Origin of the sequence: Tunturiibacter psychrotolerans, from assembly GCF_051013365.1 — a bacterium.
Classification (GTDB): Bacteria; Acidobacteriota; Terriglobia; order Terriglobales; family Acidobacteriaceae; genus Edaphobacter; species Edaphobacter psychrotolerans_A.
In genome coordinates this window covers 4,317,828-5,240,573 of the sequence record NZ_CP132941.1, presented here as the reverse complement: position 1 = coordinate 5,240,573, position 922,746 = coordinate 4,317,828, and the positions used below count along the sequence as shown (strand labels likewise).

Below are 922,746 nucleotides of genomic sequence, written 5' to 3'. Positions count from 1 at the left end.
GAGTTGATCAGCGATGGTGTCGCGAGCAGCGCTACTCAACCGGTCGACTTCTTGATCGAGTACCGCGCCTCGCGAAGCTTCCTGATCTCCTCCGATGAACGGCTGCTGGTAGCCGCGAGGCCGGCCGACAAGAGGGCTGAATCTGGGGGAGGAGGAGTCAGGGTCGCATATGCGATAGCTTCGGCTCTCGAGGTTGAGTTTGAACAGCAAATCCTCATCAACGCTCCCAACTGGACTAAGTGGGAGGGTAAACAGATCGAGACATCGATCGGCGATATACGCCAATGGATCAACCAAACGGTCGTTTCCTATTCCATCTACAACGGCTCGGACCTCGCAGTTGAGATCGTTCCTCCTCAAATACAGATCGCCGGACGTAAGGTCGAGAAGAAGAAAAAGAAGGAGGGCAAGGGGATTATCTCCGATCAGCTCGAAATCCGTGACTACAAGCTGAGTACAACCAGGCTCGAACCTGGGGCCCGTGCCGATGGGGTTGTTGTGTTCGACCGGCCCAGTTTCAAGCAATCCACGGAGAAGCTATTTCTCCAGATCGCACAAGCGGACGAGGTGGATCGGCCCATTCTGGTTCGTCTGCCGTTCACCCCACCCATATCGGCGGGTCGCCAGTAGGAAGGAGCTTAGAGCCTATGAACGTTACCGACAATAACAGGAACGGCAGTCGAGTTGTACCGATTGAGTTCGAAGAGCAAGCGCAAACTGCGGTCTCTGATACGTCGCCATTGCCGACAAGCGAGTCAACCGGCTCGGAGACCACAGGCGGATCGGATCGTGTTCCCACTCACCGCTTTGCGACGCGGACCGATGCCAAGGAAATAGACGGAATCGGCAAAAACAAGCTCGTTGTTCTCGGCGGTGGACTGGCCATCGCGGTGGTGTTTTTTGTCTTCACCGCCGTCGTTGGAAAGTCTCCGAAAAAGGGGATAAATGGCAAACCGTCTACTCAACTGGCGAGACAAGAAGGAACTAAACAATCCAAGGGCAGCGTGACGCCTGTTATGGAGACTGTTCGCATTGCCGCTCCGGACAATTCCAGCGGCCAGCTTGGCCCCAACGATATTCGGCGCACGAGGTCGTCGGACGGAGGAGCGATAACGAATGCAACCTCTAGACCTGCTAAAAGATTGGCTACGACCAAGCCGGAGACGCTCGGTTCCCTCGGGAATGTTCCATCGTTCGCGGACACCCAGCAGAAGTGGGAAGAGCCGCAGCCATATGGTGAATCTGTCCCTCTGGCGATGTCGCAAACACAGCAACAGCAGAACGTCCTCAAGGAACCATCCCTGGTATTCGTTCGGAGTCAGGTGCAAAACCCAGTTACGGCAGGAACCAATATCAGATCTGATGGCGACAGTGCGCCGCTGTTGGGAATGACCCCAGGAACACGTATTCAGGCGAAGCTGGAAACCCAGATATCGAGCGCTGTGCAAGCTCCCATAGTGGCAGTAGTGGAATACACCTATGCGATTGGAGACAGGATCGTCCTTCCCGCCGGAGCTCGCGTGTACGGACAGCTTCAGCAGGCTGATCGAAGCGGGCTCGTCAGCGTGAAGTTCGATGAGATCGAACTTCTGGATGGCGCCAGAGAGAGAATCGACGCCATTGGCACGGGACTTGATCTTGGCCCGATCAAAGGGAATGTCTTCGGGAAGAACACGGGGAAGAATTTCCTGGTTCGGGCCGCGTCAGGACTTGGTTCGGTTTTTGCTGAAATAGCCGGCAACAACAGTGGTGCAGCGTTTACTGAGGATGACATGCTGCGGGAACGGCTGGCCGAGAATATCGGCACGGCCGGTGATTCGGAGGTTATGAATCTGAACGCCAACAGCCGTGTGGTCGTTTCCGTGCCTGCCGATACGAAGATCTACATTGTATTTACCAAGCATGAGGCAAATTCCTCCGAACTTCACACGGTGTCATCTGCGACGAAGTAGACGCAAAGACAGATGGCTACTCGGCTATGGTTCACGCGCCAGGGCTTTTCTAGGTCCTCTCACAGGACGTTTTGGCAGCAGCCGGACCTTCCTACCCTACCGTCCCTCGTCCTCGAAGCCTTGCGGTTGATCTGTGGGCCGAGCGCGTGTGAGTGTGCTCTGGCTCATCGGCTTAGAAACTGTGTTCGTATCAGGCTCCGTAGTGCCTTAGGCAATATCTTTCTGTACGACCCAATCCGCTGTCGGGTAAAGATGGGTCCCGTTGTCTTACGAAGCGCTTGAGCAAACAACGGCCCACCGTACCCATTGTGCAGTTGAGCATTTCCCGCTCCGAATGCCCCAGCGTGGACTAGAGTCAATGCGGTTCCAATTGCCTCGATACGCTGTCGTAAAAATAGACTCCATTGCCCAAAATGCGGTTGAGCAAAGCACGGTCCACACACCTCACCGCACGCTTGCGACATGAGTGATCCCGATGACTCTGTGTGCGTTTGAGGCAATGTCGTCCGTTTTGCAACAGGGATTGGTTTCGTCGCTTCCCTTTGAGTCCGTGTCGGGAACCGCGGTCGACTTCCCATCGGCGTTATGAGGGTATGAGGCGGAAGTTTCCACAACGGCGTCACATGTATGTGTGCTCCCAGTCCCAGTAGAGCCGTGGGTAAACCTCGCGATTGTGTCGGGAGACCCTGCGAAGGTTCAGAACCAAACCTCCGAGACAAGCGACACCTAGGAATAAGAAAATGGCGACCGCATCTCCCATTGTTGCCGTGGTCCTTGGATGTTCAAGGATTGAACTGAAGCCTGCAAAGGTCCAAAGAAAGAAAAGGATGATCGGAAGTCCCCAAAGGAGAAGGGGGCGGATATGGCGTCGAGGGCGAGGCGGAGCCGCCGCTTGTGCTGAATGGGACTGGCTACTTCCCCAACCGAATGGATTGGAATAAGTGCGCGTTCCCCCCTGATGGAGAAGGGGAACCGCCACGATCTCCGGAGTCCCGCATTGATCGCATCGATAAGGGTTCTGCAGTTGCACAGATGCCATTTCATTGTCCCTGAACCTGGTGACACCTCGCGGCGGCAGGCTCCCAAAGTCCTGGCAGACAGAGATTTTAGCTCTTTCCGCTCAACCGAGCTAGTGCGGAGAAGAGAGCCCGAAGCGTCCCACTCCATTCCTTGAACCGCACACTTGCAAAATTGCACGAACGATTGGAGATATACCAGAACCCACCCTCCAGACCCATCTGGACATTTGACCGAGTTTCGATTCCGCCCCATTCTCTTTCTCGACACGGAGGCAAAGAGCAGCCGAGTCCAGGAGAGAAAACGCATGAGAACCGCACTAGCCTTCTGGCGGCGCTCCAAAGGGTCCGCTACGCCAATGACAAACGTTGTTCACCGGCCAGGCGAAAATGACTGGATCCGCGCCGCCCTGATGTTCGCTTTGGGCCTCATTCTCTTAGGAACCCTTGTGGCACCACTTGCAGCGAGTGCGCAGAATCTGGGGACCTCACCCCAGTTCGGCCAGGCTGTACAAGGCCAGCAAGCGACGACCGTCGAAGGCACCGTCCTCAACATTGTGAATTGGGCATGCAACGTCATTGCTCCAGTAATCGCGGTCGCCTGCCTGGGTATTGCAGGATGGCATTTCAAGAGCGGTCGCGGCTACATGGGTTGGGGCGTCACCGGCGTTGCCCTGATGGTGATCTCGGGACTCGGACGCATGGCCGAAGGTTTCATCACACAAGCACAAGGTATTCAGTAACGAGGTCATGCGATGCCAGTGCCGCAATTCCTTCTCGACCTTCTTCAGATGCTGCTCAATCTCGCAGTGCCAGCCGCATTCTGCACACTGGCCGCTGCGGGGGTGAGTCTGCGGCATGAAGGAGGAACCAACTTCCACGTAAATGGTCGCGTTGGGAAGTGGGTGTTGTGGACTGTTGTGTTTCTGACGCTCCCACAACTTCTGTCTTGGATAGCGGCACAAGGCATCACGGTCCCATCGGGGAGCGGATCGGTGGGCACGAGCTGGCTCGCCAGTATGCAAAACGTCTTCACGAACTTCGTCAATCAGATAGTGGTTGCCAAGTTTGTGCCGGTGCTTGCAGCCTATTTCGTCCTCAAGGCAACGCTCGATGGAGCTGCAGGAGAAAATCCACTGGCTTCGATCGTCGCTGCGCTCTTTCTGATGACGCTGTCGGCCACCATGCAGCTCCTGCAGGACTGGAATTCCGGCGGACAATACGCGACCACCGACATGCTGGCCTCGCTCTGGAATTACATTGTTGGGCAGATTATGCCCGCCGCAGCGGGACTGGCTTGCGTCGGCGCTGTCATCAACTTTGTCAGGCACAGACCATGGACAAGGTTAGTCTATGCCGCGATCTCTTTCCTGAGTGTGAGCGGACTACTCACACTCTTTCAGGCCATGGCCGCCTGAGGAGTTAACGATGAGTCTCAATGGCGCAATCACGAATCTCGCCTCCTGGACAGGAAACACTATGATGCCGACGATGGCCGGGATGTTCTTTGCGGCAGCGGTTTATCGCTACAGCAAGAGCAGTCCTTTCGAGCACCTGCTCTACGGAGGCTTCGCTTCCCTGATGTGCTCGGGAATGCTCCGCGCGTTGGAAGGCTTCGTCCAGAATGCGGGACCAACTAGTGCCGATGGCTTCTGGATGGCAACGATGAGTCTCGTGAACTGGACGGCCAACGTGATCTTGCCCATGTTTGCGCTGACCCAACTTGCAGCAATGGCACTGCACATGGGCGGAGTGGTCTCGGAGATTTATCCGGGATCGACCTGGATCAGGAAGTCCATCGCGGCGATTGCCGCGTTAGTGGTTTCTGGCATGGTTCGACTGGCCGAATCGATGGTTACGCAAGCCCACGGAATTTGAGAGGAGATCTATGAGTCTCGATTTGACTCCGGTTCACCGCAACCTCCACACGAAGGTCACGTTTCTCGGCCTCGAGTTTGAAGATCTAATTCTCGTGCTGGCGTTGGCCGCGTTGATGAACCTGCTGGCGCACTTTGCGAGCGACAACGCCCATGTGTTTGGGATGCCTCTCAACGTTTTTATGGAGTTCGTTGTACCCGCTTTGGCCGTCCCGCTCTTAATTCTGTTCAAGTACGGCCGGCCCCGTGGCTACCTCACCGATCTCCTGCGCACATTTTTCTCGCCGCGAGCCTGGTGCGCGATTGAGCGAGATTCGGAGTTGACGCATAGTTACGTCATCGAAGAGGAGGAGTAATCGTATGCAGGCTTCGATCAAGAAGAAGAGAGACGGCTCGATGGACCTGCGGCTTGATAAGGACGCGGCAAGCGCGATGTTCGCGAGTGTCCTCTTCGCTTCACGATTTCATGAAGGAATTGCTCCGCTCGCCAGGGTTGCGGAAGATGAGTTGCTAGGCGCCGGAGACCTGGCATGGAGAAAAGACTTATGCCAATGACTTACGAGCAACACGAGAAGAAGCTCAGGGCGCCCGCTGTATGCGAGCTGCTGCCGCTGCGGGACCTGCCCACTGGCGACAACGTGATGATCCGAACAAATGGGGCATTCGTGGCCGGCTACGAATTGAGGGGCGTCCTTGCTTACTTTGCCACCGACGGTGACCGCAACCAGACCAAGTCCATGCTCGAAGCCCTCTTCCGCAGCGTGCCCGACGTCAGTATGCGACTTCAATTCCGTTATGAAATATCGGAGCATCTCGGGGACCTGTTCGATACCTACGTCCAGCAACACCGCAACGATCAATCAGAGGTGATGGCGCTCGATGCTCATCGTCTCAGAATGTGGATGGAAAAGGAACACAACGGTTTTTACTTCGAAAATCGGTTGCATCTGTATTTCATTTGGGATCCTCGTATTCACGCCAAGCTGTATCACTCGGCGCAACAAAACCGAAAGTTTGGCGGATTCACGGTCAGCCAGAAGAAGGCAATTCAACGCACCCGGAAGGAGCACGAGACTTATCTGGCGGAGTTCGAGTCGATTCTTCGTGGAATCGAAGGATCGATGGAAGCTACCAACCTCGGGCCACGAAGGCTGTCGACGCAGGAGCTATACGAGGAGTTGAAGCACGCGCAACACCCAACGCGACGTGATCGCCGGCCTTATGTACCCAGCGAAGAGATGTTGGTCTATCGGAGCGCTCGGGAACAAGTAACGCAGTCGAGCATCCTTACTGAGACCGAGACTTACCTCAATATTGACGGTTATCTCTACTCCGTGATCAGCCTCAAAGAACTCCCGGACGCCACCTTTCCTGGAATGTTACAAAAATTCTCCACACTTGGTTTCCCGCTGATAGTCAGTGCACAAGTTGTCATTCCGGATCAGGTGAAGGTTCTCAAGGGATACAAGAAGCGGCTGCAGAAGATGACAGCCGCACAGAAGGACGCGAATGGGAACTTCAAGGTGAATCCCGAGGCCGAGGTTGCTCAAGCCCAACTTCTCCAGGTTCAGCGCGACATCATTTCCAGTTCACTCAAAACAGCCAAACTGAGTCTGTCGGTGATCGTCCGAACGTCGCGGCACGCGGCGACACTCGGGGAACTTGAGCAAGCTGAACGCGAGTTAGCCAATCGGACTCAAGAGGTGCTGAACGGCTTTACGCATATGAACGGCGCTAAGGCTGTCACCGAGACGATCGCCAAGCGACGTATCTTCCTCGGAACGTTACCTGGAATGGGCGACGCAGATAAGCGAGATCAGGACATGCTCTCGTCAAATGTGGCCGACCTCGTCCCGGTAGAAATGCCCTGGACAGGAACCCGTCGCAGTCCACTCATCCTGTTCGAGACGCCTTATCGTCAGCTCATTCCCTATTCCATGTTCGATCCCAGCTTGTCGGATGCGAACGGATTGCTTATGGCCACAACGGGAGGGGGCAAGACCCTTTTGGCCCAACAACTACTGTTGATGGCGGCCCGAAGCAATGCGTTGATCTCCATTATTGAGAGCGGGGATTCCTATCGCCCTTTGATCGAGTTGATGGGTAGCAAAATGATCGAAATGTCCCTGGATAGCGATGCAACCATCAACTCATGGGATCTTCCTAAGGGAGAGCTGAGACCCTCAAATGATCAGATCTCTTACTTGAAGAATCTAACCCGGCACATGCTGGGAGAGAACACTCCTCCCGACCTTGATATCGACCTTTTGGATAGTGTATTGCTCGATGCGATTGCATCGACATATAAGCGGTGCAGTTCAAAGTCTTTCAACCCCATCCCACTCTTTGGCGACTTCGCTGCGGAATTGGCTCATTGGCAGGATCGGGATCGGAACCAAAAAATCAACGAGATGGCCCGTTTGGCTGCGACGAAACTTCGAGTATGGGTGGACGAGGGGCCCTATGCAAAGCTATTTGATAGACCAACCACAGTTCCTCTCGACAGTACGTGGCTCTACTTCAACATCGACAAATTAAAGAGTGACCCCAGGCTCGAAGGCGCGATGAGCCTACAGATTGCACATACGTCAATCCATCGAACTTCTGGCATGAGCGGCCGCCCGAGCTTAAGCATGATCGATGAGTGCAAGGTCGTCTTCGACACACCCATCCTGGCAGCGACCGTTGAACGAGACTTTCTCACGGCTCGCAAACGATACGCAAGCGTCTGGGCAATCGGCCAGACACCTGAACAGATTGTCGGCACGCAAGCTAAGCCAAATCCATATGGCATCGGCATCGCCAAGAATGCCAGCACTAAAATCATAGGCAAACAGCCTGGTGACATGACCGCTCATCGCGAACACATGCACTTAAATGAGACGGCGATCAATCAGATCAAAGGGTTTGCGCAGCCGAAGAAAGGCCACAGTGCTGAGTTCCTGATTGCCATAGGGGAAAAAGCTGAGTCCACCCATGTCATTCGAATTGCACCGACTCCTGTGGACTATTGGATTACCACTACCTATCCGCGGGAGCGAACCTATCGAAAGTGGTGGCTCAGGGAACATGAAGATTTGCCATTACTGTCTGCATACGAAGCCCTGGCACAATCCTACCCGCGCGGTTTGGCGGAGCTCGCTCCTCTCCCGGAGGAGCGTTCAGGTGAAGTACTGGAGGCACTAGTCCAATGACAAATAACGACGATGTGAAGATGGAAACATTGCTCCTTAACGGAGAATCGATTGAGACAACTGACCCGCTCAAGCCCGATATCAAGTCGAAAACCCTTTGGAAGCGAATGCTTTCAGTAGGATGCTTCGGGCTTGCGATGTATCTCTTTGTGTCAATACCGGCCCAGGCACTGGATCTGGATGTCTTCGAGGCAATCTTCGGCTCGATCCAAAATGACATGGGCAAATCGCTGGCACAGATTAATCAGATATCGCAATCAGTTCAGAAACTTTACCAGACGACCATGTGGCCCCTGGCTGCGATCAATCAGGCTCGCGGATTCGTATCTAATTCGATCACCGGTTTTCGCGGACAAATGACGCAGCTGTTTAACACACCAATGACTAGCGCCGTTACGGTCGGCCCGCAACAGTTCGAGTCGATCTTGCATAGTCGGCTAATGTCACAGATCCCTTCTCTGCATACGAGCTTCGCAACCAACTATGGTTCCATTCCCCAGATGAATGCGGCCTCCCCACAAGACCGCGTGATGATGGACATCGACGACGCGCTCAGCCAGGAAAATCTCAAGACCACGTTGATATCCGACCAGGGAGGGGATGTCGTCCTCAACACGGCGAACCAGATGGAGAATCAGGTGGCGGTTAGTACGCCCGGTTCGAATCCTTACCTGACAGCGCAAGCTCAAGTCGCGAATCTCCGGTGCCAGGCCTACATGCAGAAGATGCTGGCGGCCGAACTGCGTCAGGAAGCGGGTCGCCTCGCTCATGACAATGTTCTGGTCAAACGTAGAACCAGCTCCACAGGTGGAATCGGCGGATTGATTTCAGGAGCGCTAACAAATCGGTGAGGAGAAAAACATGACGGATCCGAAGCAAAATCGCAATAAATCGTGGAAACCATTCTTCTGGCGCCGACCCGAGCACACGTCAAATGAGACTGTGAAGTTCACGCCTGATATCGAAACGACCCAATTGCGGGAACGCCTGTGGTACCGCCCATCTCTTTTGAAAACTGCGGCGATTGCGCTCGGTTTCCTGGTACTCGTTCCCGATCATGCCCGCGGGCAACTAGGCATCGATACCGCGGCCATTATGGCAGCCCTATCAAAGATGCAGTCGCTAATGAACACATATATGGCGACGCCGCTCAAGACGATTAACCAATACGAGCAGACGACAGCTAAATATGAGCAGGATGTCATGTACCCGCTGGCTTCAATTAATCAAGCAAAGAATTCCGTATCCCAGTTCGAAAATCAATTTAGCCAGATTAGCAACATGTTTCATGTAAACATCACAAGCGCCACCTTGCCCCAATCTCAGGGCCTCGAGTCACTTCTATTGTCACGAAATACGGGCAATGTTCCAGCTATATCTTCTCAGTTCCAGTCTGTGTACGGCGTCGTCATGGCTCAAAATACGGCGTCCCCAGCAACACGAAACATGACTGATATGACTGACGCCCAAGCGCAGGACGCCATGAAACGGGCGGTAGCTATCGATGCATTGGCGGATGCTGAACTAGCGGAAGCCGATCTAATGGGCCAACAGATCTCTGCCTCTGCACCAGGCAGTGCTCCGATCCTCGAAGCGGAGGCTGACATCTGGGTCGTCCGCGCCAATGCGTATACGCAGTCTGCCCTGGCCGAGTTGATGCGAACTCGCGGCATCGATCTGGCTAACCAGAGCAAAGTCTCAAAGCTCGCGACGTCAGACAACACGAACAACAATAGCCTCATCAACGGATCGTTGACGAACAGGTGACACGACCATGATGCTCTTCAGCACCAACTTGCATCCCAGCGTGGGCGTGTTCGCGTTCTTCCAGGGGACGCAGCTGAGCCTGTTCGAGCGTTTCCTGACGCAGGCTGTGTCGGGCATCAACTCCACAAGCATCACGTCCGGTATGCAGAATGCAGCTTATGTGATGCTTCTTGTCGGCTTTCTCTGGCAAGTTTATCAATCCGCCATGCACGGCGGCGATGTGCGCGGACTGGGGACGAACCTCATCAAGTACGTTGTCACAGCGATTGTCGTGATGAACTATAGCGCGATCTTTACCACTGTTAATCAGGGTTTTGTGAACGCGGGCAATTGGATCAGCAACGCGTCAGGGGGGAACGTCTTCGAGAATTGGATGAGTGATCTCAAGAATCAGTTCACCCAGGATGGAACTCAACAGATGTGGGGTTTGGTCACCGGTTCGATCGCTGGCTTGGTGGATGGGGTCTTGATTATCGTCGCCTACATTCTCTACCCCTTCGTCGTCGCGATCTTCGGATTCTTTTACATCTTCTATGGCAGCGTTCTCTATATCTTTGGCCCGATTGTGATTGCACTCATGCCGCTGGGGGCGACGAACCGTATCGCTAAGGCGTATGTCGAGAATGTCTTTATCTGGAATGCGTGGCCGATCCTGTATGGAGGCTTTGGGGCTCTACTGACTGCCGTGCAGATGGGCCAGGTGGGGCAGATGCTCAATCAGAATGACTTTCTGGGAGGGTTGGGAAATCTTGAGGGATCCTTCCTTATTGGAATTGCAAGCATCATCTTTTCCTTAGCAATTGCCATAATTCCCTTTATCGCCAAGAGAATCGTCAGCGGCGACGTCGGAAGTACAGCGGCCGCAATGGTAGGAACCGCCGTAACGGCGCTGACCGTAGGTGCGGCTGCCGTTGAAGGGGCGGCGGCAGGGGTGGCTGCAGGAGGGAGTGGCGCAACGGCCGGCACATCAGCGGGCTCTTTTGCTGGCGTGTCCGCAGGCTCTGCTCGATCTGCGGCGACCTCTGCAAGCGGGAATCAACCGACACCGCCCCAGCAGACTTCCAGGGCGGCCGCTGCCACGACGAGCCAACTAACAAATAGCATCTCGATGTCTGGGGGCGAACCAACTGCGGAAGGTCATGCCGACCAGATGCGAGGCTTCCTGAGTGAAGCAGTTGGCACGGGTAGCAGCGAGGAGTCGAGCGGCGGCGTGGTGTCGTCCACCATTCAGAACTCAAGCAATGCCGGTCGATCTCCCATAAGGGATAGTTCCAGACCGAGCGTGGGCGCATGTGCCACCGGTGTGGCAATAAGGGGACCAAGTGCGCATCGCTACAACATCGGCACCTGGAGCACCTATCACGTCGCCCGCCTAGCCGCACGTAGCTTAACGGGCGCTGCGAGGGGAACGTCGGTTCAAGATTAGGAGGATTCATGAAAAGCAACACGCTTCCATCAGATCAACCGTCCGCTGTAACACCGAAGTACTACGAAGTTGATGGAGCCCTTAAGGCGAATGCGAACAAAGCATGGCTTCTCGCGTTTTTGACTGTTCCCATTGCGTTGCTTGCGATCGGCTTCGCAATTCTTATGCGAATGCAGCCACCGACTGTCATTCGAATCGGCCCCAATGGCGAAGCCTCCGTGCTGGGCAAGCCAGCAAAGGGAGCAGTCAGCAATGCCGCGACTGCTGGCACGGATGAATTTCTCGATGAGGCCTTCGTGAAGCGTTTCCTTTCGAGCTATCTCAATTATTCAGCTGCCAATGTCGATGAACGCTGGGCCAACAGTCTCAACATGATGACGCGCAATCTCCGCGCCAACACGATCAAGGCCATGGCGGACGATAATACGCGCGGGAAGATCGATGACGGTCAGATTGAATCTGTATTCCATCTGCGTGAACTCAGCTCAGTCTCGGGCGAGCCGCTCACCTATCTAGCGTATGGCGTGAAGGATGTTCACCATCTCTCCAAGGAGACTGAATCGACCGATCACTTTGTGAACGAATATCGCCTACGTTTGATCGCGGACCGCAGGTCGGATGTAAATCCGGACGGACTCTGGATTGCAGAATATAGCGAACGTCCGATCGACGGGGAGCGCCGCGACCGAATTCTTTCTGCGCCTGACGCTATGCCCGAGAGCGACGGGACGGAAAGTAAAGGAGCTCAATGATGGAGCCCGTAACAGCGAAGGTTACTGAGATGGAGCCGGCGGTGGGACCGGCCGCCGAGCCGAGGCGAGGCCGAAGGTCGCGCCAGCAGACCGAGGAGATCGTTCGATACTTTCTTGCCAAGGAAGGTTCATCCACTGAGAAGCCCGAGCTTGGCGGGGAAGTTGCCAGTGAGGGCGAGGCTCTGATTAAGGCATTTCAGTCGAAGAACAGTGTTATCTATACCCTCCTTGCCTATAAGGCGGAGGCGGAGATACAGGGAGGGTCTCCGACATTAGTGAAACGGCCCCTCCGTAGATAGGGCCGCACGGTCAGCGCGGATTCAAAGAGGAAACATACCTGAAAACGGTCCCTGTAAGCCTCCTTTGACGCCTTATCGCTTTGCGATGAGGAATTCCGCTGACCCGGTTTGCACTCTCGAACCTGGTTCGGTCCATACCCACCCCTAACCCGGGCGGCCAGGCGACAGATACAGGAAACCGGCGTCAGCAGGTCTCTTGTCACTTCGTTGGAAGCGCCAGACAAGTGAGGAGAATATGACAGCGAATAGGACACAGAATACGGCTCTCGATCACCGGCTCATCCTCGAGTTGAAGATCGATGCGTCCGGAGAAGTGACCCGTAAACAGTCCAAACTGGGACGGAAAGACACGCTCGAGGGAAAGCTCCTCGCGCAGGTCTATCCCGGAATCCAGGTAGCGCGGGTGAGTGTGCCGCACGAGTTGACGCCATTTGAGCAGTGTGTGGTCGAGAACCGCATGGCGAAGCTCATCTACGGCGGGGTCGAATACAAGCTGGCAGGCGCGAGTGGTTCGGCGAAGGATGGCAAGTTCTACTTCGTTGATCAGGCGCATGCCAAGCAGATTGCTGAGCGCTTTCAGCATTGGCCCGAGGCGGCGATCGTGTACTTCGCGATCCTCGTCTCCGACTGCAAGTTGATGGTGGAGGAACCCGATTTACGTATCGTTGTTGTCCAGGACCATGTCCTCGGCACCAACGATTGCCGTGGTTGGGTGCGTGAATCCCTCTACCGGAAGCTGAAGATCGGCACCAACCGATTTTGCCAGTTCCGATTGGCATTCGATACGCGTGAACCGAAGCAGGCAAAGGGCGCTTTGAAGGCAGTGAGCGATCGCGTGGCTGACAGGCTCGGGGTCGATGTCATTCTGCCGGAGAGCTCCTGCAAACCAGCATTGAAAGGAGGCGTTCGCTTCCTTCCACAGTTGGGTACGTCAGGCCGGATGTATTCAGGTCCAGCGATTCTCGGGATTAAGGAACTGTCCCGTGCATCGGAGTTCGGATCGAGCTATACCCTGGTCGAACATGCTTCGGAAGAGGCCCTTCAGTTTGAGGTCATGCTTCGAGCGATCGAGCGGGTTCGCAAAGTGAGGAAGGCCTGGGATGAAAGCGACTATGAGGCGTTATTCGAAGTAATCGGCAAGTCCGAGGTTGCGACGATCGACGAAGATGTCAGCTTTGACCTTGATGCACTGGAACAGGGGAGCAATTCTGTTTCCGAAGGATGGGAGCCGGCAGAAGCAGTGCTTCTGGCGGACCGTAGTGGAACAAGCATCAAGTTCCCTTACGTGGCGAATCAGCTCAATCGCAAGTTGGCGCGTTGGGCATTTCGTACCTGCACCGGTGGTGATCTCAAGCTGCCGTCCTTCGCTCTTGCGGATGACGGCGTCCTGATCGAGTATCGAGGTAAGATTCTCTCGGCCTCGGACTGGATACCGCAAGATACCTCCATCACCTCGTTGACTGCGGAGAAGGGCCTTTGTATTCGTTACCCCATACGAATGCAGGAGGACCTGCTTCCGGTCCGTCACCTCAACAACGACGAGCTTATCTCGGCGCTAATACTAGCGTTGGGTTTGCCCGACCTTGACGAATCGCTAGTCGCTTACATTCTTGAGCGTCAGCTTCGCATGGAGGGAACCTACATCCTTCATTCGGAGACGGCTAAGAAGAATGGTGGCGACTTCGATTTCGACACCATCTGCGTGATGCCGTCCGATCAATTCCCAAAGTTTATCGCGGGAAGGGTCGCGTACGGAGAGCAGTTCCAGCAGGAAAAGACAAAGCATGAAAAGGCGAAGTCTCCCTGGTGGAATGTGTATCTGGTTGCGATGAAAGCGCGAGGAAACCGAATCGGGTCTATTACCGATCTGAAGACCTCGTGTCTAGCGGCGGGACGGCCCGATCTGGCCTATAAGCTCGTCGAGCAACTGCAAAACGCGCTCGACTCCCTAAAACATAAGGTCGAGATTAAGGAATCTGTTGTCAGCGACATCCGGAAAGAGGTAGCACCGGCACCCTGGCTCCGATACAAACGGGAGCGCAGGATTTCGGATCTACCGACTTACCTGGAGGTCGCCGATACAGACAAGGTTGGCAGGCTCTATAACGTCCTCCGCAAGGAACTGGGTTTTCTCCCTGGAGAACTCGACGGCAGCTTCGCAGAGAAGATGGCGATCGAGGACTTCCGCGGACTCTTCTCGGGCGAAATCGTCAAGAAAGAGATGTTCGAGGAGTGCCAGCTCGTCAACTCGATCTACGCGGATATCGCTAGCCGGATCGTCCAGCGCGAGGAGGAATTAAAGCTACAACTCAAAAACGCTCAGGCTCAATGGGAAGCCGTTCGCAAGAGCGAGGACAAAGAACAAAAGAAGTCTGCAGTTCTTGCTCGCAACAAAGCACAGGCCGCCCTTTGGGAACATGAACAGGAAGCGAAAGATCAGTTCAGTTCGCTCCACCTGTTCGTGCACTACTGGGCACAGGGCAAGGAAGAGAACCGGCGGGCATGGGCACAGGCGATGAATACCATCGTCACTGGTGGCACAGGTTCCGGCGCCGTTCTCTTCCAGTCGTTCCCACAAGAGGTCGTCGATACCTTCGCAGAGGTCACCGGCGGCCAGCGGGTCCGAGTGCGTCTTCCAAAGACTATCAACGGCTACGTCTGGTTCGACAGCGAACAGCGCGCCTGGCTCGTTGAACGCATCGTCAATCCAGAAGGCCCTGATGGTGAGAAGAAGGTCTTTCTCTTTCAGTACACGGGAAAGCGCACGCTGATCTTCGAAAACACGAGTATTCCGGCATCACTGGAAAACTCCTAACCGGCAAAGGAGAAGCTATAGCCTCTGGCTTGGCTTCTCCTTTCCTTTCTCTAGTGACGATGCGCCCCAGGAGGCCTGTATGAAAACGCTCTTGACTATTCCCCTTACCCTTGCAGTTGCCGCGGCGGGGGCGCAAACAACCAATCAGAGCCAGATCCGTCACGTCGAGACATCTCTCAACCATCTTACCGTTCTCGAGTTTGGGGAGCCTGTGACGACACTCGCGATTGCCGATCCCGACAGCTTCAGGGTCGAGCATCACGATGACAAGGTTTTTGTAATGCCACTCCGTGAGCAGGTGTCAACGAACCTCTTCGTATGGACAGCGTCGCGACAAATCAGCTACGAACTGGACCCCGCCGGTGAGCTTGCGACAATGGATGTGTTGATTCGCAATGAGCCTCCACCCGATCCACATACGAAGTCGCGGGAGTCGGCGGAGACGTCGGATGTGGAGATTCGTAAGATAGCCGCCTTGGTTCTGGCCCAGACCATGATGGGTGCAGAGGACATCGCGCATGATCCGATGAAGCTGGCCACGGGCCGCGTGCAGATTGACATCGAGCAGGTGTACCGTTCGAAGGATCAGATGTATATCCGCTATTCCGTCACCAATCAGACCCAGGCACCGTTCCGGCTGACAACCCCGGATGTATCTGCGCCGATTCCGACACAGCAACCCATCTCGCTTATCGTCCTACAAAATCGCCAGCTATCGCCGCAGAGCTTTGGAGCGTTCAAATCGAAGCCGGGATCCAGCCTCGCCGTCGTGCAGGCCGAATCCGTTGTACATGATCTTGCGCCGGGGCAGACGACGACGGCCGTCGTCAGCATCGGAAGTTCCCAGGGCAACCCGCCCCAGCTCTATCAATTGAACTTCGGTATAGACCAGGGCCGACCGTTGACGGTTGAGGCCGTCCTTTAATTGTGGACGCGCAGGGTCACGTCTCGCCGGCAGAAGTGCGCATCGCGCTTAGATTGATCTACCGCGACGATCCAGAATCGGATTTGCAGAAGGCCTTTCTCCGGTCACTTGAAGACGAGCTCAAGCCAGTCGATGCCAAAGGTCGTTGGAAGCCAAGCGCCTTCGTGACTCTTGTTTTTTCGCTCTTCTGCGCCCTGATCGCCGTCTTCTTCTACTTCACTCTTGGAGGGCATCGATGAGTCCATCCTACGATCAACCGCGCCGCTATCAGGCCGGCCCCGAGGACCTTGCAGGCATCCTTGTCTTGTTCGGCTGCGCCGTGATTGCGTTTTGTTGGTACGTCGCCGTCTCCCGCATGCATCTTCGCAACGAACAGTGCCTCGAAATCTTTATGAACTGCGCCATCCTCTTTTTTGGCGGAGGATTTGTCGTAGCTCAGGTCGTTGGCAAACGAAGGAAGCGGGAGGAGAACTGGCCACACCCACCGGCCTTTGTCGCCGGAACACGGGATGCGTCCATTGCTCGCGACGCCAACCAGAACGCGGCCACACTTCTCGGGTACAACGTCCACAAAGAACCCTGGCTCTGGCCCGACGCAGTAAGAATGAAGCACGGCGTGATCGTGGGCGGCACGGGCGCCGGCAAATCCACATTCCTCGAGAACGTCATCGCGCAGGACTTGGCGCGCCGCTTTGGCAACCGGAAGATGCCGATGATTATCTTCGACGGCAAGGGCGAACGCGAGTTCCTCGACCGTCTATTACCGCACATCGAAGCTGCTGGCCGCCTCCAGGACCTGCGCGTCCTCGATCCAACCCATCCCACCGAGTCATCGCGGTACAACCCGTTCTACGCGCTCGACGACGCCTATCAGGAGCATGTGAACTTCATCTTCCGTTCGTTCGGGCTGCGCGAGGACTTCTTTAAGGGGCACCAGGAGGCGTATCTCTCTGACCTGGTTCGCGTACTCCAGTACACAGGCAAGCTCTTCAACGTCTACGACGTGCTCGTGATGGCACTCGATGAGAACGTCCTTCAGGAGCAGATCGAGCTTGCAAAAGAGCGTCTTTCTACTTTGGCTGGTATCTCCATGCAAAAGCGACTGAACTTCGAGATGTCAGTGCGGATGTTGCAGCGGTCGCTCTCCGACCGGGAACGTGTGGAGAAGATTCAGGGCCTTCTGAATGAGTTGTTGAGCTTCCTTGAGGATGAGTTGTCGATCGTGACTGGCTCGTACCAGGACCTGCTTACGCTCGACGATGTCTTCGAGAAAGACTTAATCCTGTTTGTCTCACTCAACACAAACCGCAATCAACGCGCAGTGGAAGCGTTGGGAAAGATTCTTCTCCAGAACATTCAGCTGATGGTAGGCAAGCGCTATGCGCAATCTGCCGGCGACCGGGATGCGGATGAGCCGATGCTTTCCGTCATCCTCGATGAGTTCGCTCCCTTCGCTTATCCGGGATTTACACAGGTGCTTCAGACCGCACGCGGTGCCAGAGTATCGTTTCTCTTCTCGTTCCAGAGCCTGCCCCAGCTGCAGCGAGTCAGCCAGGCCTTCTCGGACGAGGTCTCTTCCGCCCCCGGAACGAAGATGCTCATGAACGTCTCCGAGGAGAATACGGCGCAATGGTTCTTGAAAGCGTCAGCCAAGATTGCGACAAAACGCCGCAACCTGGCGGTCCGGAGAACCGGAATCTTTTCGGCCAAGTACACGGAAACCGGGACAGGTAGCGAGAGTGAAATGAAGGAGACGCGGGCGCGGGAGGAGCACATCAAGAATCTGCCGGTGGGCCAAATGGAGATTCTTATGGTCGACAGCCGGGAGGGCACACGCCACTCGCATCTGCATGTTCGCCGCACCCCGAGCTTCCGTTTGGAAGGTCTTTCACCGCGTCTCTATCCGAAGATGCACAGCTACCTTGACGCGGAGATTGGCGTTAACCTGCGCTTCAAGGAGGCTGAAAACCGTAAGCAGCGGCGCAGGCGAACGGCAGGGGTCTCGCTCGACACCCTGCCAGGAGCGTGAGTATGAGGCGTCTATCGGACGCCCCAACTCTAGTCGTTCTCGCCTCCCTTTGCCTATCCCGAACGGCTTCGTTGGGACAGGCTCGGAACCAACCGTCTGCGGCTCCCGCCAATCCGGCGCACACGCAACAGGGTTTCTTCGATTACGTTCTCGGCAAGGTCAATCCGAACGGGAACGACTATGGATCTTCCATGCAGACAGGACGGGACGCCGTGGTGGAACACACTATCGATGATTTGTACTTCTGGTCGAACGTAGTGACACTTCTCCTGCTGACTGGAACGGCTGCTGTCGTCTTTCTGCAATGGCGTTCTGCCGACAAGAAAGAAGTCATCGCCGCCTCCCTCATCGCGGAGTTGTGGAACGGCCGCGTCAGCGACCGCATCGAAATTGATCGTCGCACCGAACAGCACAACCGCCTGGTCGAGACCCACAATACTGAAGTGGAAAGGGCGTTGGCGCTCAAATCACAGTCATCAGAGCAAGAGAAAGATGCGGCCGGGAATCTGAGCCGAAACGTGCGCAAGCTCACGGAGACGCGCGCACCCTCAGCCAACAGAGGAAAATCTCCAGAGTCATCGGCAGTCGATGTGCTGGCCACTTCTGGGCCTGATGGGAACGCCCCCGACCTACAGCAGAGCAATCTGTTGCTCCAGCGACGAGTTGAAGCAATGCAAAACACCGAACAGAATCTCAAACAGCGCCTCAATCAGACAACACTTTTGCTCGACCAGGAGCGCCGGCGCAACTCATCCCTTAAGGGCGCATAGAAAGGGCGAAATGAACGACAAGACTCCCTCCGCCTTCCATAACCATGACGAATGGCTTTCCTATGTGCGCGAGAAGATCCCCGCCACCGGACAGCCCTATGCATTTGCCTGCGGTCGCACGGAACTGTTCAGGAGCTTCTACGCGATCCGCGAACAGACATTTCCCACTGAGTTCGCGCTAGAACTGGAGCGTATCCAGGCGCTTCGCGAGCCCGAGCGGACGAGCAAGCTTGAGTCCCTGAATCAGCGCATCCTATCCGGTCTTACGAAGTTCTTGTTCGACAAGGCCCAAGCCAAAGTGATTGTGGCCGACGCAATCATGCCCATGTCCCCGGCCAAACAGGTTCAGCACTTGCTAAACCATCTGATCGAAAAGAACCCTTATTTCGCTCTCTGGACTGTCTTCAAGAGCGGTATCGGTGGCAACTCCGACGCACAGGGTTGGGAAGATTATCTCCGCGAGGAACTCGGCCCAGACAGCGAGGATGACATTGCTTTCACAAGCGCGATGGCGGAACTCGACAAGCTCCTGCTCCATTTCCACGAGAGGAACCTGCCATTGCCGAAGTACTTCTTCGAGCGTTGCTGGTTCCTGCATCATCTTCGCGGACCGGAGAGGATGCTACAGACCCGCGCGCTCCTGAACACGCTGACAGCGGAGACCGAGTCATGCGCATCTGCGTGATCAGTTTTGGGACGAACTGGTGGGCAATGCATTCCTCCGACACAAGCGATCCCTACTGTTTTCGGCGAAGGGCGGCCTACTTCAATGCGGCCGCCCTGATGTGTGGCAGACGCCTCAGTCACAGTGCCATCTATCCGGGCCAAATCAGGTTCAATGCCAAAAGCGGCTTCGATCCGGAGTTCCCGTCCCGCGTTATCGGGCGGACATTTCTGTGCTCCGGGCCAAACCAAGTCGCCGGAAGAACCCATCTCTTGTTTGTACGAACGGCGGCCGTAACTCTTCCGGATGCTTATCTCGTCACTCTGAATTCTGCTGCTCATGGCTCGATTCAATTTGCCAAGACTGGCTGGAAGTCGTCCGGCGTGCAGCCCATCTCCATCAGTTTGCGTGGTCCAAGGTACGAGGCGATGCTGCTGATGGGCGCTATGGATTGGGTTCGGAGCGACCTGGGTCGATGGAAGATCGACGTGGCAGACAACCGCCTTTCGCTCTCCGAGCGCGGGGAAGGAGCGCCTCAGTGAGGTACTACAAGGGATATATTGCCCTCTCCGACGCATGCGACGTGCCGATGATGCTCCATATTCGCAACGCGCGCGCGATCTATTTCGACCAACTTTGTGAGTTGCTATCGTTCGATGGGATAGCGGGGGCGCCCAGGTCTATTCGCTGGCGAGTCTCCCGTATTGAGAAGGCGGGCCTGATTGCGAGGTTCGCAGGACAGCGGCACCTCAGCAGACCGGTGTTCGGAATCACGCAGTCGGGGCTGGCATTTCTCGAATCGCGTGGACACTATTTGCTGTCGCTGCCTAGCACGACGGACCAAATTCTCCATCCCTCGCAAGTCACACATGCACTCGAATTGGTAAATATCCGCCTCGCGCTGGCGAAGTTCGGTCTCCTCCGATCCTGGAAGAGCGAACTTGAGATCACATCACGAAACTTGGTCTTCGAGAGTTCAGCGACGAAAGATTTCGATGCTGTCGCGGACATCGAGGTAGACGGAAACACGCACAGCTTCGCGATCGAGTATGAAAGAAATCCAAAGGCCGCATCTCGCTATCGCTCCATTCGCGAGAGTCTCGACAAAGATGAAACAACAGACACTGTGTTGTACCTTGCGGCGAACGACGACATTTTGTACCTGCTTGCCGCCGAAATGAGTTCGTCCCGAAAGCGAATCGGCTTTGCATTGAGCGATTCGTTTCGTCGTTCGCTGCTGGACACACGCACGCTGACGAACTCCAAAAACTCCGAAATCGTCTCCTTGCGAGAGTTGCTCTTCGCTTAAGGCTTTCCCTATTCCTATGAGATTCGCTCGGTGTAGCGCGTCTTCTCGAGCATCGATTGCCTGCCGATTGATTTCCTATTGACTTCCGATTCCCTTCCCATTGCAGACCGGTTGAGCATCTTTGCCGAGTTATTGAGCAGAATCGTCCCTTCCTAAGTCGCTTGTCTTCTATCACTTCGTTCTTGACTATCCCCTTGTACATGCCACTGATTTCGGGGTTGGCGGAATGAGATGTTTTTGGAGTAAACACTCATCTCCAGCTTATTGGTACCCACACATTGTGGAGCCACGACTCGTGGCTCGCTATGCCGGAGTGTGCAACGCCTGCAGAAACCTCTGTTGGTTGTTGGACGGAACCAAGATGTCGTATTCAGTCCCACTTCCACCACCCTAAAACTCAACCCTACCGGCCCAACGTGCCCCTCATAGAAAGGAATCCCTATGCCCAATATTCCCCGCATCGTCTCGGCTCCCGTCGATTATGTTCCCTTCTTCTCGCTCCGCTTTGCTGTTCGATTCGTGCTCTGTGTCCTGCTGACGTCGCTCGATGCAGGCGTAATCACCTTGTTCGGCGGCACGCTCTATCGCGCGACCGCCAACCATCCGTTCTGGTTTGTAGGAGTGAGTTTGCTCTTCGGGGCTTTGCTTGCCTCGCTCATCCGGGTCTGGACACTCACGCTACGAGGCCAGTCCCGATAGGCCAGTACCCTTCAACCCAACCACGAAAGAGAGGAGAGTCACCATGCAACGGAGCTTAGGAAAGATGTCCGCTTACAAGATGTTCAACTGGCGCGACCGCGCCGCCAGCAATATTCAACAGACCGTCTCCGCGTTCCTTGAGATCGGAGAAGCCATTGCCACACGCTGGATCCAGACGCCGAAGGGTGTGCTGCTCCTGCAGATGGCGCCCGAGGACACCGCATCCGGAGCGATCTACGTCTTCGACCGGCAGCGTGACGACTGGTACATGCTTTCGTTCGAGGACTGTGAAGACCAGTTCACCTCCGAGCAATTCGATCGGGTTTTCTCGGAGTACAAGCTGTTCAGCTACGTCGAACAGCCCGGATTACTGCTGTCCCAATTGCAGTCGGCAAACGCCTAGTCAACCCGTCTTGCCCTCCACCCAACAACCCAGTTCCAACCCACTTCAAATCCTGGAGGAGTCGTCATGCGTCTGTCCGCCAATCGTATTCGATCGATCAATCGCAGCATTGCACGAGTCAACGGAATCATCTGTGGCGCTTCTGATAAAAGCCACCGGGTTCCACCCGAGAAAATGAAACCGGTCACCTCCGTGAACCTGGGGTCCGTCGTCAAGATTATTGCCGTTCCCAAACCGGCAACTGCATAGAGCCTACCCCAGCCGGCGAGAAGAGAGCCAGACTGGCGCTCCTCGCCGGCCTCACCACTAGATTTGACCGAGTTTCGGACCCGGGGTACAACCACACAGCTAGAAAGGAGACTCCGGTTATGCCTGATCACTTTTGCGTAAGTCGCCAAACCGCCGAGGACTTCATGAGGCTATTCGTGAACCGCCTGGCCTACGGAATTCAAAGAGAGAAACCATTACCGGACGGCACGGTGCCGTACATCAAGCAGACCCGACCTCTCGATTCGGGTGCGGTAAGGATGCACTTGAACGGTGACATGACCATCAACCTATATGCAATCAATCCCCAGACCCAAAGCTCGAAGTGGGTAGCGATCGACGCGGACTACGACGGTTCGCTCGAGGCCCTGTTCCAGTTGCAGTGGGAATTGAAGCAGGACGGAGTGGAGGCCGCGCTCGAACAATCACGCCGCGGCGGTCATCTCTGGATCTTCGGGGAGAGGCCCCTGCTGGCATCTCAATGCCGTATCTACATCTATAACCTCGCGCTCCGTCTTGGAGTTCCCGTTAAAGGTGGCGGCCTCAAGGAAGGGATCGAGGTCTTCCCGAGGCAAGATGAGATCAAGGAGGGCGCCTACGGCAACGCGATTCGCGGCCCGCTCGGGGTACATCGGAAGAGCAACCGCCGCTACTGGTTCTATGAAGCGGACATTACACCCGAATCACAGTTGGCTTACCTGAAGCGGCTAAAGAAACTCACGGGCGCCGAACTCGGGACACTCACGAAAGGAATGGCATTGCCGCACGCTTACAGGCACTCCGAGCCGGTGCCATTCGTCCCCCGCATCCCGACTGCCGGCTATCGAGAGTTTAGAATCCTCGACTACGTCCAGACCACTGGCAAGCAGGATACCCGCAACTGGAAGGCGCAGTGTCCGTCATGTGCAAAGGGCGGAAGGGACCGGTCGCGGAACAATCTTGGAATCAAGATCTCCGACCCTCGCTTTTACGTGTGCCGCGCCGGATGCACGAAAGAGGAAATCCGGGCAGCGCTCCGCCAACCCGTTCGCAAGATTGTGATGGCTTAAGGAGACGACAATGCCAATCCCTTCCGGAAAACAGAAGCCTGGTCCTGCCTCTCCCCGCCACACTCTCCATGGCCTCGCGCTTCCCGCGACCGTGCTCAGAGCTCTGCAGAAGCGTGGAATTTACTGCGTGCCCGCAATCTCCGTCGAACACCAGCACCTTGCCAAACGCTATGTGCTTCGTGGTGTGGAGTCCGGCGGGGCCGTCGCCGACATGGGCCGCGCATGCGCTTACCTATCGTTGGACGGAAGCTCTCTGCCCTGGTTGCAGTCGATTGATTCCCTTGCAGTCAATGGACGTCACGCCATCTTCCTCGCGGAGAGTCTCGTGCGGATCGAGATGTTCCGTACGGTGCGGACGTATGAGTTGGCGATTTCTTTCCATACTTTGTCGCTGCCGACTGCACGCAAGCGCCCGGAGATCTCGTCGCGGCTCCTCTTTCGCGGACGGGACGGCACTCTGCCGCTCGACTTGTGGAAGGAAGGACACAGGGCGTTGCGAGGGGAACTGGCTCCCACCTTCTACAGTCGCGCTGGCGAGCCGATCGGCCTACCCCTGCGCTTCGAAGAGGCGATCAAGAAGATGACCGGAGCCGTCTGTTGCGTTGGCTGTCGGCACAGCCATGTTGGAATGCCGCCGGATGCTGAGGGATTGACAATATGATTTCCGCGAACAGAGTCTCCATCACTGTCGGAGAGCCCAACTGGGCGCCCCTCGAAATGGCCCTTACTCGTAAGGAGTGCGCAGCCTATATGTATATGGGCCGTGCCGGCGACATTGAGCTCTACAAGCATCGCGTTACGCGCCGGTATCTCAACATCAGCATGGATGGCCGCAGTTTCTATCTCTATGCCGGAGGGCACTATGTTGAGGTGACGCAGTCTGCGGCGCTCGATCATGTACGCAACTGAAAGACTCGGAAAGGGGCATCACCATGGCAAAGGGTACCAATAAAGCAATCCTGCTCGGGAACGTCGGCAAAGATCCTGAGATCCGCTCCACAGCCAGCGGCATGATCGTCGCGAGCTTTTCCTTCGCCACTGCGGACCGCCAAAAGGACGGTAGTGGTAACTGGACTGACAAGACGGAGTGGCACAACCTCGTTGCCTTCAACCGCACCGCCGAGGTCGTACGGGACTATGTGAAGAAGGGCACGCAACTCTTCATCGAGGGCAAAATCCAGACCCGTTCCTGGGACGACAAAGAATCCGCTCAGAAAAAATACCGCACGAAAATTCTGATCAACGAACTGACCTTGTTGGGCGGCCGTCAAGGTGGCGAGAACAGTGGTTCCAGCTATGGAAGCAGCGGGAATCATTCGCGCGGCAACACGGGTGGCTTTGGTCAGTCGCGGTCCGCGGCCAGCGAAGAGTACACCTATGCCGACCAGGGAATTACCGACGACGACATCCCGTTCTGAGGTGCATCTTTTAGGACCACATACAGGCGCTCTTCGGAGCGCCTGTATCTTTGAGGAGATAGAACAATGGCGACCGAAGAAGCGAACAAAAGCCCGGATCTCGATGCTCTGTTTGCGCAACTGGTGGAGCCTTTTGATCCTTCCGAGATCAAGTGGCGTGTCACTCACTCGACCCAAGACGGCAAGCGGGGAGCTGTCATTGCCTTTGCTGACCCCCGAGCGTACACCGACCGTCTCAACCAGATATTCACCCCGACCGGATGGACGAGGAGCTACGACGTCAATACGGTCTCGGCCGTGAGCCGGATGAAGCGGGACAAGGTCATCCAAACAGGCAAAGTGCTCCTCACCTGCACCCTCACGATCCGTGGCCTCGGATGCCATACGGGAAGCGGAGAGGAGTGGGCTGATGAACAGAACGCCATGACCAGCGCCGAGGCGCAAGCATTCAAGCGGTCCTGTACCTGTTTCGGACTGGGCCGCTATCTCTACAACTTCGCAGAGATGTGGGTGCCGCTCAACGAACATCGTCAACCGCTCCAGATTCCGACACTCCCACAGTGGGCGCTGCCAAAGGGAAGCGCGACGGTGGGAAAGAACAATCTCGCAACCGGTCCGAGACCGCCAGTTGTCCAACGGGGCCCCATCGATCAGAAGACAACGGCGAAGATCGATGGTTTTCGGCGCATTCTCGGTGATCCGATATATGGGGAGATACTCTGGCGCATCGCGCATGCACGAAGGGCGAACGCCATACCGAACGCACAGCTAAAGATCAATGTGCTCGACGCGATGGAGCGGGCTACTCGAGGCATCCACAAAGCCAACTCTCTTGCCGAAGAGGTCGGAGATACCTCGTTCGTCTTGGTCCTAGAACGGTTGCAGATCCGGTCGATGACGACGATCCGCAACCTCCAGGCGCTCAGGCGATTGGTCGCGGAACTGGAAATGCTGGCAGGTCGACAGGCAGCATGATCGTGGCGGCTGGGCGGCAGAAATGCTACCCCGACACAATTGGGAGGAGCTATGCACAATGTACAGATGATCCGAAATGAGCCGGGTCTTGTCTCGATCCCCGTAGAGAAGGCCGTCTACTGCGAGAACTGCGAGAAGGTATCAAACTCAGCCTGGCGCCGTTGCGGTCTTTGCGGTTCGGAGAAGATTGTGGAAATTGCACCGCTGCTGGGTGGTCCATCCGGTCCAGGTCCGACACCTGCAACAGCGTTAGCTGTCGTTATGAAAATTGCGGCCTAAATGTTATTTCAGCCTAAATCTGTCGGTCTGAAACATAGTCTGGACATGAATCCCAATTCAGTAAAAGAACAATAACGTGGCAGTGCGTCACTCAAAACAACCCTAATATCAACGTCCGCTGAAACCACGGTTCGTTAGAAACTCACCGATAATGTGGTAACGAGTACATCTGAAACGCTCTCCTGTTTAGGTGAATACATGAGGAGGACCACCTGACACACGGGAGCCAGTACCAGTTTCTTGACGTCTTGCAAATGCGAACTGTACAGTTCAAACAGAGGAAATGGAGAGTTTATGGCTACCGTATCGCCAAGAAGGAATGACTCAATTGTTGTTTCAGCTTTAAGCGCACGTTCAAATTTTGGGAAATTGCTGCGCCGCGTTGATGTGGAGCAAAGGTCCCTCGTTATCGAAAAGCGAGGTACTCCCACTGCGGTACTAATGAACCTGCGTGACTATGTGAAATTGGCTGCTCCAGAGCCAGAAGTCCTCAAGATCATTGGGCAGGAAGCCAAGCAACAAGGGACGAACCTAATTACTTCGCGTCAAATCGATCAGGTCATCAAGTCATCCAGGGCGCAGCGAAGGAAGAGCTGATGCTCTCCCTTCGGTTGGTTATCGATACAAATGTGCTGATTTCCGCCGCGCTTAAGCCAGAGAGTCTTCAGCGCACGGTCTTTCTCCTTGCAATCACAAAACCCGCGCGTCTTTATATCTCAACTCCTATCCTCGAGGAGTATGCGGATGTACTGGGACGATCTGAGCTCGCGATTCGCAGAGGGGCGCGGCAACAACTCATTCAACTCGTCAAGAATCATAGCCATACCGTCTCGCCATCGCGACAACTTACTGTCACTAGCGACCCTGACGACAACATCTTCATCGAATGCGCAGATGCTGCCCGTGCTGACTACCTGATTACCGGAAATCAGAAGCATTTCCCCGCCTACTGGAAATGCACGAAGATCGTCACTTCTCGCGAATTCGTCAATATCGCGGCACCCCATCTAATTCGATAGAGTTCAGTCTCAAGCGTACGAGGCTACGGAGGCCGGGCCCGCTCTGGTTCAGAGCCGCCCCACGCGCTCTGAACAATATTTGGAATCAACTAGTTTCCGGCTCGGATCGAGCATAATCTGGCCACCCCGTATGAGCTTTACTTCCAATCCCGCGCCTTTCGACGGCTTAAGGAAATCAAGCGTAATCTGACCGAGAATCCGTGGAAGCCTCGGGCGCTGGTGAACACATCCTAACCCTTGGCGGATGTCAGGCGGCTGCCCTTTCGAGCGGAGTCGATGGCTCTTCCGAGAGCTCTTCAAGGCTCTTACCCTTGGTTTCGGGGAGGAGGAAGATTGTGACGATCAGTCCTAGGACGCTGACGATGGCAGCCGCGCCTTCCGCGGCAGGCAAGCCGTGCCAGTGCATAAAGAACGGAAAGGTGAAGACGCCGAAGAAGCCACCGATCTTGCCCATGGCGGCAGCGATACCATGGCCAGTAGTTCGAACCTTAACTGGAAAAATCTCCGAAGGGTAAACGAAGGTGGTGGCATTCGGGCCGAACTCGGTAAAGAAGTAACTGAAGCCGTAGATAATTAGGAATGGGTACATCAGCTTCTCGACATTGGGAATGAGGGCGAGCAGGCCAAAGCTCAGCGCCATCATGCCGAAGCCGAGGCCCTGTATCGTCTTGCGGCCAAGCTTATCCATCGTCAGCGCCGCGATCGCATAGCCTGGCGCCGCAAACACAGTGAAGATGCCGAGTTGGGTCAGTGTCTTCTGCAGGACTGTATGGTCGTTGCCAAGGGCCGAGAGCACAAGCGGGCTGGAGACAGTATTTCCGTAGTAGGCAAAGTCCATCAGAAACCAAGCGGCACTTGCACCGATGAGACGAATCAGAATCATCTTGCTATCGACGAGACGGTGAAAGCCATCCCAGAAGGAGATCGAGTGCGTCTTTTTATCAAAATGTTTCGCCTTCCTGAGATTGCCGAAGTCGTCCTCTTCATGACCCGCAGCTTTGAGAAAACGCGGTGACTCTTTGAGGTGGCGACGGGCACCATAAACGGCGAGGGCGGGCAAGGCGCCAAAAGAGACCAGAATGCGCCAGATGATGTCATGCGAGAGATGCGTCGAGAGCAGAGCGGCGGCGAGAAGAGGACCGACGATCAGTCCGGCCGCCTGCATCGCGAAGACCAGGGTGACGAGCATCCCGCGATGTGCCTTGCCGGCGTACTCGCTCATGATGGTGGCGGACACTGGATAGTCGCCGCCAATTCCGATGCCGAGAATAAAACGAAATCCGATAAGCCACCAGATATTGGGAGAGAAGGCACAGGCGATTGCGCCTGCGGCGAGAACCAGTACCTCGACACCGTAGATCCGCTTGCGGCCGACCATGTCCGCGACTCGACCAAAGAGGAGGGCACCAATAGCTGCAGCAAGCAACGCGGTTGACTCGACCAGTCCCTCTTCCACTTTGCCGACATGCCACATAGGTTTTAGGAGCGCCATCACAACGCCGATGACAAAGAGATCGTAGGCGTCGGTGAAGAAGCCCATGCCCGAGATCAGCATGATCTTCCAGTGCTCTTTAGAAATCCCCGCATTATCCATCTCGGAGAAGTCGGTCTGCCTGGTGTCGATCGACGTGGCCATGAACGTTACCTCGCCCTTAGTCTGATGCCTGCACGCGTTTGCGCCGCATGAATGGGGCATGAATATGCATGAGGTAACAGCGTCCACAGTTACTCCATATGGAGCCGCTGTGGCAACGCCGGATATCATGGCCACAGCGCACCGTGTCCATTCCTATCAAAATCACGCCAGCAGGTCTCGATTCTAAGGACGAAACCGGTTTCCCCCAGGCTCCGAATGGCAAGTGGGTTTTGGCCGCGACCATTCTCGGCTCCAGCATGGCCTTCATCGATGGGACCGCGGTCACCGTCGCACTACCCGCAATACAGACCGCCTTTCACGCAACCGCCAACCAGATTCAGTGGATCATCGAAGCCTACGCGCTCTTTCTTGCCTCCCTTTTGCTCGTCGGAGGATCGCTGGGCGATCTCTACGGACGTCGTACCGTGTTCACCTTGGGAGTGGTTATTTTTGGCGTTGGCTCTGCCTGGTGCGGTCTGGCGCAATCGATCTTGTGGCTCACCACGGCGCGTGGCTTGCAGGGGATTGGAGCGGCGTTGCTCGTCCCCGGTAGTCTCGCACTGATCAGCGCGTGCTTCCCTCCGGCGCTGCGCGGAAGAGCCATTGGGATTTGGTCCGGCTTCAGCGCCATGACAGCGGCCATTGGACCGGTGCTTGGCGGTTCGCTGGTGGACCACGCTTCGTGGCGATGGGTTTTCTTCATCAACCTTCCCCTCGCGATTGCCATCCTGGTGATCGCGTTCTGGCGTGTCCCTGAAAGCCGCAATGAACAGATGGGCAGCACACTTGATTGGTCTGGCGCGCTTCTCGCCACCGTTGCCCTCACCGGGATCACCTTTGCCATCATCGAAGCACACCGACCCGGAGTTCTCGTTCCGCTCGCGGCGACGTTCGGTGTGGCGGCTCTCGTCGCTTTCCTAATTGTCGAAACACGCATCTCGACGCCTATGCTGCCACTCGGTCTCTTTCGATCGCCAACCTTTGCAGGCGCCAACCTGCTTACCTTGTTCCTCTACACCGCACTCAACGGACTTCTATTCTTCTTCCCACTCAACCTCATCCAGGTGCAGCATTACTCAGCTACACAGGCAGGCGCAGCTCTCCTTCCGCTAATTCTTCTCATGTTCCTGCTTTCGCAATGGTCAGGAGGATTGATCGGTCGCTTCGGGGCCCGAGGTCCGTTAACCGTCGGTACTTCGATTGCAGCCCTGGGATTTGCTCTCGCGGCGTTGCCCGGCATCGGCGGCTCCTATTGGACAACCTTCTTCCCGGCGGTAGTCGTCCTTGGTATCGGAATGGCGATAAGCGTCGCACCCCTTACAACTGCTGTTATGAACGCAGTACCTGTTGCCCAGTCAGGTATCGCCTCGGGAATTAACAATGCAATTTCCCGCCTGGCTAGCTTGCTTGCCGTTGCGGTTTTTGGGCTGGTGCTACTTACATCCTTCCGGCACGACCTGGGTCGCCGGCTTGATCAACTTGCCCTTCCCGCGCCAGATCGACAGTCGATCGAGAAGCAGCGCTTGCGACTCGCCGCAATCCAGACCGATGACCCTCGTATCGAGCATGCAGTAGACGGGGCGTTCGTCTTCGGCTTCCGCCGTATCCTCTGGCTGGCAGCAGGGCTCTCTCTTGCCAGTGCAGCCTGCGCCCAAGTCTTGACACAAAAAAGAGGCTCCCCCATGTCCGAGACCAGCCGCAGGTCGGATCGGATCTAATGAGAACGTTAGAACGAAAACAGGCCACAGCACGGAGCGGGAGCGGGTGCGGGTGCTGTGGCGGTGTCGACAACGTTCTGTCCACAAATTGGACCGAGATCATTTCCCGCCGCGATGTCCTTCAATACCAGTTTGTCCACGCTCAGCTCAGCTTTTAGCCGCTTCAGCTTCGCGCTTTCCTGCGCAAGCTCAGCCGTTTTGCCTGATCCGCTTACAGGCCGCCATACTCCTTACGCCATCGGAATATGTCTGCTCACGATCTCCGCTTATTCGCAGGCGTGTACTGTGGTCTTTCCGTTCACCACGCCCACTTCAATATTTTGCAGAGGGTTCACTACCTGCTCGGGTCATGATCAGCGAAACAGCATTCAGGTGGAAACGAGAGGTCGACAGTCCTCCCGTATAACGGGCTACATGGAACTAAACCGGTTTACGACGAGCTGCGAGAATCTTATTGGAAGCTAAAAGAGCGTAGGGTGCGGTTTGCCGACCAACCACCCAGGAGAGAACCCCCAAGATTCCGGCTCAATGAGCGCATCGACCTGTTCTCACCATTGGAGATCTTCTTGCGCTCGAATCCTCAACGCTGACTGACCCCCAGTATTGAGGCGGCCTACTTGCCTTCACCTTACTTTTTTATGAATCCCATCTGCTTTCCGATTGCATTATCGACCACCCGGTCTGGAAACAGCCTGGGCAGTGTCCAGTTCTTCAAGCGTTGCGGCACAACCGCATATCTGGTCTTTGGCTTCGCTGCGGTCAGTGCTACATACACCGCATTGGCAAGTTGCTCAGGTGGCAACCCTTTACGTCCCTCCGCCACAATGTATTTCCTGTAGTTCTCGATTGCTCCCCAATAAGGAGTTGTCTGGAACTCGCTCAGGTCCTCGGTTTCACCCTTGTCATACATAGCCGTGTTACCCGTCCCGGGTTCAATGATCACCAGATCGATCCCGAACAACATGAGTTCGCGCCGCAGTGCCTCCGACATCCCTTCGAGCCCCCACTTCGAGGCGGCATACGCACCCAAGAAAGGCGGTACGACCTTCGCTACAGTCGAACTGATATTCACGATGCGGCCTACAGTCCCCGTTCTCTTCTCGTCTGTACCAAGCAGCGGAGCAAAGGCTTGCGTCACCATCAATGGGCCCACCATGTTGGCCTCAAGCTGGCGCCTGAACTCGCTCGGCCGCAGATACAAAAGCGGGCCGCTCACAACCATTCCGGCATTGTTGACCAGTCCCGCCAGCCTCTCCGAGCCGAGCAGGGCTCCTACTTTCTCGCTCGCTCGTTGAATTGCATCCGCATCCGTGACATCCATGATGAGCGGCACATAGCGGTCTCCCATTTGCTTCTGAAGACGGTCAGCGTCCGTTTGCTTTCGTACCGAGCCGAAGACACGATAACCCTTGGAAAGCAACAACCTTGTTGTCTCAAGCCCTATCCCGGTTGATACGCCTGTAATGACGACATCCTTAAACCTGGTCATGTCCGTCCCATCCTTTGCCGAAGATGGTCACCACACATCTTCATGGTGTTCACTGTACACCATGGCCGGTTTTCCGATCAAGGTGTACACTGCTCACGTGCCATTTCCCTCCAAGACAGACCGAAACGCCATCCTCTCAGCCGCGCTGGAGGAGCTGTCGAGCGGCGGCATTCGCAATCTGTCTCTTCGAAACATTGCGGCTACTCTTGGCCTCGCGCCGAACGCACTCTATCGCTACTTTTCTGACCGGGCGGCGCTTGAGGCAGCCCTCGCGGATGAATGCGCCCGCAGATTGGAGATGGCCTTGCGAAAAGCCGCCCATAGCTCGGATGCTGCGAAAACAATCCGCAGGATGGCTGGCGCTTACCTGCATTTCGCAAGGAACAATCGTAATCTCTACGAAGTATTCATGAGTTTTCATACACCTGATCATGCCGGTTCGCCTCGCCAGAGCCTCTGGAGCTTTACTGTTGAACAGGTGCAGTGCGTGATCGGAGGGAGGCATGCGAGAGAGGCCGCGGTCGCTCTCTGGGCTCTGCTTCATGGAGCAGCGACTTTGGAGGCAGGTCAGGTGCACGGCGAACTCAAACCAGCCAGCGGCTTTGAGTTCGGACTGAACGCCTGGCTTCTCCTGGCCGAAACGCCAACGTCTACTTCGCGAACTAAGACGTCTGTGCGCTAGCCTGAAGGCGCAACTCATCAGCAACTCCGAGCAAAGCTTTCGATCGATTCTTCACAAGCGCGTAATCGTCAATGCATGATTCGAGGCTCTTCGGTGCTGGAAACGCGCGTTGGCCTGAAGGTGTCAACCAGAGCGGTTTGACATAGATCAACGGAGGCTAGCCGACTGGTCGGTACCAATGTGTGCGATTACGCTGAGCGCAGCGCTCACCTCACAAGTTCGCTTGAGGCATCCTTTGCTACTGTCGGCAACTTTACACCCTTAATCGCCAGCCAGAGCGCGGCAGACAGTTCAGCAAGTGCATCCGGTACCACGAATGCGGGGTCAAGAACCTCCCTGATCTTCGGGAAAATGAGGAAGGTAAAACAACATAGGAGCATCTCTACGCATGCGAAGAGGTAAAGTCCGGAAATCATTCGCGGAATGTACCTCGACCTGTACAGCAACCAGCTATGAACGCCCGCACCGAGGCAGAAGAACATCAGACCCATCAGCGAGAGACGATCATGCAGGTCGAAAAAGAGCAACGCAATTGGGTGCAACTGACTGCCATTCAGGAGCGACATGTAATTGGGATTACTAAACAAATCGAGCGCTACGAGGCTGGCCGCAACGCCTACTCCGAGAACCACTGCGTTTGCGATCCGCCAAAATGAACCGAGAAGCGCCAGTGTTCCGTTCACCGGCTTCAGCAGTGCATACAAAACCAATGCCAGTACGACATCGCAGTTGAGCATCACGATCTCGCAAGCAAGGCTCCCGCGGAAGGCTCGTTCATGCGCGAGAATGTTCTGCGCGCTGGCTGCAGCATCCCCGTCGACGATTGGATTCCCGCCGAAGGCGAACATCCCTGTGAAACCGCTCGCCATGAGCAATAGGAGAGTCCAACCTGCAATGCGGGCCGCGATTCTTTGCGTCGTTTCCGTCGTGCGCTCTGTCATGGTCGTCCTCACGCCGTTTTTACCGAGCCGTCTCCCCTTTGCCGGGTCGCCGGTCGACAAGCCTGCACCATGTTTAGGGGTATTTACGCGCCGACAACCTCAAATGTTCCCTGCAATGACGCTCTAGCTCAATCTCGGCAAGTCAACGGGCGCATCATCGCCAACTCACATTTCCAGTTGATTCGTGCAGGAAACGCGCATTGGCCTGATATCGTCATTTGACCGGTCCGTTTCCGATCCAGCGTGGACCGTTAGCCAAACATGAATTCAGTCAAGGCTATATGTGGAGACTTATGGGTTCTGCGCTCATTTGACTCGCTTCGTCATCTATGGCCGGCTGTAGCGCATGGTCCATACAGCTTTGTCCCCTTCGTTGTATTCGGTGCCATCCCAAGGGGTACCGCAAACATGCAGGTAGGCAAAAGGAGTTCCCGCAAACATTACCCATGCCCCCTTATCGCGGACCGTAGTTGGAAGTCCGTTCTCTTTTGCATCGAAGGGCCACGTAATCATCCAATGAGGCCCGATTGGTATAGCGGGACTCGTCTTATCGGCCGGATCGGTATTGCTCCTCTGTGTTGCTCCGCAAAGCATGTAAATCATGCCTGGAGATTCATTCGTCGGCTTCGGTTTGCCCTGCATGGCATCCATCATCCATCGCATTCCCATCGGGTTCATGCACATTGGCGGTTCGCCGATCTTATTCTCGTTGCCAGGCACACAAACCCATTCGTTAGTTCCTTTAGCCAAAACGTTTAGTGTCCCGTCGGCTCCCAGCTCGGCGACCGTCGCATTCCGGGTCACTTGTTTAGGGCCGGAAAGCCGCGCTCTTGTAATTCTTGGGTCTTCCGCTTGGTTCACCATTTGTGGGCCTTTCGTTCTTGGGGTGAGAAGATCGGACGCTGTCTCCTTCGAGAGAACCGGATTTTGACCGGAACTGCTGCTCAATGATGCAGCAGCAGCTCCCATCGCAATGGCTATGAAGTCTCTTCTGGTTCTCATTTTCAGACTCGGACTGTCGCAGCTCGGGGGCCGGCCGCGACAGGAATGTGCCGATCGATCCAGCTCTTGATATCCACGATGACCGATTCCTTGTCGATGTCGTTAAGAAGATCGTGAAAGCCACCTTCGTAAAGTTTTAGAGTTTTGTCGGTGGAACCGGCCATATCGTAAAAATGCTGGCTGCCGCTTGGCTTGGTGTTCTTATCAAGAGTGCCATGCAGGATCAGAACCGGCAGGGTGATCAGAGAAAACTCTCTCTTGAGTCGCTCGTCAGCCCGAACCATCGCGGCCATCGTCTGGGTCGGCTGAGTCTCATGGGCAATCAGTGGATCATTGTCCATTGCCTCAACGGCTTTCAGATCACGAGAGAATCTCTCATTCGGAAGGTGCAGGATATGCGCGTGTGGCGCGACATGGCTCAGTCCCTTGAAAACCGCGAGAGCAAAATCAGGAGCAGGTAACTCGTGGGCGAAACTCTCACAGATTAGCCCCGTCAACTCGGCCTGGTGATCGAGAGTATAGAGGCATGCAACAACGCCGCCAGCGCTATGACCCAGCAAAAACATAGGTAGACCCGGTTCGCGCGACTTCACGACTGTCGTAACCGCCTCGACGTCACGCACGTAGTCCTCGAAGGCTTCGACATAGAAGCGTTCGCCATCCGAATTCCCGCGACCCCGCAGATCCACGGCGTATACAGCCAGACCATCGGCAATGAACTGTTCGGCGACCCATTCGTAGTAACCGCTGTGGGCGTTGAAACCAGGGACAATGACGACGATCGCATGAGCCGTGTCGTCCGGATGCCACGAGCGAAAGAATATTTTTAGACCGCCTTCACCGTCGGCCGTTTCTTGATTTGTTGTAGCCAGACTTTGCTTCATAGCACACTCCTTAACCAAGATTTGTAAAGCTGATTCTCGATCTTCAAACAGACGCCTACCGCGATCCCACTCGGGCTCGTGGCGCATCGTCCGGAATTGTTCCATTCGTCGTGCGAAATCGACTGCCGATAGCACGTATTGCAAGCAAATGCAGAACGACGGCAAGCGGTACGAAGAATCCTGGAATCAATAGAAACGGAAATGTACTTATCATTCGATCGGGAACTTCTGAGTGGATCAGATGGAGTGGTCCGGGAGCTGTCAGTATGGCGCGAGTCACAACATTCAGTAGTGCGAGAAGCCCGAGGATGTTCCAAGCACTTGCGAATCTGAGCCCCCATCGCCCACGTGTGGACAACCATGCGATAACGGGTGCCGACAGTCCTATATAGATGTCGATGTTTGCTCCAGCGAAGGTCATCATCCTGGGTACCAGGCCCTCGATCCAGAGTTGATGCAGGAACAACTCCACGCCGATGCGAAAGCATTGCGTGCCCAGGATTAGCCAAAGCGGAAAGGCTAGTACGGCCTGCGCGCTGGCAGACGGTCGCACAATGAGAAAGATGAGGAACAGAAAAACAGGACCGACGACGAACGCGATTCCCGGCGGGCGCATCTCTGAATTCTTGAGAATGCCGAAGTGTGCCATCAGGCTGGCGTAGAAAAACCATATGAGGAGACCAGCCAGCAAACGGACTGCAGCCCGACGATTGATGTAGCGGTGAATCATTGCGACGACGAATGCTGTCATCAACGCCACGAATACGAGAAAGAGCGTGGAGGTCATCTGCAATCCTCATTCCTGATCCAGACGACTTCTTTGTGCATCATTGCGATTGTGGAGTCATCAACATACCGAGAGGCAGTAGAGGTCCGATCGGCATCAGCTCAAAAGTCAGCAGATTGGCTTGTCCGAGCGGTAGGCCTTTGAGAAGCTTGTCCGCCTCGTCGACCGAGTCCACGCTCATTAGGAAGATAACGCCGATCTCTTTCTCTCTCAGCCAGAATTGCTCCATCTTTCCGTCGAGGTAGAGTTGCAATGTCGCCGGAACTTCTTTCGGCAAATATTGCTGTCGTTGTTCCTGCGAGAGAGGCTTCAGTGTGCCGACTGCCATTACCTTCATAATTTCCTCCAGTAGATCAAGGCTTGAAGATTATTGGTGTTCGGCCACGGGTGCGCGAAACAGCGCCTCGTTCTTGACGATGTAGTCCATCATCTCGAGTGGCTTCCGGCCGGTCAGCTTCTTCACCATGTCGTTGGTTCCGGAGAAGACTCCGTCGAGGCAATCCTGGCAGACGTATCCCATGTGCTGTTGGAAATACGGCGTAAATCCCAACTCTTTTAAGAGAGTCTTGAACGCTTCTATCTCCATAGGGATGTAGGTGATTTTGTTTCCCAAGACCTGCGTCAGCATGTCCGCGATTTCGTACTGGCTCAGTTCCTTAGGACCATAGAGCGGATAGGTCTTTCCGGCGTGTTGGGCTGGATCCTTGAGGATGGCGGCGATGACTCTGCCGAGGTCTTCTCCTGCGACAGGGGCGTACTGGGCGTCGCCAAATGCGAGGGGGAGGATCTTCTTATCCCGGATGGCACCTGCCATATACATGATCCATTCAGAAAATAAGGTCGGACGCAGATGGGTGACCGGAACTCCTGAGCGGTCGAGCAGGCGCTCTGCGATCCAATGATTCTGAGCCGCGTGACTCTTAGCAGATCTTCTCGCTGAGGCCTGCGACATATTCACGATGGCACCAACCCCTTGTTCGAGCGCGGCCTGCGCAAAAAAGGCGGTAGCCTCCAGGAGGCCGGGTACCTGAATGGGATAAACAAAATAAGCCCCGGTTATTCCCGTTAATGCCTCGGTGACCGCTTCAAAATCCGAGAGATCACCTTGTACAACCTCGACGCCCTGGGCACTGAGTTGCTCTGATCGGGCGTCTCTCTTATGAACGAATGCTCGAACGGATATCTTTAGCTCCAGAAGCATTTCGATGGCACTACTACCCGTTGCTCCCGTTGCTCCGGTAATCAGAATCTTCTGGTTTGACATGGTTTCTCCGTTCAAGAAAGGCAAGGAGCAAGCGACGTTTTCTTATCGCCCAGACCAACTATGCCTAAACGAACAGTAGCTGAAGTGTCGACGGCCGCCGGGTCGGATAGGCAACGTTTTAGGACATTCGAGTGTGCAGAGGCATAGACTGAGCCTGGAGCAAATCGAATGCACAAAGTCGGTTTTATTGTGTTTCCTGGATTTTCGCCCATCAACTTCGCCGCCACGAGCGTATTCGAAACCGCAAACTGGCAAATTGGGAAGCCGGAGTACCAACTCACTCTTCTCTCAGAAGATGGTGGTCCGATCGCTACGTCTCTGGGGTCGCAGATTCAGACGGTGTCGTTCAAACGCCGCGCGTTCGACACAATCATCGTTGCCGGCGGCATCGAACCTCCAATCGCTACGCAAAGCTTGGCGAAGTATCTTCAATCGGCTATCCATCGGAGTCAAAGGATAGCTTCCATCTGTACGGGGGCGCTGGTGCTGGCCGAGGCGGGATTACTCGACGGTCGGCGAGCTACTACTCATTGGAACGCTGCAAGAGAAATGAAGCGCCGCTATCCAAGGATCGCCATGGAAGAAGATCGCATCTTTATCGCTGATGGACCGCTATGGACATCCGCTGGTATGAGTGCTGGCCTCGATCTAGCCCTGGCGATGGTGGAGAATGATCTTGGAGTGGAGATAGCCCGGGCAGTTGCGAGAACATTGGTGGTCTATCATCGGCGTGCAGGCGGGCAGTCACAGTTTTCGACGCTGCTCGATCTCGATGCACAATCCGATCGCATACAAACTGCTCTGACGTATGCCAAAAAGAATCTTAGCTCGCCCTTGTCAGTGGTCGGCTTGGCGAAGGCGGCGTTTTTGAGTCCGCGGCAATTCAGTCGAGTATTCCGAGAGGAAACAGGCAGGTCTCCCGCCCAGGCAATCGAACAGCTGCGCGTCGAGTCTGCTCGCTTGATGATGGAAAACGGACGTTTCTCCGCTGAGGAGATCGCCAGGAAGAACGGCTTCGGAAATCGAGAGCGCATGCGTCGGTCATTTCTGCGGGCGTTTGGACATTCTCCGCAGGCAATCCAGCGCAACATAGCCGTCTCGATGCAATAGCGATACAGCAGGTGAACTGCTTTACTACCTTCAAAGGGTTGTACTCCATTTTGGTTTGCTCGCCCGAGCAGACAACAGGAAACGCGCTAGGATCATCGAATCTCCATTTTTCCTGTGTTCGGCAGACTAGACAGTGCCTGTCTCGGTTGACGACAAATCGCCAACTCACTCACCGAGCCGTGCGGACACGAGACTTTGCAGATTTCTGAGTCCTGGGCGAATTACGGGCTAACCGCACCTTACCCCGTCGTTGGCCGTTCAGGCGCGTAACGGAAGGGTTGCAGACAATACAGCCAGAACTCGAAAGGGCAATTCGAATCAGCCGTATTCTCGATTCGATCCCTCGGCAAAGATCTGGCGGGATTGGGTGCGGTTCTGCTTACCAACGCAAGCGGTCTACCTCGGAAGCGCCGCACAGCACTGTCAAAGCGTGACAACGCAAGGTGCGACTGGTCGAAGTTTTTTATAACCCCGTTTTCAGGGAACCCCTGTGTGCTCCATTCAGATTGGTCAACAGAGCCGATTTTCGATACCAATCCCACGACGTACTTGCGTACGCATCAGCTCGGTTGCGCAGCCTTTGCGCAAAGCCCCCTTAGGTACGACGAAATAAATTCGGCAGGAGAGGTTGCCGGGTGCCCAACCAGTGATCGGATGTCGTCGCTCTGGATTTCCATTACCCCTCGGGCCACGCAGCATTCCATCTGAGCTAGAAGCGCGGCTAAACGGGCCGGAATCCCCGATGAGATCATGCGAGACTCCAGTTCTTCGCCAGAGACATACATCGTGGCGATTTCTTTGCCAAGTGCGCTGCTGGCGATCTTCGCTACGTCTTCCGCGCCGATCAAGGTAGGCCCAGTGATGTCCAAGACACGTTTGCCGCAAAACGTATCAAGCAGCGCGGCGCCAGCAGCGCGGGCGCAATCTTCGCGAGTGACGTACGCTACCTGCCCATTGCCAGACGCTGCGCTTATGCAGCCATCAGAGCCAACTCCGGCCAGCATCCGGGTAAGCATCTCCGGGTAAAAGGAATTACGTAACACGGTATAACCAAGACCGCTCTCCTTGATTAGCGACTCAGTCGCCACATGATCTGCCGTCAGCAATGAAAGCCCATGTCCGAGTGGTTCCAGAAACGATGTGTAAACGATGTGTTCCACGCCCGCCTCATTGGCCGCTTCGATCGCATTCCGATGCTGTATTATTCGCCTCCCGGGGACATCGACGCTGTTGGTGCTGATCAATAAGAGGCGTTTAGCCCCTTTAAATGCTCCGGGTAGACCTCTACGATCATCAAGATCGGCCTTGCGCAGATGCAAGTTGCGGTGAGAAACGGTCTTGTGATTCTCTGGCGTTCGAGTCGTCGCGATGATCGGACCAGTCTCCTGTCCGAGCAAAAATTCAATGACGCGTTGGCCGACCTGGCCAGAAGCACCGCTTACAAGGATTGGTAGTTGGGACATTGACTCATCGCTCCAATTGCTGAAGTTGTCGCTCCAGCGTGTTCGAGATATCTCCGTTCGGCCCGTACCTTTCACAACGAGAGCGAGAGGCGAGCGCTGAACGCGGAGAGATCGTTGGGGTTCGAAGGCACCTATTCGTGAGCGACCGCTGAGGCACATCGCTCTTAAGAGCGTGCGCACAGTGGCCAACCCAAGCAGGTCAGCAGGGAACTTCCCAAACTAGTCGAAGACGATGATCAAGCCGTGATGCTCCCATGCCTCTGGCCTGAAAGTCAAGTCCGACCGCGTATTCAATCGGTTTTCGTTTTTGGGAACATCACGAGTATGAGCGGAACGGACAAGTCTCTAGGAACGCATTACTGGTTAGCTACGAATGCACATTCCCGCTAAGTCAGGCGGTCTCAACCGGTCGGTGCAACACCATCTGATATGAATTCAATTTCTAAAGGTGGTGGTTATGGCACAAGGAAAACGGAACAGGCTTACCACGGAGCAGCGGATCGAGATGTGGGGGCGCTGGAAGGCGGGCGAGTCGTTGCATGACATTGGGCGAGCCTTCGGTAAGGGGCATGGTTCCATTCGGTTCCTGTTGACGCAGCGCGGCGGGATCGCTCCTGCTCCGCGTCGGCGTTCACCACGAACGCTGACCTTGTCCGAGCGGGAAGAGATCTCACGAGGAATCGCAGCTGGTTCGCCGATCCGGGAGATAGCCAGCGGATTGCAACGTCCTGTGTCGACAGTGAGCCGTGAGGTGGCACGTCATGGCGGGCGTCCACTCTATCGAGCCAGTGAAGCCGATCGTCAGGCATGGGAGTCCGCTCTGCGACCCAAGGTCTGTCTTCTTGCCAACCACGAGGAACTGCGGATGATCGTGGCCAGTAAACTGATCCTGGACTGGTCGCCGCAACAGGTTTCGAAATGGCTGAAGGTCCATTATCCCAGCAACGAGAGCATGCGTGTGTCCCACGAGACCATCTACCGCAGCTTATTCATCCAGGCCCGTGGAGTGCTGAAAAAAGAGCTGGTTCAGCATCTCCGGTCCAAGCGGCTGATCCGTCGTTCACGGCACGCTCGGGCTGGCGGAAAGTCCCACGGTCAGATCGTCGATGCTATCTCGATCAGCGAAAGACCGGCAGAGGTTGAAGACCGCGCCGTTCCCGGCCACTGGGAAGGCGACCTGCTTGCAGGCAGCCAAAACACTCATATCGCAACCCTGGTGGAACGGCACTCGCGCTTCGTCATGCTCATCAAAGTGCCCAGCAAAGATACCGCGACGGTTGTCGCCGCGTTGAGCAAGCACGTGCTTAAACTGCCCGCAACTCTGCGGCGCTCGTTGACCTGGGACCGAGGGCTGGAGATGGCCAAACACAAGAGCTTCACGGTGGACACAAATGTAAAGGTCTACTTCTGTGACCCGCAGAGTCCATGGCAGCGCGGAACCAATGAAAATACCAACGGCCTGCTAAGACAGTACTTCCCTAAGAAGACCGACTTGTCCGTCCACACTCAAGCCCATCTCAACAAGATCGCGCTCCGTCTAAACCAACGCCCGCGAGAGACCTTGGGCTTTCAAACGCCAGCGAGTAAACTGCAAGCCAGTGTTGCATCGACCGGTTGAGACCGCCCACGTTTTCGGAAAGTTCGATGGTCAGGCGTCTCCGGGTCCACAAGACGTGGTCGGAGTCAGACGCTGGAGAGTAAGGTGCGGTTTGCCGACCACACGGAAGTTGGGCAGTTGCAAAGCACGCGCGTTTTGCCAAGCCGACGCGGAACGGGATCAGTTGCTATGCTGAGCTTTTACATCGTGGGTTCCGTCAAGCCATTTCCCAAACGGGCAGTGACCCTTGAGCATCTCGTATCCGAGGCCGCGATTTATGTAGTCCAGATACTGCGCAGTATCTGAACTACACTGCAAACATTCGGTCGGATCGCATGTTTTGCAACCATGCGCAGTGTAATCAGTAGGCCATTCCGTAACCGAGAGAAAAGGGTGTCCAGACCAACCTCATTTCTCCGTCGTGTTCCTCCGGAACGTTGGTCTTTGACGGCATCGCTCCGCTTCGTACGGCACCGATGAGCTTTTGTGCTGACCTGAACCCAAAACTCGTTACGTGCCGCTTGCGGTCAAGAGAATCATCGTATCCTATACAACCTGCAACGAGGACGGGAGATGAAGAATCTCCGCTAGACGACGCCTGTGGCGCGGTGGGGATGGGCGCGTCAAATGGGATTGTCAGGGACGACCCGGGCGGGACGAAGTCGCCATTCGAGGATACTTGCGAAGCCTTGGAGCAAGCCTTTGCAATATCCGAGCCCAGATTAAACTGATCCGAATCGGCTACAATCGCGTATCCGACGACAATGGCGTGCAGCGCCGGAGCCCGCCCGTTGTTGGTGATCCGCAACGCGATACCCTTGAGAGACAACACGTGTGTTTGATCCTCATTTCGGAGAGGCGAAATGAGCTCGCTCCCTGAAAGCCATGATCGATTGAGCAAAAAGTCCTTCTGCTGGGAGAACCTTGAGGTCACAATCGCGCTTGCTATGCTCACCATGATCGCAACACTAGAGACAATTATAGGAATAAGCTTTAGCCAGTCTTCGGTTCTCCGTCTCCTCAGAGCATTCTCAATTGATTCTCGGCCCTCGGATGTGAGCCACTCCGAGTCCGAATACGTTGAGATCCAGACTGGTTTCACCTCAATGCCTTGATTTCTCGCCCTAAGTAAGAGATGACGAGATCGAGAAATACTAAGTTCACGATCCAGAGCTTCAGTTCGCCTAATCAACGTTGCTTGTTCATCCGGATCGTCCGTCTCTTCGATCCTTGACATGGCAGACTCAAGCTGCTCCTGAAGTCTTCGTGCTTCGACAACGTCGTGCTTAGTGGGCTTTGGCAGCTTAAGCATGCTTCCTCCATTCAGGGGTCGAGCGTGTTGCGGAACTCTGTACCACAAAGCATATGGCTTACTGTTCAATTACGGCATCCGAGATTCCCTTCAATTCAACTCGCTTTGATAGCTATCTGGTACCATGCCTTCGCCACCACAAATGGCCACGCCACCAGACTCTGCCATTGGGTTTTAGAGAGAATTGCTCAGGGCTCACACCTTTTCTGATTAGGAATAACAACATGGCATCTGCTTCGTTGCCTGCGACGAATTCATTACGTAATCGATTCGTAGGAGTTGTTCCCCCCATGTCGTTTAAGAATACGGGAGAACTAAAGCGCCTATTGCTAATGTTCGATCGCCTCGCGCTTGACATGGGAAGCGCGGGCATGTCGCACCTAGAGCAACGTATATTATCAGACGCAAAGAAGGACGTTGATTGGCTTAGCCAGCAACAACTCCTAACGACGTTGGCAGGGCTAGTTACAGATAGCACGCCGACACGACTCACTTCCGCCCTACCGGTGCAAGGTGGCGATCTTCTTGATTTGGGCTATAGAGGAGCAGCGGGATTGACCGGCCGAATTGGCGGCATGATGAAAGTCGTGTCCGGCAAAGCACTTCGCGTGACCGCATCCGAACTGCGGGAGAAGTTTGGCGTAGATGCAATTGCCGTACCGAACTCCCTTGAGAGTGAGAACATTGACACACCGGTTGGACAAGAAGCTGTTGTTCGAATCACCTTGAGAGAGTTTCCAGTGCTGTCCGACTCGACCCCGTGGAATCAGATAATCGAGTTTCGATCAGATGCGGAAGCTAGATCCCAATTTCCCCGCCTAAAACAGTGGATAAATAAGACCGTAAGGACGGGATTGAAGGAATATGAAGTAGCTGATGAATTACGAGACCTGATCTACGAATACCAATTGGGTATGAAATGTCACAAGATGAAAGTGGGCGCCGGCGAACTAAAGATGGTTCTCGCTACGAACGTAGATGTCGCAGAAAGTCTTACCCGGCTGCAAATGACAGGAGCGAATAAGGGACTATTCACTGTCACTGATTACAAACTGAGTCTTCTTGAGGAAGAGAGACGGACTCCTGGACGCGAAATCGCTTACATACTCAGCGCCAAAGCGGCCTTCGAAAGATGACTTGCCTAAATAGTTCTGGATAGCGCCGCTTGCGTGACATTGTTCCGGGCGGATGACGGGCCATCCGGACAGAACTGCACGGATGGGTCGGATCATGGTTTGGTGGCAAGGAGGCCACAGACCGTGAAGCAGAAGCCGCGCTCCCCAGTCAATCGCAAGAAAGCCAAGACCGTCTTTGCGCCTTCCCGATCTTGAACATGCCAAGGCCAGTCCTGAATAGCCTGACAAGTGCTGATGCCCAGCGCGGGTATCGTCATGCCATCGACGAGTTCGTTGACTGGTATTGCTCAGAACCTCGTCTGGCATTCAATCGGATTGTGGTCTTAAGGTACAGGAGCTATCTGGAGTCCCGGCAACTGGCTCCAGGAACCGTCAACCTGCGCCTGGGCGCAGTGCGGCGGCTCGTGTACGAAGCTGCCGATTGTGGCCTGCTCAGTTCGGATCTCGCAGCTGGCATTTGCCGTGTCAAAGGTGTGAAGAAACTCGGTGTTCGCCTTGGAAACTGGTTGACGGTAGAGCAGGCTCACTCTCTTTGGCAAGCGCCAGATAACCAGGGTCTCAAAGGGAAGCGGGACCGAGCACTTCTTGCGTTGCTGCTGGCGTGTGGGCTGAGGCGACACGAAGCCGTTGGCCTGAGGATTGATGACTTACAGCAACGGGAAGAACACTGGGCGATTGTCGATTTGCTGGGCAAGGCAGGACACGTTCGAACGGTTCCGATCCCCGACTGGGTGAAAGAGCAGTTAGACGAGTGGCTGAGGGCGGCTGGAATTGGCCGGGGTAGGATCTTTCGCAGGGTCACCAGGATGGGGAGGCCATGGGGAGACTGCATGACGGAAAAGTCGATCTGGCACATTGTGAAGGATTGTGCGAAAAGGATCGGTATGCCTAAACTGGCCCCTCATGACCTGCGGCGGACGTGTGCTCGTCTGTGCCATGCTTCAGGAGGCGAACTGGAGCAGATTCAGTTCCTTCTGGGACATGTCTCGGTTCAAACGACCGAGCGATACCTTGGCTGCAAGCAGCGAATTCGGTCAGCGGTCAATGATCGCATCGGAATCGAACCAAATCCCTGAATCGTCGGGGTTCTGGAAGGTTTGCCGACAAAACAGCGTCGTGGCGAGAAACTTTTTTGGTGACTGACAAAAAAAGGTTAATAGGCATCGTCATCGGATGAATGAAGCTGGCCGAGGCATTGCGTTCTTCTGGACAGATCGAGGCGGGCGCTTGTTCCGGTCTGGCGTGACAAGGATACTTCTGCCGTCCTTAGAATGATCGCTGTTGCTTTCTATGAATCCATGGAACTCGAGGTGACGCACGTACCATACGAACAGCGGTGAGATCGCCTGCAAAAGCTCCTTTCCGCTCGAAGTCAATTCATATTCGACTCGGGGTGGAACCTCTGGATAGACGGTGCGTGTGATAAGACAATCGTGCTCAAGGCTGCGAAGAGTGCGTGTCAATACCTTCTGCGTGATTGTATTGAGACGCCGTCCAAGTGCTGCGAAACGGACAGGACCATTGGGACCAATCGCGCCTAGAACGCGCAAAGACCATCGATCGCACATCCGCTTCATCAGTTCGTTTGCCTGATTCTCGGTTTCCGGTGGCAAAGAAGCACACCACTGGAGAATCTCTTCTACGCTTCCGGTATTCCTTAAGTCAGTTACTGACATATTTGTGCCTTCTTGTTTGTGGTCCGCACTCCGCGCATAGTTGAGGAAGTGCAGTTGAGGAGACTTCAAACTATGAGCGCAGCAACTTTAGAACGCAATGTTCAGTATATTCTTGACCGCCTGGAGATTCAGGATGTTCTGGCACGCTATGCGGCCGGGCAAGACGATCATCAAGGCGAACAGGGAGGAACTGTGGAGGACTGGGGCAAGGTGTTTACACCCGATGCTGTCCTTGACTACACCCAGGCCGGACCTGCTTTCGGGGAGAAGTGCTCCTATCAGCAGCTCGCCGAAATCATGCGCGGAGCCGCAGAGCGTCCGGGGCTTATGAGCGGCAGCTTTCATAAATGGCAGCACATGCTCGGTCTTCCGCTTGTGGAAATTGAGGGAGACACAGCCCGAGCACGAACCGACCTTCTCGCGACACATTCGGGTCGCACGAATGTCGGCACTCCATGGCACCTGTTCGATGGTTGCATCTTTCATGACGACCTGGTCCGAACCGATTATGGCTGGCGAATTCGATATCGCCGACTCGAGGTGCATTACGTCGAGATCATCGAAACGCTGCAACCAGGGAAAAAGCTAGAAGGTCTTATCGGGCAAGCTGAGTAGACGCTTGTTATCAATGAGTCGAATACCAACGCTACAAAACAACGCTCATTCTGAGCGAGGAGAACAGTATGGCAAATTCAGGATCACTTGCAGGAAAGGTTGCACTCATTACAGGCGACTCGCGAGGAATAGGAGCAGCAATCGTGCGGAGACTAGCAAAGGAAGGTGCAGCAGTAGCGTTCACTTATTCCAACTCTCCCGAGAAGGCCGAAAGCCTACAGGCGACGATCGAGACTGCTGGTGGACGAGCTTTAGCTATCAATGCCAACAGTGCCGACGTGGAAGCAGTGCGTAACGCAGTTGAGCTGGCCGTCGAAAGCTTTGGAAAGCTGGACATCTTAGTCAATAGCGCAGGCATCCTGTTGCGTGGAACGATCGATGAGTTCACGGTAGAGGATTTTGACCACATGGTGGCTGTCAATGTCAGGGGAGCATTTGTTGCTGCCCAGGCTGCTGCTCGGCATATGGTCGCAGGCGGCCGCATTGTCGTCATCGGCAGCACAGCAGCGGATCGCATCGGCTATCCTGGGGCAAGCGTCTATTGCATGACCAAGGGCGCAATAGCCACTCTGGCGAAAGGGATGGCTATCGACCTCGCCTCGCGTGGAATCACCGTCAATACGGTACAGCCGGGACCGACGGGAAGCGATATGACCCCCGCGGATGGGCCCCGTGTCGACCTTCTCAAGGGACTTATTCCCGTCGGTCGCCTTGGAAAGGATGATGAGATCGCTGGACTGGTCTCGTATGTGGTTAGTGCGGAGGCGGCATTCATCACAGGAGCTACCCTCACCATCGACGGTGGCTATGCAGCGTGACCGATCCGGCTCACTCCGAGCCGCTCACCCGCATGGAAGAAGGTCGAGCCGTTCCTCCTTCCTAAACAAGAAATGTCCGGAGGTCGGCCCATCACGCCACTTCACGGCGGGCACGTCGGACTTCTTTGCACCGCAGGTCTGTTGAATGGTGTCTTCGGGGAAGGCAAGGAGCGCCATATCGCACGCTGGCGCACCGTAAAGAGCGTCACCACCTTTGAAGTCGAAGAGGACGGCTACAAGGAGGTTCACCGGCGCGAGCGCTTCTCCAATGAATTGGCTCTGATCTACGAGGACGGGCAGAGACTGGTTCTCACCGAGGCAAGAAAGGAGAAGGAGAATGCAGGACGCGCACTTGCGGCTGGGGCGGCTTGAGTATACCCGCACCAGCGAGAAGACGAACACGCACATCTTTCTTCACGTTGACCGCTATATGGGGGATGGGAGTCAGGCCCATCTGCTCAGCCTGTTTGGGAACGATGCCGAGGTGGGGGCTATCACGGCCGCCATCCATGAAAATCACACGTTTAACCTGATCTTTCCCGACGGGAGAACGCAGGTGGCCGGCTTTGGCAAGGATGTCTCTTGCTATCGTGGATCCCTGAATGTACCCGACAGAAAACAGCCGCTGCGCCATCTCATCGCCCTGTCGGCGTCGCTTCATGGCAATGGGAGCGCAGGCCAGACCTTCGTGATGAACTATCAGCCGCACACACAGAATCTCACATGGGCAGCTCTGGCGAGCCTGCTTGGGCTCCCTGCCGATCCGCGATGGGGAGAGCATGTTCTCAGGCAGTTGCAGCACCTCGATAAGATCAAGCCACTGCCAGGCATCGGATGCGATCCAGTCGTGATCCATGTCACGCGCGAAGAGCTGCTGGAGCAGATCGGTCGCGCCTGCGCCGCTGGAAGCTTACCCTTCCCCAAGAAGAACGGTCCGATCCTGTGGCCGAGATTCACGATGCGAGACGCTCTTGCCTCCTCCTAGACTCCGTCCCGGGCAGACAGACGGGTTAGCGGCGCGGCAGCTTGCCAACATCAACCCGATCCTGATTCGCAAACGCTCTTTCGTCATCTAGGGGATGTCCAGTAGGACGAGTAGGGCAGATCATTTTCATCCAGAGAGAACAAAAAGACTAGCTACGGGCTGGCCTTTTTGTTTGCGGTTCCCGCCCAGGAGGCCAACATGGAGACTTACTACGACTATTTAAGGTCTTTTGCCTCGGAGCTTGGGTCGCGCATCGTCGAGATGTATCCGCCGCTGCAGGGGCCGAAGGACCCCATCGCGCCCGCGCTAAGGACTCTTTTGCGCAAACCGTTACCGGCGCAGGCCATGACGATTACAGGGGCTGTGAAGTACCTCAAAACAGCTAACTCGGTTCGCATTGTCGGGGAGTGTGGGACCGGCAAGACGTTGATGTCGATCGGCATCGCGCATGCTCACGCCGATGCGAAGCCGTACAACGCGATCGCGATGTGCCCACCTCATCTCGTACTGAAGTGGGCGCGAGAGGTCTTGCTGACCGTACCACGTGCCCGGGTCTTTGTTCTCTACGACCTTCGAAATGGGGGCGATCCATCAAAGCCCCATGGCGTTGTCGAGATGAAACTACGGAACGGTCACGCGGTCTGCAATGGGTTGAAGACCACTCTCTCCGAACTTCGCAGGCTGGGTCGGAAAGGCTGGAGAAAGATCTGCCTGGGGCCGGCATACTTCATCGTCAGCAAGGAGGCAGGCAAACTCAGCTACTTCTGGAAGCATGCTTATGGGCGGTCAGAGTCTGGCAGGTGCCGGTTGAGTATCACGAATCCGGACACCGGTCGATCGATTCCCCGCCCCGACGGCGGTTACGTCTCAAGAGCTGATTTTGCCGACGTGAAGCTGAAGGAGACGATCGTCCGAGAAAGAGGAGGCACGGAGAGCCATTCAGCCCTCTGGCAAGCCGACCGGAACAAGATTCAGCGGATCGCGCCGCTCGAGTTCATCAGCCGCTACATGAAGGGCTGGTGGGACTATTCCATCGCGGATGAGTTGCACCAGCTTGCGAATGACACCGCCCAGGGTAACAACCTGGACGTATTGCGACGTTGCGCCCGCAAACTCATTGCTCTGACCGGAACGATGATGGGCGGCTATGCCGACGATCTCTTCCACATCTTCTACAGAATGGAACCGCGAAAGATGGTGAAGGAAGGATTCGAGGCTGGCAGCGAGGGACGCGGCGACTTTCAGGCTACTTATGGAGCCCTCGAATCCATCGAGAAGATTCCTGACGTCGACAACGCGTGTAGCCGTGCCGCTAAGAGCACTGTCCGGGTTTCCCGCAAGCCGGGAGCTTCCCCTCTGCTCTTCGGCAAGTTTCTGATGAGTTCAACGGCATTCGTCACGCTCGAAGACATCGCCGACTACCTTCCTCCCTATGAAGAGACCGTGCATGAGGTCTCGCTTGATGCCGAGCTTGGCAGGGCCTACGAGGCGATCGAGCAGGATATCCGGGAGGCGCTGCATGAGAATCGCGGCAACCGAAGCTTGATGAGCCTCATCCTCCATCGGCTGCTACTTTATCCGGACCATCCTTTTGGCATCGGTGAGATATGGGCCAAGCGCTTTGATCCTCAAGAGGGCCGTCTGGTGCCATTTCTGGTTACGAGGGCGCCAGAGTTGCCGCAGGAGATTATCTATCCGAAGGAACAGAAGCTCATCGACGACGTTCGCGAGGAACTTCGTGAGGGGCGGCGCTGCCAGGTGTACGCCACTTTCACCGGGGAGCACGACGTCGCTGGGCGTCTCGAACGGGTCCTACGCCAGGCAGGATTCCGAGTAGCCGTCCTTCGCCAGACGGTCCCGACGCTGCGCCGTGAGCTCTGGTACGAGAAGCAGCTCAAGACAGGCGTTGACGTCGTCATCTGTCACCCTAAGCTGGTTGAGACAGGGCTCGATCTGCTTTGGTTCCCAACGATTTACTTCTACGAGACAGGCTACTCGCTGCATACGCTGCGTCAGGCCTCACGGAGATCGTGGCGGATCGGGCAGGTGTACGGGGTCCGCGTGAAGTTCTTCATCTACGCGGCCACCACGCAGTTGACGTGCCTGCGTTTGATGGGAAAGAAGATGTTGGTCGCCCTGATGATGGAGGGCAAGTTCTCCGGAGAAGGTATCCATTCGATGGACACCGACGATGACATGATGGCCGCGATGGCACGCGAGCTTGTGGAGAAAGGCGGTGTCGGTCAATCCGCCGATGCCATCTGGAACGAGCTGAAACGTGAACGCGGAACACATGCTGCCTCCGGCCCGAAGCTGGTAGAGGCACTCGCATTCGATGAGAATGCCAACGCTCCTTCCCTGCTGCCTGAATTGGCGGACACTCCTTCAGCGGGCTCACCTGGATTGACGGTGGTGCATTCGAGCCTGGAGCCAAAGAAGAAGCCTGAACCGATCTGGCCCACTGGCACGGTAGCCGGCGAACAGATGAAGCTCTTTGGATGAGAAGGATGCAAACTTTGCCGACATCGTTTTTTTCCCCGACGATGGCAAGCGATGATACTGTAGCCGGTGGGAGAACAGTTCCAACGAGGCCGCTTCTCTTCGGCTTCGATCAACGGCAAAGAGAAGGGTCAGCTTCGGGCTGGCCTTTTTCTTTGCCGTGGAGATCTTCATGCCAAAAGGGCCCGTTTCTTCCATCCGATCCTCGCGGCCACACCATTTCCAGACGATGTTCTGAAAGGAGAGCAGCCATGACCAGTCTTAAAACAGAAGTGCTTTCGCGAGAGTTTCACTACAACGGTGTTCGCATTCCAGATCCAGGCCCGGAGTTGACCGTAGAACAGGTCCGCGACCTACTCACCCCCAACTATCCCGAGATTGCAACTGCATCGGTGTCCGGTCCGGAAGATACCGGCTCCGTATTGCGCTACACCTTCAGCCGCGCAATCGGGTCGAAGGGCTGAGCGATGTCTGCGCCACCGATGACGCCGGAAGAACTGATCGCATTGTTTGCCGCAAAGGCAAAGGCGCCCCCCACGGAGGCAAGCCAGCTACTCGTGAGGCATCTGACATGCAAAGAATCCGTCGCTCTCGCCCACCTGGTGTCCGAAGCAGCAGACCGGCAGACCGGATCGCGCAGTCAACCACTCCCGGCACCTGCGGAGTTACTGCCACCGCTGGGATAACGACACTTGCTCCGGCCTTTGGCCAGGCTCTCCCTTCCCTTGACGCTATTCCAACCGCATACAGTCACGAGTTCCACCCTGAACTGGTCTACGATCTGTGTACCGTTCTGGTGCGGGAAGGTCTTGGGACGCCAGAGATGTGGCAGAAGTGCAATGAAAATGTCATCGTCTTTGCGCAACACGCCATCATGCAAGGGATCGGCGAGGAGCGCTGGAACCTACTTCAGCGCAACGTCGAGTATCACCTGCAAGTGAGTGATGTCGCCGAGCGGGAGGGCTTCGATGCCGCACTCGAGAATGGGCAATTGGCCGTGACGTTCGAGTGCAGCGGCTCCGGTTATCTCAAGATCGAACCAGCGATCGATGCGCTCGAAGAGGAGGCAGAAGGTCTCGGAGCGGCGTTCTACTGGATGTTGACTTACGCACTCTATCGCGTCATGCGGGTTTACAACCACGACGACGCGTTGCAGTACGAGGAACGGATGAAGGAGTATGCCGAAGACGAGGAGGAAGGCAACCAAGAGCAGTACGAGTTTCCAGACGTTGAGAAGGCGCTTCCCGAGTGCATCCGTAAGACGCTGACGCACGACCCCAAGGGGTGGACCCTTCAAGCCCGCCGCCTCCTCTGGACCTATCGGAATGGGAGATACCGCTCATGGATCGAGCGGCTGCGCACGATTCAGCGACTCTCCCGCCTTCGACTCGATCGGTCCCGTAACTTCCTGCAAGAAGGCAACTATGACGGTCCGCCGCTGCCATCGCTGCTTGTAGCGTTCAAGGAACACGACCCGATCACAGCCTGCTTCGACGAGGAAGGCCAGTACATGCTGGAGGGCAGCTCAGAGCCGGTCGTCGGTGTGGTTTTCAGTCCACAGAAACCCGATGAAGTGCGGCATGCGATACGAATTGTCGCGCACTTTCTCGTCTTCAATTACAGGCTCTTTCAACTTGTCGAAGAGTTGCAAGAGCTATGTTGAGGCGCTAATTATGTTACGTAGAACCTGCGAGGTGACGTACTCATTGACGTTCATGATGACGAGTACAACATAACTAGGCCGTGGTGGCTGCTGGTTCTAGCACATGCTGCTGCCTGTTCCAGTCGAGTCCTGCCATCTGCTCCAGAATCATGCTGCCACTCAATGCAGCGAAATCCTGCGCCGGCGAGGTGCGAGGAGAACAAGTATCGCCCTGTCGAACCCGGGCGGAGATGTCGATGAACGGGCGGCTGAAGAGTTGGCGGTCAACCACCCGGAACCCAGGATCACTCAGATGGCTCAACGAGTGACTCGGCGATTTGGCAGCAGCTGACGTTGGTGATGCGCGACCTAACTTCACGATTGCTTCTCGATCGTGGTTTGGGTGCGGCTGGTGTCGCAATCAACGCAGGTCCACCGCGGGGCGTCCTTCCAAGCCCGAGGGCCATCCGATCCGCACTTCCGGTAATGCTGGCATGGCGTGGATGGTCTCGCATTCTTTTCATGTCGTTCAAAGGCTTTTCAACAACCTTCGCAAACACGCTTGCGCCTTCGCAACAAAGGGAAACGTATGACCAGCATATTGTTCCTGCACCAGGGCGAATCTATTTCCAGGCTGCTTTCGGTATTGGGATTGCGGTTCGGTTCAAAAACTCGAAGCGTCCGCCCTTGTTGCTGACCGCCGCCGCCGAAGACCGTACCTGCACGCCTACCATGGTGCGTACGATGTATCGAAAACAGAAGCAGGCTCCAAGCCGAACTGACATCCTTGAGTTTCCCAAACGCAGTCATTGGCTTATCGCTGAGCCAGGATGGGAAGAAGTTGCCGGCGCGATCCTGAAGTGGGCTGAAGCCAACGCGAAATCATAGAGAAAAGGCTAAATCATCTCTAAAGTATTCAGGACGCGCAAAGTTCCTAGTGCGACTTTGAAAAAATGAATCACTCTATTGCCTAACATTCATGGCAGCAGGATGTGAACGAAGGAAACAGCTACAGAGTCAAACTCTGTACCTCGAAGGCGGATCGAGTATCGCGTAACGTCGAATCACACGGTCACGGCGATGAGAAGTATCCGATATGTGGGTCATCACTCGAACGCACTCCTTTGGATGCGGCGATTCGATGTCGGCTACCTAAACAGTGCTGCGCTTGAGGAGATAATCCAGTCCACAGACGCGAAACCAACGATACCCATACGGCTCGAGGAGCATCCAGTGTCGGCCGCTGTCGTCTGGCTGGCTATGATCAGCGGACAGAAGATTGGTCAGCACGCAATTTTCTTCACCACTATTTACTAAAAGACTTATCTCTCTCGGCTCCCCGGTGAGGTTATGGACGCACAGCACGCGGTTATTGCGCCAGTCATATTGCATCGCCAAGACTTGTGGAGTTCCGGACGGGATAAAAGAGAAATCACCCCACCCAATCTCGGGCACCTCTTTTCGCATACGGATCATGCGTTCCATCCAGTTCAGAAGTGAATTAGGATCCCGGCGTTGATCTGCGACGTTGACATGCTCAAAGCTGTACGGGCCACTACTGATGATGGGTAGAACCGGCTTGTCGCTCTTTGTGAAGCCCGCATTGGGCTCGGTCGACCACTGCATCGGAGTGCGCGCGCAGTTCCGTTCCGGCAATTTCAGATTGTCACCCATTCCGATCTCGTCTCCATATCGGATCACGGGGGTACCGGGCAGAGTCATCATCAAACTGTAGGCGAGCTCCAAACGACGACGATCTCCCTGCAGCATCGGTGCAAGTCGACGACGAATACCGCGCTGATACAACTGCATATCCGGATCAGGACCAAATGCGGCAAAGACAGCTTCTCGCTGCTTGTCCTCGAGACGGCCGAGGTCGAGTTCGTCATGATTCCGTAGAAACTGCCCCCACTGCGCCGAGGCTGGCCGCGATTTGGTCGCTCGCATTGCTTTCACGAGCGCTCGGCAATCGCCTGTGGCGAGAGCGCAGAAAAGGTGCTGATTCACATCAAAATTGAACATCATTTGCACGCGTTCCCCCGCGCTGCCGAAGTACTTCATGTCGGTACCTGGCAGGACGTTAGCCTCGGCCAGGATAATCGCCTCTCCGTCCCTCCAAATCAGGAACTGGCTGAAGGTACGAAGCATGTCGTATTGCTCTTCGGGCTTAGCAACGCTTGCACCCTTCTGTGCAATGACAAAAGGAACTGCGTCCATGCGAAAGCCGGAAACGCCAAGTTGCAACCAGAAGCCCATGATCTTGAGGATCTCGGCCTGAACCTCGGGATTAGAAGTATTGAGATCCGGCTGAAAATCGTAAAAGCGGTGAAAGTAGTACGCTCTTGCTATTTCGTCGTAATCCCAGGTGGACTTCTGTACACCTGGGAAGACCACGCCCGACTCAGCGTGTTTTGGCTTCTTCTTTGACCAGACATACCAGTCCCGATATTTGGACTGCGGATCACGACGTGATTCCTGAAACCATGGATGTTCGTTGGAGGTGTGGTTGACGACGAGATCGATGAGCACACGCATCCCGCGCTGCTTACAGCCGTGCGCAAACTCGACAAAGTCGCCGAGGGTGCCATAGCGAGGATCAACTCCATAGTAGTCCGCAACGTCATAGCCATCATCCTTGCAGGGGGATGGTTGGAAGGGCATGAGCCAAATGGCAGTGACGCCGATACCCTGCAGATAGTCCAGGCGACGCATCAATCCCTGGAAGTCACCGACACCGTCTCCATTAGCATCCATATAGGTGGCGACCGAAAGGCAATAGATGACCGCGTTCTTGTACCAGAGATCGTTGATCATTCAAGCAATCTTTCAACTGAGAGATTCATTGGAGCAAAGTTAGATGCAAGAACTGGACTGGTGGAAATCCGCAATCATCTACGAGATCTATCCGCGTTCCTTCCAGGACAGCAACGGAGATGGTATTGGCGACCTTAAAGGCATCCTGCAAAGACTCGACTATCTTGTCCAGCTAGGGGTCGATGCGATCTGGATCTCGCCTATCTATAGATCGCCGATGGCCGATTTCGGCTATGACGTTGCCGACTATTGCAGCGTCGATCCCATCTTCGGAACCATGCAGGATTTCGATCACCTTTTGCAGGAAGCCCACCATCGAAACCTAAAGGTCATCCTCGATTTTGTCCCGAATCATACCTCCGATCAGCACCCATGGTTTTTGGAGAGCCGGTCTTCCCTGGAGAGCCCCAAACGAGACTGGTATCTTTGGCGCGACGAACCGAACAACTGGATGAGCAACTTCGGCGGGTCGGGTTGGCAATGGGATGAATCCACGGCCCAGTATTACTATCACTCCTTCCTCAAAGAGCAACCTGATCTTAACTGGCGCAATCCTGCCGTACGGACGGCCATGTATCAGTCACTTCGATTTTGGCTGGAGAAAGGCGTAGATGGGTTTCGAGTCGATGTCATGTGGCTGATGATCAAGGATGATCAGTATCGTGATAACCCGCCCAATCCTGACTACGTCGAAGGACAGTCGACCGGCAACAGTTTGCTCACGGTCTACAACTCCGATCAACCGGAGGTGCATGCTGTCGTCGCCGAGATGCGCGCCCTAATCGACCAGTATCCCAACCGCGTGCTCATCGGCGAGATATACCTGCCTGTGAAGGACCTGATGACTTATTACGGACAGAACCTGAAGGGCGCGAATCTGCCGTTCAATTTTCTCTTGCTCCAGAGCCCCTGGAAAGCGGAAGCAGTTGCCCAGGTGATCTCGGAATACATCACTGCCTTGCCTTTGGGAGCGTGGCCCAATTGGGTGCTGGGTAATCACGACAATGCTCGCATCGCAACGAGAGTGGGCGTGCAACAGGCTCCGGTTGCGGCGATGCTTCTGCTCACGCTTCCGGGGACTCTGACAATGTACTATGGCGAGGAGATCGGCATGACCAATGTCCCTATTCCAGCCCAGGAAGTGCGGGACCCTGCAGAAATGAATCAGCCCGGGATTGGGATGGGACGAGATCCAGAGCGCACGCCGATGCCATGGAGCGGCACACCGTTGGCCGGCTTTACTCAGGGGAAGCCCTGGCTTCCGCTTGGAGCCGATCATGAACTCATCAATGTCGCCACGCTCCAGGAGGATGAAGCTTCGATTCTGAACCTGTACGTCAGGCTGATCGCTCTCAGGCGAATGCATCCGATATTGGCAGGCGGGGAGATGCGTTCGATTGCCGCGGAGGGCAATCTATTGAGCTACGAACGCGTAAAAGACGGAGAACGGATCCTCGTGCTGCTAAACCTCGGGGTCGAGCCGGTCCGAGTCCGCACAAAAGCTGGAACGATTCTGGAGTCTACCTGTCTGCATCGCACAGGGCAGAAGCTTGATAACTCTGTTGAACTAAGATCGTCGGAAGGAATCATTATCCAACCAACTCACTAACCTGGAGTGCATGGACACAACAATCTCAGCTGGATTGGAAATTCCGGATATCGGCGAGGTGATGAATCTCTCCTCTAGATGCTGATGTAATCGCAGGACTGACGGTGGAGTGGAGGTCTTTTACTGCGGCTTCTGCCGCATGGACGCTGGAAGACGCCGCCAGCGATGACCTGGCTTCTTCTGCTGATGCAGCTTTCGCAAAGTAGTATTGCTCATGGGCAAAGCTCCTGATCTAAACGATGTCACCGCATTTGTCGCCGCAGCCAAGGCTGGAACTCTGAGTGGGGCGGCAAGAGATATGGGTCTCCCGACCTCGACGGTGAGCAGGGCTCTTACCCGTCTCGAAGAACACGTTGGCGTACTCCTGATTCGACGAAATCAGCGAGGATTGGTGCTTACGGATGCGGGTAAAGAATATCTGACTTCGTGCAGGCGCGCTTTGCGGTCATTGCGGGATGGCGGCGAACTCATTGAGCGGCAACGCGTCAATCCAAGTGGATTGCTGCGGATAGCCGCTCCCGTTTGTTTTGCGAAGAACACTCTGGCGCCGCTGCTAGCGGGCTTCCTTAAAGCTTTCCCCGAAATGAAGGTTGAACTCGATCTTTATTCTTCCGGATGGGATCAAGAGGGTGCAGACGAGGTGGACGTCTACTTCAAGGTTCGAACACCGAAAGATTCCGCTCGAAGATGCCACCTGTACCCCAAAATCTCGCAAGGCCTCTTCGCCAGTCAGGATTATCTGAGTTTTCACGGCGGCCCGCGCGACCCTACAGATCTGAGCAAACACCGGTGCATCGGTCTGTTGGCCGAGACGAACTTCAACTTATGGAAACTGATGAAGGGCACAAAGACGACCTCACCGGAGCTCCATTTTGTGTTAACTGCGAGCGACCCGGAGATCCATTGTCAGCTTGCTCTCGATGGTGTTGGCGTCGCCGTGCTGCCGCTCTGGCTCGCGAAGCAACCGCACGTTGAAAAGCACCTTGTACCTGTGTTGCCTTCGTGGCGACCGATCCCTATTGCTCTCTGTGCGCTGTATTCTGGTGCTTCGCGGTTGACTCCGAAGATTGAGGTTTTCATGGACTATCTGGAACCGTTCATCGGGACGGAACGGGACCCGTGTCTTCGTGGTGCCCCGGCTAAGGTCTGCTTTATCAGGCCATAGCTAACAAACAGATATGCGCTGATTCCTCCATATTGCATACAGGCAAACTTGTTTTGCATTTACGACTCATCGTTCCGACCGCAATTAGGCATCTCTAGTATTAGCTCCCGACCGCGTAGGGCGGCAGGGACACAGGAGAAATGCTATGAAGGTTTTAGCGATAGGTGGAGCGGGGCACGTCGGTTCCGAGGTTGTGAAGGAACTCTTAAAGCGCAATGCAGCGGTCGATGTCCTGGTTCGCAAAGAGGGCACGAAGGTGTCTGACGGTGCCAACGCTGTCGTTGGCGATCTCCTTGATCCGGTTTTCTTGGAGAAAGCCCTGGACGGGACAGACAAGCTGTATTTGCTCAACGCAGTCACCCCCGATGAACTCACGCAGGCTCTCATCGCCTACGACCTCGCTAAGAAATTGAAAGTGAAGCACATCGTCTATCACTCAGTCTTTCGGGTCGATCACTTCAAAGACGTGCCGCACTTCGCCTCGAAGTTCGCGTTGGAAAGCGCTCTACACGCGTTTGACCTTCCGTTTACGATTATCCGTCCAAACTACTTCAACCAAAATGACGTTGGACTCAAAGACCCGTTGACGAAAGCCGGGATTTACCCGATGCCTCTAGGGCCGGTCGGTGTCTCCACAGTGGACGTTCGGGACATTGCCGAGGCAACCGCAATTGCCCTGACGACAGCAGGACACGAGGGTAAAACCTACAACCTGAACGGCCCCGACATTGTGAGCGGCCTGGGCGCGGCTGCGATCTGGTCTGAGGTTCTCGGCAAGAAGATCACGTATGGCGGCCATGACATGGATGCATTTGAAAAGCAGATGCGCGAGAAATCTCCCGCCTGGTCCGCCTTCGATATTCGCATGATGTTTCAGGGGTACATCGAACGTGGCTTCGTTGCAGGGGATGGCGACCTCGAGACGCTGACAACGCTGCTCGGCCATGCACCTCGACGATACATAGATTTTGCCCGCGAGACGGCTGTCGCATGGCAAAACAAATTCGAAGCGTCCGGCGTTTCTGCAGCGGCTTAGTACTCTTTGAGGTTGGTCCGTGAATGACAATTTCCTACCGGCAAACATCCCCGGCTTCGCAAGCGAAACCGCCCTGGTAAACGGGGTTCGAATTCACTACTGGGTCGGAGGAAATCCGAACGGACCCCCTGTGCTGTTGTGGCATGGATTCCTGGGAACCAGCTACGTCTGGAATAAAGTAATGCCCATTCTTGCGGCGGCGGGCTACGCGGTCCTCGCTCCCGACATGCGAGGCTACGGGGATTCTGACAAACCAGCGGGCACAGCCGGATATGATGGCCGGGCACTCGCGGCGGAGTTCCGTGCCCTGGTGCATCTACTGGGATTCGGAGCAGGTCAGCCACTTCTCATCGCTGCCCACGATATGGGCGCACCTCCAGCTCTTCTCTGGGCCGCCGATTTTCCGGACGAAGTGCGTGGACTGTTCTACATGGAAGTGCCTGTCATGCTGTCTGAGATTCTGTCAGAAACCATCTGCTACACGCCAACCGCTATGGCGAAAGGTTCAATGTGGTGGTGGATCTTGCCTCTCGCGCCCGATGTACCGGAGCGGCTTGTCGTCGGTCAAGAACGCGCTTTTCTGAGATGGTTTTTCGAAATTGCCAGTCCTTGCTTCATTCCGCCAGAATCGGTCGATGAATACCTGCGGTCGTTCTCTGGACGCGAGGGCGTGCTTGGAGCAATGGGCGTCTATCGCGCAGCCTTCCAGACAATCGAGCAGACGGAGTCATTGCGAAAGAGCAAGGTGACAGTACCCGTCATCGCGCTGGGCGGTGCAAATGCTCAGGGAGACAAGATCAGGGAGATGGTCTCAATGGTTGCTGTGAATGTGACAGGTCATGTGATCCCGGATTGCGGCCATTTCCTCCCCGAGGAGTGTCCTGAAGAGATCGCCCGGCAAATTCAAGCCTTTACGAAGTGATTGGGGCATAGCCTGCGCGGTCATGCGACAGGCAACAAAACGAGGACAACACGATGGTAGACGATAAGACATTTCCAACGACTACGCGTCAGCTTGCAGTCTCCCTTCCCGCTGGACGCACAAATGTTTGTGTCGGAGCCGACACCTACTCGATCGTTCTTGGAGGTACAGATACGGACGATAAGTTCTCTTTCATTGACATGCTTATTCCACCCGGCGGCGGCCCAATGCTGGCCGTGCGGCGGCTGACACCGCGCGAGTGCGAACGATTGCAGGGATTCCCCGATGACTACACCCTGGTCGAATATCGCGGCAAGCTGGCGGCCGATGGCCCCCGCTACAAAGCGCTCGGCAATTCTATGGCGGTTCCAGTCATGCGCTGGATCGGCGAGCGCATCGCAGCCGTCGGTGCGATCCTCCGCGATCGACACGGCAACGAGAGCGTCCGATGAGTCGGCAGGCACTCACTCAGACGACACTGACGCGTACCTCCCAGGCGCGGAGAGAATCAGACCTTCTTCTTGCCTTTGCATTTCCTGCCCTGGTGCTATGCATCTCGCCTCTAACTCCGTCGCCCATAGACAGGCTCTTTGCGCGGCGAGGTGCGGAGGACGATCGAGAGCGGACGGCGCGGTTCACCCACCCTCTGCTTTTGGCACCGGATCTGTGGCAGGTGAGTCCAAATGGTTCCGTTACTGTCAGGTTGCACCGTCATGCTGAACGCCGTCGGGTCCTTCAAAGGGGTGTTTCCATAGAGCCCATCTCTCCCGTATTTTCCCTGCTCGCCCTCGGTCACTCGCTCCAGTGCTTTACCCGCGCCCTGCGGCACGGCGCGTCTCTGCTTCGGTTATGCCGCCCTACGGGTTACGGCTTTCAGAAAATCTTTGTGCAACGAACGCAAAAAGATTTTCCGGAACTTCCCTAAAAGCGCCGCTTGGCACTTGGGAGCGGGGCACCTCGCGTCGCTTCGCGCAAGAGTGTCCCGAGGGCAATCCGGGCAAATACAAACAAGGAGAAACACAATGGCACTCTACGAAAACAACGTCAAACTGAAGGGCTACGTCGGCAAGGACGCCGAGAGCTACGCAACCAAACAGCAGCAGATCTTCGCGGTCTTCTCGATCGCCGTCAAGTCCGGCTACAAGGACAAGCAGACGGACCAGTGGGTCAACCGTACCGAGTGGCCCGGCATCGGCGCCTTCGGCAAACCCTCCGACATCGCGAAGTACCTGAAGAAGGGCGACTACGTCGAGATCGAAGGCGAACTGCGCAGCTCCGAGCGCGAGGTCGAGATCGTCAAGGACAAGAAGAAGACGAAGATCAAGATCCGCGATTGGGAGGTACGCGCTAGCAGCGTGAAGAAGCTGGCGAAGCCGTCCTCGGGGGAGACTCTCGATACCGAGACCATCACGGAGGGCGACGCGGCTTAGGCCGCGTTGTCCTCCCTCCGGAGGTGCAGCTATGACACTCTTCGAAAACAACCTCATGTTACGCGGCTTCCTCACGAGGGATGTCGAGGTGCATTCTTCGAATGGAATCACCGAGGACGCTTTCGCAGTCCTGTCCCTCGCGACGATGTCCGGTACCTGGAATGTCGCCACCAACGAGTGGACCTCACGCATAACCTCGCACCGGGTCGTCTGCCCTGGCCCCTGGTTCTGCGGCTTCACGCGCGGCATGAGGCGCGGCGACTATGTCGAGGTCGAAGGGGAGCTTTACGTCCACGACTATGAGCGACCGGTTGTAGTGGAAGGCGAGCGCTTCACTGCGAAACGATGCGTTGGCGAGGTCCGCGCGCTTCAGGTTCGCAAGCTCGAGCGTCCGCTTGTAGTCATCGATACAGGCGTGGACGACTAACGCGATCTCGCTCTCTTTCGCGGAGAGGCCGATGCCTCTCCGCTTTTCTTCTGGCAGTGCCCAGAGAATCCAATGTCAAGGTGGCAGTCCTCAGATGTTCTACCACCCAACTCTAGACCATCTCGCCCGGCAGCCTGAAGGGTCAAGCGCTGATATACATAGCTTGGAGGATATCGCCCGAGTGATCTATGCGATTAGAGGCCTTACTATACCCCTCTCGAGGGGCATAAACGGCAACGATCTTGTTGGTGATCGTTGGAAAGCTCGAAATTACACTTGGCTGTTGGCTGTCTGAACCTATTAACTCATGCGTATTCGCGCTGAGTTGTCTCACATATCGACTTAGGAGACAGCAGCCTTGTTACCGAGTATTCAGGACCGCAAGTTCGATCGATCCAAGTATCTGCATCACTTCTTTGACCTCACAATCACCACGCAAACACCGTCCCAGGTTGCATGATCCAGGCCGCTTGGCGGGATGTTTTTCATCGTAACAAGGCCCAGATGCGAACCGTCCAGCTGGAAATGATTCCGTAAATAATTGCGAACTAAGATCGCACGAGCGCGGGAGCGGGCTAACTGTTCCGCTGCGTCTGCTTCACTCGACTATCCTTCCACAAGGATTGGACTTGCGGCGATGGAATCTCCACGGTTCGCAATACCGCTGTCCAGCAGACTCTTGCCTTGTGCTGGGCAGCTTTGGGCTACGAGCCATCTCCATTTGAATGACCGTAAGGAATACAAAATTGCAGCCAAACTCTTGAAGGTAGAGATCGAGAAAACCAAACTAAAGAGCCATGAACGGCGATTACTTTTAGGACTGATAAATCAAGCGCAGCAGGCAAGCTTCATCTTGTCCTTCTCAGAAAGAGGGGATCTTCTAAGCCAGTGGCGAGCATATTGCTCAGAAGGACACGGCTACTCTTTAGGCTTTTCTCAACATCATGCCGTCTTTAGGAGCGCGAAGCAACACTCTTTCAACCTCATCAGGTGTGAATACGACCCGACAAGACAACGAAAGCTCTGCAAACAACTTATCGCCAATTTTGTTGAACGGTATTTTGGCTCTGCCGAGTATCGAGGTAGTGAAGACATGGCCGACCGGATCAAGGCATTTTTCAACCGGTATCAGTGGCAGTACACCCTTGCGCTTCTTAGCTCTTCGCTTAAGCATAAAGGATTTGCTGAAGAGGAAGAATGGCGTTTGGTTAGCCAGTACCCCGATGATTTGATTCCAAACTTGGAATACAGGGTTGGTCGTTTCGGCGTCACGCCTTATTACAGCTTGCCAATCATTGTCGGAGACGAACAGAAACTGATCGATAATTGCAATGACTCTCTTAAGTATGGCAAACAGGAACCTGCATTGAAGCCAGGTATATTAGTTGCCAGCCGAAGCTGAGTAAGCCGTGTCGCGGTAGTAGGTCGGCTTCCATCGCAGTACGTTGGCGGCCGATTTGCAAGGTGTCATCCAGAACAACGCCGTCAGGTAAAGGCGGTTCTTTACACGAGCATGAATCTTCGGCATGAGGTAGCGATCGACCGCATCCTCGCCGACGTTCCAACCGAAGCCGTACACCGGGGTGATTACGAAGTCTTGAAAACCTGTCTCATTTGTCGTCCGTCCCAGATGGGCGACATAGTAGGTGTTCCGCCCGCTGTTGCCGATCGAAGCCTCGCTCACCGGCCCAACTTTCCATTGCGCGCTGTACACTGCCGACCACGCCATTGCCTTCAACCGGCTGCGCCAGTAGTTGCCATTGTTTTCGAACGCCAGCGCGCGCGCCTTGGGATCATTCTGCTCGAAGATGCTGCTTGTAATCGCCCCCATCATCGGATGGCCGATGTCATGCACAATAAATGTCGTATCGTCGGACCACTGGTACCAGCGATAATGCTCGACGCAGTACACATACGTTGACCAGTAAGGATTTGACGTGAGGTCGTTCCGGGTCTCCGTGTCAAGGAGAATGTTCCCCGAATGCTGTGCTGTGAGCCATTCGAACGACTGCCACAGAATCGGCAGCCAGTGTACCTTGCATGGCTTTCCGCGCATTCTGCCTGTTTCGCAACCCTCGCTCAACTGCTCTCTTGCCAACTCTCGATCCGCTGCGGGCACCTTTGTCGCGTCAGTGTCCGCACTTAGGAACATCAAAGGACTGGCCGGAAATTTTGAGGCAGGAATGCCCCTGGCTTTCCCACTTGGAGGAGACCCCGCTGCACCCTCGATCTCGACCATGTTTGGGATCGGAGCGTCAGGAAGCGAGACGAACGGCGCACCTACGTCAGCCGGCGCTACTTTCGGATCGACCGTTGCCGGGTCGCTTGCGCCGAGAGTACTAGCGAAACACGCGGATGCTCCCAACAAAACAAGAACAACCATAATTCCAAGGAGTGGGCCGGGCTGGAAGATGAGACGGAAGTTCAGAGTCAAAGTGGCGCTCCGTAGGTTTGGGAACCAACGTTCAGCGCCAAATGCACAACGTGTGATGCGCGAAACAGAGAGTACTAGGACCGGATCACCGAAGGCAATAAAAAGCTCTACGAGCTAACAAAATGTTCGATCCGCTCAAAGTCGCCAGGTCGCTCTTCGAAGCTTATCTTGCCGGACCCGCGTGGGCGGTTTATATTGAGCCCATCTAGGAGGCCCGTCGAATCCGCGCAACGATGCTGCACCTCATTCTCTGTCTCATGTCAATCCTCGCTGCTTCGCCAGCGGGGACGGCGCAGCAGCCGACGAGAGATTGGGAGGGGATAAGGAGCCTCAAGATCGGAAGCTCGATACGGATAACGCTGTCCAGAGAGAGGTTTTTCTGTGCCTTCGATTCAGCCGACGACAATAGTCTCAACTGCCACAAGAGACAAGCTGGAGTCGATCGCTCCATGTCCCTCCCTAGAACCGACATTCAGTTGATTCGTAGCCGCAATGCGCTAGGTTCGGTGATTGGAGGAGCCTTGATCGGCGCAGCCGTTGGGGCTGGCGCGGGTGCAATTGTCGACTCAAGCGTCAAAAATCCCAGCATCTCCGGCAACGCGAAGTTCACCGGCGGTCTTGCCCGGGCCGGTGGCTTACTCGGCGCTCTTTTCGGCATTGCCACAGAGTTCTTGCCTGGCAAGGTACTTTACCGAGCTAAACCTCGGGAAACCGTTGCCCACCTTGAATGATTCGGCTATGCGTCGTTTGTCAGAGCGTCTGTAGTAACGACCGCACATCACTTTCTCCGATACTAATCAGCCGTCTTCCGACGTGATGTTTTCTTCGAGCCTCTTTTTTTGGGCTTGCTTTCGGACAAGCTGCTTCGAGTGCGTCCATTATATTAACCACCTTGTTCTTGGCGGGCTCTGGCTCAGGCGCAGGCAGCAGCGGCTTCCCCTTCCGTTTGGCTTCGACCAGCTTTTTCACAGCTGCCTCGTAATCGTTCTTGTACGCGGACAGATCAAATTTCGATGTGCTTTGTCGATTAGCTGCTTTGCTAACGCGAGCTCGCCAGAGTCGACAGATGTTTCCTTCTTCAGAGTGCTGACATCCTGACGAAATCGGGGTGAGGTACGTTCTTGGTAGTCGAGATCGACAGAGCTTTCAGAGCGGACGCTCATAATCTTCCACACGGACTTGGATCGCTCAGGGATAACGCGGTCTCCTGCTTGGGGCATCCGTGGGGGACTGGGGCGCGGCAAGCGGCAGCATTGGATGTGTGGCCTTTTTACGTGCTTTCGCCATAGTGGAAACAGCGTAACAGATCGCAGTTTCCTAATCAGAGTACCTGTTCTGAATTATACCGGCTTTGCATTTGAGTATGCGCTGGCGATGCTCTTCCTGTTCGACACGCAGGACGGATAAGTCTGCCGTACTGGTTACTGATTCATCACAATTGGCGATCTTGTTTTCTAGCGCTTCTATTTCGACTTCAGCGGAGTGAATTTGCTCCATCAATTCGACGTGATTAGGATCAGACATGGTGAAACTCCAAAGCTGCTGAATTCTACGTGCCGTCGGTGTCTCCGGGCGGTCTCTTAACGACCATCGATTCGCCGCAGTCCTTACATTTCCGGTCTCTGGTGTCTTTAGGAGTATCTTCAACAATCTCTGACTTGCCACAGCTCCCGCACGTAATGACAATCTCAGTCCTAAATGCCTCACGTAGCTGCAAAAGCAGACTATTCGACTTTCTGAAGTCCAGTCGTCTTTCGTTACCCAGCCGCTGCAACGCAACCTTGGCGGATACATCGGTCGGACCGCTTCGTTCTACGTCAAGGGTTTCTGCGACTAGTAGTCGATACTTGGCCTCGGATTCCCGAGACTCTCATTTCATTATTGCTTGATCTGGATTTCATATATAGGGACCGGGTGGGCGTGCTCGGGAGTGGCGTGCGGATCTATACCTGCGGCTCACTTCCACGTGCAGTGGATGTGATGCAGCCGTCAGTCGCCTCGTTTTCTCTATTTGTCCCTATTCCTGAGCCTGAACAGAACCAGCGGCCGTCTTGATTTCATCTCTAAAATGGATCGAAAGAGTGACACATTGGGCAAGAGAGGATGTGCTGCTCTAGAGCCCGCCTCGAACGTTTATAGTGGGCTTTTACGAGCGCCAGCTTTCCTTCTACGTGAAGCAGCTTTCCTTCGTTCAATATCGTACGCGCAACAATCACCGCACTCCGGAATTGCTCCGCAAGTAGTTCTGTCGCTACTGGGCAAGGGGTTCTTATGTCCGTAAAGGATTTAGATTCTCCGCTGTTCAAGTCCGCTACTCCTGAGCCTCAGCCCAGCCACGCTGCCGAGCCTCGCTCTTGATGTCGTCAAGACCCTCACTCATACGCGGTCACGCGGATCGTAGGCGGCGTCGGCTGAGTTCCGAGAGTGCTGCGACACCGGTTGCAAGCAGGGCTAAGGTTGAGGGCTCAGGAACGGTGGAATTGCCGGTGACTACCGTGGAAGTCGTGTATGTGTCGCTGACAGAGGTAAGAATGAGGCTGCCGGCTGATGTGTACGCAGACAGAGGGCAGTAAAACGATGGAAAGTCTCCTTCGCAATCGGTAACGTCCAGAGGATTCGTAGGAAAATAGAGCCTTCCCACGGTATCGATACCTTCGTATGGGACTATGCTCGTTAAGCTGCCTCCCCCGTAGTAGAACTCGATAACGTTGTTCCCACTATTTGCGGCATAGGTTCCGAGGCCACCTACTGTGATTGTTGTGACCAGGGTAGTTGTCACTCCAGGGTAGGTGGCGTCAAAGAGTATGTAATAACCGATCCCATGGCGCTCGCAGTCATTTTCAATGGAACAGTTAAGAAGTTGATTGCTCGAGAATGTACCTGTAAACGTCACATCCCGGCTGGTGAAGGACTGGCTACCAAGGGTACCGCTTGCCAGTTCCGTGATGGAGAGGCTCACTGTGTCTGCCAAAGCTAAGGGTGTGCTAGCGAGGACTAAAAAGAGAACGAGGGTCGAAGGCAGAAGGAAGCGAGACGAAGGACGCATAAGACCTCCATGAAACGCGTGCTGTTTTCGCTGAAGCTGGCTGTGAGGTGCGCTTCACAATTTACGGAGTCAGCTTACGCTATTCGGGAAGGATGCGACAAGCCCTAGATAAGCGAACACGCTCCCTCGTTACAGAAATCACAGTCTTCACCGTGCTCGACCAGGGCCATGGAGCTATTGGATGTCATTAAGAAGATCAAAGGTTTTTAAGGGATCAAGCGAGTCTGCGCCAATCCTCAATGAACCCCAGATCCTTCAGCTGATCAGCTTCGAGTTCGATCGCCTCACAACATACGTCTATACCATCATCGGGCCAGGCCCGTTCTGCTGTCCCACGGAGATTCTCTATCTGTTCCGCTGAGAGGTTTGCTATCCGAGCCGATGCTCCGAAAACTTCAGGGTTCAGATGGATGGCTGTCAGAGTGGGGGTACCCTTAGCAGCAGCTGTGATTTTCAGGTATCCATCTTTTGTATGAAGGAATGCAAGTCTATAAATCATCGGCAAAGTTGACCAGTCTTTCAGAAGTTGAATTCAGACACGAGGGTGGCGTTGCGAAAGAGAATAACGGCAAACATGAATTTTCTCAACCTCTTCCAGGTCCCCTTCTATTTTATTAGTCACTATGGTTTGAAAGCATCGTACACAGATCGAATTCCAGGTGCCATCTGTATTGAGTTTTCGGAGAAACGATGGGAGAGAAATTTTTGTCACTGTGTAGCCCCAGACCCGTGAGTTTAGCGGACCGAAACCTAAGAGTCTGTCGGCTTCCGGACATTAAGACCGGCTGATCTCATTGCATCTGTCACCACTGTCGCTATGATTCACCATTTCGTCATATGTCCACAGAAGGTCCGCACGGCTCGTGCTCGTCCTGGCAGGCTTTCTCGACTGATACTCTCGTCAGGAACAGGCTTTACACCCGTCACTACCGCGTAGCTTACCGTCACGGTTCGGGCAGCATTGGATCTTGGTTATCATCTAGCGGGATTGTCATCGTTAGACCTCATTACAGGACAGGAATCACAGTCCTCACCATGGTCGACAGGACCATGTCGCAAATCTGGATGTCATTCATGTGGTCCAAGGGTTCGTTAGTGCCTAAACAATCAACTCCTTATTGCTTAGGCGGGTTCGGCCGTAAGTGACGCGTCGGAATCAACTCTCCCGATGGTGTGAGTCTGGCTCCGACCCGCGCCCCGCATTTGCATTGGAGTATTTTTTCAAAAGAATCAATGTCCTATCTCGCTGTGCCTCTTCTGCTCGGGAACGGCTCTTCGGAGTGAGGGGTTCTAGGCACCGATTTCTTATCACAACAGTCATTCCTAAGCCCAAAGTCCCGGAGGCTGCTGCACTCAACTCAAGATCCGGCTGATTCGGAGCGTAACACGCGACCAGAAAACCTATCCCTTTGTCGGCCAGTTCCGAAGGAATCCAAGTTTATCCAGTTGGTCAGAATCCAGTGACACAGTTTCGCAGCAGATATCAAGATCCTCCCTGCGCCAAGCTGTCTCAGCTGCAAACTGAATGTCTCTTAAATGGTGTTTAGGCACTTTTGCTACATCTGCTGCGGCAACGAGAACACTTGGGTTTAGATGAACAGCGGTTAATGTTGCGCCAGCAGCACAGGCAGTCACTCTGAGATACCCGTCCGGCGTTCGAGTGAACCCAAGTCGGTAGACCATAGGCATAGGGAGAATCCTGCTCAAAGTCGTACCCCATTGCACTTCTCACATTCATTTTGAGTAGTTTCATGGCACCCACTCAACGATGTAGGGGTTGCGTGTGCGAATGGTCGTGTTCAGCGCTTTCGTTGAACTTTCTGTCTCCGATTCCTGCGCTTGTCGAACTGCTCCTGATTCAACTCAATATCAATTCTGGCCTGCGTTCCGCAAGAGTCTGCCTCACTAACTGAATGTCTCTCAAATTTCTCTGGATCAGAGCCGATCGCTTACGCCAGATAGCGGCAAAGATCGAGTTCTGTTGCCACAAAATCACTATGCTGGTTTGCCGTTCGTATCGCGTTGCTCTTGCGTACACCAGCATGGGTCCAAACATGGGTCCGAAATAGGTCCAATAAGCGTTTCGTCGGGTTCTTTCCCGCTCTCTAAAGCATTGATTGATAGCGCTAAGTTACTCAGATTGCGTCAAAACGAGGATTGGGGTAGGTGAGGTCGCTAGCTCGAATCTACTCATACCGACTAGCTTTCCTTTGTAGTTGCCGAAACCCGACTTCTCGGGCACAACGAGATTATTTCCGTTTGCAGGTGATACGGACTTGCGAGCGGATGCATTCCATTGCCTCGTTAGTCTGCTTTTAAGACCAGTATTGGACATGGACTGCCTGCCACTTTTACGCCCGCGGCCCATTTGTACTTGGATTTTGGGAACAAGAACCAATTGATCAAAGGGCCATTAAGGCCGCTCTTAGGCTGGAGAACGAGTATGTCGAACGTTCCTTTGCGGGGAATTACAACTTGGTAATTGCCAACGGGCAAAAGCCCCAAGCGAACCTTGCCATTGTGGTCGGCGGTCGCAGAATGCACCAGTTTGTCTCCAGCATATAGCTGCAACGGGGTCGCGGCAGCAGGCGTGTTATCAAAGAAGACCTGCGAATCAAAAGCTTCGTCGCTGTGCAGGTTTACAGGTGACGGTGGCGGACAATCGTCTGCCCAAGCAATGAAACATATCGAAAAGACGACTAGGAGTGTCGCAAGTCTCAACATCATATCTCCCTGTGGATCGTAACACTAACCTGCGCATGCTCTTCGATTGGATGGTGGTCCAGGTCATTCCGGTAAATCCTGCCCACGCGGTTACGCGGACCGAAGCACTCGCAACGGCGGGACAAAACGCTTGTTCTCAATGTAGACGAACCACGGCCTTAATAAAGGTAAATCGATATCACCTAGTCCCTTCCCGGACTGGAGATCATGCCTCAATAGGTCTAATGGTTTACACCTTTGCTCGGGTAGGAGCTGCCCTTTCGATGAAGGTCGAGGGCCTTTTTGTACCCGGACGACGCTGCTGGGTAAGGCTTCGCGAAAAGGGGGGCAAGGAGCACGGAATCACGGCCATCTCAAGAACGGCGACAAGCCGTAAATCGCACAACGGATGGCCGCCCGATGAATCAGTACGCCCTACCGGGTCTTGTGATCAGCGTAATGATGAAATCTCGCTCGATGAAGTGGAGCGGAGTTGAAGCTGAGCGGATCGGAATTGAGATTTATCTAAAATAAATGTAGGCTTACACTTCGCATTTTGCATATGCATCATCGCGGAGATGGCGATCGAATCCACTAAAATGTTCGCCTTGCTGCGGATTGAGAATCGCAGTCCCTCCCGAGAGGGCGTGCAGACGCTTTACCGCTCCTTATTATTCGCGGCCTCAAGCTTTCTGAGGTCTGCTTGCATGTTCGTTAACGTCCGAGAGTCTGTCTCTCGGCCGATTGCGTCCTCGAGCGATTCCTTCGCATCGTGCACCTCAAGAAAAGCAATACAGCCACTAGCCTGCTTTCTTATCTAGTTTGCGCTCAGGTGAAGCCTCATCGCAGCACTCGACAAGTTTCTAACGTATGAGTAAGGAAGGAAGTTTGTATCCTGGGGAAACTGCATTCTAGCCTCGGGAACGCCAACCTGCACTCCCACCGCCGCGAATGTGACCGCTCTTGGAGAGACCATCTTTCTCACCCGCCGATATTCGGGCGTCATAAACGGTATCGATGAGAAATACCCAGCAGTAAAGTCTTCCTGTCCCCCTTCAACAACGAGAGTGCCTGGTTTGCCGGCGTAAGACACTTGAACGCCTCCAGCGTCTGATTGAACCGAGAGTGCTCGGATTAGTTGGTCAAGTTTGAGGATCTGCGTCTGACCTGCCGCGACAACAATGTCATCTGACTTAGCTGAATTGGCGTTTCCGCTTGAGATCAAAATATGAGCGGAAATGTCTGCTTGTGAGGTGTTCACGAAAGTGACGAACGGGATGACGCTTTTAGTATGGAGGCCTCAACTACGTTACTACTGGTTGTTGCATTTTTCAGATCTGGATTGGGCGCGATGCCAGCAGACGCATGAGTGATGTACGTAAGACTATCGATTTCATCGGTGGTCGAGACGTGGGCAATGGCCGCATCTCTCCAATTCCACGAATAGCGGATCCCCGCGCTGCCGAATAATGATGCATGTTGTCTAGTGGAGGACGGGGCGTCCGCAATGGCATGAGCTATATTTATGCTGACCGACTCGGCCTTTTGCAACGGGATCGGAGCCAGATCATACTCAGTTCCGTCAGCCATCCACAGGACTGGAGTTACTGTCAGCTCCGATGTTTCTAGAACGTTCTTTATATGAAGAACTGATTCAAAATTACCGTCGATGTGCCAGTAACTACTACCGACATCGCGACTGGCCATTGGTGGATCTGAGGTAGGAATTTCACCGGGGTTTACGGCCTTATCTTGAGCATGCGAAATATCGAATGCAGACGAAATGATGAAAACAAACAGAAGTGAACGATGGTCCACAAGCCTCATAAGGTAGCCTCAACTGGCAGATCGATCTACTTACCTTTTCCAGCGGAGTATAGGCATGAACACTTCTCTGCGTCAACAAATAAATAGGGTGCGATGAAATCCGCTCGCATGCCCTGAAAGGAAACAGAGCATGGCATTAGTCATCATGACCGGTGGATCGGGTTCTGGAAAGACGGCTATAGCGAAAGCGATCGAAGTGGATCGTCCTTCGATCAATGTCTGTTGTTTCGATAGCATCGGGGTTCCTTCGGCAGAAGTCATGGCTACTTTTGGAACTGGCCATCAGCCTGGAGGAGCCTGGCAACGAGCCATGACTTTCAAATGGTTCGAAAGAATCGCACCCACTCTCGTCGCAGGCAATACGGTTCTGTTCGAAGGGCAAATGCGAATCGCTTTTATCCGCGAAGCGCTAACCGTTTTCGCAATTGAGAAGGCACGTGTCCTCTGCGTTGAATGTGATGACTACACCCGTGCTCGTCGCTTGACTCACGACAGATCAAAGCCAGAACTGGCCAACGAAAGCATGATGGGTTGGAGTCGCTATCTGCATCAGGAAGCTGTCGAGGCCGGTTACGAGATTCTTGACACCACAGACCTTTCCCTAGCAGAAAGCGTGAGAGCTGTACACTCAATCCTCAAAGCCTGTTCCGAGTGAATCGGAACAGGACTAGTGACGCGAAACGACCTACTTGGATTCAAGACTGGGAACTGAAGTGAGGACTGGGGGAGTGGGTTAGATCGCTGGTTCGAAACTTGTCGCTCCGCCCACTTTGAGATTACTCCCAACCGGGACTCAGCTTAGCCAGTGCAAGTCGGGAACAATACGCGAACATCGACGGCGTTCGCAATTCATTTCAATGTCTGGCTGCAGCATGGGCCACGTGGCATGGAGTATCCGTGAGCGATCTTGAGCAAGTCCGCTCGGAACTTCCACGTGGCAGCCATAAAAAATCCAGGATTGTTTCCGGATTGCGACTTACTGTTTGGGTGTGATTTGGGTGGCGAGAGTTGCGTTGAGGTCCGGGGACAACAGGAGATGTTTCGCCGCGAGCGCTTCTTGGATGGAACGCCCTTGGTTGTCGCGGACGGTGAGGTCGGCCCCGTGCTTGATGTAAAAGCGCATCAGATCGTCGCTGTACGTGGTGAAGATCGGGGTCTCATCGTTGTTGTTGCGGGCGTTGATATCGGCTCCGGCGGCGAGCAGGAGCGCCGCAATTGACGGGCTCCCGGCGTGGTGAAGAGGCGTGTAACCGTTTTTGTCGCGCGCGTGAACGTCTGCGCCGGCTTTGAGAATCAGGCTAGCGCACTCCTCTGCGGTTTCGCGAAGGTGCGGGATCTGCGTGATAGTGAAGGCGACGGTACTGCCCTCGGAGTTTCGGGCGTCGAGATTGGGATGGAAGCTGAGGCAAGCCCTTGAAAAAGGTCGCTGGGGCGGCCGCGGCTTTCGACAGGTACCAGGGCACCGTTCCCCATGACGTGTGGGATTGATGACCTGGATCGCCGCTAATCACTTCATCGCGCGGAGCTTGTTCGGTCTCCGCAAGTTTACACAGATTGTTTCGGTCTAAGTGTTGTGCGTGCGCGAGTTCTCCCTCGATCACCCACCCAGTCTCACCTACCAGGTGATCTTGCTTGGATCGAAATTCTTACCGGCATACTTCGCCCCCAACTCGGTGACTTTATCTGTTCCAGGGCTGAAGTGACGGCCCTTCGCAAAGGCATGCCCAGGGTATTGGTTAGTCATCGGAATCTTGTATGGGATGCTGTTGAATAGGGCGAGCTGCATTTCAAGCGTTCGCTCTGCTCGTCTCCCCTCCACCGTCAGCACATGCCCATCGGTTCCACGTTCGCCAGTGACGATCTCCTGAGCGGTGATCGGCTTTCCCTTCACAAATACACGTCCCGCTTCATCCCCAACATCGTTACGAATGAAATCGCGCATGTCGTCGAACCCCCTGGTGCGCTATGCTGCTGTTGCAGGAGCTAGTTGTAGTGGGAACATTTTCACGGATCTCAATTGCGGAATACATCGGAGTTCCATCGGTATCATCGATCTGATAGGTGATGGACCTCTGTGTACTAAGAAGATCTTCAAGCGCAGTAGCTGTCAACCCGGACTCGCGGGGGTTGGAGGTATGGCTAGGAGGGTGGCGAATGTCGCGAAACGAATATCAGTCGGCTCCCCGGGGAGGGTCGATCGGTCGCAAAACTCCCTCTGAGGGCATCAGCCCGCATTTGATTGTCAGCGAGTGATTTGGCGATTACGCGCGAATCAAACCATAATCTTCGTAATTTTCGAACATTGTTCTTACGTGAGTTCCTTACGTGATCAGAGGAAGCGCTATTTGCAGATCGGGTTTAGCGAAGAGTGAAGCGATCCTGAGGTGTAAACAGTAGGTTCCTGTCGGATCTATGCTCAGCGGTGGATTGTGGCTCTGAGCGATGATCTTTAGGGCACGGCTTGACCTCACATCGGCAGGCATCGCGAGTCGAATCTCAGTGACGGTCCCAAGCCCAACGCTATGTTGAAGAGCTCCGCGCTTCTCTATGGGCCAATCAATCGGTGATGAACCACCCGCCGACTCAAACATCATTGGCTGTCTTGCATCATCGCTATCCGTGGCAACCGAGATCGAAATGCCTCCGGGCAGGTAGGGGGCGTGACCTTCCACATTGGGAGCGCCAACGAGGGAGCAGCATCCGACCGTCGCCATGCAATGCCAAAGGGGCAGGTTCCATTTCTCCGCCAGAGAGAACGTTCATACAAGCCGGTGCGTTGGATCGCATCGCTGCGTACGTCATCTTTGTCGTTCACCCATATGAGTTCAAGAAACAAATTGCCAAAACAATAGCAGACGTTTTGGGTGCTGACCTCGGTGGGTCCGGCGAGAGGTTTCGACTAGGCCCAACGATGCCATTTGATCTACTTCCGGACCATTTGCTTTGACAAACATAAACACATGATCGATCATGCAGGCCTCGCTGCTCGCGTCGTTTAATCATACGAGACTTTGATCGATTAGCGTTGGTAGGGTTTTGGTGGCGCCGACGCACGGTCTGTCGGATTCCAGCAACTTCTGTTCTCATCTGGTGACCATAGGGCCGAGTCACGTTTCCAGACCTGCGCATCCTCGAAACGTGCATCGGCGATAACGCCCTAACCAAGAGCACAGCTGACGAGCAGCGCGTTCATCGGTACCTAGGGGACAGGGTTTAGATTCTGCTCGTCTACGGCTCGCTGATGTAGCGGAGGCTGTCTAGCCAGAGTTCGTGCGCTTTATGCATGAGATGACTACCAGAGCTAGGGTTCTTGCGATCTCCAGGGCCGATGCCTGTCTCCTCGGTAATGACCAGACAATTTCCGGCTTGGGGGACGAAGCGCCAGGCGTGGTAATGACCATGATGGGTCTCTGTTTCATCCGCACCGAACGGAATCCAGCTGATACGTTGGTCTGCCTCAAACTCTACGATGCGGGATTGAATTGGGCTGTTGAAAATCTTTAGACGGTAGAGAGCGCCCTTGCCCGTTTTCTGCGGCGTCTCGTTGGAAACATCCTTAACGATTACGAGCCAGCTTGGCCATGCAGTGACATCGGAGAGCCGAGCAAAAATACGGTGGCAATCTGCATGGATCAGCAGTTCATTATGGGAGAACACGGGGGCGACTGAGGGATCGTAAGCGGCGGGCCAACGAATTGCCATATCGCGACGTGCACGATCTGCTTGCATCTCGCTCGTCTGGGCGTTCAACTTTCTCACGCTCGCTTGGCTCACGAGCAGCATGAATGCAAACACTTTGACCACGCTCTCCATCGAACCTCCACGACACATGGAAGCATAGGCTTTGCAGGCGAGTCCAGCAATACATGGCTCACGCCTAGTGGCGAAGGTCTGCCACCATGCCCTGTTTCTGAGCTGCCCGCGTCGCTGACTGTCGTGAACGGCGTTTATCCGTGCTGATATTTGCTTCTTGCTTGTCTCCACAATCGTATTCACGAAGTTCTGCTGCCAGCATCCAGAACGTAAGAACGTACCGCGATTTTGTGCGGATGAGGTCCGCAAAGTGTTCGTTATCTTCGTTTTCTCGAAACATCCTTCGTGACCAACTCTTTCCGATCTTTTGCGGCTCTAGCCTTGACCTAGGAGATAAATAATGTCATCTCTGAGTATCCAAGAACCTGTGTCGAGTGATTGGGATTGGAGAATAGTCTATGCCCGCGATGTCAGGCGACAATGGGAAACTCTGCGGAGCGCCGGTACCCGGGACCGCTGTATCGAGCAGAGTGAGGCTCCTTACCTGCTCTGGAAATTGCGCGGCCCAGGCATACGCGATCCAGCCGCCCACTCATGACCAACTAAATGAATGCGTTCAGATGTGGCTGTGTTGAGCGCGGCCGATAGCATCTTCGCGACGTTTGCCGTGTCATAGCCTTCGTTAGCGGGCTCCGATTTGCCCGATCCGGGCGGGTCCAAGGCGAAGACCTAATGACGGTCTGCAAGCCTCGGAAAGACTTCGCTATAAGCTTCGGCGGTCTCGGGCCATCCCGGCAAGAGAATCACCGGCGTCCCCGAGCCCGCAACTAATGCGTGAATTCCACCGTCGAGGGTTGCTTTCTTCCAGATCAAGTTCATACGTCTCTCCTCATAAATTGGTTTGCTTTCACTGCGGTCCGTCGATACCAGTATGCCGGCCCGGGACCCATTGCACGCGCAGAAGAAGCTTGTTGCCCTCTAGATGCAACTCTGGGGTACGCCATTCTGCGCTAGACTATCGGCTTGATTTCGGGGAGTCGGCATCGGCGCTCGTGGTCTCCAAGTATTCGTTCGGGGATCGCATTCACACGAATCCAGTGACGGTCTGCCCGCCAGGTGTGGCCAACGGAATCGGCTTTGTGGTCTTACCCTCCACGCTTGAGCAGACTCCACAAATGACATATATCTTGTCTCCGACTGTTATTGCGTAACCGGCGCCACGAGGTCGTGGCAGCGGAGATACCTTTCGATAAGTGTTATTGCTCGGATGGATCGCATCCCACGCTGAGTTTGTCGGCTGCCATGACATCTTCGGCTGGTTAGCAAGGGTGAATCCTCCGAAAATATAGGCCTTGCCGTGGTGTGCTGATGCCATCAAGTGATGTGTGGCCTGGCGCATGTCACGGAGTCCGTCCACCTTGCCCCTTCGGAGTCAAACCGAAAGGCAGCTCCATAAGGCACTTCGCCGGTCAATCGCAACCCCTACGACTCTCCCATGGCTTTCGGCAAAGGCGGAGCCATCTCCCACTCTGAAGCAGCTGACGGCTGAGCACGTGCCACTCTTGGCAATGAGGCATAAAGACCGGCATAGGCTCCGACCAACAAGGCGCGGCGCGGGAAAAATCATTCATCGTGAATTTTTTCTCATCTCAAAGAACAACAATCCAACGACGGGGCGCGGTGCACTGCTAGGATGAACTAGCCAATAAGCCGGCCAACTTGGCGAAGATGTAAACGTTGTTATTTGCAGTGCCATCCTGGGAGATGTAGTCACCCCTTGACTCCACGAAGACGTTGCGCCGTCCGTGCTGATGAAGTACCTGTAGCATCTTGATCTGCTTAAAACGCTCAAAGACCTGACCCTGATACTTGGTGACGGCTTCCTTGCCCTCGTCAATGAACCAGTTCTCCTGTTTCCCGGACACAGCCGTCGCTAAACAGCGCCATAGTTGCGTCGAGATCATGGCGTTCTTTGACGGCAACGAACTCCTTCACGAGGCCAAGAGCATGGTTAGGCGTTTCCTGCTCTCCAAACTCATTCATCGTGAATCCTTTCTCGTCCCGAAGAATGCAACAATTCAGTGTCTGCTCATTGAATCCCGCCATCACGAAGCGAATCGGGCAGGGCAATAGTATTCATACCCACCTTCTGAAACACGGCCTTCATCTGCTCAGGTGTACCTTGCTGCTTAAGACTTGAAGGCGGGATCACGAGGGATTCAGCGGGAACCCCGAACTCCGTGATGACTTTCTCAAATCCGCCCGGCAGGTAGAAGTTGAGAAGCCGTGCTTCACGAGAATCGACTCGGAAACTGTGAACGCAACGGGTCATCATTCTGGGACAGAGCAAACGTCCGGAAGAGCGTGAATTCTGTCTGCGCCTTGCCATCCGCGAGAGATGGAGCAAACGCGAGCTGGAAGGGCAATTTCAGGCCGCCCTCTTCGAACGTATCGTGCTCAGCCCCCCAAAAGTCTCGCCAGCGGTACGACAAATCCATCCCGAAGCGCTCAACATCTTCCGCGACGCCTACAACGTCGAGTTTCTCGGTCTGCCACAGACTCATGCGGAAGCCGACCTCCACCGCGGACTGTTGGACAAGCTCAAAGATTTTTTGATCGAGTTAGGTCGCGACTTCTGCTTTGTCGCTTCGGAGTATCCATTGCAGGTCGGTGGCCGAGATTTCGCACTGGACCTGCTGTTCTTCCATCGCGGTCTCAATTGCCTCGTCGCCATCGAATTGAAGGTGGGCCGATTTGAGCCTGAGTATCTCGGCAGACTTGCTTTTTATCTCGAAGCATTGGACCGCGACGTCCGCAAGGCACACGAGCAACCATCAATTGGCGTGCTGCTTTGCGCCAGCAAGAATGATGAGGTCGTCGAATATGCGCTCAGCCGCAGCTTATCCCCGGCATTAATTGCTGAATCAAACACAGCTGCCCGACAAGAAGCTGCTCCAGGCCAAACTCCACGAGTTCTACCTTCAAAATGCTCTGGAAGAAGAAATCCCAATGCCAAAGCGAAATGGCAGACACGGAAAAGAGCCGTCTCTCCCGCTTTATCCACCACCGTTTTTTCGCCATTCTTAAACCCCTTAACCCTCTATGTTCAATGCAGTCACGAATTGTAGCGGGATATCGAGACAAGCGCATAGACCAACTTCACTCACGTCACCAAATAGCCACGCGCGCCTAAATGGGCACGCTCGTCGTGTTTCTTATTTCAGCACTCCGACCCTGTATCGGGTGTTCCGCGCATAATCCGCAGTGCTTAGCACAAACTCCCGGCAATGACGGGTAGGCTGGCGAGATCTTGCCGGTCTTTATTATCCAAGTGTGGCGCAGACACCTAAAGATATGTCGACCTGGACCGAACTGATCGGTCGTGCGCAATTGCGTTCTCTTGTGGATGACGAAGGCCATTTTTGGCTAGAACAGAATGCCACCAAGAAAACGAAATGGGCCAAGCTAGCTCGTGATGGACACGATGTTGCCTGGGAATTCTCTAAATGGCTTGTCGGAACAATTTGGACAGAAGTGAATGCAGACTGCGACGGCCCCGTGGCGAACGCAGTGCACATTTACACTGGGGCTCAACTTCGCACTTTGACGATGAACGGTGCCTTCGTTTCCAGCGAAGACAATCCAGGCGTCGACTCGCAAAGTGGCTGTGGCAGCAACTCAGATTATGTTGTCCAGTGGAGATTTTCGATCGGGTAGGATCGGCGGCTCTAACTGTGTCGGAACTCGCGGGGGCAAGATCGAGTGATCCGCAATCGTGGGTCCGATTGTTCTTCACCTAACCGTCGACAGTGTGATTGATCTTGTCTTGGGCCAACGCGGATATTTCAAATCGAAACGAATCGGATCCGTGTGAACGCAAGCCCGACTTGTGCACACAGCGTAACCTGCGCAGGACGACTTCTTCACGACCGTGGGATTGCACGATGGTGTGGGCGGGGATATCAGCGGTAATTTGGCCGGGCAAGCGGCATCTATCCGGCATGCTGGCATCGTTCCACTCAGATCATTCATCGCAACTAATCTGAATCCTCAATGTGCTGATCGAGTACTCGGACTCTATCGAGCCGCCAGATCCACAGCGACTCGAGTAAAGCCAGAGCAACAGCTTTTGCCGGGGCCGGTGTGAACCACCGAAGCCTCGACTCAAATACTCGAAGTTCAGTGAGTGAGGAGCTGTGTGTTTGATGACACGAAGGCCTCGCGGTCGGAGAGACCCGCCGACGAGCCGATGCCTAGAGTAAGGCTTTGCTGATCGTTCACGGGACTTCCCCCAGAGTGGGTACCCAGACCGACAGATACTCAGGACGGCCTCTACTCTCTCGACCTCAGGCAGTCATCTGCAAATAAAGTGCCGTATGTCGGTCGTCCAGGGGCCAATTTAGCTCGATTCACCTCAATTAGTAGACGGAACGGAATTGAGGCTTCACCTATTCCGGTACGGCCGCGAGCGAGCTCCTTGATGAGCAGCACAACGGCGGCCACTACACCACACCGGCGGTCCTCCGCTAACTGCCCAGAGCAGTGAAGCGTGCAGACTCCTTCCGTTCACTTCGAGTAGAGCCTGGTTAGTGCTGACCCACTTCAACAAGCGACCGTCTCCAACACGGCGCGATCACTATCCATTAAGGACAGATAGAGCTGATGACCACATTGAATCTACTCCAGAAGATCGGACATGTCGCAGAAGTAATCGGTAAGGACGCCAGGATGGGCCGCACTCTTCCAAATCCTCATTGCAAAAAATGTCGTGGATTATCGTTTAGGTCCGCGATTTCGGCGTCCAACATGCTGACGAGGAAGTATGTCCAAATCTTGTATAGTCAACTCTCCGCACGCCGAAGTGGTTTCGGAGGACGGTGTTGAGGCTGTCGTCGAGGCCAAAGGAATAGGTCTTAAGATAGGGCGGCTGCGGCTGAAACGGTCTATGGGACTAGTAGACCTAGGGCAACGAAGCAGTCTTTCAGCAAGCTACCTGTCGCAGCTTGAAACCGGAAGAGTGGCGCCGACACTCCGAAATCTCATGCGGGTGGCAATGGTTTTCCAGGTCGATCTGGCGCACTTCTTCATAGAGAGTAAGGCTAATTCTTTTCAAGTCTCGAAGTCATCGGACAGAATACACCTCTCCTTCGGTTCCAAAACTGCGCCTTTCATGATGTCGGAGAGCATATCGGCTCTGATCCCGGACCGAACGATTGTGCCTTGCATTGCTTACTTGAGACCTGGAATGACAGATCAAGCCTTTGATGCTCACCCGTTTGTCGGGTTGGAATTCGCCTATGTGATCGAGGGAGCGGTCCAATTGTCACGCCAAAGGTCAATCATCTGCCAGTGCGGCAGGACGAAGCAGCTCAGCCAGGTAGAGGGGACATTGACCAAGCTGAGAGATGCACTGCGGAAGAGAGACATCGCCTCGGCAATTGGCAAGAGCTACGGAGGCCGCATCGCCATCCTTCCCGCACAGGCTACAGCCAAAGAGTTCAGCACCCTCGTCCTCTTCGGTTCAAGCGAGCCGGGATGGAGTCGAGCCGTCGCTATTCCGATTGTGTCCACGGCAAAGTCGCCTATAACTACAACTCTGCACGGGCCCAAAAAATTGCGATGGACGTGTCGGCGTATGTCGGGATGCCAACACCTTGCCATAGCCCTCTCGCGATGCATGAATTTGCCCGCTCGCCATGTTACCAGCTATGCCGGCGACATTCGCAGCCGGTACTCTAAACCGGGCGACTTCGGCGCCGCCAGGCGTCACTCAAGTGGATTGCGACTACGTTTACGCTGAAGGCAAGATTAGCAGACGTAATTCGGTCATCTCATTGATGGAGGATCTGACGCCCTCTCGTCCGGTGCCGGAGTTTTTCACCCCGCCGTAAGGCAAATGATCAGCGCGCCATGCTGAAGATTCATCAACAATAACGGCGCCTACTTCGAGTTTATTCCAAGCCTGAGATATCTTATTCCAGTTGTTAGTGAAGATCGCCGCCTGCAGGCCGTATCTCGATCGATTGACAGATGCCAAGACCTCGGTAAAGCTCTCAAAAGTTTCAACAATAACCACTGGTGCAAAGACCTCTTCGCAGTACAGCCGCGCCGTAGATGGAACATCGCTCAATAGGGTGGGCTGCAGGAAAGATCCAGTTCGAGTGCCGCCAATATGCACGGTCGCGCCCAGGTCTACCGCTTCGACGATCCAGCTTTCGGCGCGGATCGCAGCTGATTCGTTGATCATTGGGCCGATGCGAGTAGACGCACAGGAGGGGTTTCCTGCCTGAAGCGACTTCAGACCGTCTACAAGCCCGCTGATTAGCTCCAATTCGAGCGATGCATGAACGAAGACTCTCTGCACAGAGATGCAGCTCTGACCGGCGTAGGTATATCCTCCCGCGAGAATTTTCGGGGTTGCTTTTGATAAATCGGCATCGTCGCAGACAATGACGGCGGCATTTCCTCCAAGTTCGAGTGTTACCCTTGGCGCGGCAGTTTGGCGCCTAAGCATCCAGCCGATGTTAGCGCTGCCAGTGAAGCTCAGCATGGCAATTCGATGGTCGGCTATCAGTTGCGCGGCCACCTCATTCGAGCACGGCAAAACGCTGATCGCGCCCTCTGGCCAACCGGATTCGCGTACGGTACGTCCCAGCCATAATGCGGTCATGGGTGTTTGCGGTGCGGGCTTTATGATGATCGGATTTCCCGAAGCGATTGCTGGCGCAAGCTTATGGGAAACGAGATTGCTAGGAAAGTTGAATGGTGTGATCCCAACAATCGGTCCAATAGGAAATCGCCGTGAGAGGGCAACTCGGCCCTCCGTGCCAGGTGTAAGATCGGCAGGCGTCACTTCTCCTCCAATTCTCTTTGCTTCCTCGGCTGCGACACGGAAAGTCTGTACGGAACGAGCTACTTCGTTCCTGGCGTCAGTGATTGGTTTGCCGGCCTCGAGCATGATGAGTGTCGCAACTGTGTCTGATTGCTCAACAAGTTTGTCGGCGACGCGATTCAAGATAGCCGCTCTTTCCCGTGAACTGAGCTTTTTGGTCTCTGCGAACGCACGATGCGCGAGTACGCATGCTCTGTCTGCATCCTCTGGATCGGCGTAACAGACTTCGCCGACAAGGGATCCATCATAGGGGTTGTTGATGGCGACGGTCTTTGAACGAGTTTGGTCTTCACTGCCCAATAGGATGGGCTCAGCTTCACGCACAGATCACTCCCCTACTCGCCAGACAATCTTCCTACGCTTAACAAGTTCCTGCAACAGGCTCTGATGCAGTCCGAGCATAGATATAAGTTTCGCGCTCAACTCGGAATCGTTCGACACAATCATGAGTCAGTCAAGCCTTTCTAGGATTGGAAAGACAGACCGGATGCACCGGGCGATTCTCCCTCTCGGAGCAACCCAGACTCAAGCACGCACCGGTAAAGCGGAATCCTTCCTTGCGTACTGGGCCCGCAGGTTCTTCTTCAGCACCTTGCCGGTGCCTGTCTTCGGTAGAGCCTCGACAAACTGAACAGTCTTCGGGCATTTGTAATGGGTCAGGCAGGAACGGCTGAAGTCGATCAACTCCGTCTCGGTTGCCGAAGCACCTTGCTTGAGGACGACGAGAGCTTTGGGTACTTCGCCCCACCGCTCATCTGTAACGGGAATAACGGCGATCTCGAGCACTGCTGGATGTGCGAGCAACGCCTTCTCCACCTCAAGAGACGAGATGTTTTCTCCGCCGCTGACGATGATGTCTTTCTTGCGGTCGACTATGAGGACATAGCCGTTCTCGTCGATCGCGGCCATATCTCCCGTACGGAGCCAGCCGCCTCGCAAAGCCTCCGCGGTGAGCTCCGGTTGCTTCCAATACCCCTTCATCACTCCGTCGCCACGCGCGATGAGCTCTCCAACCGCTTTTCCATCTTCCGGCAGCAACTCATCGTTTGGACCTGCGAGGTGAAGCTCAACACCTGGAAATGCATAACCTGTCATTGCCTGTCCGATATACCGCTCCTGATCCGTCCATCCAAGTTCGGGCTTTGCGGAAGCGCAGGAGAGGGCAGGAGAGGTCTCAGTCAAGCCGTACCCGGAAAAACAAGTACACGCAAAGGCCTCCTCCACCTCCCGGATCAAGGTGGGTGACGACGCGGCGCCACCGATGACGATGCGGCGCAGACTGCTTAGGTCGTAGTCGCTGCGTTTAGGATGGTTAACCAGTACAGTAGCCATGAAAGGTACCGCGTTGAATTGGTTGACGCCTTCGGCTTCGATAAACCGGAAGATGGCCTCTGGGTCAAAGCTTTCGACCATCACGTGCTTTCCGCCCAACATGGTAAGAAAGTGCGCAATACCCCATCCGTTGGCGTGAAACAGCGGAATCGTGTGAAGTTCCACCGAACCATTCTCGACGTTAAAGGCCAGGCAGGTCTGTAGGGCATGCAGATAGATGTTGCGGTGCGTCAGCATAACTCCTTTTGGCTGTGCGCTAGTGCCGCTGGTGTAGAAGATCTCGGCTACTTCATCCTCGTCGATAGAGGTGATAGCCATGCGATAGGACGAGGCTGTTCCCAGCCATTCGTCGTAGTTCTGCGGCATAAGCCAGTCGGACTCCACTTCGCCGTCTAGCTGACAGAAGAGTCGTACTGACGGTATCTGATTGCGGAAGGAACTGACCAGCGGCAGAAACTGGGGATCAATGAAGAGAATGCTTGCCCCAGAGTCATTGAGCACAAAGGCGAGTTCGCTCGAGGACAGCCTAATGTTGAGCGGCAGTAAGATCGCTCCTGCTTCCAGGACACCGTAGTACGCTTCGAGGAGACGGTGAGAGTTCGTGCCCAAAAAGGCCACGCGCTCGCCGGGCTGAACGCCTCCCTTCCGCAAAGCGCCTGCAAGTCGGCCAACGCGTTCTCCAAACTGCCTGTAGGTAAATCGCTCGCCTCTCGAAACCACGGCTGTACGGCCGGCATATTGACGCTCAGCATGGCGGAGAAACCTTAGAGGGGTAAGAGGAATATTCATTACTTCGTTCCTTTGACGAGTTCCGTAATTGTTAGCTGGTGGGAGCTACGTGCCGGACGGGCTTCGGTTTTAGGATAAATGTCACCACTCCATCTCCAATATCTAAAGCCGGACGACGCCAGCTCGCCGAAGAGCCGCAAGCGTGGGAAAACCGTCGACGGCCATCAGCAGGTCGGCTTCGGCGAGCAAACTTTTCAGAACGTGAATGACGCCGTCGGTGCCATCCAAAGCAAGGCCATAAGCATAGGGACGTCCGACGCCAACGGCGCTTGCTCCCATGGCCAGAGCCTTGACGATATCGCTGCCGTGACGAACGCCGGAGTCGAACAGGACCGGGACGCTTTCACTAGCTTCCACAATGGCGGGGAGCATATCAATGGCGGCGACGCCACCGTTCGCCTGACGTCCGCCATGATTGGAGCAGAAGATGCCATCCACACCTCCATCGATGGAGCGCCTTGCATCGTCGGGATGACAGATTCCCTTCAGGATCAGAGGGAGTTTGGTGAGAGAACGCAACCAAGGAAGGTCAGCCCATGTAAGAACCTTGCCGAAGGTTTGAGCCCATAGCATGACCGCACCAGACGGGTCTTCTTCCGGACTCTTTTTAAGTAATGCCCGGAAACAAGGATCGGTAAAGTAGTTTTGCAGCACATGTCCGCGCAGTTGCGGGAAGTTGGCGGTATTGAGATCGCGCGGACGCCATCCGGTGAGCCAAGTGTCGAGGGTGACGACGATCCCTTTAAAGCCCGCGGCCTCGGCGCGGTAAACCAGGCTTTCAGCGAGCTTTTTATCCTTTGGCGTGTAGAGCTGGAAAAATCCCGGAGTGTCTCCCAGGTTTTTGGCGACGGTCTCAAGCGGGTCATTTGACAGGGTCGACGCTATCATGGGGACGCCTGTCCGGGCCGATGCTTTCGCGACATCAAGATCGCCGTGGCCGTCCGGGGTACAGATGCCAAGGACGCCAATCGGGCTGAGAAAGATGGGGCTAGGAAGCCTGAGACCGAAGAGCTCGATCGAGAGATCGCGTGTCGTACAGTCCACCATCATGCGAGGAACCAAGCCCCAGTGATTGAATGCCTCCGCATTATGACGTTGCGTGAACTCATCGCCGCAACCGCCTTGAACGTACGACAGAACCGAGGCCGGCATCGCCGCTTCGGCCCTCTGCTCCAGAAGCTTGAAGTCGACGGGAAGCTTGGGAAGCAAATTGCTAAGGCCGCTGAGATAGATCTCGTTTTGATAGTCGCCGAAGTGAGGCATGCTGTCCTTCTATTCCTATCTCGATACTCAATCCTGCTGAGACCGCTTTCGAGCACTTTCTTGAAAGACACTAAACAAGGTTCAGGTCACTTACCAACCCGGTAAGATACTTGTCGAGGAGAATTGTTGTCACCAAAATTCACCAATACCTAGAAGTTGCGTGGAAACCAGGTTGGGGAGTAGCTGATGAGTGCTGAGATTCGGATTCCCTCCATCGTCAAGATCGGTGGAGGATCGCTTGCTGAAGTAGCGGGGTTGCTCTTGCGTCTTCAGTGCAGGCGACCGCTCATTGTGACTGATCCATTCCTGATGAGTAGCGGGCTGCCCGAGCGACTGAGGACACAGATACAAGATGCCGGCCTGAGCTGTGAGATCTTTCATCAAACCCAGGCAGATCCGACCACGGCGATCGTCGAGGAAGGGGTTCGCGTCTTCGTAGGGGGCGGCCACGACAGCCTGGTGAGCCTTGGTGGGGGAAGCCCGATCGACACGGCCAAAGCCATTGGCCTGATGGCAACCAATGGTGGCAAGGTGAGCGACTTCAAAACTCCGAAGACCCCCTATATCGCTTGTCCAATCCATCTGGCCATTCCGACAACCGCCGGCACCGGATCGGAAGTTACGCGATTCACCGTCATCACAGATGTAGGGACCGGGGAGAAGATGCTCGTCGCCGGGGATGTTCTTCTTCCCACCGCCGCAGTCGTCGACTATGAGTTGACGCTCACCATGCCGCCCCGATTGACCGCGGACACCGGCATCGACTCTCTGACGCACGCCATCGAAGCATATGTCAGCCGAAAAGCCAGCCCGTTTACCGATGCACTTGCACTCGCAGCCATGAGGACCATCTGGCGAGAGCTTCCGATCAGCTTTCTCGAACCGGGAAACCGCACTGCCCGTGCGGCTATGATGTTGGCCGCAACACAGGCAGGCATCGCATTTTCTAACGCAAGCGTAGCTCTTGTCCATGGAATGAGCCGCCCCCTCGGAGCACACTTTCATGTTCCCCATGGACTTTCTAATGCTATGTTGCTGCCTGCCGTTACAGCCTTTTCGGTAGAGGCTGCTGTTGGGCGTTATGCAGATTGCGCGCGAACGATGGGCGTGATATCGGCCGACGCCACGGATGAAGTGGCCGTCCATCATTTGATCCGAAGTCTCTATCAACGCAATGCCGACCTGCAGGTACCATCGCCGAGGCAGTTCGGAATTGATAAAGTACAGTACTTTGACTTGATTCCCAGCATGACGGCACAAGCGTTCGCCTCCGGATCGCCGCAGAATAACCCACGTATCCCAACAGCGGAAGATGTTGAAGCGATCTACCGGCAAGCGTGGCAATGAGCGGCACCTCATGGAGGTATTTCCAAGAGCGCTAGCGGGCAAAGCGTATCGCGCCATCATTCACCTTTCCGTATCGCAACGCCATCAGGTCACGCGGGTAGTTCTGGTGCAGCGTCCAAGGCTGTTTCACGCCCTGCTTGGGCAACTGCTCGATCGCTCTTTGAACATAGCCGGAGGTTAGACTTATCATCGGCTGTTCTCCGGCGGATCCCTCTATCAAGTGAGGAACTGCAGATCGCCATCCGTATCTGTCCATGTAATTGAGCAGCCGGCAGACATAAAAGCTGCTCAACTCGGCCTTCAAGGTCCAGGAAGCATTCGTGTAGCCAATCGTCAGGGCGAAGTTCGGGATTCCGCTAAACATAGTGCCCTTATAGTTGAAGGTCTTGGACAGCTCGACGCGGGAGTCATCAACATAGATCTCGACCCCGCTGATCAGTTGGAGCTTAAGGCCGGTCGCGGCCACGATAACGTCGGCTGACAACTCCTTGCCAGAGGTGAGCTTGATTCCGCCCTCTGTGAAGCTCTCGATCGAGTCGGTCACGATAGTAGCGTCGCCCTCGCGGATCGTCTTAAAGAGATCGCCATCGGGCGCGAGACAGAGCCGCTGATCCCACGGCTTGTACTTGGGAGTGAAATGGGTCGCAACGTCGTAGTTTCCGCCCAGATGCTTCTGGGCGCCCCCGATCAGCAAGGCACTGATTTTTTCAGGTTTGGTGCGTGAGAGCCGATAGAAGTACATGCCAAGCAGGATGTTCTTCCAACGTGCCAGGCGAGAGGTTACCTTCTCCGGCAGATAACGTTTAAGACCGACCACTAACGGGTCGGTGCTAGGTCGGGCAAAGATGTAGGAGGGTGATCGCTGCAGCATGGTGACGTGAGCGGCGGTCTTCGCCATGGAAGGCACGAGCGTGACCGCCGTGGCGCCACTGCCGATGATGACCACTTGCTTGCCGTCGTAGTCCAGATCGGTTGGCCATTGTTGCGGATGCACGATACGGCCGCGAAAGCGGTCGGCGCCAGGAAACTCCGGCATGTGGCCCTTATCATAGTTGTAGTAACCAGTGCACATGAAGAGAAACGAACAGGTGCAGCTAGTCCGTTCACGCGATGGGCCACTTTCCATCTCCACAGTCCAACGCGCCTGTTCGGATGACCAACGCACCTGGACGACCTTATGGTTGTATCGAATGTGACGATCGATGCCATACTCTTCCGCGGTTTCCTTTAAGTAGTTGAGGATGGTCGCGCCTTCGGCGATGGCCTTCTCTTCGGTCCATGGCCGGAAGGAGAAGCCCATAGTTTGCATATCGGAGTCAGAGCGGATACCAGGGTAGCGAAAGAGATCCCATGTGCCCCCGAGTGCTTTGCGGCCTTCGACGATAAGAAACGTCTTCTTTGGGCAGTGCACCTGGAGATGATGCGCTGCACCGATACCGGATAAGCCCGCGCCTACAATCACTACGTCAAAATGTTCTGTCATTTGGCTCATCTTTCGGCTTTGTAGTGGTTTAGGTGGCAAGGGGCGGAAAGATCGAAGACCACCATTCGACTTGAAGGACGTGCATAGCTTGCGATTACCAACCGCGACTTGGACGCATCGGCGGCTCTTCGCTCAGGGCGCGGTAGAGAGCCAGCAACGTTGCTATGGAGCCAAGAACTGCTCCGTAGAAAGTCTTAAAGAGGAGTACGTTACGGAAGCTAACGCGATTGGGAAAGATCCGCGGGAGTATGAACGCATTGCAAAGGACCAGAAAGCAGGTGAAGAGAAGGGCCATGACAATTGCCCTGATATAAGGATTGCCCGAAGGTACGGTTTGGCGATCCGCGTATGTCGGAAGAGTTCCTGCACGCCTGCGATGACGTGCTATCAAAGTAGGAACCGACATGCTGAGGGCAATTACCAAAAAAGTTTCACCGATCGAATCCATAAGTAAGCTGCCAGGGCCGGTTGCGGGGACACTATCGCGTCCGTGAAAGAGAGCGAATGCAGCCGCAAGGTTGAGAACGGCATTACAAAGACCGCTCATCGCGGTTTCAACGGCTAAGTAATTCGTTGCACTACCATGCATTGGGGTTCCTTTCGCAACTGCCTCATCCAGATCTTCTCGACGATTCAACATGGATCACCCGACATCCTTTCAGCTAGGCATCGATCTTCTTCGCGCAGTCTGTCAGAACGAGAACTCCATGCCGAAGCTAATCTGCCGCGGAGGGGCGGAAGATTCAAATGCCAAGGGGTCGCTTAGTTGAGACGGTCCGTTGGGTCGGAAGCCTGCGTAGTTATACGGTCCGTCTAGGAGATTCACATTCCCTTCCGGGGTCGAGACAACAGCGGACGTCGTAAGTCCTGTTGTTGGATCGGTGACTGCCGTATTTGGAAAGATATTTTGAACGCTGGTGAAGTTTGTATGGTTAAGAATGTTTGCCGCCTGTGCAATCAGTTCAAGACGCAGACTGGAATCTTTTTTGAGCACGATGGCTCTCGATATCCTCATATCAAAACTTGCATACACCGGCCCCTTTCCTTGATTGCGTTCTTCGTTGAACGGACGCGCTTCACTGGTGTGGCCACTCGTTCCGTTAGACTCAATTCCTGGAACCAGGATGGTGAAAGGGACGCCGCTGCGCACCGAGACGATCGGCGCGATCGTGAAATTCGAAAGCAGCGCGGATTCCACGCTTCCGCCGATACGTGCCGGGCTCGTGTACACGGCGTTGGCGACAAAGCTGTTCGTAATATTGAAAGATGACCGAGCGTAATCGCGATTCAACAAGCCGGGCCGAAACGGGGTGCTCTGTGAGCTAAAGTCGCTAGTGTTATCCAGGGCGCTGCTGTAGGTGTAGTTCACTTGGAATTGCAGGCCCCGGCCGTAGCGTTTGGTAAGCGATGTCGTCAGGCCGTTGTAGTTCGAGCTTCCGTCTGACGTCGTTTGATCATTCTCTACTATCTGCGTATTTGGTTGGCCGTTCGTTGACCCAGGCTTGGGGGTATAGAAGGGTCCCACAAATGGATCAATCGGGAGCGCTGAGTTTTGTATATAGTTCGCTTCCTGAATCTGTTGGATGTGCACACCGCGGTAAAACTGATAGGCAATTTCAAGCGAGAGGTTCGGCGCGAGTTGCTGCGCTATGCTGGCGCTGGCCTGGAGGGAATATTGAGCCTTGAAGTTAGGCGACACGGAGAAGAATGCGCCGTTCTGTTGGTTCGGTCCCGACGGCACAATGTTGATGCCCAACGATGACAGCTGCCCGAGGCTGAGCGCCGGGTTGGGATTAGCGACTGTCGCGAGGCTTCGTTCGAGCGTACCCGCGCCCTCCAATTGACCGATTTGGTTTGGAGCGGTAACGACAGAAGCATAGACGTGATTAGCACTGCCGCTTAGAGTCGTCGAGGTAAACGGTACGATGAAAAGCACCGGAGCAGTAAACAGGCCTGCACCTGCACGCAACACAGTTTTTCCGTTGCCGAAGGTATCTAGCGCAACCCCTAAGCGTGGCGAGAAAAATGTGTTCGTGGGGTAGTTATCCGGCACCGGATCGATGTCCAGCCGGCCGCCGTAGTTCAAGGTCAGGTTAGGCAAAGCTTTCCAGGAATCCTGAGCATAGAACCCAATCGGATTGGTCGTAGCGTTGTACTGTCCGTTTCCCGATCCTTGCAGCAAAGCCAAGGGTAGACCAACAACATACAACTGAGAGGCGCTGAGATTCGTGTTGGGTGGTCCGGTTACTGGGTAGCCGTTCATCAGGTTGAAGGCGGCGACGGATTCTTGCAGGTTTCCGTAGGGAGTAGCCCCGTAGAGATCGATGATCGGAATTGCGCCGTCGAAGTACTCATATTCGCCTCCGAACAAGAAGGCCTGGAAGATGTCATACTGCACCGGACGGTAGGACTCTCCGAACTTCATGTTGTGGTTGCCTTTGGTCCAGGAAAGGTCATCATCAAATTGATACTGGTTCTGGCGTTGGTTATATGGGAAGTCGAAGGGAGTGCCTTGAATGCCAAGACTACCCAGGTCAAATTCGGCACCGCCAGGATGAGGGGCGACGTTCTTGGAGGAATTATCCGGGACCACCTGGACACGGACCGTATTGACGAGATTGGGATTGAAAACGTGGTTCCAAGAGGTAGTGATTGTGTAATCCCGCAAAGTCTGAATTATGGAAGTGAAGCGCGGAATTCCGCCGGGTCCTGTTACCTGGTTGCCTTCGCGCGAGAGTGAGAAGCGAAGCGAATAGGAATTGGCCTGATTAGGTTGATAGTCGAACCGAGTGACCCAGTTGTTATATCGCCCCTGTTGATTTGGCGGAGCCTGGACAGCGCCTCCGTTTGCGTTCCCATTGAATGTGCCGCTGTTGGGAGAGATCAGCGCGTTGTAGATGGGGTCTTTGATCGGTGTAAAGATCGACGATCCCAAAAAAAAGGCTCCCAGGCCAGCTATGCGGGGATCAATCGAACTACCAGTTGCGGCCAACTGGGTCAGATAGCACGCCTGCGTTACTGGAGCGGGACAGGAAGTTCCATTAAAACCGTTTGTCTGTCCGGCGACCCCTTGCGCCGCGGCGGTATCCACCAGGTTGACAGTCACATTGCTGTCAAGCTTCTGCCGCTCGTAGGATGTAAAGAAAAATAGTTTATCTCTCTTGATCGGCCCCCCGAACGACCCTCCGTAAATGACGCTTTGCTCAAACGGTTTCGTGCCAGTCGACGGACCGAAACTGTTGAAGTAATTTGCCGCATCCGTATTCTCGTCGTGGAAGTAGCCGAAAGCGTTGCCATGAAATTTGTTGGTACCGCTCTTGGTGATCACGTTGATGGCCGATCCCACCGTGAATCCAAACTCCGCGCCAAAGGCGTTGCGGTTCACTTGAAACTCCTGGACCGAATCCTGTGGCACATGCGCTACGCGGGGTGCGCCAGAGCCGTAGTCATTCTGGCCACCATCGATGGTGAACAGATTGGAGCGTCCATTGCTGCCGCCGATTGAAAATCCGGATGTCTGGTAGCCCGTGCCAATGTTAGGGTCTTGAATCGATGGTGCTGTCGAATCGACTACCCCAGGTAGGGTGTAGATGGTTTGAGCGAAGTTGCGGGAAATATTAGGAAGGTTGACCTCCTGACGATCATTGATTGTGTTTGCCTGTTGAGTCTGAGCCGTATCGATCAGCGGGGCTGAGTTGCCCGTCACTTCAACGGTTGCGCTGGCCGTTCCGATGCTCAGGTGGGCGTCGAAAACTACGGTTTGCCCGACTGTGACCACGACCTGATCGGCAATCTCTTTCTTGAACCCTGGCGCATCAACCTCAACGGTGTACGTTCCCGGATTCAGCGACAAGACTTGATAGGTTCCGTCCGGCGAAGTCACGGTGCCCCTCGTTGTACCAGTCTCTGGGTTTCTCACCGTTACTGTTGCGTTTGGAACTACGGCGCCCTGCGCGTCGAAGACACTTCCCCGCACAGTTCCAGTGGCATAACCGGACTGTCCCCAGGCCGGAGGAACCGACCACAAACCTATCGCGAACAGCGCTAGAAATAATCCGCAAAAAATGCTGCAAACTTGACCGCTCACCACTTGCTTTTTGTCGTTCTTGTCGAACTTCACCGCAGACCTGACTAAGCTCATACTTCGTATCTCCGCGTGTCGATTCCTAACTTCCTTAACACGGCGGACAATCTAGTCCACACTTGATACTCTAGTCAAGATTAGTTTTTCTAGCGTGCACTAAATGTGACAGAATGCATGTTGGCGCGAGACCTCGATGAAATCTCGAGCCAGGCAAACCCTATGGCGACAAAAAAGAAGACCAAAACCGTGAAGACTCTCTCCAACAGCCGCAAGTCGGATAAGCGCCGAGGCGAAATCATCCGCGCCGCGATCGAGATCATCAACACTAAGAGCTACGCCCAGGCGACGATGGTCGATATTGCAGCCGCTCTCGATCTACGGGATGCCACGCTGTATCACTACTTCCACGACAAACGGACACTCGCCTATGCGTGTCATCGCTCTTCACTGGAAAGGGCGCAAAAGCTTCTCGAAGCCTCCGACCTGAACGGGGGGATCGGCGCTGAAAAGCTACGGCACTTCATTCATAGCATGCTCGTTGAATCGAAAGAACATGGTTCCCTGCTCTATCTCGGCGACTACTCCTACCTCGACGCAGCTCAACGAAAGACAATTCGAGAGTGGGCAGACCGGCTTAAGGGCATTATGGTGAGATTCCTGAACGAGGGCATGTCGGATGGTTCCGTCGTTCTTTGTGAGCCGGAACTAGTCGTTGAGCTGCTTTTGGGAATGCTCATCTGGCTTGGGAAGTGGGTTCCATCCATCGCAGGCTTGACCCTCGAGCGATTGATGAATGCGATCGAGACGGTTGGCTTTCATGGATTGGAACGCTCGGCCTCTGTCGACGCCGTACACCGTATCAGAAAGATCCCAACTAAAAGTAGTCAGAGGAAATAATATGAAGGCATTGCAGTTTGCCAAAGTCGGTCAGCCATTACAGATTGCGGACGTTCCAAGACCAACCGTCTTTCCTGATGGGTTAGTGTTCAAGGTCAAAGCCTGCGGTATCTGTGGGTCTGACTTGCATGCGGTTGAAGTATCCGGCTTGTTGCAGTCAGGGAACGTCCTCGGACATGAATACTCGGGCGAAGTCGTTGAGGTCGGTCCTGGAAGCAATGGCTGGAAGATCGGTGACCGCCTCGTCGCGCTCCCTGCAAGACCGTGCGGCACATGCCCCCAGTGCCAGTCTGGCCGCCATGCTGAGTGCAGTCAGATCATCATGCAAGGATTCGACACACGGATGCCAGGCGCCTACGCCGAATACTCCACTTGTATGGCAGGATTAGCGATAAAGATCTCTGATGTACTGAGCGACAACGACGCAGCCATGATCGAACCCTTGGCGGTCGGCTTGAACGCCTGGAGAACCGCCAATGTGGAGGCGGGCGCAAGCATATTGATCGTCGGTGCCGGTGTTATTGGGATCGCAATTGCCAAGTGGGCTAGATTTTTCGGCGCAGGCGACGTCGGCATCAGTGAGATGGTGCCGGCCCGTTTGGCACGGGCACACGCTATAGGATTCGATCTTGTCATCGATGCAGCGCAACATGTCAATCCTGTTGCAGAGTACGAGCGTCAGACTGGCCGCAAACCATCGGTAATCTTCGAGTGCGTCGGCCGTCCGATGATCGCCAAGTTGATCGAGATGGCACCGACCAATGCGCATCTGGTACTCGTAGGCACCGGTATGCAACCGGAAAACTTTACGGTAGTCTCTGCGGCTTTGAAGCGGCTGCGGATGACATTTCCGGTCGCATATGTGTCGAGCGATTTTCACTTCGTTCAACGCATGCTTACCGCGCGCCGAGTGGCTGTCGATGGCCTTGTAACGGCTACAGTCAACCTTGAGGCGGCGTCCGCAATGTTCGAGAAGCTCGGCAAACCGAACGACCATTGCAAGGTACTGATTGTGCCCTAAGTTCATTTAGCGGTGAGATGCCTGTCGGCATCTGTGATGCGCCAAAGTCAGCATAAGACGGTCAATACGAGAAAGGTTGAGGGATCATGAGTGACAAGCCACTGCTGCTGCGGCCACCGCAACGATTCGCCAACGCGCTGAAGCGACATGGGGTCGACTATCTGTTTGGGCAGAGCAATCCGCCTGCACTGACGATGGCTGCAGACGATCTGGGCATCCGGCAGATAGGCTATCGGCAGGAAAATTCGGGCACCTACATGGCCGATGGTTACGCACGCGCGACAGGTAAGGTTCCCGTCGTCACGGCCCAGAATGGCCCAGCGGCAACCCTGTTGGTGCCCGGGCTGGCGGAGTGCCTTTCTGCATCTACTCCCATCATCGCCCTGGTTCAGGATGTAGGTCCTAGCACTCAGGATCGCAATGCGTTTCAGGAATTGGACCAGCTTGAACTGTTTAAGGGAGTGTCGAAGTGGATTCGACGAGTGACGACTGCTGACCGTATCGAAGACTACGTGGACATGGCGTTTACCGCTGCTGCCAGTGGACGTCCTGGTCCTGCAGTTCTGCTGGTATCCATGGAGTTACTGGCCGAGAGGGAGGAAAAACCCGTCGCAACGCGAAAGGCGCATCTGGGCCGCTATCCTATGGACCGTAGTCAACCAGAGCAAGCACAAATTGCGCTTGCAGCAGAGCTGTTGGCCAATGCAAACGCGCCAATCGTCTATGCGGGTGGCGGTGTAATCGGCTCAAGAGCGCAGAAGGAATTACGTGAGTTGCAGGAGATCGCCCACCTGCCTGTTGCAACCAGCACGATGGGCAAGGGCGGTGTAGACGAAACACATCCACTATCGATGGGTGTCATTGGCTACTTCATGGCGACGCGTGGTATGGCCAAGTTTGTTAAACCAATGGTGACCGACGCGGATGTTGTACTGTTGATTGGCAATCGAACCAATCAAAATGGTACTGACTCTTGGAAGCTGCTTCCACGGGAAGCTACGTACATTCACATCGATATTGACTCTCTGGAGATCGGTCGAAACTATGAGGCATTGAGGCTGAATGGCGACGCTAAGCTGACTCTGACCGCGTTGAATTCAGCCATGGCCGCGCAGGATCTTAGCAAGCGACGCTTAGCGCGTGCTTCGATCGTGAGCACTATCGCAACGGCGAGGCTTCGCCATCAGGAAGAGATCGCTGGTGTGGCGCAATCAAAGGCTGCGCCGATTCGGCCCGAAGCCTTTATGACCGAGCTCGAAAAGCAACTCGCAGATGATCACATCGTGGTGGCAGACGCTAGCTTCTCGTCAATATGGGTTGCCAACTTCCTCACCGCCAAATTCAATCGCCGCTTCATCACACCGCGGGGGCAGGCCGGTCTAGGATGGGGATTCCCACTGGCAATGGGGGCAAAGATAGGAAATCCGGATAGGCCCGTCTTCTGCATCGTAGGCGACGGTGGCTTTGGCCATGTCTGGTCGGAGTTGGAAACGGCGTGTCGCCACGGAATCAAGGTCGTGGTTGCGGTCATGAATAATGGCGTTCTTGGCTACCAGAAGCACGCTGAAGATGCCGGCCTCGGACGTCACACCAGTGTCTGCGACTTCGACCCGGTCGACCATGCGGCCATCGCTGAAGCATGCGGCATAAAGGGCATTCGCCTGGAACGTGCAGAGAACATCGCGGCCACGATCAAGGAAGCACTGGCAGCGAACTCCTCCGTGCTGATCGATATTCTGGCCGACCCGAATGCCATGCCGCCCGTCACCGCCTTCGCCAGTCTGCCGAATTATTGACAAAGCTCAACTATCGCATTCAATTCTAAAAGACCAATCGCCGCACCTCGCATTAGGAGAGAAACGTGAACAAGTTAGCTCCCTTCAGCCTTCAGGGCAAGTCGATCTTCATCACCGGTGGTTCGTCTGGCATAGGTCTTGGAACCTGTCAACGGTGCCTGCAGGAGGGTGCGCGTGTGATCGTCGCCGACATTCAAGCGCCACCGCAAGCCGTCCTGGATGCGGGCGCCCTCTTTCTTGAGGTCGACGTCACCGATCGCGACCGGGTGATTAAAGCCTTCCAACAAGCAGAGGGCGCCGTCGGCAAGCTTCACGTCATCATTCACAACGCGGGAAAGCCCGGCAACGGCAAGCACCTAACCGACTCAGACGAGGACGTTCTGGACAGCGTGGTAGACCTCAATCTCTATGGAACCTATTACATGTTGAAGTATGGGCCCGCACACATGCTCGATGGCGGTTCGATCATCAACACCGCTTCGGTGGCCGGACTGCAACAGAATGAGGGGTTCTTTGACTACAGCGCAACCAAGGCGGCGATCATCAGCCTGACCAAGACCTCCGCGGTAGAACTGGGCATGCGCAATATACGGGTCAATGCGGTCGCACCGGGGCCGGTAAGGACGCCGATGCTGCCGCCGGGACACATCCTGAATGCGCTGGCAAAGAATCTATCCGCGCTCGGACGCATCGCCGAGATCGACGACTTGGTTGGCGTCTACCACTTCCTCGCTAGTGATGAAAGCAGATACATCACTGGCCAGACGATCATCGTCGATGGAGGCCGCCTTGCAGGCTTCCGTACCCAGGTCTTAGGTCGTCTGGCCGGCTAAATCGCCTTGAAGTTGCTGTGGGTTCGATCATGCCGCGGCCTCCCTCTCTGTTCGAGATGGCAGTCCTCACACCGTCGCGAAGGCTCGTCGGAGAGCTGACTGCCAACCTTCCCTAAATCGTCGCGAGACTGTGGGGGACGGGGCGATGACATCAAACCCATGGTACCCGCCTTGGAACACAGCCAGCTCTGGAGGAACCCCGGCGGCCATTAGCCGCTTCGCATAAGTTATATCTTCCTCGGCATACAGGTCGATCGAACCCGTCCCAATCCATGCCGGGGGAAGTCCGGATAGATCTTCGACCCGAGCCGGAACCGAACCCGGCAAGACCTCTGCCGATCCCGCAGTCACACCGAAATGAGCTGACCATCCGAAACGGTTAGACGCCTCATTCCATACGTAGCGACCCATGCACCTTGGAGCACGACGAGTACTGCCAGTCCGGTCGTCAAGCATTGGATAGATGAGCAGCGGAAATATAACGGGAATCTCTTTGCGATCTCTCGCGCGTAACGCCAAAGCGGCTGCGTGACCGCCGCCCGCACTTTCGCCTCCGACAGCGATCCGCTTGCGGTCAACCCCGAGCATCTCTGCGTTGTCATGAACCCACTGCAAGGCAGCATAGTTATCGTCGAGGGCTCCCGGATAGGAGGTCTCAGGCGCCAAACGGTAATCGACGGAGACGACCAGGCACTGGCAGTCGTATGCAATTCTCTGAATGATCGGATAGATCACAGTGCTTGTCGTCACGTATCCGCCGCCATGCATATGGATATAGACAGGACGTCCAGATGCGCCAGGATTAGGATCTGCGATGATGACGCGGATGTCTGGGAAGCCAGGAACTCCCGGAATGAAGCGGCTCCCCGGTGGCGGGGAATGGTGCAGGTAGAGACTCTAACCATGGACGTTTTCTGGCCTCGATCAGGGTGTCCTCTGAAAACTCCAGTTGGGGTAGGTTCAGGAGAACCGCCACCAGTTCCGGATCCACGAGATCGTAAGTGTCTTCTTTGAGCCGAGCGCCTAACAAGAATAACCCTCTTGGATGAGCGCGAACCGGGCTTCACACGCCGCATCCACTTCAGAAGAATCGTCGATCTCGAGTGTCTTGTAGCTCTCGTCAATCTGATTGCGAGATTTAGTCATATCTACCAGCCTTTGCGGTTGGCGCGAATCATAATGTCCGGCCATACCCTTCTGCCACTTGGTTTCACCCCTGTTTTAGTAAAGACTGGGAGACGATGAGAATTGCATGGGTGTCTAGCCGCGCGAGACCTCGAGTTCATCAGAGGCTGAATCCGTTCAGTTACTCGGAACCTGTGCCACAACGTTCTCTGCGTTTTGCGAGGGAGAGAGCAGTCCGTCAAACTGCGGACCCTGACCTCGGACGACGATGCCGCGTTGGTTGGAAAACTCGCGAAACCCTGCCTCACCGTGGTGGCGACCCATTCCGCTCATACCTACTCCACCGAAGGCCAGGGACTTGAGGCCTGCCTGGATGGCGCATGCGTTGATCGCGGCTCCGCCGGAAACTGTCTGGCCGAGGATGTGACTGATGGTAGCTCCGTCATCGCCAAAGACATACACTCCGAGGGGACTATTTCCCGCGTTGATGTGTTCGATCACTTCATCCACCGTGTCATAAGGGATTACGGGCAGGATTGGCCCAAAGATCTCTTCCTGCATAAGGCGCAGGCCAGGCGCAGGGTCCAGCACGAGGGAGATGGGCATTCTGCGCGTCTGACGATCTACACCACCGTCGTCTTCGAGCGTCAGGATACGAGAATGGCTGTCTCCGGCTTCGGCCAGCAGTCTGGTGATTCGGTCGAGGTGGCGCTCGGAGATGATTCCGGCACATGCTGAGGACGCGGCATAGTTGGGCGCGGCCTTGGCCATGAACTCAGTCGCGAGGCGGGCAAAGTTATCGAGGTCGGCCCTTGGGACAAAGCAATAGTCTACAGTGACACACATCTGACCGTTCTTGATCATCTTCACCCCCAGTATGCCGCCGACCGACTCAGCAGTAACGCTTCCCGGCAGCAACACAGCCGGGCACTTGCCTCCCAGTTCCAGGGTGACTGGCGTGAGGTTCTGCGCCGCTGCGAGCATCACCTCCCGGCCGACGTTGCTGCTTCCCGTGTAGAGCAGATGATCGAAGGGCAGAGCCGAGAAGGCGCGGGCTAGCTCGAGGCCGCCCACGGCGATGTAGACAAGGTCAGGTGCAAAGGCCTCCGACACCATCTCGCGCATGAGAGAGGCGGAGGCTGGCGCGAACTCCGATGGCTTAAGCATGACGCGGTTGCCGGCCGCGAGCATATCGACCAGGGGGCCGATGCCGATTTCAAAGGGAAAGTTCCATGGAGCGATGTTGGCGACGACACCCTTCGGTTGGCTCTTGAGGATAGCCCGTAGAACGCCTTGATAGGCGGGATCGACCTCGCGGGGCATCGGCTGCATCCACTCCTCGAGATTTGCTAGTGCATAATCGACTCTCGCCGTAACGGCTTTTACCTCAAGCGCCTCGGCAAGAGGATCGGGATGCGAGCCGAAGTCCAGCTTCAGCGCTGCATAGATCTTCTCCCGGTTAGACTCCATCATGGAGCTGATCCGCTGAAGACGCTCGCGACGCTTAGCGAGGCTTGGCTGCCGATCTGAGGCAAATGCGCGTCTTTGAGCCTCGAACGCCTGGTGTAGTTGACTAATGGCTATCGCATCTCCGGCATCGTCCGGCGGCGCCACTCGCGGTGCCTTCTCCATCTCCAGCAATGACATGTTTCCCCCTTCTCACAGCCGCATCAATCTAGTCCAGACTTGATAGTCTAGTCAAGACTAGTTTTTGGCCTTGGCCGCTTCTGACCAATTCTTCGGCGGAGAAGCTCGGACTTAGCCCGCTATTGAGCCCGGCGCGCAATTCCGTTAGCGGCCCAAGTCGCAACTATTTGACAACAGTTCTGAAAAGCCAACTCCGTCCTCCGCATCGTTTAGGGGCGGTTGCGTCCGAGGCGGTCATGGCTCGAAACCCAGTCCCCACGTATGATCGCGCTGCTCAGCGAGATCTCGCCGGCGAGGACGGTAGCCGCGCAGATCTCTGCAAACTTATCGGCTTGCCCTGTGCCGTAGCAACCGAGCAGATCAAGGCACTCTCGCTGGGTAGCGAGACCCGTCCCTCCGCCGTAGGTTGCGACAACCAGCGATGGGAGGGTGATCGACCAGTAGTAATCGCCGTTCGCCAGAAGCTGGGCATAGACGATTGCGGCGTGAGACTCGGCTACGTTGGCGACGTCCTGGCCTGTGGCTATGAAGAGTGCTGTCAGTCCGTTCGCGGAGTGAGCCCCATTGTTCGAGGATCCTGCCATGAAGGCACCGGCCTGGGAGATCTGCCGCACGTGGAAGAGAGTCTCTGCGTCGGCGCCCATGATGCTCTTAAGGGCGTCGCCAGATAGAGTCGCTTCGGCGACAACTCGCTTGCCGCGTGTCTCGATGGTGTTCATCTGGGAGTGCTTCTTGTCGGTGTCGATGTTCCCCGACAGAAAGAAGTGGGGGCGATTGGGATGGTTGGTCTGAATCCAAAGACAGGCGGCGAGCGTGGCTTTGCCAACCATGTTCTGACCGGCTGCATCGCCGGTCGTGTAGTTGAAGCGCAGATAAAGCAGGGGTCCTATGATGTATTTGCGAATCTCCACGAGCTTGCCGGCGGAAGTAGTGGCCTCGGCCGCATGTTGGATCTCGCTGAAGTGATCATCGAGCCATTCGCCCAGGGTGCGCGCTTGGAGGGCATCGCCTAACTCGAAGACCGGAGAGCGCTGCATGCTGTGCTTTACGACGGTCGTTTTGACTCCTCCGCATTCGGTCAACAACCGCATGCCTCGGTTGTAGCTGGCGACTAAGGTGCCTTCCGTCGTCGCCATAGGAATGTAGAAGTTGCCTCGCGCATGCTCCCCTTCGATTCTCAGTGGACCTGTAAGACCGACGGGGACCTGGGCAACGCCCATGAAGTTCTCTATATCTCCGGGAAGTTGTGCAGGATCGAAAGAGTATTGGGCAACGTGCTCGAGAACGGCACCGGTCTGCTGTTCAGCGAACGCACGCCGATGAGCGGCCGCCTTCCGAGTGTAGTCGTCCTCTTTGTCTCGCGGTACAGGTGTTCGCTCGAGGCCTTTCGTTGTCATGGTTTGCTAGGCTACCATGGCAGGCGTCCAAAATTTCGTCCAGCGTGGCAATTGCAAATGGCAGAGCGTAACAAGTACAAACACTTTCTGTCCATCGGAACTCGGTGGCGGGACAACGATATCTATGGCCATGTGAATAACATCGAGTACTATAGCTACTTCGATACAGTCATCAATTCCTATCTCATTGCGTTTGGAGGGCTCGATATTCACCGAGGAACCTTAGTAGGTGTGTGTGCTGAATCTCATTGCAAGTTTCTTGCCGAGCTGTCTTTCCCCGAAACTCTAGAAGCTGGTTTATGTGTCGAACACCTGGGCACAAGCAGCGTGCGATACGGTATCGGGCTCTTCCGCAGCGGTGTCGATACAGCGGCCGCGGAGGGCTGGTTTGTGCATGTCTTTGTCGATCGCTACACCCGCCGTCCTTCGCCACTGACGGCAGCTTTGCGTGCGGCCCTTGAAGCTTTGCACATCGAGGTGCCGTTATGAAGGTCAGGGCGGCAGTGTTACGAAACAGCGGAAGTCAGAAACCATACGCCGAGTCGCAGCCGCTTGGAATCGAAGAAGTGGATTTAGCGCCGCCTAGCCGCGGAGAGATAACGGTGCGAATCCTTGCAGCCGGCCTTTGTCACTCGGACCTATCGGTCATCGACGGATCACGTCCGCGCCCCCTTCCCATGGTGTTAGGGCATGAAGCTGCAGGCGAGATCGTAGAACTTGGAGATGGTGTCGAGGATCTTTTCGTCGGGGACCATGTCGTGTTTTCGTTCGTGCCGATCTGTGGCCACTGTGAACCCTGTGCCACAGGAAGACCAGCACTGTGTCAACCGGGTGCTTCTGCAAATGCAAAAGGAGAACTATTGGGGGGAGGCAGTCGATGGAGGGACGCGGCCGGGCGGCCACTTGCCCATCACTTGGGTGTCTCGGCGTTTGCAGAGTATGTTGTGGTATCCAGACGATCGGTGGTAAGAGTAGACGGGAATCTTGAACCTGAGATTGGGGCACTGTTTGGCTGCGCCGTTCTTACAGGGGTGGGCGCGATCGTGAACACCGCGAAGGTCTCCGCGGGAGAGAGTGTAGCGGTCTTCGGGCTCGGAGGAGTTGGTCTCAGTTCCCTGCTGGGTGCTAGTTGTTCGGGCGCATACCCGCTAATCGCTATCGACGTAAACGAGCAGAAGCTTGCAATCGCGTTGGACTTGGGAGCACACCATGCCCTCGATCCAAGATCCGAAGATCTTGTCGATACTTTGCGTCAGATCACAGCCGGCGGAGTTCAATATGCGCTCGAATCGGTCGGAAGTGGAGTAGTCCTTGCCCAAGCCTATTCAGTAACACGCCGAGGGGGGACTACAGTGAGCGTTGGACTTCCTGCCCCCGATAAGAGGCTGAATATACCAGTAGTCAGTCTGGTCACCGAAGAGCGCACGATCAAGGGTTCTTATCTGGGTTCATCCGTTCCTTCGCGGGATCTGCCCCGCTTCATTGCTCTTTATCGCGCGGGCTTGCTTCCGGTGGATCGTCTGCTTACACATCGTCTTCGTCTTGAAGACCTGAACGAGGGCTTCGACCGGTTGGCACAAGGAGAGGCAATACGTCAGGTTGTACTATTCGATTGAAGACTCTAAACACTTCCTCGACCAAGATACGAAAGCCTTTCAGCAAAGAGACCTATGACTCACCTTCCTGCGAGCGGATCGAAAAGATGAACGATGTCTTGGTGCGAGTCTCTGGTGCTTGCGGCAGAATCACGCTGAACCGGCCACGAGCTTTGAATGCCTTGACACTCGAAATGGTCGACAAGATGCACACCACGCTGATGGCGTGGGCCAGCGAAGAATCAATCCAATTCGTGCTGGTCGATGGTGCCGGAGAGCGGGGACTTTGTGCTGGCGGGGACATACGCGCTATGTACACCGCCGTCATCAACGACTCGAGAGAGGTCGCCACCGAGTTTTTTCGAAAGGAATACCGGCTCAACTATCTCATCTCGCGCTATCCGAAGCCCTATGTAGTTTTGATGGATGGGATCGTCATGGGTGGCGGCATCGGCATATCCGCACATGCTTCGCATCGTATTGTGACGGAACGTTCAGAGCTTGCGATGCCCGAAACTGCAATAGGCTTTGTGCCAGATGTGGGTGGTACTTATCTTCTGGGGACTGCACCCGATGAGATCGGCACCTACCTCGGGCTTACCGGCTGCCGGATAGGGGCAGCGGACGCCATCTTCTGCGGGTTAGCCGATACCATGGTTTTCAGCAGAGATCTATCGAGCCTGGCGCGTGATCTGGAGAAGTGTGAGGACCTAGCCGCAGCGGAGAATACTCTACTCGGTTATACGACCCAGGCCCCGCCAGGCATGACTGTGAAGCAGCGAGCATGGATCAAAAGATGCTTTTCAGCTCAGACGGTCGAAGAGATCTTCGCTGCACTCGCCCTAGATACAGACCCTGAGGCCAGAGTTGCCCTTTATGGACTTGAGAAAAAGTCCCCAACCTCGCTCAAGGTTACTCTCACAGCTCTCAGAAACGCACGAAGGCTAAACGATCTTGCCTCCTGCCTTCGACAAGAGTTTCGCCTCGCACAGACCTTTCTACGAGAGCGCGATTTTGTAGAGGGTGTTCGAGCTCTCATCATCGAGAAGGATCGCAACCCCAAATGGCGTCCAGACCGGCTCGAAGGAGTAACAAAGGAAGTTATTCAGAGATTCTTTACAAAATCAATACTGGCTGAATTGAACTTCAAACTATGAAACGTACTTACACGTGATACCCGCTTTACACATCGACGGAGGGCCTCCTCCCACCGCCCCCTTCAGAATGCGAGACATAACAGGCGAGCCCCTTCTCTTGTGGCGAAGAGCATCACTCCGAAGAGGTTTAGCGACGGCGCCTGGCATACCACCCAGTATGAAGAGCCCTAATGTGCGATTCCGAAGGCCGGGAACGTGCCGAGCTGCTCGATGCCCAGGACAGTTGGCCCCGGCCGCTACCTCATTCCAAGCACTGCCTCTGATCGGCTGTTTGACCTTGCCGACAGTTCAACTTCTCAATTGTCAGGCGAAATCAGTGATCTCGGGTTCGCCGCATTAGCAACGTGACCCGTCTATCCATTGGCGCGAACGGGCCAACGCACTTATCAGCAAACTCCGACCACTCGCCATGCAGCTCTAGAAACGGAGCTCTCCCCGTGCATCTGGCAAAGTAACGGCCGCAAGTCGCACTGTGTTGAGTTGACCGGCATCGCGTGCCGCATAGAGTGGCTCGAGCGCTGACATGGTGAGATTTCGCGCCTCAGTACCTTCGATTGCAGCCGCCAAGAGAGGGATTTCCCTGCCCTTTGCTACATAAGCAACTGAGCAGCAATCTCCACCAACAGTCGGTGTTTCCGCTACAGTGTTCCAGGAGGGTCACGGCAACAACCGCACGCCAAGCTTTCTTTTCTACTTAGCGATTTAGTTGACGTATTTCTTAGGGTCCGCCGATTCGGCCGATGAACGAAGATCACATTGTCGCGAGTGGTGGGGGCGACTATGGTTGACATCATCAGGCTGCGCGACGGCAATCGCAAAACGCTCCAGGCTCGTGGGCAGCGGTTACATGCGTTTCGTTGTTCGATCGTTCGAACGAGTTCCGTAATACTGTTAGGCAACCATCCGATCCGGCTAAGGTGACTACCAACACGGCCGCGCGCGTGCCCGCGCTGGAATCCGATCAGATCCGATATTGGACAGGACGTCGCGGTTGTGGCTGAGAGCTTCGAAGCGGCGCAGGAGGCAGCCGACTTAGTTAGGATCCAGTACGAGGCAGAGACGCCCACCTGCTCCTTTCGCGAAAATCTCGGTGAAGCGCACGAGCCGGCCTCGCACCTCGTCGAGCTGATTGTTGTCGCGGTGGGCGATCCTTGCCGAATGACGCGGGGACGCGCCCTTTATCGAACAGCCGTCGCGCTACGGGCAGCGCGTGAAGCGCAAACTGGCTCAGTCGTTCGGATTGCCAGATAACAAAGTCCATCTACGTTCAAAATCTGTCGGAGGAGGTGCGGGATTGGGGCAACCATTATCGCTGGCGATTACGGTTTGCATCTTTCCTGAAACCTGCCGGACGCGAACTGGTGGAAGCGACGGCCGCAGCCGGTCCGGACAAGAAGAGGTCAAGAATTTTCAATGAACCCATTCGGCCGCGCACTTTTGTGAGGTCTCCGTTGACGTGCATACCGGCGTAACCCAGACATGTCGGCTTGTAGTTCTCTGAACTGCGGTCGAATCATCGATCCGAAGCTTCACGAATAGTCAGCACATCGGTGACGTTACGATGGGCATTGGCGCGGCGCGATGAGCTCGATGTGGATCAACGCCGAACTCGGCGAGTACCATGTGCCGGTCTGCCCGGACACTCACAGCATGGAGGTGATCTGGTTAGAGGAACGGACATGATTCCCAACGCGTTGGGCGCGGAGGGCATCGCGAGATGGGGCTGGTCGGCACGGCCGCAGCCGTCGCCAACGCGACCTTCAACGCGAGGCAAGCGCGTCAGAAACTTTCCCATAAGGCCGGATAAGCTTCTCTAGCGCGCTTCACCCCAACAAATTCCGAAAGAGGTGGAAACATGAGCAAACCGAAACTCTATTACACGGAGGTCTCCGTCACGCTTCCTCCGGAGCAAGATGTCAAGCGAGCAATGGGTTAGACTTACGGACCAGATCTGCTGAATGTCACCAAGATGCTCGCCGGCACCGTCGCGCTGGTCAAGGTGCTATCTCAAGCCAATGACATTGACGCAAAGTTGAGAGAGGTCGTCACCCTTCGTGTCACCATCCTGCTGAGGGCTCCCTACTAATTCCGATTTAAAGATGCCGATCACGGTGCAAGTGAGGTAGGCTTGACGGTGAAGAATTCGAACGTTTTATTTTTCCGGTGAGTTGACGGGCGTTACCACTCGAAACCATCCTCCCCTTGTGATTGCAAAAGTGAAGTCAATCAGAGATCGATGGACCTGAGCGTCCGCTGAATCTTCAAGCTTCAACGATGAGAGGAAGCACCATGCTAAAACTCAGTGCAAGAGCGCGTATAAACACCTTCGCTTCCGGTTGCTTCCTCACGATGCTGGCGTTCCAGACGTCGTTCAGTCACGCGCAGAGCGTGCTCACGCAGCATAACGACAACAATCGTGATGGAGTAAATGCGTTAGAAACGGTTTTGACGCCTTCCAACGTCAACGTGAGCCAATTCGGCATGTTATTCAAGGTTGCGGTGGACGATCAAGTCTTCGCGCAGCCTCTAGTCGATAACGGTGTCAGTATTGCGGGGGGCACGCACAGCGTAGTGTATGTCGCGACAGCGAACAACAGCGTGTATGCGTTCGATGCGAACAGCGGAGCGAAATATTGGCAGGTAAATCTGGGCACCGCGTTTACGATCCAAAATGGGGGCTTTACCTGTCAGGATGTCCTGGCGAGTTCCGGCATTATGAGTACCCCGGTGATCGACACGAACAACAACACCCTTTATGTTGTCGCCGAGACCTATGTGAACGGAACGGCCGCGCATAAGCTTCATGCGCTCAATCTTTCCACGGGCGCCGACCAGTCCGGAAGTCCGGTCCAGATCACGGCGAGCGAATTTAATTCGGTGGATGAGCTTCAGCGGCCAGGGCTCCTACTTGCGAACGGAAACATCTACTTCTCGTTTGCCGGACACTGTGATCAGGGATCATGGAAAGGTTTGACCTTTGCCTATAACGCCACGACGCTAGCGCAGGTCGCGGTCTTCAACGCCTCTCCGAGCGATAACGGAGCAGGCATCTGGCAATCGGGTAACGGACTTTCAGCCGATAGCGCAGGTAACGTTTACATCGTGACAGGTAACGGCACCTGGGACGGAGAGAGCAACTTTAGCGAAACCTTTCTAAAGACGGGGGCGAATCTCAATCTGCTTGATTGGCACACACCGTCCGATTATGCGTCTCTGGACTCTGGAGATGAAGATCTCACCTCCTCGGGAGCGCTGTTGATGTCCGGCACGAGCTTGGTAATCGCTGGCGGTAAGGACGGCGTCCTGCATCTGGTCAACACTGGCAGCATGGGCCATCTCGGTGATTCGACCGCCGTACAAAATTGGACTGCGACTTCCTCGCACATTCACTCCATGAACTATTGGAACTCGAACCTCTACTTATGGGGACAGAGCGATTATCTGAGGGTATATAAGTTCAACGGTTCAACCTTCAACACGACGCCGGAATACGAACTCAACACACAGGCGATTGGGCATCCGGGTGGCTCCATATCTATTTCGGCCAACGGCACCACGAACGGAATCCTTTGGGCAGCGACTAACTCACAGGGACAATCCGGAGGTCTGGGCGCATGGCATATGACGGAGCCCGGTATTCTCTATGCTTATAACGCAAGCAATATGAATGCACTCTGGAATAACGAGCAGAATGCTACCCGCGATGATTGCAATAACTATGCGAAGTTTACTGCCCCCACCATCTCCAGCGGCAAGGTTTACCTGGCGAGCTTCGGGACGGCACAGACGGAGAGTGGACAACTCTGTGTCTATGGTGAATTGCCTGCGGGAACCGACCTGATCGCGAATGGTAACTATGTGATCACGAGCGTTCACAGCGGCCAGGCGATCGACGACCCCGGCAGTTCTACGGAGGATGGCAAGGATATGCAGCAGTACACCGTGAATAACGGTACGAATCAGCAGTGGACGGTGACCAACCTGGGCGGTAACGTGATCACACTGAGGAACGTGGCGAGCGGACAAATGCTTGACGTTGCCGGGGCTTCAAAGTCGAATAGTGCGCTAGTCGATCAATGGCCTGCGAATGGGCAGACAAACCAGGAGTGGAATGTGACTTCGCTTGGCGGGGGAGACTACGAACTGACCAGCGTGAACAGTGGCCAGGCGCTCGATGTCGATGGCGGAGGCATTACGGTCGGCGAAAAGATTGATCAATACCCGTACCAGAGCAACACCTGGCAGCAGTGGAAGTTTACCAGCCACTGAGCCATAGTCCGGTAGTCTCCGGCCCCCGCAGATCTGCAAGTGATTCTGACCGCTACGTTTGTTGCCGGTTATCTCCGAAGGGCTGCAGTACACCAATCGTAAAATCAGCCAAGGGCCGACGTAGCTTTGCGCCAACTTTATTTAAGGGATAGATATGGAACTTAGTCGTCGAAGTTTTCTTGCCGTGGCAGCTATGTCCTCGGCTTCGGCTGTACTCGGAACCAAAGGCTCAGCCCAGACGGCGAGCATGCAGCACGATCACCCGGCTGACGCACATGCGGCTCACAATCATCCCAAGCCGGTTCGCCCGGTAGTTCCGCGACTGCCGGTGCTCATTTGCAAAATGACACCGACCATTGGAGTCGACGCTGCCTACACCATGTTGAAGGAACGGGGCGACACGCTGGATGCAGTTCTACATGTCACCAGGACCCAGGAAGACGATCCCAACGATCATTCCGCGGGCTTGGGCGGCCTTCCTAATGAACAAGGCGAAGTGCAACTCGATGCTTGTTGTCTTCACGGTCCAACGGGCCGCGTCGGTTCTGTGGCGGGAGTGAGCGGCATCAAGAATGCCTCCCTGCTGGCACGCGCGGTGATGGAAGATACCGGCTATTCGCAAATCGTAGGTGCGGACGCCCACCGCTTCGCGCTCGCACGCGGATTTCAGAAGGAAGAACTGAACACGGAGCGCACACGGAAAAATTGGGCGCTTTGGAAGAGCATTCAATCTGCTCCAGAGCTAGTTGGGTCAGAGATTTACGATCCCAGCTGGCCTCGACCGGCGAGAAAGACACATTCCATGCCGGTGAATCAGCGGGATCTAGACGAGCTGGTGAATAAACTGGAACCCTACGCCGTGCGGGCAGGCCTCGGTCCGGAGTTTACCTGGCGTGCCGTCTACGATGCGCTCTTTCCAGAAGCCGAACCTCTCTATGTTTCTGCCGTGAATGAGAAGCAGGAAGTCTCAAGCGCTGCCACAACAAGCGGGCTTCCGTGGAGGCAGGCGGGTGTAACAGGTGATGTTGCGATGGTCGGAGCCGGTTGTTATCTCGATCCGGAGATTGGCTCCGCAGGATCATCAGGAAACGCCGAAGCGAACATCCGAATCGCGGGAGCCCACACCATTGTGGAGAACATGCGCAGGGGAATGTCGCCAGAAGATGCCGGCATGGACGCGCTGCGCCGCATCGTCAAACGGTACAAAAACGATATGACCGCGCTTCGGTTTGTTGAGATGGTCTATTACATTCTAAGAGTGGATGGCTCTTACGAGAGTGTGTCGCTGTGGCGAGGCGATAAGACCGGCCATGTACGGCAATTTACGATCAAAGACGCCGAAAACATGAGACGTTCCGAAGACTGCAAGTTTCTCTTCGATGGCAATCCACCGAACGGTTGCCCAAACTGCAATCAAGTCACGCAGGGTCTTTGAGGTAGATTCCGAGTCCAATCGCTTATGAGTCGGAAACATAAGGTTCTGCTGCCGAACTGAGTGAAACATGTTTGAATCTCACTTCACCATAGACTAGCGTTTGCTTGGCTCTCCCAGTCATCGGAATTGTGTGCAGATTATAAAAGAGGTAAAAAGTATGCCAGTACAAAACGATGCCCTACTATCCCCTTCGAATATCGAGAAGATGCCAGCATGCGATGAAAGATTGGAGCTAGCGTTAAAGTTCCTGAAGGCAGCTGGCGAGTGCGTTAATACATGCGGTCCTGCCAGGACGAGCACGAGCCGTTCGGATCTTCTGCGGACATACGACGCGATGGTGAATCATGGCGACAATTGTGACAAGTGCAACGAGGTTTGAGTAAGAATCGGGTAACGAAGAAGATTCACCGCCGAGGCTAATGAGCTGACCGGTGCAATCCACAACCGCATTCCAGCATCCTGCACCCGCGGGATTTACGATCGTTGGTTTAACGATTATCACCAGGCTCGGCCGCCGCTCGATCTGCCAATACCCTATGAATCGGCGGGCATGACTATGACGTCAGCAAATTGACTTGTCGGCAACGTTCGCAACAACAGCCCTGAAAGGCTCAACAGCGCATAGAAAACACTAAGTGTTTGAGTAATTACCGGGGCGCCGTTTCTCGATCATCAACTCCCCGCAACCGCACTTCTTATTGCGTTTGTTCTCGGGAAGATTCTCGACGGTCTCGGTTCTGCCACACACTAAACAGGTTAGGACAGTCTTTTCATGGAAACCTCCTGCATTGCAGCGAAGATCCTATTACACTCGCGCAAAGCGGCCCGCCTTTGCGTTTCGAGTTCATCAAGCGCCTTCAGCGGCGCAACGCCTAAACCTGAACTGCGCAGGACAAGGGAGACAGTCTGTTTCACAAGCTCGCGGTAGCTAGCGTCAGAAGCCTCATATTCAGCTTCCAGTTTGGAGCGGGGTTTGGAAAGCATGGGAGTTTTAGTCGGCCGAAACGCAGGCCCGCTGGAGTTCATTGGCTTGCTCGGGAGTGGCGTTCGGATCGATACCTGCGGCTCACCTCACCGTACTGAATGTGTGAACCCGACCTAGCGCTATTTGTTGTCCCCGGACCCCGTCCCCTCCACCCGAGCGGCTGTCAGTCGTTCAAAGTTATGTCCTAGGCGTCCTCACTCTCTTTTTCTCGAAGGCATCAGTGTCCCACAATCGGTCTGCGATAGGATAGTAGAGGCGTCGTAGACAGTTCCAAAACTACTATTAAGGTACTGATGCGCAAGATAGGCCATGGCCCGTCCGTTGGCGTGGCCACCTTCAGCAAAGTCTCGCGCTGGGATCAACAACGTGGTCAGGACGCTCCTTGCCATCAAAAAAACACTCTCGATGATGGCGGCGGTGCAAGAAGTTTGCGAGTATTCCTTATGCGGTCTTGGCCATCTGTCCCCTGGATAAGAGGTGTCACTGCAACCCCAGTCTCGAAGCCTGAGAGGCCGAGAGCTAGTTTTGGAAATAGGATTAGGGATAACCGAAACACTAGGATGCTGAGCAAAGATCACCCGCTTCCAGGTCGGAAACGCTTCGGGATGATGGATAAGCGCGTCAAAAGCAACGACGGTGACCACTGCATTAACATCGAATTGAGTTGGCCATTTGGGCTAACTCCAGCGACGCGACTATAGAGCGGCAGGGCAGCAAAAAGAGTGACCAAAACCAGAACCAGCGTCGATATTGGAGAGAGTACTCCGGCAGCCAAAAATGCAATTAAGGCTGATATCCAAGCGTAGAAAAGTAGTCGACGCCTGTCAGGTACATGACGCGCCACCATAGGTGCTCAGGTTCGGGACGACCTTGAACACCTTTGGGAAGGCGAACGTCGGCAAGTAGACAATCAGCAAGAAAAATTTGGTCATAAAACACTCCTTTCAAATCATTAGGATGCGTTAGGCAGACAAAGACAGTTCAAATCCGCTTGGTTGATTCGGACTATTCATACGCTGGATCGTCCACTTGCATCCAACTTTGGATAGGTGTTTGCTATGAAAATTCAGCAGCATTCTTCGCCATCTTGATTCTAGCTTTAGTCGAACCTATCTTCTTCCAATTCAATGCTTTTCAGGATGCTTCCGCTAACCATCCTGACAGCAAAGAGCAAAAGAAGATAGAGAAAGCCAGGACCAAGTCCGACAAACAGGCAGCCAAAGCCAAGACCGGGAAAGGGAAAAAGACGACAGATGAACAAGATGCTGCCTCCGCCCTAGCCTATAAGGCAGGGATCCCGAAGTAAGGTCGAGTGGGGAATGCCTAGAAGATGTTTGGCGCGAGGGGGCTAATCGCGTGAGAACTGGCTCACGCAAAAAAACTGGGATCTATCACTGATCCGGCGCACAGGAAACAAAGCTCATCTCAAGAAACCCTTCGCGATATCTGGCAGTTTGATCCATCTTGAAAGTAAAGGCTCGTTTGCTACCGGACAGGCCTTTTATGATAACTTCGGCATTGCATTCATCGAGCCCGAACTGCGGGACGGTCTTGAAGAAGTGCGTCAGGCTCGTCAAGGAACTCTTCCTCTTTTGGTAACTGAGAAGGATATCCGAGGCGATCTTCATATGCACACTGATGCAAGAGATGGATCCAACTCCATTGAGCAGATGGCCACCTCGCCATTACTATTTTCGCCCTTATTCGCTTTATACAAGTGGCACTGTCTAGAGCGTTGTCTGCAGATCCAGTCGCCGCTGTACCCGTTCGCGCAGGTTCTTTGCATCAAAGGGAGCTCGCACTTTCATGTCATTATCAAAGTAAACATAAATATCGCGTGCCGGAATCTTCCTGCACCGTTCCCCGCAAGCGAACCGGCCACTCGGCGCATCGTCTCCTCCTGCCCAAGCAGCGACACGGTCGGCCCAGAGATCAAGTGCTGCATCGCCGTAGTCGCTGGCGTAAAGCTGTTCCGACCCATGTAGCCTGCAATAGACGAAGTCGGTAGTCACGTCCATCAATAAGGGCCACTCCACCGTGTCGGCCACGACCGAGCAAATGCGATGTCGTCGTAGTAGTTCAATGAACTCCGGGACAGCAAAACTCTCGTGCCGAATTTCGACGCAATGCCGGATCTCCTGCTTTGCGGTTCCTCGTTCGACTGTTGTATGCCACATGCCCATGAGTGCGAAGAAATGTTTTACGTCGTGGAGGGCGAGGTGGCTGTCTTCTGCCACGACCAGCGCACCTTGGCGGCGACTGGTTCAGCGGTAAACATTCCAGGCTGGGCTCCGCATGTCTTCCATAACCTCAGCACTGTGCCGGCACGACTCTTCTGTGTTGTTGCGGCTGCGGGCCTGGAGCGAGAATTCTTGGAAATCGGTCCGCGTGTCGCGACGCGCACAACCCCTCCCCCGCCGGTCGCCTCCGAAAAGAAGGGCGAGAGGAAGAAGAAGATGCCTGAGATCGCGAAGAAGTACAACGCACGAATCCTCCCCCCGGATACGTTCAACCACTTGATGAGCACAGAGGAACTGAAGTTGGTCGCCGCCGCGGACGGCGAGTGAGCATACGGAAGATGCTTTGTTACGTAATAGCGCAGACGCTCAAAGGGAGCCGCTCTCGGTAAGAGCGGCTGCACCTCACCGAGAGAACTCTGTAGCACCACAAGGTCCAAGAGACTTCATCGGGGGGAAAACATGAATAGATTCGAAGATAAAGTTGTTATCGTCACAGGGGCTGGTTCCGGTATCGGTGCTGCCACCGCGCGGGGCTTTCTGCGGGAAGGCGCATTCGTCGTCAACGGACGGCGCAAACCCAAATTGCACGAAACCATCGCAGGTTTTGAAGAAGTGAAGTCACTTGTTCACCCTGGAGATGTCTCGGATGTGGCATACGTGAAAAGCCTTGTGAAAGCGGGAGGCGAACCTTGAGCGTGAAATGCCGCTTCTTCTGGCAAGTTCCGCGACCGTGCAGTCTTGTCCCATGTTTCCGTGCATGGCGTGCAATGCTTTCGCCGTCACCGGGTCGACCAAGCCTGCAAGCAGGCCGGTGTTTACTTTTTGCGCGGCGAGACTGGTTGCGAAGAATGTTCACGAAGAGAAGCTCCATCAGCCGTGCGATGACAAACTCCAGGCCCGGTTCAGCAGCGGCGGCCTCGCATGCGTTCATCTGCAGCAGCATAGACGGCTATTCGGAACTTGACAGCCCTTAGTAACCCGAGAAATCCTCTGACCGAATGTCCTCTTTATCGACTTTGGCCGCTAGCAGCATCTTGTGCATGGCAGTCACCATCTCGGGCGGGCCTGCGATGTAATAGACAGGTTTTATCCCATAGGGTGATGACGCGATAGCATCGCGGCGTCAACTTCCCTGTCTCCCCGGCCCAAGATGGATGCAATGACTTCATCTTGGTCATGGTGGGGATAAAGTGAAAGTGAGGATGCTCCGCAGCCAAGTCATCCAGTAGGTTGAGAAATGGAGCATCCTCTGCCCGACGGTTGGAATTGATCAGATATATCTCGCGCTTCAACTTGTCCTTCACCGCTTGGCGGATGATGCTAAGAAAAGGCGTGCTCCCGATACCACCGGTAAGGAATACTACCGGACTGGTTGCATTCTTGTGGAGGGTGAGTGATCCGCCCAGGGCTTTGAATATTGACCTCCAGACCGGGGCGCGCACGGCGCAACACTCGTTTGAATGCCGTGTCTCTCATGCGCGTGGTAATCATGAGTTGATCTTCAAAGGGCGGGCTTGCGATAGAAAAGGTTCTGACATTGCCTTCGGCGTCCGTCTCTGGCGGGTCAATCAAGGTGATATCCATTGTCTGTCCCGCCTGAAACTCGAATCCAGCGGGCCGGGTGAAGTGAAACGCCATTGTTCCTTCGGCAATTTCTTCGGATCCTGAGAGTTTGATCCTGTAACTCGGCATTGAGAAACCTCCGCTCGAAGAGCGCGCTATGTCTCTTGGATGCGGCTAAATGAGTCATCGGCAGCCTTCGCGAACTGGCTCAACGCGTTCAATGGCGCGCGTAGAGTGCCATTTGCGCCTCTAAATCCCTTGATGGCGCACAAGACGCAAAGTGACACCTGTCGCCTGTTCTGGATCCAAGCAGAAAGAGAACACTCTTCAAGGTGCTCATGCGCGTTGCGTGGTCCATAGAAGGCAATGTTTTTTGCTGCGGCATAGGCTCAGCGTAGAAATAGCAGCAGTGCCAGAGCGGCGGCGCTCATAATAAGTGCGCAGATCCATCCCAACGCTTGCATCCAGCGCGAGTTGACACGATTTCCCATGACCTTTCGATCACTCGTTAGGAGCACGACCATAATGACCAGAGGCGGGGCGAGCAGTCAGTTCAAGATCGCAGACCAGAACAGCATTTTCACGGCATTGAGCCCGGCGAAATCAAATGCAAGCCCAACGAGTATGGATATCGCAAACACAGCGTAGAATTTACGCGCGAGTTGAGGCTTCACATTGAGAGAGGCCGACCTCCATTTTCCTCCTTCTGCGATCGCATACGCGCAGGAGCCTCCCAAAACTGGCACAGCGAGCATACCCGTCCCGATTAGTCCCAGAGTGAAGAGCCAGTATGCTCCTTTGCCCGCGAGCGGCCGCAAGGCCTCGGCAGCTTGCTTTGCCGTCTCAATGTTCTTTAAGCCGTGGGCGTTCAAGGTTGCGGCGGTCGTCAAGATGAGAAAGTACATCACCAGGTTTGAAAACAACATCCCCGTGATAACGTCTTTTTTGCGATGAGGAGCTCTCTGTTCGTCGAACCGCGCCTTTGGGCCACGGTCATTTTGCCATGCTCCCGGTCCTCTTCTACCTCCTGCGCAGCCTGCCAGAAGAATAGATAGGGCGAAATCGTGGTTCCCAGGATTCCGACCAGGACAGCGATGTAGTCCTTGGTCCACTCAATATGCGGGATGAGGGTCGCTCGAGCCACTGCGGCCCAATCGGGGCGAACCAGGAACGCCGTAATCACATACGCAAATAGAACGAGGGTCAACCACTTGAAGACTCGGGCCATGATGCGGTAGGAGGTCCAGAACAAAATCCCCGTGATCAAAGCAGCGAAAAATGGAGTCCAGAAATAGGCGCGGATGCCAGTGACCATCTGCATTGCATCTGCCATACCGCCGAGATCAGCCCCGATGTTGAAAACGTTTGCGACAATCACCAGAGCGCAGGCAAACCATAGAACCCAGCGGGGATAGTGAGTACGGATTGCGCTCGCGAGTCCACAGCCCGTCACCATACCAAGCCGTGCGCACATCAGTTGAATGGCTGCCATCAGCGGGAAGGACAAGAGAGCAGTCCAAAGCGTTGCGTACCCATAAGACGCGCCTGCAACTGAGTAAGTAGAGATGCCGGACGGATCGTCGTCTGCAGCTCCCGTAATCAGCCCCGGACCAAGCTCTTTAAGAAACTGCTGCACGCCACGATGTCGTGTGGGTCCTGGCTCTGCTTCTAACGGCGTAGTCCGCGATTTCGCCACGACCTATCGTACTTGACCTCATCATGGGGCGGCATCAAGAGGTAGATAAACCTCTCCGTCGCGCCGCCCTCGAAGTGATCTATTCTGACCAGACATCCGTCGTAGCCACTTCTATTCTTTTGCTTAGTGAAGAAATGTGACGGCTGTTCAATGGCCGGTTACGCTTCCACTTACAGGTGAGGTTACAAGATGGAAACCATATTGATTGTTCTCGTAGTGTCGGTCTTATTTGGTGGCGGGGGTTGGGGATACTCTCGCTGGCGCCGCTAGACCACGCGATCACAGAATGAACATATGACCATGCCGCTTGATCGTATTTGCGGAATTTATGTAGAGAGTTCGGCCCCGGGAGTTCCCCCTAACCTTCTTTGGGTTCCTGAGCTAAGTCAGCCTGCCTAAAATTTTAGCTTCTCAGGTTCGCAGCGGAACTGTGTGTCCGATGCCTGCGATTGCGATACTGCCCGAAGGTCGGCGACTCTACAAGGTGGTCGGCCGTTTTGACCAACTGGAGTAAGAACATTCTCTCGGCCCATACAACGATCCAAATTCCTTGTGAAGACAAAATTTGTCCTTTATGAGACAATCTCTTCAAGGAGCACACTATGGCATCTACTGCTGTTCTCTCCGATGTTCCGGGCTACCAAACTCCTACGATACCGGACCTCCGCGATCCCGCAACCCGTGCGGAGCTGAGTAAGGGAGCACTCATCGGCTTCTTCGCCATCGTGAGCAGCTGGAAGCTCTCTATGAGCCAGGCGGCAGAACTGCTCGACAAGTCCCGGTCCAATCTCTATAAGCTGAAAGAGAACCCAGAAGCTGGATCACTCAGCCGGGACGAACTCACCCGTATCTCCTACATCATTGGCATCAACAGAGCCTTGCATGTAGCCTTCCCCGAGAAGCTCGCCTGCGAATGGATGACGCGGCCCAACAATAACAGTCTCTTCCGCGGTGAGACCCCGTTTGCGTATGTCGCGCAGGAAGGCATTCCCGCTCTCCATCAGGTCCGCATGATGCTGGATGCAGCTCGCGCAGGTAACTGATGGCCAGCACGCAAAACGTCTCCTTCCGCGACACCCACCACCTAGTTCCAATCGAGCACAGCAATCCCGTAGAGAGTTCCCTTGCCGCCGATGTGCAGAGCGTACTGGACCGTCTTGCATCTTCAACCGACATGCTCGCAGCATCGGAAGAAGGCCGGAACGCCAATATCAACCGGGAGCTGGTCTCCGGAGTGCCCGAGTACTCCATCATCAACGCGGCCTTCGTCTACACCAGTAAACAGGGCAATCGATTCAACGACTTCCGTCGGGGTGCCTGGTATGCTGGCATCGAGCTGAGGACGTCGCAGGCCGAGGTCGGCTTCCACAAGCTGCGATTGCTCGCAGATACCGATTACGATGGTCCTGCCCGGTTTTCATACCGTGACTTCCAAGCAAATTTCGCCGGCGAATTCCATCACCTCAGTGCGAGAGAGCAGGCTAAATGCCTGAAGAAAGGTCCCGTGCCGGAGTGCTACGCCCCGGGCCAGGACCTGGCAAAGCATCTCCTCTATGCGGGGTCGAATGGCATCGTGTACCCGAGTGTCCGCCAACTCAATGGAACATGCATCGTCTGTTTCAGGCCCGCACTGGTCTACAACGTGCGCCGTTCAGTCAAATGTGAGCTATCGATCTCTTCGGAAACGGCGAAATGGCTGTAGTCCCGGGTTTCCTCGGTTTAAGCAGGGATATCACGATACCGCCGCACATCCTCTACGACAGGCATGACCGCAAGTAAGAGGAGCACAGCGGCGAGTGGCAACGTAAAGAGGAAACCTACATGTTTGAAACCCAGCGCGCCGGTGATGCCACCGGCGAAGAATAAGGCGATCAGTGAGGAATGAAGCCGGAGTTTAATCATTTCGTGATCCAGAATCTGGTTATCACCCTCGCCCCATGTTGAAGCAATGCGGCCAAGCGAGATGCCGATATCTGTCACCATTCCAGTAAGGTGGGTGGTTCGGATCACGGCGTCGGAGATCTTTGTGATGATGGCGTTTTGCAGTCCCATGGTGAAACAGAGAAGCATCACCGTTTCCAGAAAGGCATGGCCCACGACAAATACACGTCCGGTCAGGCCGAAGACAACCAGCAGTACTGACTCGAGAATGAGTGGGAGTGCATACTCGCTTTCGAGTACATGAGCTCGCGCCCAGCGAACCATCAGCGTTGTAAGGAATGCTCCAGCGAGGAAGGCACAGACCGCTCCCAGCCCTGTAAGCGCGAGTGAAACGCCCCCAATAGCAATATTGTCAGCCATTGCGGAGATAATTCCTGACATGTGGGACGTGTATTGTCCGACAGCGAGTAATCCATCGGCATTCGCGGCCCCCGCGATAAAGGCCAGGAAGCGCGCCAAATGTCGATTTGCGGATTCCGTGCGTTTGCTGCCCGTCAGGCGACGTAGATAGAAGAGAGGCATACTCAATGTTAGCCCTTCTATCGGAAGACGCATCGAGCTGCCGGTACAGATGCTCGCATACCCCGAGTGTAGCCCTCTCATCCCTCATTGTTCTCACGGGAACAAGTACGCCCTTCGCCCTTCCAGGCATTGGTCCGTTCTACCTTCCTCCTACCGCCCTTCGAATGGGTATCCCTCTATGGCTGCTGCAACGATTCCCGTCCCGTCCGAAGCGAAAGTACCTAGTCCCTCATACATGTTATGTTGAGCGCCACATAAGTCGAATGGGAGAAACGTCATGCAAGTTCATGTCTCGATCGGGGAGAACCACAACTTCGAACTGCGTGAGGCGCTGCTCATCTATGGAGATCGGCAAAGAAGCTTTGTCACTCGGCACGACGTGACGGCCCACGAGAATTCCCCACCTACGCTGGGTCCAGCACAGCCGCTCACTGTCACTTTCGTAGATTCGCTGGTGCGCTCCCTGAGCGGTAACTCGACAGCCGAGGTCTTGCCGGAGAACATCCTCGCCAAAAGCACCCACATGATTATGTGGTGGACGCCGGCGCAACGCCGTCAGATGTTCTACGAGAACTCGGAAGGCAAAGCCGCGGCCCTCAACGGTCGCACCTTTCCTCAGCCGCCGCTCGCCTGGCGTGTCGATGGCGGCGACCTTATGATCCGCGCGCTTCTCGAAAACAAGCGGCCAAGCGGAACAACGAAGCTGGCAGTGGCCCCCTTCTGGAACCTCTCGGATAACGGGCGCGTCTGCACCGGCTCGATGCGCCGTCCCGACAGCGTATCCGTGGCCACCATTCCAGCCTGGGAGCGCGGCTTCTATGAGAGCGCCTTCACTCACTCCAATATCGGCCGCTTGACCCGGCACAAGGACGGATTCGAGGGCCTGTGGAATAGCCTTGCAGAGAAACGTAACTCGTTCCCACGAGAGACTCTGATCTGCTTGCCGCAAACACTCACGCAGTTCGCGCGCGGGAACTGAGCCCAATCGGACTCCTCTATCTCCCTCCCGCAATATGCCCACCGTATCGAGTAAGATACTGGAAATCCATCGGTTGAGAGTAGCTTCATTAGTCGCTCATTCTAAATAGGTTTTGTCCGAGCTAGGTATTGAATGAAGCTCTGTAATTTGCTAGAAAATACCATGTAAAGTGGTTAAATGGATCGTGCAGACTTTCCTAGGAGTGCAGCTACGGGAGTGATGGTTTCTAAGCGTTCTCCTAAAACACCGCCATTTTCGGATCAGCAAATCCGTCAGATCGCGAGCGGACGATCCCGCGCGATCGCCGAATGGGCTCAGTCGACCGCTCGGCAGCGGGGCATCTCGATGCGCCGCATGCCAAACCACCAGTTTGTGAAGGCAGTTTCTCGCCTTTCTGATGGCGTCGTCGAGCTCGATCCGGTCGAAGAACTGCTTGTCGCCCTCGGCAGAGCAGGCATTCTCACGTCGTATCAAAGAGGTCTTCTCCAGGTTCACTACCTCCGATAGATGGAACTCCGGATCCTCGACCCGTTTGGGGACTACGAAACGGCTGGGTACTTAAGAAACTCGTATCAAGAAAAAGACCTCCGTGTCGTGGGCCATCTTGAGACGGCAGCCTTTGAGCAAGAGATCGTCCCAACGGTTCGATTTCTGGGAAGGCTGCCGACTCTCCGTTATGAGCACATTACTGAAACGCACCAAAGACTGTTCAACTCCCTCTACCCCTGGGCTGGTTCAAGATCGTTCCGTCACCGCTCCAGACATCGCCATCGCGAAGGCAGGGTATAAGATCTTGTTTGCGGATCCGGGCGCTATGCAGCTCGCCGCCGAGCACGCGCCCTGAATCTAGGACAAGACACGGCATATTTACGTGCGCATCCAGGCGAGGTCTTTGGCTACCTGGCACACGCTCATCCTTTTCTCGAAGGCAACGGCAGAACAATTCTGACCGTGTTTGCCGACCTCTCGCGGCGCGCTGGGTTTCATGTTGAATGGGAAGCGATCGACAAGGATCAGTTCCTGGAGGCTCTTACGCGTGAGCTGCTAGAGCCGGGCAAGATGCTGGACGAACTTGTGCTTCCATACTCGCGCGAAGGAGTTCTATCGGTCGACAAGACAGCCTCGAGACTCCGTGTCAACTTCAAGCGTGACGAAGTTGCCCCGGCTCCCGGCTCCGATGAGCGAGGGTAAGCCTCAGAAATTCCCAGCGTCGCCTCTTAGCCATCCCTTTGCAAAATCAAGCCGCTCTACTTGCGCGGTAGCGAGGATCGTTATGCGCATTGAGCATCTACTGCCTCCCGAACTCGTGAGCAGCCAGTCGGTTCGCATCCTCGTTGTTGGAGCAGGCGGGACCGGGAGCGCCATTGCCATGGGGCTGCCGTATCTAGATCATGCGATGCGCATCTGGGGTCACCCGATGGGGCTGGAGGTCGCCATGATGGATGCGGACGTAGTCACAGAGACCAACTGCATCCGGCAGCCTTTCTCCACGTCCGACATCGGTCAGAACAAGGCGACAGTTCTCATCAATCGTCTCAACCTGTTCTGGGGTACGACCTGGTCTGCGATTCCCAATCATTTCCACGCCAAGTCCTTCGAGCGCAGCCATGACAGGAGCTTCGATCTGCTCATCGGGTGTGTCGACACGCGTGCCGGACGCAAGGCTATCGAGGAGTCGTTTACAAAGTCTCTACGCGCTACCTGTTATTGGCTCGATCTCGGCAACAACGCTGCCAGTGGCCAGTACGTTCTCGGCCAGCCATTGAACGCGCGTAACCGCAGAAAGGCAGAACGGTTGCGCACGGTAAGCGAGTTGTACCCCGAGATTATTGATACCGACGCAGGTGAAGATCCGTTGCCCAGTTGTTCCGCAGTCGAAGCGCTGGACCGGCAGGAGCCGTTCATCAACCAGACGCTCGCATCGAGCGCGCTCGCCATGCTGGCGCAGCTCTTCCGTTATGGCAAGCTCACACACCACGGCGCTTTCTTCAACGCGAAGACAGGACAGATGAGCGCACTGCCCGTCGATCCGAAGCTCTGGTCGAAGACACGAAAACGTTCGAGACAATCGCAGCGTACCTTCGTGAAGATGTGAAGTTCTATTGCGGCAGTCGCGGTATGGTAGGAGCGTACCGGAGGCCGTTCATGAAGATGACACTTGATCCCGACCTTGCTGTGGAAGCAAAAGCGCTGGTTGTTTTGGCCTTTCGCAATGGCCCCATCGAAGAGTTACGCGCTGGAAGACCCTGCACGGTCTGCAGCGGAAAGCCCGAGGTCTCTCATGTCTCCGATGAAGAGATGAAGGCAGTGATGAAATCGGCGGTTGATACTCTCTACCGCCTTCTCTGGCGGCGCGACTACGATCCCGCTGCCTACAACGAAAGCCTGGCGTTCGGACGACGCCAGACCACGCACTGGGATGCTCCGGAACTCAAGAAGCCAAAGAGGAAAGGGTCGCGTCCCCTATGACCTTTCCTACGAGGAGATACCCATGTTCAAAGAACTCGCTCCCTACTTGCGGCAACGCGCTGTCCTGCTGACTGTAACCTATCTTGAGGAAGACCAGATTCGCGTCAACGTCATTCCGAAGAAGCTCAAGGATGGCGAGAATGCCGCGCTCACCACGCCTTTGAGTGTGACTGGGACCGCCGAAGAACTCGATCGAGACCTGCCGCCGACGCTCGTGAACTTCGTCTCATCTCATCTGCAACTGAAGAACTCGCTCGAGAGAGCGCAGGCCGAGATGGACGCCGCCGCGAAGACGGCACAGGCCGAAGCGCGCGCCAAGGCAAAGACGCCTATAAAGAAGGAGGCGATGAAGCCAGAGGATGCGAAGCCGGCTGCTGCCGCAAGGCCGGTGGAGATGGCCAAGCCGGAACTAGCGAAGACTGCTGGCCTCTTCGATGCGCCGTCCCCAGAGGCAGCAACTCCCGGATCCGCGGCCGAGGCGGATGATGAGGAGGGCATCGTCGCCGAGATTGAGGAAGAGGGGCAGATCCAAGAAGATGATGAGCTCGACGAGGCGGCCTGAACTCACCGTTCGTGGTCCCTATTGAGACTGCTACGACTGTATGGTCCGCTGTGCGACTGCCAGGGAGAACTGCCCTGGGCTTTCTATCATCCCCCTCTGGGTATCTCACTGGTGAAACTCAATTCATATAGCGGTTCTTTGGCGGGAGAAGTACGCTATCGTGTGAGCCGCCAGCCTTGCTTCTGACTAGCGTAAAAACATCTAACACAGTAGCAATATTACGGATGTTTCCCGCTACGCCCATAAGCTCGTCAATACCGTCATGTGTGTCCGCAAGGGTCTCAAGGCGTTCGCTCAGGTACCTGAGTTGGTCAGCCTCCAATAAAATATCCTTAAAAGGTCCGAGGTAGTTCTTGCCTGCTGCGGAGATACTCGGAGCTGTCGTGTCTAACTCCACTTTGACTTCAAGCCGAAGGGACGCATCTTCAATCAAACGCACCGTTGCTGCCTCGCCAAGAAGAGTAATAAACAGTCTGAGCATCTGTGCAATCAGAGTGATCCCGACCTCACCATCCTCAACTCCGCTCAGTGGAGTTTCGACTTCGCCAACCCCACGCAAGTCTCCAGTCGCCGTTACGCTCACGGCACTTAGGCTTGGAAACTGCGACTTAGCCAAAGACAAGGCACGAGAAGCGAGAGCCTGAAATGCATCAACTCCTACGGGGGCGCAGAATTGCCGGCGAAGCTTTTCATAGACCCGAAGTGTCGCAAGCTCGGTCTGTGCCGAGGGTGAATCAGCATCAGCTTCGGAAGCAATAAGCTTACGAGCCCAATCGCGAATCATTGGCGGAGGAAGCATCGGTTCTCTCCTTACACTAGGCCTCGCATTGAATGAGAGGTCTTATCGTTATGTTACCTTCTGCCGGTTGCCTTGACGCTGAAATTCCAGGCACTCTTCATACGACTCCATTGTGCATCACATCTAGCAAGCTAATGGAAATGGTCCCTCAAATATGAGCGATATTGAACAGAACAAATTATGTGTCAGTGGTGGTCACCTCCAGCGGTCATCAAAGGCGCCAACCGGAAGTAGCCCTCGATCAACGAACTTGAAGCTCTCCGGGGAGAGACGTCCTGCTTTGACCAGTCAGTGGATTTGCGACAGCGTAGACTCGTCTAGCAGGATGATGGTACGAACTTGCACGAACAGATGACGCGCAGCGCAGACACTCCTACAACACGCGAACTCGCCCAACGGCTGCTGGCTTATGAAGCGGTTGAGGCAGCGACGGCGAATGCGGACACGCAAACGGTATGTCGCGTATGCGACAAGCTTCGCCGTCCTCTAACCACGCTGGCCGGGGCAGCGGGCTTTCGTTCGCTCCTAGCGCGCGCATTGACCTTGGCAAAGCGCGAGTCTCCGGTCCTCGGCGAGTGGGAAGTTAAGTCGGACGGATCGCTACAAGGTCTGAACGGTGAAGCGGCGCAGTCGGGTGCCGTGCTCATTGCGCAGCTAATTGGGCTGATGATCACATTCATCGGTGAGTCTCTCACGCTCCGGCTCCTTCATGATGTGTGGCCAGATCTGCCCGGCTCCGAAATTAACTTTGAAAGGAACCAATCAAAATGAACGAGCAGAGCAAGGTCAAGATAAACCAATTGCCGACCGGAGTACCTGGACTTGATGAGATTCTTGGTGGCGGGCTACCCGAGTTTTCGTTCAACATCATCGCCGGTGCGCCCGGATGTGGCAAGACCACCCTGGCGCACCAGTTCATCTTCGCCAATGCCACGGTGGAGCGGCCCGCCCTTTACTTCACCGTACTGGGCGAACCGGCGCTGAAGATGCTGCGCTATCAGCAGCAATTCACTTTCTTTGATGCAGCCAAGCTGAACAATGCCGTGCGCTTCGTCAACCTGAGCCAGGATCTCGTCGAGCGCGGGCTAGAGGGAGTACTGGAAGAGATTTCCAAACAGGTGGAAGTCGCCAACCCGAGCATTGTCGTGGTGGACTCCTTCCGCACGGTGCTACGCAGCGAGATGCACGAAGGCAAGAATATGGCTGTACAAACCTTCGTGCAGCAGTTGGCGCTGCTGCTCACCAGCTGGGAGGCGACCACGTTTCTCATTGGCGAATATTCCGAATCCGAGGTACGCGACAACCCCGTCTTTACCGTCGCCGACGGTCTCTTCTGGCTCTTCCAACAAGTGGACCGGAACTCCGTCGTGCGCAAGATGCAGATCATGAAGCTGCGTGGGCAGGCTTCGGTGCCGGGACTGCACACCTTCCGCATCACGGAAACCGGCCTGCAGGCCTTTTCGCGAACTCTTGGCCTGGTTGGTCAAAGGAAGACATTTAGCAGTGTGAAGCGCCTTTCCATGGGTATTCCCGCACTGGACGAGATGATGGGTGGAGGCGTACCTGAGGGGGACAGCCTACTGATCGCCGGTTCCTCGGGAACTGGCAAATCGCTGATGGCGACGCAATTCCTTGCTGCGGGCATACTCGCGGGCGAACCAGGCATTGCGGCGGTCTTTGAAGAGCGACCCAACGAATACACCGCGCGCGCCTCTGAGTTCGGACTCGACCTTCAGACGCCGCTTGCCGAAGGAAGCCTGGAAGTGATCTACCTCCGGCCGCTCGATTTGTCGGTGGACGAGATGATGCAGGAGATTCTCGACGCCGTGAAAAGGACGGGCGCAAAGCGTCTGGTGATCGACTCCCTGGCCGGCTTCGAGATGGCCTTGGCACCCTCCTTCCGCGCCGACTTTCGCGAATCGCTCTATCGAATGATCTTCGCCCTGACCGCTATCGGTATCACCATCCTGAGCACCCTAGAGATGCCGGAGACCTTCACCGAGCTGTCCTTCAGCAGCTATTCGATCTCGTTCCTCACCGACGACATCATCCGGATGCGTTATGTGGAGATCGATGGTGAACTCTGCCAGATTATGATGGTGGTGAAGATGCGCAGGACCGCCCACAGCCGGGATATCCGAAAGTATCAGATCACCGCCGACGGCATCGTCATCGGGGAGCGCTTGAAGAACTACGTAGACCTCATCACCGGAATCCCGCAGCCGCTTTCGGTATTGCGCGCGGAAGAGCTGCTCCTCAACCGAAAGGTTTGACCCGGAGGCGAGATGGAAACCGAACAGGTAGACAACGCCGCACAGGAGATAGATTTTCCGACGCTTTGCCGTGGGCTGTTGTCGTGGACACCGAAGCAGGAGCGCGTGACTTCTATCGGAAGCTCGACTTTGCTCCACTCCCGTCACAGCCCGACAGGCTCTTTCTGTCAATGAAACAATTGCGAGGCTCTTTGTGCCTTGAGACCACACATTTGGTGAGGAAGGGTTTTGCGCCGATCCGGCTCTAGCGCACAACAATCGACCCCGTATGCACACGGCTCTCTTCTAAGTCGAGATCTCGTTGCAGCGTCCTCAGCACTTCATCATCGATCTGTCCTTCATCCCACAGCCGGATCAGCGCGGCTCGCTGCGACTGAAGCACACCTAAAATTGCGTCGCTCCGGCGAGCCTGATCGACTAGACCCTGCACCCGCCCTTCCCGTTCCACCGGTATCGTGTCCAACCTTTGTTGATAACCCGCGATCAACTGCCCGTACATCGCAGACTGGTCCCGATTCTTCGACCGGCTCCTGTCGAGATACACCAGGGCCTCTCGCAGCAATACCCGCCGCGCCTCCTGCTCTTCGGCTTTCATGCCAACCGGCTCCGACAGTCCCAGCCTTCGAATGAGTCCTGGCAGCGTCAGCCCCTGAACCACTAGAGTCGCCACGATCAGGCAAAACGCCAGATAGATGATCATGCTCCTCTGCGAGAACATCCTTCCATCCGGTAGTTCATAGGGCAACGACACGGCCGCAGCCAGCGACAACACCCCGCGCATCCCACCCCACCCAATCACAAACAACCTTCGCGGGTCCGGGCCGTCAACCTTCACCTTTTGCACCCACCGCCGCACCGCATAGGCGAGATACGTTTCTCCGAATACCCAACTCGCACCGCGATCATGACCGCGCTGAATCCAACCCCATATTCCAGGAGGACGCTGCGGCTCATGCCGCTAATCTGGCTCATCACATACGGCAGCTGTAGCCCGATCAGCACAAATACAATCCCATTCAGCACAAACGTCAATGCGTCCCACACCGCTGTCGCCTGCAGCCGCACCTGCGGTGACATGTACTCCGGGCTCTTCCGGCTCATATACATGCTGCAGGCAATCACTGCGATCACACCTGAGACATGTACCCGATCGCCCATAAGATAAGTGGCATAGGGTACGAGAATGCTGATGACGATCTCGATCGGGCGTCGTCCACCCACCTCTCGAACAACGCCACCACTGCGCCGATTGCCAGCCCGATCAATACGCCGCCGCCTGTCAAGAAGACCAGTTTTCCAACCCCCTCCACTATCGACGGAGTGCGCCCCGTCACCAGCATGAGCAGCCCAAACTGCAGCGCCAGCAACCCAGTGCCATCGTTCACCAGGCTCTCCGCCTCCAAAATATCCACGATGTGTTGCGGCAGGCCAACCCTCCGCGCAATCGACGTTGCCGCAATCGCATCCGTCGCCGCAACGACCGCCCCAAGCAGCACCGCTGATCTCCAGTCGAAACCCGGCAACAACGATCCCGCCGCCATCGCCAATCCCAGCACCGTGAACAGTACGAGCCCCACCGCAAGCATCGCTATGCTCACAAAGTTTCGCTGGAACTCCCTCCACGACAGGGTCCACGCAGCCGAATACAGGAGGGGTGGCAAAAATACGAGGAACACCAGATTCGGATCAAGCCCGATCCGAGGTATCCCGGGCAGAAAGCTCAAGAGCAGCCCGGCAATCACCAGCAGGATTGGATATGGAACCTTGAGTCGCCGCGCGAGCCCGGCAAAGACCGCAACAAACACCAGCAACAGCAGGAATACCGCCTGCACCGCCTGCACGCCGGAACCGGTCAGCATCAACCCACCTGCCAGATGCAGAGCGCGGGCGCAGACCGGCCGACGTAGTGAGACACAGAGAGCATGTTCTATTATCTGCTAGAGTTTGGGGCTAACTGAGCCGTTCTTTGGCGTGTCCAATTCCTTCTGCACAAATTGAATCACCGTCTCCGCTGTGATCATACCTTCGAGGCGATCGGTCTGGTCACGGCTCACGACAGGCAGCAGACCTGGGTTTTTGGCAAGCCTATCCAGCACAAGTTCAAGCGGGTGATCGGGATGAACACGAGCGCCATCGCCGGTGGCGATCGATCCGATCGAAGCATTGGCACCGCCGGAACTGAGCGCGCGTTCGATTTGACCTCGGGTCACGAGGCCGAGATAGATCCCGTCACTCCCGACCGGAAAGCTCTCCGCATTGGTTTGTGAGGCTATCCCAGACGCCGACTGGACCGAGCTGTCGGGCGAAACCAAAGTGAAGTCCCGTGTCATGACGTCGCGGGCACGCCAAACTCCATTCACAGATCCAGTCCCCGGTTCAGGTAGGTGCACGTCGTCCTGCTCCAGTAACGCGCGATAGAGTGGAACCGGCTGGTATCGCTTTGAAATAAGGTAGCTGATCATGTTGGCTACCATCAGCGGAACCAGGACCTGGTAGTCCTGCGTCAGCTCGAAGATCATAAACACCGAAGTCATGGGTGCACGAACGATTCCGGCGAACAGCGTGCCCATTCCGACCAACGCATAAGCCCCAGGATCACCCGTCGGAAAGGGAGCAAAGCGGTGCATCAGTACGCCAACGGCTCCGCCCGCCATGGCTCCAAGATAGAGGCTTGGAGCAAAGATCCCACCTGCATTTCCGGAGGAGTAGGAAACGATGGTAGCCACGAGTTTTGCGAAACATAGCAGGAGCATCGTTTTGAGCAGAAGGCCGCCATTCATCGCTTGATCAACGAACTGGTAGCCAACGCCCATGACCTGGGGGAAGAAGATCAGGATGACGCCAATGATCAGACCACCCAAAGCAGGCTGAAGGATCTTGGTCCACTTAGGCATTCCACGGAACAACAACCGGGCGTGGAGCAGCCCCTTGCAGAAGGCGAGCGAAACGATTCCGCCCACAATCCCAAGGATGAGGTAACCAATTAGCTCGGCGGGATTGACGAGATGATACGCAGGCACGTGAAAGATGGGGTTGTTGCCGAGAATGGAGCGTTCAACGATGACCGCTGCAACGGATGCCACGACCGTAGAACCCAACAGGGTCGCGTTCATATCTCCGATGATCTCTTCGAGGGCAAAGATCACCGCGGCGACAGGGGTATTAAACGCTGCCGATAGCGCCGCGGCCGCGGCCACGGGAACGAGGCTTTGCGCACGAGCTGGCGACAGATGAAACCATCTACCGATGGGAGAGGCGATGCCTGCTCCGATCTGCACCGACGGGCCTTCCCTTCCCATCGAGTGGCCCGATCCGATGCAGAGCACGCCGGTCAAAAATTTTCCGAACGCGACCCGGAACGGAACTTCTCCATGGTTGAGGTGATAGGCGGCCTCGATTTGTGGAACCCCACTACCGCGAGCCTCCGGGAAAAACTTTGCCAGCAAAAATCCCGTAACCAGACTCATTAACGTGGGAATAAGGATGTAACGCAGATTGGAGGGCGCTATTCCGAAGAGGAGGTGCGTCGTACCGTTGATTGCCAGAGTGAACAGCACCGCGGCCAGACCGGCAAAAATCCCGATGATGATGGTCAGCGCGAAAAATATGTGATTTTCGCGCAGGCGGAGCCGCTGCATGAACGACAGATTGGCAGTGCTCATGGTTGTGCACCGATATGTTTCTGGCCAATCAGAAGGAGTGCCTGATCCAAGCCGTCTGGTACTCTGCCGGCGGTTGAGGTTGCCTTTTCGATTGCGTAGATCAGGTCCACCCCGGTCTTGGTTTGCTCGGAGTCAGGAGGATGCCCGGAATGAAGCTCAGACTCCATCGTGAGAGCCTGCTCTTTGAGGGCGTTTAGTTGGGACAACTCTCCGCTGGCAGAGGTCTGACTAAGGTAGCCGTCTAGCCGCTGGGTGGCTTGGGTCAGGCCCCGAAGCAAACGTTCCCGCTCCTCCTCCTTTGCGAGATGCGGAGCGAGCGGATCTCCGGATAGAACCATCTCTGTGACCGACAAGAGACGCCGTGTGTTCTCGTTTTCTGGATTGAACTTCACAGCCGCTCTGAGATACCGCTCAGCTCCTGGGTAATCTCGCTGACGAAAAGCTGTTTCGCCGGCTTCCGTCAGCGCATACAAATCGTCCTTGTCCAATTCAATCGCTGCGTCGTAGTTCTTCAAAGCATGCTGCGCATCCCCTGTCTGCAGGAAAAGGCGCGCTGTCTCTACATGGGCGACCGCCGATCGTGGGAGGTCATCCTCCAAGATGAGCAACTCCGAAGGTGCAATGTTGCGCTGTTGATGCACCAGCAGGAAGCGAATCAACTCAACTCGCAGTTGCAGTTTCCGCTCATCTACCTGGGTCCCGGACCAGCGGCCGTAGAGCGCATTCCGGTAGTAGCCCACGGCGTCATCGACTTCTCCACGCCTGGCGGCGAGCCTGGCCAACTGGCTGTTGATCTCGGCATCTTCGGGATCCGCTTCCCGCAGTCGAAGCAGCGTCTGCTGGGCCTCTGCATCGTGACTCCCTGCTACCAACGCGTTCGCCAACGCGAGTGCATACGTCCGATCTCTGACGGCGTCGGTCGTTGCTCTGCGAAAGGAGTCGATTGCCAGATCGATCTGCCCCGCACTGAACTGGTGCTGACCGGCTCGGTACCAAATGGCAGCAGTTCGAGCGTCCATCTGATGTTCTTTCGCCGCCATACTTTTGGTAAATGCGTACACTCCTACAGCACCAACCGAGAGAGCGATCAACAAGAAGATCTCTCGGTTCAGAACGCGATATGTCGAGGCTTCATCCACAAAAAGCGTCCTCCGGAACATGATGGGTGGACGCGATGGAGCCCTTGACCGTCCGCTCTGTACTGGCTCGGAGGCTACTCATCGCGATCCACGCTCCGGCGATATGCCGATTGTCGGAAGCGAGGAGGGTGTCCGAGCCATCAGCCTCGCACCGTCAAAACTGGGCAATGAGCGTGGCATAGTACTTGATGAGCCGTAACCCAGGGGAAATGTGCGGAGACGCGGGGATGAACGGTAGAGTGTGGTCCCATAACAATGAGGTCTGCATCCTGGCGTTCCGCCACCTTCAAGATCTGTTCTGCTGGCGCGCCGACTTCTACGATAAGCTCCATCTCCACGGATGGTTCCGTACCGAGCGGAACAAGCTGTTCAAGCCGTTTCATCGCCCCCTCCCTCTCTCCCTCGAGGTATCCCGGCCGAACATTGCCGTGTCTCTCGACGGTATGCATCAAGCTCACGTGGGCGTGTTCCGTGTCCGTCAGAAAGAGAGCATAGGCGAGGTTTCTAGCCGAACCAGGCATCAAGTCTGTTGAACACAGAATCTTTCGCAGCTTCAGTTCGGCTATTGGTTTCGTGGAGACGTCTGGCCCTACCGTGAGCACGGGACAAGGCGCGGAATAAACAATCTCTTCTGATACGGAACCTAGCAGAACTTTCTTCGCGCCACCTCGTCCATGCGTCCCCAGTACGACCAGATCAATTTTGTGTCTTCGGATCAATTCTGCGAGAACCAGAGGGAAATCTCCCTCGCTCTCTTCGACGAACTCGTGATGGTTAATTCCCTGGAGCATCTCGGACGCCACAAGATGCTCCATCTTATCCACCGCGGAATGTCGAAAGAAGAACGGGTCCGGGGGCTGTGCATCCTCGCAGATCTCTGCAGAAACAACGCTCACTATATTCAGCAGGCTGTGGTAACGGCGGGACACTCCGACGGCGTAGGGTAGTGCCGCTTCCGAGCAAGACGAAAAATCAGTCGCGAACAGAATATTGCGGAGTGAGATATTTGAAGTAACTGGCAAACTCATCGCATACTTCCTTGAGAAGCGCCAAACCGTTGCTTTCCGCTTCCAGGGCTCTCAGGTTGCTAAGGCTCACCTCAACAAGCGGACCGTTTGCCCATCCTACTCCTCAGGGTGCCATTCCTCTCACTGCTCACGGGACTGCTCGAGAAGAGCCCGATCGATCAGGATGATCCAATGAGCAATTGTGAACAGCTTTCAGAGATCCCTCCGTCCGATACTAGTACCGTACTTCGAGTTGCGCTTTCGCGTTAGAGCTTCAGGCTTGACGCCTCTCGCGACCGAGGACATGCAATACACAGGATGGTTCGATGCACATTAATCTGGATCTAAGATTGATCGCTGGTGTGGTTTTCCTAGCGACGACTTTGGCTGGTTCCGTTGCTCTTTATTTCTACGTTCAAAAAAGGAGAAGAGACTTCGGCGTCGCTACAGAACCGCCTAACGGCAATAGCGCCCTAAATGTCAAAAATCCCAAACTCTGATGAAGAGAAGGGACTTCATCGGTCCCTGAAGTCTGCCGTTGAGTAGCGTTTGTCGGAAGCTACGTGGTCACGATCATCAAGCAATTTCTTTCCCTTGAAACTGGTGCTCGTTAGTTGCTTTGACGGCTCGGCTTTTCCCTGCGGCTTGACGTAGAACGTCTATAGTTGCCCTGGGAGTTGGCTGGACCGTGAAACGACTGTCCAGCTCCGACGAAGACTCGGTCAATAAAACTCTCCGGTCCGTAGTAGCCAGATGGGGCGCAATTATCGGGTGGAGCTTCGTAGCAGCTGCACGGGCATACGGAGGCTTCGGCTTGTGTTCTGGGAACTGCTCCCGTACGGGTTAGTGCAACAACCTTAAGCCTACGCGTTGGCATGAAACTCAACTAAGGTCGATGCGAATTGTGCCTGAAGTGGGCACATCCCGCGAAATATAAGTTTCATATCGAACGGCTAACGAAGCTACCTTCACCCGTCGATTTCACAGACGCACAGACGCACAGATGCCTCGCCGAACTCCCCTCGCCGATCTGACGCTTGGAGTATCGATCCGAGGCTGTGGGAATTCGACAGCGACTCCTACTTCCCTGCCTCTCTTTCAATCAACCCAAACAAGGAGAACACCACATGCTCCTCACAATGGAGTCCAAAACTGCTGCGGCCCACAAACTCGAGCAATTGATCGTAAGAGGCCGGACAAAAGCTGGCGAGGTCATCGACCACGTCATGAACAGTCAACCCACGGACCGCCTCCAACCCGGTTGCAACCTTCTCTTCGACGCCGAAGACGATCGTGGAGTGCAAATCACCTACTCAGATTCTCAGACTGGAAAGATCCGGCAGCGGCTGCACCGTCATGCCGTTCAGCAAATGGCACAGACGGCAGATCTTCCAATCAAGTTCCTTGACGGCCTGCAGACCACGCCGGAGAGGTGGGCAAAGGAACTGCTTGCGCACAATCTGAGAACGATCTTCGCGAATCGCTTCGCGAAGAATCGCTATCTCCTACGCTCTGTTCAGGGAGAGGTTCGCGGATTTCTCTCCGATCGTTACCGGAGGCTCGATTCGAGGCCGATTGTCGAAGCGTTCGCTTCAGCCGTGCAGTTGAAGGGTGCCCTGCCGTACGACGGATACGTGACCGACACCAAGATCGCCATTCAGGCAATTATGCCGGAGGTCTATGAGCCCATCCCCGGCGAGATGGTCGCATACGGGCTGAGTCTTGAGAACTCGGACTTTGGGAACGGGGCCTTGTCTGTCCGCGCCTATCTCCTGAGGATCTGGTGCTCGAATCTGGCTATTACCCAGGAGGAGATGCGCCAGGTTCATCTCGGGAGGCGGCTCGACGATTCGATGTTGTACTCACAGAAGACCTACGAGCTCGACGCCGAAACCACGGTGAGTGCGCTTAAGGACGTCATTGCAACCCAGTTGAACGCCGAAGCCCTGCGCAGACGCATGGAATCGATCCGCCAGGCAAACGATGCCGTCGTGGATCCAAGGAGCGCGAAGGAGTCGCTCAAGAAGCTCTTGCTCAAGTCGGAGACGGATGCGGTCATCGATGCCTACAACTCCCCGGACACCTACAATCTTCCTGCCGGAAGCACGACATGGCGACTCTCCAACGCTGTTTCATGGGTAGCGGGCAAGACGGAAGACGCCGAACGCAAGCTCGAACTGATGAAGATCGCCGGCGAGATGCTGCCAAAAGCGGCTTAGCTGACAAAGCAAGGGAGGGACACCTCCCTTGCCCTTCCGGCTATTTCCAAACTGATTTTGGGGCATCGCAGCCTTCGAGGATAACTCTCATGTCTTCCATAGCAGTATCAAAATCGCTCTTTGAAATCGATGCAGACCTCGACGATCTCCTGGAGGAGATTCAGGAGGAGATGGACAGCAAAGGACAGGCCTCTACAGAGCAAACCACCATCTTTGAAGCATTCTGTCAGGCGCGTGGAGAAAAGGTGGACCGGATCGGTCGGTTCCTGCGGATGATGGAGGCGCGCGCGGCCTATTGCCGGAACGAGGCGAACCGTCTCCACGAACGCGCTCGCAGCTCCGACCGGAGATCCAACCAAACCAAAGCGATGGTGCTGTACTACCTGGGAAGCCGCGGTCTCAAAAAGATCGAGGGCATGGAGTTCACGTTGAGGAAGCAACAGAACAGCCAGGACTCTGTGCTCGTTACGGATGAGCAACAGATCCCCATGCATTACAGGATCGTTGAATCCTCGATGGATGGCGCTCTCTGGGAGGAGATCCTCGACAACCTGCCTTAGGCTCTCAAGCAGGCGATGCGGGCTTGCCTCAAACAATCCCTGGTAAGCAGTGAAGCAATCAAGCAAGCGCGGGAGAAGATACCGGGCGCGGAGGTACGCCGCGGAGAACATCTGCGCATTGTGTAGGAGCCCTATAAGCCATGGGTTCATACGCACAGGAAGGTAACTTCTCGAGTGTGTAACTGCCGGGAGCCAGTCGGCACCTATCGGCGAAAAGGCGGGAAATCCTAAAAAAAGCAATGAAATTGTTAAAAACTTGGCGTATCCGTCAGTTTCACGTCGAGTTTCTAGCCTCGTTTCGAAGGGCATGCAGTCCTCTCCTGAAAGTCGATACCGAAACAGATAGCAGGAGATTAATTCGTCAAATTTCGTATACGCCAGAGAGCTAACGAATCCGTCGGGATCTCGAACCATGCTCCCTAGTCTCCGCGCAGCGCACATTTGCGCCGCGAAGGAGATTTCCCGATGTTCAAGCATGTTGGTCGTAAGTTGATACTCGCAGCCTCAGTCACCGCGTTGACTGGCACCGTTGTTCACGCCCAAACCACGTCCCCTACTCCCCCTCCAACGACTCCAACGCCAGGCAGCGTGACCGGAGGTGATCCGGAGCCGACTTCACCGGATATCATCCACATCATCCTTGCGGTTCTCACCCTGGCTTAAAATGGATCTGCGGTCTTGATCTGAGACTACCGCCCGAACGGGAGAATTGAAGTGCATTTGACTGGCATCGATCTCCTGTTCTGGGCTGGTAGCTTCCTTGCTCACCTCGTCTTGCTATCGGTTCTCTTGGTCCGTCGCCGTGCCGGAGAGTTCCCGATCTTCACGACTCTTATCGGTGCAAACATCGTGAGAACGATCGTGTTGTTTCTGATCCAGCTATACGGGACCAGGGCGGACTATTTCTACACCTACTGGACCCTGGCAGTCCTCGACGTCCTGTTGCAGCTCGCTGTCGTTTACGAGATGACGTCGCTCATATTTCGCCCGTTAGGAGCATGGGCAAGTGATATTAAGCGCAGTCTTGTGGTGTGGATCGCCGGAAGCATTGCACTGGCGGCGGGGCTGACCTGGCTGGCGAGTCCGCCCACCCGGCTCTGGATTCAGACGGCGATGATCAGGGGCAATTTCTTTTCTGCGGCGTTACTGAGCGAGCTGTTCGTCGGGATGATCGTCTTGTCGGTGACAGCCGGCCTACCCTGGAAGACCCACGTCGCAAGGATCTCCCAGGGACTGGGAACCTATTCCATTGCCACTGTATTGATAGAAACAGGCCGGACCTACTTCGGTCTCAAGCGCGACACCCGAACCTACGACGAACTGTCCCATACGCGAATCGCCATCTATCTAGTCTGCGTCGTCTATTGGATTATTATGTTGTGGCGGGAAGCACCTCAACCTCGTGAACTCTCAGAGCACATGCGCGGACAATTGTTAGCCTTGCAAAGACAAGCCGAACACCAGTTGCAGAGCCTTCGATCACGGAGAGACGAGTGAGCACGCGTACAGTTTACTTTCTCGCGGCTGCGGTAGGTTTCCTCGTCTCTCTCATCGCGGTCGGGCTTTACTACTATCGTCGATCTCGTCAAACCTCCAATGGGAGCTGGGGGCAGCTGCTCGGACGGCTGACCTTCATTGACCGTGATAGCGTCGCTCGGATCGCCATGGATTACGCCGATGAATCGGGGCAACGCAGGACAGACGATGCCGCCTCCGAACTTGAGCCAGCCCAGATCTCGAAACTCATCGGCGGTCTCAAGGGACTCGAGATCCTCGAACGAAACAGCGCGGTCCTGATTGACATCGCCTTTTATGTGCAGCAATGGTATCCCGAGGCGGTCGTAGTCGCGGAGGATCTGCGGCTTACTGCGCGAGAGATCGAGTGGCATGTCGAGAGGCTCAGGGGTGCAGCAAAGACGGGCAACCTCGAAACCTCTTTCGCTTCTTATGCTCAGCCGGCGATCGCGAAGTACTACCTCATGACACAGCGTGTGCTTGCACTCTATGAACAAGGAAACCTTCCGATGATTCTTGACTTGCAGCGAACAATCTAGCCCGGGACCTCTGAATGGTCGAGAGCAGTTTCTCTCGTCCTCCCCACTCCACCGCGCTCGCTCGACCGACGCTGATAAGAATGTCGCATCCTGCTACCTGGTTTTTGTTGCAAGGCTCCTCCACTTAGGTCTTCAATGGAGGGTGGCCAATCCCATGGTGGCGTCGCACTGGCCGGCGCCATTTCCTTTCCACCGAAGTGGCATGACCAAGCAGTGAATGGGACGAGATCTCCGCTTCAGAACTATGCGACGAAGCGCATGGCCCCCGCGACGACGCGTCCAATGACTTCTACCTCTTTTCGGTAGCGCCAACGCTGACTGGCTGCATGGGAAAGCGGATGAGTCACCAGGGTCAGCCAGATCGAGTCTCTGTCCAGTTCGCACCAACCGCAGACATAACCAGCATGCGTAAGGAGAAAATAGATGGGTCGATCGAATTCATTTGCCCAATCTTTGCGCCATTGGATCGCCCGCTTCTGGGTATCTATCTTGATGATGGAGCCCGCTCGGAGCATCGGATCGAGCGTTCGATCGCGCCGGCCGATGATGGCCCGCCGGTATTGACTTGGCTGCATACCGTCTTCCGGAGGGAGAAGGGTTGTCTCCTCAGGCGGCAGATCGGAGCTGAAGCCATCCGGCAACAGGTAACGTGCCTGCTCTTCCAGGGGACCTTTGGCCAGCAGAAGCGTCGTATTGGGACCCTGTCCCTGGAACTGGTTGGAGTGTGGCAATGCGGCTCCGCCAGGCCTGCATTGGCGCAGTAACTCCTCAGGCGGCAGGTTGTAGATCGTAGCCAAAGAGATCAGCTTGGGGATGGTCAGCTCATGTTTTCCCCGTTCCACTCGCGCAAGCCAACTGCCGGAGATCTGATAGGTCGGTTCTCCACATTCCTGAGCAAGGCTGAAGCTACGTTCTTCCACCTCGCGCAACGAAAGTCCCCATTGCAGGCGAATTGCCCGAAGCTGTGTCCCTATCCCCGCCATCGATAGCCTCCCAATCCCAATCCTTCAAATGATTCCCGGAAAGACAATCCGTTGCAGAATTATCCACGAGTGAGGGTCGAGAGGACAATTTTCCCTCATTGGCTGATTCATCGCTCAACCCCAGGCAGGCCTGGAGAGCCCTCGCAAAAGCTCACGTTGTTCTTCGCGGATATATTCACCTGCCTCGTTCATTGAAAACCAGCGGCCGCGATCGACTTCAGGTATTTCGAGATGATGTCCGGTACGAGGAGGCCATTCGATCTCACACGTATTGCTCGTCAATTTGGCCGGATCGCAATCGCCCCGGAATGCCCATGCGTTGACGACCTTGCCACTCTTCTGATTGATCGAGCCTAGATCGACGAATTCGCCGATGGCCTGAAAGCCCGTCTCCTCTTCGAACTCGCGACGCGCCGCGGCAAGCGGATTCTCGTCCTGTGCATATTCCCCTTTGGGTATAGTCCACGCCCCCCTTGTCTTTCCTGGCCCAGAGCGGTCCTCCCGGATGAACGAGAAATACCTGCAACTGATCATTTGATGGACAAAACATCAAGAGGCCCGCACTGCGTTTTGGCATCCGTGATCACTCCAAGACGAAAAGAGATATCTGAGGATCTACTCTTAGCTTCGACCTCGATGCCGGCGCGGACTTCGCTAAGGGATCAAACTCGCAGTCAATCACAACTGAGCGACTGTGAGAAAGCAACAATATTGGTCGCTGAACCGTTAGTTCGAAGCGGAGAGAAGAGTCATCCGTTCAACAGAAGCAGTTGCCAGTACCCAACGTCGATCCAGTGGTCGAATTTCTTACCAACCTGCGTGAAATGAGCGACTTTCTCGAATCCAAACTTCTCGTGTAGCGCTACGCTGGTTTCATTTGGAAGCGCGATACCACCGATGACGGTGTGAAACTGTCGCTGACGAAGGCCGGTCAGCAACGCACCGTAGAGTTGAGAGCCGATCCGTTTTCCAACCGAATCGGGATGCAGATAGATCGTGGACTCGACGGAGTGGCGATAGGCGCACCGGCCTTTCCACTTGCTTGCATAAGCGTACCCCAGCAGCTGCTGTTCCTCTTCCCAAACGAGCCAGGGCAGACTCTGTAGAGTTTCCTCTATACGTTGCACCATGTCCTCGGGAGGGACCGGTTGCTCTTCAAACGTGATCGGCGTTTTTAAAATGTAGTGATTGTAAATATCGCAGATCTGTCCTGAATCATCCGTCGTCGCATGTCGAAGCAGTGAAAGCTGACAAACCCGTCTCCCCCAAGAAAACTGCAAAGGCAACGAAAAGAACGGAACAGGACGTGGACTAACAAGGAAGCCGAGGCCAGCGACCAACAGCTTAACCTCGGTACAGAGCAATCGATAGAGATCGACAGTGCCGAAATCGATTTTGGAGGAATTCAGGAATAGGCTGTAGCAAACGAGCAGAGCTGTTCCCGCAAGGAACCAGCCAATCTGCTTCGCTCCAGAGGAACGATATAGGCCAGACTGGAAGCAGGCGTCCCCCTGTACCTCAAGATAAGCCGACACAGCGAGAACGGCGAAAACTCCGATGGGGGAAGAGACAAACTGACTGAACTACGGCAGTAGAGACCTCGCTTTGTGTGGGTCGCGAACAATTCATCACTCCCATGAGTGGCGGCTATGACTATGCGGAACAGTATTCCGAGAGTTCCAGCCTTTTACTCCAGCCTGTCGATCCATGATCCCGCCAACGGCAGGGGCCGCAATTGACATTTTTTGTAGCACTCATTCGTCACTAACACATCAGTCTAGACTCGCGAGAAGAGTATGCTTCAAGTCGGAGCGCGTGTCTGCGCAGGCTCATTTTGAATGAGCAGCTTTCCTACTGTATTGAGAAGCGCGGAAGGCCCCACAAACCCTCGAATAAGATCCACCCCATCTATCGAAACTTCGTTCTGCCCGCAATCCAGGACCACACATTTGATTTCTGGTTGGAGCGCGTGCGCCGTTTCCAAAATACCGCGCCGCTCCTCGCCCTTTAGGGTTTGGCACAAAACGACAAGTTCAATTGGATGATTCATGAGCACAAGCATGGCATTTCCAAATGTCTCCGCAGTGAACACCTCATACCCCGCGTTTCCGAGAATGAGGCTGCGTGTCATCACTAAGATTTCGTCATTGCCGTAGACCAAAATCGTGCCGTGCATGATTTGCTCCCTGGGGGAGGAGGGCCTGAGCTTCGCGTCTCGGCAGCTACCTTAACACTTTCGCAAACTTCTGTCATCCACCATGGAACCATCTTCCTATCAAGAGTCCCATCTGCAGGTTTTCCCCCACAAATGGGTTGATAGAACGCAACATGCAAACTCTTTCATCTTGCGCTGCTGCCAGCGGGAAGGGCTAGCCGCTCACCCAAGCCTTCGCCAGCCTTCAATGAATCCAAGACTCTTTAATTGGTCAGCATTCAACTCGATAGCCTCACAGCAGACGTCCACAACTTCCTCTAGCCAAGCCCTCTCTGCCGCGCTGTTTAGATTGTCGATTTCTAACTCCGACAGATTCGCCAATCGAGCACCGACCATGAGAACGTCAGGATTCACATGAATCGCCGTCAAAGAAGCTTTTCCTTTTGCAGATGCAAAGATCTTCAGATATCCATCGGTGGTTCGTATGAATGCGAGTCGGTATGTCATCTCGAAAGTTTAACTCTTGCCGAACAGGGTTTTTTCATCAAAAGAGTTGAATGCATATGCGAACGGCGCGTTGCGAAAGGAGGGAAGAACGGCAAACGTGCAGCTTCAAGCGGCCAAACTCCCCTCTCGGTCGATCCGCCAGCTAGGGTAGGGAGTCAAACAACTCTTTCGTCCGAATGGAAAGCGCCCCAGCCAACTTCACAATGTTTTCGAGGGCCACATTGCGCTCGCCCCGCTCCACGCCGCCGACATAGTTGCGGTGCAGACCCGCTCGCTCTGCCAACTCTTCTTGGGAGTATCCCCATTCCTCACGCAGCGCGCGAACGGCTCTTCCGAAGACTGACTTGGGTGAGGCTTTGGGCACCTCTTCATGGTTTGCCCTTGACCACTATGAGTCTACACACGATGAGTGTGATATTCTCCGGCTGTTCGAATGGCCATCGCGTAGTCGTCGGTTCTCAGATCTGGGTTGCCATCGCAAGGCTACGTTCGCGCTATCACTTTCGAAACTCCAGAGAAGCCATGATCGAATGCAGAGAACTTGCCGGCAAAGTGATTCGTCGATGCCAGATCGACAAAGACGGTAGGCACCACGGCCTGTACCTCAAGATCGAGAACCGGCCCTATCTGGCACTGGTTATCGAAGCCATGGACGAATCCGGCCCCATGGGGCTGCCGACGCTCTCCGTCGCGCACTATGGTCTGCAAAACGGCGACCTCATGCGCGATCCGGAGATGTGCTTCGAGCTTGGGCTTGCCGGAGGGGCGCACCTTGACCCTTTCTACTGCCGGAACGACTATGTCGCCGTCGAGCAGTGGAGCCGCAATATCGTCCGCGACTACTACGTTCACCTCGTCGCCCTCCACCAGCAGCACCTTCGCTTTGCCCAGACATGGGACGCCAACCTGCGCATGCAGGGCTTTGCGGAAGCGTTTTCGGACAAGTCGATTCGCGGCTAGTCCGCTTCCTTGAGCGGATACTGCACAAACTGTCCGCTCTGTGTCCTTCACTCGTTCACCGCTCGAAAGGAGCCATGCATCATGGAAACCACCATTAGCAACGCCACCGAGTACCGCAACGTCTCTCTGTCACTTCTCAGTGAGTCCAAGACCAATCCACGCCGCATCTTTGAAGACGCCGCTTTGCAGGAACTGGCCGAAAGCATCCGCACCCAGGGCGTTCTTTCGCCCTTGCTCGTGCGGCCGCTAACGGAGAAGGGCTTCGAGATCGTCGCCGAGCCCGGCGCTATCGCGCAGCGCAGATCGCTGAGGCTGACACCATTCCCGTTCGCATCGTCCAACTCAACGATGCGCAAGCTCTCGAAGCGCAGTTGATAGAATTATCTATAGTCGTCAAGCGATTTCTTTCTTGTATTGCGGTTTCGCACGTCGTGGACATGTCCACGACGTGCAGGTTTATCGTTTGAAGGTCGTAGTACAAGCTGGCCGTAGGCCAGTTCCAGTTGTTCCTTCAGTTCTTTATTCTTCGCTTCCAGTTCCTTGACGCGAAGTCGCAGCATTGCGATGATTCGTTCTTGGGAGATGAGCCTCCGGTCTTTGCCTGTGTTCTCTGCGATTGGCTTTGAGACTGTCCGCAGCTTCATGATGCGCTCACGCAGGAGCTTGGTTTTATAGAGCCATGCTGTGGAGACTCCAGCTTCAGCGGCGACTGTGCGGAAGTTGATCGACTGTTCGTCGGTCTGCATACGGCGGATGGCATTCTGGGCTCTTTCCAGCACAGCTTTGCTTCTGAGCTGCGTGCTTCGTTCAAGCCCCACTAGATTTCTACGCATGTACCACCTCCAGAGACGTGATGATATTCACCAGGTTCTCCCGCTTCCGCTGATTCATTTCGCTTTGACGTACCCCTCCATTCGCATCTGCTTTGGCGATCACGCGCTCTGTCTCGCGCAACTCTGAGCGATGAACATCGAGGAAGGTGATATCCGTTCGGAAGTGGGCGCAGTTCAGACAAGCATTGGGATGGGGACATGGTCCAGCGACCGTAGGGATAGAGCAGAAGCCATTCGTCAGAGCCTGCGCGAGTACGTTGCGAGTGAACCACTGTAGCTCCGCTGTATCGTTCGCCGTGTTCTCCATGACCTTCTTGCCAGTGACATCGACCAGCGTCCCTGCAAGGTACTCCGACAGCTTCTCGCGCATCGTGCTGTCGTGGATATGGGCATAGCGGCTGGTCATCTCCGGGCCTTTATGCCCGAGGTAACGCTGGATGATGTGGTGCGGAACACCGAGATTGATCATCCTCGTTCCAACCGTGTGACGGAACTGATGCGACTGGAAGCGGAACAGCTTTCCGGTCGCATCTTTGATCGGGTGGACATAAGCCAGATGATTGATCGCCTGCGAGAAGCTGGCCTGACGTGTGGGACGCCCACGCTCGTTTGGGAACAACAATGTCGATGCGTTACCTCGCGCGCGCACGGCTTCCTGCTGCTCCTGCACGACACGCGCGATCTCCTGTGAGACGGGGATCGCATTCTCCCGTCGGACCCTACCCTGAAGATAGCGAAGGTAGAAGACGCCTCGTGCATCTGCAGAGGGCGCCTGATCGAGCGCACGGTTGCATGTGGCCTATCTGCTGGAAGGATCCTACGCTATCGCCCGGACCGCTTAACTTATGCAGCATCGACAGACGTCGAAGATCCCAGATGTCTTTCTCCTGCTCTGGCCGTTCGTCGTAAGCATCGCTCAGCAGAAGATAGAATGGCGCAACGTGCTGATGTAAGCACTGTCGCGTGGCGTAACAGACGGCTGCTGATCGCCATCCATTCGGCAGGTCGTTCCCAGCAGATACATGCCACGCTTTGTCAGATAGCTCGTATATACGAAACAGTGCTACCAACGCAGCATGACAACGGAGGAGAGATACCGTAACTCAATCGTCGATACGCAGTTCGGGCGCTCCAAGTCCATTACTGATGGACATTCCGAACCTCCGACCTTACGTATCCGCCTCGATAACGGTTAGGCTCTTACCGGTCTCTCCCGCCCGAAGAGAATCCGCCGTGACCACCAGCGTGACACCGGGTGTTAGTTCCCCGTTCAATCGATCCCGGAAGTCGTCGGGCATGGTCACTCGTGCACGGTCGGCCGCCGACACTTCCCTGCTACCGGTCCAGTTTTGTCCAGGCAACGGCAATTGCATCCAATGAAATCCCTGGTCGTCGACTTTAGAGAGACTGTACGCTGCGGTTTCGGTTACGGGACCTGCGATCGTCGCATGAGCGGAACCAATCAGAATACCGTTCCGCAACACAATGATCCTCTGATCCGATGCGCTGAGCCTCAGAGAGGCCGGACCAGAAGCAGACTTCTCCGGTTGCCAAATTGAGGGACCAGTTTGCGCGGCAGCATTCGCAGCGATACTTTGCAGCAGGTCAGGGGTTGGGGCGACGCGTGGCAGTTCCTCGAGATCTGTGATGACAACCGTCATTCCCATGGGACTCGCCTTATAGAGCAGTTTGGCAAACGCTAACGGCATTCGAACACAACCTGGGAGGCAGGATAGCCTGGCAAGCTCGCAGATGTGGACATGAAGGTGCTTGAGACTTTCATCAGAAAGGCCGTTACGGCCACGAGGGGCGAGGTAGGCGTAACCTCGTAGTTGTGCACCTTAGGGCGACCGTTGGCTGCGGAATCTGATCGCAGAAAATTATTCTTGGGCGTCTGCCCAGCCCCGGTGCCAGTCCACGGTCTTCCCGTCACTCGGTTTACCAGCTTTGCCTGCTTGGAAACCGGCGTCATACTCCAAAGAGTCATCGTGGACTCCAGACACCTCGTCTGGCTCAGGCAGTTCATTGATTTTATCTATCTCTGACATTTTCCTTCGGATGCTGATTCGCAGTTTCTCGTTGCAGCTATTGTGGCAGGCTTCCGATACTCGGCCAAAAGCACGTCAGACAGTCGGCTTCTCGTCGGCGACGTGGCTGAGGACTGACAACCGTTTAGGGGACGGCCTGGCGATCTTCAGAGTAATGGACATGAACCAGACGCCCGCACCCAGCTTCTTTGCGCTAGACCAGGGTTTCCGACACGGTGCGTCGTTACGGCTAATTTGTCCTTTCGCATTGTCGCGCGAAACTCCCAGTGAAATTCAGACCAAGCGGCATCACCGTCGACGTGAATTGACACGCCATTTGTTTCAAAGAGTTACCAAATAAAGGGTCTAGGTTTGAAGAAACCCAACAAGACCCAATGAAGCGCAAATCTGCTTAGTAAGACCTTCGTACCATGCGTTAGAATGGCTACCACGTCGAAGTGAGCTGCAGGTATTGACCCGAATGCCACTTCCAACTAGCCAACCCAACCCACCTGGGCGTGCTTTCCTAGCCTAATAAGGCTTCAATGCTTTCCAAGTCCCGTACTGAATTGGAAGCCGATTATTTGGTGTCTGAAGCTGATTATCGTGAGCTTGTGCGCCAGACTCTCGTCCTCGGCCGATGTACCTGTTCCAAAGGTGTCGAGTACACGAGAGAGGTGGATGCGGTTTCGGATCAAAGACGATCGGCGCTTCGCGAATGCAATCGAATATTTGGTCTACTGCAGAGGGTTTTATGAGCGAAATTGTCATAACGTGCGTCGGGTGTGGAAAGACCGAGACCGTGGACGACCGGCCGGAGAGCATCAGAAATAAGAAATGCAAGACATGCGGTGGCGCAATGATCGTGAAGCGCCATCCTGGAAACTCCTCCAACGCTTAACCAAGCCTCAATATGTACGGAGGGTATGTGGGCAAACCAACGATTGAACCGTTGCTCAAAGAGATACACGATGCTGAGAGGGAGATCGACGCGATTGAATGCAAGATTCAATTTGCCGACCTCAAGAAGACCTATCCACACGAATACGCGGCAATGCGTTCAGAACAAGAGAACCATCGTCAGCAGATTTTGCACTGTAAGGCTTCACTGGACAATCATGTGAAGGCAGAACAAGTCGAAGATCCGGGATCACTCGATAATGAGTAATATTCTCATCTTCAACATGCCGCTCTGAACGTTGCGGAGGGCTGCAAACTAGGTCGTGACGATCTCGACACGACTAACTTCGCGTTCAAGCTTGCTACCTCGAGGCCTTCTTTGTGATAGTTGTTTTGGCCGCAGCGTCATAGCGTTTGCGAAGTTTGCCCGGCTTCGTCTTTCTACTTGAGCTCGAAAGCTTCGATGGTTTGATCTCGACAAAGATCGCTCTTACCGAGTTGAGATCGTACATGTAGTCTTCCGACGGTAGATTGCTAACGATGCTGCGGAGCTCAGCGTTTGCCTGGTTTGAAACACGGCCTGCAGTTCTAATTTCGTGGGATAGTTCGCAAAGGACATCTTCATACTGCGCGATGCATCGCATGGAGTGGAGTAGCGTGTCAAGGCGATGAAGGTAAGAAACTTGCCGTGTCAGTTCTGTCTGAGTCCGTGAGTTGGATGCTGCGAGTCTCTTCTTTGCCATAGCTATATACGTTAGATCAATTCAACGGGTGCAATCATCAGGAACAGCTGCCGACTTCAAATGTGTATGTGATCCGAAGCCCGACATAGTCTTATCTGAGGTCATCACCTAAATCTAAAGAGGCGGTCTCGAGACCACCTCTTTAGATTTGCTTTACCTATTGCGTCTGAGTGTAGGGGCGGCTTTCTTCTCGTCCTCACGACTCTTTCGAGCGGACTCTTTTTCCTTCGAAGTTTTCGGCTTCTTCTCCTGATCTTCGGGCTGTTGTGCAGACTCCCGCAAAATAGGCTTCGCCGCGGCCAAGATATTCTTCGCTGCGTTGAGCTCTTCATTGAGGTTCTGCGTGAGCAAAGATACAACGTCCTTCAGACCCAGCGTCTGAGCCATTGCGATGGTTGCAGTGTATCCCGCAATCTCGTAGTGTTCGGTTCTGAGTGCCGCTCCAACAATGCCGGAGTCAAAGGATGGACCTTCCTCATCCTTTTCCAGCGCATCTGCACCTTCCTCGATGACACCCTCCATTCCGTTGCAGTGCTCGCCGGTTGGCTTTTCTTCAAGAATCTCAAATACCTGTTTCAGCCGTAGGACTTGTCCCTTGGTCTCCTCCAAATGAGCCGTGAAGAGGGCTTTGAGTTGCGGGTTGATTGCACCCTTGGCCAGCTTCGGGAGGGCTTTTACTAATTGATTTTCCGCGCTATACATGTCTCGGAGTTCGTCAACTAAAACTTCGTTTAGTGCCACAGGTGACCTACTTTCTTCGCTTTGAATTTGGATGTCAGAAAGCCGAGTATCCCGTAAAACAACTGCAGAGCGGCTCCATGCCTTCGTAATCTGAGATGCAAAAAAACAGCTATTTGTGACCCAGGATAGTTTCTTAGTGACTCAGACTAATAGGTACTCAAGTAGGCGGTTGACTGACGAAGCAACAAACCAGCTCGATGAAAAGGAAGCAAAACTCTATGTCAGATAGATCACTTCGAAAACTGTTGTTCGAATCGCACTCACGGCTGCGGCAAGCCTAATCGGCTTGACTGCCCTAACCGAATGTCTGGTCGCTGGCGTTTCGAGCAATGGAGGCGCGTTTTAATGGCCCGGCGAGTTAGGCCTGGTGGGAATCATTCTCCTTGTGGTTTCCTCCTGCGGCGCCGCTAGACCAGAGAGACCCAATCTGGAACCAGAAAGATTTACGGTAAGAGGATGAAGAAAATGAGGATGACAGCTCCTCTCTTTGAGGACGATTCCAAACATGCATGTCCCCGCGACTATCTAGGGCCGGGTACCGCAATTTTGGAAGGGTTCGCTCTGCGGTATGAGGCTCTGATCCAAAATGCCTTGTTAGAGATTGCCGACCAGTCGCCTTTCCGACATATGACAACACCGGGGGGCTTTCGCATGTCCGTTGCCATGACAAACTGCGGCGCCTTGGGTTGGGTTACGGATCGGAAAGGTTATCGATACGACTTTGTCGATCCAGATACGGGATCACCCTGGCCAGCGATGCCGGCATCGTTTGTCGAACTGGCGCAACGCTCGGCTAGTAAAGCTGGATTTCCGGACTTTGTGCCGGAAGGCTGTCTCATCAATCGCTATGAGCCAGGGGCGAAGCTTAATCTGCATCAGGATAAGGATGAGCTCGATTTCACCGCACCCATTGTCTCGGTCTCTCTCGGTCTCCCTGCGATCTTTCTGTTCGGGGGAGATCAGCGTTCAGATAAGACCGTTCGCATTCCAGTTGTTCATGGTGATGTCCTGGTGTGGGGAGGCCCGGCACGCATGCGTTATCACGGCGTACTGCCGCTGAAAAAAGGTGTCCATCCACTCTTTGGCGGACACCGCTATAACCTAACCTTCCGCAAGGCCCTATAGGACGCCCAGATTTACCATAAGATCATGGATCCGAGGCTCGAGGACATGTCGACCTGGACAGACATAACGGGGCATGGGCAGCTGCGTTTCTTTGTGGATAATGAAGGGAATTTCTGGCTTGAGCAGAACGCTTCCAAGCAAACCAAGTGGGCAAACCTTACGCGCAAAGGGCACGAAGTCGCATGGGAGTTTGCTGGTCGTGGGGGCTCATACACTGGCCGCATGATGATCGACGGTGAAATTTACACGCCATCCGAAGCAACGAAGAAGTTTCTCGCTCAGAGCGATTGAACGCCACGTCAATACCCTACGACTAGACGGCCGAAGGATGAAGTCGGCGTGCCGTTCCGAGTCGGAGTAACGCGAGTTGATCGTCGTTCAACTCAACTTCTTCGCAGCATGAAGGAGTCTTAGCGGGACCAAAGCCAATCTGAACCGCCGTTCGAATTGCCTGTTCGACCTCTGGGCTCAGTCCAGCATGACCGACCAGGTTTAGAAACACCTGATCGTCGTCGTACATCGAAATGACCTGCTCTGAAATCCGCCCGGCGCTAGCGCTGACTCGCAGTAGACCCTCATGTGTTTTGCCGAAAGACAGCCGATAGAGCATTCGAGAATGCTAACACCTGTCACGGCTACCCGGCAGCAACCGGCTCCAATGAAAACCAGCATGCACTATCAGTTAAACTGAATTGTTCGGTAGTTTATGTCGATTTGGTGAAACGGTGAGTGATTGCTCTCTTGTGGTCCAAACGTTGCTTTCTAAAACCGCATCTACCTTCGTGTTGATGTGCAAACGCATCAATGATTTAAGGCTGGCAGGGGAGCGGGGTTTTCGCGATTTCTCTTGCTTGTCTCCGGTGAATGAGAATCGCGCGTAACCGGAGGACCCTGCTCCAGCCTTGCAGTGAAACAACAACTAACATTTGAGGTGACTTGATGAGTGGCATGTCTATGAAAGACTTAGCAAAAAAGGTAGCTGATATTGACTTCACCATGCTATCCACGCGGGCCGATGACGGCGAAATTGGAGCACGACCGATGAGTAACAACGGTGATGTCGAGTACGACGGAGATTCGTGGTTCTTCACTTGGGAAACGTCGCGAATGGTAGCGGATATTCAGCGCGATCCCCGAGTGGGCCTGTCTTTGCAAGGGAAAGCCGGGATTCTAGGTAAGCCTCCGCTATTTATATCGATTGAAGCGATAGCCGAGCTGGTCCGGGATAAGGCGCTATTCGAGAAGCATTGGAACGCCGACCTGGAACGATGGTTTGAACAAGGCATCGAAACGCCGGGAATTGTACTGATCAAAGCGCATGCGCAGCGCATCAAGTATTGGGACGGTGAGGACGAAGGCGAAGTGAAAGGTTAGCCTCAAGTCGTAATTGCTAGAGCTTGCAAAAGACAGAATGCTCTCACCAAGCGCTGCCAATGGAAGCGCTCTGGTCGACGACTCTCTATTTTGACGCAGTGCCACGATGTCTATAGCGTGCTTCTTGGTCGATGGGGCTGATCCCTCTCCACTTTTGCAGCGAGGATGTGACGTGCTGGCCGAGATCAATTAGAAAACGCGCGTCAACCACTATAGGACCGAGATGCTCTACAAATGCGGGAACGAGAGTCTCCGCGGATCCTTTGTCGCGCGTACATTTTAACCAAACTGTTTGACCTTTTGCGAGTACACCTCCGCCCAAGAAGTTGTCTGTCGGCCACGTCCCGGCAGGACCATAGGGCACATTGCGCGACGTCACATAAGGGGCTTTGAAGCATTCCGGCCGCACCATTTCTAGTCTCTCCTCTAGAGAAATGCACTTTTGTATTTTCCGATAGGCGCCAATTTTGAAAGATGTTTCCACAAAGAGAAAGGTTGCCATCCCACTAGCTACATGATGCCGCGAAGAATGGAGAGGTCAATGGACAACGACCTTGATTGCTAAACGGCTACCGAGTTCCGCTTGAGGCGGCGAAGTGGGAGAAGACAGCGCTGTTCGCACTCAGTTGGCGAACTCTGCATACTTGGTTTTCGTAGCGAACCGATCCTAGTCCAGCAAACCTTGCGTTCGAACTTAGCATTTCTTATAACGCTTCCAGTCCTTCTCCACGGCCGCGGCCATGTGGTTTGCAGAGTCGCGCAGCCAATTCGCTTTCCTTTTACTCAAGTCTTTCAAAACGCGGGTGGCCTGCCCCTTTGTCCCTAGATGGACGTTTGCCGCTTCCGCACCCATCGCCTGAAGAATCATTTGCTCGTCACTATGCTTGGGCAGAGTTTGAATATCAATGGGATTTGAGTCCGGCGAAAGGCGACGAATTAGCCAAGATCCTTGAATGACCTGGAAAGGGTCCGGGGAACGTACCGCGGAAGAAATCGCATCTTCGTAGTTGGACTGGCCACGGCCAACCGCCCCCCTCACCCAGACGCAGGCAGACGGCAGCACAGCCTTCGCTTCTCGTGCGACATAACCTCCGCGCCACTCTCCGATCGCCACAAATCTTTGCTGTCCAAGACTGCCTAGACCCGCTTGTCTACGGACGACTTTATATTTCATTTGCGGGTCTGGAAGGGTCTTTTCCAGCGCCCGCCTTACATCAGGAGCAAGCTCCTGACGTACAGGCGGCAGTTGATTTAGTTTGTCCCAGAAATCGGTTGGCGGCTTGAAACTGTCTATGCCGAGTTTTCCGAGCTTTTGTTCACGTTCCGCGAGAACCAGAGGGCGGCCGCCTGCCTTGAGAGACCGGACATATCCCTCTAAAATAGCGTCGCAGCCCGCCTTCACCTTGATTGACAAACCTTCCGCGTCGATGACGATCTTCATGCTGGCGGCTAGTCGGACCAAATCATTGGTGTAAGGCAAGCGGAAAGCCTCGTCGAAATCGTCGACTCCCCAACAGAGCCGGCCCTCCACGTCTCGCCAAGTCCCAAAACTGTTCACATGCAGATCGCCGACAGCGAGAACCTCTGGTGCGTCGCACAAATCGGAGCAGATCGACGACCATTGTTGAGCCCACCTGTAGAAGGTTCCCCGCAAGAAAAGGAAGGGACTCTCTTTCATCTGTTCATGCTTTGAACGAAGATCCGACGAAATTACCGTCGTACATCTTCGCATCCAATGTTCGTAGCTGGCGGTTGCCTCCCGTATGTTCAACCCACCGGTCTTGGACGTTTTTCCAACCCGTGCCTTACCCATCCGAGTCTTAGTCATTTCCGCCCTGCATGTGAATAGAATGTGAATCAACGCTTGGGACGCGATTCTTCTCTTTCAAGTTGTTTTGTAGCTCAACGATAGGCGGAGTTCGACCGCCCGAATGTTGATTCCTGGTCATGAGGAAGGTCGACCGGCAAGGGTCAGAGGGGGAGGGCCTCGTTTTGAGGTTCAGACCTGAATTACCATCTGCGCTCCGAAATGTGGGTGTTTGACAGGCAACCTAATACGAAGGGCCGGCATAAATATCTCACGAAAGGATTACCCAACCCCGTGGCAAGAAGCATTTCAGTTGCTAGGGAGAAAGAGCGACCTTGCAATTACTGAGTGGGACGAAGGAAGGCGACAGTGGTGATGGATACGATATTGCGATTTCTAATAGGCGGCCTAGTGGTGAGCGTGTTTGCAATCCTTGGCGACATGATAAAACCGGAGTCGCTTGGAGGAGTGTTCGCCGCCGCTCCGACCATTGCGTTTGCGACGCTGTCATTGACGTTGCATAAACACGGTGCCGCGTATATCGCGATAGAGGCTCGTTCTATGGTTGCTGGTGCGATTGCGTTTTTCGTCTATGCGTGTTGTGTGAGCTTTATACTCGTGCGTTGGCGGCCGAAATCGCTAATGGCCGCCATCACATTAATGCCGGTCTGGTTTGCAACGGCAGCAGCCATCTGGGCGCTCTGGCTGCGGAGATAAGAAGATGCGGCTAAAGCTAAGGTTCGATTCCCTGAAAGAGACCAAACCGATTGAGTATGCTTCACGGTTCATCTTCGGTGGTTTAGTAACGGTCTTTGCAGGGCTTATCGCGGACCACTACGGGCCGGTGGTGGGCGGCCTATTCCTGGCGTTTCCGGGGATCTTTCCCGCAGGAGTGAGCCTAGTCGAGAAGCATAAAACGCAGCGAGAAGCGTTGGCCGGCAAGCTAGGGACCCGTTCCGCACGGGGTGAAGCCGGTGTAGAGGCGGCCGGCGGTTCGATAGGGGCGGTTGGGTTAGTCGGATTCGCAATGGTACTGTGGCGGGGGCTACCGACCCATACTTTCTCACTGATGCTCTTCATCGCTTCAGGGGCTTGGATCGTGGTGGCCGGGCTGTTCTGGTGGGCGCGGGAGAGAATGTAACCCCTCGGAAGACCCAACCAGAAATAGTGATCGGGTATGACCGCCGTAAAGAAAATGCGAAGGAACTCTACGCCTATCCGACCGAGGCCTTAAATTATTCCCGAGCGCCGTGATTCGAACGATAATGATCCATTAAAGCTCGTGGAACCGACGTGACAAAGCTGACAGTGATCGCTGGCAGACTAACCATGTCATGAGCAAGCGTAGTACTGTCCGCGCCGCCAAGCAATGATCCATGTCGCATCGCATACCAACTGAAAGCCGTTGAAACGGATGCGAGGCAAAATGACACTAGCACGCCCGGGCCCACGTGAGGAGTGCGAGCGGCATGGTGCACCCCGAGTTGAGCCATCACCATCAAAGCCGGCAGCCCTAGACACACAACCGTAGCGGTTGCTAACACTGGTCGGGACGACCTCAGCCGTTGGGAAACCGCTCCTATCAAACCAGACGCGAAAACCGCGAAGAAAGCTTCGACTATCATCGCAGCGGCAGCTCGGTCGGGGCCTGAGCGCAAATTGCTGATGTAGAACGTCACTCCGCGGAGCAGTGCGCTAAGGATCGCTGCCTTCCAACTCCATGGGGGTTTGAGCGTTTTGAAGGGTCTTAGCGTGATGTCTCGGAGAGCACCATAAAGATCATCAGGCCGTGGAGAAGGTTCTGACCTAGGAGAAGACATGTCGCGGTGTGATGCTGATCGACCAAATGAGTGTTGCGTTTGCGTGCGACACGCCCAAGGGACGTAAATCTCAGGTATGGTCGACTTATTCAGTGGCTAAACGTTGGACTGATTTCTTCCATTCTCCATATGGGTCCTCCCTCATACAGCGGTCCCTCTTCCCGAACAAACGCGGGAGGGGTGCCGTTCTGCAGCCAAATGTGATAATCGGCAGGCTCTTTACCGATGATCGGCGCAACAACTCCCGTCAGGCCACCCAACTCAACATGGATGGTGAAGTCCGTGGCTTTCCTCCGCAGCGAGCCTACTGTGAAAGGAAGGCTTCCTGTTGGTTTGATCGAAAGACGGACCACCCGAGGTCTTGAGCCTGGAACAACGTAGGAGATCTTTGTTTCCGTAGTGGACGGTAGGATATTTAGAAGTAGATTTGGCGGAAGCCCATTCGAAACGTCTCCAGGCAGATCCAAGTGTTCCTGTGTCAGCTTCCCTTCTCTATCCCGGGAGATGATCTGACCAGACTCTACGTCGATCAGGAAATCGATTGGTTTCGGAAAGGAAGGGCCACGCTGGATATGGTGATCGCTGATCAACCTGAAGGTGTTGCTTTGGGTAAAGATCGTAACGTCGTCGTCAGTTGAACCGTCAAGAAAATGGAAGGTAAGACGTGAGGTCACGCGGCCGCCGTGAACGGTCTGTGTTGACTCTCCAGTGGCAATCAACCGGCCATCAAGAGTCTTGAGCGCAAGAAATCCGTGACTGGAGCCCTGCGCATAGCGAACTTTGACAGGTTCCGCACTAGCCAGAACGCTCAATACACACATCAAGCAAAACAGGCCAAATGAACGGGTGTGTGAAGCGCGCATTAGGTTGGTCCTCGCGTCGGTTTTCGAAACTGTATCTCTGTTCCCCAAGTGAGATGCAATTTTTACCGACCCGTTTTGACACATTCGCTTTTGGTTAGGACACCTTGACCAGCGCCCATAGTTGTTCGCCTGATTGGACCCAACTTGGAGGTGCATACAACGCTTTTTATGTTTTTTTCAACCAAGTTACTGACAGTTAAACATGGGGGATAGAAAGGCTGGGTGCCGCGTGTTGGGGCCGTCGTAGTGCGTTTTTGGAATAGTAGCGGTGATCGACAGCTGATGCTCGCTGCCAATCTGTCCGACGACTCGACAGATGGCTTCCCCGAGGCAAGCGGTAAAACCGTTTGGCAGGAAGGTCCCGAACAATTTGGAAGTCAAATGCGACCATGGTCGATAAGGTGGTCGTTTCAGGAGGACAAATGACAGTTCTAGAGGCACCCCAAAAAGAGGAATCGAGGAGCCACTTAAATCCCACTCTTCTGCCAGGAAGGCCCTATCCTCTCGGCGCGGCAGTTCACAAGAACGGCACCAATTTCGCTATTTTTTCCCAAGATGCGACCCGCGTTGAGTTGTGCCTGTTCAACTCGGATGGCGAGCAGACTGCCTGTATTGCTTTGCGTGAACGTACGGCTTACGTGTGGCACGGGCTAGTGCTTGATATCAAGCCCGGACAACTTTACGGCTATCGCATACATGGGCTGTGGGAACCCGACCATGGCCACCGGTTCAACCCGAATAAATTGCTAGTTGATCCGTATGCGAAAGCTATATCCGGCGATGTCGATTGGAAGGCCCCGATATTTCCCTATGATCTTGCGTCGGGCGACGATTGCAAAATTGACGAACAGGACAGTGCGGCTGGCGTTCCCAAAAGTGTAGTAATCGATAATAAGTTCGATTGGGGAGATGATTCTCCTCCGGAGACACCTCTCGCTGACTCTGTCATATATGAAGTCCACGTCAAGGGTTTTAGCGTACGCAATCCAATGGTTCCTGAGAAACTGCGTGGTACCTACGCGGGCCTGGCGCACGAGTCCAGTATCAACTACTTCAAGAAACTCGGTATTACGGCGGTTGAATTGCTCCCCGTCCATCACTTTATTGATGAGGGACATCTCGTAGATAAAGGTCTTAGCGACTACTGGGGATATAACACGTTAGGCTATTTCGCGCCGATGTCACGGTACAGTTCTTCGGGAGACCGAGGGGGACAGGTGCGTGAATTCAAAGAGATGGTCAAGGCTCTTCACGCAGCGGGCATCGAAGTGATCCTTGACGTGGTCTACAACCATACCTGCGAAGGTAATCATATGGGCCCAATGCTGAGTTGGAAGGGAGTATGCAATGCGACCTACTATCGTACGGTTGAGGGAGACCCTCGGCACTACATGGACTACACCGGAACCGGCAACACGCTTAATGTACGGAATCCACAAGTGCTGAAGATGCTCATGGATTCGCTGCGGTATTGGGTTACCGAGATGCATGTGGACGGGTTCCGCTTTGATCTCGCCGCGACTCTTGCCCGCGAACTCCACGATGTCAGCCGACTCTCCTCCTTCTTCGACACAATCCATCAGGACCCCACCCTAGCGGATGTAAAGCTGATTGCAGAGCCGTGGGACGTTGGTGACGGGGGCTATCAGGTAGGCCAATTCCCTGTTCTCTGGGCGGAATGGAACGGGATCTATCGCGACACCATTCGTCGTTTTTGGAAAGGCGATGCAGGTCAGCTATCGGACTTTGCCAATCGCTTAACGGGATCAAGCGATCTGTACCAGTTCGATGGTCGCAAACCCTACGCAAGCATAAACTTCATTACCGCGCACGATGGGTTCACTCTATGTGACCTCGTAAGCTACAACGAAAAACACAACGAAGCGAATCACGACGACAATAAGGATGGCGCCAACGACAACGAATCCTGGAACATGGGCACTGAGGGACCAACGGACGACCCGCAGATCAACACGTTAAGGGAGCGTCAGATCCGCAACTTCCTTGCCACTCTGATGCTTTCGCAAGGAGTCCCAATGCTCGCAGGAGGCGATGAGGTCGCCCGATCCCAGCGCGGCAACAACAACTGCTATTGCCAGGATAACGAGTTGACTTGGTTCGACTGGGATCTGGACGATTCTCGCAAACGTCTCCGCGACTTCACCAGTCAGCTTATCCAGTTTAGGCTCTCTCATCCCAATCTTCACCGTCGTAAATTCTTCCAGGATCGTCAGATTCGCAGGAAGGACGGAAACACAGTAATTCAGGACATTGCCTGGTACAACCCAGATGGAAATCAAGTCGGAGATGAAGTTTGGAACGCAGGATGGAATCGCTCTATTGGCCTACTCCTGAACGGTCAGACTTTGCAGGTCACGAACGAAGAAGGCAAGCCCGTCATTGACGATAGCTTTCTCATTCTCGTCAACGCTTCTCATGAAGGTGTTGAGTTCACGTTACCGCCGCCGCTGGTCGGATCCAATTGGTACCAAGTAATCGATACGGAAAACATCGATGAACCCTTTGCCAAAGTGGTAGTGGACGCCAAGGTCATCGTCGGCGGCAGATCCCTAAAACTTCTATCCGATGAAACACCACAATCTTAGAGTAGTGGCCTACGCGAGCGATTGGCGACAGCCGGCCAGCGCTCAGCGGCTGTCGGCATAGTGTTCGAACCTAAAACTCCGCAATTACCGGAGCGAAGTCAGCTGCGTCTAAAGCAGGCTCAATGCTCGTGCTCGGAGCGCATCGAGGACCTCGTAGGGCTACGAGGATAGCGGCTTGCCATGAAGTACATGCGACGGCAAACCCTATATCTAAGCTGCCGACCTATGTAGTTTCAACGATAGTGTGATGATCTGCCCAAGCATCTTCCAGCCGATGTGCGAGCAGTTCGATAGGAGCGTTTCGCCTCGGCAGGATTACGAGTAAACCTGCTGCAGCAGCACAAAAGCCTACGATCCCCCAAAGTATAGTTTTCATCATGTTTCTCCCTGTAAGTCGCTGAGCCTTCTGATTGCGTTGTGGGTTTGATGCGGACCGAAGTATCTCTGGCTGCTTGAACCCACAAGGTCGGGCCGGCGCACTGGATCGCTGCGCTCAAAGCCTCTGATCTGCGCATCAAAGGAAAGGGAAACTCGAGAGGTTGAAAGAAGAATGGGAATGAAGTCGGGGATGAACCAGGACGAAAAGAGTGAACAGCAAGTGATTGTGCAGCGACAAAGACGTATTCCATCACTCCTAGTATGGGTCGCCCTTGTTCTCCCTAACATCGTCTTTGTGGGCGGCGGCGTAATGGGACGAGCACGGGCGCAGGTAAAAGATAGCCCGCAACGGCCTGACAAATCCGATGATTCGCAAGAGCCCAAGCCGGATAAGAATGCGGCAGCGGCAAAGAATAAGAAAGTCTCGGCAAGGGGGGTACCTGGCTTTGATTTGCAGTCTAGCCGAACCGACATTCTGTCGCATCTTAACGCGGTAATTAGCTTCTACCGCGCCTCACTCGTGCCGATTCAGAAGGCCGGGGAGCCAAATGACGCTGTTTACTTCGCCCAATCGGTTGAGCTTTCCTCACAGGCTGCAACTTACGCGTTTCAGGCAGCTCAGGCCGGAGCCGCGCTCGCGATTGTGCATCAGGATGTGTCTACTGGCGATAGACAGAGACTAGAGAACACCAAGACGAATGTTGAGCAGGCGCTGGTGGTGCTAAAGGGGCGGGAAGACACTTGGATAAGGCGATCGCAACGGCAAACTCGCGACAAATCAACTCTCTTCGGCTACAGAGGGAGGGGGTTCAGGCAGCCATCGACCTCAACAATTCCATGGACGAGGCGCTAAAAAAGATTGTAGGCATCTCCGACACCAAAGACGGAAGCGGACTTGCGGCGGATGTAGAGCGACTTCAACGATCCATTCCAGAGTTGAACAGCAAGGAGAAGATCGTTGCGCCTCAACTGACTACGTTGGAGTCAGCGCGATCCTCGGGCGTTAGCAGCCAGGGAGTGGTTTTGTTTCAGTTGTTGGAGACCAAGCACGCGCTTGACGGTCTAATCAGCCAGAACGATAAAGCTCATCAAACGGCCCTTGCTGTTAGAGTACCGATCTCGACCGTTCTTCGCACTCTTGTCACTAAGGGCCAACTGTTGACCGAAGAGGCGGTTGAGGCTTCGGCCCCGCCTCAAGCAACAGCAAAGAAGATGCCGGCTGAGACAAAGACCAAGGCGCCCACTTCGATTCAGCCTACTCCGACAGTAACAGCTGTTACCCCACCCATGTCGACGTCCCAAGCTACCTCTGCAGAGACACTCGGTTCGATCACGAGGGATTTCCAGGCCCTATCTTCGGCTGCAATCCCCTTGAGCCAGGAACTTATCGTTCTTCAGGAAAGCAGATCAAACCTTACCGCATGGCAGGGTGCCGTGGATCAGGAGTACAAGGAAGTCCTTCACGCGCTTTTGCTTCGCGTAGTAGTGATCGCCATCGCGCTAGGGATCATCTTTGTTGGGGGCGAGGTATGGAGACGCGCAACCAATAAATACGTGCATGATCCACGAAGGCGACGTCAGTTGTTGGTGGTTCGAAGGATTGCGATCGGCTTTCTTTCAGTAATTGTCGTCCTTTTCGGTTTTGTGACGCAATTCAATTCCCTCGCAACGTTTGCGGGGTTTATTACAGCCGGCATTGCGGTAGGACTACAAACTGTCCTACTCTCTGTAGCTGCGTACTTCTTTATCGTCGGCAGATATGGGGTCAAAGTAGGCGATCGGATTACCGTCTCATCCGTGACCGGAGATGTAATTGACGTCGGCTTGGTGCGGTTCTACATGATGGAGCTAGCAGGCAGCGGGGTGGAAATGAACCCCACGGGCCGAGTGGCTGTCTTCTCCAACGCAGTGCTATTTCAGGCGGCCACGCCTCTCTACAAGCAGATACCGGGTACCGAGTTCGCCTGGCATGAACTGATTGTGAAGCTCTCAGCGACGACTAATTACACCAAAGTGTGCGACGCCATCATGAACGAGGTGAAGACGGTCTACGAAAGCTATCGTCCTAACATCGAGCAGCAACACCGTGATGTTGAGAACTGGATGCAAGCTCCAATTGCCGCTCCGGAGGTCGATTCACGGCTTCAGTTTAGCGGAGGAGCATTTCAGTTGTGGGCGCGGTTTCCAGTTGAGATCAGAACAGCGGCGAAAACAGATGAGGAATTGACGAAACGCTTAGTCAAGCTAATGGAACAGAACGACGAGTTCAAGCAGGCATTTGCGGCGACACCTGTGATCCAAGCTGCGGTAAAAGGGTAAATCTCAGCGCGCGCGCTATCGCCAACGATTCAAGCCACTTTGCGGTGTTCTTCCGTTCAGGCAGCAAACAGAACGCCTTCGTGAACGTCTGGCAACCGACCTAAATAGAGGCGGCTAGACTTTTCTTATCTTCAATAAGCTCACTGCCCTGCACAAGCGCAGTTGAGGTAGCGCCGACGGAGGGCCGTTGGACCTTTTCCCTCACATATTGCAGCACGTCTGGGAGAGTGAGCAGCACTGAATGCCCGTCGAACAGCTTCAATCGGCGTTGTGTTTTATCGAGATCTCCTGCAAAGTGCCACAGGCAGATGATGATATTGAGATCAGGAAATTTCGCTCTAAGCTTTTGATATAACGCTCTAGTGTGTTCGATTGCAAATGGCGGCAATGCGGAGATACAGACAACGGTTGGCCGAAGTTCGGCTGTTGTCGAAAGCATTTCACCAATTGGCCCGATAGGAACGCTATGGCTGCTCAACCCGCTTCTTTCGATGCACTGCGTCAAAAGCAGGCCAACAAGTTCGTCCGCCTCATCTCGTGCTGGGATGCAAACAACGCAACTCGCTGAACTGTCTGTTAGGCACGGGGTTTCGGCGACGTTGATCACTGAGGTGTCACTCAACTCTTCGATCAACTCACGTGTGCTCTGCATAATAAAACTTAGTGTGGCATCATCCAATTCGTTGCGATGCCGGTCCTGTTCGACGAGGCTGAGAGCCGGAATTAGAACTTCGCTGTAGAGCTCATCGAGGGACTTGGTCTGAAGATACTGTTCTAAGACAAGCTTGGCCTCGCCTTGATCTGAAGCTAGCAGACGCTGGTAGTAAAGATCGCCTCGCGATATCTCCGATTCGTCGCCCAAGAGAATCTTAAGGAAACTTAGACTTGGGATGTACCGTCCCATAACGACCAAGGAGACGGTTAGCGGCGTAGACAATATTAAGCCAGGAAAACCCCATATCAGAGTCCAAAACACGGCTGCGACGAGAATCGCCAGAGCGGAGAGACCAACCTGTGACCCATACAGAAGAGGCTCAACAAAGTTCGCTACGATGAGTTCTAGCGCAACGAAAGAGGCCATGGTGCCCCACGCGTGTCCCCATCCGGGAAACACAGCGAGCGATAGAAGTATTGGAATTGCAGCAGATGCGGGGGCACCGATGTAGGGCATGAAGCGAAGGATCGCCGCAAGGAGACCCCACAGCCAAGCCTCAGGTATCCCGATTAGGTACAAACCCACCCCGACGATCAAACCGTAAGCGGCATTTACAGCCGACTGCAAAAACAGATAGCGCTGGATGCGACGTGTTGCCTCGTCGAGAGCCTGAGTCATTACATGCAGCCGGCCACCGCTCGACAGATGGATGAATCTATTGCGAAGGTCTTCTTGCCCCATGAGGACAAAAATTGTAAAGACAACAACAAGGCCCGCTGCCCCCATTGAGCCCAGTACGTTTTCGACATAGGCAATCGTGTTCGACTGAGGTACGACCTCTACTGCCAGTGGCCGATCGGGCGAGGATCCTGGAGGCGGCTTCTTGGTATGACCTTGCTCTGGGGACTCTGAACCGGCCTTAGCTAAGTCTTTCTCAAGATCTCCAAAGGTCTCTGACACTTTGCTGAAGTTCGAGTTGCGTAATCCACTTAGCACATGGATCTTCTCTTCCAATATCGTCTTGTAGCCAGGCAGTTGACCTGCCAAATCTGTCAGTTCAACGGACAGCTTCCAGGCGAACCCAAAAGCTAACGTACTCAGACAGAGGGCTATCAGGAGGATTGAAGCCACACGCGGTAACCGGAGTCGACCGAGAGAAGTCATCACCGGCGCCAGAAGCAGGGAAAGTAATAACGCGAGGGCCAGCGGGATAAACACGCTGCGACCGAAGTAGAGCGCGGCGACTACTACGACGAAGGTGACAATGCGCAGCAGCCTCGCCGTTTCGGTCAAATTAGATTTCTTATTCATTTGGACACGATTTCAGCTCAACAGACTATCTGATCCCAGGTACGTCAAGACGTTCATATCATAAGGGTCCTAAAAACGTATCCAACCGAAGTTGTCGAGTAAGCGGATCTACCGGTTAATCCAATTCACGACAAGAGTATATTTGCTTGGCTTGGCGGTAATTCATTGAATCACTGCATCGAAAGATGTAGATAAGAGCTAACCGCTCAGGGCCCTGCTGCTGCAGAAGATTTTGACGTCGCCAAGGGTGGTGACTTCCCTGCCGCCCAAATGGAATAAACGTGAGTGAATTCTGCACCAAAGAAAAATATCTGCGCGGAGTAGTACACCCAGATAACCATTGCGACGAGGGATCCTGCTGCTCCATAGGCCGATCCGGGACTTGCTTTCCCAAGGTAGAGGGCCAGTAACGATTTCCCTAGCGTAAAGAGAAGAGCCGTGAATGTAGCTCCAACTCTGACATCCTTCCAGTCGACATGCGTATCCGGAAGGTATTTGAGTATGAATCCGAACAGAACCGCGATTCCAACGAAGGAAAAGGCGAAGTTCAGGCCTTCCATCACCAACGGCGAAATAGGGAGTACGTCGCCGGAAAATTTTGCGACTGCGTCGAATCCAGCACTTGCGATGAGGGAAACGAAGAGCAGGAAGCCTACGCTTAGTACCATTCCGAGAGAAAAGATTCTGCCCCTAATCAGAGACCACACACCAGAGCTCGTCTTAGGAGGTGCCTCCCAGATAGTGTTTAGTGCCGACCGCAGTTCTGCGAACACTCCGGAAGCCCCAAACAGCAGCGTGATCAAGCCGATGAGAGTGGCAAAGATGCCAGCAGACTCCTTCTGGCCGCTCGCTAACATGGAGCGAACAGCTTCTCTGCCTTCAGTTCCGGCCATCCCTTGAACTTGACTAAGCAGATGGACTTCAGCACTCGATTTGCTGAAGATAATCGCGGCAGCTGCTACCAGCAGAATGACAAGAGGAGACACCGAAAGAATCGTGTAAAAGGCCAATGCCGCACCGAGACGAGGCGCATCGTCTTCGTTCCAATCCTCAAAACTGCGTTGAACCAACTGCAGCCAAACTCGTGGCTCCATGGTCACATCCAAAAGTGATACTTATTGAACCCACCCACGTGCGAAGGCGTAGACATTTATATGAAGCTAGATTCGATGAAAAGGGTGCTGGGATCGATACGATTTTTATCTGAGCGCCGACCTTGTCGGATTTTTGAGCCTCTCGAAGGTAGGCGAACGAGACAGGTAAGCTGTACAACCGCAGGTGAGCGTGTTCCCCGCGCTTCCCAGGATTTCGCCGGGGGGTAGCGTTCTAGTGAAATAAAAGCGGTTCGGGGAGTGAAGATATGCTCGAGATAAGAGCCAGATTTCTTTGCAGGCCGCTAGGACCAGACCACAACCCCGTCAAGCGGAAGGAACAAGGGTTGCTTATGTTCGTGAGCTACTGGTAGGGTGTCACTCGATTGGAAAGATAGGTCCTTCATGAACGATCCGCTGGCAACTTATCTACACGACCATCTTGCCGGCGCTAATCTCGCCATTGAGTTGCTTCGTGCAATGCGTACTAAACATCAAGATGAGCCCATAGGGAGTTTTCTAGATTCCCTTCTCGCTGAGATTGTTGAGGATCGCGAGACTTTGAAAGAACTCGCCGAGGAAACAGGAACCGGTCAGAGTACTTTGAAAGAATTGGGTGCCTGGTTATCCGAAAAAGCGAGCAGATTCAAGCTCGGTGATGGTGCTAATGGCCCGTTTGAGGTGTTCGAAGCTCTTGAGTTTCTGTCGCTCGGCATTCTCGGTAAGCTCAGCCTCTGGAGCGCATTGCACGTAGCGGCTCGGTCAGACACGCGTCTTGAGGGAGTCGACTTCACCAGGCTCATAGGTCGGGCCGAATCTCAATACGCTGCAGTAGAAAAGCGACGAATTTCATGTGCGGAAACCGCATTGAGGCGCGTCAAAACAGCCACTCAAACGTAGAGATTTGCGGCGATCGCTCTACCTAATCCCGCATCATCGGAGCCTAGCCTTCAACGACACAGTCCTCCCTGGGGCGAGTATCTCCTCGCTGTACGCCAGAACTTAGAAAGGGGCCGATGGATGTAACGGAGTGCCCTGTCCTGGTGCTTCTGTCGAGCGGTGGCACATAAGAAGAGGGCTGTTTACGACCTTCCGGGACAGTATCAGGCAACGAGTTCTTTGATAGGCAAAAACACCCGAAAGATGGTGCCACTCTTGCCCTGCAGGGTGCTGCTCCGGAATTGAATTCTTCCACGATGGTTGTGAATTATCTCTTTCACAATCCAGAGACCAAGGCCGTTCCCCTCCACCTTGCTGCTCTTGAAGGAATCGAACAATGTATCTCTCATCGCCTCAGGTATACCGACACCGTTGTCTGCGACTGTCATGATAGCTTCCTTTTGTCGGAGGATCACTCGTACATGTAGACTGCCAGAGTGTGGAAGCGCATCAATGGCGTTAAGGAGCAGATTCGTGAGGACTTGAAAGATCTCGCCTCGCTTGATCATCGCGATCACAGTCTCGTCGGATCTTGTCTGCACATTGATTCTCTTGCTCGAGATCTTCACACGATGGAGATGAAGCGCTGATTCAGCCAACTCGACCAGATCAATATCTCTGGCTTCGTTGTCTACGCGAATGAACCCAAGGCTTTTGCTGGTGATTTCTCCAAGTCCGCGCAGCTCGTCGTCTGCTATTTCTAAGTACTCAACGGCCTTCGACTCGGAGGCCGTTGCACACTTTGCAAGATAGATGAGGTTTGTCAGAGCCCCCAGCCGGTTGTTGACTTCATGCATAGTCGCACCCACCAGCCGCCCCGCCAGAGACAGTTGATGATGCCTTCGTAAATTTTCTTCGCACGCTTTGAGCTTCTGACTCTGGTCCTCAAAGGAGTCGCGGTGCCGAGTTGCCGAATCCATAGCCTCTAAGAGAGGAATATTGTGTCTTCGGTTGGCCGCCTCGAGGACTTCATCTGAGCGATGTACGTCGATCCTTTTGATGAGCTGATGAGACCTTATGATTTGGCGGCGGTTCGCGCCATCTGTAACCGACCCTTGCAGCATTATTGGTTTGCTTTGCAGCAGAGACTACAAGTTTCGGTGTGCTCTTTCAGGTCATTGCTCGCACGTTCAACCTGTTCGAGTGCTTCCTTTCTCGCTTCAGGTTCAGGGAGTTTACTTTCGAGCTCCTTTTCGTGCGCAACCGCACCTCTCACTCTTTCTTCTAAACTCTCTTTGTGTCGACAGTTCGGGCGCTCCATGTCGGGTCCTCCTCCGTAAAAGATAGGCCCGCTCTAACGAGCGGGCCTGCGTATATTAGACCTATCGCTACTAGTACTTCGTAGAGGTGTGCACTCCCGTCACGGTTTCACGATCATCGAGGACCGCATCTTCCCGTGCCGTCGAGAGTCGCTCGCCATCGGAAATGTTTCCGAAGGTTCCCCGCCCGCCGGCAGTCTCCTTCGAACCCTCTTCGCTAGTAGAAGCGATATCACGAGCTCCCGTTTCTTTGAGAGCTTCCTTTGCGGCATCGATCTGCTCGGAAGTGTCGCAGTGGACCGACAAGAGTGTGCCACCGTCTTTCACCGCCCCCTCATACCGCTTCGCTTCATACTCGGGAATTCCCATGCCCACCAAAGCTCCAACGATGCCGCCTACTGTTCCGCCGATTCCTACGCCTGCCAGCGATGCCATGATTGGACCGGCCGCGATAAGAGGACCGACGCCAGGGATGGCCAGTGCACCGATACCTGCCAGCAGACCTAGCGTGCCACCAATAACTCCGCCGGTGGTGACGCCGGTCGCGGTACCCTCTGGTGCCTTTGTTGCTTTCTCATGGGCGAACGCCCGCGTGCTGTCATCGTCTGGGAGAAGTACGGAGATAGCTGAGTTAGTAAACCCTTTAGCAATCAAATGGTCGACGGCGGCTTCTGCTGTCGCTGGGGTTGCGTAGATACCGAATACTGCTGTGTTTTTGTTAGACATATGGTGCTCCTTTTGTGATGTTCTGAGTTATCGAAACTCTTAGGGTTTGACCGTAAGCTGATCAGTTACTTTATCCGCAGACACGATGTTTGCCGCCATGGCCGCAACCTTCTCCTTCTCCTCGTCCGACTTCACTGGCCCTTTGAGGGTGACGGATCCGTTGAGAGTGATGATCTTGACATTATGGGCGTAGGTCGAAAGCGTCTTATCCGAGGTAATCGCCTTGCGAATCTTAGCTGTTGTCATTCGGTCAGACTGGGCATTCGACTGATTGTCGGCAGTGGGCGCCTGGTTCTTGTTCTGATTCGAGTTGTCGGGTGCTGTTTGTGCAGTACCAGACTGGGGTACAGGTTGTGAGGCGTTCAGTTGGAAGCAGCAGCAGAGTGCGATCGCCGCAGCTGTACGGAGGGCAGTGCTAAGAAGTGTCATGGACCAATACCTTTCGAGTAAGTGAGCTTTCAGCCGCTGGATGAGATGCGCAGCTCATTTGCGTGCCGGCAATCGGTCTGATGAGAACGGCGATGTACTAGTTGTTCACCGCTTGAACAATTCGCACCGCCGCTCCTAACGCCGAGAGAGAGGCTTGATGGGACCCGCTGTCGGGGCCCTCCACATACGATGGATTTGCATCTGACCTAAGGTACGCAGCACGCAAATTAAATTTGGAGTCACCCTATGTACCATCATGTAAAAAAGCTGATGTACACCGTCAATATTGGAGAGCCAGACGTGAAGTTTGGCAACATGCTTCTTGAGCAGTTTGGCGGAGCCAACGGCGAGTTGGCCGCCGCTATGCAATACACCATCCAAGGGTGGAATTGCGTAGATGATCTGGGACGACGTGATCTCCTTCTGGATATTGGGACAGAAGAGTTGAGTCACCTGGAGGTGGTCGGTGCTCTCATCCGCATGCACCTAAAACCTCTCAAAACGAACAGAGAGGCGGCTGAAGCGGATCCTCTAGTCACTATTGCTGGAGGAGGAGGAGTAGGTCTATTCGATTCAATGGGGAACGCTTGGACCGCTAACTATTTGAAGATCACCGGTGAGTTGGATGTCGATCTGCGAAGTAATATCGCGGCAGAGTCGCGAGCCAAGATAGTGTATGAGCGTCTTATCGATCACACAGACGATCCGGGCACCATCGACACCCTCCAATTCCTGATGACCCGGGAAATCACCCACATGAAGGCCTTTCAGGCTGCACTCGATAGTTTGGAGAAGTCGCCATTCTCCGTTGGACTTCTGAAGCCTACCCCTGGAATCGTGGACGAGTACTTCAATGGGTCTACGGGTGACGGGAATGAAGGCGATACCGATATGCGTGGGCCCTGGAACTCGACCTTCGGACTTCACCCAGTTGAATCGCAGATGGCGGGTGGGAAGGGACTTTCGGTCGGCGATGTTGACGGCAAGATCGATGGCGAAGACCGCGGGAAACAAGATGACGCCCAAAAGGCGACTACATCTCCCAAGGATGAAGCTGTTGGCAAAGTAGGCAAAAGCAAGGACCACTCGCATAACGGCAAAGCTGTTGCTTCGAGCTCAAGATAAACAATGCAATAGCACTACTAGGCTGTCTCTCTCGGAGACCGCTGCTCGCTTGGTGCAGTGCCATCCTTGTGAAGATCGGATGTAGGCCGTGGTAAAAGCTGTCTTATGTGATATTGACGGAACGCTCGTTGAAAGCAACTGGCTTCATGCAGCCGCGTGGAGAGATGCGTTCGCCGTCGCCGACATCGTAGTTGATCTCGAAGATGCACGCCGACAGATAGGGAAAGGTGGAGATGAGTTGATACCTGTCTTCGTTCCCTGGTGGAAACGGAAGGCCATAGAAGAACCACTGAAGGCATATCGACAGTTTATCTTTCGTAGAGACTACTTACATCAGGTCAAGCCTTTCCCTAAAGTCCGCGAATTGCTGGAGCGTATGAAGGAAAAAGGAATAGCAATATCTCTCGCCTCTTCAGCACACAAAAGCGAGCTCGATGTCTACAAAAAGATCGCCAATATCGAAGATCTTGTCGAGGAAAGCAGTTCGGCCGACGATGCGAAGCGATCCAAGCCCCATCCCGATATCTTCGAAGCGACTCTGAAGAAACTTGGCTTGTCACCCAAAGAGGTGCTGGCACTCGGGGACACACCCTATGACGCTGAGGCCGCCGGAAAGGCATCGATCTTGACTGTGGGAGTTACGACCGGTGGCTGGAGCGAGAAAGAGCTGCTGCATGCAGGGTGCATTGAAGTCTACAAGGACGTGGAAGACTTACTTGCGAACTTCGAACGAAGCGCCTTCTACAAGATTTGAGATTAGGAGGCGGCTACAGTTATGAGCATAACGCAACAACTTATCTATTTGTTTGTCCTTGCGATCCCAGTCGCTTCGATAGCCTGGACTATCACGCATGAAGAGGTCATTCGCGAGTTTCGCGAAACCTGTCATGCCAAAAGCGCAGAGTGTCGGCGCTTGTATCAGCGAAAGTTCTTCTATCTGTTCACTTGTGAGTATTGCTTCAGTCACTATGTCGCTTTGATTTTCCTCGTAATAACTCGGTTTCAGCTTTTATATCCGGATTGGCGCGGATATCTAATCGCTCTCTTCTCTTTGGTTTGGGTCGCGAACGTTTATATGAGTTTCTTTGGAATGATCCGGCTAGATCTAAAGAAAGAACGGGTTGAGATCGCGAAAAGCGAAGCCACGCAATCGGCATCGTCGTTAAACAGCCCTCTCTGAGGGCTCCAAACATCGAAAGCAAAACGTGGGTTCTACTGAGCCATGCAACGCTGAAGCATAGGATTGCTTCTCACTCGATGGTGTTACTGGGCGGCATGCCGCCCTTGGAGAGTACATGAAAAGATCAACTCAAATAATCTGCTGCGCCGTCCTGAGCTTCGCGTTCGGCATGATGCCCACGAACGCAACAGCGCAAAGTGACGACGACAAGAAGTTCCTAGCTATGGCTGCACAGTCGGACCAAAACGAAATTGCACTGAGCAAACTGGCCGAACAGAAGGCCACGAACCCAGATGTGAAGGCGTTCGCGGAAAAGATGATTTCGGAGCACACGCAGATGACGGCCAGCATGAAGCCGTTTGTCGACGCATGGGGCCTGACGCCGCCAACGGGTCCCGACGCCGATCACCAAAAGGAGTTGGATAAGCTCAATGGGCTGTCGGGCAATGATTTCGACAAGGCATACATGAAAGATATGGTCTCCGATCACACGAAAGCGCTAAGCGCATTCACGAAAGAGGCTAAAGACACCAAAGACTCTAAATTTCGTGCTGCCGTAATCAAGGGAAAGACGGCCGTCGCCGCACACAAAAACATGGCTTATGATCTGGAAAAGAAGCTTTAGCCTCTATCTAAACGATCCGCAGAAAGCCCTCCCGAAGCTGGGAGGGCTTTCTTATTTGTTTCCTACACGGAACCTCAAATTGACTCGAACGCCACTTGCTGGGTTCAATGAATTGAGCGTTTCACTCCATGGTTAAGAAGGTACCGTATCCCGTTTCTGACGGTCATTGCATGCGGCGCGAAGTTTCTCATAGCGGATTTGCAGTTCATCCAACTCAAGGTCGCTCAGATTTTCGATGTCGATCATCTGATCCCTGGCCTTGTCCACTGCGTGGATGAGCTCGTTCAACTTTAGATTGATCGCGCGCGCATCTCTGTTCTGCGTATTTTGGATGAGGAAGACCATAAGAAAGGTAATGATGGTCGTTCCGGTGTTGATCACGAGCTGCCAGGTATCAGAATAATGAAACACCGGACCGGTGGTGCCCCAAATGACAATGACGAGCCCGGCCCCAGCGAATGCCCACTTCGATCCCAACCAACCAGAAGCCCAGGCAGCGAACCGACCGAACCAATCGTTGGTAGTGCGCGTCTTTATTTCAATTGGTGTTTCCTTCATAGGCGCCCTCCCCCTGAAACGAAGCCTGCGTCAAGCACGGCAAGTCTTTCTAGATAGCGCTACTCTACATGAGTTTCTCTAAGATCGCGGTAGGCCTTTGCCTCTCGGATCCGCGTCTCAGGATTCGTGCCGCGATCGCCAGCCATCTAAACCCTTCTCGGCGGCATCGCACGGAGCACGGGGTAGACATGCCAAGCGCCGGAATACCAGTCAGAAATTTTGGGAAATCTAACGTGAAGATCTCCGCTCTCGGCCTTGGTGGGCATCACCTGGGAGCTGCGAAAGACGAGCCGACTGCCGTTCGTCTGGTTCATCGAGCGGTAGACGGCGGCATAAGCTTCTTCGACTGCTGCTGGGAATACAACCGAGGCAAGTCGGAAGATTGGTTAGGTAAAGGTCTGAAGGGGCTTCGGGAGAAGGCTTTTCTTATGACGAAAGTCTGCACGCATGGGAGGGATGCGAGTCTCGCCATGCAGATGCTGGAGCAGTCCCTACGTCGTCTTCAGACTGACCATCTCGATCTGTGGCAAATCCATGGCGTTACCTTCCAGAATGATCCTGAACTATTCATTCGCCCGAATGGTGCTGCAGAAGCTCTGAGGAAAGCCAAGGAACAAGGTAAGGTCCGTTTTGTTGGTTTTAGTGGGCACAAAGATCCCGCTATCCATCTTGCGATGTTGAATACCGGCTTTCCTTTCGATGCGGTGCAGATGCCCCTCAACCCTTTTGACGCCAATTTCTTCTCGTTCGAGAAAATGGTCCTTCCGGTGCTGGTTGAGCGCGGCATAGCACCTCTTGGCATGAAGCCCATTGGTGGTAAAGGGGAGCCTGTACAAAGCGGGGTCTTTACAGCTGAAGAACTCCTTCGATATGCAATGAGTCTCCCCGTTGCGACGACCATCTCTGGCGCCTCAGATCCCCACATTCTTGAACAAAATCTCACCGTCGCCCAAAACTTCACGCCTCTCAGCCCGGCTGAGATGCAGTCCATGCGGGATCGCGCGAAGCCATATGCCGGAGACGGCCACTTTGAGCTCTACAAGACTTCGATTAAATACGATAATCCGGAGGCTCGCCTGGCTCACGAATTCCCTATCGATATGCAGTCGGTAGAAGTGAAACAGATGGTGTATTCGACGACCAATTCTGGGCGGCCATTTCCTGACGTGGCTGAATAAATTGCAATCGTACAGAGGGTTTTGCGTGAAAAACGAACATGATGATTCCAAGTCAGAGGTGAGTAGGCGGCTATTTCTAAAAGGCGCCGCTATAGGAGGCGCGATGACTGCTCTCTCCGCTACCGCCGGTGCCCAAAGCCACGTCGCTCAAAACACAATCAATCCAGAAGTGCCAAATTTCTCTGGAGAATATGACACGCCAGTTGCAGAATTTCAAGTACCCCGTCGTGCGATGGGTAAGACCGGTCTCGAGGTATCGATCTTGGGGATGGGTGGATTCCATCTCGGGACGGCCGCCGGCCAACCTGAAGTCAATAATATGATCGCGAAGGCAATGGATCACGGAATCAACTTCTTCGATAACGCATGGGAATATCACAAGGGTGTAAGCGAAGAACGGGTTGGGGCGGCGTTGAAAGGAAAACGCGACAAAGCTATTGTAATGACCAAGGTCTGCACTCACGGTCGCAAGAGAGACGTTGCCATGCGCATGCTCGAAGAATCACTTACCCGTCTTCAGACCGATCATTTGGATGTTTGGCAGGTCCATGAGGTCGTTTATCACAACGATCCCGAAAAGTGCTACGCATCTGACGGGGTACTGGAAGCCTTGAGCGCGGCGAAGCAGCAAGGTAAGGTTCGTTTCGTTGGGTTCACCGGCCACAAGAACCCTTCGATTCATCTCGAGATGCTGAATGGGGGCTATCCCTTTGATACGGTTCAGATGCCGCTTAATCCGTTCGACTACAGCTATCGAAGCTTCCAACAACATGTTCTGCCGGTGGCGACTCAGCGAGGGATGGCTGTCTTCGGTATGAAAAGTATGGGCGGGTCAGGCGAGATGATTTCGAGCGGCGCACTGACGCCAACCGAGGCTTTGAGCTACGCCATGAGCTTGCCGGGGGTTTCAACAACCATCAGTGGTATGGATTCGATGGCGGTCCTCGATCAGAATTTGAAGATCGTACAAAACTTCACCCCGCTGACAGCTAAGCAGATAGAACACTTGCGGGCGTACGGAAAGCAATTCGAGGATGGGCGGTATGAGTTGTTTAAAAGTACAGTGAAGTATGATGGCGATCTCGGGCGACAACAGCACGACTACCCCCCATCTGCTGACTTGCCGGCCTAACCTGAGCGGCCGCAGCTTGAAGTTGCCGACCTAACCAATTTCCTCACGAATACGATGCTATGCGATCCGAAGAAGAGAAACACCGCCTGCACATCCTTGGCTCAAGGCAACGTCAGGTGATTTGACTGTGAGTTATTCCGTGGAGCAGTTCAGTCGCATCATATGAGATGTCGCGACTGTGCCGCACCTTCGTTGGGCCCTTGTGTTGACCAGCGCTTCCTGATGGAGGCCTTATGAAAATCCGGATATTGGTCGCTTTATTGACGCTATCTTCGATATGGGTTAGCGCGCCGGGACAGTGCAAGAAGCCTGAGATCAACCTGATATGGGACAGCACTAACAATCAGTTCAGATGTGTTGATCCTGCCGCCGGCACCGGTTCAGATCATGATGATAGTGTGTCCCCCACGGGAACCAAACAATCGTGCGGTGCGGTGCGAGAAAACCTACTCAAGGTCTGTCCAACTTCGGATGAAGGCAAGATCTGTAGAGGTAAAGCTAAGTCCATCTTCAACGCATGTTACAAGAACGGAAGCGAGGATCGTAGTGCGGCGTCCAATACCCGAGGTCAATTGGGGAAAGCCGACTCTTCCACTTGCATGACTACCTACAACCAACAACAGCAGGCATGCCAGTCTCGCCGACAAACCCCCGCATCCCCAGGTCAACCTTCGGCTCCTGATACTTGCCTACAAGATGCTTTGGCCGCGGAGAATAAGTGTCTCGCGAACAGCCATTGACAGGCGTTTGGGTCACTGATCGCACGCTTTAGAACGAGGAGGGCCACTTTCGCCAAAAGGGCCAGGCCTACTAATTTTGGGGACGGTTCACAACTCTTAAGAACCAAGCTGATGCCCATTAAGTGTTCAGTGTGTTTGTTCGTCACTCCTGAGCTTAGGCCCAGCCCCTCTGCCACGGAATGCTTTAGCGTCACAGGCTCCTTTCCTTCTGAGCCAGCGACAAAACTCCGGTCATAGTCCACTACTTCTTCTTCGGTGCGATCACGCATGAGGAATGATTCTCGATCAATGTCGTCTGAATCTATTGGACGCTCCAACTCTTCGGCGTCTTGGAATGTGACCACTGGATCACTAACGTTCGCTCGTTTCATTTCACACCTCGTTACAGTCATCACAGCCCACGCCGTGCTCTACTAGGGCCATGTAGCAGGTCGTCATATCTGTGATGCGGTCTGAAGGCTCCTCAGCGCCGAGACGGTTGACCCCTTCACCGCAGCTGATTAGAAACGCCTGAGCTAACATCATCCCTTCCGGGCACGCCGGCATATCTTCGGCGCTCCATAGTGCAAGTAATGCTTTGTTGTTCATTGGAACTTACCACCCTACCTTCCAACTGAAGACACATACCATCCTGGACAGTCGCCCTCAGCTAAACAGAGTTCGCTTCGTGAACGGAACCCATTGAACTACAAGAGCAGGGAACCGCTGTCAATTCCGATCGATCGGTTTCGAACAGGTGTTGAACGTCCTTCTCAAGCTGATCCCAGTTGATATACCGGTACAACCATTCGTGATCTCATTCCACTGTGTAGACATCGCCCGCCAAGAACCAGCAGGCCGCAGATATACCGATCAAAACCCCTTCGGGTCTCATACGGGGACCAGATGCGTCCTTGCCAAATTTAGTTGCAGTCACGCTATTTGACCCGCAGTTTGGTAAGACATCCTGTGAGACTTCTCTTAGCGGCGGCGTCTTTTCTCCACAGTTGCGAATATCGACTTGTTACCTTTTCGCATCTATCAGGAGATAATGATTGAAATTGCGAGCTGGAACGTAAACTCAATTCGAGCTCGTCTCGAACAGGTGGCAGCGTGGCTAGAGACATACCAGCCGGACGTGCTCTTGCTGCAGGAGTTAAAGGGAACAGAATTTCCAGCCGACGTGTTCAAAAATCTTGGATACGAGAGCGTAGCGGTAACCCAGAAGGCTTATAACGGCGTCGCGATCTTGTCTCGCCACCCGATCGAGACTATAAGCAGGACACTGGCTGGGGATGAAAAAGACAGCCATTCCCGGTTCCTCGAGGTGATGATCGGCGGTCTCCGTGTCGTTAACATCTATCTTCCAAATGGAAATCCCAAAGGAAGTGACAACTTCGCCTACAAATTAGCCTGGATGGATAGACTTCACAGACAGCTAAAGATTTGGGAGAAGAAAGATCCTCCGACTCTGATAGGAGGGGACTTCAATGTCATCCCGGAAGATATCGATTGCCACAAGCCTTCCTCGTGGATACGCGATGCACTTTTCCAGCCGGAGCCACGCGCAAAATATCGCAGTCTACTCAACCTCGGCTATATTGATGCGTTCCGGTCTCTGCATCCCGATTTGAAGGGACAGTTCACCTTCTGGGACTACTTCAGGCAGGCCTTTCAGCACAATCGCGGAATTCGAATTGACCACTTCCTACTATCGCCATCCCTGGGTGAGAGATTGATCTCTTGCGAGATTGATAGAGGGCCGCGGGCACAGATAAAACCGTCTGATCACACGCCAATCATCGTCAAATTGCGATAACTGTCGAATATGGTCTAAAAGAGAAGCTGTTAATACCGACATCAGTCCAGGCAATCCCCACAGATGCAGACGGGCCGCCCTTCCGGAATGCTTGATGCTCATTCAGCCATTTGTAGAATTGAAGGCTCTTGCCTCGAACGTGGGCATGGGCCGATCTGGCTGTCTGCGCCTGTCGATTTACGCTAAGAACCTTTTCCCGATCACCGGGTTTGATAGGAGAGATACCTTCCGTCATCTGCCCTTTGTACGGAAATATAATCGAGAGATGAGCGCCCAGTTCTTTGAGGTTGTAAGTTTTGGCGTCGAAGAGTGAGCAAGAGTGTCTTAGATCATGAAATGGAGGGGATGAGTGCCAGATACGAATCGTGTGGTCTTTGTCGTTGACGACGAAGCGGTGATTGCCCAAACACTCGCTGTTATTTTGAATCGAGCGGGCTTTCAAGCAACCGCCTTCGATCATCCGGAGAAGGCTATCGCCGCCTGCACTGAGTTAGCTCCCGATCTCCTCATCAGTGACGTCATGATGCCAGGTATGACGGGTGTGGAGTTGGCCATTCACTTCCGCGAAACTCAACCAGAGTGTAAGGTTCTGCTCTTCTCTGGACAGGCCGCGACGTCCGATCTTTTAGGGAAGGCTCGCGAGCAGGGGTATGACTTCGATTTGCTCTTAAAGCCGGTCCATCCTGCCGACCTTCTGGCAAAACTTCGAGCTTGAGTCTCGCTCGCAAATCTCTATCGGCTAGACGACAATTCGGGTTATAACCTACGCGGAACGTTGAACGAACCAACCTTTATCTATCTACCTGACTCAGACTGCTATATGGACTCGCCCTTCGCACCTCGCTCTTTTGAGGACAAAGGTCGGAAAGTTCAAAGTCTGCGATTGGAACGTCGAATATAACACCAGTAGCCTGGTCGGCAGACGTCGCAGCAACCATCGCAACTGCTGAAACTTCTACCGAATCTCATGCGTTTCGTGGGACGTCATATGGCGTGTGCAAAGGCACAAATATTCGGACTGTTGTCCCATGCCTTTCCGAATCAATTTGACTTGTGATGCTGATCTCTCCCCCGTGACCCTCAATGAACTGCTTCGCGACGAACAGTCCGATTCCAGTACCGAGTGTGGAACGAGTCGTGAAGAATGCCTCAAATACCCTCGGAAGATCGCGGGGTGCGATGCCTACGCCATCGTCTGAAATCGTCAATACCGTCCCGCCGACGGGCTCGTCGATATCCTCAACGGAGATCGATAGATGACCTCCGTTCGGCATCGCATAGATAGAATTTGCGATGAGGTTCGAAATGACTTGCATCATCTCTCCTCGACGGAGTATCGGTTTCCGCGAAGATTGAAAGAACGTGCTGATCTTGATGCGGGCGGCGGAGCATCGCGGCTCATAGATGGTGACTGCATGCTGGGTTATCTCACTCAGAGAGGCCGCGGACGCCGCAGCGTGCTCGCGATAGTACCCGAGGGTCTGCTTTGCGATATGGGCAACCCGCCCAAGCTCTTCTTCGGCAGTCGAAAGGTAATTTAGTCCATCCTCGTCGGCAATTTTCGAGCGAAGCAGATAGAGCAGATTGATGACCGATTCAAGAGGATTATTAATCTCATGCGCGATCGTAGCCGCCATACGCCCAGTTGCCGCAATCTTTTCCGCTTGCAGTAAAGATTTTTCAATACGTTTCCGCGCGGAGATATCACGGAGGATCTTGGAAGCTCCAATCACCTCGCCCTTATTGTCTCTGATCGGAGATACCGTCACAGAAGCTTCGATCAATCTGCCGTCCTTTGTAAGACGAACAGTCTCGAAGTGCTCTACCCGCCGCCCGGCGCGGATGCTGTCGATAATCTGTTTCTCTTCGTCCCGTAGATCATCAGGGATTAGCTTGAGGATGGACTGACCGATCATCTCCTCCGCTGTATATCCAAAGACCTGGCTCGCAGCGCCATTCCAACTCTTGATAATTCCATTAAGATCCTTGCTTAGAATCACGTCTTCGGAGGACTCCACAATCGCGGCCAGTTCGGCGGCGCGCTTTGCAAGATCTTGTTGAATCTGTTCCGTTTGTCTCCGAATAGAGATGTCTCGAAGGATCTTCGACGCTCCAATAATGTTGCCCTTTTCATCTTTTACCGGTGAGATCGTCAGCGAGACGTCCAAGAGCCTTCCATCCTTTGTCCTGCGTACTGTCTCGAAGTGCTCCATGCGCTGTCCGGCGCGAATATGGTCGATGATGATCTTTTCGTCGGAGTGGAGATGCTCCGGAATGAGCGTAAGAATGGACGCGCCGATCATCTCCTCTGCGGAGTAGCCGAGCACCCGAGAGGCAGCAGCATTCCAACTTGTAACGATGCCGTTCAAGTCCTTACTCACGATGACATCATCAGAAGAATCGATTATCGCCGCAAGCCGCTGGATCACGTCCTGCGCCTTTTTCCGTTCGGTTACATCGTTTCCTACCACGATGATCCCTGAAACGCTGCCGTCGGACTCACGCAACGGCTGATATACGAAATCGAGGTAACGCTCATCCGACGGCAAACCCTCGGCAGCTTCGACTTGAAACCGAACACTATCTCCAACAAATGGCTCTCCTTGCAAGACCTTATCGAGAATGTCGATGTAACCCTGGCCCGCGGCCTCAGGCAGGGCGATGCGTACGGGTTTGTTCAGGACGTCACGATTGTTCACCAGGCGCAGGTAGGGTGGATTCACCATGGTGAAAACATGGTCTGGTCCTTGCAGAAGAGCAAAGAAGACTGGAGCTTGCTGAAGTGCTTCAAACGCTCTGGCTCTTTCTTGGAGCGCAACCTCTTCTGCGACCCTTCTCTCCGTAATATCGCGGAAAACTAGGACAATCCCGGATAGCTTGCCATCGTCGTCGAGGATGGGAGCGCCGCTATCGTCAATTGCCGTTTCCACCCCATCCTTTCGGATCAAGATGGTGTGATTGGCAAGGCCCACTATCGTCCCGAGACGGCGCACCTTGTCGGCTGGGCTCTCCACCGGTTTCCGCAGTTTCTCATCAACAATGTGAAACACGGTGCTTAAGAGCTCTCCACGCGCGTCGATCAGAGACCAGCCGGTCAGACTCTCCGCGACGTGGTTCATGTCGGTAATGCAAGCGCGCTCATCGGTGACGATCACCGCATCGCCGATGCTCTGCAGGATTCGCGAGGCCCGCGCTTCACTCTCGGCGAGCTTGCGAAGCGCCACGACCTCACCCGTAACATCATGAAGGGAACCGAATAGACCGGCGATCGCTTCATCTTCGAAGATCGGGTTGAAGGAGTAATTCAGGTAGGCGTCTCTTACGCCGTCTTGTGTCGGGAGCGGAACCAAAAGCTTTTCGTAAAAGACCGTCTTTCCTGTGGAAAGCGCCTGTTCTAAAAGCGGCCCGACCACATGCCATGATTCGCTATAGATCTCACGGGCTGATTTGCCGAGTGCGAAGGGATGGCGAGGCCCAGGAATCGGACGGTAGGCGTCGTTGTAAATCAAGATCAGTTGGGGTCCCCACATTGTCCTTGCTGGGGAGGAGGAAGTCAGGGTCAGATTGACAATGGTGACAAGTTCCTTCGACCAAGCTTCGATGGGCCCGAGCGGAGTCGAATTCCAATCATAATCGCGCACCAAATCGGCCATCTCGCCGATGCCGATGATACGACCAGATCCCATCTCTAACGCTGACTTTTCCTTCTGCAAAAATCACCTATCGTGCCGCTGCAGTACCAATTCGAAAACTTGGGACCATTTCTAGACCGGTCGATGCGCAGGGTCCCGCAATCCAACCCTGCCACTTCTCCCCGTCCATCCTAGTCGAGAATCGACTGATCTCGCCTTCGAAAGTAGCTAAGAGTCGCGTTATCGGCAACCGCGACGCGCCGGTGGCACTATGCGAAATGCTCTCGCAACCGAAGTGCACCTTCATGGCATCCCACACAGATGTGCTGCTTCCCGAGTCAATACGTGAGTTCCTTCGCTGCAGGATACTGCGTCCACTGTTGCGTCTGCTCCGCGGCGGGGTGACACCGCGGCGCTTGGCGTGGAGTTTAGCGTTGGGCATTGTGATCGGGATCAACCCGTCGGTAGGTATCACTACGGTCCTGGTTATTCTCCTCGCATGGGCGTTCGGTTTAAACCAGGTCGCGTCACAGATTGGTGCCCATGCGATGACGCCGCTACACTTGATTTTGTTTCTTCCATTTATCGAGTTGGGCGTACATCTCTTTCACACCCGTCGCCTCCCGCTAAATCGGCAGCAACTTGAGCATCTGAGCCATCATCCCTGGCGCCTTGTTCGCGACATCTGGCAGTGGGAATGGCATGCACTGATCGTCTGGACCGCCGTCGCTGTCGTCGTGATGCCCTTGCTTGCCTCGTATATTAGACGCGCACTGGTGCTGCTGATGCGCCGCCATCGAACACTGCTGCGTTCGAACCCGACGCTGCCCTCATCTGATTAGCTCGTTTGACCTGAAGAATTGGTTTCCAGCCATAGAGAGCGCTCATTTGAGTCGCAGATGCTTTGCGGCTTGCTTGAGCTTTTATTAATGCCGATCGCATCCAGTCGGAGGTTATCTCCATTAAATCTACTTCTTTGGTTAGGCGTATTACAGACGGCGGCGATGTTACAGAGAACAATCGCTCATGGTTGTTCCAATCGAACCTCGTATTCTCTCAGCGGACCGGCTCGATGGCGCTTTACTGATTGCATTCGACGACGGCGGGTGCGCCCTTTATTCGGCGGCTCTCCTCGTTGCCATGAGGCCCCAAGCCGATCAGGTCAGCGACACAGACTTGGAAGAGTAACAGCCGCAGTTCCTCAGGCAGAGCAGATCTCTACCAAATGATTCCACTGTCGAACTCGGTGTAGTTGTCGAGATGATCTTTGATGACGTGGTAGCACTCACAGGCCTTCTTTTCGAGGAGTTTCACGTCAGGAATGGTGATCAGCCCCCGAGTGTAGGTGATTAGGCCTTTTCTCTTCAAGGCTGCCGCTGCCATCGAAACTGTAGGCAGGGAGGCACCCAGCATGTGACCGAGGAACTCGTGTGACATTTTGAAGGTGTTGCTGTGCGCGCGATCCGCACAGATCAACAACCACCGAGCCAGCCGTTGGTCGACCTCGTGCTGGACATTGCACCCAGCCGACTGCATCGCCTGAACAAGCTGGGCTTGTACATATCTCAAGGTGAGCGATTGGAAGGCCCCGCCGCGTCGAAACTCGCTTCTCGCCGCCTCGAGGGGACAGGAGTAACCATGCCCAGCGATTTGTGTGTAAACGCGATTGAGACTCCGCTTCGTACCCATAAGAGCTGAAACCCCAATCACTGATTCATACCCGAACATCCCCACCTCAACTTGAGCGCCATTCTCGAAGGTGGTCGTCAAGGATGCCATTCCCTCTTCCACGAAGTAGAGGTAACGAATGGATTCGCCCGGAAACTCGATTTGGTGCTCCAGCTCAAACGTCACCGGCTCCAAGCTGAGGCGTTTGATAACTTCTGCGTCAAGACTATGCAAAAGAGAGTTCTTATAAACGGTAGCGGACACAATAACCTCGCACTTTCGCGGTTTCACACAATTTCTGATGCTAACGTTCAGCATCGATCGGGATATATATCTGTATGTGTTAGCTCTTCGCGGGTTACTTACCTAACAGTGGCGCAAGAGCAGCTTGAGGTAATAAAACCAAATCGCTCTCAGCACGCTTCGCTTTTGCGACGACAGCGATCGTGAATGACAATTACAGTCGTAATGATATGTCGTATTTAGCCGACAGTAGCTCCCAACTGTTTCTGAGCCTCAACCGAAATTCTTTTCACATAGCGGCTTCTATGTGAATTCCGCCAGATCGTCGCTTTCAGGCCGTGAATTCATGGGATGCTGAGTCTCAGAAAAGGGATGCGCTGTATCCCTAGTAGGCTGCACCATTCCTGGCGCCAACCGCCGAGACCCCGTTGGATCAATACGGTATACCTGACTTCCCATTAATCAGATCGGTTTCGCGGACTCTCTGTCTCTTGGCCTTGGGGCTGACCGTTTTGTCCACGTAAGGCCAAAGACGCGGTAGGTTATTGCTTCAAATTGCAGGCGCGCTCGCGACCATCATTCAGGAAAGTGCAGCTGCCAAATAGGGGGCAGTTTTGCTCCTCTTCACTTCGGTGACCTCGTTGGGGGGTCCGGATGCAACCACAATTCCACCTTCGTCACCCGCGCCAGGGCCAATGTCGATCACCCAATCGCTTTCAGCGACCACATGCATATCGTGCTCGATCACGATGACCGTATTTCCGGCTTCCACCAATCCATTCAACTGCTTCATGAGTCGTTCGATATCAGAGGGATGAAGCCCCGTAGTAGGCTCATCAAGAACATAAAGGCTGTTACCGCGCTGCATGCGTTGGAGTTCAGTCGCCAACTTGATGCGCTGCGCTTCCCCTCCTGAAAGTTCGGTAGCGGGCTGGCCCAACCGCAGATAACCAAGGCCGACTTCACGGAGAACTTTGAGGGCCCGGACGACTTGCAGTTCTTCCACGAAGAACTCCGCAGCCACATCGACAGTCATTGCCAGAACATCAGCGACACTTTTATCGCGATACCTGATCTCGAGGGTTTTGGCATTGAATCGGCTACCGTGACAGGTCGGGCAGGGAGCGTAGACACTGGGAAGGAAAAGCAGCTCCACGCACACGAAGCCTTCGCCTAAGCAGGTTTGACATCGGCCCTTTGCAACGTTGAAGGAAAAACGCCCTGCGTCATAACGCCGTGCTTTGGCGGCCTTCGTAGCGGCAAACAGTTTTCTTACATGATCAAAGAGGCCAGTATAAGTCGCCATGTTCGAGCGCGGGGTGCGTCCGATAGGCTTCTGATCGACCACAACAAGGCGGCCAATTCGCTCGATACCACTGACGATCTCGCCTCCAGTTGTGACGATCGTCGTCTGTTCCAGATCATCCGCGTCAGTCTCCTCAGTCGCGATCGATTGTCCCAATTGCTCGGCCACCAGCTCAACAAGCACCTGGCTTACGAGACTTGACTTGCCGGAACCCGACACGCCGGTTACGGAAGTAAACACCCCAAGCGGAAATGAAACATCAAGTCCTCGTAAGTTGTTGCGCGTCACATCGCGGAGCCTGAGCCAGCCTTTCGCAGTCCGTGTGATCTTCTTAGACATTCCGCCCCCACGAAAGAGATGGAGTCGTGTTTGTGATGCTTCTACATTGCGGAGGCCTGCAGGAGGGCCGCTATACAGAACTTGGCCGCCCTTTTCGCCAGCATCCGGCCCCACGTCCACCAGCCAGTCCGCACGCCGGATTAGGTCCAGCTCATGTTCAACGACGAAGAGCGAGTTCCCTGCCTGTTTCAGTGAGTCCAGAGCTGTTAGTAGCGCCTCAGTGTCCGCGGGATGCAGCCCCGCGGAAGGCTAGTCCAGTACATAGACGACGCCAAAAAGATTGGAGTGCAACTGAGTGCCGAGCCTCAATCGCTGCATTTCGCCAGGGGATAAGGTGGGCGTGCTCCGTTCGAGCGATAGATACCCAAGGCCAAGATCCAACAAGACTGAAAGTCTCGCCACGAGATCCGCCGCTATCCGTTGCGTCACTATGATTTTTTCGGGATGTCCCAATGCTTTCCTGCTTGGACCACTTCCGTCCACCGCAAATGGAGCAAAAAGCGTCTTCAGTCGTTTAAGCGGAAGGTTGGAAATATCGGCTATATCGTAGCCTGCGAACCTCACGGATAACGACTCCGGCTTGAGACGTTTGCCATGACATACCGGACAATCGGTGCTCAACATGAACTGAGACACTCGCTTCTTCATCATGGGACTATTCGTGTTCGCAAAGGTCTGCAACACGTACTTCTTCGCACCGGCGAACGTCCCCTGGTAGCTGGGTTCCAATTTATGGCGTAACGCCTGTCGCGTTTCGGCGGGCGTAAAACCCGCATATACCGGAACAGTCGGTTGCTCATCCGTGAATAGAATCCAATTTCTATCCTTCTTCGAGAGGTCGCGCCAGGGTTTATCCACGTTGTAACCCAGCGTCACGAGAATATCCCTTAGATTTTGCCCTTGCCACGCCGTCGGCCACGCGGCTACGGCGCGCTCACGTATCGTCAACGAATCGTCGGGCACCATCGATTTCTCGGTCACCTCGTAGATGCGCCCGAGACCATGACACTTAGGACACGCTCCCTCCGTGGTGTTTCGAGAAAACGATTCAGCATAAAGCAGAGGTTGTCCTATGGGATAATCGCCCGCACGGGAATAGAGCATACGCAGAAGATTGGAAAGCGTTGTAACGCTACCTACTGACGAGCGGGTAGTCGGCGATCCTCGTTGCTGCTGCAACGCCACAGCTGGCGGCAGACCGTCGATGGAGTCGACCTCGGGAACTGTCAGTTGATGAAAAAGACGCCGCGCGTAGGGAGATACGGACTCGAGATAACGTCGCTGGGCCTCGGCGTATAGTGTTCCAAATGCCAGCGAAGACTTCCCAGACCCTGAGACACCAGTGAACACCACAAGCGCGTCTCGGGGAATGTCGACGTCGATATTCTTGAGGTTATGCTCCCGCGCACCCCGCACCCGGACCATGCCATCGTTCGGCTGACTGTGCATATTTGTTTTGCTCTCCTCCACGACCTTGTACCTCCGAGGAACAGCCAAGTGAACGCGCTGACTTGACCTTTTCTGCTTGGATGCGTCTCGGGTCACGTTCAATGGTTCAGCGGGCTCCCCTTTGACTGACTCTCGCATCAAATCTCGGCATGGCCCGTCCCCGTCTGCACAAAACACTGCTAACCTTATCCCTTGGTTTCCCGTTTGTCGCCTTTACGATAGGGGCTCACTCCCAGACGCAGGCGCTTCCGCACGACACAGCGATCGGCCGTCTCGAGATATTCGCCACCTTCAGCGGCCCCATGCCGACCGGTGTTACCGTTTCACGAACGAATCGCGTCTTCGTTAACTTTCCTCGGTGGGGTGATGACGTTCCCTTTACCGTCGCTGAAATTATCCATGGGAAGGCCGTTGCCTACCCGGACGCAGTGGTCAACGACTGGCCGGGTCGGAAATCAGGCGACCCCACGCAATACAAAGATCAGACACAGAATGAAAACCACTTCGTCTCCGTCCAGTCGGTCGTAGTCGATCCCGCTAATCGTCTGTGGGTTCTTGATACTGGTTCTCCATTGCTGAAGAACGCGCTTCCCGGTGGTCCTAAGCTCGCGTTTATTGACTGTGAAACGCTGTGTTGGAACGAGTAAGGTACCTGCGATTGGATCGGTAGACGGCGCATGAGCAGTATGCGCTTAGTTGTTCCCGAGTTACCCGAGAAGCTTTACCTATCTGAACGCATCGAGGGCTGACGCACGTATCTCTTTGATCGATCTGTATCCAAAGGACAGATGTAATTCGCAACTAGCGTGATCTGTCCGCCAAAGCCAGCTGCACATTCGCCATTAGTCGCGGCAAGCGTATCCCGAACAATAACTTCATGCTTGAGCTCTCGATCCGTTTGCAATGAAAAAACTGACATTTTCGCGATACTGCGTTAGGTCGCATCTGTTTAGAATGAGCGGGTTTTCCGCTAAAACAGAATACTGAGGCTAACAGAGCGGTGAGTGGCGGCACGGGGCTGAACCAAAGCGTATCCTTAAAGGATTAGCGAGTCTCTTCGCATCTCGCCTTCAGCAGCCGTTTGCTCCCGCCCTAGACGAGCACCCTCCAAGTACGCAACGGGAATACTGGAGCAGCTATGTTAAATAAAGGATCGGATGTAAGGAATCACCTTTCGAGTGCCCACAAAGCACACCTGGTCAAATCACCGTCCGAACATCCCAGCGACCTCGAATTAAGAGACGAAGACTCACATCCAAAGACGATAGATATGACTTTGAAGACGAACGATGAGCGCCACAAAATGGACGCGGAGACCCAATCACAGTAGTGGCAATCAGTTCACTGATCTCGAAATCATTCCGGAACTCAAGCTCTGAGTCCTGAAATAAAGCCAGCAGTCCAAGAGACTGCTGGCTTTCATATGGCCTAGATGAATATCGTGCGCGGCAACAGGTGCGCGAAACAGAGCCTCGTTTTTGACTATGTAGTCCATCATCTCGAGTGGCTCCCGGCCGGTAAGCTTCTTCACCATGTCGTTGGTACCGGAGAAGACCCGTCGAGGCAATCCTGGCATACGTATCCCATGTGCTGTTGAAAGTACGGCGTAAATCACAACTCTTTCAACAGAGTCTTGAACGCTTCGATCTCCATGGGAATGTAGGTGATTCTGTTTCCCAAGACCTGCGTGAGCATGTCCGCAATCTCATACTGGCTTAGTTCGTGTGGACCATAGAGCGGATAAGTCTTTCCCGCGTGTTGGACTGGATCCTTGAGGATGGCGGCGATGACTCTGCCGAGGTCTTCCCCCGCGACAGGGGCGTACCGCGCGTCGCCAAATCCGAGAGGAAGGATCTTCTTATCCCGAATGGCACCCGCCATATACATGATCCATTCAGCAAATAAAGTCGGACGCAGATGGGTGACCCCCGAGACCATGTTGCGCGTATTTTCTTTGTTGTCCCCTCCTTTAGACGGGATCTGCAGAAGCCAAGAAGAGCGAAGCATAGGAGCGTTGTGCAACACCTCCAGATCCAGCCACGCTCGCGTCACACTACTAGTCTTGGCATCATTATTCAGCGCTGTCATGGAGGGCTACATGGCAACGTTGACGCACAATGGATGACGGCTCAACGGTCTTCGTCCTTGTGGTTGCTCCTTTCCGGGCCGAAGTATTTGGCAGTGACGTTCTGTGAGACCTTGTGCCCCAGGAGAAACCCCTGGACCAAGGAGTGGTGGTAGTGAAAGCCTGCGTAGATGCGTGCGCCTTCTATCTCGCGTTCAAGTTCATGAACGTTCTGGAAGTAGTGGGTTGTGTTGGTGACCGCACTGCTGACGGTGAGGTGCACGCGCGGTGTTCCAAAGTATTGCTCCAGCGTGTTCGCGAGCGAGCCGGTAAGGCACGCATGAGCGGCGGGATACTCGGGATGCCCGGGCGTGACGCCCAGGGGGGTCCATGCCGGGTCAGCAACCGTTAGCTCGTTGCCGTCGATGTCCCCGTTGCGAATCGCCGTGACTGGCCGCCAAAAGCTGAAGTGATACTTGGCGTTGAAGCAGCCGATGTAGGCGTCGGCGAGTGAAGTAAAAGACATTGCCATCAGGCGCGAGCTGTCCAAAAGGTTCATGTTCTCCTGCATGGCCAGCAACTGCAGCATGCGTCCGTACTGTGTAGTGGTGTGATCGGTCCAAAAGAGGCCGATTTCGGTTTGAGCCGGCGTGCGGATTGTGCTGTCCACCGCTCCCAGCAACTTCACCTCGTTGTAGTCTTCGGCCCATTCCCTGCTCCTCAAAGCTGGAGGCGGCTCATCCGGCAAGAACTGAGCGGGGTTGTTGAAAGTGAACGGTCTCATCTGGCCTGCCCATGGCGTCACCAGCGAGGTGACCCCGGGGGTTGGGATGTAGACGCCGGGCTCCGGTGTGGATGGATAGCTGTATGGCCATGGAACGCCAAGGCCATCACCCGCACGCAAAGAGATGAGCGTGTTAGCTGAGAACAGGCCGACAGATTGGCCCGCGGTCTTGGAGGGGCCGTCTGGGATCGCCGCCATCGACAAGCTGTAGGCCGCGGTAAGTGCCGTTGCCCGATCGGGCAGCAAATGCAGCAGCATGCGATAGGCGGCCTCCACCGCAGCGGCGTCGGGAGATGAGCCCTTGGCCGCGGGTACGGTGTACTGGTAGGGCTCAAAGTGGCCTTCGATCGCGACGACCGAGTTGTACACTGCGAGCTCGACATACGCGACGTAAAGGCTCGTGGCTCCCGCAGAGGTGGCACCCGGTGCGGTGCTGGCGCGCGCCTGCGTAATCGCAATATCGTTCCACTGCGTGACCACGTTTTGCGCTTGGAGTTGTGAGTGCACTAATAAGGCGAACCAGATCGCGATAGAAAGTTTGACGGCGAGGGTGGACCGAAGCGACTCTATAATGCGCGTTTTCATGATTGACTCCCGATAGCTCCTAGTTGGAGGGGATTACCTTGCGCGAACCGCCTGCTAGGCGCAATCACCGGGGGCTCTCGATTATGTCCCCAAACTCTCCACACGCAAGTAGCCTCTTATGAGCGGTTTATAAGCCTATTGTGACTACAGGAAGGGCCTTGTATGCTAGGTTGCCACTCTGCAACACGCGAGGATTCGCTGTGATCGCTCCCCCACGACACGCGAAAGCGGTACGATTCGGCCCGTTTGAGCTGGATCTTAGGACCTGCTGCCTGACGCGCCAAGGCCGACAGGAGCGGCTTGCGGTGCAACCAGCCCGGCTGCTGGTGCTGCTCGTTCAAAGGCGCGGGGAGTTGGTGACGCGAGAGGAATTGCGCTCGGAGCTATGGCCAGGTGATACGTTTGGCGACTTCGACCACGGCCTTAATAACGCCGTTAACCGGTTACGCGAGGCGCTGGGCGATTCAGCGGCTTCACCTCGGTACATCCAGACAGCACCCCGGCGAGGGTACCGATTCATCGCGGAGGTCTCAGTCGAAGGGACCGTATCAACAAAAAATCAAACGCCCGGGAACGAATCAGAACCGTTCCCCGTTCGGATCACCGGGGCGAATACCTTCACTGGCGTCAGTCGTCGCACCTTTCTTTGGGCAGCAGCAGCGGTTGCCTCGATCGGGAGCGTAGCTTGGTTTGCGCGGAGGAGGCGGTTGCCACCGGCGATGAGCGTCGCGGTCCCACTTGTAGATGGCGCCATGGCTGCAGACGTTGGTCAACTCTTAGGGGCCCCGGTGATCGCACCTGATGGAAGCGAAATCGTGGTCTCACTCAGCACCTCCCAAGGAGCATATCTTTTCCGCCGCCCGCTAAAATCGAATCATATGATCCGGATGGAGGGAACGCAGTCCGCTTCGCTGCCATTCTGGTCGCCAGACAGTCATCACATTGGTTTTTTTGCGGATGGCCAATTAAAAAGGACGCCCGCTTTCGGCGGGAGCTTTGTTATTCTCTGCGATGTTGTCGAACCGCGAGGGGGCTGCTGGAACGGTGACACCATCCTTTTCGCACCGAACCTGCGAGGGATCTTCCGAATCGACGCAACGGGTGGGACCGCGGTTCCTGTGACGGTGTTAGACGCGGGCGCAGGCGAGAACTCCCATCGGTTTCCCGTTTTCCTGCCTGATGGTAACCGTTTTCTATATTTTTCACGGTCGTCCAGCTTGGAAACAAGGGGTATCTATCTCGAATCGCTCGATCACAGACAACACCGCCGTAGAGTTTTGGTGGCTGACGGCCAGTTCGCTCTGGGGGCCGTTCCGGATTCGGACCAGCATTTTCTAATAACTCAGCAGGCCGGCAAACTCGTCGCGCAAGGGTTCGACTGCAACAACGGAAAAGCTTTCGGCGCAGAGCATATCCTGCTTGACCATGCTGGTCAGGTCAGCGCTTCGGACACCGGGGCCCTGGCCTTGCGCGCCGATGCGCAGGTTCGTTCCACACTGGTCTGGCGCGATAGAGAAGGCCGTCATCTTGGGATATTGGGCAAACCAGACGACTATTGGCAAGCCACGATCTCACCTGATGGTCGTTTCGTGGCGATTGTCCGTCATGACGCGTTGACCGGTATCTTTCGAGCGTGGACTGCCTCTTTAGCGAATGGTCAAATGGAGGTGCTCTCGGACGCCGATCATGTTGATTCCGTAGTCTGGACTCACGACGGCAAGATGCTGTACTACAGAGACTTCGTTCAGAGAAAGCTGTTCCGTCGAAGTGTAGATCCTCGGGGCCCGGAAGAATTTGTGCAGTCCATCGCGGGCGGCAACATTTGCGGCTTATCGCCCGATGGTCTCACAGTGATTGTTGAACGCTCGAAGGATGGCATCCACTCGGTTATCGAATGGTCCGCGATTAGCCCGTTGCAGTGGCACCTCATCGACTCGAACGGATTCGTGGGTAGCACGGGCTTGTCTCCGGATGGCAGGTCGCTGGCGTTTGGGTCGAACAGTTCTGGCAGAATGGAAGTTTACCTGGCCAGCTTTCCCAGCATGAAAAATCTCCGCCGGGTCTCCGTGGATGGCGGATCCTGCCCTCGATGGCGGCAGGATAGCGAAGAATTGTTTTATATTGCCGAGGACCAATCGTTGATGTGTTTGGATTTCTCCGCCAGCGAAAGAAATCGGGGGATGAGACCAAAACCGCTCTTCCGTACGGCACTGGCCAATCCGACCAGAAGCCCGCTGTACGACGTCGCGAGTGATGGCTCTCGTTTCCTTCTGCTCGAGCGCGATAGCTCGATCAGCGGGGGTGACGTCGAACTCCTGCTCAACTGGCCAAGTATTCTTTCGGACTAGCCGACCTAGATTTACACCGCATCAAGCGGAGCCAAGGCTAAGGTGTGTGACTAACGATTCTGGGTTGGGGCAGAATCGCCCAGTCACTTATCGAGAGAACGTGATCTCGCCAAGCTGGGTTCTCAATGAGTGCTAAGGACTGATATGGAGTGACCGTGTCAACTCTGCTCAACAGTGGGGTTGTTTTGTCGTTGTCGTTGCTTTCCTTTCCCGAAGACAGAGCGAGCAGCAGTCGGAGCAGTTTTGAGCGACGATTGATCAGTCTGATATTCGCGGGTCGGAACCGCATATTCATGATCCGTCGGGAGCTGCCTCTGACTGTTATCGCGAGTCAGGTTGAACCTGTCGCATAGGCCGAGCGAGGGTTCTCCTTCGTGCTTGCCCTGGCTGCTGCCGGCTCTGTGTTCGAGATGGATGTCAGCGTTCATCGGTTTGGTGTTCTTGGCTTTCCTTTTTAAGAAGTTTTGTTTTGGCTCGTGTCAGGCTGCAACTTGCGGCCTGACACCAGTCTCTGCTCTGGTTCCTATAGCCCAGATAAACCCCAGCAGCTCTCGAGCTACTGCTGTGACAATCTTCCGCCGGTCCTTGCCGGCTGCGCCTAGTCTTATATACCGCTTGTGCAGCCGGTGTTGCGCCTTCCACGCAATCTCCTTGGCCTCTTCTGAAATGGTCTCCTGTCGTCTACGCAGTCCGTACCAGATACCTGGTGGACGACGATAACTCCATGCGGCTTCGACAACGATGCGTCGCAGGTGCGCGTTGCCGGTCTTCGTGATGCCTCCGCGTCTGGTTCGCTTCCCACTGGAATCCTCGCTCGGTACAACCCCGCAGTAACCCATCAGTTGGCGAGCACTCTCAAAGCGAGACACCTGACCCAACTCGCTCGCAATGGTCAACGCCGAGATATCTGCAATACCGCGCAGTGCCTGTAAATCGTTAATGACTTCTTGCAGCGCCGGCGTTGCCAGCTTCACCGCTTCCATGATGGCTTGCTCAAGCCGCGCGACTCGCTCCCGCATGTGCTCGACCTCGTGGAGATAATCCTGGCGCGTGAACTCCTGAGCTATCTGCGTGAAACGTAGCTGCGCGACCAAGATTAGATAGGGTCGTGTCCACGGCCTGACTCCGGTCGGTGGACGCTGACCAGAACGCAGAAGGAACTTGCTCAACCGATGCCGCGCTCGCGTCTGATCCTGCTTGGCTGCTTCGCGGGCACGCACCAGATCGCGCAACGCTTCGGAACCCTCATCCGGAACCCACACCGCAGTAAGATCACCGGATCGATAGCAACGTGCCAGCTTCTCAGCATCCCGCCGATCGGTCTTGACTCGATCGCCAGCCTTGACCGGTACCAACGTGGGTGCCACAACCTCGCACTCGACGCCCAGCTCCGCGAGCTGCCAGTACACGACGTAGCCCGTCGGTCCTGCTTCGTAACATGCTCTCAACTTGGCTGCAGGACCAAGCTTCTTGATCAACTTGCGGATAGACTCAGCGCGGTTCGGAATCGTTCCCAGGCTTCGCACTTCGCCTTCCGGCTCCGAGACCGCCACGGCGATCGTCTCAGCATGGACATCCAAACCTAAAAATCGTAACTTCTCCTTCATGACCGGCTCCCTTCCGCTTGTGGCTCTGGACTGTGCGTCCTTCGGACGCTCACAGCCTAACCCACGGTCGGCGCATCGGCGCCGGTCACTCCATACTGATGACTCCGAACGTTCAGGAATGACTCTGTCTCCGGTCTGGGGCATCCGTGGAGGACTGGGAGGAGCGAGCGGAAGGGTGAGATTTGTGGACTTCTTCGGTGCTTTCGCCATCATGCAGACAGGCTAGCAGATCATCGTGGAATCATTCCGACCACTTATTCTGATCTATGTCTGCCTTCGACTTAAGTATCCGTTGACGATGTTTTTCCTGCTCACGTCTCATAGCGGCGTAATCATTGGTAGTAGTTGAGTCATCGCACGCGTTAATCTTGTTCTGCAACGCGTCGATTTCACGTTCAGAAGAGTGAATTTGGTCCATCAATTCGGTGTGGTTTGGGTCAGACATTGTAACCTCCTGTCACGTGGCTTTTGAATTCCCTGGGAGTCGCTTTACGACCATTGAACTGTGGCACTCTTTGCACTTTTGATCTCGCGTGTTTTCGGGACTATCTTCCACAGTCTTTGACTTTCCACAATTCACGCATGTAAGGACAATCTCAGACATATTAGCCTCCCGTAACTCAAACAAAAGCCGGTTGTTTCTCTCAGAGTTACTCGTCTATCGTTATCAAGATGCCGTAATTCCATCGTTGCAGACGACTCAATGGAACCGCGCCTTTCAACGGCTGACGTCTCTTGGACAAGGTCTCGGTATCTGGCCTCGGATGCTAAAAGATCCGATTCCAATTCGGTGCATGATTTGTGTTTCATCTTGAGGGACCGGGTGGGCGTGCTCGGGAGTGGCGTGCGGATCTATACCTGCGGCTCACTTCCACAGTTCATCCCTGTGTGATGCAGCTGACAGTCGCCTGGTTTTCTCTATTTTGTCCCTATTCCTGAGGCTCAACAGAACCAGCGGGCTCTTGATTTCATCCCTAAAATGGGTCAAAAGAGTGACACATTGGGCAAGAGAGTATGTGCTGCTCTAGGGCACGCCTCGAACGTTTATAGTTAGCTTTTTCGAGCGCCAACTATCCTTCCAAATGCAGCAGCTTTCCTTCGTTCAAGATCGTATGCGCAACAACCACAGCATGCTTGAATTGCTCCGCGAGTAATTCTGTCGCTATCGGACAAGGGATTCTGATGTTCGCAGAGGATTTAGATTCTCCGTCGGTCAAGTTTCGTTACTCCTGGGCCTCAGCCCATCCACGCTGCCAGCCCTGACTCTTCGTGTCATCATTCTGCCCACCGCGAAGCCCTTTATCGTTGTTCCTCGTCTAGGTGGATCACCAAGGAAGCAACCGACTCTTTGCTTAATGCGTCCCACCACCAGAAGTAAGACACTCAAAATCCTTCGACTGCACCCCGCTAACCGGTAACGATTAGCGGGGCCTTTTGTGACCAAGTATAACTCTAGGAAGCGGTTGCTAACACTACTTCATCCAGGAAGGTCCCGGCCTATATCCATTGGAAAAGGACCATGAGGTTCACTGAAAGCCACGGGCCGCTCGTTATGCAAACACTGCGGACAACTTCTACGATGTTGCCGAATCATCTTGTGCATCTTGCTCAATTCATACTCTGCTTGTGCTAAATCGCGCTGTTCTGCCAAGAGCAAGTTGGTATAGAGTTTATCAAGTTCATGGCCCATTCTCGCTAGCGATTCACATCTTACCCGCAACATCTCGTTGCCCTCCCTCTGCCTCCCACCGCAGACGGACAACATATTACCCCCAAGCCTTTTGCGTTTTCAAGAAGGATCTTCAGATAAAAAACGTCATTTCTGAGCCTCAGCCCAGCCACGCTGCCAAGCTTGATTCTTCGTGTCGTCATTCTGGCCGCCGCTCTGCCCACACGCAAAGCCCTTGTCGTAGTCAGCTATCTCTTCATCTGTGCGCTGACGCAACATGAATGGTTCTGTGCGGACGGAAGCTTCTCCGCTAAGACCGCCTTCACTGTAAGTTTCTTTGCTGCTTTCTTGGCTGATGCTGTCATCAGGAACAGGATCAACCCCAGTCACTATTGGGTCGGAAACTTTCACTATGTTGGGCAACATTGCATCCTTTGTCGATTTCATCTCAAACCTCGTTACAGGAATTACAGCCATCTGCCCATGCTCGACGAGAGCCGTGTAAAGGCTTAGTCCTGCTCAGATGCGGCCCGATCCGATATCGTTGGTTAAGCGAGTCTGCGCCAATCCTCAATGAACCCTAATCTTTTGATCTGGTCGGAGTCCGACTCGATGGCCTCACAGCAGACATCCAGGCCGACCTCGGCCCAAGCTTTTGACGCAGTGCTGCCCAGCTGTCGGACATCTTGCTCGCTTACTTCAGCGGGGCGAGCAGCAACAATTAACATGTGAGGATTTAGATGAATGGCGACTAATACAGGAGTACTCTCTGCTGACGCGGTAACTCCAGATGATCTATAGGCTCGCGTTTTTAAAAACCAAAGATGGAGTATGGGGACGGTCTGAGGGTCCTCGGTGCCTAGGCGATTCGTCGCTTAGTCAGGTATCCAACCCAGGGTTGCCGGGGAAGGGCGAGTATGGAGAGGTGCAGTTTGCGCCATTTTCTGGACGTAAGGTCTTCGACATGCGATTCTGTCCTGTAATTGGCTGGCGGGGTTACCCAAACAATGTCGCGACCAAATTATCAATTCCAATGCTCTTGCGGTGCCTTCATCAACACCTACTGGGACGAGGCCGAGTACGAACATAGGGACTCAAAACTACTTTTTATCCTGCCGTGCTTGAAAGAAAACGGTGGATGCGGTCGGACTGTGGCATTTGAGGGGCGGCAGGGACGGCCGCTCGAGTGAGTGCGACCTGTTGCCCAGTTGGGTAAGCAGTTGGTCACAGAGCCGACAGACGGAAGGCCAAGTTAGGGATATGGTCGTGGTGTAACATTTAGCCGGACTTAGCTGAGATTTAATAGACCAGAACTGAGGCTATTAGGATGAATTGTCCCGTTGGTGAAACTCTTGAAGAAAATTTAGCTGGTGCAATAGCGTACGTAAAATCCGCTTCATCTCATTTGGGCCACAGTTCCAGTTCCATTAACTATCAGCAACGGCTCGCATATCACGAACGATCCTTGGCATTTCTGGAGAAACAGCAAACTGCGGCCCAAGATCATAAGTCTCAATGTCTCGTGTGCTCAAACTGAGCCCAATAACAGACGGGCTAAGCAAACCTGGGCAAGTTTTGTATGAATCCAAGACTTTTCAATTGATCGTGGTCCAAATTAATTGCCTCGCAACAGACGTCAATTCCACCATTATTCCAGGCTCTTTCTGCTGCCCATTTGAGATCGTAAATTTGTCCATCTGACATGCCGATCAAACGAGCAGCTGCCAGCAGAACATCGGGGCCCAGATGAATGGCAGCCAGTGTCGGTGCGCCTTTGGCCAACGCGGTAACTTTCAGGTATCCATCGGTCGTGCGAATGAATGCGATTCTGTACGTCATGGAGTCTAGTTTACCCGTCTGCTAAATCTCGTTGCATTTCGCACAGTGGTCGCTATGATTCACCATTGCGTTATATGTCCACAGAAGATCATTGCGGCTGCTTGTAGTCCTGCCGTGACCCAATGTGTTCACGCACTCACCAGCTGCCTGAAGGAATCTTCTTGAGAGCTCCGTTCCTTCGTCGCACGCTGGCATGTTCTCCATATCCCAAAGGGACAGGAGGGCATCGTTTTGTATTGGCATTGATTCCCTCCGTATCTGACTTTCTCATCGCACCTTGTTTGGCATGGTGGCCATTTTCCGATTAACCTCCTGTACTGGTCTGCGGACAGCTTGAGGAAGACTCCACCGCACTGTGCTGATATGAATATTGCTGGATTGAAAATTCACTGTTTTACCGAACACCAAGGCGCGACGGCGGGACTGGTCGGTCATGTATGAGCCACTGTTTTTAAGGAGTAGAATATTTCCTCGGATCGAGAGGACAAAAGCCATGAGGAAAGCAGAACCCGCAAAGCTGCCCGATAAAAAGACACCTCCAAAACTGATAATGAAGCGCACGAAGGACGGCGGAACGGAAATCGGTCCAATTCCACCAGCGGTCCCCGAGCCTAAGATCCCGAAGAAGTGAGGCTCATGACTCACCCCCGCTGCGCTATGACATACAGTCCGTCCAGAACCGCCCGATAACCCTCCTAAGCGCTAATGCTCAACGCGTTCCTCACGCGCTACTTCCTTTCTGTGGCATCTCCAGATATAGCGGAACAACCTGCGATGCTAATCTCCACGGTGAAGCGGATGAACTGAGTTCCTGTAATGTGTATGGTTCTGATGAACCGACAATATGATCTGACGGCTCAGGAACCCTTTGCTTGAGAATGCCGCTGACCGTGTTCATTTGTGCCACGCAGATTCGCAGACTTTGGTCTCTATTCCTTGTGTGGCAAGTACCGCTGATCGCTTATCAACGGATCTGTGGTTGGAGAGCAATTGAATAGCTCGTGCTTCTACCACCCTCGTCTTCCGAGCCCTTCGGTAGTCGTTGCCCTTCTGCATCTGCATCCGTCGCTACACGAGCGACTTCGGTCCGCCGATCAACTCCTGATCGAACACCTTGGTACGGGGTCTTTTGTTGATGCCGAGCCACGCGTGGCCATTCCCTCGCGTGACTATACCGATTCCTTCGGAAATATCTGCTCACGCTTTGTTGCTCCAGTCGGACACCTTCGAATCTCCGGAACAAGTCTGATTGAGTCGGAAGATCGTCCCGATAAGAGTTATCCCGATGCTCAACAGTCATCGATCGAGGAGCTTTCGACCGAAGTGCTGCAATTTCTTCTGCCCAGTCGCTACTGCGAGGTGGATCGCTTTGGCGGAATAGCTCATGATCTGTTTGGGTCCATTCCAGCAGGTTGGACGCGGGCCACGGCGATCCGTGATTGGGTTCACGAAAAGGTGATCTTTAACAACAACGCTGCGCGACCAACCAAGACCGCGATGGATGTCTTCACGGAGCGCGTGGGCGTGTGCCGCGACTTCCAACACCTTGCGATAACGCTTTCACGATGTCAGAACATACCGGCTCGATATGTGACCGGCTATATCGGGGATATTCAAAGACCCTCTAGCGGGCTCGGTGACTTTAGCGCGTGGTATCAGATCTTTCTCGATGGACAGTGGATCGATCTAGATGCCCGCCATAACTATCCTCGCCTTGGCCGAATCTTGATGGCGACGGGAAGAGATACGGCCGACGTGGCCATTACAACCAGTTTCGGCGCGGCAGACTTAACTTACTTCTACGTAGATTCCTGGGAGGTAGATGCTGAAGGAAAGAGAATCCCACTTCCTAAAAGTTTCGAAGCTGTGCCGGCTCTAATGGACCGAAGCGAATCAAATATGCCCACGCAGACCAACGGCAGCCAGGCCAGTCCGATACAGACGCAAGCAGCCACCACCTAATGCATTAGATTAAGCAATGACGGTCCGAAGACCGCACGAGGGTGAATGGGAACGAAAGTTCAGGTGCACCACAAATCGCGGTACCACTATGAAAAGCCTGTCTGGTTAGGCCCACAGATCATTCAGCTGCGTCCTGCCCCGCATTGCCGCACGCCCATTCTCAGTTACTCGTTGGAGATCAAGCCCACTGATAGCGTCTACTCCTGGCAGTTCGACCCACTCGCAAATCATGTGGCTCGGGTCGTCTTTCCCAGTCAAGCATCCGAGTTTGCAGTCACGGTGGATCTGATTGCCGATATGACTCCGGTAAACCCGTACGCCTTCCTTCTAGAGCCTGAGGCCGAGAGGATGCCTTTTAGCTACCGACCTGAGGTAGCGAGAGATCTGGAGCCGTTTCTAGCGGTCGAGGCTGCCAGACCTCTTCTCACGGAGTTCGTTGAGAGCGTTCGTGGCCCGCAGCCAACCATCGTTTTCCTGCTCAAACTGAACGAGCGGCTACGGAATGAGGTCGCATATACAACGCGGCTTGAGCATGGGGTGCAAAGCTGCGAAGAGACCCTGTCAAGGAGTACGGGGTCGTGTCGCGACTTGAGCTGGCTCCTGGTACAAGTTTGCCGTCAACTAGGTCTCGCAGCCCGCTTCGTCTCGGGATATCTCATTCAGTTGGCGGATCATGAGAGGGCTGCGGAAGAAGATGCCCGGAAGACCGACTCGGCAGATCTCCATGCCTGGGCTGAGGTCTATCTTCCGGGAGCAGGCTGGATTGGCTTGGACCCCACTTCAGGTCTGTTGACGGCTGAGGGACACATCCCCCTCGCTTGCAGCACCACGCCAGGCAATGCTGCGCCCATTTACGGTACTGTTGAGCCGGCCGATGTAGAGTTTACTTACGAGGTGACAGTGCGCAGGATGGATGAGGCTCCAAGCCTGACTACCCCGTTCAGCGAACATGATTGGAACGAGATACGAGAGCTGGCGTATCACGTCGATCGTGACTTGAAGGCCCAGGATGTGCGGCTCACGATGGGTGGCGAGCCAACCTTTGTGGGTGTCGATGACGCAGAGAGCGCCCAGTGGAATGTTGAGGCGCTCGGCGGGCAAAAGCGCAGCGCAGGACTATCGCTGATTCGCTCCATTCGGCAGCGTACAGCGTTGGGTGCGCTGCTTCATTTTGGTCAAGGCAAATGGTATCCGGGTGAACCGATGCCGCGTTGGGCGTTTCACTGTATCTCGCGTAAGGACGGTGTCCCGGTGTGGGAGAACGGCGACCTGTTCGCCTTAGAGAGCAAGAACGATGGCTATGGCAACCAGCAGGCCTATGAGTTTTTACAGGCGTTGAGTCGGCGTCTTGGGGCTGAACCGGGAAATATTTTGCCAGCGATGGAGGCTGGCTCCGCATCGGAGGAACCGGCTGGCTTCGTTCTCCCATTGCGACGACGTCAGCCCGGAGGCCACCTGGCCTGGTCGAGTCAGCTATGGTTCGCAAGGCCGGCGACGTTCACTTTGTCGGCTGGCGACTCGCCGATCGGTTACCGGATCCCTCTCGAAACGATGCCTTGGGTCGAACCCGATGTTCTCGAACACGAGCTTGGCGAGGATGGACAGGTGACGCTACCCTCGGCAGCTGCGCGGCGGCCTGAGATGTTCAATCAGGATCCCAAGCCTGATCCACTACCGGCGATTGCAGAGAATGCGGCCTCAGCGCAGGAGCTTATTCGACCGTCGCTCTGCGTACAGGCCCGTGACGGGCGACTGCATGTCTTTCTGCCTTATGTCTCAGTACTGGCGGACTATCTCGACTTGGTAGCGGCGGTAGAGGAGACAAGCCAATATTTGCAAAAGCCGGTCTGGATAGAAGGCTATTCAGCGCCGCCAGACCTCCGACTACAAATCTTCAGCCTCACGCCGGATCCAGGTGTGCTCGAAGTCAACATGCCACCCACGTCGGAGTGGGATGAACTGGAGTCACTTCACGAAGTGCTTGCCCAAGAGGCGCCGCGGCATCGTCTTATCGCAGGAAAATTTGGCTATGATGGAACGCATCTGGCGACCGGGGGCGGGAGCCATATCACTCTGGGCGGCGCGACCGTCGAGGATAGTCCCATCTTGCGGCGTCCGGAAGTGCTGCGCAGCATGGTCTCCTTTTGGCAGAATCATCCGTCTCTTTCCTACCTCTTTGCAGGCATGTACGTGGGTCCTACAAGCCAGTACCCTCGCGTTGACGAGGCGCGGGTCGATGCGCTCTACGAGCTCGAAGTGGCGTTTAGCCATCTTCCCGCAGGCGATTGTCCGCCGTCCATCTTGGATGGCCTGTTCCGCAATCTGCTGGTTGACGTAACCGGCAATAGTCATCGCGCCGAGTTCTGCATCGATAAGCTCTACCCACCTATAGGTCAAGGCCTCCGGTTCGGGTTACTGGAGCTGCGTGCCTTTGAAATGCCTCCGCACTACCGCATGGGTCTTCTTCAGACACTGCTTGTGCGTGCACTCGTTTTGCTTTTCTGGAAGAAACCTTTTACCGGCGCTCTGATACGTTGGGGGACTGCGCTCCATGATCGTTTCATGCTGCCGCATTTTATAGAGCGCGACTTCATCGACGTCCTCAACGACCTTCGTGGCGGGAACTTACCCTTCGTTAACAAATGGTTCGCTTCGCACCTCGAATTTCGCTTTCCGAAGATCGGCGAGATCGAAGCCGATGGAGTGCGACTTGAACTCCGGCAGGCTCTCGAACCGTGGAACGTACTGGCGGAGGAGACTACGTCCGGAGGGACAGGTAGAAGTGTGGATTCTTCTCTCGAACGGATTCAGGTAAAAGTCACTGGTTTCACCGCGGCGTCAAGGTATGCCGTCTCGTGCAATGGTCGAAGCGTGCCTCTCCACCCATCCGGAACGCCAGATGAGTCTATTGCAGGTATCCGATACCGAGCTCGCAGATTGTCTGCCGCGCTACACCCAACGATTCCGGTACACACACCTCTTACCTTCGATCTGATCGACACCTGGAAAGAACGCTCCGTAGGGCGCTGTGTCTACTATGCAAGCCAGCCTGATGGGACACTTCACACCTCTCGCCCTGCCGATCCAGCTGAGGCGAAGGAGCGTCGCTTGAAGCGCTTCGTCATTACCACTCCACCTAACCACATCGTCAGTACACCTCCCTCGGAGAACAATCCGGTCTTTCCTATGACTCTCGACCTCCGCTGGCCTGCGCCTTTGAAGCATCCCCGCATCTCTGATCTGAATTCGGCAGAGGAACGTCAGCCATGATTGGCGATCTTTACCAGTCACCATTGCGGTATGGCGGAGCCTACGAAGAGTCCTCCGTGGATGGCATCACTCCTCGCCCCCATTGGGCAGGGCTCATGGCGTCTCTTCAATCGATCGGGCCCAACGAGTTGGCCTTGCGTTGGACACAGGCAGAACAGAGGATCCGCGAGAACGGGATCACTTACAACATTTACGGCGATCCGTTAGGCGCTCACCGTCCGTGGAAGATTGATCTTGTTCCGCTGTTGATTCCCGATGCGGAGTGGCGCTTTATAGAAGCAGGGATCATCCAACGTGCCGAGCTTCTGGACCTGGTCCTCGAAGATATTTATCAGTCGCAGACCTTGCTCAAGGCCGGCCTTCTTCCTGCCGCGCTGCTCTATGCGAACCCCGCATTTCTGCGTCCATTGGTCGGCGTCAAAATCCCGCGCAAAGGCTATCTGCACATGCTAGCTTTTGACCTTGCGCGATCTCCCGATGGGAATTGGTGGGTGTTGGCGAATCGCACCCAGGCGCCTTCCGGCAGCGGCTATGCCCTAGAAAATCGATTGATCGTATCCGAGCTGCTTCCCGAGCTCTTCCGGACGTCCAACGTTCAAAGGCTTGCTCCGTTTTTCCGTGCACAACGCGATGCGCTCGCGCAATTGTCTAGACAAAGTAACCCTCGAATCGTTCTATTGACGCCTGGTCCTCACAACGAGACCTACTTTGAGCATTCCTACCTCGCGAAATATCTCGGCTTTACCCTTGTGGAAGGAGCAGACCTCACGGTCCGAGACCGATGTGTCTTTATCAAGACTGTTGGCGGCCTTGAAAAAGTAGATGTCATCTTACGTCGCGTCGATGATGATTTCTGTGATCCGCTGGAGTTGCGTGGCGATTCTCTGCTTGGGGTTTCAGGCCTTGTAGAAGCCGTCGTCGCGGGCAACGTCCATGTGGCGAATGCGCTTGGCAGCGGTGTCATCGAATCAGCCGCTCTTATGCCGTTTCTTCCCGGTCTGGCCAGACACTTCCTTGGTGAGGAACTCAGACTGCCCTCTGTTGCGACCTGGTGGTGCGGGCAGGAGCACGCGTTGAACTGGGTCACCGACAATCTGACATCAGTTGTCGTAAAACCAGCGTTCTCTTCGGTCGGAATGGAGCCAGTTTTCGGTTCAGAACTGACGGCAGCCGACCGCGAGAAATTTTTGGAGCGCTTACGCAGCAGTCCGCATGAATTCGTCGCGCAAGAACAGGTCCAACTTTCAACCGCACCCGTGTGGGAGAATGATTCCCTGCATTCCCGCAGCGTTGTTTTGCGCACCTATGTCGTGAACACCGGAACCGGGTGGTTGGCGTTTCCAGGGGGTCTGGTGCGCGTCGCCGAAGCTCAAGGCTCAGTAGTTTCCATGCAGCGGGGAGGTCACAGCAAGGACGCGTGGGTACTCTCCGACAGACCGGTTGATACCTTCAGCTTGCTGCCCCCGCGCAATGAGGTTTTGCAATTGCGCCGCGCGTCGCTGGTAGTGCCTAGTAGTGTGGCCGACAATACCTTCTGGCTGGGCCGCTACGTGGAGCGAGCCGAAAATCAGGCGCGGATCCTTCGCTCCCTTATCCCTAGGATTCACCTTGCAGAGGAAGCAGAGTTGGTAAGTCTCACGTGCCTCGCGGCTTGTCTTGGGGCTCGCTCTGCTCGGATTGCCGATCGTAGGGGCGGACGACTTAGCTTCAACGCATTGCGGAGAGAGATGCTTTCGTTGCTGACCGATCATAAACGGACCGATAGTTTAACCGCCACCCTGGCGGAGGTGTCCCGCATCGCCGACAGCGTGAGCGAGCGTCTTTCAGGAGACATGATGATGTTACTCGGTCATCTGCGCGATTCGGTCAAGTCTCAAAAAGGTACGTTTTTGACTAACTACACTCCGATGTTGACCAAGTGCCTGGAACTCCTTTCGGCGTTCTCGGGGATGGAGCGGGAAAACATCAATCGCGGTTCCGGGTGGCTCTTTTTAGGTCTTGGACGCCGTCTTGAGCGTGCGATCTACCTGACCCGTGAACTGCGCCACATCACTAAGCCCCTGGCGGTTGAGAACTGGGCTTATCTCGAACGATTGCTGGAGGTTGCCGATAGTACCGTGACTTATCGCACGCGTTATTATGCTACGTTGCAGCCGCTTGCCGTGCTCGACATTCTGATGGCGGATGGGACAAACCCTCGCTCTTTGGACTTTCAACTTGGCCATTTAACCGAGCTTTACGCTAAACTGCCGCGACATCTCCCGGCAGATCTGCAGGCAATGCAGGATGCCGTGGGTTCATTAAGGCGGATTGATCTTCAGGGTATGACGAATCGCCTCAACGAACCGCTCTCTTACCCGGTTGATAGATATCAGGAAGTCGACCAGTTCCTCGCTCGGCTCGAGAACCTGCTTCCGTCATGGTCGAACAATCTTTCCAGCCACTATTTCAGTCATGCGCGTACCTTGCCGATCACCATGGGGAACGACTGAATTGATTTACAACGTCAGCCATCGGACGACGTATCGTTACACTTCCCCTGTATCTGTCGGGGAGCACGTGGCGTGTCTCAAGCCTCGATCTTTCTCGCAAAATCGACTGGTACGCAACACGCTGCGCATTCAGCCCACGCCTTCTACTCTGACTGAGCGTGCGGACTATTTTGGAAACATCCTGTCTTTCTTCACGGTGGAGGAACCACATAACGAGCTGATCGTTGAGGCAAAGAGCCAGGTCAACGTCGATAGACAACCCGCGTCGTCCGCAAGTCTCTCGCGCCCGTGGGAAGAGTCCGCAAAGCATCTCGTAGACGATCACTCTGATGAGGGACTCGCCGCGTACCAGTTTCAATTTGCATCTCCCCGTATCCGTCTCAACCAGAACTTTGCAGCGTATGCGCTCGAGTCGTTCACTCCCGGACGCCCTATGCGGGATGCACTCATGGAGCTGACCTCGCGAATTCACTCCGAATTCCGCTTCGACTCGAAGGTGACCAACGTCCGCACTCCAGCAGAGGAAGTATTCAAAAAACGCCAGGGAGTCTGCCAGGATTTCGCGCACGTGCAGATCGCTTGTCTGCGCTCAATAAATGTGGCGGCTCGTTATGTGAGTGGTTATCTGCGGACATACCCGCCGCCTGGCAAGTCGCGCATGGTGGGCGCAGATGCATCCCACGCTTGGGTCTCTGCCTACAGCATTGACGAAGGGTGGCTTGATGCGGATCCTACAAATAATGTGTCTCCAACGGATGGCCATGTCACTCTGGCCTGGGGTAGAGACTACGGCGACGTCAGTCCTCTCCGAGGTCTTATCTTGGGTGGAGGCGGAAACGCTCTCAAAGTCGAAGTCGATATTGAACCGCTCTCTTTTGAGCAAGTTGCGGCTTCGTTTCTGTAAGTTGGAAAAATAACCGTGAATTTGTGGCCTTTTTTCCCGAAATGTTAATCAAATGAGCTGCAAAGAGACCGTGGGAGTGGGAGACTTATTCTGCACCCTGGCAAAGCGACTCGGAGTTCTCACGTCGGCCGCTGACAATCCAGCGTTCGTATGAAACATTTGGAGAGATCCTGTGCAGCGTGACTATGCGATCGATGTGAACCCTGTTTTGAGAGACAGCAAATATTCCACGGTACGATTTGTGACCACAGATAGAACCACGGGGGAAACAACAACCGTTGGTGGCGGAGAGATTACGGAACGGGCCCTTCGCTACTCTCTGAGACTTGAGAAGCTATTACGAACAGACCAACTTGCGCACATCGAACAGCATCTTGACCGAAAAGTTCCTTTCACCATATTCCTCACAATTGAGGAAGAAAAGATGAAGGAAGCAAGACTCATCGACTAGTTTTTTTTCGCATAACAGGATTCTCCCTCTAGATCTAGCTAGACGACCAATCGCAATTCACTGATTGGGCTGCGCGGGCCGCGAAATCCCACGTTTGCGAGTACGGGGCGGATGACGGGCACTCCGGAAGCAATCCTATTGCTGCGGCCATTCCGCTTCAAAGCTCGCAGTTTTCTACCTCGATGTTTACTAGCTCGCTTCTATCTGCGTCAGCACACCATCCCACAACTTGAGCCGCGCACGAAGCGCCTCCTCGGCAGCTTGGGAGGCCTCCTCCCAAAGTCCCGGGTCGTCACCACATAGGTCGGCAACCATCTTCAACGCTAGCGGTCCATGGTCGTCACCATCAAGCTCGATATGCCTTTCCAGATACCAGACGAACTGGTCGAGTTCTCCACTCACCTCTTGGTTTAGCTGACGTACCAGCAATCGAAACATGTCCGGAATCGCATCCTCGCGGCCAAACGCTTAAGCCGCGGCCTGGGCAGCAGACGAGCCCCTGTGAATGACTCCGAAGGTAGTCTCGACAAACTCTTTGGCCGCAACTGGAACTCCTTCGAAACTAAGCCTGTCAGCGTCCAATAGAGCGCAGCTTATTATGTGGCGAATCGCACGCGTATCTGCCTTCACCTGCTCCATCGCTTCGAGATAAATCTCGAAATGACTGATGGGACGCCCCTGATATTCGTCGCTCTCCTCCGCCAGGACAATCGCGTTGACGAAGCGCCGGCTCACAGGAAAGGGCGTCGGCACCCAAGGTAGATCCACACACGTGCGTCCGCTGTAGTACTTTCAGCAGACTCATGAAGTCCCATACCGCGAAGACATGCGATTCCATGAAAAGACGGACGTCACCGAGCGTGCGAATCCGTGGATACAGTGGATGCGCAGCCAACTGCTTGCGCAACGACGTGAGGCGAATTCTATGGCTTCAATTGAATTGACAACTCCGATAAAGGTCACTTTCTTATTATCGCTGCCGATAGCGGTTTCTGCCGGTTTGCCGACGAACCGTTCGGAATCCTGAAACGCCCCTCACCATGAGTGCGTCGACCTGTATTTGCGAATAGGCTTGTCGCAGACCCTTCGCTGACTCCTGAATCGAGCTCAGCTCCTCTCGCATGATTCCCGGTTGAAGAGAAACCGTCGAGTCATTCAATGAAAATGAATACGGTGGCCTGTTGGCGTCAAACGTGAACCGAGATACGCTCGCGCCGCCCCTGTTCATTCACGGACACTCTCCGGCGAAACCGGACAGCCAGTGCGGCTCCTATTGCGCCTGCGAGATCCCGAAGCTAATTTGTGCTCATGAAGTTGCGTTGAAGAGCACTTTGGCTCTCGAATTGCCTTTCTGTCCATGCAGATTTGCCGTAACACGGAGGCCGACATGATCACCCTGCTGCAGGATCTGCGATCCGCCCTACGCCAACTGCGCAGGTCTCCCGGCTTCACCATCGCCGCGTTGGTTACGCTGGCACTTGCAATTGGGGCCAACGCCCTTGTCTTTGGTGTATTGAATGCGCTCATTCTGCGTCCGCTGAATGTGCCTCAGGCAGAGAGCCTTGTTGTCATTCAGCACGGGACCGACGGCGGGTGGCACTCCTATCCCGACTATCTCGATCTTCGCCGGCGCAATCGCAGCTTCGACGATGTCGCTGCCTGGGCCATCTCTCAGGCAGGGCTGGACACGGGCAGAGATCCATCCAAAGTCTGGGCGTACGAAACCAGCGGAAACTACTTCGACGTCTTGCAAGTTCACCCGTATCTCGGCCGTTTCTTCCACGCCGCCGACGAGAACGGCCCAAACAGCGCGCCTTTTGTCGTGCTCTCCTATGCATATTGGCACAGCCATTTTCAGGATGATCGCGGCGTGGTGGGCCGCGTTGTTCGAATCAACAGACATCCAATGACGATTCTTGGCGTGACGCCTCCAGGGTTTCAGGGGACCGTCTTATTTTTTACTTCGGATATCTTCGTGCCCATCGTGAACCATGAGCAGTTATCCGGCGAGAAGATGTTGGACGCGCGCGGCAACCATTGGATGTATGAGATGGTTGGACATCTGAAGCCTGGAGTCGATCCGGGGCAGGCCGCTGCCGATCTGAACTCCGTGAATTCGGATCTGAGAAAAAGCTATCCCAAAGAAGAAGCTAAGGAGCCTTATACGCTGGGGCGGCCTGGTCTCCATGGTGACTATCTCGGCCGGCCGATGGGGGCGTTTCTTACCGGATTGATGCTGCTTTCGGTTTTGATTCTGTTGGCGGCCTGTGCCAACCTGGGCAGCCTGTTCGCCGCGCGGGCCGCCGACCGTTCTCGCGAGGTGGCCTTGCGCCTGGCTCTTGGTGCAAGTCGCAATCGCATTTTGCGCCAGCTGCTCACCGAATCCGTGCTGCTTTCGATCACCGGAGGCGTAGCGGGACTTATGGGAAGCATTCTGCTTTTTCGCCGGTTGAGCGAATGGAGGCCATTTCCGCAACTTCCCCTGCATGTGCCCGTAAGTCCGGACGCCAAGGTTTATTTGCTGGCTTTGGTCCTGGCGTTGGTCAGCGGAGTTCTCTCCGGAATTGTTCCCGTGCGCCAGATTCTCCGGGCCAACCCGTACGAGATCGTCAAAGCAGGATCGGGCGGCGCCTTCGGACGCAGAATTACGGTGCGAGACGTATTGCTTGTCGTCCAGATTGCGATCTGTGTCGTACTCGTCACTTCATCGATGGTTGCTCTGCGGGGGCTTATGCGCACCCTGCACACCAACTTCGGTTTTGAGCCGCGGAACGTGATGCTGGTCGATACCGATCTGAGGGCGGCAGGCTACAGCGGCGAAAGAATACCCGCAATGCAACGTCGCATGATCGATGCCGTGCAAGCGATTCCAGGCGTAGATTCCGTGGGATCGGTGAACTATCCGCCGTTGGAACTCCCCGGTAGCTGGCAATCGCTGGTCTATACCGACGCAACTGAGAACCTGAGCCCATCGAACGCCGCGGCCGACCCTTGCATGTACAACATATCTCCAGACTACTTCCGCGCCTCCGGTACATCGCTATTGGCTGGCAGAGCGTTCACATGGCATGACGACGCAAACGCTCCGCGCGTAGCAGTGGTGAACCGGGAGTTCGCAAGGAAGATACTGGGCTCCGTACCGGACGCTGTCGGCCGGCACTTCAAGCTACGGGATGGAGCGCGTGTCGAAGTGGTGGGTCTGGTCGAAGACGGAAAATACGTGAACCTCACCGAAGAACAGCAGCCCGCGATGTTCTTCCCCATCCTGCAATCGCCGGCTAGTTGGATATGGCTGGTGGTGCAATCAAGGCGCGACCCGCAGCAACTTGGCGCGGCCATCCGCAGTGTGCTCCGGGATATCGACCCAGGGGTGGTTCTGGCGATTCGACCGTGGAGTGAGGAACTGGCTCAAGCTTTGTTCCCGTCCCGCATGGCGACCATATCGCTCGGCGTACTCGGCATCATGGGCGCAATGCTATCAATTACCGGCATCTTTGGAATGGCGGCCTACTCCGTGAGCAAGCGGCTGCGCGAGTTGGGAATTCGCATCGCCCTCGGAGCGCAGCGCAAGGAAGTATTGCAGGCAGCGTTAGGACGTGCCATCAAATTACTCGCCATCGGTTCAGCGGCCGGTCTGGTGCTGGGAGTTATGGCGAGCCGGGTGCTGGCTTCGATCGTCTATCAGGCAACTCCCCGCGATCCCCTGGTCCTCGCCGGTGTCGTTCTGGCGATGCTGCTGCTGGGACTGGTAGCTACGTGGATTCCTGCGCAACGTGCACTTGGAGTCAACCCTCTGATCCTCCTTCGCGAGGAGTAAGTCACTTTCGCATCGCGGTTCCCGCATACCGGGCCTCTCGAACCAAAACTCCATGTGAGGCCAGGAAACCGCGTTCCGCCTCCTGTCAATTGGTGCTAAATCGTCAATGCACTCATTGAGCTACGATCCCGATGATGCTTCTATAACCCGTCGACTAACAGTGGGTTCGAGGCAACCGGAGTCGCTGTATTTTGTTGGATTTATGCGGAGCCGGATGCGCTGTTTGGAGTGCGTTCGGTTCCAATTGTTCCTAGATTTGTTCCGAAGTTCTCAAACTGTACTTCCCTTCCTGCTGAACGCCTATCTCGGCTCTCGTCACGATTACTTCTCACGTCATGTTCGAATCGACCGATCAATTTCCTATCCGATAGCTCAAAAATGAGTGGTTGCACGGGCTTGCAATGCACCGAATTTGCTGTCTTTAGCGTTCAGATTGGACTTGATACGCCCAGCTGCCTAGTGTCACTGACGGTATGAAGCTTAGAGCGCGTCCGATTCGGTTGAATGAGGACCATTTGGGATGTTTTAGGACCGTCGATGTTCCCGTATTGTTCCCGAATTCGCCCGGCTCCGGTAGTTGGATTTTGGATAGGTAGTTGGAAATATGGTTAGCCTTAGTGGACGATTTTCGAACTCTTTAGAGTGCAGGAATGCCGTTCGCACGTTTCGAGGGCCTTTAGACCTCCTCGCCTCACGTAGTGCCGAAACCTCGTTTTCAAGGAACTTCGCTTCCCTCAGGAATCGCGTAGCCCCAACTTCTGCGGAAACTCGTCGGCCTCATCTGGTGGGGTGTCGAGTGTGTTCTGCGCCAGCAGGCTGGCCTGTGCTCTTTGCAGAAAGAGATGTGTTCCTAAGAAGAGGATCGTTGTGACAAGGAGATGCGTCACAGAGGCTTCGATCCACGCTTCTTTCGCGACGAGGATTGTCACGAAGATGGGGAAGAGTACGAGGTAACGAAGAACTGCCAAAGGTAGATCGTTTACTGAGCTTTTATTAAGATGAGTAAACGGGATACTACGTATAGAGAACAACAGCAGGTCGGGGAGTAGAAGAGCCAAGCCTATTGCTACAAGGACCTGGCCGGTTGCTATGCGGGAGATCTTCATGGCGGCGGGTGAGAGGCTGTGAAGGAGAAGAGCTGTGCTGCTTCCGATGAGGAAGGTCGCGAGAGAGATCCAGAGGTAGGCTCCGGCGAGATGGCCGGAGCGTGGGCGTCCGATAAGGACGCGGAAGAGCCATGAGCCTCGGCGATCGACTGGCGCGGCGAAGACGGATCGAAGTCCAACGACGGTGAAGAAGGCCATGATGGGGATTGCAGAACGGATGCCATCAGGCAGCAGCGTGATGCGGGCGTGACCCTGTTCGACCTGGAGGGTGACCATCTGTGCCAGGGCAAGAGCGACGCTGAGACCGCCGAAGATAGCGAGGCTGATGCGCTGACGCTGAGAGCGCAGGATGGTCTGACTGATGAAGTGGAAGACGGCTCGCTGCGAGGGATGGCGCAGGATGGTGGCGTGGAGGAGGCAACGGATGCGATTGGTTCGCTGGCCTTTGGCGCTGGTTGCGGATGACCCCTCGATGAGCTGACGGACGCGGCGACGGTAGGCGAGAGGATAGGTCAGCAAACTACAGGCCGACGACAAAAGGAGTGCGTAGCATCCGGTCCGCGCCAAGGCGTGGAAGATGGCGGGGGTTGGCAGTCCGTTGAGAAGGCACTCGTAGATGCCGAGAAACCAGAAGGGCGGGAAGTAGCGAATGGCGGGGCTGCCGGAGGTCAGAAGAGCTTCGAGCGATCCTGCCACGGTGGGGCAGAGTAGAAGGATCGCCAGCAAGACCATGATGGAGAGGCCTTGGAGCAGGGGTGTGATTCGGCGGAAGAACCCTTCGCCGATAGCATTGAGAAGGATGCCTTGAATGGAGAGAAAGGTGGTTGCGGCAAAGACTCCGCTGATGGTGACGGCGACGAAGTGTGAGAAGAGATGGCGGAGGAAGTTATGCTGCTCGGCGGCGAGGGGGAAGAAGAGCGTGCCCAGGGTGCTGGTGCCCAGTTGAACGAGGAGGAGAAAGATGGCGAGGGCAAGGACGCGAGCGAAGAAGAGTTTGAGGCTGGGGATGGGGAGAACGGAGAGAACGAAGATGTCGAGAATGTCGGGGAAGAGTAGATCCCACTCGTAAACGGTGACTGCTCCCATGACGACGAAGGAATAGACGACGTAGAAGGAGTGATCGCCTGCTTGCGACCAGAAGGGACGATGGAGGGGAGCTGGCGGGAAGGCGTGATAGGCAGGAAAGAGAAAGAGCGAGACGATGAGGGTTGGGAGTGCGACGGCAGCGGCGATCTGCATGACACGCTTGGTCTCGTCGTCTGAGGCGAGAAGCTCATTGTGGAAGAAGCGGTGGAGGATGTGGCGGACGAGAACTTCGAACCGGCTTTGGATCCGGACGGGAGATGTAGTCTGCGCCTGGACGGCGAGCGAGAGGACGGGATGACGAGGTGGGGCGAAGAGGCCGGCGTGCTCAGACATGGTGCACCGCCATGGTCTCGACTAGCTGCTGCGCAACGCTGTGCGTGTCCTGCTGCTTGACGAGTTGCGCGAAGACGCTTTCGAGGTTCGCCAGCGCCAAAGAGGCTTTTAGCTCGGAGGGAGGTGCGTCGGCCAGGATCCTTCCTTTCGCGATGACGATGACACGATGGCAGACCAGCTCGACGACCTCGAGGACGTGTGAGATGTAGAGGATGGCTTTGCCCTGGGCGGCGAGCTGTTGCAGGAGATCTTTGAAGAGCCGGGCCGAGAGTACGTCGAGTCCGGAGAGCGGCTCGTCGAAGATGAGGAGCTTGGGGTCATGCAGGAGCGCGGCAGCGATGAGGATGCGCTGCTTCATGCCCTTGGAGTAGAGCGAGATGGGCGAGTGCCGCCAGGATTCGAGGCCGAGAAGTGCGAGGAGACGGTTCGCTTTCAGGTCGATGAGAGGCTCGTCCATCTCACGCAAGCGGCCAACCAATTGGAGATATTCAAGGCCGGAAAGGTGGGTGTAGACGTGTGCTTCTTCAGGCACATAGCCGAAGGCGGATCGATAGCCGTCGAGGTTGAGGCGGATACTCTCGCCTTCGAAGAGCACCTGCCCGGTGTTGGGTTCGAGGAGGCCGGTGACGATTTTGACGGTTGTAGATTTGCCAGAGCCGTTGGGGCCGACGTAGCCGACGATCTCGCCCGCACGGATGGTGAAGGCGACGTTGTCGACTGCGGGAAGTCCGCGGTAGCTTTTGCAGAGTGCTTTGACTTCGAGCATAAAGAGTACCTCTGCACCCTATGTAGCATTCAGAATAGGGGCTAGTCAAGTAGCTTGCTACATAGGTATAGTTTCTGCCATGACAGCTGCGGAGACCAAGCTCTCACACACGGCGGCGATGATTCTTCAGGCGGTGAATGCCGGATATGTCTACGGCTTCAGTGTGATGGAGATGACTGGCCTGCCGAGCGGCACGGTATATCCGGCGATGAGAAGACTGGAACGCGATGAGTTGATCCGGTCGAGCTGGGAGCAGCAGGCTATCGCAGATGCGGAGCTACGACCGCCGAGAAAATATTACAAGCTCACCAGGTTGGGTAAAGCGACGCTCGAGGCTTCGCGAAGGCGCTATCCGCTGCTCGCGAAGTTGATTCCTTCGGAGCAGGAGGAGCAGGTATGACGTTGCGGCCTCCGGCACTTTGCGAGTTGTTGTGTCTTGCACTCCTGCGTGGCGCTTCGTTGTTGGTGCCTGGGCGACAGCGAGAGGAGTGGTGGAGAGAGTGGCGAGCGGAGCTTTGGCATGTGCGCCGAGCGTACACCGCAGAACACAGTTGCTCGTGGATAGCAGAGCGAGAGGTTGCGACATTTTGCCTAGGGGCTATTCCGGATGCGCTTTGCTTTCGAGAACAGTTCAAGAAGAGAAGCATACGTCTGGCGACGACGATGGGATCTGCCACGCAGTGTGTTCAGGTGCTCTTTGGTCTGATCGCCATCAGCTATGGTGTTGCGATGCTGTTGCCGGACGTTTCGGCAATCCTGCACTTCTTGGCTTATCGCGACACAAGAAACCTGATGCTTCTTCGGGACGCACACTTCTCCGACGATTCAGTGGCGACGATCTCTGTAGAGCAGTATCGGGTGTGGAAGCGGCGGCGCCAGGAGCTGTTCAACGGATTTGCTTTCTACCAGGTTGCTGAGCAGTCCCTGTCTATAGAGAGCAGAGCAGCGACTAAGGGAGCGGTTGCGTCTGCGAGCTCCAATCTCTTCGACCTGCTTGGTCTGCGCGTTCGCTACGCTCGGGAGGCTCCGGGCTCGCTTCCCCGGTTGATCCTCAGTGAGCAGATGTGGAAGCGGCGGTTTGGCGGCGATCCTCATATCTTCGGGCGGCTTATCCAGGTGGGGTCGGAGTCCGCCACGGTGAGTGGAGTGATAGACCCTGGAGAGTGGAGGCTACCCGGTCAGACCGATGCCTGGTTGTTACTGCCGGAGGACCATGATGGCTTCTCTGGGGGGCTGGGATTTGTGGTGGCGCATCTCCAGACACCGCACGCGAGCTGGGGAGAGGCATGGCATATGTCTGCGCCGACACCAGCGGGCACAGCGGACGACTTTTTCTGCCAGTCTCTTACTGAGAGAACGCGTGGGCCGGGAGATGTGTTTCTCTTCGCGGTTCTGCTGGCATGCCTGGCTTTGCCGGCAACGACTTCGCTTCCGCTTGGCGAGTATCGGGCTAGCTCGCGACGGCTTTCGTGGTTTACCAGAGTCCGCCGCTGGGGTTTTCTCGGCTGCAAGCTGACGCTGCTGTTGCCGATCGTCTACTTCGTGTCACTGGATCTTGCTCATCTCCGCAGCGGGATGGATCCGGTTACGTCAGAGTACATTCAGCTGATGTCTGCGTTCTCATTGTGTCTCTTTGGGCTGCGCTGGAGTCTACGTGACCAGCGGCAACGGTGTCCGGTGTGCCTTGGGAAGCTGACGAATCCGGCTCGGGTAGGCCAGCCCTCGAGAAGCTTCCTGGCATGGAATGGAACGGAGCTGATCTGCATCAGCGGTCATGGCTTGTTGCATGTTCCCGAAATGGCTACGAGCTGGTTTAGCGAGCAGAGGTGGTTGTATCTAGATGCGTCCTGGGAGATTTTGTTTACCGAGCCCGCATTTGAAACACCAGGTTACTTCTAAAGATCATGGTCGCTGGCGTTACTTGTTTCTCGGCAACTGGACAAGTGGCCCGACCGGGACACCTTGCGTTATAAAGACGGAGCAGGGTACTAAGGCGGTTCAGCAGTTCAAGAGGGAATGTGGATCTCTATCCCATCTAGGTCAGCGTCAGTCACCCTGATGTTTGTGGCAGCAAGCTTCCGAAGCACTTTCGTGCGGCCATCTAGCCCTGGTGGCGCGAACTCCCAGACCTCGACCGCGTAATCGCCTGACTGCACCTGATGTTCAAAGGTTCCATCCTGCTCTACCTTAGGTCCGCCACTTCCTCCCACGCCGTCAATTGTTCCCATTGTTCGCGAGAACATCACATTGATTCGATGAGGTCCTTCCGGTAGATCTCCTGTTACTTTGCCTCGAACCGTATGCCAGATCGGACAAGGAATTTGTATTTGTAATCCCGAGATCATCTTGCCGAGTTCAACGTCGAATCCTGTCGCGTCCGAGATTTCCTGAGCGTCGGGATACAGAAAATCGAAGATGCGCTGTTGCATGGCGAGGTGACGCGGTTCGGTTGGGGCAGCGTCTGCTGGCTTACGAAGAATGCCAGCGAAGCGCAGAAAATATCGAGCCGGAGGGAGGGGCGGTGAGCAGAAGGTGCCGTCGTTGGAGACTTTGTGGTCCCCCGAGTCGCTGATGTATCCTGACTCCCCCCTTCTTTCCCCGGCTCGGATCAAGGTGAACCAGCAGCGCTCCGGCGGCTGTTGTTTCTCGTCGAAGATCCTCCCGGACAGGAACCCGCCACGTCTGAGAGCGATGTGCAGGGAGGGCATGATTTCACCATGAGCAAGAATCAGACGTTCGTACCGAGGAACGTAGTTTCCATCGAAGAACGCTAGGGAGTATTCACCCTCGGGCAGGTCCGGGAACGAGAAGTAGCCATGCTCATTGAGCGCGTTGCAGGTCGCGCCAGAAACCCCGATGCGATAAAGCCTTACATCGGGCGAAGTGAGAGGTTCGCCCGTGGTTTCGTCGACTACGCAGCCACTGACGGATTGATTCATCGCTCCTCCGACGTTCGTTCCAACCGATTTTAGGAGCCGTTTCATTGGACGCACAACGAGATTTTCGGATTGACGCGAACCGTCAGCGAAGTCACCTTTTCGGCAACTGTGTGGAGAGCTGGTGTGGACGACTAGATCGAACTAGCGACCTCACTCACCCCAATCCTCTAAACTTATTTAGTTTTAGCAACTTAGCGAAATCTAACAACGCGTTAGCTAGCGGAAAAGAACCCGTCGAAACGCGTATTGGACCTAAATCGGACCCACGTTGGCACTCGCTATAATGCGACACTGACGGCAACCAGCGAGCGCTATCCTGGCTCTGGCCAAGACTACGGAACTCTTCCCCAATTTGATGAGTTCAGTTCCTAGGTGAGCGTTTAGCAGGATTAATCCCAGTGGAAGACGGAGGAACGCCAGCCTAATTCTTCGCGGCGTTAGCACCTAAGATGTTGGCGACTGGCCAACGCGAACGCATGCCTAGTCTCGGAAGGACAGGAGGTATCGCGCCAATTGGCTCATGCGGTTGCGAGTGGACGGCAGCAGGCAATTTGCGAAGTTGGAACCGGATTGTGCGCTCCGGCGCACAAAGTATCCTTGCACTGAGCGGCGTGGGTGTGTCGTCAAGTTAGCCGTGTGTCCGTGCCAGATGGACGCATTGAATACGATGAGTGTCCCCGCCTCGCCATTAGCCAGAACTTCGCCCGGCCAAGTGTCCCGTCTATCGGTCATTCGGTCGCGTGGAACATCCAGCCATCTGTGGGATCCGGGAACGAACCGCGTTGCGCCATTCTCACGTCGAAAACTATCAAGCATCAAGATAAAGCCGACGAGCGGCGCATCCTCCAACTCACGAGGTAAGTCCGAGTGAAGTTCCTGCGCCGGTGTTCCCGGACGCAGGGTGCGCGCCAACAGGGAGCTGAGCTTGAAGGGCTCGCCGACCAAACGAGCGGAGGCCTCAAGGAGGGGCGAGTAGAGAAAGATGTCGTCGAACCGCGAGCTGTAGTTGAGCAGACCGGATAGTCGGTTCGTGGTGCTTCCTTGGTTAAAGTCCGGCCCCGGCGATGATGCCATCACCTCGTCATAGTCAGCGACCAACTCCTGAAATCGCATTCTGGAATAAGGTCCGGGTATGGTGGCAAACCCTGAATCCATGAGTTGTGCAACCGTCTCGCTCAGTAATGCGTTTCCGGATTGGAATTGTTGGAAGCGAGTGTCCACCGCAGCAGCGTAACAGACTTGAGTGTGCGACAGAGGAACCGATTTGATGGACTAGTTCACTCTGCGGCACGGCACCTAAGCGCCCAGTCCGCGCGCCGGACTGCTCTTAAAGAGTAACTTCCCCAATGCGAATTATCTTACTTAGCGGCAGAGAGCCTGCAAGAGAGCAAAAGGTTTAGGTTCATGGTGAGGACGTGGGATGCCGCGCTTGAAAGCCAGCTGCTCTGTGAGGGTGTCGCCATACTTGTAGGCGATGTCTGAATCTACAGCGTAGACGGGATCAGCGGTGGCTTGTGGGAGACTAACAAAGGTGAAACCTCGGGAGCGGTACAGAGCGAGAAGCTCCGGGAGCATGTGAGCATCGAAGGCACCGACGTGCATCAGCAAGATCAGGGGAATATCACGGCCATAGACAGTCTTCGACATGGCGCGATAGTAGGTGATGAACTCGTCAGCAGTCGAGAGGTACGTGTCGTGGAGCTGTTGGAGCGCTGCCGTGTCGTTTTTGGCGAAACAACGGGCATAAGGTTCATTCCACGCATAGTCTTCGAAATCCATAGTGACTTCAGCCACACGATAGTGGTTGGCTTTGAGCCAGGTGCGAACTTCGCGGTGCTTCTCCAAAGTGTTGCCTTCATTCAAGTAGGGATACCGAAACCAGTGCCAGTCGTCAGAGGGCGCGGGCATGAGAGTGCGGAGAAGCGGCTGGTTGGCTTCGATGTCGGCGATGAACTGCGCGGAAGAGGTTTCGTTGAAATTCGGATGAGACCATGTGTGATTTGCGAGCGGCTGACCGGCGGCCCGCCACGCGCGAAGGACATCAAGGGTCTCAGGAACTTCTTCTGTTCGAACACCATTGATGAAGCCATACACGGGTGGCATGTTCTGGTGCTTCAAAGTGTCAAGGATCGATTGAGCGATCTGAAGGCGAGAGATCGAGGCTGGCTTGACACCATGAGCCGGTAGGTCATCAAAAGTGATCGCAAGCTGTTGAGCAAGAGCATGTAACGGTGTGAGAGAAAGAAACAAGCACAGTGTTTTGAGCATCCGGAGTCCATCATAAGTTTATATGGCAACTGTGAAGCCGTGGCGGGCATGTGCTCTGACTGACACGAGAGACCCATAAAGTAACGTTCGATGTAGAGGCTAGCGGACGGGATTTTATCTAAGGATTTCGTGGAAATGGCTGGTCGGCAGCGATTCAGCGCTCGGTTCCTCACGGACGAAATAGGCATTCCCTGGACTGGCTCTCAGCGCGGACACCATACGACGAGGTCGTAGATGCAAGTAATGTAAACCCGCTCTCGGAAGGAGCGGCTCTCGATTGTTGATGCACTCATCGAGAAAGGAACCGGACTGTGACTTCTATAACCCTTCAATTAACAGTGGGTTCGAGCCAACCGGAGTGGCTGTTTTTTCTTGGACTTACATGGAGCCGAATGTGCTTCCGGGAGCGCGTTCGGCTCCAATTGTTCGTAAATTTGTTCCGAGTTTTCAGTCACGTAATTCTGATGATGACCCTAGACGTAACCACGACCTTCAGGGATGTCCGTGTGTTCGTCACTAATTGACGGATCCTCATCCTAGGATCTTATAGCCGAACTGGATGATGCACACAGGCCTGCCATCGCCAACTGAAAATCCACTGTCCAATATGCCGACTCATCGTCCAAGTGAATTGGTTCTGGGTTCAACATAGTTCAGTAGCCAAAAGGCTCAGATGCAGGGCATGTTCTCTCCGCATCAAACAATCGAGAGACTCTAGTTTTAACATTGTGGAGGGGGTTAGCCTTCTGCCGAGTCCCTCGCTATCGTAACTTCATGCACTCTGCTTTTGCTTCCTCGATGATCGGAATGCCGGGGTCGGCGTCTTTCCACAGGGTCAGAAAGTCCTTATAGGCTGCACCTGCCTTTTCCTTGTCGCCGGCGAGCACATAGGCCCGTCCTAGTTGTAGCTTTGCAAGCGCACCAATCGGGTCACTTATTACTATCCCGCGGGAATCGAGTATCTTTTTGAACTCGGCTACGGCCTTTTCTCCTTGACCAGAATCAAGGTAAGCTTGACCTCGCACATAGGCCGGATAGAAAGTGCCCGAGCCCAGAAGGATTTCGGAGCCTCCAGAAGAGACAATACCGCTCTCATACGGATCAGTCGTTTGGAGCAATTCTATGGCCCTTGCTGGCTCGCGGTGATTCAAAGCAAGGAGGGCTCTAAGCGTGGGCTCATAATTGAACCTAACCTTCGTGTCCTTTGGAAAGCGCTTCAGGATATCAGTCATCAGAGTTTGAGGTTGAGAGGAATCGCCCGCTAGAGCTAGTGCGAAGGCGACTCCATACTCAACATCGCGGCTATTGGAAAGCTGGAGTGCCGCCGTGGCACTCTGCCGTGCCATCGATGCATTTCCGAATAACGCTTCCCGAAATGCGGAATCAGTTTCGTACAACGCCTCTGTTTCTCTCCGGTTCGAAGCTCGAGCAAGATCCGCCGCCCTGCGTGACATCTTTCTTGCCTCACCCAAATGACCGGAATAAGCGAGAGCGAAGCCTTCGGCGTTGGACATCCAATCTTCTGCGCCAGTTCCCTCGTGAGCCTGAGCTGCTTCAAGCTTCATCTCTGCGGGGTCGCCTCTAAGAAAGGCGATTACATATCGCTGAATAGCAAAATCGGGTATGTCTAATTTCCGTTCAGAGGCTCGTCGAAGGACAGCTTGCGCTTCATCGAGACGATTGAGGGCAACATCGCTTAAAGCGAGATTGCTATAAATGATGGCAACATCAGGATCAAGTCTGATGGCCAAGTCAGCTTCGCGAATCGACCTCTCGAAGTGTCCCCGGTTGAGCGAGATAGCTCCTGTCAAAAAGCCATGCGGCGCTAAAGCACGAGGGTACGACTGCATCCATAGTTCACAGGTTTGCTCTGCCTTCTCCAAGTCACCCTCGACTTGTTTATGGTACGAAGCCGTAATAAAGTACTTCTCTTCGTCACCTGCTCGATCTCGCAGCTCATACGCTTTGGCAGTATTGTCGGCGGAGAGTGTGGATTCACCTATATCACCGTACGCACGTCCAAGCGCCGCATACGCGATCGCGAATTTCGGATCTACCTCGATCGCCTGTTTGAAGAATGGCACCGCCGCAGTCGAACCACTCGAGAATAGAACTTTCCAGCCTGCACTGTAGGCTTTCAACGCCTCCAGTGAGGGGGTAGTAGCTTCCTCGAGTGGTGAATCATATTTCTCGAGCGTCTTTAACGATTCACCCGCTCGACCTCTGAATCTGCTGGCTATATGACTCAGAGCATTTAGAACATCTTCTTTTTTCGCGGCTTGCACCTGCTCCTCGTCAATAGTCTCTCCTGTGCGGCAATTTACAGCACGTAAACCCAATACGTACTGGCTTCCGAGGTTTGCGATTGAGCCATCTAACACAGCAGCGCTCATGGTCCGTTCACAGATTTCGCGAGCCAGCTCCGGAGTGAGACGCGCATCTGGCGGCTGTCCCATCAGAGGCAGCACATGGTGGATCCGCTCATCAGAGATGAGACTAAGGAAAGGCGATTGCCCAAGCTGTACGGCTAAGCCCTCACGGAGTGTGTCATCGAAGACCCGATCACCCGTAGTGTTCGTAAAATCGGCAAGGACGATAGTATCCCTGTCCGTAAGTTTTGAAGGGTGATGAATATACAAATTTCCCACTATTAGCAACGCCAGGGTCGCCGCAGCAACTACCGTCAAACGGCTCCTTGTTACCCAACTTGGCTTCCGCTCTTCCGTCAACTGGCCAGAGGGCAGGATTAGCGCCGAGGCCGCCTGAGGATCACCAGCCGCAGACTCTACCTCATTCTCTCTCTGAATTAGACCAACGAAACGATAGCCGAGACGCGGCAGAGTTTCTACGAATTGAGGGCTCGCAGCTGAGTCACCGAGCGCCTCGCGGACCTTATTAATGGCCCGGTTCAGACCCTGATCAAAGTCTCCGACGCTCTCAGATGGCCAAATCTTCTGCTGTAGCTCGTCCCTGGAGACCACTTCACCTCGCCTGTTCAGTAATGCCACCAAGACCTCAAACGGCTGTCCTTGAAGCTTTACCTTTCGGCCTTGCTTGAAGAGCTCGTGGGAATCCAAATCTACTTCAAAGACCGAAAACCGGATTAGACGTCCTCGTCTGGTAGAGGCATTCATGGCGGTTACTCAATGGCACAACAATAGCACCGCCCGGGAACGGGTGGCGGATGCGCAGCGCGAACATCAACAGCAAGAGATGTCCGATCTCAGGAGCAACATAACAAACTGTTTATACAGAGAGAAGAAGCAGAGCAACAAAGAATGCCCCGACCATCGACACTGCCCACACACTTATTCAGGATCTCGGTTGTAACGAAAGGAGCAACATGAGACCTACACTATTTAACCCCACCACGACGGTGAGCCTATTGGCTCTGCTCGCGATGCCGTTCCAGACAAATGCGCAAGAACAGCAAAATGCAACGCGGCCTTTACACTATCGAGTCACTGATCTAGGTACATTGGGCGGAACTTCGAGCATAGCCTTTGGCATAAACGAACAGGGGCATGTGGTCGGGGCGGCAACCTTGAGTGCAGGTGGACCTCAGCATGCTTTCCTTCGATATCGTGCTGAACTGCGGGACCTCGGCACATTGGGCGGCCTGAACAGCTTTGCCAACGGCCCCAATCTTCGCGATGAAGTCGCAATCTATTCCGAGACGGCCAATTCGGCGTCGCAGGGCGAAGACTTCTGCGGCTTCGGCAACCATCTCCAATGTCTCGCTGCCGTTTGGCGGGAAGGCAGTCTGAAGTCACTTCCTAACCTGCCAGGGGGTGACAACTCCCAAGCTCTTGGTATCAGTAATCGAGGTGAACTGTACGGGGTCGCGGAGAATCAAACTGCGGAGAAACCAGGTACTTGCGCAACTCCCTATCAGGTCTTCGACTTCGAAGCTGTCACATGGGGTCCGAAGCCGGACGAAATCAGGCAACTCCCACCGCTTCCCGGCGACACCGTCGGAGTCGCTCTCGCGATCAACGACAAAGGCCAGGTAGTCGGTACATCCGGTATCTGTTCGAACACGACGGCCAATGGTCTGGTGAATGGGCCGCACGCTGTGCTTTGGGAGAGCGACGGATCGCCCAAAGATCTTGGCGGCTTCGGCGGTCCGGTGAGCGTAGCTGCAGGTATAAACATGCGAGGCGAAGTAGTTGGCGGTGCCGTATCGTCGAAAGACGGGAACCTTCACGCCTTCCTTTGGACCAGAGATACAGGCATACAGGACCTCGGTTTGTTCGGTTCCGATTCGGTGACCGCACCAACCTGGATCGACAATCGTGGAGAAGCGGTAGGCGGTTCTTGCCCGGGCCCGATGGGGAACTGCCGCGCGTTCCTCTGGAAAGATAATACTTTCGTGGACCTCAATACTCTTCTGCCAAAAGACACTCCACTGTATCTCCTGTTCGCCTACTCAATAAACGATTCCGGCCAGATCGTTGGTCAGGCAATGACGAAGAGCGGGGAGCTCCATGCTTTCCTCGCCACCCCGATTGATTAGCGCTGCACTAACAATGCGAGTCAACTGATTACTCCTCGCTCCGACGAAATAGCAGCATCTGAACAAGTTCTTTCCCGAAAGAGGGCCCGTTGCCTCAACCAAGGCTCGGGCTCACCTTCAATATTCCCTTCTAGCAAAGACGCGAAGGGTAAGATCCTCAATTACCTGGAAAGAGCGAGTGAAAACTTCCGTCTAGTTGTTCCGCATTGCAACCGGCTATTTGCAAGCGATCCTCGACAGACAGAGTAAGCATGACCTTTGACGTGACGGGAGCTCAGGATTTCAAACGATAATCTAGCGTTTGTTCGAAATCACGTGTCGGAGCGCTTGAGATGCCGGTCCAATTTCGATCGTCTATGTGCGCGTTTGAGTGTCGAATCAATTACTACTGAGGAGGTCTCATAGTGAATCCCAAATGGATCCGCTCGGCGGCAATCGGTTTTTTGCTCGCGACATTCTTCGTGCGATGCCTAGCGAACGCCCAGAGTCAGGCCGACGAAACCGCCGTCCGAAATATTCCTCAAGAGTTTTCGGCTGCGTGGGCGAAGCATGATGGGCAGCAACTGGCAAAGATCATGTCCGAAAACGTGGACTTTGTCGACGTCGCTGGAGACTGGCTGCGTGGAAGGTCTGATTTCGCGCTTTATCATAGCCGTCTCCTTTCGGAACGTTTCAAGGATTCGAAACTGACCCCTTTGGCAACTTCCGTGCGTTTCCTCCGCACAGACTTGGCAGTCATTCACTGGAGTTGGAGAATAGAAGGTGACCGAAATATCGATATGACGCCCCGAAAGCCGCGCTTCGGTGTGTTCACGATGATCGTTGAAAAGACGCATAGGAAGTGGTTGGTTACCGTGGCGCAGAATACCAACCGCATTCCTGCTCCGAATCCAGATCCGGAGATGGAAGGCATTGAGACGGGCATCCTTTTCCCAGCGGACCATTAGAAGCGTTGACGTCCATGTCGCAGTGAAACCCAAGCGGCTGGGTTCCTGGATCGTCAGTTGTTGCAAGATAGTCTGCGAAATCCATATGCAGCTGTGGTCGCGCGCTACAATCACATTTCGTGCTGCCGTCTGAGAGAGCCAGCCTTCTCAGGGCTGCCTAGCAATGTAGCTTAGTGGTTTGGAATTAGCGGAAACGATTGATGGCGCTCGCCTTAAGTACATCTCGCCTTAGGATAGTTTAGGACGTTTTAGGATGTTCTCGACTGTACGATGATCGTGTATTGGTCGCGCCGGTTAATGTTCCGTCGCTGTCCTCACTGTTCAATGAGTGACTTAACCTGTCATCAACAACCGACAATTAGAATTGTCTTTGTAGCAACAGACACATATCAGCGTGTGTGAGCCTCAACGCTTATTCGCTGCGCAAGGCCCTTATCGGGTCAATGCGCGCGGCACGCCGTGCCGGGATCCAGCTAGACCAAAGCGCTATACCGGCAATTGAAAAAGTGATCGCAATGAATATTACGGGATCATCCGGCCGAACACCGGGTAGAAGGTTCGCGACGCCGCGCGCTAAAGCAAACGCAAGCGCCAATCCCGTGACAAGGCCTGCTCCTATCAGCCAAGATGCACTGCGTAGCATCAGGCTGAGGATGTCTTCGCGCCGCGCGCCCATCGCGAGACGCACGCCCATTTCGCGCGTGCGCTCGCCAACTAGCCCCGACATGACGCCAAAGATGCCTAGCGCGGCCAAGAATAGAGCAATGAGCGCATCAACGCCGAGCATTGCGGCGACATAGATGAGGCCAACCAGGTTTTCATGCAAGCGCCTTGTCCACGTCATCTCACCATCCATAGGCAATGACGGATCGAGCGCGACCAGCGCTTTTCGCGCCGGGATGGCCAACGCGAGCGGCTCGCCCTCGGCCATAACCGCATAAGTCGCTGAATCGAGCGGTACCTGCCGGACGCTCATATACACGGCTGCAGGTCTGGACTGGTCCCACAGGCCGTAGGACGTCTCTTCGGCAACGCCGACAATCCTCAACCAGGGCGTACGAGGCTCTGGTCGACGCAGGCGAATGCGATGACCGATGGGATTTCCGCCTGCAAAATACCGGTCTGCCAAACTACGGCTCACTACCGCAACCGGGGTTGTCTCGAGCGTGTCATTTGCCGTAAAAGCGCGGCCCTCGACGATGGGGATCTTCAGAGAGGAGAAATAGCCTTCGCTGACCGCGATTCGCTGTGCACTCTGGATTTTTCCGGGCATGGTTGGGCGATTCTCGATCTCGACATCGTTCTGCCAGATGTCGTCGCTGTAGGGTAACGACGTGGTGATTTCGGCATGGGCCACACCCGGCAGCACGCGCAGCTTCTCAAGACTGGCGGTATACCATGCAGCTTGCTTTTGCGGCGTGTCATAGCGCCTGGCCGGAAGATCGATGTTGAACGTAAGCACCTTGGCGGGCTGATACACGTCGCCGAAGTGAAGCAGTGATTCCATGCCTTTCGCCATAAGTGCTGCACCGATCACTAGTGCAACGGCGAGAGAGATCTGCGCGACCGCGAAGATGTTTCTGATGCGGCGACTGCGTCCCGAACCGGTCGCCGAACGCGACCCGGCCTTGATCTGGTCCGAGAGATTGAATCGCAGAGCTTCGAGCGCGGGAATGAAGCCCGAGACCAGCCCAGCAAATAAAGCCAATGCGACAGAAAAGACGAACGAACGCCCGTTAAGAGAGATGTTGGACCACCCCGCCATATGACGCGCCACGCTCTGCGGCATCGAGATGAGCGTTAGGCGCAGACAGAGTTCACCGAGCACAAGCCCCCCCATCGCACCGACCAGTCCCAGCAGAATGTTCTCGACCAGCAGTTGCCTCATGAGTCGCCAATGGGTAGCGCCGAGCGCGGATCGCATTGCAATCTCGGGACGACGCTCAACGCTGCGGGAGAACTGGAGGTTTGCGATATTGGCGCAGACGATCAGCAGAACGAACAACGTCGCGCACATCACGAGCTTGTAATAGAGCGGCGTGAGATCGCCGTTGATACCGTCGAGCAGCGGCTCCACTCTCGTCGACATTCCGAGATTCGTCGCCGGATAGGCAGCGGCGAGGCGTTCACCGATGGTGCGCATCTCGGCCTGCGCCCGCTCGAGGGTGACGCTGTCGCGCAGGCGCGCCGTCACCAGATAGCTGCGTCCCTGGCGGTCGTTCAGTTGCTGTGGCGTAGGCGCCAGCGGCAGAAAAACATCCGCCTCGGATGGATACTGCACCGCTCTTGGCATCACGCCGATCACCGTGTAGTCGCGATCATCAAGCCGGAGATGGCGGCCGATCACGCCGGGATCAGAAGCAAAACGCTGCTGCCAGAAGCCGTAACCGAGCACCGCAACCCCGTCGCTACCAGGCCGGCATTCACTCTGATCGAACACACGTCCTATAAAGGCCTGCGCGCGCAATATGGAGAAAAAGCTAGCCGAGGTCAGCGTAGCCTCGACGTGTGCGGCATCACCGGCCCCAGTCAGGCTCATATCATTGCTGGTGCGAATCGCAATATCCTGGAAGGAATTGTTCTGACGCTTCCAATCTTCGTAGTTTCCGAGAGCGACCTGTCGCGGGCCGCTACTGTCCTGCTCCGAAAGGACCACCACCCGATCGAGCCTGGGCACTGCCAATGGACGCACCACCACCGCATCCATGCAGCTGAAGATCGCTGTGTTCGCGCCGATACCAAGCGCAATTGTCACTGCGGCAGTAGCCGTGAAGCCTGGCGACTTGGCCAACTTGCGCCATGCATAGCGAATATCAAACAGGAAACGATCGAGCCCCAGCGCCATATCGGTCGCCGCGATATTTTCGCGAGTCGCGATTGTGTTGCCGAAGCGTACCAACGCATTGCGCCGCGCCTGTTCGGCCGACATCCCGCTGGCGACGTTGTCATCTGTGCGCATTGCAATATGTGCTTGCAACTCGGCATCGATATCTCTGTCAATGCGGTTGCGGCGAAAGAGATTGCCAATCCGGCAAAATAGGGCCATTGCATTTCTCCTCAGGCGTAGCGCAACACGGCGCGCACGCCCTTAACTAGTTGATCGAAACTTTCTTCGGCCTGCTGCAACTGCATGCGGCCCTTTGCAGTGAGCTTGTAGTACTTGGCGCGACGATTCGTTTCGGAGGTTGCCCACTTAGACTCAATCCAACAGCTCTGTTCCATGCGGTGGAGCGCAGGATAAAGTGAGCCCTCCTCGACACGCAGAAGCTCATTCGACACCGACTGAATATGAAGCACAATCCCATATCCATGGAGTGAGCCACTATGCGCAAGTGTTTTCAAAACGAGAAGATCAAGCGTCCCCTGAAGATCTGTTTTCGCCATCCTATACCCCTAGTCGGCTTGGTATAGACAGACTGTAGGCATAGCGGGCTATGTATGTCAAGAGGCGAGTGGGCAGAAACATGTCGATTTCGGGTGATACGCTTAGCGTAAGATCGCCAACGCACTTATCGAGGATGATCCGATTGTGCTTCTAAAGCCCTTCGATTAACAGTGGGTTCGAGGCCACTGGAGTCGCTGCGTTTTCTTGGATTTACGTGAAGCCGGATGCGCTATTTGGAGTGTATTCGGCCCCAATTGTTCCTAGATTTGTTCCGAAGTTCTCAGGCAGTGCTTCCCTGCCCACTCTAGTCTCACTATCTCCTCAGCTGTTCTAATGACTCTGCGTTACTAAAAATTCAATCCTTACATCATTGCACCGCAGTGGATCGTTTGATCGGCTGCAAATTTGCGCAATAACGAGCTACTACTACATCACCTAGAGGCCAGGGCACAGCACTCACAGGGCTAATAGTCAGTCCGCCAGTCCCACACTGCAGACGTTTGAGAACTTGCAAAATGGTCCGTGGAGAATGCACTCAGTGACGGCAAGAAAGAAGTCTGAGCGACTGTTCTGATCTTTAGTCGATACCGATGCCAAAATTTGTCGGAGATAACATGGAAGGTTTAGAAGAATTTATCAACCACAAGCCGAGCAGCCACTTTATCACTACACGAGCGCGAGTGGTCTGATTGGCATTCTGAAAGCGGGGCAGCTTTGGGCTACGAGCCATCTCCATTTGAATGACCGTAAGGAATACAAAATTGCAGCCAAACTCTTGAAGGTAGAGATCGAGAAAACCAAACTAAAGAGCCATGAACGGCGATTACTTTTAGGACTGATAAATCAAGCGCAGCAGGCAAGCTTCATCTTGTCCTTCTCAGAAAGAGGGGATCTTCTAAGCCAGTGGCGAGCATATTGCTCAGAAGGACACGGCTACTCTTTAGGCTTTTCTCAACATCATGCCGTCTTTAGGAGCGCGAAGCAACACTCTTTCAACCTCATCAGGTGTGAATACGACCCGACAAGACAACGAAAGCTCTGCAAACAACTTATCGCCAATTTTGTTGAACGGTATTTTGGCTCTGCCGAGTATCGAGGTAGTGAAGACATGGCCGACCGGATCAAGGCATTTTTCAACCGGTATCAGTGGCAGTACACCCTTGCGCTTCTTAGCTCTTCGCTTAAGCATAAAGGATTTGCTGAAGAGGAAGAATGGCGTTTGGTTAGCCAGTACCCCGATGATTTGATTCCAAACTTGGAATACAGGGTTGGTCGTTTCGGCGTCACGCCTTATTACAGCTTGCCAATCATTGTCGGAGACGAACAGAAACTGATCGATAATTGCAATGACTCTCTTAAGTATGGCAAACAGGAACCTGCATTGAAGCCAGGTATATTAGTTGCCAGCCGAAGCTGAGTAAGCCGTGTCGCGGTAGTAGGTCGGCTTCCATCGCAGTACGTTGGCGGCCGATTTGCAAGGTGTCATCCAGAACAACGCCGTCAGGTAAAGGCGGTTCTTTACACGAGCATGAATCTTCGGCATGAGGTAGCGATCGACCGCATCCTCGCCGACGTTCCAACCGAAGCCGTACACCGGGGTGATTACGAAGTCTTGAAAACCTGTCTCATTTGTCGTCCGTCCCAGATGGGCGACATAGTAGGTGTTCCGCCCGCTGTTGCCGATCGAAGCCTCGCTCACCGGCCCAACTTTCCATTGCGCGCTGTACACTGCCGACCACGCCATTGCCTTCAACCGGCTGCGCCAGTAGTTGCCATTGTTTTCGAACGCCAGCGCGCGCGCCTTGGGATCATTCTGCTCGAAGATGCTGCTTGTAATCGCCCCCATCATCGGATGGCCGATGTCATGCACAATAAATGTCGTATCGTCGGACCACTGGTACCAGCGATAATGCTCGACGCAGTACACATACGTTGACCAGTAAGGATTTGACGTGAGGTCGTTCCGGGTCTCCGTGTCAAGGAGAATGTTCCCCGAATGCTGTGCTGTGAGCCATTCGAACGACTGCCACAGAATCGGCAGCCAGTGTACCTTGCATGGCTTTCCGCGCATTCTGCCTGTTTCGCAACCCTCGCTCAACTGCTCTCTTGCCAACTCTCGATCCGCTGCGGGCACCTTTGTCGCGTCAGTGTCCGCACTTAGGAACATCAAAGGACTGGCCGGAAATTTTGAGGCAGGAATGCCCCTGGCTTTCCCACTTGGAGGAGACCCCGCTGCACCCTCGATCTCGACCATGTTTGGGATCGGAGCGTCAGGAAGCGAGACGAACGGCGCACCTACGTCATCCTCATCCATCTCAGTGACCTCGGCAATCCACGCAACGACAGATCTATTGGGCGCGTTGTAGTGATCGAAGGCGCTGATCTTGTCGAGAATGGCGGTTAACACTCGGCAGTCGCGCAGATGCAATGGGACAGTTTTCTGGACGGGGAATTCCAGGACGGACGATTCGGTGGAGTCGTTGAGGGAGGACATGTTGATCCTTTGGGTGGGATTGGGTGGTGCAGTTTGGTGGGAGGTGGGCCTCTCGGATGAGCCGCGCCACTGGAAGCGAAGGCTTATCGCGGCGGATTCCTTGCGTCGCCTCCGCTTGTCCAGATAATGGACGGGCTTATCGCTGCCTGATCATTGCTTGATTTTGGGCCTCTCAATGCGAGACGCGCCAATAGATAAGGGAAAGGCTTGCGGCATCAGGGGGAGATAGACCGATACCGCCAGGGTGGAGATGCTTACGACATCACCACAACTTAAACTTGAGGCTCAGCAAGGGCAACCGCAAGCAACCGTCTAACAATCTCAGATTGCGGAACACCGGTTTCAAGGGATCGTTTGCGAATCTCGTTTGCTTGCGAGAGTTTGACGTAATACTGCGATTTAACGATGCGTTGGGCAGACATGTTGGGCTCTTGGGTTTTGAAATGTGGGGGAGAAAATCGGGATGCTTATGTTGGCATCTACAAGGGTATAACGATAGAAAATGGCCAAGGGTTCCAAACGGGTTCGCTAGCACCTGTGGAAACTACCTTATCTCCAAGATTTTAAACGTGAAAATAAATTTACTGAAAACTGAACCAGAATCAATTTGGACGAGTTCGGGACGACTATTTCCTTGTTTCGGCAGGCATGAAAAACAGCACTGAAATCCAACAGATTATTCAGGGCCTGAATGCTGGCGTTCGAGATAGCAAAGCTTTGAATCTATAAAATCCGACCTTTTGATTGTGATTACAAAGAAGCTTTTAAGCCATTGCTCGATGAGTCTTCGAAGTCGAATGAGATCGGCGCCGTGGAAAGTGGCGCACTTCTATCGATGTCCTATGCTAGTTCTGGTAAATCCAGTCCAGGATGTTCGCCGTCATCGTCGAACCACCAGTGCCCGCGGTGAAGCCTACATAGGCGGTCGGGCCGCCGACGACAGTGCTCAGGTTTACGTTATACGTCGTTGTAAAGCTCTCCGACGTGCTTGGGTCCGTAAGCGCCAGAGTCAGTGTTGTTCCGTCATAAGTAATGTGGGCATGCAAGGTATGTCCGCTCTTCAAAACAATCGATGGAGACAAATTGGTCGCGGGAATCGTAGGCGAAGACCCATTGGTATAGAAACCGGTGGAATCTGTGCCTTCGCCGTTGTTGTTATAAATGTCAAACTTGATGGCAAGACTCTCGCCGATGCCAACAGCTCCGCCTGGCTTGGCAGCACCGTAGCCGAGGCCGCCTCCCGACGGTCCCATAGCCGAAAGACCCTGGTTCTGGATGGCGAACGTGAAACCATCGGCGACGCCACTTAGGATTTGAAAATCAAAGTCAGTCGTAAATGTCGCAATGCTGACAGGTGTTGCAAACCATATCGCGCTTTGTGTATAAGTCGCGCCTGCCTTCGCGATCTGTAACATCGAGCCATTCAGGATTCCCGCCCCATTAAGGGCAAGACTGCTTCCTGCCCCAGCGAATCCACTCGGAAAATGGATCGCCACAGGGGTCGCCTGTATCGTATATCCGCCAGCCGATATAACGCTCGCTGAAAGGCCCGGTGCAATCGCCATCGCATGAATGACCTCGGTCGACTCAACCTGGATCGGCGAACTGTATACCGATGAACTGGTCGTCGGCGAGGAGCCATCCGTCGTGTAGTAGATGGTGCTGCCCGACGATGAGTCAGAAATTGCAACGCTTTGCGCTGTAGAATAACTGCCCGGAGCGGGTGAGAATACCGGTGTTGTCGTCGCGGGTGCTGAAACCGAATAGGTAGCTGAACTGACCGTACTCTGAGACGCAACTGCAGCGACCGCTAATGCTTTTAGTGTCGTCGTCCCTGTGCCGACCACGATTGGACTGCTGTACACCGTGGAAGCTGTAGTTGGAGTAGTTCCATCGCCTGTGTAATAAATGACAGCTCCGCTCGTACTGTCGCTTATGCTGATCTGGGTTGCAGAAGGATAGGTACCAGCGCCAGGGCTAAAGACAGGCGCCGCAGTGACAGAACTTATCACATAGGTGGCTTGGCCCACCGCACTCTGCGCAGTGCTGGGAGCGACAGCGATGGCCTTGATGGTGGTTGTCCCAGTACTTACTCCGATCGCTCCGTGATATACGGCTGAGGAAGTCGTCGGCAAAGATCCGTCGGTCGTGTAGTAAATCACGGCACCTGAGGAAGCGTCACTGACCACAACGCTCTGCCCCGTCGTGTAGTTGCCGGCGACGGGACTGAAGCTTGGGGTCGCGGTCGGTGACGTTCCCGGTTGAGAAGCGTAGGTCCAGGTCAATATCTTCTGAGTTGAGGTAGAGCCGCCTGTGCCGCCCGTGAACCCTATATACGCGGTAGCCCCGCCAACAATCTGCGGGATATTGATGGCGTTGCCATAGGTGAATGTCTTGCCCGTAAGCGAGTCAGTCAATCTCATACTCAGAGTAGTGCCGTCGTAATTGAGGTGCGCCTGCATCGTGTCCCCGCTTCGTAGAATGACGCCACTCGATGTCATATCGGTCGCGGGGATCTGGGGAAGAGCGCCATCCGTATAGAAACCGGTAGAATCATTGCCTTCCCCCGCATTGTTGTAGATGTCAAATTTGACGGCGACGCTCGTCGGTATGCCTGTACCCTTTGAATTGCCATAGCCCAACGCTCCCGCGTTGCTTCCCAGCGCAGTTGCACCTGCATTCTGGATCGTAAAAGTGAAGCCATCCGCAATTGCATTAAGCTGCTGGAATGCGAAATCTGTAGTGAAGGCTTGAACGTTGATCGGTTGGCTCGAAAACGCGCTTCCAGCCTCGTAGGTACCTCCATTCGTCAGCTCCAGGCTACCGTCGCTCGCAGCGACCGCACTGCCGTTAAATGTGAGCCCGTTTACACTCGCAAAGCCACTGCCAAAGTTCATGCTCGAACCGCCGGCTTGTATGACATAGGGCGCCGTGGCCAGGTTATTGTTCTTCCGCGTCGAATCGATAGCCGCAGCATTTATTGTCGTATTCGCTGCGACCGTAATAGGCGCGGTATAGACGGTAGAAGTAGTTGTTGGAGCAGAACCATCCAGCGTGTAGTAGATGGTGGCCAACCTGTCTGCATCGGCGATTACCACCTGCTGGGATGAGGTGTAGGTCCCGGAAGCGGGAATGAAACTAGGTGCGGGTGTTTGCGTGGGAATGGTGAAAGTCGCGGACGCTATAGCGCTCTGAAGGTAGTTGGTTGCGCTCGCGATCGCCTTGATAGTTGTTGGCGCTATCAGTGTTATAGGCGAAGTATAAATAGTGGAGCCAGTCGTGGGAACAGTTTGGTCCAGGGTGTAGTAGATATTAGCGGGAAGTGTTGTCGTGCTGAGTGAGAGGGGCTGCGGAAGTTCGAAGGCACCAGCCTTCGGCGAAAAGGTCGGCGTCGCTGCAACAGATTCCCCATTAAGTAATCCAAAGACATCGACCTGATACGCGGCAGCTACGTAAACATGCCCATTCGTGACAACAGGCACAACAAACTTGTTGGTAGGCCCCGCGTTATCGCGCGCCTGCTTATCGCTCTCATACAGAATCGTCGACAGGTTGGTTGCATCGAAGGCATAAAGTATCTCGGAAGCACCACCTGTCTTTACAGCCCACGCTATTCCGTTTGCGGTTCCATTGGAAGATACGACAAAGCTGGCGCCTGGATAACCGGTGGAAACACCACTTATGCTGGTGTAGGCAGGTGTAAGTACGCCATTATTGAGACTGAATGCTTTTGCGTAGTCACCGTTACCCCAGATATAAACATTTCCATTCCAATATGCAGGTGTGCTCCACAGACCGGTAATCTCGCCGGTGATGTCCTGCAAAGCGTTCGTGTTCGACGTGCCTCCGGGAAGATAGCCGCCAAGATTGTCTCGGTTCAGGACCAGAATGCGTCCTTCCTTCCCTGCCTGTATCAGGACGTGCGGATTCGGCCCTGTCTGGTCCGGCAACATCAGAATCCCTCCGGAGCCCTGGTCGTGATCTAAACCCGACAAGGTTGCCTGATTAAAAGAAGTGAACGCATCCGTAACAACTAGCCCGCCATTCGCGAGGCTTACCGTCACGATACTATCGCCGAGATTCACCCCGGGATTGAACGGTGGGTAGGCCGAATTGGTGCCATTCCCTGTAACCAGAAACATTCGTCCTGCTGTGCCTCCACTATCAATGGGCAAGCCTGCACCAGAGGCCCAGATGCCGGCGTCGGATCCAGTCGGACTTAGACAAAGCACCGAGGTCTGTGTCAAGGTTGTGCCATCGAAGGCAAACAGCCACCCATGAAAAGAGCCCTCGTCGCCATGAGATCCAAACGCGGCATAGACGACCCCGTTGTAATAGGCCAGTGCCGGCCGGTTCAACTGCCGTAGCGGATCGAACGCAAGTTGTCCCCCAGAACTGCCGATCCCCGTGCCGGACACCGTCGCTTGAATAATCTTCGGGCTGTTTGGCTGCTCCGCGCCGGTAAGAATATTGATGGCATGCAGCCGCTGGACATAAGCCCCACTCTCTTTGGTCTTGGCAACGACGTACATCGTATTTCCTGCAACGTTGATGACCGGAGTACTCGTGATGCCAATCTCCGGGGCAATATTGGTCGAATCCACATCCGCGCTGGGAACCGTAGTTGCTCCCGCTGCAGCACCATAACTCGGGCTCAGCAGACTAATCTGCCACAGCGGGTGCGCATTTGCCCCGGCGTTGGAGTCGGCATCGAAGGCGTAAACAGAATCATGCTCCGTCGCAACAAACAAAACGTTGTGCATCAGTCCGTCGCTCATCGTCAGACTGCTGATGTAGAGGGGTTGGGCATAGACATACCCATCGACTGACCTGGAAAAGAGCAGACCAAAGGAAGACGGGGTTACGTTAGCCGTCGTAAGCAGAGTCTCCTGCGTATTCGCTCCCGCGTGAGTATTGTCATATCGCCACGTAGGCACATTCACCGAAGTCGCAGTTTGGCTGGGCGCCGATTGAACCACCGCCGCGAACACGCAGAGCAGAAGTAAAGCTTTTCGCAGCCACGCAGTAGCATGACTTCGATGGCTCGAAACCTCACATGGAGAGATGGAGTAAATGGGAGTTACTGGCAGGCAGGGCGATAGAAACATGGCTCACCTCTCTAGCGGTGTTGAATTATTGGTCGCTGAGGAGGAGAGGTATTCGTACACCTTCCAACGGGCAACGAGACGATCAAGGAAATTAAAACTCCACCGAGCTCTTCTGAAGCCCTGGGCAGACAAAGGCTGCAGTTGGTCAGTATTTCGCGTCGATATAGTGCTTCTGGGAAAGGAAATATAACTCATTTCTACGTGTGACTTAGCGACAAAGTAGTAATCGAAAACTGTTACTCCACTCAGTTACTGGACATGGTTGTCTGAATCAGCTAGCAAACTTACAGATCGTTGCCTGGAGCGTCAATTGGTCTAAGTATTTGAGCGATTTGGCGTAAACAGAGACTTGCATTAATCAGCCTTCTCCGATTACCAGGCTTTCTCGTGCCGCCAAGACAATCTCCTTTGAGACCTCTCGAGTTGATTGACCTTCAAGATCCGTGCGATCTGGGTCAGGAGGAGGTATCTCGGATGTTCTGGAAACACCAGATTATGTCTCCTGAGACCTGATGAAGTACTACCAAAATGAATTACGGTGCGGCCGGAATGAAGCCACGTTCAGAAAGCGGTGAGAACTCGACAGAGATCGCATGGGTGGGGAAATTGCAGGTCGAAGCTCCATTGGTTTTTGGAAGATCGATCACAGTTAATTTTCAAAAACTCCGGAGAAGACTGAAAAAGAACCGCAAAGGCTCTTGACGAGGTCTAGGAGTCCCCACGTGGACGCGGAACACGCTTCACCGAGAACTTAGCCTTATCCAAGCGATCTGCCATGGGAGGAAAGGCAGGCGTCGGTCCCGTCCAAAGCAGGTCGTCGACGGTTGCGAAGAGGGGAAGATCGGTTCGAAGTGTGGCAAGGTCTCGGAAAAGAAACGCCAGATCACGCTTACTGTTCAAAACTTCAGAGAGCCTCTTCGAATTGGTCACGTTCACGCGCCAGTCCCGTGGGTTCGGTGGGATGGCTTCCAGTCTGCCAAAACGCGAGAGGACGGTTGATGCAGACTTCGCCCCCCACCCTGGCAGTCCTGGATAACCGTCTGCGGTGTCACCAACCAAAGCAAGGTAGTCTGGGATAGAGCTTGGTTTGACTCCGAACTTCTGTATGACTCCCTGTTCATCCCGTTCGAGACGCCTTCGCCGGTCAAGTTGAACAACCCGCGTTCCCTGAACGCACTGAGCAAGATCTTTATCCGGGGTACTGATGACGACACGCTCAACTCGAATGTCTTCTCGTGCAAGGAAAGCTGCTGACGCCAGCGCGTCGTCTGCCTCGTACTCTTCCATCGCCCACACCATCACTCCGAGTGCGCGGAGCGTTTCTTCCAACAACGGAAACTGAGCTAGCAGCTCGGGTTCCACACCCTGTCCGGTCTTATATCCAGGCCACATTCGGTTGCGGAAGGATTCAATCACGTGGTCCGTCGCAACTCCGATGTAGGTCGTACCGGCCTGCATCATGCCTAAAAGTGAACCAAGGACGCCGCGCACGGCGGCTACTTCTCTATCTTCGCTGTCTCTAGCAGATGGCAGCGCATAGAAATGCCTGAAGAGTTCGTAGGTTCCATCAATCAGGTGCACTTCCATAACGCTCCTTTAAATTGATAAGGAAACCATTAGGCACATGTGATCGTTACGGCGCTAATGTCATCTTCTTGTCCAAAGCTTTGGGCTTCACTTGCAAGAGCCGCGGCTGAAACACGTTTCTGTAAGAGCGCCGATACCCGCCCAAATCCGAACAGTTCACCTTCTTCGTTGCGAGCTTCTGTGATTCCATCAGAAATGAGCATCAATGAATCGCCCTGTCCGAGTTTGAGGTAAGACACCGTGAACTCCGGTGAGGCAATCATTCCAAGTGGGAAAGCTCCCTCCAGCGGAAGCTCTTTGCCGTTTAGATAGGGAGGGACTCCCCCCGCGTTGACCAAGGTCACCTCACCTGTAGATTCGATGGACAGTGCGATACAAGTAGCATTGGCGCCTCCTCGACCAAAGAGACGACGATTAAGAGCATTTAGGACGTTGATCGGTTCTACGCTCGTTTCCGTGGCGGTGCGGATCGTACCAACTATCATCGCTACCAGCATGCCCGCCTGTAGCCCTTTACCTGCAACATCACCGACGACGATGAGTACGGAACCATCTTCTATATTGGGAATGACCTGAAAAAAATCCCCACCGACTTCACGTGCTGGACGATAATCGCTTTCGATCGTTAGACCGGGCAGTCGGACTGTCTCTGGTAGGAGAACGCGTTGAACCTCTTGAGCTTGCTTTACATCCAGTGCGAGTTCTTGCTGACGTTGTATTGATTGCCTTAGTCTGCGAAAAAGAAGGATAAACAGCACCACCATCATGAGCAGGCTTGAAATCTGACTCAATCCGATCCTGACGCCAAAGATCATGTATCGAACCGCGATGTGTAACTGTTGAAGCTCAAACCCGAAGCGCCCAATCATCAACAAAAGAACGGCTGGGAGCACGAGCCAGGCTCCCGCTGAGCGGCGACGAATTCCCCAAAGAACAATAAAAAGGATCAATCCAAACAAAGCCAGCTTCACGGCAATAGAGGACCACGAAAACCACTGGGCCGTATGAATTGATACGTAAGGATATAGAAAGCTCTCTCCTACCGCCGCAGAAAGCATGTAAGCAAGGGTTAGAAGTGCGACCGCTTTGGGGACCCAATCATGCTCCAGGCGAAACCAAATCCACCAGACAACCGCCCATCCACCTATGATCAGCGGACCGACCATGACGTCAATCAGGAACTCGCCAGTCAGTGCGCCCAGGTGCTGGCCAAATGCTTCAGCGATAATGATCACCGAACTCAGGAATATCAACAAAAAGATCGTTCCCATCCACCTGTAGACCAAATCTGAGTGATCAAATCTTGAGAGGCTGAAGGCTATTACCGCTAAAAGCAGAAAGAGAGATCCCTCGACCATAGTCGAGACGTACGCCCGGAATAGTTGGAGCCAACCCAAGTGATTTGCTGCTGAAACCGCTCCCGTAGTGCCGATGACCGGTGAAGTGTGCATACCTCCTGCGTCTGGCTGAGTTGCGCCCGTAAACGATGCCATCCATACACGAAAGGCAAGGGTGTGTTCGGACGGAGAGTCCGCAAGTGGTGCTGAATTCCACGGTAGGTTGAAAAATAGGGGTCGGCTTGCAAGGATCTTTGGGTATCTGCCGCTAAAATCGCCGAAGCTGCCCAGAAGCGTGCCGTCAGTAAAGAGTTCGTAGGCGTCATCCACGTAACTTGGTCCAGACAGCGCGAGCGGGCTACGGAAATTGCTGTTGGTCACCCGTACCCGGATACGGTACCAGGCATATCCGAAGTATCCGCGGTGGCCGCGATCAGTCCACCCTTTTACTGTGCCGGAAAACCCTAACCGCATCACGTCGACACGCCCGTTGGCAGGCGCCAGGTCGACTGTCTCCCACTTCGAGTCGTCGAAATCAGGCCGAGCCCATAACATCTGGCCGGTAGCCGGATCTACCGGCGAATCGCCAACCGTAAACTTCCATGGGCCATAGAGCGGCACCGCGGATTCACCTAGTGTGATCTGAACTGCTTCGCCTGGAGGCTGCGTTTTGTGCTGCACCTGAGGGCAAGCAAACCGGGAAAACAGACAAACCAGAAGAAAAGCAATGCGATTTGATCGTCGCACGATAGACTCCCGATATTTAGCAGGATTGTGAATGAATAGTACACCTGCCGCCTTCCAAGCAGTCGGGAAAGCGACGGCGAGGACGATCAACCCTTTAGCCCCGTCCGAAGAGCGACGGCAGGTTAGCTTTAAATGGGTGTCGAACAGTTTCACGAGTGCTATAACACTCGCCTGGTGTCCTTTGTCATCACAAACAACGAGTCGTCGCACTCTAGACTCCGGATACGAGGGTGCTATACCACCGTCATTAGCCAACCGCTGGACTACGGCGTGGTGGCCAGAGTGCGTGTCGGTTTGATGGGCAAGACGCTCACTTCTGGTTGCAAACCGCGGCTGGAGTGAGTGAGTACCTGGGCGACTTATCGTCGTCGCTAACGAGGTAGACTTACTCCTAACAGGCGTCATATTCGGGATTGCAACCATGATCGAAAGCGGTGCATACGGGGAACGGATGGCTGGGTATTTGCATCTTGCGGAACCGCCCATTTATGCGACTCTGGGTTCCGGTAAGTCCGAATTGGCCGTAACAAGACTACGCGCGCCGAATGGCTTCGCCGATCCCACTAGCGCCATTCCATTGCAAGAGGCATTTTCAATCCATTTGCATCTTCGGGCAAATCACGGGGGCCGTCTATGGCTCTCCGGCAGATTGATACCCACCGGCAAGCGGCCTTCTGGAGGAGTCACGATCCTCGATCTCGAGCAAGATCCAATTGCGTTTTTTCCGAATCCCATCGACGTCCTGCAGTTTTACATACCGCGCATGGCACTCGAAGAGTTCGCTTATGAAAATCATACTGCCGCGGTGAGCACACTGAAGTGGCCTCATTGTGAGATGGACGCGACCCTCAGACATCTGGGGATTGCCGTCCTCTCCGCAATACAGCGCGGCGATCCTACGTCGAAGATCTTTTTGGACTCCATCGGACAGACCATCCTTGCTCACGCCACAAGCATCTACGGGGAAGTTCAAACATCGTCAGGTCCCAAGCCAGGACACCTCGCCCCCTGGCAGGCGCGACGTGCGAAGGAGTTCCTGAGCGCGAACCTGTGTGGAAATGTTCCTTTGGCCGCCCTAGCAGCCGAATGCAATCTATCGACAAGCCATTTCGCCCATGCCTTTCGCCGAACGTTCGGGAGCCCCCCGCACCGTTGGCTTATGGAGCGGCGCATCGATGCTGTAAAAGATCTCCTGCTGGCCACACATTTATCGCTCGCCGAAGTTGCGAGCACGTGTGGCTACGCCGATCAATCCGCACTCAACAGATCCTTCAAGCGCGTCCTAGGAGAGAGTCCGGGACAGTGGCGCAGAAGCAGAAAAGGCCATCAATAAACAGATTTCGCCAAGACTGATCGCACTGCATATCCCTACGATTTGAAATGTATCTCATTTCCCCGTAAGGACACAGACATGGTCAGATTAGTCGTCGCAGTCACGTTTGCAGCTTCGCTCGCGGCATCAGCACAAATGGATATGAAGCCTACTCAATCCACAGATAAAGAGAAGGTTGCAGATGCTCTTAGGGCAGGACCGCCTTTTATTGTCAAAGCCGCGGTCATTGCAGACTGGCCGAATGATCCGAAAGCTCCAACCGCCGAATACCGCGTCTTGCGAGCCGGCAAGAGCGATTGGACATGCCTGCCCGGAATACCCGGATACCCTCACGATGAGCCGATGTGCCTGGATAAGACCTCGATGCAATGGATCAAGGACAGCCTCGCGGACCGTCCCGTACACATCGACCAGATCGGGGTCATGTACATGTTCTCCGGAGCATGGGTCCCAGACCTGCACGGAACATCACCCAGTGCCGATCACACTTATCATGTGGGTCCTCATGCGATGATCATTACACCTCACAATGAAGACCTCGCGAAATTCAATCGCGATGGCTCCACGGGTCAGATTTACGTCTCACATCTGCCGGGTCATTCCGAGCTTTATCTAATCATTCCCTTCAAGGATTGGCCTACCCAATAGCACAATCAATCCCGCTGACTTTGAAATTGATTTTGTCAGCCCTAGAGGTCCGCCGGAGCCTTGGTAACGACCACTTCCAGTTGACGGGCAATCCGGAGACTCACACGTGGCCGCCATCGCTAGTCTGGGATCGCTTCTAAGGATCTGAGGATCACCTCGCGCCGTCGTAGAAGCCTGGCTTGGTCGTCTCAAATAAAGAAATGATCTTATTTGAGACGACTGTTCCCACGTTTGCGTATTCGCTAAGCAGCTTCAGCCCTTGTTTTGAGTTGAGGCCGACCGAGGTATTGAGTTGTACTAGTTCTTTGATGAGTGTTCTCTGGTAGTCATGCCCTACACTTTGCAATCGGGCGGTCGCGAACGTTATGAGTTGGAGTGAATACTCAACCGACGACGGATCAAGGCGGCAATGCTTATCACGCCCGTCCCGAGCAACAGAATGCTTGATGGCTCAGGCGTAGACCCCACCGGGGAGGCGTTGTAGTCAATTCCAGCAAGAGAAGTGACTGTGGCTCCTGAGACAGGGCTACCGTTTGCGTTCTCCACGGTGATCGAATCGATGGTAGCCGTATTGAAGAAAAGGCTTTGTGCGCTGCACGTGGCGGACCCATCGGTTTCGCACTGATTGGCGCTCTCAAATTCCGTCCCGAATATGGTGGTGTCGTCGGCAGAGAGAACATAAGGCACAGCAAGTACCGAAATCCCCGGAATTCCAGGAATTGCTCCGCAACTACCAAAGGTGGGCTCTGTGGAACTGCAATCAGACCCGACCCCAGTAGCGATTCTATAGAGTGCATCGGACTCAGGATACGAAAGGAGTCAGGAGCACCGCCTACAGTCGCATCATTCAAGTTGTATCCCAGAACGGAGATTGCTACCGAGAGGTATCCAGTTGTTGGTGCGTCTTTCAGATAGAGGGTGTCTGTAGCAAGCGCCTCTGCTGAGATAGCACCGCCTGCTGCCATACCGTTTGAGATGGATCCTACACCGCTATAGACTCCGAGGTCATTGGGACCGGCTTGAGCGGATGCTGCTGCGAACGGTAAACTCGCTGTTGGTGTGCTGCTGTAAGTCAACGATTCCGGAGAGTTACCAATCTGCGTCTGAACACCAGCTGGCGTATTGAGAATGACTTCATACGTCGCTGGCTCGGGTATTGGAACTACGGGCACCGTATCAGCGAGGCAAGCCGTCCTCAAAAGACTGGTGATGAAAATAGCTGCAAGCGGGAGTGTACGCATAGGCTGGGTGAGACTCTGCATAGATAGACCCCAGAATGAGCAAGCCTCACTCCGTTCCATATCGGAGTAAGCTAGGCCGAATGATGAACGGACCCTATGGGCATGTCAAGATGAAAAGAATTGCATCGTGACTTCACTCTCACGCGCTGTTCAGCATCTCGGGTCCGTTATTCCTTACGTTTCCAACGAGCCTATTCGCTGGCGTCATCGTCATTCCTTCAGACTCGTAGGGTCGAAGCAGATCGATGGGCGGTCGGGACTCGTCATAGTCATTCAGCCATCGATCATAGTCACGCGGGTGCAAGATCACCGGCATGCGATCGTGTATCGGATCGGTCAGTTCGTTAGCTTCTGTGGTGACAATCGAGAACGTATCTAGGGGAGGGTCGTCGCTTCCCTTCCTTGGTCGCCACTCCGAGTACAAGCCAGCGAGAACGTAGGGCGCTCCATCTGGCATCTCGAATTTGAACACGGGCCTGGATCCCGCTTTGGGCTTGCCTGCTTTCTTCGGTACTGCTTCGATGTTTCCGAAGAGATCGTGCTCTCGTGGTTCGATCGGTGGCGGCTGAGGCAGAGCCGGCCGCTGTAGCCACTCATAAAAAGCCATCCAGCGGAACAAGGCATCGAGTGTGAGTAAACGGTCCCTTCCAGATCGGCTTATCGAGAATTGATTCTGCGCGAGCATTCGTGGTGGAGAAGATTTTAAAACTGTTGGGATCTGCTACCTTCGCAGGGACTAGCCCCCAACGCATCATCGTCAGTTCTCGCTCTCGGGTCTCGCGATCGGAACGAATCACGGGCTGAAAGGTAGACGGCGCTATGTTGTAATCGGGAGGCAGCTCGAAGCCAGGAGGCAGCTTACCGATCCTGAACGCTTCGGCAATGCGCTGTTTGTCCGAGCGGCGATAATAGCGCCCGCACATCAGGCTGCGACCTTCTTACGCCGCTCGGACTTCTTGGAGACCACCTTCTTGGGTTTGCTTTCGGCCAAACTGCTCCGAAGCGCGTCCATTATGTTGAACACCTTAGTCTTGGCTGGTGCCGGCTCAGGTTCTGGAAGTGGTTTACCTTTCCGTTTTGCATCTACTAAGTTCTTCACGGCCGCTTCATAGTCATTTTGATACGCGGACAAATCGAACCTTGACGTACTTTTGGCGATCAGCTGCTTTGCCAGTGCAAGTTCATCGGCATCTACAGACGCTTCTTTTACGCCTGAAAGGGATGACTTGGGATCGCGCAATTCATCTTCGTAGCGAAGCATGTAAAGCATCATTCCCTTTTGCTTTGGATCAAGCGGGGCTCCTATAGCCACCAGATGCTCACGTCCGCTAAAAGCAATCTCTCCGATTCCTGATGTGTCTGTCTGCGCGAGAGCCTTTCGCATGATGCTCAGGGCCTTGGCCTGAACTTCATCTTTAGGTGTGACGAAATAGGGTCGATCATAGAGCGCAGAGGAAATTTCATCGGCTTTGACGAATTGCTTTATCTGCATGGTGGTCGCCGTCGGAATGCGAAGGGCCTTCAGTTCATCCGGATCTATCTCTATATATTTGTCTTTCGCGTATTCAAAGCCCTTTACGATGTCAGCCTTCTCAACCTCCCCACTCTCGTCGACGTTCTGATGGTGGACGCGCTTATGCGTTTTGCGATCAATCTGATGGAATTCGACCTGTCGTCCAGGGTTGGTAGCGGGGAAGATGTTAACCGAGATGGAAACGAGAGAAATCTGAATAGATCCAGACCATGTGGGACGAGTTGGCATCGCATCTCCTGGAAAATTCTTGAAGATATGATGCGGAGAGTTCGCCCTGGGTGACGGACTAGTCCCCCCATCAAAACTAATCTGGAACGACGCTAGCTACGCAGCGTGACAGGTGACGCAGGTGGGGTCCAGATTGCTGTGACCCTTACACGTTCCTGGTGAGCAAGGGTGCCGTTGCATTCATCGGATACGGCCCGTGGAGGTTCGTACATCACAGACGCCGGGACGCATCCTGTGAAAGTACTGACGCAACACGTGTAAAAATCAGCAACACCCAGCCTCCATCATCTTCTCAGGTGGTGGAGGCGTTTTGGTATAGCGCAGAATTCGGGCCGGACGCATCACAAGATTGTCGCTTTTGTGTATTGCGCCGATGGGACTCTACTGCATAGTCACGAAAATGAATACTCGACTCAAACGGACTCACCTTTTTCGCTTTCCTGGTCAAGCTGGGGGAGAACAGCTTCTCGGTTTGTTGCGCGATCCCATACTGTCCAATTCATTTTGTAATGTACGCCTGGCAACGGGAAGTCAATTCTAAATTGAATGATAGACGCATCGCCTGTATCGACTTGGGTGATCATCTTTTTCTCGATATCGTATGGATTTCCTTCAAAAGTCACCTCTGTGTTGATTTTGGCAAAGATTAGGTTGCAATCAGGACTGAAGCGAATCTTGGACCGCACTGTTCGGTGGGGAAATTTACAATCAAGGGAATTACAGTCTACTGCCCCAGCATTTACAAAAAATGATGACGGCTCCCACTCGCTTTTGAGCTTAAACTGGACGATAGCTGCGCGTGGTGGTGATTCTCTCGTGAATGGTTCAGGCGAGAGTATTGTGACCCGAACCCCCTTCTTCTTTGGGTCCTTGATCTTCTCGTAAGCTAAATCTTTTATTGGAGTGTGGTCAGTCTTTCCCGCCACTTGCGCATCGATATCTTGAAGCGTTTCGGCTGGAAGGGCACAGCGAAAGCTGTCAAGGAACTCTACGTTCGCATCAAGGCAAGGTTGCGCGCAAGTCAGCGTACGAAGAAATGAATCACTTTTTCCAGCCACTAAATGCATTATACAAGTCTGAGTAATGGTAGTACTACCATCCTTATGAATAAGGATCTCCTCGTCTAAGTCATGCATACCGTAGCCGTATCGTTTTAAAGAAGCCACGTAGTGGGCGGCATCGCTAGGAGGTAAGTTACGTTTCTGAGATTCCCAGTGAGAACGGAACGGCGAAACTAACAACTCAGTCACCGTATTAAGGTGAAAACAGTTAGTCAACGAGATAGTAGCCTGCAGGAATATCCAGCTAAAACGTGTGTGCCGAAGAAATTTTTCGGAGTTCCAAAAACAAAGGTATTTAGCAGGTGCTTGTGCAATCCAAACCAGCGGAAGCGTTGTGAACAAAATGGACATTACGAACTTGCTATGTTCGTGATTTAGACCTAGCCACGGAATCGACTTATGAGTTCGATGCGCCGCCTGCACCGCGAAATGCGGAAATTTCCACTCGAACTCGCACAGGTAAGTGAGCAGGAAAATAAGTGCCACGCCAAGCCACTCTCTTGCTCGAAATACGTCATCTCCGGCATCTTGCATTTTACGCAAAGTTGGGCGAACTTTATCAGAAACTTGAGCTAGATCTTTATCTCGCAGTTCAATGAATGAGACCTCAACACCGGCAATGACTCCCAGCGCGGAAAGCACCATAATCTCGCTAATCACGTAGAGAAAACCATCATGTCCAGCAGCGCGAAGGGAAATGTACCATGCGTAAGCTAGGAACACGCCGAGACAAGTCCAGGTAATCGTAGCCAACCAATGAAAACAGTTTCGGATCATGCTCTTTCCGCTCCCTGTCTGATTGAATTCTCAACGACCCGATCGTGGGATCTCTTGCGGTCGAGTCACAGTGCTAACCAACTTTGTTCATCAAGCCCGACACCGCACCCCTTTTACATGTGCTGCAAAGCCTACCATAACCAAAGATCAAGCCCCATCACTCATATCTCTAGAGTGATGGAGTTTCTTTTTGCGTTTGGAGAGGTGGATCAAACCCAAGGGGCGCCCCGGCAGCGACGATCAAGGGATCATCCTGGGTGCAACAGGAGCGCGTAAAGGACCTTGCAGCGTGTAATAACGCTGCGCGGTGCCGAAAGCAAATATCTCGTCCGAAACGTCTCTCACTAAAATATCTCTTCAGACAGTAATGACTGAAGGCCGATTAGAGTGTTTCTCAGGAAGGTAGCGTCGAAGGGATTGCCGATCTTTGCAGGAAACGGTGGGACGGCAATAGCGCCGACAACGTAAGAAAGCGCGAGAACCGGCGCAGTGAATGTGTCCCTTACACTGGCTATATCCTGGCCTAGTTTTATTTGTCCCTTAGCAATGTTCGGCGGTACCGAGTTAGGAGTCGCAAATTCAGTGCTAACTAACTCCGTAAGGTTGTCGATCACCGTTTCCTGAATCTTAAGGGCTGTCTGGAGTGTGCCTGCGTAGGTTTTGATTTGGGCCGGGGTCATTGTTAGCAATTGTTGTTCTGTTAGCCATGCCATGTGCCGCTCCTTTCGATTATGTGGTGGGAAGGTAGAATTCTCGGTGTCTCTGATCAATCCAACGAGATTACGGTGGATGAAGGACATGGTAGGTTTCTCATCCACTTCTTATGCTGATCTATTAGCTATGCTTACTCAATCCGCGTCGGATGAATCCGGCGAAGCCTAAAATCCCTGTACCCAAGAGGGCGATACTTGTAGGTTCTGGTGTGACACCGAGACGGCTCGTGACGTCGATGTACTCTTCAAAGTTGTTGCCATCGTCAAAAACTATGTCACCATTACTGTCCATCAACGGATTGATAAAGCCGAAGTCACCACTCTTGACAATCGACAACTCTGAAGAGGGTCCAGAGTATAGAGTGTCGATAGAGGGTGCGGGGCCTTTAGCGATGAACGCTACCTTACCTTCATTACAGATCTCTACCGCGAAGTCGCTGGTGCCACATACTGTGCTGTTGTCGTAGTCAAGCGCCGGAGGGGTGAAACTGCTCGAACTCCGATCTCCCGAAACGAACGAGTAATAGCAAGTGTCACCGAGTTCATCGCAATTGGGTCGGTCGGTGACGAAATCTCCCTTGTTATCGATGCCGTACAGGAAGTAATCGTTTGAGTTGTAATCGCCGGCGTGTATGGTCACAGATTGGTAAGTGTCAGCATGTGCTACAGAAGGCGAAAAGTCATTGAACGAGGCAAGAAAAGCGAAGAGAGCTATCAGGTACAAGCGTTTCATATCCAACTCCTCAGCGTGGATTTGTGCTTCCACTGATAGTGACCTCTCAGTATGAAACGTATCAACGAAAAGTTTTTCTGGAACGATCTACGCACTGTTCAGCATCTCTGGTCCAGTGTTGCGAACGTTGCCGACAAGCCTATTGGCCAGTGTCATTCGCATACCCTTGGACTCAAACGGACGCAACAGATCTATAGGAGGTGGAGACTCGTCATAATCGTTCAGCCATCGGTCGTAGTCGCGCGGATGCAAAATCACCGGCATTCGATCATGAATCGGATCGGTCAGCTCATTGGCTTCGGTTGTCACTATGGAATAAGTATCAAGCGGAGGGTGCGAGCTTCCTTTCCTTGGTCGCCATTCCGAAAACAATCCCGCCAGCGCGTAAGGCGCTCCATCTGGCATTTCGAATTTATAAACTGGTCTAGACCCTGCCTTTGGCTTAGCCGTCTTCTCGGGTTTTGTTTCCATGTTGCCGAAAAGACCGTGTTCGCCTGCCTCAAGTGGCGGCGGTTGCGGCAGGGAGGGCCGCTGAAGCCACTCGTAGAATCCATCCAGCGGGACGAGGCAGCGAGCGTGAGTGAAAGGGCCTCGCCAGATCGGCTTGTCTAATATGGACTCAGCGCGAGCATTCGTCGTGGAGAAGATCTTGAAGCTGTCCGGATCAGCGACCTTCGCAGGGACAAGCCCCCACCGCATCATGGTCAGTTCTCTCTCGCCCGTCTCGCGATCTGTCCGTATTACAGGCTGGAAGGTGCTGGGGGCGATGTTGTAATCGGGCGGCAGCTCGAAGCCAGCGGGCAGCTTACCGACCTTAAAGGCTTCGGCAATGCGCTGCTTGTCTGATCGGCGATAGTAACGACCGCACATTTCTATCCCAATCCTAGGCTGCCGTCGTCTTCCGTTGTGAAGCCTTCTTGGAGATACCCTTTTTTGGTTTGCTCTCGGCCAGACTGCTTCGAAGCGCGTCCATAATGTTGACCACCTTAATCTTGGGGGTATCGGGTTCTGGCTCGGGAAGTGGCTTACCTTTCCGTTTTGCATTCACCAGTTTCTTAATGGCTGACTCATAGTAGTTTTGATAGGCGGACAGATCGAATTTTGATGTGCTTTTGGCGATGAGCTGCTTTGCCAGTGCGAGTTCATCGGAATCTACCGATGTTTCCTTCACTCCCGAAAGAGAGGACTTTGGATCGCGCAATTCATCTTCGTAACGAAGCATATAAAGCATCAGTCCCTTTTGTTTGGGATCTAGAGGCGCTCCGATGGCGACTAGATGTTCCCGGCCACTGAAAGCAATCTCTCCGATGCCCAGGGTTTCGGTTTGTGCAAGAGCTTTGCGCATGATACTGAGGGCCTTTGCCTGAACTTCATCCTTAGGCGCAACGAAGTACGGTCTATCGAAGAGGGCAGAGGAAATCTCGCCGGCTTTCACGAACTGCTTAATCTGCATCGTGGTTGCGGTTGGAATACGGAGAGCCTTTAACTCATCTGGGTCTATCTCTATGTATTTGTCTTTTGCGTACTCGAACCCTTTAACAATGTCGGCCTTCTCAACCTCACCACTCTCGTCAACGTTCTGATGGTGGACGCGCTTATGCGTCTTTCGATCAATCTGATGAAATTCCACCTGCCGTCCGGGGTTGGTGGCGGGAAAGATATTGACTGAAATCGAAACGAGAGAAATCTGAATCGATCCAGACCATGTGGGACGAGTTGGCATCGCATCTCCTAGACGATTCTTCAAGATAATGTGATGCGGAGAATTCACCCCGAGTGACGCGGACTTTCCTCTCTATCGAATCTTGTCGGAGCGCCGGAAAGTAACTGCACAACATGAAGTCTGAGATGTCCGCAAAGCTGAATAGGCAATCAATGTTTTCTTCAACCTAATCGGCCGGCCGTCCATGAAAATACCAGTCTGACCAGACACCAGTCTCCGTGGTGTGCCACATCTGCCATAGGTCGCCTGCATCGCTTGCGGCAAAGAGCTCAACATTGCCAGTGGTTCCTATTGATACAGCTAGAGTACTTGGACGAATAGAGTCGGCTTCGGTAGGGAATCCCACGTACTCCCATGTATTGGAGTCTGACGTACCGCCATACTGGAGTCGCCATAACCCACCATCACCATCGATCGTAAACAGCATGAAATATTCACCTGGGGCCACAATGATCGTCGCAGGTTGAAGGTCGAATGTGCCCTGAGGAGGTGAGGGCAACAGGTGGGCTGCTTCCCACAGATATTCTGCGTCTCGTTGTCTAGGTAGCTTAAGCCGCAGCGCTCGCTTTACCCAAATCTGCTCCGAATCGGTAAGAAACATATACAAAGCTTCACCGCACAGGTACAAGCCGAAAGGCCACCCTTCGACATCAAGGGGAATGTGAGACCAGCGGACACTGGCCGGCTCCCCCACTAGACGAACGATCTCAAGTCCCGTGCCGAGGGTGCCACAAATCTCCCATAGGCCTTCCGAATCCTTAGCTGCCGTAAGGGGTCCAGGAGACTGATAGGAGCCAGGAGCCTGAAGCACCTGATAGACACTGTTTGTAGAGGGAACGATGCCCATGATTTGAGCAAAGTCGATCAAGGCGATCTGCGCAGAGTCTGACGAGAAATACATGATGTAAGAGTCTGTGGCTAAAACACTGTACGGTTGCATCGGAGGTAGAGGGGGAACCACCAGTGGCCCGGAAACACCCCGTGCCGGTGCGCCGATATAAAGTTGCCCATCAACTCCAGCTACCGCTACATATCCCACCAATCCTTCAGGATTCTGATAGGTAGCCGCCGACATAGGCAGACTGACACCGGGCCACGTGTGGTCAGGATCTGTTGGTTCGAAGGGAGTCCAGTTTCCTGTTGGTTCCTGGCTCTTGTGATATACGGAACCAGTCGAGACGAAGACGTATCCAGTGCATGACGCTACTGTCTGTATTTGTACTCCCATAACAGCGCCCTCCGATATCGCGATCTACTTTGATAGATCGCCCGACTAGGAAAGAATGTTCAAGATACTTGGCTTGAACCCCACTCTGGGCCCAGTGGAAATCAACGTCCGATTGGTTTGCATGCACGACACCCGAATTCGGGTCCCCTTCCGCTACACCGATGCTGAGACTTTAGAGTTGGCTCCAAGACTACAACCAGATATCCCGGGTGGGCTAGGCCATCAACTCTTCGATCCGTTCGATAGCCGCTTGCCAGCTTGCGTGTTGCTCATTGCTCAGCTTCTCTAGAACCATCATTACATCCTTTGATGCGTCTTCGGTCTTCAGATATTTGGTGAGTATCGCGATGTCATCGTCCAATCGCTGAATATTCTCACGTTGTATGGTCTCAATGCGCTCAAAGATGTCCGAGGTATCGCGGGCAGGCTCTGGAGCTTTTACCACAGGCTCGTCAACAAACTTTAGAGTGCTGACATCCTGACGAAATCTTGTGAGATAAGTTCCTGGCAGTTCTAGATCCACTGAGCTTTCAGAGCGGACGCTCATGATCTTCCATACAGATTCAGATCGCTCAGGTATTACCCGATCTCCGATTTGGGGCTTCCGTGGGGGATTCGGAGCGGCAAGCGGCAGGGTGGGATGTTCGGCTTTTTTCCGTGCTTTCGCCAAGCGAAATAGGCTAGCAGAGTTGCTTGCGCGATTCAGGCACTTTTTCCCGTCAATTGTTGACGTACGAGATCATACGGCGCAAAATATGGGGATCGCGATCCGGGCCTGATCTCAAAAAGGACGGGCAAAATGGCTGACAATAATAAGGCAGCAATCTGGGCAGCAATCATTGGGGCGCTCGGTGTTGTATTTGCCGCTCTCGTCTCATCTGGTGTGGTCGGTTCCACAAAGAGCCAAACTCCCTCGGTTAATGCCTATCCTGCTGAGGTAAACCCAGCGCCTAACGCTGCTAACGATAACCCAGCTGCTAACGCAGCGCCTCATCCGAGGAAGAAATGACTAATGTGTAAACCACGATTCGTCAAAGCTCGGCCTATTCCTGAGCCTCAGCCCAACCACGTTGCCAAGCCTCACTATTGGTGTCGTCGTTCTCCTGACCCTTCTGACCAGCCTCAAAACCCTTATCGTATTCAGCAACCTCTTCATCTGTGCGGTTACGCAACTTGAATGGCTCTGTGTCGGCAGTGGCCTCTCCGCTGAGACCACCCTCACTGTAAGTCTCTTTGCTGCTTTCTGGGCTGTCATCTAGCGGGACTGTCATGGTTAGACCTCATTGCAGGAATCACAGTCCTCACCGTGCTCGACCAGGGCCATGTAACAGGCTTTGATGTCATTCACTCGGTCTAAGGGTTCCTCGGTGCCGAGACGATTAACTCCTTCGCCACAGCTGATCAAATTAAGCTTGTGCCAGCATCATGCCTTCGGCGCAAGCAGGAAAGTCGTCTGTGTCCATAGAGCCAACAGTTTGTTGTGGTCCATCATCGTGTCCCATGCTTTGAAGAGAAGAGACGCGCTACCCATTCAAGATGCCGCCACGTCTCCGTGCATCTTCAGCGTCAAGTTCCCTTAAAGAGACACCTTTTGAGTCATTAGCTTTCCGACTGTATCGACAAGCGTGGAAGGCTCCACAAACCCTCGAATAAGATCCGCCCCATCTATCGCAACTTCGCTCGGGCCGCAGTCTAGGACCAGACATTTAATTTCCGGTTGGAGCGCGTGCGCCGTTTCCCAAATACCGCGCCGCTCAGCATCCTTTAGGGTTTGACATAAAAGAACCATGTCGATTCGTTGGTTCATCAGCACGAGCATGGCGTTGCCAAATGTCTGCGCTGTGAACACCTCATACCCGGCTTTTCCGAGAATGTGAGTGCGTGTCATCACCAAGATTTCATCATTGCCGTAGACCAAAATCGCGCCGTGCATGATCTGCTCCCTTGGGGAGGGCTTTCAATTTCGCGCAATAGACTATCAAATTCCTTCGCAAAAGTGAGTTGCCTGCCCGACAGAGCATTAAGTCTTTTATCTTTAGTCGAGTGTTCAGACCTCATTACACTTCTCACTTGTCCTCATGATTCACCATAGCGTTATACGTCCACAGAAGATCTGCGCGGCTCGTGCTGGTCCTGGTAGGACCCGCCGTGTTAACGCACTCAGCAGCTGCCTTCAGGAACTTTAGCGCGAGATCCAATCTTTCATCACATGCTGGCATCCTTTGAATATCCAAGGGGGTTAGCAGGGCATCATTTTGTACACGCATATAATTTACCTCTTTATAATTTGCACACGATTCTGATGACTGGGAGAGCCAAGTTGACACTCTTTTATAGTGATTCGAGGTTCAAAGCTGTTTCACCTCAGTTGCGCCATGACGGGACCGAATTCGAGGTAAAGATCGGCAAAACGATGCACTTGGAACCACCATGTTCCCGGAGCTTGTAGAGATCAGATTTCTCTGCACTTTTCACATCTGTTCTGATGGTTGAATAGTGTATTGAACCGCATGTTGAATTCAGCGGAATCTCCACTTTCGACTGCCTCCACACAGCTTGTCAGGAATTCAAGAGCCAGCACCATCCCTTCATCACATGCAGGAAGTTCGTCAGTCTTCCAAAGGCTCATTAGGTCAGCGGCGTCCATCAGCGGGTTCGATGCTTAGAAGAGAAGAAACGCATCACCCTGGTCAGGATGCCACCACGTCTCCGTGCGTCTTCGGCCTCAAGTTCCTTCATGCGTTTGTTGTACTGACGAGTCTCTCTTGCCTCAGCCTTGGCTCTCAGATGCGCCTCCACAGATCCTTTGTCGTCTCTGTCACCGAATCCCATCGGTTTGTATTGCTTCTTGAACTTAATCTTCGCTGCCATTCGACCTCACTATTCAATTTACTGTACTGTCACATGCGATAATCTCTAGGTTCGACACGGCCCATGTCACGCCAGGAGATTGTCCAAATGCCTGAGACCGCTGCGGCTTCGCCCATCCTCACAACCGAGACCAGGCATTATCGGAATGACGTTGTCCTTTTGATCTGTCACGGTCGACTCGTCGCGGGTTCCGAAGGCATTCTTTACACTACCGTTCACGAATTCATTCCAACGAAGAAGCGAATAATACTGGATCTCGCCGATCTTCAGCACACCGACAGCCTCGGTCTAGGAACGCTTACGCGCCTATATGTATCGGCTAAGTCGGCGGGTTGCAGTTTAGAGCTTATGCATCTGAGCAAGCAGATTCGACACCTTCTAGGGCTGACAAATCTATTCAACGTTTTTACGATTATTGCGGAGAGCGGTGTCAAGTTTATGTGATGCCGCATGGGTCTTGCCTAATGCCTCACATGCGGATTGTGGACTATTGCGGTTCGGTACTTCATGTATCCCCAGATCAGGATCAATCTCCGAAAGATTTCCGGAAGCCCATCTCTATCAGCTGTCGTGCGGTATAGAGCCCTGGAACGTCAACTTCACGGCCTTTGCGCAAACCATCGATGATTGTGGCGGCTGTTAGAGGAAACGCAAGTCGACCCAACAATAGATGGAGCTGTCTCTCGTATACCCGCAATCTGCGAGGTGGCTGACCTGGGCCTGCAAGACATCCTGCTGCATCCCTTGGCCAACCTGATAATGCGCTGTTGCGTCCTGAATGAGCTGGTCGAGAACGGCCTCGTTCTGTCGCAGGATGCCAAGCGTCTGTTGCAGGTAAGCGAGTTGGAGATAGTCAGCCTTCACTGTGTCGGCGATGCTGGTCTTCGTGACTTCAACCTCGGCTTGCTTCGTATCGGCATCGCGCTCGGCTACGGTCCCGCGCGCCCGCAGTTTCCCTGGATAGGGCAACTCCTGCGACGTTCCGACACCGATGTAAGCAAAATCGCTGTTGGTGTAGCCGGCAAACGGTTTTGGGCTACCCACACTGAACTGCTGGTAGGTGAATTTCGGGTCCGGCAATGTAGCCACCTGCGGCGCCAATTGCCGGGCGGCCCGCACACGGTGATCGGCTGCGGAGATTTGTGGGTTGTTTGCCCCAGCCTCAGCTAAAAGCTGGGGCAAAGGCGTGGGCGTACTCGCCACCGTCGTCTGCCCGAAGGCAGAAAATGCGGTGACCAGTACGAGCGTGGCGGTCAAAGAGACCATGCTCATAGGAAACTCCAATCTCAAATGCAATTCAGGGCATTTGCCGAAACCACGCAGACAGGCGTGCGCGCTCGGCAAAATTAGAGTGCGAGAGAGGAGCTAACTAAATTCTTAGGATGGAAATGGTCGCGGGCGGGGGCTTTGGTGGAGAGTAGTCGGGGTGTTCGACCCTTCCGGTGACGGCAGAGGTCGGCTTCACCAGCTCGTAAGCAGTCAACCAGATAACGGAAACTAAGACCGGGTGGAATACCACCGCCTTCGTGTCCAGCGCGTTATCGTGAATGCTCGGGGCGGTCTTCTGGCAGCAGTTTCGCGATGCTGGCATCTCCATCTGGCCGCATTGGTTCTTCATCGCCCTGCAGCAGGCACGCTCTTGAGTGCTCATCTCTGCATTCGGAATCATGCAGGCCATTGCAGGGGCCAAGCACGACACCAGCAGCAGGACCAGAGCACCAAGTTGCCGGAAAATACTCATCACTATCATTAGACTACGTCTACCCACCGAATTCATCAATGTCGATTCAGCACCTTCCGCACCCTCAGGTTTCCGGGGCTAGAGGCATGTCTTTTTAAATGAGTAGTTTGTTTCAACAGGTGATCAGACCTCGGCCGTGGCTGAGCAGAGGCCTGTTCAGGATTTCTTCCCATAAGTCGATGCCGATTTCTACGGAACCCGTAGTACGCGTCCGTCCGGCTAGTGAACTAGCTCACGGCCAGCAGTCCAGCTCCTACTTGGCTCTTCACCACCTCGACACCAGCAGCAACTCATGATGCAAAATGGGCGCAAGCTCACGATCTCAGAAAGTCAGTGACGAGTTTGTTCTTTAGATAAGCCGCATCCTCCTTCAGCCCCAAGATTGCAAATCGCTGAGCGGTGGGACTTGATCCGAGACCGCGAATCTGGGGAAAGATGAACCACATCCAGTGAGAGCGCTTCCGGCCGGCAACCAACTCGGCTCTGACCTGCTCGTAGACCGATTCTTGTGCATTGATGAATCGCTTAAGACTCCGTTCTAGGCCGACGGTTGGAAGAATGCACGTCTCTTGTAAACGCTAACTTAGATCGCTCCATTGGTGACATCTTTAGATCCCCTGATGACCTTAAGTTTCACTCAGCGATGACTCTCTTTTCGAAGGTGGCCCAAGCATTTCGATTCCACTCTACTGTGTACAACGAAGCTCTGGCAAAGTACTTCCACAACCAAGTTGACAAAGGCACTATCGGCTTACTCGATCGCTTCAAAGTCGGCGACTTACACTAGAGTTATCCAACGTGCAATCTCTAGAATGAGGTCAACTTCGTAGAAAGTACAGATCACCACAATCGAAATCGCAAGCTGGAGCGCGAATCAATTCGCGCTCGCCTTGACCACGTCGTGACCTGCCTTAAGACCCGCAAGCCGGATGTACTCTTGCTACAGGAGCTCAAGGGAACCGAATTTCCGGCCGACGTGTTCAAGAAGCTTGGATACGAGAGCGTTGCTGTAACGCACAAAGCTTATAACGGCGTCGCAATCCTATCCCGTCACCCGATATAGACGATTAGCACAGCTCTCGCCGGCGATGAGGCGGACAGCCATTCCCGCTTCATCGAATTGATAATCAAGGACCTCCGTATCGTCAACGTCTACCTCCCCAACCGGAATCCAGTGGGAGGCGAGAACTTGTAAGCGGCAAGCACCATTGAGCACGTCGGGACGCATTGTGGGATGAGGAACGAATTAGCCGTCCCTCATCTCATTCAGAAGTGTTCTCACGCCCTTCTGATGTGATAAGTCTGGTCCATAGCTACGTTCTACCCGCAACGAAACGAAGGACATTATCCTTCGCTTTACTGACTCCCACCCGGGCGTAGCGATAATCGAGATAGGGTAATGCCGTCACTAAGAACCCTGGAAGGCGGAATCGCTTATTGCAGTCGGCCAATTCTTAATGGGTATGCCGACCTAAGGCTTAGTGACTCGTGTCGTCCGTGGTCTCTCCAATGATCTTTTCTCGCGGCGCGCCCAGGAGTCTCTCTACTCTGAACTATCAGTATGGAGGACACCTAGCTTTTGTGCTTCGTTCTGGTCGAGATCGAAGGACCCTTGCTTGCCGGAAAGTACCACCCTCACCGCAACAGCGTATCGTTCAGGCTGAATTCCAACACTGTCGAACGCCTTGACCATCTCAAGTTCATCTTCAAAGCGCCGGATACTTCCATCAAAGCCCGTTCCCTCTCCCAATATCGAGCACACCGCGCGAAAAGGTTTGGGGTCTTCATCGCGAATCAGGTTCAATACAAACATAGCCATACGAATCAGATGCTTAATTCTGGCAACGTGACACCGCGTTTCTTCCGCTGTACTTTGGGCTTTTAGTTGCAAGACGAGGCTCCATCGCAATCACCCGAATAGCTCCATTGCGGATATTCGGCGCTGCACAGTGACGCCGCCATCGCTATCCAGGTCTGCCAGGTTGGGATGAAAATTGTGCTCCTACCATTCTGTAGCATACTCATAATTTCGTTGTGCCACAGCAAGAAGCATCGCTTCTGGAAAGAAGGAACTAACCATCAATAGAAAGGCGCGAAGAAGAAACGCCATCGTGAGCAAAACGAAGGAGAAATTGGCATCCGCACGGCGAGTGGCGAAGCCAGCGTTGAGGCTGCCGAGGTCTTGATCGAGGAAATAGGCCCATAGGATTTGCTGCGACTTTTGGAGTGGCTTGCCCGCACATGCTCTCCTTCGAATGCGAACTTATTCCGGCCGCCGCGGGCCCTTCGATGATGACCTGGAGAAGGTGATCTTTTTATCAAGAGGTTTGAGCTTTGGGGATCGGCCACTGATTTCATGGAAACGTCCTATCCTGAGCCAGATTGACTGAACTCGCAGGTGACTCCGATATTTAGGAAATAATTATGTTACGTACCGGACATAGGGGCGAGTTTTGCATCTTACGAGTGTGCCTTCGTAGCCGTTCTCCGTTGCTTTGAAAGTTCCGATGATTGCCATGTCGTTCTCCTTTTCGTTTCGGAGGAAGCACCTTGCCGCCTCTCGATAGCACGTTTCTGCAGGCGCAAAGGGAGTGGGTCATAGGATTTTGTTTCGCGATGAATGCGCAGAGGAAAATCCGTGTATTGACCCTAACGACCGACGCCTGCACGGTGCCCGTCGAGAGAGAGTTGGCAAAGGTGATTCGGAGACGATAAAGAGGTGAAATGGCTTTGGAGGCAAAAAAAGACAAAGCAAAAAGAAAAGATGAATGACTAGTGCGATACATTGATTCATCAGCTCAAGAAGATATGTTGGGAGACCAAAGATGCCGCACGATCAAAAACTTGCAGTGCTGAAATCACAACTGGCCGCAGCGATAAAATCGTTCGAAAAAAACGCCGATCCAGTGGGTGCGCTGCCAAGACTGTGTATCTCATTACGATCACGATAAGTGCCGTACTCACTGTCATTCTCGGCTTCAAGTGGCCACCCGAAGCTAAACATATCGATCCTAAAACCTCGCACTCATCCTAAGTGCGGTTGTGACGTTGTTGACGACGGCTGAGACGTTTTTTAATCATCGCGCTCTGTGGGTTAGGTATACCCAAACCGTAACGCAGCTTTATTCGATCAGCGATAAGCTTGATTATCTTTCGGCGGGCCAGAACGCGGACACCGAAGATAAGGATCTTGATAAGTTATTCGACGAACTTCAGCGGACATTTGCGCAGACCAATGATTTCTGGAAAAGTGAGAGGTCAGAGCAAGCCAAACCTAAGGCCGCAAAAGGAAACTAATCTGATGTCAGTGACAGCGGGCGACGAAAACACGGCGGGGCGTTAACGATAGTGACCCGGAGAGCGAACCACCTCGTCCGGGAACTTCCTCGCATAGCTGACTTTTTTGGCAGCCCGGATAAACTCATCCACCGCCTTGCGATAGCCGTGGGACCGGTGAATAATCTTCATGATCCGAGGCCTTAGAGCTGGCCTGATAGGGAATGCCTTATGCAGATTCAACCTATGCTCCTTGGCGACGGTCGGCCATGGCAGGAAGCTGATGCCACCTTTCTCGATAAGCGTGTGCTTAATCTCATCGATGGTGTTAGCACCGAATAGCCAGTCATCCGGATATCGGGAAAGAACGCGCTGTTGCTTCAGGTATTGCTCGATGAGCGCTGTCCTGTCGAATTTGTGTTCCCGGCGATAATGCGACTCTGGGAAGGTCGGTCATGACGCCCGCAAGGTCGGAGATGGAAAGCCGGTCTCTCTTCACCGTCGCCGCGATTTTGGCCGGGACGACGAAGACATATTCCTCCGCGACCCAATCAATCTGTGTCAGATCCTTGGGGAATTCCTTCCTACGGGAGGGGGGATAGCTGTATATGCCGACATCGGCCTGACCATTCAGGACAGCGTCCTCAAGCTCTTCCCAAACCCTGTCCTGCTGCCAGAAACCCTTGCCGGGATTGAGTGAGCCTTTGTCATTGATTTTGCGATAAGAACCTTCAAGTTCCTCCGCGTAGGTGAGCCACGCGTAATTGGTGGTTGCGACGGTGATATCGAAGCCGTCATTCAGTTTCGTCAGCTCCAGGTAGAAACCGTCCTTCAGACGCATAACCCCTTTCGTGAATTCGAGGAGTTTCACGCCGGCGTCAGTGAGCTTTACGCTCTTCTTTTCCTTCGGGTCGACAAGAGGGCACTCTAAAAGCGTGCTACTTTTCCCGCAAAGGAGCAAAATAGTCACATGGCCACCGATCCCATAAAGCTTCCCGACCAGCTGATACTCAAGGTCAAGGAAGCTGCGGCGAGAGAAGAAATCACCCCGGAAGAGCTGGTGCGTGATGCCGTCGAGACTCGCCTGAGCCGTGGCGAGTGGAGAAAGACCATCGAATTCGGGCAGAACAATGCCCGCGCGCGAGGTCTGAAGCCTGAGGATATAGACGCCGAGATCGCGGCCGAGCGCGCCGAACTCAAGCGGTAGACCGTGCTGCGGGTCACAGCCGACACGAACGTAATTATCAGTGCCCTGAACTTCTCGGGTAATCCCGCGCGCATCCTTGATATGGCCGAAGAGGGTTCCATCCGCCTTGTGGTATCTGACGACATCCTCGATGAAGTCGAGCGTGTGTTGCGCCGACCGAAATGCGGCTGGCCGCAGGAGCGTATAGACGATGCTATCCGCCAGATATCCGGATTCACGGAGCATGTACAGCCGACACAGCGAATCGATGTCGTCACGGAAGACCCGACAGACAATCGCATTTTGGAGTGTGCGATCGCCGGTCGGTCTCAGTACCTCGTGAGCGGAGATAAGCACTTGCTAAAGGTGGGTCAGTTCCAGGGCGTCCGGATTATCACGCCGGCGGAGTTTGTCGAGATGATGACGCAGCCAGAGCGCGGGCGATGAGGATCACACGCAGTATGCGTGTAGTCTTTATTCTCATGCGAACGGAATCCAGCGAACCCGGAGAAGGCGAAGTAGAAAAAGCCATGGCACAGGCCGTGGAAGAAACGCGCCTTTTGTACGATAGGGTGCAAGATAAAACAGCTAGTCATGATGTCAGCTGGTTTGGGAGATTGCTTCTCGGGATATTGAGAAGCGCTCTGCTGGATTATTATTCCGTTGAAGTTGGCACTAAGAACTCGGTTTATATAGCAGCTTGGGGATGCCGCAACCTCCTGGAACTGAAGGTGATTACAAAATATGTATTGGCGTCCCAAGCAAACGCGCCCGACTTCAAGCATGATCTTTTGATCGACGCGAAAGAATTTTACGACTCACTTTCAAAAGCGCATCAGGCGTCACACACGGAATACCTAAAGGTGTTAGAGGAAATGTCGAAAGATGACAATAACGAATTGAAAGACCTACTCAAATCTGCTTTTCTCGAAGAGAGCATCGAAGGCCCGGAAACTGAGACGACAGATTCTGAAGCCGACTAATGAGATGGTCCGCCGCTGTCACCCCCCGCTGAGGCGGAGGATATTAGCAGCGGTTTCAGAGGAGGATCATCGACATGCAGATTCGTTCGGTAGGCATCGACCTGGGCAAGACGACATTTCACCTTGTTGCGCTGGGAACATCGGGCAAGGTACTGGTGAAGAAGAAGTTCTCACAGAAGCAGCTGCTGGCGTTCACGGCGAACATGCAGACCTCGCTGATCGGATTGGAAGCCTGCTCCGGAGCGCATTTTCTCGGGCGAGCGTTGCGGCAGCAAGGCCATGACGTGCGGCTGATCGCAGCTCAGTTCGTGAAGCCGTTTGTGAAGTCCAACAAGAACGACTACGTCGACGCAGAGGCTATCGCCGAAGCGGTCGAGCGCAAGAACATGCGCTTCGTCCCGATCAAGACGGACGACCAGCTGGACCTGCAAGCGATCCACCGGGTTCGAGACCGGCTCGTCTCGCGGCGCACGGCGGTCATCAACCAGATACGGGCATTCCTGCTGGAACGTGGCATGGTGTTTGCGCAGAAGCCGGCGAAGCTAAAGGCAGCCATGGCAGATGTTCTCGAGAACGCAGAGAACGCGTTGACGCCGATGATGCGCAACCTGATAGGTATGCTGTGGGACGAGTGGAAGACCGTCGAACAGCAGATCGACGAGCTGACCGACAGACTCGAACAGATCGCCGCCAGCGATGCGGGTTGCTGCCGCATCCGCCAGATCCCAGGCATCGGACCTATCGTCGCGACGGCCATCGTTGCCGCCATCGGCAACGGCGCAGCGTTCCGCAAGGGACGAGACTTCGCAGCGTGGCTCGGCCTCGTTCCGCGACAGTACTCTACGGGCGGTAAGGCCAAGCTGCTGGGCATCAGCAAGCGCGGCAACATCTACCTGCGTAAGGTACTGATCCACGGCGCACGAGCCGCGGCCATGCGCATAAAACGAGATCGCTTCACGATTGGAGCCTGGATGAACGCACTGGAAGCCAGAGCGCCGCGCAACGTGCTGGTGGTCGCTATGGCGAATAAGCTCGCCCGCATCGCCTGGGCTGTGCTCTCCACCGGCGAAGACTACAGGCCCGCGGCGAGCGCAACAGCGGCATGAGATAGAGCGGAAAAGACGCCTGCGGCTTGGAAGCGCTTCACGCTCCCACTTTCCCGCTCTACGACGACGACTTTCCCACCAAGGTCTGCACAGGAACAGCAAAGACGAAAGAACAGTCACAACGGCGCATCTGCAACCTGATCCCGATAAGGGTCCTCAACGACCGACCGACTTGTAAGGACAGATGCGCAGCGGAACTCATCCTGGCCAGGAGCACGCGGCTCCATCAAAGGCCGAATACATTGCCGCAGACTTGTCTTCTCGACCAAACTAATCCTTGCAGTCACGCGGCGGACCATACATTATATAGGGAGATGATGGTGGACTTCGGTTTGAAGAAAACTGCAGGGCCGAAATTCACTCATAAACTCGCAGAACTGATAGGGCAGGAAGAGCACTTCAGTCCGATGAATAAGGTCTGCTCGAAGATAATGCACAGAACTATATTCTCAATTATCTCGACAGTCACGCCGGGCACCCTCGATGAAGTAATTCCATTGCTCGCGTTTACCAGCAACAATTACTTCTTGGCATATCGATGCCTTCAGATCGCTCCATCCAGAGCTAGAGGGGCAATTCACCTTTTGGGACTACTTCCGACAGGCTTTCGAGCACAACCGCGGGATCCGAATCGACGACTTCCTGCTTTCACCAGAGCTACAGAACCGGCTGATTGACTGCGAAATCGATAGAGGACCCCGAGCGCAGATCAAACCTTCAGACCATACCCAATCATTGTAAAACTGCGATAGTGGCGACAGACCCTTACCCCAAACGGAGTGAGCTACAAAGACGGACCTTCAGCCGCGTATGTCGGCTAGATAACCATCGTGTAGACCCAGGAAGCCTATGATGAAAAAAAGTTAGCGCAAATGCGTTGCCCCCGTGTATGTTTAGCACGCGATAGGCCGGTGCTGACCACACACGAGCTAAAACCCCTATGCCGAAACCAAACAGTAAGTACATCATTGTGGTCGATGATGAGCAGGTGATCGCCTCGACCTTGGCTATTATCTTGCGACACAACGGGTTTGAAACCGCGGCCTATACCAACCCTTTAGAGGCTTTGTATCGCGCAGGTGAAAGCTCCAGACCTGCTCATCTCGGATGTGATGATGCCCGAAATGTCAGGCCTAGAGCTTGCCATTCAACTTCAAGCTGTCTGCCCCGAATGCAAAATACTCCTGTTCTCAGGTCAGGCTCAAACCGTAGACTTACTCCAAAAAGCACGAGCACAAGGCCACAGCTTTGAGCTGCTCTCGAAACCGATACACCCCACCGACCTCCTCGATGGAATCCGATCTGCGCTTTTGCTCGCAGAGTCCTAAGACGCGGGCTGGGAAGCATTCCCAGCCCGCGTTTTTATCTCGACTAAGCAGGGTAACCGAGAGACTTTCTGGGAATTCGATGGTGGTCACAGTAGACTGTAATCTCACTACTAGCCAATAACGGACTGCCGCTTCACGGGCAAAAGAACAGAAATCGTTGTTCCGGTCCGATCGGACTGACCCCGGGTCTTGAGTTGAATTCGCCCTCCGTGCTCCTGCACAATTGTGGAACTAAGCCACAAACCAACACCAGTTCCTTTCAGTTCTTTCGTCGTAAAAAAAGCATCGAAGATCCGGGGAACATTCTCTTTAGCAATGCCAACTCCGGCATCCGCTATGGTTACTCTGGCAGCCGTCTCTTCATAATTCCTTCCGAGAAAGGCACGAGAGATCCTAAGGTGGATTGTGCCCCCCCTTTCGGAGGCGTCGATCGCGTTACGGAAAATGTTAGAAAAGACCTGACGAAGCTGAGCAGGAAACCCTTCCACACTGATGCTTGCAACCCACTCCTTCCGTACATCCAAGTTTTTTTCAGCGATTGCGCGGTTATTGAGTGCAAGAACATCTTCCATGACGCTTCTGAGATCAACCGAAATGGGGGAGGCGGACTCTCGATGGAAGGTCAGGATCTGCTTGGATATCCGGGAAACACGCGCCACTTCATCTTCTGCCGACGTGAGATATTCAGCCGCCTCTTTCGCGCCAGTCGCGGGGCTTCTCATAAGGAAAAGAAGGTTCGTAATCGCTTCCAGAGGGTTGTTGATCTCATGCGCAATCGTATGTGCCATGCGTCCCGTCGCAGCTAGACGTTCATTCATAAGCGCGGCGTGTTCTGCAAGCCGTCTTCTCGTGAGATCAGCCAGAACCAAGATACTTCCTGTGGGGTGGTCATCCAGAAATATGGGTTCTATCCTCGCTTGAACATATCGGGACCCGTGGGTAAACTCTTGGACCTTAACCTGGTCATCATGGACAAGAAGCGAAACGAGACTACCGTCAAGGAGTTCCCCGAGCATCTTGCCTTCAATGTCGGCGTAGGATAGGTCCAAAAGCTCGGCCATTGCTCGATTACAGCGCAAAATTCGTCCCGACTCGTCCAGGACGGCAACGCCTTCGCTCAAGGCATCGAATGTCGACTGCCATTGTTTCGAACGTAGTTTGGCAAGAGACTCAGCTTCATGGGTCTTGACCAAAGATCTGACGGTCGCTACAAGAACATTTGGTTCCACGGGCTGGGTTAGATATGCGTCCGCTCCGCTATCCAAAGCGTAGACTCTGCTTTCGTTGTCGACAAAAGCAGCCGAGAGCTGCAGAATGGGGATGTGGCTCGTTCGCGGGTTCGCCTTGAGACGCCGGCACACCTCGTAACCCAGAATGTCAGGCAGCTTAACATCAAGCAGAATAGCTGAGGGAATTTGCTTCGCTAGCTCCAAAGCTTCGGTCCCCGTTTCCGCTTCGACCACGTCGTATCCGGCTCGCTTTAGAGCATGTGCGACGGTATAGCGATTCGCGGGCCGGTCATCTACGACAAGAATGACGTCCTTAGCCAATTTAGACCCCAATTCCCGTCGCAATCAGAAGATCCAGCAATCCTTGAGGGCCACCCTGCTCCGTGAATGACTGCTTGGAATAGATCAAAGCATCAGAGTTCGTTAGTGCCGTTCGATCCTGTTGAGACAATACTCGAGAAGAATGCACGATCACAGGAGTCGCTCTGGATGATGCGACGCCACGTATCTCTCTCAGAACTTCAAACCCTGTCATGTCCGGCATCGCGATGTCCAAGATGACCGCGTCAGGATTATCGCTCAATATAAGTCTTACGGCTTCGCGCCCCCCATGAGCTTCGAGAACCCTGTAACCCGCCTTTGCCAAAGCACCGCCTACCAAATAACGCGTTACTTCATCATCATCGACAAGAAGGATTTTTTTAGACGGGCTGTCTTCGACGAGTTCCCGGACAGTATTGAGCAAGGTAAAAGGAGGGACAGGCTTAGCAAGAAACGCCGTGGCTCCGGCGTTTGTCGCAGACTGTGGATCATCGACGACGCTCACTACCAGAACCGGACCCGAGTATCCTAGGGTTCTTAGCTCTTCAATGTAATAGAGAGAATCCTTCTCGTCGATCAGGCGGTCTAGAACCACCAACCTCGGCTTGATCTGTTTCATTGCGATGCGGGCTTCGGGAATGTTCGCGACGAAAAAGGTGCGATAGTCGCTGTTTTTCAAAGCAGATTGATGAACAAAGCTAGTTTCACGGTTGTCTTCAACAAACAGTATTGCCGGACCAGATCCTTCTTCGATTTGCGACTGCAATTGCGCTTGGGGCTGCGATTGATCGAAGTACGCCGGAATTCTCAGTATGAAGGTGGAGCCTTGGCCCAACGTACTTTCGACATCTAATGTTCCGCCCAAAAGCCCGGCTAACCTCCTCGAGAGTGGCAAACCCAGCCCAGTACCTTTGACCTGGCTTTGGAGTTCGCCTTCGATCTGAACGAATTCTTCAAAAATTCGGCCGAGATTGTCACCTGAAATACCGATGCCCGTATCAGCGACCCGAAAGACTATCCAACCTTCAGCAGTGTGCTCCGCGGTCACATGGATATGGCCTTTGCGGGTGAATTTGAGCGCGTTGGAAATGAGATTGCGTAATACCTGAGAAACCTTGCCTTCGTCCGTAAATAACGTCGGTATATCGGGATGCGATTCAAAAATGAGGTCAAGACTATTGCCCGCTAACAGGGGTTTCAGCATACCTCGCAAGGCGCCAAAAAACTCGCTCACTTCAAACTGTCTCGGCTTCACATCAACCTTGCCCGCCTCAACCTTTGCAAGGTCGAGGAGGTCGTTGACCAACTCAGACAAGTCTGCGGCGGATCGCTGAATGAATGTCACCTGCTTCTCTTGCTCGGCTGACAGTTCACCATCCGTACGACCGATCAATAAACGGCTCAACGAGGAGATGGAGTTGAGTGGCGTTCTAAATTCGTGGGAAAGATTGGAAAGGAAACTCGTCTTGAGATCGGAAACCCGACGCAGATCGTCCGCGTGCTGCTCAAGTTCGGCATAAAGAGCGACCACACCGCGATTAGTGTCTTCCAGTTCCTGATTCAGATCCGCAAGCTGCTCTTGTTTTTCCTTGAGTTCCGCCAACGTCTTTAACAACTCCTGGTTCTGGCGCTCAATCTCATCGAAGGGATCGATGGCGTTGCCGCCGGCGAGCTTCGTCGAGATGCTTTTGACACGAGACGGAGTCACCTCGGCGGCAATAACGGGCAGCTCTTTACCACACTCGACCTCCGTGCCGATATCGGTCGAGGCTATGTGAAAATGATTCATTAGTCGCTTGGTACCGATCAAACCCATACCCAAGCCAGTTTTCGAGATATATCGGCCATCAAGAATCTCGGCCAGATTCGGTATCCCGCGTCCCTTGTCCACCACTGAAATGACGAAGACCTGCGGTTTTGACGCGGTCACGGAAAACGCGACCACACCGCCTTCGGCATAACGAAAAGCATTCCGCGCAAGCTCCGACGCAGCGGTTGCCAGACGAATTTGATCCTGATGCTCAAATCCCAGTTCGGCAGCGATATCGCGTGCGCGCTGACGCGCATGCACAACATGTCTGTCGTGCCGCAAAGGAATCGTTAGGAGAGGGAATTCATAGCGATTTTCCATGGTCAAATGCGGGTGATGAGTATTGTGACATCATCACGCTTCCTGCAAAAGTCCCTATAAAGAACGCCAGCAATAAGAGCTGGATGACGCCCAGATAGCCCGGGAAATTGATCAAAGTTCCATCGGGTTGCGAGGCCGTCGGAGTGCATGATGAGCGAGGAATCCTTGTCCCATGGGTAGGCAAACTGCTGAATCCGACCGATTGTATGACCCAGAGTACCGTTCATCGAAACCATGCTCCGGGTCTTTGAGCCTTGAAGAATCGCTCCTGAAATGTTGCCGACACCCGCGTAGTTCAGCGCGCCCTTGGTTTGGTCAATCTCAGCGATTGAGACTGCAGCCCCGCGAGTTTTAGTTAGAGCACCATGAGCGTCCGCCAGGATATGGGCTGGGGAAAAGTGGGCCGATTCTACGAAAATGCGGATCGCTTCCGCCGCCGCCTCCGCGGCGGACGGGCCATGACCTAAACCATCCGCGACTATGTAGATGCTTCGGCCAGGACTATAGACTGCATGCCACGCGTCGCCGCAGGCCGTCTCCCCCGTGATCGGCAATGACACTGCCCCCAGAGCATAATCCTTAGCAACAGCGTCAGGGGCGATTGACTCCTGAACGATCCGCGCAAATAGGGCAGTTCCATTTCCTGGGGACGAATAAATCTGGAACGCAGAGGAAAGACGAGACATCGCGCCCAGACCTTGCCCTAGCGTTCCGGCAGTGGAGAATCCGTCCTCGAGAGAACGCCCTATATCCGCAATGCCCTTCCCACGATCGAGCGCGAGCACGTCGATTCCGCTCTCCCCTTGGAAACGCCATGGATTTAACACGATTTCGCCTTGCTGGGCGTGGGTGGCGATATTTCCGGCGGCTTCCGTGACAACGATTCCGAGTTGGCCTTGCCGCAATTCACTGAATCCCATGGCGCTCGCCATCGCGACCGCCTTGCGGCGCGCATGGCCAACCTGGCTTGAGTCGCTGGAGGTTATCGGCAGCGCGATGCCCGTCATTTTTCTCATTTCCATCGGGTCACAGTGACGGTAGTTCCTTCCCCGGGAACTGTCTGGATGTCGAATTCGTTCATAAGCCGTTTACTGCCGCCAAGCCCTAATCCCATGCCGTGCTTGCTTGTGTATCCGTCGGTAAGAGCTTGCTTGATGTCAAGGATCCCGGGCCCCTTGTCCGAGAAGCTCAAGCGGATGCCCTTGCGGGCTCCTTCAACGACTTCCGCAATTTCCAGCTCCCCGCCGCCACCGTGTTCCAGAGTGTTGCGACCCAGTTCGCTGGCCGCGGTAACAACTTTCGTCAGATCCACAAGACTGAATTTTAGATCGGTAGCCCACACGCGGACCCGCTGTCTCACAAACACCACATCAGAGGAGTTCTTGATGGGGAGCTTCTCAGTTTTACTCACTGTCCCCGTCATAATCCTCGCCATCTCCGTAGGCTGTCGCTGTCTCATGGAGATATTGCATGCCCGACTCAACGTTCAGCGCCGTTCGAATACCGGGTAAAGACATCCCCAACTCCACAAGCGTGATGGCTACAGCCGGCTGCATGCCAACGACCACAGTCTGTGCATCCAGGACTCTCGCCATGGATGCAATGTTCGCCAGGGTTCGCCCAATGAAAGAGTCAACGATCTCGAGCGAGGAAATGTCGATCAGGACGCCCTTAGCGCCGACATCTGCGATCTTCGCTGTCAAATCGTCTTGCAGCGTAAGTGCGAGCTTGTCGTGCATATCGACTTGGATCGTAACAAGAAGAAAATTACCCATACGCAAGATCGGAATTCGTTCCATTACAGCTCCCGCGCGCCGGATTGTGGCGAAACGTTCACCTTGGCGACCCGCGTCACTGCCCGACCGCTGCGGTTCAATGCCAATTTGAAGGCGTCGGATAACTTAGCCTTAGTGATGACATCCTCGAGATTGATTCCGAGGTGCACAATGGTCTGCGCTATCTGCGGTCGGATTCCACTCAAAATACACTCGGCGCCCATCAAACGCGCGGCCGTAATCGTTTTCAGCAAATGCTGCGCAACGAGTGTATCCACGGTCGGTACGCCCGTAATGTCGATGATCGCGAATCGCGAGTTCGTTTGAACGATTGCCTGCAACAGCGACTCCATTACAACCTGCGTTCGTGCGCTGTCCAATGTGCCGATGAGCGGAAGTGCAACAATTCCATCCCAGAGCGTTACGACCGGAGTGGAAAGCTCGAGCATCTCTTCCTGTTGACGCGTAATAACTTGGTCGCGACCATGAATGAAACTATCTGTCGTGTGCAGCGCAAGCTTATCGATGAAGTCGCCGATCGCTGTGATCTCCGCATAGAGCTGGTCGGCGCTCTCTCCCTTTTGCTCGCGAGCGATATCGAATAAGGGAGCTTTGAGCGAGAGCACAAACAAAGCTGTTTCGGACGGAGTGAACCCCTGGACCGCGCGAGAGGCGGAGAGGGTCGCCAGAAGATCCCTTAGGGGCTGCCAAGCCGTGATGTTAGGATCGTCAAGTGATGCATCCGGCGGTGCGGCACACAGGGTCGATAGAACCTCCGCTGCTTGTGACTTGAGCTCCCGCTCGTCGATCAAATCGCGTCTACGAATTCCGCCTTTAATCCCCTGTAACCAACCATCGAGGACGGTGTCCTGCTTCTTTCGAACTGCGTCCAATACCTTTGCCATTCCTGCTCCAATCCTGCTGATAGCTAAACCGCGATTAAGCCGTTTTGATTGTACAAGATAACTACAAAATCGCTGCCAGAAGGCGAAAATGAAGGCCAAATGGCGAAAAGACTGGGTTTAGGCCAGGGACGTTCCGATATCGAGATAGGTCATCTCTGTTAGAAAAGGGAATTGTTAAATCGTACATCTCTATTGAGCGCAGAATCCGTAGGCATACCAAATGCAATCGACGAGATCCTTTCGGATCGTGATCTTTTAGACGCTTGGGATAGATCATACCGCCCTTTGAAGGGGCAACGAGATCCTGAAAACGGTTCCGCTCCTGCCTTGCGCAATCCTACTGCGTTATTGAATCGGTCCCCCATGGCTGTGTACGATTTCACGCACTATCCACAGCCCGAGTCCGTTTCCATCAGACTTGCTACTCTTAAACGATTCAAACAAAGTTCTCTGCATCGATGCCGGGATCCGGCGCCGTTGTCAGCGATGGTTATATGGCGCCAGAGCTTTGCGCGGTAATTCGAACATGCAGGCTTCCTAAGTGGGGGAGTGCCTCGATGGCGTTCATCAGAAGAGCCGCGTCCTCCCTTGCAACAGCGCTGATCCAGCCCCAAATCGCGATCGTCCTTCCCCAATCCATGCAGATGTCTGTTCTAAACTCGTATGCGCTCGAGGCTCAACAAACCGCTGTTCGGGCCCTGTATCAAGAGGCTCATGGTCAGGCGTATGCCGTCGGTGAGTATCAGATCGACAAGCTGGCAGATCCAAAACTTATCTTGCTTCCCTCGCCGATGGGTCTCACAGAGCAGGCATGGAGCGTCATAGAACAAAAAGTGCGGGAAGGATCGACATTGCTGGTCACGGGGCCGTTTGATGGCGATGCTCATCTTCATTCCACCCATCGTCAAGACGAAGTTGGCTTGCACTACACCACGGAGCCGTTGGCTCTGAGGGAGCAGAGAGTGCGCTGGCCGGGCGGCGACGATCTCTACACCTTCGGCGGTCAACTGACGACAGTGTTGATGGATGCGAGGCTCGAGGATGGAAAAGATTGGGACGAGATGCCGCTCGGAAAGGGGACCATACTCTTCTCTTCCCTTCCGTTGGAGCTGGGCGGAAATCTACAAGCGCTCGGTCGCGTTTACTCCTATGCGATGCAGAAGGCGAAGGTCTCGACGGCTTTCACAACTGCCCAGAACGATCCAGGGATTCTGATTTGCCCGACGTCCTATCCGGACGCCACCCTTTATGTTCTTACGTCCGAAACACAGAAGCGTGTGGTTGTGTTTCGAGATGTCCGAAGCGGGAAAGAGTTTTCGGGTCAGTTGGCCGCTGGACGGGCGGCTCTCCTTTTGGTGGGAACTGACGGAAAGTTGATCGCAAGCTATCACTGGTCACCCGTCGCCGAATACCAATGACCCTTGATTAAGAGCGAGGGCTGAGTGTACATGAACATGCGTTACGTTGTGGACCTGAGACAGCCGTTACAAGCCCCTAGCGGTGGCAACGCTTCCGGTTGATGGTGCACGATAACACATATATCCAGTCGTAGAGTTTGTGGTGGGAATCCCGAAGGATTTCCATTGGGTGTGAGAAGGGTGGCGAGCCGGCTTCGTGGCTTTCCAAGCTTTCCATACTATGTCTACTGGAATGGTCCGCCGCTTGTTCAACAACAAGATTATCTTGGCGGGTTAGGAGGCTTACCATGGAAATCTCAACACTCGGCATTGACCTAAGCAAGACCATCTTTCACGTTATTGAGCTGAACGCACGAAGCGAGATCGGGCTGCGGAAGAAGTTCTCTCGTAAGCAGCTTCTAGTCTTACTTCGAACCGACAACAGATGCTGATTGGAACGGAAGCTTGCGGAGGCGCGCACTACGTTGCTCGCGCCCTGCGGGAACAAGGCCATGACGTCAGGCTCATCTGGAAAGTAACTCCGTGGATTTGCCAGAGATCAAGATGGATGACCCGGAGCTGTTTATTCGCCCGAACGGTGCGTATGTACGCACGGAAGGGATGCGAGTCTCGCAATGCAGATGTTGGAACAGAAGGTCATGCCACCTTCGACCGCTCGATGTACGCAGCGGTCGGTTCGTCTTTTGCCGCTCCCAAGTGATGCCCACCAAGCCCGAGAGCTGAAACCTTAACGTCAGATTTTCCAAAGTTCCTAAGTGGCATTCCGGCGCTTGGCATAGATACCCGTTGTTCTTCTTGCGATGCCGCGACGAAGCGTTTAGATGGCTGGATAATGTGGCGCGTGTCCCAGGAGATGTGGCCGTGATGTAGAGTGGCAATCGTGATCGACCAGCGCCATGTCCCCACGCTTCGGGCCTGGTACAGGCCCGAAGCGTGAAAATCCGAGCCGCCTGCAATGATTGTCAAAAGCAAAATGGACCACCCGTCCTGATAACAATAAAGCAGACCGCATCGCTGGAAAATCCTCCTTACAGGAGGATATTTCGGGGTCTGTAAACCGGGTCTTCGATGCGGGAAGACTCTCGAGAAATGGCCTTGCTCCGTTTCTTTCGATCCACACCTGCCGAACACGGTTAGCGGGGTAGGAGCGAGAGACGCGCTAGTGATTCAAGGTCTCGCTCTGCGTGAGACTGGCGCAGATAAAGTTCCGCCTCGCGGTAACGCTGGGATATCTCATGATTCATTGAGAGTGGCTGGGGACCGTATGCACGTGCAAACCGCCGGAGCGTGTCTGTGCTGGCCTGCTCTATTAGATGACGTAACCGTAATGCACGAATTTGGGCTGTAACACAATTCAGCGGCTCCTCGTCAATTTCTCGCCCGGCAAGATCGAGGCAAGCTTCCATCATCCAGGCGTTGGCAACCATCGCTCCGAGGTGCGCGAGCGTATGTGCATCATCTCTTTTGCTTTTCCTTGCGAAGTCAACCAAACCAGCCACTCCCCCGGCCCAGCATGCCGCGGGTCCGCACGCTCCATGCCAGAAACCCGGTCGACTTAGGTACCAGCCCGGATCGCCAACAAAATCTCGCTCCGTCACTTCTGCGCCTCGAAACGTGACGGCTCCTGTCCTAGTCAAACGGAACGCCTCGGTCGTCCAGGCGGACAGATCAACTTCAATACTCTCTGAATTTCCCCGAAGATCTATATCGACGAGACGTGATTCAGGAATGGATACTGTCACGAGCGCCCGATCGACCATCCCGGTGCCACTACAGAACATCTTGCTGCCGCTGATCTGAAATCCGGAAACGGTCTTCATCAATTGCAAAGCTTTGCCCGGTATCTCCGATGCCCAGACCGCATACAAGGCCCCGGGTGCACATGGTCGACCAGCCTCTGCAAGGATGGAGACGGCATCCCAGTGCGCTTCGGCCAACTTCGCGAGGCTTAGGTCTTCACGGCCGATCTGGATCAGATGGGAGTGCCTCTCTGCCGTTTTCCCCGCTCCTGGCAATGGCAACTTTTCGACAGAGATCTCTTTCAGGCGCTCGGCTAGAAGCTCAACGTTCATGCAATCGCTCCATTATGAGCTGCAAGAGCGTCAGCGAAGCCATGCGGCGCGCGCCCAATCCGCCGACCGCTGGTGATGACTCGCAAACTTGTGTTCGAAGACCGTCGGTGCCTGCCGTGATGCAGTCTCTCCCAAAGGTCATGATCTTCAGCAGTTACGAGATTTCTCCAACCCCCTGACTCCAGATATGCATCTGCCCTGACACCAAGATTTGCTCCGTGAACATGCGGATGGGTTCCATCGGGGTGAATGAGATAAGTGCGGCGAAATAGCTCCGGCACAGAAGCTTCATGCTCGACGAAGGTGTCTACATCGACTATGCCGGCAATCGCAGCGTAACCGCATTCAGCAATGGAGATCTGCTGAGTCAGCCAATCCGCCGGCACTTCGCAATCAGCATCAGTGTTCGCAAGCCAGCATCGCTCTCGAGATCCCTTATAGCGTTCAAGTGCGATCTCAGCTGCGAGAGCGCGAGAAGTGCCAACGCACCCTGCGTTCGTCTCAATTACTAGGCCTTCATTCTTCATTAAGTCTTGAGCGACCCCTCGAGTATTGTCAGTAGAGCGGTCCACCACAATGACGATATCGCTTGTCACTCCCCTAGGAAGGTGACGGCAAGCTTGGAGAACAGATCGAAGACACCTTGGAAGAAGCTGCTCTTCGTCACGTGCTGGGATTAGTACTGCGATATGCCACTTTGCCGCGTTCATACACGCACCCAGCGATCAAGCCTGAACCTCTCATAACGTTCGGAGCGATCTAGTTGGATGTTTGGAAGAGAGAGGAGAACCTCGTGGACCTGATCGCCGTTTATGCAATGGTCAGTTGAATGGCCGAGCCAGTGAGCGGCTAATAATGTTCCAGCTTTAGGCATCGACTTTACCATGGCAGAAGAAAGCCGCATCCACTCATCCTCCGTGAAGTAATAGCCAATCTCGCTCAACACCACTAGGTCGAACCTATTCATGAGCATTCGATCTGGAAGTGAAACGCAGGCAACGTCGACGTTTTTTAAATGAGCACAACGCTTTTGAGCTCGGTTGACCGCAGACCGTGAAAAATCGATGGCCTCCACAAATCCGCAGATGCGGGCAAGAAGTTCAGTTAACACGCCGATCGAGCAACCGGGTTCAAACGCACGCGTATAACGGTTATGAGCGAGGGCAGCGATAATTGACTGGTACCGGCTCAGCTCGTATTCGCTACCTGAGAAGTCCCAGGGATCAGACCGCTCCTTGTATTTCTGTTCAAAGAAGGCTGGGGTCAACACGTATCTGCTGTCGGTTGTCATGAGATTACGTAGACCTCAAACTCTCGTTCAGCTGGTCGCAGCAGTTCCGGGGATAGTATTGGAGCGCCACCTGCGTGTTCAAACTGGGATACGTGAGCTTCTAGAGCAAATAGCTTTAACCGCCTCTCTTCCTGGGTCAACTGCAGAGAAACGAGAGGCAAACCTTCGAGCATATGTGGCACGCCGCGGTGCCAGGTCCAAAAGAGATAGAAAGCCAATTTGAGACCATGGTTCTTCGCAACCCGTGCAGCGGCGCGTCCGCACGCTTCGTGATCCGGATGGAAGTCTCTCGGCCATGGCGCGACGAGATGCATCCCAGGCGAGACATGCTCGGACAGTGATCTTTCTAAAGAGCCTTCCCACTTGGCCAGTCCGCTGTCCGGCAGTCTGAGTCTACGAATGCTCTGCTCACCCACACCGAGCCGCTCCAGAGCCTCGTTTTGCTCTCTCTTCCGTACCTTCCCTAGTCCGCGCTCGTCAGGATATGCGTTCTCACCATCACTGACGGCAACAACCGTCACAGGGATATCGTGAAGGCGCAGCTTTGCAATCATTCCTCCGACGCCAAGAGTTTCATCATCCGGATGAGGAGCTACTATGCAGGTGGGCACCAGCGGAAGAGTCCACGGCTGTAAATGGCAGAGCCCCGACAGCCACTCATCTTCCGGCGTTAGAGGAACAATGGTAGACATATTCCTAAACTTCGATGCAGAATGGCCGATTTACGATCAAAATCATTTATTTACCGGGTTGAAATGCAACACAGATAGTTCAAGGCGTTTCATAACGACACCAATGGGATCGCCGCAGACATCCATACCTTCCTCAACCCGGGTCTTGATGCCGCACAGTCAGTTATCGGGCATCTTCCTAACTACTCCCCTGCCGGATGACAGCAACAATCAAAACACGAGGCGGACGACAGTCTTCAGCCCTACCCCTCGTCTCGACATGAAGAGGCCCTCCTCAGCCTTGAGGAGGACCAGCCTGCTTGATGCGTTGCTACAGCTTCTTCTTTAGGTCATACGCCATATTCTTGTGCGCTGCCACAGCCGTCTTGCCCTTAATGACAGCGGCACGGAACTTGAGATCCTTCGTATCCTTTGCTTCCGTCGTGAATGCACTTAGCGCATTGGAGTGGTCGGTGACCATCTGGCTCATGTATTCCTTATCGAAGTCGGCGCCCGAAAGCCCATTCAGCTTGTCCAGTTCTTTTTGGTGGTCAGCGTCTGGACCGGTCGGCGGCGTCAAACCCCATGAGTCCGCAAATGGTTTCATACTTTCAGTCATCTTTGTGTGTTCGTTGACCATTTTCTCGGCGAAGGCTTTTACGGCGGGATTGGTAGCTTTTGGGTCGCTAATTGACTTATTGCGATCTCGTTTTGATCTGGTTGCGCCGCCATGGCAAGGAAGTTCTTGTCATCGTCGGTTGCCGCCTTGGCCTTGGACGGCAGTAGGATGGCTGCAAATCCTAGTACTGTGCAACACAATACTTGAGTCGTTATCTTCATTTTTGATCTCCAGATTGCGGCAAACGCCGCGCGGCTAACACCATTGTGTGAGAAACAAACTCAGACGCCGGCGTTTGTATGAACATACGAAGCCATTCGAAATCTGCGAGATTCTAACCTCTACCCCGCTCGGATCCCGGGTTACAGTGAGAGTTTTCATTTCGCTCAGGCCGCTCCCGGATCCGGGGACCCGCGACCGGGCCAAAAGATAGAGAATGTGTTTCGGCCTGCGGGGGCAACACGGCTCCTCACCGCCTTCTCACTCTTGCGAAGCGCTTCTAGAGGCAGAGATCAACGGATGATCAGTTTCTGTACTCTCCAGTAGTGTTCCAAGTAAGCCAAGCGTGATTGTGCTGCTGGGCCAGTCTCATGCCGCGCAGCGGTACGAGCACAACGATATAAGGTTTTGAACATGTGATTCCTCCTGATCGGAGATTCACCCGGGTCAGCGGCGCAATGAGCTTCTCAAACTCCAAAATCGACCCGGGCCATCCGTGAATCAGCATCAACGGTATGGCATCCGCGCGGGGAGAGCGCTGATGGATAAAATAAATCTGCTGTCCATCAATTTCCGTTGTGAATTGGTCAAACTGATTGATCTTCGCTTCTTGCGCACGCCAGTCGTAGCCGTTTTGCCAATAGTCCGCGAGTTCCCGAACCTTCTTGATGTCGACGCCGTACTCCCACGTCGTGCCCGGAAGTTGATCGGGCCATTTGGCTTCCGCCAAACGGCGGCGAAGATCGACTAGAACACGGTCGGGAACATGCATTTTGAACGGCCTGATTGGGGCAGGTTCCAGCTTCGTCGTCGCTTGAATTTGTCCGAGTGCAATTGCGGAGTGTAAAAGCAATGCGGCCAGCAGAAGCCTCCCGCACTTCCAGCCTGTCCTTTTCGCTTTCTCGAATCCAGTTTTCATCATGTTTTGCTTCAGTCATGATTCCGAGGTTCTCTCAAATGGCCCTCCTTACATCCGGCGTTCCATCCGACCGCCACGCCGTTGAGAACGACGAACAGATCCATCGGTTCCGGGTTACCTAGGAGCTGTGGAGCCGAAATATAGGAGCGGGAACTTGAACAGGACATAGATTCAGTCGTCTATCGGACCTGCATTCCATACTGCACTACCCATGAACGGCGTTCGGTTGCTAGCAATTCTGCGTTAGGTTGATATCGGACGTAACTCATCGTATCCCGCATAATCTCCGGCCTTGCGCCTTCGCGCGGCATGCAGTTGAAATGCAAAGCGAAATTTCCGAAGGTGTCTTTATCGCCGCAGTTGGCCGAGTCCGACGTTTCTCGACAACAGCTGCTGGCGAGCATGCGCGGGCATCGGCGGTGCGGTCATTCAAAACCCGTGAGGCGTGCCGTTGGACACGTCTCAGGACTCGTATTCCAACCTCGCGTGCCGTCGCGCCTGGGGTTCAAACTGGGAGAGTTCAGACACATACGCAAGGGAAAGAATGCCTTTATCGCTGGAGTCGGACAGGTCCGAATCTCTGCGAGGAGTGATCGCAAGCATTCGCGGGTAAACCGGAATGCGGGTGTGTACGTGCGTAATCTGCCATCGAGGCGCCGATGCGTATGTCTGCCGGAGTCAAAAGGAAGGCATGAATTTCGCCCTTATGGGGGCCGTTTTGCACCGTTGCCATCCCTGAGATTTGTCCGAACTCATTGATATTGCTAGCTGCGATTATGAGAAGGTTGGAATCGTCAGGAATTACCGTATTAAGATCGGTGATCACATCGTCCTGCCAGATGAAGCCGCGGGACCAGTCGCCATTCGAGTCAAAGGTGCTTCCCACCACTTGGCCCCGGTTGTTGATGCCGGTAGCAAAGGCGGCAGAATCTCCCGGAAGAAGTTTGAGGCTTTTGACTTCGCCATCTGCGCCCTGCGGCCAAAATGCGGCAAAGTAGCCCTCAGCACTGCCGATTTGCCCGACGATCTGACCGCTGTTGTTAATGGCGTATGCGGAACTGTAAACTCCATAATCCTTAAGCGGAAAGACAGTCTTGTCTTTCCACACTACGGCGTGGGCCTCGTTGCAGTTTCCTGAGTAGCCTACGGCCTGACCCCGATTGTTAATCCCGTTTGCAAAACCATCTTTATCACTACTACCTGCCAGAGGAAGAGCTTCGACCTTGCCTCTTTCCCACAACGCCGGCAACGCAATTCGATTGTTCTTCACGGTGTCTCCGCATGTGGGGTCCAGGGCACCGTCTTCGGCAAATCCGACGATTTGTTCGCGGTTATTGATGGCGTTGGCCCACCCATTAATTCCGCCGAGCGTGGGAAGAGCACTCATGTGGCCGTCTCGCCAAAGAAACGGAACGCATTCAAGATTTGTGTGAAAACCGCAAAGGTCTTCGCCATTCGGATCCGTCTCAGCTGTTTCGGAGTAACCGACGGCTTCCCCGAGGTCGTTGATCCCGCCATAGTCAATCCAACTGTTGGCGTCGGGTTTTCCAAGCGTGCCCAGGTCGATGTTGGATCCGTAGATGCTGATCACGGCGCGGCCACTGGCAATTGTCGTAGCCGTACTTGCCTCAGGAGGATTCACGATCCCATCCATGTTCTCCGCCCATCCTAGATTGTTGAGGCCCATGACCATGGCGAAGTTGTTCTTGTTCTTGTTATTGCCCAAGTCGGTCAGTCTGTAGCGCTGTTGAGCGAACGCATTGCCGAAGCAGGCCAGAGCAATCGTAGTAACCCATAGTGTCCGGTAATTCCGCAACTGTATAAGCATGTTCATATCTCCTTATTCCTCCAGTAAAGTTGGGTTGCCGAGATGATTGGCGTATCCGGCGTCCTATTCCGTTCCGAATTGCGTAACGCCACGTCGGCGATCTAGATCGAGCGTCGAATCGTTTCCGACCTTAGACCAATCAACGTTGCCATGCATGGACGATTACGCTGGGCGATTGAGAGATGTGATGAGTCGAAGGTTTTGCGTTCTGGACCGTGAAGACCAGCCCTTCAATTGAACTAAAATTCCATTTATGAATCGAGATAACGCCCTAAATCTTCGATCCTTTTGGAAAATCCAAATCATCGGATGGGGTTGCTTCTATCTTTTCGACCTTCTGGAGTCCATCCATCAGTTCTTGACCAAGCGCCTATATATCGATGAAGAGACTGTGCCTATCGTCTTCATGTTCCTAGGCAGTTGTGCCTTGCGCCCTTTTTGCCGCTGGCTGCTGCGACAATCACCGTCATGGATCGCTTTTGAATTGAAAGCAGCCGCAGCGGCCATGGTCACATCCGTTCCTGTAGCCTGTGCAGCCGGCCTCATTTTGCGGATTTTCAATCCTGTACCCTGGCACGCCCTAGTTGCGGTGTTGATGTGGTCTTTTTTCATTCTCTTCATTTGGTGCAGTCTGTATTTCAGCATCAAGCAATGGCAGAGATCGAACGAGGAGAAGGAGAGGTTGCTTCGCGCCGAGTCTGAGGTTCGAGAGGCGAGATTGCTTGCATTGCGCTATCAACTGAATCCCCATTTCTTATTCAACTCGCTGAATGCGATCTCTATGCTCATCCTGGATGAAAAAGGGCCGGAGGCCAGACGGATGCTGGCTCAGATAGGAGATCTTCTGCGCATAAGCCTTGCTTCGGAAGTCAAAGCAGAGGTGGAGCTTTCTCAGGAACTGGCCTTCACCGAAGGGTATCTAGCGATCGAGCAAACAAGGTTCGGGGAGCGACTAAGAATTGATATCACTGTTCCGTTCGAGACGCGGGATGCAATGGTGCCAAACATGTTACTGCAACCGCTGGTTGAGAACGCCGTGCGCTACGGGGTAGCGCCTCTGGTTGAAGGGGGATGGGTTGCGATCAGGAGTTCGCTGCAGGCCGACAGGTTGCGAATTGTCATTGGAAACTCCGGACGGCGAGGTGAGGGCAAACACAAAAATAACGGAAATGGAATCGGACTCGGAAACACGGAGGAGAGGCTGAAAACACTCTACGGGACGGATTTTGATTTCTCGCTTGCATGGCCTGAAGCGGGCGGTTGCGAAGTTGTATTGGAGCTACCGTTACGCAGGGCTCCGAATCTTCAGGAGGTTTCACTGTGCGGGCTCTGATCGTCGATGACGAGCCGGTGGCGCGCCGTGGCGTGGCTGTCTTGCTACGCCGATTCACGGATATTGAGATCGTTGGAGAATGCGGTGATGGACGATCTGCGGTGGAGAGCATTCTGGAAAGATCTCCCGATGTTGTATTCCTCGACATCCAGATGCCGGGCATGGACGGTTTCGAGGTTCTGCGTGCGCTGCCCAGAGAAAGCTTGCCAGAAGTCATTTTTCTTACAGCGTATGATCAACACCTTTTAAGGGCATTCGATTTTCACGCACTGCATTACCTGTTAAAGCCGGTGGACGACACACGGTTCGCTGCGGCCATCAGTCGAGCTCGTGATCTGGTTGATGTCAAATTGAAGGCCGACATGGCACAGCGAGTTATGAAAATGCTGGACGGCGCATCGGATCAATATGCGTCCAGGTTTGCAGTCCAGACCGGATCCCGTATTCAAATCGTCGTTGCAGAGGATATTGAGTGGGTTGGATCTGCCGGCAACTATGTTGAACTTCACGTCAATGGTCGTTCCTTCCTGTTACGCGAATCGATGACTTCTCTCGACCAACGGCTCGACCCAGCAAGGTTTATCCGCATACACCGCTCCCGAATTGTGCAGTCCAAAGGCATACTTGAGCTGCGATCCATCGAGAACCGCGAGTTCACAGTGAAGCTTTCGGACGGCTCCGAGCATCGCTCGAGCCGCACCTACGCCGATCGACTTGAGCGTTGGTTGTCATCAGCTAGGATCTGCCCAAAATAGGCTAACCCTGAGTCGGCTGATGGGACGCGCTTCGAGCTTCGTCTTTACTTCCTCTCTTTTAAGGCAAGCAGTCTATAGAACGCCACGGGGCCCCAGATCGGCATCTGGATGCCTAACGAGGCGATCCTTAAGGCATTTCTCCAGACGCCCAGCCAGATCAACGTCAGCTGCATTGCCGAAAGTCGAACGCACCAATATGGAAGAAGAAGCCAACCCGGTAACTCATCGCGTAAGGAGATCACATGATTCTTTAGAAGACCCAGCGATTCATGGCGGAGCGCATGAAAGCGACGATCCGGAGCGTTCAGGCAGATCACATCCCGTCTCTGACGATGCCAAAGCCTGTCCGTGTAATCTCAAGCCGATCATAACAAGGTAGCTCTGCGCCTGAATCAACGCCCGCGAAAGACCTTGGGCCTTGAAATGCCGGCGAGTAAACTGCAAGCTAGTGTCGCATCGACCAGTTGAGCCCGCCTGACTTTCAGGGACGGGTGCCGGGAGCTACAATTCCCTTGGTTCCAAGCGGAAGTGTCAGAGACATCTTGCCCATGCCGCTGATCGTTTACAAGACTCACACCATTCGCTCTGAGCATGTCTTTGGATGCTGACCTTTTTGCTAGGAGAAGACATGAACGCGTTTAAGACATTCGTCGATCGCCGCGCATTTCTGAAAGGCACGGCCTGCGCAACAGCTGCGGTGATTTACGGGCGAAGCCCAGCCATCGCCAAAATTCATAGTGACGATGCACTCCTCGATGATCTATCTAAGCGCTGCTTCCAATATTTCTGGGATGCAATTGATCCCGAGACTGGAATATGCAAAGACCTCATCCACAGCGATCCCAACGACAACGCAAAAAAAGGTGATGAATCACGCGGCAGCACAGGCGTCACCGGCTTTCGGTTACAACATAGAGAGCCCTCACCCCGGACTCTTCCAGTTCTCGAACCGTTTTGGCGAGTACCTCTTCGTTTCTCGCTGCTAATACAAGGTTGGCGCCACGTTTTGCGGCCGCCTGTGCTGTAGCGAGTCCAATACCGCTGGTAGCGCCGGTGATGACGATAGTCTGCTGCGAAAGTGGCTTTAGTGAGATTTTCTTGCGCTTCGATCCTCCGGTTCGGTTGGAAGTTGCTCTTGATTAGAAGCTCATGCCCACGGATCAATCACAATTTTGGTGACATTATCTTTCTTGTCGCGCCAGATCTTGTACATCTCTGGAGCCTGTTCGAGCGTGATCCGATGAGAGATGATGTAGCTGGGGTCAATCTGGCCTTGCTCGATCCGTTCGAGCAGAGGTTTCATATACTTGTGCATATTGGTTTGGCCTATCTTCATGGTGATGCCTTTGCCAAACGCCGCACCGAAAGGGACCTTGTCGAGCAAACCTCCGTAAACACCGGGAACCGACAGCGTTCCGCCCTTACGGACTGCCTGGATCGCTTGACGGAGAACAATCGGCCTATCTGTCTCCATCATGAGGGTCGTCTTTACCGCGTCGTAGACTCCCTGAAGCTCAGCTGAGTGCGCTTCGAGACCTACCGCGTCGATACATGAGTCAGGTCCGGTTCCCGCCGTCAAATCCTTTAGAGCGGTGAGAACGTCCACATCCTGCTCTGAGTAGTCCACTGTGATAGCACCAATCGATCGAGCCATCTCCAGTCGCTCTGGGAGTCTATCGATCGCAATAACTCGAGCAGCTCCAAGCATGAAGGCACTCGCAATCGCAAACTGACCGACCGGTCCACATCCCCAGACCGCAACTGTGTCTCCCGGTTGAATCTGGGCATTTTCAGCAGCCATGTAACCAGTTGGGAAGATATCGGAGAGAAACAGCACCTTCTCGTCCGGAAGATCGCTTTCGATCCTCAAAGGTCCAACATTAGCAAAAGGCACCCGCACATATTGAGCCTGTCCGCCAGCATAACCCCCCATCATATGTGAATAGCCAAACAGACCCGAGCCAGAGTATCCGTAAGCTGCCTCCATCAGATGCGCATTTGGATTTGTGTTATCGCAAGCAGCCCAAACTTGCTTTTTACAAAAAGCACAGTTGCCGCAGGCAATCGTAAAAGGAACCACTACCCGGTCTCCCCTTTTGAGATTGGGGACGTCCTTCCCTACTTCCTCGACAATCCCCATAAACTCATGTCCAAGGATGTCTCCTGACTCCATGGTCGGAATGAAGCCATCGTAAAGATGAAGATCAGATCCGCATATGGCCGTTTTGGTGACCTTGATAATTGCATCATGAGGGTTCAACAGCGTTGGGTCTGGCACACTCAACGTCTCGACCTTACTCTTTCCCATCCAGCAAACTGCTTTCATTTCGTACTCCATTCTTTCCGCCTAGCGGATATCGCTGTTTCACTTCTGAAGGCTTTTAGCTCACGGGTTGATTGGGGCCTGGGGGAGTAGGAATCTTTTCTCCATAGACCGATTCCTTCATTCCACTAATCACTCCGCGATCACCATGCGACGAGCCCTGAGCTCGAGGTATCTCGCCTGTCTCGGCGAACGCCTTAAAGTGACGTAAGTTCTCGATGACGGCCTGCTTGGGATTGCGGCCAACAAATGTCTCCCAGGCGCTCGCGAGCTTTCCCATCCTGAACTCCTGTAGGACAGTAGCGATGGTGCCGCGGCCGCTGGGCGCTGGTTCAAAAATCACTTCTCCAGCGTTCTCTGACTCACCCCCAATAGAGCGCCATGCGATTCGCTTACCCGGTTCGTCTGCCAACACCTCGGAATCCCATTCGATCGTCTTATCTCCGGACTTCATGGCCCAATGTGATGTCTTTTCGCCAGTGGCGATGACGCTGATGATCTCCTCTTGCCATAACGGAATGAATTCCACATTGCGCCAAATGTCGTATAGCTCCTGAGGCGAGCCCTGGATGAGGGCGCTTGTTCGAATCCAGATCTTGCCATCCTTATCCTGAGGAGGCGGGGCGTAGTGGCCATTGATGATCACACCGGCGCTGCTCGACTTTGGTGTATTCTCTGCGTTTGGCTTTTCCGTTAGTGGAACTGACATTGGCGATCCTTTCGATCGTTACTTCTTGCTTGAGGTGAGGTGGTCTCTAGACCGCCAGTGAGTTTTTGAGCGAAGAGATATCTATTACGTACCGGAACCGGACTTCTTTGTTCTCCACTTTGTCGTAGGCGTCATTGATGTCTTTCATGTCGATGATTTGAATATCAGGGCCGATGTTATGCTCGGCGCAGAAGTCCAAGACCTCCTGAGTTTCAGCAATGCTGCCAATAAGAAAACCGCCGACCGACCTGCGGTGGCCGGGGATCTCCATATTGTCCATGGATGAAAGCGGTTCGAGAGCCCCAACTACAACGAGAGAAGCGTTTCTTTTTAGTAATGGGATGAAAGGATTGAGATCAGTCTTTTCAGGGATAGTAGAAAGCATAAAATCCAAACTTGCCTTATGAGCTCTTAGAGTTTCCTCCTCCTCCAGATCTTCATTGAGGACGACCGCAGCTCCCAGCCGTGCAGCTTCGGTGGTTTTTTGCTCAGATGAGGTGAACAGGATGACTTGAGCACCCATGGCGATCGCAAGCTTCGCTGCAATGTCGCCTAGTCCACCGAAACCAATAATTCCAACCTTGTCGCCCTTCTTCACTCCCCAATGACGCAAAGGTGAATAAGTGGTAACCCCGGCACACAGGATGGGTGCCGCCACCTCTGGCTTGAGGTTGCTGGGAATCTTCAATACGAAATCCTCCGGCACTACTAATGAGGTCGAATAACCACCGAAGGTGTTGTCTTTTCCGTAATGATTTGACTTGTCAGGAGACTTTTTGGCAGGAACTATGGGACCGTTATAGGTCGCGAGCCAACTGTTCGGACCTTCGCAATAGTTTTCCTCACCAGACCGACACGGTTCGCAATTGCGGCAACTATCGATCATGCAACCGACACCGACCATATCCCCAATTTTGTGTCGCGTTACTGAAGCCCCAACACTCATCACGCGGCCCACCACTTCGTGCCCTGGCATACAGGGATAGACAGTATTCGACCAATTGTTCTTCACTTGATGAATGTCTGAATGGCAGACGCCGCAGAACAAAATGTCGATCGCTACTTCATTTTCTTTCGGATCTTCACGCTCAAACTCATGTGGCTTGAGACCGTTGAAAGAGTGTTTGGCAGTATAACCAATGGACTTAATCATGGAATTTTCCTTTGCTCTTCATAAAACTCAAAGCTTCGATACACGTGAGGTGTTATTGATTTGCGCCAAACCCGCTCCCAGTTCGAGGCTCCGACAGATCCGCGTGCCCGGAGAGGCTTCAGGTCGAGAACTTTAAGATGTTCGGTGAGAGATGAGAAGAAGGAGCGGAGGTCAAGAGAATAAGCTTTCGACCGAGTCGTGGGTCGATATGGCGGGTCCTTTATGTGAATTCCGCCAGATCGTCGCTTTCAGGCCGTGAATTGATGGGATGCTGAGTCTCCGAAAAGGGATGCGCTGTACACCTGGTAAGGCTGCACCCATCCCTGGCGCCCACCGCCGAGACCCATTGGATCAATACGGTATACCTGACATCCTCTAAATCAGATCGGTTTCGCGGACTTTCTGTCTCTTGGCCTTGGGCTGACAGTTTGTCCACGCAAGGCCAAGGACGCGGTAGGTTATGCTTCAGACTGCAAGCACGCTCGCGACCCGCATCAAGAAAGCGCAGCCGCCAAATAAGGCGCTGTTCTACTCCTGGAAACCTGGGCGACCTCGTCGGGCGGACCGGCTGCAACGACAAGCCCACCTTCGTCACCGGCCCCAGGACCAATGTCGATCACCCAGTCGCTCTCAGCAATTACGTGCATATCATGCTCGATCACGATAACCGTATTCCCAGCCTCAACCAAGCCATTCAGTTGTTTCATGAGTCGTTCCACATCAGAAGGGTGAAGCCCGGTAGTCGGCTCGTCAAGAATATAGAGGGTGTTACCGCGCTGCACACGTTGGAGTTCAGTCGCCAGCTTGATGCGTTGTGCTTCCCCTCCCGAAAGTTCCGTAGCCGGTTGGCCCAACCGAAGATAGCCAAGGCCGACTTCCCGGAGAACATTGAGGGACCGGAAGACTTGTAGTTCTTCCACGAAGAACTCCGCAGCCACATCGACAGTCATTCCTAGAACATCAGCGACACTTTTACCACGATACTTGATTTCCAGGGTTTTGGTATTGAATCGGCAACCGTGACACGTCGGGCAGGGAGCGTAGACACTGGGAAGGAAAAGCAGCTCTACGCACACGGAGCCTTCGCCTAAGCAGGTTTCACATCGGCCCTTTGCAACGTTGAAAGAAAAACGCCCTGCATCATAGCGCCGAGCTTTGGCACCCTTGGTATCGGCGAACAGTTTTCTCACATGATCAAAGAGGCCAGTATAAGTCGCCATGTTCGAGCGCGGGGTGCGTCCGATAGGCTTCTGATCGACCACAACAAGGCGGCCAATATGCTCGATACCACTGACGATCTCGCCTGCGGTCGTGACGATGGTCGTCTGCTCCAGATCGTCCGCAACAGGTTCCTCAACGGTGATAGGTTGTCCCAACCCTTCCGCAACTAGTTCGACTAACGCATGACTTACAAGACTTGACTTGCCGGAACCCGAGACGCCGGTAACGGAGGTAAACACCCCAAGCGGAAATGAAACATCAAGTCCTCGTAAGTTGTTGCGCGTTACATCGCGGAGCCTGAGCCAGCCTTTCGCAGTCCGTGGGATCTTCTTGGACATTCGGCCCCCCACGAAAGAGATGGAGTCGTGTTTGTGATGCTTCTACACTGCGGAGCCCTACGGGAGGGCCGCTATACAGAACTTGGCCGCCCTTTTCGCCAGCACTCGGCCCCACGTCCACCAGCCAGTCTGCACGCCGGATTACGTCCAGCTCATGTTCAACCACGAATAGCGAGTCCCCTGCCTGTTTCAGCGAGTCCAGAGCCTTTAGTAGCGCCTCAGTGTCCGCGGGATGCAGCCCCGCGGAAGGCTCGTCCAGTACATAGACGACGCCAAAAAGATTGGAGTGCAACTGAGTGCCGAGCCTCAATCGCTGCATTTCGCCAGGGGATAAGGTGGGCGTGCTCCGTTCGAGCGATAGGTACCCAAGGCCAAGATCCAACAAAACTGAAAGTCTCGCCACGAGATCCGCCGCTATCCGTTGCGTCACTATGATTTTTTCGGGATGTCCCAATGCTTTCCTGCTTGGACCACTTCCGTCCACCGCATATGGAGCAAAAAGCGTCTTCAGTCGTTTAAGCGGAAGGTTGGAAATATCGGCTATATCGTAGCCCGCGAACCTCACGGATAACGACTCCGGCTTAAGACGTTTGCCCTGACATACCTGACAATCGGTGCTCAACATGAACTGAGACACTCGCCTTTTCATCATGGGACTATTCGTGTTCGCAAAGGTCTGCAACACGTACTTCTTCGCGCCGGTGAACGTTCCCTGGTAGCTCGGTTCCAATTTATGGCGTAACGCCTGTCGTGTTTCAGCGGGCGTAAAACCCGCATACACCGGAACAGTCGGTTGCTCATCCGTGAATAAAATCCAATTTCTATCCTTCTTCGACAGGTCGCGCCAGGGTTTATCCACGTTGTAACCCAGCGTCACGAGAATATCCCTCAGATTTTGCCCTTGCCACGCCGTCGGCCACGCGGCTACAGCGCGCTCACGTATCGTCAACGAATCGTCGGGCACCATCGATTTCTCACTCACCTCGTATATGCGCCCGAGGCCATGACACTTAGAACACGCTCCCTCCGCTGTGTTTTGAGAAAACGATTCAGCATAAAGCAGAGGTTGTCCTTTGGGATAATCGCCCGCACGGGAATAGAGCATACGCAGTAGATTGGAAAGCGTTGTAACGCTTCCTACTGATGAGCGAGAAGTGGGCGATCCACGTTGCTGCTGCAACGCCACAGCCGGCGGCAGACCGTCGATAGAGTCGACCTCGGGAACTGTCAGTTGATGAAAAAGACGCCGCGCGTATGGAGATACGGACTCGAGATTACGTCGCTGGGCCTCGGCGTACAGTGTTCCAAATGCAAGCGAAGACTTCCCAGACCCGGAGACACCAGTGAACACCACAAGCGCGTCTCGGGGAATGTCGACGTCGATATTCTTGAGGTTATGCTCGCGCGCACCCCGCACCCGGACCATGCCATCGTTCGGCTGACTGCGCATATTTGTTTTGCTCTCCTCCACGACCTTGTACCTCCGAGGAACAGCCAGGTGGACACGCTGACTTGACCTTTTCTGGTTGGATGCGTCTCTGGTCAAGTTCAATGGTGCAGCGGGCTCCCCTTTGACTGACTCTCCGCATCAAATCTCGACATGGCCCGTCCCCGTCTCCACAAAACACTGCTAACTTTGTCCCTTGGTTTCCCGTCTGTCGCCTTTACGATCGCGGCTCACTCCCAGACGCAAGCGCTTCCGCACGACACAGCGATCGGCCGTCTCGAGATATTCGCCACCTTCAACGGCCCCATGCCGACTGGTGTCACGGTTTCACGAGCGAATCGCGTCTTCGTTAACTTTCCTCGGTGGGGTGATGATGTTCCCTTTACCGTCGCTGAAGTTGTCCACGGGAAGCCCGTCGCCTACCCGGACGCAGTGGTCAACGACTGGCCGGGTCGGAAATCAGGCGATCCCACGCAATACAAAGATCAGACACAGAATGAAAACCACTTCGTCTCCGTCCAGTCGGTCGTAGTCGATCCCGCCAATCGTCTTTGGATTCTTGATACTGGTTCTCCATTGCTAAAGAACGCGGTTCCCGGTGGTCCTAAGCTAGTGGCTATCGATCTCGCGACCAATAAGATCATCAAGCGAATCCTCTTGCCTCCCTCGATCGCAAGTCCGACCAGCTATATGAATGATGTCAGATTCGATCTTCGGGTCGGTTCGCCCGCTGGGTCGGACGGCATTCGTGGGATTGCTTACATCACCGACTCCTCTGAGAAAGGCCCAACCGGGTTCGTCATCGTGGATCTTGCTACGGGACAAGCGTGGCGGAAGCTTGATGAGACCGCAAGCGTCAAACCGGAGCCCGGTTTCGTGATGTTTGCGGAGGGTCGTCCACTGTATAAGACGGAACCCGGTCAGCCAATCAAGCCAGGTGTCTTTGCGAATGATTCTCTTGCGATCTCTGCGGATGGGAGCGGGCTTTTCTACTGTCCTGTCTCGGCGACGAAGCTATACAGCATTCCGACTGCAGCCCTTCGCGACCGAAACCTGACTCCGGAGGCCACCGCCGCCCAGGTCGCTCTTGTAACCGGAAAAGAAAGCTCAGATGGATTAGAGTCGGACGCCGCGGGAAATGTCTACTCTACCGCGCCCGCCTCGGGAAGTATTTTGAAGATCGGAGCAAATCCAAACTTCGCCAATGGGATAGAAGTGACCACACTCGTGCATGACCCTCGTCTGCTGTGGCCAGACACTATGTCCCTCTCAGACGACGGCTATCTCTATGTGACAGCCAACCAACTTTACAATCAGCCAGCAATGCACAGCGGCAAAGACCTTCGGCAAAAACCATACGTTCTCTTTCGAATAAAGATTGGCGAGAAACCAATTCGATTGCAATGACGCCGCCGAAGTTTTCCTCCGAAGTATCTCAGATACTCTCGCGCAGCCGCCCTCAATCAGGTTATGCCGAACAATATCCAAATCCTTACCAACGCGGAGATTGCGGATAGGCTCTCGACACTAGCGCAACTATTGTCAATGGAGAAGGCTAATCCCTACAAAATTAAGGCGTACCGTCGCGCGTCAAATACAATTCGGGTCCTGGGAGAAAGCGTCGACGAGCTCGTGCGAAGTAGTGCCGACCTTACTGTGTACTCCGGCATCGGAGAGGCTATCAGTGGTGCGATCCGCGAGATTGTTCTGACGGGCAGCCTAGCAAGCCTTGAGAAGCTGCGGTCTAATGCGAGCCCGGAACTTCTGAGCATTAGCACCTATCCCAGGCTTGATCCAAAGCGAGTCCTGCGCATTTTCAAGAAACTTCATATCTCATCTGTGGAAGCGTTACATGAAGCATTGGAAAGCGGCGCTATTGAACGGATCTTCGGTTCGCGAACGGCCCAGCACGTCAGGCAAGGCCTGGTGCAAACGGGTGCTGTTCTTCTGTACCACGCGCATGATTTGGTTTTGTCAATTGAGACATATCTGCTCAAGCGTGCGGGGGCCGTACGCGTGGAGGCAGTTGGAGACTATCGGCGGCGGTGGAAGTGATCGAAGAACTTTCGTTTGTGGTGGAGACGGAGGATTTCGCCAAGCTAACCTCCCAAATGGAGCGTTACGGAGGCCGAATCGCACTCGTTGAATCGAACAAGTACTCGGCAGTCTTTGCACTCTCCTCCGGGCCGCTATTGAGAATTGATCTGACTGATGCAAAAAACTGGGGTCTCTCACTTATCAGGCGCACGGGAAACAAAGCTCATCTCAAGAAGCTCGTTGCGGTTTCTGGCAGCCTGACTTCTCTCGAAACCAAGAGTTCGTTTCCTACGGAGCGTTCTTTTTACGATAGCTTCGGTATCGCGTTCATCGAGCCCGAACTGCGAGAAGGGCTTGAGGAGGTCCGTCAGGCCCGTCGAGGAACCCTTCCAACTCTAATAACTGAGAAGGATATCCAAGGTGACCTTCATATGCACACCGAGGCGAGTGATGGATCGAATTCCATTGAGCAGATGGTCGCGGCCGCGGAGCATGGGGGATACGCGTATATCGGCATCAGCGATCATTCACAGAGTCTGAAGATCGCGGGGGGCGTTTCCGAAGAAAAACTTTGGGCACAGATTCGAAAGATTGACCAGCTGAACGAGCATCTTAATGGAATCCGTGTCCTCAAGTCCGCCGAGGTCGATATCCTCGCCGACGGCACACTCGACTATTCGGACGAACTACTGCGCGAGTTGGATTACACCGTTTGTTCGATCCATTCTCGTTTCGCGTTTGGAAAGGAGAAACAGACCGAGCGGATCCTCCGAGCGATGGACAACAAATTTTTTACGATCATGGGACATGCAACGGGCCGACTTCTTTTGAAGCGCTCCGGTTACGAGATCGACATGGAGCGTATCGCTGCCCACGCAAGGCAGACTGGCTGTTTTTTTGAGATCAACTCAAGTCCAGACCGCCTGGACCTTTCAGCAGAAAACCCGAGAGTTGCAGCGGGGCTCGGCGTACTTATCGCCATTTCCACCGATGCACACAGCATTCACGAATTTGGGACTATCCGCTACGGGATCGAACAGGCGAGGAGGGCTGGCCTCGAAGAAACTTCTGTATTAAACTGCCAGCCTTTAGAAAAGCTAACCAAGCTTTTCAAGAGATAGTTTCTCAATCTCAACTCTGAGACCCTCTGCGACGGTCCGAAAAGTTAAGGAATATCGCACGGCATCCACTGGCGGAACACTATGCTCCCATACCGTTCGCGCCTCACCTTCCAGGATGTAAATCGAGCGCGGCTCGAGCCTCTGAGACGTCCGGATCCAACCTGTTCCCCCCGCACGACGGAAGCGCATCGTCGCTGGGGCGAGGAGCGAGACGCCGACGATGACACCAAACTGGGGCTTGTCCTTATGCCAGCCGATCCCGGCTCCCGGCGGATATTGGTTAACTCCGCCTTGCTGGAATTCGTCGACCTTTCGACCCGCAAATTTAGCCACTTTGTTCCGCACGTCGGCAACAAAAGCCGGAAATCCATCCGTAGCCTTCGCGGCACGTCGTGCGTAATCGTATCGAAGCCCAAAAGAGATGACGCGGCGATTGCCTAAATGGCCATGAAATTCGAACTGCTTCAGGTCAAGCGTGGCAAGAGACTTCGCCAGAGCTGCTTCGTCGGCTTCGCTGATGATGTCTTCTTCATAGCGAAAGCCCTCAGGTAGGAGACCCCGCTGTTTATCGACAGGTTCAGGAAACAGTGCTCTTTCAGAAGTCATGGAACTTCGCCCTTTCATCCCAGCCTCTGGGACGACCGCGATCACCCCGCCGCATCCACCAAAGCCTTTCGACTGTGGAACTGCTCTTCAAAACAAACCCAATTGTGATTTTTGAAAGGATCGCTTCTTTGGCGTTTTGTCATCGAATACCGTCCGGCCTCCAAGGGAAGAAGAGATCGCGCGCTCATGCATGATCGCAGCGTCGAAGTCCGCAAGCGGTTGACGCTCTTCCTCAACTTTACCGGTCAATCGATCTAATCGTCGGAAACCTTCAAGCTTCTCAGTATGTCCGAGACGAGCCGCCTCAAGAGACCGCCGCAGTACTCCAAGCGATTCATCGTAGGTCTTGAGCGGAACGGGAAACGGATGTCCGTCTTTGCCGCCGTGGGCGAACGAAAAGCGTGCTGGGTCGGAGAAGCGAGCCGGTGCTCCGTGAACGACTTCCGCAATCAACGCCAGGGATTGTAACGTTCGCGGCCCAAGCCCCTCTACAAGAAGCAGCGAGGCAAAGTCCCGAAGCTCCTGCTCGTGCGCAACGGCCAAAACTGCGCCTAATCGTTTTAAGTCCACGTCTTTGGCTCGAACGTCATGGTGCATCGGCATGACGAGCTTACGTGCCTCATTTAAGGAATTCGCGACCGGCTCCGTCGCGATCGTGAGCAAGGCACTCTGGGCCTTCTGTGCGCGCGCGTCCACCAGGTTCAGTATTTCTCCCTGTGGCTGGCCCACGATGGCCGTATGAGGCGCAGACACGAAATCGCGCACACTGGTCGAGTGCCAGTGATATCGCCGTGCCAAATGGCTGTCGGGATTCATACCCTGTTGGACGACGGCCCACTCCCCCGACTGAGTTATTACGAAAGAATGCAAATAAAGTTGAAAGCCATCGGCAACCGCGTTGTTGTCGATACGCGCGGTCAATCGACTGGTGCGTGCCAACGCATCACCATCGAGCCCCGTCTTTTGCGAAAACGCTCGCAACTCATCCGGTGTCCGAACGGAATGCCGGCCGCGACCGCCGCAGACTATCAAACCAAGTTCCGAGAAACGTGGATTAATTCCTCGCTTCAGTGCACCGAGCACCGAGGTTGTAATACCGGAGGAGTGCCAGTCCATACCCATCACGGCGCCGCATGCTTGGAACCAAAACGGATCGCTTAATCGGGCAAGGAACTCGGAGCGTCCATAGCTCAGGATGACCTGTTCGGCAATCGCAGTCCCCATCTCTGTCATCCGACTGGCAAGCCAAGGAGGCACTCGCCCGCCGTCAAGTGGAAGATCGGCTGTGCCCGAACGCTTCATATCATCGCCTCGCCGTTACTATTTTCGCCCTTTATTCGCTTTATATCAAGTGAAACACTGTCTAAAGCGTTGTCTGCAGATCCAATCGCCGCTGTACCCGTTCGCGCAGGTTCTTTGCATCAAAGGGAGCTCGCACTTTCATGTCATTATCAAAGTAAACATAAATATCGCGTGCCGGAATCTTCCTGCACCGTTCCCCGCAAGCGAACCGGCCACTCGGCGCATCGTCTCCTCCTGCCCAAGCAGCGACACGGTCGGCCCAGAGATCAAGTGCTGCATCGCCGTAGCCGCTGGCGTAAAGCTGTTCCGACCCATGTAGCCTGCAATAGACGAAGTCGGTAGTCACGTCCATCAATAAGGGCCACTCCACCGTGTCGGCCACGACCGAGCAAATGCGATGTCGTCGTAGTAGTTCAATGAACTCCGGGACAACAAAACTCTCGTGCCGAATTTCGACGCAATGCCGGATCTCCTGCTTTGCGGTTCCTCGTTCGACTGTTGTATGCGCCCGGCCATGCAACTTCGGCCCATGTGCGCCTGCGAGTTGAGCTGCTTGCTTCATCGTCCTCGGTAGCATTTTGAAGAAAGTCTCCAGCTTTACTGGATCGAATACAAACTGTGGCGGAAACTGCCATAGCACCGGGCCCAGTCTCGTCCCAAGACGCAGAACCCCTTGTGCGAAAAAGTTCGCAAGAGCTTCTTCAACGTCCCGGAGCTTTTTCATATGCGTGATGAAGCGGGATCCCTTCACTGCGAAGACAAAATCATCTGGCGTCTCTGCGGCCCATTTTGCGAAGTATTCGGGCCTCTGAAGGGAGTAGTGCGTCCCGTTGATCTCAATGGAGTTGAAGTTGTTCGCCGCGAACGTGAGCTCGCTGCGTTGCGGCAGTTTCGGCGGATAGAACACGCCCCGCCAACCAGCATAGCGCCATCCTGAAATACCAATATGAACTTTACCGGCCACTGATATGGTTTCCTTCCACCCGTTGCGGGGAACACTTCCGCGGTGACATAGCTTGCATCGTCCCACGGATCGATGCCCATGGCGATTCTCCCTTGCCATGCTGTGATGCGCTCACCGCAACAAACGTTCCAGAGTGCATTGTGCAGATACGACTGACCGCTGTACTAGGCCTTAAATCCGCAGTTGTTGATACATGAAGTTCTCTTCATCCACTATTCTAGAACTGGCCATGTACGCGGGAGGCTATCCAAATCAGGAGATCAGCATGAGCACTACCGAAAAAAAGCCAAAGAAGGCGGCAAAGAAAACAGCGGGAGGCGAGGAGAAAACACCCGCCGCGCCAGCGGTTAAGGCCACAAGTACACCAAAGTCTGGCTCTGCCAAATCTAGCAACGAAGCAGCTTCATCAAAATCGCGCCGGGAGCCAAGTCACGAAGAGGTATCCTCGTTGGCGCATCGGTTTTTCGAGCAACGTGGAAGGCAGCACGGCTCTCACGAGCAGGATTGGTTCCGGGCTGAGCAAGAGTTAGCCGCGATTCCCTAGCGCTCAGCAGGAAGCGGCTCTCTAAACTTGAGGGCCGCCGATGATTCTTAGGACGCAATTGTCGACGAGTAGTAGTTAACCCTGGCGGGTAGCTTCGACTCCTTTACCTTATATAGGAGCACACCCTCAATCATTCGTCAGCAACCACGCTGACTCCATCAAAGCAAGAACCAATATTGATGAGCCCGCGAACCTGTGAGAAGCGGAGTGAGTGGCCTCGATTTCCGGTGGGCAATTCTGGTATGTTCCTTATGGCAACCGCGCAAGATCTTAGGCTTCGATGCAAATGTTATGCATTTTGTGGGACATCGTACGGTGTGTGCGAAAGCACGAATCCCCTTCCTCCGTTCTAGTGAACCGACTCTCTGACTGTTTGCGGAGCTAGCGACAAAGGGTTTCCTATATTTGTTCATATTAAGTAGCCAGCTTTGACGCTTTTCCGCATCCTTCCACATATAAGGAGAATTTTGATGACCCGTCTGTACCCAGGAAGTGGTTCCGGCTCTGGAGCGACTGTGCCGCCCTCACGCCTTCAAGTCAGAGCGAAAAGGACCTTGAAATGGTCTAAGAGCTGAACGGCGAGACAGAGCTATACCCGAGCATGGGGATCCCATTACCTAGGTGAAATCGCCGCAACGCCTGACCGCTCGTTTCGAAGCACGCGGTCACAGTGGCGTCTGCGTGCCGATGCAGGTTTCCAGCGGCGATTTGGAGGGCGTCATTCGCGGTCTTCAGCCTTGCGCCAAGGTTCGGGGTTTCTTGATCACCGTGCCACACAAGAACGTAATGTTCGCTTATTGCTCTACCACTTCGGAAACATCAAAACTTCACATCCGCCAACGCCTAGAGCCCGAGAATCACCGTCAATACAGTACGGCCGGGACCGACGGAAAGCGATCTGCTCCCCGCGGATGGCGTCCGTGCCGCGACTTTCTCAAAGGACTTATTCCCGTGGATAGCCTCGGAAAAGATGAGGAGATCGCTGGATGGGTCTCATATGTGGTTAGTCCAGAGGCGGGTTTCATAACGGCGCTACAATCACAATCGACGGCAGATATGCATCGTGACCAATCGTGTCTCATCGAGCTTGCTATGACGAGACCCTGCGATCTGTGTGGTGGCTCACCCTTTTCCGGCATGTGGTTCTAGGGTCATCCACTGAGAAACTTTTCGACTGGCCTCCGCGACGCTCATAAAAGCATCTTTCAATCCGGATTGTTCGTCTACCTCTGTGATCGCATCCATATATATGGCGTTCAACTGGGAGCAGACAGATGAAAGATTTACTTGGTGAGGAACCCAGCCGCGAAGATTGCGAGCTGGAAGAGCGAGAGCTCGAAAAGAATGGCCTGCAGTTCGAGTTGACTCGGCGGCGGTTTGTGCAGACGGCTGGAGTGCTTTCAGCAGCAGCCGCAGTTGGATTGCCGGCAATAGCTCTCGCGGAGAATTCGCCTGCCCAGCCCATCACGCTGAAAGTAAACGGCAAGTCTCAGTCTCTTTCTCTCGACAGCCGTACTTCGCTGCTGGATGCTCTACGAGAGCAAATGGATCTGACCGGCACCAAGAAAGGTTGCGACCACGGACAATGCGGGGCCTGCACGGTTTTAATCGATCAACGCCGCGTAAACTCATGCCTGACGCTAGCATTTGCCGCTCAGGGTGCCGAAATAACCACTATCGAGGGACTGGCGAAAACCGCCGATCCAAAGGATGTCAGCGAGTTGCACCCGATGCAGGTCGCTTTCCTGGAGCATGACGGCTACCAATGCGGCTACTGCACACCGGGGCAGATCTGCTCGGCGGTAGCCGCAGTTGAAGAGCAGAGGCGGGGTGCGCTGTCGATCGTAAGTCTACATACGGGCAAGACCGATCATCCAGAGATGACGGACGATGAGATTCGGGAGCGAATGAGCGGCAATATCTGCCGGTGCGGCGCCTACCCAAACATCGTAGCTGCAGTTCGCGCCGCGTCGAGAGGGGTGTCTGCATGAACTCCTTCAACTACGAGAGAGCAGCAGCACCCGGTGGAGCGATTCGTTCAGGCTCTGCGCACGGGGCGAAGTTTCTGGCTGGCGGAACGAACTTGGTTGATCTGATGAAGTATGGGGTTGAGTCGCCGACGATTCTCATCGATATCAACCATCTCGACCTGGCGCAGGTCACCCAAAGTGCAGATGGTGGGGTGTCTATCGGTGCGCTAGTGAGGAACTCCGATCTGGCGGACCATACGTTGATCAAGAATCAGTACCCATTGCTCTCGCAAGCGTTGTTGAGCGGTGCTTCTCCTCAGCTGCGTAATATGGCAACAACAGGAGGGAACTTGCTGCAGCGGACTCGCTGCTATTACTTCACCGACGTCAGCTTCCCGGCTTGCAACAAGCGTACGCCGGGATCCGGATGTGCAGCGATCAAGGGTTACAACCGCATTCACGCGATTCTCGGACAAACCGATAAAGGCTCAATCAGCGGAGAGAGTTGCATCGCAACCCATCCTTCCGACATGTGCGTCGCGATGGCCGCGCTCGATGCGAAGGTTCAGGTGGAGGGGCCAAAGGGCAGACGCACGATCCCATTTGCTGAGTTTCACAAATTGCCGGGAGCGACTCCCTGGATCGAAACGGCGCTACACGCAGACGAGCTGATTGTGAGTGTGACACTGCCGCCACCCAAGTTCGCGAAGAATGCCTATTACTTGAAGGCTCGCGACCGAAATAGTTATGCCTTCGCTCTGATCTCTGTTGCCGCGGGACTGGAGATGGAAGGCGATCACGTTCGGTCCGCAGGGTTAGCGCTCGGCGGAGTTGCGTTGAAGCCTTGGCGAAAAGTCGAGGCGGAGAAGTGGCTAATGGCCAAAGCTGCAGGAGCAGAGTCCTTCAGGCAGGCCGCGGAGATTTTGCTGCAGGGAGCCAAAGGTTACGAGCACAATGCCTTCAAGATCGAACTGGCGAAGCAAGGTGTGGTGCGAGCACTGACACTTGCCTCTCAGGGCACCACCGAGGGAGTACAAGCATGATGCAAGATATGGAAGCGGCACCAAAACCGGCCAAGCAGCTCGACCACCGTTATGAGGGGATCGCCAAGGTCACCGGAAAAGCGAAGTATGCGGCCGAGTTTTCAGAGCCATTTTCGAGATCTGATCTTGCGTACGCATATATCGTTCAGTCGACAATTCCGAGTGGAACCGTCGTATCAATTGAACGTACTGCTGCAGATCGGGCTCCGGGAGTGATTGCGATTCTGACACCATTTAACGCTCCGAAGCTGAATCCAGGACCGCCGCAGCCACCTGCACGACGGAATCTGAGTCTGTTGCAGGACGCCGATGTGTACTACAACGGCCAGCCAGTGGCCGTGGTTGTCGCGCGATCGCTGAACGAAGCAAAGGCGGGAGCAGCGATGCTGAAGTTCAAGTATTCACCAAAGGCTGCTCAGGTGAGCTTCATGCAAAACCTAGGCGAAGCAAGATGGCCAAAGAATCCCGGCAAGGAGCCTGCCGGGAATCATCGTGGCGACTTGCAGGCAGCGTTCTCCAAATCCTCAGCCATCGTTGAAAACACTTACATCACGCCGATTCAGCACCACAATCCGATGGAACCCCATGCCACGATCGCGTGGTGGGAAGGCGAGAAGCTCAACATCTATGACGCGACACAGTACATCTCGGGCGTTCGCATGTCACTAGCAAAGACTTTGAACGTTCCATTTGATTACGTGCGCGTGGTGAACCCGGTCGTCGGTGGTGGGTTTGGATCGAAGGGCTCGATGTGGTCACACGTTCCGCTCTGCGCCATTGCGGCGAAGGTAACAGGGAAGCCAGTGAAGCTCGTGCTTGAGCGCGAGCAGATGTTTGGACCGGTGGGTGGACGGCCCTCCACAGTAAACAAGATCAAGCTCGGTGCGAGCGCAGATGGAAAGCTGTTGGCGATGCAGCAGGATGTTGTGATGAATGCGTCAGTGATGGAGGATTTTGTCGAACACTCGGAAGGGCCGACGAAGAATCTCTACACGAGCGAAGCCAATTCGGTAACCGCGAAGGTGGTAGAAGTGAATCTCGGTGTCTCGACCTTCATGCGTGCTCCGGGAGAGGCGCCTGGAACGGCTGTCCTTGAGATCGCGATGGATGAGCTGGCAGAGAAGCTGAAGATGGATCCGATGCAGCTGCGGCTGGTGAACTACGCAGACAAAGATCCGAGCCACGATCGGCCGTGGTCAAGTAAACATCTGCGCGAGTGTTACACGCAAGCGTCGGAACGGTTCGGATGGTCGAAGAGAAGCGCAACACCGGGTGCCAAGACCGAAGGCAACGCACTGATTGGTTACGGTATGGCGACAGCGACCTATCCGGCGAATCGCAGTGCTGCGCAAGCCGTCGTTCGCATGCTCTCAGGCGGAAGAATGTTTGTCGGATCGGGAACCCAAGACTTGGGCACCGGCACCTACACCATCATGGCACAACAGGCTGCGGCTGGGCTCGGAATCGACCCAAAATTGGTCGAGGTGAAACTTGGTGACTCTAGGCTTCCGAAGGCACCCGTCTCCGGTGGGTCGCAATCTTCAGCTTCGGTGCTCCCAGCGATTCAGGACGCAACGACTCAGCTGAAGTTGAAGTTGGCAGACTTGGCCATTTCCGACGCTGGGTCTCCGCTGCATGGACTAAGGACGCTGGACATCGAAGCGAAAGACGGAAAACTTACCAACAAGAACAACCCTTCGCAGACAGATAGCCTCACGGACTTGATTGCGCGAAACGGAGGGAAGCCCGTTGAAGCGACGGGATCTGCCGAGCCGTCAGAGTCAAGAGATGCCATGACCTCAAATTCATGGGGCGCGGTCTTCGCCGAAGTCGCGGTCGATAGGGACACCCATATGGTCAAAGTTCGGCGAGTTGTCGCAACGTATGACATTGGGACGCTACTGAACGACAAGACAGGTCTGAATCAACTCATGGGTGGAATTACCTGGGGCGTATCCTTTGCGCTGCACGAGGAGGCCCACATTGACCCGGTCTATGGGCGTGTTGTGAACGAATCGCTAGCCGAGTATCACGTTCCAGTCAACGCTGATATAGGAAGACTGGATGTGACGGTGTTGAACATTCCGGATATGAAGTTCAATCCGATCGGTTCACGCGGCATTGGGGAGATCGGAATCACAGGGGCTGCCGCTGCAATTGCGAATGCCATTTACAACGCGACGGGCAAAAGAATTAGGGAGTATCCAATTACGCCTGACAAGATTATGACTGCCTAGAAAGATGCGCTAATGGTCGCTGGTGCCCTGTCAGATATCGGTCTCTCCCGTCACGGGCGAGGTCATAATACCTGGTAGCCCCGTCGTCGGCTAGTCGATCTCTCGCTCGGGATAGGCTTCCTTTTCAGATTTCCCGCTAATGATGGGAAGGGGTACGGTAAAATTTGTCACGCTTGAATTCGTAGACGGCTACGCCATTGAGGTCGATATAAGTGCGTCTCTCTTTTATATTTCTGTCTCTGGTAATCTCTGCAACCGGGATTGCGCAGATCCAACGGTCAAGTGACGTTACAGCCTTAATCAGTGTAGACGCGCCATCATTTGCTCTCATCCACGTTCGAGTAATTGATGGGACAGGTGCGTCGGCAAAGGAAGATCAAACGGTCGTGATTTCGAACGGCAAAGTTCAATTGGTAGGGTCCGCCGCGTCGATTGAGATCCCCCAAGATGCGCAGCGTCTCGATCGAGCAGGTTACACCTTGATCCCGGGCATTGTTGGAATGCACGATCATCTCTATTACACCGATTCCTACTCGATTCAAGTCAGCGGCGGGAAGGTGGGCGAGCCCGGTCTGTTCCTCGCCGATATCCCTATACGGCTCCCAGACTCTATTTGGCGGCTGGCGTGACCACGATCCGGACGACGGGAAGTGTTGAGCCTTATACGGATCTGAAGGTCAAGAGCCGGATCGATGCGAACCTGATGCCGGGCCCAAACATCGATGCGACGGCGCCATATCTCGAAGGTGCTCCGGCCAGGTTTGCGCAGATGCACGAACTCACCGGCACCGAAGATGCGAAACGCATGGTCGCCTATTGGGTAGCGGAAGGTATGACCTCTTTTAAAGCCTATATGAACATCACGCAGGACGAACTGGGTGTGGCCATCAAGGAGGCACATGCACACAAGATGAAAGTGACAGGCCACCTATGCTCCGTGACATGGCCTGAAGCGATAGGTTTGGGAATCGATAACTTAGAGCATGGACCCGTATTCTCAGACTCCGAATTTGTTCAGGATAAAAAGCCAAATGTTTGCACTCCGGGCGCCGACAGCTGGGTAAAGCAAGATGTGAAGGGACCTCAGGTACAGGACCTCATCCGAAACCTCATATCTCACCATGTCGCAGTGACTTCGACACTGCCGGTATTCGAATCCGGCGCACCAGGACGGCCAAAGCTCCAAGCGCGCACCTTGGACGCAATGTCTCCGGAATCAGCTCAGAGTTACCTGACAACTCGTGCACGCGTTGCCATGGATGCACCGATGTCGGCGCTACTGCGTAAGGAAATGGAATTCGAGATCGAATTCGTGAGACGCGGTGGCTTATTACTGGCTGGCCCTGATCCTACGGGCAACGGCGGCGTCTTGCCTGGATTCGGTGACCAACGCGAAATTGAACTGCTCGTCGAGGCTGGCTTTACACCCTCAGAGGCTATTCACATTGCCACTGAAAATGGTGCCGTTTACCTGAACCAGCAAGATGAGATCGGGGTTATTGCGCCTGGCAAGCGGGCAGATCTGGTTTTGATAAAGGGTGATCCATCGAGACAAATCGATGAAATTGAGAACGTGGAAACAGTTTTCAAGGCTGGGGTTGGTTACGATTCCAGCAAATTACTTGGCAGCGTGCGAGGACAGGTAGGAATTCGCTAACCTCCTGACCAAATGACGATCGGTCAATGGCTCGTCGCGTATATTGGATGTTCCCACAGATGACCTTTAATAGGCGCGTTTATTGACTGTGAAACGCTGTGTTGGAACGAGTAAGGTACCTGCGATTGGATCGGTAGATGGTGCATGGGCAGTATGCGCTTAGTTGTTCCCGAGTTACGGTAGTCCTAAATGAGCCGAGACTGGTAACAATATTCGCTAATTACGCAAGAAAGCGGTACCGACATTTCTCGATGAGTGACTCAGCCTGTTGGCACGACTGAGGGCGGAACGATCGGTTTTGTCGAAAACACAAGCAAAATTTTGGTCTACCCGATCCACGGCGGCCCGAGCATGCTCAAGGCGCGATCACAGAGACCACTAGATTCAAAAAGCAGGAAAAGAATACGCGTACAACTCATTTGAAGGCGTCTAAGCGCTTAGTGACTACTAAGAAGAAATCGCCTGTGATGACTGAGTGCGAGGTGAAGGTGCGTGGACGCTGGCTCCCATGCAACCTCTACGAAGCGATTAAAGAACGCGATGAAATCATGCGCTGCAAATATTGCCACGGCCCCGTCCAGGCGCTCAAAGAATCCAACGCCGGAGCCAGAGCCCACATCGAACATCTTCAAACACACACTGGCTGCCGGTTCCCGGTCAGCACCTTCAGTGGAGTCGAATCGGAACATCCCCTCGCATTGAAATAGATGTACCGCCGCGAAGATAAATGCTATAGGTGAGTACTGCTGAGCGCCCCCTCGCCGCCTGCGGTGCACTTGATGCAACTTGATGGTGGCCATCTCGTCGACCCTTCGAGAACACCTGTGGCTCGCGCTGCATAAACATCGCTATCTTAGCGTGCCTCTGCGCCATGACGGACGCCCCAAGCCTGCCGCAAATGCCGCCTTTCGTGAGCGCTGATAACGTGAAGTCCTGTGGCGATACTAAACCGGATGCCGGACACCAAAGGATTCGGGAATCGAATTACTGCCAGGTCTAGATCGGCGTTAGTACGGATGTAGTCTCTTACCTCGTCCTGTGATCTCAGGAAGCGGTCGAAGGCATCAGAGAGTAAAGGCGAAGAGTCCGGCTTGATCTTCCTTGGCGCTTTCGTCTTGAAGGACTCCTTGAGAGGTGGCTCCATCTTTTTCACAAACCATTGGCCCACGAATCCGGGAAGCGCCGGGCGCCGCCTCATCTGGCCTGCTGCGCGAGCGCGGATCGCGGGTCCCTTCATTGCACTTAGGTAGACCTCATTCGCTGCAGCCAAGTGGTCGAAGCATTGCGCCACGCTCCATGAATCGGCTTTGGCACGCCAGCAGCCTCGCTCGTCGTCAAGATTTTGTACGAGCAACCGTGCGTCACGCTCCGCAGCGTCGAGTTGCTCCTGCAGATTTACGATGTCTGGCAAGAGTTCTATCATGGCTCCATACTGTATGGTATGGAAACAGCGGCTGTCAATACTCCTGCGTATGGGAAAATGTCACCATGCGCAAAGGTACCGGTGCGAAGCGACTCGACGAGCCTACTCTAACTTCTTCCGATTGGATCGAAGGTGCGCTTCAACTCATCTCAGAAGCTGGTCTCCGGGCACTTACAGTCGAAGCGCTCGCTGCTCGTCTAGGCGTCACCAAGGGCAGCTTCTATTGGCACTTCAAAGGCCGTTCGGAGCTCTTAGCTGAAGCGCTCAGACGCTGGGAGCATCGCGCCACGACGGAGGCCATTGCAGGACTATCGGCAGTTAGCGACGCTCGTCAGCGGCTCATTCTCATGTTGGACGCTGCCAGCCAGCCGCCAAGATCTCGCTCGCTGTATGCAGCGCTTGCCGAGGCCGCAGAAGATCCGATTGTGAGGCGAGTACTAAACCGTGTGGCTTCTGCACGAATCGGGTTTCTCGAAACCTGTTACCGTGAACTCGGGTTGTCAGTATCGCAGGCCAAAGCGAAGGCTGTGCTCGCATACTCAGCATATCGTGGGCTTCTGCAGTTGGCGCACGAGGCCCCAGCAGTGCTACCTGATGACTGGCCTTCCTATTCCGAAGGAGTCCTCCAAGCTCTATGCCCGGCACCGAAGATGAAACGCAAGCTCCGTTAGTTCGGCTAACTTGAATTAGTCCTGTCTACCCGAAAGGTTAGAGGCCGAGCGGGAGAATCGTTGAAGACGCTTCAGAAATATGACGCACCGCTCGAGGCGTGAACAGCAGAGCCGCTTCGATAACTTTCGCTACGTCTTCAATAATGAGCGCCCACATGAGGGTTTGAACAACCAGGTTCCAGCAAGTATTTACATTCCCAGCTCCGTTAGAATGCCACGCAAGCTGCCGGAGTACACGTACCCGAAGGGTGTTCTTCTCCGAAGGGTGAACAACAGCGGCGACATAAGCTGGCATAAAACTCGGATATTCATTAGCGAAGTATTTCGCTTTGAAGAGTTGGCTTTTGAGTTGGTCACACCAGACTTCTACAGAGTCTCTTTCGAGACATGGAGATTGGAGAACTGAATGCGGAAGAACTTCGTTTTAGAGCCGCGCGGCGAGTGGTTTGAGTTTGCCGATGAGCGCATTGGCCTACACGGGCAGGCCTAGATCGAGATGACGCTGGGGATCGATCTTGGCAATGTCTGTGAAGCTGAAAAGGGGGGCCTTGAAAATAGGCCGCGGCGATCACTGCAAAGAATTGAACCGACCTGGGCGGGGCAGCAAAGAGTGCCTCGCAGCTATGGTATCTCAGTCGCTTCGACATCACCGAATCTTCGTTAGCTCCAGGAAATCACGCATACTCACCACCACTTCCGGGAGGTGGGTTTCGAGGGTGAAGTCGCCAGTGGGGAGAAGCTGCACAATAGTATTGGGATTATCGCGTTTGAACGCTTCCCCTCCAGCAGGAATGAAGTATGGATCGAACTTGCCCCATACAGCCAGAGTCGGAGCCTTCCTAGTCCGAAAGTATTCCTGGAAATCTGGGTATAGCTTGACGTTATCGGCATAGTCCAGAAAGAGGTCGAGCTGTAGGTCGACATTCCCGGGACGTGCTAACAGCGCTGCGTCGAGAGTGTATCCTTCCGCCCTGATTAGTCTCGGGTCAGGAATGCCAACGGAGTATTCATGGCGCAGACCTTCGAGGTTCAAACCAGCTCGTATGGCGTTGCGATGCACGAGCGTCGGTTCGCGCCAATAGCGTTGCAGCGGTTGCCAGGCATCGCCTAAACCCTTCTTCATAGGCGTTTCCGTTTTGCGAGACGATAGCGGTCACGCGTTCGGGTGCCATCAGGGCGAGGCGGAAGCCGGCTGGTGCGCCGTAGTCGAAGACATACATGGCATAGCGGGTGAGTTTGAGAGCATTGGTGAAGGCGAAGATCGTCTTCGCGAGACTGTCGAATGTGTACTTGTAGTTGCGTCCTGCTGGAACTTCTGTGAAACCAAAGCCCGGCAGGTCGGGAGCAATTACGTGATAGCGATCGGCGAGGCGTGGGATGAGTTCACGGTACTGGAACGAGGAAGTTGGAAATCCGTGGAGCAAGAGTATGACCGGCGCACCCACGGGACCGGCTTCGCGATAGAAGATACTGACTCCATCGGCTTCAACGTGATGGTGGGACGTGAGTGGGATGTTTGGAATGTCAGACATGGACTGCTCCTTTGAAGTACTGGCCTGCTCCTCGAGGTCGAAGAGATCCAACCTGCGATGAAAAGCGTCGAGACCTGCCAATGCAGATGACGCGAGAAAACTGCGCCGATCAAGGCTCAAGACTACCTTCCTTCTGCTGTCTTTAGCTGCGACCTCACAGGCAGCGGCTACGCTTTTTGCAATGAATCCAGAAAACTCGGCAGCGATGACAGATCGTGACTGGTTGCATCGGCGGATACATCGAGTTCTTCCGATGGCACATTGAGTCTGTTCACCCAATAGGTTGAATAACCGAATATCTGAGCGCCTACGGCGTCCCAGCCGCCGAATGCAACAAAAGCTATCTGATGCTTCTGCAGGTGGAAAGCTTCGAGCGCCAGGTTATACGTGACGGGGTCGGGCTTAAATATTTTGACGCGATCGGTGCTGAGTTGAAACTCAAACATTGTTCCAAGATTGGAACCTTCAACGCAAGCTTTCATCATCGTGTCTGTCATATTCGATAGAAGTGCCATGCGAATGCCGCGTTTCTGAAGCGTCTGAAGCACGGCAGCCACATCGGGCCACGGCTTCAACTGTAGAAATGCCGACATCAACTGCTTATTCTGTTCCGGCCCAAGACTGACCTTGCTCTGCTTCGCTGCATAGTTCAGGGCGTCCTGAGTCACGTTCCAGAAGTCCGCGTATTTGTGCATCGAGTTGCGGAGCCATGTGTACTCAAACTGTCGCGTGCGCCATTCGTTGCTTAATTGCGCGCCATGCCCCGGGAATAACTCTTCTGCCAGATCGAAGACAGGCCGGGAATCAAAGATCGCGAAGGCATCGAATGCCACTGCCTTGATCACCGATCGATTCTGCGCGCTAAGCACCCGAGGCGCGAGCGCCGAAGCAGCGAGCATCGTCGCTGCGCCGAGAAACTGGCGTCTGTTGGCTCCAATTCTTTTCACAACGGTATTCCCTCTCCATCGTGCGCAACTCTCGTCAGTGATGACGAGTGAAGCTAACAAGCTATTTTTCTATCATGGAAGTCGGCACAGACGAGAACAACACGATGAGGCCCTCCATCAACGTCGGGTGGGTAAGGATGGCTTCACGCAAGGCGGTGTACGGTAGACGGCCGAGCATTGCGATCTGAACGGCGGACATAATCTCTCCACCGTCGACACCGAAGACTGTGAAGCCCAGTATGCTATCGTCTTCGCCTACCAGGGCCTTCATGAAGCCCCTCGTTTCCGACAGCGTACGCGTTCGGAGGTCTGCGGCCATAGGAATTTTGAAGAGACGATAGGGGATGTTCTTTTTCCTGGCTTCTGTCTCGCTTAGACCGATATGTGCGACCTCTGGATCGGTGAATAAGGCGTATGGTACCTGCCTCCCAGTGGTAACGCGGTTGCCGCCAGCGAAGTTATCACGGAGAATACGGAAGTCGTCGAAGGCGATGTGGGTGAACTGCGGCTGGCCGGCTACTTCGCCGTTTGCCCAGACCCCGGGCGCTGTGGTTTCGAGCTTTTCGTTTACCTTGATGTGACCGCTGGCGGTGAGCTCAACTCCGGCGAGCTCGAGACCCATGCCTTCGGTGTTCGGTGTTCGCCCTGTCGCGACGAGGATGTGTGTGCCTTCGATGGTCTTATTCTGTCCATTCTGTTTGTAGGTGATGATGACGGAGTCTCCCGATACACCGGAGGCTTCTTCAACGGTAGCGTTCAAGACCAGGTCGATGCCTTCGTCGTGAAAAAGAGTTTCAATTCCGGCACTCACATCGGGGTCTTCTCGATGCAAAAGATTTGCGTTTCGTTCAAGGATGGAAACTCTGCTGCCAAGCCTCCGCATGGCCTGTGCGAACTCGAGACCGATGTAGCCGCCGCCCAGGACGATGAGATGTACGGGCAACGTCTCTAACTCAAGCGCTTCAATGTGCGTGAGCGGGTTGGCCACGGCCAGACCTGGAATCTTGTCCACCGATGCCCGGGTGCCGGTGCCGATGACCACCTTCTCGCCGCGCACTTGGCGTTTGCTGCCGTCCGCCATGTATACCTCCAGCAGTCCTGGGCCGATGAAGTGGCCTTGACCGAGAATCAGCTCGACGCCGGTGGTTTCGTAGTTGCGAACGTGAATGTCGACGAGTTCTTTGACCATTTTGCGTTTGCGGCCTGTAACGGTCGCCATGTCGATGGTGTGGCCCTGGCTCTCGATGCCGAACTCGGCGGCGCGTGCAAAGTAAGAGGCGACCTTGGCACTATGGATGATGTTCTTGCTCGGAAGGCAAGCGATGTTGGGGCATGAGCCGCCAATCCATTTGCGCTCGATCATGGCGACGCGCTGCCCTTGTTTGGCGAGCGTCCACGCAAGGTATTTCGATCCTTCGCCACTGCCTATAATTACGAGGTCATACTCTTCCGGGGTAATCGATTGAGGGGCCGCAGCTGCCATATTTTCTCCTGTAGTTACCATTCATTGCTCGTTTTGGCGAGGTCCATGTAGGTCTTGGTCCAAAGCACAATCTGCATCTGAAGCGATCGTGTCCAGGCGAGGTGCATTCCTGCTATGTCGCGATCGCTGTGCCCCTTGGCGGTGAGATAGGTCCTGATGGTGTCGTTGAGCACCGCGGCAAATGCCACGACATCCCGGAACGGGATATACGCAGTTGATTGGACGCCATCGGCCTGGTTCTTCTTGATGCTTGTATGTCTGAGCGCGATTTCGTGTTGATAGTTGAGCCAATCCTGGTCGTAGGGACGGAGGCAGGTGTCGAGGATCCACTGCTCGAAGCGAAGATTGCTTTTAGCGAGATACTCGGGGTTTGGTGCCCCTTCCGGCGTACGTGAATGTCTCGCGAGATTTGGGATGCTCGCGATAATGCCGCTCCGCCAATGGGCGACGATTTGTTTGGTCTGTCCGTCCAGTACCTCCCCGGCCATGCGAAGGTAGCACTCATCCTCGACAGTAAAACCTACGGACACCTTTAAGGCGTTCAACTCATCAAGTGAAACAGGAGAGGTTCCTACAGCAGGCGTTCCGTAGCTGTAGGCGGGAATCTCATCGGCAACCTTCTTCATGGCACCTCCTTGGGACAAGCATGAACGCGTTCTTTATACTTGAATTCACTCAGAGTATCCGAAAGCTGTCTCGGAGTATCGATATGAGGTCGATATGGATAAGCTTTCCCCTTTTCTTTCGCGCTTCTCACTGACGGCAAGGGTTTTTCTTGCCGGCCATATTTGTGGGACGACGTCAGACCATGCAACCAGGACGGCTGGACATCTGCATGTTTTACGCAGCGGTGTATTGAATATCTTGAATAAACGCGGCGCGCCAACTGTGCTTCGCGAGCCGACGGTGCTGCTTTATTCGAGGCCCGAAGAACATACGTTTCAAACCGACGGCGCTGATATCGTGTGCGCGCATGTAGAGTTTGGCGCGGGAATGCTTAACCCGCTGGCTACAGCGCTTCCAAATTTGCTGGTTGTTCCGCTGGCTTCTATTCCGGAGCTTGGTCCTACGGTAACACTGTTGTTTGCGGAGGCGTTTGCTCACAAAGATGGCAGGCAGGCGGCTATGGACCGATTGGCTGAGTACTTCCTTGTGCTGCTGTTGCGGTCGGCGTTGGAATCCAGGCTAATGGAGGGTGGGATACTGACTGCGCTCTCAGACACCCACCTCTCAAAGGCAGTTGCGGTTATTCATCAGGAGCCCGAGCATGCGTGGACACTGGAAGAACTGGGCCGCATCGCAGGAATGTCACGCGCGCGTTTTGCGGCACACTTTCTTGCAGTCATGGGGCAAACACCATTTGAGTATCTGGCGCTATGGCGAATTGGCGTCGCTCAATCACTGCTGAAGAGGGGCGAGCCGCTGAAGATGATTGCTCCATCGGTCGGGTATGCCAGTGCAGGCGCTCTGATCAAATCCTTTTCACACCATGTGGGGGTACCTCCTATGACTTGGCTGGCATCGCAACAAACAGGAGAGGTAGGACGGCGTTAGACTTCCTCGTGATCCCTTGCTGCCGCCCAGTCGGGGAACAGAGTGATGCCATATTGCGGTGCCGCAGCCTTGAGTCGATCGATGTCCGCGGCCGAAGGTGGCCCGGGAATCTCGCCTTCCGTAAGGGCGTGACCACAGTCTACAAGAAAGTCTTCAAATCCTCCCGGAGTGCACAGAAGAAGATAGTGCGCGGGCAAGCCACTCTCGTTCATGAGTTGATGTGGAATCCCTCGCGGAAGGAAAATAGACTCTCCAGCCCTGATCGTTTGCTCCTTACCGGCTATGATCGCCCGCATCTCTCCTTGCATCATGAAAAGCGTTTCATCGTCCTTTGCATGAACGTGTATTGGTGTTTTGGAAGGGCCGCTGCTGTGGTTCTCAAACAGCGAAAAAGAGTCGTTCGTCTGGGCGCTGGACAGATGTTGTTTCATCAGCACACCAACGAGTACAAATTCAGGTTGGGAAGCCATTAAAATCCTCTGGGGAACATTTCCTATTGGTTTGACTGTCATGTCCTTTCAGCAAGTTCAACCTATGACGAATGTTCTTTCCGCAACAGTTCGGCGGCTCGCTCTCCGACGATGATGCAAGGGGCCATTGTGTTTCCCGTTGTCACACGAGGCAATATGGAGGCATCGGCTACCCGAAGGCCCTCGAAGCCATAGACCTTGAGCTTGCTATCCACTACGGAGATTGAATCGCGGCCCATCTTCGCCGTTCCTGATTGATGCCAGAAGGTGACGAGACCGTTTCGGATATAGTCCTCGAGCGCAGCGCCGGTTAGGTTTGCGGGAGCATGCTCGCCTTTGGTGTAGCGACGAAGAGCTTCGGCATTGCCAATCTCTCGTGCGCGTTGAACACCCAGCTTCAGATCTCTGAGGTCGCTCGGCTCAGCCAGGTAGTTCGCCTTCACTTGCAGGGGGTCAGAAGCTCTTGCCCCGGTCAGGTGAATCGAACCCCTGCTGGCAGGTCGCATTCCCATAAACAGCGTCCAGGCTGCTACGGGGGGCGGGTACTTTGCTGCATTTTCGGGAGTGAGGAACGGGATGCCAATTCCATAGGTGTAGAAATTAGGTGCATCCAGTGCGGCATCCGTCTTCCAGAACGCTACGGATGAGCTCCTCGCGATTTGTGGAAGGGGAGCGTCAGTCGCTTCCCATACCAAACCAAGCGCAACGTGGTCATGCAGATTGCGTCCAACGCCGGGCAGATGTTGACGCACGGGAATACCGAACTTTCCAAGCTCACGCTCATCACCGATACCTGACTGCATCAGCAGCTTCGGCGTCTGAATGGCGCCCTGGGAAAGGATGATCTCAAGCGCTGCGTTAGCTTGGCGAAGTTGGCCCTCGTATTCGAACTCGATCCCGGTCGCGCGATTACCCTCAAAGAGAATGCGGGACGTGAGAGCGCCCGTCAGCACGGTAAGATTCGACTGCTGAAGTCGAGGAGTAACGTAGGAACGGTACGCAGACTGCCGCTTTCCGTCGTGAATGATGTTGTCGACGATGGCGCAACCGCCGTCTTCCTTCATCATCTGACCGCCGGAGTTTCGAAAGCGCTTCAGTCCGGATGAGTCTGCTGCGTCCAGCATTGCCAGAGAAAAACCATCCGGGTGTTCAGCCGGCTGCACATGCATCGCTCCGCCCACGCCATAGAAATCGGGATCAGGAGCACCGGTCCAGTCTTCCACTCGGCTGCGGTAGAGTTTAAGAATCGCGTCATATCCCCAACCTTGATCACCGGCTTCGGCTGCATACATATCCCAATCGGCCTTGTGTCCTCGGGACCAGGTTCCGACATTAATGCTGGAGCCTCCTCCCAGCACCTTGCCCATTGAATAGAGAATCGAACGCCCGTTCAAGTTCGAGTCTGGCTCGGTGAAGAAACTCCAATCAAGAGTCCCCCCGAGGTTCATAGGCCAGCGGTCGGTATCCATCACCAAGTCTGTCTCGTCGCTGCCACCTGCCTCGAGGAGAAGCACTCGGACATTTGGATTCTCGGAAAGTCTTCCAGCGACGACAGAACCTGAACTGCCACTGCCGCAAACAATGTAGTCGAATGGTCTGCTCAGGTCAGACGCAAGGTCTTTCTGGACAGCATGAGTTGTCTTGCTAGCGATCTGTTCTGTAGGGTTTGGCATATATCTCCTGGCTCCGGACTTGCCGGAGGTACCGCGGTTTAGCCTTTAAATGCTCGCTTCGAGAATCGGCGCACAGCGTTAAAGGTCCTTCCGAATTGGTTCAGACGCAAAGAAGCCAGTTGGCAAGAATTGGTCGGTAGCATCTGTCAATCTGATCAGCAACCTCATTAGAAGCTCCTTAGGACAATCATGAACCTGTTCTCTCCGCTCGGAGTCATCAGGAGTATCCAAAAGCTATTTGGGAGTATCAATATGCAGTCGATAAGCTATTCCCGTTTTCATTTACGTGTCTCGCTTCACAGTCGGTCTTTCGGGCCGTATGGACTTCGTGCCGCCGGGGCTCCTTCTCTACGCGCCGCCGATCTACGCCCGATAGCCGCCGTGCTCTTTGTTTCTGTCCTCTATGCCTACCTTCGTGCAACAACGCAACCGCTATGCAATTCTAAGTTCCGACATCATCCTGCTCGGCACCGAGGAACAAGTTCGGCTGGCGGTGCATGCCGCGCATGAGCTTGCCACCGGCAAACCGATTCATACGTAGGCATTCGTTCGCATCGCTGCGCGCTTTCATTCGCGAGACGCTCGATCTGGATCTCATCCCGTCCGATCTCGCGATTCCGGTATAGGGTCCGGTGCGGCCAACCCATCTAGTCGCCGCGACAAGTATGAGAAGGCCGAAGGCCATCAAGGCGAGGGCGATCGTGGTGGTGGCATGGGATAGGGGCTGCATGAGTGGCGAGCTTGGGCTTGGATCCAAATCTCATCGTGACGACGGTGATGAAGAGAATGATCCCCTCGTGCCGTTTAGCTCCGCCCTGTAAGCAGTTGCGGTACTGGTGAGAATGCGAAACGCGCTTCCCAGTCATTAACCCCGACTGGTTGGCAACTCGGCGGCCAAGGATTCGCATTCTCAATGAGCGCAAAATCGCCAAGTCACTCAATGAATAGGTTGGTCTGTTCACGCCAACTGAGAACGGAAGCCCCGCTTTCGCCGCCGCCCCTGTTCATTCACGGACGCCCTCAGGCGAAATCGGACACCCAATCCGGCCCCTATGCGCCTTCGAAATCCCGTAAGCTAATTTGTTCTTATGAAGTTTCGTTAAAGAACACTTTGGCTCCCGAATTGCTTTTCTTTCCATGCAGATCTGGCGTAACCCGGAGCCCGACATGATCACCCTGCTGCAGGACCTGCGATTCGCCCTACGCCAACTGCGCAAGTCACCCGGCTTCACCTTCGTCGCGTTGGTTACGCTGGCATTGGCTATTGGAGCTAATGCCCTTGTCTTTGGTGTATTGAATGCGCTCATTCTGCGCCCGCTGAATGTGCCTCAGGCAGAGAGCCTTTTCGTCATCCAGCACGGGAGCGACGGCGGGTGGCACTCCTATCCCGATTATCTCGATCTTCGACGGCGCAATCGCATCTTCGACGATGTCGCTGCCTGGGCCATCTCTCAGGCAGGGCTGGATACGGGCAAAGATCCGTCCAAAGTCTGGGCGTACGAAACCAGCGGAAACTACTTCGACCTTTTGCAAGTTCACCCCTATCTTGGCCGTTTCTTCCACGCGTCCGACGAGCGCGGCCCAAACAGCGCGCCTTTTGTCGTGCTCTCCTACGCATATTGGCACAGCCATTTTCAGGATGATCCCGGCGTGGTGGGCCGCGTTGTTCGAATCAACAGACATCCAATGACCATTCTCGGCGTGACGCCTCCAGGATTCCAGGGGACCGTCTTGTTTTTCACTTCGGATATCTTCGTGCCCATCGTGAACCATGAGCAGTTATCCGGCGAGGAGGTGTTGGATGCGCGCGGGAACCATTGGATGTATGAGCTGGTCGGACGTTTGAAGCCTGGAGTTAATCCGCAGCAGGCTGCCGCCGATCTGAACTCCGTGGATTTGGATCTGAGAAAAAGCTATCCCAAAGAAGAAGGTAAGGAGCCTTATACGCTCGGGCGGCCTGGTCTCCATGGCGACTATCTCGGTCGGCCGATGCGGGGGTTTCTCGCCGGATTGATGCTGCTTTCGGTCTTGATTCTGTTGGCGGCCTGTGCCAACCTGGGCAGCCTTTTTGCCGCGCGGGCCGCCGACCGTTCTCGCGAAGTGGCCTTGCGCCTGGCTCTTGGTGCAAGCCGCCGTCGCATTTTGCGCCAGATGCTCACCGAGTCGGTGCTGCTTTCGATCGCCGGAGGCGTTGCGGGACTTATGGGAAGCATTCTGCTTTTGCGCCAGTTGAGCGAGTGGAGGCCATTTCCGCAACTTCCCCTGCATGTGCCGTTAAGTCCGGACGCCAAGGTTTATTTGCTGGCTTTAGTCCTGGCGTTGGTCAGCGGAGTTCTTTCCGGAATTGTTCCCGTGCGCCAGATTCTCCGGGCCAATCCGTACGAGATCGTCAAAGCGGGATCGACCGGCGCGTTCGGGCGCCGAATTACGGTGCGAGACGTATTGCTTGTCGTCCAGATTGCGATCTGTGTGGTGCTGGTCACTTCATCGATGGTTGCTCTGCGGGGGCTTATGCACACCCTGCACAGCAACTTCGGTTTTGAGCCACGAAACACGATGCTGGTCGATACCGATTTGAGGGCGGCAGGCTACAGTGGCGAAAGAATACCCGCAATGCAACGGCGCATGATCGACGCCGTACAAGCGATTCCAGGGGTAGATTCCGTAGGATCGGTGAATTATCCGCCGTTGGAACTCCCCGCTAGCTGGCGATCGCTTGTCTATACCGACGCAACCGAGAACCTGAGCCCATCGAACGCCGCGGCCGACTCTTGCATGTACAACATATCTCCAGACTACTTCCGCGCTTCCGGGACATCGTTATTGGCGGGCAGAGGCTTCACATGGCATGACGACACAAACGCCCCCCGCGTAGCAGTGGTGAACCGGGAGTTCGCACGTAAGATACTGGGCTCCGTACCGGACGCTGTCGGCCGGCACTTCAAGCTACGGGATGGAGCGCGTGTCGAAGTGGTGGGTCTGGTCGAAGACGGAAAATACGTGAACCTCACCGAAGAACAGCAGCCCGCGATGTTCTTCCCCATCCTGCAATCGCCGGCTAGTTGGATATGGCTGGTGGTGCAATCAAGGCGCGACCCGCAGCAACTTGGCGCGGCCATCCGCAGTGTGCTCCGGGATATCGACCCAGGGGTGGTTCTGGCGATTCGACCGTGGAGTGAGGAACTGGCTCAAGCTTTGTTCCCGTCCCGCATGGCGACCATATCGCTCGGCGTACTCGGCATCATGGGCGCAATGCTATCAATTACCGGCATCTTTGGAATGGCGGCCTACTCCGTGAGCAAGCGGCTGCGCGAGTTGGGAATTCGCATCGCCCTCGGAGCGCAGCGCAAGGAAGTATTGCAGGCAGCGTTAGGACGTGCCATCAAATTACTCGCCATCGGTTCAGCGGCCGGTCTGGTGCTGGGAGTTCTGGCGAGCCGGGTGCTGGCTTCGATCGTATATCAGGCAACTCCTCGCGATCCGCTGGTCTTGGCCTGTGTCATTCTGGCGATGCTGCTGCTGGGACTAGTGGCTACGTGGATTCCTGCGCAACGCGCTCTTGGAGTCGATCCTCTGATCCTGCTGCGCGAGGAATGAGTCGCTTTCGCATCGAAGTTGCCGCATACCGGGCTTCTCGCACATGATCTATTCGATGTGAGGCCGGGAAACCGCGTTCCGCATCTTCAGTTGACGGTACATCACCAATGCGCGATTCGATAATATTGGGTGGAAACGTGCATTGGCCTGTTCTCGTCAGTTGATAATTGTTCGGACCTAGGAGCAGCCGCATTGCGTTATGAAGCCGACATTCGGCAAGTACTTCCGAAGAGGCGCCGATAAGCATTATGCTGATTGCCTCTGGTTTTCCTAGTTGCCGCACACCGTGATAATTTCAAGAACGACAGCAGCCGCCATGCTTCGACCGTGCTTTTCACTGGCGAACTTCAAAGTGTAATCGACGGAGGAAGCCGAAATGATTGTCGTGACGGGCGCAACGGGACGCACAGGACGGCGAGTCACCGAACTGCTGTTGGCGAAAGGCGAGCAAGTTCGCGCGGTTGGGCGGGATGGGGACAAGCTGGCACTGCTCGTGCATCTCGGCGGAGCCGTTGGTCGCTAATGTCGCAGATGTCGATTCCATGGCGGTCGGCTTCGCTGATGTATCTGCTGTCTACCTGGTTCTGCCTGAGGACCTCTCGCAACCGGATTTGCGCGCTCATCAGGAATCAGTCTCCGATTCCTATGCCGCGGCAATTTCAAAAGCTCATGTCCCCTTCGTCGTGAATCTAAGCAGCGTGGGCGCTCAGCATTCAAAAAGGACGGGCCCCATTGTCGGTTTGCATAACCAGGAACACAAACTCAATCAAGTCTCAGGGCTCAACGTTCTTCACATTCGCGCTGCGTATTTCATGGAAACCTTCTCATGAGCATTCCCCAACTGCGCTCGACAGGAACGTTGTCGGGAGGCTTGCAGGCCGAAGCACGAATGCCTTGGATAGCAGCTCAGGACATCGGGCATATGCCGCCAATCGCCTCGCTGCTCGCGATTTTTCCGGCATCTCGATCTACGAGTTACAAGGACAGCGTGACATCTCCATGAAAGAAGCGGCTTCTATAGTCGGCAATTCCATCGGCAAGCCCGGCCTGGAATATGTGCAGCTGCCGATGACGATTCTTGAGTCTGCCCTTAAGGGGATGGGGTTACCTGAAATGACGACAAAACTCATTCTTGAAATGTGGGATGCTGCGAATGCAGGAATGATGGTGCCTCAGGAGGCACGCTCGGAAAGCAATACAACACCTACGACACTTGAGTCTTTCGTCGCAGCGATCTTCGCTCCCGCCTTTCTCCAAGCAACTTAAAGCGACGTCCCAAAAGTCTCGGACCCGAACCGCTAACCAGCGCGAGAGGGGTCCGTGGCCGACACAATTGATAATCAACGCTCCGCACGCCAGACTGACTCATTAATGGAAACGGTTCTCGTCTGGAGAGATCTCAAGTGCTGCTAAATCGCCAATGCAGTCATCGAACTGAACGCAAATTAGGTGGATGAGGTCATCAGACCTCATCGACCAAGCCAGCGACTACTCGTCGTCGGCCCATCCGAAGGATCATCGGCGGCCTCAACTTTTCAAAGCCGCTTCACACTGATGGCATGGATCTCGGCGACCCGGTGCTTGACAGATGGTCGAGGCCGGAATGAACATCATGCCCAATTTCCTAATCTGCACCTGATCATCTTTGACCCCGGCAGCCCCGGATATTGTTCACACAGTCACGGAGTATCCGATGCCGATTGGCATTCTGGTTGCCGCTATTCTTTCTTTTATCTCGGCTTGCGCTGTCGCGCAAACTGACACTGGCCCAGTGGCTGATGTTCGGGCTATCCAAAGACTCATTAATCAGGACGCCCAAGCGATCGATACGATTGACCTGAAACTTCTCTCGCAGATTTGGTCTCACTCGTCCGAGGTTTCGTTCATCTATCCACTAGGCGAGGAGCATGGCTTCGACGCTGTCAAAGAGCATTGTTCCAAAATGTCATGGGTGGCATGTTTTTGGCTCGCGATCTCAAAACAAATGGTGTTTCAATCCACGTCGACGGTGATGCGGCGTGGTCTGAATTCCACTGAGAGTTTCGCGCGACAATGCGGAAAGACAAATCAGGCATAACAACGCACGGCGTCGGAATCCAGGTCTACCGCAAAGAAGCCGGGAGCTGGCGTCTGGTTCATGTCCATTACTTCGAAGATCGCCAGGCCGTCCCCTGAACGGTCGGTCAGTCGTCAGCCACATCGCCGACGAGAAGCCCCGACTGTCTGACCTGCTTTTGGCTGGCTATTGGAAGCCTTAAACTCCGAAATCTGATCACAGAAAATTATTCTTGGGCGTCTGCCCGGCCCCGGTGCCAGTCCACGGCTTTCCCATCACTCGGTTTACCAGCTTTGCCTGCTTGGAAACCGGCGTCGTACTGCAAAGAGTCATCGTGGACGCCAGACACCTCGTCTGGCTCAGGCAATTCATTGATTTTATCTATCTCTGACATTTTCCTTCGGATGCTGAAACTGCAGTTTCTCGTTGCAGCTATCTCGGCAAATTTTCGGCACTTGTCATGGCTATCAATATGCTTCGAATGCAAATGATGAAAAGCACAGATGAATTGGCAGCATCAGTTTGAAGTCTTTCGAAGTTCTCATTAGGTCAGTGGGCATTCGCAGTCCTTATGGCCTCAAGGGCGGAATCGGACTGCAGTGCAAACCTGTTGCGATGGTCTGCGAGGTATCGATGTATATCTGAGATGACCACCGATCCTTCTCCTACCGCGGAGGCGACTCGCTTGACGGAATTAGCTCGTACATCCCCCACCGCATACAGACCCGGAACGCTTGTAGCATAAGGCGTGCCCTCGAAGCCGACTTCGTTTCCTGTAAGAACGAAGCCTTTCTTGTCCAGCTTCACTGTGCCAAAGAGCCAACCGGAATTAGGTTCGGCACCAATCATGACGAAGACACTTGTGACCGGCCTTGTTATCGTCTCGCCGGTTTTGCGGTTCGTCCATGTAACGCACTCGAGAGCCAAATTACCGCTAAGAGTTTCGATTTTCGAATCGGTGTAAAGCGTGATGTGTGGAGACCTGTCGATACGCGAGATCAGATATTGCGACATTGTGCTTTCAAGTGAGGGGCCGCGGATGATGTGATGAACATGTTTAGCGAAACCGGCCAAAAAAACGGCCGCTTGACCAGCGGAATTTCCGCCCCCGACGACGATGATCTCTCGCTCGCGACAGAGGAGAGATTCCATTGCTGTCGCCGCGTAATACACTCCCCGATTTTCGAATTCACTGTGGTTCTTCACCGTTAGCCGCCGGTATTGCGCTCCACTTGCTACCACAACGGAGCGCGAACAGACAGCCGCTCCTCCCGCTAGCGTGAGCCTGTGAACTCCATCGACTTGCTGCGCAGAGATGATGTTTCTGGAAATAGCGAAATGAACTCCAAATTTCAGGGCCTGCAAGTGGCCGCGACTTGCGAGTTGGGCACCTGAGACTCCTGTCGGGAAGCCGAGGTAGTTCTCAATCTTTGAACTGGTACCAGCTTGGCCACCGGGTGCCGTTCCCTCGATCACAATTGTCGATAGTCCTTCGGAGGCCGCGTAAACCGCGGCTGCCAAGCCAGAGGGACCGCCGCCAACGACAGCCACATCGTATGTTGTGTTCGGGTCCGGCATCTCCGTAATCCCCAACTCATCAGCAAGATCCATAACGGTCGGACGAATAAGTGTTCGTCCGTCGGGCAGCACTACGGCCGGCAATGCCGATGCGCTTTGGCCCTTTAAAGAACTGTCGTTATGGGTAATCTCTTCGGTCCTATGTGGATAGTAATTTCGAACGAAGAACCGTTGAAGGTGCATCAAATCCGCATCGCCTGCACAGCCGCGGAGCACGATGCCGCTCGATGCTTCTGCATTGATCCCAATGCGCCGCCAAATCGCCGCTGACACAATGATGTTGGCAATATCACCCTCGGCACGCATCAGTAGTCTGAGCTCTTTACGGGAAATCCGCAGCAGGCGGCTCTCGACGGTAGTCCGCGCCTCAGTCACCGCTCTCTGGGAGTTTAGAAGGCTAAATTCTCCGCTAAAGTGGTTTTTTCGATGAAGAGCAAAGGCTTTGTGCACGCCATTCAGCGATGGCAACAGGATTTCAATTCCGCCGTCGAGAACGACAAACATGTCAGTGTCCCTGTCACCCAAGGTGTACAGTGTCGTGTACTCTGGCACGATCTCTTCGCGACCATAGCTCTGCAGCCGCTGAACCATTTCCTCAGACAGCGTCGGGAACGCAAGGTCAAGTCGAACATCAGCGGTGATTGCCTTGACAGTGGTGGAATCGTTCGAGTGCGCCGCATCGTCGGGGCCGAGTTGGTCTTGTGGTGTTGTCATGATCACATCGCTGCCGAGACTGCCACCATGATTTTATCGTCAGTGTCGCTTCTCTGTTGACTGTCGTCTCCGACTTCAGGTGAACTATGAAGGATGACAACGGCAATAGGAGTCCTCCGCAATGGATGACAGACCCTATCCTTCAGCGAAACCGGCGATCAGAAAATGGCAGACTTGATAGAAGCTTAGGTCGGGCGGAAGTTTTAGCGGGCCAAGGTCCTCGAACTTTGTAGAGGATAGGGTATTGCTACCAAACCTTGCAACCAAAGTGTCACTACTCAGCCGGGCCTACGGCCCGTGGCTACGAGCTCTTAGTTCGCAACGAATCGTTCCGGGAGTTCCGGACACACCCAGGTGAATGCATTCTGTCCTTCGAAGACCATGAGTGGGCGGTCGCAGGTGGCACTAAAATCTTAAGGGCTCGAGGACACAACACGCATGCAAACCGTTCGCAGGAAAGAATCCTTGACTAGCCGCCTGATGAAGAACAGATCGCAGGCAGCGCCCATGCGCCGGTCAACGCATCATCCGCAGCGTACATTGCCCTTTGTCATTGTGCTGCTCTTTTGCATTGTCTCTGGTTGCCGTCGACCCACGCCGGCACCCCGGACTGTAACCTTTCTCGGTGCGTGGTGGTTGCAGCCGGACGAATTGCCCGGAAGGGAGGTCGAATTCCTCGACTTCGCTAGACAAAGCGGAATTGCAATTCAGCACCCTCCGGTTCCTGAAACCTTGTTCTCTTCACTCGATCCTCCGGCGCAACTGAACCTGCTGCGCAAGGTATTAAAAGAGGGTGCGCACAGTCCGGACGTCTTGGGTATCGACGTTATCTGGCCGGGGACTCTCGCAGACGATTTGCTTGATCTGCGGCCCTATTTTGCCTCCGAACTTTCGTCGCAGGACCCAGAATTGGTCTCCGCCTACACCGTGCATGGCAAGGTGGTCGCTGTCCCCTACCACACGCACCTTGGCGTTCTGGCGTATCGAAGCGATCTACTCCGGCAGTACGGGTACAGTCATCCTCCGCTGACATGGGATGAACTGGAGAGCATGGCCGCGAGGATTCAGGCGGGTGAGCGGGCCAAGGGTAAAAAGAATTTTTGGGGCTACATCTGGCAAGGTGCGGCCACAGAGGGCTTGATGTGCAATGCCTTGGAATGGCAAGTGGCCGAAGGAGGAGGCCGCATCATCGAAGATGATGAGACGATTAGCGTAAACAACCCCGCTGTGATCCGGGCGTGGCAGCGAGCCGCCCACTGGGTTAACAGGATATCGCCCCCCGGGGTTGTGGCTTATCGGGAGACTGATTCGTTGAATGTTTGGGACGCAGGCAACGCTGCTTTTATGCGCAGTTGGGATTGGGATTACCGTGTGGCTCATCCACGTACATCGCCTGTCCGGGACAAGACCGGTTATGCGAGCATGCCTGGAGGCCGCGGAGGGCGGGTCGGTACCTTGGGAGGATACGGTTTGGCTATCCCCCGATCCTCAGCTCATCCTCAGGAAGCGGTCTCCCTCATCCGTTTTCTCATAACCAGAGAGATGCGAGCAAAATCGAACCCCTCGAACTCCGAGCCTGCCCCTAAACCTCAAGTCTATGACCTGCCACAGATATTGCAACTGTATGCCCCGTTGCCTCAACTAAATCAACAAAGTCGTCAGTTGGTTAGCCGCCCTTCGAACGTTACCGGTCATGCCTATGAAGACGTGACCGGAGCTTACATTCAATCAGTGCATTCAGTCCTGACTGGTCAGAGTGAAGCGCCTGAAGCGGCAGCTCAATTGGAAAAGCGATTGAGTCAAATAACGGGGTTTCATCCTGGGCCGCCTAGGACGCGGAAGTAAATTAGCATTTTGTCTTGTCAGATAAGGACTATTGTCGGAAAGAATTGTCGCCAGGGGAGAATTATCTACGGAAGCGGGCTTGCGTGAAATCATCAGATTACTTCAAGATCGGTCCTCGGTTGACGCTCGCGTTCGTCCTCCTAATCTCGCTGATTCTAGCTGGAAATGCCCTCGTCATCTGGCAGTTTCATCTTGCTCGCATTCAAACAGACCGTCTCACCATCGCAAATCAACAACTAACTGCGGTCCTGCAGCTTCAAGTAGGCCTTCTTGCATTCCACCAGCGACTCGATGACCTTGCTCGGTCCGGCGATGCGCAGCATCTGACAACTGAATCCGCGTCATTGCGCCAAGTCTTTCAGGAACAGGTACAGCAAACAAGGACAGCCGCAGCCAGCCAGCCAGCCACAGCCCAGACCGATCCAGCTTTCTTGCCAACACTGGAAACGATCGAAGTTGCTTTGCCTGCGCAACTCGATGCCATTACCGAATTAGCACGGTCGGGCGACTGGGGGACGGTGCAGGGGCGGTTGGACAACGAACTAAAACCAATTGAAACTCAGACTTCAGAATTGGTCTCCCGCCTTCAGGAGCAATCCAGCGGCGAACTTATCGGGGCCACTCGAAAGATGGAGAGTGTGCAACGGAGAATTCTTTTCATCGTGCCAATAACTGCGATCTCTACCTTTTTCATCGCCGCTTTCTTTGGCTGGGCCATGACACAGCGCATTGTTGAACTTCGTCTGGAAGAGCGTGTGAGCGAACGCACACGTATCGCGCGGGAACTGCACGATAGTCTACTTCAGAGTCTGCACGGATTGATGTTTGAGTTTCAGGCAGTTCGCAATATGTTCCAGAAGCGACCCGACGAAGCATTGAACGCACTCGACAATGCAATCATGGGAACTGAGGGGGCGATCATTGAGAGCCAGGATGCCATTTCAGACTTGCGCAGTACTGCCACGGCAGAGGATGATCTCACACAACTGATCCGCCTAGCTGGGGAAAATTTGATGACTTTACGAGGCGGGGATTACGATTTTCCGACCTTCGCACTTACCGTCGAGGGCCGACAACGATCCTTGACTCCAGCTATCCGGGATGAAATCTACCGAATGGCACGCGAAATACTGCGCAATGCTTTCCGGCATGCACAAGCGAGACGGATCGAGGCTGAGATCCTCTTCGATGACGACCAGCTTCGATTACGTGTGCGTGACGATGGAAAAGGCATGGATCCGCAATTGTTAAAGGAAGGCAGACGACCTGGACACTGGGGCCTGCCTGGCGTTCGAGAGCGAGCGCAGCAGATAGGCGCCAAACTGGATGTTTGGAGCGAAGCGGGAGCGGGAACTGAAGTGCAGCTAAGCCTTACCGCTTCCGTAGCATACGAAAAGATCCCGAGCCGCATCAGATTCTGAGTATTCGATAGGAGAGAAATCTTGACCACTAACCCTGGCCTAATTCGCATTCTTACGGTCGATGATCATCCTCTTCTTCGGAAAGGAATAGCCGCTCTTGTTAATGCCGAAGACGATATGAAGTTGGTCGCGGAAGCTTCAAGTGGTGAGGAAGCCGTTGAGAAGTTCCGAGTCCACCGGCCCGATGTGACTCTGATGGATATCCAGTTGCCCGGCTTGAACGGTATTGAGTCCCTCAGCGAAATAAAAAAAGAGTTTCCAGATGCGCGGATCATCGTTCTCACCACCTATAGCGGCGATGTTCAAGTGGTACGAGCCATCAAAGCAGGAGCGCGCGCTTATTTGCTGAAGAGACAGGTGCATCGCGAGCTCCTTGAGATCATCCGAGCTGTTCATGCGGGGCAGCGGCGAATCCCTGAGGAAATCGCTATCGAATTTGTGGATCATTCCCGGGATAGCCTCACACCACGCGAAATCGACGTGTTGCGACTAATCGCCAGTGGAAGCGCTAACAAACAGATAGCAGTTCGGTTATCAATCGGTGAAGCAAGTGTGAAAAGCCACGTCGCAAATATACTTTCGAAGCTCGAAGCGAACGACCGCGCTCATGCGGTCACGATCGGATTCAAACGAGGAATCATTGAGCTGTAGACCCCCGAAAGAAGGAGGCGGAGAGGGTCTTTTGGGTCTTTTCGGATTGTCGCGAACTCCCTAAGCTCAAACCGAAAAGGGGTGCTCTTGCAACGTCTCTTCTCCGCATTTCCTGACAACTGGCCGGGTACGGGTCTTCTTCTGCAGCGTGCGGTTATAGCGGCATTTCTGTTTCGTTCCGGGGTCAAACATCCTGTCGAAGTAATGCAGTTTGGCTTGGTCAACCCGCAACTGATCGAAGTAGGCGTAGGAATGTTTCTGCTCCTTGGCTTATGGACCCCTATCTGCGGAACAATAATCGCAGTAGTAGAAGTATGGATCGCTTTTTCCTCCGACTGCGATAGCGGGATTTCGATTATGTTGGCTGCATTCGGGGTCACATTGGCGATGATAGGACCTGGTGCCTGGTCCCTTGATGCACACTTGTTCGGCCGTAAGCATTTCAAGATGCCACAACGGTAGATGCTTTCATTCACCTGTAAGGGCTGGGCACTCTCCCCTAAATGGGGGAGGCCTTTCACATCAATATGGCGGCACGAAAAGTATCAATATGTGGTTGTGTCGGACCAGAGGCGGTTGCACACTCACAATATGGAAACGAATGAGAACGAAATGCCCTCTTCAGTCGACGCAAGGACATCGCTTTGAAAGGGGGGCACGATCATTGAAGACAATGACCGTTGCAGCACGGGGAAGACGCTGGACCTAAGTTGGTGTTGACGTAAGTCTGGAAGCTACCCGATGGGTGGCGCAACGCACTAGAACACGCCGGTAGCATCGCTTTCAGCGACCTGGACACGCGTCGCGCAACCAAGGAGAAACCATGAAAGGCAACGCTGTTGCTATAGTGACTGGCGCGAGTCAGGGCATCGGTCGCGCGACGGCATTGCGATTGGCGCGCGACTTCTCAGCGGTCGTGCTTACCGCAAGAAATGAAGAAGAACTGCAGAGGACCGCCGCTGCCGTCGAATCCGCAGGTGCCGAACCATTGGTTTGCAAACTTGACCTGCGCAAACCTCAGGCCGCTGAGGTTCTGGTCAAAAATACTTTGGATCGCTTTGGCCGAATTGATGCCTTGCTCAACATTGCCGGCGCAGTTCCTCAAACTGATCTGTTCGAGATGACGGATGCACAGTGGGACGACGGCATGGCGCTCAAGCTTCACGGCGCTCGCCGTTTGACTATCCTCGCCTGGGACGCGCTGAAGGCTTCGACAGGGTCGGTCGTTCTAATCTCAGGGAGCGCCGCCCTCGATCCCAAACCTGCCTTCGCAGCGGTCGCCACGATCAATGCAGCGATCATCGCTCTAGCAAAGGCATTCGCAGAGCAAGGTATCAAAGATGGCGTACAGGTGAATAGCGTGATTCCTGGTGCTGTCATGACGGGTCGCCGGGAGTCCTTCTTCAAGAAGTGGGCGCCGGCACACAACCTTACCATCGACGAGGCCATGAAGAAATTCCCCGAGGAAGCGGGCATCGCTCGATTCGGCAAACCAGAAGAGATCGCGGATTTGATGGCATTTCTCGTGTCACCTTCGGCGAAGTGGATGACGGGTGCTTCTGTCCGGATGGACGGCGGCGAAACCAAAGGCATTTAGTGAAGAAACCAAATGAGAGGCAATTATGAGTCAAGTCATGGCAAGACAAAAGGCTGGCGCGGAAGAACAGCTGCCAGCCATCGATCGACTAACAAAAATTGCGGTTTTTACGAATGATAGGAATCCACCTTTCTTAGTCATCAGCACAGGAATGGCGGCGATGCTCCTCTGGGCGGGAGCGTATAAGATGACGGCTCCCGGCGCCGAAGGAATAGTCCCCCTGGTCTCCAACAGTCCCTTGATCAGCTGGCACTTTAAGCTATTCGGCCCTTATATCGGCTCGGATTTGATTGGTCTTACCGAGATCGTCGCTGCCGTGTTGATTATCGTCGGTTATTTGAGACCCAAAGCCGGCATCATAGGCGGCCTCATCGCATCACTAATGTTCTTCATAACTAGCACTATGGTTATGACTACTCCCGGTGCGCTTATTTCCGTCCCCGGGATCCGCGGTATGAAGTATATGAGCTTTCTCGGTCTGTTCCTTTTTAAGGATGTGATATCGTTCGGGGCTTCCCTTTACTTGGTCACCTATTTTGGCCAGAAAGCGAGCGGGTCTGAATACAAATGCAGTACTTACGGACGCCAACTAGAGAAGAGTCAGATTCGTTCCTCGTAGAGAGTCTTCTTTGCCGGAAGCTGTTGGCCGCTCAGTGTTCAGGAAGTCGAGGAAGCCTTGTTCGCGAGGTCCTTCTCAACAAGGCTCAAATCCATAGACATCACTTCAGGCTAGCGTCTCTCGACGGAGCACAATCGCCATCTAGAAATGCAGTCAGATAAAAAGGAGAACCAACGTGGTCGATACAGAAGGAAAAGTGAACATCATCTCTGCTAAAACCAAGTATCAAAAACAACGGCTGAAAGTCCTCGGGCGCGAGATGGCATACGTGGAAGCGGGACACGGCGACCCGATTGTGTTCCTGCACGGTAATCCCACGTCTTCGTATCTTTGGCGCAACGTATTACCTTACCTGGAACCGATAGGACGGTGCATCGCTCCCGACCTGATCGGCATGGGTGACTCAGACAAGCTGCCCGACAGTGGCCCCGGATCGTATCGTTTCGTCGAGCAGAGGCGATATCTCGATGCTCTGCTCGATGCTCTAGATGTGCGCGAGCGAGTCACCCTTGTCGTGCACGACTGGGGCTCAGGACTCGGCTTTGATTGGGCCAATCGCCACCGAGAGGCCATAAGAGGTATCGCATACATGGAGGCGATCGTCGGGCCGCAAGGCTGGGACCATTGGGACATCATGAAAATGCGCCCCTTCCTGGAGGCGCTTCGTTCCGATGCCGGCGAGGCGATGGTTATACAAGATAACTTCTTTATCGAAAAGATTCTCCCGGGGGCCATTCTTCGCACCCTTTCCAACGAGGAAATGACGGAGTATCGACGGCCCTTCGCTGAGCCCGGCGAGGGGCGACGGCCAACGCTAACGTTTCCTCGAGAGATCCCTATTGAGGGCAATCCCAAGGATGTAGCCGAAATCGTGTCCGCCTATGGTGCCTGGTTGTCGACGAGCGATGTGCCAAAGCTTTTCTTGAAGGCTGATCCAGGAGCGCTGCTGGCCGGCGGGGCTAATCTCGCCACCGCACGTTCGTGGCCGGCACAGACCGAGGTTACGGTGAAGGGAATACATTTCGTTCAAGAAGACTCGCCGGACGAGATCGGGCGGGCGATCGCAGAATGGATGGAGGTACTGGACTAATCGAGTGTACACACGCTTCAGAGAACATTCAGGTGTTGCGTCTGTGGCTCCCTCCAAAGTACAGATCGATTTCTATCAGCATTTACGCGACGTTTGGTGCTTGTGGACGCTGACATATTTCACGCCTGAACACCGGTTCTTGCGGCCGCTTTTGCCATCGATTGGTACATCAATTTTATTAAACAATTGGCGACCCTGATCGCGATTGACGGGTCGCTTCTGTCAAAGGGAGGTCGCATGATTACGTATCACCACGCTCAAGTCGCCAACGTAAAGATCTTTTATAGGGAGGCCGGCGCAAAGGACGCACCCACAATCGTTCTTCTCCATGGATTTCCAACCTCTTCGTTCATGTTCCGGAATTTGATTCCTCTTCTCGCAGAAACAAACCACGTGATTGCCCCGGACTATCCGGGGTTCGGTTTCAGCGACGCTCCTTCGGTCGATGACTTTGAGTACACCTTTGACCACCTCGCCAGTGTCATGGAAGAGTTCCTCTTTAATACTCTCGGGTTGGAGAAGTTCAGTATCTATGTTCAGGACTATGGTGCTCCGATTGGCTACCGAATCACTGCGGCAAATCCAAAGGCAATCGAGAAGATCGTCGTTCAGAACGGCAATGCTTATGTCGTTGGCATCGGTGGGGCCTTCGATCCGATGAAGCCGTTCTGGGCAAATAGGAACGCGGAGACAGAGGCGCCTGTACGCGGTCTCCTGACACTAGAAACGACGAAATTCCAGTACTTGCGTGGCGCAAAAGATCCAAGCAAAATCACCCCGGATACCTACACCTTCGATCAGTCGCTGCTGGATCGGCCGGGCAATAACGATATCCAACTCAACCTGTTGCATGATTATCAATCCAACCCACCCAAGTACGAAGGCTGGCATGAATTCTTTCGGAATAGCCAGCCTCCCATGCTGATTGTCTGGGGGAAGAATGACCCCTTCTTCACTGTGGAAGGCGCAGAAGCCTATCTGAAGGACCTCCCCAAAGCGCAGCTTCATTTGCTTGACACCGGCCACTTCGCGCTGGAGGAAGAACTCGATTTCATTGTGGTCAAGATGAACCAATTTCTTGCCTGAGACATTTGATTCGTAGGTGAGGCATCCTCATTTACACGTAACCGAATAAAAAGGAGTGATTATGGGATTTCAAACGAATGCAACTGTGGTTCTTGTTCCTGGAGCCTGGGCCGATGGCTCCAGTTGGGGTACCGTCATCAATGGTGTCGCAGAAGCTGGCCTGAAGGTCATCTGTGCCCCTATTCCGCTCACAACGCTGACTGATGACATCGCGACAGTTCGCAGAGTCATCGGACGAATTGATGGACCGGTCTTGTTAGTCGCGCACGCTTATGCTGGTGCGGTGATCGCGGGCGTAGACGACAATAAGGTTAAGGGTTTGGTATACATCACGGCCCTGGCTCCTGACGAAGGAGAATCAACCGTGGAGGTGTTCACTCGGGAAGCTCCTCACCCCGATGCACCGAAAATGGCACCTGACGAAAATGGTTACGTCTGGATGCCCCATGAGGCGATTCTCAAGGCGTTCTCTCCAAACGCCTCGGCACACGAACAAGTGAGGCTAGAGGCGATTCAACGTCCAATCAATGTCGCCTGCATTCTGGAAAAGGCATCCGCGCCAGCTTGGAAAAAGAAGCCAACCTGGTTCCTAATAGCTGAAGAGGATCACATGATTCTCGAGAAGACACAACGATTCATGGCTGAACGGATGAAAGCGACGATCAGGACTGCCAAGGCAGATCACATCCCATCCCTGACGATGCCGAAGCCCGTAATTGATATCGTCCTTGAAGCTGCCGCATCAACTCTTGCAGGCTAACCTATAACAGAATAGAGAAGCCTCATCCTTGACGGATGAGGCTTCTCGCTCTAGGGACCGACAGACGCGAAGCAGCTAGCGCCTCCGCTCCGTGGGCGGGAAACTTGGGGCTATCCGCGCATGCGCTTGTGCGGATCAGAGACTTCAAAGAATCCTGCATGCGCAGGTTGTTATCCTAGGTTTTTGCAAAGCGGACGTGCTGCTCGTGCAACTAGAAGAGATACACCATCTGTCGCGGACGATGTTGCGTCTCCACTGCTCGACGGCAATGTAATCGTTGCGCCAACACCAAGGGCCCAAGTGCGCTCCTCGGGCAAGGCCGAGCTCGAAGCACATCTCGGGGTCAGGTCGCCATTCTGTTCGCCATAGTGGGCTACGGAGATGGCGGGAAGTCCCAGCGGTCCAGACTCGTCCATCGCTTCGATGACGTGCGATCTCCAAGATATTTCCGAAGCTGCAGTTCTGAAAGCGGCTCATGGCGTCGAGGTACGCGGTGAGCGCGTCCGAGTGCCCGGCCTCAAGCTGCTCGACGAGACTCTTGACGGACGGCCACAGAGACTGCAATTGCCAGCTCGAAGTTGTTGCCTGCCGCAGTGAGGGGAAAGCGTTGCCGTCTGTGCTTTGGGTTGAACTCCGGGGAGGCCTTCGTCGGCGTCATTGGTCCTCTGGTAGAAGTTCCAGCCTTGATCGGGCTGGTGAATGTGGCGTTCTGGTTGCGTGGGCGCTATTTTGCGGGACCAAATGCTGAGAAAGAGAGTGCAGTGAACGCTTAAGGAAGTGACCTATTCAGGGTTGGTGAAAACATGATTCGACATGCGACGACGGATGATTCAGGACAGATCTGCGATATTACAATCACTACATTTTAAAAACGCCGATCACGTTTGAAGAGCAAGTCGGCGCCCAGCTTCCGTCCCATCCAGAAGCTCACCAAAAACATGACAAGGAAATAGATCATGAGTGGCGCAGCGATGCGAAGCACATCAAGTGGTAGTTTCACGATGAGATCGCCCTTGAGGCTGAACATCACAAGAATGGTGAAGAGCAGCGCGACCAGCGTGAACGGGCTGATACGAGGAATGAACTGCGTCCGATACCATTCCTCACCCTTGACACGGAGGAGGACGACTCGGGTCAGCATACCGGCGAGAAATGGAATGCCCAGATATATGAAGACGCTCTTGGCAATCGGTCCTATGCCGATGTTTACGACGGAACCTTTCAGTCCGAACCAGGTAGGCAAGATCGTAATGAAGACCCAGGCATAGAGACTGTAGAAGACGACTTGAAACACACTATTCAGAGCGACTAACCCGGCAACGTAATCCGTATCGCCTTCTGCAAGCTCATTCCAGACCAGAACCATCGCGATGCAGCGCGCAATTCCGATAAGGATCAAACCACGCATATAGGCGGGATAGCCACGCAGGAAGGTAATGGCAAGTAGAAACATCAAAGCCGGCCCGATAATCCAGTTTTGGAGCAGCGAGAGTCCGAGCACACGGCGATTGCGGAAGACCTCACCCAGCTTCTCGTAGCGCACCCTCGCCAACGGCGGATACATCATGATGATGAGGCCGATGGCGATGGGAATGTTCGTCGTGCCCGACTGGAAGCTGTTCACAAAGGCCGCTGAACCTGGTATGAAATGCCCGAACCCTACACCAATCGCCATCGCGAGAAAGATCCATAGGGTGAGAAAGCGGTCCAGAAAGGACAGCTTCTTGCGAAGCATTGGCGCGCATACCTGGCCTTGCGTGTAGGGGACGCTGGACATATTCACCTCGAAGCGAAAACGGTAGACGGTTCAGCGGACGCTGGCAGCGGGGCTCCCAGTAAGGTCACGAACTTCTCCGGTGTGCAGCAGGCCTTGGTTAGCTTTGCCCGGTCCGCCTGCATGCTCTTCTCTTCCCTGAACCATTGAAGAATCTCTTGCAGAACCCGCGCCGCACCCTCGTTCGGCGGCATCACGATGCGGTAGTGCATCCACTTGCCATCGCGCCGGGTCGTCACAATCCCAGCGTTCCTTAGATATGCCAGATGCCTGGAGATCTTAGGCTGGGGCTGATTCAGGATCTCTACGAAGTAGCAGACACAGATTTCCTGATCGCCCATCAAGTTCAGGAGCCGAAGACGAGTATTGTCTCCAAGCGCCTGAAAGAACCGCTCAATATCAAAAGCCTTCTGTCTCGTTGCCATGCCTTAATTATATTCGCATTGACAGATGTGTCCAGAGGAAATATATTCCGTTTGACAGATATGTTGGAGGCTTATGACAGAGCAGTTGCTTGAATCGTTGAGATCGAAGTATGGGGCTGTTGCGGAGAGCACACTTTCTAGCAACGATGCAGGTGTAAAGGCGGTTGCCGAAGCCTTTGGCTACAGCCCGGAGGAACTGACCTCTATTCCTGCCGAAGCCAATATGGGGCTTTCATGCGGCAACCCAACTGCCATTGCGTCCATCCGTCCAGGCGAGGTTGTCGTCGATCTAGGATCGGGCGGTGACATGGATGTCTTTCTGGCGTCGCCTTTGGTCGGCCCCACCGGAAAAGCCATCGGCATCGACATGACGCCAGAGATGATCGAACGTGCCCGAACAAACGCACGAAATGGCGGTTACCAGAATGTCGAGTTCTTCTTGGAACGGCATCCGGTATCCCAGCGCACTCAATCCCTCGGGGAGCAACGTCGTCTTCTTCGACCCAAGTATTGCGGACGTGACAGGCTCCAAGCTCGTTAAGATCACGGAGTTGAACTTTGAATACGAGGTTGATGACACTCTGACTGCGGTGGAGAAGCTGAAACAGATGAATCAATCGAGGATGGATCGCACTACTTAGCGAGGACGCGCCGATTCCGTGCGTCTGAAGGACGCTATGCAGATGGGTTGGCGCGTACAATCATTCTTTCTTCTGCTTGTCTAAGCAGCGATAGAAGATATAGACCCCTCCGCGTTGGCCGGAAGAATGTGTCCGTAGGAGACTGACGCATGTTGTTACGTTGTGTTTCAAAGGCCAGCCCATAGCCCGTGAGACGCGATCCTAGTGCAATCCAATCGTTAGTGTGAATGCCTAGTCTGGTCGCAGCGAGTTTGAACTCTTCGTAATGCGGGGCGAACATATCGTTCATATTCAGGTTCGGTGCGACGCGGGTCGCTTCTTTGTATGTCTCCTCCAAGAGCTTGAGCATTTGAATGTCGTCTAGGCCAAGCTCTGCGAGGTCTCGTATGTAATTCGCTAAGTCTTCTTGGCAGTGTTTGTTCTCATCTTGAGGGAAGCACCCGTGTACAGCGACAAGAGCTAATAGAACGGCCCTGTCCTCATCCTCTGCGCGGGCGGCCTCTTCAATCACGATCGCAGCAGCACGTCTGAACCACTTCCCTTTCAGCGCTTCTTCTGCATTCGCAGGCAAGGATTCCCGTATTGAATAAAGCTCATCGCAGATGGCTCGTAAGGCCGCCTTCACTCGTTGATTGCGCTCTCGCATATCGAGTACATTCTTGGCCGCTGAATAGACCGCTATTAGAGGACTGAAGATTGCGCCAACGGTCATCAGTCCTCCGCCCAAGTCTACGAGAGTGAAGGATTGCATTGGTGCATCTTCATCAGTGGGACCGATAATCTCCTGAATCTTTGCAATGCGGTCGTCAATTGCCATATCGTCCTCGCGGTTACGATTCTCGCATGTCGGCGCGTCTATGATGATTGCACTGATTTTCCTGCGATTCTACCGCGTGAGATAATTCACACCTCCCCTCAGCACAGGTTTCTCTTCAACCCAATACTTCTAGCGGAGGATTATCAGATGCCCAGCGAAATTACGATCAAAGGCGAAAAGGCAAAAAAAGGTGAACGGATGACTAAGGGACAAGGATGGAGACTTGCAATCATCAAAGGCCGCAGGCGAGTCTTCGTCGGTACGCTGATAGACACTATCAATATGGCCAATAGACGCCTAGCCATCTTTAGCGTTCCCAAGTAGCATCGCGACCGTGAAAGCGATACCGGGAAAACAAAAAGTTGGGGATCGATCGATTCACACGGACCAAACGCTCCGTATTGGACATTTTGGAAGGCGGAGAGCTTGCCGCTCAGCTTACCCCACCCAAAATCCACGCGCCAAGGTTCTTCCTCCCGAGCCGTTTTTCTGCTTTCCGCTTAGCTCTCAGCATTCCCTTGACAACGTCCTTTATCACATTGAAGTCAGTCGCTAAAGTCTGCCTATACGACCGGAATAGTGATCCTCCTCCAAATCGCGGAACTGCCGATGAAGCTTCTCGATTCCTTGCTGATCATTTGGGTCGACGGCTCGTGATTGTCTCGGAGGGCCGCCATCTTAATTGTGTATACGGTTTCCGACTTCCACACGGCGCCGGGCTTCAGCCATGTATCTAGCGACGTTACGATTGCGACCGCGAGCGACATGACGGGAACCATTTGACCCAACTGTGAAGTGGACTTCCACTGAGATTGTTTTGAGCAGCGACTATCCCGGCGAGCACGATCAGGAGGATGCGCACGGTTATGTGGATTGAGGCAAGCCAATAGGTGAGACGCCTCGCAACAATTAGCTCGGCCTCAAGAGGGCAGAAGGTGCCCAAATTAAGCACTTACCCCAAGCAAAGAACCTGGGGCTAATGCCCAAGACAACCAGCATCTCTTGCCGGTATCCTCTGCAGATTCGCCCGAAGACGGCAACTCAGTGGGTCTTCGCGGCCATCACCGTCAGCTCAGCGATGCTGCCGGGCTTCGCATCGCCAGCACCAGGAAAGACGAGGCGCACAAATTTCGCCTCGACCGGCGGAGAGTTGAATTCATCGACTCCCGTAGGGGAATTTGCCGGCGCATTGGCAATTGCCTTCCAATCAACGCCGTTGGAAGATGCTTCGACCGCGTATGGAAAAGGATCCCGGTTTCCACGAAGCACTTTGATCGTTCCCAACGTCGCCGGAGCTGCCAGAGCGACGGTGAGTTTCGCTGCGGGCTCTGCGGCAGTCCATACCGTCGCGGGACTTCCGTCGACGGCGGCGACAGCCGGCGATCCCGGAACCGATGATGTAACCGAGATCTGCCCGCAGCGGACAAGGTCTTCCGTAGGCTGGAGATCAGGGCGTCGCGTTGGGATGACAAGTGGAGTGCCGAGCCGCGCAGTCTTCGCCCCACGTGGCGTAATGAGCGGCATTGCCGCGCCGGAATTCAGCGTGATGCTGGATTCCCGCGGTCCAATGTGCATGGTGAAAGTGCGGCCCTGCCATTCCAGGTTACTCAGGGTGATTCCGGCAAGCTGAGGCGGTAGGCTCGGATCGAGCCGCACCGCATCCACCTGAGGACGAAAACCGGAAAAGCCATAGAGGAACTCCTGCATGAAGCCGCCAACTCCGGTAAGAAAATCGTAGGCAGTTGCGGTCAGCTTTACTGGTCCAAATTCAGAGAACTGGAGATATGGTTCGCGCAGAAATGGCTGATAGCTGCGAAGCAGGTAAGTGTATGCTGAGCAGCCGGGGGCATCGATCGCTGCCGCCGCGATTGAGTGAATGGCGTCAGTCATCGCCGGCCCATTGACATCAGTGCGCGGCGTGTAGAAGTTGAGATCGTTTACGCCCATGAGTTTGGGCATGGAAAAATCCAAAGGGTAGGTCAGCATGACCACATCGGCCTGTTTAATCTGCTGCGCGACATAGCCTTGATGCTCAAGATAAATATTGAGTGCGGCATCGACCGGCATCGTCTTGATGAGACCTGCGCCTATCGTCGACCAGGATTTCGGCACGGTCTTGCCAAGGATTCTCGCGGCTTCAATCGTCGCCTCGAGTTCGAGTGAGGCGGCGGCGTTGGTATAAGCATCGTTGTCGGTGTCCGTGGCGTATTCATCGGGCGTCTGTAGCTGGTTGATCGCGTATCCGCCGGCTGACGGAGTCGCCTTCGATGCCCAGAACTCAGCAACCGCCTCAAGCACCGGCCATCCTTTTTGCGCTAGCCACTGCTTGTCGCCAGTGGCCTTGTAATACTCCCATTGCGCTAGCGCCACGTCAGATTGCAGGTGAAGCTGTTGCGTACAGCTCTTGTTCGGATCGGCAATCACTTTTCCCTTCGCGTTAGTGACCGCACCGTAGCATTCGTCACCCATGTCCCCGGAGATCGCGCTGGTCCACGGATACATCGCACCTGCGTATCCATTGTTGGCGGCATTTTTTCGCGCCGCAGGCAGTGTAGTCGAACGGTAGTCCACCATCACGCGGGCTATGTCGGGATGCTGGGCGAGCAGTGCGGGAAACATCCAGGTATCCGCGTCCCAAAAGACCATGCCCGCATAGCCATCGCTCGACAACCCCGATGGGCCGATACTCGCCGGACTCTCAGAAGACATACTAGCGTAGAGCTGATACTCGTTAGCATGGATCGCCTCTTGCAGCGCCGGGTCTTCATCGACCACGATATCGGCTTTCCACACCTCGTCCCACGCAGCGCGATTCTCCTGCTGAAATGCGTCGAGGCCGCGACGAGCAGCCTCCTGGGATTCCGTACGGGCATCTGATTCCGGCTTCGACGAGTCCCGGCCCGTAACAACTGCCACATACTTTACGAACGAGCAGGTCTTTCCCACCTGCGCCTCAAAGGTCACCTGCTCCGCTGCCTTTCCTATCTGCGGCTTCTCCTCAGATGGCTTTGACTCACACGAGCTTCGCAGTGCCGCCGACTCCGCGACCACAATATTTGTTGCCTTCGTTTTGGAGTTGACGTAGATTGTCTGCTTCGGAAGATCGACTCCAATGGCAACCAGGTCGAGACGGCGCGCCCCGGCCCAATCGAGAGCGCTGGTGACCATAGCCTTCCCCGTCCACATCGGTGTCAGCTCGAGCGTCACCACCGCAACGTGGCTACGCGCGCGGTCGGTGCCCACACGATAAAGGAAGCGCGTCTTGTTTCCGCCCGGCGAGGTCCAGATACCAGTGGTGCTGACTATGCCGGTGCGCAGGTCGAGCTCCTGCCGGTACCCGCTGACACTACTCGACGATGCTGTAGCCGGCGAATAGCTGCCCGATGCGTCGCCGAAGGTCAGAGTCGACCAGTTCGGGATCAGAGCGATCACCTGTTTCTCGTCGTGATAAAAGGTGCCGTCGGCGACCTTCGCATAGACGCCCGCCGCAATTGCTGACGCGATGCGTTCAGTACCGATCGGCCAACCGACCTTGCCGAGATCTCCGAGATAGCCCATGCCAGCAGCCGGTACGCGAAGACCGATATAGCCGTTGCCGACGTACGGTTCTCTTTCAAAGCTGTTGTCAAAGCGGGTGGTCGAGAGCGACCAGGCAGTGTCCGTTTGCGGCGATCCTGCCGCAGCATCCTGAGCCCTGCCCCGCAGAGTTGAAAATGACGCCACTAATGATGCTCCAAGCAGCGGGCAAAGCACATAATTCCTGCCTAGCCAAAACCCATCTTTAGACGTGAGTGCCATCCACCGGACCTCTTATGGGCGCTGGTCCCGAAGCGAAGTGTATATCACGCAAGGCTCATTTTGTCCGTAGCCAGTGAATTGACTGATGTCGGATGAAGGGCGGCCTTGGTTTACCAAGCGTGGTCTGAGACCACTGCACAATCTCAGCACCCTCATCAGCACCCTCGAACACAAATCACCCTGTCTTTCCGCATGAGACCTCTGCCGTGACAGCAAGGAAGAAGATCGTAACTTATTGAAATCAGAAGTCCCGGATGGCCATTTTTGGAGCCCTGAGCCCCCTTGGCACCCTTTATTGCACCCTTATCGCACCCACGTCCTCTGTCCACCAAACCTCTGTCCAGACCTCTGCCTTAAGGCAAAGGTCGCGGGTTCGATAACGCCCTGAAATACTCGCGCCGCAACAGGCCCTAGGTGGATATTTAGGTGCCATCCAAGCGGGATCTGCTAATCAGCGTGGCGACCTCTGCCAGAATCTCGGTGGAAGATGTTCGATCTCTCTAGACCACAGGCGATACGTATTTACATTCGAGCAAACTCGTGACGATCGGTTAGAAGAATTCTGTACGCTACTTTCTTATCTCTCAAACGTGCAGACTTCCCCGGTTGACCGCGGCTCCGCACGTGCGAATAATAGGCGAATGGTTTGGTATGTCGGCCAATCGGGCTAATTTGCGGGAAGAGGTCTGGATGGGCGAGGCCGTCAAAAGTGTGGAGCACAGATTATTGGTGTTTTGCAGCAAGCGCGAATGCCAGTGACTGAGGTGCTCGCACTTGTCGTTGATAGGGGTTGAGGCTAATAACGATGCCGAAGAAGCTTTGCATGCTTTGCTTGCGATCAGGGATCGACTTCCGGTACACCTTGGATGCAAACGCTCGCTGAAGCCGAGGCAGTTCGAAGGCGCATTCATTGGCCGTCAAATGACGGTACTGTACGTTGAATCTAAATTGCCGAGCGCATCTCGTCTTCTACCTGTCGATTCTAGGACCATGGAAGTCAGCTACTCTTTGGTTCATGTGCTTCAGCCGCGGCGCCAACGTCTTTTGCAGCATAGTACGCGCCCGATGCAGTCGCATTTTCACATTTGAGATGCTGGTTGTAAGAGCCTCCGCTGTTTCGATGATGCTCAATTCATCCACATCGCGTAACAGGAATACCTCGCGGTAAATGTTCGGCAAACCTGCAATTGCCGCCTGCAGCATCTGCTGAACCTCTTTACGTTCTAAGGTCTCGGAAGGAATCTCACGCCAGTCGTGAAGAATAGCTGGTAAAACGTGACCGCCTTCTTCAGACGTTTGATCGATCGATTCCATTCGCACGGCTCCATCGCGTCGCAGGCGTCCTCGAGCCTCGTTCAGTGCGATGCCCACCAGCCATGTGCTGAACTTGGCCTCGCCACGGAAACTCGCGAGGTGACAGTAGGCTTTTAAGAACGCCTCCTGTGCGACATCCTCCGCGTCTGCCTCGTTCTTCATGTAGCACAGAGACATGACATAAACACTCCGTTCATACGGGCGGATTAGTTGGTGATACAGCTGCACATCTCCGTCCAGAATGGATGCAATCATCCGTGCCTCGTCTCTGTTTGCAATCTCCGCCGCCATAGAGGGCTCCGTTGCATTCATGCGTCCAGCCATAGTGTGTCCTGCCGTTCATGCCTCCGCAACGTTCTTCGCGAAGAACGTGCTGGGCAGGCCGACGAACAGAGCGTGGCCGATGATGCCGTTGACCAACGCCGCAGTCGTGATTGGGCTGAGAGCAACCGCGGTCAGCGGCAACAACAACAGGTTCATCACCGCCCACACGGCAACGCCATACAGCAGTCCCATGAGCACCCACTGCATACGCAACACAGCGACGCGTCGGCTAACAAGGATATAGATCGCTGCGACTACCAGCGCTACGGCGAAATGCAAGAGGACGCCAAGTCCAGCAGTTGCAAGTCCGCCCGAGAAGGAACGTGCGCCCAGCAGGCTGCTCGCGATGTACTGCAGCACCTGAATCGGATTTTGACCTTGCAGGCCGCGGAAGACGACGCCATCGGCTGCATCGAGCACTCCGACCACCACCGTGGCGTAGAGGATAGCGCGAGAGACGGGCAACGTGCGCTCTGCCGACTGCGGCCCCCTCCCAGGGGCCGCGTTCTGGGCAGTCGTGGTCATTTGCCCGCATCCGTCTTCTGCCCTCTTCCTAGAAAGCCGATGATCTTGCCTGCGACGAGCTCGTTGTGCTCTTCCAGCAGAAAGTGGCCACCGTCGATCAGGTGCAGTTCCGCTTTGGGTAGGTCGCGCAGGAACGCCTGCGCTCCCGGCACGATGAAGAAGGGATCGTTCTGCCCCCACACGATGAGCGTGCGCGGCTGGTGCTTGCGGAAGTATTCGTGCCACGCGTCGTAGAGCGCCACGTTCGAGGGGTAGTTGTGTAAGAGCTCGAGTTGAATGGCATCATTGCCGGGTCGGTCCAGCAGCGCCTGGTCGAAGGTGTAGCTGTCCGGGCTCACCGCCGCCACGTTTTTTGCACCGTGTGTGTACTGGAAGATCGTCGTTTGCTTGGTCAGTAGCGAGCGCGGCGCCTTCTCCGTCTCCTCGTTACGAGTCGCCCAAAAAGGCTGTAGCGGCTCGAAGGCTGCGCTGATGCCTTCCACGTAAGCGTTGCCGTTCTGCACGACGATGCCTTCGATCGCTTCCGGATGACGCGAGGCAATGCGAAAACCTACGGGCGCGCCGTAATCCTGCACATAGATGCTGAACTTCTTCAAGCCCAGTGTTGTGAAGAGCAACTCTTCAATCTGCGCGGTAATGTTGTCGAAGGTGTATTGAAAGTCGGTCGCGGCGGGAGCATCGCTGTAGCCGAAACCGAGGTAGTCCGGCGCGACAACGTGAAAGTGGCTGGCGAGCAGCGGGATCAGTTCCCGGAACATGTGCGACGACGACGGAAAGCCATGAAGCAGAACGATCGTTGGATTCGTGGTCGAGCCGGCCTCGCGGTAGAAGATCTTGTGGCCCTGGATGGTGGCATGCTGGTACGTCGTCATGTCGTGCTCCTTGTTGTCAATCTGATGGTTTGCAGCGAGAAGATCTACTGTTAGCAGCGCATCGGCCGCTTCCAGCAAGAACTCAACGACGGTGGCCGGCGCTGAAATTTGAGGGGCATGATCAACATTGTGCGAACGGACCTCTGCGCCCATGCGCTCGGCCACAAAATGTTGTGTCTTCGGGCTGAACATGCGATCCTCTTCAGCCAGCAGATACCACGAAGGTTTCGTCCTCCATGAGGGAGTCCGTATCGCTTCGCCAAGACACTTCATCGCTATCGGGCGTTGCGCTGCTGTCGCGATTGAGTTTTGCTCCGCCGTGGCTCGATGGGCGACCGCATTTTTCATTCCTTCCTCCGACATCCATAAGAGACCATGACTGTCGGGTTCCAGATGGGGAGCTTTTTCATGCGGAGGCTCCCGGAAGAAAAGGTCGCCCACCGTTTCACCTTCGGCCGGCGGCATAGCTGCCACATAGGCCAGACCTCGGACACGATCGTCACTTTCGAGGGCGGTGATCACAGCCCCGGAGTAAGAGTGAGACACAAGAAGAATTGGCCCCGCGCCCGCTCTTTCCAAAGCCACTTTCAAAGCAGCAACATCATCGGACAGCGAAGTCATTGGAATCTGGGCAGCGATCACCTTCACGCCCGCCTTGAGGAGCGGGCCAATTACGGCAGACCACGAGGATGCATCCGCCCATGCGGCATGCACCAGAACGATCGTTGCATTTGAAGGAATATTTTTCATAACTAGCCTTTCGTCGATCTGGCACGTCCGTGGTGAACCGCTGTTGGGCAACTGAAAGACCGGCGCTCCTGGGGCATCGCTTATCAAAGACCAAGTCGCAGCACGACCGCCAGGTGCGCTACTATGAAGCATACGGATGACAGGAGATCACTAAAAGCGAGAAGTTCTAACACTATCGGTGAGAATATCTAAACTATGCTTCTGAACAACCTCAGCCTGGACAGTCTTCGAACGTTAGTGGCCACCCAAGACCTGGGTGGTTTTGGCCGCGCTTCGGAACGCCTATTGCGGACTCCCTCCGCAATTAGTTTGCAGATGAAGCGACTTCAAGAGGAGATAGGAGTGGCGCTCTTTCGGAAGCAAGGCCGGAAGATGCTTCTCACCGAACAGGGAGAGATTGCTCTCCGATATGCCCGGAGGGTGCTGGAACTCAATGATGAGATGATCGACACTCTGCGCGGATCGTCTCTTGCAGGTGTGGTTCGAATCGGATTCGGACAAGATTTTACGGGCAACGTTTTGCCTTTAGTCATCGCGCGGTTTAATGCGCTTTATCCGCTCGTAAAGCTTGAGGTGACGGTAGACCTCGGCCAGGTACTCCTGCAAGCGATCGACTCCGGCGACCTCGATCTTGCCTTGACGTTAGGGGGCGCACAGAAAAGGACGGCGCAACTGTTGAGCGAGCTGCCGTTGCACTGGATCGCAAGCCCCAGTTTTAGGAATCAAGTAAAGCAGCCGTTACCGCTCGCTCTCTTCAACCCCCCGTGCGGATGTCAGACACCGGGGCTGGAGGCACTGGAAAGCGCCGGACGCTCCTGGCGCGTTGCAATGACGAGCCCGAGTCTGACGGGCGTGTGGGCCGCCGTCAGTGCGGGACTGGGACTGACAACACGAGCCGAGCTTGGTCTGCCGGCAGACGTCCAGACCATCGAACTGGGCCTTCCGCCACTGGGAAATATACCCGTCACGCTTCAGCGCAGACGCGGCCTTCGGGCTCCGAACGCGATGCGGTTCGCTGAAATCACAGAGGAGTCGGTCGGTACTTACCTACGTTCCCGTCCAGCACGAGCGCTCATCTAGAACCGTCGATCCTTGAGCCCAGGTGTGAGTCGACGGCTCGTTAGCAGACGTCATGGTAGCGTGGCGTTCAGCTGCCTCGGCCCATGTGAACGAGACTTCATCCTGAGACTTTATCGACGTGGCCCCAATGTTGCCATTGAGCTAAACTTCCCGAAGCTGCGCCTCTAGAACCCATTTCAGGTCAGATGATTCATTTCTCGTGAAAGTACCCTTGCCTAGGTCGGATTGCCACAGTGCAGTTGCGACCCCAGAAGCTTCTCTACATCGGCAAAACGCTCCCGCACCTTAGGAAAACTCAAAGGATGCCATTGCTCGACGGTCTTCCCCCCGGCGTCTTTCAGGCTGATAATCAGATCTCCGCCGTCCTGAGTGTAGATCTCGTGCCATGCCACGATCTCCGCCAGATCTTCTTGTCGTGACGCCGTAGCGTACAAACTCACAAATGGGGTTTGCGCTAAAGCGTCATACACGTCTGAGGCCTTTACGATTGGAAGATGATCGGCGCCGCGGAAGTATGTCTTTGGTGTAATCGCTGCGAACGACGGAGCCAGAGTTGAGTGGCCCGTCCAGATGCCTTGAACAAACCTGCTACGCGGATTGGTGGTGATACCGCAACTAAGATCAACGACATGCGTCGACTCATGCAACAAGACATAGCTGAGAGCATTTGTGCCCGTACCCGTAACGGAGATGGTCAGCCCCGAGCCGTCATGTTTGTAAACACGACGCTCCTTATTGGTCAAAAACGTTGTAAGCGGCTCATTGATAACACTCGCGCGCAGCGTTATGTCAGAGAGGCCGGTTTTAGCACTGGGAGAAGTGAGTCCAGTCCCTTCTCCCGGAATGCCGTCAACGAAGGCCAGTTTATGCAGGTGTTGCTCTAGAACGTGCTTGTTAAGCGTCGGCAACGAAGCCAATGCAGCCTCCACTGCCATGCGTTCTTCAGCCGTAAGAATGTGCGGCGTGACGTCTTGCATCCCTGCCTTCTTGAAAGTTTCGATATCGCCTTGAGCCGGTTCACCCACTCTTTCGATTAGAGTTGTGGTCGTTTCGTCCACTTTTGGTTGTGCGCCGCTTTGTTGTTGAGCTGGCAGCACTCCTGGCGAATATTCAACTGCGCTGACGATCACGCCTGTTGCCGCTACGGAAGTGCCAAGAAAGAACGAAACAGTTGCAAGTAATATTGCGCCTCGAAGTGCCAATCTGGTGTTGTCCAACCTTCCTCGCGGATCGACCGCAAAACTCCTAAACGCTCGCATTCGGCAGCCTCCCTAACAAAGGTGGACCGACGCAACCGACTGCTGATTTCCTCGGGAACGTTTGACCACTCGTCGGGCCGTCAGCATCATACCAAGTGCTCCGACCCGCTTAACTAGCACAGCAGAACCGATCGCCTTGCCGGTGCTAGGGCTCTTGTTCGCCCGTTACATATCTCCCGTCTTCGTCTCAGGTAATACCCGTTGACGCTTGCTCATTCAGTTTACGTAGGTAGGGTCGTCCTGAGCGGGAGGGTGACAGGAGATTCTCGTAACAAATCCTCATCCATAAATTGAGTATTTGGAACTTTTTTTTGTGCTTGCCGGGCCTTACGTTATTAGCAGGTCGTCTCATTCGAAGTGCAATGGACAAGGAGTTCAAATGGCATCATTAACATCGCAAGCGCAGTCGCAACTTACCTCCTATCGGACAGCGACTGTCAACGGCCGCAAAGTGTTTTATCGCGAGGCCGGCGACCCCAGCTCTCCCACGATTGTTCTATTGCATGGACTTCCGACGAGCAGCCAGATGTTTCGCGAGTTGATCCCCGCTCTCGCCGACCAATTCCACCTGATTGCTCCCGACTATATCGGCTTTGGCCATTCTGATGCCCCATCGAGAAGTGACTTCAAGTACACCTTCGATAATCTTGCAGCACACGTGCGCGGTCTACTCGATCAACTCGGTCTCACGTCGTACATTCTCTACATGCAGGACTACGGCGGCCCAGTGGGATTCCGCTTGTTCGCTGAGAACCCCGAGAAAGTAAAAGGATTTATCATTCAGAACGCCAATGCCTACATGGAAGGTGTAGGAGACGCGCCCAAGAAGGTGCTGATGCCGCTGTGGGAGAAGCGCACACCTGAGACCGAGAAGCCCGCTCGCGACTTTGTCGGTCTGGAAGGCACGAAGTTCCATTGGCTGGTCGGCGCAAAGGATCCCGAGGCCGTCAATCCGGACAACTGGATAATCGATCAAGCATTACTCGATCGACCCGGGGTACAAGACTATCAAGTTGATCTGTTGGAGAACTACAAGTCCAACATCGCACTCTATCCCGAGTGGCAAGCTGCTTTCCGCACGCACAAGCCCCGAACACTGATTGCCTGGGGTAAGAAGGACCCGTTCTTCGTGCCGCCCGGAGCCGAGGCGTACCTGCGTGATCTGCCAGAAGCCAAGCTCGTTTGGCTGGATGCCGGGCACTTTGTGCTGGACGAGAATGTTCATATTGTGGCGGACGAAATCAAGGCTGTTTTCGGTCGCTAGACTCCTCGCCTTCTCATTCCGAAGCCACACTTGAAAGTAGTCAGCTGCGTGATGGTGAAAAACACCATCGCGCAGCGCTAAGATCTCACATCCGGGTACGAAGGGGATGTATGCAACGGTTCAACGGCAAACGTGTACTCGTGACAGGCTCCGGAAGGGGGATCGGTGCAGCTATCGCACGCCGATTTGCGCTCGAAGGCGCCCGCGTCTATCTCACCGCTCGGAGCCAAGAGGAGCTTTCCACTAAAAGCGACGAACTGCGGTCGTTGACGGCTGAAGTCAGGTTTGCCGCTCTTGACCTGACTGAGACTGACGCCGCTGCAAAGCTGGCCGGTGATGTCAAGCAATTTTGGGGCGGTCTAGATATTCTCGTCACCAATGCAGGCGCTGCGTCCCAAGGTAGCTTTCTTGAACTGAAGGACGAAGACTGGGCAGCAGGGTTCGGTTTGAAGCTTTTCGCAAATCTCCGAGTCATCAAGAACACTTGGCCAATGTTGCAAGCTGCAAAAGGCCATCTGATCATGATCGGCGGGGGCACGGCGCGAACGCCAGAAAGCAATCTTTCACTGGTCTCGGCTGTGAACGGCGGTATTGCGGCTCTATCCAAGTCAATCGCCGAGCAAGGGCTTCAGGATTGCGTTCAAGTCAACTTGGTCCAGCCAGGCACGATCCAGACTTCACGCCGCAAGAAACTGATGGAGAAGCTCGCCGCACAGGAAGGCATCGACTATGCCGAGTATCTTCTCGATTCGACCCGGCGTTTGAAAATCTCTCGTCTCGGCGAACCAGGCGATGTCGCGGAGCTCGTCGTCTTTCTAGCAACAGAAGAATCTAGATGGATTCATGGAACCATCATCGATGTCGATGGTGGTCAGAACAAGGGTGTGTAAACCTAACGGCCGCTCAACCAGCAACGCTGTCGACAACCCTTGTTATCGCGACGTGCTCGATGCAGCATCTGCAGGATGGGCCTATCATCAGGGCGGCGATCGTCCTTCTCAATATCGCGGGCGAACTCCTGAGACCAAAGAGACAAACTCAGAGCCAGCTGCCTTCAGGAGACACTTCTATGAGCACCCCTAGCCGCTGCTGCCACCCGTCGATCTGTGGAGGATGCGGAACATGAGGGAGTCGCGAGAGGAACTTACTTCAGCAGTCCAGGCTATATCGCCTGAACCTAGCTCTTCGTCGAACTCGGACGTTGCTTTTCGCCACGATCTGGCTTTTCCCAGATTGAACGGCGAAATGCTTCAAAGACTCGGGTCCTACGGACAAGAGGAGACCGTCCCCAGAAACACCTGTCTGTATACGTATGGTGACCGGGACACAGACATGCTCGTCATTCTGTCAGGGGAAATTGAGAGCCGGCTCCTGGTGAAAGGAGGCGGCTTCAAAGTTTTCCGTTCTCTGTGCGCGGGCGAATTCACTGGTGAGCTAAACGTCTTAAACACACAGAGATCCATCGCCGAAGCACGAGCGACCTCGGCGAGTCGACTGTTGCGAATCTCTCGAAGGAACTTGCGGGCGTTGATGCGTGCCGAGGGCGATATCGCGAACATTGTTGTTTCCGCTTGCATATGGCGTCGCATCGGTATGTTCGGCGATCCATCCACAGGCGTCATACTTCGAGGATGCGAAGGTGATCCGGACCTACTAAGCCTCCGTCGCTTTATGATTCGCAATTACTATCCGCACAAGGTAGAGGAGTTGCCAACAAATGATGAAACCGGCAAGGGCGTGGCCGCGACGAAGATGCCACAGGTCGAGCTGCTAGATGGTCGCGTCCTGGTTCGACCTACTATCTGCGATCTCGCTGACGAACTGGGTATCACAGAGCTCCCTGAACCTCATACGATCTATGACGTTGCCGTTGTCGGAGCTGGTCCAGCAGGTCTCGCTGCAGCGGTTTACGCAGCTTCTGAAGGCCTATCCACGATTGTGATTGAAGGGAATGCCCCTGGGGGGCAGGCCGGCACCAGCTCGAAAATCGAAAACTATCTCGGATTTCCAACCGGAGTTTCGGGTGCGCAATTGGCGAGCCGTGGCCATCTCCAGGCGCTCAAATTTGGAGTCTACTTCGCCATCTCACGGGACGTTGTAAGCACAGCGCAAGTCGACGGCGTGCATCGGTTGATTCTTGCTGGCGGAGCGGCTGTTTGCGCGCGCTCTGTCGTGATCGCAAGCGGGGCGCGGTACAGACGGCTTAATGTGAAAAACCATGAAGGTTTCGAAAACAGGGGACTCCACTATGCCGCAACCGCGATGGAATCTCTGTTGTGCCGTGAACGGGACATCATCGTCGTAGGAGGGGGAAATTCTGCTGGACAAGCCTCGATCTTCCTCTCGAGTATCGCGAGACATGTACATCACATCATTCGTGGTGCTTCTTTGGAAAGTACCATGTCGCAATATCTAATTTCGCGAATCGAACGTTCTCAGCAAATCACTCTCTACACGGATACGGAAATCGACGGGCTCGAAGGTAAGGCCGCTCTTGAGTTCGTCACGTGGACGAATCGGAAAACTGGCGAATCAGTGCGAAGGCCAATTTCCAATGTCTTTGTCATGATTGGCGCGGAGCCAAACTCCGGTTGGGTCTACGGCGCCGTCAAGCTCGATGACAAAGGATTTGTTCTCACCGGTGGTCAATCGGGATTTGAAGCCACATCCTACGCGACGAGCGTTCCCGGTATCTATGCTGTCGGCGACGTAAGAGCCGAATCGGTTAAACGTGTTGCATCTGCGGTTGGTGAGGGCTCTGTGGTCATCTCGAATATCCATCGGTATTTAGCTCAGAGACGCCTCGACTTCCCAGAGCAGGTAAGCTCCACGAATTCAGATAGATCATGCTCAACGGTTGATGGGCAGTTGCAATCGCACGTTCGAGCACAACACACGTTGAAGGAAGGTTAGTCGTGCCAATAAGCCGAGATGAGTTTACAGATGCATACCCGACTCTTTTCCATATCACGCTCGCGCAGGACATGAAACAGGTGATGCGACATGGACTTCTCAGCACATCGGCCTTGTTGGACCGGTGCGAAGTTAATGGCGAACAACGATTCAACATCGAAAGTTGTCAGCGGCCTCGCTCGGTACCCATCAGTCACAGCGTTCATGGGGAATTCCTGATCAACGATCAGGCCCCCATGAATGCTGCGGCTCTTTCGAAATGCCTTATCGATCTTTCACCTGAGCAATGGTGCAGATCTCTCAACCGTCGAGTCTTCTTTTGGCCAACCGAAGGTCGGCTTGCGAAGCACATCGGAGCAACGCTAGCAGCTGGGCGTCCGAAAATAGTATTTTCTTTCAAGACAAGGTCGGTCTTTGACGTTCTTGATTTCGATTCTTTTGAGTTTTCTGCAATCAACTCAGGGAACACGATGCGCAAGGCTGCCCCAAGAGGCTCAGCGACATTTCTGAAGGCTAGCGACTATCCCTTTCAGGAGCGACGTAAAAGCAGAGGATTAGGTGACGCCATTGCAGAAGTGACCTATCCGTATGCGGTTACACCATCAGAGCTCGCTGCGATATGCATGACAAGCAAGATCGTTCTTGGATAACAAGAGATTGATTCAAGAGGAGAGCACATCGCGGAAACATCCACCAGCGTGCGAAGGATTGCAGAATAAAGCGAGTCAGGCACTTCATCTATTTCCCCACTCCCATCCAAAATTCGCTCCAATAAGGAAGCTTATCGGAGAGCAGTCAACAACCCCGGCCAGCGCAACTGGTTGAAGGGCATTCTGAAGTAAAGCAAAGGAAAATCAAATGATAACCCCAGTCGAAACTGTGCGTACGTTCTATTCCGCAATTGCAGCAGGTGACACCAGCAAAATGATCGAGCTAATGACCCCCGACATCGAATGGATCTCGGTTGTCGACTTCAACGTTCAGGAGAAGGGGCCCGCTGAGGTCATGAAAAAGGTGTTCGCTCCCTTGATGCAGGAGTGGGAAAGCTTTTCGCCGGCGCCGTCCGAGTTTCTTGTAGACGGTTCAACTGTCGTCTCTCTGGGCCGTTTTGCTTGCGTTCACCGCGCGACGCACAAACGCGCCGATCTTCCCTACGCCCATGTATGGGACGTTCGGGAAGGAAAAATCTGGCGTCACCGTCAGTATCTAGATACGATGGCACTCGAGGAAGCTCGGCGCGCCTAAGGCTCGCCGGTGAAACTCATCGGCGTTTGCCTTTGGCATTTGGGGCTGGCGGGGTCATCGGGAACATGCATTCCAACCGCAGTTCTTCTTCGGTCAACGCGCCCCAGTGCGCAGCACCCACAGAATCCCCAGCGAACATGCGCGGTTGCTAGCCCACGTTCGACCTCGTCCATCTTTACGCCGCTTCAGTTCAGGAAACAATAGCGCCAACAATGCCCACTGCTTTTCGCTCAACAACACCGCTCGCTTCTTCATACGACGAGCTCACCACTCAACCCGCCTCAACAATGAGTCGCTCTCTTGAGGCCGCACCCGTTTACGCAACCAGTTCTAGACATTTGCATCCGTATCGGTCGTAGAGTCCCTAGGATGGAGGAAAATGAAAAAGGCTTCGATTGCTGCGGCCCTCGCTTTTGGATGGACGGTTTTGGCGCATGCTACGCCCCTGATGCGTTACCCAACAGCCAGTAAGACCGACATCGCATTTGTCGCTTATGGAAGACTATGGAAAGCACCACTTAGCGGTGGTTTGGCACAGCACTTGACTTCCGACACTGGTGTCGTGACAACGCCGCTCTTTTCTCCAGACGGACACTGGATCGCCTATACGTGCCGAAATGGTGGACTCCGTGATGTCTACGTGGTGCCGACGAGCGGCGGCGAACCAAAGCGGCTTACCTACGAGGCGAGCCGATTTGCTGATGGAGCCATGGTTGTCGCATGGACACCAGATTCCGCGCGGGTGGTCTTTCTTTCCCGTCGCGCAGCTCCCGTGACCAAGCTCGTGAGAGCTTTCTCTGTACTGCTCTCGGGTGGCCTTCCGGAGCAACTGCCTTTAGACCGTGCCGGTAGAATGTCCTTTGCTCCAGGGGGACACGCGATTGCCTATAACCGCATTTTCCGAAACTTGGAGCTGCGGAAGCGTTATCTCGGCGGCCAAGAGCAGGATATCTACACCTACGATCTGGACACTCATGCGCTTACGCGCCTGACGGAGTGGAAAGGAACCGACACCGATCCCATGTGGTTTGGCCGGAAGATCTATTTTGTCTCCGACAGGGGCAAGAATTTCCGGCAAAACATTTGGAGTTATGATCTGGACACTCGTGCCTTCCGACAGCTTACGGATTTTACTGACTACGACGTGGACTGGCCCTCGCTCAGTGCGTCGACCATCACCTTCCAGCAGGGTGGTCACCTCTTCGCCATAGACCTACCCTCCGAGGCTTTACGCGAGGTGAAAGTCGAGTTTAAGGACGACAGTGAGCCTCTGCGGGCTCAGGCCCTGGCAGCAGGAAGATTTGCGCGGGTGACCGACGTGATGGGCCGCATCGACTACGCGCTTTCACCTCACGGAGAGTCGATCCTGCTCTCTGCGCGCGGCGATTTGTTTTCCCTCTCCAAAACATCGCAAGGAGAAGACCTGACCAACACGCCCGGAGCAGACGAAGACCATCCTTCCTGGTCTCCCAACGGTCAGTTGATCGCTTACGAAACCGATCGTAGCGGAAGTCAACAACTCGCTATTCGCCCCGCGAAAGGTGGTTTTGAACGGACCTTAACCCATTTTCCCAGCGGTTACTTCTACACGCCGCTCTGGTCCCCACACGGTGACACCTTCCTCGTCCCGGATGCCAACCACTCGCTGTGGTGGATCCATCTTGATGGCAGTTCTCCCCAGAAGATCGGTTTTGATCCCTATGCGGAGATTCGAGACGCGGCATTTTCTCCGGACGGCCGTTGGGTTGCGTTCAGCACGCAGCGTTCCACTCAACTCCGCGCGATCCACTTCTATGATCTGTCTACCGGCCATGACACCATTATCAGCTCACCGATGGAAAGCGACCGAGATCCGGTTTTTACCCCGGACGGCCGTTATTTTGTCTTTATCTCACAACGGAACGAGCAGCTGTTTGTCTCGGACCGCGACGATGAGAATTTGATCTCTACCGTCAACTCGGATGGTCTCTACGCGGTTGCTCTCGACCATGACAGACCTGCGGCGACGACAATAGCTGCGCAGAATGCCCCGGCAGGCGACCCCTCGGTTCGCATCGATCTTGACAGATTCATGTTACGGGCCGTGGCTCTACCGGTTGTTCCGGCGACGATCGTCTCGCTTCAGGCTCGTCCTTCAGCCCTGTTTTATCAAACCAGGCCTATACAGCTGATCGACGGCGACATCGCTGGTGGCAAGAGCGAGCTGCATGCGCTGGACCTTGCGACTTTCAACGATCGAATCGTAACAGACGACCTTGAAAACTTCAGCATCTCCGGCGACGGGGCCGCGGTTGCCTTTCATCGTCATGGGGAATGGCGAATCGCGAGTACAACTTCCGGAGCTCCGAATCTGGCGCCACTGAATATTTCGGCTCTGACCGCTATTGTCGATCCTCGGCAGGAATGGGCAGAGATGTTTGAGAACGCCTGGCGGCTGGATCGTGACGTCTTCTTCAGCAAGGTTATGAACGGCACGGATTGGAAAGCCGTACACGACACATATGCCAAACTGTTGCCTTTCTTGAGTTCGCCGGATGACTTTGTCTATCTTCTTGGACAAATGCAAGGCGAAATTGCCAGCTCTCACACTTTTATAGAACCCGAAATAGAAGACGATGTACACCCGTCAGTCCATACCGGGTTGCTGGGAGTGGACTACATGCTCGACAGCGCATCCGGACGTTATCGTTTTGCGAAGGTCTACACCGGCGATGCGACGCGGGCCACAATGCGCGGTCCTCTCGGCATGCCCGGACTTGACGTAAAGGGAGGGGATTACCTGTTGGCAGTCAACGGACGGGAGCTTAGATTTCCGGAAGATCCGGACAAGATGCTCGAAGGACTCATCTCGGAGGTGACCTTGACGATTGGTCCTGGTCCATCCGGCCCCCCCCGTGAGATCAAAGTGCAACCGTTGACGGACGATACAAGACTTCGACGCCACGACTGGGTCGAGCATAACCGCAGCGAGGTCGATCGGCTCTCTCATGGCCGTCTGGGTTATATCTTCGTCACCAACTTCAGTGCAGAGGGTGCAGCAGACTTCGTGCGTCAGTTCTACCCGCAGCGGGATAAAGAGGGCTTGATTTTCGACGTTCGCTGGAACGGCGGCGGGTTCACAAGCCAGTCCGTGCTGGATGTTTTGCGGCGCGAGCTCGCCGGTGTTTTCGTAAATCGCGAAGAGGCTTTGAGCACTCTACCTACAGCAACGGCACCCAGGGTAATGGTTACGATTACAAATTACGGATCTGCCTCCGACGGGGACCAGTTCCCCTTTTTCTTTCGCAATTTCAACCTGGGGAAACTGGTTGGCGAGCGAACTTGGGGCGGAGTGCAAGGCATTAATCGCGATTGGACTTTGATGGATGGGACGCCCTTCACTATCCCGAAAGACTCGCTGGCTTCTCTCGACGGACACTGGGTCATCGAAAACGAGGGCGTTACGCCGGACATTCCTGTCGAGCCACCACCCGACGAAGCTGTGACGCACAGAGACCTAGAACTAGAGGTCGCGGTGAGAACTGCACTCGAGCAGCTTACGTTGAGGCCGCCTCAGATCCTCAAGGCTCCCCGCCCACTTCCAGCCTATCCACCTCAAGGGTACGTTCCCGGGGCCAGCTTCACTCCCAACGACCGTAGTGCCCAGAACCAGTAGTCAAAGGACCGCGATGACCCCTTTGAAGCGCGTTTCATGGCCGATTCTCATTGTCGGAGCGATCGTCACAATGGTGTTGTCGCTGAGCGTTCACGCAGGAATGCTCCAAGAATTACACGTTCCATACCCCTACAACTTCCCCCATACAGGCTGGGCAAGATTGCCAGATGGCATCCTCTCCGTACTAGGTGCCATGTTCCTCTCAGCACATATTCCCGAAACCATTCGCCAGCGTAGCTTGAGTCTCCGCTGCTTGATCATGTTTCTCCTTCTAGCGACCATTCATGAAACTTTATTCCGCGATCCGTTCATGGAATTTATCAATCTCAGCAATTTCACACTCTATCCCTTCCTCGACAACATACCAAAGCTGGTTCCGTTGGCCGTCATCGCGATAGGCGTGGAAAGCTGGACCCGCCGGGAGCGAAGTTTAATGTCTACCCTCTTCGCCGCCGCCCTGCTCGCCGCAATCGCCGGCCTCCTCGTCAAGCCATTCGCCAATTACGCTTTCGCTGGCGTGATCCACTTCACGGAAGCACGGGAAGGTTATCAGCGGTTCGGCCTTCCTTATGATTGGCACATTCTTCTGCCCGCCTACCTGACCTTCTTCGAGCCGGTCATCGCCGCGCTTGTGATCCGCCTTGCTATCCGCAATAAGCTGGCGCCCAAGCCTCTCGCCCAATTCGGCATCACGTCGGCGCTCATACTTGCACTCAGGGGTCCAGTGTTCGCTCCGCTCGTAAATATCCATTACGCGAACACGGGTGCCCTCACTGCTGTACTCAGTTATGCGCAGTTTACCTTTGAGACGATGGCACTCGGGATTCTCACAGCAACTACCTTACACTTTGCATCCCACGCTGTTGACGACGCGAATTCAGCCCTAACTTAATTCCGAGCCGATGACCCCGCCAGCCCCAAAACCCAAAGGCAAACGATAAACTTTCGCGAGCTTCACTGGCCAGCCAGCCATTAGTCTGCACTCGGGATAGATCAAAGCGGTTCGCCTGACGGAATACAGTTGAGGGGCACTTCGGAGCGGAGGGCCACTATTGCGCTTGGCTGCGCAGCTCGAAGAATCCCTCCCTTGTTCGGGACGCCGTCCCGCTATCCATGTCGCGCGGTAGGTCAATTGGCATGGCGATCACTAAGGCCTACTGGCTCCGCTTCGATCGCGACGCCAGTCTTTCGTGTTGGTTCCAAACTGCTGCAGCGGACTACGACTGATCCGGCACAACACCTATCGCTGGATGAACTTGTTTGCCACACCCCTTTGCGGCAGTTGCCGAGGCCTTCGCATTCGTAAGGTCTCCTTACCTGACCATCAAGAACTTCAAACTGGTCTTGCCCTCTGCATGAACGTACGCTACATATGTGCTGCAGGAGAACTCTTACCGTTTCTCCGAATATCGATCCTCGACGGAAAGCTGGCTGACTACCGTCGCGGCACAGCGGAGGAGTTCACAGCGCTATGCGGAACCTCAGTCACGGCCGTCTTCAGCCCAGCGCCAAACTTTCGTCGCTGGATGATCAGTAAGGAATGCTCGACGTATTCGTCTCTATGGAGGCGGAGCGCCACCTTCTCGACTAAAAGGAACATCTCATTGAGACGCCTATCGAAATACGTTCTTACCGCCACCCTTTTTGCCGGTACGGCACAAGCAGCGCCGCTTCCTTCGATCAACTCTACGACGACCTATCATTGCGTGCAGGTCGATGGCATCGGGATTTTCTATCGGGAAGCCGGCCCTGAGAACGCCCCAACCATCGTGCTTTTGCATGGCTTCCCGTCGTCTTCGCGTGAGTTTGACACGATCATTCCCTTGCTCGCGACAAAATATCATTTGATCGCTCCGGATTATCCCGGATTCGGTCTGAGCGACGCGCCCTCACCGACCACCTACGCTTACACGTTCGATCATCTTGCCCAGACGATGAGTGATTTTCTGGAGAAGCTGAAGGTCACACAGTACACCATGTACCTTCACGACTACGGCGCGCCGATCGGCTTCCGTATCATTCTGGCGCACCCCGATCAAGTGCACGCGCTCATCATTCAAAACGGCAACATCTACAAAGCGGGCCTTGGTGCCAAATGGACTAAGATCGCGGAATACTGGTCAGATCCAAAGGCTCATCCTGAGGTGCTTAACGCGTTTCTTTCGTTCGAGGCCACCAAGGAGCGGCACGTCGCCGGCACGTCTCATCCGGATCGCTACGATCCGGATACCTGGATTAGCGAGTATGCCGATCTGTCGCGGCTCGGTCAGCGCGAGATTCAAGGGGACCTACTCTACGACTACCGGACCAACGTTGAGTCCTACCCCAAATGGCAGGCGTGGCTCCGCGACCACCAGCCCCCGACCCTCGTGGCCTGGGGCGCGCACGACCCCTCCTTCATCGCACCGGGTGCTGAAGCCTTCAGGCGAGACCTTCCGCATGTGGACATCCACATGCTCGAAGCCGGGCACTTTGCACTGGACGAAAAGACGGACGAGATCGCAGACCTGATCCTCCAGTTCATGGCCAAGCATCCTGGATAATGGCTTGGGCCGCGAGCATCGAGTAGGCCGTCGCGTCATCGGCGGCGTCGAAACCAGGAATGCAATCCCGCCAACACGCTCAGAGACCAAAGGCTTGTCGAAGGTCCACGAGCTTCCGTCCCGCGGAGAAGGTTCGTCACGAGTAAGCATAACGGCACAACGTCTGGCATCCGCACCATGGATACACGCTATGCTCATAGAGCGAGCGGCGCAGCGGCTGTGCTTTTTCAGGGGAAATGGAGAGTTGAAATTCTTTGCGCGATGCGTTCTGGGCCAGTCCGCGTGGGACAATTATGGCGGCTCATCCCCGGGCCTCAAAGAAGATGCTTACTCAAAATCTGAGACGACTCGAAGCGGATGGGATAGTTGTCAGAAATGACATGAGCGAGATGGTGCTCCATGTCGAATATGATTTGAACCATGAAGCACGAGAGGAAATTTGCTCGCTTCTCGACCACCTTGCACACTGGGGACGACTCTACGTCACGAGCCGAGCCACTTCCCCAGAAAATGATGTGCAGAGGTCACTTCTCACGGATCGTGTCGAGGGCGCCGTCATGTTTCAGCCGGGCCAATTCGATATCCACTCTGGCTTTGACGGAAACTGGCCAGAAGAAAGGTTTTCCATGGCGGTTGACCAAGAGCGGCATGCACGCATTGTTGGCAGCCTCGCCGATTCGCCGTTCGACGCTGTTATTTGCGGCTCCGCGACAGAAGTCCTTCTGTTGACTGGCTATTGGCCGGTAATGTCCGCGAGCGTCGCCGTGTTTACCTCGGATGGTGAAGTGAAAGTCATCGTTCCGGAGGATGAGGTGGAATTGGCGGAAAAGACGACAGGGGCAGAGATCATTCCGTATGAGACTGCGGGGCTCCACGCACTGCATCCGGCCATTCAATCTCTCCGGACCCCCTTGATCAGTGTCCTGCAGCAGCTGGGTGCCAGCCATGCAAAGATAGGCTTGCAGTTGGAGCAAGGTGTTCGGCCCGCCAGCTATGCGGTTTCCACTCAATTCAGATCCTCATTGCTAAAGCTTTTAAGCGAGCTTCATCCAAGAGCCGAGTACATCGCGTGCGATGAGTTTCTCGAAGCCTTGAAAGCTGTGAAAACCGCGAAAGAGTTGGAACTGATGCAAAAGGCCGCCGTCGTTGCCGCTGCGGGGTTTGCCCCAGCGAATGGCCTGATACGACCAGGTCTGCGAGAAAGCGAGGTGTCGGCCGCTCTGCAGGCTGCCTTTGAACGCACCCAGCTGGCTGAGACTGTGCAACGCACTTCGGGGTATTTCTTCTGCATGTCAGGCCCGAACTCTGCTAAGGCAGCCGCGGCCTATGCCCGCACGAGACAACGTGTGCTCGAAGAGGGCGACCTGGTGATGATTCACGCCAACACATGCGCTGATGGTTACTGGACGGACATCACGCGAACGTTCACGGTCGGTAGACCATCGGACCGGCAGATGACGATGCGAGAGGCAGTCGACGAGGCGCGTCGGGCGGCACTGCGAGCGATATACCCAGGCGTGAAGGCACGCGAAGTCGATCATGCGGCGCGGTCAGTCATGCGTTCCCACGGCTTTGGCGAGGCCTTCAAACATGCAACAGGCCATGGCGTAGGCTTCGCGGCAGCAAATCCGAACGGGCTACCACGGATACACCCCCTCTCGCCGGATGTCCTTGAAGCCGGGATGACATTTAATATCGAACCGGCGGCGTATTTCGACGGCTACGGTGGCATGCGCCACTGCGATCTTGTAGCTGTAAATGCTGACGGCGTGGACACGTTAACAAAGTTCTGAAACGCACGGACAGGCAGCCCGATAACGTAGGCTGAATTTGAGGCCTGAGTGTGAGCAGAAAAGTAGAAGAGCATGATGATGACACTCAACCCAAGAAGCCCGGGGAGACTCCCTGCGAACCGGGCAGCAAACCGCGATGGACTTCCATGCGCCAAGATCGCCGTGGCAACCGCCGCGTGCATGCGCCCACGCGGAATATTTGAAGCTGTTGCGTCTCTTGAAGAACGCAAGGTGTGGGACACTCAGCCGCAGACCGTGAAGCGGTATGAGGTTCAGCAAATGGTCTGCCCATTCGAGGTATCAACGGAGCCGCGCCCCGGCAATGGTTTTCAGGGGACGCCGCTTCGGATGGGTTTTGAAACTCCCAGTACAGTCGTGTTGAAGGCGGATCGCGAGCGAAGATCACCTTGCAGACCGATGCGCCCTAGCTCGGTCCTGCAGTCAATTTTATTCAGTCTGCCCGACGAGTGGAAACTCATTTGCATCTCAACTGATCAGGAGGGCAATACTCGACACATAAGAATTACTCCTGGATAGCATTTTCCTACCGCAGTTGCTCGCGCTAACGATTGGCCGCGTAGGAAAGACCGGCCTCGCAAAGCGCTGCAAACTCGGAGATGTGAGCAATACTGAACAGTCTTTTTCGTGTCCATTACTACAAGCTCTTTAGTGAAACATCGTTTTTGCGTTACGTTTCTAACCTGATCAAGGGCTACCTGAAAACTGAGGGATAGCACCGGCACCCTTGTTGCAGGAACCAAAAAGGCACTGTCAAACATGCCAGAGGGCTGCAAAATCGTGAGGTCGCAGGTGCGGGTATATACCATTCCCACCGACGCACCGGAGGCGGACGGGACCTTCGCGTGGATCAGTACCACGATGGTGATGGTGACCATCATGGCCGGCGACAGGTGCGGTTTGGGCTATACCTACGCTGACGCTGCCACTGGGAAGCTGGTACAGACCCTGCTGGATAAGGTCGTCCAAGGCCATGATGCATTTGCACACGGCGCGATCCTGCAAGCCATGTACCATCAGGTGCGCAACTCGGGCGAGACGGGAATCACTTCGATGGCGATCTCCGCTATTGACAACGCTCTTTGGGATTTGAAGGCACGCCTCTTGGACTGCCCACTCGTCAATGCGCTGGGAAGCGTCCGGTCGGGCATACCGGTATACGGCAGCGGAGGCTTCACCTCTTACGATGACAAGCAGCTGTCACAACAAATGGGCGGGTGGGCCGAGCAGGGCTTTAGCATGGTCAAAATGAAGGTCGGTTCGCATCCTGCCGACGATCCTCGGCGTGTTCAAGTAGCTCGTAAAGCAATTGGAGACGATCTCAAGCTTTTCGTGGACGGCAACGGCGCCTACACGGTCACGCAGGCGCTTGAACTGGCTCATACGTTTGCTGATGCGGGTGTGAGCTGGTTCGAAGAGCCGGTCAGCTCCGACAATTTGATTGGTCTCTCCCAAATTCGCTCCCGCGCGCCGCTGAGCATGGATATCGCGGCCGGCGAGTATGGCTATACGGCCTGGTACTTCAAACGCATGCTCGACGCTGAAGCCGTTACGGTACTGCAGGCTGATGCCACACGGTGCGGCGGTATAAGCGGCTTTTTGAACGCAGCATCTATCTGTTGGGCGATGAATATGCCACTGTCATCCCATTGCGGCCCCAGTATGCATGTGCATGTGTGCTGCGCCGTACCCCGAGCAATTCACATGGAGTTCTTTCACGATCATGCCCGCATCGAGCGCATGTTCTTTGACGGCTTCTGCGAACCGGCAAACGGCATCATGTCTCCCGATTTCTCCCGTCCTGGCATGGGGCTCGAACTCAAGGAGAAGAACGCCGCACCTTATCTCACTTCATAAGAAATTTCAACGCACTGAAACCACAGTTCATGTCTTCTGCCGCGTGAACCGGCTGTATCAAGGAGAACCGAATGGCGAAGCAGATTTCCGACCTGATTGTAGAGAGACTGATCGAGTGGGGCGTGGACACAATCTTCGGATTTCCCGGAGATGGCGTGGATGGCTTCTTCGAATCGTTGCGTACCCATCAGGACAAGTTGAAGTTCGTCCAAGTGCGGCATGAAGAAGCGGCAGCCTTTGCGGCCGTGGGCTACACAAAGTACACCGGCAGGCTCGGCGTCTGCTGCGCGACCTCAGGTCCGGGCGGCGTACATCTACTCAATGGCCTGTACGACGCCAAGTGCGATCAGCAGGCCGTACTTGCGATCACGGGCCATACTTTCAGCGACCTGATCGGCATGGATTATCAGCAGGATGTCGATCTCGACAAGCTCTTCATGGATGTTTCTGTGTTCAACGAGCGCGTCATGAGCGCACCCCACGCTGTAAACGTCGTCGATATGGCTGTCCGCACGGCGTACGGGCGTCGCGGCGTATCGCATATCTGCATCCCCAAAGACATTCAGGAATGGAAGGTGTCTGAGGATCATCGCAGCAATGCCAACGTGGCGCACCACAGTGGTGACTGGAGCGTGCGTTCCAGCGCCAGGCCCGCACAATCGCTCATCCAAAAGGCCGCGGACATCATCAATGGCGGGTCGAAGGTCGTAATCTTTGCGGGGCGTGGTGCGCTCGGGTGCAGTGAGGAGCTCACACAATTCGCGCAAATTGTGGGCGGCCCCATCGTCAAACCTCTGCTCGGCAAGGCAGTCGTTCCCGACCGCAGCCCGTATACGACGGGCGGCCTTGGCTTGCTGGGCACAGCTCCTTCTGTTGACGCGATGGAAGAGTGCGACACCATTGTCATGATCGGCACGAGCTATCCCTACCTGGACTTCCTGCCGAAGCCCGGCCAGGCGAAGTGTGTCCAGATCGAGATCGACCCGACGCGCATCGGTCTTCGCCACCAGGTGGACGTGGGCCTCGAAGGCGACTCGAAGACGATTCTGACGGCTCTGCTTCCACTGCTCAAGAAGAAGAACGACAAGTTCCTCAAGAAGTCTCAGGAACGCATGAAGAGTTGGTTCGAACTGATGGACGAGCGCGGCACACGGAAAGACATGCCGATGAAGCCGCAGGTCGTAACCCACACGTTGAACAAACAAGAAATTCGCCGGCGAAGCGGTGCTCGGCTTCCCGGTTGATGGCCTCAATGCCAATCTCATACACCACGCGATCGTGTGGCATGTCTTCGAAACGGTATCCCACCGTTCGGTTGCCGCTGTCGGGTTTTTCTATCACGGACGCGGCGTGCGATGAGGAAGTGGATTACGCCATCGTCGGCGTGGGCTCTGCCGGCGGCGTTCTTATACAACGCCTCGCGCGTGCCGGCTTCAATGTTGTCGGGCTGGAGGCTGGCCCCTTCTGGGATACGGAACGCGACTGGGTAAGCGATGAAGCATCCTTCGGATTTCGAGGAATATACACGCGATGGCGTGGGCGTCGATTGGCCTATCGACTATGCCGAAATCAAGCCGTATTACGAACTGCTTGAGCTGGAGATGCCCGTAGCTGGCCCTGCCTACTATCCGTGGGGCCATCCGCATGGGTATGCGTATGGGCCGCACCCGATGGGCGGCGTCGGCAACGCGCTGATCAGAGGCTGCACAGCGCTGAATATCCCGGTGTCGATTGGCGGTCCGGTCGCCATCCTTTCCGGTTCGCATGGCGACCGGCCGCACTGCATCTATCGCGGATTCTGCATCCAGGGATGCAAGGTCGGAGCGAAGGCGAGCACGCTCATCACTCACGTTCCCGACGCCCTAAACAAAGGTGCAGAGATCCGGGACCTGTGCATGGTCTCACGCGTGGAACTTGGCAGAGACGGCCGAGTTCGCGGCGTTCACTACTTCGACAGCAAACGTGAGTCCCACTTTCAGCGAGCCAAAGCAGTCATCCTGTGTGGATACGCAATCGAAACGCCGCGCCTGCTTCTCAACTCCGCGTGCCCTGGCCACGAGAAGGGCCTCGCAAACTCCAGTGGTGTTCTCGGTCATTACCTGATGGCACAGGCTGGCAACGTCATCATGGGTCGCTTCGACCAGCCGGTCCGCATGTACAAGGCACCGCCCGCGCACGCTCTTACTGAAGAGTTCTACGAAACAGATTCGAAGAACGACTTCGCCCGTGGCTATGCCATACAAACGGTTGGCCCACTCCCACAGGCGTTCGGCAAACAAATGCTGGCCTCCAAGAAGGCGTGGGGCTGGGCTCTCCGCCGCGAAATGATGGACTACAACCATTGGGCTGCCTTCGGTTTGCTCGGTGAAATTCTTCCGTGGGACGATAATCGCGTGACACTTGCCGAGGACAAAGACAGCTTCGGACTGCCCGTAGCGCATGTCAACTTCAACCTTCACGACAACGACAAGAAGCTCATCAAGGCTGCAAAGAAGAAGACCATGCAAGTGATGCAGGCTGCCGGCGCGACGGAGGTCGTGCAGGAGGACCGGTACGCGCATCTGGTGGGCGGTTGCCGGATGGGCTCCGATCCGCGCAGCTCGGTCGTAGACAAGTTCGGCCGCTCTCATGACATCGCTAACTTGTTCGTCTGTGACGGCAGCGTCTTCCCCACACAGGGCTCGGCAAATCCTGGACTAACGATCCAGGCGTTGGCCGCACGTACGGCGGATTATCTCATCTCGCAAGGCGATCGCGTCTTTTCCAGCAATGATCGCGATATGACCGCCCCGATCATTCGGCGCGAACTTGCTCCACCTGACACCTGGGGCAAAGGCGTGCCGCGTTTGAAATAGTGCCGAATACATATCATTGGGTGCAGCGTTCGGCCGGTCTGCGGAGCGGTTCCTGCGTTCAAGGGATAGTTTCTTCAAATGTAGGAAGGCAGACAGAACATCGTCAATCATCGGCACCGTTCGGCTCGAACCATTTTGTTGTCCCGCAAAGTGATAACACGACGATCGAAATCGGTGTCATTCCAACTGAGACCGTGGCATCAGTTTGCAAGGGCAAAACGCACTCCTAAAGCGATGTCAACCCCGTTTATGGCTTGGAGAATGCAAAGACGAGAAGACTCAATGCAGCCACCGCGAGCAGAACCACCAAAACCCAAAAGCCAGCTACGAAGGTTGGGTCTTCCAAAGACTGGTGGCCGGCAAAGGATTTGGGAGCTTGCAGGGTACGCGCCACAACCCATCCATCGGCTCCCAGGCAGACAGCGCTAAAGACCGCTGCAAACCACTGCTCATATGAATATAGTTTGGGGCTCGCAACGCGGTGAAGATAATCGCTCCATGGGCCCATCCTGTCCTCCTGCGGCTTCAGATTTTTCCGCTAACGACGTTAGCTCGCGGGCCTTCTCTGACTCAGACTGTGCGTCTTCGGGGACACAAACCGTTCAGGTGGCGAAGACTACATTAACACCGATCCCGCTTCCTAACTTTATCTGGCAGGTTCGCGGCAGACTGTCTCATAGTGCTCAGATTTTATCTACTAGGGAGCGAAGAATGAAATGGCAACTGTTGTGGTGAGGTGATGCATGACACAGCCGCTTTCGACCGCCAACTGGCGCAAGTATCCCAAAAGCCCTAATTTTCCTCTAATCGTCTTCCTTAGCGGACTCACGCTTCTCTTGTTCTTCTTAGCCGCATACGTGCTGCTTAGCGACACCGGGAAAAGGCTCCTTCCGAGCCTGCATCATCACCCGCATCCCACCTCGAGCGTTGCCCCCTCTATTTCGAACACACTGGCTGTGTGAGTCTCGATCGATGTGGAACAAACGCAGAGACTTGTAGGCTGGGTCCCGCGGGGCGAAAGCGTCGGAGCGTTGCGCTACATCCTCAGCGCAGAATGTTGCGTAATGGGACAAAAACTTAGGCTCTTACCTTACCCAAAGACGATCGGTGCAATTTTGATCATTTATTGCTTTTCGAGTTGGGAAATCAACATCAAACTCTATGCGACTTGATTCAAAACGGGGTCATCCGGCTCAATAGCGAGCACTTCGCTTCCTTTCAGGTAAAAGAAACCGTTCCTTCTCTGGCGCGACGAACGCCGTCGAAACCATGAGGTACGAATGAGCACAAATGACCAGTACTCTGCTTTTTCGAGTGGGATACTTTTCGGAAGAAGTGAACGCACGCTGTTTGCTGGTCGTGGCAAATAATAGAGACCATTATTGGAAACGGAGTCAGAGATATCGCGATGAGGAGGGTTTCATGTACTACGATTACTTTTTTGGAATGCATGCGTACTGGTGGTTTTTCTGGATCGTGCTCTGGGTGTTGTTCTTTTCCATCATGATGCCGATGAGGCGGACTACGTTCCGGCAAATGCAATCGCCCATGCAGCTCCTGCAAAGGAGATACGCCGCGGGCGAGATCACGAGTGAGGAGTACGAAGAGCGGCGGGCCAAGTTTCTTCGTGATGCAACTCTGTGAGATATACGCATCGGCCTGGACTCAACCGCACCACGCTCTAGATTGCGTTGCGGCCATGGACTTCCATCCGCAGCGCGCGTCTCCGCTGCATCCAACCATCGGAAACCCACAAGGGGGCGATCGTTATGCTTCAAAATCGAACTAGCGTACATATCCTGGGATTGTTGGCGGCTTCATTGCTTCTTGACGCCTCAGCTCTCGCGCAATCCCAGCAGGACCAAACTTTCATCAAAACGGCGATGGAGGTGAATCTCGCAGAGATTCAAATTGGACAACTTGCCTCAAAACAGGGCGCGACCGAAGGGGTGAAGAAGTTCGGCCAGAGACTCGTCATCGACCATACCCGGCTGGAAGATGAGCTCAAGCCAATTGCAGCGAAGATCGGATTGACTCCGCCAACCGAGCTTGCGCCTGGCGATCAAACTCTGCTGGGAAAGCTCCAAGGGCAATCCGGATCCGAATTCGACGATACATTTATCCACGCGATGGTGAAGGGCCATCAGGAGGCCATTCAACTCTACAAAACGGAAGAAACCTCAGGTCAGGACCCTACCGTCAAGAATGCCGCCAGGTACGGTGAGCCGGTCATCGCCGAGCACCTTAAGTTGGCTGAACACTTGCAAGGCGGCACGGGCAAGAGCTGATCCCAAAGTTTTCTTCCAGGAGACAAACTCTCGGCTGAAAGGAGATGTTCGTTCAAAGGTGACTGCCATGTTTTTGAAGTTTTGGGACGCCAGGACCGCGAGAGTTCTCTTCACCGCTCTCGTCTTTCTTTTGGTTCTCGCCTTCCTCAGCAGCGCACGTGAAACCCTCACCTTATTTCTCTTCGCCATCCTTTTCGCCTACCTCGTAGACCCTCTTGTGTCGTATCTTGAAAAGCCTCTTCGCGGGCGCATCAAGGCAATTGTTGCGTTCTACTTTCTATTCGTTGGCTTATTGGTCCTTCTTGGCTTCCTTTTCGGTCCCCGCATTGTTGACGAGGGTCGATCGCTAATAGCCGGTCTCCCCGCACTTGTAGACAGGATGGCGTCAGGCCAGTTCATCATCACGTTAGGGCACCACCAAGGCTGGGACGAAGCCAGCGAAGTCGGGATTCAGCAATTCTTCATGAAACATCGCAATGAGATCCTGAATTACGGTGAGGACCTCGTGGAAAAGCTCGAGGCGCCCTTGTCCCACGTCTGGTGGCTCATACTCATTCCCATCCTGGGAGTTTTCTTTCTCAAGAATGCGCCGTCAATTGTTCGAGGCATCGTCGACCTCGGCCCCGACCGGCAGAATAGGAACACCATCCAGAGCATCATTGGCGATGTGCATAAGATGCTGGGCAGTTATATTAGAGCGCAGCTCTTCCTGGCGACCCTTACCGCCGTGACTCTTACAATCGTGCTCAGCTTCATGCGCGCGCCTTACTCGTTCATCCTCGGGCCACTCGCTGGAGCCTGCGAGTTCCTTCCCGTTGTTGGACCGGCCGCCGCCTGTACTGTCATCTTCGTGATCGCGTTCTTCGCAGGATATAGCCATCTTCTATGGCTGTTTTTATTTCTTGGGACGTGGCGAGTCATCCAGGATTATTTCAATGCTCCCCGCATCATGGGAAGGTCGTTAGGGTTTTCTCCGTTGGTTGAAATCTTCGGAGTGCTCGCTGGTGGCGAAATCGGCGGTGTCGTCGGAGCTCTTGTCGCCGTTCCCGTCCTTGCCATCCTGCGCATCTTTTGGCAACGTCTCAGCAGTATGCGTCGCGCCCCGCCGCTCCTGCGTACAAAGAAATTCACTATTACCCATCCTGCTGATGTCAAGGATTGAGATTGTGAGGATTCACGACTCCCTGAATCATTCGACGTCCAAAGTCTTCGTTTGCCAGGGGTGGGCGCTCAGCACCATGCTCGAGAGGTGCCCGCCCGAGCCATCAGGGTGATCCAATGATCAATTCTGACCAGCTTTCAGAGATCTCTCCGTTCCATACTTGTAACGTCCTTCGTGTTGCGCTTGCGAACGAAAGTTCTAAAAAAGCTAGAGCCGTCGCTACCGAGGACATGCAATCACAGGAGGGCTAGATGCACTTCATTCCGATGGACCCACGACTGATCGCTGGCGTGGTTGTAATCGTTCTGATCATCGTTGTTAGCGTTGCTCTGTACGTCCAGAAACAGAGAAGGGCTACCGCAGGTCTACGAAAGCGATTTGGGTCAGAGTACGACCGAGCTGTCATCGAGCATGGGTCCGAACACAAGGCCGAAGCAAAACTGGCGGACCGTGAGACGCGGGTAGAGAACTTGAAGATACGCGATCTCGGTGTCACTGAGCGGGAACGCTTTCTAGCAGAGTGGCGAGCGGTCCAATCCCGCTTCGTCGATCATCCGAAGACTGCAGTCACGGAAGCCGATGAGTTAGTTTCGTCGCTTATGCTCGCGCGTGGCTACCCTGTAGCCGATTTCGATCAGCGCGCCGCGGATATCTCCGTCAACCATCCTCACCTGGTGGACTACTACCGCTCTGCCCACGGCGTCGCATCGCGACTAGGAAGAGAAGAGGCGAGCACGGAAGACCTGAGAAACGCGTTGATTCAATACCGCACACTAATCGACGAACTCTCCGACGTAAAGACAAGTGGAGAAATAAAGGCTGTGGCATAACCCGGGTTGCAACCGGAGAAAAGGGGATCTGAAAATGCTTATACTCATTGTCGTTTTGATATTGATCTTTGGTCTAGGTGGAGGATACTACGGCTACGGTCGCTGGGGAGCAGGGGGAGGCGCAGGCATCGGACTTGGCACAATACTGGTAATCTGCGTTATTGCCTATCTGCTGGGCGGATTCCGCTAATGCGGCTTGTCGCAAGTAAGGCTGTCTGCTGAGAAACTGGCAACAGGCGGGAACTATCTACGTAGGAAGCTTGGGGATAGGCTGTGGGCCAGTGTCGGGCGAACTGGAGGCAATCCAGTTTTGGAATTATGCTCGTTCGTAGCAGGTAACGTGCGAAGGCACCAGGCGACACAAAGACGAGGGAACGAGGTGTTGCTGTTGATGGCAGTCTTGTCTCAGTTACATTGTGCTCTGCGTTTGCCAACCCGAAGTTGCCCCTCTTCGCCAAATAAAAGTGCTGGAGAGCCGAGTTGGCAAAAGCCAAGAAGGACTCGAGCCTTTAAGGCTCTTCCACCAAATAAAGAAGGTGGAAGGCGGAAAGGGCCTATGCTTGACAAGAAGGCACTCAACAAACAGCGTTCCCTTCGACGTTTACTAGAATGACGAGTCTACCCACCAAAGAGACGCGCGATTTTGTTCAACGGCTTCTGGCCTATGAGACGGCAGCACCCTTATGGGGATAGCGCAAAGACCACAAAACGCCGATGAACGTTTGGATGGTGAAGTGGTGGAGACTCGCGGCCAGCCCAGGTTTTACGGCATTCTCGATTGCGCACCGCTACCCATGGCCGTGATGGAGGGTCCCAGCCAAATTGTGTCTTACGTCAATCCTGCCTTATGCTACCTGGCTGGGAAGAGCAGGGTCGAGATGATTGGCAAGAGTTTCGCTGAGATTCTACCGGGCGGAGACGAGTGTCTCTTGTTGCTCGACCGGGTTTACCGCTCTGGAAAGGCGGAATCTCACGCGGAACAGGAAGGCTCTGCGACTCGCTCTCCCTACTGGTCGTATGATGCATGGCCCGTCATGGTTGGACTGGCTGGAGAGGATCGGCCTACCGGGGTCATAATTCAGTTGACAGAAACGACGCCATTTCATCTGCGGGCGACAGCAATGAATGAGGCGTTGCTGGTTTCTGCGGTACGCCACCATGAGCTGATGGAGGTAGCGGAGACACTCAATACGAAACTCCAGGTAGAGATGAGAGATCGCAAGCAGACCCAGCAGGCGTTGCTAAGAAGTGAGCTTCTGGCGAGCGCTGGGCGGATGGCGGCAAGCATCGCACATGAGATCAATAATCCGCTTGAGGCTGTGATCAACACCTTGTATCTCGCCAGAAGCACCGATCACCTTCCTGATTCCGCACGTGAATATCTGGAGATTGCTGATGGGGAGTTGATGCGGATCGCCCACATCGCGCGACAGACTCTGGGTTTCTATCGCGAGTTTTCAGCGGCTACTAGCAACTCCGTTACCTCCCTTCTCGACTCTGTGGTAAATCTGCTGCAGGCGAAGATCAGAAGCAGCGGGGCCGCAGTTGAGCAGCGGTGCGATCTGCAGCTACAGGTGATCGGGGCAGCTGGGGAGTTGAGACAGGTGCTGGCGAACCTGCTCGCAAATAGCTTGGATGCGGTTAGCGAAAATGGCAGGATTATTCTCCGCGCTTCGGCTTCCGTTGATCCAAATAACGGTAGGCGACGCGTCCGGATCACCGTTGCCGACAACGGGCATGGGATGGAGACGACCACGATAAATGAGATCTTCGAGCCGTTCTTCACAACCAAAGCTTCGGTCGGGACAGGTCTTGGGCTGTGGGTGTCCAAGCAACTCGTCGAAAAGAACAGCGGATCTATCCATGTTAGATCTAACCCGCATGGAGATCGCAGAGGAACAACGTTTTCGGTTGTGTTCCCCAGAGAGGCTGAGGTCTCTGAGGTAACTTCGCGGAAGGCACAGTAACAATCCCTTTACCATCTCAGAGCAGCGTTTCTTGGCCAGAGATAAGGGATGCACTAAAGACGTCCGATGGGCTAATGGAAGAAACGTTGGCGTTGACGGGCAGGGCGTAAGTTTCTACCGAAAAGGCACCCGCTAACTGATTTAATGTCCTTTCTCCCAAACATAGGCATCCAACATTATGTGCTCCGTATGCCGGCCCCGCTTAAGAGAAGCTCGATCTCGCTGACTGACCCCATAGCTGTGACATGCTTGAAGCATGCTCTGGTTGGCAAGTATGTCTAAGACATCTAACGCCTGCGAGGAACTCCACCAGCCCCTGACCAGTTCGCGAACGCGTCGGCTTTTAAGTCACTCCGAAAGCTTTGACGGCGAAGATAAAGTGTCTGAAGCATCTGGCCAGACGGTTATGTACGACATTCTCGATCTTGCAAGGCTCCCCATGGCCATCATGGATGGAGCTAAGCAGATCGTATGCTACGTGAACTCTGCTCTGTGCTACCTGGCTGGGAAAAGTCGAGAAGAGATGGTTGGCAAGTCCATCGCTGAGCTTCTGCCGGAGGGGGACGGATGTCTTGTACTGCTCGACCGGGTCTACCGGACAGGTAAGACGGAATCTCACACGGAGCCCGAAGGCGCCGCGTCGCATCCGTTTTACTGGTCCTATGAGATCTGGCCTGTACAGACTGGAGACACCCACCCGACCGGAGTCATCCTTCAGGTGACTGAGACGGCCCCCTTCCATCATCGGGCGGCTGCCATGAATGAGGCGTTGCTGCTTTCCGCAGTGCGACAGCATGAGCTTATGGAGTCGACCGAGGTACTTAACGCGGAACTGCAAGCGGAGATTAAAGAACGGAAACAGGCGGAGGCCGAGATTGAACATTTGGCGTTTTACGATTCGCTGACCGACCTACCCAACCGACGGCTCCTGATGGACCGGATGAGGCAAGCACTCCTGGCCTGCACTCGCACGTTGCGTTATGGTGCGATCTTTTATTGATCTCGACGAGTTCAAGAACCTCAACGATACCCAGGGTCATTACCTAGGGGACCTTTTGTTACAACAAGTCGCTCAACGACTGACGGCGTGCGTGCGTCAGTGCGATACCGTGGCTCGGTTAGGTGGCGACGAGTTCATAGTAATGATCCAAGAGTTAAGCGAAGATCCGACCCAGGCGAAGGCGCAGACAAAGAAGATTGGAGAGAAAGTGCTTCGCGCCCTGAACGAACGTTACCTGCTGGCTGGACACGAATATCACAGCACAGGAAGTATTGGCATCGCTTCGTTCCATGAGAACTTCGAGTCCGTGGAGGATTTACTCAAGCGCGCGGATCTTGCCCTGTATCACGCGAAGGCAGCGGGCGGAAGTACCATGCGATTTTTCGATCCGGAAATGCAAGCCACGGTAACAGCACGGGCCCTGCTTGACGCAGACCTGCGACGAGGATGCGGGAAGGCCAGTTTGCTCTCCACTACCAGCCTCAGGTCGACGAAGAAAAACGCCTAGTAGGCGTCGAAGCGCTATTGCGTTGGCAACACCCTAACCGTGGATTGCTTTCTCCTGCTGAATTTATTCCCTTTGCCGAAGAGAAGGGGCTGATTAATTCCCTCGGACAATGGGTTCTGGAAGCCGCGTGCATCCAGTTGATCACTTGGAGTCTCAGACCTGAAACAGCCCACCTCACGATCGCGATCAACATCAGTGCTCGTGAGTTTTGCCATCCAGATTTCGTAGCACGTATGTTGGCAGTCGTTGACCGTTTGGGTGCCGATCCGCGAAAGCTGATCCTGGAATTCACGGAGCGAGTGATGTTCGGCACGATGGACGAAACCATCACGAAGATGACCGCCCTTAAAGCTCGCGGTGTATGTTTTTCGCTGGACGACTTTGGCATCGGGTATTCATCGCTCGCTTATTTGAAGAGCATGCCTTTGGATCAGCTAAAAATCGACCGGTCTTTTGTGCGTGATTTGCTTACCAATCCCGCCGACGCGGTTATTGTTCGCACAATCATAGCCTTAGGACAAAGCCTAGGAATGGTCGTTCTTGCCGAAGGAGTCGAAACCGAGGCCCAGAGGAGCTTTCTTGTCAACCATGGCTGCCGGGCCTATCAGGGCTTCCTCTTTGGAAGGCCGGGGCCAGTGGAGGATTTGGGTTTGGGTGTGCGGTCGAACCAGGCCACAGATTGTTCTACTCCTAAAATGGCCAAACCTCGGGCGAAATGGAAACAGAGTGCCAATTGGCAAGACAGGGTTTAATGAGTGCATCGGCGACTTTGCAACAATGGGAAATGAGCGCTAACTTCCGAATAGAGGACCGTTCTCGGACTATTTCATGTTGCAAGCGATCTGAGACACATATTCCGCAGTGTCAAACGGGATAGATGTTCCTCAAGTGGGCCACGAATTGCCCCTCCATCCCTCTCACCAAGTTAGGCGCAATTACAGGAGGTGTATCAAAAAAGACAGCTTTCTCTAAACGCAAATGTAACAGTTGTTTGCGCACCTGCGCCGCAGCGAGCTTTCTTTATTGAAGCGATCAATGCTGAAAGGACGTGGAAGCATGCGGCTCCCTCTCTTGATTCTTCACATTCTCGCTGGAATCGTCGGCTTGCTGTCCGGTACATTCGCTATTGCCGTCCGCAAAGGCGGCCGCCTACATCGCGCCTCCGGTAACGTCTTCACCATTGCGATGTTGACCCTGGCCTCCAGCGCCTTCTGTCTCGCCATCATGAAATCGCACCACGGCAACATCATCGGCAGTATCATCACCTTTTACATGATCGCCACCGCGTGGCTCGCCGGTCGCCGCCGGGGCATAAGCCGGCTTGACCTCGCCGCACTTCTCGTCGGCATTGGTGGCGCCGCCGCCGCCGTCACGCTCGGCGTCTGGACCCTCCACCACCCCGACAAGAACGCCCCCGCTGCCATGTGTTTCTTCTGGGCAGCCGTCCTCTTCCTCGCCGCTGCCGGAGACATCCGCATGCTCGCTCGCGGCGGCATCTCCGGCAGACCGCGCATCACGCGTCACCTATGGCGCATGTGCTTTGGACTCTTCATCGCCACAGGCTCCTTCTTCCTCGGCCAGCAACAGGTCTTTCCCGCCTTCCTGCGCGGCTCCATCTTTCTGACCGTACTCGCCCTCCTGCCTTTCCCTTTGATGATCTATTGGCTCATTCGTGTCCGCTTCAGAAACGCTTACAAAGTACAGCCTCAACCTAGGCCGATTGCCGTGACTCCTTGAATCCTTGGGACCCTGTCGACAGTCGCCGCGTCGCTTCTCGTGTTCAGGTCAGCAGGCCTTCCCTCTCAGGCCCTGCTCATTACGCCTGGGAACGCCGTACCTTCCTTGCAACGAAAGGACTCTGAAATGAATAGTTCGAAGAGCCGCCCTTGTCTCAAGCGTTCGGGTACTTACTCATTAGCAGCGATTTGCCTTGTGTGCCATGCAACAACATTGGCTCAAACCAGCGGCATAACTGCATCCACAATTCACAAGGAGACCTCAAGTGGCCTGCGAGTCTCTACGCCGTCCCAAGCCGATGCTGTCGAGCCGAACTCGACCAAACGGCGTTTGGATGAGGTAGCAGGCTCGTTCACTAAGGACGATGCATTCATGGGTGCGGTCCTAGTGGCAAAGGGTTCCTACATACTTCTCGACAAAGGTTACGGAAAAGCAGTTGTGGAGTGGAATATTCCCAATTCTCCCGACGTGAAGTTCAGGATCGGTTCGATGACAAAGCAGTTCACCGCGGCGCTCGTTCTCCTGGATCAAGAAGACGGCAAGCTTTCCGTGGACGACCCTATCCGCAAATACCTGCCTGACTCTCCGTCTACATGGGACAAGATAACAGTTGCCGATCTGCTACATCACACCTCGGGCATTCCCAACTTCATCTTCGACAAACGATTCTTTGAATGGCGGATGGTTTCTCACACACCAGCCGAGGAGATGGAGCTTTTCAAAGACAAGCCTCTGAACTTCTTGCCTGGAACACAGTGGGAGTACAGCAATTCCAACTATGCGTTGCTGGGTATCATCCTGGAAAAAGTGACCGGCCAACGCTATGTGGATCTCTTACAGAAGCGCATTCTTGTACCCCTCGGGATGAAGGATTCAGGGCTCGATGACGACGACCTGATTCTGCCCGAAAGATCTGAGGGTTACCAGCCTGGCTCGAAAGGCATCGTCCCCGCGCGTTCCCAATCAATGTCTGTGGGTTGGTCCACCGGCGCGATGTACTCGACAACTGGGGATCTACTGCGGTGGGAACGGGGTCTATTTGGCGGGAAGGTTCTGTCTGCGTCATCACTGAAGCAGATGACGACGGCCACTAAAGGGAACTATGGCTGCGGCGTCTTTGTGAGTCGTAAAGACGACATGGAAGTGGTTGAACACGGCGGCAGCATTGAAGGCTTCAACAGCTATATGATTTACGTCCCGGCCCGCAATATCGCTGTGATTGTCTTGTCCAACGTAAGCGGCGATGCGCCGGATAAAATGGCTGCCAAACTACTCGACGTGACACTGGGAAAAACGGTCACACTTGCCAAGCAGAGAGTTGCGGTGCCGATCGCGAAAGGAGAACTCTCAAAGTTTGTCGGAGACTACCAAATCTCGGCGCAGCTATCGCTCAACATAACAGCATCGGACGAGGGCCTGGTCGTGCTGGCAACGGGACAGTCGCCGTTGCAATTCTCTTATGAAGGAGAGATCAACGGTCACCCACAGTTCTTTACGCGGTCTATGGACGCACAGATCGAATTCATACCGAATGCAACTGATCACGTTTCGACATTGGTTCTCCACCTTAGCGGGAGTTCCATGCCGGGGAAGAGACAATGAGTTCTTCCGAGAGAGTATGTCAACGAGGCGTTTTCTTGCTCCCGGATCACGGGCAAAACGGAAGCAGTTCTGACCGGCGACTTCAGTTCGAGGCGCTTATCGAAGCGAGAGTATGAACATGAATGAGCGTTTCAACGGAATCGGATGGGTGGTTCGACAGAGGGCTTTGTACGTGGCGATCCTCCTTTGGCTGCTCCTGAGCGGAGCTGGATTGCTTTGTTCTCGACACACGCCGGCGTTTAGGGGCCTGGTTATCGGATCGTCAAGATATCTGGTGCTGGTAGTGCTGATGTTCGGCCTGGTTGCGTTGCTGACGCGAAAGCGGCCAGTAATTGACCTGACACAGCGTGCGCCGGAATCTTCTATTGCGCGGCGCGAGACGCTGGCGATATGGGCGTATGTCGCGGTCGTGATGGTAGCCGGCCGCCTGATCGGGCAGCACTTGTTTGGCGAAGGGATTGCGCTGCATCTGAATGGGTCGCTGGTCGGGGCGACGCGAGTGCAGTCACCGATTGAGGTCTATACATGGGCGGCTTACAACGGGATGCTGCTGGCGCTCATTCCGTATGTTGTGTTTCGGATGCGAGGATACTCAAACGAACAACTCAATTTGAAATCGGCGAACCCGAAGAGCGATTTGCTGGTGATCGTGATGGTGCTGGCCTTCAGCGCCGGAATGGACATGATGGGGCCGAATATCTTTCAGCTCACGCGGCATCAGCAGCTTGTCGGTGGGCTGATGTCATTTTGGCTGCATATGTTCGGGACGGATCTGCCGATCATGATTGTTATCTACTCGATCCTGATGCCGAGATACTTCAGACTGTTTTCGCCGATGACCGCTTATCTGCTGGGGGCGGTGAGTTATCCGACAATGCATACTTTTGAGTCGGGCACGCGGTACGACTCCATTGAAGCGGCCGCGATGTCCCTGACTTTCGTCTACTTGTTGTTTATTCCGGCCGGGTTGATGAAGTCGTTTCTGACATGGCGGACGGGGAACGCGTGGGTGCATGTATGGGCATATCACGCGATTTCACCGCATGTGACAGTGGATACGCGGTTGATTGTGAATGATTTTGGAATTAAGTGATGAGGCGCTACCCGGGCTAATTGCACTCCTGAATTGGGTTACGCTGAGGAAGAGTTGTCTGAGTTGTAGCGTCGTCGTCGCGGATGATGCTGAGCGAGTGGTGGACCAGTCGGAAGTCGTTCTTCAACCGTTGAGAACAAGCCAATGCGCGTTTCCAGAACTCTGTTGGCTCGAAACGGTCCCGCAAATGCCTGACGTGCGTATCGATCTCTGGGAGCTTAATGATTTTTTCTGATTTTCGATGAGAAATCCACAGAAATTCCCGGTGTATCCATTTTGTATCCACCGTGCTTCCAGTTGATCAGTAGCTTCTTGTAAGTTGTTGATTATTTGGTAGCGCCAACGGGGATCGAACCCGTACTCTCAGCCTTGAAAGGGCCGCGTGTTAACCAGTTACACCATGGCGCCAAAACACGTAATTGCAGAAGGAAAGGATTGGTAGCGTCAACGGGGATCGAACCCGTACTCTCCGCCTTGAGAGGGCGGCGTGTTAACCAGTTACACCATGACGCCAGAAACCAAACAGGAGAGGTACTTCTCCACTGCGATAAACAAATTATATCAGCTAATAACGCAGCCGAGCGGCCCGCGGCCCCCTGAAAAAGAAGCGCTTACAACCCGAGCTTCTTCACCTCATCGTTGTAGTACTTGCGGTACAGGATGTCCCACTCCTGCGACCCTTCCACGATGATCTTCCGCTGCGATGCGATCTTCTGTCGAGCCGCCGCATCGATCTTCGTCTCATCCGTCAGCAGCTTCTCGAGCGCCTTCCGAGCCTCCTGCCGAATCGTGTTCCGATCCTCCAGAAAATCAACCTCAGGAATCTCTGCCAGAGTATCGGCGACCGTATGAGCCAGCTTATTCAGTTTGTCGCGAGAGATTCTCACAGCACCGCCTTGTACTTGCGGGCAAGCTCGTTCTTCACCTTTTTGAACATCTCCGGATAGCTCGCGCCCGACTTGCGCATATCTTCCTGGAAGGCTTCGAGAATCACCCGAACTTCATCGTTGATCCGGTCTTCCAGCGCCAGTTCATCCACCATCCCGGCAGCGACGCGTTCGTTCACCAGGGCCGGCTTGTCGGTGTGGATCATCTTCTCCGCGACCAAATGTTTCACAGTCTGGCGCGCCAGGTACCCAACGTAATCTTTTGAAAAAATCATTTGACTTTCCTTCGAATATACCACGCAACTCGACGCATCCACCTTCTATTCATCACTTACGCCGGCGCTTTGTCACTTACGTTTTTCCATTGGTTTATGCGGGCAACACTCCGTATTCAGGCACGTATCCGCCAGCCGCAACCGCTCCACCGGCCGCCCATGCACAAGATGTTCGTTCACAATCTCGTGCACATCTTTCACATGAACAAACCCATACCAGACGGCATCTGGATAAACCACCACAACCGGCCCATGCTCGCACTGGTCCAGGCAACCCAGTTCATTAGCGCGGACTTGGCCCTTCAATCCAGCCTCCTTCACCGCATCCTTGAACGCTGACTTCAGCTTCCCGCTGTTTTCCCGGCTGCAGCTTGGTCGCGAAGCGCTCTCGTCCCGCTCATTGGTACAAATAAAAACGTGATGCCTGAACTTTGCCAATTCTGAATTCCCTTCCTCTTACAACCCTTCGCCAAGCGCGCAACCCCGTCTTTCCTGTGCGATGCACCGGCGTTTCTGAGACAATACTTATCGAATGCAACCTGACAATCTTATCTCGCTTAAAGACGACATGGTGGCCTTCATCGCCGGCCACGGCATGCGTCGCCTCAACGCTTACGTAACAGAAGACGTCCCCACCGTTATCTTCGAAGAAGAAAACCCCGATGGATGGAAGGACTTCGTCGAGCACGCCAAGGCAGCAGGCTCCCCGTTTGTCACCATGAGCGAGGTCATCCTCGAAAAGACCGATGTCGCCATCCTGCTTGAACAGCTTCGCGACCAGACTTTCCCTGACGACAACTCCGAAGAGATCGACGACGCCGAATACCTCGTCAACCACGTTGGCAAAGTCGGCTACCTTCAGCTCGGATTCGCCCATCAGGGCGTCATGTTCATCTTCGAAGTCGCAACCGACTGGTACGACAGCTTCCAGAACCTCATGGAGACCGTCACCGACCTCGGCGGCATCGTAGTCGACGACAGCGACGAGTAGATCAAGACAATGTCCACCGCCCAGATCGGGCCGCCGCCATGGATCACACGCTCAGCAGACGATGCCGCCGTTCAGCATCTTGCTGAGAATCTACGCTGCCCGAAAGCCATCGCCAGGCTTCTCGTCTCCCGTGGTCTCTCAGATCCCGTAGCCGCCCGAACCTTCTTCACGCCTTCCCTCGACGATCTCATCGATCCCATGCTCATGCTCGGCATGGACATCGCCGTCGCTCGCATCCAGCAAGCAGTTCGCACCAACGAACCCATCCTCATCTATGGCGATTACGACGTGGACGGCACCACCGCCACAGTTCTCCTCAAGACCGCCATCGAGCGCATCGCGACCAAAGAGACCCCTGCCAGGGTCACCTACCACGTTCCGCACCGAATCCGCGAGGGCTACGGCATGCAGACCGGCGTCCTCGGTGAAGCCGCTGCCTCAGGCATCCGCCTCGTCATCAGCGTCGACACCGGCATCCGCGCCTTCGCAGCAGCAGAAGAAGCCAGGGCCCTCGGCATGGATCTCATCGTCACGGACCACCATCTCCCCGACGGCGCCATCGGCATCCCGGAGGCAGTCGCAGTCCTAAACCCAGCCCAGGAAAACTGTCCCTACCCGTTCAAATCTCTCTGCGGTGCAGCGGTCGCCTTCAAACTGGCTCACGCTCTTCTGCTCGCCGCTACCGAGACTGAAGAGCAACGAACAAAGTTGAAACGCGGCCTGATTCCTTCCTTTCTAAAACTCGTCGCCATCGCCACCATCGCCGACTCCGTGCCCCTCGAAGGCGAAAATCGCGTCATCGCCGCACTTGGCCTCAAAGAACTCCGCAACCCGGTCCAGCCTGGTCTCCGCGCCCTCATGCAAATAGCGCAGATCCCCATCAACCGCCCTCCGACCGCCACCGAAGTAGGCTTCCGACTCGCGCCTCGCATCAACGCTGCCGGCCGCATGGACATCGCCAGCGACGTAGTAGAGCTCTTCCTCACCAAAGACCCCGCCCGCGCCACCGACCTCGCAGAAAAGCTCAACCGCCTCAACGACGATCGCCGCGCCACCGAAGCAAAAGCCCTCGAAGCCATCGAACTCCAACTGGCAGCTCTACGAGAAAACCTCGGAGAATTCCCCGCCGGATGCATCATACTCGACCACCCCGAGTGGCATCGCGGCGTCCTCGGCATCCTGGCCTCTCGCGTAGTCGATCGCACCGGCAGGCCAGCAATCGTGATGACGCACGAAGACGGCCACGCCCACGGCTCCGGCCGATCCATCGCAGAATTCCATCTGCTGGAAGCTCTGAGCGCCGTTCACGAACCGGTCACCTCATCAGACGCTCCCCTCTTCTCACGCTTCGGTGGCCACGCTCACGCTGTCGGCTTCTCCATGCCCTCCAACCAGACGCAGCTTCTGCGGGAACGAATGCACCTCTACGGCTCCTCAAAACTTACCGAAGAGATCATGACCCCTCCGCTGCAGTGCGATGCCGAACTTCTCTTTAGCGATCTCACCCAGGATTTCTGCGATTGGCTCACCCGTTGCGAACCCTTCGGCATCAGCAACCGCGAACCTGTCTTCCTCACCCGAGGACTCAACCTCACCGCTCCCATACGCTTCATCAAAGAAAAACACATCTGCCTGCAGCTGCAACCTCCCGGCGAAACCATTCGCTTCAGTGCACTTGGATGGAGCCGCACCACCGACTGGCCTGCCCGATGCGCAGAAATGGCCCTCAGCAACGGCTCCCTGGTCGATGTCGCCTACAGATTGAAAGCCAAAACCAACCCCCAATTCCCCGGTCTGGAACTGGAGCTAGTCGATCTCCGACTCTCGTGACCAGCTCCTTCGCGGGCGTTAACTACCTTGTCCTCAAAAGTTTCTGGTCCAATCTCACCTTGTGCAGCGTCTTATATACTGAACCTTCGACCTGATGCCTACTACTGAGACAAGACGCCTGAATCCCGCAATGCTGTGGGGCATCTTCTTTGGCATTATCGCTATCGGTTTCATCATCGTACGCTCCACCACGCGAGACCTGGTCGCTGTTCGCGTTGCAGTCGTTGACCATCAAAACATCGTCACCTCGGTATCGACCAGTGGCAAGGTTGAGCCCATCGATGAGTTTCCCGCCTACGCACCTGCTCCCGGTGTCGTATCAAAGGTGTACGTCGAAGTAGGCCAGAAGGTAAAAGCAGGCGAGCTTCTTCTCAAATTGGATGACGCCGACGCAGTCGCCAAAATCGCCACAGCAAACGCCGCTGTACACTCCGCGCAAGCCACCCTCCACGACATCGAGCAAGGTGGATCGCAGGACGAGCGCATCGGCTTTTCCGGCGACCTCAGTCGCGCCCAGCAGCAGCAACAACAAGCCGCAAAAGACCTCGCAGCCCTGCAGGCCCTCCAGCAAAAAGGCGCTGCCTCCGCCAGCGAAGTCGCCTCCGCCGAACAACGGCTGCTAACCGCCGAAAGCTCCGCCAAAGGCCTTCAGACGCGCAGCACCCAGCGATACAGCACCACCGACCGCGCCCGTGCCGAAGCCCAGTTGGCCGATGCACGCGCCGCCCTCGCCGCCGCACAAGCTGCCTACGCCAACGACAATATCCGCGCACCCTTCGCTGGAACCGTCTACTCCATCCCCGTATCCAACTACGACTTCGTCCCCGCCGGCGAAAATCTGCTCGACATGGCCGACCTCAACAGAATTCAGATTCGCGCCTACTTTGACGAGCCGGAGATCGGTAAACTCGCAGTCGGTCAGGCAGTCAAAATCGCCTGGGATGCAAAGCCCACCCAGACCTGGCATGGCCACATCACTCGCGCCCCCAGCACCGTCATCACCTACGGCACACGCAACGTAGGCGAGTGCATCATCGCCGTCGACGACGCAAAAGGCGACCTCCTGCCCAACACCAACGTCGTCGTTACCGTCACCATCTCGCAGCGATTCAACGTCCTCAGCGTCCCCCGCGAGGCCCTCCACACCGAGGGTGGAGACTTCGTCTTCCGCGTCGTCAATAACCGACTCGTTCGCACCCCCGTTCAGGTCGGAGTTGGAGTCAATCTCACTCGCGTCGAGATCCTCAGCGGCCTCACCGAGAAAGACACCGTCGCCCTCAACGCTGTCAACAATCGCGAACTCACCAATGGGCTCCCCGTAAAAGTCGTCGAGTAGCCATGTTCCTTTTTACCCACCCGTTTCATCTTCGCCACGCGTTTCTATTCGCTCTCCTCGCAACGACCCATCTCCTCGTTGCCGACGAAACCCGCGCCAATACCCTGCTCCAACAGGGACGCGTTGACGAGGCCACAGCCGTGCTTCAGGAACTCCTCAGTACCGAACCCGGCAACGCTCAAGCCCATCAACTCTTCTGCCGTGTCTACTACGCGCAGAACAAGACCGACCCCGCCATCCACGAGTGTGAACTTGCCGTCGCCAACGCACCCAACGACAGCGACAATCACATGTGGCTCGCCCGTGCTTACGGACACAAAGCAGCTCACGCCAGCCCCTTCTCTGCACTCAGCCTGGCCGTCAAAGTCCATAACGAATTCGAGCGCGCCGTCCAACTCGATCCGGAAAACTTTCAGGCCATGAGCGACCTCGGCGAATACTACGTCGCAGCCCCTTCCATCATCGGCGGCGGCCTGGATCGAGCGCAGGGCCTCGCCGCCAGAATGCAGCCCAAATTCCCCGCTCAATCACACCGTCTCTTAGCCCTGGTCGCCGAAAAGAAAAAAGACCCCGCCACCGCTGAAGCCGAGTACCTCGCTGCCGTCGATGCTGGGAAAACACCCGAAGCCTACATCAACCTCGGCGACTTCTACCGGCGTGAAAATCAGCCCGACAAGATGCTCGACGCCCTCCGATCCGCCGTAGCCGCCGACCAGAGCAACGGTCCTCCTCTGGTCGATGCAGCAAGCACCCTCACCGAGGCCCACAACTCTCCTCAGCTCGCAATCAGCCTCCTTCGCACCTATCTGGCGTCCTCCGCAAAGACCGACGGCGCCCCAGCCTTCAAAGTTCATCTCCAGTTGGGCTGCCTCCTCGCACAGGACGGAGACGCCGCCGGAGCGCATCGCGAATACCTCGCAGCAACAGCCCTCGCATCGAACTATGTACCGGCCCTCAAAGCATTGCAGGGAACGCACACAAAAGGCGATACCATGAGTTCTAACCAGCAGTAAGGAATCTCTCAGCAAGTATGATTCGTCTTCGTCGCCAATTGATCGCGTGCTCTGCCCTGGCCTGTGCGGTAACACCCGCCATCGCGCAGATCTCGTTTACCAGCGCTGTGACTCTGGCTCTGAAGAACAGCCCGAAGGTAAAGACGGCCCAGGCCGATGTCGACAAAGCGAGAGCCACCCTCGAGGAGCTGAAAGACGCGTATATCCCAAACGTCGTCGGCGCCTCTGCCATCGGCCCTCCCTCCTACGGATTTCCCCTTGGCCAGCCCTCCATCTACAACCTCAACTCGCAGTCTCTTGTCTTCAGCTACCCTCAACGCGACTACGTCCGCGCAGCGAAGCAATCGCTCGAAGCAGCCACCCTCTCGCTGAAAGACGTTCGTGAGTCCGTCGCCGAAGATACCGCCATCACCTATCTCGCTCTCAACCGCGACCTCGAGCGCCAGGCCGTCCTCCATGAGCAACAGGGCTTCGCAGACCATCTCGTCGCCATCGTCCAGGATCGGCTCTCCGCCGGCCAGGACACACCCATCGACCTGACCTCCGCCCGCCTTACCGCTGCACAAATCCACCTCGCCCGGCTGCGAATGAACGATGAAACCATCGCAGACCAGGCCCACCTCGCCCGTCTTGTTGGTCTCCCACCGCAGGGCTTGGACACCTCTGTCAGCAGTGTTCCGCCCATTGTCCCCGCACAGGCCGGCAATCCGTCAACCACCACCATTGCGGCCACCAGTCCGGCCGTCGCATCGGCTTACGCGCTCGCTGCTTCGAAGCGTGAGATTGCATTCGCCGAAAACCGCTACCTCCTGCGTCCTCAGATCACCCTCGATGCGCAGTACAGCCGCTTTGCAAAGTTCAACAACCTTCAGGACTACTACTTCCGCTTCCAGCAAAACAACGCTGCCATCGGCGTGCAGATCACGCTGCCCTTCTTCGATGCCGCGCGTAAAGCCAAAGCACGCGGTGCCGACGCAGATGCAGCCCACGCCGAACACGACGCCGACTCCATTCGCGATCAGTTTCTGGATATCCGGCTCAAAGCTCAACACGCCACCGCCGAACTAGCCATCAGGGCCGAAATCGCCACCCTCGACCAGCAGCTCGCTCAACAAAACCTCGACGCCCTCACGGTTCAACTGAACTCAGGCAACGGAAACTCGGCCACAGCGCAGATGACCCCCAAAGACGAGCAGACCTCACGCATCGCCGAGCGGGAAAAGTTCCTCGCTGTCCTCAACGCCAACTTCGAGTTACAACAGGCACAGATCAGTCTCATGAGAGAATCCGGCGACTTGGAGAGCTGGCTCTCCGCGGCCTTTGACGCCCAGCCCGTGGCCCCCGCCAAGCCCTAGCCAAAATACAGGACTATCTTTTTTGTAATGAATCGTCTAGCCAGCTCGCGCATCGTCGAAGATACCTCCCAGGAAACTCCAGAAAAGCCACTTAACCCCTTAACTGAATGGTAAAATCAAGCTATCATTATGCCTCTAAAGACGCTCTTTCTGAACCCGCCCTCCTTCGAGAAATTTGACGGTGGTGCCAGCTCCCGCTGGCCCGCAACCCGCGAGATCGAGTCCTACTGGTATCCCGTCTGGCTCACCTATCCCGCCGGCATGCTGGAAGGCTCCCGTCTCCTCGACGCTCCGCCCCACCACATCAAGTGGCAGGAAGTCGTCGAGATCCTCAAGGACTACGAGTTTCTCGTGCTCTTCACCAGCACCATGGGCTGGGACGGCGACCAGAAGATGGCTGAGGTCATCAAGCAGACCTACCCCAACATCAAGATCTCCTTCGTTGGCCCTCCGGTGACCACCTCCCCCGACAAGGCCCTCAACGAGTGCCCCGCCATCGACTTCATCTGCCGCCGCGAGTTCGACTTCTCCGTCGTCGAGTACGCCAACGGCAAGCCGCTCGACGAGATTCTCGGCGTCAGCTACAAGGACAAGGCCACCGGCAAGATCCTCCACAACCCCGACCGCGCACAGGTCACCCCCGAGCAGCTCGACGAGATGCCCTGGGCCACGGAGATCTACCACCGCGACCTCGACGTCACCAAGTACAGCGTCCCGTTCCTCCTGCACCCCTACGTCTCCCTCTATTCCACCCGCGGATGCCCCGCTCAGTGCACCTTTTGCCTCTGGCCCCAGACTCTCTCCGGCCATGCCTGGCGCAAGCGGTCCACCGATGATGTGGCAGCCGAGATGAAGCAGGCCAAAGAACTCTTCCCCCACGTCAAGGAGTTCTTCTTCGACGACGACACCTTCAACATTCAGAAGGCCCGCACCATCGAGCTCTGCGAAAAGCTGAAGCCACTCGGACTCACCTGGTCCTGCACCTCGCGCGTCACCACCGACTACGACACCCTTAAGGCCATGAAAGAAGCCGGCTGCCGTCTCCTCATCGTGGGCTATGAGTCCGGCGACCCTCAAATCCTCAAGAACATCAAAAAGGGTGCCACCGTCCAGCGCGCGCTCGACTTCACCCGCGACTGCCACAAGCTCGGCCTCGTCATCCACGGCGACTTCATCCTCGGCCTCCCCGGCGAAACCCGCGAGTCTATTCGCAACACCATCGACTTCGCCAAGCAGCTCGACTGCGAGACGATTCAGGTCTCCATCGCTCACGCCTTCCCCGGCACCGAGTTCTTCGACTACGCCAAGGAGAACGGCTTCATTACCAACGAAGCCATGAGCGATGAGGGCGGCCACCAGATGGCTCACATCGAGTACCCCGGCCTCCCCGTCGAGTACGTCATGGAGATGGTGCACAAGTTTTACGACGAATATTACTTCCGTCCCAAGGCTGCCTTCCGCGTAGTCTGGCAGGCCATCGTCAACCGCGACGTGCCACGTCTCTACACCGAGGCCAAGTCTTTCATGAGCCTTCGTTCCAAGCGCAATAAAGCCGTCCGCGCCGTCAAGGAAGCCAACGCCGCCAAGGCGCAGGAATCCGTCAGCATGAACGCGTAACTCTCCGGTTTCTAAAGCATCTAAAGAGCGGTCAGCATGCAGATGCTGGCCGCTTTCTCTTAGCCTTCACCACCTGAACGGATCGACAAGTATGCAACACACCCTCACCCCCCGCCGCTGGCTCGTTCTCGTCGCCGTCATGCTCGGCGCGTCTATCGGCGACGCTCTCCTCGGCATCGGCATGAAGCAACTGGGTCCTGTCTCCCTCCACCACCTCAGCGCCCTCTTCTTCGCCCTCAAAAGTCCCTGGATCATCTCCGGCATCATCGTGCTGCTCGGCTTCATGGCCTGCTACATGACCGCCCTCAGCTGGGCCGACATCACCTTCGTCCTTCCCGCCACCGCCTTCGGCAACGTCATCGTGACCATCCTCTCCCGCTTCTGGCTGCACGAGCACGTTTCACCCTCCCGCTGGCTCGGCGTCGCCCTCATCGTCATCGGCGTCGGCTTCGTAGCCAACGGCCCCTCCCGCACGGAGCACGTCTCTGTAGAAGTTGAGGCCCTCCCATGAACCCCACCACCCTCCACACCTGGGCCACCATCGCTGCCGTCGTCATCACCGCCACCGCCGGTGACATCCTCATCGCAGGCGGCATGCGCAAGCTAGGCGACCTCGACGACATCCGAGCAAAATCCGGCCTGCTCGGCGCGATCAAGGCGGTCCTCTCCAGCGGCATGTTCCTCGCTGGCATCACCTGCATGGCGTTGAGCTTCTTCTCGCTCCTCTTTGCGCTCTCCGGAGCAGACCTCAGCCTCATCGCCCCCGCAACGGCCTCTCTCACTTTCATCACCACGGCCGCAGCCGCAAAGTTTTTCCTCAAAGAAAACGTAGACAGTCGCCGTTGGATCGCCGCGCTCTTCGTCTGCGCTGGAGTAGCCCTACTAGCAAAATAGCGAGCAAAGTAGCATGCCATTCCGACCAACGGGAGGCCATCCAACGCACCCTCACCAAGATAAGGTATACAAGTCACGAAGTGACCGCTCCACGCGAAGTGGGCCCGTCCGGCAGGACACCTCACCAGGTATAAAAAGATCCAGCTCAGCCCCGGCTAACCCACCGCATCAACTCACCAGCCGCAGCCAACTCTGCCGCACCCGTCCCGACAACAATCACATCGCTATGTTCTGCTCCACTCACGAAACCATCCGGTTCCGCACAGCCATGCCCATCCCCTGCGCCAGAATCATCAGTTTTCTCGAAGTCGGCACACTCACCCGCTCAGAAAAAACATCGTAGTTCTTCGCCATAATCCGTTCGAGAAGCCCGCGGTAGATCGTCACCAGAACCCACAGCGCAGCGCGGCTATCCTTATCGATTAACGGCAGCAACTCCTCCGCCGCTGCGTAGTACACGAGCGCGCGCGCCGCCTCCTGCGCCAGCAAGCTCCGCACAACCTTCGTCTCAGCCTCTCGCCGAACCACCTGCAACAACTGCTTCACTTCCACCCTACCGGCACTCAGATCCTGCAGCGGAAGATAGATCCTACCGCGTTCTGCATCCTCGCTCACGTCTCGCAGAATATTCGTCAACTGAAACGCAACCCCGGTCTTCTCCGCCAAGTCCTCCGCCCGAGGATCCGTATACCCAAAGATCCGGATACAAACCAGCCCCACCACCGAAGCAACCAGGTAGCAGTACCGATACAACCCCTCGAAATCCTGATACACCTGCAGCGTCTGCGTCTTATCTGCCACCGTTTCAGTTACAGAAACCATCCCCGCCTGGCTTCCCTCAATGTCCAGGTCCATCGTCGTGCCGCGTACCAAATCCTCCAGCAACGCATCCGGAATCGCAAATCTCTTCTGCGTATCATTCAACGCCAGAAAAACCGGATCCTCCGACACTCCACTACGCCGCGCCGCACGCCATGCCTCAAGCCAATCCCCCATCACCACTCGCCGCTCTGCTACCGGCAGCGTCTCATCGTCGGAGATATCGTCAGCGCGCCGCATAAACGCATACACCGCGCACATCGCATTCCGCTTGTGCTCCGGCAGAACGCGAAAGGAGTAGTAGAAATTCTTGGCCTCCCGCTGCGCAATCCCCGCGCACACGGCATAAGCTTCAACAATTGTCACGAGGCCATCCCCGCACGCAGCTTCCCAACCAGCGCCTCCGTCAGCAACCCGACTTTGCGCGCCTTCGACACCACAGGCCTGCCACGAAGCACATCAAAGTCCTGCCTCGCGATGCCATTCAGAATCGCCTCACCACCCTTGCAAAACAAGTCCAGCACCACCTTCAATTCTTTATCCACATGCAGGCTGATCTCACCACCTTCAAGCAGCATCGCCCGTGTCCGCGCCACCAGCTCCTGCATCATCCCGCGAAACTCCGGCGTAAACACCCGACCCTCGATCTGCCCTTCCTCCACCCCAAACCGCAGCATCGACTCCGCAGGAACATACCGCCGTCCCCGCTCCTTATCCTCCACCACATCCTGCCAGAAGTTCGCCAGTTGCAGCGCCGTACAAACCTTGTCCGACATCAACGCCCGTGCTTCATCCGTATACCCGCACACCCAAAGCACCAGCCGTCCCACCGGATTCGCCGAGTAGTGCGAATACTCCAGCAACTCCTCCCAGCTCTCATACTCCGTCTTGTGCTGGTCCATCCGAAACGCATGCAGCTGATCTAGGAAAAGCTGCCGCGGCGGATCGCACTCTCGAATCGTTTCATGCAGCGCCACAAACACCGGATGCATCGACTGCTCCGGCGCGTCGTAACACTCCTCCAGCATCGCTCCCCACGTATTCAGCAGCCGCGTCGCCACCCCGCGATCCTCCACCTCCTCCCCCAGATCATCCGCCACCCGGCAATACGCGTAGATACTCTCGAAGTGGGGCCTCACCTTCGCCGGAAGGAAAAACGTCGCTACATGAAAATTCTCATAGTGCGTCGTCGCGAGCTCTTTGCACCACGCCTGCGCCTCTGCAAGAGTCGGCCTCTCCAGTGGCGTCAGATACTCCGGCGGAGCACCCACCAGCGCATGCTGCGTGGCAGTCTCGCTCATCGGGGCCCACCTTCCGGAAACACCGCCGTCTTGATATCCTTCGCCCACCCATTATTTCTGTGCATCATGCCTGCAAAGATCGCCGGAACCTCGTCGAGCCCCGCGCGTCCCGTAATGTACTCCGCACACTTGAACCGTCCACTCGTCACCAGCTCAAACGCCGTTCTGCAAGTCGCCGGCGTATGGTGAAAACTCGCCTTCAACGTAATGTCCCCATAGTGCAGCCGGTTGGTATCGAGCTTCACCTTTGTCCCGCTCGGCGGCCCACCAAAGAAGTTCACCAGCCCGCCCTTCCGCACCATATCGACCGCCCACTCCCACGTCGTGGGGGTCGCCACGGCTTCGATCACCACATCAGCTCCCCGCCCCTCATTCGTCAGAGCGCGCGTAGCCGCAACAATATCCTTACCCCCATCCACCAGAACCACCTCGCTCGCCCCAAACAGCTTCGCCGCGCCCACCTGGTTCTCGCGTTTCACCACCGCAATCACATCTAAGCCGGCAATCTCCGCCGCGTGCATAAACATCAACCCGATCGGTCCCGCCCCGATCACCACCATGGTGTCCCCCGCCCGAGCTCCGCTCTCCTCGAGTCCCCGCACAACACAAGCCAGCGGTTCGGTCAGCGCCGCATACTCCAGCGGAATCCCATCCGGCACCAACAACGTATTCTTCTCAACGATCCGCGCCGGTATCCGAATAAACTCCGCGTAAGCCCCATTGTTAAAAAGCAAGTCCTCGCACAAGTTCTGCTGGCCATGCCTGCAGAAAAAACACGCATCACACGGCGCCGAGTTCAATGCCACCACCCGGTCCCCTACCTTGAACGCCGTCACACCGGCGCCAACCTCTTCCACCACCCCGGCCAACTCATGCCCAAACGGAATCGGCGGCTTCAACATCATGGCGTGGTAGCCTCGCCGATAGACCTTCAAATCCGTTCCACAGGTCAGCGCGGCACCCACACGCACGACCAGTTCTCCGGCTTCGGCCTGCGGCACTGCCACGCGCTCCAGCCGCAGATCTTCCTTGCCGTACAACACCGCCGCCGTCATCTCAGCTTTCACTCTTCTATCTTCTCATCCCCACCCGGTCGATGCACCCTTCGATCGCCCCGTAACCCCTTAAAGAACCTGCAATCTTCGTCTCGGCATCTGCATCTGATAATCTGAGCCACATAAACATGCCCTTTGTCTCTCCAGAGATCTTCGCTAAGCAAACACTTGCCTCGATCCAGGACTACTCCATCCTGTCCTGGCGTGCCGTCTCTAACCTCTTCACACGCCCACGTTACATGGCCGACATCTACACCCAGATGGACTACATCGGCGTCGGTTCCATGCCCATTGTTGTTCTCACCGGCTTCTTCACCGGTTGCGTTCTGGCCCTCCAGTCCGCCACCTCGCTCGAAGCCTTCGGCTCCGTCAGCCTCACCGGCAACCTCGTCGCCCTCTCCATGGTCAAAGAACTGGGCCCAGTCCTCACCGGCCTCATGGTCTCCGGCCGCAACGCCTCCGGCATGGCCTCCGAGATTGGCTCCATGAAGGTCACCGAGCAGATCGACGCCATGCGAGCCCTCGGCACCGACCCCGTCCGCAAGCTCGTCACCCCGCGCCTCTACGCCACCATCTTCATGCTCTTCTTCCTCACCATCATGTCCGACGCCTGCGGTATCGCCGGAGGCGCGCTGATCAGCATCGCCCTGCTCGGACTCAACGGCTCCTCCTATTTTCACAACTCCTACCGTGCTCTCCAATACGGAGACGTCGTACAGGGTCTCGCCAAGCCACTCTTCTCCGGCTTCATCATCGCAACCGTCGGCTGCTACTTCGGTATGAACACAAAAGGGGGTACCCAGGGCGTCGGCAAAGCCACCACCCAGGCTGTCGTCATCTCCTCAGTCTTCATCATCATCGTCGACCTCATCGTCACTCGTGCCATGATCGGCATCTTCGGCAGGTAAGGAGCGGAAATCATGGCAGACCTCGCCCAATCCGGCTCCGCAACGCTCCAACAGGAACCGGACTCACAGGAGCCCGTCGTCGTCGTAGACGATGTCTCCATCATCTTCGACGTCAAACCCGTCCTCCAGAACATCTCCTTCACCGTCCAGCGCGGCGAAACCCGCATCATCCTCGGCCCCGCCGGCGGAGGCAAATCCGTCCTCATGAAGCTCGTCAACGGCCTCCTCAAGCCCGACACCGGTTCCATCCACGTCTTCGGCCACGACGTCTCCACCATGCCCGAAGTCGACCTCTTCAAACTCCGCAGCCGCGTCGGCATGGTTTTCCAGGAGTCCGCGCTCTTCGACTCCCTCTCCGTCGGTGACAACGTCGCCTACCGCCTCCACGAAGACCACGTCCCCGAGGAGGAGGTCCACAGCCGCGTCGTCGAAGCGCTCCAGTTCGTCGCCCTCGAAAACACCATCGATAAGGTCCCTTCCGAACTCTCCGGAGGAATGCGCCGCCGCGTCTCCATCGCCCGCGCCATCATCACCCATCCCGATCTCATCCTCTACGACTCCCCCACCGGCGGCCTCGACCCCATCACCTCCACCACCATCATCGACCTCGTCATCAAACAGCGCGACGTCACCCAAACCACCTCGCTCGTCATCACCCATCGCATTCAGGACGCCTACCTCCTCGCCCGCAGCCGCTTCAACCCGCAAACCGAAAAGGTCGAGCAGATCCCCAACAACGGCATCGACGACAGCACCAAATTCCTGGTCCTCAACGAAGGCAAGGTAGTCTTCGACGGCACCACCGAAGAACTCGTCCACTCCAACGACCCCTGGCTCAAGGAATACCTCTCCTAATCTTCCTCGCAAATGGATCCGGTCCTCCGCCACACCCCGATACACCGGCCATTCACTGTGCTTGAGTGATAATAGTTTCAGGATCGTCCAGTTCACTCTCTCGGAGCGTCTATGAGCCGGGTCCTCGTCATTGGAAGTCACGCGAAGGTGAGCCGTGAGGTCAGCAGCGCACTCAAAGCTGCGGGTTTGCCTTTGGAGCATGCTGCCGGGCACGTCGACACCCTGCAGCGCTTGCGCAAGCGATCCTTCGGCGTCGTCATCACCAGCCCCGACAGCGCTCTCGATGAAGACCTCGCCCTGCTCGAGGAGATGCGCGCCATCAGGCCTGGCGTAAAGTGCATAGTCCTCGCCAGCCACGGTACTCCCGATGATGTCATCGCCGCTCTGCGTGCCCGCGTGTTCGCCTGCTTCACTCCCCCGTTCGACGCATACAACATCGCCAACCTTGCGCGTCGCGCGGCCTCCGACAATCAATGGCGCGACGACATTCATGTTCTATCCGCTCGCCCCGGCTGGGTGTCAGTCCGCGTCAACTGCCGCGTAGTCAACGCTGAGCGCCTCATGAGCTTCGCGAAAGAACTCAACGCTCAGTTACCGGAGGACATACAGCTGGACCTGATGCTGGCATTGCGCGAGATCCTGATGAACGCAATGGAGCACGGAGCCGCTTTTAATCCCGAACAGGTCGTTGAACTCACCTGCATTCGCACCGTAAGATCCATGGTGTTTTACCTGCGCGATCCCGGATCCGGCTTCCGCCGCGAATCACTTAGCCACGCGGCCATCGCAAATCCCAACGATGATCCCACCAACCACATCCTGCAGCGCGAGCAGGAAGGAATGCGCCCAGGCGGATATGGTCTTCTCGTCGCAGCCGGCACTGTAGACGAGTTGATCTACAGTGAAATCGGCAACGAAGTGGTCCTCATCAAGTACCTCGACTCCCCCCCGCACTTCAAAACAACATAACTCACCGATTCACCATACGAGAAACGGTTGCAATCTCTCTCAGGCTTTGGCCTGCCCATCCTCCAGAGGAACGATATGACCTGCGGAGCGAAGATAGCGGAAGAGATGATCCAACGGTGGTTTGGGTAAAAAATCATCCAGGGTCATCAGATCACGGTCAGCGGACTCCCGCAAAAGGCCTTCGGGAAAGCCCCCAAGCGCAGCGATCAACACGTCCTTCTGCATGGGAGCGACGTAGATCGTAACGTCGGTGGAGAGCAATCGACCGAAGCCTTCTAACACGGCCCCCGGCGAAGCCTGAAACACAGTCTCTTCCATCAGATGAAGAAACATCGAGATCCAGAGGACCACCCGGACAGGAGCAGCCGTATAGCGGCGAAAGTAATTCACAGCCTGGTAGCCTTCCTCATAATTGGTGACCACAACCGTGCCTAAGGGAACAAGCTGCTCGATCAGAGCCAGCAACTCTGCGTTATCAGAGGCCGCCGGGCCTTCGAGATTTCGAGCATTCACTTCAAGGACGGCTAGAGGTTCGCGATCGGTGGGGATCCCTTCAGCCAGGAACTCCCGTCGCGCAGACTGGATCGCTTCCAAAGCAGATGGACCGGCATGGCCGCGCAAGGTCCTCTGCACGATCAGTGGACGCTTGCGAAGAGGAGTAGCTGGCTCTACCGCCTTGACCTCGGAATCGAAGACCAACGCACGGCACATATCTGCGCGAAGCAGGTTCAGGCACCACAGCCGCGAGTCTGCACCAGCGAACACAGGACCACTCAGTTCAAGAACGTCAATCTCCAGCCGCTCAAGCGACAAATCATCGAACAGCCCAGCCAGAAAGTCCCCCTGCGAAGACCGCTGGTGATAGCACGCATAAATCAGATTCACCCCAAGCGTGCCGATGGCCTGCTGCTGCAGCTGCGCCGTGGAATCCCCCAGATTGATGTGGAGAAGAATCTGATTCGGCTCACCACCGGGCTCGGCCTGGAAGCGGAAACCAAGCCAACCGTGCTGCTCATTGGTTCCCTGATAGTTTCGCGTGGCGACAGTATCCGCAAAAACGAAAAATCGCGTATGTGCGCCGCGATCTTTGCCAAGTCGATCAAGCAGAATCTGATACTCGTGATCGAGCATTGCCAGCAGGCGCTCCTTGGAAACGTAACGCGTACCTGCACCGTAGATGTCGTCGCTAACGGTCTTGTCGTAGGCCGAGATAGCTGACGCGACCGTTCCCGAGGCAGCGCCAACGCTCAGAAACCAACGCGCCACCTCCTGACCGGCTCCAATTTCGGCAAACGTCCCGTAGAAGGAACCCTCCAGATTGATCGCGAGAGCCTTCGCATGAATGTCGGTTGACTGCTGGGATGTTGGGTCAGGCACAAGCGTCTCCGTTAAAAGAATTCAATATGGGCGGGAGTATATCGCAGAGTGAGCGGGGGATCGCACTTGTCGCGACGCCCTCTCTTCAGTAATCGGCACATCCAATACCTCAGTCAATCCACTTGAAGGAAATGTTGCGCAGGTAACGCGAGAGCCCGCCACACCAGAGAGCCGGCCACACCAGAGAGCCCGCCGAACCAGCAGCCAATGGATAGATACCCTAGCGCTTTCCTTTCTTCCACTCGGCATAAGGAATCCGCGGAATATTCAAGAACGAACCACGCGTCTTCACATAGGCCCCCAGCCCATTCATCCGTCCAATCGCATGCAGTTCCTCCGACAGCACATAAGGCCCCGCCGGATCGACGAACTTGTCTTCGATATAAATCGACACCACCCGCCCCAGCACAATCCGCGACCGCCCAATCTCCATCGTCGTAAACTCTTTGCACTCGAGCGCAGCATGCGCCTCTGCAATGCGCGGCACCTTGACCACATGCGACGGTGCCGTCGTAAATCCAGCCATCTCCAACTCGTCGAACTCCGCCGGAAAATCCGTAGCGCAGATATTCATCTGCTGTGCAATATCCTCGGTCACCACATTCACCACAAACTCACCTGTCCGCCGAATATTCCGCGCCGTATCCTTCGGCACATAATCACTCTCAGGCCGATTCGTCACTCCCATCCCGATGATTGGCGGATCGGTACAAAGGTAGTTGTAAGAACTAAAAGGTGCAGCATTCATCCTGCCCTCGTGATTCATGCTCGTCACCAGCGCAATCGGCCGAGGCGCAACCAACCCGATCAGCAGGTTATAGGTCTCACGCGCCTTTATCTTCTCAATATCAAAAATCATCTCGACTCCCTGTACCCTTCAGCAGCCTAGCACCGACCCTTGCCGTCTGCCTTCTTGTTGTTGCCCTTCTTGTTGTTGCCTTCTTGTTCTTGCCTTTCTTGTTTTGCCTTTTTTGTTTTGCCTTTTTTGTTGTCATCCCCGAAGGGAATCTGCGGTTGTCGTTGCCGTTGTCGTTGTCGTTGCTGTTGTCGTTGTCGTTGCTGTTGTCGTTGCTGTTGCGGTTGTCGTTGCGGTTGCTGTTGTCGTTGCGGTTGCTGTTGTCGTTGCTTTTGCCGTTGCCATTGTTCCTGGCGCTGCCGTCGCTTTCTCTCCCCAAACATTCGTCATCCTGAGCGAATTTGCTCACGGCACTTCGTGAGCAACGCAGTCGAAGGATCCCCGTATTTCGTTTTTGCCGTTGCCCTTGTCCTTCCTTGTCACAGCTCCTGACAGAAGCCGAAGGTTACAGAATTCCTTTGTGCTTTCACGCTTTCCCTCCGACATCGCTCCACTCTGAAAACCCGAAATCCCTCGCGATCCAACCCTCCCCAAACCCTTGTCAAGCCCCCAAACATCAAAAACCCGTGCCAGACAAGGAGAATCGCGTGGCGTATTAGTTACCCCAAATCGAATAAACTTAAAGTAGCGGTTGAATAAAAACGTCGGCCAGCCGCAAGCGCTCACCACATTCCTTCTTGTTCGGCCATAAGTCATTCAAATGCAATATTTTGCAAGTAAGTCCTCTAGTTGGAATATTTTACAGACACAACCGCTGTCTAACCTACTGCAAACAATAGACTTGCGTCCAAAATACCCCTTGGGGGGAGGGGGGAGGGAGTGCGTCTCAGTCGGCTAACCAACGCTGGCCAACGAGATCGCCATACAAAGCCACGCACTTCACCACAACAGCCACACATCGCACCACAAATTCACCACAAAATGAAAACGCCCGTAGAGCCGAAGCTGCTCCACGGGCGTAGCAATCTGAGAACGAAAAAATGGAGAGAGCGATACTTCAGCCCTCTCCCCAACGACAGCTTAGTAAGGCCGGTAGTAGCCCGGACCGTAGTAATAGCCCGGAGGAGGAGGAGGAGGATACCTGCGGCGGAACTGCGGATCCGCTCCCACTGGAACACCTGCACTGAGCCGGTTCAGCTCAGCCTGCGACACAGTGGTTATATCCGCCGGCTGCGTCAGATGGAACACCAGGATCGCCTCAGGCGGCAACGCAGCCTCGCCTTTGCCCGAAGCCGCCGACACGCCCAGACCAGCCACGCCGCCGACACCCGCGCCAACCGCGGCACCCACACCGCCGCCAGCCACACCGCCGATCAAAGCGCCAACTGCACCTAAACCAACAGTGTTCGCGACCGTACTCCCAGTCTTATCGGCCCCCTGGTGCCACCAGAAATCAGTAGCAATCGGATAAACCCTGCCACCGAGCGAAACAGAATTGAGTTGCAACTTCAACTCGCCTTTGCCCTTCAACTCGCCCGCAGTGTGCACCGCAACCACGGTTCCCTGAATAGAAGCACCTCGAGGGATCGCGATCGCGCCACCAGCAACCACATCATTCAGAACCACGCCGTCAAACGTCGTTCCGACCGTGGTGCTCTTGCTATTCATCCCCTGGTTGATCCGAACCCGAAGGTTCGTTCCAATCGGCACAACGACAGCGTCTCCGCCCCTCTGCGCCACATAAGGCCGAGGCGGAGGATACTGCGGCGGGTAAGGCTGACCATACGCCGGATACTGACCCTGCTGCTGACCCTGGTAAGGCGGCGGATATTGGCCACCTTGCTGAGGAGCCCCATAAGCGGGCGGATACTGGCCACCTTGCTGCTGCCCCTGATATGGGGGTGGGTACTGACCCGCCGCACCCTGCGGCGTACCCGGCGAGGGCGGACTATTGGGGGCAGGAGAGTTATTTGGAGCAGGAGGGTCCTGCGCTTGCGGAGGAGCTATCGAACCATCCGATTGAAGATTCGGATTCGTCCCTTGCGATGTGTCCTGCTGCTGCGTCGGTTCGTTGGTGACAGCCGGCACAGCGCCAACGACCAATTGATCAACCACCTTCACAACCCCAGTGGTATTCGAAACCAGGTGGTCCGCCAGATCGCGCAACGGCTCATCGCGAACGGTGCCACTCAGCGTCACTACACCGTAGACAGTAGTGGAGGTGATCGCCTGATCGGCCAACTCCGGGGCACCAGCCAAAGCCTTCAAAACACTCGCTTCAATCTGGGCGTCGGGCAGGGTTCCTGGCTTTGACTGCGCAAACCCTACACCGCCTGCCAATACCAGACAAGCCATCAAAAATGCGGCCACCGCCAACTTCGAAAAAGACATGCACTTACACCTTCGGTACATACAGCCCTCCGCTCCACCTCTGGCGCGACGCTCGATCCGCCACGCTAATACTCTATGGATGCAGACTCAGTTTTCAGAAAAAAGTTACGCTCGCACCTACTCGACATAGGCAACAAAAGCGCTTGCGCCTCTGCTCCGGGGTTGATTGACCGTAGCCGAAAGTAACGGTATATTCAAAGAGCGGGGTGGAGCAGCCCGGTAGCTCGTTGGGCTCATAACCCAAAGGTCGTAGGTTCAAATCCTACCCCCGCAACCAATCAAATCAATAACTTCTGGGAGTCGACAAAATCGAATCGGCTCCCAATATCTCCCAATAAGAAAAATCGCAGTTCAGGCGCTCGCTTTCAACGGCTTGAGCACCATCTCCACAACCTTCCCATTCGCTTCTCGCTTCGATGACGACATTGCTTGTCCGTAGACGTTCATCGTCGTCTGGATTGAAGCGTGTCGCATCAATTCCTGCTGCACCTTCATCGGAGCTCCGGTCTCGTCCAGCCACGAACGATACGTGTGACGGAACGTGTGCCAGCCGATGGCCCCATACTTGCCGGAGTTCTTCACGCGCGTGTCATGCAAAAGCATGCGAACGCCGTTTCCGGTTTTCTGATCCTGGTTACACCAGACACCACGTGCCGCCCCGCACGTCGGACATTCCACCACACAGCAACCCGAAGGGCGAAGATGCCGCTTCTGGATCTCGGTGGGATAGTAAGGCCGGTTGGTTCTCGGATTGGCGAAGACCCAGCCCTCTTCCGTGGGCACCGCTTGCGTGCTCCACTTCAGAACGATCTCGGTCAAGGACGGATGCAGAGGAACGTAGTCCTGGGAGTATTCGGTCTTGACGTCGTCCACCCTGCCGTTCACAAAGCTGCGCTGAACGAGAAGCTGGTTTTTGTCGAAATCGAAGTCGTCCCATTGAAGCGCCGCGATCTCGCTCACGCGAAGACCTAGGCATTGGGCGATCTGTACCATCAAGCGCCACGGCTCTTGCAGTGTCGCTACGATGAGTTCGAACTCCTCCACAGTGAGCGTGGTCGGACGTTGCCGGCGCTTACTGCCGCCTTTCACGCGAACCAGCGCTATTGGGTTTCTCTGCTCGTTGAAGACTTCCCAGCGTGCGGCACACTGATACATCAGGTGCATCACGCTCTTCAAATGCGCCCTGGACTTCGAGGCCATAGGGAGATTCTTCAACCAATCCTCGACCGCCATCGGTCGAATCTTTTCGAGCAGATACTCGCCCCAGCGTGGCTTCAGGTGATTCACGATATTGGACCGGTACGACTTCGCAGTGGAGTACCGTTCCGGCATCTCCTCCTGCATATAACGGTCGCAAATAGCACCGAACGTCACCGCGGCCATGCGCTGCTGCGGAGTTTCAGAGTTAAGGGTTAGAAGAAGGGCTTCCACTGCCTTCTGCGCGTGAGCTTTGGTTGGCAACTTTTCGACTGTGCCGACGATGCAGGACTTGCGTCTTCGATCGCCTTCCTCAGTCGATTCGTAGTACCGAAACTCCCAGGTGTCCGGCCCCTTCTCCCGCTTCTTTCGGGTGAGACTTCCGAATTGGTAACATGCTCGTGGTATCAAGATTCCTCCTTGATTCACGGCACGAATGGCTGATTCAAGGGTAGCCGAGTGCGGGCCGTTGCATCTGCGGAAAATGAGGTTTTTCTTTCGCTTCAGCCAGCCTGCTTGCGGTCGATCCACTGGTCGATTGCGGAAGCCCGAAAACGCCACAACTTGCCAACCTGAACACCAGCGATTTGCCCACGCAGCACCATGCGCTGCAGGGTGCGCGGATGAACTCCCAGCACAGCAGCGGCGGCGTGACTGTCCAGTAGGGGTTCCACGCCTGCTCGACCGAGGATGGGTAGAAGGCGCTCAGAAGTGGGTGGTTTCTTCTCGTCGAACATTCAAACCTCCAAGTACGTGACTTGAAGGTGAATGTTCTTGCGGGTGAAGTCCAATGAGTTTCCCGACTGAGCTTATGCGCTGAGCGCATAAGGGTGGGGACTTCGGCTACCACACAATCTGACTATGAACGCTCCAATAATTTCAGGACAAGGCGAAGGAACCAAGATTGACACCGCCCTCGAAAGCTGTGGATAATTTAATACCGGCGGTGGAACGTCACCACTTTCTGCTTGCTGGCGCAGTTGATCCCTATTGCAGAGCAAAGGGGTACGGGCCATGCCGAACAGAATCAAAATGAGGCACCTGGAAGCTGTCATAGCCTTGGCCGAGGAGATGCACTATGGCCGAGCGGCGAAACGGGTCGGCTTGACCCAATCGGGCTTGAGCCGGTGCATACAGAGCGCCGAGCGCGAGGCTGGGGCTACTCTCTTTGATCGAAATCGATCCGTCCTCGAACTTACGGACGCGGGAAGATCCTACGTCGAACATGCCCGGATTTCAGTTGCCCACGGGGAACGGGCTATGCGCTCCGCGATCGAGACTCGGGGAGGAGCAGACTCCGTTCTCCAGATCGGGAAGGCACCCGACGTTGATCCAGCGCTTGTCGACATACTCTATTCCATTCGACTTCCTCTCTTCCCCACGCTGGATATCACAGTACAAAGTGAATCTTCGTCGGATTTGGCCCACGATCTCCTGAGCACCGATCTTGACCTGGCGCTCATCACTGACCCGACGCGGAATGCGAAGCTGACAATGACCAAGTTGTCGGAGACGCCACTTCATGTTGTCATTCCGCGCGATCACATCTTGAGTTCCAAGGTCTCACTCAAACTGACAGACTTGCGAGACGAACGCTGGATCGTCTTTCAGAAGCGTACTCACCCAGTGCTTTACGAAAGAATCATGAAGCGAACCCAGGATCAAGGCTTTCACCCGAGGGGCATTGACCATATCCTCTACCCGGATGAGGCCGAGCACCTGCTGCTGGCGACTCGCCGGGTGGCGTTGCTCACGAAGGCAAACGCATTGAAGCTTGCCGGCGAGCGGCTCGTTGCAAAGCCGTTGGACGAAGAGTTGCTCTGCCTGGAAGAGTGGCTCGTTGCTCGTGCCGAGGACAATTCACGGCTGATAAGCGAGTTCGTACGTGCGTTCGTCACCCGGTCAAAGACTGTCCTGCAACCCCCGCAGATGAGTCTACCGATAGGAGCCGGTGGCTCCATCCGATGCTCGACTTCTTAGGGAAGGTTTCCCACGCTTACGACTCGTCAGTAGCGAAGAAAGTGATGGGCTTTCCATAAATCTTGCTGATGGCCCAGAGTTCGGCAACGTCGATCGCACGCTCGCCGGTTTCACACTTATTCATGTAGGAATGGGCCATGCCGAGCCGCAGCGAAACCTCCAGCTACGTCAGGCCCGCCTCTTCCCGAGCAGAGATTAATTTCGACAGCACTCCGTCGTAGTAATCTCTCATCGCGGGACTGCGCCCCTTCCGAGATTTCCGAGCCTCCGGTTTCGCTTTTCCTGCCACACCTAAAGTGTGGTGAACGGTTGACCTGATCCCCTAATAAGGGACATCATGGTCCGATCAAACAAGGGGTGAGGCCCATGTCAGATCCAAAACTTGAATTCCCAGAAGTTGTCGGCAAGTTCGTTGCCGAACTGTCGGTTCATGAAGACGCCGAGTTCGGGAAAGAAGTCCTGGTGAGATTCACAGATGGCACACAGCTCTCGATTACGGTGGGAGTGCGACAGGTAATCGACGCTCGTTATTGCAACGAGGAGACGCCGGACTTGCCGATATTTCACAGGCGGGTAAGCTGATCAGGATATGTCTGTTCGATCACACAGCTCGGCGCATTCTGCTGCGACTGCCTTATTGAGAATTCGGTGGACATGCCAGAGATTGCAAAGCGAGGGCTTGTTTGCTCGAACTCTGCCCCAAAAACAAGGGCAGGCGTGACTGTCGCGAACGCCACGGCCTTCAAACAAGCTAAAGTGCTCGCCTTTTCTCGCTTACTAGCGATAACTTTCCCTATGCGTACGGTGTTCTGCCCGACATAGGCATCTCAATAGAGGTGCTACATGAGGTAACTCCATGTCTGGGACCAAAAGAACGCTTTTCGATCCTGCACGGTTCTTAGAAGCGGCGGGCGTAACCCACAGGATGGTTCAGGTAAAAACAGGACATGTCTTCTTTTCGCAAGGTGGTCTCGCGGATGCGATCTTTTTCTTAGATTCAGGCAGAGCGAAGTTGACCGTAGTCTCGAAGCGGGGTAAAGAGGCTACGGTCACGATGCTAGCTCCCGGCGATTTTATTGGAGAAGAATCGCTTGCCGGCGGCACTGAGCTTCACGACGCCACTGCAACGGCAGTCACGCCTTGCAAGGCACTGAAGCTAAGCCGCAGAGAAATGGTGTTGCTTCTGCATGAACAACATGAGTTTTCTGACATCTTCCTAAAGTTCGTCCTGCTTCGCGGGGTCAGAACTCGAGAGGATCTCGTCGACCAGTTGTTTAACAACAGCGAGAAACGTCTCGCTCGCACTTTGCTCATCATGGCTGAGTTCGGTAAGCCGGGAGAACCGGAGAGCATGATCCCTCCGGTCACTCAGGAAGAGCTGGCGGACATGATCGGAACGACTCGATCCCGCGTGAGCAAGTTTATGAATAACTTCCGCAAGCTCGGCTATGTCTCCTACAACGGTCGAATCCATGTCCACAAGGCACTGCTGAATGTGGTGCTGCACGACCGGCTGCCTGAGCAGACGGCGAGCAGACCGGTCGTGGTCGACCACGAGCAAACTCCAGCACAGAAGAGAAAGCGCGCCACGGTAGTTTAAAGCTCTCTGCAATTTACCGCAGTCACCAGAAGACGGTCAGGAGAGGCACACCCCTCCTGCCATCTTTTGCGAGCCAGCAATGTGCTGTTCGCACCCTGTATTACGTCGAGAAACTCGTGAGCAATGCAGCACAGTACTAAGGACCAGGGTGATCAATACTCATCTGGAGCGCAAGATTCCTCCAGAGGTAGAAACAATGGTCTCCTCCCGACCCGAACTAATCATCGTCGATGATGAATCATCCATCCTAACGTCTCTGCTTTCTGGTGTTCCTTTCTATTCCTCTGCCTGGCGAGGGATTCTCCTGGTCGAACCGGACATCACTTTACTCACAGCCGAAGTTCTTTCACTCACTCGTTCGAACTACTGCGTAACGCCCGCTTTCAGTCAGGCTGAAATCTTTGCGCTGCGCGAGACGAAAGCAATCGCTCTCGCGATTCTTAGCGATCATCTCGGTCCTCGAATCCTTGCTGCGGTTGCCCAAACCGTGAGGAAGCAATGGCCACTCGCACGAATACTGATCCATGGCCGTCCGGAGCCCATGTTGGAAGATCATCTCTACGACGAAGAGATGAGTCGTTCTTCGGATCCCAAGAAACTCATTGAAGACATTGAAACACTCTATAAAGGTTCATGGAATCAACGCTCACACACTTTGGACTGGGATGTGAAGCGCTCAGGCCCCGGCGCCGGTCGGTCATTGATTCGCGAGAGCGACCCGACCAAGTTTTCAACTCTGAACACAATTGACGCGGCACTCCGTCGGGACATGCCTTCTAGCATGAGGTCTCGGCCAAGATGAACAGATAGATGAATCACTTGACTTGGAGCTATTTTTTAATCCTCAACCTTACTATTTACATAATTCAAGGACCGCGATGTTAGGCGATAAGTTCTCCGATTCCGTTACGAATCAGTCTCATTCAGGCCGCCAACTAGGACGTGTGGAAAAACGCACAGCAATCCGCGACGGCTTCCTGGCAACCTCCCGGACAGGCGTGGCGGCAATCGTCGTCTCCGATGCTTTCACCATTGAAAAAGACCGCAGCGGTAAGAGAGTCCGCAAATCTTTGCCGACGGCACTTGGGGGTCGAATACCACAACAACCGGTTTTCGTACCGGCTGTGCAGAAACTGACTCCTTCACCGTAGAGGCGCTAATGTGGTGTGTCCGAATGCTCACCGTGAAAGCACCGATAGTGCGAGCCTGTAGGTGACGATGAGTTGGTCGATAGCCTGATAAGCCCGGAACGCCGCCGGTGTCGCCGAGACAAGACCGAAGGACTCGCTCGGACACGATCGGCTCTGAGGAGAACCGAGTTCTGCTTTCGAGTTGGCAGAGTCGTTCAGTCGCAGCAGCGACCGCACTCGTCTCTTAGGTCCCGAAATTTAACGGCAAGCAGTTTCAAGAGAACAAAGGAGAATGTAGATGTCCATGATGAACTCAGTTGTCGCTGTATATAACACCCACTCGCAGGCAGAAGCAGCCATCAAGGAACTGCAAGAGGCGGGCGTGGACATGAAGAGCTTGTCGATCGCCGGCAAGGATACTCATACCGATGAACACGTCGTGGGTTACTACAACGTTGGGGATCGGATGAAGCGCTGGGGCAAGATGGGAGCGTTCTGGGGAGGATTCTGGGGACTGTTGTTTGGAGCCGGAATGTTTGCGATACCAGGAATTGGCCCCATCCTCGTTGCCGGGCCGTTGGTTGCCTGGATTGTTGCGGGACTTGAGGGTGCAGCTGTTGTGGGTGGAGTCAGCGCCATCGGTGCAGGACTTTTTAGCATTGGTGTTCCCAAAGACAGCATCATCCAGTACGACGTAGCGCTGAAGACTGACAAGTTCGTGCTGGTCGTGCACGGTACTCCCGAAGCCGTGGATCATGCAAAAGAAATCATTGAAGGAACCGAGCACCATTCGTACACCGTCCATGGTGAATTGGTCACGGCTTAGAGGGGAAATTACATTGCGGCCGGCTGGGCCTCGCATCGCAGAGAGGCCCAGCGCCGCACTTGTTGGGCAGAAGGGTTATTCAAATGAAAACGAACGGTTCGTTTCCGGCTTTGATCTTCATTGTGATTGCAGGTATTGGGGCAGTTCTTGGTTTTAGTGTGCACGCCACCGGACACGATTATCTTGCCTTCGTAGTATTCGGCATGGCCATATTCGTGGCCGCAATCACCTCGTCCGCTATCCGAGTGGCCGATCAATGGAGCAAAGCCGTCGTCTTAAGGCTTGGAAAGTTTCGGGCACTGCAGGGACCAGGACTTTTCTTCATCATCCCCCTCATTGACACCATTCCCTATTGGATCGACACGCGAGTCCTGACGAGTTCGTTCAAAGCGGAAAAAACGCTCACAAAAGATACCGTTCCTGTGGATGTCGACGCCGTCCTGTTCTGGAAGATCGTGGAACCTGAGAAGGCGGCCCTTGCCGTCGCCGATTATCAGAGCGCAATCGGGTGGGCCTCCCAGACCGCCCTGCGCGATGTGATCGGCAAGACCATGCTTTCGGACATGCTGGAAGGGCGAGACAAAATCAGCGCCGTGCTCCAGACAATCATCGATGCGCGAACCCACCCCTGGGGCATCAGCGTCCAGTCGGTTGAAGTGAAGGATGTCCTGATCCCCGCGTCTCTTGAAGACGCGATGTCGATGCAGGCTCAAGCAGAGCGAGAGCGTCAGGCCCGAGTCATACTTGGCGAGTCGGAGTTGCAGGTCGCGTTGAGTTTTGGAGAAGCGGCCAAGACTTACACTAACAACCCTGTCGCACTTCACTTGCGGGCGATGAACATGCTGTACGAAGGGCTCAAGCAGAACTCGACAATCGTCATTGTTCCGAGTTCCGCGATAGAGACGATGCAGTTGGGTGGGCTCGCCGGTCTCACTGCCCTGACGATGGGACTTGGTCAGGACAAGGCGCTGGGAGCAACCAACAATCAACCGCAGATGAATCTACCGCCCGAGGTGCCGGCCCCAAATGGCGTCGCACCAAACGGGCATGTTTGAGCCGATCCGAAACCCAACCGATGTTGCATGCAAAAGAGGAGTTCACAGTGTCAAATGCTCACAAAGAGGCCTTTTCAGCCAAGAAGATTCTATTGCCAATCGATTTCAGCCCCTCGTCCGAAGCTGCTTTGGAAGCTGCAACTGGCCTCGCTGAGCAGTTCCATGCCGGTATCCACCTCGTGCATATCATCCCGGAAATCCCAGACTTTAACGGCTCAGACTTCTTTCCCGAAACTGCGGTGCTCCAGGAACGAAGGGAGACCGTAGAAGAGAAGCTTGATGCCCGCAAAGAGCAGCTAATGCTGAAAGGCGTGGCCGCGTCTTTCAGTATCGAGACAGGGAACGACATCGTCGGCAGCTTGATGCGCGTCATCAAACGCGAGAAGACCGACATGGTTGTGATCTCGACCCATGGCATGTCTGGCTGGCACCCGTTGGTTTTCGGTTCAATCGCAGAGCAAGTAATCAAACAAGTGAACTGTACCCTACTTCTGCTTCAGTCCGGCCAGCATAGATCGACTGCTGAAGAGCCCGCAATCGAAGTTTGGGAAGACTCCTTTGTCCCACACGTTGTGGCGACAGGTCCCCTCGGTTCGACCGTTCCTGAACCGGAGAGCTTGTCGCAGAGACGACTCGATCAGGTCGCAAACGACCTGGCTGAACGAGGTGGAAAGACCGAACAACATTACGACCAAGCTCACTCACTTTTCACAAAGTAGCTTTGGCGGATCGCGGAAAAGTGAAAAAGTCACTCCCAATTAAAACCTTGTTTGTAGATGTAGGCGGGGTGTTGCTCACCAACGGATGGGACCATCTTGCGCGCAAACGAGCGGCCAAACATTTCAAATTGAACTGGGCTGAGATGGATGAGCGTCATCGTTTGGTCTTCGAGACGCACGAGGAGGGCAAACTCTCCTTCGAGGAATACCTGGGGTGGGTCGTGTTCCATGAAAAGCGGCCGTTTACGCGCAGCCAGTTTCGCGATTTCATGTTTGCTCAATCGAAGCCGTTTCCAAAGATGCTTGGCTTGGTAGCCCAGCTCAGGGCGCAACACAGTTTGAAGGTTGTAGTGGTCAGCAACGAGTCGCGCGAGGTCAATGCCCATCGCATTCGGACCTTCAAGCTCGACCAATTGGCGGACGCATTCATCTCTTCCTGTTTCGTTGGAATGCGGAAGCCAGATGTTGAGATCTTCCGGCTCGCCCTTGACCTTGCCCAGACAGCCCCTGAGCGCGCTGTCTTCATCGACAACACCCCGATGTTCGTCCAGATTGCGGAGCGCCTGGGGATGCGAAGCATTCATCACGTCGATTACGAGTCCACCCGCGCAAAGTTCACTTCACTCGGATTGCAGACGAACGACGCAACCTAGCCGTGTCACCAGTTCGAAAAGGAGATTCAGAATGCCAACCAACATGCTCACTACCGAGGACCTGCTTCACGAGACGTCCGATGCAATAGCCGCAGAAGAGTCGCTCAAGGGCGGCGCAACGCTCACTCCAGATCTGCTTTACCGTATGAACGCATACTGGCGGGCGGCCAATTACGTTTCCGTAGGCCAGATTTACCTCTATGAAAACCCCCTCTTGAAGGAACCGCTCACGCTAGCACACGTCAAGCCATTGGTGGTTTCACATTGGGGGACAACGCCGGGGCAGAACTTCATCTACGTGCATCTGAATCGGATTATCAAGAAGTATGACCTGAACATGTTCTACATCGCAGGGCCGGGACATGGCGGTCCGGCGATTGTGGGCAACGTGTACCTCGAAGGCACCTGGAGTGAGGTGTATCCGAACGTCACCCAGGATGAAGCGGGATTGAAGAAGCTTTTCAAACAGTTCTCGTTCCCCGGAGGCATCTCAAGTCACGTCGCGCCAACTACTCCTGGATCGATCCACGAGGGCGGCGAGTTGGGTTATTCGCTGAGTCATGCCTTTGGTGCGGCATTCGATAATCCCGACCTGATCGTCGCCTGCGTTATTGGCGACGGCGAGGCAGAGACGGCGTCTCTAGCTACCTCCTGGCAGTCCAATAAGTTTCTCGACCCCAGGACCGACGGTGCGGTGCTGCCGATCCTGCACCTCAATGGTTACAAGATCAGTAACCCGACTGTGTTGGCTCGCGTCGAGCATGAGGAGCTGGACCAGTTCCTGAGAGGCTGCGGCTGGACCCCATACTTTGTAGAAGGTGACGAGCCCGAGGCAATGCATGAACTCATGGCGACCACCATCGATGTGGCCATCGAGGATATCCATCGGTTCCAGAACAATGCGCGTACCGGCAACGATACGACTCGCCCTCGCTGGCCAATGATCGTGCTCAAATCGCCCAAGGGCTGGACAGGGCCGAAGGTCGTTGACGGTTTACAGATTGAGGGGACATTCCGCTCGCATCAGGTGCCACTTCTTGTCGATCCCGCACATCCCGATCATGTAAAGCTTCTGGAAGCGTGGATGAAGAGCTACAAGGCCGAAGAGCTCTTTGATGAAAATGGCCGGCTCAATGCAGAACTGGCAGAGTTGGCACCAAAGGGCGACCGACGGATGGGAGCCAACCCACATGCCAATGGCGGCATTCTGCTCCGCGATCTTGATATGCCCGACTTCCACGACCACGCTGTAACAGTTACCTCTCCGGGCGCAGTGGAGGTTGAGGACACGCTTGTGCTGGGGTCGTTTCTGCGAGACGTTGCCAAGCTCAATCAGGACAAACGAAACTTTCGCGTGTTTGGTCCCGATGAGACGGTCTCGAACCTTCTTCAGGCCGTCTTTGAGGTCACCAATCGCCAGTGGGATGCGCGGGAATACAGCAATGACGAGTTCCTCGCACCGGAGGGCCGCGTTCTGGATTCCATGCTGAGCGAGAACCAGTGCGAAGGTTGGCTCGAAGGTTATCTCCTGACCGGAAGGCACGGTCTGTTCAACAGCTATGAGGCGTTCATCCGCATCGTCGACTCGATGTTCAGCCAACATGCAAAGTGGCTCAAGGTTTGCCGGGAATTGCCTTGGAGACGCGATATTTCGTCGCTGAACTATCTGCTGGCTTCGCATGTCTGGCAACAGGATCACAATGGATTCACTCATCAGGACCCCGGCTTCCTCGACCATGTCATCAACAAGAAGGCTGATATCGTGCGCTGCTACCTTCCGGCGGATGCCAACTGTCTCCTGTCTGTCTTCGACCACTGCCTGCGCAGTCGGAACTATGTCAACGTAGTAGTTGCTGGAAAACACGCACTCCCGCAATGGCTGACGATGGACCAGGCGGTCGTGCATTGCACCGAAGGTGCCGGCATTTGGCAGTGGGCCAGCAACGATCAAGACAACGAGCCGGACGTGGTGATGGGCTGTTGCGGAGATACTCCTACCCTAGAGATCCTCGCTGCAGTCTCTATTCTTCGCAAACATCTGCCTGAGTTGAAGATCCGGGTCGTCAACGTCGTCGATCTCATGAAGCTGCAACCCAGCACGGAGCATCCCCACGGCCTGACGGAACGGGATTACGATTCCCTCTTTACAAAAGACAAACACATCATCTTCGGCTTCCACGGGTATCCCTGGCTGATCCATCGGCTCACCTACGCACGCACCAACCGCAATCTGCATGTGCGTGGCTATAAGGAAGAGGGCACGATTACGACGCCCTTCGACATGCGCGTGCAAAACGACCTCGACCGCTTCCACCTAGTGATGGACGTGGTGGATCGGATACCGAATCTGGGCTCCAAGGGCGATTACCTGAAGCAGCAGATGCAGGACAAGCTCATCGAGCACAAGCATTACATCGACGCACACGGTGAGGACATGCCGGAGATCCGGAACTGGAAATGGAGCGCCACAAAGTGAACATGCAGACTCTTGAAGCAACCGCCAAGATGATGGTCGCCGATGGCAAGGGCCTGCTTGCGATCGACGAAAGCACAGGAACTTGTAATAAGCGCTTTGCCAAATGGGCGATCCCACAGACTGCGGAGTCTCACCGGCTGTACCGAGAGTTGATTGTGAACACGCCGGGTCTTGGCGAGTCTATTAGTGGAGCGATCCTCTACGACGAGACGATTCGGCAAGAGATGGACGACAAAACTCCTTTTGCAAAGGCGCTTGCGGCACGAGGTATTCTTCCGGGCATCAAGGTCGATCTGGGAGCCAAAGAGATGGCGGCGTTTCCGGGTGAAAAGGTTACGGAGGGTTTGGACGGCTTGCGTACTCGCTTGGCGGAGTATGTGCAAATGGGCGCACGCTTCGCGAAGTGGCGAGCGGTCTTCTCTATGGGCGATGGGACTCCGAGCCACGGGTGCGTCGAAGCGAATGCACACGCGCTGGCACGCTATGCGGGCCTGTGCCAGGAGGCAGGCCTTGTCCCGGTCGTCGAGCCGGAAGTCTTGATGGAGGGAGATCACACCCTCGACGTGTGCTCGGAAGTAACCGAAAGAGTTTTGCGAACCGTCTTCCGAGAGATCTATGCGCAACGCGTGAAGCTTGAGGGAATGATCCTGAAGCCAAACATGGTGCTCTCTGGTGTGGACAGTCCGCACCAGGGGTCGATAGAGGCAGTAGCCGATGCGACGGTCGGCTGTCTGCTGCGCTCGGTCCCCGCCGCCGTTCCGGGGGTTGTGTTCTTGTCAGGCGGGCAATCCGGCAAACTTGCCTCGGCCCGCCTGAATGCGATGAATGTACGTTACAAGCTGCGCCTTCCCTGGGAGTTGTCGTTCTCCTTCGGCCGCGCCATTCAGGAGCCGGCCTTGGAAATCTGGCATGGCAAACAGGCTAACGTCATTCCGGCTCAGGAAGCTCTCTACCATCGTGCCAGGTGTGATGCGGCAGCTCGCCGTGGCGAATACACGGCGGCGGTCGAGGCAGCTCATCGCGAAAGCGCAGCACATCACATGGCGACTAACGTCTACGTGGGGAGCGCGCAATGAAAACAGAAATACGTCAGAAGTTCATTGTCGCTAACTGGAAGATGCATACGACCTCTTTCGAAGCTCAGCAACTATCCAAGAGCATCGTCGAGGGTATTGCCGCACCCGACCACGTCACAGTTGTCCTTTGTCCGCCGTTCCCCTATCTTCCGATCGTTGGGGACATGCTTAGGGGTAGCCGAGTCGCGCTCGGCGCGCAGAATGTTTACCCGGAAGCCGAAGGTGCCTTCACGGGCGAGGTGAGCCCGACCATGTTGCTCGATCTCGACTGCAAATATGTCATCGTGGGACACAGTGAGCGCAGACACAAGCTGGGCGAATCCGACTCTTTTATCAACCGGAAGGTGGTGTGCGCGCTTGCCTCAGGACTGGACGTGATTCTTTGCGTGGGCGAGACTCTGGAACAGCGTCAAAAAGGACAGACGGAAGCGGTACTCGATCGTCAACTCAGCACTGGGTTGGCTGGAGTAAGGCCAGAGGTATTGTCCCATCTGAGCGTCGCCTACGAACCGGTATGGGCGATCGGTAATGACGAACATCATGCCACTCCCCAACAAGCGCATGACACGCATCTGCTCATTCGGGAGAAGCTCAGTCAAATGATTGGAGCGACATGGTCCGGGGAGCTTACCGTCTATTACGGTGGCAGCGTCGAACCGGGGAATGCAGCCGCATTTTTGGGCCAGGAGGGCATTGACGGTGTCCTGATTGGCGGCGCCAGTCTAAAGGCAGATGAGTTTCTTGCCATCGTCAACGCGGGCATTCTTGAAACAGAAGCGGAGATGCAGCGGACGTGAAGGAACCCCGCTCGGTTGCCATGACCTGCACATAAAAACGCATGTCGATGACCGATCTGAAGCTAGAGCTTTGCAGATTTCAGCCGCAACGCATTGAATATCACTGAAACCGAACTGACGCTCATGGCGGCAGCAGCGATCATCGGGTTTAGGAGCAGCCCAAAGGCTGGGTAGAGAACGCCTGCCGCCAAAGGGATACCGAGGGCGTTGTAGAAGAAGGCAAAGAACAGATTCTCGCGAATGTTATTCATCGTAAGGTGACTCAAGCGGCGAGCCTTCACAATTCCCCGGAGGTCACCTTTTACCAAAGTGACCCCACCCGTTTTCATCGCGACATCCGTCCCCGTCCCCATCGCAATCCCAACATGGGCCTGTGCCAGGGCTGGAGCATCGTTGACTCCATCTCCTGCCATAGCAACAATTGCGCCAGCATCCTGCAGCTTCTTCACGACGGCGGCTTTTTTGTCGGGCAGCACATCGGCTTGGAAGTCGATACCAAGCTTCCGTGCAATTGACTCGGCAGTCGCATGATTGTCCCCTGTCACCATCACGACCTTGATGCCTTCATGCTTCAATTGCTCGATGGCTTCTGCCGTGGAGTCTTTGATTGGGTCGGCAACGGCAATCAGGCCGGCAAACTTTCCTCCCAGCGCGATATACATGACGGTATTGCCCTCTTTCTGGAGGGCTTCGGCTCGGGTCCGTAATGATTCCGGAAAAGCCCCAAGGTCGGTCATGAGCGCAACATTTCCTATGGCAACCTGCTTGCCATTCAAAATGCCCTTGACCCCTTTGCCCGTTACCGACTGAAAGCCTTCGATCGCAACTAGATTGGTGTTTTTCTCCTTGGCTGCCGCAAGGATTGCTCCGGCAAGAGGATGTTCGCTGGCTTTTTCGAGGCTGGCGGCAACTTGCAACAATTCGGTGTCTTTCACACCTTCGACCGGGATCAGGTCAGTAAGCTTGGGCTTGCCCTCGGTCAACGTCCCGGTCTTGTCGACAACCAACGTGTTTACCTTTTCCAGGATTTCGAGCGCCTCGGCATTGCTGATGAGGACTCCTTCACGGGCTCCCCTTCCCGTGCCGACCATGATCGCCATGGGCGTTGCCAGACCGAGGGCGCAAGGGCACGCAATGATTAGTACTGCGACTGCATTGACCAGCGCATGCGCATAGTGCGGTTGCGGTCCATGGATTGCCCACACCGCAAAGGTGATGATTGCCGACATGAGGACCGCCGGCACAAAGTATGAAGCCACTACGTCTGCGAGTCGCTGGATAGGAGCGCGGGTGCGCTGGGCTTCGCTCACCATCTTTACGATCTGCGCGAGCAAAGTGTCGGCCCCCACGCGCTCCGTCTTCATAACAAAGCTGCCGGTGCCGTTGATCGTTCCTCCGGTAACCTTGGCGTCGACCGTCTTTTCAACCGGAATGGGCTCGCCGCTCACCATGGATTCATCGACGGAGCTGTTGCCCTCGACCACTACGCCGTCGATCGGTACCTTTTCGCCTGGACGCACTCGAAGTTTGTTACCCACCTGGATAGCGTTCAAGTCCACGTCCTGCTCCGTACCGTCCGCAGCGATGCGACGTGCTGTCTTCGGTGCAAGTCCAAGGAGTGCTTTGATTGCGCCGCTGGTCTGGCTCCGGGCTTTCAACTCCAGAACCTGTCCAAGGAGAACGAGCACGGTAATAACTGCGGCCGCTTCGAAGTAGAGTCCGAGTTGACCCGACATGTCCCGAAAGGACAGGGGAAAGAGCTGCGGCAGCGCTACTGCCACAACACTATAGAGGTAAGCCGACCCGGCGCCGATAGAGATCAGCGTAAACATATTGAGGTTGCGGCTGATGATAGACGCCCAGCCTCGCTGAAAGAACGGCCACCCTCCCCAAACTACGACCGGTGTTGCGATGGCGAACTCGAACCATCCGAGCAGTCGCCCTTCTGAGAGATGCTGCAATCCATGGCCCGGAAAAATGTCGGAAACCATAATGGCGAGCAACGGCAGGGTCAATGCTGCACAAATCCATAATCGGCGCATCATGCTGTCAAGTTCGGGATTCGCCTCGTTTGCCGCTACAGTCATCGGTTCGAGCGTCATGCCGCAGATCGGGCAATTGCCCGACTCATTCCTCACGATCTGCGGATGCATTGGACACGTATAGTGGATGACAATGGCAGGCGCGGTAGTGGTCGTCCGCTCGAGCGCCATGCCGCATTTCGGACAAGCACCCGAAGCAGCGCTGCGAACCTCCGGGTGCATCGGACAGGTGTAATCAATCGTTTGATCAGCCATTGCTTTCAGTCCTTCCGACATTCCAGGAACTCGGGTACGCTTAGTCGATTCCGAATCTCGATAAAATCGGGATCTTCGCGGCGTCCAGAATCAGTCCAAAGAGCACACCCGCAACAAACTCGCAACCCAGGATTGACGAGGATAGAGGAGCCATTGCTATCCCTCGATGCGCCAGCACTGTGATGATTGCGAGATCGGCCACGGAGGACAGGACTAGCCACATCGTTGGCCGTAGTCCCCACATATGGCGGCGAGCGCGCAAGGAGTAAATTGTGGCTTGGCTCCCATAGACGATAGCAACAACTAAGAGCGTCCTGAGCTGTTCAATCCCAAGTCGTAAATCAAACTTTCCGATCGCCATGACCCCGACGCAGAAAGCGAGAAAGCACAATCCCAGCAGGACTGCCGCGCCGGTAATCTTTCCCACGTTCCAGGAGTTTGGCATGGTCGATGGACGCACTCTATCGGTCGTCAGGGACATGGCGAGAAAGTCGCCCGTAATCATAACGATCACCATCAGCATTGGCGTGAGGACCGCATGGCCCGTCATGACGAGACCGATCGCCAGCAACAATACCTGAACGATCTTCTTGATGACGGAGTTGAGCGTATAGGTGAGGATGCGTTGGAACGTGACCCTTCCCTCTTTCACGGCGGCGACAATTCCGCCAAGGCCAGCCTCCGTCAGTACCATACCAGCCGCCGACTTGGCGACATCGGTTGCAGTCGAGACAGCGATGCCAATTTGTGCCTGACGGAGGGCAGGTGCGTCGTTCGCGCCATCGCCGCACATTCCTATCGTGTGACCGTTCTTCTGAAAGGCCTTGACCAGATTGAACTTCCCCTCAGGCAGTATGCCTGCGAAGACCGCGAAATCTCCCGGCTTGACTGCATCGGGGATAGCATTGCTGGGACAGATTGGCCCGTCGAGACCCACAGCATGAGCAACGATCTTCGCGGTCTGCGGTGCATCGCCTGTCACCATGACAGTGCGGACACCAAGATCCTTCAACTCAGAGATGAGCGAGATTGAGTCCGTTCTCGGCGGATCGCTAAGCGCGATGAACCCAACGATCTGAATCGAGCCATTGACGCCCGCAGCGACTGCCAGAACTCTGAACCCCTCTTTCTCCAACTCGTCGGCGATGGCGGCTGCTTTGGGAACTGCAGTTGCGAGGCCGGAGACGGCGGCAAAGGCCCCCTTGATGATTTGCTGCTGGTTTCCCTTCGCGTCAGTCGCGGTCGCCTCTGAAATCTTCTTGGCCGGATCGAAAGGAACAAAGTTCGTCAGCTTTGGCGCATCAGCCATCGCCTTGTGAGAAGCGGCCGCCCGGATAGCTGCGTCGACCGAGTCCTGTCCCCCGTCAGAACTTGCGAGCGCAGCCAAACCGAGAACATGCGCTTCATCGAAGCCGTCCATCGGTTTTACACTCGTCACGGAGAGCTGATTGGCGGTGAGCGTTCCCGTTTTATCGCTGCAAAGCACGTCCATCGTTGCGGCTTCATCGACGGCTGAAAGCCGGGTCGGAAGGACGCCTAACTTGGCCAGGGAGCGCGCGCCGATCGCGGCCGCAAGGGTGAAGGTCGCGGGCAAGGCGACGGGAATCGAGGCGAGCACGGAGGTCAGGAGGAGAGGAACAATCTCGCTCCAGGGCATCGAATGGAAGTAAGCGTATGTGCCGATGAGGAGGATAACAGCAGCGTTGAAGTAGGCGAGGTTCCGAACGATTGTAAGGACTGCCTTCTGCTGCGAACTCACAACGTGCGCGGTACGGACGAGTTCGGCCGTGCGACCGAACTTCGTGCGAACGCCGGTGGCAGTTACTTGTGCCGTCGCTTCCCCTCGACGGACAAGGGCGCCGGCATAGGTATCGAACCCGACACCGGCTTCGACTGGCAGAGATTCTCCCGTGAGCATGGATTGGTCGAGTTGCACCGATCCGTCCAACAAATGGACATCTGCGGCCACCACGCCGCCAAGCGATAGCTTGATCAGGTCTCCGCACACAACCTGGGCCGCGGGTATGGTCTTCCACGCGCCATCACGGCGCACCGAAGCGTTCAATGCAAGTCGATGCTTTAAGGCGGCAAGCGTGGCCTGGGCACGGCCTTCCTGAAAATACGCAAGCGCTGCATTGAAAATCAAAAGCCCTGCGATGACCGCCGCTTCAAGGTACTTATGCAGTACCACCTGAAGAACGATAGCGAATTCAAGCAGCCATGGAACCGGCGCCCAGAATTTGACCAGCACATCCCGCAGCGGGTGAGCGGATGTGTCCGGCATCGCATTCGGACCGTCCGTCTGAAGACGCTTGGAAGCTTCATCACTCGTCAAGCCGGCGGGAGCTGTCTTTGGTGGCGGCGTGGCGGCCGGAGCAGGTGATGAGGCATGATTGGTCGTATCTACAGACATAGATCTCTACTCTTCAGGTGAACAGTTGCTTTGCCAGTGAACTCAGGGGCCATAGGGTAGCGGTCGCGTTCAAGGGGTAAGGGAGGCCGCTGGCGTTCCCTACGTCTCTCATTGCTGCCAGAGAATCTGCCCGGCTTCGAGAGGAACGGACGCTTCGGCGTGCGATGGAACGAGGCGGACCGTGTAGTCGGTGACCGGACGTTTTGCGAGACAGCAGAAGGAGTAGATGATGGTGCCAGACGGGTCTGTCGAAGACTTGCATGCAGCCAGGATCTCGGCTTTGGCCTCACTCTCTCCGGTCGGACCGGCATAGAGTTCCACTCTGAATTGATCCGGATGGAGGCCACCAGGGACGACCGAAATATGGAACTGATGTTGACCATCTTTTGTCTCGGCCGTGACTTTCCCAAAGATGAGCGTGTTCCACTGCTCGGCGATACTGCGCTGCCACTGCAACACATCGACGCCGAGCTTGCCACCGTTCGCGGCGCGTTTGTTGTATCCCGCCGCGGCTGGCAGGTAGTGATCGTTTGTATATTCACGGATTGCCCGGCTTGCCGAGAACTCAGGGGTAAGCGTGGCCATGCTTTCGCGGACGCGTTCAAGCCATCGGGAAGGTACTCCTTGCGCGTCTCGGTCATAGAACTCAGGAACAACCTGCTCCTCCAGCAACATGTAGAGACTTCCGACTTCGGAAGTGTCCCACGCCGCGTCCTCGCCGTGTTCTCTTCCATCACCGATGGCCCAACCGATCTCTGGGGTATAGGCCTCCGCCCACCAACCGTCGAGTTCGGAGATATTGAGCCCCCCATTGGCCAGAACCTTCATTCCGCTCGTCCCACAGGCCTCCCACGGTCTCCGAGGTGTGTTGATCCAGAGATCCATACCTTTGACCAGTTCTTGCGCCATCTGCATGTCGTAGTCGCTGAGAAAGACAACATGGCCGCGAACTTCAGGACGCTCGATGAAATCATTCCAGTGTTTGATAAGCGCCTGTCCCGGTGCATCCTCGGGATGAGCCTTGCCGGCCAGGATCAGTTGAACAGGGCGTCTCGAATCTGTGAGTAGACGAATCAGCCGCTCAGGATCGTGCAGCAAGAGATCGGGACGCTTATAGGTTGCAAAACGGCGCGCAAACCCAACCGTAAGCACGTCTTCCTTGAAGACTTCAGCAACGTCCATGTGAGAACCGCCTTCGGCCGAGAGCTGCCTCGCGTAACGACCACGAACCTCGGTGAGCATCGTCTTCCGCGCTCCGGTACGCATGTGCCACAACTCTCCGTCAGTCAAACGACGAACATCGTCCGCGAGCGGACGATCGTCCCGCCAACGATCCGGCCCGCATGCCTTGGTCCAGAGTGCATCGGCTTCGGCCGAATCCCAGGTCGGCACATGAATGCCGTTCGTAACAGATCCGATGGGCACCTCCGCCTGAGGCCATCGCGGGAAGAGAGGCTGGAATATCTGCCTGCTTACTTCGCCGTGAAGCTTGCTGACGCCGCTGATTTGACCGCTGCCACGAAGCGCAAGATATGCCATGTTAAAGTACTCCGAGGCATCGGAACGGTTCTGTCTTCCCAACGCGAAAAGCTCCTCCATGGAGATTGCCAGTTCGTCCTTCGCGTAGTGGCCGAGATACTTCCAGCAGAGTTCTGGGGCAAACCGGTCAAATCCAGCTGGAACGGCCGTATGGGTTGTAAACAAGTTTCCTGCCCTGATGATCGTCAGCGCTACATCAAAGGAAACACGATGATCTGCCATATAGTACCGAGCGCGTTCAAGAACTGCGAACGCGGCATGACCTTCGTTGAGGTGGCAAACTTCGGGATTTAGACCCAACTCCCGGAGCAAGCGCCAGCCGCCAATGCCGAGAACGATCTCTTGTTTCAGCCGCATCTCGGCATCACCGCCGTACAACTCGCTCGTTATTCCGCGATGAGCGGCGGTATTAGCAAAGTCATTCGCGTCCAAGAGAAAGAGTTTCGTCCGGCCGACGAGCACCTGCCAGCAACGCAGCCAGATCATCGCACCCGGGAGCTGAATCTGAATACGCAACCACTCTCCATTTGCACGCCGAAGCGGCTGAACGGGCATTTGCCCTGGATCGTTCACCGGATAGAGTGCGCGTTGATTGCCATCAGCATCGAAGTCCTGGCGAAAGTATCCCTGTCCCCACAGTAAGCCAACTCCGACGACCGGCACGCCAAGGTCACTCGCCGCCTTCATCTGGTCGCCCGCAACATTGCCGAGGCCGCCAGAGTAAATCGGGAGGGCTTCGGTCAGCATGAACTCCATGCTGAAATAAGCAATGCTTGAGAGCGCCGCTGCGGGATGCTTCTTCTGAAACCACGCATCCGCCGAGAAGAATTTGCGCTTGTGCTGCAGCAAGGCGGACAGGCGCACCTGAAATTCTGGCGTTGCCAGAAGAACGTTGACCCTATCGTCTGAGACCGTTTGCAGAATCACCCAGGGGTTCTGCGTTGAGTGCCATAGATAGCTGTCCAAGGCTTCCCAAAGGGGGTCAGCCATGTGGTTCCAAGACCAATGCAGGTTCAGCGCCAACTCGTTGAGTGCGTCAATTCCCAAAGTCGGTGCTTCCGTTGCTCCTGGTGCCTTCTTATCTGGTTTGCTGGATTTCAGATCGCTCACTTTGTCTCCTTTTGCTCTCGGTTCATCGTTGCCGGCGCCACGGATGCAAACGCCTGGTTTGCGACGGTCTGGGCTTCAGCCTCGATGAGGGCTAGATGCTCTTCTCCACTGAAGCTTTCCGCATAAATCTTGTAAATCGCTTCGGTGCCGGACGGTCGTGCAGCGAACCATCCACTTGCGGCGGCAACCTTGATGCCACCAATGGGATTGCCATCTCCAGCGGCTTTCGTCGTAACCGTTATCGGCTTCTCACCTGCCAGGTCAGTCGCGTGAATATCGTTCGCAGTGATATGTTCGAGGGCCGTCTTCTGCTCATGGGTCGCAGCGGCTTCCGACCGGCGATAGTGCGATTTACCGAGCGCCGCAGTGAGTTCACCATAGAGTTCGCCCGGATCTTTCTTACAGACCGCAGTGATCTCAGCCGCTAGCAGTGCGGCGATAATGCCATCCTTATCCGTCGTCCAGACCGATCCATCGATGCGCGCAAATGACGAACCCGCGCTCTCTTCACCGGCAAATCCGAGCCTGCCATGAAGCAGCCCGTCCACGAAGTATTTGAAGCCGACCGGAACCTCATAAAGTTTCCTACCTAGGCGAGCTGCGACACGGTCGATCATGCTGCTGCTGACCACGGTTTTGCCGACTGCCATATTTTTCGCCCAGTGTGGGCGATGGACGAACAGATAGTCGACACATACCGCCAGATAGTGGTTGGGCGGTAACAATCCAACACTTCGGGTTACGATGCCGTGGCGGTCATGATCGGTGTCGCACGCTACGGCGAGATCGAATTTGTCTTTTAAGGCAATTAAGGGGCGCATGGCGTACTCCGAGGAAGGGTCCATGCGGATTTTGCCGTCCCAATCCAGTGTCATAAACCGAAACGTTGGATCGACGGCCTCATTCACCACCTTCAGATTCAAGCCATATCGCTTTGCGATCGGCTCCCAATAATGCACGCCCGCCCCGCCGAGCGGATTCACGCCAACACTGAGGCCTGACGCCCGGATCGCGTCCATATCGACAACATTGTGCAGGTCGTCTACATAGGCCGTCAGAAAGTCATGGCGATGCGTGGTCGGTGCAGTTAGTGCTTTATCGATGGAGATTCGCTGGATGCCCCTGAGGCTATCCACAAGGAACTGGTTGGCCTGTTTTTCAATCCACGCGGTGATCTTCTCTTCTGCCGGACCACCATGAGGCGGGTTGTACTTGAACCCGCCCGTGTCGGGGGGATTGTGCGAAGGAGTAATAACGATACCGTCTGCGAGACCCATCGTCCGTCCGTGATTGTAGGTAAGGATGGCATGCGAGATCACAGGGGTTGGAGTATATTCCTCGCGCCCCGCCAGCATTAAGTCGATACCATTCGCAGCCAGAACCTCAAGCGCGCTTTCCACCGCCGGCTGCGACAACGCATGGGTGTCAATGCCAAGGAACAATGGCCCGTCGATTTTGTGCTGTTTGCGGTAAAGACAAATCGCCTGCGTGATCGCCAAGATGTGCCACTCATTGAACGTCTTCGTGAAAGAGGAACCGCGGTGTCCCGACGTGCCGAAGACGACACGCTGTTCGGGGATATCCGGATCAGGTTGCTCTTCGTAGTAGGCAGCGATCAGCTTCGGCACATCGACGAGATCGCTGGCAACTGCGAGTTGACCGGCTCTTGGATCGATCTTCATTTTGACTACTCGTTTCCTGGACCGATGACTTGGCTGGTCCGGCCTACTTGACCAATAGCTTACGAATGGCCTTCAATTCTGCCTTCCGTTTTTCCGTGGTCTTTGGATAGGACATCTTTAGCTCTTTAAGTGCGTCCATCACAATCCTGGACACAATCAGACGAGCATTCTCTTTGTCATCTGCTGGCACGACAAACCACGGCGATGCCTGGGTGGTAGTCGCATTCAGGCATTCTTCAAACGCTGCGGCATATTGCTTCCAATACTTTCTCTCGTGAATGTCCGCAAGGCTGAACTTCCAATTCTTGTCAGGGTCGTCGATCCGTTCGAGGAAACGCTTGCGCTGCTCCTCCTCTGAGAGGTGGAGAAATATCTTGACGACGTGCGTGCCGTTGAGGTGCAGGTGGGTTTCGAAGTTCTCGATGGAACGGTATCGCTCGTTCCAGACCGTCTTTTCGTCCCGCAATTCCTCGGCAAGTCCCTCGTTGCGAAGAATCTCCGGATGCACCCTGACGACCAACACCTCTTCGTAGTAAGAACGATTGAAGATCCCGATTCGCCCCCGCTCCGGTAGACGACACGTCGTGCGCCAGAGGAAATCGTGTTCCAATTCCTCAGCGCTCGGTTGCTTGAAGCTGTAGACTTCGCAGCCTTCCGGATTGACCCCTGACATTACATGCCGAATCGCTCCGTCCTTCCCAGCTGCATCGATACCCTGAAAGATCAGCAACAGAGCGTAGCGATGCGAGGCGTAGTGCAATTGTTGTAGCGAACTGAGTTCTTCGACATGGCTTTCCAGGGTCTTGCGGTACTGCTTCTTTGACTTGCAAAACGGTTTGATCACCGTCGGTCTGTCGCCAAGCCTGAACTCTTTACCGGGATGAACTCGAAAGTCGTCCGATTGAATCTTCACGTTCCTCCTTATGAAAGCGGCTTCCGCTCGTGTTGTTTGAACGCTCACGAAATCGTCTACTACCTCGTCTTAGCTGGTTAAACATCCGAAATGCGCTTGGATTTCTTCCTGGTCAACGCCTCAAACCCGGCAATCACGTCGAACAGTTCTTCATCGATGCCTTCCTGCCGGAGCCGGTGAAACTTCCGATTGAGGTCGTCCAACATGCTGTCAATACTCTTTTCGGCGCGTTGCATCGATGCGAGCCGACTTGCGTTTTCACTTGCCAAGGATTCCGCGCAGGCCTGAAACAGCAGAACAAATAAGTAATCCTGAATAAATGCCGGTAGAGCGGACGCTACCTCATCGATTACCTGCGGAGGCGTCTTCGTTGGCCATGGCGTGGTGTGTAGTTTTTGTTCCCACGACGCGTCCAGGGGAAGCAGACGCCTGCCCACGGGCTCGTATGCTGAGCCGGGTTTTGGATGATTATGAAAGACATGAACTTCCCAAATCTCGCCCTTTTCCCGAGCCGTCTGGAGTTCGAGTAGGATCTGCCCGACCAGTGGCGTAATCGCATCGAGAGAACCTGGCACTTCAAGTGCTCTGATCTGACTTAAATCGGTCTCAGCCAGCAGGGTCTTCGCACGTTCCCCGACTACCCAGATCTGAGTCACCTTCCCTGGAAGCGCACGCAGCGCTTTTAGGCTGAACTCCACAATTACTTCATTGAAGCTGCCTACAAGGCCCTGATCTGAACCGAAGATTACAGCGCCGATCGGTGTTGCGTGCTGTGGCTTGACGATGCCGGGCCGAAGGCTCTGGCCGTCTCCGTGCAGACACGCAATCAAGCCAAGTTCGACCGTTCTCAGGTAGTCGTCGAGAGCTTCCACCGCCCTCTCGTACTGGCCGATGCTCGACGCAGCAAGAGCCTTCATCGCCCGCACAACACCACCCAGCTCCTTTGCTCCACCGATCTTCCGACCCAATTGTTCCGTTGAACCACTCATTTACTCTCCTTGGCTGGCGGGCCTGGGTCGGGCTTCGGCTGAAAGCTCGCAAGAGCCCCTTTCGCAAGGTCAACGATGGCTTTGTGGTCTTCATCGCTCAACTTGTCCTCGGACATAAGCCGTCCGGCAACTTCCTTCGAGAGATCTGCGAGCGCCTTCTGAAGTGCGAGTTCGCCGTCCGGCACCTTATTCAGAGGCATTTGATCGAACAGACCAGCCTGGAGTGCAATCAGCACGATGATCTGCTCTGCGACCGCGACAGGTTGCGATTCGGGCTGCTTCAGGCAGGCTCGTATCCGCTGTCCATGATCGATGCTCTTGCGTGTCGCGTCGTCCAGGTGGGTTCCAAACTTTGCAAAGGTCTCCAACTCCTCGAACTGGGAGTAGGCAAGCTTCAGATCGCCAGCGACCGCCCGGTAAGCGGGCTTCTGTGCCTGGCTACCCACTCGCGAGACAGACTGCGCTACGTCCACAGCCGGAAGTACGCCAAGCTCAAAGAGTGTCGGAGACAGGTAGACCTGACCGTCGGTAATCGAGATCAGGTTGGTTGGGATGTAGGCAGAGATATCCTGCGCGTCGGTCTCAATGATCGGAAGAGCGGTCAACGAACCACCGCCAAGCTCCTTGATCAGATGGGTGGAACGCTCCAGCATGCGGGAGTGAATGTAGAAGATGTCGCCGGGATATGCCTCTCGACCTGGCGGCCTTCGCAGCAAAAGTGATAGCTCTCGGTACGCCTGCGCGTGCTGCGTGAGATCGTCATAGACGATAAGGACATCGCGACCTTGTTCCATGAACCACTCGGCTATGCTGGTTGCAGCGTACGGCGTGATATAGACCAAGCCGGGTGCATTGTTGCCTTCCGCCACAACAACGACCGTGTACTCCATCGCGCCTTTTTCCTGCAGGTTGGCTATAACCTTGGCCACGGACGACGCTCGCTGCCCGATCGCGCAATAGACGCAGACCACATTCTGCCCACGCTGATTCAGAATGGTGTCGATCGCGATGGCTGTCTTGCCCGTCTGACGGTCGCCGAGAATGAGTTCGCGCTGACCTCGGCCGATGGGAATCATGGCATCAACCACCTTCAATCCCGTTTGCAGAGGAACGCTGACCGGGGCGCGGTCCATGATGGCGGGTGCCGGCCGCTCCACGGGGAGGCGGTTCTCGGTCAGCACCAGTGGCTTGCCGTCGATGGGATTGCCCAGCGGATCGAGGACGCGGCCCAGCAGCGCGTTGCCTACAGCGACATCCATCACGCGTCCGGTGCGCCGCACTTCGTCGCCAACGTGGAGATCCTGGTAGTCGCAGAGCAGGATAAGTCCAACCTCATCTTCATCCACGTTGAAGGCCATGCCCAAACGACCGCCTGCGAAGCTGACCAGTTCTTCGTTGCCCAGATTCGGCAAGCCGGAGATGGTGGCGATGCCGGTCGAAAGACTGGTGATGATTCCGATCTCCTCCGGCACCAAACTTGGGGTGTACGTGGCGCACGCATCCCTGAGTCCATCGAAGGCGCCGTAGAGCGCAGTCAGCAGGGCTCCGGCTGGCTCAGTCATTTGACCTCTGCGTCGTGAGCGGGCGTAGGCTCCGGCTTAGTTGGGGGTGCTATCAGTTCAGCAAGGCTTCGATCAAAGGAATCAAGATAACTAGAGATACTCCAGGACAGCTTTTGCCCCTGCGCGGTGAGTTCGATACCACTGATCGCGTTCGCATCCGTCTCATACCGAACTCGAATCACCGCGGAGAAGGTTTCATTTAGAGCATTCTGGATCGCGGCTTTTTGCTCGTCGGGAAGGTTGAATGCGCTGCGGACGAGAGACGCTTCGGGTGAAGCTTTCAGCGCCGCGCCCATCTCGTCTTTATCCTTGACGTTCATCAACCGCAGCCGCCGAGTAAAGACCTCTCCGATCCGCTCTTCCAGAGTGACGGTCGCGAGATCGGCCAGTGTCTTCTTCGTGATTTCGAAGACCTGGTTCTGAGCCATGCGCCTGATGGCGACGGCCTGGTGTGCTCGGGCGTCTTTGAGCGCGGCGGCCTCAGAGGCGCGAACCCCATCTGCTTGCTTGTGCGCTTCGTCGACCAGACGATCGTGCTCTACCTTGGCGTCCCCATCAGCCTTGGTCATCAGCGCAGCCCGCTGCTCGTCGAACGATTTGTTCTTGGCTTCGAAGTCTTCCTGCTGCTTGTGTGCGTCAGCCTCTTTCGCTTCAGCGTCCGCGAGTTTGGACGCAATACCTTTTTCGCGAGTATCGATTGCGTTCAAAATGGGTTGATACAGAAAATGCTTCAAGAGCCAGACAAGGATCAAGAAGTTGAGCATCTGCGCGATGACGGTGAACCAATCGATGAGCATAGGTCACTTACCCTGGACAGCATGCGCGATGACGAACTTCCAGAAGGGGTTAGCAAAGATCAGAATCATGGAAACGACGAAGCAGTAAATTGCGAGAGATTCGATCATTGCCAATCCGACAAAAAGCGTCCTGGTTATGGTGGCAGAAGCGTCCGGTTGCTGCGCGAGAGAGGTTAGAGCCGTCGAGACGGACTTCCCTTCGCCGAGAGCCGGGGCGAGGCATCCAATACCGATCGTCAGGCCGGCTGTGACGATCGACGCGATGGCAATTGCGGTTGTGCTATCCATGAAGTCTCCTTGATTCAGGTTTGCTTAGGAAGTGGTTTCGAGGCCGGAATGGGAACGCCCTGCGGCTTTGGAACCAAAGTGGCGGCCGCAATATAGACCCCGGCAAGAATGGTAAAGATATATGCCTGAACCATACCGGTGAGTAGTCCCAGAGCGGTCATGACGATGGGAAAGAGGAAGGGAGTGATCGTAAGCAGGATGCCGACGATCATCACGCCGCTCATCATGTTGCCGAACAAGCGCACAGCTAACGCCAGGGTCCGTGATAGCTCGCTGATGATGTTGAACGGCAGCATGATGATGGTCGGCTGGGTGTACGTTTTCAGATAGCCGCCCAGGCCCTGCTCTCTGATGCCATAGAGCGGCACAGCCAGAAAGACGCAGAGCGCGAGTGCGGCTGTGGTTGAGAGAGACTCGGTCGGTGGCTTGTAGCCCGGAATGATGATGCAAACCGCGCACGTGGCTACAAAGACGAACAGCGTCCCGAGAAACGCAAGATATTTGCGCGGCGCTGCCAGACCTACTTCCTTGATCTGTGTCTCAAGCGTAGTGACGATGATTTCCAGCGCACCCTGCCAGCGGGAGATCTTTCCCTCTGTCCTCAGTCGGCGCGTGATGAGCATTGCTCCGAACGCCATCAGCAACATCATGGCCCACGTTGTGACGATGGTCTGGTTTAGCTTGAAAAATCCATGCTGCCAGAAGATCAGTTGATCGGAGGTCAGATTCATCGCGCCCCTCCTGACGGCGCGAGCGCCTCCGCCCGGAACGAAAAGCGTGCGTTTCTTGTAACGAAGAAGCGGGCAAGAACAAAGCCCGTAAGACTGCCTACGACATTGCGCCAGTCACCGCGGCTTAGATAATAAAAGCCCACCATGACGACCAGCGTTCGAAAAACCATGCTGCCGAGAAACACGATGGCTGGTTGCGCAGAGATAACTCCTCTTCGAACCGTCCACCATAGCCCGACGAAGAAGAAAGTGCCGAGAGCAAAGCCCCCGAGGATCGCCCCGCTGACCTTCAACGATTCAGTCATCGGTGTCCTCCTCCCGCATCGACGCGTCTTGTTGAGCAACCCAATGCCACGCGTTGAAGCACCCAAGCACCAGGCCAGCGAACAGGAGTGTAAGTGTCCAGGAAAATTTCTGCGGATGGCGATCATCCAGCCAGACACCGAGAATCGCGCCCAACAGCGTCGGTATGGCAACGGACCAGCCGATGAGTCCGGACATCCCAAGGCCAAACCAGACACCTTGGTCTCCGGCGCGCAGGGCCCGCTGCTTTCTCGTTGCTTTCGCACCGACCTGCCCGGCGAAGGTATCTTCTTCGTTGGGCGTGACTACGGGTGGTCCAATCTGCCTATCGCTCACGAGAAAACTCCGCGAGTCTGCCGGCGAACGTACTCTCCAGCTTCCTGAGAGCCTCGCGGACTTGCCGTTCCTGATCGTTGAGGGTAAGAAACTGCTGCTTGACGGCATCGTGCAGTTGGCCCAGGTCAGTACCTCGCACAGCTCGCCGGACCGAAACCAGCACCTTCATCCCAACTTTTGCGAGTACGCCTTCATCAACGGCTAGATAGACTGGTGAACGATTTGTCTCCTGATAGGTCAGAATGCCCGGCGCAAGTGCCGCAACGCAGTCAAGCCGGTGAGGCAGAATGCCGAAGGAGCCCTCACGCGTCTCAGCCACGATCCGTTCCACATCGTCGTTCTCGAAGAAGATTTCAGAAGGAAGAAGCACCTTAAGCTGCATGGGCGGACCCCGCGGGGACGGCTGCGGGCGGCATGGAAGCGGGAGAGGCCTTGCCATCCGGCTTCTTGGGCGGCGCTGCCTGCTTTGCTTCACTGATGGCCCCGATCATGTATAGCGCGCTCTCCGGAACGTCCTTGAACTCATCCCGCAGGATACGTTCGCAGCCATCGAGCGCATCTTCCAAGCTCACCTGCTTTCCTTTCAAGCCGCTGAACTGCTCGGTTGCGAAGAACGGTTGCGTAAGAAAACGTTCGAGTCGCCGCGCTCTCCCGACCGTGAGGCGGTCCGCCGGGGAGAGTTGATCCAGCCCCAGCATGGCCACAATGTCCTTCAGGGCTTCGTATTCGGCCAGGGTCTTGCGAATTTGCTGTGCGACCCCGTAGTGGCGTTCGCCTACGATGGCGGAGGTCGCCATGGCAGAGTTCGATTGCAGCAGGTCGATCGCGGGATAAAGGCCCTCGCTTGCCCGCTTTCTTGAGAGCACGAGCGATGCCGAGAGGTGCCCGAAGACGTGTTCCGCCGCAGGGTCGGTAAGGTCGTCCGCCGGCACATAGACAGCCTGTATAGAGGTGATCGCGCCCGCGCGCGTGTTGGCGATGCGCTCTTCCAAGCCTGACAACTCTGTTCCCATGGTTGACTGATAACCCAGCCTTGACGGCATCTGGCCAAGCAAGCCCGAGACCTCCATACCCGCCTGAATGAAGCGGAAAATGTTGTCAACCAGAAAGAGGACGTCCCGATGCTCGTCGTCTCTGAAGTATTCGGCCATGGTCAGGGCAGCGTGGCCAACGCGGAAGCGAGCGCCGGGCGGTTCATTCATTTGGCCGTAGACCATCACCATGTCTTTCAGGACGCCAGCATCCTTCATGCCGCTATAGAGTTCTTCCCCCTCCCGACAGCGCTCGCCGATGCCGCAGAAGATGCTCATCCCTTTCTGGTGCCCGATCATGTTGTGGATCATCTCGGTTAGTAGCACAGTTTTGCCTACACCGGCACCTCCAAAGAGGCCCGCCTTGCCTCCACGCTCTAGTGGCACCAGCACATCGATTGCCTTGATGCCGGTCTGGAAGATCTCGGATTTCGTCAGACGCTCCGACAGGGAGGGTGGTGCCCGATGCACACTGCGCCAGTTTGTATCCGTAGGCTCCGGCTGACGGTCGATTGCGTGGCCGAACACATCGAACATCCGCGAAATGATTGTCTTACCCACCGGCGCTTGAAGAGGCTTACCCGTGTCCCTAACCGTCATTCCCCTAGCAAGGCCTTGGGTGGCTGTGAGCGCAATTCCACGCACACGATGCTGGTCGATTTGCTCCATCACCTCGATGACTGTGGCTTCTTTCCTGCCACAACGCAGGATGGAGAACACAGATGGCAATAAGCCCGAAAACTGCGCGTCTACGACACTGCCCCTTATGGAAAGGACGACGCCATAGTTGGATGTCGCGTGTTCGTCTGACATCGCTTCTCCAAAGTGGCGGGTGATGTATTGTTCGGATCCGGTACATTCCGAATCGATCGGCTACGTTTAACCGTATCTCGCGGAAGAGTGGGGAGGCTGTGTCCTTTTGCTCACGGCTAACGCTGCGAAGTATCCAGATCAGCCGGAATAAGGGATCGCAGGTCCTAGGTCAAAGTGCTCTCAAGAACTACCAATGACCGAGCGTTGACGATATACCTGGCGTCCGTAATGACAACTCCCCTGTCGAGGTCCGCAATGTCGTCTGGCGCAGAGAGAGATGTGTCCACGACACGCCGCCAAGCGAGTAAGCCAGATACCCCAGTTTTGGGCAATTCAAACGATAATGTTCCCCAGAAAGCGTTGACGGCCACATAGAGCAAGCGCCTGAGAGACGCTGTATGGAGCGTGAACGCGATAGCATGGCAATCAGGGTTCCAGTCTGGTTTACCGAGCTCGATCCCGTGCCACTCGTAATGCGCCCTGGCTTGATACTGCTCTAGGGTGAGACTTGCCCCGGCACTCTGGATCTCGGTTCCAACTCGTAACATAATCAACTTCGCCACAAAGCGACTTAGCTCCGCGTTGCGACTGACAAGATTCCAGTCGAGCCAACTCGTCTCGTTATCCAGGCAATAGAGATTGTTGTTCCCGCCCTGTGTGCGACGTGCCTCATCTCCCATTAGTAGCATGGGCGTACCTGCCGAAAGCAGGGTGAGCGCAAGCAGGTTTTTGATTTGCCGCGATCTCAGCAAGGAGATCGCTTGGTCCGGACTCGGCCCCTCAACCCCACAATTCCAACTGTGATTGACATTCGTCCCATCGCGGTTACCCTCACGGTTGGCTTCATTGTGTTTGGAGTTATACGACACAAGGTCGTTGATCGTGAAGCCATCATGACAGGTAACGAAGTTGATGCTTTGGCCGGTGGGCCGATCCCCCTCCCCGTACAGGTCGAGGCTCCCCGTGATCCGCTCTCGCAGTTTGATAACAGTGCCTTGCTCACCCTTCACGAATGCTCGTATGTCATCCCTGAATTGTCCGTTCCATTCCTTCCATTTATCGGGCCCGAAACTACCGACCTGATATAACCCTCCTTCGTCCCACGCCTCGGCAATGAGCTTTGTACCAGCGAGCGCCGGGTGCGAGTCGATCTCCCAAATGATCGGCGCGTCGATCATCGGCTCTCCGGCTTGGTCCCTTGAAAACACCGAGGCCAGATCAAAGCGGAACCCATCGACGTGCATCTCGGAAACCCAGTAGATAAGGCTGTCCAGAATGAGCCGTTTGACGACGGACTCGTTAGCCTTCAATGTGTTGCCGGAGCCGGTGAAGTTGGCGTACTGGGCTTTGTCTTGATTGAGAATGTAATAGACGCTGTTTTCAATCCCCCGAAAACAGACCGTCGGACCACGTTCATCCCCCTCGGATGTGTGGTTGTAGACCACGTCAAGGATGACCTCGATTCCTGCTTTGTGCAGGGCCATCACCATCGTCCTGAATTCGTCCATGCAGCGCTGGGGGTCGTTATCTGTGCAATACGCGAGATGTGGAGCGAAGAACGAGACCGGATCATAACCCCAGTAGTTCTCGAGACCGTCGGGTGCATCCTGAGGGTCGAACTGAAATACTGGCAGCAATTCAACAGCCGTCACGCCAAGCTTTTGAAGATAAGGAATTTTCTCCACGACGCCCACGAACGTACCGCGCTTGCCCTCCGCGACTCCCGAATTCGGGTTCCGAGTGAAACCCGCAACATGCATTTCGTAGATCACCGTCTGCCGAAACGAGTGGTTGAGCGGAGCGTCACCTTCCCAGTCAAACCGGTTTGGGTCCACGACAACACTCTTCATGCAAGTCGCGGCTGTATCTCCAGGTCTGCAGCCGCCAGCGCGGCTATAGTTTTTCCCCACGGCCACGCTTCGGCCGTAGGGGTCGAGCAACACCTTCTGGCTATCGAAACGATGACCTGCCGCAGGATCGTCGGGACCGTGAAGTCGAAAGCCGTACAGTTGGCCCGGTTCGATGCCGCAAACCAGCATGTGCCAATAGTGCGATGTGCGATTGCGCTCGGTGTCGAACTCAATGGTTCTGGACGGAGCTACATCGTCAACTCCGTTGAAGAGAAGAAGTTCAACCATCGTGGCATTTGCCGAGAACAGGCTGAAGTTCGTGCCTTCCTCGCAAATAGTCGGGCCAAGAGGAAAGGGTCGTCCCGGTCCTGTCCGCTGTGCAGAATCTAGTGGCCGGGTTGCACTCATTCCATTCGCTCTTCAATCACAACCCGACTCAAGCTCGTCACTTCATGAGTATGGCGCTGCGGCGTACCTGCCTGTTGTGCAATCATGCTCACCTCTCCGCTCAACAACCCGATCTACATGGTTCCTATCGACCCGCCAACCTGAGCTTTTATGGGACAAGAACGATAGAGCTATCGTCACGATCTTTGCTCAGCATCGCCAGCGCCTCGTTCGCCTGTTCCAACTTCAGCACAGTCGTCTTCGGGCGTATGCCTAGCTTGTGCGCGATCTCAAGGAAGTCGCGGGCATCGGCTCTGGTCATGTTGGCCACGCTGCGTATCTGTCGCTCGCCCCAGAGCAGGCTGTCGTAGTCGAATGCCGGGATTTTGTCCATGTGGATAGCGTTGACGGCAACTACACCACCTTTGCGAAGGTCGCCGAGAGCTGCGATCACTACCTCCCCGCTCGGAGCAAAGGTGATCGCACGATCCAATGGAACGGGCGGCTTGTCACCGTCTTTCCCAACCCAGGTTGCACCCAGAGCGGCTGCGCGGTCTCGGTTGCCTTGGCCGCGGGACGAGACATATACCTCGCAGTTCCAGGATTGCAGTACCTGAATCGCCAGGCTCGCCGAGCTACCGAAGCCGTAAAGGCCCACTCTCTCTCCCGGTCGAACCCCGGCCACACGAAGGCTGCGAAAGCCGATAATCCCAGCGCATAGGAGCGGAGCCGCTGCGGCATCGTCCAAGCCAACGGGGAGTGGCAGCAGGAAGTCTGTGCGCACGAGGGCAAACTCTGCGTAGCCTCCATCAACCGTATATCCCGTAAAGGTTGGCTCGTCACAAAGATTTTCTGCGTCATGCGTGCAATACCAGCAGGTACCGTCCACTCCGCCCATCCAGGAAACCCCCACTCGCGTTCCAATGGGTAAATTGGGGGTTGCACCGTCGATGACTTCGCCAACGATTTGGTGGCCGGGGATCAACTCCGGCCGAAGCGCCGGCAGCTCTCCAGTCACGATGTGTAGGTCGGTCCGGCACACACCACAAGCAATCACGCGCAGGAGAGAGTGCCCCGGGAGTATGGTCGGGCGTGGAATGTCTCCGATTTCGAGGTACTGTCCCGAATCCTGGGTGGACCGACGAAAGATAGCCGCTCGCATGTATGCTCTCCGCCTGATCCTGACGATCGACCACTTGATTCCGAATCTCTACTTTGCCTTCTTCACGCCCCCAAAGACTGTGCAATTGGATACAGCGTCAGGAGCCGGCAGCGCACACACTGGAGCTTTGGCTTCTTGCAACTTGCATCAGCCATTCAATGTACAGGAGACAACATGAGCAAGAGTCAGATTCCACCATTCGCGACCACGTCAAACGTCGCTGGGCAGTTTGCAGACACTGAAGTTACTGGGCCTCTGGAGGCTGACGGGATCAGGCAGGTCAACCTCGCCACGGATGAAGAGAGCAAACTCGACGAGTTTGCGGATGAGGCTGCCGCCAATGAAGAGGAAGAAGACGAGTTGGAAGAGGAGAACGAAGTTGAAGCTGCGGCAGCGGCGAACCGGGGTTAGGCTAACTAATGCGGCGTGCGCAGAGGGGAGGCCAGCGGTCGGTGCGATTAGCAGCTTCAAACCAGACGAGAGCTTTCCGGACATCACTTTTCATCTGACTCACCGTGTCTTCGACTTCGCTCGCTGCTGGAGCAAGCGAGGCCTTGCCCGCGCAATTTCCCGCCGATGAAACGATAGGAAACTCCGAAAGGAGCACAGCCCGTGAAGCTAAAGCATGGCGATCACAAGTCGATGAAGAAGATCGTTGTGCTGGGAGCGGGTGTTCAAGGCACCGTGTTCGGCGTCCGTCTCGCACAGAGAGGTAACGAAGTCACCCTCATCGCACGGCCAGATCGAGCTCAGGAACTCCGACAGTTCGGTGCGACGATTCAGAACGCAGATACTTCCGAGACAACCACAATTTCCCTGCCCGTAATGGAACGTCTCGCGTCTGACTGTTCAGCCGATTTTTGCCTGGTTACCGTTCGTCGTGAACAGATTGCGGCGGTACTTCCAGACCTCGCTCGGGCGACCTCGATTAGGCGCATCGTGTTCCTCGCCAACCACGCGAATGGTTCCGAAAACATCTTTGCCCTGCTCGGCCGATCCCGCACCGTCATCGCGTTTCCTGGAATAGCCGGAAGCAAGGAGTCTGGAATCGTGCGCTACGTCGAGATTCCACAGCAAGCAACCTCTCTGGAATCCACTGCGCCAGACATCGCTTGGTTATTCCGTCAGGCCGGGTTCCGAGTTGACGAAGTGGAAAACATGGATGCATGGTTACGTCGTCACGTGGTCTTCATTACAGCAATCGTCGGTTCGCTCTACGGGCACGGCTGTGATGCCGCAAGGCTGGCGCGAAACCGCGAACAGGTGCGCCAATTTATCCTTGCGGTACGGGAAGGCTGGGCAGCGTTAGACGCACGGGAAGAGCCGGCGGCCCCGCTTGCGTTGAGAGCGATCATCTGCTGGATTCCTTTGCGCTTTTCAGTCACATATTGGTGTAAAGTCCTTGCTTCGTCGCGTGGCGACCTCTACTTCGCAGACCATGCACGTCATGCGCCAGCAGAGATTGCGGCGCTCGCCACCGATGTGCGTACCTTCACGAGTGAAGGGCAAGCACCAGGGCTATACAAGTTGCTTGGTGCCATTGATCGAAGAGGGATATCTCGATAAAAGCGGCCAGCCCTTCTTGGACAGGTAGGGGTGCAGGGAAAGGAACGAGCCGGCTACGAAACTGCTGTCTGTCGCCAAGCCGGCAAACCATCGATCAACTCTTGACTTCGAGATCTCAATTATCTGTAAGTGATCGAAAAGGAGTGGGATCAATCCTAGGAAATGACAAGACAAACGTCGTGCCAGAATGATTGGCCCGTTGGCTGCTGCGAACCTTGATTGAACCACCATTTCTGAGGATGAGATCTCGGCTAATCCAAAGTCCCAGCCCGGTTCCGCCGATTCCTTTGGTGGAAAAAAACGGTTCGAAGAGCCGTTCAAGAGTCGGCTGATCCATCCCGGTGCCGGTGTCTGCCACAACGATTCTGAACGACTTAACTCCCGACCGATCAAGCTCACGACAGCGAATAGTTATTTTTCCCCCGGATCGCATCGCGTCGAAGGCGTTGGATATTAAGTTGAGAAGAACTTGCCTCAGGTCGTTCTCATAGCAGAGCAATGGGCCACAATCGGAACTTTCGTCCACGATCTGAATTCCTGAGTTCTGGAGTCTTCCTCTGTAGACGCCTAACACTCCTTTGACGACCATGGATAGATCGACCTCGATTTGATCGGTGCTCTGCTTATGGAACCGAAGCGTGTAATTGGCTATCTGCGATACCCGCGCTAGTTCTTCTTCGGCCGTCTGGACTAGTTGTTTCGTATCCTCGTCAGTGATACGCGAGTTCAGGATGTAAAGCAGGTTCGTCACTGCTTCGAGCGGGTTGTTGATCTCGTGCGCGATGGAACTGGCGAGACGGCCCACAGAAGCGAGTTTCTCAGCTTGCAACAGATTTCTCTCCGCTACTTTCTGCTTTGTCATATCGCGAATGATCGCGGAAAAGCCTACGAGAGTTCCAGGAGCTTCCAAATGCGGGGTGAGGCTAACGGAAACATCGACCGGCTGCTCCTGTTTGGTCTTGCCGACCGTCTCAAGGTTGACGTCCTTTCCACGCTTCAATTCCGAAAACGTACCCAACTCTTGGAAAGCGTCCCCCGCAAAGAGCAGGCTGAATGGGTTCCCGACAGCTTCAGAGGTGGCGTAACCGAAGATCTGTTGTGCTCCCGTGTTCCACGACTCGATCCTCGCATCCGCGCTCAGGCGCACGATGGCATCCGATGAGCGCCTTACAACCTCCGCCAGTTGCTCGGCTTCTTTTCGTGAGCGCAGGAGTTCCGCCTCGTAGCGGTGACGCTGGCGAGCAGCAAACACCGCAAGAAATACACGAGGTTCTCGGTCGGCATCGGGCCGACGAAGGACAGCGTTGACGAACACGGGGACTCGCTCGCCGCTCGACCGCAGCAATTCAAATGAGATTTCTTCAAGACCGCCGCGTAGAAGGAGGCTGGGCGAAAACTGAGTCTCGTAAAAAAGTGCCGATCCTCGGGTCAGCAGCTCCTGGATGCGCATCCCGAGAAGTGCAGATTGATCTCGGTCCACGATCTGAGCAAAAGCAGAGTTCGCTGCCGCGATTTGCCCGTCCGCAGCGACTTCAAGCAGCCCACATGCTGCGTTGTCAAGCGGGTTCTCGTTTGGCATGTCGTACTTGTCCCGAGCCGCGGTCTACTGCTGGAGGAATGCCTGCAGCTCTCGAACGACCTCTTTCGGAGAACTAATATGGGGGCAATGCCCAGTTGCGTCCAGGACCACGAATTGGCTATTCGGCAAGCACTTGTGTACGTACTCGCCTACCACCATGCCAGCGATCGCGTCATGCTGACACTGCAAAACGAGGGTCTTCACTGTAATACCTACAAGATCGGCGCGGTTGTCGGATAGGAACGTGACCTTGGCGAAGTGATTTGCCAGAAACGGGTCCATTCGGCAGAAGCTAGCCTCAAGCTCATTCGAAAACTCGGAATTCGGGGGATACCCCATGATAACAGGCGCCATGGTGGCTGACCAAGCTACGTGATTGCTTTCAAGCGTCTGGAGTAACCCTTCGATGTCGGCTCGATCAAAACCTCCGACATAGTCGTCGCTGTTGATGTAACAAGCCGACGGCCCAATCATCGTGATGGTCTTGAACAGATCTGGCCGCTCCAGAAAAGCCAATGCGCCGATCATTGAACTCACCGAATGGCCCACGAAGTGAACATTCTTGAGTTCAAGTTCATCCAGAATTTCGTTGATGTCCTGCCCATACCCGCGTAGGGTACTGTAGCGATTTCGGTCAAACTCGGAAACTTCAGACAGCCCCGACCCAACGTAATCAAACAGGACAATTTTGTATTTGTCCTCAAAGGCAGGTGTGACGTGACGCCACATGCTCTGGTCGCAGCCGTAGCCATGAGCGAAGACTAGAGTTTCTTCGCCTGAACCGAATACCTTGACGTTGTTGCGCTGGAGTGCTTTCAGGACGCCCTGCCTTTCCTTTTCAGTATCTCAGACAGGAACTCACATAGAAGTTTTTCCCTGAATTTGGAAGTTGGAACCCCGCAGGGTGCCAGTGGCGAAGCCGCCAAAAGGGGAAAAGTGCAGGGAGGGGGACGAGGCTGTTACGAAACAGGTTCGTAAAACGACTCATTGGGCCGGTCAGTCGTCTTTGACGAAAAGCTTTTAGAGACATCGAGCAAAAGCGCCACTTGATGGGAGAGACGCTTCAACTCGACTTCGGCTTGCACAAGGTGCTCGTCAATATTCTCCTTGCCCTGCCGTGCGAGGAAGATTGTGTTCGTAAGGCTTTGCAAAGGGTTGTTGATCCGATGCGCCAGTTTGTGAGCCATGTCCGCCACACTCCGGTTGCACGCTGCCTCCCGGAGCAGCTTCTCCTGGTGCTGATGTTGCAAGATGAGTGAGGCAAAATCCGCGAGGCTCCCCAGTAGCTCGTAATCTTCAGAACAAAATGCTTCCTCAGACGAATGAGAGACGCTCCATAAGGTACCGCGCAACTGCTCACTTGACCACGGAATCAGCATCCCGTCGATGATTGGTTCAGCTGTCACACCCAGATGGTCGTAGTAGGGCTTGGTCACGCGGTATAGTTGCGCCCGACCCGAGTCGAGGCAGGTTCCGCAAGGACTGTAATTTCTGGGGGTGCGACCTCCCAGATAAGGCGCGAAACTGCCTGCGACCACGATCCATTTGAATGTTCTGTTCTCGGGTTCTTCAAGCGAGATGCCGGCACTGTCCGCTCCGCAAAACTCTACGGCTATGTTCACCAGATCCTGCAATACCGATTCAGGATTGAGGGTAAACGCGCGCGACAGGCGCCGTAGCGCCACAGACTCTGCGTTCGGCTGACGAGGCTCTTTGCACGTAAGGGAAAGGCGGGATCTGATAGCAGATCCCGGAGACTCATACCTGTGTCGGATGGACCGGTTGCTGTCTGCATTGGGAGATCACCGGGGAAAGCTCGATACTACGTCCGAAGCTCCGATTCCGCGAAAACGGAATATCGACTTCAGAGTTGGGGTCGTCGGCGTGTCGGTCTGAGAAGTCGGAGCCGATCCGTTGTCAGTTTCAGATGAGCGCTCGGAAGCTCGCATCTTTCCGTTCAACATTTCTACATTGTCGGCCTGAGGGCCTTTATCACCCTGAATAATATCGAAGGTCACTCCATCGCCCTCTTTCAGAGTCTTGTAGCCCTCGGTCTGGATCGAGCTGTAGTGGACAAAGACGTCGGCCCCACCGTCGTGCCCTAGAAATCCGTAGCCCTTCGCGTTGTTGAACCATTTCACCGTGCCCGTGTACTGTGCCATCTCGTCACCTCGATTCTGCTGACTCCACGCTTGTTCGTTGAGGTCATCTATAGCGTCATCTATAAATCAGCTTCCTCGCGCATTCCAACTTCGGCTGGCGGGGTCAGTTGTAACCGCCGCGCGGAGCTCGGCTGTAGAGGCCCGAATAGAGCTCTTTTGCGACTTGATAGCAGTCGCAAGCCGCTTCTTCAAGTCCTTGCCGGTCAATGATCTTGATTCTCCCGCGTTGGTAGTCAATGAGGCCTTTTGCCTGTAACGCCCCCGCAGCTGTTCCCACGGTAGTTCGGCGAGATCCGAGCATCATTCCAAGGAACTCCTGGGTAAGGCCCAAGACATCACTTTGGGAGCAGTCTTGAACCATCAGGAGCCACCGAGCTAAACGCTCTTCTGCCTCATGGAGTCGATGGCATCCAGCAACCTGACTGAGAATCATCATCTGCTCCTGCAAGAACTCTAGGAGACGTTCTCGAATCTCAGGCGACACGACAAATGCTTTTCGCAGTTCCGAAATAGGGATGCGGAGAGCAGAGCCCGCCAACTGCATGAAGCATCGAGTCGGGGCAAGGGCGGGCCCCATCAATTGCACGCTGCCGATGACGCCTTCACGTCCGATGACGCCGACCTCCGCCGTGGCACCGTCTGGCATGGCTGTCACAACCGACGCCATCCCAGAGGTTATGAAGTACGCATATGGCGGGTTTTCCTGCGCCTCATAGAGGACGGTGCTCAAGGGAAGATCCACAGGAATCGAGTGCTTAAGCAGGGATTGACTGCTCTCCTCAGAAAGAGAGGTGAGAAATAAGCTGACGGCGGTGGTAGGCATGATGCCCCCTTGCTCATTCGCAAGGGACGGCCGTCTGGGAGACGGCAAGCAGTCACGTTTGATTGTATGGAACGGGTTGAACACTGCTCCAGTACTCAAGCATACGCGTTTAAAACGACTGTGATGCCTATTGGGCATAGATTGACGAAACAGTCTTTTAGAATTCGAGCGACTGGAGAACACTGTGAACTCGGGACCCGCATCACCTATGTCCTTCTGCATTCTCGTTTACGGCAGCGATCAACTCTTGCTGAACACTCGCACGATGGTTCTGGAGAAGGCCGGCTATGCGGTCTTAACTGCTATCGAAGCCTCGGATGTGGAGAGGATCATTCTCAGCCAGAAGATTTCACTACTTGTCCTTTGCCACACCCTTTCGTCCGAAAAGTGTGAAGCCGCACTCGAATTAGCAGAGAGCAGACGTCCTGTGATTCGAAGTCTCGTGCTGACGGCGGGCATGACCCCCTGCTCTGAGCGTGCGCACGACGCTATTCTGAGCGCCTTCGATGGTCCTCGAAGACTTGTGGAGACGGTGGAGAAGCTCTTTCAGACCATTCCTGCTGCAATTTGAGGTTGATTCCGGTCACTTCGAGGCATCGGCGGTGCTCCTTATGCCCAATAGGCGACATAGTGTGCACTCATGGCATCACAGTTAACGACTTCGTGCATCAACCTGACTGAGTCCACTGGTCTGTGGGTATACCCCGATCGCAACGCCGAACTAGGCGTTCTCTCCAGAACAAACACTTTTGGAGACAGAGATGGGCTCGAACACCTGGCCGGACACCCCAACAGAACTTGAAGAAGTACAAGAAGCACTTCGGGTCTCCGAAGGGCACTTGGCTGTCGCAACCGAGGCACTGCGAAAAGCGGAAGAGCGTGCAGTTGCCGGTCGTCTCGCCCTAGAGGTCATGCACGAGGTCAAGAATCCTTTGGAGGCTCTCGGACACTTGACCTATCTGGCCCTCCAGGAAGCGGATGACCCCGCCAAGGTTCGGATGTATTTGCTCCAGGCAGAGGAGCAGATGGAGAACTTGAGTCACGTTGCTAAGCAGACGCTTGGGTTTTCTCAGAGATCGGACAAGCCTCGTCCAGTTGACTTGGTAGCTATCGCCGAAGCGGCGATCCGCATCCATCAGCGCGTGATCGAGGAGAAGCGAATCCATCTTGTGAAAGACCTACCCGAAGGTGCAGTGGCTGAGGTCTTTACTGGTGAAATGCTTCAGGTCGTTTCGAATCTCATCGTCAATGCCTTGGAGGCGTTGCCGGCCGAGGGTATCCTTCGACTCCGGGTAAGAAAGCGAAAGAATGAAATCGACTTCGTGATCGCCGACAACGGCCATGGAATTGAGATTCGGCACCAAGATGCCCTTTTCCAACCGTTCTTCACAACGAAGGCAGACAAAGGAACCGGTCTAGGTTTGGCACTATCGAAGCGCATTATTGAGCGTCACAATGGGCGGATTCGGGTACGCAGCAGCATCCGCCCAGGTAAAAGCGGTACAGCATTCAAAATCTCATTACCGCTGAGGTAATCTGAGTCGCTGCCTCCCAATCATCTATCCTAGGCATAGCCGACATGATGCCTACATTCGCGCTGCTTAGCGCACTTGTCTCAATCGGTGCTCTTTTCAGCTTCCTCAGTTATCGGGTACTTCGCTTACCAACGAGCATCGGAACGATGATCTTGTCGTTGGTCGCTGCCTGTGTCCTTATTTTGGGCAGCCACACTGTTCCGGCACTTCAGGCGAGCGCTCATCTGTTGGTGGGCGGGATTGATTTCAATCAAGTAGTTCTTCACGGCATGCTGGCGTTTCTCCTGTTCGCCGGGGCGCTGCAGCTTGATCTCAAACAGCTCGGACGAGAACGAGTCTCCGTGCTTAGCCTTTCAATTTTCGCGACCGCGCTCTCGACGGTAATTGTGGAATTCCTCTTCAAAACGGTTCTGCATCTGGTTGGCATTCCGATCAGTTGGACTGAGGCTCTCCTCTTTGGAGCCTTGATTTCACCCACCGATCCCATTGCCGTACTGGAGATGCTTCAGCGTGTCGGCGCTCCGCCCGAACCAAAATTCAGCTTGCGGGTGAGTCATTGTTTAATGACGGAGTTGGCGCCGTGATTTTCTTAGCACTTTTAGGGACGGCGGTGAAGGGCTCCGGGCACGGCAGTCTGCCTTCCCCCCTGACGTTCGGCGCCCTGCTGCTCCTGGAGGCGGGGGGCGGAATCGCGATGGGTGTTGCCCTCGGATACCTTACCTACAGACTTATCCGAATGGTCGACAGTTATCGGGTAGAGGTGATGCTCACGCTTGCTCTGGCAATGGGAGGTTACGTCCTGGCCGACAAACTCCATCTTTCGGCCCCTCTTGAGGCTGTTGCCGCTGGGCTAATGGTCAGCGGGACCGCGCGACGCTTCGCCATGTCACCAACCACGCGGGACCACCTTGAGAAGTTCTGGGAATTGATTGACGACATTATGAATGTCGTACTTTTTCTGCTGCTGGGATTACAGCTACTTATACTTCCGCTCAGCTTCTCGCTGCTGACAGGTGGTCTGATCGCAATTCCCATCGTGCTCATTGCACGTTTCGCCAGCGTAACGGCGGTGGTCCGCACACTGGCCGTTTGTCGTCAGAGAGTGACTGGCAATGTGACGGTACTGACCTGGGGAGGGCTTCGAGGAGCGCTGGCAGTTGCTCTTGCCCTATCGCTTCCGCAGGAGCCTGCGGGAGAACGCAACTTACTGTTGGCCGCGACCTACATCACTGTAGTGTTTTCTATTGTGGTTCAGGGTCTGACGATCTCACCTATGCTGCGGCGAATGCAGGGACGTTTAGGCAACGTCTCGTGCTGAACATCACGATCTGCTCAGACTGCGAATCGGACGGTGAATGGAAGTAACGATGCTTCTCGCTCGGCTTTAGGAACCAAAGCCGTCGCTCGGGTCGCTGACAAATGGATTGGCCGGATCTTCTTAACCGTATACATATAGTGCAGAGCCGACCCGAACCGTTGGGCCGCTAGAGGTCTGTCATCGACGTAGCGCTCTTACGGGGCCTAAAGGGTACCCGGATCGAGATAGGTCTTGCAACAATGGCCTATTACCTCAAACGAATCGTGCAGGTTGCTGGGTTCCGTCCCTGATCGGGTCGATCCAGAAGTCCTGAACGCCCAATTCAGAATCTATACACACATCGCACCTCAACGGCTGTCACTTGCCGCGCAAGCTTCAGCGAGTTTGGTAACAGCCTCGGAACGTCGTCCTGCCGCGCAGCCGGCGAGCGGGGGCCGGTAGCGAAGCGGGATGAGGGGCCGGGAGAAACCGAAGGGGTGTCTCCCGGCGCGTTTGTTCGCCGTGTTGGGACAAAAATCGGTCCCGGACGAATCCGGGGCCAGAATTGAAAAGGTCTAAGCTGCTTTCTTTCGGGATGTCTCCTTCTTCGGTGAACCCTTGACGGCTGTTGGCTTCGGCTTATTGGAACCTTCGGCCTTGGCTTTCACGGCCTTGGGCTTCTTCGGTGCGAACACCTGTTCGGCCTCTGTAAGCAGGTCCGGCTGGTTCTGTTGGGGGATTCCGATGTGGTCAGAGAGGACGAGGCGCAGGGCGAGGCTGGTTAGTTTCTCGTCTGCCGTAACGTCCAATGCGGCCAACACGATCTCATCATCCGACTGTTGCACGTTCTCATCGCCGTTTGCGAAGTGAGTCGCCACTTCCTCAAGGAAGCTGTAGTCAAGGTGGATGAGCAAGCGAAGGAAGACGCGCATCTGTGCTGGATTGAACGATGGTGACGCTTCTTCGATAATGCGCTCGAAGGTGGCAACTCGCGTCTTGTGGAGCTTTTCGTGTCGGGTTTGCTCGGCCTCATATTCCTTTTGCTGTCGCTCGAACTCCGCTTTGCGCTGCTCCTCTTTACGCTCCTGCTCGGCGTTGTACTCCGCCATGCGCTGTTCATTGTCGGCTTCGCGTTTGGCTGCTTCCCCTTCCGTCTCGGCCACCGGCGCGGGTGCCATCGTCGGGACGGGATGGGCGGCTGCATCGGCTGCGGCTTGTGGGTCGTGCACGGCGCAATGCTTGTCCGTGCAAACGGTGAGCTTGCGACCAAGCTGCTTGCCGTAAACTACGATGGCAGGTTTGGCGGCTTCGCACGGCATCACTGGTTCCGCGTCCGGGTTGTCGATCACTGACTCGATCTCTCGAACGTGGCCGCGCTGGACGGCTCCCGGTCGCTGCTCTTTGGGATTGCGCCAGCCGTTCTCGATCTGGACGAGGCCGGGATGGGCTGCAATCTCCCGGTCAAGGAACGCCTCAACCTTGCTGTGGTAGCAGCTTGAATCGAGGCATTGGTCACCCAGAACGTCACAAAAAAGTGACGTGTTATATCCGCTGCGGCGTGGGCAGGTGACGCAAGCTCCGGCGGTGGGGTTGAGAGTTGGGTCTTCGCGGTCGAACGGAGCATCCGCGAGAGACAGATAGAGGTTGGCCTGTATCCACGCGGCAAGGTACTTGGCGGGTAACAGATGCGTCTCTTTGTCCTGCCAGTCCTTCCGCCAGCACTGCTCGTAGGCGTTTGCCTGTACGTCCTGGGGAAGACGGGCGATGAGGTTGGCGTGGCTGGCGGTAATCCGTTCTTGGGTGAACGCCTCCGCCACAGTGGGGATGAGTTGTAAGAGGGACAGACGGGCGTAGATGTGGCTTGCGCTCTTGCCGGATTTCTCGACCAACGCGGCAACGTCGTAGCCGGGGATGTCGAGCAAACGCTGGAAGCCCTGCCCCTCCTCGTAAGGGTGAACGTCTACCCTCTGACTGTTCTCCACTAGCTGCCATTCGAGAGCCTGTGCGTCGTCGATCTCGACGATACGGGCGGGAATGGAGAAAAGCTCCGCGATCTGCGCTGCACGGAAGCGTCTTGCTCCCGCAACGATCTCGAAGCCTTCGTTGTTGGGTCGAACTGTGATGGGTTGGATGAGGCCGTTGTGCTTGATTGACTCGGCGAGTTCCTTGAGCTTGCCTTCATCGAACGTGCGGCGGGGGTTCGTGGTGGACTCGTGGATGGTGTCGATGGCGAGGAATTGGAATGCGCTGCTATCTTGCATGGTTGCTCTCCTTGAACGGTTGCACTGCGTTGGGTGTTTTGGAGCGGACGCGCTTCCCATCCGCTCCGGGCGGGAAAGGGTTAGGCGCGTGGGGTCTGCTGCTGCTCAAAGGCTTCGGCGAAGCCCTGCAATCGCAGGTTGTTGTCCCACACCTTGGCGAATCGCTCATGCTGCTGGTGCAAGCTGACGAGGTAAACGTAGTGGTCGCGGACGATATTGCGGCTCCACTGCTCCACGCCTACATAGTCGTTCCGGTAATAGAAGGCGTTCAGGTGTGGCCCGTCCGCGAATCCAAGCTCGAAACACATCTCCGGGTCGCGCATGAGGTCGCCATTCTGTTCGCCGTAGTGACAGACAGAGATTGCAGGTAGACCGCATGGGCCGGACTCGTCGGTGGCCTCGATGACCAACGCCATATAAGGCGGGTTCTCGATCTTGAGGTACAGGCCGTGGTGCCAACCTCCGGCCTGTTTGAGGATGCGAAGAATGGTCTGCATTACGCCACCTTCGCCAGTTCTGCATCGGGCATCACTGCCTGTTCTGCGGTGGGCGGCTGCAAGGCTGCGAGGATGACGCCGGAGGTCTGCTGGATAACCTCCAAGCTCTCGGCCAAGAGTGAGGCGTTGCCATGATAGAGATTGATGTAGTCGGCGCTCGCCGTTCCGGTTTCAAGTCCTACGGCCTTGCCAATGACAAAGGCGATGGCCTCGGCCTCCGTCTCCCGCACTACCTTGGTCGTGGTCGTCCTGCGCTCGGCCTTGTGCAACATCTCGTGTGCGAGTTCATGGACAAGGGTGCTGAACTCCTCGGCCTCGGACTGGCCGGGAAGAATGGCGATTTTTCCGCCATAGCTCATGCCCAAAGCAGGGGCGATCTTCTCGGTAAAGACAAGCTCGATACCTTGATGCTTGATGAACGAAACGAGACGGTCGCGGTTCTCGCCTACCGTGCCGGTCATCTCCCGTAGCGTTGGAAGCTCTGTGCCTTCGGTCTGCTCCACGTCAAAGACGTAAGCATTGCGAAAGCCAACCAAAACGCGCGTGTTCTGCTTGGTGATGTCCTTCTCCGCTTCCACGTCCTTCTTGCGCTTGATGCCGACGATGGGCGCGAGAATCCGAATCCCTTTCTCGCCTTTCTTCACCTTGCGGCCTAGCTGGTTCCATGCGTATAGGCCAGCAACGCGGGTTGCGGTCGGTCGCTGCCGTGCAATCTCCAGAATGTTTCCGAAGCTGTAGTTGTGAAAGCGGCTCATCGCGTCCAGATAGGCGGTGAGTGCATCCGAGTGTCCAGCTTCAAGCTGTTCGATAAGGCTCTTGACGTTGGCGGCAATGATGTCTTTGGCGGTCTGCCGTTGCTGCGGCTGTTTAGGGGTTTCGCTGGTGGCGGTAACGGTGCTGGTGGTGTTCATGGGTGCTTCCTCCTTGGGTTTGGCTGCTGCACGTCCGCGTTGAAACGCGGCATGTACATGCCGAACGCCACCTGGCGAAGGCGGGGGTAGCAAGGCGCAAGGGGAGGGGTCTCCCCACCCTTGAAGAGGAAGCGGAACGCTGGAGCGGAAAGGGCGGAGCGCAGCGGAGGTCTGCACAAGCGAAGCGCGGAAGATTGGGGATACCCTTGCGCCGCGCGATCGGGGCGGAGCCCCTTAGCGCACGGTCTGAGCACCGTTCTTGATCGCGAAGCAGACGTTTATAGGGTGGGCGTTGCGGGCGGGAAAGGCCCGCAGAGGTGGAAGCGGAAGATGCGAAGCGGCTGCAGCGTGGAGGAGACTTCCTCCCGCAAATTCAAGAGAAAATCGGTACCCGGCAGCCATTGCCATCCACAGCCGTATGACCGAAGATGGATGAGGAACGGTGACGCGCCGTTCTGGGGTGTGGAAACCCCTTCAAACCGAACGTGTGCCTTATGGCGCACGAAGCTTCCCTACCTTACCTGACACTGCGCTCGCTTTGATTCGGAATCGAAGACTTCCTGTGGTGCACGGCCCTGATCTGTGCCAGCGGTGGTGATTGACAAGCGCCGAGTGCATTACTGCTGGATCATGATTACCCCATCGCGTAATGGAATGCGGCGATTCACTACTCAGGGCGACAGCCATTCAGCTGTTTCCCTGATTCAGGCGCTCATATCAATGCTGTGCTCGGGGAGGCTGCCAGCCTAAGACGGGGCCAACATGTACAGTAATGCCGTAAGCGTAAGATTCCTGGCGGTATGGTGCGCCCCGATAAAGAATCGCGTCGCATTTCTCGGCGAGCAACCGATAGATGCTGTTGTCAGTCCCGCAACTGTAGAGGAGAGCCACGCCGAAACGGATCTCTCCGTGAGTGGCTATTACCGTCATATACAGAGCCTCATCATCTGGTTCAGCTACTGCGACGCTCCAACCGGCGTCGCGAAGTGGTCGGACCAAGTCATTCATACACTCTTCCGAGAGTAGGGCGGAACGAAGTGTGACACCATTATCGGTCGGCATTTCTGGAACCAACCGACCATACTTCTGGTAGCGGTCTTGTTCTATCAGCTTCAGCTTCATCTGCGTGTCAGCTTGAAAAAGAGCTTGCTGCCAGAGAAGCATACTGTCGTCATTCATGGCGGGGAGCGAGAATGAGACTGAATGGCTGGCGTCATACCATGATTCGATTGCCGCCAGAGTGGTAAGTGCTACTAACAGACGCGTGAAATTGGCAGGCTGCTGCCATGAGGAGGCCGTTCCATGTGCAAACATGTGTCTGTTAAGCCAAGTCAGGCCTCGATACGAAGTCGTTTTACAGAAGAAGAAGTCCTTCAGCCACCTGCGGAAAGTCTCAAAGGCAAAGACACGTTCGTCTTGTCCCAATAGATAGTCGACGGTCTTGTAATCATCCGCCACCCACATTCCCTCGAAGTGGAGTTCGGCGGCGGTTCGGATGGCTTGGTTTATGGCGTGGTCAATCTTATCCGCCGCAGACGCAGCCGGGTCCAGATCGGAAACGATTCTGGTCAGACTTCCTTCTATCGCCGGGATCAGCGCGGCAATACTCGAAGCTCTATATCCGCTGTAGACACCCAGATAAGCTTCTCGCGCGAGCGGAACAATCTCTTGCAGACTCCTTGCGAGAGGCATGATTTGGGCAATACATACGGCTTGGAATGGAAGCGTGTAGAGGGTTGAGGTGTGATAGTCGAAAAGCTCTATCGCCCTGTCAGCTGTCGCATGTCTGACTGAGGACAGCAGTTCATGTATCTTGCCCATCGGCAGCCATAGCGGAACAAACCATTCCACCTTTCGCCATAGAAGCGCCTCATCCTCCTTTGCCCTCCGCCGGATGTCCCAAGCTCCGTCTCCTGTCGAGCCCACTGTAGGAAAGCAGGCCTTTCCGCCATCGACCTGTAACACGATGCTCGGAGTTGGCTGGAACGGACCGATTCCACGCAGACTCGCTACCGGATTCGCTAGCCCTCTCTCGGTAGCCCAATTCGTTACGAGTTCCGGCGTTAGGTCTCCAAGTGATGGCTGATTCAGCGCTCGCAGCCATATCCCTTTAAATTTGCTATTTAGGTCAGACGACATGGTTCTCCCGAGGGGAATACAACCCGCACCTTCAATTATCCGACGCATCCTTCCTGCATCCGCGATTTGTAGGTGAGGGCCCGTTTCGAGCGAGCAGCAAGGGTGCGGGAAAGTCCTGCGATAGGGTCTAATGGATTCTTGCGGCGAGTTCAGATCCAACGTCCAGGGATGAATACGAGATGACGAATCCAGCCTCCAGCGGTGGTGCAGGGACGCATTTTGAGGCAAAGGTCGGCGCAAGCTACCTTCTTTCGATGCTGCTAGAAGTTGACGCCCGTGGTTTGCCTGGCTGCCATATCGAATCAGTGAGCCTCCAGCGAAGTCAAGAGGGTCATCCGCTAGATGACATCGTCATCCGGGGCGTTCACCAAGCTGGTAGTGCCGCGACCTTGGAAATTCAGGTGAAACGGACGCTGACGTTTACCGCTTCCGATAGAGAATTTCGTGAAGTCGTGAGACAAATCGGCGCGGCGGCGTCTGTTGAAGGTTTCTGGGCGCAGTCTAGCCAACTTGGTATCGCGATTGCCCGGACAACGCAAAGCACGGAACCTTTCTATCAGGATGTGCTGAGCTGGGCCAGACAGTTGGAAGGAGCGAAGATTTTCCATGAGCGACTGAACCGAACTGGAACAGCGAATCCCGCCATGCGGAATTTCGTCTCAGTTTTTCGGGCGAATCTGGAAGCGGGCGGTTTTGACCACGACGATGAAGCAGTATGGAAGCTCTTGAGACGACTACAGATTCTCGTCTTCGATTTTGAATCGCCCGCAGCTCCGACAACCGAATTGATGCGAGAGCGTGCTTTCCGCGCTTTAGCGGGCGGCAGTTCTGCGGAGGCTACGAAACTGTGGTCTCATCTGGTTACTTTGATCGAGTCATTGGCTGAGGTTGGCGGGAGCAAAACCCGACCAGAACTGGCAGCCGACCTGCATATGTTTCAACTCGCAGGAAGCAAAACCAACAGACGTGCCCTGGCGACACTCTTCGAAGAGACGGAGTTGGCTATCACCGGCTTCGATGAAAACGTAGGTGGCGTGAGTCTTCTGCGCCAAGCGCGGGTCGCAGCAGTTCAGGAAGCGATGGAAACGTCGCGTTACGTTGAAATCCGTGGCGAGGCAGGCGTAGGCAAGTCTGGACTGCTTCGGAGGATTGCGGATGCCTCATCGGTTCAAGCGCGGCCCTTGGTTCTAAGCCCGAATCGCGTGGTTGGGCGAGGTTGGATGGCAATCAAAGCCCTGACAGGATACGACGGGGATGGCCATGATCTGATGAACGAGCTTTCTCTCAGCGGAATGGAGGCTCTGTTTATCGACAACCTTGACTTTTACAGCCCTGAAGAGCGAGTGACGGTAGGCGATCTAGTTAGCTTCGCCGCACGACACCCTACAATGCGAGTGGTCGTTACCGCGCGCCCTGAGTTCGGTAAAGTCGAACCGGTTTGGTTGCCGAAGGACGTGTTAATTCGCCTAGGTGCTCCGGTTTCTCTGATCCTAGACGAACTCAGCCTCGAAGAAGTGGAGGAGCTGCGTTCCAGTGCTCCAAGACTCGCTTCGCTGCTTTCAGAGAACCACCCAGCACGCCAGATTGTAAGGAACCTTTTCCGGCTTTCTCGACTTGCCGCCGGAGGAGACAACGATGCTTGGCCAGCAACGGAAGCCGAGATGGCAAGGAAATGGTGGGAACTTGCCGACGGGAAAGTAGACACGCAGCTTCGTGATCGCTCTCGGCTCCTCATCAAACTTGCACGACACGCTCTTGTATCCACGGAATTATTCGATGGATCAAAGTATAGTGCGGAGGTCATCGACGCGCTGAAGAGGAGCGGAGCGATACGTGAGTTTGGCCGGGATCAGCTCGCGTTTGGGCACGATGTGCTGCGCGAGTGGGCGTTTGCGAATCTCTTTTTTGAAGAACGAGGATTCGCTGCTGTTCCGGATCTCAAGGAGCGAGCTTCTCCCGATCTTGCTCGTGGTGCAGAACTGGCCGCTAGGCTGGCTCTTGATGCGCCTGAGGGAGTGCAACGTTGGCGACAACTTGTTGCTTCTCTCGATGGATCACATGAAACGTGGCGCAGAGCGGTCGTGCTTGCTCTCATTCGCTCCGAAGACGCAACCAAGCTCTTGATGCTCGCCGGCCCTCTTATGCTGGCCGACAATGCGGCTCTCTTTAAGGAATTAGTGCGATACACGATGGCGGTGGAGTTTGAGTCAGCAACGCGGCGGTTGCAGGGGTCGAGCATCGACGTGACCAAGATCCCCGATAGCTGGAAAGTTCCACGCAATAGTTCGGCCGCCCATCTCGTCATGTGGTCGCTCGTCATGGCGGAACAGATGCCCGTGAGCGCACTTCCCGAAGTCGTCAAACTTTACGGGGCTTATACGATGGGAACCCTCGGTGGCGACGGATTGACGAAGCTGATTCTTCCGGCACTGTTCGGGTGGTTGACATCAATCGAGGCTGACTACGAAGCCGACCCGTATGAATCCTCAGAGCGTGTCATCGCCGGAAAGCTTGAGAAGTCCCTGCTCAAAATCATGGAAGAGGAGTGCCGCACAACTTTCCTTTTCTTTTGCCAGCACACGCCCGAGCTTGCGGCGCGGTACCTCCAATCGTTCAAAGGAAAGAAAAATAGCCAAGAGTTGCGGATTGAAATCCTCAAGCTCAAGGGTTCGCTTGCTCAGGCTGCCCCGAAGGATCTCGTAGATTTTGCTATAGACACCTTCATCAAGCAGGAACCTAGACGGCGCCGAGATCGATACGATGCGGTGCCGGACCGTCCTTTCGAGTACGCCGACATCAGGTTTCTTCCATCGAGCCCATCTCAGGGGCCTTTCCTGAATTTGTTGATTAATGCACCAGAGGAAGGATTGCGTCTCGTGCGCGATATGGTCCGATACGCAGTTCGCTTCGAACGAGGCGAAGAACCGGATGATCGGGCTGTTGTGCTCGTTCGAGGAGGCAAGTCGGTAACATTTGGGTGGCCGGCTTTCTACATGTGGTCGCGTGAGTATGGAAATGCTCCCAGTCTGGTTGTGTCGGCGCTAATGGCATTGGAGGCATGGGGTCACCGCAGGATTGAGGCCGGAGACAGCGTGGAAGTTGTAGTGTCCGATATTGTGGACGAACCATCGTGTTCCACGGCAGTCCTGCTTATCGCAGTGGACATGCTGATCTCACATTGGCCTCAATCCGCAGACGCAGCACTTCCATTTGTCGGATGTCCTGAGTTGCTCTGCATGGAGATCGGACGCCCAGGACGCGAAAACGTTGAGTTTCCGGATTACTTCGGTCTGAAAGACTTGCAGAAAGAGCCTGCGGGGCCGGCCACTCTGGAAAGTCTTAAGCAGAAAACGTCAAGGAAGGCGAGTCTCTATGACTTGCTGCCTCAGATTGCTTTCGGGCCGCCGGAGAGACGTGAGAATGTTCAAGGTCTCCTTCATAGCGCGAGTGAACGCTTGGGAAAGCCAGAGAAGCATTCTGATCTTGGAGATCCGCGGATGATGGCGTTGCACGCTCTCAATCTTCTGGACAAAGAGAACTGGACGGAGGTTATTGGGGCCGACGGCAAACTCACAGGGCAGCTCCAATACAAGGCACCCGAGTCCGAAGAGAATCAGATGGAGCCGATTCGACAGCAAGCCGCGCCGCATATGGAGGAGAGCTCTCTCAGAATGGCGATTCTGAACGAGCTTTTCGCGAAGCCGGATACAAGCCAAGAGTTTCTGTCCCAGGCTCTGAAGTGGGCGAAGAAGCATCAAGATGTGTTCGACAATAGGCCGGAGTACGACACAGGTGGCGAATTTCTGACAATGTCGGAAGCGGTTGTCTCTACCGCGACGCTCTTTGCACGCGGTGCTTCCATAGAGCTTCTGAAGGAGGAAGGTTCTTGGGTGCGTGCCATCTTCGAGCGGGTTTACGAGGGCACCGTCGATCCTGTCTTCTTGCATCGTGACGGCTTAAGATTCAACCCTCCAGCCATTGCATTCGTGGGGCAAGTACTTTTGCTCCAGCGCTCTCGTCTTGCTGGAGACGAGGAACGATTGCTTCGCTTTTCATGTGCTTCCGGTTATGGAGCTGCGCACGGCTATGGTGCGACCTTGCGCCTCATTCAGCAGGTCGATGTCAGACTCGTTGCCTCAATAATGCGGTGTGCTTTCGAGGGGGCGATTAGGCCTAATAACCCATGGAATGCCTCGGAAAAGGATAAGGCCCTGCGGAACAGTCTCCTTGAAGCCCGAATTTCGGAACGAGTCAAGAATGAGTTGGACTGGCTGAATGGCCAGGGCATTGAACCTACTTGGCCAGCGCTTCCGATCAAGCGTGCAAAACTTAGACCGCCACTCAGGATACCCAAGGGCACCCAAAGGCCCGAGGTCACCGAAGCCGCCGAGCCACCATTGAAGCATGTCCGCTTCGATTATCAGCGTGCTGCGCTTTGGCTTCGGCACTGCCGCATACTACTCGATAGCAGTCCGACTTCATGGCTGACTGACATGGTCGAAGCGTATTTGCCTTGGACACAGCAGGCAAATGGACACGGCGGCGACAAAAAAGAACGATTCGAACGAGGTCCTTCCGAGTGGAACGCAGTCTACTTCGAAGTTGCGGCCAGATGTATGAGGCATATGGAAGAGGGAGCGTTCGAACAGCGACTCCGCGATTTCTTCAGCGAGCTTCCGGACGAACCCCTGATGGACACGGTGACGCCGTTTCTGCGCAGCGCCGACGTGGGATACCTCGATTTTCACAATCTGTCTATAGATCAACTGACGCGAATTCGCGCTTTCGTCATTGAACAACTGCAATCGACACGGATGTTCTCTTGGAACAAGGACAGAGAGGAAACAAGCGTCACGTCTGATATCGCGCCCGCTTTCGCGGCGGTGTGTTTCAACATTTATAACGGAGGATTTGCTCCCACAAAATGCTTTGTTCCCCCCAATCTCATCCCGCACACCGACCCCTTCTTGCAACTCCTCGAAGACTTCATCGTGGTCTGCCGTTCCCCTTTCGTGACTTTTCTATACTTGAACTTCTTCGAGGTAGCACCTCATGAGAAGCAAATACCCTGTGTTGTGGGCTGTGCAGAGAAGTGGATTGACAGTTTTCCCGAAAGCAACCAGTTTTGGGTGGAATGGGGCGTTGGAAGGCGCATCAGTGCGGTCCTTACCGCGATTGTAAAAGATGCCCCAAGAGCTTTCGATGCAGAAGCAGTGCGATCTCGAGTCGACCGTCTCCTCGGTAGACTCGTGGGACTTGGTGTCAATGAGGCACACGAGATGGAGCGTTTGCTGTACAGAGGTGGTAGTTAATTATGGTTCCTCGCGCATCAATCCGGGCATTCTTGAGCGCATTGTTGAAAGACACGGCGTCGCTCATGTCCGGGTCTCTTTCAGTGATCGCAGCGCTTCTAGCCTTGTTCTACAGCGCGAGCCACGCGCGTATCGCATTTGCGTCCTTCGCTGCCATCTGTGCTCTGACGGCGACCTACCGCATCTGGGCGAGTGAGAGACAGCAACGTATGGCAGCCGAAGAATATCTCGCGACGCCCGACTTGAGCATCGAGCTGGGTAGATGCTACCGGTGGACTGGCGGTGGAGGACCATTTGTTCTTCTCGAAACAACCGTAATCAACCGCTCGGTCGGTACCGCGACTGTGAAGCACTTCACCGTGACCTTGATACTCGAAGACGGTCGCGTTCTAAGAGATCAAGGTTGGACGAGCGTCGATCCATTTAACTTGGTGACGATGAGAGATCCCAGCACAGGTACCGAGAATTTGGTGAACATGCAGACGGACGATCTCGCGGCTCATCTGAGCGAGATCATGTTAGCCCGTGGACAACATCTCCGAGGATATCTGGAGTTTTATATCCCCCAAGCATTGAGTTTGAGTAACGCCAAGATCAAGGCTGAACTGACTCTCACCGACTCACTTAACGCGATTCACCGCAGCGGGCTGCAGGAAATCTGGTATGTGGGTGAAGGATGGAGAGGGGGCAATGTGAGCCAAGCTCACAAAGCGCCTGGGAGATACGGCGGATGAGAAAATATGTGAAGCGTTCAGCCAGGCGTTTCGCTTGAACAGGTTGAGTGCAATGTGGGATGGCGCCTCGATTAATCTGGGTCGAGTGTCACCACCCTGCTCACAAGCGATTTGTCTCTTTGAACCTCCGGATCTCTCGAAAATACCGTAGTCGGGTGTAGAGCAGCCGGAGGCCATGCTCTTTCGGAGGGGGACGGTTTGCCATTCGGGTTATCTGCTCACGCAATGGCCTGAATTTCTTCGCAAACGCTATCGAATCCGCGTTCCGCTCAAGGCTGACGACTGCCTCAGTCCAAGTGTCGAGAATTCCAGCGTTCTCCAGTTCATCCGCGATGACAATGCGGTCTTGAAGGACCTGAAACGCTTCGAGCTTCGCGTCCGTTATCTGGCGTTGAAGCTCCGGATCGATGACCGGTATTGGCGGATCATAGGGCGATACGATGCGCATGTAGCATTTAGTGAGGATGGTTACTAGCTCACGGTATTCTTGCCGCCGCTCTTCACGCTGCGCGCGCGCCTCCTGAGTGCTCTTCGTAAGGACAAACGTGAGAAGTGCGCCACCAACACCAATGCCAGCAACGATGAAGGTGATCGTGCTCTGCTGCATTCTCACTCCTGTGGAAGGATGCCTGCAAAGAGCCTGCGTCCAAGGGACTCGATGACGGGCATTGAGTAGTTAACTTCTTCGGAGGTAACTTGCACCTTCCGACCGGCGATAGCCAAAGAGTCGAAGGCTTTCTGAACGTAATCTTCGTCAATCACCCCCATCTTGTGGGCTAGAAGATGACGCTTTTGAAAAACCCTGCACACTCCTTGCCACTCTTCTGCTGTGAGCGAGTCAGCGAAATCGAAACCGAACTTCTCTTGCACGTTGCGCCTTGCACCAGGAAGGTTTTGAAATCTGATCTCAGAACCTTTGCGCAGGCTGATCTCGCGGCCAAATCCGTCAAAGGCTGACACGATATTTTCGAGTGCGTCACCGATCAAGTGATCCGCTAGATCTGACTCAACCGTCTCAGCAAGGCTCAGCTCCTTCCGCGCAAGCTCAAAATTCTTTGTCAGGATTTGAACTGAATTATGGCTGCCGCAGTCTGGACACCAGCCAAAGACGCCGTAGATTGCAAAGCGAAGTGCGCAGCTCTCGCAGACGACATGAGTCTCGAGCTCTTTCTCTCGGTAGTATTGGATCGGATGAGGCGCGCCTCGCGTCACCTTGAGGCTGATGCCGATTCCGAACCCACCTTGCAGTTTATGGTCGAACTCCATAGACTTCATGTCTTTGTGCAGAGCGTCGGTGACCTGCCGGAGAACAAAGGAACGGGCATACTCAATTTGCTCCTGAGTCCAGAATGTACCGTTGTCTCCGCTATGGCCGCAATACGGACAGTGGCAAAGGGGGCTACCCTGGACGCCTGTTCCCGGCGTGACCTTGAAATAACCGCGACACTCTTCGACGGGGCACTCACGTCCGAAATAACCGTCTTCGTCGCTGTGCATCGGCACGCTCACTTGGTCACCGAGTCTCTTAACGTTTCTCATGCTGAAGCTCATTGGCGGATTCACGCAATCATTTGGTGGAATTTCCAGCGAATCCATGCTATCGCGTTGCTGAGCGAACTCGTCATCGCGTCCACGACGACACTATGGAGATACTGCGGGTGTCGCGGGCGGGAATGCCTGGCCGACGCGAATAGCTGGAAGTGGGCTGGCTTCCCCTGAAAACGACCCTTGCTTACCGTCATGAAAATAGCGGTACGCGTGCGCGGCAACCTCTTGCTCAACAAGGGATTGGTCATGAGCCAACTTCACGGTATAGATAAGGTTCGGGTTTTCCTGGGTTAGGAATATTTGCACGTGAGCTTGGCCTAGTCCCGGCTTTACCTCGGCTGCAAGGATGTGCGCCTTCCATCCGTCGGGGCGTGCCTCGTCATTCAGCATTTGGTACACCAGGGGATGGTTACGGTGCTGAATGAAATCGTTCACTCGGCGCACAGGCTCATTCGTATCTTCAGAGATGAACGACCGGATGCCCGAAAACATCGAGTGATGGCCTGAATAGGCCGGGAACTGTGACAAGAAATAGTGAAAGCCGATCTTGGCGATTCCCCGGAAATAGCGCTCGCTCAACTGGAATTTCACCTCTGGCGTCTCGATGATGTGGCTCATGAGCTTCGGCTCGGAGAACACGATGCCGGGTGAGTGCTCGCGTAGCAGTTTCTCAACCCACTCTTGCTCATGCGGATGGCAGGAGAGGCGCACGTCATAGGGTGCAGGAACATTTTTCCGAGCAATCGCGCCGCGAAGTTCATCAGCGGTGGTCGTTTCCGACAGAGGGAAATGATGCGCCCGCCCCATGCTGGTTTCAACGAGGATCAGCTCGCACATCTGGGTGACAACGCCATCCACGGCTTCCAGGTGGACTTCCACCCCCACTTCACGATCGAATGTCGAAAACTCCAGCCTGCTCCCACCGGCGCTTCCCCGTGCAAAAGGGTTGACCTTGGTCTTATGCGCCCGGCCCTTAATGCCGTAAAATTCCCGCATAAATCCTTCGGGTCCGCATCGCGAAACTTGCTGGTCCAGATGATTGAGCCGTTCGTTATTGCATTTCGGGCATAAGGGTATAGGCACCTTGGGAGCAGATCGGAACTCGCCGAACGCTGCCGGGATCACGTGCTCTTCCGTTTCACCAACCGCTGCGCAATATAGGCACTTCGCCATACTTCAATTATGCGCTGATGCCGTCGCCTGTGTTTGCGGTTCGCTAACTCAAATCGAATCGCTGCGCTGCGAGTCATACCCGCGATTCCGGGCCTGAAACTGCAGAAGGTTCTCGGGACTAGAGGACGATCTGCTGACCGAATCGGCTAAAGCTCGATGGCATATCCTTCGAAATCGATGGAAGGAGCGTCGATCTCCGGCATGGCGATTTCCGTTACAACCGGACCGGCAAACTCTTTCTGCACGGCAAGCTCAGGCGCGGGCTGGTACCCGTCCGAACTGTACACGGTTAGCTCGTGGAGCTTGGTAGGAAGCTCGGAGAGGGCTTCCCACTGTGCGGTGATCTGCGCGGCTTCGCCGCTTAGGATGACACGATCGACAGCCATGCGTTTGGTCGACTCGATGGCATACCCATACTCAACATGTTGCGCCTGTTCGGGGGTGAGCTGCAGACTCGTTCCCGAATCGACTTTGACAGAGAGGCCGCCGTCTTCGTGGGTTTGCTCTATGGTGGCAAGATTGCCGACGCGGATACCTTGATCCCACTCGGAGCGGGTGAGCCGGATGCGCTCTCCCTCGGCCAACTCGCGCTCCTCGGGTCTGTAGACGGTCGCTTTAAGGCGCATCTGCCACTCGGTTGCAGGATTGTAGACGCGCGGGCTGTCATCCGCTCCGGTGACGGTGATGAGGTTCCTCCCGGCGTCTAAACCGGTCACTGTTCCATAGGTGTTCGGGGAGATGCCCAGCTCGTCGCTGCCCTTGCTGCCATAGCGGATCACGTCGCCGACTTCGTAATTGGCGGCAATCTTTGCATCTTTGTCTGACAGGGGTTTGTCTGTGAGGACGTTGGCGCTGACAGTTTCGCCCAACCGCCCCCGCTCGCGAAGATCCGCACGAATGAGCCGGGTCAACTCTTCACGCTCCGTCTTATCAGGTGCGAAGATGACGGCGCGGTCTTCTTTGGAAACGTATTCTTGGGCCACGGCAGCCATGCGGTGTTCCGGGTCGCTATAGACCTGGATACGATTGGTGTCCCGCAGGAACATAGTTGCCGATTGAGGGTCAGCGCGCCGGAAAATATCTACCGCTTGCCGCACATCGTCGAGGTCGAGAGCCGCGCTCTTCGAAACATCGGTCGCCAGCCGCTCGCCCAAGGTGGCGGCGTTATTGGTGTAAATGCGGGCATCGTACGCAGCGCGGGAGATGGCGACATAGGCCAGCCGGTCATTGATAAGCGAACGGCTGGAGTCGGTGTCGATATTGGCGATCACACGGTCAGCGGTGAGTCCTTGCGAGCTGTGGGACGTGACAGCGTAGCCATGGTCGAGCTGCCGGAATTCGGTGGGGTCGAAGGTCACCTCGCGCCCACTCTTGCCATCCATGCGTATGGTGATGGAACGCTCCTCAAGGGCCGTGATGGTGCCGAGGTCGCGGTTGGCGATGCCAAGATCGCGGTTCCCAGAGGTGAACTGGACTCGCTCACCCAAACTGAAATCGCGGCTTTGCTCTTCAAAGACGTTCACGCCATAGAGCCGCTTCGGATCATAGGAGACCTGTTCGCCGTCCTGCTTCTGGACAATAAGGATATTGGTCCGGGCGTCCACGCCGACCACGCGGGCCTCAGAATTCCTCTCGAAGCCGAGAGTGCTGCTACCGGACTCATAGCGGATCACATCGCCGGGATTGTAGAGCGCCGCCCAGGTGCGGCCTGCGCCGGTGAGGTCGGAACGATGCGCGAGTGTCTGGAACGCGCGACCGTCCGCGGAGAGTTGGCCGGTGCTTTGCAGCTCGGCGCGGATGGCCTCGTTGATCTGCTGGCGACTTCGGTTGTCCGGGGAGACGACGAGGGTATTTTCCGGTTGGGCGGCATAGTCCTTGGCGATGGCCGCGATACGATCCACGCCGTTCTTTATCTCGGTCACGCGGCCCTGCTGGGCCAGCAAGTCGACGCCCTTCTCTGTCTCTCCGGTGGCAAGGTGCTGGACCGCTTTCAGCAGCTTCGCATCCTTCTGGCGCATGATCTGATCCAGCTGCGAGGTCTGCATCCCGGCCTGCTGCATTTGCTCGAACGGCTTGCCGGCCTCCACGCCCTGATGCTGGCGGACGTCACCAATGACCAGAACCCGGTCCTCGGGCGAGACCTTCTGAAGAAAATCCCGCATTTGCTTTGAAGATGCGAGCGAGGATTCGTCCAGCATGTAGAGGTGGCGCTGCCCCGGCGTGTCCTCGACCTTGCGGGCGAGGAAGCTCTGTAAGGTGCTCGCCTCAATTCCGGCCTCGCGGAGCTGGCCAGCAGCGCGGGACGTAGGCGCAAAACCCTCCACCTTGTAGCCTTTTGCCTCCGCGCCTTCGCGGATGGTTTGAAGGCTCGCGGTCTTGCCTGAACCGGCCAGCCCCTGAAGCCCGTGAACGCGGTCCGTCGAGGTCAGAACCTCACGAATAACGCGGCGCTGAGAGTCATTTAGAAAACTCCGGCTATCAGCCTGGGCGAAGGCTTCGCGCTCCGTCATCATAGGCGCAAGGGCGTGTCTGCCTTCCCGAACCTGTTGGATATTGGTACGCTCTGCGGCGAGCGTTTCGGGCGTCGTGTATCGCTGCGCGGAGTCATAGGTCCGCTGGCCGACACTTTGAAACTGGCCCTGCTCACGGCGTGCCGAGAACTCATTGCGGACCTCGGAAAAGGTCGCCTCGCCCATGCCGCGCCGAAGCGCCGCGGTCATGATCGCCCGCTCGTCGGCAACGGCCTCGCGCTCGAACAAATGATCGCGGGCGAAGGTCATCGCCTCCTGTGCGCGGACTAGCGACGGCTGGCGGACACCCTGCTCGAAGGACCGCTGGCGGGCCTCTTCGACTACCCGGCTGGCCTCGTTACCGAACTCGGCGGCGACCTCCCGGTGTGCCTGCAAGACCTGCTCTTTGGTGAGGTCTTGTTTTTTCTCGCGGGTGGCGTGTGCGGCGATCTCCGCAGCCTCCGGTCCCCTAAACCCGTTCCGCTCCAGATGCTCCCTGATCTTCTCGGAACGTGGGCTTGACGCATCCAGGTACTCCTGCGAGTAGCCTTTGATCTCGGGGGCGCCGGAACGCCCACGCTCCAGCTCATAGCCCAGCTCGCGTAGCTTGTACGTCAGGTGCGATTGGTAGACCGCCGTCGCGTAGCTCTGGCTCTCAAAAAAAGCCCGCTCCTGAAGGGCACGGGTAGACCCATCCTCCCGTTCGGTCACGTTGAAGACAACGGCATGGGTGTGGAGCTGGGGAGCGGCGTAGCCGTCCACTGGGCGGGCGGTGTCGTGTTCGAACTTGGCTGCGACAAACCGTCCGGTCTGTTCGGCGGGGTTGTTGCCGCCGATCCGCGCCTGCGAGTACCGCTCCAGCTCAGAGAGTGCGGCGGTCACCGCGTCACGGTGAGCCAGACGCACTCGCTCGTCACCGCCCACAAGGGCGGTCAGGGATACGGACTTGGGCGCGGAAAAGGTAGCGTCCCAACCAGCCCGGTGCTCCACTGTCTTGGTGATGGAACCATCCGGGTTGGTCTGTTCGGAGGCGATGCGATGTTTCACCATCTGCTCGCCGGTTTGTGGATGCTGGCCATTGGCAAGGGCCATGAAGTCCGCTTTGCTAACGGCTCCCGAGAGGCCCAGCCTATCGGCCAACTCTCCCTGCCACTCGCCCAGCAGCGCGTCGTCTTTCGCGTAGTAGCTCTGTGTCTCGGACACGAAATCCTTGGTGTGATATGTGCCCGCCTGCGAGGCGTTGAGAGCCTTCGAAATCGTCAGCATCGGGGCTACTCCAAAGAGAGGCTGAACTGCTTGTCATCGTGAGGCGGCAGGATATGGGCATGGTGCTGATTATCGTGCAGGGGCATAAGGTAAGGGTCTAAATCCGTGAGCATGATCGGGTCTGAAGCGGTCTGCTCCGGTTGCTCTTCGGCCCGCTTGACGATGTCGGCCCACTCCTCCCTGACTGCCTTCAACTCGTTTTCCGAGAAGTCGCGGCCCTGCTCGTCCAGGGATTCCCTGAACTGTTCCAGCTCTTCAAGAAACTGGGTAGCTCTGGCAGCTATGCTGGTGAGGTGCGACTTCACCTTATCCTCGGGTCCGTCCCAGAGCGTCAGGGCGCGCCGGTACTGCGCTCCACCTTTTTGCTTGGGTTCCTGCGCGTCTTTGGGGTCCGCTTTGCGCTCGGTCGGCGTCGCTGTCTGCGTCGGTGGTTCGAGCGCAGCTGAGGATGCTACCGGTGTCACAGGCTCAAGGGTACGGCGATCAAACTTCAGCTTGTCGTCGGCGTTTTCGCGAGGAATAAAAGCTTCCGTCACCGTCGGAAGGCCGTGGTACTCGAAGTCGAACCGAGCGATCCGGTTGCCGAGCTTGAGATACGCGCGGCGGTCCTCCAGCCCGGAGATCTCGGATGCCATGACCAGCGGCTCAATCTGCCTGTCGATGGTGTAGTTCTTGCCTGCGCGGGAGCCGTCGAAGTGCGTCTCCTTCAGACGCTCGATCTCGACCTTGCCGAGCGTATCGGAGATCCATTCGGCGGCTTTGCCCTCCGTAGTCTTCATGAAGATTTTGGTGGCAGGCTGACTTAACATGACCTCGGCGATCTTGCCGTAGATGTCCTCCAGTTGGGCGCGGCCCTGGAAGCCCACCACGAGCGGATTTTTCGATTTCCGGCTCTCGGTCATGGCGCTGTGGAGCTGGGGTAGTTTCTGCAAGCTGGCGAGCTCGTCGATGACAAACCAGACCTGCTTTTGCCCCGGCTTGGGAATCTCCATCAAGCGCATCACGAGGATGTCGATCCAGAGCGAGATGAGAGGTCGCAGCACCTCGCGCTGGGACTTCTTGGAAGTGATAAAAATCCAGCCCTCGCGCTTCTTGGCCCAATCCGTCGCGTTCCAAGTCGACGTGGTTTCTTCCTTCCTCGGGAGCAATCGGAGGCTCTGCGCAACAAGCCCGAGACTGGCCAGAACACCCGCCGCCTGGGGGCCCGCCTTGCGGTCGATATAGAACGCCATCTCCGTTCCCTTGACCTTCTTTTGCAGGAAACTTTCATCGGCCATCCACTCCGCCAGCGTGTGCGGCGTCGGCCCTTCGCGGAGCAAGTGAGCGAAGATTTGAGCGGGCGTCCGGTAGAAAAACTCCTTGTTCGAACTGTTGGAGCTGCCGCCCGATGGCTGGTACAGCGAGTCGGAGATAGTCGTGGCCTCCTGGTTGCTCTCGATCTCCATGGCGGGCGACCAGAACGGGCACCGCGCGTCGAGCGGATTGAGGATGATGTCGCCGCGATTTTTGTCGTAGAATCGCTGCACGAACTCCGAGGCCGGGTCATACACAATGGCCACGTCGCCACGGTCCCGAATCTGCCGAAGTAGCTGCATGATGAGGGTCGTCTTGCCTGCACCGGTATCGCCCATCATCTGGAAGTGCTGGGACTCTTTGCCGGGCGGAATCCGCATCAGCCCGGTCATCTCCGTGGTCTTGAAACCGAGTCCCAGATGGGCTTGGTTGCCGCCCTTCTTACTGGCTCTCCATGCACGGAACTCGCCCAGTGGATGACGCCAGAACTCGCACATGACGGCACGGTGGAACTCGCGGGGGCTCATCATTTCGGGGCCACGGAGGACGCGGCCGTACTTCAGAACTTTGAGCCGCTTGATATCGGCTGGGACGGCAAACCAGAGCATGACGACGAGCGGTACACCAGCCTCGATGTAGCTCAGTAGGAACAAGCGGGGAATACTCTGGTCCTTGTAAAACGTGAGGCGGAGCCAACGGTACACCGAGGCGTCCTGGAACTTCTGCGGAAGGCTCCGCCCGAACGACCGATAGCCCTCTGCCTGCGGCAGCGCAGTGAGCTGGACGGGCACTTTCTTCCCGTTCGGAAGCGTCGTTTGCCCTTCCTCAAAATCAATTGGAAAGGCAAGACGCGGCTGCCTCTTCGTCGCTCCGTAGAGATAAAACAGCCGGTATTCGCCGGCCTGATGTAAGGCCGAGCCAACGGCCGCGCGTACGTATTCCGTCAAGTAGCTCCGCTGCATGATCGGCATGGCAAACGCGACCCTCTGCCACGCGAAAAAGCAGAGGCACATGAGCGCCAATGCAAAAGCCGAAAAGGTATACACCGGCACGGTCGGCGGTGTGATGAGGGTTTCTTTTCTGCCCCAGGTGGCTGCCATGGTCTATCTCTCCTTTGTGGTGTTCAACCGCTGTGTTTGCTCTGCAAGCTCGCGGGCGATCCGGCGTTTCACCTTCTGCACTTCCGCGTGGATTTTCGTGTACTCGGCTTCCGGCAGGGCGCGGGTCTGTCCGATCATCTTCAGCATGTTGACCAGCAACATGCGCGTGGCGACCAGCTCCACCAGAATCACGTCAGGTCCGGCGCGCTGGGCGGCTTCGATCAGAACCTCGCGCGCCCACTCGCTCACCGCTTTTCCGTTGTTTGCCGCGGCGTTCTCAAGCAACCGCAGTTCTGGTTCTGTGAGCTTGGAATTGATGGAAAACACCCTGCCGCTGCGCCCGCGCGAGCGGCGAAGCCGGGTGCTGAGGTCAAAGCTGACGGGAGACGCTGTAAGGCTCATAAATACCTCGGAGATGCCGGATTCCTATAGGAATCCAACACCCGGTAAGTGCTTGAATCGAGGGCGGATTCCTATAGGAATCCACTTCCTGCTATAACGACACCCTTCGAGGGATGGAGTGTCAACATTCTTCCGGTGCGAAGCACCGCAGTGGCTCTGCCCCGGAATGAAATGGAGGATCATGCGCTTTTCGCCTGCGATACAGGAGCGGCAACGGGTGCTGGAAGAGGCTTCTGAGCTGCCGGCACAGAAGCCTCGGAAGCCGGGACTTTCCGAATCCGCAACGTCGAAGCGACCTTCCGGGCCTCCGGGGTCTTGAGGAAGTCTTGGAAGTCACGATCCTTGCTGAAGACATAGGCGAGGGCTTGTTCGACTACATCGTCAGCGCAAGCCCGGATGAAGGCGGCATATTGATCGACTTGGGTTGCGGTGGAGTCAGTGAGGCGAATCGAGGCGCTGATCTGACGGGTTTGGACGACTTCAAGCAGTGGCATTGTGGTTCTCCTTTGGGTGGTGAATTGAAGCAAACCTTTGGCGAGTAATCATCCGCTGCGCTGTGGCCGTAATCTCCCGCGCTCTGGTGGAGCCAAGAGCAAGCGGAAGCTCGGTGGAACGGCGGCGTTCCAGCATGGCGATTACGTCCTCGATCGCCATGCCGTCGAGCAACGAAAGGCGAGCGGAAGCGATGTCGATGGTGCGTTGCGCGTAGTAGAGAGGATTCGGCTTATCTGACCGCCGGGAAGCGAGCACGAGCGTGAGCTTCGCGGCATCCTCTCCGAGCGAAAGCTGCCGTATAACCCACGCCCAATCCTGCTCAGAATGGGTGTCCTTGCTTGTTGGGTATGTCCGTGCGGCCCCGCGAAGCGGAAGCACGGAATCCAACAACAAATCCTTCAGTCGAAAATCGTCGGGATGATAGATCGCATTGCAGGGGTATTCGACTGTGACGAGGTGAGCGGAATCGTACTTGCAGTTGCGGAATCCCGGCACACGAAGAACCCGGTTGCGGTCGGTGCAAGCGGAGTCACCGCCGAAGGCGATGGCGAGCAGCTTCAACGTGCCTTCCTGCTGGTCGAAGTCGAAGCCTTCGACCCTCCAAAGCACCTGATACTTGTCCGGCGATGTCGAGAGGATCACGGTCGGAACAGGTACGTTTTCCGACTCCCTGAGCGCAGCGATTCTGTTCTCGCCGTCCACGTCGATGTCGAGGTAGAGGTGACGAACTGTCGCAATGCAGTCCTTCATCCGTTTACGGCTGCCGGGCAGAAGCGGATTGGCAGCGACATAGACGTTCGCGCCGTTGTGGTTCTCGTACCTCAACCATGCGAGATAGCGAGGGGATAGCACCTGCTCAAGCCGCACGATGCGCTGGTTCGTCGATGCGGGATTCTCCTTGCGGAGGAGCACCGCAACGGTCTCTCCAGGAAGGAAGCATCGGGTTAGAAAGTCGTGGGTCATCGTAGTGTTCATCGGGTGTCTCACAGGGTTGGAAGCCCGGCGTCAACCGGGCTCCCGAGTTGATGGAAGGAAAGCGGCTTATGCGGCCGCTTCCAGAGGGAGTTGAGGTTCGGTCTCCTGCTCTTCCGGGCTTGCCTTCTCCGCCCGGTCCAGCTTAAGAATCGAGTTCACCCGGATCTCCCAGATGGTCTTCTTCAAGGCTGGCTTCTTGCCGACCTTCTTGGTCTCGTACTCCCGGCTGCGCAGCTCGCCTTCCACCTGCAGATGAGCGCCCTTCTTCAGCGTGCCGGCGAACTCCGAGAGCTTGCCGAAGATCACGCAACGGTGCCATTCAGTGTGCGAGATATACTGGCCGTCCTTTTTGTAGGAACTCTTGGTTGCCAGCGAGAGAGTTGTGAAGCTGCGATTGTCATTGGTGCGAACTTCTGCGTCGTTGCCGAGGAAGCCGATGAGGGTGACTTTGTTCTGGTACATGGTGGTATCTCCGTTTTGTTGAATTTCCCGATCTTGCTCGGGTCACTAATAAGCGAAGTGGGCCCGGCTCCCAAGTGCCAAGGAGTGCTTTCTTGGCGGGGCCCCGGAAAAAGTTTGTGCGGCGCATTTGCCGCGCGTTTACAAACTTGTTCTGGGAGGAACCGAGACCCTGAAAGGGTGGCAAAGCCAAAGCAGAACGACGCCGAGCCGCAGGGCGCCGGTTTGGCCCCGAAGCAGTGACCGTGCAAAGGCGGGATACGGAACGGAAGACTCCCACTGGACCGAAGTCACTCTCTCGCTTCACGGCTGAGGATGTTCGTCCAAGCCGCAGCTCATTACTGCTGGCTAGAGTTCCGTGGAAGGACGGCCTCTCGCCACTGCCGTAGCGCTCTTCGCGGCTCAGGAACGGCACGCTGAAGGCGTTTAGAGACAGGTGGGGCTGTGCAGCCGGATTGGGAGCATGATGGTGCATCGGGAAGACCTCGAATTCGGGTTGGGTTCTCTAGCGTTTGGACTGGGCGTTAGGCTGCGGAGGCGCGGTAGACCTCCTCAGTCTGGAAGCTCTGGTCTGCATGGCTGTAGCCGGTGACTGTAATCAACTCGCGCACGCGACGCCGGCCTGTCTGGTCGCGCTCGCAATAGAGCACGAAGTCGATGGCTTCTGCGGTCTCAGACCGCATGAAAGCGTGGTTGAGATTCGGCCTGGCACTGAGAGCAAGATTCGAGAGACGGTTGAGCGCATCCCACGCGGACTTTGCGTGGATCGTAGAGAGCGTTCCGCCGTGTCCGGTGTTCATCGCCTGGAGCAGGTCGTAGCCGCATTCATTGCGAATCTCGCCCATGATGATGCGGTCGGGACGATGGCGGAGCGCGGCGGCAAGCAACTCGCTCGGCGTTATCGCAACCTGCCCTGGAATCTCTTCGATAGCCTCCCAGCGAACAGCATTCTTGTGGGCAACCTTCAGCTCCGCTGGTTGTTCGATGATGAGCAGCCGTTCGTTCTCCGGTATGTGGTCAAGAAACGCCTTCATTAGGGTCGTTTTCCCAGAGCCGGTCCCGCCGCTGATGATGCCGTTCTTCTTCTTGCCGATCAGCTCAACAACCGTGTCCCGAACGTGCTTCGGCAAACTGCCGGAGTCGATCAGCTCATCGGACGTGTACCAGCGGTTGAACTTGCGAATCGTCAGCGTCGGGCCGTTGATCGACGATGGCGCTCCAACTACGGCGACACGGGAGCCGTCCGGCAGGCGGGTATTGAGGATCGGATTCTGGGTCGTGAGATCCCGGCCCAGAATGCGCGCGACGCGCTCGATCGCGGCCTGCAGCCGGTCGTTGGTATACGGCTGCGACAGCGGAATATGCTGCACTACCCCGTCCCGATCCGCATACACACCGGTCGTTCCATTAATCATCAAGTCCGAGATGGACGGGTCGAGCAATAGTTCCCGCAGCTCCTCCGGGAAGAAGGGCAGAATGAGTTGGTAGCTCATCTCGTTTCCCCTGGTGTCGGCTGCGGTGCAAGCGACGCGGCAGGCGTGGTGGCACCGGGCACGATGGGATCGACGGACATCCGGTTCTCGTGGAACTCCGTGATGGTCAATCCGAGCGGATTGATCGTCTCGAACTGTGGGAAGACACGGGCCTGGTCGCTCACCTGCTTAGGATTCAAGTAGTAGGTGACACTCAGGAGCCAGTGCTCCGTTCTCGGCTCCCGCGAGTTCCGCGGGGAGTAGAGCTTGTCGATGGTGACGAGCGCCGTTCCACGGGCGATGGTTGCGCCCTGGACTGTCTCATCGGACATGGAGGTAATGGTGACGTTCTTGACCTCCACATCGCTCTGCTCGACCTGGCCACCCACCACCTGAGAGACAAGGTGACTTTGGTTGTCAGCCGTCATCAACTGCGAGGCGAGGTTCTGAGATAGAAAGTAGTAGTTGAGCGGATATTTCTTAGCAATGGTGTCCCGGCTGAGGGTGTAGCGATAGTTCGCCCAATCCGTCAGATACGTCCGCACCTCGCCCTCGCGGGGACTGTAGTTTAGGTCGGTATAGGCGATGGCCTGGGCGCGTCCCATCTCGTCGATACGGATGTAGCGATTTGCAATCGGACGGTGCGCCAGAGAGAAGATAAGTCCGAAGGCTCCCAGCAGGAGAACCGTCTCAGTTCCGATGACGAACCGGCCGAGCTTCCGTTCGGCATAGTGGGAGGCATAAACCTCGTTCCCGATCTCATCTGCGAGCAACGATTGAGCCGGAGTTAGCCGGGTTTCAATGGGTAGAGTGGTGCTGGACATGATGCTCCTCCGGCGTCGTTCCGACTGCGTTGAAAATGACGACTGCGTAGATGAGGCCTACGATCACGCAACCGATCAGGGTGATTAGGAGTGCGGCTCGCATGTATCGCCAACCGCCGGTTGCCCTTCCAATAAGTAAAGCCGCGAGAAATGACCACATATCTAAGCTCCTGCTCCTTTGATGGCGGCACCGCCTATCAATGCGCCCACCGTGCTCGTCGCATTGGATGCCATCCCCGCCGCTCCGCCGAATATCGCTTGAGTCATGCTCGGAATGAAGAGCATGTTGATGATGAAAGCGATGAAAACCATGACGCAGGGGATTAGGTTGGCGAGCCACATTTCCATCGAATAGTTGCCGTTGAAGGTCTGCTGGATGAAGCCGTTCAGGAACCCGGCCCACACGAAGATGAAGGCTGCCGCTACAGCCCGAATCATCGCGAAGCCGATAAGCACATCGAGGAAGTGAAAGAACTTCGCTCGGAAGGTCCTCGTCATCAGCAACGGGACGAAGATCGGTCCAAAGAGAGCCGTCACACCATAGAGGATAAAGGCGCTGCAATTTATTAGGAAGAGGATGGCAGAGGCCAGCCCAAGAAGGACCTGAACGAGAAAGTAGCAGAGGATCTGAACCGGCGCCGTAAATGACGGCATCTGCGTCTGGTCGCCGGCGGTCTTGAGCAAGTGCAAGAGGGAGTCCAATGAACTCTGATCGAAGGCCGCAACCATCGCCTGGGCGATGTAAGAAAAGAAGTGGTTGATGCCGAAGCTCGCGCCGGGGAACGGATTGACCCAGTAAGTCTCCAAGAGGCAGCAGATGATGAGCTGAAGCAGGAACTTGGTCAGGTCGCCCGCTTGAATCGGGTGATGATGCAGACGAAACGTCATCGTCGAGGTCTGCCAGTTCACGACCATGCTGACGAGCATAAAGAAAGAAATGCAGGCTAATTCGGTCATCCCGAGCTGAGTCAGAGCCCCGCCGTTCTGTGTCGTCAGGTTGGTCAGATTGTTGGTGAACTGGTACAGCCAATCAACGCCGGAACTTGCGCTCGGAAGGGCCTGGGCTAACAACACAATGGAAGACATGACGGGTGCTCTCTCTCTGGGCTTCAGTCTGGGGTTATGGGATATAGGTCTTCCAGGTCTTGCCTTCATGGACAGCGGCTGAACTGTGCCGCTTCTTGTCCGCCTCGACCTGCTTGCGAAGGGCCTCGTTTTCCTGCTTCAGGTAGTCGTTGTCGTCCTTTTGAATCTGAAGGATCTCGGCTGCTTTGGCGGTGGCTGCCGCTGTCTTTGCCGCCTGATCGCGTTGATAAATCGCGGCACCGCCTATGACGGTCAGTGCCGCAAGGATTGCAAGGAGAATCTTCGTATTAATTGCTGTAAGCATTTCTTCTCCGGATCAGGGTAGGTAGGTCGTCCAGGTGCTGCCTTCATTGGCCGCACTGGTGTCATTCGTCGAGCGTTGCTGTTGCACAGCCGCCGCCGTATTCAAATCCTGGGCTGCGGCATTGCGTTGCTGCATGTTGGCGACAGTCATCTGAGAAGCAAGGCAGACGTGCATGGCGGCCTGCGACTGCATCTCGGTCAACTGTTGGGCTTGAGCGGCGTTCAGAAGGTTCAACTGCTGGACCTCGCTGTTCGTCGCTGACGTTGTATCGAACTGCTGCTGCGTGAGAGAGCTGCTGGCTGTACCGTTCTGGCTGCGCCCGGCACGATACTGTCCAACCGCCGTGAGGCAGTCCGGCGATACTGAGTCGGACATCTCGATCATGGCGAGCTGCGAAAGCTGCGCGCTGTTGCCAACCGTCTGCCCTTGCAGGTAGGTGCTGGTCCCAGTGCTGACCGGAACGGTCGCCGTCTTCCATGCTGTAAGCGATGCACTCGGCGAATTGCTGTTGAGAGCGATGTTGACTCCTGCCGTCTCGCCGAACATATTTGCCACGTTCGCGTTCTTGAGCGCATTGAGCGTCGTCTGCCACTGCTGCTTGAGCGAGAAATGGGTGACATTGTTCTTGAGCATGCTGTATTGCGACTCCAGCGTGGTGAGCTGGGACACAAGACTGGCATAGCTCGTGGGATCGAAGACGATGTCGCCGATTCCGAAGAGCGCAAAACCCGGCGTAGCCGTGGCTAAGAGCAGTCCACCTGCAAGTAGATACTTACGGTGCTTTTTGATGTTGAAGTTCATAACGACTCCTGAAGGGTTAAGGGTTAGCGGCACTCAGAGCAGGTTGGGTCCATCCGCTCCGGAAGCATTTTGAGGTTCGTGACGGCGTCACCAATTCGGTCTGGAATGTCGCCGTAGAACCGAACTGCCCTCTCCAACGTGTCGGCAGCATCCGTTCTTGCAAATCGCACCATGCCAAATGCAAGCGTTGCGGCGAAACAGGGCACACAGGCGAAGGAGAGACGACGGTTTGAAAGGCGGAGCCTCATCGGGTTCTCCATGTCACAGCGTGGGATCGACGCGATGCTCTGCGTAGGACGGAATGAGGATGTCCCGGCCGATGTAGACGCGGGCGCGAGAGCCTTCCTTGAGGGTGATGATGGGCAGGCGGTTGAGGAAGTGGTTGAGCACCTGCTCGCCCTCCGTGGCAGACTGCCCGGAGATGCCGTTGCGTATCTCCGTGGACGGCGACAGGACACTCCCGTTGTTCCCGATCTGCGCGAGTCCGCCCAACCCGCCAACCGCTGCGGCAGCGGCGAACGCCTGGAGATAGCCGTGATCTACATTCGTCGCAAGGCCGGTCGTTCCCAGAGGGTCGAGCCCGATGTACTTGTCGAAGTCGAGCGAGAAACCATCCGGGCACACGGCACGATGGAAGGTTACGAACATCTTCCTCTGCTGGGCGTTGCCCACGCTCTGCACGTTCCCAATGAGCCGCGTTCCTTGCGGCATGAGGAGTTGCTGGTGGTCGTGCGAGTAGTAGTCGGTCGTGAGCATGATGAGGATCGGCCCACTCAACCCGCCGTCAATGTGATTGGTGACAACCCCCTCAAGTACCGTTCCCTCGAAGACGCGGTAGAGCCGTCCCTGATAGCCATCGAAGTCGTAGCCGGTCATTGGATCGGTCTTACCGTTACTCTTTGGCTGCTGATCCGCTGCGGTCTGCGCGTTCGGCTGCTTTCTACCGTCCCCAGCATCGGGAGCGGACGATGCAACGGTCTCCGTGGAGGACTTCGGGGTCAGCTCCTCGCGTTCGCCCAACACAGCGGTAGTTTGGGTGGGCGCACCGGTCGGCGCGGCTGGGTGCGCGAAGTCGATGGCAACGGTATCGCTGCTGAGAGCGTCCTGATGCAGCTTTTCCCGCACCAACGCCTTCTGCTTGGTCTCGGCCTGCGCCTGAGAGACATTGGAGGTCTGCTTGGGCGCATTGGGACTGTCGCCATAGATCGCATTGCGCTGCGCGGCGGTCATCGGAGCGGTTCCGGCAGCTTCAGGGCCAGGTACAGCCTGTTCGGCCTGGAGTTGCTGCTGCAAGGCAGCAAGCTCCTGCTGGTGCTGGCGGTCGTCGGCGTCGCGTCGCGCCTGCATCTGCTGCTGCGACTCGAAGCTGTTCACCTGCTGCGGATTCGCCGACGCAGGCCGCATGGGCAGCGCACTGGCTGGCGCGGCCTTCTTGTTGCCGCTGACCAGACTGGAGAGGTTCGCTATACCGATGAGGGCAACGATGGCGATCAACGCGACGATGACTGGAGTGCTCTTCTTCAACGGTGATGTTGCCTCTGGCTGCTGCGGGACGGTTGCGGGCTGATTTGGATTCGTCTCGGGCATGGTTACTCCTTCCCGTCGATGCGGTGGAACTCCACCTTTTGCTTGCCGATGGTGAGATACCCGTTATCGAGTTGCTTGGGCACCGTGTACAGGCCGGCGTTGTAGTCAAAGTTGATGAGCGACCCCTTCTTGTCCTTCAGTTCGTACAGCGCCGGGGTCTCCTGGAACTGGCCGCGCAGGTAAGTGAACTTGTCGTCGTGCCAAATCTGTTGCAGGCCGAGTTGCTTACCCTTCTTTTGGTCCCAGCTGTAATCGAAGTGCAAGCTGCCGGGATACTGGTTCCGATAGGTCTCGGCTTTGCTTTCCTCCGCCTTCACTTCGGCGGTCTGTGCGGCCTTTGCAGCGACGGCCTCCTGCTTGGCCTTATCCAGCTCCGCGGCGGGGACGAAGACCGGCATGTCCGTGAGTCGGTCCTTTGCCGCCTTGTCTCCGGGGACGATGAACACTTTGGAGTCGAAGTGCGCGTCCGCGTCACCGGAGATCTCCTGAAGCTGCAACGTGTATTCGTTGCCGTGGTCGGAGACGATGTGGATGTCCGTGGTCGTGTTCGCCAGTTTTGGCTTCACGCTGATAAAGCGGCTGGCGACATGGCCGCCGTCGAACACCCAGTCCACGGTGTCTCCACCGAAGACGGTCGCAATCTTCTCCTCGACCGGAAGCAGAATGAGCGTCGATTGCAGCAGGCCGGCGCGGATCACCGGGGGCGTCTCGGCTTCGGAGACGGTGACGGAACGCGGAGCGTTCGGTTGCAGGCGATGCGGTTCGGGCGGCGTACTCGCGTTTGCGGAGGCGGTTGCAAGGGCGAGTCCAAAGGAAACGAAGACAACGATGGGCGGCTTCACAGGTGAGGTCCTTTCGGTTGGTTGGAAATGGTTAGGCAGTCTCACCCTGGGCAAAGCGGGAGATGCCCTCGGAGAGTCCGTATTTTTCGATCAGTTTGGTCCGGCGTACTCGGTCCTTCGGCTTAGTCGAAAAGGTTGCGTAGCTGCGGCTGTCGAGATTGAGGGTGACGACCTTCGTCAGCCCATCGCGCCGCATGTAAAGTCCTTCGCGATCCTGCAAGCTCTCGAAGAGAGCGAGCTGCTGCTCGTTCATCTTGAAGAGTTCGGCATACCGCTTCCGGTTGAAGGTTGCATCTTTCAGGAACAGGAACGATGTGCAGGAATTCACGATGCTGTCGGCGTTAGCGCCGAGGTCGTCGGCGGACTGGCCGATCATGGTCACGCCGCCAAGGTTCTTGCGGACGGTTTTGATGGAAGCCAGCGCACCATCCAGGAGTTGCTTGTTCTTCATCGAAGAGAAGATCTCTTCGATGAGGATGTGCTTCGGTACTCCGAGATTGGCGGGGTTGTAGAGCACGTCGTTGATGCGGCGTAGCAGCCACACCATCAGCGGCTCGATCAGGTCGGCGTACTGCTCGTTGTTCACTCCCTGGAAGTCGAAGCACTGGAGCCGCGAAAGCGATAGGCTGTCTTCTACGTTGTCGAAGACGGCGTTGTAGATGCCCTTGCCAACCCACTTCGACAGATACCGATCGAGCTTCTTCGGCAGGAATAGATTGGACAGTCTCCGGTTTGCCTGGTCGAGCAGGTACATATCCTGCACGGCCTTATGGATCACGTCATCGTCTTCCGGCTCCAGCTCGGCGCCGCCGTTGGTAAGTAAGAGCTTCACGAACGAGTACAGGAACTTGATGTTGTTTTCGGTCGGCTCCAGAGCGAATGGGTTAACCCGTGGGCCGTCTTTGCCGACCCGGTCAACACGCCCACCGTACAGCTCGACGACACTCTCATAGCTGCCGCCGATGTCGAAGATGTAGGTAAACCCGCCGTACTTCTGTTCCAGCGAGATGATCTGGTTCCCATGCACGGACTTCCCGGTCCCTGTAGGCCCGATGATGAGCATGACCCGCACGCCGTCCACATACACGTCCTGAAAGAAGGGCGTCCGTGTGCGTGTCTCGAAGATATTGAGATACTCGGAGTCCAAGTCCTCTGAATGCGGGTGTCCGATGTGTGGGGCGAACACAGAGGAGAGGCGAGCATGATGGTCCTCGGCGAGCCAGAGTGGGAAGACATTGAACTTGTGATTGCCGGGGAACATCGCATAGAACGCGGACAGATTGCCAAGCGACTCCTCCATCACCTGGGCCCGAGCATCTACAAACACCCGATGGACAGTGGGAACGATGTCCCGTAGTTGCTCCGGGCTGCGGGCAGCCAAGAGCAGGCGAAGCGAGAACTCACCCTGCGCCTTCTTGTCGAGCGAACGGATGACCTCGCTCAAGTCATCGACGTTGTTGTTTGCAGCCTTCGCACCTGCGCCGGTGTCGAGCGATGCCGCATCCCGTCCACTCATTACTCGCTGCAGCACTCCGACCTTGAAGAACGAAATGAACTTCTCCTGGGCGTCGATCTCGCTACGGGCCGCCGACGTTGACTTCATCCGCCATGTCGAGCAGAGAACGCTATCGCAGTCAAGGGTGAGCAGGCCGGAGAACATGCAGGGCCGCGATGCTTCCGGGGTCGTCTTGAGCGAAAACATTTGGACGCGTCGCTTGCCGACCTGCACATGATCGCTGTGCCACGCGACGGGACTTTTGACGATCTGGCGATCCACTCCGTTGTCGCCTCGAAGTTGGTCGCGGCCAGCCCACTCTTCAAGGTTGAATAGGTAGCTGAAGAACTGGAATGCGTCCGCCTTACCCATGAGTCGCAAGCCGAGCGAGCTGCCAAGATGTCCTTCAAGAAGGGTCGCCGTTTTCTCCAGGTCCGAGAGCATCCGGGAGGTATCGACAGCGTTCTCGTCCGGCTTCCGCTCGAAGGCTTTGACCTGGGACGGCTCCAGTGTCAGACACCAGTGGAGGTCGATCCGACGGAACGCCGCGTTCTTGTTGAGATATGTGAGACGGTCGCTCGCGAACGTGTCGGTAACCTCGTTGAGATACCGCTTCTGCCGGGGGATCTCGAACCCCGACATCACGCGGGTGTACTGGTAGAGGCAAGACCCTTCGGGCAGCCCGCGAAGAGCGCCTTCGATTTGCCGAACGCGGGACTCAAGCTCCCGGTCGGTCAGGCCCTCTTCGTCCAAGCCGGTGAGAGAGAACAAGCAACCGTAGCCGCCACCCTTCAGCGAGAAGATGCTTGGCCCGACGAAGCGGGAGATCGGGACGATGCTACAGGCCGCTCCCGCCTTCGCGAACCACGGGGTATGTTTGAGTTGTTCAGCGTTTGCGCGGGTCATAGTAGCTCTTCTGACTGAGGCTCAGGCCCCAGAGTTGGAACATCTTTGGGTGTTTTCGGACGATCAGCCAAGCGCCGCCCGCCATCATTGGAAAGCTCAGGATCGCCAGCATTCGGAACCCGACGAGGAAAACCGTTACCGTGACGAATACGATCGCCATCCATGCTGAGAGGTCGAGGCCAAGTTTGGCCCTTGGCCGGTTCAGCGCCTGATTGATTGGTAACGGTTCTCCCCGCTTGGTCATGGCAACTCACCTCTACATCGACTGCCCAGTAAGTGAGCCAATCCATCCCGCACCCCATCCGAGCACGCCTGCACCGAACAGCGCACCGAAGAGACCCGGAATGGCATCCTGAAAGCGACCGCTCATCATCCGAATGCCGGCGAAGATCAGACCGCCGAAACAGATGACAGCGCCCGCGTAGACAGCGAACGTCTTGAACGTCCCCATGAGTGTCTGAGCCCCGGAGAAATCCATCGTTCCCTGGGCATGAGCAACGCTCGAAATGGCGAGCGCAAACAAGGCGGGAGCCATCACGCGAGCAGCGTGGGCAATTGATTGCTTTGAAAACGGTGAAGCCTTGCGATTGGCGAGGCGATTTGGGCGGCGTGCAGCACTGCTTTGGCGGATCATTGGCTACCTCCAGCAACGGTGAATTCAGTTGCGATAGCCAGACCCTAGTAGCTGCTCAAGCCCTCCGTCCAATGACTTTTCGGGATTCTCTTATGCGCTGGGCGCATAAGGAGAGGCCGCACGACAGCGCATGTATCGGTATGAACGCGTCTCCTCTGGATTGATCCGACAAGGCGCACGGATTCGCGGCGGCTGTGACTAGCCCATTTCAGTACGAGACGCGGGCTCCTCAATGAGCGCATTGGCCTGTTATCGTTAATCGAGAACCATGGGGCATGGTTGGCCCCAATCATCCTGGTGTTCGTTCATATGCAAACTATGCAAACTAATGAATACTTAAAGCCGACTGGATTAGAAAGTCCTATAACCGCAGTGTCTGTTCTGCTTATAGGGCGTGACGGAAAATCGCCCACCAAGGCGATAGGGAGTGGTGTCTTCGTATCCACCGGCTTGATTATGACGGCTCGGCATGTGGTTGAGGGTTTTTGGGACTACTACGGCGATCCAAAGGTCAAGGCTAAGTTGCGTTCCGAAGGTACAAAAAAAGATGATTTCAGCGTGTACGCTGTGCAATTCCCTGGGAACGGAACTGCCCCCGCCTTATGGGCAACCAAGAATGTTGCATCATGTCCATATTCAGATCTCGCTGTCATTAGTGTTGTGCCTGTTAATGATCTAGCGAAGTCCTACCCATTCCCACTGATGCCGCATATGGATATTTTGCCTCCGGCTGTTGGAGAGGAGGTAGTTGCCTTTGGATATGCCGACACGAGCGTTCTTTCGGAAGATGGAGATACGGTAAAGTTTCAGCCGAAACCGCTTAGCACCATTGGTAAAGTGACAGAGGTTTGGCCCGAGTCGAGGGACAGCTCTTTTCTTCCATTTCCATGCTTTTCTGTGGAGGAGACGGCGTTTATAGGCGGTATGAGTGGTGGCCCAATCTTTAATAAAGCAGGACATCTCTGCGGATTGATTTCTACGGGGTTCGATGGCGCGCCGGTTGTATTTGGGTCTGTGCTATGGCCGATGCTTGGCGTTCCCATTAAGCACGCTCCACCGCCAAACACGACTGTGCATGGGAAGTATCCGATGGCTGATCTGTCTAAACTAGGCCTCATGTTCGTCAATGGATGGGATTACGTGAATGCAAACGTGGAAGAGTTTAGAGATGCAAATGGGGACAGGCGATTACGGTTGAAGCCTCCAATGAAGCCGTGAAGGTTGGATCATCGCGCACTCACAATTCATCGGGGCTTCGATCTCTTGCACGTCGTCAATAAGCGCTAAATCGCCAACGCACTCTTCGAGCGAACCTCGACGGCACGGTGACCGGGTCTACGTGCGCCGCTTTAGCTGCGTTTCAATTCCCGAACACTTCGTCATCAGAATTTCAAAACTCTCCGACGTGCCAACCAAAAGTCCTTCTTCGACCATTCGCTGGTAGTCCTGCCGAAGGGCATCATATCCGGTTCCGCTGGGCAGAAGTGTCAGGCCGCTGTGAACGGCTTGCAGATAGTCGATTCGGTTGCCGCTGGCGTCCTTCTCAACGAAGAAGGCGTTCTTGTGAATGGCAACCGCTTCGGCAACGTCTTGGGCCGCGAGAGCTTCGGGAAGATGTCCGGTTTCTTCCAGCCGGACGAGATCATGGAAATGGCGTGAAAAGCGGTTGCTGAGGCCCTTTTCTCCCTGGACGCAATACACATGGGCAGCAGTCGCTTTCTCCCAGAAGATCCGCGTGAGGTTCATGACGCGAGCTTCAGCGGTCGGGAACGCGACCCCAGATACCAGTCCTTCCATATCGCAGAGAACGGGGATGATGGTACTGGGCTCACCACTGGATCGCGCACCAAACTCAAGTTTTACGCTCGGCAGTGCGTAGCCTGACGCCGGTGCGACCGGCTCGTAGTCGATGAAGATACAGTCTTCCGTGACACGGCTGGATACGTTCTTCCTCCCTTCCAACCCGGCTTGGATGATGGGGTGAGCGTGGTCGCGAAGCCAAGCTGGAAGAAGTTCCCCGCGGATTTCGTCGGACCATTTCTTCTGCTGGCTGCGACTGGGCGGAATCGCGTCGAAGCCACTGGGAGCGCTACGAACCAGTTCAGGAGAAAGTGCTCGAATGTCGTAGGTGAGGTCAACGTCTTCAGAAAAGCGGGTGATGACCTTGTGAGCCTTGGACAAAGCCGTGCCGCCCTTGAAGACGAGATGGGCTCCCAACTCGGACTGAAAGAGCGTGGAAAGCGCCCAAACGACCCAGATGTCCTTCTCCAGCAAGTGGGGTGCGCGGCCAGATGCTTCCGACGCCGCATCAATGGCACTGGCCTGATTCTTTGTGCTCAATTGGAAGTAGCTATCAGGCATCGACGGCACTCCGGCTCAGGGCGCTCGCCATCCAACTCGGAAACCTGGAGACTTGCTGCGCGACCTTCTGGATCTCGGTTCGGGGCACCTTCCCCTCGATCTCCTTCAGAACCGCATGAACTCTCTCAGGGCCGGCCCATGCCAGCGCGCGGACGATCTCTCCGGCGCGTTCCTTGGCAAAGGCGAGTTGCCAGGACGGGACATGAACCAGTTGGATTGCCAGCTTCCCGAGATGGAGCTTGCGACTCCGGCCCGATGTCCAATAGATCATCTGCGTGGGAACCTGGGTGGTGAGTCCAAGCGCGTTCGCGGACGTTGCACCCGAGGGCACAATGGCTTCACCGCGTTGCGCGGATAGCTCCTCGATCAAGCGGTGAGCCGATGGAGCGTGAGTCCCAAACCGGCTTGTCACAGGAGAGAGGTACATGCCCCGGCCAGCTCGGAGGAGCTTGCCGCGCCGTGCAAGCCTGGAGAGCGACTGATCGACAGCCGGGCGCGTGCCGAGATGCAGCAGCATCTTGGCGCTAACCGGCGCTCCCTCGGGGAGTGCGCTCGTCCTTTGGAGAATGGCTTCTGTGAGGCGTTCCATGATTCACCTACTGTTAGAAGTATATGCTTATTTCTGACACTCTGAACAGGAACTACTTTGGGTTGGCAGATCCGATTCCCAAGATTCCCGGGTCTACTCGCCTTGAATCTGGCCGATCTTAACTCCGCTCAATGCCATGCTCCGAAAGGAAGAACTGCCAAAGTGAACTCGGATTGGCCGATGTTGTGGCCGATGTGTGGCCCTGGGTAAGCCGTCCCAACCTTTAATAGCTCGACGCGCTATTAAAGGTTCGCCGAACCGAAAGCTCCGTGTGCGCCCTTCGCGACGGAGAATCCTACGACCTGTATATGGGGAAACCCAACAGTCGAAACGCGCTCCCAACCGGCTCCCATGAGGCTGTCCAATGCGTACTTTTCGATACTTTTAAGTCGCCATTCGTACCGCAAATTCAACAACATACGTGTTCCGGGGGTCGCTCATAACCCAAAGGTCGTAGGTTCAAATCCTACCCCCGCAACCAAAGAACATATTGATATTCAAAGGCTTAGGAGAGTCGACTCCCGAGCCTTTTTTCTTGAATAGCCAATAAGCTGCCAACAACTTCTGCATTCCGCTCATTTTCGAGCTTGCAGCAGCTTCGTTGACGGCCTTCTCAAGCTCCGCACCTATGTGCTGTGCGGCCTCAAGATTCCGTCCCCATTCAGGCTGACCGCCATACACATCCAACGTGAAGGAACCAGTGAGCGCGTGTCCTATCCGCTCTTGGATTGTCTTCAGTGGAACGCGCAGAGCGTCGAGTAAAGCGACGTTGAAATGACGGAAGGCGTGGAATCCTGCCCGCGGTATTTCGAGAGACTGAAGGAAAGGCGTCATCTTCCGAGGACGGTAAACATTCATGTCTCGCGGCGTATCGTTTTTGGATGTAAACAGGAACTCATGCCCCTTGGCTCTCTGCCGTGCGATCTGCTCCCACAGAAGAGAGATAAGCTGCGGTGACAGCGCCACACTCCGAATCGAGTTGTTCGTCTTCGGTGCCTGTTCCTTGCCTAGCCATACTGATTGGTTGACGGTCAGACGTTCTCCGTCGATATCGATCAGCCTTAGCCCTGCGAGTTCGCCTGCCCGTAACCCGGGTTGAACAGCCGCGAACCTTCGACATGTACTCGAGCTGTTCGCTCCTGCAGTTTTCGATTCTCGAGCGCCTCACGCAGGCCTTCCTAGTGCGAAAGATGCCAACGAGACGCTGCATAACGTTTTGTAGCTCATCACGGATGGCGTAGGGGCTTTCACCACCTCCGCGTTCGAATGGTAGAGCATCTGCCTCTCTGCGTCCGCGATCTGCAAAGAATCGATCGTGGGCATTGGGCTCCGTTTGGCGTGCTCCGCAGCCGCGAGTCCCGCTCGTCGGCCAAACACCAATAAATCAGAGAGGGAGTTCTCGCCCAGGCGGTTCGCACCGTGACCCGCAGCCGCTTCTCCGGCAGCAAAAAGTCCCAGGACTGAGTTCTGCGTCATCTCCGCATCTACCCGAATGCCCCCCAATCATGTAGTCACACGTCGGGCCAACCTCCATAGGTCCCTTCGTGATATCAACGTCCGCCAGTTCCAGAAACTGGTGATACATGCTGGGCAGCTTTCGTTTGATGTACTCGGTTGGTTGTGTGAAATGTCTAGGAATGCGCCACCGTGCTCTGTTCCGCGCCCTTCACCCACCTCGGTATAAATCGAACGTGCGACAACGTCGCGGGTTGAAAGGTCGGGCCTCTTGGGATCGTACCGTTCCATAAAGCGCTCGCCATTCTAATTGCGCAAAACTCCGCCCTCGCCGCGCACAGCTTCAGTCACCAGGATTCCTTGCACCCCTCACTTGCCGGAGATTCCAAAGCAAAGTCCGATACCCGGTCACGAAAGCTAACGTTTCAAGACCGTCTCGCGGAAGGGTTCCGAAGTAGATAGGTGTCCATCACCCATCCATTTTTCTCCCGTGCCGCACTGCGGGCTACTTCGATGGCTTCCACTTTTTCGGTAAGTCTTCCAGACAAAAGAATCTCTTTATCGCTACCGACGTATGCTCCCCAATAGATCTCGACATCCTTATCCAGAACTTCCCTGAAAGAACACTTTCCGTCCAACATCACAACCACGTTCTCGGAACTTGCGACTAGCCCAGGTGACAACTGACGACCCGTCGTAATGCAAATCGACTCGCCTATGCCGTTCAGAGTTATCTTGTGGCGCGCCGCCAAGGCCTGGATGCTTGTGATTCCAGGGATAACTTCATGATCGAAATCAACTATTCCACGAGCAATAATGTGATCTATGACTCTAAGAGTACTGTCATATAGTGACGGATCACCCCACACGAGAAACGCGCCACACTCATCCTCTTTTAGCTCTTTTCCAATCAGGTCTTCGTAGATTAGCGCGCGCTCTTGGTGCCATGCCTCGACCCGTACTGTGTAGGAAGCTATCGATGGGTCCCGTTGAGGATCGATGATTTCGATAGTTCGGTAGGATGGATCGTCTATATATCGCTCGCAGATCTCTTTACGGAGGCGCATAAGATCGCTTTTCGCGTCTCCCTTTTTCAAGACAAAAAAGACATCTACCTCATTTAACGCCTTGATGGCCTGCACGGTAATGTGTTCCGGGTTGCCTGATCCGATTCCAATGATGTACAGCTTTCTCATCTAGCTTCCTTCCGCTGTTTCCCATCCTGCACGGCTCGCGTCAAGAGCGCGGTAAGCTCAGTGACAACTTGATCTACGGTCTCAACCGCTGAGGCCGTATGTTTTGTGGGACGTTGCACCATTACTACCGGAATTCCAAGAAGTCGAGCGGCTTCAATTTTGGTGTAGGTTCCTGAGCCACCGCTATTTTTGGAAACGATGTGATCAATTGAGTAATCCCGCAACAATTGCGACTCTTCTTTGAGATCGAAGGGGCCACGCTGGAGAAGAATCTCGTGATGCTGAGGTAACTGCCCAGTCGGCGCCTCAATGGCACGGATCAGAAACCATGCGTCATTGCACGCGGCAAACGAACCTACCTCTTGCCTGCCGATCGAAAGAAAAACCCGTCCCTTCTTTCTATTCACAAATTCAGCCGCGTCGGCGTAAGTTATCACCTCATGCCACAAATCGTTTTTTTGCTTCTGCCATGCAGGACGAACTAAAGCGATGAGCGGTAATCCTAATCGAGCACAAGCCACCTCTGAATTTCGACTAATACCCACGGAGAAGGGATGTGTAGCGTCAACTACCACACTAATGCTCTCCATTATCAGATAAGAGATCAGTCCTTCAATCCCGCCGAATCCTCCGACCCTAACGGCTCCTATGGGATATTTAGGGCAACTTACCCTTCCGGCGAACGATGAAATGAACTCAAGATCATTTCTGCTTGCGAGCTGCGCGGCAAGCTCAGCGGCCTCTCCTGTTCCACCGAGGATCAGTATTCGCGGAACTGCATCTGGAGATCGGCCGAGCCGAGCTTCGATGCCATCGGATATGCGATTTAGTTCGCTCAATTGGGTACTCAGCCTCAATCCCCTATTGTGGAGTCAAGCTCATTGGCAACGGGCACGCTTGAATCACGCTCTCTGGAAGCGGAGTAAAGATAACTCACGCCAAAAGTGGGACCGTTGAGAGATCTTCCAACCAGGATAAGTGCATTTCGGTCTACTCCAGATTTTGCAACAATGTCTCGAATGGTTGATAGAGTTCCCCGCAGAATCATCTCATCCGGCCAACTTGCTCTAAACACGACAACTACTGGACAGTCGGGCCCGTAGAGTGGCAACAACTGCGACGTCACCATGTCGAGGTTCGTAATGGATAAATGAATTGCCATTGTTGCACCCGACTGCCCCAACGTCGCAAGATCTTCTCCAGTCGGCATTGCCGTAGACCGCGTTGAGGTTCGAGTCAAAATCAAAGTTTGCGCAACGTTAGGAAGAGTTAGCTCCTGACATAGAGCAGCGGCAGCAGCAGCAAATGACGGAACCCCAGGAGTGACGTCGTAGGGAATACCAAGCGGTACAAGGCGGCGAATCTGTTCCGCCATTGTGCTCCAGATCGACAGATCCCCTGAATGAATCCGGGCGACGTCAAATCCATTCTCGTGGGCTGCAGAGAGCTCTGCGATGATCTCATCAAGATTCATCTCTGCTGAGTCGACTATGCGAGCGCCAGGTGGGGCATATGAGATCACCTCTTTCGGCACCAAAGAACCCGCATACAAACATACAGGGGAACGGCTGATCAGATCCCTTCCCCGCAACGTAAGAAGATCGGCAGCTCCAGGACCAGCGCCGATAAAATGAACTGTCATGAGAGCACCGCTACTGCACAGGTACAGAAACGTCCTGTTTGGCGAGGCAAAATAAGACGCGCCGCAGGCCCGAGTGAAGCCAACGCCGCTGCTTCCGCAACATTGGCGGTCCCCACTGTTGATGCTGCCAGGAGCGAATGACTTTGGACTCCACGAATATGCGACAGAACGCTTGCCGGAAACAGCACAAGTCGCAGCCCAAGAACTGCTGCAACTGCCTCTGCGATGCTCGAACACCGATCCAACGTTGCAACCACACTATCGGGAGCTATTTCACTCACACATAGCTGAATAAGCTGAATCACATCCGAAGCGACGGCACGAGAAGAACAGCCAATCCCGATTGAACAAGACAAACTCATGACTTCACCACCGCCCATTGGGTAATCGGCATTAGCTGCCGCCAACCTAACGCACTGCCAACCGGCTCAGCGTGGGCAACGAGAATTCGCACAAGCTCTCCGCCGTACAATTTGTGCCACGTTGCTAAAGCCGCCTCGCTCTCAATCGTCACCGCGTTGGCAACAAGTCTTCCGCCCTTGGTAAGTCTATTCCAGCAGGCTTGAAATAGGCCATCCTTGCCGATACCTCCGCCGATGAAGATTGCATCGGGTGCAGTCAAACCATTGAGAGTTTTCGGAACGCTTCCTGCAATGACCTCCAGCCCTGGCACGCCAAGCCGTTTCGCATTCACCAAGATTCGGGCGATTCTATCGCTATTTTTTTCAAATGCAATACATGAACAGGAAGAGTGAGAGCGCATCCATTCAATGCCTATCGTTCCCGAGCCAGCGCCGATATCCCACAGTAGTTGACCAGGCACTGGGGCAAGACGGGCAAGCGTAACAGCACGAACTTCGCGCTTTGTCATTTGGCCGTCTGTTAAAAAGAACTCGTCGGATAGCCCCGGAACAATCGGAAACGACCTAGTTCCGGAATCTAGACTGCAAACGACAGTGATCAAGTTCAAGGCGCCACACCGCTCTGTTGACCACTGCTTTGCCAAATCGTCCCAACGCTTCTCCGCAGTACCACCCAGATATTCGAAAACCGTTAGTTGGCTTGACCCATACCCGCTACTAGTTAGCATGCGCGCGACAGCTGCGGGCGTAGTGCCGTCTTCGGAGTAAATCACCAACCGTTGACCCGGGTGGAGATGTCGGTGCAATTGCTCGATAGGACGGTTTACCAGCGATATCAAGACCGTTTCCTGAATTGGCCAGCCGAGGCGTGCGCACGCAAGGGAGAACGCGGAAACCTGCGGGATAACAAAATATTCGGTTGGCTCCAATTCGCGCGTCAGTGTCACACCGACCCCAAATAACATAGGATCACCACTAGCTAAAACGGAAACTCTATTTCGCCGACGATGGTGCGTCAGAATTTCGTGCACTGCGGCAGACATAGGAGACGGCCAGGCGACCTTTGTCGCGCGGCCCGTCGAAATGTGAGCCAGATGGCGAACTCCACCGTACAGGAATTCGGCAGACTCCACGGCTTCCTTCGCAACCGGGTTGAGGCCCTCCCAGCCATCTTCTCCGATGCCTACGATCGATAACCAGCGCTCATTGCAACCAAACCTCGCAACTTCAGATGGAGTAGTCAGCATCGGTTTACGCCTCATAGCTCCGGGGAGTGTAGATCATCTCCCGATCATTCGAAAGCGCAAGACTGCGAGTTGTCGAGGAACCAACGATAATCAGCGTCTGCATATCAGCTGCGGCCGGATCGAATCGTCCGAGATCTGTGATCACAATCTTCTCATCTGACCTACCAACGGCACGGGCGAGTACAACTGGGGTCTCCGCAGCCCTATAGCCGGCGAGAATCGCCTGTGCCTCTGCTAGTTGCCATTTCCGTTCAGACGAGATTGGGTTATAGATAGCAAGCGCGAAATCAGCGGAAGCCACCGCGTGCAGTCGTTTCACAATTACTTCCCATGGCTTCAAACGATCGGATAGCGAAAGAACACAAAAATCGTGCCCTAGAGGAGCCCCCATTCTCGCAGCGGCCGCTTGCATCGCTGATACCCCGGGAACAATCCTAATATCGAGAGAACGCCATGCCTCGGGCCCTTCATCGACTGACTCCAGTACAGCGGCGCCCATTGCGAAAATACCTGGATCTCCGGACGAAACGACGCAGACACGCCTGCCAGCCTCCGCAAGAGTGAGGGCATGCCGTGCACGCTCCGCCTCCACCTTGTTGTCCGAGCCAAAACGTCGTTGGCCAGATCGAATCGGGACGCGGTCCAGATACCGCTGGTAGCCCACCAAATCAGTCGCTTCCGCTAGTGCTTGATGGGCTTCCGGCGTAATCCATTCATCCGAACCAGGACCCAGTCCGACAACCGTAATCCGGCCTGCGCCTACAGGGTTGCCGACCCGGCTCTGGCGCGAATCTGGAACCAGGATAAGCGAAAAGTAAGGAACGCTTGCCGGATCTACGTCGTTCAGTTTGGTTATCCGTTCTTGACTCATAGTTGCGCGTTCAATGTAAAGGGCCTTATCGAGAACTCCCGCCCTGGATAGCGCATTTTTTACCTTCGAGAAGTTGCGTCCAAGTTTCATGATCGCGAAGGCGTCATATGAATTTAGTCTAGCGGCCAACACATCTTCAGAGAGTGTGGCGGGGAGCAAGGTTAGCTGTGAATCCCTTCGAACAAGAGGGGTCGCTAGCCTCGCCGCGGCGGCCATCACCGATGGTATTCCGGGAATTACTTCGGTGAGAAAGCGGTGAGAAAGTCTGTCGTGAAGATACATAAAAGACCCATAAAGAAAAGGGTCGCCCTCACAAAGAACCGCCACATCGCGCCCAATGGAAAGATGAGCGGCAATCTGCTCAGCCATCCTGTCATAGAACTCTGCGATTATTGCCTCATACTCCCCACTCTGATCTGTTGGCTCGGTTGTGATCGGGTAGATCATCGGTAGCTCAATCTGCTCGATTGTCAACTCTGAACTCACGATGCAGCGGGCATTACTTTGGCCACGCTTGGCCATCGGATAAGCCACCACCTGAGCCTGTCTGATGGTACGCAGGGCCTTAATAGTGATAAGTTCTGGATCGCCAGGTCCAAGTCCCACACCAAATAGTCGGCCTGGCATCGTGCTCTTAATCATTCTTCCTCACTTGCGAGAGCGTTGACGGCGGCTGCCGCGATGGCGCTTCCACCTCGACGACCTCGTATCGTCAAATAAGGAATATTTTGTCTGTTAGCCTCAAGAGCTAATTTGGACTCCGCAGCGCCCACAAAACCAACAGGAACTCCAACGATGAGCGAAGGGGGCGGCGCGCCGTCTTCGAGCATTTCGAGCAAGTGGAACAAAGCGGTCGGTGCGTTGCCGATCACAACAACGGAACCGCATAATTTCTCGCGCCAGAGTTCCACCGCTGCCGCACTTCGGGTCGTTCCGAATTTACTGGCTAGTTCCACAGTACGAGGATCGTTGAGCGTGCAGATCACTTCATTGTCTTTGGGAAGCCTGGACCGCGTGATCCCATTCGCGACCATATTTGCATCACAATAGACGGGCTTTCCTGCAAGGAGTGCCATCTCCCCGGCTTCAGTCGCTGTTGGTGACGCGGCGACATACTGTGGCAGGTCGGTCATTCCACACGCGTGAATCATACGCACCACAACGCGGGCGAGACGAGGGGAAAAAGCAGATAGATCTGATTCCGTCCTAATAATCTCAAAGGATTCTCGATAGATCTCTTCTGCACTTTTTTTATAGGTCATCATCGTGAAGAAACCTCAGAGCGTATTTCCGACCGGGATGCAAGCACCGCGTCTATGGCAGATTCCCGAGAACAATTCGACGCTATAAGACGCCCATCAATCCGCAAGTCGTAACCCGATAAAGTTGCGATTAGCTCGGCTGTAGCACCGTTTCGCATAGCACACTGCTTTTCGCATCCTGAAATGTTGACTGTCCATCCGGGCTTCCCAGAGTGACCAGACAGCAAGCGCGCCAACAGAGACGCGTCATTCCTCACATCAGCCAAGGACGCATCACAACCGGTTCCGGCACAGACAAAGACTCCTCCATATCCGCTTCTGTTATCAAGCCGCAAACCCACAACTTGGAGCCTTGCAGCAACTTGACGAATCGCACATTCGGGGATGGATCCGATTATGATGCCTCGCCACGGTGCCAGTCGAAGATCTCCATCCCATTCCGTTGCGATTGAGGCGATGCACTGCGTCTGCGCTGACGTCAGCCGCCCGAGAGGAACCAAGGGCACCAGGTTTACGAAACCGGGTTGCTTCGTCAAATAAACTCCTACAGGCAACTCGTCCACAAACTTGCAGTCATTGGACGAAGGACAGTCCACCAGAAAGTGAGACAGTTCACTAAGTAGATAGCTCATAGCCTGAGGCATCGATGCAATTTTTCTTGCCCTGGCAGGCGCGTCGAACTTTTTCGAAATTTGGAGGCATACCTGTGCCGCCTCAAGAAGACAGTCAACTGCCTTATCAATCGTTACGCCGAAACCAGAAAAAATACCGCCGATCGCTAGACGAAATAAATGAGAATCGTCGACCGCTATCACTCGCAAGGCCAGATCGTCATTTTCATGGCTAAACCAGCTTCCCCCGCTATCTATAGCAAAGCTGAACTTGGGCGGTAAACCAGCCATCTCTGGGTCTCTGGTAATGCGGCAATCCAGTTCTCGAACAAACGGCCGCGAATCTAAAATCTCGTCGAAGCCTAACCCGGCGAAGGGGTTTGTCACGACGTTGCGAACGCGGTCGTGATTCGGTGAAGGCAGAAAGCCTGCGGAATCAAGCCCCCGAGCCAAATAGCTCAAATTCTGCTTTTGAATGGCCCGCATCTGCAGATTTGAACGTGAAGTAATCTCCACATGCCCATCTGAAAATGCGGCGGACAGTTCGGCAATAGCAGAGAGTTGGCTGGGAACAATCATCCCACCCGGAACTCTGATCCGAGTGAGTAGGCCATCCTTTGCCTGAACCGCGTGAAGAATTCCAGGGCAGAAATTCTCTCCAACTCTCATCGTAGAACTTTCTTTCTTAACTTGCGGTAAAACGGACCGCTCGAGACATTACGTTTTTGGCTATCTAGTCGGTGCGTTCCCATCCGAATGTAGAACCACTACTACTACTGTCCTCGCAGAGGTCTTAGCTTTCAAACCTCCACAGTCACCCCCATAGCCTAGATGGGGAATAACGTTCTTGTCGCCGCAAGAGGAGTGGGGAAACACAGCCTTGAGAGATACGCTGTGGTCACCCGGCCTTTCCCTCGGAGGCGTGTGCAATTCGGCCCATATGGGCAGTGTTTACGGCAGGTTTTCGGACTTACAGGCTGCCTAGTCACTCCAGCTTCCCAGTTCACAACCGAACCAGTGCCAATGTGGAGTTTTCGTTCCTGATTACCGCTGCGGGGCAGTTCCGGGCTCTCACCGGATTCCCTTTCAGCCTGCTTCTAAAAGCAGACACCGGAAACAACTTGAGTATAGACCAGATAAATATTCCTAACAACGTGATCCATCGTCACTAAGCGATAGATCTCAACGCTTTGTCTGCTACGAATCCATTCGTGTTCTGAAGTGGATGGTGGCCCGGGCAGGAGTCCAACCTGCGACCTTCGCGTTAGGAGTGCGATACCGGCGCTTCTAGGGCTTGCGACACATTGCGACAGACTGCTCATGTTCCCCTTCCATTTCAACAATTTACTACCTAATACTTAGACGTTAACAGATGCAATGCGATGCAAGAATAAACATTGTGCCGTATCCCAATTGGGGTTTACTGTATCCCACTTTTGTGACTCGTTCAGTTACTATTATCCGACGGGATAATTCCTATCTAGGAGAATGATGGCACGTAAGGCAGCGTGGGTCGAGGGCGTGTGGGAACGCAAGGATGCGGAGGGTAAGAATAGCGGGTTCTGGTACGGGCGATTCCGCAACAACGGCAAGCTCGTGAGGAAGTCGTTCGGCAGGGATCGCGCTGCCGCGATCGCCTGGGTTGAGAAGTCCAGAACTCTGGTGAGAGATGGGGAAGGAGAGGCTCCACGAAGTGCCAAGCAGCGTCCTCGGACGGCTGCTGAGGTCAAGGACGAAGCCGAACGGGTTCTAATCTCCTCGCTCTGTGACGGTCTGCTGGAACGCATCCAGAAGAACCCGGACGCGTATAAGGACCAGAAGAACCCTCCGCAGCGCCTCTCCTTCATCAAGGACACATTGGGTGACCGAGTGGCTTCGGAGATCCGTCCTCGTGAGATCAAGGACTGGATGCAAGAGATCAAGCGCAAGCCCGGAACCAAGAACCGGTACAAAGCCATGCTGAGTTCCGTCTTCGAGTTCGGCAAAGAACGTGAGCTCCTTTCGACCAATCCCTGTCGCGACGTAAAGCCAGAGAAGGTGGCAAGCCTACCGGTTAGGTGGTTAGACGACGAAGAGGAGACCAGACTCAGGAAGGTCATTCAGGATCAGATCGACGCCTGTGGCCCCCGTAATGAACGGAAGCGCAAGCATCTCCTACACCGTCTCTACGAGCTGGATGTCGCGCTGGGAACCGGGATGCGCAAGGGGGAGCAATACTCGATCACGTGGGACCAGGTATATCTCAATCGTGATGAGATTCGGTTGGACAAGACGAAGAATGGAAGCTCGCGCATAGTTCACATGAACGCTGACGTGAAGGCTGCCATACGTGGACTCAAGAAGATCCAGATGCCCCGCAAAAGGAGATCGAAGGACATGCCTAATCCGTCCGACACGGGCTGCATCTTCTCTGTAGCTGACAGCAAGAAATGGTTTGAGACCTCTGTCAAGATGGCTAATCTTCGACATATCCGCTGGCATGACCTACGCCACACGCACTGCTCGCGTCTGGCTCAAATGGGGGTCACTCAGAGCGTCATCATGGCCTCGGCAGGCCACAAGTCTATCCAGTCCTCAGTGAGGTACATTCACCTCGATAAGGCCGCTATGACGGCCGCTGTGAACTTGCTGAACCGGGTGCTTTAGTTTCCCAGAAGGCCCCTCAGCGTAAGATCGCTGTAGTCCACCGTTCTAACGTTGAGGGGTAAAGTGAAGAAAGTGGTGTTGTTCGCGACTCTGTTGATGGTGTGGTGCGCTTACGAGGCCCATCTTCATCCGTATTCAAGCAGTACAGAGACAGAATCAGCTGGAAGTAAGCCGTCTACCTATCGTGTCCCATCGCCCATACCAGCATCATCACTCAGTGATCCCTCGCTGGCCACAGCACCCACTCTGCAAAACTCTGAAGACAGCCAGTGCAGAGATGCTGAATATAACAGCCATCCCTGTACCGACGTCGAGATCTCGTCCGCACAAGGAGAGTTTCAAACCCGTTGGAACACCTTGCCGGAGTGGCTTCGCAAGAAGTGCCTTTCCTTCACAACCTTGAAGTCGCAAGCAAACTGCGAAGCCACAGAAACCGTGGAATTTCTACGCCTGCACCCTGGCGCAGACGCTCCTTGGGAAGGCTTTACGAAGTAGGACAAGCCACAGCCGCGGGTGTCATCGCTTGCATCCGGTCGGACCTGACGAAGCGGAGAAGCTCCTCATGCGGGACCAGGATTCGTCCACCGATCTTGCGCGTATGGAGCCGACCCTCAGTGATGAGGTAGTCGATCGATCGGACGGAGATGCTGAGTTGGTACGAAGCCTCTTTGCGGGAGTAGAGGAGACGTGGCTGCGGGGTTGAACTGACCGCTTCCTGGCTCCGGCGGGTGCGAGTGGTGCGGCATGGCTTCTGTTCGATCATGGTGTTTCTCCGATATTTCAAGCATAGAGTTGCAATACGACATACCAAAACGTGTCGCTTCCCTTCCTGTGCTACCTTTTTCCCACCGATGAATTTCCTATATACGTTTGCTTTACTGTTCGTGCTCATACAAGCACCCGCGCCGCAAAAGCCAACGCTGAAAAAGCAGACACAAGTTGGAGACTCCAGAGAGAAAGCTGTTCAAGCGGGTAGACCCGCCGCCGCCGTGGCGAAGCCGCAAGGTGATCCTGGGCCCCCATGTGTACCACCAGGGGAGCCGGAAGCTACTAAGTCTTACTGGCGCAGGGCGGGCGACGCAGACATTTTGCCAGTTTGGATAGGCGGTTTTGGTGCCTTTGCGGCAAGCTGCGCTGCATTCATTACTTTATTGGACATCAAACGTTTGTCTGAAGCAGCGCTTTACAGTGCCAAATCTTCAGTCGATGCTGCGCGCCCTTGGATGGTCATCCAATTCACGCTGACCGAGGGCCCCCCTGAACGCCCGATTTTCAAGATAAGCGCTATCAACCAAGGGAAAACACCTGCGTTGATCACTAAAGTAAGTGCGGCTGTTGAAGCTTTTACGGATCCGCTCAGCCCTTCGCTGACAACCGTGAAGCTGGACTCGTTGGACCTACCGGATCAACCGTTGATTGTGAAGAAAGACAGCTTTCCAATTTGGGAGCAAATAACCTTATCCAACATCCGCCTGAGTGGGGCTGATTTCAGCTAAATCCTTATGGGCGGAAAGGTTCTGCTTTTCTTCGCCGAGGTTGAATACCATGATGTGTTCGACTCCGTGGGTCCCAAAACGTCGCACCTAACCAGGGTCTGCTATGCCTACGACCCTATCGATGTCAAACGAAGATTTAAGTCTTCTGGACCAAAGGGCTATCGCTGTTACAGTTAGTTCAAGGCAGACCGTGATCGGCCGGCCAAAAGGTCATCAGGTTCCCCTCCTCCTCAGTGACAGAGCAGAACAGCGGTCCCAACCGGCACGTCTGGTAACCAAGTAGTTAACAGTCGCGAAAACGCATGTGCCCTGTTGTGAATGAGATACGAGCATTTGATAGGTACTTATGCGCGCTCATCCTTGCAACTTATGCGCGGGAATCCGTTCTACTTATGCGTGGAACGGTACCCAAGTATGCGTGGATCTCTATTGCCGTATGCGTGGGTAAGCATGGAACGCTCGAGGCGGATCTCTGTCACCTATACAGCGCATCTATACAGTTCGCAGCTCCTGACAGCCGGTAAGGGGTGCTCGACCGCGAGTAGGGTGAGCCTTACTTGAGGTAAGTCACATAGGTGGGATCCGCTTCAGGCGGAATCCCCTGCCTGAAACTCAGGTCTGTTTCGTTGGTGGGTAGGGATACGAGCCAGCCGTGGCAGGGTGAGTATTTATCAACTACTAGAAACAGAAGGAACGGGACATCTTGCCCCTGGGTAGGGTGGATGCGTCCCACGCAGCAACCCGGCTGGGAACTCTTTTCAAAATAGTTGGACTGGGACGGGTTTTCCACAGCGGCGGCTCCATACTAAAAACCCTCAGCAACAGCTATGGACAGGTTTTTACGAATACGAGCCAGCCGGCAGCATGGCGGGGTGAGTACTTGATCAAAGAATAAACAGAAGGAACGGGACATTTTGGCACACGCCACTTCCCGAGAGAGTATCGACCCATGGCGAATGTCGGCAAATCCAGAAAGCCCTTCAAGAGAAACCCGGAGATAGCAAACGCCATCGCTCAGGCGAGTCAGTATGTGGGTGGCGTTGCCCTGTTTCAGGTGCCGAGTTGGGTCAGACCTCGTGTCGATTCGTTCGTGGTGGATCCAAAGATCAAAAGAGATGCGATGGTCTGTTTCGCATGTGCCGTCTGCAAAACCGGCTTCGGACTTTGCCGATTCACCGAACTCCGCGATGGTGTCGTGAAGTCATGCTGGTGCCTAGAGGATAAGGAGAACAGAGAATATCAAGCTCGCCAGGTGAACAAAATCTCCGCCAGAGATCTGCGTAAGATCTACGACGACAGAACCTCCATTGGAATACCTGCCACACTCGCGAAGTGGGGGATCTCGAAATCCACGCTCGACCACGCATGTCGGGATAAGCACGCACGGCTGTCTCGGAAGCCAGTTAATATCCAGAATGACATCTATGTGCTAGCCAACGTCCGCGGTATCGAGGCTGCGATGGCAAAGTTTGAACTCAATCACGCGGAAACGTTAGCCATCTGCGGGATCGTCCGCAAGCGGAAAGCCGCTCAGAAGGTCGAGGCGATCGCAGCATGGGTTGCGATGCCGGACTCCCGTAAGTCGGAGATCAAAAACATCATCAGAGAAGGTAAATCGATGATCCGCGATGCAGTGGAACAGGCCACCGGCGGTCTCGAGGCCCCGCCTTTGGATTGGTACGAGGAAGGCCGCTACTGGGGCGAGCTGACCATAGCTGAGTACTCTACGTGCGGCAAGTACTCCTATTTCGGATGGGCTGTTGATGTTGTCCGAGCTCTACCTGAAGAGTTCGCCGCATCAATCTTCGGATCCTCGGTCGCAAAGTTCGTCGAAGTCATCAACGCGACGGAAAGCGGCCGCGCTGGACGTCGTAGGAGCTACAAGAACAAGATCTCTTCAATTGATACCCAGGTGGTCAGACGTAAGAGAGCCCCGGAAGCCAAGATGAGTGGCAGGTACTTCTTCCCACCCATGGGTAGCCAGGATATAGTCGCTGGGATCTCAACCTACACACTAGCTGCATAGAAGGAACCACATGCCCAGTAAGCTGATCGTCATGAAGCCATCGAAGGCCACACCAGCGAAGGCTGTGCAAGGAACCCACTTTCACCCCGAGAAGATCAACGGTGCTGAGATCGCAAAGTTGCTGATGTCTCTACCACCCTCAGTACTCAAGAAGCTGTGTCAGGACACGGATGACTAGGGCTTGATAGGACTCAGACAGATAACGGACCCTGATCTGATTCTGGTACAGGGTAGAGACGCTTGAACGTCGAGCGAGCTACATCAGAACCCCCGCGCCCTCTGATGACTTCCAAAAAAGGAATGCAAGTCATCACGACAGCTGCGGTTGAACTGTTTATCAGGTCATTGATCTCGTCCTCTTCGTAGGAAGACTCCACCTTCCCATCAGGTCTGATTCGACTACCGAGTTGCTCTATTCCGGTGTGAGTGTAACCGCATAGTGTTTTCCAGGTTGTCCCACTGTATTGAGCGAAGACGCCATCATATTCGAACAACTCATCGAGAGAGGCTGCTAAGTCAGTCCAGGTTCCATAAGGCGTTCCCCCTTCGTTGATGACTTCCAGTTGCCGGGGAGTGGCCAAGAAGCCTGTAAACAGCCCTCTGTATGCAGCCTCTAAGAGAGGACGAAACAGCGCCAGAGCTGATCCTGTCAGCCTTTCGTATTTCAGCAAGGTCAATATGGCTTCGTGGTGGGACATCACCACGGAGACAAAGGCTGCAAATAGGTACAGGCGATCATCGGAGTCGTGAATACCTGCCAACTCATCCGCAATGCCCTGATGCATTTGTTCAGCACGCTCAATATTCTTCAGTGAAAGCTCGCTCAGCATCCGGTCAGGCTATCACCTCAACTATTTTCATAATCTGTGATTCAAAAGTCGGGATTCTCTATACTAAAAAACCCCGTAGCACGAAGGTCAATGAACCTTCTGCTCCGGGAGTTTCAAATGAGCCAACGACGAACTGAAGAAGGCGACCTCAAAGCATTTCAAGAGTTGATCCACGTAGACGGAAACGGCTGCCACGAGTACATGGGTGGACTGGCAAGCAACGGCTACGGAATCTTCCAGGCAGGCGGCAAATCAGTCCTGGCACACATCTACGCCTGGGAGCTCGTCAACGGTCCAGTTCCTGAAGGAATGGTCATCCGTCACTCCTGCGATAACAAGGCATGCGTCAACGCCATGGACTCACTCGGCGGCTTCGAGGGCCACCTGGTTCTCGGTAGCCAGCAGGACAACATGGACGATAAAGTCCGTCGCGATCGCATCTGCCGCAACCCCCGTAAGCTCGTCCGTGTCTCACCAGCAGAACGAGATGCCATGGTGAAGTTGAGCCGCGAAGGCGCAACGTATTACCGGATCGGCAAGACCCTCGGACGTGATCAGCTGACCGTCAAGCGCGCCATCCTCAGCTACGGAAAGCTGGCCGCCTAATATGGAACTCATACTCGCCATCATCGGCTCCGCAACAGTCTCCTCTTGCATCGTCATCGGCGGCATCGCTCTGATCCGCTTCTTCCGCTAGACTCCCCGCACTACCTCTCCCCTCCTCAACTCATCACTCATACGAACGGCCGTCCACATGGACGGCTTTCCTGCTTTAACACCGAAAGAGACTCCCATGTCATTAGGCCTCGATAGACCGATAGAGAAGGTTCAAAAGATCACGTTGGATTCAGCCCGGGAGATGAAGGGTGGACGATCACTCAGAGTCGACGAAAACACGATGATTGCATTCTGCATGGGCCAGCCGGAAGCCGTTGCGACCGTCGAAGCATGGCGCTTTCAAGAGAACCGCGGCACCAAGATCGTCGTGGTAAGTCCTGAACAATACGAGCACCTTGCGACTCGTAACCAGGTGGTGTTCGGTGGCTAATCAAATCATGATAACGACCGACATCGAATCCTCACTCCGTTTCCTCCTTGGGGAAGACGCCGAGTTCATCCTGCTGGTGATGAACATCCGAAGGACAAGGGTTGAATACAACAAGATCGGACTCAGCAGAGAAAGCTCAATCCTGATTGCGGGAGATCTATTAGGTTTGAGCTCCGACGAGACGACAGCGATCCTCAGCAGAGTAGACACGAAACTGGGAGCAAAATGAACAAGCTCGATCTGGCTTACGACGCATATTGGAATCACCCACGTTCACGACCACCCATGGATAGCATCCTGGTAGCGGTACGAGCTGAGGCATTGAACATGACCCATTCAGAAGACATTGCCCAGATCGTAACCCTAGTTGTCTTTCAGAAGTTGGAGTCATTCGTCAGAGCTGATGCGACAGCATTCTCCAGGTGGGTCAGAACGATCATCAAGCGAACCAGACTCGAGCACTACCGATCCAGCTCAGATCACACAAAGGAGTTCGACGAGAACTCCCAGGCCGTGAGTCAGGAATCCACCTACATTGACACTTCCAAGCTTCCGGAACCGATTCAGCTCGTAGCTCACCGGCTTCTTGCCGGCTACAACCTGACCGAGATCGCAGGACAGCTTGGAGTCACGAGTGCAGCTCTTCGAAACAAACTTGCACGATTTCGGAAGGCTGCGTTACGAAACGCAGCCTGAAACGCATCAGTACATGTAGAGATAAAAGATCCGGCAAGGAACGGCCCTGCGACCACTGAAAACAGGTTGCTAAACGTTCTACTTCCATAGATGCGCTCCGCGCTTGCCACGGCATTCGGCGTGAAGGTCATAGAACTTTCTCTCAAATAGAGCGCGCATGGAATACCCCAACATTCAGCCATAACGGCGCCGGCGAAAGAGACTATATGAGCCACTCCATCAAGTCAGTAGCAGAGACAGTAGGTCATGATGTCGTGACTGGCGTGGAAGATCTAACCCATGTCGGAACAGATGTCTTCAAACTGTTGACGACTGCCCAGCAGTTGAGTCCCGCCTTCCGCGTCGAGCTGTCACAGCTAATCTCTGATGCTGAGCTGGTAGCGAGCGCACTCGCACCAGACATTGCCACCGGCGGAACGAACATCCCGATTGACCTAGCGTCATTGGCTACGGTACTGCCATCCGTGCGAATCTTGGTCACTCACTTCATCGCATTCCTTCCAACCCTGAAGTTGGCAATCTCTGAGGTCAGTTCTGATGTCAAGTAAAGTTGAGAGAACTTGGTTGTTCGTTTTACAGATACTTGGCAGCTTCCTGGCATATAGCCTGACTCACTGTTGGTCTGCGTTCTTGCCGCTGGAGCTTCTGCTTTGGGTCGCAATAGCATCGGTTCACTACTTCTTCAAGCATCTGGTCACCGAGTACACGACATGGCTATCAGATCCAAGCAGCCCTGTCGACGAACAGGTTGTCCTGAGCTGGTTGACAAAGGATATTGCGACGAGCACACCGATCTAGCGAAAGCTCATGACAGATGGCGTGGAACGGCAAACAGCCGTGGTTACGACGCAGCCTGGAAGGTTCTCAGAGTCATCGTACTCAAACGGGACAAGTATCTCTGTCTTATATGTCTCGCCGCCGGCCGCGTAACAGCAGCTCTCGACGTTGACCACATCATCCCCATATCTATCGCGCCTGAACGACGCCTGGACAAGACCAACTGCCAGTCGCTCTGTCGCGCCTGCCACCGTATAAAGACCGCCGCCGAGCAAAGGACATGACCATCGCAAACCAAATCTATCTCGTCGTCAAAGGCTCAGAAGTTCTATTCCCTTGCCCGATGAAATACACGAAGAGAACTGGTGAGACGTACGACATTCAGCACCGAACATATACGCGTATCGATTGTTCAGGAAGAGTCGAATTCTACATAACTGATCCTCATGAGGAGAAGATAACCCCGCTCATCGTAGCTGGATTGTATCTAGAGGACACTACCGGGGTGAAGGTCAAGATTGCAACAATCGACGAAGCAGAAGAGTCCGTCCCGCCGCAGTTCACGTTGGCGATGAAATCCATCAGGCAATATCACGAACTGGAACGCAGCTAATGAGAGACGTCTATCAAGTTATAGATGGTGATGAACTACTGCTACAGGTTCCAACGTCAGTGGTCGGTCACAAGCCGATACCTGCGAACGCAGTCTGCACCAAGCCAGCATCAGACATGTGTCCGACCACTGGTCACCGCGTGTACGACCTTCATGGTCGTATCCGCGCTGTTGAACACAGCCACACCAAAGAGCTTCACTACTGTGCGGAGTTCTACATCATCCACGATCATCACACCAAGGTGATCTCAGTTGACGTCACCGTGCCTGTCCTGTACTCGAAGGTGCTGAACGAAGACGGTTCACAACGACGCATCAGCTCCAACGTAAAGATCGTCAAGACCACAGTCGATGACGAAGCTGTCATGGATATGGTTTACCAGTAGAGATCTGACACAAGCGGTTGTGCATCCCACGACCTAGACAACTAGAAGCACTAGGGGTAGGGGGTCTCTGGTTGTTTCACCACAAGGGGTGGGAGACCACACGCTAGTCGGATTTATACGTCCACAGTTCACGATAAACGCGATCGAGAAAGATACCGCCATGACAACGACACCCTGGTACGAGATCCCCGGCTCAACACCTCCAGTTCCCTGCGAGACCGTGCCTGTAGCGCTCGGTCTGGTTTACAAGCGGATGCCAAAAGGAAAAGCAGTCACGGAGTATATCGACTTCATTAAGTCGGATCTAAGAAACCCAGATGAGTGGCAACTTGATGTCTTGTCAGTGAACAACAGCGACGATGTCATACCAACATTCCACACTCTCAAGGCGTTCTAGCCTATGCCCGCACATCGCAAGACAGCCGCTGCCCACGAGTTGAGTGGCGCCGCCGCGAAGAATCCGCAACGCTTCACCAATCGCAAGGGTGAGCCTAAGCCCCTGGCTCCCATCGGTCCCGGTCCCAAACACCTCACGCCAATCGAGCGCGCGATCTGGAAAGAGATCACCGCCGTCGCGCCTCCTGGCACTCTAGGATCTTCGGATCGAATCATTCTCGAGATCGTCTGCAAGCTCACATGTGCATTCCGCACTGGACTCCTCACCCGTGCGTCGGAGATTGCCCAACTGATGAACGGACTTGGAAGGCTGGGACTCTCCCCAGCAGATAGAGCTAAATTGAATGTCGAACCCGCCCCCTCGAGTAAGCCGTCGGCGTCCGACCCCTTCGACTTCCTTACCTAGTCCCTATTCCGAACGAGCTGACTCCTATTGCAACCGAGTCGTCTCAGGCGAGATCGTCGCCTGTGGCTGGATCCGCAAAGCATGTCAGAGAATGCTGGATGATCTCCAGAAGCTAGACTGGCGATGGACCTACGATCCGGCCAAGGCTGAGAAGGTTTGCAAGTTCATCGAGATGCTCCCTCATGAGAAGGGTGCCAAGCAGGGATCACCACTGCTACTCGAAGACTTCCAGATCTGGATCGTCTGCAACATCTTCGGTTGGGTTGATGGAGATACGCGCAGACGTCGGTTCAAAGAAGCTGTCCTAATCATCCCCCGCAAGAATGGCAAGTCACCGCTGGCCGCCGCCATATCGCTCTACATGACGTTCTTCGACGGCGAGCCCGGCGCAGAGACGTACTGTGGCGCACTATCTGAAGAGCAAGCCTGGGAAGTGTTTCGTCCCGCGAAGGCCATGCTCGAAGGCATGCCCGAACTGTGCAAGCGGTTCGGCATCGTCATCAACGCCAAGTCGATCGTTCAGGCATCTACCCGCTCCCGCATGAAGCCAGTAATCGGGTCCGGACGAGACGGTGCGATGACGCACCTCTTCGTCGGTGATGAAGCTCACCAGTGGAGAGACTCAACTCTCTATGACGCACAGTCCACCTCCATGGTCGGACGACCCCAACCGCTGAAGTTGATCATCTCAACTGCCGGCGACACCATCGAAGGTCCATGCCACTCGAAGCAACGTGAAGTCGAGGAGATGCTGGATTGCACGATCCCCAACGATCGCCTCTTCGGAGCGATCTACACTTCCGATCCCGATGTCGACTGGACAAGCCGAACAGCTCTTTTACAGGCCAACCCTAACCTTGGAATATCTGTAAGCGAAGAGTTCCTAGTCGAAGCCCAGCTAGAAGCTGTACGCAACTCGGCCAAGCAGGGTACCTTCCGTTGCAAGCACTTGAATCACTGGGTGACGGCAGCTGAAGCCTGGATGAACATGGAGTTTTTTAGACGGTGTGCGGATACCTCGCTCAAGGCTGAAGACTTCAAGGATGATACGTGCATCCTGTCCTCTGACCTCGCCAGCAAGATCGACCTCGCAGCAACCATCAAGCTATTCCGACGAGACATCGACGGAAAGCCTAACTACTACGCTTTTACTCGTTGCTATCTTCCTGAAGATCGCATCAGTGATCCAGCCAATCAGCATTATCAACGCTGGAAGCATGATGGATTCCTCATCGCCACTGCCGGCAACAGCATGGACTACGCGGTTGTCGAAGCTGACACCATAGCCGACATCCAGACCTACAAGGTCAAGGAGATGGCTTACGACGAACGCTACGCAGATCAATATGCGCAGCGGGTCAACACTGCTACAGGTGTGACCACAGTTGTGATCCCACCGTCTCCCGCTCAGCTATCCCCGGCAATGAAAGAACTCGAAGCGGCCGTTTACGACGGCCGCTTTCACTATGATGGCCACCCGATCCTGACCTGGTCTATGGGTAACGTACTGTCCCGCGAAACACCATTCGGGAATCTGACGATGCCTGACAAACCTAAGCCTGAAGCCAAGATTGACCCTGCGGTTGCTCTCTTTATCGCTGTCGTCCGCGCCATGGTCATTCCAACCAAAAAGAAGGCAAGCTTCAAGCCCTTTTTTGTCTAGATAAGCGAGATACATTTGGCCTTCCGAGACCTATTCCGACGCAGCGAGAAACGCGGCGGCACGACCAATGCTGCTGGGCTATTCACAGCGGCATGGGATGTGCTGACGAATACCCATAATTCCGCCTCTGGCGAACCCATCAACGAATCCATCGCGCTCACTCAGGCCACTGTCTACGCTTGCACCAGGGTGATTGCTGAGTCGATCGGTTCTATGACCCTACGGCTCTACAAGAAGATGCCTAAGGGGAGACAGGAAGCTATCGATAACCCACTTCACCGCATGTTGTCCGTCTCACCCAATGTTGAGATGAGTTCCCCTGTTGTGTGGGAGGCACTAGCTGGTGCGATGGCTCTGACAGGCAACAGCTACGCTGAGATCCTCCGCAACAAGGAAGGATCTCCAGTGGGTATATACCCGCTGGATCCCCGCCAGACAGAACCAGTCCGGCTTCCGAACGGGATGCTGGCTTATAAGACCGGCGTAGCTGTGAAGGACGGCCTGACTCGTATCATCGCCTCCGCGGACATGCTTCACTTTCCTCTCTTCTCCTTCGATGGCCTCAAAGGGCTGTCACCTATCGGACAGAACCGGAACAGCATCGGTCTCGCCATCGCGTCTGAGAAGTTCGGATCCAAGTTCTTCGGCAACAACTCAGTTCCTCCAGCTTTCCTGACGCCAGTTGGCGACGTATCCGAAGAGGATCTCGCCAACATGCGAGCCCACTGGGAAGGAGCCAACTCGGCTGCCAACCAAGGTCGTATCGGTGTTCTCCCCTCCGACTGGAAACTTACCCAACTTTCCATGTCGCAGGAGGATGCCCAGTACCTGGAGACAAGACAGTTCAGCCGCACCGAGATTGCCTCGATCTTCCGAGTCCCACCCAACATGGTTGGCGACACGGCTCGTATGTCGAACACGAACCACGAACAGCAGAGTCTCACCTTCGTCACCGACACGCTGAGACCTTATCTGGTTCGCATCGAACGGGAGATCCAACGTAAGCTGCTTCCGACTGACGGGTCACTCTTCGCAGAGTTCGACGTCAGCGAGAGACTACGTGGAGACTTCGCTACCACCATGCAGGGATTCGCTACCGGCAAGCAATGGGGCTTCTACTCGACGAACGATGTGCTAGAGAAGCTTGGCGAGAACCCAATAGGACCTGAAGGTGATCTCTATTGGGCACCAGTCAACATGATGAATGCCGCCACGATGCTCGATACTGAGCCTGTCCTGGTTCAACCGATCCCAGATCCTAACGCACCCGCATCTATTCCCGCCGACAAGCCTAATGAGGCTCCGACAGAGCAGCAACGGTCTCTCTTCGACGCATACGTTCCGGCCTTCACCGGGTTGTTCAACGACGCAATTGGCCGGGTGACGGCGCGCAGCAAGCGCGACCTTGAATCCATCTCCCCCATCCTCACACCAGTCCTCGAATCGATAGTCTCTATCGTCACCACCGAGGCGCGAAGTCAGTTCAAGTTGCCAGACACTTGGAAGCCCTCTGACAAGGTTGTGCGTGACTACCTCAAGTCAGCCGCTTCCCGCGCTGACAGCTGGACGGTGGATAACAGAGAACAGTCCGCTGGAGCCGAGCTCAGTAAGGCCTTCCGCTGTATTCACATCGGACTCTTCCGGGATGCCGGCGCCGCGGTCGCAACTAGGAGCAACACCCATGAGTAAGATCGAACGCCGTAACATCACGCATGAGTTCCGCGTATCAGGAGAGGGAGAACCGGCTACCATCTCCGGTTATGCCTCGCTCTTCAATTCTGCATATGATACGGGCTGGTTCTTGGAGGAGGTTGATCTACATGCCTTCGATACCGTCATGGCTTCGAATCCCGATGTACGAGCTCTCTGGAATCACAATCCTGATTGCGTGCTGGGACGAACGACTTCCGGTACCCTTCACCTGACCCTCGATGCCCGCGGACTGGCCTATGTGGTCGATCCACCGGACACGACTCTGGCGAAGGACCTGATGGTCTCGATGCGGCGCAAGGATGTCACACAGTCCTCGTTTGCCTTCATCTGCAAGCGTGACCAGTGGGTCGAGAATCCTGATGGCACGATCACCAGGACGATCCTCGAGTTCGCTGAGCTGCTGGATGTAAGTCCCGTCACCTATCCCGCCAACCCCGCCACCTCGGCCTCATCCCGCTCCCGCAACATCCCGGCGTCAATGCCGAAGGAGCTGAGATCTCGGCTTGAGAAGCGAGATATGGACGATGACGAAGATGACGACGGCTCAGATGACTGTATCTGTGGCTGTCCGCAGTGCGCGTCCGGCGCATGCGGTATCTGCTCTTCCGATCCTCAGTGTCTGATGGCGAAGCGGTCGATCCGCTCAACCGTCACCGACTCTGAGAAGAGAAAGATGGAGATGCAACTCGCTCTCCTGAAGTAACCCCACCACTTTCGCAATACGCAGGATGGATGCGCCGCATGTCGGCTGCGTTCAATCGCACTCCTCCGCCTGCTGCATGGACGTTCGCCCGCCGCGACACGGTCCCCGCACCAACCCAGAAACACCCAAGGAAAACTCCATGACTAAGCTCCAGTTGCAGGAAAAGCGTAACAAGTTGATGGCCGACGCAATGGCCATTGTGGCGGGCGAGAACATCACCGCAGAGCAGCGCGCATCGTTCGACACGATGCTTGTCGAAGTCGGCACCATCGATGGCGACATCAGCCGCGTAGCTGCTGTCGAGGAGCACCGCGCCTCGTTGCTCGCGCCAGTGAATCAGCCGCGTCCCAATCCTTCTGAGTCGAATGACCCCGAAGAGCGTGCCGAAGTTCGCACCGCTAGACAGGCCAAAGAGCTGAAGAGCTAGATGCAGACCGGCCGAGTCGAGTCACGCGACATGACCCTCGCTGGTAACGGCGTAGCGATCCCGGTTGGCTTCAACCCTCAGGTCATCTCGGCTCAGAAGTCTTACGGCCAGATTTATGACCTCGTGAACGTGATCAAGACGGATCACGGAAATCCGATCAAGATGGTGTTCGACGATGACGTCACGAACGGCCTCGTGCCTGTGACGGTTGGTACCTCTCAGGGCGAAGTTGACCCGGTCATCACCGGCGTCACACTCCAGGTGGATAACTTCTCCACCGGCGTGGTAAAGATCGACAACGGCTTCCTCAGTGATGCGGGTTTCGACCTGGCTGCATGGTTGCAGGACAAGTTCCTGAAGCGCTTCTACCGTGGCGCTTCGAACCTGATCCTCGCTGGTGATGCTGGTTCGGTTGCTTCTCTGACCGGGGCCTACAACACCGCATTGACCTTCACCTCGGCGACAGTGAACACGCTCAAGTACATCGACTTCGCAACCGCGATCGGTACGCTGGATCCGGCTTACCAGTCGAACGCTGCCTTCGCAATGTCGAACGCGACCCTCGGTGTTGTACTCGGGATGTCTGACTCGAACGGCCGTCCGCTGTTCCTGCCTGACTACGGCGATGCTTCCGGCGGGTTCGTTGGCCGGATCCTCGGCTACCCGGTCAAGCTGGTCACACAGCTTCCTGGTGTTGCTACCGGAAACGTTCCTGTCCTGTTCGGCGACTTCAAGGAGGCTTACACCTTCCGTCAACAGAACCCTGGTATCGGCATCCTCCGTCTCAACGAGATCTTCGCGGCTGGATACGAGACTGGCTTCGTTGGATTCGCTCGTGTCGGTGGCGTCGTGACTGACGCCGGTACGCACCCGCTGGTCAGCATCACGATCAAGTAGTTCTCTTCACCATAACCATCGGGGTCCGGTCAGTCGAACAGCGTTCGGCTGACCCCGCCTCGGTGCGATTCACGCCGGGGACACCTCTTGATCCTATCGACCCAACTCGTTACGTCTCCCTCGGTGGAACCAATCTCTTTGCAGCTGGCTAAGAGCCATCTGCGAGTGGACTTTCCTGATGACGACCTTCTCATCACTGGCCTGATCACCGCGGCGCGTCAGTATGCGGAGAAGCGCACCAATCGTGCCTTCTACACGCAGACGTGGCTCAGAACTCTAGACTTCTTTCCGCTCTACGGAAGGGTTGACGCGACACGCGCGCCCTCGGAGCGCGACAACTGGCCATACGGAACCTGGTATTGGAACCGTGTGACCATCGACCTCCCGCACAACCGGGTCCAGTCCGTCACATCGATCACGTACTACGACGGCAACGGCAACCAGCAGACCCTTCCATCAGACTCCTACAACGTCGATGTGACCTCACTGCCGGCACGTATCACTCCCGCGCAAGGGATGTTCTGGCCGATCGTCAACAACTATGTGCCTGGCTCCGTCCAGATAACCTACGTGGCTGGTTCCTACGGTGATGGCGTTGAGATCAACACCATCCCGATGACTCTGGTTCAGGCCATGCTTATGCTTATCGGTCACTGGTACGAGCACCGCGAATCAGCCTCCGAGATCTCCATCAAGAACGTGCCGATGGCCGTGGATGCCTTACTCGAGATCGAGAAGATCCACATTGTGGGCTACCGATGAACGCCGGCAAACTAAACCGCCGCATCCAGATACAGACGCAGACGACAACTCAGGATGCCCTCGGACAGCAGCTACAAACCTGGTCAACTGCTTATTCTTGCTGGGCCTCGATCGATATCCAAGCCAGCCAGCTGCTCTACAGCACCGCCGAGTTCATCTCGAAGGTGACTTATCGCATCACCCTGCGCTGGACCTCCTCAGTCATCTTCGCCGCCAGTCAAAGGATCGTCTACACGGAGCCGACAACCGGAGTCGTTCATACCTACGAAATTCAGGCTGTCCTCAATGACAAGGCAGGCAACCGGCAAGTGATCTTGATGTGTTATGAGCTGGAAGGTTCCGAATGATAGAGACTACTTTCTACGGAATCCTCAGTTCTCCCTACACTACTAGTGACGACGGCCGCCTCAACGCGGACGGCTCTCCAGTCACTACGATCGCTTCCCTATGTGGAACCCGAATCTACCCGCTGGTCCTTCCTAAAGATCCAGTCTTCCCGGCAATCACTTACAGCTTCATAGCAGGTAGCTCACAGGCAACTTCAGACGGCTTCGGCACACAACGCCAGCTCGTAGAAGTGAATTGCTGGGGCGACACCTACCTGGACGCCATCACTCTTCGCTATGCCGTCATCATGGCACTCGCTCAGTACACGGCGCCAGGGATCTTCATCAGCTACTCGATGTCCCGCGACCTCTTTGATCAGGATTCTTTAGAGTACCGAGCGATTGCCGAGTTCTACGTCACTTCCAACATAGGTTCCATCTAGCACCCACAGGAGCAACACATGCCAACAGTCGCAAGTAAGGCCGCAGTACTCGGCGCAGGAACAGTTCTCTCCATCGGTGGAGTCACCGGAGCAACAGGAACGGAAACCTTCCTGCCAGTAGGCGAACTCACCGACATCAAATTTGATGGTTTCAAGCGTGAAACCGCACAGAATACAAACTTCGATAGCGGTCAGATTCGTCAGGATCTCGGAACCATTCTCGACTACGGTTCTATCAGTGGCACATATAACCGTGTCAGCACCAACACTGGTCAGTTGGCTATGATCGCGGCCCTACAGTCGACCGGCGGAAATGCCTATGATTTCAAGCTCCAGCTTCCCGTCAATGCTCTGTTGGCTCAGACGACCACCGGTGACCTCTACACCATCTCCGGCATCGTGACTGAGGCTGGTGCGTTCGACCTGTCTCAGACGAAGGTCTCCACCTCCAACTTCAGCATCAAGATCAACTCCTTCACCTTTACAGCCGGAAGCTAACACCCTGGTCAAATGGGGCGTCTCCTAACGGGGACGCCCTCCTGTGTCACCATCCCAAACCAGAAAGACATGAATACCGATGCCCAAAGCAAAAGCTGTAAATCCGATCCTGCCGAGAACCGAACTTGAGTGCTGCGAAGGTGAATATGCCCTTTGCTACACCTACCGCGCGCTGAAGACGGCCGAGAAGATGCTACGCGCGTCAGGCTACTCCAAGCAGGACTCGAATCTCCTGGCGAATCTCGACCTCCGCGGTGTCGACGCGACGCAGCTTAGCATCCTGGTATTCGCCGGCCTGCTCACTCATCATCCGACCATGACCATGGACAAGGTGGACGAAGAGATCATCAACTTCGAGAACATGTGGAAGTTTCCCCAGTACATCAATGCAGCCTATGAGCTCGCAATGCCTTCGATGGTGAAGACTGAGGATGCGAAGCCGGACCCTACTCAACCGGCGTAGCGCCGGATAGTGATGAACTCTGGCTCCGCTACTGGTCCCTCGCAAAATATGACCTCAAGCTCTTCGACGACGACTTCTGGGATCTCACTCCAAAGATGTTCGATGCGCTCCTGAAGCGTCAGCGAGTAGGGATAGAGATACAAGATCGCCAGTTCGCTCAGCTTACATGGTGGGTTGCCAACACAGGTCAGAGATCTCCCAAGAAGGAAACAACCTACGAGGACTTCCTCACGATGCCACGCCCCGGCAAGCTCAAAAAGGCTGTCGAGACCAAGCGTGTACGAATGTCGGCAAAGAAGCGTCAGGAACTCGCCAACGCTCTTCGATCGGTACTAGGTAGAGGCTAACGATGCCACAAGACGGTATATCAATCTCGCTGGAAGGCTTGGATAGCCTTCTGGCGAAGCTCTCTGCCATCGAGAAGCCGGAAGCGGCCATCCGCAAGGCTCTACGCGCCGGCGGCAACATCATCAACGCCGCCATCGTCGAACGTGCTCCTGAGAAGGATGGCACCGGTGGAAGCCTTCCTGAAGGCGCTCTCAAACACGACATCATCACCCGGGTCTCCAAGCGTGAGGAAGGTGACTTCGTCGTAATCGTCGGACCCGACAAGCTGACTTCTCACGTAGCGCGCTGGGTCGAGTACGGTCACCGCGGCGTGCGCGGCGGCACCTCCAAGGTTCTCGCCAACGGGAAAACAAAAGGCCCTGGCTCTCAGACTCACGACGTCCCAGCCCATCCATTCATTCGGCCGGCATGGGAAGCAGTCCACACCGAAGCGAGTGAAGCTATCGTCACGACGCTGGTCAACGAAATCAACCGACAGAGTAAGGAATAACCATGGCCAGCGGAGCAAATGACGTCGATATCGTTGTAGGTCTAAAAGCCTCCACCTATACCGCTGGAATGAAGGAGATCAAGAAGAGTCTCGGTGATCTGGACAAGCAGACCAAAGAGTGGAGTGCTCACACGGTCAGCAGCCAACAGGCAGCCTCTGCTGGTATCCGGTTGATGGAGAACCCTCTAGGTAACCAGCTTCGCGCTCTAGAGAGACTCATCGCTTCTTCGAAGGTTCTGAGTGGAGTTTTCAAGGCAGCCTTCCCGGTTGTTGGACTCATTGCTGCTGGTTCACTCGTCGCGAAACTCGGTACCGATGTAGTTAAGTTCATTGAAACCGCGCAGAAGATGCCGAAGGCTATGACTGACGGCTTTGCATCTCTCCACTTGGCGGCGCGCACGGCTACAGATTCTCTGAGCCTAGCCAATGACCAGTTGCAAGAGACCATCAACAAGCTGGAAGGTAAGTCGCAAGGCAAGAACATACTTGCCATGCAGTTGGACGAGGCCCGTATCAAGGCCGACGAGCTGGCAAAGTCATCCGAGGACGCTCTCAGTAGAGTAACCGCTCTTCTAGAAGCAAATAAGCTCGGAGCTCTAGATGCTGCCATGACCGGACAGGGTCGCACGGCAAGCACAGCAGGAAGCGTTCGTAGCTACTTCGACCAGATCAACGTAATGAGTGGGGCGAACAATAACGCCGTCCACCAGTACGGAGCCGACAGCCCTCAGGCGAAACAGGCTGCGTCTGACCTGGCAGCTAAGCAAGCATCTTTTGATCAATGGCTGACCCGTCGTATGGCGGTCCTGAATGATCCGAACCTCGCCAAAGGTGATGAACTTGAGGCTATAGGAGGATTCGGAAATCAGGATGGAAATAAAGCGATCGTCACTGCTGCTCAGAGCATCCGCAACGATCAGAAAGACAGCCAAACTCAGCAGGATCGACATGCTCAGTTAGTTCCGCAAGAGAAGGCAGCCCAGGCGGCTGCTGAAGCGAATCGTAAAGCGGCCGAAGCAGCGCGTAAAGCTGCTGAGGAGATGGCAAAGGGTTGGGCTGAAGATCAGGAGCTATTCAAGAAGTGGCAGGACTACGAGGCTGAGAACGTAAAGATCTCGGGTGAAGATTACCGAGACCGAGAGAAGAACAACTTCCTCTCAACCGATGACAACAATCAGCTCAATCAGGCTGGTAACGGTTCAGCAGCTCGTATCGCTGCTATGCGTCAGAGCATAGACGTCAATAAAGAGAACTCCGACCTTATCGCTCAGCAAGCCATCGACATGCAACTGGCTACCGGTCAGATCTCTCGTATGGATGCGGCTCGCCAGCAGGCGACGATCCACACCAACGAGTACACCGCGGCTCTAGAGAAGTTGCAGGCTCAAGCCGAGTACATCAAGGGAGACAAATCCTATACGAGTGAAGAGGCTCGTCAGGCTGCTCTTCTCAATAACCAGACTCAGCAGGGTCAGCTTGGAGTCAGCCGCGGTATCCAGGTAGATCAGGACAATCAGAAAACCAACCCGAACCCCTCTTCAGCAGCCGCCGGATTCGATGACGCTATCAACGACTTCGTCACGGCATCCCGCGACGCAGCGGCGCAGATGAGAGACATAACGGAGAACACCCTTAAAGGCCTCAATGACACAATTCTGCATGTTCTGACCACACCACACATGACAGGTAGACAGACCAGAGATGCATTCGGCAACTATGGTGCAGGTTTGGCTAAGTCCGTAGCGGGAACGGCCCTACAAAAGGGCGAGGGCTCTCTTATGGGACTCTTCGGTGGAGGTAAGCTTGGGACCAAGGGCAACGCGATGCACGTCATCGTCGATTCCGGAGGATCTCCAATCCCAGGAGTTGCTGGCAGCGTTCTCAAGAGCGCAACTTCGGGCGGCGGGGTATCAGGCTTCATCGGCAGCATGTTGAAGCATGTCCTTCCTGGCTTCGCAGCTGGGGGACAGATCGATGGTCCTGCAATTGTGGGAGAAAATGGCCCCGAGCTCTACGTGGGACATGGGACTGTCGTTCCAAATCACAAGCTCGTTAGCTCAGGTGGTGGAGGCGGTGACATCCACTTTCATCCCGGCGCGATCGACGCGCGCGGCGCGAGCGATCCGGCTCAGGTAGATGCTGCCGTACGGCGTGGTATCGCCAAGGCTGCTCCGTCACTGACAGCTGCTTCTGTAAAGGCTGTCAACGAACACAACCGACGTACGGGTAAATAGAAATGGCCAAACTTAACTCAACTCCGCCTTGCAAGACAAAGCGGAAAAGGACAACCGTGGCAAAGACACAGCCTTTCTCGTTCTGGTCGCAGGTCAACACGCCGATCGCATCTTCGTTGGTTGTCGCACTCGTTTTGTCGCTCGTCGGCTGGGTAGCCTTCCGCGCAACGGTAATCGAGAAGCTCGACAACCTAACCATCACCGTCAACGAGATCAAGAAAGAACAGATGCCGCGTACGGAGGTCGATTCTGACCTCCACGGTGTCACCGATCGGCTCGGCGGGGACGAGCGTGACATTGCTCAAATCCGAAGACAACTTCACGACGACGAGCTCTTATTCGCGAGGGTGAGATAACGACTGCCCAGTTGTAGGAAGTAGGACACTTGTTAGCTTTCATCTTCATCCTCTTTGGTTGGGCATTCATCTACGGCTGCTTTGCTCTCGTCAGAGACATTCGCCTTCTCTTCAAACGACACAAGTAACCGGAAAGAACCTCAATGCCCACATCTCTGATTAACGTTCTCGGGAATACCGTCACGTTGGTGCAGCTCCCCTTCACGAGCACGTCTATGGAAACCGTCGAGTGGTCAGGAACTGTGACTGTCGCTGACGTCACGTCTGTCTTCACCGGTGGCACCCAGGTCTTCCAATGGCCCGGTGCAGATATGTGGTCAGGCACCTGTACACTGCCGGCGCTCACTCAGGTTCAGGCCAATAAGTGGGTAGCGGCTCTGCTGCAATGCCAGGGCAAGACAAACGCTGTGCAACTCGGTCACCCACTGGGTAAGATACCCGGCGGCGTCGTCCAGGGAAGCCCTACTGTAGACGGGTCGATCCCTGTACTCGCGGGGGGTCAGGTACTGTACACGGCTGGATGGACTCCGACTAAGTCAGGCCTTCTGCTCCCCGGCGACTACATCCAGGTCGGCTACCGCTACCACATGGTACTCGACACTGTGAACTCAGATGCAAACGGCAAGGCCCCAGTAAACATCTGGCCTTCTCTTCGCGAAGTTCCTACGGGTGGCACCCCAATCAGCACATCCAACGCAGTCGGCCTCTTCCGGTTGAAGAACAACACCGTCACATGGTCAACGGACGTCACGAAGCTGGTCAAGCTCAGCTTCGGGATCATGGAGTACCGCTAATGAGCCGCGCACTTGATCCCGCAATGGAGGCCGCTCTTGCGGCCGGTGTCATTCAGCCGTTCTTCATGGCTATCCTAAGCTTCAAGTCATCCATCCAGTATGTGTGGACTGGCTACGGCAACCTCGTATGGAACTCTCAAACCTACCTCGGAGTCGGATCGTTTGCTTCCGTCGGCACCATCGCGGAGAGCACTGAGATCGAAGCAACTGGAATTTCGTTGACTCTGAGCGGTATCGACCCCGTGCTAGAAGGTGATTCGCAGAACGACATGGTTCCTGGTGCTCAGGCCAACCTTTACTTCGGTCTCCTCGCGAACGGCGCCATCATCGGCTCACCCTACATGGTGTTCGGCGGCGCTATGGACAAAGCCACCATCGATATGGGACCTGACACGATGAGTATCACGATCGATATCGAGTCCAGGATGATCGATTTCACTCGCGCCAGCAACCGCCGCTATACGTCTGCCGACCAGCGTCTTTACTTCCCGACGGATACCGCATTCGATCAGGTTCCTGCTCTCAACGACCAAGCTCTCATCTGGGGTTCGTAGCCCTCTCCGAAAGACACCTATGCCCCTCGATAAGCATCTCCACTGGCACACCCGTGCCTTTCACAACTTCCTGCTCGAGAGTGCCGGCGAGCCATTCAAATGGGGATCCAACGACTGCTGTCTCTACGCGGCCAACGCAATACTAGCTTGCACTGGTGTGGACATAGCCTCTGACTTCCGCGGGATCTACAAGTCGGAGTTCGGAGCTCTACGTGCCATCAAGGACTAACCGGCGGATCAACCGTCGCTGATGCTGCTGCCTACTGTGCTACGAAGCATGGGCTCGTAGAGCATAAGTTTCCTCTCATGGCTAAGAGAGGTGACCTCGTTGTCTACAACAACAAGGGCACACTCATCGCTGGCATCGTTCACCTGAACGGTCGTCACATAGTCTCCGTATCCGAAGATGGTCCCATGACCCTTCCGATCTGCGACGAACAGGGCAACACCAATGTAGTTCGCGCGTGGAGCGTCTAGTGAGAATCAATACAAAAGTAGTGACTGATATCGAGACTGGTGTTGTTCTCGAGAGAGAGTCGTACGACTACCCAGACACGCTCCCCGTCGATGAGTGCAATAAGGCCATCGAAGGCGCAGTGCTCCTCGGAGCAGCGGCCGTGCTTGGATCTGCAACCTTCGGCGTGGGGTTCCTTGCCAGCACTGCTCTAGCTGCGTTCATCAATTCGACGAGTGCCATCGCAATGGCCACCGTCAGCCTTGCCGGTACCCTCGCTGCTACAGGAGTGGCGTTAGAAGCTGGAGCGATCGCTCAGGAACTCGGCGGCACCAAGGGTGATAGCATCACCACCCGGCAGCCGGCACAGTCCCGGCAGATCATATACGGGCAGCAGCGGGTAGGGGGAATCGAGATCTGGCGCAGCTCAACCGGCAGCAAACATGACCAGCTGAACTATGTCATTGTTCTGGCCGGACATCCCTGCGACAGCATCGTGAATCTTTACCTCGATGGGCGTCAGGTTCACTGGGCCGGAGGAGTCGGCAACGAGACCAACAACGGTGTGAACTTCGGCGGCAACGCTGATGGGAACACCTACACCGGACCGGACGGAAACAAGTACAACTTCGGTGGACTCGTCTATTGCCACGCGACAATGGGCAACCAGACTGCTGGGACAGTAGATCAGGGCCTGACTGCAAACGATCCGCTGTGGGCAGCTGTTGGTGCCAACTCTCCATGGGTGGCCGGATGCACGTATGTCTATCTGAAGATCGAGTACGATCCGACGACGTTTCCGAACGAGCCAGAGATCCGATTCACCGTCAACGGCAAGAACAACATTTGGGATCCACGGACTCAGGCATACGGCTTCACGAACAACTGGGCTCTATGCGCTGCTGACGTGGTCACAGACCCGGTTTATGGGCTCGGCAGCAACAACGTCAATCAGGCTCAGCTGATCGCCGCTGCCAACGTCTGCGACGAACAAATCACCGTAGCTGCACTGGTGGCTGCTGGATCTATTCCGAACACAGAAGCTCAGTACACGACGAACTACCACTACGACACCAGTACTGCTCCCAATAATGTGCTGAGCACCATGTTGCTGGGAGCCGCGGGGAGGATGTCTCTGATCGGTGGCCAGTACTACTTGTTCCCGGCTTACTTTCAGGGCGCAACCTCAACCTTCGGAGCGAGCAATCTCACCGCGGGGTTCAAGTGGGACGGATACCGATCCGTCCGCGACCTCATAAACTGTGTCAACGGAACGTTCATCGCGCCAACCTTTCCCTATAGCGTTTCAGGCAACTTGTATGACCGAAACGGTTGGTACAACGGAACTCTCCAGGACAACTTCCAGTTTGCTTTCCAGCCAACCAACTTCCCTCAGTACGCGGATGACAACCTCCATGGTTTCCCTGCGGGAGTAAATGAATGGCTGACTGAGGATGCTGGTATCCAACATCCGATGGAGTTGACCCTCACCTCTGTCCTGTCAGTTACGCAGGCTCAGAGAGTGGCTTGCATCATTCTCCGTCGTAACCGCCAGCAGGGGTCTACGACTCTTGAGATGGGATTGGCAGCTTACGGCTTGCAGCCTGTCGACACGTTCCAGATGAACTTCCCGCAAATGGGTTGGACCAACAAGCTGTTGGAAGTCACTGGCACTTCCATCCATGTGGATAAGGACGATGACAGCGGTGCAATGACGATCCGCTACAACGTCAGTGTTCAGGAGACAGATCCATCGGTCTACGAGTGGGTTCCAGCTTCTCAAGAGCTTACACCGTATGCCGTACCAGCTTCACCGTCTCAGACACCTCGCATCCCGGCGCCTCCTACCGATATGCAGTTGTTCTCCGGCCCGAACGTTGCTCAAATCAATCCTGACGGCACGGTCAATAACTTGATCGTAGTTGAGTGGAACGCTCCGCTGGACAATCTGGCGACGTCGATCAACATCAACTACCGCGTCTCGGGAACAACTGGTTGGATTGGGTCTATTGGCGCATCGGTCACTCAGAACTTCCAGTGGATCAGTAATGTGGTCCCAGGACAGTTCTATGACGTTCAGATAAACAGCCAGCGTGCAGATGGAAACCAGTCGACCTGGGTGCAGCAACTCAGCTATCAGGTCTCACTTACGCCAACGTTCCTCGGAACGCTGGCTGCTCAGATTCCTGCTCTCTCAGCCGGTGCCTCTCTCGGAGGCACAGTTGCCGGTGAGATGCTGACCAATAGCAACTTCGTCAACGGATTCACAGGTTGGACACCATCTAGCTTCGGTTCGCCAACCATCGACACCACGCAGCACAAGGTGGGAAGCCAATCAGCCCGTCTTCAGGGAGGACAGATTACTCAGGCGGTCAATCTGGTCGCCGGTCACACCTACCTCTTACAGGCATGGGTGATGACAAACGGATCTGTCGTCGTAGATGGCTCGATGGGTGCTGGTGTAGACATCAACGATCCTTCGGGAGCCATCACGGTCCAGAAGGTCAACGGTGTATTGGCTACCTCAGCCACCTTCAAAGCTGCAATCATAGAAGTCTCAGCGGCGACGTCATGGACGCAAGTTCAGATGACGTTTGCTGTCGCTACGAGCGGCTCTTACACCATCGCCATCACAGACTCCTTTGGGGTGCTTCCGAGCAACTATCCAACGGAGACTTGGTTCTCTGGTGTATCGCTCACCGATCAGACGGGTGCTGCTGACGTCACAGGCGCACAGCCTATCGTCTATCTACCGTCTACTCAGTCGATCGTCCCCAACGGCAACTTCCCCCTGGGAACTATTCAGGGATGGCTCACCAATCCAGCGGCTCCCGGAACAATAGGCACTGACTCCTTTGGGCAACGCGTCTATATGCCGGGTAACTCCGGAGCATTTATGTTCTCACCAGCATTTTCGGTGGTTCCCGGCTCTAAGTACCGAATCATCTACACCGTTTATAACGGCTCAGGTTCAGGCGGTATCTATCTGCGTATTGCTTGGCAGAACAGTACAACGCAACCTGCCAATGTCATTCCGTCTGGAACGGGTGGTACGTCGAATCCGGGATTCTTTGACTTTCTAGGCAACGGAAGCCTGACTGCTACCCCCACGTCCTATTCATTCGAATGGGTGGCGGTAGCAGGAGTCAACTACGCTTCTCTCGCGCTGTATTGCGTTGGAGCTTCTGACATGGCTGTTCAGTCAGTCGCTGTTGAGCCGTATGTAGCTACAGGTCAGTATGGCGCTGACGTCACTGGAAGCAACACCTCCAACGACACCAGCAACGTAGACGGAATCCCGTCGTCAACGATCGCCAGCGTGGTTCCGAATGGATACAAACTCTTCATAAACTCGGGAGCGAGAACGTACTCGATACAGGCCATCTAACATGCCATTTCAAATGCGAGATGAAACTGCCGGGTTGGAGCTTCTCTATATCGACAACAGCGGCAATATGGGCCTGGGAGGGCTTCCAACGAACTCCCAGGCCATCACCATCGGAGCAAACGGGGTCGTATCGCCACTGGCTATCTTCACTGGCCCTATTGCTGTCGCCGGTGTGCCACTCAACAACACAGGTCAGATCATCATCGGACCTGGATCATCCTCGTCCGTGACGATCGAGTACATTCTGATTCCGTCGCTTTCAGCTACTACGACTCCTGCCAACTTGAGTCCGACGTCAGTCACGTGGACCAATCCAAACACAGGTGGGTCCCTGACAGTCACTTACGGAACGTGGTGAAAACATGCCAGTCACTTGGACAGACTCAACTTCAGGCAATCAGCTATTGCAGGGTGACAACTCAGCGAATGTGAACCTGGGTACAGGTACGCCCTCGGCTGCTCTCTCGGTGAATGGTTCATCCGTCATCAACTCCTCCGGGAAGCTGACAGGGAACACCGTCAACTCTACGGCTCTCATCCGCTACTCCGGTCAGATCACGGTGGCGGCGGCGGGTACAGCTAGTGTGAGTGGACTGCCCGTAGCGGGTCTCGGAAGCATCGATCAAGGTGGGTTGATTGTCGCCTTCACGATTGGCTCCGGATTCTCTATTGCCAATCCAAATCAGACCACTTCCAAAACCTTCAATTACGGGGTGATGTAAATGTCGATAACAGTGACAGATGTGACGGCAGGACTCCTGGTCCTGACGATCAACAACTCGGGTCAGATGTACTTCGGCGATGGAACTCCCGTCAACATGCTCACCCTGGATGGATACGGAATCATCGACAACAACGGTCACATCATTCATGGAGTTGGCTCTCCTGTACTGGCTTTCACTAGCGGTTCAGGAACCCTCGGATACGTTGGCTCTGGTGTCTCCAACAGCGCGACGATCACAACTCAGGCAGGCAAGCAACCGACTCTGCAAGTAGACAGTTCTTATCCGGGGCACAACGTTTACAACTTCACGATTGAAAGTGAAGACTACGTCCAAACGAACAACAACTGCCGGGTTCAAGTAAACGGCCTCACGGCGGGCTCATTTGGTCTGACTTGTCTGGACCTCATTCAAGGCAAGGGACTACCCGGCGGAAACACAATGCCCGGAGGCAATCCGAACTATTCCTACAGGTGGCTCTAAATGATTTACTTCATCGAATATGACTCTGCTGGTGACGTCTGCCACGTATGCGCGGACCCCAACGCGACCATCGTTCCGCTTGTGAACCGGGTGACGTTCAACAATGCTGACGGAACTCCCGCGAAGGATGCGAACGGGAACAACCTGTCTCCCTATGGGCTGGTCCTCGCCGACCCGGCTGGTGTCACGGTTGATGTCTACAACACTCTGATTGCTGGTGGAGTAGAGAACTTCACCTACAACCCGACAACTCAGACTGTCTCTCCGAAGGTAGCCAATGCCCCAGCGACTTCTTAATTCTCACAAACACTTCTGCTTCCACACTCCACGCGCCAACGTTCACCAGCATCCGGACCTGTACCGGTGTGCTCGCGGCGCCGCGCACGAGAAGCTTCTTGCCTCAACTACAGAGCACGTAAAGGATCACCACGTCGGACCAACTCGCATATACGCTCCAGCACCTGCCGTATTCCCACAGGGCTACGCTCATCCACCTGACACCATCATCCCTGAGATTGACTGCCCAGCTTGCAATGATCTAGCCGAGGCGATGTCGAAAGACTTCGCTCCCTGTACCGCGAACATTCACTTCGATATGGCGAAGCAGGCTGGCCTAGTCGACGAAGCGGGAAACGTATCGTGTCCCGCGTGTGATGGTCCCACGACTCTGGTCCCCGGACAGAAGCTGGCTGAGATCCACGCCAAGCTCTGCACTGACGAGACGATCCACTACCCCGAGATGCGTAAAGCTGGGACCGTTTCCGAAGCTGGCTATCAGACTTGGAAGGCAACTCTCACACACTCGGAACTGAACGGGTACTACGAGCGCACCCCGGTTCTCAATCTCATGGCGAAGTTCACGCATGATGAGACCGCACTGATGCAGACCGACATCGTCGCCTTCAACGCACTGATGAATCAGCGGCTCCGCGAGAGAGCCGAAGTCGCCCTCCTTCACCAAGTCCCCTACCGTCACAAGACTACCTCTCCCTCCGTTTCCCTCTAGCTCCAGCCCCATAAGGATCCCCAAATGAAACGACTGCTCAAAGCAGCCGCACTGTTGTGCGTGCTTGGCCTTACTTCGCTTTCTCGCGCGCAAATGACGACCATCACCGCGCACACCATCAAGATGGGTGGAATGACCGTAGCTTCCGGTACGGTCCTGTTCACGCCGGTCTCGTCCAGCGGTCAGCCGATTCCATTCACGCAGGGCGGCGGTGGACTCAATTCTCCTGCTGCGATTCCTTGCACGATCACGGGCGGCGCCATCACCGGAGTCTGCCAGATCCCCGATTCGAAGCTGACGACTCCAGCCAATATCCTCTATTCGATTCAGATCTCGGCCAGCAATCAGCATGCATTCGTTCTGCCGGCGGTCGCAAACATCACCGGAGCCACCTGGGCCCTGGATAGCTACGCGCCGCCTGCGCAGACAAGCAACTTCCAACAGATTCAGGTTGCGTACGGCACGGCGGCTCCTCCGAGCACCTGCGTAAGCCCTTCGTTCTATGTGCAGGACTATGAGGGTGGGCAACTTTATGTCTGCGTCGAAGGTTCGTTCGTTCTCGTGACGGGTAGCACTGCTGGCTCAGGTGCCACCGGACCTGCCGGTCCAATCGGTCTTACTGGACCGACTGGCCCTCAGGGAATACCTGGTGTTCAGGGACCTGTTGGACCTATCGGACTCACCGGAGCAACAGGATCGGTTGGAGCACAAGGCGTGGCTGGACCGACAGGTCTCACAGGCGCAACTGGTCCCGCTGGTCCAACCGGCCCGACCGGCATCACTGGAACGACTGGATCGACTGGCGCACAAGGCTCTATCGGACCTGCCGGCCCAACTGGACCAATTGGTCTGACGGGTCTAACCGGACCAACAGGTGCCACTGGCGCAACTGGTCCAGCTGGACCGACGGGTGCTACCGGCGACGCCAGCACAGTAGCTGGCCCAACCGGACCCACAGGTCCCACTGGATTGACAGGGTCTACTGGTCCACAGGGTGCGACTGGAGCACAAGGCCCGGCGGGTCCAACTGGTCCCAGCGGATCAATGTTCCCTGCTTCGTCTACGTCGCTTGGAACGATACAGCTTCCGGCAAACCAGACTTCAACGCAGCTGGCTACTGTTGCGATCTCTGGCTCGTACACCGACCTTGCAAACCTTCCTACTCTCGGGACCGCTGCCTATCAGCCACTCACTGCATTTGATACGGCCGGCGCCGCGGCTTCTGCCGCTGCTGCTGCTCAGGCTGCTGCGATTGCTGCGTCCGATACACTAGGCGCCGCCAATGCCGCCGTCGCCGCCGCGGCTTCCAATTACGTTCAGGTCGACACTGCCAACAACTCGCAACTGAACTGGCAAGTTGGAAGCGCTGGCGACTCTGCCATCACTGTCTCTAGTCCTGGCACGATCAAGCAAGCCTACTTCTCAGGCCCCGGCCAGATTGAAGAGTCGGATAATGGCGCACCCTGGTTCACTCCGGTGAAGCAGTTGGTTTCAGGCAGCCCTTCCACCCTGACGATCACTCAGTCCGGCAACACCGACACTCTTACAGTCATCGCCAACGGTGGAAACGGACCCTCGACCAGTGTGATCGGCGATCTTCCTTCCTTCAGCACGTTGACAGGAACGTTTGTCGACTCGGGAGTATTGCTGTCATCGCTCGCTCCTAAAGCGGGCGCGGCCCTCACAGGATCCACAGTTAACGGTGTCACACCCACCGCCAACGCAACAGGATTCTCGATTGCTGGTGGCACTACATCCAAGACTGAGACCTTCAACAACACGATGACGTTTGCTGGTAGCGATGGGAATACCTACACGTTTCCCCAGTACTCATCGATCATTCCCTCTGCCAACCAGACTCAGACCATCACCGCTTTGTGGACGTACGGTGCAGGTCTGTTGAAGCAAACCAACTTCCTCACCGTTACAAATTGCACCAACGCTACAGGCGCATGTTCGGGAGCTAGTTCGGTTGGAGCTGTGTCGATAACGGCTGGACTGACCAGCGTTACGGTCACAACGACAGCCGTGACGGCCAATAGCGATATCGTCCTGACCTGGGATTCCTCCCTCGGCACTCGTCTTGGGATCACCTGCAATACCACGCCAACCGTCCTTGCCGTAACAGCTCGCACTGTTGGTACGAGCTTCGTTGTCTCTACCACGGCTCCTGTTACAAACCCTGCCTGCTTCAACTACTTGGTGATCGACTAATGCGACGACCGTTTCTGTACCTATTTACGCTCGTCTGCCTTTGCATGGCTACGGTTCCAGCCTTCGCCACGGCTTATACCGCTGCTTGCACACCACTGATGATGCATGTCGGTGACGAAGTCCCTCCAGGCATCTACACCGTCGTCAGCAACGCAGCTCCCACCGTTCAGGTGGGGGCTGGCGCTGCTGTCTTCGCCACACCTCCACCCCTTTGCAGCCCATCAGCGACGAAAACGTCGACGGTGGGCAGCTTCAACTCGACGATGAATCCCGGTACCCTGGCGAACCCAGGCACCGACACCGTGACGTATGTCAATGGGACCATCACTGTCATCGCACCGACGGCGATCAACTCCGGCGCGAAGCTGAATGACTCGATCGCTTTCCCGCCTGGATTCTTCAGTGCTGGCGCGTATCCAGTCATCAACGCTATGAGCAACGGGATCTGCACTCCGGTTCCTGATGGCGTTACTGACAACTCCGATTGCCTGACGTATCTGTTCTCAATGATGCGCGGCGGCGATGCGGTGCAGGTCAGCTGCACTGGGACCTCTATCGTCACTGGCCTCAGCGGAACGCCATTCACCGGCATCACCACTGGCCCGATGTACATCAACGGAGCCATGCATCAGATTGCATCGGTTCAGAGTGCAACTTCGTTGACTCTGGTCTCAGGTGACATCTGTCCCACGATGACCAACAAGATCGCTCGATTGCCTCGAACCATGGTGTCGACGATCGCCGGCAATCCTGTTGTCACCTACGTCTCCGGACCTCAGTTCCTCGGAGCTGGATATGTTGCAGGTAGCAGTGCGACGAAGGTTCAGCTAAAGAGTGGGTTCTTCTCATCCATCGCCGCGGGATCCACGATCACAGCAACCCAGATGACTCTGGCGACGGCGCCGACGTTCACGTCAGCGGCGACCCCGATGTACAACGGCAACCTGTTCAATGGCACCACCAACGCAGGCTTCATTCCGTTCTTCATCTACTTCCCAGCTGGGGTGTATGCCACGAGTGACCAGATCACTCCACTTGGCGCGTACTGGTCAATGTGGGGAGATGGACCCTACAAATCGATCTTCAAGCTGTTGCCGAACTCGGCGGTCGGAAGTGTATCCGGGAGCTTCTGGAATCAGAACGCCGTCAACACCAACAACACCTACAACGTCAACATCTTCAACATCGGCTTCGAACTCGGCGCGGGCAATCCCAGCATCGACGTAACAGAGTATGTGCCATCGAACTACGCAGTGATGGGCAACATCGCCGCATGGGCTGATGATTCGAAGTGTCCTGCGGTTCTCAATATGTCGAGAGCAGAAGAGGGACCGGGTTTACTCAAGAACTTCTCGATGTACGGATGTGCTGAAGCAGTACTCGCGGGATCAACGACGTTCGCCATGACGGGCGAGAACATCACGATTCAGGGACAGACCTCAGTTGGCATCTTCGGAAACCAGCTGAAGACGTTCTGGAGACACCTGTTCTCGTTCCAACCGTTCGGCGTCCCGGCGATGACCAACCTGGATCTCAACTCCTCCGCTGTCGTGATGGACTCTGAAGTCTATGCGCTGAATGGCGCCATAGCCTTCAAGAACTCAAGCACCAGCGGCTTTCAGCCATCGACGTTCTTCATCAAGAACACGACGCTGAATGGGTACACAGCCAGCATCACCGATTGCGGGACTGGTACCTGCATCACGGACGCGCCGGGGAACATCACGTTCCACTCCACCGGCACTCCCCAGTCCCTCTTCGATACCGCTGTCACTCCGAACACTCTGAATCTTCCGGTACAGGAGACGCCAGTGGCGTCGGATCCGCCGGCGGCGACATGGTGTCAGTTTGGCGATGACATCTCGACCTGGGGAACAACCATGGCGGGATGTGGAGTCTCTACCATCTACGCGCCACCTGGTCAGTATGGACTCAACATCGTAGCAAGCGGCACGTATTCCATCACCGTCCCGGATTCGATCAACCATGTCAACTGCAACTACGCGGCGCCTCCACCGGGAACAACCTACAACATCGTCTTCACCATCGCAGGCGTCAGCACCACACCTCTGATCATCGAGGGATGCCCCGAAGGGCAGAACGGGATCATTCACACTGGCAGTCGTACAGTCGTCATCTTGAACGATAAGACGTCGAGCTATACGAGCTCGGCCGGCGCGGGCAATCTCTTCTGTGAGAACTGCATCTTGGGTGGCAGCACTCCTATCGTTCTGCAATCGAGCCAGAGCTTCTGGGCTCGGCAGCTGAATCAGGAACAGCCACTCACGGCCAAGCTGCAATGCAGTGGCTGCAAGATGTGGATACTGGGCTACAAGACGGAGCACAACGGATCGAACATCATCCTGACCGGAGGAGCCTACGCAGAGATCTACGGCGTATCCGCCTTAGGTAACCCTGGCGGAGGCCCCAACGGTACGATGTTCGAGCTGACTGATTCCAGCTTGTTCTTCACCGGAACAGCCCTCACCCAATGCACGATCACTCAAGGGTCTGGTGCCTGCAACAATCAATGGACGGACTGGGTTACCGAGATTCGACTGGGTGTGACTGAGAATTATGGCGTGCTGAACGCTACGACTGTCGGAGGGACAGAGAACATGGGAGCGTTCTACTCGTTTGGTGCGGCTGGGGGAAACTCTCCGTTGCCTCAACTGTTTCAGATCGGTAACTTCATACGACACGGCCGCTTCAACTAGCAACACAGAGCCCCTCCCTAACCGGAGGGGCTTTTTCACGTGTCGTTACTTTGCTTCGTTGTATTCAGGGCAATTGCCAAAGCCTGGGTTTGTTGAGCTCTTGATTTCCGGATAGTACTCGAAGCAAAGGTGGGTCCAGTATTTCTCCTTCGTCTGAGCGTCTTCATACTCGGCTTTGGCAATGATGAAATAGATCATCTTTCCCCCTTTCAGCAAATCAAGATCAGTTTGAGTCAAAGGGGACGGAAGGGTTTGATTGGTCGAAAAGACTTGACCGGGAATAAGGATCGATTTGCTCCCGACAGGCCCTGACTTAGCAAATTGCGTGTCAGGATCAGCTGGGAACGACGGTGCCGGGAATTCCCTTATACCGATAGATGTAATACGCGCTGACCTCTTTCCTGCGTTTATAAATAGGGCTGAGATTACAGCCGCGCTGCCGACCTCAAAACCGGAGACAGTGACTGAGCCTCCCACCCAGGGCCGATCAGATTCTAATGCCGTCGAGTTTGCCCCCTCAGTTGCCTTAGCGAGCCTTGCAGTCTGATCCGCACCTTTTGAAAGTTGCTTGGCCTGAAGATTGAGCTTCGCAACAGCATCCTTAACGCCCGACTGAATCCCATCTGCGGAAGTTGAGAATCGTTCAGCAGCGGCAGCATTCCTATCCGCAGCCGTAATCAGCTTGTCGGTCTGATTCGAGCCAGAACATGAAACGATCAACTGTCCAAGAGTCACACCAATTAGAGCTACGCTTGCTAGAGCCTGAATCCACTGCGAAACACGAGCAGGGTCAGTCTTAATCCACTGAAGGAATTTCTCTATCTGTCGGTCCAATTCGTCATCCGGCAGTTCGTACCCACTCTGCTGTTCGCCGTTCGTCGGGTCTTGCATGCCCGCAAGTCTAGCATTTGCAATGCGCCGATCCGATTTCCACGTATTCGCCTTTTGTTCGCTATATAATCCCGACATGAGACGCACGCATCCTCTTCCCACTGAAGTCAGCCTCTCTGATAAGTGTCCATCCTGCGAGAAGCTTATCCGTCCCGCCGATATCGTCCGACTGACCTTTGACTTCTCACGCTGTCCTCATTGTGGTGCCACCTACGCCACAGTAGACATATGGGGTAACAGCCGCACTGCTGTGTCGAGCGAGTAATCAGACATGGATCGTCACACTCCGCGGCATCGGATTTACATGACTTTCTTCCTCCGCGGCGGCTGGTATTGTCAGTTTCTGGAGGACGATCTGAAGACGTCTCTACCCCGGACACTCACCTTCCAGTCATCCGACAAAATCATGGCTATGGCGAAAGCCGGCGGAGCAGCCAAGCAGTTAGAGGACATAGCTGCGATCGATCATGCGATCGCAGTCGGCCGCGGAGGTATCTGGCTGAACCTGACTAGTGAACAATACGGTAAGTTGAAAAGGTGAGGATCGAATGGCAGAGAAGGTCAAGTTTAAGAAGCAATACAAGCCAATGGGCTTCGGAGATCGAGACGACCGCGGTTCAGTCGAAGCGCATCTGAGAGCTAAAGAGCAGGCGAAGGATATGCGCCAGTTCAATAAACGAATGAAGGAGCTTGAGGCTGAAGACGCACGGAGACGTGGCGGGATCATAACCAGGGTGATGCGCTTCTTCTCTTCAAAGCATCGGACACGGTAATGGACCACGACAAGCTCTTGGCCCTTTGGGATATTGAAGACATCCCTGCTTGTGATGTCGGCATGATCCTGGCACAGGCATTCCTGATCAGCTGTGGCGAAGGAGTTAATCGTCTAGGCACTGAGAAACCCTCAGACCGCATGAACAACATCCAATCTTGTTACACGGCCCTCGTCGAACATGGAAAAGGCTGTGACTCCTGCAACGAGGTCTAATGATGACAATCCCACTGGATGACAGCCGAGAAAGCAGCAAAGAAGACTACAGCGAAGGCGGCCTCAGCGGAGAGGCCACCGCCGACACAGAACCATTCATGCTGCGTAAGCACACAGATGAAGAGATCGCCGACTACGACAAGGGCTTTGAGTGTGGTCGGAGCGGTGGACAGAATGACGATACCAAGAGTGAGGCTTGGCAGAGAGGATGGGCTGAGTCTCAGGAGTGACCAGCATCTGAGCCGAAACCGCTAAGCTTTCTCCAGGGGGTTCGTTAGGACGAAGTTTAGAAACTGAATTCCTGTGTTCGTGATGGTTGTACTTTCCAGCACGTTGTTCTTCGGACTGAAAGGAATCAGACCTCTGTTGTAAAGATCAAGAATGAGGTTCTTGACCAAATCTGGTTTACTCGACAAATGGGGCATCACACCATAGATTCCTTGGTCTAGGGGGAGGCCCATAGCCACCCGAGTAGAATCGAAGACCTCTGCAAGACGCTTATGGGGATTCCGAAAGTAATTCAGCAGGGCGATCTGTGTAGGAGTCATCGTCTCAATCATCTGAAGAAACAGCTGAATTTGATCCTCGTCTGCTGAAGGGTTAAGAGCAATGTTTAGCAACGCATTGCGTAGCATGTCCCGTTTTGATTCCTGACGTGACGTAGCGGAAATCTTCACAGCTTGAGTAACAGCATCCCGAAAGAACCCATTGTTTTGCAGATCTTCCTTGGTGACCCCATTGGCACGAAGCAAGTCGACGACTTCAGCCAGAGTAATCAGAAATGCCTTCATGTTCTCTTGAACTGGTGACGCTACGAATAAGCCGTAAACCTCACCAAGCAGATTCCCGATTACCGGTATGGATGCCAACCCGGCTTTCGAGATGCTGTACGCAAGATCAGCACCCGTGGCTTCTGGAAACTGATCGACTAGCTTTTCAACTGGTTCGTTTGAATCGTCTGCCATCTCTGTTTGACCTCCGGTCACCAGCGTAAACGTTCCTGTTAAGCTATTGCACTATGGCAAAGGCACGCAAACAGGCCTCACATCCCACCCTTCCACTAGACACGCCTACGGCTCCCCGCATGCCTCGACTTGGTGAAAGGGTGATACCAGCTAAATCCGACTCAGTTTGGAAGATTATGAGTGTTCGCTCTGAGAGCTCCGTTGACATCGAACTGCCAGGAACCTACTTGACCAGATTTCGTCAGGATGTCAGCACTCTGAAGTTTATTGACGAGCCTGTTGTGAAAGCCCCTGAACTTTCTCGCGATACCTCTGCGATCTCCGAGCGCATCGCAACCATTCAAGAGAGAACCTCCAGCGTCTCGACGATGACATCGCCATCCTGACAAAGTATCTCAAGACCGAGGGCGCCCCGAAGGCCGCCATCGGTGTGCTCGAGACTCTCAGTCACGAGGTTCACACAAGCTGGCAGGTGGCTGTCGAGAAGATTGAGGAACTGATGGAGAAAAGCGCCTAAGCTCTCTCCTCACTTGTGCAAATCCCATATCCCCATGCAGATCATGAGAACAAATAACACAGCTAGACCGTAGTAGAGCACTCTCACTTCGCACCGTCCCGATAGCCGCCATTCTAGACCGAGTTCGAGGGTGGTAGGCTGTCAGCCATGAGATGGAACCTCGAACAATTCCTCGACAGCTACATGGGCGCCGGACTCTTCGGTCATCTCGGTAGACCAGTAAAGGGCTTCAGACGAGTCGAGGATGAAAGCTATACCCGGCTCTTGGCCTTCTGTGCCGCCTTCTGTCTCCTGTTCCTGATAGGAGGGATCATCTTCCTATTCACGGAGCATCACCTTCGCGCCTCGCTTGTGCTCCTCGCCTTTGGTGCTGTGTGGGTCTATGCCGGTTATGACCGGGCGCGTATGACCAAGTAGGACTCTACTTGGCAGCGATGGTGGACTGCGCACCCTTCATCAACTCCTGACCTTTAGCCTCCGCCTTGACCTCATCGCGCGTGTTGGCCAGGACGTGACCAAGTTCGTGAGCTATTACATGCCGCGGCTTAGCATCCTGATCCGGGCTGAGAGGGTGAAGCATCACCCAACCCCGCACGTAGGTTATCTTACGCTCCAGGTCTGTCAGCCCCATGATCTGGCCGTTGAGAGCCTTCGGGAAGCCAGACATGACCTCGATCTTCTGCCACGCTGACTCGTCACAGGCCACTATCCAGGTCCAGTTGGCTGGCGAGTGGAACTCGGCCAGCAGTGGGCTCACGATGCCCACTTCCTGGGTGCATTCGACCGGAATAACACCGGTTTCACCGAAGGTTGAGTAGTACTTGGTGGCGGCCCCGGCGGGAGAGGCAATCAGGCCTATAAACAATCCCAATGCAGTGAGATACGGGCGAAGTGCCCGTCGTATCTCATTATTCGCTTGCCGTATCTCAATCGTATCCCACAGGTTTCTGCTGGAGTTTCGATTGTCTGTAAGTTGTTGATTCTGTGGTGGCCCGGGCAGGAGTCCAACCTGCGACCTTCGCGTTAGGAGTGCGCTGCTCTATGCAACTGAGCTACCGGGCCACGTTTTGGTAGTGTATCGCGCAGGTTGTTGGTGCTGCGGTGGTAAACTTGGGGGTGGAGAGTTTATGCCTGAGATACAGCGTCGACGTGCGGTTACGGTGAATATTGGTGGGATTCGGGTGGGGTCGGATTCACCGGTTGTCGTGCAGTCGATGACCAATACAGATACAGCCGATGTCGAGAGCTCGGTACAACAGATCGCGGCGCTGGCTCGCGCGGGTTCCGAGATGGTGCGCGTGACGGTCAACAACGACGAGGCGGCAAAGGCTGTCCCGGCGATCGTCGAGGAACTCGCCAAGAAGGGCTGGTCGACTCCGATCATTGGGGACTTTCACTACAACGGTCACCTGCTGCTGAAGAAGTATCCCGAGACCGCGAAGGCGCTCGCGAAGTACAGGATCAATCCTGGCAATGTGTCGATCGGGCGGAAGGATGACGACAACTTCCGGACGATGGTTGAGGTTGCTGTCGAGCATCAGAAGCCGGTTCGGATTGGCGTGAACTGGGGTTCGCTCGATCAGGCGCTGTTGACGAAGATGATGGACGAAAATTCGAAGAGTGCCAATCCCCTGCCCGCTCGCGATGTGATGATGGAGGCGATGGTGGTGTCGGCTCTCGATAATGCTGCGGCTGCTGAGCGTTATGGATTGCGGCGAGATCAGATTATTTTGTCGGCCAAAGTCTCCGGGGTGCGGGACCTGATCGATGTCTATACCGAGTTGGCGAAGCGTTGTGACTATGCGCTGCATCTTGGGCTAACCGAAGCGGGGATGGGGATGAAGGGCATTGTGGCTTCGGCTGCGGGTCTGGCTCCTTTGCTGCTTTCGGGGATCGGGGATACGATCCGAGTTAGTTTGACTCCGACGCCGGGCGGGGACAGGTCGGAAGAGGTTCGTTGCGGGCAGCAGATTCTGCAGTCGCTCGGGATTCGCAGCTTCATGCCTCAGGTGACGAGCTGCCCTGGTTGTGGGCGGACTACCTCGACTTACTTCCAGGAGCTGGCGGAGCGAATTCAGGGCTATCTTGTGGCTTCGATGCCGGAGTGGAAGAAGCAGTATCCGGGAGTCGAGGAGTTGAAGCTGGCTGTGATGGGCTGCATTGTGAACGGACCCGGCGAGTCGAAGCATGCAAACATTGGAATCTCTCTGCCTGGAACGTTCGAAGAGCCTAAGGCTCCGGTTTATGTCGATGGCAAGCTGTTCACCACGTTGAAGGGTGATCAGATCGTCGAGGAGTTTCAGGTAATTCTCGATGAGTATGTCGAGAAGCGGTATGGACGGGTGCTGGTCGAGGTCTAAATACCTTTTCTTATTGATATCTGCTAGCAACGACGTGCATTTCAGCGTTTAGCCTTATGTCGCGGGTACCCCCCTACCCCCTTAGGGTATTTTGGACGTAAATTACTTATATTCAATAGGTTACAGGGTATCCTCGCCTGCAAAATATTCATAGCAAAGGAGTTACGCCTAAAATACTTGTTATCAATGGGTTGAGCCCCGGACTGAATCCAGGCCAGTTTGTTTTCGTCTCAGTAACAAGTATAGCTTTTGGCGTGAAACTAATGCGCCACATGGAAGTCACTGTTATGAAGGGGTTTGTTCGATCCTGGGCTTTACAGGTTTTGATGCTGTATTCCACGAAAATGCGGCCACCCGTGCACCGTTGTCCCTCTACTAGCGGCGTTCCCGATGCAGAATTATCCAGTTCCCCACTACATTCCCACCTCGTCACGTGAAGTCGGCGTGATCTGGACTGCTAATCCAGATTGAGGCTTCGAAAGTCGGACCTGGTTTTTGCGAAGTTGCCGAAGACCCACTTTTAGGCATTTCGGTACTACTTCGCTTAGCCGGTACTGCGCCCACAATCGAACTTTGAAGACCATGGGAATTCCGTTTGGGAGCTGAGCTGGGAAGACTAGTCCGCGAATTCGGATGGATTTCGATTTCAATGAGTCGCTTGTGCAAGTCGAAGGCGGCCGTCGGTGGTGCGATCGACGAGATATCGAGTCGTCTGATCGTCTTCGATTATCGCAATACCCGAGCTCGTGTACGCCACTAAGCGGTTCCCAGACGCGACGAATCCATTCACATCGTCCGGCAAATCATATTTGCGTACAGCGTGCGTCTTGCGGTCATATCGAAGTATGCCTGCTGGCGAGTCGCCCCATTCGCCAGCATGATAAATACTAATCCAGACCGCATCGGGTTCTACATGGATGGGCGAAATGGAGAAATCGGCCACCTCTGGTAGAGCGAACAGGTGATACTGACGATCGGTCGCATCAAAGTAGCCGAAGCTACCAACTCCGGTGTTTCCTTCTCCGTCGTAAAAAGTCTTGCCGAACCAGAGTTTGTCGCCTTCGAGCTGCACCGGACCGATGTATTCTTCGATAATTGTGCCCTCGCGTCGGTATCCGTCCGCCATACGGCCAGGGCGCGCCTTGGCGAAATCATCGTATGTGGACTGAGGCAACGGATACTTTTTGCTATGGCTGTCCACAATAGACGATGGATACTCCTTTCCATGTACGCTTGGGTGAATGTAAACGCGTCTGCTCCTCCGAAGCGAATCGGCGCGGGATTCTCCGGCACAAGATAGAGAACCTGCCTTTGCTCCATACCTTCGGTGCCCCGACTTGTCCCTACGCGAGCCAGCCATGGCGCGGCTTCGCGCTCAGTCAGAATCCCAAACTCAGGAGATTCACCCGGCCGGAATTCCACAGCCACTAGCCTTGCCCCGTCAATGCCTACAAATACTGTGCGGCCAGAATCGTTCAAAACCCGCATCATCGCAAAGGGCTGATAGGCGAAGTGGCTAACCAGCGCTTTGGCCCGAACGTCGTACACGAACTTCTGGTTCATCCATTGGCGCGACTTTTCACCGGTGCAGGAGATGACAGTGTCGGTCGAGGTAGCGCGCTCGATGCGCGCTCCACAATCCGGAGGCCCCGCAGTAAGCGTGAGCAAGTAAACCCGATCAGGACGCGCCTTCTCCTGCAGGAACAGACCGAGCTTTCGATTCTCATCCCACCAAAGATCCGTAGAATCGGAACCTGCCGCCCCTGCCGCCGTGCTCCCTATTGCGATCACCAGATCGAGATCGGGAGCCACTACATTCCGATAGAAAATCTTGTCGCTGACAAGGGTTGGATCGATTTGGCGAATGACGTTGAAGACCTCCTGATCGGGGGCAGTGGCTGCCGGAACCATTCTCGACCCCGCAATAATGAACACCGAGAGCAGCAATGACGTAACGCGCATAAGACCGGCTCCAACTATACTTCAGTATTCACACCAGTCTAGAAGTCAATCAGACGATTTGGCGAGCTCTGGTTGGCGGCATAACGTTGCATTCAGTAGAGGCATTACGCTGTACTGGGTGGTGGAATGGATTGCATTAGCGTTTGGTGCCTCTCTGAAGTTTTGCATGCGGAGAGGCAGACGTAGTCGGTCACCTATCCGAAGCAGTAAATGTTGCATTTCGGCCTTTGAGTCTTCATTTGAAAGATGAAAACTACTCGGTGATCACCCGGTCGGCCCATTCCACGAGAGATACGAAGATGGTGGGGCTGCCAAACTTCGCGCCCCATTGATCCAAGTCGCTTTGGGCTACGGAGCGGGCGCGGCTGCAGGCACCGCAAGCATAGATCTGAACATGTCTTGCGACAATCTTTGTGAGCGCCTCTTCCAACGGCGGCCAGCCAACCGGCACGACTGCAGCGGCTACGGACTTTCGCATGAGTGAGACCGCTTCACCGAGGAGAAATATCTGGACCGAGTGTCCAGCTTCGGAGAGCGCGAGGCCGTGCAGAAATGGAAAGGCTGCCTTGGTCGGGTCATCGGAGCCCCAGGCACTTTTCATCATGACATTCAGAGACTTGTGCGATGTTCCCTGACCCCAGGACGTCATGCCAACAAGCGGTAGAGCGACCAGTTGACGAAGGAAGGACCGCCTTGCCATGAGCACCTCCAGGTGTGAGGAGCAATGTTAGCATCCATAAAACTTGAAGCACGAGCGTCGGGCATGTTTTTCTTGATTTGGCTGAATTGCATGGCTTTGCGCGAGTGAGTCCTAACGAGAAGGTTCGGTTGTTGAAGAAGTATTGGACTGTGCCTGAGCGGCAGATTGAGACCTCGGTGGTGCTGGATTCGCTGTGGAGGAAGCCGGCAGCGGAGGTTGAAGGCTAGCTCGGAGATCGCGTGGGATTCGGCTTCTTGCGTAGGTCGGATAGTGGGTAGAAGGTGCCTCGCCAGGTGACGCCGCCGTTCTTCAGCGTTGTGATCATGGAGCGGACGATGGAATAGACGATGAGGGTGGCGCTGATGGGAAAGAGGACTGCATACCAGGGAGAGACTTTGCTTTGGCGGCTGGAGAGGAAGTAGAGGAACGCGATAGCGGCGAAGGTGAGGATTGCCGGCGTGCGCGTCTGCGGGAGCGAGAGGAAGGCCACGGGGACGATGCAGAAGAGGGTGAACCAGACGCAGGAGAGTAGCGCGACGATTGGGTTGTAGCGGAAGATGGCGAAGAGATTCTTCATGAGGCCGTTGAGGATTCCGCTGACGCCGCTGGCCCAGTGAACGCTGACGAGGTCAGGACCGGTGGCGATGCGCTGGCGGAGGCGGGCTCGCTTGATGCGGCTGCCGAGGGCGAGGTCTTCGACGATCTCCATGCGGAGCGCTTCGTAGCCGCCGATTTGTTGATAGGCGGAGGTGCGGAGGAGGTTGAAAGCGCCTACGCCGACGGCGTCGCGAAGAGCCTTGGGGTCGGCGACGCGCCAGGGGCGGACGGCCCAGAGGCCCATGACTTGAAGGTAGCTGAGGACCATGCCTTCTCCGGTGGAACGGACGAGGGCGGTGGGGAGGAGAACGAAGTGATCGGCTTGGGTGGCGACGGTGTGGGCCAGGGCGAGGCGGAGGGCGTCGGGGCGGAAGAGGATGTCGGCGTCGGTGAAGAGGAGATAGTCGGGGTGCTGGAGGGAGATGGCGTGGCGCGCGGCGAAAGCCATAGCGTGGGTTTTGCCGAGCCAGCCGGTGGGGAGTTCGGTGATGTGGAGGACGGTGAGTTTGTCTGGGTGTTGCGCGGCGAGGGCGTCCATGAGGGTGCCGGTTGAGTCGGTGGAGCGGTCGTTGACGGCGATGAGGTGGAGGTTGGGGTGTTGCTGGTTGAGGAGTGATTGGAGGCAGGCGGTGATATTGGCGGATTCGTTGCGTGCGGGGATGACGACGGTGAGGGATGGGTTGTTGGGTGGAGTCAGATTGTGCGCGGGTGAGGTGAGATCGGGAACGCGACGGAGGAAGACGGCAGCTGTGATCGCTTTCCATAGCCAGGCGAGTGCGACGATCCATGCAAGCAGAGGGAGAATGAGATGAACGGCAGAGTGCAATAAATCCTCATACGAGTCGGTCGGAGCGGGTTAATGGTTGTTCGGATGGCAACAGTCGTAGTCTATCTGTTCGTCCCAAGTGGCGGAACGTCCTTCGGGTGTCATGTCGAAGATGTTCCAAAGAGTGCCGAGATGGCGCGGATCCCTTTCGGAGTGAGAAGGGTGGTCAGGCGATGGCGGGCTGCTCAGAGTGCAGGGGTGGGGCGTAGCGGGAGCCGATGAAGAAGATGACCGCTGCGAGGAGCATGGTGATCAGGGTTGAGCCGAGGCCCAGGTTGAGGGTGGAGCGGTCGCTGACGGCTCCGATGATGCGGGGGGAGATGGCGTCGCCGAGGGCGTGGATGATGAAGAGCTGGCCGGCCATGGCGGTGGCGCGGATCTCGGGACGGACGGCGTTGAGGGTGGCGGCGTTGACGGGGCCGGTGCCAAGGAAGATGAGGAAGATGGCGGCGCCCAGGCCGTAGAGGGTGAGGTTGTGCGGGCCGAAGAAGCATAAGAGTGCGGGCGGGACTGCGATGGCGGCGCTGATGGCGGGGACGAGGTAGAGGGCTTTGGAGTTAGTGCGGGACCACCTCTGCGCGATGGTGCCGCCGGTGATGGTGCCACCGAGGCCGGCGACTACTGTGATGGCGCCCATGATGTAGGCGGCAGAGGATTGGCTGCGGCCGTCGATGCGTTGCAGGAAGGACGGCATCCACCAGGAGATGCCGCCGAGGGAGAAGGTGACGGCTGCGTAGCCGAGGACGGAGCAGAGGTAGGCAGGGTTTTTGATGAGGGAGAGGATGGTTCCCTTCTCTACTTTTGCTTTCTCGTGCTGGCTGGCGCCGCGGGCGGGCTCCTTCATGAAGATGGCGATGAGGATGGCGAGGATGGCGGCGGGGATGGCGGACACGATGAAAGACATGCGCCAGCCGTAGTGTTCGCCTACGGTGCCACCGACCAAGTAGCCCAGCGCAGCGCCTACGGGGATGGCTACGTTGAAGATGGTGAGGACGCGATTGCGCTGGTCTGGCTCGTAATAATCTGCGAGGAGAGAGGGGGCGAAGATGCCGAAGCTGGCTTCTCCTACGCCTAGTGCGGCGTGGCGAATGTTGAGCGAGTCGTAGGAGTGGACTGTGGCGGTGAGGAAGTTGATCGCGGCCCAGAAGAGGGCGGCGATGACGATCATGGGCTTGCGGGGGAAGCGGTCGCCTAGCCATCCGGTGATGGGCGAGGTGAACATGTAGGCGATCATGAACCAGAAGGTGAGAGTGCCAATGTGCTCGTCGGAGAGATGGAACTCGGCTTTTACCTGCTCCTGGACGCCGGGAAGGATGTAGCGGTCGATGTAGTTGACGAAGTTGAGGGCAGTGAGGAGGACGAGGGCTGTGGTGGCTCCGGCTACGGAGGCTGTGCGGGAGGGTTCGGGCTTCTGCGTGGTCGAGGAGGCCATCTCGCTGGAAGGATAGCAGGTGGGGTTTGCGAATTTTTTATTTGGGGTGATGAGGTGTGGTTTTGTTTGGGGATATGTGAATTTTTGGTGGTTTTGGCGTGGTGGATTTGTGGTGAGAACATGGTGGTTTGCGTGGCTGATGTGGTGTTTTAGCAGTCAGCTTTTTGTGGTCTGAAAATGCGCCAGGTTTTTGATATTTATTTTTCGGGGCACGGGCATTCGGGGTTTCCTGGAAGTGGCGCCGGTTCAGGGGGCGCGACGATGCAGGTATTGCCAGACATCTTTTTCCATGCAGTCTGAGGGGGAGGCTGATTGGATTCCGAAGGCCAGACCTCTTTCATCACTGTGCCATTGTCTCCGGGAGTAACAATGAAGGGGTAGGAGCAGCACATCTCGCCAGGAGCATTCCGTTCTATTGAAACGTTGCTACTGTCAGTTGCGGCGTTGCTACTGTTAACGATGCGTATCTTTAAGAGATCTCCGTAACGCTCATAAAAATTAGGAGGTTTCGGGAGACGAGAAGGACATCGAGCGGATCCCAAAGTGTTTAGAGAGTCCGTCCATCCGACGAACTCACCTGGCGCTTGCTGCGTGATGTGAAGGCAGCTCTGGACTGATTGATCACCGGCCTGCCATGTGCCCACGAACCACGGTTTGCTCTTCGCTGTCCCGGCTCCTGGTCGAGTCAAAATCGTCGTAGAGTCAAAGCCCTGACGGTGAATACGGCCTGACCATCTGTCTCCGCTGATACGCAAGAGGTCTAAATCAAATTCTGCATCGTGCAGGCGGAGTCGACCGTCGTCGTATCGAACGCTGCCGCCGCGAGGAGAATCGCCGAAGAAGTTCTCTTCGCCGAATTGGAGAATAGATCCGGCTCGCTGGTATATCCCAAGTTGAAGATTGAGCCACGCTTGTTCGACTCCGACGAGCGTGGTTGAGTCCGCGGGCACGGTCGTCGAGAGGATGAGATGGATGCCGACCGCACCGCCGTGACCGTCAGGAACTTCCCATATGCCGGAGAGTTCTTCTGGATGGACAATCGGCTTGCCTACGTAGAAACTCTTATCGTCAGCCGGCGCCGTCGGGGTGATGAGGGCAATAGTCTCCTGCGAATGTGCGGACCATGGCGTGCTGAACGTGCAGGCCAGGGTTGTGATGATCGCAAGCTGCCTGCAAGTCACTGGGTGCTTCATGCAATGGTAGACGCCGCTTCTCGAACAAATGTTCCCGGTTAGTGGGATTCGGGGGAGTGGTCCCTGATGGTGTAGCCCTCGGGGGGTAGAAAGAGAGCGGGGTCGGGTTCTGCGCGGACGAGGTCAGTCACTTCAGTGGATTGCAGCCCGTTGCGGGGATCGTCGTCAGTGGTCAACATGACAATCTTCAGATCGGGCGCTGTCCATATCTCGCGTACGTTGACGACGGGTTTGTCGTTGCCTATAGAGCCAACGGGGTAGGTGATTGTGGTTCTGACTCCCTCGGCATAGACTCCAGCGATTGTCTTACCGCCGAGTCTGTCAGTTTGTCTTGCAGGCTTGACGTTCGGATCTGCTCGGAACGCGGTGACTACCGGGGGGCCGATGGCTATAGGGGAATCTCCGGCTCCAACGACAGCGTTGGCTATATTTGAGCCGCTGTTTGTAATTACCGATCCCGATCGACTTACTTGTCGTGGCTCGGGCATGTGCATCGTGGTTGCTTCCTTCGTCGCGCTCGACCAGTGGGTGATCGTTCTAGCAACTGGATCCATGACCATGGTGTGGGTCATGTTTCGACCGCCTATGCCTGTCGTGGTAGTCGTCTGAACGGTCCTGCCCTGTGAGTCGCGTGCTTCCGTGGCTGTCGACTCGCGGGTGATTGTTGTGCCATCGGCCAGCTTCTGGACGAAGGTAACTTTCTTGGTCGCCGAGTATGGGCTGTTTCGATTGCCTGTCGTTTGAGCACTGACCGACATGAAGCCAAGCAGCAGGAGAGAGAGTGCGGTGGAACGGAGGGCAGAGAGCAACGGAAAATCTCCTTGGAACGCAGGGTGGAGATGCAGGCTGATTGTGCTTCGTCAGTCTGCTATATTTCCGCGGAACTTACAATCACGATTTGTTACGCACCGGGTCCTTTGGTATCTGGCGTCCGGCTATTTTTGCGGGGGTGTTTCGGCGCGCGGGTAGGTGGCTGTGACGACCGTGGAGATGCCTCCGCGGGGGCGGAAGTCGCCTACGATGACGGCCCAGACAGGGTTGCAGGCTTTGACGACGTCGTCGAGGACCTGATTGACAATGTTTTCCTGGAAGATGCCGAGGTTGCGGTAGGTGAAGAGATACTCCTTGAGGGACTTCAGCTCGAGGCAGCTCTCGCGGGGCATGTAGCGGATGGTGAGGCGGCCGAAGTCGGGGAGACCGGTCTTGGGGCAGACGCTGGTGAACTCGGGATCGTCGACGAGGATCTCGTAGGCCTTGAACTGGTTCTGCCAGGTTTCGATGGCGGGGAAGGTGGTGTCGAGGCCGGCTTTGGCGTGGTCGTCGGTGTAGCCGGTGGTGTGCGGGTTGGGAAGGATTGCGGTGCTCATGGTTCTATTTTAGCTTGTTTGGCGTGGGTTTTGATGGTTTGGGCGCCTGCGATCATGCACCGACTGATGCCAGTTGAGTCGGTGAAGGTGGGTCTAAACGAGGGAGAAATTAGTGGCGCTCCAAGAGAAATGCAGGTCCTTCGACTGCGCCTCTCGCGATGAAGCTGCGAAAGGCTACGCTCAGGATGACACTTTTTATAAGGTCAGCAGAATTATTAGACCCGCAAGTGTTACGGTTCTTCGTTCGTAGGGGAAAGGGGAGGGCGGCGGAGCGGAGGTCTGAAAGAGGTAGAAATTGTGGCGGCCCCAAGACAATGCAGGTCCTTCGACTGCGCCTCTCGCGATGAAGCTGCGAGAGGCTACGCTCAGGATGACACTTTTTATGAGGTCAGCTTATGAGGTCAGCTTATAAGGTTAATTTATAAGGTCGACTTATAAGGTCAGCAATTAGTGAGACCAGCAAATGTTTACTGTTCATCGTTCGAAGGGGAGAGGAGATCGGCGATGGAGCGGAGGGTCCAGGTGCGGCCGTTGTGGCGGAGGTCGGTGAGGGTGAGCGGGGCGATGTCGATGCGCCAGAAGGATTGGGGTGGAGCGTTGAGGGTGTGGAGGATTGCGGCGCGGATGACAGCGGGGTGGGTGATGGCTATGGTGTGGTTTGTGTGTTTACCTTCTGTGGCGAGTGCGGCGAGTTTGGCTAACCAGTTTTCGACTCGGGTGATGAGGGCGGCGATCGATTCGCCGCTGTGTGGGGTGGAGTTGGGGTCGGAGAGCCATTGGGCGATGGACGTGGGGTCTTCGGCGTAGAGGGCGTCGAGGGTGCGGCCTTGCCAGATGCCGTGGTTGAGGTCGCGTAGCTCTGCGGCTGGTGTAGCGGCGAGATGGAGTGCCGCGGCGGTCTGTTGGGTGCGGAGTTCTGGAGCGGCGAGGACGTGCTGGGCGCGCGGCGGTTGCCAAGTGAGAGTCGAGAGCTTGAGGAGGGCAGATTCTTCAAGAGGCTCATCTGCTGGAAAACGAGCGTCGCGCTGTGCGGGAGTAGGCGCGTGGCTGATGAGGGTGAGACGAGCTGGCACAGCGGCTGGTTCCCTAAAGGATTGTCGTTAATTATTGCGAAAGAGTTTGATGGCGACTCTCAAGCGACTATTTTAGTCCCTCCATTGAGGGCGGCTGTGAAGTTGTTGCTGGGGGCTGGCCAGTCGGAGTGCGGTGGTTTGAAGTGACGACGCTCCGAAAGAAGAGATTGATTGCAGGTGTGCTTTCGGTCATAGACCGCAAGTTCAGGTTCGGTGAGGGTGGTCGCAATGGTGGCAAAGCACGTCAGACAGATGGAGTCGTATGTGCCGTTTAGGTTGTGACGGTGTGGGTAAAAGAGCAGGGGTGCGGCCATCGTGCGGCCTCTTTCTGGTAGAAGTTCAAGCGTAGGCTTATGGGAGCCATATGTCCACTGGATTACATAGCCGCAAATTAAAGCTCAGGTTGCGGCTGTTTGTTTGCTTACACTGGGCGCGAGTGTCACGTCGATTCGCTGATAACCAGGAAATGCTTCGGGAGCTTGACACTGGGGTTTGTGGCACTTAGGGTTGAGATAGATTTTGAAGAGGATGGAAGAAGCCGGTGAGAGTCCGGTGCGGTCGCGCCACTGTGATTGACCTGAGGTTGGGTTGAGAGCCAGACGTTCTTTCCTCGTTCGAATGAGCAGTATGTGGGACGCACGATCCCCTGGAGGTTTTACGATGGCTCAGTCTATTTTCGGTTCGGTTGCACAGCCGGTCTCTGTTCCTGTTGTTCCGGTGCGTGAGATTCTGCCGTATGCGGTGTTCGGTGGGCTGCTGTTGCTGCTGGCGATTTACTTTGTGGGCGCGGAGCAGGGCGCTACCTCGATGTTTCGCGGGACGATGGTGCATGAGTTTCTGCATGACGGCCGGCATCTTCTCGGCTTTCCCTGCCATTAAGTAGAAAATTTTGATGACTCGAACTCTGCTCCTTCGCGGGATGCTGGTGGGCCTTGTTGCGGGCCTGCTCGTCTTCGCGTTTGCACGTTGGATTGGCGAGCCGCAGGTGGAGCGCGCGATTGCGTTTGAGACGGCTGCGGATCAGGCTAAGGGTGAGGCTCCTGAGCCGGAGATGGTGAGCAGGAGAGTGCAGAAAAGTGCTGGGCTGCTGACGGGCACGGTGGTGTTTGGCGCTGCGGTTGGTGGTTTGTTTGGGTTGGTGTTCGCGTTTGCGTATGGGCGGATTGGGGAGATAGGGCCGAGGGCGCTGGCGGCTGTGCTTGGCGCGCTGGGATATGTGGCGGTGGTGTTGGTGCCGAATTTGAAGTATCCGGCGAACCCTCCGGCGGTTGGGAGCGCAGAGACGATTGGGGTTCGCACCGGGGCTTACTTTTTGCTGATTGCGGTTTCGATTGCGGCGATGGTGTTTTCGCTTCAGATGAGACGCGGGTTTGCGAAGAGGTTTGGAGAGTGGAACGGTTCCCTGCTGGCGGCTGCGCTGTTTGTGGTTGTGGTGGGTGTTGTGGCGCACTTTATGCCGGCGTTGGATGAGGTTCCGGCGGGGTTTCCGGTGACGCTGATGTGGAAGTTTCGCGTGGCGGCGCTGGAGATTCAGGCGGTGCTTTGGGGGACGCTGGGGCTTGGGTTTGGCTGGTTGACGGAGCGGGAGCACCGCTGACGGATTCCGTTCGTAGACTGTGGGCGGGTGAGGATGCAAACTCTCACCCACCTTGCTTTTGAGAAGTGGTTAGGCCGATTCGGCAAAGTTCATTGTGCTGACTTCCACCATGACTCCGCCGGGGGCTTCGTAGTAGAAGCCATAGGTTGGCGGTCCGCCGCGCTGCAGTTTGGCAGGCTTGGGCGGCATGTAGTTTCGAGCGCTCAAGCTCTCGTACATACTGTCCACAGCCTCCTGCGTGGGCTGAAGAAAGCCGACATGAAACATTCCGGGATATCCCTGCTCCGAAGTCATGCGCTTGTCGTACATCAGTGTCAACAGAAAGCCATCGGCATTTCGCAGCACAGATAATTTGTCGCCGCGTTTCTCCAAGGGTTGAAAATCAAATACTGAGCAGAAGAACTCTGTCAGTGCCGGGACGTTGTAGGTGGTGAGGTTGGTGTGATTCATCGTTACCATCGCGATTCTCCATTTATAGAAAGTTCCATCGCGTGGCTTGTTAGGAGTGCAGACCGAACGCGCCACGCGACAGGCAGGAGTGCCGTGGCACTACCGCTATCGCCGTGGGTCCCTCCTCCGATGTAGTGCTGGAGTTGACTAGACTGCGGAATGGCTTCCGCAGCGAGCCGTGCTTACCAATACGGCTCCGCGTTTTTCGGCAATCTTTGGATGTTCACTAATGTTCATCAGTCGCAGAAGTTTTACGCGGCCCGAACGGGTGCTGGTGGTACTACGATCTCAACGAGTCCGGTCGCTACGTCATAGACTAGGCCGGAGAGTAGCCACTGGGCCGGGAGTGCGGGAATTGTTTTGAGCAAGGCGACGTCGCCGGCAACGGCAGCGCGGGGATCGGTGACGTTCTTTGCTTTGACTTCCCCTTCCGGTATTTGAAAGTAGTGCGCCAGCTTGTCGGGGTCGCCTGCCAATCGCGTGATGCCGCAATCGGTGTGCTGAAGGACGATGAGGTGAAACTCTCCGCCGCCGCCAGGAGCCTCCTTGGCAACCTGACCGATTCGTCCGAGGAGGCCCAACTCCTCTAACAACACCGGAGTGATTCGACCGCCGATGTTACGTATGACGACGGCCTCGCCTGGCTTAAGGCCAAGAATGTCGAAAGGGTCGACACGCATATCGGCACACCCGATGATGGTTGCCTTTACATGCGGCATCGCTTTCGGAAGCGAGGGCATGAGTGTGCCCGCAGCAGATCGCTTGGCAGCAAAGTCTTTGTTGCGTTCTAACATGTCGTCGAGATTGCTCATGTCGATTCTCCTTGATTGCCAGATGGTTGGCGGACTTGAGTTCGATGCGATGAAGACGTCTGAGGCGTCACAGGTGCGTAAATAAACAGTGGGAGATTGCTTTGGCTTGCGGCGCGGTGCGCGGAGGATGCCAGGTGCTGGATGGGGTTGTAAGAAAGATCTGGATTGTTTTGTTGAAAGAATCGCGGGGAGGAACAGACTGACTTCCGATGAGCCTATACTTCCGCTAAACCGCTTGGGGTTGCTGCAGCAGATGGGGTGGAAGCTGTTGGGAGGGCACGATGAAAGCGATTTTGCGTACGGAGTACGGGCCACCAGAGCGGTTGCAGTTTGTGGAGGTCGCGACACCTGTGCCTGCGGGCAATGAGGTGATGATCAGGCTTTGCGCGGCGTCGGTGAATCCGTTGGACCTGTACATGATGAAAGGTGCGCCTTGGGATCGGATGCCGGGACTGCGGAAGCCAAAGCCGATGGTGCTTGGGTGCGATGTTGCGGGTCGCGTGGAGGCAGTGGGAAGAGACGTGACACAGTTTCGGATTGGGGACGAGGTGTTCGGGGTGACGGGTTTCAAAGGGAACGGATTTGCCGAATATGTTTGTGTTGCAGAGGAGAGTTTGGGGACGAAGCCGGAGAACCTGACGTTTGAGCAAGCGGCGGCGGTGCCAGTCGCGGCGATTACGGCTTTGCAGGGGCTTCGCGATAAGGGAGGGATTCGGCCAGGGCAGAAAGTTCTTGTGGAAGGGGCGTCTGGCGGCGTTGGCACCTTTGCGGTGCAGATCGCGAAAGCATTTGGGGCTGCAGTCACCGCCGTGTGCAGTACTAGGAATGTGGATCAGGCGTGGTTGATGGGTGCGGATTGTGTCATCGATTACAGCAAAGAGGATTTCACGCGGAGTGGGAAACGATACGATCTGATCCTGGCCGCGAATGCTCATCATTCGATCTTCGACTACAGGCGGTTGCTGACCGAGGATGGAGTCTATGTCGCGGCGGGTGGTGGTCTGTTTCAGATCTTCGAAGCGTTTGTGCTGGGGCCGGTGCTGTCGCGGGTGGGGCGGAAGAAGATGGGGTTCTTTCTGACGAAGGTGACGCGGAAGGACCTGGACTTTATGAAGGATCTTCTGGAGAGCGGCAGAGTTGTGCCGGTTATTGACAGAAGTTATCGATTGAGCGAGGCGGCGGAAGCTCTAGGCTACCTGGCGGAAGGACACGCGCAGGGGAAGATTGTGTTGACGGTTTAGCGTTGTGTCGACAGTTGAGATGCTGCGACGTCTGGTTTCAGAGACCGATGGGGCATGATATTCGCTTGCGTTGATGCGGTTGCAAGACACGGGACGGTTTGTTGGCGACGAGAAGCGCGTCCGATGAGGAACTCTTAGACAGACAGACTTTTTGGCAGGCGGCACATCCTACGAAGACGGCTAGATGCCGTGGGAGATGACCGTTGAATAGTGTTGAGCAGCGTACACAGGGACCGATTGGAGAGATCGTTGAGCGGCAGGGGACGATCATGTCGCGGAGAGACTTGCTGACTTCGGGAGGGGCGATTGTGGGTGGAGTGGCGTTGGGGAGCAGCGCGTTTGGACAACAGCCGACCGACACGCTGGCGGAGAAACAGACCTGGCCGGGGCGGACGTTTGGAAGCGATCTGCTGAAAGGGAAGGTCGCGGTGATTACTGGAGCGGCGCGTGGGATCGGGCGGTCGATTGCCGTGGATATGGCGGCGAATGGAGCGGATGTGGTGGGGCTGGATATCTGCGCGAAGATAACGCCGGAGCAGGCATATGCGGTGGCGACAAAGGCAGACCTGGAGGAGACGGGCAGGCTGGTGAAGCAGCACGGGCGGCAGTTTATGGAGGTGGTGGGGGATGTAAGGGATATTGCTTTCTTGCGTGCAACCGCGGATCAGGCGCAGCAGAAGTTTGGGCGCATCGATATTGTGGTGGCGAATGCGGCGACGCAGCGCTTCAAGCCGTTGATCGAGATGGAGGATTGGGAGTGGAACGATGTCATCAACAATAATTTGAATGGGACAGCGAATACGATTCGTGCGTTTGCGCCGATGCTGGTGAAGAACGGCGGTGGGCGGATTATTGTGCTGTCTTCGATGCAGGGCAAGCATGGGTCGAAGAATATGGCTTCGTACTCGGCTTCGAAGTGGGGGATTATCGGCCTGATGAAGTCGGCTGCGCTGGAGTTGGGGAAGGACAAGATTACGGTGAATGCGCTGATTCCGGGGCTGGTGGATACTCCGCTGACGCATAACGAGGCGCGGTGGAGTGCGCTGATTGGCGAGGTGACGGCGAACGATAATCCGCCGAAGAACCCTACGGAGAAGGAGGCGTATGACACGCGGGCTCCGCATGAGCCGCTGAGGGTGGCGTGGCTTAAGCCGGAGGATCTGGCACCGGCGGCGGTGTTTCTGGCGTCTGATCTGGCGGCGATGGTGACGGGCGCTACTTACGATGTCACCGGTGGGGATAACGCGAATAATCAGAGCTGACGTGGGGTTTGTGCTGCCGAATCGGGTCTTGCACAGCCGGGTCTTGCACAACAAAGATCTGTTTGTTGGGACCCGATTCGGCGGTTATTTCTACGCCTGGCCTATGATGCTTCTGGCGTACGCGGCACACTTCACGACTTCTTCTGGCGATCTACCGGTTCCGGCGTAGTCGCAGTCTACGTATGCTGTGATCGGAACCTGCTTGTTCTTGAAGAACTGCAGGACTGCTTTGATGCGGGCCTCTCCTTCGCCAAACGGAACACTTGGGCCTCCCGGCATCGCGTCCTTGAGATCGAACGCAGACATTGATGTGTAGTTGGTTTCGACAAACTGCACTGCGTTGATCTTTGCTTTCGTCAGATCGCCTATGTCGGGATCCATGCGGAAGTACTGAGAGACGGCGAGCTGTTTCTTCACTTCGTCCAGATCGGAGACTTGAAGGCTGACGATCATTCGATGCTTGTCCGCTGCGGCTGCGACCATGCTTGTGGAGGCTGCGGGAAGGCGGGTGACGATTGAGTCTGCTCCCAGAGTTTTTGCCATCAGGAATAGGCGGTCGATCTCGGCTTCGGAGCTTCCAAATCTGTTCGAATAGGATTTTATTCTGAGACCTTGTCTTTCAAATGTGGAGCGGATGTCTTCGAAGTAGCTCATGGGAACTGAGAGCCGCCACTCAGTCAGCGCGGCTGCGGTTGCCTTCTGTTCTTCGAGTTGCTGCGGCGTTGGAGACGACTTGGGTGGGTTGAAGATGCCGGCGGGAAATACGGGATTGAACTTCGCGGGTTCAACGTGGGTGAACAGGAGCTGGCATTCCTGCAGCCTCGCCTGTTTCATCGTTTGAATGATGACTGGGATTGCTTCTTCTTGCGAAAGGGCTCGCAGGCTCCATGTGTTTAGGCCGAGTTTGATTGAATTCTCGGTGAATCCGAAGCTCTGGCGCGAGCAGGCGGCTATAGCTGCGACCGCACCGATCGCATGGTTGAACTGTCTTCTTGAAAGCTTCATCGATTGCCCCACCTGTTTGGTTGATTGCCTGGGCAATTCTAAATGGTGGGATTAATGTGGCTTATGAAGCGCACTGTAATCGGCGCGTGTGTAGGCATGTCCTGCCGGACGGGCCGGCTACGCTCGGCCACCCCGCAAACGAGGACCTGTTTTCGGGGACCCCGGTTCGCGCGGCCACTTCGTGGCGGGTATACCGTTTCTTGCTAGTTGCGGCGGCCCAGGGTTGGGCGATCGTCTGTGCTGGTGGATGGGTTGTTCGTGCTGTTGGGGTCGTTGTTGCCGTTGCCGCTGGAGGTGCGGCGCAGCGTGGGCTTGTTGCCGCCCTTGCCGTCGTTGATCTTGCGCTTGTTTTCGAGCCGCGCAAGACGAGCCTTCACGTCGTCGAATTCGGACGTGGTGACCATGTAATCAGGGCGGGAAGGCAGGATGGTGGCGATCTCCTCCTCAGAGTGAAGGATGCGGTCGGGTGTTTGGGGGTGGTCGGCGAAGACCTTGGCCAGAGTGCCGGGTTTGTGCTTCTCGAGGGCGTCGAGCTTTTCGAAGAACTGGATGAAGGCCTGAGGATCGTAGCCGGACTTGTACATGTACTGGACGCCGAGCCAGTCGGCTTCAGCCTCGTCCATACGGGAGAACTGGAGGAAGCTGAGAGGGACTGCGAGTTGAACGGCCTCGTAGATGCCGTAGCCGGTCCAGGAGCCCTGGGTGAAGATGATGAGCGGGATCGAACCGATCTGCGCATAGTTCATCTTGGTCATCTGGCGGGCGGCGTGGTGAGCGCAGACGTGGGCGGTTTCGTGGGCCATGACGCCGGCGAGTTCGGCCTCTTCGTCGGCGGCGAGGATGAGGCCGGAGTTGACGTAGAAGAAGCCGCCGGGAAGGGCCATGGCGTTGATCTCGTCAGAGTCGATGACCTTGATGGTGAAGGGGACTTTGCAGTCGGAGTTTTTGACGATGTTCTGGCCGACGCGGTTGACGTACTCGACGATGACGGGGTCGTTGACCATGTGAGCGGATTTTTCGATCTCCATGGAGTATTGCTTGCCGGTGCGGATCTCCCAGTCGGTGGAGTACCAGTTGCCCATGCCGCGGCCGCCGATGTTGCGGGTGCCTACGGCGTTGACGTCGTCTTCGCTGCCGGGCTTGATGTTGGTCTTCATGTCCTCGCCGGGGGATGGGAGGCGGTCGGTCTTGTTTTCGGCCTTGACGGTGGCGGCGGCGTCTTTGCTCTCTTTGGGAGTGGCGGTGGGGTGGCCGGGGATGGGTTTCTCGGCGGGAACGTCAGAGGGGATGGTGGCGTTGACAGGGGTGGACGATTGGGGATCGTTTTGGGGCGTGGTCTGCGAGGGCGGAGTCGACTGGGGGTTCGTTTGCGAATTCGTGGGCGAGTTCGTCAGAGTCTGGGCGTACGCCGCAACGGAGAGCGTGAGGAAGGCGGTTAGGCCAATTTGCGTGACGGAACGCATGTGGAGTCTCCTGGTGGGCCGCTTCCCTGCTGGACGGACGCAGCTCGACGTGTCTTAGACCATAGTATGCGCCTTTTCGTGAGCGGAAGCGACGGTTAGAGGTAGATGAGGCAGCCTCGGGTTTCGAGATCTTTGAACCAGGTTGGTGGGGTGAGGGTTGTGACCCAGCGGAGGTCGAGTTTTTCCAGTTTTGGCAGATGGACGAGGGATTCGGGGAGGGTTTCGAGGGGATTGCCGCGGAGATCGAGCTGGCGGAGTTCGCTGAGGTGGGCGATGGAGGCTGGGAGGGTGGTGAGGTGGTTGTTTCGGAGGTGGAGCTCGCGGAGATTGGAGAGGCTGCCGATGGAGTCGGGGAGCTCGGTGAGGAGGTTGTCGGTCGAGCGGAGTTCGACCAGGCTGGATAGGCAGGAGAGGCAGTCGGGGAGGAGCGGGAAGGCGTTTTCGCTCAGGTTGAGGTAGCGGAGGTTTTTGAGTTTTACGAGGGAGGGCGGTAAGGAGGTGAGGCGGTTGTCGTGGAGGTAGAGGAAGTCGGTGAGGCTGGCGAGGTCGCCCAGGGTTTCAGGGAGGGTGGTGAGTTGATTGTGGCCGAGGTCGAGGGTGCGGAGGTTTTTGAGGTTGCCGATTTTTGGGGAGATTTCGGAGAGCTCGTTGTCGGCGAGGATCAGGGTCTCGAGGTCGGTTTGTTGCCAGACGTAGTCCGGTACGACGCCGAGATGGCGTTTCCATAAGTTGAGAGCTGGCGCGGCGGAGTTGGGCACGAGAGTGATGATAGCGCCTTGTGCATTGGCGGTCGTGGGGAGTGGCTTGATTGAGAGTCATGTCGATCGGTATGCGAATGCTACAGTGGTCGCGTATATGCTGACCGCCAATAGCAGAGGGGCACAAATGGCTACGCTGACTCAGCGCGTAAAACAGTATCAGTTGTTGGCGATATTGTTAGTAGTTACCTTCCTTTCTATTAAGGGATGTGAATTGTTTCCCGAAGCCACATTCACGTTGGCAAACGATTCGAGGTTGCCGAAATGGGTGACGCTCCCACCGGGACTTACACGCCCTGATATTTCTCTTACGATGAGCTACTACGTTATCCATGGGGGCGTCGTGCGCAATTTACATTGCGAGACAAGAATAAACAAATGCTAGAAAAAGAAGGTGGGAAAGTGAGATGTAGAGAGCCTTTCCAACTAAAAAATCCCCCGCAAGGATTTCCCTCCGGTTATCCGGCGTACGAAGCAATCACTGTCAACGGCATAACTGAAATCGTCGAACATAAAAAGATGGAGCCGATATTTTATGTAACGGATGACGATGCTGTCCGGAAAGAATACGAGTCGATTGGGTGTGGTTAGCCGAGCTTCTGCGGATGCGTGTGGCCCACAGCCAGACTACGAACTACCAGGTGGAGTAGGAGGTGCCGTCGGAGGCGGTTTGCTGGGCGCCGCTGTGGACGTCGTCGATGCCGGAGTCTGTCTGGTCGATGCTGGAGAGGGTGTCGTCCTGGACGGGCATCCAGGTGTCGGAGCGATGGGTGAAGGGGTCGACCGGCATGGCTTTGAGGTAGCCGGCCTGGACGAGGTCGTCGAGGGATTGGGGGGCTTTGGCTTTGTCGACGGTGTAGGAGTCGATGGCTTGACGCATGGTGTGGAGATCCTCTTTGAGGACAGCCTCTTTGGCGTTGCGGATGTTGCTGGTGTAGGCGGGGATGGCGATGGCGGCGAGCAGACCGATGACGACCATGACGATCATGAGCTCTAGCAAGGTGAAGCCTTGCTCTGTTTTCCGGACGGTGTTTTGTGGAAGAGAAGCGGGTTCCTCCACTTCGCTACGCTTCGGTCGGAATGACAGCAGGAAGGTGCCCGATGACTGCTGGGAGCATCGGTGGTAAGAGCGTGGTGTGGGGGTGGCTACCATGTGTTGTACTTCGTTCCGTCGAGTGCAGTTCCGGTGCTCTTGCTGTGGACGTCAAAGACGTTCTGGCCGCCGAAAGAGTCGGAGTCCGTGTCGTCCTGGTTGGAACGCAGGCCCCAATCGGTGTTGTTGGTGAAGGGGTCGACGGGGATCTTTCGTAGAAATTTTACCTTTTTCCCCTGGGCTGCGGTGACCTCGACTCCGTCGACGAGGGTTTGAAGGTCGGGCGGGTAGCCGAGGGAGTCGGCCTTGATCTGGAAGGCTCCCTTGTCGGCGGCGTCCTTGTATTTGTCGATGGCGTCGCGCATCTCCCAGAGGTCGCGACGGAGTTCGCGCTCCTTGGTACGTTTGACCTGAAAGCGGGCGATGGGGATGGCTGCGGAGGCCAATAAAGCCACGATGGCGACGCAGATGATGAGTTCTACGAGTGTGAGGCCGGATTCGGAGCTAACTGGCTGGGGACGAATCGGCAGCGTGCCCGACGCCCGTGAGCTTGAATCCTGCCGCAAGCTCACGGTAAGCCGTGGGGCACACGCGTTGGTGCAAAGCGTCACTTGACATGTACCACGGCCTGCGAACCGACGGCCGGAAGATTGGCCTGCGCGCTGTTGAGAGCGCCGACTTTGACGAGTGAGAGTGAGGAGTCGCCGGCGGCTATGGCCTTGAAGGTGAGGATGCAGAGGCTGCCTGTTCCGCTGACTCCGGCGGTGTTGGGTGGACGGATGGAAGAGATGGCGACAAGGCCCTTGTCTTCGCGGTGAACGAGCGAGACCGCCTGCCCGTCTTTGCCGAGGAAGGTTCCGGCGTCGACGTTGACGAGCTGGAGGAGCGCGGGGTTGAACTGAAGCTGGAGCGGAACCGAGAAGACGTCGCGTCCGTTGCCGAGCATGACGGCGACCTGGAAGGTGCTGCCGACGGACTGGGTGGAGTCTGGCGGAACGACGGTGAAGCTGACGGGCGGGCCACCGGTGGTTGGAGTATTGGCTGGAGCGGTTTGAGGCGCCGGAGTCTGTGTGGCGGGCGGTGTTTCTGGAGTTTGCGCGCCGGGGACGTAGGAAGCGGGCGGACCGGAGGGCTGGGCCTGCTGGCTGAGCTGCTGGACCATGGCGCTGGCAGCGTTGGCGGCGCTGGTTGGATTGCTGGCAGAGCGCGGACCGTTAGCGTATACCGGCTCGGAGTTGTGGTCGTTGGCAGAGACGTCTCGACGCAGCTCGATCGACTGGCCGGTGCCGGTGTCGATGGGGCGAACATTGACGCGGGTCAGGACCGATTCGCGAACGATGTGAGGGATGATGATGAAGACGATTTCCGTCTTGTCGTTGATCTTGTCGCGCGAGGTGAAGAAGTACTTGAGGATGGGAATCTCGCCGACGCCGGGAGTGCCGTTGATGTTGAGGGAGTCGGATTTGGTGATGATGCCGGCGAGGAGGCTGGGTTCACCATCCTTGAGGGTGATGACCTGCTCTGAGGTACGCTGACCGATGACGGGCTCGGAGACTCCGCTGATGGTGACGGTGTTGATCTGCGAGAGCACCTCAATCTTCATCTTGAGGGTGACTTCACGGTCGTAGTGGACCGTGGGGGTCATGTCGATGTTGACGCCGATGTCGATGTAGGTGAACTGGGTCTGCACGCCGATGCTGGCGACACCGGTGGAGACGCCGGCGTTGTAGGAGCCGGTGGCGACGGGGATCTTCGATCCAATCTTCATGGTCGCGCGCTGGCCGTCTGTGGCGCGGATGCTGGGGTTCTGAAGGACGCGGGTATCAGCGTCTGAGAGCAGCGCGTTGAGAGTGCCGCCGCCGATGCTTACGGCGAAGTTGTTCGCGTTGAGGTGGGCGAGGGTGTTGAGGGTGAAGTCAGAGGTGGTGGTTGAGCCTGTTCCAGTGCCGGTACTGCTGCTGCTGCTGCTCGAAGTAGTGTTGGGATTGGCCTGTGGGGTGAGGGTGATGGATTGCGGAAGAGTGATGCCGAGGTTGTGCTCGACGTTCTTGTTGACTTCGAGTACGGCGACGTCGACGACGACTTCGGGACGGGCGCGGTCGAGATCGTTCAGCAGTTTTTGCGCTAGGAGAAGCTGATCAGGCGTGGCGCGCATGACGATGGCGTTCTGGCTGGGAACGAGATAGATTTTGACGCTGGGGTCGAGCAGGTTGCGGATGGCGATGACGACTTCATTCGCGTCGTTCTGCTGGCTGGCGTTGGTGAGATAGAAGGTCTGGACGGCCTGCTCGTCGAGGTCGGTGCGCTTGGTGCGCGAGTTGGTAGCGACGAAGATGGTGTTCGGCGTGATGGCCTTGTAGAAGGTGCCGGAGATGGTGCCGACGATGCGGAGGGCGTCTGTGAGGGTGACGTTGGTGAGGTCGACGGGGATGCGCTTGGAGCTGTAGTCGGGATCGAAGAGGACGTTGAGGCCGGCTGCTTTGCCGATGGCGTCATAGATCACCTTGACGTCTTCGACCATGTGAAGCGTGATGGGATCGTTCGAGACGGGCTTGAGTTCTACGGGGCCGGAGATGGATCCGATCGTGTTGAGGGTCTCGTTTTGCTGCGACATCTGCTCTTTGGCTTGAGGAGTGCTGTCGCGTTCGATCTGCTGCTGTTTCTGAATGGCATCGATCTCCTGCGCGGCTGCCTGGTTGCCGGGATCGATTTGTTGGGCGCGGGTGAACTGGGTGAGTGCGCCGTTGATATCTCCGCTTTGACGAAGGACGCGGCCGCGATCGACGTGAGAGACGGCGGCTTGGAATCTCATGTGGTCGAAGTGCTCTCGGAAGCGGAGGTCTTTGGGCTTTTTAAGGACGGCGTTGTGGTAGTCCTCGTAAGCTGCGTCAAAGTCCTGCCGCGCCTCGGCGTCCTGACCACGCTTGTCCCAGGTGTTAGCTGACTGGGCGTGGGCACGCGCCGTGCTCAGGCCTGCGATGCCGCAGAGGAGTAAAGCAGGGAGGACGCGACGAAGCGATGTCGATAGTTTGCTGATTGATTTGTACAGGCGACCCATGCTGCTTCCGTTTTCGTCCTTTACACCGTAAAGATTGTGGCGTTTGCCGGAGATAACTCCCGCCGGGAAGATTTTTCCGGCTTCGGCGCTGCCTGTGGGGGCCGTGCCTGCCAGGCTGTCGCGCTCGGGTGAGTATAGCATTCGCTCCAATATCGACCTCGTCAAAAAGATTTGTAGGAACCGTGATGTCTACGGTCGTTTTTTCAAGCACGGCTCGCGGTGGCAGAGATTTAGAGACTCATGACTTCATGAATATGACTGACGAACGAGGACTGAGGTTAGACGCGTGGGTCTTCGGCGGGTGAGGGATGCAAATGAATCGAAAGTTGCAGACATGTTAAAGTAAGAGATTGCATGGCACGCTCTATGTCCAACACGACAGCCGCTCACCAACCGAAGCCAGTGGTGAAGGAGAAAGACCGCGACCCGGTGGCGGCGGGTAAGAGAGACGCTGCGTTCAACCGGTCTGCGAGCTTTAACTATTTTTTGACGGATAAGTTCGAGGCCGGGGTGGCACTGCGCGGGACCGAGGTGAAGTCGATCCGCGAGGGTAAGGCCAATCTGAAGGACGCCTATGGGCTGTTGAAGGACGGCGAGTGTTTTCTGCTGAATGCTCACATCGGACCGTTCTCTCATGGAAATGCAATGAACCATGATTCGCTGCGTACCCGGAAGCTGCTGCTGCATAAGAACGAAGTGCGGAAGCTCGAAGGTATGACGAAGCAGAAGGGATTTACGCTGATCCCGACACGGCTTTATTTTCGCAACGGACGGGTGAAGTGCGAGATTGCGTTGGCCAAGGGCAAGCAGGAGTACGACAAACGCGCCACCGAACGCAAGCGCGAGGCGGATAACGAGGCGAAGGCAGCGGTCGCTCGGAGTCGACGAGGATAGCTCAACTTTCGTTGTAGCGTTAGTTGCAAGATGATCAACATGCAGTCGGGTTACGATAGACGCATGGACACGAAGCTATTTTTTCAGGATGCAGCCGGTTTTCAGACGCCAATGCTGGCGGTGTTTGCCGTGGATATTGCTGTCGGCCAAGACGCGGAGCCAGTGGTGGCGTTGTTGACGACCACCGATGCGGTGGCGAATGCGGCGGCGAAGGTGTTGGCGTCGGGTGAGTTCAAGGCGACGGTGGGCGAGACGTTGCTGCTGCATGCTCCGAACGGGTTGAAGGCGGAGCGGCTGCTGGTGGTGGGGCTGGGGAAGGCGAAGGCGCTGTCGGTCGATGAGATTCGGAAGGGTGCTGGGGCAGCGGTGCGTGCAGCCAAACCTCTTGGAGTGAGAGAGCTGGCGATTGCGTTTCCTGAAGACCATGCATTGGATGACGAACATTTGGAGACGCTACCCTGCATGCTGCTTTCGCGTCTTCTGGTGGAAGGCGCGGAGGTGGCGGAGCTTGACTGGGATACGTACCGGAGTGAACGGAAAGACCGATCGGTGCGAGCGCTTTCTGTGATTGCGAAGGAAGCGGAGAAGTCGACGAGGGCGGAGATACAGGACGGCTTTGATGTGGGATTGATTGTTGCAGCGGCGCAGAACTTTACGCGAACGCTGGTGAATGAGCCGGGAAATGTTTTGACTCCGACGGAGCTTGGGAAGCGCGCCGCGGCGATGTGTGCGGAGGTGGGCCTGAAGTGCGAGGTGCACTCGACCGAGAAGCTGCAGGAGTTGAAGATGGGTGCGTTTGCCGCGGTGGCGCAGGGCTCGGAACAGCCGCCGGCTTTGATTGTGATGACATATGAGCCGAAGTTGGCTAAGGGCGAGTCGCTTGCGGCAGACGCGCCGGTGCTGGGACTGGTGGGGAAAGGGATCACGTTCGATACGGGCGGGATTTCGATCAAGCCTGGCGATGGCATGGAGAAGATGAAGTACGACATGGCTGGGGCGGCGGCGATGATTGGCGCGATGCGGGCGATTGCACAGTTGAAGCCGAAGGTGAAGGTAATTGGAATTGTTTGCTCGGCGGAGAATATGCCGGATGGAAAGGCGTATCGGCCCGGTGATGTCGTGACGGCGATGTCGGGTAAGACGATTGAGGTGATCAATACCGACGCCGAGGGCAGGCTGGTGCTGGCGGATGGATTGCATTACGCGAAGACGCTGGGTTGCACGCATCTGATTGATGCGGCGACGTTGACTGGAGCTTGTGTGGTGGCGCTGGGGATTGTGAATGCGGGATTGTTCTCGAACGATGAGCCGACGTGGCAGAAGTTTATGGACGCCACGAAGATCTCGGGCGAGAAGTTCTGGCGGCTTCCCTGCACCGATGATTACAAGGATCAGATCAAGAGCCATATCGCGGATATGAGGAATACCGGCGCGAATCGTTGGGGCGGAGCGATTTCTGCGGCTATGTTTTTGAAGGAGTTTGTGGGGGAGACGCCGTGGGTGCATCTGGATATCGCTGGATGCGCCTGGAATGATGAGAATAAGCCGTGGCTTGCGAATGGTCCGAGTGGGATTGCGGTGCGGTCGATTCTAGAGTGGGTAAGAGGATATGAACGGTAAGAAATAAAGACCGGGCGATCATATTTTCACCTATGATGCGTGTCGTGGGGAAAATTGAATTCGCGGCGCTCGCTTTGGCTTTTCTTTTGATTGGGTGCTCCCGCGGACCGACAAATTTCAATGTGGCCGAGTTGAAGATTGATTCCGATCTTCATCTGATCCCAGTTGGACACCGCACGCTTCGCGCCCCGGGTGAGGGTTCTTATTTCTTTTTCTTCTATACCGCAACAGGATTGACCACAGTCGATCACATTGACACGAAGCCGTCCGGACACGAACGCTTGTTGTATCTCGAGACGGGCCATAATCAAGTGTTAGACAGAACGGTGAAGGCTGAAAAGATCCTGACAGGCAGCTATGGAACTGTCTACTCCGCCAAGACTTGTTTCTATGCGTCGCCTCTCGCGCGTGGTCACAGCACTGTTTCGGTTGGAGCAAACAACAATGGGATCGATGAAGTTCCCGCCGAACTAGCGCGTGAACCGGAAGCTTTGCCGCCGCTTACCTCGGTGAGCCTGATCAGGATCTTTCGTACCGCTCCGGAATATGTAATCGTCGCTGGCAACTATGAGGCCGATGGGAAGATGGGAAGTTTACAGATAGGCGGAGCGAAGGGTGGCGATCGGGTCGCATTCCTCGGCGGAGGAGATTATCTCTTTCCGGGCTCGACAACACAACCTGCTGCGCTTGCGAAACAATACGGGATGCCAGCTCGCATCGACTTGCAGGATTATCTTCGTTCACGCAAGCTGATGCTTCCTTCAGTTGGCCTGCCACAGGAGATTGTTTCAGTCGATTTTCACTATGGGTACGACAAAGTGATTCGACAGGACACGCTTTCTGATGGCGCTATCAGTTCTACCCGGTTTTTACTGCCTTCTGTGACGTCCGAAGAGAAGATCTTGGAGCCTCTCTGTGAATCGCGGTTTCGTCAACAACATGCAGATGGGCTCCCAACTGTTTTTTAATTCTGAGAATTCTGGCTACATAACGGGTGGGGCTTCGATGCCGAGGTAGTCGAGGGCGCGGATCATCTCGCGTTGGGCTACTGCGGCGGTGGCGAGTAGTAGGGATTTGCGGGTGGGGTCGGTTTCGTTGAGGACGTGATGGCGGTGGTAGAAGTTGTTGAACTGCTGGGCTAGCTGGAAGGCGTACTTGGCTAGATAGGCGGGCTCGGCGGTGGCGATGCACTGTTCGATCAACAGCGTGAGTTTCGAGGCTAGCAGCCATGTCTCCCAGAGGCTGCTTCCCTCTTCGGTGTCGAGGATGTTGGAGAGGTCGAGCGTGGCGATGGCGGCGAGGGATGTGGCTGCGGTGGTGTTGGCTTTGCGGAAGATATTGGCCGCGCGGACGATGGCGTACTGGACGTAAGGGCCGGTTTCGCCTTCGAAGCTGAGGGCGTCTTTGAAGTCGAATGCGATGACGGTGTTGCGGGTGAAGCGGAGCATGAAGTAGCGAAGAGCGCCGACCGCGATTTGAGTCGCGATTGTCATGCGCTCGGCTGGTTCGATCTCGGGGTGGCGGGTGTCGACTTCGGATTTTGCGGCGGCGATGAGGCGGTCGAGGAGGTCGTCGGCTTTGACGCCGAAGCCCTTGCGGCCGCTGACTTCGATGTAGGATTTTTTTTGATCTTCTTCGCTGATGGTGTAGCCGAGTTCGACGGCGCAGCGGGGGGTGAGGGCGACCATCTCGTAACTGAAGTGAGTGTAGTTGTCGGCGGCGTCGGTGTAGCCCATGCCGCGGAGGGCCGCGATGACGTTGTTCTGTGGGTCGTTCTGGCGGGAGTCGATGACGTTGTAGATGGCGTCGGCGTGGCCGAAGCTTGGGTGCGGGGTTTCGCCGTGGACGGCGGAGATCCAGCAACAGTGGTTGGGATACTGGTGGAACTTCAAATAGCCGAAGTCCTTGCCGGGGAGGAGGCCGAACTTCCAGAGGTGGTAGGCGATGTCCTTGCCGACGTAGGTGACGGTGCCATTGGAGCGGACGATGACCTTGGCGTCCTCGTCGGGGAGGCTGGAGTCTTCGACGGCGATCTCTTCTGCGGAGCCGGCGCGGCGCATGACGTAACAGCCTTTGTTTTTGCCGGCAGTTTCGAGGTAAAGGACACCTTTTTCGAGCATGAGCGTGCGGGCCGCGTCCCAGAAGTGGAGGGAGAGGATTTCGCTTTCGCGGGGGAGGAAGTCGTACTCGATGTTGAGGCGCTGCATGGTTTGGAGGTGGCGGCGGAGGACTGCGGTTGAGATGAGATCGGCTATGTCGGCTGTGTCGTTTTTGCCCATCTCGAGCGCGTGGAGGGTGTTGAGGCGGATCTGCTTGCGGGCTTCAAGATGATCGGGATCTGCGTTGTACCACTGAGAGACGCGGGCGTAGAGGTCCCAACAGTAGAAGTCGATACGCTGATTGGTTTCGAGGAGTTCGGTGAGGAGTTCGCGGGTGCTGGAGAGGGTTTTGCCTTCGAGGTAGACGAGGCCTACGACTACGTCAGCGACCTGGACGCCGGTGTTGTCGATGTAATTTTGTACGCCTACTTCGTAGCCGGTTTTGAAGTGGTCGGGGCGGAGGAGGCGCTGGAAGGTGTCGCCGAGGATGGCGTTGCGGAGGTGGCCGATGTGGGCGGCTTTGTTGGGGTTGATGCTGGTGTGCTCGACGAGGCGGAAGCCCGGACCGCCGATGTCGGCGTGCTGGTCGGCGGCGATGCGGCGGACGGTGGAGGCACGGTCGAGACGAACGTTGAGGTAGCCTGCGCCGGCTACTTCTACGCTGGCGACGCCTTCCAGCGAGGGGAGGGCCGCGGTGAGCTCGGCTGCGAGCTCGGTGGCGATGGCGCGGGGGGCTTTGCGAAGGCGCTTGGCTAGTTCGAAGGCGACGGGAAGGGCTAGTTCGCCGAGGGTGATGCTGGGCGGCTGTTCGACGACGAGATTGGTCAGGGTGACGTCGTACTTCGCGAGAAGGATGGCCTGGATTCGGGCCAACAGGGACTGCTGAATTGTGCGATACATGCTTTGGGGGTCACCACTCTGGAAGATGGTGTCAGTTTACTAGAAGCCTGTCCTGCCGGACGGGCCCTCTGCGCGTGAGGCGGGCGTTCGCACGCCTTTTTAGAGCTTCGCGGGTTCCTCCCGTTGGTCGGCACAATCACCCCACGCGACCAACGGGAGCGCCATGCGAAGCGGTATGCACGTCACGAAGTGACCGCCCACCGCGCAGGAGACCCGTCCGGCAGGACCCTTGCGTCTACGGCATTTCGACGGGTAGATCTTCGATCTCTTCGAGCAGAGGCTTGTGGTTGTGGATGCGGATGCGGTGAGTGAGGAAGATAATGCCACCCGCTCCGGTGACCGCGAGGAGCATCCAGACGTGGATGGCGAGGCCAAACACTGCAGCTTGAGAGATGGAGGCACCGTGATTTACGAGTGAGGTCTTAACGGCGAGCTCGAAGGGGCCGATGGCCCCGGGAGAGCTGGGGATGAGGTAGGAGAGGTTGGCGAAGGAGACGGAGAGCCATGCAGCGATGTCGTCGACCGATAGGCCCAGGAGACGGAGGGCGGAGAGGAAGATCATTCCCTCGCAGGTCCAGATAATGACCGACTGAAGAAGAAGAAGGAGGGAGCCGGTGACACCGAGGCGGCCTGTAGCGTCAAGCGCGAGCGTGATCCAGTGTTCGATTCTTTTCAACAGCGGGCCGCCAGGAAAGCGGGCGAAGAGGCGTTGCACCGGAGACTGCAGGCTGCGTGCCGCCACGAGAAGGATGAGCAGGCCGATGGCTGAGACGGCGAGCGAGATGTTTGCAATGAGGCGGAGGTGCGGCGTAGCGATGTTGCCTACAGTTGCGACGAACATGAGCACGAGGACGAAGATGTCGAGGAGCTTTTCGAGGATGACAGTGCTGAGGATGATGGAGGGGGAGGTGCGGAGGTCGTCGGCGTAGGTGAAGATGCGCATGATGTCGCCGATGCGGAGAGGCAGGATGTTGTTGGCGGCGAGCGAAGTCATGAGAACGCGGGCGCAGACGGCGAAGTGGTCGCGGAGGGAACGACCGTTGCGCGGCATCATCTGGCTCCAGCGAACGCAACGCAGGGTGTAGCTGGCGAGAGTGAAGCCGAGGACTCCCAGGATCCATAAAGGATGAGCGGCACGGAGAGCGCGGAACTCGTCAAGATGGATGTTGTGGAAGGTGTACCAGAGGAAGAAGGCGCTGATTAATAGGCCGGGGATGGTCTTCAGCAGATTGCGGCTATTGGCGGCGGCGCTCATGCGGGCAACCGGGTGGACAGCAGGCGATGTGTCGTTTCGCGAGAGACCAGAGGGTAAAAGGGACGATGAAGCATGCAGCTTCGATTGTATCGTCAGTATGTTGCCGATTTCTTACATCGTTGCAAGCATCAAGCGGGTTGGTGGACTAACAGGCTAAACGGAGACGGACAAGAAGACGCTGCGGAAGGCCTCTTCGTCCTGCTGTGGATTTTTTCTGCTTTGAGGGTCGGCTTCGGCTTGAGTTTCGACGCGGGAGACTATATCACCGTCATCGCTGGCGGCGAAGCTGGTGAGCTTTCGACGCACTTCGGCGGCGGCTTTCCTTGCTTCCATTGCCTGCAGGGTGGATTGCGTGGAAGCAGGGGCCATCTGACTGATTGGATTGCCGTGGATGTGCATGTCGTTCTCCTTCTTTGAATTGTTCCCTTCGTTTCGTTTGACCAACTGTGGCCTTATAGGGCAATCGGAGGACCAACTCACGGCACAATGAGATGAGAGGGCTCTTAGAATGCTGGCTCGTGCGATTTCTTCTTTAATTTAGAGAAGGATGTAGGCTCAATCGGTATTCAGACGTCTAACTCTGCGTGCTGTTCCTGGTTCGGGAGTTGTGTGGCATTTAACCTCGAAACAGACTGCGTTTGTCTGTGTTTTAGAGTCGCAGGCACTTAAGACGGAAAGCATACGGCGGATGAAAACCGCGTTGGGAGCAATAGGTATTTGGCTACATCAATAGGATCACAGCTCTCTTTGGTAGAGCTCGAACTTGAGCAGTACCGACGGGAGCGAAGTTTTGCGACTGCGCTGGTGACTGCGCTGACGTTTTTTGCGTTCCTGATCCATGGCTACCATCCCTATGCCGAAGATGGCGGCATTTATCTTCCCGAGATAAAGCGGCTGCTCGATCCGGGGTTGTATTCGTTTGGGGCAGAGTTTGTGGTGGGGCACCTGCGGTACTCCGTGTTTGCGTCGCTGATGGCTGGACTGGTACGCGAATCGCACTTGAGCCTGGAGGTGGTGCTGCTGCTGGTTCATTTGACGAGCTTCTGGGTGACGTTGTTTGCTGCGTGGGTGCTGGCGAGCCGCTGCTATACGTCGCGCGAGGCGAGAGGCGGGGCGGTGGCACTGCTGGCGGTGTGGCTGACGATTCCAATTGCGGGAACGTCGCTGATGCTGATGGATCCGTATGTGACGGCGCGAAGTATTTCGACTCCTTGTGCGCTGCTGGCGCTGGTGGGAGCGTTACAGTTTTTGTTGCCTCGTTTTGAGATGGAAGGAGAGCAGGGAGAGCGGCGGCGAGGGTTAGCGCTTTGTTGCGGAGCGTTGGTTGGGGCAGGGCTGATGCATCCTCTGATGGGTGCTTATGCAATGGGGTCGGTGCTGCTGCTGTGGGCGGTGCTGTCGACGAATCGGCTGGTGCGGGTGTGGGGGACCGTGGGGCTTGGGTTGACTGCGGTGGTAGTAGCGGCGGGGGTCCAGTTGGCGTCGCCGGTGGAGAGCGCGGAGTATCAGAGGGTGATGCTGACGCGGAGTTACTGGTTTCTTAGCCAATGGCATTGGTACGAGTGGATTGGGCTGGCGGCACCGCTGATGATTCTCGGGGTGGTGGCCCTGGGACGAGGGCGTGGCGTCGATGCGGCACGGGTTGGCCTGGCACGTGTTGCGATAGCGTCCGGAGTGACGGCGATTGTGGTGGCGGCGCTGTTTGCACGGGAAGGTGCGGCGGTGCACCAGGTGGCACGGCTGCAGCCTTTGCGTAACTTTCAACTGGTCTATGTGGTGATGATTCTGTTTGTAGGAGCGGCGTTAGGGGAACGAATGTTGCGACGCCCGGCGTGGCGTGGCGTGGCAGCGTTTTCTATGCTGGCTGTTGTGACACTGCTGGTCAACCGTGCGACATTCCCCGCTTCGAAGCATCTTGAACTTCCGGACTCGCTGACCTGGAACGCAGGAGATGGAGGGAATCGCTGGGAGAAGGCGTTTCTCTGGATAAGAAAGAACACGCCGAAGGATGCGGTGTTTGCGATGGACGCGAACTACGCGGTTCTTGACGGCGAAGATGCACAAGGTTTTCGCGCGATTGCGGAGCGAAGTTCTCTGCCGGATTACTCGAAGGATGGTGGAACCGCTTCGAACAAGCCCGCACTCACGGAGGAGTGGTCGCAGGGAATTTCGCTGCAGACAGGACTTGGAAGGGAGTTCGATGCCGGACGATTTGCTGCGTTGAAGTCGATTGGTGCGACGTGGGTGGTTTTGGAGCGGAAGGCTGCGACGGGGTTTGGTTGCGCTTACGAAAATGATGAGGTCAAGGTGTGCCGCCTGCCTTGAGGAGACAGGCGGCCACAGGCTTCAGTTCCCTGCCGGGGTTGCTTTGTTGGCAGTGGTAGTGAGGATGACGGTTTCCTGATCTTTGTTCTCCATTTTTGAGTAGAACCCGCGAAGCTCGGGATACTCTTCGGTCTTGTAGTAGATCTCTCCCAGGAAGTAGTCGCGACGGATGGTGAAGCTGTTCGGAGTGGACTCGGAGTTCAGAGAATAGACAGCAAACTTCTGAAAGCTCATCTTGTCGCTGGCGGGAAGAGATTCGATGGAGAAGCTAGGTGGGAACTTGATGCGGACAGCATCCTGATTGATGAGAGCATAGGAGAAGTAGACAGGTATATCTCGTTTTTCATGCGGGAAAGTGGGTTTCGTATTGGCTTCGAAGAGGTCTGCAGGAACGAGCAAGCGCTTGCCGGTTGCGGAGCCGATCGCGCCTTTGAACTGAAGGTTCACGACGAGGGGCTGGTCATAGTCTTCGAGCTTGTCGATGGAGGTGACCTTGATGTCGGCACCAGCAGGCATGAGGCTTTCGACGTGGTTGCGGAGTTCGCGTTTCAGACTTTCGTCGTCGCCGATGAGGGCGCGCTGTCGCCATTGAAGAGCCGGAGAGCCCACGTAGGTCATCTTGACGATGCCGGAGACTTCGCCATGCTCGTCCATGGTTAGGTCGGCTATGCGGAGGATCTTTGAATAGGTGTAGGGCTCGCCGGGAGTTTCGAGCGAACCGGTTCCGCCGTCGACCTGACGAAGCCCGCTGGTCTGGCTGTGCTTCCACTCGAGATGCTGGTAGGGACAGTAGCGGGAGCCTGGGTCGAAGAACTCGTCTTTGCCGTCTACATTGACGATGGCGATGTCGTCGTCGAGCTGCGACATGCTGAGGTAGGCGCGGTAGAAGAGGCTTCGGTCGCGGTTTGTGACTACGCCGACATACGCCTTCATGCCGGCTGCGCGCGCCATGGCGACGAACAGATCGGTGATCTGGTCGTTGTTGCCGCGCTTGCGGGTCCAGATGTCGTCTGTGTTACGAACTTCTTTGAGGCCCTGCGACTTCTCTTCTGCGGTGGAGTGTTCGCGGGTGTAGTTGGTGTTATCGAGCCTCATCACAGCAGCGTAGATCTTGCGAAGCTTCTGATCCTGCGTGTCCGTCGGGAGGACGAGATCGCGAACGGCGGCGGATACTGCAGGGCCCGGCCCGATGAACTTGTCTTGAAGCTTCGCCCAGTGCTTGCCTGCGTTCTTCCAAAAGTCATCCGGGGAGCGATAGGCGGAGTAGTAGAAGAGGACACGGTAGGTGAAGCTGGAGATGGGTGGCATGTAGTCCTCTTCGGGAGCAGGGGGGACATCATGCACGTCGAGATCGAAGATGTACTGACCACCTGATAAGCCTGTTGCTGGAAGTTGGGTCTGTTTCAGTTGCGCGCCGGCAGGAAGGATTTTGGTCCAGGAGATGGAGGTAGAAGGTGCACCGTCGTCTTCGTTGGAGATCAATTGCTTGTCGGTAGGCCTCCAAGTGTAGTGGGCCTTGCGGGTGTATAGGGGGGACTGGATGAACCACTTCGGCGCCATGAACCAGTTGTCGTCGAGCCGAAGCTTGTAACGGTATTCGATGATGCTGCCCACCTCGACGTCGGGCAGGGTGAAGACCTTGGACATCACCCGTAAGCCTTGAGTCTTTTGGACGAGTTTGTCGTAGGGTTTGCCGGTGAAGGGGATGATGGTTCCATCGGGATGGATGGTTCTACCTTCGATGTTGTCGATGATGATGGAACTACCTTCACTGTAGTGCATGTAATCGAGCTCGACGTTGGCGTTCTCTTTGCCACGTTCGGTGAGGACTTTGAGCCGGACGTAGGTGCTGAACATGTGCAGCTTGTCTTCGGTGGTCTCTTCGCGGAAGAGATAGACGGCAGGAGCTCCAGGGACCTCGGGTTGCGAAGTCATCGAGAGCTCTTCCGCGGTGGGGACGGTCCATTGAGCGCGGGTGAGAGGTGTAGTGAAGAGAGCCAAGGCAGAGAAAAGAGAGAAGCAGAAAAGACGACAGCGTGACGTTTGGTTCATGGTTTATTCCTTGTTCGATTGCATCTTGTGCGGGAGCTGAGGTTTCTTTGTGGGTCTTGTTGAACTGGCTTACTGTTTTTTGAGGACCGCTTTGCTCTGTTCGTCGGCTGCTATAACGCCGGAAAGCTGCTGGACATCGGGATATTTGTCAGCGGGAAGAGTGACTTCGCGGACGGTGTAGGTGCGGGTGTAGTGGAGGGTGTGGTCTTTGACGACACTGGAGCTTTCGTAAGAGGCGAAGCCGAGGTCGAGCTTGACGGGTTCGGGGATCTCGTCGACTACATAGCCTGTGGGAAGTTCGATGGTGTAGTCGTCCTGCTCCTGCATGGTCTCGTTGAGGTTGATGGGGATGTTTTGTCGCTCTCTGCGATCGGCGTAGAGCTGATCGCTGCCGAGGACGCGGGGACGGACCATGAGCAGAGGGCCCATGGGTTTTCCGAAGCGGTCGGCGGTAATGGAGTAGGAAGTCGTAAGGTCTTTGTTGAGGGCTTCCGCGTTCTGCACTTTGAAGTCGGATACGGTGAAGGTGGTGAAGTCCTGGCCGAGAAGATGGTCGAGGTACTTCGTCTGCTCTTTGGCGTCTCCGCTAATGTAGAGGTCGCGGCGGTGTTCTGAGAGGTCGCCGAAGCGCTTCTCGGTTACGGTACCTTTGAGAGAACCGTCTGGCTGCAGCTGGAAGGTGGCGGTGCGGCGGACGGTGTTCAGATCGGGAGAGAGGACGGGAAAGTGGATGATCTGGCTATCTGGGCCTTCCACCAGAACGCCGTAGCCACCCTGGAGGTTGTGCGCTAGTTGTCCGAAGGCTGTTTTCTCCCAAGTGGGATCGAAGATGAGATAGCGGCGGCCGGACTTTGAAGTCACTACGCTGCGAAGCCTCGGCGAGTTGTAGCCCTTCGGGATTTCGATGGCCGCGATCATGTGGTCGCCGACGATTGAAGGTGCGTCGGGATCGATGACTCCGCGGCGATCGTCAACCATGACAAGAGCGCCATGGACCCCTACGGTGGAGAGCATTGAGACGAGCAGGGTAGCTTTGTCTTTGCAGTCGCCGTAGCGGTTACGGAAGATGTCGGCGGCGTAGTGCGGTTGATAGCCGCCGATGCCCATCTCGATGACGAAGTAGCGGACCTGCTTCTGAACAAACTCGGCGATGGCTTCCGTCTTGTCGTAGAAATCGGTTTTGTCGCCGGCGAGTTCTTTGGCTTTGGCGGCAATCTCGGGTGTGGCAGTGAGGCGATCTTTTGCTAGGGTCTGGTACCACTCGCCGATGCTCTGCCAGGTGCCTTCGGTAGGTGCAGGAAGGGTCGGTCCGGCGTAGTGGACGGTCATGCGACCTTCAAGGGACGACTCTGAAGGGCGCAGTTCGACTTGATCGAGATCGATGGGGGGCGTGTCTTTCATCTCCCAACGCCAGCGTTGGTGTTCTAGGTCGATAGCGGCGGTCTCTTTGCTGTGAGCCCAGACGGTGCCGTGAGTGAAGCCGGGAGGCAGTTCGAGGGTGAAGCTCTGGTTGAGCCGAGGGAGTTGGCTTTGGAAGAACCAAGTCTTTTCGGTGAGGTAGGGATGGGTGCGCTGCTCGTACTCGTAAGCTACGACGCCACCGGGGTCACGGGCGGGTGCGTTGGCGGCTTTGATTTTGAGATCTTCAAAGAGACTGCCCTGGTTCGGGTAGCCGAGTTCGACCATCTCGTTGTCTTTGACGGCGTACTCGTGGCCGTCGGGGCCGATACTCCATACGTGCATGGAGAGAATCTTGGTGTCCTTGTCGAAAGGGACGCCGATGATGCCCTCGTTGCGGCCTTGCGGGCGCAGGATTTTGACGACGCTGCGAAAGTGCTCGGTGGCGCTGCCATCGGGGGCTACTGTGTAGGTGGTGTCTTCGAGAAGAACTACTGCGTTGGTGTTGGGCGGGTACTGCGGAAGCTTCTGCTGCGCGGCGGTGCGGACCCAGTCGGGAACACTGTCGGGTTTGGAGGCGAGTGCGGGTAGAGCGCTTACCAGGAGAAGGGTAACTGAGAGATACAGGGATGATGTGCGCACTTGCTCGGCTTGCGGATTCGTTCGTGGGTTCATGGGTGTTCGATACACTATCGGCCCCATCATCGGAGGACAGACTTCCGGCTGCGTGACAGGATTTGTGTATGTTTGAGAGTTATACGTGGGAGTGACGGGCAGTTCAAGGAAATTCAGAGGTGGGCACGGTACGTCGAATGGGGGATATTCCCGCTTCAGCATTGGGGTCTTGGAGTGTGAGGGGTCAGGCAGAGTGCGTGTAACTGGTTCCCTGCAGGCGGGCGCGTGCACGTCGGCGAAGAGCGGAACGAAGGATGACGGCGAGAAGGAAGCAGACGACCAGGGTGGAGATCACCATGAGCCACTGATAGTCGGCGAAGAGCATGTTGAGTTGGAGCCAGAGGGAGAGCGAGCCGACGCGGTAGACGTCGTTTCCAATGCGGTAGGAGGAGAAGTGCGAGCCGTGGAGGACGCTTACGGATTGGGAGATGTCGGAGGACTGGGCGGTCTGGAGGAAGGTGGAGAGGAAGTTCGAAACGACGCTTTTGTCGCGGAGCGCTATGACGACGACCGATTGCTTGGATCCGCTGGGCCATTCAACTCCCTCGATGAGCGCATCTGGGATGCCGCCTGCGGTTTCGAGCTGGCCGGACTGGACGTGGTCGGAGCTGCGGACCTTCCACCATGCGTGCTGGAGTTGTGTGAAGAAGTCCTGGGTGTCCTGGATGTGAAGTCCGCTGCCATCGACACTGACGGGGAGCGAAGGGTTGAGGCGGTTGATTGCGTTCTGGTCGTCGACGGTGCCGAGGACGAGGAAGTCTTTGTGGGTGTCGGGCTTCATGCCTTCGGGGTTGGTGACGGTGACGTTGAGGACGGGATAGCCGGTCTGCGCGCCGAAGTGAGACATGAGGGTAAGGAAGAGCTCGATTTCGTCGGTGCTCGGGGTGTCGGGCAGGACGACTGCGGTGTCGGATAGGTCGGCTTTGCGGGTGAAGGGATAGCCTGCGTTTGCGAAGATTTCAAGGTTCGGCAGGACGGCTAAGTGAGGGATGTCCTTGAGGTCGAGGTAGGAGTCTTTGAGGATGGAGCCCTGAAGGTTGGTGAGGCCGACTTCGGGGCAGTCGGGCTTCCTGGCGAGTTGGAAGAAGAAGCGCAACAGGACGGAGTTCGAGAACGGACGCAGGTCAGAGACTGGGAACGGAACGATGCGCTCTGGAGTGGGCTTGTCGTTGTGCGAGAGCGGAGTTGAGTTGACGTAGGCATCGTTGAGATAGACCTGGAGCGAGCTGTCGTCGGAGAGAGGAACGCCGTTGTAGCGGTAGGCGACGTGAAAGCCCAGGTTCTGCCGCGTGCCGTAGAAGAGGTCGGGCGGAAGGCGAAGGTAGAGGGCTATGGGATCGGTGCCGTCGGTCTGAAGATTCGCGGTTTGGAGGAGATCGCCGATGGGGATGTTTCTGTCGGTGCTGAGCCAACGTGGTGCGTCATCGGCTTCGCGAGCGGCGGGTAGTTTGATTTCCGGAATGCGGACGCGATCGCCGGTGAGAAGATTGCGCTGGAGAACGAGTGCCAGAGCTGCATTGAGGACGTCGGCGTCGGTTTCGCCGGTCAGGACAAGAACCTTCGAGTAAGGATCCGATGGATTGGTTCGCATGACGATGGTGGGGCCGGCGATGGAGTTGATCTGGAGAGCTGCTGGGAACGAGGCTCCACTCTGGCCGATGACGATGGCGTTGCCGGTGGGTATGGTGCCGATTGAGATTGGGAAGCGGATGGGGCGTGAATCTGCCAGGATGCCGAACCATGAGGCTACGATGCCGGCCGCCTGAAGGGCTTTCTGCGAAGGCTGGCCGAGAAAGACGATGGGAATGACGGAATGGTTGATCTGAGGCTCGTAGAAGGGTGCGGGGAGGAGCTTGAGATCGTCGTGTAAAGGAGTGAGCGATCCGGCGACTTCGAGAGTCGAGTCGTTATCGATGTGGGCCCAGAGGGTGGAGTGGGATGGGTCTTCGCACTGCGCGGCGTAGTGTCCTACGAACTCGATGGTGAGTTTGTTGTCGTGGGTGAGCGCATCGACGGGGAGAGTTATGGTTGATTCGAGGAGGTCGTTGCCGGGGTCAGGCACCGGCTTGGCTGACGTGGGTGTCTGGGGGATGTCGTGGGTCACGGCGGAGAGCGTCGCGAAGTAGGTTCCGTTCAGGCTCAGTTTGAGATGACTTTGCGACGGGATGAGGCCAGGAGAGAAGTGGTAGCGGAGATGCAGGGTTGCGGTCTTGGCGACTTGAGTCTGGGGTAAGGAGAAGTGAAGCGTGTTGAAGGCATCGACGCCCTGCATGATGATGGTTCGGGGCGCGCCCAGGTCGGAGAGGTGGATGACGTTGTCGAATGTGTCGGGTGGTAGAGCGGCGGCTGCTTGAGCGGCGGCGAGTCGAGCGGCGTATGCCTTGTAGGAGAGGAATGGCTTCGCTGCAGGCGGGGTTTGGGGTGACTGCGAGTTATCGGTCGAAGGTGGGGTCTGGGCTGCTGGAGTGCTGGGGGTAGGTGCCGCGGCAGGAGCTGGTGGCGGAGCCTGAGCTGGAGGGGCGGCCTGGGTGGGAGGCGGTGTAGCGGCGTCGTTCTGTAGCAGCAAGTGTGTGGAGTGAATCGGGTGAATCTGCGCCGAGAGAGCGGGAGAGCAGAACAGGACAGCCAATGCGAGAAGCGGCACGACGCTTGTTGTTAACTTTCCGTTCGGAGATGTCTCCTTCGACTTCGATCCGCTGCGAAAGGTTCGGAGAAAGCCCTGGCCAGCGAGTTGAACGATGCGGCGGAAGCTGGTGAGTGGCTGGTCAGCCTCGCGGGCTTCTCCCCAACCGAGCCAGGTGTCGGCGCGGGAGTAGAGGACCATGGTGAGAGCCTCTTCTTCCTGGAGGGTGAGCGGGTCGAACTGGGCGCGGAGTGTATTGCCATCGATGCCGACGAGCGTGGCAGGCAGAGTTGCTTTGCCGTCGAGAACCGGCAGGGTGAGTTTGACGGAGTCGCCGGTGTTGGCGGTGAAGGCGCGCTCGATGCGGACCATGAGACCACCGCTGGACATGTCGCTGGTGACGCCGCGGACGATGGTTCCATTGGCGAGTTCGACGTCTGCGGGGACCGACATGGGAAGACGGACGGCCTGACGGCGCTGGCGGCTCTCCCATGCGACGGAGGTGGCGACGCCGAGAATCACCATGTTGAAGGAGGCCCAGAGGAGGTTCATCAGGATGGTGCCGGGATGGCCTCCGTCGTACATGTCGGCGATGAAATGCAACGGAGAGGGTGTTCCTGCACCGGGAAATTCGATGAACCGAGGTATGGCGCAGAGGATTCCGAAGGCGTTGATCGCGATAAGGAACAGGAAGGGCTGGGCCATGCGGGCGTCGAAGAATCTTTTTGTAACGATGCCGCCTTTTGCGGTCACGTCGAAGTTGCCAAACCTGGGATTGATGAACGCGAACAGGGTGGGGAGAAAGATATAGGGCGCGAGGACCGTCTCGTAGATCTGGTTCCAAAAAGAGTGGCGATGCTGGCCCTGAATACGGGAGTTGGCAATGTTCGCGAGGACCAGGTGCGGGAGGGCGTAGGCGAAGATGAGCAACCAGTAGCCAGGTAGGTTGACGTGTCCGAAGATGAGATAGACGAGCGGCGCGGTAAGGAAGATGAGGCGTGGCAGAGCGTAGAGGAAGTGCGTCATTGCGTTGAAGTAGCAGAGACGTTGCGCTGCGCTGAGGCCGCGGGCGAAGAGTGGATTTTCGGTGCGCAGGATCTGGACCATGCCACGTGCCCAGCGAATGCGCTGACGGATGTGGCCGCTGAGGCGCTCGGTGGCGAGACCGGCGGCCTGGGGGATGTTGATGTAAGCGGTGTTCCAGCCGTTCCTCTGCATGCGGAGGGAGGTGTGCGCGTCTTCGGTGACGGTTTCGACGGCGATGCCACCAATCTCGTCGAGGGCTGAGCGGCGCAGGACAGCACAGGAGCCGCAGAAGAAGGTCGCGTTCCAGAAGTCGTTGCCATCCTGGACGATTCCGTTGAAGAGCTCGCCTTCGTTGGGGATCGTACGGAACTGGTTGAGATTGCGCTCGAAGGGATCGGGCGAGTAGAAGTGGTGTGGCGTTTGCAGCATCCCGAGCTTTTTGTCGCGCAGGAACCAGCCCATGGTGATCTGCAGAAAGCTTCGGGTTGGGACATGATCGCAATCGAAGACGACGACGTAGGGAGCATTGAGTTGAGCCAGGGCGTGGTTGATGTTGCCTGCCTTGGCGTGCTCATTGTCGTCGCGGGTCATGTAACCGATGGCGGCTTCTTCGGCGAACTGGCGAAACTCTTCTCGCCTGCCGTCGTCGAGCAGGTAGACGTTGAGACGGTCGGCGGGCCAGTCGATGTTCATGGCAGCGAGGGCGGTGTACTTCACAACGCTAAGGGGCTCGTTGTAGGTGGGAATGAGGAGATCGACGGCGGGCCACTGGTCGATGTTGTCGGGTAGAGAGACTGGTGTGCGGCGTAGCGGCCAGAGCGTCTGGAAGTAACCGAGAAAGAGGACGACGAAGGCGTAGATCTCGGCGAAGAGCAGCAGGCAGATGAAGAAGCCGTCGAGGATGCTCCACGTCGAGCCGGGGTCACGAAAGAATTTTATGGTGGTGGAGATTCTCCAGAAGCCGTAACGGAAGGTGGAGAACATCGAAGCGAGCATCAACGTCAGCGTAACGAGGTAGGAGCCGGAGGAGCGATCGGCCCAGATGACCAGGGCTACGGTGAAAATGCCCAGAACAATCTGCTGGGGCCAGGTAAGCTCCAGGATACCGGTGAACGCTAGTAAAAATACTCCACTGAACAGGATGAGAAAGCGAAGTGCCTTGTAGAAGAGTGCGTCACCTGATTGGAATTGATCGAAGAGAGGAGCCTCCCTCATCGTTCGCTCCAACGAACGTTGCGGAAGCCTGCGGTGGCGGGCGCGGCAACGGTGCGGAGCCAGGTGGCGACGTTCAGGTAGTCCTCGGCAACAGGTGCATCGGGCGCGTAGTCGACTACGGTCATGCCCTCGGCGAGGGCTTCGCTGACTGACTGCGCGCGGCGAATCACGAAGGGTAGGAGGCGATCTCCCAACTGCCGGCGCATGACCTCACGAACGTCGAGATGCAGCGGCAGCGAGGTGTCGAACTGATTGAGCACGTAGAAGGGCTGCAGTGGGCGGCCATCTCCGTCGTTGACACCGCTGAAGAATTTCTCGACGGTCTGGAGGCTAATGACGGAGTTCATGTCGGGCGCGACGGGGACGAGAATGGTGGGGCTCATGCGGGACATGCGACGGACGATCCAGCTGGAACCGACGGTGAGATCAAGCAGAATGCGGTGGGCTCCGCGGCCGTTGTTGATGATGTCCTCGGCGAGCAGTTCCTGCGCGTCATCGCTGGTCGTCTTGTGGTCGACGTCGTAGCTGACGAGGTAGATGGGAGCATCGGTGCTGCCGCTTGGGGGCGAGAAGGTGCGGACGGTTCCATGGCGGAGTTCGCTGGCACCGAAGTAGAACGGCAACAGGCCGTGAGAGGTGGTGTCGGTGAGGAGAACCTTCTCGCCCATGGAGGAGAGAGCGCGGCCTACGGTTGCAACGAGGCTGGTCTTGCCGACTCCGCCGGCGAGAGAGAAGACAGCCAGGACAGGGGTGCGGGTTTCTTTCTGACGTACGGGCGCGGCTTCCTGCTGGTCCTGACCGGGCTGCTCGAACACGCCCTTGAGTGCGTACCACCGGGCGGCGACGCGCTCTCTGGAGTGTTGAAGAGTATCGGCTACGGAGGACTGAGAAGGTAGTGGAGAAGGAGGCGTGAGCGGCTTTGCCGAGGCAGGCTGAGCGGGCGGAGAGTAGAGCCACGCAGGACCGGCTGGATCCGACTGGAACGCGGGCCGCGCAGAGGCTAGGGGGCCCGGCTCGGGTGACGACTCCGTCGGGTTGCGACGCGGTATTTCAGGCTGATTGTGTGGCTGTTGATAGTCGAAGTCATCCTGGGCGCGGCGACCGCGGCTGGAGTCGGAAGGTACCAGCGCTTGCGAGAACGGTGAGACGGGTCTTGCAGGGTTTGAAGAGAGGGGCGGTGCGGACCGAAAGGCACCGGACAGCCGGGGGGGAGCGAGGGTTGCCGGTGACGATTCCCGGGTCGAATCGAGGGGCGCATCGGACGTGGACTTCGAGCGATCTTTGGAGGTCGAAGCTGGAGATTCGGAGTCCGTCGTGGATGATGCAGAGGGTGGTTCAGTCTGACTAGTTCGGACCTCCGCTCGCGGATCCCCCCGACGTTGCCCTGTGAGTTCAGTCGAACCTTCGCTTGACGGCGAAAGGGGCTGAGCAGCGGGCTGTTCGGAGATCGGCTTCATATCCTGGGATAAAGGAGGTGCAGGCGCGGTTCGGCTTTGTGTTGGAATCAAATGTCTGAGCGGATCAAAAGTAGTGTACTCGGCTTGAGAGTCATCTGGGCCGCGATAAATCTGGCGGACGCCGGATGCCTCGTCGGGGCGATAGCCCTGGGGGCGGCGTGGGGTCATATTTTGTGCGGAGACCCTGGGCTCGGGCTCGGCTCGATCATTGCTCATCGGCGATTCCTGTGTCGAAGCAGCGGGTTGGCGGACGGTGGCGTCTGAGGCTTGGCTTGCATTTGCGGGCTGGGCATGGGGAACGTAGGGGTCCGAGATTCGGCCTGGAATCTCGGGAGCTCCACCAGCGGCTTTGCGACGAATCTCCGAGTCTGCATACCTAGCGGCCTGGCGCTGGGCGGAGGCGTGTGCCTCCGCGATCTCACGTTCTTCCCGGCGGGACGTTGCTTCGGCCAATGCAGCAACCTCGGCTCTTCGCGCGGCTTCGAGTCGTTCGGCTGAAGCTGTCCGGGCGGCCTCTTCGGCCTCGCGCAGAGCTCGCCGCCTGGTGGAGTCGGAGTCATCGGTTTGGGGATTGAGCGCGGCTTTTGTCGCGTGACGAGCCACGATTTCTGCGGATGTGGCGGCGTCTTCCGCCTCGGCTTGAGCGAGGAGAGCCTGTTCTTTTACCTGCTCAGCAGCACGTTGTCTCAACTGCGCGCGGTACTCGCGACGTGATGCGGAGAAGTCGCGATACTTCGCTCCGTGAAGATTTGCCCAGGAATAAAGTACTGCCACATCTTCAGGTGTTTCGGTTACTGGCAGATCATCGATCTTGTCGGTGATCTTGTCGGTGCCGTGAGAGTCCATAGCTCTTGGTCCTATGTGTTGTGAAGCCCGGTTCGTTTAGTTTGAGCTGCGCCGGTTCGCTGCCAGCTCAATGGAGATAATTGCACCTGTTGCTATGCAATAGCCTGAGGCTACTGTGGGTAATACCCCAAGTCAATGAAACCGTTGTGCGACTTAAGTGTGAGAAGCCAATAGGGGCGCGGGTTTTCTGCATTAATCGAGGCTAAACATGAAGGAATACGACGGTCTTCCCATAACGAAACTCACTGGGTTCGATCAGAATAAGGCGCAACTGACTGCAGGGTATCAGTGGACTTTGTGAGGAGGGGTTAGAAACAATGTTCCGGGTGTAGTTGTCTCTTCGTTCGACGCAATGGGGAGAGATGTAAGAGCTTGCTTTGTCGATGGTTGGCGTCAATCTTCAACTCGCCAAATGTGCTAACTTGGTAGTGTGGTTTGAGAGCGTAGCTCAGTTGGTAGAGCATCGCCCTTTTAAGGCGTTGGTCCTGGGTTCGAGCCCCAGCGCTCTCACCATAAATCCCCCAAATACAGCACTTACAGACCGCCCAACATAATCGGTTACACCTCAGCGTCTGTCTGCAGATACAAAAGGGATACTTTTGTGGTTCCTTGAGCAAAGAGATAGCCACTTGTTTAGGTGGCTTTATCTATTTGGATCGCTATGCGGTAGGTGTGGCCTTCTCTAACAGAGGCCGGAGCCGACTAGGCGCAGACAGTTTTACGTCGGATTACCTCAAAACAACCTAAGAGACCGATGCCCAATAGGACCAGCGTCGAAGGTTCAGGCACAGGGGATCCATCGATTACAAGCGTGCCGGGACCATTAGGTTCGAAGACGCTGTTATCCAAGTGATAGGTTCCCGGGGTGAACACTGGAGATGTTTCGCTGCCGGAATAAAGTTGAATTCCGTCGTAGTAAACGACTCCGGTTTTGCTTGGGATGTCAATGTCATAATCAATTGCGAAGTCAATCGGCCCAGCGCCAATTGATACCAGGTATGCCGGATTATAGAAAATGATTTCGTCCGTATGATTGTCAATGACGACCGGACCAAAAGCTATCCCATAGCTTGGGGCAATAAATTCGTTAAGAAGAGAGTCGTTTAACGCGAACGTCAATGTCGTTCCACCTGCTGGCGTGAACGCGAAGGTATCACCGTAGGCAACTGATATCGGTAGCGACAGCAATAAGGCGGATAGAAGGACCGAAGAGGTGTGAAAGCGCATGAGCGACCTCACGACAGAGATTTGCGGACACACAAACGATACCACTGGACCATAAAAATCCAACTAATATCAAAGGCCACCTTTTTAAGTGATCAGCAAGCCGAGCCTGGTACCTGCCCGAGCAAGCCGCGACTTAGCAGCAGCCTCAGAGATGTTGAGCTGATGGGCAACTTCCTTGGCCGAGCAGTCTCCCGCAATGCGCGTTTGAACGGCCTCCCGGAGGCTGGCGGGGAGTTTGCGTATCGCCTGGGTGAGCTTTGCGTGTCGCTGTTGTTGTTCGAAGATTTGTTCAGGATTCGGAGCAAAGTCTCTTAGTTCGTCAGGAATGTTCTCTTCCTCTTGTTGAGAAGTTGAATTGAGTGAGGTTTCCGGTCGGCAGCGTCGCTTGCGCAGGATGCCCAACGCCGAGTTAATCGCAATGCGAGTTAACCAGGTATAGAAGCTCGCTCGGCCTTCAAAGCTCTCAATAGCCAGGAATGCACGAAGAAAGGAGTCCTGAAGTGCATCTTCGGCGTCTTGCTCGTTCTTTGTGATGCCTAAAGTAGTTCTGTAGACTCGGCGTGAGTAGAGATCCCATAGCTCATCAAATGCGGTCCGGCAACCCGATTGGGCAGCGAGGATCAAGTGCTGATGGTTATCCGGGGCGATGTGGTCAAGGACTCCACTCCTGTTGTTGTTCGATGTGGAAGGGACTGCCACCGGAGTGCCGTATTCACCTGAAAGAGCCATTGTTCCTCCAATCGTTATTGAGGCAGCTCTCGTCCAACGTCGTCTTCTCTCATCGTGATTCACGATTCCAATTAATTACAGAATCGGCGACGGCGGAGAGTTGGTTCTCGTCTTCGTTTAGCTGGGATGCGCATCATTTCTGCGATTAAGCCAGAACTGTAAAGGCGAATCTATTAGACGATGGTGTCGTCGATACCTTCGTATCAGCCGCTAGCTGTTTGCAAATACGCCAACGTCTTAGCGATACCAACGTCCAATTGCTTTCGATCTTCTCGGTCTGGTTAATAGGAGAAGAAACAGGAGGCAAGATGAGCGACGCCCACAACGATGGACAAATACGGTTAGTTCGGATCTCTAATGCATATTTGAGGGTGACGCTCGACATCCCACCTTTAAATATCTTTGGCCCCGCGAATATTCCACAGCTTGAAGAGATTGTAGGTTTGCTCGAGTCTGATGAGCGAGTCAAAGTGGTGGTCTTTGATAGTGCGGTGGAAGGGTTCTTCCTCACTCACTATGACTTTTTGGCAAAGCCCGAAGAGTCTGCGAAATTCCCGGTGGGACGAACCGGCTTGCGGGCATTGCCTGACATGCTTGCCAGGCTTAGTCGTGCATCTGTCGTATCGATTGCATCGATTCGTGGCCGTGCGACCGGTGTTGGCAGCGAACTCGCACTAGCATGTGATATGCGATTTGCCAGCCGTGAAAAAGCAGTTCTTTCCCAATGGGAGGTCGGAGCAGCGTTGGTCCCCGGCGGCGGCCCGATGGCTCGTCTTCCACGGTTGATGGGCCGAGGAAGGGCGTTGGAAGTGCTTTTAGGAGCGGACGATATCAACGGCGATCTCGCCGAGTTGTACGGCTATGTCAATCGTTCGATACCTGATAGTCAGCTGGATGATTTTGTCGACTCTTTCGCGAGACGGATCGCGTCCTTCGACCGGCGGGCGATCGCAGAGACGAAGCGTTTAGTTGACTTGAACAGCCTGCCTCCTGACGCCGAGATCGTTCCAGAGTGGGATGCTTTTATCGCCTCCTTGGGACGGCCTGCCGCGCAAGCAAGGCTTCGTTTGCTGTTTGAACAGGGTTTTCACAAGCCGGGAGACGTTGAAAGCCGGCTTGGATACCATGTTGGAACGCTAGGCAGCACGATGGACATTTCGTAAAAGCAGGCAGCGCACCCCTATGAAAGTTAGAAAGGTGCTCTGACTTCATTGGTGCGTTTTCAGCTGAGTTCAGACGATTCTTTCCTGCTTTTCGACGGTGCAGAAAGCCTGAATCGATCCAACACGAGTCCCGACAAATGGATATTGTGACATATCTCAATAAGGATGTGCGTATGCTCCCTCGCGTTCGGAGCAGTCGACGTCTGTATCAAGTTGTTCCCTATCAGACGAAAGTATCGACCGATACCTTCGTCTGATGGTTGCAACGACAGTCCTCTGGCTTAATCAACAGATCGGCGTTGCGAGCAACGATCGTGAGACTGTTCGAGGCCGCCGAAAACACGATTAGTGATTTTGAAACCCCATCTTCGACTTTAACAACAGACTGCAGGTCCGAACGAGAAGGTTCGATCCGCATGAACAACACCAACCACGCACGGTTGCAACCGATTCCGGACTTGCAACACGATTTTAGGAGAATCCAATGAGCCTGATCGAACACGCAATTGCGGTAAACCACAAGAATGCGCAGCACCATGATCCTTCGCTGGCAAACAAGCCAGCTCCGAAGGTTGCAATCCTCACGTGTATGGACCCGCGCGTGAATCAACTACTCGAATGGCTAGAGATCAAACCCGCCGATGCGGATGTAATTCGGAACGTCGGGACGGCAGCGACAGAAGACGTTGTCCGGTCTCTCATGTTCTCCATTCACGTTCTGGGTGTGCGAGAGGTCATGATCATCGGGCATACTGGCTGCGGAATGGAAATGTTTACGGAGGAATCTTTCGAGAAGCACCTTCACACACAATGCGGCGTGTGGGCAGTTGCTCCCGACAGATTCCATTTCTATACCGACGTAAATTTAGCGACGCAAAAGCAGGTACTGAAACTTCGGTCGCACCCATGGATTCCCGCGGACGTCGTGATTCGTGGATTTGTTTTTGATTTATCAACGGGCGAACTGAAAGAAGTAACGGCCAAGGACGACAAGTAGTCGGCTAGGTGGAAGTTCGCCCATACGCCACCGTGCACCGTGGTTTTGACCGAGACGTTCGTCCAATAGATTCATCGTCGCTCTTGTGGCGTAATGGAGTTGCCAGTGATCGGAGTGAAGACAGAGGGCCAGGAAATTCTGTTGACGCTTTTCGTGTGCTCCTGGATCAAAGATGAATCGAAGGAGAAACTCAATGAATGATCTGGATTTAGGTGATCGTTTCAGGGAGAAGAAAATATGTTGAACGGCAGGATCGTGATCTATGGGCGCGCGAGTTCGGCCGCGGGTTACAAGATACGCGACTTCCTGACTCGTAACTGCACTGAGTATGACTGGGTCGAACTAAATACGGATGAAGAGGCCCGGAAGCTGGCAGGAATCTCAGGATGCACAGATCCTCGACTTCCTGTCTGCGTTCTTAGCCCGAATAGGAGACTCTATTGTCCTAGTCTGCGCGACCTCGCGATGGCTCTGGAGTGGTTCAAAGGACCGAAGTACGAGTGCTACGATCTGGCGATTTTTGGTGCAGGACCAGCAGGTTTGAGTGCCGCTCTCTATGGGGCCTCTGAAGGGCTACGCACCATAGTGGTCGAGAAGATCGCCGTCGGTGGGCAGGCTGGCAGCACCTCAAAGATTGAGAATTACATGGGGTTTCCGGATGGGATCAGCGGATGGGAGCTCGCAAGCAGAGCGCGTCAACAGGCAATAAAACTGGGAGCGGAGATCATCGTAGGCCTCGAGGGAGTAGCAGGAGAGCATCAGGATGGCTGGCAGTTTAGCTGGTTCGCCAGTGGCGAGCAGATCGCTTCGAAGGCCACGATCTGCGCCACTGGCATCGAGTACTCACGACTTGGGCTCGAGCGAGAGGATTATTTTCTGAATCGTGGTCTCTACTATGGTGCCGGCTCGAGCGAAGCTGAACTCTGCAAGGGACATGTAGTGATTGTGGGCGGCGGGAACTCTGCTGGACAGGCTGCGTTGAACTTCGCGCGGCAGACACGGGTGACGATGCTCGTCCGAGGGGAGTGCTTGAAGGACACACTCTCGACGTACCTGCTGGAGCGCATTGAAGCCACCACGTCGATTACGGTGCTGACTAGGGCCACGTTAATTAAGCTCGAAGGAGATGATGAGCTGGAGGGAGTTACGTATCGCGATGAAGCTGGCAACACTGCATCCATCGAGACGCATAGCGTCTTCGTTTGTATTGGAGGCAAGCCTCGCCTCGACTGGGCAAAACCTGGGGTGCTGCATTGCGACCCCGCGGGCTACATTCTGACGGGCCCGGATCTCGACCGGTCGAGTCTGTCAGCGGAGATGTGGACGGATGGTCGAGCCCCGCTTTTCATGGAATCAAGCATTCCAGGCCTGTTTGCTGCGGGAGATGTCCGCCATAACTCTACGAAAAGGTGTGCCGCAGCAGCGGGAGACGGTGCAACCGCAGTCTCTATGGCTCATCAGTTCCTGGTGTCCGTGAAACATCAACTTCTAGGACGGTAGTGCGCGGTCTGCTTTGCGATAGCTCTCTTAGAGATGAGACTTTAGCGCTGGCGCTGAGGAATTGATTTGTCGTGGGTTGCGCTTCGCTCGAATGCTCGCATCTCGAACTCGAGACATGGGCCGCCCGGCAAGACCACCGGCCTTAGCACACGTACACTTCCCTTTCTAAGGTGCTTCCACCGTGCCCGCACAATAAGAGTCGAGAAGTACGCCAGTAAGGGCAGTGGTCGAATCCTCGCGGCGAGACCGAGGAAGTTCTTTCATTCTGTAGACTCCAAGTTTGGTGGCCATCTTTATTAGATCTGCGAAAGAGCTGGCGTGCATCTTCTGCATCACCTGGCCACGGTGCGCTTTCACCGTGATTTCGCTGATGCCAAGTTGCCCACCGACCTGCTTGTTTAACAACCCGGCAGATACCAACGCCATAACCTGTCGTTCGCGGGGTGAGAGCGAGGCATAACTTCTCTGAAGAGTTTGTTTCTGCGCCTCTTTCGCAAGAACAAAACGGCTTCGGTCGAGAGCTTCTCTGATTGCGCTCAAAAGTTCGTTGTGCCGGAAAGGCTTCGTCAGAAACTCCACAGCTCCTGCTTTCATGGCTTCTACAGCAGTGGGTATGTCGCCCTTGGCGCTGAGAAAAACGGTCGGGATGTAGGGGCGTTCAACGGCGGCACGCTTCTGCAGTTCGAGCCCGCTCAGCCCCGGAAGAGACACGTCCAACAATAAGCAACTGGGAACGGCTTCAAGGGGATGGACAAGGAATTCTTCGGCGGAAGCAAAGGACTCCGGCTGCCAGCCTTGGCATCGTATTAATTGGTCCAGTGATTCGCGCTCGGCTTTGTCCGGAATGACGACGTAAACGACCAGTGCGATCCTTGATGTTTCTGTAAACACGAGTCGGTGATTGAAGGGTGAACTCGCGCCCTTTTCCAAGCGAGATCCCGTCAGAATCAAATCCATATCGCCCTCTCTGATGTTCCCGTGGTTTGTTCTGGAGATGTTGTCCATGAGGATCGCGGATGAATGCTCACAATAGACCCTTTCTCCGTTGAAGTTGTGCTCAGTTTCTTTGGTGAGATCTAAGCCGAACTCGTCTCTCTGCTGGCATCGCTTGCCAGCTCTTCGCGGAATTTACTCGGAGTGACTCCAACTACTTTGCGGAATACCTTTGTAAAGTGTTCTTGTGTTCTAAACCCAACTAGCTTGCTAACCTCCGCAATGCTTAACCTGTCGTCTGCCAGGTGAATCTTCGCGCGCTCGATTCTGACCCTAAGAACATACTGGTGCGGGCTGAGTCCTGTCGCCTTGGTAAATAATGTTGCAAGATGGTGCGGCGTCAATTCAGCGACCTTGGCCATGTCCGCCAAACTGATGTTTCCACTCGAGTTCGCGTGGATATATTCGATCACCCTGGTGCAAACTTCCTTAGTAATATGGGCCCCTTTTCTTTACTGCTCCGCTGAATGGGGATACCGTATCGCGAAAGTATTGGTCAAATGTTCCGGCGTTGGTCAATTCTTCCGATTTAATCGGTCAAAAAAACCTACCCACAATAAACGGCGGTATTCTCTTCGTACCGATCTTCGTTTGGCGAGGTACGACCAATGGCCAACTCCGGGGTTCTTCCTGTCGATGCTGTAGAAGTGATGCGGGGCAGCTGCGCCTTGTGCCCCTTTCCTACCCGCTCGTCAATTACAAGCAAGGGCGCTGGTTGGAAAGGGATTGCCATGGAGTCGTTCAGCGACATCCCAGGGGTCGCCATCCCGGATCATGAGCACCCAACTCATTTCGTGAACCTGCTTACACGAGGAGAGATTAAAGCTCAGTGGACTACAGAGGGACGGAGTCACAGCGCAACGAATAGTCCCGGCACAATCTATCTGTTGCCCGCAGGCACCCGTGACAGGCTTACATGGTCGGGCCCGACTACCCGGATTGTTTTGGTGATGGAGCCGGGGTTTCTCTCGCGCTCACTTGAGAAGACTGCACATCTCGATGAGATCGACCTGACGACGCACTGGAATCTTCGTGATCGGCACATCCAGTCATTGATGCTCGCTCTGCATGCCGATCTGGAAGATGGCTCCCCAGCGGGCCCCCTGTATGGGGAGTCTCTTGGTCTGGCGCTTGGCCTCTATCTTATTCGGCGCTATTCGACCCGAAATAAAAACAATAGCGCCCAATTCAGCGGCGGAATGCCTACAGCTCGTCTGAATCGAGTGCTGGATTTTATCAACCAGAATTTCGCCCAGGATCTGCGTCTATGGGAGCTTGCGGAGTTAGCAGGAATGAGTCCCCACTACTTCTGCGAGTTGTTCAAGGCGAGTACAGGAATGACTGCGTATCAGTATGTCCTGCAATGCCGAATCGAACGCGCAAAGAGATATCTTAGCAACCCGGAACTCAGCGTCGGTGATGCGGGAGTTGCGGCTGGTTTCTCCGACCAAAGCCATTTCACAAAGGTCTTTCGCCGGAAGGTTGGAGTTACGCCAGTGAAGTACCGTAGCCAGGCTGGATAGGTCACATATCGTCTTGGGATTGTAGTCCTCGAGGGCTTAGGTGGGGATGCTACGCTGTCGGTTTGTCCGGAGGGGGGACGACCGCGCAGAAGTCTTCGAGGAAGCGGTCGGTGTATTCCGCGATTAGGCTCTCGACGCGGTCGGCTGTGTCCGCGCGGAGGATCAGGCCGGCGTGATGGAGGCGGTTGAGACGGTGGGCGACTTCGGGTGCGTCGTAGCTGCTGGTGTCGGGATGCTCTTGCCGCGCTAGGCAGATGACGCTGCCGGCGTACTGATGAATCAGATTCGGCAGCGTGTACTCCATGCCGAGAAGAGTGGCAACTTCGAGCCTTGCCCACTCGACCCACGGATTGATGCCGGAGGCTAACTCGACAACGTCGGCGATGTGAGCGCCGCCAACGCGCGCTGCGGTTTCGAGGAAGTAGAAGCTGCCGTCGGAGTCAGCCTTGATGAACTCGGTGTGCGTGACGCCGGAGATGAGACCGAGTGACTCGATCACCTGTTTGTGGATGGTGTTGAGAGAGAGGGCATCGATCGATTCCCTGTGGAGGGCGCGGGTGCTGAAGATGCCACCCTGATGCATGGTCTGCATGGGTGGCTTGCCGTATTTATAAGGAGCGCCGAAGAGAACTTTACCGTTCCAGGTGACGCCTTCGACGTGAAAGATCTCGCCGGGGACGAAGCGTTCGAGGACGTAGTGCGACTGGAGGTCGCCGAGCTCGTCGAGGATGGGCCAAAGGTCGCCTGGCGATTCGATTTTGCGGATGCCGATGGCGGAGGCGTTAGTGCGAGGCTTCAACAGCCACGGTCCGGGTACGTTGTTGAGGAAGGTGTGGAGGTCGTCGTAGTTGAAGACGCCGGTGAATTCGGGAACGGGGACTCCCTTTTGTTTCGCACTGACGCGCATGGCGAGTTTGTCACGGAAGTTTCGATTGAGCGATTCTCCCATTCCGGGCAGGCGCATGTGCTCGCGCAGGAGAGCGGCGACTTCGAGGTCGAACTCGTCTAAGGCGACGATGCGGTCAATGTGGTTTGTGCGTGCGAGATACGTGACAGTGTTCAGGACTTGGGCGGGAGTGAGATTCTCCGGCATGGTGATGAGTTTGGTGAGAGATTCGCGAGGCCAGTCGGCGTGTTCGAGTTTATCGACTGTGAGCAGGAGCACGTTCGCGCCGAGACGGGCTGCCTCTTTGAGAAAACGCTGACCTTTTTCGTAGGTGCTGATGCAGAGAATTGTAGGTTTCCGATGCGTATCAGTCACGGTGGCTCCTGTGGTCGGTTACGAACAGGTTGAACTCCGTACAGCAGCGTACGGTTGGGTTAGAGTAACTTCTTTTTTGGGCCGCGTAGAACTATTTAGACGGCGGGTTCTTCGGCGAAGGTTTGTTTTACGCCGTCCTCGAGTGTTGTGAAGGGTGCGGTGTACCCTGCAGCGCGGAGGCCGGAGATGTCGGCCTGGGTGTAGTGCTGGTAGCGGTTTTTGAGATCGCCTGGAAAGGGGATGTACTCGATTTTTCCCTGTCCGTGGACCTGCATGAGGGCCTCGGCGACGGCTTTGAAGGTGCGGGCCTGGCCGGTGCCAGCGTTGACTACGACGTGCATGGGCCGCTTGGGGCTGTCGGGGAGGAGGCCAGCGAAGAACATGTTGATGCGGGCGAGGTCTTTGACGAAGACGAAATCGCGGCGTTGTTCGCCGTCGGCGTAGCCGCCGGAGCCCTCGAACATGCGGATGGTGCCGGTGTCTTTGAGCTGCCGGGTGAAGTGATGGATGACGCTGGCCATGCGGCCTTTGTGCTGCTCGCGCGGGCCGTAGACGTTGAAGTAGCGGAGGCCAACGACGGTGCACTTCATGTCGTGAAGATGGCGGCGGACGTAGTTGTCGAAGACGAGCTTGGAGTAGCCGTAGATGTTGAGGGGGCGCTCGTTGGGGGGAAATTCCGTGAAGCTGGTGCTGGCCCCGTAGACTGCTGCGGTGGAGGCGTAGACGAGGGGAACGTGGCGGTCGAGGGCGAAGTGCAGCAGTTCCTTGGAAAAGGTGAAGTTGTTGTCCATCATGTAGCGGCCATCGTCCTCGAGGGTGTTGGAGCAGGCTCCCTGATGGAGGATGGCTCGAACTCTGGTGTTCTCGAAGTCGCCAGCTTTGAGAGCGGCGCGGAACTCGCGCTTGTCCATGTAGTCGGCGTATTCCGCGCCGGCGAGGTTGAGGAACTTCTGGCCGGTGAGGTTCGGGGCGGGGGCGAAGTTGTCGACCAGCAGGATGTTGCGCTCGCCTATTTGATTCAGCTGTTGAATAAGGTTGCTGCCGATGAAGCCTGCTCCGCCGGTAACGATGATCACTTCTGGGTCTCCTCGCTCACGGCGGGGTTTGCTGTGAGCTTTTTTACGATGTTGGTGGTCGAGAAGCCTTCTACGGTGGGGACGATCTCGACGCGGCCGCCGCTTGCGATTACATCCTCGTGCCCGACAACGGTTTCGATGGTGTAGTCGCCGCCTTTGACCAGTACGTTGGGCTTCAGGGCGCGGATAAGTTCGAGAGGAGTGTCCTCTTCGAAGAGAACGACTGCGTCCACTGCGGCCAGGGCAGCCATGACGCGGGCGCGTTCGCGCTCTGAGACGATGGGGCGGGTTGGACCCTTGAGACGGCAAACGGATGCGTCGGAGTTGAGGCCGAGAACGAGTTTTGAGCCGAAGCGGTGGCAGTCTTCAAGCAGCGTTATATGGCCGACGTGCAGGAGGTCGAAGCAGCCGTTGGTGAAGACGATGGTCTCGCCGGAGGAGCGCCACTCGGCGATGCGGAGTTTGAGGCGGTCGAGGTCGAGGATCTTTTCGCCGGCTGTGAGCCCTGAGCTGGGGGTGAGGACGGCGACCAACTCATGAGCCGCGATGGGTACGGTACCGACCTTGCTGACCACGATGCCGGCGGCGAGGTTGGCAAGCTCTACGGCGGTTTCGACCTTCAGGCCGCCAGCGACGCTGGCTGCGAGGGTTGCGATGACAGTGTCGCCGGCTCCTGAGACATCGAAGACCTCGCGGGCGCGGGCGGGAGAGTGATAGATGCCGGATTCTTCTGCTGAAGGAGCGCGGAGGATGCTGATTCCCTTCTCGCTCAGGGTGACGGTGAGGAACTTGAAGTCGTGTTCGGCGACGAGAGTTCGTCCGGCGTTGAGAAGCTCTTCGGTGTGATGCGATGGGATGCCGGTTGCGGTTGAGAGTTCGCGCAGGTTCGGGCAGACGGAGGTGGCGCCGGAGTATTTGCTGAAGTCGGGGCTCTTGGGATCGACGAATACGGGGATGCCGGCGGTGCGTGCGGCGCGGATGGCGGCTTCGCAAAGAGAACGGGTAAGGGCGCCTTTGGCGTAGTCAGAGAGGATAACGGCGTGGACCTTGGTGACGAGTTCGGTCGCACGTTCCTGAAGGCGCTGAGCTTCGGCGGCGGGAACCGGATCGCGGCTTTCTATGTCCAAACGCAGGAGTTGCTGCATGCGGCCGACGATACGGGTCTTGGAGATGGTGGGGAGCGAACTTGAGACGACGCCGATAGTGTCGATCTTGGCATGATCGAGGATTGCGGCTAGTTCTGCCTGCTCGCCGTCACTTCCCCAGAGACCAGCGAGGAAGGTCTGGCATCCGAGCCCGGCGAGGTTCATGGCTACGTTTGCTGCTCCGCCGGCACGCTCGTACCGTTGGGCGTGGCGGATGACCGGAACCGGGGCCTCGGGAGAGATGCGCTCGACCTCGCCGTGGACGTAGCGGTCGAGCATGATGTCACCAACTACCAATACTTTGAGTTGACTGAAGCCACCCTCAAGCAGGTTCAGGATCGAGTGAAGTTCGGGCAGCATGAACGAAAAAGATCTCCCGCGAACATCATCGCATCTTTGAGCGAAGGTGCGTTCTCCCGGGCTAGCCGAGGACGGCGCGAACCTCGGTGATAACCTCGTCCACCGTGATGGAGGTCAGGCATCTCTTTTTTTCAACGATGCAGGTCTCGAGGCCACAGCCCCAGCAATCGGTCTGGTGGTAGACGATGCGGTGCTGTTTGCCGTAAGGGAACCAGACGCGAGGCTTATTGCGGGCGGCGAAGATAGCAACACACGGAGTTTGAACGGCTGCGGCGAGGTGCATGGGACCGCTGTCGTGACCGATAAAGATGCGGGCCTGGGCGAAGACGCCTGCGCTCTCGCGCGGATTGAGTAAGCCGCAAAGGTTGATGACCGGTGTGGAGCAGCTTTGTCTCCAGCCGCCGGCCGCAAAGTCGCTGGCTTCAGCCTCTTCAGGGGCTCCGCACAGAACAAGAGCGTGGTTGGGGTACAGGGGTGCGAGGCGGTGCAGGAGTGCTCGCCAATTTTCGCGGCCCCAGTCCTTCGACTGCACCTTGGTGCCAACGCTGACTGCGATGACTGGCATGCCTGCGGCGGCGGCAAGGGCTTCTTTGGCGCGGGCATGCTCCGCGGCGGTGAGGCGGAGATCCCAGCTTGCGGGATCCTCGAGGTGGGCGTCTCCCAGCACCGACAGATTGCGGGTAAGACGCGCCCCCTCGGGTTCGAGAGTCTGGGTTTGCTCCTCCCATCGGTTTTGCTGCATGTCTTCGCTGACAGGAATGCCGATGAGATGTCTTATTCCGCAGAGACGGAAGAACTTTGCGTCACGACGGGCTGACTCTACTCCGCGGGCAGATCCGACGTAAACCAAGACCTGCGGCCGCCACCGAAGGAGCTGCCACCAGAGGGAGAGCAGTTCGCCAGGGCTTCGCATGCCGACGACGTAGCGGAAGTAGCCATGCACGAGGTTGCTGTTTTCCAGGATTGCGGCTGCGGCTGGGGCCTTGACGTTGACGGGAAAGTTGGTCAGCATGCGGCGTTCGGCCTGCGGAAAAGCGCGGGCAACGAGATGGAGGGCCGGTAGTGCGATGAGAGTGTCGCCGAGGCTGCCGAGGCGATAGATCAGGACCCGTCTGGTGGAGATTGCCATTGTCTGTCTTTAGTCTGCTTGGTTCGGCGACTTAGGGCAAATAGGACGAAAGGGGGAGACGGGGTTTGCTGGTTGCGGAATCGGAGAGCCTGTTAGCCTGATCGAGCGAGAGGTCTGGTTTTGAACGAGGCAAACAACTTGATTTTTGTGTCGATCGCGGCGTATCGCGATCCGCAACTGATTCCTACGATTGAAGACTGCATTGTCAAGGCAAAACACCCTGAGCGACTCCGGTTTGGCATCTGCTGGCAACATGATCCCGAGTCAGATACGCTGCCGCTCCGTAACGACGATTGCTTCAGGATTCTGGCGATTGACTGGCGCGAGAGCCGGGGAGCTTGCTGGGCCCGGTCGGAGGTGATGAAACTCTGGCGTGGTGAGGATTGGTTTCTGCAGGTCGATTCGCATTGCCGCTTTGCGTGGGAGTGGGATGCGAAGCTGATCGACGAGATGAAGCAGACGGAGAGCTCCAAGCCGATTCTGAGTACCTATGCTGCACCTTTTACTCCCGGAGGAGACGAGGTGCTGATCGAAGGGCCACTGCAGATGGCGTTTCAGGGCTTCACCGAGGATGGCATTCCGCATATGAAGCCGATGGCGATCGCAGACTGGCGGAATTTAACGAGGCCACGACGTGCGCGTTTTCTTTCTGCGGGTTTCCTGTTTGCGCAGGGTGGTTTCGTGGATGAGATTGGGTACGACCCTGAACTGTATTTTCTAGGGGAGGAGGCAGCCATGACCCTCCGTGCTTTCACCAGTGGGTATGACCTGTTTCATCCGCAGGAGACGATCGTCTGGCATGACTACGGCAGGCCGAAGGCCCCGAAGCATTGGGGCGATCACGTTGAGGAGAGCAATGCGGGCCGCTCGTGGCAGGAACTGGATCTGCGAAGCAGAGACAAGGTGCGGAAGCTGCTTGCGGGGCAGCCGGTGGAGAGCTATGGGCTCGGGTCCGTGCGGAGCCTGGAGGACTATGAGGCCTATGCGGGACTATTGTTCAAGCTGCGGAAGGTCCAGGATTACACCGTGCGTTGCGGGGAGCCACCAAATCCCGAAGCGGCCGTTGACTGGACCGGACAGATTTTTCCCTGGATGGTTCGGATTACGTTTGATCGCGACGGTCTACCGGTTGCGGCCTTTGACGATCCTGAACTTTGGTATGTCGGGGTGCAGGATGCGGATCACGTCGAAATCTATCGCCGGGATATTCCCTCGTCGCAACTGGCTTCGCTCCAGACTGCAGAGCCGAAGATCGTTCTGGTCTGCGAGTTCGAGTCGGGTGCGGTTCCCGTGTCGTGGACGGTTTGGCCGGTGAGCCGTTCGCTGGGCTGGCTGACCAGGATTGAAGGCACTCTGGGCGATGGGGATTACACGATCGTCGTTGGAGACGATACCGAATAAGATGTTTGCGATGTCTTGGTTGCAACTGGCTGCGGCTTTGCGATTCGCACTGCTGCAACTGGTAGAGTCTTTGGTTGGGAGGGCCTATGCTCGACGCACTTTTGATAACGCGGATGCAGGAAGAGATGACGGCTGCCCTGCATGAGGCAGAGAACGAGGTGGCCATCGAGACAGGCGCGGATGGGTTGATGGCGTTGGCCATGGCGCAGCATCGGGCTAACTTCGATCTTTGGCATGAGGAGGATAAGGCCAGGGTTCCGGGCGCGCCGGACGCGGAGATCGTGAGGGTCAAGCATGCGATCGATACGCTGAACCAGCGACGCAACGATCTGGTGGAGAAGATGGATGTGTGGCTGATCGACCGGCTGGAGCAGGATCCGTCTGCCCCGCTGCATTCGGAGACGCCGGGCCTGATGATCGACCGGCTTTCCATCCTGGCGCTGAAGATCTATCACACACGCGAGGAGGCGAACCGGGCAACCGCGACAGAGGAACATCGTTCGCGAAATGTGAACCGGCTGGCCTTGCTCGAGGAACAGCGCGAGGATCTGGCGGCTTGTCTTGATGCGCTTTGGAGCGAGGTGCTTGGGGGCAGACGGAGGTTCAAGCTCTATCGGCAGATGAAGATGTATAACGACCCCGAGCTGAATCCGGCGGTGTATGGTCGCGTGTAACGATGGCTGGCTGTGCCTGTTTGGGGAAATACTTCTGAAGCGAAAGCGATGATACCGATAGGTTGTACGGACGTGGGGTTGACCTTACGGCCAGGTCTGCGTATAAAACCGACACGAGAACAAACAAATTTTGGGGCACCCGTTAGAATGGGAGAGCTCAGAAACGCCTTAGGCGACAGGAACTACGATGGCTCAGACAAAGACAGCAGCAGCACCAGCAATAAAGCGGGTCCCACGCACGATCGCTGGAACTATTCCTCAGACAAACGACAATGCACGGGCGCAGCTGATGGCTCACTACGAAGCAGCTCTGCGGTTGATGCAGGAGGGCAAGTACGACAAGGCCCATGCGGCGTTTGACAAGATGCTGGCCGCCGGCGCGGGTGAACTGAGCGACCGCGTCCGCATGTATGCCACTGCATGCTCGCAGCAGCTGACAAAGGGGAAGAATGACTTCGCAAACTGCGAAGAACAATATGACTATGCGATCTCCTTGCTGAACGACGGGCACTACGAAGACGCGCGGGAGCACTTTACCTTGATCCTGCAGGCGAACGAGAAGGCGGACTATGCCTTTTACGGTCTGGCGGTGCTGGCAAGCATGACCGGCGACTCTCATCGCTGCCTGGAGCATTTGACCGAAGCTATCCGGCAGAATCCACGGAACAGGATCCAGGCAAGAGCGGATTCGGACTTTCAGGATATGGCCGACGACCCGCGCTTTACGGAGCTGCTCTATCCCGAGGTCTAAGCGCGATTTGCAATCCGGCACAGCAGGCGCTTCGTTTAGGCTTGTGTAGGAGACCTGCGCATGTCGTTGCCGAAACGTACCGAATTGAAAGACAAAGACCTGCGAGTGGTTGCCATCGGCGGCGGCACGGGGCTGTCTACGCTGCTGCGGGGGCTGAAGCGGTATGTGATCACTCCGGAGCGCAGGAGAGGTATCCGCCTGGGAGAGTCTGCGCGGGTCGAGAGGCCTCCTGCGCCACCCTGTCCCGATGCGCGGTGCATCATTCGGGAGCTTTCGGCCGTGGTGACGGTGACGGATGACGGCGGGTCTTCCGGGAGACTGCGTGAGGACTTCAAGATGCTGCCTCCGGGAGACATTCGGAACTGCCTGGTTGCCCTCTCCGAGGATGAGCATTTGCTCTCGCGATTGTTTCAGTATCGCTTTGAGCATGGTGATTTGGAAGGACATAGCTTCGGTAACCTTTTTGTGGCGGCGCTGTCGCATATCACCGGGGATTTTGCGCAGGCGGTGCAGATGTCGTCGCAAATTCTGGCTGCGAGGGGCAAGATCTATCCTTCGACGAATACCAACGTGACTCTTGCAGCGGATATGGATGACGGCTCGCTGGTGCGGGGCGAGACTAATATCACGCTGAGTAAGCGCAGCATCGTTGAACTGCGATTGGAGCCGGAGTTGGCGGATCCTCTGCCGGAGACGCTGGAGGCGATTGCGAATGCTGACCTGATTACATTGGGGCCGGGCTCGCTTTATACGTCGCTGATTACGAATATGCTGGTTCGCGGCATCCCGGAGGCTCTGGCTGCTTCGCGCGCGACCAAGGTTTTCGTGTGCAACTTGATGACGCAGGCGAACGAGTCGCTGGGGCTGACGGCTTCTGAGCATATCGAGAAGATCATGCAGCATGCGGGTAGCGTTACGGTTCCTATCTTTGACTATGCGTTGATCAACACGGGGCAGATCTCCGCAATACGACTGGAGCAGTACGCTCGCGAGGGGCAACAACCCATCGAAGCTGACCTCGACCGGGTGCGGGCGCTGGGCGTCGAGCCGGTTACAGGGAACTTTGTTCACGAGGGTGATGTGCTGCGGCATGACTATGACCTTGTCGCGGAGCGACTGCTTGGGTTGGGGATGGAGCGTCCGTTGGCGGTTGCGGGTGGTGGGCAGGTATCCCCTCCCCGTACTTAATGTGTGCAAAGTCTTCGAAAATAATGGGTTAGGTCTGGACCTCCGAGTTGACTTGTCCTCCTTACGTTTTAAATGCAAAACCCCGGCTTGTGGCCGGGGCATTGTTTTGTTCTAGATCCAGTATATCTGATGGAGTAGAACTCATACGCCACGTGTATGTCCTTGTTTGGCAAGGAGTTTGCGTGTCTTGGGGGTTGACAGCTGTCTGAAAGGACTATGTCCTGCCGGACGGGCCTCCTGCGCGGAGGGCGGGCGTTCGCACGCCTTTTTAATGCTTCGCTTGGTCCTCCCTATGGTCGGAGTGAGCGTTAGTTCGCGACCATCGGGAGCGCCGGGCGAAGCGGTTTACATGTCACGAAGTGACCTCTCCACGCGTAGTGGACCCGTCCGGTAGGACATGTCTTAGTGGGTGGCGATTTCTACAAGAGATGCGGGGGGCGGGGACTCGAGGGTGCGTTTGAGCTGGCCGCAGGCGGCGTAGATGTCGCGTCCGCGCGGCTTGCGGATGAAGGCGGGGATGCCGCCGTCGCGAAGGCGTTTTTGGAAGATGCCTACGGCCTGCGGGGTCGGTTCGTGGAAGGGCATGTCGGGGCCGGAGTTCCAGACGATGAGGTTGATCTTGGCGCGGAGATTCTTCAAGAGGGCGATCAGCTCGTCGGCATGTTCACGCTGGTCGTTGATGCCGCCCAGCAGGACGTACTCGAAGGTGACCCGCTCGCGAGGGCGTAAGGGAACGGTGGAGATGGCCTCGAGGAGAGCGGCGATGTTCCATTTGCGCGTGATGGGCATGATGGACTCGCGGACGACGTCATTCGAGGCGTTGAGGCTGACTGCCAGCTTGGGGCGGACGGTTTCCCGGGCGAATTGTTCGATACCGGGGAGAATGCCGGAGGTGCTGACGGTCATGCGGGATTCGGGGATGCGCATGGGGCCGGTGAGGAGGCGAACGGCGTCCATGAAGCCTGTGTAGTTGAGGAATGGCTCCCCCATACCCATGAAGACCAGGTTGATCCGGTCGCGGCCGACTTCAACGTTATGGCGGTTGAGGACGGAGGCTACCTGTCCAGCAATCTCGCCGGGGGTGAGGTTGCGGCGGATGCCGAGTTTGGCGGTGAGGCAGAACTGGCAGTTGACGGCGCAGCCGACCTGGCTGGATATGCAGATGGTGGCGCGTTTGTAGTCGTCGTCATCGTGGGACGGATGCTCTTCCTCCTCGGCGGCCTGGGTGCCGTCGCCGCGTTCGCCGCCGTCGCCGCCGGGCATCCAGACGGTCTCGACGGTTTCGCCGTCGGCCATGCGAACGAGGTAGCGCTCGGTGCCATCGATGGAGCGGGCAGTCTGGAGGAGCTCAGGAAGGCCGATGGTGTGGCCTGCGGCTTTGAGTTCCTCCCGTAGGGCGGTTGGGAGGGTGGTGATCTGGTCGAGCGAATGAACCCGCTGGGCGTAGAGTGCGTCGTAGAGTTGACGCGCCCGGTAGGCCGGCTGGTTGAGGGTGTCCATCAGACCGGTCAGCTCAAGGAGTGAGGCTCCGAATAGCGGTTTTCCCTCAACTACCGGATTCGAAATTGCTTCTATCTCGTTCATTATTCTAGATTAATTTATTTTTACCGGACAGATTAGAAGCCTAGGATACCGCCGGAGCATCTATATAAGTCTACTCCGATAGCTGGGTAAGATCGCACAGGCGGCGCTGTGAAACAATGGAGTCTGAAGGAGTCTCATGTCTGTAACGATGGTAGAAGATGTCGTAGTTTCGAAGAATGCCTCTCGGAATATCCGCAAAACTGTTTTGTCGAACGGTTTGCTGGTGCTGACCGAGAGTATGCCTCACGTGCGCAGTGTCTCGATGGGGGCCTGGGTGGGCTCAGGGTCGCGAGATGAGACGCCGGAGGTGAATGGGATCTCGCACTTTGTCGAGCATATGGTGTTCAAGGGCACGACCTCGCGGTCGGCGCAGCAGATTGCCCGGGAGGTAGACACGATCGGAGGCAATCTCGATGCGTTCACCGGGAAGGAGACGGTCTGCTTCAACATCAAGGTGCTGGACGAGAACGTAGCGCCGGCGCTGGATGTGCTGTCGGACCTGGTGCTGCACCCTACCTTTGCCCCCGAGGATGTGGAGCGCGAGAAGGGTGTGATCTCGGAAGAGATCAAGATGGATGAGGATAACCCGGACTATCTGGTGCACGAGGTGTGGACGCAGAACTTCTGGAAGGGCGATGCGCTGGGACGGCCAATTCTGGGGACCGTGAAGACGGTGAAGAGCTTCGACCAGCAGACTCTGCTGAACTTTTATGCAGGGCAGTTTACACCGAGGAATATGGTGTTTTCGGCTGCGGGAAACCTGGAGCATGACGCGTTTGTGGCTCAGGTGGAGAAGGAGTTTGGGTCGCTGGCTGCCAGCGGGGATGCTGTCCCGGCGAAGGTGGATGCGCCGAGAGCAACACCGCACATCACGCTGAAGAGGAAGAAGTCTCTGGAGCAGGTGCAGTTGTGCCTGGGAATGCCGGCGCCTCCGGTGAATGATTCGCGGCGGTATGTGGTGTACCTGATGAACACGATGCTGGGCGGCGGGATGAGCTCGCGGCTGTTCCAGACGGTTCGCGAGGACCGAGGGCTGGCTTACTCGATCTACTCGGAGATGAACCCGTTCCGCGATACCGGTTCGCTGTGCGTGTATGCCGGAACCTCGGTGGATAAGACGCAGGAGGTGTTGCAGCTTACCCTGCAGGAGTTGCGGCGTCTGAAGGAAGAGACGGTCAGCGAAGTGGAGTTGAAGCGAGCCAAGGATCAGCTGAAGAGCAATATGGTGATCGGGCTTGAGAGCTCGGGCAGCAGGATGGCGAATCTGGCTCGGCAGCAGATGTACTTTGGCAGATTCTTTGGCGTGGACGAGATTATGCAAGAGATTGAAGCAGTATCGACGGCCGATGTTCGGACCCTGGCGCAGGAGCTTTTCCGGCCGGAGATGATGGCGTTGACGCTGCTTGGGAATCTTGGCGCGATGAGGATCGAGCGGGAAGATTTGGCCTGCTAGTTCCCTGCTGATAGAGTTTGTTCGGTGGTAGAGAACGAGAATTGCCGAGGATTGAAAAAGACAATGAATGCACGGGACCGGTTGCGCGCAGGGCTACAGGTACGACGGAACGAAGATGGATTTACGCTGATCGAACTGCTGATCGTGATGTCGGTGATGCTGATCCTGATGACGCTGGCGGTTCCACAGCTGTTGAAGCTGAGGAAGCAGGCGCAGGAGACTTCGGCGGTGCAGTCGCTGCGGACGATTGGCCAGGCGGAGCTGCAGTACAACTCGGCTTATCCGGCGAACGGGTTTTCGTGTTCGCTGGCGACGCTGGGTGGTGACCCGAAGTCTGGTGCTCCGACGGCGCAGGCGGCGCAGCTGATTACGCCGGATCTCGCGAGCGGTCAGAAGGCTGGTTATACGTTCGCAATCACCAACTGCACGAAGGTGACGGTGAACAATCAGGATATGTACACGTCGTTTGAGATTACGGCGGTGCCGAACTCGATCGGGAAGACCGGTGACCGCGGGTTCTGCACGGACGAGAACAACACCATCCGCTACGATCCCGCGGGTGGAACCAACTGCACACAGCCTATTCAGTAATGTGGGCTAAGGTTTTCTTAATCGCGTCGTTCTTGTGCGCTCCGCTGGTTGCGCAGGAGAACGACGCGTTGGTGCGTAAGGTGGACGATCACTACAACCATCTCACTTCCCTGCGGGCTCATTACACGGAGAGCTACGCCGGGATGGGGATGAATCGCTCGGAAGAGGGTACGCTGCTGCTGAAGAAGCCGGGGCGGATGCGGTGGAGCTACGCTGCGCCGGTGGGTAAGGTGTTTGTGCTGGATGGGAAGTTTGCGTGGTTTTATACGCCGGGGGATGCCCAGGCCACGCGGGTGCCGGCGAAGCAGTTGGATGATCTGCGGTCGCCGTTGCGGTTTTTGCTGGGGCATACGCAGCTGAAGAAGGAGCTTGATGATCTGACTGTGGTGGCGGATGGGTCGGGTTTTCGGATCTCGGGTGTCCCGAAGGGGATGTCGCAGAGGGTGAAGTTGTTGTCGCTGTGGGTGACGGCGGGTGGGGCGATTGAGCAGATGAAGCTCGAAGAAGTGGATGGCGCGGTGACGGAGTTTGCTTTCTCGGGAATGCAGGAGAACGTGCCCGTGAAGGATGCGGACTTTGCGTTTGTTCCGCCGGATGGGGTTAGCGTGGTGGAGGGGTTGCCGCCGATCTAACGACGGCTCCCACTGGCTTTAGGCGATGACGGCTTTGCCTGCTTCACCGACCTCGACTTTGCCGCCGGTTGCGGCTGCTGCGAGATATTTGATGCCACGCACGATCTTGCTCGAAGAAGCTTCCCAGTAATCGGCTTCGGTGATGTCGACGCGAAGGACTGCGATGTTGGGATCGTCTTCGCCAGCGGGAAACCAGGCTTTGTACATTGAGTTCCAGAGTTCATGAATCTTCGCTCGGTCCTGATTGACGTAGGCGCGTCCTTTGGCGGAGATGTATTTTGCATTTGCGGGGTCGGAGAAGACCAAAGTTGCGTGAGAGTCATCTTTGATCTCATGAACTTTCCCGGACTTTAGTGGGGTCAGGAACCAGACGGTGCCGTCGAAGTTTTTGATGTGAGTTGCCATCGGGCGGCTATCGAAGGAGCCGTCTTCTCCCGCTGTAACAAGCATGGCGATCGGAATGTCTTCGATGAGTGAACCGATTTTCTTGAGACCTTCAGTGCCGGTAAGTTGTTTGAACTCGCTCATAAGTGCTCCTCGATTCGTTGAGATGCGTCAAGCGAAGAGCACGTTTGGCGTATGACCAGCTATCAAGCTGCAAGATCAAAAAAAGGTTAAAGTTTGTGATGTTTTCCGAACAATTTACGTTTTTTCGGAGATCTTCTTACATATTTCAGACGTGACTGCGGTTAGAAGAGGGTGATGTTTGGGTAGAGCGAGTAGTAAAATTGAAGAGACAACTATCGACGCATTTGCCAACGCGCGGAAGAGACGCGCAGAAAAGTAGAGTCAAAATCGTGAGCCATGTTCTTTCAGTGAGTCGCCTGAGTACCTCGGAGTTTCATTCGGCTGTTTATTCCCTCTCTCCTTCTGTTGCCGTATTCGATTGCGACGGAACCCTTTGGTCGGGAGACGCCGGGACCGGTTTTATGAAGTGGACGATCGAGATCGGCCTTGTCTCGCGAGAGGCGACCGACTGGATTGATTCTCGATATCGCGGATACATGAAGGGTGAAGTGTCTGAGGTGGCGATCTGCGGGGAGATGGTGCAGATGTACCAGCGGCTGCGAGAAGACGAACTGCGACGGGCGGCGAAGAACTTCTTTGCGAGCCAGATCGAACCGAATATCTTTGCCGAGATGAAGGAGTTAGTGGACGAGCTTCGGGGCAAAGGGGTCGATATCTGGGCGGTAAGCTCGACGAATAACTGGGTGATTGAAGAGGGCATGAAGCGCTTTGGGATTCAGGCTGATCGGGTGCTGGCGGCTCGGGTGCAGGTGAAGGACGGGGTGGTGACCGACACGATTCTGGATGTTCCGACGGACGAGGGCAAGGTGGCATCGCTCAAACGGGCGGGTGTGACGGCGCCTGATGCGGTCTTCGGGAACTCGGTCCACGACGCGGCGATGCTGGCCATTGCACGGCGGGCTTTTCCGGTAAATCCAACTCCAGCTTTGGCAGAGCGGAGTGCGCAGGAAGGCTGGCCGGTTTACTATCCTGCAACAGTTCGTCCGGCCTAAGTAAAGTGAATAGAAGCTTTTGGGCTGCGAAGATCGTCTAATCTGTAGTCAGGTGAGAGAGCCGATTCGCAAACTCGAGGAGCATGTTGAAGCCGCGGTACAGAAGCCAGTCCGATTGGTGGTTGCGGCTCTGATTCTGCGTGGGGATTCGAGCGAAGGCGGGCGTGGACTCGAAGTATTGATCTGCCAACGGAAACCTGATCAGCCGATGAGCCTGAAGTGGGAGTTCCCGGGTGGGAAGATTGAGGCTGGCGAGACGTCGGAGGACGCGCTGGCTCGCGAACTGAACGAAGAGTTGGGGATTACTGCGGTGATTGGCCGGCGGGTGGCAAGGGTCAGGCACAAATATCGCAACGGAGGGTCGATCGATCTGCAGTTTTTTGTGGTGCAGGAGTTCGATGGTACGTTGGAGAACCGAATCTTCAATGACATGCGGTGGGCTCCTTTGACGGAGCTGCCGGGCTATGACTTTCTCGCGGCTGATCTTGGGTTGATTCGGGATCTCTCTGAAGGCAAGCTGCTGTAGCAGGAGCCAACGTCTAGCCGTGGAGTGTATTCCAGACGAGGATGAGCGACAGGGATGTGACGATGACGACGGTCGTCCATGCGATGACGTTGAACCAGGGCTTGTTGGTGTAGGTACCCATGAGGTCATGCTTGTTGATCAGCTTCAACATGAAGACCAGGACCAGAGGGAGAAGAATGCCGTTTAGCACCTGCGAGAGGATGCTGAATTTGACCAGCGGAAAATTCGGGATCAAGACGATGGCAGCGCCGGCAAAGAGCAGCACGCTGTAGAGCCAGTAGAAGAACTTCGCTTCGTTGAAGCTCTTGTCGAGGCCACTCTCGAAGCCGAGTCCTTCGCAGACGGTGTAGGCGGTCGATAGGGGAAGGATCGATGCCGCAAACAGGGATGCATTGAACAGCCCCGCAGCAAAGAGAATGAAGGCGTATTGCCCGGCCAGAGGCTTCATCGCACCTGCAGCATCTGAGGGGTCGCTGATGTGGCGGATGCCGTGAGTGTAGAGGGTGGCGGCGCACGCTACAACGATGAACCAGGCCACAATATCGGTAAAGATGGAGCCTACGATGACGTCCAGCCGTGAGGTTTTGTACTTGCGGATGCTGACACCCTTTTCAACGATGGAGGACTGCAGGTAAAACTGCATCCATGGCGTGATGGTGGTGCCGATGACTGCGACGGTTGTGTAGACGTAGTCTTTGTCTGACCAGACGTTGCGTGGAGGCAGCTTGACTGTCTCCACCAGAGCAAGATGCCAGTCAGGGCCGCTGAGGACTCCCGTGATGATGTAGGCGATGTAGAAGACGCTTGCGATGAGGAAGATTTTTTCGACGCTCTTGTAGTCTCCCTTGACCACAAGAGCCCACACGATGGCCGCACAGATGGGGACGCTGACATATTTACTGACGTGAAAGAGCTGCATGCTGCCGGCGATGCCGGAGAACTCGGTAACCACGTTGGTAAAGTTGACCGCCACCAGAAGGATCATGATGACGAAGGTGATGCGGAGACCGAACTCTTCGCGGATGAGGTCGCTGAGACCTTTGCCAGTAACTACGCCCATGCGGGCGCACATCTCCTGCACGACGATGAGCGCGAGGGTGATGGGGATCATCGTCCACAAAAGCGTGTAGCCGAACTGTGCGCCCGCGGCGGAGTAGGTGAGGATGCCACCGGCGTCGTTGTCCACATTGGCCGTGATAAAGCCCGGACCGAGCACCGCAAAGATGAGAATGAGTCGGGTTCTCCAGGTGCGCCATGAGCTCATTGCTTATCCTTGCGTGCGGACGAGTGGATGAAATTTGTGCTTTGGGGAGAACGTATAGGTTCGCCTCTATCAGGCTAACTCATCTTCCTGCCTTGGCATAGCAAGCGCAGACGATACTTCTGACAGGTACTAGGTCGCTCCGGTCCGCCGGTGGAAGAGCTGATCTCGTTCGGCTTGTACGAGGCGGTAGAGAGCGGCTGCAGGTGCTTCGAGGGTTCGGTCGTTTGCTAGTTTTGCGTTGGCGTTGATGTGGTGCGGGTTTTTTGAAGAGAAGAGAAGGATGCTCGCCGGATTCATCAGGAGCGCGGCCTTGAGCATGAGGCGGGCGAGATCGGTCGCGTTGCTGAGATCGATGTTCGTCGACGCGGACCAGCGCTTGCAGAGGTCGATGTTCGCTGTGAGTCCGCGATGGAGAGAGCGGAAGTTATCGGTTAGAGCGCGGTGATGGATTCGGAAGGACGATGCTGGGACGGCATGTGCGGCGTCTATGTTCGCGTTAAGAACGGACCACTCGTATTGCAGGGTGCGACAGTAGGCGGGGTGCTCAGCCAGAAGGGTTGGGATTTTGTCCACGCTGCTGCCTATACCGAAGGAGCCGATGGTTCCCCTTTGCACCTCCTGTTCGAGGAGACTGAGAAGGGCTTCATCTTGAAAATCGGCCGCTGAGGCTTCGTGCAGGAGCCAGAGGTCGATGTGGTCGGTGCGTAGTGCGACGAGGCTGCGTTCGAGGGAGGCCTTCGCTTCTTGCGGCGTGAAGGTGGCCTTTTCGCTGGGGCGAGTGGCGGCGTTTGCCGCTCGTGCGAGACGGTGCTTCACGCTCGGGAGAATTTTGATAAGGGGGGCTGCGACGCGGCGGGCAGCCGAGATCAGCGGCGACTTTTTTCCGGGAGGGATTCCGTATTTTGTCGTGACGGTGACTTGGTTGGGGTGGAGTCGGAGGAACTCGCCGAGACAGCTCTCGGCCTCGCCGTAGCCGTACATGGGAGCGACGTCGAAGTGGCGGATGCCTGCGTCATAGGCCGCTTCGAGGATGGCAAGCGAGGCGCGTCGGCCCATGGCGCCCATGAGGCTGGAGCAGCCGAAGCCGAGACGGGTGGTGGTGCGGCCGGTGTCGGCTAATTCGATGAGTTGCATTCCAGATGATTTTGGCGCAGATGGAGGGAGATGGGAAGTGACTGTTGTGATTGCGGTCAAGGCTTGGGCTGGCTGGTTTGATCGTGGGATGCTTCTACTCGCTTAGGGACGTCCAGGGGGACCTGAACGGTGCCGAGGCGACCGCCGAGTGTGTCCCAGACGGCGACGAAGAGGTAGTTCTGTCCTTTGGGAAGACTGAACTGCTGATCAAAGTAGATTTTGCCGTTCGGGCCTTTGGTGAGTTTGTCGCCGTCGAAGCTGAGGGTGAATTTCTGACTGACGCGGCCGACGGGGCGGCCATTTTGATTGAGGGCAATGGCCCCGGCCCCGATCTGGACACGCTGGCCGCCGGGGATGTTCTCTGGAACGAAGTCGGCTGCGGGCACAGCGTAGCGGATGTTGTAGATCGTCTCGTTTTTCTTCTCGGGGAGGGTTGGGGTGTCTTCTGGGAGGGACACGGCCGATGAGGGCTGCACCTCTGCCTGGAAGATGATAAGTTGGTCGTAGTTTCCGGGGCGTTTAAACTTTTCGCCATTGGAGGTGAGGAGGATTCTCGCCTTCTTCGCCTCGTTCGGGTCGGAGCCGTTGGCTCCGTCGCCGTAGTAGCCGGTGCGGTAGGAGAGAGTGTAGGGGCCGCCGTCGAGGGTTACTTTGACGTTGTGCCATTTATTGTCCTGCTTGAAGTCGCGAGGAGAGTAGGAGAGCGTGTAGAAGTCGGCGTCGGCGGCGATGATCTTCGAGGAGGCGTCGGCGAGGGCGTTGTTGTTGTAGATGGCGCGTCCGCCGGTGGCTTTGGCTTCGTCGTCCAGCAGCAGGTGGTACATGCCGTCAAAGTTGGGGCCGCGTACGTCGATGGGATAAAGTGCGATGCGGCCGGCCTCGAGTTGATCGTAGACGGCGCGGACGACCAGAGGATCGAGAAACGGTAGTAATTTGTTGGCGTCGGCGCTGAAGAACAGGCCGGCCCCCGCGCTATACCAAAGCACGTTCTTGCGGCCTGGAAGCTGGCCGAGGTAGACAGCAATCTGCTGCATGGCCTGGAAGGAGCCGTAGTACCGGCGGTTTTCGTACCACGCTCCCGGCATGGGGAGAACGGGGATGGCTTTGCGGATGGCGCTGTGCAGGAGAGCGTGGTCTGTGGTGAAGTCCTGAAGCAACAGCGTGAATTCGCCACTGTGGACGAAGATGGCAAGCGAGTTCTGCGGAGGCAGTGTGTTGATGAAGTCGGTGAGCTGCTGGTAGAGGTACATCTGAGTGACGACGTCGATGGTGACGGTGTCGAGAACGATGACGTTGAAGACCGGCGGAGGGTGGAGGAGGAAGTCGTTGCTGAAGATGTGCGGGGCGGCGGGTGCCGTGGTTGGGATGATGGCGGGTTGCGCACTGGTGTGCTCTTCGAAGGAGGCGATGTTCTGTGGTTTTTTTTCGTCGAAGATGTGGAAGGCGGAGCGGCTTAGATGGTGGACGGGGTTGCCGTTCGCTTCGGTGACAGTGACGTCGGTGACGACGACGCGTGCTTGGGTGTGCAGAGTGAAGCCGGATGAGTCTGGAGATTGGGCCAAGGTAGAGAATGCGGTTGCCGAGAGTAAAACAGCCAGCGCAGCGTGAGCGAAGCGAATGGACATTGCCTGTCTCTATTGAAGAACGCCTTCCGTCAGTTTGACGGCGAGGAATCCGCGGAAGTTGCAGTCATTTGTTGTGTCTTTTGGAAAGATGGTCACTGAGGCGCAGGGCCAGGGCCAGGACGGTGTGGGTTGGGTTCGAGAAGCCGGAGCTGGGAAAGACGGCAGAGCTGCAGATGTAGGCGTTGGTGAGGCCGTAGAGGCGGAGGTCGGTGTCGACGACGCCTGTCGCGTCGGAGGTGGACATGCGCATGCCGCCCATGTGGTGGTTGCTGTCGTCGCAGCGGGTGAGGAAGTTGGGACTGCCGGACATCAGGTCTTCGTTGGGAATGATGCGGGCTACGTCGGCGAGGGCTCGCTGGGCGATGAGGACATACTGCCGGATGGTGTCCAGTTCCCGCTTCGATATCTGCCAATCGAAGCGGATGCGGAGGAGGCCGAGGGGGTCGCGCTGGTCGGTGAGGGTGATGCTGCTGCGGGAGGTGGGCTCCTGCTCGCAGTGGACGCGGAGGAAGATGCGGACTTCGGGGGGACTGTAGGCGCGGCGTTGGACTTTGTAGCGCCAGGCCTGGTGAACGAGCATGGGGAGGTGCTTTGCGGTGTGCTGGAGGTTGTCGCGGGTTATTTCGCTGAAGCGGGCGCGCATGAGGTTGCGGACTGTGGATTTCGCCTGGCCGCGGACTTTTCCTGTGTCCTCGAAGGACATGGTGGAGCCGATGTTGAGTGTGTTGTGTGCGGCCTGTGATTGTGGGAGGAGGCGGAGCTTGGGGAGGTATTTGAAGCCGTGGGTGATGATGGGGTCGAAGGTGTCGTGGAATCGCTTCGGGGCGAGCGGTTCGACGGCGGCGGCGTTGCAGTCGATGTGATCCTGAAAGTGCTGGCCGAGGAGACCGGAGCGGTTCCAGGGTAGGCCGCCGGGGCGAGGCTGGAGGAAGAAGCGGGAGCTTTCGATACCGCCCAACGCGAAGATGTAGTGCGGGGCGCGGAAGATTGCTTCGATTCCGGTGAGGGTGCGGCAACGGAGGCCGGTGGCGGCTTCGCCGTCGGTCATCAGGTCGACGGCGCTGGCGTGGAGCCAGAGATGGATGTTGGGGTTCTCGATGAGGGTTTTGTGGTGGAGGCGGGCGAAGTTTGGCTCGGGGCACCAGCGCGAGAGGTAGGCTTCGAGGTCGTCGAATTGGGTGAAAGGCAGGCCGAGGTCCTGCCAGACGGCTGCGTCGCTGCGTTCTACCTTGGCCAGGCCTTCGAGCGAGAGAGCGCGTTCGTAGAACGGTGTCAGGGTGGACTTGGGAAACGGCCAGCCGCTTTCGGGGACGCCGGGGCGAGGGGTAAAGTCGAGCGCGTCGAGTTCGAGTATCTGGCCACCCCAGCGAACCGTGGTTCCGCCTTTTACGCGGATGCGTCCGGTGTGGATGCCGCGATGAGGGAGGCCGGCGATCTCGCTGTCGTAGAGGGACTGGGAGGAGTCTTCCCTGGTCGCGCCTCCGCCTTCGAGCAGGAGAACTTTCTTGCCTTTTTGTGCGGACTCTACCGCAAGCGTGATGCCCGCGGCTCCAGCACCGACGATGCAGAGGTCCGCGTTGAGGATGGTGGGCGACTCGTGAAGTAGATCGTGAATCACCGATTGCCCGCGTGCTCTGTTTTGGCAGAAGACTTGATCTTTTCAAGGATCGATTGCGCGCGCTGGACGATCAACTCGACCTGACGGTCGTTGTAGTAGCCGTCGCGTGCTGCGCGAACGCAACCGGCGGCGGCGATGCGTTGACGCGCAGGCTCGTCGGGAAGATAACGGCGGATCTTCGCGACTAACTCTTCAAATCCGGTGAAGAAGACTGCTTCTTCGTCTTCCTTGAAGCGCTGCATGTGGCCGTCGGAACGCTCGGCGAGCAGAAAACCTCCGCAGCCGGCGATTTCAAAGCTTTTGTGCACGAACTCGTCGCAGTTGGAGTGAGTGATGAAGCTGAGGTTGATCTTCGATTTCCAGATGCCTTCGCGGTATTCGTCGCGAAAGAGCTCGCCGCCGTTGAAGAGAGCTTTGTAGGCGACGGGCTGCATGGCGCGTGCCCACTGGCGTGGATTGCCGGAGATTATGACTGGAAATTTGCACTCCTGCCACAGGCGGGTGAGCGTCTGGGCGCGGTCGTCGTAGGGCGTTCCGATGAAGGAGACCTCGCGGTTGCGGTCGGCGTCGGACCAGCCGTCGGGCGGGGGAAATTGCAGTGTCGGTTCGTAGGCGGTCTGGATCTTGATGACATCGCGGGCGCCGCGGGATTTGTAGTCGAGAATGTTCTTGTCGCGCTGGACGACGTGGAGGTCGTAGTGGGGAATGTCCTTCATGTAGACGCGCCAGCCCGGGTCCTGACGGGTGCCGAACGGGTTGTCGATCATGTAACTGACGGTGACGATATCCATCGCACGCATGCGGTCGAGTGTGCCGGGCCGGATGTAGAGAAGCTTATCCGTCCAGAGGATGTCAGGTTTTTCTGCCGCTGCGATTTTGATGAGATCGCTGTTGAGGCGCGCCACGGAGGGTCCCATGACCAGACGCTGGTTTACCTTGCGAAAGATCGCGTTTTTGGACTCGTAGTCGAAGACGTTGAACGGAATGACCTGATGGCCGAGGCGCTCCAACGCCCAGAGGCGATAGAGGGAGGTATCGTTCGGTGAGAGGCCGGTAGCGTACAGAATCTTCATGCGGTGCTGCGTTTCCTTTACGTTTGCCTGATGTCTGTTCTAGCGGCTCGCCCTCAAAAGAGCAATGACCTGTTCGGCATGAATGACCCCGGCGAGTTGTTTCTCGTGATCGATCACCGGCAGGGACCGCAGATTGTATTTGTCGAATAGCTCGGCGACCTTTCGTCCGTTTGCGTCGACGTTGCAGGTGACGAGGTGGCCTCGGGGCAGATCGGCCAATGGAGTACCAGCCGCAGCCAGAAGCAGTTGCACGAGTGGAACCATCGCAACGATCTTTTCCTCTTCGTCGAGTAGAAAAACGTCAGTGATGTTTTCTATGTCGCCTTCATACTCCCGCAACGACTCGATTGCCCGATCGACGAGAGCTGTGGCGGGTAAGGCAAGATACTCGGTCGTCATGCGGCCTGCCGCGGAGTCGCCGGAGAACTCAAGCAGGTCTTCGACCTCCTGACGCTCCTCGGGGTCCATCTCTTCGAGGATGGCCTCGGAGCGCTCATCGGTCATCTCCGAGAGCAGGTCGGCGGCGGCGCCTGGATCCATCTCTTCGACGATGCCGGCGATCTGTTCGGAGTCGAGGGATTCGATGAGGGACTGTTGCATCTTCGGTTTGACCTCTTCGAGGGCCTCGGCTGCAACCTCCTCGTCGAGCGAGATAAAGAGAGCGTGGCGCTCAGCGGGAGCCAGTTCCTCGAGAATGTCGGCGATGTCGGAGGGGTGCATCTTCGAGAGGCGATCCTGCTCGATCTTGAGGCGGACACGGCGTGACGGATCGCGTTCGATCAGGTCAACGAAGTCCCAGGGGATGACACTGGTGCCGAAGCGGGAGGCAATACGGTCAACGGAAGTCGCGGGGAGGCCCTTGAGAAGGCGGCGGACGGCCCCGCGCATGCCGACCTCTACCTCGGCGATGCGCAGAGTGAGATCGGGAGTGTCTTCCTGACAGTTCTCCCATACCAGGTCGACGTCGTTGACGCGGACAACTTTATGCCCGTGAACGTCGATAATCTGCTGGTCGAGCAGGTCGCGCTCAAGCAGAAGGTAGTCGTCATCCCCTTGAAGTGGAGTGGGTTGCGCGTCTTTACGGAGCTGCATGTGGCCGCCGGGACCAAGTTCGAGCTGAGAGATCAGGATCATGGACGGCTGTTTGTCCCGCTTGGCCGAGACCAGCCTGAGGAGGATACCGTGAATGTGGGCAGCGTCAATGGAGGGGGCCACAGCCAACTCGCGTACATGGCCAAGGGGACTCCCCTGGGCGTCCTCAACCGTGGATCCCAGGAGGGCCGAAACGCTCGTCCTTTGATTAGCATGCTTTGTCATAACGAGTTACGGGCACGACTCTAAAACGTAGCCCTTAGTCGCATGTTAGCCCACCTTGCTGCCGGTGGGGGTGCCGGAAGAGCCGGTCTGGTCAACTTTGAGGCCAGAAAGGGACTGAAATCCACGGGAGAAAAGAGACATCACCTTGACATTCGAGAAATCCACAAGCAAACTGCCATCATCGCTGTTGTCTAACGTTGACGACTGGCATACCAGCATTACAAGGACTGCTTTGGCCGATTCAACGACAAGCCGTGTCAGCTTCACCCTGGATTCGTCTCTCGACAGTGTTAACAAGATTGAGCAGACCGCTGAGCAGATAGCGCAACGGGCTGGATTCGACGAAGATACCGTTCCCCATATCGCCATGGCGGTGCGCGAAGCCGCTGTGAATGCTGTGCTGCACGGCAACTCGTACGACACGAACAAGCATGTGATTGCGTCGTTTGAGACGACTTCAGACTCGCTGATCATCCGCATCTCAGACCAGGGCCCCGGGCTCGATCCAGACAAGATTCCGGACCCGCTCGCTCCAGAAAATATCCTCCGCGGCTCCGGACGGGGTATCTTTCTTATCAAGGCTTTCATGGATGAGGTAAACTTTCGCCAGTTACATCCGGGAACAGAACTGACTCTTATCAAGCATCGAACACCCGCGCAGTCGGGGACCTAAGGAGAACACTAGACATGAGCATGAAAGTAAAAACTCGCCAGGTGGATGGAATCACCATTCTGGATCTCAGCGGCCGCATTACCCTAGGCGAAGGCAGCGTGACGATCCGCGACGCCGTGCGCGATGTTCTGGCCAAAGGTTCCAATAAGATTCTGCTCAACCTGGGCGACATCAGTTACATTGACAGCTCGGGCATCGGCGAACTGGTCAGTGCCTTCACCACCGTCAAGAACAGCGGCGGCGAACTCAAGCTTTTGAACCTGACCAAGAAAGTACACGACCTGCTGCAGATCACCAAGCTCTACACCGTCTTCGACGTGAAAGACGATGAAGCGACGGCGATCTCTTCGTTCACCAAATAGTCACGATCCTTCCATAAAAAAGCCGTCGCTCAATGCGACGGCTTTTTTGTTGGGCCAAGTCAGTTCGCTTCGCTACTTCGAGAAGTCGACCTTCGGCGCCACATTGTTTTCGGGATTCCCCTTGAAGTACTCATCGCGATAATGGAAGCCCGCGATATTGGCCCAGATGCTCTGAGGGAACTGCCGAACGTAAACATTGTAGTCCTCAAGCGTCTTGTTGTAACGCTGACGTGCGACGGAGATTCGGTTTTCGGTGCCGGCAAGCTCATCTGTCAACCGGTTGAATTGCTCGTTGCCTTTGAGATTCGGATACTGCTCCTGCAGACGGAAGAACGGCCCGAGAGCTACGTCCAGTTTTGCGTTGGCATTGATGTTGCTGGCGTGGTCGCCGCCTGCGGCGAGGACGCCGGCGCGGGCGTTGGCGATGTTGGTCAAAATCGTTGATTCTTCGGAGACGTACCCCTTCACCGAAGCGACTAGATTGGGGATGAGGTCGAGACGACGCTGTTGCTGAACATCGACCTGTGAAAACGCCTGATTGACTGCCTCATTCTTCTGCACCAGCGTGTTCTTCGCGCCGATATAGCTGCCTCCAATAAAGAGCAGAACGACGATGAGGAGAGCTACAACACCAAGCACAACCCATAAAGATTTCATGTTTCCTCAATTTCCCTTCGTCTGAAATTTCGATGCTACTGAAAGTTGGCGTCTCCGGCTGTACTTTATCACTGGAACCGGTTTCCTTTGCGTTTCTTTGCAGTAATTTGGCCTAGATTTGGGTCATTAGAAGTCTCCGCTGGCTCCGCCGCCTCCTGAACTGCCGCCGCCGAAGCCGCCAAAACCGCCGCCTCCACGGTCGTCGTCTCGTCCGCGGCCACCACCAAAACCGCCCCCTCCGCCTCCCATCAGATTTCCCAGGAGGAAGAAGATCAGGCCGGTATTGCCGGTCTTGATGAGAAAGAAGAGTATCAGCAGAACGACGCCGCCACCGATGAGGAGCTCGGTGAATGTTAGCTGCACGGGCTGCTGCTGTTGATGTTGGTATTGGCGGACCGGTGGGGCGAGGTTGAGGGTGACGCCTGCGTCGGTCGCGATAATGCGGGCAATCTGACTCACGCCGAGCGGAATAGCTGTGTTGTAATCCCCCTGCTGGGCGGCTGGAACCATCGAACGACCGATGTCGCCGACCTTCGCGTCATTGAGGATGCCCTCGAGACCGTAACCAACCTCGATGCGGCCGCGTCGGGGAGTCATGACGAAGATCATCAAGACGCCGCGATCAGTTCCCTTTGGGCCGACTTTCCATTTGTCTTCAAGCGCGGTGGCAAACTCTTCGATCGACTCATCGTTGTCGAGAGTTTTGATGGTAACGACCGCGATTTGAGCGTGGGCTTGTCGATCGACCTGAGTGCAGAGATTTTCGAGGCTGTATTTGGTCGAGGGGGATAGAACGCCGGCGAAATCGTTGATATAGCCGGTAGGCGCCGGCAGCGTGTTCACCGACTCCGCTGTCACCACGAGCGACGGCGCGAACGTCAGAAGGACAATAGCAAGCCATCGCGAAAGATAGTTCATCGATGGTCATTCTACGCCCTAACGCTTTACAAGCCAGCAAAACGTACGAGCTTATCCTTGACGCTTCGACCCGCAAAATGGTGCCTATAAGGTCGGAGCGGGATTCGGCACACTACCGCGCTGTGGAACGGGGATGACCTTCTCGCGGGCAAGCTTGTCGACCATCACCGTGTGCTCGTGTATGACCTTGGTTGCGTTTGCGACTGCGGTCTGGAGGGTTGGGTCTGTCGTGCTGGCGGCCTCCTGGCGAAACTCGCGAAGGTCCTTGTGGTGGTCCTTCACCATGAAAGACAGGTACTCCATATCAAAGTTGTTTCCGGACAGTGCGTTGAGCTTGTCGTACTCCGCCTGGTCTTCCTTGTTCAAATCCTTTGGCAACCTCACGCCCATGGAGTCAGCGATGGGAGCCATCTCATTGTTCAGCTTTGTGTGGTCGTCCACCATCTTCTGGCCGAATGCTTTTACATCGTCGCCGCTTGCCTTCTGGGCCGCGAGTTGGCCAAGCTTGACCTCGGCCATGCCTCCCTGCGCAGCTTTGTGGAGAAAGATCTTGTCTTTCATGGTTTGGCCGACGTCCCCGGCGTTTGTCGCGGAGTCCTGGATCGCGGTCGAAGAGGCGGGCGCTTGTTGCGGCGGGTTGGGCTGTGTCTGTGAGGCCCCCTGCGCCATGAGGTCAGGCTGAGCCAAAAGAATTGTGGGGGCGAAGAATGCTGCGCTCAGAATCAGAGTCCGGGGAATGAGGTTGTAAGCAGAGTCAGGTTTCATGGGAGTGCTCCCGTTGCTGGCGGTTTTATCCGACGTTCGCCAAGCGCATACCTCTATTTGGGTGTTCATGCGGAGTTTATGGTTGCCTTTCGTCCCATGGACGACGCTGTATCCTGTCAATGGAGCTCCGATTAATGACGCAAAGCACTATCCAGCCACCGCACGCCCGCCAGGAACCGACACCCACAACGCTGCATGGACACAGGCTCGAAGATAACTACCGGTGGATGAGGGATAAGTCCTCCCCCGAGGTGTTGGCTCATCTCAAGGCGGAGAATGCCTATACGCTCTCCGTCATGGCGGGGACGGAGGAGTTGCAGGCTAAGCTCTACGCCGAGATGCTCTCGCATATCAAGGAGACGGATGAGTCAGTTCCCTATCGTCAGCGAGGATGGTTCTACTATGTGCGCACCGTGGAGGGCAGCCAGTATCCGATCCACTGCCGGAGACGGGCGACGGGGTCAAAGTTTGACCCATCGCAGCCCGAAGAGATCGTGTTGGACGTGAATCAGCTCGCGGTGGGTCAGCCCTTTATGGCAGTAGGCGCGATGTCGGTGAGCATGGACGATACGAAGCTGGCTTACTCAACCGACAACACAGGATTTCGTCAGTACACGTTACATATTCGCGATCTGAAGACCGGTCTGGACTTACCCGACACTGCGGAACGTGTGGGATCGGTTGCCTGGGCTGCAGACTCGCAAACACTCTTCTACACTACCGAGGATGAGGTGACGAAGCGACATGACCACCTGTTCCGTCATCGTCTGGGCGACTCTGCTGCGGACGACGCAGTGATCTACGAAGAGACGGACGAACGCTTCAATCTTGGAGTCGGTAAGACACGTGACAACGAGTACCTGCTGATGGAGGCGGGCAGCCATACAACCAGCGAATGCCGGTTCCTTTCTGCAAAGACTCCTGAAGGTGAGTTTCAGATGATTGGGCCGCGCATCGATGAGCAGGAATACTCGGTCGATCATCGCGGCGGATTGTTCTACATCCGGACCAACGATGTGGGAAAGAACTTTCGCGTGGTTACAACTAAAGTTGAGAAGCCGGGGCGTGATTTCTGGGAGGAGCTGATTCCACTCGACGCGGAGGCTCCGCTTGAGGACTTCGACGTCTTCGACTCCTTTTGTGTTTGTTCGAGGCGCAAGCTTGGTCTCCCCACTCTTACCGTCATCGAATTCGGAGTGGCGAGGGAGTTGGGCAGATCGAGAGAGATTGAGTTTCCGGAGCCGGTTTATTCCGCCGGGACCAATATGAATCCGGAGTTTGCGACGAAGAAGCTTCGATACAGCTACCAGTCCCTGGTTTCGCCAGCATCGATTTACGAATATGACGTGCCGTCGGGAACCTCGGAGCTTATGAAGCAGCAGGAAGTTCCGGGCGGATTCGATTCGACGCGTTACGCTTCCGAGCGAGTGTGGGTCGAAGCATCCGATGGCGTCAAGATTCCGGCATCGGTCGTGTATCGCCGCGATTTCTTCAAACGAGACTCGACGAATCCTATTTATGTGTACGGCTACGGTTCGTATGGGTATCCGTTGCCGATCGGTTTCAGTTCTTCGCGTCTGTCTCTGCTGGACCGAGGCGTTGTCATCGCTTACGCACATATTCGGGGTGGCGGCGAGATGGGAGATTCGTGGCACGACGCTGGCAAGATGATGGTGAAACGCAACACGTTTAGTGACTTCATCGCCGTGGCGGAGCAACTGGTGGCAAAGGGCTATGGAGCGAAGGATCGGCTTGCGATTGAGGGAGGGAGTGCGGGCGGTTTGCTGATGGGCGCGGTGGTCAACGAGCGGCCGGATTTATTCCGGGTGGTTCTTTCGCACGTTCCATTTGTGGATGTGATGAACACGATGCTCGATGCCAGTCTGCCCCTTACCGTGGCTGAGTATGAGGAGTGGGGAAACCCGAATGAAGCGGAGGCGTTCGCTTACATGCGGTCCTACTCGCCCTACGACAACCTCAAGGCGGGAGACTATCCGGCGATGCTGGTGAAGACGAGCCTGAACGATTCTCAGGTGATGTACTGGGAGCCGGCAAAGTATGTCGCCAGACTGCGTACGCTGAAGACGAATGACACTCCGCTGCTGCTGCACATCAACATGGATGCGGGACACGGCGGTGCCTCGGGACGATATGACTACCTTAAAGAGATTGCGTTCGACTATGCGTTTTTGCTGACGCAGCTTGGGGTGGCGGACTAGACGCCAGCTCGTCCACCACTTCCAGTTCGGCGCTTCCGCAGAACCCACGTCGTCATGCACCGGTAGTCCTGCACGATTGTCGTCTTCAGTGGATCCACCATCACGGCGTTTAGTTGATCCGTTAGTCGCATCAGCATCGCCTCGTCGACCAGAAACCACTCCGAGCCGTCATTGATGCGGAAGATATTTCCTCTTAACCGTTCAAACTCCATGCCGATACGCGAACCAAGACGGCAGAACAGCAAGCCGCCCGGTCGGAGAACACGCCAAAGCTCTGCGACGATTGCGAGGAAATGGGCGTCGTCCCGCGCGAAATGCAGCACTGAGTTGCAGATGACTACATCCGCAAAGTTATCTGGGAAGTCGATTTGATCAAGCTGGCCTACGCGAAAGTTAGTTGGAGCCAGATCCGGTGCCAGCTGAGCGGCAATAGCCCGTACATGCTCCACGCCCTCAGCATCTGCGTCTACCGCGAAGACCTCGCACCCCTCACGCAGGAGATGTACTAAGTTCCTGCCATAGCCGCAGCCAGCATCTAGGACACGCATTCCACTGGTGATGTTTCCACGCAGAATCTGGTCGAAGACATAGATATCAATCTGGCCGAACTGTTCCTGTACGTTCATCCTGGTTTCGGTCAGGCTCACTTGTTCTCCGAGGACGTCTGTCTGGTTGAAATCATCTCTAATGTCCGCCACAGCTGTGACCTCCGCAGCTATGGCTGTGGCCACCGTCGCTGTGGCCGCCATCGGCTGGAACGCCGGGGCCGGAGTGCAAAGAATGTCCGTCGTGATTATTGTTGTGTGAACCATGCGTATGCGAACGTCTCGGCGAAGAGGTATCCGCAAAAACTACTCCATCGGCTGCGTTTTGGTCTGAGCGCTTCTTCTTGTTCTTTTCAGCTTGCACGGCAAAGTGCTTCCTAATGAACTCAAACATAAAGTGCTCCCCTCAAGTCCAGCCTACACTGCGGCCTCTTCCACTGTGTCGCCTTCGCCTGGGGCGAGGAAGAGATTGGTTTCGAGACCATGCTGCCGAGTGTAGAGGTCGTAGTAGCGGCCTTGTAGTTTGTAGAGAGAGTCGTGAGTGCCGCGTTCGAGAATCCTTCCCTGCTCGATGACGAGAATCTGGTCTGCACGTCGGATGGTGGAGAGGCGATGCGCGATGACAAACGTGGTGCGGCCCTGCATCAGGAAGTTGAGGCCACTCTGGATGAGCGCTTCCGACTCGGAGTCGAGCGAGCTGGTGGCCTCGTCCAGGATAAGGATGCGTGGATCTGCAAGGATGGCGCGGGCGATGGAGATACGCTGACGCTGGCCGCCGGAGAGCTTGACTCCGCGTTCACCAACGACCGTGTCGTATTTCTCCGGGAAGCGCTCGGCGAACTCATCGACGCGAGCGATGCGGCTGGCCTCCATCAGTTGCTCCTCTGTGGCCTGCGGACGGCTAAAGAGAATGTTTTCGCGGATGCTGCCATCGAAGAGGAAGGTCTCCTGCAAGACTACGCCAAGCTGCTGGCGGTAGCTGCTGAGGCGAATCGTACCCAGATCGATGCCGTCGATGAGGACCTGGCCGCCGACAGCAGTGTGAAAGCCGCAGATGAGGGAGATGATGGTGGACTTGCCTGAGCCGGAAGAGCCAACCAACGCAGTGACTGTTCCCGGTTTCGATTCGAAGCTGATGCCGTGGAGGACGGGCTTGTCGACTTCGTAGGCAAAGGTTACGTTTTGAAATGCGACATCGCCGTGTATCGGCCCGATGGCGACCGTACGGTTCGGCTCGCTGTCCTCTTCGCGTTCGTTCAGAATCTCAGTGGTGCGGTCCAGGCCTGCAAGGGCTTCGGTGAGTTGTGTCCCGATGTTAACAAGTTGCACGATGGGCGCCACCATGAAGGCGAGCAGCATGGTGTACTCCACGTAGCCGCCGACATCCAAACGATGAGCAGCAATCTCTTTGGCGCCCAGGTACATGATGAGACCTCCGACCACTCCCAACACCATCGTGGAGGAGAGAGTCATCAGAGACTGAGCAGTGATCGAGCTGATTACGTTCTTGAGCAGACGTTCGACACCGCGGGCAAAGACGCGGGCTTCGCTGTCTTCGGCGTGGTAGCCCTTGACCACACGTACGCCGCCCAGCGATTCGGTGAGACGACCTGTGACCTCTGCGTTGATCTTCGAGCGTTCGCGGAAGATCGGTCGGATCGTTTTGAAGGCTCTCTGCAGAATGAGACCGAAGACGAGCAGAATACAGACAGTAAGCAGCGTCATGCGTCCGCTGATTCGGATCAGGATGCAGAAGGCAATGATTGCGGTCAGAATGCCGCCGACAAACTCCAGCAGGCCAGTACCAACCAGATTGCGGACGCCTTCGACATCGGTCATGATGCGGGCGACGAGAGTGCCTGTTCGGTTTTCGTCGTAGAAGGCTACAGGGAGGCGGCCAATGTGTCGTTGAACCCGAGTTCGCAGCTCTGAAATGAGCCGTTGGCCGGCGGTGGAAAGCAATTGCGTCAGCGTGTAGGAGGATACTCCCTGTAGAAAAGTGGCAGTGGCGACGATGCCGATAATCCACGGAAGCAGATTCAACTGATGCTTGTACATCACGTTATTGATCAGGTAACGCGAAGAGACCGGCAGGGCAAAGCTGCAGAGGCGATTGACGACCATCAATAAGAAGCTGCCGGCGAGGAGCCACCGACGCGGCTTGACCAGCTTCCACACCTCCGGCATAACCTTGGTCAGCTTTGGCTTCGGACGCGAGGCTGTTAGGTCTGCTGTCGTAGCTCTGCTAGTACCGCGGGAGGTGCGGTCTACGGACTTCATACCGCCGCCAAAGCTGGATGGACCAAAGGAAGAAGACATAGCTAAGTTGAGTTTACGCTTGGGAGGCGACTATACATGGCGAGTGCGGCGTGCGGAGATGAAGGAGCGCACGCAGAACAATACATAAATCAAGCTGAGAAGACATAACGCTCCCTTCTCTTCGACTGCGATCGGATGAGGAAACGAAGCGCCACGGGAGAGCTTGAGCGTGTCGATCGCGGAAGGGATCATCCCCAAGAACACGAGCAGGGCAACCGTGACGGAGATGTGCATCCAAAGCATGCGTTTTTTTGAGTCTTCGCTGTTCGCCATAATGCCGAAGAGGACAAAAAAGATTCCAATACCGGCAGGGATGAGTGCCGTGGGATGAGCGCTGCCCGTGGTGACGTAGCCAGTAATGCCTAGCAGAATAAGCAGGACGCCGAAGCCAATGGTGAGCTTTGCCATGAGGTGAAACTCCTTGATAGTGCGCCATCTCAGGATACTTGAAGGGTGAGGCTGGGCGCCCACAAAGTTGCACCTGCAAGCAGGCAAAAAATACCCAGCCTGGGTGGCTGGGTATTCTTGCTCATGTAACTTGCCTTTTTAGCTACTTTTTTTAGCGCGGACCGTTCATCAGGTGCTGCATTGCGGTGTCGTAGCCGCGCCGGAAGCCATCACGGTAGTCGCCCCGTGCGCTGCTCGAAACATGAGGGTGGCGATACTCGTCGCGATTGTTTACGTCCGGTCGACGATGATTGTCGAAGTCCTTCCGCGCTCCTTCGATGCCATCGTGATAACCCTGACGCTGGATATCCTTGAACTCCTGTGGCGGAGCGTCCCAGCCACCGGCCTGTCCGTAACCTGGAACTGGCGCAGCGTAGGACTGAGCAATTGCGAGACCTGGAGTTGCAAGTGAAATGGCAAGTACTGGAATAGCAAGTCGATTGAGTTTCATTGGGAACTACCTCCGTGCGTCTTGCACACAGATAGTCAGATGAACCTTTCCGGCTCCTTGTTGTCTCGAAACTAAGCGGCGCTCTTCTTGATTGCGGCCAATATTTCTTCCGGCTTCCATTCGCTCGTGGGGTACCAATCAATTATCTTTCCGTCTTTGTCGATCAGAACGGTTGAGAGTGAGTGAGTTAGAGATTTGCTGTCACCCGGGGTGACGCCGACGTTAAAAAATTGTGTCATGGCAGGCAACTCTTTCTCTGTGGGAGCAGCGAAGTCCCAGTGAAGAAATCTTTCATTGGTGTAGTTGCCAGTGTAGGCGCCACCATAGCTGCGAAGAACCTTGGGTGTGTCATAGGTGGGGTCGAAGCTGACACTGATGAGGTGGGTCTGTTTGTAAAGGGCGGGATCGGCGGCGAGCGCCTTGTCGATGTCGGCAAAATTGCGGCTCATGCGGGGGCAAAAATCGGCGAGCTGGCAACGAGTGTAGATGAACGTCATTAGAACGATCTTGCCTTTGAACTGGTTCAGATGGATGGTGCGGTCGCTCTGGTTCAGGAGTTTGAAGTCGGGGACAACATCGCCTGCTGTGGGGACGTGGTAGGAGACGGGAGGCTTGTAATCGGGGCGTGCCTGCGCGATGACGACGATATCGTCGAGACGAACATCTCCATAGTTATCGCCCACCTTGTTTGCAAGGACCTTTGCGGTGATGCGATCGCCGGGGTGAAGTTCGCTGACGACACTGGGATCTGCGAGCTTATAGTCCATCGTCATCGCTTCCATGAATCCGGGGACATCTTCGCCATCAAGTGTGACGTGCGTGGCATCGGTAGAGACGACTCTGCCGCGAATGGTGAAGGTCTGCGCGGCGGAAGCTTGTTTGGAGACAGTAGGCGGTGCGCTTTGACGGCATCCGGGGAGAAAAATAAGGAAAGCGAGAAGAAATAGGGGCTTACGAAACACGGGCAGACTCCTAAGTCAATGATAATGGCTGCAACGCGAGATTACGCAGGGGTCGATGGATGGAACAAAGTAAGACGCAGGCACCCTCTTTGGGGCTGATGCACTTTGGGTTGATGCTGGCTGGCCTTGGGACGGCGTTGCTCGGACCCATTCTTCCGCTGCTCGCAAAACGATGGGAGATGCTGGACTCGCAAAGTGGCCTGCTGATGACCGCGAAGTTCTGCGGTGCGTTTTTCGGCGGAGTAACGGTGTCGAAGAAACTAAGAAGAAGCCTTCTTGTCGGGTTGATCGCGGGCGCCGTGGGTTTTGGTGGATTCGCTGTCGCTCCTTCGATGGTGGTGGGCTCCGTGGGTTTGTTCGTGGGTGGATTTGGTCTGGGACAGATCATCACGTCAGTCAACATACTGGCGGGTCGCAGGTTCACCTCTCATCGTGGATCCGCGCTGTCGCTGCTTAACTTTTCGTTCAGCCTCGGAGCCATGCTGTCTGCGCTCCTGGCCGCGTGGCTGTTGCCGCACTTTATGCTGAGGGGAGTACTTGAAGGATTTGCGGGATTGTTTGTTATCGGCCTGCTGGTGCTATGGGTGCAGTTGCGCGGAGAGGCTTCATCTATCGAAGCCCCTGAAACCGCGCCTGCGGAAGCTGGGCCACGGGCTGGGCTGAGTGGGCGAGTCTATCTTTATTTCGCGGGATTGCTCGTGCTTTATGGCGGATTAGAGACGTGCCTGAGTGGCTGGCTGACCACCTTCGCATTGCGATACGGCGATAAGACACTGGCGGTGAGCGAGTATACGACGCTCCTACTCTGGATGGCGCTGACCTTTGGTCGTGTGGGCGCTTCAGCGGTAATGCTGCGCGTGGGTGAGAAGACCGCGCAACGTGGGGGCTTGGTGCTAGCCTCTGTTTTCACGGTGGCGTTGGCGACGGCGCATTCTTCCTTGACGATTGCCGGCTTTGCAGTGCTCCTCGGGTTCAGTCTGGCGCCATTTTTTCCTGCTACCTTTGCGCTGTTGATCGAAGAAAGGCCGACAGCGAGACAGGCGGGAATTGTGGTGGCAGTCTCCGGACTGGGGGCGGCTGCGCTGCCGTGGATGATGGGGGTGGTCTCTACGAAAACCGGATCATTGCAGTTGGCGTTGGCTCTCCCCTTTGCGGCAGCCCTGGGGTTGCTGGCTATGAGTCTTTTTGCGCCGCGAACCCGACCGATCGCAGGCTGATTCTCCGGTCTGCTTTTCCTGCGATGGGGGGCGTATAACCGAAGGATGGATGGTCGTGGGTTGCTGCCAGGCGGAATTGTTGAGGCGTTAGATCAGGGCGCGGTCATTGTAACGAGCAACCAGCGGGCTGCACGGAGTCTTCGGCGGGGATGGGATCGGCGCAATCGTGAGTTGGGGCTCTCGAGCTGGGCGCCGGCGGCGGTCATTTCCTGGGACGCATGGCTTGCAAGCATCTGGCATCGACTCTTGGTCGAGGGTCATGTCTCTGAGATGATTTTGAATCGGTCGCAGGAACACGTGGTGTGGAGGACGATTCTCGAGGCTGACGATGAACTGGCAAGTCTGCGAAGTGTCGATTCGCTGGCCGTCATGGCCGCGGAGGCATGGCGCAAACTCTGCCACTACGACGGTCAATCGAGGCTTTGGGGAGCGATCGGAACTTCGGACACGCGATCGTTTCAGCGATGGGCGCGCACCTTCGAACGACGATGTCAGGCTGAAGGGTTTATCGTGCTGGCCCAGTTAGAAGACAAACTACGCGAGCTGTGTGAGAAAAACGTCGCGGGAACTGGATTCTTCGAATTAACTCCGAAGAAAGTTGTCTTGGTTGGGTTCGATCATATGATTCCAGCCCAGAGACGGCTGGTGGATGCCCTGCGGTCTGCGGCTGTACAGGTTGAGGATCTTCGGCTAGCCGTTTCCACTCGGAGAAGCGTGCTCGTGGAAGCCGAGGAAGAACATCAGGAGTTGTTGCTTGCTGCGCGATGGGTCCGGAAATTTCTCGAAGAAAACGCCGACGCGACCGTCTCGGTGATTGTGCCTGCACTTGAGAATGAGCGGAGAGAGATCGACCGGGTATTTCGTGAAGTTCTGGCACCGGAGCTGGAAGACATCTGCACCGACAGCCAGACTGGACCGTATGAGTTTTCGGTTGGCGTGGCTCTGGCGGAGATCCCTCTGGTTGCCGCGGCCTTCGATCTCCTGCGCTGGTCCATTGGACCGCTGCCCCTGGAACGAGTGAGTGCGTTGTTGTTGTCGCCTTACTTCGCGATGTCTGCCGAAGAAAGAAGTGCGCGCGCTGAGTTCGATGCCTTTGAACTCCGCAAAGCGCGAATACTGCGACCGGAGATATCACTGTCTGGGCTAGTCGAAATGATGGAACGATCGAAGCGCCGACAAAAGCTTTCTCGATTGCTTAGCACCCTACGAGCAGCGCTGCGTCTTGCGAACCGGTTGCAAGGTCTCAATGCAAGGACGCACGCTGAATGGACAGAACAGATGCGAGAGTTTCTGGTTGCATCAGAATGGGGCTCTGGGCGCGGAGAGACCAGCATCGCGTTTCAGACGCGGCGCAAGTGGGAGAGTGCGCTTGATGAACTCACAACGTTGGACTTTGATGGCGTCCCGGTCGAGTTTGCAGCGGCGCTTTCCTCGCTGGAGAGAATCGCCCTCCAGACTATGTTTGCGCCGGAGTCGCGAGGAGCTCCGGTGCAAGTGATGGGTCCGCTCGAAGCCGCGGGGAGCACCTTTGACGCGATTTGGTTCTTGCGAGCTGGCGAGCTTACGTGGCCAATGGCAACAACGAGCAATTCCCTGCTGCCCTGGCATCTGCAACGCGAATTAGAGATGCCTGGAACGAGTGTGTCTGTGGACAACGAACACGCGCGAAGGATCACGGAACGAATTGCTGCAATCGCGGGTACGGTCGCATTCAGCTACGCGAAAGAGTCTCCAGAGGGTGGGCAGCGGCCTTCGCCGTTGTTGGCCGCGCTCGGGCTGGAAGCGATTAGCGCAGCAGAGTTTGTAGAGTATGAGCCGCCACGAACGATCGTCGAACTTGAAGAGGTTGCGGACTCCGCCGTGGTTCAGGCGCTCCCGGACAAAGTCATTCGCGGCGGCGCAAGAGTTCTGGAACTCCAGGCAGCATGCGGTTTTCGCGCCTTCGCAGAACAGAGACTTTGGTCGACGGAGGTCGAGTCGATCGAACCTGGTATGGATGCGAGAGTAAGCGGGACTGTTGTACACCATGCGCTTGAGCACTTCTGGAACGAGGTCAAAACGCAGGATGCCTTGCGATCGATGAACACTGAGGAACGTGACGAGGTGTTGGAGTGGTGCATCGCTCAAGCTCTAAAGAAAACAGCAGAGGCAATTGCGACCGATTGGGACGAGGCCTATATCGATGTGCAGCGAAAGAGGCTGCGCAAACTTCTATCAGGGTGGTTGGAACTGGAGTTGGAGCGAGAACTCCCCTTCGAGGTGAAGCTCAGCGAGAAAAAACTTGACGATGTCCGCGTGGGTCCGCTGCGCCTGAATGTGCGTCTGGATCGCGTCGATGTAGTAGAGGGTGGTGAAGTTCTGATCGACTATAAGACGGGTTCTGCTTCACCGAATGACTGGTTGACGTCGAGACCCGATGCTCCGCAGCTTCCGTTATATGCAATTCTCACGCAGGAGGATCAATTGCGGGGTGTCGCGTTCGGTCTGGTCCGGGCAGGAGAGGGCCGCGGCCTTAAGGGATACGCGACATGTGACGGGATCCTCCCCAAAGCAAGCAAGCTGAGAGAGGCGCCGACACTCGAAGCTCAGATAGAACGATGGAGAGAGGTACTGATAGCGCTGGCGGAAGAGTTCTCTTCAGGCGACGCCCGTGTGCAGCCGAAGACGTATCCGGGAAGCTGCTCTCACTGCGAACAGAGACTTCTCTGTCGGCTCGACGTCTCGTTGCTCGAAGAAGACGAGGACCAGGACGAAAGTCCATGGGCAGAGGTCAGCCGTGGGTGATCTGTTTGACATCTCAGAGGCCAATTCTCTTCCAGAGACGACGAGCAGCAAACGGCCACCAGACTGGCGAGCGCGAGAGCGAGCGCTTGATATCCAACGATCATGGATCGTCGAGGCGCCCGCTGGATCAGGTAAAACCGGTCTCCTCATCCAACGCTACCTAAAGCTGCTCGCGGATGAGAGTGTTGAAGATCCTAGTCAGGTTTTGGCAATTACGTTCACCGTCAAAGCAACAGCCGAAATGCGGGAGCGCGTAATCTCTTACCTGGAGAGTGCTTCCCGACACGAACCTGTGAAGAGCGATTCGTCCTTTGATCGCGAGACACGGACGCTGGCAGAAGCGGTGCTCCGCCGCGATACTTCCCTTGGCTGGGAGTTGCTGCACCAACCCCGCAGAATGAATATTCGTACCATCGATTCCGTGTGTGGAGAGGTGGCGCGGTTGCTGCCGGTGCTCTCAGGTGGTGGTGGACGGCAGGCTCCGGTAGAAGATCCGACGTTGTTGTATCGCGAAGCAGCGAGAGAGACGTTGATGCAACTCGGCGGCAACGATACGGAGTTGGATGCCGCTCTGCGCACCGTATTGTTGCATCGCGACGGTAGCCTCCGCGACTGTGAGCGGCTGTTGATGGAGATGCTGCCGGCGCGCAACCAGTGGGGAGAGTTGGTTCCGCTGGGAAGACAGCATCTGGACGACTCTTTTCTGGATGAAATGGTGTTGCCTAGGCTTGAACTTGCACTGGAGCGGGCCATCTGTGCCGGGCTGACGCGGCTGTCACTGTGCTTTCCGCCAGGCATTCTGCAAGAGCTGGCCTCGCTTGCTGGCGAGATGGGGCACGCGGAGGGTTATAAGGGCGATCCCTCTCCGATCGCGCCATGTGCAGGCGTGCATACAGCGCCGCAAGAGACTGCCGAACATCTCGAGCACTGGCGAGCTTTGATACATCTGCTGGTGACGAAAGATCCGAACTGGAGGGCAACTGCGCAGCGCAATCATCTCGGCTTCAAAATTGAAAAAGATCATGCCCAACGATTGACGCTTCTAGTGCAACAGCTGTGGCACCGCGATGATGTGCTTGACGCGATAAAAAATGTGAAGAGCCTTCCGCCGGCCAAATATCCGGAAGAGCAGTGGGCCGTTGCGAAGGCGCTCTTTCGTGTTTTGAATAGAGCGTTGGTTGAATTGCAGCTAATCTTCGCACGCCGTGGAGGGTGTGATTTCGCTGAGCTTGGTCTGCTGGCGCAAGTGGCGCTGCGAAGAGAAGGCGCCGTCGCCGATTTGAACAAAGCGTGGGGAATGAGGCTTCAGCATCTTCTTGTGGATGAGATGCAGGACACGTCGACCAGCCAGTACGAGTTGATTCAGCTCCTGACGCAAAGGTGGGACGGCCACAGTCAGACGGTGTTTCTCGTAGGCGATCCAAAACAATCGATCTATCTCTTCAGGCAGGCGCGTGTCGAGCGATTTGTGACAACAATGCAGACGGAGTTTCTAGGGGACTTGCCACTGAGCAGATTACAGTTGACGGCAAACTTCCGCTCGCAAAGGAATCTTGTGGAAGCGTTCAATGACGATTTCTCGCTTTTGTTTCCCCGGCACGTGAGTACGGAGAACCCCGAGGAAGTGCCGTATGTTGAGGCGAAGGCTGTGCGTGGACCTTCACGGAGTGGCTCGCTGAATCTTGTGTGGCATACGCGCGTGCTCACCTCGGCAGAGTCGACGGAAGCGGCAAAAAAAGCAAAACGCCGGCAAACAAAGCGCGAGGCCCGGCAGGTGCGAGCCATTGTCGAAGATTGGCGCGCCAGGCCACTCCCTGACGGCAGGAATGAACCATGGAAGCTGGCGGTGCTGGTGCGAAGTCGCAACCTGCTTACCGATATCGTGACTGAACTGAAGAATGAGTCGAAAGGAGCGATACCGTTTCGTGCAGTGGATATCGAGGCGCTGGGTGAAAGGCAGGAAGTTCTTGATCTTTTTGCATTGACCAGAGCGCTGATGCACCCGGCCGATCGCGTAGCGTGGCTCGCAGTATTGCATGCTCCGTGGTGCGGTCTTGGGCGGGCCGATCTGCACCTGCTGGCGGGCGCGGATGATCCCATCTGGTCTGAGCGATGCATCGGAGACGTAATCGCAGAGCGAAAAGACCTGCTGAGTGAACAGAGTTACGCGAGACTGATGCGCGTTTGGCCGGTGTTGCAGGCGGCAGAGGAGAATCGTTCGGGGATCGGCACCGCTCAATGGGTGGAGAAGACGTGGCGATCCTTAGGCGGCGATGCGTCTTTGAAACCTGTGGAACTCAGCAATGCACGAAGGTATCTACAGCTTCTGGATGAAGTCGAAGAAGAGTCCGGAACGATTGAAGTAAATTTGCTGAAGCGACGGCTCGATAAACTGTACGCCCAACCACCAGCCGGCGGTTGGGCTGTCGATCTGATGACGATCCATAAGTCTAAAGGTCTCGAATGGGACGTCGTGATGGTCCCAGGGTTGCAGAAGAAAGATCCGGCGAATCGCGAAAAATTGCTGAACTGGAGTGAGATTGATTTCGGAGACGAAGATGCGGCGCATATCATGCTGGCGCCGATTGTGGGCCGCGGCGAAGGCTCAAGGGCGTTGAACGATTGGTTGAAGAGCATGGAGAAGGCGAAGGAGGCCGCTGAGAGAAAGAGACTGTTCTATGTCGCGTGCACTCGGGCGCGCGAGGAACTACATTTATTCTCGTCTCCCAAAACGAAGACGAACGGCGAGATCAACCGTCCTTATGGAAGTCTGTTGGCTACCGCGTGGCCCGCAGCAGAACGGCATTTTATGGACGTGCCTGCCTCGAAGAACGTCAATCAGCTACCGATGATGTTTCCAGTGCCGGAAGAAGGTGAGGGGTTTGTCGGCGACATTGCGGCCGGCATCGATGAGGGTGTGCGACCTGCAATTCTCCAGCGCCTACCAATCGGATTCAAGCCAGAATCACGATTTTCAGTTGGCCAGAGACTTTCCTACGGGGAGGATGCAGGCACACCAGGGGCAGCACATTTTGAGAGGCCTGAGGGTTCTTTCGAAGCTCGTGCTTTTGGCACCGCAGTCCATGCATTCTTAGAGGCGATAGCGAAGAGACTGGTAGAAGGGACAAATGTAGAGGCCTTACTGCGCGAAGTGGAATCATGGACGCCGCGAATTGTAGCCTTGCTCCGAGGAGAAGGACTTCAGCCGGTCGTCGTCGAGCGGCTTGCGCGACGGGTAAAGACGGCTCTCACCAACATGTTGCAAGACGAAGAGGGACGATGGGTACTGAGCCAGCACGCTCAGGCGTCGAACGAACTTGCGCTAACCGGGTGGAGAGATACTCGCAGCAGCGTCCGACTGGATCGGGTGTTTCATGGTGGATCCAAACCGATGGAACCCGGGACCGACTATCTCTGGATCATCGACTACAAAACAGCAACGCATGGGCGCGAACGAGTCGACGAGTTTCTTGTGGAAGAACGAGCAAAATACACGGAACAGATGAAGGTTTATGCCCGAATGATGAAGGATCGCGTAACGAGTGGAAATCTGCGGGTAGGTTTGTACTATCCGATGTTGCCAAAGCTCGTTTGGTGGAACCCTGAAACAGATTGACGGATCGTTGCCTAGAGAAAACTATTGCTGTGGCGAACGTCCGCGCCGCGAACCCAGAAGATTACATCTTCTGCAATGTTAGTGGCATGATCGCCGACGCGTTCCAGGTTGCGCGCGATGATAAGTGCGTTGAGCGATTGCGGAGTCAGCTCAGGCTTTTCCTTGATGAGAGTACTAAGTGCGTAGAAGGCAGCATCATTCATCTCATCGACCTGATCGTCGAGTCGCAGGACAGACTCAGCCAGTTCGGCGTCACCTTCAATGAAGGCCTGGAGCGACTTGCGCACCATAGCGGAGGAGAGGGAGGCAAGCTTAGGAATATCGACGGGAAGATCGATGTTCGCGAAGGCGCCCATCTCGCGTACGCGCACGGCGATATTGACCGCCTGATCTCCTACTCTTTCGAGATCGGCGTTGATGCGGATCACTGAGAGAATAAAGCGAAGGTCGATGGCCATGGGTTGTTCCATGGCAAGCAGGTCAAGCGCCATCTGATCGATCTCACGTTCGAGGCGGTTGATGGAGGGCTCGGCGCGGAAGACAAGCTCGCAGATGGAAAGGTCGCGTGTTCTGTACGCTTCGATCGAGCGTTGAATCGCCTGCTCGGCCATCCCAGCCATGACCAGCAGTTTCTCCTTTAAGTCGTCAAGGCTCTGGTGAAATTTGACACGCATCAGCCAAACCTCCCAGTGATGTAGTCTTCCGTACGTTTGTCTCGCGGATTCGTGAAGATCTTGTGGGTGGAGTCGAACTCGACCATCTTGCCGTTGAGAAAGAAGCCCGTGTTCTCGGCGACGCGGGCGGCTTGCTGCATGTTGTGCGTCACGATGACGATGGTGTATTGGCTCTTGAGCTGAAAGATCAGATCTTCGATCTTGGAAGTTGAGACGGGGTCCAGCGCGGAAGCCGGTTCGTCCATCAGCAACACCTCAGGATCGACAGCGAGTGCGCGGGCGATGCACATGCGCTGCTGTTGGCCACCTGAAAGCGAAGCTCCGGATTTCTTCTTCAGATCGTCCTTGACCTCTTCCCAAAGCGCGGCCTGTTTGAGCGAACGCTCGACCGTCTCATCGAGGATGCGCCGGTTGCGGAAGCCGTTGAGCTTGAGGCCGCTGACGACGTTGTCGTAGATAGACATGGTCGGGAAGGGGTTGGGGCGTTGGAAGACCATCCCGACGCGACGACGAATTTCAACCGGTGAGGCGTCGTTGTAGATGTCGATCTCGCCCATTTTGACCACGCCTGTCGCTCGGGCGATGGGGTTGGTCTCGTGCATGCGGTTGAGGCAGCGGACAAAGGTGGATTTACCACAACCCGAAGGACCGATGAGCGCGGTGGCGTGGTTCGCGGGGATGTGCAGGTTGATGTCCTGCAGGGTGTGCGTCGTGCCGTACCACGCGTTCAAATCCTCAACTAAAATGCCGACTCCCACTAGCTTCCTCCCTTGAGTGCGCCGCGGTTGGCAAAGATGCGGACGAGCGTGACCGAGACCATGATTAAGACGATAAGAACGAGCGAACCAGCCCACGCCAAACGATGCCACTCGTCATAGGGCGAGATGGCATAAACATAGATCTGCAGAGGCAGGGCTGCGATCGGTTGGCTGAGGTTGAAACTCCAAAACTGATTTCCAAAAGCGGTGAAGAGAAGCGGAGCGGTCTCTCCGGCTACGCGGGCGAATGCCAACATGCATCCTGTGATGATGCCAGGCGATGCCGTGCGCAGGCTGATTGAGATCGCCGTCCGCCACTTGGGGACACCGAGACCAAGAGCTGCCTCTCGAATAGCGTGCGGCACCGTAGCCAGCATCTCTTCGGTGGTTCGCGTGATGGTGGGCACCATCATGATGGCCAGAGCGACGCCTCCAGCGAGAGCAGAGAAATGTTTCTGCTGAACAACGATGAGCGAATAGATTGAGATGCCCATCACGATCGACGGGACGCCATTCAACACATCGGCAGTGAAGCGGATGGCATTGGCTAGCGTCTTGCCGCGGCCAAACTCTGCAAGATATACACCTGCCGCGATTCCTATGGGAACACCCATGAGGCTTGCAAGGAAGAGGATAATGCCCGACCCGACAATCGAGTTCGCCATACCCCCACCCGTCTCGCCCACCGGGGCTGGGACGTGGGTGAAGAAGGCAAGATTCAGCGAACTCGCGCCCTTGTAGATCAGGTAGAAGAGAATCGCGATCAAGGGAAGGATGACGAGAATCGTCGCGAGGATGCAAAGACCGCTGACGAAGTAGTTCATCGCGCTGCGTGTTGCCCTGTTCCTGCGCATGGATTTGGATTCAAAGTCCATGGGTCGGGGTTGGTTGCTCAAGGGTTGAGTGCTCATGTCAGATGACCCGCGCAGGTGCGTTGCGTGTTACCGCCCAGACCATCAACCGGGCGATGGCGTTTACGACGATGGTGACCAGGAAGAGAGCGAGACCAATCTCGATAAGGGCACTTAGGTATAGATCACCAGTGGCCTCGGAGAACTCGTTGGCGATGACACTGGCCAGAGTGTATCCGGGGGCGAAGAGTGACTTGCTGATATCGGGATGGTTTCCGATGACCATCGTGACAGCCATCGTCTCGCCCAAGGCGCGTCCGAGGCCCAGCATGATGGCGCCTACAATACCGATGCGGGAGTTACGCAGAACACCGATGCGTATCATCTCCCATCGAGTTGCTCCCAGGGCAAGCGCAGCTTCGCGCTGGCTGTTGGGAACTGCGATCATAATGTCGCGGGTCAGCGAGGAGATGATCGGAAGAATCATGATGGCAAGGATCATGCTGGCCGTCAGAAGTCCGACGCCGAAGTTGGGACCTTCGAAGAATCCCGTCCAGCCAAGTGTCTTGCTGAGGAACGGACCAATGACATCGCGCATGAGCGGTACAAGAACAAAGACCGCCCAAAGGCCGTAGACAACGCTGGGAATGGCGGCAAGCAGTTCGGTCAGGAAGGAGATTGGGGCGCGAAGCGGGCGTGGGCACAACTCGGTAAGGAAGATTGCGACGCCGAGGGCCAGAGGAACCGCCATGCAAAGAGCCAACAGCGACGTGGCAAGTGTGCCGTAGATAAAGGGCAGCGCGCCGAAGTCACCCGAGACCGGGTCCCATCCCTGGGTGGTGAAGAACTTCCAGCCGAACTGAGCGAGACTCAGCCGCGAGTGCATGACGAGGATGCCAAAAATGAACAAAACGATTGCGAAGATGCTGCATGCGCAAATCAGCATTACCGCAGCAAAACTGTTATCGGCAAGGCGGCCGCTTCCCCGCTTGGAGAGGTAGTCCCGGATCGGAGACAAGGTTATACCTGCCACAGCCGGAGCCACATCCGCAGAGGCCGCAGGAGGCGACATGGGTGTTGGTACAGGCAACGGTGAGCTTGTTTCTCTTTCGGGAGTCATACGAGTAGAAGACACAATCCTATTTTCCTGACGGTTGATTCTTCGGATCGATTGTATCGGGCTTACTTGTCCAGTTACTGGTAAGAAAAAGATGCCGCACGAATCTCGGTCTGAAAGCCGTGCGGCAGCTTTGCTATTTTACGGTCGCAATGCTCTTGCGAACCATATCCTGAACCTGCTTGGGTAGTGGCGCGTACGTTAACGCAGCAGCTTCGTTTTCACCGTGATCCAACATCCACTCCAGGAAGCCAGCCAGTGCCTTTGCCTTAGCCGGGTCGGTAGAGTGGGTCGGGATCAACAGCCAGGTAAAGCTGGAGATCGGGTAGGAATCGGCACCGGGAGCATTGGTGATGGAGACGCGGTAGTCGGCTGGCATGGTCTTCGCCGCGGCAGCGGCAGCAGCAGTGACGCCCGCAGTCGAAGCCTTGAGAAACTTGCCAGATGCGTTGCGCACTGCACCGAAGCTCATCTTGTTCGTCTCGGCGTAGATCAACTCGACATATCCAAAGGAGTAAGGCGACTGACGAACCATGCCTGCGACGCCTTCATTTCCCTTTTGTCCAATACCCGTAGGCCATTTGACCGAGGTGCTATGACCCACCTTGGTCGCCCAGTCCGGGCTGACCTTTGAAAGGAAATCCGTGAAGATAAACGTTGTTCCGCTACCGTCTGAACGGTACACCGGAAGAATGGATTTGTCGGGCAGATTGACTCCCGGATTGTCTTTTGCAATACGCGGATCGCTCCACTTGCTGATCTTGCCCAGATAGATATCGGCGATTACATCGGAAGAGAAGTTGAGGTCCTTATTGACACCAGGGAGGTTGTAAACCGGCACCACCGCACCAAGAACGGTGGGAATGTGCATCACCTTTACTTTGGCATCCTTCAGTTGCTGATCGGTCATCGGACCATCGGTGGCGCCGAAGTCGACAGTGCCTTCCGATACCTGACGGATACCGCCGCCGGAACCGATGGACTGGTAGTTGATCTTTACACTTGGATTCGCTTGGCTATATTCGCTAAACCATTTGGAATAAATAGGATACGGGAAAGTCGCACCCGCTCCATTAATGTTTTGTGCGTTGGCGCCCACGGCTACTAACGCCAGCACGCCTGCTGCGATGACTTTCAGATTCACTTGTCCCCCTAGGCTTTCAATGCATCGATCCAGCATTTCAGTCAATACATCTCACTCTTGAGTGTGAGGGGGGATTGTTACGGGGAGGTTACATCGGAGTGAAAACGGCATTATTCCACCAAGTTCTGAGCCTTCGGAAGTGTGAAAATAAAGTTGCTGCCAGCATTGAGCTCGCTCTCCGCGCGAATCGATCCGCCATGAGTCTGCACCATGTGCCGTGCAATCGCGAGGCCCAATCCGGTGCCTCCGGACTCTCTTGAGCGTGCCTTGTCCACCCGATAAAAACGTTCGAAGATTCGAGCAAGATGCTCCGAAGCAATTCCTGGGCCAAAATCTCGCACACTGAACTCGACAGCCTCAATTGGATCCGAGACATCTCGAGAGGTGACGACCACCTTGCAAACGGCAGCGTTGCGAGCCTGACCGTACTTGATGCCATTCTCAATGAGATTGCTGAGGACCTGGAGGATCGCGTCGGTGTCGGCGACGACCTCGGTAGTGGAGATATTGCCGATCTCGAGGATCGCCTCGGTATCCTGCACCAGGCCACTCATCGCCTGCACGGCGTCGCGCACTAAAATGTCGGCTGGAATCGGAGCCGGGTGGAGCTCCTGTTCGGAGGACTCTACCCGCGCCATCACCAACAAGTCTTCCGTCAGCCGATTCATGCGACTGGCATTCTTCAGGATGATGGTGAGAAACTCCCGTGCCGACTGGCTCAGTGCAGCTTCATGATCAAGCAGCGTCTCAACATAACCCGTAATCGACGTCAGCGGTGTGCGCAGCTCGTGCGATACATTGGCAACGAAGTCGCGCTGGGTCCGTTCAACCTCCTCGATGCGGGTGATGTCGTGCAGCACGGCAACTGCCCCGCCACCGGGCATAGGCGAGGCGTTGACCTCGAAGATGCGGCCGGGCAGCAGCGAGGTCGAGCGGCCATCGCTTACCACCCGCTGCTCCAGGGCAGTGCGGACGCAGTCGAGCACCTCAGGATCGCGGATCGTCTGGACCAACGCGTGTCCGACCCGAATCGCACTGCTGAAGGACGCACCCGGAATCAGCTTTTGCATCCGCTGATTGGTCCACTGAATACGGCCGGCCGGATCGACCGCAACGACCGCATCCTGCATGCTGTCGATCATCGCTTCCAGTTCGAGCCGGCTCTCCGATGCGTCATTCAGCGAACGGCTCACTTGTTCGGAAGCAACCGAAATAGCCCGTGCCAGGCCATCGAAATCGTTGAATGACGGGCGAATCTCATCGATCTGGCGCTCAGGGATTGCCGCGGCGGAGTCCTGCAAGAGCTTGACGTCCTGCCGAACCGACCGCATGAAAAGGAAGGCACTAATGCCGGCCCATGCGAGCATGAGCAGGCACGCGATTAGCCAGCGTTGGGGTACCGACGAGAACCCCGCAAACGCAAGGAACACCAGCGCGATCGCAACACGGAAGAAGACCGAAAAAAAGAAGCCACGCCTCACGGACCGCCCCCCCGCCTAGGCCTGCGCCGCCTTCGGAATCTCAAAGCGATATCCGGCACCGCGCATAGTCTTTAGGTAGCGTGGCGTCTCGGCGTCGGCCTCAATCTTCTCGCGGATGCGGCGGACATAGACGTCGACCGAACGCGGCGTGACGAAGCGGGCATCACCCCATACCGCATCCAGAAGGTGATCACGACTAAAGACTCGTCCAGGGTGACGGGCGAGATAATCCAGAAGCCGGAACTCCGTGGCCGTCGTCGTTACCAGTTCGCCGTTCACACGAAGCTGCATAGCGCTGGCGTCGATCTCTACATTCTCAAACTTCAAAACCGAAGGCGAACTTGGCCGTTCAAAACGCCTCAGCACCGCTTTTACCCTGGCTACAAGCTCACGAGTCGCAAAGGGCTTGGTGATGTAGTCATCGGCCCCCATCTCAAGGCCGTGGACGCGGTCGTTCTCGGCCGCGCGCGCCGTGAGGAAGATAATTGGAACGACGCTCAAGGTAGGATTCTGGCGCAATCTCCGGCAAAGATCCAGACCATCCCCACCTGGCACCATAATATCCAGGAGAAAGAGTGCGGGCGGCTGCCGTTCGGCGTCGGCAAGTATTTGATTGATAGCGAGATACGGGCGAACATTAAATCCGGCGCTCTCCAGGTGATACTGCACCAAGCGGGAGATATCCGCGTCATCTTCCAACACAAAAATCGTCTGACTCACTTCGTATAAACCTCTGTGATCGCGTGACTTGATTAACGTAAGGTTAGCGCACCACGGACGGGGGATTGCTAACGTACGATGAATCATCCACAGTAAACGAATGAAGGGTACGTTCGTATACTCTAGAGTCATTCTAAGTGGGGTTGACGGTCAGAACTGCATGAAACAACACTCCAATCTCGTCCTATGCGTGGATGACGAACGAATCGGGCTCGAGGTTCGGAAGATTCTGCTGGAACGCGCCGGATATAGAGTGCTGACGGCATCGGATGGACCGACCGGGCTCGCCGTCTTCTCGGCCGAACCGGTAGAGGCGGTTGTGCTCGACTACTCCATGCCGGGGATGCACGGCGGCGAGATTGCCACCCAGATGCGACAGATCAAGCCAGAGGTTCCCATCCTTTTATTGTCGGCTTACATAGGTCTGGCTCCCGAGGTAACCTCCCTGGTCAACCTTTATATGACCAAGGGAGAGGGCGCACCGGTGCTTCTGGAAAAATTAGGCATCCTACTGCAACCAGTTAGTTGATTCCGCAACCGAAGAAAATTCACGGGGCGAGAGGGATTTGAATCTAAGTCAATTCAACAATATTTTGCGGCAGGTCTTCGTACTACCTGTCGTCGCGCTGCTGGTGGTCGCCGGCGCGCTGTACTTTCAGATTCGCGGATCGAATGAGACGGTGAATCTGATTCAGGAATCAGACGCCCGTATCTCACAGGCAACCCTGCTTTCGAAGCTGGTTGTCGATGAGGAGTCCGGCCTGCGCGGGTACGAAACCACCGGCGACACGCGCTTCCTGCAGCCGTTTTACGAGGCAGAATCCCATCTTCAGACCGAGATTCAAAACCTTGACAACCTGGCCGGCGCGGATGCCGATCAGAAGCACGACATCGCGGACCTCCGCGACGAACATCAGACCTGGCAAGACGCATTCGCCCTTCCGGTGATTGCCACGGTTCGCGGAGGCGGACAAACCAATGATGTGGATCTAAACCTCCACGGCAAGGTCTTGATGGACAACGTTCGCCACGACCTCGACGACATCATTCAAAAGGCCGAGGCCAGTCGTACCCGGCGCATCGCACGCTGGCATCGTCAAGTCCATTCCCTGCTTCTGGTATTGCTCGCCCTGGCGCTTGGAATGGGCGTGCTGATCGGCCTCTTCACCCGCAGCCGTCTCCACGCGGTCTCTGCAGCTTACCGCGGTTCGCTCGACATCCTCAGCCGTCGAGCCGAAGAGCTCTACCAATCGGAGCAGCAACTCCGAACCACACTCGAATCGATCGGCGACGGCGTCATCACCTGTGACGCAGAAGGCCGCATTCAGATGATGAATCCCGTAGCCAGCGAGTTGACGGGTTGGAGCCAGCCCGAAGCTGGCGGGCATCAGCTCGAAGATGTCTTCCGCATCGTCGATGAGACAACGCGCGAGCCGGTAGAAACGCCAGTAGCTAAAGTAATGCGCCTCGACAAGATCGTGGGCATGGCCAACCATCACACGATTCTCCTGCGCAAAGACGGCACCGAACTCGATATCTCCGACAGCGGCGCTCCCATCCGCGACAAATCCGGCAACACGATCGGCATCGTCCTCGTCTTTCGCGACATCACGATGGAACGCAAGACCCAGGAAGCTCTGATTGCGAACGAAAAACTAGCAGTAGCGGGACGCCTCGCAGCCACCATCGCGCACGAGATCCACAATCCGCTCGACTCGGTGACGAATTTGATTTATCTCATGCGCAACGGCGCCACTCCTGAAGAATCGGTCCGCTTCATGGACATGGCGCAGCAGGAGCTGACGCGAGTCACGCAGATCAGCCGTGCCATGCTTGGCCTCTATCGCGAATCGAAGGCTCCCGTCGTTGTCGATCTCAAAGAAACACTCGAAGAGATCCTCCTCCTGATGGAGAGACGGCTCCATGACCTCGGCGTGACTGTCTCAACCGACATGCCGGAGCCAGTTGAAGTATCCGCCTTCCCTGCCGAGTTACGTCAAGTCTTCACCAACCTCGTCACCAATGCAGCCGAGGCGGCCGGACCGGGTGGCGAGATAAAGATCAGCATCACTCCACAAACGGCAGGCATCGATGGAAGCGGTCAAAAGTTACAAGCGGGCGCGACTGTGACGATCGCAGACAACGGCCCCGGCATTCCGGAAGATGTGCAGCCACATCTGTTTCAACCCTTTTTCACCACGAAAGGTGAGAATGGCACTGGCCTCGGCCTCTGGGTTAGCCGCGGCATCATCAACAAACACGGCGGCACCATCTGTGTAACCAGCGACACCGGCGATACCGATCACGGCACCAAAGTAGGCGTGTTCCTCGCCACCAATCCGACCATTAATGCGGGTGGCGGCGATTAGTTTTCGGATCCTCGGATGAAATATCTCTCTGGCCTATAGCAACCGCAGTTGCTGCGACACGATGGCCGCAGCTCTCTCGCACGCAACACGATCGACATCGTAATGTGTCACAAATCGAACCGAATGCGGGCCAATCGCGCTGACCAGCACTCCCTTCTGTTTGAGAGCGGCAGTAAACGCCGCAGCGTCTCCACCACTAGCCTGATCTGTGGAGCGCAGCTTGAAGATCACGATGTTGGTCTGCACAGTCTCCAGATCAATCTCCGCAGCCGCAGGTTCAGCAGCGACCGCCTCGGCCAGCAACCGGGCATTCGCATGATCTTCATGCAACCGCTTCGACATCTCACGCAAAGCGATCAGCCCTGCAGCCGCAAGAACACCCGCCTGCCGCATGCCTCCGCCTAACGCCTTGCGATAAATCCGCGCCTGCTCGATCGCCTTCCTGCTCCCAACCAGCATCGACCCCACTGGTGCGCCCAGTCCCTTCGACAGACAGAACATCACCGTGTCGAATCCACTCGTCAGCTTCGCCACGCTCAGTCCCAACGCAGTGGCCGCATTGAAAATCCGCGCGCCGTCGAGATGCACCGGCAGCCCAGCCTCACGGGCGCCCGCCCAAACCTCTTCAAGCACTGGCAACGGAGTCACCGTGCCGCCGGCCATGTTATGGGTGTTCTCGAGACTGATCATCCCGGTCTGAGCACGATAATAAATCTTCGGCCCAATCGCGGGCTTGATGTTCTCCCACGTCAGGATGCCGCGCTCTGCTGCAACCGTTCGCGCCTGGCAGCCGGAGAACGCAGACATCATCGCCATCTCCCAATCCAGCACATGCGACCGCGCCTCGCAGATCACCTCCTGCCCATGCTGCGTGTGCAGCCGAATCGCAATCTGATTCCCCATCGTCCCCGTCGGCACAAAGATCGAAGCTTCGCGCCCAAAGACCTCCGCGACTTCCTTCTCCAGACGATTGACCGTGGGGTCTTCACTGTAAACATCGTCGCCGACCTCGGCGGAGGCCATCGCCTCGCGCATCGCTGGGGTGGGGCGGGTCACGGTGTCGCTGCGCAGATCGATCATAATGTTCGTTCTCTCCTCTGTTTTGTTCTGCCTTGATTTGCTATGCCGCTGAAGGAATCAGCAGCCGACTGAAGACTTCGTTCGAGACGAGTCGTCCCTTCGGAGTCAACCGAATTCTTTCCGTACTCAACTCCAACAACCCTGCATCGCGAACTTCAACGAGGGCGGGCATTGCGTCCTGCAGCAAGCTCTCGCCAAACTGTCCCCGCAACACGCTAAGATCGACGCCTTCGTTCAAACGCAGACCGAGGAGCAGCGACTCTTCAAAGGCCTCGCTGCGCCCGACGATATCAACCTCACCATCCGTTGCATCCCGCTCAAACTCAAGAACACGAAGCGGATTCGGTAGCGATTCCTGTCCAAGATATCGATCCAGATCGCTTGTGTTGGCAAATCTCACTGCACCTTCATCGGCAAGCAGCATCGAGTGCGCATCAAGCCCAAAGCCGACGTACGGCTGACGCCGCCAATATTTCAAATTGTGACGTGACAAATGCCCTGGCCGAGCAAAATTCGAAATCTCATACTGTTGCACGCCCGCCTCACCTAACAAATCGCACGCCTGCTGATACCACTCCGCCACACAATCCTCATCTGGCACAGCCGCTGCACCATAGCGGCTTCCCTGCTCCAGCAACTCCCTCCCCAGCCGCGAATCCTCATCAACCTCGAGAAGATAAACACTGATATGCGACACGCCACTCGCAATCGCCTGCTCCACAGAGTAACGCCAGCTATGCTCTGTCTGGTGCGGCAAGCCCGCGATCAGATCAACATTGATCTCGCGAACCCCGGCGCTCCGTACCCTTGCAATCTCCGCCTCGCACTGCTCCCGTGTGTGCAGGCGACCGACCGCAGCGGCCTCTTGATCAATAAACGACTGAACCCCGAAGCTGATCCGGTTCATTCCCTGGTGCAACAACTCATCCAGTGTTTCATCTGCGAGCTGACCGGGCGCACACTCCAAAGTAATCTCGGCATCTGCGGCCAGATCAAACTCGCCTCGAAGCTCCTGAAAGATCAGACGAAACTGTTGTGCCGACAACAGACTGGGAGTTCCGCCGCCAAAATAGATCGTGTCCACGGCTTTGGGCAGCGCTGCTCCTATTGTCTCCGCTGCCACATGTGCCCTGCGAATTTCGCCGCCAAGACGTTCCACATACTGCTGCATCCGCTCCGCGCCAAACACCCCCGAAGCGAAGTTGCAGAAAGTACACTTCGCCTTGCAGAACGGAACCGAAATATAGACGCCGACTGGTTCAACCATTGAAACGAAATAACCCTCTCTTCGATTGTTTCACGACGAGCGGCTTCTTGGGGTGTAACTAAAACCTCGGCAGCGACTCTAATTCACAGAGGTTTAGATCCATGTCGCAGCTTCGCTTCCTCGCCGTCATCGCAGTGTTTCTCCTCTCCTCCTTCGCTTCAGGCCGCGCGCAGACAGCACACGCAAATCGCACGCCCGTGCTCGTAGAGCTCTTCACCTCCGAGGGCTGCTCCAGTTGCCCACCCGCCGACGCTCTCCTGGCAAAGCTCGACCACGATCAGCCCATTCAAAACGCCGAGATCATCATTCTTGAAGAGCACGTCGACTACTGGGACGACCTAGGATGGCACGACCGTTTCTCCTCCCATCAGTACACCGAGCGGCAGAGCCAGTACAGCAGCCGTCTCGGCGTTGATGGCGTATACACCCCGCAGATGATCGTCGACGGAACCGACCAGTTTGTCGGCAACGACTCCTTCCACGCTCACCGCTCCATTACCAGCGCAGCTCAGAAAACCAAGCTCAATCTATCGCTCTCCCGCCCCGTCGTGGACACGCACAAGATCTCTTCCTCAGTGTCGCTGCCGGGATCGTCTTCCTCCCAGGCGCACGCGGAACTCTACGCTGCCCTTGTCGATTCTTCGGACATCACCGACGTTCGCAACGGCGAAAACGGTGGCCGGCGCCTTCAGCACGCGGGCGTCGTCCGCAGCCTGCAGCGAATCGGCACCCTGAAAGATCTCAACGCAGGAGCACTTAACTTCAGCCTCAACGCCCCCAGCGACGCCAAACTGACTGAAATGCGTGTGGTTGTCTTCGCCCAGCAAAGCAATCAGGGAGATGTCCTGGGAGCAATTGCGACCGACGTAAAGCCCTAATGAAACCTGCGCTTCCCGAATCGCGCATCTGTCTAAAGCATCTAGAATAGAGATTGCCTATGGCAGACGAACAGAAACCGAAGAATCCAAAGGATGAGACCGCGAAAAAGCCATCGCCGGACGATGAGGTCGCCGGCAAGGCCTACGACGGACGCCTGATGCGTCGTCTGCTTACCTATCTCAGGCCCTATAAACTGCAGACCGGGCTCTCCGCTCTCACCATCTTCTTCAAGGCCTCCACCGACGTGATGGGTCCCTACTTGGTCAAGGTCGCGGTCGACACCTACATGACCAATACGCCACCGGCCAAGCTGTCCTGGCTCGCACGCCATCTCAGCTCGCGCCCCATGACCGGCATTACCCAGATCGGCTGCCTCTACCTCGGCGCGCTCCTTCTCACCTACGTACTCGAGTTCGCGCAAACTTACATGATGCAGTGGACCGGGCAGAAGATCATGTTCGATCTTCGCAGCCAGATCTTCCGTCATCTGCAGCGCATGCAGCCCTCTTTCTTCGATCACAACCCAGTCGGCAAACTTGTCACCCGCGTCACCTCCGACGTAGACGCGCTTAACGAGATGTTTACCTCGGGCGTGCTCGCCATCTTCGAGGACATCTTCGTTCTCCTCTTCATCGTGCTTATCATGCTGCGGATGAGCTGGCCTCTTGCCCTGCTCGCGCTCTCAGTCATCCCGGCGATCCTCTACGTCACCAAGATCTTTCGCCGTCACGTTCGAGACAGTTACCGCCGCCAACGCGCTGCCACAGCCCGCATCAACTCCTTCACGCAGGAGTACGTCTCCGGCATGTCCATTGTGCAACTCTTCAACCGCGAGCGCCGCGCCTTCAACGACTACTCCGCCGTCAACGCCGAAAACAAACAAGCCTGGACCGACGCCATCTTCGCCTATGCCGTCTACTATCCGGTGGTCGAGTTTCTCAGCGCCACTGCCATCGCGCTCATCATCTGGCGCGGAGGCATATCAGCTCTCCACTACCTCCAGGCCACTCAGCTACACGAGCTTCAACCTCTTCTTCACGCATTGCCAAAGGCCAGCAGCGTCGTCACGGTAGGCATCCTCATCGCCTTCATCCAGTACGCCCAACGCTTCTTCCGCCCCATTCAGGACCTCAGCGAAAAGTACAACATCCTGCAAGCCGCCATGGCCGCCAGCGAACGCGTCTTCAAGCTGCTCGACACCGAACCCAGCATCGTTTCCCCTGCCTCTCCTGTAACGGGCGACAACTCGGGCCGCGTCGAGTTCCACAACGTCTGGTTCACCTATCAGGCTCTCGACGAAGCCCAACGCACTCGCGTCGCTGCCGCCACCGAAGAAGAACTCAACACCTTCGCCGACATCGAATGGATCCTTCGCGGAGTTACCTTCACTGTCGAACCAGACGAGACCGCCGCAATCGTCGGCCACACCGGGGCCGGAAAGACCACCATCACCGGCCTGATGATGCGTTTCTACGACATCCAGCGCGGCAGCATCCTCGTCGACGGTGTTGACGTCCGCAAGCAGGATTTGAAGAAACTCCGTCAACGCTTCGGCGTCGTCCTGCAGGATCCCTTCCTCTTCACCGGCACTATCTCCGACAACATTCGCCTCGGCTCCAAGTGGATCACTGACGAGCGTCTTCAGCGTGCAGCAGACGAGGTCAACGTAGGCGACTTCATCCGCTCCCTTCCTCTGCAATTTGACGAGCCTGTCCGCGAACGTGGCGCGACTCTCTCCACCGGCCAGAAGCAGCTCATCAGCTTCGCCCGCGCCCTCGCCCACGACCCCGGCATCCTCATCCTCGACGAGGCCACCTCCTCGGTCGACACCGACACCGAACTACGTGTCCGTCTCGCGCTCTCCCGCATGATCACCGGACGTACCTCCATCCTTATCGCACACCGGCTCTCCACCATCCAGCGCGCAGACACCATCCTCGTGATGCACAAGGGCCAACTCCGCGAGCGCGGCACGCACCAGCAGCTCCTCACCGAGCGCGGCCTCTACTGGAAGCTCTACCAACTCCAGTACCGCGACCAGGAACTCGGCACTGGCAGTGACTCGGTTCCGCTCGAACCACTCAGCGCCGACTAGTCTCCGGCAGGCAGCTCCCGTACCGTGACCCTCGAAGACACTCGCTCTGCCCACTCAACAACGGGGCGCCAGTATGCCTCTGTCGGAAAGTAGACCGGGCCATCGTGTGCAAATCCAGAGACGATGATCAGCTCGCCGCTCTCCCCACAAGCCTCATTGACTCGCTTCGCCATAGCCACTGGAAAAAGCTGATCTCCATCGCTGTGGATTACTAGAACCGGCGTCTTGATTTCATTCAACTGCCGAAGGTTATGCCAGACATCAGGCATCGCATGCGTCATCCAACGTCGAAAGCCCATCGCGAGCGCCGCTTCACGAAGCGTGGAGTACCCCTGACAAAGAATGACGCCGTCGATCTTTAGCTGTGGAGCGACAGCTAAAACCACGCCGCTTCCAAGAGAAAAGCCGAGCAGGAATATGGACCGGTGCCCCCGGTCCGTTAACTCCCGATAAGCCGCAATCGCATCTTCTTCACAGTGCGCCACGCTCACCCTGCCTGAGCTGGCGCCATATCCGGAGTAATTGAACACGAGCGAGGAAACGTCCATCGCCCTCAGCAACTCCTGCACGCCACTCCAGTACTCAACCTGCTCGCCGATCCCATGACAGATCAGAAATACAGGTGCGTCATCGCTCGCTCGAACATACACCGCGGAAAGTTTTCTGCCGCCGCTTGGAATCGTCAAACGCTGCTGATCAAAGGCGAACGCGTCCAGCAAGCGTTTCATAGAGCCAGTCAATCGATCTCTTCGCAGAAACACCCGACCGACAACGTCCAACGCAAGAGAAAGAATGCGGTCTCTCATCTTTCCGCCGCCCTCAAGCAATCCTCAACCAGCTTTTTCACGCGCTTCTCGCGGGCCTCCGGACCCTGATAGTAAAAGACCGCTAGCAAATTAGTCCGACGCTGCGTCAAGGTCATCGCCTTCCATCCCTTGCGCGCAGCAGGCACCCGGCCAAACGCCGCCTCTATTACCGGCGGTAGAATCTTCTCCCCTTCCATGGCCAGCAGCATTCGTTCCGCCATCTGCTCCGCCCTTCTCTGACGTGCCTCGACACTCTTCACCGCGCCCAGCCACTTGCCCACCTCGCGCTGCATCGACTCGCTCTGCTCCCCATACCACCTCGCCAGCTTCTTCTGCCGCTTCAGCAACCTCTCAAACTCCGGCGTCACCACCGCCTCGCGCTCGTCCAAGTCCGGCTCGATCGCAAAGTCCACCATCGCCCCAACCTTCGCCGCCGCTGCCCTCTGCATCTTCTTATTCACGAGCACAAAATGCCCGCCCCGAACCGCATCGCCGAACAAAGATGTTCGAAATACCTCTCCACCAATTTCAACCTTCACCCGCAACCGCACCATCTTCTTCCATGCCTTCTCAATCTCAAAGGGAAGCCGCACAATCACCCATCCCAGCCCGTTATTGGCTGGCTCCAGCACCCCGCGAAACCTCTTGACTGCACTTAAACCCATGCAATCCTCTCCAGAAAAATCTACACTGGTTCCATCGTCACGAGCCCCAACCCGCGCATCTTTCTCTCTGCCGGCGAAGCCAGCGGCGACCACTACGGCGCCCAGCTCCTCACCGAACTTCGCAGGCGCCACCCGCAGCTCGCCAGTTTCGGCCTCGGGGGTAAAGAGATGGAAGCCGCCGGCCTCAGCCGCATCGTCCGTGCCGAAGACGTCGCCCACATGGGCATCACCGAGGTGATCCGGCACATGCCCTACATCTATGGTGAGTACCGCCGCCTCGTCGCCTCCATCAAAAAACATCGCCCCGATGTCGCGATCCTCATCGACTTTCCTGACGTCAACTTCCGCCTCGCCCGCGAACTGAAAAAACTCAGCATCCCCGTAATCTACTTCGTCAGCCCACAGCTTTGGGCCTGGAAGCGGCGCCGCCTCCGCTGGGTGCAACAGCGCGTAAGCCGGATGATGGTCATCTTCCCGTTTGAAGAAAAGTTCTATCAAGCCCGGGGCGTCGACGCCACATTTGTTGGCCATCCCCTGACCGAACTGCCCCTCCCGACGATCTCGCGCGAAGACTACGCCCAACAGCAGAACCTAAATCCCGAAAAGCCGTGGATCACTCTGCTGCCCGGCTCACGATCGAAGGAGGTAAGACTAAACCTTCCGACCATGCTCGACGCGGCCGCCGCGCTCGGCAACGGTTACGAGTACATCGTCCCTGTCGCCTCTACCCTCAAACGTGAATGGGTCGAGCAACTTATATCTGCGAGCAAGCGCGGCGGCGCAGGCTCGCCAGCGCACCTGGTTCCTGACGCCCGCAACGCCCTTCACCACGCCCGCGCCAGCGTCGTCGCCAGCGGAACCGCCACGGTCCAGGCTGCCGTTATCGGCAACCCCTTTGTCGTCGTCTATAAAGTCTCCCCGCTCACCTTCAGGCTGGCAAAACACCTCGTCCACTATCCGCCAGAGATCCCTGCCCCCCTCGACGCCGACGGCAACCTCCCCATTGCCATGGTCAACCTCATCGCCGGCCGCCGCATCGTCCCCGAGCTCCTGCAGGACCGTTTCACTGCCGAAAACGTAGCGTCCGCCCTACGCCCCCTGCTTGCCGACGCTCCGGAACGCAGCCAGATGATCGCCGATCTCGCCGAGGTAGGCCAAATCCTCCGTCCCGCCTCGAAATCCTCCTCCATCCTGGAGGTTGCCGACGCAGTTGAAGCACTTTTACCGCGAAATACTCCCGCAGGTGGCCGAAACGTTCCTGCAAGCGTCTAATCAATCGACCGCTGTACCATTGTGTTTTGAGGAACCTTAGCTCGCATGTCCGCTCTCTTCCGCATCCTTCGAACGACATCCCTGACAGCCCTCACTCTCTGTCTGACCGCCACGGTATGGGCTGCGCCGGCTAAGCCGCAGCTCCAGATCACCAGCTATCTCATCAACGCCGACCTCGACCCCTCGGTCAACCGCCTCAGCGCCACCGCAGACGTCACCTTCACCGCACTCGAAGAGCTCACCACGCCGACCTTCGAACTGAACAACGGTCTGCAGATCACCAAGGTCACCGACGCCCAGGGCCACCCCCTCGAATCCGAGCGCCTCACCAACAACAGCACCGTACGGTTCACCCTCGCAGCACCGATCCCTAAGGGCACCAGCACCACCTTTCACTTCACGTACGCAGGCACCCTCAAAGGCTCTGAAACCAGCCCTGTCGAAGGCATCAAGCTCGCCTCAATCGAAGATCCCATTAGCATCCTGCTCTATCCCGGCCGCTGGTTCCCCATGACCGGCCTCTTCACCAACCGCTTCACTGCCGAGATGCACATTCGCGTTCCATCCGACGAGCGTGTTATTGGCTCCGGCAGTGGCGTCGCCGCAGCCAAAAGCCTCCCCGGTAACCGCACAGAACACACCTTCAAGTGGGCCAAACCCGGCTTCCCTGGCACCATCATTGCCGGCAAATTCCTTGAGCCGATCACCGCCGGCAACATGCGTGTCTACGTCACCGAAAAGCACAAAGACCACGCCCACGACTTCGCCAGTCTGGGCGAGCGCGAATACCTCTTCATGTCCGGAACCTTCGGCCAGACAGAATCCACTCACATGAATCTCGTCGAACTGCCCGACGACACCGTCTCCGCCACATGGGCCCCCGAGATCGCCGCAATCGCGGGCAATCGCATCGCCGCGCGCAACGAGCAGCGTCTGCTCTCCAACACCCTCGCCCATCAGTGGTGGGGCAGCCAGGTTTCGCCCGCAACCATGAACGACGCCTGGATCACCAACGGCATGTCGCGCTACGCCGAGCTGATGTACCTCGAGGACTCCTCCGGCAAAAACGCCTTCCAGTCAGCCATCACCGATATCTCCGCTGGCGCTCTGGCCTACGACACGGAACCCCTCACCACCATCGGCCGCCTCGACCCCTTCTCGCCTCAGTTCCAATCCATGACCCTCGAAAAAGGAGCCATGGTCTTCCATATGCTTCGCTGGGAGATGGGAGACGATGTCTTCATCAAGTTCCTCCGTGCCATCCTTTCGGAGTACGCCGACAAGTCCGTACGTAGCTCCAACGTCCAGACGATCGCCGAGAAGCAGTCCAACCTCGAACTCCAGGCGTTCTTTGCCCAATGGCTTGACGGCACCGGCGCCCCCGCATTCGCCGACAAGTACTCCGTCTTCCGCCTCGGTGACAACAAGGGCTTTCGCACCGTCGGCGCCATTACCCAGGACCTCGACCTCTTCCGTATGCCGATTGAGCTCCGCATCGAAACTGACGGAAAAACCGAGATCCGTCGCGTCGACATCTCCGGCTCCGACTCGCAGTACTCCATCGAAACCTTCGGCCGTCCCCGTCGCATCAGCATCGACCCCGAAAACTGGCTGCTAAAGAGCACACCCGACCTCGCCGTCCGTGTCGCCGTTCTTCGTGGCCAGGAGCTGGTCGCGCAGGGCGATTTGACCGGCGCCCTTATCGAATATCAAAAGGCTCTCGACGCCAACAAAAACAGTTCTCTCGCCGCCTATCGTATCGGCGAAATCTTCTTCATGCAGCGCAACTACCAGTCGGCCGCCAACAGCTTCCGCGATGCCCTCCGCGGCGATGGTGATCCCAAATGGGTCGAGGTTTGGAGTCATATCGAACTCGGCCGTATCTTTGATGTCACCGGCCAGCGCGATCGTGCCGTCAACGAGTATCGTCTAGCCGTTCAGACCAACGACAACACACAGGGGGCAGTCAACGAAGCTCGCGCCTCCATGCAGAAACCCTACAAGCGCGAACAGACAGAGAACTAACTACGCGATTCGTATACCCAAAAGCGGAGCGAATAGCATCGCCTGCGACGCATCGACCACTGCGCCTCGAATATCCTCCGCGTTCACCTGAACTCCGTCCACCGCCGACCCTCGAAGATCCGCGTCAACGAGCTTCGTCTTGCTCATCTCCGCATTCCGGAGATTGCATCTTCGAAACCGCGTTCCCGACAGATCTGTTCCGTAAAAATCAGCATCCTCGAAGTTGCAGGACTCGAACTCCGACGACTTGAAATGAGAGAACCGGAATTGAGAGTACCGTTGATCGCCCTGCGAGTTCAGCACGTCCTGACACTCAAGTTTTCCCGCTCGAAACCCAGTCATGCGGCAGTTGATGAACTCCACTCTCACCAGACTCATGGCTCTAGCCTCTAAATTTCCCAGGTCGCAATTCATCAGGCGAACATCCACCAGCTTGACCGAGCCAAAGCTGCAGTTCGACAGGTTGACGCGCTCGACAACCGAGCCCTCCATGAAGAGGGACGTTGCGTTGCACTCTCCAAATTGAACTCCCTCGATCAAACTTTCGGAGATCGAGATCACATCACGTTCAAAGAGAGCCTTAGCGCCAGCCAAAGCGATCAAATCGTCGTGAACTTCGGGTTCTCGACGATGGAATACAAACTCCTTGAGACTTTTGGCCTGCTTCAACTGCCCTCCGCAAACTCTTAGTAACCAGCAATCCGTCGGCGAGCCTCCGCGACGACAGACACCTTCATGCTAGCCAAGTTCGTCGCATTTCTCGCAACTGCATCTACACACGAACGAGAAGAAAGAGTGGCTCTACTCGTACCGCAACGCCTCAATCGGATCCAGACTCGCCGCCTTCATCGCAGGAATCATCCCACTGATGGTCCCTACAATGATCAGAATGACAGTCGCAACGAGCACTGTATTGGGCGAAATCAGCAGATGAATATCGCCCGCCTCCGCATTCGAAGCCAGCGCACTGTAGAAGGTAATCCGCCCCACACCCTTCGCCACCGCATACGCCAGCGCGATCCCGCCCACGCCGCCAACGCCCGAGATCACCAGCGCCTCAGCCAGAAACTGCATCAGGATATGCCGCTTCCTCGCACCCAGCGCCTTCTCGACGCCGATCTCACGCGTCCTCTGCTGCACACTCACGAGCATGATATTCATCAGCCCAATGCCCGCAATCCCCAACGTCAGCGCGCCAATGAACGACAGCAATACCTGCAGCCCCAGCGAGATAATCCGGAACTGTGTCAGCTGCTCCATGATGTTAGCCACAAACACCGCGCGACGATCACTCGGCCGATATCCATGCGCTGTAGCGAGCGTCTTGCGCAACGCCTCCTCTACCATCTTTGGCTCGCCCTTGTAATCCATCCAGATGCCATCGAGATACTTGGTGTCCTTGATATCGCTCATCGTCGTCAGCGGGACATTCACCTGGCGGTTGATGTCGCTGTCGTCGCCCTCCTGCATCTTCGGCGTCATCACTCCCACCACCTCAAAGCTCACGCCGTTCAGCCGAATCTTCTCACCAATCGGGTACAGCCCCGAAAATAGCTTTGTTTTCGCCTCCGAGCCGATCACCGTAACATGCGCCCTCTGCTGCACATCTGCCTCTGTGATTGGCCGTCCAGCGGCAAGCTCCAGCCTCTGGATCGACTGCAGCTCCGGCGTAATCCCAGTCACGTCCCAGCTAAAACTATGCAGATCGTTTTGCACCGGCACGGTCTTATCCACCGTCGGCGCCACGCGCATCACCCCCGGCACCGTCTCTTGAATGCGTTCCACGTCATCCTGCGTCAAGCGAACCTGCACGCCGGCCTTCGATCCACCCGCCTGCTCGCTCGTGCGTCCAGGAAACACCCCGATCATGTTCGTTCCGAACTGCGCAAAGATATTCTCGAACGCCTGCCCAAACCCTGCACCATACGCCAGCAGCAACACCACCGTCGCGATGCCCCACGCCATGCCCACAATCGTAATCATCGTGCGTCGGCGATTGTGCTTCATCGCCTCAATAGCCTGTCCAAGGATGTCACTCAGCATTTGTCTTATTCCTTTCGCAGTGCTTCAACAGGGGCCAACATTGCAGCCTGCCTCGCCGGGTAAAGTCCAGCCACAATCCCGCACAGGGTTAGAGTCCCCATCGCCATCGCCGCCGACCACGGCACCAGCCGCGGCGGATCGAACCCCATGTCGTTATCCCCAACCACGGAACCAAGCGCGGCCATCAGAGCCGCCGCACCAATTATCCCGATCAGCCCACTCAACGCCGTCAACGTCAGTCCCTCAAGAAAGAACTGGAAGAGAATGCTTCGATTTGTAGCGCCCAGTGCTTTTCGCAGTCCAATCTCCTTGGTCCGTTCGGTCACCGTCACCAGCATGATGTTGATGATTCCCACCGCTCCCAGTGCCAGCGTCACAATTCCAACGCCCCCAAGAAACACATCCATCGCCGTAAAGATCAGTCCCACCATTCGGTTCGACTTGATGGTGTCCCACTCTTCGAATCCTTCTTTCCGAGCCGGATCGAAGCCATGCCGCGTTGCGATGACCTTGTGCACCTCGGCTTTCGCCGTCTCGTTCAACTCTTCCGTCAGCGGCTGATACTGTATCGAGGAGATCGAATCCTGCGGGATATTGTCGCCCGTAATCGGGAAAAACTCCTGCATCGTGGTCAACGGAATATAAATCCGCTGATTACTCCCGTCGTTATTACCGCGCCCGACCTTCTTTGCTACCCCAATCACCTGAAATCGATAGCCGTTCAACGTGATTACCGCGCCTAGTGGAGGCCGTCCCGGAAACAACAACCCGACCATCCGCTGCCCAAGCACCACCACCTGCCGCCGCTCGGCAATGTCCTCCTCATTCAGAAATCTCCCCTGCGCGATAGGAAGATTCGCAATCTGCGGGTAGTTAAGCTCGACCCCAAGCACCTGTCCGCCCGCGCTCGAAAAGTCGCTCACCTGCTTCAGATCGCTGCGATTGATGATCGAGGTCACATTCCGAACATCCGGCGCTTCGGCGCGAATCGCCGCGGCGTCACTCAGCGTCAGTTTGTACGGGCGCATCCCCACATGCTGCTCCGGCAACACAGGAATCGTCCCACCCCACATCATGATCACGTCGGTGCCAAGCTCAGCCAGCCCACGCCGCTGCCCCGACCGAAACCCCTCGCCCAGCCCAATTAGCAGCAGCAGCGAAGCCACGCCCCATGCGATCCCAAACATCGTAAGGAACGAACGTAGCTTATTGGCACCGATCGACCGGAATACCTGAGCAAATACATTGAAAAGGGCGCGCATAGCTATGGTTGGACGAAGACTCTCCGCAATGGTCTACGCAGGGTTGATTGAAACAGTTCCCTACGAATACCGGATAAAAATCGACAACATTGCAAACACGGAAAGGGAGGCCAACAGAAGTCCAAGCTATCGCGACACGGAGGGCGAAGCACTTTTTCTCAGGACAGGTTCGTCCGGATCGGCCTCTGCCTCTACCGCAACTCCAAGAGTACGCAAAAAAACACGAACCGTCTCGATGATCGGCTCCTGTGTTGCCGCCGGGTACAACAGCCGCACGATCGGTGCCACCGCCGCATCGCCACGAACGAGATTCCCCCGCACCGCAAAACACCGCTCCGGTCTATACACACAGGAAGCGAGATCCGTGATGCTCAACGCGTAGCTAGGGGTACACAAGATGGTCTTTGGGGGAGCCATGCGGTCTATCATGCTGAAGATCTCCAGCTTTGACTCCAGCTCATCCGGCACAAAGTCCACCGCAATATCAGCCGTACGCACGGCGTCTTCGACCGTCTGCGCCAACTCCAGACTCCCCGCGGCCACGCGAGCACTCAAGTCCGAGTACTCCGCCTCAGCGCGCCACAGATTGGCCGGCATCACATCTTCCAGAACCACATCAAAGCCCGCGGCAACACAAGCTAAAGCGAAGCTGCGGCCAGCCACTCCGGCTCCGATAATCGCAACCCTGCGAATCTCGGGCGATGGCTGGCCAACAGCCTCTTCCTTCACTTCTTGCTCGCGACTGCCGTGATCACGGACTCATAGCTTGGCTCCGCGCCCTTTATATGCTCGGACACGCGCTGGCGCTCCTCCTCTGTCAGTGACGGCAGCACCGCGAGAATGCGGCGCAGCGTTACTGAGATGTCATCAACGTAGTTCATAGTGCGGATTGCTTCGCCAGAGAGAGGCATGCTTTGGTGCTCCTGAGAATTAAGATACCCTCCCAGTCTAAACGTTCGCGCCCAGCTCTGCCCGTTTCGATGCTTCTTCCACAGGCTTACCGGCCTCGCCACCCTCTGTCGGCTTCTCCCACCCATCTCGGTCGGTCATCACCATCAACTCGGCAAGCTGGCTCGCAAAGTCCGGATGTACTGCATTCGAACCGTACCGCCAACTCCAGTTTCCCGCACCAGCCGAAGGCGTATTCATCCTCGCCTCGCTCCCCAGATGCAGCACATCCTGCAGGGGAAACACGCAAAGATTCGCAACCGACCGGGCCGCCGCGCGAATCATCGCCCAGACAATGTCCTCGTCATGATTGATCTTCTGTAGATACGTCTGCGCATTCGTGCGCTCGACGTCGCTCACATTATCCCGCCACCATCCCAGCGTCGTGTTATTGTCGTGCGTCCCTGTGTACACCACCGTATTTGGAACATACCGGTGCGGAAGATAAAGATGCGCTCCGCGATCGGAGAAGCCAAACTGCAGGATCCGCATACCCGGCATTCCGAAGTGCTCCCGCAGCTCATCGACCTCAGGCGTAATCAGCCCCAGATCCTCCGCCACGAATGGCAGCTCTCCGAAGACCTCCTTCAGCCGCTGAAACAGCTCATGCCCCGGGGCCTTGATCCACTGCCCATTGATCGCCGTCTCCTCATCGGCCGGAATCGACCAGAAGGCCTCAAATCCGCGGAAGTGATCCAGCCGAATCACGTCGTACAGCGTCAGCGACCGCCGAATTCGCGCCACCCACCAATCAAATCCGCGCTCCTTTAAAAGCCCCCACTTGTAAAGAGGATTGCCCCACCGCTGCCCCGTCACGGAAAAATAATCCGGCGGCACACCCGAGACCCGAACCGGTCTCAGATCCTCATCCAGCTCGAACATCTCCGGATGCGTCCACACGTCCGCGCTGTCATAGTTCACAAAGATCGCAACATCGCCCATGATGCGAATCTTCCGCGCTGCACAGTATCCCCGTAGGGCACACCACTGCTCATTGAAGAAAAACTGAACCACCTGTTCAATCGCCAGCTCGCGCCCACGATCGCTCAGGAGCTTACCTAACGCATCACCTTCTCGCCGCGCATACTCGGCCGGCCACTCATGCCAGCTCGCATAGTCATGCATGCGGCGAAGCACGTTGAACATCGCATAGTCCTGCAGCCACGAGCTGTTATGTTCACAGAACCTATTGAACTTCGCGCGCTTGTCGTCCGGTGCGTGATCGAGAAAATTCCCCGCTGCCTCTTCGATCAGCGGCAGCTTCAATCGGAACGCGGCCTCAAAGTCTGCGGGCCCATCATGCCCCGGCAGCCCCGCGATCCTCTCCCCCGCAAGCCATCCGTCGCCTACCAGTGTCTCCAAACTGATCAACAATGGATTCCCCGCAAACGCAGACAGCGCCGAATAAGGCGAACTCCCATACCCTGTCGGACTCAGCGGCAGTACCTGCCACATCCTCTGCTTCGCCGCCGCCAGAAAGTCTATGAACGCATACGCCGCCGGTCCAAAGTCCCCTATCCCCCCGTACGACGGCAATGACGTGACATGCAGCAACACTCCCGACAACCGCTCCTGGTTCTTCACTTCCCCACTCATCAAGCCCCCTCATGCAACTTCAACCTATGATGCCAGAAACCCAACACATCAGCAGACAATCCCAAAATTATCGGCCATGTCCAAAGGCCCAGCGCGGCACAATCAGCATCGCCGCCACCGCACCGACGACACCTCCAATCACTGTCTCCCAGCCCCTCGATGCAAGCAGCCTGAACGAGTGGTCTCCGGTCGCAGCCATCGTGACAATCAGCGCAAAGGCGAAGGCAGCACACGCGACGTCATACCTCTCCGGAAGCGCCACCGCATAGATAATCATGGCCATTCCCGCCGCCGCCCAGACCAGCAGCGGCGCACGGTCCGCCACCGGAAGACACAGAAGCCCCAGCGGTACCCCGATCATCGTTCCCACAATCCGTCGTCGAACACGTTCGATCGTGCCAGCCTTGGAACTCGCAATAACGTAGGTCGACGCCGTAATCGCCCACGCGGACTCAGTCAGTCCTATGGCATTATTCAATGCGACGATCGCGCCCGCCGCCGCAGCCGCCTGCAACCCCATAAACAACGCCGGCAGCTCACTGTTCTGTGAATCTCTCGGCACGGTCGTCAGCAAGACGGCTGGATGTTCTGCCGGGCCGCTCAGCAGGCGCGGAACGATTGCCCCAAGAGCAGCAAGCAATCCTGCAACCCCAACCATCCTCACGTCTGCAGCCGTAAGCCCCAATCCGAAGGCGAAGAGTTGGCCAAGGTAAAGTTGCGACCCTATTCCGGCACCAAGAACGCCGTACCGCTTCAGATAACCAACAAAAAACGCCCCGACAGCAAGCACAAGCTCCGCACCCGGTCGACCCGGCCCTATCAGGAACGGAGCCAGCCAAATCATCAACACCGCGCCCATTACTCCGGCTCCGCACAACAGGACAAGATCGCGGCTCGACTCTGTCCGAACAATTCGAGCCTCAGACACACTCGCCCACAGAGCAAAGCCACCAGCAAGAGTGCCCAGCGACTCCCCGCCACGCAGGCCTTGCGTGATCGACGGCAACGTCCCCAGCAACGCCGCAATCCCATAAGCGGTCACCAGCCGAAGCCCCTTGACACGACGGTGCGTCCCCGGATCGATTCGTTCGATCCACCCTGCAGCTCTCGACATCAACGACAAATGGCCACCAGCAATAACATCTGACGAGCGATCGTAATCCTGGAGATCCTGTCCGCCGGTTTCCATCGAATCGTCCTTACAGAAATATCGATAGTCGATCCACAAGCGTACCATCGGACTTCGCACGCGGCCGACGCCCACACCAGCGCAAAAGACAAAAATGCCCCAGGAGATTCTTCCCCTGGGGCATCTCTCACTACGTCAGGCAAGCAGCTAGTTTCCGGCTGGCAAACCAGGCTGTGTCTGCTGCTTCGAGAACCTCACAGCGCCGCCTTTTTCATACTTCTGCGTCAGCTCACCGATATACACGCGGAAGATCTCCTCCCGCTGATCATTCAGCAGCTTGTCCTTCGTTGCGTTGAAGTTCTTCGCAATGTCGTCGGCCGTCGGTTCCTGCTTGTCGATCACGCTCAGAACCACTCCAACCCGTCCTGCATTGATCGGCCCTGAGATCGCACCCTTTGGAAGCGAGAAAGCCACCGAGCCGGCACCGCTCATCGCGCCGAGATCCGGCACCTGACCATCCTTGCCTACCAGGTCGCTCGTCTTCAGCGGAACGTTCATCTCCGCCGCAGCCTTCTTCAGATCGTTCAGCACCTTCGCCCGATCGTCCAGCTTGTTCAACTGCGCGCTCAGCAACTGAGGTACCTGCTGCTCACGATAGTCCTCGAGGATGTGCGACTTGTAATCCGCAAACTCCGGAGCATGAGCCGGCTTCACGTCGGTCACCTGGAACACGGCAAATCCATCGCCCGTAGCAACCGCCGCCGGATCAGCACCCTTCACCACTGAGAACGCCTGCGTCAGCAGCGCCGAACCATCTGCCAACCCCGCAATCACGCCATCCTTCGCAACAAAGTCCGTCGTAACCGTATGCAAACCCTTCGCTGCAGCTGCCTTCCCCAGACCGTTCTTCTTCGCGTCCGCAGCCAGCGCAGAAGCAAACGTCTGCTCCGCCGCGCCTACCCGCTGCTGTTCGAGCACCGGCACAATCTCCGCCTTCACCTCTTCCAGCGGACGAAGATGCGCGGTCTTCTTATCCTCCACCTGAAGGATGTGGTATCCAAACTGGGTCTTGATCAAATCTGACGTCTGTCCAACCGGCAGTGAAAACGCCGCCTTGTCAAACTCCGGCACCGTCTTGCCAGGATCCAGCCATCCAAGTTCGCCGCCCTGCGTCTTGCTGCCCGGATCGTCCGAGTTCTTGCTCGCCAGATCCGCAAAGTTTCCGCCGCTCTTGATCTGTTTCAGGATGTCCTCAGCCTTCGCCTTCGCGGCAGCGTCAGTCTTCGCATCAGCGCCCGCAGGCACCGCGATCAGAATATGGCGAACCTTCGCCTGCTCCTTTACCTGGTATTGATCTTTGTGCGCGTTGTAGTACGCCAAGACGTCAGCGTCTGATATCTGAGGCTTGCCGCCCGGCAAGTTGGACGCATCGAACGAGACGTACTCGATCTTCCGCGTCTCAGGAACTGCATTCGCATACCGCGCTGCGTTCGTCTTGAAGAACGCCTGCAGCTCAGAATCCGACGGATTGATCGTCTTGCGCACATCATCGGCCGAGATCACCGCGTAATCAAACTTCACCTTGGTCCCATCGACCTTATAAGCCTCGCGCACCGCATTGTCCGAGACAGAAACTCCGCCCGTGATCAACGCCTGAAGCCGGTTCAGCTCCATGTCGCTCTTCACCTGCGACTCGAAGTCTCCACGAGTCGTCTGGAAAGCGCTCTGCACAAAGTTGATGTAGGCATCATCGCCAATGTACTGGCCATTCGGGAACAGGTACTGCGCAAACGGTCCGGTCTGCAGCTCACGGCGCAGATCTTCATCGCTCACCTGTAGATTCATCCTGTCGGCCTCATGCTTCAGGATCGCCCGCTGCACCAGAATCTGCCCCGCGCGCGGCAAAAAGTACGGCAGCAACGCATCTGGAAAGTGCTGTTGCTGCAACTGCCGGCTAGCCAACTGATTCACTTCAACCGTCTTGATCGGAGTGCTCTCACCAAACACGCGCCCAAAATAACCAGGCTGCTTCACCGTCGCATACACAGACGAATCGTTGGTCGTCGCGTTGTCAAAGATGCCTGGCACCAGCGTAATCACCATCGTGATCACGGCAAATCCAATAATGACGGCGAAGATAATCTTCGTGATGCGGTTGTCCTGCTGCAGAATACGAATCATGCTTGACTAAAACCTTCACTTCGCGCGAAAGCCTCTCTCCACAAGGAGGATTGGCTGCGTGCCCGGGATTTTGCGTGACCTTGCGGGGAGGTCTTTCGACCAACGCCACGCCGGTTGCAGGGCAAGCGACAAGTATAAATCACCAGCCTCTGGAATTCATCTTCCGCGAGCGCCATGCGACGCAAGTGTCCATCTTTGGACGATTCACTACGCATATGGACACCTTCACAGTTCAATAACATCTCAACATAGCGCTAACTGACTGACAAAACAGGATCTTCCTGAGAATCGTTCCGGCAACGCGATTGCTCTAATAGTCTCAACCACAGCTTTACGAGGATCAGCATGCGCTCTCTGTTTAGTGACCTGAAGATTGCAATTCGCCACTTGTCGAAGTCCCCTGGATTCGCCGCCACAGCCATCCTCATGCTGGCCTTGGCCATTGGTGCCACCACCGCAATCTTCTCTCTCGTAGAAGGCGTCCTGCTGCGTCCGCTGCCTTTTCCCGAACCGAGCCGCCTCGTAGTTCTCGCCGACATACTGAAAGGCCTGGACACCGGCGGTGGTAACGATGAAGCCGGTGTCACGGCGCCAGACATCCGCAACTACACCCGTGATACCCACAGCTTCACGAGTCTGGGCGGTTACCAAACCACCAGCTACGAATTCTCGGGCGTGGGCGACCCAGCCAACGTCAACGCTGCTCGCATGAGCGGCGGTGTCTTTCCCGCCCTCGCCGTCCAGCCCCTCATGGGTCGCTTCTTTACGCAGCAGGAGGATGATCAGCACCAGCAGGTCCTGGTCCTCAGCTACGCCACATGGCAGACCCGTTTTCAGGGCGACCCCAACGTCCTCGGCCGCAAGGTCCTGCTCGACCGAAAGCCTTATCTCATCATCGGCGTCATGCCCCGCAACTTCGAATTCCCTCTTGTTCCTGGCCACCTTAACCGCTGTGAGTTCTGGGTGCCCATCAGCTTCCGACCGGAGGAACTTGGCATCGGTTCAGCATCGTGGAACTTTCAGATGATGGGCCGCCTTAAACCGGGCGTAACCATCCCTCAGGCCATAGAGGACGCAAACGTTGTCGCCAAAGAAACTGTCCGGAACTATCCCGCCTTCATGGCCGGATTCAGCATCACCTCCATCGTCAAGCCGCTCGACGAAGAGACCGTCGCAGAAGCACGACCACTCGTTCGCACTCTCTTTCTCGCTGTTGCCGTCGTTCTTCTGATCGCGTGCGCGAACCTCGCCGGCCTTCTTCTGGTACGCTCCATCCGACGCCGCCGCGAGATCGCCGTCCGCCTGGCACTGGGCGCCAGTTCCTCCACCCTGCTTTGGCAGGCTATCCTCGAAAGCCTCGTCCTCAGCGTATCTGGAGGTGTCCTTGGGCTGATCCTTGCTGCCGTTGCTTTGCGCGTAGGAATTCAGGCACTACCCGAAACCCTGCCACGGGTCAGCGAGATCGGCCTCGACTGGCCAGTTGTTGTCTTCGCGCTCGGCCTCGCAATCGTAACTGGCGTCCTCTGCGGTCTCGCCCCTGCCTTCGCCGCCATTCGCACCAGCGTCAACGACACCTTGAAAGAGGGCGGCCGAACTGGCACCTCAGGCGGAGGCCACGCAAGACTTCGCTCGGTACTGGTAATCTCCGAGATCGCAGTCGCACTCGTTCTTTTGGCCGCATCCGGACTTCTGTTGCGCAGCTTTGAAAAGATGCGCCAGGTCGACCTCGGCTTTCAACCAGACCACACACTTGTCGCCAGCTACAGTCTCCCCAGACAACAGTATGGAAACCAGACGGCCGTCAATGAGTTCAGCCACCAGCTCTTAGCGCGTCTGCAAGCTCTCCCCGGAGTGAAAAGTGTCGGCCTCACCACTTTCCTCCCTGCCAGCGGCAATAACTCCAGCAGCGCCTTTGTAGCGGAAGGCCACGTTCTGCCGCCAGCTGCGGGAGGGCTCGATCTCGGAACCTCGATCTCAGTTCAAGGCGACTACTTCCGTGCGGTTGGGATTCCGCTCCTCCAGGGCAGGCTCTTTACCCCCGATGACAACGCCAGCCAGCCACCCGTCGTCATCGTCAACCACATGCTCGCCCAGCAATCCTGGCCTAATCAAAACCCCATCGGTAAGCGGTTTCGTATCGGCTCAGAGAGTATGACAACCCCTTGGGCAACCGTCGTCGGCGAAGTCGCGGACGTGAAAGAAAACTCCCCCGATCTCCCCTTGAAACAGCAGTACTACAAGCCTGTCGAACAAGAGGAAGAGATGGCGGGTTCGCTCGGCTCCCCGACCGACATCAGCGGCGACGGCGGATACATCGCAGTGCGAACCTCAATGGCTCCCGAGCAGATGGAGAATCTCTTACGCTCCACCGTGCACTCTATTGATCCTCAGCTCCCTCTCACCCAGGTTCAGAGCATGGAGCACGCCCTCTCAGACACGGAAGCTCCACGCCGCTTCAACACCGCACTGATCTCTTCCTTCGCCTTCATCGCTGTCTCGTTGGCAGTTCTGGGCATCTACAGTGTCATCGCGTTCTCAGTCGCGCTGCGCGTGCAGGAGATGGCAATTCGAATGGCTCTCGGATCGCAGCGAGCAGGTATCGTTCGCCTGGTGGTTGTCTCCGGCGCCAAACTCGCATTCATCGGTTGTGCGATCGGTCTGGTAGGAGCCTTCGCCGCATCCCGCCTCATTAAAACCTTCCTCTTCGGTGTCAGCGCATTCGACCCCATCGTGCTTACCCTTGCGACACTCTCGCTCCTGCTACTGGCGCTGGCCGCCTCTTTGCTTCCGGCGCGTCGTGCAGCATCTGTCGACCTCACCCAAGCACTGCGCTCCGAGTAGCGAAGGATAATCCGAGGGATCCAAAACGATTCAGTACCGAACCCGCGTAGCCATTGGGACGAGTATCGCGACTCGCCAACCAACAGCGTAGGCGAGCAGTCCACCGGATTTATCGAATCGCAATTGAAGAAGTAGGAGATGGTACAGCCAGACTCAGCTACTGCTTCGCCGCACCCGCAGAACTGGATCCAGCCGGAGCAGGCATATACACAATCACCTCGCCGGGCCGCGTGTAATGCAGTTCCTCGCGCGCCTGATGCTCAATCGCATTCGGATCGTTCTGCAACCGCTCCACATGCCCCTTTAACAGATCATTCTCCCGCTGGAGACTGTGCAACTGACCATCCAGGCTCTGTGCATCGTTCCGCTTCTGTTGATATACGGTCAACCCGTTCTGCCCAAAGATGACGTGATACCCCATCGCCACCGCAAGCACCGCCGCCGCACCGGTAGCGACCTTCCGCCAACCCAGACGGCCTCGCTCATACAGACGCAGGATCGCACCCGACCGCTTCGGTACCGCACCTGTTGTATTCAAACGAGTCATACCAATTTCAGTACAGACTTCGCTCTCACCACCGTCAAGTGGAAATCCCCAATTCCCACAGGCATGTACCTACTTCATACCGCCCTCCGGTACAAAGTCTGTAAAAGTTTGATCTCCACACCTTCCGTATCCATGCTGATGACCGAATAACCTGCACGAACCCAGCCGCCTTGTTATCCTTCTTGTGTGGAACGTGCCGTTTGACACCCAACCGCGACACCTCCACCGCAGCACAAATCACGAAAGCAATAACAGCGCGAAAGGATCTCCCGCATGCAATCCGCAACTTCCTCTCAACTCGGTCTCACCCACCGCACCGGATCGCTTCAGGAATCTCTCTCCGGCAAAGTCATCCTCACCGTCGCAGCCAGCGCCTTCGTAGCCGTCTGCGCTCACATCTCTCTCCCGCTTCCCTTCACGCCCGTGCCCCTCACCCTGCAGAACTTCGCCGTCATCCTCGTCGGCATGCTGCTCGGTCCCGTTGCCGGCTTCTCCGCGATGGTCCTCTATCTAGCCGAAGGCGCGATGGGCCTCCCTGTCTTCACGCCTCACAGCATTGGCGGCATTGCTCATCTGCTCGGGCCCAACGCAGGCTATCTCTTCTCCTATCCTCTGGCCGCAGCAACCGCGGGCTGGGCCGTCCGCGCCATGCAGCGCATCACCACTCCCTTCCGTGCAGGCCTCGTAGCCGCCACGGTCGCCAGCGCACCCATCTTCATCCTCGGGGCAGGCTGGCTCGCTCATCTCCTCCACACCAGCGCCGCCGCAACCTGGACCATGGCCATCGCCCCGTTCCTTCCCGGCGAGGTCGTCAAGATCACGGCGGCCGCCGGCATCTTCAGCTCAATCAAGCGCTGGCGCCAGTCCTAAACGCGACCCACCCCGCCGCAAGCAACCAAACTCAGCGCAGAGCAACTCCCCACTGCGCATCACACAAGCATCACGAACACCGAAGGAAGCATCATGACCACCGCAACCACCGCCATCCACGAAATCAGCATCGCCCACAGCCCTGACTCTGACGACGCCTTCATGTTCTACGGCCTCGCCACCAACAAGGTCCGAGTCCCCGGCTACAAGTTCACCCACACCCTCACCGACATCGAGACCCTCAATCACCGCGCCATCAATGAGGCCTTCTACGACGTCACCGCCATCTCCTTCCACGCTTACCCCTACCTGCAGGACAACTACACCCTCATGTCCTGCGGCGGCAGCGTCGGCGAAGGCTACGGCCCCATGATCGTCGCCCCCCGCAAGCTCTCGCTCGACGACGTCAAGAAGACGCGCATTGCGGTCCCCGGCACCCTCACCACCGCCTACCTCACGCTCAAGCTCTTCGCCCCCGAGATCGAAACCGTCACCGTCCCCTTCGACAAGATCATCCCCTCTGTCGTTGCAGGCGAGTTCGACGCCGGCCTCATCATCCACGAAGGCCAGCTCACCTACGCCAACGACGGCCTCATCAAGCTCCTCGATCTCGGCCAGTGGTGGCGCGAACAGACCGGTCTCCCACTCCCTCTCGGCGGCAACGCGATCCGCCGCTCCCTCGGCGCCGAAACTCTTCTCACCACCACCAACGCTCTGCGCGACAGCATCCAGCACGCGCTCGACAACCGCGAAGAGGCACTCGCCTACGCGATGCAGTTCGCGCGCGACCTAGACCCCACCCTCGCCAATCGCTTCGTCGGCATGTACGTCAACGAGCGCACCCTCAACTACGGCGAAGACGGCAAAGACGCCATTCGCAAACTGCTCGCCATGGGCTACGATCGCGGCATCATCCCCCACCGTGCCAACGTAGACTTCGTCGGCTAAACCGATCAGATCGCAGCCATTCAAGCGATACTGCACAGTGCAAATACTTTCATCCAACTCACAGCTTGCAGGCCTGCTTTGCGCTGCAAGCTGTGTTATCTTTAATAAGTCGACTGATTGAGTCCTGCCTGCAACACCCCATGCAAAGACTCTCACCGATCTCCTTCTCCAGGAGCAAAAACCAAATGGACGCGTAGCTCAGTTGGTAGAGCATTCGACTCTTAATCGACTGGTCGTAGGTTCGATCCCTACCGCGTCCACCATTCAACCTCTAATCCCGCAAAACTTAGAAAGTGAATATCGCCCACGCCAGGACGCTCGAGATTTCTCTGGGAGTAGTCCATTGAACGCAGGACGGTGCCTGCGGTATCGCGGGCATCGGACATGGACTCATAATTCCACAGGTCGTGCGCGGCTAGCTTCTTTCCGGAGTAGCCGGCGGGAAGGCTGCGGGCAATCGCTGTGGCCACGATTGAAGCTGTCGTGTGAAGAGTTTGGACTTCTCGGGATCGTTAACGTTAACTATTTTTTGATGCCACCCTTCGAATTTCCCCTTCAGTTCCTTTCTGTCAAAGTCGTTGGGAAAAACCATAATATCCGCATAGACAAACATTTCGTGCTAACAAACAAATTACATTCTTTTCCTTGACAGATGTAAATCAGTACATCTAAAGTCGGCGTGTTTCATTTTAGGCTCATTTGCCGTTTACGTTACCGCTCTTAAGTTACGCCCAACCTTACTCGCACACGAGTACGAAATTGCCAGGAGGAAATCTCATGCAGACCAGGCTTCGCGGTTTCGGTTCGTTCCAGACTTGCAAATACATTTGCTCTCTATCTCTAGCCGCGGCCGGCTTTCTCCTTCCGCATTCCACTGCACAGGCACAGGTGAACGGCGTAGGACAGAAACCCTATCTTGGCTGGAGCACCTTCAGCGAGCAGACCATCAACAGCAGTTTCCTTACGCAGGCCAACATTCAGGCGCAATCGGATGCCCTGGCAGCCTCGGGACTTCAGCAGCATGGATTCCAATACATCAATATCGACTCGGGATGGATGGCTACTTTTGACGCGAACGGTCGCCCGATTCCCGCTGCTCCGAACTTCCCTGACATTAAGGCATTGATTGATCACATCCACGCGAATGGCCAAAAGGCGGGCATTTACTGGATTCCCGGGATTGAGCAACCGGCGGTTGATGGCAACTTCCCTATCCTTGGAACGCTTTACACAACGCAGCAGATTGTCGCCATTCCGCTGGCGCAGGGCAATACCTTTGCGGCTCCGCCACCGAATCCCTTCCACGATAAGATCGACTTCACCAAGCCGGGCGCCCAGGAATATATCAACTCGATTGTGGATCTCTTTGCCTCATGGGGCATTGATTTCATCAAGCTGGACTCGGTGGCTCCGGGCTCAGATGTGGACAGCCTGGCCATTGACGATCGTCCCGACGTGGAAGCATGGTCGAAGGCCATTGCACAGAGCGGGCGGCCTATCTGGTTGACGGTTTCGTGGGATATCGACCAAGACTTCCTCAGTACATGGCAGCAGTTCTCGAATGCTCGCCGCATCGACCAGGACATTGAATGCGAAGGCGGTTGCGCCACGCTGACTGACTGGCCACACGTTGTTCTACGCGAGTATGAGGCCGTGGGTTGGGAGCACAGTACGGGTCCCGCAATGGGCTGGAACGATCTGGATACGCTCGATGTGGGAGACGGCACACTCGATGGCCTTACCCAGGATGAGAAACAGTCGGCCATCACACTTTGGGCCATGGTGAATGCACCGATGTACTTGGGAGGCGACCTGACTAAGCTAGACAGCTTTGCCAAGTCAGCCCTGAGCAATGATGAAGTTATCGCAATTGATCAGTCGGAGCATCCGGGTGCGCAGGTGCGAGGAGGTTTCACGCCAGTCTGGGTCTCTGATACGAATGACGGATATGAATATGTGGCGCTCTTCAACCTGAATGCGTTTCCTACCAAGGTGACGTTGAGGTGGAGCGACCTGGGTTTTGCCACTGCCGCCAGCGTGCGCGATGTGTGGAATCGGATCAACCTGGGCGGATTCTCCGAGAATTTCAACACAGTTCTGGCCGGCCATGGATCGCGCGTGCTCAAGGTCAGGCGCGTGGGCAGTATATCGGAACCGGCGGGGACTGTTTACGAGGGTGAATCGGGCAGTTTCACTGGAACCGCTACCGTGAGCAACTGCTCGGCGTGCTCAGGGGGAGCCGAAGCCGGATTTCTGGGTGGCGCTCCTGGCACGGATACCGTCGCCTTCAACAATGTAGAGGCTCCACGCGCTGGAACTTATTTCATGGAAGTGGACTACCTCACCGAAGACCCACGCGCTTATGAGTACAACATCAACGGAGGCCCTTCGGCTACGCTGAACCTTGGCGGGGGAAGCTTCAACCTTCCGTCTTCCACCACTGTTCCGGTCACACTGAATAAGGGCCTCAACACGATCACCTTCGGTAATGCCGGAACCTTTGCGCCGGGACTTGATCGCATCGTTATCCGCGGGAACGGCGATGCGATCCCCAGCACATCCACAACCTATGAGGCCGAGGCCGCGACGCTGACTGGAACGGCCAGCGTGGGCGGGTGCCCCTATTGCTCGGGAGGCGCGATCGTCGGTAGCTTTGGAGCAGGTGCGGCCAATAGCGTGACCTTCAACTCAGTTACGGTTGCTGAGAGCGGCATGTACCAGCTTGAGGTGGACTACGCCACGCAGGGGCCACGCACTTTTTTCGCAACAGTCAACAATGGCACGCCGCTCGAGCTTGACCTGAACGGCAGCACCTTCAGCGACCCACAACCCGTGGTCATTCCGGTACAGCTCCATGCCGGGGTCAACACGATCTCGTTTGGTAATCCTAACGCGAATGGATTCGCTCCGGGGCTGGACAGCATTACTGTTGCTCCTATTGTGGGCACTCCGAACCTGGGTGCGGCGGTTACACGCAAAGCCGGACCCGCAGACCTGCGCCTGTGGCAGGTTACGCTGGCCAATGGAGGCAACTCGGCTGCGACGCAGACGCTGCTGAATAGCTTCACGATTGTTCCTAATACGGGTAACCATGGCTGCAGGGCAACCGTTCTGCTTCCGATGCCGCTTCCGGTGGGACCGATTGCTCCTTCATCGACACGCTCGGTTGAGGTGCCGATCTCGTTCGCCCCGGGTTGCGGGAAGGACGATACTTTTTCGGTGCAAGCGATCTACTCTGCGGGCAACGGAAGCGATGTAGGCACCTTAGCTCTAGCCGACGAAACCGAATAACCAACTAATACCGACAGGGCTTCTTTTGGGAGGGCCCTGTCGGTATTCACAATCACTGCGCTCTCGGTAATAACAAGTTTAAAAAGCGAAAGGGACGAACTCTCTTTCGAGAACTCGTCCCCTGCTTCCGATTTTTCGAAGACCCGGGTCGGCGCCCAAGTCACAACTGATTGCAATTTCAGAATTGTTTGGTGACTGCGAGCAGAGCCCGAGCCGTCCATACGTTTCCGCTATCGAATTCGCTGTAAGAGCTTCCTCGGTTTCATCCAAAGCATCCAGTTGCCTGGGTGCTTCTTGAGTTCCGTTGCCGGTTCTCCTGATGGCCTCTGTCTACCCTCTCCTAATGGAAGATTTCTCCTCCGTTGATTCGTAAGATACTCGCAATCCGCTTGAATGCATCCGGTCGTAACACTTTTTTTTGTGTGGAAATAACGCCTGTATTGTGGAAACTAGGTCGGCCGATTGCCATAGGCTACCGCTCTACCATCTCCAATGTGAAAGCAGCCGCCTGGAAATCACCGCGGAGGTCGACATCAACACCGTGCTGCATCCAGAAAGCGCCACTGGCAACAGCTGGAAGATTTTTAGACAGCTCCCCGTCAAGCGCCTCGATGCGATACATCGCGTCGGCCTTCAATCCGCGAAGATAAATTGTTGGAAAGGGATATAGCATCTGGCTGGAGTGGAGAAAGGCGAAGGCGACGGCGTGTCGTTGATCTTCCGACACCGATTCAGTTACAGATTGCTCACTTCCCTTCTGAGGTGAAATCAACCGATAGAGCGAGCCTCGCTGCACGATCTCGCGAACTTGTTTGTACTGGGTCACCATCTTCTTCGCAGTAGCAAAATCCTCCGGCTTCCAATTGTTCAGGTTTGCACCGACGCCGAGCGATCCCTGCATGGCAGAGAGAAAGCGGTATTCGAGGGACAAAGAGCGTTGATTGACCCACGTTGGCGAGTCCGTAACCCACGCCATCATCACACCGGGAGCATAAGCATAGGTAAACCCGTCCTGTATCAAGAGACGATCGAACGCATCGGTATTGTCGGACGGCCAAACCTCGTCCGTGTAATGCATGATGCCGAGGTCCACCCGACTGCCACCTCCGGAACAACTTTCAATCTCGACCTGGGGATGTTTCGCACGCAGCTCATCGAGGATGGAGTACAGGTTTTGGATATAGGCGATGTAGACCTTCTTCTCGTCCTCGGGCGCCACGGCCGGCCATCCCGGTTCGGACCAATTGCGGTTGTAGTCCCACTTGAGGAATGCAATGTCATTCTCGTTGAGTAGCTTATCGAGTGACTGAAACACATAAGCACGAACATCTGGACGAGCGAGATTAAGCATCAGTTGGTTCCTGCCTTCAGTCCGCGGCCGGCCGGTAAAGTTCAACACCCAATCGGGATGTTTGCGATACAGATCGCTATCAGGATTAACCATCTCTGGCTCGACCCAGAGGCCAAAGTCCATGCCCAGTGAATGGACCTTGTCGATGAGTGGTTTCAGACCGTGAGGAAACTTGATCGGGTTGACATACCAGTCGCCAAGCCCTGCGCGATCGCTCGATCGTTGTCCAAACCAGCCGTCGTCAACAACGAAGCGTTCAACGCCGATGCTCGCCGCCTTCTCCGCGAGGGTTTCCTGTCCAGCCTCGTCCACCTTGAACTCTGTCGCCTCCCAGGAGTTGTACAAAATGGGACGAAGCTTCGGACTCGGGGCGTGCGGCAAGATGCTCGAGATCTCGAAGCGGTGTAGAAGTCTCGAAGCCCCTCCGATGCCGTCATGCGAGTAGCCGGCATAAAAATCGGGTGACTGCAGGTGCTCTCCAGGGGCCAAGCGATAGCCAAAATCAAAGCGATTGGGACCTCCCGTTACGCGAACTTGCTGTGCAGCATCCTGTTCGATGCTGATCTGCCAAGAGCCGCTCCACCCCAGAGCGCCAAACCAAACGTCACCGTGCTCCTGGTCGTTTGAGCCGTTCTTATCAATGGCAAACCATGGGTTGTTCTGGGCACCCGTCGATCCGCGACGGCTTTCAAGAATCGTTTTTCCAGGCTGAATGATTTGCTCACGGAGGTTCCACTCTCCCGCCCAACGACCGGTGAGATAGCGTAAGCGATAGTCAGTCCCGCGCGGCAGATTCCACGTGCCCGAAGCAATCTCCTCAACCGTGAGTGGAGCGGAAGTTCTGTTCTGTACTTGTGCCGATCGCCTCAGAACGCCCGTAGTGGCATCGACGTGATACTGCAATTCGACATAGACCTCCCGCGAAATATCTTTCAGCAGAAGAGTGAGCTGGTTCCCGTCGATCCGATGCGAGACATACTCCAGAACCAGGTCTCTATTTCCGTCCGGGAAAGTAACCTTCAGATCAGGTTCAACGTAAAGCCCTCCTCCCCAACCAACGAACTCTTGTCGCGTCGTGTTGGTGGAAGACTCGAAGGAAGACAAGCCAGGATCGGAATGCGGCATCGCGAAGGTATCAGATGCACTCAGACGTTTTCCCCAATAAATCGTCTGCAGTTGTTTTTTTTCATTAACTCCAAACACATAGGTCATATCAGTCGCATCCATACGAAAGACCTGCGTCGGGCTGTCAAAATGAATCAAAGCTGCATCCGATTGCCCTTCCGCAACCAGAGGAAGGAGCGCGGTCCCGAAAGCAATGCAAAGTAATACTACGAAACGGAGCTTGAATCTGGGCTTTGCCGCCGCACAGAAATGTCCTGCGTTAATCCCTCGTCCAAACATCCTCGCTACCCTAGCACTCATTTGTCTCTCCATCCAATTGTCATAGTCAGCTGTATTTCAAAGACACTATCGGTGCGCAGAGTACAAGGCGCGCCTTTAGCGGAATCGCAGCGAGAGCCAGACCGGCCCGGACAAATTCCCGTCTAGAACGTGTCATGAACTCTTTCTGCAGCGCCGCTCTAAGGTTGTTTCCTTGATCAGGATCGACAGGCGCCATGTCTCTCATCAATCGTGGTATTGACTGACCATGTAAGCCTCGGCAGAAATACATCAAAAAAGGAATGCTCTGTCGATGCAAAATCGCCGTACGATGGAACCTGCGATCAATGTTGCCACTATAAAACCTATGACTAGCACACCGAAGAACGCGGGAATTAAAGAGATAGCTGAGGCACTCGGGATATCGATTGGAACTGTGGATCGTGCCTTGCACGACCGTAGAGGCGTCAGCCTGAAGACAAAAGCAAAGGTCCAAAAGATAGCGGACCAATTGGGATACAAACCTAATCTCGCGGCTCAGGCTTTGAGGCTCAATCGCAGGATCAAGATCGCCGTGGTTCTCCCCAAAGAAATCTCTCACTTCTTCGACCCGTTGCGTGCGGGCATACGCGAAGCGGCTGCGGCATCGGTTGGAATGCACGTTGAGGTCACGTTTCACGAATACGCGCGCCTCGGATATGGGGATTCGGAGCTTCTCGAGGCCCGAATGAAGGAACACAACGACGGCATTATCTTCACGCCGGGGAACCCTAGAAAGCTTGACTCGATCATTCACCGGTTGACAGAGCAAGGAACCGCGATGTTCTGCGTGTCGAGCGACGCACCGAACAGCAGCCGGATCGGCTTGGTCTCGACACATGCCTACACCAGCGGAGCATTGGCCGCCGAGCTTCTCGCTCTGAAGCTTAACCGCAGGGCGCATGTCGCCACAATCACTGGTGAACTTTCCACGCTTGACCATGCCGAAAAGCTCCGCGGCTTTGCAGCAACCCTTGCCATGATTGCTCCTCATCTCAGCTTGCTTCCCGCAATCGAATCGCATGAGCGTCCCAAGGAAGCCTACCGGCAAACGTTGGCGCTTGTCCGCGAAGAGGTGAAGCCTCAGGGGCTGTATATAAGCACGGCAAACAGTGCCCCTGTCCTTAAGGCGCTTCATGAAGAGGGTTTGCTGGGAAAAATCCAGATCGTCACGACGGATCTCTTTGGAGAGCTGGTGCCGTTGATTGAAAACGGTCAAATCCTCGCGACTCTTTACCAGCGGCCATTTACTCAGGGAAAGGTCGCCTTTGAAAACCTCATGACTTACCTGCTTGAAGAGAAGAAGACCTCTTCCGTCGTTCGTCTTGCACCGCATATTATCTTCCGCAGCAACCTTCCTCTGTTCTCAGACCGTGTCTCTGGCTCTAGTGGAACGGAGCCATCTTGAAGAGGGCGAACGTTTCCGCCTTCTTGGGAGAGTTGCTCAGTTGTTGCTCTCTGGCACAAATCTGATCGCGCAGCCCCCTCCCGCTGCGAGCTTCAGAGTCAGTGTCTCGCTATTGCGTACACTCTGCTTTTTGATCAGGACGTTCTTCGGATTGGTGCCGGCGTCAGAGGCATCCTGATAGATCTCGGCAGTGTAACGGCCCGCCCCGAGGAAGTTGAGCGGGACATGAAGCTCACGTGGAGTCCAATTCGTGATGCTACCCAGGTACCACTCTTTTCCATGACTTCGGGCGATGGTCACATACTCACCTGGGTCGCCATTCAATACTCGCGTTACATCCCATGCTGTCGGAACATCCCGAATAAATTGGAAAGCGGGTTGGTCTAAGTATGCCTGAGGACTATCAGACACCATCTGAAAGGGAGTCTGAAAGACAACGTAAAGTGCGAGCTGCTGCGCTCGGGTGCCCATAATCATTGGGCTCACGTCTCTACCGATGAAATCGTCTTCGGTTACGTTGTTGAATCCTCCCGGTGTGTAGTCCAGAGGTCCCGCGACCATGCGTGTGAACGGAAAGACCGTGCGATCTACAGGACTATCACGTCGCGCCACCTTGCTGTTCTCGGCTCCTAAGACCGCTTCGTAGCTGAGCACATTCGGGTACGTCCGCTCGATACCCCAGGGTTTGCTCGCGCCATGAAAGTCGACCATCAGATGGTGCTCCGCAGCCTCACGCGCAACGTCGTAGTAGAACTTGATCCCATCCTGGTCGTCTCTGTTGATGAAATCGATCTTTACACCGGCCACTCCCCAGCTCTCGAAGAGAGGAAAAGCTTGCTTCATCTGATCCATCACAGAGGTCGAGTACAGCCAGATCCAGACCTTGACATGCTTGCTTGCCGCGTAACGCACAAGTTCAGGGACGTCGACATTCCCGCGCAGTTTGGTGATGTCGCGTCCGTCCGCCCAGCCTGCATCGAGTAGCATGTAGGGAAAGCCAGAGCTTGCGGCAAAATCGACGTAGTATTCCATGTTCTTGGTTGTGTATGCGGCTTTACCGTCAGGACCAACGTCGCCCGCCCACCAGTTCCATGAAGCTTTCCCCGGGTGAATCCAGCTTGTGTCCTGCACCCGATTGGGCGGATTCAGATCCGATACGATGTTGGACTCCATCAGCTTGCCGGGCTCCTCAGCGACCAATAAAACGCGCCAGGCAGAGTGGTGTGGCAAGGTTGCTGTAAGCGAAAGACTTTGATCGTCGAATCGAGGTGAGAGCTTCGAGACGAAGTAATGGCCAGCCCAATTCCCTGAAGGATTGGTAACATACATGCCGGAATTACCTTCAAGATCGGCCTCTGTCAGCGCCATCCACGCCGCGCCTGGGGAGTGCATCAACAAAGGCAAGCCGATTAGAAAGCTGCTCGACACACCACCCTGATTGCTGAATGCCGTGATCGGCAACTTCACATATTCGCTCTCATAGCTGCTGCGGTAGTTCGGAAGTGCTAGCGCCCAGGTCGTCGCATCCGTACTGATGCGAAACTCGGTGTCTTCCTGCTTTAAACGCAGTTCTTTGAGCCCCTCCTGCTCGGGTATAACATAACGAAACGCAATCCCATCGTTATAAGCCCGAGCCTCAATCACAAGTGATCGATTTGGGGCTGCACTCTCGACGGCGCGTAGCTGAACGCTGTTATATTGATCGTGAATTCCGCTGGCTTTACCAGCTATCAGCGTGTAATCGTCACTTCCCTTTCCAGGCGTGCTTTCAACGATCTGTACATTGCCTCCCAAAACTGGCTGATCGACAAGTTCCAGAGCAAGTGCGGACTGATCGACTATCTGCTTTCCAGCGAAGGTCACCGAGTAGACCAACTTGCCCCCAGTTCCGGCCCTTTCAATTCCGGTTGTCGTGAACTGAATGGAAAGCCGTTGGTTAGGAGAGGCCAACACAACCGGGCCGCCTATTTCGGAAAATCCGGTTTGACAACAAACAGTCACAAAAACGGCCACGAGAATCCTGCTCGTCGAAAACCACTGCATGAAAAGACTCCCTAAAAAAGTAAGCGAAGGAGGTTGCCCTCCCATCTCTCAGTGTCAATGCTGCGTTCGAGAGGTCTGGACAAAGGAGGACCGCGCTATGCGGCCTCCTTTGTCCCTTTTCAAATGGGGCTTATAGGAAAGCGTTCGCATTTCTGCTAAAACGCATATCTCAGGGACAGTTGAAAGAAGCGGGAGTTCGGGGTATTGCTCTGGATGATCCTTGGAGCGTTCAACAAGCCTCCGCCTGGACCATCGGAGGTATTGGTTGGATTGGCGATCGTCGGATGGTTCAGAACGTTGAAGGAATCTGCACGGAATTGGAGGTACTGTTCGTGATACGTCGTAAAGTTCTTGAACACGGACATGTTCACTGCGTTGTTCCCAGGTCCATAGAACTGGTTCGACTTGCCACCGAGGTATTGAATTGCGGTCGCCGGGTCGGTGACTTTTGTGCCTGCAGCAAGCACTGGCAGAGGATTGGCAAAGGCACACGGATTATAGAAATTGACGCGATTTTTCACTGAAGTCGGACACGGGATAAGACCGCCCGAGCTATCGGTAAATGCAGCAATGTTCGAGGGATCAGGTGTGCCTCCAGGAGCAAAGGGATTGCGCACCGGGATAGCTCTTCTTTCGTCCGTTCCAGCAACTCCATTGTTGCTTGGAAAGACAGTGAAGGGCGATCCGCTCTGGGCAGTAAAGGTCAAACTCGACGACCACCCTCCTGCCAGGAGATCAACCAGTTTGTTGGAGTTCGCCAAATAGGCTCGTCCCCGGCCAAAGGGCAACACATAGTTCCCATTCAAGGTCACACGATTGCGGACATCGTAAACAGAGTTGGTGTACTCGGTAATGGCCGGAAGAAGAGCTCTCTGCCGTGCGTCGATGCCGCTCGATAGACCGCCCGCTGAGTTGCTGTCGTCAAACGCATGCGCCCAGGTATAGGTCGCCAGAAAGTTCAGTCCGTGTGAAGTGCGCTTCTCCAGCTTGGTTTGCAGTCCGTTATACGTACTGACTCCACCATAATGAATCGTACCTATCCCGCCGAGATCGGGGAATGGCTGAAGCGCCTGCGTGTTGGTTCCAGAAGGATACAACGCCTGAACTTGGTTCGGATCGGTGTAGGTACCCAGATGGCGGGAGACATTTCCCACGTAGCTGATGGTCGCAGCCAGGTTCGTCGATATCGACTCCTGAAACGACAAATTATAGTTCTGCGTATAGGGAGACTTGAACTGAGTATCCGTCGCGTGAAACCCGGGTTGATTGACGGCGTTCAGCAGGCCATTCGTGAGCGTGCCAGCCAGTCCTCCCTCCAGCGTAGTTCCGTTCGAAGGGCAATCACCTAACGAACAGCCAACGGGGTTAGTGTTGACCTGACCTCTGAACGGAAAGTTATCTCCCAGGTTATTGCCGCCATTGCTTTCCAGGCCACCAAAGAAGATGCCATAGCCACCGCGGATGACGGTCTTCGAGTCCGGCTGAAAGGCAAAACCGACACGCGGAGCCAAGTTCGTCGATTGAGTGTTTACGAGACGCTCGTTGTTCACGTATCGGACCGTAATGTTATCCTTCGCCAAAATGGCGGGGAATAATGTACCCAAAGAAACCGTATTCTGAATGCTGGTTGGCAACTCCAGGACTCCTGTGCCGGCTCCACTGGCGAGTGGAGCACCAGGAATGAAGTTTTCCTGACGTCCCGAGTTCTCCTTATAAGGAAGGAAGTAGTCGTACCTCACACCCAGATTCAAGGTCAAGCGCTTCGAAATCTTCCAATCGTCCTGCGCATACGCGGAGTTATACCAACGGGCGTCATTGACGTTTGGCGCAGTCGAGATCGCGGAGGTATTGATCTGATCGGCAAGAAAATCCGCGATACCGGAGCCAGTGGTCGCGCTCGACGCTGGATCGCTCGTGTAAAGTCCGGTGAAGTAGTAGTTGCCCAGAGAAGACGGCGCATACCTGTAGAAGTTTCGGATCGACTGAAAGGCGACGCCAAACTTCAGAGAGTGATTGCCCAGCGTCTTGGTGACGTTATCCAGTATCTGGTAGACGTTTTGAGTTTCGTTCGACGTGCCCTGTGAGCCCGCATTCGAGAGACCGTTGATATTGCCAGTGCCGTTGTTGTAGATAATGAACAAAGGCAGACCCCCTTCGTTCGGCGAGAATGGAACGCCTCCCAACCCAAAGCTCGGAGCCAGGTCGACATTGGCGTTAGGCTGAAGGAACTGCGATTTCCCCGCGGTGAAGCTAAAACGAAACTCGTTGATAAGAGTCGGGGTAAAGAAATGTGTCTCACTTCCTACAAAGCTCTGATACAGGTTAACGTCGTTCTCACCGCCGTAGGGGCTACCGTCGAGGATGGGACCAAGAGGAAGACCATTAACCGTAATTCCATGGGTATAGCTATATCGTGCATAAGCCTGGTCGTGCGCGCTGATGTTCCAGTCCAGTCTTTGATCCCATTGAATAGTATTCAGGTGCACAGGAACGTTTACAGCGTAATTTTGAAATGTCTTTCCACCATTCACATTAGGCAACGGATAAAGGTCGATGAGCTTCTTCGCAACCGCATTGAGCCCATTCGGATCGAAGACGTTATTCCGTCCCTGAAAAGATTGCGTGTTCGTCGCTCCCCCGCCGGAGTTCGGACGATACAGCTGCGTGCTCACGCTGTTTAGGAGGGGGTTGAGCAACTCTGAAAAGTCCCCATTCCGCTCCAGCGCGGTTGGCACCGTATAGGTACCCGGATTACTGAAGGCAATCCGATTGGCCTCGATATCACCAAAGTAGAAGAGCTTATTCCTGATGATTGGAAATCCCAACGTGGCTCCGAACTGATTCTCATGATACGGAGGAGTCGTCAGAGCGTTGAAGTCAGTCGCGTCCAGGCTTGTATTCCGGACATACTCCCATAGGCTGCCGTGAATCTGATTGGTGCCGGATTTAATGCTTGCACTGAGTACGCCGCCGGCAGAGTGTCCGAACTCGGCACTGAAGTTGCTGGTCTGCAGACTGAACTCCGACAGCGCATCCGGAGGAGGGCGAATGATGTAGGTAGATCCATTCAGAAAATCCACCAGGTTCGTGTTGTTGTCGACGCCATCGAGGATAAAGTTATTCTGTTCTGCGTGCTGTCCGTTCGCTACAAAGTCGCCTGTACCAGAACCGCGTGTCTGGTTGAAGGTCGATACCACTCCATTGGTCAGTTGCGCGATATAAACAAAGTTCCGACCATTGAGAGGCGTATTGCTGATGGTATCGGCACTGATCACCTGGCCAATCGAACTAGTCTGCGTTTGCAGAAGGGGCGGAGCATCCGTGACTGTCACAGTCTCTGAAACCGAACCTGGCTTCAGGGAGATGACAACGTTCAACCTCTGCTGCGCATCGAGATGAATGTTCTCCTGCATTGTTCTCTCAAAACCCGATGCGGAAGCGCCAATCGTGTAGTTGCCAATCTTCAATGGAGAAAAGACATAGACGCCACTGTTGTTCGAAGAACCATTGAGAACCAAGCCCGTGTCGGTGTTGGTCACGGTCACCTTGGCGCCAGGGACTACGGCACCGCTGGGGTCCTGCACGATGCCAGTGATGGTGCCTTGATCTACCTGGGCGATTGCATATTCGTTGCCGAGCAGTATTCCCAGAAGGCACGCGAATAACAATGAATAGTGCCGGATCCTCACGTAATTTTTCTTCAAACTACTCTTTGCCATTTCACTGCCCTCTCTGTCCTTCATTCTTTTTCAATCGAAACTTCTGGCCACTCGGAGTATGTGTCAGTGCCATACACGCTCAGGTAAATCAACTCAGCAAAAAAAGAGTGTACGTTACCGGAGAAAACACTATGCCTTTATTTGCTGGGCTGTCAAGCACAATTCTTTTATCTCTGTTATAGCCGAAAACATAGGCCAATAGTGAAATTGCGCCCCGTGAGGGGTAATGAGCGTGTACGTTGCCTCCTTTACTCTTTTCCTGTTCGATCTAACCTCTACAGACGTTCTCGAGACACTAGTTAGACTCGGGGCTGAGCAGGCCAGTACACGTCACCGGAGGCCGACCGGGTTTGGATCGAATCCGGAAGCAGACTGAATAATTAGTTGGAGGTTAGGACCTTGGCCTCAATCTCTTCGAGTGTTTTGCCCTTGGTCTCAGGCACAAAAACGAAGACGAAAACCGCACCAAGCATGCAAATCGTTCCGTACCCTAGGAATGTACCTGAGCTACCGAGGGCACGATTGATAAGAGGAAAGGTATATGTGAGAGCGAAAGACGCTATCCAAAGAGCGCTCACGGCCACTGAGACAGCCCTGGAGCGAACATGATTCGGGAATATCTCCGAGATAAGAACCCATGTCACTGGAGCCAGGGTCAACGCATAACAGGCGATTGCACTAAGGGTGAGCACCAGCACTGCACTTCCGTGAAGTCCAGCTCTGTAGGCATATCCCGAAAGAAGATGAGATAAGCCGACCCCAATGCAACCAAGAAGCATCATTGGGCGTCGTCCGACGCGGTCTACGATCAACATGGCGATTACGGTAAAGATCAGGTTGATAGCACCAGTGATGACGATGTTAAGCAGAATGTCATTCTCACCATAGCCGGCGCTGCGGTAGACCTCTGCGGCATAATTGAACAGAATGTTGATGCCTGTCCACTGCTGCAGGACAGCCAGCGCGGCTCCAATGAGGACGATCTTCCGCACCCCAGGCAGCCAGAGTTCTCGCCAGGACGCCTGTGCGTTCTCTTCTGCCTGGAGAGTCACTTTGATGTTGGCCACTTCGCTTAGAGCATAGGAGCGACCGCCAACTCGGCTCAAAACTTTGTATGCCTCATCGCTTCGCCCCCTGGCTAACAACCAACGAGGACTCTCAGGAATAAAAAGCGACATCATCGTAAACAGCACTGCTGGAACAACTACCGCACAAAACATCCAGCGCCATGCATACTGCACGTTCCAGCTCTGTAGGAAGAGAGCCTGGCTGATGTGGTCGGGAATCGGGCGGGCGATCTTCCAATTCGCGATCTGTGCCAGAAGAATACCCACCACAATTGCAAATTGATTCAGACTGACGAGTCGGCCGCGTATCGTCGCTGGGCTGATCTCAGCAATATACAACGGCGAAATGTTCGAGCTCAGACCGATCGCCGTTCCGCCCACGATCCGCCAGCAGATAAATGTCGCGAAGGAGTAGGACCAGCCCGTCAATCCGGACGAGACCGCAAACAGAATTGCCGAGGCGATCAGCACGCGCCTCCGCCCAAAGCGTTCTCCTGCATAGCCAGCAACGAAGGAGCCGGCGAAGCAACCGACTAGTGCGCAGCTGTTTGCCCATCCGATCATCTCCTCAGACGTCAGGTGAAAATAGACTTCGTAGAACTGCCTGGCTCCTCCAATGACAACCCAGTCGTATCCGAACAGCAATCCGCCCATTGCCGCTACAAGGGTGATAGCCCAAAGATAGACAGTAGGTTGAGGCTTCGTCATAGAAGCGCTGGTTGGCGGATGAGCCGTGGCACCTAGCATCCCTACCTCACAGCCGTTTCAATCGTCGACTGCAAATCTGCGGCTCCCGTGTGGTTTGCGTCAAGACTCCTCACCTCGGCCAACATCTCTGCCCCTTCCGTCGAACGACCTAAGCCAAACAGAGCCTGGGCTTGAAGGAATTTTGCGGTGATACTCTGCCGAAGAAATAGATCCTCGTCAAACAGCAACATTGCTGGAAGCGACGTCGCGAAATAATCGATCTTAGGAGTTTGATTCGCCAGTTCGATCGAATAGTCGTGTATCTGCTGAAATAATTCTTTCGCTTCTTCCTCTTGTCCTAGGCTGGAAAGGGCAAGGGCGCTCCAGTAGGTGTTTTCTGAGATAGCGTGGACCTGCATCTGCTGAAAGTCACCTCGATGCTCCGCCGCCCGTTTCCAGTGCAATACTGCCTGCTCGCGATCCCGGTTGGCAGCAAAACTGACACCCAACCAGTAATCGATCATGCTGAGATTCATGAGTAGATGCTTAGCCTCACTGATGCTCTGCGGCGGATTCCCGGCGGCTTCGAATCGGAGGATGGCCTCTGAGACATCTCCTGCCGCCAAAGCCTTCTGACCGAGGAGAAGATTGGCACGGACATACTGAGACAGCACGAGGCCTTCCCCTCCCTCCCATGGCTGAAATTTTCGAGAAAGCAACACCTTCAACGCCTCCTCGGGCTGTCCAACCTGGTTGTAGAGCAGAGCGAGCTCAACAGAAAGATCGTCGCGAGAAGCCACAACGTTGTTCAGCTGCTTGAGAGTAGAGAGCCTGAGTTCTGGCGACTCGCCGGTGCGCTTCATCAACTGGTCTTGCTCATATAAGATCCGGGCATCTGAGGGGGCAGCTGCGCGTGCGCGCTCGAAGGCCCTGCGCGACTTCTCCCCGTCGCCAAAGACGTTGTAATAGGCGATCCCGAGATTGCGCCACGCCGTAGGATAAGTCGGATCCAGTTTCGTGGCTCGTTCCCATTGCTCGATCGCTTCTTCATGGCGACGTCTGTCGTAGAGCAGATTCCCCAGGTAGTAAGGAGCGCGTGAATCCATCGGGTTCCGCACGATGGCAGCCTTCAGAAGATGAATCTCCTCCAGTCGGTTCGGAAACACATAGGCACCATCGGCAGCAGCTGCCAACCGATAGGTCTCGGTCCCCTTCTCAGAATTGCCAAGCAGAACGTAGACGTGCGCAAGCGCATAGAGCAGCATGGTGGCAGCCCCATCTCGTCCTTCGATCTGGTGAAGAGAAAACACATCCCTCGCCTCTTCAAGGAATCCGGATCGAAGAAGGTCGAGTCCCAGATCCAAACGCTGCTGTCCGTTGCTCGGCACCGCGCGCGACGAGATGTACCGACTCCAGTTGTCCAGGGGATCGAGCTTAAGTGTTGCCTCGAGACAAGCATGGGCCTCCCCTTGTTTGCCTAGCCGCTGAAGGACCACCGCCTTCAAATTGCGTGCATTCAGGTTGTCCGCATCTGCACGCAAGGAACGCTCGAGATGTTCCAGCGCCTGGGTCCACTGCCGACGTCTGCAATCGATCTCGGCAAGACGATGGTATGCAGGTCCTCGCCAGGCTGCATTCCAGGTTGACTTGTAAAACGCCTCGTACGCCTCGACTTCTCTTCCCTGGTAACTGAGTGTCAATCCCAGGTTGTAGTGTGGCTCACCGTCGTATGGGTTGGGATTGCGCTGCGTCATTCTCTCAATGGCCGCACGTAGGTACTTCTCGGCAACATCAAATTCGCCGCGTCTCAAGTGCCAGCGGCCTAACGCATGGTTCGATCGACTGTCTCCGGCGTCCCGACGAACGGCCTCAAGCCAATACTCGTCCGGATTTCGCGTCGCGTGCCTGTATTGCTCCAAGTGCAAACCGACAAGGTATAGCTCATCGTTCGATTCGATGTCGTGAGGCAGCTTCGGTTCCACCGCCACAACCGGACTCGGCGCAGCAACGATCTCCGCGGGCGCAAAACGAAGGATGACCTCTTCTTCAGCGCCCTCACCCGTCTTCAGTGTTAGTTCCAGCCCCTTCGCCTCCAACCCGACCGAGAACTCTTCATGCAGCGGAAACTCAGGCTTCAACTCACCATGCCACGTTGCGATCGCCCCGTCCTCAAACTTAACCGATAGAGTTGCCTGACGCAGTACACGAGTGACGAGCAGGTGAACCACGACCTTGCCCGGACGAAGCTCCATCCGAACCGCCGCTTCTGTGTTTGCGAGATCCGGCACGCCGATCTCTCGAACCGGATACCAGAATTGACTAAACGTCTTCGTCTCTCCCGGAGCCAAAAATGAGAAGTCAGGCTGGTTGTCGGTATAGACTCCCGCCATCAGTTCGACGTAAGGTCCATCGGAGTCGGTAAGGCTTCGGTCCCACGCGTAACCGAACTCATGATTCCCCCAGGTCCACTGCTTCTTTCCTGGAGAGATGTGGTGATTGGCAACATGCACCATTCCAGCATCCGCGGCGTGATCGTACCCTCCCGCAAAATCCCCCTTGGAGTTCGCAACCATGTAGCTTGTCGGGACAGGGATATTCGCATACCAACTTAGATCATTGGGAGGATACGAACCATCAGGCACGAAATGCGCGGGCATCTCCTCCTCCGGGACCCCGTTGATCGCCCGCTCTCCGTAGTCGATACCGTAGTAGCGTCCTTGACTGAAGGGAAACTCTGTGACGGCGCGCTTGGCATGATCAGCGACGAAGCGGACATCGGTGGGAAAGAACGACTGATACTTCTCGTGGACCCTGGTTGCAACGTTTGCCCACCATAGAAAAGTCTGCGTATCCTGCGTTCGATTGTAGAGACGAACCTTCAGTTCCAGAAAGCCTTTCCCGGGATGCAGACAAACACCATGCATCCCCTTCATTCTCACCATCGGGTCCTGATCGCTGCACCAGATCGTGACCGATCCATCCTCCTGATTGCGCTCAATCGAAACTTCTACCGGCATGAAGGTCGCAGGTCGGTGATGTTGCGGCCAGTTAAACTCCACCCCACCGGAAATCCAAGGGCCAGAAAGACCAACCAACGCTGGCTTGATCACGTTCTGCCGATAAAAAAAATCATAGCCACTGAGTTTGTCGTACCCGACGTGAATACGTCCGCCGATTTCCGGCATAATCATCAGTCGAATGAACTCATTTTCGATATGGACCGCCTTCCACTCCTGCGGCCGCGGTTCCGTATCGATTCTGTCGACAACCGCTATCGGGTAGACCCGACCACTACTGCCCTGATAGACCCTCTTTTCGAGAAACAGTGGATTCGGGTCGGGATCTGCTGGCAGGTAAGAGAGCATCACCACCGGCTCTTCCCAGGCTTTCACTGCGCCCGTCTCAGTAGACGGCGCGTTTGGCAACTGCAGCAACTTTGGAAGCCCCTCCCCTAATGGGACGGCGCAGCCGCTAACGAAAGAACCCTTCTGTCCTGCCATATCTTCTCCGGATAACGTGCGAACTGCGGCCCCCGAGCATCTCAACGAAGCCTGCCCTAATGCCATCGCGACGAAATCAAACGTTTACGTTACCGCAAGTCAAACTCTAGGCTGCTCTCGCATCCCTTGTCAAGGAAAGATGACACGGGATGCTCTCATCACCGCCTCTAAGCGTATGCTTTGCGATGAAGAATCACGAAGTCTATGTCATCGTAAGGATTCGCGCAGACGCTTTGCGCAACACACGCGCTTTTGCTTTTATCTAGAATGTGGAATGCCCAACAGGATTCTCTCACTCACCCTCCGGGTTCTCAACGAGATCGCCGCAATCTGGATCACACCTTTAATTCTGGGTATGAGCACGAGCAGAATGTGACGGTCCTCTGAAGTTTAGGCACACGAAGTCGTTTATTGCTATTGACGTCAATGAACAACTACCAAAAGCGCTCGTGTACGATACCGACAGAACAGGGTGTCATATTCGAATCTTTCCTTGCTAAATTTTTTCAATGCGACTCTGAAAGCACAGACTGATGAGAGGAAATCATCCAAACCCGATGAGCGAACAAGAAGTGCTGTGGCTTCAGAACGACGTGCTAAGAGTCGCGCTCCTGCCCACATTCGGCGGAAAGATCACCTCTTTGCGCAGTGTGCGAACAGGGGAAGAGTTTCTTCTTCCGCCACTCGGCGGCTACCACCGTGTCACCCCTTTCGCGAACTTCAGCGAGAGTGACGGCGGAGGCTTCGACGAATGTCTGCCGAGCGTGGCGGCCTGCGAGGGATCCCCAGGCCAGGATCCAGTGCCGGACCACGGCGATCTCTGGCGTCTGAATTGGCATGTCGAGTCTCAGCATGATGCAGTCACCCTTTCTGCTGAAGCAGAATCCCGTCCCCTTCGCCTCACCAGAAGAGCGCATCTGCAAAGGGCATCTCTCCTTCTCGACTACGACCTGCTGAACCTGTCTGACTCGACCACCAGTTGGCTCTGGTCGGCTCATCCACTGCTTCGCGTGCAACCAGGAGACCGCATCGTGTTGCCAAAGAGTGTCGACCAGGTTTCGGTCGAATATTCGGCCGGAGATCTGTTCCCTCGAAACACTCTGATCAGCTGGCCAACTGCGAAAGCGACGTCAGGTCTTATGACAGACCTAAGCAGAGTCGGCGAGAAGGATGGTGTAACTGCCCACAAGATATTTGCGCCAATGGAAATGTCCGCCTGGGGCGCCCTGTATCGGACAAAGCTAGCTCAAGGTCTCGTCTTCCGCTTCGACCAAACCGCGCTTCCCTTCCTCGGCATCTGGATATGTTCCGGCGCTTGGCCCAAAGAGAGACAGAACAGGCAATACACCGTGGCGCTGGAGCCAACGACATCGAATGTCGACTCCCTGACTGACGCAGAGAGCAATGGTACAGCGAGGAGTCTCGCTCCCAGGGACCGCTGCCAATGGCGAGTTGAGATTCAACTTGTCGAGGCTTCGTCGTTCGCGGAGTTCGAGTCCTTGTGTTCGAAACTTCCTTAACCCATCCAGTCAATCACCTGCCGTAGATTTGCAGACGCAGTAGAGGTCGTTCCTCTCGGCAGAGTGGGTGAAATTGCGCATGCGGTTCGATGACCCTCAAACCAGACCAGAAAACGAGACTGCTCTGCGCCGACGAGCCGCGACTGGTTGATCCACGTATAGTAAGCGCCCATATCGGCGTCCACCAGAGAGCCTTCTCGATCCTGCGACTGTTGCAACTGGTCGCGGACCAGAAGTTGTTCCATTGGAGCGCTCGCCTGCCGGGTTGAGAAACGTGCAAGCAGAGTAAGCGGCTGCGCGCGATGTAGACACTCACGCGCAGCCCATTGAACAAACGTTGTACTGTAGATCTGGCATCCAGCCACTTGGGTCAACACATTCACTTCGAAGTGACGTAACACCGCATCGGCGTCGGTACCCTTCAGGTCTAGATCTTCGGGGCTGAGGCTCGCGACGTATGAGCTGGCAGCTTCTACCCCGACACGCCCATTGGCGCTTCGTCCAGAGCTGAGCTGATTCAAAAGCGAAAACTCTCGTCTTGCTACAGGCACAAGTCGTTCGTAAGACATCGCGGTCAGGTCAGTTGCACCGACACTCGCGGCATGCGGAGCGCCGCCCTCGATATACCAGTGACCGTATTCGATCGGGTATCGCTGCGCGCGCGACCGCACCTCAGCCAGCAGTATCTCCAATCCGCCCGTGAGATCAATCTGTGTAAACAACGTTCCATGGGGTTCGAGCTTCCGAAACAACTGGCGGTCTGACTGTTCGGAGCGCTGACCGATAGCGACAATCGTCCGTCGCGGGCTGAGCGGCGCTGTCTCCTCAAGAGTTGTTTCGACAAACTGCTGATAGTCCTGAGCGGCTTTATGATAACGATCGATCTGATGCTCCGACTACAGATACGCTGTCAAATGTTCGCTGAACAGCTGCGGATGATCGACCCACCCCATGTCACGAAGCTCGGAGGAGAGCTTTATGGTGGAGAAATCCGACATCAGGGCATCGAACGACGCATCGTCCATTTTGTTGCGTCAGATGCTGTAAGGTATCCGTACTAATCGCCCCCGACTACGTACTCTACCAGCCTACGTCCGGCGCGTAAAATGAACCTTCTTCAAAACCGGAACGCCTCCACCACAACATTTGCAACCTCTTGACGATTGTTCTTGGTCATAAGTTCATGCCCCGCACCGGCGATCTCGAGAAGTTCAGTTCGTGCCGGTATGAGCCTCAGCGCTGCAATCAGTTCGTCCGTAGAACCAAACCCGTCCCGAGTACCGTGAACAAACAACGAGGGAGTCTTGAGTTCTGGAAAATGCCCAGTACGCAACTCATCCGGCCGTCGCGGTGGGTGAAGCGGGTACGAGAGCAGCAGGAGCCGATCTATCAGACCGGGTTCTGCCGCAGCAAGTATCGACGCCTGCCTTCCTCCATAGGAATGACCGCCGACGAACAAACGACCAGACGTTTGTTGCCGCATCGTCGCAACCGCCTCTCGAATTCCCTGCTGATCACGTTCCGCACTGCCACGTGCTGGTGGCCCGTGCGGTCGCAACTGGCGAAAGGGGAGATCGAAGCGGAGGACTGTCATCCCCGACGCGCAAAACGCGTCTGCCAATGCTATGAGAAGCGGGGTGTCGCAGTTTGCGCCAGCACCGTGCGTCAAGATTAGGCAATCGCCACCGGGATCAGTCGGGATGTGCAAGTGGCTATTCATAGGCCAAATTATTGCAGCATACCTTGAATCAACGAAGGAAGGCTTAGCGCATCCACCACGCCTCAAATAAGAATGTAAATCATCGAATTTTATCGATGAGCGAGAGTCTCGCGCCACTTGGGGATCGCCAACTTCACACAACCTCCATGAGATGGAGATCGTTTCTCACGATCGAACAAAGAAATTCTTCGGTGATACAACCAATGCGTTCTGTCGATCTTACGACGAAGCACAACAGCATATGACAACTAGGCATCTATCTATAAGAAGAAGACTTAACGGAGGTAGTGCATGAAGGCTATGAAGCATTGGTTAGCGGGAATTGTGATAGTCGTTGCCCTTATTGGTTCATCCGCATCGCCAGCATCGGCGCAGGTTGTTGTGAGAGTTGGACAGGATCACCCACATCATTACCACCACCGTCATCACCATCATCACTACCACCACAATTATCGCTAGTAAGAACGCTAAAACCCCATCCTGAGCTTACCTCTGCATCGGATGGGGTTTTTAGCGTATGGAGAACGCGTGGCGCCGGCAGCCTGCAAGCGTCTCAAAAGAGCTGATCGGATGCATCACTTTTGTGTGCCCTCCCCATCGGACCACTTGTTTTGGTCGATCTCAGCCTTCGACGTGAGTATTCGTTGCCGATGCTGCTCCTGCTCATGTCTTATAGCGGCGTAGTCCTCCGGAGCGGTTAACCGATCTGACTCGTTGATCTTGTTCTCCAGCGCTTCGATTTCACGTTCTGAGGAGTGAATCTGGTCCATCGATTCGGTGTGGTTTGGATCTGCCATAGTGAACTCCGGTGCGCGTCGGACTTTAGGTGCTCGTGGTATTGATTTACCGCGCTCTTTAAACTTTCGATTTCGAACGTTTCGGGAAGGTTGTCTACACTCTCAGACTGCCCACAATTTAAGGCACGTCAGCACTATTTGCGCCATATGCTTTGCCCTGCCCCGGAGACTTCTCCTCAGTCAATAATGACGTCAAGGCTATACCGAAACAAAAGCCTTCGGCTCCTCCCGAACCTCCGCATCCAGCAAAATCGAAGACCTTACATCCGCGTCTTCATATGCGTTCCGGAGTGCTTCCAATCAGGGTCTGATAAAGACGAATCGTCTGATCGGCAATAGCAGACCACGCAAAAGTCTCCTCCACGCGTCTACGTCCCGCCTCGCCAAATCGTTTCGCCTTCTCAGGATCAGCCAGCAGCGCTGAAATCTTCTCCGCAAGATCCCGCGAAAACTTCTCTGGATTCGAAGGAAACGTCGTCACCGGGTCTTGTTCGAACGGCACGAGATAGCCCGTCTCGCCATCCACCACAACCTCCAGAATCCCACCAATCGCGCTCGCCACCACGGGAGCCCGGCAAGCCATAGCCTCCAGATTAATAATCCCGAACGGCTCATACACCGACGGGCAGCAAAACACACTCGCGTGGCTGTAGAGCTGAATCGCCTCCGACCTCGACAGCATCTTTTCAATCCATATCACGCGCGGATTTATCTTGCTCGCCTGCTCCACCTTCTCGCGCATCTCAGCCGCGATCTCCGGCGTATCCGGAGCCCCCGCACACAGCACCACCTGCGTTCCCTTCGGAAGATGAGGAATCGCCTCCACCAGATGCGTCACGCCCTTCTGTCGTGTAATTCGGCCAACAAACAAAACATAGGGCACCGCCGGATCAATCCCATACTTGATCAGCGCCGAGCTCTCCTCAGTCTTCTGATACTCCTTCAGATCGATCCCGTTGTAAATAACGTGAATACGCTCCGGCTTGATCTCAGGGTAAGCACGCAGAATATCCTCTTTCGTGCCCTTCGACACCGCGATCACAGCATCGGCATCCAGAATCGCAGTCCGCTCCATCCACGAACTCATCGAATAGCCGCTGCCCAACTGCTCCGCCTTCCACGCACGCAGCGGCTCCAGGCTATGCGTCGTCAACACAAACGGCACGTTGAACAGCTTCTTCGCCAGAAACCCCGCCATCGCCACATACCACGTATGCGTATGCACAATGTCGATCGTCGCAAGAGACTTCATCTGCGCAAGATTCAGACTCAACGTCTCGAGCGCAGTCTTATACTTCTCATTCGTGCCCTCGGTAATCTCGGACCACGGCTCCGCCCCGCGCACATGCAGATTTCCTTCGTCGGAAAACTGCTTTCCCCAGCAATGGACCTCAACCTCAATCGACTTCGCCAACTCCCGGCTGAGGTATTCAACGTGAACGCCAGCGCCCCCGTACACATTGGGGGGATACTCCCGTGTCATCAGACCAACTCGCAAAGCAAGCCTCCTCGTCCGATCTCAACTCATCGACCAACCGAACAGAGACACATCATACGCAACTCCACTCTCCATTACGAAATCACCGCCGCGCAAGATCCAGCATCATCACATCCGAGCGCTCCTGCTCGCGTTCAAGAACGACTTCTCGTCCATCCGGTGAGATGTCGAAGTCGCGAAGGTCGAAGTCAGCAGGAAGATTGGTCAGCTGCCGCTCGGCTCCCGTCCCCAGATCGATGAGCCACAGATTCTTGTGCTGAATCTCTCCCCGCATCAGCACAAGTGCCCGTCCCCCGGGCAGCAGGGCCACGTGTCGAGCACCCCGCGTCAGCGTCACGCCCGGCAGCGGATGCGCCCCACCCTCAGCCGTGACCGCCTTCATCGAAAACGTAGTGCCTATATCCGGTCCCGAATAAACAACGAAACTCCCGTCAGGCGCCCACGCAGGCTCGACGGAATATTCCTGTACAAAAGCAGCGGGCGGTTGGCCATCCAGCGGCACGTGAAACAGATGCGTGACGCCATGATCGTCCGCTGCCGAAGTAATCGATCGTCCGTCCGGCTCCCATGCCGGAGAGCCCTGCAACGCAAGAGTATCGGTCACGACCCGCGCGTTTGTGCCATCGGCCTGCATTACATACAACAGCGTCTGACCACCTTGCCGTACCGAGAACGCAACCCTCTGTCCATCGGGCGAGATCGCCGGGCCGCCAATCACTCGTGCGCCCTGACTACTCCACAACTCCGTGCCACGCCCCGTACCAGCCCAATTGACGAGCTTCCATATGCTCTCGCCCGCACCAGTCGCAGAAACATACAACAGATAGCCCGGGCCCAGACGTGGAGCGAACCCCACGCTCGTCGTCAACGAGATCGGAACAGCCGCCGACACCTCCGCAGGCGAATCCGCAATCCGTAACCTCCACAGTGTTCTCTTCGGACTCGCAACCGTGACAACCAGCCGCCGCCCATCGGCGCTAGCCGCCAGCGACGTATACCGGTCCAGACCAAACGTCAGCCGATGGGGAATGCGCCGCTCGACATCCACGCTATAAAGCCACGGGCCCGAGCCATCCGGATCGCTCGCAAGATACATCAACGTCCGCCGATCCAGAAAAACCGGATACATCACGCCCCCATTATGCGAGGTAATTCGTTCCGGTGTTCTCCCACCCGAAGGTATGCGCCAGATATCCAATCTATCCGGCAGCAATCCCTGTACGAAGTAAATGTAGTTCGCATCAGGCGACCACAACGGAAAGTGGGAGTGAAGCCCGGCCGCCGCGGTGAAGATCGGCCGCGCTCCCGATCGAACACTGCCATCCGACACGAACAGCGGATCGCCTGGCCCGGGCGTGTGATACGCGAGTCGAGAACCATCCCTCGACCAGTCGTACTCCGCCACGCCTTCAAGGTAAGTCTTCGGCTCTCCGCCTAGCGTCGGCACCGCCAATACGCTGATGTCCCCATCCTGTCTGCGATCCCAGTACGTGACAAACGAACCATCCGGCGAAAACCCAAGACTGCGAATCGACGGATTGCGCAGCCCCTTCACGCTCCCGTTGGTCAAATTACGGAGCTGGCCCGACCCGATCTGCTTAATCCAGACATCCGTCTGCCCATCCCGGTCCGACAAAAACGCCACAAGATTTCCGTCCCGTGACACCGCCGCAGCCTGCTCCACTCCGCCGAAGTCCGTGACCGCCTGGACGCGCGCATCAGCAATCGGGTTTCGCCAGAAGTACTCCGTCCCCCGAAACCAGAGCACCGCACCAACGGCCAGCGCCACTCCCACCGCAACCATCAGCAGCCAAAAAAATCCCCGTCCAGCACGAGGCTGCTCTATAACCGGCTCCGCCGCCGGCACAGAAGAGTTAGCCGCAGCTACCCCACTCCCATTCTCGTTACCCGCCCGAAGATTCCGCCCCAGCGCCCAGGCGTCCAGCTCCGCCCGCGACGCGTACACCGACCCCATCTTGTCGTGCACATGCCGATGAACCGGCATCCCCTCCCGCTTCTCCCACCGCTGCACCGTCGTCACATCGCGGTTCAGATAAACCGCGATCTCCTTCCAAGAGTCCAGCCGATCTCCCACTGGTCTCTCCGAAGGCGGTGCACCAACCGATGGTTCGCCCATTGCGCTCTCCTGGTCGGTCCGTAGCCGTGACGAACCCGGGACACAAATTGTACCCCCGCCCCACAAAGGCACGGCAAACAGCGGCATTCAACGGCAAGTTGCAGAACCAAGACACTTCCGCGCCTTACCGCTTGAAACTACTCCCCAAGCCGTCAGAGGGTGTCCCTGTATCTCACGCAAATCTCAAAATCGCAAAACAGGAGTTCTCTCATGAAAAGCAAAACCCCCACTTCGGCGGCGCGTGTGCTCTCGCTCCTTCTGCTGGTCTCAGGCACCTGTGCTTTGGCCCAGGGGCGCCCGCCTCAACACCTCAGCGGCCTCATCAACGACTACACCCCCCTCAGCGCGACCATCAAAGGCAGTCCATGGGAGATGCACGGTCAATGGTCCATGGACATCCACCCCGAATGGGCCTCCGCCGATTTCGCCGCCGACATGACCATGTCCGGCTATGGAAAAACCGGAACCGGAGCGGTAGATCCGACCCAGCCCCTCGTGAACCCCCACACCCACCACATCAAGCTAACCAACATGCGCATCACCTGGGACATGACCGGCTGCCCCGCCTACCTTCCACCCGCAACCAAAACCGGTTTCCAGATCAACGGTACCGTCAGCCTGCTGACCGGAAATGGAAGCATCGCCCCCTTCGAGTCCGATCCACCCGTATCAACGCTTCAGGTCTGCGTCACCGGAGGAGACGATATCAAGTACTCAGTCACCAACTCCAACATCACGTTGGTCTTCGGGGGCCCAGCAACGACACACTTCGGACCGCAGCCAATCCACGGCGTCGTGCGCAAACCGCCAACCGACGAGACCGGGAAATATTGGTAACTCCGCCAACGGCCCACCAGCCGGGACGAGTCCTGCCCCTCGAGTGCACGTCCTCCTCCCTGCCGTTTGAACTTGCCGTCTGAACCTGCCGCTCGAACGCGCTGCTTGTACTCGAAGATGCCTGCCAAGGTGCCGGTAGTCTCCATGCACCTCCATGGAACAACAACGACAAGGAGGCCAACATGCAAAGGAGACTGCCGTCTCTGGTGTTATTCCTTGCCGCCATCGCGGCCACGGCTCTCTATCACCCCCGAAATGCCTCGGCAACATTGCCTGAAGGGTACAAAAGCACCTCGCTCGCCATGGGCCGATTCGGCGAAATCGATGTCTCGAGCTACTTCCCCCGCGGCCCCGCGAGAGAGAAAAACGAACAACTCTGGATGTCCCTGCAGCGCACCAAAGGCCCGTCCGACCTGTACATCCAGAGCAATGTCTGGCAGCCCGGCGGAACCACCGGCTGGCACACCCACCCTGGTCACAGCCTGATCATCGTCACCGAAGGCACTGTGACCGAGTACGGAAGCGACGATCCCCAATGCAGACCCCACATCTACACCCAGGGAATGGGCTTCGTCGATCACGGAGGGGACCACATCCACCTCATCCGGAACGAGAGCACCGTTCCGGCCAGCACCATCGCCCTCCAACTCATCCCCCAAGGCACCGAACGCCGCATCGACGCCCCACCCCCAAGAAACTGCCACCTCTAAAGAGGACTTGCCCGACGGCCTCCGCATGCAACGTCCCAAGCAACGAGGAGCGTGTTTGTCGTTACCTATCCTTGCGGGCTACGGGACAAGGCTCCATCTTCTATGATGAAGGGCGGAGGAAAGATGGAACTCAAAGAGTACGAGATCCCTGCGAATGGGATCTCTTTGCACGTTACTGAGCTTGGGGACGGGCCAGCCGTTCTCTTCTGCCACGGGTTTCCCGACACCTCTTATACGTGGCGAGAACAAATGAAAGCCGTCGCGTCAGCCGGCTTTCGCGCGATTGCTCCGGACATGCGCGGATACGGGCGCAGCTCAGCTCCATCTGACTCAAACTTGTATACGCCGCTGCATACGGCGGGTGATCTGGTCGGACTTCTCGATGCGCTGAATATTCCCAGCACCGTGATCGTCGGTCACGACTGGGGTGCAACACATTCGTGGAATGCCGCCATGATGCGTCCTGACCGATTCAAAGCGGTGTTCTGCCTGAGCGTGCCCTACTTTCCGCGTGGCGATGTCAGCGTCTTCGAGCGCATGCGCACCACTGGGCATGAAAGTGACTTTTATATGTTCGAGCAGATCAAACCGGAAGCCGATCAGATTTGGGCCGACGCTGCAGTCACTATTCCGGGGATTTTGTATTGGGCATCGGGTTCTGCTCCGGCAGACCAACGCTGGAACCCCCTGGACCCCGCACGAAGCCTTCATCGTCCCGCTCCGGGACCGTTGCCTTCATGGGTGAGACCGGATTACGTAGCTCACAACGTAGCGGAATTCAAGCGCATAGGTTTTCACGGTGCCTTGAACTACTATCGCGCCGCTGAACCGTATTTTTATCTGTCAGCCGCCTGGAAAGGCGCGAAGATTACCCAGCCCTCCTTTTACATTTCGGGAAAGTCCGACGGCTTGGCGGCGCTCTATCCACCTGCTGAAAAGCTGCACGCCGGCCTTCCGGGCCTTGTCGGGAACCTCGAACTCGACAACATAGGCCATTGGATACAGCACGAGGCCTCTGCCGAAGTCAGCGAACAGCTTGTGAAGTTTCTGCGAACGGTAAACCACGCGTAAAGGAGCTCGATGGCAACATCCTTCCCACTTACCGACAACACTTTCAGTACACCCCGTCATACGACGCACTACTGGGAGGCTGGCACCGTAGGCGGCCCATTGATGATCTTCCTTCACGGCTGGCCAGAAATTGGGCTCGTGTGGCGCGCTCAGATGGAGACCTTCGCGTCTGAAGGCTGGCGGTGCATTGCGCCAGACATGCGCGGCTATGGCGGTTCTTCTGCGCCTTCCGTCCCGGAGGCCTATGCCATAAGAGAGATCGTCGACGATATGGTTGAGCTGCACGATCATCTTGGCGCCAGCCCGGCCATCTGGGTCGGGCACGACCTCGGAAGCCCCGTCGCTGCGGCGCTGGCCGCGCATCACGCGAAGCGAAGCCGGGGCGTCGTGTTGATCTCCGTTCCCTATGTACCGGATGCCTTCGCGCTGCCCAATCTTCTGCCGCTCATCGACCGCAAGCTTTATCCCTTCGATCAGTATCCGGACGGACAGTGGGACTACTACCGCTTCTACCTCACCAATTTCGACCAGACGATCTCCGATTTCGATGCGGACATCCGCGCGAGCCTCGCGGCAATATTCCGGAGTGGAAATCCTGATTCGGTGGGCAAGGTATATCGATCTGCGATCATCACGCGCAATGGCGGTTGGTTCGGTCCGGACCACCACGCGCCAGCGGTGCAGCCTGATCTTGCACTCTGGCCGCAGTCTGACTTTGACGCCCTGGTCGACGCGTTCCGAGTGACCGGGTTTCGGCCTGGCAATTCCTGGTATTTGAACGACAGCGCCAATATCGCCTACGCTCACGCAGCACCGAATGGCGGACACCTGCGTCAGCCCGTGCTGTTTATCAACGGCGAATTCGACGGCCTCTGCGATATCACCCACAATCGCTCGGGCGAAGGCATGATTAGCGCATGCCAGGACCTTACCGTTGTCAATCTGCCTTCAGGTCACTGGTTGCCCCTCGAACGCAAGGCGGAAGTTACCGAGGCTGTGCGTTCCTGGCTGAAAACGAAGGCTCTGTAATCTTTGGCGATAACGACAGCATTCTTAAGGAAAACAATGGACACACTCACCACACCTCACGCCTCCAGCCCGCTTGCTTCTCTGAAGATCAATCACGCAGCCATCCGCGTGCCGGACTTTGACACAGCGGTCGCCTGGTATACCGAAAAGCTCGATTTCCGCCTGAAGCAATCAGTGTCCGTGGCCGGGCTCACTTTCGGCTTCCTTTACCCCCCTGGCGACGATAGTTTCCATTTCGAGCTGATGGCAGGGCCGGGCGCAGAAGAGCGCCCCGCTTATAAAGATCTGCATGATAGTTACAAGATGTCTGGTTGGCACCACCCGGGTTTCAGCGTCGAAAGTGTTGACGCTGTCATCGACGAATTGAAGCGCCGCGACGTGGCGATCGCCAGCGAGCCACACGACGTACCCGCAATGGGTCTCCGCGTAGCGTTCTTTGCGGATCCCTGGGGCAATCTTTTCGAGGTTATCCAGTCCATCACCTAATCACGGCAGGGGTGAACCCCGCACTTTTTGATCCGGCCATCTTGAAGGATGGAGAAGCTCAATCGGTGGATCGGACAAGAGCATACGATCTTCAAGGAGTTGTTGGTCCTGAAAAGTCGACATCTCGTCAGCAGCAACCGACAATAGTTCGCAACAGGCTCGATTCAGCCCAACCCGAAATCCTGTCAAGCCCCCAAACGCTGAAAACCCGCGCCAATCTTGAAGATTCGCGTGGCGTATGAGTTATGCACGATTCGCTATACTGAAGAGACAGAGAACAAAAGCCCCGGAACCCACCGGGGCTTTTGCTTTTTAAGGCTTACAACGAAACCATAAACCCTTTATTTGGAAGAATTTGGACGCAACCCATTTAGAATGACGAATTTGAGAGATAATACCGCTCGCAAGTCGTTGATTCAAAACAATTTACACGAAGCATATAGGGGGGGGGACACCCCCTGGAGAAAGGAGACAAGAAAGGCGGTTAGAAGGTAAACGCCAGCCCAGCCTGCATCGTCCGAGGCGACTGCGCAAGGAACAGAGTCTGTCCATCCGCCGACAGGAACGGCCGATAGCCCTGCGCCAGCAGATTCGTGACGTCAACCGTAGCCTCAAGCCCGGGCGGCAGCAGACGCCCCAGCCGCAAAGACTGTCGCAGATAGCAGCTCAAGTAGGCCTGGTCGCTGAAAGGTGCATAAGGATCTACCGCCGTCACCAACCGCGACGGCTGCCAGCGATACGCCGCCCGAAGCGCCGTTCCACTGCGCAGAACCCGCCCCTTCAAAGCAAGGGTTGCAGTCCGCGCCGTAACCGGAGCCAGATCCGATCCCGCCTCCGGCAGCGACATGACAACGCCATCCTTCGCCGCAAGTCCCGCCCCCGTGCCATACTCCACCGCAAGCCACAGATTCGTGGTCAACGGCTCGGTCATCGTGACATTCAATCCCTGGGTCTTGTACCCCGCACTCAAAAACCGGAAGTTCCCGGTCGTCGAATCGGCAATGATCCCATTTGCGCCACTCTGACCCGTCGCCGCAATATCCGCCGGAGTCAGCACACCGCCACCCGATACAGCAACGCGATTCAGCGAATCAGCGTAATAGGCAACCTGCACCATTCCGCGGCCAGTCTTCCGGCCAACACTCAACTCCTGGTGCACACCGCCATCGGTCTGCAGTCTACCCTGATAAATCGCCGCAACAGGCAGCTCCCGCCGCATCGTATCGAGCCCCGAGAACGACTGCAGATCCTGCGCCGTCGCCATCCGATACCCGACGCTCCAGTTCTCCGACGGATGCGCCGTGACCTTCAGGAACGGCCGCGACCCGGACGTATAGCCAGAGGTTCGAACAACGTAGATCGTCCCCCCCGCCTCAACATCCGCAAAATCCCCAATCTGAATCTTCTGCCCACTCGCAAGTTGCATCACCCCAAGCCCAGGCGTTCCATCCGACGCCAGCATCTCAGGGTGCATCTGGTAGCTCAACACGGTCCGCGCCGCGCCGCCATAACCCAGCTGCATCCCATACCCGGTCGCGACCTCAGTAGACTGACCGACATTAGGCGCCCCCGGCTGCGTCCCAATATCCGCACGTAGCGTCAGACCCGCTCCATCATCGAGCACTCGATCAAACGCGAAAACATTGTGAACCCCACTGCTCCCGAAGCCGCCGTCACCAGCCGTAACCTCGGCGCGCACTCTCTCAGCACGCTTCGGAATCTCTCGAACACTTGAGGAGACCAGAATCACATCCCCATCTTCAGCAAACCGAAGAATCGGACGATTCGCCACCGACCGCAACGTCCACTTCCAGTCGTCACCCGGTTCATCCGCTTTGCGGCGCTCTGCCGGAAGCCACGCTGTCGATTCGAAGAGCGTACTCAACGTAAGATTGACAACCGCCTGAGCTCCAGACGTGAGCTGCAGATTGTCCCGCATCGCCGGGACAAACAGCGCCGCGCTCGCTCGCACCTCATATTGTCCAGGAAGCAGATGAGCAATGAAGTAGCGCCCGTGAAGATCGGTGAACGCAGTTCCAGCCATCGCCGAATCTGCCGCGATCACCTGAACCAGAGCACCCAGTTGCGCCACACCCTGCGCATCGCGAACGACTCCCGACACCGCCGCACCTTGACCCATAGCAATGCGGGCTGCTGCAGTCAGCAACATCAGCGACAGAAGCGCGATCTTCCCCTGGGGTCGTAGCACAGTAAAACCGTCCTGCGCGTCGAATGGCTATCCGAAATCATCCCGCACCCAGAAAATTAGGGGGCGTCTTACAGAGTGCGATGTGACTGGTTATCGCGATTTGGCGTCTGCGTAACCATGTACCCTTCTAAAGCACCTGTCTAATCTATGATAAACGGCGCAGATTCTGCGATCTGCTGCTTCGTGATTCCGTCGTTCACTTTGATATTCACCTGATACTTGCCAGGCTGAAGACTTGCCAGCGGCAAACTCTTCTCAATCGTAACCTGATCCGCATTGGGGTTGGTCTTCGAGGTCAACTCCTGCGTCTCAAGAACGGCCTTATTGGTCCCGACGTCGAGAATTTCATACTCGATCGTCGCACCATTCTGTTTACTCTTCTCATCGATCCCTAAGTTATACACCTGCATCCAGAAGTTCAGATTCTGTCCCCTGTGAAAAGTCACAGGAACCCCAATTCCAGTCGGAACGCGTGGAGTAATGTGAGTATCGCCAATAATAAAATTCCCGGCACCAATATCCTTCGACGGGACTCTCTCCATCGACGATGCCAGAATCAGCGAAGACGAAGCGAGTCGATCATCGTCGTAGGCTGGCACGTTTAAACTTCGTTGCCATCTTCCAATATGGTCGGGATTATTGACATCCTTAATCACAATGTCAACCTTGTACAAACCGGGACGCAGCGGCAATGCCTTCCAATAGACCGATTGATCGGCTCGCTTGCGCGCCAACAGTTCACTCGGCACCTGAACACTGACCGTGTCTTCGAAGGTTTGAATCGCCTTATGATTCAGGTTCGACACGCGTCCCAGGATGTTCACCGTACCCATCGCAACGCCATCTTTATTCGTGAACGTGATGTCTTGGTTTCTGATCTGCAGCGTCACTGGCACTAGAATCGTATCGTTTGTAACCTTAACGTAGTCCGTCCGGACATCAAACAGGAACGGTGGCCCGGTCAGAATCTTAGAAGTCGTCATAAACGACTCCAGATCCTTGAACTTAATCTCAGGAGGAGCCATCAACTTCGCATATCGATCGAGCCGGTCGAACTGCTTGCTCTGATTCGCGGAGGACATCGGTCCTGCGCCAAGTTGTTCCAATCCACCTGAAAAACGGTCTGCCTGCTTCGACTGTCCCGACTGCTCATATAACGTCTGACCTGCGCCCGGAACATGCTTGAGAGCGTCCTTCTCGGAACGATCAATCGTCATGTGGTAATCGCCGCACATGCAGGTATCGACAAATTCGATATCGATGTTATCCCCGATACCCTCCAGATAGCGATAGTGCCAAATCTCGAAGGGAAACGTAGAGGTATTGCCACCACCTTCTTCAATCGGACGGTCGTAGCTGCCGCCGCTCGGGTGCGCATCGATATTGTCCGGCTTTCCGTAAGCAATATAGATATGACCGCGATCTGTTCTCCAGCCAGGCTTGCCCGCCGCGAAGTGGTCATTCGCGTATGCGATGCGCGCGTAGTGTTCCTCGCGAAACTCATTCTCAGGCGAATCTGGATTCGGATTGCGTCGCAGCCAGAAATTCTCGATGAACTGGTCGCGCTCTTCGTCATTGCTCAGGCTCTTGAACGCCTGCAACTCCTGGTCCGTGATGATCCAGCGAACGTCTTCATCCACCCACTTCTTGTAGACACCCTTTAACTCCGCCTTCAGCGCCTTCTGCTGGTCTCGTATTTCCTTGTCGCTCCGCGGACGTTTCAAAGGATCTGGCTTCTCCACCGTCACCGGACCCTTGGTCACGCCATCAGTCTGGTCAGAACCGCTGGTCGCCTCCTGGGCCGTCAAAACATGCCCCCCCATAAAGATCATCCCCAATAGGGTCGTGCAGGATACCAAGCGCCAAGAAATTTTCATAGAGAAGGGGTGCACTCCTGTTACCAACCAACATTGTAGAGCCGTTACATCTCCGTTACAAGAGGAGACTCAATGCTTCCCCTGATATCATCGCTCGTGTTCCCACAGAAGCTTACAAGTCTCGTCTAGCGAAGGGTTGCAGGGCTTTGCACAGTTGCTCGTAGATTCTCCAACTTAGCTTTTTGGAATGAGGACGGAACGCAATTTCTTCCGCTTCCGTACTAGCGTTTAGCAGCACCGACTCCCAGGCGCCTCCGATTCTTCGCGAGACGCAATAGAAAGCGGCAATGAGCATAAAGAAAATCATTCTGATCGTGGTTGCTGTCCTGGTTCTTGCAGGCATTGTCGTGGGCACGATCCTTCACGGACAGGCCAGCGTCACCAAAGTCGCCACCGGCAAAGCCGTCCGCCAGGATCTGATCGCCGTCGTCAACGGTACCGGCCAGATCAAGCCGAAGACCTACGTCAACATCGGCGCCACCGCCTTCGGACGCATCACCCACCTCTACGTGAAAGAGGGCGATCACGTGAAGTCCGGCACGACCCTCGCCACCGTCGAGAGCGTTCAACCGCAGGCCACGGTCGCAGCACAGCAAGCCACAATCGCCTCGTCCCAAACCGACATCACCAGCTATATCGCCGCAGAGAAAACCGCCGAGGCCAACATCGCTCAGGGCAAAGCAGATCTCGAACAGAAACGACTCGACTACGGTCGCGCTGAGTCCCTCTACAACGAAAAGCTGATCGCCAAGCAGGACTACGACGCCAAAAAAGCCGCGTACGATATGGCTGTCGCTACCCTCGCCCAGCGACAGGCAGCACTTGCACAAGCGAAAGCGCAAACCGACTCCCAACGCGGCCACATGAATCAGGCAGTCGCCAGCCAACGCGCAAACTACGATGCCCTTGACAAGACCGTAAGCCGCGCTCCCTTCGACGGCCTCGTCACCAACGTTCCTGTCCGCGAAGGCGAGACCGTCGTCCTCGGCATTCAGAACGCTCAGGGCTCCACACTGATGACTCTCGCCGACATGTCCGTCATTACCGCCGAGGTCAAAGTCGACGAGACCGACATCGTCAATGTCTCTCTCAACCAGACCGCCGACGTCACGGTTGACGCTCTGCCCGGTCGTGTCTTCAAAGGACACGTCACTGAGGTCGGCGATCAGGCTCTCCTCCGCACCACCGGAGTCGCCACCAGCCAGAGCACCACTGGCACCGAGGAGGCAAAGGACTTCAAAGTCGTCGTCACCCTCGATCAAGTAACAGACGAACTCCGGCCCGGCCTTTCGGCAACGGCAAAGATCACTACCGCCCACAAGCCCAACGCGCTCACCATACCCATCCAGGCCCTGGTTCAGCGCGACCCCGTCGTCGAAAAAGCACTCGCAGCCAATGCAGGCAAGGCAAGCGTAGTTTCCGCATCCACCTCCAGCGCTCCCGCACACAAACCCCAACCCGTCCAGGGAGTCTACGTGCTCCAGACCGACCACAAAAAGACTCGCGCCAACTTCGTTCCTATCGCCACCGGAGTTACCGGAGCCACGGACATCGAGGTTCTCAGCGGCCTCAAAGATGGCGACGAAATTGTTACCGGCCGCTATCGAATCCTTCGCACCCTTAAGAGCGGAACTGCAGTCAAAATAGACAACAGCGTGGAGGCCCCCACCGACGCCGACAAATCGTAAAAAAATATCTGAGCACGAAGAAAAGCCCTAAAATTATTGTTCTCGGAGTGACTCACTCAATACCGCGGAACCATCCCACCACCCCAAACGTACTATCCTGAATCACAGGAGCACGGAGAACCGGATGGCTATCGAAACTGCAGTCGAATCCAACCTCAGCACCAGCAACGCCTCCGGCCCCACGCCGGGAGACGTCATCGTCACCGACAATCTCTGGAAGACCTACGAGATGGGCGATCAGCAGGTGCATGCCCTCCGCGGTGTCAATCTCCGCATCCGCCACAACGAGTACGTAGCCATCATGGGTCCTTCAGGCTCGGGCAAATCAACCTTGATGAACCTCATCGGTTGCCTTGACTCCCCCTCCCAGGGCCGCTACTGGCTCAATGGCCACGACGTCTCCGAGCTCAACGACGATGAGCTCGCCCGCATTCGCAACAAGGAAATCGGCTTCGTCTTCCAGACCTTCAACCTCCTCGCACGCGCCACCTCGCTTCACAACGTAGAGTTGCCCCTCATCTACAACGGCACACCCGCGGCCGCCCGCACCGAGCGAGCAAAGAGTGTTCTCGAATCCGTCGGCCTCGGCAGCCGCATGATGCACAAGCCCAACGAGCTCTCCGGCGGTCAGCGTCAGCGCGTCGCCATCGCCCGCGCCCTGGTCAACAAGCCCTCCATCATCCTCGCCGACGAACCCACCGGCAACCTTGACTCCAAAACCGGCGACGAAATCATGGCTCTTTTCGACGAGCTCCACTCAAGCGGCAACACCATCGTCCTCGTCACGCACGAGCCCGACATCGCCGAGTACGCCCACCGGATCATCACCATTCGCGACGGTGTCGTCGCAGGCGATCATCTCTCCTCACGCATCCGCAAGTAGCAGCAAACATTCACCGTTCCAAGCAACATCCGAACCCATCCCATTCCGTCTAAAATGGAATGATGGCAAAAGTGTTTCGCCGTTTGCGCCTCGCTGGAACTCTCGCTGCCGCCCTGCTGGGTTGCCCCCTGCTCCACGCCGCCGACGCCGCACGCTTTGATCTCGCTGGCCCCAAGGTCGATGTTCACGTCACGCGCGCAGGCAAAACACTGCCCATCGCCCAGGTTCCCAATCTTCAACCAGGCGACAAGATCTGGCTCCGCGCCGACCTGCCCCCCACGCAATCCGTTCACTACCTCCTCGTCTGCGCCTTCCTGCGCGGCACCACCAACCCGCCCCCCGATAACTGGTTCTCCGAGATCCAGACCTGGAACAAAAAAGTCCGCGAAGAGGGCGTCACCATCACTGTCCCTGCCGAGGCCCAGCAGGTCATCCTCTTCCTAGCACCTGAAACCGGCGGCGACTTCAGCACCCTCCGCTCCGCAGTCCGCGGCCGCCCCGGCATCTTCGTTCGCGCCTCACAAGACCTCATCGAATCCGGCTTCGAGCAGGCCCGCATCGAGACCTACCTCGCCGCCATCCGCCGCGTCCCACCCGACGACTCCAAAGCTCTGGCCGAGCACTCCGACCTCCTCTCCCGCACCCTCAATCTCAAGCCCAACGGCGACTGCTTCAAACGCCCCGTCGACACTCAATCCACCTGCCTCACCCAGGCTGGAAATCAAACCCTCCTCGACGACGGCCACGGCCAATCCGTCGCAGACGCACTCAACGACGGCTCGAACTCCGACCTCATCAACCAGGCCAGCTACACCCGGCTTGCCGGCGGCGGAAACTACAGTCCCTACGTCGGCGCCATCGTCGACCTCATCCGCATCACCAGCACCCTCCACACCGCCAAATACCAGTACATCCCCGCCATCGCCTTCCCCGACGGCGACGCCCTCAACCTCCGCCTCAACACCCCACCCTCATTCAACAATCCCAAATCCGTCATCGTCATCGGTCTTCCCGCAATCCAGGCTGCAGTCCCCCCGCCTCTGCGCTCAACCGACCCCGAAGCCATCTCCTGCCTGCTCAAACCCGCCGTCGTCCTTCCCGTCGAAGGCGCACCTCTGGTCTACGCAACCGCTCTGGCGCACGATCTCGCCCTCCACCTCGACGGCCCCAACGGCGGCACCGATATTCCCGTCACTCCAGACGCCTTTCGTGGCGGCCTCGTCCTCGCCCACCTTCCCGCCCGCAAGCCGCTACCGATCGACCCAAGTCTCACGTCAGACGTCGAATCCAAACCAGCCGCAACCCCGGAATCTCATCCCGCAGAAACAGCTTCTACGCCAGCACCGCATCCAGGCACAAACGCTATCACCGGCACCATCACTGGCTTCTGGGGCTTCGACGCCTTCAAGGGCCCCACCCTCCAGCTCCAGGACACCCCAGGCAAAGACTGGAAGCTCGCCGACGATGACATCCTCATCGCAGGCCGTGAAAACCATCTCATGCTCAGCTCCACCGGCACCGCCTGCCTCGACACCGTCTCCCTCGACACCAGCGCAGGCAAACTAGTCGAAACCAAGTGGAAGCCTGCCGAGAAACCCGCCACGGTCGATGTCACTGTCTCTCTCAAATCCATCGACCCCGGCTCCCTGCACCTCGCCATCAAGCAGTTCGGCGACGACAAAGCCGACACCGTCGCAGCCAAAACCTACTCCGAACCCGCCCGCCTCACCGCACTCGAGCTCCACGCAGGCGACACCACCGCCGACCTCACCGGTACCAGCCTCGATCAGGTCCAGCAGCTCACCATCGACAAGCTCGTCTTCACTCCCGCCCCGGTCAACTTCCCATCCAACCAGGACACCGCAACCCCCATACCCGCTCCATCAAACTCGGACACGCAACTCCGCCTCACGCTTCCGCCAAACAGCCAGGCGCCAAAACTCAAAGTCGGCGAGCATCTCACGGCACGCTTCTCACTCAATGACGGCCGCACCCTCACCCTTCCCGTCACCGTTGCGCCCCCTCGCCCGGCCGTTACACTCATCAGCAAGAACATCGGCCAGGCTACGCCGACGCCCATCCATCTCGCCGGCGACGACGACCTGCCCTCCGACGAGCTACTCACCTTCTCTCTCAAATCCGTAGCGTCTTTCCCCCGCACCGGCAAGATTGAGATTTCAAACTCAGACGACAGCCTCCGCACCACGCTCAGCGTCTCAGCCGGCAACCTGGTGCTCCAGAACCCCCACACTCTCCTCGCGACTCTCAACCCGATCAAAGACTTCGGAACCTCCGCCTTCGGCCCCCTCCGGCTGCGTCCTGTCGCCCCCGACGGCACCACAGGCGATTGGATCCCCCTCGTCACCCTCGTCCGACTTCCCACCTTCAAAGACCTGCGCTGCCCCGCAGACCAAAGCCAACCCTGCACCATCACCGGCTCCAGCCTCTACCTTGTAGACTCCATCGCCACCGACCCGGCCTTCACCAGCCCCACCACGGTCCCTGAGGGCTTCGTCGGCACCACCCTGACCCTCCCCCGTCCAGCGAGAGCCGGCTTCTTCCTCCGCCTGCGCGACGACCCCACTGCCACCAACACAGTCACTCTGCCCATTCTGCCCCAGTCCTCCGCCGGAGCGACCGCCCCCGCCACCACAGCAGCCGTACCCAAAAGCCTCCCCAAAACACAGTGAAGTAACTTCGAAGGCATCACTATGACGTCTTCACCACAACTGAGTGGGAAGACCGTTCTGTCGAAGGGGAACACCGGAAATCATCCACGCAAAGCGGCGGTCGCAGTTGTCAAAGGACGTAATATAACCGCGTGGACACCATCGACTGGCTTCTCGATTCGGACCCCGCAATAAGCTGGCAGGCAATGCGCGGTCTAACCGACGCCTCCCCAGCGGAAATCGCCGCGAAGCGCGCCCGCGTCACACAGGAAGGGATCGGCGCAGAGATTCTCGCCTGCCAGGGCTCCGACGGCCCATGGCACAAGGCCGGCAAACCCGACTGGCTCCCCACCCTCTTTACCATGCTCCACCTGCGCTCCACCGGCGTCGACCCCAACGACCCCGCCGTCCAGTCCGCGGTAGCTCGTCTCGAAGCAGGCTTCCAATGGGACGAAGAGTTCCGCGACAAGCCATTCAAGACGTTCTTCGAAGGAGAAGTAGAACCGTGCATCAACGGAGGTGTCCTCGCCCTCGGCGCCTACTTCCGGCGCCCCACCGAGAGCCTCGCACGCCGCCTTGTCAGCGAGCAGCTCGAAGACGGCGGCTGGAACTGCGAAGCACCGAAGAGCACACACTCGTCCTTCCACACCACCATCTGCGTGCTGGAGGGACTGCTCGAGTACGAGCGTGCCGTCAAGCCCGCCCCGGAAATCGCCGCAGCCAGACGCCGAGGCGAGGAGTACCTCCTAAAGCGTGTTCTCTATCGTCGTCTCTCGACCGGCGACGTTGCCCATCCGGCATTCCTGAAATTCGCTTTCCCGACCCGTTACCACTACGACGTTCTCCGCGCCCTCGACTACTTCAGAGACGCCGGTCTTCCACCCGACGAACGCGTCGCAGATGCCATGCACCTCGTCGTGACCAAGCGGCAGACCAACGGCCGCTGGCTCCTCGACGACGCGCACGACGAAGCGCTAGCCCTCCCATTCAGCGAATCCGTAGGCCAGCCAAGCAGGTGGAACACACTCCGCGCACTGCGAGTGCTCCATTGGCACAAGACCCAAGGGCTCCAGGAAACGAGCGCTCAATAGTCAAATCGAGTCGTCATCTCGACCGAAGCTTTGGCCGCTGCTTTTCATTCCACACACAACAAAACGTCATCTCGATCGAAGCATCAGACAGCCTCACCGTCTGATTCGCAGTGGAGGACCCCCGCATTTGCTTTTGCCTTCGCACTTCTTGTTGTCATCCCCGAAGGGGATCTGCGGTTGTCCTTGCTTTTGCGGTTGCCGCTGCTTTTCCGACCGAAGTCCCGTGCCACATAAACCCTGTCAAGCCCCCGAACCACCCAAACCCAACCCTCACAACAACATCCACGTGGCGTATGAGTTCCACCCAAACCGCTATACTAGCTACAGAGCATAAGAAAGCCCCGGCGACCGCCGGGGCTTTTATCATTCACACTCGTAACCCTTTTGTTTGGACGAATTTGGCCGTAACCCCTTTGCCTGGAGGATTTTACAGAGAGGACTGGACCGTAAATACTTGATTATAAACAGCTTACGCGCCGGTAATGGGGGGGGGGTACCCCCCCATTCCCTACGTGCCCTCAGCCTTCAGCGCCTGTTGGACCTTGCTGTGTTTGACGCTGTACGTAAAGTAGATCACCAGCCCAAACGCGAGCCAACCCAGCACCACCACCTTGGTCAGCGTAGGCAGAGTCCAAACCAGGTAAAGCGCACTGACGATACCCAGGAACGGCACAAGCGGAACCAGCGGTGTTTTGAACGGACGATGCAGAGTCGGATTACGTCTCCGCAGAATCCAGACTCCCGCGCAGACGATCGCAAACGCGAGCAGCGTTCCCATGTTCACCAGTTCGCTCAACCTGCTGATCGGCAACAGCGCCGGCATAAACGCCACGATCGCGCCGACCACCAGATTCGAGATCCACGGCGTACGGAACCTGGGATGGATCACCCCAGCCCACTTCCACAACAGGCCGTCCCGCGACATCGAATAAAACACTCGCGACTGCCCCAGCAGCATCACCAGCATCACCGTAGCCAGACCAAACACAGCACCAATCTTCACCAGAATGCTGCCCCACCGGACGCCCGTCACATCGATGCCGACCGCAACGGGGTCGCCAACATTCAAAGCCTTGTAGTTCACCAACCCGGTCAGCACGCCCGACACCACGATGTAGAGCAGCGTGCAGATCACCAGCGACCCCAGGATGCCGATCGGCATATCACGCTTCGGATTCTTCGCCTCCTGCGCCGCCGTCGACACCGCGTCGAAGCCGATATACGCAAAGAAGATCGAAGCAGCACCAGCCGTAATCCCCCCGATCCCAAAGGCCCCTGGTCCCTCGCTCGGCGGAATGAAAGGAGTCCAGTTCGCATGAGCCTCAGCAGGATGCTTCAGGATGTACCCGATCCCCAACACCAGGAAAACTCCGACAACACCCAGCTTCACGATCACAATGGCGGTATTCAGATTCGCCGACTCCTGAATCCCGATGATCAGAATCGTTGTGATCACCGTGATCGCCAGAAAAGCCACCAGGTTAAACACGCCGGTGACATGTGGCAGAGCCGAAGCGTTGATTCCCGCAGGAAGCGCCGTCAGCGCCTGCCAGCGATCGTGGTACAGATACAGCACATTGCCCGGAGTAGTCGTCAATTGAGGAGGAATATGAATATGGAAGTCCTGCAACAGCCCGACAAAGTATCCGCTCCACCCCGAAGCCACCGTCGCCGCGCCGAACGCGTACTCAAGCACCAGATCCCAGCCAATGATCCAGGCGACAAATTCGCCCAGTGTGGCATATCCATACGTATACGCCGAACCTGCGATAGGAATCAGCGAAGCGAACTCCGCATAGCAGAGACCTGCAAACGCGCAGGTAATACCAGCCACAACGAAGCTGAGCATCACTGCCGGCCCTGCGTGTTTCGCAGCAGCCTGCCCAGTCAGAACAAATATTCCGGCGCCGATGATCGCCCCGATTCCGAGTGTGATCAGATTCAGTGGGCCCAGGGTACGTTTGAGTCCGCTTTCGCCCTCATTCTCTGCCTCCTGCAGCAGACTCGATAGAGGTTTGATTGCCAGCAACTTCGCCATTGATTCGAGTTCTCCACTTTCCTGAAACTTTCACTACCCTTCGTTTGCCGTCATCTCAATCGGCTGAGACCGTAGCATCCGAGTCCATACCAGATAAACAGGTATTCCCAGCAGAACCAGCACAAGACCTGGCCAAGTGTATTGTGGTTTGTAACGCAATAGTACTGCACAAATCCAAACAGCCATCACGATGTAGAGCGCCGGCAGTACCGGATACCCAAACGCCTTATAAGGTCGCACAGCATCCGGCCGCTTACGACGAAGCACAAACAAACCCGCAATCGTCATAACGTAGAAGACCAGCACAGCGAAAATCACATAGTCCAGCAACTGCCCATAGCTCCCCGACAGACACAGCAAGCAAGTCCACGCCCACTGCACCCACAATGAATTCACCGGAGTTTTGGACCGCTCGCTCAGCCTGCCCACCGATTTGAAAAACAATCCATCGCGGCTCATCGCGTAATAAACTCGCGCTCCGGCCAACAACATCCCATTCACGCATCCAAACGTCGAGACCAGAATCGCCGCAGCCATCAGCTTCGCACCATATCCGGCAAAGGCCCGCTCCATCACCGCGGTCGCAACTCTGTCTTCAGACGCAAACTGAATCCCTCGCCCCGCAATCGTCGTAGCCGCGGGATCACCCACCATCGGCAGCACACTCAGGTAGACGAAGTTGCACAACACATACAGCAGCACCACAACACCTGTGCCAATCGCCAGCGACAACGGCAGATTCCTCTTCGGATTCCTGATCTCCCCCGCCGTGAACGTGACGTTGTTCCACGCATCCGAACTGAACAGTGATCCCACTTGAACGACCGCCACCATCGTCAACAAGCCCACATAAGCGGTCGGTCCACCCACCCCTACCTGCACCGCATGCACCGTATGCCACCCCGCCCCAGCCCAGAAGTTATGCCATCCCGCACCGAAATTCGCCGCAATAGCAACCGAATTCTTCGCCAACACGCCGACCAGCACCACCGCCGCCAACGCCAGCACCTTCGCAGAAGTGAAGACATTCTGCACCGCCGCACCCATCTTCACACCGAACGTATTAAGCAGCGTCAGCAGTGTAATGACCACAATCGCCGAAAGGTTCGCCGTATTCAATCCAATGTCCATGTTGCCCAGAACCATCGGCCCCACGTGCCACGCAGGAACATGCCCAATATGGAAGATCCAGTTCTGCGCACTCACACTCGGAAAGAAAACACCAAGAAATTTCCCGAACGCGACCCCAACCGCTGCGATCGTCCCTGTCTGAATAACCAGGAACAACGTCCACCCATAAAGAAAACCCCATAGCGGCCCAAGTGCCTCGCGCAGATAAACATATTGTCCGCCGGCCTTCGGCATCATCGCCGCCAGCTCTCCATAACTCAGCGCGCCAATGATGGTCATTGCCGCCGTCACCAGCCACGCCGCAATCAGTAGTGCGGGCGACCCTAACCCACGCGACATATCCGCCGAAACGATGAAGATACCAGACCCGATCATCGAACCCATCACGATCGCGGTCGCCGAAAATAACCCCATCCCCTGCACAAATTGAGGAGCCGACGACGTTCCTCCTCCGTCAACCGGCTGCAATCGTGGTTCGTCCAGTTCAGTTTTTTTCACAAGATTCACGTTCGTCTGTTCTACCGTAAAACATCGAGAAAGTCTCTCGCCACTTTTTCGACTGATTTCCCCTCGTCAATCAAGGCACTGATCACCGCAACCGAATCCGCTCCCGCTTCGATCACACTTCGCGCATTTGCCCTGGTCACTCCACCAATCGCAACCAGCGGCTTCGTCGTCAACGCCCGCGCCAGCGTTACACCCGCCAGCCCAATCACCGGTTCAGCGTCCCGCTTCGTCCCTGTAGCGAACACCGGTCCCACAGCAATATAATCGGCACAACTCAACTCGGCCAACCGTACCTGTTCTTCAGTGTGCGTTGACACCCCAACCCAACGCGCCGCTCCCACAACCCTGCGTGCATCCTCTGGCAAAATATCCCCTTGCCCAACGTGAACTCCATCCCACCCGGCGATCACCGCCAGATCTGCGCGATCATTCATTATCAGCGCGCACCCGCTCCCTGCGAAGATGTCACGAATAATCTCTGCATTGCGGAGAATCGTCTGCGGAGCAGCTTCTTTGTCGCGATATTGAACCAACTGCACACCCGCGTCACGGATTGCACGAGCAAAATCGCTCAGGTCGGCGCCCCGTTTCACCAACACCCCAGCGTCGATGATGGCGTATAAACCTGGAACAGAACGCGTCATTTGCCTCATAACTAAGATGTCGTGCGATGGTCATGATTTTCGAACAGCTTCACCCACGCATCCATTTGAAGAGCGAGTAGCGCCCAGGTATACGTCACGCTTCCACCGACTAGCTATCTTTCTGCCGTTCGAAGAATCGTTCCATAAACTTCGTATCGAACTGGCCTGAGCGAAACTCTTTGTCCGCGAAGATCTTCTCGTGTAGAGGAATCGTCGTGTGAATCCCTTGCACTACAAATTGGCTCAACGCCCGCTGCATCTTGTTCATTGCCTCTTCGCGATCGGCCCCATGGCAGATCAGCTTCGCAATCAAGGAATCATAATACGGTGGCACAAAACCCTCGGCATACTGCGCCGTATCCACCCGAACCCCATTACCGCCCGGCAAATTGAACGCCGTAATCTTACCCGCGCTCGGCGTGAACTTCTCTGGATGTTCCGCGTTGATCCGGCACTCGATTGCGTGCCCACGAATCTCCACCGGCTTCGTGATGATCGAGGTCAGCTTCTCTCCCGACGCGATCCGCAACTGCGCTTTGACGAGATCAATTCCTGTAACCATCTCGGTGACACAATGCTCCACCTGGATCCGAGTATTCATCTCGATGAAGTAAATCTTGCCATCTTCATCCATCAAAAACTCAATCGTCCCAGCGTTCCAATACCCAATATTCTCTAGAGCGCGCTTGATCGTCTTACCGAGCTCTTCGCGCAGCTTCGGAGTCACCATCAGACTCGGAGCTTCTTCAATTAGCTTCTGATGGCGCCTCTGGATCGAACACTCTCGCTCGCCCAGACTCATCACATTGCCATGTTCATCCGCCAGCACCTGGAACTCGATATGCCGGGGCCGCTCGATGAACTTCTCCATGTACATATCGCCGTTGCCGAACGCATTCGCCGCTTCAGTCGAGGCCTGCTGGTACATCCCCGGCAATTCTTCTTTATTCCGACAGATACGCATCCCACGACCGCCGCCGCCGGCGACAGCCTTCAAGATCACTGGATATCCAACGCTCCTGGCCCACTCCAGTGCCTCATTTTCGTCCGCGATCACCCCGTCCGATCCCGGTAGAATCGGCACCTTCGCCTTCTTCATCGTCTGCCGCGCCGTAGACTTCTCCCCCATCATCCGGGTTACTTCTGGCGGAGGGCCAATGAACTTGATATTCGAAGCCCGGCACACCTCAGCGAAGTTTGCATTCTCGCTCAGCAGCCCATACCCAGGATGAATCGCATCCACATCTGCGATCTCAGCCGCAGAGATCACCGCCGGCACGTTTAGATAGCTATCCGCGGAACGCGGAGGCCCAATGCAGATCGCCTCGTCGGCAAACCGCACATGCAGCGAATTCCGATCCGCCTCGCTGTACACCGCAACCGTGCGGATACCCATCTCTTTGCACGCGCTGATCACGCGCAGTGCAATCTCCCCACGATTGGCAATTAAAACCTTACGAAACATAAACTCGAGATGCCTTCCATCGAACTTTGCTGATGAATCGCTACTGTCTCTTAACGCGCTTTGATGGCAAACAGTGGCTGCCCGTACTCCACCGGCTGCCCACTCGATGCGATCCGCTTCACGACTTCACCGGCCACATCAGCCTCAATCTCATTCATCAGCTTCATCGCCTCGACGATGCAAAGCACCTGCCCGACCTCGACCTGATCCCCCACTTTCACAAACGCCGGCGCGCCAGGAGACGGTGATTCATAAAATGTTCCGACAATAGGCGACTTCACCTCATGCAGCTTCTCCTCGATCTCAGCAGCCGGAGCAGCAGCGGTCGACGCTACAGGAACGGTGGCAGCAACCGTGGCCGGAGCAGGCGCCGAGGCCATCAACCGGCTCAACTGCGCCATATCGAATCCGCCAGCGGGAGCAGCCGCAGGCTCACCTGCAAATTTGATCCGCACCTTCAAGTCGTCCTGCTCCATATCGAACTCGGCGATCTCATTCGCCTTCAGAAACTCGACCAGTTCGCGCAGCTCATTTAACTTATTTCCGTCCATCATGTCTCTTCCCGTGCCTCTTGCGGCACCATCTCGTTTTTTTTAGAGCTCAACCCAGGCCTTCACGCTCGGCGTCAACACTTCACCGCCATTGGCCGTCACTAAAACCATATCTTCAATGCGCAACCCAAACCGTCCCGGCATATAAACGCCAGGTTCGATTGTAATCACCATTCCCTGCTGTAGCACCTGCGTCTGTTTCGCTGCAAGCCTCGGTCCTTCGTGTATCTCTAACCCAACACCATGCCCGGTAGAATGGCTGAAGTATTTATCCAGCTTCACCCTCCGCAAAACGCTCCGGGCCGCCTCATCCACCTCTCCGGCAGTCACTCCCGGGGCCACAGCGGCGACTGCAGCCTCTTGCGCTTCCAGCACAGAATCATACACGTCTCGTTCATCCCGCGATGCCTTGCCCAGGTGAACAGTACGAGTCATATCGCTGCAATATCCGTCGAGAATAACACCGAAGTCCAATGTCACGAACCCTTGCTTCGGCAGTTTTGCCCGCGTGGCCCGCCCATGCGGCAGAGCAGATCGCTCTCCACTCGCAACGATCGTATCGAACGACATTCCCTCTGCGCCCGCTAGCCTCGCCGCATATTCCAGCGTCGCCGCGACTTCAGTTTCAGTCAGCCCTGCCTCCAGATACGTCAGCATTCCATCAAACAAATCGCACCCGACCAAAGCAGCGGTCCGTACCAGATTTATCTCGTCAGCGTCTTTCACCTCTCGCAGTCCGGCCACAATCGGCCCTACCGCCACAAACATTCCCCGCCGCACCTTCGCCGACACTGCCTTGCGCATGGTCTCCAGAGACGCCACCGTCATATGCGCCGAATCAAACCCACAGCGCTTTACCCCAGCCGACTCCATCCACTCACATGCCGCAATCACCGCTGCCTTCTTGGTGATTACGACCTTGGTTCCAGTTGCCTCTGCACGCGCCTGTATCGTGTATCGCCCATCGGTAAACAGCGTCGCTCGCCCACCCATCAATACCAGCACTGCGTTCGAGCCCGTAAAGCCGCAAAGATACCGAACATCCGGCAGATGCGTGATCAACATTCCATCGACGCCAGATGCCTTCGCTGCAGCGCCGGTTCTCTTCTTTCTCAAGCTGAAATTCATCACCTTTGATTCTACCCAACTCCCTGGTCGCCAAGCCGCCTTTGGTCCTATGCCCCTTCTCCCGGTATCATGAAGTATGCCCGGCTCTCAATCCGTTCAGCCGTCGCGCTTTACTCGACGCAACTTTCTCATCGGCACCGGAACTACCGCCGCGGCTTTAGCCCTTTACTCCGGGGAGATCGCTCGCCACGAAGTGGACATCGTCCATCGACCCATCGCCATCACGAATCTCCCCGCCGCCTTCAACGGCTACCGCATCGTTCAGCTCAGCGACATCCATCTCGACGAATACACAGAACCCTTCTTCCTCGAGCGGATCATCAGCAAGGTCAACACCCTGAATCCCGACCTCGTGCTCCTTACCGGCGATTTCATCACTCACGGCTCTATCACCTTCGTAGCCGGCAAACACGCCGCGCACCGATGCGCCGAGATTATCGCCACACTCACTGCGCCTCTACGGTACGGCATCCTGGGCAATCATGACGTCGCCGTCAACGCTCCTATGGTGGTCGAGGCGCTCTCCAGCCGAGGCACACCAGTTCTCGTCAACCGGTATGTTCCCATCGAGCGCAACGGGGATCGTCTCTGGCTCTGCGGCGTCGATGATCCAGGCCAGAGCACTCCCGACCTCAATCTCGCACTCCCCACCAAGCCAGACGGTCCAGTCATCCTCATGGCCCACGAACCCGACTACGCCGACACCGTCATGGCCCACCCCCGCGGCCACCTCGTCGATCTCATGCTCTCAGGCCACTCCCACGGCGGCCAGATTCGTCTGCCCTTTCTGGGCCCGCTTATCCTGCCTCCATACGGGGAAAAGTACCCTGAAGGGCACTACCGCTTCAATCGAATGCAGCTCTACGTCAACCGTGGTATCGGCACCGTGGGTCTCCCCTTCCGCTTGAACTGTCCCCCTGAAATCACGGTCATCACCCTGCAATCGGCCTAGCCTATCGGCCCACCCATATTGGCCGCGCAACCTTCGCGGAACGAGCCGGCAACCGCTGCCATTCAGCTCCCGAAGGCGGTAAAGAAAATCATCACGACTCCCAACCCAAGCAATACCAGTGCACCCACCAGCCGCGCCACCACGCTGTACCACGGCTTCCTGGCCACCGACCAGAAAAGCTTGATCGCGAACCAGAACGCCGCAACAGCAACGGCGCCAAACAGGACAATGTACCCATTAAGTTGTAGTGCCAGCAGCTGTGGAGTCAATCCGTTTTACCGAGCCCGCGCAACCGGTTTTCTCTGCTTGGGCATCACTGCAATCGGCGCAGGCGGTTTCACGCCCGACTTCTCATCCATCCAGGTATCCAGCAGCGTCTTCTTGAACCGCCACCGGTTCCCCAACTTGAACGCCGGAATAAACCCCTCGGAAGCATATCGGTACAACGTGTCCCCACTGATGCCCAGATATTCCGACGCCTGCCGGATGTCCATCACCTCACGCACCGTTGCCTGTACTGACACAGCCATCACAAGTCTCCGTTCGACCTAAAGCAGTGCACAATGGATGCTGAGTGTAGAGCAACACCCAGCACCCTCTTTGTACCCCCTTTTGTCTACCGGCACAACAAAAATCGCCTTCCGTTAACTGGAAGCTAACGGCTGTAACCCCTTCATTACCGCCAGTAAGTCCTCCCCGACCGTCCTGTTCTTCGCGATTGCTTCTGCCAGCGGAATATCCGTGATTGTGGTTCCCTTCAACACCACCAGCCGGCCAAACTTACCCGCATGCACCAGGTCGATCGCCGCCACTCCATACCGCGTAGCCAGCATCCGGTCATAGGCTGAAGGCGTCCCGCCGCGCTGTGTATGCCCTAGATTCACACTCCTGGTCTCATACCCGGTCCTCTTCTCAATCTCCTCGGCCAGCGCCTGACCAATCCCGCTCAGCCGAGCATGGCCAAACGAATCGACAGCCGTTCCGTGCGTCGCCTGTCCCGACTCTGGAAACTGCGCCCCCTCCGCTGCGACCACAATCGAAAACTTCTTGCCATGCTCACGCCGATACTTCACCAACCGGCAAACCTCTTCGATATCAATTGGCACCTCCGGCACGAGAATTACATCTGCGCCCCCAGCGATGCCCGCCGTAATCGCAATCCATCCCGCATCTCGCCCCATAACCTCGCACACGATCACCCGGTTATGCGCCTCCGCGGTTGAGTGCAACCGATCCACCGCCTCCGTCGCAATACTCACCGCCGTATCGAATCCGAAACAGACATCGGTCCCGTTCAAATCGTTATCGATCGTCTTCGGCACACCAACACACTTCACACCCTTCTCGCTTAACGCCAGGCTGATCGACTGTGTATCGTCCCCACCCAGAGCGATCAGCGCATCCAGTTTGTGCTTTCCCAGCACCTCAACGCACTTCTCAAAACCACCCGGAATCTTCTTCACATTCGTTCGCGAAGACCGCAGAATCGTCCCGCCGCGATGCAGAATCCCTGACGTCGTCTCGAGCGTAAGCGGCATCGTGACATCATCCAGCACGCCTCGCCACCCCTCCATAAACCCGACAAACTCATCCCCATGATGCAAGATTCCCTTGCGCACCGCAGCCCGAATCACCGCATTCAGCCCAGGACAATCCCCACCACCGGTCAACATTCCAATCCTCATTAATCTCTCCTTTTGACATCAGCGAAATCATACTCTGCTCTCTTCAAATCATCACCTTCGGCATTCAACCGTTTAGAGAGCGTGCGGCACCGTCAAGATCAGAGACGAGCTGAAGATCGACCTTCAATCAAACGAAATAGCGAAGATGCGCGCACGACGCCAAGACCTGAAGAGTTCGTTATGAAGAATCTGCGTCAAGCATCGCAACTTCACCGCCACCAATCCGACCGCACCTCATCTCCACCCACTACCTCAGTCGGCCGCCCCGGTTCCGGAGCCCACAGCTTGATCCCTCTTTCGTCAGCCAATTCCACGATTCGTGTAATCGGCTGACGCCACGCATGGAGAGCCAGATCAAACAGCCCCCAATGAATCGGCATCATCAACCCTCTACCGCCCAGTGCCTCGAACGCCCGCGCGGCGCCATCCGGCCCGAGGTGAATCCCATCCCACAGCACATCGAACGCTCCGATCTCCAGCATCGTCAGATCGAACGGCCCATACGCTGCGCCGATCTCCGCAAACCCCTCCCACCACCCCGAGTCTGCGCCAAAGTACACCGTATGCTTTGGCCCTTTCAACACAAACGCCGACCACAGCGTCTCAAATCGATTGAACAGACTTCTCCCGGAAAAATGCCGCGTAGGTACCGCCGTAATCTCCACCCCGCCGACATTCACGCTCTCCGTCCAATCCATCTCCTGGATCCGTGTCGCCTCTACGCCGAACTGTCGCAACTCCTCACCCACTCCCAACGAAGTCACCCACTTCGCCCCGCGCATCGACACCATCCCTGCAAGCCCACGAATCGATGCCTCTCCCAAATGGTCATAGTGATCGTGTGACACCAGCACTGCGTCGATAGACGGCAACTCCTCCAGGCGCATAGTCGGAGCAAAAAACCGCTTCGGCCCGGCCCAACTCGTCGGCGATGCCCGCTCGTCCCACATCGGATCGATCAACAACCGAACACCGTCGATCTCCACCAACAGAGACGAGTGTCCCATCCAGGTCACTCGCAGCCCACTCTCGGAAGCCTTTGCATAAATCGAAACGTCCGTCCTGAATGGTCCCAGCGGCCGCGCTGGTGCCGTCTCTGCCTTGTTCGTCAAATAGTGCGGAAGCAGCTTGAAGATCGTACCCAACCCACCGATGACAGTAGGCACAGGATTCGAAAACTTCCGTCCCACCTTGCTCGCTCGCCGCAACATCGTCCTATCGCTTGATACTAAAGTCCCCAATTCAAGCCTCTCTCCTAACCCTCAAGGCAAATAGTAAAAGGGATTCGGCAGCTTAACACTAATCTCTGCCTTCGGCTCACCATTCAAGTCACTCCACTGGTCCCCAACGCTCATCACAATCCGATACCCGGCATCGACAATCTTCTTCCGCTCTTCGCTCTTATATTCAACCGTTGCCATCGTCTTCTCAGCCCCTTCTCGCAGAGCAAGTCCCTTCCATCCCTTGTACCCTGCGGCCTCCAGATTCTTCGCCGTAGCGGCTTTCTGTTCTCCCGGCCGACCCGTAATAAAGAAGACCTCTAGTCCCTCTGTCCGAGCTTCATTGAACAGGCGCAGCGTCCCTGGTATCGCCATATCCGCCGCTGACGAAACAGCCCACTCATTGAATGGCGTAGAGATGAAGCCATAATCCTCCCGCTTCATCTCGCAGTAGTTCGTCAACGAAGTCTCGTCAATATCCAGAACCAGCGCAAGTTTCTCCCCTGCCTTCCGAGTAGCAATCAGCCGCCCAAGCTCAGCCTCTGCTCTCTTCGCCTGCGCATCCAAATCCGCCCAGTAGCACCCGCCTGTCCCCACACAGTCGGCGTAGTCTTCCAGCCGATACCGTGCCACGCCAAAGTTCTCCATCGGTTCCGCCGCCACCATCATCGTCGGATCCGCCGCAGCAGTCTCCGCCGTAGCCACCGCTGCTGCCACAGTAGGACGTGGCGCAACCTGCGGCCGCAAACTCGGAACCTGTTTCGCCGCAGGCACCGCACACACCGGTGGCCCAACTTGCGCCAGACAGACCCCACATGCCAGTGTCGCCACACACAACACCCGCAAAACCGTCACTCTGAACAACTCCGGATCATACTTTCGATGCAGTCGCCTCATCCGCATAGAAGTCTCCGATCTCCTTCGCATACTTCTGCTCCACCACACGTCGCTTTAACTTCATACTCGGCGTCAGCGTTCCGTCCTCAACGCTCCACTCTTCCGGCACGATGCTCATCCGCTTCATGCTCTCAAAGTTCGCCAGCCCCATATTCACCTTATCTACGATGTCCTGATAGGCCCTCACCACCTTCGCGTCTTTCACCAATGCCGCATGGTCTGCCGCAGCGATCCCCTGCCCCTTCGCCCATCCTTCAAGAGCAGCAAAGTTCGGAGAAATCAACACACATGCAAACTTGTGTTTATCACCCACCAGAGCCGCGTGAGCCACCAGAACATTCGCCTTCAGCTTATTCTCAATCGGCTGCGGAGCGATCAGCTTTCCTCCACTAGTCTTCAGCAGCTCCTTCTTCCGATCCGTAATCGACAGATACCCGTCCTTATCGATATTCCCAATGTCCCCGGTCTTGAACCACCCATCCGCAGTAAAGACCTCAGCTGTCTCCTTCTCTTTCTTCCAATACCCGATGAACACCGAGGGCCCCTTCACCTCGAGCTCCCCATCCTCTGCAAACCTGCACTGCACATTCCCCAGCGCCTTGCCCACAGTCCCGATCCGATGAGCCTCCGGATAGTTCACCGCAATCACCGGCGACGTCTCCGTCAACCCATACCCCTCAAAGATCCGAATCCCCACATCCGCAAACCATCCCGCCGAATCCATCCCCAGCGGCGCGCCCCCCGAGATGAATACCTCCGCACGCCCCCCAAATGCCTCGCGAATCTTCGAGTAAACCAGCTTGTTCGCAATCTTCCAACCAGGCGAACTCGGCGTCTTGCCCACCAGTATCTCCGCCCGATGCTTCTTCCCGACACCCAGCGCCCAGCGCAGAATCTTCAGCTTCGCAGGCGACGCCGCCGACTTCGCCTCCACCGCCTGCCGAATCTTTTCATAGACTCGCGGCACTGCCAGAAACACTGTCGGCCTCACTACCTTCATTGCCGCCGCCAATTGATCAAACTTCGCGCAATAAGCCAGCTTCACCCCGTAGCAAAGCAACGCATAGTCGGTGTGCCGTGCCGTCACATGCGACAGCGGCAAAAATGAGATACAGCTATCCTTCTCCGAAAATCCCATCTTCCCCGTCGAGAAGTTCACATTGCTCGTCAAATTTCCATGCGTCAACATCACGCCCTTCGGCTCTCCGGTTGTGCCCGACGTGTAGATAATCGTCGCAAGATCCTCTGGCTTGATCGCCTTTAGCATCCCACCAAACCCAGCATCCTTCTGCTGTCTTGCCTTCGCTCCCTCCATCAACGCACCGAAGCTCTCTGCATTCGGAAACTCTCCGGCATCCATAATCACCACATGCGCCAGCTCAGGCAGATCCCCCGCCGCCAACAGCTTGTCGTACTGCTCGCGCGACGACAGCACCGCCACCTTCGCGCCCGAGTCCCGCAGCATGTACCCGATCTGCTCCGGCGTCAGCGTCGGATAAAGCGGCACATCCACCGCTCCAATCGCCAGCGTCGCAAAGTCCGTTACCGGCCACTCCCACCGGTTCTCCGAGAGAATCGCCACCCGATCGCCCTTACCCACTCCCCATCCGCGAAACACATCCGCCAGCGCCCGCACCCGACCATAAAGCTCATCGGAACTAATTGGCTTCCACGTTCCATCCGCCTCCTGCCCCAGCATCACTGCCGTACTACCCCGCCCCGTAGCCCGTTCCAGAACTTCACTCAACGTCACAAAATCAAACATCGTCTCTCCCTGAACCCATATCTGCAGCCGCCGCTGCTTGCTTTCCTAATTTCCATGAATAGAGCGATCGACCGGCTTAAGTTCGCCGTCTTCTCCCAATATCATCTCGCCTGAATCCCACTCAGCAGCACATCCATCACCTGGGCGGCCGTCGCCTTCGAATCATAAACCCGCCCGGTAAACACCGCTGAGCTCAGCAACTCGTCAATTGCCCCGAACATGCAGTGCGCCACAACACCATCCGACACATCGCGCCGGAAGATTCCCTCCTGCTGTCCCCTACGCACCACCTCGCGCACCACCTGGATGTACTTCACCAGATGATGATGAGAAAACTCCGCTATAAACTTCGCACTCTGTCGCACCTCGGTCTGCATCAACACAGCCATGCTCCGATTCACCGCATGACTCTCCAAATGAACTTGCGCGATATATTCCAACTGCTCACGCGGATCTTTCAGAGTCTTGAACTCGTCCTCCACCTGCCGATGAAATTTATCGAAGGTCGAATCGATCGCTGTCCGCAGCACGTCATCCTTACTTTTGAAGTAGAGATAGATCGTCCCGTCCGCCACGCCAGCTCGCTTTGCAATCGCACTCACCGGTGAGCTGAAATATCCATGCTCCGCGATGACCTCCACCGCAGCATCCAGAATGCGTTGATATTTTTCGCTCCCAGGTCCCGTTGCGGGCGCATCTGCCTTAATGGATTCAGGCCTCGTCTTCTTCGCTAATCGTTTCAGTCCAGGCCTCAAACCGGAAATCTCCGGTGCCGTCACTCTAATGAATCAAAGCGACTTTGCCAAGAATGAATTGTGATTCATTCCCCACAAATGAATCTTTATGCAATTCCTGTTTCTTTCATCTGGCGCTCCGCCGTTGGGCAAGATTCCATACCTGCCCAACGCCAGTGCCAGAAACACACCATCATTAATTCGCCATGACCCATAGGTGGGCACGCGCGCAGACTTAAGCCTGAGGCCGCGGAGTCAACCGAACAAACGCCGCAGCCCTATTGTTCCAATCAGCCAACGTCGCCTGTCCAAGCCCGCTGCCCGACTCCTTTACGTGCTCCTCAATCAAGGCCTTCAGACTCGCCTGCGAATCAGCGTCGATAGAGCTAAATGACTCGGCTTCAATAAATTCTGGATGATATCTTAGCCCCGACACGAAGGAGCCGTCGGCATCCAGAATCCACGCAAGACCGCCTGTCATCCCGGCGCCAAAGTTCATTCCGACCCGGCCGAGAATCGCAACCACTCCGCCAGTCATGTACTCGCACCCATGATCTCCAACGCCTTCCACCACGGCAACTGCGCCCGAGTTCCGAACCGCAAACCGCTCTCCAGCTCGGCCTGCCGCGAACAGCTTTCCAGAGGTCGCGCCATACAGAGCCACGTTGCCGAGAATAACGTGGCTTCCGCTATCCTTGGCCGCAAGTCCGCGCGCCCGAATCACGAGCTCGCCACCCGACAGTCCCTTACCGACGAAATCGTTCGCCTGTCCATCGAGCACCAGCTTCATCCCGTCCACCGTGAATGCGCCAAAGGATTGCCCAGCCGTTCCGGTCAGATTAAACGTGACATCCGCAGCCAACTCACTCTGCGCACGTCGCAGCGCAATCTCGCCCGCCAGCCGCGCACCAACAGCCCGGTCGCAATTGGCAATCTTCGAATCAATAACGAACGCCTTCCCTGCATCGATCGCCGCCATCGCAGGCGCAACCCATGCCTCATCGAGCGGCGGCCCCGCCAATGGTTGATTGTTCCGCACACCCATAAACCGGCTCGGTCCATCCGAGGTTCTCGCCAGCATCGGTTGCAGGTCGAGATTCCCATCGAACCGAACCTGCTCCAGCAAATCGGACCGTCCAATAGCCGCCTCAATCGAAGGCAGCCCATACCGAGCCAGCAGATGCTGCAGATCCGCCGAAAGCTGTTCGAAGAACCGCACCACATGCTCCGGCTTTCCGCGGAACTTCGCACGCAACTCCGGCTTCTGCGTCGCAATTCCCGTCGGACAAGTATTCAGGTGACACTGCCGCGCCATATCGCAACCAAGCACTACCAGCACTGCCGTCCCAAACGCATACTCATCCGCGCCCAGAAGTGCCGCGATCAAAATATCCCGCGCGGTAGCAAGCCCGCCATCGGTCCGCAGCCTTACACGACCGCGCATTCCATTCTGCATCAGCACCTGCTGCGCTTCAGCAAGCCCAAGCTCCCACGGATTCCCCGCATACTTGATACTCGATAGCGCCGCCGCCCCCGTCCCGCCAGTGTTCCCCGCGATCACAATGTAATCCGCATACGCCTTTGCCACACCGGCAGCCACGGTGCCAACGCCGCAACCAGACACCAGCTTCACCCCAATCGCAGCCCGCGGATTCACTCGCTTCAGGTCATAGATTAACTGCGCCAGATCCTCGATCGAGTAAATATCATGATGCGGCGGCGGCGAGATCAACGACACCCCAGGCTGCGCATGCCGCAAGCGTGCAATCAACCCGCTCACCTTATGCCCCGGCAGCTGCCCACCCTCACCAGGCTTCGCCCCCTGAGCCACCTTGATCTCAATCTCCTCAGCATGCGCCAGGTACTCCGCCGTCACGCCAAACCGCCCCGACGCAATCTGCTTAATCTTGTTATTCAACGACACATGCACCGCAGGCGCTTCAACCGCAGCCTCCGCGACAGCAACACCTCCGCCAGACCGAGCCGCAAGGCTCAATCCTCCATCCGAATCAACCTTGTCTGCGCCCGCAGGATGCAGCCGATACACTGCCGAATCCTCGCCGCCCTCCCCAGTATTCGACCGGCCGCCCAGCATATTCATCGCAGCCGTAATCGTCTGATGAGCTTCCGGGCTCAGCGATCCCAAAGACATCGCACTCGCCACAAAGCGCTTGCACAGACTAGCCGGCAGCTCCACATCATTCAACGCCAGCTCAGGCCCAGCCGGACGAATCTCCAGCAGATCCCGCAACACAGCAGGATCACGCGCAATGACATCTCGCGTATAGATCGCAAACGCACCCGCAGGATCGGTAGGCTGCGGCACATTTCGCGCGCTCCCCACGACCGACTGCAACGCCTTCACCGTAGGCGGCTGCCACGCATGCGGCTCCGAAACATCCGCCTTCCGGAATCGAACCCATCCATAATCCGGCAAATCCGTTGTAGCCGAAACAGCGCTCTCGCCCGCAATCCACGTCTGACGTAACTGCCGCTCCACTTCCGCAAATCCAATTCCTGAAAGCGGTGCCGGTGTCCCAAAGAAACATCGCGCCACCACACTCGAGTGCAGGCCAAGAATGTCGAACAGATGCGCCCCCCGATAGCTATCCACCACCGAGATCCCCATCTTCGACATCACCTTCGCCAGACCCGCATCAAGCGACTTCATCATCTTCCGCTCAGCATCCGCTGCATCTGTCCCCGCAGGCGCAAGACTCCTGCCTGTCTCGAGCGCAAGCCACGGACAGACCGCTCCAGCCCCATACCCAATCAACACCGCAGCATGGTGAATATCCCTGCAATCTCCCGCTTCCACAGCAAGCCCAGCCAATGTGCGCAGCCCAGCATCCACTAACGAATGATGCACAGCGCCTGTCGCCATCGCCATCGGAATCGGCAGTCTGTCCGGACTCGCACTTCGGTCAGACAGCAGCAAAATCCGAGCGCCCTCACGCACCAGCTTGATCGCCTGCATACACAGCTCATCAAGCCCCTGCGTCAGCGTCTTCTCCGCATCAAACACCGATTGCAGCTCAGCCAACTTCAGCTCTTCCTTGTGCGGATACTCACCCGCCCGGAGCGCCTCCACCTGCCCAAGCGTCAGAAACGGAGAAGGCAAGGAGAGCCCCGGCAAGGGAGCGTTCTTATCCAGCATGTGTGGCCAAGGGCCAAGCCGCGTGTGCAATTGCACAACGCAAGCCTCGCGCAAAGGGTCGATCGCAGGGTTAGTCACCTGCGCAAACCGCTGCCGAAAGTATGCGTAAATCGGACGTGGCGATCGGGCCAGGAACGCGAGTGGCGTATCATCGCCCATCGAATAAACCGCGTCCTTACCCTCCAGCGCCATCGGCTGAAGAATCATCTTCACATCTTCGCGCGTATATCCAAACCCACGCTGCACCCCAGCCAACGCAACAGAATCCACCACCGGCGCCGCAGCCGCAATCAGCGGAGTATCTTCGACCAGCTTGGCGTATGTCGCCCCCGCATCGAACAGCTCCAGAAGCTCTTCGTCCTCATAAACTTTGTGCTTCTCCAGATCCACCAGAAGCATCTGCCCCGGCCCCAACCGTCCGCTGTGCGTCACCTCTTCCGGATCGAGATCCACCAATCCCGCCTCCGACCCCGCAACCACCAGCCCCGCACTAGTAATTGCGAATCGACAAGGCCGCAGTCCATTCCGATCCAACGCCGCACCCACCACGCGTCCATCGCTGAACGCCAGCGCAGCCGGACCATCCCACGGCTCCGCGCAATCCGTGTGATATCGCAGGAACGAAGATTCATGATGGCCATCCGTCGCAGGCGGCAGCAGCATGCGAATCGCCTCAGCCAGCGTTCTACCGTTCTGAGACAGCAACTCCACCGCCTCATCCAGACTCGTCGAGTCAGTTCCGCCTTGCGTCAGGACGGGCTTACACTCCACCGGTAGTGTAGAGTCGCGAGCGTCCATCCGCGCGCGATTCCCCCACACGGTATTGATCTCTCCGTTGTGCCCCAGATTCCGCCCGGGCTGCGCGCGATGCCAGGTCGGCAGCGTGTTCGTCGCATACCGCTGATGAAACACCGCAAACGGCGTAACGTAATCTTCCGAAGCGAGGTCCGGATAAAAATCGCGCAGGAAACTCCCCGTGCACATCGCCTTATAAACAATCGTCTGCGACGACAACGAGCACACATAGCCCGTCACATCTCCCCGTTCATGCGCTCGCTCGAACTGCTTCCGCGCAAGGTACAACCGCCGCTCCATCGTCCCGGCCTCTGCGTCCGCCGAGTCCACAATCAGTACCTGGCGAATCTTCGGCATCGTCGCCAGCGCCATCTCTCCCAGCCACTCGGTTCGAACCGGAACGTCGCGCCAGCAAAGTATCTCGAAGTCATGCGACAGCAGACACCTCTGAAGAACCTCCTCAGCACGCGTCTCTTCCACCGGGATCAACAGCATCCCCACACCAAGCAGTTGAGTGTCCCCGATCGAAAGATTTGCAGCTTTCACCAGCAGCGACCGCGGAATCGCGGTCATCACGCCAACACCATCGCTGCTCTTCCCATCAGCCGCCGTCGCCCCACGATGAGCCAGCCTGCTCAGCGCTGTCAGGGCCTGCTTCAAAATCAAATGCGAAGGCGAAGCATCGACAGAGGCAACAAAACCCACACCACACGAATCATGGTCAAAACGCTCGTCAATCAGCGACGGCGAAACTGCCAAAGACACACCCGCATCACGGCGAGTTGGGTTCAAACGAACTGCCAGGGACCGTTCCATGCTTCACTATACGTCGCACCCGGCACAAAAAAACCGGTTGCAACCCTTCCTTTTTTGTAAAGCTTCCATCAATCGAAATATTGAGGAATACGTATGTATAAATATACACAAATAAATGTATATTTATACAGATCGGCTTCATCTGTAAATTCAGCCGCCGTTGACGACTTAAATACAAGAAGGCGAGTACAACAAAATTCATGAAACAACAGCGTCACGCCGCAATTCGAGAACTCCTGGTAAAGACCCCGGTCACCAGCCAGGACGAGTTGCGCCGAAAATTAGCAGGGCGCGGTTTTCATGTCACTCAGGCAACATTATCGCGCGATATTCACGAGTTGAGATTAAATAAAGGACCAACGGGCTACTCTCTTCCCGGCGGCAACGGCTACGACGAAGACGCGCTCCCGGGAATTCGCGAAGTCCTCGAAAGCTTCGGCCTCGAGGTCCGCCAGGCAATCAACCTCCTCGTCCTCGTCACGACCACCGGAAGCGCCCAACCCATCGCTGCCGGCATCGACTACGAGGACTGGCCCGAAGTCGTAGGAACCATCGCCGGCGACGACACGGTCCTCATCATCTGTCCGGACGAAAAACAAGCAAGTCTCTTGAAGACACGAATCGAAGGCTATCTTGGTTAACACCGCAACGACGAACGTACTCGAACAACCTACCTCACGCACCACCGCCCCCCGAACAGCAATCGCCGGTATCGGCGGCTACGCGGGTGGCGAACTTGCGCGCCTGCTCCTGCATCATCCAAGGTTCCGCGAGACAGCCCCCATATTTCTCGGCCGCGCCGGAGAATCCGACACAACCGCGGCGCTCCGCCTCGAAGACATCCACCCGCAGCTCGCGGTAGCAGGCAACAAAACCCACGAGATCCTCCCCTTCACTTGGGAGCGCATCGTCGACAGCGGAGCCGAGATCTTGTTCCTCGCTACCCCGCACGAGCAGTCCCGCGAGTGGGTTCCCGAAGCCATCGAGCGGGGAATCAAGGTCATCGACCTCAGCGGTGCATGGCGTCTCCAGCACACCGCCAATCGAAGCGTCTATAAGCTCAAGGACGCCAACGCCGAGCACGCCTCCCTCCTTCAGGCCGAAGCCGTCTACGGCTGCCCGGAACTTCACCGCGACGAGATCCGCAACGCACGCCTCGTGGCCAATCCCGGATGCTACGCCACCTCTGTCATCCTCGCGCTAGCTCCCCTCGTTCAAGCTGGCCTGGTCGACCTCGACCACGGAATTATCTGCGACGCCAAATCCGGAGTCAGTGGCGCAGGCAAAGCACCCACAGCCAAGACCCACTTCATGTACGCCGCCGACAACCTCTCAGCCTACGCAGTCTTCGGCCACCGCCACACCGGCGAGCTGCTCGAGCAGCTTCACATCACCTCGGACCAGATCCAGTTCACCCCGCATCTACTCCCCATACCGCGCGGCATTCTTTCCACAATCTACCTTCGCCTCAAGAATAAAATTGAATCAGCCACAATCACCGACGTGCTTCAGAATTTCTATCAACACAGCCCGCTGGTCCGGCTCCGGTCCACGCCCCACCTGCCAGAGATACAACATGTCGTACGTACTAACTTCTGCGACCTCGGCTTTGCACTCGCTCCCGACGGAAAGCGTCTAGTCTTGGTCTCCTGCCTCGACAATCTGTTGAAGGGAGCCTCCGGCCAGGCAGTACAAAATCTCAATCTGATGTGCGGATGGAACGAAGAGGAGGGCTTGCTGTGAGATTTGTCGTCAAACTAGGCGGTGCCTCTCTTGAGGACAAGAAGATCCTCCACGCCTGCGGCAAAGCCATCGCCGACCTAGTCGCCGATGGAAATCAGGTAGCCGTCGTCCATGGTGGAGGCGTGCAGCTCACCCGCACCCTCGCCCTCATGGGCAAGAAGAGCGAGTTCATCTCGGGCCTGCGCATCACCGATGCCGAAACCCGCGATGCCGCCCTCATGGTTCTCGCCGGCCGCGTGAACAAATCCCTCGTCGCCTCCATCGGCTCGCACGGCCAATCCGCGGTCGGCCTATCCGGTGGCGATGGCCACGTCTTCCGCGCCCGTAAGAAAAAAACCAACCCCGACCTCGGCTTCGTAGGCGAGATCGCCGCCATGGATCCCAAGTGGCTCGAAGCCATCTGGGCCATGGGCGCAGTTCCCGTAATCTCCTCCATCGCCCTCGGCTTCGACGGCGAGTACTACAACATCAACGCCGACGAGATGGCCGCAGCCTGCGCCATCGGCACCAAAGCCGACACCCTCGTGTTCCTCACCGACGTCCCTGGCGTCAAAGGTGCCGACGGCAACGTCATGCGCTGGCTCACACTCGCGCAGATTCCCGCCATGGAGCAGGCGCAGGTAGTCTCCGGCGGCATGCTGCCCAAACTGAATGCCTGCCGCGAAGCCCTCACTCACGGCGTCAAACGCGTACGAATTCTTCCCGCGGAAGCGGCATCTCTATTACCTGACCTCGTCTCAACGCGGGTCAACGACGGAACGGAGGTCATGGTCGCATGAGCGCAACACCCAACTTGCAATCCATCCAGGCGGCGGAAAAAAAGCTGCTCCTCAACACCTACGAACGCAACCCCATCCTCTTCGTCAGCGGACAGGGCGTCCACCTGCGCGACGAAAACGGCAACGACTACCTCGATCTCCTCAGCGGCATCGGCGTCTCCGGCCTCGGCTACGGACACCCCGCCGTCGAAGAAGCCATCGCAAAACAATCGAAGCGCCTCATCCACACCTCCAACCTCTTCTTCCACGAGCACACCGCCGAACTCGCCCTCCGTCTCACAGAAATCTCCGGCCTCGACCGCGCCTTCTTCACCAATAGCGGCACAGAAGCCTGGGAAGCAGCCCTCAAGCTAGCCCGCGCCAACGCCGGTCGCCTCCGCGCTCAGGGCGAAACCATCGGCACCAGGTTCCTCGCTCTTGATCACAGCTTTCACGGCCGCACCATGGGCTCCGTAGCCACAACTGCGAAAGATAAATATCGCGAACCCTTCATGCCGGTCATGCCCGGCGTCGACTTCGTCCGCTTCAACGACGTAGCCGATCTCCGCGCAAAATTCTCCAACGAAGTCTGCGCAATCTGCATCGAGCCCATTCAAGGCGAAGGCGGCATCCACCCCGTAACCCAGGAGTTCTTCGCGGCCGCACGCGAACTCTGCCACTCCACCGGCGCCCTCCTCATCGCCGACGAGATCCAGTCCGGCATGGGCCGCACCGGCAAATGGTTTGCCTACCAGCACTACGGCATCCTTCCCGACATCACAACCCTCGCCAAGCCCATCGCCAACGGCATCCCCATGGGCGCGATGCTCTGCACCAACGCAGCCGCCGAATCCATCACCCCCGGCATGCACGGCACCACCTTTGGCGGCAATCCACTCGCCTGCGCCGTAGCCATCGCCGTCATCGACACCATCAAGCGCGACAACATCCTCGCCCACATCAACGAGGTTGGTTCCTACTTTCACGACCAGCTCACGCAACTCGCAAAACGCCACGACTGCATCACCGAAGTCCGCGGCAAAGGCCTCATGCTCGGCATCGAAATCAACTCCGCCGACCTCGCCCAGCGCATAGCCGCCCAAATGATGGAGCGCCGCATCATCATCAACCGCACTAGTGAGACAGTCCTTCGTCTGCTCCCACCCTTCCTTCTCGAGCGTCAACACGTCGACACCGCCATCAAAGCCTTCGACGAGGTCTTCACCGCAGCACTCGCCGGCGCAGCACCGGCAGGAGGCAAAGCCAATGGGTAGCAAAACCGTCACCATGAACTCCCCCCTCATAAACTCCAAGTCCGAAACCGAAGACTTCTCCCCGACACGCTCACGCGCCACCCTCGGCATCCAATCCGACACTGCCTTCAGTGAAGCCTCCAAGCGCCTCAGCGGCCGCGACCTCTGCTCCATCGCCGACCTCACCGTCGAGGAGATGGCCGCCCTCATGGAGCTCGCCCACGCCGTCAAAGCCAACCCCGAAGACTTCCGTCACGCCCTCGACGCGCGCCAGATGGTCATGTTCTTCGAGAAGGCATCCCTCCGCACCCGCCTCACCTTCGAGACCGCCATCAACACCCTCGGCGGCAACGCCATCTTCGTCGACCAGACCCAGTCCCCCCTCGGCGAGCGCGAATCCCTCTCCGACATGGCCCACAACATCGAGCGCTGGATGGCCATCATGGTCCTCCGCACCTACGCCCACGACACCATCACCGAGATCGCCGCCTGCTCCAAGATCCCCGTCATCAACGCCCTCTCCGATCTCGAGCACCCCTGCCAGGCCATCGCCGACTTCTTCACCCTCGAAGAGCGCTTCGGCTCCGCAGAGGGCCTCCACTTCACCTACGTCGGCGACGGCAACAACGTCTGCCACTCCCTCATGCTCACCGCCGCGCAACTCGGCTCCCACTGCACCGTAGCCACGCCGAAAGGCTTCGCCCCCAAACTAGAGATCATCCACAAAGCCATCGAGATCGCCGAAACCACCGGCGGCAGCATTACTCTCATGCACGACCCCGTCAAAGCCGTCACCGGGGCCGACGCCGTCTACACCGACGTCTGCACCTCCATGGGCTTCGAGCACGAGGCCACCAAGCGCGCTCCCATCTTCAAGCCCTACCAGGTCAACGAAGCCCTCATGGCCAACGCGCAAGCCGACGCCGTCTTCATGCACTGCCTCCCCGCCCATCGCAACGCCGAAGTCACCGACGCCGTCCTAGACGGCCCCCAGTCCCTCGTCTTCGACCAAGCCGAGAATCGCATGCACGCCCAAAAAGCCATCCTGCTCATGCTCCTCGGCGGAGCCAAGCGCACCACCAACAGCCGCAACCGCGCATCGCAATCCCGCAAACGCAGCTAGTTCCGCTGCCAAGAAAACAGATTGGTTTGAAATATCCTCTGAGTGCATTGTTTCAAGTCGTCATCCTGAGCGAAGCCTCGCAGTCTCATCGCGAGGCGCAGTCGAAGGACCCCGACGAATTCAAGCAACCTCAACCGCTCAAATCTTTTGCCGAACTGTTCAACCCATGTCCAGATCACTAACGCATCTGCCCAACCATTGAGGTCTGCATCAAATGTCTGTAATCCTAGAAACCCTACCCCTCGGCCAAAAAGTCGGTATAGCCTTCTCCGGCGGACTCGACACCAGCGCCGCGCTCCACTGGATGAAGCAAAAGGGTGCCCTCCCCTACGCTTACACGGCCAACCTCGGCCAGCCCGACGAAGCCGACTACGACGAGATCCCCCGCAAAGCCCTCGAGTACGGAGCCGAAAAGGCCCGCCTCATCGACTGCCGCGGCCCCCTCGTTCGCGAAGGCATCGCTGCCCTCCAGTCCGGAGCCTTCCACATCACCACCGCCGGCGTCACGTACTTCAACACCACCCCCATCGGCCGGGCTGTAACTGGGACAATGTTAGTGACGGCGATGAAGGAAGACGACGTCAACATCTGGGGCGACGGCTCCACCTTCAAAGGCAACGACATCGAGCGCTTCTACCGCTACGGCCTCCTCGTCAACCCCGACCTCAAGGTCTACAAGCCCTGGCTCGACCCCACCTTCATCGACGAGCTGGGTGGCCGCGCCGAGATGTCCGCCTTCATGACCAAGGCCGGCTTCGGCTACAAGATGTCCGCCGAAAAAGCCTACTCCACCGACTCCAACATCCTCGGCGCAACCCACGAAGCCAAGGACCTCGAACTCCTCACCACCAGCATGAAGATCGTCTCCCCCATCATGGGCACCGCCTTCTGGCGCGACGACGTGGCTATCAAACCCGAAGCCATCACCGTCCGCTTCGAAGAAGGCTTCCCCGTAGCCCTCAACGGCAAAGAGCTCTCCGACCCCGTAGCCCTCATGCTCGAAGCCAACAGCATCGGTGGCCGCCACGGCCTCGGCATGAGCGACCAGATCGAAAATCGCATCATCGAAGCCAAGAGCCGCGGCATCTACGAGTCACCCGGTCTCGCTCTCCTCTTCATCGCCTACGAGCGCCTCATCACCGGTATCCACAACGAGGACACCATCGAGCAGTACCGCGACAACGGCCGCAAACTGGGCCGTCTCCTCTACCAGGGCCGCTGGTTCGACCCCCAGGCCATCATGCTCCGCGAAGCCGCCCAGCGCTGGGTCGCCAAACCTGTAACCGGCGAGGTTACAATCGAGCTCCGCCGAGGCAACGACTACTCCATCCTCAACACCGCCTCACCCAACCTCACCTTCCACCCCGAGCGCCTCACCATGGAAAAGGGCGAATCCACCTTCTCCCCCCGCGACCGCATCGGCCAACTCACCATGCGCAACCTCGACATTACCGACACCCGCGCCAAACTAATCACCTACGCCCAAAGCGGCCTAATCACCCTAAGCAAAGGCAGCGAGATGCCCCAACTAAACAATGGGAGCGACAAGAAATAACCTCATAGAAAATGACCACTACGCGTTACTCATTGGGAAACGTTGTACTACTGATAGTGGGGACACTGGTCTGTCTATTCATTACCTTCCTTTTGATAATGACTGGCGGATTTGGGGCTGATCCGGTACACGATTTCCAGAGTCTCGCGGTAACATCTCTGCTCGTTGTTGGGCTTTTATCGTGTCCTACCTATCTTCTGATGTTCCGATGGAGAAAGGTCGGGGCTACAGGAATGTGGTGTGTAGCGATCTCTTGCGCAGTAATTGCATTGATCGGAGGACTGGTTATGCAATTACTGGGTCTGGTAGCCCTGCTTATGGTTGAAGCTTCGATTTGTGAAGCAATCAACTCAGGAAGTAAAACCCACGAGTTACCCTATGGCCGTTCCTAGCTTTGCGTCATCAGGAAGGGACGCATGAATTCCAATTCCATTCGTTGGCCCCTGCTCATCCTTGCGTCAGTTTTCGCCGTTCCTCTGACCTGGTTTGGACTTATGGCAGCAGCGTTCAGCGAAGCCGGATGGCAAAATCCGATCGCCGTTACACTCTTCTGGCTGTTGCCTTCGCTGTCACTGCCCGTGCTCGCGACTTATGGGCTGTGGAAGCGAGTGCCTCCTGCCACGATGTGGGGATTCGCCTTCTGCCAATGGATCGTAATTTCATGGCTTAATTGGGATTCGTACTTGCAAGGGCGATCGACTACCTCGAATCCGCTGTTGATTTTGCTGAGTGGCGGCGTCGCTTTTCCGGTGTGGTGCTGGATTGCTATCGCAGCTGTATGTCAACTTGAAAACCACTTTCGCCGAAAGCTTGGGACACTTACTCGACCATGACTGAAAAAACAAACCAAAACTCAACCAAAATGTGGTCCGGCCGCTTCCGCGAACCACTAGACCCCACCTTCGAATCCTGGCAGCGCTCCTTCCCCTTCGACTGGCGCCTCGTCCCCTACGAAGTAGAAGCCAGCATAGCCCACGCCCGCGCTATCGAAGCCGCAGGTATCCTCACCAGCGAAGAGCTCCTGCAAATGGAAGAAGGCCTCCGCGCCGTAGCCAGGCAGCAAGCCGAACAAGGCGAAGCCATCGTCACCGCCAACCCCCAGGCCGAAGACGTCCACCACTACGTCGAACTCGAACTCACCAAACAAATCGGCGACCTCGCCCTCAAGCTCCACACCGGACGCAGCCGCAACGAGCAGATCGCCACCGACATGCGCCTCTTCGTCCGCGAAGCCATCAACAACACCCTCGCGGGCCTCACCGCATGGCGAAAAGCCCTCATCGACCTTGCCGAATCCGCAGGCGAAGCCACGATGCCCTCCTACACCCACCTCCAACGTGCCGAGCCCGTCCTCGTAGCCCACTGGCTCTTAGCCTATGTAACGATGATCGAGCGCGACGCCAGCCGCCTCACCGACGCCCGCAAGCGCATGAATCTCTGCCCCCTCGGCTCCGGAGCAGTAGCAGGCGCAACCCTCGCCCTCGACCGCACCATCGCCGCCGCCGCGCTGAACTTCGACGCCCCCACGCCCAACAGCATGGACGCAACCAGCGACCGCGACTTCGCCTTAGAGTTCACCCAAGCCATCGCCACCCTCGGCATCCACATCTCCCGCTTCGCCGAAGAACTCACCCTCTACTCGACAGCCGAGTTCGGCTTCCTCGACTTACCCGAGCGCTTCTCCACCGGCTCCAGCGCCATGCCACAAAAGAAGAACCCCGACCTCACCGAACTCATCCGAGGAAAATCCGGTCGTCTGCTAGGCGCAGCCACAACACTAGCCACGCTCATCAAAGGCCTCCCCCTCGCCTACAACAAAGACCTGCAGGAAGGCCAGGAGCCAGTCTTCGATGCAGCCGACACCATCGCCGGAATCCTCAGCGTCCTCCCAGCCTTCACCGCATCCCTAAAATTTCGCTACGACACTATGAAGGCCGCCGCCCACTCCGGCTACCTCAACGCTATGGCCGCCGCAACCTACCTCACCGACAAGGGCATTCCCTTCCGCAAAGCGCACGAGCACATCGGCAACGCCGTCCGCCTCGGCCTTGAAACCCAACGCGAACTCCAGCAACTCACCCTCGACGAACTCCGCGCCATCTGCCCCCAGTTTGGTGAAGACTTCTTCCCCGCCATCACCCTCGAAGCCACCCTCGACTGCCACGACGTCATCGGCGGCACCGCCCGCTCCCGCGTCAAAACCGCACTTGCCGAAGCGAAGGCCCGCTTAGCAGCCGCAAAAACATAAACCAGGATCAATCTACCGAATCTTTCCAGTCACGAAGGCATAGAGGCAAACCACCAGAGCAACGGCAACAGCTACCAACACGAATGCAGTGATGACATCGGATAGGGGCGTTACAAGCTTGTTCTCCTCCGACCTCCGTCGTCGCAAGAACAGCAGAAAAGGATGTTCGGATTTACCTTCTTTGACAACCCTTGTCGTGGCAGAAAGGATTTCCATGACGAAATGCTACCGAGTCGGGCATAAAGAAGGCATAAGTCTCGAACCAAAAGATCGCAAAGATCGCATTCGAATCCACAGCTCCCGTACCGCACTCCTCAACACTCGCACCAAACCGAATCATCAAATCATCCAATACTCTGCGAAAATAAAAAGAAGGAGTCTAAACACAGTTGCCCACCACCCCCCTGATGACCGTGAGTGAATCCACCTCCTCATCGCGCCCCCGCGTAGGCGGGGCAACCGTGCGCAAGGCCAAACTCCCCGACGCCGTCAACATCTTCGACCTCGTCAACTCCCTCTCCGGCGACGGCACCCTCCTCCGCCGCAACTACGCCGAGATCTGCGAGAACATCCGCGACTTCGCCGTAGCCGAATCTCCCGTCGAAGGAGACTCAGGCGGCGTCTTCTTGGGCTGCGGAGCCCTCCACCTCTACGGCCCACACCTCGCCGAGGTCCGCTCCATCGTCGTCAAGCCCGAAGCCAAAGGTCAAGGCGCAGGCGGTCGGCTTCTCCGCGCCCTCCTCGAAGAAGCTGAAGAGCAAAAAGTCACCGCCGTCTGCCTCTTCACCCGCATCCCCGACTTCTTCTTCCACTTCGGCTTCCGCGTCGTCGACCGCACCACCCTGCCCGACAAGATCTACAAGGACTGCCAGACCTGCCCCCGCCTCTATGCCTGTGACGAGGTAGCCATGGTCCGCGGCCCCTTGCCAAAGATCGCCGTCCTCGGCCCATCACGCATAGCCCAACCCGAGCTAGTCAAGCTGCAGACCGGCGTAATCCCCCACACCGACTAAGCCTAAAAGGTACACAAGTCACGAAGTGACCGACCCACGCGAAGTGGGCCCGTCCGGCAGGACCCATCACCAAGCGTGATAAAAGCCATCCCTCTCCGAAAGCTGAACCTCCGTCTTAAACAACTCACTCAGCCGCTCTGCAGTGAGCAGCTCCTCCTTCGATCCATCCGCAATAATCCGCCCCTCCCGCATCATCAAAATCCGATCGATCTCCGGCGGAATATCCGCAATATGGTGCGTGATCAGCATGATCCCAGTCCCCTGCTGCGCGAGCTTCCGCATCAATCCCCGCAGCTCCGCCTGAGCCGCCAGATCCAGCGCATTCGAAGGCTCATCCAGCAGCAACATCCCCGCCGACCCCACCAGTGCCCGCCCAATCATAATGCGCCGTTGCTGCCCTGCCGACATCTCCCCCACCAGCTTCTCCGCAAACCCCACCGCATCAATCTGCTGCAACACCTCCTCCGCATGCGCTCGCATAGCATCAGTCACCACAAGATTCGGCCACAGCGTACTACTCGAGAAAAACCCGGTAATCACCGCATCCCGCCCGGTTGTCTGCAACGTCTGCCTCCCCGGCAGCTCCGCCGAAACAACTCCCAGCCGCTTCTTCAGCTCCGTCAGATCCCACCGCTCACGCCCGAAGATCCTCACCTTCGTCTCCGGCTGCACCATCGGATAACACTCACACGTGATCGTTTTGATCAACGTCGACTTCCCGCAACCGTTCGGCCCAAGAATAGCGATGTGCTCCCCTGCGTTCACCGAAAGATTGATATCGTGAAGAACGACGTTATCGCCACGAGCTACATTGACATGAGCAAGATAAAGAAATGGTTCCGTTGCTGTCTCGTGCATAACTTAAGAATACAGAGACCCGCGTCCTGCTTATGCAAATCGCGAACACTCCTTATGCACAAACAGGCCTGAAGCAGGCATCACACAAGACAAGACCACCGAGAGCGGAGAAACAATGGTAGACGAACCAAAGCTTCGTAATGAACAACTGGGCTATGCCTTACTCCGCGCAGTCGTCGGAGTAAATCTCATGATGCACGGCGTAAGCCGCATGATCACAGGCCCAGGAGAGTTCGCAGCAAAGCTGGTCATGCAATTCGAACACGTTCCACTTCCCGCCTGGAGCGTCTGGGTCTTCGGTTTGATTCTTCCGGCGACCGAAGGTTTACTAGGATTATTGATTCTTGTCGGCCTCAGAACCCGCGCAGCGCTCGTCGCAGCGAGCCTTCTCATCATGCTGCTCACCTTCGGCTCCGCACTCTTACAAGATTGGAATCTCACCGGAACTCAACTTGCCTACGCCTTCGTATACTCCGTCTTGATCTTTCTTCATCAGTACGATGGATGGTCCATCGACGCGTGGATCAAGCGACATTAGGCCGCCGTTCCACAAAAAGCGGAACCCCAAACTTCGGCCTGAGACTGATCGCTGGATTGAGCGCAATCTCCCTCCCGGCTTGCGAGGCAGTCAGCCGCCAGTCACGCACAATCGTAGCCAAAGACAACACTCCTTCCATCCAGGCCAGCCCTTCGCCAATGCACTGGCGACTACCCGCGGCAAACGGGAAAAACGCAAATCGCGGCCGCGACTTCGCACAATCCTTCGCAAATCTTTCTGGGTCGAAACTCAACGGATCAGAGTAGAAACGCGGATCTCGCTGAATCACGAACTGTGACGCCACCAAAATCGCTCCCTTAGGAATAGCATAGCCCGCAATCTCGTAAGGTTGAACGCATGTCCGTGCAATCACCCATACCGGCGGATAGAGCCTCAACGTCTCCGAGAACAATTGCGTCGCATAGGGCAAACGTGCGTAATCATCCGCCGTAGCCGCGCGATCGCCCAGCACCTCCCGCGCCTCATCATGCACACGCGTCTGCATCTCAGGATGCTTCGCCATCAGCCAAAGCGCAAAGCTCAACGCATTCGCAGTGGTCTCATGTCCAGCCAGCATGATCGTCAAACACTCATCATGCACCTGTTGATCCGACATGCGACCAGTCGAGCCTTCAGTGTCGACCGCCTCCAGCAACATCGAAAGAAGATCGCCCCGATCCCCCGGCACCCTGCGGCGCTCCGCAATCATCTCGTAGATCATCGCATCAAGATCCGCCTGGCCCTTACGAATCCGCTTCATCGCCGGCAGCGGCAGTCGCTGAATCTGTTCAGAAAACGGCAGGATCGCAAGAGGAAGAAATCCCATAAAGGCGTCAACCGCTGCCGAAACCTTCTTCACCTCTTGTTGTGATTGCACATCCAGATCAAACAGACACTTCCCAACGATCCGCAGCGCAAGTTCAAGCATGTCTTCATGCACATCGTGGACCGAACCCGACCTCCAACCCTGCGAAATCTCAACCGCGTTCTTTCCGATCACCTTACCGTAGGCCGCAATCCGTTGACGCAAAAACGCGGGCTGCGCAAGTCGTCGCTGTCGCATATGCAACGGCTCTTCGCTCGTCAGCAAGCCCTCGCCGAGAACGATCTTTGCCCGCTGCATCACGATCCCCCGGTGATGCTTATTCGCATCCTTCACGAGCAAGTCATCGACGAGCTCCGGATGATTCAACTGATAAATGTGCCGCCCGAAGATGGTGTAGTGCACCAGGTCGCCATAGAGCCGCGCCGATTCACTCATCGACTCAATCGCGTTCTGACGAAACATCCGACCAGAAAACAAACGCGACGAAAACGAAGGCCCCGCAGGATATCTCCCTGACCGCCCAGCGCGAATATCAACAGCAACAGTGGTCATTCAAGCCTCTGATTTGAGTCTAGATGCAGTGGGCCTGGATGGCAGCGCCGAGACCGAAGTGACTTTGATCCGCTAGACAAAAGGACTTTACGACTTTCTTATCCTCCCCATGATCCACTGATAGAGAAAGCTCCACTTGTCTCACGCATATAAAAAATGAGCCGCATCGCCACTGTCCTGATTCTGTTTGCCGCCGCCGCTCTCGAAGCTGGGGGCGATGCTCTCATTCGTGCAGGCCTTCACACTAACGCGGCGCGGTCTCGTTACCTCATGTTCGGAGCCGCCGCAATCATACTGTTCGCCTACGGATGGACGGTCAATGCACCGCCATGGGAGTTTGGAAAACTGCTCGGCATGTACATTGTCTTCTTCATCATTGCCCAACTTCTTTCCTGGCTTGTCTTCAAACAGCCTCCTTCAGCAACGGTCCTCATCGGTGGGATATTGATCGTTGCCGGAGGAATAGTCATCTCTCTCGCAAAGTCATAGAAGAGCATCTCAAACAAACGCGAAACAACATGCGGAAATAGCAAAATTGATCACGACTACATGCCCTTCAGAATGGAACCGACAATACCACCAACAACCCCACCCTCAGCCGCCTGCTGCGCGCGTTCCTTCGGGAGGTACTCCTGAATCTGGTGAGCAAGACGCGAGATGGGTAGAGTTTGCAGCCAAACGCGACCAGGACCAGTCAGTGCTGCAAGAAAAACTCCATCTCCGCCAAAGATCATATTCTTGATGCCCGGAACGCGTTGGATTTGAAACGCAACAGTCCCCTGGAAAGCGCCCACATGACCGGGGTGAACACGAAGAGTCTCGCCCGGGGCGAGATCCTTAATAACAACCTCTCCCGATAACTCAAGCCACGCGATTCCCTGCCCGCTGACCTTCTGCAGCAGAAATCCATCGCCTCCGAAGATTCCGGCCCCCAACGACTGCTGAAATCCAACCCCCAACGCAATAGCTGCAGTCGCGCAAAGGAAGCCATGGCGATGAACCATATACTCATGCCCCGGACCGACCTCCACCGGAACAATATGACCCGGAACGCGCGTAGCAAACGCAACCTCGCCCGGCCCTCCTATTGCGCGATATTCCGTCATAAAGAGCGACCCGCCGCCCGCAACTCGTGCGATAGCGCCGAAGAAGCCCCCACCTCCAGCGTGCTGCGTGTGCGTAGTCATCTGGACAGTCGCCGTCATCCACGAAAGCTCCCCCGCCTCCGAGATGACCGCGTCATCTGTGCCGAGGGCAAACTCCAGAACAGGCATAGTGGTGCCAACAATACGGCTTTGCATGTCTCTCTCCCGGATAGCGTTAACGCGACAAGTATACGATGCTCAACCTGGACCGCGAGAAAGACCGATGCGGAACAGTACCTCAAGGATTCGCACTGCAGCCTTCACACTACCCCTCACATCACCCGAAACCTTGGAAATTCCAGCCACCCGCCTGCGATAATCGACTGGCACCTCTAGAATTCGCAGCTTCTTCTGCGCTGCACGAATCTGCATCTCCAGATTCCATCCGTAGGTAAGCTCTGACATATGTAACGATTCCAGTGACGTTCTCCTTATCGCTCGAAATGGTCCCATGTCCGTATAGTGAACGCCTTGGAAAAGACGCAAAAGAGTACTGACGAAATACGCAGCGAAGATCTGAGACCCAAGCATAGATCCCGCCTCGCGGTTGCCACGCATGCGCGAGCCTATAACAAAATCCGCATCCCCGGCCTCGATCGGAGCCACCATCCGTGGCAGGTCAGCGATCACGTCGGAACCATCCCCATCCATGTAGACGAGGATCGTACTCGTAGGCAGTGCAGCCTCGCTGCCCGCTTTACAGGCGGCCCCGTAACCGCGAGCCGAGCGAATCACACGCGCCCCCGCGGCCTCCGCAACAGCACCGGTTCCATCGCTGCTCCCGTTATCCACGACAACGCATTCGGCGATCAGATGCCACGGCATCTCAGAGACGACAAAACCGATAGATTCAGCTTCATTCAGCGCGGGAATAATGACAGAAATTGGCAGGGGCATAATGAGCAGAAATCAGTTACCGAAGGCCAACGTACACTTCAATCTGCGCCTTCTCCGGATCGGCCGAGCGCTGGTCGTAGATCTCGTAGTCAGCGCGAAAAGACCGAATCCCACCCAACTCCGCTACAGGCATGGAGCAGATTCGCTTCCATGTCTCCGAAACGACCTGCTTGATCGGTCCTCGCTCCGACGTGACAACACAGTACCGGCCGCCGGGAATATATTTGGCAACAAAGTTCGCAGGGACATTCAGAATAGATGACACCGGCAGTCCAAGAAGATAGGTGTAGTGGCCGTCAAGACCACCCTCATAATCCGTGTACACTGCCGTCAAATTGATACCGGTCTTATTCGGAATCTTCGACGCAAGATTGTCCCTCAGCAGCTCATGCCAGATCTCACCGATCTTACCGCTACCATTTCGTTCAGCCGAATTCTGGGTACGGGCCGCTATGCCTACCACGTAAAAACCCGCGTGGCGCTGAATATTCATCGCATCCTCTCTCTGTTTCGCAGGTGCGATTATAAGGGGTCGCCGCAAAGCTGCACATGCGTTTGTCGATGTCAGAGGCTCCAGCGAAGCCCACAATTCGCACAGGCGGGCGGCGGTGCGCTGGTCAGCAGACCCTCGCGAAACCGCTGATACTCAGCACCGTTCCATATGTCACGAAGGCTTGCCTGCGTGGCATCCCCCAAAGTAAAGCTGTCATAACCCTTCATGCTGAAAGGTGCAATGCAACACGGCAGCACGCGGCCGTTCGCCGTGATATACATCAGCGACCACGGCCGGCGACAGAGAGACCAGGGGCTGTCGGACCGCTGCATCTTAATCGACTCACCAGGATCAACAGCACCCGACGCCGAAAACATTACCCCTAACTCGCGTGCAACCGATTCAGCTTCACGAATAAGCGCCTCTTCCCGTTCGGTAGTATGTTCAAACAACGCCGACTCTGCCCGCGCCAGAGAGTGTTCATCCATCGGAACATCAAAAAACACCAGCCGCTGCAAATAAACTTCCATGACGCCGATGGAGTGCGCCAGGCGAACAAAGTTCGGAAGCTGATCGACCGTCTCCCGCAGACCTGTAAGCCACAACGACACCCGTGGCTTCGGAGCGTCCAGCTCCCGCTGCAGCCTTGTGAAGTTCCTGACGTTCGCGACGATCTTATCGAAGAAGTCTTTGCCCCGAACCATCTGAAACACCTCTGATTCCGCAGCGTCAAGTGACACTCTAAGCTCGTCAAGACCAGCCTCAATCAAAGCCCGACCGTTTGCCTCCGTCAACAAAGTCCCATTCGTATTGAACAGAACATATATATTTCGGTCCTTCAGATACTTCACGCGCTGAGCAATGTCTTTCACCAGCATCGGCTCGCCAATGCCATGCAGCACAACACGCGCAATAGTCGGATATTGGTCGATGAGCGATGTGAAAAGCTCCCACGGCATATCCGCCTCGGGCTCCAGATCTTCATAGGTGCGCGGACAAGTCGTGCATAACAGGTTGCATCGGTTCGTAGTCTCGAGATATAGACAGACGGGCTCCTGAGCTGCGACCGGAGCAAGATGCGCATCAGCCTCCGGTTTCTCGAAGTACCGGCGCATGCGATTCTTCTCCTCCTCAGCGCGCTGCGCCGCAGGGCTAAGGCCCTCCTTCTCGCGGAGTAGGTCATCGGAAGGAATGATCGGAAGCAATGTACTCATAGTGGCTCGCTCGTTACCGTGGGTTGCACAAACATAGACCGGTGAATCGGCCAACGCCTTAGAGCTAATTGAATTATCAGCGCCGCGAAGACCGAAGCGTAAAGAATTTTGTTCGCGAGAAACATCTTGGGGCCCGGCTCTCCCAATGCAGTCGTGTACAGATAAAAGAAACCAAGCACATAAGTCAGAATTGGCAGATTCGGCATCAGCGTAAAAAATGGAATCAACCAGAGGATGTACCAGGCGTAGTGCGGCGAAAAAAGAAACATCAACGCCGCCGCAAGCGCAAAGGCAGGCGGAAGAAACGAAGCGACGCCATCAAAATCAAATGGCCTCTGATAATTGTCCCCCTCAAAACCAGAGACGCGCCAGCACCACCAGATGATTCCCAGGAATACCGCCGCACAAAAGCCAAAGTAAGTCGCCGTCGTAAGACTGTGAAGCCCCGGAATCTGTTGTGTGAGCTCAAGCAGAAAGTAGCGTGCACCAGTTGCCAGGCCCTCCTCTTTGACATACCCTCCAAGAAACCCGAAGACCAACAAGCCAACGCTGGAGTATGCCGCATAACCCAACCCAACCAAACCCGCGACCATAGCAGGCATCTTAAAATCCCCGCGACGATAAAGGGCAGGAAGCAGCACCAGCGGATAAAGTTTCAGCAGAACAGCGACACCGAGAAAAATTCCCGTCAGTACAGGCTGCCTCCGATAGCGAGCCAGCAAAGCCAGCGCGATGAAAGCCATCGCCGCAGAGTCAAGATGCCCCGAGCCGGCAATCTCCCACACAACCACCGGACACCACGCATAAAGCAGCGTCTGCTCGCGGCGAATCCCAAGAGCGCGCAGCAAGCCGACCAGCGCATACATCGTGACCCCTTCAAACAGCACCATCACGGTCTTCATGAAAGTGATCGTCGGAGAGATCCACGTAATCAGATAAAACAGCGCCTGCGCCGCCGGTGGATAGATGGTATGCGCATAGTCGCGTCGGTTGATTTTCTCGAAGATGCTCTCATGCGACCCACGCAGAAAAGCAAGCACAGCATCCCCAGGAACGTAGCGGTAAGGGCTTATGTGCGCATGCTGCACCACTCCATCCCACACATACCGATAGATGTCACTCGAAAGATAGGGAGCGGCGGGCAATGCAACCAGGCGGCACGCAACTGCAACCAGAAGAATGATCGGAAACGTAAATTTATCAACCGGCTGTGTCGTAACGATCAACGCCGCGCCAAGATAAAGTAGGCAAGACCAACCCGACACGCCGGAAAATCCAATCGTGAAGTGACTGTATTCGCTGATGAGTTGCCGTGTAAGGAAGAACAACCCAATCCCTATCAGGACCAGAGCAGCATTCGTCTGCCAGGCGCGAGCAACAGACCAGTGTTTGACAATCGAAGAATCAACCCCGAAATCGGCGGGTGCGCTTCCAGCCACATTGGTAGTGGAGGTCATCGACGACCGCTTCCCTGTTCATTAAGCGCAATCAGATATGCGCGGGTACTCTCGGCGCAATAGCCGGGAAGCGTAGCAAATGGTGGCGGCACATCTCCAAGAAGCTCAGCGGTCAGCAACCCAAGTGTCTCGCCGTCATCCACGTCATACCAAAGCGGCAGAACAACGACTTCGATGCCGACGCTCTTTGCCGCTGCAACCGTCTCCGCAAAGACCGACGAGGTACTCCATCTAATATCGGCGAACACTTCGGAGTGAGCACGCTTCAACCCAATCAGATAGTAACCCCCATCCTGTGATGGCCCAAGCACAATGCGGTCGCCGTCCTTCTGCAACTCGGCGATGGCCTGCTCGAAGGCCGCAGCCGGAACGGTGGGCGAGTCCGAGTCGATTAGGCAAACGCTACCAAAGCCGCAAGACAGTAGGTCCTGCGCCGTCGCAAGTAGGCGCTCACCAAAATCACCGCCACGCTGCGGGATTAAGACAAAATCATCTGGCAGAAGATTGTTGAAAAAAACTTCATCGCCCACCGGTGTGTATGAGATCACGCCAGCAGCAGGACTCGACGCAGCAACCGCGCCAATATTCGCGGCAGTATCCCGAAGAAAACAGGCGTTGAGTTCCGCAGCCTGGTCGAGGGTCAAAGGCGGCGCAAGTCTTGTCTTCACCTTGCCGGGGCGCGGCGCCTTCGCCATCACCGCAAGTGCGCACTGGCTCGCTCGCGGAGCAAGCGGCACCGCTGGATCAAGAATCGAGTAACTCACCGTGAGAGCAGTCATAAAATTAAACCGCCTCCCATGCGATCGTGGGGGCCCGCAGACCGGTCAAACCTTCGCGATCTTTCCTGCAGACCGCATACTGATACCAACCATCGTATTGCAGCTCGACATCTCCCCACGGTTGCGAGTGAATCAACGCTGAAAAATCCGTCGGAGTCATCACATCAGCCTGTCTCGGTTCGCGGTATTTCCCAGCAGGGCTGCTGCTTAACTTGGAAAGTAGCCACATGCAGCCTAGGGGTATCCGCGTGCGAAACCCCGAAGTGGGTTCAGCGATAAAACATCTTCCACCTGGCCGCAGAACGCGAAAGATCTCACTCAGCACCGCCTCCCGCTTCGCCACAATCAGAAACAGTCGCGAAACGACAATCGCGTCGATCGAGTTAGAAGCATCAGGAAGAGAATGCGCGTCGCCATGTGCAAAGGTGCAGTTTTGAAGGCTGCGACTGGCCGCCCGCGATTTGGCTCTCGCAAGCAGGCGTCGCGACAGGTCGACGCCAGTTGTGTGAATCTGCGGATACTCCTCCGAGAGTCGACAGGCATAGAACCCCGGCCCACAGCCAAGCTCAAGAACATGCGTGTCCGGTGCTGGCCCCTCCGGCGGAAACAGCGCTCGACTGATCTCCGCGGTGTGATCGCGAAACAGGTACTCGCGGCAAAGGGAGTAAAACCAGGAGCAGCTCTCAAAAAGAGAGGCTGGTTGCTGCACAGGAGGATGCGGAAGGGTTCGGCCGGACATTTCGCAGTCGCTTGTCTCCACACTTAGCCTTATCGAGGTTTGAACGTGCACTTCGGTCAAAAAAGCTCTCTTGCAGTGAATAAGATAATAGGCGCTTAATGGTCTGGAATCTTCAACTTTCTGCTCCCGAACAGTTTGATGCCGATCTCCTCTTAAGGTTACGAAGCAGCACAGGGAACGGTTGGCAGCCACTCAATCAGTCGCGCACGTGTTCCGATCACACAATCGAAAATTTACGTGAAATTTGTTGATCGGCGGGACAAAACCCTAGCCGCATGTCCCAATCGCGTGCTTCAGCGAACTCCTACGCCGGTCCAAAAGACGTCCACCACGGTCTGCCCAATAAAATCTGGGCAACACCGTGGCGGTCGTCACATTCGTTTCCTGGCACAGCTCAACCCAGATCAAACACCTAAGCGACATCGCTCCAGTCGAGAATCACCTTCCCCGAATTTCCCGACCGCATCGCCGCAAATCCGTCTTCATAGTCCCGCCAGTTCATCCGATGCGTAATGACGCCCGAAATATCCAACCCGCTCTGAAGCATGACGGTCATCTTGTACCAGGTCTCATACATCTCCCGCCCATAGATCCCGCGGATCGTCAGCTGGTTAAACACCACCTGGTTCCAATTAATCGAAATATCTTCCGCCGGAATTCCCAGCATAGCGATCTTCGCTCCATGGCTCATATTGGCAAGCATGTCGCGAAACGCATTGGGATTACCCGACATCTCCAGCCCAACATCGAATCCCTCCTGCATCCTCAGCTTCTGCTGAATCTCCTTCAGCGGAGTCGCGCGAGGATCCACCGCCAGCGTCACTCCAACCTTCTCCGCCAGCGTCCTGCGATACTCATTCGGATCAGAAATGACCACATGGCGAGCCCCGGCATGCCGAGCCACCGCAGCAGCCATAATCCCAATCGGCCCCGCTCCCGTAACCAGCACATCTTCGCCAAGCACAGGAAACGCCAGCGCCGTATGGACCGCATTGCCCAGCGGGTCAAAGATCGCGGCAATCTCATGCGGCACCCCTGCGCTATGAATCCAGATGTTCGACATCGGCAGCACAATAAACTCCGCAAACGCCCCATTGCGATTCACCCCGACGCCCAGCGTATAAGCGCAAAGATGCCTCCGCCCCGCAAGACAGTTCCTGCAGCGCCCGCAAACCACGTGGCCCTCTCCACTCACAAGCTGGCCAATCGGAATGTCGGTTACGTTCGAGCCCACAGCCACTACTTCGCCCACGAACTCATGCCCAATCGTCAAACCCTTCTTGATCGTCGACCGAGCCCATGCGTCCCACTCGTAGATATGCAGGTCGGTCCCGCAGATACCCGTAGCCAGAACACGAATCTTGACGTCGTTGATGCCCATCTCGGGCTCTGGAACATCTTCGAGCCAAAGACCGCGTTCTTCGCGGCTCTTAACCAATGCCTTCACGGAGAAAACCTTTCCTGTTGCGTCGTGCACTCAATCGCGGCCCATTCGAAATTGGCCGCAGTCACCATTCTATTAGCACCGAGCCCGCCACTACCCAGCCACCACCCCCGAGGCTATAAGATGAAGTGATATTCAAAGTTTCACCAGCCTCACAGCGGAACGCCCGCTTCATCTGATCAGCCAAGCGAGACCCATGCTCTTTCCCACCGATGACCTTCGCATCACCTGGACCAAAGTCGTCCTCCCGCCCGTCGCTCTCGAAGAAGAACTCCCCATCACCGAAGCCGCCTCCGCGACCGTCTACAAAGCCCGCACCGAAATCATCAAGATCCTCCACGGCGAAGACCATCGCCTCCTCGTCGTCGTGGGCCCCTGCTCCATTCACGACACCGACGCCGCCCGCGAGTACGCCGAACTCCTAAAGACCGCAATTGCCGAACACTCCCGCGATCTCTGCATCATCATGCGCGTCTACTTCGAAAAGCCCCGCACCACCCTCGGCTGGAAGGGCCTCATCAACGACCCCTACCTCGACGAATCCTTCCAGATCAACGACGGCCTCCGCCAGGCCCGCCATCTCCTCCTCGACCTCGCCGAAATCGGCGTCCCCGCCGGTACCGAATTCCTCGACATGATCTCCCCCCAATATGTTTCCTCCCTCGTCAGTTGGGGAGCCATCGGCGCCCGCACCACCGAAAGCCAGGTCCACCGCGAACTCGTCTCCGGCCTCTCCTGCCCCGTCGGCTTCAAAAACGGCACCTCCGGCAACGTGCAGATCGCCATCGAAGCCATCCTCTCCGCCGGCCAGGCGCACAACTTCCTCGGCCACACCAAACATGGTCAGACCGCCATCTTCGTCACCAAGGGCAACCGCGACTGCCACATCATCCTTCGCGGCGGCCGCAACACCACCAACTACGACGCCGACGCCGTAGAAGAAACCTGCAAGCAAATGGAGAAGGCCGGCATACGCCCACAGGTCATGATCGACTGCAGCCACGCCAACAGCCACAAAGACCACACCCAGCAGTCAGCGGTCGCCCGCGACGTAGCCGCGCAAATCGCCGTAGGCGACAAGCGCATCATCGGCGTCATGCTAGAAAGCAATCTCGTCGCAGGCGCGCAAAAATTAGTCCCAGGCCAACCCCTCGTCTACGGCCAATCCATCACCGACGCCTGCATCGACTGGCCCGAAACCAAAGCCGCCCTCGCGGAACTAGCTTCCGCCGTCCGCTCCGCCCGCAACTGATGAATACCGAAAAAACCGCGAGAACCAGAAAGCCCTCATTCAAAGCAGAGCTTTCTGGCGCTCGAAGTCAACAAAAGGCAGGACTAGATAGCGAACCGTCGTCTCACCGCCCCACACAAACCTACAAGCCCGGTTCCGAGCAAAACCAGCGTGCTCGGCTCAGGCACCGCGGGGGCTGGGGGTGTTACCACCACCTGAGACGGTACGAGCGCTTCTTCGAGTGAGAAAAAGGTATTCCCTCCGCCGGCAGCAAGCGGCGTAACGAAATCCACCGTCCCAGCCGTCGCAGAGAGATTGATCCCCGAGAAGAAAGTGTCCGGACCACCATAACCGCTTGTATCTTTTGAGTTGCCGGTAACACCAAAGGTGTCGATGCCATCGCCATCGAAACCGAAGATGTCCGTGGAGGAACTGAGACTAATCGAACTTAGAGCGCTGGTTGAGTTATTGATGATTCCGATGAGCGTGTCATCAGAGCCATCGTAGGTTCCACCGGCAAGCGTAAAGCTCGGCCCTGTCGCTACCGTGGTTCCGCTGTTCGTAACGGTGATGACGAGATCGCAACCGGCAGTTGCGTCACCGACTGCAGGGCAGAGGGACGCTGCGTGAAGCGCGCAAGGGACAAAAAGCCCAATCGCGGTCGCAGCGGCGATGTGCAAAATCTTCATATAGTTGGTTCTCCTAGGTTGCGATTTTTTTAAGGCGGGGCCGACGTGCAAGAAACCGAAGGGGGCCGAAAAAGAACTCACGTGCAAAGGGAAATTAGTCGTGCGCTAACCCTTGGAGCACAAACACTTATGCACGTCATTTGCCAAACCCGTTCACTCGAAACAAAAGAGATAGCACGCATACGCACTCTGCGAAGTTGCAAGACCTTGCAGACAATCGAGGACATTGTCATTTAAAAAGCATGCACCTCAAACGTCCCTGCACCGCAATTGCCGTCGATGCTCCCACAGCGAATCCCACCCAACGATGACCATGATTGAGCCACATAAGGTATACCCTCATTAAAATCATGCGCCATTCCCATTTGAACCTCTCAGCCCTCGTAATCCTGACTTCCCTCGCCACCACCCTCCCCGCGCAACAGCCAGCGGCTCCAAAGCACCAAGACACAGAAGTGTATGAGCCCGTCCCACCGATCGTCACACCCGGCGCCACCGACTCCGCGCCTCCATCCGACGCAATCGTCCTCTTCGACGGCAAAAATCTCGACCAATGGGTCTCCACCAAAGACAAGTCCCCAGCCCAATGGACCGTCGCCGACGGCATCCTCACCGTCAGCAAAGCGCCAGGCTCCGGCAACATCGAAACCAAGCGCAACTTCAAGAACTACCAGCTCCACATCGAGTGGCGTATCCCCGAGAACATTACCGGCACCGATCAGGCACGCGGCAACAGCGGCGTCTTCCTCGCCTCCACCGGCACCGGCGACGCCGGCTACGAGCTTCAGATCCTCGACTCCTACAACAACAAAACCTACGTCAACGGTCAGGCCGGCAGCATCTACAAGCAGGCCATCCCACTCGCAAATCCCGCCCGCAAACCCGGCGAGTGGCAGAGCTACAACGTAATCTGGACCGCTCCAACCTTCAACGACGATGGCTCCGTCAAGACACCCGCCTACGCCACCGTCTTCTTCAACGGCGTTCTCGTCCAAAATCACTTCGAGCTAAAAGGCGAAACCCGCTACGTCGGCCAGCCCTTCTACAAAAAATACGACACAGCACCCATCAAACTGCAGGCCCACGGCGACAAGAGCGAACCCATCAGCTTCCGCAACATTTGGGTCCGCGAACTCAAGTAGCAGTCAGCATAAAATCCAACTCCCACGATCAAGGGTGGCGTGCCCAACAACGCCACCTCTATCGCCAGGTTTTACCGGCCAACCATCTTCTGCAGCGCCTCGGGATACCGCTCCCCCTGCACCTCAATGCCGGAAAAAGCGCTCTGAATATCCTTCAAGTCCTGCGCAGACAACGCAACATTCGCTGCCCCAAGATTCTCTTCCAACCGATGCAGCTTGGTTGTCCCAGGAATCGGCACAATCCACGGCTTCTGCGCAAGTAACCAGGCCAGCGCAATCTGTGCCCGTGTCGCAAGCTTGTTATCTGCAATCCGGCCTAGTGTCTCAACCACCTGCTGGTTCGCCTTACGCGCTTCAGCATTGAAACGCGGAAGGCTGTTCCGGATATCATTGCCCGGAAACGTCGTCGTCTCATCGATCGCCCCAGTAAGAAATCCCCTACCCAACGGGCTGAACGGCACAAATCCAATCCCCAGCTCCTCCAGCGTAGGCAGGACCTCCTTCTCAGGCTCTCTCCACCAGAGCGAATACTCGCTCTGCAAAGCCGTAACAGGTTGAACCGCATGCGCGCGTCGAATCGTCTTCGCACTCGCCTCGGACATACCGAAGTGCTTCACCTTGCCTTCGCTGATAAGCTCCTTCACCGCACCAGCAACTTCTTCGATCGGAACTTCCAGATCAACCCGATGTTGATAGAACAGATCAAGTGCATCCACCTTCAAGCGCTTCAGCGAAGCCTCAGCCACTTCCTTGATGTGCTCCGGTCGGCTATCGAGCGCATTCCACTTATCGCCATCCGCTGGATTCGCCCTGAAGCCAAACTTCGTCGCAATCTTCACCTCACCACGAAACGGCGCCAATGCCTCACCAACCAGTTCCTCGTTCACCAGAGGCCCATACACCTCCGCAGTATCAAAAAAGGTGACGCCCCCTTCAACCGCAGCGCGAATCACCTTAATCGCTTCCTGCTTCTCGGTCGCCGGCCCCAGCCCAGAGCTCAAGCCCATGCAGCCAAAACCCAACGCCGATACCTCGAGTCCACTCTTCCCCAAAATCCTCTTTTGCATTGTCTCGTCTCCTAAAAACCCAAGCCAGCGCTACGTGCGTCCGCACCATCGCGCGACTGAGTTCAAGTCTAGGCCTGATTCGTTCATGAGACTAGATAGATTCCATCGGAAGAATTTATGAGTAAAATTCATAAATCATGAAGAACGACCTCAACGACCTGGCTACCTTCGCCACCGTCGCCGAAGAGCGAAGTTTCACCCGCGCCGCCGCCCGACTCGGAATGTCTCAATCGGCCATAAGCCACTCCATGCGAGCCCTCGAAAAGAGACTAGGCCTTCAACTCCTCGCGCGAACTACCCGAAGCGTATCCCCCACCGCCACCGGCACTGCTCTTCTTCGAAACCTCAACCCCGCTCTGGAACGAATCGAACTCTCACTAGCCGAAGTGCGAAAGCAAAAAGAAAGTCCCGCAGGCCGCATTCGGCTCGTAATCCCTCGCACCGCGACCTACCTGGTGCTCCTCCCAAAACTAGCCCACTTCGCCCGCACCTACCCCGAAATAACTCTCGAAGTCACCTCATCAAACGATCCCGTCGACCTCGTGGCCCACCAATACGACGCAGGCATCCAGATCGGTGAATACATCCAGCGCGACATGATCGCCGTCCGCGTCACCAAAGACATGCGCCTCGCAGTTGTAGGCTCACCAGAGTACTTCAAATCCCACAAAATCCCCCGCACCCCTCGCGACCTCAAAGACCACGCCTGCATCGGTTTTCGTTTCAGCACCGGCATCTACCGCTGGGAGTTCGAAAAAGCTCGCAAAGCCCTCACCGTCAATCCGCAAGGCCCCGTAACCTTCGACGATCCAGACCACGTCATCCAGGCAGTCCTGAACGGAGTAGGAATTGGAACCGCCATGGAACAATCCATCGCCAAAATGATCTCCGATGGCCACCTCATCCAAGTCCTCAAAGACTGGTGCCCAACCTTCCCCGGCTATTTCCTCTACTACCCTAGCCGTCGCAACCAACCAGCCGCACTAGCCGCCCTCATCAACACCCTCAAACTCCCCCAATAAACATCGTGCCCGGCACTCACCACTCCGCGAACAAAAATCCAACACCCTTCTGCTAGCATTAACGCTTGGCCTTTATGACGAATAGCACTAGCACCACCGAAGCCCCCATCCGCGTCCGCATCGCTCCCTCCCCCACAGGCGACCCACACGTAGGCACCGCCTACATCGGCCTCATCAACTACCTCTACGCCCGCCAGCGCAACGGCAAATTCGTCCTCCGCATCGAGGACACCGACCGCGCCCGCTTCGTCGCCACCTCCGAGCAGGAGATCTTCAACTCCCTCCGCTGGCTTGGCCTCACCTGGGACGAGGGCCCCGACCTCGGCGGCCCCTATGGCCCCTATCGCCAATCAGAACGCACCGAAATCTACCGCGAGCACGTCGAACTCCTCCTCGCCAACGGCACCGCCTACCGCTCTTTCGAAACCCCCGAAGAATTGGAGGCTCTGAGACAGCGCCAGATCGCCGCCAAACTCCCCCCTCGCTACGACGGAGCCCACCGCGAACTCTCCCAGTCACAAATCGACGCCTACCTCGCCGAAGGCCGCGCCTACACCGTCCGCCTCAAAGTCCCCGCCGGCGACCCCGCCTTCACCGAGTTCCGCGACGAGCTCCGTGGCCCCATCCGCTTCGAGCACTCTAACGTCGACGACCAGGTCCTCATGAAGTCCGACGGCTTCCCCACCTACCACCTCGCCAACGTCGTCGACGACCACCTCATGCGCATCACCGACGTCATCCGCGCCGAAGAGTGGATCTCCTCCACCCCCAAACACGTCCTCCTCTACAAAGCCTTCGGCTGGCAGATCCCCCGCTTCTGGCACATGCCCCTTCTGCGCAATCTCGACAAATCGAAAATCTCCAAGCGCAAAAATCCCGTCTCCCTCATCTACTACCGCCAGGCCGGCTTCCTCCCCGAAGCCATGATCAACTTCCTCGGCCTCATGGGCGGCGGCATGCCCGCGCCCACCACCGAATCCACACCCACACAAGCCGCCACCAAGCAAAGCGAAACCGACATCTTCACCCTCCCCGACATGGTCACCCGCTTCGACGTCAAAAACATCCGCCTCGGCGGCCCCGTCTTCGACCTGACTAAACTCAAGTGGCTAAACGGCGAATACATCCGCGCCCTCACACCCGAGAAGTTCTACGCAGCCCTCCGCGAGACCATCCTCAGCGACGCCTACCTCCAACAGATCGCCCCACTAGTCCAAACCCGCATCGAAACCCTCGGCGAGTTCGGCAACCTCACCCACTTCCTCTTCGCCGACGACATCATGCCGCCAGCCGAAGTCTTCGTCCCCAAAAAGCGCACTCCCGAAGAAACCATCGCCTTCGCCGCCGAGCAGCTCACCGTCCTCGAAGCCACCGACTGGACCCACGAAGCCCTGGAGCCCGCCCTAAAAAAACTAGGCGAAGAAAAGCAGTGGTCCGTCAAAGAAAACTTCATGCTCCTCCGCGCGATCCTCACCGGAAGCACCATGTCCCCACCCCTCCTCGAAAGCATGGTAGTCTTCGGCAAATCCCGCACCCTCGACCGCGTCCGCCGCTTCCTCGAAACCCAAAAGAAACTAGCCAACACAAAAAAATAGAAGGTCAGTTATCACGTCCGGCTAAACGAAGAAAAGTATCGCAACCGGCATAAGAAGAATTAAGCCCAGAACCAGCCACGAGACCGGTCGCCCAAAATTCAAAGAGTAGCCGAACCCAAATCGTTTCGGAACCCACAGGGCACTATCCGTAGGGTTGTAATACACAATGCCGGCCTTCCAGAACCGCGGATCGGTGCTGTCTTGCGCCGCCGCAAGGGCCTTCGGCATCTGCAGCCAGCGAAAGGCAACAAAACCCAGCATCCCCACAATGAAGGCTGTTTCCGCGATTGCAACAAGCGGAATCAGCTTCGATGGATCGTGAGCGACCGGCAGGAGACTAGTCCCGCAGTACAAAATCGTAACCATCCATGCGCAGGCAAGCAGAACGCCTTTCGTCGCTCGAATCACGTTCGTGCGCCCATCGTGTCCAGGTGACGATCTCCCAACCGACTCCCCAATAAATCCAAAAACAAGCACCATGACGAAGTTGGCAAACAACAGACCGAAGATGCTTCCAATACTTCGCGCCGCCCATCCGTTCGGATCACCGGCCAAACCCCAATGAATCGGAACCCTAGACGGAATGGCCTGCCATCGCTCCGCCAGCAGCGAGGCAGTTCCGGCCATAGGTAAGAGAGTGGAGAGCAACCCAATCCGCCATCCATTCCCTGACTCCTCCGTTGTGCTCTTCAAGCTGGCAAGACGCACCACCTGATGTGGTTCCCGATCGAGAGCCAACGATCGACGTCTTTGCACCAGGAAAACCAGAATCACAAGAACCATGCAAAGCGAAAAAACGATCCACCCCAACAAGCCAGTCAGATACATATCTCACCTCTGAAGAGTAGTCATCACATCCCATTCAATTGTTTTGTCGGCAATGCCCTTAAGACGCATCTCCGCGACGAGGTTGCGAAGCCGCTGACGCAAACCTTCCGCTTCAACAGTCTTCAACGCCGGAACAGATCGGGCCGCACGAACCACAGCACGTTTTCCATGGTTCAACTCAATCCACCCCTCTTCGGCAAGCTCTCGATAAGCCTCCGCAGCCGTATTGAAGTGAATCCCTAATTGCGTTGCAAGGCTACGCACCGAAGGAAGCGAATCGCCGGAAGAAAGCGCCCCTTGATCGATATGGAGTCGGATCTGATCAACAATCTGACGGTAGGTCGGAACTACCGAATCCGGATCGAGTTGAACAGAAGCTTCGGACACGACCAAACTGTACAGCAAAAACATACAGTTCGCAAGCCACAAAACAAAGCTCTTGGACCTCTCCTAAACCCCGAACTGCCGCAGAGGATGGTCCAGATGCTTATGCTTCCAAGCCGACCACCACTCCGGAGTAGCTGAGCAAAGAGACTATACGGGTGATCAGTACATCCACCCGCCCGACAAAAGGAACCCCCACCGCGCACCTCGGGAATAAAACACAAGCGCGATTGTTGTACAGACACGAGTGTTCGTCGCGCTGTTCACACCATGCCTGATGCTGGTTTGAAACGACAAGCATACTCGCACAAGATCGCGCTTGAACGAGGGCTGTACATTGACATTGATTGCGACACCTGCCTCCACACAAGACTCCTATCTCCCTGTCGGCACGGAAGAAGAGCTTGCTGGACCTCCCCACGCCGTAGCCCCCGTTAAACGGGCAGAACGCATCTCCAGCATTGACACGTTGCGCGGATTCGCTCTGCTCGGCATCCTTATCCTCAACATCGACGACTTTGGTGGACCGCTGTTTCTTCACGACATCCCTCCAAACCCTGCATTCACAGGCCCTCACGCGCACCTCAACCTCATCGTCCTGTTCATCAAATGGATGTTCTTTGAGGGAAAGATGCGCTTCTTGTTCTCCATGCTCTTCGGTGCAGGCGTCGTTCTGTTGACGGATCGCGCCGAACGCCGTGGAGCAGCCGATAAGGTGGCGGACATCTATCTTCGCCGTAACATGTGGCTGGTTGTTCTCGGACTGCTTCACGGCACCTTTATTTGGGATGGAGATATTCTCCTCCAGTACGGTTCGGCCGCGCTTCTTTTCCTCTATCCCTGTCGAAAGCTAAAGTCCAAAACGCTTTTCACTGCCGGCTCTTTGCTCCTCCTCGTCTTCTGGACCTACGGAGTGCTCCAATTCACAGGTTTGGCGCAGGCACTCCGGTTGAGCAGCAAAGCTGCCAACGTCGTTACCGCCCAAAATGCAGGACATCCACTTACGCCGGAGCAGAAAAAGGTAGAGCAGCAATGGAATGAGATGGTAAAAAAACACGAAGTAAGCAAGCAGAAAATTGACGAAGAGATCGCCGATGCGCACGTCGGTTATCTCAATCACCTGATCGATCAAGGCTTCAACTACGAGAAGAGTTTTGCTTCGCGAAGTCCGTTTTTCACTATCCCTGAAAGTGTGGGAGCCATGTTGATTGGCATGGGACTCTACAAAACCGGCTTTCTTCTCGCCGAACTCTCGTACGGCACCTATCTCTGGACAGCCCTGCTTGGCTTTCTCGTCTCGATACCCGTTTACGTCATAGGAATCTGGAAGGCATACGAAAGCGGATTCTTCTTCCTGACGATCTACAAATGGGTCTATCTCCCGTATCCGCTAACGGAATTGGCTGGTGGACTCGCAGTCACGGCTACGCTCCTTATCGTCATCAAGACCCGCACCTTCCATCGACTGTTACGCCCGATAGCGGCCGTAGGGCAGACCGCCCTCACCAACTATCTCCTGACCTCTGTTCTGTGCCAGTTCGTCTTTCTCTGGGGACCGTGGAAGCTCTTCGGAAAACTCGATTACTACCAGGTCAACTATGTGCTACTTAGTGTCTGGGTCATCAATCTAACCCTTAGCACCCTGTGGCTCCGGGCCTTCGAGTTTGGCCCGGTAGAGTGGCTTTGGCGCTCCGCCACCTACTGGAAGCTCCAGCCCATGTTGAAAAAGGCCACGTAGTCACACCACAAGTCATTGGACATCCCATCCTCCAGACTCCAAATCCCGCACGCCTAAACCCCAAACTGCCGCAGATGATGATCCAAATGCTTATACATCCAAGCCGACCACTCATCCGGCGTAAGCCGCCCGAAAAAACTATGCGGATGGTCAGTACATCCCCCCGGCCCACTCGCAACAAAGCGATCGACCAGCCCACAAAGCCGCTCTCGCCCCTGTGCAAGGTCCGTCTCCTCCATCACCACCAGCCCCGGCACTGTCGGCGAATTCCTACGCATCGGCTCGCCGTCGCGAAACGCTATCGGCTTTATCACCGGCCCAAGAATCCTCCCGATCAGCACCCGCGACGGACGCCGATCCCCTAACGCCAACTCCATGCCCCTCGCACAATGCTCCATCGCCTGCGCCGAAGTCATCTTGCCCCAGTGCCGAGCACTATCAGTGCTCAGCAGAGCCATCCGCTCCTTCACTTCTTCCACCGTCGCTGCTTCAAAGAGATTCTTCATCGCAAAAGCGCTCCTGCTACAGCCGACTCCCAGTCTTCACGAAAACTTCAGACGCCAACCCCGGATACCGCGCATAAATTCGCCGCTGATCATCAGCACTCAACTGCGCCAACCGCACCGGCTTATCCTGCGGCCGCGTCCCCTTCTGATTCAGCACATTCATCAAACTCCACTCCCGCTGCAGCGTCTGCGGTTCATGCGCCGGCAGATCATACCGAGTAAAGTCGATCACCATCGGCGGCCCGCCCGTCTCCCACTTACTCAACAACGCCAGCCGAAACTCCCGATTCATAAACCACCGAATCTCCAAATCCTTCTCCGAACCAGGCGCACCTGTCCCCTTCTCATCGAACCGATAGTTAAGCAGCTCGTTATTCGGCGTATGCTTCCTCCACTCCAGTCCAAACGCACCCTCCGTCATCGCCTGCATATCCGGCCATCTGGTCTTCACCGCCTCCAGCCACCACGCAAGATCCTCATCGTGGCCGATCGACACCTCCCAGATCGCCGTCACCCAGCCGAATCCATTCAAAGCATGGCCCTGATCAAAATGGATCGCGGTAGTATCCATCATCTCCTTCCGCCCCGCCACCTTGCCCAGATTCCCCACCGCCTCAATCGGCCCCACGCCCAACCGGCTATTGAACCCACCCTGAAAACCCTCGCGGCGAGCCGTCAGAAAATCGCAGGTCCACCCATCGAGACAGACACAATCAATAAAATCCGCTGCTCCCTGCGCAGGCTTCAGATAATGCTCACGGCTCGGATAATACGGATAGCAGATGCCACCGTCACCATCGCCATTATCAATCCCATGCTGACTCCATATCTGCCCCTGGCACACATGAATGCCCTCCTCCGTTGCGAGAAAGTTTTGGTTCTCCGCATCCATAAAGCCCGCCACCAAACACTGCGGCCGATATCGATTGCCAACCATCTCGGAGATCAGCTGTAGCGCCTTGTGAATCGTCTTCCGGTTATCTTCGCGAGTGTTATACATCGGCGCAAAGTACCCGCCCGGAATAAACGTAATCTCATCGCCATACCGCTCGTGATACGACACCAGCAGCCGCCTCGCCTCCTTGTACTCCTCACGTGTATCAATCAGAGCCAGCCAGCTGATCGCCCACGTCATCCTTCCATCCGGACACCCGCGCTCAAAAGCCTCCCGCCGCGACTTGATACGCTCGGGCCGATTATCTGCAGCCTCATCCTCCCCGATCGAACGCGTAGGAGTCACCTCAATCTGGTTCACCCGCACAATCGAAACATGCGTCAGGAATCGTCCCTGTAGACCCGACTTACCCGCACCGTACGCCAGAGCACTCAAGCCTTGGTTCGCCATCGCAACCGAGGCCGCCGAAGCTGTAGCCCTGCCCAAAAACTCTCGCCTGCTCCACCAACGATCCATCGCTACCCTTTCGTGTCAATCTAAGAACCTCAAGATCTCCGTCTCCACTTGTGCCCGCGTCCTTGCTGTCCTACGTCTTTGCTGTCGTTTGTTTTAAATCTTGCCGCTGCCTGTTTACGTCTTTGCCCTGTTCTAGGCCGTCATCCTGAACGCAGTAAACGATCCCCGTATCTCGTCGTTGCCTGTTTTACGTCGTGGCCTGTTTACTCCGTTGCTTGTTTCAGAAGCCTTGTCCCCACCAGCGAAAGGACACAGCTTAGCCTGAGAGGACATTCCCCTACTTTCCCGGCCCAGACGAATCCGCCCAATAACTTCCCCTCGCGGTAATCGCCATACCCGAATAATCCGGCAGCTTCAGGCTCAGCGCATGCAGTCCGGCATGCGGCGACTGCGGCTGAAAGCTCAAAATATATCGATTTGGAATGTCATTCGAGATCGCCGCAAGATCGCGCTCAAGATGCTTCGGATCAGACATGTTGAAGTATTCGCCGCCGGTCAAATGAGCCACCGTCTCAGGTACATTCTGCTTCAATCCATCCGTCGCTACAATCGCCGCCATCTTCGCCAACGCCAACGGAGGGGCAAGCTGCGTCATGCAGTCATAGAACTGCACCGCCTTGTTGTGCGAAGCATCTGGATCGGGGTTCGGATCCTTCGCCATGCATCCGCCGGGAGGATTAGGGTGATGATTCTCCAGCGATAACAAGTTCCCATGCGGCTTTCCCGGCTGCGTCGGAAGCTCCCTCGCCGCATAGTGCGCCGCCTCAGACTTCCCTGTCGAAAAGCCGATGCTATAGATCGTCGTATTCGTATCGCTGACCGCCCGCAGCGCCTCTTCCAGCGTCATATGGCTCCCCCGGTCGAGCGTCTCGCTAATCAGCAGAATGGCCCGGCGATATCCCACCGGCTGCTTACGAAGCAGATCGACGGAGAACCCCAAACTATCAAGAATCGCAGCCCCGTTATCTCCCAACCCAACATCATGAATCGCCAAAAGCGACGCACAATGCTCCAAGTGGTGTTGCCGCGTGCAATCTGGCCGCAAACTCTCGATCGCATCCGCAGCAACATCGATCTTGGTCGTGAAATCTTGGAGCAGCGTCGGCTGACTGTCAAACGTAACAACGGCAACCCGATGCGGCACATTCCCAACAATCGACCCCAGCATCGGCCCCAATCCGGGAGCCAGAGAATCGTACTTGTTGAACACGCGAGCACCAGCACCGCCAGTCTCAATCACAACAACAAGAGCAAGCGGCTCGCCACCCGTGTCTTCTTCGAGCCTAAGCTTCTGCGGTACTCCGTCATCGGTCAGCTGAAAGTCGCCAGCCGTGAGCGTAAAAACCAGCTTTCCGTCCTTGCTGCGAACAAGTGCGGGAACCTGCACCAGCGTCGAGTAGGTATTCAACGCTGCTTCTTCCGGCACATCAGAAGCAGCAGACTGTGCGGTCCCAACCCGCAGCCACCCGAACAAAACGAAGCACGCCGCCGACGAAGACAGCAGACATCGCCAGAGGCCACCCCGCTGTGTATTACTCTGCATGCTGAACAGTATGAATACAGCCGACCAACTCAGGCAACTCGAAGAACGTCTCCTCGACCCAGCCGTGAGACGAAATACGCCACTCGTATCCCAACTCATCGCCGAAGACTTCATCGAGTTCGGCGCCTCCGGCCGTATCTTCGACAAAGCCTCCATCCTCGAAGACCTGAAGAGCGAAACACCCCGACCAGCCTCCCTGCTGACAGACTTCGCCATTCGGGAGCTATCCCCCACCATCATCCTGGCAACCTACCGCGCCACCAGATTCAACGCCAACGGAGAACCCATCCTCCACTCACGCCGCAGCTCCATCTGGACGCACGTCAACGGCCAATGGCAGATAACCTTCCATCAGGGCACCCCCATCCCACCCCCACAGAACCCGACCGACCCCACCCAAAAATAAATCTCAAAATGTTGGCGTGTTTTTCGCCGAAGAAAAACAGCAGTTCAAAACTCCACAGTAGCCACGCATTCCACCACGTTTACACCACCCAAAAACCGCGTTCACGCACCACACTTTTCCAAAACACCCCTCAAAAACACCAGCAAAACAGCAAAAAGCCCCGGCTCTCACCAGGGCAAATATTTTTTGCAAAACTCAATTTTCAACCAGCCTTAAACATCTGCTTAATCCCCCGCAGCGCCTGCCGCGTCCGTTCCTCATTCTCGATCAGCGAAAACCGCACATGCCCATCCCCATGCTCGCCAAAACCCACGCCAGGACTCACCGCAACCTTAGCCTCCAGCAGCAGCTTCTTCGAAAACTCAACAGATCCAAGCCCTTTGTACTGCTCCGGAATCTTCGCCCACGCAAACATCGTAGCCTTCGGCAACTCCACCGGCCACCCCAGCTTATTCAGCCGCGGCACCAAAACATCCCGTCGTTCCTTATAAATATCGCGAATCTCCGCCACACACTCCTGCGGCCCATCCAGTGCGCAGATCGCCGCCACCTGAATCGGCGTAAAAGTACCATAGTCAAAATAACTCTTGATACGCCCCAAAGCCGCGACCAGCTTGGTGTTTCCCACCATAAACCCCACTCGCCACCCCGGCATATTGTAACTTTTTGAGAGCGTAAAGAACTCGACCGCAATATCCTTGGCCCCGGGAACTTCAAGTATGCTCGGCGCCCGATACCCATCAAACACAATATCCGCGTAAGCAAGATCGTGAACGATGTAGATCCCCAACTCCTTGCACAACGCCACAAGTCGCTCAAAAAACGAAAGCTCCACACACTGCGCCGTAGGGTTCGAAGGAAAGTTCAAAATCAGCAACTTCGGCCGCGGCGACATACGCGGTAGATCATGCTCCAACTCCTCTAACAACGCCTCCGCAGTCCCGCCCCGCATCGGAATACTCTGCACCTTCGATCCCGCAATCACAGGCCCAAAAATATGAATCGGGTAGCTGGGATTCGGCACCGCGACAGTATCCTCATCATCCAGCACCGCCAAACAAAGGTGCGCGATCCCTTCCTTCGAGCCAATCGTAACAATCGCCTCAGTCTCAGGATCGAGATCCACGTCATAGCGCCGCTTGTACCAGTTGCAAATCGCTCGACGAAGCCGAGGCACCCCACGCGACAACGAATAGCGATGCGTAGCCGTGCGCTGCGCCGCTTCAATCAGCTTGTCGACAATGTGTTTCGGAGTTGCACCATCGGGATTACCCATCCCGAAATCAATGATGTCCTCACCGCGTTTACGTGCCGCAGCTTTCAGCTCACTTGTGATGTTGAATACATACGCCGGCAGCCGTGTCAGCCTTCGAAATTCTTCCATTCCCGTCCGCCCGCTCCTGTCTATCCTGTTTCTCCATGATGCCACCACTCCATGAGAAAAACAGGCCGACGTACCGAGCCTACCAACAGAAACTTGTCTACTTCGCCGTAAATATCACCTGAACCGGCAGACTCTTCGGCGGATAGCACGCCGCATGATCGCACGCCTGATAACGCAGCGTTCCATCCACCGTATGAGCCCCAGCCTCCGCCACCACCGGCAGCTTCACAGTAAACGAACCCGTATAAACATCGAGCTTCTCGGTCGGATCAAAGCTGAAACTATAAGAAGTACCGGCGGGATACTCAACAGCCTCAGACTTCACCCCCGCCGCCGGCTGCAGCTCAATCCGCGTCGGAATCAAAAGCTCCGACTTGGGTGTGTGAGAGTTCACATGATAGCCCTCCAACACACGAAAATGCAGCTCCAACACGCTTCGCTTCCCTGCCGCGACGTTCTGCGGCTCCGCCCCATAGACAACATACGACTTAGGCTTCACCGCAGGAGCATCCAGAGTACCGACCTGCTGCGCCACCAACGCAACCGGCAACGCGATCAGTAAGCCCGCAAACAGACTCCTCGACAACCTCACTGCCCACCCGCCGCCGGCGTCGCTCCCGAAGCAACAATCTTCTTGATGTGCGCCTCGATCTCATCCTTGCTGCCAAGACCTGCCGTCTCCTCGACGATCACGCCGTTCTTATCGACATAAAACGACATAGGCAGATAGTCCATCCCATCCGGTCCGCCATACGCCTTCTGAATCTTTCCATCAGTGAGCAAAATCGGATAGGTCACGCCGGTCTTCTGTGCAACCTTTGCAATCGCATCCTTGCCCGCGTCAACGTCATCTGCAAGCCCAAGAATCTCAAAACCCTGCGCGGCATACTGTTTGCGGAACTCTTCAAACCAAGGCATCTCCACTTTGCACGGCCCACACCAAGTCGCCCAGAAGTTCACCAGAACCGGCCTGCCTTTGTAATCGCTCAGCGAAACCTTCCTACCGTCCAATGTCGCAAGCGTAAACCCAGGGGCCACCTTCCCACGCATCTGCATCGCCTCTGCTTCAGGCGACTGCGAATCCGGCTGTGCCGCCGCTGCCCCTGCCTTCTCCGGCGCTAGAACCACATGGTTCTCCTGCGCCTGCTGCATCGCAAGCCGCCGCTCGCGCAGATTGTGCCATCCAGCCCACAACAGCAGCGCAATCCCGACAACCATCACTCCAAAAACCAATCCACTCCGCTTCACGTCAGAAATCCTTTCGGCACGAACTTATGCCACACTAACCCTCTCAGTTTAGACGCAAAGCCCTTCTAAATGATGCAATGACTGCATTCTCCACGAGTTGAGCTACCGTCATCGGCAACAATTCCTCCTAAACGCGTCATCCCGGTCTGCGCGCGCCGGACCTCTGCTAGCATCGACATGGTTCGGCCACTATGTCCAGCAAACCCTCTATTCCAGTCGCCTCATCACGTCCGTCGGACTTCGTCCGCATCGAGGCCGCCGCCCTGAACGAACTTGCCCTCCGCCTCGACACCACCATGCTCGTCCCATTCACCCAGGCGACGAACCATCTCCTTCAAGCCGCAACCGCTCAAAATCGCATCATCCTCACAGGCATCGGCAAGAGCGGCATCATCGCCCGCAAAATCGCCGCCACCCTGCGCTCCACAGGCACGCCAGCCCACTTTCTTCACGCGGCCGAAGCCATCCACGGTGATCTCGGCATGCTCGTCCCCAAAGGCATCGTCATCGCCTTTTCCTACAGTGGCGAAACAGAAGAACTCCTGCGCCTGATTCCAACCCTCAAGCGCCTCGAAGCCACACTGATCACCATCTCCGGCTGCAGCACATCCACCCTGGCTCAATCGAGCGACATCTTCCTCGACGCCAGCGTCTCCTCCGAAGCCTGCACCCTCAACCTCGCACCCACCGCCTCCACCACCGTCATGCTCGCCCTGGGCGACGCTCTCGCCCTCGAAGTAAGCCGCCTCCGCGGCTGGAAGGCAGAAGACTTTGCCGATCTGCACCCAGGCGGCCGGATCGGCAGGCGTCTCGCCCGCGTTCGCGAGCTGATGCACACTGGTGACGCCCTTCCTCAGGTGGCCCCCGCCACGCCCATGCCGCAGGTCATCTACGAGATGTCCCGCAAAAAACTCGGCATGACCACGGTTCTAAGAGACGGCCTTCTCGCCGGCATGATCTCCGATGGGGATCTCCGCCGCATGCTCGAACGCGATGGCTCCCACGCTCTAGAGCACACCGCCGCCGAAATCATGAACTCCCATCCTCAAACGATCGAAGGCAACGCCCTCGCCTCCTCAGCGCTGGCCCTCATGGAAGACAAGAAGATAACCTCACTCATCGTCGTCGCCGCCGGCGGTCACGTAGAGGGCGTCGTTCATCTACACGATCTCTGGACGCTGCAACTCAGCTAACGAGTCGCACAGAAACAGCTCACATCCGATTGTCTCCGCTCAAATCGAACTCCCCTGTCGACGCCCCATTACTCGTCACGGCCTGCGTAGCATGCAGCGGTGTGCCATCCAGTAACTCATTCGCTAGGACGATCAGACGCTCAGGATTCGACGAACAAATCGCATCGAACTTTGCATTCTGAACCGGGAGATCAGATCCCAACCCCGACACAACCATCAGTATCTTCGTCGCCTGACAACACGCACGAATCTCGTCCGCGATGGACTCAGCATCATCATCATCATCGGATAACAACGAATGACAGAGCACCAGGAGATCCGGCCTCTCGCTCTTTACCATTTCGACTGTCTGCGAACCTATGCAGGAAATGACATCCGCGCCGGTCTTCGCCAGCACAGCAGCCCGTGTGCCCAACAAATGAATGTCCTGTCCTGCCACAAGAATCTTCGGCACAGTGGTCTCCCAGACTGATCTTTTCGAAAGATTTGAACAGATCAAAAAGTCTGTTGAATATATGCAATCGTCGCGTGAGCCTATCAGAGAAAAAAGACTTTTTCAGTCTCCTAATCGACATAACTCAATTCGTCAGCATTTTTTTTGGTCAGAATTCGATCGTATGAAGAAGTAACAATGCTGTAGCACTCACACGCTTTTCTTATCAGCGCCGGACGATCCAAAATATTGATCTTTCCACGGCTGTACCCGATGACTCCAGCCCTCTGGAGATCCCCCGCCGCAACCGTCACCGTCGACCGCTGCACTCCCAGCATCTGCGCCAGAAACTCCTGTGTCAGGTTCAGCGAATCCGACTCCATCCGGTCTGCTGAACTCAACAACCATCGCGCCAGCCTCGCATCAACCTCATGCATCCGGTTGCAAAGCACCGACTGTGTCGTTTGCACCATCTGGAGATACGCGAACGAATGCACCAGCCGCTGGAATACCCCACCCTTCAAAAACTGATCCCTCACAATAGAGGACCGGATGCGCAGCCCCTCGCCCACTCCCTGCATCAACACCGAGTGCGACATCTGAGGTTGATCCAGAAGCGCCGGCAGCCCCGAAAACCCCTCACGTCCGATCACCCCGACCTCCACCGATTCGCCCTTCTCAGTCAGCGCATCCGTCGAGATCAGCCCGCTATTCAAAAAATAAACAAACTCAATCGGCTCGTTCGGCTCGGAGAGTCGCGTCTCGAGCGGAAGCTCCACGGGCACAAGGAATCTCGCCAACGCCTCATACTCGGCATCCGGCAACTGGGCCAGTATGAGATTCCTTGGTCGCGGCACTAGCTCTTGCATAGTTTCGTTGTTCCGCACCGCTGTCGTCCTTTGCACAAGAGTCACCCTCTAGCTGCAAAGACGAGTTGCCCACATGGTTTCAGGAGGCGGGTAGATGCGCTTGATTGGACTCTACGCTTTACCAAAGTAGAAAGTCTGTCGCATGAACGACATAGCAAGTCGCAATCTTAACCTAACCCCATTGCATGCCCCATCAGCGACAACAAACCTCGTCGCAAAATAAATACCCTTCACCGGTTTAGAATGAGAACTCATCCTCAAATGCCCACGCAGACCAACCGCGATGGGCCGGAAAGCACCTTTCTACAATGCATCGCTGGTCACAACTTTTTATCCCCACCCTCCGCGAAGCACCCGCAGACGCCGAAGTCGCCAGCCACAAGCTCCTCCTCCGAGCCGGCTATATCCGCCAACTCGGCGCCGGCATCTACAGCTATCTCTTCCTCGGCAACCGATCCATCAATAAAATCGTCGCCATCGTCCGCGAGGAGATGAACCGCATCGGCCAGGAGTTCCTCCTTCCCACCCTCCATCCCCGCGAACTATGGGAGGAATCGGGCCGCTGGGCCGTCATGGGCGAAAACATGTTTCGCCTCAAGGACCGCAAAGGCGCCGACCTCTGCCTCGGCATGACCCACGAAGAGGTCATGACCTCCATCGCCCGCAACGAACTGCGCAGCTATAAGCAGCTCCCCCAGATCTGGTACCAGATCCAGACCAAATTCCGCGACGAGCCCCGACCCAAATCCGGCCTCCTTCGCGTCCGCCAGTTCATCATGAAGGACTCCTACTCCTTCGACATCGACGACGCCGGCCTCGACGTCTCCTACAACAAGCACGACGTAGCCTACCGCCGCATCTTCACCCGCTGCGGCCTCCAGTTCGTCTCGGTCGACGCCGACTCCGGCGCCATGGGCGGCTCCGCCTCCCAGGAGTTCATGGTCTACACCGAAGCAGGCGAAGACCTCATCGCCAGCAGCCCCTCCGGCTACGCCGCCAACATCGAAAAGGCCACCGCTCAGCTTGCCCGCGTCGAAAGCCTCACCCCCACCGGCGACGGACTCCCCGAGCTCGTTCACACTCCCGGCCACCGCACCATCGACGAAGTCGGCGCCTTCCTCAACGTGGCTCCCGTCCACCAAATTAAAACCATGGCCTACATGGTCGAACTCCCTGAAGCCGACCACGCCAAACTCGGCAAGCTCCGCCCGGTAGTTGTCTTCCTGCGCGGCGATCACTCCATCAACGAGGCAAAGCTTCTCGCCATCGCCGGCGGCGAACTTCGCCCCATGGTCGCCGAAGAGATCGAGGCCACCTTCAAAGCCCCTGCCGGGTACCTCGGGCCCATCGGCCTGGAAGCGGCCCCTCATCCAAAGAAGCCCGGCACTCTCATCGTCCTCGACAAAGCTCTCGAAGGCCGCACCAACCTCATCGCCGGAGCCAACAAGGAGGAGTACCACCTCCGCAACGTCACGCCCACCCGCGACTTCAAGCCAACCCTCGTCGCCGACGTTCGCAACATCGTCGAAGGCGAACTCGACCCCATCGGCGGCCAACCCATGCGTCTTGGCAAAGCCGTTGAAGTCGGTCACATCTTCAAGCTCGGCCGCAAATACACCCAGTCCATGGGCTCCTCCGTCCTCAACCGTGACGGCAAAGAGGTCACCCCCATCATGGGCTGCTACGGCATCGGTATCGAGCGCATCCTCACTGCCGCCATCGAACTCTCCGCGGCTGCCAACCAGGGCTCCGCCTATGTGCTGCACCCTGCCATTGCGCCCTTTCAGGTCGTTGTCACCATCACCAACGTCGGCGACAAGGCCCTCCTCGCCGCCGGGGAAAAAATCGCCGCGGACCTAGAAGCCGCAGGCGTAGACGTCCTCCTCGACGACCGCGACGAGCGCGCCGGCGTCAAGTTCAAAGACGCAGATCTCGTCGGAATCCCCTATCGAATCAATATTGGTCGCGGAGTCGCCGAGGGCAAGGTAGAATTTCTCGATCGCCTCCGAAGCATCACCGAAGAAGTCGCCATCAATGAAGTTGTCACAAGGGTATCGGGCCAGATAACGACCACATTGAACAACTCGCTCCCCGCAGCTGGCCTCTAAACGTCCAACGAAAGAGTCTCTTGCCAGTCAAACTCAAATACGGCAGCAACGCGCGCACCGGAACCAAATCTCCCGCACTGGAGTCGCGCCTCCTACGCATCGCCCTCGTGGCGTTGCTCGCCATCCTGATCGTCGGCTGCTCTGTCTTCACCTACTTTTACTACCACTACCAACATGTGGTCGACGACCGCATCCGCTCCGGCCCCTTCTTCGCCAGCGTCTCGCAGATCTACGCCGCGCCCCGCGAGGTCCGTGCAGGACAGAAGCTCTCCGCCGCCACAATCGCCGCAGACCTTCGCCAGGCAGGCTATAACACGAACTCCCAACTCGGCACCTATCAGCTCAACGCCGACAACATCTTCATCAAACCCGGCCCCGAGAGCTACCACAACACCGACGGCGCCACCATCAACACCACCGACGGTGTCGTTCAAAGCATCACCGCCGAAAACGGAGTCTCCCTCAGCGCCTACGAGCTCGAACCCCAGCTCATCACGGCCCTATCCGAAGACAACAACCGCACTAAACGCCGCCTCGTCTCCTACAACGAGATCCCCCCGCGCATGGTCCAGGCCGTCACCGCCATTGAAGACCGCGACTTCTTCAATCACGGCGGCATCAACTACATGCGCATCGCCAAGTGCGCTTTCTCCGACCTCGTCACTCACCATCGCACCTGCGGCGGCTCCACCCTCACCCAGCAGCTGGCAAAGAATCTCTTCCTCTCGCCTGAAAAACGCATCAAGCGCAAGATGATCGAGATCCTCATCACCTTCCAGCTCGAAGCCCGCTTCAACAAGAAGCAGATCTTCGAGATGTACGCGAATGAGATCAACCTCGGCCAGCGCGGCAGCTACGCCATCAACGGCTTCGGCGAAGCCGCTCAAACCTTCTTCGGCAAGCCGCTCCAGCAGCTTGACCTCGCCGAGTGCGCCCTCCTCGCCGGGACCATCCAATCCCCCACCCGCCTCAACCCCTACCGCCATCCAGAACGCGCGATGGCACGCCGCAACGTAGTCCTCGACTCCATGGTCGAAACCGGGGCCATCACTGCCAGCGAGGCCGAACGCGCCAAAGCAGAACCCCTCCGCCTCGCTCCTCCCAACATCGACGCCAGCGAAGCGCCGTACTTCGTAGACCTCGTCCACGACCAGCTCGTCAAACGCATCGGCGACCAGGACCTCGCTCACCAGAGTCTTCGCATCTATACCTCGCTCGACCCCGAACTTCAACGCGCGGCCTCCGAAGCCGTCGAAATCGGAATGAAGAAGGTCGACGAGTTAGTGCTCAAGCAACACAGCACGCCAAAGGGCGAAGAGCCCGGCCCCATAACTTATCCTCAGGTCTCGCTCATTGCTCTGAACCCGCATACCGGGCAGATACTCGCGCTCGTCGGAGGACGCAACTACGGTCTCTCCCAGCTCAATCACGCCGTCTCCCAGCGCCCCACCGGCTCCATCTTCAAACCTTTCGTCTACGCCGCGGCCTATAACAGCTCCCTCAATGGCCTCTCCCTCAGCAACGAGAACGGTGGCAGCGGAGTCTTCACGGCTCTCACTCAGCTCAACGATGAAGAAACCACCTTCACCTACGACAATGGCCGCCAGACTTACACGCCAAAGAACAAGATCAGCGGCTATAAAGGCGACGTTACAGCTGCGTACGCTCTCGCTCACTCACTCAACGCGGCCACGGTTGAACTAGCCCAAATGGTCGGCTTCGACAATGTTGCCGCACTCGCCCGCTCTGCCGGAATTACGAACGCGCGCGGCACTCCATCCGTCGCCATCGGAACCTACAATGCCACACCGATCGACATGGCTGGCGCCTACACCGTCTTCGCCAACAACGGCGTCCACCTCACTCCCTGGATGCTTGCATCTGTCCGCAACGCCAGTGGCGATGTCGTCTCCGATTACTCTCCCGAGGCCAAGCAGGTCATGGATCCTCGAGCGGCCTACCTCACCCAATCTTTGCTCGAAGGTGTCATGAACTATGGTACCGCCGCGGCAGCGCGCGGGCATGGTTTCACCGCGCCGGCAGCCGGTAAAACCGGCACCAGCCACGACGCATGGTTCGCCGGATACACGTCAAACCTCATCTGCATCGTCTGGGTCGGCAACGACGACTACACCGACATAAAAATGGAAGGCGCCCACGCCGCAGAGCCCATCTGGACTGAGTTCATGAAGCGCGCCATCCTGCTTCCGCAGTACTCCGACGTCAAAGCCTTCATGCCACCCGCTGGCATCACCACCGCGCGCATCGACAAAACCTCAAACCTCCTCGCCGACGCCAGCTGCCCCGGCAACATCCTCTACGCCGCCTTTCTCGACGGCACCGCACCCACCAACACCTGCAGTCAGATGAGTGAAAGCCCGCAGAACTTCATCCAGAAGATCCTCGGCCTCGGCGGCAAATCCGCTCCTGACACCACAACACCCAACACCCCCGCTCCCATCGTTCGCGTCAATCCCAACACGCCCCCAGACGGCAACGCCCCTGACACCAATCAAAACCCCGCAGCCCCCAAGAAGAAAAACTTCTTCCAGAAGATCTTCGGCGGCGGCAAAGACAAAGACAAACAACAACCGCAGCCGCAGCCAACTCCGCCCCCCCAATAAAACGCAAGCCACCATCTTCGGCGTCACAAGAAACCGGGTGCCCCATATCTCGATTTTGAGATGTGGGCATTCGCGCATAAGCGCGAACCACCTTCATTCAACGTGACCATAGTCTCTAGGCTGCGAAAAACATCGTCGCAATCGCGACTCTAGCACCCAATCTTCCCACGCCGCACAACCCTCGCCCGTCCCACCGGAGCAGCTGTCTCCCCCATTCCCACCCAAGGCTGGCACTCCGGACACCAGTAAGTCGACCGCGCCTGCACCCCCTGCTTCCTCATCATCACCGCCGTCCCACATCGCCGACACTCCTGCCCCTGCCTCCCATACACCCAAAGCCTTTCCTCGCGATTCGAAGAGTGCGTCGTCCGCCGATTGCCCGAGTAAGTCACAATCCCATCGCCCGCCCCATCCACTACATTCGCTTTCATGTATCTCTGCGCCACCTCCACCATCACCTCCATCTCTCGCGGCGAGATCGTCCGCATCGCACGAAACGGGTTCACCCCCGCCGCAAACGCCACCTCGCTCTTATAAACATTCCCCAAACCCGCCATCACCCGCTGATTCAGCAGCACCACCGCAATCTCCGCATTAGGATTCTCTCTCCCATACGCGCCCAACCGAGTTACACCCGCCTCCACCGTAAATTCGTCCCCCAACACATCCGGCCCTAGCTTAGGCACCTGGCTCGGCCGCTCCAGCGATCTCGCCGTATAAAACTCCGCCACCGGAATATTGAAACCCACCGCCTCCCACTCCGCCGTCCGAACCACCACCCGCATCCGATCCCGACCCATCCACCACTTCTCCCCCGTGCGATACAGATGCCAACTCCCGCTCATCAACATATGCGTCACCAGAATCAAATCGCCCGAGAAAAAAATCAGACACCACTTCCCCCGTGACTCCACCTTCTCAATCGTCCGCCCCACCAGCGGCGCATCATCATTCACCCGCGCCAACTTCGCCAAGCCAGTGTCGAACCCCGTCACCACCTTACCGCCAATCGCCTTCTGCAGCGCCCGCGCCGCCCGATAGATTGTGTCCCCTTCAGGCATCCTCGTCTCCGTTTGAACCCACTACTTCTCTCAGATGCACCAAACCTGCCCCAGAAAATTCTTCACCCCAACGATCCCTCTAAGCGATAATGGGCCACCAAAGTGTCCACAATCGTCAAATCCAGTTCGCGTCTCCAATCTATTGACGCTCTGCGCGGCGCAATCATGATCATCATGGCGCTCGATCACACCCGCGACTTCTTTCACATCTCCGCAACGTACTTCTCGCCCACCGATCTTACCCGCACCTATCCGTTTCTCTTCTTCACTCGCTGGATCACCCACTTCTGTGCTCCCGTCTTCACCTTCACCGCTGGCCTCGGAGCTTTCCTATGGCTAGAGCACGGCCGCACCAAAACTAAGCTATCGACATTTCTGTTAACAAGAGGAATCTGGCTTATCTTCCTGGAACTCACCGTCATGCGTCTCGCCTACAACTTCAACTTCGCCTCCCGCTTCCCGGTCCTTCTTCTCGTCATGTGGGAGTTGGGCGGCTGCATGGTAGCGTTGGCCCTCTTAGTCCAGCTTCCCTACCGCCTTCTCGCAGCCTTGAGCATCGCAGTCCTTGCACTCCACAACCTTCTCGACCCGATTAACGCCGCATCCTTCGGCAGTTACGCCCCTGTCTGGAACGTAATCCATCAACCCGGCGCCTTCCTCATCCATGGTTTAGTCATCGTCGTCGGCTACCCACTCGTACCATGGATCGCCGTCATGTCCGCAGGCTTTTGCTTCGGCCGCGTCTTTCTACTGGAGCCAGCCCGCCGCCAAAAAATCATCCTAACGACCGGCTTCGCACTCACAATAGCTTTCCTCGTCCTGCGCGCAATCAATATCTACGGCGATCCCGAACGATGGTCGTCTCAGCGTTCCGTCATCTCCACTCTTCTATCTTTCCTCAATTGCACCAAGTATCCGCCGTCACTGCTATACCTCCTCATGACGCTCGGACCGGCACTCATCGCGCTTGCCCTCTTCGACCGCCACCGATTCAGCATTACCAATCCCCTCATCGTCTTCGGGCGTGTCCCTCTCTTCTACTTCATTGCGCACTTCTACCTCATCCATCTTTTGTCATTCCTTACCAGCTGGATCCGTTACGGCGCGCAGTCCTACCCAATCCTCTTCAGCTCTCCGCCGGCGATGGGCGGCCCCGAAAAGCTCTTTCCGCCGGACTTCGGATATCCACTTTGGGTCGTCTATGCAGTCTGGCTCTTCGTCGTAATCTCTCTCTACCCGCTGTGTCGCTGGTACGCAAACCTCAAGGCCACACGATCCGATTGGTGGCTAAGCTACCTCTAGCTCAGGCATTCGCTCTAACCTCACCACGAGCCCCCGGCAGTGGCGGCAGCCCTCGTCGCACATTGAACCCCATCGCCCCCGCCGCAAACCCTGCATCCAGCAGAAACCGCGCCATCGGGTGCTCAGCCACCGCAATCCCATTCACACTTGCAATCAGAATCCCGCCACGACCCTGCGCATCTTCCTGGTCCTGCACCTTACTCACCAGAAACTCCGCCAGCTTCCTCGCCACCTGCGACCGCTGCGGCTCCTCTTCCGGCAAAAAAACCTGCAGGTTCGGATTCCCCCTCCGCAGATAAGCCACGAGTGCGCCATCGCAAAGAATGACTCGCGCCCCAACACTTCGCGTCAGCGAAGATCCCGCATCCGGCGCCGCAGGCCACCGCAGCAGCGCGCCATAAGGATTCGCCGGATCGGTCGCCGCCAACTGCAACATCTCCACCTTCTCGGGATCCTGCTGCACCCGCAGCGACCGCAGCAAATCCACCGCCGCCGGCATCGCAAACTGCGTCGCACCAAGATCCGCCGCGAAGTACCCTCGACGAATCTTCCCGCTCTCCTCCAGCGCCTTCATCACGTCATAGATCGCCGAAAATCCCCCCGGCAGATTCTCCGCATGCGCCGTCTCACGAAACACCACACCATATCGGGTCAACAACTGTTGTGCAATCGCATGACTCCACTCTGTCGCCGACCGCCCACTCGCAAACGCCGCAACATTCAACGCCCACCGGCCCTGCGCCGTAGGCGGTGTCGTCCGCCGCGATCGAAATCCCGTCTGCTGATGCACCCTCCGCGCGGGTTTCCTCGAACTGTTCGAAGCAGGCCTCTCGCAGTAAGCCCTTAACCCCGCCATCCCGTCGTTCGTCAGCGCACCCTTCCAAACTAGCTCCCACAATGCCTCAAGCGTCTCCCCTGGATAACCACCGCCAATCCCATCATGCAAATCCTGAAAGAAGGAAGCTCCCCGCACCTTCAGATACTCCACAATCTTCTCTTCCGCCTCACTCAACGCGAATGCAGAGCCATCACCTTGAGCAGAGCGAACGCCATCCTGCTGCCCCGCCGAACGCCCAATCGGCCAAAGCGCAGGCAATTTCTCTGCGAGATAAAGTCCAATCCGTCCATCCCTCTCTCCAATCGGATCGAACCCGACCCAGATCACCTCACCCGCAGCAATCAACGTATCCAGATCCGCAGTCTTATACCCCACCAACCGCGCTGGCAGAATCTCACTCTCCAGAATCGAAGCCGGCAGCGGCGCCCCTTGAAGATTCTCAATCACATCCAGCAACGCATCCAGACCCCGCCGAGGCTGCACCACTCCCTGCCACCGCGTGAACAATCTCGCCAGCGTCCTCTGTTCAACCGGCTCAATCTCCTTGCGCAGCCGAGCCAGCGAGCGACGCCGAATCGCACGCAATACCTCGTTATCGCACCACTCCCGATGAATCCCTCCAGGTCGGAACCCGCCCTCCACTACCTTGCCGCTCTGCACCAACCGTTGCAGCACCGACTCCACACTCTCCGCCGCGAGGTCGAACCGTTCACTAACCTCATACGTCGTAAAAGGTCCATGCGTTCTTGCAAAACGCCGCACCAGATCTACCAAAGCCTCATGAGCCTCCTCCAAAAACGCCCCCGGCAGACCCGGCGGCAGCGGCACGCCGAGCCCATCTCGATACCGCGCCGCATCCTCCACCGCAATCAGCCTCTTCTCCCCGCTGATCCGCACCTCAAGCACCCGCCGAGCTCGCATCAGCTTCGCAACCGAACTTGCAACCTCCTCCGTTACACATCGGAGCTGCAGCTCATCCCGATTCAGGTCCCCCAATCGCAACAAGAGATCATGCACTCCATCCATATTCCGAGCGCGATACCCCTCCACTACGCACTGCAACTGTTCCTCCGTCTCTTCAATCGCACTCCGATCCAGTAGCTCTCGAAGATCCGCATCCCCCATCAATTCGCGCAACTGATCCTGGTCGATCGACAGCGCCTGCGCCCGCCTCTCAGCCAGCGGCGCGTCCCCATCGTAGATATAGTTCGCCACATAACTGAACAGCAACGCTGAAGCAAACGGAGAAGGAGTCCGCGAATCCACCGTATGCACCCGCAGCGAACGGCTTCCAATATTCCGCAGCGTCTCCATCAGCGCAGGCATGTCAAACACATCGCGCAGACACTCCCTGTAAGCCTCGAGCACAATCGGGAAAGAAGCATACCTGCTCGCCACACTCAGCAAGTCATACGCGCGCTTCCTCTGCTGCCAGAGTGGAGTCCGACCATCCGCCCTCCTTCTCGGAAGCAACAAAGCCCTCGCCGCGCTCTCCCTAAACTTAGCCGCAAACAACGCCGTCGATCCCAACTGCCGTAGCACCAACTCCGCAGCCTCCTCCGGCTCCAGCAGAATCGGATCAATCGCCGGAGCTTCCTCGGTCTCGGCAAACCGCAGCACAAAGCCATCCTCCGACCACATCGTCTCAACTTCCTGCCCACTCGTCGACCGCAGCTTCGCCGTCACCGCCATCGCCCACGGCGCATGCACCCTGCTGCCGAACGGCGTCAGCACACACACACGCCAATCCCCCAGCTCATCTCTCACCCGCTCCACAACAATGTTCTGATCATCAGGAACATTTACCGTAGCCAGCTCCTGATCGGCGAGATACCGGAGCACATTCTCCGCCGCCCCCGGCTCCAGATCATGCTCCGTCGTCAGCCGCGCCATCGCCACACTCCGCGGAGCCTCCCGCAACTCCCTCACCAACGCGCCAATCCGTCGCCCAAACTCCAGCGGCCTCCCCGCCTGATCTCCATGCCAGAACGGCATCTTCCCCGCCTCACCAGGAGCCGGAGTCACTAGCACCCGGTCATGCGTAATCTCATCGATACGCCACGTCGAAGCCCCAAGGATGAACGTATCTCCCGTTCGGCTCTCAAACACCATCTCCTCATCCAGCTCACCCACACGCACCGGCTTCGACCTCTGTCCCGCCAGAAACACCCCATACGTCCCACGATCGGGAATCGTCCCCCCATTCAAGATCGCAATCCGCTTTACCCCCGCGCGCGGTGTAATCCAGTTTTTATTCCGGTCCCACGTGATCCGCGGCCGCAGCTCCGCAAACTCATCCGACGGATACCGCCCCGCCAACATATCCAGCACGCCATCAAACACGCTCTGACTCAATCCCGCAAATGGAGCTGCCCCACGCACCAAACCAAACAGCGCCGCATAGCTTAGTCCCGGACTCTCCTCTTCCTCGGTCTTGTGCTTGGTCCGCCTCTCTGCATCGGCAACGTTCAAAGGCGGATGCGCAATTACCGCTACCATCTGCTGCGCCAGCACATCCAGCGGATTCCGCAGAAACCGCGTCGACTCCACATGGCCCTCATGCATCGCTCGCGTCACTGCCGCACACGCAATCAAATCCGCCCTGTACTTTGGAAAGATAATCCCATTTGACGGAGCCCCCACCTGGTGCCCCGCCCTTCCAATCCTCTGCATCCCACTCGCCACACTAGGCGGAGCCTCAATCTGAATCACCAGATCAATCGCCCCCATATCGATCCCCAGCTCCAGCGACGAAGTAGCCACCAGCGCCTTGATCCTTCCCGCTTTCAGCAACTCCTCGATCTCCGTCCTCTGCGCCGCCGCCAGCGAACCATGGTGCGCCAGCGCAACCTGCTCGCCCGCAAGCTCATTCAAAGCCCCCGCCAGCCTCTCCGCCACTCGACGCGCATTTACAAAGATCAACGTCGAAGTCCGCCCCCGAATAATCTCAAGCAACCGTGGATGAATCGACTGCCAGATCGACGTCCTCTTCGGTCCCTGCGACGCCGGCCCACTCGGCTGCTCTTGAATCTCCCCGAGCCGCGCCATATCCTCAACCGGGACCTCCACCTTCAGCTCGAGAAGCTTCCTCGCCCCAGCATTCACCACCGTCACCGGCCGAAACCGCGCAGCACTCGCTCCTCCTTCCGCACGCGAGTCCTCACTGCCAGCCACCTCCATCAACACACTGTTCGTCTCTGCATCAACCTCCGCAGCATGACTTAAATTCGTGCCTTCCACAGGAACATATCCAGACGTCTCCGCCCCACCCAAAAACCTCGCCACCTCCTCCAACGGCCTCTGCGTAGCCGACAGCCCAATCCGCTGCAGCTTCCTCCCCGTCAGCGCCTCCAACCGCTCCAGCGACAACGCCATGTGCGCCCCACGTTTACTCGGCACCAGCGCATGAATCTCATCCACGATCACCGTCTCCACCGACCGCAATGACTCTCCCGCCTCCGACGTCAGCAGCAGATACAGACTCTCCGGCGTAGTGATCAAAATATCGCCAGGATGCTTCCGAAACCTCGCACGCTCCTTCTGCGACGTGTCGCCCGTACGCACGCTAATCTCCGGCATCCGCACTGCAACACCCTCGTGCTTCGCCATGTTCGCGATGCCCACCAAAGGCGACCGCAGATTACGCTCCACATCCGCAGCTAATGCCTTCAAAGGCGAAAGATACACCACCCTACATCCGCGCTCGGCCTCCGGCGCAGTCCCCATCATCAACTTATCGAGACACCACAGAAACGCCGTCAGCGTCTTCCCCGTGCCTGTCGGCGCCAATATCAGCGTCGACTCTCCACGAGCAATCGCTGGCCAACCCTCCACCTGTGGAGCAGTCGGAGCATCGAACACTGCCCGAAACCACTTCGCCGTGATCGGATGAAACAGCGCTAACGCTGCATCGCCCCCAGGATTCGGCGTTGGCGGCAACGCAGCTTCAATAGCAACTTTTTTCCTCGATTTGGCAGAACTCGGCGGCATAGTCCTCATGTGCGCTGTCAGCAGCATAACTGCCGCACACAATTGGATGCGCTTCTAAGCCCCTAAGTCAAAAATCCTCACGAGGCTTTCACGGGACTATAGAAATAGCAGTCAGCCCCAAACTCCACCTCGAACAGGTTGGTCGAATCCTCCGCCTGCTCCGCGTTTCCCAACACCAGGTAGCCCGAAGGCGATAGCTTCCGATGAATCTCATTGAAGAGCGTCCTGCGATCCTGCTGAGAAAAATAAAGCAGCACATTTCTTAGCAGCACCAAATCGAAGAACGGTAGAAAAGGAAGCGGCCCACACAAATTGGCATAATGAAACTCACACAGCGACCGAACCTGCGGACTGATCTCCCACTCCTCTCCATCGCGGGTCATATACTTCAGCAACATCCGTGCCGGCAGTCCCCGGTTTACCTCCAGTCGCCGATACCGCCCCTTCTGCGCATAATCAACGACGTGTCGCGAAATATCCGTGCCCACAATCCTCACATCCCAACCCGCAAGCTCCGGAAAATGTTCCACGATCATCATCCCCAGACTGTAAGCCTCCTGTCCGGTCGAACTCGCCGCGCTCCAGATCCGCAGACGCCGCGCTTCCTTTCTCTGTTCGATTAATCGCGGAATCAAAACCTGCCGCAACATCTCGAACGGCCTCATATCCCGAAAGAAGCTCGTCTCATTAATCGTCATCGCCTCTGCAACCGCGCGATGCAGATGAGCCGGCCTCCCCGACTTCAACATATTGACGAAATCTCCAAGGCTGTCCGCGCCCGACAACCTTGCAATTGGCGTCAATCTCGTATCGAAGAGAGCGTTGCGCGACGGATCAATCAGGTTCGACGACTGCTCCAGCACAAGCTCACGAAGATAAGCGTAATCCGTATCAGAACAGGCCATCGGTCATCTCCCGCCGCGGCACCATCGTGGATGCTGCATGGTGTGCCGTATCCATCTTCATCAGTCTTCCCGCGTTGACTCGTTGCTTCAGCGCACTCGCAATCTCTACAAGCGGCAGCGTCGCACTCGCTATACCAGCCTCGGTCACCTTCCCCGGCATCCCCCACACTGCAGAACTCGCCTCATCCTGCGCCAGCACCACTCCCCCGCCTTCATGCACAGCTCGCGCCCCATCCAGCCCATCTGCTCCCATTCCCGTCATCACCAGCGCCAAGGCCGAAGCACCATACATCCGCGCCGCAGAGAAAAACAGATAGTCCACCGCAGGCCTGCAATGATTTAAAGGCTCCCGCTGATGCAGCCGAACTCTGCTGCTCCTCCCCGCTAAACTCCCATCATGCCGATCCGTTAATCCGTTGCCCGGACCAACCTCCATATGCGCATCCCCCGGAGCAAGCCAGATCGTTCCAGGTCGAATTATGGCGTTCTCATAGGCTTCCTTCACTCGCAGCGCACAGCTCTTATCCAACCGCTCCGCCAGCGCGCCAGTAAACAGCTTCGGCATATGCTGCACGATCAACACAGGAACAGGAAAGTCCGCCGGCAGCCTCGGCAACAACTGCTCCAACGCGGACGGCCCCCCCGTAGACAACCCAATCACCACCACCTCAATCGGAGAAGACGTCTTCGTCGGCACTGCACTCGACGAAACATTGAAAGCACTTCCCAAGCCACTCCGCGCGACAGCATTCTTTTCCTTCCGCTTTCCCCCCTTGGCCAGCGCAGCAATTCGCGGCAGCAGTTGCTGCGACAGCGAAAGCATCGCCGAAGCAAAGTCTCGCTGCTCCGCGGGCTTCGTCACATAGTCCGCAGCGCCGCACGCCAGCGCCTCCAGAGTCGACCTCGCTCCACGCTCCGTATGCGCACTGCACATGATCACAGGCAGAGCCGGGTTCTCCACCTGTAACCGGCGCAACACCTCCAGCCCATTCAGCCTCGGCATCTCAAGATCCAGCACCAGCACATCCGGCATCAGCCGCTTCACCGCCTCCAGGCAATCGACCCCATCCTGTGCAACCCCGCACAACTCCATGCGCGGAAGCTCGCTCAACCGATCCTCGGCATGCGTTCGAAACAGCTTCCCCATTACGCCGCGCATTACCGCCGAGTCGTCCGCGGCAAGAATGCGGAGCGGCCGTTCATCCGAAGCTTTCATGTCTGCTTTCCTCAGCCTTCCTCTTCCACCCACAGCTTCAAGCAGCGATTACACCAAGCAGAAGCATCTTCTCCCGAAGGCTTTCGGGAGTGAATGGCTTCATCAGAAACTCGTCCGCACCGTTATCGAGCGCCGTCGTAATAAACGAGTGATCGGCCTCGGTCGTCACCATCATCACCTTCATCGCCGGGCCCAGCCTCGCTTCACGCAGTTTCTTCACGCACTCCAGACCGTTCATCACGGGCATGTTCACATCGAGCAGCATCAGATCGAACGACTCCGCCGCTGCCAGCACCGCCAGCGCATCGCTGCCATCCTTCGCCTCTTCACACACAACATCCATTCGGTTCAGCAGGTGCCGCAAATACTCGCGGATAAAGCTCGAATCATCAACGATCAGGGCTCGCATCTATGCCTCCGTTCGAACTATTTTTGAACAGCCCAACCTCCGACAACCGCGACGGAGACAACTTCTGCGGATCGAGCTGCACCATCAGCCCCGCCTCCATCTTGTAGGCGCCATCAAACAGCCACTTGCCCCGAGCCTCCAATGTGCATGGGTTATCCTCCAACACTCGCCGGCTCACCGTAACCACTCCGCCCACCGCATCCACCACCAGGCCAAACCGTTCCGCAGCTTCATCATCGGCCATCACCAACACGCAGCATTTCCCCGTGTGCGCCTCCATCCCCAGCAAAGCGCGAAGATTCACCGTCGTCAGCACCTCGCCGCGATAGGGAACAACTCCTGCAATGAACGTCGGTGACATAGGCACACGCTGCAGATCCCGCTCTCCAAGTACCTCGCGAATCTTTCTCGTATCGATGCCGAACATCTCACTGCCCGCAAAGAGCGAACACAGCGACACCGCGTCGTTCTCATCCTGAATTTCGTCAACCTTCTCCCGACCTGCTATCTTCACGCGACCTCCTGCCATCCAGCCTTCGCCTTCACTCCAAACTCACGATGAACCAGCGTCAGCTTCTCTTTCACCAGAGCGAGTTCCATCCACTCGGTCGCCTCATCCTGATCGAGCAGCGTTCCGTTTGAAACATCCAGCACTCGTCGCACCACCATGCCGCCGCGCTGTGCTCCTCCCACGTTGGCATCGCCGCAGATCAACACCGTCACCATCGCCTCTTCGCCCGCCTGCCGCGCCGCCTCCATCTCAATCAACACATTTCCTTCATCCCTCAAGGGCAGCAGTTCCCCACGGTACTGAAGCAATGCACGTCCACCCGCATATTCGATCTGCCCCAGCGGCACGCTTTCAATCCGCTCCACAACATCCAGCGGCAGCGCCGTTCTCTCCCTCACACGATCCTCAAAGATCAGGAACGAAGAGCCCGTAGCCTCATGCACCGCAGCCTCTCTTGCGCCGATCCCGCCAACTTCTTCTTCAATCGGCTTCACCCCCGCACGAGCTGCAGTCGCACCGACATCCAGAATCAAAGCAAGCGATCCATTCCCCAGCACCGTCGCGCCGGAGAACAAGCCAATCTCACGCAGCACCGGTGAAAGCGGCTTCACCACAATCTCCTCCGGAGACATCAAGTCATCGACCACCAGTCCGTACCTGCAACCCTCCGCCTCAAGCACCGCCAGATAGTGTCCCTTCGACTGATCCGGATTATCAGCATCCAACCCCAGCAAACGATCGAGCCACACCATCGGCAACAACCGCTCTCGCAGCCGATACAGCTCCGACGAACCAATCCTCTGCACTACCTGCGCAAACTCACGCTCCGGAATATCCACCAGCTCGACCAGCGTGCTCTGCGGCAGCGCGAACGCCTGCCCTCCACTCTTCACCACCAGTGAAGGAACAATCGCCAACGTCAGCGGCACCCGCAGGCGTAGCGTAGTCCCCACGCCTCTGCGCGATTCAACCTCAACGCTCCCGCCAACTTTCTCCACGTTGGCGCGCACCACATCCATGCCGACGCCACGTCCCGAAACCGTAGTCACCGTAGCAGCCGTCGAAAATCCCGGCAGAAAGATAAGTTGCAACGCCTCCCGCTCCGACATCCCAGCAGCATCTTCCGCCGTCACCAGATTGCGTTCGATCGCCTTCTGCAAAACCCGCTCAATTGGAATCCCCGCGCCATCATCTTCAATCTCGATGACGACCGAGCCACTCTGATGAAACGCCTTCAGCCGCAAACACCCTTCAGCCGACTTCCCCGCCAGCACACGGTCTGCAGGAGACTCGATCCCATGATCGACCGCATTCCTCACCGCATGCGTCAGTGGATCTTTGATCGCCTCGAGAAGACTCTTATCCAGTCCCGTCTCCTGCCCGCTAAACTCCACCCGCACCTCGCGCCCGCACGTCCGCGCAAGATCCCGCACCATCCGCGGAAACTTCCCAAACAGATTCCCCACCGGCTGCATCCGAGCCTGCATCACCGTCTCGCGCAGATCCGCCGTCACACTATCCAGCCTTCGTGCCAACTCCGGAAAGTTCGCCGCCTCCATCCCGCTCTGCAGCATCTGGTTTCGCGTCAACACCAGCTCGCCCACCAGGTTCATCATGCGGTTCAGCACATCGACGTCAATCCGCAACGTCTTATCCGCGCTCGCCTTCTCCGTTACCACCGTCGGTTGCAACGCAGAAGCCGCACCACCACTCGGCGCGCTCGGCACAGCACCCTCCGCCTTGCCCGCCGCATCCACCAACGCAATCTGCGGAGCCTCTATCTCCGGCAACTCCGACGGCGTCTGCCCGTTCAGCATCGCCAGTTCTGCGATCAGTTCGCCATCTTCATCGCCCGCCCGAGTCCCTTCGCTCCCCGTCTCCTCGATCAGCACCAGAATCGCCCGCAGCCCATCCATCAGGCGCAGCAATCCGCTGATCAGATCCGAGCTCACCGCAAGCCGCCCATCGCGCAGCGACCCCAGCAGATGCTCACCCGCATGCGCCAGCTTCTCCAGCCGATCAAATCCCAGAAATCCCGTCGTCCCCTTGATCGTATGGACGGCGCGGAAGATCTCTCCCAGCAATCCACTATCGTCAGGCCGCATCTCCAGCTCGGTCAGGCACCGTTCCATCCGGTCCAGACCCTCCTGGCTCTCCGCAATAAACTCTTTCGTTAGCTCGTCCACACACCATATATCGGGCGCAGGACGGCAACCATGAGGCGCCTCGCCACTTGCTATCGTCCCCCGCACCCGATAGCCTCACTCACATCATGTCTTCCGAACTATCCGACGAATTCTCCAAAAACCACCCCAGCGACCTCACCCCCACGCAAATCGCCAGTCTGCAACAGCATGCCGTCACTGTGGCCCACCACGCCTACGCCCCCTACAGCAAATTCCGCGTCGGCGCAGCCGTCCTCCTCACAGACGGTACCATCGTAACCGGCTGCAACGTCGAAAACGCCTCCTACCGCCTCACCACCTGCGCCGAGCAGACCGCCATCACCTCCGCCGTCGCCCTCCACGGCCCCGGCATCCGCATCCGCGCCATCGCCGTCGCCAACCTCAACGAGACCGCCAGCCAACCCTGCGGAGCCTGCCGCCAGACCATCCACGAATTCAGCACACCTGACACCATCGTCTTCTACCCCGCCGAAGCCGGCACGATCGCCCAGGCCACCATCGCCGAGCTCCTACCCGCCGCCTTCCTTCTCTAGAATCGTAACCAACATCGAAACAAATTCAATGACCCAAACCATCCATCCCATCGACGTCATCCTCCACAAGCGCGACGGCCGCGTCCTCACCGACGACGAGATTCAGGCCTTCATCTACGCTCTCGTCCACCGCACGCCACAAAAACAGCTCGTCACCGACGCCCAGATCGCCGCCTTCCTCATGGCCGTCTTCCATCGCGGCCTCACCCCGCAGGAGCTCGCCACCCTCACCTCCGCCATGCGTTACTCCGGCGAAACGTTCGACGCCTCACCCCTCCACACCTTCACCGTCGACAAGCACTCCACCGGCGGCGTCGGCGACAAGACCTCACTCCTCATCGCCCCCATCCTCGCCGCCGCTGGCCTCGCCTCTCCCACGCCCTCAGGAATCCCCGGCATCTGCGTCCCCATGATCTCCGGCCGCAGCCTCGGCCACACCGGCGGCACACTCGACAAACTCGAAACCATCCCCGGCTTCAACACCCAGCTCACCCTCGACCAGATCTTTCTCTCCCTCGAAAAATGCGGCGCCGCACTCGTCGGCCAAACCCCGCGCCTCGTTCCCGCCGACCGCATCCTCTACGCCCTTCGCGACCACACCGGCACCGTCGAATCGCCCTACCTCATCACCGCCAGCATTATGAGCAAAAAACTTGCCGAAGACCTCAACGCCCTCGTCCTCGACGTCAAAACCGGCAGCGGCGCCTTCATGCCCACGTACGACCAATCTAAACTCCTCGCCGAACTCATGGTCCAGACCGGCGAATCCTCCGGCACCCGCACCATCGCGCTCCTCACCAATCACGACGAACCCCTCGGCCGCTTCGCCGGCAACTGGGTCGAAGTATGGGAGTGCGTCGACATCCTGCGCGCCAAACGGATCGAAGACCGCCACCCCATGTCCGCCGACCTCATCCAGCTCACAAACATCCTCTCCGGCTGGATGCTCCACCTCGCCGGCCACGCGCCAACCCCCGAAGCCGGAGCAAAACTCTCCGACGAGATTCTCCTCAGCGGCGCAGCCTTCAAAGCCTGGCTCAGAATCGTAGCCATCCAGTGCGGCGACGTCTCCATCTTTCACGACCCCGCCGCACACCACCAGCCCACCGCCTCCCGCACCCTCACCGCAACCCACGCCGGATACCTCGCCTCCATGGACTGCAAACAAGTAGGATGGGCCGTCCAGCGTCTCGGCGCCGGCCGCGCAAAACCCGGCGACCCAGTCAGCGCTCACGCCGGCATCGAGATGCACGCAAAACTAGGCGACCCAATCAAAGCAGGCCAACCCCTCATCACACTCTTCACCGAAGACGTCTCCCTCCTCGACGAACCCGAAGCCATGCTTCGCGAAACTCTTCACATAACGCCGACCGCACCGCAACTCCAACCATCTATTCGCGAAGTAATTACCCGGACCTGACTCCAGGTTCCAGAGCCGGTTCTTTACCAAGCAAGAGAAGGCCCGGCGACATCGACGCCGGGCCTTCACAACCAGAGAGAACCATTATTTCAGTGCAATGAGTACATCGTTGTTCACGCGCAGTGAAGCTTCCTGCGTCTGCGCCTTGGCCCACTTCTCCTGCTTCGAGGTCGACAGGTGGCACGTCATCGTCCCACTCGTTGTACGAACCTCGCTCAGGAAGTACTGGTTTCCGTAACGGTGGAAGACCAGCTTGTTGTCGGCTGCGTAGCCGGAATCCGGAATCGTGATCGTCATGACAGCAACGCCATCTTTGCGATCAGCAATCGTAAGTATCCGCGGCGAGCTGGCATCGTTGCCAATGGTGTAATTCCCGGCGGGCAGCGTGCGGCCATCTACCGTGAAGTTGAAGGGTACGGTTGCTGTGACCTTGTGATCCTGGGCCAGAGCGCTACCAGCGGTGACGAACCCGGCGGCGACGAAAAGTGCAATAGCGGTAAGGTTTTTCATGACGATCTCCTTTGTGAGATATCTCTCAGGTCCCGTTTGGTCTCTGGATTTCGTTCTCTCCGGAGAGTGTTGTTACGCCCGGATATATTGCAAGCGCCCTGCCAAACCCGCCCAAACTCCCACACCAAAAATCGCTACCAATATTTCCAACAAGATAGAAACTCGCGCCTCCATTCCATAGGCAACGACTAGCGCCCACCGGCCTTTCGTTGGTATCCGAATGGTTCCCCTGAGTATCCGATCGGTTCCCGCCACCCTCGAGATCGTATTTCTCCTGCCGATTCGCTACACTTCGTTCATCGGAGGCCAGATGAAACCGCGGCTCCTCGCCATCTCGGGTTCGCTGACCGGAATCGTTCGAGAGCTGATCGACAGCCCAATCTCTGTTGGCAGACTCGAAGCAAACCAGCTCTGCCTAAGCGATCCGGCCGTCTCTCGCAGACACTGCACCATTCAAAAAACTGGCAAACTAAACGGCCACTATGAGTTGATCGACCTCGACAGCAGAAGCGGTACCTTCGTGAACGGAATGCCCATCCTGCGCCGATCGCTCGAGCACGGCGACACCATCCGCATCGGCAACACCGACTTCCTCTTCCTCATGCACGAGGGCGAAGTCACTACCACCCCAAGAAGACGCTCAACGGATCTCCCTTCCAACCCATCCTCGGAGAGCACTCGAATCGCCCCACCAGCGGGCCTCCCCTCCTTTGGCGTAGAAGTCGGACGCATGGCCCGCGATCTCACCGCACTCTTCAGAATCAGCAACGTCATCAACTCCATCCGGGACTCCCAACTTCTCCAACGCGAACTTCTGCAACTCATCTTTGAAGTGGTTCCAGCCGACGAAGGAGCCGTCGTACTCTTCACTGACTTCGAAGAAGACACGTTAGAAGTCTGTAGCTGGAGTCGGGAACCCGACGCTCCGTCAAAAACCGAAATCCAGCGCGAACTCGTTCATCGCGCCTTCTGGGAGCGCACCGCCGTCCACATCGACGCCGATCCAGACTCCGGCAATCCCCACAACATCCTCTGTCTTCCCCTCGTCGCCATCGAACGAACCATCGGCGTCATCTATCTCACCTCCCAGCATCCCGCGCCGCCCTTCCGCGAAGATCACATCTACTTCCTCGACTCTGCCTCCCGAATCGCAGCCGTCACACTCGAAAACATCCTCGCTCTCGATGCTCTGCGCTCAGAGAACTCGCAACTAAAACAACAACTCAATCCCGCCAGCAACCTCGTCGGCGAAAGTCGGCAGATTCGTCAGGTCAGCGAGTTCATCGCGCGCGTCGCTCCCACCGCGTCCACCGTCCTCATTCGCGGCGAGAGCGGTACCGGCAAAGAGGTCATCGCCCGCTCCATCCACCAAAGCAGCCCAAGAAGCGATCGCCCCTTCATCGCCATCAACTGCGCCGCCATTCCCGAAACCCTCCTCGAAAGCGAACTCTTCGGCCACGAAAAAGGCGCATACACCGGAGCCATCGGCATGAGGAAAGGAAAGCTCGAAGCCGCCGAAGACGGAACCCTCTTCCTCGACGAGATCGGCGAACTCGCTCCCCCCATGCAAGCCAAACTCCTCCGCGTCCTCCAGCAAAGAGAGTTCGAGCGTGTAGGAGGAACCCGCCCCGTCGCCTTCCTGGCCCGAGTCCTCGCCGCAACCAACAAAAATCTCGAACAAGCCATCAAGTCCAACGAATTTCGCCAGGACCTCTACTACCGCCTCAACGTAGTCTCCATCTCCGTGCCGCCCCTGCGAGAGCACTGCGAAGACATTCCTCTCCTCGCCCTCTACTTCGCCTCCAAATACGCGCAAAAAAACAAGCGCCCCTTCAAAGGCATCTCCTCCGACGCACGCTCCCTGCTGATGGGTTACAGTTGGCCCGGCAATGTCCGCGAACTCGAGAACGCAATCGAACACGCCATCGTCCTCGGCCTCACCGAAGAGATCCTCGCCGAAGACCTCCCCACCATCATCCTCGAAGAGCAGTCCGCAAAGCTCGCAGGAGCGAAATATCACGACGTCCTCAACCAATCAAAAAAGGAACTCCTCGCGACAGCCCTCCGCGATGCAAAAGGCAGTTATCCCGAAGCCGCGCGTACCCTCGGCATTCACCCCAAATACCTCCATCGCCTCGCGCGAAACCTCAATCTAAAATCCGATCCACTCTAACCACCACCCCTCCGGTACACTCATCTCAAGCATTTACAACGTATTCATCCAAGTAGCAGGAGCGAAGCCTTGTCTCGATTCACCGGTCTGCTCGGCCTCATCACCTTCCTCGGCCTCGCCTACGCCTTCTCCACCAACCGCCACGCCATCCGCTGGCGCACCGTTGCCTGGGGACTCGGCCTGCAGATCCTCTTCGCCTTCCTCGTCATCAAATGGAACACCGGCCAAATCATCCTCCACAACACCTCCAACGTCATCACCTCGCTCCTCGCACACTCCGTCGACGGCTCCTCCCTCGTCTTCGGCCGCCTCGGCACCCCCGGGCCCTTCGCCGTCCTCGCCTTCGCTGTCCTTCCCACCATCATCTTCGTCAGCGCGTTCTTCGCCATCATGTATCACATCGGCCTCATGCAGCACATCATCCGCGTCGTTGCGTGGATCATGCAGCGCACCATGGGAACCTCCGGCGCCGAATCCACCAACGTAGCCGCCAGCATCTTCATGGGCCAGACCGAGGCTCCCCTCACCATCCGCCCCTTCCTCGCCGGCGCCACCCGCAGCGAGCTCATGGTCATCATGACCTCCGGCATGGCCCACGTCTCCGGCGGTATCATGGCCGCCTACATCAGCTTCGGCATCAACGCGCAGGACCTCCTCTCCGCCGTCATCATGACCGCGCCCGGCACCATCCTCGTCGCAAAAATGCTCGTCCCCGAAACCGAGGTCCCCGCCACCATCGGCACCGTCCACATGCCCCCCAACGAGGAGCACAAAGACGAAAACTTCATAGCCTCCATCGCCCGCGGCACCCTCGACGGCGGCAAGCTCGCCTTCAACGTCGCCATCATGCTCATCAGCTTCGTCGCTCTCGTCGGCCTCTTCAACGCCATCATGCTCGGCATCTCCGACTTCCTCTGGGCCCACGGCCACATCCCCTTCCCGCACTCGCTCAACGCCATTCTCGGCGTCGCAGGAGCGCCCATCGCCTGGCTCATCGGCATCCCCTGGCACGAAGCCCGCACCATCGGCAACCTCCTCGGCACCCGCACCATGATCAACGAGTTCGTCGCCTTCACCCAACTCGGCGCCATCAAGTCCACCCTCACCCCACGCACCTTCTCCATCGCCACCTTCGCCCTCTGCGGCTTTGCCAACGTAGGCTCCATCGGCATGCAGATCGGCGGCATCGGCGCCCTCGTCCCGAATCGCCGCAACGACCTCGCCCAGCTAGGCCTCCGCGCCATGCTCGCCGGCACCATGGCCAACCTCATGTCCGCCAGCATCGTCTCCATGCTCATCAAATAGCCCCGCGGACCCGAGCCAAGCCAACCACGCCTACTTCACAACGAAGGCATGCTTATGCTCCGCAATCTCCGAATCGTATTCAAAACCTCTCTTCAGTCGTAGGAACTTAACCTCGATCAGGTCATAGCTCAATTTCGAAACAAGAAAGGTCACCGGAAAATTGATCCCCAACGCGAGTATGCCTGCGATCGCCTTGGAATGAAAGTGGTTGGTCAACACAATCAGGAACTGGATCCACGCCCAGATATACAAGCCGTGAAAAATATAAAAACCATAGCTGTACTTACCCAGAATTCGCAGCGGCTTTGCATAGAACAGTCGAAACGCGGGCGAGCCCGCTCGTATCGTCAGACCAATCAGCCCCGCACACGCCAGAGCAGTAAAACTCAAACCAATCGTCAACAGCCACACCGAGTCATACGCAGGCGACAGGAAAAGTACTGCCAGACTCGCCAGCCCCGCAATCAGCAGGAGTGGCCGGCAAAGCCTCTGCCAGCGGTCAGCGTTCGGACCGCGCAGCAGCAACGCAAGTATCCCGCCAATCAACAAGGTGTCCATCCTGAACGGTAACGTTCGGATAATCCATGTCTCCGCCAAGATCGGCCCTGCCAGCGCAATCATCCCGCAACGCAAGATCAGCGCCAACACGGCAAGTCCGCCCGCGGTCCACAGCAGTTTGGTCCGATCTCGCACCATCCACACAACCACCGGCCAAAGCAGGTAAAACTGCTCTTCCACGCACAACGACCAGAAGTGGCCGATCTGCACTTTAAAAGTGTCATGGTTTCTGCTGAGGATCTCGTACAGCGAAAAATCGTGGTTTCCCCAGAAATTACCTACGTAAACAAGAAACAGCAGGTGACCCGGGCGCCACTGATAGTGGAGGAATGGCGTCAGCGCAAGCAGAATAGCCACCACTAAATAGAAAACCGGAAAGATTCTCAAGCTGCGCCGCACAAAAAAGCGTTTGAAAAAATGACTGTCGTTCCGCGTATCGAAGAGAATGCCTGTGATCAGAAAACCTGAGAGGACAAAAAACAAATCCACGCCAAGCCATCCACGTCCGCGAATCTGATTTAATACTTGAAGTACCACTCCACCGTGAGCACCACCACCGTAGTGATCCAGGAAAACCATCGTCACAGCCACGGCACGAATACCGTCGAGCGCAGGAAAACGATCTTTGAAATTTATCGGTAGAAATTGCCGTGCTCTCTCTGACATAACCTTCTGATTCGCGTTTTTTTTGCGACGCGATTGTGATCTACCCAACTGTTCCCTAAGCTCAAGATCCTAGCATGATCAGTTTCACAAAGACACAAACTCACGTCATCACTTCTATGGATAGCAAAACCGCATCGTCTCCATGCTCATCAAATAAACTTCGGTCTAACCAGCCCTTTGCAATAAAATTCTCCGCAATCCTGCTTCTCTCCCAGCGCATCGCGTGACGAAGAGAATGCAGTAAACTGCGCGTCACAGGCGGGTAGAGACAGGAGAGCTCAGCGCGATGGCATTCCTCAGAAGCAGTAAAGACAGTGCCGAGTACAAACAACAAGTTCAAACCGAAGAGATAAAAACCACTGGCCTGCTAAACCTGGTCGTCGTCCTCGCCGTCGTCTCCGTCGCTTACACCGACTGGATCGTCGTAGCCAACATCTCCCTCGGCTACCTCTACGTCCTTCCCATTGCTCTCAGCGCCTTCATCAACCCGCTTCCCATCACAATCGGGCTCGCTGTTCTGGGATCCATCCTGCAAGAGTTCTTCGGCCCCGCCGGCGACGACACCCACGTCAGAATCATCCGCTTCATCATCTGTCTCGCCGGCTTTCTCATCGTTGGGTTTCTCGTCAGCCTCATCGCAAAACAACGCGCCCGCCTCGCCGCCGAGATTCGCCTCCAGCGCGACGAATACGAAAGCGACCTCCTCCTCGCCGCACAAGTCCAGCGCCAGGTGCTACCGAAAGCTCCTATCGTTCCAGGGCTCGAACTCGCAGCCTTCATGCAGACCGCACGCCTCCTCGGTGGCGACTACTACGACTTCTTCCAGATCTCCGACGAGATAGTCGACGTCGTCATAGCCGACGTCTCCGGTAAAGGTGCCGCCGCCTCTCTGCTCATGCCTTCACTCGCCGTAGCCCTGCGTCTTCGCGCCCACGAACTCAGCGGCCCAGCCGCGATCCTCAAAGATCTCGACGAATGCCTCAAGCAAATCACCCGTCCTGCCACCTTCGTCACCATGTTCTACGCCCGCTTCAATACCAAACTCCACACCCTCGAGTACGCCAACGGCGGCCACAACCCGCCTCTGCTCCTCCGTCCACAAACAGGCGAGTCGCTCCTGCTCGAGAACGCAGGCCCCATCATGGGCATCCTTCCCGGCGCCGAATTTTCAAACACTCTTATCAACCTCAAGGCCAACGACGTGATCACCCTCTTCACCGACGGTGTCACCGAGCAGGAGAACGATAGCGAAGAGCAGTTTTCTCTTGACCGGCTCAAAGCGCTGGTCCTCTCTGAAGAGAACAAACCTGCCGCCACCCTCGTCACCGACATCTCTGAAGCGGTCGCCAGCTTCGCCGGAGCAAAAGAACAGGAAGACGATCTCACCGTAGTCATAGTCAAAGTTCTCTGATAGATCCCCACCCGACCAACGGGAGGACCAGAGCCGATGATCCCGCAAGAAAAGGTACACCCGCCACGAAGTGGCCGCCCGAATCGGGGTCCCCGCAAACTTCGTTTGTGGGGTGACCAAGCGCAGCGGGCCGTCCGGCAGGACAACTGCCTCTAACCAACCAGCTTCAAATAATTCGGCTCATCCGCAATCGTCCGATACCGAAACTGCCGCACAATCTTCGGCCCTTTCAGAAAGAAGATGCCCTGCATCTGATGGCCGTCTTCTTTGATCGCCCCGATCCCGTGCTTGAAGAGCGCACCTGTCAACCAACCCACCCATACCGAAGGCTGCAGCAACGTCAGCGCCGGATGAATCCTCGGCAACAGGAACACCGGATTCTGATAGATCTTAGCCTCGGGATCGCTGACCCGTTCCACATCCCCGATCCCATAGTAGTCAAAGAACGGCTTCGCACGTTCAGGCGTGCCCAGATGCACAAATACCGGCCGCACCCCGCGGCGCGCCAGTTCCTCACGAAGATCCGCAACATCGCTGATCGCCTGACGACAGAAGGAACACCCAAAGTGTCGCAGAAAGATCAGCAGCACCGGCGAAGCCTCCGTCAGCGCCAGCAAACTAGCACCAGACTCCGTATGGATGGAGGCAAGCACCTGCGCAACATCCTCGGTAGAACTAACGCCCATGCTTACCATCGCTCGAACCTGATCATGCTTTCACTCCTCACAAACTCTTCCGCCGAAACTTCACACATGCCATCGTCTTCTACACCTTCAACCCCAAACCACGCATCCTGTTTTTTCTGTCAAGCCTCCAGCGCGCTCGCAAAATAAAAATACGCCTTCCGTCGCTCCATCAAACCCGCGCCAATCCACGTCTTCCGCGTCCATGCCCCAGTGAAAAATAAATCCGAAATTCGTGGCATGTTTGCCCCTGCCAACTCGATAGACTTATAACAGTGACGAATTTAAGAGAGGTCTGGATCCGCATCGACCAAGCAGCTAAGCTAAGTCCTTTCGCTGGACGAATTTAGCCGTAACCCTTTTGCAATGACGAATTTGCAGAGGATGGCCTACTGTAAGTTATTCATTCCGGCTAATTTACCCGCCAATAAGGGGAGGGGGTACCCCCAAAAACCGGAACCTGGAGACGCAAGGAACGCGATGACCGAGACCACCAAGACGACCGACCTCTACAGCAAAGCGCATGCAGCAGCCGACTACATCCGCAACAAAACTTCACTCCTTCCCTCCCTCGGCATCATTCTCGGCTCAGGTCTCGGCAACTTCGCCACCCACGTCAAATCCGCCACCCGCATCCCCTACGCGGACATCCCGCACTTCCCTCAATCCACCGTCGTCGGCCACTCCGGCCACCTCGTCCTCGGCACCATCGCTGGCGTCTCCGTAGCCGTCATGCAGGGCCGCGTCCATGCCTACGAGGGCTACAGCATGGGTCAGGTCACCTTCCCCACCCGCGTCCTCGGCCTCCTCGGTTGCAAGACCCTCATCGTCACCAACGCCGCCGGAGGCATCCGAACCAACCTCTCCCAGGGCTCCATCGTCGCCATCTCCGACCACATCAATCTCACCGGAACCAACGCCGCCCTCGGACCCAACGAACCTCGCTTCGCCATGGCACCCGGCGCCGGTCAACGCTTCTTCGACATGTCCACCGCCTACTCCCTGCGGCTCCGCACCCTCGCCATCGAAGAAGCTGCCCGCCAGGAGTTTCTCCTCACCGAAGGCGTCTACCTCGCTGTCCTCGGTCCCAGCTTCGAAACTCCCGCCGAAATTCGCGCCTTCCGCGCCCTCGGAGCCGATCTCGTCGGCATGTCCACCGTCCACGAGGTCATCGTCGCCCGCCACATGGGCCTCGAAGTCCTCGGCCTCTCCCTCGTCACCAACATGGCCGCCGGAGTCCCCGCCTACGGAGAGGAAAGGGCCGACACCATCGACCACGAGGATGTCATGGAGACCGGCCGTCGCGTCGAAAAGCAGTTCACATGCCTCCTCAGCGCTCTCATCCCACAAATCGTAGCGGAGCAACTGGCAGCGGCGAATAAATTGTAACCAAAACCGTGCCAATTATCGGTGCAAATGTAACCAGGATCGGATCATATAGCTCAACCGCCCGCCGGGGCCTCTTACAGAGCCTCCACCAACTCGGAGTCACCCTCCCACACCACGTTTGACTCAGCTTCAGGCCTCAACCCCTCATACATCTCCGCCACCGTCGCCTGTGCTGTCTCGGACAACACAAACCGGTCCGCCCGCTCAACGATCTCCTCGCCGAACCGTATCTTCGCCCTCAGCCCCCGCAGCCCAAGAAACCGGAACATATGCGGCGTAAACTTCATATCCCCCCACCAGCACACATCCTCGCCCACCGTCGCACTCCCATTCACCGCATATGAATCAAGCGAATACCGCAGCGCAGCAACCCGCAGCACAACCCCACCATTCAGCACCGAGTGAAACAGCCCCCGCCGAAACGGCAACACCTCAGCTCCCTCCGTCGTAGTCCCCTCCGGAAAGAACAACACCGGCAGCCCGCTCCGGTAAGCCTCCGCCATCGCCGCATTCACCCCGGGATACGTCTTCGGTCCACCGCCGCGTTCCACATACACGGTCCCCGCCTGCGCCGTCAGCCAGCCCAGCAACGGCCAACCACGCACCTCGGTCTTGGCCACCATCACAAATGGCTGCACCGAGCTGTACAGCAGAATATCTAGATAACTCAGGTGATTCGACACCACTGCCCCACCGCGAGGCACACTTCCCTCAACGCTGTACTCCAACCCCAGCGCCTTCACCATCCGACGGCACCATCCGTGAATCCATACGGCACCCTCCGCACCAACCTTCGGGCGCCGCATCCAGCAGTCCACCACCGCCGCCATCAACAATCCAACAAACAAAAACCCACGCAGCCCCGAACGCAGAAATCGCCACACTGCGATCACCCCACTCACCTCAGCATCCCTCAAGAAATCTCTTCGCCACCCTCGGATGCAGCGTCTGCAGATCGAGCAACGTTAGAAAGTCAATCGTCTTGAAGTCGCGATCGATCGCCGGTTCGCTGCAGATCTTCGCCCCAATCGTCAGGTAAGCCCGCAGCAGCTTCGGAGCCCGCACATCCGTCATCTCAACCTCTGCCGCAGGCAACCGATACGCAGGCGTAGCAACCGTCAACAGCGCCGGTTCCACCATGCAGTTCCGCAGCGACTCATACACCGCATGCCCCATCTCCGCATCCTGCGACGTCAGAGAGCAGCACCCCATCATGTAACGCGCGCCGTTCACCAGCGCATACCGCGCAATCCCCCGCCACAACAGATGCAACACCTCCGACGACCGATGCTCCCGATGGATGCACGCCCGCCCCAGCTCCACAATCTGCCCACGCATTCCCGCATAGGGAGCAAAGCAGAACTCCTGCTCGCTGTAATAACCAAAATACTTTCCCGCCACATCGCCCATCTGCATCCGGTAGGTTCCCACAATCTCACCGGTGCCACGTTCCTGCACGATCATGTGGTCGCACACGTCGTCGAAGTGGTCCTTATCGTACCCATCCGCATAGGCCGACTCGAGCCCTTCATTCATCTCCAGGTTGAACACCAGAAAGCGCAGCCTGTACGCCGCAGCGCGCTCCCCCTCGCTCAACGCAAGGCGCACAACATACTCTCCGGCCTCCAGTCGAATATCTTTCTTCGACGGCAACTCCGGCGACATTGCTTTATTTGGAAGAAGTGGGACGGACCGCGACTCAGTTACTGTGAGCATCGAATCTCCTGACTACGTCCAGAATGTGGTTGCTTTCGATGTCAGTGTGCGTCGTCTTCTGTAACAGAGTGTTCACGGCAAGTGAACATTCGTTGAATCAAAAATGGTGCATCTACCTCGGCACCCGCTCTTCTCCCACTATTGTGTTACCTAACCGAAGCGTAGCCACAGCAGCCCTTGCCTCCACCGCCGCCTCTTTCCTGTGCAGAGTATCGCTTGAAAACTCTATCGGCTCCTCGGCAAACCGCACCTCCGCACGCACACCGCGCAACCCGAGAAACGTAAAAATATGCCCGAGCATATTCCGCTCTCCCCAATAACAAACGTCATCCGCAACACTCACATCCGGTCCATTGTCCTCTGCGAATCCATAGCGAATACAAGCAGCCGTAACCGGAGCTCCTCCATCGAGCGGCTGCGCCAGCAGACCGCTATGAAACTTCAACAACCCACTCCCATTGCTCGTCGTCCCTTCAGGAAAGAACACAACCGGCAACCCTGCATCCACCGCCGCCTGCATCCCCTCGCGCGCCTTCATCGCAGACCCACCATGTCCACGCGCAACGTAAACCGTTCCGGACATCGTCGTCATCCACCCCACCACTGGCCAGCCTGCGACCTCCGCCTTCGAAACAAACACGCACGGATGAATCGCCGCATACACCACGATGTCCAGATAACTCAGGTGATTGGAGATCACCACTCCCCGTTTCGGAAAACTGCCCGAGACGTTGATCTCAATCCCCATCCCCCGCATGGCCCGCGCACAAAATCGATGTAGCCAATCGGCTCGCTCCTGCCGCGTCTCCGGTTGCTTCACCGCCAGTTCCGTTCCCGCCGCAACAAACATTCCGACCATTCGAACGCAACGTCCCACAGCCCGAAAAAAAATCACCAGATCCGATCCTCACTTATTCAAAGCCCGCGCCATCGTACGAAGTCTCCTCGCGCAGTCTATCCTGTCATCAGTGCAGCCCAGCGAATCAAACCTCAACGCCCACGACAAAGTTATCCCCACCCCCGTCCACCACAGCTGGCTCTACCGCCGCGTCGCTCTTCCCATCCTCGCGCTCCTGCGCATGGGAGCATCTCCTCAAAAACTAGCCTGGAGCATCGCCGTCGGCCTGCTCATCGGCATCAATCCCATCCTAGGCAGCACCACCGCTCTCTGCCTTGCCGTTGCCTTCGTCCTACGTCTCAACATCGCCGCCTCACAACTCGGCAATCACATCGTCTACCCGTTCCAACTTGTCCTCGTCATTCCCTTCATCCGCCTGGCCAGCCGCATCTTCCACACCGCGCCCATCCCTCTTTCGCCAGGCGAACTCCTACGCTCCGCCCGCGAACATCCCATCGCCCTCTCGCGCCAACTCTGGCTATGGGAGTGGCATGCCTTCCTCCTATGGACCATCCTGGCCGTGTTCGCTATTCCGACCATCGCACTCACATTGACGCCGCTCCTCCGACGATTTCTCGAACGAGTCGAACACCATCAATACCCAATTCTCTCGGCAACAACCCAATCCGAAAAATAAATCAGTCTCGAATATCTGTTGCTCCCTCATTCAACAACTTCACCCCCTGATACCGCTAGTCCGACCACTTCGAAGGCGGCAACTGCTCCGCGCTCTTCACCCAAGCCGAATAGATCATGTCTCGCAGCTCGGTCGCCCCCGCTGCCAGCCTCTCGTCTGCAAACGCCTTCCCGTCGGGCGTTCCCGCACCGTTGAACGCCCCAGACTTCTCCAACTGATATGTCTTCTCCACCAGTGAGTTAGTGTGTCGCAGATAAGCCATATAGTCTGTAAACACATCCCCCATCACCACTGGCTTCTCCGCGATCAATGGCGCCACTTCGCTAGCCTTCATGTTCGCCGAGACAAAAGTCGATTCGAACTGAGCATGAATCTTATGCTCCGTCGTATATCCATTCGGATTCGGCCCCGTCCATCCGTTGTATTGAATCGTCGTATGCAGCGGTTGCGAACCATCTGCAACATAATGTCCCAGCCATCCCGCCAGAAACACAATCTCGCACTCTGAAGGTTTCGTATCCTTGTGAGCGTCCTTCAAGGCCCGATAGTCGCGCATCGCACTCTTCAAACGCTCCCATACCTCGACGGTTACATATGGCTGAAGCCCAACCTTCTCCGGCGTCAACGCCAAATCTGGATGCGACTTCTGCGCAAACGCCAGCGCCCGAACATAGTCATACCGCTTCCGCGGCAACTCGCCAACAAGATCCGCCCACTCCAGATCAATAAAGTGCTCCGGAAACCCCGCTGCATTCAGCTCCGGCTCCATCGGTGACTTCCACCGGTCCGGCTCCGGCCCATAATATTCAAGCGCGTCCAGTGCCTGCTTCGATCGCAAAAACTCCGGCACATCGCTCGGCAGCGCTGCACCTGCCAAACGATTGATCATCATGTGCCCATCCCTGCCCCAAGCCAATCCCTGCTGAACCAGCATCACCGGCAGCAAAACCACTGCTGCCGCAACCCGCATCCCACTCATCCAACTCGTCATGCAAAAAAGTATACGTAACCTATTACTCAAGAAAATAAACAGGCAAGCAACGCGAGCAAAGTTCACAAGTCACGAAGTGACCGCCTCGCGCGCAGCGAGCCTGGCCGGCAGGCCACATCAAACCAGAACCAGCGCCCCCTCTACAGCCACACTCCCAAACACCCGCCGATACCGCGCAATCTCCTCCACCGGCCCAGTCGACTTCCGCGCGTTATCCGACAGCTTCACTGCCGCCCTTCCCTCCACCGTCATCAGCTTGCACACCAGGCTAATCGGCTCAAGCGCCGTCTCTCCCCTCGGATGACACCCGCGAAAATCATTCGTCAGCAGCGTCCCCCATCCAGCGCTAAACCGTATCCGGCCATGGAAGTACTCATGCAGTCGCAAAATATCGTCCACATCCAAACCATCCGAAGCAATCAAGCGCTTCTTCTTCGCATCTCGCCCCCGCGCCATCAACCACGCGACATACTCATCCCCGGCAACGAAAGGATCTTTACTATCGCATCGCTGCCCAGTCCAATCCGCCACCCAATCCGGGGCGCCTTCTAAAAACTGTGTCGTCCCAAAAGTATCCGGAAGCATAATCAAAAGCTCCCCACCGTAGCTCCTCTGCCAAAGCTCCAGCACGCGATACTGCGACGCATGCAGCGCCTCATCCCCATCCGCCAACGCCGCCATCGCCATCGGCAGCTCATGCGCATTGGTCCCCATCGCTTCCAAGTCATGCTTGTAAGCAAGAAACGTATTCGACGTACCCGACAGGCTCGCACCCAGCGCCACCCGCATCACCTGCACCACATACTCCTGCCACAAAAAACTATGTCGCCGCCGCGTTCCAAACTCCGAGATCCTCACCTCCGGCACCTCACGCAGCCGTTCGATCTTCTCCCAAAGCTTCGTCTTCGCTCGCGCATACAAAACATCCAATTCCAGCTCGCTCAAGGTGCTCAACGCCGCCCGCGTCTTCATCTCGCTCACCAGCGCCAGCCCGTAGACCTCCCACATCGTCACCTCGGTCCACAGCCCTTCAAACCGTATGACGAGCTGTCCGTCGTGCTCTGTCACCGTGTACTCTGACAGTCGAAAGTCCCTCTCCAGCCACTCCAGAAACGCAGGCTCAAAGATCGACCGCGTCCCATAAAACGTATTGCCCGCCAGCCAGATAATCTCCGACCTTCTAAACCTCAGCCCCCGCACATGCTCCATCTGGTCCACCAGCATCGCCATCGGAATCTCCTCCGACAGCCTCACCGACACCGTCCTATTTGTAACCTCCGACGTAACATGCACCTCGGGAAAGTTCTTCCAGATAAACTGCAGCATCAGAAGCTTGTAAAAGTCCGTATCCAGCAGCGACCGCACAATCGGGTCCAGCTTCCAGTTATGGTTATGTGCCCGTTCCGCAAAGTTCACGTTCACGTAAAAGCCCTCACCATAAGCCTACAACTCGCCGGCCTCTTCAAAGGCAGATAAAACCGGAAGATAAAAATCACCCCGTAATCTCATCCCTCTAGCACAATGACAACTGTCACCCGCCAACAGTGACTCGAAACACTGGCATCCACGCCCCGACCGCGGCACACTCAAGTCAAGAAACGATTAGGAGCCAATCATGTCCTCTCCCACTCAAACCGCCTCCTGCACCGCCCTCCGCCTCCTCGCGCTTCTCTTCCTTCTCGCCGCCCTCCTCTTGCTGCGCCAACCGCTCTTCGGCCAACCCCCTACCACAAAGCCCGCCACCCAAACCATCACCACCGCACCGACGCGGTTCTCCGTCGTCATCGAAGGCGCACCCCGCGGCACCGCCCCCGACGTCCTCCTCCTCCCCGGACTCGCCAGTTCCCGCGACGTCTACGCCGCCGAAGCCAAACTCCTCACCACACACTACCGCCTCCACCTCGTCCAACTAGCAGGCTTCGCAGGCGAACCCGAAGGCCCCAACGCCACCGGCCCCATCCTCTCCCCCGTAGTCGAGCAGCTCCACCAATACATCACCGACAACCACCTTCAGCCCATCCCCGTCATCGGCCACTCCATGGGAGGCCTCCTCGCCCTCATGCTCGCCCAGGCCCACCCCGAAGACGTCAGCAAGCTCCTCATCATCGACACCCTTCCCTACTACGGCCTCGTCTTCAACCCCGCCGCTACGGTCGACACCGTCCGTCCCCAGGCCCTCGCCATGCACGACCAGTTCATCGCCATGCCCAACGACCAATTCGCCGCCGCCCAACCCCTGTACACCAACCGCCTCGTCAAAGATCCCGAAGGCCAACGCCAGGTCTCTGCCTCCTCCCTCGCCTCCGACCGCACCGTCTTCGCCAACGCCATGCTCGAAGACCTCAGCACCGACCTTCGTCCCCAACTCGCCACCATCAAAACCCCAATGACCCTCCTCTACCCCTATGAATCAGCGCAAGGTCCCGTCGAGCAGGTCACCGCCCTCTACACCTCCGCCTACGCCACCAAGCCCAATCTCCAACTCATCCGCATCGACGACTCCCGCCACTTCATCATGTACGACCAGCCCGCCGCCTTCGACAAAGCCGTCCAGACCTTCCTCCAGTCCAAACCCTGATTCCTCAAAGCGGTCGACCAATTGGGTCTGAGACAATTCCTGTACATCGAATTACCGAGGAAGATCCGTTGAAACCCAGCACCGCCAGCCTCGTGACTACTCCGTCCCTGCTCTCCGAAACGGGACCCCGCGACTGCCCCGAGTGCATCTACCTGCGCGTCTTCAAATCCACAATCTACGTCCGCGATCACGACCTCAGCCTCAAGTTCTACGTCGACCAGCTCGGCTTCAGCGTCGTCGCCGACGCTCGCTTCGACTTCGACGGCCGCTGGGTCGCCATCGCTCCCCCCGACGGCTCCACAGTCCTGGCTCTCATCGCCCCCAAGCGTGGCTCTGAAAACTACAAGCTCATCGGGCGCAACACGCAGGTAGGCTTCCTCTCCGAAGACATCAACGCCACCTACGAGCAGTGGCGCAACCGCGGCGTTCGCTTCCACCACCCGCCCCAACAGACCCTCTTCGGAGGCACCGTCGCCGGCTTCTACGACATCGACGGAAACTCCTTCGAACTTCTAGGCTCCGACCAGATCACTCGCGAGATTGAACGCCAGCGCCGCCAGGCAGCCGAACGCATCGAGGCCGAGCGCCGCAGCGCGCAGGAGCTCGAAATCGCCAAGCAGGTCCAGGCGCGACTCTTCCCCCAGACCCTCCCGCCGCTCAAAACCCTCGACTACGCCGGCATCTGTATCCAGGCCCGCCACGTCGGCGGCGACTACTACGACTTCCTCGCCCTCGGCAACCAGCGTCTCGGCTTCGTCATAGGAGACATCGCCGGCAAAGGCATCGCCGCCGCCCTGCTCATGGCAAACCTGCAAGCGAACCTCCGCAGTCAGTTCGCCCTGGCCCGCGACGAACCCCAGCTCTTCCTACAATCCGTCAACCGACTCTTCTTTCAGAACACCACCGACAGCGCCTACGCCACCGTCTTCTTCGCCGACTACGACGACACCACGCGGCGTCTTCGCTACGCCAACTGCGGCCACCTCTGTGCCATCCTTCTCCGCCACAACGGAAAGGTCGATCGCCTCCACCCCACCGCCACCGTCCTCGGTCTCTTCGAGGAGTGGCACTCCCCCACCGTAGACTGCCAGCTCTCTCCGGGCGACATCTTCGCCCTCTACACCGACGGCGTCACCGAAGCCTTCAACGAGTCGGAAGAGGAGTTCGGCGAAGACCGCCTCATCGCCGAGCTCCAGCGCCACTCTCATCTCCCACCAGCGGAGATCCTCTCCTCCACCATCAGCGAGATCCAGCGCTTCAGCCCCCATGAGCAGCACGACGACATCACCCTCATCGTCGCAAAATGCACTTCTGATAATTCTCGAGCAGCCTAAGCCTGTCGTTACAAGTGCGTTTTTCGTTGCTTGCTTCTGTCCCTTCACGCCGCCACACGAAATCCTCACACCCTCAGCATTCCTTCATGATTGCGAATCAGATATGGTCCTTGCCAATTACTCCATTCCACGCCTTGAGAAAATAGGGAATGATCTCGTTGATTTGTTGCTGAGCGGTCATTTTGTAGTTATTGGCAAAGGCAAGGGTGAAGCTCCAGAGAAAGGTCTTACTGCCTGGATCGAGGACTTGGACCGTCATGTAATTCAGGGGAGGAACCCGCGTGTTGGCTACAACATCCAGCAAGAGCATGACATCGGCCTCGTTCGCGGAGCCAACCACCGTATACTTTCCCAGCTTGAGCAGAGCCTGTGAAACGGCAGTGCCCGCGCCCGATACAGCTGAATTCGCGGGCGACGGCACCAGCTGAATGAAAAGCTTTGTAGGATTCCTTAACTGCGCCGGTAGTAGCGCAGGTTTGTTCAATGGATGAGAAGCACTCTTTGTAGGCTCAATGGGAGCCAGCACGCTTTTTACGCCTCTGGTATAGACGTTTCCCATCACGCTGGGGTCCTCGTCCGCTTGGTTATCCCAAATCAGCTTTTGGGTCCCTGGATCGAGCACGCCGAGATCCAACGTCACGGTAGCCTCGTTGGTCACATTTCCCGTGGGGTGTCCTTTCGAGGGAAACGGTGACCCACTGTAGCCGTCGATGCTCTCCTCCGCGCTGACCCGAAAGACAAGATAGGCATGCGCCGGAGAATCGACCAGCTGAATCCCTTGCCAGCCTGCCAGTGCCTGGTACATCGCGCGATAAGCAGATCCTGTCGAGTTCCTGAGATTGTCGTCCTCACCAGCATTTGAAACGAAGATCGTATGAGCACCGCGAATGCGAGCGAGCACGCCGGGCGAGACGACCAGCTTCTTCTTACTGCCGCCATGCACTTTTAACGAAGCGGTGAAAACTAGAAGCGGAAGCAACTTTCGCGCAATTTGCATACCCGAAGCTAACATCGCAGATCGGATCTAATCGCAAGACTTTTCGAAGGATCTCCGCCCGAGATCGTGAAGAGAAGTCGATGGAGCAAACTATTTCGTCGAGAAGATCTCCGGCATCTTGCTCCGCTACGAACTTCCCTCCGACCATCCTTTCATTGGCGATCCGTCGCTGGTTCGGCAGTCCAGCCTGAACAAGGATCCGCAGCGAGATCTCTAGTCGCCGAGATCTTCAAACTTCACATTCAGGATCGGATAATGTTTCCAATCCTTATAGTCGAAGTGCCACCACTCCGTTGGGTTCACCGCAAACCCCTGCTTCACCATCGCCGCGCGTAAAACGGCGCGATGAGCGCGTTCCTCAGCCGTACCACCGGCGTAGTTCGCATAGGAGCGACCAGTCATCTCGTCATATCCACTAGGCATCGTCACCTCTTTGCCCGTTGCCAGATCGTACAAAGTCAGATCCACGGCACATCCGCGATTATGTTTAGAGCCCATAGCTGGATCGGCGACAAACATCTTCTTGTCCCGGGGTGTCGCGTCCCAGAAGATCTTCGTGACATACCACGGCCGATAGCCGTCGAAGAGAATCAGGCCATATCCGCGGGACTTGAGGTCGAGCGCGGCTCGGAGCAGCGCTTCGGCAGCCGGTCTCTGAAGAAAGGTCCGCGCCTCGGTATACACCGGAGTACCAAGAAAATTGTCTGCCGTTGCGTACCGCACGTCGAGCTTGATCGTGGGATCGAGTTTGACCAACTCCACCAGATCGGGTGCGCGAAAGCTTCCCTTCTCCTTTGGCGGCTGTGCCATAAGCGCCTTTTCGCGCAGCTCCTGCACTGGATGCAGCGGTGCGAGACGGAAGCTCGCCTCTTGCGCGAAGCCGACTTGCAGCAGCAGAAGCAAACCACAAATGCAGACCAGGCTGTTTCGGAGAAATCTCATCGCAGCTAATCATCATTCATCCTCGCGCTGAAGCGAAGCAGAAATAAGCAGTTAGCGCAGTCCAACCCGAAGTTTCGCGATGAAATGCACCGTACGCAGTGAGCCCACCCGCCTGGCTTCGTCACCCATTGTTAAATTCACATAAAACCCGCGCCAATCCAGACCAAAACATTGATATCCTTGTAGAGCTATGCCGACAAAAAAAGAACTCCTCGCCCGCCCGATCCAGCATCTCGACATCAAGCAACATAACGTCGTGCCCCTGGTTGAGGCGATGGGCCACATGGCCTACTCCGCGCGTGACACTAACCGCGCCGCCACCATCTACGACATGATGCTCCGCGACACCGACTGCGGCGTCATCCTCTGTCTCGCCGGCTCACTCATCTCCGCCGGCCTCCAGAAGATCTTCGTCGACCTCATCCGCAACAACATGGTCGACGCCGTCGTCTCCACCGGCGCCAACATCGTCGATCAGGACTTCTTCGAAGCCCTCGGCTTCAACCACTACGTCGCTGGCGACGAGTACAAGTACGGCGCAGGCGATGCTGAGCTCCGCGAACTCATGATCGACCGCATCTACGACACCTTCATCGACGAAGAAGAGCTGCGCCAGTGCGACGAGATCACCCACCAGATCACTAACTCCCTCGATCCCAAGCCGCACAGCTCCCGCGAGTTCATCCGCGAGATGGGCGCCTACCTCTCAAAGAACGGCAAGACTCCGCAAGCCGGCGGCCGCGACTCGATCGTCCTCGCCGCCTACGAGAAGAACGTCCCCATCTTCTGCCCCGCCTTCTCCGACTGCTCCGCCGGCTTCGGCCTCGTCGCCCACCAGCACGAGCGCCAGGGCAAGCCCATGGTCTCCATCGACTCCGCCAAGGATTTCTACGAGATCACCCAGCTCAAGATCGCCAACCCCACCACCGGCCTCCTCATGATCGGCGGCGGCGTCCCTAAGAACTTCGCCCAGGACATCGTAGTAGCCGCCGACATCCTCGGCGTCGAAGCCTCGATGCACAAGTACGCCATCCAGATCACCGTAGCCGACGCCCGTGACGGCGCCCTCTCCGGCTCGACCCTCAAAGAGGCCTCCAGCTGGGGCAAAGTCGACCTCACCTACGAGCAGATGGTCTTCTCCGAAGCCACCCTCGCTCTCCCCCTGATTACCGGTTATGCCTTCCACAAGAACGCCCAGGCCGCCCGAAAAGGCAAGAAATGGGCCAGCATCCTCGACCAGGTCCCTGTAACCGCCTAAACCCGGAAAAACCCAATGAAAGCCGCCTTTTCTCTGGAAAACGCGGCCTTTTTTTGCGCCTAAGTGCTTTCCCTCCAATGTTGTCATCTCTGATAACCCACGGAGGTGTTATTCCCACTGCAACTAATTTTCTGTCATCCTCAGCCTGAAATCAGAATATTTCCGTAACGGATCGGGGTTCCTGAACGTTTCGACCGAGCCCTCATCCAAAGTGCGCTCTGAGACGTACGTGATATAAGTTTTCCAACGGTCACCAAAAATTGTTACCCATAAGTTGATCTGCAGTTACTATAGGTTACCGGAAAAAATGCACATCCTTCCTCTACTTGGCTATCTCTCGCTCCTCACAACCTCCGCAGTTTTGCTCGTCGCTTTCCTGCGTGCTCAACGTAATTGCCGTGAAATGTCGGAGCAACTCAACCAGGCTCGCGAGCAGCAGCATCAACACACTCTCCAGCTCACGCACCGCTCCGAACTCGACACCCTCAAAGACGAGTTCATCTCCACCGTCTCGCACGAGCTCCGCACTCCCCTCACCAGCATCCGCGGCGCACTCGGCCTTCTCTCTTCCGGCATCATCGGCGACGTAGACGCCAAGGCACTCAACCTCCTCCGCATCGCCGTCACCAACACCGACCGCCTCATCCGTCTCATCAATGACATCCTCGACCTCGAGCGCATGGAGTCCGGCCGCGCTCCCCTGCAGATTCGCCGCTGCTCTCTGCGCGATCTCGCCCAGCAAGCCATCGACACTATGACTCCCATGGCCGACGCGAACACCGTTCATCTCGCACTCGAGCCCTCCACCGTCGCCCAGGCCGCCTACCCCGAAGCTCTCTTCTTCGACGGCGACGCCGACCGCATCCTCCAGGTCCTCACCAATCTCCTCTCGAACGCGATCAAGTTCTCCCCCGCCGCCTCCACGGTCCGCATCCACACCGAAGCCGCCTCCGACTCCATCCTTCTCAAAGTCGTCGACGAAGGCCGCGGCATCCCCTCCGACAAGCTCGACACCATCTTCGACCGCTTCCAGCAGATCGAACCCTCCGACGCCCGCCAGAAGGGCGGCACCGGTCTCGGCCTCGCCATCTGCCGCAGCATCGTTCAGCAGCACAGCGGCTCCATCTGGGCTCAACGCAACCTCGGCCCCGGCACCACGCTCTACATGATGCTTCCCCGCACCAGCCGCGCGTCCGATGTCACCGTCCCGTCCCAGCTTCCCCCACGCGGCGAAGGAGCCATTCTGGTCTGCGACGACGACGCCGGCATCCGCACTGTCGTAGCCGAACACCTCACCCGCCAGGGCTACACCGTAGTCGAAGCCAGCTCCGGGGAACAGGCCCTCATCCTCGCCGCCGAGCATCAGGTCGAAGCCATCCTCCTCGACCTCTACATGCCCGGCCTCAGTGGTTGGGAGACTCTCCAGCGCCTCCGCAACAACCCCGTCACAGCCAACATTCCTGTAGTCGTTCTCAGCGTGCTCTCCTCTACCCTCCGCCCACAACTCACCGGCGACGCCCAGGGCTGGGTGCAGAAACCCTTCAACGAAAATCTGCTCTTCGCCGAACTTGGCCGAGTTCTCCACCAGGGCGAAGGCCCCGCTTACGTCCTCCTCGTCGAAGACGATGAAGACCTTGCCAGTGTCCTCGCCGCCAGCTTTCACGACGCCGCCGTCCACATCGATCACGCCGCCACCCGCCAGCAGGCCATCCGCCAGTGCATCACCCGGCCCCCCGACCTTCTCATCCTCGATCTAACCCTCCCCGACGGCGACGGCTTCTCGCTCGTCGAGTGGCTCCGCCAGCAACCCACCCTGCGCACCATGCCGTTGGTCGTCTACTCTGGCCGCGAAATCTCCGAGACCGAGATGGCCAAGCTCCGCCTGGGCCCCACCGAATTCCTCACCAAAGCCAAGGTCCAGCCGCAGGAAGTCGAAGAGCTAGTCCTCTCCATGGTCCATCGACTCCGCACCAAGTTCTCTGACCTAGCCGCTGCCGGCCCGGCCGCGTAGACGCAGATTACGCAATCAGGAAGCCAGCAAGACAACTCCCCTAACTCACGTTGCGTGAGAGAATGACCTCTCATGCGACGCATTCTCATCATTGACGACGAAGATGACATTCGCGAAGTAGCCGCACTGTCCCTGGAAGCAACTGCAGGCTGGCAGATCCTCACCGCCAGCTCCGGCGCCGAAGGCATCGACGTCGCCTCCGCCGAACAACCCGACGCCATCCTCATGGACGTGATGATGCCCGGTGTCGACGGCCCCACCACCTTCGCCAAAATGCAGCAGACTCCCGCCATCGCTCACATCCCCGTCCTTTTGCTCACCGCAAAGGTTCAGGGCGTCGATCAGCGGCGCTTCGCAGGTCTCGGCCTGGCGGGAATCCTCTTCAAGCCCTTCGATCCCCTCACCCTCGCCGAGCAGATCGCCACTGCCCTCGGCTGGAAAGACTAGGCTAAGACCGCAGCTCAGTTAGCAATCCCATTACCTCTGGGCGACCAAACGACATTCGCACTCCCCAACCGCACGATCCGCAGTAAACTACCCGCATACTTTCCAGGCGGTCGACTTCGCCACCCAGGCCTCTCGATCCGAGCCCATCCACGATGAAGAAATCCGAGATCCTAAAAAACGACCAGATCGACAACGTCCTCGCCACCCTTTGGAAGAAAAATCTCCCAACCCTGCGTGAACGTCTCGACCTGCTCGATCACACCGCTTCTCTGGCTGCCTCCGGCGCACTCCCCGAAGAGCCACGTCTCGAGGCCTACAGCATCGCGCACAAGCTCACCGGCTCTCTCGGCATGTTCGGCTACCATCAAGGCACCGACATCGCCCGTAAGATCGAGCAAATCCTCAAAGCGCCCACGCCAACACAACTCACCACTCTCACCGCGCTCACAAAAGAACTCCGCACGTCGATCTCCGCCGGCCTCTGAAATCTGCACGCCGACCAACGGGAGGCCCGCACCAATCACCCAGAAAAAAAGGTACACAAGTCACGAAGTGACCGCCCCACGCGTAGTGGGCCCGGCCGGCAGGCCAACCCACCTCAATTACAAGCCAACGCCATCCACATCGACGAAGCCGTCCCGCTAGCCCCCGTCACCGTAAAGTCCACAAAGTTTCCCGCCGCCACCGCCACATTCCCGTTCTCCGTACAAGCTCCTCCAGGAGCCACCGTACAAACCAGCGACGTATTCGCCATATTCCCCGGCGTCCCCTGCCGCAGAATCACATTCACCGTATTCGTCTGCCGCGAAAACACACTCAGCTGCGTAGCCGTGCATCCCGCCGGAACCCAGGTCAGAACCGAATCGCTCTCCGTAGTCGCATCCACCGGACTGTTTACGGAGTGAAACAGCAGATTGAACGATACCGAGTGAAAAATCGACGCAAACGGTATCCCACTCGTCCCTCCACCACCCCCACCGCCTCCCGTTCCGTTCGCCCCCGCCGCGCCCTGCGGAATCGTGAAGTTCAGCACCGCCGCGCTCCCCGTTCCAACGTTCGTCACGCTGGCCTGAGTCCCGGCCGCACCTGTCGTCACCGACCCAACGCTGACTGAAGCCGCCGCACCAGCAGGCCCCGTAGCACCTGTGCTGCCGTTCTGCGCCAGCACCGCCCAAGACGCAGGCGTTATATCCGGCTCCGAACCGATCGACCCTGTCGTCGCCAGATAAGTCGATCCGTTAAAACTCACGACGTCATTCGTGTGATAAGTAACCGCAGCTCCCCAAGCCCCACGAAACGTCACTCCCACTGCACCCGCCGGTCCAGCCGGACCCGCAACCCCCTGAGCCCCCTGCACTCCCGGCGTCCCCTGCGCTCCAGTCGCACCCGTCGCTCCGGCAGCCCCAGCCGCACCTTGCGCCGCAAGCACCCCCCACACCGACGGGCTTACATTCGGAGCGTTTCCCTGATTGCTCGCCACTAGCGAGATGTAACTCGATCCCAAAAAGCTCACTGCATCGTTCAATCCATAGTTCGTGCTCGAAGAGTAGCTTCCCCGATAAGCCAACCCTGCCGGCCCTGCCACTCCAGCCGGTCCGGCAACCCCTTGTGGCCCGGCAGGCCCCGTAGCCCCAGTCAAACCCGTCGCTCCCGCCGCGCCCGTAGCTCCCGTCGGCCCGGCAGGACCCTGTGCGCCCGGAAACCCAGTCGGCCCCTGCAAGCCGGTAGCCCCCGTCGCACCCACCGGTCCCTGCGCTCCAGCCTGCGCTAACACGCCCCAGAAAGTCGGACTAACATCCGGCTCTCTCCCACTATTCGCTACCAGAGCAATATAGCTCGACCCGCCAAAACTCACCGCACTTCCAACCGAATAGCTCGTCCCCACCAGCCATCCGCCCAAAAAGCTCACCGGAGGCCCCTGCGGCCCCATTGCTCCAGCGGGTCCCGCGGCTCCCGTCGCACCAACCGGCCCGGCAGATCCTGCAGCACCTGCCGGGCCAGCAACTCCCTGCGCAGCCAACACCGCCCACTGCCCCGGGCTCAGCGAAGGCGTATTCCCAACATTCCCTGCAACTAGCGAAACATAAGTCGAACCATTGAAGCTCACCGCATCATGCAGCCCATAGTTCGTCGAAGAAACATAGTTCCCCGTGTAGTTCGCCACCGGAGGCCCCTGCGGCCCAGTCGCTCCCGTCGCCCCCTGCGGACCCGCCGCACCCGCAGCCCCCGCCGGCCCCTGCAAACCCTGTGGACCAGCCGGTCCAGCCGGCCCTTGAGCACCCTGCGCCCCAGTCGCAAACAAAGACCACTGTGCTGGATTCAAGCTAGGAGTGTTCCCAATGTTATTCGCCACCAACGACACATACGCCGAACCATTGAACAGCACCCCGTCCGCCAACGCGTAGCTCACCGCCGACGAATAAGCCCCCCGAAACGTCATCCCCACCGGCCCGGCAGGTCCCTGCGGACCCATCGGCCCGCTCAACCCCTGCGCCCCGGTCGCTCCGGTCAACCCCTGCGCCCCCGCCTGCCCCGGAATCCCCTGCAATCCCTGAGGTCCCGGCGGCCCATTCGGCCCCACCGACCCCGGCAATCCCTGCGGCCCCGCAACCCCCTGCGGCCCCTGCGCTCCTGTGGCTCCCGCAGGTCCCTGTGCCGTCAGCACACCCCACTGCCCCGGACTCGAGCTCGGCGTATTCCCATGATTCCCATTCAGCAGCGAAACGAAGCTCGCTCCCTGCGACAGCACCACATCTCCCAGCGCATAGTTCGTCGTCGAAGCGTAGTTCCCCTGGTACACCAACCCCGGCAGCCCCGGCGCACCCGCCGCTCCAGTAGCCCCCGTTGGCCCCGCTGCCCCCGTGGGTCCAGGTGGGCCAGTCAATCCCGGCGGCCCCTGCGCTCCAGTGGCACCCGCGGGCCCCTGAATCCCCACCGCCCCCAGCGCCAGCACACCCCACTCCCCCGGACTCAACCCCGGAGTATTCCCATGGTTCGCCACAATCAACGAAACATAGCTCGACCCCTGATACGTCACCACATCATTCAGCGCATAGTTCGTCGCCGAAGCGTAAGTCCCCTGATACGCCAACCCACCCGTACCACTCCCAGACCCCGTACCCGTACCACCCTGCGCCAGCACCGACCACTGCGCCGCCACACCCGGCGTATTCCCCCGATTTCCCCCCGTCAACGAAACAAAACTCGAACCCTGATACGTCACCACATCATTCAGCGCATACGTCGACCCCGCCGCATAAGCTCCTTGGAAGCTCAACCCAGGCGCCCCCGCAGGTCCAACCGGGCCCGTCGCGCCAGCAGGCCCCGCAGGTCCAGCCGGCCCTTGAGGCCCCGCAGGTCCCGTAGCCCCAGTCCCGCTTGTCGAAGCCAGCGCCACGTCCAGCACAGCCGCATGCCCCGTCAGGTCATTCTCTTTGCTATCGAACTGCAACACCGCCGCCCCCGCCGTCAGAGCCACCCCGTTATTGGTCGACGGAGAACTAATCCATCCCTGCACCAGCCCCGTCACATCCACGGCAACATAAGCCCCAGCCTGCCCCACCGACACCGTCTGCGCCGCACTCCCCAGCGCTGGCAGCGTCGCATAAGTCACGCTGTACTCCCCCCAACTCCCATTCACCGGCTGCACACTCACCGACCCCGCAGTATTCATCCGGTTGCAATACAGCCTCAGCGTCGCCCGCGACACCTGAGCCGCCGTAGTCCCCGCCGGCAGCGTCGACAGATCAAACTGCAGCAGCGACGTATACCCGCCGCCCACATTCAAATTCGAGATGGTTCCACTATTGACCGCCGTCCGCGCACTGTTCACATGAGCGTCCGCAACCAACGTCGCCTCCACCGCGAACGCCGGCAGAGCCGCGGCCCACACCCCCGCAAGCCCAACCCCATGCAGCAAAATCCGACGTACCAGGCCCATCCAACCCCTCATGGACAGGCCCCGCGCGCCCTCTGCGCAACAGAACCAGCCATTGTTCAACGATCAAAACTCAGCGGCGCACGTCAAAGGCAGCTAGAAGCAACCCAGCAGTGTTCCAAATCAAAACACACAACACGGATCATTCCCGTTTTAGGCTAACCACCTCAAAAACACAAGCACCTTCCCCTGCCACTTCAGTGTCATCCCGAATCCTCCCAGCCGCCCGCCTGGCATTCATTTCCCACACTACACGCATCCCATATAGTTGCTGAGACCAGCAAGCAAAGGTCATAAACAAATCCAGCCCGCCAGAGAGGTACATCAACGGCATGCGCAACCAGCAAACTCAGACCCCCAACCAGCCCGGCCAACTTCCTCTCCCAGCCAACCTGGTCAATCTCTCCCGCCTCATCACCGCCTACTACACCCTCCATCCCGACCCCGCCATCCCCGCGCAGCGTGTAGCCTTCGGCACCTCCGGCCACCGCGGCAGCGCCTTCAAAACCGCCTTCAACGAAGACCACATCGCCGCCATCACCCAGGCCATCGTCGACTACCGCCGCGACCAAAACACCACCGGCCCACTCTTCCTGGCGCAGGACACCCACGCCCTCTCCGAGCCCGCCTTCGCCACCGCCCTCGAAGTCCTCGCCGCCAACAACATCGACGTCATGGTCGACACCGACCTCGCCTACACCCCCACCCCCGTACTCTCCCACGCCATCCTCACCTACAACGCCCAGCACAAAGATCATCAATCCGACGGCATCGTCATCACCCCATCCCACAACCCACCCGAGGACGGCGGCTTCAAGTACAACCCACCCAACGGCGGCCCCGCCGACACCACCGCCACCAAGTGGATCGAGAACCGAGCCAACGAAATCATCGCCGCGGGCCTAACCGCCGTAAAAAAAATCCCCTACACCAAAGCCCTCAACGCATCGACCACCCACCGCCACGACTACATCACCTCCTACGTCGACGACCTCGCCAACGTCATCGACTTCGACTGCCTCAAAGGCACCACCCTCAAGCTAGCCGTCGACCCGCTCGGCGGAGCCGGCGTCCACTACTGGCCCCGCATCGCCGATAAGTATCATCTACCGTTACAAATCCTCAACCCCAACGTCGACGCCACCTTCCGCTTCATGACCTGTGACTGGGACGGCCGCATCCGCATGGACTGCTCCAGCCCCTACGCCATGGCCAGCATGATCGCGAACAAGGAAAAGTACGACGTAGCCTTCGCCGCCGACACTGACCACGACCGTCACGGCGTCGTCACCCGCACCACCGGCCTCCTCAACCCCAACCACTACCTCGCCGTCTGCATCCAGTACCTCTTCACCAGCCGCCACGACTGGTCCGACAAAGTCGGCATCGGCAAAACTCTCGTCTCCTCCTCCATCATCGACCGCGTCGCCAAAGGCCTCAAGCGCCCCATGCTCGAAGTCCCCGTCGGCTTCAAGTGGTTCGTCGACGGCCTCATCGACGGCACCCTCGGCTTCGTCGGCGAAGAGTCCGCCGGCTCCACCTTCCTCCGCCGCAACGGCCAGGTCTGGACCACCGACAAAGACGGCCTCATCCCCGGCCTCCTCGCCGCCGAGATGACCGCCCGCACCGGCAAAGACCCCGGCCAGCTCTACGCCGAAATCACCGCCAAATATGGCGACCCCGTCTACGAACGCATCGACGCCGCAGCCACCAAAGATCAAAAAGCAAAACTGGCCAAACTCTCCCCCGCGCAAGTCACAGCCAAGCAACTCGCAGGCGAGCCCATCACCGCCATCCTCACCGAAGCCCCCGGCAACCACGCTCCCATCGGCGGCCTCAAAGTCACCACCGAAAACGGCTGGTTCGCCGCCCGCCCCTCCGGCACCGAAGACGTCTACAAAATCTACGCCGAAAGTTTCAAAGGCAAAGACCACCTCAAACAAATCCAAACCGAAGCCCAATCGTTAGTCACCGCCGCGATCTCATAATTCGTCCACAAACAAAAGCGGATATCAAAGGGTCGAGTCCGCTCCAACCAGCGAACTGGCACGGAACGCAGACGGATCAATCTCGTACGCCTGCCGAAACGCATGCGAGAAACTGCTTCGGCTCGAAAAGCCGACACAGCGAGCAATCTGATCAATCGACCCATCTGACGTAGCCAGAAGCTCCCTCGCACGGCTAAGACGCGCCGACCTCAACAGGCAAATTGGCGTCTGGCCAAAGGCCCGTGTAAAGCGAGACGCAAAAGACGCGCGGCTCATCCCGGCAATCGATGCCAGCGTCTCCACAGTAAACGGCTCTGAGTAACGATGAAGAATTGCGTGCAGCGCCTTGGATAGCCCCTTATCAGCCAGTGCCGCTATCCAGGGCAGCGGAGGCGCGCCGCGTTCAATCTTCCGCCGCAGGAGCAAGATCAAACACTGCTTCAACAGCGCCTCCGTCAAAGGCCGCGTTCCGAATTGAGGCCGCGCAGACTCCGCCAGAAGAACAATGAACTGCTCCCTCAACCCATCCGGCCCATCAAAGTGCTCAATCATCGGTTCACTCAGCTGAGCAAAAAAACCCGGTATGCCGACGCCTTCGAAGCGAATCTCCCCACACACCGTGACGATTCCAGTCGCCCCCTCCCCTGCCCGAATCGTCGGAACGCTCTCCTTGAACAAAGGCACCCGGAGCCGTCGACGCGGCACGCTGTCGCTCTCCTCCTTCTCATTTGCCCCCAGGCTATAGATGACATTGGGGGGCAGCAGAACGAAGCTGTGCTGTCGTACCTCAACTGTCTTACCGTTTCGAATCCGTAAAGTACCCTTGCCAGTCAGGCAGTAGTGAACCCCCGCAGCAGGACGCGCTTCAAAAGTAAGTTGGTGCCCTCGTCGGATATCACACGAAGCAAACGCTCCCACTCCCACTTCGAGGTTCGCAAGAAGCCTCTCGATGACATCCAGCTTCATGCCTCTCCCCCTCCGCGAATCTTCGGACGAATCAGCACCAAATCAAGACCTATTCACACCAGCGAATTTTTATCATAAGCCGTACACAACTCACCCAAACAGAACTCAGTTCAAGGAGACAAACAACCATGAAGAAATTCGTAATAGCCCTGATGATCGGAACACTCCTCTCTTCGGGAGCCTGCTTCGCTCAAGCCGGTGCCGCTCAAGACGCGAGCACCGCTCCGAGACATACGCCACACCAATACAGCACCTACGAAAAGCTCGTTCTCAAAAACGTCTCTCAGTTCCACAAAAACTTCAACAACCGCGACTTCAACAAAAACGGCGATCTTGTGACAGAAAACCTCCGCGTCAACTCCAACGGAACTGAAGTCAATGGCCGCGCTGCCTTCGTGAGTCGAATCGGCAGGTTCGTTGGACCGTTTCCTGACGTAAAGATCACCGATCTAACCACCGTCGTCGACGGCAATACAGCCGCCATTCGCTTCATCATCACAGGTACTCAAAAAGGCGATCTCCCCACCCCCGAAGGCGTCATCGCCGCGACCAACAAAAGCATTCGCGTGGACGGTACAGAGTTCTTCACCTTCGACAAGGAAGGAAAACTAACGGACCTGGTAACAGTCGAAAATCTCAGCCAGCTCGTACACCAGCTCAAATCAACAAACTAAGTTTGCAGTAAAGCTGAGGGAACAGCGATCTCAGAGACTTTTCCTCGGAGATCGCGGTTCCGCTCTCTAACATCGCAAACCTGCCGTTACACCAACTTCACCCCCACTCAAACAAACTCCCACCCATAACTACTTCCCTTCCGCGTAATCCGTCCAGCGGAGCTATCGCTAAAGTGACTGCTGAAATAAGTAGCCCCGGTCTCAGCCGCACGATCCAGCAAGATCAATCGCGAGCCACGAGACTCCGTCGGAAACTCACAAAACATCGAAGCCACCTCCGGCTGATAGATCTCAACCGGATGATGCAGCACATCGCCGCCGAACAAAGCCTCTTCCCCCTTCGACCGAAGAACGATCGCAGCATGATCGATACTGTGTCCCGGCGTCGGAACAAACGAGATCCCGTCGAGCACTTCTCTTCCATCGACTTTGATCAGCTCATCCCGTCCAGCCTCGAGAATCGGCATCACGCTGTCGAGATAAGTTCCCCGCGTCGGAGTACGCACCGGCGTTCCCATATTCACCGCCGATCGCACCGCTTCCGCGCGACCGTCTTCATGGTGCAGCCCCGCGCCATATCTCTGTTCCACCGCCGAAAACATATACGTGGCATTCGGAAACGTAGGAACCCACACCCCATCCTCATCCAATCGCGTATTCCACCCAACATGATCCGCATGCAGATGCGTCAACAGCACATAGTCCACTGCCTCTGGTTCCACACCCTCATCCCCGAGCCGATCGAGAAACGGAGTATCAAGCTGATGAAAGATTGATGCGGAAGGACGATTCTTTCCATTGCCAATTCCGGTGTCAATCAAGATCGTATGTTCAGGCGTCTTCACCAGCCACGTATGCACGCTCAGAACAATATTCTCCAGTCCTGACGGCCCCGACCTCGGCGCAATTCCATCCGGACACTCCCTCAACGCCTCAGTGCGAAACCCGGGCAACAGAGTTGCAAGGCTGAAGCTCGCAAGCTCCACCTCCGGGATCTTCGTGACAGTCACATCTCCGATTCGATAGTGCCTCGCCTCGCTGGTCATGCGGTCGACCTCACTCGCTCTCCTTAAACGTCCTTCCCGCCGACTACAGAGATGCGAGGATCTTCAAGATCGTCAAGTCTAACGCTCGTTGCCACCAAAGTGCCACTGGAGTGAGTTCGCTCCACCGCTGACCATGCCTGTGCAAAAAAACCGGCCACTTAAAGCCAATCTGCTGCGTCTAATCGTGAATGTAAGTGAGAAGGAGTTTAACGAATGCAGATTCAGATCAGCAGCGATAAAAACATCTCCATGCATAGCAAACTCTCCAACCTGATCGATTCCGACCTCAAACGGATCCTCGATCGATTCAAAGATGAAATTACCCGCGTTGAGGTCCATCTCAGCGACGAAAACGGAGACAAATCAGGAGCGCAAGACAAACGCTGCCGCCTTGAAGTTCGTCCTAAACGCCATCAGTCGCTGGCCGTCACCAACGACTCCTCCGACATCCCCACCGCAGTCACCGGCGCCGGCGCCAAGATGGTCCGGCTCCTGGTCAGCACCTTCGGCCGCATCGAAGACAAAAACCGCTCTCTGACAACCAGAGCCAGTGGCGAGGGTCAAAATCTGGTCCTCAAACCCGAAGCCATCTAAAATCCTGTCAAGTCCCAAAACCGTAAATCCCCGCGCCAGACAAGAACATTCGCGTGGCGTATCAGTTCCCTTCCACCAGCTACAATAGAACCAGGAACACAAAAAGCCCCGGCTCAAGTCGGGGCTTTCTGGTGCCGCTAACTCATTGATTCAAAGTATTTTGCACACAACCCATTTATTTACAATATTTTGCAGACACATACCGTCCGCAAGCCATTGATAAAAATAAAGTTACGCGCAAGATACCCCCCGAGTGGGAGGGGGGACCCTACCGAAGAGGTCACGGACCTTCATGCTAACCTTCCGCCGAACAGGCTTTTGAAAATAGCTGAAGAGGGTCTAAACAAAATGGCTTTCACCCGTCGCATCTTCTGCACCCAGGCCGCCACCCTCCTCCTCACCCCTCGCCTCCTCCACGCCCAAACAAAAGCCCCAACCCAACCCACCGCCCGCCCCGACGTCGCCGCCATCGACCACGACCGCATCCTCGCCCAGGCCAACCGCTACCTCACCCAGCCGCCCGCCCCCCTCACCACCCTTCCCGCTCCTCGCAGCCCCGGCACCCCCCACGACTTCTACTCCGAAGCCGAAGATCACTTCCCCGACCCCGCCAACCCCAACGCCCCATGGGTCCAGCACGCCGACACCGCCCCCAACCCCGACGCCTTCGCCGCCCACCGCGACGCCCTGCTCAACCTCGGCCTCTACGTCCCCGCCCTAGCCGCCGCCTACCTCCTCACCAGCGACACCCGCTACGCCCAACACGCAGCCGCCCACCTCCGCGCCTGGTTCATCGACCCCGCCACCAGCATGACCCCCAGCATCCAATACGGCCAGACCATCCCCTCTGCAAAAAACGGACGCCCCGAAGGCGTCGTCGAGGCCGTCCACCTCGCCGAAGTAGTCCAATCCCTCCCCTTCCTCATCAACTCCGAAGCTCTCACGCCCGAAGAACTCACCACCCTAACGAAGTGGTTCACCGACTACTTCGACTGGCTCAACACCTCACGCCTCGCCGGCCTTGCCCGCGACACCAAGAGCCACCTCGGAACCTCTTGGCTCCTCCAGGCCGCAGCCATCGCCCACCTCACCGAGCCCAAAGACGACCGCCCCCTCACCACCCTCCGCCACCAGTACAAAACCTCCACCCTCCGCGCCCAGATCGTCGCCGACGGCACCTTCCCCCACGAACTCACCACCCCAAACCCCTACCGCAACACCCTCTTCAACTTGGACATGCTCGCCGCCATCTGCCTCCTCCTCTCCACCCGCTTCGAGAGTGTCTGGGACTACGAACTGCAAGACGGCCCCGGCATGCACACCGTCATCGCCCGCCTCTATCCATACTTCCTCAACCGCGGCACCTGGCCCTACCGAGCCGACGCCACCTACTTCAGCTCACTCCCCATCCGCCCACCCAGCCTCCTCTTCGCCGCCCGCGCCTACGACCGACCCGAGTACGCCACCCTCTGGAAGACCCTCCCCCCCGACCCACCCAACCAAGAACTCCAGCGCACCTTCCCCATCCGCCAGCCCCTCCTCTGGATCACCCGCCCAAAGCCCTGGCTCACGCCCAGCACCCCCACCCCTCCAAAAAACTAAGCCTCAACCGAAATCTCCCGACACCCAGCATCCGCATCCAACCAAAGAAGGAGCACCACCATGCCGCAAAGCCCGCACGACCGCGCCGCCGAATATCACAACAAAGCCGCCCACGCCCACGCTGCCGCAGCCACCGCCCACGGCAAAGGCGACCATCTCACCGCCCACGAGCTCTCCCAGCAAGCCCACGAGCACTCAAAAAAAGCATTCGAACTGTCGAAAGAGGCATCTTCGCAAGCAGCCTCCAGCAAGCACTAGCTCTCTCTTCCGACAAGTCGGTCAAACCGCGTCGCTCCACCGCGCGATGCACCTAAGACAAACAGTCGCCACGTAATCACTTACCCACGAAGTATCCAACACCTGTTAGCTTTACTGCATCCACTTAACGCAGACATATCTTCTATGTGACTGATACTTACTCTTTTGCAGTCTCACTCTAGGAGCGATTTGAAAGACCGTGTGAATGCTGCGAGTCCATGGCGTGATCGGATCAGTGCCCTCCGAAACATGCCTGCGGTCCTGCGTATCCTTTGGGAATCAGGACGCGCCGTCGTAACCTGGGGGCTCTTTCTCCGCGTCATCGTCGCCACTCTTCCCTTTGGCATCGCAAAGATAGCCGCCTACATCTTGAACGACATCGCAGAAGTTATCCGCGGCCACGCCCTCGCGCCCAACTTCTGGAAGCTCGTCATCGCCGAAGTCGCTCTCAACGTCTCCCTCGGCCTCATCACCCGAGCCATCGACTACTCGGACTCGCTCCTCGCTAACCGCTACACCCAGTACGTCAGCGTCCGCGTCATGGAGCAGGCCGCTCGTCTCGACCTCACCACCTACGAAGATCCTGTCTTCTACGATCGCCTCGAACGCGCCCGTGTCCAGGCCACAGATCGCCTCGCGATGATTCAACAGCTGGGCCGCCTCGTCACGCAGATCATCACAACCCTCTCATTTTCCGCCGCATTAGCCCTGGCGTCGCCGTGGCTTGTTCTACTCCTAGCTCTCGGCGTTCTCCCCTCCTTCCTCGGCGAGACCCACTACGCCTTCCTCGGCTACGCTAAAAACTTCCGCCAGACTCCCGCCAAGCGTCAGATGGACTACCTTCGCCAGGTAGCCGGAAGCCGCGAAGGCGCAAAAGAAGTAAAGCTCTTCGGCCTGAACAAATTCTTTACAGATAGATTTCAAACACTCGCCAACCAGATCTATCTGGAAGATGTCACCCTTTCACGGTCGAAGCTCATCGTCGGCGGTCTGCTCGGCGTCATCGGCACGCTCGGGTACTACGGAGCCTACGTCTACGTCATCTGGCGCACCCTCCACGGCGCCTACAACATCGGTGAATTCGGCTTCCTCACAACCGCCATCCAGCAAGCCAGCTCCAACCTCCAGCAGGTCTTCTCCACTGCCTCCGGCATCGCCGATCAGGCGCTCTTCCTCACCGACCTCATCGCCTTCTTCGACATGAAGCCAACCGTCCTCTCTAAACCCGACGGCCTTCCCGCTCCAGTTCCAATCCGACGCGGCTTCGAGTTCCGCAACGTCTCCTTCACCTATCCCGGCACCAATCGAACCGTCCTCAAAAACTTCAACCTCACCCTCTCGCCCGGAGAAAGAATCGCGCTCATCGGCGAAAACGGCCAGGGCAAGACCACCGTCGTCAAACTCATCACCCGCCTGTACGATCCAACCGAAGGCCAGATTCTACTCGACGGCATCGACCTCCGTGAGTACGTCCTCGAAGATCTCCACCGCCACATCGGAGTCATCTTCCAGGACTTCATGCGCTTCGAGATGACCGCGCGCGAAAACATCGGCGTCGGCCGAGTCGATCAGCCCTATGAAGACAGCGACATCGAAGTCGCCGCCCACAAAAGCCTCGCCGATACCGTCGTAGCGAAGCTAGCCGGCGGCTACGATCAGATGCTTGGCCGCCGCTTCGAAGGTGGAGTCGAGCTCTCCGGCGGAGAGTGGCAAAAGATAGCCCTCGCCCGCGCCTACCTCCGCGACGCCCAGCTCCTCATCCTCGACGAACCCACCGCCGCCCTCGACGCACGCAGCGAACTCGAAGTCTTCGAGCGCTTCGCCGAACTGACTCAAGGAAAGATGGCCCTGCTGATCTCGCATCGGTTCTCTACCGTACGTATGGCCGACCGCATCGTCGTACTCTCCGGCGGTCGACTGATTGAAGAAGGCAACCACCAACAGCTCATAGACAAAAATGGGCTCTATGCGAGCATGTTTGAGATGCAGGCCGCAAGCTACAGGTAGGCTCAACACGGCATCACAATCAGCATCAACATATTCAAACAACAGCATTCGCCACAGTAGCAGAACAACACGAGAAAGGTTCCATGGCACCATCATCAGAGAATCCGCTCACTGCAGAACACGCATTACCACCCACTGCTCCGGCATTGGAGATGCCAACCGCAGGCCTGCCCGAAAGACCATCGGTCTCAGACGAGGAGCTGAGAGAGCGCGCCAACGCCCTGAGTCATCAATGGGAGATGGTTCCGGCTAGCGCAAAATCCACCGGACTCGCAACACGCCTCACCAGACTCAAGCAGCGACTCGCCGAGGTCCTGCGCACCTGCCGCAAAACCGCCTCCATTCACGAGCTCACCCCCGAGCTCGAACTCCTCGAGAGCACCCGCATGCTCGAGTCCGCGCTCATTGCCGGAGACAACACCGCCGAAACCTTCTCAACTCTTCCTCACGTCAGAGTCAATCAAGACGAGGAGCTGCCGCGAGCCATCAACCTCACCGAGGGATATCTCGTCGCAGCAAAAGGCATCTGGTCCGACGAGTCACTCACCGTCTACGTCCAGCAGGCCCAGCAGCGCGACGCGCTCCTTCTTGAAGAGATCACCGTACTCCCACAGGCCCTCAAGCTCGCCCAGCTTGAATACATTCTCGACCGCGCCGAAGAGGCCTTCGCTGCCGGCCCGCTCCCGCCCATCGAGCAGTCTCCCTTCTCCGCCATCCTCCACAGCATGCGACGCCTCAATCAGTTCGAGTGGCGCAACGTGCTCGAGCCTCTCATCGCCTTCGACTCGATCCTTCGTCAGGATCCAGCAGACGTCTTCGCTCACATGGAAGACGAGACCCGCCACAACTACCACATGCGAGTCGCTGAACTCGCACACCACGCCGACGCCAGCGAAGTCGAGACCGCGCAGATCGCCCTTAAACTCGCACGCGAAGCCTTTGCAACCTCTGATCCCGATCCCCGCCTCGCCATGCGCACAAGGCACATCGGCTACTACCTCTTCGCCGAAGGCTTCCCCGCCCTGAGCCGTCGCATTGGATTCCATCCGCCCTTCATCGAACGCACCCGCACCTTCATCCGCCGCTTCAACGAAGACTTCTACATCCTCGGCATCTTTACGCTCTCCTGCCTTCTCATCGTCGCCATCATCGCGCCGCTCGTCCCTCACCACGCCTTCTGGCCGATCATAGGTACCCTCCTGCTCGCGCTCCTTCCCGCGACCCAGGGCGGCGTCGACCTCGTCAACAACACCGTCACCGCATTGATGAGCGCCCAGTCTCTCCCAAAGATCGATCTCTCGAAGGGCGTCCCAGACGATGCGATCACCCTCGTCGTCGTGCCCACACTCCTGCTCAGCGAGATCCAGGTCCGCGAACTCTTCGACGAACTCGAAGCCCGCTACCTCTCCAATCAAGACCCCAACATCCACTTCGGCCTACTCACAGACCTGCCCGACACCAAAGCTCGCCCACTCGACGAAGACTCCAACCCACTGGCCAAGCTAGCGGTCGACTGTGTCGAACATCTCAACGCAAAGTACCCCCGCACAAAAGGTGGAGCCTTCTTCCTCCTCCACCGCTACCGAGTCTTCAACTCCCGCCAGGGCGTCTGGATGGGATGGGAGCGCAAACGCGGCAAGCTCCTCGACCTCAACAAATTCTTACTCAACCAATTCGACAGCTTCCCCCTCAAAGCCGGCCCACTCGATGCCCTGCAGCACGTCCGCTACGTCATTACGCTCGACTCCGACACCCAACTCCCCCGCGGCACCGCCGCCCGCATGGTCGGCACCATGGCGCACCCGCTTAATCAGGCGATCGTCAACCCACGCTCTCGCATCGTCACCCAGGGATACGGCATCCTCCAGCCACGCGTAGGCGTCAGCGTCTCCTCCGCATCGCGCTCCCGCCTCGCGTCACTCTACTCCGGCGAAACCGGCTTCGACATCTACACCCGCGCCGTCTCCGACGTCTATCAGGACCTCTTCGGCGAAGGCAGCTTCGCAGGCAAAGGCATCTACGAGGTCGCCATTCTTCACGAAGTTCTTGACCGCCGCTTCCCCCGCAACGCTCTCCTCTCTCACGATCTCATCGAAGGCTCCTACGCACGCGCCGGCCTCGTCACCGACATCGAAATCATCGACGACTACCCCTCGCACTACTCCGCCCACACCCGCCGCAAACATCGCTGGGTGCGCGGCGACTGGCAGATCGCCCGCTGGCTCTTCGCCAATGTCCCCGACGAATCCGGCAAATCCGTTCCCAATCCCATCAACACCATCTCGCGCTGGAAGATCTTCGACAACCTCCGTCGCAGCCTCGTCGAACCCGTCACCTTCCTCCTCTTCCTCCTCGGCTGGTTCATCCTCCCCGGCGGCGCGCTCTACTGGACCATGGCCGGTGTCGTCCTTCTCCTCCTCCCCGTCCTGGTTCAACTAGCCTTCAACCTCGGCCGCGCTCTTGCCAAACTCAGCTTCGTCGGCGCACGCGAAGGCTTCATCACCTTCGGTGCCAACTTCGGCTTCACCATGCTGAACCTCACCTTCCTGCCTCACCACATGTTCCTCTCCCTCGATGCCATCGTCCGCTCTCTGAGCCGGACCTTGGTATCCGGCAAACATATGCTCGAGTGGGAGACAGCAGCGCAAGCCGAATCAGGAAAATCCCGAACACCACTCGACATCTACCTCCAGCTCTCTCCCGTCGCAGCCGTACTCATAGCAATCGCGTTGGCATTCCACAATCTTCGGTCCCTTTTCGCAGCCGGGCCTGTCCTCATCCTCTGGGCCATCGCACCTCTCGTCGCCATCTGGCTCAACTCACCGGCTACCCGCGAAGAAGGTCCTCTCACTTCAGAAGATACTCACTTCCTGCAGCAGCAGGCGCTTCACATCTGGCGATACTTCCACGACTTCGGCGACGAGAAAAATCACTGGCTCATCCCCGACAACGTCGAAGAACAAAACACTCTTCAAATCCGCAAGCTCTCCCCCACAAACCTAGGCATGCTCTTCAACGCCCGCCAAGCCGCCTACGAGTTCGGCTTCATAACCTTGCCCGAGTTCGCCCAAGCCACCCTAGGCACCCTCAACACCTACGACCGCCTCGAAAAACAGCTCGGCCACATCTACAACTGGTACGACATCGAAACCCTCCGTCCCATCCCACCACTCATCGTCTCCGCAGTCGACAGCGGCAACCTCGCTGCCTCCCTCTACACGCTGCGCACAGGCGCGCTCGATCTCCTCAAGCGCCCTCTTCTCGACCCCGAAACCTTCGCAACCCTGAAACAGATGCAACACCCCTCCGTCAAAGCAACAGCGACGCCCACTCTCGCGCCCGCAGAATCCCCAGCAAGAGCAGTGAGATCGCATCTTCGATCTATCCCCCAAACTCCAAACACGAACAGCGACGACTGGTTCACCAACGAGGTTTCCAACCGTCTCACCGCGCTGTCGGTCTTCGCCGAGCAGTACACCCCCTGGCTGCTTCCCCAGTTCGACGGCCTCTTCGCCCCACCCCAACTCGACGGCTCCGAGCACAAAACAATTCCCACCCTCCTCGACGCAGTCGACTACGTCACCGAGTTGGAATCGAAACTCTCCGGTGCATCACGCGACATTCCCAGCGGCTCCACGCTCGCCCCCGCCGCAGCCGAACTTCTCGCCCTGCTCTCCACCGCCAAGAGATGTCTCGCCCAACTGAAAGCCGACTTGACCAAAATCGCAGCTGAGGCCGAGCGCCACGCCGACGCCATGGAGTACGGCTTCCTCCTCGTCGAATCCCGCCAACTCCTCTCCATTGGCTACGACGGCATCACCCACGAGCTCCACTCCGCCTGTTACGATCTCCTCGCCTCCGAGGCTCGCATCGCATCTTTCATCGCCGTCGCAAAAGGCGACATCCCTCAGCAATCCTGGTTCCGCCTCGACCGCTCCCACGTCCTCGTCAACGGACGCGCCGCTCTCCTCTCCTGGACCGGAACCATGTTCGAATACATGATGCCCTCCCTCTGGATGCGCACCTTTCCCGACACTCTCATCGCGCGCTCTCTCGAATCCGCCGTCCGCATTCAAAAAGACCACGTCCACAACATCCCCTGGGGAATCTCAGAATCCGGCTTCTCCAAAAAAGATCCTCAGGGCCGATACGGCTATCAGGCCTGGGGCATCCCAAAACTCGCACTGAAGTACGGAGCCGAAGACGGCCCTGTCATCTCGCCCTACTCCAGCTTTCTCGCGCTCCCTCTTCTTCGCAAAGACGCCATCACCAACCTTCGACGCATGGCATCCATGGACTGGACTGGAGCCTATGGCTTCTACGAAGCAGCCGACTACACCCAGGGCAATCAACCCGAACTCGTTCGCTCGTGGATGGCGCACCATCAGGGTATGTGCCTTCTCGCCGTCACCAACCTGCTCAAAAACAACATCGTGCAGGAGTGGTTCCACGGCACACCTCGCGTCCGGGCGGCCGAACTCCTCCTGCACGAAAAAGCCTTGAGCAAAGAAACCCTCAAAGATCTCGAGAAGCAATCGAAGTTACAAGCCGCAGAAGAACAACCCGCGTAAATCCTTCGCAACAAAAAATGGGCAGTGGAATCATCCCCACTGCCCATCAGCTTTTTAATAGTCCCCTCTAGAAGTGAAAACCAAGCTCTGCCGTCAAAGCACGCGGTGTTACATAGTGCGTACCGCTGAAGGTTGAGAGGAAGTTATAAAGCGCGTACTTGTTGGTGATGTTGACACCCGTCAGACGAAGACTCCACTTGTTCTTATCGCCGTTGAACAGATTATCCTGACCAACTGAGGCATCAAACAAACTGCGTTCCTGAATTCTAGGAGGATTCTTGTCGTCGTTTTCGGTTCCAGGTGCGGGAATCGATACCAGCGTCGAAGTGAGCTGCGAAGCCAGGCACTGATTACCAGGTATTCCGACAAACGGAGTAGCCTTCACACCGTTGCAAGTCAGCCCAGCCTGAAACTGCTGATCAGGCGTCAAACCACTCAGATCAATCCCCGGTTGTCCGTTGATCGTGATTGACGGTCCACCGTTCGCCGGATTGCACAAACTGTTCGGATCGGTCACGTTGTAGCAAGGCACAGAACCCGCAGTCAGACCGCTATCAAACCGCCAGTTGAACCCGACCCACGGGCTACGCTTGCCGGGGATCTGATACTGCAGATGCGTCGTCTGGTTATAGCGCTCATCATGGTCGATGCGGAAAGGAAACCCGCTGCCACCAACCGTAGCGCCTGCACCGGCAACCTGCGGCGGAAAGAATCGTGCCGCCACCGAAGACATCACAACAAACGCTGAAAAGTTGTGAAAGTTAGGGACATCTGCTCGCAAAGCAAAGCCCGGGATCTTCGAGTTATGCCAGTCAATCGGGAACGTAATCGGCGTGTTTCCAAGCACACTGAAATCGAAGGCATTGTGTGTGTACTTCCAGATGTAATCCCCGCTGATCACGAGATTCTTGCCGAATGCCTGTTGCAATCCGGCATGGAACTCATTTCGGTAGCCGGGAGCGAGATTGCCGTTTCCACCCTGACAAGCCAGCAGTGGATTAAGTACGTCGTTCAGACATCCTTGACTGGAAAGCACTAGGTTTTCATTGAACGGAGTCTCCAGCGTTCTCGCATACGACAAACGCAGAACCGTATTAGTCGGCTTCACGCTATAAGCTAAGCCCACGCGAGGCTCCGCCTGACGCGCAACCGTCAACCCGTTATAAAGATCGCCGCGAATACCAACATTGAAGAGCCAGTTACCCGCCTTGATCTGGTCCTCAACATACAAAGCGAGTTCCTTCACATCGGTCCGGCCGATGAAGTTGAACTGCCCACCGCCACGAGTCAAATCGAACGGCAGCAGAACCGGATTAAAGGCAGGCGTTGAAGATCCCAGCGTCTTGGCCAGCATGCCATTGTTCGGAAACAACCCCGCCGCCGCGCACTGCGACGGATCGCTAAATCCATTCACAGGATTCGCCGCGCCATCCGTACACGGCGAGTTGAACGTATTTGCGACAACACCTAGCGTGTCGCTCTCACGCAGAAAAGTCTGCGAGTAGTTGGCGCCAACCTTGATGTTATTAATCCCCTTCACATACGAAAAGTCTGTATGCACACCAGCATTCGTCAGCGATCGTGTCTGCGAAATCGTCTGGTTCTGCAGATTGGGTGGCCCGAGATCGGCCAGCGGATTTCCGCTCGGATAGTAGTCATACTGATCCTTACGAATATAAGGACCAAAATTGAAGACTGAGTTCGCCCCAATCGTTCGCGTATAGGTTGGCGCGATATCAAAGGTTCCGATCTTCGACCGCTGGTCCGTATTACCAACATTCCCAAAGATAGGATTCGCTCCCCCACCGCCGCTAATCACGTTCTGTACATTCAGATTGTCGAACGCGTTAGGCGTCTGAAACCACGAACGACTGTAGTTCAGGTTCAAATGGATCGAATCGAGAGGCGTAAGCTGCCGATCAATGCGATCGAACACATTAGCCTCGTTGCCCTTATCGTGGAAGACCGTAAACTCCGGAGGATCGAGAAAGCGCCCCGTATTCAGACCATCGACCTCAATAAAATTCCCCCACTTCTCTCCGCCGTAACTCAAATCAACTCCACCCGTCGCCGACCCAAACGTCCCATAAGACGTCGTCACGCTACCGGTTGGCTTCCTCACCCCTAATCCCGACCGCGTCGTCACCTCGATCACCAAACTCGTCTTACCGCCAAACTCCGCCGGCGGCGCTCCCGAGATCACCTCAATCGACTGGATTGAGTTCGAAGGAATCTGATTCGAAAAGACCTTGCTCTGCTGATCCGTGATCGGTTGGCCATCGATCGAAAAGGAATTCGACGCATGGTCGCCAAGCCCGTGGAACAGACCATTCGAGTCTGCCGCAACTCCAGGCGACGACAACGTCACGAGCGAGCTCAGCGAAGACGACTGGCTCTCCAGCGGCAGCTTATCGAACAACCCACGATCCACGTCGGTATGAAAAGTCGAATCGTTCTCCACCAGATCGCTTCCCGTCACATTCACGACCGTTGAGGTCGCCCCAATCATCAGCGCGGTCTTCACAGTGATCGGCACAAACGACCTGACCTGAACATCCTGCGTCGAGGAAGCAAACCCCGTCAGCGAAACCACTAAATGATAAGGATTCAGCGGCAGATTCGTGAACTGATAATGCCCCGAACTATCCGTCGTAGTGACCCGGCTATAACCGCTGACCGGATTCTCAATCGAGACAGTAGCCCCCGGCACGATGGCGCCCGTTGCGTCCGTGACTGTGCCAACAACAGTGCCTGCATTTCCAGCAGACTGCGACCACAGACCCGTACTACCGAGAACAAAGAAAACAACTGCAAATAGTGCGAAGATGACCCGTCGTATTGACGTGTGCATACACAACCCCCTTAAGTTTCAACCTGATTTTTTTGACACCGTTCTAAGCGAGAACAGAGTCAACAGGCGGTGGTCGGGTGTAGAGTGCAAACGTAAAAAAGGTCTTCATCCGCGTTGGCGGTTCAAAGACCTCAATAGCAGATACGACGGAGGCGACAGCGAGTGTCACCGGTGGTTGAGCAACCTCAACAGCGACATGCGCAGTTACGCAGAGCGCGCAATCCGCATGCGAGATCTCGCCAACTGGATGGGAGTGAACAGCCTGAATCGACCCAGTCGCCAAAACCAGCAACACACAAAGCAGCGCGAGGAAGACTCTCCACGAGCTTTGCATATTCGATTTTGGTCCAAGACTGAACACAATAAATCTAATATAGCGCGGAATCCCGACCGTAAAACGCACCCGCAACCACCGCGCCGAACATCTCGCTTCAGCAACTCTCTGCAGCCTACTGAAAACGAAGGGTTAACGCACATCACGCTACTGCGAATTTATTCTTGATAATCTTTTAGACCAGCCGCACTTCCACCTTCTTCGCTTCGCGATCCAGCAGCGTAATGCGAAAGCTTCGAATCTGCCCCACCCGAACCGGCTCAGCCTTCGCCTCCGCAGCACTCGGCCCATTCTTCCATCGCGCCGCCAGCATCGAGCTGAACGACGACAGATCCGGCGCCCCGGACTTCGCCTCTTCCTTCACCGCACCCTCCGCTACCAGCCCCGCCCGCGCGCGAATCCCCTCACCCAGCTCCACGGTCCCATGCTCGCCCGAGACCTCAATCAGCCGTCCCGTCACCAGATCCCCATCCTGATGTTCCGCGATGTACTCATCCAGCCCCGTCGGCACTAGCTGCTTCATGCTCAACTTGATCTGCCGCTTCTCCCTATCTACATCGAGCACCTTCGCCTTTACCACCTGCCCCACGCGCAGCACATCCTGCGGCCGCTCCACCCGCTTCTCCGCGCTGATCTCGCTGACATGAATCATCCCCTCCACGCCCTCCACCAACTGCACAAACGCGCCGAACTTCGTAAAGCTCGTCACCGGCCCCTCCACCTGCGAGCCCACCGCAAACTTCTCCGCCACATCCACCCATGGATCGCCCAGCGTCTGCTTCAACCCCAGCGACATCCGCCTCTCCTCCACACTCACCCCGAGAATCATCACCTCTACCACATCCCCCGGCTTCACCAGATCCCCCGGCTTCCTCACCTTCTTCACCCACGACATCTCCGAGATATGCACCATCCCCTCAACGCCCGGCTCCAACTCCACAAACGCCCCAAAGTCCGTCACCCGCGTCACCGCCCCACGCACGCGCTCGCCCGCAACATACTTCCCCGCCACCGCATCCCACGGATGCGCCAGCAGCTGCTTCATCCCCAGCGAAATCCGCTTCCCCGCCGCCTCCACCTTCAAGACCTTCGCATCAACCTGCTGTCCCACCGTCAACACATCCGCCGGCTTCTCCACCCGCGCCCACGAAATATCGCTGATGTGCAACAACCCATCCACTCCCCCAATATCAACAAACGCACCATAGTCCGTCACACTGCGCACCGTGCCCGAAACCAGATCACCCTCACGAATCTCCGCATACCGCCGTTCCTTCGTCGCCCGGTCATCCTCCTCCGCCACCGCGCGCCGATCAACGACAACATCCTCCTCCACCGCATCCAGCTTAATAATCCTGCAGCGAATCTCCTGCCCCACCAGCTTCTCCATCTCCGTGGCATCCCGCGCCCCACTGCGCGAGCCAGGCATAAACGCCCTCACACCCACGTCCACCGTCAGGCCGCCCTTCACCACTCCCGTCACCGTCCCAACGATCACCGACTTATCCGCAAACGCCTTCTCCAGCGCACTCCAATCCTTCGGCTGCTCCACCCGCATCCGCGAAAGCTCGTAGTATCCCTCTTCGTTCCTTCCCTTCACCGAAACCTGCAGCTTACTCCCCACCTCAACCGTCTCACCCGCGCTCTGAAACATCGCAAGCGGCAGCACGCCCTCGGTCTTATACCCAATATCGACGAACACCGAGTCAGCCGACACCGCGACCACAGTTCCCGCTATCTGTTTTCCACCCTCACCGGACCGTCGCTGATGCGTCTGCTCAAACTGCGAAAGAATCGCGTCGAACGATTCGGTAGACTCTGTGTTTTCGGGGGTTTCGAACGACGTGGGCTCTGGTGCACCGGGGTTTGACATGAAAACGAGGCCTCATTCCTACTGATTCTGGCTAGAATATCACCGCGACAACCTCTCCCGCCCGCACCGCCCGTCGCAACAATTTGCCTCACCAATCCGTTTCTGCCATACACTCTCATCTCATGCTCCGGACGCTCGATCGAACCCTTGCCCTCGCCGCCGCAATGCTCCTCTCCATCGCGTATCCAGGTCACTGTGCCACCAAGCTCGACGACAGCGCTCTCCACATCTCTTCATCCCCACTGATGAACGGATCACCCTTCCTCATCACACTCTCACTCCCAAGCGAAGCGCTCTCCATCACCGGCGATTGGCAAACTCACCACGTTCTCTTCTTCCCGAACTCCGATCACCGCACCTGGTTCGCGCTCGCCGGAGTCGACGTTGAACTCGCCCCAGGCAGTTACCCGCTCACCGTAGAAGCAAATCTCAAAGACAGAACCCAACAAACACTCCACCAACAACTAACCATCGAAACCGCGCCCTACCTCCAGGTCCCCCTCACCGTTCCAGACAAATTCGTTGAACCCAGTCCCCACGCCCTCAAACAAATCGCCGCAGACCAGATCGTCAAAGAGAAAGCCTTCGCAAGCTCGTCTCCCGCACGATTATGGTCCGTCAACTTTCTACCACCTCTCCCTCTCGCGCCCGAGTCTGATTCCTTCGGCAATCAACGTCTCTTCAACGGAAAGATCGCCAGCGTTCACCACGGCCTCGACTACCACGCGAAGCTGCACACACCCGTAGCCGCAATCAACTCAGGACGCGTCGTCCTGGCCCGTCCGCTCTACTTCGAAGGCGGCTGCGTCGTCATCGACCACGGCCTCGGCCTCATGAGCGTCTACATGCATCTCTCAAAGATCCAAGTCGCCGTTGGCCGCCGCGTTCGGCGCGGCCAGATCATCGCACTCAGCGGCGCCTCAGGCCGCGCCACCGGCCCCCACCTCCACCTTGGAGTCCGTTGGCAAGGCACCTACATCGACCCCGCCAAACTCTTCGAACTCCAAATGCCCAACACCCACTGATTCCATAGACCTAAGCCAATAATTCCAAAGATCAAACCAATAACTCCAAAGATCAAAGCCCATAATTCCAAAGATCAAAGCTGATAATTCCAAAGATCAAAGCTGATAATTCCACAGACAAAGCGAACGATAAAAGTGTCATTTCGACCGGAGCCGCTCACGGTCTCATCGTGAGCGGCGCAGTGGAGAAACCCGCTTTTCGCCTTTGCTGTTGCCGCTGCCTTTCCGGTCGTCATCCCCGAAGGGGATTTGCTGTTGTCCATGTCTTCTGCATTGAGGTCTTTTCCCCGCAAAAAATCGTCATCTCGACCGAAGCCGCTCACGGTCTCATCATGAACGGCGCAGTGGAGAGACCCCCGTATTTCGTTTCCCCGCTCGAAGTCGGCCCAAAGTGTCACAAAAACTTGTCAAGCCCACCAACAACACAACCAACTGAAATAAAGAGACTTACGCGTGGCGTATCAGTTATAGCCAAATCGCTATACTGGAAACAGACAGAAAAAAGCCCCGGCGAACCCGGGGCTTTTTCACGTCTACAAGGTACATGAAGCCCTAAACCCCTTGATAAGACGAATTTGGACGCAACCCTTTTGCAATGACGAATTTACAGGAGATGACACCTTGCAAGTGCATGAAAATAAAAGATTTATGCGCGGGTAATGGGGGGGGGGACCCCTCACGGAAGAGGCTTTACCTGCGCCCTATCTTCAAGATCCGTCCCAAACAACCGACGCAAGGGCTTCTGTATCGCGCGCAGGAGCGCCCGTGCGGCCAGCACCGCCGCCGCCAGGCAGAGTAGAGCGGCAGAAGCAGCAATCACTGGATGGTGCGTCGCAAACCACGTCAGCCCAACTGCCACCACATCCTCCGACGAGCTCAGAGCAATGTTCGACACCGGCTCCGGACTCGGCGTCACCGCCGCACGCAGCGCAGTCTTCGACCCATGCGCCGCCAGCGCCACCGCAGCACCAATCGCCGTCGCCAGTATCTGCATCTGCGGCGTCAGTTGAGAACTCGCGTGATACGCCACCAGCGCAGCAATCGGAATTCGCACCACCGTATGCAAACCGTTCCAGATCATGTCGAAGGCAGGAATCTTATCGGCCACGAACTCGATCGCAAACATAATCCCGCACACCACCAGCACCCAGGTGTGCCCCAGCGAATCAAGTCCAGGAGGAAGCGCAACCCAATGCGTGCGAGCCAGCAGCCCAAGCGTCAGTACGGTGGCATAGATATTGAGCCCAGCCGCAAAGCTGGACGCTATCACCAACGCGGTAATGTTCGCCGGACTGAAGCTCATGTGGCTGAAAGTGTACCCCGTCCCGAAAGAGGTCGTGCACTTTTTAATCGCGAAAAAGCTCTACCGGCGCACAGCCCGCTTGATCTGCGCATATTGCAACAGAATGAAGCTGTCCGTCATTCCAGCGATATAGTCGGCTACCACGCGAGCCAGACCCTGGATCTCGACCGACTCGAAGTGGCTCACCGGCAGCTCCTCCGGATCGTTGATCCAGTAGTCGAACAAGGCCGTCACCACCTCCTCCGCCTTATCGTGCTCATGTTCAAGCGCCGGACAGGTGTAAAGAGTGTCGTAGAGGTACTGCTTCTCCTGAAGACGCTGCGCTTCAACCTCAGGCGAAAACAAGGCAAGCCGGCTGGTGTGTTTTCGAATATCAGCCAGCGACTCCGCTCCAATCGCCAGCGTGTTGCGAGCCGTATTTTCAATCAAGTCATCGGTAAGAACGTTTTGCATCAATTGCAACGCCTCGTTGAAAAGGAACTTCTCATCGACCCCGACATGCTCTCGCTCGACAGTCTTATAGCAGCGCGCGACGATCTCCACATGCTCGCAGATATGCCCAATCTCGAGCAGCCCGGACTCGACGCCGTCATCAAGATCTGCCGTCAGATAAGCGATCTCGTCTGCAAGATCGATCAACTGAGCCTCGAGCGGTGGTCTCTGATCCAGCAGAAAACCTGCGAGATCAGGATGCTTCTCCACACTGTAGTCACGCGAATGCTTGATGATGCCCTCGCGAACGCCAAGCGTCAGGTTCAGCCCACGATGCGCTGCATAGCGCAGCTCGAAATGCTCGACGATCCGCAGAGCATGGATATTATGGTCAAAACCGCTGCCATGCCTCTTCAAACACCGGTCCAGCGCCCGCTCCCCGGCATGTCCAAACGGAGGATGTCCGATGTCGTGGACCAATGCCAGCGTCTCGGCCAGATCTTCCTGCAACCTGAGCGAAGCCGCAACCGCCCGCGCAATCTGCGCAACTTCAATGGTATGGGTCAATCGGCTACGAAAGTGATCCGACGCGCGACTCGTAAAAACCTGCGTCTTCCCCGCAAGCCTCCGAAAGGCACGAGCCTGCACTATCCGCTCCCGGTCCCGCTGAAACGGTGTCCGCGAAGGCCGAAAGGGTGCAGGATAAACGCGAGTCAGCAGCAGGTCGCCCGGATCGGCGACAACCGCGCATCGATGCAGATCGGTTGCCATAGTCAACTCTAGTGTAAACGGCAAAGGCCTCTCGAAATGACTCGAGAGGCCTCACGCTTCACCAGTAACTACTTGACCGAAACAGTCCCGACCTTCGCCAGCTTTACGCGCGCGTTCTCAAGCTTATGCTCAACCTTCGCAACATCCGCAGGATCCGCATCCGCCGGCAGCGAGCGAGAATATTCAGTCATCGACCGCTCCCACTGTGCCACAGCACCTTTCAGGTTCCCTGTCTTCTCGTAAACCTCACCGAGATGATCGTGAACAGTAGGGTCGGTGTTGATCCGTTCATTCGCTTTGCGAAGATTTTCTTCCGCCAGCGCATATTGACCGGACTTGTAGTAAACCCAGCCAAGCGAGTCTAGAAACGCGCCATTCTGCGGATCAAGTTCAACCGCCTTCCGAATCATCGTCAACGCCTCAGCAAGCCGGACGCCGCGATCCGCGAACATGTAACCGAGATAGTTGAGAACGGTAGCATTCTGCGGATCAATCGCAAGCGCCTTACGAAACTCCGCTTCCGCCAGATCATACTGTTTCTGCCGGTCATAAAGCGCACCGCGCAGAAACGCCACATAGAGCTTCTCGTCAGGCTTCGTCGCCAGCGCATCAGCGCTCGTCAACTCAGCAGAGGCCTCCGGAAACCGCTTGAGACGCGTATAAATCTGAGCTAAAGCCAGATGAGAATCGCGCTCGTCCGCAGTTCCCTTCGTCGCTGCCAACTGCGCATTTGCCAGCGCAATACCTTGATCTACCGAACCTGTATCAGCAAGCTGACCCGCATACATCAGCTGAATCCCATGATCGTTCGGCATCAGCTTCGCTACCTCGGCAGCAGCTGCAGTCGCTTCCTTCCACTGGTGAGCATCGCGATACGCATCGATCTGCCCTTGATAACCACTCTTGACGTAATCACCGCCAAGCGCAGCCATCTGCTTGTAAGCCGCAACAGCCTCCGGAGTCTTGTTCTGCTCCCGATAGATGATCGCCAGCCTATCGAGGAAGATCGAGCGATTGGCCTTCTCCCCATCCGTGTACTTCCCATCCGGATGGGCGGTATCTGCGACTAGCTTAGTCAGGACTCCAGTCGCATCGTCATAGCGACCCAGCGAGTCATAGATAAGAGCCTCATTATAGGTAAGCTCAAGCGAGTCGGGAGCCAGCGGCTTCGCCTTATCAAGGGTCTTGAGCGCCTCGTCATAATGGCCCTGTCTGCGTTCGATCTCCGAGATATGGATCTGCGACTGGGCATCCTGCGGTTCAGCTGCGACGATGACATTCAACACCTTCAACGCCTCGTCCAGTTGACCATCAGCTAGTAATGCATTGGCAAGACCCCGCTCCGTATCCAGATTGTCTGGCTCAAGATCCAGAGCTCGATGGTACGCTGCGATCGCGTCCTTATTCTTCTTCAGTTGCTCGTAACTCGCACCCAAGGCGAACTCGACGCGAGGCGAACGATCGTCAACCGGCACCGCATTAAGCACCTCTGCAGCGCGCTTCGGATCACCCTGCTCGCTATAAAGCCGCGCCATATTGAGCGCAACTTCCTCCGAATTTGCGTCGATGCTCTGCGCTGCTTTGAACTCTGCCTCCGCCTTCCCCGAATCATGATTCAGACCGTAAAGCTGGCCCAACAAAAGATGCGTCTCCACATCGCCCGGTTTCAATTGTGCGAGCTTTTCATACTCAGCAATCGCCAGTTGAAGCATTTGGCCTGATTGCGGACTTTGCATGTCCCCGAGAGAACGAAGATAAACCTTCCCCAAGAGCGTATGGGCTTCTATGTCGTCAGGATTTTTGCTCACCTGATCCTGCGCAGCCGTCACCGCCTCACGGATGCGGCCAATCTTGAAATAGAGATCGGCCAACCCATCTTGGAGCAGACGCGAACTCGGATCGGCATCCAGAGCTAACTTGTACTGCTCCACCGCTTGTGTGGCGTAGTCCGACCGGCCTGCGTTAACCGCCATATCTTCGTAAAGCCGGGCCAGGCTGTAGTGATAGTAGGAAGAAGCCCGATCGGGCTGAGTCGAAGCTGAGATCGGGGTCTTCAATCCGCCTGGGCTTTGAGCGAACACGACGTGTGCCACAAAAAAAGCCGCGGCAGCGGGGATCATACGAAAGTCGCGAATAGAAGAGGCACGTAAAAAAAGTGTCATGAGTTAGTTTCCTGTGCCGACGGAATAAAAGTCGAAGCGATGCTGCCAGACACTGGTTAGACGATCCCGTGTCCGGATTGGATGCAGGCGGCGAGACCAGCCAATTGCGGCAACATGGCGGTGATTATATCCGTCATTAGCGGGAATCTGGAAGACTATCCGTGACGAAAGTGTCTGACCCCCGTAAATGCCATCGCCACACCCAGCCGATCTGCAGCCTCGATGACCTCGGCGTCCCGCACTGAGCCCCCGGGCTGGATTACAGCAGTAGCACCCGCTTGCGCCACAACTTCCAGACCGTCGGCAAAGGGAAAAAAGGCATCCGAAGCGGCAACCGTACCTTCTAACGGTAATACAGCCTTCATTGCACCGAACCGGGCGGCATCCACCCGACTCATCTGACCGGCCCCAATACCGACCGTCTGCCCGTGTCCGTCGCTGAATCGGGCGTAGACTATCGCGTTCGATTTGACATGTTTGCAGACCCGCCAGGCAAAGACCATGGCCCTCAACTCCTCCGCGGTAGGCTTTCTTTTGGAGACGATTTGGAGTTGTCCTTCGCTGATGCGTAGTCGGTCCGCATCCTGCACGAGCAACCCCCCGGAAACCTGCTTCAACATAATACGTGGGGTCTCAGTGGGCAAAATCTCGATAAGCCTGAGATTCTTTTTAGCTCCAAAACGTTCCAGCGCCTCACTGGTGAACGAAGGTGCTACGATCGCCTCGACAAAAAGCTTCGCGATCTGCTCCGCCGCTACGGCATCAACCTCGCGATTGATCCCAATCACTCCACCAAAAGCGGACACCGGATCGGCCTCAAGAGCCCGTAGGTAGGCCTCGGCAACCGTCGCTCCAGTGGAAGCTCCACAGGGATTTGTATGTTTGATGATAACCACCGCCGGTTCATCAAACTCGCTTACTAATTCCCAGCATGCGTCCAGATCCACGATATTGTTGTAGCTAAGCTCCTTACCTTGCAACTGCTTGGCGTTTGCGACACCCTTTTTGCTGCCATCTGTGTAAAGCGCAGCTTTCTGATGCGGATTTTCGCCATACCGAAGCACCTTGAGGAGTTGATCATTGACCCGAATTGTTGCTGGTAGCTGACCTTGTGAAAATATAGCGATGCCGTTCGGAGTTTCGATGCTTTCCAGAGTTGTCGCTATGCCTGCATCGTAAGCCGCTGTGACTGCGAACGCGGCCTTGGCTAGATTCCATCGCGTTGTGCGACTCAAGCTACCTGAGTTCGCGGCCATCTCATCTGCCAAACGGGCGTAGTCTGCGACGGAGGTCACGATCGCTACATCAGCGAAGTTTTTCGCCGCTGACCGAACCATCGACGGTCCACCGATGTCGATATTTTCGATTACATCCGCGAACGAAACTCCGGGTCGGTTTGCAGTCTTCTCGAAAGCATAGAGATTTACCACTACCATATCGATCGGTTCGATCTGGTGCTCAGCCACTGAAGCCCTATGATCCGCGTTATCACGTATATGGAGGATCCCACCATGAACTTTTGGGTGAAGTGTCTTCACTCGCCCGTCGAGCATTTCGGGAAATCCAGTCAGGTCGCTAATATCGCGCACCGGAAGACCGGCTTCTCGTAGCGCACGCGCAGTTCCTCCTGTCGAAACTAGGTCGACCTGGAATGAAACGAGGACTCGAGCGAAATCAATGAGTCCGGTCTTATCGGTAACAGAGAGTAGAGCGCGACGGATTTTACGAAAATCAGTAGGAGTGGCTAAAGAGTCAATCTCGTGTTCAATCATCACCTGACTATTCTAAGCCAGCACACCGATAACATCTCGTTAGAGCAGGGCCGCCCCGGTTAGTGAGCTTACCTGAGCTACATCATGCGCAATACACCAGCGCTTCAGTCCGTTGGCAATATTCTCGACTGCGCGTGGATCCGCATAGCTAGCCGTCCCGACTTGTACCGCGGTGGCTCCAGCCAACATGAACTCCACAGCGTCCTCGGCCCGAACAATTCCTCCCATACCTACGATAGGAATCGTCACGTTCTTTGAAACCTCGTGTACCATCCGCACGGCAATTGGCTTGATCGCAGGCCCAGAGAGCCCTCCGGTAATGTTGGCAATACGAGGACGACGCGTCTCAACGTCGATCGCCAAAGATACGAAGGTGTTGACAAGCGAAACAGCGTCGGCTCCCCCATCTGCAGCAACACGTGCCATTAATCCAATATCGGTGACATTTGGCGAAAGCTTGACCATCAAGGGCCTGCGAGCGGCCGCCTTGCAGCGAGCTACCAGTTCCCAAAGCTGCGGAGGATCGGTCCCAAAGACCATGCCCCCATGACTGGTATTGGGACAACTCGCATTCAGCTCATACATCGCTATGTCCGCGGCGTCGTTCAGGAATTTAATTACCTCAACGCAATCTCCGATAGTGAAACCAAAGACATTCGCAAGAATGACCGCTCCTTTGATCTTCCTCAGTTGGGGTAGCTTTTCTGCTATAAAGGCTCGGACGCCCATATTCTGTAGTCCAATCGCATTCATCATCCCCGCGGCGGTTTCGATGATTCGGGGAGCCGGATTACCTGCCATGGGCTCTCGCGAAAGCCCCTTGGTGACGAACCCTCCTATCCGAGACATTGAGACAAGGTCTTCAAATTCGACGCCATAGCCAAAGGTTCCGCTCGCCGCAATTACCGGCGAACAAAACTCAATACCGGCGATCTTCACCCGCATGTCAGGACCTTTGATTCGTGCAGACGCGCTCACTGTCGTGATTCCATTCTCATACCTAAACAGTGTAGCGGTACCCTATCTTGCGTTTGCATTATCTGGCCGCAGCGCTTCAGTTAGAACTCGATCAACACTAGCGGACGGCGCATTAACTCCTAGAACAGACGCAATTGTAGGCGCGATGTCCACCGGGGCAACTTGCTCGCGATACAAACCAGGCAAAAACTCCTCCCCAAAGAAACCGAGTGGCACATGTCGGTCATAGCTCCAAGGAGAGAAATGCGTCGTCTGTATCCCGGTTGAATATTCCATCTGGTACGCCGTTGGAAAGATCATCACATACCATCCGCCGTGATCGGTGTAACTATGCGAAATAAGGCGCCCGAACTCCGTGTTGGGCACCTTTCCTGCCTCAAGATCAACCCGAGTGCGACTGAAGTAAATCGACGGGTCAGCGTCAACGCGGGTCTCTTGATATCTCCGATTAGCCTCTGGCGTGAGCAGAGTATTTGGAGGCAAGGCCGGAGCGCCTAGCTTCTTGACAGCCGTGGGAATCGCGTCGACCACAGCCTGCTCGGCATCTTTCTCCGATACGGCGACAAAAGCTCGGGAATCGAGCGCCAGATAAGGCAACTCCTGAGTCGGCATGAAATATTGCACGCCCTTATTCGGGGAGAACCGGGCATTCAAACTCTCGTCAATCGCCGCGGTAAAAGCGTCCAAGTCCAGGCGCGCTGAAGCCGCCCCGAGTTTAGCGGACTCCGTCGGGATTGGCGCGATTCCATGATCCGCAGTCAGCGCAACCATCACATTCTGCAAACCAATCTTCTTGTCGAGGTAGCTAAAGAAACTGTCGAGGTCTTGGTCTAGTCGGATAACCATCTCACGTTGAGCGTCAGAGTCCGGCCCAAACTGATGTCCTTGGATATCGTTAGCTGACAGACTAACCGTGAGCACATCGGTCACGCTGTTCTGGCCCATAGACTCGCCCTCAATAAGCGCCCGGACAAAATCCAACTCATAACTGTTCGCAGCTGGAGTGTGCCCCACGAGTGAATAGAACTGCGTTGTTTCTCCAAGACCAGCCTCCTTCACGGCTTGAGCAACTCTCGGTCCTTTATTAAACTTCGCCGCCCAGTCCGGTAACTTCTGCATGTAATAAGTAGAAGTAACGAAGCGGCCAGACGAATTGTCAATCCAGAACGCTCCATTAGCAGTCTGTCCGGCCGGCAGAATCGCTGCCCGATCCTTTAGCGATACGCCATACAGCTTTGACTGCCCCTGCGTCGCAAGTCGAACTTCGTCCCCAATAGTCGTAGCAAGCAGATTGATCGGCGAAGATCCAATTCGAGGATCATTTGGAGCAGGCGCCGGAGGCGGAGCAAGCACTGGCAGATCGTCAAAGTTGCCGACCAGGCGATACCGCTCGTCCTCGACCGACGAAATAACCCGGTCTGTGTTACGGCTTAAGTCCCACCACTCATTACTACCGATGCCATGGCCGTCCGTATAAGCACCTGTCCCAATGGTCGCGTGCCCCGGAGCCGTTTTTGTGTTGGCATAATCAAAGTAGCAAGAATTAAAGTATGCTCCACGTTTCAGAAATAGATTAAACCCGTTCGGTGTTTTCAACGCATCTCGGTAGCGATCGAGATAGTCGCCGCGAAACTGATCGATAACCAGAATCACGACGAGCTTCGGCTTCGCGTGATAGACATCGGCCCGCGCCGAAGATAGAGCAACTAGCAAAAAAAACATGACAGAAGGGCAACAACAGGCTTTCGCATCAACCTAGGGTAAACGGAAAGTATTGCGGAGAGATTGAAAGCCTTATCGCTTTGGGAAGACGCTAAAATGGATGGTAATGATCGATCTTGCCTTTGTTCGGGCTAATTTAGCCTTAGTAGAAGAGAAATTGCGTAACCGGGGAATGGATCCTGCCGTCGTACTCGGTAGCTTCGCTGAAGTCGATCGCGCGAGGCGCGATGCTATCACCCGATTGGAAACGCTAAAGGCCCAGCGAAACAGGCTGACTGAAGTGATCGCAAAACTCAGACGTGAGGGCGTAAATACCACAGCACAAACCGAGCAGACGCGTACCCTGAAATCTGAAACGGAATCGCTCGAATCCTCTGCGACAGTTTCCGACGAGCGCTTGAAAGAGATGCTGCAATCTCTTCCTAATCTACCTCAGGACAGCGTCCCCATCGGAAAATCGGCCGACGACAATCGACAAGAAAAGGTCTGGGGCGAGAAAACGGTCTTCGACTTCCCCGCAAAACCTCACTGGGACCTGGGGGAAGCCTTGGGCATCCTCGATTTTAGCCGCGCCGCCAAGATCTCAGGCTCCCGCTTCGTTATTCAATTCGGACAGGGAGCTCGTCTTGAGCGTGCCCTTGCCAACTATATGATCGACCTTCACACCGGCGAACACGGCTATACCGAAGTCCTGCCACCTTACATGGTCAACTCCAGGTCCCTCTTCGGCACTGGTCAGCTGCCCAAATTCGCCGAAGATTTATTTCATTGCGACGACAAAGGCAGCTACCAACCAGGCGTATATCAAGAGAATGATCACTGGCTTATTCCAACCGCCGAGGTTCCCGTCACAAACATTTTCCGCGACGAGATTCTTGACGAATCGCAGCTTCCAACGTCCTTCTGCGCCTACACTCCATGTTTCCGCTCCGAAGCTGGATCTTACGGCAAGGATGTCCGCGGCATGATCCGTCAACACCAGTTTCAGAAGGTTGAACTGGTCAAGTTTGCACGACCTGAGGATTCCGGTGCAGAACACGAACGTCTGACCCGCCATGCTGAGACCGTCCTAGAACGGCTTGGTCTCCCTTATAGACGAATGCTGCTCTGCACAGGGGATATGGGATTTTCCGCGGCTAAAACCTATGACCTCGAGGTGTGGTTGCCTGGGCAGCAACTATATCGAGAAATCTCTTCCTGCTCTAATTTCGAGTCTTTCCAAGCACGCCGGGCAAATATTCGCTATCGTCCCATTGGAGCGAAAAAGGCCGAATTTCTTCATACCCTGAATGGAAGCGGCCTCGCTGTGGGCCGCACCTACCTCGCAATTCTGGAGAACTATCAGCAGTCTGACGGCACGATCAAAGTCCCAGACGTGTTAGTACCCTATATGAACGGTGACACGGTCATCGGTAAGCAACAAAGCAGGAGCTAATTTATGTTCAAACTGATTCGCAACTACATCTTCTGGGCCTACGAACGAGGCAGTTTCCATTATGACGTCATGGTGACGGCTATTCTGATCTTCATGTTCGTCTCACCTCATTTGATCGACTTCAAGGACAAACCGGTTGAGACAGTTGCGCTCCATGCGAGCGAGGTGCTGGTCAGGGAGGCTGGAACCTCCGGCGGAAGCAGCCGCTTCATCTATCAGGTTCGAGCCGATGATATGAGCGGCGCTCGGACCGACCCTGAACGCCGGACGGCGATCTTACGTGTGATCGAACCAATATCAGGCGAGGTGTCACTCGAGCGGTATGAGCCCATTCGTGACGTGCAGGGCAAAATCATTGCATACAACGCCTGGGTGCTCCGTTAGTTTTCTGACGCCTATTGCATCTCACTTTGGGAGTACCTGACTATGACTACTATTCGTCGCATCGTTGCATCGCTTCTCTTCTCTTCCGTAACTTTGGGTCCCGTTACACTTTCTGCGGTTGCGCAGCCGAAGGCAGGCCACTTGGACGAGGTTCTTCGGCAGATGGATGCGGCGAGCTTGAAGTTCCAGTCGGCCGAAGCCAACTTCCAGTGGGATCTTTATGAGAAGGTTGTGCAGCAAACTACCACGCAGAAAGGCACCATCTACTTCAAAAAAGAGGCGGGTAAGACCGTGATGGGTGCAAGGGTCACGTCCCCCTCGACCAAGATTCTGGAGTATCGAAATGGGGTTTTGACTCTGTTTGATCCTGGAACTGATCATGAGACGATCATCACTCCTAAGGGCAACCAGGCCCAGATGGAGAGTTTTTTGACTCTCGGATTCGGTGGAAGCGGCAAGGAGATGGCTAAGGCGTGGACGATCTCGGATCTGGGGGATGAGATGGTGAATGGGGTGCAGACGGCGAAGCTGGATCTGGTACCGAAGGACCCTGCTGTCCGCAACAATTGCACGCACATGACGATCTGGGTAGATCCCGTCCGCGGCATAACGTTGAAACAGAGTTTCTACATGCCTTCCGATGATTATCGAACGGCGGTTTACTCCGACATCAAGTACAACCAGGGCGTCGATACGAAACCTTATCAGATCAAGACGGATAGTAAGACGACAACTGATTCACACTGACAGCTTTGTCGAACGATTTCCAGCCTGTCGTTGCTGTCTGGCTAAGCGTCGATTAGAAACTGGCCGTCGCGCATGATCTGCTCTTCGCCTTGGGCGTCACCGAGCCAGATGCTGAACTCGAGGCCTACCACGTCGATGTGGGTGGAGGACTTCCAGGGGGCTCCGGTGTGGGCGCCGTAGGGGTCTCCGAAGGCGATGTGGATGCCGGGAAATTTCTCGTCCTGCAGGATGTTGCCAATGACGCGGTCGACGCCGATGTTGGTACCAATGGCAAATTCTCCCACTCGATCGGAGTTTTCGTCGGTGTGGGTGTAGGCCCAGAAGTCGCGTTCGAGGGCCTTGTTCTCGCTGGAGACGCGAGTAATGCGATTGCCTTCGATGTTGATCGTGAGGGGGTGCGCGCGGAGGATGCCGTAGCGGGCGCAGAGGAAGTCGCCGACCACTCCGTCAACGACAAAGACACCGTTGACTTCGCCTGGTGCGGTGAAGCACTCGCCGCCGGGGAGGTTGCCCCACTTTTCAGTGCTGATGATTCCGGAGGTTTTGAACCAGCGGTAGTCGGGGTTGAGTTGGGCGTGGATGTCTGTGCCGGCGGGCGTGGTGGCTCGGACGTAGGTGGCGGCGCGGACTTTGTCGAGGACGGCCTGGGAGAGGCGGTCGATGGCGAGGAAGTCAGCACGCATGCCCTGGGTCATGATCTCTGGGGTGATGTTGACCATGTGGGCGTGACGCATGCGGCGGCGATTGACGACGTCGGTCATCTGCATGCGGCTGTGGAGTTCGTTTGGCTGGACCTCGACCGCGAAGATGCTGACCTGGGATGACTCCATGTCTTCGAGGATGGTGGCGGGGAGATCGACGAGTGGGCGCGGGGCCAGGGCTTCGAGGACGAAGGCGTTCCAGGTGCAGCCGATGCGCTCGAGTTCAGCGACGAGGGAGGCTGCGATGGTGAGGCAGCGCTCGTCGGTGATGAGAGTGACCTTTTCGTTGGGCTGAATACGGAGACAGGTGGTGACGGCGTTGCGGGCGCCGGGGATGAACTCGGCGGGAAATGCGGTAGTGCGGAGGTCTGGTGCTGCCTGCGTTGCTTGATCAACCATGTGTGCTGCCTTCCGGGTAAAACTACTTACTAAGATAGCTTGTTACTGAAACGTTACAGGAGGAAAAGGAGACCGATGTGATCCTGGCGGTACCCCTCCCCGGGTCGATTTTGTGCTAAAGTCTTCGATCCTTGAGAGTTAGGTCTGGACTTCCTTTTTCCCACAAAGGCAAAGTCTTGAAGTACAACTTTTTAGGAGATGATTTTCTGTAAAGTCTTCCTGTCATTGATATTGATGCCGAAAACAGAAAACCCCGACGATTAGGTCGAGGTTTATCTTTAGGCCTGTCTTAATTATATCGGTTTTTGCCAGGTGATACGCCAGCGGGATCTCCTTGTGTGGTGCGGGTTTTAGAGATTAAGGGGTTGACAGGTTTTTTCCAAAAAGGAAACGCGCCTGCAAAAAGGAGGTCGATGAGACAAAAAGATCCTTCTGACCACATATCGTTAGGGAAGGGACTTTGGGTCCCATAATCAAGCTAATCTGTTGCACCGTGGAGTTAACGCTGGAAAGCACATTTGACGTTATCGTCGTCGGCCTCGGCGCTATGGGAAGCGCCGCGGCGTACCAGCTATCTAAGCGAGGCGCCAAAGTGTTGGGGCTGGAGGCCTTTACGCCCGCTCACGACAAGGGATCGTCTCACGGGGAGTCGCGCATTATCCGGCAGGCATACTACGAAGATCCTGCCTATGTACCGCTCGTTTTAAGCGCATATGAACTTTGGGATCAGTTGCAAGAGGAAAGCAACGAGGACCTCTTGACCATCACCGGCGGCGTTGCCATTGGACCGACCAAAGGAGCGCTGGTGACAGGCTGCTTGAGAAGCGCGAAACAGTACGGTCTCGGGCACGATCTATTCGACGCCAAAGAGATGCGTCGGCGTTTTCCGCAGTTTGCCCTGACAGACGATGAAGTAGGTTTCTACGAAGAGAAGGCAGGCTACCTCAAGCCCGAGGAATGTATCCGGCAGCATCTACGCGGTGCATCCAAGCGCGGTGCAGATCTGCGTTTCGAAGAACCAGTGCTTTCGTGGACAGCTTCTCGAGAAGGTGACGGTGTAACCGTTACGACGGCGAAGCAGACTTACCATGCCAGATCCCTGGTGATTTCTGTCGGTCCGTGGTTCGGGGAGCTGGCGCCCGACGTTTCGATGCCGGTCGTCGTCTCACGCAGGGTCATGTTCTGGCTTAAACCTCTTCGCGAATCTTCCAGCTTTGATCGTGAAGTGTTCCCGATCTTCCTGTGGGCACCTGAGGGATCTCCGTTGTTCTATGGCCTTCCGCGAATAAGTGAAGATGGGAGCCCAAAGGTGGGGATTCATTCCGGTAATGAGACATGCACTCCATCGACAATCGATCGGCGCATACATCCGCGTGATGAATCAGCAATGAGGTCTGCTATCGGGACTAGAATTCCCTCGCTCAATGGGGGAATCTCTCACGCGGCGACCTGCATGTATACGATGACGCCTGACGAACACTTCATTATCGATACGCACCCGAATTATCCGCAGGTGAGCCTAGCTGGCGGATTCTCCGGTCATGGTTTCAAATTTTCTTCCGTGGTAGGCGAGATTCTTTGCGACCTCGCGATGACACGAGAGACTTCAACGGATATCCGCATCTTCTCAGGTTCCCGATTTCGTCAGCGTGAGTAGATTCTTAGAGGCCAGCTCTGGTTTCGGAGGCCATGTAGTCGACGACGGATTTGAGGCTGCCGGTTTCGCGGAAGACCTTGAGCTGGCGGTCGGCGCCTGTGCCCTGCGCGAGCATGGTGTGGATGTAGTTAATCTCGTCGCGGCTTCCCAGTTCGTCGAGGACATCGTCGATGAAGGCGAGGTATTCGATGATGAGTTCGCGGACAGGGACTTCGGTTTGTTTGCCGAAGTCGATCATCTTGCCGTCGATGCCGTAGCGGACGGCACGGAATTTGTTCTCCATCAAAAGGGCGCGGGAGTATTGGCGATAGTCGACGTTGCGGGAGTGGAGGTGCCAGAGCTTGCAGGCGGTGGCCTGGATGAGGGCGGCGATGGCAATGGACTCCTGCGCGCGGAGAGGGATGTCGCAGATGCGGACTTCGACGGTGTCAAAGAAGGGATGGGGGCGGACGTCCCACCATATCTTTTTTGCGTTGTCGATGGAGTTGGTCTTGATTAGTAGATTTACGTAGCTCTCGAACTCGGAGTAGCTGGAGAAGCTGTCGGGGAGGTTGGTTCGGGGGAAGTTTTCGAAGACCTTGGCGCGGTAGCTCTTGTAGCCAGTCTCCATGCCAAGCCAGAAGGGCGAGTTGGTAGAGAGCGCGAGGATGTGGGGGAGGAAGTAGCGGAGCGAGTTCATGATGCGGATAGCTGCTTCGCGGTCTTCGATGCCGACGTGGACGTGGAGGCCGAAGATGAGATTGGCGCGGGCGACGAGTTGGAGGTCTTCGACGACCTGCGCGTAGCGGGGATCGGGGTAGATCTCCTGCACGCGCCAGTCGGCGAAGGGGTGAGTGGCGCCGGCGATGAGCAGGAGGTCGTGCTCTTCGGCGAGGGCGATCATGTTGCGGCGGAGATCGAAGAGGTCTTCCTGCGCGACCTGGATGTTGCTGCAGACGCGCGTGCCAACCTCGATGACGGATTGATGCATCTCGGCTTTGACACGCTCCTCGAGACGCAGCTTGCCTTTGGCGAGCATCTCGGTGGCGATGTGCGAGCGCAGATCGCGGGTTTCCGGATCGACTGTCTGGTACTCCTCTTCGATGCCTAGGGTGAAAGATGGCCGCATACACTCTCCGCTTACCGTTGTGAGTCAGAAGAGTACCACTGCTCTCAAGCGCGACGAAAACTACGCTTCTTTTTTGGTCTTCTTTTTTTCGTTTTTCTTAGATGCGGGTGTTGCTGGTGGTTTCAGCGTCATGTTTTTTGTTGAGGGCGCGAGGAAGGCGGACCAACTTAGCTCATGTCTGATTTTGTTGGAGGATTGCGCCTTCTTTACCGCTAGCTTTGATACTTTGTCGACGATCCAGTCGAAGCTCTCCTTGCCTACGGAGTGGAGGTCGGCGTCGGGCGCGGGATTCATGAAATCGATGGCGTAGGGGATGCCGTCTTCCACGGCGAACTCTACGGTGTTGAGGTCGTAGCCGAGGGCTTTGCAGAGAGTGAGGGCATCTTTTTCGACACGCTTGAGGAGCTTCTTGTCATACTCGGGCGGGTCGAGGACATAACGTTGCTCGTGCGGTCGGCGTGGATCGTAGGGCATGATGCGGACGTCCGATTGGCCGACGACGTAGCAGCGGAAGTACTCCTTGAAGTTGACTGCGGCCTGGAGAGTCATGCAGAGGTCGCGGGTCTGGTCGTAGGCGTGGAAGAACTCGTCGCGATTGTGGACGTGGAAGACGTCGCGCCAGCCGCCGCCATCGTGGGGTTTGAGAAAGGCGGGAAAGCCGACGTAGTCGAAGATGCTGTCCCAGTCGAGGGGAAACTGGAGGTTGCGGAGCGAGCGCTCGTTGATTTGTGGCGGAAATTTTTTGTGGGGGAGGAGGACGGTTTTGGGTACGGCTACGCCTAGTTTTGACGCGAGTGCGTAGTTGAAGAACTTGTCGTCGGCTGACCACCAGAAGGGATTGTTGATGATCTGAGTGCCGGTGAGGGCCGCGTTTTTAAGGAAGGCGCGGTAGAAGGGCATGTCGTGCGAGATGCGGTCGACGATGACGGCATAGCCGGAGGGGGCGGCCATTTGTACGCCGCCGACGCAGACGAACTCAGCTTGAATGCCTTCGATTTCCATCGCGTTGATGCGATCAACGAGCGCGCCGGGAAAGGTATTTTCCATTCCGAACAGAACACCAATCTTCTTCACTGAATCCTCCATGCAGGGGTTTGGGAGAGGTTTGCCCGGTGACCTAGAGATAGGTTTGCAGCATTCTCTGCCACCAGGGCCAGTCGTGGCCTGTGTTGTCGCCCCATACATCGAGGCGGCAAGGGATGCTTTTGTTGCGGAAGATCTGCGCCATGCGTTCGTTGTCGTTCCAACACTGGTCGTGAACGCCGGTGGCGAGGATGTAGTTGTTACGGCGGTAACGATCGAGATACCAGGAGTCGCTGATGTTGGGGAGGTAGTGCATGGGGATGTTGAAGTAGCAGTCGTCGTCGTAGTAGCCGCGGAGAAAGTTGGAGGGGTCGAAGGATCCGCTCATGGAGAGCATGGCGGTGAAGATGTCGGGATGCCGGAGCGCAGCGTTCAAGGCGTGGTAGCCGCCGAAGCTCGTGCCGATGGCGCCAAGGCCGGAGTACTGATTTTGCTGACGGACGAGAGGGACGACCTCGTTCATGATGTATTGCTCGTACTGAACCTGGCGGGCGATGCGCCAGCGGGGCGGCACGTCGCGGTTGTACCAGCTTTCGCTGTCGACTGAGTCGACGCAGAAGAGCTGGAGGTGGCCGTGTTCGAGTTTGTCCTGGACGGTGCTGACCATGTGGCGGTCTTCAAACTCGTAGAAGCGGCCGCAGGAGGTGGGGAAGACTACGGCTGGATAGCCTGCGTGGCCGAAGATCAGCAGTTCCATGTCGCGGCCGAGGGACGGTGAGAACCATTTGTGGTATTCGCGTTTCATCGGGCTCCCTCTGCTAGTCTGATGCAATCGTAGTTTATTGGAGCAAGCTCTTTCGCATTGAAACAATCATCGCAATCCCATCTGAACCCTGCGCTTACGGCCGTTGAGCGCGAGCCTGTGGCCGCCTTTTTGCCCGAAGAGGCGCTGACCGAGCATATCGCAGACGATCTGGATTCTAATCCGAGATATAGCGTACGTAAGTTTCATTCGGAGATTTTGCCGGATGACCGAGTTGTTTCGGTGTATCTGCCGCCGGAGTATCTGGAGCAGGAGGATCGGCGCTTCCCTGTTTTGTATTTGCATGATGGGCAGAATTTGTTTGATGGGCGCACTTCGTACATTGCCGGACGGACCTGGAACGCGCATACCACGGCTGACGAGCTGACTCTTGGCGGTGAGATTGAACCGGTGATCCTCGTCGGCGTTGCAAATACAGGGCTACGCCGCATGGCGGAGTATACGCCGACTCGCGACTTGAAAATGGGCGGGGGGGATGGACAGAGTTATGGGCGACTGTTAGTGGAGGAGTTGAAGCCGCTGATTGACCGTACCTACCGTACGTTGAGCGATGCGAGGAACACGGGGGTGGGAGGGTCGTCGCTTGGAGGGCTGATCTCGCTTTATCTGGGTTTTACCTATCCGGAGGTGTTTGGCAAGCTGGCGGTGATGTCGCCTTCGCTGTGGTGGGATCAGCGCAGCATCTTCACTGTGGTCGATCAGACACGGCCGAGGCCTATGGCGCGCATCTGGCTGGACATCGGCACAGCAGAGGGGGTGCGACATGTGCGGGATGCGGACCATTTGGAACGGCAGTTGATCAAGCGGGGCTGGCAGTCGGGGGTCGACCTGGCCTACATGAAGGCGGATGGTGCGGTTCACGACGAAAATGCGTGGTCGGAGCGATTTGGGGACGTTTTGCGATTTCTTTTCCCGTCATGTTGAGGAAATTTGCGCTTCTGCGTTGCTAAAAGGCGCATTTTCAGCCATACTTAGTTGTTGGGTAATGTACCTAAAGTCCCTGTCCAAAAAGAGATCGACAGCGCGACTATGTCACCCATACCAATAATGTTCTGAAAGGCATCGCCCGTGTTGATGATTCGTTTGGCGCGCGTTGGAGCGCGTAAGCAGCCACATTACCGCATCGTTGTAATTGAGAAGGACCGCGCCCGCAATGGCCGTTCGGTCGAAGTGGTAGGAACTTACAATCCGCGCACCAACCCTGCAACGGTTGATTTGAAGCGCGACCGCATCGACTACTGGACCGGGAATGGAGCACAGTTGTCCGAGCGCGTGGGCAAGTTGATGGCACAGAAGCCGGCAGAGGCAGTCGCGGTAGCCTAGGAGTTACTGGTTAAGGCTATCTTTGGGTATGTGGTAACGGTTCCCAAAGATAGCTGGCACAATAGGTTCCTTGAAGTACGTCTCGAGTCAGGTTTCACGTAGACTCCTTGGTATTGCACAGTCGAAATGCAGTGGCCTTGCAAAGCAGCGGGCCCGGGGTTTGTAACCCTGGACCTCTTGCGACCGGTGTATCGTTCGTTGCAGCACCTCCTGGAAGATCTCGCAGTAGACGAGACAAAGGGAAAGTGCTTGAGCGTTACTTCGTGACTCCCAGACCCAGAAGGTGTGCGATGACTCAGGCAACTCAGTTTCCTGCAGGGAACAACCCTGTAAAGAACATGACCGACCTTGTAGCGGAGATAGCCCGTGCCTTGGTGGACGACCCAGACAGCGTAACTGTCGAGGCCGTAGAAGATGGCGAGTGTACCGCGATTCGCTTGCGGGTCTCTCCCAGTGATGTTGGCAAAGTAATCGGGAAACAAGGCCGGACGGCGCGTTCGATGCGTACGATCCTTAGCGCAGCGAGCATGAAGCTGAAGCACCGATTTTCGCTCGACATCGTGGAAGAGGATCCACCCCCTGCCCCCTAAAGTTGAGGATAGCTTTCGGCGTCTGGGCTCTGGCATCTTGGATTTTGCTCTATGACGCAAACCACTCCAGCCTGGATTGTGTTGGCCCATCTGCTTCGGCCCCAGGGTCGTAAGGGCGAGGTGCTTGCAGAGCTGTTTACCGATTTCCCTGAACGCTTCGAGAAGCAGACGAGAGTCTTTCTTGCCCCTTCCGGATTCGCCGGAGAGGAGTCGGAGGCACGTGCCGCGGAAGTTGTGGGGTTCTGGCTGCCCGTCGGCAAAAACGAAGGCCGCGTCGTGCTGCAAATGGCGGGGATCGAAACGATCTCCGATGCGGAGACGGTGGCCGGGTTGGATGTGCTTGTGCCTCGCGAGGAGCGGCTTGCACTGGACGATGACTCGGTTTACATCAGCGAGTTGATCGGCTGCACGGTGTACGACGGCGCGATGGCGGTGGGCGTGGTTGGAGATGTTCAGTTCGCTACGACCGCGGATGGGGCGCGCCGGCTTACCGACGCTGCACCGCTGTTGGAGGTAGAGTCTGCTGCTGGAGATGAGATTCTTATTCCGTTTGTGAAGGCTTTCCTGGTCGCTGTGAATACAGAGTCGAAACGAATCGAGATGAAGCTGCCTGAAGGCCTTATCGAGGTCAATCGAATCTCTGCTGAGAAGAGCTAAAACGCAGAAGCTAAAAGTGGTAGGCCACGCCCATAGAGAGGATCGGGTAGACGGGGACCTTTTTGAGGTCTTCGTTGATCTTCTGAATCTCCTGTGTGAGGCTGGCCTGGGTCTCGGAGTTGGTGGCAAAGCTGGTGCAACCCTGGTTGGTACAGGCGGTGCCGGTGAGGTTGACGTTGATGGTGGGGGCGCCTGTGTAAGCAACGCCTAACTCAACGGGGATAGAGAGCCGCCGACTGTTGCGCGGGAGAATATTGCCGAAGCCCAGTAGCAGCATAGGGGAAAAATTGCGGGGGTAGGCGAGCGCCATGTTGCCGTGGACCGGATCGGCGATGCTGTTGACGAAGTTCTGATCGCCAAGGGTGAAGTTCTGGCCGGCTGGTACCGTCGCAGTGGAAGAGACTGCGTTTTTGGCGTAGAGAACGCCGGGGCTGACGTGGAAGCTGTGCCCCAGGGGGAACCAGTCGAGGGTGCTCTGCGAAGACCTGAAGTGAAGATTTGCGTCGTAGTTGACGCCGTCGATGCCGAAGGGATAGGCGAAGACTAAGAAGTTGGCGCCAGAGCGGAGATTGAAGCGGCGAAGGAGCGGCGTGGCGAGTTCCGCACCGGCTCCTAACGTATTCGCCTTGACGCCAAAGGCCACGGTGCGAAAGGGCTTCTGGGACGGCAGTTTCTTTGCGAGAGGTGCAGGGGCGATGCGGATGACTCTTCCCTCTGCACTGGAGGAGCTGTTGGTTGGCTTAGTCGACTCTTCGGTCGAGATGAGACTGGGGTTTGCAGGCAGGGCGAGAGCGAGTTGCGAGGGTGTCGGCTGCTGCGCTGGGACAGTGACGCTGAGTGATAGCGGCAGTAACATCAGGAGAGCGGCACGCTTTCGTTCAAACACGGAGACGCTCTTTCGTCTCGCCGCGACGACCTGAATGAAAATCATGGAGCACAGGTCATCCTCGTGAGATCTTCGTTTGGAATCAGTCGCCGGGCTTCACAACTTCCAAGTGATATGGTGCAGTCTGGGAGTTAGAAACAAGCGGCTGTACCGCAGTTATCGTCTATGCGCTTTGACATCATCACGATCTTTCCCGATTTTTTTGCCGGCCCGTTTGACTACGGGATTCTGAAGCGTGCGCGCACGACGGGGCTGGTGCAGATTGAGACACACGACCTGCGCAGCTTTACGCACGATCGCCATCGGACGGTGGACGACCGCCCGTTTGGAGGCGGTGAAGGGATGGTGTTGAAGGCGCAGCCGATCTATGAGGCGATGCAGTCGTTGAATATCTCTCCGAAGATCGGCCGGGACAGGAGCAAAGAGACGGTGATCCTGCTTTCGGCGCAGGGGCAGCCGTTCACCCAGTCGGTGGCTCACCAGCTTTCCGCGACGGAACGGGTCGTCATTTTGTGTGGGCGATATGAGGGAGTCGATGAGCGAGTGAACGAGTTGTTCTGCGACCGAGAGATTTCGATTGGGGATTATGTTTTGTCGGGCGGGGAGTTGGCGGCAGCGGTCATTGTCGACGCTGTAGTGCGGCTACTGCCGGGGGCTCTGGGAAATCCTGACTCGTCGCGATTTGAGAGCTTCGGCGCGGAAGAAGTCGCGGATCTTGCCGACTCTGTGGATGGGCCGCCGCGTTCAACCTACGGAGCGGGAGGCTTGCTGGATTATCCGCACTACACTCGGCCAGCGGAGTTTATGGGGGTGAGCATTCCTGAGGCGCTGTCGGGAGGCAATCATGAGGCGATCCGGCGCTGGCGCAGAAGGATGGCACTGAAGAAGACTTTGGAGAACCGTCCAGACCTGTTGGAGAGAATCGAGATCACCGAGGAGGACCGAGAGATCCTGGCGGAGCTGCGAGGATACCAAGAATGAGGCGGATAGGGCGAGCCTGAGCGCGTTTCTTTGTGCAGTTTTCGACCCGGAAAGTGCAGATTTCGTGTACACTAAAGGTCGAGTCCAACATAGGAAAGTTGTGTCATGTCCATTCATCCGATTATGCAGAAGCTGGCCGCCAAGTTCGAGCGGACCGATTTACCCGCGTTCGCCCCTGGCGATACAGTTCGAGTTCAAGTAAAGATTCGCGAAGGCGAAAAAGAGCGTCTGCAGGCGTTTGAGGGTATGGTGATTGCCTGCCGCAAGGGCGCACAGGGATCGTTCACGGTTCGCAAGATGAGCTTCGGCCAGGGCGTCGAGCGCATCTTCCCGTACAACTCCAAGGTAGTCGACAAGGTCGAGAAGGTCCGCTCCTACGAAGTTCGCCGTTCGAAGCTGTTCTACCTACGCGGTCTGCGCGGTAAGGCTGCTCGTCTGCGCGAGGTTGAGCGCGCCGCCAAGTAAGCATTCCGTTTCCTGTTTTCCACTGAGCCACGACTTCGGTCGTGGCTTCGTTCTGTGCGCTGGTTATACACTCGAATCTTGAAGAGCATGGCTTCGATTCCTACCACACGTGCGTCGAGAACAGTGACGGCGGCTACCGCGAAACAGCGCTTGCTGAAGCAACTAATTTGCAGCGACGCGCCGGAACAAGCTCTGCGGTACTACGGCTTCGAACGGATCGCCGGGGTGGATGAGGTGGGGCGTGGGGCGCTGTTTGGCCCGGTGGTGGCGGCGGCGGTGATCCTGCCGGAGAACCTGGATGAGTTGGCGAACGCGGGGCTGAAAGATTCCAAACAGCTGACGCGGGAGGAGCGCGAGTCGCTCGACCAGCAGATACGTGGGATGGCGCTGGCAGTTTGTGTGGCAGAGGTCGATGCAGAGACGATCGACCGAGTGAATATCTATCAGGCGACACGGATGGCGATGCTGGCTGCGGTGCAGGGATTGGCGCTGGTTCCCGATCATCTGCTGATCGATGCTATGCGCCTGGATCATCCGTGTCGGCAGACGAAGCTCATCTATGGCGATGCGTTGAGCCTTTCGATTGCGGCGGCTTCTGTGATCGCAAAGGTGCATCGGGATGCGCTGATGCGGGAGTTGGATGCTGTGCATCCGGGCTACGGGCTGGCTTCGCATAAGGGATATGGGACGCCAGAGCATCGGCGAGCGTTGGCGGAGATTGGGCCGTGTGCGCTACACAGGAGGAGCTTCGCGCCAGTTCGTGGGGTTGATCCTGATGCTGCGCTGGAAGAAGAGGCGTCGGTCGAACTTCTGTTCGAAGATGCCGATCTCGATGCAGGCCTGGGGGAAGCTGAGTGGGCTTGAGGTTGATGTGTGTGGTGGCGCATCCGGACGATGAGTGCTACGCCTTTGGTGGAGCGTTGGCGTTGGCCTCGGATCGAGGGATTGAGACTTACGTGATTTGCCTGACGGATGGTCAGGCAGCGACGCATCGAGGCGATGCTGCGAGTGGGGAGGCGCTCGGAAAACTGCGGCGAGAGGAGTTTCGTGCTTCGTGCGATGTGCTGGGTGTGACGCGGTATGAGTTGATGGATTATCAGGACGGGCACTTGGAGTTTGTTCACTTCTCACAAGCCGCCGAGAGGCTGGTAGAACGAATGCGGCGATTCAAGCCAGACGTTGTGATTACCTTCGGGGGTGACGGAGGACAGAATACTCACGCGGATCACATGATGACTTCGATGCTGACGACGGCTGCGTTTCAATGGTCGGGACAGCTAAAACGGTATCCGAGTGCTGGGGAGGCGCATAAAGTAAGCAGGCTGTACTACGTGACTGCGAATTTTCTGATGCCTGACCGACAGCCAGCCATGTTGATGCCGTGGACGGTGACGCTGGATATCCGCTCGGTACGGGAACGGAAGACCGAGGCGTTTCGGAAGCATGTATCGCAGGCTCCGCTGATGGAGAAGACGAAGGAAATCTTTGAGCGATATGGAGCTGAGGAGTTCTATGCCCTGGTAGCGACTGCCGAGCCGCAGGCTGCGAGGTTGGGGACAGATTTGTTTGAGGGACTGAGCTAGATTGCATCTTACTTGCAAATGGACGAGGGTAGGATCGGATTCGACAGGGTCATGGGTGAGGTTGCGATGGATGAAAGCGGAGTTGAGTCGGCGGGTGATCCGATTGCGTTGTTTCAACGGTGGCTGAAGGACGCTGAGGGTGGGGAGTTGAACGATCCTGAAGCGGTGGCACTAGCTACCGCTACGGCCGATGGCATACCAAGCGTGCGAATGGTGCTGATGAAGCGCGTCGATAACGACGGATTCCGCTTCTATACGAATGCCGGCAGCCAGAAGGGGGCGGAGTTGGGCGAGAATCCGCGGGCGGCGATGTGTTTTCACTGGAAGTCCCTGAGGAGGCAGGTTCGAGTCTCGGGGACGGTGACGGAGTTGCCCGCTGAGGATGTGGATAAGTACTTTCATAGTCGTTCGCGGTTGAGCCAGCTAGGGGCAGCGGCTTCGCAGCAGAGTCGAGTGTTGGTTTCGCGAGAGGTACTGGAGGCTCGCGTGAAGGAGTTGGAAGCGAAGTTTCCGGGCGAAATTCCACGGCCGGACTATTGGCGGGGATATTTGCTGCGGCCTGAGCGGATTGAGTTCTGGAAAGATGGTGCGGGGCGGTTGCACGATCGTTTTCTGTTTTCGCGGGATGGTGACGCGTGGCGTAAGAAGCGACTGTTTCCTTAGGCCGTGTGAGTGCGGATCAGAACCAGAGTTTGGGAAGCGGGCCGGTGGTGCCGGTGAGCGGGTCGGATTGTGGGAAGCGAACTTTGCGCATGCTGGCGAGGGTCTCGGAAGTTGCTGCGCTGCGGCAGATGTCCCAGTGCTCGTTCTCTGGGTAGGCACCGATCACGAGGAAGTCATCGGATGCTGAGATACGACAGTGACCGGTGCCGGTAGGCAGGACAAGGACGTCCCCGGCATGGACTGTGACGGTTTCTCCGCCTTCACCGCCCAGCATCAGGTCTGCGTGGCCGGCCGCGAAACCAAGAACCTCGTGTGCTGTCGAGTGGTAGTGGTGGAAGGAGTAGACGCCGTTGCGCCACTGGGGCGGCCATTTGTTCGCGGTGAAGATGCGCTCCATTTCGGCGGCGAGATCGGCGCTCGATGGAAGAGCGCTTCGATACAGAAGAACGGGCAGTGGGCTGTTCGGCATCCAGCCGTTGGGTTTGAGATGAAGTTGCTGCGGGGTTGAGGCGTTTTCAGGCTTCAAGGCAATGGCCTGGCTGCTGCCCAAGCTTGCCGCCACGAGCGAAGCAGCGAATTTTCTGCGATCCATTCGGCTCATGGTGTTTGGATGACTCTTCTGTCAGCGAAGTTGGAACTCTGGGCTGCCCATGACGAGGGCCGTGAGCAGGTTGAGGGTGTCGGTGGAGTTGCTGCTTGGGATTTCGATGACTTGTTTGTTGATGAGTTGGTTGGTTTGGGCGGAGGCGTCGCCGCCGATGAGGGTCGATTCGAGAACGCGCAGGGCGATGTTCTGGCCTGTTGAATCGAGAGGACCTTGATTGGGCTGATTAGCGGTGGGCTCGGAGGTTAGGAGGGCCTCGGAGAAGTTCGCGCGGTTGGATTTTTCTTTCGCAGATAATTCTGGGGTTTGCGAGGTCTGTGGTTGGGAGAGGAGGCCCAGCGCGAGAACGTGGGCCGAGTCGAACTTCTGGTTGGCCAGCTTGCCTTCGGTGAGCGAGTAAGAGAAGTTTAGGCGGCTGACCAGCGCGGAGGAGTTCATCCAGCGATCGGCGGTGATGTAGTAGCCGGTGGGCGGGAGTGCGTAGTAGAGGGGCATTCCCATCGTCTTGAGGGTTTCGACCAGCGCGGCGGGGTTCACGGGGTTAGTGTCGGTTGTCCGGAAGGCGGAGGCTACGAACTCCATTGGTGTTTTGACCTTGTTGCGGAAGTATTTTTTTGAGTTGAACTCGGGTGACTGAACGAGGGTGCGGAGGATGGCTTTGATGTCGCCGTCGGTGGAGAGATAGGTGGCGGCCATGCGGTCTACGAGGGCGGGGGGCGGCTCGTCGGCTACGAAGCGCTGGGCCAATTTGTAACTGATGAAGTGCGCGGTGTGAGGGTCGGCGGCGAGGAGGGTCAGGGCTTGGATTCCCTCTTTCAAGCCTGCCTGCGTGTTCGTGGGAGAGCCTGGTTGCGCTGTTGCTTCGGATGAAATGGTGTGGCCTCGCCATTGTTTGGGGCCGGGTTCGTGTCTTTTGTAGTCGTAGAGGAAGGCGCCGGCCTGGTTGGGGCGCTCGACGGTCCAGCCGGTGAGGATGGCGGCGAGGGCGGTGACGTCAGCCTGGGTGTAGCCGCCGTTGACTCCCAGGGTGTGGAGTTCCATGACTTCCCTACCGTAGTTCTCGTTGAGGCCCTTGTTGCCGCGGTTCGAGTGGGGATTGGCGGGGTTGACGCCGTTGGCCAGGGAGTCGGGGCCGATGGAGAGCCAGTTGTCGAGGTAGATCATCATGGCCGGGGCGGAGGCGGTGGCCAGGAGCAGGTCGCGGAACTTGCCTAGGGCGTGTTTGCGGATGGCGTCGCGTTCGAAGCTGGTGGTGTACCAGTTGTCGGAGTCTTTGCCGATGTAGATGTTGAAGTGATTGAACCAGAAGTCGGCCATGACCTCCTGGAGCTGGCGCTCGCTGAGAATGGCGCGGAGGATCTTGGCTTCGGAGAGTTCGTTGATGATGGTTTTGGGGGTGCCGATGTTGGCGGCCATGCCGATGAAGATCTCGCGTTCGCGTGGGTTGAAGTCGGCGAGGAGGAGATTTTTCTGGTCGCCCGCGACGTAGGTGGTGAAGGCGATGCGGTCGGGGACGGGGAGCTTGATGAGGGTGAGCATCCGCTGATTTTTGGGGAGGGCGAAGAGTTCTCCGGCGATGCCGGCGGCGGTCTCCTGGTCGATTTTCTTTTGGGCGGCGGCTTCGGCGTCGGTGGGTGGGGGGAGATTGGGTTTGCCGTCGGGGTTTAGTTTGTGGAGGTCCTGATCTCGGTAGAATTTTGCGACCTGGACTTCGTACATGGCGATGAGGAGGGGGTCGTTGGGGTAGGGGCGGCGGCCTTCGGCGATCTGCTCGATGGTGAAGCGGTCGGGGAAGAGCTGGAGGGCTTGCTCGGGCTGGAGGTTGAGGGTGGTGTAGTCGGCGAGGCGGTGGTCGAGGGCGGTGTCGGGGATGCTGGCGGGGTTGAGCTGCTGCTCGAACCACTTTTCGGGGGTCATGGCGAGGAGTTTCTCGAGATCGACGGGGCGTGGGCCGAAGGTGAAGCGGTTGAGGAGTTGCTGGGCTCGTTCCTGTTGGGTGAGCGGAGTGGATTTTGCGGGGCTTGGCGGCTTGGGCTTTGCGGGTTTGGTCTGGGGATGGGCCGGAGTGGTGATCGATAGAGCTACGAGGATGGAGAAGAGCCTTCGCATGAACGCCTCTGGCTTGCTTGGTGCATAGATACAAAAGCAACGACAACCGCAGATTGCTTCGCTGCGCTGCGGAATGACAAACAAAACAGGCACGACAACAGCTGATCCCCTTCGGGGACGACAACAGGAAAGACAAAGGGTTAGACCTGTCCTGCGGCTCGAAGTTGCGTGGCGACAGTGGAGGGTACCCCCCTCCCCCCTTGGGGTATTTTGGGCGTAAGGTGTTTTATTTCATTGGCTTACAAGTGTATGGTGTCTGTAAAATATTGGAAATAAACGGGTTGCGCACAAAATACTTGTTATCAGCGGGTTAGCTACTTCCTTCTGGCTGGGTTTCTTGAGGCCTTTTTTGGCGCCTGTATCAAGTATAGCTACTGGCGGGTAACTCATGCGCCACGCGGTTGTGCTGGATTGGCGCGGGTTCTCGTGGGTTGGGGGCTTGACAGCTTTTCGGTGCAGCGGGGACTTGATCGGATTTGTGCTCTTTCAGCAAATCGGTTGATCGTCTGGCGGGTGGAGGCTATTGTGAGCGCATGAGTGAGATTCGAGTTGCGACGGTGCAGGATGCGGGTGCGATTGCGCGTGTGCATGTGGAGAGCTGGCAGACGACATATGCGGGTATCGTGCCGGAGGCTTATCTGTCCAGCCTGGATGTCGTGCAGCGCGAGGCTTCGTGGCAGGAGTGGCTGGGGCTTGATGTGGATGTGTTCGTTGCGGAGGTTGGGGGTGAGGTGGTGGGGTTCGTTGGCGGCGGGGCTATTCGTGAGCCTGTGGAAGGGTTCGATGCGGAGTTGTATGCGATCTACCTGCTGCGGGAGGCGCAGCGGTGTGGGATTGGCATGGCTCTTTTGAAGAAGGTGGCTGGCTCGCTGAAGGAGCGAGGGTTCGGGAGCGTGGTGGCCTGGGTGCTCGAAGATAATTTTTCTGGTGGGTTTTATTCGCGGTCGGGTGGGGTGCGGGTGGCTTCGAAGGAGATGGAAGTGGGTGGGGTGATGCTTCCGGTGGCGGCTTATGGTTGGAAGGATCTCCAAACGATAGGGGTGGCTGTTGCTCGTGGGTCGGTTTGAACTCCAGGGACTGAATTTTCCACTCAGAGGAATCGTGGAACCGGCGGCCGACCGCATGAGACGACCACCGGCTCAGTCACTAACCGTGCATGCTCGCGAAGATGTCGAGGAACTCCTGGTACTTGCCATCTTTCTCCGCAGTGCGTAGAGGTCTGACTCTCTCGACGAGAATCTCTCCCTTTTCGATGGTGTTGCTTTCCAGAATCTGCATGACCTCGTTGGTGAAATCTTCGAGCGGCATGGCACGCGGATCGCTGGCCTGCTGCGGACCGCCGAGCTCTGTTTGTACGTAAGGCGGCGCGAGCTCTAGAACTTCAACGCTGGTCTTCCGCAGTTGCATACGAAGCCCGTCAAGCCAGTTATGCATAAAGGCCTTGGTTGCGCTATAAACCGGGCCTGGCGGGTAGGGGACGAACGCAAGCCCTGAAGTGGTCACCATCAGCGTGGAGTGTGGCTGAGCACGTAATGTGGGCAGCAGAGCGGTCGACAATTGCACCACGCCGGTGATGTTGGTCTGAATTGTGCTGTACGCCCGCGTCAGGTCGGTTGAATCCGCCGTGTAGTCTTCGTGGCCGGCGATGCCTGCGTTGTTGATCAGAACGTTCAATTCAGGAAACTGACTCTTCACGGACTCTGCGAACTTAGTGATGGCCGCACTGTCACTTAGATCCACCGCGATGCCAACCATTCCGGGATTGCGCCTCGTGACCTCGTCGAGCAGCTCCTGCCGCCGTCCAGCGATGATCACCCGATTACCTTTGCCGTGCAGCGCCTCAGCTAGTGCGCGGCCGATGCCACTGGTGCCGCCAGTGATGAGGATGGTGTTGCCTGAAATATTCATTGTTGCTCCTAGGCGCATTGGATGCGTCATGGCCGCGGCAGATTCATTACGATGCCGATTGGACTTCCTCTCTTGTAGGAGCGGTGAGTCCCCGGCGATTAATCCTTGTGGCTGTTAATCAGATCGTGTTCCCGCAAAGTCCGGTTATCGACAACTTCAGCTGTTCACTGCAAATTGACCCACTATGTGCGGGTTTGATGGTGGCCTTTTTGTGGTGAGTTTGTGGTGGGATGATGGTGGCTCGTGGTGCGAGAGCGACGACACAGCAACGACAACCGCAACCGCAACCGCAACCGCAAAGAAAACCGCAACGACAACCGCAACCGCAACGACAACCGCAACGACAACCGCAACGACAACCGCAGATTCCTCCGCTGCGCTGCGGAATGACAACAAAAGAACGGTCAACGGCAACTGCAACTGCAACGGCAACGGCAACGGCAACGGCAACTGCAACGGCAACGGCAACGGCAACAGCAACGGCAACTGCAACTGCAACTGCAACTGCAACAGCAACTGCAACTGCAAGGCGGAGGCTAGACGGAGCTGGGGCGGGCGGGGATTGGAGTGGGCTTCTTGAGGCGCTTCATTGCTGTGTAGGCTACGCGGGCGAGAAGGAGGATCGTGAGGACTACGGTGACCTTCCATGGGGCGTTGTTGCCTTTTTTGACTAGCCACCAGAAGTGGATGACACCGGCGATTCCGGCGACGTAGACGAGGCGGTGGAGACGCTGCCAGTTTTTGCCGCCCATGGCTCGCATGATGAAGGCTGGCGAGGTGCACGCGAGGGCGAGCAGGAGGAGCCATGCGAAGAGGCCTACCTGGATGAAGCGGCGCTTGAGGACGTCTTCGACCATGCCGGGCCAGATGAGCTTCCACTGGGCGATTAGGGCCCCTGGGTGGCCGGCGCGGAGGCCTGTGATGGCGGTCGTGATGTCGTAGCCGGAGAAGAGGAAGATGTAAGTAGCCAGGTGGAGCGTTGCGTAGAAGAAGGCGTAGAGGCCGATGAGGCGGCGGAAGCGGATGAGGAAGCCGAGGCTGGTGGCGAGGCGACGGATGGGTGTGATGGCGAGGGAGGCGAAGAGGGTGTAGAGGGTCCAGTCGCCGGTGAAGTGGGTGATGTAGTTGACGGGGTCGGCGTTGAGGGCGAGCGCGCCTGAGGTGTAGAAGTGCACGAGCCAGGCGAGTGGGGCGAGACAGAGGAGGTGGGTGAGGACTTTGAGGAGGATGATGGCGCGCTTGGACATTGGTGGGGTTAGTTTAGCTTGGCTGTTGGATGGGACGCACGGAGGAGATTTGAGTTACAGCGGTATTTCTGAGCGAGTTTGTGGGTAGAGAAACCTGCGATGATGGGAAGAGGCGGTTGCAATGCCGATTGTCTACCTTCGCAGATTGACTGGAAATGAGCGCACCCAGAAGGCTAACCGGGAGCTTGCGCACTTTCTCGCTTTTATTGCTGGGGCGGCGAATGCTGGTGGCTTTGTTGCTGTAAAGCAATACACGTCGCACATGTCGGGGATCGTGTCGGCGATGGCAGACGCGGCAGCGGTACAGGATATCGGTGTGCTGGCGGCGGGGGCGAGCGCTCTGCTGGCATTTCTGGCCGGGGCGGCGTGCACTGCGATGCTGGTGAACTGGGGTCGGCGGCGCGAGCTCAAGAGCGAGTATGCGTTGCCAATGATGGTTGAGGCGGCATTACTCCTGTGCTTCGGGCTGATGGGGGGCCATCTGGCTCGTCACGAGTGGTTTTTGGTGCCTTCGACAGTCGCACTGCTTTGCTTCACGATGGGACTTCAGAACGCGATCATCACGAAGATTTCCAACGCGGAGATCAGGACAACGCATGTGACGGGGATGGTGACCGATATTGGGATCGAGATTGGGAAGGCTTTGTACTGGAACCGACGGAGCGAGAACGAAGGATATGTAGCGGTGAGGTCCGATTACAAGAAGCTGTGGCTGTTGATTTCGCTGGTGGGTCTTTTCTTTATTGGTGGGGTAGTTGGGGCGGCGGGATTCAACCGCGTGGGTTTCGTTGCTACGGTGCCGCTGGCGGTGCTCTTGTTAATGCTGGCATTTGTTCCGATTATGGACGATGTGCGCGCACGGAGTATCAGAGCCTGGCGAGCTTACTAGGATTTGTAACTTCAGTAGAACTTTTTGAGGTCCATGCCGGCGTACATGCTTGCTACCTGGTCGCTGTAGCCGTTGAACATGAGGGTGGGGATGTTGCGGGGGAAGGTGCTTGAGTCGAGACGGCGCTCGTGGGCCTGGGACCAGCGGGCGTTGTCGTAGTTGGGATTGACGTTGGAGTAGAAGCCGTATTCGCCGCCGTCGGCCTGGTTCCAGGTGGTCTCGGGCTCCTTGTCGGTGAAGTGGAAGCGGACGATGGACTTCGCGGATTTGAAGCCGTACTTCCAGGGGACGATGACGCGGACGGGAGCGCCGTTCTGGTTGGGAAGGACCTGGCCGTAGCAGCCGAAGGTGAGGAGAGTGAGGGGGTTCATGGCCTCGTCCATGCGGAGGCCTTCGCGATAGGGCCAGTCGTAGCCGGAGGGCTCGTCGGGCATGACTTTTTTGTTGTTGTAGGAGAAGAACTGAACGTATTTTGCGCTGGGGAGGGGCTGGCAGAAGTTGATGAACTCGGAGAGGGAGTAGCCGTCCCAGGGGATGATCATGGACCAGGCTTCGACGCAGCGGAAGCGGTAGACGCGCGATTCGAGTGGGCGATAGTGGATGAGGTCGTCGATGTTGATGGTCTGGGGCTTTTTGACCATGCCGGTGATCTGGATGGGCCAGGGGCGGGTGGGCAGGCGGTAGGCTTCGTGCGAGGGGTCGGACTTGTCGGTGCCGAACTCGTAAAAATTGTTATAGGTGGAGGCCTTGCCGAGGGGGGTTTGTGGATCGTCCAAGGTGTATTTGCTGGGGATGGTTTTGAGTTGTTCGGCGGCTTCTACCGTTGTGGGAGGGCTGATGAGCGAGGGGATGGTGCGGGCGGCGAGGGCGGCTGCGCCGAGGGTGGCGGCGGAGGTAAGGAAGCGGCGGCGGGTGGGATGAGGCTGCTGGAAGACGCTCTGGGGGGTGATTTCGGAGGAGCGGATGGTGGCTTCGAGGCTGGGCGATTTGCGGAGAAGCATTGCGGGGTTCCCTCTGTTACAGACTACTGCCAATAGATAGGACTCGGAATACGGCAGCTGGTTACAGGTACGGGTGAAACCGTCCGGCGGATGGAGCTTTGGTGCGTGATTTGAGGTGGTTGGGTGTGAGAGATTAGAAAGTAATGACTTCTCAACGGGTTTTCGCGGGTGTGGCTGCGGTATCGGTGATGGGGCTGGTGGTGGCGGGTGGGGTGTTGAGCTGCCAGGAGCTGCGGGATGCAGCGCGGATGGACAGGGCGAATCTGGCCGCAGAGCAGGTGAAGGCGGCGGTTGGGGTTCGGGGGATCGCTGCGAATGATGGTTCGGCTGCGCTGTGGCAGAGTTTGGTGAAGCTGCGTACGCGGGCGAGCTTGATGATGATTGTGGCGCATCCGGATGATGAAGATGGCGGGATGCTGACGTATGAGGCGCGTGGGCAGGGCGCGCATGTGGCGATGCTGACGCTGACTCGGGGTGAGGGTGGGCAGAATCTGATGTCTGCGGATTTCGATGACGCGCTGGGGTTGGTGCGGACGCAGGAGCTGCTGGCGGCGGGCCGGTATATGGGGATCGACCAGATGTGGGGGACGGAGGTGGACTTCGGGTTCTCGAAGACGAAGGAAGAGGCGCTGGAGAACTGGGGGCATGATCGCGTGTTGTATGACGCGGTGAGGGCGGTGAGGCTGTATCGGCCGCTTGTGGTGACTGCGGTGTTTGTGGGTGGGATCACGGATGGGCATGGGCAGCACCAGGTGTCGGGTGAGATGGCGCAGGAGGTTTTTGATGCGGCGGGTGATCCGAAGGTGTTTCCGGATCAGATTGCGGCGGGGTTGATGCCGTGGAGTCCGCTGAAGGTTTATGCAAGGGAGCCGTTTTTTTCTGTTACGTCGAAGGGGATGTATGACTATGCGACGGGAAAGTATGCTCCGGCGCGGTTCTATAACTATGTGACGAAGGAGTGGACGACGGAGACTCCGAAGGCAAATGTGACCGTGCCGGAGGGAGAGTACAGCCCGGTGCTGGGGATGACGTATTTGCAGTTTGCGCGGATGGGGCTGGGGTTGCAGAAGTCGCAGAACGGCGGGATGGGGATACCGGCGGCGGGGAGGTTTGATGTCGCTTATCACCGGTATGCTTCGCGGGTGAAGACGGGCGAGGAGGAGAAGAGTTTTTTTGATGGAGTGGATGTAACGCTCACGGGGATGAGCTCTTTGGCTCCGGGCGAGACGACTTTTTTGAAGCAGGATCTGGCGAAGATCGATGGGTTGGTGGGGCAGGCGGTGGGGGTTTACAAGATTGCTGCGCCGGAGAAGACGGCTCCGTTTTTGCGGGATGGATTGAAGGCTACCGATGAGTTGATTGCGAAGGTGGAGGGTAGCGGGCTGACGGATCGGGAGAAGTACGATCTGCTTCATGAGCTGCGAGTGAAGCGGGTGCAGTTCAATGATGCGATTGTGCAGGCGCTGGGGCTGAGTCTGCGGGCGCAGGTTGCGGGGAAGGCGGACAACGGGCCGTTTGCGCGGTTTGGGGATGGTTCGGATACGTTCGTAACGGCGGTGCCGGGGCAGAGCTTTGGGGTGCAGATTCGCGTGGCGAATGGGAGCAAAGTGCCGGTGACGTTGAAGGGCGCGGGGCTGGCTTCGAATGCGGGCGCGACGTTTGATGACGCGGGAGCGAAGGCTGAGGGGAAGAGTGTGGTGAGTGGGGAGGCTTGTGACGCTTCGTTTCAGGTGAAGTTGCCGGAGGATGCGAAGGTGACACGGCCTCCGTTTACGCGGCCCGGGATTGAGCAGTCTTACTACGATGTGGCTGATCCGGCGATGCGGAATGCTTCGCTTCCCTTGCCTGCTCTAACGGCGTGGGTGACGTTGGACTACGACGGCGTGGAGGTGAAGCTGGGGCAGGAGGTGCAGACGCTACATCGGGTGACTGGGCAAGGGACGGTGTATGAGCCGCTGGTGGTGGCTCCGGCGATCTCGGTGGCGGTGTCGCCGTCGGCGGGGGTGGTGCCACTGACGGAGAAGACGCTGATGGTATCGGCGAAGGTGAAGAGCAATGTGAAGGGCGCGGCGACGGGGACTGTGAAGCTGGAGTTGCCGAAGGGATGGACGGCGTCGCCGGAGAAGGCGGAGTTTTCGCTGGCGAAGGATGGGGATTCGGTGGATGTGCCGTTTGTGGTGACGCCGGGGAAGATGGCAGAGAAGGCTTATACGATGACTGCGGTAGCCAGATATGGCGGTAAGGAGTATCGCGAGGGGTATAAGACGGTTGGGTATGCGGGGTTGCTGCCGGCGAATTTGTATCGGCCTGCGACGTATCGAGCGCGGGGAGCGGATGTGAAGGTGGCTCCGGGGTTGAAGGTGGGGTATCTGCCGGGGACTGGGGATGAGGTGCAGGCTTCGCTTGAAAATCTGGGGGTGCATGCGACGACTTTGACGATGGGTGATGTCGCTGCCGGGAAGTTGAGTGGGTACGACGTGGTGGTGCTTGGGGTGAGGGCTTATGCTGCGCATCCTGGGCTGGCGGCGGCGAATGGGCAGCTGCTGCAGTATGCGAAGAATGGCGGCGTGGTGATTGTGCAGTACAACACTAGTAATTTTGATTATGGGCCTTACCCGTATTCGCTGGGAGACGCGGAGAAAGTGGTGGATGAGAAGGCGCCGGTGCGATTGGTGGTGCCGGATAGCCCTGTTTTGAGTTGGCCGAACAAGATTACGGAGCGGGACTTCGATGGGTGGGTGGAGGAGCGTGGGCACGGTTTTATGGGGACGTGGGATGCGCAGTATGTTGCTCCGCTGGAGACGCATGATCCGGGGCAGGATCCGCAGAAGGGTGGGCTGCTGGTGGCGAAGACGGGTAAGGGCGCTTATGTGTATGTGGCGTTGGCGCTGTATCGGGAGCTGCCGGAGGGAGTGCCGGGGGCTTATCGGTTGTTTGCGAATCTGTTGAGTTTGGGGAAGAGCGGGGCGGCGAAGTGAACGAGTCGAAAGCTGGGAAACAGCTGTGTGAATTTGCAAAATGATCGCCGTGAAGTTTGTATTTTGTGGCCAGCAGGAAAGAAGCAGGTTCCTCCACTTCGCTACGCTTCGGTCGGAATGACATCGTTGTCGTCAGGCGATGAGCTTGCGAAGCAAATCACATCACTCTCTTTCCACAAGCATGGCTGCAAGACAGATGCGGGTTGGTTGAGAGACACTGGACGACATGATGACTGGTGAGAGAGAGAAACAACTGATTGAGGCTGCGGATCTACTGCTGGATGCGCGGCGGACCGGTGTTCCGATTGAGGATCTGCCGGAGGCTTTGCAGCCGAAAGATCTGGACGAGGCTTATGCGCTGCAGGATCGGATTGCGGAAGCGTACGGAGAGATCGGCGGGTGGAAGATTGGGGCTCCGAGTGCGGAGGCTACGCCAGTGTTTGCGCCGATGCCGTTGGCCTGGATGGCAGCCGATGGAGCAGTCATTGGAGGGGTGCGGAGGTATCGCGGGCTGGAGTCGGAGATCGCGTTTCTGCTGGGTAAGGATTTGCCTGCGAAGGCTACGTCCTATGCTTCAGAGGAGGTCGTGAGTGCGATTGCGAGCTGTCATCCGGTGATTGAGGTGATCGAGAGTGGGCTGCTCGATCCGTTGAAGGCGGCGAAGTTGTCGATGATTGGCGATCTGCAGATGCATGGCGGGTTTGTGTATGGGCCGGCAGTTGTGGATTGGCAGAAGATCGACTTCAAGACGGAGCATGTGTCTATCGCCGTCGATGGGATGGTGCGGGTGGAGCGGACGGGGTCGAATACTTCGGGAGACTTGATGCGTTTGCTTCCATGGCTGGCGAATGAAGGCTCTAAGCGGACAGGTGGGTTGAAGGCTGGGCAGTGGGTGACGACGGGCAGCTGGACGGGCGTGACATCTGGTGATCCGGGATCTGCGGCGGATGTGAAGTTTTCTACTGCGGGTGAGGTTCATCTGCGGTTTGAGTAGCTCGCTTTTAGGGGCGATGCGGGGAAGCTTTAGTTCCCTGCTCTTGCGGATTCGATGGTGTTGGGGCGCTCAAGCGAAATGCGGGGGTCTGGGTCTCTCCACTGCGCTGCTCACGGTGAGACTGTGAGCAGCTTCGGTCGAGATAACGATGTCTTTTTAGTAGATGAAGAGAACGAGCCAGTTTTATGAGGCTAAGCTGACTGCTTCCTTCTCGGGGCGGCTGAGCTTCATGACGAGGCATTTGGCGGCGCCGCCGGCTTTGAGGAACTCGGTGAGGGTGACTTCGATGAGGTTGAAGCCGCGGGTTTCGAGTTGGTGGCGGAGGTCGGTGCTGATGTTGTTGAGGATGATGGTGCGGTCGACGTTGATGGCGTTGCAGGCGAAGCAGATGGCGTCAGACTCGCTGACGATGATTCGCTTTTCGGCTGGATAGAAGGCTTCGATCTTTGCGCGGGAGGCTTTGTCGAAGGCCTCGGGAAAGTACATCACGTAGCCGCCTGCGAGTGGGGCGAAGCAGGTGTCGAGGTGGTAGAAGCGGGGGTCGATGAGGTGGAGAGAGGTGACCTCGATGCCCCAGATCTTGCGGAGCGGGTTGTGGCTGGAGGGGTCGGTGCGGGGGCCGTAGCCAACCCAGAGGCGTGTGCCGTCGGTGGAGAAGAGTGCGTCGCCTTCGCCTTCGAAGGGCGTGGTGCGGGGCGTGTCGACGACAGTGTAGCCGGCGAGTTGGAACCAGCGGCGGAAGTGAGGTTCTTCGCCCTGGCGCTCGGGGTGGAAGAAGCTGCTGATGGCGACGGTGCCGTCGCGCTCGAGGCCGGCGTTGGCGGTGAAGACCATGTCGGGTGAACCGGGCTGGGGCTCGACGAGTTGGACCTGGGCGATGGTGGTGACGGCTTCGTAGAGGCGCTGCCACTGCTCGGCGGCGCGGGTGCGGGAGGAGGCGTGGACGTTGCCGGCCATCCAGGGGTTGATGACGTAGTTGACGTCGTAGAGCTTGGGGGGACACATGAGGAAGGTGGCGGGGGTGGATGCGATGCTGGCGAGAATCGCCGGGGTGGTGATCTCGATGGGTTGCGTGCTCATGTCTGAATGTCTCTCCATGATGAGCATGGAGGATCGCAAAAGCCGCGTCAACACTAATGATTATGCATTTGTAACGGATATTTATACATAAAGGCTATGTCCTGCCGGACGGGCCCACTGCGCGTGGAGCGGTCACTTCGTGACTTGTGTACCGCTTCGCTCGGCGCTCCCGTTGGTCGCGATAAATGATGATTCTGACCAACGGGAGACCGATGCAGTCGTTCCGCCGAGACAGGTATACGCGTCACGAAGTGACCGCCCTCCGCGTAGGAGGCCCGTCCGGCAGGACCATCTCTTTTACAGGTTGCCGCGTAGTTCCTGTTCTCTTTCGATGGCTTCGAAGAGGGCCTTGAAGTTTCCTTTGCCGAAGCTGCGGCTTCCCTTGCGCTGGATGATCTCGTAGAAGACGGTGGGGCGGTCTTCGACTGGCTTGGTGAAGATCTGGAGCATGTAGCCTTCGTTGTCGCGGTCGACGAGGATGCCTAGTTTTTCTAGTTCTTCGATGGGCTCGTCGATCTTGCCGATGCGGGATTGCAGCTCGGTGTAGTAGGAGTGGGGGACGGTGAGGAAGTCGACGCCTTGCTGTTTCATGGCGGCTACGGTGCTAAGGATATCGTTGGTGGCGAGGGCCATGTGCTGGACGCCGGGACCACCGTAGAAGTCGAGGTACTCCTCGATCTGGGACTTGCGACGGCCTTCGGCGGGCTCGTTGATGGGGAATTTTACGTAGCCGTTGCCGTTGGCCATGACCTTGGACATGAGGGCGGAGTACTCGGTGGAGATGTCGTTGTCGTCGAAGTGCTGGTAGAGGGAGAAGCCCATGACCTTGGCGTAGAAGTCGACCCACTCGTTCATGGAGTTCCAGCCGACGTTGCCTACGATGTGGTCGATGTGGAGGAGGCCGACGGGGCGGGCGATTGGGTCGTTGGTGACGGCCTTGTAGCCGGGGAGGAAGGCGCCGGTGTAGTGGGTGCGCTCGACGAAGGTGTGGACGGTTTCTCCGTAGGCGGCGATGCTGGCGGTAGTGACGCTGCCGTTGTCGTCTTTGGCTTCGGTGGGGGGCTGGATGCTGCAGGCGCCGCGGCTGGTGGTCTCGAGCCAGGACTGGCGGGCGTCGTCGACCCAGAGGGCTATGGAGTGGACGCCGTCGCCGTGCTTGTCGACGTGGCGGGCGATGTCGGAGTCGGTGCGGAGGGCGGTGGTGAGGACGAAGCGGACCTTTCCCTGCTGGAGGACGTAGCTGGCGCGGTCGCGTTGGCCGGTTTCGGGGCCGGCGTAGGCGACGAGGGACATGCCGAAGGCGGCGCGGTAGAAGTAGGCAGCCTGGCGGGCGTTGCCGACGTAGAACTCGACGTGGTCTGTGCCCTTGAGGGGGAGAAAGTCGATGGTGGCTGATTCTTGCTGGGGCTGGGTCGGGGCGTGTGTTGCCATAGGGAGTCTCCAGGGCGCGCAGGTCTGGTGATGGCCTGCATGCAGGATGAGGATAGTTCAAGGGGGTTGGGGTTGGCTAGGGCGGTCAGGTGAGGGCGGGAAGGATGGTGGCGCGGCACTCGCCGAGGCCGATGCGGGGATGGCCGGGAGATTCGCAGGAGCCGCGCAGGATGATCTCGTCGCCATCTTCTAGGAAGGTTCGGGTTTCGGCGGTGGGGAGGAGGATGGGTTGGGCGCCGTTGCGGGTGAGTTCTAGTAGGCAGCCGGCGGAGGCTTCGGCGGGGCCGGATATGGTTCCGGTGGCGAGGATGTCGCCTACCTGGAGGTTGCAACCGTTGCTGGTGTGGTGGGCGATCAGTTGGGCGGGGGTCCAGTAGAGGTCCTGGGCGTTGGATTGGCTGAGGAGGTATGGCTCCAGGTTATTGGCCTTCATGGTTTTGGTTAACAGCAAAACTTCAAGTTTTGCATTCAGGTTTCCTTGTTTCTGATCTTCGGCGGAGTGGAGGTATGGGAGGGGCTTCGGGTCGGTGGCGGGGCGAGGAGATGCGGGGGCGCGGAAGGGATCGAGGGCAGCGATGGGGGTGACCCAGGGAGAGACGGTGGTGGAGAAGTTCTTGGCGAGGAAGGGGCCGAGGGGCTGGTACTCCCACGATTGGATGTCGCGGGCAGACCAGTCGTTGAGGAGGCTGATACCGAAGATGTGAGTGGCGGCGGTGGAGATGGGGACTGGAATGCCGAGTGCGCTGGGCTCGCCCACATAAAGTGCCAGTTCAAGTTCGTAGTCTAATTTGCTGGTGGGTAGGAAGTTGGGTTGAGCCTCTTCTTGCGGTGGTCGGGATTGGCCTATGGGCCGGACGACAGGGTCGCCGCTGACGATGATGGAGGAGGCTCGGCCGTGATAGCCGATGGGGATGTGTTTGTAGTTGGGAAGAAGAGGCTGGTCGGGGCGGAAGAGTTGACCTACGCGGTTGGCGTGGTGGATGGAGGCGTAGAAGTCGGTGTAGTTGGGGACGTAGACGGGTTTTTTGAGGGTCGATCCGGCGATGGAGTGGAGGGCGGCTTCGGCTTTTTCCTTGTGCTCGGGCTTTGCGTCGGCGTGGAGGAGGGTGGTGAGGGTTTTGCGGAGGAGAGCCCAGGCTTGGTGGCCCTGGGACATGAGCGGGTTGAGGGTTGGGGCCTGGCAGGACTCGGTCAGGGTTGGAGGGAGAAGGCCGGAAGTAGCGCAGGCGTGGAGGTCGAGGAGGTGGGTGCCGATGGCGACGCAGAGATGCTGCTGGTCTTCGGCGGTGAAGGCTCCGTAGGGGAGATGGGTGAGGGGGAAGTCGGTGGTGGGGTGGTTGGCGTTTGGGAGCCAGCTTTGGGTGGCTGCGATGCTTTGTTTTGCCATGCAGCATGATAGCCCGACTGGCGTTTTGTTTTTAGGTGTGTCCTGCCGGACGGCGCCCTGCGCGGGCGGCGGTCACTTCGTGACGTGTGTACCCCTTTGGGTGGCGCTCCCGTTGGTCGCGTGTAGGAATTCTTTGCCGACCAACGGGAGGCCTTGAGGCGAAGCCGGTATATTCCCCACGAAGTGGGTTAGTGGGTGGTTTCGGCGCGGGCGGTGTGGACCTTGCCGCCGGAGAATTTGCTGAGGATGGTCTTCAGGATGACGTAGAGGACCGGGATGAAGAAGAGGTTGAGGATGGTGGAGAGCACCATGCCGCCGACGATGGCAGTACCGACCGAGTGACGACCGTAGGCGCCGGCGCCGGTGGCGAAGTAGAGAGGACCGACACCCAGGATGAAGGCGATGGAGGTCATCAGGATCGGGCGGAGGCGCAGTTCGGCGGCTTCGATCGCAGCTTCGGTGATGGTGCGGCCCTGGGCGAGGAGTTGCTCGGCGAACTCGACTATGAGGATCGAGTTTTTGGCGGAGAGACCGATGAGCATGACGAGACCGATTTGGACGTAGACGTCGTCGACCAGGCCGCGGAGGGAGACGAGCGAGAGCGCGCCGAGGATGGCCATCGGGACAGCGAGGAGGATGATGAACGGCAGAGCGAAGGACTCGTACTGGGCCGAGAGGGTGAGGTAGACGACCAGTAGGCCGAGGCCGAAGATGATGATGGCCTTGCCTTCGGACTCTACTTCTTCAAGTGCAAGACCAGTCCACGAGTAGGTCATGCCCTGGAGTTTGGCCTTCTCGAAGAGTTTGACCATGGTCTGGTTACCTTGACCGGAGCTAAGCCCCGGGGCGGGCGAACCATCGATCTCGGCCGAGCGGAAGAGGTTGTAGTGGTTGATGACCTGAGGGCCCGAGATCTGCTGGACGGAGACGAGGTTGTCGAGCGGAATCATCTGGCCGGTGTTGGAGCGGACGTAGTACTGGCGCAGGTCCTGCGCGTTGCGACGATACTGCTCGTCCGCCTGAACGTACACGCGGTAGGAGCGGTTGTTGAAGTTGAAGTCGTTGACGTAGCTGGAGCCCATGAAGGTTCCGAGGGCAGCGGTGATCTGGGTGAAGGGAACGCCTACAGTTTCGGCCTTTTGTCTGTCGACGGTGACCTGAAGCTGCGGATCGTTCGAAGTGAACTGGGTGTTCATGGCGATGAGCCCGGAGCCGGGAGCATTGCCTTGCGCAACGAGGGTGTGGGCGACGCGAGCGATGTCGTCGAAGCTGTTGCGACCGCCGTCCTGGAGGATGAATTGGAAGCCGCCGACGGTGCCTAGACCGGCAACGGCGGGGGGTTCTGCGGCGAAGGCGATACCGCCGGGGACGCCGAAGAGCTTGGGTCCTACATCGCGGACGATGTTTCGTGCAGTGTACTTGTCACCCATCTTGGTGCGGTCGTTGATGGGCTTGAGCGGGGCGAAGATGAGGCCGGAGTTGGGTGAGCTGCCGCCGGCGAGTGAAAAGCCCATGACCGAGAAGGTGCCGAAGACACCGTCGTTCTTGCGAACAACGTCAGAGACACGGTCGGCGAACTCGGTGGTGTAGCTGAGAGACGCGCCGGGGGGCGTCTGCACGATGATGAGGAAGTAGGACTGGTCTTCCTGCGGGATGAAGGCGGTGGGTACGTGGTTGTACATGAACGCCGTGGCCGCGAGGGCTCCGACGAAGAAGATCAACATGACGTAGCGGATGCGGACGACGAAGGTGACGATGCGCGCGTAAGTTCGGATGACCCATTGGATGACGGCTTCGATGGGATTGAGAAGCATGCCCATGATGCCGGTCTTCTTCTCTTCGGGGCGCAGGAGAATGGCGGCTAGCGCGGGCGAAAGGGTAAGGGCGTTGAAGGCTGAGATTGCGATGGAGAACGCGATGGTGAGCGAGAACTGCTTGTAGAGAATGCCGGTGGTGCCGGGGAAGAAGCTGACCGGAATGAAGACGGAGATGAGCACGAGCGAGGTCGCGATGACGGCGCTGGTGACCTCGGCCATGGCGATGCTGGTGGCTTTGTGAGGATCGGAGGAGGTCTGCTCCATGCCGCTGCCGGTCTTCTCAGAAGCGATCGTATCGGGGGCGTAGGGGTCGGGTTCGCTGAGCTCGTGACGCTCGGGGATGACGGAGTGTCCGGAGAGGTGGCGCTGCACGTTCTCGATGACGACGATGGCGTCGTCGACGACTAGACCTGTGGCAAGGGTGATGCCGAAGAGGGTGAGTGAGTTGATGCTGAAGCCGAAGATCTTGATGAAAGCGAAGGTGCCGACGAGCGAGACAGGGATGGTGACGGCAGGGATGATGGTGGCGCGCCAGTCCTGCAGGAAGAGGAAGATGACGATGACGACGATGACGATGGCTTCGCCGATGGTGGTGACGACTTCATGGACCGACTCGCCGATGACGAGGGTGGTGTCGACGGCGATGATGCCTTGCATGCCGGGGGGGAAGTTTTTCTGGAGGTCTGCGAGGACGGCGCGGCACTTCTTGTCGACGTCGAGGGCGTTGGCATTGGAGAGCTGTTGGACGCCGACGCCGATGGCGTTTCCGCCAGAGTATTTGAGGTCGGTGCTGTAGGTTTCGGCGCCTAGCTCCGCTCGGCCAATATCTTTGAAGAGGACGACTCCGCCAGCCGTCGGATTATTTTTGACGACGATGTTGTCGAACTGCTTGGGGTCGTCGAATCGTCCGATGGCTCGGATTGCCATCTGGAATTGCTGCTTGGGGTCGGAGGGCGGCTGACCAAGCTGGCCGGCGGGTACTTCGACGTTCTGTTCGGCGAGTGCGTTGGTGACGTCGAGCGCGGTGAGGCCGCGGGCTGCGAGGCGGTTCGGATCAAGCCACAGGCGCATGGCGTATTTGCGCTCGCCGAAGATGACGACCGCGCCGACGCCGGGTACGCGTTTGAGCGCATCGCTGACGTAGACGTCGAGGTAGTTCGAGATGAAGGATGGCGAGAGGGAGTGATCGGGCGAGATGAAGCCGGCGGCGAAGACGAAGTTGGAGTTCGCCTTGGTGATGCTGATACCGGTGTTGTTGACTGTGGCGGGAAGACGGCCCTGAACGGTGGCGACGCGATTTTGCACGTCAACGGCGGCGATGTCGAGGTCGTACCCCGTCTGGAAGGTGATGGTGATGGCCGAGGTGCCGTCGTTGGAGCTGGTGGAGCTCATGTAGCGCATGCCTTCGACGCCGTTGATGGCCTGCTCGAGGATGATGGTGACGGCGGACTCGACGTCCTTGGAGTTTGCTCCGATGTAGTTGCTGGAGACGACGACCTGGGGCGGCGCGAGATCAGGATAGAGCGAGATGGGGAGGGACGGTATGCAGACCGCACCTGCGAGCACGATGAGAAGCGCACAGACCGTGGCGAAGATCGGACGACGAATAAAGAAATCTACGAACAAGGCTGACCTCTAACCGGAGCGGCTGGCCCGGGGTGGAGCTTGAGACTGTGCGGAGTCCAGATGGACCCCGCAAGGAATGAATGAATCCAGCTGCTTAACCGAGGGGCTTGACCGGTGCACCCTCCTGCAGGAACTGCAGACCGGAGGTGATCACCTTTTCTCCGGTCTTGAGACCGGCGAGAACGGGATAGGTGTTGCCGACGGTTTCGCCAACTGTGACCGGCACCTGGTGAGCGACGTAGCCGTCACCTTTAGGCGTGGCAACGTAGACGAAGGTCTGGCCGCCTACGAGGCTGACAGCAAGGACAGGGACCGTCGGAGCGGGGGACGTGCTCCAGGTGACGCGGGCCTTGACCAGCTGCTGATTGCGAAGGAGCTGAGCCGTACGCGGAATATCTGCCTTGGCGAGGATGCTCTGCAGACCGTTATCGACTTGAGGCGAGAGGAAGTTGATGGTCGATTTGGCGAGGATATTGCCTGCTGTGTCGATGATCGCGACAGGAAGTCCCTTGCGAATTTGCGAGGATCGCTCGGTGGGGATGTAGATGTAGGCTTCGAGGTCGGCGTTCTCGTCCACCGTGGTGAGAACTGTGGTGGGAGAGACGTAGTCGCCGAGGTGGACGGGGATGTCGCCGACGACACCGTTGAAGGGCGCACGGATATCGTAGTAGGCGAGCTGCTGCTTCTGGGTGTCGGTGAGGGCGGCGTTGGACTCGTAGTCGGCCTTGGAGTTCTCGTAGGCCTGGTTGGCCTGGTCGTAGGTGTCGCGCGAGACGACTCCGGCTTCGAAGAGCTTACGCTGCCGGTCGACTTCGATCTTGTTGTAGTCGAAGAGGGCCTTCTTCTGGGCCTGAGTTCCCTGCTGCGACTGAACCGAGGCCATCTGCTTCAACGGATCGATGCGCATGAGCACCTGACCGGGCTTGACCACGTCGCCTGACTTGACGAAGATCTTGACGATGTTGCCATCGACTTGCGGCTGCATGGTGGAGGAGCGGCGGCTCTTGATGGTGGCGACGTAGGTGTCGGAGTTAGGCACAGGCGACAGCGATACGGGCGCTACCTGAACGGGCATCGCCTGCATGGGGGGAGGCGGAGCGGCGGCGGGCTTGCAACCTGCGATCAGGCATGCGGCCGCGCAGATAAGGACAGGAAGGGCGCGGGGTGTGTTCACAATCAGAGGCACAGAACTTCTCCTTCACAAGCGACAACTTCGACGACAAGCCACCGAGAGAGTTGCAATAAGCGGCGGACAGAAAGATTTTGCAGGCGCAAGATTCTGCGGATCAACGGTTTACTGGCTACAACTCGGGATTTCAATTTTAGATGACCATCTCCTCACGAAAGGTTCGGAATATGTATCTAAAGACTTTTTGAGCCGAACCAGGGTGGTTCGGGGGGCGTACGTTAGGCGTCCAGAGTGCTCTTTTCAGCAAATGAAAAGGGATTGAAGCTTTGGTGACGATCAAACGCGTCGGAGTGCTCAGCGCGTTTCAGCCAGTTTATGACAAGATACGTGATCGGAGTGGCAATTACCTCGTAACCGACCTTCAGGGTGTAGCCGGTGAGGATGATGTTGACCAGGGTGCGGGCCGGGTAGATTCCGCCGAAGGTCAGGGTGATAACGAGAATCGTGTCGACCGCCTGGCCGACGACGGTGGAACCGATGGTGCGGGTCCAGAGCCTGCGTCCGTTGGTGAACAACTTGAGCCGGGCCATGGTGTAGGAGTTTGCGAATTCGCCGGCCCAGAAGGCGATGAGGCTGGCGGCCAGAATGCGCGGGATGAAGCCGAAGACGGTGGAGAAGGCCTGCTGGTTATGCCAGCCTGGTGCGGAAGGCAGCGCGATGACGATGGCTCCGATGAGATAGAGGAGGGCGGTGCCGAAGAAGCCCAGCCAGATGGCGCGGCGTGAAGCTGCGAAGCCGTAGACCTCGGTGAAGACGTCTCCGAAGATGTAGGTGATGGGAAACAGGATCACCGCTCCGCTGATAGCGAATGGGCCGATGGACCATGTGCCGATGGAGAATGGACCGAAGAGGCAGACTTTTTGTGCGATGAGGTTCGAGACGAGCAGGATAACGACGAAGGCGGTCGTCAGAGCGTCGAGATATCTGAAACTGCGGCGAGTCGTTGGTGTGGCACTCGGTTGGATTGGGTGGAGTTGCGCGGGCATCCCTACCAGTATGCCGTGCGTGGTTGCGGCGCGCCAGTTTTTGACAGGGACTCAGCGCCTTGTTAGCGTTGGGAGTGGCGCGTGTGCTTGCCGACGCCATCAACCTGGAGCGTCCCCGTCGTCTAGCCCGGCCCAGGACACCGCCCTTTCACGGCGATAACATGGGTTCGAATCCCATCGGGGACACCAAACAAAGACGGCATGTTTGGCGGCTACCAACAACTGACCGCCGACATTTCTGGCAGTCTTGCTACATACCAGTCTGTTGAAGGCGAATGGTGCGGACAGGTACGCACCTATAATCCCGCAATGCCCTCGTTTCTTGCTGCCCATGTTCACTGGCTGTGGCAATTACTGCACACAGCCAAACATCCATATTCAACAGTCACGCTCTTGCTCTTCATGGTTGTGGGGGCCCTCCAGACCTTCGTTGCGATTAAGGGCGGCGCGCTGGCAGTCGAAACACTCAATGCCAAACCGAGGATAAAGAAGGAACACAAAAGGCAATTCGTCTGCTTCGGTTTCGCCCTGCTAATCGCGACGGTTTGGACAGGCTTATTGAATGACGAAAATCAAAGAGCCACAGATGGTCGAGCGACCACGCTTGAAGCACAGCTGACTCAACTCAGCAATTCCGTTCTAACGAGCGACAAGTTGAAGGATGAATTGGACAAACATGCTGCTAGCTCAACGTCGCCAGCGGAACTCTCACAGTTGAAAGACCAGTTCCAGCAAGCGCGAAACCTAGCCAATGGACTTGCAAGGCTGTATGCAACAGTTCCACAGCCCACGAGCAACAACAAGCCGCAACCACCAGTTCCCACACCAGCGCCCCAAGCCACTCCGCAAAACATCTTTCCCCAGCCTCAAAGTCGTTCTGCTGTCCCAACACCGGCATCAGTTCAAGCCAACATCGAACAGACACTCAAAAAACTTGCTGACATAGATCGCACTGCCGACTTTTCCGTGCAGATGACGCTAAGCCCAATCCGAAGCATGTACATCATGGGAGGCGGTTTCGCCGGTCCGGGTCAACAGTCTCGCGAACAAGCATTTCGAAACACCATTCCGCAACTAGAAGGCATAGTCAAAAATCGAAACGATGCATTTCAACGCCTTCTGCCTGAGATCAATCAAGAGCGAACTGACGCACATGGGCTGTTGAAGCTGTCAGGGCAAGATGTTGCGGCTGATCAAGCAGATTTCGCCACCGTATTGGGAAAGTCGAACGCGAAGATTACCTATCCTGACAATTGGCAACAATCAATGCCTCTGTATCGGCTCACATACAGCGACATGAACGCCTATTTGTCCGGATTGGAGCAACGGCTTAAAACGCTTAAGTAAGAAGACTCCCATTCCGAATTTCGGGCAAAATCTTTGCGATTGACCACGCTGACTCACTAACAACAATTGATGACGCGATCAATCAACAATGACTAGCTAACACGACAAATTAGCTTCAAGTTTATGGGACTGTAACCAGGTTGGAGTTTTGGTGGAGCGAGAGTAGGAAAAGTTCTGCATACACAATCGGACAGACGAAGGAGATAGCTCAAAATACCGAGTACCGAAGGGGGCTTTGGAAAAGATACGGTGGGCCTTGAAATGCATGACGAGGGTGCATCACAAACCCCAGTGTTAACAGGAGATTTATGTCCCGGCTATCCCTCGCACTCTGCGGCCTTGTTCTAGCTGCACTCCCCTCCACCTCTGCCCTGGCCGACACTGTCACATTCGACTTCAGCTTCACCAGTGGCGACGGAATCTCTGGCAACGGAAGCTTTACAGCAACTTCAGATGGGTCGGATCAATATCTGATTCAAAGCATTACGGGCACAACGAGCACGAACGGGAAAAACGATCTCTCAATCGATTCCCTGCTGGCTCCTGATAGCTTTCCTCCCGCCAGCTTTGGCACTGCAAACGACAATCTGCTTCTGTTTTCGCCAAAGACCGACACGTATTCGTTTGACGGGGGCGGACTGGCCTACAGCCTGTCGAACGGCGCGATGGTCGACCTTTTCTCCGTGGGCAATAACGACGGCGTGCTTCTGCGGAAGGCGGGCGCAAAGAACGACAACAATGACCCGGACGAGCTGGCGAACTTTACTATTACGCCCGAAGCATCGCCAGTTCCCGAGCCTACGTCGCTGATGCTCCTGGGGACGGGTGTGGTGGGAATGGCCGGAATCATCCGACGCAAACTTGCCTAAGAGTCCTCGAAGTGACGAAAGAGGCCGCCTGTTTAAGGCGGCTTCTTTTATTTAGAGAACGTTCAAGGGATGACACTCTGATGACATCCTTTTAGTCGTTTCCCTCTTAAAATTGTTTCGTCACAATAGCCGTCCCCTGAGGCATACGATGAAGCACGTTTCGACTTGTCTGTCGGTACTTGTGTTGAGTACTTTGCTGTTCCCTGGCTCCATTCGTGGTCAGACATCGCAGCCTACGACAGGCAAGGGTGGGACTGGTGTCTCAGCGACCTCCGCGCCTGGCGGGCTATCTACGATCAGCGTTGCTAATTACGGAGCGAGGGGAGATGGGAGTGCCGACGATACGGCGGCCATCAACTCGGCAATGTCGGCGTGCGTCGCGCGAGCGCTTCCGCACAACGGATGTGTTCTCTACTTTCCGGCGGGGGTTTATATCACTACGGGACTCACGCTTCGGTCCTACGTGAATATAAAGGGCGATGGATGGGGGGCTTCTGTGCTGTTGCTCAAGCCGCATACCGCGGCAAATGTTCTGACTGTGCCTGTGGACGCGTTCAACTTCAGCATCACCGGCCTGACGCTTGATGGAAACTCTGAAAACGGAGGGAGCGGGAATTGCTTTTTCGTTGCTCCTACGTCCAAGGAACCGGCAGAGTGGAACACCGCCAATAAGCAAACAGCTCCGGTCAATGCTCAGAAATGGGGCCATGTCGAGGAGGTAATGTTTTCTCATTGCTCGGTGGATGGCATTCACATCAATGCCTTTAATTACATGCTGTTTTTCGACAACTTCTATGTCTTCGATAACGGCGTCTACGGCATATACACAGAAGGCACGAACAGTGGATTCACGAATTTTCAGATTGAGCGGAACGGCACAGCGGGGATACACCTCGCAGGTTCGAATGACCGGTTCACCTCGGGCGAGGTGATCTGGAATGGGGGGACCGTGGGTACGGAGGCCGCGGTGTATGTGTCGGGTGCACGGAACATCATCACGGCTGTCGAAACGGAAGATAGTTATACCAATGGTTTCTTCGACAAGGGCAACGACAATGTGTTTATGGGGTGCGTCTCCGATTCCAATGGTTATGCTCCAAAGAACGTAGACGCATCGTCAAGGGTCGCGAGCGGCTTTGTCATCGCGGGGTCAGGCGGCGTCTACATCGGTGACAAGGTGACAAGCTATCGTAGCCGGCTGCCGGATGGGAACTTCACTACGGAGTGGCCCTATCGTCTTGAAAACCGCGACAACGGGAAGATCGACATCACCTACGACAGCACCAATAAACCGCCTCGCACGCGCTAGGCCAAGCTGACGCAAGAAAGCGACGTCCTAATCTCTGACTCATGATGGTTGATTGCGATGAATGGGTCGTTTCGATTTGCTGATTATCTCGGCATCGCGTGCTGATACGACGGCTTCTGAAAGCGGAAGAAGCGGCGGTCGCAGCGATCACATCGGAACGGATAGAGAAAGATCAGGCTCAGGATCTTATCGAGGGGATGACGATGGGACCGTCGGACTTCACCTTGGCTTATGCATTCTGGGCATTTCGGCATCATGATTTTGCTCCGGGGAGGCGCAAAAAATAATCCCACACCAGACTGGGGGAGTGGAGTACCACCTTTGTGGGATTTCCTTGCAGTTGAAAGACTCACTCGTGATTCGCCGACTGATGACGCTGCCCAATTCGGGCGGGGTTTCTAATTCGATGACTCACTTCTCGAGCCCGTCGATCACTGTTGGTCCGAAGGGGGGAGCCAGCACCTGGTTCAGGGCGGAGCAGCTCCTTCTGGAGCCTGCACGACTGGAGATCTCAGGAGCAACCGCAGCGGCGTTCCGAATGCTTTTTATGTTTTGTCAGGGCGGCGCGTGGATTGGAAAGTGATCTACGCGCGGAACGAGGACGATCAGGCGATGTTGATGCCGTGGTCCTCCGCCTGGCTGAAGACCGAAAGAAGGTTCGTCATCTTCAGCACGTTGCGAAGCTGCTTACCGAGGTGAAGCAGTTTGAACTCGCATCCGGTTTGCTTGGCCGTGGAGTACAGTCGCACCAGTGCGCCAAGTCCCATGCTGTCCACATAGGTCAGGTCTTGCAAGTCAATCACTACAAGTTTCAACTCAGGCAGAAGATGTTTCACATCCTGATAGAGTTCTTCGGTGGTCCCTGCTACGAACCGGCCGTGACATTTCACAACGGCCGAGTCCCCGTCACGTTCGATTTCAAAGGTTAGAATTTTTACGATCTCTTCGGGCATTTCGATTGCTCCTGGCAAGATACGAGCATTGGGATGCGGTGTTGACCTGAGAATTCTCGCATATAGAACCGAATGGAGGAACAGACTCGCGAAGATTTGCAGAGATTTATGAGGGATAGGACGGAACGTTGAATGATGCTGCGCTTTGCGTATCGGACTTACAATCCCTCTATGTGTGGACGATATGGGCTCAAATCAGACAAACAAAAGATAGCGGACGAGTTCCATGCAAAGAAGGTGAGTCCGAAGGTCGTGTTTGCCCCCAACTACAACGTCGCTCCCAGCATTCACCTACCGGTCGTGAGACTGGATGAAGAAGGCAACCGCGAACTGACGCTTATGCGATGGGGTTTGATTCCCTTCTTCTCGAAGGACGGTAAAGCAGCAAACAGGATGACCAACGCGCGGGCCGAGACCGTGGCGACTTTGCCAGCCTATCGTGAGGCGTTCAGGCGACGGCGCTGCATCGTCCCTGCGGACTGGTTCTATGAGTGGCAGGGCCTAGATCCTCAGAGGAAGAAGACGCAGTCATGGGCGATTGCGAGGAAGGATAGGCGGCTTTTGGGGATGGCTGGCCTTTGGGAGAGCTGGAATGACCCTGTGACTCTCCAGCCCCTGGAGACGTACACCATCCTGACCACAGAGCCCAACGAGGTAATGCAGCCCATCCACACGAGGATGCCTTTCATTCTGCGTCCAGAGGAGTATCAGAGGTGGCTTGAGCCATTCGATCCTGCCAGACCTCCAACGGACTTGCTGAGACCTTCTCTCGTTGCTCTGGAGGCATGGAAGGTCGATCCCAAGGTTGGGAATGTCAGGAACACTGGCCCAGAGCTTTGCGAGCCCTGGGCTGACGATCTGCCGACGCCTTCCCTTTTTGGATGAATCCTTCGTTTGGTGAGAGTAGATACATCCTGTTAGATCCTGGGGATTCGCAGGCTCGCCTGACGTAGGGTTTCCGCCGCGGATTCGGGAGTGATGTCGCGTTGCGGCGAACCAAGCAGTTCGTATCCGACCATGAACTTTCGAACGGTGGCGGATCGGAGCAGGGGCGGGAAAAAGTGCGCGTGGAACTGCCATTCCGGGTGCTCGTGCCCGTCGCATGGAGCGGGATGCAGGCCCATGGAGTATGGGAACGGCGTGTCGAAGACTTGATCGTAAGTGGCTGTGACCGAATGCAGAATGGAGGCGAAGTCTGTGCGTTCGGTGTCGGTGAAGGCTTGCAGATCGGTGACGTGGCGCCGGGGGAGGATCATCACTTCGAAGGGCCAGACTGCCCAGAACGGAACCACTGCGAGGAAACTCGGGTTCTGTGCGACGACGCGTTCGCCGAGTGACTCTTCGAGCTTTTGGTATTCGCACAAAAGAACTGCATGGTTCTTTGCGAGGTATTCGCGTTGGCCAGCCAGCTCTGAGACGATCTCATCGGGGATCGAGCGGCTTGCCCACAGCTGGCCGTGGGGATGGGGATTGCTGGCTCCCATCATGGCTCCACGATTCTCAAAGATTTGTACGTAATGGATGTCTTCGCGGGCGCCGAGCTCTGCGTATTGCTCGGTCCACACATCGACTACGGCGCGGATTTCGGGAACCGACATCTTCGCAAGAGTGAGGTCGTGGCGCGGGGAGAAACAGATGACGCGGCATATTCCGCTTTCGCCCTCTGCGAGCAGGAGGCCCCTGTTGCCTTCGTCACTGGAAAATTGCGGAGCGTCCGGTTTCAATGCGGCGAAGTCGTTTTCGAAGACATAGGTGCTGGTGTATTTGTCTGTTCGAATACCGCCTGCGCGCGTATTTCCGGGGCAGAGATAGCAGGTGGGGTCGTAGGTAAGCGCGACCTCGGTCGACTTCGACTCTGTCTGGCCTTGCCAGGGGCGCTGCGTTCGGTGGGGAGAGACGAGCACCCATTCGCGTTTGAGCGGATTGAAGCGGCGATGCGGATTTTGCTGCGCGAGAGGAATCATTCCGCGCCCCCGTCAACCGCCAGGGCGAGCGCACCGTCAGAGGGAGCGGTGACAAAACATTGCGCCGCGATTCCGGTTTTTGCCGCGTACTGTTCTTGCAGCGTTGCGACGAACTGTTCGGCGCTCTCAGCGCGTACGATGTTGACGGTGCAGCCGCCGAAGCCGCCGCCGGTAATGCGGGAACCGAAGCAGTCTGGCTGCTGCATGGCGATCTCGACCAACAGGTCGATCTCAGCACAGCTTGCTTGAAAGTCATCTCGCATGCTTTTGTGAGCCTCAATCATCAGCGTTCCGAACCGCTTCATATCTTCCTGCAGCAGCGCCTCCCGAGCAGCCGTGACGCGTTGATTTTCTGTAATGATGTGGCGGCATCGCATGAAGCTGGACGCAGACATCATATTTTTGCAGGCTTCAAGATCTTCGAGTGTGGCGTCGCGTAGAAGATTTACACCTGGTCGTTCGCGGTGAATAACGGCCTGGCCGGCCTCAACTTCATCTCGGCGGTCTCCATATTCACCGGTAGCGACGGCGTGTTTCACCATTGAGTTGCAGATGACGACACGTATTTGTTCGGGCAACGGTAGAAGGTCGAAGGCGAGGGAGCGGCAGTCGAGGAGCATCGCGCGATGCGCCACGGCACCGGCGACGACGAACTGATCCATGATGCCGCACTTTGCGCCGACGTAGTCATTTTCGGCTCGGCGGCAGAGGGTTGCGAGCTTTTCGAGCGGGAGCTTAACACCGGCGTGGTGTTGAAGAGCCATCGCTGTGGCTACTTCGACCGAGGCAGAGGAGCTTAGACCAGCGCCAAGCGGGACGTCTCCGGCGAGGGTCATGCTGAAGCCGCCAAGAGAGATGTTTTCCTGCTGGAGGGCCCACAAGACGCCAGCAGGATAGTCGGACCAGTGATCACGCGGAGCTGCCTTCAGCGAAGCCACCTCGAAAGAGGCTTCCTCTTTGTAGTTTGCAGAGTAAAAAATGGCGCGTCCGTCCTGCCTGGGGCTGATGACGGCGATGGTATGGAAACCTATCGCCATGGGCATGACGAAACCACCGGTGTAGTCGGTGTGTTCGCCGATGAGATTGACTCGGGCTGGCGCTGCGGATGCGTGCCCCTGTTGACCAAACTGCTGCTGATGAACCTGGAGCGCGTGCTCCTCTTCCACTTTCATTTACAGATCCCTTACTCCCTGAATCATCATACGATCATTCTTCGCGGAGAACTTCCAGTGGCTTGCGACCAAGAATTCGGTGGCTTGCCACCCAGCCGGTTGCAACCGTCAGGGCTGCTGTTCCGAGGAGGGCGCCGAGAGTCCAGAGCCATTGAAAGTGATAGGCGACGGTTAGTTTTGTCAGGAGCACACGCGCGATGATATTTGCGAAGAGGATGCCGACTGCTCCTGCGACGAGACCTAGGACTGCGAATTCGATGGAAAAGACGGTCGCGACGCGTGCGCGTGTGGCTCCGAGGGTTTTTAGAACTACGACTTCGCGGATGCGGCGGTAGCGGGTTCCGGCGATTGAACTGGCGAGAATGACTATCCCGGCGAAGATGGAAAAGGCGGCGAGAAACTGAATGACGTAGGTGATCTGCATGACTACGGCTCGTACGGTTTCGAGTGCCTGGGCGACGTTGATTACGGTGACGGTGGGGAAGGATTGGTAGAGAGCGCGCTGGAGATCGCCAACGTGGTTGGGGTCGGCATGGACGCCGCCGTACCAGACTACGGGGAGGCCAACGAGTGCGGGTTGAGGCAGGATGAACTCTGCGCGGGAGTAGGCGTGCTGGCCGTCGGACTTTGTGAGAGCTACGACCGTGGCGACAAATTGCGTGTCCTGCGCGGCGAAGGTGATGTGCGAACCGACATGGACGCCGAGCCGGTCGGCCTGGCGTTTTTCGATGGCGACGACTGGACGCTTTTCATCGGTAGGCCACCAGTTCCCTTCCACTGTTTTGGTTCCCGGAGGTGAGGTGGAAGACCAGGTGAGGCTGATGGAGCGGAGCATTCGCTTGGGGAAGTTCTTCAGCTTTGCCTCATTTGCCGGGACGCCGTCGATTTCGACGATGCGGGAGGAGACGACGGGGAGGAGTTCGGGCGGTGCGGTTACGCTTGGTTGGGATTTGAGCAGAGTGCGAATGCCTGCGACTTCGTCGTTGGTGATGTCGATGAGGAAGACGTTGGGCAGATTGGGAGCGGCGGAGACGTGCAGCTCCGAGACGACCGCTTGCTGGACGAGATAGACGGTCATGATCTGCATGACGCCCAAGCCTAGTGCGGCGAGGAGAGCGGCTGAGGGGTTGCCGGGGCGGTAGAGATTGGCGAGACCGTGGCGAAGTGAGGATGGCAGATGGAGACGGGTCTTTGCGAGGAAGAAGCGGAGGCCAACGAGGACACCGACTGAGGCCAAGAGGAGCACGGCGAGAACGGCGACGAGACCGAATGAGAAGATCTCGCCAACTACCAGTGAGTCGCTGAGTGTGGTTGCTATGGCTGCTAGTCCTGCGAGGATGAGGATTGCGGCGGCGACTTGTGCGAGATTTTTTGTGATCTTGCGCCAAGCTGCTGTTACGAAGGGATCGTCGTTGTCTTCGACGGCTCGGCGAAGGATGAGGATGGGGCGGACCCCGCGAATGTCGAGTAGAGGCGGGAGAGTGAAGAGAAGCGTTGTGAGGAGACCCGCGGCGAGGCCGGTGATGACGGTGCGAGGTTGGAGGTTGAACTCGGTGTCGACGTGAATGAGCCGGGCCAGGAGGTGGGGAAAACTAAGCTGTACGGCTACTCCGAGAGCTACGCCCAATAGACCACCTGCGAGGCCGAGGAGGAGCGTCTGGAGGAGGTAGATTTTGATGATCTGGCCGGAGCGGGCGCCGAGAGACTTCATGATGGCGATGGTGTCGAGGCGCTGTTGGAGGTGGGCTCGCATGGCCATGGCGACGCCGATTGCTCCTAGCACGAGGGCTACCAGGCTCATGAGCGAGAGGAGGCTGGTGGCGCGATCGAGGCCCTGCGTGAGCGCTGGATTGGTCTCGCGGTAATCGATGACTTGTGATTCGGGTAGGATTTTTTCGAGATGCAGCTTGAGGTCGGCTACGGCTTTATCGGAGATGGGGGCGCCGTTGGCGGGTTTGGGAACTTTGAAGAGATAGCGCTGGCCGGCGTGGCTTCCGGGGGCGAGTAGGCCGCTGGCTTCAAGGCCTTCGCGCGAGATAAGGACGCGCGGGCCTGCTGCGAAGCTTCCTGATAGGCGGTCCGGTTCGTTCACTACGACCGAGGCGATTCGAAAGAGTTGTGTACCGATCTTGAGTTGGTCGCCTACTTTGAGGTTCAGCCGCACGAGAAGATCGTCGGCTACGGCGACCGTGTCTGAAGTCAGTACGTTTTTCAGTTGGGCTGCGGGAGCGAGTTCAACTTGGCCGTAGAAGGGGTACATCGTGGGGTCGACGGATTTGAGCGAGACGAGCAAGGGATCGAGGGTCTTTGCGGAAGACGCCATCGAGAGGAGCTCGGTGACGGGCGTGATCTCGACTCCGGTTGCGGCGATTTCGTCGAGTGCCTTCTGCTGGTCGGGCGTTGGCTGCTGAAACATCCTTGCGGAGAGGTCGGCAGCCATGATGGCGCGGGCGCGATTGAGCAGAGTGCTTCGAAAGGACGAGGAGAAGCCGCGGACCCCGGTAAGCGCGGCGACACCGATCGCGACCGAGAGGATGACGAAGAAAAATTTTCCGCGGGAGGAGTGCATCTCACGAGCGGCAATTTTTGCAGCGGAACGATAGGAGAGAGTGGCCATTAGCCTTCGGTGAGGGCGGCTTCGTGGGAAGCGTCGGCCGGGGTGGGATTGATTTCGTCGGCGATGATGAGTCCATCGCGTAGAGTGATTCGCCGGTTGGCGTAGGAGGCTAAGACGGGATCGTGGGTTACTAGGACGAGCGTCGTGCCTTCGGTGCGATTGAGGTTGAGAAGAAGCTCCAGCACGTGGGCGCCGTTGGTGGTGTCGAGGTTTCCTGTGGGCTCGTCGGCGAGGACGATGGGAGGGCGGAGGATGAAGGCTCGCGCCAGCGCTACTCGCTGCTGCTCGCCGCCGGATAGCTGGACGGGATAGTGATCCATGCGATCGGCGAGGCCGACGCTTGAGAGCAGGTCGCGTGCGCGGGTGAGGCCGTTTTCCTTTGCATCGGCGTTCAACTCGTGGGGGAGGAGAACGTTTTCGAGGGCCGTGAGAGTGGGGATGAGTTGATAGGACTGGAAGACGAACCCGATGGTCTTTCCGCGAACCTGGGCGAGTTTATCCTCCGGAAGATAGCTGATCTCGGTGCCGTTGAGTCGAACACTGCCCGCGCTTGGTGTGTCGAGGCCCGCGAGCAGGCCGAGGAGAGTGGACTTTCCACTACCGCTTGAGCCCATGATTGCGGCGAACTGACCTTTCGGAACTGTGAAGTCCAGTCCTTTGAGAATGTCGACGGTTCGGGAGCCGTTGCGGATCGACTTGCGGAGGTCCTTCACAGAGATCATGGGAGTTTGGTATGTCAACTTCGGGGACTCTCCTTCTTCGACAACGGTTTTGTTACTTTGTAGAGATGCGGAGAACAGTGTCTGGAGTCATTTTATCGGTCTTGTGTCTCCTGGTGATGGCGCTTTCGCTGAGTGGCTGCCGGTCTGAGAAGGCAACGAAGCCGGTTGAGACAGTGGATTCGGACCAGACGAAAGCTGAAGCTCCTGTCGCGGTGGCGGATAACAGGCCGGTGATCGTTTGCTTCGGCGACAGCCTGACGGCGGGTTATGGGACTGACCTCGGGCAGAGCTATCCTGACTATCTTCAGACGGATTTGAATGCGGAAGGATATAAGTACCGGGTCGTCAACGAAGGCATTAGCGGGAATACTACGAAGGATGGCGTTGAGCGTCTGGACAGAGTGCTCGCGCTGAAGCCGGCGGTGGTGGTGGTGGAGTTCGGTGGGAATGATGGGCTGCGCGGTTTGCGCATTGAAGATTCACGCACAAATCTGGACAAGATTGTTGGCACGCTGAAGGCGAGCGGAACGAAAGTGGTGCTCGCTGGAATTACGCTCCCGCCTGACTATGGTCCTGATTACATCAAGCAGTTCACCGACACGTACTCCATGCTTGCAGCGAAGTATCATGTGCCTCTGCTGCCGTTTCTGCTGAAGGGCGTCTACGGCGTAGATGGAATGATGCAGGCGGACAGGATCCATGCAACGAGTGCGGGCAACCAGGTGGTGGCGAAGAGTGTTCTTTCAATGGTGACGCCGCTGTTGAAGAAGTGATCTCGCAGCTGAGACTCAGCCGAGGACGACGATGGGCTGCATCAGGGTGCCGGCGACGCGGCGTGTGATTGCGAGCAGGTCAGTGGGAGAGGTGAATACTTTGACCAGTGGGGCCTGGGAGAAGTCGGGCAGGTTGACCTGCATTCCGTTTCGCAGCCGCCCCGCCATTTGATCGTCTACGGTGACCGAAGGCATCTCGGGGAGCAGGGTGCGTGGGTGAGGCAGGAGCGCTTCGATTTCGGCGAAGGTGGCACTTTTGAGTTGATCGATCGTGATGGCGTGGTCGAGAACAAATGCTCCGGCACGGGTTCGGCGCAGGCTGGAGAGGTGTGCTCCGCAGTTTGCGAGTTGGCCGAGTTCGTGCGCCACCGAACGCACGTAGCCGCCAGCAGAGACGGACATGACGAAGGATGCGGTGTCGCCTTCGAGGGAGGTCAGCTCAAAGTTGTGGATGGTGATGCGGGCGGGTTTTACGGCTACTTCTGCTCCGGCACGTGCCAGTTTATGTGCGGCGACTCCGTTGATTTTCTTTGCAGAGAAGACAGGTGGGAGTTGGTCTAACTCTCCGTGAAACTTCCGGCTCAGGATTTGAAGCTGTTCGAGGGTGTGGTTCAACGGAAGGGGTTCGGATGCGGGAACTCCGTCCGCGTCGAAGCTGTCGGTGGCGAAGCCGAAGCGGATGTGGCCGGTGTAGTGTTTGTCGGCCTGTCCGAAGAACTGGGCCAGGCGCGTGTAGCGGCCTAGAAGAAGCGGCAGGACGCCGGTGGCCATGGGGTCGAGAGTGCCGAGGTGGCCAATGGACTTTTCGCCAGTGGCTCGGCGGACGATGGCGACTACGTCATGCGAGGTGATGCCGGAGGGTTTATCGAGTACGAGGAGACCATTCATGCAGTCTCCAGTTTAGCTGCTAGAAGCTGTTTCCCTGCCTGCGGACGAGCGAAAGGAACTCGTTGCGCGTCTGGAGCTGGGTCTTGAAGACGCCGAGCATTGCGGAGGTGACCGTTGAGGAGTGTTGCTTTTCAACGCCGCGCATCATCATGCAGAGATGCTGAGCTTCGAGGATGACCGCTACTCCCTGAGGATGAATGGCGTCGGTGATGGCTTCGCCGATCTGGCGGGTGAGGCGCTCCTGGACTTGCAGACGACGCGAGAAGACATCGACGAGACGGGGGATTTTACTGAGCCCGATGACCTTGCCGTTGGGGACGTAGGCGATGTGAGCTTTTCCAAAGAATGGGAGGAGATGGTGCTCGCACTGGGAGAAGAACTCGATGTCTTTTACGATGACCATCTCGTCGTAGTCGACATCGAAGAGAGCTTCGTGGAGAACCTCGGTCACGTTCATCGTGTAGCCGCGGGTGAGAAATGCCATGGACTTTTCCATGCGCTCGGGTGTGCGGAGGAGACCGTCGCGTGTGGGGTCTTCGCCGATGCGGAGGAGCAGTTCGCGATAGAGATCCTGCGTTGAGACACTGTCGAGTGATGGTGCGTCGATGGTGGCCGGGGTAAGTGGCATAGGTTGGGCCTTTCTTAGATCGTGCCTGGCGTTGGGGTTGCGTCGCCGGCGTAGTCGAATGAGTTGTTGCTGGTCTCCTCAACGTGAACCCGCTCAAGATGAGCAGCGGGAAAGTTTTGGAAGATGCGATAGATCTCGATGCTTAGATTTTCCGTTGTGGAGACGGCGTTGGTAAAGCAATCGAGAGTGTTGAGGTTCATGTGGTCGAATCGGGCGAGGAGATTTGTTTGTGCGAAGGCATCCAATTCCGCGAGATTGCAGACCATTCCGGTGGCAGGATCTACCTGACCGCTTATCGTCACCTGCACGGTGTAGTTGTGGCCGTGGCCATGGGGATTGTTGCATTTGCCGAAGACGGCTTGGTTCTTCGCCGCGTCGTACGCGTCGGTATGGAGGCGGTGCGAGGCGCTGAAGTGGTATCGGCGATTGAGATGTGCTTTCATGGCTCACCATAGTAGTCCGCGAAGAGATCGGGCATCTCGTAGACACGGACGCGGTGTAGCTTTGCGTGGGGGATTTTGTTGTCGAGACGCTGCCAGATCGCGATTGCGATGTTCTCTGTCGTCGGGATCATGGTTTTGAATTCGGGAACTTCGAGGTTCAGGTGCCGGTGGTCGTAGACGCTGACTACCTCGCGCTCGAGGATGTCCTTCAACTCTTTGAGATCGACGACGAAGCCGGTGGTGGGGTCGACCGAGCCCGCGACCGTGACCTCGAGGGTGTAATTGTGCCCGTGGCCGTTGCGATTTGCACACTTGCCGAAGACGCGTTGGTTCTCCTCAGGGGGCCACGCTTCGTTCCAATAGAAGTGGGCAGAGGAGAATTCGGCTTTGCGAGTAAGAAAGATCATCGTTATTCCTGTGTTTAGACGTGTTTAGAAGAGGGGTGGATGCAAACCCAAGGTAACTAGGGGGCCGCGTTGTAGTTACGTCCCTTCCAGATAACAGATTTTTTGAAGCGATGATGATGGACGCTGCGCAGAAGCATGTAGATGAAAAATGGTACGCCGAGTATAGAAATTGCCACGTCAATGGGTGGGAAGTTCGAGCGTGCGACGCGGGAGTAGAAGCGCCAGAGGGTTCGAACCCAGATGAGAAGGATAACGCTTCTCTGCCATGGCTGCAGCCAGTAGAGGCCAGAGGCTGCGATGGGCAAGCCGAAGAAGAGGACGATATCGAGGACTCGCCAGAAGGCAAGGGCGACAGGCTTGGGGAGGAGGAGCGCGAGATTTTTGGTCCAGCCTTCGACCATCTCCGAGGTCGTCCGATACATGCGCGTGGAGACGGCTTCCGGGGCGTAGCGAAAGCGGATGGTGCGGGGTGGTCGTTTGATGTTCTCGGCGAGGGCGACGTCCTCGAGGATGCGATCGCCGACGGCGCGATGTCCGCCGACGGAGAAGTAGGCTTCGCGTTCGACGAGGATGAACTGGCCGTTGGCCGCAGCCAGGCGGCGGGCGGGGTCGTTGACCTGTTTAGAGGGGTAGACGGAGGCCAGCTCTGAAAAGATCAGGGGCATGACGGCGTGCTGCCAGAAGCCGGTGACGATTTGACGAGGCGAGTAGGAGAGCAGAGCGACTTTGTGGCGATCGGCTTCGCGGAGAGAGCGGGAGATGTCGTTGGTCTCGTGAATGGTGTCTGCGTCGGTGAAGAGGAGATATTTTCCACGTGCGGCTTGAGCGCCGGCCCAGCAGGCGTTGGTCTTGCCGGTGAATCCTGCGTTCGGGCCAAGGTCCAGCTTGGGGGCGTCGAGGACGATGACGCCTGAGTGAGCCGCGGCGGCTTCGGTGGCTATGCTGCGGGTGTCGTCGGTTGAGTCATCGTCGACGATGATCAACTCCCACTGTTGGCCGAGGAGGAAACCGGGCTCAGACTGGCTCAGGATCGAGGCGAGGCAGGCAGGCAGCGAGCGTTGCTCGTTGCGGGCTGGAATAATGACCGAGAGTTCCAGGTCGGGTGTTTCGGCAGAGTTCGGGAGATGCTCGGGGGACGGGTCGCTCACGACTTCGTATTATAGGAAGTGGAGCGACTTGTGCGTAGATTGTTGATGAGTGCGGCGTTGGGAACGCTATTGGTGGCGGGATGCGACCGGGGCAGCCGTCCGGGAAATATTGATAAGCCAGCGCCGCAGTTTGTGATGGGTGACGGCACCAGGACTGTCGATTTGAGCAAGCTGCGCGGACGGGTGGTGGTGTTGAACCTGTGGGCTACCTGGTGTGCTCCGTGCATTGAAGAGCTCCCTAGCCTGTTGGCGTTGCAGAAACAGATGCCGGATCTGGCGATTGTTGCCGTGAGCATGGATCAGGACCCGGATGTCTACAAGCGCTTTCTGGTGGAGCATCATGTCGATGTGCTGACGGTTCGCGACGAGGACCAGAAGGTGAATGCGCTGTATGGGACGGTGCAGATTCCCGAGACTTACATCATCGATAAACAGGGGGTGCTGCGACGAAAGTTTATCGGCGCGCAGGTGTGGACCAGCCCTGAGATTACGAGCTACCTCTCGAAGATGTGAGCGCAGTCGGAGTTTTGTCGATTCAGCAGAGATGACTCGCTGATATGATCTAAGCCATGACACAGCTTGACGTTCTTTATCGCTATGGAGTTCCTCCGACCGAAGCCTCGGTCGTGGCGATGGCTAAAATGCGCGAGGTGTACGGGGTTCGGCACTTAGCGCTGGACGAGGCGAAGAAGACGATAAGGGTTGAATTTGACGCTACCCGTTTAACCGAACCGGTGATTTATGAGCTGCTGCGTCGCGCGGGACTCGATATCGTTGAGACGATGCCGATGTTCGCTCCTCCTGCTCCACCGCCGGAGCCAGTTGTCGCGAGCTAGTTGCCCTATACGATTTTCTTCGGTATTTTTAGGGTGTTCTTGTAGTGCAGTTCCCCGTTTTGCGCGCCCGTAGCTCAGCTGGATAGAGCATTTGGCTTCGAACCAAAGGGTCGGGAGTTCGAATCTCTCCGGGCGCACCATATGATTGAGCTTTTTTGAGACCTCGAAGACTTTATGCTCCGAGGTTTCTTCGTTTCGCGAAGCAAGACCGGTGAGCAAAACGCGATACAGGATAATGGAACTAGCTCTCGCGCAGATGAGTGTAGTATCTTCCCGTTCCCAGTAGTTCGTCAGTTCAGGAGTTGAATCGTCAGGAGGAACTCTGGACGAAGATGCCAAACTTGCTGCGCGGCCCTTTCTGCTTATGGAGGGCGGACCATTGTTTACCCTGCAGAAGCGCGTGGGGCTCATCAAGGAGGGGTCTCCGTACCTCAAACGAAGAGCTATGGTTGCCGCGTTGGTCACGTGGGTGCCGCTTCTGATATTGGCTGCGATGCAAGGGCTGGCATTTGGGCATGACGTTCCTGTTCCGTTTCTCCGCGATTTCAGCGGATATTCTCGCTTTCTCCTTGCCGTGCCTCTGCTGCTGCTGGCAGAAAACGTGCTCGGACCTCGCATCGCAGAGGCCGCTGCGCACTTCGTTACCTCGGGAGTAATCAAGGAGAAAGACTTTCAGCGATTTGACGCACTTGTCGGTCGCGGTTTGCGCTTGCGCGATTCCGTGACTGCTGAGGTCATCCTTGCAGCTCTCGCCTATGTTCTTTCGTGGGTGGCCTTTAAAGAAATTCCCAATCATGTCGCGACCTGGTTTCGAGGCAGTGCAGACACTGGCGGCACTCTTACCTGGGCTGGCTATTGGCTGGTCGCTTTCTGCATGCCGCTCTACCAGTTCCTTGTTTTGCGCTGGCTTTGGAGGTTGTTCCTCTGGTTTCAGTTTCTGAGCCGGGTTTGCAAACTGGACATGCAGCTCTATCCGACCCACCCGGACGAGGCTGCGGGGCTAGGTTTTGTTGGCGAGGCGCAACGATTCTTCGGAATGATTCTCTTTGCTTTTTCGCTGGGCAGCACGGGTGTGCTCGCTCGAGAGATCGTCTATGATCACGTTCCCTTGGTCTCCTACGCCCCGACGATCGCTACTTATGTGGTGTTTGCGCTTCTCATTGTCGTTGGACCGCTTATGGTCTTTACAGGAGTTCTGCTGAGGACAAAACGCGTGGGGCTGCATCAATACGGTAGGTTGGCGACCAGCTACACCGGCGCCTTTCACCAGAAGTGGATCGAACATAAAGCTCCAGAGCAGGAACCGTTGCTGGGCAGCGCTGACATCCAGTCATTGGCAGACCTTGGCAACAGTTACGGTTACGTGGAAAAGATGAAGCCTCTCCCCGTCGATCCTCGTACCCTGTTGCACCTGGTGCTCGCGAGTCTGCTTCCGTTGACGCCTCTGCTGCTAACAGTCATGCCACTGAAAGACATCTTGAAGTTACTTCTTAAGGCGTTTGCATAGAGCAGGTGGAGCCCTATCCAGGGCCGCGGTGGCGCTTGATAGAAGAGAGGAATTCCTATATCTTTAAAAGGTTGCAACCCACGCAATGTGCGCCCGTAGCTCAGTTGGATAGAGCATTTGGCTACGAACCAAAGGGTCGGAGGTTCGAATCCTTCCGGGCGCACCATACCACCGCAAAAACTCATCCTTGGGACGGATCGCAGCCACTGACTCTTTCGCGGCGGCTTCCTGTTCCTAGTCGAATCGCCGCATACGGATGAACTCTTCGCGGGCGAGCACAATGATCAGTCCCAAGACTACGCCGAGAGAGTCTATCCGAATGTCGGATCGCTCGAGCGGGTTGGTGTAGACGATGTGCTCGACGTACTCCAAGAAAAATCCGAAGGACACGATGACAGCAGCGAGGGCGAATCGAACCCTCAATGAAGTTACGTTGCCGGCGAGGAGGAGAGTCACGATAAGAAAGGCCACCAGATGGCCCCAACGATGATAGTGCCCGCTTGTGTGCAACAAGAGCTTGTCGTGATTGGGCAGGAACGACAAGACGGCAAGCATGATCATCCAGATACAACCCAGGACAATGGCCACCGTGCGGCTCTTACGTGCTTGCGACATATTCTGATCGTCTCATTTGGTGGGCTTCGCGTCGATGAGGTTTTTACGCTCTGTGCGGAGAACTTCTCCCAGCTTAGACATCTCACCACAACTGGCGGTTGACACCGCGGCGCACAACTCCGGTTAGTCTTCGCGAGAGACGAGGTTGAGCGTGACTCTGCGGACCTCGGTGAACCCCATTCGTCGATAGAGGTCGATGGCGCGTTGGTTGGTGGCGCTGACATGAAGCCAGGAGACGAGGCCTTCGCGGCGATGATTTCTCACAAGGTGCCAGATCAGGCTTTCCGCATAACCTTTGCCGCGGTGATCGGGGTGCGTGCAGATTCCGCTGATCTCGGGATAACCTTCGAGCGTGAGTCGCTCGCCGCCCATTGCAATCAGTTGCCCGTTGGAGCGAATGCCGAAGTAAGAGCCCATTTCGCAGGTTCTGCTGCGGAAGAAGCCGGGAAATGCCAGGTCGGTAAGGGCCACCATCTCGGGTGCATGGTCGTTTGAGAGCGGAAGAATTTCGATGGTTGACGCCGGGGGCACGAGCTCCGCTGGGAGAACCATCTGGAGACAGAGCAGGGTTTGTTCGAAGGCAAGTTTCGCGGGTTGGGGGTAGCTTTCGCCTACGATCCAGACGGATTCGGCGGGCGCGAGGAGAGAGTGAAGTTGGAGGAGGGCGTCGGCGCTCGGAGAAGCTACGGCTGCGAAGGGAGCCACGTCTGCGGGATAGCGGCAAGCGTCTCCTGCAGTGAGGGCGAAGTGGCGATGCTTCGTGTGGAGGGCGCTCCACACTGGATTTGCAAAAAGGCTTTCCGGCAGATCGGTCATTCTTTTAGAGGATACGTGCCGCCTGCCGTTCCGTTCGATTGTCGGGTGTCTATTGGGAGTCACCGGGCAGCAGCGCGTAGGGGAGATCCTGAATCGTGACTTTTCCGTTGACGTAGTCGATGCGCCAGATGCGGTCGTATTGCTGCTCAGGCCAGGGTTTGTAGGGCGGAGTCGCACCGAGGGCGGCAGCCAGTTGGGGGATCTTGCCGTGATGCCAGACCACCAGCACTACTTTGCCTGCATACTTGCCGCTGAGAAGAGTGGATGCCAGGGCGCGGTAGTCGTTGTCACGGAAGCTGTCATCGATTGGCAGATGGAGCGCGGTAGCAAGCGGGGTCACCGTTTGGATGGGGCGGTTGGAGTGGGGACTCTCGCGGGTGGCGAAGAGCACTTGAGGCGTTGGAAGATCAGGTCTTGCGCCGGAGGCAAAGACTTTGGGCAGAAGCCGGGCGCGTTCGAAGCCGATGGGAGATAGATCGATACGGCCATCGGTGAGTTTTTCTGCGTGGCGAATGAGAAGGATGGTGGCGGGCGGTGGGCCTGTTTGTGCGACCTTTCGTGAGCAACCTCCGATCAGACCAATCGGGAGGAGCAAAAGAAGGGCCCAGAGGAGGCGAAACGAGATGCGGGAGGACATCTCGCAAGGATAACGGGCTGGGTTTGTTACTGACGCAAGAAAATTGCTCCAGATAATCGGGCAGGTTTGATTGACGACCAATTTAGTCCTCAATACACTAGATATTGGAACGAGGAGTAGCTACAACCTCGCGGAAATGGGCTCGGGCTGGCGGATGTCGGCTTCGAGAAGCGCCGTCCGGGAAGAGAAAGACGTTATGCTACAGGCATTTATCATCACGCTCCGTGAGGGGGTCGAGGCATCGCTGATCGTTGGAATCGTCTTCGCCTACCTGTCTAAGATTGGGAGACCGGAGCTAAAGCGCACGGTTTTCTGGGCGCTTGGGTCTGCGATTGCGGCAAGTGTGGCGGGAGCGGTGGTAATAGCCCGGAGCCAGTTCAACTCGGACATATTTGAGGGTTGGGTGATGTTGGCGGCGGCGGCGTTTGTTATCAGCATGATCTGGTTTATGCATAAGACCGCGCGCACAATGAAAGGGTCGATCGAGGAGAAGATTTCGCAGTATACGGGCGCAGCGGGGGTGTCAAAGGCTGGGTTGTTTTTCTTTGTGTTTCTTCTGGTGCTTCGCGAGGGCGTGGAGACGGTACTGATTCTGTCGGCCGTGACGCTGAATTCGACGGAGCTACTGAGCTTTACTGGGACTCTGCTGGGGATAGCAGTGGCGGTTGTATTTGGAGTGTTGTTTATTCGTGGCAGCGTGAAGATCAACCTGCAACGATTCTTTCGTGTCACGACGGTCATTCTTTACTTTGTGGCGTTTCAGCTGATCGTGAGTGGGCTGCATGAGCTGAGCGAGAATGGCGTGCTGCCGTCGAGCCCGACGGAGATGCGTTTGATCGGGCCGATTGTGCGAAATGATCTGTTCTTCTTCGTCACGATGCTGGCGCTGGCCGGGCTGATGATGCTGATGGAATACAAGCGGCGGACGCCGACCGTGTTGACGGCGAACGCGACTCCTGCGGACAAGCGGCGGGCGGAGTGGACGCAGCGGCGCGAGAAGATGTGGATGACGGCCGTAGTTGCGACGAGCTTTGTTTTTATCTTTCTATCGACCGCGGAGTTCATCTACGCGAAGAGTTCGACTGCGCTGTCGCCGACGTCGGCTGTGACGCTGGTGGGTTCGCAGGTGACGCTGCCTACGGCTGACGTCAACGATGACAAGCTGCATCGCTATGGCGTGCATCTGGACGATGGCAAGGGTGGCAATGTGGAGATACGGTTTCTGCTGTTCAGGAAGCCGGATGGGAATATTGTTTCGGTTGCGGACGCGTGCCAGATCTGCGGGCCGGTTGGGTTTTATATCGGCGACCAGGGGATTACGTGCAAGATGTGCGCTTCGCCGTTGAATGCTAGTTCGATGGGGACGAAGGGTGGATGTAATCCGATTCCGTTGAAGTCGACTGTGGGTGGTGGGCAGTTGGTGATTCAAGCGGAGGACCTGCGGGCGCTTGCGCCGGTGTTTGAACGGTAATGTTCTTTCGGCTGCTCATGGAGAGCTTTCGCAGGCAACGACGGCGCAAGATGCTGGCGGGTGTGGCGATCTTGCTTGGGACTACGGCTGTGACGGCGATGCTGGCGCTGGCTACTACGATTGGGGATCGGATTCATAAGGAATTGGCGGTGTACGGGGCCAACATTGTTGTGTATCCGAAGGCCGATCTGCTCGATGTAAAGGTGGGTGGGGTGGATGTGAAGCCGGCGAGTGGTGGGGCTTATTTGAAGGAGTCGGATTTAGAAAAGCTGAAGACGATCTTTTGGGCGAACAACATTACTGGGGTTAGTCCGGAGTTGTCATTGAAGGGAAAGTTAGAAGGTTCGGTCGATCGGAACTTTGTGCCCACGCAAGTTGTTGGATATCGGTTTATTAAGAATTTTTCGGTTCAGAAGGAGATTCCAGCCTTGCATCCGTGGTGGCGCCTCAACGGAAAGTGGCCGCAAGGGGGAACGGCGGATGCTGGTGAGGTTGTCCTTGGATCAAAGCTTGCGAAATCGCTTGGAGCCTCAATTGGAACTGATGTCTACCTGAAAAAGGACGACGGCAGTTACGCAGCCTTTGCGCTCGATCATGAGAGCAGACCGCATACTTTGATTGTCGTTGGAATCGTCGACGCAGGGGATCAAACCGATGATGCCGCTCTGATGGATCTGACAGATGTACAGGACTTTTTAGGTCTGCCTGACGCGGTTTCACGCGTGGAGGTGAGTGCGCGGACGAAGCCGGAGGATGCGTTTGCGAGGGTTGATCCTGATTCCCTGCCGCCGAAGCAACGAGAGATTTGGTACTGCAGGCCTTATGCGAACTCGATTGCTTATCAGATTCGTGAGGCGATTCCGGGGGCGCAGGCGGAGCAGGTTCGGCGCGTAGAGCAGAGTGAAGGCAATGTGCTGAAGCGGATCAGCGGGCTAATGTGGCTGGTTAGTGCGGCGGCGCTGCTGGCTGCGGGGTTTGCGGTGAGCGCCGCGATGGCGACGGCGATTCTTGAGCGGCGTGGGGAGATTGGGCTGATGCGATCGCTGGGTGCGAGTAAGGGCTCGATTGCTCTGCTGTTCTATTCGGAGGCTGGGTTGTTGGCGGTGCTGGCCGGGACGATGGGTTATCTGCTTGGCTCTGGGCTTGCAGCGTGGCTGGGTGCGAGGATCTTTGCGGGTGATGGTGGCGCGGCGGAGGCAGTGTTGATTCCCGTATTGCTGCCGGTGGTGGTGGCGCTGGCGCTGGTGGTGGCGATTGCAGGAAGCACGCCGTCGATTCGGACGGCGCTGCGAATGGAGCCTTCTGCGATTCTGCGGGCGGATGCGTAATGGCGACGCTGAGTTTGTTCGGGATGTTGCGGCGGTCGCTGGTGCATCGCAGGGCGCGAAGCGTGTCGGCGCTGGTGGCGATGACGGTGTCGGCTGGTGTGGCGACGGCGTTACTGACGCTCTATGCGGATCTCGACGCGAAGCTGCATAAGGAGTTTCGCAGCTTCGGCGCGAATGTTGTGATTACGGCTCCTGCTTCCGCGCCATTGAGTGTGGATGCTTTGGCCAAAGTGAGAGAGACGGCTGGCGCGGATGCGCTTGTGGCGGAGTTTGCCTACGCCGTTGCTACGACGGATACTGGGACGCCGGTGGTGGTGGCCGGTACGGATTTTGCTGCGGTGAGGCGGTTGGATTCGTGGTGGCAGGTGGATGCGTGGCCTGAGGGTGCGGCAGGGGATGTTGCGTTGCTTGGGCAACGGGCGGCGCAGTTTGTCGGCAATGAGCATGCGGTTGCGCTTACTTATGCTGGACGTTCAGCGACGCTGCGTGGAGTAGGGCGAATCAAGACTGGTGGCGATGAAGATAGTCGCATTTATATGCCGTTGGCTGCGTTTACAAAGTGGACGGGCGTGGGACCGAGTGTGATTGAGTTGCAGGTGCCGGGTGGGGCCGCGAGCGTGGAGGCTACGATGGCGCGGCTGCGGCAGGCGCTGCCGGAGATGCAGGTGCAGCCGGTGCGGCAGCTTGTTGAAGGCGAGTCGAAGATTGTGGACCGCACGCATGCGCTGATGTATGGGGCGGTGCTGTTGATCGCCCTGACGGTAGCGGTGAGTGTGTTGGCGACGTTGTCTGCGAGTGTGTTGGAGCGGCGACGAGATTTTGCACTAATGAAGGCGCTTGGTGGGTCGCAGGTGCAGTTGATGGGGATGTTTTTGCTGGAGGCGCTGGTGCTTGCGTTGGGGGGCGTGGCTGCGGGTTTCGTGGTGGGGTCTGCGGCGGCGTGGGCGATCAGTGAGGGGAACTTTCATACGGCGACGCTGCCGCATCTGTCAGTATTGCCTTTAGTTCTGTTGCTGAATGTGGTGATTGCTGCGATGGCGGCGCTGTTCCCTGCGCGGGTTCTGCGTGGATTGCAGCCGGCTGCGCTGTTGAAGGGTGAGTGAGAGGATAGTGAGTGTGAGCGAAGCTAAGATAGTGACCGGACCGTTGATCGATCCACATGGAGAGACTCGGGACGACTGCGCTGTGATTGCGCTGAAGAATGTGACCCGGGAGTATGCCGGGCATGGCAGTACGGTGCGGGCTCTTGCCGATGCTACGTTCTCGATTGTTGCGGGCGAATGGGTTGCGATTACAGGGCCTTCGGGGTCGGGTAAGAGTACGCTGGTTAATTTGATTGGGTGTCTGGATCGGCCTACGGCGGGGCAGTTGAAGATCGATAACGTTGATGTGGCTTCGATGACGGCGACGGAGCTGGATCGATTTCGTGCGGATAAGATTGGGTTTATCTTTCAGCAGTTTCACTTGATTCCTTATCTGTCGGCGATTGAAAACGTAATGTTGGCGCAGTATTTTCACTCGATGACGGATGAGGCGGAGGCGCGTGCGGCGCTGATAAGAGTGGGTTTGGGGGAGCGGGTGTCGCATCTGCCAAGTGAGCTGTCGGGTGGGGAGCAGCAGCGGGTTTGTATTGCGCGGGCGCTGATTAATAATCCGCCGATTCTGCTGGCGGATGAGCCTACGGGGAATCTGGATGCGGCGAATCAGACGATTGTGGCGGAGTTGCTGCAGGATTTGCATAGGAATGGCCACACGATTGTGATGGTGACCCATGATCCCGAGATGGCGGGGTTGGCGCAGAGACGGATTGCGCTGAGCCATGGGAAGGTTTTCTGTCATCCGGTCGGTGGGCCGATGGTTACTTTGCGGAGATAATTTTTTGTTATGGTGCTGGGGCGTTTTTGCTGGGGGTTTTGGCGAAAAGCGTGTTTTTGGTGTGGTGTTTTGGTGGTGTGGGTGTGGTGATTTGCGTGGCTGACGTGGAGTTTTGGCAGTCACTTTTTCTGGCTTGAAAAGTACGCCAACTTTTTTGAGTTTAATTTTGGGTTGCTTGCTTCGCTGCGCGGTGTCCTGCCGGACGGGCCGCCTGCGCGGCGGGCGGTCACTTCGTGACTTGTGTACCCTTTTTTTCTGCCGGCCTCCCGTTGGTCGGCTTTAGCGCTCGCCCCACTTTAGTTTCGAGCGGAGGACGCTGAAAAGGCCGTTGGGACGGTGACGTAAGAGTCGGACTGCTGCGTCGGAGCGCTGACAGCGAACGTGATCGCCCAGCTTGAGCTGGACTGCCTCCTGGCCGTCTACGGTGAGGTAAATTTCGTTGGGAACGCCTACGACCTCGACGCTGACCGTGGAGTCGCCGGGAACGACGATGGGGCGGATGGTCAGAAGGTGAGGACAGATGGGGGTGACCAGCATGGCGTTGACGTTCGGCATGACGATGGGCCCGTTGGCGGCAAGGTTGTAGGCCGTGGAGCCGGTGGGGGTGGAGACGATGATGCCGTCGGCGCGGAAGGTGGCGACGGCCTGCTGGTCTATCTCGACGGAGAAGTCGCCCATGCGGGCGATGGTTCCTTTGGCTACGACGACGTCGTTGAGGGCGTCCCACTGTTTGACGAGTCGGCCGTCGCGGATGATCTCGGCGCGCATCATGCTGCGAACTTCGATCTCGGCGCAGTTGTCGCACCAGGCTTCGAGGGTGGTGTAGAGCTCAGAGAGGGGGATTTCGGTGAGGAAGCCGAGGGACCCGAGGTTGATGCTGAGGATGGGGGTGGTGGTGCGGGCGAAGGCTCGGGCTGCGGCGAGGAGGGTGCCGTCGCCGCCGAGGACGATGACGAGGTTGGGTTTGTGTTTGGGGAGATCGACGCGTGGGATGGAATGGACGCCGGAGACGTAGGCGGCGCTATCGGGATCGAGGAGGTAGTGATAGTGGCGGGCATCGAGCCACGCGATGAGGTCGCGAAGGATGCCGGCGAGTTCCGGCTTGAGCGGCTTGGAGATGATGGCGGCCTGGAGCATGGATCTTTAGTGTAACTGGATGATGGCAATGGTAATGTGACGATCTCTGAGTGAGGGACAGTCGGTTTTTTGGATGCGAGACACTGGATGAAGGTGGCGGTCTAAAGGACAGACAAAAGACAAAAGCAAAAACAAATACAGGGATCCTTCGCTGCGCTCAGGATGACGACGGTATCTGGCTCATTAAACGTTATTGTTTCTTTGGGAAGAGGAGAGCGATCTGGAGACGCATGCCCCAGGAGGATGCGCCGGGAGGGTGGACGGCGTTGCCGTAGAAGTTTGCTGAGATGTTGACGGGTTGGAATCCGAGTCGCGTGACTCGGCCTACTCCCCCGCCGTAGGGGATGGTCCATCGGCCACCGGGGGGCGTGTCGTCTCCGTCTGCTGCGTCGCCGCTGGCGCCGTTGTGCCAGTTGGCTGTGATGATGGGGCCGCTGTTGATGTTCCAGCCTTTTTTCAGGTTGTAGGTGATGAAGTACTGGAGGGTCATTTGATTGACGGAGGGGCGATGCGAGGAGCCGACGACGGAGAAGACGTTGTTGACTAGAAATCCGAAGGTCCAGTGTCCGGGTTGAATGAGAGCGACGACGGAGGGACCGAAGCTTAGCTTTCCCTGACCGAGGGTGGTGCTGGTTGCGGTGGGAAAGACCATCGCCGGACCGACGCCCCAGATGATCTTTCCAGGTTTCGCGGGAGAGAGGAAGAAGGTTGGGCTCATGTCTCCGATGCCGTACTCGCCGCCGGTGTTTTCGGCGGCGTAGGGCTGCCAGACGATGGGTTGAATGATTCTGGAGATGAGCATCCAGTTCTCGCTGATGCGTGCAGGGATGACGGGCTGGATGTTGAGCACGTCCTGAGTGCGGTTATAAGGCCCGACTCCGAAGTTGGAGTTGTTCTGGATGGGAACGCTGATGAGGCTGGCTACGGGGTTTTGGGTGGCTTTGGCGAGGGCGTCGGCATCGTCTGCGGCTGGCGCGGTGGTCGCTTGAGTTTTGGGAGCCGGGGTTGCGGGTGCGTTCTGTGCGTAGAGGGTCGCGGCGGATAGCCACAGGGCAGCCAACAAGGCACTGCGGTTGCTTCGTTTCGCCATGAGACGTAACCTCTAGCTCTGACGTTGAAGGTTCGCTGAATGGGCCTCCGTACCGGAAGTGCAAGTTTGGGGCAGGAACAGGATCATATCATTCGGCGGTGAAATTCCGGTCCAGGAAAGTCCTTTCGGGTTGGGCGTGCAACATCGAATTTATCGGTCGCATCACAATGAGATACGGTACGGACGAGGTGATGGCATGGGAAAACCGGTTCGGTTGGTCCTGATTGCGGTGGGTGCCATTCTGGCGCTGATCGTCCTTGCGGCAATTTGTGTGCCGCTGTTCCTCAACACGGATAGCTTCAAGGCAAAGATTGAGTCGACCCTGACCAAGTCGCTGGGGCGGAAGGTGACGATTGGGAAGGTGGACCTGTCGGTGTTGTCGGGTAGCCTGAAGGCGGAGAATACTGTGGTGGCTGATGATCCGCGGTTCAGTACGCAGCCGTTTATCCAGGCCGATACGTTGAAGATTGGGGTGGAGCTGTTTCCTTTGATCTTCAATAAGCAGGTGATTATTAATGGATTCTCGATGCAGTCGCCGAAGATACAACTGTTGCGGGCGGCGAATGGGACGTGGAACTACTCGTCGATTGGAAATAACAGCCAGCAGGCCGCTCAAAGCGATGAGACGAAACAGGCGTTTCCTAATCTGTCTGTTGGAGAAGTGAATATTGAGAATGGGCGCATCACTGTGGCGGCGGGACCGGGCACGAGCGGGGCGGCGAGTGCGACGAGCCGTGTGTACGAGAATGTGAATTTGAAGGTGAAGGATTTCGCGTTTACGAAGTCGTTTCCGTTTGAGGGTTCGGCTGGTTTGCCGGCGGGTGGGACGGTGGAGCTGAAGGGGTCGGCGGGGCCGATTAATCAGACGGATGCTTCGGCTACGCCTTTTTCGGGGCATCTTGAGATTAAGCATCTTGATCCGCTGGCGGCGGGGTTTGTGGAGGCGTCAGATGGTGTGACCGGGACGGTCGACAACCTGGTGCTGGATGCGGCGTGGAGCGGGACGCAGATGCATGTGTCGAAGCTGCTGGTGGATACTCCGAAGCTGACGCTGGTGCAGAGTAATGGGCCGAAGCAGCCGAAGCCGAAGGATCCGAATGCGGAAGGTGCGTCGATGTTGAATAGCCTCTCTGTGGATGATGCGCAGATAAAGAATGGAACGATTACGCTGGCGACGGCGGGCAAACCGGGTACCGCGGTGTATAGCCAGGTGAATGCGCAGGTGACGAATCTGTCGCCGAAGAGCGCTTCGCCGTTTAGCTTGAGCGGACAGTTGCCGAATGGTGGGAGCGTGAGCGCGAATGGAACGGCGGGTCCGTTCAACCAGGAGAATAATGCGAGCACGCCGTTGAATGCGACGGTGAGTCTGAAGCATGTTGAGATCGGTACGGCTGGATTTGTGCCTCCGGATGCGGGTATTAGTGGCGTGGCGGATGTGCAGGCGAAGATTCAGTCGAATGGGCAGGTGTTAAATGCGCAGGGTGCGGCGACGGTTGTGGGGATCAAACTGGCGAAGGATGGTGTGCCTTCGGCGAAGCCTGTGCAGTTGCAGTTCACGCTGGCGCAGAATGAGCAGGCAATGAGCGGCCAGATACAGCAGGCGGTGATTACGATTGGCAGCGCGGTGATCAACGTTGCGGGAACGTATCAGTCGAGTGGGCTTACTACTGCGCTCAATCTGAAGGTTGTGGGGAATGGTGTTTCGATCAATGAGCTGGAGGCGTTTTTGCCGGCGCTGGGAGTGCATCTGCCGTCGGGCTCGCGGCTGCAGGGCGGGACGTTGACGACGGATCTCGCGGTTACCGGGACTACTGCTACTCCGGTGATCAGCGGGCCGGTGAGGATTAATAATACGCAGCTTGCCGGGTTTGATTTGGGGTCGAAGCTGCAGGCGCTTTCGTCGTTTACGGGGGGGCGGATTACATCTGCAACTGGATCAGGCACAAATATTCGGTCTTTGAGTATGAATGTGCGCGAGGAGGGCGGAAATATTCGGACGGATAATATTGCGCTGGATGTTGCGGGAGTGGGCACGGCGACTGGTGCCGGTACGGTGAGTGCTGGTGGTGCGCTGGCCTACAACGTGGTGCTGAAGCTGACGGGGTTGTCGATTGGAGGAGGAGGGACACAGCAGGCTAGCTCCGGTGGAGGCGCGGCTGGGGCGCTTGGCGCGTTGTCTGGGTTTATTCCGGGCGGGGCTGCTGGCGGATTGGGCGGTGCGGCGCTGGGAGGCGTTGCAGGAAGTGTGTTGAAGAATGGCATTCCGGTGGCCATTGGCGGGACTACTAGCAATCCTACGTTCAGCCCGAATGTGGCGGGACTGGCGGGAGCGGTGGGAGCGAATGCGGCGAAGGGTTTGCTTGGTGGGGCAACTGGGCAGAAGAAGGGGAACGGTACTGATCCTTTGAGCAATGCGCTGGGTGGTTTGCTCGGGAAGCACTGAGGGCCAGATGCGCCCTGCGCGGGCGGCGGTCACTTCGTGACTTGTATACCGGCTTCGCCTTCTGGCCTCCCGTTGGTCGGCATATTAGGCGAAGCGGGCGTGGAGGAGGTACTCGTGATTGCCCTCCATGCCCAGGATGGGCGAGTCGATGAGGTCGATGCCGGTGCCGTGCTGCTCGAGGACGCAGTCGCGCACGCGCTCGATGGCGGCCTGGCGGGCGTCGGGGTCACGGACGATTCCGCCCTTTCCGATGTTGGCGCGACCTGCTTCGAACTGCGGCTTGACCAGGATGACGGTGGTGCCTTGCCAGGGTTGAGTGGGAGTGCTGAGAGCTGCTAGGACGGCGGGGAGAACCAGGGTTGCGGAGATGAAGGAGACGTCCATTGCGATGAAAGATGGGGTGGGCTGGTTGGGTGTCAGGAGTTCGCCTGGGGTGAGGAGGCGGGCGTTGGTGCGCTCGCGTAGGGTGACGCGGGGATCATCGCGGAGTTTGTGGGCGATCTGGCCGTAGCCGGTGTCCACGGCTAAGACAGATTGTGCGCCGGATTGGAGCATGCAGTCGGTGAAGCCGCCGGTGGAGGCGCCGATGTCGACGCAGGGAATATTGGTGAGATCGATGGACCAGTGGGCGAGGGCGCGCTCGAGCTTGAGGCCGCCGCGACTGACGTATTTGAGATCGGAGCCGAGGAGGCGGATGACGGCGTCGGAGGAGACAGGGGTGCCTGGTTTGTCAATACGCTGCTCGTCGACGAGAACACGGCCGGCGAGGATGAGAGCTTGTGCGCGTTCGCGGGAGGCGGCGTGGCCTTGATCGACGAGAAGCTTGTCGATGCGGTGCTTTGGTGATTTGATGCGTTGGGGTGGTGAGGGATTGCTCATACGGTCGGATCTTTCGTGGGTGTTGCCGGGCGCGAAGTTGGCGCGTTGCTTTATGAGAATGAGATTGCAATTTCGCCAGTGAAAGGAGATACAGACTGTGTTGTTTCTTCTTTTCGGGTAAAGTAGCTCTGGTGAATATTTAGCCGAAGTAACTGTCTTGAGGTTACATGGGTTGCATGAGTCGACCTAAAAAGTTAACAGTTTGAGCAATCTGCAACAGTAGTGGGTGCGTTTTATGTACAGAGAAACGGGACTCGTGAATTCACCACCGCCCTCGGGGCAGGACGATGCTGCCCTGCTTTCCCTTGTGCAGAGGGGGGACGAGTACGCGATGGCGGCGCTGTTCGACCGCTACTCAAAGATTGTGTACTCGGTCGCGCTAAGGGTCCTGAGAGATCCTGCGGCGGCGGAAGACGTCCTACAGGAAGTATTCATGCAGATTTGGCGTAATCCTGATGGGTTTGTGGCGACTCGCGGTAGCCTTGGCGGCTGGCTCGCGGTGGTATCGCGAAATCGGTCGATCGATGCGCTTCGTCGAAAGCGGCCGACCGAGTCCGTGGACGATATTGCGCTGGCTTCGAACTACAATCTTGCGGACGAGGCGGAACGAAACAGTTTGATGGAGAAGGCGCGGGAGGTTATTACCCTGCTGCCGGTGGAGCAGCGGAAGACGCTGGAGATGGCATTTTTCGATGGGTTGACGCACTCCGAGATTGCGGAGATGACGGGCGACCCACTAGGGACCGTGAAGACAAGAATCCGCAGCGCGCTGACCTCGCTGAGAAAGGCGTTCCCAGCATGAGCGAGCCACGGCGTATCACATCAGAAGATCTGGCGTTGTTTGCCATGCAGCTGCTTCCACCGGAAGAGATGGCAGAGGTTGCCGCCTACGTGGAGCAGTCCGAGGACGCACGGCGCGAGTTGGCGGAGATTCAGGGCGACCTTGCGGCGTATGCCCATACGGTGGATATGCAGTCGCCGTCTGCTCAGGCACGTGAGCGGTTGATGAAGCAGGTAGCGCGCGAAAAGAAGGCGATTCCGATTGATCGGCCTGTCGAGGCTGCGGATTCATCCGTTGCGAGCGAAGGCGTGGCTGCGACCGAAGGGTTTGGGCGTGGTGCGGGGAGCATCTACTCGAGCGAGGAGGAGCTGCCGAAGCGCGGATTTGCGGGCAAGGTAGTGCCGTGGGTCGGCTGGGCGGTTGCTGCCGGTCTGTCATTGGTTGCGGGCGATCTTTATAAGCAACGCGAGACACTGCGAAGCGCTGTCACCGAGCAGGCAGGCAGGATCGATCAACTGACCGCGGATGAGGCGGCGGCGCGACAGGTTCTCGACGCGATGACCGACAGTACCGCGCAGCGAGTGACTCTGAACGTGAAGGGAGCGCCTCCGGCTGTTCCGCAGGGGAGAGCGACGTATGTTGCCAGCAAGGGAACGCTGATCTTTACGGCGACGAACCTGGCGCCGTTGCAGCCGTCGAAGACGTATGAGCTTTGGCTGATTCCGGCTGCGGGGCAGAATCCGATTGCGGCGGGAACGTTCCGGCCGGATGCGCGCGGAAATGCAAGCGTGATTCTGCCGCCACTACCGAAGGGTGTGGAAGCGAAGGCTTTCGGCGTGACGGTAGAGGACGAAGGCGGTGCGACGACACCGACTCTGCCTATCATTCTGGTAGGAGCTGCCGGCTAGTAGACCGAACCGTCCCTTACTACGAAATGAAAGAAGCCATCCTTTGCGGGATGGCTTCTTTGTCAGGCTAGATTGTTCCGAGCTTTATGTTCGGTTCGAGTCTCTTTTGATTACGGTTGCGTGATACGAACGGCGACGCCTGCACCCTGCAACGCGACGGTGGTGTCTATGGTGTCGATATCGGTGCGGATGACGGTCATGAAGTTGGAGTCCGGCGATACGACGTAGACCTTGCCGGTGGGAGTGCCGCTGGTGACGGCGATGTAGTTCGGATGACCGTTCTTGGCCGGAGTGGATGCGTTGGTGCTGATGCTGAGAGGAAGTGGGATCGTAGCCGTGACCGTGTTGGTGCTGAGGTTGATCACGGAGACGCTGCAGGTGGTGGTGGTGGCTGTGACTGCAGCACCCGGTGCAGCGCAGGGCAGATTTGGGTTGCCGCTGTTGATGACGTAGGCGCGGCTGTTGCCAGTGTCTTGCAGGACACCGACCATGACGGGGTTTACGCCGACAGGGACAGTGGCGACGACAGTGCCGAAGCCTATCGCGTCGACGGGATTGGTGAGATCGCAGTTTGGATTGCCGACCTGAGCGGTTGCCGAACAGAGTGGGATGCTGATGACGCTGAGCGATCCGGGATTGACGCCATCGCCTGCATTCGCGACGAGCAACTCATTGCGGACCGGGGCGAAGTCTGCCCAGAGCGGGTTGACGGTTGCTGGGTTGGTACATGCCGGGGCGATGCAGAGTGCGATCGGGTTCGTCGTACCGGGGGGAGTTGTGGGAACGATATCGAGCGCGTTGGTTTGGACGTTAATCACCGAGACTGTGCCGTCGCCCTGGTTCAGGATGAACGCGCGTTTGCCGTCTCCGCTCATGACGCCGTAGACGGGATTCAGGCCGACGGGAATCGCGGTGGGATCGATGGTATTGCTCGAGGTTTCGATTGTGGAGACCTGACCGACGCAGCCGCTGCCGACGGGCTTCGTGATGGCGTAGACGCGAGTCGCGGTGGGGATTCCAACGGTGTAGACGGGGGTGAAGGGCGTCGAAGCCGGGCAGGGAGCGATTGGGGGAACGGGATTGAGCTGTTGGCGCAGGGCGAGGGGAGTGCCGGTGAACTGGGAGATGACACCCTGGCCGGGGTTGACGGTAGGGTCGGTGACGTAGGTGCTCAGGGTTGTCGGGAGGATCGCAACAGGATTGGCGCCGGGGAGCAGCGTGGTCTGGAGGATCTGACTGGTGAGCAGGGTGGTGTCGATGTCGAAGCTGGTGAAGGTGTGATCGCTGTTGAGCGTGAAGCCGAGGCTGGCGTTGGATGCGGTCGTGGTGCCGCTGGTCGTGGAGGTGGTGCTGTTGCCGCCATTGAGGATGAGGTAGTAGGGATCTACGCCCACGTTGGCTGTGATGAGGATTGTGTCACCTGAGAAGTCGACGAAGGTCAGCAGGCCCGGGGTGGGATTGGCCGGTGTGCCGGTGCTAGAGATTGCTACGGCGAACTTTTGCGGCTGGGCGGCGGGTCCGACAGGGTTGATGGCGCTGACGACGGGGCGATAGTTGTTGCCGCAACCGGTGATCAATCCCAAACCTGGTGCCAAAACGGCGAGGATCGCTGCGAGGCTGAGTTTAGACCGGAGGACGTGGGTTCGAGGTCGAACCGGGTTCTGATGTGACCGCGACTGGGTGGTTGCTTTTGCTTCGATGGCTGCTAAGTGCAAAACTGCTCCCGCGTTGGTGCTGGTGTTGGCTATGCTCAAGGTTCGATTGTAAATCACGAAGAGACGTGAGGCCGGAGTGGACGAGGAAATACAAGGGGCCGGGAGAGATGCGCATTGGGGAAAGGCGATTCCGCGGGCACGGGACCGGGCGCAGTCCCTGTGGCTGGTTGTGGTAGTGGTGCCTGCGCTGGTGTTGGCGGCGGTGGGGAGTTGTGTTGTGGCGGTGACTGTGGGTTCGGTGGGGGCGCTTCTCTTCCCTGTTGGGTTCAGCGTGGGGTTTGCGGGGTTGGTGTGGGCGTTGCGTTCGGCGACGCTACCTGCGGCTGGCGTGGGACTGCTGGTGTGCCTGACTCTGTCGCTGAGGGGTTCGGGTAGTTTTTTTGGTCGACCGGGGTTGTCGGCTTTGATTGTTTTGTTTGTGCTTACCTTCGCTGCGACGCGATATGGGAGGCAGAAGAAAGAGTCGAGGGGGCTGGCTGAGGCGAGGAGCGGGAGGCGCGCTTCGCAGGTGGTGGCGAATCTTGGTGTGGCCGCGGTTTTTGCGGCGTTGGGATGGTATGGCGCGTGTCTGGCGGCTCTGGCCGAGGCTGCCGCGGATACGGTGTCGTCGGAGGTTGGGCAGGCAGTGGGTGGGACTACGTGGTTGATCACGAAGTTTAGACGAGTGCCTGCGGGAAGAGATGGAGGCGTAAGCGTGGGTGGGACTTTGGCTGGTGTGCTGGGTGCGGGTTTGGTGGTGATGGTGGGGTTGCCGGGTCTTGTGCGCTGGAGAGATGGTGTGGTGGTGTTTGTCTGTGCTTGCGCGGGGTTGGCATTTGACAGTGTGCTAGGGGCGACGGTGGAGGAGCGAGGTTGGCTGGGGAATGATCTGGTTAATTTTGGGTCGACTTTGTTTGCGGCGGGGTTGGCTCGGTTGTGGTTGTAATTTTCATAGGTTCATGAGCTTCGACAAAGGGAAGACGAAATACGGGGTCTCTCCACTGCGCAATCGACGGTGAGGCTGTCGATTGCTTCGGTCGAGATGACGGAGTTGGGAGTTGGGAAGAAAAGGCCACGGCAACCGCAGATCCCCTTCGGGGATGACAACAAGAAAAGCAAAAGCGACGGCAACGGCAACAGCAAAGGCAACAGCACTTTAGACGTCGGGTTTGCCTTCGAGCCAGCTGTGGAGGAAGCCTTCGTTGACGTTGAGGCGGAGGGCGGTGTAGCTGATGATCTCGTGCACGTAGCGCATGAAGAGGTCGTAGTTGCTGATGTGGCCGAGCGTGGGGCGGGGTGAGGTGTAGACGTCGAGGCCGGCGTCCTCGCAGAGCTTGCGGATGCGGAAGAGATGGGTGCCGTCAGAGACGACGACGATGTGGTGGAGATTGTTTTCGCGGGCGATGGCGGCGAGGCGATGGACCTGCTGCTCGGTGTCAATGGAGCGGGTTTCGGCGATGATGTTGGCGAAGGGAATGCCGTTGGCGAGGAGGTAGTCGCGGCCTACGCCGCCTTCGGTGTTGCCGGAGTCTTTGTCGGTGCCGCCGCCGAGGGTGATGACGAGCGGGGCGATCTGTTTGCGGTAGAGTTCGACGGCGTGGTCGAGGCGGGCGTGGAGGACGGGCGAGGGATGGCCGGAGTACTCGGCTGCGCCGAAGACGGCGATGGCGTCGGCTGGTTGGGCGTTGTCCTGGCTGGCGACGGTGTCGATCTGCTCGTAGACCCAGACGCACCAGATGGTGGCGATAAGAAGGAAAAGCGCGAAGAGGCGACGGAGGAGGAGACCGCGGGTGGTGCTTCCGCTACGCAGATTGGATTGACGGGCGATCATGTTTTTCCCAGAGAGCGTGCGCAGACCCAAGGCTATGCCACAAGATTCAATTTTTGCATCGAGCTAGTCTACAGGGTTGGGCCTGAGAAGCTCGATGCATTTTTTTTAGGCTGACTGGGAGATGGCTAGTGCTGGAGTGCGAGGGCGATCTCGTGGGTGGGGATGGCTCCTTCGCGGAGGATCATCCAGGAGTTGCCGCCGCCTGAGAGGTCGACGATGGTGGTGGCCATGGTGCGGGCAGTGGGGCCGCCGTCGACGATGAGGGGAAGCTTGTCGCCGAGTTGTTCGCGAACGCCCAAGGGAGTGGTGCACTCGGGATGGCCGGCGAGGTTGGCGGAGGTGGCGGTGATGGGCAGGCCGAGACGGCTGACAACCGCGCGGGGGATGGCTGCCTCGGGGACGCGCAGGGCGAGGTTGCCGGTGTTCGCGGTGACGCGGAGGGGGAGTTTGGAGCCGGCTTTGACGACGATGGTGAGTGGGCCGGGCCAGAATTTTTCGGCGAGGCGGTCAAAGGCGGAGTCGAGCTGGCGTGCGATCTCGTAGGCCTGGGCGACCTCGGCGATGAGGAGGGAGAGGGGTTTGTGGCGGGCGCGGGCCTTGAGGTCGTAGATACGATCGACGGCCTGGAGGTTGACGGGGTCGACGGCGAGGCCGTAGAAGGTGTCGGTGGGGAGGGCGACGACATTGCCGCTGTTGAGGCTGGCGACGACGTATTCGATGAGCGCTGGTTCGGGCTCGTCGGGATGGATACGGAGTGTTTCGGCCGTCAAATCTTGCTCTCCTGTGCCGGTTCGTCCGTCCGCTGGGGCCGGGTGCTGCTGGCGGTGCCGCAGTCTCGCACCTTAGCATACCGCCTCTGTGAACTCAAAGACAGTGGGCTCGGGGGAAGAGCGGGACGGCGTAAGATTTGGGAGATGCAGACTCCGGAGTTGGTGGTTTCGAGTAGGGCGAATGCGCGGGTGAAGCAGCTGCGAGCGGCGTTTCAGGGCCATGCGCGGTTGAGTGGTGGGATGGTTGCGATTGAAGGGGATCATTTGCTGGAAGAGGCTCTGCGGAGCGGGATGGTTTTGAAAAGCGTGTTTGTGAGTGAGCGGCGGGCGGTGCCGGGGATTGTGCCGCGTGGGGTGGAGGTGCTGCGGCTGACGGATGAGGTGTTTGGGAGTGTGGTGGAGACGCAGTCGCCGCAGGGGGTGGCGGCTTTGATGGTGCCGCCGGTTAGGGTGATTGCGGATTTGTTTGAGGGTTCGGGGGCGGCTTTGATTTTGATCGCGGCGGGAGTGCAGGATCCGGGGAATCTAGGGACGCTGGTGCGGTCGGCGGAGGCGTTTGGGGCTAGTGGGGTTTTGACTACGGCGGGGACGGTGAGTGCTTGGAACCAGAAGGCGCTACGGGCTAGTGTGGGGAGTGTGTTTCGCGTGCCGGTGGTTGGGGTGACGGCTGCGGAGGTTGCGGAGTTGAAGGGGCGGGGGGTTGGTTTGATTGGTGCTGTGGGGACGGAGGATGCCGGTGTGGTTGCGGCGCAGGAGATGGATTTTACTCAGGCTTGCGCGGTGATGATTGGGAATGAAGGAAGCGGGCTGGCGGCGGAGTGGATGGAGATGTGTGATTCTCGGGTGACGATTCCCTGCCCTGGGCCGGTGGAGAGTTTGAATGCGGCGGTGGCTGGAAGCTTGTTGTTGTATGAGGCTTCGCGGCAGCGAGGTGGGGGAGCGGACAAGACAAAAAGCAAAAGCAAAATACAGGGATCCTTCGCTCCGCTCAGGATGACGACTTCACAACAATGACGGCATCAATCTAGATGACGGCATCAAATTAAGGTGGCAGCATCGAAGAAGAGGATATGACGGAAGCGACATTGAAGCGGGTGAGTGAATGAGTTTGTTTGATGCTAGTCCTATGGCAGCTCCGGTTGCGCGGGGGCGGCAGGCGCCGTTGGCGGAGAGGATGCGGCCGCGGACGCTTGGTGAGTATGTCGGGCAAGATCATTTGCTGGGACCGGGGAAGCCGCTGCGGTTGGCGATTGAAGGCGATGATCCTACGTCGATGATCTTCTGGGGGCCTCCGGGGACTGGGAAGACTACGCTGGCGAAGATTATTGCGCAGATGACCGAAGCTAGTTTTATTGAGTTCTCTGCGGTGCTGAGTGGGATCAAAGAGATCAAGAATGTGATGGTGGAGGCGGAGAAGGCAGCGAGCTTCGGGTCGCGGACGATTCTGTTTGTGGATGAGATTCATCGGTTCAACAAGGCGCAGCAGGATGCGTTTCTGCCTTATGTAGAGCGGGGGACGATTCGGTTGATCGGGGCTACGACGGAGAATCCTTCGTTTGAGATTAATGCGGCGCTGCTGTCGCGGTGCAGGGTTTATACGCTGGTGGCGCTGACGGAGGACCAGGTAGTTGGGCTGCTGCAGCGAGCGCTGACGGATGTTGAGCGCGGGCTGGGAGCTAGTGGCGTGGAGGCGGATGAAGAGGCGCTGGCTACGATTGCTTCTTATTCGAGCGGAGACGCTCGGAACGCGCTGAATGCGTTGGATGTGGCGGCGAAGCTTGCGGAGGGGCGTGGGGAGAAGCTGATCACGAAGGCTCTGGCGGCGGAGGCTTTGCAGCGCAGGGTTTTGCTGTATGACAAGAAGGGCGAGCAGCACTATGACATCATCTCGGCGCTGCATAAGAGTGTGAGGAACTCGGACCCGGATGCGGCGATGTACTGGTTGGGACGAATGCTCGAGGCTGGCGAAGATCCGATGTACTGCGCGCGGAGGATTGTGCGGATGGCGGTGGAGGATATTGGGTTGGCCGCTCCGGAGGCGCTGAATCTGTGTTTGAGCGCGCGGGATGCGATGCACTTTCTCGGGCATCCGGAAGGCGAGTTGGCATTGGCGCAAGCGGTGGTTTATCTGGCGTTGGCGCCGAAGTCGAATGCGGTTTATACGGCTTATGGTGCGGTGAAGGCGGATATTGAAGCGACGGCTGCGGAGCCGGTGCCGCTGCATCTGCGGAACGCGCCGACGAAGCTGATGAAGTCGCTCGACTACGGCAAGGACTATCAGTACGCGCATGATGTGGAGGGTCGCGTGGCGGATATGGAGTGTCTGCCGGCGGGACTTGCGGGGCGGCGTTACTACCGTCCGACGAATGAGGGGCGGGAGAAGCTGCTGGCCCAGCGGATGGAGGAGATTTCACAGATCAAGATTTCACAGACCAAGGGACGAAAGCGGGAGTCGTAACGTGGTAGCTTAAGCCGGTTCCCCGGTTCATTCACTCGATTGAGGTGCTCGCTTGGAATCGTACCCTCCGCTTATTCCTTATCTCGTTGTTCCTGATGCCGCAGCTGCAATCGAGTTTTACAAGACTGCGCTCGGGGCGATGGAGATCGTGCGGCATCACATGCCGGAGTCGACCAAGATTACGCATGCCCATCTCGTGATCAACGATGGAAGCATCATGCTTTCGGATGATTTCCCCGAGATGAGGGGAGGCAAGGCGTCGACGCCGGAGGCGCTGGGCGGGTCCCCGGTGACGATTCATTTGCAAATGGACGATGTAGACAGCTTCTGGGAGCGGGCGGTTGCGGGTGGCGTGACTGTGACGATGCCACTGGCCGATCAGTTCTGGGGCGACCGTTATGGTCAGTTCACGGACCCGTTTGGACATAAGTGGTCTGTGGGTCAGACTAAGATCTCGTTGAGCGAGGATCAGTTGAAAGAGGCCGCGCGGGTGTGGTTCAAGATCTAGCGGCGATTTCATTGGAAGAGAAGATTATTGGGTGTAAGTTGCGTGCCACCTGGATGTTTGGCCAGATGCATCGCTGACCGTCGCCTGGTGATCGTTCTGAGATGTAGTTTTGGGCGGCTGAAACCTCGCGGCTAACAGCATCGTCCTACAATCAGTGTGTTGAAATAGAGCGAGTGCTCGGGTGCCCCTATGGCAATTGGTCCAAGCGTAGCGATATTTACGTTGCTTGCGGCGGCAGTTCTGCAACCAGCTCTAGCACAAGATTCTCCACGTGTTTCTTCTTCGCTTAAGACCGGTACACAGCTCGTTGTTCTCGACGTCGTTGTTACGGACAGCAAGCAGAATCCGGTGCACAGTCTCAGCGCCTCCGACTTTACCGTCTTCGAGAACAACACGACTCAGCGAATCAAAAGCTTCGAGGAACACATAAGCACAGACGCCGCGAAGTCTGAACCTCCACTCGTTCTGCCGCCCGGCAACTTCACCAACTACACGTCCGTTCCCGCGAACGCGCCTGTTAACATCCTCCTTATCGACACCCTCAACACACCGAACGGGGCCCAATCCTACCTCCGCAGTCAACTTCGCCTTTTTCTCAAAAACTCTCCTCCAAACGTTCCTCTCGCCATCTTCGGACTAAGTACTCATCTCTGGCTTCTGCAGCCATTCACTGCAGATCCCCGCCTGCTCCAGGCTGCGGTTGAACACAAGTCTTCCAGCACCTCTCCGCTGATGGACAACGCAACGACGGGCGACAAATCCGACACAATCCCTCTAGAGTTGTCGATAGCGCATACGCCCCCGTCTGTCGTCCGGCGCATGCAGCAGTTCGAAGCGGAGCATTCCTCCGATGACCTTCAACTCCGGACGCGATACACACTCAACGCTCTGAACCAGATGGCGCGTTACCTCGCCGGTCTACCGGGAAGAAAAAATCTCATCTGGTTCTCCGGCTCGTTTCCCATCAGCATCCTGCCCGACGCCAATATTCTCAACCCTTTTGCGATTACCGCAGACTCCTCGGATAAATTTCGTCAGACCACAGCCCTGCTCGCCAAGAGCCAGGTTGCCGTCTATCCGATCGACGCTCGCGGCCTCGCCGACCCGTCCGCGTACTCCGTCGAAAGCTCAGGCGTGCAGTACGACCCCAAGCTGGACCCCAATCAAGGTCGCAACCAGGATGTCTTCACGAACCATCTCAACGATGCCATTCGCCAGAACGCCGACGACAACTCCACCATGCTCCAGATGGCTGAGCAGACCGGCGGCCACGCCTTCCTCAACACCAACGGCCTCGCCAATGCCGTCACCCGCGCCATCGAAGCCGGATCCAACTACTACACCCTGACTTACACACCAACCGATATGGCTGATGACGGAAGATTTCGGAGTATCAAGCTGAAGCTGAGGCGCGATGGCTACACACTCGCTTACCGGCGTGGCTACCATGCCGACGCGCCTAAGACGAGTGACGGGGGCGAGACTAGCCTCGCTGCCGTATCCTCTACAGGCTTTACTAAATTGACGTCGCTCGCGGCTGTGCCGGTCGCCGACCCTATGCACGATACGATGAGCTTCGGCTCGCCGGTTCCGACCCAGATTACGCTCAAGGTTCTAGTCGTTCCTGCTGCTGGACAGCCAGAAGAGACCGTGGCTTCCGGCAATTTTGCCATCCCCAATGCACGTCTCATTGGCCCGTATCGTCGCTATGACATCACTATCGCCGTCGATCCAAGCGCTGTCGTATTCACTCCCGGCGGTGACGGCAACCGCCACGCCGACCTGATGTTCCGCACTTATCTGTATAGCCACGACGGCAAACTGTTGAATACTTCGAGCAGAGTGGCAGACGAGGATCTCACGCCTGGTCTTTATGAACGTACGCTTCACACCGGCGTCTTCTTTCATCAGCAGATCAGCGTTCCGCTAAAAGGAGAGTTTTACTTTCGGGTGGGCGTTCACGACGTTACTGCCGATCGCGATGGCGCCGTCGAGATTCCAGTTGCGAGCGTCAAGGATCTGCCACCTGTTGTTGAGCCTCCCTCGACCCGCCCGCTCGCCCAACGACCAGTAGATTTTCAAAAGTAGCTGGTTCGAAGTTGGCGTTTTTTACGGCGTATAAGCTGCTTTGCGCCGGAAATTTTCGCGCTAGTGGCCGCTATGGGTTGGTGTCTTTCTTGAGGGCAGTGAGGACGATGTCTTTGGTTAGGAGCTCGGGTAGAACGTCGGCGGAGGAGTTTTTCATGGCCGGGTAGATGACGTAGGTGGGTACGCCGCTGCGGTTGACCGAGGCGAGCTGCTTGGTGATCTCGGGGTCGTATTGGGTCCAGTCGGCTTTGAGGAGTGTGACGTTGTTTTTGCTGAACTGGTGCTGGACGTCGGCGGATTTGAGGACGGCGCGCTCGTTGACCTGGCAGCTGAGGCACCAGGCGGCGGTGAAGTCGATGAAGACGGGATGACCGGCGGCGCGCGCCTGGTCGAGGGATTGTTGCGAGTAGGGGGCCCAGACGAGGGTGGTGTCTTTTGGTTGGTAGAGGGGGATTGCGAGGCCGACGGCGGCGATGAGGAGGGCGGCGATTGCGCTCTTCCAGTTGGCCGGCCATTTGCCGAGAGCCCAGCCTGCGATGGCGAGTGCTAGGAAGCACCAGAGGAGGCGGGTGAGGTGGTCGACGCCCTGACTGTTGCCGCTGTGGAGATTGCCGTAGACCCAGGCGAGCCAGATGGCGGTGCCGAAGAGAGGAACGGCGGTTAGTTGTTTGAGGATCTCCATCCATGCGCCGGGACGGGGGAGGATGCGGGTCCAGGCGGGTTGGAAGCTGAGGAGGAGATACGGTGTGGCGAGGCCGAGGGCGAGGGCGGTGAAGACGGCGAAGGTGATTCCGGCGGGTTGCGCGAGGGCAAAGCCGATGGCTGCTCCCATGAGCGGTGCGGTGCAGGGCGTGGCGACGATGGTGGCGAGGACTCCGGTGAAGAAGCTGCCGGTGTAGCCCTGCTTCTGCGCGAGGCCGCCGCCTACGCTGGTGAGCGAGAGGCCGAGGTCGAACTGGCCGGCGAGCGAGAGGGCGAAGAAGAAGAGGCCTGCTGCGAGCACGGCGATGAAGGTTGGGGATTGAAGCTGGAAGCCCCATCCGGCTTGGCTGCCGGTGGCGCGGAGAATGAGCAGGGCGGCGACGATGATCCAGAAGGAGACGAGGATGCCGAGGGTGTAGACGAGGCCGTGGCTGCGGAGATGTTTGCGCTCCTGCCCGGAGGACTGCACGAGGGCGAGGCCTTTGAGGAAGAGAACGGGAAAGACGCAGGGCATCAGGTTGAGGATGATGCCGCCTACGAAGGCGAGGCCTATGGCACTGATCGTGGTGACGCTGCTGGTTGCGGGGCTACCTGCAACTTTGCTGCCTGGGGCTGGAGCGACTTCACCGGGGGTGACGGGGGCGGTGACTTCGTAGGCCTGGTTGTCTGAGAGTTTGAGTACGCCGTGGAGCTGGGCGGGGAGGGTTTTGAGGTCGTCGGAGCGACGGACGCGGAGGCGAACGCCGTCGGAGGTTGGCTCGATCTGCTGGGGGGCGGCGTTTGCGATCTGGTCTTGATCAGCGGGGTAGAACTCGGCGTTGGTCTCGCGGCCGCCGGTGGTGAGATTGAGGACGAAGTCGGTTTTGCCGCCGGTGACGGTAAGCTTGGCGTCGGGCGGGAGGGGCTTGGGGATGAGGGTGAGGGCTTCGCCGAGGGCGCCGACGGGCTGCGCGGCGGTGGCTCCGGGGACTACGTTGAGGTTGAGGCCGAGGTGGGCTTTGCCGGGGATGCAGACCTCGCGGCAGACCAGGTAGGTGACCTTAGCGTCGATGTGGGTGGGGCCGGGCTTGAGAGAGCTGGCGGCGGTGAGTTGCACGGGGAAGGCGACTTCGTCTTCGTAGCCGAAGTCCATGAGCGGACCGAGGGGTAGGCGGCTGGGGATCGGGAAGAGCATGGGGCCAGCGGTGATGCCTTCGGGGAGGGTCCAGGTAATTTTGGGTGGCTCGCCAGAGTCGCCGGCGTTGATCCAGTAGACGTGCCAGTGCTCTTCGAGGGTGAGAACGAGGCCTACCTGGAGGGTGCCGCCGGGGGCGATGTCGGGAGAGAGGGAGACGAGTTCGGCGGTTAGATGCTGGGCTTTGACGGGACCGGGGCCGCCGTCGCCGACGCCCTGAAGCTGGGCGTGCGCGGGTGCGAGGAAGAGAGAGGCGCAGGCGAGGAGCAGGAAGGCGGAGATCTTGCGTACGTTAATCATTCACTCTCAATTGTAGGACCTTAGGACAGGGGCATTTGTCACCTGGATGTCAGGCGGCGGTGTTCGACCATGATGCAGTGGTCCATAACGACGTGGATACCAGCGGCTTCCGCGCGGGCGGCGGCTTCGCGGTTGACGATTCCCTGCTGGACCCAGAGGTTGGGGAGACGAAGCTGGATCATCTCGTCGACGATGGCGGGGATGTACTTCGGCAGGCGGAAGACGTTGACGATGTCCGGCTTGATGGGGAGGTCGGAGAGAGAGGCGTAGGACTTTTCGCCGAGGACCTCTTGAATGGAGGGGTTGATGGGGTAGAGCTTGTAGCCGTGCTGTTGCATGTAGGCGGAGACGTAGTGGCTGGGTTTTGACCGGTCTTCCGAGAGACCGATGACAGCAATGGTGCGCGGATTTTCCGGTGTGGTGATGCCAAGGGTGTTGCGGATGATCTCCGGTTCATTCATTGGATTACATGCCTTTACTTATGCCAGACGCCGAGGATGCGGCGGAGCACGACCAGTTCGCCGAGGTGGTAGGCGGTGTGATCGGCGATCAGCAGGGCTTCGCGGAGAAGGTTTTGGCCGTCGCCCCAGCGGAAGGGTTTGAAGAGATCGGAGTTGGGGTTTTGGATGAGGGTTTTGAAGTGATCGAGGTCGGAGCGGATGAGTGTGATGGACTGCTCCCAGGAGTTGGTCGCGGGTGGCTGCGGGGACTTCGGCCAATAGTCGTCGGGCCATGCGATGGGATGGTAGCCGCCGGTGGGGGGCGCGGAGAAGTTGAGGATGTCGCGCTGGGTGATGCGCAGGTGCTCCAGGAGTTGCCAGGCGGAGTAGGGGAGATTGGGCGGAATGGTGCCTCGGTGCTGGGCTGGGAAGTCGCGGACGGCTTCGTCGAAGGTCACGTGAGCCTGGCCGCCGTCTAAGAGTGCAATCAACTGCTTACGCAATGGCTCGTGTTCGTCTGGGGTATGTTTTGAATCCGCTGTCCTCATAGTCGTTTTGGATCCACTCACTTCGATATGCCTCCCAGTGCTCCCTTGTTGGATGCGACGGAGGCTGAGTGGTTACATTGGTTTGCGAGCGAGGACGACGGTGAGGGGCGGGAAGGTCGTCAGGAAGCTGCCTCGTTTCTTTTCTACCAGGAGGCCTGCATTGCGAAACTCCCTGGCGTACTCCTCAGTGAGTTTGTAGTCGGAGATGAGGGCGATGCCTCCCGGCTTGAGGACGCGGACGATCTGCTGCAGAGCGTTGCGGCGGGTTGGCGGATCGTAGATGTTATGGATGCAGAGGTTGGAGACGACTACGTCGAAGGTGTCGTCGGGGAAGGACATCTCCTGTGCGGGTTGGCTGAGGAGGGTGCAGTAGTCGGAGATGCCTTCGAGGTCGAGGTTGCGCTGGGTGGCGGCGGCGGAGTTGCCGCCCATGTCTACGTTGGACCAAACGTCGATGCCAGTGGCGTGGCCAGCGCCGGAGAGAGATGCGATGCGCTTGGCTGCTCCTGCGAGAAGGAGGCCTCTGCCGCAGCCTACGTCGAGTACGCTTTCGTCGCCACGCCACGGGTACAGGCTGAGCATGAAATCGCGGTGGCGGAATTTGCCGACCTTGACGTAGAGCAGGAAGAGGAAGCCCTCGCCGATGAGGAAACCTGCAGGCCAATACATGCTGCGAGTACTGAGATCGACGGGGCCGAGGTGAAGAATACGCGGCGAGAAGATGGCTACCAGCAGGCAGGCGGCGCCGATAAGAAAAAAGTTGCGCATGACGGCGGGTGCATCTACGCCGTAGTCGAGTTTGTTTGAGGACGTGGTTAACAAGGGCTTCTCCGAGGCGAAGTTTTTCGATGCCTTACGTCAACTTGGGTGAGTATCCCTTGTCCCTTCCCTGTTGCGGTAGTGCTGCTTGTCACGCTATGGAGTGACAGATGTCATGCGACGTCGTCGTCCACAATGTCGGCTGGGAAGTTGCCTTCGCGGCGCATGCGGAGATAGCCGCGGATGAAGGGCTCAAGGTCGCCGTCGAGGACCTTGTCGACGTCGCCCACTTCGACGCGGGTGCGGAGGTCCTTCGCCATGCGATAGGGCTGGAGGACGTAGCTGCGAATCTGTGAGCCGAACTTGATGTCGAGTTTGGAGTCTTCCAGCTTGCGGGCCGTGGCCTTTTTCTTGTCGAGCTCGTACTCGTAGAGCTTGGAGCGCATCATCTTCATGGCTCGCTCTTTGTTTTTGTGCTGGGAGCGCTCGTTCTGGCAGCCAGTGACGAGGCCGGTGGGGATGTGGGTGATGCGGACGGCGGAGTCGGTGGTGTTGACGTGCTGGCCGCCCTTGCCACCGGAGCGATAGGTGTCGATGCGAAGGTCTTCGGGCTTGATGTCGATGACGATGGTGTCGTCGATCTCGGGCGAGACGAAGACGCTGGCAAAGCTGGTGTGGCGGCGCTTGGCAGAGTCGAAGGGGGAGATGCGAACAAGGCGATGAACGCCGGTCTCGCCGGAGAGCAAGCCAAAGGCGAAGTCGCCGGAGATGGTGAAGGTGGCGGATTTGATGCCGGCCTCGTCGCCGTCCTGGATTTCGTTGATCTCAACCTTGAAGTTCTGACGTTCACCCCAGCGGATGTACATGCGCATGAGCATCTCGGCCCAGTCCTGGGACTCGGTGCCGCCTGCGCCCGGATGTACGGTGACGATCGCGTTGAGCGGATCGGTCTCTTCGGAGAGCATCGTCTTGGATTCGAGTTTTTCGGCGAAGTCGAGTAGAGCGGGGATCTCGCGGGCGAGGTCGGGCTCGGTGTTCTCGCCTTCGCGGGCGAGATCGAAGTAGGCTTCGATGTCGTCGGAGCGGCGGGCGAGCTCTGCGTCGTCGGCGAGGAGGGTTTCGAGGCGTTTGCGTTCGCGCATGAGTGGTTGCGAACGCGAGGCATCGGCCCAGACGGTGGGGTCGGCTATTTTTTCTTCAATGACGGAGAGTTCGCGGCGGAGTCTGGCCGAGTCAAAGATACTCCCGCAGAGCGCGCACTTTGTCGCGGACCGGGGAGTAGGAAAATTCGAAGTCGCTAAGCATGATATTTAGTTTACGTGAATTTTGATTTCAGGCTGAGGGCCAGGCCGAGAGCGGTGACGAGAGCACAGGCATAAGCGAAGAGATCGCCATGCGCGGCGTAGAAGGTGAGGTCGTGCTCGTAGCCAAAGTGGACTCGAAGGCTGGATCGCAGATGGCGCGGCAGGGCGGAGACGACTCGGCCGAAGGGGTTGATGGCTGCGGTGACTCCGGTGTTGGTGGCGCGGAGGATCCAGCGATGGTTTTCGATGGCGCGCATGCGAACCATGTTGAGGTGCTGCCATGCGGCGCTGGTGTCGCCGTACCAGCCGTCGTTGGAGATGTTGATGAGGACGTCGGCGCCTTGCTGGGTGAGATGGCGGATCTCGTCACCGAAGATGGATTCGTAGCAGATGAAGACGCCGTAGGTGTGGCCGCCTGTGGAGAAGACGGTGCGCTGCGCGCCGGGCTCGAATGTGCCTACTTCATTGAGGAGATTTTTTGCGAAGAAGAAGAACTCTCTGAAGGGGACGTACTCGCCGAAGGGGACGAGGTGCATCTTGTCGTAGTGGCCGGCGAAGGCGCCGTCAGAGTTGATGAAGGACGCGCGGTTGTAGGGTGTGTAGCCGGATTTATTCGCGGGATTTGGCTGGAAGCCGATGTTGCCGACGATGATGGGAGCTTGTGCTGATCGGGCCAGAGCCGACATTGCAGAGCGGAACTGAGGGTCGATGTCTTCAAAGGGAGCGGGAGATTCAGGCCAGACGATGAGATTGGTGGCGGCGGGAATGGTGTCGTCAGATTCGTCAGCGCGGGGGCGGAGGAGATAGACCGTCTGAGTGCCGGGGAGTTCGGGAGTTCCAAGGAGAAATCTCTTTGAGGGGTAGCGGCTGAGGTAGGAGAAGGAGTCGAGGAACTGCTGGGTTGTCGGTTGCGGGCCGGTGTTGGCGGCTCCTACCTCGAGATTCTCTTGTACGAGGGTGGCTGTTGCGGCGGTAGGCGACGGCTTCGCGTTTGCGATGAGGCGAAGGCCCAAGATGTAAACGACAACGATGATGACTCCCGCGACGGTAAGCGCAGGGCGGGTGTACCGACGCTCGCGTAGCCGGATACGAACGAGCCAGAGGGCGTTGACCGCTGCGATGACGAAGGAGAGGCCGTAGGCTCCCGTTATGGGCGCAAGGCGTGTCAGCATGGGGTTGTCGACTTGAGCGATGCCGAGAAGATCCCAGGGAAGACCGGTGATGCGGGCTCGGGCGAGTTCTACGGCTACCCACGCGAAGGGTACGAATACCAAGGCGAGCTGGCGACCGAAACGGTTTCGAAAGGCGGCGAGCAACGTGCTGAAGAGGGCGTGATAAAGGCCAAGGTACAGGCAAAAGAGGATCAGGATGCCTGCGGCAATGGGCTTGGCAAGGCCGCCGTAGAGGTACATGGTCTGGTAGATCCAGTAGCAGTTGCCCAGGTACCAGACGAAGCCGCAGAGATAGCCGAGGGCGGCTGCCCGACGGAGGGTAAGTGGGTTGTCGTTCTTGTCGTTAGCGAGAATGGCCCAGATCAGGGGGAGAAGTGCGATCCAGCAAACGGTGGTTCGCCAGACAGGCACGGGCCCCGCGATGGGAAAAGGTAAAACCTGGAGGACGGCCGAGAGCACAGCCATGGCCCAAAGTCGCAGGGGGATAAGTCGCATCGGTCTGAAGTCTAACATTGAGCTGACAATTTCCAGTTAGTTTTCAGCTGTTTGAGAGATACAATGGATGCGCATGGATTTTGTCATTCATCTCGTTGCAAAGATTGTTGTCCCTCTGTTCTTCATTGGGATGGCGGGGTCTGCAGTCGTGATCGTGGTGAGTTTTGCAGAAGATTTGAAGGAGTTGCTGGGGGATGAAGAATAGCTGTCAACGGGGGAAGCAGGATCACACTCTGCTCTTGCTGGTGGGTGTTGGCAGTGTTCCACTTGAGGTTGGGGAGTGGCGGTCGCACATGCTGAAGTTATTCAGTATCTCTGGCTGTTCGGGTTATCAAACAGCAAACCATAATGGGATCTAAACAAACTATCAATAAGCCACAATCGAACCGCGTCCGCTTGGTGGTGGCGTCGTCGGTCATGCTCACCTTTATTTCGTTCTGGCGGGCTGCTGCGATTGTGCTGAACGACCTGGGCTCCTCGGCGTTTTATGCAGGCGGCATCGCGGAAGAGGCGGTGGGCAAGGCTGCTCCGTGGTTCATTCTGGGCGTGATGCTGTTCAGTTTTGCGGTGCGTGCGGTTTATGTCGAGAGCTGCAGCATGTTCACGCGGGGCGGCGTCTACCGGATTGTGAAAGAGGCATTGGGCGGGACGTTTGCGAAGCTGAGCGTCTCGGCGCTGATGTTCGACTACATTCTGACGGGGCCGATTTCAGGTGTCTCGGCTGGCCAGTACATTGTTGGTCTGTTGAATGAGTTGTTGCGGCTTTGCGCCGCGCATCACTGGGCCAGCAAGCTTGTGATGCATTCGAGCGGTGGGGCTCGACAGTTGCCAGTCGATGGAACTTCGGCGGTGATTGCCGGACTAATCACTGTCTACTTTTGGTGGCAGAACACCAAGGGGATTGAAGAGTCCAGCGATAAGGCACTAAAGGTAATGAAGATCACGACCGTGATGGTTGTGATCCTGCTTTCGTGGGGAGTATTTTCGGCGATTCATGTAGGGGCGCACCTGCCCCCTTGGCCGACTCCTGACAATCTTCACTTCAGTGCGGACGCTCTTGGATTTCTGAAGCACACCGGATTCATGCGGACGCTGGGTTTGTTCGGCGTGCTGATGGCGTTCGGGCACTCCGTACTTGCGATGAGTGGTGAGGAATCGCTGGCGCAGGTGAACCGCGAGATCGAACACCCGAAGCTGAAGAACCTGAAGCGCGCGGCGATTGTCATTGCGATCTACAGCTTCATCTTTACTGGCATAGGCACGTTGCTGGCTGTGATGTTGATTCCCGACTCAGTGCGAGTGCCGGTGTATCGCGACAATTTGATCGCCGGCATGGCAATGTTCATGGTGGGTCCGCTGGCAGTGCGGATCTGCTTCCGTGTCTTTGTGGTGATCGTCGGGTTTCTGATTCTTGGTGGAGCGGTGAATACCGCAATCGTCGGTTCGACTGGCGTGCTGATGCGCGTGGCCGAGGATGGAGTCCTCTCAGACTGGTTTCGCAAGCCGCAGCGCAAATACGGGACCAGCTTTCGCATCGTGAACCTGGTTGCGGGACTGCAGATGTTCACGATCTTTGTGACTCGAGGCAACGTCATTATGTTGGGCGAAGCCTACGCGTTTGGCGTGATCTGGAGCTTTACTTTCAATGCCCTTGCGATGCTGGTGCTGCGCTGGAAGTACAAGGGTGAACGTGGTTGGAAGGTGCCACTCAATATTCGGATCGGAAAGACAGAGATTCCTCTGGGACTACTTTGTGTCTTCCTGGTTCTGCTTACGACTGCAATTGTTAATTTATTTACGAAATCGGTTGCTACGGTAAGTGGGGTTATTTTTGCTGCTGCATTCTTTGTCATTTTTTCTCTCTCGGAGAGAGATAACAAGCGTCGCCACGATCTGACTACGCTGCAGATGAAAGAGCACTTTCAGCTCGAGCATCAAGATAACGTAGGTCGTGAAGCGCTCGACATTCGACCGGGTGCAGTAGTGGTGACGATGCGTGATTCGGCCGCGCCGTTTGCTCTGAAGTGGGCTTTGACGCACACGAATACGGACGACCAGGACCTGGTGGTGCTGGCGGCCCGAATGATGGGTGCCGGCGGCCCGGAGTATGTCGATGCATCGGAGCAGTTATTCAGCGAGCATGAACAAATGCTGTTTACCAAAGCTGTTTCGGTAGCTGAAAGCTTCGGGAAGCATATTTCCCTATTGGTAGTTCCTGCCGGAGATATCTTTTCGGCGCTCGTGCAGACAGCTAACTCACTGGATGCGGCGGCTGTGGTTTCCGGACTCTCGACTAAGCTGACGGCTGAAGAGCAGGCCTACCATGTAGGCCAGGCGTGGGAGGCACTCCCTGAACCAAAGCGGCAATTTACTTTTTATGTCATCAAACCGGATGGCGAGTCCCTCAGCTTCCATATAGGACCTCATGCACCTACTATCGAACCGCACGAAGTACAGCTGGTGCATCGTCTCTGGCTTAATATTCGACGTGCGCCTGATATGGAGGACCTGCACCACAGTGACATTCTTACCTACGCGCTGACCCGCATGGCCACTGAGTTTGCACGAGACAAACAAGGAACCCTGAAAGATCTGCAAAGGTGCATTGATGAGTCTCATCATCGTCGTGGGCTCGGGGGAGCGCAACACGAGGAGCTGGATGAAGCAGGACCTGGATATGCGATTCGCGCCCCGAAAACGGCACATAGAACAGACGACCATGAAGCTAACACCGTCAAAACGAAATAGGCGGACGAGTTACTTATTGTTTGCATCATCTTAGCTACTTCTGTATCGTCATGAGGTGGCAATAAGAATTGGTCGGCGAGATAAAAACCCCGAGTAACTCGATCTACCCATGCCATTGGAGGTAACACGTGGAAGTTAGCCGTATTATTGCCGAGATTGATGGCCAGATCGCAAAGCTACAGCAGGCACGTGCGTTATTGGCCGGAACGACGGCAACAACAACGAAGCGCACCGGCCCTGGCCGTCCCAAAGGGAGCAAGAATGCCGCTGCCGCAGCATCGGCAGCTACGACCCCTCGCAAACGCAAATTGAGTCCCGAGGGCCGCAAACGAATCGCCGATGCAATGAAGAAGCGCTGGGCCGAGCGACGGAAGCAGAATTCGAAGGGATAACTCCTTAGGAGTTGCTCCTTGAAATAAGCGAAGGCGCCTCGAGTTGAGGCGCCTTTGCTTTTCCGCACTAACTCATGCCCGGCCAAAGCATGAAAGTAGTCATATGCTTATCGGGTGATAATGACCTCGCGAAGGCTGTCTTTTGCGAGAAAGAAGCGGAAGTTACTAAACTCACTGAACAGGTTTTCAATCTTGCGATTATTGAAGACATTGAGCAATGGGTAGTTGCCCGCACGTTGCATTTCCACTACGTCAGTATCGGTCAGATGATATCGACAGAAGAATGTCTCTGGACTGGTTGTCTGGTGAAAGAATGCAAGCATCAAGCCGCCAGGCTGCAGCACTTTGTGGATACGGGACAATACGGGCGCAATGAGAGGTTCCGGAAGATAATCTGCTGTGTCCCAGAAGATGACAACGTCGAATACGCGGCCGGAAAAGTTGAGATTGCTCTCAAGAAATCGATCGACATCGAAGCTGGGTGGCTCGCCCCCATTGCCGGGAGTGAGCCACTCCGGTTTCGATGCTTCGTCGACGACGCTCGCCATGTAGATGCTGTGGCCTAGGCTGGTAATGTAATTGATGTTTGTGGACGAAGTGGGTCCGATGTCGAGGATGCGCAGTGAGTCCTGCGTCTGCAGGTGCTTCATCAACTCTTTCCATCCACTGGAATGCCGAGGGATGCGACCGGTGTCGCCACCTCGTTGACTGCTTGTACTCTCGCTACTGCCGAAAAGGCTGCGCATGAGCCCGCTTCCCTTTCTGGTTCTATGCCTGTGGTTGAGTGAACAAAGGAGCGCTCGCTTCGACTGGCGCAGACGAAGTTACAGTGGAAGTTGATGACTTAGACTGCGCTTCAGGGCCTTGCTTAAGCTCGACATTGCCTTTCAAAACAGCACTCTCTTCGATGCAGAGCCGACCGGCGAGGATGTCTCCATTTACGATTGCAGACTGGCGCAGGTCAACGCGACCAGAAGCCTGCACATTGCCTGTAAGATGACCAAATACGGTGACGTCGCGGACGGTGATATTGGCACGAACACGCGCGTTTGGGCCAATGGTCAGACCGCTTCCCTTGAGGGTGATGGTTCCTTCGATATCTCCGTCGATGTAAAGGTCCTCATCTCCGGAGAGCTCTCCTCGGATAACGACCGACTTACCGATGACGGTGGAACCCTCTGCTGGTTTCATAGACGTTTTTTTCTCCCTTGAGGTCCTGTCTGCTGCATGTATACCTTGCCCGAACTATACCCAAGCTCATGCCGGGAGGCAAACCGCGAATACTTTGCCGGGCTCCGTGAGTCTTATGAAAGACCCATAGAATGGGGAGATGAGAGGTATGGGTTGGTAATGGCGAAGGTGGAGGCGCGGGAAGCAGCTTCTGCAGGCAGGCCGCGATTCACGGCAGTTTTGGAACGAAGAAGGTCACGCTACCGGGTCGTTATCGGATCTATTTTGCTGCTGTTGTCCGCGGTCGGTGGGCTTTCGCAGCAACAGGGCGGCGCTACGACAAAAGATGTAGGCGAAGCATCTTTGCTGTCGCTACCGCCGCGCTCCTGGATCGTCGACGCGTCGGCGAATGAGCTCAAAGCGCTTCATCATACGGACTCCTATTTTCGATATCGCACCCACACAATCAGCGATAAGGGCGATGTAGTCCGTGACGTCGTTGAGAGCAAAGATGGAACGGTGGCGCGGTTGATTATGCGAGATGGAAAACCGCTGACTGATGAGCAGGACAAGGCGGAGCGACAGCGCCTGAACGACATGATCGCATCTCCGTCAGCCTTCTTCCGGCATATCCGGAATAGCGAATCGGACCGCAAGATGGCGGATAAATTAGTTCCCCTGATGGCCGATTCAGCAATGTTCACCTACACGCCGGGGCAGCCGCAGTCAGGCAAAAATAAAGGCGCGTTGGAGATCGTAATCGACTACAAGCCGAACCCGAAGTTCAATCCGCCAAACACGGAAGCAGAGGCGTTGACCGGGCTCGAAGGAAGGGTGTGGATCGATGCCAAGTCGCATTACCTGGTTCGCATGGAAGGGACCATCTCGCGTGGTGTGAACTTCGGCTGGGGCATGCTCGCCCATATTTATCCGGGGGGCAAACTGGAGCTGAATCAAACCGACGCTGGCGGCAATCGATGGATCTTCACTCACTTCTCGATGCGGCTCAGCGTGCGTGCTTTGATGCTGAAGACAGTCAACGTACATACGGAGTCAACCGGCAGCGACTTTCAAGCGATTGGGCCGATGAGCTACCAGGATGCTATTCGCATGATGTTGGATACGCCGCTACCGAATCGATAAACGGATCTGTCAGGCTGTCACGCGGGCCTTCGCGTGGAGGGTCTGCCGGCGAACGGTGAGGGCTTCGATCCGGTCAAGCTGCACTTCGAATCCTCTGCCGGGTGTGGTTGGTACGGTGATCTCCCCTCGATCGCTCACCGTGACCTCCGGCTCAATGATGTCCTGCTCCCAATACCTGCTGGAGGCAGAGACGTCGCCGGGAAGCGAGAAGTTTGGCAGCGAAGAGAGAGCGATATTGTGCGAGCGACCGATGCCTGTCTCCAGCATTCCGCCACACCAGACCGGGATGGCGCGTTCTTCTGCGGCATTGTGGACGGCGATTGCCTCGCTGAAGCCACCGACTCTGCCTAGCTTGATGTTGATGATGCGGCAGGATTCCATGTCGATGGCCGCGAGAGCGTCGCGCCGATTGCGAATGGACTCGTCGAGGCATATGTCGGTGAGCAGGCGCTTCTGCAGCATGGAGTGGAAGTAGAAGTCGTCGTACCAGAGAGGCTGCTCGATCATGAGCAGATCGAAGCGATCCCAATCGACGATGTCTTCAACATCCTTCATGCGGTATGCGGAGTTGGCATCGCAGCTGAGCGTGATGTCGGGCCACCGGTCGCGGACGGCTTCAAAGATTTTCACGTCCCAACCTGGCTTGCACTTCAACTTGATGCGCTGATAGCCGGCGGCGAGTTCGGTGGCGATCTTGTCCATCAGATGGGCGGGCGATGGTTGGATGCCAATCGAGACGCCACAGGGAATGACGTCGCGGGTTCCGCCGAGGAGATCTGCGAGCGGGACACGCTTCACCTGTGACTCGAGATCCCAAACGGCGTTTTCCAGCGCAGCTTTGGCCATGCGATGGCCGCGGACCTGGCGAAATATATCAGGACAACTGCCGCCGCGCTCTACATCAGCCTCGAGCAGGCGAGGGGCAAGCTCCGACTCTGTGATGATCCATGCGGTATCGACGGTCTCGTCGCTGAAGTAAGGGTGCTCGCCGGCAACGCACTCACCCCATGCGGTGAGGCCCTCCGATTCGAGTTCTACGAGGAGAATGCGGCGGCTGGTGGTGAGGCCGAAGCTGGTCTCGAACGGATGAGCTAGCGGCAGGTTGATCTCGCGGAGGTGAATCGCATCGATGTTGAGCATTGCAGTCCTGTCTTTCCGAATTGCTGGATCGTAGCGGGTCTGGTGCGTCTGGCTCAGTCAAATTGTACTGCGATTGGGGTACTGATATATCAGATCTCCGAGGTGTTAATTCCAAGGGCCGAGGAGGAAGCTGCCATTTCCCTGAGCGTCCCGTTCATAGCCAACCACGGCCAGGCCGCGTTGGAACGCCGATTCGAGTGCCGCGCGGTTATTGCTCTGCAGGGTTAGCGCAAGACTTCGCTGCTGGGGGTCCTGCTTCCACTGGTAGATGGTGTGCGGGACGGTAATGCGTTCAAGGGTCTGTTGAGGCTGGGGCTCGCCGCGTAGCAGATCGGTTACACGGTCGGAGCGCAGCCACCATTCCGCATATAGCCTATCCGTCGGGAGTCCTCCCTGCAATGGGGAGGATGAGGGACCATAGAAATCGGCCTGGTAGCGCCGAACGATAACGCCTAATCGGCTGATGTTCAGGTGGGAGTTCCTGATCTCGAGAGGATCGAAGGTCCACTCCATCAGATCGAAGCCGTGTGCGATGGCGTCGTCGCGTTGGGCTAGCTTGAGTCGGCGGCCGATACCGGAGTTGCGGTACTGCGGCAGAACGGCGAGCATGTGCGAGTGGAGATAAGATTTGCCGCCGCGATGGCCCGGCAAGGACATGGCGAATCCGACGACGGTGCCGTGGTCGAAGGCTCCGAGAACTTGGCCGCCTATGCGCCGCGCAACGACAAAGACACGCCGCGGGATTACATCGCGATCGCTGTAACCCCAGACTTCGTGTTGGAGAACGACGCAGCGCTCAAAGTGTTCGAGCCTGGTAAGGGACTGAATGTGGATTGCAGGTTGGGGGTTCGCGTTCATGACCTTGGCGGTTCGGTGGCGGCGTTCTTAGCCTGATTCCATAGTATTTCGAGCTGATCGGGCGTGGAGGCCTCCAGAGCGGCACTGCTGCCTGAGGCGGACTCCATTGCGGCGAAGCGGCGACGAAACTTAGCGTTGGTGGCGCGCAGAGCCGATTCGGGGTCAACTTTGAGATGTCGGGCAAGGTTGACGGCTGTGAAGAGAATGTCTCCAAGCTCGGCTTCGATCGCGGTTGTGGAACCAGCGGCTGAGGGCGGATTAAGTTCGGCCTTGAGCTCTCCGATTTCCTCGTGCAGCTTGTCGAAGAGGCCGCCGGTGTCAGGCCAGTCGAATCCGACTTTTGCGGCCCGAGAGCCTAGTTTACCCGCCTCCATCAAGGCCGGCATCGATCGAGGGATGTCGTCCAGTAGCGAGGTTTGCGTTGATTGCGAAGCTTTCTTCTCGGTCTGCTTGATCTGCTCCCAATTGCGGAGAACGGCGTTTGCATCTGCCGCTTCGGCACCTGCAAAGATGTGGGGATGGCGGCGAATGAGTTTGGCGTTCAGATTTTCAGCTACGTCATGGATGTCGAAGTGACTAGCCTCGGAGGCCATCTGCGCGTAGAAGAGAACTTGGAGCAGAAGATCGCCGAGCTCATCCTTCAGGTCGGGCCAGGCGCGGCGTTCGATGGCGTCGAAGACCTCGTAGGTCTCTTCGAGGGTGTGTCGCTTGATAGAGTCGAAGGTCTGCTCGCGGTCCCAGGGGCAGCCGTCCGGGGCTCGCAGCCGTGCCATGATCGCTATCGCCTCTGCAATCGGGTCCGTGGAAGTGGATGCGGCCTTCGGCGGGAGATTCTGGGGGGTGGTCTCGGCCATATCTTCAACTTTACCCGATGACTTACCCGAAGTGATTGGCTTCCCACCTTCGAGACAAATGCATTATGCTTTGCACCATGACGCCTGAGCCCGAAGGAAAAGCTGAATCAAGGCCGCGCAGGAGCCGGTGGGTACTGCTGCTTCTACTGCCCTATCTTGGCCTTTGTTTCCCGATTGTCTATGCTCGTTCGACGCCGGCGCTCTGGGGCTTTCCGTTTTTCTATTGGTACCAGCTGGTCTGGGTCGTTTTGGCCTCTGCTCTCTTGGCTATTGTCTATCGAAAGCTCAAGACATAGATCTCTATCGACGCTGGTGGCGATACAAAAAGCAACCGCGCCGACATGATGTCGGCGCGGTTGGTCTTGCGGAGAGTGTTGATTACATCTGTCCGTTCGGCTTGATGGCGGAGGCATTGCTCGGCTGATCGTTGCCCATGTTGGTCATCAGCTTGATGTCGACACGACGATTCTTCGCTCGACCTTCGGCTGTGCTGTCGCTTGCAACCTGCTGATCCTTGCCGATGCCAATCAGGTAGAACTTGTGCGGCGGGATGTTGTATTTGGAGGAGAGATAGTTGACGACCGCGTCGGCACGATGCTGGCTGAGCTGGTAGTTATACTGCGCATCGCCAACCGAGTCCGTTCCGCCCGTCACTTCGAGAATGTAACCGCGGGTGTTGCCGAGGTTCGCAGCCAAATCGTCAAGCTGCTTCTTGTCAGACGCCGTAAGAACGTATTTGTCAAAAGCAAACGTGACACTTACATCCGAAATCTGCTTGTAGTTGTCCAAATTGGCGACGACGCCGCTCAGGCTGTCGACCCGGTTATAAGCTTCCTTGGCGGATTGATTTGCCGCATCCGCGGACTGGCCGGCTGCAAGAGCATGCTGATCGGCTGTATCGGCTGCAGATTGTGCACCTGCGATTCCGGTCTTTGCGCGCTCGTCTGTATCGACGATATTGCGATGGTCAGCGGCGGTCTTGGTATCAAGGTCGTTAGTCTGCTGGATGATAGGCGCGGTCTGGGATTTGACATAGTTCTTGGTCGAGCAGCCAACCGTGAAGGTGAGCGCGAAGGCACTGGCGAACACAACGGCTAAGGCAGATTTAATCTTCATATCCCTCTGATTCTTGGAGTTCATTTCGTTCATCTCCTGGTTAATGGGGCGTTCCAATAACTTCATCCACAACGGTTGAAAGCTGCAATTAGAAGGCCAATCTCAAAAATGATTTCAACCATAACATTTTCCGATACTTACAACGATTGACGAATTTAGACCGGGTTCCTTGTCGGCATCATCCGGGAACTTTTGATAGGTTGCCGCGTCAAATCTACTGAGCAAACCTGTGCACACTGCAGATCTTCTAGACCTGCATCTACACTAAGATGCGGACTTTGATTGATACGCATGGATCTTCACCAGAAAATTCGAACCCTCCCCACCCAGCCAGGTTGTTATCTCTATAAAAATGCTGACGGCGAGGTTATCTACGTAGGTAAGGCGAAAAACCTGCGTGCGCGGGTGCGTTCCTACTTTCTGGAGGCGTCGCAGGCCAATGCTAAGACAGGCTCGCTGATGCGGGAGGCCGTCGATGTCGAGTACATCACGGTCGCAAATGAGCACGAGGCGCTGGCGCTTGAGAACAACCTCATCAAACAGAAGAAGCCGCGCTTCAACATTCTGCTGCGGGACGACAAGACCTATCCGTACATCAAGCTGACGATGAACGATCGCTATCCGAAAGTCTTTGTGACCCGCAGATTGCGCAAAGATGGCGGGGCGTACTACGGTCCCTACTTTCCAGGAAATCTTGCGTACCGGCTGGTCGATCTCATCCATCGCAGCTTCCTGATTCCAAGCTGCAAGGTCGATCTATCCCGGTACCATCCGCGGGCGTGTCTGCAGTACTACATCAAGCGCTGCCTGGGGCCTTGCCTGGAGGGATTGACAACACCGGAGGCTTACCGCGAGACCATCCGCGACGTTCAGCTCTTTTTGGAGGGGCGTCCGAACGAGCTCGAGCAGGTACTGACGAAACGGATGGAGGCCGCGGCGGAGGCAGAGCAGTTCGAGACAGCTGCGCGCCTGCGCGATCAGATTGTCACCGTCCACCAGATGCAGGACAAACAGCGAATGGCCGGCACCGACAATGAAGACGCCGACGTCTTCGGCTACCACTTCGAGAACGAGATGCTTGCGGTGAACCTGTTCCATATGCGCAGCGGCAAGATCGTGGACCGGCGCGACTTCTTCTGGGAGGATCTTCCGGAGTCCTCGGTGGACGCGGTAACAGAGGCTGTTTCGGAGTTGGATGAGTTGGAGGCGCTGCCGCGCATGGAACCCGATCCTGCGGCTGCCGCGCCGGAGATAGGAGAGGGCATTCCCGTCGTCCAGCATGCTGCTGTTTCAGAGCTTGGAGCGGCGTTCAGTCCGGCGGTGTTTTTTTCCGCGTTGCTGAAGCAGCTCTACCTCGATCAGAGCTATGTGCCCCGATCTATTCTCGTTCCCGTTGAGTTTCCCGACCGGGCGCTTCTGGCAGAGGCCCTGACTGATCGGACGGGCAAACGCATTGAGATTCTTGCACCACAGCGCGGGGAAAAACGTTCGCTTGTCGATCTTGTCTGTCAAAATGCGAAGCAATCCTATGACCAGCGGTTCCGAGTATTGCAGCCTGGGATGAAGGCGATTCAAGAGGCGCTGCAGGACGCGCTCACGTTGGAAGAACTGCCACGCCGGATCGAGTGCTTCGACATCTCGCATATTCAGGGCGCCGAAACAGTGGCGTCCATGGTGGTGTGGGAAGATGGCGCGATGAAAAAGTCTGACTACCGAAAATTTCAGGTGAAGACAGTTACGGGCGTCGACGATTTTGCCAGTATGCGCGAGGTGATTCAACGCCGTTACAAACGGCTGCAGGAAGACAAGAAGCCCTTCCCTTCCCTGATCCTGATCGATGGAGGGCTCGGACAGTTGCATGCTGCGTATTCGGCACTCGAGGAGATCGGCGTCACGTTGCAGCCTCTGGCGTCGATCGCGAAACGAGAAGAGATCATCTACGTATACGGGCAGGAGAATGAACCTGTAGTGCTGGATCGGCGCTCTCCGGTTCTACACCTGATGCAAAAGATTCGCGATGAGAGTCATCGATTTGCCGTGACCTACCATCGCAAGCGACGGCAGATGCGCGACCGTGACAGCGAACTGCTCGCGATACCTGGTGTAGGGCCGAGAACACGGCAACGGTTGATCGAACACTTCGGCAGCGTGCGTGGGATCAAGCAGGCTGGACCCGACGCGCTTACTGCAGTGGTGAATTCAGCGACTGCGGAGAAGATTCGTAACTACTTCGCAGCAGAAGCCTCAGGCAATGCGGTGCTTCCCGTGTTGAACGAAGCTTCCTGAGTTTACTCAGCGCTGTCTGTCGTGGGGACTGCGCCGCCAGTTTTGAAGGTGTTGCAGGCTGCGATGGTTCCCTGCTGAAAACCACGCTTGAACCAGCCAACACGCTGCGCAGAAGATCCGTGAGTGAAGCTCTCTGGGCTTACCGTGCCTCGTTCCAGGCGCTGAATGTGGTCGTCGCCAACAGAGGCCGCTGCTTGCAGACCAGCCGCGATGTCGGAGTCGTGAACGATGTTGCGTTGCGCCGTGCTGTGCGCCCACACACCAGCGAAACAATCCGCCTGGAGTTCAAGATCGACGGAGAGTCGATTTCTCTCGGATGGGTGTTGAGCGGATAGCTGCCTGACCTGTCGTTCGATGCCGAGGAGATCCTGAACATGGTGGCCCAACTCGTGCGCGACGACGTAGGCCTGGGCGAAGTCCGCGTTGCTGCCGCCGAGTCTTCTCAATTCATCCCAGAAACTCAGGTCGATGTAGACCTTTTCATCCGCCGGGCAGTAGAACGGGCCGCTTTGCGACTGAGCTGTACCGCACCCTGAGTAAGTTCGTCCGCGAAATAAGACGAGAGTGGAGCGTTGGTAGTTTTTTCCTGTCTGCGCAGGAAGAAGCTTCGTCCAGGTGTTCTGCACATCGTCCAGCGTCCAGGAGACAAGTTGCGCTGCTCTCTTCTCTTGAGGAGACTCAGAGGTTACCGGACGACTGCCTGCGGCAGGTGCGCTCTGCTGTGTGGAGGGAGATGAACTATGCCCAGACAGATAGCTGCCGATGTAGTTGCGTCCTGTGACAAGGCTGATGACTAGAAGGAACAAAAAGCCGACGATGCCGATCCCACCGCCACCAAAGCCTCCGCCGCCTCCGCCTGAGGAACCACGTCTGTCTTCGATGTCCCCGCTTAGTCCGCCACCAGGTGTCCAGTCCATAGTTCACTCCAGGAAGTTCGTCTCTCATCTTATAAGTAAGATGTTTTATTGCGGCCCACCTGAGCTGTAATATCTCATTCCGATTCCCCGGCGTATGTGCAGTCTGAGATATCGAGGCAACATGAAGAGCCGCCAGTTATTCCTTTCGGGATGACGGCACGGGTATGCTACTCTCCGAAAACCGATGCCAAAAAGCCAGTCTGAACTGCCTCGCGTTTTAAACGCATCTCACGCAACCTCCATAGTCGTGGGCATCATTATTGGCAGCGGGATTTTTTTGGTGCCACGAGAGATGATGGCGGCGGTCGGCTCGTCCCGCATGGTTTACGTTGTGTGGATTGTGGGTGGCCTGCTCTCGCTCTTCGGCGCAATGACTTATGCAGAGATCGCTGCTGCGCGGCCACGCTATGGCGGCGAATACGCTTTCCTTCGCGAGGCCTACGGGGATCTTACTGGCTTCCTCTATATGTGGACGCAGATAACGGTCGCCAAACCTGCGTCGCTTGCTACCATCGCCGCAGGGTTGGCGCGGGTGCTGGGTACCTTTGCAATCTTCAGCTTTTTCGCGCAGCCGGCCTTTCTGCATCTGTACTGGGGGCAGATCTTCGCCATTACGGTGACCTGGCTGATTGCTGGCCTCAACATTATCGGGACTAGAAGATCCGCCAATGTGCAACTTCTGCTTACATGGCTTAAAGGTGCGCTGATTGTCGTGATCGCGGGTTTTTGTTTCGGGGCAGCGGGCGCGCATGGATCATGGAACAACTTCAGCACTGACTTTTCGGGAGCGCGGGGAGGCTTTACCGGCTTCATGATCGCGCTGGTCGCTGCCCTATGGGCCTATGACGGTTGGAGCGACGTCGTGACCATGGCGGGCGAAGTGCAGAAGCCGCAACGAAGCATGCCGCTGGCGTTGGTCGGAGGCGTTGCCATCGTCGGGGCGCTCTACATGCTGACCAATGCGGCTATTCAATATGTGCTGCCCGCAGCAGCAATTGCCACTGCAGATCGACCCGCCGCTGATGCGATGCGGTTGGTCGCCGGGCAGTGGGGAGCGACGCTTGTGTCGATCGGAATGGCTGTCAGTATCTGTGCAACTTTTGTAGGATCTTCACTGTCTGGCGCGCGTGTGCCGTTTGCAGCCGCTCGTGACGGGCTCTTCTTCAAGCAGCTGGCGCATGTCAGTTCGCGATTTCAAACACCATCTACAGCATTGATCCTTCAGGCCGTTTTGAGTTCGCTGCTGCTGCTGGCCATCGGCAAGTTCCAAGCGCTCTTTTCGCTGGCCATCTTCGGTGAATGGCTTTTCTATATGCTGACCGCCAGCACGATCTTCGTGTTCCGCCGCCGCGAGCCAGATGTTGCTCGCCCGTACAGCATATGGGGGTACCCGGTGCTACCCGCCCTCTTCATTCTTGCGGCGACTGTGCTACTGGTCTTTTCATTTGCAGATCAGCCGCGGAACTCCATCATCGGAACCGGAATCATTCTGCTTGGAATTCCGCTGCATTATCTGCTGCAACGAAGACGAACCGCCTAACTGCGATTGGTGATGACACGCTCGTAGACGCGCACGTATTCGGCGGCCGGTTTGTCCCAGGAGAAGTCCTGCGCCATTCCCCGCCGCACCATTGCCGTCCACTGCTCCTTGTTGCGGAAGGTTCCGAGAGCGCGTTGAACTGCCTCGAGGAATGCGTCCGCGCTATAGCCCCAAAACTTGAAACCATTGCCCTCGCCGTTTGGCTGTTCATCTATCGTGTCGTCCAAGCCGCCCGTCGCGCGGACGACAGGAATAGTTCCGTACTTGAGACTGTAGAGCTGGTTCAGGCCGCCGGGCTCATAACGTGAGGGCATAAGGAAGATATCGGCGCCTGCTTCGATCTTGTGCGCCATGACGTTGTCAAACTTCACCTGCACGCGCACCTTTGCGGGATGGCGCTGCGCCATCTCTACCAACAGACGCTCGTAGTATTCTTCGCCGCTACCAAGTATCACCAACACCATGTCTTCGTTCGCCAGCCGATCCATGATCTCGACAATGAAGTCGGAGCCTTTTTGCGTGGCGAAACGGGAGACGACCCCGATAACGGCGGTGTCATCGCTGACATTTTCGAATCCATATGCGTGAAGCAGATCGCGGCGGCACTCCTTTTTCCCTGCAAGGTTTTGTGCCGTGTAGTGAGCCGCAATGTGGGAGTCGGTCGCAGGATTCCACTCTTCAGAGTCGATACCGTTTGTAATTCCCAGGAGATCTCCGCTTCGCTTCCGAAACACTCCATCGAGTCCGTTTCCAAACTCGGTCGTCTGAAGCTCTTCGGCGTACTTCCGACTTACCGTTGTGATGGCATCGGCATACACGACGCCGCCTTTCAAGAAATCCACTTTCTCGAAGTGTTCGAGCTTTTCAACAGTGTATAAATCCCACGGCAGCAGCAGCTTTTCGATGACTTGCGGAGGAAACCACCCTTGAAATCCCGCGTTGTGAATAGTCTGCACTGTCGGGACGTGACGAAGGACTGGATCGAAATAATAGATGGATCCCAACATGATCGGAATCATCGACGCCTCCCAGTCATGCACGTGAAATACGTCTGGAATGCCCAGTATCTTTGAGGCTTCTATGACAGCACGGCAGAGAAGTCCGAAGCGCTCCGCGTTGTCGGGATAGTCGCCGGAGGGCGTGCCGTAAAACTCTTCGCGATCGAAGAATTCGGCGCAATCGACGAAGTAAGTCTGGACTTCTCCGGCTATACCTCCGTCAAGAATCCGGACGAAGCGGTTATACGAAGGAAACGGAACCGTGACACTAGGCACGACAACCTTAGGCTTCGGCACAGCCTTCGCAACCTGACGATAGTAGGGCAGAAAAACACTTACACGATGGCCAAGTTTGGCCAGGGCACGTGGAAGTGCGCTCACCACATCCGCCATACCTCCCGACTTTGCCCAAGGGGAACACTCCGACGCCGCGAAAACAATATGCATACCTTCGTCCTTATCTTTTCCAACCAAACCGTTAGTCTATAGAAGAGCACAGGAACAAACCGCAAACATTGGATGCAGATGAAACGTAAGCCGAAGCTGGGACAAAATTTTCTTGTCGACGACACTGCCCGTCACGCTATCGTCGATGCTCTTGGTGATCTTAGCAAGCGAACCGTTATCGAGATTGGCCCAGGCCATGGGGCGATTACCGACATTCTGGCAGGACGTTGCCACAAGCTGATTGCCTTGGAACTCGACCGTGCACTTGCAGCCGAATTGACCTTCCGTTTTCGCGACCAACCCCAGGTACAGATTCTTGAATGCGATGTCTTGAAGACAAACCTGCAAACGCTCGTGCCGGCAGGGGAGACGGCGGATGTGATCGGCAATCTGCCGTACTACATCACTTCGGATATTCTGCTGCAACTGTTCGCAGCTGGAAGCGCAGGCACTCTTGCCCGCGCCGTTCTGATGATGCAGCGAGAGGTGGCGGATCGTGTCTCGGCTGCTCCGGGGGTTCGGGACTATGGTTTACTCTCTGCGACGGCTCAGATGAACGCGCAGGTCGACCACCTTTTTACTCTGCCGCCGTCCGCGTTCTCGCCGCCTCCCGACGTCTACTCCACTGTTTTGCGACTTCACTTCGCGCCACGGTTTACTGAGTTAAGAGTAGATCCTGAAGGGTTCAACAAATTCCTGAAGCAGTCTTTTGCGCAGAAGCGCAAGACCCTGCAGAACAATCTTCGCGCCGTGGGACACACTGCCGAACAACTCTCCGCCGCGTGGCCCGACAGTATTCCAGCGCACGCACGTGCCGAGTCACTTGCATTGGAGCCGATGGCAGAGCTTTACCGATCTTTGTCAAAGATCGTCGCGCCTAACTGAACCGCCGTATCCGCAAAAGCTTACTGAATCTTCAATGGCTGCCCTCAGCTGCCAGTTCCAGCATCTTCGCGGCCTTTAGTCGAACGCGCTGAATCACTGCAGTGTCGTCTGCAATGGCGGCCAGCGTCGCCGATATCGTCCCCAACTCGATCGCACGCCCTTCCTTCACCTCATCCGCGAAGGAATTCATCTCGGCATCGAGGCCGAGACGGTCGTAGCGATGCAGAAACTCCAGCTTACGACCTTCGTCCAGTGTGGACGCGACTCCAAGAAAGATGTCGGTCAGCGATTGAACAGTCTTGTTTTCAGAATAGTTGTAGACGCATGATCCCGATCCATCCGAACCGGCGTACGTGAGCGTCTTGGTGCCCGTATCGGCTATGTTCTTTGCCTTGGAGGCGCATTCGGCGTTGAAATGATTCAGTTCCCTCTCATCCTTGAAGATCTTTGCAATCGTGCTCGAGTTCAGATTGATTGGCCGGTCGACGTGTTGCGCCGCCTGGCCTCGCATCGATGTCGGCGTTGCTGGAATCTCTGCCTGATCCGCCTGATAGGTTCCCGAACCGTTCTCATGAATCCGCAAAATAAAGTGTGGAACCGCCAATCCTACGCGGTCGAACCTAAAGCTAACCTCAGGCGGAGTTGCCGCGGGGAGCGAAGGTGAAGCTTCAGACGTTTGAGCCGCAGCCGAGAAGTTGAAGCATAAAGAGAGTGCCGTGCCAAAAACAATGCTTGCAATTGCCCTCATCAGCGCGCGCCCTGTAGTTGAAGCGTCTGCGCCGTATGAATGTGACAGATCGCAATCGCCAGCGCATCTGCAGCATCCGCGGAATCAAAGGCGTCTTCGTTGTTCAGCAGACGCCTGACCATGAACTGCACTTGTTCTTTGGCGGCCAATCCGTAACCAACCACCGAGCTTTTTATCGAGAGCGGGGCGTACTCAACCACCGGCATCCCGCAGGTTGCTGCTGCCAGCATTGCCACGCCACGCACCTGGCCAAGCTTGAGCGCAGACTTTGCGTTCGCAGAAAAGAAAACCTCTTCAATAGCGATGACCTCGGGCTGATGCAGGGTCATCAGAGCCGTCAGCTCTGCATAAACCTGAGCGAGCCGTTGCGGTGTCTTCTCTTTCTTGTTGAGCCGGATCGTACCGGCAGCAAGGTGGACCAGACGCGGTATGCGGGCCTCGCAATCCACCTCCACGACCCCGTAGCCAGTAAACTCTGTTCCGCAGTCGATGCCGAAGACTCGCATGGGCGAAGTTTACTGCATCTCGTGGCAGCTTCGGACTATCGAAGTTGAGTCCACTGCAGGATTGTTGCTCACTAGCGAGAGATCCCTTCAAGCGGCGAACTCGCTGTGGCATAAAGCTTGCGCGGCATTCTACCTGCAAGAAAGGCTTGGCGCCCGGCCAGAACCGCATGCTGCATCGCTTCAGCCATCAACAAAGGGTCTTTGGCGACTGCGATTGCGGTGTTCATGAGTACGGCATCGAATCCCAACTCCATCGCAACAGCAGCATCCGAGGCGGTTCCAACGCCTGCGTCTACGATCAACGGAACCTCGGTGATAAGCTCCCGCAAGATGCGCAGGTTGGCCGTGTTCTGCAGCCCAAGCCCGCTGCCAATCGGTGCACCGAGCGGCATGACGGCCGCCGCACCAGCGTCGATCAGCCGCTTGGCGAAGACAATATCGTCCGAGGTATACGGCAAAACGGTGAAGCCTTCTTTGACCAAGACCCGGGTCGCTTCAAGCGTCGCCTGCACGTCTGGATAGAGCGTCTGCTGGTCGCCGATGACCTCGATCTTGACCCAGTCCGACAGCCCCACCTCGCGCCCAAGACGTGCAGCGCGAATCGCCTCGTCGGCGGTGTAGCACCCAGCCGTATTGGGCAGCAGAAAATAGCGCCTCGGATCGATGAAATCGAGGAGAGACTCGCTCGACCGGTCAAGGTTAACGCGGCGGACCGCAACGGTCACCATCTCGGCTCCCGAGGCTTCGATGGCGGCCTGGGTCTCGGCGCCATCTTTGTACTTTCCTGTACCAACGATCAACCGCGACTGAAAGGCTCGTCCTGCAATTACTAGAGGTTTCATGGTTAATATCCTACCGTTAGGATGCTGGCAAAACGCAAACGGCTCGCACTCTTGAGAGAGCAGCGAGCCGTCTGGCGGTGAACTGTTGAGATTGACCTGAGGCGTCCATACTCGGACTGGGCCTCGGCGTGGACTTTCGACTACAAAGACCGCCAGGACTAGAGCTATGGACGCTCTAAGCCTCAGTCACCTCACGTATTGTTGTGCAACTATTACTGTCAATTTTCATAGGCTGGACCATCCTCCTTTCCCGTGTAAAAGCAGACTACTCCGGAGTGCGATCGCATGCAAGTGCACTCCATTAAAGCGCGGTGTCGATGCATCTGCACAGGTCGAAGTTGGCATCACAGCTCAGATCGCAATCCGCGCTCGAAGAAGAAAGGTTCAACGCATGAAGGCAGCAACCATTGTTGGAATTCTCCTCATCGTCCTTGGAATCATCGGATACGCTACCGGAGGACTTTCCTTTACGCACGAGAAGAAAGTTGTCGACGCAGGACCAGTGCAAATATCGCGCAAGACCCAGGACACGCTTCCGTTGTCTCCAATTCTGAGCACAGTCTCTTTGATCGCAGGGTTGGGTTTAGTCGTCGTTGGCGCAAAGTCAAAGTAAATCGAGTCCCGGACTTTTTCGCAATAGCATTGAAACGCGTTCATTCTCTTTCTGTTAATCTTCAAGCCTGAAGATTAACACTTCATGATAGGAAACCTTCTCAGAATGGCTCGCCTTGCGCGAGCTCTCCTCGTCGTGTTTCTCGCCTGCAACTTTGCTGTCGCGCAGAGACATACAGCCGCAAGTGAGACGCCGACGAAACTACCCGACGCGCCGGCTCCATCCGCTGAGGTGGATCAGTCGACGGACACGGATGACGACGCGACGCCGACAATGTTTCCGCACTGGGAGAATTCGCGCTTCCTCATAGGCGGCCAGGCGAACATCATCTTTCAGGCGCACGGGCCCTTTCACTCCCCCTATCAAGGACCCAACAGCCTGCTTCCGCGCGGCGAATATAAGACCTCTCTGCTTGGCACGCTTTATCTCGCTGCACAGGCGATCCGTGACCCGAAGTTCGCGCTGGACGGTCTCTTCGACCTTGAATCCGCAGGTGGACGAGGCGACAGTGAAGCCCTGGGGCTGGCTGGCTTTACCAATCTCGACGTCGTCCGCAATCCCAACCTTGGTTCGACGCCCTACATGGCCCGCGCGCAGGTTCACCAGATCATCGGCTTCACCGACAAGATGGTAGAAAACGCTCGAACACAGTTTTCCCTTGCCTCCGAGGTGCCGGAGCGGCGTCTGGAGTTTCACGTGGGCAAGATGAGCCTGCCCGACTTTCTCGACATCAACAGCATCGGCAGCGACAGCCACCTTCAGTTCATGAACTGGACGGTCGACAATAACGGTGCATGGGACTACGCTGCCGACACTCGCGGCTACACCTACGCCATCGTCAGCGAATACGATGACAAAACCTGGTCCGCACGATACGCGCTCGCGCTGATGCCCACAGTAGCCAACGGGATCGATCTGGACTGGGCTCTCCGCCGTGCCAGCGGGCAGAACTGGGAGTTCGAGCTCCGCAAGCCCCTGCTGGGCAATCTGCTACCGCCCGCGCGCAAAGGCACCATCCGCATTTTGAGCTACGTAAACCACGCCCACATGGGTTTGTATCGTGACGCCAATAAGGAGTTTCTTGCCGGAATAGGCACACGACCGGTCATCCAGAACGTCGAGAAGTTCAGCGCGGTGAAGTACGGCTTCGCGTTGAACTTCGAACAGGAGCTAACCGAGGACATACGAATGTTTGGCCGTGTCGGATGGAACGAAGGTCAGCATGAGTCTTTTGCGTATACGGAAGTCGACCAGACGGTCGAGTTTGGCGGCGACTACTCCGGCCGCAGGTGGTCGAGACCTAACGACAAAATTGGCTTGGCATTCGTCTCGAACGCCATCAAGAAAGATCACCAGGAGTATCTGAAGCTCGGTGGCCTGGGCTTTCTCCTGGGCGACGGCAATCTGAACTATGCCCGCGAGGACATCCTCGAGAGCTACTACAACATGCACACCTGGCGCGGACTCTACTACGCACTCGACCTGCAGTTTGTCGATCATCCTGGCTACAACCAGGACCGCGGTCCTGTGCTGGTCGAATCCGTCCGCATGCACGTGGACTTCTAGCCTCGATACCTACCTATACTTTTTTGGTGCAAAGTATTCGAAGGAAGAGACTTAGGTTCGGACTTCCACCTTTTAGTGTCGCCTGTAGACACAGCGGCGAAACCGTATACTCATTCAGTGGATACAGCTGACATTATTCAAGCCATTTCGCTGGTCTGCGTTATCGGGCTCCCAATCATCGGACTTCTCTTCGGTAGTTTCCTCAATGTATGCATTTCACGCCTTCCGGAACACCAATCGGTGGTCTATCCCCGCTCAAAGTGCCCGCAGTGTGGCGCTGCTATTCGCTGGTATGACAACATTCCGATCCTCAGCTGGCTGATTCTGAGAGCACGCTGCCGCGATTGCAAGGCGCCAATCCCATGGCGTTACCCGATAGTCGAGCTCGCCGTCGCGATCTGGTTTCTGCAGATAGGGATCAGCATCGCCAGGACTCTCTCCTTCCGCGTCGGACCACCTCGCGGTCTGACCGGCTGGTATATCAACTTTGGAATCGAAGAGATTGGACTTCTAATCCTCGGCTTCCTCCTGATAGGCCTCATAGTGATGGATTGGCAGACCATGACCCTGCCTGACTCCTTCACGCTCGGCGGCATTGCAGTTGCTCTCTTCCTCGTCTGCACGCAGGCCCTCTTCCTCGGCCCGAACGAAGACGAGATCGTTCTCAGCAATCACCACATCCAGCTCACCAGTCCCGGTGGAGTAACCGACCACGGCAACCTTTTCTTTACCGGCCCCGAGAACCTCATCTTCGGACGCATCGCCGCGGTCTGCGGAGCAGCCCTTCTCCTGCTCCTCATCCGCTGGGTCTACAGAGCAGTCCGTCACCGGGAGGGAATGGGTTTGGGCGACGTGAAGCTGATCGCGATGATCGCGGCCTTTCTCGGCTTCTGGCCCGCGATTCTATCGCTTTTCGTCGGAACACTGACCGCGGCGCTTTATGGAGCTGTTCTCCTAACACGTGGCAAGGCGGGAGCGACCTCCAGACTCGCCTTCGGCAGCTTTCTTTGCTTTGGCGGACTGGTGAGCGCATTGTTCGGCAACCAGCTGATCAATATGTACATAGCATTACTTCGATAGCCGCACACCATCCTGACAATCGCTTGACACTTGCCAGCCGCAATCTTAGAGTCGAAGATGGCCATGCACAGTTACCCCTACATTTGGAACTACCTTCCACTCGTGCTTCAGGTCCTGGTCGCTCTCGGACTTGCAGTTGGCATGGTGGGCGCCTCGTTTTTCATCGGGAAACACAAGAACTCACGTACCAAGGCCCAGGCTTACGAGTGCGGGATGGACGCGATCGGCGACGCACGCGGCCGCTTCACCGTCCGCTTCTACATGGTCGCCATGCTGTTTATTCTCTTCGACGTCGAAGCCGTCTTTATGCTTCCCTGGGCAGTGATCTTCCGTCGGCTACCCGCCATTACTGGATCCCGCATGTTCGGCTTCTACGAAATGCTCGTTTACCTCGGTTTCGTTGCTGTTGGTCTGTTCTACGTCTGGAAAAAAGGCATCCTGGACTGGGCGACCGATAAAGGGGACCTCTAATGTACGATCCAGCCTCTGCCATCAAAGGCAAACAGGCCGTCTTCGAGGCGCATCCCGAAAACGCCGCAGTTGTGGCTCTCGCCGATCTCGCAACCGATGCCAAATTCGACCGAGGCGAACTCACCATTACCGTGGCTCGCGAGAACATCATTGCTGCAACGAAAGCAGTTCAGCAAGCTGGCTACAACTTCTTCGAGGATGTCACCGCCGTCGACTGGTACCCCTCCGAACCGCGGTTTCAGATCTCTTACAGTATTCTTTCGCACAAGCTGAAGCAGCGGATTCGTCTCGTCGTTCGACTCGATGGTGACGCTCCCTCCCTCGACAGCATTACCTCGGTATGGCCCTCGGCTAACTTCTACGAGCGCGAAGTCTTCGACCTCTTCGGAGTTCACTTCAGTGGCCATCCCAACCTTCGTCGAATCATGATGCCGGAAGACTGGAAAGGGCATCCATTACGCAAGGACTACCCCGTGGAGGGCTACCGCTAATGACTCCCCCTGTTGAAGAACTTACCGGAGTGACGCCTGTTGATGCAGTTAATCCCGGCATCGACGATTTGATCGCCAACTCCGCGCGGAATCGCCAGAACCCTCCCCCCAACGACCAGACCATGATCATCAACATGGGTCCGCAACACCCGTCGACCCATGGCGTCCTCAGACTAGTCATTGAAGTCGACGGCGAGACCATCGTCGGGCTGGCTCCGGACATTGGCTACCTTCACACCGGCATCGAGAAGACCTGCGAGGCGAAGTTCTACCAGCAGGTCGTCCCTATGACCGACCGCATCGACTATCTCTGTCCCATGACCAACAATCTCGCCTATGCTCTTGCGGTCGAGAAGTTGTTGGGGCTCGAGATTCCCGAGCGTGCACAGTATCTTCGTGTTTTGTTCAACGAACTCACACGTATTCAGTCGCATCTGGTCTGGCTCGGCACCCACGCCATGGATATCGGCGCGCTCACCGTTTTCCTCTATTGCTTCCGTGAGCGCGAAGATCTGCTGCGCATCTTCGAAGCGGTAGCCGGCCAGCGCATGATGACCAGCTACGTCCGCGTTGGAGGCCTCAGCGTGGAACCGCCGAGGGACATCTACGCCAAGATCCGTACCTTCCTCAAAAACTTCCCTGCGCATGTTGAAGAGTACGAAGGCCTCCTGCAGACCAATCCGATCTGGATGAACCGCCTCAAGGGCGTTGGCCACCTTTCGGCTGCGGATGCGAT

At 56.2% G+C, this 922,746-nt stretch carries 831 protein-coding genes, 9 tRNA genes, 14 pseudogenes and 1 riboswitch (2 of these 855 running past the window's edge); of the genes and pseudogenes, 419 read left to right on the top strand and 435 right to left on the bottom strand.

The genetic code is table 11. The features are described from left to right. From RBB76_RS22425 to RBB76_RS22355, 15 genes are all read left to right on the top strand, one after another. Window positions 1-630: the 3' portion of a hypothetical protein gene (locus tag RBB76_RS22425; RefSeq protein WP_429631058.1), read on the top strand. It extends 318 nt beyond the left edge of the window; only the last 630 of its 948 coding nucleotides appear in the window; its start codon lies beyond the left edge, outside the window; the stop codon is at window positions 628-630. Window positions 631-647: 17 nt separating this feature from the next. Then, window positions 648-1,952 carry a TrbI/VirB10 family protein gene (locus RBB76_RS22420; RefSeq protein WP_429631059.1) on the top strand — a complete coding sequence of 435 codons (1,305 nt, stop codon included), beginning with the start codon at window positions 648-650 and terminating at the stop codon, window positions 1,950-1,952. A gap of 1,324 nt (window positions 1,953-3,276) precedes the next feature. Then, window positions 3,277-3,711 carry a hypothetical protein gene (locus tag RBB76_RS22415; protein WP_429631061.1) on the top strand — a complete coding sequence of 145 codons (435 nt, stop codon included), beginning with the start codon at window positions 3,277-3,279 and terminating at the stop codon, window positions 3,709-3,711. 12 nt (window positions 3,712-3,723) lie between these two features. Further along, entirely contained in the window at window positions 3,724-4,386 is a 663-nt protein-coding gene (locus tag RBB76_RS22410; protein WP_429631062.1) for a hypothetical protein, read from the top strand. Window positions 4,387-4,396: 10 nt separating this feature from the next. Continuing rightward, entirely contained in the window at window positions 4,397-4,846 is a 450-nt protein-coding gene (locus RBB76_RS22405) for a hypothetical protein (RefSeq protein WP_429631064.1), read from the top strand. A gap of 10 nt (window positions 4,847-4,856) precedes the next feature. Next, a complete protein-coding gene (locus tag RBB76_RS22400) occupies window positions 4,857-5,201 on the top strand; it encodes a hypothetical protein (RefSeq protein ID WP_429631066.1) in 345 nt (114 codons plus the stop codon). 4 nt (window positions 5,202-5,205) lie between these two features. Then, complete coding sequence (locus RBB76_RS22395) at window positions 5,206-5,400, top strand: hypothetical protein (RefSeq protein ID WP_429631068.1); 195 nt, start codon at window positions 5,206-5,208, stop codon at window positions 5,398-5,400. Next, window positions 5,391-8,039, top strand: a complete 2,649-nt coding sequence (locus tag RBB76_RS22390; protein ID WP_429631070.1) for a hypothetical protein — start codon at window positions 5,391-5,393, stop codon at window positions 8,037-8,039. The genes RBB76_RS22395 and RBB76_RS22390 overlap by 10 nt, the downstream gene beginning before the upstream one ends. Continuing rightward, window positions 8,036-8,890 (top strand): hypothetical protein, encoded by an 855-nt coding sequence (locus RBB76_RS22385; protein ID WP_429631072.1) that lies wholly within the window; start codon window positions 8,036-8,038, stop codon window positions 8,888-8,890. Before RBB76_RS22390 ends, RBB76_RS22385 begins: the two co-directional genes overlap by 4 nt. Before the next feature lie 10 nt (window positions 8,891-8,900). Continuing rightward, window positions 8,901-9,806, top strand: a complete 906-nt coding sequence (locus RBB76_RS22380) for a hypothetical protein (protein WP_429631074.1) — start codon at window positions 8,901-8,903, stop codon at window positions 9,804-9,806. 7 nt (window positions 9,807-9,813) lie between these two features. Then, complete coding sequence (locus tag RBB76_RS22375) at window positions 9,814-11,232, top strand: type IV secretion system protein (protein ID WP_429631076.1); 1,419 nt, start codon at window positions 9,814-9,816, stop codon at window positions 11,230-11,232. Window positions 11,233-11,240: 8 nt separating this feature from the next. Next, entirely contained in the window at window positions 11,241-11,984 is a 744-nt protein-coding gene (locus RBB76_RS22370) for a hypothetical protein (RefSeq protein ID WP_429631078.1), read from the top strand. Continuing rightward, a complete protein-coding gene (locus RBB76_RS22365; RefSeq protein ID WP_429631079.1) occupies window positions 11,981-12,283 on the top strand; it encodes a hypothetical protein in 303 nt (100 codons plus the stop codon). Before RBB76_RS22370 ends, RBB76_RS22365 begins: the two co-directional genes overlap by 4 nt. A 235-nt stretch (window positions 12,284-12,518) precedes the next feature. Further along, window positions 12,519-15,098 carry a hypothetical protein gene (locus RBB76_RS22360; protein ID WP_429631081.1) on the top strand — a complete coding sequence of 860 codons (2,580 nt, stop codon included), beginning with the start codon at window positions 12,519-12,521 and terminating at the stop codon, window positions 15,096-15,098. 79 nt (window positions 15,099-15,177) lie between these two features. Then, a complete protein-coding gene (locus tag RBB76_RS22355) occupies window positions 15,178-16,023 on the top strand; it encodes a TrbG/VirB9 family P-type conjugative transfer protein (protein ID WP_429631083.1) in 846 nt (281 codons plus the stop codon). A 104-nt stretch (window positions 16,024-16,127) separates the two neighbouring features. Here the strand turns inward: RBB76_RS22355 and RBB76_RS22350 are convergent, their stop codons facing one another. Next, on the bottom strand, window positions 16,128-16,256 hold the full coding sequence (locus tag RBB76_RS22350; RefSeq protein ID WP_429631085.1) for a hypothetical protein: 129 nt from the start codon (window positions 16,254-16,256) through the stop codon (window positions 16,128-16,130). A gap of 2 nt (window positions 16,257-16,258) precedes the next feature. Here RBB76_RS22350 and RBB76_RS22345 point away from each other — a divergent pair, with 2 nt between their 5' ends. From RBB76_RS22345 to RBB76_RS22275, 15 genes are all read left to right on the top strand, one after another. Further along, a complete protein-coding gene (locus RBB76_RS22345; RefSeq protein ID WP_429631087.1) occupies window positions 16,259-18,052 on the top strand; it encodes a type IV secretory system conjugative DNA transfer family protein in 1,794 nt (597 codons plus the stop codon). A 2-nt stretch (window positions 18,053-18,054) separates the two neighbouring features. Next, a complete protein-coding gene (locus tag RBB76_RS22340; protein ID WP_429631089.1) occupies window positions 18,055-18,822 on the top strand; it encodes a hypothetical protein in 768 nt (255 codons plus the stop codon). Window positions 18,823-18,832: 10 nt separating this feature from the next. Then, window positions 18,833-19,507 carry a hypothetical protein gene (locus RBB76_RS22335; protein WP_429631091.1) on the top strand — a complete coding sequence of 225 codons (675 nt, stop codon included), beginning with the start codon at window positions 18,833-18,835 and terminating at the stop codon, window positions 19,505-19,507. Further along, window positions 19,492-20,028: a hypothetical protein gene (locus RBB76_RS22330; RefSeq protein WP_429631093.1), complete on the top strand. Its 537-nt coding sequence runs from the start codon at window positions 19,492-19,494 to the stop codon at window positions 20,026-20,028. The genes RBB76_RS22335 and RBB76_RS22330 overlap by 16 nt, the downstream gene beginning before the upstream one ends. Then, window positions 20,025-20,795 carry a hypothetical protein gene (locus tag RBB76_RS22325; RefSeq protein WP_429631095.1) on the top strand — a complete coding sequence of 257 codons (771 nt, stop codon included), beginning with the start codon at window positions 20,025-20,027 and terminating at the stop codon, window positions 20,793-20,795. Before RBB76_RS22330 ends, RBB76_RS22325 begins: the two co-directional genes overlap by 4 nt. 441 nt (window positions 20,796-21,236) lie before the next feature. Beyond that, window positions 21,237-21,494, top strand: coding sequence for a hypothetical protein (locus tag RBB76_RS22320; RefSeq protein ID WP_429631097.1), 258 nt, complete (start codon window positions 21,237-21,239; stop codon window positions 21,492-21,494). A 43-nt stretch (window positions 21,495-21,537) separates the two neighbouring features. Beyond that, window positions 21,538-21,897: a hypothetical protein gene (locus RBB76_RS22315; RefSeq protein WP_429631099.1), complete on the top strand. Its 360-nt coding sequence runs from the start codon at window positions 21,538-21,540 to the stop codon at window positions 21,895-21,897. Between the two features lie 368 nt (window positions 21,898-22,265). Beyond that, window positions 22,266-23,213, top strand: a complete 948-nt coding sequence (locus RBB76_RS22310) for a TOTE conflict system archaeo-eukaryotic primase domain-containing protein (protein WP_429631101.1) — start codon at window positions 22,266-22,268, stop codon at window positions 23,211-23,213. 10 nt (window positions 23,214-23,223) lie between these two features. Next, a complete protein-coding gene (locus RBB76_RS22305; protein WP_429631103.1) occupies window positions 23,224-23,874 on the top strand; it encodes a hypothetical protein in 651 nt (216 codons plus the stop codon). Further along, a complete protein-coding gene (locus RBB76_RS22300) occupies window positions 23,871-24,122 on the top strand; it encodes a hypothetical protein (protein WP_429631105.1) in 252 nt (83 codons plus the stop codon). The genes RBB76_RS22305 and RBB76_RS22300 overlap by 4 nt, the downstream gene beginning before the upstream one ends. 23 nt (window positions 24,123-24,145) lie before the next feature. After that, window positions 24,146-24,631 (top strand): single-stranded DNA-binding protein, encoded by a 486-nt coding sequence (locus RBB76_RS22295; RefSeq protein WP_429631107.1) that lies wholly within the window; start codon window positions 24,146-24,148, stop codon window positions 24,629-24,631. A gap of 66 nt (window positions 24,632-24,697) precedes the next feature. Beyond that, entirely contained in the window at window positions 24,698-25,606 is a 909-nt protein-coding gene (locus RBB76_RS22290) for a Rad52/Rad22 family DNA repair protein (RefSeq protein WP_429631109.1), read from the top strand. 51 nt (window positions 25,607-25,657) lie between these two features. Beyond that, window positions 25,658-25,885 carry a hypothetical protein gene (locus tag RBB76_RS22285; protein ID WP_433963481.1) on the top strand — a complete coding sequence of 76 codons (228 nt, stop codon included), beginning with the start codon at window positions 25,658-25,660 and terminating at the stop codon, window positions 25,883-25,885. 294 nt (window positions 25,886-26,179) lie between these two features. Beyond that, window positions 26,180-26,482 carry a type II toxin-antitoxin system Phd/YefM family antitoxin gene (locus RBB76_RS22280; RefSeq protein WP_429631111.1) on the top strand — a complete coding sequence of 101 codons (303 nt, stop codon included), beginning with the start codon at window positions 26,180-26,182 and terminating at the stop codon, window positions 26,480-26,482. Next, window positions 26,482-26,904, top strand: a complete 423-nt coding sequence (locus RBB76_RS22275; protein ID WP_429631113.1) for a putative toxin-antitoxin system toxin component, PIN family — start codon at window positions 26,482-26,484, stop codon at window positions 26,902-26,904. Before RBB76_RS22280 ends, RBB76_RS22275 begins: the two co-directional genes overlap by 1 nt. Window positions 26,905-27,151: 247 nt before the next feature. On the opposite strand, the gene RBB76_RS22270 is transcribed toward RBB76_RS22275, so the two are convergent. Next, on the bottom strand, window positions 27,152-28,540 hold the full coding sequence (locus RBB76_RS22270) for an MFS transporter (RefSeq protein WP_429631115.1): 1,389 nt from the start codon (window positions 28,538-28,540) through the stop codon (window positions 27,152-27,154). Window positions 28,541-28,683: 143 nt separating this feature from the next. Here RBB76_RS22270 and RBB76_RS22265 point away from each other — a divergent pair, with 143 nt between their 5' ends. Continuing rightward, entirely contained in the window at window positions 28,684-30,258 is a 1,575-nt protein-coding gene (locus RBB76_RS22265; RefSeq protein ID WP_429631117.1) for an MFS transporter, read from the top strand. Between the two features lie 628 nt (window positions 30,259-30,886). Here the strand turns inward: RBB76_RS22265 and RBB76_RS22260 are convergent. Next, window positions 30,887-31,747 (bottom strand): SDR family NAD(P)-dependent oxidoreductase, encoded by an 861-nt coding sequence (locus RBB76_RS22260; protein ID WP_429631119.1) that lies wholly within the window; start codon window positions 31,745-31,747, stop codon window positions 30,887-30,889. Between RBB76_RS22260 and RBB76_RS22255 the strand changes: the two genes are divergently transcribed. Next, the gene (locus RBB76_RS22255; RefSeq protein ID WP_429631121.1) at window positions 31,722-32,429 is read left to right on the top strand and encodes a TetR/AcrR family transcriptional regulator; all 708 of its coding nucleotides are present in this window, start codon (window positions 31,722-31,724) and stop codon (window positions 32,427-32,429) included. The genes RBB76_RS22260 and RBB76_RS22255 overlap by 26 nt on opposite strands. 206 nt (window positions 32,430-32,635) lie before the next feature. On the opposite strand, the gene RBB76_RS22250 is transcribed toward RBB76_RS22255, so the two are convergent. The 6 genes from RBB76_RS22250 to RBB76_RS22225 form a co-directional block, all read right to left on the bottom strand. Further along, the gene (locus tag RBB76_RS22250; protein WP_429631123.1) at window positions 32,636-33,370 is read right to left on the bottom strand and encodes a DUF4386 domain-containing protein; all 735 of its coding nucleotides are present in this window, start codon (window positions 33,368-33,370) and stop codon (window positions 32,636-32,638) included. A 327-nt stretch (window positions 33,371-33,697) separates the two neighbouring features. Continuing rightward, window positions 33,698-34,372 (bottom strand): hypothetical protein, encoded by a 675-nt coding sequence (locus RBB76_RS22245; protein WP_429631125.1) that lies wholly within the window; start codon window positions 34,370-34,372, stop codon window positions 33,698-33,700. A 2-nt stretch (window positions 34,373-34,374) separates the two neighbouring features. Then, window positions 34,375-35,256, bottom strand: coding sequence for a lysophospholipase (locus RBB76_RS22240; RefSeq protein ID WP_429631127.1), 882 nt, complete (start codon window positions 35,254-35,256; stop codon window positions 34,375-34,377). A 55-nt stretch (window positions 35,257-35,311) separates the two neighbouring features. Then, window positions 35,312-36,043, bottom strand: coding sequence for a hypothetical protein (locus RBB76_RS22235; protein WP_429631129.1), 732 nt, complete (start codon window positions 36,041-36,043; stop codon window positions 35,312-35,314). Between the two features lie 40 nt (window positions 36,044-36,083). After that, window positions 36,084-36,380, bottom strand: coding sequence for a hypothetical protein (locus RBB76_RS22230; RefSeq protein WP_429631131.1), 297 nt, complete (start codon window positions 36,378-36,380; stop codon window positions 36,084-36,086). Window positions 36,381-36,410: 30 nt separating this feature from the next. Next, on the bottom strand, window positions 36,411-37,307 hold the full coding sequence (locus tag RBB76_RS22225) for an NmrA family NAD(P)-binding protein (RefSeq protein ID WP_429631133.1): 897 nt from the start codon (window positions 37,305-37,307) through the stop codon (window positions 36,411-36,413). Between the two features lie 168 nt (window positions 37,308-37,475). Between RBB76_RS22225 and RBB76_RS22220 the strand changes: the two genes are divergently transcribed. Beyond that, entirely contained in the window at window positions 37,476-38,417 is a 942-nt protein-coding gene (locus RBB76_RS22220; RefSeq protein ID WP_429631135.1) for a GlxA family transcriptional regulator, read from the top strand. Window positions 38,418-38,977: 560 nt separating this feature from the next. Here the strand turns inward: RBB76_RS22220 and RBB76_RS22215 are convergent. After that, window positions 38,978-39,880: an NAD(P)H-binding protein gene (locus RBB76_RS22215; protein WP_429631137.1), complete on the bottom strand. Its 903-nt coding sequence runs from the start codon at window positions 39,878-39,880 to the stop codon at window positions 38,978-38,980. Between the two features lie 457 nt (window positions 39,881-40,337). On the opposite strand from RBB76_RS22215, the gene RBB76_RS22210 reads away from it, so the two are divergent. After that, window positions 40,338-41,498: an IS30 family transposase gene (locus tag RBB76_RS22210; RefSeq protein WP_429634952.1), complete on the top strand. Its 1,161-nt coding sequence runs from the start codon at window positions 40,338-40,340 to the stop codon at window positions 41,496-41,498. A 340-nt stretch (window positions 41,499-41,838) separates the two neighbouring features. On the opposite strand, the gene RBB76_RS22205 is transcribed toward RBB76_RS22210, so the two are convergent. Then, window positions 41,839-42,789, bottom strand: coding sequence for a hypothetical protein (locus RBB76_RS22205; protein ID WP_429634854.1), 951 nt, complete (start codon window positions 42,787-42,789; stop codon window positions 41,839-41,841). Window positions 42,790-43,079: 290 nt separating this feature from the next. Between RBB76_RS22205 and RBB76_RS22200 the strand changes: the two genes are divergently transcribed. Together RBB76_RS22200 and RBB76_RS22195 are read left to right on the top strand one after the other, a co-directional pair. Continuing rightward, on the top strand, window positions 43,080-43,925 hold the full coding sequence (locus RBB76_RS22200; RefSeq protein ID WP_429634855.1) for a hypothetical protein: 846 nt from the start codon (window positions 43,080-43,082) through the stop codon (window positions 43,923-43,925). A 197-nt stretch (window positions 43,926-44,122) separates the two neighbouring features. Next, on the top strand, window positions 44,123-45,001 hold the full coding sequence (locus RBB76_RS22195; protein WP_429634856.1) for a tyrosine-type recombinase/integrase: 879 nt from the start codon (window positions 44,123-44,125) through the stop codon (window positions 44,999-45,001). 90 nt (window positions 45,002-45,091) lie between these two features. Here the strand turns inward: RBB76_RS22195 and RBB76_RS22190 are convergent, their stop codons facing one another. Continuing rightward, window positions 45,092-45,493 (bottom strand): winged helix-turn-helix transcriptional regulator, encoded by a 402-nt coding sequence (locus RBB76_RS22190; protein WP_433963581.1) that lies wholly within the window; start codon window positions 45,491-45,493, stop codon window positions 45,092-45,094. 180 nt (window positions 45,494-45,673) lie between these two features. Between RBB76_RS22190 and RBB76_RS22185 the strand changes: the two genes are divergently transcribed. The 7 genes from RBB76_RS22185 to RBB76_RS22155 all read left to right on the top strand — a co-directional run bounded on the left by RBB76_RS22185 (window position 45,674) and on the right by RBB76_RS22155 (window position 52,181). Beyond that, window positions 45,674-46,216 carry a nuclear transport factor 2 family protein gene (locus RBB76_RS22185; RefSeq protein WP_429634858.1) on the top strand — a complete coding sequence of 181 codons (543 nt, stop codon included), beginning with the start codon at window positions 45,674-45,676 and terminating at the stop codon, window positions 46,214-46,216. A 68-nt stretch (window positions 46,217-46,284) separates the two neighbouring features. Further along, window positions 46,285-47,034 carry a 3-oxoacyl-ACP reductase family protein gene (locus tag RBB76_RS22180; protein WP_429634859.1) on the top strand — a complete coding sequence of 250 codons (750 nt, stop codon included), beginning with the start codon at window positions 46,285-46,287 and terminating at the stop codon, window positions 47,032-47,034. 72 nt (window positions 47,035-47,106) lie between these two features. Beyond that, entirely contained in the window at window positions 47,107-47,406 is a 300-nt protein-coding gene (locus tag RBB76_RS22175) for a hypothetical protein (protein ID WP_429634860.1), read from the top strand. Beyond that, window positions 47,372-48,019 carry a hypothetical protein gene (locus tag RBB76_RS22170; protein WP_429634861.1) on the top strand — a complete coding sequence of 216 codons (648 nt, stop codon included), beginning with the start codon at window positions 47,372-47,374 and terminating at the stop codon, window positions 48,017-48,019. The genes RBB76_RS22175 and RBB76_RS22170 overlap by 35 nt, the downstream gene beginning before the upstream one ends. A gap of 198 nt (window positions 48,020-48,217) precedes the next feature. Then, the gene (locus RBB76_RS22165; RefSeq protein ID WP_429634862.1) at window positions 48,218-50,521 is read left to right on the top strand and encodes a hypothetical protein; all 2,304 of its coding nucleotides are present in this window, start codon (window positions 48,218-48,220) and stop codon (window positions 50,519-50,521) included. A gap of 248 nt (window positions 50,522-50,769) precedes the next feature. Next, the gene (locus tag RBB76_RS22160; RefSeq protein ID WP_429634863.1) at window positions 50,770-50,982 is read left to right on the top strand and encodes a PRTRC system protein C; all 213 of its coding nucleotides are present in this window, start codon (window positions 50,770-50,772) and stop codon (window positions 50,980-50,982) included. Window positions 50,983-51,089: 107 nt separating this feature from the next. Next, entirely contained in the window at window positions 51,090-52,181 is a 1,092-nt protein-coding gene (locus RBB76_RS22155) for a hypothetical protein (protein ID WP_429634864.1), read from the top strand. Between the two features lie 73 nt (window positions 52,182-52,254). On the opposite strand, the gene RBB76_RS22150 is transcribed toward RBB76_RS22155, so the two are convergent. After that, window positions 52,255-52,482, bottom strand: a complete 228-nt coding sequence (locus tag RBB76_RS22150; RefSeq protein ID WP_429634865.1) for a hypothetical protein — start codon at window positions 52,480-52,482, stop codon at window positions 52,255-52,257. A 38-nt stretch (window positions 52,483-52,520) separates the two neighbouring features. Here RBB76_RS22150 and RBB76_RS22145 point away from each other — a divergent pair, with 38 nt between their 5' ends. Continuing rightward, window positions 52,521-53,048 carry a hypothetical protein gene (locus RBB76_RS22145; RefSeq protein WP_429634866.1) on the top strand — a complete coding sequence of 176 codons (528 nt, stop codon included), beginning with the start codon at window positions 52,521-52,523 and terminating at the stop codon, window positions 53,046-53,048. A gap of 264 nt (window positions 53,049-53,312) precedes the next feature. On the opposite strand, the gene RBB76_RS22140 is transcribed toward RBB76_RS22145, so the two are convergent. Next, a complete protein-coding gene (locus RBB76_RS22140) occupies window positions 53,313-54,974 on the bottom strand; it encodes an alpha-amylase family protein (RefSeq protein WP_429634867.1) in 1,662 nt (553 codons plus the stop codon). Between the two features lie 43 nt (window positions 54,975-55,017). Between RBB76_RS22140 and RBB76_RS22135 the strand changes: the two genes are divergently transcribed. The 5 genes from RBB76_RS22135 to RBB76_RS22115 all read left to right on the top strand — a co-directional run bounded on the left by RBB76_RS22135 (window position 55,018) and on the right by RBB76_RS22115 (window position 60,158). Beyond that, a complete protein-coding gene (locus RBB76_RS22135) occupies window positions 55,018-56,583 on the top strand; it encodes an alpha-amylase family glycosyl hydrolase (RefSeq protein ID WP_429634868.1) in 1,566 nt (521 codons plus the stop codon). Between the two features lie 214 nt (window positions 56,584-56,797). Continuing rightward, on the top strand, window positions 56,798-57,748 hold the full coding sequence (locus RBB76_RS22130) for a LysR family transcriptional regulator (protein ID WP_429634869.1): 951 nt from the start codon (window positions 56,798-56,800) through the stop codon (window positions 57,746-57,748). A 145-nt stretch (window positions 57,749-57,893) separates the two neighbouring features. Continuing rightward, on the top strand, window positions 57,894-58,784 hold the full coding sequence (locus tag RBB76_RS22125) for an SDR family oxidoreductase (RefSeq protein WP_429634870.1): 891 nt from the start codon (window positions 57,894-57,896) through the stop codon (window positions 58,782-58,784). Window positions 58,785-58,803: 19 nt separating this feature from the next. Then, window positions 58,804-59,706, top strand: coding sequence for an alpha/beta fold hydrolase (locus RBB76_RS22120; RefSeq protein WP_429634871.1), 903 nt, complete (start codon window positions 58,804-58,806; stop codon window positions 59,704-59,706). A 53-nt stretch (window positions 59,707-59,759) separates the two neighbouring features. Then, window positions 59,760-60,158 (top strand): DNA cytosine methyltransferase, encoded by a 399-nt coding sequence (locus RBB76_RS22115; RefSeq protein WP_429634872.1) that lies wholly within the window; start codon window positions 59,760-59,762, stop codon window positions 60,156-60,158. Between the two features lie 110 nt (window positions 60,159-60,268). Here RBB76_RS22115 and RBB76_RS22110 read toward each other — a convergent pair whose 3' ends face one another. Further along, window positions 60,269-60,535: a hypothetical protein gene (locus RBB76_RS22110; RefSeq protein WP_429634873.1), complete on the bottom strand. Its 267-nt coding sequence runs from the start codon at window positions 60,533-60,535 to the stop codon at window positions 60,269-60,271. A 193-nt stretch (window positions 60,536-60,728) separates the two neighbouring features. On the opposite strand from RBB76_RS22110, the gene RBB76_RS22105 reads away from it, so the two are divergent. From RBB76_RS22105 to RBB76_RS22095, 3 genes are all read left to right on the top strand, one after another. After that, on the top strand, window positions 60,729-61,136 hold the full coding sequence (locus RBB76_RS22105) for a single-stranded DNA-binding protein (RefSeq protein WP_429634874.1): 408 nt from the start codon (window positions 60,729-60,731) through the stop codon (window positions 61,134-61,136). A 31-nt stretch (window positions 61,137-61,167) separates the two neighbouring features. Then, complete coding sequence (locus RBB76_RS22100) at window positions 61,168-61,563, top strand: single-stranded DNA-binding protein (protein WP_429634875.1); 396 nt, start codon at window positions 61,168-61,170, stop codon at window positions 61,561-61,563. 721 nt (window positions 61,564-62,284) lie between these two features. Beyond that, on the top strand, window positions 62,285-62,965 hold the full coding sequence (locus RBB76_RS22095; RefSeq protein ID WP_433963467.1) for a DUF2971 domain-containing protein: 681 nt from the start codon (window positions 62,285-62,287) through the stop codon (window positions 62,963-62,965). Here the strand turns inward: RBB76_RS22095 and RBB76_RS22090 are convergent. Continuing rightward, entirely contained in the window at window positions 62,945-63,997 is a 1,053-nt protein-coding gene (locus RBB76_RS22090; RefSeq protein ID WP_433963480.1) for a hypothetical protein, read from the bottom strand. The two genes, RBB76_RS22095 and RBB76_RS22090, sit on opposite strands and share 21 nt — an antisense overlap. A gap of 449 nt (window positions 63,998-64,446) precedes the next feature. On the opposite strand from RBB76_RS22090, the gene RBB76_RS22085 reads away from it, so the two are divergent. Next, window positions 64,447-64,728, top strand: a complete 282-nt coding sequence (locus RBB76_RS22085; protein WP_429634248.1) for a hypothetical protein — start codon at window positions 64,447-64,449, stop codon at window positions 64,726-64,728. A gap of 586 nt (window positions 64,729-65,314) precedes the next feature. Here the strand turns inward: RBB76_RS22085 and RBB76_RS22080 are convergent. The 4 genes from RBB76_RS22080 to RBB76_RS22065 form a co-directional block, all read right to left on the bottom strand. Continuing rightward, entirely contained in the window at window positions 65,315-65,521 is a 207-nt protein-coding gene (locus RBB76_RS22080) for a hypothetical protein (RefSeq protein ID WP_429634250.1), read from the bottom strand. A gap of 862 nt (window positions 65,522-66,383) precedes the next feature. After that, on the bottom strand, window positions 66,384-67,043 hold the full coding sequence (locus tag RBB76_RS22075; protein ID WP_429634252.1) for a PEP-CTERM sorting domain-containing protein: 660 nt from the start codon (window positions 67,041-67,043) through the stop codon (window positions 66,384-66,386). A gap of 2,304 nt (window positions 67,044-69,347) precedes the next feature. Continuing rightward, window positions 69,348-69,770, bottom strand: coding sequence for a hypothetical protein (locus RBB76_RS22070; protein WP_429634254.1), 423 nt, complete (start codon window positions 69,768-69,770; stop codon window positions 69,348-69,350). A gap of 1,233 nt (window positions 69,771-71,003) precedes the next feature. Further along, window positions 71,004-71,573, bottom strand: a complete 570-nt coding sequence (locus RBB76_RS22065; RefSeq protein ID WP_429634256.1) for a hypothetical protein — start codon at window positions 71,571-71,573, stop codon at window positions 71,004-71,006. 130 nt (window positions 71,574-71,703) lie between these two features. Between RBB76_RS22065 and RBB76_RS22060 the strand changes: the two genes are divergently transcribed. After that, window positions 71,704-72,228: a hypothetical protein gene (locus RBB76_RS22060; RefSeq protein ID WP_429634258.1), complete on the top strand. Its 525-nt coding sequence runs from the start codon at window positions 71,704-71,706 to the stop codon at window positions 72,226-72,228. A 321-nt stretch (window positions 72,229-72,549) separates the two neighbouring features. Here RBB76_RS22060 and RBB76_RS22055 read toward each other — a convergent pair whose 3' ends face one another. The 7 genes from RBB76_RS22055 to RBB76_RS22025 all read right to left on the bottom strand — a co-directional run bounded on the left by RBB76_RS22055 (window position 72,550) and on the right by RBB76_RS22025 (window position 77,369). Further along, the gene (locus tag RBB76_RS22055; RefSeq protein ID WP_433963580.1) at window positions 72,550-72,909 is read right to left on the bottom strand and encodes an ankyrin repeat domain-containing protein; all 360 of its coding nucleotides are present in this window, start codon (window positions 72,907-72,909) and stop codon (window positions 72,550-72,552) included. A gap of 279 nt (window positions 72,910-73,188) precedes the next feature. Then, window positions 73,189-73,515, bottom strand: coding sequence for a hypothetical protein (locus RBB76_RS22050; protein WP_429634260.1), 327 nt, complete (start codon window positions 73,513-73,515; stop codon window positions 73,189-73,191). Between the two features lie 1,286 nt (window positions 73,516-74,801). Beyond that, window positions 74,802-75,386 (bottom strand): hypothetical protein, encoded by a 585-nt coding sequence (locus RBB76_RS22045; protein ID WP_429634262.1) that lies wholly within the window; start codon window positions 75,384-75,386, stop codon window positions 74,802-74,804. Window positions 75,387-75,866: 480 nt separating this feature from the next. Further along, window positions 75,867-76,046, bottom strand: coding sequence for an alpha/beta fold hydrolase (locus RBB76_RS22040; protein WP_429634264.1), 180 nt, complete (start codon window positions 76,044-76,046; stop codon window positions 75,867-75,869). A gap of 9 nt (window positions 76,047-76,055) precedes the next feature. Next, window positions 76,056-76,205, bottom strand: a complete 150-nt coding sequence (locus tag RBB76_RS22035) for an alpha/beta fold hydrolase (RefSeq protein WP_429634266.1) — start codon at window positions 76,203-76,205, stop codon at window positions 76,056-76,058. 809 nt (window positions 76,206-77,014) lie between these two features. After that, complete coding sequence (locus RBB76_RS22030; protein ID WP_429634268.1) at window positions 77,015-77,251, bottom strand: hypothetical protein; 237 nt, start codon at window positions 77,249-77,251, stop codon at window positions 77,015-77,017. Then, window positions 77,220-77,369 (bottom strand): hypothetical protein, encoded by a 150-nt coding sequence (locus RBB76_RS22025; RefSeq protein WP_429634270.1) that lies wholly within the window; start codon window positions 77,367-77,369, stop codon window positions 77,220-77,222. Before RBB76_RS22025 ends, RBB76_RS22030 begins: the two co-directional genes overlap by 32 nt. Before the next feature lie 410 nt (window positions 77,370-77,779). Here RBB76_RS22025 and RBB76_RS22020 point away from each other — a divergent pair, with 410 nt between their 5' ends. From RBB76_RS22020 to RBB76_RS22005, 4 genes and pseudogenes are all read left to right on the top strand, one after another. Continuing rightward, window positions 77,780-78,454: a PDDEXK nuclease domain-containing protein gene (locus RBB76_RS22020; RefSeq protein ID WP_429634272.1), complete on the top strand. Its 675-nt coding sequence runs from the start codon at window positions 77,780-77,782 to the stop codon at window positions 78,452-78,454. A 205-nt stretch (window positions 78,455-78,659) separates the two neighbouring features. Then, on the top strand, window positions 78,660-79,043 hold the full coding sequence (locus RBB76_RS22015; RefSeq protein WP_429634274.1) for a hypothetical protein: 384 nt from the start codon (window positions 78,660-78,662) through the stop codon (window positions 79,041-79,043). 1,105 nt (window positions 79,044-80,148) lie between these two features. Continuing rightward, window positions 80,149-80,394 (top strand): annotated as a pseudogene (locus RBB76_RS22010) (helix-turn-helix domain-containing protein); the annotation flags it as partial. Between the two features lie 177 nt (window positions 80,395-80,571). Then, window positions 80,572-81,126, top strand: a complete 555-nt coding sequence (locus tag RBB76_RS22005) for a hypothetical protein (RefSeq protein ID WP_429634448.1) — start codon at window positions 80,572-80,574, stop codon at window positions 81,124-81,126. On the opposite strand, the gene RBB76_RS22000 is transcribed toward RBB76_RS22005, so the two are convergent. The 3 genes from RBB76_RS22000 to RBB76_RS21990 all read right to left on the bottom strand — a co-directional run bounded on the left by RBB76_RS22000 (window position 81,118) and on the right by RBB76_RS21990 (window position 85,602). Then, window positions 81,118-82,542: an aldehyde dehydrogenase family protein gene (locus RBB76_RS22000; RefSeq protein WP_429634276.1), complete on the bottom strand. Its 1,425-nt coding sequence runs from the start codon at window positions 82,540-82,542 to the stop codon at window positions 81,118-81,120. The two genes, RBB76_RS22005 and RBB76_RS22000, sit on opposite strands and share 9 nt — an antisense overlap. 201 nt (window positions 82,543-82,743) lie before the next feature. Beyond that, the gene (locus tag RBB76_RS21995) at window positions 82,744-84,339 is read right to left on the bottom strand and encodes a long-chain-fatty-acid--CoA ligase (RefSeq protein WP_429634278.1); all 1,596 of its coding nucleotides are present in this window, start codon (window positions 84,337-84,339) and stop codon (window positions 82,744-82,746) included. Between the two features lie 102 nt (window positions 84,340-84,441). Further along, on the bottom strand, window positions 84,442-85,602 hold the full coding sequence (locus tag RBB76_RS21990; protein ID WP_429634279.1) for a lactate 2-monooxygenase: 1,161 nt from the start codon (window positions 85,600-85,602) through the stop codon (window positions 84,442-84,444). 186 nt (window positions 85,603-85,788) lie between these two features. On the opposite strand from RBB76_RS21990, the gene RBB76_RS21985 reads away from it, so the two are divergent. Then, window positions 85,789-86,949 (top strand): iron-containing alcohol dehydrogenase, encoded by a 1,161-nt coding sequence (locus tag RBB76_RS21985; protein WP_429634281.1) that lies wholly within the window; start codon window positions 85,789-85,791, stop codon window positions 86,947-86,949. Between the two features lie 31 nt (window positions 86,950-86,980). Here the strand turns inward: RBB76_RS21985 and RBB76_RS21980 are convergent, their stop codons facing one another. From RBB76_RS21980 to RBB76_RS21970, 3 genes are all read right to left on the bottom strand, one after another. After that, a complete protein-coding gene (locus RBB76_RS21980; RefSeq protein ID WP_429634283.1) occupies window positions 86,981-88,432 on the bottom strand; it encodes a flavin-containing monooxygenase in 1,452 nt (483 codons plus the stop codon). Between the two features lie 94 nt (window positions 88,433-88,526). Continuing rightward, the gene (locus tag RBB76_RS21975; protein WP_429634285.1) at window positions 88,527-89,072 is read right to left on the bottom strand and encodes a hypothetical protein; all 546 of its coding nucleotides are present in this window, start codon (window positions 89,070-89,072) and stop codon (window positions 88,527-88,529) included. A gap of 51 nt (window positions 89,073-89,123) precedes the next feature. Then, complete coding sequence (locus RBB76_RS21970; protein WP_429634287.1) at window positions 89,124-92,573, bottom strand: carboxypeptidase regulatory-like domain-containing protein; 3,450 nt, start codon at window positions 92,571-92,573, stop codon at window positions 89,124-89,126. 162 nt (window positions 92,574-92,735) lie between these two features. Here RBB76_RS21970 and RBB76_RS21965 point away from each other — a divergent pair, with 162 nt between their 5' ends. The 4 genes from RBB76_RS21965 to RBB76_RS21950 all read left to right on the top strand — a co-directional run bounded on the left by RBB76_RS21965 (window position 92,736) and on the right by RBB76_RS21950 (window position 97,063). Then, a complete protein-coding gene (locus tag RBB76_RS21965) occupies window positions 92,736-93,413 on the top strand; it encodes a TetR family transcriptional regulator (protein WP_429634289.1) in 678 nt (225 codons plus the stop codon). 1 nt (window position 93,414) lies between these two features. Beyond that, window positions 93,415-94,434 carry an alcohol dehydrogenase catalytic domain-containing protein gene (locus RBB76_RS21960; RefSeq protein ID WP_429634291.1) on the top strand — a complete coding sequence of 340 codons (1,020 nt, stop codon included), beginning with the start codon at window positions 93,415-93,417 and terminating at the stop codon, window positions 94,432-94,434. Between the two features lie 86 nt (window positions 94,435-94,520). Continuing rightward, complete coding sequence (locus RBB76_RS21955; RefSeq protein ID WP_429634293.1) at window positions 94,521-96,230, top strand: acetolactate synthase catalytic subunit; 1,710 nt, start codon at window positions 94,521-94,523, stop codon at window positions 96,228-96,230. 65 nt (window positions 96,231-96,295) lie between these two features. Further along, complete coding sequence (locus RBB76_RS21950; protein WP_429634295.1) at window positions 96,296-97,063, top strand: SDR family NAD(P)-dependent oxidoreductase; 768 nt, start codon at window positions 96,296-96,298, stop codon at window positions 97,061-97,063. A 66-nt stretch (window positions 97,064-97,129) separates the two neighbouring features. On the opposite strand, the gene RBB76_RS21945 is transcribed toward RBB76_RS21950, so the two are convergent. The 3 genes from RBB76_RS21945 to RBB76_RS21935 form a co-directional block, all read right to left on the bottom strand. Then, on the bottom strand, window positions 97,130-97,879 hold the full coding sequence (locus tag RBB76_RS21945) for an alpha/beta hydrolase fold domain-containing protein (protein WP_433963579.1): 750 nt from the start codon (window positions 97,877-97,879) through the stop codon (window positions 97,130-97,132). A gap of 486 nt (window positions 97,880-98,365) precedes the next feature. Beyond that, a complete protein-coding gene (locus RBB76_RS21940) occupies window positions 98,366-99,835 on the bottom strand; it encodes an aldehyde dehydrogenase family protein (protein ID WP_429634297.1) in 1,470 nt (489 codons plus the stop codon). Window positions 99,836-100,044: 209 nt separating this feature from the next. After that, complete coding sequence (locus RBB76_RS21935) at window positions 100,045-101,232, bottom strand: hydroxymethylglutaryl-CoA reductase (RefSeq protein WP_429634299.1); 1,188 nt, start codon at window positions 101,230-101,232, stop codon at window positions 100,045-100,047. Between the two features lie 57 nt (window positions 101,233-101,289). Here RBB76_RS21935 and RBB76_RS21930 point away from each other — a divergent pair, with 57 nt between their 5' ends. From RBB76_RS21930 to RBB76_RS21900, 7 genes are all read left to right on the top strand, one after another. Next, entirely contained in the window at window positions 101,290-101,721 is a 432-nt protein-coding gene (locus RBB76_RS21930) for an acyl-CoA thioesterase (protein WP_429634301.1), read from the top strand. After that, on the top strand, window positions 101,718-102,848 hold the full coding sequence (locus tag RBB76_RS21925; RefSeq protein ID WP_429634303.1) for a zinc-dependent alcohol dehydrogenase family protein: 1,131 nt from the start codon (window positions 101,718-101,720) through the stop codon (window positions 102,846-102,848). The genes RBB76_RS21930 and RBB76_RS21925 overlap by 4 nt, the downstream gene beginning before the upstream one ends. A gap of 86 nt (window positions 102,849-102,934) precedes the next feature. Then, a complete protein-coding gene (locus RBB76_RS21920) occupies window positions 102,935-103,984 on the top strand; it encodes an enoyl-CoA hydratase/isomerase family protein (protein ID WP_429634305.1) in 1,050 nt (349 codons plus the stop codon). 993 nt (window positions 103,985-104,977) lie between these two features. Next, window positions 104,978-105,235 (top strand): hypothetical protein, encoded by a 258-nt coding sequence (locus RBB76_RS21915; RefSeq protein ID WP_429634307.1) that lies wholly within the window; start codon window positions 104,978-104,980, stop codon window positions 105,233-105,235. 1,038 nt (window positions 105,236-106,273) lie between these two features. Further along, entirely contained in the window at window positions 106,274-108,253 is a 1,980-nt protein-coding gene (locus tag RBB76_RS21910) for an RICIN domain-containing protein (protein WP_429634309.1), read from the top strand. Window positions 108,254-108,407: 154 nt separating this feature from the next. Beyond that, entirely contained in the window at window positions 108,408-109,688 is a 1,281-nt protein-coding gene (locus tag RBB76_RS21905; protein WP_429634311.1) for an isoaspartyl peptidase/L-asparaginase, read from the top strand. A gap of 1,976 nt (window positions 109,689-111,664) precedes the next feature. Further along, window positions 111,665-111,979, top strand: a complete 315-nt coding sequence (locus RBB76_RS21900; RefSeq protein ID WP_433963479.1) for a hypothetical protein — start codon at window positions 111,665-111,667, stop codon at window positions 111,977-111,979. Between the two features lie 85 nt (window positions 111,980-112,064). Here the strand turns inward: RBB76_RS21900 and RBB76_RS21895 are convergent, their stop codons facing one another. Together RBB76_RS21895 and RBB76_RS21890 are read right to left on the bottom strand one after the other, a co-directional pair. Further along, window positions 112,065-112,250 (bottom strand): hypothetical protein, encoded by a 186-nt coding sequence (locus RBB76_RS21895; RefSeq protein WP_429634315.1) that lies wholly within the window; start codon window positions 112,248-112,250, stop codon window positions 112,065-112,067. A gap of 150 nt (window positions 112,251-112,400) precedes the next feature. Then, window positions 112,401-112,850: a DUF72 domain-containing protein gene (locus tag RBB76_RS21890; RefSeq protein WP_433963478.1), complete on the bottom strand. Its 450-nt coding sequence runs from the start codon at window positions 112,848-112,850 to the stop codon at window positions 112,401-112,403. On the opposite strand from RBB76_RS21890, the gene RBB76_RS21885 reads away from it, so the two are divergent. Next, window positions 112,800-113,240, top strand: a complete 441-nt coding sequence (locus tag RBB76_RS21885; protein ID WP_433963477.1) for a cupin domain-containing protein — start codon at window positions 112,800-112,802, stop codon at window positions 113,238-113,240. The two genes, RBB76_RS21890 and RBB76_RS21885, sit on opposite strands and share 51 nt — an antisense overlap. A gap of 132 nt (window positions 113,241-113,372) precedes the next feature. Continuing rightward, the gene (locus RBB76_RS21880) at window positions 113,373-113,606 is read left to right on the top strand and encodes an SDR family NAD(P)-dependent oxidoreductase (RefSeq protein WP_429634321.1); all 234 of its coding nucleotides are present in this window, start codon (window positions 113,373-113,375) and stop codon (window positions 113,604-113,606) included. 314 nt (window positions 113,607-113,920) lie between these two features. Here the strand turns inward: RBB76_RS21880 and RBB76_RS21875 are convergent, their stop codons facing one another. The 4 genes from RBB76_RS21875 to RBB76_RS21860 all read right to left on the bottom strand — a co-directional run bounded on the left by RBB76_RS21875 (window position 113,921) and on the right by RBB76_RS21860 (window position 116,172). Continuing rightward, window positions 113,921-114,217 (bottom strand): hypothetical protein, encoded by a 297-nt coding sequence (locus RBB76_RS21875; protein ID WP_429634445.1) that lies wholly within the window; start codon window positions 114,215-114,217, stop codon window positions 113,921-113,923. Between the two features lie 16 nt (window positions 114,218-114,233). Beyond that, complete coding sequence (locus RBB76_RS21870) at window positions 114,234-114,605, bottom strand: hypothetical protein (RefSeq protein WP_429634449.1); 372 nt, start codon at window positions 114,603-114,605, stop codon at window positions 114,234-114,236. A 419-nt stretch (window positions 114,606-115,024) separates the two neighbouring features. Beyond that, a complete protein-coding gene (locus tag RBB76_RS21865) occupies window positions 115,025-115,402 on the bottom strand; it encodes a divalent metal cation transporter (RefSeq protein WP_429634323.1) in 378 nt (125 codons plus the stop codon). Beyond that, the gene (locus RBB76_RS21860) at window positions 115,381-116,172 is read right to left on the bottom strand and encodes an Nramp family divalent metal transporter (protein ID WP_429634325.1); all 792 of its coding nucleotides are present in this window, start codon (window positions 116,170-116,172) and stop codon (window positions 115,381-115,383) included. The genes RBB76_RS21865 and RBB76_RS21860 overlap by 22 nt, the downstream gene beginning before the upstream one ends. A gap of 602 nt (window positions 116,173-116,774) precedes the next feature. Here RBB76_RS21860 and RBB76_RS21855 point away from each other — a divergent pair. Together RBB76_RS21855 and RBB76_RS21850 are read left to right on the top strand one after the other, a co-directional pair. Continuing rightward, the gene (locus tag RBB76_RS21855; protein ID WP_429634327.1) at window positions 116,775-117,215 is read left to right on the top strand and encodes an antitoxin Xre-like helix-turn-helix domain-containing protein; all 441 of its coding nucleotides are present in this window, start codon (window positions 116,775-116,777) and stop codon (window positions 117,213-117,215) included. Beyond that, on the top strand, window positions 117,215-117,874 hold the full coding sequence (locus RBB76_RS21850) for an RES family NAD+ phosphorylase (RefSeq protein ID WP_429634329.1): 660 nt from the start codon (window positions 117,215-117,217) through the stop codon (window positions 117,872-117,874). The genes RBB76_RS21855 and RBB76_RS21850 overlap by 1 nt, the downstream gene beginning before the upstream one ends. Window positions 117,875-117,891: 17 nt before the next feature. Here RBB76_RS21850 and RBB76_RS21845 read toward each other — a convergent pair whose 3' ends face one another. Continuing rightward, entirely contained in the window at window positions 117,892-118,635 is a 744-nt protein-coding gene (locus RBB76_RS21845; RefSeq protein WP_429634331.1) for a YoaK family protein, read from the bottom strand. Between the two features lie 277 nt (window positions 118,636-118,912). Between RBB76_RS21845 and RBB76_RS21840 the strand changes: the two genes are divergently transcribed. The 7 genes from RBB76_RS21840 to RBB76_RS21810 all read left to right on the top strand — a co-directional run bounded on the left by RBB76_RS21840 (window position 118,913) and on the right by RBB76_RS21810 (window position 122,645). Next, window positions 118,913-119,614: a PRTRC system protein B gene (locus RBB76_RS21840; protein ID WP_429634333.1), complete on the top strand. Its 702-nt coding sequence runs from the start codon at window positions 118,913-118,915 to the stop codon at window positions 119,612-119,614. A 216-nt stretch (window positions 119,615-119,830) separates the two neighbouring features. Then, window positions 119,831-120,121, top strand: a complete 291-nt coding sequence (locus RBB76_RS21835; RefSeq protein ID WP_429634335.1) for a hypothetical protein — start codon at window positions 119,831-119,833, stop codon at window positions 120,119-120,121. Between the two features lie 169 nt (window positions 120,122-120,290). Further along, the gene (locus RBB76_RS21830; protein ID WP_429634337.1) at window positions 120,291-120,458 is read left to right on the top strand and encodes a hypothetical protein; all 168 of its coding nucleotides are present in this window, start codon (window positions 120,291-120,293) and stop codon (window positions 120,456-120,458) included. Between the two features lie 107 nt (window positions 120,459-120,565). Then, complete coding sequence (locus tag RBB76_RS21825) at window positions 120,566-120,805, top strand: hypothetical protein (RefSeq protein WP_429634339.1); 240 nt, start codon at window positions 120,566-120,568, stop codon at window positions 120,803-120,805. A gap of 82 nt (window positions 120,806-120,887) precedes the next feature. Then, window positions 120,888-121,709, top strand: coding sequence for a PRTRC system ThiF family protein (locus tag RBB76_RS21820; RefSeq protein ID WP_429634341.1), 822 nt, complete (start codon window positions 120,888-120,890; stop codon window positions 121,707-121,709). A 50-nt stretch (window positions 121,710-121,759) separates the two neighbouring features. Next, window positions 121,760-122,083 (top strand): hypothetical protein, encoded by a 324-nt coding sequence (locus tag RBB76_RS21815; RefSeq protein ID WP_429634343.1) that lies wholly within the window; start codon window positions 121,760-121,762, stop codon window positions 122,081-122,083. A gap of 22 nt (window positions 122,084-122,105) precedes the next feature. Next, window positions 122,106-122,645 (top strand): PRTRC system protein E, encoded by a 540-nt coding sequence (locus RBB76_RS21810; RefSeq protein ID WP_429634345.1) that lies wholly within the window; start codon window positions 122,106-122,108, stop codon window positions 122,643-122,645. A 118-nt stretch (window positions 122,646-122,763) separates the two neighbouring features. Here the strand turns inward: RBB76_RS21810 and RBB76_RS21805 are convergent, their stop codons facing one another. Further along, window positions 122,764-123,429 carry a hypothetical protein gene (locus tag RBB76_RS21805; RefSeq protein WP_429634347.1) on the bottom strand — a complete coding sequence of 222 codons (666 nt, stop codon included), beginning with the start codon at window positions 123,427-123,429 and terminating at the stop codon, window positions 122,764-122,766. A gap of 354 nt (window positions 123,430-123,783) precedes the next feature. On the opposite strand from RBB76_RS21805, the gene RBB76_RS21800 reads away from it, so the two are divergent. Continuing rightward, window positions 123,784-124,215: a hypothetical protein gene (locus tag RBB76_RS21800; protein ID WP_429634349.1), complete on the top strand. Its 432-nt coding sequence runs from the start codon at window positions 123,784-123,786 to the stop codon at window positions 124,213-124,215. Beyond that, window positions 124,212-125,717 (top strand): RAD55 family ATPase, encoded by a 1,506-nt coding sequence (locus RBB76_RS21795; RefSeq protein WP_429634351.1) that lies wholly within the window; start codon window positions 124,212-124,214, stop codon window positions 125,715-125,717. The genes RBB76_RS21800 and RBB76_RS21795 overlap by 4 nt, the downstream gene beginning before the upstream one ends. Before the next feature lie 244 nt (window positions 125,718-125,961). Here the strand turns inward: RBB76_RS21795 and RBB76_RS21790 are convergent, their stop codons facing one another. The 5 genes and pseudogenes from RBB76_RS21790 to RBB76_RS21770 all read right to left on the bottom strand — a co-directional run bounded on the left by RBB76_RS21790 (window position 125,962) and on the right by RBB76_RS21770 (window position 131,546). After that, window positions 125,962-126,552 (bottom strand): hypothetical protein, encoded by a 591-nt coding sequence (locus RBB76_RS21790; protein ID WP_429634353.1) that lies wholly within the window; start codon window positions 126,550-126,552, stop codon window positions 125,962-125,964. Beyond that, window positions 126,549-127,576: pseudogene (locus tag RBB76_RS21785) on the bottom strand (cation:proton antiporter). Before RBB76_RS21785 ends, RBB76_RS21790 begins: the two are co-directional and overlap by 4 nt. Before the next feature lie 78 nt (window positions 127,577-127,654). After that, a complete protein-coding gene (locus tag RBB76_RS21780) occupies window positions 127,655-129,379 on the bottom strand; it encodes a chloride channel protein (protein WP_429634355.1) in 1,725 nt (574 codons plus the stop codon). After that, window positions 129,376-130,518, bottom strand: a complete 1,143-nt coding sequence (locus RBB76_RS21775; protein WP_429634357.1) for a tetratricopeptide repeat protein — start codon at window positions 130,516-130,518, stop codon at window positions 129,376-129,378. The genes RBB76_RS21780 and RBB76_RS21775 overlap by 4 nt, the downstream gene beginning before the upstream one ends. A gap of 140 nt (window positions 130,519-130,658) precedes the next feature. After that, complete coding sequence (locus tag RBB76_RS21770) at window positions 130,659-131,546, bottom strand: universal stress protein (protein ID WP_429634359.1); 888 nt, start codon at window positions 131,544-131,546, stop codon at window positions 130,659-130,661. Window positions 131,547-132,652: 1,106 nt separating this feature from the next. On the opposite strand from RBB76_RS21770, the gene RBB76_RS21765 reads away from it, so the two are divergent. The 5 genes from RBB76_RS21765 (at window position 132,653) to RBB76_RS21745 (ending at window position 136,358) form a co-directional block, all read left to right on the top strand. After that, window positions 132,653-133,744, top strand: coding sequence for a hypothetical protein (locus RBB76_RS21765; protein WP_429634361.1), 1,092 nt, complete (start codon window positions 132,653-132,655; stop codon window positions 133,742-133,744). 89 nt (window positions 133,745-133,833) lie between these two features. Further along, a complete protein-coding gene (locus RBB76_RS21760; RefSeq protein WP_429634363.1) occupies window positions 133,834-134,304 on the top strand; it encodes a siphovirus Gp157 family protein in 471 nt (156 codons plus the stop codon). 465 nt (window positions 134,305-134,769) lie between these two features. Then, a complete protein-coding gene (locus RBB76_RS21755) occupies window positions 134,770-134,967 on the top strand; it encodes a hypothetical protein (RefSeq protein ID WP_429634365.1) in 198 nt (65 codons plus the stop codon). A gap of 51 nt (window positions 134,968-135,018) precedes the next feature. Then, window positions 135,019-135,801, top strand: a complete 783-nt coding sequence (locus RBB76_RS21750) for a hypothetical protein (protein WP_429634367.1) — start codon at window positions 135,019-135,021, stop codon at window positions 135,799-135,801. Further along, entirely contained in the window at window positions 135,798-136,358 is a 561-nt protein-coding gene (locus tag RBB76_RS21745; RefSeq protein ID WP_429634369.1) for a hypothetical protein, read from the top strand. The genes RBB76_RS21750 and RBB76_RS21745 overlap by 4 nt, the downstream gene beginning before the upstream one ends. A gap of 242 nt (window positions 136,359-136,600) precedes the next feature. Here RBB76_RS21745 and RBB76_RS21740 read toward each other — a convergent pair whose 3' ends face one another. The 6 genes from RBB76_RS21740 to RBB76_RS21715 all read right to left on the bottom strand — a co-directional run bounded on the left by RBB76_RS21740 (window position 136,601) and on the right by RBB76_RS21715 (window position 140,367). After that, complete coding sequence (locus RBB76_RS21740) at window positions 136,601-137,341, bottom strand: helix-turn-helix domain-containing protein (RefSeq protein WP_429634371.1); 741 nt, start codon at window positions 137,339-137,341, stop codon at window positions 136,601-136,603. Window positions 137,342-137,455: 114 nt separating this feature from the next. Beyond that, window positions 137,456-137,875 carry an NUDIX domain-containing protein gene (locus RBB76_RS21735; RefSeq protein WP_429634373.1) on the bottom strand — a complete coding sequence of 140 codons (420 nt, stop codon included), beginning with the start codon at window positions 137,873-137,875 and terminating at the stop codon, window positions 137,456-137,458. A 215-nt stretch (window positions 137,876-138,090) separates the two neighbouring features. Next, window positions 138,091-138,876: an arsinothricin resistance N-acetyltransferase ArsN1 family B gene (locus RBB76_RS21730; RefSeq protein ID WP_429634375.1), complete on the bottom strand. Its 786-nt coding sequence runs from the start codon at window positions 138,874-138,876 to the stop codon at window positions 138,091-138,093. A gap of 266 nt (window positions 138,877-139,142) precedes the next feature. Beyond that, on the bottom strand, window positions 139,143-139,517 hold the full coding sequence (locus RBB76_RS21725; RefSeq protein ID WP_429634377.1) for a hypothetical protein: 375 nt from the start codon (window positions 139,515-139,517) through the stop codon (window positions 139,143-139,145). Between the two features lie 201 nt (window positions 139,518-139,718). Next, window positions 139,719-140,003 carry a hypothetical protein gene (locus RBB76_RS21720; RefSeq protein ID WP_429634379.1) on the bottom strand — a complete coding sequence of 95 codons (285 nt, stop codon included), beginning with the start codon at window positions 140,001-140,003 and terminating at the stop codon, window positions 139,719-139,721. 142 nt (window positions 140,004-140,145) lie between these two features. Beyond that, entirely contained in the window at window positions 140,146-140,367 is a 222-nt protein-coding gene (locus RBB76_RS21715; RefSeq protein WP_429634381.1) for a helix-turn-helix domain-containing protein, read from the bottom strand. A gap of 158 nt (window positions 140,368-140,525) precedes the next feature. Here RBB76_RS21715 and RBB76_RS21710 point away from each other — a divergent pair, with 158 nt between their 5' ends. The 3 genes from RBB76_RS21710 (at window position 140,526) to RBB76_RS21700 (ending at window position 141,430) form a co-directional block, all read left to right on the top strand. Beyond that, entirely contained in the window at window positions 140,526-140,963 is a 438-nt protein-coding gene (locus RBB76_RS21710; protein ID WP_429634383.1) for a DUF6908 domain-containing protein, read from the top strand. Window positions 140,964-141,044: 81 nt separating this feature from the next. After that, window positions 141,045-141,338: a ParB/RepB/Spo0J family partition protein gene (locus RBB76_RS21705; RefSeq protein ID WP_429634385.1), complete on the top strand. Its 294-nt coding sequence runs from the start codon at window positions 141,045-141,047 to the stop codon at window positions 141,336-141,338. Beyond that, window positions 141,266-141,430 (top strand): hypothetical protein, encoded by a 165-nt coding sequence (locus RBB76_RS21700; RefSeq protein WP_433963578.1) that lies wholly within the window; start codon window positions 141,266-141,268, stop codon window positions 141,428-141,430. Before RBB76_RS21705 ends, RBB76_RS21700 begins: the two co-directional genes overlap by 73 nt. A gap of 42 nt (window positions 141,431-141,472) precedes the next feature. Here the strand turns inward: RBB76_RS21700 and RBB76_RS21695 are convergent. From RBB76_RS21695 to RBB76_RS21680, 4 genes and pseudogenes are all read right to left on the bottom strand, one after another. Next, a pseudogene (locus RBB76_RS21695) lies at window positions 141,473-141,796 on the bottom strand (DUF6262 family protein); the annotation flags it as partial. Beyond that, window positions 141,789-142,523: pseudogene (locus RBB76_RS21690) on the bottom strand (tyrosine-type recombinase/integrase); the annotation flags it as partial. The pseudogenes RBB76_RS21690 and RBB76_RS21695, both read right to left, overlap by 8 nt. 442 nt (window positions 142,524-142,965) lie before the next feature. Further along, the gene (locus RBB76_RS21685) at window positions 142,966-143,505 is read right to left on the bottom strand and encodes a hypothetical protein (RefSeq protein ID WP_429634387.1); all 540 of its coding nucleotides are present in this window, start codon (window positions 143,503-143,505) and stop codon (window positions 142,966-142,968) included. Further along, window positions 143,496-143,783: a hypothetical protein gene (locus RBB76_RS21680; RefSeq protein ID WP_429634389.1), complete on the bottom strand. Its 288-nt coding sequence runs from the start codon at window positions 143,781-143,783 to the stop codon at window positions 143,496-143,498. The genes RBB76_RS21685 and RBB76_RS21680 overlap by 10 nt, the downstream gene beginning before the upstream one ends. A 968-nt stretch (window positions 143,784-144,751) precedes the next feature. Here RBB76_RS21680 and RBB76_RS21675 point away from each other — a divergent pair. Further along, window positions 144,752-144,991 (top strand): hypothetical protein, encoded by a 240-nt coding sequence (locus RBB76_RS21675; protein WP_429634391.1) that lies wholly within the window; start codon window positions 144,752-144,754, stop codon window positions 144,989-144,991. 628 nt (window positions 144,992-145,619) lie between these two features. On the opposite strand, the gene RBB76_RS21670 is transcribed toward RBB76_RS21675, so the two are convergent. Then, window positions 145,620-146,207, bottom strand: a complete 588-nt coding sequence (locus RBB76_RS21670; RefSeq protein WP_429634393.1) for a ferritin-like domain-containing protein — start codon at window positions 146,205-146,207, stop codon at window positions 145,620-145,622. Window positions 146,208-146,672: 465 nt separating this feature from the next. Between RBB76_RS21670 and alkB the strand changes: the two genes are divergently transcribed. The 3 genes from alkB (at window position 146,673) to RBB76_RS21655 (ending at window position 148,706) form a co-directional block, all read left to right on the top strand. Continuing rightward, window positions 146,673-147,332: a DNA oxidative demethylase AlkB gene (gene alkB, locus RBB76_RS21665; protein ID WP_429634395.1), complete on the top strand. Its 660-nt coding sequence runs from the start codon at window positions 146,673-146,675 to the stop codon at window positions 147,330-147,332. A 45-nt stretch (window positions 147,333-147,377) separates the two neighbouring features. After that, window positions 147,378-147,623 (top strand): hypothetical protein, encoded by a 246-nt coding sequence (locus tag RBB76_RS21660; protein WP_429634397.1) that lies wholly within the window; start codon window positions 147,378-147,380, stop codon window positions 147,621-147,623. Between the two features lie 663 nt (window positions 147,624-148,286). Further along, window positions 148,287-148,706: a pyridoxamine 5'-phosphate oxidase family protein gene (locus tag RBB76_RS21655; protein ID WP_429634399.1), complete on the top strand. Its 420-nt coding sequence runs from the start codon at window positions 148,287-148,289 to the stop codon at window positions 148,704-148,706. Between the two features lie 694 nt (window positions 148,707-149,400). On the opposite strand, the gene RBB76_RS21650 is transcribed toward RBB76_RS21655, so the two are convergent. Continuing rightward, window positions 149,401-150,438 (bottom strand): DUF2252 family protein, encoded by a 1,038-nt coding sequence (locus tag RBB76_RS21650; protein ID WP_433963577.1) that lies wholly within the window; start codon window positions 150,436-150,438, stop codon window positions 149,401-149,403. 450 nt (window positions 150,439-150,888) lie between these two features. Between RBB76_RS21650 and RBB76_RS21645 the strand changes: the two genes are divergently transcribed. Beyond that, window positions 150,889-151,230, top strand: a complete 342-nt coding sequence (locus RBB76_RS21645; RefSeq protein WP_260739422.1) for a DUF3147 family protein — start codon at window positions 150,889-150,891, stop codon at window positions 151,228-151,230. Between the two features lie 4 nt (window positions 151,231-151,234). After that, window positions 151,235-151,654 carry a DUF3147 family protein gene (locus RBB76_RS21640; RefSeq protein ID WP_260739424.1) on the top strand — a complete coding sequence of 140 codons (420 nt, stop codon included), beginning with the start codon at window positions 151,235-151,237 and terminating at the stop codon, window positions 151,652-151,654. 768 nt (window positions 151,655-152,422) lie between these two features. Here RBB76_RS21640 and RBB76_RS21635 read toward each other — a convergent pair. Further along, a complete protein-coding gene (locus RBB76_RS21635; RefSeq protein ID WP_429634403.1) occupies window positions 152,423-153,145 on the bottom strand; it encodes a hypothetical protein in 723 nt (240 codons plus the stop codon). Window positions 153,146-153,418: 273 nt separating this feature from the next. Here RBB76_RS21635 and RBB76_RS21630 point away from each other — a divergent pair, with 273 nt between their 5' ends. From RBB76_RS21630 to RBB76_RS21615, 4 genes are all read left to right on the top strand, one after another. Next, window positions 153,419-153,622, top strand: coding sequence for a DUF3459 domain-containing protein (locus RBB76_RS21630; protein WP_433963476.1), 204 nt, complete (start codon window positions 153,419-153,421; stop codon window positions 153,620-153,622). Continuing rightward, window positions 153,619-155,802, top strand: a complete 2,184-nt coding sequence (glgX, locus tag RBB76_RS21625) for a glycogen debranching protein GlgX (RefSeq protein ID WP_433963475.1) — start codon at window positions 153,619-153,621, stop codon at window positions 155,800-155,802. Before RBB76_RS21630 ends, glgX (RBB76_RS21625) begins: the two co-directional genes overlap by 4 nt. 568 nt (window positions 155,803-156,370) lie before the next feature. Further along, on the top strand, window positions 156,371-157,033 hold the full coding sequence (locus RBB76_RS21620; RefSeq protein ID WP_429634407.1) for a hypothetical protein: 663 nt from the start codon (window positions 156,371-156,373) through the stop codon (window positions 157,031-157,033). After that, window positions 156,922-158,499, top strand: coding sequence for a mechanosensitive ion channel family protein (locus RBB76_RS21615; RefSeq protein ID WP_429634409.1), 1,578 nt, complete (start codon window positions 156,922-156,924; stop codon window positions 158,497-158,499). The genes RBB76_RS21620 and RBB76_RS21615 overlap by 112 nt, the downstream gene beginning before the upstream one ends. 100 nt (window positions 158,500-158,599) lie before the next feature. On the opposite strand, the gene RBB76_RS21610 is transcribed toward RBB76_RS21615, so the two are convergent. After that, window positions 158,600-160,465: an AI-2E family transporter gene (locus RBB76_RS21610; protein ID WP_429634410.1), complete on the bottom strand. Its 1,866-nt coding sequence runs from the start codon at window positions 160,463-160,465 to the stop codon at window positions 158,600-158,602. Between the two features lie 206 nt (window positions 160,466-160,671). After that, window positions 160,672-161,559 (bottom strand): YihY/virulence factor BrkB family protein, encoded by an 888-nt coding sequence (locus tag RBB76_RS21605; RefSeq protein WP_429634412.1) that lies wholly within the window; start codon window positions 161,557-161,559, stop codon window positions 160,672-160,674. A gap of 402 nt (window positions 161,560-161,961) precedes the next feature. On the opposite strand from RBB76_RS21605, the gene RBB76_RS21600 reads away from it, so the two are divergent. After that, the gene (locus tag RBB76_RS21600) at window positions 161,962-162,456 is read left to right on the top strand and encodes a hypothetical protein (RefSeq protein WP_429634414.1); all 495 of its coding nucleotides are present in this window, start codon (window positions 161,962-161,964) and stop codon (window positions 162,454-162,456) included. Window positions 162,457-162,659: 203 nt separating this feature from the next. Here the strand turns inward: RBB76_RS21600 and RBB76_RS21595 are convergent, their stop codons facing one another. The 3 genes from RBB76_RS21595 to RBB76_RS21585 form a co-directional block, all read right to left on the bottom strand. Next, window positions 162,660-163,415 carry a sensor histidine kinase gene (locus tag RBB76_RS21595; protein WP_433963474.1) on the bottom strand — a complete coding sequence of 252 codons (756 nt, stop codon included), beginning with the start codon at window positions 163,413-163,415 and terminating at the stop codon, window positions 162,660-162,662. 411 nt (window positions 163,416-163,826) lie between these two features. After that, the gene (locus tag RBB76_RS21590; RefSeq protein ID WP_260740534.1) at window positions 163,827-164,480 is read right to left on the bottom strand and encodes a general stress protein; all 654 of its coding nucleotides are present in this window, start codon (window positions 164,478-164,480) and stop codon (window positions 163,827-163,829) included. A 39-nt stretch (window positions 164,481-164,519) separates the two neighbouring features. After that, window positions 164,520-164,909, bottom strand: coding sequence for a BON domain-containing protein (locus tag RBB76_RS21585; RefSeq protein WP_260740537.1), 390 nt, complete (start codon window positions 164,907-164,909; stop codon window positions 164,520-164,522). A gap of 246 nt (window positions 164,910-165,155) precedes the next feature. On the opposite strand from RBB76_RS21585, the gene RBB76_RS21580 reads away from it, so the two are divergent. The 3 genes from RBB76_RS21580 to RBB76_RS21570 all read left to right on the top strand — a co-directional run bounded on the left by RBB76_RS21580 (window position 165,156) and on the right by RBB76_RS21570 (window position 167,839). Then, complete coding sequence (locus tag RBB76_RS21580) at window positions 165,156-166,034, top strand: manganese catalase family protein (protein ID WP_429634418.1); 879 nt, start codon at window positions 165,156-165,158, stop codon at window positions 166,032-166,034. Between the two features lie 88 nt (window positions 166,035-166,122). Then, on the top strand, window positions 166,123-166,788 hold the full coding sequence (locus tag RBB76_RS21575) for an HAD family hydrolase (RefSeq protein WP_429634419.1): 666 nt from the start codon (window positions 166,123-166,125) through the stop codon (window positions 166,786-166,788). A 541-nt stretch (window positions 166,789-167,329) separates the two neighbouring features. Next, the gene (locus RBB76_RS21570) at window positions 167,330-167,839 is read left to right on the top strand and encodes a DUF4142 domain-containing protein (protein WP_433963473.1); all 510 of its coding nucleotides are present in this window, start codon (window positions 167,330-167,332) and stop codon (window positions 167,837-167,839) included. 132 nt (window positions 167,840-167,971) lie between these two features. Here the strand turns inward: RBB76_RS21570 and RBB76_RS21565 are convergent, their stop codons facing one another. Further along, window positions 167,972-168,397, bottom strand: a complete 426-nt coding sequence (locus tag RBB76_RS21565; protein ID WP_429634421.1) for a low affinity iron permease family protein — start codon at window positions 168,395-168,397, stop codon at window positions 167,972-167,974. Window positions 168,398-168,465: 68 nt separating this feature from the next. On the opposite strand from RBB76_RS21565, the gene RBB76_RS21560 reads away from it, so the two are divergent. The 5 genes from RBB76_RS21560 (at window position 168,466) to RBB76_RS21540 (ending at window position 173,960) form a co-directional block, all read left to right on the top strand. Then, window positions 168,466-169,575, top strand: a complete 1,110-nt coding sequence (locus RBB76_RS21560; RefSeq protein ID WP_433963472.1) for an aldo/keto reductase — start codon at window positions 168,466-168,468, stop codon at window positions 169,573-169,575. A gap of 25 nt (window positions 169,576-169,600) precedes the next feature. Then, window positions 169,601-170,707: an aldo/keto reductase gene (locus tag RBB76_RS21555; RefSeq protein WP_433963471.1), complete on the top strand. Its 1,107-nt coding sequence runs from the start codon at window positions 169,601-169,603 to the stop codon at window positions 170,705-170,707. Between the two features lie 1,770 nt (window positions 170,708-172,477). Then, window positions 172,478-173,245 (top strand): exodeoxyribonuclease III, encoded by a 768-nt coding sequence (xth, locus tag RBB76_RS21550; RefSeq protein ID WP_429634423.1) that lies wholly within the window; start codon window positions 172,478-172,480, stop codon window positions 173,243-173,245. A gap of 94 nt (window positions 173,246-173,339) precedes the next feature. Beyond that, on the top strand, window positions 173,340-173,558 hold the full coding sequence (locus RBB76_RS21545) for a hypothetical protein (RefSeq protein WP_429634424.1): 219 nt from the start codon (window positions 173,340-173,342) through the stop codon (window positions 173,556-173,558). 36 nt (window positions 173,559-173,594) lie between these two features. Next, entirely contained in the window at window positions 173,595-173,960 is a 366-nt protein-coding gene (locus RBB76_RS21540) for a response regulator (RefSeq protein WP_429634425.1), read from the top strand. Window positions 173,961-174,210: 250 nt separating this feature from the next. Here RBB76_RS21540 and RBB76_RS21535 read toward each other — a convergent pair whose 3' ends face one another. Next, a complete protein-coding gene (locus RBB76_RS21535; protein WP_429634426.1) occupies window positions 174,211-176,931 on the bottom strand; it encodes a PAS domain S-box protein in 2,721 nt (906 codons plus the stop codon). A 224-nt stretch (window positions 176,932-177,155) separates the two neighbouring features. Between RBB76_RS21535 and RBB76_RS21530 the strand changes: the two genes are divergently transcribed. After that, on the top strand, window positions 177,156-177,719 hold the full coding sequence (locus tag RBB76_RS21530; protein WP_433963470.1) for a DUF2062 domain-containing protein: 564 nt from the start codon (window positions 177,156-177,158) through the stop codon (window positions 177,717-177,719). Between the two features lie 376 nt (window positions 177,720-178,095). Here RBB76_RS21530 and RBB76_RS21525 read toward each other — a convergent pair whose 3' ends face one another. The 3 genes from RBB76_RS21525 to RBB76_RS21515 form a co-directional block, all read right to left on the bottom strand. Continuing rightward, complete coding sequence (locus tag RBB76_RS21525) at window positions 178,096-178,809, bottom strand: Crp/Fnr family transcriptional regulator (RefSeq protein ID WP_429634428.1); 714 nt, start codon at window positions 178,807-178,809, stop codon at window positions 178,096-178,098. Window positions 178,810-179,368: 559 nt separating this feature from the next. Further along, window positions 179,369-180,433 (bottom strand): hypothetical protein, encoded by a 1,065-nt coding sequence (locus tag RBB76_RS21520; protein ID WP_429634429.1) that lies wholly within the window; start codon window positions 180,431-180,433, stop codon window positions 179,369-179,371. A gap of 249 nt (window positions 180,434-180,682) precedes the next feature. Next, a complete protein-coding gene (locus tag RBB76_RS21515; protein WP_429634430.1) occupies window positions 180,683-181,882 on the bottom strand; it encodes a hypothetical protein in 1,200 nt (399 codons plus the stop codon). A gap of 149 nt (window positions 181,883-182,031) precedes the next feature. On the opposite strand from RBB76_RS21515, the gene RBB76_RS21510 reads away from it, so the two are divergent. Further along, the gene (locus RBB76_RS21510) at window positions 182,032-182,529 is read left to right on the top strand and encodes a hypothetical protein (protein ID WP_429634431.1); all 498 of its coding nucleotides are present in this window, start codon (window positions 182,032-182,034) and stop codon (window positions 182,527-182,529) included. A gap of 964 nt (window positions 182,530-183,493) precedes the next feature. Here the strand turns inward: RBB76_RS21510 and RBB76_RS21505 are convergent. Together RBB76_RS21505 and RBB76_RS21500 are read right to left on the bottom strand one after the other, a co-directional pair. Then, window positions 183,494-183,970, bottom strand: coding sequence for a hypothetical protein (locus tag RBB76_RS21505; RefSeq protein WP_429634432.1), 477 nt, complete (start codon window positions 183,968-183,970; stop codon window positions 183,494-183,496). Window positions 183,971-184,011: 41 nt separating this feature from the next. Next, entirely contained in the window at window positions 184,012-185,316 is a 1,305-nt protein-coding gene (locus tag RBB76_RS21500) for a vanadium-dependent haloperoxidase (RefSeq protein WP_429634433.1), read from the bottom strand. Between the two features lie 140 nt (window positions 185,317-185,456). Between RBB76_RS21500 and RBB76_RS21495 the strand changes: the two are divergent. Further along, a pseudogene (locus RBB76_RS21495) lies at window positions 185,457-185,822 on the top strand (winged helix-turn-helix domain-containing protein); the annotation flags it as partial. Between the two features lie 246 nt (window positions 185,823-186,068). Continuing rightward, complete coding sequence (locus RBB76_RS21490) at window positions 186,069-187,664, top strand: hypothetical protein (protein WP_429634450.1); 1,596 nt, start codon at window positions 186,069-186,071, stop codon at window positions 187,662-187,664. A gap of 479 nt (window positions 187,665-188,143) precedes the next feature. On the opposite strand, the gene RBB76_RS21485 is transcribed toward RBB76_RS21490, so the two are convergent. The 3 genes from RBB76_RS21485 to RBB76_RS21475 all read right to left on the bottom strand — a co-directional run bounded on the left by RBB76_RS21485 (window position 188,144) and on the right by RBB76_RS21475 (window position 192,779). Further along, window positions 188,144-189,271, bottom strand: coding sequence for an IS110 family transposase (locus RBB76_RS21485; protein WP_429634434.1), 1,128 nt, complete (start codon window positions 189,269-189,271; stop codon window positions 188,144-188,146). A 1,816-nt stretch (window positions 189,272-191,087) separates the two neighbouring features. After that, a complete protein-coding gene (locus RBB76_RS21480; RefSeq protein ID WP_429634435.1) occupies window positions 191,088-191,387 on the bottom strand; it encodes a hypothetical protein in 300 nt (99 codons plus the stop codon). A 1,107-nt stretch (window positions 191,388-192,494) separates the two neighbouring features. Next, complete coding sequence (locus tag RBB76_RS21475) at window positions 192,495-192,779, bottom strand: hypothetical protein (RefSeq protein WP_429634436.1); 285 nt, start codon at window positions 192,777-192,779, stop codon at window positions 192,495-192,497. Between the two features lie 990 nt (window positions 192,780-193,769). On the opposite strand from RBB76_RS21475, the gene RBB76_RS21470 reads away from it, so the two are divergent. The 5 genes from RBB76_RS21470 to RBB76_RS21450 all read left to right on the top strand — a co-directional run bounded on the left by RBB76_RS21470 (window position 193,770) and on the right by RBB76_RS21450 (window position 201,858). Next, window positions 193,770-194,741, top strand: coding sequence for a transglutaminase-like domain-containing protein (locus RBB76_RS21470; RefSeq protein ID WP_429634437.1), 972 nt, complete (start codon window positions 193,770-193,772; stop codon window positions 194,739-194,741). Window positions 194,742-194,786: 45 nt separating this feature from the next. After that, window positions 194,787-198,011 carry a transglutaminase family protein gene (locus RBB76_RS21465; protein WP_429634438.1) on the top strand — a complete coding sequence of 1,075 codons (3,225 nt, stop codon included), beginning with the start codon at window positions 194,787-194,789 and terminating at the stop codon, window positions 198,009-198,011. Beyond that, the gene (locus tag RBB76_RS21460) at window positions 198,008-200,503 is read left to right on the top strand and encodes a circularly permuted type 2 ATP-grasp protein (RefSeq protein ID WP_429634439.1); all 2,496 of its coding nucleotides are present in this window, start codon (window positions 198,008-198,010) and stop codon (window positions 200,501-200,503) included. Before RBB76_RS21465 ends, RBB76_RS21460 begins: the two co-directional genes overlap by 4 nt. Beyond that, entirely contained in the window at window positions 200,466-201,407 is a 942-nt protein-coding gene (locus RBB76_RS21455; RefSeq protein WP_429634440.1) for a transglutaminase family protein, read from the top strand. Before RBB76_RS21460 ends, RBB76_RS21455 begins: the two co-directional genes overlap by 38 nt. Window positions 201,408-201,579: 172 nt before the next feature. After that, the gene (locus RBB76_RS21450) at window positions 201,580-201,858 is read left to right on the top strand and encodes a hypothetical protein (protein ID WP_429634441.1); all 279 of its coding nucleotides are present in this window, start codon (window positions 201,580-201,582) and stop codon (window positions 201,856-201,858) included. Between the two features lie 189 nt (window positions 201,859-202,047). On the opposite strand, the pseudogene RBB76_RS21445 reads toward RBB76_RS21450, so the two are convergent. Continuing rightward, window positions 202,048-202,696 (bottom strand): annotated as a pseudogene (locus RBB76_RS21445) (DUF3050 domain-containing protein). A gap of 549 nt (window positions 202,697-203,245) precedes the next feature. On the opposite strand from RBB76_RS21445, the gene RBB76_RS21440 reads away from it, so the two are divergent. Beyond that, window positions 203,246-205,675: an ABC transporter permease gene (locus RBB76_RS21440; RefSeq protein WP_433963469.1), complete on the top strand. Its 2,430-nt coding sequence runs from the start codon at window positions 203,246-203,248 to the stop codon at window positions 205,673-205,675. A 734-nt stretch (window positions 205,676-206,409) separates the two neighbouring features. On the opposite strand, the gene RBB76_RS21435 is transcribed toward RBB76_RS21440, so the two are convergent. Both RBB76_RS21435 and RBB76_RS21430 read right to left on the bottom strand, forming a co-directional pair. After that, entirely contained in the window at window positions 206,410-208,200 is a 1,791-nt protein-coding gene (locus RBB76_RS21435) for a hypothetical protein (RefSeq protein WP_429634925.1), read from the bottom strand. After that, window positions 208,193-208,966, bottom strand: coding sequence for an ABC transporter ATP-binding protein (locus RBB76_RS21430; RefSeq protein WP_429634926.1), 774 nt, complete (start codon window positions 208,964-208,966; stop codon window positions 208,193-208,195). Before RBB76_RS21430 ends, RBB76_RS21435 begins: the two co-directional genes overlap by 8 nt. Before the next feature lie 79 nt (window positions 208,967-209,045). On the opposite strand from RBB76_RS21430, the gene RBB76_RS21425 reads away from it, so the two are divergent. Both RBB76_RS21425 and RBB76_RS21420 read left to right on the top strand, forming a co-directional pair. Further along, entirely contained in the window at window positions 209,046-209,366 is a 321-nt protein-coding gene (locus RBB76_RS21425) for a PadR family transcriptional regulator (RefSeq protein WP_429634928.1), read from the top strand. Next, window positions 209,363-210,865: a hypothetical protein gene (locus RBB76_RS21420; protein WP_429634929.1), complete on the top strand. Its 1,503-nt coding sequence runs from the start codon at window positions 209,363-209,365 to the stop codon at window positions 210,863-210,865. The genes RBB76_RS21425 and RBB76_RS21420 overlap by 4 nt, the downstream gene beginning before the upstream one ends. Window positions 210,866-210,972: 107 nt before the next feature. Here RBB76_RS21420 and RBB76_RS21415 read toward each other — a convergent pair whose 3' ends face one another. From RBB76_RS21415 to RBB76_RS21400, 4 genes are all read right to left on the bottom strand, one after another. After that, the gene (locus RBB76_RS21415; RefSeq protein ID WP_429634931.1) at window positions 210,973-211,905 is read right to left on the bottom strand and encodes a hypothetical protein; all 933 of its coding nucleotides are present in this window, start codon (window positions 211,903-211,905) and stop codon (window positions 210,973-210,975) included. Window positions 211,906-212,385: 480 nt separating this feature from the next. Beyond that, on the bottom strand, window positions 212,386-213,060 hold the full coding sequence (locus RBB76_RS21410; RefSeq protein ID WP_433963468.1) for a phytanoyl-CoA dioxygenase family protein: 675 nt from the start codon (window positions 213,058-213,060) through the stop codon (window positions 212,386-212,388). Between the two features lie 207 nt (window positions 213,061-213,267). After that, window positions 213,268-214,173, bottom strand: coding sequence for a polysaccharide deacetylase family protein (locus tag RBB76_RS21405; protein ID WP_433963444.1), 906 nt, complete (start codon window positions 214,171-214,173; stop codon window positions 213,268-213,270). A gap of 761 nt (window positions 214,174-214,934) precedes the next feature. Continuing rightward, window positions 214,935-217,307: a winged helix-turn-helix domain-containing protein gene (locus tag RBB76_RS21400; RefSeq protein ID WP_429634905.1), complete on the bottom strand. Its 2,373-nt coding sequence runs from the start codon at window positions 217,305-217,307 to the stop codon at window positions 214,935-214,937. 209 nt (window positions 217,308-217,516) lie between these two features. On the opposite strand from RBB76_RS21400, the gene RBB76_RS21395 reads away from it, so the two are divergent. Further along, entirely contained in the window at window positions 217,517-218,689 is a 1,173-nt protein-coding gene (locus RBB76_RS21395; protein ID WP_429634904.1) for a hypothetical protein, read from the top strand. Between the two features lie 404 nt (window positions 218,690-219,093). Continuing rightward, window positions 219,094-219,636, top strand: a complete 543-nt coding sequence (locus tag RBB76_RS21390) for an SgcJ/EcaC family oxidoreductase (RefSeq protein ID WP_429634903.1) — start codon at window positions 219,094-219,096, stop codon at window positions 219,634-219,636. A 412-nt stretch (window positions 219,637-220,048) separates the two neighbouring features. Here RBB76_RS21390 and RBB76_RS21385 read toward each other — a convergent pair whose 3' ends face one another. Together RBB76_RS21385 and RBB76_RS21380 are read right to left on the bottom strand one after the other, a co-directional pair. Further along, window positions 220,049-222,682 carry an ADOP family duplicated permease gene (locus tag RBB76_RS21385; RefSeq protein ID WP_429634902.1) on the bottom strand — a complete coding sequence of 878 codons (2,634 nt, stop codon included), beginning with the start codon at window positions 222,680-222,682 and terminating at the stop codon, window positions 220,049-220,051. Window positions 222,683-222,693: 11 nt separating this feature from the next. Next, on the bottom strand, window positions 222,694-223,020 hold the full coding sequence (locus RBB76_RS21380; protein WP_429634901.1) for a PadR family transcriptional regulator: 327 nt from the start codon (window positions 223,018-223,020) through the stop codon (window positions 222,694-222,696). 737 nt (window positions 223,021-223,757) lie between these two features. Here RBB76_RS21380 and RBB76_RS21375 point away from each other — a divergent pair. Then, window positions 223,758-224,438 carry a DUF2971 domain-containing protein gene (locus RBB76_RS21375; protein ID WP_433963467.1) on the top strand — a complete coding sequence of 227 codons (681 nt, stop codon included), beginning with the start codon at window positions 223,758-223,760 and terminating at the stop codon, window positions 224,436-224,438. Here RBB76_RS21375 and RBB76_RS21370 read toward each other — a convergent pair. The 4 genes from RBB76_RS21370 to RBB76_RS21355 all read right to left on the bottom strand — a co-directional run bounded on the left by RBB76_RS21370 (window position 224,418) and on the right by RBB76_RS21355 (window position 234,447). Continuing rightward, window positions 224,418-225,515: a hypothetical protein gene (locus RBB76_RS21370; protein ID WP_433963466.1), complete on the bottom strand. Its 1,098-nt coding sequence runs from the start codon at window positions 225,513-225,515 to the stop codon at window positions 224,418-224,420. The genes RBB76_RS21375 and RBB76_RS21370 overlap by 21 nt on opposite strands. Window positions 225,516-226,360: 845 nt before the next feature. Beyond that, the gene (locus tag RBB76_RS21365) at window positions 226,361-230,623 is read right to left on the bottom strand and encodes a chitobiase/beta-hexosaminidase C-terminal domain-containing protein (RefSeq protein WP_429634770.1); all 4,263 of its coding nucleotides are present in this window, start codon (window positions 230,621-230,623) and stop codon (window positions 226,361-226,363) included. Between the two features lie 708 nt (window positions 230,624-231,331). Further along, window positions 231,332-232,210 (bottom strand): 5'-3' exonuclease, encoded by an 879-nt coding sequence (locus RBB76_RS21360; RefSeq protein WP_429634769.1) that lies wholly within the window; start codon window positions 232,208-232,210, stop codon window positions 231,332-231,334. Between the two features lie 29 nt (window positions 232,211-232,239). Next, window positions 232,240-234,447 carry a PP2C family protein-serine/threonine phosphatase gene (locus RBB76_RS21355; RefSeq protein ID WP_429634768.1) on the bottom strand — a complete coding sequence of 736 codons (2,208 nt, stop codon included), beginning with the start codon at window positions 234,445-234,447 and terminating at the stop codon, window positions 232,240-232,242. 448 nt (window positions 234,448-234,895) lie between these two features. On the opposite strand from RBB76_RS21355, the gene RBB76_RS21350 reads away from it, so the two are divergent. Together RBB76_RS21350 and RBB76_RS21345 are read left to right on the top strand one after the other, a co-directional pair. Further along, window positions 234,896-235,627 (top strand): helix-turn-helix domain-containing protein, encoded by a 732-nt coding sequence (locus RBB76_RS21350; RefSeq protein WP_433963465.1) that lies wholly within the window; start codon window positions 234,896-234,898, stop codon window positions 235,625-235,627. 78 nt (window positions 235,628-235,705) lie between these two features. Then, the gene (locus tag RBB76_RS21345; RefSeq protein WP_429634766.1) at window positions 235,706-236,275 is read left to right on the top strand and encodes a hypothetical protein; all 570 of its coding nucleotides are present in this window, start codon (window positions 235,706-235,708) and stop codon (window positions 236,273-236,275) included. A 363-nt stretch (window positions 236,276-236,638) separates the two neighbouring features. On the opposite strand, the gene RBB76_RS21340 is transcribed toward RBB76_RS21345, so the two are convergent. The 14 genes from RBB76_RS21340 to RBB76_RS21275 all read right to left on the bottom strand — a co-directional run bounded on the left by RBB76_RS21340 (window position 236,639) and on the right by RBB76_RS21275 (window position 248,384). Beyond that, complete coding sequence (locus RBB76_RS21340) at window positions 236,639-236,962, bottom strand: PEP-CTERM sorting domain-containing protein (protein WP_429634765.1); 324 nt, start codon at window positions 236,960-236,962, stop codon at window positions 236,639-236,641. A gap of 693 nt (window positions 236,963-237,655) precedes the next feature. Continuing rightward, complete coding sequence (locus RBB76_RS21335; RefSeq protein WP_429634764.1) at window positions 237,656-238,123, bottom strand: SOS response-associated peptidase; 468 nt, start codon at window positions 238,121-238,123, stop codon at window positions 237,656-237,658. Further along, entirely contained in the window at window positions 238,110-238,439 is a 330-nt protein-coding gene (locus RBB76_RS21330; protein ID WP_429634763.1) for an SOS response-associated peptidase family protein, read from the bottom strand. Before RBB76_RS21330 ends, RBB76_RS21335 begins: the two co-directional genes overlap by 14 nt. Next, window positions 238,439-239,278: a Ku protein gene (locus RBB76_RS21325; protein WP_429634762.1), complete on the bottom strand. Its 840-nt coding sequence runs from the start codon at window positions 239,276-239,278 to the stop codon at window positions 238,439-238,441. The genes RBB76_RS21330 and RBB76_RS21325 overlap by 1 nt, the downstream gene beginning before the upstream one ends. 413 nt (window positions 239,279-239,691) lie before the next feature. After that, the gene (locus RBB76_RS21320) at window positions 239,692-241,116 is read right to left on the bottom strand and encodes a hypothetical protein (protein ID WP_429634761.1); all 1,425 of its coding nucleotides are present in this window, start codon (window positions 241,114-241,116) and stop codon (window positions 239,692-239,694) included. Between the two features lie 344 nt (window positions 241,117-241,460). Continuing rightward, window positions 241,461-241,829 (bottom strand): hypothetical protein, encoded by a 369-nt coding sequence (locus RBB76_RS21315; protein WP_429634760.1) that lies wholly within the window; start codon window positions 241,827-241,829, stop codon window positions 241,461-241,463. Window positions 241,830-241,950: 121 nt separating this feature from the next. Then, window positions 241,951-242,562 (bottom strand): PEP-CTERM sorting domain-containing protein, encoded by a 612-nt coding sequence (locus tag RBB76_RS21310; protein WP_429634759.1) that lies wholly within the window; start codon window positions 242,560-242,562, stop codon window positions 241,951-241,953. Window positions 242,563-242,649: 87 nt separating this feature from the next. After that, on the bottom strand, window positions 242,650-243,432 hold the full coding sequence (locus tag RBB76_RS21305; protein WP_429634758.1) for an SOS response-associated peptidase: 783 nt from the start codon (window positions 243,430-243,432) through the stop codon (window positions 242,650-242,652). A gap of 13 nt (window positions 243,433-243,445) precedes the next feature. Beyond that, on the bottom strand, window positions 243,446-244,285 hold the full coding sequence (locus RBB76_RS21300) for a Ku protein (protein WP_429634757.1): 840 nt from the start codon (window positions 244,283-244,285) through the stop codon (window positions 243,446-243,448). A 166-nt stretch (window positions 244,286-244,451) separates the two neighbouring features. Next, entirely contained in the window at window positions 244,452-245,513 is a 1,062-nt protein-coding gene (locus tag RBB76_RS21295) for a hypothetical protein (RefSeq protein ID WP_429634756.1), read from the bottom strand. A gap of 214 nt (window positions 245,514-245,727) precedes the next feature. Beyond that, window positions 245,728-246,060: a hypothetical protein gene (locus RBB76_RS21290; protein WP_429634755.1), complete on the bottom strand. Its 333-nt coding sequence runs from the start codon at window positions 246,058-246,060 to the stop codon at window positions 245,728-245,730. A gap of 496 nt (window positions 246,061-246,556) precedes the next feature. Further along, on the bottom strand, window positions 246,557-246,784 hold the full coding sequence (locus RBB76_RS21285; protein WP_429634754.1) for a hypothetical protein: 228 nt from the start codon (window positions 246,782-246,784) through the stop codon (window positions 246,557-246,559). Window positions 246,785-247,089: 305 nt separating this feature from the next. Beyond that, window positions 247,090-247,446: a hypothetical protein gene (locus RBB76_RS21280; RefSeq protein ID WP_429634753.1), complete on the bottom strand. Its 357-nt coding sequence runs from the start codon at window positions 247,444-247,446 to the stop codon at window positions 247,090-247,092. Between the two features lie 713 nt (window positions 247,447-248,159). Further along, complete coding sequence (locus RBB76_RS21275) at window positions 248,160-248,384, bottom strand: hypothetical protein (protein WP_429634752.1); 225 nt, start codon at window positions 248,382-248,384, stop codon at window positions 248,160-248,162. Between the two features lie 87 nt (window positions 248,385-248,471). Between RBB76_RS21275 and RBB76_RS21270 the strand changes: the two genes are divergently transcribed. Continuing rightward, entirely contained in the window at window positions 248,472-248,828 is a 357-nt protein-coding gene (locus tag RBB76_RS21270; RefSeq protein WP_429634751.1) for an STAS domain-containing protein, read from the top strand. Window positions 248,829-249,023: 195 nt separating this feature from the next. Here RBB76_RS21270 and RBB76_RS21265 read toward each other — a convergent pair whose 3' ends face one another. The 3 genes from RBB76_RS21265 to RBB76_RS21255 all read right to left on the bottom strand — a co-directional run bounded on the left by RBB76_RS21265 (window position 249,024) and on the right by RBB76_RS21255 (window position 250,685). Then, the gene (locus RBB76_RS21265; protein WP_429634750.1) at window positions 249,024-249,656 is read right to left on the bottom strand and encodes a TolC family protein; all 633 of its coding nucleotides are present in this window, start codon (window positions 249,654-249,656) and stop codon (window positions 249,024-249,026) included. 97 nt (window positions 249,657-249,753) lie between these two features. Beyond that, entirely contained in the window at window positions 249,754-250,125 is a 372-nt protein-coding gene (locus RBB76_RS21260) for a hypothetical protein (RefSeq protein ID WP_429634749.1), read from the bottom strand. 314 nt (window positions 250,126-250,439) lie between these two features. Further along, window positions 250,440-250,685: a DUF1810 family protein gene (locus RBB76_RS21255; RefSeq protein WP_429634773.1), complete on the bottom strand. Its 246-nt coding sequence runs from the start codon at window positions 250,683-250,685 to the stop codon at window positions 250,440-250,442. Here RBB76_RS21255 and RBB76_RS21250 point away from each other — a divergent pair. Beyond that, the gene (locus tag RBB76_RS21250) at window positions 250,676-250,912 is read left to right on the top strand and encodes a DUF1810 family protein (RefSeq protein ID WP_429634748.1); all 237 of its coding nucleotides are present in this window, start codon (window positions 250,676-250,678) and stop codon (window positions 250,910-250,912) included. The two genes, RBB76_RS21255 and RBB76_RS21250, sit on opposite strands and share 10 nt — an antisense overlap. A gap of 114 nt (window positions 250,913-251,026) precedes the next feature. After that, complete coding sequence (locus tag RBB76_RS21245) at window positions 251,027-251,188, top strand: endonuclease/exonuclease/phosphatase family protein (RefSeq protein ID WP_429634747.1); 162 nt, start codon at window positions 251,027-251,029, stop codon at window positions 251,186-251,188. A gap of 480 nt (window positions 251,189-251,668) precedes the next feature. Here RBB76_RS21245 and RBB76_RS21240 read toward each other — a convergent pair whose 3' ends face one another. Continuing rightward, window positions 251,669-252,016, bottom strand: a complete 348-nt coding sequence (locus tag RBB76_RS21240) for a hypothetical protein (protein ID WP_429634746.1) — start codon at window positions 252,014-252,016, stop codon at window positions 251,669-251,671. A gap of 1,136 nt (window positions 252,017-253,152) precedes the next feature. Between RBB76_RS21240 and RBB76_RS21235 the strand changes: the two genes are divergently transcribed. Then, complete coding sequence (locus RBB76_RS21235; RefSeq protein WP_429634772.1) at window positions 253,153-253,422, top strand: SLATT domain-containing protein; 270 nt, start codon at window positions 253,153-253,155, stop codon at window positions 253,420-253,422. 42 nt (window positions 253,423-253,464) lie between these two features. Here RBB76_RS21235 and RBB76_RS21230 read toward each other — a convergent pair whose 3' ends face one another. Then, window positions 253,465-253,593: a hypothetical protein gene (locus RBB76_RS21230; RefSeq protein ID WP_429634745.1), complete on the bottom strand. Its 129-nt coding sequence runs from the start codon at window positions 253,591-253,593 to the stop codon at window positions 253,465-253,467. Between the two features lie 154 nt (window positions 253,594-253,747). Further along, window positions 253,748-254,242, bottom strand: coding sequence for a hypothetical protein (locus RBB76_RS21225; RefSeq protein ID WP_429634744.1), 495 nt, complete (start codon window positions 254,240-254,242; stop codon window positions 253,748-253,750). Window positions 254,243-254,371: 129 nt separating this feature from the next. On the opposite strand from RBB76_RS21225, the gene RBB76_RS21220 reads away from it, so the two are divergent. The 5 genes from RBB76_RS21220 (at window position 254,372) to RBB76_RS21200 (ending at window position 258,004) form a co-directional block, all read left to right on the top strand. Next, window positions 254,372-254,608, top strand: a complete 237-nt coding sequence (locus RBB76_RS21220; RefSeq protein ID WP_429634743.1) for a hypothetical protein — start codon at window positions 254,372-254,374, stop codon at window positions 254,606-254,608. A 3-nt stretch (window positions 254,609-254,611) separates the two neighbouring features. Next, window positions 254,612-255,034, top strand: a complete 423-nt coding sequence (locus tag RBB76_RS21215; RefSeq protein ID WP_429634742.1) for a putative toxin-antitoxin system toxin component, PIN family — start codon at window positions 254,612-254,614, stop codon at window positions 255,032-255,034. A gap of 14 nt (window positions 255,035-255,048) precedes the next feature. After that, the gene (locus tag RBB76_RS21210) at window positions 255,049-255,570 is read left to right on the top strand and encodes a hypothetical protein (RefSeq protein ID WP_429634741.1); all 522 of its coding nucleotides are present in this window, start codon (window positions 255,049-255,051) and stop codon (window positions 255,568-255,570) included. A gap of 74 nt (window positions 255,571-255,644) precedes the next feature. Then, window positions 255,645-256,676, top strand: coding sequence for an IS110 family transposase (locus RBB76_RS21205; RefSeq protein WP_433963464.1), 1,032 nt, complete (start codon window positions 255,645-255,647; stop codon window positions 256,674-256,676). A 1,112-nt stretch (window positions 256,677-257,788) separates the two neighbouring features. Beyond that, on the top strand, window positions 257,789-258,004 hold the full coding sequence (locus tag RBB76_RS21200; protein ID WP_429634711.1) for a hypothetical protein: 216 nt from the start codon (window positions 257,789-257,791) through the stop codon (window positions 258,002-258,004). Between the two features lie 110 nt (window positions 258,005-258,114). Here the strand turns inward: RBB76_RS21200 and RBB76_RS21195 are convergent, their stop codons facing one another. The 7 genes from RBB76_RS21195 to RBB76_RS21165 all read right to left on the bottom strand — a co-directional run bounded on the left by RBB76_RS21195 (window position 258,115) and on the right by RBB76_RS21165 (window position 264,833). Next, a complete protein-coding gene (locus RBB76_RS21195; protein WP_429634708.1) occupies window positions 258,115-259,554 on the bottom strand; it encodes an ATP-binding response regulator in 1,440 nt (479 codons plus the stop codon). 1 nt (window position 259,555) lies between these two features. Further along, complete coding sequence (locus RBB76_RS21190; RefSeq protein WP_429634707.1) at window positions 259,556-261,685, bottom strand: ATP-binding protein; 2,130 nt, start codon at window positions 261,683-261,685, stop codon at window positions 259,556-259,558. A 2-nt stretch (window positions 261,686-261,687) separates the two neighbouring features. After that, window positions 261,688-262,701, bottom strand: a complete 1,014-nt coding sequence (locus RBB76_RS21185; protein WP_433963463.1) for a SpoIIE family protein phosphatase — start codon at window positions 262,699-262,701, stop codon at window positions 261,688-261,690. Next, complete coding sequence (locus RBB76_RS21180; protein WP_429634705.1) at window positions 262,698-263,108, bottom strand: anti-sigma regulatory factor; 411 nt, start codon at window positions 263,106-263,108, stop codon at window positions 262,698-262,700. Before RBB76_RS21180 ends, RBB76_RS21185 begins: the two co-directional genes overlap by 4 nt. After that, complete coding sequence (locus RBB76_RS21175; RefSeq protein ID WP_429634704.1) at window positions 263,089-263,484, bottom strand: STAS domain-containing protein; 396 nt, start codon at window positions 263,482-263,484, stop codon at window positions 263,089-263,091. The genes RBB76_RS21180 and RBB76_RS21175 overlap by 20 nt, the downstream gene beginning before the upstream one ends. Then, complete coding sequence (locus RBB76_RS21170) at window positions 263,484-264,365, bottom strand: STAS domain-containing protein (protein ID WP_429634703.1); 882 nt, start codon at window positions 264,363-264,365, stop codon at window positions 263,484-263,486. The genes RBB76_RS21175 and RBB76_RS21170 overlap by 1 nt, the downstream gene beginning before the upstream one ends. A gap of 345 nt (window positions 264,366-264,710) precedes the next feature. After that, complete coding sequence (locus RBB76_RS21165; RefSeq protein ID WP_429634710.1) at window positions 264,711-264,833, bottom strand: ATP-binding protein; 123 nt, start codon at window positions 264,831-264,833, stop codon at window positions 264,711-264,713. Between the two features lie 89 nt (window positions 264,834-264,922). On the opposite strand from RBB76_RS21165, the gene RBB76_RS21160 reads away from it, so the two are divergent. Continuing rightward, complete coding sequence (locus tag RBB76_RS21160) at window positions 264,923-265,783, top strand: hypothetical protein (protein WP_429634702.1); 861 nt, start codon at window positions 264,923-264,925, stop codon at window positions 265,781-265,783. A 1,133-nt stretch (window positions 265,784-266,916) separates the two neighbouring features. Here RBB76_RS21160 and RBB76_RS21155 read toward each other — a convergent pair. The 8 genes from RBB76_RS21155 to RBB76_RS21120 form a co-directional block, all read right to left on the bottom strand. Next, the gene (locus RBB76_RS21155) at window positions 266,917-267,855 is read right to left on the bottom strand and encodes a hypothetical protein (protein WP_429634701.1); all 939 of its coding nucleotides are present in this window, start codon (window positions 267,853-267,855) and stop codon (window positions 266,917-266,919) included. Then, window positions 267,852-268,565: a glycosyltransferase gene (locus RBB76_RS21150; protein ID WP_429634700.1), complete on the bottom strand. Its 714-nt coding sequence runs from the start codon at window positions 268,563-268,565 to the stop codon at window positions 267,852-267,854. Before RBB76_RS21150 ends, RBB76_RS21155 begins: the two co-directional genes overlap by 4 nt. Next, window positions 268,562-269,146 (bottom strand): SAM-dependent methyltransferase, encoded by a 585-nt coding sequence (locus RBB76_RS21145; protein WP_429634699.1) that lies wholly within the window; start codon window positions 269,144-269,146, stop codon window positions 268,562-268,564. The genes RBB76_RS21150 and RBB76_RS21145 overlap by 4 nt, the downstream gene beginning before the upstream one ends. Continuing rightward, window positions 269,143-269,838 (bottom strand): PIG-L deacetylase family protein, encoded by a 696-nt coding sequence (locus RBB76_RS21140; RefSeq protein WP_429634698.1) that lies wholly within the window; start codon window positions 269,836-269,838, stop codon window positions 269,143-269,145. Before RBB76_RS21140 ends, RBB76_RS21145 begins: the two co-directional genes overlap by 4 nt. A 310-nt stretch (window positions 269,839-270,148) precedes the next feature. Continuing rightward, window positions 270,149-270,436 carry a DUF4142 domain-containing protein gene (locus RBB76_RS21135; protein WP_429634697.1) on the bottom strand — a complete coding sequence of 96 codons (288 nt, stop codon included), beginning with the start codon at window positions 270,434-270,436 and terminating at the stop codon, window positions 270,149-270,151. Between the two features lie 38 nt (window positions 270,437-270,474). After that, window positions 270,475-270,657, bottom strand: a complete 183-nt coding sequence (locus RBB76_RS21130) for a hypothetical protein (RefSeq protein ID WP_429634696.1) — start codon at window positions 270,655-270,657, stop codon at window positions 270,475-270,477. 302 nt (window positions 270,658-270,959) lie between these two features. Beyond that, window positions 270,960-271,577 carry an epoxide hydrolase N-terminal domain-containing protein gene (locus RBB76_RS21125; RefSeq protein WP_429634695.1) on the bottom strand — a complete coding sequence of 206 codons (618 nt, stop codon included), beginning with the start codon at window positions 271,575-271,577 and terminating at the stop codon, window positions 270,960-270,962. Window positions 271,578-272,124: 547 nt separating this feature from the next. Then, a complete protein-coding gene (locus RBB76_RS21120; RefSeq protein ID WP_429634694.1) occupies window positions 272,125-273,402 on the bottom strand; it encodes a hypothetical protein in 1,278 nt (425 codons plus the stop codon). A gap of 253 nt (window positions 273,403-273,655) precedes the next feature. Here RBB76_RS21120 and RBB76_RS21115 point away from each other — a divergent pair, with 253 nt between their 5' ends. The 3 genes and pseudogenes from RBB76_RS21115 to RBB76_RS21105 form a co-directional block, all read left to right on the top strand. Continuing rightward, window positions 273,656-274,735, top strand: a complete 1,080-nt coding sequence (locus RBB76_RS21115; RefSeq protein WP_433963462.1) for a sensor histidine kinase — start codon at window positions 273,656-273,658, stop codon at window positions 274,733-274,735. Further along, the gene (locus RBB76_RS21110; RefSeq protein ID WP_429634692.1) at window positions 274,723-275,490 is read left to right on the top strand and encodes a LytR/AlgR family response regulator transcription factor; all 768 of its coding nucleotides are present in this window, start codon (window positions 274,723-274,725) and stop codon (window positions 275,488-275,490) included. Before RBB76_RS21115 ends, RBB76_RS21110 begins: the two co-directional genes overlap by 13 nt. A gap of 601 nt (window positions 275,491-276,091) precedes the next feature. Then, a pseudogene (locus tag RBB76_RS21105) lies at window positions 276,092-276,196 on the top strand (twin-arginine translocation signal domain-containing protein); the annotation flags it as partial. A gap of 184 nt (window positions 276,197-276,380) precedes the next feature. On the opposite strand, the gene RBB76_RS21100 reads toward RBB76_RS21105, so the two are convergent. The 6 genes from RBB76_RS21100 to RBB76_RS21075 form a co-directional block, all read right to left on the bottom strand. Then, on the bottom strand, window positions 276,381-276,527 hold the full coding sequence (locus tag RBB76_RS21100) for a hypothetical protein (RefSeq protein WP_429634709.1): 147 nt from the start codon (window positions 276,525-276,527) through the stop codon (window positions 276,381-276,383). 110 nt (window positions 276,528-276,637) lie between these two features. Then, on the bottom strand, window positions 276,638-277,816 hold the full coding sequence (locus RBB76_RS21095; protein WP_429634691.1) for a zinc-dependent alcohol dehydrogenase: 1,179 nt from the start codon (window positions 277,814-277,816) through the stop codon (window positions 276,638-276,640). A gap of 55 nt (window positions 277,817-277,871) precedes the next feature. After that, window positions 277,872-278,522, bottom strand: coding sequence for an SRPBCC family protein (locus tag RBB76_RS21090; protein WP_429634690.1), 651 nt, complete (start codon window positions 278,520-278,522; stop codon window positions 277,872-277,874). Between the two features lie 46 nt (window positions 278,523-278,568). Next, entirely contained in the window at window positions 278,569-279,675 is a 1,107-nt protein-coding gene (locus tag RBB76_RS21085) for an NAD(P)-dependent alcohol dehydrogenase (protein ID WP_429634689.1), read from the bottom strand. A 494-nt stretch (window positions 279,676-280,169) separates the two neighbouring features. Then, complete coding sequence (locus RBB76_RS21080) at window positions 280,170-281,234, bottom strand: hypothetical protein (RefSeq protein WP_429634688.1); 1,065 nt, start codon at window positions 281,232-281,234, stop codon at window positions 280,170-280,172. After that, window positions 281,155-282,684: a hypothetical protein gene (locus RBB76_RS21075; protein ID WP_433963461.1), complete on the bottom strand. Its 1,530-nt coding sequence runs from the start codon at window positions 282,682-282,684 to the stop codon at window positions 281,155-281,157. Before RBB76_RS21075 ends, RBB76_RS21080 begins: the two co-directional genes overlap by 80 nt. 150 nt (window positions 282,685-282,834) lie before the next feature. On the opposite strand from RBB76_RS21075, the gene RBB76_RS21070 reads away from it, so the two are divergent. From RBB76_RS21070 to RBB76_RS21060, 3 genes are all read left to right on the top strand, one after another. After that, on the top strand, window positions 282,835-284,088 hold the full coding sequence (locus tag RBB76_RS21070; protein ID WP_429634686.1) for an L-dopachrome tautomerase-related protein: 1,254 nt from the start codon (window positions 282,835-282,837) through the stop codon (window positions 284,086-284,088). Window positions 284,089-284,151: 63 nt separating this feature from the next. Continuing rightward, the gene (locus RBB76_RS21065) at window positions 284,152-284,736 is read left to right on the top strand and encodes a hypothetical protein (protein WP_429634685.1); all 585 of its coding nucleotides are present in this window, start codon (window positions 284,152-284,154) and stop codon (window positions 284,734-284,736) included. After that, entirely contained in the window at window positions 284,727-285,839 is a 1,113-nt protein-coding gene (locus RBB76_RS21060) for a PHP domain-containing protein (protein WP_429634684.1), read from the top strand. Before RBB76_RS21065 ends, RBB76_RS21060 begins: the two co-directional genes overlap by 10 nt. On the opposite strand, the gene RBB76_RS21055 is transcribed toward RBB76_RS21060, so the two are convergent. The 3 genes from RBB76_RS21055 to RBB76_RS21045 form a co-directional block, all read right to left on the bottom strand. Continuing rightward, window positions 285,816-286,445, bottom strand: coding sequence for an alpha-ketoglutarate-dependent dioxygenase AlkB (locus RBB76_RS21055; protein WP_429634683.1), 630 nt, complete (start codon window positions 286,443-286,445; stop codon window positions 285,816-285,818). The two genes, RBB76_RS21060 and RBB76_RS21055, sit on opposite strands and share 24 nt — an antisense overlap. Before the next feature lie 87 nt (window positions 286,446-286,532). Further along, the gene (locus RBB76_RS21050; protein ID WP_429634682.1) at window positions 286,533-287,747 is read right to left on the bottom strand and encodes a DUF763 domain-containing protein; all 1,215 of its coding nucleotides are present in this window, start codon (window positions 287,745-287,747) and stop codon (window positions 286,533-286,535) included. Between the two features lie 61 nt (window positions 287,748-287,808). Next, the gene (locus tag RBB76_RS21045; RefSeq protein WP_429634681.1) at window positions 287,809-288,711 is read right to left on the bottom strand and encodes a DUF72 domain-containing protein; all 903 of its coding nucleotides are present in this window, start codon (window positions 288,709-288,711) and stop codon (window positions 287,809-287,811) included. A gap of 193 nt (window positions 288,712-288,904) precedes the next feature. On the opposite strand from RBB76_RS21045, the gene RBB76_RS21040 reads away from it, so the two are divergent. From RBB76_RS21040 to RBB76_RS21005, 8 genes are all read left to right on the top strand, one after another. Next, entirely contained in the window at window positions 288,905-289,255 is a 351-nt protein-coding gene (locus tag RBB76_RS21040) for a DUF2934 domain-containing protein (RefSeq protein ID WP_429634680.1), read from the top strand. A 621-nt stretch (window positions 289,256-289,876) separates the two neighbouring features. Then, window positions 289,877-290,404, top strand: a complete 528-nt coding sequence (locus tag RBB76_RS21035; RefSeq protein WP_429634679.1) for a hypothetical protein — start codon at window positions 289,877-289,879, stop codon at window positions 290,402-290,404. A gap of 125 nt (window positions 290,405-290,529) precedes the next feature. Continuing rightward, window positions 290,530-291,246 (top strand): 2Fe-2S iron-sulfur cluster-binding protein, encoded by a 717-nt coding sequence (locus tag RBB76_RS21030; RefSeq protein ID WP_429634678.1) that lies wholly within the window; start codon window positions 290,530-290,532, stop codon window positions 291,244-291,246. Beyond that, window positions 291,243-292,268 (top strand): FAD binding domain-containing protein, encoded by a 1,026-nt coding sequence (locus tag RBB76_RS21025; RefSeq protein WP_429634677.1) that lies wholly within the window; start codon window positions 291,243-291,245, stop codon window positions 292,266-292,268. The genes RBB76_RS21030 and RBB76_RS21025 overlap by 4 nt, the downstream gene beginning before the upstream one ends. Then, window positions 292,265-294,505: a xanthine dehydrogenase family protein molybdopterin-binding subunit gene (locus RBB76_RS21020; protein ID WP_429634676.1), complete on the top strand. Its 2,241-nt coding sequence runs from the start codon at window positions 292,265-292,267 to the stop codon at window positions 294,503-294,505. The genes RBB76_RS21025 and RBB76_RS21020 overlap by 4 nt, the downstream gene beginning before the upstream one ends. A 386-nt stretch (window positions 294,506-294,891) precedes the next feature. Beyond that, window positions 294,892-295,134 (top strand): hypothetical protein, encoded by a 243-nt coding sequence (locus tag RBB76_RS21015; RefSeq protein WP_429634675.1) that lies wholly within the window; start codon window positions 294,892-294,894, stop codon window positions 295,132-295,134. After that, the gene (locus RBB76_RS21010; RefSeq protein WP_429634674.1) at window positions 295,131-296,162 is read left to right on the top strand and encodes an amidohydrolase family protein; all 1,032 of its coding nucleotides are present in this window, start codon (window positions 295,131-295,133) and stop codon (window positions 296,160-296,162) included. The genes RBB76_RS21015 and RBB76_RS21010 overlap by 4 nt, the downstream gene beginning before the upstream one ends. 464 nt (window positions 296,163-296,626) lie before the next feature. Further along, window positions 296,627-296,869, top strand: coding sequence for a hypothetical protein (locus RBB76_RS21005; RefSeq protein ID WP_429634673.1), 243 nt, complete (start codon window positions 296,627-296,629; stop codon window positions 296,867-296,869). Between the two features lie 146 nt (window positions 296,870-297,015). On the opposite strand, the gene RBB76_RS21000 is transcribed toward RBB76_RS21005, so the two are convergent. Continuing rightward, window positions 297,016-297,585 carry a DinB family protein gene (locus RBB76_RS21000; protein ID WP_429634672.1) on the bottom strand — a complete coding sequence of 190 codons (570 nt, stop codon included), beginning with the start codon at window positions 297,583-297,585 and terminating at the stop codon, window positions 297,016-297,018. 65 nt (window positions 297,586-297,650) lie between these two features. Here RBB76_RS21000 and RBB76_RS20995 point away from each other — a divergent pair, with 65 nt between their 5' ends. Further along, on the top strand, window positions 297,651-298,256 hold the full coding sequence (locus RBB76_RS20995; RefSeq protein ID WP_429634671.1) for a TetR/AcrR family transcriptional regulator: 606 nt from the start codon (window positions 297,651-297,653) through the stop codon (window positions 298,254-298,256). A 91-nt stretch (window positions 298,257-298,347) separates the two neighbouring features. Beyond that, a pseudogene (locus RBB76_RS20990) lies at window positions 298,348-298,706 on the top strand (IS481 family transposase); the annotation flags it as partial. A 196-nt stretch (window positions 298,707-298,902) separates the two neighbouring features. Here RBB76_RS20990 and RBB76_RS20985 read toward each other — a convergent pair. From RBB76_RS20985 to RBB76_RS20965, 5 genes are all read right to left on the bottom strand, one after another. Beyond that, entirely contained in the window at window positions 298,903-299,289 is a 387-nt protein-coding gene (locus RBB76_RS20985; protein ID WP_429634670.1) for an alpha/beta fold hydrolase, read from the bottom strand. Then, entirely contained in the window at window positions 299,264-299,788 is a 525-nt protein-coding gene (locus tag RBB76_RS20980; protein WP_429634669.1) for an alpha/beta fold hydrolase, read from the bottom strand. Before RBB76_RS20980 ends, RBB76_RS20985 begins: the two co-directional genes overlap by 26 nt. Before the next feature lie 167 nt (window positions 299,789-299,955). Next, the gene (locus RBB76_RS20975) at window positions 299,956-300,735 is read right to left on the bottom strand and encodes a haloacid dehalogenase type II (RefSeq protein ID WP_429634668.1); all 780 of its coding nucleotides are present in this window, start codon (window positions 300,733-300,735) and stop codon (window positions 299,956-299,958) included. Window positions 300,736-300,796: 61 nt separating this feature from the next. Beyond that, entirely contained in the window at window positions 300,797-302,218 is a 1,422-nt protein-coding gene (locus RBB76_RS20970; RefSeq protein WP_429634667.1) for an FAD-dependent oxidoreductase, read from the bottom strand. 14 nt (window positions 302,219-302,232) lie between these two features. Then, window positions 302,233-302,844, bottom strand: coding sequence for a protoglobin domain-containing protein (locus RBB76_RS20965; protein ID WP_429634666.1), 612 nt, complete (start codon window positions 302,842-302,844; stop codon window positions 302,233-302,235). 94 nt (window positions 302,845-302,938) lie between these two features. Here RBB76_RS20965 and RBB76_RS20960 point away from each other — a divergent pair, with 94 nt between their 5' ends. Beyond that, entirely contained in the window at window positions 302,939-303,772 is an 834-nt protein-coding gene (locus RBB76_RS20960) for an AraC family transcriptional regulator (RefSeq protein WP_260739465.1), read from the top strand. On the opposite strand, the gene RBB76_RS20955 is transcribed toward RBB76_RS20960, so the two are convergent. Then, complete coding sequence (locus RBB76_RS20955) at window positions 303,769-304,284, bottom strand: cupin domain-containing protein (protein ID WP_429634665.1); 516 nt, start codon at window positions 304,282-304,284, stop codon at window positions 303,769-303,771. The two genes, RBB76_RS20960 and RBB76_RS20955, sit on opposite strands and share 4 nt — an antisense overlap. Window positions 304,285-304,304: 20 nt before the next feature. Continuing rightward, window positions 304,305-305,915, bottom strand: coding sequence for a GMC family oxidoreductase (locus RBB76_RS20950; protein ID WP_429634664.1), 1,611 nt, complete (start codon window positions 305,913-305,915; stop codon window positions 304,305-304,307). A gap of 403 nt (window positions 305,916-306,318) precedes the next feature. Here RBB76_RS20950 and RBB76_RS20945 point away from each other — a divergent pair, with 403 nt between their 5' ends. From RBB76_RS20945 to RBB76_RS20930, 4 genes are all read left to right on the top strand, one after another. Beyond that, entirely contained in the window at window positions 306,319-306,456 is a 138-nt protein-coding gene (locus tag RBB76_RS20945; RefSeq protein ID WP_429634663.1) for a hypothetical protein, read from the top strand. Between the two features lie 626 nt (window positions 306,457-307,082). Further along, window positions 307,083-309,512, top strand: coding sequence for an ABC transporter permease (locus RBB76_RS20940; RefSeq protein WP_433963460.1), 2,430 nt, complete (start codon window positions 307,083-307,085; stop codon window positions 309,510-309,512). 376 nt (window positions 309,513-309,888) lie between these two features. Next, window positions 309,889-310,035: an NAD(P)H-binding protein gene (locus RBB76_RS20935; protein ID WP_429629630.1), complete on the top strand. Its 147-nt coding sequence runs from the start codon at window positions 309,889-309,891 to the stop codon at window positions 310,033-310,035. 371 nt (window positions 310,036-310,406) lie between these two features. Further along, window positions 310,407-310,778 (top strand): hypothetical protein, encoded by a 372-nt coding sequence (locus RBB76_RS20930; RefSeq protein ID WP_429629628.1) that lies wholly within the window; start codon window positions 310,407-310,409, stop codon window positions 310,776-310,778. A gap of 1,339 nt (window positions 310,779-312,117) precedes the next feature. Here the strand turns inward: RBB76_RS20930 and RBB76_RS20925 are convergent. Beyond that, on the bottom strand, window positions 312,118-313,860 hold the full coding sequence (locus tag RBB76_RS20925; protein WP_429629627.1) for an FAD-dependent oxidoreductase: 1,743 nt from the start codon (window positions 313,858-313,860) through the stop codon (window positions 312,118-312,120). A gap of 438 nt (window positions 313,861-314,298) precedes the next feature. Here RBB76_RS20925 and RBB76_RS20920 point away from each other — a divergent pair, with 438 nt between their 5' ends. The 9 genes from RBB76_RS20920 to RBB76_RS20880 all read left to right on the top strand — a co-directional run bounded on the left by RBB76_RS20920 (window position 314,299) and on the right by RBB76_RS20880 (window position 322,929). Further along, on the top strand, window positions 314,299-315,705 hold the full coding sequence (locus RBB76_RS20920; RefSeq protein ID WP_433963459.1) for an extracellular solute-binding protein: 1,407 nt from the start codon (window positions 314,299-314,301) through the stop codon (window positions 315,703-315,705). A gap of 14 nt (window positions 315,706-315,719) precedes the next feature. After that, window positions 315,720-317,126: a sensor histidine kinase gene (locus RBB76_RS20915; protein ID WP_429629625.1), complete on the top strand. Its 1,407-nt coding sequence runs from the start codon at window positions 315,720-315,722 to the stop codon at window positions 317,124-317,126. 21 nt (window positions 317,127-317,147) lie between these two features. Continuing rightward, the gene (locus RBB76_RS20910; protein ID WP_429629624.1) at window positions 317,148-317,777 is read left to right on the top strand and encodes a response regulator; all 630 of its coding nucleotides are present in this window, start codon (window positions 317,148-317,150) and stop codon (window positions 317,775-317,777) included. 81 nt (window positions 317,778-317,858) lie between these two features. Next, window positions 317,859-318,239, top strand: coding sequence for a TQO small subunit DoxD (locus tag RBB76_RS20905; protein ID WP_429629623.1), 381 nt, complete (start codon window positions 317,859-317,861; stop codon window positions 318,237-318,239). A gap of 361 nt (window positions 318,240-318,600) precedes the next feature. Next, a complete protein-coding gene (locus tag RBB76_RS20900; protein WP_429629622.1) occupies window positions 318,601-319,374 on the top strand; it encodes an SDR family oxidoreductase in 774 nt (257 codons plus the stop codon). A 25-nt stretch (window positions 319,375-319,399) separates the two neighbouring features. Beyond that, a complete protein-coding gene (locus RBB76_RS20895; RefSeq protein ID WP_429629621.1) occupies window positions 319,400-319,993 on the top strand; it encodes a DUF417 family protein in 594 nt (197 codons plus the stop codon). 175 nt (window positions 319,994-320,168) lie between these two features. Further along, entirely contained in the window at window positions 320,169-321,083 is a 915-nt protein-coding gene (locus RBB76_RS20890; RefSeq protein ID WP_429629620.1) for a haloalkane dehalogenase, read from the top strand. A gap of 237 nt (window positions 321,084-321,320) precedes the next feature. Further along, on the top strand, window positions 321,321-322,169 hold the full coding sequence (locus RBB76_RS20885; RefSeq protein WP_429629619.1) for an alpha/beta fold hydrolase: 849 nt from the start codon (window positions 321,321-321,323) through the stop codon (window positions 322,167-322,169). 61 nt (window positions 322,170-322,230) lie between these two features. Further along, window positions 322,231-322,929, top strand: a complete 699-nt coding sequence (locus tag RBB76_RS20880) for an alpha/beta hydrolase (protein ID WP_429629661.1) — start codon at window positions 322,231-322,233, stop codon at window positions 322,927-322,929. Window positions 322,930-323,073: 144 nt separating this feature from the next. On the opposite strand, the pseudogene RBB76_RS20875 reads toward RBB76_RS20880, so the two are convergent. The 4 genes and pseudogenes from RBB76_RS20875 to RBB76_RS20860 all read right to left on the bottom strand — a co-directional run bounded on the left by RBB76_RS20875 (window position 323,074) and on the right by RBB76_RS20860 (window position 325,128). After that, a pseudogene (locus RBB76_RS20875) lies at window positions 323,074-323,345 on the bottom strand (DUF6908 domain-containing protein). A gap of 4 nt (window positions 323,346-323,349) precedes the next feature. After that, window positions 323,350-323,523 (bottom strand): annotated as a pseudogene (locus RBB76_RS20870) (DUF1738 domain-containing protein); the annotation flags it as partial. 271 nt (window positions 323,524-323,794) lie between these two features. Continuing rightward, the gene (gene arsB, locus RBB76_RS20865) at window positions 323,795-324,706 is read right to left on the bottom strand and encodes an ACR3 family arsenite efflux transporter (RefSeq protein ID WP_429629618.1); all 912 of its coding nucleotides are present in this window, start codon (window positions 324,704-324,706) and stop codon (window positions 323,795-323,797) included. A gap of 2 nt (window positions 324,707-324,708) precedes the next feature. Beyond that, window positions 324,709-325,128 (bottom strand): ArsR/SmtB family transcription factor, encoded by a 420-nt coding sequence (locus tag RBB76_RS20860; RefSeq protein ID WP_429629617.1) that lies wholly within the window; start codon window positions 325,126-325,128, stop codon window positions 324,709-324,711. 73 nt (window positions 325,129-325,201) lie between these two features. Between RBB76_RS20860 and RBB76_RS20855 the strand changes: the two genes are divergently transcribed. Further along, a complete protein-coding gene (locus RBB76_RS20855) occupies window positions 325,202-325,669 on the top strand; it encodes a methyltransferase domain-containing protein (RefSeq protein ID WP_429629616.1) in 468 nt (155 codons plus the stop codon). Between the two features lie 134 nt (window positions 325,670-325,803). Here the strand turns inward: RBB76_RS20855 and RBB76_RS20850 are convergent, their stop codons facing one another. The 5 genes from RBB76_RS20850 to RBB76_RS20830 all read right to left on the bottom strand — a co-directional run bounded on the left by RBB76_RS20850 (window position 325,804) and on the right by RBB76_RS20830 (window position 334,169). After that, window positions 325,804-326,586 (bottom strand): hypothetical protein, encoded by a 783-nt coding sequence (locus tag RBB76_RS20850; protein ID WP_429629615.1) that lies wholly within the window; start codon window positions 326,584-326,586, stop codon window positions 325,804-325,806. A gap of 1,041 nt (window positions 326,587-327,627) precedes the next feature. Next, entirely contained in the window at window positions 327,628-330,384 is a 2,757-nt protein-coding gene (locus tag RBB76_RS20845; protein ID WP_429629614.1) for a discoidin domain-containing protein, read from the bottom strand. A gap of 969 nt (window positions 330,385-331,353) precedes the next feature. Further along, window positions 331,354-331,989, bottom strand: a complete 636-nt coding sequence (locus RBB76_RS20840; RefSeq protein ID WP_429629613.1) for a sigma-70 family RNA polymerase sigma factor — start codon at window positions 331,987-331,989, stop codon at window positions 331,354-331,356. A gap of 48 nt (window positions 331,990-332,037) precedes the next feature. Continuing rightward, complete coding sequence (locus RBB76_RS20835) at window positions 332,038-332,547, bottom strand: hypothetical protein (RefSeq protein WP_429629612.1); 510 nt, start codon at window positions 332,545-332,547, stop codon at window positions 332,038-332,040. Next, window positions 332,544-334,169 carry an alpha/beta fold hydrolase gene (locus RBB76_RS20830; protein ID WP_429629611.1) on the bottom strand — a complete coding sequence of 542 codons (1,626 nt, stop codon included), beginning with the start codon at window positions 334,167-334,169 and terminating at the stop codon, window positions 332,544-332,546. The genes RBB76_RS20835 and RBB76_RS20830 overlap by 4 nt, the downstream gene beginning before the upstream one ends. A gap of 195 nt (window positions 334,170-334,364) precedes the next feature. Here RBB76_RS20830 and RBB76_RS20825 point away from each other — a divergent pair, with 195 nt between their 5' ends. Beyond that, complete coding sequence (locus RBB76_RS20825; protein ID WP_429629610.1) at window positions 334,365-335,249, top strand: LysR substrate-binding domain-containing protein; 885 nt, start codon at window positions 334,365-334,367, stop codon at window positions 335,247-335,249. Window positions 335,250-335,464: 215 nt separating this feature from the next. Here RBB76_RS20825 and RBB76_RS20820 read toward each other — a convergent pair whose 3' ends face one another. Continuing rightward, window positions 335,465-336,226, bottom strand: a complete 762-nt coding sequence (locus tag RBB76_RS20820) for a hypothetical protein (protein WP_429629609.1) — start codon at window positions 336,224-336,226, stop codon at window positions 335,465-335,467. Window positions 336,227-336,887: 661 nt separating this feature from the next. On the opposite strand from RBB76_RS20820, the gene RBB76_RS20815 reads away from it, so the two are divergent. From RBB76_RS20815 to RBB76_RS20790, 6 genes and pseudogenes are all read left to right on the top strand, one after another. Next, the gene (locus tag RBB76_RS20815) at window positions 336,888-337,772 is read left to right on the top strand and encodes an alpha/beta fold hydrolase (protein WP_429629608.1); all 885 of its coding nucleotides are present in this window, start codon (window positions 336,888-336,890) and stop codon (window positions 337,770-337,772) included. 110 nt (window positions 337,773-337,882) lie between these two features. Then, window positions 337,883-338,662, top strand: coding sequence for an SDR family NAD(P)-dependent oxidoreductase (locus RBB76_RS20810; RefSeq protein ID WP_429629607.1), 780 nt, complete (start codon window positions 337,883-337,885; stop codon window positions 338,660-338,662). A gap of 223 nt (window positions 338,663-338,885) precedes the next feature. After that, window positions 338,886-339,296, top strand: a pseudogene (locus RBB76_RS20805) (cyclic nucleotide-binding domain-containing protein); the annotation flags it as partial. Between the two features lie 147 nt (window positions 339,297-339,443). Continuing rightward, window positions 339,444-340,685 (top strand): NAD(P)/FAD-dependent oxidoreductase, encoded by a 1,242-nt coding sequence (locus tag RBB76_RS20800; protein WP_429629660.1) that lies wholly within the window; start codon window positions 339,444-339,446, stop codon window positions 340,683-340,685. 2 nt (window positions 340,686-340,687) lie between these two features. Next, window positions 340,688-341,335 carry a DUF7002 family protein gene (locus RBB76_RS20795; protein WP_429629606.1) on the top strand — a complete coding sequence of 216 codons (648 nt, stop codon included), beginning with the start codon at window positions 340,688-340,690 and terminating at the stop codon, window positions 341,333-341,335. Window positions 341,336-341,543: 208 nt separating this feature from the next. Next, window positions 341,544-341,930: a nuclear transport factor 2 family protein gene (locus RBB76_RS20790; protein ID WP_429629605.1), complete on the top strand. Its 387-nt coding sequence runs from the start codon at window positions 341,544-341,546 to the stop codon at window positions 341,928-341,930. A gap of 93 nt (window positions 341,931-342,023) precedes the next feature. Here RBB76_RS20790 and RBB76_RS20785 read toward each other — a convergent pair whose 3' ends face one another. Next, complete coding sequence (locus RBB76_RS20785; protein ID WP_429629604.1) at window positions 342,024-342,185, bottom strand: transposase; 162 nt, start codon at window positions 342,183-342,185, stop codon at window positions 342,024-342,026. 124 nt (window positions 342,186-342,309) lie between these two features. Between RBB76_RS20785 and RBB76_RS20780 the strand changes: the two genes are divergently transcribed. Both RBB76_RS20780 and RBB76_RS20775 read left to right on the top strand, forming a co-directional pair. Further along, window positions 342,310-345,585 (top strand): S41 family peptidase, encoded by a 3,276-nt coding sequence (locus tag RBB76_RS20780; RefSeq protein ID WP_429629603.1) that lies wholly within the window; start codon window positions 342,310-342,312, stop codon window positions 345,583-345,585. Window positions 345,586-345,598: 13 nt separating this feature from the next. Next, window positions 345,599-346,477 (top strand): hypothetical protein, encoded by an 879-nt coding sequence (locus tag RBB76_RS20775; RefSeq protein WP_429629602.1) that lies wholly within the window; start codon window positions 345,599-345,601, stop codon window positions 346,475-346,477. A gap of 543 nt (window positions 346,478-347,020) precedes the next feature. Here the strand turns inward: RBB76_RS20775 and RBB76_RS20770 are convergent. Continuing rightward, window positions 347,021-347,185 carry a hypothetical protein gene (locus RBB76_RS20770; protein WP_429629601.1) on the bottom strand — a complete coding sequence of 55 codons (165 nt, stop codon included), beginning with the start codon at window positions 347,183-347,185 and terminating at the stop codon, window positions 347,021-347,023. 4 nt (window positions 347,186-347,189) lie between these two features. Here RBB76_RS20770 and RBB76_RS20765 point away from each other — a divergent pair, with 4 nt between their 5' ends. The 5 genes from RBB76_RS20765 (at window position 347,190) to RBB76_RS20745 (ending at window position 354,651) form a co-directional block, all read left to right on the top strand. Continuing rightward, window positions 347,190-348,128, top strand: a complete 939-nt coding sequence (locus RBB76_RS20765) for an alpha/beta fold hydrolase (protein WP_429629600.1) — start codon at window positions 347,190-347,192, stop codon at window positions 348,126-348,128. A gap of 293 nt (window positions 348,129-348,421) precedes the next feature. Beyond that, complete coding sequence (locus RBB76_RS20760) at window positions 348,422-349,921, top strand: M24 family metallopeptidase (protein WP_429629659.1); 1,500 nt, start codon at window positions 348,422-348,424, stop codon at window positions 349,919-349,921. Between the two features lie 810 nt (window positions 349,922-350,731). After that, window positions 350,732-351,796 carry an enolase C-terminal domain-like protein gene (locus RBB76_RS20755; protein WP_429629599.1) on the top strand — a complete coding sequence of 355 codons (1,065 nt, stop codon included), beginning with the start codon at window positions 350,732-350,734 and terminating at the stop codon, window positions 351,794-351,796. Between the two features lie 71 nt (window positions 351,797-351,867). Further along, a complete protein-coding gene (locus tag RBB76_RS20750; protein WP_429629598.1) occupies window positions 351,868-353,040 on the top strand; it encodes a thiamine pyrophosphate-binding protein in 1,173 nt (390 codons plus the stop codon). Between the two features lie 249 nt (window positions 353,041-353,289). After that, complete coding sequence (locus RBB76_RS20745; protein WP_429629597.1) at window positions 353,290-354,651, top strand: GMC family oxidoreductase; 1,362 nt, start codon at window positions 353,290-353,292, stop codon at window positions 354,649-354,651. Window positions 354,652-354,898: 247 nt separating this feature from the next. On the opposite strand, the gene RBB76_RS20740 is transcribed toward RBB76_RS20745, so the two are convergent. Then, entirely contained in the window at window positions 354,899-355,159 is a 261-nt protein-coding gene (locus RBB76_RS20740; protein WP_429629596.1) for a hypothetical protein, read from the bottom strand. A gap of 914 nt (window positions 355,160-356,073) precedes the next feature. On the opposite strand from RBB76_RS20740, the gene RBB76_RS20735 reads away from it, so the two are divergent. From RBB76_RS20735 to RBB76_RS20680, 12 genes are all read left to right on the top strand, one after another. Further along, entirely contained in the window at window positions 356,074-356,295 is a 222-nt protein-coding gene (locus RBB76_RS20735) for an SHOCT domain-containing protein (RefSeq protein WP_429629595.1), read from the top strand. A 125-nt stretch (window positions 356,296-356,420) separates the two neighbouring features. Beyond that, on the top strand, window positions 356,421-356,939 hold the full coding sequence (locus RBB76_RS20730) for a DUF4142 domain-containing protein (RefSeq protein WP_429629594.1): 519 nt from the start codon (window positions 356,421-356,423) through the stop codon (window positions 356,937-356,939). Between the two features lie 67 nt (window positions 356,940-357,006). Further along, the gene (locus tag RBB76_RS20725; RefSeq protein WP_429629658.1) at window positions 357,007-358,101 is read left to right on the top strand and encodes an AI-2E family transporter; all 1,095 of its coding nucleotides are present in this window, start codon (window positions 357,007-357,009) and stop codon (window positions 358,099-358,101) included. Between the two features lie 251 nt (window positions 358,102-358,352). Further along, window positions 358,353-358,931 (top strand): hypothetical protein, encoded by a 579-nt coding sequence (locus tag RBB76_RS20720; RefSeq protein ID WP_429629593.1) that lies wholly within the window; start codon window positions 358,353-358,355, stop codon window positions 358,929-358,931. Between the two features lie 34 nt (window positions 358,932-358,965). Beyond that, entirely contained in the window at window positions 358,966-359,121 is a 156-nt protein-coding gene (locus tag RBB76_RS20715; protein WP_429629592.1) for a DUF3309 domain-containing protein, read from the top strand. Between the two features lie 493 nt (window positions 359,122-359,614). Beyond that, window positions 359,615-360,898 carry a PAS domain-containing sensor histidine kinase gene (locus RBB76_RS20710; RefSeq protein ID WP_429629591.1) on the top strand — a complete coding sequence of 428 codons (1,284 nt, stop codon included), beginning with the start codon at window positions 359,615-359,617 and terminating at the stop codon, window positions 360,896-360,898. A gap of 379 nt (window positions 360,899-361,277) precedes the next feature. Continuing rightward, window positions 361,278-361,898, top strand: coding sequence for a PAS domain-containing protein (locus RBB76_RS20705; RefSeq protein WP_429629590.1), 621 nt, complete (start codon window positions 361,278-361,280; stop codon window positions 361,896-361,898). Then, the gene (locus RBB76_RS20700) at window positions 361,879-362,406 is read left to right on the top strand and encodes a diguanylate cyclase domain-containing protein (RefSeq protein ID WP_429629589.1); all 528 of its coding nucleotides are present in this window, start codon (window positions 361,879-361,881) and stop codon (window positions 362,404-362,406) included. The genes RBB76_RS20705 and RBB76_RS20700 overlap by 20 nt, the downstream gene beginning before the upstream one ends. Beyond that, complete coding sequence (locus tag RBB76_RS20695) at window positions 362,346-363,158, top strand: putative bifunctional diguanylate cyclase/phosphodiesterase (RefSeq protein WP_429629588.1); 813 nt, start codon at window positions 362,346-362,348, stop codon at window positions 363,156-363,158. Before RBB76_RS20700 ends, RBB76_RS20695 begins: the two co-directional genes overlap by 61 nt. A 304-nt stretch (window positions 363,159-363,462) precedes the next feature. Beyond that, window positions 363,463-364,143: a hypothetical protein gene (locus tag RBB76_RS20690; RefSeq protein WP_429629587.1), complete on the top strand. Its 681-nt coding sequence runs from the start codon at window positions 363,463-363,465 to the stop codon at window positions 364,141-364,143. 372 nt (window positions 364,144-364,515) lie between these two features. Then, window positions 364,516-365,745 (top strand): serine hydrolase, encoded by a 1,230-nt coding sequence (locus tag RBB76_RS20685; RefSeq protein ID WP_429629586.1) that lies wholly within the window; start codon window positions 364,516-364,518, stop codon window positions 365,743-365,745. Between the two features lie 118 nt (window positions 365,746-365,863). Next, window positions 365,864-366,838, top strand: a complete 975-nt coding sequence (locus tag RBB76_RS20680; protein WP_429629585.1) for a hypothetical protein — start codon at window positions 365,864-365,866, stop codon at window positions 366,836-366,838. Window positions 366,839-367,169: 331 nt separating this feature from the next. On the opposite strand, the gene RBB76_RS20675 is transcribed toward RBB76_RS20680, so the two are convergent. From RBB76_RS20675 to RBB76_RS20655, 5 genes are all read right to left on the bottom strand, one after another. After that, window positions 367,170-367,246 (bottom strand) — tRNA-Glu (locus tag RBB76_RS20675). Window positions 367,247-367,274: 28 nt separating this feature from the next. After that, a tRNA-Glu gene (locus RBB76_RS20670) sits at window positions 367,275-367,351 on the bottom strand. Window positions 367,352-367,449: 98 nt separating this feature from the next. Further along, window positions 367,450-367,725 (bottom strand): DUF507 family protein, encoded by a 276-nt coding sequence (locus RBB76_RS20665; protein ID WP_183977911.1) that lies wholly within the window; start codon window positions 367,723-367,725, stop codon window positions 367,450-367,452. After that, window positions 367,722-368,000 carry a DUF507 family protein gene (locus RBB76_RS20660; RefSeq protein ID WP_429629584.1) on the bottom strand — a complete coding sequence of 93 codons (279 nt, stop codon included), beginning with the start codon at window positions 367,998-368,000 and terminating at the stop codon, window positions 367,722-367,724. The genes RBB76_RS20665 and RBB76_RS20660 overlap by 4 nt, the downstream gene beginning before the upstream one ends. Window positions 368,001-368,072: 72 nt before the next feature. Beyond that, the gene (locus RBB76_RS20655) at window positions 368,073-368,438 is read right to left on the bottom strand and encodes a (2Fe-2S) ferredoxin domain-containing protein (RefSeq protein ID WP_429629583.1); all 366 of its coding nucleotides are present in this window, start codon (window positions 368,436-368,438) and stop codon (window positions 368,073-368,075) included. 94 nt (window positions 368,439-368,532) lie between these two features. On the opposite strand from RBB76_RS20655, the gene RBB76_RS20650 reads away from it, so the two are divergent. From RBB76_RS20650 to RBB76_RS20615, 8 genes are all read left to right on the top strand, one after another. Beyond that, the gene (locus RBB76_RS20650) at window positions 368,533-368,991 is read left to right on the top strand and encodes a hypothetical protein (RefSeq protein ID WP_429629582.1); all 459 of its coding nucleotides are present in this window, start codon (window positions 368,533-368,535) and stop codon (window positions 368,989-368,991) included. Window positions 368,992-369,000: 9 nt separating this feature from the next. Then, window positions 369,001-370,821, top strand: coding sequence for a single-stranded-DNA-specific exonuclease RecJ (gene recJ, locus RBB76_RS20645; RefSeq protein ID WP_429629581.1), 1,821 nt, complete (start codon window positions 369,001-369,003; stop codon window positions 370,819-370,821). A 94-nt stretch (window positions 370,822-370,915) separates the two neighbouring features. Continuing rightward, the gene (locus RBB76_RS20640) at window positions 370,916-372,157 is read left to right on the top strand and encodes an efflux RND transporter periplasmic adaptor subunit (RefSeq protein WP_429629580.1); all 1,242 of its coding nucleotides are present in this window, start codon (window positions 370,916-370,918) and stop codon (window positions 372,155-372,157) included. Between the two features lie 2 nt (window positions 372,158-372,159). Next, window positions 372,160-373,170, top strand: a complete 1,011-nt coding sequence (locus RBB76_RS20635) for a tetratricopeptide repeat protein (protein ID WP_429629579.1) — start codon at window positions 372,160-372,162, stop codon at window positions 373,168-373,170. Between the two features lie 17 nt (window positions 373,171-373,187). After that, entirely contained in the window at window positions 373,188-374,525 is a 1,338-nt protein-coding gene (locus tag RBB76_RS20630; RefSeq protein WP_429629578.1) for a TolC family protein, read from the top strand. A gap of 129 nt (window positions 374,526-374,654) precedes the next feature. After that, complete coding sequence (hpnJ, locus tag RBB76_RS20625) at window positions 374,655-376,142, top strand: hopanoid biosynthesis associated radical SAM protein HpnJ (protein WP_429629577.1); 1,488 nt, start codon at window positions 374,655-374,657, stop codon at window positions 376,140-376,142. Window positions 376,143-376,233: 91 nt separating this feature from the next. Continuing rightward, window positions 376,234-376,653 carry an EamA family transporter gene (locus tag RBB76_RS20620; RefSeq protein ID WP_429629576.1) on the top strand — a complete coding sequence of 140 codons (420 nt, stop codon included), beginning with the start codon at window positions 376,234-376,236 and terminating at the stop codon, window positions 376,651-376,653. Then, on the top strand, window positions 376,650-377,036 hold the full coding sequence (locus tag RBB76_RS20615; RefSeq protein WP_429629575.1) for a hypothetical protein: 387 nt from the start codon (window positions 376,650-376,652) through the stop codon (window positions 377,034-377,036). Before RBB76_RS20620 ends, RBB76_RS20615 begins: the two co-directional genes overlap by 4 nt. A gap of 240 nt (window positions 377,037-377,276) precedes the next feature. Here the strand turns inward: RBB76_RS20615 and RBB76_RS20610 are convergent, their stop codons facing one another. The 3 genes from RBB76_RS20610 to RBB76_RS20600 are packed head-to-tail and all read right to left on the bottom strand — an operon-like array spanning window position 377,277 to window position 380,211. Continuing rightward, window positions 377,277-378,221, bottom strand: a complete 945-nt coding sequence (locus RBB76_RS20610) for a phytoene/squalene synthase family protein (RefSeq protein ID WP_429629574.1) — start codon at window positions 378,219-378,221, stop codon at window positions 377,277-377,279. After that, complete coding sequence (gene hpnC / locus RBB76_RS20605) at window positions 378,218-379,156, bottom strand: squalene synthase HpnC (RefSeq protein WP_429629573.1); 939 nt, start codon at window positions 379,154-379,156, stop codon at window positions 378,218-378,220. The genes RBB76_RS20610 and hpnC overlap by 4 nt, the downstream gene beginning before the upstream one ends. Continuing rightward, complete coding sequence (locus RBB76_RS20600) at window positions 379,153-380,211, bottom strand: zinc-dependent alcohol dehydrogenase (protein ID WP_429629657.1); 1,059 nt, start codon at window positions 380,209-380,211, stop codon at window positions 379,153-379,155. The genes hpnC and RBB76_RS20600 overlap by 4 nt, the downstream gene beginning before the upstream one ends. A gap of 128 nt (window positions 380,212-380,339) precedes the next feature. On the opposite strand from RBB76_RS20600, the gene RBB76_RS20595 reads away from it, so the two are divergent. From RBB76_RS20595 to RBB76_RS20585, 3 genes are all read left to right on the top strand, one after another. Continuing rightward, window positions 380,340-381,119: an MlaE family ABC transporter permease gene (locus RBB76_RS20595; RefSeq protein WP_183977942.1), complete on the top strand. Its 780-nt coding sequence runs from the start codon at window positions 380,340-380,342 to the stop codon at window positions 381,117-381,119. A gap of 12 nt (window positions 381,120-381,131) precedes the next feature. After that, window positions 381,132-381,974, top strand: coding sequence for an ABC transporter ATP-binding protein (locus tag RBB76_RS20590; RefSeq protein ID WP_429629572.1), 843 nt, complete (start codon window positions 381,132-381,134; stop codon window positions 381,972-381,974). A 111-nt stretch (window positions 381,975-382,085) separates the two neighbouring features. Further along, window positions 382,086-382,943 carry an ATP-binding protein gene (locus RBB76_RS20585; protein ID WP_429629571.1) on the top strand — a complete coding sequence of 286 codons (858 nt, stop codon included), beginning with the start codon at window positions 382,086-382,088 and terminating at the stop codon, window positions 382,941-382,943. A 39-nt stretch (window positions 382,944-382,982) separates the two neighbouring features. Here the strand turns inward: RBB76_RS20585 and RBB76_RS20580 are convergent, their stop codons facing one another. From RBB76_RS20580 to RBB76_RS20565, 4 genes are all read right to left on the bottom strand, one after another. Then, entirely contained in the window at window positions 382,983-384,320 is a 1,338-nt protein-coding gene (locus tag RBB76_RS20580) for a hypothetical protein (RefSeq protein WP_429629570.1), read from the bottom strand. 220 nt (window positions 384,321-384,540) lie between these two features. Next, window positions 384,541-385,179 (bottom strand): flavin reductase family protein, encoded by a 639-nt coding sequence (locus tag RBB76_RS20575; RefSeq protein ID WP_429629569.1) that lies wholly within the window; start codon window positions 385,177-385,179, stop codon window positions 384,541-384,543. Continuing rightward, window positions 385,169-385,525: a hypothetical protein gene (locus RBB76_RS20570; protein ID WP_429629568.1), complete on the bottom strand. Its 357-nt coding sequence runs from the start codon at window positions 385,523-385,525 to the stop codon at window positions 385,169-385,171. The genes RBB76_RS20575 and RBB76_RS20570 overlap by 11 nt, the downstream gene beginning before the upstream one ends. Window positions 385,526-386,196: 671 nt before the next feature. Beyond that, complete coding sequence (locus tag RBB76_RS20565; RefSeq protein ID WP_429629567.1) at window positions 386,197-387,507, bottom strand: BON domain-containing protein; 1,311 nt, start codon at window positions 387,505-387,507, stop codon at window positions 386,197-386,199. Window positions 387,508-387,707: 200 nt separating this feature from the next. On the opposite strand from RBB76_RS20565, the gene RBB76_RS20560 reads away from it, so the two are divergent. Then, a tRNA-Met gene (locus RBB76_RS20560) sits at window positions 387,708-387,784 on the top strand. Between the two features lie 74 nt (window positions 387,785-387,858). On the opposite strand, the gene RBB76_RS20555 is transcribed toward RBB76_RS20560, so the two are convergent. Together RBB76_RS20555 and RBB76_RS20550 are read right to left on the bottom strand one after the other, a co-directional pair. Further along, a complete protein-coding gene (locus RBB76_RS20555) occupies window positions 387,859-389,115 on the bottom strand; it encodes a tyrosine-type recombinase/integrase (protein WP_429629566.1) in 1,257 nt (418 codons plus the stop codon). A 92-nt stretch (window positions 389,116-389,207) separates the two neighbouring features. Beyond that, the gene (locus RBB76_RS20550) at window positions 389,208-389,441 is read right to left on the bottom strand and encodes a helix-turn-helix domain-containing protein (protein ID WP_429629565.1); all 234 of its coding nucleotides are present in this window, start codon (window positions 389,439-389,441) and stop codon (window positions 389,208-389,210) included. A 277-nt stretch (window positions 389,442-389,718) separates the two neighbouring features. Here RBB76_RS20550 and RBB76_RS20545 point away from each other — a divergent pair. Continuing rightward, a pseudogene (locus RBB76_RS20545) lies at window positions 389,719-389,904 on the top strand (helix-turn-helix domain-containing protein); the annotation flags it as partial. A gap of 60 nt (window positions 389,905-389,964) precedes the next feature. Next, window positions 389,965-390,684 (top strand): LysR substrate-binding domain-containing protein, encoded by a 720-nt coding sequence (locus tag RBB76_RS20540; RefSeq protein ID WP_429629656.1) that lies wholly within the window; start codon window positions 389,965-389,967, stop codon window positions 390,682-390,684. A 16-nt stretch (window positions 390,685-390,700) separates the two neighbouring features. Here RBB76_RS20540 and RBB76_RS20535 read toward each other — a convergent pair whose 3' ends face one another. Continuing rightward, the gene (locus RBB76_RS20535; RefSeq protein ID WP_429629655.1) at window positions 390,701-390,835 is read right to left on the bottom strand and encodes a hypothetical protein; all 135 of its coding nucleotides are present in this window, start codon (window positions 390,833-390,835) and stop codon (window positions 390,701-390,703) included. A 215-nt stretch (window positions 390,836-391,050) separates the two neighbouring features. Between RBB76_RS20535 and RBB76_RS20530 the strand changes: the two genes are divergently transcribed. From RBB76_RS20530 to tpiA, 9 genes are all read left to right on the top strand, one after another. Further along, window positions 391,051-391,266: a hypothetical protein gene (locus RBB76_RS20530; protein WP_429629564.1), complete on the top strand. Its 216-nt coding sequence runs from the start codon at window positions 391,051-391,053 to the stop codon at window positions 391,264-391,266. 274 nt (window positions 391,267-391,540) lie between these two features. Further along, window positions 391,541-392,284 (top strand): Crp/Fnr family transcriptional regulator, encoded by a 744-nt coding sequence (locus RBB76_RS20525; RefSeq protein WP_429629563.1) that lies wholly within the window; start codon window positions 391,541-391,543, stop codon window positions 392,282-392,284. Between the two features lie 1,428 nt (window positions 392,285-393,712). Then, the gene (locus tag RBB76_RS20520; RefSeq protein WP_429629562.1) at window positions 393,713-394,240 is read left to right on the top strand and encodes a general stress protein; all 528 of its coding nucleotides are present in this window, start codon (window positions 393,713-393,715) and stop codon (window positions 394,238-394,240) included. A gap of 83 nt (window positions 394,241-394,323) precedes the next feature. After that, on the top strand, window positions 394,324-395,295 hold the full coding sequence (locus RBB76_RS20515) for a slipin family protein (RefSeq protein WP_429629561.1): 972 nt from the start codon (window positions 394,324-394,326) through the stop codon (window positions 395,293-395,295). A 47-nt stretch (window positions 395,296-395,342) separates the two neighbouring features. Continuing rightward, a complete protein-coding gene (locus RBB76_RS20510; RefSeq protein WP_429629560.1) occupies window positions 395,343-396,014 on the top strand; it encodes a universal stress protein in 672 nt (223 codons plus the stop codon). 20 nt (window positions 396,015-396,034) lie between these two features. Beyond that, on the top strand, window positions 396,035-396,667 hold the full coding sequence (locus RBB76_RS20505) for an HAD family hydrolase (protein WP_429629559.1): 633 nt from the start codon (window positions 396,035-396,037) through the stop codon (window positions 396,665-396,667). A gap of 31 nt (window positions 396,668-396,698) precedes the next feature. Then, entirely contained in the window at window positions 396,699-399,143 is a 2,445-nt protein-coding gene (locus tag RBB76_RS20500; protein ID WP_429629558.1) for a phosphoketolase family protein, read from the top strand. Window positions 399,144-399,145: 2 nt separating this feature from the next. Then, complete coding sequence (locus tag RBB76_RS20495; protein ID WP_429629557.1) at window positions 399,146-400,219, top strand: class I fructose-bisphosphate aldolase; 1,074 nt, start codon at window positions 399,146-399,148, stop codon at window positions 400,217-400,219. Further along, window positions 400,216-401,016 carry a triose-phosphate isomerase gene (gene tpiA, locus RBB76_RS20490; protein ID WP_429629556.1) on the top strand — a complete coding sequence of 267 codons (801 nt, stop codon included), beginning with the start codon at window positions 400,216-400,218 and terminating at the stop codon, window positions 401,014-401,016. Before RBB76_RS20495 ends, tpiA begins: the two co-directional genes overlap by 4 nt. Before the next feature lie 62 nt (window positions 401,017-401,078). Here tpiA and RBB76_RS20485 read toward each other — a convergent pair whose 3' ends face one another. The 16 genes from RBB76_RS20485 to RBB76_RS20410 form a co-directional block, all read right to left on the bottom strand. Then, window positions 401,079-403,313: a copper-transporting P-type ATPase gene (locus RBB76_RS20485; protein ID WP_429629555.1), complete on the bottom strand. Its 2,235-nt coding sequence runs from the start codon at window positions 403,311-403,313 to the stop codon at window positions 401,079-401,081. 40 nt (window positions 403,314-403,353) lie between these two features. Further along, window positions 403,354-405,726 (bottom strand): HAD-IC family P-type ATPase, encoded by a 2,373-nt coding sequence (locus tag RBB76_RS20480; RefSeq protein WP_429629554.1) that lies wholly within the window; start codon window positions 405,724-405,726, stop codon window positions 403,354-403,356. Between the two features lie 108 nt (window positions 405,727-405,834). After that, on the bottom strand, window positions 405,835-408,375 hold the full coding sequence (glgP, locus tag RBB76_RS20475; RefSeq protein ID WP_429629553.1) for an alpha-glucan family phosphorylase: 2,541 nt from the start codon (window positions 408,373-408,375) through the stop codon (window positions 405,835-405,837). After that, on the bottom strand, window positions 408,372-410,057 hold the full coding sequence (gene pgm / locus RBB76_RS20470; protein ID WP_429629552.1) for a phosphoglucomutase (alpha-D-glucose-1,6-bisphosphate-dependent): 1,686 nt from the start codon (window positions 410,055-410,057) through the stop codon (window positions 408,372-408,374). Before pgm (RBB76_RS20470) ends, glgP begins: the two co-directional genes overlap by 4 nt. A 43-nt stretch (window positions 410,058-410,100) precedes the next feature. Continuing rightward, window positions 410,101-410,970, bottom strand: coding sequence for an ADP-polyphosphate phosphotransferase (locus RBB76_RS20465; RefSeq protein WP_429629551.1), 870 nt, complete (start codon window positions 410,968-410,970; stop codon window positions 410,101-410,103). Between the two features lie 77 nt (window positions 410,971-411,047). Next, window positions 411,048-411,959 carry a F0F1 ATP synthase subunit gamma gene (locus RBB76_RS20460; RefSeq protein ID WP_429629550.1) on the bottom strand — a complete coding sequence of 304 codons (912 nt, stop codon included), beginning with the start codon at window positions 411,957-411,959 and terminating at the stop codon, window positions 411,048-411,050. Beyond that, a complete protein-coding gene (locus RBB76_RS20455; protein WP_429629549.1) occupies window positions 411,956-413,521 on the bottom strand; it encodes an alternate F1F0 ATPase, F1 subunit alpha in 1,566 nt (521 codons plus the stop codon). The genes RBB76_RS20460 and RBB76_RS20455 overlap by 4 nt, the downstream gene beginning before the upstream one ends. Continuing rightward, complete coding sequence (locus RBB76_RS20450; protein WP_429629548.1) at window positions 413,518-414,318, bottom strand: F0F1 ATP synthase subunit delta; 801 nt, start codon at window positions 414,316-414,318, stop codon at window positions 413,518-413,520. The genes RBB76_RS20455 and RBB76_RS20450 overlap by 4 nt, the downstream gene beginning before the upstream one ends. 3 nt (window positions 414,319-414,321) lie before the next feature. After that, entirely contained in the window at window positions 414,322-414,606 is a 285-nt protein-coding gene (locus RBB76_RS20445; protein ID WP_429629547.1) for a F0F1 ATP synthase subunit C, read from the bottom strand. 14 nt (window positions 414,607-414,620) lie between these two features. Continuing rightward, on the bottom strand, window positions 414,621-415,337 hold the full coding sequence (locus RBB76_RS20440; RefSeq protein ID WP_429629546.1) for a F0F1 ATP synthase subunit A: 717 nt from the start codon (window positions 415,335-415,337) through the stop codon (window positions 414,621-414,623). After that, window positions 415,334-415,642: an N-ATPase subunit AtpR gene (locus RBB76_RS20435; protein ID WP_429629545.1), complete on the bottom strand. Its 309-nt coding sequence runs from the start codon at window positions 415,640-415,642 to the stop codon at window positions 415,334-415,336. The genes RBB76_RS20440 and RBB76_RS20435 overlap by 4 nt, the downstream gene beginning before the upstream one ends. Then, window positions 415,635-415,976 (bottom strand): AtpZ/AtpI family protein, encoded by a 342-nt coding sequence (locus RBB76_RS20430; RefSeq protein WP_429629544.1) that lies wholly within the window; start codon window positions 415,974-415,976, stop codon window positions 415,635-415,637. The genes RBB76_RS20435 and RBB76_RS20430 overlap by 8 nt, the downstream gene beginning before the upstream one ends. Then, window positions 415,966-416,358, bottom strand: a complete 393-nt coding sequence (locus RBB76_RS20425; protein ID WP_429629543.1) for a F0F1 ATP synthase subunit epsilon — start codon at window positions 416,356-416,358, stop codon at window positions 415,966-415,968. The genes RBB76_RS20430 and RBB76_RS20425 overlap by 11 nt, the downstream gene beginning before the upstream one ends. Next, window positions 416,348-417,820 carry a F0F1 ATP synthase subunit beta gene (gene atpD, locus RBB76_RS20420; protein ID WP_429629542.1) on the bottom strand — a complete coding sequence of 491 codons (1,473 nt, stop codon included), beginning with the start codon at window positions 417,818-417,820 and terminating at the stop codon, window positions 416,348-416,350. Before atpD ends, RBB76_RS20425 begins: the two co-directional genes overlap by 11 nt. Before the next feature lie 164 nt (window positions 417,821-417,984). Next, window positions 417,985-420,078, bottom strand: coding sequence for a glycogen debranching protein GlgX (gene glgX / locus RBB76_RS20415; protein ID WP_429629541.1), 2,094 nt, complete (start codon window positions 420,076-420,078; stop codon window positions 417,985-417,987). A 148-nt stretch (window positions 420,079-420,226) separates the two neighbouring features. Further along, entirely contained in the window at window positions 420,227-421,219 is a 993-nt protein-coding gene (locus RBB76_RS20410) for a zinc-dependent alcohol dehydrogenase family protein (protein ID WP_429629540.1), read from the bottom strand. 174 nt (window positions 421,220-421,393) lie between these two features. Here RBB76_RS20410 and RBB76_RS20405 point away from each other — a divergent pair, with 174 nt between their 5' ends. Further along, complete coding sequence (locus RBB76_RS20405; RefSeq protein WP_429629539.1) at window positions 421,394-421,630, top strand: hypothetical protein; 237 nt, start codon at window positions 421,394-421,396, stop codon at window positions 421,628-421,630. A gap of 201 nt (window positions 421,631-421,831) precedes the next feature. Further along, window positions 421,832-422,785 (top strand): ketopantoate reductase family protein, encoded by a 954-nt coding sequence (locus tag RBB76_RS20400; RefSeq protein ID WP_429629538.1) that lies wholly within the window; start codon window positions 421,832-421,834, stop codon window positions 422,783-422,785. Between the two features lie 115 nt (window positions 422,786-422,900). Here the strand turns inward: RBB76_RS20400 and RBB76_RS20395 are convergent, their stop codons facing one another. From RBB76_RS20395 to RBB76_RS20375, 5 genes and pseudogenes are all read right to left on the bottom strand, one after another. Further along, on the bottom strand, window positions 422,901-424,364 hold the full coding sequence (locus tag RBB76_RS20395; protein WP_429629537.1) for an ATP-binding protein: 1,464 nt from the start codon (window positions 424,362-424,364) through the stop codon (window positions 422,901-422,903). Between the two features lie 24 nt (window positions 424,365-424,388). After that, complete coding sequence (locus RBB76_RS20390) at window positions 424,389-425,183, bottom strand: alpha/beta fold hydrolase (protein WP_429629654.1); 795 nt, start codon at window positions 425,181-425,183, stop codon at window positions 424,389-424,391. Window positions 425,184-425,323: 140 nt separating this feature from the next. Next, entirely contained in the window at window positions 425,324-426,049 is a 726-nt protein-coding gene (locus tag RBB76_RS20385; RefSeq protein WP_429629536.1) for a GAF domain-containing protein, read from the bottom strand. Between the two features lie 282 nt (window positions 426,050-426,331). Further along, window positions 426,332-426,526: pseudogene (locus RBB76_RS20380) on the bottom strand (cold-shock protein); the annotation flags it as partial. Window positions 426,527-426,629: 103 nt separating this feature from the next. After that, window positions 426,630-427,349 carry a Crp/Fnr family transcriptional regulator gene (locus RBB76_RS20375; RefSeq protein WP_429629535.1) on the bottom strand — a complete coding sequence of 240 codons (720 nt, stop codon included), beginning with the start codon at window positions 427,347-427,349 and terminating at the stop codon, window positions 426,630-426,632. A gap of 184 nt (window positions 427,350-427,533) precedes the next feature. Between RBB76_RS20375 and RBB76_RS20370 the strand changes: the two genes are divergently transcribed. The 4 genes from RBB76_RS20370 (at window position 427,534) to RBB76_RS20355 (ending at window position 430,202) form a co-directional block, all read left to right on the top strand. Next, window positions 427,534-427,920, top strand: a complete 387-nt coding sequence (locus RBB76_RS20370) for a hypothetical protein (RefSeq protein ID WP_429629534.1) — start codon at window positions 427,534-427,536, stop codon at window positions 427,918-427,920. A gap of 190 nt (window positions 427,921-428,110) precedes the next feature. Continuing rightward, the gene (locus RBB76_RS20365) at window positions 428,111-428,884 is read left to right on the top strand and encodes a sensor histidine kinase (protein WP_429629533.1); all 774 of its coding nucleotides are present in this window, start codon (window positions 428,111-428,113) and stop codon (window positions 428,882-428,884) included. A 44-nt stretch (window positions 428,885-428,928) separates the two neighbouring features. After that, window positions 428,929-429,468 (top strand): cation:proton antiporter domain-containing protein, encoded by a 540-nt coding sequence (locus RBB76_RS20360; RefSeq protein WP_429629532.1) that lies wholly within the window; start codon window positions 428,929-428,931, stop codon window positions 429,466-429,468. After that, the gene (locus RBB76_RS20355; RefSeq protein WP_429629531.1) at window positions 429,465-430,202 is read left to right on the top strand and encodes a cation:proton antiporter domain-containing protein; all 738 of its coding nucleotides are present in this window, start codon (window positions 429,465-429,467) and stop codon (window positions 430,200-430,202) included. Before RBB76_RS20360 ends, RBB76_RS20355 begins: the two co-directional genes overlap by 4 nt. Before the next feature lie 554 nt (window positions 430,203-430,756). Here RBB76_RS20355 and RBB76_RS20350 read toward each other — a convergent pair. The 4 genes from RBB76_RS20350 to RBB76_RS20335 all read right to left on the bottom strand — a co-directional run bounded on the left by RBB76_RS20350 (window position 430,757) and on the right by RBB76_RS20335 (window position 435,701). Then, window positions 430,757-432,442 carry a ParB/RepB/Spo0J family partition protein gene (locus RBB76_RS20350; protein WP_429629530.1) on the bottom strand — a complete coding sequence of 562 codons (1,686 nt, stop codon included), beginning with the start codon at window positions 432,440-432,442 and terminating at the stop codon, window positions 430,757-430,759. Window positions 432,443-432,522: 80 nt separating this feature from the next. Next, window positions 432,523-432,939: a DUF6908 domain-containing protein gene (locus RBB76_RS20345; protein ID WP_429629529.1), complete on the bottom strand. Its 417-nt coding sequence runs from the start codon at window positions 432,937-432,939 to the stop codon at window positions 432,523-432,525. Next, the gene (locus tag RBB76_RS20340) at window positions 432,939-433,850 is read right to left on the bottom strand and encodes an ArdC family protein (RefSeq protein WP_429629528.1); all 912 of its coding nucleotides are present in this window, start codon (window positions 433,848-433,850) and stop codon (window positions 432,939-432,941) included. Before RBB76_RS20340 ends, RBB76_RS20345 begins: the two co-directional genes overlap by 1 nt. 717 nt (window positions 433,851-434,567) lie before the next feature. Beyond that, window positions 434,568-435,701 carry a hypothetical protein gene (locus tag RBB76_RS20335; protein ID WP_429629527.1) on the bottom strand — a complete coding sequence of 378 codons (1,134 nt, stop codon included), beginning with the start codon at window positions 435,699-435,701 and terminating at the stop codon, window positions 434,568-434,570. Between the two features lie 467 nt (window positions 435,702-436,168). Between RBB76_RS20335 and RBB76_RS20330 the strand changes: the two genes are divergently transcribed. Continuing rightward, window positions 436,169-441,301: a hypothetical protein gene (locus RBB76_RS20330; RefSeq protein WP_429629526.1), complete on the top strand. Its 5,133-nt coding sequence runs from the start codon at window positions 436,169-436,171 to the stop codon at window positions 441,299-441,301. Between the two features lie 65 nt (window positions 441,302-441,366). Continuing rightward, complete coding sequence (locus RBB76_RS20325; RefSeq protein ID WP_429629525.1) at window positions 441,367-442,035, top strand: hypothetical protein; 669 nt, start codon at window positions 441,367-441,369, stop codon at window positions 442,033-442,035. 100 nt (window positions 442,036-442,135) lie between these two features. On the opposite strand, the gene RBB76_RS20320 is transcribed toward RBB76_RS20325, so the two are convergent. The 21 genes from RBB76_RS20320 to RBB76_RS20220 form a co-directional block, all read right to left on the bottom strand. After that, window positions 442,136-442,642 (bottom strand): hypothetical protein, encoded by a 507-nt coding sequence (locus tag RBB76_RS20320; protein WP_429629524.1) that lies wholly within the window; start codon window positions 442,640-442,642, stop codon window positions 442,136-442,138. A gap of 2 nt (window positions 442,643-442,644) precedes the next feature. Further along, window positions 442,645-443,631 (bottom strand): hypothetical protein, encoded by a 987-nt coding sequence (locus RBB76_RS20315; protein ID WP_429629523.1) that lies wholly within the window; start codon window positions 443,629-443,631, stop codon window positions 442,645-442,647. A 45-nt stretch (window positions 443,632-443,676) separates the two neighbouring features. Continuing rightward, the gene (locus tag RBB76_RS20310) at window positions 443,677-444,579 is read right to left on the bottom strand and encodes a hypothetical protein (protein ID WP_429629522.1); all 903 of its coding nucleotides are present in this window, start codon (window positions 444,577-444,579) and stop codon (window positions 443,677-443,679) included. Between the two features lie 323 nt (window positions 444,580-444,902). Beyond that, window positions 444,903-448,532, bottom strand: a complete 3,630-nt coding sequence (mobF, locus tag RBB76_RS20305; protein WP_429629521.1) for a MobF family relaxase — start codon at window positions 448,530-448,532, stop codon at window positions 444,903-444,905. 5 nt (window positions 448,533-448,537) lie between these two features. Continuing rightward, window positions 448,538-450,925, bottom strand: coding sequence for a type IV secretion system DNA-binding domain-containing protein (locus tag RBB76_RS20300; protein WP_429629520.1), 2,388 nt, complete (start codon window positions 450,923-450,925; stop codon window positions 448,538-448,540). Between the two features lie 3 nt (window positions 450,926-450,928). Next, window positions 450,929-451,327, bottom strand: coding sequence for a hypothetical protein (locus RBB76_RS20295; protein ID WP_429629519.1), 399 nt, complete (start codon window positions 451,325-451,327; stop codon window positions 450,929-450,931). A 179-nt stretch (window positions 451,328-451,506) separates the two neighbouring features. After that, the gene (locus RBB76_RS20290) at window positions 451,507-451,821 is read right to left on the bottom strand and encodes a hypothetical protein (RefSeq protein WP_429629518.1); all 315 of its coding nucleotides are present in this window, start codon (window positions 451,819-451,821) and stop codon (window positions 451,507-451,509) included. Next, on the bottom strand, window positions 451,808-452,797 hold the full coding sequence (locus tag RBB76_RS20285) for a RepB family DNA primase (protein ID WP_429629517.1): 990 nt from the start codon (window positions 452,795-452,797) through the stop codon (window positions 451,808-451,810). The genes RBB76_RS20290 and RBB76_RS20285 overlap by 14 nt, the downstream gene beginning before the upstream one ends. A 66-nt stretch (window positions 452,798-452,863) precedes the next feature. Further along, window positions 452,864-453,259, bottom strand: a complete 396-nt coding sequence (locus RBB76_RS20280) for a single-stranded DNA-binding protein (RefSeq protein WP_429629516.1) — start codon at window positions 453,257-453,259, stop codon at window positions 452,864-452,866. A gap of 521 nt (window positions 453,260-453,780) precedes the next feature. After that, window positions 453,781-454,749: a CpaF family protein gene (locus tag RBB76_RS20275; protein ID WP_429629515.1), complete on the bottom strand. Its 969-nt coding sequence runs from the start codon at window positions 454,747-454,749 to the stop codon at window positions 453,781-453,783. Continuing rightward, complete coding sequence (locus RBB76_RS20270) at window positions 454,746-455,552, bottom strand: VirB8/TrbF family protein (RefSeq protein ID WP_429629514.1); 807 nt, start codon at window positions 455,550-455,552, stop codon at window positions 454,746-454,748. Before RBB76_RS20270 ends, RBB76_RS20275 begins: the two co-directional genes overlap by 4 nt. Continuing rightward, the gene (locus RBB76_RS20265) at window positions 455,527-455,712 is read right to left on the bottom strand and encodes a hypothetical protein (RefSeq protein WP_429629513.1); all 186 of its coding nucleotides are present in this window, start codon (window positions 455,710-455,712) and stop codon (window positions 455,527-455,529) included. Before RBB76_RS20265 ends, RBB76_RS20270 begins: the two co-directional genes overlap by 26 nt. 2 nt (window positions 455,713-455,714) lie before the next feature. Continuing rightward, entirely contained in the window at window positions 455,715-456,638 is a 924-nt protein-coding gene (locus tag RBB76_RS20260) for a type IV secretion system protein (RefSeq protein WP_429629512.1), read from the bottom strand. 34 nt (window positions 456,639-456,672) lie between these two features. Beyond that, on the bottom strand, window positions 456,673-456,942 hold the full coding sequence (locus tag RBB76_RS20255) for a hypothetical protein (protein ID WP_429629511.1): 270 nt from the start codon (window positions 456,940-456,942) through the stop codon (window positions 456,673-456,675). Between the two features lie 12 nt (window positions 456,943-456,954). Continuing rightward, complete coding sequence (locus RBB76_RS20250) at window positions 456,955-457,743, bottom strand: hypothetical protein (RefSeq protein ID WP_429629510.1); 789 nt, start codon at window positions 457,741-457,743, stop codon at window positions 456,955-456,957. Window positions 457,744-457,766: 23 nt separating this feature from the next. Further along, complete coding sequence (locus tag RBB76_RS20245; protein ID WP_429629509.1) at window positions 457,767-457,991, bottom strand: hypothetical protein; 225 nt, start codon at window positions 457,989-457,991, stop codon at window positions 457,767-457,769. Between the two features lie 13 nt (window positions 457,992-458,004). After that, complete coding sequence (locus RBB76_RS20240) at window positions 458,005-459,330, bottom strand: TrbI/VirB10 family protein (RefSeq protein WP_429629508.1); 1,326 nt, start codon at window positions 459,328-459,330, stop codon at window positions 458,005-458,007. Window positions 459,331-459,332: 2 nt separating this feature from the next. Then, complete coding sequence (locus RBB76_RS20235; protein WP_429629507.1) at window positions 459,333-460,172, bottom strand: TrbG/VirB9 family P-type conjugative transfer protein; 840 nt, start codon at window positions 460,170-460,172, stop codon at window positions 459,333-459,335. A 31-nt stretch (window positions 460,173-460,203) separates the two neighbouring features. Next, window positions 460,204-462,573 (bottom strand): VirB4 family type IV secretion system protein, encoded by a 2,370-nt coding sequence (locus tag RBB76_RS20230; protein WP_429629506.1) that lies wholly within the window; start codon window positions 462,571-462,573, stop codon window positions 460,204-460,206. Beyond that, on the bottom strand, window positions 462,554-462,817 hold the full coding sequence (locus RBB76_RS20225) for a VirB3 family type IV secretion system protein (RefSeq protein WP_429629505.1): 264 nt from the start codon (window positions 462,815-462,817) through the stop codon (window positions 462,554-462,556). Before RBB76_RS20225 ends, RBB76_RS20230 begins: the two co-directional genes overlap by 20 nt. 12 nt (window positions 462,818-462,829) lie before the next feature. Beyond that, on the bottom strand, window positions 462,830-463,207 hold the full coding sequence (locus RBB76_RS20220) for a hypothetical protein (protein ID WP_429629504.1): 378 nt from the start codon (window positions 463,205-463,207) through the stop codon (window positions 462,830-462,832). A 279-nt stretch (window positions 463,208-463,486) separates the two neighbouring features. On the opposite strand from RBB76_RS20220, the gene RBB76_RS20215 reads away from it, so the two are divergent. Beyond that, on the top strand, window positions 463,487-464,425 hold the full coding sequence (locus RBB76_RS20215; RefSeq protein ID WP_433963458.1) for a S1 family peptidase: 939 nt from the start codon (window positions 463,487-463,489) through the stop codon (window positions 464,423-464,425). A 117-nt stretch (window positions 464,426-464,542) separates the two neighbouring features. On the opposite strand, the gene RBB76_RS20210 is transcribed toward RBB76_RS20215, so the two are convergent. From RBB76_RS20210 to RBB76_RS20155, 12 genes are all read right to left on the bottom strand, one after another. After that, a complete protein-coding gene (locus tag RBB76_RS20210) occupies window positions 464,543-465,481 on the bottom strand; it encodes a nucleotidyl transferase AbiEii/AbiGii toxin family protein (protein ID WP_429629502.1) in 939 nt (312 codons plus the stop codon). Between the two features lie 79 nt (window positions 465,482-465,560). Then, the gene (locus RBB76_RS20205; RefSeq protein ID WP_429629501.1) at window positions 465,561-466,157 is read right to left on the bottom strand and encodes a DUF6088 family protein; all 597 of its coding nucleotides are present in this window, start codon (window positions 466,155-466,157) and stop codon (window positions 465,561-465,563) included. A gap of 459 nt (window positions 466,158-466,616) precedes the next feature. After that, entirely contained in the window at window positions 466,617-467,207 is a 591-nt protein-coding gene (locus RBB76_RS20200) for a tyrosine-type recombinase/integrase (protein WP_429629653.1), read from the bottom strand. 114 nt (window positions 467,208-467,321) lie between these two features. Continuing rightward, window positions 467,322-467,633, bottom strand: a complete 312-nt coding sequence (locus RBB76_RS20195) for a hypothetical protein (RefSeq protein ID WP_429629500.1) — start codon at window positions 467,631-467,633, stop codon at window positions 467,322-467,324. A 404-nt stretch (window positions 467,634-468,037) separates the two neighbouring features. Beyond that, window positions 468,038-468,808 carry a precorrin-6A synthase (deacetylating) gene (gene cobF, locus RBB76_RS20190; protein WP_429629499.1) on the bottom strand — a complete coding sequence of 257 codons (771 nt, stop codon included), beginning with the start codon at window positions 468,806-468,808 and terminating at the stop codon, window positions 468,038-468,040. After that, a complete protein-coding gene (locus RBB76_RS20185) occupies window positions 468,805-469,647 on the bottom strand; it encodes a cobalt-precorrin-6A reductase (RefSeq protein ID WP_429629498.1) in 843 nt (280 codons plus the stop codon). The genes cobF and RBB76_RS20185 overlap by 4 nt, the downstream gene beginning before the upstream one ends. Before the next feature lie 14 nt (window positions 469,648-469,661). Further along, a complete protein-coding gene (cobM, locus tag RBB76_RS20180) occupies window positions 469,662-470,450 on the bottom strand; it encodes a precorrin-4 C(11)-methyltransferase (RefSeq protein WP_429629497.1) in 789 nt (262 codons plus the stop codon). Continuing rightward, window positions 470,447-470,812 carry a cobalamin biosynthesis protein gene (locus RBB76_RS20175; protein WP_429629496.1) on the bottom strand — a complete coding sequence of 122 codons (366 nt, stop codon included), beginning with the start codon at window positions 470,810-470,812 and terminating at the stop codon, window positions 470,447-470,449. The genes cobM and RBB76_RS20175 overlap by 4 nt, the downstream gene beginning before the upstream one ends. Then, window positions 470,809-472,059, bottom strand: a complete 1,251-nt coding sequence (gene cbiE, locus RBB76_RS20170) for a precorrin-6y C5,15-methyltransferase (decarboxylating) subunit CbiE (protein WP_429629495.1) — start codon at window positions 472,057-472,059, stop codon at window positions 470,809-470,811. Before cbiE ends, RBB76_RS20175 begins: the two co-directional genes overlap by 4 nt. A gap of 4 nt (window positions 472,060-472,063) precedes the next feature. Continuing rightward, entirely contained in the window at window positions 472,064-473,572 is a 1,509-nt protein-coding gene (locus RBB76_RS20165) for a precorrin-2 C(20)-methyltransferase (RefSeq protein ID WP_429629494.1), read from the bottom strand. Then, a complete protein-coding gene (locus tag RBB76_RS20160; protein ID WP_429629652.1) occupies window positions 473,569-474,192 on the bottom strand; it encodes a precorrin-8X methylmutase in 624 nt (207 codons plus the stop codon). Before RBB76_RS20160 ends, RBB76_RS20165 begins: the two co-directional genes overlap by 4 nt. Continuing rightward, complete coding sequence (locus RBB76_RS20155; RefSeq protein WP_429629493.1) at window positions 474,192-475,472, bottom strand: precorrin-3B synthase; 1,281 nt, start codon at window positions 475,470-475,472, stop codon at window positions 474,192-474,194. The genes RBB76_RS20160 and RBB76_RS20155 overlap by 1 nt, the downstream gene beginning before the upstream one ends. A 269-nt stretch (window positions 475,473-475,741) precedes the next feature. Continuing rightward, window positions 475,742-475,933, bottom strand: a riboswitch (cobalamin riboswitch). A 361-nt stretch (window positions 475,934-476,294) separates the two neighbouring features. On the opposite strand from RBB76_RS20155, the gene RBB76_RS20150 reads away from it, so the two are divergent. Further along, window positions 476,295-477,449, top strand: coding sequence for a tyrosine-type recombinase/integrase (locus RBB76_RS20150; RefSeq protein WP_429629492.1), 1,155 nt, complete (start codon window positions 476,295-476,297; stop codon window positions 477,447-477,449). 484 nt (window positions 477,450-477,933) lie between these two features. Here the strand turns inward: RBB76_RS20150 and RBB76_RS20145 are convergent, their stop codons facing one another. Further along, window positions 477,934-478,212 (bottom strand): helix-turn-helix domain-containing protein, encoded by a 279-nt coding sequence (locus RBB76_RS20145; RefSeq protein ID WP_429629491.1) that lies wholly within the window; start codon window positions 478,210-478,212, stop codon window positions 477,934-477,936. A gap of 325 nt (window positions 478,213-478,537) precedes the next feature. Here RBB76_RS20145 and RBB76_RS20140 point away from each other — a divergent pair, with 325 nt between their 5' ends. The 3 genes from RBB76_RS20140 (at window position 478,538) to RBB76_RS20130 (ending at window position 481,149) form a co-directional block, all read left to right on the top strand. Further along, window positions 478,538-478,945 carry a hypothetical protein gene (locus tag RBB76_RS20140; protein ID WP_429629490.1) on the top strand — a complete coding sequence of 136 codons (408 nt, stop codon included), beginning with the start codon at window positions 478,538-478,540 and terminating at the stop codon, window positions 478,943-478,945. 949 nt (window positions 478,946-479,894) lie between these two features. Continuing rightward, the gene (locus tag RBB76_RS20135) at window positions 479,895-480,971 is read left to right on the top strand and encodes a hypothetical protein (RefSeq protein WP_433963457.1); all 1,077 of its coding nucleotides are present in this window, start codon (window positions 479,895-479,897) and stop codon (window positions 480,969-480,971) included. A gap of 10 nt (window positions 480,972-480,981) precedes the next feature. Next, window positions 480,982-481,149, top strand: coding sequence for a hypothetical protein (locus tag RBB76_RS20130; RefSeq protein ID WP_429629488.1), 168 nt, complete (start codon window positions 480,982-480,984; stop codon window positions 481,147-481,149). A gap of 13 nt (window positions 481,150-481,162) precedes the next feature. On the opposite strand, the gene RBB76_RS20125 is transcribed toward RBB76_RS20130, so the two are convergent. Next, window positions 481,163-481,801, bottom strand: coding sequence for a DUF6988 family protein (locus tag RBB76_RS20125; protein WP_429629487.1), 639 nt, complete (start codon window positions 481,799-481,801; stop codon window positions 481,163-481,165). A 117-nt stretch (window positions 481,802-481,918) separates the two neighbouring features. On the opposite strand from RBB76_RS20125, the gene RBB76_RS20120 reads away from it, so the two are divergent. The 36 genes from RBB76_RS20120 to RBB76_RS19945 all read left to right on the top strand — a co-directional run bounded on the left by RBB76_RS20120 (window position 481,919) and on the right by RBB76_RS19945 (window position 509,778). After that, complete coding sequence (locus tag RBB76_RS20120) at window positions 481,919-482,407, top strand: HNH endonuclease signature motif containing protein (RefSeq protein WP_429629486.1); 489 nt, start codon at window positions 481,919-481,921, stop codon at window positions 482,405-482,407. A gap of 187 nt (window positions 482,408-482,594) precedes the next feature. Next, window positions 482,595-482,849, top strand: coding sequence for a hypothetical protein (locus tag RBB76_RS20115; RefSeq protein ID WP_429629485.1), 255 nt, complete (start codon window positions 482,595-482,597; stop codon window positions 482,847-482,849). A 7-nt stretch (window positions 482,850-482,856) separates the two neighbouring features. Further along, on the top strand, window positions 482,857-483,078 hold the full coding sequence (locus RBB76_RS20110) for a hypothetical protein (protein ID WP_429629484.1): 222 nt from the start codon (window positions 482,857-482,859) through the stop codon (window positions 483,076-483,078). After that, window positions 483,075-483,545, top strand: coding sequence for an RNA polymerase sigma factor (locus RBB76_RS20105; RefSeq protein ID WP_429629483.1), 471 nt, complete (start codon window positions 483,075-483,077; stop codon window positions 483,543-483,545). Before RBB76_RS20110 ends, RBB76_RS20105 begins: the two co-directional genes overlap by 4 nt. Before the next feature lie 206 nt (window positions 483,546-483,751). Further along, window positions 483,752-484,093, top strand: coding sequence for a hypothetical protein (locus RBB76_RS20100; RefSeq protein ID WP_429629482.1), 342 nt, complete (start codon window positions 483,752-483,754; stop codon window positions 484,091-484,093). A gap of 162 nt (window positions 484,094-484,255) precedes the next feature. Further along, window positions 484,256-484,606 (top strand): HNH endonuclease, encoded by a 351-nt coding sequence (locus tag RBB76_RS20095; protein WP_429629481.1) that lies wholly within the window; start codon window positions 484,256-484,258, stop codon window positions 484,604-484,606. Beyond that, window positions 484,603-484,935: a hypothetical protein gene (locus RBB76_RS20090; RefSeq protein ID WP_429629480.1), complete on the top strand. Its 333-nt coding sequence runs from the start codon at window positions 484,603-484,605 to the stop codon at window positions 484,933-484,935. Before RBB76_RS20095 ends, RBB76_RS20090 begins: the two co-directional genes overlap by 4 nt. Next, on the top strand, window positions 484,935-485,321 hold the full coding sequence (locus RBB76_RS20085) for a hypothetical protein (protein ID WP_429629479.1): 387 nt from the start codon (window positions 484,935-484,937) through the stop codon (window positions 485,319-485,321). The genes RBB76_RS20090 and RBB76_RS20085 overlap by 1 nt, the downstream gene beginning before the upstream one ends. A gap of 160 nt (window positions 485,322-485,481) precedes the next feature. Beyond that, a complete protein-coding gene (locus tag RBB76_RS20080) occupies window positions 485,482-485,718 on the top strand; it encodes a hypothetical protein (protein WP_429629478.1) in 237 nt (78 codons plus the stop codon). A 3-nt stretch (window positions 485,719-485,721) separates the two neighbouring features. After that, complete coding sequence (locus RBB76_RS20075) at window positions 485,722-486,123, top strand: hypothetical protein (protein WP_429629477.1); 402 nt, start codon at window positions 485,722-485,724, stop codon at window positions 486,121-486,123. 91 nt (window positions 486,124-486,214) lie between these two features. Then, on the top strand, window positions 486,215-487,786 hold the full coding sequence (locus RBB76_RS20070) for a terminase large subunit (RefSeq protein ID WP_429629476.1): 1,572 nt from the start codon (window positions 486,215-486,217) through the stop codon (window positions 487,784-487,786). A gap of 15 nt (window positions 487,787-487,801) precedes the next feature. Continuing rightward, a complete protein-coding gene (locus RBB76_RS20065; RefSeq protein ID WP_429629475.1) occupies window positions 487,802-489,475 on the top strand; it encodes a phage portal protein in 1,674 nt (557 codons plus the stop codon). Next, window positions 489,468-490,202, top strand: a complete 735-nt coding sequence (locus RBB76_RS20060) for an HK97 family phage prohead protease (protein ID WP_429629474.1) — start codon at window positions 489,468-489,470, stop codon at window positions 490,200-490,202. The genes RBB76_RS20065 and RBB76_RS20060 overlap by 8 nt, the downstream gene beginning before the upstream one ends. Before the next feature lie 139 nt (window positions 490,203-490,341). Further along, window positions 490,342-490,629: a hypothetical protein gene (locus RBB76_RS20055; protein WP_429629473.1), complete on the top strand. Its 288-nt coding sequence runs from the start codon at window positions 490,342-490,344 to the stop codon at window positions 490,627-490,629. Then, window positions 490,630-491,526: a phage major capsid protein gene (locus RBB76_RS20050; RefSeq protein WP_429629472.1), complete on the top strand. Its 897-nt coding sequence runs from the start codon at window positions 490,630-490,632 to the stop codon at window positions 491,524-491,526. It abuts the gene before it with no gap. A 138-nt stretch (window positions 491,527-491,664) separates the two neighbouring features. Continuing rightward, window positions 491,665-492,288, top strand: coding sequence for a head-tail connector protein (locus tag RBB76_RS20045; RefSeq protein ID WP_429629471.1), 624 nt, complete (start codon window positions 491,665-491,667; stop codon window positions 492,286-492,288). Continuing rightward, on the top strand, window positions 492,285-492,635 hold the full coding sequence (locus RBB76_RS20040) for a phage head closure protein (RefSeq protein WP_429629470.1): 351 nt from the start codon (window positions 492,285-492,287) through the stop codon (window positions 492,633-492,635). Before RBB76_RS20045 ends, RBB76_RS20040 begins: the two co-directional genes overlap by 4 nt. After that, window positions 492,632-493,057, top strand: a complete 426-nt coding sequence (gp17, locus tag RBB76_RS20035; protein ID WP_429629469.1) for a tail completion protein gp17 — start codon at window positions 492,632-492,634, stop codon at window positions 493,055-493,057. Before RBB76_RS20040 ends, gp17 begins: the two co-directional genes overlap by 4 nt. 18 nt (window positions 493,058-493,075) lie before the next feature. Continuing rightward, the gene (locus RBB76_RS20030; protein ID WP_429629468.1) at window positions 493,076-493,555 is read left to right on the top strand and encodes a hypothetical protein; all 480 of its coding nucleotides are present in this window, start codon (window positions 493,076-493,078) and stop codon (window positions 493,553-493,555) included. A 79-nt stretch (window positions 493,556-493,634) separates the two neighbouring features. Continuing rightward, window positions 493,635-494,018, top strand: coding sequence for a hypothetical protein (locus RBB76_RS20025; RefSeq protein WP_429629467.1), 384 nt, complete (start codon window positions 493,635-493,637; stop codon window positions 494,016-494,018). 95 nt (window positions 494,019-494,113) lie between these two features. Then, complete coding sequence (locus RBB76_RS20020) at window positions 494,114-494,365, top strand: hypothetical protein (protein ID WP_429629466.1); 252 nt, start codon at window positions 494,114-494,116, stop codon at window positions 494,363-494,365. Window positions 494,366-494,367: 2 nt separating this feature from the next. Further along, complete coding sequence (locus RBB76_RS20015; protein WP_429629465.1) at window positions 494,368-494,856, top strand: HK97-gp10 family putative phage morphogenesis protein; 489 nt, start codon at window positions 494,368-494,370, stop codon at window positions 494,854-494,856. A gap of 2 nt (window positions 494,857-494,858) precedes the next feature. Beyond that, window positions 494,859-497,090: a hypothetical protein gene (locus tag RBB76_RS20010; RefSeq protein ID WP_429629464.1), complete on the top strand. Its 2,232-nt coding sequence runs from the start codon at window positions 494,859-494,861 to the stop codon at window positions 497,088-497,090. A gap of 56 nt (window positions 497,091-497,146) precedes the next feature. After that, a complete protein-coding gene (locus RBB76_RS20005; RefSeq protein ID WP_429629463.1) occupies window positions 497,147-497,446 on the top strand; it encodes a hypothetical protein in 300 nt (99 codons plus the stop codon). A 143-nt stretch (window positions 497,447-497,589) separates the two neighbouring features. After that, window positions 497,590-498,240, top strand: coding sequence for a hypothetical protein (locus RBB76_RS20000; RefSeq protein WP_429629462.1), 651 nt, complete (start codon window positions 497,590-497,592; stop codon window positions 498,238-498,240). Beyond that, window positions 498,240-498,794, top strand: coding sequence for a hypothetical protein (locus RBB76_RS19995; RefSeq protein WP_429629461.1), 555 nt, complete (start codon window positions 498,240-498,242; stop codon window positions 498,792-498,794). The genes RBB76_RS20000 and RBB76_RS19995 overlap by 1 nt, the downstream gene beginning before the upstream one ends. A 19-nt stretch (window positions 498,795-498,813) precedes the next feature. Next, window positions 498,814-499,023 carry a DUF6950 family protein gene (locus tag RBB76_RS19990; RefSeq protein WP_429629460.1) on the top strand — a complete coding sequence of 70 codons (210 nt, stop codon included), beginning with the start codon at window positions 498,814-498,816 and terminating at the stop codon, window positions 499,021-499,023. 77 nt (window positions 499,024-499,100) lie between these two features. Beyond that, the gene (locus tag RBB76_RS19985; RefSeq protein WP_429629459.1) at window positions 499,101-499,271 is read left to right on the top strand and encodes a hypothetical protein; all 171 of its coding nucleotides are present in this window, start codon (window positions 499,101-499,103) and stop codon (window positions 499,269-499,271) included. Next, window positions 499,271-502,636, top strand: a complete 3,366-nt coding sequence (locus RBB76_RS19980; RefSeq protein ID WP_429629458.1) for a hypothetical protein — start codon at window positions 499,271-499,273, stop codon at window positions 502,634-502,636. Before RBB76_RS19985 ends, RBB76_RS19980 begins: the two co-directional genes overlap by 1 nt. A 13-nt stretch (window positions 502,637-502,649) precedes the next feature. After that, entirely contained in the window at window positions 502,650-502,994 is a 345-nt protein-coding gene (locus RBB76_RS19975; RefSeq protein ID WP_433963456.1) for a hypothetical protein, read from the top strand. Between the two features lie 4 nt (window positions 502,995-502,998). Beyond that, window positions 502,999-503,358 carry a hypothetical protein gene (locus tag RBB76_RS19970; RefSeq protein ID WP_429629456.1) on the top strand — a complete coding sequence of 120 codons (360 nt, stop codon included), beginning with the start codon at window positions 502,999-503,001 and terminating at the stop codon, window positions 503,356-503,358. Further along, entirely contained in the window at window positions 503,359-503,841 is a 483-nt protein-coding gene (locus tag RBB76_RS19965) for a hypothetical protein (protein ID WP_429629455.1), read from the top strand. Then, complete coding sequence (locus tag RBB76_RS19960) at window positions 503,842-504,138, top strand: hypothetical protein (RefSeq protein WP_429629454.1); 297 nt, start codon at window positions 503,842-503,844, stop codon at window positions 504,136-504,138. It begins immediately after the preceding gene. Continuing rightward, window positions 504,119-504,847 carry a hypothetical protein gene (locus tag RBB76_RS19955; RefSeq protein WP_429629453.1) on the top strand — a complete coding sequence of 243 codons (729 nt, stop codon included), beginning with the start codon at window positions 504,119-504,121 and terminating at the stop codon, window positions 504,845-504,847. Before RBB76_RS19960 ends, RBB76_RS19955 begins: the two co-directional genes overlap by 20 nt. Window positions 504,848-504,871: 24 nt before the next feature. Next, window positions 504,872-507,061: a hypothetical protein gene (locus RBB76_RS19950; protein ID WP_429629452.1), complete on the top strand. Its 2,190-nt coding sequence runs from the start codon at window positions 504,872-504,874 to the stop codon at window positions 507,059-507,061. Further along, complete coding sequence (locus RBB76_RS19945) at window positions 507,061-509,778, top strand: hypothetical protein (RefSeq protein ID WP_429629451.1); 2,718 nt, start codon at window positions 507,061-507,063, stop codon at window positions 509,776-509,778. Before RBB76_RS19950 ends, RBB76_RS19945 begins: the two co-directional genes overlap by 1 nt. Window positions 509,779-509,823: 45 nt before the next feature. Here the strand turns inward: RBB76_RS19945 and RBB76_RS19940 are convergent, their stop codons facing one another. Then, window positions 509,824-510,747: a hypothetical protein gene (locus RBB76_RS19940; protein ID WP_429629450.1), complete on the bottom strand. Its 924-nt coding sequence runs from the start codon at window positions 510,745-510,747 to the stop codon at window positions 509,824-509,826. Window positions 510,748-510,940: 193 nt separating this feature from the next. Here RBB76_RS19940 and RBB76_RS19935 point away from each other — a divergent pair, with 193 nt between their 5' ends. The 3 genes from RBB76_RS19935 to RBB76_RS19925 all read left to right on the top strand — a co-directional run bounded on the left by RBB76_RS19935 (window position 510,941) and on the right by RBB76_RS19925 (window position 511,887). Beyond that, entirely contained in the window at window positions 510,941-511,210 is a 270-nt protein-coding gene (locus tag RBB76_RS19935; RefSeq protein WP_429629449.1) for a hypothetical protein, read from the top strand. Between the two features lie 7 nt (window positions 511,211-511,217). Then, the gene (locus RBB76_RS19930; RefSeq protein ID WP_429629448.1) at window positions 511,218-511,442 is read left to right on the top strand and encodes a hypothetical protein; all 225 of its coding nucleotides are present in this window, start codon (window positions 511,218-511,220) and stop codon (window positions 511,440-511,442) included. A 214-nt stretch (window positions 511,443-511,656) separates the two neighbouring features. Next, window positions 511,657-511,887, top strand: a complete 231-nt coding sequence (locus RBB76_RS19925; RefSeq protein WP_429629447.1) for a hypothetical protein — start codon at window positions 511,657-511,659, stop codon at window positions 511,885-511,887. A gap of 21 nt (window positions 511,888-511,908) precedes the next feature. Here the strand turns inward: RBB76_RS19925 and RBB76_RS19920 are convergent, their stop codons facing one another. Further along, window positions 511,909-512,622, bottom strand: coding sequence for a hypothetical protein (locus tag RBB76_RS19920; protein WP_429629446.1), 714 nt, complete (start codon window positions 512,620-512,622; stop codon window positions 511,909-511,911). A 664-nt stretch (window positions 512,623-513,286) separates the two neighbouring features. Here RBB76_RS19920 and RBB76_RS19915 point away from each other — a divergent pair. Next, complete coding sequence (locus RBB76_RS19915; protein WP_429629445.1) at window positions 513,287-513,556, top strand: hypothetical protein; 270 nt, start codon at window positions 513,287-513,289, stop codon at window positions 513,554-513,556. A 4-nt stretch (window positions 513,557-513,560) separates the two neighbouring features. On the opposite strand, the gene RBB76_RS19910 is transcribed toward RBB76_RS19915, so the two are convergent. Both RBB76_RS19910 and RBB76_RS19905 read right to left on the bottom strand, forming a co-directional pair. Then, the gene (locus RBB76_RS19910; RefSeq protein WP_429629444.1) at window positions 513,561-514,010 is read right to left on the bottom strand and encodes a hypothetical protein; all 450 of its coding nucleotides are present in this window, start codon (window positions 514,008-514,010) and stop codon (window positions 513,561-513,563) included. A 114-nt stretch (window positions 514,011-514,124) separates the two neighbouring features. Further along, window positions 514,125-514,201, bottom strand: a tRNA-Arg gene (locus RBB76_RS19905). Between the two features lie 65 nt (window positions 514,202-514,266). Between RBB76_RS19905 and ispG the strand changes: the two genes are divergently transcribed. Continuing rightward, window positions 514,267-515,499 (top strand): flavodoxin-dependent (E)-4-hydroxy-3-methylbut-2-enyl-diphosphate synthase, encoded by a 1,233-nt coding sequence (ispG, locus tag RBB76_RS19900; protein WP_429629443.1) that lies wholly within the window; start codon window positions 514,267-514,269, stop codon window positions 515,497-515,499. A gap of 646 nt (window positions 515,500-516,145) precedes the next feature. Here ispG and RBB76_RS19895 read toward each other — a convergent pair. From RBB76_RS19895 to RBB76_RS19855, 9 genes are all read right to left on the bottom strand, one after another. Next, window positions 516,146-516,700 carry a hypothetical protein gene (locus tag RBB76_RS19895; protein WP_429629442.1) on the bottom strand — a complete coding sequence of 185 codons (555 nt, stop codon included), beginning with the start codon at window positions 516,698-516,700 and terminating at the stop codon, window positions 516,146-516,148. Window positions 516,701-517,714: 1,014 nt separating this feature from the next. After that, window positions 517,715-518,161, bottom strand: coding sequence for a DsrE family protein (locus RBB76_RS19890; protein ID WP_429629441.1), 447 nt, complete (start codon window positions 518,159-518,161; stop codon window positions 517,715-517,717). A gap of 223 nt (window positions 518,162-518,384) precedes the next feature. After that, window positions 518,385-519,584, bottom strand: a complete 1,200-nt coding sequence (locus RBB76_RS19885) for a glycosyltransferase (protein WP_429629440.1) — start codon at window positions 519,582-519,584, stop codon at window positions 518,385-518,387. A gap of 166 nt (window positions 519,585-519,750) precedes the next feature. Next, the gene (locus RBB76_RS19880) at window positions 519,751-521,016 is read right to left on the bottom strand and encodes a spinster family MFS transporter (protein ID WP_429629439.1); all 1,266 of its coding nucleotides are present in this window, start codon (window positions 521,014-521,016) and stop codon (window positions 519,751-519,753) included. Between the two features lie 197 nt (window positions 521,017-521,213). Further along, window positions 521,214-522,209 carry a hypothetical protein gene (locus RBB76_RS19875; protein ID WP_429629438.1) on the bottom strand — a complete coding sequence of 332 codons (996 nt, stop codon included), beginning with the start codon at window positions 522,207-522,209 and terminating at the stop codon, window positions 521,214-521,216. A gap of 38 nt (window positions 522,210-522,247) precedes the next feature. Next, window positions 522,248-523,018, bottom strand: a complete 771-nt coding sequence (locus RBB76_RS19870; RefSeq protein ID WP_429629437.1) for a hypothetical protein — start codon at window positions 523,016-523,018, stop codon at window positions 522,248-522,250. A gap of 126 nt (window positions 523,019-523,144) precedes the next feature. Next, window positions 523,145-523,576 (bottom strand): preQ(1) synthase, encoded by a 432-nt coding sequence (gene queF / locus RBB76_RS19865; protein WP_429629436.1) that lies wholly within the window; start codon window positions 523,574-523,576, stop codon window positions 523,145-523,147. A gap of 467 nt (window positions 523,577-524,043) precedes the next feature. Continuing rightward, the gene (locus tag RBB76_RS19860; protein ID WP_429629435.1) at window positions 524,044-524,649 is read right to left on the bottom strand and encodes a histidine phosphatase family protein; all 606 of its coding nucleotides are present in this window, start codon (window positions 524,647-524,649) and stop codon (window positions 524,044-524,046) included. 59 nt (window positions 524,650-524,708) lie between these two features. Beyond that, window positions 524,709-524,963 carry a hypothetical protein gene (locus RBB76_RS19855; protein WP_429629434.1) on the bottom strand — a complete coding sequence of 85 codons (255 nt, stop codon included), beginning with the start codon at window positions 524,961-524,963 and terminating at the stop codon, window positions 524,709-524,711. 346 nt (window positions 524,964-525,309) lie between these two features. On the opposite strand from RBB76_RS19855, the gene RBB76_RS19850 reads away from it, so the two are divergent. Further along, window positions 525,310-525,528 (top strand): CbtB domain-containing protein, encoded by a 219-nt coding sequence (locus RBB76_RS19850; protein ID WP_429629433.1) that lies wholly within the window; start codon window positions 525,310-525,312, stop codon window positions 525,526-525,528. 13 nt (window positions 525,529-525,541) lie between these two features. Beyond that, window positions 525,542-526,246, top strand: a complete 705-nt coding sequence (locus RBB76_RS19845) for a CbtA family protein (RefSeq protein ID WP_429629432.1) — start codon at window positions 525,542-525,544, stop codon at window positions 526,244-526,246. A gap of 69 nt (window positions 526,247-526,315) precedes the next feature. Here the strand turns inward: RBB76_RS19845 and RBB76_RS19840 are convergent, their stop codons facing one another. Together RBB76_RS19840 and RBB76_RS19835 are read right to left on the bottom strand one after the other, a co-directional pair. Continuing rightward, on the bottom strand, window positions 526,316-526,705 hold the full coding sequence (locus RBB76_RS19840) for a VOC family protein (RefSeq protein WP_429629431.1): 390 nt from the start codon (window positions 526,703-526,705) through the stop codon (window positions 526,316-526,318). A 242-nt stretch (window positions 526,706-526,947) separates the two neighbouring features. Then, a complete protein-coding gene (locus RBB76_RS19835) occupies window positions 526,948-527,508 on the bottom strand; it encodes a carbonic anhydrase (RefSeq protein ID WP_429629430.1) in 561 nt (186 codons plus the stop codon). A gap of 281 nt (window positions 527,509-527,789) precedes the next feature. On the opposite strand from RBB76_RS19835, the gene RBB76_RS19830 reads away from it, so the two are divergent. Both RBB76_RS19830 and RBB76_RS19825 read left to right on the top strand, forming a co-directional pair. Beyond that, window positions 527,790-528,749: an NAD(P)-dependent alcohol dehydrogenase gene (locus RBB76_RS19830; protein WP_429629429.1), complete on the top strand. Its 960-nt coding sequence runs from the start codon at window positions 527,790-527,792 to the stop codon at window positions 528,747-528,749. 203 nt (window positions 528,750-528,952) lie between these two features. Then, window positions 528,953-530,011 carry an SDR family NAD(P)-dependent oxidoreductase gene (locus tag RBB76_RS19825; protein ID WP_429629428.1) on the top strand — a complete coding sequence of 353 codons (1,059 nt, stop codon included), beginning with the start codon at window positions 528,953-528,955 and terminating at the stop codon, window positions 530,009-530,011. A gap of 90 nt (window positions 530,012-530,101) precedes the next feature. Here RBB76_RS19825 and RBB76_RS19820 read toward each other — a convergent pair whose 3' ends face one another. The 6 genes from RBB76_RS19820 to RBB76_RS19795 all read right to left on the bottom strand — a co-directional run bounded on the left by RBB76_RS19820 (window position 530,102) and on the right by RBB76_RS19795 (window position 537,529). Further along, window positions 530,102-531,016 carry a hypothetical protein gene (locus RBB76_RS19820; RefSeq protein WP_429629427.1) on the bottom strand — a complete coding sequence of 305 codons (915 nt, stop codon included), beginning with the start codon at window positions 531,014-531,016 and terminating at the stop codon, window positions 530,102-530,104. A gap of 203 nt (window positions 531,017-531,219) precedes the next feature. Continuing rightward, complete coding sequence (locus tag RBB76_RS19815; protein ID WP_429629426.1) at window positions 531,220-532,479, bottom strand: M48 family metalloprotease; 1,260 nt, start codon at window positions 532,477-532,479, stop codon at window positions 531,220-531,222. 95 nt (window positions 532,480-532,574) lie between these two features. Then, window positions 532,575-533,237, bottom strand: coding sequence for a leucine-rich repeat domain-containing protein (locus RBB76_RS19810; RefSeq protein WP_429629425.1), 663 nt, complete (start codon window positions 533,235-533,237; stop codon window positions 532,575-532,577). A gap of 634 nt (window positions 533,238-533,871) precedes the next feature. After that, window positions 533,872-534,390, bottom strand: coding sequence for a type II secretion system protein (locus RBB76_RS19805; RefSeq protein ID WP_429629424.1), 519 nt, complete (start codon window positions 534,388-534,390; stop codon window positions 533,872-533,874). Beyond that, window positions 534,384-534,896 carry a type II secretion system protein gene (locus tag RBB76_RS19800; protein ID WP_429629651.1) on the bottom strand — a complete coding sequence of 171 codons (513 nt, stop codon included), beginning with the start codon at window positions 534,894-534,896 and terminating at the stop codon, window positions 534,384-534,386. The genes RBB76_RS19805 and RBB76_RS19800 overlap by 7 nt, the downstream gene beginning before the upstream one ends. 41 nt (window positions 534,897-534,937) lie before the next feature. After that, window positions 534,938-537,529, bottom strand: coding sequence for a cohesin domain-containing protein (locus RBB76_RS19795; RefSeq protein ID WP_429629423.1), 2,592 nt, complete (start codon window positions 537,527-537,529; stop codon window positions 534,938-534,940). A 213-nt stretch (window positions 537,530-537,742) separates the two neighbouring features. On the opposite strand from RBB76_RS19795, the gene smpB reads away from it, so the two are divergent. The 3 genes from smpB to RBB76_RS19780 all read left to right on the top strand — a co-directional run bounded on the left by smpB (window position 537,743) and on the right by RBB76_RS19780 (window position 540,870). After that, on the top strand, window positions 537,743-538,282 hold the full coding sequence (gene smpB, locus RBB76_RS19790) for an SsrA-binding protein SmpB (protein ID WP_429629422.1): 540 nt from the start codon (window positions 537,743-537,745) through the stop codon (window positions 538,280-538,282). Window positions 538,283-538,345: 63 nt separating this feature from the next. Beyond that, window positions 538,346-539,902 (top strand): leucyl aminopeptidase, encoded by a 1,557-nt coding sequence (locus RBB76_RS19785; RefSeq protein WP_429629421.1) that lies wholly within the window; start codon window positions 538,346-538,348, stop codon window positions 539,900-539,902. 44 nt (window positions 539,903-539,946) lie between these two features. Beyond that, entirely contained in the window at window positions 539,947-540,870 is a 924-nt protein-coding gene (locus tag RBB76_RS19780) for a hypothetical protein (protein WP_429629420.1), read from the top strand. A gap of 15 nt (window positions 540,871-540,885) precedes the next feature. Here the strand turns inward: RBB76_RS19780 and RBB76_RS19775 are convergent, their stop codons facing one another. From RBB76_RS19775 to RBB76_RS19765, 3 genes are all read right to left on the bottom strand, one after another. Next, window positions 540,886-542,901 carry an arginine--tRNA ligase gene (locus RBB76_RS19775; protein ID WP_429629419.1) on the bottom strand — a complete coding sequence of 672 codons (2,016 nt, stop codon included), beginning with the start codon at window positions 542,899-542,901 and terminating at the stop codon, window positions 540,886-540,888. A 235-nt stretch (window positions 542,902-543,136) separates the two neighbouring features. After that, window positions 543,137-544,156 (bottom strand): lysylphosphatidylglycerol synthase transmembrane domain-containing protein, encoded by a 1,020-nt coding sequence (locus RBB76_RS19770; protein ID WP_429629418.1) that lies wholly within the window; start codon window positions 544,154-544,156, stop codon window positions 543,137-543,139. Window positions 544,157-544,309: 153 nt separating this feature from the next. Beyond that, window positions 544,310-544,555, bottom strand: coding sequence for a hypothetical protein (locus tag RBB76_RS19765; RefSeq protein ID WP_429629417.1), 246 nt, complete (start codon window positions 544,553-544,555; stop codon window positions 544,310-544,312). Window positions 544,556-544,903: 348 nt separating this feature from the next. On the opposite strand from RBB76_RS19765, the gene RBB76_RS19760 reads away from it, so the two are divergent. After that, window positions 544,904-546,481, top strand: coding sequence for a hypothetical protein (locus tag RBB76_RS19760; protein WP_429629416.1), 1,578 nt, complete (start codon window positions 544,904-544,906; stop codon window positions 546,479-546,481). 21 nt (window positions 546,482-546,502) lie between these two features. Here RBB76_RS19760 and RBB76_RS19755 read toward each other — a convergent pair whose 3' ends face one another. The 4 genes from RBB76_RS19755 to RBB76_RS19740 all read right to left on the bottom strand — a co-directional run bounded on the left by RBB76_RS19755 (window position 546,503) and on the right by RBB76_RS19740 (window position 557,773). After that, window positions 546,503-548,533 (bottom strand): DUF3857 domain-containing protein, encoded by a 2,031-nt coding sequence (locus tag RBB76_RS19755; RefSeq protein ID WP_429629415.1) that lies wholly within the window; start codon window positions 548,531-548,533, stop codon window positions 546,503-546,505. A 69-nt stretch (window positions 548,534-548,602) separates the two neighbouring features. After that, window positions 548,603-550,606 carry a DUF3857 domain-containing transglutaminase family protein gene (locus tag RBB76_RS19750; RefSeq protein ID WP_429629414.1) on the bottom strand — a complete coding sequence of 668 codons (2,004 nt, stop codon included), beginning with the start codon at window positions 550,604-550,606 and terminating at the stop codon, window positions 548,603-548,605. A 184-nt stretch (window positions 550,607-550,790) separates the two neighbouring features. Continuing rightward, window positions 550,791-555,470, bottom strand: a complete 4,680-nt coding sequence (gene bcsA / locus RBB76_RS19745; protein WP_429629413.1) for a UDP-forming cellulose synthase catalytic subunit — start codon at window positions 555,468-555,470, stop codon at window positions 550,791-550,793. Beyond that, window positions 555,467-557,773 (bottom strand): cellulose synthase operon protein YhjQ/BcsQ, encoded by a 2,307-nt coding sequence (locus tag RBB76_RS19740; protein WP_429629412.1) that lies wholly within the window; start codon window positions 557,771-557,773, stop codon window positions 555,467-555,469. Before RBB76_RS19740 ends, bcsA begins: the two co-directional genes overlap by 4 nt. 437 nt (window positions 557,774-558,210) lie before the next feature. On the opposite strand from RBB76_RS19740, the gene RBB76_RS19735 reads away from it, so the two are divergent. Then, window positions 558,211-558,286: transfer RNA gene (locus RBB76_RS19735), tRNA-Lys, on the top strand. A gap of 189 nt (window positions 558,287-558,475) precedes the next feature. Here RBB76_RS19735 and RBB76_RS19730 read toward each other — a convergent pair. Further along, window positions 558,476-559,000 (bottom strand): PEP-CTERM sorting domain-containing protein, encoded by a 525-nt coding sequence (locus RBB76_RS19730; protein WP_429629411.1) that lies wholly within the window; start codon window positions 558,998-559,000, stop codon window positions 558,476-558,478. Between the two features lie 84 nt (window positions 559,001-559,084). Further along, window positions 559,085-559,729, bottom strand: coding sequence for an RNA polymerase sigma factor (locus RBB76_RS19725; RefSeq protein ID WP_429629410.1), 645 nt, complete (start codon window positions 559,727-559,729; stop codon window positions 559,085-559,087). Window positions 559,730-560,037: 308 nt separating this feature from the next. Here RBB76_RS19725 and RBB76_RS19720 point away from each other — a divergent pair, with 308 nt between their 5' ends. From RBB76_RS19720 to RBB76_RS19710, 3 genes are all read left to right on the top strand, one after another. Then, window positions 560,038-560,892 carry an enoyl-CoA hydratase/isomerase family protein gene (locus tag RBB76_RS19720; protein WP_429629409.1) on the top strand — a complete coding sequence of 285 codons (855 nt, stop codon included), beginning with the start codon at window positions 560,038-560,040 and terminating at the stop codon, window positions 560,890-560,892. Window positions 560,893-561,376: 484 nt separating this feature from the next. Continuing rightward, window positions 561,377-561,889: a beta-class carbonic anhydrase gene (locus RBB76_RS19715; protein WP_429629408.1), complete on the top strand. Its 513-nt coding sequence runs from the start codon at window positions 561,377-561,379 to the stop codon at window positions 561,887-561,889. 237 nt (window positions 561,890-562,126) lie between these two features. Next, window positions 562,127-563,389, top strand: a complete 1,263-nt coding sequence (locus RBB76_RS19710) for an NAD(P)/FAD-dependent oxidoreductase (protein ID WP_429629407.1) — start codon at window positions 562,127-562,129, stop codon at window positions 563,387-563,389. A gap of 165 nt (window positions 563,390-563,554) precedes the next feature. On the opposite strand, the gene RBB76_RS19705 is transcribed toward RBB76_RS19710, so the two are convergent. Together RBB76_RS19705 and RBB76_RS19700 are read right to left on the bottom strand one after the other, a co-directional pair. Further along, entirely contained in the window at window positions 563,555-564,346 is a 792-nt protein-coding gene (locus tag RBB76_RS19705) for a response regulator transcription factor (RefSeq protein WP_429629406.1), read from the bottom strand. Window positions 564,347-564,465: 119 nt separating this feature from the next. Continuing rightward, window positions 564,466-564,795, bottom strand: a complete 330-nt coding sequence (locus tag RBB76_RS19700) for a helix-turn-helix domain-containing protein (protein ID WP_429629405.1) — start codon at window positions 564,793-564,795, stop codon at window positions 564,466-564,468. A gap of 318 nt (window positions 564,796-565,113) precedes the next feature. Between RBB76_RS19700 and RBB76_RS19695 the strand changes: the two genes are divergently transcribed. Next, window positions 565,114-565,905 carry an AraC family transcriptional regulator gene (locus RBB76_RS19695; protein WP_429629404.1) on the top strand — a complete coding sequence of 264 codons (792 nt, stop codon included), beginning with the start codon at window positions 565,114-565,116 and terminating at the stop codon, window positions 565,903-565,905. A 49-nt stretch (window positions 565,906-565,954) separates the two neighbouring features. Here the strand turns inward: RBB76_RS19695 and RBB76_RS19690 are convergent, their stop codons facing one another. From RBB76_RS19690 to RBB76_RS19675, 4 genes are all read right to left on the bottom strand, one after another. Continuing rightward, window positions 565,955-567,166 carry an ATP-grasp domain-containing protein gene (locus RBB76_RS19690; RefSeq protein ID WP_429629403.1) on the bottom strand — a complete coding sequence of 404 codons (1,212 nt, stop codon included), beginning with the start codon at window positions 567,164-567,166 and terminating at the stop codon, window positions 565,955-565,957. Window positions 567,167-567,261: 95 nt separating this feature from the next. After that, window positions 567,262-568,242 (bottom strand): ADP-glyceromanno-heptose 6-epimerase, encoded by a 981-nt coding sequence (gene rfaD / locus RBB76_RS19685; RefSeq protein ID WP_429629402.1) that lies wholly within the window; start codon window positions 568,240-568,242, stop codon window positions 567,262-567,264. Next, entirely contained in the window at window positions 568,239-569,747 is a 1,509-nt protein-coding gene (gene hldE, locus RBB76_RS19680) for a bifunctional D-glycero-beta-D-manno-heptose-7-phosphate kinase/D-glycero-beta-D-manno-heptose 1-phosphate adenylyltransferase HldE (protein WP_429629401.1), read from the bottom strand. Before hldE ends, rfaD begins: the two co-directional genes overlap by 4 nt. Window positions 569,748-569,808: 61 nt before the next feature. After that, entirely contained in the window at window positions 569,809-570,876 is a 1,068-nt protein-coding gene (locus RBB76_RS19675; RefSeq protein WP_429629400.1) for a glycosyltransferase family 9 protein, read from the bottom strand. A gap of 120 nt (window positions 570,877-570,996) precedes the next feature. On the opposite strand from RBB76_RS19675, the gene RBB76_RS19670 reads away from it, so the two are divergent. The 4 genes from RBB76_RS19670 (at window position 570,997) to RBB76_RS19655 (ending at window position 574,890) form a co-directional block, all read left to right on the top strand. Then, window positions 570,997-572,277 (top strand): GlcNAc-transferase family protein, encoded by a 1,281-nt coding sequence (locus RBB76_RS19670; RefSeq protein WP_429629399.1) that lies wholly within the window; start codon window positions 570,997-570,999, stop codon window positions 572,275-572,277. A gap of 86 nt (window positions 572,278-572,363) precedes the next feature. Further along, window positions 572,364-572,951 carry a DUF4254 domain-containing protein gene (locus tag RBB76_RS19665; RefSeq protein WP_429629398.1) on the top strand — a complete coding sequence of 196 codons (588 nt, stop codon included), beginning with the start codon at window positions 572,364-572,366 and terminating at the stop codon, window positions 572,949-572,951. Window positions 572,952-573,138: 187 nt separating this feature from the next. Further along, window positions 573,139-573,702 (top strand): tetratricopeptide repeat protein, encoded by a 564-nt coding sequence (locus tag RBB76_RS19660; protein WP_429629397.1) that lies wholly within the window; start codon window positions 573,139-573,141, stop codon window positions 573,700-573,702. Between the two features lie 60 nt (window positions 573,703-573,762). Continuing rightward, the gene (locus RBB76_RS19655; protein WP_429629396.1) at window positions 573,763-574,890 is read left to right on the top strand and encodes a gluconeogenesis factor YvcK family protein; all 1,128 of its coding nucleotides are present in this window, start codon (window positions 573,763-573,765) and stop codon (window positions 574,888-574,890) included. 402 nt (window positions 574,891-575,292) lie between these two features. Here RBB76_RS19655 and rlmN read toward each other — a convergent pair whose 3' ends face one another. Continuing rightward, complete coding sequence (gene rlmN, locus RBB76_RS19650; protein ID WP_429629395.1) at window positions 575,293-576,474, bottom strand: 23S rRNA (adenine(2503)-C(2))-methyltransferase RlmN; 1,182 nt, start codon at window positions 576,472-576,474, stop codon at window positions 575,293-575,295. Between the two features lie 136 nt (window positions 576,475-576,610). Between rlmN and RBB76_RS19645 the strand changes: the two genes are divergently transcribed. The 3 genes from RBB76_RS19645 to lolA all read left to right on the top strand — a co-directional run bounded on the left by RBB76_RS19645 (window position 576,611) and on the right by lolA (window position 579,150). Continuing rightward, window positions 576,611-577,927, top strand: a complete 1,317-nt coding sequence (locus tag RBB76_RS19645; RefSeq protein WP_429629394.1) for a M16 family metallopeptidase — start codon at window positions 576,611-576,613, stop codon at window positions 577,925-577,927. 63 nt (window positions 577,928-577,990) lie between these two features. Then, on the top strand, window positions 577,991-578,518 hold the full coding sequence (locus tag RBB76_RS19640; protein WP_429629393.1) for a type II secretion system protein: 528 nt from the start codon (window positions 577,991-577,993) through the stop codon (window positions 578,516-578,518). Between the two features lie 71 nt (window positions 578,519-578,589). Then, on the top strand, window positions 578,590-579,150 hold the full coding sequence (lolA, locus tag RBB76_RS19635; RefSeq protein WP_429629650.1) for an outer membrane lipoprotein chaperone LolA: 561 nt from the start codon (window positions 578,590-578,592) through the stop codon (window positions 579,148-579,150). A gap of 18 nt (window positions 579,151-579,168) precedes the next feature. Here lolA and RBB76_RS19630 read toward each other — a convergent pair whose 3' ends face one another. Next, a complete protein-coding gene (locus tag RBB76_RS19630) occupies window positions 579,169-579,678 on the bottom strand; it encodes a pyridoxamine 5'-phosphate oxidase family protein (protein ID WP_429629392.1) in 510 nt (169 codons plus the stop codon). Window positions 579,679-579,947: 269 nt separating this feature from the next. Here RBB76_RS19630 and RBB76_RS19625 point away from each other — a divergent pair, with 269 nt between their 5' ends. Further along, a complete protein-coding gene (locus RBB76_RS19625; RefSeq protein ID WP_429629391.1) occupies window positions 579,948-580,670 on the top strand; it encodes an HAD family hydrolase in 723 nt (240 codons plus the stop codon). 52 nt (window positions 580,671-580,722) lie between these two features. Beyond that, on the top strand, window positions 580,723-581,196 hold the full coding sequence (locus RBB76_RS19620) for a (deoxy)nucleoside triphosphate pyrophosphohydrolase (protein WP_429629390.1): 474 nt from the start codon (window positions 580,723-580,725) through the stop codon (window positions 581,194-581,196). A 13-nt stretch (window positions 581,197-581,209) separates the two neighbouring features. Here the strand turns inward: RBB76_RS19620 and RBB76_RS19615 are convergent, their stop codons facing one another. The 6 genes from RBB76_RS19615 to RBB76_RS19590 all read right to left on the bottom strand — a co-directional run bounded on the left by RBB76_RS19615 (window position 581,210) and on the right by RBB76_RS19590 (window position 589,125). After that, the gene (locus RBB76_RS19615; protein WP_429629389.1) at window positions 581,210-582,460 is read right to left on the bottom strand and encodes an Nramp family divalent metal transporter; all 1,251 of its coding nucleotides are present in this window, start codon (window positions 582,458-582,460) and stop codon (window positions 581,210-581,212) included. 129 nt (window positions 582,461-582,589) lie between these two features. Beyond that, on the bottom strand, window positions 582,590-583,594 hold the full coding sequence (locus RBB76_RS19610; RefSeq protein ID WP_429629388.1) for an aldo/keto reductase: 1,005 nt from the start codon (window positions 583,592-583,594) through the stop codon (window positions 582,590-582,592). 56 nt (window positions 583,595-583,650) lie between these two features. Further along, window positions 583,651-585,219: a VWA domain-containing protein gene (locus RBB76_RS19605; protein WP_429629387.1), complete on the bottom strand. Its 1,569-nt coding sequence runs from the start codon at window positions 585,217-585,219 to the stop codon at window positions 583,651-583,653. Window positions 585,220-585,283: 64 nt separating this feature from the next. Beyond that, on the bottom strand, window positions 585,284-586,837 hold the full coding sequence (locus RBB76_RS19600; RefSeq protein ID WP_429629386.1) for a GMC oxidoreductase: 1,554 nt from the start codon (window positions 586,835-586,837) through the stop codon (window positions 585,284-585,286). Beyond that, on the bottom strand, window positions 586,834-587,910 hold the full coding sequence (locus tag RBB76_RS19595) for a CgeB family protein (RefSeq protein WP_429629385.1): 1,077 nt from the start codon (window positions 587,908-587,910) through the stop codon (window positions 586,834-586,836). Before RBB76_RS19595 ends, RBB76_RS19600 begins: the two co-directional genes overlap by 4 nt. A 39-nt stretch (window positions 587,911-587,949) precedes the next feature. Further along, a complete protein-coding gene (locus RBB76_RS19590; RefSeq protein ID WP_433963455.1) occupies window positions 587,950-589,125 on the bottom strand; it encodes a magnesium transporter MgtE N-terminal domain-containing protein in 1,176 nt (391 codons plus the stop codon). Window positions 589,126-589,459: 334 nt separating this feature from the next. Here RBB76_RS19590 and RBB76_RS19585 point away from each other — a divergent pair, with 334 nt between their 5' ends. Then, window positions 589,460-589,900 (top strand): ATP-binding protein, encoded by a 441-nt coding sequence (locus RBB76_RS19585; protein ID WP_429629383.1) that lies wholly within the window; start codon window positions 589,460-589,462, stop codon window positions 589,898-589,900. A 14-nt stretch (window positions 589,901-589,914) separates the two neighbouring features. Continuing rightward, complete coding sequence (locus RBB76_RS19580) at window positions 589,915-590,262, top strand: STAS domain-containing protein (protein ID WP_158945525.1); 348 nt, start codon at window positions 589,915-589,917, stop codon at window positions 590,260-590,262. A 72-nt stretch (window positions 590,263-590,334) separates the two neighbouring features. Here the strand turns inward: RBB76_RS19580 and RBB76_RS19575 are convergent, their stop codons facing one another. The 3 genes from RBB76_RS19575 to RBB76_RS19565 all read right to left on the bottom strand — a co-directional run bounded on the left by RBB76_RS19575 (window position 590,335) and on the right by RBB76_RS19565 (window position 592,602). Then, complete coding sequence (locus tag RBB76_RS19575) at window positions 590,335-590,919, bottom strand: LemA family protein (protein ID WP_429629382.1); 585 nt, start codon at window positions 590,917-590,919, stop codon at window positions 590,335-590,337. 126 nt (window positions 590,920-591,045) lie between these two features. Continuing rightward, the gene (locus RBB76_RS19570) at window positions 591,046-591,837 is read right to left on the bottom strand and encodes a TPM domain-containing protein (RefSeq protein ID WP_429629381.1); all 792 of its coding nucleotides are present in this window, start codon (window positions 591,835-591,837) and stop codon (window positions 591,046-591,048) included. Window positions 591,838-591,921: 84 nt separating this feature from the next. Continuing rightward, window positions 591,922-592,602 (bottom strand): DUF4142 domain-containing protein, encoded by a 681-nt coding sequence (locus RBB76_RS19565; protein ID WP_429629380.1) that lies wholly within the window; start codon window positions 592,600-592,602, stop codon window positions 591,922-591,924. 134 nt (window positions 592,603-592,736) lie between these two features. On the opposite strand from RBB76_RS19565, the gene RBB76_RS19560 reads away from it, so the two are divergent. After that, window positions 592,737-594,821, top strand: coding sequence for a S9 family peptidase (locus RBB76_RS19560; RefSeq protein WP_429629379.1), 2,085 nt, complete (start codon window positions 592,737-592,739; stop codon window positions 594,819-594,821). Here RBB76_RS19560 and RBB76_RS19555 read toward each other — a convergent pair. The 5 genes from RBB76_RS19555 to RBB76_RS19535 all read right to left on the bottom strand — a co-directional run bounded on the left by RBB76_RS19555 (window position 594,818) and on the right by RBB76_RS19535 (window position 599,545). Next, the gene (locus tag RBB76_RS19555) at window positions 594,818-595,633 is read right to left on the bottom strand and encodes a class I SAM-dependent methyltransferase (protein WP_429629378.1); all 816 of its coding nucleotides are present in this window, start codon (window positions 595,631-595,633) and stop codon (window positions 594,818-594,820) included. The genes RBB76_RS19560 and RBB76_RS19555 overlap by 4 nt on opposite strands. A gap of 150 nt (window positions 595,634-595,783) precedes the next feature. Further along, a complete protein-coding gene (locus RBB76_RS19550) occupies window positions 595,784-597,646 on the bottom strand; it encodes an ABC transporter ATP-binding protein (protein ID WP_429629377.1) in 1,863 nt (620 codons plus the stop codon). A gap of 69 nt (window positions 597,647-597,715) precedes the next feature. Next, window positions 597,716-598,093 (bottom strand): hypothetical protein, encoded by a 378-nt coding sequence (locus tag RBB76_RS19545; protein WP_429629376.1) that lies wholly within the window; start codon window positions 598,091-598,093, stop codon window positions 597,716-597,718. A gap of 151 nt (window positions 598,094-598,244) precedes the next feature. Further along, a complete protein-coding gene (locus RBB76_RS19540; RefSeq protein ID WP_429629375.1) occupies window positions 598,245-598,583 on the bottom strand; it encodes a hypothetical protein in 339 nt (112 codons plus the stop codon). A gap of 71 nt (window positions 598,584-598,654) precedes the next feature. Continuing rightward, window positions 598,655-599,545, bottom strand: coding sequence for an SCO family protein (locus RBB76_RS19535; RefSeq protein WP_429629374.1), 891 nt, complete (start codon window positions 599,543-599,545; stop codon window positions 598,655-598,657). 59 nt (window positions 599,546-599,604) lie between these two features. Here RBB76_RS19535 and RBB76_RS19530 point away from each other — a divergent pair, with 59 nt between their 5' ends. From RBB76_RS19530 to RBB76_RS19520, 3 genes are read left to right on the top strand one after another with little or no spacing between them, the layout of a single operon-like run. Then, window positions 599,605-600,762: an MFS transporter gene (locus RBB76_RS19530; protein WP_429629373.1), complete on the top strand. Its 1,158-nt coding sequence runs from the start codon at window positions 599,605-599,607 to the stop codon at window positions 600,760-600,762. 45 nt (window positions 600,763-600,807) lie between these two features. Next, window positions 600,808-603,546 (top strand): PD-(D/E)XK nuclease family protein, encoded by a 2,739-nt coding sequence (locus RBB76_RS19525; RefSeq protein WP_429629372.1) that lies wholly within the window; start codon window positions 600,808-600,810, stop codon window positions 603,544-603,546. Then, window positions 603,539-607,162 (top strand): UvrD-helicase domain-containing protein, encoded by a 3,624-nt coding sequence (locus RBB76_RS19520; RefSeq protein ID WP_429629371.1) that lies wholly within the window; start codon window positions 603,539-603,541, stop codon window positions 607,160-607,162. The genes RBB76_RS19525 and RBB76_RS19520 overlap by 8 nt, the downstream gene beginning before the upstream one ends. 11 nt (window positions 607,163-607,173) lie before the next feature. Here RBB76_RS19520 and phoU read toward each other — a convergent pair whose 3' ends face one another. The 7 genes from phoU to RBB76_RS19485 all read right to left on the bottom strand — a co-directional run bounded on the left by phoU (window position 607,174) and on the right by RBB76_RS19485 (window position 613,907). Further along, a complete protein-coding gene (gene phoU, locus RBB76_RS19515; RefSeq protein WP_429629370.1) occupies window positions 607,174-607,836 on the bottom strand; it encodes a phosphate signaling complex protein PhoU in 663 nt (220 codons plus the stop codon). After that, window positions 607,836-608,594 carry a phosphate ABC transporter ATP-binding protein PstB gene (gene pstB / locus RBB76_RS19510; protein WP_183980058.1) on the bottom strand — a complete coding sequence of 253 codons (759 nt, stop codon included), beginning with the start codon at window positions 608,592-608,594 and terminating at the stop codon, window positions 607,836-607,838. Before pstB ends, phoU begins: the two co-directional genes overlap by 1 nt. Further along, window positions 608,594-609,448, bottom strand: a complete 855-nt coding sequence (gene pstA / locus RBB76_RS19505) for a phosphate ABC transporter permease PstA (RefSeq protein WP_429629369.1) — start codon at window positions 609,446-609,448, stop codon at window positions 608,594-608,596. Before pstA ends, pstB begins: the two co-directional genes overlap by 1 nt. A 58-nt stretch (window positions 609,449-609,506) precedes the next feature. Further along, window positions 609,507-610,565 (bottom strand): phosphate ABC transporter permease subunit PstC, encoded by a 1,059-nt coding sequence (gene pstC, locus RBB76_RS19500; protein WP_429629649.1) that lies wholly within the window; start codon window positions 610,563-610,565, stop codon window positions 609,507-609,509. 133 nt (window positions 610,566-610,698) lie between these two features. Next, window positions 610,699-611,706: a phosphate ABC transporter substrate-binding protein PstS gene (pstS, locus tag RBB76_RS19495; RefSeq protein WP_429629368.1), complete on the bottom strand. Its 1,008-nt coding sequence runs from the start codon at window positions 611,704-611,706 to the stop codon at window positions 610,699-610,701. 110 nt (window positions 611,707-611,816) lie between these two features. Next, window positions 611,817-613,187 (bottom strand): ATP-binding protein, encoded by a 1,371-nt coding sequence (locus RBB76_RS19490; protein WP_429629367.1) that lies wholly within the window; start codon window positions 613,185-613,187, stop codon window positions 611,817-611,819. A gap of 15 nt (window positions 613,188-613,202) precedes the next feature. Beyond that, window positions 613,203-613,907 carry a winged helix-turn-helix domain-containing protein gene (locus RBB76_RS19485; protein WP_429629366.1) on the bottom strand — a complete coding sequence of 235 codons (705 nt, stop codon included), beginning with the start codon at window positions 613,905-613,907 and terminating at the stop codon, window positions 613,203-613,205. 160 nt (window positions 613,908-614,067) lie between these two features. On the opposite strand from RBB76_RS19485, the gene RBB76_RS19480 reads away from it, so the two are divergent. After that, on the top strand, window positions 614,068-614,436 hold the full coding sequence (locus tag RBB76_RS19480; protein ID WP_429629365.1) for a response regulator: 369 nt from the start codon (window positions 614,068-614,070) through the stop codon (window positions 614,434-614,436). A gap of 37 nt (window positions 614,437-614,473) precedes the next feature. Continuing rightward, window positions 614,474-616,276, top strand: coding sequence for an ATP-binding protein (locus RBB76_RS19475; protein WP_429629364.1), 1,803 nt, complete (start codon window positions 614,474-614,476; stop codon window positions 616,274-616,276). A gap of 33 nt (window positions 616,277-616,309) precedes the next feature. On the opposite strand, the gene RBB76_RS19470 is transcribed toward RBB76_RS19475, so the two are convergent. Both RBB76_RS19470 and hemW read right to left on the bottom strand, forming a co-directional pair. Further along, window positions 616,310-617,356, bottom strand: coding sequence for a threonine aldolase family protein (locus RBB76_RS19470; protein WP_429629363.1), 1,047 nt, complete (start codon window positions 617,354-617,356; stop codon window positions 616,310-616,312). Between the two features lie 40 nt (window positions 617,357-617,396). After that, the gene (gene hemW, locus RBB76_RS19465) at window positions 617,397-618,623 is read right to left on the bottom strand and encodes a radical SAM family heme chaperone HemW (RefSeq protein WP_429629362.1); all 1,227 of its coding nucleotides are present in this window, start codon (window positions 618,621-618,623) and stop codon (window positions 617,397-617,399) included. Between the two features lie 101 nt (window positions 618,624-618,724). Between hemW and RBB76_RS19460 the strand changes: the two genes are divergently transcribed. Both RBB76_RS19460 and RBB76_RS19455 read left to right on the top strand, forming a co-directional pair. After that, on the top strand, window positions 618,725-619,501 hold the full coding sequence (locus RBB76_RS19460) for a DUF1223 domain-containing protein (protein WP_429629361.1): 777 nt from the start codon (window positions 618,725-618,727) through the stop codon (window positions 619,499-619,501). Window positions 619,502-619,560: 59 nt separating this feature from the next. Beyond that, window positions 619,561-621,597, top strand: a complete 2,037-nt coding sequence (locus tag RBB76_RS19455) for an ABC transporter ATP-binding protein (RefSeq protein WP_429629360.1) — start codon at window positions 619,561-619,563, stop codon at window positions 621,595-621,597. Here the strand turns inward: RBB76_RS19455 and RBB76_RS19450 are convergent. Continuing rightward, window positions 621,594-622,337 carry an alpha/beta hydrolase gene (locus RBB76_RS19450; protein WP_429629359.1) on the bottom strand — a complete coding sequence of 248 codons (744 nt, stop codon included), beginning with the start codon at window positions 622,335-622,337 and terminating at the stop codon, window positions 621,594-621,596. The two genes, RBB76_RS19455 and RBB76_RS19450, sit on opposite strands and share 4 nt — an antisense overlap. Before the next feature lie 62 nt (window positions 622,338-622,399). After that, complete coding sequence (locus RBB76_RS19445; RefSeq protein WP_429629648.1) at window positions 622,400-623,068, bottom strand: YdeI/OmpD-associated family protein; 669 nt, start codon at window positions 623,066-623,068, stop codon at window positions 622,400-622,402. 3 nt (window positions 623,069-623,071) lie between these two features. On the opposite strand from RBB76_RS19445, the gene lpxB reads away from it, so the two are divergent. Beyond that, complete coding sequence (gene lpxB / locus RBB76_RS19440) at window positions 623,072-624,340, top strand: lipid-A-disaccharide synthase (RefSeq protein WP_429629647.1); 1,269 nt, start codon at window positions 623,072-623,074, stop codon at window positions 624,338-624,340. A 45-nt stretch (window positions 624,341-624,385) separates the two neighbouring features. Further along, on the top strand, window positions 624,386-626,365 hold the full coding sequence (locus tag RBB76_RS19435) for a M1 family aminopeptidase (protein WP_429629358.1): 1,980 nt from the start codon (window positions 624,386-624,388) through the stop codon (window positions 626,363-626,365). Here RBB76_RS19435 and RBB76_RS19430 read toward each other — a convergent pair whose 3' ends face one another. From RBB76_RS19430 to RBB76_RS19395, 8 genes are all read right to left on the bottom strand, one after another. Continuing rightward, entirely contained in the window at window positions 626,366-627,034 is a 669-nt protein-coding gene (locus tag RBB76_RS19430; RefSeq protein WP_429629357.1) for a pentapeptide repeat-containing protein, read from the bottom strand. A gap of 132 nt (window positions 627,035-627,166) precedes the next feature. Continuing rightward, a complete protein-coding gene (locus RBB76_RS19425; protein WP_429629356.1) occupies window positions 627,167-628,408 on the bottom strand; it encodes an ABC transporter permease in 1,242 nt (413 codons plus the stop codon). 5 nt (window positions 628,409-628,413) lie between these two features. Continuing rightward, complete coding sequence (locus tag RBB76_RS19420; RefSeq protein WP_429629355.1) at window positions 628,414-629,670, bottom strand: ABC transporter permease; 1,257 nt, start codon at window positions 629,668-629,670, stop codon at window positions 628,414-628,416. A 126-nt stretch (window positions 629,671-629,796) separates the two neighbouring features. Further along, window positions 629,797-630,399, bottom strand: a complete 603-nt coding sequence (locus tag RBB76_RS19415; protein ID WP_429629354.1) for a 3-hydroxyacyl-CoA dehydrogenase NAD-binding domain-containing protein — start codon at window positions 630,397-630,399, stop codon at window positions 629,797-629,799. Further along, the gene (locus RBB76_RS19410; RefSeq protein WP_183761474.1) at window positions 630,396-630,581 is read right to left on the bottom strand and encodes a hypothetical protein; all 186 of its coding nucleotides are present in this window, start codon (window positions 630,579-630,581) and stop codon (window positions 630,396-630,398) included. The genes RBB76_RS19415 and RBB76_RS19410 overlap by 4 nt, the downstream gene beginning before the upstream one ends. A gap of 37 nt (window positions 630,582-630,618) precedes the next feature. Next, window positions 630,619-632,214, bottom strand: a complete 1,596-nt coding sequence (gene malQ, locus RBB76_RS19405; protein ID WP_429629353.1) for a 4-alpha-glucanotransferase — start codon at window positions 632,212-632,214, stop codon at window positions 630,619-630,621. Between the two features lie 67 nt (window positions 632,215-632,281). Further along, window positions 632,282-633,403: an FUSC family protein gene (locus RBB76_RS19400; protein ID WP_429629352.1), complete on the bottom strand. Its 1,122-nt coding sequence runs from the start codon at window positions 633,401-633,403 to the stop codon at window positions 632,282-632,284. Window positions 633,404-633,550: 147 nt separating this feature from the next. Continuing rightward, window positions 633,551-635,524 carry a peptidylprolyl isomerase gene (locus RBB76_RS19395; protein WP_429629351.1) on the bottom strand — a complete coding sequence of 658 codons (1,974 nt, stop codon included), beginning with the start codon at window positions 635,522-635,524 and terminating at the stop codon, window positions 633,551-633,553. A gap of 345 nt (window positions 635,525-635,869) precedes the next feature. Here RBB76_RS19395 and RBB76_RS19390 point away from each other — a divergent pair, with 345 nt between their 5' ends. Further along, window positions 635,870-638,365: an ABC transporter permease gene (locus RBB76_RS19390; RefSeq protein WP_429629350.1), complete on the top strand. Its 2,496-nt coding sequence runs from the start codon at window positions 635,870-635,872 to the stop codon at window positions 638,363-638,365. A gap of 157 nt (window positions 638,366-638,522) precedes the next feature. Here RBB76_RS19390 and RBB76_RS19385 read toward each other — a convergent pair whose 3' ends face one another. Next, window positions 638,523-638,912 carry an FtsB family cell division protein gene (locus RBB76_RS19385; protein WP_429629349.1) on the bottom strand — a complete coding sequence of 130 codons (390 nt, stop codon included), beginning with the start codon at window positions 638,910-638,912 and terminating at the stop codon, window positions 638,523-638,525. Between the two features lie 273 nt (window positions 638,913-639,185). Between RBB76_RS19385 and RBB76_RS19380 the strand changes: the two genes are divergently transcribed. The 3 genes from RBB76_RS19380 (at window position 639,186) to RBB76_RS19370 (ending at window position 640,993) form a co-directional block, all read left to right on the top strand. Next, entirely contained in the window at window positions 639,186-639,782 is a 597-nt protein-coding gene (locus RBB76_RS19380; RefSeq protein ID WP_429629348.1) for a biotin transporter BioY, read from the top strand. A gap of 93 nt (window positions 639,783-639,875) precedes the next feature. After that, the gene (locus RBB76_RS19375) at window positions 639,876-640,730 is read left to right on the top strand and encodes a menaquinone biosynthesis family protein (RefSeq protein ID WP_429629347.1); all 855 of its coding nucleotides are present in this window, start codon (window positions 639,876-639,878) and stop codon (window positions 640,728-640,730) included. Between the two features lie 187 nt (window positions 640,731-640,917). Beyond that, window positions 640,918-640,993, top strand: a tRNA-Lys gene (locus tag RBB76_RS19370). Here the strand turns inward: RBB76_RS19370 and RBB76_RS19365 are convergent. Beyond that, the gene (locus tag RBB76_RS19365; RefSeq protein ID WP_429629345.1) at window positions 640,979-641,200 is read right to left on the bottom strand and encodes a hypothetical protein; all 222 of its coding nucleotides are present in this window, start codon (window positions 641,198-641,200) and stop codon (window positions 640,979-640,981) included. The genes RBB76_RS19370 and RBB76_RS19365 overlap by 15 nt on opposite strands. A 307-nt stretch (window positions 641,201-641,507) precedes the next feature. Here RBB76_RS19365 and RBB76_RS19360 point away from each other — a divergent pair, with 307 nt between their 5' ends. Beyond that, window positions 641,508-644,021, top strand: coding sequence for an alpha-galactosidase D (locus RBB76_RS19360; RefSeq protein ID WP_429629344.1), 2,514 nt, complete (start codon window positions 641,508-641,510; stop codon window positions 644,019-644,021). Between the two features lie 472 nt (window positions 644,022-644,493). On the opposite strand, the gene RBB76_RS19355 is transcribed toward RBB76_RS19360, so the two are convergent. Next, window positions 644,494-646,776: an alpha-galactosidase gene (locus RBB76_RS19355; RefSeq protein ID WP_429629646.1), complete on the bottom strand. Its 2,283-nt coding sequence runs from the start codon at window positions 646,774-646,776 to the stop codon at window positions 644,494-644,496. Between the two features lie 346 nt (window positions 646,777-647,122). On the opposite strand from RBB76_RS19355, the gene RBB76_RS19350 reads away from it, so the two are divergent. Further along, window positions 647,123-648,202, top strand: a complete 1,080-nt coding sequence (locus tag RBB76_RS19350) for a LacI family DNA-binding transcriptional regulator (RefSeq protein ID WP_429629343.1) — start codon at window positions 647,123-647,125, stop codon at window positions 648,200-648,202. A gap of 36 nt (window positions 648,203-648,238) precedes the next feature. Here RBB76_RS19350 and RBB76_RS19345 read toward each other — a convergent pair whose 3' ends face one another. The 4 genes from RBB76_RS19345 to RBB76_RS19330 all read right to left on the bottom strand — a co-directional run bounded on the left by RBB76_RS19345 (window position 648,239) and on the right by RBB76_RS19330 (window position 659,218). Then, window positions 648,239-650,245 (bottom strand): glycoside hydrolase family 97 protein, encoded by a 2,007-nt coding sequence (locus RBB76_RS19345; protein ID WP_429629342.1) that lies wholly within the window; start codon window positions 650,243-650,245, stop codon window positions 648,239-648,241. A 155-nt stretch (window positions 650,246-650,400) separates the two neighbouring features. Next, window positions 650,401-653,964, bottom strand: a complete 3,564-nt coding sequence (locus tag RBB76_RS19340; RefSeq protein WP_429629341.1) for a carboxypeptidase regulatory-like domain-containing protein — start codon at window positions 653,962-653,964, stop codon at window positions 650,401-650,403. 380 nt (window positions 653,965-654,344) lie between these two features. Next, on the bottom strand, window positions 654,345-655,739 hold the full coding sequence (locus RBB76_RS19335) for a sugar porter family MFS transporter (protein WP_429629340.1): 1,395 nt from the start codon (window positions 655,737-655,739) through the stop codon (window positions 654,345-654,347). 41 nt (window positions 655,740-655,780) lie between these two features. Then, window positions 655,781-659,218: a DUF5107 domain-containing protein gene (locus RBB76_RS19330; RefSeq protein WP_429629339.1), complete on the bottom strand. Its 3,438-nt coding sequence runs from the start codon at window positions 659,216-659,218 to the stop codon at window positions 655,781-655,783. Window positions 659,219-659,775: 557 nt separating this feature from the next. Between RBB76_RS19330 and RBB76_RS19325 the strand changes: the two genes are divergently transcribed. Next, on the top strand, window positions 659,776-660,738 hold the full coding sequence (locus RBB76_RS19325) for a hypothetical protein (protein ID WP_429629338.1): 963 nt from the start codon (window positions 659,776-659,778) through the stop codon (window positions 660,736-660,738). On the opposite strand, the gene RBB76_RS19320 is transcribed toward RBB76_RS19325, so the two are convergent. The 5 genes from RBB76_RS19320 to RBB76_RS19300 form a co-directional block, all read right to left on the bottom strand. Then, window positions 660,735-661,460, bottom strand: a complete 726-nt coding sequence (locus RBB76_RS19320) for a hypothetical protein (RefSeq protein ID WP_429629337.1) — start codon at window positions 661,458-661,460, stop codon at window positions 660,735-660,737. The two genes, RBB76_RS19325 and RBB76_RS19320, sit on opposite strands and share 4 nt — an antisense overlap. Before the next feature lie 395 nt (window positions 661,461-661,855). Then, window positions 661,856-662,458 (bottom strand): alpha/beta hydrolase family protein, encoded by a 603-nt coding sequence (locus RBB76_RS19315; protein WP_429629336.1) that lies wholly within the window; start codon window positions 662,456-662,458, stop codon window positions 661,856-661,858. A 575-nt stretch (window positions 662,459-663,033) separates the two neighbouring features. Continuing rightward, window positions 663,034-663,255, bottom strand: coding sequence for a hypothetical protein (locus RBB76_RS19310; RefSeq protein ID WP_429629335.1), 222 nt, complete (start codon window positions 663,253-663,255; stop codon window positions 663,034-663,036). Window positions 663,256-663,529: 274 nt separating this feature from the next. Then, on the bottom strand, window positions 663,530-664,753 hold the full coding sequence (gene glgA, locus RBB76_RS19305) for a glycogen synthase (RefSeq protein ID WP_429629334.1): 1,224 nt from the start codon (window positions 664,751-664,753) through the stop codon (window positions 663,530-663,532). A gap of 82 nt (window positions 664,754-664,835) precedes the next feature. Further along, the gene (locus tag RBB76_RS19300) at window positions 664,836-666,890 is read right to left on the bottom strand and encodes a hypothetical protein (RefSeq protein ID WP_429629333.1); all 2,055 of its coding nucleotides are present in this window, start codon (window positions 666,888-666,890) and stop codon (window positions 664,836-664,838) included. Between the two features lie 210 nt (window positions 666,891-667,100). On the opposite strand from RBB76_RS19300, the gene RBB76_RS19295 reads away from it, so the two are divergent. From RBB76_RS19295 to RBB76_RS19275, 5 genes are all read left to right on the top strand, one after another. Next, window positions 667,101-667,727, top strand: a complete 627-nt coding sequence (locus RBB76_RS19295) for a hypothetical protein (protein ID WP_429629332.1) — start codon at window positions 667,101-667,103, stop codon at window positions 667,725-667,727. 182 nt (window positions 667,728-667,909) lie between these two features. Further along, window positions 667,910-668,437, top strand: coding sequence for a hypothetical protein (locus RBB76_RS19290; RefSeq protein WP_429629331.1), 528 nt, complete (start codon window positions 667,910-667,912; stop codon window positions 668,435-668,437). Between the two features lie 123 nt (window positions 668,438-668,560). Further along, window positions 668,561-669,508, top strand: coding sequence for an alpha/beta fold hydrolase (locus RBB76_RS19285; RefSeq protein WP_429629330.1), 948 nt, complete (start codon window positions 668,561-668,563; stop codon window positions 669,506-669,508). A 9-nt stretch (window positions 669,509-669,517) separates the two neighbouring features. Next, window positions 669,518-670,537, top strand: a complete 1,020-nt coding sequence (locus RBB76_RS19280; RefSeq protein ID WP_429629329.1) for an alpha/beta fold hydrolase — start codon at window positions 669,518-669,520, stop codon at window positions 670,535-670,537. 36 nt (window positions 670,538-670,573) lie between these two features. Continuing rightward, window positions 670,574-671,023 carry a VOC family protein gene (locus RBB76_RS19275; protein WP_429629328.1) on the top strand — a complete coding sequence of 150 codons (450 nt, stop codon included), beginning with the start codon at window positions 670,574-670,576 and terminating at the stop codon, window positions 671,021-671,023. Window positions 671,024-671,507: 484 nt separating this feature from the next. On the opposite strand, the gene RBB76_RS19270 is transcribed toward RBB76_RS19275, so the two are convergent. Beyond that, window positions 671,508-673,232 (bottom strand): carboxypeptidase-like regulatory domain-containing protein, encoded by a 1,725-nt coding sequence (locus RBB76_RS19270; protein ID WP_429629327.1) that lies wholly within the window; start codon window positions 673,230-673,232, stop codon window positions 671,508-671,510. Window positions 673,233-673,372: 140 nt separating this feature from the next. After that, window positions 673,373-675,109 carry a GWxTD domain-containing protein gene (locus RBB76_RS19265; protein WP_429629326.1) on the bottom strand — a complete coding sequence of 579 codons (1,737 nt, stop codon included), beginning with the start codon at window positions 675,107-675,109 and terminating at the stop codon, window positions 673,373-673,375. Window positions 675,110-675,396: 287 nt separating this feature from the next. Between RBB76_RS19265 and RBB76_RS19260 the strand changes: the two genes are divergently transcribed. The 4 genes from RBB76_RS19260 (at window position 675,397) to RBB76_RS19245 (ending at window position 681,440) form a co-directional block, all read left to right on the top strand. Further along, on the top strand, window positions 675,397-676,797 hold the full coding sequence (locus RBB76_RS19260; RefSeq protein ID WP_429629325.1) for an efflux RND transporter periplasmic adaptor subunit: 1,401 nt from the start codon (window positions 675,397-675,399) through the stop codon (window positions 676,795-676,797). Between the two features lie 124 nt (window positions 676,798-676,921). After that, complete coding sequence (locus tag RBB76_RS19255) at window positions 676,922-677,680, top strand: ABC transporter ATP-binding protein (protein WP_429629324.1); 759 nt, start codon at window positions 676,922-676,924, stop codon at window positions 677,678-677,680. Window positions 677,681-677,742: 62 nt separating this feature from the next. After that, complete coding sequence (locus RBB76_RS19250; RefSeq protein ID WP_429629645.1) at window positions 677,743-680,370, top strand: hypothetical protein; 2,628 nt, start codon at window positions 677,743-677,745, stop codon at window positions 680,368-680,370. Window positions 680,371-680,501: 131 nt separating this feature from the next. Next, on the top strand, window positions 680,502-681,440 hold the full coding sequence (locus RBB76_RS19245; RefSeq protein WP_429629323.1) for a hypothetical protein: 939 nt from the start codon (window positions 680,502-680,504) through the stop codon (window positions 681,438-681,440). 508 nt (window positions 681,441-681,948) lie between these two features. Here the strand turns inward: RBB76_RS19245 and RBB76_RS19240 are convergent. From RBB76_RS19240 to RBB76_RS19215, 6 genes are all read right to left on the bottom strand, one after another. Continuing rightward, the gene (locus RBB76_RS19240) at window positions 681,949-683,478 is read right to left on the bottom strand and encodes an amino acid permease (RefSeq protein ID WP_429629322.1); all 1,530 of its coding nucleotides are present in this window, start codon (window positions 683,476-683,478) and stop codon (window positions 681,949-681,951) included. Between the two features lie 33 nt (window positions 683,479-683,511). After that, entirely contained in the window at window positions 683,512-685,023 is a 1,512-nt protein-coding gene (locus RBB76_RS19235; protein ID WP_429629644.1) for an APC family permease, read from the bottom strand. A 104-nt stretch (window positions 685,024-685,127) separates the two neighbouring features. Continuing rightward, a complete protein-coding gene (gene thiE, locus RBB76_RS19230) occupies window positions 685,128-685,760 on the bottom strand; it encodes a thiamine phosphate synthase (RefSeq protein ID WP_429629321.1) in 633 nt (210 codons plus the stop codon). A 109-nt stretch (window positions 685,761-685,869) separates the two neighbouring features. After that, window positions 685,870-687,225 (bottom strand): acetyl-CoA carboxylase biotin carboxylase subunit, encoded by a 1,356-nt coding sequence (gene accC / locus RBB76_RS19225; protein WP_429629320.1) that lies wholly within the window; start codon window positions 687,223-687,225, stop codon window positions 685,870-685,872. A 50-nt stretch (window positions 687,226-687,275) separates the two neighbouring features. Then, window positions 687,276-687,776: an acetyl-CoA carboxylase biotin carboxyl carrier protein gene (gene accB, locus RBB76_RS19220; RefSeq protein WP_429629643.1), complete on the bottom strand. Its 501-nt coding sequence runs from the start codon at window positions 687,774-687,776 to the stop codon at window positions 687,276-687,278. 42 nt (window positions 687,777-687,818) lie between these two features. Next, window positions 687,819-688,892, bottom strand: coding sequence for a M24 family metallopeptidase (locus RBB76_RS19215; protein ID WP_429629318.1), 1,074 nt, complete (start codon window positions 688,890-688,892; stop codon window positions 687,819-687,821). An 88-nt stretch (window positions 688,893-688,980) separates the two neighbouring features. Between RBB76_RS19215 and RBB76_RS19210 the strand changes: the two genes are divergently transcribed. After that, on the top strand, window positions 688,981-689,856 hold the full coding sequence (locus tag RBB76_RS19210) for a metallophosphoesterase (RefSeq protein WP_429629316.1): 876 nt from the start codon (window positions 688,981-688,983) through the stop codon (window positions 689,854-689,856). Between the two features lie 62 nt (window positions 689,857-689,918). Here the strand turns inward: RBB76_RS19210 and RBB76_RS19205 are convergent, their stop codons facing one another. From RBB76_RS19205 to RBB76_RS19170, 8 genes are all read right to left on the bottom strand, one after another. Beyond that, a complete protein-coding gene (locus RBB76_RS19205; RefSeq protein ID WP_429629315.1) occupies window positions 689,919-690,125 on the bottom strand; it encodes a hypothetical protein in 207 nt (68 codons plus the stop codon). A gap of 6 nt (window positions 690,126-690,131) precedes the next feature. Further along, window positions 690,132-690,386 carry a helix-turn-helix domain-containing protein gene (locus tag RBB76_RS19200; protein WP_429629313.1) on the bottom strand — a complete coding sequence of 85 codons (255 nt, stop codon included), beginning with the start codon at window positions 690,384-690,386 and terminating at the stop codon, window positions 690,132-690,134. A gap of 114 nt (window positions 690,387-690,500) precedes the next feature. Continuing rightward, a complete protein-coding gene (locus RBB76_RS19195) occupies window positions 690,501-691,541 on the bottom strand; it encodes a 6-phosphofructokinase (protein ID WP_183979517.1) in 1,041 nt (346 codons plus the stop codon). Between the two features lie 209 nt (window positions 691,542-691,750). Beyond that, entirely contained in the window at window positions 691,751-692,782 is a 1,032-nt protein-coding gene (locus RBB76_RS19190) for an MBL fold metallo-hydrolase (protein ID WP_433963454.1), read from the bottom strand. Window positions 692,783-692,803: 21 nt separating this feature from the next. Further along, complete coding sequence (locus tag RBB76_RS19185; RefSeq protein WP_429629309.1) at window positions 692,804-693,664, bottom strand: HAD family acid phosphatase; 861 nt, start codon at window positions 693,662-693,664, stop codon at window positions 692,804-692,806. Beyond that, on the bottom strand, window positions 693,633-695,423 hold the full coding sequence (locus RBB76_RS19180; RefSeq protein WP_429629307.1) for an AMP-dependent synthetase/ligase: 1,791 nt from the start codon (window positions 695,421-695,423) through the stop codon (window positions 693,633-693,635). Before RBB76_RS19180 ends, RBB76_RS19185 begins: the two co-directional genes overlap by 32 nt. Window positions 695,424-695,524: 101 nt before the next feature. Beyond that, window positions 695,525-696,178 (bottom strand): TetR/AcrR family transcriptional regulator, encoded by a 654-nt coding sequence (locus RBB76_RS19175; RefSeq protein WP_429629305.1) that lies wholly within the window; start codon window positions 696,176-696,178, stop codon window positions 695,525-695,527. A gap of 214 nt (window positions 696,179-696,392) precedes the next feature. Next, window positions 696,393-700,925, bottom strand: a complete 4,533-nt coding sequence (locus RBB76_RS19170) for a glutamate synthase-related protein (protein ID WP_429629303.1) — start codon at window positions 700,923-700,925, stop codon at window positions 696,393-696,395. A 200-nt stretch (window positions 700,926-701,125) separates the two neighbouring features. Between RBB76_RS19170 and RBB76_RS19165 the strand changes: the two genes are divergently transcribed. The 9 genes from RBB76_RS19165 (at window position 701,126) to RBB76_RS19125 (ending at window position 710,618) form a co-directional block, all read left to right on the top strand. Beyond that, window positions 701,126-701,566, top strand: a complete 441-nt coding sequence (locus RBB76_RS19165) for an arginine repressor (RefSeq protein WP_429629302.1) — start codon at window positions 701,126-701,128, stop codon at window positions 701,564-701,566. Beyond that, window positions 701,559-702,668, top strand: a complete 1,110-nt coding sequence (gene argC, locus RBB76_RS19160; RefSeq protein ID WP_429629300.1) for an N-acetyl-gamma-glutamyl-phosphate reductase — start codon at window positions 701,559-701,561, stop codon at window positions 702,666-702,668. Before RBB76_RS19165 ends, argC begins: the two co-directional genes overlap by 8 nt. Continuing rightward, window positions 702,665-703,447, top strand: a complete 783-nt coding sequence (gene argB, locus RBB76_RS19155) for an acetylglutamate kinase (RefSeq protein WP_429629299.1) — start codon at window positions 702,665-702,667, stop codon at window positions 703,445-703,447. The genes argC and argB overlap by 4 nt, the downstream gene beginning before the upstream one ends. After that, window positions 703,444-704,700 (top strand): aspartate aminotransferase family protein, encoded by a 1,257-nt coding sequence (locus RBB76_RS19150; RefSeq protein WP_429629298.1) that lies wholly within the window; start codon window positions 703,444-703,446, stop codon window positions 704,698-704,700. The genes argB and RBB76_RS19150 overlap by 4 nt, the downstream gene beginning before the upstream one ends. After that, window positions 704,693-705,802, top strand: coding sequence for an ornithine carbamoyltransferase (argF, locus tag RBB76_RS19145; RefSeq protein WP_429629296.1), 1,110 nt, complete (start codon window positions 704,693-704,695; stop codon window positions 705,800-705,802). Before RBB76_RS19150 ends, argF begins: the two co-directional genes overlap by 8 nt. Before the next feature lie 214 nt (window positions 705,803-706,016). Beyond that, window positions 706,017-707,357 carry an argininosuccinate synthase gene (gene argG / locus RBB76_RS19140; RefSeq protein WP_429629295.1) on the top strand — a complete coding sequence of 447 codons (1,341 nt, stop codon included), beginning with the start codon at window positions 706,017-706,019 and terminating at the stop codon, window positions 707,355-707,357. 416 nt (window positions 707,358-707,773) lie between these two features. Further along, entirely contained in the window at window positions 707,774-708,190 is a 417-nt protein-coding gene (locus tag RBB76_RS19135; RefSeq protein ID WP_429629294.1) for a hypothetical protein, read from the top strand. After that, window positions 708,187-709,605: an argininosuccinate lyase gene (gene argH, locus RBB76_RS19130; RefSeq protein ID WP_429629293.1), complete on the top strand. Its 1,419-nt coding sequence runs from the start codon at window positions 708,187-708,189 to the stop codon at window positions 709,603-709,605. The genes RBB76_RS19135 and argH overlap by 4 nt, the downstream gene beginning before the upstream one ends. 407 nt (window positions 709,606-710,012) lie before the next feature. Next, window positions 710,013-710,618, top strand: a complete 606-nt coding sequence (locus RBB76_RS19125; RefSeq protein WP_429629642.1) for a GNAT family N-acetyltransferase — start codon at window positions 710,013-710,015, stop codon at window positions 710,616-710,618. 66 nt (window positions 710,619-710,684) lie between these two features. Here RBB76_RS19125 and RBB76_RS19120 read toward each other — a convergent pair whose 3' ends face one another. After that, complete coding sequence (locus RBB76_RS19120) at window positions 710,685-711,476, bottom strand: ABC transporter ATP-binding protein (protein ID WP_429629291.1); 792 nt, start codon at window positions 711,474-711,476, stop codon at window positions 710,685-710,687. A 115-nt stretch (window positions 711,477-711,591) separates the two neighbouring features. Between RBB76_RS19120 and RBB76_RS19115 the strand changes: the two genes are divergently transcribed. Continuing rightward, entirely contained in the window at window positions 711,592-712,014 is a 423-nt protein-coding gene (locus tag RBB76_RS19115; RefSeq protein ID WP_429629290.1) for a DoxX family membrane protein, read from the top strand. Here the strand turns inward: RBB76_RS19115 and RBB76_RS19110 are convergent. After that, the gene (locus RBB76_RS19110) at window positions 712,001-713,392 is read right to left on the bottom strand and encodes a cytochrome P450 (protein ID WP_429629289.1); all 1,392 of its coding nucleotides are present in this window, start codon (window positions 713,390-713,392) and stop codon (window positions 712,001-712,003) included. The two genes, RBB76_RS19115 and RBB76_RS19110, sit on opposite strands and share 14 nt — an antisense overlap. A gap of 156 nt (window positions 713,393-713,548) precedes the next feature. Between RBB76_RS19110 and RBB76_RS19105 the strand changes: the two genes are divergently transcribed. After that, a complete protein-coding gene (locus RBB76_RS19105; RefSeq protein WP_429629288.1) occupies window positions 713,549-713,881 on the top strand; it encodes a hypothetical protein in 333 nt (110 codons plus the stop codon). A 56-nt stretch (window positions 713,882-713,937) separates the two neighbouring features. Here RBB76_RS19105 and RBB76_RS19100 read toward each other — a convergent pair whose 3' ends face one another. From RBB76_RS19100 to tdh, 8 genes are all read right to left on the bottom strand, one after another. Beyond that, window positions 713,938-714,693 carry an AIM24 family protein gene (locus tag RBB76_RS19100; RefSeq protein ID WP_429629286.1) on the bottom strand — a complete coding sequence of 252 codons (756 nt, stop codon included), beginning with the start codon at window positions 714,691-714,693 and terminating at the stop codon, window positions 713,938-713,940. Window positions 714,694-714,735: 42 nt separating this feature from the next. After that, window positions 714,736-715,434, bottom strand: a complete 699-nt coding sequence (locus RBB76_RS19095) for a glycosyltransferase family 2 protein (protein WP_429629285.1) — start codon at window positions 715,432-715,434, stop codon at window positions 714,736-714,738. A 16-nt stretch (window positions 715,435-715,450) separates the two neighbouring features. After that, window positions 715,451-715,927, bottom strand: a complete 477-nt coding sequence (locus RBB76_RS19090) for a GyrI-like domain-containing protein (RefSeq protein ID WP_429629284.1) — start codon at window positions 715,925-715,927, stop codon at window positions 715,451-715,453. A gap of 71 nt (window positions 715,928-715,998) precedes the next feature. Continuing rightward, complete coding sequence (locus tag RBB76_RS19085; RefSeq protein ID WP_429629283.1) at window positions 715,999-717,141, bottom strand: radical SAM/SPASM domain-containing protein; 1,143 nt, start codon at window positions 717,139-717,141, stop codon at window positions 715,999-716,001. Continuing rightward, window positions 717,138-718,598, bottom strand: a complete 1,461-nt coding sequence (locus RBB76_RS19080) for a glycosyltransferase 87 family protein (protein WP_429629281.1) — start codon at window positions 718,596-718,598, stop codon at window positions 717,138-717,140. Before RBB76_RS19080 ends, RBB76_RS19085 begins: the two co-directional genes overlap by 4 nt. Beyond that, window positions 718,595-719,377, bottom strand: coding sequence for a TIGR04282 family arsenosugar biosynthesis glycosyltransferase (locus RBB76_RS19075; protein WP_429629280.1), 783 nt, complete (start codon window positions 719,375-719,377; stop codon window positions 718,595-718,597). Before RBB76_RS19075 ends, RBB76_RS19080 begins: the two co-directional genes overlap by 4 nt. 4 nt (window positions 719,378-719,381) lie before the next feature. Further along, a complete protein-coding gene (locus RBB76_RS19070) occupies window positions 719,382-720,116 on the bottom strand; it encodes a class I SAM-dependent methyltransferase (RefSeq protein ID WP_429629279.1) in 735 nt (244 codons plus the stop codon). A 412-nt stretch (window positions 720,117-720,528) separates the two neighbouring features. Next, entirely contained in the window at window positions 720,529-721,563 is a 1,035-nt protein-coding gene (gene tdh / locus RBB76_RS19065; protein WP_429629278.1) for an L-threonine 3-dehydrogenase, read from the bottom strand. 193 nt (window positions 721,564-721,756) lie between these two features. On the opposite strand from tdh, the gene RBB76_RS19060 reads away from it, so the two are divergent. Next, window positions 721,757-722,812 carry a 3-deoxy-7-phosphoheptulonate synthase gene (locus tag RBB76_RS19060; protein WP_429629277.1) on the top strand — a complete coding sequence of 352 codons (1,056 nt, stop codon included), beginning with the start codon at window positions 721,757-721,759 and terminating at the stop codon, window positions 722,810-722,812. A gap of 83 nt (window positions 722,813-722,895) precedes the next feature. On the opposite strand, the gene RBB76_RS19055 is transcribed toward RBB76_RS19060, so the two are convergent. Further along, window positions 722,896-723,480, bottom strand: coding sequence for a PEP-CTERM sorting domain-containing protein (locus RBB76_RS19055; protein ID WP_429629276.1), 585 nt, complete (start codon window positions 723,478-723,480; stop codon window positions 722,896-722,898). Between the two features lie 350 nt (window positions 723,481-723,830). Between RBB76_RS19055 and RBB76_RS19050 the strand changes: the two genes are divergently transcribed. After that, window positions 723,831-724,622, top strand: a complete 792-nt coding sequence (locus RBB76_RS19050; protein WP_429629275.1) for a 3-keto-disaccharide hydrolase — start codon at window positions 723,831-723,833, stop codon at window positions 724,620-724,622. Window positions 724,623-724,693: 71 nt separating this feature from the next. On the opposite strand, the gene RBB76_RS19045 is transcribed toward RBB76_RS19050, so the two are convergent. Continuing rightward, a complete protein-coding gene (locus tag RBB76_RS19045) occupies window positions 724,694-725,689 on the bottom strand; it encodes an aldo/keto reductase (RefSeq protein ID WP_429629274.1) in 996 nt (331 codons plus the stop codon). Between the two features lie 137 nt (window positions 725,690-725,826). Between RBB76_RS19045 and RBB76_RS19040 the strand changes: the two genes are divergently transcribed. Both RBB76_RS19040 and gltX read left to right on the top strand, forming a co-directional pair. Next, entirely contained in the window at window positions 725,827-726,711 is an 885-nt protein-coding gene (locus tag RBB76_RS19040; RefSeq protein ID WP_429629273.1) for a LysR family transcriptional regulator, read from the top strand. 74 nt (window positions 726,712-726,785) lie between these two features. After that, on the top strand, window positions 726,786-728,306 hold the full coding sequence (gltX, locus tag RBB76_RS19035; protein WP_429629272.1) for a glutamate--tRNA ligase: 1,521 nt from the start codon (window positions 726,786-726,788) through the stop codon (window positions 728,304-728,306). A 21-nt stretch (window positions 728,307-728,327) separates the two neighbouring features. Here gltX and RBB76_RS19030 read toward each other — a convergent pair whose 3' ends face one another. After that, window positions 728,328-728,999 (bottom strand): DUF5808 domain-containing protein, encoded by a 672-nt coding sequence (locus tag RBB76_RS19030; RefSeq protein WP_429629271.1) that lies wholly within the window; start codon window positions 728,997-728,999, stop codon window positions 728,328-728,330. Between the two features lie 138 nt (window positions 729,000-729,137). Further along, window positions 729,138-729,521 carry a GntR family transcriptional regulator gene (locus RBB76_RS19025; protein WP_429629270.1) on the bottom strand — a complete coding sequence of 128 codons (384 nt, stop codon included), beginning with the start codon at window positions 729,519-729,521 and terminating at the stop codon, window positions 729,138-729,140. A gap of 334 nt (window positions 729,522-729,855) precedes the next feature. Here RBB76_RS19025 and RBB76_RS19020 point away from each other — a divergent pair, with 334 nt between their 5' ends. After that, window positions 729,856-731,256 (top strand): DUF418 domain-containing protein, encoded by a 1,401-nt coding sequence (locus RBB76_RS19020; RefSeq protein ID WP_429629269.1) that lies wholly within the window; start codon window positions 729,856-729,858, stop codon window positions 731,254-731,256. Window positions 731,257-731,309: 53 nt separating this feature from the next. On the opposite strand, the gene RBB76_RS19015 is transcribed toward RBB76_RS19020, so the two are convergent. From RBB76_RS19015 to RBB76_RS19005, 3 genes are all read right to left on the bottom strand, one after another. After that, window positions 731,310-731,762, bottom strand: a complete 453-nt coding sequence (locus tag RBB76_RS19015; protein WP_429629268.1) for a DUF1569 domain-containing protein — start codon at window positions 731,760-731,762, stop codon at window positions 731,310-731,312. Between the two features lie 16 nt (window positions 731,763-731,778). After that, window positions 731,779-733,173 (bottom strand): DUF3863 domain-containing protein, encoded by a 1,395-nt coding sequence (locus RBB76_RS19010; protein WP_429629267.1) that lies wholly within the window; start codon window positions 733,171-733,173, stop codon window positions 731,779-731,781. A gap of 277 nt (window positions 733,174-733,450) precedes the next feature. Then, on the bottom strand, window positions 733,451-734,716 hold the full coding sequence (locus RBB76_RS19005; RefSeq protein WP_429629266.1) for a VWA domain-containing protein: 1,266 nt from the start codon (window positions 734,714-734,716) through the stop codon (window positions 733,451-733,453). A gap of 10 nt (window positions 734,717-734,726) precedes the next feature. On the opposite strand from RBB76_RS19005, the gene RBB76_RS19000 reads away from it, so the two are divergent. Then, a complete protein-coding gene (locus RBB76_RS19000; RefSeq protein ID WP_429629265.1) occupies window positions 734,727-735,122 on the top strand; it encodes a DUF4440 domain-containing protein in 396 nt (131 codons plus the stop codon). A 202-nt stretch (window positions 735,123-735,324) separates the two neighbouring features. Here the strand turns inward: RBB76_RS19000 and alaC are convergent, their stop codons facing one another. From alaC to RBB76_RS18985, 3 genes are all read right to left on the bottom strand, one after another. After that, entirely contained in the window at window positions 735,325-736,506 is a 1,182-nt protein-coding gene (alaC, locus tag RBB76_RS18995) for an alanine transaminase (RefSeq protein WP_429629264.1), read from the bottom strand. A 97-nt stretch (window positions 736,507-736,603) separates the two neighbouring features. Beyond that, entirely contained in the window at window positions 736,604-737,092 is a 489-nt protein-coding gene (locus RBB76_RS18990; protein WP_429629263.1) for a protein-disulfide reductase DsbD N-terminal domain-containing protein, read from the bottom strand. 2 nt (window positions 737,093-737,094) lie between these two features. After that, entirely contained in the window at window positions 737,095-737,754 is a 660-nt protein-coding gene (locus tag RBB76_RS18985) for a TlpA family protein disulfide reductase (RefSeq protein WP_429629262.1), read from the bottom strand. A gap of 191 nt (window positions 737,755-737,945) precedes the next feature. Between RBB76_RS18985 and RBB76_RS18980 the strand changes: the two genes are divergently transcribed. Then, window positions 737,946-738,947, top strand: a complete 1,002-nt coding sequence (locus RBB76_RS18980; RefSeq protein ID WP_429629261.1) for a KpsF/GutQ family sugar-phosphate isomerase — start codon at window positions 737,946-737,948, stop codon at window positions 738,945-738,947. Window positions 738,948-738,966: 19 nt separating this feature from the next. Here RBB76_RS18980 and RBB76_RS18975 read toward each other — a convergent pair whose 3' ends face one another. Further along, the gene (locus tag RBB76_RS18975; protein ID WP_429629260.1) at window positions 738,967-739,401 is read right to left on the bottom strand and encodes a hypothetical protein; all 435 of its coding nucleotides are present in this window, start codon (window positions 739,399-739,401) and stop codon (window positions 738,967-738,969) included. Window positions 739,402-739,511: 110 nt separating this feature from the next. After that, on the bottom strand, window positions 739,512-740,249 hold the full coding sequence (locus tag RBB76_RS18970) for a Crp/Fnr family transcriptional regulator (RefSeq protein ID WP_429629259.1): 738 nt from the start codon (window positions 740,247-740,249) through the stop codon (window positions 739,512-739,514). 308 nt (window positions 740,250-740,557) lie between these two features. Between RBB76_RS18970 and RBB76_RS18965 the strand changes: the two genes are divergently transcribed. Then, a complete protein-coding gene (locus tag RBB76_RS18965; protein ID WP_429629258.1) occupies window positions 740,558-742,357 on the top strand; it encodes a proline--tRNA ligase in 1,800 nt (599 codons plus the stop codon). A 20-nt stretch (window positions 742,358-742,377) separates the two neighbouring features. Further along, window positions 742,378-744,981: a transglycosylase domain-containing protein gene (locus tag RBB76_RS18960; RefSeq protein ID WP_429629257.1), complete on the top strand. Its 2,604-nt coding sequence runs from the start codon at window positions 742,378-742,380 to the stop codon at window positions 744,979-744,981. Between the two features lie 149 nt (window positions 744,982-745,130). On the opposite strand, the gene RBB76_RS18955 is transcribed toward RBB76_RS18960, so the two are convergent. Beyond that, a complete protein-coding gene (locus tag RBB76_RS18955) occupies window positions 745,131-746,042 on the bottom strand; it encodes an Fpg/Nei family DNA glycosylase (RefSeq protein WP_429629256.1) in 912 nt (303 codons plus the stop codon). Window positions 746,043-746,144: 102 nt separating this feature from the next. Here RBB76_RS18955 and RBB76_RS18950 point away from each other — a divergent pair, with 102 nt between their 5' ends. After that, window positions 746,145-747,344 carry a DUF1624 domain-containing protein gene (locus RBB76_RS18950; protein ID WP_429629255.1) on the top strand — a complete coding sequence of 400 codons (1,200 nt, stop codon included), beginning with the start codon at window positions 746,145-746,147 and terminating at the stop codon, window positions 747,342-747,344. 1 nt (window position 747,345) lies between these two features. On the opposite strand, the gene RBB76_RS18945 is transcribed toward RBB76_RS18950, so the two are convergent. The 6 genes from RBB76_RS18945 to RBB76_RS18920 all read right to left on the bottom strand — a co-directional run bounded on the left by RBB76_RS18945 (window position 747,346) and on the right by RBB76_RS18920 (window position 757,399). Continuing rightward, on the bottom strand, window positions 747,346-752,181 hold the full coding sequence (locus RBB76_RS18945; protein ID WP_429629641.1) for an Lhr family helicase: 4,836 nt from the start codon (window positions 752,179-752,181) through the stop codon (window positions 747,346-747,348). Window positions 752,182-752,249: 68 nt separating this feature from the next. Further along, window positions 752,250-753,077, bottom strand: a complete 828-nt coding sequence (locus tag RBB76_RS18940; RefSeq protein WP_429629254.1) for a CheR family methyltransferase — start codon at window positions 753,075-753,077, stop codon at window positions 752,250-752,252. Continuing rightward, window positions 753,064-754,293: a protein-glutamate methylesterase/protein-glutamine glutaminase gene (locus RBB76_RS18935; RefSeq protein ID WP_429629253.1), complete on the bottom strand. Its 1,230-nt coding sequence runs from the start codon at window positions 754,291-754,293 to the stop codon at window positions 753,064-753,066. Before RBB76_RS18935 ends, RBB76_RS18940 begins: the two co-directional genes overlap by 14 nt. A gap of 37 nt (window positions 754,294-754,330) precedes the next feature. Then, on the bottom strand, window positions 754,331-754,702 hold the full coding sequence (locus RBB76_RS18930) for a response regulator (RefSeq protein WP_429629251.1): 372 nt from the start codon (window positions 754,700-754,702) through the stop codon (window positions 754,331-754,333). Further along, window positions 754,683-755,216 carry a chemotaxis protein CheW gene (locus tag RBB76_RS18925; protein WP_429629250.1) on the bottom strand — a complete coding sequence of 178 codons (534 nt, stop codon included), beginning with the start codon at window positions 755,214-755,216 and terminating at the stop codon, window positions 754,683-754,685. Before RBB76_RS18925 ends, RBB76_RS18930 begins: the two co-directional genes overlap by 20 nt. Then, window positions 755,213-757,399, bottom strand: a complete 2,187-nt coding sequence (locus RBB76_RS18920; protein ID WP_429629249.1) for a chemotaxis protein CheA — start codon at window positions 757,397-757,399, stop codon at window positions 755,213-755,215. The genes RBB76_RS18925 and RBB76_RS18920 overlap by 4 nt, the downstream gene beginning before the upstream one ends. A gap of 86 nt (window positions 757,400-757,485) precedes the next feature. Between RBB76_RS18920 and RBB76_RS18915 the strand changes: the two genes are divergently transcribed. Continuing rightward, window positions 757,486-757,932: a cytidine deaminase gene (locus tag RBB76_RS18915; RefSeq protein ID WP_429629248.1), complete on the top strand. Its 447-nt coding sequence runs from the start codon at window positions 757,486-757,488 to the stop codon at window positions 757,930-757,932. Between the two features lie 28 nt (window positions 757,933-757,960). Further along, window positions 757,961-759,352 carry a thymidine phosphorylase gene (locus RBB76_RS18910; protein WP_429629247.1) on the top strand — a complete coding sequence of 464 codons (1,392 nt, stop codon included), beginning with the start codon at window positions 757,961-757,963 and terminating at the stop codon, window positions 759,350-759,352. 84 nt (window positions 759,353-759,436) lie between these two features. Here RBB76_RS18910 and RBB76_RS18905 read toward each other — a convergent pair whose 3' ends face one another. After that, window positions 759,437-759,862 (bottom strand): hypothetical protein, encoded by a 426-nt coding sequence (locus tag RBB76_RS18905; RefSeq protein ID WP_429629246.1) that lies wholly within the window; start codon window positions 759,860-759,862, stop codon window positions 759,437-759,439. A gap of 220 nt (window positions 759,863-760,082) precedes the next feature. On the opposite strand from RBB76_RS18905, the gene RBB76_RS18900 reads away from it, so the two are divergent. Both RBB76_RS18900 and RBB76_RS18895 read left to right on the top strand, forming a co-directional pair. Next, entirely contained in the window at window positions 760,083-762,035 is a 1,953-nt protein-coding gene (locus tag RBB76_RS18900) for a sigma 54-interacting transcriptional regulator (protein WP_429629245.1), read from the top strand. Between the two features lie 69 nt (window positions 762,036-762,104). After that, complete coding sequence (locus RBB76_RS18895) at window positions 762,105-763,340, top strand: NupC/NupG family nucleoside CNT transporter (protein ID WP_429629244.1); 1,236 nt, start codon at window positions 762,105-762,107, stop codon at window positions 763,338-763,340. A gap of 30 nt (window positions 763,341-763,370) precedes the next feature. On the opposite strand, the gene RBB76_RS18890 is transcribed toward RBB76_RS18895, so the two are convergent. Next, window positions 763,371-764,564 carry an acyltransferase family protein gene (locus RBB76_RS18890; protein WP_429629243.1) on the bottom strand — a complete coding sequence of 398 codons (1,194 nt, stop codon included), beginning with the start codon at window positions 764,562-764,564 and terminating at the stop codon, window positions 763,371-763,373. A 286-nt stretch (window positions 764,565-764,850) separates the two neighbouring features. On the opposite strand from RBB76_RS18890, the gene RBB76_RS18885 reads away from it, so the two are divergent. Then, window positions 764,851-765,975, top strand: a complete 1,125-nt coding sequence (locus RBB76_RS18885; RefSeq protein ID WP_429629242.1) for a PP2C family protein-serine/threonine phosphatase — start codon at window positions 764,851-764,853, stop codon at window positions 765,973-765,975. A gap of 152 nt (window positions 765,976-766,127) precedes the next feature. Here the strand turns inward: RBB76_RS18885 and RBB76_RS18880 are convergent, their stop codons facing one another. Continuing rightward, a complete protein-coding gene (locus RBB76_RS18880) occupies window positions 766,128-766,661 on the bottom strand; it encodes a hypothetical protein (protein WP_429629241.1) in 534 nt (177 codons plus the stop codon). 477 nt (window positions 766,662-767,138) lie between these two features. On the opposite strand from RBB76_RS18880, the gene RBB76_RS18875 reads away from it, so the two are divergent. Then, entirely contained in the window at window positions 767,139-768,047 is a 909-nt protein-coding gene (locus tag RBB76_RS18875) for a purine-nucleoside phosphorylase (protein ID WP_429629240.1), read from the top strand. A 74-nt stretch (window positions 768,048-768,121) separates the two neighbouring features. Here the strand turns inward: RBB76_RS18875 and RBB76_RS18870 are convergent, their stop codons facing one another. From RBB76_RS18870 to RBB76_RS18860, 3 genes are all read right to left on the bottom strand, one after another. After that, on the bottom strand, window positions 768,122-768,964 hold the full coding sequence (locus RBB76_RS18870; protein ID WP_429629239.1) for a lysophospholipid acyltransferase family protein: 843 nt from the start codon (window positions 768,962-768,964) through the stop codon (window positions 768,122-768,124). After that, window positions 768,951-769,763 carry a GNAT family N-acetyltransferase gene (locus RBB76_RS18865; protein WP_429629238.1) on the bottom strand — a complete coding sequence of 271 codons (813 nt, stop codon included), beginning with the start codon at window positions 769,761-769,763 and terminating at the stop codon, window positions 768,951-768,953. Before RBB76_RS18865 ends, RBB76_RS18870 begins: the two co-directional genes overlap by 14 nt. Before the next feature lie 112 nt (window positions 769,764-769,875). Beyond that, on the bottom strand, window positions 769,876-770,658 hold the full coding sequence (locus RBB76_RS18860) for a lysophospholipid acyltransferase family protein (RefSeq protein WP_429629236.1): 783 nt from the start codon (window positions 770,656-770,658) through the stop codon (window positions 769,876-769,878). 73 nt (window positions 770,659-770,731) lie between these two features. Between RBB76_RS18860 and RBB76_RS18855 the strand changes: the two genes are divergently transcribed. Further along, window positions 770,732-771,298, top strand: coding sequence for a DUF2062 domain-containing protein (locus RBB76_RS18855; RefSeq protein ID WP_429629235.1), 567 nt, complete (start codon window positions 770,732-770,734; stop codon window positions 771,296-771,298). A 55-nt stretch (window positions 771,299-771,353) separates the two neighbouring features. Here the strand turns inward: RBB76_RS18855 and RBB76_RS18850 are convergent, their stop codons facing one another. Continuing rightward, window positions 771,354-772,277, bottom strand: a complete 924-nt coding sequence (locus tag RBB76_RS18850) for a nuclease (protein ID WP_429629234.1) — start codon at window positions 772,275-772,277, stop codon at window positions 771,354-771,356. Window positions 772,278-772,406: 129 nt separating this feature from the next. Beyond that, entirely contained in the window at window positions 772,407-773,711 is a 1,305-nt protein-coding gene (gene pncB, locus RBB76_RS18845; RefSeq protein WP_429629233.1) for a nicotinate phosphoribosyltransferase, read from the bottom strand. Between the two features lie 193 nt (window positions 773,712-773,904). On the opposite strand from pncB, the gene RBB76_RS18840 reads away from it, so the two are divergent. Together RBB76_RS18840 and RBB76_RS18835 are read left to right on the top strand one after the other, a co-directional pair. Continuing rightward, window positions 773,905-774,867: an alpha/beta fold hydrolase gene (locus tag RBB76_RS18840; protein ID WP_429629232.1), complete on the top strand. Its 963-nt coding sequence runs from the start codon at window positions 773,905-773,907 to the stop codon at window positions 774,865-774,867. A gap of 68 nt (window positions 774,868-774,935) precedes the next feature. Next, window positions 774,936-776,201 (top strand): PP2C family protein-serine/threonine phosphatase, encoded by a 1,266-nt coding sequence (locus RBB76_RS18835; RefSeq protein ID WP_429629231.1) that lies wholly within the window; start codon window positions 774,936-774,938, stop codon window positions 776,199-776,201. 97 nt (window positions 776,202-776,298) lie between these two features. Here the strand turns inward: RBB76_RS18835 and RBB76_RS18830 are convergent, their stop codons facing one another. Further along, window positions 776,299-777,213, bottom strand: coding sequence for a hypothetical protein (locus RBB76_RS18830; protein ID WP_429629230.1), 915 nt, complete (start codon window positions 777,211-777,213; stop codon window positions 776,299-776,301). A gap of 198 nt (window positions 777,214-777,411) precedes the next feature. Then, complete coding sequence (locus tag RBB76_RS18825; protein WP_429629229.1) at window positions 777,412-778,140, bottom strand: M15 family metallopeptidase; 729 nt, start codon at window positions 778,138-778,140, stop codon at window positions 777,412-777,414. A gap of 190 nt (window positions 778,141-778,330) precedes the next feature. Here RBB76_RS18825 and RBB76_RS18820 point away from each other — a divergent pair, with 190 nt between their 5' ends. The 4 genes from RBB76_RS18820 to RBB76_RS18805 all read left to right on the top strand — a co-directional run bounded on the left by RBB76_RS18820 (window position 778,331) and on the right by RBB76_RS18805 (window position 782,341). Further along, the gene (locus tag RBB76_RS18820; RefSeq protein WP_429629228.1) at window positions 778,331-779,398 is read left to right on the top strand and encodes a 1,9-bis(guanidino)-5-aza-nonane synthase; all 1,068 of its coding nucleotides are present in this window, start codon (window positions 778,331-778,333) and stop codon (window positions 779,396-779,398) included. A gap of 307 nt (window positions 779,399-779,705) precedes the next feature. Then, window positions 779,706-781,409 carry an ATP-binding response regulator gene (locus tag RBB76_RS18815; RefSeq protein ID WP_429629227.1) on the top strand — a complete coding sequence of 568 codons (1,704 nt, stop codon included), beginning with the start codon at window positions 779,706-779,708 and terminating at the stop codon, window positions 781,407-781,409. A 72-nt stretch (window positions 781,410-781,481) separates the two neighbouring features. After that, window positions 781,482-781,856 (top strand): response regulator, encoded by a 375-nt coding sequence (locus RBB76_RS18810; RefSeq protein WP_429629226.1) that lies wholly within the window; start codon window positions 781,482-781,484, stop codon window positions 781,854-781,856. 152 nt (window positions 781,857-782,008) lie between these two features. Further along, the gene (locus RBB76_RS18805; RefSeq protein ID WP_429629225.1) at window positions 782,009-782,341 is read left to right on the top strand and encodes an Hpt domain-containing protein; all 333 of its coding nucleotides are present in this window, start codon (window positions 782,009-782,011) and stop codon (window positions 782,339-782,341) included. Window positions 782,342-782,454: 113 nt separating this feature from the next. Here the strand turns inward: RBB76_RS18805 and RBB76_RS18800 are convergent, their stop codons facing one another. Continuing rightward, window positions 782,455-785,796 carry a DNRLRE domain-containing protein gene (locus RBB76_RS18800; RefSeq protein WP_429629224.1) on the bottom strand — a complete coding sequence of 1,114 codons (3,342 nt, stop codon included), beginning with the start codon at window positions 785,794-785,796 and terminating at the stop codon, window positions 782,455-782,457. A 329-nt stretch (window positions 785,797-786,125) separates the two neighbouring features. Here RBB76_RS18800 and pgm (RBB76_RS18795) point away from each other — a divergent pair, with 329 nt between their 5' ends. Continuing rightward, window positions 786,126-787,781, top strand: coding sequence for a phosphoglucomutase (alpha-D-glucose-1,6-bisphosphate-dependent) (gene pgm, locus RBB76_RS18795; protein WP_429629223.1), 1,656 nt, complete (start codon window positions 786,126-786,128; stop codon window positions 787,779-787,781). A 24-nt stretch (window positions 787,782-787,805) separates the two neighbouring features. Here the strand turns inward: pgm (RBB76_RS18795) and RBB76_RS18790 are convergent, their stop codons facing one another. Then, window positions 787,806-788,747, bottom strand: a complete 942-nt coding sequence (locus RBB76_RS18790; RefSeq protein WP_429629222.1) for a helix-turn-helix domain-containing protein — start codon at window positions 788,745-788,747, stop codon at window positions 787,806-787,808. 128 nt (window positions 788,748-788,875) lie between these two features. Between RBB76_RS18790 and RBB76_RS18785 the strand changes: the two genes are divergently transcribed. Next, window positions 788,876-789,421 carry an ester cyclase gene (locus RBB76_RS18785; protein ID WP_429629221.1) on the top strand — a complete coding sequence of 182 codons (546 nt, stop codon included), beginning with the start codon at window positions 788,876-788,878 and terminating at the stop codon, window positions 789,419-789,421. Between the two features lie 107 nt (window positions 789,422-789,528). Here the strand turns inward: RBB76_RS18785 and RBB76_RS18780 are convergent, their stop codons facing one another. Beyond that, complete coding sequence (locus RBB76_RS18780; protein WP_429629220.1) at window positions 789,529-790,467, bottom strand: MBL fold metallo-hydrolase; 939 nt, start codon at window positions 790,465-790,467, stop codon at window positions 789,529-789,531. A 213-nt stretch (window positions 790,468-790,680) separates the two neighbouring features. On the opposite strand from RBB76_RS18780, the gene RBB76_RS18775 reads away from it, so the two are divergent. From RBB76_RS18775 to RBB76_RS18755, 5 genes are all read left to right on the top strand, one after another. Beyond that, the gene (locus RBB76_RS18775) at window positions 790,681-791,061 is read left to right on the top strand and encodes an HPF/RaiA family ribosome-associated protein (protein WP_429629219.1); all 381 of its coding nucleotides are present in this window, start codon (window positions 790,681-790,683) and stop codon (window positions 791,059-791,061) included. A 348-nt stretch (window positions 791,062-791,409) separates the two neighbouring features. Next, window positions 791,410-792,663 (top strand): alginate lyase family protein, encoded by a 1,254-nt coding sequence (locus tag RBB76_RS18770; RefSeq protein ID WP_429629218.1) that lies wholly within the window; start codon window positions 791,410-791,412, stop codon window positions 792,661-792,663. Window positions 792,664-792,723: 60 nt separating this feature from the next. Continuing rightward, a complete protein-coding gene (locus RBB76_RS18765; RefSeq protein WP_429629217.1) occupies window positions 792,724-792,921 on the top strand; it encodes a DUF1771 domain-containing protein in 198 nt (65 codons plus the stop codon). Window positions 792,922-793,110: 189 nt separating this feature from the next. Continuing rightward, window positions 793,111-794,928, top strand: coding sequence for an ABC transporter ATP-binding protein (locus tag RBB76_RS18760; protein WP_429629216.1), 1,818 nt, complete (start codon window positions 793,111-793,113; stop codon window positions 794,926-794,928). A gap of 83 nt (window positions 794,929-795,011) precedes the next feature. Further along, window positions 795,012-799,499, top strand: a complete 4,488-nt coding sequence (locus RBB76_RS18755) for a glucoamylase family protein (RefSeq protein WP_429629215.1) — start codon at window positions 795,012-795,014, stop codon at window positions 799,497-799,499. Window positions 799,500-799,566: 67 nt separating this feature from the next. On the opposite strand, the gene RBB76_RS18750 is transcribed toward RBB76_RS18755, so the two are convergent. From RBB76_RS18750 to RBB76_RS18740, 3 genes are all read right to left on the bottom strand, one after another. Beyond that, window positions 799,567-802,350, bottom strand: coding sequence for a TonB-dependent receptor (locus tag RBB76_RS18750; RefSeq protein ID WP_429629214.1), 2,784 nt, complete (start codon window positions 802,348-802,350; stop codon window positions 799,567-799,569). Window positions 802,351-802,393: 43 nt separating this feature from the next. Then, the gene (locus tag RBB76_RS18745) at window positions 802,394-802,684 is read right to left on the bottom strand and encodes a hypothetical protein (protein WP_429629213.1); all 291 of its coding nucleotides are present in this window, start codon (window positions 802,682-802,684) and stop codon (window positions 802,394-802,396) included. A gap of 175 nt (window positions 802,685-802,859) precedes the next feature. Further along, window positions 802,860-804,557: a 30S ribosomal protein S1 gene (locus tag RBB76_RS18740; protein WP_429629212.1), complete on the bottom strand. Its 1,698-nt coding sequence runs from the start codon at window positions 804,555-804,557 to the stop codon at window positions 802,860-802,862. Between the two features lie 122 nt (window positions 804,558-804,679). Between RBB76_RS18740 and RBB76_RS18735 the strand changes: the two genes are divergently transcribed. Then, on the top strand, window positions 804,680-805,582 hold the full coding sequence (locus RBB76_RS18735; protein WP_429629211.1) for a M23 family metallopeptidase: 903 nt from the start codon (window positions 804,680-804,682) through the stop codon (window positions 805,580-805,582). Between the two features lie 74 nt (window positions 805,583-805,656). Here RBB76_RS18735 and RBB76_RS18730 read toward each other — a convergent pair whose 3' ends face one another. The 7 genes from RBB76_RS18730 to RBB76_RS18700 all read right to left on the bottom strand — a co-directional run bounded on the left by RBB76_RS18730 (window position 805,657) and on the right by RBB76_RS18700 (window position 814,722). Then, window positions 805,657-805,980, bottom strand: coding sequence for a hypothetical protein (locus RBB76_RS18730; protein ID WP_429629210.1), 324 nt, complete (start codon window positions 805,978-805,980; stop codon window positions 805,657-805,659). A gap of 278 nt (window positions 805,981-806,258) precedes the next feature. Next, window positions 806,259-806,885 (bottom strand): DUF4126 domain-containing protein, encoded by a 627-nt coding sequence (locus RBB76_RS18725; RefSeq protein ID WP_429629209.1) that lies wholly within the window; start codon window positions 806,883-806,885, stop codon window positions 806,259-806,261. Between the two features lie 60 nt (window positions 806,886-806,945). Then, a complete protein-coding gene (dgt, locus tag RBB76_RS18720) occupies window positions 806,946-808,088 on the bottom strand; it encodes a dGTP triphosphohydrolase (protein ID WP_429629208.1) in 1,143 nt (380 codons plus the stop codon). A gap of 68 nt (window positions 808,089-808,156) precedes the next feature. Continuing rightward, window positions 808,157-810,250, bottom strand: coding sequence for a tetratricopeptide repeat protein (locus RBB76_RS18715; protein WP_429629207.1), 2,094 nt, complete (start codon window positions 810,248-810,250; stop codon window positions 808,157-808,159). Window positions 810,251-810,405: 155 nt separating this feature from the next. Continuing rightward, entirely contained in the window at window positions 810,406-812,022 is a 1,617-nt protein-coding gene (gene purH / locus RBB76_RS18710; RefSeq protein ID WP_429629206.1) for a bifunctional phosphoribosylaminoimidazolecarboxamide formyltransferase/IMP cyclohydrolase, read from the bottom strand. A gap of 39 nt (window positions 812,023-812,061) precedes the next feature. Continuing rightward, window positions 812,062-812,967 (bottom strand): dihydroorotate dehydrogenase, encoded by a 906-nt coding sequence (locus tag RBB76_RS18705; protein ID WP_429629640.1) that lies wholly within the window; start codon window positions 812,965-812,967, stop codon window positions 812,062-812,064. Window positions 812,968-813,042: 75 nt separating this feature from the next. After that, window positions 813,043-814,722: an alkaline phosphatase family protein gene (locus RBB76_RS18700; RefSeq protein ID WP_429629205.1), complete on the bottom strand. Its 1,680-nt coding sequence runs from the start codon at window positions 814,720-814,722 to the stop codon at window positions 813,043-813,045. Between the two features lie 106 nt (window positions 814,723-814,828). Between RBB76_RS18700 and serS the strand changes: the two genes are divergently transcribed. The 3 genes from serS to RBB76_RS18685 are packed head-to-tail and all read left to right on the top strand — an operon-like array spanning window position 814,829 to window position 817,288. Next, the gene (serS, locus tag RBB76_RS18695) at window positions 814,829-816,157 is read left to right on the top strand and encodes a serine--tRNA ligase (protein ID WP_429629204.1); all 1,329 of its coding nucleotides are present in this window, start codon (window positions 814,829-814,831) and stop codon (window positions 816,155-816,157) included. 3 nt (window positions 816,158-816,160) lie between these two features. Continuing rightward, the gene (locus tag RBB76_RS18690) at window positions 816,161-816,541 is read left to right on the top strand and encodes a hypothetical protein (protein WP_429629203.1); all 381 of its coding nucleotides are present in this window, start codon (window positions 816,161-816,163) and stop codon (window positions 816,539-816,541) included. Between the two features lie 42 nt (window positions 816,542-816,583). Continuing rightward, entirely contained in the window at window positions 816,584-817,288 is a 705-nt protein-coding gene (locus RBB76_RS18685) for a LolA family protein (protein WP_429629202.1), read from the top strand. 41 nt (window positions 817,289-817,329) lie between these two features. Here the strand turns inward: RBB76_RS18685 and RBB76_RS18680 are convergent, their stop codons facing one another. Continuing rightward, on the bottom strand, window positions 817,330-818,388 hold the full coding sequence (locus tag RBB76_RS18680; protein WP_429629200.1) for an aminopeptidase: 1,059 nt from the start codon (window positions 818,386-818,388) through the stop codon (window positions 817,330-817,332). A gap of 493 nt (window positions 818,389-818,881) precedes the next feature. Between RBB76_RS18680 and solA the strand changes: the two genes are divergently transcribed. Continuing rightward, window positions 818,882-820,045, top strand: coding sequence for an N-methyl-L-tryptophan oxidase (gene solA, locus RBB76_RS18675; RefSeq protein WP_433963453.1), 1,164 nt, complete (start codon window positions 818,882-818,884; stop codon window positions 820,043-820,045). Between the two features lie 4 nt (window positions 820,046-820,049). Here solA and RBB76_RS18670 read toward each other — a convergent pair whose 3' ends face one another. Genes RBB76_RS18670 through RBB76_RS18660 form a run of 3 tightly spaced genes read right to left on the bottom strand, consistent with a single transcriptional unit; the run spans window position 820,050 to window position 822,981 of the window. Continuing rightward, window positions 820,050-821,153 (bottom strand): carboxylate-amine ligase, encoded by a 1,104-nt coding sequence (locus RBB76_RS18670; RefSeq protein ID WP_429629198.1) that lies wholly within the window; start codon window positions 821,151-821,153, stop codon window positions 820,050-820,052. A gap of 60 nt (window positions 821,154-821,213) precedes the next feature. Beyond that, window positions 821,214-822,227 (bottom strand): ATP-grasp domain-containing protein, encoded by a 1,014-nt coding sequence (locus RBB76_RS18665; RefSeq protein ID WP_429629197.1) that lies wholly within the window; start codon window positions 822,225-822,227, stop codon window positions 821,214-821,216. 43 nt (window positions 822,228-822,270) lie between these two features. Beyond that, entirely contained in the window at window positions 822,271-822,981 is a 711-nt protein-coding gene (locus RBB76_RS18660) for an esterase family protein (RefSeq protein ID WP_429629196.1), read from the bottom strand. 57 nt (window positions 822,982-823,038) lie between these two features. On the opposite strand from RBB76_RS18660, the gene RBB76_RS18655 reads away from it, so the two are divergent. The 4 genes from RBB76_RS18655 (at window position 823,039) to rimM (ending at window position 825,569) form a co-directional block, all read left to right on the top strand. Then, entirely contained in the window at window positions 823,039-823,923 is an 885-nt protein-coding gene (locus RBB76_RS18655; protein ID WP_429629195.1) for an alpha/beta hydrolase, read from the top strand. Window positions 823,924-824,073: 150 nt separating this feature from the next. Further along, a complete protein-coding gene (gene rpsP / locus RBB76_RS18650) occupies window positions 824,074-824,322 on the top strand; it encodes a 30S ribosomal protein S16 (RefSeq protein WP_179582336.1) in 249 nt (82 codons plus the stop codon). A 290-nt stretch (window positions 824,323-824,612) separates the two neighbouring features. Further along, complete coding sequence (locus RBB76_RS18645; RefSeq protein ID WP_429629194.1) at window positions 824,613-824,912, top strand: KH domain-containing protein; 300 nt, start codon at window positions 824,613-824,615, stop codon at window positions 824,910-824,912. A gap of 51 nt (window positions 824,913-824,963) precedes the next feature. Further along, a complete protein-coding gene (gene rimM / locus RBB76_RS18640; protein WP_429629193.1) occupies window positions 824,964-825,569 on the top strand; it encodes a ribosome maturation factor RimM in 606 nt (201 codons plus the stop codon). 10 nt (window positions 825,570-825,579) lie between these two features. Here rimM and RBB76_RS18635 read toward each other — a convergent pair whose 3' ends face one another. Continuing rightward, window positions 825,580-826,500, bottom strand: a complete 921-nt coding sequence (locus RBB76_RS18635; protein ID WP_429629192.1) for a hypothetical protein — start codon at window positions 826,498-826,500, stop codon at window positions 825,580-825,582. Between the two features lie 120 nt (window positions 826,501-826,620). On the opposite strand from RBB76_RS18635, the gene trmD reads away from it, so the two are divergent. The 5 genes from trmD (at window position 826,621) to pdxH (ending at window position 830,147) form a co-directional block, all read left to right on the top strand. After that, complete coding sequence (gene trmD / locus RBB76_RS18630; RefSeq protein WP_429629191.1) at window positions 826,621-827,436, top strand: tRNA (guanosine(37)-N1)-methyltransferase TrmD; 816 nt, start codon at window positions 826,621-826,623, stop codon at window positions 827,434-827,436. A 105-nt stretch (window positions 827,437-827,541) separates the two neighbouring features. Further along, window positions 827,542-827,901, top strand: coding sequence for a 50S ribosomal protein L19 (gene rplS, locus RBB76_RS18625; RefSeq protein ID WP_218884516.1), 360 nt, complete (start codon window positions 827,542-827,544; stop codon window positions 827,899-827,901). 87 nt (window positions 827,902-827,988) lie between these two features. After that, window positions 827,989-828,765, top strand: a complete 777-nt coding sequence (locus RBB76_RS18620; RefSeq protein ID WP_429629190.1) for a ribonuclease HII — start codon at window positions 827,989-827,991, stop codon at window positions 828,763-828,765. After that, a complete protein-coding gene (locus RBB76_RS18615) occupies window positions 828,756-829,484 on the top strand; it encodes a PIG-L deacetylase family protein (RefSeq protein WP_429629189.1) in 729 nt (242 codons plus the stop codon). Before RBB76_RS18620 ends, RBB76_RS18615 begins: the two co-directional genes overlap by 10 nt. 51 nt (window positions 829,485-829,535) lie before the next feature. Continuing rightward, on the top strand, window positions 829,536-830,147 hold the full coding sequence (pdxH, locus tag RBB76_RS18610; protein WP_429629188.1) for a pyridoxamine 5'-phosphate oxidase: 612 nt from the start codon (window positions 829,536-829,538) through the stop codon (window positions 830,145-830,147). Between the two features lie 16 nt (window positions 830,148-830,163). Here pdxH and RBB76_RS18605 read toward each other — a convergent pair whose 3' ends face one another. After that, window positions 830,164-830,739 (bottom strand): cupin, encoded by a 576-nt coding sequence (locus RBB76_RS18605; RefSeq protein ID WP_429629187.1) that lies wholly within the window; start codon window positions 830,737-830,739, stop codon window positions 830,164-830,166. Between the two features lie 30 nt (window positions 830,740-830,769). Beyond that, window positions 830,770-832,860: a DUF1800 domain-containing protein gene (locus RBB76_RS18600; RefSeq protein ID WP_429629186.1), complete on the bottom strand. Its 2,091-nt coding sequence runs from the start codon at window positions 832,858-832,860 to the stop codon at window positions 830,770-830,772. A 533-nt stretch (window positions 832,861-833,393) separates the two neighbouring features. On the opposite strand from RBB76_RS18600, the gene RBB76_RS18595 reads away from it, so the two are divergent. Continuing rightward, entirely contained in the window at window positions 833,394-833,927 is a 534-nt protein-coding gene (locus RBB76_RS18595) for an N-acetyltransferase family protein (protein ID WP_429629185.1), read from the top strand. Window positions 833,928-834,006: 79 nt separating this feature from the next. On the opposite strand, the gene RBB76_RS18590 is transcribed toward RBB76_RS18595, so the two are convergent. The 3 genes from RBB76_RS18590 to RBB76_RS18580 all read right to left on the bottom strand — a co-directional run bounded on the left by RBB76_RS18590 (window position 834,007) and on the right by RBB76_RS18580 (window position 836,015). After that, the gene (locus RBB76_RS18590) at window positions 834,007-834,768 is read right to left on the bottom strand and encodes an SDR family oxidoreductase (RefSeq protein WP_429629184.1); all 762 of its coding nucleotides are present in this window, start codon (window positions 834,766-834,768) and stop codon (window positions 834,007-834,009) included. 156 nt (window positions 834,769-834,924) lie between these two features. After that, window positions 834,925-835,296 carry a hypothetical protein gene (locus RBB76_RS18585; RefSeq protein WP_429629183.1) on the bottom strand — a complete coding sequence of 124 codons (372 nt, stop codon included), beginning with the start codon at window positions 835,294-835,296 and terminating at the stop codon, window positions 834,925-834,927. 8 nt (window positions 835,297-835,304) lie between these two features. Further along, window positions 835,305-836,015 (bottom strand): sulfite oxidase heme-binding subunit YedZ, encoded by a 711-nt coding sequence (locus tag RBB76_RS18580; RefSeq protein WP_429629182.1) that lies wholly within the window; start codon window positions 836,013-836,015, stop codon window positions 835,305-835,307. A gap of 121 nt (window positions 836,016-836,136) precedes the next feature. On the opposite strand from RBB76_RS18580, the pseudogene RBB76_RS18575 reads away from it, so the two are divergent. Next, window positions 836,137-836,895, top strand: a pseudogene (locus RBB76_RS18575) (YoaK family protein); the annotation flags it as partial. 20 nt (window positions 836,896-836,915) lie between these two features. Here the strand turns inward: RBB76_RS18575 and msrP are convergent. Next, complete coding sequence (gene msrP / locus RBB76_RS18570; RefSeq protein WP_429629181.1) at window positions 836,916-837,905, bottom strand: protein-methionine-sulfoxide reductase catalytic subunit MsrP; 990 nt, start codon at window positions 837,903-837,905, stop codon at window positions 836,916-836,918. A gap of 143 nt (window positions 837,906-838,048) precedes the next feature. Between msrP and RBB76_RS18565 the strand changes: the two genes are divergently transcribed. Both RBB76_RS18565 and RBB76_RS18560 read left to right on the top strand, forming a co-directional pair. Further along, a complete protein-coding gene (locus RBB76_RS18565; protein WP_429629180.1) occupies window positions 838,049-840,883 on the top strand; it encodes a PIG-L family deacetylase in 2,835 nt (944 codons plus the stop codon). A gap of 226 nt (window positions 840,884-841,109) precedes the next feature. Further along, window positions 841,110-841,877, top strand: a complete 768-nt coding sequence (locus tag RBB76_RS18560; protein WP_429629179.1) for a 2-keto-4-pentenoate hydratase — start codon at window positions 841,110-841,112, stop codon at window positions 841,875-841,877. 183 nt (window positions 841,878-842,060) lie between these two features. On the opposite strand, the gene RBB76_RS18555 is transcribed toward RBB76_RS18560, so the two are convergent. The 6 genes from RBB76_RS18555 to RBB76_RS18530 all read right to left on the bottom strand — a co-directional run bounded on the left by RBB76_RS18555 (window position 842,061) and on the right by RBB76_RS18530 (window position 851,393). Continuing rightward, on the bottom strand, window positions 842,061-842,957 hold the full coding sequence (locus RBB76_RS18555) for a dimethylarginine dimethylaminohydrolase family protein (protein ID WP_429629178.1): 897 nt from the start codon (window positions 842,955-842,957) through the stop codon (window positions 842,061-842,063). Between the two features lie 297 nt (window positions 842,958-843,254). Further along, window positions 843,255-844,388, bottom strand: a complete 1,134-nt coding sequence (gene hppD / locus RBB76_RS18550) for a 4-hydroxyphenylpyruvate dioxygenase (protein WP_429629177.1) — start codon at window positions 844,386-844,388, stop codon at window positions 843,255-843,257. Between the two features lie 85 nt (window positions 844,389-844,473). Beyond that, window positions 844,474-845,775 carry a fumarylacetoacetase gene (gene fahA, locus RBB76_RS18545; RefSeq protein WP_429629176.1) on the bottom strand — a complete coding sequence of 434 codons (1,302 nt, stop codon included), beginning with the start codon at window positions 845,773-845,775 and terminating at the stop codon, window positions 844,474-844,476. 188 nt (window positions 845,776-845,963) lie between these two features. Further along, complete coding sequence (locus tag RBB76_RS18540; protein WP_429629175.1) at window positions 845,964-849,218, bottom strand: efflux RND transporter permease subunit; 3,255 nt, start codon at window positions 849,216-849,218, stop codon at window positions 845,964-845,966. A 94-nt stretch (window positions 849,219-849,312) separates the two neighbouring features. Further along, window positions 849,313-850,404 carry an efflux RND transporter periplasmic adaptor subunit gene (locus tag RBB76_RS18535; protein ID WP_429629174.1) on the bottom strand — a complete coding sequence of 364 codons (1,092 nt, stop codon included), beginning with the start codon at window positions 850,402-850,404 and terminating at the stop codon, window positions 849,313-849,315. Between the two features lie 221 nt (window positions 850,405-850,625). Then, entirely contained in the window at window positions 850,626-851,393 is a 768-nt protein-coding gene (locus tag RBB76_RS18530) for a queuosine precursor transporter (protein ID WP_429629173.1), read from the bottom strand. Between the two features lie 111 nt (window positions 851,394-851,504). Between RBB76_RS18530 and RBB76_RS18525 the strand changes: the two genes are divergently transcribed. The 4 genes from RBB76_RS18525 to RBB76_RS18510 all read left to right on the top strand — a co-directional run bounded on the left by RBB76_RS18525 (window position 851,505) and on the right by RBB76_RS18510 (window position 854,918). Further along, a tRNA-Glu gene (locus tag RBB76_RS18525) sits at window positions 851,505-851,582 on the top strand. A gap of 12 nt (window positions 851,583-851,594) precedes the next feature. Continuing rightward, window positions 851,595-852,740, top strand: coding sequence for a hypothetical protein (locus RBB76_RS18520; RefSeq protein ID WP_429629172.1), 1,146 nt, complete (start codon window positions 851,595-851,597; stop codon window positions 852,738-852,740). A 308-nt stretch (window positions 852,741-853,048) separates the two neighbouring features. Beyond that, window positions 853,049-853,609 carry a PEP-CTERM sorting domain-containing protein gene (locus tag RBB76_RS18515; protein WP_429629171.1) on the top strand — a complete coding sequence of 187 codons (561 nt, stop codon included), beginning with the start codon at window positions 853,049-853,051 and terminating at the stop codon, window positions 853,607-853,609. A 148-nt stretch (window positions 853,610-853,757) separates the two neighbouring features. After that, window positions 853,758-854,918: a glycosyl hydrolase family 28-related protein gene (locus RBB76_RS18510; protein ID WP_429629170.1), complete on the top strand. Its 1,161-nt coding sequence runs from the start codon at window positions 853,758-853,760 to the stop codon at window positions 854,916-854,918. Window positions 854,919-855,523: 605 nt separating this feature from the next. On the opposite strand, the gene RBB76_RS18505 is transcribed toward RBB76_RS18510, so the two are convergent. Beyond that, a complete protein-coding gene (locus tag RBB76_RS18505; RefSeq protein WP_429629169.1) occupies window positions 855,524-855,871 on the bottom strand; it encodes an STAS domain-containing protein in 348 nt (115 codons plus the stop codon). A gap of 132 nt (window positions 855,872-856,003) precedes the next feature. Between RBB76_RS18505 and RBB76_RS18500 the strand changes: the two genes are divergently transcribed. Beyond that, on the top strand, window positions 856,004-856,756 hold the full coding sequence (locus RBB76_RS18500) for an SOS response-associated peptidase (protein WP_429629168.1): 753 nt from the start codon (window positions 856,004-856,006) through the stop codon (window positions 856,754-856,756). 32 nt (window positions 856,757-856,788) lie between these two features. Here the strand turns inward: RBB76_RS18500 and RBB76_RS18495 are convergent, their stop codons facing one another. Genes RBB76_RS18495 through RBB76_RS18480 form a run of 4 tightly spaced genes read right to left on the bottom strand, consistent with a single transcriptional unit; the run spans window position 856,789 to window position 862,346 of the window. Beyond that, window positions 856,789-857,835: a UDP-glucose--hexose-1-phosphate uridylyltransferase gene (locus RBB76_RS18495; RefSeq protein WP_429629167.1), complete on the bottom strand. Its 1,047-nt coding sequence runs from the start codon at window positions 857,833-857,835 to the stop codon at window positions 856,789-856,791. Then, entirely contained in the window at window positions 857,832-859,007 is a 1,176-nt protein-coding gene (galK, locus tag RBB76_RS18490) for a galactokinase (protein ID WP_429629166.1), read from the bottom strand. Before galK ends, RBB76_RS18495 begins: the two co-directional genes overlap by 4 nt. Before the next feature lie 34 nt (window positions 859,008-859,041). After that, entirely contained in the window at window positions 859,042-861,624 is a 2,583-nt protein-coding gene (locus RBB76_RS18485) for an ABC transporter permease (RefSeq protein ID WP_429629165.1), read from the bottom strand. After that, entirely contained in the window at window positions 861,624-862,346 is a 723-nt protein-coding gene (locus tag RBB76_RS18480; protein WP_429629639.1) for an ABC transporter ATP-binding protein, read from the bottom strand. The genes RBB76_RS18485 and RBB76_RS18480 overlap by 1 nt, the downstream gene beginning before the upstream one ends. A gap of 77 nt (window positions 862,347-862,423) precedes the next feature. Here RBB76_RS18480 and RBB76_RS18475 point away from each other — a divergent pair, with 77 nt between their 5' ends. Next, a complete protein-coding gene (locus RBB76_RS18475) occupies window positions 862,424-863,119 on the top strand; it encodes an arylesterase (protein WP_429629164.1) in 696 nt (231 codons plus the stop codon). Between the two features lie 15 nt (window positions 863,120-863,134). Here the strand turns inward: RBB76_RS18475 and truB are convergent, their stop codons facing one another. The 5 genes from truB to RBB76_RS18450 are packed head-to-tail and all read right to left on the bottom strand — an operon-like array spanning window position 863,135 to window position 866,633. Next, window positions 863,135-864,007 (bottom strand): tRNA pseudouridine(55) synthase TruB, encoded by an 873-nt coding sequence (gene truB / locus RBB76_RS18470; protein ID WP_429629163.1) that lies wholly within the window; start codon window positions 864,005-864,007, stop codon window positions 863,135-863,137. A 19-nt stretch (window positions 864,008-864,026) separates the two neighbouring features. Then, window positions 864,027-864,635, bottom strand: coding sequence for a GTP cyclohydrolase I FolE (gene folE / locus RBB76_RS18465; RefSeq protein WP_429629162.1), 609 nt, complete (start codon window positions 864,633-864,635; stop codon window positions 864,027-864,029). Between the two features lie 14 nt (window positions 864,636-864,649). Then, the gene (locus RBB76_RS18460) at window positions 864,650-865,078 is read right to left on the bottom strand and encodes a 6-carboxytetrahydropterin synthase (protein ID WP_429629161.1); all 429 of its coding nucleotides are present in this window, start codon (window positions 865,076-865,078) and stop codon (window positions 864,650-864,652) included. Beyond that, on the bottom strand, window positions 865,075-865,485 hold the full coding sequence (locus RBB76_RS18455) for a 6-pyruvoyl trahydropterin synthase family protein (protein WP_429629160.1): 411 nt from the start codon (window positions 865,483-865,485) through the stop codon (window positions 865,075-865,077). Before RBB76_RS18455 ends, RBB76_RS18460 begins: the two co-directional genes overlap by 4 nt. Window positions 865,486-865,541: 56 nt before the next feature. Continuing rightward, a complete protein-coding gene (locus RBB76_RS18450; RefSeq protein WP_429629159.1) occupies window positions 865,542-866,633 on the bottom strand; it encodes a glycosyltransferase in 1,092 nt (363 codons plus the stop codon). 30 nt (window positions 866,634-866,663) lie between these two features. Between RBB76_RS18450 and RBB76_RS18445 the strand changes: the two genes are divergently transcribed. From RBB76_RS18445 to RBB76_RS18425, 5 genes are all read left to right on the top strand, one after another. Then, window positions 866,664-867,146, top strand: a complete 483-nt coding sequence (locus RBB76_RS18445) for a TlpA family protein disulfide reductase (protein ID WP_429629158.1) — start codon at window positions 866,664-866,666, stop codon at window positions 867,144-867,146. Window positions 867,147-867,202: 56 nt separating this feature from the next. Next, entirely contained in the window at window positions 867,203-867,469 is a 267-nt protein-coding gene (locus RBB76_RS18440; RefSeq protein ID WP_429629157.1) for a hypothetical protein, read from the top strand. Between the two features lie 63 nt (window positions 867,470-867,532). Beyond that, a tRNA-Arg gene (locus RBB76_RS18435) sits at window positions 867,533-867,609 on the top strand. Window positions 867,610-867,848: 239 nt separating this feature from the next. Further along, window positions 867,849-868,976: a hypothetical protein gene (locus RBB76_RS18430; RefSeq protein ID WP_429629156.1), complete on the top strand. Its 1,128-nt coding sequence runs from the start codon at window positions 867,849-867,851 to the stop codon at window positions 868,974-868,976. 89 nt (window positions 868,977-869,065) lie between these two features. Next, a tRNA-Arg gene (locus RBB76_RS18425) sits at window positions 869,066-869,142 on the top strand. 68 nt (window positions 869,143-869,210) lie between these two features. Here RBB76_RS18425 and RBB76_RS18420 read toward each other — a convergent pair. From RBB76_RS18420 to RBB76_RS18410, 3 genes are all read right to left on the bottom strand, one after another. Then, the gene (locus RBB76_RS18420; protein ID WP_429629155.1) at window positions 869,211-869,591 is read right to left on the bottom strand and encodes a hypothetical protein; all 381 of its coding nucleotides are present in this window, start codon (window positions 869,589-869,591) and stop codon (window positions 869,211-869,213) included. A 123-nt stretch (window positions 869,592-869,714) separates the two neighbouring features. Continuing rightward, window positions 869,715-870,407, bottom strand: coding sequence for a GNAT family N-acetyltransferase (locus RBB76_RS18415; RefSeq protein ID WP_429629154.1), 693 nt, complete (start codon window positions 870,405-870,407; stop codon window positions 869,715-869,717). Window positions 870,408-870,456: 49 nt separating this feature from the next. Then, complete coding sequence (locus RBB76_RS18410; protein ID WP_429629153.1) at window positions 870,457-871,044, bottom strand: hypothetical protein; 588 nt, start codon at window positions 871,042-871,044, stop codon at window positions 870,457-870,459. Window positions 871,045-871,240: 196 nt separating this feature from the next. On the opposite strand from RBB76_RS18410, the gene RBB76_RS18405 reads away from it, so the two are divergent. The 4 genes from RBB76_RS18405 to RBB76_RS18390 are packed head-to-tail and all read left to right on the top strand — an operon-like array spanning window position 871,241 to window position 875,718. After that, complete coding sequence (locus RBB76_RS18405) at window positions 871,241-872,515, top strand: Fe-S-containing protein (RefSeq protein ID WP_429629152.1); 1,275 nt, start codon at window positions 871,241-871,243, stop codon at window positions 872,513-872,515. Then, complete coding sequence (locus RBB76_RS18400; RefSeq protein ID WP_429629151.1) at window positions 872,515-873,843, top strand: ABC transporter permease; 1,329 nt, start codon at window positions 872,515-872,517, stop codon at window positions 873,841-873,843. The genes RBB76_RS18405 and RBB76_RS18400 overlap by 1 nt, the downstream gene beginning before the upstream one ends. Further along, complete coding sequence (locus RBB76_RS18395) at window positions 873,843-874,946, top strand: ABC transporter permease (protein ID WP_429629150.1); 1,104 nt, start codon at window positions 873,843-873,845, stop codon at window positions 874,944-874,946. The genes RBB76_RS18400 and RBB76_RS18395 overlap by 1 nt, the downstream gene beginning before the upstream one ends. A gap of 13 nt (window positions 874,947-874,959) precedes the next feature. Further along, complete coding sequence (locus RBB76_RS18390) at window positions 874,960-875,718, top strand: ABC transporter ATP-binding protein (protein ID WP_429629149.1); 759 nt, start codon at window positions 874,960-874,962, stop codon at window positions 875,716-875,718. 279 nt (window positions 875,719-875,997) lie between these two features. On the opposite strand, the gene RBB76_RS18385 is transcribed toward RBB76_RS18390, so the two are convergent. Further along, complete coding sequence (locus tag RBB76_RS18385; RefSeq protein WP_429629148.1) at window positions 875,998-876,855, bottom strand: NAD(+)/NADH kinase; 858 nt, start codon at window positions 876,853-876,855, stop codon at window positions 875,998-876,000. Window positions 876,856-877,045: 190 nt separating this feature from the next. Then, entirely contained in the window at window positions 877,046-877,945 is a 900-nt protein-coding gene (locus RBB76_RS18380) for a neuromedin U (RefSeq protein WP_429629147.1), read from the bottom strand. A gap of 196 nt (window positions 877,946-878,141) precedes the next feature. Here RBB76_RS18380 and RBB76_RS18375 point away from each other — a divergent pair, with 196 nt between their 5' ends. Further along, window positions 878,142-880,388, top strand: coding sequence for an AsmA family protein (locus tag RBB76_RS18375; RefSeq protein ID WP_429629146.1), 2,247 nt, complete (start codon window positions 878,142-878,144; stop codon window positions 880,386-880,388). Between the two features lie 84 nt (window positions 880,389-880,472). On the opposite strand, the gene RBB76_RS18370 is transcribed toward RBB76_RS18375, so the two are convergent. Further along, entirely contained in the window at window positions 880,473-881,267 is a 795-nt protein-coding gene (locus RBB76_RS18370) for a TlyA family RNA methyltransferase (RefSeq protein WP_429629145.1), read from the bottom strand. Window positions 881,268-881,502: 235 nt separating this feature from the next. Here RBB76_RS18370 and RBB76_RS18365 point away from each other — a divergent pair, with 235 nt between their 5' ends. Further along, the gene (locus tag RBB76_RS18365; protein ID WP_429629144.1) at window positions 881,503-882,069 is read left to right on the top strand and encodes an RNA polymerase sigma factor; all 567 of its coding nucleotides are present in this window, start codon (window positions 881,503-881,505) and stop codon (window positions 882,067-882,069) included. After that, the gene (locus RBB76_RS18360) at window positions 882,066-882,956 is read left to right on the top strand and encodes an anti-sigma factor (protein WP_429629143.1); all 891 of its coding nucleotides are present in this window, start codon (window positions 882,066-882,068) and stop codon (window positions 882,954-882,956) included. Before RBB76_RS18365 ends, RBB76_RS18360 begins: the two co-directional genes overlap by 4 nt. Before the next feature lie 110 nt (window positions 882,957-883,066). On the opposite strand, the gene RBB76_RS18355 is transcribed toward RBB76_RS18360, so the two are convergent. Continuing rightward, window positions 883,067-884,671, bottom strand: a complete 1,605-nt coding sequence (locus RBB76_RS18355; RefSeq protein WP_429629142.1) for a YncE family protein — start codon at window positions 884,669-884,671, stop codon at window positions 883,067-883,069. Between the two features lie 76 nt (window positions 884,672-884,747). On the opposite strand from RBB76_RS18355, the gene RBB76_RS18350 reads away from it, so the two are divergent. After that, on the top strand, window positions 884,748-885,596 hold the full coding sequence (locus RBB76_RS18350) for a DUF92 domain-containing protein (RefSeq protein WP_429629141.1): 849 nt from the start codon (window positions 884,748-884,750) through the stop codon (window positions 885,594-885,596). Window positions 885,597-885,806: 210 nt separating this feature from the next. Here the strand turns inward: RBB76_RS18350 and RBB76_RS18345 are convergent, their stop codons facing one another. Both RBB76_RS18345 and RBB76_RS18340 read right to left on the bottom strand, forming a co-directional pair. Further along, window positions 885,807-886,481: a YdcF family protein gene (locus tag RBB76_RS18345; protein ID WP_429629140.1), complete on the bottom strand. Its 675-nt coding sequence runs from the start codon at window positions 886,479-886,481 to the stop codon at window positions 885,807-885,809. A gap of 125 nt (window positions 886,482-886,606) precedes the next feature. Next, entirely contained in the window at window positions 886,607-887,251 is a 645-nt protein-coding gene (locus RBB76_RS18340) for an L-threonylcarbamoyladenylate synthase (RefSeq protein WP_429629139.1), read from the bottom strand. On the opposite strand from RBB76_RS18340, the gene RBB76_RS18335 reads away from it, so the two are divergent. From RBB76_RS18335 to RBB76_RS18320, 4 genes are all read left to right on the top strand, one after another. Then, a complete protein-coding gene (locus RBB76_RS18335) occupies window positions 887,225-888,265 on the top strand; it encodes a TrmH family RNA methyltransferase (protein ID WP_429629138.1) in 1,041 nt (346 codons plus the stop codon). The two genes, RBB76_RS18340 and RBB76_RS18335, sit on opposite strands and share 27 nt — an antisense overlap. Window positions 888,266-888,353: 88 nt before the next feature. Beyond that, the gene (locus RBB76_RS18330) at window positions 888,354-889,709 is read left to right on the top strand and encodes a replication-associated recombination protein A (protein WP_429629137.1); all 1,356 of its coding nucleotides are present in this window, start codon (window positions 888,354-888,356) and stop codon (window positions 889,707-889,709) included. A 52-nt stretch (window positions 889,710-889,761) separates the two neighbouring features. After that, window positions 889,762-890,217 (top strand): VOC family protein, encoded by a 456-nt coding sequence (locus tag RBB76_RS18325; RefSeq protein ID WP_429629136.1) that lies wholly within the window; start codon window positions 889,762-889,764, stop codon window positions 890,215-890,217. Between the two features lie 189 nt (window positions 890,218-890,406). Continuing rightward, the gene (locus tag RBB76_RS18320) at window positions 890,407-892,305 is read left to right on the top strand and encodes a VWA domain-containing protein (RefSeq protein WP_429629135.1); all 1,899 of its coding nucleotides are present in this window, start codon (window positions 890,407-890,409) and stop codon (window positions 892,303-892,305) included. Between the two features lie 70 nt (window positions 892,306-892,375). Here the strand turns inward: RBB76_RS18320 and RBB76_RS18315 are convergent, their stop codons facing one another. The 6 genes from RBB76_RS18315 to lnt form a co-directional block, all read right to left on the bottom strand. Then, on the bottom strand, window positions 892,376-894,481 hold the full coding sequence (locus tag RBB76_RS18315; protein ID WP_429629134.1) for a protein-disulfide reductase DsbD family protein: 2,106 nt from the start codon (window positions 894,479-894,481) through the stop codon (window positions 892,376-892,378). Between the two features lie 38 nt (window positions 894,482-894,519). Continuing rightward, window positions 894,520-894,942, bottom strand: a complete 423-nt coding sequence (locus RBB76_RS18310) for a CoA-binding protein (RefSeq protein ID WP_429629133.1) — start codon at window positions 894,940-894,942, stop codon at window positions 894,520-894,522. Window positions 894,943-894,956: 14 nt separating this feature from the next. After that, complete coding sequence (locus RBB76_RS18305) at window positions 894,957-895,490, bottom strand: DinB family protein (RefSeq protein ID WP_433963452.1); 534 nt, start codon at window positions 895,488-895,490, stop codon at window positions 894,957-894,959. A 51-nt stretch (window positions 895,491-895,541) separates the two neighbouring features. Continuing rightward, window positions 895,542-896,291, bottom strand: coding sequence for a class I SAM-dependent methyltransferase (locus RBB76_RS18300; protein WP_429629131.1), 750 nt, complete (start codon window positions 896,289-896,291; stop codon window positions 895,542-895,544). A gap of 110 nt (window positions 896,292-896,401) precedes the next feature. After that, window positions 896,402-897,533, bottom strand: a protein-coding gene (gene prfB / locus RBB76_RS18295) for a peptide chain release factor 2 (RefSeq protein ID WP_429629130.1) whose coding sequence is annotated in 2 segments (ribosomal slippage) — window positions 896,402-897,463 and window positions 897,465-897,533 — 1,131 coding nt in all. Because the reading frame shifts where the segments join, the coding sequence is not laid out codon by codon here. Window positions 897,534-897,543: 10 nt separating this feature from the next. Continuing rightward, window positions 897,544-899,217 (bottom strand): apolipoprotein N-acyltransferase, encoded by a 1,674-nt coding sequence (lnt, locus tag RBB76_RS18290; RefSeq protein WP_429629128.1) that lies wholly within the window; start codon window positions 899,215-899,217, stop codon window positions 897,544-897,546. 49 nt (window positions 899,218-899,266) lie between these two features. Here lnt and RBB76_RS18285 point away from each other — a divergent pair, with 49 nt between their 5' ends. From RBB76_RS18285 to RBB76_RS18270, 4 genes are all read left to right on the top strand, one after another. Then, window positions 899,267-899,404 (top strand): hypothetical protein, encoded by a 138-nt coding sequence (locus tag RBB76_RS18285; protein WP_183975451.1) that lies wholly within the window; start codon window positions 899,267-899,269, stop codon window positions 899,402-899,404. Then, window positions 899,394-899,558, top strand: coding sequence for a hypothetical protein (locus RBB76_RS18280; RefSeq protein ID WP_429629127.1), 165 nt, complete (start codon window positions 899,394-899,396; stop codon window positions 899,556-899,558). The genes RBB76_RS18285 and RBB76_RS18280 overlap by 11 nt, the downstream gene beginning before the upstream one ends. Then, window positions 899,548-901,947, top strand: coding sequence for an APC family permease (locus tag RBB76_RS18275; protein WP_429629126.1), 2,400 nt, complete (start codon window positions 899,548-899,550; stop codon window positions 901,945-901,947). Before RBB76_RS18280 ends, RBB76_RS18275 begins: the two co-directional genes overlap by 11 nt. Before the next feature lie 128 nt (window positions 901,948-902,075). After that, the gene (locus tag RBB76_RS18270; protein ID WP_429629125.1) at window positions 902,076-902,339 is read left to right on the top strand and encodes a hypothetical protein; all 264 of its coding nucleotides are present in this window, start codon (window positions 902,076-902,078) and stop codon (window positions 902,337-902,339) included. 107 nt (window positions 902,340-902,446) lie between these two features. On the opposite strand, the gene RBB76_RS18265 is transcribed toward RBB76_RS18270, so the two are convergent. Together RBB76_RS18265 and RBB76_RS18260 are read right to left on the bottom strand one after the other, a co-directional pair. Then, complete coding sequence (locus tag RBB76_RS18265) at window positions 902,447-902,989, bottom strand: SAM-dependent methyltransferase (RefSeq protein WP_429629124.1); 543 nt, start codon at window positions 902,987-902,989, stop codon at window positions 902,447-902,449. 118 nt (window positions 902,990-903,107) lie between these two features. Then, window positions 903,108-903,530 (bottom strand): bactofilin family protein, encoded by a 423-nt coding sequence (locus RBB76_RS18260; protein WP_429629123.1) that lies wholly within the window; start codon window positions 903,528-903,530, stop codon window positions 903,108-903,110. A gap of 159 nt (window positions 903,531-903,689) precedes the next feature. Here RBB76_RS18260 and RBB76_RS18255 point away from each other — a divergent pair, with 159 nt between their 5' ends. Beyond that, entirely contained in the window at window positions 903,690-904,652 is a 963-nt protein-coding gene (locus RBB76_RS18255; protein WP_429629122.1) for a hypothetical protein, read from the top strand. 9 nt (window positions 904,653-904,661) lie between these two features. On the opposite strand, the gene menC is transcribed toward RBB76_RS18255, so the two are convergent. The 3 genes from menC to mazG all read right to left on the bottom strand — a co-directional run bounded on the left by menC (window position 904,662) and on the right by mazG (window position 907,504). After that, window positions 904,662-905,792 (bottom strand): o-succinylbenzoate synthase, encoded by a 1,131-nt coding sequence (gene menC, locus RBB76_RS18250; protein ID WP_429629121.1) that lies wholly within the window; start codon window positions 905,790-905,792, stop codon window positions 904,662-904,664. Window positions 905,793-905,897: 105 nt separating this feature from the next. After that, window positions 905,898-906,650 (bottom strand): GNAT family N-acetyltransferase, encoded by a 753-nt coding sequence (locus tag RBB76_RS18245; protein WP_429629120.1) that lies wholly within the window; start codon window positions 906,648-906,650, stop codon window positions 905,898-905,900. Further along, complete coding sequence (mazG, locus tag RBB76_RS18240) at window positions 906,647-907,504, bottom strand: nucleoside triphosphate pyrophosphohydrolase (RefSeq protein ID WP_429629119.1); 858 nt, start codon at window positions 907,502-907,504, stop codon at window positions 906,647-906,649. Before mazG ends, RBB76_RS18245 begins: the two co-directional genes overlap by 4 nt. A 65-nt stretch (window positions 907,505-907,569) precedes the next feature. Between mazG and RBB76_RS18235 the strand changes: the two genes are divergently transcribed. Then, window positions 907,570-907,800: a DUF3311 domain-containing protein gene (locus RBB76_RS18235; RefSeq protein WP_429629118.1), complete on the top strand. Its 231-nt coding sequence runs from the start codon at window positions 907,570-907,572 to the stop codon at window positions 907,798-907,800. Between the two features lie 82 nt (window positions 907,801-907,882). Here the strand turns inward: RBB76_RS18235 and RBB76_RS18230 are convergent, their stop codons facing one another. Then, window positions 907,883-908,644 (bottom strand): OmpA family protein, encoded by a 762-nt coding sequence (locus tag RBB76_RS18230; protein WP_429629117.1) that lies wholly within the window; start codon window positions 908,642-908,644, stop codon window positions 907,883-907,885. A 267-nt stretch (window positions 908,645-908,911) separates the two neighbouring features. Here RBB76_RS18230 and uvrC point away from each other — a divergent pair, with 267 nt between their 5' ends. Beyond that, on the top strand, window positions 908,912-910,906 hold the full coding sequence (gene uvrC / locus RBB76_RS18225) for an excinuclease ABC subunit UvrC (protein ID WP_429629116.1): 1,995 nt from the start codon (window positions 908,912-908,914) through the stop codon (window positions 910,904-910,906). 2 nt (window positions 910,907-910,908) lie between these two features. On the opposite strand, the gene ypfJ is transcribed toward uvrC, so the two are convergent. Further along, window positions 910,909-911,823 carry a KPN_02809 family neutral zinc metallopeptidase gene (gene ypfJ / locus RBB76_RS18220; protein ID WP_429629115.1) on the bottom strand — a complete coding sequence of 305 codons (915 nt, stop codon included), beginning with the start codon at window positions 911,821-911,823 and terminating at the stop codon, window positions 910,909-910,911. 184 nt (window positions 911,824-912,007) lie between these two features. On the opposite strand from ypfJ, the gene RBB76_RS18215 reads away from it, so the two are divergent. Beyond that, on the top strand, window positions 912,008-913,363 hold the full coding sequence (locus RBB76_RS18215) for an APC family permease (RefSeq protein ID WP_429629114.1): 1,356 nt from the start codon (window positions 912,008-912,010) through the stop codon (window positions 913,361-913,363). Here the strand turns inward: RBB76_RS18215 and glgA (RBB76_RS18210) are convergent. After that, window positions 913,360-914,808, bottom strand: coding sequence for a glycogen synthase GlgA (glgA, locus tag RBB76_RS18210; RefSeq protein ID WP_429629113.1), 1,449 nt, complete (start codon window positions 914,806-914,808; stop codon window positions 913,360-913,362). The two genes, RBB76_RS18215 and glgA (RBB76_RS18210), sit on opposite strands and share 4 nt — an antisense overlap. 72 nt (window positions 914,809-914,880) lie before the next feature. Between glgA (RBB76_RS18210) and rsmA the strand changes: the two genes are divergently transcribed. Beyond that, window positions 914,881-915,693 (top strand): 16S rRNA (adenine(1518)-N(6)/adenine(1519)-N(6))-dimethyltransferase RsmA, encoded by an 813-nt coding sequence (gene rsmA, locus RBB76_RS18205; RefSeq protein ID WP_429629112.1) that lies wholly within the window; start codon window positions 914,881-914,883, stop codon window positions 915,691-915,693. A gap of 31 nt (window positions 915,694-915,724) precedes the next feature. Here rsmA and RBB76_RS18200 read toward each other — a convergent pair whose 3' ends face one another. The 3 genes from RBB76_RS18200 to RBB76_RS18190 all read right to left on the bottom strand — a co-directional run bounded on the left by RBB76_RS18200 (window position 915,725) and on the right by RBB76_RS18190 (window position 917,789). Next, complete coding sequence (locus RBB76_RS18200; RefSeq protein WP_429629111.1) at window positions 915,725-916,441, bottom strand: hypothetical protein; 717 nt, start codon at window positions 916,439-916,441, stop codon at window positions 915,725-915,727. Beyond that, entirely contained in the window at window positions 916,441-916,947 is a 507-nt protein-coding gene (ruvC, locus tag RBB76_RS18195) for a crossover junction endodeoxyribonuclease RuvC (RefSeq protein WP_429629110.1), read from the bottom strand. Before ruvC ends, RBB76_RS18200 begins: the two co-directional genes overlap by 1 nt. A 71-nt stretch (window positions 916,948-917,018) precedes the next feature. Continuing rightward, window positions 917,019-917,789, bottom strand: a complete 771-nt coding sequence (locus tag RBB76_RS18190) for a thiazole synthase (protein WP_429629109.1) — start codon at window positions 917,787-917,789, stop codon at window positions 917,019-917,021. 391 nt (window positions 917,790-918,180) lie between these two features. Between RBB76_RS18190 and RBB76_RS18185 the strand changes: the two genes are divergently transcribed. The 6 genes from RBB76_RS18185 to nuoD form a co-directional block, all read left to right on the top strand. Beyond that, a complete protein-coding gene (locus RBB76_RS18185; protein WP_429629108.1) occupies window positions 918,181-918,402 on the top strand; it encodes a DUF3185 domain-containing protein in 222 nt (73 codons plus the stop codon). Between the two features lie 105 nt (window positions 918,403-918,507). Further along, complete coding sequence (locus RBB76_RS18180) at window positions 918,508-919,968, top strand: carbohydrate porin (RefSeq protein WP_429629106.1); 1,461 nt, start codon at window positions 918,508-918,510, stop codon at window positions 919,966-919,968. A 117-nt stretch (window positions 919,969-920,085) separates the two neighbouring features. Next, a complete protein-coding gene (locus tag RBB76_RS18175) occupies window positions 920,086-921,048 on the top strand; it encodes a prepilin peptidase (protein WP_429629105.1) in 963 nt (320 codons plus the stop codon). Window positions 921,049-921,111: 63 nt separating this feature from the next. After that, window positions 921,112-921,519: an NADH-quinone oxidoreductase subunit A gene (locus tag RBB76_RS18170; RefSeq protein WP_429629638.1), complete on the top strand. Its 408-nt coding sequence runs from the start codon at window positions 921,112-921,114 to the stop codon at window positions 921,517-921,519. Beyond that, window positions 921,519-922,010, top strand: a complete 492-nt coding sequence (locus tag RBB76_RS18165) for an NADH-quinone oxidoreductase subunit C (RefSeq protein WP_429629104.1) — start codon at window positions 921,519-921,521, stop codon at window positions 922,008-922,010. Before RBB76_RS18170 ends, RBB76_RS18165 begins: the two co-directional genes overlap by 1 nt. Then, a protein-coding gene (nuoD, locus tag RBB76_RS18160) for an NADH dehydrogenase (quinone) subunit D (RefSeq protein WP_429629103.1) crosses the window boundary here: on the top strand, window positions 922,010-922,746 show its 5' portion. 541 nt of this gene lie beyond the right edge of the window; the window shows 737 of its 1,278 coding nt (coding positions 1-737); its start codon is at window positions 922,010-922,012; its stop codon lies beyond the right edge, outside the window. Before RBB76_RS18165 ends, nuoD begins: the two co-directional genes overlap by 1 nt.

Bases quoted from the DNA above. Each gene is read 5' to 3' on its own strand.
- RBB76_RS19675 (WP_429629400.1), bottom strand. From the start codon at position 570,876: ATGGCAATCTCCACCAGACGGGTCCTGATCTATCGCCTCGGCAGCCTC.
- RBB76_RS21620 (WP_429634407.1), top strand. From the start codon at position 156,371: ATGAACCAGGACGAAAAGAGTGAACAGCAAGTGATTGTGCAGCGACAA.
- RBB76_RS22045 (WP_429634262.1), bottom strand. From the start codon at position 75,386: ATGGAGAGCGTGGTCAAAGTGTTTGCATTCATGCTGCTCGTGAGCCAA.
- RBB76_RS20830 (WP_429629611.1), bottom strand. From the start codon at position 334,169: ATGAAAAATATTCCTTCAAATGCAACGATCGTTCTGGTGCATGCCGCA.
- RBB76_RS19315 (WP_429629336.1), bottom strand. From the start codon at position 662,458: ATGAATAGCCACTTGCACATCCCGACTGATCCCGGTGGCGATTGCCTA.
- RBB76_RS19545 (WP_429629376.1), bottom strand. From the start codon at position 598,093: ATGGCAAAGCTCACCATTGGCTTCGGCGTCCTGCTTATTCTGCTAGGC.
- RBB76_RS21220 (WP_429634743.1), top strand. From the start codon at position 254,372: ATGGCCACCGATCCCATAAAGCTTCCCGACCAGCTGATACTCAAGGTC.
- RBB76_RS18830 (WP_429629230.1), bottom strand. From the start codon at position 777,213: ATGTTAGCTTCGGGTATGCAAATTGCGCGAAAGTTGCTTCCGCTTCTA.
- cbiE (WP_429629495.1), bottom strand. From the start codon at position 472,059: ATGCTGACTACTCCATCTGAAGTTGCGAGGTTTGGTTGCAATGAGCGC.
- RBB76_RS19170 (WP_429629303.1), bottom strand. From the start codon at position 700,925: ATGGAACGGTCCCTGGCAGTTCGTTTGAACCCAACTCGCCGTGATGCG.
- RBB76_RS20785 (WP_429629604.1), bottom strand. From the start codon at position 342,185: ATGAAGAAGCGAGCGGTGTTGTTGAGCGAAAAGCAGTGGGCATTGTTG.
- RBB76_RS20330 (WP_429629526.1), top strand. From the start codon at position 436,169: ATGACGAATCCAGCCTCCAGCGGTGGTGCAGGGACGCATTTTGAGGCA.
- RBB76_RS20615 (WP_429629575.1), top strand. From the start codon at position 376,650: ATGAACCCCACCACCCTCCACACCTGGGCCACCATCGCTGCCGTCGTC.
- RBB76_RS18335 (WP_429629138.1), top strand. From the start codon at position 887,225: ATGGATACGGAGTGTTTCGGCCGTCAAATCTTGCTCTCCTGTGCCGGT.
- RBB76_RS18735 (WP_429629211.1), top strand. From the start codon at position 804,680: ATGCTCCGGACGCTCGATCGAACCCTTGCCCTCGCCGCCGCAATGCTC.
- RBB76_RS19335 (WP_429629340.1), bottom strand. From the start codon at position 655,739: ATGACGAAGCCTCAACCTACTGTCTATCTTTGGGCTATCACCCTTGTA.
- RBB76_RS22275 (WP_429631113.1), top strand. From the start codon at position 26,482: ATGCTCTCCCTTCGGTTGGTTATCGATACAAATGTGCTGATTTCCGCC.
- RBB76_RS19720 (WP_429629409.1), top strand. From the start codon at position 560,038: ATGAGCGACGCCCACAACGATGGACAAATACGGTTAGTTCGGATCTCT.
- purH (WP_429629206.1), bottom strand. From the start codon at position 812,022: ATGATTGAACACGAGATTGACTCTTTAGCCACTCCTACTGATTTTCGT.
- RBB76_RS22240 (WP_429631127.1), bottom strand. From the start codon at position 35,256: ATGAAGCAAAGTCTGGCTACAACAAATCAAGAAACGGCCGACGGTGAA.
- RBB76_RS21295 (WP_429634756.1), bottom strand. From the start codon at position 245,513: ATGGGAGTACAAATACAGACAGTAGCGTCATGCACTGGATACGTCTTC.
- rlmN (WP_429629395.1), bottom strand. From the start codon at position 576,474: ATGAACGAGATAGAAGCAATTTCGAATCCGGTAGTTGAGGGAAAACCG.
- RBB76_RS20680 (WP_429629585.1), top strand. From the start codon at position 365,864: ATGAATGAGCGTTTCAACGGAATCGGATGGGTGGTTCGACAGAGGGCT.
- argF (WP_429629296.1), top strand. From the start codon at position 704,693: ATGGGTAGCAAAACCGTCACCATGAACTCCCCCCTCATAAACTCCAAG.
- argH (WP_429629293.1), top strand. From the start codon at position 708,187: ATGACTGAAAAAACAAACCAAAACTCAACCAAAATGTGGTCCGGCCGC.
- RBB76_RS21420 (WP_429634929.1), top strand. From the start codon at position 209,363: ATGACGTTGCGGCCTCCGGCACTTTGCGAGTTGTTGTGTCTTGCACTC.
- RBB76_RS20090 (WP_429629480.1), top strand. From the start codon at position 484,603: ATGACCATCGCAAACCAAATCTATCTCGTCGTCAAAGGCTCAGAAGTT.
- RBB76_RS18955 (WP_429629256.1), bottom strand. From the start codon at position 746,042: ATGCCTGAAGGGGACACAATCTATCGGGCGGCGCGGGCGCTGCAGAAG.
- RBB76_RS19070 (WP_429629279.1), bottom strand. From the start codon at position 720,116: ATGTCCGGCCGAACCCTTCCGCATCCTCCTGTGCAGCAACCAGCCTCT.
- RBB76_RS21080 (WP_429634688.1), bottom strand. From the start codon at position 281,234: ATGTCCAAGAAGATCCCACGGACTGCGAAAGGCTGGCTCAGGCTCCGC.
- RBB76_RS22375 (WP_429631076.1), top strand. From the start codon at position 9,814: ATGATGCTCTTCAGCACCAACTTGCATCCCAGCGTGGGCGTGTTCGCG.
- RBB76_RS20735 (WP_429629595.1), top strand. From the start codon at position 356,074: ATGTACTACGATTACTTTTTTGGAATGCATGCGTACTGGTGGTTTTTC.
- RBB76_RS20980 (WP_429634669.1), bottom strand. From the start codon at position 299,788: ATGTCTGACATTCCAAACATCCCACTCACGTCCCACCATCACGTTGAA.
- RBB76_RS19105 (WP_429629288.1), top strand. From the start codon at position 713,549: ATGAGCCGCATCGCCACTGTCCTGATTCTGTTTGCCGCCGCCGCTCTC.
- RBB76_RS19050 (WP_429629275.1), top strand. From the start codon at position 723,831: ATGCGCCATTCCCATTTGAACCTCTCAGCCCTCGTAATCCTGACTTCC.
- RBB76_RS18495 (WP_429629167.1), bottom strand. From the start codon at position 857,835: ATGATTCCTCTCGCGCAGCAAAATCCGCATCGCCGCTTCAATCCGCTC.
- mazG (WP_429629119.1), bottom strand. From the start codon at position 907,504: ATGGCCGAGACCACCCCCCAGAATCTCCCGCCGAAGGCCGCATCCACT.
- RBB76_RS18635 (WP_429629192.1), bottom strand. From the start codon at position 826,500: ATGATTTTCATTCAGGTCGTCGCGGCGAGACGAAAGAGCGTCTCCGTG.
- RBB76_RS20100 (WP_429629482.1), top strand. From the start codon at position 483,752: ATGAGCCACTCCATCAAGTCAGTAGCAGAGACAGTAGGTCATGATGTC.
- RBB76_RS18750 (WP_429629214.1), bottom strand. From the start codon at position 802,350: ATGCACACGTCAATACGACGGGTCATCTTCGCACTATTTGCAGTTGTT.
- RBB76_RS21865 (WP_429634323.1), bottom strand. From the start codon at position 115,402: ATGTTGTTTTCAAACCTGGTGATGTACTTTCTCATCTTGACGACCGCC.
- RBB76_RS19165 (WP_429629302.1), top strand. From the start codon at position 701,126: ATGAAACAACAGCGTCACGCCGCAATTCGAGAACTCCTGGTAAAGACC.
- RBB76_RS20820 (WP_429629609.1), bottom strand. From the start codon at position 336,226: ATGCAAGACGTCACGCCGCACATTCTTACGGCTGAAGAACGCATGGCA.
- RBB76_RS20800 (WP_429629660.1), top strand. From the start codon at position 339,444: ATGATTCGCAATTACTATCCGCACAAGGTAGAGGAGTTGCCAACAAAT.
- RBB76_RS21520 (WP_429634429.1), bottom strand. From the start codon at position 180,433: ATGTCTAAGAAGATCACACGGACTGCGAAAGGCTGGCTCAGGCTCCGC.
- RBB76_RS18825 (WP_429629229.1), bottom strand. From the start codon at position 778,140: ATGAGATTTCTCCGAAACAGCCTGGTCTGCATTTGTGGTTTGCTTCTG.
- RBB76_RS18190 (WP_429629109.1), bottom strand. From the start codon at position 917,789: ATGAAACCTCTAGTAATTGCAGGACGAGCCTTTCAGTCGCGGTTGATC.
- uvrC (WP_429629116.1), top strand. From the start codon at position 908,912: ATGGATCTTCACCAGAAAATTCGAACCCTCCCCACCCAGCCAGGTTGT.
- RBB76_RS22025 (WP_429634270.1), bottom strand. From the start codon at position 77,369: ATGAATGAGTTTGGAGAGCAGGAAACGCCTAACCATGCTCTTGGCCTC.
- RBB76_RS18940 (WP_429629254.1), bottom strand. From the start codon at position 753,077: ATGGCCTGTTCTGATACGGATTACGCTTATCTTCGTGAGCTTGTGCTG.
- RBB76_RS22340 (WP_429631089.1), top strand. From the start codon at position 18,055: ATGAGGCGTCTATCGGACGCCCCAACTCTAGTCGTTCTCGCCTCCCTT.
- RBB76_RS20650 (WP_429629582.1), top strand. From the start codon at position 368,533: ATGCAACCTGACAATCTTATCTCGCTTAAAGACGACATGGTGGCCTTC.
- RBB76_RS19990 (WP_429629460.1), top strand. From the start codon at position 498,814: ATGCCCCTCGATAAGCATCTCCACTGGCACACCCGTGCCTTTCACAAC.
- RBB76_RS21890 (WP_433963478.1), bottom strand. From the start codon at position 112,850: ATGTGGCATACAACAGTCGAACGAGGAACCGCAAAGCAGGAGATCCGG.
- RBB76_RS22235 (WP_429631129.1), bottom strand. From the start codon at position 36,043: ATGACCTCCACGCTCTTTCTCGTATTCGTGGCGTTGATGACAGCATTC.
- RBB76_RS22255 (WP_429631121.1), top strand. From the start codon at position 31,722: ATGACGACATCCTTAAACCTGGTCATGTCCGTCCCATCCTTTGCCGAA.
- RBB76_RS19360 (WP_429629344.1), top strand. From the start codon at position 641,508: ATGCAGACCAGGCTTCGCGGTTTCGGTTCGTTCCAGACTTGCAAATAC.
- RBB76_RS19100 (WP_429629286.1), bottom strand. From the start codon at position 714,693: ATGCAAAGCCGTATTGTTGGCACCACTATGCCTGTTCTGGAGTTTGCC.
- RBB76_RS20860 (WP_429629617.1), bottom strand. From the start codon at position 325,128: ATGGCAACGAGACAGAAGGCTTTTGATATTGAGCGGTTCTTTCAGGCG.
- RBB76_RS19530 (WP_429629373.1), top strand. From the start codon at position 599,605: ATGGAACAAAGTAAGACGCAGGCACCCTCTTTGGGGCTGATGCACTTT.
- ypfJ (WP_429629115.1), bottom strand. From the start codon at position 911,823: ATGGACTGGACACCTGGTGGCGGACTAAGCGGGGACATCGAAGACAGA.
- RBB76_RS20455 (WP_429629549.1), bottom strand. From the start codon at position 413,521: ATGACTGAGCCAGCCGGAGCCCTGCTGACTGCGCTCTACGGCGCCTTC.
- RBB76_RS22245 (WP_429631125.1), bottom strand. From the start codon at position 34,372: ATGAGAACCAGAAGAGACTTCATAGCCATTGCGATGGGAGCTGCTGCT.
- RBB76_RS18520 (WP_429629172.1), top strand. From the start codon at position 851,595: ATGTTTGGCGGCTACCAACAACTGACCGCCGACATTTCTGGCAGTCTT.
- RBB76_RS20780 (WP_429629603.1), top strand. From the start codon at position 342,310: ATGAAAAAGGCTTCGATTGCTGCGGCCCTCGCTTTTGGATGGACGGTT.
- RBB76_RS19765 (WP_429629417.1), bottom strand. From the start codon at position 544,555: ATGCACATCCACGGCAATCCAATCAGTCAGATGGCCCCTGCTTCCACG.
- RBB76_RS21365 (WP_429634770.1), bottom strand. From the start codon at position 230,623: ATGTTTCTATCGCCCTGCCTGCCAGTAACTCCCATTTACTCCATCTCT.
- RBB76_RS18840 (WP_429629232.1), top strand. From the start codon at position 773,905: ATGTCCTCTCCCACTCAAACCGCCTCCTGCACCGCCCTCCGCCTCCTC.
- RBB76_RS22320 (WP_429631097.1), top strand. From the start codon at position 21,237: ATGCCCAATATTCCCCGCATCGTCTCGGCTCCCGTCGATTATGTTCCC.
- RBB76_RS21210 (WP_429634741.1), top strand. From the start codon at position 255,049: ATGCGTGTAGTCTTTATTCTCATGCGAACGGAATCCAGCGAACCCGGA.
- RBB76_RS18785 (WP_429629221.1), top strand. From the start codon at position 788,876: ATGAAGAAATTCGTAATAGCCCTGATGATCGGAACACTCCTCTCTTCG.
- RBB76_RS21650 (WP_433963577.1), bottom strand. From the start codon at position 150,438: ATGCGAAGATGTACGACGGTAATTTCGTCGGATCTTCGTTCAAAGCAT.
- RBB76_RS19920 (WP_429629446.1), bottom strand. From the start codon at position 512,622: ATGGCAGACGATTCAAACGAACCAGTTGAAAAGCTAGTCGATCAGTTT.
- RBB76_RS19185 (WP_429629309.1), bottom strand. From the start codon at position 693,664: ATGCGGATGAGGCGACTGCATCGAAAGTATGATCCGGAGTTGTTCAGA.
- RBB76_RS19945 (WP_429629451.1), top strand. From the start codon at position 507,061: ATGCGACGACCGTTTCTGTACCTATTTACGCTCGTCTGCCTTTGCATG.
- RBB76_RS18800 (WP_429629224.1), bottom strand. From the start codon at position 785,796: ATGGGCCTGGTACGTCGGATTTTGCTGCATGGGGTTGGGCTTGCGGGG.
- RBB76_RS21600 (WP_429634414.1), top strand. From the start codon at position 161,962: ATGAACGATCCGCTGGCAACTTATCTACACGACCATCTTGCCGGCGCT.
- RBB76_RS19970 (WP_429629456.1), top strand. From the start codon at position 502,999: ATGCCAGTCACTTGGACAGACTCAACTTCAGGCAATCAGCTATTGCAG.
- RBB76_RS22385 (WP_429631072.1), top strand. From the start codon at position 8,036: ATGACAAATAACGACGATGTGAAGATGGAAACATTGCTCCTTAACGGA.
- rplS (WP_218884516.1), top strand. From the start codon at position 827,542: ATGTCCATTCATCCGATTATGCAGAAGCTGGCCGCCAAGTTCGAGCGG.
- RBB76_RS18900 (WP_429629245.1), top strand. From the start codon at position 760,083: ATGGTTCCCCTGAGTATCCGATCGGTTCCCGCCACCCTCGAGATCGTA.
- RBB76_RS20375 (WP_429629535.1), bottom strand. From the start codon at position 427,349: ATGCCTACCACCGCCGTCAGCTTATTTCTCACCTCTCTTTCTGAGGAG.
- RBB76_RS21820 (WP_429634341.1), top strand. From the start codon at position 120,888: ATGCGCATTGAGCATCTACTGCCTCCCGAACTCGTGAGCAGCCAGTCG.
- RBB76_RS18215 (WP_429629114.1), top strand. From the start codon at position 912,008: ATGCCAAAAAGCCAGTCTGAACTGCCTCGCGTTTTAAACGCATCTCAC.
- RBB76_RS18715 (WP_429629207.1), bottom strand. From the start codon at position 810,250: ATGACACTTTTTTTACGTGCCTCTTCTATTCGCGACTTTCGTATGATC.
- RBB76_RS19850 (WP_429629433.1), top strand. From the start codon at position 525,310: ATGGCTCAGTCTATTTTCGGTTCGGTTGCACAGCCGGTCTCTGTTCCT.
- truB (WP_429629163.1), bottom strand. From the start codon at position 864,007: ATGAATGGTCTCCTCGTACTCGATAAACCCTCCGGCATCACCTCGCAT.
- RBB76_RS21765 (WP_429634361.1), top strand. From the start codon at position 132,653: ATGCTCCTCACAATGGAGTCCAAAACTGCTGCGGCCCACAAACTCGAG.
- RBB76_RS22190 (WP_433963581.1), bottom strand. From the start codon at position 45,493: ATGTGCGATCGATGGTCTTTGCGCGTTCTAGGCGCGATTGGTCCCAAT.
- RBB76_RS20595 (WP_183977942.1), top strand. From the start codon at position 380,340: ATGCCCTTTGTCTCTCCAGAGATCTTCGCTAAGCAAACACTTGCCTCG.
- RBB76_RS21815 (WP_429634343.1), top strand. From the start codon at position 121,760: ATGAAGATGACACTTGATCCCGACCTTGCTGTGGAAGCAAAAGCGCTG.
- RBB76_RS21740 (WP_429634371.1), bottom strand. From the start codon at position 137,341: ATGGCGGGGATAGGGACACAGCTTCGGGCAATTCGCCTGCAATGGGGA.
- RBB76_RS21885 (WP_433963477.1), top strand. From the start codon at position 112,800: ATGCCGGATCTCCTGCTTTGCGGTTCCTCGTTCGACTGTTGTATGCCA.
- RBB76_RS19410 (WP_183761474.1), bottom strand. From the start codon at position 630,581: ATGCCTCTCTCTGGCGAAGCAATCCGCACTATGAACTACGTTGATGAC.
- RBB76_RS18265 (WP_429629124.1), bottom strand. From the start codon at position 902,989: ATGAAGCACCTGCAGACGCAGGACTCACTGCGCATCCTCGACATCGGA.
- RBB76_RS22080 (WP_429634250.1), bottom strand. From the start codon at position 65,521: ATGTCTGATCCTAATCACGTCGAATTGATGGAGCAAATTCACTCCGCT.
- RBB76_RS18405 (WP_429629152.1), top strand. From the start codon at position 871,241: ATGCTACAGGCATTTATCATCACGCTCCGTGAGGGGGTCGAGGCATCG.
- RBB76_RS21805 (WP_429634347.1), bottom strand. From the start codon at position 123,429: ATGATTCGCGATTGGGCTCGTAAGCTTATTGCTTCCGAAGCTGATGCT.
- RBB76_RS19265 (WP_429629326.1), bottom strand. From the start codon at position 675,109: ATGAAAATTTCTTGGCGCTTGGTATCCTGCACGACCCTATTGGGGATG.
- RBB76_RS19940 (WP_429629450.1), bottom strand. From the start codon at position 510,747: ATGTCGGGATTATATAGCGAACAAAAGGCGAATACGTGGAAATCGGAT.
- RBB76_RS21335 (WP_429634764.1), bottom strand. From the start codon at position 238,123: ATGGCTTTTTATGAGTGGCTACAGCGGCCGGCTCTGCCTCAGCCGCCA.
- RBB76_RS21170 (WP_429634703.1), bottom strand. From the start codon at position 264,365: ATGGCAAAGGTATTGGACGCAGTTCGAAAGAAGCAGGACACCGTCCTC.
- RBB76_RS19290 (WP_429629331.1), top strand. From the start codon at position 667,910: ATGCAAAGGAGACTGCCGTCTCTGGTGTTATTCCTTGCCGCCATCGCG.
- RBB76_RS21500 (WP_429634433.1), bottom strand. From the start codon at position 185,316: ATGAAAACGCGCATTATAGAGTCGCTTCGGTCCACCCTCGCCGTCAAA.
- RBB76_RS18530 (WP_429629173.1), bottom strand. From the start codon at position 851,393: ATGCCCGCGCAACTCCACCCAATCCAACCGAGTGCCACACCAACGACT.
- RBB76_RS21610 (WP_429634410.1), bottom strand. From the start codon at position 160,465: ATGAATAAGAAATCTAATTTGACCGAAACGGCGAGGCTGCTGCGCATT.
- RBB76_RS21400 (WP_429634905.1), bottom strand. From the start codon at position 217,307: ATGAATGCCTCTACCAGACGAGGACGTCTAATCCGGTTTTCGGTCTTT.
- RBB76_RS20700 (WP_429629589.1), top strand. From the start codon at position 361,879: ATGGTGCGATCTTTTATTGATCTCGACGAGTTCAAGAACCTCAACGAT.
- RBB76_RS18930 (WP_429629251.1), bottom strand. From the start codon at position 754,702: ATGCGAGCCCTGATCGTTGATGATTCGAGCTTTATCCGCGAGTATTTG.
- RBB76_RS20835 (WP_429629612.1), bottom strand. From the start codon at position 332,547: ATGACCACGACTGCCCAGAACGCGGCCCCTGGGAGGGGGCCGCAGTCG.
- lnt (WP_429629128.1), bottom strand. From the start codon at position 899,217: ATGTTAGACTTCAGACCGATGCGACTTATCCCCCTGCGACTTTGGGCC.
- RBB76_RS18815 (WP_429629227.1), top strand. From the start codon at position 779,706: ATGCACATCCTTCCTCTACTTGGCTATCTCTCGCTCCTCACAACCTCC.
- RBB76_RS21290 (WP_429634755.1), bottom strand. From the start codon at position 246,060: ATGAGCGTCCGCTCTGAAAGCTCAGTGGATCTAGAACTGCCAGGAACT.
- RBB76_RS20740 (WP_429629596.1), bottom strand. From the start codon at position 355,159: ATGGGCCCATGGAGCGATTATCTTCACCGCGTTGCGAGCCCCAAACTA.
- RBB76_RS21590 (WP_260740534.1), bottom strand. From the start codon at position 164,480: ATGTCTAACAAAAACACAGCAGTATTCGGTATCTACGCAACCCCAGCG.
- RBB76_RS19560 (WP_429629379.1), top strand. From the start codon at position 592,737: ATGACGCAAAGCACTATCCAGCCACCGCACGCCCGCCAGGAACCGACA.
- RBB76_RS18690 (WP_429629203.1), top strand. From the start codon at position 816,161: ATGTTCAAACTGATTCGCAACTACATCTTCTGGGCCTACGAACGAGGC.
- RBB76_RS21480 (WP_429634435.1), bottom strand. From the start codon at position 191,387: ATGAAATCGACAAAGGATGCAATGTTGCCCAACATAGTGAAAGTTTCC.
- RBB76_RS20495 (WP_429629557.1), top strand. From the start codon at position 399,146: ATGCAGACTCTTGAAGCAACCGCCAAGATGATGGTCGCCGATGGCAAG.
- serS (WP_429629204.1), top strand. From the start codon at position 814,829: ATGATCGATCTTGCCTTTGTTCGGGCTAATTTAGCCTTAGTAGAAGAG.
- RBB76_RS22215 (WP_429631137.1), bottom strand. From the start codon at position 39,880: ATGTCCCAACTACCAATCCTTGTAAGCGGTGCTTCTGGCCAGGTCGGC.
- pdxH (WP_429629188.1), top strand. From the start codon at position 829,536: ATGGGTGAGGTTGCGATGGATGAAAGCGGAGTTGAGTCGGCGGGTGAT.
- RBB76_RS20155 (WP_429629493.1), bottom strand. From the start codon at position 475,472: ATGAGAGTTGGAGAGAATTTCTGCCCTGGAATTCTTCACGCGGTTCAG.
- RBB76_RS19645 (WP_429629394.1), top strand. From the start codon at position 576,611: ATGTCTGTAACGATGGTAGAAGATGTCGTAGTTTCGAAGAATGCCTCT.
- RBB76_RS22420 (WP_429631059.1), top strand. From the start codon at position 648: ATGAACGTTACCGACAATAACAGGAACGGCAGTCGAGTTGTACCGATT.
- RBB76_RS21975 (WP_429634285.1), bottom strand. From the start codon at position 89,072: ATGTTGAATCGTCGAGAAGATCTGGATGAGGCAGTTGCGAAAGGAACC.
- RBB76_RS20960 (WP_260739465.1), top strand. From the start codon at position 302,939: ATGGATAAGCTTTCCCCTTTTCTTTCGCGCTTCTCACTGACGGCAAGG.
- RBB76_RS20685 (WP_429629586.1), top strand. From the start codon at position 364,516: ATGGGTGCGGTCCTAGTGGCAAAGGGTTCCTACATACTTCTCGACAAA.
- RBB76_RS19605 (WP_429629387.1), bottom strand. From the start codon at position 585,219: ATGTCCATTCGCTTCGCTCACGCTGCGCTGGCTGTTTTACTCTCGGCA.
- RBB76_RS20690 (WP_429629587.1), top strand. From the start codon at position 363,463: ATGCGGCTCCCTCTCTTGATTCTTCACATTCTCGCTGGAATCGTCGGC.
- accC (WP_429629320.1), bottom strand. From the start codon at position 687,225: ATGTTTCGTAAGGTTTTAATTGCCAATCGTGGGGAGATTGCACTGCGC.
- atpD (WP_429629542.1), bottom strand. From the start codon at position 417,820: ATGTCAGACGAACACGCGACATCCAACTATGGCGTCGTCCTTTCCATA.
- RBB76_RS18885 (WP_429629242.1), top strand. From the start codon at position 764,851: ATGGCATTCCTCAGAAGCAGTAAAGACAGTGCCGAGTACAAACAACAA.
- RBB76_RS20320 (WP_429629524.1), bottom strand. From the start codon at position 442,642: ATGCAGCAGAGCACGATCACCTTCATCGTTGCTGGCATTGGTGTTGGT.
- RBB76_RS19055 (WP_429629276.1), bottom strand. From the start codon at position 723,480: ATGAAGATTTTGCACATCGCCGCTGCGACCGCGATTGGGCTTTTTGTC.
- RBB76_RS20360 (WP_429629532.1), top strand. From the start codon at position 428,929: ATGATGCCTACATTCGCGCTGCTTAGCGCACTTGTCTCAATCGGTGCT.
- RBB76_RS21925 (WP_429634303.1), top strand. From the start codon at position 101,718: ATGAAGGTCAGGGCGGCAGTGTTACGAAACAGCGGAAGTCAGAAACCA.
- RBB76_RS20445 (WP_429629547.1), bottom strand. From the start codon at position 414,606: ATGGATAGCACAACCGCAATTGCCATCGCGTCGATCGTCACAGCCGGC.
- RBB76_RS21190 (WP_429634707.1), bottom strand. From the start codon at position 261,685: ATGGAAAATCGCTATGAATTCCCTCTCCTAACGATTCCTTTGCGGCAC.
- RBB76_RS22285 (WP_433963481.1), top strand. From the start codon at position 25,658: ATGCACAATGTACAGATGATCCGAAATGAGCCGGGTCTTGTCTCGATC.
- RBB76_RS18185 (WP_429629108.1), top strand. From the start codon at position 918,181: ATGAAGGCAGCAACCATTGTTGGAATTCTCCTCATCGTCCTTGGAATC.
- RBB76_RS22355 (WP_429631083.1), top strand. From the start codon at position 15,178: ATGAAAACGCTCTTGACTATTCCCCTTACCCTTGCAGTTGCCGCGGCG.
- RBB76_RS18345 (WP_429629140.1), bottom strand. From the start codon at position 886,481: ATGATCGCCCGTCAATCCAATCTGCGTAGCGGAAGCACCACCCGCGGT.
- RBB76_RS20345 (WP_429629529.1), bottom strand. From the start codon at position 432,939: ATGCAGACCATTCTTCGCATCCTCAAACAGGCCGGAGGTTGGCACCAC.
- RBB76_RS19180 (WP_429629307.1), bottom strand. From the start codon at position 695,423: ATGTTTGATTTTGTGACGTTGAGTGAAGTTCTGGAACGGGCTACGGGG.
- RBB76_RS22390 (WP_429631070.1), top strand. From the start codon at position 5,391: ATGCCAATGACTTACGAGCAACACGAGAAGAAGCTCAGGGCGCCCGCT.
- RBB76_RS21535 (WP_429634426.1), bottom strand. From the start codon at position 176,931: ATGGGATCTGGTCGTATCATCGGCATCGGCGAGATGGCCGATTTGGTG.
- RBB76_RS21180 (WP_429634705.1), bottom strand. From the start codon at position 263,108: ATGACGGGGACAGTGAGTAAAACTGAGAAGCTCCCCATCAAGAACTCC.
- RBB76_RS19390 (WP_429629350.1), top strand. From the start codon at position 635,870: ATGCGCTCTCTGTTTAGTGACCTGAAGATTGCAATTCGCCACTTGTCG.
- RBB76_RS18230 (WP_429629117.1), bottom strand. From the start codon at position 908,644: ATGAACTCCAAGAATCAGAGGGATATGAAGATTAAATCTGCCTTAGCC.
- RBB76_RS20270 (WP_429629514.1), bottom strand. From the start codon at position 455,552: ATGTCCAGCACCACTCTACCCATTGAAACCCGGCTAACTCCGGCTCAA.
- RBB76_RS19705 (WP_429629406.1), bottom strand. From the start codon at position 564,346: ATGGATTTGATTCTGACGGGATCTCGCTTGGAAAAGGGCGCGAGTTCA.
- glgX (WP_429629541.1), bottom strand. From the start codon at position 420,078: ATGAGTGCAACCCGGCCACTAGATTCTGCACAGCGGACAGGACCGGGA.
- RBB76_RS22220 (WP_429631135.1), top strand. From the start codon at position 37,476: ATGCACAAAGTCGGTTTTATTGTGTTTCCTGGATTTTCGCCCATCAAC.
- RBB76_RS20240 (WP_429629508.1), bottom strand. From the start codon at position 459,330: ATGCCCGAGACGAATCCAAATCAGCCCGCAACCGTCCCGCAGCAGCCA.
- RBB76_RS18410 (WP_429629153.1), bottom strand. From the start codon at position 871,044: ATGTCCTCCCGCATCTCGTTTCGCCTCCTCTGGGCCCTTCTTTTGCTC.
- RBB76_RS20745 (WP_429629597.1), top strand. From the start codon at position 353,290: ATGAAGCATCCTTCGGATTTCGAGGAATATACACGCGATGGCGTGGGC.
- RBB76_RS22200 (WP_429634855.1), top strand. From the start codon at position 43,080: ATGTCGTTTAAGAATACGGGAGAACTAAAGCGCCTATTGCTAATGTTC.
- RBB76_RS19295 (WP_429629332.1), top strand. From the start codon at position 667,101: ATGAAAAGCAAAACCCCCACTTCGGCGGCGCGTGTGCTCTCGCTCCTT.
- RBB76_RS18620 (WP_429629190.1), top strand. From the start codon at position 827,989: ATGGCTTCGATTCCTACCACACGTGCGTCGAGAACAGTGACGGCGGCT.
- RBB76_RS18775 (WP_429629219.1), top strand. From the start codon at position 790,681: ATGCAGATTCAGATCAGCAGCGATAAAAACATCTCCATGCATAGCAAA.
- RBB76_RS18910 (WP_429629247.1), top strand. From the start codon at position 757,961: ATGACCCAAACCATCCATCCCATCGACGTCATCCTCCACAAGCGCGAC.
- RBB76_RS18455 (WP_429629160.1), bottom strand. From the start codon at position 865,485: ATGATCTTTCTTACTCGCAAAGCCGAATTCTCCTCTGCCCACTTCTAT.
- RBB76_RS21855 (WP_429634327.1), top strand. From the start codon at position 116,775: ATGGCATCTACTGCTGTTCTCTCCGATGTTCCGGGCTACCAAACTCCT.
- RBB76_RS19000 (WP_429629265.1), top strand. From the start codon at position 734,727: ATGAATACAGCCGACCAACTCAGGCAACTCGAAGAACGTCTCCTCGAC.
- RBB76_RS19040 (WP_429629273.1), top strand. From the start codon at position 725,827: ATGAAGAACGACCTCAACGACCTGGCTACCTTCGCCACCGTCGCCGAA.
- RBB76_RS18765 (WP_429629217.1), top strand. From the start codon at position 792,724: ATGCCGCAAAGCCCGCACGACCGCGCCGCCGAATATCACAACAAAGCC.
- RBB76_RS20350 (WP_429629530.1), bottom strand. From the start codon at position 432,442: ATGCAAGATAGCAGCGCATTCCAATTCCTCGCCATCGACACCATCCAC.
- RBB76_RS18235 (WP_429629118.1), top strand. From the start codon at position 907,570: ATGCTTTGCACCATGACGCCTGAGCCCGAAGGAAAAGCTGAATCAAGG.
- RBB76_RS19350 (WP_429629343.1), top strand. From the start codon at position 647,123: ATGACTAGCACACCGAAGAACGCGGGAATTAAAGAGATAGCTGAGGCA.
- RBB76_RS21685 (WP_429634387.1), bottom strand. From the start codon at position 143,505: ATGCCGTTAGCGTTTGCCAAACTGCTCTATAAGGCGAGTCCCATGGGA.
- RBB76_RS22290 (WP_429631109.1), top strand. From the start codon at position 24,698: ATGGCGACCGAAGAAGCGAACAAAAGCCCGGATCTCGATGCTCTGTTT.
- RBB76_RS18440 (WP_429629157.1), top strand. From the start codon at position 867,203: ATGACACAGCTTGACGTTCTTTATCGCTATGGAGTTCCTCCGACCGAA.
- RBB76_RS19975 (WP_433963456.1), top strand. From the start codon at position 502,650: ATGCGAGATGAAACTGCCGGGTTGGAGCTTCTCTATATCGACAACAGC.
- RBB76_RS22195 (WP_429634856.1), top strand. From the start codon at position 44,123: ATGCCAAGGCCAGTCCTGAATAGCCTGACAAGTGCTGATGCCCAGCGC.
- RBB76_RS21315 (WP_429634760.1), bottom strand. From the start codon at position 241,829: ATGGCATGGCTAACAGAACAACAATTGCTAACAATGACCCCGGCCCAA.
- RBB76_RS20135 (WP_433963457.1), top strand. From the start codon at position 479,895: ATGGCGAATGTCGGCAAATCCAGAAAGCCCTTCAAGAGAAACCCGGAG.
- RBB76_RS20310 (WP_429629522.1), bottom strand. From the start codon at position 444,579: ATGCGGGAATTTTACGGCATTAAGGGCCGGGCGCATAAGACCAAGGTC.
- cobM (WP_429629497.1), bottom strand. From the start codon at position 470,450: ATGACAGTTCATTTTATCGGCGCTGGTCCTGGAGCTGCCGATCTTCTT.
- RBB76_RS19615 (WP_429629389.1), bottom strand. From the start codon at position 582,460: ATGAGCTCATGGCGCACCTGGAGAACCCGACTCATTCTCATCTTTGCG.
- RBB76_RS21505 (WP_429634432.1), bottom strand. From the start codon at position 183,970: ATGACAGCGCTGAATAATGATGCCAAGACTAGTAGTGTGACGCGAGCG.
- RBB76_RS19965 (WP_429629455.1), top strand. From the start codon at position 503,359: ATGTCGATAACAGTGACAGATGTGACGGCAGGACTCCTGGTCCTGACG.
- RBB76_RS20275 (WP_429629515.1), bottom strand. From the start codon at position 454,749: ATGAGCTACCAACTCATTCTGCCCTTCTTCCCGGAGGAGCTGCGGGAA.
- RBB76_RS20880 (WP_429629661.1), top strand. From the start codon at position 322,231: ATGGGATTTCAAACGAATGCAACTGTGGTTCTTGTTCCTGGAGCCTGG.
- RBB76_RS22100 (WP_429634875.1), top strand. From the start codon at position 61,168: ATGACACTCTTCGAAAACAACCTCATGTTACGCGGCTTCCTCACGAGG.
- RBB76_RS21595 (WP_433963474.1), bottom strand. From the start codon at position 163,415: ATGGATTCGGCAACTCGGCACCGCGACTCCTTTGAGGACCAGAGTCAG.
- RBB76_RS22310 (WP_429631101.1), top strand. From the start codon at position 22,266: ATGCCTGATCACTTTTGCGTAAGTCGCCAAACCGCCGAGGACTTCATG.
- RBB76_RS22360 (WP_429631081.1), top strand. From the start codon at position 12,519: ATGACAGCGAATAGGACACAGAATACGGCTCTCGATCACCGGCTCATC.
- RBB76_RS20790 (WP_429629605.1), top strand. From the start codon at position 341,544: ATGATAACCCCAGTCGAAACTGTGCGTACGTTCTATTCCGCAATTGCA.
- RBB76_RS21320 (WP_429634761.1), bottom strand. From the start codon at position 241,116: ATGATCCGAAACTGTTTTCATTGGTTGGCTACGATTACCTGGACTTGT.
- RBB76_RS21935 (WP_429634299.1), bottom strand. From the start codon at position 101,232: ATGACAACGAAAGGCCTCGAGCGAACACCTGTACCGCGAGACAAAGAG.
- RBB76_RS18505 (WP_429629169.1), bottom strand. From the start codon at position 855,871: ATGCCCGAAGAGATCGTAAAAATTCTAACCTTTGAAATCGAACGTGAC.
- RBB76_RS19275 (WP_429629328.1), top strand. From the start codon at position 670,574: ATGGACACACTCACCACACCTCACGCCTCCAGCCCGCTTGCTTCTCTG.
- RBB76_RS21725 (WP_429634377.1), bottom strand. From the start codon at position 139,517: ATGCACGGCACGATTTTGGTCTACGGCAATGACGAAATCTTAGTGATG.
- trmD (WP_429629191.1), top strand. From the start codon at position 826,621: ATGCGCTTTGACATCATCACGATCTTTCCCGATTTTTTTGCCGGCCCG.
- RBB76_RS18370 (WP_429629145.1), bottom strand. From the start codon at position 881,267: ATGAGCAATCCCTCACCACCCCAACGCATCAAATCACCAAAGCACCGC.
- RBB76_RS19115 (WP_429629290.1), top strand. From the start codon at position 711,592: ATGGTAGACGAACCAAAGCTTCGTAATGAACAACTGGGCTATGCCTTA.
- RBB76_RS21120 (WP_429634694.1), bottom strand. From the start codon at position 273,402: ATGCTTATACAGTTGCGGAATTACCGGACACTATGGGTTACTACGATT.
- gltX (WP_429629272.1), top strand. From the start codon at position 726,786: ATGACGAATAGCACTAGCACCACCGAAGCCCCCATCCGCGTCCGCATC.
- RBB76_RS19575 (WP_429629382.1), bottom strand. From the start codon at position 590,919: ATGAAATCTTTATGGGTTGTGCTTGGTGTTGTAGCTCTCCTCATCGTC.
- RBB76_RS19550 (WP_429629377.1), bottom strand. From the start codon at position 597,646: ATGAAGTCCGTAGACCGCACCTCCCGCGGTACTAGCAGAGCTACGACA.
- RBB76_RS19540 (WP_429629375.1), bottom strand. From the start codon at position 598,583: ATGAAACTCAATCGACTTGCTATTCCAGTACTTGCCATTTCACTTGCA.
- alaC (WP_429629264.1), bottom strand. From the start codon at position 736,506: ATGGAAGAATTTCGAAGGCTGACACGGCTGCCGGCGTATGTATTCAAC.
- hpnC (WP_429629573.1), bottom strand. From the start codon at position 379,156: ATGAGCGAGACTGCCACGCAGCATGCGCTGGTGGGTGCTCCGCCGGAG.
- queF (WP_429629436.1), bottom strand. From the start codon at position 523,576: ATGAGCACCGCAATCCTTCCCAACCCGCACACCACCGGCTACACCGAC.
- RBB76_RS21115 (WP_433963462.1), top strand. From the start codon at position 273,656: ATGAATCGAGATAACGCCCTAAATCTTCGATCCTTTTGGAAAATCCAA.
- RBB76_RS21175 (WP_429634704.1), bottom strand. From the start codon at position 263,484: ATGGAACGAATTCCGATCTTGCGTATGGGTAATTTTCTTCTTGTTACG.
- RBB76_RS20225 (WP_429629505.1), bottom strand. From the start codon at position 462,817: ATGACCAAGCGGGGAGAACCGTTACCAATCAATCAGGCGCTGAACCGG.
- RBB76_RS20900 (WP_429629622.1), top strand. From the start codon at position 318,601: ATGAAAGGCAACGCTGTTGCTATAGTGACTGGCGCGAGTCAGGGCATC.
- pgm (WP_429629223.1), top strand. From the start codon at position 786,126: ATGCGCAACCAGCAAACTCAGACCCCCAACCAGCCCGGCCAACTTCCT.
- RBB76_RS22180 (WP_429634859.1), top strand. From the start codon at position 46,285: ATGGCAAATTCAGGATCACTTGCAGGAAAGGTTGCACTCATTACAGGC.
- RBB76_RS20770 (WP_429629601.1), bottom strand. From the start codon at position 347,185: ATGTTCCTTTTAGTCGAGAAGGTGGCGCTCCGCCTCCATAGAGACGAA.
- RBB76_RS18705 (WP_429629640.1), bottom strand. From the start codon at position 812,967: ATGCGGGTGAAGATCGCCGGTATTGAGTTTTGTTCGCCGGTAATTGCG.
- RBB76_RS20730 (WP_429629594.1), top strand. From the start codon at position 356,421: ATGCTTCAAAATCGAACTAGCGTACATATCCTGGGATTGTTGGCGGCT.
- RBB76_RS22050 (WP_429634260.1), bottom strand. From the start codon at position 73,515: ATGCGCGATTTCATTCGTAACGATGTTGGGGATGAAGCGGGACGTGTA.
- RBB76_RS20110 (WP_429629484.1), top strand. From the start codon at position 482,857: ATGATAACGACCGACATCGAATCCTCACTCCGTTTCCTCCTTGGGGAA.
- RBB76_RS20055 (WP_429629473.1), top strand. From the start codon at position 490,342: ATGACTAAGCTCCAGTTGCAGGAAAAGCGTAACAAGTTGATGGCCGAC.
- RBB76_RS20955 (WP_429634665.1), bottom strand. From the start codon at position 304,284: ATGACAGTCAAACCAATAGGAAATGTTCCCCAGAGGATTTTAATGGCT.
- RBB76_RS21585 (WP_260740537.1), bottom strand. From the start codon at position 164,909: ATGACACTTCTTAGCACTGCCCTCCGTACAGCTGCGGCGATCGCACTC.
- RBB76_RS20515 (WP_429629561.1), top strand. From the start codon at position 394,324: ATGAAAACGAACGGTTCGTTTCCGGCTTTGATCTTCATTGTGATTGCA.
- RBB76_RS20395 (WP_429629537.1), bottom strand. From the start codon at position 424,364: ATGCCAAACGAGAACCCGCTTGACAACGCAGCATGTGGGCTGCTTGAA.
- RBB76_RS20295 (WP_429629519.1), bottom strand. From the start codon at position 451,327: ATGAGCCTTACAGCGTCTCCCGTCAGCTTTGACCTCAGCACCCGGCTT.
- RBB76_RS19375 (WP_429629347.1), top strand. From the start codon at position 639,876: ATGACCACCGCAACCACCGCCATCCACGAAATCAGCATCGCCCACAGC.
- RBB76_RS20205 (WP_429629501.1), bottom strand. From the start codon at position 466,157: ATGGAACGCCTCACAGAAGCCATTCTCCAAAGGACGAGCGCACTCCCC.
- RBB76_RS19325 (WP_429629338.1), top strand. From the start codon at position 659,776: ATGAGCGAACAAGAAGTGCTGTGGCTTCAGAACGACGTGCTAAGAGTC.
- rimM (WP_429629193.1), top strand. From the start codon at position 824,964: ATGACGCAAACCACTCCAGCCTGGATTGTGTTGGCCCATCTGCTTCGG.
- RBB76_RS20935 (WP_429629630.1), top strand. From the start codon at position 309,889: ATGATTGTCGTGACGGGCGCAACGGGACGCACAGGACGGCGAGTCACC.
- RBB76_RS20750 (WP_429629598.1), top strand. From the start codon at position 351,868: ATGGCGAAGCAGATTTCCGACCTGATTGTAGAGAGACTGATCGAGTGG.
- accB (WP_429629643.1), bottom strand. From the start codon at position 687,776: ATGGACGGAAATAAGTTAAATGAGCTGCGCGAACTGGTCGAGTTTCTG.
- RBB76_RS20300 (WP_429629520.1), bottom strand. From the start codon at position 450,925: ATGGCAGCCACCTGGGGCAGAAAAGAAACCCTCATCACACCGCCGACC.
- RBB76_RS20950 (WP_429634664.1), bottom strand. From the start codon at position 305,915: ATGCCAAACCCTACAGAACAGATCGCTAGCAAGACAACTCATGCTGTC.
- RBB76_RS21090 (WP_429634690.1), bottom strand. From the start codon at position 278,522: ATGTCAGTTCCACTAACGGAAAAGCCAAACGCAGAGAATACACCAAAG.
- RBB76_RS19250 (WP_429629645.1), top strand. From the start codon at position 677,743: ATGGCAAAAGTGTTTCGCCGTTTGCGCCTCGCTGGAACTCTCGCTGCC.
- RBB76_RS19240 (WP_429629322.1), bottom strand. From the start codon at position 683,478: ATGGCGAAGTTGCTGGCAATCAAACCTCTATCGAGTCTGCTGCAGGAG.
- RBB76_RS22210 (WP_429634952.1), top strand. From the start codon at position 40,338: ATGGCACAAGGAAAACGGAACAGGCTTACCACGGAGCAGCGGATCGAG.
- RBB76_RS21125 (WP_429634695.1), bottom strand. From the start codon at position 271,577: ATGATGAAAACTGGATTCGAGAAAGCGAAAAGGACAGGCTGGAAGTGC.
- RBB76_RS20825 (WP_429629610.1), top strand. From the start codon at position 334,365: ATGCTTCTGAACAACCTCAGCCTGGACAGTCTTCGAACGTTAGTGGCC.
- RBB76_RS19095 (WP_429629285.1), bottom strand. From the start codon at position 715,434: ATGCCCCTGCCAATTTCTGTCATTATTCCCGCGCTGAATGAAGCTGAA.
- tpiA (WP_429629556.1), top strand. From the start codon at position 400,216: ATGAAAACAGAAATACGTCAGAAGTTCATTGTCGCTAACTGGAAGATG.
- RBB76_RS20015 (WP_429629465.1), top strand. From the start codon at position 494,368: ATGCCACAAGACGGTATATCAATCTCGCTGGAAGGCTTGGATAGCCTT.
- RBB76_RS19080 (WP_429629281.1), bottom strand. From the start codon at position 718,598: ATGACCTCCACTACCAATGTGGCTGGAAGCGCACCCGCCGATTTCGGG.
- RBB76_RS18565 (WP_429629180.1), top strand. From the start codon at position 838,049: ATGACTTCTCAACGGGTTTTCGCGGGTGTGGCTGCGGTATCGGTGATG.
- RBB76_RS19300 (WP_429629333.1), bottom strand. From the start codon at position 666,890: ATGGGCGAACCATCGGTTGGTGCACCGCCTTCGGAGAGACCAGTGGGA.
- RBB76_RS19210 (WP_429629316.1), top strand. From the start codon at position 688,981: ATGCCCGGCTCTCAATCCGTTCAGCCGTCGCGCTTTACTCGACGCAAC.
- galK (WP_429629166.1), bottom strand. From the start codon at position 859,007: ATGAAAGTGGAAGAGGAGCACGCGCTCCAGGTTCATCAGCAGCAGTTT.
- RBB76_RS20165 (WP_429629494.1), bottom strand. From the start codon at position 473,572: ATGATTAAGAGCACGATGCCAGGCCGACTATTTGGTGTGGGACTTGGA.
- RBB76_RS21410 (WP_433963468.1), bottom strand. From the start codon at position 213,060: ATGGATTCAGGGTTTGCCACCATACCCGGACCTTATTCCAGAATGCGA.
- RBB76_RS22065 (WP_429634256.1), bottom strand. From the start codon at position 71,573: ATGAGGCTTGTGGACCATCGTTCACTTCTGTTTGTTTTCATCATTTCG.
- RBB76_RS19880 (WP_429629439.1), bottom strand. From the start codon at position 521,016: ATGGCCTCCTCGACCACGCAGAAGCCCGAACCCTCCCGCACAGCCTCC.
- RBB76_RS19665 (WP_429629398.1), top strand. From the start codon at position 572,364: ATGCTCGACGCACTTTTGATAACGCGGATGCAGGAAGAGATGACGGCT.
- RBB76_RS19750 (WP_429629414.1), bottom strand. From the start codon at position 550,606: ATGAACCCACGAACGAATCCGCAAGCCGAGCAAGTGCGCACATCATCC.
- ispG (WP_429629443.1), top strand. From the start codon at position 514,267: ATGCCTGAGATACAGCGTCGACGTGCGGTTACGGTGAATATTGGTGGG.
- RBB76_RS20085 (WP_429629479.1), top strand. From the start codon at position 484,935: ATGAGAGACGTCTATCAAGTTATAGATGGTGATGAACTACTGCTACAG.
- RBB76_RS20815 (WP_429629608.1), top strand. From the start codon at position 336,888: ATGGCATCATTAACATCGCAAGCGCAGTCGCAACTTACCTCCTATCGG.
- RBB76_RS22105 (WP_429634874.1), top strand. From the start codon at position 60,729: ATGGCACTCTACGAAAACAACGTCAAACTGAAGGGCTACGTCGGCAAG.
- RBB76_RS21930 (WP_429634301.1), top strand. From the start codon at position 101,290: ATGGCAGAGCGTAACAAGTACAAACACTTTCTGTCCATCGGAACTCGG.
- RBB76_RS19135 (WP_429629294.1), top strand. From the start codon at position 707,774: ATGAATTCCAATTCCATTCGTTGGCCCCTGCTCATCCTTGCGTCAGTT.
- RBB76_RS18515 (WP_429629171.1), top strand. From the start codon at position 853,049: ATGTCCCGGCTATCCCTCGCACTCTGCGGCCTTGTTCTAGCTGCACTC.
- RBB76_RS18555 (WP_429629178.1), bottom strand. From the start codon at position 842,957: ATGAGCACGCAACCCATCGAGATCACCACCCCGGCGATTCTCGCCAGC.
- ruvC (WP_429629110.1), bottom strand. From the start codon at position 916,947: ATGCGAGTCTTCGGCATCGACTGCGGAACAGAGTTTACTGGCTACGGG.
- RBB76_RS22060 (WP_429634258.1), top strand. From the start codon at position 71,704: ATGGCATTAGTCATCATGACCGGTGGATCGGGTTCTGGAAAGACGGCT.
- RBB76_RS21425 (WP_429634928.1), top strand. From the start codon at position 209,046: ATGACAGCTGCGGAGACCAAGCTCTCACACACGGCGGCGATGATTCTT.
- RBB76_RS19715 (WP_429629408.1), top strand. From the start codon at position 561,377: ATGAGCCTGATCGAACACGCAATTGCGGTAAACCACAAGAATGCGCAG.
- RBB76_RS21735 (WP_429634373.1), bottom strand. From the start codon at position 137,875: ATGATCAGTTGCAGGTATTTCTCGTTCATCCGGGAGGACCGCTCTGGG.
- RBB76_RS21370 (WP_433963466.1), bottom strand. From the start codon at position 225,515: ATGTCCTCCCTCAACGACTCCACCGAATCGTCCGTCCTGGAATTCCCC.
- RBB76_RS18600 (WP_429629186.1), bottom strand. From the start codon at position 832,860: ATGCGAAGGCTCTTCTCCATCCTCGTAGCTCTATCGATCACCACTCCG.
- RBB76_RS18330 (WP_429629137.1), top strand. From the start codon at position 888,354: ATGAGTTTGTTTGATGCTAGTCCTATGGCAGCTCCGGTTGCGCGGGGG.
- RBB76_RS19805 (WP_429629424.1), bottom strand. From the start codon at position 534,390: ATGGTAGCCACCCCCACACCACGCTCTTACCACCGATGCTCCCAGCAG.
- glgA (WP_429629113.1), bottom strand. From the start codon at position 914,808: ATGCATATTGTTTTCGCGGCGTCGGAGTGTTCCCCTTGGGCAAAGTCG.
- RBB76_RS18740 (WP_429629212.1), bottom strand. From the start codon at position 804,557: ATGTCAAACCCCGGTGCACCAGAGCCCACGTCGTTCGAAACCCCCGAA.
- RBB76_RS19755 (WP_429629415.1), bottom strand. From the start codon at position 548,533: ATGAACCAAACGTCACGCTGTCGTCTTTTCTGCTTCTCTCTTTTCTCT.
- RBB76_RS18700 (WP_429629205.1), bottom strand. From the start codon at position 814,722: ATGTTTTTTTTGCTAGTTGCTCTATCTTCGGCGCGGGCCGATGTCTAT.
- RBB76_RS21990 (WP_429634279.1), bottom strand. From the start codon at position 85,602: ATGCCTCACTTCGGCGACTATCAAAACGAGATCTATCTCAGCGGCCTT.
- argG (WP_429629295.1), top strand. From the start codon at position 706,017: ATGTCTGTAATCCTAGAAACCCTACCCCTCGGCCAAAAAGTCGGTATA.
- hemW (WP_429629362.1), bottom strand. From the start codon at position 618,623: ATGGTTGAACCAGTCGGCGTCTATATTTCGGTTCCGTTCTGCAAGGCG.
- RBB76_RS20120 (WP_429629486.1), top strand. From the start codon at position 481,919: ATGAGCCAACGACGAACTGAAGAAGGCGACCTCAAAGCATTTCAAGAG.
- RBB76_RS18165 (WP_429629104.1), top strand. From the start codon at position 921,519: ATGTACGATCCAGCCTCTGCCATCAAAGGCAAACAGGCCGTCTTCGAG.
- RBB76_RS21710 (WP_429634383.1), top strand. From the start codon at position 140,526: ATGATCGAATGCAGAGAACTTGCCGGCAAAGTGATTCGTCGATGCCAG.
- RBB76_RS20070 (WP_429629476.1), top strand. From the start codon at position 486,215: ATGCTGGATGATCTCCAGAAGCTAGACTGGCGATGGACCTACGATCCG.
- RBB76_RS18420 (WP_429629155.1), bottom strand. From the start codon at position 869,591: ATGTCGCAAGCACGTAAGAGCCGCACGGTGGCCATTGTCCTGGGTTGT.
- RBB76_RS20620 (WP_429629576.1), top strand. From the start codon at position 376,234: ATGCAACACACCCTCACCCCCCGCCGCTGGCTCGTTCTCGTCGCCGTC.
- RBB76_RS21130 (WP_429634696.1), bottom strand. From the start codon at position 270,657: ATGAAGATAACGACTCAAGTATTGTGTTGCACAGTACTAGGATTTGCA.
- RBB76_RS20365 (WP_429629533.1), top strand. From the start codon at position 428,111: ATGGGCTCGAACACCTGGCCGGACACCCCAACAGAACTTGAAGAAGTA.
- smpB (WP_429629422.1), top strand. From the start codon at position 537,743: ATGGCACGCTCTATGTCCAACACGACAGCCGCTCACCAACCGAAGCCA.
- RBB76_RS19915 (WP_429629445.1), top strand. From the start codon at position 513,287: ATGAGATGGAACCTCGAACAATTCCTCGACAGCTACATGGGCGCCGGA.
- RBB76_RS21970 (WP_429634287.1), bottom strand. From the start codon at position 92,573: ATGAGCTTAGTCAGGTCTGCGGTGAAGTTCGACAAGAACGACAAAAAG.
- RBB76_RS21780 (WP_429634355.1), bottom strand. From the start codon at position 129,379: ATGAGCACTGCCAATCTGTCGTTCATGCAGCGGCTCCGCCTGCGCGAA.
- RBB76_RS20885 (WP_429629619.1), top strand. From the start codon at position 321,321: ATGATTACGTATCACCACGCTCAAGTCGCCAACGTAAAGATCTTTTAT.
- RBB76_RS19005 (WP_429629266.1), bottom strand. From the start codon at position 734,716: ATGCAGAGTAATACACAGCGGGGTGGCCTCTGGCGATGTCTGCTGTCT.
- RBB76_RS21030 (WP_429634678.1), top strand. From the start codon at position 290,530: ATGAAAGATTTACTTGGTGAGGAACCCAGCCGCGAAGATTGCGAGCTG.
- RBB76_RS19045 (WP_429629274.1), bottom strand. From the start codon at position 725,689: ATGCAAAAGAGGATTTTGGGGAAGAGTGGACTCGAGGTATCGGCGTTG.
- RBB76_RS20640 (WP_429629580.1), top strand. From the start codon at position 370,916: ATGCCTACTACTGAGACAAGACGCCTGAATCCCGCAATGCTGTGGGGC.
- RBB76_RS18395 (WP_429629150.1), top strand. From the start codon at position 873,843: ATGGCGACGCTGAGTTTGTTCGGGATGTTGCGGCGGTCGCTGGTGCAT.
- RBB76_RS21940 (WP_429634297.1), bottom strand. From the start codon at position 99,835: ATGTCATTGCTGGAGATGGAGAAGGCACCGCGAGTGGCGCCGCCGGAC.
- RBB76_RS21305 (WP_429634758.1), bottom strand. From the start codon at position 243,432: ATGTGCGGTCGTTACTATCGCCGATCAGACAAGCAGCGCATTGCCGAA.
- RBB76_RS22270 (WP_429631115.1), bottom strand. From the start codon at position 28,540: ATGGCCACGTCGATCGACACCAGGCAGACCGACTTCTCCGAGATGGAT.
- RBB76_RS18965 (WP_429629258.1), top strand. From the start codon at position 740,558: ATGCATCGCTGGTCACAACTTTTTATCCCCACCCTCCGCGAAGCACCC.
- RBB76_RS20485 (WP_429629555.1), bottom strand. From the start codon at position 403,313: ATGGCTGATCAAACGATTGATTACACCTGTCCGATGCACCCGGAGGTT.
- RBB76_RS18780 (WP_429629220.1), bottom strand. From the start codon at position 790,467: ATGACCAGCGAGGCGAGGCACTATCGAATCGGAGATGTGACTGTCACG.
- RBB76_RS19470 (WP_429629363.1), bottom strand. From the start codon at position 617,356: ATGATCGATCTGCGCAGCGACACCGTGACCCGCCCCACCCCAGCGATG.
- RBB76_RS22405 (WP_429631064.1), top strand. From the start codon at position 4,397: ATGAGTCTCAATGGCGCAATCACGAATCTCGCCTCCTGGACAGGAAAC.
- RBB76_RS18275 (WP_429629126.1), top strand. From the start codon at position 899,548: ATGGGATCTAAACAAACTATCAATAAGCCACAATCGAACCGCGTCCGC.
- RBB76_RS21770 (WP_429634359.1), bottom strand. From the start codon at position 131,546: ATGAGTTTGCCAGTTACTTCAAATATCTCACTCCGCAATATTCTGTTC.
- RBB76_RS18500 (WP_429629168.1), top strand. From the start codon at position 856,004: ATGATGCTGCGCTTTGCGTATCGGACTTACAATCCCTCTATGTGTGGA.
- RBB76_RS19840 (WP_429629431.1), bottom strand. From the start codon at position 526,705: ATGGTAACGATGAATCACACCAACCTCACCACCTACAACGTCCCGGCA.
- RBB76_RS20030 (WP_429629468.1), top strand. From the start codon at position 493,076: ATGCCAACAGTCGCAAGTAAGGCCGCAGTACTCGGCGCAGGAACAGTT.
- RBB76_RS20970 (WP_429634667.1), bottom strand. From the start codon at position 302,218: ATGGCAGCTGCGGCCCCTCAATCGATTACCCCGGAAGAGTATGACCTC.
- RBB76_RS18400 (WP_429629151.1), top strand. From the start codon at position 872,515: ATGTTCTTTCGGCTGCTCATGGAGAGCTTTCGCAGGCAACGACGGCGC.
- RBB76_RS21085 (WP_429634689.1), bottom strand. From the start codon at position 279,675: ATGATTAAGTCCATTGGTTATACTGCCAAACACTCTTTCAACGGTCTC.
- RBB76_RS22335 (WP_429631091.1), top strand. From the start codon at position 18,833: ATGAACGACAAGACTCCCTCCGCCTTCCATAACCATGACGAATGGCTT.
- RBB76_RS21475 (WP_429634436.1), bottom strand. From the start codon at position 192,779: ATGACGTACAGAATCGCATTCATTCGCACGACCGATGGATACCTGAAA.
- RBB76_RS19460 (WP_429629361.1), top strand. From the start codon at position 618,725: ATGTCGCAGCTTCGCTTCCTCGCCGTCATCGCAGTGTTTCTCCTCTCC.
- RBB76_RS22145 (WP_429634866.1), top strand. From the start codon at position 52,521: ATGCGCGACCTAACTTCACGATTGCTTCTCGATCGTGGTTTGGGTGCG.
- RBB76_RS21025 (WP_429634677.1), top strand. From the start codon at position 291,243: ATGAACTCCTTCAACTACGAGAGAGCAGCAGCACCCGGTGGAGCGATT.
- RBB76_RS19480 (WP_429629365.1), top strand. From the start codon at position 614,068: ATGAAACAACACTCCAATCTCGTCCTATGCGTGGATGACGAACGAATC.
- RBB76_RS18850 (WP_429629234.1), bottom strand. From the start codon at position 772,277: ATGAGTGGGATGCGGGTTGCGGCAGCAGTGGTTTTGCTGCCGGTGATG.
- RBB76_RS20280 (WP_429629516.1), bottom strand. From the start codon at position 453,259: ATGTACCAGAACAAAGTCACCCTCATCGGCTTCCTCGGCAACGACGCA.
- RBB76_RS21070 (WP_429634686.1), top strand. From the start codon at position 282,835: ATGGCCCGTCCCCGTCTCCACAAAACACTGCTAACTTTGTCCCTTGGT.
- RBB76_RS21330 (WP_429634763.1), bottom strand. From the start codon at position 238,439: ATGTGCGGGCGCTATTATCGCCGCTCGGACAAACAGCGCATTGCCGAA.
- RBB76_RS18915 (WP_429629248.1), top strand. From the start codon at position 757,486: ATGTCTTCCGAACTATCCGACGAATTCTCCAAAAACCACCCCAGCGAC.
- RBB76_RS18685 (WP_429629202.1), top strand. From the start codon at position 816,584: ATGACTACTATTCGTCGCATCGTTGCATCGCTTCTCTTCTCTTCCGTA.
- RBB76_RS18605 (WP_429629187.1), bottom strand. From the start codon at position 830,739: ATGGATCGCAGAAAATTCGCTGCTTCGCTCGTGGCGGCAAGCTTGGGC.
- RBB76_RS22305 (WP_429631103.1), top strand. From the start codon at position 23,224: ATGCCAATCCCTTCCGGAAAACAGAAGCCTGGTCCTGCCTCTCCCCGC.
- RBB76_RS21430 (WP_429634926.1), bottom strand. From the start codon at position 208,966: ATGCTCGAAGTCAAAGCACTCTGCAAAAGCTACCGCGGACTTCCCGCA.
- RBB76_RS22415 (WP_429631061.1), top strand. From the start codon at position 3,277: ATGAGAACCGCACTAGCCTTCTGGCGGCGCTCCAAAGGGTCCGCTACG.
- RBB76_RS21605 (WP_429634412.1), bottom strand. From the start codon at position 161,559: ATGGAGCCACGAGTTTGGCTGCAGTTGGTTCAACGCAGTTTTGAGGAT.
- RBB76_RS21055 (WP_429634683.1), bottom strand. From the start codon at position 286,445: ATGACTTCTGAAAGAGCACTGTTTCCTGAACCTGTCGATAAACAGCGG.
- RBB76_RS20895 (WP_429629621.1), top strand. From the start codon at position 319,400: ATGAGTCAAGTCATGGCAAGACAAAAGGCTGGCGCGGAAGAACAGCTG.
- RBB76_RS20410 (WP_429629540.1), bottom strand. From the start codon at position 421,219: ATGCGAGCGGCTATCTTTCGTCGGTCCACCCAGGATTCGGGACAGTAC.
- RBB76_RS20530 (WP_429629564.1), top strand. From the start codon at position 391,051: ATGTCAGATCCAAAACTTGAATTCCCAGAAGTTGTCGGCAAGTTCGTT.
- RBB76_RS21850 (WP_429634329.1), top strand. From the start codon at position 117,215: ATGGCCAGCACGCAAAACGTCTCCTTCCGCGACACCCACCACCTAGTT.
- RBB76_RS20720 (WP_429629593.1), top strand. From the start codon at position 358,353: ATGCACTTCATTCCGATGGACCCACGACTGATCGCTGGCGTGGTTGTA.
- RBB76_RS20010 (WP_429629464.1), top strand. From the start codon at position 494,859: ATGGCCAGCGGAGCAAATGACGTCGATATCGTTGTAGGTCTAAAAGCC.
- RBB76_RS18660 (WP_429629196.1), bottom strand. From the start codon at position 822,981: ATGAAACGCGAATACCACAAATGGTTCTCACCGTCCCTCGGCCGCGAC.
- RBB76_RS20405 (WP_429629539.1), top strand. From the start codon at position 421,394: ATGAGCAAGAGTCAGATTCCACCATTCGCGACCACGTCAAACGTCGCT.
- RBB76_RS21490 (WP_429634450.1), top strand. From the start codon at position 186,069: ATGGCTGCAGACGTTGGTCAACTCTTAGGGGCCCCGGTGATCGCACCT.
- RBB76_RS21530 (WP_433963470.1), top strand. From the start codon at position 177,156: ATGCTCTCGCAACCGAAGTGCACCTTCATGGCATCCCACACAGATGTG.
- RBB76_RS22125 (WP_429634870.1), top strand. From the start codon at position 57,894: ATGAAGGTTTTAGCGATAGGTGGAGCGGGGCACGTCGGTTCCGAGGTT.
- RBB76_RS19930 (WP_429629448.1), top strand. From the start codon at position 511,218: ATGGCAGAGAAGGTCAAGTTTAAGAAGCAATACAAGCCAATGGGCTTC.
- RBB76_RS21570 (WP_433963473.1), top strand. From the start codon at position 167,330: ATGAAAAGATCAACTCAAATAATCTGCTGCGCCGTCCTGAGCTTCGCG.
- RBB76_RS19580 (WP_158945525.1), top strand. From the start codon at position 589,915: ATGAGCATGAAAGTAAAAACTCGCCAGGTGGATGGAATCACCATTCTG.
- menC (WP_429629121.1), bottom strand. From the start codon at position 905,792: ATGCTCAACATCGATGCGATTCACCTCCGCGAGATCAACCTGCCGCTA.
- RBB76_RS22155 (WP_429634864.1), top strand. From the start codon at position 51,090: ATGCAAAGAATCCGTCGCTCTCGCCCACCTGGTGTCCGAAGCAGCAGA.
- fahA (WP_429629176.1), bottom strand. From the start codon at position 845,775: ATGGCAAAACAAAGCATCGCAGCCACCCAAAGCTGGCTCCCAAACGCC.
- RBB76_RS19740 (WP_429629412.1), bottom strand. From the start codon at position 557,773: ATGGACTCTCACGGCACCGACAAGATCACCGACAAGATCGATGATCTG.
- RBB76_RS18200 (WP_429629111.1), bottom strand. From the start codon at position 916,441: ATGAGGGCAATTGCAAGCATTGTTTTTGGCACGGCACTCTCTTTATGC.
- RBB76_RS19640 (WP_429629393.1), top strand. From the start codon at position 577,991: ATGAATGCACGGGACCGGTTGCGCGCAGGGCTACAGGTACGACGGAAC.
- RBB76_RS21910 (WP_429634309.1), top strand. From the start codon at position 106,274: ATGCTAAAACTCAGTGCAAGAGCGCGTATAAACACCTTCGCTTCCGGT.
- RBB76_RS20585 (WP_429629571.1), top strand. From the start codon at position 382,086: ATGAGCCGGGTCCTCGTCATTGGAAGTCACGCGAAGGTGAGCCGTGAG.
- RBB76_RS21000 (WP_429634672.1), bottom strand. From the start codon at position 297,585: ATGATAGAACTCTTGCCAGACATCGTAAATCTGCAGGAGCAACTCGAC.
- RBB76_RS22035 (WP_429634266.1), bottom strand. From the start codon at position 76,205: ATGAACTTGATCTGGAAGAAAGCAACCCTCGACGGTGGAATTCACGCA.
- RBB76_RS21200 (WP_429634711.1), top strand. From the start codon at position 257,789: ATGATGCCCGAAATGTCAGGCCTAGAGCTTGCCATTCAACTTCAAGCT.
- RBB76_RS19110 (WP_429629289.1), bottom strand. From the start codon at position 713,392: ATGACCACTGTTGCTGTTGATATTCGCGCTGGGCGGTCAGGGAGATAT.
- RBB76_RS18680 (WP_429629200.1), bottom strand. From the start codon at position 818,388: ATGGTTGATCAAGCAACGCAGGCAGCACCAGACCTCCGCACTACCGCA.
- RBB76_RS20265 (WP_429629513.1), bottom strand. From the start codon at position 455,712: ATGTGGTCATTTCTCGCGGCTTTACTTATTGGAAGGGCAACCGGCGGT.
- RBB76_RS19420 (WP_429629355.1), bottom strand. From the start codon at position 629,670: ATGCGCGCCCTTTTCAATGTATTTGCTCAGGTATTCCGGTCGATCGGT.
- RBB76_RS20285 (WP_429629517.1), bottom strand. From the start codon at position 452,797: ATGAACACTACGATGACCCACGACTTTCTAACCCGATGCTTCCTTCCT.
- RBB76_RS18880 (WP_429629241.1), bottom strand. From the start codon at position 766,661: ATGGGCGTTAGTTCTACCGAGGATGTTGCGCAGGTGCTTGCCTCCATC.
- RBB76_RS19570 (WP_429629381.1), bottom strand. From the start codon at position 591,837: ATGAACTATCTTTCGCGATGGCTTGCTATTGTCCTTCTGACGTTCGCG.
- RBB76_RS19985 (WP_429629459.1), top strand. From the start codon at position 499,101: ATGGCTAAGAGAGGTGACCTCGTTGTCTACAACAACAAGGGCACACTC.
- RBB76_RS20550 (WP_429629565.1), bottom strand. From the start codon at position 389,441: ATGTTCGACGAGAAGAAACCACCCACTTCTGAGCGCCTTCTACCCATC.
- RBB76_RS22130 (WP_429634869.1), top strand. From the start codon at position 56,798: ATGGGCAAAGCTCCTGATCTAAACGATGTCACCGCATTTGTCGCCGCA.
- RBB76_RS21560 (WP_433963472.1), top strand. From the start codon at position 168,466: ATGAGTTTCTCTAAGATCGCGGTAGGCCTTTGCCTCTCGGATCCGCGT.
- RBB76_RS18280 (WP_429629127.1), top strand. From the start codon at position 899,394: ATGAAGAATAGCTGTCAACGGGGGAAGCAGGATCACACTCTGCTCTTG.
- RBB76_RS21830 (WP_429634337.1), top strand. From the start codon at position 120,291: ATGAGCACATTACTGAAACGCACCAAAGACTGTTCAACTCCCTCTACC.
- RBB76_RS18285 (WP_183975451.1), top strand. From the start codon at position 899,267: ATGCGCATGGATTTTGTCATTCATCTCGTTGCAAAGATTGTTGTCCCT.
- RBB76_RS21510 (WP_429634431.1), top strand. From the start codon at position 182,032: ATGGCCCGTCCCCGTCTGCACAAAACACTGCTAACCTTATCCCTTGGT.
- alkB (WP_429634395.1), top strand. From the start codon at position 146,673: ATGAGGATGACAGCTCCTCTCTTTGAGGACGATTCCAAACATGCATGT.
- RBB76_RS18805 (WP_429629225.1), top strand. From the start codon at position 782,009: ATGAAGAAATCCGAGATCCTAAAAAACGACCAGATCGACAACGTCCTC.
- cobF (WP_429629499.1), bottom strand. From the start codon at position 468,808: ATGAGAAAGCTGTACATCATTGGAATCGGATCAGGCAACCCGGAACAC.
- dgt (WP_429629208.1), bottom strand. From the start codon at position 808,088: ATGGCAACCGATCTGCATCGATGCGCGGTTGTCGCCGATCCGGGCGAC.
- RBB76_RS21980 (WP_429634283.1), bottom strand. From the start codon at position 88,432: ATGACAGAACATTTTGACGTAGTGATTGTAGGCGCGGGCTTATCCGGT.
- RBB76_RS20840 (WP_429629613.1), bottom strand. From the start codon at position 331,989: ATGGCGGCGGAGATTGCAAACAGAGACGAGGCACGGATGATTGCATCC.
- RBB76_RS18320 (WP_429629135.1), top strand. From the start codon at position 890,407: ATGGCAATTGGTCCAAGCGTAGCGATATTTACGTTGCTTGCGGCGGCA.
- RBB76_RS22205 (WP_429634854.1), bottom strand. From the start codon at position 42,789: ATGCTTAAGCTGCCAAAGCCCACTAAGCACGACGTTGTCGAAGCACGA.
- RBB76_RS20460 (WP_429629550.1), bottom strand. From the start codon at position 411,959: ATGAGTGGTTCAACGGAACAATTGGGTCGGAAGATCGGTGGAGCAAAG.
- RBB76_RS21435 (WP_429634925.1), bottom strand. From the start codon at position 208,200: ATGTCTGAGCACGCCGGCCTCTTCGCCCCACCTCGTCATCCCGTCCTC.
- RBB76_RS19075 (WP_429629280.1), bottom strand. From the start codon at position 719,377: ATGACTGCTCTCACGGTGAGTTACTCGATTCTTGATCCAGCGGTGCCG.
- RBB76_RS20500 (WP_429629558.1), top strand. From the start codon at position 396,699: ATGCCAACCAACATGCTCACTACCGAGGACCTGCTTCACGAGACGTCC.
- pgm (WP_429629552.1), bottom strand. From the start codon at position 410,057: ATGAAGATCGATCCAAGAGCCGGTCAACTCGCAGTTGCCAGCGATCTC.
- RBB76_RS19655 (WP_429629396.1), top strand. From the start codon at position 573,763: ATGTCGTTGCCGAAACGTACCGAATTGAAAGACAAAGACCTGCGAGTG.
- RBB76_RS18415 (WP_429629154.1), bottom strand. From the start codon at position 870,407: ATGACCGATCTGCCGGAAAGCCTTTTTGCAAATCCAGTGTGGAGCGCC.
- RBB76_RS19235 (WP_429629644.1), bottom strand. From the start codon at position 685,023: ATGGGGTTATTTTCGGCGACCGCGATCGTGATGGGTTCGATGATCGGG.
- RBB76_RS20775 (WP_429629602.1), top strand. From the start codon at position 345,599: ATGACCCCTTTGAAGCGCGTTTCATGGCCGATTCTCATTGTCGGAGCG.
- RBB76_RS19995 (WP_429629461.1), top strand. From the start codon at position 498,240: ATGAGCCGCGCACTTGATCCCGCAATGGAGGCCGCTCTTGCGGCCGGT.
- RBB76_RS21230 (WP_429634745.1), bottom strand. From the start codon at position 253,593: ATGAAGATTATTCACCGGTCCCACGGCTATCGCAAGGCGGTGGATGAG.
- RBB76_RS22380 (WP_429631074.1), top strand. From the start codon at position 8,901: ATGACGGATCCGAAGCAAAATCGCAATAAATCGTGGAAACCATTCTTC.
- RBB76_RS20710 (WP_429629591.1), top strand. From the start codon at position 359,615: ATGGGGATAGCGCAAAGACCACAAAACGCCGATGAACGTTTGGATGGT.
- RBB76_RS19785 (WP_429629421.1), top strand. From the start codon at position 538,346: ATGGACACGAAGCTATTTTTTCAGGATGCAGCCGGTTTTCAGACGCCA.
- RBB76_RS18820 (WP_429629228.1), top strand. From the start codon at position 778,331: ATGCCGACAAAAAAAGAACTCCTCGCCCGCCCGATCCAGCATCTCGAC.
- RBB76_RS21515 (WP_429634430.1), bottom strand. From the start codon at position 181,882: ATGCACAGTCAGCCGAACGATGGCATGGTCCGGGTGCGGGGTGCGCGG.
- RBB76_RS18875 (WP_429629240.1), top strand. From the start codon at position 767,139: ATGACCGAGACCACCAAGACGACCGACCTCTACAGCAAAGCGCATGCA.
- RBB76_RS20325 (WP_429629525.1), top strand. From the start codon at position 441,367: ATGTCCGGGTCTCTTTCAGTGATCGCAGCGCTTCTAGCCTTGTTCTAC.
- RBB76_RS20095 (WP_429629481.1), top strand. From the start codon at position 484,256: ATGGCTATCAGATCCAAGCAGCCCTGTCGACGAACAGGTTGTCCTGAG.
- RBB76_RS20855 (WP_429629616.1), top strand. From the start codon at position 325,202: ATGACAGAGCAGTTGCTTGAATCGTTGAGATCGAAGTATGGGGCTGTT.
- RBB76_RS19830 (WP_429629429.1), top strand. From the start codon at position 527,790: ATGAAAGCGATTTTGCGTACGGAGTACGGGCCACCAGAGCGGTTGCAG.
- RBB76_RS20600 (WP_429629657.1), bottom strand. From the start codon at position 380,211: ATGACGGCGGCGGTGTTGTACGGCAAGGAAGATCTGCGGCTGGAGCGC.
- RBB76_RS18595 (WP_429629185.1), top strand. From the start codon at position 833,394: ATGAGTGAGATTCGAGTTGCGACGGTGCAGGATGCGGGTGCGATTGCG.
- RBB76_RS19525 (WP_429629372.1), top strand. From the start codon at position 600,808: ATGGATGGTCGTGGGTTGCTGCCAGGCGGAATTGTTGAGGCGTTAGAT.
- RBB76_RS20080 (WP_429629478.1), top strand. From the start codon at position 485,482: ATGACAACGACACCCTGGTACGAGATCCCCGGCTCAACACCTCCAGTT.
- RBB76_RS20105 (WP_429629483.1), top strand. From the start codon at position 483,075: ATGAACAAGCTCGATCTGGCTTACGACGCATATTGGAATCACCCACGT.
- RBB76_RS22370 (WP_429631078.1), top strand. From the start codon at position 11,241: ATGAAAAGCAACACGCTTCCATCAGATCAACCGTCCGCTGTAACACCG.
- RBB76_RS20660 (WP_429629584.1), bottom strand. From the start codon at position 368,000: ATGATTTTTTCAAAAGATTACGTTGGGTACCTGGCGCGCCAGACTGTG.
- RBB76_RS20075 (WP_429629477.1), top strand. From the start codon at position 485,722: ATGCCCGCACATCGCAAGACAGCCGCTGCCCACGAGTTGAGTGGCGCC.
- RBB76_RS19380 (WP_429629348.1), top strand. From the start codon at position 639,186: ATGCAATCCGCAACTTCCTCTCAACTCGGTCTCACCCACCGCACCGGA.
- RBB76_RS21640 (WP_260739424.1), top strand. From the start codon at position 151,235: ATGCGGCTAAAGCTAAGGTTCGATTCCCTGAAAGAGACCAAACCGATT.
- RBB76_RS22115 (WP_429634872.1), top strand. From the start codon at position 59,760: ATGGTAGACGATAAGACATTTCCAACGACTACGCGTCAGCTTGCAGTC.
- RBB76_RS21225 (WP_429634744.1), bottom strand. From the start codon at position 254,242: ATGCGTCTGAAGGACGGTTTCTACCTGGAGCTGACGAAACTGAATGAC.
- RBB76_RS18380 (WP_429629147.1), bottom strand. From the start codon at position 877,945: ATGGCGAAACGAAGCAACCGCAGTGCCTTGTTGGCTGCCCTGTGGCTA.
- RBB76_RS19795 (WP_429629423.1), bottom strand. From the start codon at position 537,529: ATGCTATACTCACCCGAGCGCGACAGCCTGGCAGGCACGGCCCCCACA.
- RBB76_RS18310 (WP_429629133.1), bottom strand. From the start codon at position 894,942: ATGAATGAACCGGAGATCATCCGCAACACCCTTGGCATCACCACACCG.
- RBB76_RS19085 (WP_429629283.1), bottom strand. From the start codon at position 717,141: ATGAGTACATTGCTTCCGATCATTCCTTCCGATGACCTACTCCGCGAG.
- RBB76_RS18980 (WP_429629261.1), top strand. From the start codon at position 737,946: ATGTCCAGCAAACCCTCTATTCCAGTCGCCTCATCACGTCCGTCGGAC.
- RBB76_RS22315 (WP_429631099.1), top strand. From the start codon at position 21,538: ATGCAACGGAGCTTAGGAAAGATGTCCGCTTACAAGATGTTCAACTGG.
- RBB76_RS19395 (WP_429629351.1), bottom strand. From the start codon at position 635,524: ATGATTCGTATTCTGCAGCAGGACAACCGCATCACGAAGATTATCTTC.
- RBB76_RS21965 (WP_429634289.1), top strand. From the start codon at position 92,736: ATGGCGACAAAAAAGAAGACCAAAACCGTGAAGACTCTCTCCAACAGC.
- RBB76_RS20450 (WP_429629548.1), bottom strand. From the start codon at position 414,318: ATGCTCATCGATTGGTTCACCGTCATCGCGCAGATGCTCAACTTCTTG.
- RBB76_RS21095 (WP_429634691.1), bottom strand. From the start codon at position 277,816: ATGAAAGCAGTTTGCTGGATGGGAAAGAGTAAGGTCGAGACGTTGAGT.
- RBB76_RS20150 (WP_429629492.1), top strand. From the start codon at position 476,295: ATGGCACGTAAGGCAGCGTGGGTCGAGGGCGTGTGGGAACGCAAGGAT.
- RBB76_RS20940 (WP_433963460.1), top strand. From the start codon at position 307,083: ATGATCACCCTGCTGCAGGACCTGCGATTCGCCCTACGCCAACTGCGC.
- RBB76_RS19455 (WP_429629360.1), top strand. From the start codon at position 619,561: ATGGCAGACGAACAGAAACCGAAGAATCCAAAGGATGAGACCGCGAAA.
- RBB76_RS20440 (WP_429629546.1), bottom strand. From the start codon at position 415,337: ATGAATCTGACCTCCGATCAACTGATCTTCTGGCAGCATGGATTTTTC.
- RBB76_RS21275 (WP_429634752.1), bottom strand. From the start codon at position 248,384: ATGGCAGCGAAGATTAAGTTCAAGAAGCAATACAAACCGATGGGATTC.
- RBB76_RS19445 (WP_429629648.1), bottom strand. From the start codon at position 623,068: ATGGGTTTAAGTGCAGTCAAGAGGTTTCGCGGGGTGCTGGAGCCAGCC.
- RBB76_RS20715 (WP_429629592.1), top strand. From the start codon at position 358,966: ATGCTTATACTCATTGTCGTTTTGATATTGATCTTTGGTCTAGGTGGA.
- RBB76_RS22410 (WP_429631062.1), top strand. From the start codon at position 3,724: ATGCCAGTGCCGCAATTCCTTCTCGACCTTCTTCAGATGCTGCTCAAT.
- RBB76_RS19435 (WP_429629358.1), top strand. From the start codon at position 624,386: ATGTCCGCTCTCTTCCGCATCCTTCGAACGACATCCCTGACAGCCCTC.
- RBB76_RS18790 (WP_429629222.1), bottom strand. From the start codon at position 788,747: ATGAAGCTGGATGTCATCGAGAGGCTTCTTGCGAACCTCGAAGTGGGA.
- RBB76_RS20000 (WP_429629462.1), top strand. From the start codon at position 497,590: ATGCCCACATCTCTGATTAACGTTCTCGGGAATACCGTCACGTTGGTG.
- hppD (WP_429629177.1), bottom strand. From the start codon at position 844,388: ATGGCAACACACGCCCCGACCCAGCCCCAGCAAGAATCAGCCACCATC.
- RBB76_RS21135 (WP_429634697.1), bottom strand. From the start codon at position 270,436: ATGACTGAAAGTATGAAACCATTTGCGGACTCATGGGGTTTGACGCCG.
- RBB76_RS20230 (WP_429629506.1), bottom strand. From the start codon at position 462,573: ATGACCCGCGCAAACGCTGAACAACTCAAACATACCCCGTGGTTCGCG.
- RBB76_RS22350 (WP_429631085.1), bottom strand. From the start codon at position 16,256: ATGCCCTCCAAGAGTGAAGTAGAAGAAGACGGCGATCAGGGCGCAGAA.
- RBB76_RS21150 (WP_429634700.1), bottom strand. From the start codon at position 268,565: ATGAACGCGGCAAAGTGGCATATCGCAGTACTAATCCCAGCACGTGAC.
- RBB76_RS22175 (WP_429634860.1), top strand. From the start codon at position 47,107: ATGTCCGGAGGTCGGCCCATCACGCCACTTCACGGCGGGCACGTCGGA.
- RBB76_RS19730 (WP_429629411.1), bottom strand. From the start codon at position 559,000: ATGCGCTTTCACACCTCTTCGGTCCTTCTATCCGCCTTATTGCTGTCG.
- RBB76_RS18645 (WP_429629194.1), top strand. From the start codon at position 824,613: ATGACTCAGGCAACTCAGTTTCCTGCAGGGAACAACCCTGTAAAGAAC.
- RBB76_RS21145 (WP_429634699.1), bottom strand. From the start codon at position 269,146: ATGACAACCGACAGCAGATACGTGTTGACCCCAGCCTTCTTTGAACAG.
- RBB76_RS21285 (WP_429634754.1), bottom strand. From the start codon at position 246,784: ATGACAGTCCCGCTAGATGACAGCCCAGAAAGCAGCAAAGAGACTTAC.
- RBB76_RS20480 (WP_429629554.1), bottom strand. From the start codon at position 405,726: ATGTCTGTAGATACGACCAATCATGCCTCATCACCTGCTCCGGCCGCC.
- RBB76_RS22075 (WP_429634252.1), bottom strand. From the start codon at position 67,043: ATGCGTCCTTCGTCTCGCTTCCTTCTGCCTTCGACCCTCGTTCTCTTT.
- folE (WP_429629162.1), bottom strand. From the start codon at position 864,635: ATGCCACTTACCCCGGCCACCATCGACGCACCATCACTCGACAGTGTC.
- RBB76_RS21795 (WP_429634351.1), top strand. From the start codon at position 124,212: ATGAACGAGCAGAGCAAGGTCAAGATAAACCAATTGCCGACCGGAGTA.
- RBB76_RS19090 (WP_429629284.1), bottom strand. From the start codon at position 715,927: ATGAATATTCAGCGCCACGCGGGTTTTTACGTGGTAGGCATAGCGGCC.
- RBB76_RS22230 (WP_429631131.1), bottom strand. From the start codon at position 36,380: ATGAAGGTAATGGCAGTCGGCACACTGAAGCCTCTCTCGCAGGAACAA.
- RBB76_RS19595 (WP_429629385.1), bottom strand. From the start codon at position 587,910: ATGAAGATTCTGTACGCTACCGGCCTCTCACCGAACGATACCTCCCTC.
- RBB76_RS20290 (WP_429629518.1), bottom strand. From the start codon at position 451,821: ATGCCACTGCTTGAAGTCGTCCAAACCCGTCAGATCAGCGCCTCGATT.
- RBB76_RS19660 (WP_429629397.1), top strand. From the start codon at position 573,139: ATGGCTCAGACAAAGACAGCAGCAGCACCAGCAATAAAGCGGGTCCCA.
- RBB76_RS21065 (WP_429634685.1), top strand. From the start codon at position 284,152: ATGCCGAACAATATCCAAATCCTTACCAACGCGGAGATTGCGGATAGG.
- RBB76_RS18245 (WP_429629120.1), bottom strand. From the start codon at position 906,650: ATGAACGCGAACCCCCAACCTGCAATCCACATTCAGTCCCTTACCAGG.
- RBB76_RS19695 (WP_429629404.1), top strand. From the start codon at position 565,114: ATGGAGTCGTTCAGCGACATCCCAGGGGTCGCCATCCCGGATCATGAG.
- RBB76_RS19060 (WP_429629277.1), top strand. From the start codon at position 721,757: ATGCTCTTTCCCACCGATGACCTTCGCATCACCTGGACCAAAGTCGTC.
- RBB76_RS20760 (WP_429629659.1), top strand. From the start codon at position 348,422: ATGGCGGCTCATCCCCGGGCCTCAAAGAAGATGCTTACTCAAAATCTG.
- phoU (WP_429629370.1), bottom strand. From the start codon at position 607,836: ATGCGTGTCAAATTTCACCAGAGCCTTGACGACTTAAAGGAGAAACTG.
- RBB76_RS21205 (WP_433963464.1), top strand. From the start codon at position 255,645: ATGCAGATTCGTTCGGTAGGCATCGACCTGGGCAAGACGACATTTCAC.
- RBB76_RS19710 (WP_429629407.1), top strand. From the start codon at position 562,127: ATGTTGAACGGCAGGATCGTGATCTATGGGCGCGCGAGTTCGGCCGCG.
- RBB76_RS19950 (WP_429629452.1), top strand. From the start codon at position 504,872: ATGAAACGACTGCTCAAAGCAGCCGCACTGTTGTGCGTGCTTGGCCTT.
- RBB76_RS20160 (WP_429629652.1), bottom strand. From the start codon at position 474,192: ATGACCTATAAAAAAAGTGCAGAAGAGATCTATCGAGAATCCTTTGAG.
- RBB76_RS20145 (WP_429629491.1), bottom strand. From the start codon at position 478,212: ATGATCGAACAGAAGCCATGCCGCACCACTCGCACCCGCCGGAGCCAG.
- RBB76_RS19120 (WP_429629291.1), bottom strand. From the start codon at position 711,476: ATGCACGAGACAGCAACGGAACCATTTCTTTATCTTGCTCATGTCAAT.
- RBB76_RS21405 (WP_433963444.1), bottom strand. From the start codon at position 214,173: ATGCTCAAAACACTGTGCTTGTTTCTTTCTCTCACACCGTTACATGCT.
- RBB76_RS22260 (WP_429631119.1), bottom strand. From the start codon at position 31,747: ATGACCAGGTTTAAGGATGTCGTCATTACAGGCGTATCAACCGGGATA.
- rsmA (WP_429629112.1), top strand. From the start codon at position 914,881: ATGCAGATGAAACGTAAGCCGAAGCTGGGACAAAATTTTCTTGTCGAC.
- RBB76_RS20810 (WP_429629607.1), top strand. From the start codon at position 337,883: ATGCAACGGTTCAACGGCAAACGTGTACTCGTGACAGGCTCCGGAAGG.
- mobF (WP_429629521.1), bottom strand. From the start codon at position 448,532: ATGCTGACGATTTCGAAGGCTCTCAACGCCTCGCAGGCGGGCACATAT.
- RBB76_RS19555 (WP_429629378.1), bottom strand. From the start codon at position 595,633: ATGGTTCACACAACAATAATCACGACGGACATTCTTTGCACTCCGGCC.
- RBB76_RS18670 (WP_429629198.1), bottom strand. From the start codon at position 821,153: ATGCGGCCATCTTTCACCCTAGGCATCGAAGAGGAGTACCAGACAGTC.
- RBB76_RS20995 (WP_429634671.1), top strand. From the start codon at position 297,651: ATGCGCAAAGGTACCGGTGCGAAGCGACTCGACGAGCCTACTCTAACT.
- RBB76_RS21360 (WP_429634769.1), bottom strand. From the start codon at position 232,210: ATGGAAGTGCACCTGATTGATGGAACCTACGAACTCTTCAGGCATTTC.
- RBB76_RS19340 (WP_429629341.1), bottom strand. From the start codon at position 653,964: ATGGCAAAGAGTAGTTTGAAGAAAAATTACGTGAGGATCCGGCACTAT.
- thiE (WP_429629321.1), bottom strand. From the start codon at position 685,760: ATGACGCGTTCTGTTCCAGGTTTATACGCCATCATCGACGCTGGGGTG.
- RBB76_RS20060 (WP_429629474.1), top strand. From the start codon at position 489,468: ATGAGTAAGATCGAACGCCGTAACATCACGCATGAGTTCCGCGTATCA.
- pstA (WP_429629369.1), bottom strand. From the start codon at position 609,448: ATGCGCAGGAACAGGGCAACACGCAGCGCGATGAACTACTTCGTCAGC.
- RBB76_RS19015 (WP_429629268.1), bottom strand. From the start codon at position 731,762: ATGAAGAATCTCTTTGAAGCAGCGACGGTGGAAGAAGTGAAGGAGCGG.
- RBB76_RS18970 (WP_429629259.1), bottom strand. From the start codon at position 740,249: ATGCAAGAGCTAGTGCCGCGACCAAGGAATCTCATACTGGCCCAGTTG.
- RBB76_RS21395 (WP_429634904.1), top strand. From the start codon at position 217,517: ATGAGACCTACACTATTTAACCCCACCACGACGGTGAGCCTATTGGCT.
- RBB76_RS21840 (WP_429634333.1), top strand. From the start codon at position 118,913: ATGCAAGTTCATGTCTCGATCGGGGAGAACCACAACTTCGAACTGCGT.
- RBB76_RS21720 (WP_429634379.1), bottom strand. From the start codon at position 140,003: ATGACATACCGACTCGCATTCATACGAACCACCGATGGATATCTGAAG.
- RBB76_RS18590 (WP_429629184.1), bottom strand. From the start codon at position 834,768: ATGAATATTTCAGGCAACACCATCCTCATCACTGGCGGCACCAGTGGC.
- RBB76_RS18865 (WP_429629238.1), bottom strand. From the start codon at position 769,763: ATGCTCACAGTAACTGAGTCGCGGTCCGTCCCACTTCTTCCAAATAAA.
- RBB76_RS20695 (WP_429629588.1), top strand. From the start codon at position 362,346: ATGCGGGAAGGCCAGTTTGCTCTCCACTACCAGCCTCAGGTCGACGAA.
- RBB76_RS20565 (WP_429629567.1), bottom strand. From the start codon at position 387,507: ATGTCTTTTTCGAAGTTGGCGGTGGCCGCATTTTTGATGGCTTGTCTG.
- RBB76_RS21565 (WP_429634421.1), bottom strand. From the start codon at position 168,397: ATGAAGGAAACACCAATTGAAATAAAGACGCGCACTACCAACGATTGG.
- RBB76_RS22005 (WP_429634448.1), top strand. From the start codon at position 80,572: ATGACAGATCAAGCCTTTGATGCTCACCCGTTTGTCGGGTTGGAATTC.
- arsB (WP_429629618.1), bottom strand. From the start codon at position 324,706: ATGTCCAGCGTCCCCTACACGCAAGGCCAGGTATGCGCGCCAATGCTT.
- RBB76_RS21345 (WP_429634766.1), top strand. From the start codon at position 235,706: ATGGTCAGATTAGTCGTCGCAGTCACGTTTGCAGCTTCGCTCGCGGCA.
- RBB76_RS21680 (WP_429634389.1), bottom strand. From the start codon at position 143,783: ATGACTCTTTGGAGTATGACGCCGGTTTCCAAGCAGGCAAAGCTGGTA.
- RBB76_RS18260 (WP_429629123.1), bottom strand. From the start codon at position 903,530: ATGAAACCAGCAGAGGGTTCCACCGTCATCGGTAAGTCGGTCGTTATC.
- RBB76_RS21325 (WP_429634762.1), bottom strand. From the start codon at position 239,278: ATGCCAACTCGTCCCACATGGTCTGGATCTATTCAGATTTCTCTCGTT.
- RBB76_RS21655 (WP_429634399.1), top strand. From the start codon at position 148,287: ATGAAAGACTTAGCAAAAAAGGTAGCTGATATTGACTTCACCATGCTA.
- RBB76_RS18810 (WP_429629226.1), top strand. From the start codon at position 781,482: ATGCGACGCATTCTCATCATTGACGACGAAGATGACATTCGCGAAGTA.
- RBB76_RS19925 (WP_429629447.1), top strand. From the start codon at position 511,657: ATGATGACAATCCCACTGGATGACAGCCGAGAAAGCAGCAAAGAAGAC.
- RBB76_RS21300 (WP_429634757.1), bottom strand. From the start codon at position 244,285: ATGCCAACTCGTCCCACATGGTCTGGATCGATTCAGATTTCTCTCGTT.
- RBB76_RS19725 (WP_429629410.1), bottom strand. From the start codon at position 559,729: ATGGCTCTTTCAGGTGAATACGGCACTCCGGTGGCAGTCCCTTCCACA.
- RBB76_RS21280 (WP_429634753.1), bottom strand. From the start codon at position 247,446: ATGCACGGCGCGATTTTGGTCTACGGCAATGATGAAATCTTGGTGATG.
- RBB76_RS22280 (WP_429631111.1), top strand. From the start codon at position 26,180: ATGGCTACCGTATCGCCAAGAAGGAATGACTCAATTGTTGTTTCAGCT.
- RBB76_RS22070 (WP_429634254.1), bottom strand. From the start codon at position 69,770: ATGATGTTGAGACTTGCGACACTCCTAGTCGTCTTTTCGATATGTTTC.
- rpsP (WP_179582336.1), top strand. From the start codon at position 824,074: ATGATTCGTTTGGCGCGCGTTGGAGCGCGTAAGCAGCCACATTACCGC.
- pstC (WP_429629649.1), bottom strand. From the start codon at position 610,565: ATGACTCCCGAAAGAGAAACAAGCTCACCGTTGCCTGTACCAACACCC.
- RBB76_RS19280 (WP_429629329.1), top strand. From the start codon at position 669,518: ATGGCAACATCCTTCCCACTTACCGACAACACTTTCAGTACACCCCGT.
- RBB76_RS22395 (WP_429631068.1), top strand. From the start codon at position 5,206: ATGCAGGCTTCGATCAAGAAGAAGAGAGACGGCTCGATGGACCTGCGG.
- RBB76_RS18170 (WP_429629638.1), top strand. From the start codon at position 921,112: ATGCACAGTTACCCCTACATTTGGAACTACCTTCCACTCGTGCTTCAG.
- RBB76_RS22160 (WP_429634863.1), top strand. From the start codon at position 50,770: ATGACCAGTCTTAAAACAGAAGTGCTTTCGCGAGAGTTTCACTACAAC.
- RBB76_RS22250 (WP_429631123.1), bottom strand. From the start codon at position 33,370: ATGACAGAGCGCACGACGGAAACGACGCAAAGAATCGCGGCCCGCATT.
- RBB76_RS19955 (WP_429629453.1), top strand. From the start codon at position 504,119: ATGCCCCAGCGACTTCTTAATTCTCACAAACACTTCTGCTTCCACACT.
- RBB76_RS19010 (WP_429629267.1), bottom strand. From the start codon at position 733,173: ATGGATCGTTGGTGGAGCAGGCGAGAGTTTTTGGGCAGGGCTACAGCT.
- RBB76_RS19345 (WP_429629342.1), bottom strand. From the start codon at position 650,245: ATGCAGTGGTTTTCGACGAGCAGGATTCTCGTGGCCGTTTTTGTGACT.
- RBB76_RS21660 (WP_429634397.1), top strand. From the start codon at position 147,378: ATGTCGACCTGGACAGACATAACGGGGCATGGGCAGCTGCGTTTCTTT.
- RBB76_RS20130 (WP_429629488.1), top strand. From the start codon at position 480,982: ATGCCCAGTAAGCTGATCGTCATGAAGCCATCGAAGGCCACACCAGCG.
- hldE (WP_429629401.1), bottom strand. From the start codon at position 569,747: ATGCTGCCCGAACTTCACTCGATCCTGAACCTGCTTGAGGGTGGCTTC.
- RBB76_RS21385 (WP_429634902.1), bottom strand. From the start codon at position 222,682: ATGGCCCTATTTTGCCGGATTGGCAATCTCTTTCGCCGCAACCGCATT.
- RBB76_RS21270 (WP_429634751.1), top strand. From the start codon at position 248,472: ATGCCTGAGACCGCTGCGGCTTCGCCCATCCTCACAACCGAGACCAGG.
- RBB76_RS21960 (WP_429634291.1), top strand. From the start codon at position 93,415: ATGAAGGCATTGCAGTTTGCCAAAGTCGGTCAGCCATTACAGATTGCG.
- RBB76_RS20025 (WP_429629467.1), top strand. From the start codon at position 493,635: ATGCCCAAAGCAAAAGCTGTAAATCCGATCCTGCCGAGAACCGAACTT.
- RBB76_RS21140 (WP_429634698.1), bottom strand. From the start codon at position 269,838: ATGTCTACCATTGTTCCTCTAACGCCGGAAGATGAGTGGCTGTCGGGG.
- RBB76_RS19630 (WP_429629392.1), bottom strand. From the start codon at position 579,678: ATGAGCGAGTTCAAACAACTTACCGGCACTGAAGGTCTCAAGAAAATC.
- RBB76_RS18890 (WP_429629243.1), bottom strand. From the start codon at position 764,564: ATGTCAGAGAGAGCACGGCAATTTCTACCGATAAATTTCAAAGATCGT.
- RBB76_RS18725 (WP_429629209.1), bottom strand. From the start codon at position 806,885: ATGAGCTTCAGTCCGGCGAACATTACCGCGTTGGTGATAGCGTCCAGC.
- RBB76_RS20725 (WP_429629658.1), top strand. From the start codon at position 357,007: ATGTTTTTGAAGTTTTGGGACGCCAGGACCGCGAGAGTTCTCTTCACC.
- RBB76_RS20050 (WP_429629472.1), top strand. From the start codon at position 490,630: ATGCAGACCGGCCGAGTCGAGTCACGCGACATGACCCTCGCTGGTAAC.
- RBB76_RS20945 (WP_429634663.1), top strand. From the start codon at position 306,319: ATGCCTACCTTCGTGCAACAACGCAACCGCTATGCAATTCTAAGTTCC.
- RBB76_RS18385 (WP_429629148.1), bottom strand. From the start codon at position 876,855: ATGCTCCAGGCCGCCATCATCTCCAAGCCGCTCAAGCCGGAACTCGCC.
- RBB76_RS19330 (WP_429629339.1), bottom strand. From the start codon at position 659,218: ATGGCAGGACAGAAGGGTTCTTTCGTTAGCGGCTGCGCCGTCCCATTA.
- RBB76_RS21020 (WP_429634676.1), top strand. From the start codon at position 292,265: ATGATGCAAGATATGGAAGCGGCACCAAAACCGGCCAAGCAGCTCGAC.
- RBB76_RS18365 (WP_429629144.1), top strand. From the start codon at position 881,503: ATGTACAGAGAAACGGGACTCGTGAATTCACCACCGCCCTCGGGGCAG.
- RBB76_RS21870 (WP_429634449.1), bottom strand. From the start codon at position 114,605: ATGCCGAGTTACAGGATCAAACTCTCAGGATCCGAAGAAATTGCCGAA.
- RBB76_RS20575 (WP_429629569.1), bottom strand. From the start codon at position 385,179: ATGATTTTTGATATTGAGAAGATAAAGGCGCGTGAGACCTATAACCTG.
- RBB76_RS19260 (WP_429629325.1), top strand. From the start codon at position 675,397: ATGAGCATAAAGAAAATCATTCTGATCGTGGTTGCTGTCCTGGTTCTT.
- RBB76_RS19815 (WP_429629426.1), bottom strand. From the start codon at position 532,479: ATGCGTTCCGTCACGCAAATTGGCCTAACCGCCTTCCTCACGCTCTCC.
- RBB76_RS19150 (WP_429629298.1), top strand. From the start codon at position 703,444: ATGAGCGCAACACCCAACTTGCAATCCATCCAGGCGGCGGAAAAAAAG.
- malQ (WP_429629353.1), bottom strand. From the start codon at position 632,214: ATGAGTGGGGAAGTGAAGAACCAGGAGCGGTTGTCGGGAGTGTTGCTG.
- RBB76_RS19385 (WP_429629349.1), bottom strand. From the start codon at position 638,912: ATGACTCGTTTGAATACAACAGGTGCGGTACCGAAGCGGTCGGGTGCG.
- RBB76_RS21260 (WP_429634749.1), bottom strand. From the start codon at position 250,125: ATGAGTATTTTCCGGCAACTTGGTGCTCTGGTCCTGCTGCTGGTGTCG.
- RBB76_RS22345 (WP_429631087.1), top strand. From the start codon at position 16,259: ATGAGTCCATCCTACGATCAACCGCGCCGCTATCAGGCCGGCCCCGAG.
- RBB76_RS20020 (WP_429629466.1), top strand. From the start codon at position 494,114: ATGTTCGATGCGCTCCTGAAGCGTCAGCGAGTAGGGATAGAGATACAA.
- RBB76_RS22330 (WP_429631093.1), top strand. From the start codon at position 19,492: ATGCGCATCTGCGTGATCAGTTTTGGGACGAACTGGTGGGCAATGCAT.
- RBB76_RS21755 (WP_429634365.1), top strand. From the start codon at position 134,770: ATGTTCAAGCATGTTGGTCGTAAGTTGATACTCGCAGCCTCAGTCACC.
- bcsA (WP_429629413.1), bottom strand. From the start codon at position 555,470: ATGAGGGAGGCTCCTCTCTTCGATCAATTCCAATCAGGTGACGCACTC.
- RBB76_RS21880 (WP_429634321.1), top strand. From the start codon at position 113,373: ATGAATAGATTCGAAGATAAAGTTGTTATCGTCACAGGGGCTGGTTCC.
- RBB76_RS21160 (WP_429634702.1), top strand. From the start codon at position 264,923: ATGGCGTTCATCAGAAGAGCCGCGTCCTCCCTTGCAACAGCGCTGATC.
- RBB76_RS21920 (WP_429634305.1), top strand. From the start codon at position 102,935: ATGAACGATGTCTTGGTGCGAGTCTCTGGTGCTTGCGGCAGAATCACG.
- RBB76_RS19855 (WP_429629434.1), bottom strand. From the start codon at position 524,963: ATGGCCGCACCCCTGCTCTTTTACCCACACCGTCACAACCTAAACGGC.
- RBB76_RS21995 (WP_429634278.1), bottom strand. From the start codon at position 84,339: ATGAATATTCCTCTTACCCCTCTAAGGTTTCTCCGCCATGCTGAGCGT.
- RBB76_RS18560 (WP_429629179.1), top strand. From the start codon at position 841,110: ATGATGACTGGTGAGAGAGAGAAACAACTGATTGAGGCTGCGGATCTA.
- RBB76_RS19310 (WP_429629335.1), bottom strand. From the start codon at position 663,255: ATGGCAGATCCAAACCACACCGAATCGATGGACCAGATTCACTCCTCA.
- RBB76_RS21760 (WP_429634363.1), top strand. From the start codon at position 133,834: ATGTCTTCCATAGCAGTATCAAAATCGCTCTTTGAAATCGATGCAGAC.
- RBB76_RS21645 (WP_260739422.1), top strand. From the start codon at position 150,889: ATGGATACGATATTGCGATTTCTAATAGGCGGCCTAGTGGTGAGCGTG.
- RBB76_RS20630 (WP_429629578.1), top strand. From the start codon at position 373,188: ATGATTCGTCTTCGTCGCCAATTGATCGCGTGCTCTGCCCTGGCCTGT.
- RBB76_RS19960 (WP_429629454.1), top strand. From the start codon at position 503,842: ATGATTTACTTCATCGAATATGACTCTGCTGGTGACGTCTGCCACGTA.
- RBB76_RS22365 (WP_429631079.1), top strand. From the start codon at position 11,981: ATGATGGAGCCCGTAACAGCGAAGGTTACTGAGATGGAGCCGGCGGTG.
- RBB76_RS18485 (WP_429629165.1), bottom strand. From the start codon at position 861,624: ATGGCCACTCTCTCCTATCGTTCCGCTGCAAAAATTGCCGCTCGTGAG.
- RBB76_RS19770 (WP_429629418.1), bottom strand. From the start codon at position 544,156: ATGAGCGCCGCCGCCAATAGCCGCAATCTGCTGAAGACCATCCCCGGC.
- RBB76_RS20525 (WP_429629563.1), top strand. From the start codon at position 391,541: ATGTCTGGGACCAAAAGAACGCTTTTCGATCCTGCACGGTTCTTAGAA.
- RBB76_RS19890 (WP_429629441.1), bottom strand. From the start codon at position 518,161: ATGGCAAGGCGGTCCTTCCTTCGTCAACTGGTCGCTCTACCGCTTGTT.
- RBB76_RS21040 (WP_429634680.1), top strand. From the start codon at position 288,905: ATGAAGTTCTCTTCATCCACTATTCTAGAACTGGCCATGTACGCGGGA.
- RBB76_RS19200 (WP_429629313.1), bottom strand. From the start codon at position 690,386: ATGGCTGTGTCAGTACAGGCAACGGTGCGTGAGGTGATGGACATCCGG.
- RBB76_RS22295 (WP_429631107.1), top strand. From the start codon at position 24,146: ATGGCAAAGGGTACCAATAAAGCAATCCTGCTCGGGAACGTCGGCAAA.
- RBB76_RS18770 (WP_429629218.1), top strand. From the start codon at position 791,410: ATGGCTTTCACCCGTCGCATCTTCTGCACCCAGGCCGCCACCCTCCTC.
- RBB76_RS19425 (WP_429629356.1), bottom strand. From the start codon at position 628,408: ATGCTGAGTGACATCCTTGGACAGGCTATTGAGGCGATGAAGCACAAT.
- RBB76_RS21380 (WP_429634901.1), bottom strand. From the start codon at position 223,020: ATGGCGAAAACAGATCTTCAGGGGACGCTTGATCTTCTCGTTTTGAAA.
- RBB76_RS20635 (WP_429629579.1), top strand. From the start codon at position 372,160: ATGTTCCTTTTTACCCACCCGTTTCATCTTCGCCACGCGTTTCTATTC.
- RBB76_RS20965 (WP_429634666.1), bottom strand. From the start codon at position 302,844: ATGAAGAAGGTTGCCGATGAGATTCCCGCCTACAGCTACGGAACGCCT.
- RBB76_RS18745 (WP_429629213.1), bottom strand. From the start codon at position 802,684: ATGCAAAGCTCGTGGAGAGTCTTCCTCGCGCTGCTTTGTGTGTTGCTG.
- RBB76_RS19255 (WP_429629324.1), top strand. From the start codon at position 676,922: ATGGCTATCGAAACTGCAGTCGAATCCAACCTCAGCACCAGCAACGCC.
- RBB76_RS19565 (WP_429629380.1), bottom strand. From the start codon at position 592,602: ATGAAACCTGACTCTGCTTACAACCTCATTCCCCGGACTCTGATTCTG.
- RBB76_RS20845 (WP_429629614.1), bottom strand. From the start codon at position 330,384: ATGGCACTCACGTCTAAAGATGGGTTTTGGCTAGGCAGGAATTATGTG.
- RBB76_RS18480 (WP_429629639.1), bottom strand. From the start codon at position 862,346: ATGATCTCTGTGAAGGACCTCCGCAAGTCGATCCGCAACGGCTCCCGA.
- RBB76_RS18580 (WP_429629182.1), bottom strand. From the start codon at position 836,015: ATGTCCAAGCGCGCCATCATCCTCCTCAAAGTCCTCACCCACCTCCTC.
- RBB76_RS21465 (WP_429634438.1), top strand. From the start codon at position 194,787: ATGGGAACGAAAGTTCAGGTGCACCACAAATCGCGGTACCACTATGAA.
- RBB76_RS21185 (WP_433963463.1), bottom strand. From the start codon at position 262,701: ATGAGAAAAATGACGGGCATCGCGCTGCCGATAACCTCCAGCGACTCA.
- msrP (WP_429629181.1), bottom strand. From the start codon at position 837,905: ATGCTTCTCCGCAAATCGCCCAGCCTCGAAGCCACCATCCGCTCCTCC.
- RBB76_RS20315 (WP_429629523.1), bottom strand. From the start codon at position 443,631: ATGGATTCGCTGGAAATTCCACCAAATGATTGCGTGAATCCGCCAATG.
- RBB76_RS20115 (WP_429629485.1), top strand. From the start codon at position 482,595: ATGTCATTAGGCCTCGATAGACCGATAGAGAAGGTTCAAAAGATCACG.
- RBB76_RS20175 (WP_429629496.1), bottom strand. From the start codon at position 470,812: ATGAGTTTGTCTTGTTCAATCGGGATTGGCTGTTCTTCTCGTGCCGTC.
- RBB76_RS21265 (WP_429634750.1), bottom strand. From the start codon at position 249,656: ATGAGCATGGTCTCTTTGACCGCCACGCTCGTACTGGTCACCGCATTT.
- RBB76_RS21485 (WP_429634434.1), bottom strand. From the start codon at position 189,271: ATGAAGGAGAAGTTACGATTTTTAGGTTTGGATGTCCATGCTGAGACG.
- RBB76_RS19400 (WP_429629352.1), bottom strand. From the start codon at position 633,403: ATGGAAACCGGCGGACAGGATCTCCAGGATTACGATCGCTCGTCAGAT.
- RBB76_RS20250 (WP_429629510.1), bottom strand. From the start codon at position 457,743: ATGAACTTCAACATCAAAAAGCACCGTAAGTATCTACTTGCAGGTGGA.
- RBB76_RS20425 (WP_429629543.1), bottom strand. From the start codon at position 416,358: ATGCAGCTTAAGGTGCTTCTTCCTTCTGAAATCTTCTTCGAGAACGAC.
- RBB76_RS21580 (WP_429634418.1), top strand. From the start codon at position 165,156: ATGTACCATCATGTAAAAAAGCTGATGTACACCGTCAATATTGGAGAG.
- RBB76_RS22300 (WP_429631105.1), top strand. From the start codon at position 23,871: ATGATTTCCGCGAACAGAGTCTCCATCACTGTCGGAGAGCCCAACTGG.
- RBB76_RS21545 (WP_429634424.1), top strand. From the start codon at position 173,340: ATGCTCATTCAGCCATTTGTAGAATTGAAGGCTCTTGCCTCGAACGTG.
- RBB76_RS20245 (WP_429629509.1), bottom strand. From the start codon at position 457,991: ATGAGGCTCCGCCTTTCAAACCGTCGTCTCTCCTTCGCCTGTGTGCCC.
- RBB76_RS18945 (WP_429629641.1), bottom strand. From the start codon at position 752,181: ATGAGGACTATGCCGCCGAGTTCTGCCAAATCGAGGAAAAAAGTTGCT.
- RBB76_RS22170 (WP_429634861.1), top strand. From the start codon at position 47,372: ATGCAGGACGCGCACTTGCGGCTGGGGCGGCTTGAGTATACCCGCACC.
- RBB76_RS21905 (WP_429634311.1), top strand. From the start codon at position 108,408: ATGGAACTTAGTCGTCGAAGTTTTCTTGCCGTGGCAGCTATGTCCTCG.
- RBB76_RS19935 (WP_429629449.1), top strand. From the start codon at position 510,941: ATGGATCGTCACACTCCGCGGCATCGGATTTACATGACTTTCTTCCTC.
- RBB76_RS19125 (WP_429629642.1), top strand. From the start codon at position 710,013: ATGACCGTGAGTGAATCCACCTCCTCATCGCGCCCCCGCGTAGGCGGG.
- RBB76_RS21845 (WP_429634331.1), bottom strand. From the start codon at position 118,635: ATGCCTCTCTTCTATCTACGTCGCCTGACGGGCAGCAAACGCACGGAA.
- RBB76_RS20260 (WP_429629512.1), bottom strand. From the start codon at position 456,638: ATGTCTTCCATTGTGTTGTTAGCCCAGGCCCTTCCGAGCGCAAGTTCC.
- RBB76_RS22185 (WP_429634858.1), top strand. From the start codon at position 45,674: ATGAGCGCAGCAACTTTAGAACGCAATGTTCAGTATATTCTTGACCGC.
- RBB76_RS21460 (WP_429634439.1), top strand. From the start codon at position 198,008: ATGATTGGCGATCTTTACCAGTCACCATTGCGGTATGGCGGAGCCTAC.
- RBB76_RS19355 (WP_429629646.1), bottom strand. From the start codon at position 646,776: ATGTTTGGACGAGGGATTAACGCAGGACATTTCTGTGCGGCGGCAAAG.
- RBB76_RS19775 (WP_429629419.1), bottom strand. From the start codon at position 542,901: ATGTATCGCACAATTCAGCAGTCCCTGTTGGCCCGAATCCAGGCCATC.
- RBB76_RS18180 (WP_429629106.1), top strand. From the start codon at position 918,508: ATGGCTCGCCTTGCGCGAGCTCTCCTCGTCGTGTTTCTCGCCTGCAAC.
- RBB76_RS19610 (WP_429629388.1), bottom strand. From the start codon at position 583,594: ATGCAACTCATCGAATTAGCCGACACCGGCCGCACCACCACCCGTCTC.
- RBB76_RS18905 (WP_429629246.1), bottom strand. From the start codon at position 759,862: ATGAAAAACCTTACCGCTATTGCACTTTTCGTCGCCGCCGGGTTCGTC.
- RBB76_RS21440 (WP_433963469.1), top strand. From the start codon at position 203,246: ATGATCACCCTGCTGCAGGATCTGCGATCCGCCCTACGCCAACTGCGC.
- RBB76_RS19820 (WP_429629427.1), bottom strand. From the start codon at position 531,016: ATGAAGCTTTCAAGAAGACAGTTCAACCATGCGATCGGTGCGGTCGCA.
- RBB76_RS22135 (WP_429634868.1), top strand. From the start codon at position 55,018: ATGCAAGAACTGGACTGGTGGAAATCCGCAATCATCTACGAGATCTAT.
- RBB76_RS20220 (WP_429629504.1), bottom strand. From the start codon at position 463,207: ATGATCCGCCAAAGCAGTGCTGCACGCCGCCCAAATCGCCTCGCCAAT.
- RBB76_RS20540 (WP_429629656.1), top strand. From the start codon at position 389,965: ATGCGCTCCGCGATCGAGACTCGGGGAGGAGCAGACTCCGTTCTCCAG.
- RBB76_RS20920 (WP_433963459.1), top strand. From the start codon at position 314,299: ATGCAAACCGTTCGCAGGAAAGAATCCTTGACTAGCCGCCTGATGAAG.
- glgX (WP_433963475.1), top strand. From the start codon at position 153,619: ATGACAGTTCTAGAGGCACCCCAAAAAGAGGAATCGAGGAGCCACTTA.
- RBB76_RS21050 (WP_429634682.1), bottom strand. From the start codon at position 287,747: ATGAAGCGTTCGGGCACAGCCGATCTTCCACTTGACGGCGGGCGAGTG.
- RBB76_RS20435 (WP_429629545.1), bottom strand. From the start codon at position 415,642: ATGACTGAATCGTTGAAGGTCAGCGGGGCGATCCTCGGGGGCTTTGCT.
- RBB76_RS21155 (WP_429634701.1), bottom strand. From the start codon at position 267,855: ATGAACGTTGAGCTTCTAGCCGAGCGCCTGAAAGAGATCTCTGTCGAA.
- RBB76_RS18935 (WP_429629253.1), bottom strand. From the start codon at position 754,293: ATGAAAGCTTCGGATGAACGGCCGCTCCGCATTCTTGCCGCGGACGAC.
- hpnJ (WP_429629577.1), top strand. From the start codon at position 374,655: ATGCCTCTAAAGACGCTCTTTCTGAACCCGCCCTCCTTCGAGAAATTT.
- RBB76_RS21455 (WP_429634440.1), top strand. From the start codon at position 200,466: ATGCGCGTACCTTGCCGATCACCATGGGGAACGACTGAATTGATTTAC.
- RBB76_RS20925 (WP_429629627.1), bottom strand. From the start codon at position 313,860: ATGACAACACCACAAGACCAACTCGGCCCCGACGATGCGGCGCACTCG.
- gp17 (WP_429629469.1), top strand. From the start codon at position 492,632: ATGATAGAGACTACTTTCTACGGAATCCTCAGTTCTCCCTACACTACT.
- RBB76_RS18375 (WP_429629146.1), top strand. From the start codon at position 878,142: ATGGGAAAACCGGTTCGGTTGGTCCTGATTGCGGTGGGTGCCATTCTG.
- RBB76_RS22085 (WP_429634248.1), top strand. From the start codon at position 64,447: ATGTCCCTCCCTAGAACCGACATTCAGTTGATTCGTAGCCGCAATGCG.
- RBB76_RS21810 (WP_429634345.1), top strand. From the start codon at position 122,106: ATGTTCAAAGAACTCGCTCCCTACTTGCGGCAACGCGCTGTCCTGCTG.
- RBB76_RS22400 (WP_429631066.1), top strand. From the start codon at position 4,857: ATGAGTCTCGATTTGACTCCGGTTCACCGCAACCTCCACACGAAGGTC.
- RBB76_RS20850 (WP_429629615.1), bottom strand. From the start codon at position 326,586: ATGGCAATTGACGACCGCATTGCAAAGATTCAGGAGATTATCGGTCCC.
- RBB76_RS22140 (WP_429634867.1), bottom strand. From the start codon at position 54,974: ATGATCAACGATCTCTGGTACAAGAACGCGGTCATCTATTGCCTTTCG.
- RBB76_RS19285 (WP_429629330.1), top strand. From the start codon at position 668,561: ATGGAACTCAAAGAGTACGAGATCCCTGCGAATGGGATCTCTTTGCAC.
- RBB76_RS18360 (WP_429629143.1), top strand. From the start codon at position 882,066: ATGAGCGAGCCACGGCGTATCACATCAGAAGATCTGGCGTTGTTTGCC.
- RBB76_RS21415 (WP_429634931.1), bottom strand. From the start codon at position 211,905: ATGAATCAATCCGTCAGTGGCTGCGTAGTCGACGAAACCACGGGCGAA.
- RBB76_RS18755 (WP_429629215.1), top strand. From the start codon at position 795,012: ATGGCACCATCATCAGAGAATCCGCTCACTGCAGAACACGCATTACCA.
- RBB76_RS18315 (WP_429629134.1), bottom strand. From the start codon at position 894,481: ATGATTAACGTACGCAAGATCTCCGCCTTCCTGCTCCTCGCCTGCGCC.
- RBB76_RS19875 (WP_429629438.1), bottom strand. From the start codon at position 522,209: ATGAAGCACCCAGTGACTTGCAGGCAGCTTGCGATCATCACAACCCTG.
- RBB76_RS19195 (WP_183979517.1), bottom strand. From the start codon at position 691,541: ATGAGGATTGGAATGTTGACCGGTGGTGGGGATTGTCCTGGGCTGAAT.
- RBB76_RS19845 (WP_429629432.1), top strand. From the start codon at position 525,542: ATGACTCGAACTCTGCTCCTTCGCGGGATGCTGGTGGGCCTTGTTGCG.
- recJ (WP_429629581.1), top strand. From the start codon at position 369,001: ATGTCCACCGCCCAGATCGGGCCGCCGCCATGGATCACACGCTCAGCA.
- RBB76_RS20590 (WP_429629572.1), top strand. From the start codon at position 381,132: ATGGCAGACCTCGCCCAATCCGGCTCCGCAACGCTCCAACAGGAACCG.
- RBB76_RS21075 (WP_433963461.1), bottom strand. From the start codon at position 282,684: ATGCGCAGTCAGCCGAACGATGGCATGGTCCGGGTGCGGGGTGCGCGC.
- RBB76_RS20340 (WP_429629528.1), bottom strand. From the start codon at position 433,850: ATGAACACCACCAGCACCGTTACCGCCACCAGCGAAACCCCTAAACAG.
- RBB76_RS21705 (WP_429634385.1), top strand. From the start codon at position 141,045: ATGGAAACCACCATTAGCAACGCCACCGAGTACCGCAACGTCTCTCTG.
- RBB76_RS21985 (WP_429634281.1), top strand. From the start codon at position 85,789: ATGAGTGCTGAGATTCGGATTCCCTCCATCGTCAAGATCGGTGGAGGA.
- RBB76_RS18255 (WP_429629122.1), top strand. From the start codon at position 903,690: ATGGCGAAGGTGGAGGCGCGGGAAGCAGCTTCTGCAGGCAGGCCGCGA.
- RBB76_RS21955 (WP_429634293.1), top strand. From the start codon at position 94,521: ATGAGTGACAAGCCACTGCTGCTGCGGCCACCGCAACGATTCGCCAAC.
- RBB76_RS20040 (WP_429629470.1), top strand. From the start codon at position 492,285: ATGAACGCCGGCAAACTAAACCGCCGCATCCAGATACAGACGCAGACG.
- RBB76_RS20125 (WP_429629487.1), bottom strand. From the start codon at position 481,801: ATGCTGAGCGAGCTTTCACTGAAGAATATTGAGCGTGCTGAACAAATG.
- RBB76_RS18510 (WP_429629170.1), top strand. From the start codon at position 853,758: ATGAAGCACGTTTCGACTTGTCTGTCGGTACTTGTGTTGAGTACTTTG.
- RBB76_RS20255 (WP_429629511.1), bottom strand. From the start codon at position 456,942: ATGCTTACAGCAATTAATACGAAGATTCTCCTTGCAATCCTTGCGGCA.
- xth (WP_429634423.1), top strand. From the start codon at position 172,478: ATGATTGAAATTGCGAGCTGGAACGTAAACTCAATTCGAGCTCGTCTC.
- RBB76_RS18460 (WP_429629161.1), bottom strand. From the start codon at position 865,078: ATGAAAGCACATCTCAATCGCCGATACCACTTCAGCGCCTCGCACCGC.
- RBB76_RS22165 (WP_429634862.1), top strand. From the start codon at position 48,218: ATGGAGACTTACTACGACTATTTAAGGTCTTTTGCCTCGGAGCTTGGG.
- RBB76_RS20195 (WP_429629500.1), bottom strand. From the start codon at position 467,633: ATGACGCAGAACTCAGTCCTGGGACTTTTTGCTGCCGGAGAAGCGGCT.
- RBB76_RS20520 (WP_429629562.1), top strand. From the start codon at position 393,713: ATGTCCATGATGAACTCAGTTGTCGCTGTATATAACACCCACTCGCAG.
- RBB76_RS22225 (WP_429631133.1), bottom strand. From the start codon at position 37,307: ATGTCAAACCAGAAGATTCTGATTACCGGAGCAACGGGAGCAACGGGT.
- RBB76_RS19835 (WP_429629430.1), bottom strand. From the start codon at position 527,508: ATGAGCAATCTCGACGACATGTTAGAACGCAACAAAGACTTTGCTGCC.
- RBB76_RS21310 (WP_429634759.1), bottom strand. From the start codon at position 242,562: ATGAAACGCTTGTACCTGATAGCTCTCTTCGCTTTTCTTGCCTCGTTC.